The organism is Chryseobacterium sp. CH25, from assembly GCF_004119455.1.
Taxonomy (GTDB): Bacteria; Bacteroidota; Bacteroidia; order Flavobacteriales; family Weeksellaceae; genus Chryseobacterium.
Genome location: NZ_NRQT01000001.1, coordinates 519,045 through 1,243,903, shown reverse-complemented (window position 1 = coordinate 1,243,903; position 724,859 = coordinate 519,045). Strand labels below are relative to the sequence as shown.

Annotated in this window: 640 protein-coding genes, 6 tRNA genes, 22 pseudogenes and 2 riboswitches (1 of these 670 only partly in view); of the genes and pseudogenes, 372 read left to right on the top strand and 296 right to left on the bottom strand. The window is 35.5% G+C overall.

Annotated elements, in window-relative coordinates; all coding sequences use genetic code 11:
• Positions 1-46: 46 nt before the first annotated feature.
• Positions 47-120 (top strand) — tRNA-Asp (locus BOQ64_RS05450).
• A 395-nt stretch (positions 121-515) separates the two neighbouring features.
• Here BOQ64_RS05450 and BOQ64_RS05445 read toward each other — a convergent pair.
• Entirely contained in the window at positions 516-1,955 is a 1,440-nt protein-coding gene (locus BOQ64_RS05445) for a PLP-dependent aminotransferase family protein (RefSeq protein WP_129058090.1), read from the bottom strand.
• 86 nt (positions 1,956-2,041) lie between these two features.
• Between BOQ64_RS05445 and BOQ64_RS05440 the strand changes: the two genes are divergently transcribed.
• Both BOQ64_RS05440 and BOQ64_RS05435 read left to right on the top strand, forming a co-directional pair.
• Positions 2,042-2,758, top strand: coding sequence for an aspartate/glutamate racemase family protein (locus BOQ64_RS05440; RefSeq protein ID WP_129058091.1), 717 nt, complete (start codon positions 2,042-2,044; stop codon positions 2,756-2,758).
• A gap of 701 nt (positions 2,759-3,459) precedes the next feature.
• A complete protein-coding gene (locus tag BOQ64_RS05435) occupies positions 3,460-5,205 on the top strand; it encodes an amidohydrolase (RefSeq protein WP_129058092.1) in 1,746 nt (581 codons plus the stop codon).
• A 48-nt stretch (positions 5,206-5,253) separates the two neighbouring features.
• Here the strand turns inward: BOQ64_RS05435 and BOQ64_RS05430 are convergent, their stop codons facing one another.
• From BOQ64_RS05430 to BOQ64_RS05420, 3 genes are read right to left on the bottom strand one after another with little or no spacing between them, the layout of a single operon-like run.
• Positions 5,254-6,435: a phosphatidylinositol-specific phospholipase C domain-containing protein gene (locus BOQ64_RS05430; protein ID WP_129058093.1), complete on the bottom strand. Its 1,182-nt coding sequence runs from the start codon at positions 6,433-6,435 to the stop codon at positions 5,254-5,256.
• Positions 6,436-6,454: 19 nt separating this feature from the next.
• Positions 6,455-9,301 carry a TonB-dependent receptor gene (locus tag BOQ64_RS05425; protein WP_129058094.1) on the bottom strand — a complete coding sequence of 949 codons (2,847 nt, stop codon included), beginning with the start codon at positions 9,299-9,301 and terminating at the stop codon, positions 6,455-6,457.
• Between the two features lie 47 nt (positions 9,302-9,348).
• Positions 9,349-10,485 (bottom strand): helix-turn-helix transcriptional regulator, encoded by a 1,137-nt coding sequence (locus BOQ64_RS05420; protein WP_129058095.1) that lies wholly within the window; start codon positions 10,483-10,485, stop codon positions 9,349-9,351.
• A 1,104-nt stretch (positions 10,486-11,589) separates the two neighbouring features.
• On the opposite strand from BOQ64_RS05420, the gene BOQ64_RS05415 reads away from it, so the two are divergent.
• Complete coding sequence (locus BOQ64_RS05415) at positions 11,590-12,348, top strand: response regulator transcription factor (RefSeq protein WP_129058096.1); 759 nt, start codon at positions 11,590-11,592, stop codon at positions 12,346-12,348.
• A 26-nt stretch (positions 12,349-12,374) separates the two neighbouring features.
• Here BOQ64_RS05415 and BOQ64_RS05410 read toward each other — a convergent pair whose 3' ends face one another.
• Positions 12,375-13,484, bottom strand: a complete 1,110-nt coding sequence (locus tag BOQ64_RS05410) for a LytTR family transcriptional regulator DNA-binding domain-containing protein (protein ID WP_129059652.1) — start codon at positions 13,482-13,484, stop codon at positions 12,375-12,377.
• A 168-nt stretch (positions 13,485-13,652) separates the two neighbouring features.
• On the opposite strand from BOQ64_RS05410, the gene BOQ64_RS05405 reads away from it, so the two are divergent.
• From BOQ64_RS05405 to BOQ64_RS05395, 3 genes are all read left to right on the top strand, one after another.
• Positions 13,653-14,633 carry a cytochrome P460 family protein gene (locus tag BOQ64_RS05405; protein WP_129058099.1) on the top strand — a complete coding sequence of 327 codons (981 nt, stop codon included), beginning with the start codon at positions 13,653-13,655 and terminating at the stop codon, positions 14,631-14,633.
• Entirely contained in the window at positions 14,620-15,096 is a 477-nt protein-coding gene (locus BOQ64_RS05400; protein ID WP_129058100.1) for a hypothetical protein, read from the top strand. Before BOQ64_RS05405 ends, BOQ64_RS05400 begins: the two co-directional genes overlap by 14 nt.
• 122 nt (positions 15,097-15,218) lie before the next feature.
• Complete coding sequence (locus tag BOQ64_RS05395) at positions 15,219-16,247, top strand: L,D-transpeptidase (RefSeq protein ID WP_129058378.1); 1,029 nt, start codon at positions 15,219-15,221, stop codon at positions 16,245-16,247.
• Here the strand turns inward: BOQ64_RS05395 and BOQ64_RS05390 are convergent.
• The 4 genes from BOQ64_RS05390 to BOQ64_RS05380 all read right to left on the bottom strand — a co-directional run bounded on the left by BOQ64_RS05390 (position 16,240) and on the right by BOQ64_RS05380 (position 18,858).
• On the bottom strand, positions 16,240-16,767 hold the full coding sequence (locus BOQ64_RS05390) for a hypothetical protein (protein WP_129058101.1): 528 nt from the start codon (positions 16,765-16,767) through the stop codon (positions 16,240-16,242). The two genes, BOQ64_RS05395 and BOQ64_RS05390, sit on opposite strands and share 8 nt — an antisense overlap.
• Before the next feature lie 5 nt (positions 16,768-16,772).
• Positions 16,773-17,528 (bottom strand): PDZ domain-containing protein, encoded by a 756-nt coding sequence (locus tag BOQ64_RS23715; RefSeq protein ID WP_228448176.1) that lies wholly within the window; start codon positions 17,526-17,528, stop codon positions 16,773-16,775.
• A gap of 104 nt (positions 17,529-17,632) precedes the next feature.
• Complete coding sequence (locus tag BOQ64_RS23710) at positions 17,633-18,100, bottom strand: aspartyl protease family protein (RefSeq protein WP_228448174.1); 468 nt, start codon at positions 18,098-18,100, stop codon at positions 17,633-17,635.
• 119 nt (positions 18,101-18,219) lie between these two features.
• A complete protein-coding gene (locus BOQ64_RS05380; protein ID WP_129058102.1) occupies positions 18,220-18,858 on the bottom strand; it encodes an alpha/beta hydrolase in 639 nt (212 codons plus the stop codon).
• Between the two features lie 348 nt (positions 18,859-19,206).
• On the opposite strand from BOQ64_RS05380, the gene BOQ64_RS05375 reads away from it, so the two are divergent.
• The gene (locus BOQ64_RS05375; RefSeq protein ID WP_129058103.1) at positions 19,207-19,641 is read left to right on the top strand and encodes a hypothetical protein; all 435 of its coding nucleotides are present in this window, start codon (positions 19,207-19,209) and stop codon (positions 19,639-19,641) included.
• A gap of 48 nt (positions 19,642-19,689) precedes the next feature.
• On the opposite strand, the gene BOQ64_RS05370 is transcribed toward BOQ64_RS05375, so the two are convergent.
• The gene (locus BOQ64_RS05370; RefSeq protein WP_129058104.1) at positions 19,690-20,328 is read right to left on the bottom strand and encodes a response regulator transcription factor; all 639 of its coding nucleotides are present in this window, start codon (positions 20,326-20,328) and stop codon (positions 19,690-19,692) included.
• On the bottom strand, positions 20,318-22,291 hold the full coding sequence (locus BOQ64_RS05365; protein ID WP_129058105.1) for a sensor histidine kinase: 1,974 nt from the start codon (positions 22,289-22,291) through the stop codon (positions 20,318-20,320). Before BOQ64_RS05365 ends, BOQ64_RS05370 begins: the two co-directional genes overlap by 11 nt.
• A gap of 203 nt (positions 22,292-22,494) precedes the next feature.
• Between BOQ64_RS05365 and BOQ64_RS05360 the strand changes: the two genes are divergently transcribed.
• Positions 22,495-22,917: a hypothetical protein gene (locus tag BOQ64_RS05360; protein ID WP_129058106.1), complete on the top strand. Its 423-nt coding sequence runs from the start codon at positions 22,495-22,497 to the stop codon at positions 22,915-22,917.
• A gap of 72 nt (positions 22,918-22,989) precedes the next feature.
• Here BOQ64_RS05360 and tyrS read toward each other — a convergent pair whose 3' ends face one another.
• Entirely contained in the window at positions 22,990-24,285 is a 1,296-nt protein-coding gene (tyrS, locus tag BOQ64_RS05355; protein ID WP_129058107.1) for a tyrosine--tRNA ligase, read from the bottom strand.
• Between the two features lie 208 nt (positions 24,286-24,493).
• On the opposite strand from tyrS, the gene BOQ64_RS05350 reads away from it, so the two are divergent.
• Entirely contained in the window at positions 24,494-25,054 is a 561-nt protein-coding gene (locus tag BOQ64_RS05350; RefSeq protein ID WP_066698570.1) for an RNA polymerase sigma factor, read from the top strand.
• A gap of 232 nt (positions 25,055-25,286) precedes the next feature.
• Here the strand turns inward: BOQ64_RS05350 and BOQ64_RS05345 are convergent, their stop codons facing one another.
• Complete coding sequence (locus tag BOQ64_RS05345; protein ID WP_129058108.1) at positions 25,287-25,916, bottom strand: hypothetical protein; 630 nt, start codon at positions 25,914-25,916, stop codon at positions 25,287-25,289.
• A gap of 107 nt (positions 25,917-26,023) precedes the next feature.
• Here BOQ64_RS05345 and lipA point away from each other — a divergent pair, with 107 nt between their 5' ends.
• Positions 26,024-26,890, top strand: a complete 867-nt coding sequence (gene lipA / locus BOQ64_RS05340) for a lipoyl synthase (RefSeq protein WP_045494196.1) — start codon at positions 26,024-26,026, stop codon at positions 26,888-26,890.
• A 331-nt stretch (positions 26,891-27,221) separates the two neighbouring features.
• Here lipA and BOQ64_RS05335 read toward each other — a convergent pair whose 3' ends face one another.
• Positions 27,222-28,121, bottom strand: coding sequence for an AraC family transcriptional regulator (locus tag BOQ64_RS05335; protein WP_129058110.1), 900 nt, complete (start codon positions 28,119-28,121; stop codon positions 27,222-27,224).
• A 176-nt stretch (positions 28,122-28,297) separates the two neighbouring features.
• Between BOQ64_RS05335 and BOQ64_RS05330 the strand changes: the two genes are divergently transcribed.
• On the top strand, positions 28,298-29,500 hold the full coding sequence (locus BOQ64_RS05330; RefSeq protein ID WP_185147060.1) for an MFS transporter: 1,203 nt from the start codon (positions 28,298-28,300) through the stop codon (positions 29,498-29,500).
• 143 nt (positions 29,501-29,643) lie between these two features.
• Here the strand turns inward: BOQ64_RS05330 and BOQ64_RS05325 are convergent, their stop codons facing one another.
• Together BOQ64_RS05325 and BOQ64_RS05320 are read right to left on the bottom strand one after the other, a co-directional pair.
• Positions 29,644-29,988 carry a mannan-binding lectin gene (locus BOQ64_RS05325; protein ID WP_129058111.1) on the bottom strand — a complete coding sequence of 115 codons (345 nt, stop codon included), beginning with the start codon at positions 29,986-29,988 and terminating at the stop codon, positions 29,644-29,646.
• A gap of 177 nt (positions 29,989-30,165) precedes the next feature.
• Positions 30,166-30,546 carry an STAS/SEC14 domain-containing protein gene (locus BOQ64_RS05320; RefSeq protein ID WP_129058112.1) on the bottom strand — a complete coding sequence of 127 codons (381 nt, stop codon included), beginning with the start codon at positions 30,544-30,546 and terminating at the stop codon, positions 30,166-30,168.
• A 115-nt stretch (positions 30,547-30,661) separates the two neighbouring features.
• Here BOQ64_RS05320 and BOQ64_RS05315 point away from each other — a divergent pair, with 115 nt between their 5' ends.
• Entirely contained in the window at positions 30,662-31,867 is a 1,206-nt protein-coding gene (locus BOQ64_RS05315) for an NAD(P)/FAD-dependent oxidoreductase (RefSeq protein ID WP_129058113.1), read from the top strand.
• A gap of 177 nt (positions 31,868-32,044) precedes the next feature.
• Here the strand turns inward: BOQ64_RS05315 and BOQ64_RS05310 are convergent, their stop codons facing one another.
• From BOQ64_RS05310 to BOQ64_RS23705, 5 genes are all read right to left on the bottom strand, one after another.
• A complete protein-coding gene (locus BOQ64_RS05310; protein WP_129058114.1) occupies positions 32,045-33,232 on the bottom strand; it encodes a VWA domain-containing protein in 1,188 nt (395 codons plus the stop codon).
• 18 nt (positions 33,233-33,250) lie between these two features.
• Positions 33,251-34,849 carry a DUF4139 domain-containing protein gene (locus BOQ64_RS05305; RefSeq protein WP_129058115.1) on the bottom strand — a complete coding sequence of 533 codons (1,599 nt, stop codon included), beginning with the start codon at positions 34,847-34,849 and terminating at the stop codon, positions 33,251-33,253.
• Positions 34,850-35,180: 331 nt separating this feature from the next.
• On the bottom strand, positions 35,181-35,855 hold the full coding sequence (locus BOQ64_RS05300) for an SIMPL domain-containing protein (RefSeq protein ID WP_129058116.1): 675 nt from the start codon (positions 35,853-35,855) through the stop codon (positions 35,181-35,183).
• A 177-nt stretch (positions 35,856-36,032) separates the two neighbouring features.
• On the bottom strand, positions 36,033-37,517 hold the full coding sequence (locus BOQ64_RS05295; RefSeq protein ID WP_228448172.1) for an amidohydrolase family protein: 1,485 nt from the start codon (positions 37,515-37,517) through the stop codon (positions 36,033-36,035).
• On the bottom strand, positions 37,487-37,786 hold the full coding sequence (locus BOQ64_RS23705; RefSeq protein ID WP_228448170.1) for a hypothetical protein: 300 nt from the start codon (positions 37,784-37,786) through the stop codon (positions 37,487-37,489). The genes BOQ64_RS05295 and BOQ64_RS23705 overlap by 31 nt, the downstream gene beginning before the upstream one ends.
• Before the next feature lie 197 nt (positions 37,787-37,983).
• On the opposite strand from BOQ64_RS23705, the gene BOQ64_RS05290 reads away from it, so the two are divergent.
• The 6 genes from BOQ64_RS05290 to BOQ64_RS05265 all read left to right on the top strand — a co-directional run bounded on the left by BOQ64_RS05290 (position 37,984) and on the right by BOQ64_RS05265 (position 43,191).
• Positions 37,984-39,765, top strand: coding sequence for a histidine kinase (locus tag BOQ64_RS05290; RefSeq protein WP_228448169.1), 1,782 nt, complete (start codon positions 37,984-37,986; stop codon positions 39,763-39,765).
• A 10-nt stretch (positions 39,766-39,775) separates the two neighbouring features.
• Complete coding sequence (locus tag BOQ64_RS05285; protein WP_129058117.1) at positions 39,776-40,501, top strand: hypothetical protein; 726 nt, start codon at positions 39,776-39,778, stop codon at positions 40,499-40,501.
• Positions 40,502-40,627: 126 nt separating this feature from the next.
• Positions 40,628-41,335: a DUF4386 domain-containing protein gene (locus BOQ64_RS05280; RefSeq protein WP_129058118.1), complete on the top strand. Its 708-nt coding sequence runs from the start codon at positions 40,628-40,630 to the stop codon at positions 41,333-41,335.
• A 6-nt stretch (positions 41,336-41,341) separates the two neighbouring features.
• Positions 41,342-41,758 carry a DUF6326 family protein gene (locus tag BOQ64_RS05275; protein ID WP_129058119.1) on the top strand — a complete coding sequence of 139 codons (417 nt, stop codon included), beginning with the start codon at positions 41,342-41,344 and terminating at the stop codon, positions 41,756-41,758.
• An 84-nt stretch (positions 41,759-41,842) separates the two neighbouring features.
• Positions 41,843-42,577, top strand: a complete 735-nt coding sequence (locus BOQ64_RS05270; protein WP_129058120.1) for a LytR/AlgR family response regulator transcription factor — start codon at positions 41,843-41,845, stop codon at positions 42,575-42,577.
• Positions 42,578-42,651: 74 nt separating this feature from the next.
• On the top strand, positions 42,652-43,191 hold the full coding sequence (locus tag BOQ64_RS05265) for a lipocalin family protein (protein ID WP_129058121.1): 540 nt from the start codon (positions 42,652-42,654) through the stop codon (positions 43,189-43,191).
• Between the two features lie 55 nt (positions 43,192-43,246).
• Here BOQ64_RS05265 and BOQ64_RS05260 read toward each other — a convergent pair whose 3' ends face one another.
• Positions 43,247-43,720 carry a hypothetical protein gene (locus BOQ64_RS05260; RefSeq protein WP_129058122.1) on the bottom strand — a complete coding sequence of 158 codons (474 nt, stop codon included), beginning with the start codon at positions 43,718-43,720 and terminating at the stop codon, positions 43,247-43,249.
• 104 nt (positions 43,721-43,824) lie between these two features.
• Here BOQ64_RS05260 and BOQ64_RS05255 point away from each other — a divergent pair, with 104 nt between their 5' ends.
• The 4 genes from BOQ64_RS05255 (at position 43,825) to BOQ64_RS05240 (ending at position 53,313) form a co-directional block, all read left to right on the top strand.
• Complete coding sequence (locus BOQ64_RS05255; RefSeq protein ID WP_129058123.1) at positions 43,825-45,075, top strand: CinA family nicotinamide mononucleotide deamidase-related protein; 1,251 nt, start codon at positions 43,825-43,827, stop codon at positions 45,073-45,075.
• Positions 45,076-45,163: 88 nt separating this feature from the next.
• Positions 45,164-48,562, top strand: coding sequence for a polysaccharide deacetylase family protein (locus BOQ64_RS05250; protein ID WP_129058124.1), 3,399 nt, complete (start codon positions 45,164-45,166; stop codon positions 48,560-48,562).
• A 265-nt stretch (positions 48,563-48,827) separates the two neighbouring features.
• Positions 48,828-50,885, top strand: a complete 2,058-nt coding sequence (locus BOQ64_RS05245) for a M13 family metallopeptidase (protein WP_129058125.1) — start codon at positions 48,828-48,830, stop codon at positions 50,883-50,885.
• 331 nt (positions 50,886-51,216) lie between these two features.
• Positions 51,217-53,313, top strand: a complete 2,097-nt coding sequence (locus BOQ64_RS05240; RefSeq protein ID WP_129058126.1) for a M13 family metallopeptidase — start codon at positions 51,217-51,219, stop codon at positions 53,311-53,313.
• A 59-nt stretch (positions 53,314-53,372) separates the two neighbouring features.
• On the opposite strand, the gene BOQ64_RS05235 is transcribed toward BOQ64_RS05240, so the two are convergent.
• Entirely contained in the window at positions 53,373-54,419 is a 1,047-nt protein-coding gene (locus tag BOQ64_RS05235) for a hypothetical protein (RefSeq protein WP_129058127.1), read from the bottom strand.
• Positions 54,420-54,770: 351 nt separating this feature from the next.
• Here BOQ64_RS05235 and BOQ64_RS05230 point away from each other — a divergent pair, with 351 nt between their 5' ends.
• From BOQ64_RS05230 to BOQ64_RS05185, 11 genes are all read left to right on the top strand, one after another.
• Positions 54,771-55,217: a type VI secretion system contractile sheath small subunit gene (locus BOQ64_RS05230; protein ID WP_164975757.1), complete on the top strand. Its 447-nt coding sequence runs from the start codon at positions 54,771-54,773 to the stop codon at positions 55,215-55,217.
• A 20-nt stretch (positions 55,218-55,237) separates the two neighbouring features.
• Positions 55,238-56,602 (top strand): DUF5458 family protein, encoded by a 1,365-nt coding sequence (locus BOQ64_RS05225; protein ID WP_045494263.1) that lies wholly within the window; start codon positions 55,238-55,240, stop codon positions 56,600-56,602.
• 78 nt (positions 56,603-56,680) lie between these two features.
• Positions 56,681-57,136: a hypothetical protein gene (locus BOQ64_RS05220; RefSeq protein ID WP_228448167.1), complete on the top strand. Its 456-nt coding sequence runs from the start codon at positions 56,681-56,683 to the stop codon at positions 57,134-57,136.
• 83 nt (positions 57,137-57,219) lie between these two features.
• The gene (gene mutY / locus BOQ64_RS05215) at positions 57,220-58,254 is read left to right on the top strand and encodes an A/G-specific adenine glycosylase (protein ID WP_129058129.1); all 1,035 of its coding nucleotides are present in this window, start codon (positions 57,220-57,222) and stop codon (positions 58,252-58,254) included.
• Between the two features lie 44 nt (positions 58,255-58,298).
• Positions 58,299-58,625: a hypothetical protein gene (locus BOQ64_RS23700; protein ID WP_228448165.1), complete on the top strand. Its 327-nt coding sequence runs from the start codon at positions 58,299-58,301 to the stop codon at positions 58,623-58,625.
• Positions 58,589-58,855, top strand: coding sequence for a hypothetical protein (locus tag BOQ64_RS23695; protein WP_228448163.1), 267 nt, complete (start codon positions 58,589-58,591; stop codon positions 58,853-58,855). The genes BOQ64_RS23700 and BOQ64_RS23695 overlap by 37 nt, the downstream gene beginning before the upstream one ends.
• 27 nt (positions 58,856-58,882) lie before the next feature.
• On the top strand, positions 58,883-59,806 hold the full coding sequence (locus tag BOQ64_RS05205; RefSeq protein WP_129058130.1) for a PfkB family carbohydrate kinase: 924 nt from the start codon (positions 58,883-58,885) through the stop codon (positions 59,804-59,806).
• 86 nt (positions 59,807-59,892) lie between these two features.
• Positions 59,893-61,260 (top strand): peptidylprolyl isomerase, encoded by a 1,368-nt coding sequence (locus tag BOQ64_RS05200; RefSeq protein WP_129059651.1) that lies wholly within the window; start codon positions 59,893-59,895, stop codon positions 61,258-61,260.
• 98 nt (positions 61,261-61,358) lie between these two features.
• Entirely contained in the window at positions 61,359-61,859 is a 501-nt protein-coding gene (locus BOQ64_RS05195) for a hypothetical protein (protein ID WP_129058131.1), read from the top strand.
• Positions 61,860-61,919: 60 nt separating this feature from the next.
• Complete coding sequence (locus BOQ64_RS05190; RefSeq protein WP_228448161.1) at positions 61,920-62,909, top strand: NAD(P)H-dependent flavin oxidoreductase; 990 nt, start codon at positions 61,920-61,922, stop codon at positions 62,907-62,909.
• A 35-nt stretch (positions 62,910-62,944) separates the two neighbouring features.
• Positions 62,945-63,712, top strand: a complete 768-nt coding sequence (locus BOQ64_RS05185; RefSeq protein ID WP_129058132.1) for an alpha/beta fold hydrolase — start codon at positions 62,945-62,947, stop codon at positions 63,710-63,712.
• A gap of 422 nt (positions 63,713-64,134) precedes the next feature.
• Here the strand turns inward: BOQ64_RS05185 and BOQ64_RS05180 are convergent, their stop codons facing one another.
• The 3 genes from BOQ64_RS05180 to BOQ64_RS05170 form a co-directional block, all read right to left on the bottom strand.
• Positions 64,135-64,752: a hypothetical protein gene (locus BOQ64_RS05180; protein ID WP_129058133.1), complete on the bottom strand. Its 618-nt coding sequence runs from the start codon at positions 64,750-64,752 to the stop codon at positions 64,135-64,137.
• Between the two features lie 27 nt (positions 64,753-64,779).
• Positions 64,780-65,079, bottom strand: a complete 300-nt coding sequence (locus BOQ64_RS05175) for a rhodanese-like domain-containing protein (protein ID WP_129058134.1) — start codon at positions 65,077-65,079, stop codon at positions 64,780-64,782.
• A 76-nt stretch (positions 65,080-65,155) separates the two neighbouring features.
• On the bottom strand, positions 65,156-66,361 hold the full coding sequence (locus tag BOQ64_RS05170) for a tRNA modification GTPase (RefSeq protein WP_129058135.1): 1,206 nt from the start codon (positions 66,359-66,361) through the stop codon (positions 65,156-65,158).
• Between the two features lie 101 nt (positions 66,362-66,462).
• Between BOQ64_RS05170 and queG the strand changes: the two genes are divergently transcribed.
• The 9 genes from queG (at position 66,463) to BOQ64_RS23030 (ending at position 76,058) form a co-directional block, all read left to right on the top strand.
• A complete protein-coding gene (queG, locus tag BOQ64_RS05165; protein ID WP_129058383.1) occupies positions 66,463-67,401 on the top strand; it encodes a tRNA epoxyqueuosine(34) reductase QueG in 939 nt (312 codons plus the stop codon).
• Positions 67,402-67,767: 366 nt separating this feature from the next.
• Complete coding sequence (locus BOQ64_RS05160) at positions 67,768-68,445, top strand: TIGR02117 family protein (protein WP_410494468.1); 678 nt, start codon at positions 67,768-67,770, stop codon at positions 68,443-68,445.
• 34 nt (positions 68,446-68,479) lie between these two features.
• Positions 68,480-68,833 (top strand): hypothetical protein, encoded by a 354-nt coding sequence (locus tag BOQ64_RS05155; protein ID WP_129058137.1) that lies wholly within the window; start codon positions 68,480-68,482, stop codon positions 68,831-68,833.
• A gap of 30 nt (positions 68,834-68,863) precedes the next feature.
• Entirely contained in the window at positions 68,864-69,316 is a 453-nt protein-coding gene (locus BOQ64_RS05150) for an SRPBCC family protein (RefSeq protein ID WP_129058138.1), read from the top strand.
• A gap of 338 nt (positions 69,317-69,654) precedes the next feature.
• Positions 69,655-69,987 (top strand): hypothetical protein, encoded by a 333-nt coding sequence (locus BOQ64_RS05145; protein ID WP_129058139.1) that lies wholly within the window; start codon positions 69,655-69,657, stop codon positions 69,985-69,987.
• Between the two features lie 59 nt (positions 69,988-70,046).
• On the top strand, positions 70,047-71,135 hold the full coding sequence (locus tag BOQ64_RS05140; protein ID WP_129058140.1) for an efflux RND transporter periplasmic adaptor subunit: 1,089 nt from the start codon (positions 70,047-70,049) through the stop codon (positions 71,133-71,135).
• 28 nt (positions 71,136-71,163) lie between these two features.
• Positions 71,164-74,286, top strand: a complete 3,123-nt coding sequence (locus BOQ64_RS05135) for an efflux RND transporter permease subunit (RefSeq protein ID WP_129058141.1) — start codon at positions 71,164-71,166, stop codon at positions 74,284-74,286.
• Complete coding sequence (locus tag BOQ64_RS05130; RefSeq protein ID WP_129058142.1) at positions 74,267-75,709, top strand: TolC family protein; 1,443 nt, start codon at positions 74,267-74,269, stop codon at positions 75,707-75,709. Before BOQ64_RS05135 ends, BOQ64_RS05130 begins: the two co-directional genes overlap by 20 nt.
• A 181-nt stretch (positions 75,710-75,890) precedes the next feature.
• A complete protein-coding gene (locus tag BOQ64_RS23030) occupies positions 75,891-76,058 on the top strand; it encodes a bacteriocin-like protein (RefSeq protein WP_164975756.1) in 168 nt (55 codons plus the stop codon).
• Between the two features lie 122 nt (positions 76,059-76,180).
• On the opposite strand, the gene BOQ64_RS05125 is transcribed toward BOQ64_RS23030, so the two are convergent.
• Positions 76,181-76,609, bottom strand: coding sequence for a cold shock domain-containing protein (locus BOQ64_RS05125; RefSeq protein ID WP_047096384.1), 429 nt, complete (start codon positions 76,607-76,609; stop codon positions 76,181-76,183).
• A gap of 691 nt (positions 76,610-77,300) precedes the next feature.
• On the opposite strand from BOQ64_RS05125, the gene BOQ64_RS05120 reads away from it, so the two are divergent.
• A complete protein-coding gene (locus BOQ64_RS05120; RefSeq protein ID WP_129058143.1) occupies positions 77,301-78,056 on the top strand; it encodes an SDR family oxidoreductase in 756 nt (251 codons plus the stop codon).
• A 73-nt stretch (positions 78,057-78,129) separates the two neighbouring features.
• Here the strand turns inward: BOQ64_RS05120 and lgt (BOQ64_RS05115) are convergent, their stop codons facing one another.
• On the bottom strand, positions 78,130-78,966 hold the full coding sequence (gene lgt / locus BOQ64_RS05115) for a prolipoprotein diacylglyceryl transferase (RefSeq protein WP_129058144.1): 837 nt from the start codon (positions 78,964-78,966) through the stop codon (positions 78,130-78,132).
• Between the two features lie 341 nt (positions 78,967-79,307).
• Between lgt (BOQ64_RS05115) and BOQ64_RS05110 the strand changes: the two genes are divergently transcribed.
• Positions 79,308-80,003 carry a VIT family protein gene (locus tag BOQ64_RS05110; RefSeq protein WP_129058145.1) on the top strand — a complete coding sequence of 232 codons (696 nt, stop codon included), beginning with the start codon at positions 79,308-79,310 and terminating at the stop codon, positions 80,001-80,003.
• Positions 80,004-80,212: 209 nt separating this feature from the next.
• On the top strand, positions 80,213-80,620 hold the full coding sequence (tssD, locus tag BOQ64_RS05105; protein WP_129058146.1) for a type VI secretion system tube protein TssD: 408 nt from the start codon (positions 80,213-80,215) through the stop codon (positions 80,618-80,620).
• Between the two features lie 461 nt (positions 80,621-81,081).
• On the opposite strand, the gene BOQ64_RS05100 is transcribed toward tssD, so the two are convergent.
• The 3 genes from BOQ64_RS05100 to BOQ64_RS05090 all read right to left on the bottom strand — a co-directional run bounded on the left by BOQ64_RS05100 (position 81,082) and on the right by BOQ64_RS05090 (position 82,528).
• Positions 81,082-81,339, bottom strand: a complete 258-nt coding sequence (locus BOQ64_RS05100) for a bacteriocin-like protein (protein ID WP_129058147.1) — start codon at positions 81,337-81,339, stop codon at positions 81,082-81,084.
• 248 nt (positions 81,340-81,587) lie between these two features.
• A tRNA-Leu gene (locus tag BOQ64_RS05095) sits at positions 81,588-81,667 on the bottom strand.
• A 93-nt stretch (positions 81,668-81,760) separates the two neighbouring features.
• On the bottom strand, positions 81,761-82,528 hold the full coding sequence (locus tag BOQ64_RS05090) for an MBL fold metallo-hydrolase (protein ID WP_129058148.1): 768 nt from the start codon (positions 82,526-82,528) through the stop codon (positions 81,761-81,763).
• A gap of 54 nt (positions 82,529-82,582) precedes the next feature.
• Here BOQ64_RS05090 and BOQ64_RS05085 point away from each other — a divergent pair, with 54 nt between their 5' ends.
• On the top strand, positions 82,583-84,010 hold the full coding sequence (locus BOQ64_RS05085; protein ID WP_129058149.1) for a TonB-dependent receptor: 1,428 nt from the start codon (positions 82,583-82,585) through the stop codon (positions 84,008-84,010).
• Between the two features lie 13 nt (positions 84,011-84,023).
• On the top strand, positions 84,024-84,473 hold the full coding sequence (locus tag BOQ64_RS05080; protein ID WP_129058150.1) for a GAF domain-containing protein: 450 nt from the start codon (positions 84,024-84,026) through the stop codon (positions 84,471-84,473).
• 59 nt (positions 84,474-84,532) lie between these two features.
• On the opposite strand, the gene BOQ64_RS05075 is transcribed toward BOQ64_RS05080, so the two are convergent.
• The 8 genes and pseudogenes from BOQ64_RS05075 to BOQ64_RS05060 all read right to left on the bottom strand — a co-directional run bounded on the left by BOQ64_RS05075 (position 84,533) and on the right by BOQ64_RS05060 (position 89,557).
• Positions 84,533-85,000, bottom strand: a complete 468-nt coding sequence (locus tag BOQ64_RS05075; protein WP_129058151.1) for a cupin domain-containing protein — start codon at positions 84,998-85,000, stop codon at positions 84,533-84,535.
• Between the two features lie 89 nt (positions 85,001-85,089).
• Entirely contained in the window at positions 85,090-85,827 is a 738-nt protein-coding gene (locus BOQ64_RS05070) for an ABC transporter substrate-binding protein (RefSeq protein ID WP_129058152.1), read from the bottom strand.
• A 26-nt stretch (positions 85,828-85,853) separates the two neighbouring features.
• Positions 85,854-87,175: pseudogene (gene mgtE, locus BOQ64_RS05065) on the bottom strand (magnesium transporter).
• Between the two features lie 343 nt (positions 87,176-87,518).
• The gene (locus BOQ64_RS24800) at positions 87,519-87,668 is read right to left on the bottom strand and encodes a bacteriocin-like protein (protein WP_410494834.1); all 150 of its coding nucleotides are present in this window, start codon (positions 87,666-87,668) and stop codon (positions 87,519-87,521) included.
• A gap of 161 nt (positions 87,669-87,829) precedes the next feature.
• On the bottom strand, positions 87,830-87,976 hold the full coding sequence (locus BOQ64_RS23020; RefSeq protein ID WP_164975754.1) for a bacteriocin-like protein: 147 nt from the start codon (positions 87,974-87,976) through the stop codon (positions 87,830-87,832).
• Between the two features lie 325 nt (positions 87,977-88,301).
• Entirely contained in the window at positions 88,302-88,448 is a 147-nt protein-coding gene (locus BOQ64_RS24795) for a bacteriocin-like protein (protein ID WP_410494470.1), read from the bottom strand.
• Between the two features lie 162 nt (positions 88,449-88,610).
• Entirely contained in the window at positions 88,611-88,766 is a 156-nt protein-coding gene (locus BOQ64_RS23015) for a bacteriocin-like protein (RefSeq protein WP_164975753.1), read from the bottom strand.
• 242 nt (positions 88,767-89,008) lie between these two features.
• Positions 89,009-89,557 carry a pyruvate decarboxylase gene (locus BOQ64_RS05060; protein WP_129058153.1) on the bottom strand — a complete coding sequence of 183 codons (549 nt, stop codon included), beginning with the start codon at positions 89,555-89,557 and terminating at the stop codon, positions 89,009-89,011.
• Positions 89,558-89,730: 173 nt separating this feature from the next.
• On the opposite strand from BOQ64_RS05060, the gene rpsO reads away from it, so the two are divergent.
• Positions 89,731-90,000 (top strand): 30S ribosomal protein S15, encoded by a 270-nt coding sequence (rpsO, locus tag BOQ64_RS05055; protein ID WP_045494446.1) that lies wholly within the window; start codon positions 89,731-89,733, stop codon positions 89,998-90,000.
• 410 nt (positions 90,001-90,410) lie between these two features.
• On the opposite strand, the gene BOQ64_RS05050 is transcribed toward rpsO, so the two are convergent.
• Entirely contained in the window at positions 90,411-91,823 is a 1,413-nt protein-coding gene (locus BOQ64_RS05050; protein ID WP_228448157.1) for a sugar MFS transporter, read from the bottom strand.
• A gap of 442 nt (positions 91,824-92,265) precedes the next feature.
• On the opposite strand from BOQ64_RS05050, the gene BOQ64_RS05045 reads away from it, so the two are divergent.
• A complete protein-coding gene (locus BOQ64_RS05045) occupies positions 92,266-94,533 on the top strand; it encodes a polyribonucleotide nucleotidyltransferase (protein WP_129058155.1) in 2,268 nt (755 codons plus the stop codon).
• A 390-nt stretch (positions 94,534-94,923) separates the two neighbouring features.
• Here the strand turns inward: BOQ64_RS05045 and BOQ64_RS05040 are convergent, their stop codons facing one another.
• Positions 94,924-97,338: a TonB-dependent receptor gene (locus BOQ64_RS05040; protein ID WP_129058156.1), complete on the bottom strand. Its 2,415-nt coding sequence runs from the start codon at positions 97,336-97,338 to the stop codon at positions 94,924-94,926.
• A 6-nt stretch (positions 97,339-97,344) separates the two neighbouring features.
• Positions 97,345-97,785, bottom strand: coding sequence for a MarR family winged helix-turn-helix transcriptional regulator (locus tag BOQ64_RS05035; RefSeq protein ID WP_129058157.1), 441 nt, complete (start codon positions 97,783-97,785; stop codon positions 97,345-97,347).
• A gap of 642 nt (positions 97,786-98,427) precedes the next feature.
• Between BOQ64_RS05035 and BOQ64_RS05030 the strand changes: the two genes are divergently transcribed.
• The 4 genes from BOQ64_RS05030 to BOQ64_RS05015 are packed head-to-tail and all read left to right on the top strand — an operon-like array spanning position 98,428 to position 103,499.
• Positions 98,428-99,150 carry a hypothetical protein gene (locus BOQ64_RS05030; protein WP_129059650.1) on the top strand — a complete coding sequence of 241 codons (723 nt, stop codon included), beginning with the start codon at positions 98,428-98,430 and terminating at the stop codon, positions 99,148-99,150.
• A gap of 39 nt (positions 99,151-99,189) precedes the next feature.
• A complete protein-coding gene (locus tag BOQ64_RS05025; protein WP_129058159.1) occupies positions 99,190-99,693 on the top strand; it encodes a DUF4280 domain-containing protein in 504 nt (167 codons plus the stop codon).
• Positions 99,694-99,705: 12 nt separating this feature from the next.
• The gene (locus tag BOQ64_RS05020) at positions 99,706-102,444 is read left to right on the top strand and encodes a hypothetical protein (protein WP_129058160.1); all 2,739 of its coding nucleotides are present in this window, start codon (positions 99,706-99,708) and stop codon (positions 102,442-102,444) included.
• The gene (locus BOQ64_RS05015) at positions 102,441-103,499 is read left to right on the top strand and encodes an SH3 domain-containing protein (RefSeq protein WP_129058161.1); all 1,059 of its coding nucleotides are present in this window, start codon (positions 102,441-102,443) and stop codon (positions 103,497-103,499) included. Before BOQ64_RS05020 ends, BOQ64_RS05015 begins: the two co-directional genes overlap by 4 nt.
• A gap of 114 nt (positions 103,500-103,613) precedes the next feature.
• Here BOQ64_RS05015 and BOQ64_RS05010 read toward each other — a convergent pair whose 3' ends face one another.
• From BOQ64_RS05010 to BOQ64_RS04995, 4 genes and pseudogenes are all read right to left on the bottom strand, one after another.
• Positions 103,614-106,784 (bottom strand): ABC transporter permease/M1 family aminopeptidase, encoded by a 3,171-nt coding sequence (locus tag BOQ64_RS05010; protein ID WP_129058162.1) that lies wholly within the window; start codon positions 106,782-106,784, stop codon positions 103,614-103,616.
• 2 nt (positions 106,785-106,786) lie between these two features.
• A pseudogene (locus BOQ64_RS05005) lies at positions 106,787-107,658 on the bottom strand (ABC transporter ATP-binding protein).
• Between the two features lie 198 nt (positions 107,659-107,856).
• Positions 107,857-108,069 (bottom strand): helix-turn-helix domain-containing protein, encoded by a 213-nt coding sequence (locus tag BOQ64_RS05000; RefSeq protein ID WP_129058163.1) that lies wholly within the window; start codon positions 108,067-108,069, stop codon positions 107,857-107,859.
• A 1-nt stretch (position 108,070) separates the two neighbouring features.
• Positions 108,071-108,586 (bottom strand): DUF2975 domain-containing protein, encoded by a 516-nt coding sequence (locus BOQ64_RS04995; RefSeq protein WP_129058164.1) that lies wholly within the window; start codon positions 108,584-108,586, stop codon positions 108,071-108,073.
• Between the two features lie 144 nt (positions 108,587-108,730).
• Between BOQ64_RS04995 and BOQ64_RS04990 the strand changes: the two genes are divergently transcribed.
• Positions 108,731-109,075 carry a TfoX/Sxy family protein gene (locus tag BOQ64_RS04990; protein ID WP_129058165.1) on the top strand — a complete coding sequence of 115 codons (345 nt, stop codon included), beginning with the start codon at positions 108,731-108,733 and terminating at the stop codon, positions 109,073-109,075.
• 83 nt (positions 109,076-109,158) lie between these two features.
• Here the strand turns inward: BOQ64_RS04990 and BOQ64_RS04985 are convergent, their stop codons facing one another.
• The 4 genes from BOQ64_RS04985 to BOQ64_RS04970 form a co-directional block, all read right to left on the bottom strand.
• Entirely contained in the window at positions 109,159-110,223 is a 1,065-nt protein-coding gene (locus BOQ64_RS04985) for a DNA polymerase beta superfamily protein (protein ID WP_129058166.1), read from the bottom strand.
• Positions 110,220-112,346: a UvrD-helicase domain-containing protein gene (locus BOQ64_RS04980; protein WP_129058167.1), complete on the bottom strand. Its 2,127-nt coding sequence runs from the start codon at positions 112,344-112,346 to the stop codon at positions 110,220-110,222. Before BOQ64_RS04980 ends, BOQ64_RS04985 begins: the two co-directional genes overlap by 4 nt.
• On the bottom strand, positions 112,328-114,544 hold the full coding sequence (locus BOQ64_RS04975) for an ATP-dependent nuclease (RefSeq protein ID WP_129059649.1): 2,217 nt from the start codon (positions 114,542-114,544) through the stop codon (positions 112,328-112,330). The genes BOQ64_RS04980 and BOQ64_RS04975 overlap by 19 nt, the downstream gene beginning before the upstream one ends.
• 109 nt (positions 114,545-114,653) lie before the next feature.
• Positions 114,654-115,406, bottom strand: a complete 753-nt coding sequence (locus BOQ64_RS04970) for a DNA polymerase beta superfamily protein (protein ID WP_129058168.1) — start codon at positions 115,404-115,406, stop codon at positions 114,654-114,656.
• 127 nt (positions 115,407-115,533) lie between these two features.
• On the opposite strand from BOQ64_RS04970, the gene cobT reads away from it, so the two are divergent.
• From cobT to cobC, 3 genes are read left to right on the top strand one after another with little or no spacing between them, the layout of a single operon-like run.
• Complete coding sequence (gene cobT, locus BOQ64_RS04965) at positions 115,534-116,733, top strand: nicotinate-nucleotide--dimethylbenzimidazole phosphoribosyltransferase (protein WP_228448155.1); 1,200 nt, start codon at positions 115,534-115,536, stop codon at positions 116,731-116,733.
• A complete protein-coding gene (locus tag BOQ64_RS04960) occupies positions 116,734-117,516 on the top strand; it encodes an adenosylcobinamide-GDP ribazoletransferase (RefSeq protein WP_129058169.1) in 783 nt (260 codons plus the stop codon).
• Positions 117,501-118,055: an alpha-ribazole phosphatase family protein gene (gene cobC, locus BOQ64_RS04955; RefSeq protein WP_129058170.1), complete on the top strand. Its 555-nt coding sequence runs from the start codon at positions 117,501-117,503 to the stop codon at positions 118,053-118,055. Before BOQ64_RS04960 ends, cobC begins: the two co-directional genes overlap by 16 nt.
• Before the next feature lie 322 nt (positions 118,056-118,377).
• Here cobC and BOQ64_RS04950 read toward each other — a convergent pair whose 3' ends face one another.
• The 3 genes from BOQ64_RS04950 to BOQ64_RS24790 form a co-directional block, all read right to left on the bottom strand.
• On the bottom strand, positions 118,378-120,132 hold the full coding sequence (locus BOQ64_RS04950; protein WP_129058171.1) for a hypothetical protein: 1,755 nt from the start codon (positions 120,130-120,132) through the stop codon (positions 118,378-118,380).
• A gap of 198 nt (positions 120,133-120,330) precedes the next feature.
• Positions 120,331-120,442 (bottom strand) — tRNA-OTHER (locus tag BOQ64_RS23010).
• Positions 120,443-120,565: 123 nt separating this feature from the next.
• The gene (locus tag BOQ64_RS24790) at positions 120,566-121,366 is read right to left on the bottom strand and encodes an RtcB family protein (protein ID WP_410494473.1); all 801 of its coding nucleotides are present in this window, start codon (positions 121,364-121,366) and stop codon (positions 120,566-120,568) included.
• A gap of 746 nt (positions 121,367-122,112) precedes the next feature.
• On the opposite strand from BOQ64_RS24790, the gene BOQ64_RS04940 reads away from it, so the two are divergent.
• From BOQ64_RS04940 to BOQ64_RS23005, 3 genes are all read left to right on the top strand, one after another.
• Entirely contained in the window at positions 122,113-122,448 is a 336-nt protein-coding gene (locus BOQ64_RS04940) for a HopJ type III effector protein (RefSeq protein ID WP_164975752.1), read from the top strand.
• Positions 122,449-122,470: 22 nt separating this feature from the next.
• On the top strand, positions 122,471-123,508 hold the full coding sequence (locus BOQ64_RS04935; RefSeq protein ID WP_129058173.1) for a helix-turn-helix transcriptional regulator: 1,038 nt from the start codon (positions 122,471-122,473) through the stop codon (positions 123,506-123,508).
• 109 nt (positions 123,509-123,617) lie between these two features.
• Positions 123,618-123,755, top strand: coding sequence for a hypothetical protein (locus tag BOQ64_RS23005; protein ID WP_002980888.1), 138 nt, complete (start codon positions 123,618-123,620; stop codon positions 123,753-123,755).
• A 299-nt stretch (positions 123,756-124,054) separates the two neighbouring features.
• Here the strand turns inward: BOQ64_RS23005 and BOQ64_RS04930 are convergent, their stop codons facing one another.
• Both BOQ64_RS04930 and BOQ64_RS04925 read right to left on the bottom strand, forming a co-directional pair.
• Positions 124,055-125,239: a DUF1501 domain-containing protein gene (locus tag BOQ64_RS04930; protein WP_129058174.1), complete on the bottom strand. Its 1,185-nt coding sequence runs from the start codon at positions 125,237-125,239 to the stop codon at positions 124,055-124,057.
• A 38-nt stretch (positions 125,240-125,277) separates the two neighbouring features.
• Positions 125,278-126,657, bottom strand: coding sequence for a DUF1800 family protein (locus BOQ64_RS04925; protein ID WP_129058175.1), 1,380 nt, complete (start codon positions 126,655-126,657; stop codon positions 125,278-125,280).
• A 661-nt stretch (positions 126,658-127,318) separates the two neighbouring features.
• On the opposite strand from BOQ64_RS04925, the gene BOQ64_RS04920 reads away from it, so the two are divergent.
• The 6 genes from BOQ64_RS04920 (at position 127,319) to BOQ64_RS04895 (ending at position 132,737) form a co-directional block, all read left to right on the top strand.
• The gene (locus BOQ64_RS04920) at positions 127,319-127,882 is read left to right on the top strand and encodes a hypothetical protein (protein WP_129058176.1); all 564 of its coding nucleotides are present in this window, start codon (positions 127,319-127,321) and stop codon (positions 127,880-127,882) included.
• Positions 127,883-127,998: 116 nt separating this feature from the next.
• Positions 127,999-129,048, top strand: coding sequence for a glucokinase (locus BOQ64_RS04915; protein WP_129058177.1), 1,050 nt, complete (start codon positions 127,999-128,001; stop codon positions 129,046-129,048).
• Positions 129,049-129,191: 143 nt separating this feature from the next.
• Entirely contained in the window at positions 129,192-129,758 is a 567-nt protein-coding gene (locus BOQ64_RS04910) for a YceI family protein (protein WP_129058178.1), read from the top strand.
• A gap of 78 nt (positions 129,759-129,836) precedes the next feature.
• A complete protein-coding gene (locus BOQ64_RS04905) occupies positions 129,837-130,463 on the top strand; it encodes a YceI family protein (protein WP_129058179.1) in 627 nt (208 codons plus the stop codon).
• Positions 130,464-130,644: 181 nt separating this feature from the next.
• Positions 130,645-131,313, top strand: a complete 669-nt coding sequence (locus BOQ64_RS04900; protein WP_129058180.1) for an alpha/beta hydrolase — start codon at positions 130,645-130,647, stop codon at positions 131,311-131,313.
• A gap of 80 nt (positions 131,314-131,393) precedes the next feature.
• Entirely contained in the window at positions 131,394-132,737 is a 1,344-nt protein-coding gene (locus BOQ64_RS04895; RefSeq protein ID WP_129058181.1) for an ammonium transporter, read from the top strand.
• 50 nt (positions 132,738-132,787) lie between these two features.
• Here the strand turns inward: BOQ64_RS04895 and BOQ64_RS04890 are convergent, their stop codons facing one another.
• Together BOQ64_RS04890 and BOQ64_RS04885 are read right to left on the bottom strand one after the other, a co-directional pair.
• On the bottom strand, positions 132,788-133,411 hold the full coding sequence (locus BOQ64_RS04890) for an FMN-dependent NADH-azoreductase (protein ID WP_129058182.1): 624 nt from the start codon (positions 133,409-133,411) through the stop codon (positions 132,788-132,790).
• A 60-nt stretch (positions 133,412-133,471) separates the two neighbouring features.
• On the bottom strand, positions 133,472-134,050 hold the full coding sequence (locus BOQ64_RS04885; protein WP_129058183.1) for a Crp/Fnr family transcriptional regulator: 579 nt from the start codon (positions 134,048-134,050) through the stop codon (positions 133,472-133,474).
• A 186-nt stretch (positions 134,051-134,236) separates the two neighbouring features.
• Here BOQ64_RS04885 and BOQ64_RS04880 point away from each other — a divergent pair, with 186 nt between their 5' ends.
• Positions 134,237-135,655, top strand: a complete 1,419-nt coding sequence (locus BOQ64_RS04880; protein ID WP_129058184.1) for an L-serine ammonia-lyase — start codon at positions 134,237-134,239, stop codon at positions 135,653-135,655.
• Between the two features lie 121 nt (positions 135,656-135,776).
• Here BOQ64_RS04880 and BOQ64_RS04875 read toward each other — a convergent pair whose 3' ends face one another.
• The 5 genes from BOQ64_RS04875 to BOQ64_RS04855 all read right to left on the bottom strand — a co-directional run bounded on the left by BOQ64_RS04875 (position 135,777) and on the right by BOQ64_RS04855 (position 140,056).
• Positions 135,777-137,429 carry a serine hydrolase domain-containing protein gene (locus BOQ64_RS04875; RefSeq protein ID WP_129058185.1) on the bottom strand — a complete coding sequence of 551 codons (1,653 nt, stop codon included), beginning with the start codon at positions 137,427-137,429 and terminating at the stop codon, positions 135,777-135,779.
• 6 nt (positions 137,430-137,435) lie between these two features.
• Complete coding sequence (locus BOQ64_RS04870) at positions 137,436-138,017, bottom strand: YIP1 family protein (RefSeq protein WP_129058186.1); 582 nt, start codon at positions 138,015-138,017, stop codon at positions 137,436-137,438.
• A 31-nt stretch (positions 138,018-138,048) separates the two neighbouring features.
• Positions 138,049-138,321 (bottom strand): DUF2089 family protein, encoded by a 273-nt coding sequence (locus BOQ64_RS04865; protein WP_129058187.1) that lies wholly within the window; start codon positions 138,319-138,321, stop codon positions 138,049-138,051.
• Positions 138,322-138,487: 166 nt separating this feature from the next.
• Complete coding sequence (locus tag BOQ64_RS04860; protein WP_129058188.1) at positions 138,488-139,330, bottom strand: prephenate dehydrogenase; 843 nt, start codon at positions 139,328-139,330, stop codon at positions 138,488-138,490.
• 231 nt (positions 139,331-139,561) lie between these two features.
• On the bottom strand, positions 139,562-140,056 hold the full coding sequence (locus BOQ64_RS04855; RefSeq protein WP_129058189.1) for a hypothetical protein: 495 nt from the start codon (positions 140,054-140,056) through the stop codon (positions 139,562-139,564).
• A gap of 295 nt (positions 140,057-140,351) precedes the next feature.
• On the opposite strand from BOQ64_RS04855, the gene BOQ64_RS04850 reads away from it, so the two are divergent.
• On the top strand, positions 140,352-141,002 hold the full coding sequence (locus tag BOQ64_RS04850) for a hypothetical protein (RefSeq protein WP_129058190.1): 651 nt from the start codon (positions 140,352-140,354) through the stop codon (positions 141,000-141,002).
• A 172-nt stretch (positions 141,003-141,174) separates the two neighbouring features.
• Here BOQ64_RS04850 and BOQ64_RS04845 read toward each other — a convergent pair whose 3' ends face one another.
• The 13 genes and pseudogenes from BOQ64_RS04845 to tsaE form a co-directional block, all read right to left on the bottom strand.
• Entirely contained in the window at positions 141,175-141,711 is a 537-nt protein-coding gene (locus BOQ64_RS04845) for a hypothetical protein (protein WP_129059648.1), read from the bottom strand.
• Between the two features lie 121 nt (positions 141,712-141,832).
• A complete protein-coding gene (locus BOQ64_RS04840; protein WP_164975751.1) occupies positions 141,833-142,897 on the bottom strand; it encodes a lanthionine synthetase LanC family protein in 1,065 nt (354 codons plus the stop codon).
• Between the two features lie 37 nt (positions 142,898-142,934).
• On the bottom strand, positions 142,935-143,876 hold the full coding sequence (locus BOQ64_RS24480; protein WP_129058192.1) for a thiopeptide-type bacteriocin biosynthesis protein: 942 nt from the start codon (positions 143,874-143,876) through the stop codon (positions 142,935-142,937).
• 105 nt (positions 143,877-143,981) lie between these two features.
• Positions 143,982-145,760 (bottom strand): annotated as a pseudogene (locus BOQ64_RS24475) (lantibiotic dehydratase); the annotation flags it as partial.
• A 252-nt stretch (positions 145,761-146,012) separates the two neighbouring features.
• A complete protein-coding gene (locus tag BOQ64_RS04830; RefSeq protein ID WP_129058195.1) occupies positions 146,013-146,234 on the bottom strand; it encodes a class I lanthipeptide in 222 nt (73 codons plus the stop codon).
• Positions 146,235-146,246: 12 nt separating this feature from the next.
• Positions 146,247-146,900, bottom strand: coding sequence for a hypothetical protein (locus tag BOQ64_RS04825; protein WP_129058196.1), 654 nt, complete (start codon positions 146,898-146,900; stop codon positions 146,247-146,249).
• Between the two features lie 161 nt (positions 146,901-147,061).
• Complete coding sequence (locus tag BOQ64_RS04820; protein ID WP_129058197.1) at positions 147,062-147,538, bottom strand: hypothetical protein; 477 nt, start codon at positions 147,536-147,538, stop codon at positions 147,062-147,064.
• 91 nt (positions 147,539-147,629) lie between these two features.
• The gene (locus tag BOQ64_RS04815) at positions 147,630-149,912 is read right to left on the bottom strand and encodes a cation:proton antiporter (RefSeq protein ID WP_129058198.1); all 2,283 of its coding nucleotides are present in this window, start codon (positions 149,910-149,912) and stop codon (positions 147,630-147,632) included.
• Positions 149,913-150,284: 372 nt separating this feature from the next.
• Positions 150,285-150,995 (bottom strand): LytR/AlgR family response regulator transcription factor, encoded by a 711-nt coding sequence (locus tag BOQ64_RS04810; protein WP_129058199.1) that lies wholly within the window; start codon positions 150,993-150,995, stop codon positions 150,285-150,287.
• Complete coding sequence (locus BOQ64_RS04805) at positions 150,970-151,743, bottom strand: sensor histidine kinase (protein ID WP_129058200.1); 774 nt, start codon at positions 151,741-151,743, stop codon at positions 150,970-150,972. Before BOQ64_RS04805 ends, BOQ64_RS04810 begins: the two co-directional genes overlap by 26 nt.
• A 19-nt stretch (positions 151,744-151,762) precedes the next feature.
• Positions 151,763-152,134, bottom strand: a complete 372-nt coding sequence (locus BOQ64_RS04800; RefSeq protein ID WP_129058201.1) for a hypothetical protein — start codon at positions 152,132-152,134, stop codon at positions 151,763-151,765.
• Entirely contained in the window at positions 152,135-153,325 is a 1,191-nt protein-coding gene (locus BOQ64_RS04795; RefSeq protein ID WP_129058202.1) for an alanine dehydrogenase, read from the bottom strand.
• Positions 153,326-153,392: 67 nt separating this feature from the next.
• Positions 153,393-153,800, bottom strand: a complete 408-nt coding sequence (gene tsaE, locus BOQ64_RS04790; RefSeq protein WP_129058203.1) for a tRNA (adenosine(37)-N6)-threonylcarbamoyltransferase complex ATPase subunit type 1 TsaE — start codon at positions 153,798-153,800, stop codon at positions 153,393-153,395.
• Between the two features lie 320 nt (positions 153,801-154,120).
• Here tsaE and dnaG point away from each other — a divergent pair.
• A pseudogene (gene dnaG, locus BOQ64_RS04785) lies at positions 154,121-156,104 on the top strand (DNA primase).
• Between the two features lie 111 nt (positions 156,105-156,215).
• Entirely contained in the window at positions 156,216-156,899 is a 684-nt protein-coding gene (clpP, locus tag BOQ64_RS04780) for an ATP-dependent Clp endopeptidase proteolytic subunit ClpP (RefSeq protein ID WP_129058204.1), read from the top strand.
• A 199-nt stretch (positions 156,900-157,098) separates the two neighbouring features.
• Here the strand turns inward: clpP and BOQ64_RS04775 are convergent, their stop codons facing one another.
• Entirely contained in the window at positions 157,099-158,022 is a 924-nt protein-coding gene (locus BOQ64_RS04775) for a T9SS type A sorting domain-containing protein (protein WP_129058205.1), read from the bottom strand.
• A 272-nt stretch (positions 158,023-158,294) separates the two neighbouring features.
• Positions 158,295-158,485: riboswitch (cobalamin riboswitch) on the bottom strand.
• 236 nt (positions 158,486-158,721) lie between these two features.
• Here BOQ64_RS04775 and BOQ64_RS04770 point away from each other — a divergent pair.
• On the top strand, positions 158,722-159,990 hold the full coding sequence (locus BOQ64_RS04770; protein ID WP_129058206.1) for an esterase-like activity of phytase family protein: 1,269 nt from the start codon (positions 158,722-158,724) through the stop codon (positions 159,988-159,990).
• 196 nt (positions 159,991-160,186) lie between these two features.
• Here BOQ64_RS04770 and tpiA read toward each other — a convergent pair whose 3' ends face one another.
• The 6 genes from tpiA to BOQ64_RS04740 all read right to left on the bottom strand — a co-directional run bounded on the left by tpiA (position 160,187) and on the right by BOQ64_RS04740 (position 165,897).
• Positions 160,187-160,945 (bottom strand): triose-phosphate isomerase, encoded by a 759-nt coding sequence (gene tpiA, locus BOQ64_RS04765; protein ID WP_076552808.1) that lies wholly within the window; start codon positions 160,943-160,945, stop codon positions 160,187-160,189.
• A gap of 79 nt (positions 160,946-161,024) precedes the next feature.
• A complete protein-coding gene (locus BOQ64_RS04760) occupies positions 161,025-163,151 on the bottom strand; it encodes a S9 family peptidase (RefSeq protein ID WP_129058207.1) in 2,127 nt (708 codons plus the stop codon).
• Between the two features lie 22 nt (positions 163,152-163,173).
• The gene (locus BOQ64_RS04755) at positions 163,174-163,521 is read right to left on the bottom strand and encodes a hypothetical protein (protein WP_089732841.1); all 348 of its coding nucleotides are present in this window, start codon (positions 163,519-163,521) and stop codon (positions 163,174-163,176) included.
• A 3-nt stretch (positions 163,522-163,524) separates the two neighbouring features.
• Entirely contained in the window at positions 163,525-164,205 is a 681-nt protein-coding gene (locus BOQ64_RS04750; RefSeq protein WP_129058208.1) for a DUF6058 family natural product biosynthesis protein, read from the bottom strand.
• A 14-nt stretch (positions 164,206-164,219) separates the two neighbouring features.
• A complete protein-coding gene (locus tag BOQ64_RS04745) occupies positions 164,220-165,329 on the bottom strand; it encodes a BT_3928 family protein (protein ID WP_129058209.1) in 1,110 nt (369 codons plus the stop codon).
• A 1-nt stretch (position 165,330) separates the two neighbouring features.
• Positions 165,331-165,897, bottom strand: a complete 567-nt coding sequence (locus tag BOQ64_RS04740; protein ID WP_129058210.1) for a DUF1599 domain-containing protein — start codon at positions 165,895-165,897, stop codon at positions 165,331-165,333.
• A gap of 240 nt (positions 165,898-166,137) precedes the next feature.
• Here BOQ64_RS04740 and folP point away from each other — a divergent pair, with 240 nt between their 5' ends.
• The 7 genes and pseudogenes from folP to ilvA all read left to right on the top strand — a co-directional run bounded on the left by folP (position 166,138) and on the right by ilvA (position 174,463).
• A complete protein-coding gene (folP, locus tag BOQ64_RS04735; RefSeq protein ID WP_129058211.1) occupies positions 166,138-166,980 on the top strand; it encodes a dihydropteroate synthase in 843 nt (280 codons plus the stop codon).
• Positions 166,981-167,345: 365 nt separating this feature from the next.
• On the top strand, positions 167,346-168,218 hold the full coding sequence (gene ilvE, locus BOQ64_RS04730) for a branched-chain-amino-acid transaminase (protein ID WP_129058212.1): 873 nt from the start codon (positions 167,346-167,348) through the stop codon (positions 168,216-168,218).
• A 178-nt stretch (positions 168,219-168,396) separates the two neighbouring features.
• Complete coding sequence (gene ilvD / locus BOQ64_RS04725) at positions 168,397-170,073, top strand: dihydroxy-acid dehydratase (protein ID WP_185147059.1); 1,677 nt, start codon at positions 168,397-168,399, stop codon at positions 170,071-170,073.
• An 11-nt stretch (positions 170,074-170,084) separates the two neighbouring features.
• Entirely contained in the window at positions 170,085-171,806 is a 1,722-nt protein-coding gene (ilvB, locus tag BOQ64_RS04720) for a biosynthetic-type acetolactate synthase large subunit (protein ID WP_129058214.1), read from the top strand.
• A 14-nt stretch (positions 171,807-171,820) separates the two neighbouring features.
• Positions 171,821-172,102, top strand: coding sequence for an ACT domain-containing protein (locus BOQ64_RS04715; RefSeq protein WP_129058215.1), 282 nt, complete (start codon positions 171,821-171,823; stop codon positions 172,100-172,102).
• A 40-nt stretch (positions 172,103-172,142) separates the two neighbouring features.
• Positions 172,143-173,189, top strand: a complete 1,047-nt coding sequence (gene ilvC / locus BOQ64_RS04710; RefSeq protein WP_129058216.1) for a ketol-acid reductoisomerase — start codon at positions 172,143-172,145, stop codon at positions 173,187-173,189.
• A gap of 12 nt (positions 173,190-173,201) precedes the next feature.
• Positions 173,202-174,463 (top strand): annotated as a pseudogene (gene ilvA / locus BOQ64_RS04705) (threonine ammonia-lyase IlvA).
• Positions 174,464-174,828: 365 nt separating this feature from the next.
• Here the strand turns inward: ilvA and BOQ64_RS04700 are convergent.
• From BOQ64_RS04700 to alaS, 6 genes are all read right to left on the bottom strand, one after another.
• The gene (locus BOQ64_RS04700) at positions 174,829-176,298 is read right to left on the bottom strand and encodes a M20/M25/M40 family metallo-hydrolase (RefSeq protein WP_129058217.1); all 1,470 of its coding nucleotides are present in this window, start codon (positions 176,296-176,298) and stop codon (positions 174,829-174,831) included.
• 6 nt (positions 176,299-176,304) lie between these two features.
• Positions 176,305-176,541 (bottom strand): hypothetical protein, encoded by a 237-nt coding sequence (locus BOQ64_RS04695; RefSeq protein WP_129058218.1) that lies wholly within the window; start codon positions 176,539-176,541, stop codon positions 176,305-176,307.
• A 41-nt stretch (positions 176,542-176,582) separates the two neighbouring features.
• Positions 176,583-178,979, bottom strand: a complete 2,397-nt coding sequence (locus BOQ64_RS04690; RefSeq protein WP_129058219.1) for a DUF5686 family protein — start codon at positions 178,977-178,979, stop codon at positions 176,583-176,585.
• Positions 178,980-179,193: 214 nt separating this feature from the next.
• A complete protein-coding gene (locus BOQ64_RS04685; protein WP_129058220.1) occupies positions 179,194-181,008 on the bottom strand; it encodes a cytochrome-c peroxidase in 1,815 nt (604 codons plus the stop codon).
• A gap of 64 nt (positions 181,009-181,072) precedes the next feature.
• Entirely contained in the window at positions 181,073-182,548 is a 1,476-nt protein-coding gene (locus BOQ64_RS04680; protein ID WP_129058221.1) for an alkaline phosphatase PhoX, read from the bottom strand.
• A 189-nt stretch (positions 182,549-182,737) separates the two neighbouring features.
• Positions 182,738-185,341, bottom strand: coding sequence for an alanine--tRNA ligase (gene alaS / locus BOQ64_RS04675; RefSeq protein WP_129058222.1), 2,604 nt, complete (start codon positions 185,339-185,341; stop codon positions 182,738-182,740).
• A gap of 550 nt (positions 185,342-185,891) precedes the next feature.
• Here alaS and BOQ64_RS04670 point away from each other — a divergent pair.
• The 4 genes from BOQ64_RS04670 to msrB all read left to right on the top strand — a co-directional run bounded on the left by BOQ64_RS04670 (position 185,892) and on the right by msrB (position 188,364).
• Entirely contained in the window at positions 185,892-186,443 is a 552-nt protein-coding gene (locus BOQ64_RS04670) for an RNA polymerase sigma factor (protein ID WP_129058223.1), read from the top strand.
• Between the two features lie 2 nt (positions 186,444-186,445).
• Entirely contained in the window at positions 186,446-186,715 is a 270-nt protein-coding gene (locus BOQ64_RS04665; RefSeq protein WP_129058224.1) for a hypothetical protein, read from the top strand.
• A gap of 81 nt (positions 186,716-186,796) precedes the next feature.
• Entirely contained in the window at positions 186,797-187,246 is a 450-nt protein-coding gene (locus tag BOQ64_RS04660; RefSeq protein WP_129058225.1) for a DUF417 family protein, read from the top strand.
• A 17-nt stretch (positions 187,247-187,263) separates the two neighbouring features.
• Positions 187,264-188,364 carry a peptide-methionine (R)-S-oxide reductase MsrB gene (msrB, locus tag BOQ64_RS04655; RefSeq protein ID WP_129058226.1) on the top strand — a complete coding sequence of 367 codons (1,101 nt, stop codon included), beginning with the start codon at positions 187,264-187,266 and terminating at the stop codon, positions 188,362-188,364.
• A gap of 33 nt (positions 188,365-188,397) precedes the next feature.
• On the opposite strand, the gene BOQ64_RS04650 is transcribed toward msrB, so the two are convergent.
• The 4 genes from BOQ64_RS04650 to BOQ64_RS04635 all read right to left on the bottom strand — a co-directional run bounded on the left by BOQ64_RS04650 (position 188,398) and on the right by BOQ64_RS04635 (position 191,555).
• Positions 188,398-189,057, bottom strand: coding sequence for a hypothetical protein (locus tag BOQ64_RS04650; RefSeq protein ID WP_129058227.1), 660 nt, complete (start codon positions 189,055-189,057; stop codon positions 188,398-188,400).
• Positions 189,058-189,059: 2 nt separating this feature from the next.
• Positions 189,060-189,704: a hypothetical protein gene (locus BOQ64_RS04645; RefSeq protein ID WP_129059646.1), complete on the bottom strand. Its 645-nt coding sequence runs from the start codon at positions 189,702-189,704 to the stop codon at positions 189,060-189,062.
• Between the two features lie 100 nt (positions 189,705-189,804).
• Positions 189,805-190,650 carry an ABC transporter permease gene (locus tag BOQ64_RS04640; RefSeq protein ID WP_129058229.1) on the bottom strand — a complete coding sequence of 282 codons (846 nt, stop codon included), beginning with the start codon at positions 190,648-190,650 and terminating at the stop codon, positions 189,805-189,807.
• 2 nt (positions 190,651-190,652) lie between these two features.
• Entirely contained in the window at positions 190,653-191,555 is a 903-nt protein-coding gene (locus BOQ64_RS04635) for an ABC transporter ATP-binding protein (RefSeq protein ID WP_129058230.1), read from the bottom strand.
• A 116-nt stretch (positions 191,556-191,671) separates the two neighbouring features.
• Here BOQ64_RS04635 and BOQ64_RS04630 point away from each other — a divergent pair, with 116 nt between their 5' ends.
• From BOQ64_RS04630 to BOQ64_RS04610, 5 genes are all read left to right on the top strand, one after another.
• Positions 191,672-193,021: an AAA family ATPase gene (locus BOQ64_RS04630; protein ID WP_129058231.1), complete on the top strand. Its 1,350-nt coding sequence runs from the start codon at positions 191,672-191,674 to the stop codon at positions 193,019-193,021.
• Between the two features lie 170 nt (positions 193,022-193,191).
• Entirely contained in the window at positions 193,192-194,298 is a 1,107-nt protein-coding gene (locus BOQ64_RS04625; protein WP_129058232.1) for an NAD(P)/FAD-dependent oxidoreductase, read from the top strand.
• 5 nt (positions 194,299-194,303) lie between these two features.
• Positions 194,304-194,630, top strand: coding sequence for a hypothetical protein (locus BOQ64_RS04620; protein ID WP_129058233.1), 327 nt, complete (start codon positions 194,304-194,306; stop codon positions 194,628-194,630).
• Positions 194,631-194,944: 314 nt separating this feature from the next.
• Positions 194,945-196,057 carry a peptide chain release factor 2 gene (prfB, locus tag BOQ64_RS04615; RefSeq protein WP_129058234.1) on the top strand — a complete coding sequence of 371 codons (1,113 nt, stop codon included), beginning with the start codon at positions 194,945-194,947 and terminating at the stop codon, positions 196,055-196,057.
• Between the two features lie 86 nt (positions 196,058-196,143).
• Positions 196,144-196,839, top strand: coding sequence for a DedA family protein (locus tag BOQ64_RS04610; protein WP_129058235.1), 696 nt, complete (start codon positions 196,144-196,146; stop codon positions 196,837-196,839).
• A 112-nt stretch (positions 196,840-196,951) separates the two neighbouring features.
• Here BOQ64_RS04610 and BOQ64_RS04605 read toward each other — a convergent pair whose 3' ends face one another.
• Genes BOQ64_RS04605 through BOQ64_RS04590 form a run of 4 tightly spaced genes read right to left on the bottom strand, consistent with a single transcriptional unit; the run spans position 196,952 to position 199,447 of the window.
• The gene (locus BOQ64_RS04605; RefSeq protein ID WP_129059645.1) at positions 196,952-197,821 is read right to left on the bottom strand and encodes an alpha/beta hydrolase; all 870 of its coding nucleotides are present in this window, start codon (positions 197,819-197,821) and stop codon (positions 196,952-196,954) included.
• A gap of 55 nt (positions 197,822-197,876) precedes the next feature.
• Entirely contained in the window at positions 197,877-198,305 is a 429-nt protein-coding gene (locus BOQ64_RS04600) for an SRPBCC domain-containing protein (protein WP_129058236.1), read from the bottom strand.
• A 60-nt stretch (positions 198,306-198,365) separates the two neighbouring features.
• Positions 198,366-198,959 carry a Crp/Fnr family transcriptional regulator gene (locus tag BOQ64_RS04595; RefSeq protein ID WP_129058237.1) on the bottom strand — a complete coding sequence of 198 codons (594 nt, stop codon included), beginning with the start codon at positions 198,957-198,959 and terminating at the stop codon, positions 198,366-198,368.
• Positions 198,960-198,970: 11 nt separating this feature from the next.
• A complete protein-coding gene (locus BOQ64_RS04590) occupies positions 198,971-199,447 on the bottom strand; it encodes a tetratricopeptide repeat protein (RefSeq protein ID WP_129058238.1) in 477 nt (158 codons plus the stop codon).
• Positions 199,448-199,593: 146 nt separating this feature from the next.
• Between BOQ64_RS04590 and BOQ64_RS04585 the strand changes: the two genes are divergently transcribed.
• On the top strand, positions 199,594-200,475 hold the full coding sequence (locus BOQ64_RS04585; RefSeq protein ID WP_129058239.1) for a DUF808 domain-containing protein: 882 nt from the start codon (positions 199,594-199,596) through the stop codon (positions 200,473-200,475).
• 53 nt (positions 200,476-200,528) lie between these two features.
• Here the strand turns inward: BOQ64_RS04585 and BOQ64_RS04580 are convergent, their stop codons facing one another.
• From BOQ64_RS04580 to proS, 7 genes and pseudogenes are all read right to left on the bottom strand, one after another.
• A complete protein-coding gene (locus BOQ64_RS04580; RefSeq protein WP_129058240.1) occupies positions 200,529-201,536 on the bottom strand; it encodes a hypothetical protein in 1,008 nt (335 codons plus the stop codon).
• A gap of 71 nt (positions 201,537-201,607) precedes the next feature.
• Positions 201,608-202,726 (bottom strand): molecular chaperone DnaJ, encoded by a 1,119-nt coding sequence (dnaJ, locus tag BOQ64_RS04575; protein WP_065393720.1) that lies wholly within the window; start codon positions 202,724-202,726, stop codon positions 201,608-201,610.
• Between the two features lie 99 nt (positions 202,727-202,825).
• The gene (locus tag BOQ64_RS04570) at positions 202,826-203,362 is read right to left on the bottom strand and encodes a nucleotide exchange factor GrpE (RefSeq protein WP_129058241.1); all 537 of its coding nucleotides are present in this window, start codon (positions 203,360-203,362) and stop codon (positions 202,826-202,828) included.
• Positions 203,363-203,594: 232 nt separating this feature from the next.
• Complete coding sequence (locus BOQ64_RS04565) at positions 203,595-204,929, bottom strand: Nramp family divalent metal transporter (protein WP_129058242.1); 1,335 nt, start codon at positions 204,927-204,929, stop codon at positions 203,595-203,597.
• A gap of 113 nt (positions 204,930-205,042) precedes the next feature.
• Positions 205,043-205,354 (bottom strand): OmpA family protein, encoded by a 312-nt coding sequence (locus tag BOQ64_RS24680; RefSeq protein WP_317127597.1) that lies wholly within the window; start codon positions 205,352-205,354, stop codon positions 205,043-205,045.
• Positions 205,333-206,370, bottom strand: coding sequence for a DUF937 domain-containing protein (locus BOQ64_RS04560; protein WP_317127598.1), 1,038 nt, complete (start codon positions 206,368-206,370; stop codon positions 205,333-205,335). Before BOQ64_RS04560 ends, BOQ64_RS24680 begins: the two co-directional genes overlap by 22 nt.
• Before the next feature lie 115 nt (positions 206,371-206,485).
• A pseudogene (proS, locus tag BOQ64_RS04555) lies at positions 206,486-207,959 on the bottom strand (proline--tRNA ligase).
• 142 nt (positions 207,960-208,101) lie between these two features.
• On the opposite strand from proS, the gene BOQ64_RS24675 reads away from it, so the two are divergent.
• Both BOQ64_RS24675 and BOQ64_RS04545 read left to right on the top strand, forming a co-directional pair.
• Positions 208,102-209,172: a prolyl-tRNA synthetase gene (locus BOQ64_RS24675; protein WP_164975750.1), complete on the top strand. Its 1,071-nt coding sequence runs from the start codon at positions 208,102-208,104 to the stop codon at positions 209,170-209,172.
• Between the two features lie 33 nt (positions 209,173-209,205).
• Positions 209,206-210,633 carry an OmpP1/FadL family transporter gene (locus BOQ64_RS04545; RefSeq protein ID WP_185147058.1) on the top strand — a complete coding sequence of 476 codons (1,428 nt, stop codon included), beginning with the start codon at positions 209,206-209,208 and terminating at the stop codon, positions 210,631-210,633.
• A 79-nt stretch (positions 210,634-210,712) separates the two neighbouring features.
• Here the strand turns inward: BOQ64_RS04545 and BOQ64_RS04540 are convergent, their stop codons facing one another.
• Genes BOQ64_RS04540 through BOQ64_RS24665 form a run of 3 tightly spaced genes read right to left on the bottom strand, consistent with a single transcriptional unit; the run spans position 210,713 to position 212,147 of the window.
• The gene (locus BOQ64_RS04540) at positions 210,713-211,420 is read right to left on the bottom strand and encodes a ZIP family metal transporter (RefSeq protein WP_129058388.1); all 708 of its coding nucleotides are present in this window, start codon (positions 211,418-211,420) and stop codon (positions 210,713-210,715) included.
• 2 nt (positions 211,421-211,422) lie between these two features.
• Positions 211,423-211,722, bottom strand: a complete 300-nt coding sequence (locus BOQ64_RS24670; protein ID WP_317127599.1) for a hypothetical protein — start codon at positions 211,720-211,722, stop codon at positions 211,423-211,425.
• Between the two features lie 29 nt (positions 211,723-211,751).
• The gene (locus tag BOQ64_RS24665) at positions 211,752-212,147 is read right to left on the bottom strand and encodes a class I SAM-dependent methyltransferase (RefSeq protein WP_317127601.1); all 396 of its coding nucleotides are present in this window, start codon (positions 212,145-212,147) and stop codon (positions 211,752-211,754) included.
• Positions 212,148-212,284: 137 nt separating this feature from the next.
• Here BOQ64_RS24665 and BOQ64_RS04530 point away from each other — a divergent pair, with 137 nt between their 5' ends.
• The gene (locus BOQ64_RS04530; RefSeq protein WP_129058243.1) at positions 212,285-213,451 is read left to right on the top strand and encodes a class I SAM-dependent RNA methyltransferase; all 1,167 of its coding nucleotides are present in this window, start codon (positions 212,285-212,287) and stop codon (positions 213,449-213,451) included.
• Between the two features lie 194 nt (positions 213,452-213,645).
• Positions 213,646-214,650, top strand: coding sequence for a glycosyltransferase (locus BOQ64_RS04525; RefSeq protein ID WP_129058244.1), 1,005 nt, complete (start codon positions 213,646-213,648; stop codon positions 214,648-214,650).
• 236 nt (positions 214,651-214,886) lie between these two features.
• On the opposite strand, the gene BOQ64_RS04520 is transcribed toward BOQ64_RS04525, so the two are convergent.
• Positions 214,887-216,113, bottom strand: a complete 1,227-nt coding sequence (locus tag BOQ64_RS04520; protein ID WP_129058245.1) for an aminotransferase class I/II-fold pyridoxal phosphate-dependent enzyme — start codon at positions 216,111-216,113, stop codon at positions 214,887-214,889.
• A gap of 157 nt (positions 216,114-216,270) precedes the next feature.
• On the opposite strand from BOQ64_RS04520, the gene BOQ64_RS04515 reads away from it, so the two are divergent.
• Positions 216,271-216,729 carry an Lrp/AsnC family transcriptional regulator gene (locus BOQ64_RS04515; RefSeq protein WP_129058246.1) on the top strand — a complete coding sequence of 153 codons (459 nt, stop codon included), beginning with the start codon at positions 216,271-216,273 and terminating at the stop codon, positions 216,727-216,729.
• A 59-nt stretch (positions 216,730-216,788) separates the two neighbouring features.
• Here the strand turns inward: BOQ64_RS04515 and BOQ64_RS04510 are convergent, their stop codons facing one another.
• The 4 genes from BOQ64_RS04510 to BOQ64_RS04495 form a co-directional block, all read right to left on the bottom strand.
• Positions 216,789-217,820, bottom strand: a complete 1,032-nt coding sequence (locus tag BOQ64_RS04510) for a bestrophin family protein (protein ID WP_129058247.1) — start codon at positions 217,818-217,820, stop codon at positions 216,789-216,791.
• Positions 217,821-218,027: 207 nt separating this feature from the next.
• On the bottom strand, positions 218,028-220,100 hold the full coding sequence (locus BOQ64_RS04505) for a thiamine pyrophosphate-dependent enzyme (protein ID WP_129058248.1): 2,073 nt from the start codon (positions 220,098-220,100) through the stop codon (positions 218,028-218,030).
• A 76-nt stretch (positions 220,101-220,176) separates the two neighbouring features.
• Positions 220,177-222,318, bottom strand: coding sequence for a S8 family peptidase (locus BOQ64_RS04500; protein ID WP_129058249.1), 2,142 nt, complete (start codon positions 222,316-222,318; stop codon positions 220,177-220,179).
• A gap of 316 nt (positions 222,319-222,634) precedes the next feature.
• Complete coding sequence (locus tag BOQ64_RS04495) at positions 222,635-224,788, bottom strand: S8 family peptidase (protein ID WP_129058250.1); 2,154 nt, start codon at positions 224,786-224,788, stop codon at positions 222,635-222,637.
• Between the two features lie 271 nt (positions 224,789-225,059).
• On the opposite strand from BOQ64_RS04495, the pseudogene dnaE reads away from it, so the two are divergent.
• The 3 genes and pseudogenes from dnaE to BOQ64_RS04480 all read left to right on the top strand — a co-directional run bounded on the left by dnaE (position 225,060) and on the right by BOQ64_RS04480 (position 235,531).
• Positions 225,060-229,729: pseudogene (dnaE, locus tag BOQ64_RS04490) on the top strand (DNA polymerase III subunit alpha).
• A 347-nt stretch (positions 229,730-230,076) separates the two neighbouring features.
• Positions 230,077-233,013, top strand: coding sequence for a T9SS type A sorting domain-containing protein (locus BOQ64_RS04485; protein WP_129058251.1), 2,937 nt, complete (start codon positions 230,077-230,079; stop codon positions 233,011-233,013).
• A 127-nt stretch (positions 233,014-233,140) separates the two neighbouring features.
• Entirely contained in the window at positions 233,141-235,531 is a 2,391-nt protein-coding gene (locus BOQ64_RS04480) for a T9SS type A sorting domain-containing protein (protein WP_129058252.1), read from the top strand.
• 270 nt (positions 235,532-235,801) lie between these two features.
• Here the strand turns inward: BOQ64_RS04480 and BOQ64_RS23000 are convergent, their stop codons facing one another.
• Positions 235,802-235,960, bottom strand: a complete 159-nt coding sequence (locus BOQ64_RS23000) for a hypothetical protein (RefSeq protein WP_164975749.1) — start codon at positions 235,958-235,960, stop codon at positions 235,802-235,804.
• 43 nt (positions 235,961-236,003) lie between these two features.
• Positions 236,004-236,831, bottom strand: coding sequence for an ion transporter (locus BOQ64_RS04475; protein ID WP_129058253.1), 828 nt, complete (start codon positions 236,829-236,831; stop codon positions 236,004-236,006).
• A 249-nt stretch (positions 236,832-237,080) separates the two neighbouring features.
• On the opposite strand from BOQ64_RS04475, the gene BOQ64_RS04470 reads away from it, so the two are divergent.
• The 4 genes and pseudogenes from BOQ64_RS04470 to BOQ64_RS04460 all read left to right on the top strand — a co-directional run bounded on the left by BOQ64_RS04470 (position 237,081) and on the right by BOQ64_RS04460 (position 239,927).
• Positions 237,081-237,719: a hypothetical protein gene (locus BOQ64_RS04470; protein WP_228448153.1), complete on the top strand. Its 639-nt coding sequence runs from the start codon at positions 237,081-237,083 to the stop codon at positions 237,717-237,719.
• Positions 237,716-237,928, top strand: coding sequence for a hypothetical protein (locus BOQ64_RS23685; protein ID WP_228448151.1), 213 nt, complete (start codon positions 237,716-237,718; stop codon positions 237,926-237,928). The genes BOQ64_RS04470 and BOQ64_RS23685 overlap by 4 nt, the downstream gene beginning before the upstream one ends.
• Positions 237,929-238,051: 123 nt before the next feature.
• A pseudogene (locus BOQ64_RS04465) lies at positions 238,052-239,148 on the top strand (Nif3-like dinuclear metal center hexameric protein).
• Positions 239,149-239,150: 2 nt separating this feature from the next.
• Complete coding sequence (locus BOQ64_RS04460; RefSeq protein ID WP_129058254.1) at positions 239,151-239,927, top strand: zinc ribbon domain-containing protein; 777 nt, start codon at positions 239,151-239,153, stop codon at positions 239,925-239,927.
• A 397-nt stretch (positions 239,928-240,324) separates the two neighbouring features.
• Here the strand turns inward: BOQ64_RS04460 and BOQ64_RS04455 are convergent, their stop codons facing one another.
• Positions 240,325-242,103, bottom strand: a complete 1,779-nt coding sequence (locus BOQ64_RS04455; protein ID WP_129058255.1) for an AMP-dependent synthetase/ligase — start codon at positions 242,101-242,103, stop codon at positions 240,325-240,327.
• A 367-nt stretch (positions 242,104-242,470) separates the two neighbouring features.
• On the opposite strand from BOQ64_RS04455, the pseudogene BOQ64_RS04450 reads away from it, so the two are divergent.
• A pseudogene (locus BOQ64_RS04450) lies at positions 242,471-243,608 on the top strand (acyl-CoA dehydrogenase family protein).
• A 22-nt stretch (positions 243,609-243,630) separates the two neighbouring features.
• The gene (locus BOQ64_RS04445) at positions 243,631-243,996 is read left to right on the top strand and encodes a hypothetical protein (RefSeq protein WP_129058256.1); all 366 of its coding nucleotides are present in this window, start codon (positions 243,631-243,633) and stop codon (positions 243,994-243,996) included.
• A gap of 485 nt (positions 243,997-244,481) precedes the next feature.
• On the opposite strand, the gene BOQ64_RS04440 is transcribed toward BOQ64_RS04445, so the two are convergent.
• From BOQ64_RS04440 to BOQ64_RS04425, 4 genes are all read right to left on the bottom strand, one after another.
• Positions 244,482-245,537 carry a DUF4349 domain-containing protein gene (locus BOQ64_RS04440; protein ID WP_228448149.1) on the bottom strand — a complete coding sequence of 352 codons (1,056 nt, stop codon included), beginning with the start codon at positions 245,535-245,537 and terminating at the stop codon, positions 244,482-244,484.
• Between the two features lie 317 nt (positions 245,538-245,854).
• The gene (locus tag BOQ64_RS04435; protein WP_065393753.1) at positions 245,855-247,450 is read right to left on the bottom strand and encodes a peptide chain release factor 3; all 1,596 of its coding nucleotides are present in this window, start codon (positions 247,448-247,450) and stop codon (positions 245,855-245,857) included.
• A 153-nt stretch (positions 247,451-247,603) separates the two neighbouring features.
• A complete protein-coding gene (locus BOQ64_RS04430; RefSeq protein ID WP_129058257.1) occupies positions 247,604-248,320 on the bottom strand; it encodes a hypothetical protein in 717 nt (238 codons plus the stop codon).
• The gene (locus tag BOQ64_RS04425; protein WP_129058258.1) at positions 248,321-249,049 is read right to left on the bottom strand and encodes a hypothetical protein; all 729 of its coding nucleotides are present in this window, start codon (positions 249,047-249,049) and stop codon (positions 248,321-248,323) included.
• Positions 249,050-249,143: 94 nt separating this feature from the next.
• On the opposite strand from BOQ64_RS04425, the gene BOQ64_RS04420 reads away from it, so the two are divergent.
• The 8 genes from BOQ64_RS04420 to BOQ64_RS04385 all read left to right on the top strand — a co-directional run bounded on the left by BOQ64_RS04420 (position 249,144) and on the right by BOQ64_RS04385 (position 261,949).
• Positions 249,144-249,974 (top strand): CPBP family intramembrane glutamic endopeptidase, encoded by an 831-nt coding sequence (locus BOQ64_RS04420; RefSeq protein ID WP_129058259.1) that lies wholly within the window; start codon positions 249,144-249,146, stop codon positions 249,972-249,974.
• A 30-nt stretch (positions 249,975-250,004) separates the two neighbouring features.
• A complete protein-coding gene (rdgB, locus tag BOQ64_RS04415; protein ID WP_410494471.1) occupies positions 250,005-250,589 on the top strand; it encodes an RdgB/HAM1 family non-canonical purine NTP pyrophosphatase in 585 nt (194 codons plus the stop codon).
• Between the two features lie 136 nt (positions 250,590-250,725).
• On the top strand, positions 250,726-251,640 hold the full coding sequence (locus BOQ64_RS04410) for a ribonuclease Z (protein ID WP_129058260.1): 915 nt from the start codon (positions 250,726-250,728) through the stop codon (positions 251,638-251,640).
• Between the two features lie 6 nt (positions 251,641-251,646).
• Positions 251,647-252,417 (top strand): TIGR02757 family protein, encoded by a 771-nt coding sequence (locus tag BOQ64_RS04405; RefSeq protein WP_410494472.1) that lies wholly within the window; start codon positions 251,647-251,649, stop codon positions 252,415-252,417.
• A 10-nt stretch (positions 252,418-252,427) separates the two neighbouring features.
• On the top strand, positions 252,428-252,982 hold the full coding sequence (locus BOQ64_RS04400) for a DUF1003 domain-containing protein (protein WP_129058261.1): 555 nt from the start codon (positions 252,428-252,430) through the stop codon (positions 252,980-252,982).
• Between the two features lie 206 nt (positions 252,983-253,188).
• The gene (locus BOQ64_RS04395; protein WP_129058262.1) at positions 253,189-255,558 is read left to right on the top strand and encodes a choice-of-anchor L domain-containing protein; all 2,370 of its coding nucleotides are present in this window, start codon (positions 253,189-253,191) and stop codon (positions 255,556-255,558) included.
• 172 nt (positions 255,559-255,730) lie between these two features.
• Positions 255,731-259,315 carry a choice-of-anchor L domain-containing protein gene (locus BOQ64_RS04390; RefSeq protein ID WP_129058263.1) on the top strand — a complete coding sequence of 1,195 codons (3,585 nt, stop codon included), beginning with the start codon at positions 255,731-255,733 and terminating at the stop codon, positions 259,313-259,315.
• Positions 259,316-259,591: 276 nt separating this feature from the next.
• Positions 259,592-261,949, top strand: coding sequence for a choice-of-anchor L domain-containing protein (locus BOQ64_RS04385; RefSeq protein WP_129059644.1), 2,358 nt, complete (start codon positions 259,592-259,594; stop codon positions 261,947-261,949).
• 79 nt (positions 261,950-262,028) lie between these two features.
• Here the strand turns inward: BOQ64_RS04385 and rsmA are convergent, their stop codons facing one another.
• Positions 262,029-262,799, bottom strand: a complete 771-nt coding sequence (gene rsmA, locus BOQ64_RS04380; RefSeq protein ID WP_129058264.1) for a 16S rRNA (adenine(1518)-N(6)/adenine(1519)-N(6))-dimethyltransferase RsmA — start codon at positions 262,797-262,799, stop codon at positions 262,029-262,031.
• 92 nt (positions 262,800-262,891) lie between these two features.
• On the opposite strand from rsmA, the gene BOQ64_RS04375 reads away from it, so the two are divergent.
• From BOQ64_RS04375 to BOQ64_RS04350, 6 genes are all read left to right on the top strand, one after another.
• Positions 262,892-263,791 carry a cell division protein FtsX gene (locus tag BOQ64_RS04375; protein WP_129058265.1) on the top strand — a complete coding sequence of 300 codons (900 nt, stop codon included), beginning with the start codon at positions 262,892-262,894 and terminating at the stop codon, positions 263,789-263,791.
• A 2-nt stretch (positions 263,792-263,793) separates the two neighbouring features.
• Positions 263,794-264,090: a DUF3098 domain-containing protein gene (locus BOQ64_RS04370; RefSeq protein WP_129058266.1), complete on the top strand. Its 297-nt coding sequence runs from the start codon at positions 263,794-263,796 to the stop codon at positions 264,088-264,090.
• A 97-nt stretch (positions 264,091-264,187) separates the two neighbouring features.
• Positions 264,188-265,006, top strand: coding sequence for an undecaprenyl-diphosphate phosphatase (locus tag BOQ64_RS04365; protein ID WP_129058267.1), 819 nt, complete (start codon positions 264,188-264,190; stop codon positions 265,004-265,006).
• Between the two features lie 20 nt (positions 265,007-265,026).
• On the top strand, positions 265,027-265,725 hold the full coding sequence (gene truB / locus BOQ64_RS04360) for a tRNA pseudouridine(55) synthase TruB (protein WP_129058268.1): 699 nt from the start codon (positions 265,027-265,029) through the stop codon (positions 265,723-265,725).
• 28 nt (positions 265,726-265,753) lie between these two features.
• Positions 265,754-266,476, top strand: coding sequence for a 23S rRNA pseudouridine(2604) synthase RluF (rluF, locus tag BOQ64_RS04355; RefSeq protein WP_129058269.1), 723 nt, complete (start codon positions 265,754-265,756; stop codon positions 266,474-266,476).
• A 360-nt stretch (positions 266,477-266,836) separates the two neighbouring features.
• Positions 266,837-268,060, top strand: coding sequence for a hypothetical protein (locus tag BOQ64_RS04350; RefSeq protein WP_129058270.1), 1,224 nt, complete (start codon positions 266,837-266,839; stop codon positions 268,058-268,060).
• A 90-nt stretch (positions 268,061-268,150) separates the two neighbouring features.
• On the opposite strand, the gene BOQ64_RS04345 is transcribed toward BOQ64_RS04350, so the two are convergent.
• Positions 268,151-269,434 (bottom strand): helix-hairpin-helix domain-containing protein, encoded by a 1,284-nt coding sequence (locus BOQ64_RS04345; RefSeq protein ID WP_129058271.1) that lies wholly within the window; start codon positions 269,432-269,434, stop codon positions 268,151-268,153.
• Positions 269,435-269,584: 150 nt separating this feature from the next.
• Complete coding sequence (locus BOQ64_RS04340) at positions 269,585-269,929, bottom strand: MerR family transcriptional regulator (RefSeq protein ID WP_129059643.1); 345 nt, start codon at positions 269,927-269,929, stop codon at positions 269,585-269,587.
• Between the two features lie 181 nt (positions 269,930-270,110).
• Here BOQ64_RS04340 and BOQ64_RS04335 point away from each other — a divergent pair, with 181 nt between their 5' ends.
• Both BOQ64_RS04335 and BOQ64_RS04330 read left to right on the top strand, forming a co-directional pair.
• Positions 270,111-272,786, top strand: coding sequence for a reprolysin-like metallopeptidase (locus BOQ64_RS04335; RefSeq protein WP_129058272.1), 2,676 nt, complete (start codon positions 270,111-270,113; stop codon positions 272,784-272,786).
• Between the two features lie 109 nt (positions 272,787-272,895).
• Complete coding sequence (locus BOQ64_RS04330; RefSeq protein WP_129058273.1) at positions 272,896-273,774, top strand: AraC family transcriptional regulator; 879 nt, start codon at positions 272,896-272,898, stop codon at positions 273,772-273,774.
• A gap of 128 nt (positions 273,775-273,902) precedes the next feature.
• Here BOQ64_RS04330 and ccoG read toward each other — a convergent pair.
• Positions 273,903-275,344, bottom strand: a pseudogene (gene ccoG / locus BOQ64_RS04325) (cytochrome c oxidase accessory protein CcoG).
• A 258-nt stretch (positions 275,345-275,602) separates the two neighbouring features.
• Between ccoG and BOQ64_RS04320 the strand changes: the two are divergent.
• Positions 275,603-276,496 carry an SMP-30/gluconolactonase/LRE family protein gene (locus BOQ64_RS04320; protein WP_129058274.1) on the top strand — a complete coding sequence of 298 codons (894 nt, stop codon included), beginning with the start codon at positions 275,603-275,605 and terminating at the stop codon, positions 276,494-276,496.
• Between the two features lie 75 nt (positions 276,497-276,571).
• Here the strand turns inward: BOQ64_RS04320 and BOQ64_RS04315 are convergent, their stop codons facing one another.
• Complete coding sequence (locus BOQ64_RS04315; protein ID WP_129058275.1) at positions 276,572-277,879, bottom strand: DEAD/DEAH box helicase; 1,308 nt, start codon at positions 277,877-277,879, stop codon at positions 276,572-276,574.
• 606 nt (positions 277,880-278,485) lie between these two features.
• Here BOQ64_RS04315 and rpsA point away from each other — a divergent pair.
• The 17 genes from rpsA (at position 278,486) to BOQ64_RS04230 (ending at position 297,935) form a co-directional block, all read left to right on the top strand.
• Positions 278,486-280,276 (top strand): 30S ribosomal protein S1, encoded by a 1,791-nt coding sequence (gene rpsA, locus BOQ64_RS04310; protein WP_065393775.1) that lies wholly within the window; start codon positions 278,486-278,488, stop codon positions 280,274-280,276.
• Positions 280,277-280,611: 335 nt separating this feature from the next.
• A complete protein-coding gene (locus tag BOQ64_RS04305) occupies positions 280,612-282,033 on the top strand; it encodes a T9SS type A sorting domain-containing protein (protein WP_164975748.1) in 1,422 nt (473 codons plus the stop codon).
• A 257-nt stretch (positions 282,034-282,290) separates the two neighbouring features.
• Positions 282,291-284,909 (top strand): T9SS-dependent M36 family metallopeptidase, encoded by a 2,619-nt coding sequence (locus BOQ64_RS04300; protein ID WP_228448147.1) that lies wholly within the window; start codon positions 282,291-282,293, stop codon positions 284,907-284,909.
• Between the two features lie 127 nt (positions 284,910-285,036).
• Positions 285,037-286,023: an EamA family transporter gene (locus BOQ64_RS04295; RefSeq protein WP_129058278.1), complete on the top strand. Its 987-nt coding sequence runs from the start codon at positions 285,037-285,039 to the stop codon at positions 286,021-286,023.
• Positions 286,024-286,110: 87 nt separating this feature from the next.
• A complete protein-coding gene (locus tag BOQ64_RS04290; RefSeq protein WP_129058279.1) occupies positions 286,111-287,103 on the top strand; it encodes an alpha/beta fold hydrolase in 993 nt (330 codons plus the stop codon).
• A gap of 149 nt (positions 287,104-287,252) precedes the next feature.
• Positions 287,253-288,242 (top strand): hypothetical protein, encoded by a 990-nt coding sequence (locus tag BOQ64_RS04285; RefSeq protein ID WP_129058391.1) that lies wholly within the window; start codon positions 287,253-287,255, stop codon positions 288,240-288,242.
• A 47-nt stretch (positions 288,243-288,289) separates the two neighbouring features.
• Positions 288,290-288,760, top strand: a complete 471-nt coding sequence (locus BOQ64_RS04280) for a DUF4280 domain-containing protein (protein WP_129059642.1) — start codon at positions 288,290-288,292, stop codon at positions 288,758-288,760.
• 8 nt (positions 288,761-288,768) lie between these two features.
• On the top strand, positions 288,769-291,453 hold the full coding sequence (locus tag BOQ64_RS04275) for a hypothetical protein (RefSeq protein ID WP_129058280.1): 2,685 nt from the start codon (positions 288,769-288,771) through the stop codon (positions 291,451-291,453).
• A 64-nt stretch (positions 291,454-291,517) separates the two neighbouring features.
• Positions 291,518-292,357 (top strand): hypothetical protein, encoded by an 840-nt coding sequence (locus BOQ64_RS04270; protein ID WP_129059641.1) that lies wholly within the window; start codon positions 291,518-291,520, stop codon positions 292,355-292,357.
• 9 nt (positions 292,358-292,366) lie between these two features.
• The gene (locus BOQ64_RS04265; RefSeq protein ID WP_129058282.1) at positions 292,367-293,074 is read left to right on the top strand and encodes a hypothetical protein; all 708 of its coding nucleotides are present in this window, start codon (positions 292,367-292,369) and stop codon (positions 293,072-293,074) included.
• Positions 293,071-294,045, top strand: coding sequence for a hypothetical protein (locus tag BOQ64_RS04260; RefSeq protein ID WP_129058283.1), 975 nt, complete (start codon positions 293,071-293,073; stop codon positions 294,043-294,045). The genes BOQ64_RS04265 and BOQ64_RS04260 overlap by 4 nt, the downstream gene beginning before the upstream one ends.
• Before the next feature lie 11 nt (positions 294,046-294,056).
• Positions 294,057-294,908, top strand: a complete 852-nt coding sequence (locus tag BOQ64_RS04255; protein WP_129058284.1) for a hypothetical protein — start codon at positions 294,057-294,059, stop codon at positions 294,906-294,908.
• 150 nt (positions 294,909-295,058) lie between these two features.
• Positions 295,059-295,541, top strand: a complete 483-nt coding sequence (locus BOQ64_RS04250) for a DUF3592 domain-containing protein (RefSeq protein WP_129058285.1) — start codon at positions 295,059-295,061, stop codon at positions 295,539-295,541.
• A 13-nt stretch (positions 295,542-295,554) separates the two neighbouring features.
• Complete coding sequence (locus BOQ64_RS04245) at positions 295,555-296,133, top strand: hypothetical protein (RefSeq protein WP_129058286.1); 579 nt, start codon at positions 295,555-295,557, stop codon at positions 296,131-296,133.
• A gap of 62 nt (positions 296,134-296,195) precedes the next feature.
• Positions 296,196-296,600, top strand: a complete 405-nt coding sequence (locus BOQ64_RS04240; protein ID WP_129058287.1) for a hypothetical protein — start codon at positions 296,196-296,198, stop codon at positions 296,598-296,600.
• A 158-nt stretch (positions 296,601-296,758) separates the two neighbouring features.
• Positions 296,759-297,430, top strand: a complete 672-nt coding sequence (locus BOQ64_RS04235; protein WP_129058288.1) for a hypothetical protein — start codon at positions 296,759-296,761, stop codon at positions 297,428-297,430.
• Positions 297,417-297,935, top strand: coding sequence for a DUF3592 domain-containing protein (locus BOQ64_RS04230; RefSeq protein WP_129058289.1), 519 nt, complete (start codon positions 297,417-297,419; stop codon positions 297,933-297,935). The genes BOQ64_RS04235 and BOQ64_RS04230 overlap by 14 nt, the downstream gene beginning before the upstream one ends.
• Here BOQ64_RS04230 and BOQ64_RS04225 read toward each other — a convergent pair.
• Positions 297,932-299,080 (bottom strand): multidrug effflux MFS transporter, encoded by a 1,149-nt coding sequence (locus BOQ64_RS04225; protein ID WP_129058290.1) that lies wholly within the window; start codon positions 299,078-299,080, stop codon positions 297,932-297,934. The genes BOQ64_RS04230 and BOQ64_RS04225 overlap by 4 nt on opposite strands.
• A gap of 75 nt (positions 299,081-299,155) precedes the next feature.
• Here BOQ64_RS04225 and BOQ64_RS04220 point away from each other — a divergent pair, with 75 nt between their 5' ends.
• Both BOQ64_RS04220 and BOQ64_RS04215 read left to right on the top strand, forming a co-directional pair.
• Positions 299,156-299,938: an AraC family transcriptional regulator gene (locus BOQ64_RS04220; RefSeq protein ID WP_129058291.1), complete on the top strand. Its 783-nt coding sequence runs from the start codon at positions 299,156-299,158 to the stop codon at positions 299,936-299,938.
• 196 nt (positions 299,939-300,134) lie between these two features.
• Complete coding sequence (locus BOQ64_RS04215; protein WP_129058292.1) at positions 300,135-300,581, top strand: SRPBCC family protein; 447 nt, start codon at positions 300,135-300,137, stop codon at positions 300,579-300,581.
• 430 nt (positions 300,582-301,011) lie between these two features.
• On the opposite strand, the gene rplS is transcribed toward BOQ64_RS04215, so the two are convergent.
• The gene (gene rplS, locus BOQ64_RS04210) at positions 301,012-301,368 is read right to left on the bottom strand and encodes a 50S ribosomal protein L19 (protein WP_002980648.1); all 357 of its coding nucleotides are present in this window, start codon (positions 301,366-301,368) and stop codon (positions 301,012-301,014) included.
• Between the two features lie 295 nt (positions 301,369-301,663).
• On the opposite strand from rplS, the gene BOQ64_RS04205 reads away from it, so the two are divergent.
• Positions 301,664-304,411, top strand: a complete 2,748-nt coding sequence (locus tag BOQ64_RS04205) for a fibronectin type III domain-containing protein (protein WP_129058293.1) — start codon at positions 301,664-301,666, stop codon at positions 304,409-304,411.
• Positions 304,412-304,935: 524 nt separating this feature from the next.
• Here the strand turns inward: BOQ64_RS04205 and BOQ64_RS04200 are convergent.
• The gene (locus tag BOQ64_RS04200) at positions 304,936-306,468 is read right to left on the bottom strand and encodes a membrane-binding protein (RefSeq protein ID WP_129058294.1); all 1,533 of its coding nucleotides are present in this window, start codon (positions 306,466-306,468) and stop codon (positions 304,936-304,938) included.
• Positions 306,469-306,856: 388 nt separating this feature from the next.
• On the opposite strand from BOQ64_RS04200, the gene BOQ64_RS04195 reads away from it, so the two are divergent.
• Entirely contained in the window at positions 306,857-307,558 is a 702-nt protein-coding gene (locus tag BOQ64_RS04195) for a CoA transferase subunit A (protein WP_129058295.1), read from the top strand.
• Positions 307,559-307,827: 269 nt separating this feature from the next.
• Here the strand turns inward: BOQ64_RS04195 and BOQ64_RS04190 are convergent, their stop codons facing one another.
• Positions 307,828-309,627 (bottom strand): ABC transporter ATP-binding protein, encoded by a 1,800-nt coding sequence (locus tag BOQ64_RS04190; RefSeq protein WP_129058296.1) that lies wholly within the window; start codon positions 309,625-309,627, stop codon positions 307,828-307,830.
• A 244-nt stretch (positions 309,628-309,871) separates the two neighbouring features.
• Between BOQ64_RS04190 and BOQ64_RS04185 the strand changes: the two are divergent.
• Positions 309,872-310,524, top strand: a pseudogene (locus BOQ64_RS04185) (CoA transferase subunit B).
• Between the two features lie 592 nt (positions 310,525-311,116).
• On the opposite strand, the gene BOQ64_RS04180 reads toward BOQ64_RS04185, so the two are convergent.
• On the bottom strand, positions 311,117-311,953 hold the full coding sequence (locus BOQ64_RS04180; protein WP_129058297.1) for a DUF4197 domain-containing protein: 837 nt from the start codon (positions 311,951-311,953) through the stop codon (positions 311,117-311,119).
• Between the two features lie 291 nt (positions 311,954-312,244).
• Here BOQ64_RS04180 and BOQ64_RS04175 point away from each other — a divergent pair, with 291 nt between their 5' ends.
• The 6 genes from BOQ64_RS04175 to BOQ64_RS04150 all read left to right on the top strand — a co-directional run bounded on the left by BOQ64_RS04175 (position 312,245) and on the right by BOQ64_RS04150 (position 318,971).
• A complete protein-coding gene (locus BOQ64_RS04175) occupies positions 312,245-314,503 on the top strand; it encodes a family 20 glycosylhydrolase (protein WP_129058298.1) in 2,259 nt (752 codons plus the stop codon).
• A gap of 19 nt (positions 314,504-314,522) precedes the next feature.
• The gene (locus BOQ64_RS04170; RefSeq protein WP_129058299.1) at positions 314,523-315,158 is read left to right on the top strand and encodes a Crp/Fnr family transcriptional regulator; all 636 of its coding nucleotides are present in this window, start codon (positions 314,523-314,525) and stop codon (positions 315,156-315,158) included.
• Between the two features lie 214 nt (positions 315,159-315,372).
• Entirely contained in the window at positions 315,373-316,167 is a 795-nt protein-coding gene (locus BOQ64_RS04165; RefSeq protein ID WP_129058300.1) for a sulfite exporter TauE/SafE family protein, read from the top strand.
• 302 nt (positions 316,168-316,469) lie between these two features.
• Complete coding sequence (locus BOQ64_RS04160; protein WP_129058301.1) at positions 316,470-317,882, top strand: MBL fold metallo-hydrolase; 1,413 nt, start codon at positions 316,470-316,472, stop codon at positions 317,880-317,882.
• 13 nt (positions 317,883-317,895) lie between these two features.
• Positions 317,896-318,459 (top strand): YeeE/YedE family protein, encoded by a 564-nt coding sequence (locus tag BOQ64_RS04155; RefSeq protein WP_129058302.1) that lies wholly within the window; start codon positions 317,896-317,898, stop codon positions 318,457-318,459.
• A gap of 23 nt (positions 318,460-318,482) precedes the next feature.
• Positions 318,483-318,971, top strand: coding sequence for a DUF6691 family protein (locus BOQ64_RS04150; protein WP_129058303.1), 489 nt, complete (start codon positions 318,483-318,485; stop codon positions 318,969-318,971).
• A 230-nt stretch (positions 318,972-319,201) separates the two neighbouring features.
• Here BOQ64_RS04150 and BOQ64_RS04145 read toward each other — a convergent pair whose 3' ends face one another.
• From BOQ64_RS04145 to BOQ64_RS04120, 6 genes are all read right to left on the bottom strand, one after another.
• The gene (locus BOQ64_RS04145) at positions 319,202-320,023 is read right to left on the bottom strand and encodes a GLPGLI family protein (RefSeq protein ID WP_164975746.1); all 822 of its coding nucleotides are present in this window, start codon (positions 320,021-320,023) and stop codon (positions 319,202-319,204) included.
• 61 nt (positions 320,024-320,084) lie between these two features.
• Positions 320,085-320,267, bottom strand: a complete 183-nt coding sequence (locus tag BOQ64_RS04140) for a bacteriocin-like protein (RefSeq protein ID WP_129058305.1) — start codon at positions 320,265-320,267, stop codon at positions 320,085-320,087.
• A 279-nt stretch (positions 320,268-320,546) separates the two neighbouring features.
• Positions 320,547-321,947 carry an efflux transporter outer membrane subunit gene (locus BOQ64_RS04135; protein ID WP_129058306.1) on the bottom strand — a complete coding sequence of 467 codons (1,401 nt, stop codon included), beginning with the start codon at positions 321,945-321,947 and terminating at the stop codon, positions 320,547-320,549.
• Between the two features lies 1 nt (position 321,948).
• Complete coding sequence (locus BOQ64_RS04130; protein WP_129058307.1) at positions 321,949-323,106, bottom strand: HlyD family secretion protein; 1,158 nt, start codon at positions 323,104-323,106, stop codon at positions 321,949-321,951.
• 5 nt (positions 323,107-323,111) lie between these two features.
• Entirely contained in the window at positions 323,112-323,477 is a 366-nt protein-coding gene (locus BOQ64_RS04125) for a DUF3302 domain-containing protein (protein ID WP_129058308.1), read from the bottom strand.
• A 219-nt stretch (positions 323,478-323,696) separates the two neighbouring features.
• On the bottom strand, positions 323,697-324,302 hold the full coding sequence (locus BOQ64_RS04120; RefSeq protein ID WP_228448145.1) for a Crp/Fnr family transcriptional regulator: 606 nt from the start codon (positions 324,300-324,302) through the stop codon (positions 323,697-323,699).
• A gap of 108 nt (positions 324,303-324,410) precedes the next feature.
• On the opposite strand from BOQ64_RS04120, the gene BOQ64_RS04115 reads away from it, so the two are divergent.
• From BOQ64_RS04115 to BOQ64_RS04070, 10 genes are all read left to right on the top strand, one after another.
• Entirely contained in the window at positions 324,411-325,406 is a 996-nt protein-coding gene (locus tag BOQ64_RS04115) for an isoaspartyl peptidase/L-asparaginase family protein (RefSeq protein ID WP_129058309.1), read from the top strand.
• 113 nt (positions 325,407-325,519) lie between these two features.
• Complete coding sequence (locus tag BOQ64_RS04110; protein ID WP_228448143.1) at positions 325,520-326,104, top strand: hypothetical protein; 585 nt, start codon at positions 325,520-325,522, stop codon at positions 326,102-326,104.
• Between the two features lie 14 nt (positions 326,105-326,118).
• Positions 326,119-326,781: a copper homeostasis protein CutC gene (locus BOQ64_RS04105; protein ID WP_129058310.1), complete on the top strand. Its 663-nt coding sequence runs from the start codon at positions 326,119-326,121 to the stop codon at positions 326,779-326,781.
• Positions 326,782-327,140: 359 nt separating this feature from the next.
• Complete coding sequence (locus tag BOQ64_RS04100) at positions 327,141-327,527, top strand: GxxExxY protein (RefSeq protein ID WP_129058311.1); 387 nt, start codon at positions 327,141-327,143, stop codon at positions 327,525-327,527.
• Entirely contained in the window at positions 327,520-329,994 is a 2,475-nt protein-coding gene (locus tag BOQ64_RS04095) for a beta-mannosidase (protein WP_129058312.1), read from the top strand. Before BOQ64_RS04100 ends, BOQ64_RS04095 begins: the two co-directional genes overlap by 8 nt.
• A 98-nt stretch (positions 329,995-330,092) precedes the next feature.
• A complete protein-coding gene (locus BOQ64_RS04090) occupies positions 330,093-330,338 on the top strand; it encodes a type II toxin-antitoxin system ParD family antitoxin (protein WP_129058313.1) in 246 nt (81 codons plus the stop codon).
• 208 nt (positions 330,339-330,546) lie between these two features.
• The gene (locus BOQ64_RS04085) at positions 330,547-331,455 is read left to right on the top strand and encodes an AEC family transporter (protein ID WP_129058314.1); all 909 of its coding nucleotides are present in this window, start codon (positions 330,547-330,549) and stop codon (positions 331,453-331,455) included.
• 210 nt (positions 331,456-331,665) lie between these two features.
• Positions 331,666-334,113 carry a primosomal protein N' gene (priA, locus tag BOQ64_RS04080; RefSeq protein ID WP_129058315.1) on the top strand — a complete coding sequence of 816 codons (2,448 nt, stop codon included), beginning with the start codon at positions 331,666-331,668 and terminating at the stop codon, positions 334,111-334,113.
• Positions 334,114-334,272: 159 nt separating this feature from the next.
• Positions 334,273-335,739: a D-alanyl-D-alanine carboxypeptidase/D-alanyl-D-alanine-endopeptidase gene (gene dacB / locus BOQ64_RS04075; protein WP_129058316.1), complete on the top strand. Its 1,467-nt coding sequence runs from the start codon at positions 334,273-334,275 to the stop codon at positions 335,737-335,739.
• Positions 335,740-335,826: 87 nt separating this feature from the next.
• On the top strand, positions 335,827-337,758 hold the full coding sequence (locus tag BOQ64_RS04070; RefSeq protein ID WP_129058317.1) for a M1 family aminopeptidase: 1,932 nt from the start codon (positions 335,827-335,829) through the stop codon (positions 337,756-337,758).
• A 25-nt stretch (positions 337,759-337,783) separates the two neighbouring features.
• Here the strand turns inward: BOQ64_RS04070 and BOQ64_RS04065 are convergent, their stop codons facing one another.
• Positions 337,784-338,662 (bottom strand): cupin-like domain-containing protein, encoded by an 879-nt coding sequence (locus BOQ64_RS04065; RefSeq protein ID WP_129058318.1) that lies wholly within the window; start codon positions 338,660-338,662, stop codon positions 337,784-337,786.
• A gap of 158 nt (positions 338,663-338,820) precedes the next feature.
• Here BOQ64_RS04065 and kbl point away from each other — a divergent pair.
• The 4 genes and pseudogenes from kbl to gldG all read left to right on the top strand — a co-directional run bounded on the left by kbl (position 338,821) and on the right by gldG (position 343,226).
• Positions 338,821-340,016 (top strand): annotated as a pseudogene (gene kbl, locus BOQ64_RS04060) (glycine C-acetyltransferase).
• Positions 340,017-340,207: 191 nt separating this feature from the next.
• The gene (locus tag BOQ64_RS04055) at positions 340,208-340,759 is read left to right on the top strand and encodes a CopD family protein (protein WP_129058319.1); all 552 of its coding nucleotides are present in this window, start codon (positions 340,208-340,210) and stop codon (positions 340,757-340,759) included.
• A 64-nt stretch (positions 340,760-340,823) separates the two neighbouring features.
• Positions 340,824-341,552, top strand: a complete 729-nt coding sequence (locus tag BOQ64_RS04050; protein ID WP_129058320.1) for an ABC transporter permease — start codon at positions 340,824-340,826, stop codon at positions 341,550-341,552.
• Positions 341,553-341,555: 3 nt separating this feature from the next.
• Positions 341,556-343,226, top strand: coding sequence for a gliding motility-associated ABC transporter substrate-binding protein GldG (gene gldG / locus BOQ64_RS04045; RefSeq protein WP_129058321.1), 1,671 nt, complete (start codon positions 341,556-341,558; stop codon positions 343,224-343,226).
• Positions 343,227-343,260: 34 nt separating this feature from the next.
• Here gldG and BOQ64_RS04040 read toward each other — a convergent pair whose 3' ends face one another.
• From BOQ64_RS04040 to BOQ64_RS04025, 4 genes are all read right to left on the bottom strand, one after another.
• Positions 343,261-344,421, bottom strand: coding sequence for a DGQHR domain-containing protein (locus tag BOQ64_RS04040; protein ID WP_129058322.1), 1,161 nt, complete (start codon positions 344,419-344,421; stop codon positions 343,261-343,263).
• 1 nt (position 344,422) lies between these two features.
• Complete coding sequence (locus tag BOQ64_RS04035) at positions 344,423-345,868, bottom strand: hypothetical protein (RefSeq protein ID WP_129059640.1); 1,446 nt, start codon at positions 345,866-345,868, stop codon at positions 344,423-344,425.
• Positions 345,869-345,924: 56 nt separating this feature from the next.
• Positions 345,925-346,293: a helix-turn-helix domain-containing protein gene (locus BOQ64_RS04030; RefSeq protein WP_129058325.1), complete on the bottom strand. Its 369-nt coding sequence runs from the start codon at positions 346,291-346,293 to the stop codon at positions 345,925-345,927.
• 154 nt (positions 346,294-346,447) lie between these two features.
• Positions 346,448-347,593: a serine hydrolase domain-containing protein gene (locus tag BOQ64_RS04025; protein WP_129058326.1), complete on the bottom strand. Its 1,146-nt coding sequence runs from the start codon at positions 347,591-347,593 to the stop codon at positions 346,448-346,450.
• Between the two features lie 232 nt (positions 347,594-347,825).
• Between BOQ64_RS04025 and BOQ64_RS04020 the strand changes: the two genes are divergently transcribed.
• Positions 347,826-349,223, top strand: coding sequence for a phosphatidylinositol-specific phospholipase C (locus BOQ64_RS04020; protein WP_129058327.1), 1,398 nt, complete (start codon positions 347,826-347,828; stop codon positions 349,221-349,223).
• A 222-nt stretch (positions 349,224-349,445) separates the two neighbouring features.
• Here BOQ64_RS04020 and BOQ64_RS04015 read toward each other — a convergent pair whose 3' ends face one another.
• From BOQ64_RS04015 to BOQ64_RS04005, 3 genes are all read right to left on the bottom strand, one after another.
• Complete coding sequence (locus BOQ64_RS04015) at positions 349,446-350,213, bottom strand: DUF2314 domain-containing protein (RefSeq protein WP_129058328.1); 768 nt, start codon at positions 350,211-350,213, stop codon at positions 349,446-349,448.
• A gap of 424 nt (positions 350,214-350,637) precedes the next feature.
• On the bottom strand, positions 350,638-350,928 hold the full coding sequence (locus tag BOQ64_RS04010) for a hypothetical protein (protein ID WP_129058329.1): 291 nt from the start codon (positions 350,926-350,928) through the stop codon (positions 350,638-350,640).
• 108 nt (positions 350,929-351,036) lie between these two features.
• Entirely contained in the window at positions 351,037-351,465 is a 429-nt protein-coding gene (locus BOQ64_RS04005) for a DUF4268 domain-containing protein (protein WP_129058330.1), read from the bottom strand.
• A gap of 140 nt (positions 351,466-351,605) precedes the next feature.
• Here BOQ64_RS04005 and BOQ64_RS04000 point away from each other — a divergent pair, with 140 nt between their 5' ends.
• From BOQ64_RS04000 to BOQ64_RS03990, 4 genes are all read left to right on the top strand, one after another.
• A complete protein-coding gene (locus tag BOQ64_RS04000) occupies positions 351,606-352,013 on the top strand; it encodes an RrF2 family transcriptional regulator (RefSeq protein ID WP_129058331.1) in 408 nt (135 codons plus the stop codon).
• An 88-nt stretch (positions 352,014-352,101) separates the two neighbouring features.
• Complete coding sequence (locus BOQ64_RS24470; protein ID WP_262708729.1) at positions 352,102-352,233, top strand: hypothetical protein; 132 nt, start codon at positions 352,102-352,104, stop codon at positions 352,231-352,233.
• Positions 352,227-353,114, top strand: a complete 888-nt coding sequence (locus tag BOQ64_RS03995; protein ID WP_129058332.1) for a sulfite exporter TauE/SafE family protein — start codon at positions 352,227-352,229, stop codon at positions 353,112-353,114. Before BOQ64_RS24470 ends, BOQ64_RS03995 begins: the two co-directional genes overlap by 7 nt.
• 88 nt (positions 353,115-353,202) lie before the next feature.
• Positions 353,203-353,493, top strand: coding sequence for a putative quinol monooxygenase (locus tag BOQ64_RS03990; RefSeq protein WP_089733115.1), 291 nt, complete (start codon positions 353,203-353,205; stop codon positions 353,491-353,493).
• A 76-nt stretch (positions 353,494-353,569) separates the two neighbouring features.
• On the opposite strand, the gene BOQ64_RS23680 is transcribed toward BOQ64_RS03990, so the two are convergent.
• The 3 genes from BOQ64_RS23680 to BOQ64_RS03980 all read right to left on the bottom strand — a co-directional run bounded on the left by BOQ64_RS23680 (position 353,570) and on the right by BOQ64_RS03980 (position 355,864).
• On the bottom strand, positions 353,570-353,818 hold the full coding sequence (locus tag BOQ64_RS23680) for a T9SS type A sorting domain-containing protein (protein ID WP_228448212.1): 249 nt from the start codon (positions 353,816-353,818) through the stop codon (positions 353,570-353,572).
• Between the two features lie 35 nt (positions 353,819-353,853).
• Positions 353,854-354,879 carry a secretion protein gene (locus BOQ64_RS03985; RefSeq protein WP_228448141.1) on the bottom strand — a complete coding sequence of 342 codons (1,026 nt, stop codon included), beginning with the start codon at positions 354,877-354,879 and terminating at the stop codon, positions 353,854-353,856.
• A 172-nt stretch (positions 354,880-355,051) separates the two neighbouring features.
• Positions 355,052-355,864: a T9SS-dependent choice-of-anchor J family protein gene (locus BOQ64_RS03980; protein WP_129058333.1), complete on the bottom strand. Its 813-nt coding sequence runs from the start codon at positions 355,862-355,864 to the stop codon at positions 355,052-355,054.
• Between the two features lie 95 nt (positions 355,865-355,959).
• Here BOQ64_RS03980 and BOQ64_RS03975 point away from each other — a divergent pair, with 95 nt between their 5' ends.
• The 9 genes from BOQ64_RS03975 to BOQ64_RS03935 all read left to right on the top strand — a co-directional run bounded on the left by BOQ64_RS03975 (position 355,960) and on the right by BOQ64_RS03935 (position 365,529).
• Positions 355,960-358,074: a TonB-dependent receptor plug domain-containing protein gene (locus tag BOQ64_RS03975; protein WP_129058334.1), complete on the top strand. Its 2,115-nt coding sequence runs from the start codon at positions 355,960-355,962 to the stop codon at positions 358,072-358,074.
• A gap of 10 nt (positions 358,075-358,084) precedes the next feature.
• Complete coding sequence (locus BOQ64_RS03970; RefSeq protein WP_129058335.1) at positions 358,085-359,218, top strand: HmuY family protein; 1,134 nt, start codon at positions 358,085-358,087, stop codon at positions 359,216-359,218.
• 21 nt (positions 359,219-359,239) lie between these two features.
• Complete coding sequence (locus BOQ64_RS03965; RefSeq protein WP_129059639.1) at positions 359,240-360,118, top strand: hemin ABC transporter substrate-binding protein; 879 nt, start codon at positions 359,240-359,242, stop codon at positions 360,116-360,118.
• Positions 360,102-361,142 carry a FecCD family ABC transporter permease gene (locus BOQ64_RS03960; protein WP_129058336.1) on the top strand — a complete coding sequence of 347 codons (1,041 nt, stop codon included), beginning with the start codon at positions 360,102-360,104 and terminating at the stop codon, positions 361,140-361,142. The genes BOQ64_RS03965 and BOQ64_RS03960 overlap by 17 nt, the downstream gene beginning before the upstream one ends.
• The gene (locus tag BOQ64_RS03955; RefSeq protein WP_129058337.1) at positions 361,142-361,993 is read left to right on the top strand and encodes a heme ABC transporter ATP-binding protein; all 852 of its coding nucleotides are present in this window, start codon (positions 361,142-361,144) and stop codon (positions 361,991-361,993) included. The genes BOQ64_RS03960 and BOQ64_RS03955 overlap by 1 nt, the downstream gene beginning before the upstream one ends.
• Entirely contained in the window at positions 361,917-362,444 is a 528-nt protein-coding gene (locus BOQ64_RS03950) for a class I SAM-dependent methyltransferase (RefSeq protein ID WP_228448139.1), read from the top strand. Before BOQ64_RS03955 ends, BOQ64_RS03950 begins: the two co-directional genes overlap by 77 nt.
• Positions 362,445-362,570: 126 nt before the next feature.
• Positions 362,571-363,599: a hemin-degrading factor gene (locus BOQ64_RS03945; RefSeq protein WP_129058338.1), complete on the top strand. Its 1,029-nt coding sequence runs from the start codon at positions 362,571-362,573 to the stop codon at positions 363,597-363,599.
• A gap of 137 nt (positions 363,600-363,736) precedes the next feature.
• Entirely contained in the window at positions 363,737-364,609 is an 873-nt protein-coding gene (locus BOQ64_RS03940; RefSeq protein WP_129058339.1) for a ChaN family lipoprotein, read from the top strand.
• A gap of 290 nt (positions 364,610-364,899) precedes the next feature.
• Positions 364,900-365,529 carry a peptide deformylase gene (locus BOQ64_RS03935; protein WP_129058340.1) on the top strand — a complete coding sequence of 210 codons (630 nt, stop codon included), beginning with the start codon at positions 364,900-364,902 and terminating at the stop codon, positions 365,527-365,529.
• A 333-nt stretch (positions 365,530-365,862) separates the two neighbouring features.
• Here BOQ64_RS03935 and BOQ64_RS03930 read toward each other — a convergent pair whose 3' ends face one another.
• From BOQ64_RS03930 to BOQ64_RS03920, 3 genes are read right to left on the bottom strand one after another with little or no spacing between them, the layout of a single operon-like run.
• Complete coding sequence (locus BOQ64_RS03930) at positions 365,863-366,288, bottom strand: organic hydroperoxide resistance protein (RefSeq protein WP_129058342.1); 426 nt, start codon at positions 366,286-366,288, stop codon at positions 365,863-365,865.
• Positions 366,289-366,723 carry a MarR family winged helix-turn-helix transcriptional regulator gene (locus tag BOQ64_RS03925; RefSeq protein WP_129058343.1) on the bottom strand — a complete coding sequence of 145 codons (435 nt, stop codon included), beginning with the start codon at positions 366,721-366,723 and terminating at the stop codon, positions 366,289-366,291.
• A gap of 30 nt (positions 366,724-366,753) precedes the next feature.
• Positions 366,754-367,386, bottom strand: coding sequence for an NAD(P)H-dependent oxidoreductase (locus tag BOQ64_RS03920; protein WP_129058344.1), 633 nt, complete (start codon positions 367,384-367,386; stop codon positions 366,754-366,756).
• A 246-nt stretch (positions 367,387-367,632) separates the two neighbouring features.
• On the opposite strand from BOQ64_RS03920, the gene BOQ64_RS03915 reads away from it, so the two are divergent.
• On the top strand, positions 367,633-368,388 hold the full coding sequence (locus BOQ64_RS03915) for an SDR family oxidoreductase (RefSeq protein ID WP_129058345.1): 756 nt from the start codon (positions 367,633-367,635) through the stop codon (positions 368,386-368,388).
• Positions 368,389-368,406: 18 nt separating this feature from the next.
• On the opposite strand, the gene BOQ64_RS03910 is transcribed toward BOQ64_RS03915, so the two are convergent.
• From BOQ64_RS03910 to BOQ64_RS03845, 15 genes are all read right to left on the bottom strand, one after another.
• Positions 368,407-368,718: a hypothetical protein gene (locus BOQ64_RS03910; RefSeq protein WP_129058346.1), complete on the bottom strand. Its 312-nt coding sequence runs from the start codon at positions 368,716-368,718 to the stop codon at positions 368,407-368,409.
• A gap of 69 nt (positions 368,719-368,787) precedes the next feature.
• Entirely contained in the window at positions 368,788-369,438 is a 651-nt protein-coding gene (locus BOQ64_RS03905; protein ID WP_262708735.1) for a protein-glutamine glutaminase, read from the bottom strand.
• The gene (locus BOQ64_RS03900; RefSeq protein ID WP_129058348.1) at positions 369,426-369,746 is read right to left on the bottom strand and encodes a hypothetical protein; all 321 of its coding nucleotides are present in this window, start codon (positions 369,744-369,746) and stop codon (positions 369,426-369,428) included. Before BOQ64_RS03900 ends, BOQ64_RS03905 begins: the two co-directional genes overlap by 13 nt.
• Positions 369,747-369,949: 203 nt before the next feature.
• Positions 369,950-370,678, bottom strand: a complete 729-nt coding sequence (lipB, locus tag BOQ64_RS03895; protein WP_129058349.1) for a lipoyl(octanoyl) transferase LipB — start codon at positions 370,676-370,678, stop codon at positions 369,950-369,952.
• 31 nt (positions 370,679-370,709) lie between these two features.
• Positions 370,710-371,444: a tryptophan synthase subunit alpha gene (trpA, locus tag BOQ64_RS03890; protein ID WP_129058350.1), complete on the bottom strand. Its 735-nt coding sequence runs from the start codon at positions 371,442-371,444 to the stop codon at positions 370,710-370,712.
• Between the two features lie 61 nt (positions 371,445-371,505).
• Entirely contained in the window at positions 371,506-372,684 is a 1,179-nt protein-coding gene (trpB, locus tag BOQ64_RS03885; RefSeq protein ID WP_129058351.1) for a tryptophan synthase subunit beta, read from the bottom strand.
• A gap of 4 nt (positions 372,685-372,688) precedes the next feature.
• Positions 372,689-373,234, bottom strand: a complete 546-nt coding sequence (locus BOQ64_RS03880; RefSeq protein ID WP_129058352.1) for a GNAT family N-acetyltransferase — start codon at positions 373,232-373,234, stop codon at positions 372,689-372,691.
• 22 nt (positions 373,235-373,256) lie between these two features.
• Positions 373,257-373,970, bottom strand: a complete 714-nt coding sequence (locus tag BOQ64_RS03875; protein WP_129058353.1) for a phosphoribosylanthranilate isomerase — start codon at positions 373,968-373,970, stop codon at positions 373,257-373,259.
• Between the two features lie 68 nt (positions 373,971-374,038).
• The gene (gene trpC / locus BOQ64_RS03870) at positions 374,039-374,812 is read right to left on the bottom strand and encodes an indole-3-glycerol phosphate synthase TrpC (protein WP_129058354.1); all 774 of its coding nucleotides are present in this window, start codon (positions 374,810-374,812) and stop codon (positions 374,039-374,041) included.
• Between the two features lie 29 nt (positions 374,813-374,841).
• Positions 374,842-375,828, bottom strand: a complete 987-nt coding sequence (gene trpD / locus BOQ64_RS03865) for an anthranilate phosphoribosyltransferase (protein ID WP_129058355.1) — start codon at positions 375,826-375,828, stop codon at positions 374,842-374,844.
• Positions 375,829-375,915: 87 nt separating this feature from the next.
• Positions 375,916-376,518: an anthranilate synthase component II gene (locus BOQ64_RS03860; protein WP_129058356.1), complete on the bottom strand. Its 603-nt coding sequence runs from the start codon at positions 376,516-376,518 to the stop codon at positions 375,916-375,918.
• Between the two features lie 45 nt (positions 376,519-376,563).
• Positions 376,564-377,988, bottom strand: coding sequence for an anthranilate synthase component I family protein (locus tag BOQ64_RS03855; protein ID WP_129058357.1), 1,425 nt, complete (start codon positions 377,986-377,988; stop codon positions 376,564-376,566).
• Between the two features lie 252 nt (positions 377,989-378,240).
• Positions 378,241-378,513 carry a hypothetical protein gene (locus tag BOQ64_RS23675; protein ID WP_228448137.1) on the bottom strand — a complete coding sequence of 91 codons (273 nt, stop codon included), beginning with the start codon at positions 378,511-378,513 and terminating at the stop codon, positions 378,241-378,243.
• Complete coding sequence (locus BOQ64_RS23670) at positions 378,504-378,884, bottom strand: hypothetical protein (protein ID WP_228448135.1); 381 nt, start codon at positions 378,882-378,884, stop codon at positions 378,504-378,506. Before BOQ64_RS23670 ends, BOQ64_RS23675 begins: the two co-directional genes overlap by 10 nt.
• A gap of 185 nt (positions 378,885-379,069) precedes the next feature.
• The gene (locus BOQ64_RS03845; RefSeq protein ID WP_129058358.1) at positions 379,070-379,525 is read right to left on the bottom strand and encodes a cupin domain-containing protein; all 456 of its coding nucleotides are present in this window, start codon (positions 379,523-379,525) and stop codon (positions 379,070-379,072) included.
• 198 nt (positions 379,526-379,723) lie between these two features.
• Here BOQ64_RS03845 and BOQ64_RS03840 point away from each other — a divergent pair, with 198 nt between their 5' ends.
• The 5 genes from BOQ64_RS03840 (at position 379,724) to BOQ64_RS03820 (ending at position 384,637) form a co-directional block, all read left to right on the top strand.
• A complete protein-coding gene (locus BOQ64_RS03840; RefSeq protein WP_129058359.1) occupies positions 379,724-379,936 on the top strand; it encodes a hypothetical protein in 213 nt (70 codons plus the stop codon).
• The gene (locus BOQ64_RS03835; RefSeq protein ID WP_228448133.1) at positions 379,936-380,280 is read left to right on the top strand and encodes a c-type cytochrome; all 345 of its coding nucleotides are present in this window, start codon (positions 379,936-379,938) and stop codon (positions 380,278-380,280) included. The genes BOQ64_RS03840 and BOQ64_RS03835 overlap by 1 nt, the downstream gene beginning before the upstream one ends.
• Positions 380,281-380,309: 29 nt before the next feature.
• The gene (gene rlmF / locus BOQ64_RS03830; protein ID WP_129058360.1) at positions 380,310-381,230 is read left to right on the top strand and encodes a 23S rRNA (adenine(1618)-N(6))-methyltransferase RlmF; all 921 of its coding nucleotides are present in this window, start codon (positions 380,310-380,312) and stop codon (positions 381,228-381,230) included.
• A gap of 190 nt (positions 381,231-381,420) precedes the next feature.
• Positions 381,421-383,118 carry a lysine--tRNA ligase gene (gene lysS / locus BOQ64_RS03825; RefSeq protein WP_129058361.1) on the top strand — a complete coding sequence of 566 codons (1,698 nt, stop codon included), beginning with the start codon at positions 381,421-381,423 and terminating at the stop codon, positions 383,116-383,118.
• Positions 383,119-383,218: 100 nt separating this feature from the next.
• On the top strand, positions 383,219-384,637 hold the full coding sequence (locus BOQ64_RS03820; RefSeq protein WP_129058362.1) for a T9SS type A sorting domain-containing protein: 1,419 nt from the start codon (positions 383,219-383,221) through the stop codon (positions 384,635-384,637).
• A gap of 41 nt (positions 384,638-384,678) precedes the next feature.
• On the opposite strand, the gene BOQ64_RS03815 is transcribed toward BOQ64_RS03820, so the two are convergent.
• Genes BOQ64_RS03815 through BOQ64_RS03805 form a run of 3 tightly spaced genes read right to left on the bottom strand, consistent with a single transcriptional unit; the run spans position 384,679 to position 387,545 of the window.
• On the bottom strand, positions 384,679-385,194 hold the full coding sequence (locus BOQ64_RS03815; protein ID WP_129058363.1) for a ClbS/DfsB family four-helix bundle protein: 516 nt from the start codon (positions 385,192-385,194) through the stop codon (positions 384,679-384,681).
• A gap of 6 nt (positions 385,195-385,200) precedes the next feature.
• Positions 385,201-386,205: a cytochrome d ubiquinol oxidase subunit II gene (locus tag BOQ64_RS03810; RefSeq protein ID WP_129058364.1), complete on the bottom strand. Its 1,005-nt coding sequence runs from the start codon at positions 386,203-386,205 to the stop codon at positions 385,201-385,203.
• Positions 386,202-387,545: a cytochrome ubiquinol oxidase subunit I gene (locus BOQ64_RS03805; RefSeq protein ID WP_129058365.1), complete on the bottom strand. Its 1,344-nt coding sequence runs from the start codon at positions 387,543-387,545 to the stop codon at positions 386,202-386,204. Before BOQ64_RS03805 ends, BOQ64_RS03810 begins: the two co-directional genes overlap by 4 nt.
• A 234-nt stretch (positions 387,546-387,779) precedes the next feature.
• On the opposite strand from BOQ64_RS03805, the gene gyrB reads away from it, so the two are divergent.
• The 7 genes from gyrB (at position 387,780) to BOQ64_RS03775 (ending at position 396,363) form a co-directional block, all read left to right on the top strand.
• Positions 387,780-389,714, top strand: coding sequence for a DNA topoisomerase (ATP-hydrolyzing) subunit B (gene gyrB, locus BOQ64_RS03800; RefSeq protein ID WP_129058366.1), 1,935 nt, complete (start codon positions 387,780-387,782; stop codon positions 389,712-389,714).
• Between the two features lie 81 nt (positions 389,715-389,795).
• Entirely contained in the window at positions 389,796-390,218 is a 423-nt protein-coding gene (locus tag BOQ64_RS03795; protein WP_129058367.1) for a DUF5684 domain-containing protein, read from the top strand.
• A 495-nt stretch (positions 390,219-390,713) separates the two neighbouring features.
• A complete protein-coding gene (locus BOQ64_RS03790) occupies positions 390,714-392,606 on the top strand; it encodes a DUF3857 domain-containing transglutaminase family protein (protein WP_129058368.1) in 1,893 nt (630 codons plus the stop codon).
• Between the two features lie 2 nt (positions 392,607-392,608).
• Entirely contained in the window at positions 392,609-392,866 is a 258-nt protein-coding gene (locus BOQ64_RS23665) for a hypothetical protein (protein WP_228448132.1), read from the top strand.
• 152 nt (positions 392,867-393,018) lie between these two features.
• Positions 393,019-394,539, top strand: coding sequence for a transglutaminase-like domain-containing protein (locus BOQ64_RS03785; protein WP_228448130.1), 1,521 nt, complete (start codon positions 393,019-393,021; stop codon positions 394,537-394,539).
• A 100-nt stretch (positions 394,540-394,639) separates the two neighbouring features.
• Positions 394,640-395,467 carry an RsiV family protein gene (locus tag BOQ64_RS03780; RefSeq protein ID WP_129058369.1) on the top strand — a complete coding sequence of 276 codons (828 nt, stop codon included), beginning with the start codon at positions 394,640-394,642 and terminating at the stop codon, positions 395,465-395,467.
• Positions 395,468-395,511: 44 nt separating this feature from the next.
• Positions 395,512-396,363: a diacylglycerol/lipid kinase family protein gene (locus BOQ64_RS03775; protein WP_129058370.1), complete on the top strand. Its 852-nt coding sequence runs from the start codon at positions 395,512-395,514 to the stop codon at positions 396,361-396,363.
• Positions 396,364-396,401: 38 nt separating this feature from the next.
• Here the strand turns inward: BOQ64_RS03775 and BOQ64_RS03770 are convergent, their stop codons facing one another.
• From BOQ64_RS03770 to ggt, 5 genes are all read right to left on the bottom strand, one after another.
• Positions 396,402-396,866: an anthrone oxygenase family protein gene (locus tag BOQ64_RS03770; RefSeq protein ID WP_129058371.1), complete on the bottom strand. Its 465-nt coding sequence runs from the start codon at positions 396,864-396,866 to the stop codon at positions 396,402-396,404.
• An 11-nt stretch (positions 396,867-396,877) separates the two neighbouring features.
• Positions 396,878-397,411: a cytochrome b gene (locus BOQ64_RS03765; protein WP_129058372.1), complete on the bottom strand. Its 534-nt coding sequence runs from the start codon at positions 397,409-397,411 to the stop codon at positions 396,878-396,880.
• A gap of 102 nt (positions 397,412-397,513) precedes the next feature.
• Positions 397,514-398,209, bottom strand: coding sequence for a helix-turn-helix transcriptional regulator (locus BOQ64_RS03760; protein WP_164975744.1), 696 nt, complete (start codon positions 398,207-398,209; stop codon positions 397,514-397,516).
• Positions 398,210-398,414: 205 nt separating this feature from the next.
• Positions 398,415-399,695, bottom strand: a complete 1,281-nt coding sequence (locus tag BOQ64_RS03755; RefSeq protein WP_129058374.1) for a dicarboxylate/amino acid:cation symporter — start codon at positions 399,693-399,695, stop codon at positions 398,415-398,417.
• A gap of 186 nt (positions 399,696-399,881) precedes the next feature.
• Positions 399,882-401,570 carry a gamma-glutamyltransferase gene (gene ggt, locus BOQ64_RS03750; RefSeq protein ID WP_129058375.1) on the bottom strand — a complete coding sequence of 563 codons (1,689 nt, stop codon included), beginning with the start codon at positions 401,568-401,570 and terminating at the stop codon, positions 399,882-399,884.
• Positions 401,571-401,751: 181 nt separating this feature from the next.
• Here ggt and BOQ64_RS03745 point away from each other — a divergent pair, with 181 nt between their 5' ends.
• Both BOQ64_RS03745 and BOQ64_RS03740 read left to right on the top strand, forming a co-directional pair.
• Positions 401,752-402,717, top strand: a complete 966-nt coding sequence (locus tag BOQ64_RS03745) for an NAD-dependent epimerase/dehydratase family protein (protein WP_129058376.1) — start codon at positions 401,752-401,754, stop codon at positions 402,715-402,717.
• 84 nt (positions 402,718-402,801) lie between these two features.
• Positions 402,802-403,485, top strand: a complete 684-nt coding sequence (locus BOQ64_RS03740; protein WP_228448128.1) for a polysaccharide deacetylase family protein — start codon at positions 402,802-402,804, stop codon at positions 403,483-403,485.
• Between the two features lie 196 nt (positions 403,486-403,681).
• Here the strand turns inward: BOQ64_RS03740 and BOQ64_RS03735 are convergent, their stop codons facing one another.
• Positions 403,682-404,887: a metallophosphoesterase gene (locus tag BOQ64_RS03735; protein WP_129059638.1), complete on the bottom strand. Its 1,206-nt coding sequence runs from the start codon at positions 404,885-404,887 to the stop codon at positions 403,682-403,684.
• 69 nt (positions 404,888-404,956) lie between these two features.
• Positions 404,957-406,024, bottom strand: a complete 1,068-nt coding sequence (locus tag BOQ64_RS03730) for a 3-oxoacyl-ACP synthase III family protein (protein WP_129055917.1) — start codon at positions 406,022-406,024, stop codon at positions 404,957-404,959.
• A 101-nt stretch (positions 406,025-406,125) separates the two neighbouring features.
• Here BOQ64_RS03730 and BOQ64_RS03725 point away from each other — a divergent pair, with 101 nt between their 5' ends.
• From BOQ64_RS03725 to BOQ64_RS03690, 8 genes are all read left to right on the top strand, one after another.
• On the top strand, positions 406,126-406,695 hold the full coding sequence (locus BOQ64_RS03725; RefSeq protein WP_045495171.1) for a hypothetical protein: 570 nt from the start codon (positions 406,126-406,128) through the stop codon (positions 406,693-406,695).
• Between the two features lie 3 nt (positions 406,696-406,698).
• The gene (ubiE, locus tag BOQ64_RS03720; protein ID WP_129055919.1) at positions 406,699-407,430 is read left to right on the top strand and encodes a bifunctional demethylmenaquinone methyltransferase/2-methoxy-6-polyprenyl-1,4-benzoquinol methylase UbiE; all 732 of its coding nucleotides are present in this window, start codon (positions 406,699-406,701) and stop codon (positions 407,428-407,430) included.
• Between the two features lie 3 nt (positions 407,431-407,433).
• Positions 407,434-408,219, top strand: a complete 786-nt coding sequence (locus BOQ64_RS03715; protein WP_129055921.1) for a porin family protein — start codon at positions 407,434-407,436, stop codon at positions 408,217-408,219.
• A gap of 139 nt (positions 408,220-408,358) precedes the next feature.
• Positions 408,359-408,661: a hypothetical protein gene (locus BOQ64_RS03710; RefSeq protein ID WP_066699077.1), complete on the top strand. Its 303-nt coding sequence runs from the start codon at positions 408,359-408,361 to the stop codon at positions 408,659-408,661.
• Positions 408,661-408,948, top strand: coding sequence for a cell division protein ZapA (locus BOQ64_RS03705; RefSeq protein ID WP_129055923.1), 288 nt, complete (start codon positions 408,661-408,663; stop codon positions 408,946-408,948). The genes BOQ64_RS03710 and BOQ64_RS03705 overlap by 1 nt, the downstream gene beginning before the upstream one ends.
• 232 nt (positions 408,949-409,180) lie before the next feature.
• Positions 409,181-410,746: a ribonuclease Y gene (gene rny, locus BOQ64_RS03700; protein ID WP_185147057.1), complete on the top strand. Its 1,566-nt coding sequence runs from the start codon at positions 409,181-409,183 to the stop codon at positions 410,744-410,746.
• 73 nt (positions 410,747-410,819) lie between these two features.
• Positions 410,820-412,061, top strand: a complete 1,242-nt coding sequence (locus tag BOQ64_RS03695) for an MFS transporter (protein WP_129055927.1) — start codon at positions 410,820-410,822, stop codon at positions 412,059-412,061.
• Positions 412,062-412,231: 170 nt separating this feature from the next.
• A complete protein-coding gene (locus BOQ64_RS03690; RefSeq protein WP_129055929.1) occupies positions 412,232-412,414 on the top strand; it encodes a hypothetical protein in 183 nt (60 codons plus the stop codon).
• 79 nt (positions 412,415-412,493) lie between these two features.
• On the opposite strand, the gene BOQ64_RS03685 is transcribed toward BOQ64_RS03690, so the two are convergent.
• From BOQ64_RS03685 to BOQ64_RS03665, 5 genes are all read right to left on the bottom strand, one after another.
• Entirely contained in the window at positions 412,494-413,429 is a 936-nt protein-coding gene (locus BOQ64_RS03685; RefSeq protein ID WP_129055931.1) for a YeiH family protein, read from the bottom strand.
• A gap of 322 nt (positions 413,430-413,751) precedes the next feature.
• Positions 413,752-414,627, bottom strand: a complete 876-nt coding sequence (locus BOQ64_RS03680) for a LysR family transcriptional regulator (RefSeq protein ID WP_129055933.1) — start codon at positions 414,625-414,627, stop codon at positions 413,752-413,754.
• A gap of 174 nt (positions 414,628-414,801) precedes the next feature.
• Positions 414,802-416,109, bottom strand: coding sequence for a voltage-gated chloride channel family protein (locus tag BOQ64_RS03675; RefSeq protein WP_185147056.1), 1,308 nt, complete (start codon positions 416,107-416,109; stop codon positions 414,802-414,804).
• Positions 416,110-416,139: 30 nt separating this feature from the next.
• Positions 416,140-416,207: riboswitch (Fluoride riboswitch) on the bottom strand.
• Positions 416,208-416,526: 319 nt separating this feature from the next.
• Positions 416,527-417,366 carry a GLPGLI family protein gene (locus BOQ64_RS03670; RefSeq protein ID WP_129055934.1) on the bottom strand — a complete coding sequence of 280 codons (840 nt, stop codon included), beginning with the start codon at positions 417,364-417,366 and terminating at the stop codon, positions 416,527-416,529.
• Positions 417,367-417,493: 127 nt separating this feature from the next.
• Complete coding sequence (locus BOQ64_RS03665; RefSeq protein WP_129055936.1) at positions 417,494-417,961, bottom strand: acyl-CoA thioesterase; 468 nt, start codon at positions 417,959-417,961, stop codon at positions 417,494-417,496.
• A gap of 120 nt (positions 417,962-418,081) precedes the next feature.
• Here BOQ64_RS03665 and BOQ64_RS03660 point away from each other — a divergent pair, with 120 nt between their 5' ends.
• From BOQ64_RS03660 to BOQ64_RS03650, 3 genes are all read left to right on the top strand, one after another.
• Positions 418,082-418,438 carry an arsenate reductase family protein gene (locus BOQ64_RS03660; RefSeq protein WP_129055938.1) on the top strand — a complete coding sequence of 119 codons (357 nt, stop codon included), beginning with the start codon at positions 418,082-418,084 and terminating at the stop codon, positions 418,436-418,438.
• Between the two features lies 1 nt (position 418,439).
• Positions 418,440-418,781 (top strand): hypothetical protein, encoded by a 342-nt coding sequence (locus BOQ64_RS03655; RefSeq protein WP_164975743.1) that lies wholly within the window; start codon positions 418,440-418,442, stop codon positions 418,779-418,781.
• A gap of 82 nt (positions 418,782-418,863) precedes the next feature.
• Positions 418,864-419,052 carry a hypothetical protein gene (locus BOQ64_RS03650; protein ID WP_129055942.1) on the top strand — a complete coding sequence of 63 codons (189 nt, stop codon included), beginning with the start codon at positions 418,864-418,866 and terminating at the stop codon, positions 419,050-419,052.
• 104 nt (positions 419,053-419,156) lie between these two features.
• Here the strand turns inward: BOQ64_RS03650 and gcvT are convergent, their stop codons facing one another.
• From gcvT to idi, 3 genes are all read right to left on the bottom strand, one after another.
• Entirely contained in the window at positions 419,157-420,233 is a 1,077-nt protein-coding gene (gene gcvT / locus BOQ64_RS03645) for a glycine cleavage system aminomethyltransferase GcvT (protein WP_129055944.1), read from the bottom strand.
• Positions 420,234-420,445: 212 nt separating this feature from the next.
• Positions 420,446-420,712 (bottom strand): hypothetical protein, encoded by a 267-nt coding sequence (locus BOQ64_RS23660; RefSeq protein ID WP_228448126.1) that lies wholly within the window; start codon positions 420,710-420,712, stop codon positions 420,446-420,448.
• Between the two features lie 2 nt (positions 420,713-420,714).
• A complete protein-coding gene (gene idi, locus BOQ64_RS03635; RefSeq protein WP_129055946.1) occupies positions 420,715-421,224 on the bottom strand; it encodes an isopentenyl-diphosphate Delta-isomerase in 510 nt (169 codons plus the stop codon).
• Between the two features lie 280 nt (positions 421,225-421,504).
• Here idi and BOQ64_RS03630 point away from each other — a divergent pair, with 280 nt between their 5' ends.
• Entirely contained in the window at positions 421,505-421,915 is a 411-nt protein-coding gene (locus BOQ64_RS03630) for a phosphoheptose isomerase (protein ID WP_066698346.1), read from the top strand.
• Positions 421,916-422,001: 86 nt separating this feature from the next.
• Complete coding sequence (locus BOQ64_RS03625; protein WP_129055947.1) at positions 422,002-422,961, top strand: D-2-hydroxyacid dehydrogenase; 960 nt, start codon at positions 422,002-422,004, stop codon at positions 422,959-422,961.
• A 71-nt stretch (positions 422,962-423,032) separates the two neighbouring features.
• Here BOQ64_RS03625 and mscL read toward each other — a convergent pair whose 3' ends face one another.
• Positions 423,033-423,413 (bottom strand): large conductance mechanosensitive channel protein MscL, encoded by a 381-nt coding sequence (gene mscL, locus BOQ64_RS03620; protein ID WP_045495200.1) that lies wholly within the window; start codon positions 423,411-423,413, stop codon positions 423,033-423,035.
• Positions 423,414-423,657: 244 nt separating this feature from the next.
• On the opposite strand from mscL, the gene BOQ64_RS03615 reads away from it, so the two are divergent.
• Positions 423,658-425,037 carry an NAD(P)H-hydrate dehydratase gene (locus BOQ64_RS03615; RefSeq protein WP_228448124.1) on the top strand — a complete coding sequence of 460 codons (1,380 nt, stop codon included), beginning with the start codon at positions 423,658-423,660 and terminating at the stop codon, positions 425,035-425,037.
• A 236-nt stretch (positions 425,038-425,273) separates the two neighbouring features.
• Here the strand turns inward: BOQ64_RS03615 and lgt (BOQ64_RS03610) are convergent, their stop codons facing one another.
• Both lgt (BOQ64_RS03610) and yidD read right to left on the bottom strand, forming a co-directional pair.
• Positions 425,274-426,122, bottom strand: a complete 849-nt coding sequence (gene lgt / locus BOQ64_RS03610) for a prolipoprotein diacylglyceryl transferase (protein WP_129057076.1) — start codon at positions 426,120-426,122, stop codon at positions 425,274-425,276.
• A gap of 450 nt (positions 426,123-426,572) precedes the next feature.
• Entirely contained in the window at positions 426,573-426,788 is a 216-nt protein-coding gene (gene yidD / locus BOQ64_RS03605; RefSeq protein ID WP_045502213.1) for a membrane protein insertion efficiency factor YidD, read from the bottom strand.
• 137 nt (positions 426,789-426,925) lie between these two features.
• Between yidD and BOQ64_RS03600 the strand changes: the two genes are divergently transcribed.
• On the top strand, positions 426,926-428,203 hold the full coding sequence (locus BOQ64_RS03600; RefSeq protein ID WP_129055949.1) for a replication-associated recombination protein A: 1,278 nt from the start codon (positions 426,926-426,928) through the stop codon (positions 428,201-428,203).
• A 51-nt stretch (positions 428,204-428,254) separates the two neighbouring features.
• Here the strand turns inward: BOQ64_RS03600 and BOQ64_RS03595 are convergent, their stop codons facing one another.
• From BOQ64_RS03595 to BOQ64_RS03570, 6 genes are all read right to left on the bottom strand, one after another.
• Positions 428,255-428,674 (bottom strand): hypothetical protein, encoded by a 420-nt coding sequence (locus BOQ64_RS03595; RefSeq protein ID WP_129055951.1) that lies wholly within the window; start codon positions 428,672-428,674, stop codon positions 428,255-428,257.
• Between the two features lie 112 nt (positions 428,675-428,786).
• On the bottom strand, positions 428,787-429,434 hold the full coding sequence (locus BOQ64_RS03590; protein ID WP_262708728.1) for a DUF2339 domain-containing protein: 648 nt from the start codon (positions 429,432-429,434) through the stop codon (positions 428,787-428,789).
• Between the two features lie 104 nt (positions 429,435-429,538).
• The gene (locus BOQ64_RS03585) at positions 429,539-431,017 is read right to left on the bottom strand and encodes a DUF2339 domain-containing protein (protein ID WP_129055955.1); all 1,479 of its coding nucleotides are present in this window, start codon (positions 431,015-431,017) and stop codon (positions 429,539-429,541) included.
• A gap of 112 nt (positions 431,018-431,129) precedes the next feature.
• Entirely contained in the window at positions 431,130-431,675 is a 546-nt protein-coding gene (locus BOQ64_RS03580) for a hypothetical protein (protein ID WP_228448122.1), read from the bottom strand.
• A 510-nt stretch (positions 431,676-432,185) separates the two neighbouring features.
• On the bottom strand, positions 432,186-433,034 hold the full coding sequence (pheA, locus tag BOQ64_RS03575) for a prephenate dehydratase (RefSeq protein ID WP_129055959.1): 849 nt from the start codon (positions 433,032-433,034) through the stop codon (positions 432,186-432,188).
• A 159-nt stretch (positions 433,035-433,193) separates the two neighbouring features.
• Positions 433,194-433,622: an acyl-CoA thioesterase gene (locus BOQ64_RS03570; RefSeq protein ID WP_129059637.1), complete on the bottom strand. Its 429-nt coding sequence runs from the start codon at positions 433,620-433,622 to the stop codon at positions 433,194-433,196.
• A 135-nt stretch (positions 433,623-433,757) separates the two neighbouring features.
• Between BOQ64_RS03570 and dnaA the strand changes: the two genes are divergently transcribed.
• The 6 genes from dnaA to BOQ64_RS03540 all read left to right on the top strand — a co-directional run bounded on the left by dnaA (position 433,758) and on the right by BOQ64_RS03540 (position 438,289).
• A complete protein-coding gene (gene dnaA, locus BOQ64_RS03565) occupies positions 433,758-435,212 on the top strand; it encodes a chromosomal replication initiator protein DnaA (protein WP_045495212.1) in 1,455 nt (484 codons plus the stop codon).
• A gap of 114 nt (positions 435,213-435,326) precedes the next feature.
• Entirely contained in the window at positions 435,327-435,779 is a 453-nt protein-coding gene (locus BOQ64_RS03560) for a low molecular weight protein-tyrosine-phosphatase (protein ID WP_129055961.1), read from the top strand.
• A gap of 2 nt (positions 435,780-435,781) precedes the next feature.
• Positions 435,782-436,282: a nuclear transport factor 2 family protein gene (locus BOQ64_RS03555; RefSeq protein ID WP_129055963.1), complete on the top strand. Its 501-nt coding sequence runs from the start codon at positions 435,782-435,784 to the stop codon at positions 436,280-436,282.
• Between the two features lie 4 nt (positions 436,283-436,286).
• Positions 436,287-436,985, top strand: coding sequence for an SAM-dependent methyltransferase (locus BOQ64_RS03550; protein WP_129055964.1), 699 nt, complete (start codon positions 436,287-436,289; stop codon positions 436,983-436,985).
• A 10-nt stretch (positions 436,986-436,995) separates the two neighbouring features.
• A complete protein-coding gene (locus BOQ64_RS03545; protein ID WP_129055966.1) occupies positions 436,996-437,277 on the top strand; it encodes a hypothetical protein in 282 nt (93 codons plus the stop codon).
• Between the two features lie 4 nt (positions 437,278-437,281).
• A complete protein-coding gene (locus BOQ64_RS03540) occupies positions 437,282-438,289 on the top strand; it encodes a hypothetical protein (RefSeq protein WP_129055968.1) in 1,008 nt (335 codons plus the stop codon).
• Between the two features lie 54 nt (positions 438,290-438,343).
• On the opposite strand, the gene BOQ64_RS03535 is transcribed toward BOQ64_RS03540, so the two are convergent.
• The gene (locus tag BOQ64_RS03535; protein ID WP_129055970.1) at positions 438,344-439,195 is read right to left on the bottom strand and encodes a DUF4349 domain-containing protein; all 852 of its coding nucleotides are present in this window, start codon (positions 439,193-439,195) and stop codon (positions 438,344-438,346) included.
• 84 nt (positions 439,196-439,279) lie between these two features.
• Positions 439,280-439,753, bottom strand: a complete 474-nt coding sequence (locus BOQ64_RS03530) for a DUF962 domain-containing protein (RefSeq protein WP_129055972.1) — start codon at positions 439,751-439,753, stop codon at positions 439,280-439,282.
• 73 nt (positions 439,754-439,826) lie between these two features.
• Here BOQ64_RS03530 and BOQ64_RS03525 point away from each other — a divergent pair, with 73 nt between their 5' ends.
• From BOQ64_RS03525 to BOQ64_RS03495, 7 genes and pseudogenes are all read left to right on the top strand, one after another.
• The gene (locus tag BOQ64_RS03525; protein ID WP_129055974.1) at positions 439,827-440,672 is read left to right on the top strand and encodes a helix-turn-helix domain-containing protein; all 846 of its coding nucleotides are present in this window, start codon (positions 439,827-439,829) and stop codon (positions 440,670-440,672) included.
• Between the two features lie 217 nt (positions 440,673-440,889).
• Positions 440,890-442,071, top strand: a complete 1,182-nt coding sequence (locus BOQ64_RS03520) for a TolC family protein (protein WP_262708727.1) — start codon at positions 440,890-440,892, stop codon at positions 442,069-442,071.
• A gap of 23 nt (positions 442,072-442,094) precedes the next feature.
• Positions 442,095-443,212, top strand: a pseudogene (locus BOQ64_RS03515) (HlyD family secretion protein).
• Between the two features lie 102 nt (positions 443,213-443,314).
• Complete coding sequence (locus BOQ64_RS03510) at positions 443,315-444,907, top strand: MFS transporter (RefSeq protein WP_129055980.1); 1,593 nt, start codon at positions 443,315-443,317, stop codon at positions 444,905-444,907.
• A gap of 312 nt (positions 444,908-445,219) precedes the next feature.
• Positions 445,220-447,439: a TonB-dependent receptor gene (locus BOQ64_RS03505; RefSeq protein ID WP_129055983.1), complete on the top strand. Its 2,220-nt coding sequence runs from the start codon at positions 445,220-445,222 to the stop codon at positions 447,437-447,439.
• A 109-nt stretch (positions 447,440-447,548) separates the two neighbouring features.
• Complete coding sequence (locus BOQ64_RS03500; RefSeq protein ID WP_129055985.1) at positions 447,549-448,358, top strand: siderophore-interacting protein; 810 nt, start codon at positions 447,549-447,551, stop codon at positions 448,356-448,358.
• Positions 448,359-448,522: 164 nt separating this feature from the next.
• The gene (locus tag BOQ64_RS03495) at positions 448,523-449,227 is read left to right on the top strand and encodes a class I SAM-dependent methyltransferase (protein WP_129055986.1); all 705 of its coding nucleotides are present in this window, start codon (positions 448,523-448,525) and stop codon (positions 449,225-449,227) included.
• Here the strand turns inward: BOQ64_RS03495 and BOQ64_RS03490 are convergent.
• Complete coding sequence (locus BOQ64_RS03490; protein WP_129055988.1) at positions 449,200-449,865, bottom strand: hypothetical protein; 666 nt, start codon at positions 449,863-449,865, stop codon at positions 449,200-449,202. The two genes, BOQ64_RS03495 and BOQ64_RS03490, sit on opposite strands and share 28 nt — an antisense overlap.
• Before the next feature lie 346 nt (positions 449,866-450,211).
• A complete protein-coding gene (gene metG / locus BOQ64_RS03485) occupies positions 450,212-452,248 on the bottom strand; it encodes a methionine--tRNA ligase (protein ID WP_129055990.1) in 2,037 nt (678 codons plus the stop codon).
• A gap of 331 nt (positions 452,249-452,579) precedes the next feature.
• Here metG and BOQ64_RS03480 point away from each other — a divergent pair, with 331 nt between their 5' ends.
• The 9 genes from BOQ64_RS03480 (at position 452,580) to BOQ64_RS03440 (ending at position 464,757) form a co-directional block, all read left to right on the top strand.
• Positions 452,580-455,312: a SusC/RagA family TonB-linked outer membrane protein gene (locus BOQ64_RS03480; protein WP_129055991.1), complete on the top strand. Its 2,733-nt coding sequence runs from the start codon at positions 452,580-452,582 to the stop codon at positions 455,310-455,312.
• Between the two features lie 11 nt (positions 455,313-455,323).
• Complete coding sequence (locus tag BOQ64_RS03475) at positions 455,324-456,937, top strand: RagB/SusD family nutrient uptake outer membrane protein (protein ID WP_129055993.1); 1,614 nt, start codon at positions 455,324-455,326, stop codon at positions 456,935-456,937.
• Between the two features lie 14 nt (positions 456,938-456,951).
• On the top strand, positions 456,952-458,028 hold the full coding sequence (locus tag BOQ64_RS03470; RefSeq protein WP_164975742.1) for a SusF/SusE family outer membrane protein: 1,077 nt from the start codon (positions 456,952-456,954) through the stop codon (positions 458,026-458,028).
• An 81-nt stretch (positions 458,029-458,109) separates the two neighbouring features.
• Positions 458,110-460,263: a glycoside hydrolase family 97 protein gene (locus tag BOQ64_RS03465; RefSeq protein WP_129055996.1), complete on the top strand. Its 2,154-nt coding sequence runs from the start codon at positions 458,110-458,112 to the stop codon at positions 460,261-460,263.
• An 87-nt stretch (positions 460,264-460,350) separates the two neighbouring features.
• Positions 460,351-460,566: a hypothetical protein gene (locus tag BOQ64_RS03460; RefSeq protein ID WP_129055998.1), complete on the top strand. Its 216-nt coding sequence runs from the start codon at positions 460,351-460,353 to the stop codon at positions 460,564-460,566.
• Positions 460,567-460,637: 71 nt separating this feature from the next.
• On the top strand, positions 460,638-461,882 hold the full coding sequence (locus tag BOQ64_RS03455; protein WP_129056000.1) for a radical SAM protein: 1,245 nt from the start codon (positions 460,638-460,640) through the stop codon (positions 461,880-461,882).
• Positions 461,879-462,712, top strand: coding sequence for a hypothetical protein (locus BOQ64_RS03450; protein WP_129056002.1), 834 nt, complete (start codon positions 461,879-461,881; stop codon positions 462,710-462,712). Before BOQ64_RS03455 ends, BOQ64_RS03450 begins: the two co-directional genes overlap by 4 nt.
• Before the next feature lie 5 nt (positions 462,713-462,717).
• Positions 462,718-463,590 carry a hypothetical protein gene (locus BOQ64_RS03445; RefSeq protein ID WP_129056003.1) on the top strand — a complete coding sequence of 291 codons (873 nt, stop codon included), beginning with the start codon at positions 462,718-462,720 and terminating at the stop codon, positions 463,588-463,590.
• Positions 463,591-463,608: 18 nt separating this feature from the next.
• A complete protein-coding gene (locus BOQ64_RS03440; RefSeq protein WP_228448120.1) occupies positions 463,609-464,757 on the top strand; it encodes a hypothetical protein in 1,149 nt (382 codons plus the stop codon).
• A gap of 61 nt (positions 464,758-464,818) precedes the next feature.
• Here the strand turns inward: BOQ64_RS03440 and BOQ64_RS03435 are convergent, their stop codons facing one another.
• Complete coding sequence (locus BOQ64_RS03435) at positions 464,819-465,793, bottom strand: sterol desaturase family protein (RefSeq protein WP_129056005.1); 975 nt, start codon at positions 465,791-465,793, stop codon at positions 464,819-464,821.
• A 607-nt stretch (positions 465,794-466,400) separates the two neighbouring features.
• Between BOQ64_RS03435 and BOQ64_RS03430 the strand changes: the two genes are divergently transcribed.
• From BOQ64_RS03430 to BOQ64_RS03390, 9 genes are all read left to right on the top strand, one after another.
• Positions 466,401-467,393 carry a hypothetical protein gene (locus tag BOQ64_RS03430; protein ID WP_129056007.1) on the top strand — a complete coding sequence of 331 codons (993 nt, stop codon included), beginning with the start codon at positions 466,401-466,403 and terminating at the stop codon, positions 467,391-467,393.
• Entirely contained in the window at positions 467,387-467,776 is a 390-nt protein-coding gene (locus tag BOQ64_RS03425) for a T9SS type A sorting domain-containing protein (protein WP_129056009.1), read from the top strand. Before BOQ64_RS03430 ends, BOQ64_RS03425 begins: the two co-directional genes overlap by 7 nt.
• 22 nt (positions 467,777-467,798) lie before the next feature.
• On the top strand, positions 467,799-469,097 hold the full coding sequence (locus tag BOQ64_RS03420; RefSeq protein WP_129056011.1) for a hypothetical protein: 1,299 nt from the start codon (positions 467,799-467,801) through the stop codon (positions 469,095-469,097).
• The gene (locus tag BOQ64_RS03415) at positions 469,091-469,669 is read left to right on the top strand and encodes a SpvB/TcaC N-terminal domain-containing protein (protein ID WP_164975740.1); all 579 of its coding nucleotides are present in this window, start codon (positions 469,091-469,093) and stop codon (positions 469,667-469,669) included. Before BOQ64_RS03420 ends, BOQ64_RS03415 begins: the two co-directional genes overlap by 7 nt.
• A 242-nt stretch (positions 469,670-469,911) precedes the next feature.
• Positions 469,912-478,152, top strand: coding sequence for an RHS repeat domain-containing protein (locus tag BOQ64_RS03410; protein WP_129059634.1), 8,241 nt, complete (start codon positions 469,912-469,914; stop codon positions 478,150-478,152).
• Between the two features lie 14 nt (positions 478,153-478,166).
• The gene (locus BOQ64_RS03405; protein WP_129056015.1) at positions 478,167-478,478 is read left to right on the top strand and encodes a hypothetical protein; all 312 of its coding nucleotides are present in this window, start codon (positions 478,167-478,169) and stop codon (positions 478,476-478,478) included.
• A gap of 174 nt (positions 478,479-478,652) precedes the next feature.
• Complete coding sequence (locus BOQ64_RS03400; protein ID WP_129056017.1) at positions 478,653-480,512, top strand: glycoside hydrolase family 13 protein; 1,860 nt, start codon at positions 478,653-478,655, stop codon at positions 480,510-480,512.
• A gap of 9 nt (positions 480,513-480,521) precedes the next feature.
• On the top strand, positions 480,522-481,043 hold the full coding sequence (locus tag BOQ64_RS03395) for a nuclear transport factor 2 family protein (protein WP_129059633.1): 522 nt from the start codon (positions 480,522-480,524) through the stop codon (positions 481,041-481,043).
• A gap of 18 nt (positions 481,044-481,061) precedes the next feature.
• Positions 481,062-482,444, top strand: coding sequence for an MFS transporter (locus BOQ64_RS03390; RefSeq protein WP_129056019.1), 1,383 nt, complete (start codon positions 481,062-481,064; stop codon positions 482,442-482,444).
• Positions 482,445-482,561: 117 nt separating this feature from the next.
• Here BOQ64_RS03390 and BOQ64_RS03385 read toward each other — a convergent pair whose 3' ends face one another.
• On the bottom strand, positions 482,562-483,026 hold the full coding sequence (locus tag BOQ64_RS03385) for a lipocalin family protein (RefSeq protein WP_129056021.1): 465 nt from the start codon (positions 483,024-483,026) through the stop codon (positions 482,562-482,564).
• A 303-nt stretch (positions 483,027-483,329) separates the two neighbouring features.
• On the opposite strand from BOQ64_RS03385, the gene BOQ64_RS03380 reads away from it, so the two are divergent.
• The 9 genes from BOQ64_RS03380 to guaA all read left to right on the top strand — a co-directional run bounded on the left by BOQ64_RS03380 (position 483,330) and on the right by guaA (position 492,608).
• A complete protein-coding gene (locus BOQ64_RS03380; protein ID WP_129056023.1) occupies positions 483,330-484,058 on the top strand; it encodes a pirin family protein in 729 nt (242 codons plus the stop codon).
• Positions 484,059-484,166: 108 nt separating this feature from the next.
• Positions 484,167-484,718: an NADPH-dependent FMN reductase gene (locus tag BOQ64_RS03375; protein WP_129056025.1), complete on the top strand. Its 552-nt coding sequence runs from the start codon at positions 484,167-484,169 to the stop codon at positions 484,716-484,718.
• Between the two features lie 279 nt (positions 484,719-484,997).
• Positions 484,998-485,990, top strand: a complete 993-nt coding sequence (gene purM / locus BOQ64_RS03370) for a phosphoribosylformylglycinamidine cyclo-ligase (protein WP_129056027.1) — start codon at positions 484,998-485,000, stop codon at positions 485,988-485,990.
• A gap of 83 nt (positions 485,991-486,073) precedes the next feature.
• A complete protein-coding gene (locus tag BOQ64_RS03365) occupies positions 486,074-486,496 on the top strand; it encodes a hypothetical protein (protein ID WP_129056029.1) in 423 nt (140 codons plus the stop codon).
• Positions 486,497-486,544: 48 nt separating this feature from the next.
• Positions 486,545-487,111, top strand: a complete 567-nt coding sequence (gene purN / locus BOQ64_RS03360) for a phosphoribosylglycinamide formyltransferase (protein WP_129056031.1) — start codon at positions 486,545-486,547, stop codon at positions 487,109-487,111.
• An 18-nt stretch (positions 487,112-487,129) separates the two neighbouring features.
• A complete protein-coding gene (locus BOQ64_RS03355) occupies positions 487,130-487,978 on the top strand; it encodes a hypothetical protein (RefSeq protein WP_129056033.1) in 849 nt (282 codons plus the stop codon).
• A gap of 96 nt (positions 487,979-488,074) precedes the next feature.
• The gene (purH, locus tag BOQ64_RS03350; protein ID WP_129056035.1) at positions 488,075-489,592 is read left to right on the top strand and encodes a bifunctional phosphoribosylaminoimidazolecarboxamide formyltransferase/IMP cyclohydrolase; all 1,518 of its coding nucleotides are present in this window, start codon (positions 488,075-488,077) and stop codon (positions 489,590-489,592) included.
• A gap of 89 nt (positions 489,593-489,681) precedes the next feature.
• Entirely contained in the window at positions 489,682-490,920 is a 1,239-nt protein-coding gene (gene purD / locus BOQ64_RS03345; RefSeq protein ID WP_129056037.1) for a phosphoribosylamine--glycine ligase, read from the top strand.
• Between the two features lie 158 nt (positions 490,921-491,078).
• Positions 491,079-492,608 (top strand): glutamine-hydrolyzing GMP synthase, encoded by a 1,530-nt coding sequence (gene guaA / locus BOQ64_RS03340; RefSeq protein ID WP_129056039.1) that lies wholly within the window; start codon positions 491,079-491,081, stop codon positions 492,606-492,608.
• Positions 492,609-492,660: 52 nt separating this feature from the next.
• On the opposite strand, the gene BOQ64_RS03335 is transcribed toward guaA, so the two are convergent.
• Entirely contained in the window at positions 492,661-493,047 is a 387-nt protein-coding gene (locus BOQ64_RS03335) for a hypothetical protein (protein WP_129056041.1), read from the bottom strand.
• 90 nt (positions 493,048-493,137) lie between these two features.
• Here BOQ64_RS03335 and BOQ64_RS03330 point away from each other — a divergent pair, with 90 nt between their 5' ends.
• On the top strand, positions 493,138-494,646 hold the full coding sequence (locus tag BOQ64_RS03330; RefSeq protein ID WP_129056043.1) for a carbon-nitrogen hydrolase family protein: 1,509 nt from the start codon (positions 493,138-493,140) through the stop codon (positions 494,644-494,646).
• 54 nt (positions 494,647-494,700) lie between these two features.
• Here BOQ64_RS03330 and BOQ64_RS22995 read toward each other — a convergent pair whose 3' ends face one another.
• Together BOQ64_RS22995 and BOQ64_RS22990 are read right to left on the bottom strand one after the other, a co-directional pair.
• Positions 494,701-494,871 (bottom strand): hypothetical protein, encoded by a 171-nt coding sequence (locus BOQ64_RS22995; RefSeq protein WP_164975739.1) that lies wholly within the window; start codon positions 494,869-494,871, stop codon positions 494,701-494,703.
• Positions 494,872-494,985: 114 nt separating this feature from the next.
• Positions 494,986-495,156: a hypothetical protein gene (locus BOQ64_RS22990; protein WP_164975738.1), complete on the bottom strand. Its 171-nt coding sequence runs from the start codon at positions 495,154-495,156 to the stop codon at positions 494,986-494,988.
• A gap of 450 nt (positions 495,157-495,606) precedes the next feature.
• Between BOQ64_RS22990 and BOQ64_RS03325 the strand changes: the two genes are divergently transcribed.
• The 3 genes from BOQ64_RS03325 (at position 495,607) to BOQ64_RS03315 (ending at position 499,364) form a co-directional block, all read left to right on the top strand.
• Positions 495,607-497,256: an ABC1 kinase family protein gene (locus BOQ64_RS03325; RefSeq protein ID WP_129056045.1), complete on the top strand. Its 1,650-nt coding sequence runs from the start codon at positions 495,607-495,609 to the stop codon at positions 497,254-497,256.
• A gap of 94 nt (positions 497,257-497,350) precedes the next feature.
• Positions 497,351-497,860 (top strand): hypothetical protein, encoded by a 510-nt coding sequence (locus BOQ64_RS03320; RefSeq protein ID WP_129056046.1) that lies wholly within the window; start codon positions 497,351-497,353, stop codon positions 497,858-497,860.
• Positions 497,861-498,011: 151 nt separating this feature from the next.
• Positions 498,012-499,364: a DEAD/DEAH box helicase gene (locus BOQ64_RS03315; RefSeq protein ID WP_129056048.1), complete on the top strand. Its 1,353-nt coding sequence runs from the start codon at positions 498,012-498,014 to the stop codon at positions 499,362-499,364.
• A 144-nt stretch (positions 499,365-499,508) separates the two neighbouring features.
• On the opposite strand, the gene BOQ64_RS03310 is transcribed toward BOQ64_RS03315, so the two are convergent.
• From BOQ64_RS03310 to BOQ64_RS03275, 8 genes and pseudogenes are all read right to left on the bottom strand, one after another.
• On the bottom strand, positions 499,509-499,835 hold the full coding sequence (locus BOQ64_RS03310) for a tetratricopeptide repeat protein (RefSeq protein ID WP_129056050.1): 327 nt from the start codon (positions 499,833-499,835) through the stop codon (positions 499,509-499,511).
• 48 nt (positions 499,836-499,883) lie between these two features.
• Positions 499,884-499,982, bottom strand: a pseudogene (locus tag BOQ64_RS24785) (tetratricopeptide repeat protein); the annotation flags it as partial.
• 500 nt (positions 499,983-500,482) lie between these two features.
• Positions 500,483-501,139: a GDSL-type esterase/lipase family protein gene (locus BOQ64_RS03300; protein ID WP_129056052.1), complete on the bottom strand. Its 657-nt coding sequence runs from the start codon at positions 501,137-501,139 to the stop codon at positions 500,483-500,485.
• A 65-nt stretch (positions 501,140-501,204) separates the two neighbouring features.
• Positions 501,205-501,684 carry a lipocalin family protein gene (locus BOQ64_RS03295; RefSeq protein WP_129056054.1) on the bottom strand — a complete coding sequence of 160 codons (480 nt, stop codon included), beginning with the start codon at positions 501,682-501,684 and terminating at the stop codon, positions 501,205-501,207.
• A gap of 341 nt (positions 501,685-502,025) precedes the next feature.
• On the bottom strand, positions 502,026-503,189 hold the full coding sequence (locus BOQ64_RS03290) for an iron-containing alcohol dehydrogenase (protein ID WP_129056055.1): 1,164 nt from the start codon (positions 503,187-503,189) through the stop codon (positions 502,026-502,028).
• Between the two features lie 117 nt (positions 503,190-503,306).
• The gene (locus BOQ64_RS03285; protein WP_129056057.1) at positions 503,307-503,672 is read right to left on the bottom strand and encodes a hypothetical protein; all 366 of its coding nucleotides are present in this window, start codon (positions 503,670-503,672) and stop codon (positions 503,307-503,309) included.
• 185 nt (positions 503,673-503,857) lie between these two features.
• Positions 503,858-504,328 (bottom strand): toll/interleukin-1 receptor domain-containing protein, encoded by a 471-nt coding sequence (locus BOQ64_RS03280; RefSeq protein ID WP_129056059.1) that lies wholly within the window; start codon positions 504,326-504,328, stop codon positions 503,858-503,860.
• An 81-nt stretch (positions 504,329-504,409) separates the two neighbouring features.
• Positions 504,410-504,820 (bottom strand): winged helix-turn-helix transcriptional regulator, encoded by a 411-nt coding sequence (locus BOQ64_RS03275; RefSeq protein ID WP_129056062.1) that lies wholly within the window; start codon positions 504,818-504,820, stop codon positions 504,410-504,412.
• Between the two features lie 100 nt (positions 504,821-504,920).
• Here BOQ64_RS03275 and lpdA point away from each other — a divergent pair, with 100 nt between their 5' ends.
• Entirely contained in the window at positions 504,921-506,321 is a 1,401-nt protein-coding gene (gene lpdA / locus BOQ64_RS03270) for a dihydrolipoyl dehydrogenase (RefSeq protein ID WP_129056064.1), read from the top strand.
• A gap of 160 nt (positions 506,322-506,481) precedes the next feature.
• On the opposite strand, the gene BOQ64_RS03265 is transcribed toward lpdA, so the two are convergent.
• The 3 genes from BOQ64_RS03265 to BOQ64_RS03255 all read right to left on the bottom strand — a co-directional run bounded on the left by BOQ64_RS03265 (position 506,482) and on the right by BOQ64_RS03255 (position 508,356).
• On the bottom strand, positions 506,482-507,087 hold the full coding sequence (locus tag BOQ64_RS03265) for a hypothetical protein (protein WP_129056066.1): 606 nt from the start codon (positions 507,085-507,087) through the stop codon (positions 506,482-506,484).
• Between the two features lie 64 nt (positions 507,088-507,151).
• Positions 507,152-507,733, bottom strand: a complete 582-nt coding sequence (gene def / locus BOQ64_RS03260) for a peptide deformylase (protein WP_129056068.1) — start codon at positions 507,731-507,733, stop codon at positions 507,152-507,154.
• Positions 507,734-507,789: 56 nt separating this feature from the next.
• Positions 507,790-508,356, bottom strand: coding sequence for a Crp/Fnr family transcriptional regulator (locus BOQ64_RS03255; RefSeq protein WP_129057078.1), 567 nt, complete (start codon positions 508,354-508,356; stop codon positions 507,790-507,792).
• A 196-nt stretch (positions 508,357-508,552) separates the two neighbouring features.
• Here BOQ64_RS03255 and BOQ64_RS03250 point away from each other — a divergent pair, with 196 nt between their 5' ends.
• The 3 genes from BOQ64_RS03250 (at position 508,553) to BOQ64_RS03240 (ending at position 512,230) form a co-directional block, all read left to right on the top strand.
• Positions 508,553-511,087 (top strand): phosphoenolpyruvate carboxylase, encoded by a 2,535-nt coding sequence (locus BOQ64_RS03250; RefSeq protein WP_129056070.1) that lies wholly within the window; start codon positions 508,553-508,555, stop codon positions 511,085-511,087.
• 135 nt (positions 511,088-511,222) lie between these two features.
• Entirely contained in the window at positions 511,223-511,696 is a 474-nt protein-coding gene (locus BOQ64_RS03245; RefSeq protein ID WP_129056071.1) for a hypothetical protein, read from the top strand.
• Between the two features lie 27 nt (positions 511,697-511,723).
• Positions 511,724-512,230 (top strand): hypothetical protein, encoded by a 507-nt coding sequence (locus BOQ64_RS03240; protein WP_129056073.1) that lies wholly within the window; start codon positions 511,724-511,726, stop codon positions 512,228-512,230.
• Positions 512,231-512,314: 84 nt separating this feature from the next.
• Here the strand turns inward: BOQ64_RS03240 and BOQ64_RS03235 are convergent, their stop codons facing one another.
• Complete coding sequence (locus BOQ64_RS03235) at positions 512,315-513,946, bottom strand: S8 family peptidase (protein WP_129056075.1); 1,632 nt, start codon at positions 513,944-513,946, stop codon at positions 512,315-512,317.
• 72 nt (positions 513,947-514,018) lie between these two features.
• Between BOQ64_RS03235 and BOQ64_RS03230 the strand changes: the two genes are divergently transcribed.
• The 4 genes from BOQ64_RS03230 (at position 514,019) to BOQ64_RS03215 (ending at position 517,852) form a co-directional block, all read left to right on the top strand.
• Complete coding sequence (locus BOQ64_RS03230) at positions 514,019-515,128, top strand: DegT/DnrJ/EryC1/StrS family aminotransferase (protein ID WP_129059632.1); 1,110 nt, start codon at positions 514,019-514,021, stop codon at positions 515,126-515,128.
• A 454-nt stretch (positions 515,129-515,582) separates the two neighbouring features.
• Positions 515,583-516,602, top strand: coding sequence for a UDP-glucose 4-epimerase GalE (gene galE, locus BOQ64_RS03225; RefSeq protein ID WP_129056079.1), 1,020 nt, complete (start codon positions 515,583-515,585; stop codon positions 516,600-516,602).
• A gap of 19 nt (positions 516,603-516,621) precedes the next feature.
• Positions 516,622-517,386 carry a methyltransferase domain-containing protein gene (locus tag BOQ64_RS03220; protein WP_129056081.1) on the top strand — a complete coding sequence of 255 codons (765 nt, stop codon included), beginning with the start codon at positions 516,622-516,624 and terminating at the stop codon, positions 517,384-517,386.
• A gap of 13 nt (positions 517,387-517,399) precedes the next feature.
• A complete protein-coding gene (locus BOQ64_RS03215) occupies positions 517,400-517,852 on the top strand; it encodes an adenylyltransferase/cytidyltransferase family protein (protein ID WP_129056083.1) in 453 nt (150 codons plus the stop codon).
• Positions 517,853-517,894: 42 nt separating this feature from the next.
• Here BOQ64_RS03215 and BOQ64_RS03210 read toward each other — a convergent pair whose 3' ends face one another.
• The 5 genes and pseudogenes from BOQ64_RS03210 to pnuC all read right to left on the bottom strand — a co-directional run bounded on the left by BOQ64_RS03210 (position 517,895) and on the right by pnuC (position 523,894).
• Positions 517,895-520,480 carry a TonB-dependent receptor domain-containing protein gene (locus BOQ64_RS03210; protein WP_129056085.1) on the bottom strand — a complete coding sequence of 862 codons (2,586 nt, stop codon included), beginning with the start codon at positions 520,478-520,480 and terminating at the stop codon, positions 517,895-517,897.
• 130 nt (positions 520,481-520,610) lie between these two features.
• Positions 520,611-521,635, bottom strand: a pseudogene (gene mltG, locus BOQ64_RS24660) (endolytic transglycosylase MltG).
• A 31-nt stretch (positions 521,636-521,666) separates the two neighbouring features.
• Entirely contained in the window at positions 521,667-522,434 is a 768-nt protein-coding gene (gene dapF / locus BOQ64_RS03200; RefSeq protein WP_129056087.1) for a diaminopimelate epimerase, read from the bottom strand.
• Between the two features lie 106 nt (positions 522,435-522,540).
• Positions 522,541-523,218 carry a hypothetical protein gene (locus tag BOQ64_RS03195; protein WP_129056089.1) on the bottom strand — a complete coding sequence of 226 codons (678 nt, stop codon included), beginning with the start codon at positions 523,216-523,218 and terminating at the stop codon, positions 522,541-522,543.
• A gap of 4 nt (positions 523,219-523,222) precedes the next feature.
• Positions 523,223-523,894, bottom strand: a complete 672-nt coding sequence (gene pnuC / locus BOQ64_RS03190) for a nicotinamide riboside transporter PnuC (RefSeq protein WP_129056091.1) — start codon at positions 523,892-523,894, stop codon at positions 523,223-523,225.
• 166 nt (positions 523,895-524,060) lie between these two features.
• Here pnuC and BOQ64_RS03185 point away from each other — a divergent pair, with 166 nt between their 5' ends.
• The 3 genes from BOQ64_RS03185 to hemN all read left to right on the top strand — a co-directional run bounded on the left by BOQ64_RS03185 (position 524,061) and on the right by hemN (position 528,249).
• Positions 524,061-525,575, top strand: coding sequence for an amino acid permease (locus BOQ64_RS03185; RefSeq protein ID WP_129056093.1), 1,515 nt, complete (start codon positions 524,061-524,063; stop codon positions 525,573-525,575).
• Positions 525,576-525,636: 61 nt separating this feature from the next.
• Positions 525,637-526,647, top strand: coding sequence for a WD40/YVTN/BNR-like repeat-containing protein (locus BOQ64_RS03180; protein WP_129056095.1), 1,011 nt, complete (start codon positions 525,637-525,639; stop codon positions 526,645-526,647).
• Between the two features lie 243 nt (positions 526,648-526,890).
• The gene (gene hemN, locus BOQ64_RS03175) at positions 526,891-528,249 is read left to right on the top strand and encodes an oxygen-independent coproporphyrinogen III oxidase (protein WP_129056097.1); all 1,359 of its coding nucleotides are present in this window, start codon (positions 526,891-526,893) and stop codon (positions 528,247-528,249) included.
• A 304-nt stretch (positions 528,250-528,553) separates the two neighbouring features.
• On the opposite strand, the gene BOQ64_RS03170 is transcribed toward hemN, so the two are convergent.
• A complete protein-coding gene (locus tag BOQ64_RS03170; RefSeq protein ID WP_129056099.1) occupies positions 528,554-529,930 on the bottom strand; it encodes a PQQ-dependent sugar dehydrogenase in 1,377 nt (458 codons plus the stop codon).
• 216 nt (positions 529,931-530,146) lie between these two features.
• On the opposite strand from BOQ64_RS03170, the gene secD reads away from it, so the two are divergent.
• From secD to BOQ64_RS03155, 3 genes are all read left to right on the top strand, one after another.
• Positions 530,147-533,041, top strand: a complete 2,895-nt coding sequence (secD, locus tag BOQ64_RS03165; protein ID WP_129056101.1) for a protein translocase subunit SecD — start codon at positions 530,147-530,149, stop codon at positions 533,039-533,041.
• A 298-nt stretch (positions 533,042-533,339) separates the two neighbouring features.
• Complete coding sequence (locus tag BOQ64_RS03160) at positions 533,340-534,560, top strand: TCR/Tet family MFS transporter (RefSeq protein WP_129056103.1); 1,221 nt, start codon at positions 533,340-533,342, stop codon at positions 534,558-534,560.
• A 47-nt stretch (positions 534,561-534,607) separates the two neighbouring features.
• Positions 534,608-535,342, top strand: a complete 735-nt coding sequence (locus BOQ64_RS03155) for an arylamine N-acetyltransferase family protein (protein WP_129056105.1) — start codon at positions 534,608-534,610, stop codon at positions 535,340-535,342.
• A 145-nt stretch (positions 535,343-535,487) separates the two neighbouring features.
• Here BOQ64_RS03155 and BOQ64_RS03150 read toward each other — a convergent pair whose 3' ends face one another.
• Positions 535,488-536,435, bottom strand: a complete 948-nt coding sequence (locus BOQ64_RS03150; RefSeq protein WP_129056107.1) for a hypothetical protein — start codon at positions 536,433-536,435, stop codon at positions 535,488-535,490.
• 328 nt (positions 536,436-536,763) lie between these two features.
• Between BOQ64_RS03150 and BOQ64_RS03145 the strand changes: the two genes are divergently transcribed.
• From BOQ64_RS03145 to BOQ64_RS03130, 5 genes are all read left to right on the top strand, one after another.
• Positions 536,764-537,102 carry a twin-arginine translocase TatA/TatE family subunit gene (locus BOQ64_RS03145; RefSeq protein WP_129056109.1) on the top strand — a complete coding sequence of 113 codons (339 nt, stop codon included), beginning with the start codon at positions 536,764-536,766 and terminating at the stop codon, positions 537,100-537,102.
• A 3-nt stretch (positions 537,103-537,105) separates the two neighbouring features.
• Positions 537,106-537,672, top strand: a complete 567-nt coding sequence (locus BOQ64_RS03140) for a phosphatase PAP2 family protein (RefSeq protein WP_129056111.1) — start codon at positions 537,106-537,108, stop codon at positions 537,670-537,672.
• The gene (locus BOQ64_RS03135; protein WP_228448114.1) at positions 537,669-538,199 is read left to right on the top strand and encodes a hypothetical protein; all 531 of its coding nucleotides are present in this window, start codon (positions 537,669-537,671) and stop codon (positions 538,197-538,199) included. The genes BOQ64_RS03140 and BOQ64_RS03135 overlap by 4 nt, the downstream gene beginning before the upstream one ends.
• A complete protein-coding gene (locus BOQ64_RS23640) occupies positions 538,196-538,480 on the top strand; it encodes a tetratricopeptide repeat protein (protein WP_228448112.1) in 285 nt (94 codons plus the stop codon). The genes BOQ64_RS03135 and BOQ64_RS23640 overlap by 4 nt, the downstream gene beginning before the upstream one ends.
• Positions 538,481-538,573: 93 nt before the next feature.
• On the top strand, positions 538,574-539,029 hold the full coding sequence (locus BOQ64_RS03130; protein WP_129056112.1) for a tRNA (cytidine(34)-2'-O)-methyltransferase: 456 nt from the start codon (positions 538,574-538,576) through the stop codon (positions 539,027-539,029).
• Between the two features lie 29 nt (positions 539,030-539,058).
• Here the strand turns inward: BOQ64_RS03130 and BOQ64_RS03125 are convergent, their stop codons facing one another.
• Positions 539,059-539,532, bottom strand: coding sequence for a 23S rRNA (pseudouridine(1915)-N(3))-methyltransferase RlmH (locus BOQ64_RS03125; RefSeq protein ID WP_129056114.1), 474 nt, complete (start codon positions 539,530-539,532; stop codon positions 539,059-539,061).
• Between the two features lie 349 nt (positions 539,533-539,881).
• On the opposite strand from BOQ64_RS03125, the gene BOQ64_RS03120 reads away from it, so the two are divergent.
• A complete protein-coding gene (locus BOQ64_RS03120; RefSeq protein WP_129056116.1) occupies positions 539,882-540,895 on the top strand; it encodes a YihY/virulence factor BrkB family protein in 1,014 nt (337 codons plus the stop codon).
• Here the strand turns inward: BOQ64_RS03120 and nhaA are convergent.
• The 12 genes from nhaA to BOQ64_RS03060 form a co-directional block, all read right to left on the bottom strand.
• Positions 540,892-542,070 carry a Na+/H+ antiporter NhaA gene (gene nhaA, locus BOQ64_RS03115; protein WP_129056118.1) on the bottom strand — a complete coding sequence of 393 codons (1,179 nt, stop codon included), beginning with the start codon at positions 542,068-542,070 and terminating at the stop codon, positions 540,892-540,894. The genes BOQ64_RS03120 and nhaA overlap by 4 nt on opposite strands.
• A 2-nt stretch (positions 542,071-542,072) precedes the next feature.
• On the bottom strand, positions 542,073-544,283 hold the full coding sequence (locus BOQ64_RS03110; RefSeq protein WP_129056120.1) for a RelA/SpoT family protein: 2,211 nt from the start codon (positions 544,281-544,283) through the stop codon (positions 542,073-542,075).
• 109 nt (positions 544,284-544,392) lie between these two features.
• Positions 544,393-544,758, bottom strand: coding sequence for a hypothetical protein (locus BOQ64_RS03105; RefSeq protein WP_129056122.1), 366 nt, complete (start codon positions 544,756-544,758; stop codon positions 544,393-544,395).
• Between the two features lie 544 nt (positions 544,759-545,302).
• Positions 545,303-547,231 (bottom strand): acetate--CoA ligase, encoded by a 1,929-nt coding sequence (gene acs / locus BOQ64_RS03100; RefSeq protein WP_228448206.1) that lies wholly within the window; start codon positions 547,229-547,231, stop codon positions 545,303-545,305.
• Between the two features lie 88 nt (positions 547,232-547,319).
• Positions 547,320-549,206 (bottom strand): AMP-binding protein, encoded by a 1,887-nt coding sequence (locus tag BOQ64_RS03095; protein WP_129056124.1) that lies wholly within the window; start codon positions 549,204-549,206, stop codon positions 547,320-547,322.
• Positions 549,207-549,278: 72 nt separating this feature from the next.
• On the bottom strand, positions 549,279-549,638 hold the full coding sequence (locus BOQ64_RS03090) for a response regulator transcription factor (RefSeq protein ID WP_129056125.1): 360 nt from the start codon (positions 549,636-549,638) through the stop codon (positions 549,279-549,281).
• Positions 549,639-549,647: 9 nt separating this feature from the next.
• Positions 549,648-552,350, bottom strand: a complete 2,703-nt coding sequence (locus BOQ64_RS03085; protein ID WP_129056127.1) for an ATP-binding protein — start codon at positions 552,348-552,350, stop codon at positions 549,648-549,650.
• Complete coding sequence (locus BOQ64_RS03080) at positions 552,343-552,537, bottom strand: hypothetical protein (RefSeq protein ID WP_129056128.1); 195 nt, start codon at positions 552,535-552,537, stop codon at positions 552,343-552,345. Before BOQ64_RS03080 ends, BOQ64_RS03085 begins: the two co-directional genes overlap by 8 nt.
• A 72-nt stretch (positions 552,538-552,609) precedes the next feature.
• Positions 552,610-552,837 carry a DUF6814 family protein gene (locus BOQ64_RS03075; protein ID WP_129056130.1) on the bottom strand — a complete coding sequence of 76 codons (228 nt, stop codon included), beginning with the start codon at positions 552,835-552,837 and terminating at the stop codon, positions 552,610-552,612.
• A gap of 43 nt (positions 552,838-552,880) precedes the next feature.
• Entirely contained in the window at positions 552,881-554,461 is a 1,581-nt protein-coding gene (locus BOQ64_RS03070) for an MFS transporter (protein ID WP_129056132.1), read from the bottom strand.
• Positions 554,462-554,570: 109 nt separating this feature from the next.
• Entirely contained in the window at positions 554,571-555,950 is a 1,380-nt protein-coding gene (locus tag BOQ64_RS03065; RefSeq protein WP_129056134.1) for a porin, read from the bottom strand.
• Positions 555,951-556,202: 252 nt separating this feature from the next.
• Entirely contained in the window at positions 556,203-556,619 is a 417-nt protein-coding gene (locus BOQ64_RS03060; RefSeq protein ID WP_129056136.1) for a helix-turn-helix domain-containing protein, read from the bottom strand.
• Between the two features lie 160 nt (positions 556,620-556,779).
• Between BOQ64_RS03060 and BOQ64_RS03055 the strand changes: the two genes are divergently transcribed.
• From BOQ64_RS03055 to argH, 8 genes are all read left to right on the top strand, one after another.
• Positions 556,780-557,418: a GNAT family N-acetyltransferase gene (locus BOQ64_RS03055; RefSeq protein WP_068942750.1), complete on the top strand. Its 639-nt coding sequence runs from the start codon at positions 556,780-556,782 to the stop codon at positions 557,416-557,418.
• The gene (gene argG, locus BOQ64_RS03050; RefSeq protein ID WP_129056139.1) at positions 557,390-558,586 is read left to right on the top strand and encodes an argininosuccinate synthase; all 1,197 of its coding nucleotides are present in this window, start codon (positions 557,390-557,392) and stop codon (positions 558,584-558,586) included. Before BOQ64_RS03055 ends, argG begins: the two co-directional genes overlap by 29 nt.
• A gap of 54 nt (positions 558,587-558,640) precedes the next feature.
• The gene (gene argC / locus BOQ64_RS03045; protein WP_129059631.1) at positions 558,641-559,606 is read left to right on the top strand and encodes an N-acetyl-gamma-glutamyl-phosphate reductase; all 966 of its coding nucleotides are present in this window, start codon (positions 558,641-558,643) and stop codon (positions 559,604-559,606) included.
• A gap of 264 nt (positions 559,607-559,870) precedes the next feature.
• A complete protein-coding gene (locus BOQ64_RS03040; protein WP_129056141.1) occupies positions 559,871-561,016 on the top strand; it encodes an aspartate aminotransferase family protein in 1,146 nt (381 codons plus the stop codon).
• A gap of 324 nt (positions 561,017-561,340) precedes the next feature.
• Complete coding sequence (locus BOQ64_RS03035) at positions 561,341-562,294, top strand: N-acetylornithine carbamoyltransferase (protein ID WP_129056143.1); 954 nt, start codon at positions 561,341-561,343, stop codon at positions 562,292-562,294.
• A 76-nt stretch (positions 562,295-562,370) separates the two neighbouring features.
• Complete coding sequence (gene argB / locus BOQ64_RS03030; protein WP_129056145.1) at positions 562,371-563,165, top strand: acetylglutamate kinase; 795 nt, start codon at positions 562,371-562,373, stop codon at positions 563,163-563,165.
• A complete protein-coding gene (locus BOQ64_RS03025) occupies positions 563,140-564,222 on the top strand; it encodes a M20 family metallo-hydrolase (RefSeq protein WP_129056147.1) in 1,083 nt (360 codons plus the stop codon). Before argB ends, BOQ64_RS03025 begins: the two co-directional genes overlap by 26 nt.
• Positions 564,223-564,533: 311 nt before the next feature.
• On the top strand, positions 564,534-565,838 hold the full coding sequence (gene argH, locus BOQ64_RS03020) for an argininosuccinate lyase (RefSeq protein WP_129056149.1): 1,305 nt from the start codon (positions 564,534-564,536) through the stop codon (positions 565,836-565,838).
• Positions 565,839-566,150: 312 nt separating this feature from the next.
• Here the strand turns inward: argH and BOQ64_RS03015 are convergent, their stop codons facing one another.
• A complete protein-coding gene (locus BOQ64_RS03015) occupies positions 566,151-566,612 on the bottom strand; it encodes an Lrp/AsnC family transcriptional regulator (RefSeq protein WP_050021307.1) in 462 nt (153 codons plus the stop codon).
• Positions 566,613-566,851: 239 nt separating this feature from the next.
• Here BOQ64_RS03015 and BOQ64_RS03010 point away from each other — a divergent pair, with 239 nt between their 5' ends.
• The 10 genes and pseudogenes from BOQ64_RS03010 (at position 566,852) to BOQ64_RS02965 (ending at position 580,127) form a co-directional block, all read left to right on the top strand.
• Complete coding sequence (locus BOQ64_RS03010; RefSeq protein ID WP_129056151.1) at positions 566,852-567,742, top strand: aspartate carbamoyltransferase catalytic subunit; 891 nt, start codon at positions 566,852-566,854, stop codon at positions 567,740-567,742.
• A 165-nt stretch (positions 567,743-567,907) separates the two neighbouring features.
• Positions 567,908-568,981, top strand: coding sequence for a carbamoyl phosphate synthase small subunit (locus tag BOQ64_RS03005; RefSeq protein WP_129056153.1), 1,074 nt, complete (start codon positions 567,908-567,910; stop codon positions 568,979-568,981).
• Positions 568,982-569,060: 79 nt separating this feature from the next.
• Positions 569,061-569,375 carry a four helix bundle protein gene (locus tag BOQ64_RS03000; protein ID WP_164975760.1) on the top strand — a complete coding sequence of 105 codons (315 nt, stop codon included), beginning with the start codon at positions 569,061-569,063 and terminating at the stop codon, positions 569,373-569,375.
• Positions 569,376-569,434: 59 nt separating this feature from the next.
• A pseudogene (carB, locus tag BOQ64_RS02995) lies at positions 569,435-572,616 on the top strand (carbamoyl-phosphate synthase large subunit).
• Between the two features lie 146 nt (positions 572,617-572,762).
• Positions 572,763-573,557: a hypothetical protein gene (locus BOQ64_RS02990; protein ID WP_129056159.1), complete on the top strand. Its 795-nt coding sequence runs from the start codon at positions 572,763-572,765 to the stop codon at positions 573,555-573,557.
• A 67-nt stretch (positions 573,558-573,624) separates the two neighbouring features.
• Positions 573,625-574,473, top strand: coding sequence for a hypothetical protein (locus tag BOQ64_RS02985; protein ID WP_129056160.1), 849 nt, complete (start codon positions 573,625-573,627; stop codon positions 574,471-574,473).
• A 115-nt stretch (positions 574,474-574,588) separates the two neighbouring features.
• Positions 574,589-575,083: a hypothetical protein gene (locus tag BOQ64_RS02980; RefSeq protein ID WP_129056162.1), complete on the top strand. Its 495-nt coding sequence runs from the start codon at positions 574,589-574,591 to the stop codon at positions 575,081-575,083.
• A gap of 208 nt (positions 575,084-575,291) precedes the next feature.
• On the top strand, positions 575,292-577,463 hold the full coding sequence (locus BOQ64_RS02975; RefSeq protein WP_129056164.1) for a TonB-dependent siderophore receptor: 2,172 nt from the start codon (positions 575,292-575,294) through the stop codon (positions 577,461-577,463).
• Positions 577,464-577,813: 350 nt separating this feature from the next.
• Positions 577,814-579,088: a PepSY-associated TM helix domain-containing protein gene (locus BOQ64_RS02970; RefSeq protein WP_129059630.1), complete on the top strand. Its 1,275-nt coding sequence runs from the start codon at positions 577,814-577,816 to the stop codon at positions 579,086-579,088.
• Positions 579,072-580,127 carry an alpha/beta hydrolase gene (locus BOQ64_RS02965; RefSeq protein ID WP_129056166.1) on the top strand — a complete coding sequence of 352 codons (1,056 nt, stop codon included), beginning with the start codon at positions 579,072-579,074 and terminating at the stop codon, positions 580,125-580,127. The genes BOQ64_RS02970 and BOQ64_RS02965 overlap by 17 nt, the downstream gene beginning before the upstream one ends.
• 80 nt (positions 580,128-580,207) lie before the next feature.
• Here the strand turns inward: BOQ64_RS02965 and BOQ64_RS02960 are convergent, their stop codons facing one another.
• Complete coding sequence (locus BOQ64_RS02960) at positions 580,208-580,618, bottom strand: hypothetical protein (protein WP_129056168.1); 411 nt, start codon at positions 580,616-580,618, stop codon at positions 580,208-580,210.
• Between the two features lie 174 nt (positions 580,619-580,792).
• The gene (locus tag BOQ64_RS02955) at positions 580,793-581,797 is read right to left on the bottom strand and encodes a hypothetical protein (protein ID WP_129056170.1); all 1,005 of its coding nucleotides are present in this window, start codon (positions 581,795-581,797) and stop codon (positions 580,793-580,795) included.
• 134 nt (positions 581,798-581,931) lie between these two features.
• Here BOQ64_RS02955 and BOQ64_RS02950 point away from each other — a divergent pair.
• From BOQ64_RS02950 to BOQ64_RS02915, 8 genes and pseudogenes are all read left to right on the top strand, one after another.
• Positions 581,932-582,449: pseudogene (locus tag BOQ64_RS02950) on the top strand (Crp/Fnr family transcriptional regulator).
• 53 nt (positions 582,450-582,502) lie between these two features.
• Complete coding sequence (locus BOQ64_RS02945) at positions 582,503-583,051, top strand: DinB family protein (RefSeq protein ID WP_129056174.1); 549 nt, start codon at positions 582,503-582,505, stop codon at positions 583,049-583,051.
• A gap of 62 nt (positions 583,052-583,113) precedes the next feature.
• Positions 583,114-583,605 carry a methylated-DNA--[protein]-cysteine S-methyltransferase gene (locus tag BOQ64_RS02940; protein WP_129056176.1) on the top strand — a complete coding sequence of 164 codons (492 nt, stop codon included), beginning with the start codon at positions 583,114-583,116 and terminating at the stop codon, positions 583,603-583,605.
• Positions 583,606-583,714: 109 nt separating this feature from the next.
• The gene (locus tag BOQ64_RS02935; RefSeq protein WP_129056177.1) at positions 583,715-584,479 is read left to right on the top strand and encodes an isocitrate lyase/phosphoenolpyruvate mutase family protein; all 765 of its coding nucleotides are present in this window, start codon (positions 583,715-583,717) and stop codon (positions 584,477-584,479) included.
• Positions 584,480-584,481: 2 nt separating this feature from the next.
• Complete coding sequence (locus BOQ64_RS24655; RefSeq protein ID WP_129056179.1) at positions 584,482-585,525, top strand: bifunctional transcriptional activator/DNA repair enzyme AdaA; 1,044 nt, start codon at positions 584,482-584,484, stop codon at positions 585,523-585,525.
• A gap of 29 nt (positions 585,526-585,554) precedes the next feature.
• Positions 585,555-586,157 (top strand): DUF2911 domain-containing protein, encoded by a 603-nt coding sequence (locus BOQ64_RS02925; protein ID WP_129056181.1) that lies wholly within the window; start codon positions 585,555-585,557, stop codon positions 586,155-586,157.
• A 2-nt stretch (positions 586,158-586,159) separates the two neighbouring features.
• Entirely contained in the window at positions 586,160-586,687 is a 528-nt protein-coding gene (locus BOQ64_RS02920; RefSeq protein ID WP_129056183.1) for a GNAT family N-acetyltransferase, read from the top strand.
• On the top strand, positions 586,684-587,043 hold the full coding sequence (locus BOQ64_RS02915; RefSeq protein WP_129056185.1) for a cupin domain-containing protein: 360 nt from the start codon (positions 586,684-586,686) through the stop codon (positions 587,041-587,043). Before BOQ64_RS02920 ends, BOQ64_RS02915 begins: the two co-directional genes overlap by 4 nt.
• A 162-nt stretch (positions 587,044-587,205) precedes the next feature.
• Here BOQ64_RS02915 and BOQ64_RS02910 read toward each other — a convergent pair whose 3' ends face one another.
• The 7 genes and pseudogenes from BOQ64_RS02910 to BOQ64_RS02880 form a co-directional block, all read right to left on the bottom strand.
• Positions 587,206-587,949 carry a dienelactone hydrolase family protein gene (locus tag BOQ64_RS02910; RefSeq protein ID WP_129056187.1) on the bottom strand — a complete coding sequence of 248 codons (744 nt, stop codon included), beginning with the start codon at positions 587,947-587,949 and terminating at the stop codon, positions 587,206-587,208.
• Between the two features lie 25 nt (positions 587,950-587,974).
• Positions 587,975-588,232: pseudogene (locus BOQ64_RS23630) on the bottom strand (thrombospondin type 3 repeat-containing protein); the annotation flags it as partial.
• Positions 588,233-588,976: 744 nt separating this feature from the next.
• Positions 588,977-589,228 (bottom strand): annotated as a pseudogene (locus BOQ64_RS02900) (thrombospondin type 3 repeat-containing protein); the annotation flags it as partial.
• A gap of 159 nt (positions 589,229-589,387) precedes the next feature.
• Complete coding sequence (locus BOQ64_RS02895) at positions 589,388-589,939, bottom strand: hypothetical protein (RefSeq protein WP_129059629.1); 552 nt, start codon at positions 589,937-589,939, stop codon at positions 589,388-589,390.
• A gap of 41 nt (positions 589,940-589,980) precedes the next feature.
• Positions 589,981-590,235 (bottom strand): annotated as a pseudogene (locus BOQ64_RS23625) (thrombospondin type 3 repeat-containing protein); the annotation flags it as partial.
• Positions 590,236-590,429: 194 nt separating this feature from the next.
• On the bottom strand, positions 590,430-591,041 hold the full coding sequence (locus BOQ64_RS02885) for an HAD family hydrolase (protein ID WP_129056192.1): 612 nt from the start codon (positions 591,039-591,041) through the stop codon (positions 590,430-590,432).
• Positions 591,042-591,074: 33 nt separating this feature from the next.
• The gene (locus BOQ64_RS02880) at positions 591,075-591,506 is read right to left on the bottom strand and encodes a type I restriction enzyme HsdR N-terminal domain-containing protein (protein ID WP_129056193.1); all 432 of its coding nucleotides are present in this window, start codon (positions 591,504-591,506) and stop codon (positions 591,075-591,077) included.
• A 7-nt stretch (positions 591,507-591,513) separates the two neighbouring features.
• On the opposite strand from BOQ64_RS02880, the gene holA reads away from it, so the two are divergent.
• From holA to BOQ64_RS02855, 5 genes are all read left to right on the top strand, one after another.
• Positions 591,514-592,551: a DNA polymerase III subunit delta gene (gene holA / locus BOQ64_RS02875; RefSeq protein WP_129056195.1), complete on the top strand. Its 1,038-nt coding sequence runs from the start codon at positions 591,514-591,516 to the stop codon at positions 592,549-592,551.
• Positions 592,552-592,820: 269 nt separating this feature from the next.
• On the top strand, positions 592,821-593,762 hold the full coding sequence (trxB, locus tag BOQ64_RS02870) for a thioredoxin-disulfide reductase (protein WP_129056197.1): 942 nt from the start codon (positions 592,821-592,823) through the stop codon (positions 593,760-593,762).
• Between the two features lie 441 nt (positions 593,763-594,203).
• Complete coding sequence (locus BOQ64_RS02865) at positions 594,204-594,581, top strand: VOC family protein (RefSeq protein WP_129056199.1); 378 nt, start codon at positions 594,204-594,206, stop codon at positions 594,579-594,581.
• 145 nt (positions 594,582-594,726) lie between these two features.
• Complete coding sequence (locus BOQ64_RS02860; protein ID WP_129056201.1) at positions 594,727-595,575, top strand: helix-turn-helix domain-containing protein; 849 nt, start codon at positions 594,727-594,729, stop codon at positions 595,573-595,575.
• A 36-nt stretch (positions 595,576-595,611) separates the two neighbouring features.
• A complete protein-coding gene (locus BOQ64_RS02855; RefSeq protein WP_129056203.1) occupies positions 595,612-597,288 on the top strand; it encodes a hypothetical protein in 1,677 nt (558 codons plus the stop codon).
• A gap of 78 nt (positions 597,289-597,366) precedes the next feature.
• On the opposite strand, the gene BOQ64_RS02850 is transcribed toward BOQ64_RS02855, so the two are convergent.
• From BOQ64_RS02850 to BOQ64_RS02830, 4 genes and pseudogenes are all read right to left on the bottom strand, one after another.
• On the bottom strand, positions 597,367-598,215 hold the full coding sequence (locus tag BOQ64_RS02850) for a hypothetical protein (protein WP_228448110.1): 849 nt from the start codon (positions 598,213-598,215) through the stop codon (positions 597,367-597,369).
• Positions 598,216-598,640: 425 nt separating this feature from the next.
• A complete protein-coding gene (locus BOQ64_RS02845; RefSeq protein WP_129056207.1) occupies positions 598,641-599,015 on the bottom strand; it encodes a helix-turn-helix domain-containing protein in 375 nt (124 codons plus the stop codon).
• Between the two features lie 1,185 nt (positions 599,016-600,200).
• Positions 600,201-603,181 (bottom strand): annotated as a pseudogene (gene cas13b / locus BOQ64_RS23620) (type VI-B CRISPR-associated RNA-guided ribonuclease Cas13b).
• Positions 603,151-603,687 (bottom strand): hypothetical protein, encoded by a 537-nt coding sequence (locus BOQ64_RS02830; protein ID WP_129056213.1) that lies wholly within the window; start codon positions 603,685-603,687, stop codon positions 603,151-603,153. The pseudogene cas13b and the gene BOQ64_RS02830 overlap by 31 nt, the downstream one beginning before the upstream one ends.
• A gap of 179 nt (positions 603,688-603,866) precedes the next feature.
• Here BOQ64_RS02830 and BOQ64_RS02825 point away from each other — a divergent pair, with 179 nt between their 5' ends.
• Entirely contained in the window at positions 603,867-604,238 is a 372-nt protein-coding gene (locus BOQ64_RS02825; protein WP_129056215.1) for a VOC family protein, read from the top strand.
• Between the two features lie 106 nt (positions 604,239-604,344).
• Here the strand turns inward: BOQ64_RS02825 and BOQ64_RS02820 are convergent, their stop codons facing one another.
• The 3 genes from BOQ64_RS02820 to BOQ64_RS02810 all read right to left on the bottom strand — a co-directional run bounded on the left by BOQ64_RS02820 (position 604,345) and on the right by BOQ64_RS02810 (position 606,962).
• Complete coding sequence (locus BOQ64_RS02820; protein WP_129056217.1) at positions 604,345-604,635, bottom strand: DUF1272 domain-containing protein; 291 nt, start codon at positions 604,633-604,635, stop codon at positions 604,345-604,347.
• A 173-nt stretch (positions 604,636-604,808) separates the two neighbouring features.
• Positions 604,809-606,323, bottom strand: coding sequence for a serine hydrolase domain-containing protein (locus tag BOQ64_RS02815; protein WP_129056219.1), 1,515 nt, complete (start codon positions 606,321-606,323; stop codon positions 604,809-604,811).
• Positions 606,324-606,425: 102 nt separating this feature from the next.
• Entirely contained in the window at positions 606,426-606,962 is a 537-nt protein-coding gene (locus BOQ64_RS02810) for a helix-turn-helix domain-containing protein (RefSeq protein ID WP_129056220.1), read from the bottom strand.
• Positions 606,963-607,340: 378 nt separating this feature from the next.
• Here BOQ64_RS02810 and BOQ64_RS22985 point away from each other — a divergent pair, with 378 nt between their 5' ends.
• The 4 genes from BOQ64_RS22985 to BOQ64_RS24455 all read left to right on the top strand — a co-directional run bounded on the left by BOQ64_RS22985 (position 607,341) and on the right by BOQ64_RS24455 (position 609,825).
• The gene (locus BOQ64_RS22985; protein WP_164975735.1) at positions 607,341-607,484 is read left to right on the top strand and encodes a bacteriocin-like protein; all 144 of its coding nucleotides are present in this window, start codon (positions 607,341-607,343) and stop codon (positions 607,482-607,484) included.
• Positions 607,485-607,804: 320 nt separating this feature from the next.
• On the top strand, positions 607,805-608,629 hold the full coding sequence (locus BOQ64_RS02805) for a GyrI-like domain-containing protein (protein WP_129056222.1): 825 nt from the start codon (positions 607,805-607,807) through the stop codon (positions 608,627-608,629).
• Positions 608,630-608,698: 69 nt separating this feature from the next.
• Positions 608,699-609,604, top strand: a complete 906-nt coding sequence (locus BOQ64_RS02800) for an agmatine/peptidylarginine deiminase (RefSeq protein WP_262708725.1) — start codon at positions 608,699-608,701, stop codon at positions 609,602-609,604.
• A complete protein-coding gene (locus tag BOQ64_RS24455; protein WP_317127658.1) occupies positions 609,604-609,825 on the top strand; it encodes an agmatine deiminase family protein in 222 nt (73 codons plus the stop codon). Before BOQ64_RS02800 ends, BOQ64_RS24455 begins: the two co-directional genes overlap by 1 nt.
• Before the next feature lie 132 nt (positions 609,826-609,957).
• Here BOQ64_RS24455 and BOQ64_RS02795 read toward each other — a convergent pair whose 3' ends face one another.
• The gene (locus tag BOQ64_RS02795) at positions 609,958-610,548 is read right to left on the bottom strand and encodes a GLPGLI family protein (protein WP_262708724.1); all 591 of its coding nucleotides are present in this window, start codon (positions 610,546-610,548) and stop codon (positions 609,958-609,960) included.
• Positions 610,549-610,909: 361 nt separating this feature from the next.
• Positions 610,910-611,164, bottom strand: a complete 255-nt coding sequence (locus BOQ64_RS02790; RefSeq protein WP_129056228.1) for a hypothetical protein — start codon at positions 611,162-611,164, stop codon at positions 610,910-610,912.
• 584 nt (positions 611,165-611,748) lie between these two features.
• Between BOQ64_RS02790 and BOQ64_RS24450 the strand changes: the two genes are divergently transcribed.
• Positions 611,749-612,393 carry a serine hydrolase domain-containing protein gene (locus BOQ64_RS24450; RefSeq protein ID WP_129056230.1) on the top strand — a complete coding sequence of 215 codons (645 nt, stop codon included), beginning with the start codon at positions 611,749-611,751 and terminating at the stop codon, positions 612,391-612,393.
• Positions 612,394-612,401: 8 nt separating this feature from the next.
• Positions 612,402-613,589 carry a serine hydrolase gene (locus BOQ64_RS24445; protein ID WP_164975734.1) on the top strand — a complete coding sequence of 396 codons (1,188 nt, stop codon included), beginning with the start codon at positions 612,402-612,404 and terminating at the stop codon, positions 613,587-613,589.
• A 277-nt stretch (positions 613,590-613,866) separates the two neighbouring features.
• Here the strand turns inward: BOQ64_RS24445 and BOQ64_RS02775 are convergent, their stop codons facing one another.
• Together BOQ64_RS02775 and BOQ64_RS02770 are read right to left on the bottom strand one after the other, a co-directional pair.
• Positions 613,867-614,424 carry a GrpB family protein gene (locus tag BOQ64_RS02775; protein WP_228448108.1) on the bottom strand — a complete coding sequence of 186 codons (558 nt, stop codon included), beginning with the start codon at positions 614,422-614,424 and terminating at the stop codon, positions 613,867-613,869.
• A gap of 193 nt (positions 614,425-614,617) precedes the next feature.
• Positions 614,618-614,702, bottom strand: a tRNA-Ser gene (locus BOQ64_RS02770).
• A gap of 305 nt (positions 614,703-615,007) precedes the next feature.
• On the opposite strand from BOQ64_RS02770, the gene BOQ64_RS02765 reads away from it, so the two are divergent.
• The 7 genes from BOQ64_RS02765 to BOQ64_RS02735 all read left to right on the top strand — a co-directional run bounded on the left by BOQ64_RS02765 (position 615,008) and on the right by BOQ64_RS02735 (position 621,121).
• Positions 615,008-615,592 carry a hypothetical protein gene (locus BOQ64_RS02765; protein WP_129056234.1) on the top strand — a complete coding sequence of 195 codons (585 nt, stop codon included), beginning with the start codon at positions 615,008-615,010 and terminating at the stop codon, positions 615,590-615,592.
• Between the two features lie 199 nt (positions 615,593-615,791).
• Entirely contained in the window at positions 615,792-616,535 is a 744-nt protein-coding gene (locus BOQ64_RS02760) for a hypothetical protein (protein WP_129056236.1), read from the top strand.
• A gap of 67 nt (positions 616,536-616,602) precedes the next feature.
• Positions 616,603-616,782, top strand: coding sequence for a hypothetical protein (locus BOQ64_RS02755; protein ID WP_129056238.1), 180 nt, complete (start codon positions 616,603-616,605; stop codon positions 616,780-616,782).
• 98 nt (positions 616,783-616,880) lie between these two features.
• Positions 616,881-617,624, top strand: coding sequence for a sensor histidine kinase (locus tag BOQ64_RS02750; protein WP_129056240.1), 744 nt, complete (start codon positions 616,881-616,883; stop codon positions 617,622-617,624).
• 3 nt (positions 617,625-617,627) lie between these two features.
• Positions 617,628-618,395, top strand: coding sequence for a LytR/AlgR family response regulator transcription factor (locus BOQ64_RS02745; protein WP_129056242.1), 768 nt, complete (start codon positions 617,628-617,630; stop codon positions 618,393-618,395).
• Between the two features lie 468 nt (positions 618,396-618,863).
• Positions 618,864-620,468 carry a sensor histidine kinase gene (locus tag BOQ64_RS02740; protein WP_228448106.1) on the top strand — a complete coding sequence of 535 codons (1,605 nt, stop codon included), beginning with the start codon at positions 618,864-618,866 and terminating at the stop codon, positions 620,466-620,468.
• Complete coding sequence (locus BOQ64_RS02735) at positions 620,468-621,121, top strand: response regulator transcription factor (RefSeq protein WP_164975733.1); 654 nt, start codon at positions 620,468-620,470, stop codon at positions 621,119-621,121. The genes BOQ64_RS02740 and BOQ64_RS02735 overlap by 1 nt, the downstream gene beginning before the upstream one ends.
• 459 nt (positions 621,122-621,580) lie before the next feature.
• Here BOQ64_RS02735 and BOQ64_RS02730 read toward each other — a convergent pair whose 3' ends face one another.
• The 5 genes from BOQ64_RS02730 to BOQ64_RS23605 form a co-directional block, all read right to left on the bottom strand.
• Positions 621,581-621,976, bottom strand: coding sequence for a VOC family protein (locus BOQ64_RS02730; RefSeq protein WP_129056246.1), 396 nt, complete (start codon positions 621,974-621,976; stop codon positions 621,581-621,583).
• A 185-nt stretch (positions 621,977-622,161) separates the two neighbouring features.
• Entirely contained in the window at positions 622,162-622,848 is a 687-nt protein-coding gene (locus tag BOQ64_RS02725) for a Crp/Fnr family transcriptional regulator (RefSeq protein ID WP_129056248.1), read from the bottom strand.
• Between the two features lie 455 nt (positions 622,849-623,303).
• Positions 623,304-624,104, bottom strand: coding sequence for a DUF4249 domain-containing protein (locus tag BOQ64_RS02720; RefSeq protein ID WP_129059626.1), 801 nt, complete (start codon positions 624,102-624,104; stop codon positions 623,304-623,306).
• A gap of 3 nt (positions 624,105-624,107) precedes the next feature.
• Positions 624,108-625,463: a TonB-dependent receptor plug domain-containing protein gene (locus BOQ64_RS23610; protein WP_262708723.1), complete on the bottom strand. Its 1,356-nt coding sequence runs from the start codon at positions 625,461-625,463 to the stop codon at positions 624,108-624,110.
• Between the two features lie 71 nt (positions 625,464-625,534).
• Positions 625,535-626,440 (bottom strand): TonB-dependent receptor, encoded by a 906-nt coding sequence (locus BOQ64_RS23605; protein WP_228448104.1) that lies wholly within the window; start codon positions 626,438-626,440, stop codon positions 625,535-625,537.
• Between the two features lie 425 nt (positions 626,441-626,865).
• On the opposite strand from BOQ64_RS23605, the gene BOQ64_RS02710 reads away from it, so the two are divergent.
• The 5 genes from BOQ64_RS02710 to BOQ64_RS02685 all read left to right on the top strand — a co-directional run bounded on the left by BOQ64_RS02710 (position 626,866) and on the right by BOQ64_RS02685 (position 630,236).
• The gene (locus BOQ64_RS02710; RefSeq protein WP_228448102.1) at positions 626,866-627,474 is read left to right on the top strand and encodes a TlpA family protein disulfide reductase; all 609 of its coding nucleotides are present in this window, start codon (positions 626,866-626,868) and stop codon (positions 627,472-627,474) included.
• Positions 627,475-627,510: 36 nt separating this feature from the next.
• Entirely contained in the window at positions 627,511-628,050 is a 540-nt protein-coding gene (locus BOQ64_RS02705) for a hypothetical protein (RefSeq protein WP_129056251.1), read from the top strand.
• Between the two features lie 2 nt (positions 628,051-628,052).
• Positions 628,053-628,541, top strand: a complete 489-nt coding sequence (locus BOQ64_RS02700; RefSeq protein WP_129056252.1) for an SMI1/KNR4 family protein — start codon at positions 628,053-628,055, stop codon at positions 628,539-628,541.
• A 104-nt stretch (positions 628,542-628,645) separates the two neighbouring features.
• Positions 628,646-629,236, top strand: a complete 591-nt coding sequence (locus BOQ64_RS02695; RefSeq protein ID WP_129056254.1) for a hypothetical protein — start codon at positions 628,646-628,648, stop codon at positions 629,234-629,236.
• Between the two features lie 4 nt (positions 629,237-629,240).
• Entirely contained in the window at positions 629,241-630,236 is a 996-nt protein-coding gene (locus BOQ64_RS02685) for an SMI1/KNR4 family protein (RefSeq protein ID WP_228448100.1), read from the top strand.
• Positions 630,237-630,306: 70 nt separating this feature from the next.
• Here BOQ64_RS02685 and BOQ64_RS02680 read toward each other — a convergent pair whose 3' ends face one another.
• Both BOQ64_RS02680 and BOQ64_RS02675 read right to left on the bottom strand, forming a co-directional pair.
• Positions 630,307-631,242 carry an alpha/beta hydrolase gene (locus BOQ64_RS02680; RefSeq protein ID WP_129056255.1) on the bottom strand — a complete coding sequence of 312 codons (936 nt, stop codon included), beginning with the start codon at positions 631,240-631,242 and terminating at the stop codon, positions 630,307-630,309.
• Between the two features lie 66 nt (positions 631,243-631,308).
• Positions 631,309-631,899 carry a Crp/Fnr family transcriptional regulator gene (locus BOQ64_RS02675; RefSeq protein WP_129056256.1) on the bottom strand — a complete coding sequence of 197 codons (591 nt, stop codon included), beginning with the start codon at positions 631,897-631,899 and terminating at the stop codon, positions 631,309-631,311.
• Positions 631,900-631,985: 86 nt separating this feature from the next.
• On the opposite strand from BOQ64_RS02675, the gene BOQ64_RS02670 reads away from it, so the two are divergent.
• The 4 genes from BOQ64_RS02670 (at position 631,986) to BOQ64_RS02655 (ending at position 637,788) form a co-directional block, all read left to right on the top strand.
• Positions 631,986-632,549 carry a Crp/Fnr family transcriptional regulator gene (locus tag BOQ64_RS02670; protein WP_129056257.1) on the top strand — a complete coding sequence of 188 codons (564 nt, stop codon included), beginning with the start codon at positions 631,986-631,988 and terminating at the stop codon, positions 632,547-632,549.
• Between the two features lie 104 nt (positions 632,550-632,653).
• Positions 632,654-633,043: a RidA family protein gene (locus tag BOQ64_RS02665; RefSeq protein ID WP_129056258.1), complete on the top strand. Its 390-nt coding sequence runs from the start codon at positions 632,654-632,656 to the stop codon at positions 633,041-633,043.
• A 267-nt stretch (positions 633,044-633,310) separates the two neighbouring features.
• Positions 633,311-634,099 (top strand): SDR family oxidoreductase, encoded by a 789-nt coding sequence (locus tag BOQ64_RS02660; protein ID WP_129056260.1) that lies wholly within the window; start codon positions 633,311-633,313, stop codon positions 634,097-634,099.
• A gap of 203 nt (positions 634,100-634,302) precedes the next feature.
• The gene (locus BOQ64_RS02655) at positions 634,303-637,788 is read left to right on the top strand and encodes a DUF2723 domain-containing protein (RefSeq protein WP_129056262.1); all 3,486 of its coding nucleotides are present in this window, start codon (positions 634,303-634,305) and stop codon (positions 637,786-637,788) included.
• A 284-nt stretch (positions 637,789-638,072) separates the two neighbouring features.
• Here the strand turns inward: BOQ64_RS02655 and BOQ64_RS02650 are convergent, their stop codons facing one another.
• Positions 638,073-638,870 (bottom strand): AraC family transcriptional regulator, encoded by a 798-nt coding sequence (locus tag BOQ64_RS02650; RefSeq protein ID WP_129057083.1) that lies wholly within the window; start codon positions 638,868-638,870, stop codon positions 638,073-638,075.
• 132 nt (positions 638,871-639,002) lie between these two features.
• On the opposite strand from BOQ64_RS02650, the gene BOQ64_RS02645 reads away from it, so the two are divergent.
• From BOQ64_RS02645 to BOQ64_RS02625, 5 genes are all read left to right on the top strand, one after another.
• Positions 639,003-640,325, top strand: coding sequence for a TolC family protein (locus BOQ64_RS02645; RefSeq protein ID WP_129056263.1), 1,323 nt, complete (start codon positions 639,003-639,005; stop codon positions 640,323-640,325).
• A 6-nt stretch (positions 640,326-640,331) separates the two neighbouring features.
• Positions 640,332-641,390, top strand: a complete 1,059-nt coding sequence (locus BOQ64_RS02640) for an HlyD family secretion protein (RefSeq protein ID WP_129059625.1) — start codon at positions 640,332-640,334, stop codon at positions 641,388-641,390.
• Positions 641,390-642,982 carry a beta-carotene 15,15'-monooxygenase gene (locus BOQ64_RS02635; RefSeq protein ID WP_129056267.1) on the top strand — a complete coding sequence of 531 codons (1,593 nt, stop codon included), beginning with the start codon at positions 641,390-641,392 and terminating at the stop codon, positions 642,980-642,982. The genes BOQ64_RS02640 and BOQ64_RS02635 overlap by 1 nt, the downstream gene beginning before the upstream one ends.
• 182 nt (positions 642,983-643,164) lie before the next feature.
• The gene (locus BOQ64_RS02630; protein WP_129056269.1) at positions 643,165-644,169 is read left to right on the top strand and encodes a GlxA family transcriptional regulator; all 1,005 of its coding nucleotides are present in this window, start codon (positions 643,165-643,167) and stop codon (positions 644,167-644,169) included.
• Positions 644,170-644,261: 92 nt separating this feature from the next.
• Entirely contained in the window at positions 644,262-644,897 is a 636-nt protein-coding gene (locus BOQ64_RS02625; RefSeq protein WP_228448097.1) for a DJ-1/PfpI family protein, read from the top strand.
• 180 nt (positions 644,898-645,077) lie between these two features.
• Here BOQ64_RS02625 and BOQ64_RS02620 read toward each other — a convergent pair whose 3' ends face one another.
• Positions 645,078-646,112, bottom strand: a complete 1,035-nt coding sequence (locus tag BOQ64_RS02620) for a S66 peptidase family protein (RefSeq protein ID WP_129056271.1) — start codon at positions 646,110-646,112, stop codon at positions 645,078-645,080.
• Positions 646,113-646,502: 390 nt separating this feature from the next.
• Between BOQ64_RS02620 and BOQ64_RS02615 the strand changes: the two genes are divergently transcribed.
• Positions 646,503-646,575: transfer RNA gene (locus tag BOQ64_RS02615), tRNA-Lys, on the top strand.
• A 315-nt stretch (positions 646,576-646,890) separates the two neighbouring features.
• Here the strand turns inward: BOQ64_RS02615 and BOQ64_RS22980 are convergent.
• Positions 646,891-647,052 carry a hypothetical protein gene (locus tag BOQ64_RS22980; protein ID WP_164975732.1) on the bottom strand — a complete coding sequence of 54 codons (162 nt, stop codon included), beginning with the start codon at positions 647,050-647,052 and terminating at the stop codon, positions 646,891-646,893.
• A 416-nt stretch (positions 647,053-647,468) separates the two neighbouring features.
• Here BOQ64_RS22980 and BOQ64_RS02610 point away from each other — a divergent pair, with 416 nt between their 5' ends.
• The 4 genes from BOQ64_RS02610 to BOQ64_RS02595 all read left to right on the top strand — a co-directional run bounded on the left by BOQ64_RS02610 (position 647,469) and on the right by BOQ64_RS02595 (position 651,804).
• On the top strand, positions 647,469-649,658 hold the full coding sequence (locus BOQ64_RS02610; RefSeq protein ID WP_129056273.1) for an ATP-binding protein: 2,190 nt from the start codon (positions 647,469-647,471) through the stop codon (positions 649,656-649,658).
• A 134-nt stretch (positions 649,659-649,792) separates the two neighbouring features.
• On the top strand, positions 649,793-650,524 hold the full coding sequence (locus BOQ64_RS02605; protein WP_164975731.1) for a helix-turn-helix domain-containing protein: 732 nt from the start codon (positions 649,793-649,795) through the stop codon (positions 650,522-650,524).
• A 244-nt stretch (positions 650,525-650,768) separates the two neighbouring features.
• Positions 650,769-651,470, top strand: a complete 702-nt coding sequence (locus tag BOQ64_RS02600) for a DAPG hydrolase family protein (protein ID WP_185147055.1) — start codon at positions 650,769-650,771, stop codon at positions 651,468-651,470.
• Between the two features lie 261 nt (positions 651,471-651,731).
• A tRNA-Lys gene (locus BOQ64_RS02595) sits at positions 651,732-651,804 on the top strand.
• A 41-nt stretch (positions 651,805-651,845) separates the two neighbouring features.
• Here BOQ64_RS02595 and BOQ64_RS02590 read toward each other — a convergent pair.
• Entirely contained in the window at positions 651,846-652,316 is a 471-nt protein-coding gene (locus BOQ64_RS02590) for a GNAT family N-acetyltransferase (protein ID WP_129056277.1), read from the bottom strand.
• 455 nt (positions 652,317-652,771) lie between these two features.
• Between BOQ64_RS02590 and BOQ64_RS02585 the strand changes: the two genes are divergently transcribed.
• The 4 genes from BOQ64_RS02585 (at position 652,772) to BOQ64_RS02575 (ending at position 655,730) form a co-directional block, all read left to right on the top strand.
• Complete coding sequence (locus BOQ64_RS02585) at positions 652,772-653,071, top strand: hypothetical protein (RefSeq protein ID WP_129056279.1); 300 nt, start codon at positions 652,772-652,774, stop codon at positions 653,069-653,071.
• A gap of 71 nt (positions 653,072-653,142) precedes the next feature.
• Entirely contained in the window at positions 653,143-653,958 is an 816-nt protein-coding gene (locus tag BOQ64_RS02580) for a tetratricopeptide repeat protein (protein ID WP_129056281.1), read from the top strand.
• Positions 653,958-654,134, top strand: a complete 177-nt coding sequence (locus BOQ64_RS22975) for a hypothetical protein (protein WP_164975730.1) — start codon at positions 653,958-653,960, stop codon at positions 654,132-654,134. The genes BOQ64_RS02580 and BOQ64_RS22975 overlap by 1 nt, the downstream gene beginning before the upstream one ends.
• A 201-nt stretch (positions 654,135-654,335) precedes the next feature.
• Positions 654,336-655,730, top strand: coding sequence for a tetratricopeptide repeat protein (locus tag BOQ64_RS02575; protein WP_164975729.1), 1,395 nt, complete (start codon positions 654,336-654,338; stop codon positions 655,728-655,730).
• A gap of 1,092 nt (positions 655,731-656,822) precedes the next feature.
• On the opposite strand, the gene BOQ64_RS02570 is transcribed toward BOQ64_RS02575, so the two are convergent.
• Both BOQ64_RS02570 and BOQ64_RS02565 read right to left on the bottom strand, forming a co-directional pair.
• A complete protein-coding gene (locus BOQ64_RS02570; RefSeq protein ID WP_129056285.1) occupies positions 656,823-657,989 on the bottom strand; it encodes an FAD-dependent oxidoreductase in 1,167 nt (388 codons plus the stop codon).
• Positions 657,990-658,014: 25 nt separating this feature from the next.
• On the bottom strand, positions 658,015-658,770 hold the full coding sequence (locus BOQ64_RS02565) for a helix-turn-helix domain-containing protein (RefSeq protein ID WP_129056287.1): 756 nt from the start codon (positions 658,768-658,770) through the stop codon (positions 658,015-658,017).
• A 244-nt stretch (positions 658,771-659,014) separates the two neighbouring features.
• On the opposite strand from BOQ64_RS02565, the pseudogene BOQ64_RS02560 reads away from it, so the two are divergent.
• Positions 659,015-659,960 (top strand): annotated as a pseudogene (locus tag BOQ64_RS02560) (NADP-dependent oxidoreductase).
• Between the two features lie 30 nt (positions 659,961-659,990).
• Here BOQ64_RS02560 and BOQ64_RS22970 read toward each other — a convergent pair.
• Positions 659,991-660,167: a hypothetical protein gene (locus tag BOQ64_RS22970; RefSeq protein WP_164975728.1), complete on the bottom strand. Its 177-nt coding sequence runs from the start codon at positions 660,165-660,167 to the stop codon at positions 659,991-659,993.
• A 189-nt stretch (positions 660,168-660,356) separates the two neighbouring features.
• On the opposite strand from BOQ64_RS22970, the gene BOQ64_RS02555 reads away from it, so the two are divergent.
• From BOQ64_RS02555 to BOQ64_RS02540, 4 genes are all read left to right on the top strand, one after another.
• Complete coding sequence (locus BOQ64_RS02555) at positions 660,357-661,151, top strand: class I SAM-dependent methyltransferase (protein WP_129056291.1); 795 nt, start codon at positions 660,357-660,359, stop codon at positions 661,149-661,151.
• A 204-nt stretch (positions 661,152-661,355) separates the two neighbouring features.
• On the top strand, positions 661,356-661,934 hold the full coding sequence (locus BOQ64_RS02550) for a Crp/Fnr family transcriptional regulator (protein ID WP_129056293.1): 579 nt from the start codon (positions 661,356-661,358) through the stop codon (positions 661,932-661,934).
• A gap of 226 nt (positions 661,935-662,160) precedes the next feature.
• A complete protein-coding gene (locus BOQ64_RS02545; RefSeq protein ID WP_129056295.1) occupies positions 662,161-663,132 on the top strand; it encodes a DUF4238 domain-containing protein in 972 nt (323 codons plus the stop codon).
• Between the two features lie 252 nt (positions 663,133-663,384).
• Complete coding sequence (locus BOQ64_RS02540; RefSeq protein WP_129056296.1) at positions 663,385-664,320, top strand: ketopantoate reductase family protein; 936 nt, start codon at positions 663,385-663,387, stop codon at positions 664,318-664,320.
• Between the two features lie 161 nt (positions 664,321-664,481).
• Here BOQ64_RS02540 and BOQ64_RS02535 read toward each other — a convergent pair whose 3' ends face one another.
• From BOQ64_RS02535 to BOQ64_RS02510, 6 genes are all read right to left on the bottom strand, one after another.
• Entirely contained in the window at positions 664,482-664,832 is a 351-nt protein-coding gene (locus tag BOQ64_RS02535; protein WP_129056298.1) for a 4Fe-4S dicluster domain-containing protein, read from the bottom strand.
• Positions 664,833-664,968: 136 nt separating this feature from the next.
• Entirely contained in the window at positions 664,969-665,292 is a 324-nt protein-coding gene (locus BOQ64_RS02530; RefSeq protein ID WP_129056300.1) for a 2Fe-2S iron-sulfur cluster-binding protein, read from the bottom strand.
• A 5-nt stretch (positions 665,293-665,297) separates the two neighbouring features.
• Positions 665,298-666,350 (bottom strand): NAD(P)/FAD-dependent oxidoreductase, encoded by a 1,053-nt coding sequence (locus tag BOQ64_RS02525; protein WP_129056302.1) that lies wholly within the window; start codon positions 666,348-666,350, stop codon positions 665,298-665,300.
• A gap of 1 nt (position 666,351) precedes the next feature.
• Entirely contained in the window at positions 666,352-666,921 is a 570-nt protein-coding gene (locus tag BOQ64_RS02520; RefSeq protein WP_129056304.1) for an NADPH-dependent FMN reductase, read from the bottom strand.
• A gap of 6 nt (positions 666,922-666,927) precedes the next feature.
• Positions 666,928-667,428 carry a DUF2480 family protein gene (locus BOQ64_RS02515; RefSeq protein WP_129056306.1) on the bottom strand — a complete coding sequence of 167 codons (501 nt, stop codon included), beginning with the start codon at positions 667,426-667,428 and terminating at the stop codon, positions 666,928-666,930.
• A 31-nt stretch (positions 667,429-667,459) separates the two neighbouring features.
• A complete protein-coding gene (locus BOQ64_RS02510) occupies positions 667,460-668,086 on the bottom strand; it encodes a superoxide dismutase (protein ID WP_129056308.1) in 627 nt (208 codons plus the stop codon).
• A 192-nt stretch (positions 668,087-668,278) separates the two neighbouring features.
• On the opposite strand from BOQ64_RS02510, the gene BOQ64_RS02505 reads away from it, so the two are divergent.
• Both BOQ64_RS02505 and hxpB read left to right on the top strand, forming a co-directional pair.
• Positions 668,279-668,899 (top strand): helix-turn-helix transcriptional regulator, encoded by a 621-nt coding sequence (locus tag BOQ64_RS02505; protein ID WP_129056310.1) that lies wholly within the window; start codon positions 668,279-668,281, stop codon positions 668,897-668,899.
• Positions 668,900-668,926: 27 nt separating this feature from the next.
• Entirely contained in the window at positions 668,927-669,568 is a 642-nt protein-coding gene (gene hxpB / locus BOQ64_RS02500; protein ID WP_129056312.1) for a hexitol phosphatase HxpB, read from the top strand.
• Between the two features lie 27 nt (positions 669,569-669,595).
• Here the strand turns inward: hxpB and BOQ64_RS02495 are convergent, their stop codons facing one another.
• Complete coding sequence (locus BOQ64_RS02495) at positions 669,596-670,222, bottom strand: RNA polymerase sigma factor (protein WP_129056314.1); 627 nt, start codon at positions 670,220-670,222, stop codon at positions 669,596-669,598.
• 242 nt (positions 670,223-670,464) lie between these two features.
• On the opposite strand from BOQ64_RS02495, the gene BOQ64_RS02490 reads away from it, so the two are divergent.
• The 10 genes from BOQ64_RS02490 to BOQ64_RS02450 all read left to right on the top strand — a co-directional run bounded on the left by BOQ64_RS02490 (position 670,465) and on the right by BOQ64_RS02450 (position 682,171).
• Positions 670,465-671,409, top strand: a complete 945-nt coding sequence (locus tag BOQ64_RS02490) for a FecR family protein (RefSeq protein WP_228448095.1) — start codon at positions 670,465-670,467, stop codon at positions 671,407-671,409.
• A gap of 56 nt (positions 671,410-671,465) precedes the next feature.
• Positions 671,466-674,753: a TonB-dependent receptor gene (locus BOQ64_RS02485; protein WP_129056318.1), complete on the top strand. Its 3,288-nt coding sequence runs from the start codon at positions 671,466-671,468 to the stop codon at positions 674,751-674,753.
• Between the two features lie 37 nt (positions 674,754-674,790).
• A complete protein-coding gene (locus BOQ64_RS23600; protein WP_228448093.1) occupies positions 674,791-675,090 on the top strand; it encodes a hypothetical protein in 300 nt (99 codons plus the stop codon).
• Entirely contained in the window at positions 675,084-676,091 is a 1,008-nt protein-coding gene (locus BOQ64_RS02480; protein ID WP_228448091.1) for a hypothetical protein, read from the top strand. The genes BOQ64_RS23600 and BOQ64_RS02480 overlap by 7 nt, the downstream gene beginning before the upstream one ends.
• 341 nt (positions 676,092-676,432) lie before the next feature.
• Positions 676,433-677,731 carry a hypothetical protein gene (locus BOQ64_RS02475; protein ID WP_129056320.1) on the top strand — a complete coding sequence of 433 codons (1,299 nt, stop codon included), beginning with the start codon at positions 676,433-676,435 and terminating at the stop codon, positions 677,729-677,731.
• 75 nt (positions 677,732-677,806) lie between these two features.
• Positions 677,807-678,733: a T9SS-dependent choice-of-anchor J family protein gene (locus tag BOQ64_RS02470; protein ID WP_129056322.1), complete on the top strand. Its 927-nt coding sequence runs from the start codon at positions 677,807-677,809 to the stop codon at positions 678,731-678,733.
• A gap of 164 nt (positions 678,734-678,897) precedes the next feature.
• Positions 678,898-679,638 (top strand): hypothetical protein, encoded by a 741-nt coding sequence (locus BOQ64_RS02465; protein WP_228448089.1) that lies wholly within the window; start codon positions 678,898-678,900, stop codon positions 679,636-679,638.
• Positions 679,639-679,644: 6 nt separating this feature from the next.
• Positions 679,645-681,006 carry a S41 family peptidase gene (locus tag BOQ64_RS02460; protein ID WP_129056324.1) on the top strand — a complete coding sequence of 454 codons (1,362 nt, stop codon included), beginning with the start codon at positions 679,645-679,647 and terminating at the stop codon, positions 681,004-681,006.
• Positions 681,007-681,030: 24 nt separating this feature from the next.
• Complete coding sequence (locus tag BOQ64_RS02455; protein WP_129056326.1) at positions 681,031-681,213, top strand: hypothetical protein; 183 nt, start codon at positions 681,031-681,033, stop codon at positions 681,211-681,213.
• Between the two features lie 235 nt (positions 681,214-681,448).
• On the top strand, positions 681,449-682,171 hold the full coding sequence (locus BOQ64_RS02450) for a sterol desaturase family protein (protein ID WP_129056328.1): 723 nt from the start codon (positions 681,449-681,451) through the stop codon (positions 682,169-682,171).
• Between the two features lie 539 nt (positions 682,172-682,710).
• On the opposite strand, the gene BOQ64_RS02445 is transcribed toward BOQ64_RS02450, so the two are convergent.
• The 6 genes from BOQ64_RS02445 to BOQ64_RS02420 form a co-directional block, all read right to left on the bottom strand.
• On the bottom strand, positions 682,711-683,748 hold the full coding sequence (locus BOQ64_RS02445) for a phytase (protein ID WP_129056330.1): 1,038 nt from the start codon (positions 683,746-683,748) through the stop codon (positions 682,711-682,713).
• A 4-nt stretch (positions 683,749-683,752) separates the two neighbouring features.
• A complete protein-coding gene (locus BOQ64_RS02440) occupies positions 683,753-686,563 on the bottom strand; it encodes a TonB-dependent receptor (protein ID WP_129056331.1) in 2,811 nt (936 codons plus the stop codon).
• Between the two features lie 119 nt (positions 686,564-686,682).
• On the bottom strand, positions 686,683-687,066 hold the full coding sequence (locus BOQ64_RS02435) for a nuclear transport factor 2 family protein (RefSeq protein ID WP_129056333.1): 384 nt from the start codon (positions 687,064-687,066) through the stop codon (positions 686,683-686,685).
• A 165-nt stretch (positions 687,067-687,231) separates the two neighbouring features.
• Entirely contained in the window at positions 687,232-687,588 is a 357-nt protein-coding gene (locus BOQ64_RS02430; RefSeq protein WP_129056335.1) for a nuclear transport factor 2 family protein, read from the bottom strand.
• A 2-nt stretch (positions 687,589-687,590) separates the two neighbouring features.
• Entirely contained in the window at positions 687,591-688,172 is a 582-nt protein-coding gene (locus BOQ64_RS02425) for an FMN-dependent NADH-azoreductase (protein WP_129056337.1), read from the bottom strand.
• A 45-nt stretch (positions 688,173-688,217) separates the two neighbouring features.
• Positions 688,218-689,051 carry a sigma-70 family RNA polymerase sigma factor gene (locus BOQ64_RS02420; protein ID WP_164975727.1) on the bottom strand — a complete coding sequence of 278 codons (834 nt, stop codon included), beginning with the start codon at positions 689,049-689,051 and terminating at the stop codon, positions 688,218-688,220.
• Positions 689,052-689,440: 389 nt separating this feature from the next.
• Here BOQ64_RS02420 and BOQ64_RS23595 point away from each other — a divergent pair, with 389 nt between their 5' ends.
• A complete protein-coding gene (locus BOQ64_RS23595) occupies positions 689,441-690,031 on the top strand; it encodes a hypothetical protein (RefSeq protein WP_228448087.1) in 591 nt (196 codons plus the stop codon).
• 85 nt (positions 690,032-690,116) lie between these two features.
• Here BOQ64_RS23595 and BOQ64_RS02410 read toward each other — a convergent pair whose 3' ends face one another.
• The 5 genes from BOQ64_RS02410 to BOQ64_RS02390 form a co-directional block, all read right to left on the bottom strand.
• Entirely contained in the window at positions 690,117-695,759 is a 5,643-nt protein-coding gene (locus BOQ64_RS02410) for a hypothetical protein (protein WP_129056341.1), read from the bottom strand.
• Between the two features lie 91 nt (positions 695,760-695,850).
• Positions 695,851-696,714 carry a tail fiber domain-containing protein gene (locus BOQ64_RS02405; RefSeq protein ID WP_129056343.1) on the bottom strand — a complete coding sequence of 288 codons (864 nt, stop codon included), beginning with the start codon at positions 696,712-696,714 and terminating at the stop codon, positions 695,851-695,853.
• A 43-nt stretch (positions 696,715-696,757) separates the two neighbouring features.
• The gene (locus BOQ64_RS02400; RefSeq protein WP_129056345.1) at positions 696,758-697,294 is read right to left on the bottom strand and encodes a TetR/AcrR family transcriptional regulator; all 537 of its coding nucleotides are present in this window, start codon (positions 697,292-697,294) and stop codon (positions 696,758-696,760) included.
• Between the two features lie 316 nt (positions 697,295-697,610).
• Positions 697,611-698,192: a hypothetical protein gene (locus BOQ64_RS02395; RefSeq protein WP_228448085.1), complete on the bottom strand. Its 582-nt coding sequence runs from the start codon at positions 698,190-698,192 to the stop codon at positions 697,611-697,613.
• 86 nt (positions 698,193-698,278) lie between these two features.
• Positions 698,279-699,160 carry a cupin-like domain-containing protein gene (locus BOQ64_RS02390; RefSeq protein WP_129056347.1) on the bottom strand — a complete coding sequence of 294 codons (882 nt, stop codon included), beginning with the start codon at positions 699,158-699,160 and terminating at the stop codon, positions 698,279-698,281.
• A gap of 291 nt (positions 699,161-699,451) precedes the next feature.
• Between BOQ64_RS02390 and BOQ64_RS02385 the strand changes: the two genes are divergently transcribed.
• The 3 genes from BOQ64_RS02385 to putP all read left to right on the top strand — a co-directional run bounded on the left by BOQ64_RS02385 (position 699,452) and on the right by putP (position 704,266).
• Positions 699,452-702,019 (top strand): M1 family aminopeptidase, encoded by a 2,568-nt coding sequence (locus BOQ64_RS02385; protein WP_129056349.1) that lies wholly within the window; start codon positions 699,452-699,454, stop codon positions 702,017-702,019.
• An 11-nt stretch (positions 702,020-702,030) separates the two neighbouring features.
• Positions 702,031-702,678, top strand: a complete 648-nt coding sequence (locus BOQ64_RS02380) for a hypothetical protein (protein WP_129059624.1) — start codon at positions 702,031-702,033, stop codon at positions 702,676-702,678.
• A gap of 88 nt (positions 702,679-702,766) precedes the next feature.
• Positions 702,767-704,266, top strand: coding sequence for a sodium/proline symporter PutP (gene putP, locus BOQ64_RS02375; protein ID WP_129056353.1), 1,500 nt, complete (start codon positions 702,767-702,769; stop codon positions 704,264-704,266).
• 190 nt (positions 704,267-704,456) lie between these two features.
• Here putP and BOQ64_RS02370 read toward each other — a convergent pair whose 3' ends face one another.
• A complete protein-coding gene (locus BOQ64_RS02370) occupies positions 704,457-705,236 on the bottom strand; it encodes an MBL fold metallo-hydrolase (RefSeq protein WP_129056355.1) in 780 nt (259 codons plus the stop codon).
• Positions 705,237-705,751: 515 nt separating this feature from the next.
• Here BOQ64_RS02370 and BOQ64_RS02365 point away from each other — a divergent pair.
• From BOQ64_RS02365 to BOQ64_RS22965, 3 genes are all read left to right on the top strand, one after another.
• Positions 705,752-706,663 (top strand): hypothetical protein, encoded by a 912-nt coding sequence (locus BOQ64_RS02365; RefSeq protein ID WP_129056357.1) that lies wholly within the window; start codon positions 705,752-705,754, stop codon positions 706,661-706,663.
• A complete protein-coding gene (locus BOQ64_RS02360) occupies positions 706,650-707,285 on the top strand; it encodes an ATP-binding cassette domain-containing protein (protein WP_129056359.1) in 636 nt (211 codons plus the stop codon). Before BOQ64_RS02365 ends, BOQ64_RS02360 begins: the two co-directional genes overlap by 14 nt.
• A 161-nt stretch (positions 707,286-707,446) precedes the next feature.
• Positions 707,447-707,623, top strand: coding sequence for a bacteriocin-like protein (locus BOQ64_RS22965; RefSeq protein ID WP_164975726.1), 177 nt, complete (start codon positions 707,447-707,449; stop codon positions 707,621-707,623).
• A gap of 54 nt (positions 707,624-707,677) precedes the next feature.
• On the opposite strand, the gene BOQ64_RS02355 is transcribed toward BOQ64_RS22965, so the two are convergent.
• Positions 707,678-708,841 carry an MFS transporter gene (locus BOQ64_RS02355; protein WP_129056361.1) on the bottom strand — a complete coding sequence of 388 codons (1,164 nt, stop codon included), beginning with the start codon at positions 708,839-708,841 and terminating at the stop codon, positions 707,678-707,680.
• Positions 708,842-708,944: 103 nt separating this feature from the next.
• On the opposite strand from BOQ64_RS02355, the gene BOQ64_RS02350 reads away from it, so the two are divergent.
• The 3 genes from BOQ64_RS02350 to BOQ64_RS02340 all read left to right on the top strand — a co-directional run bounded on the left by BOQ64_RS02350 (position 708,945) and on the right by BOQ64_RS02340 (position 710,759).
• Positions 708,945-709,301 (top strand): winged helix-turn-helix transcriptional regulator, encoded by a 357-nt coding sequence (locus BOQ64_RS02350; RefSeq protein WP_129056363.1) that lies wholly within the window; start codon positions 708,945-708,947, stop codon positions 709,299-709,301.
• A 248-nt stretch (positions 709,302-709,549) separates the two neighbouring features.
• Complete coding sequence (locus BOQ64_RS02345; RefSeq protein WP_129056365.1) at positions 709,550-710,116, top strand: AAA family ATPase; 567 nt, start codon at positions 709,550-709,552, stop codon at positions 710,114-710,116.
• Positions 710,117-710,198: 82 nt separating this feature from the next.
• Entirely contained in the window at positions 710,199-710,759 is a 561-nt protein-coding gene (locus BOQ64_RS02340; RefSeq protein ID WP_129056367.1) for a DUF6624 domain-containing protein, read from the top strand.
• Between the two features lie 166 nt (positions 710,760-710,925).
• On the opposite strand, the gene BOQ64_RS02335 is transcribed toward BOQ64_RS02340, so the two are convergent.
• From BOQ64_RS02335 to BOQ64_RS02310, 7 genes are all read right to left on the bottom strand, one after another.
• Complete coding sequence (locus tag BOQ64_RS02335) at positions 710,926-711,414, bottom strand: DUF2938 domain-containing protein (RefSeq protein WP_129056369.1); 489 nt, start codon at positions 711,412-711,414, stop codon at positions 710,926-710,928.
• Positions 711,415-711,426: 12 nt separating this feature from the next.
• On the bottom strand, positions 711,427-711,726 hold the full coding sequence (locus tag BOQ64_RS02330) for a thioredoxin family protein (protein WP_129056371.1): 300 nt from the start codon (positions 711,724-711,726) through the stop codon (positions 711,427-711,429).
• 182 nt (positions 711,727-711,908) lie between these two features.
• On the bottom strand, positions 711,909-712,139 hold the full coding sequence (locus BOQ64_RS23590) for a DUF418 domain-containing protein (protein ID WP_262708722.1): 231 nt from the start codon (positions 712,137-712,139) through the stop codon (positions 711,909-711,911).
• 20 nt (positions 712,140-712,159) lie between these two features.
• Positions 712,160-712,987 (bottom strand): heparan-alpha-glucosaminide N-acetyltransferase domain-containing protein, encoded by an 828-nt coding sequence (locus tag BOQ64_RS02325; RefSeq protein ID WP_228448083.1) that lies wholly within the window; start codon positions 712,985-712,987, stop codon positions 712,160-712,162.
• Between the two features lie 203 nt (positions 712,988-713,190).
• Positions 713,191-713,757 (bottom strand): Crp/Fnr family transcriptional regulator, encoded by a 567-nt coding sequence (locus BOQ64_RS02320; protein WP_129056375.1) that lies wholly within the window; start codon positions 713,755-713,757, stop codon positions 713,191-713,193.
• Between the two features lie 112 nt (positions 713,758-713,869).
• Positions 713,870-714,820 (bottom strand): helix-turn-helix domain-containing protein, encoded by a 951-nt coding sequence (locus BOQ64_RS02315; RefSeq protein ID WP_129056377.1) that lies wholly within the window; start codon positions 714,818-714,820, stop codon positions 713,870-713,872.
• A gap of 153 nt (positions 714,821-714,973) precedes the next feature.
• On the bottom strand, positions 714,974-715,309 hold the full coding sequence (locus BOQ64_RS02310; RefSeq protein ID WP_129056379.1) for a nuclear transport factor 2 family protein: 336 nt from the start codon (positions 715,307-715,309) through the stop codon (positions 714,974-714,976).
• 199 nt (positions 715,310-715,508) lie between these two features.
• On the opposite strand from BOQ64_RS02310, the gene BOQ64_RS02305 reads away from it, so the two are divergent.
• The gene (locus BOQ64_RS02305; protein WP_129056381.1) at positions 715,509-716,111 is read left to right on the top strand and encodes a GNAT family N-acetyltransferase; all 603 of its coding nucleotides are present in this window, start codon (positions 715,509-715,511) and stop codon (positions 716,109-716,111) included.
• A gap of 159 nt (positions 716,112-716,270) precedes the next feature.
• Here BOQ64_RS02305 and BOQ64_RS02300 read toward each other — a convergent pair whose 3' ends face one another.
• On the bottom strand, positions 716,271-717,410 hold the full coding sequence (locus tag BOQ64_RS02300) for a tetratricopeptide repeat protein (protein ID WP_228448081.1): 1,140 nt from the start codon (positions 717,408-717,410) through the stop codon (positions 716,271-716,273).
• Positions 717,411-717,595: 185 nt separating this feature from the next.
• On the opposite strand from BOQ64_RS02300, the gene BOQ64_RS02295 reads away from it, so the two are divergent.
• The 3 genes from BOQ64_RS02295 (at position 717,596) to BOQ64_RS02285 (ending at position 721,095) form a co-directional block, all read left to right on the top strand.
• Entirely contained in the window at positions 717,596-718,099 is a 504-nt protein-coding gene (locus tag BOQ64_RS02295) for a DinB family protein (protein ID WP_129056385.1), read from the top strand.
• 75 nt (positions 718,100-718,174) lie between these two features.
• Positions 718,175-719,938: a S41 family peptidase gene (locus tag BOQ64_RS02290; RefSeq protein WP_129056387.1), complete on the top strand. Its 1,764-nt coding sequence runs from the start codon at positions 718,175-718,177 to the stop codon at positions 719,936-719,938.
• Between the two features lie 662 nt (positions 719,939-720,600).
• Positions 720,601-721,095 (top strand): hypothetical protein, encoded by a 495-nt coding sequence (locus tag BOQ64_RS02285; protein ID WP_129056389.1) that lies wholly within the window; start codon positions 720,601-720,603, stop codon positions 721,093-721,095.
• A gap of 57 nt (positions 721,096-721,152) precedes the next feature.
• Here the strand turns inward: BOQ64_RS02285 and BOQ64_RS02280 are convergent, their stop codons facing one another.
• On the bottom strand, positions 721,153-721,611 hold the full coding sequence (locus BOQ64_RS02280; protein WP_129056391.1) for a hypothetical protein: 459 nt from the start codon (positions 721,609-721,611) through the stop codon (positions 721,153-721,155).
• Positions 721,612-721,992: 381 nt separating this feature from the next.
• Between BOQ64_RS02280 and BOQ64_RS02275 the strand changes: the two genes are divergently transcribed.
• Complete coding sequence (locus BOQ64_RS02275) at positions 721,993-722,799, top strand: hypothetical protein (protein WP_129056393.1); 807 nt, start codon at positions 721,993-721,995, stop codon at positions 722,797-722,799.
• Positions 722,800-722,900: 101 nt separating this feature from the next.
• Positions 722,901-723,257 carry a hypothetical protein gene (locus BOQ64_RS02270; RefSeq protein ID WP_129056395.1) on the top strand — a complete coding sequence of 119 codons (357 nt, stop codon included), beginning with the start codon at positions 722,901-722,903 and terminating at the stop codon, positions 723,255-723,257.
• 73 nt (positions 723,258-723,330) lie between these two features.
• Here BOQ64_RS02270 and BOQ64_RS02265 read toward each other — a convergent pair whose 3' ends face one another.
• Positions 723,331-724,239, bottom strand: coding sequence for an alpha/beta hydrolase family protein (locus BOQ64_RS02265; RefSeq protein ID WP_228448079.1), 909 nt, complete (start codon positions 724,237-724,239; stop codon positions 723,331-723,333).
• 393 nt (positions 724,240-724,632) lie between these two features.
• Between BOQ64_RS02265 and BOQ64_RS02260 the strand changes: the two genes are divergently transcribed.
• A protein-coding gene (locus BOQ64_RS02260; protein WP_129056397.1) for a helix-turn-helix domain-containing protein crosses the window boundary here: on the top strand, positions 724,633-724,859 show its 5' portion. Its footprint extends 598 nt past the window's final position; the window shows 227 of its 825 coding nt (coding positions 1-227); its start codon is at positions 724,633-724,635; its stop codon lies off the right edge, out of view.

Here is a 724,859-nt window from a genome sequence, read left to right as displayed (position 1 = left end):
GTCCCGTCCGGATCGCAGAAGTTTTCTCAATTTCTTTTAAAAAATTGATCCGGTAGTTCAGCTGGTTAGAATGCCGCCCTGTCACGGCGGAGGTCGCGGGTTCGAGTCCCGTCCGGATCGCAACTATTAAATCAAAATAGTACAAAAAGCTTTAAAACATTTGTTTTAAAGCTTTTTTATTTTTTACCAGTTCCAAAAGAAATAAAAAACGTACTGTATTAATAACGGCTATAAGCAAAGTCAGAAATACTATGGCATAGATCTCAAATCTATTCTCTTCTAAAGGGGGTAAATAAAGGATGTTTTACCTGTTCAAGTCTATCGTAAACCCAATAAATTGACACCAGAACGTTATGCTCTTTTTGAATATCAAGAACTACTAATTCAGGAACTCATTTAGACCTATTTTCCATTTGGATAATATAATAATCAAAATTCAATTTTCTCATTACAATATTCTTGCAATTCACCTATTCAACATTGCTGTCCTAATGACCCATCTAATATGATGATACTTAATATCCATTATGATTCAGCTCCATGCTCTTGATAATATCGCCGAGTCTTTTCAATGCATTTTCTACTTTTACATTCCAAACATTATTACAGCTGATTCGGATATAGTTTCTGTAATCTCCATGATTTGAAAACAGAGGTCCCGGAGCAAAATTCACAAATTGGTCAATGGCTTTTTTCTGAAGTTCAAAACTATCAATGTGAGAAGGCAGCTCGATCCACAGTACCAAACCACCTTCCGGACGGCTCATACGGATATCTGCCGGAAAATACTTTTCTATTGTCTGTATTGTCAAAAGCATCAGTCTGTGCAGTTCAGGCCGAAGTTTCCGCAGATGCCGGTCATAAGCTCCTGTCTTTAATAACTGAAGTAAAGAAGATTGTATAATACTTGCTGTTGCTACATTAGTAACGGCTTTCAGTTGGGTAACCTGTTCTGTAAAACGCCCTACAGCACACCAGCCGATTCTGTAACCGGGGGCAGCTGATTTTGAAAAAGAGGAGCACAACATAACCCAGCCGTGTCTGTCATAACTTTTTATATTGGTAGGACGCTGTGCCTGGAAATGTAGATCACCATAAATATCATCGTCTATTACCGGTATCTGTACTCTTTCTGCAAAAGCTGCTATTGCTGATTTCTTCTCATTATTTAAAGTAATCCCATTTGGATTATTAAAATTTGAAATTATGAGACAAACCGAAATATTTTGTTGGGTACAAATTTCTTCTAATTTCTGGACATCGATACCACTCACAGGACAGCTGGATAATTCAATAATTTTAAGATCAAGACTTTCTATTGTCTGTAGTATACCATGATAAATTGGTGATTGAACAACGACAGTATCACCCGTTTTTGTTACAGCACGCAAACATAAGCTGAGCGCCTCCAAAGCTCCATTGGTAACGATTATATCATCTGCTGCCAGATTCCCCTGCCATAGAAAAGACCTTCGGGCAATTTCTGCTCTCAGGTGAATATTTCCTGCAGCAGACTCATATTGTAAATGATGCCCAGTCAGATCCCTTGAAGCCTGTTGTAAACTTCTTCGTAAAGCGTTAAACGGCAGAAGATCCGGATTTAAAACAGCATTAAAAAATGAAACATAAGCTTTATTTTCTGAATCAGGAAAGGAAACTTCCTGTAAAACTTTTCCAATCGCTATTTTTTGAGCAAGAGTATTATTTTCTCCATGTTTTGGCAGACTTACGGAAGAAACAGAAGTACGGAGTACAACAAATCCTGATCTTTCTTTTCCAGCCACCAACCCCTTATCTTCCAAAAGAGCAAAGGCTTTCAGAATAGTTCCGACACTTATTTTCAGTTGCTGCCGGATACTTCTCAATGATGGAAGTTTAGATCCAATGGGATAAGTGCCGTTATTAATAGAAAATTCAAATTTCTCTGCAAGTGCTATATATTGGAAATCCTTCATCTGTTACATTAATATATTCATTTTTTGTATCTGTTACAGTATAGTAAAGATATCTACTTTTACTGAGAACAAAAAATAAGAAGAATATGAAAAAATTAGGATTGGTAGGAGGCATCAGTTGGGCATCTACTTTAGACTACTACCGCCTTCTGAATGAAGGAATCAATAAGGAATTAGGTGGGTTGAATTTTGCGGAATGTATTATTTATTCTGTCAACTTTAACCATTTTCAGCAATTTAATGCAGATTATGACTGGAATGCTACCTTCGAACTTCTTTATAATGCTGCCGAAAATGTAAAAAAATCTGGAGCGGAAGCTATTGTACTTTGTGCCAACACAGCCCATATTGTTGCTGATAGAATTGAAGAACAAATAGGATTACCACTTATTCATATTACAGCAGCTACAGCCAGTGCCGTTACGCGGAAAGGACTAAAAAAAGTCGGTTTATTAGGAACAAGCTATACAATGGAGCTGGATTTTTATAAGGATAAACTGATCGAAGGAGGTCTGGAGCCTCTGATTCCAGAAAAATCTGAAGATAGAGATTATATAGAAGATATTTTGAGAAATGAGTTAAGCAGAGGAATTATTAATCCTGAAACCAAGGAAAAATATCTGAAGATTATCCAGGATCTTGTAGATCGTGGAGCAGAAGGAATTATTCTAGGCTGTACAGAAATTCCGCTTCTTATCAAACAGAAAGATGTTTCTGTTCCGGTATTTGATACCATTCAGATTCACGTAGATGCAGCTGTAGCATTTGCCGTCTCAAAGCAAAACATTACAGTTAAGAATTAATTTATTGGTGGAAAATAAAAATACCCATATCTCTGCACCAGTTAGAAACAAATGTTCTCAATTTTATTTAAAAAGTGACCTATATAATATGAGAACAGCATAAAGTTTATAGATAGAGGATTTTATGAAAAGTACAAGTCCTGTCCGGATCGCAAAAAGTCTTCTAGAGATAGGAGACTTTTTTTGTTTATACCTTTCTGAAAAAAAGATACCAGCTTCTAAGTTTTATAACAATATCCTTTTTTGCTTTTAATAGGATCTTATATTCTGTTTTTAAAATTTTCATCCGTGAATTTTATTGTTGTTTATTTTTTAATCATATTTAATAAATTCTATAATTTAATATAATTAATTCTACAAAATATTTTCAATTCGTTTCTTAATTTGTTTTATTTTTACAAATATTGCTTAACCGTTACAAGTGAACATTCTGTGAAAAGGAATATACAGAGGTCTGTAAGTTTGGGTTTAAATAATATCCAATAAGCAGAAAGTCAGGGCTGAATTTGTAGAGCAGGTAATATTTTTCTCTTTAATAATCTTTAAATACTTCACGGAAATACTTCACATAGCTGGACCATGATCTAGGCTACTCTCCAAAACGATGTGGATTTGGAGGAAACCATTTGTTATATGAAAATTCAGCCCTGGTTGTTTGGGTTGTATAATAATAAAACTAATAACAAAAATCAAAAATTGACATGAAAAAGATTAAATTTTTTCTGTTGGGTATTGCTTTTGCGGGTTTGATCTCCTGTAAAAACTCAACAACGACTTACAAAGACATTACCGAAGCTACCGGTAATGGAGTTATTTATTATGGAGGAGATATTCTTACCATGGTAGGAGATACCCCTACTTATGCCGATGCAGTTTGGATTAAAGATGGAAAAATTGCTTACATAGGCAGTTTAGAAGAGGCTAAAAAGCAAGGGCAGGGAGCACAACTGGCTAATCTTGAAGGAAAAACATTATTGCCAAGCTTTATTGATGCTCACAGTCATTACATCAATTCTTTAACGGTATCAGATCAGGCTAATGTTTCTCCTAAACCTATTACAGATGGAAAAGGGGATAATGTAGATCAGATTATTGCAACCATAAAGCAGCTTAAGGATAAAGGGAACATTCCTAAAGATTCTCTTATTCAGGCTTATGGTTATGATGATACAAAAATGAATGGCAGGTTACTAAACAGAGATGATCTGGATAAAGCCTTTCCTGATAATCCTGTGATCGTAGGACATATTTCGATGCATGGAGCAGTATTAAACTCTAAGGCTCTTACAAGGTTTAATATCACAAAAGATACTCCAACTCCTAAGGGTGGTGTTATAGTGAGGGATGATAATGGAGCACCTTATGGTCTGATTATGGAAACTGCTTATTTACCCATTTTTGATAAGCTGCCGAAGCCTAGTCCGGATCAGCAGATTGCATGGTCAAAAAGAGGCCAGATGTTGTATGCAGAAGCAGGTATTACAACAGCCCATGATGGAGCTACCAAGTTTAATGATCTGGAAATTATGAAACATGCCAATAAGGCGAATGTAAATATGATTGATATTATTGCATTTCCCTTTATTGGAGATTTGAAATCTGTTCTGGCAAAATATCCTAAAAAAGACTGGTTAAAATATGATAATCACCTTAAAATAGGTGGCGTTAAAATTACAATAGATGGTTCACCTCAGGGTAAAACAGCTTTTTTTCATAAGCCTTATCTTACCGGAAGTCCTAGTGATCCAAATGATAATAAGTGGACAGGAGAGCTTACTTTTTCGCAAAATGAGATCACCGCAATGGTTGGGATGGTATATGATATGGAAGTTCCCCTGAATCTTCATGCTAATGGCGATTCTGCGATTGCTACCTTTCTGAAAGCTCATGAGATGGTTGCCAAACATGACCTTGGAAAAGAGAGGCATGTTACGATGATACATTCTCAGTTTGTGAGGAAAGATCAATTACTGAAATATCCGAAATATAAAATTCTGCCGTCATTCTATACTTTGCATACGTACTACTTTGCTGATGCCCATATTCAAAACAGAGGACCTGAACAGGCATCATATATGAGTCCGATGAAAGATGCAATAGGATTGGGACTTAAGCCAACCAATCATACGGACTTTGTGGTTCTTCCATTGAATCAGATGATGGTACTTTGGTCTTCAGTCAATAGAGTTTCATTCGGTAATAAAGCAATAGGTCAGGATCAGTGTATCACTCCTTATCAGGGGCTTCAGGCTATTACGATACATCCGGCTATCCAGTATATGGAACAGGCTACTAAAGGAACTTTGGAGAAAAATAAGCTTGCGGATCTGGTCATTCTGGACAAGAATCCATTGAAAGAAGATAAAATGAAAATTAAAGATATCAAAGTACTTCAAACTATTAAAGAAGGAAAAGTGATTTACTGCAATGAATGTAACAAGTCTTAATGATCAACTATAACCCCCCGGCTCTGAAAACAGAACCGGGGGTTTTAATTATTTACATGAAGTATTGATAGGATTATTAAGATAATCTTTCCCCTGTGGTGGCTGTACAAAATAAGGAGTACCATACGTATTTCCCGAGCGGAAAAAATCGGTGGAGACAACCTGAGCACCGCTGCTGAAGGCTGCTTTGGAACGGGTGAAATCATTCACCTTGGCTTCATAGGTTTCAATATCTGATCTCGTTCTTACCATATAGCCCTGCTTTACCAGATTCTGAATTTCTTTTTGCCTTACAATGGCATTGTCTCTTAAAATAAATCCTGCGAAAGAATCTTCAGGTTCACTGTTCAGAAACATAATTCTTTCTTTCAGAGATCCATTAATAAGATAAGGATTGTTTTTAGAAGAGAGAGTTCCTGCACTTCCCGGTAACAGCATGAAAATGAATTTTCCTTTACTGTCATTCAGTGTTGGCCAGTTGTTATGAGTCACGGCTTCTTTTAATGTGCTGTATTTTCCCTGCACTTCTTTTGGAGTGATGATTTTGTCTTTTCCCAGGTATTTTACGATTTCGGCATCCAGATCATCGTAAGCTTTTTTATCAAATGCTAAGACCTTTGTACTGTTTTCAAGAATAGGAAATCCGGAATCTTTCGCTTCGATCATCATAAAAACAGGAGTGTGCCCGGGATGTTGGTCCGACCATATTTTAAGGCTTGTAAGCGCATCTTTCAAAGTAGGATAGTGGGTTCTGAAATCAATATCTGCCATATGCAATACTTTAAATCCTGGCTGATCTAATCCTTTCGTGTTAAAAGGAGCTAAATCCGTTATTCCTTTTGTTTTTAAAGCTTCATAGGCCGCAGGATGGCTGAATCGGTTGCCTTCCGGATCATAATAAACATCTATTTCCAGACCTCGGAGATTGGCGTTAAGCTGTTCTGTGAAATCAGGATGGTTGTAGTTTAATCCCTCTTTCAAATCCATGCCATTAGGGTGGTATTCCTTGAATTTCGCTTTCTGCTCTTCAGACATCATGCCGTCGTACTTCTGCATCATTCCTTTAATGATGGGAGTAACCATATCCAAAACTTTGGGATCTACCGGCTGTGCGTATGAATTATGGGTGCCAACAATCTGAAGCTGATTAATCTTTGGGTTCTTACATTGATTCTGTGCCTGTAATAACGCTGCCATACAAAATGCAGCTCCGTATATATACTTTTTCATTGATGAATAATATTTTTGATTAAAAGTTGTAGGTGAAACCCATTTGTCCACGTATCCCTGAGTAGGAAATATTCTCTACACGGTCTTTAGTGCCCATATAGTAGCGGTTGGGTTCATTGAAAATATTGTTGAGTTCTAAAAATAGTCGGACATTCTTTGAAATGCTGTAGGAAGTAGAAAGATCCACTGTAAAGTTTTTATCAAAATATTGATAATGATCTGCCCCTGCAGCAGCTCTGATTTCACTCACATAATTCCCTTTGTAGTTTCCGGCAACCCGAAGCATCAGTTTACTGGTTTCATAAAACAGGATCGTATTGAAAATATGCTTAGCCTGATTAGGAATGGTGGTCGACATCGTTCCTGTTTGTTGTCCGTTCTCATAGATCGGCATATTCATTTTGGAAGAGATGTAGGTATAATTCCCTTCAAATCCTAAGTTTTTTAAGAATCCAGGAAGGTTTTCAAAACGCTTGGAAATCCCGAATTCAAAACCGAATAATTTTGCTCCTTCTAGATTCTTAGGAGCAGTGAAAGTATACGTTCTACCACCAATATCTGTCACCGACTGATCTTTATAAATAAGATTGGTGATGTCTTTGTAAAATACTCCGGCGGTAATCAGATCCAGCTTTCCAAAGTAGTTTTCAAACATAAGATCAAAATTGTTGGAAAACGTAGGATCCAGTTTGGTATTTCCCTGAGTAATGGTATTGGTGATATCATTGACAATGGTTCCCGGGTTCAGATCATTGAAATCAGGTCTTGCAAAAGAACGGGTATAGGCAAGTCTTAAAATACGGTCGTTACTGATATTCCATTTCAGATTGACCATAGGAAGCACAACATTATAGGTTTTATTGTCTTTAATATCTTCCGTTTTATTATCCTTGTCTGAAACCACTTTTTTACCCCAGAAGGTAATGTCGTTATATTCATTTCTGAAACCACCCAATACCTGAAGCTGGTCAGTCACTTTCCAGGTTCCCATCATATAAGCTGCCCATACATTTTCAGTTCCGCGGTAAGAGCTTGTGATATTGGAGCTGCTGTCTTTATTGCTTACCTGCATCAGTCCTAAGCTATTCTGTATACCTGGATTGTACATCTGATCGATCTGTCCGTTGGTAATCTGATTGATGATCACTGAATTATAAGGGTTTCCAAAAGGGTTCATAAAACCGCCTCTGTATGGGAAAGCTTCACGTTCAAGTTGACTCAGATAGGTTACGGGAGCTCCGGGTATACCAAGAGAAGATTTGGGTATCCATACCAGTAAAGAACTGTCGACATTTTTGTTTTTATTATTATATTTCGTTCCAAATTTAAGTTCAAAACGATCAGACATTTTATACTTTAGATCAATCTGCCCTCTAAGATCTGTTTCACTGTTATGATTTTGGCTGAGGATGATTTGGTTTAATTTCAGTTTATCTGCTGCAATAGCTTGCTGATTATAGGGTAAAGTATAATTTCCGGTATCACCAATGCCATCAGGAGCATCCATTGTCATATATTTTCTTCCGTCCGCGGAAAGATTTCCATAGGTCATGGGCTGTACAAAATTAACCATAGGATACCCTCTTTCATTTTGATCAAGATTTTTCGGAGAATCAAATTTAAACTCTGAACGGGCTTTGGATAATGACCAGTTTACTTCCAAACGCTGTCCTACCTGATGGTTTCCACCCAGCTGCATAGAATAAAGGTCTGTGAGATAATCTGCATGGCGGGCTTGAAGCGTTACATTTTTATTGTCAAAATTAAAATAGGTTTCCCTTACAGATTGCCCGTCTTTGTATTGGCTGTACAAGCCTTTAAAATATAATTTATTCCTGCTGTTGATCTCATAATCCAGACCCAGATTAAACCCAAGTGTTCTTCGGTTGGCTAGATAATCTCTAAGCTGTAGCTGATTAATAGAGTAGGAGGCTGTTTTATCTTTCAGTCCGTAATTGAAAATATTTCTCATCTGATCGATGGCCGTAGAACGTTCCCAGATTACTGCGGAAGAAATAAATTTCAGTTTATCAGTAATCTTATTTCCATAAACAATGGATGAATTATACGTTGGGGATTTAGACATATTAACATATCCGGAAGACATACTAATGGCTAAAGTTTCCTTATTCGGAGAAGTTTTGGTAATGAAATCTACATTTCCACCAATAGCATCGCCATCCAGATCAGGTGTTAAGGCTTTGGATAAACGGACATTCTGTATAAGTTCCGAAGGGAAAATATCCATCTGAACTCCACGGTTAGCATTGTCACCGCTTGCACTGGGCATTCTGTTGCCATTTAAAGTAGAAGCAGTCCATTGTACAGGAGTTCCTCTTACAGCAACAAAACGTCCTTCTCCCATATCACGTTCAATAGATACTCCCTGCATTCGTTGTACAGCATCTGCGGCGTTGCGGTCCGGTAGCTTTCCAATGGCATCCGCAGAGAGCACTTCTGTGATGGTATTGGAGTTTTTCTTCATGGTAATGGCTCTGGCCTGCGAAGCTTTGTAAACACTGGTAACCACCACTTCCTGAATACTGTTTTCCTTCGGTTTAGCTCCGAATTTAACCAGTCCAAGATCTACTTCCTTTTTGTCTGTTACGTTGAAAGGAATGTAAACAGTATCATATCCCTTATATTCTACAACAAGTTTGTAACTGCCATCATTAACATTATTCAGAACAAAGGAACCATCGGTATTGGAGGTAACCTTTTGTCCACTGTTTTCAAGATATATCAGGGCGTTGGGTAGGTTTCCCTGATTATCTACTACGGTTCCGTGAACCGAGGTCTGTGCAAAGGCCAAAGAGCCTAAAAGAAAAAATGCTGCTTTTGTTAAAAAAAGACTTTCTCGTGACATCTTAGTGAATTTTTTGCAAAGATGTCAGCTCGTTAAAAAGTTTTAGTTCATTTAAATTTTATACTACTGTTTCTATTGAGTTCGAAGTGAACTGTTTTGAAAATCAATAAATTACTAATGTTAAATAATTGTAACTTAGTGAACAAGCTGAGATGGAAGACAGTCAAATTCCTTTTGAAATATTTATAAAAAGTAGATTTGGATTTAAAACCACATTGAAAAGCAAGATCAATAACACTGGCGGAAGGATCCTCTGACAAGATTTGTTTAAAATGCTGAATGCGGTTTCTGTTGGTATATTCGTGGAAATTGGTGTTGAGGTACTTGTTGAAGGTAATGCTTAAATCGGATTTGCTTATTCTTAAATGGCTGGAAAGCTGATCCAGAGTAAACTCTTCATCCAGATAAATATGACTTTCCTTATAAAAAGAGACAATGGCACTTTGTACCGTATCAAAATCTATTTTTGAAAGATCTTTATACTGATATGTATCTTTAGGAACTGAAAAATGAGAAGTATTCTGCTGTTCCTGGAGCCTGTGCTGGTACGTTAAAATATAAACGTACAGAATCCATCCGAACTGGAAGAGGAATAGAAGACTGTAGATTTTCTGATAGATCAGGGTATTCCATCCCAATTGATAAACGGTCCAAAATACCAACACTCCAATTAATACATAACAAACCAGGTAACGGAAATTACCGGCCACAGGGTGGTTAATATTTTTACGGTATTTTGTCAGAAAATAAATACAGATAAGGAGACATGCCACCCAATAATGACTGTAATAAGTGAAATAAGCCTGATAAGACCTGATAGCAATGTCTGCCCAGGACAGATCAAAGATTTTTGCTGTAAGAGCAACAGCATGGTGAATAACCACTAATGTGAGTGGAAAGATCAGGTATTTAAGTTTGTCTCCCCATTTTGCATGAATTAAACAGGCTGTAATAGATAAGAAAATAAGACCTTTGAAAATGCGGAGACTTCCCGGAATTTCATACAGAACAGATTCATAACCAAATCTTTGAATAATGAAATATTCGTATCCCATATCCAATGCAACCACTCCAATGTACAATAACAGCATATTCAGAACAGATTCTCTGTTTTTGATGAGGGAAAGTAATAGAGTGAGGGTGATAAGTGCCTGTAGTACAACTACCATAATGATGTATAACATGATAACTGATATTTTGCCAAAATTATAGATAATATGAGTAGAGTATCTTTAACAAATTATTAAATATCAGTTAGAATAGATACGTTGGTAGATTTTGTAAAATTGAATTCTTATTACTACTTTAGCTATTAAAGCAGATTTTGATGTCAAAAAAGAAGTCCATATTATTATCAATACTGAAAACCTGGTTTTTCTCAACGGTTGTTTCCTCTTTTTTTCTCATTGTGTTTATGAGTCTGACCAAACCGGTGGTGGCTGAACGTCCAAGAAATTGTGATATGAGTGGTTTGGCTTATGGGCTTGTGATTATCTGGCTTTTGCTTTTGAGTATATCTTCATTCAGTAGCTTGCTTTCACTTCTAGGATCGTTTCAGAGTAAAATAAAAATAATGTTTTGCTGGTTCTTACTTCCGATTATTTTCATTATCTATTATTTCTTTATGATTACGGAAGGCCAAACGATCAATGGAGAGGACATTTTGTTTTTTCTGATAGCCAACTTTCCATGGCTTGCCTTTTGGGTATTTTATTATTCCAGATTTAACAGGCTTTACGGCAAACAGATTGATAAGTAATAATTACTGATTCAATCAGCAATTGAATTGCTTTTTTGGAGGTTGAAGAATAATTTGGTAAATATAGGATCAAAAAAAATTACTGCCTTGTAGGACAGTAATAGTAAAAATCAGTGATATGGTGGGTTGATCAGTTTGTAAGCAGAGATTTATGCTGTTTAAAAAGGCTGATCGGTGTTGTGTTGCTTTTAATTCGGTCAATTATTTAATATTTAGTCTGAATTAGGTGTCATTGTCTGAGTTATTTTACGATAAAAACTTGACGAATCAACTTTATTTGGACCGAATCCCGGCAACAGCTATATCATGGTTATTGATGACATTGTTGGTTTTATTTTTCTAATTGCTTGTGTGCTATCTCTTCCATACCCATTCTGGCGATGGGGTTTTTGAAAAAAGATACAATCATGCAAATCATTTGCAAATCTATATCACAGCATTTTGAGAATTGCTACACTTTTGTGTAGATTTGTGGGAAGAAAGCTAAAAACTATACTTTAGTGTAGTAGCGAAAAAGCTTTTCAAAACTATGGAACAGATTAAAAGGTTTTTTAACGAACAAAATGAAGTCAGTAAAGATGCTGACATTGATTTAAGTCAGGGTGGAGATTATCTTGAGGCTATAAAAGCACTTGCCAGAACTACCTATCAGAGTTTGTATGTGATCAATTATCAGACTAAAGGATTTGAATATGTATCAGATAACCCGCTTTTTTTGTGTGGAAAAACCTCGGCCGAAGTAAAAGATCTTGGATATGCATTCTATTTTCAGAATGTGAAGCCGGAGGATATTGAAATGTTGATTAAAATTAATGAAGCAGGATTTAAATTTTACGATAAAATTCCGATAGAAGATAGAAAGCTGTATTCCATTTCCTATGACTTCTATCTTATCAATAGTAAAAAGAATATGATCCTTGTGAATCATAAGCTTGCTCCTATGTTCCTTACAGAAAATGGGCAGGTATGGAAGGCTTTGTGTGCTGTTTCATTATCCAATAATACCTCTTCCGGAAATGTGGTGCTCAGTAAAGAAGGCTCCGATGAGATCTGGAGATATGATCTTACAGCAGATAAATGGGAGAAAGATGCAAGGATAAAATTATCTTCCCGAGAGCATGAAATCCTGAGCCTTTATGCAAGTGGTTTGACAATCAGCGAAATTGCTGAAAAACTTTTTATTACATCAGATACCGTAAAATTTCACCGCAAAAAACTTTTCGAAAAAATTGGAGTTAGCAATATTGCAGAGGCTTTATCGTATGCAAAAATCAATAAATTGCTTTAAATTTTGTAGAAATAAATAGAAAATGGTTATTGTTCCAGCCATTTCTTGAATTCTGAAACTCTGTTCTTGCTGATGAGTATCATTTCATCACTTTCAGGTTTTACCATTAGTTTTAATTGATTTTTGCCATACACAAGAATGTTATTAATGGCATTTACATTAATGATAAACTGTCGGTTCGCTCTGTAAAACATTTGTGGATCTAAGGTTTTGATCAGTTCATCCAGACTGGAGTTGACAGAATATTGGCTTCCCGACCGTGTTTTTATGTAAACAATGTTATTTTCAAGAAAGAAATAAGCAATTTCCGAGGTTTCTAAAGACACCAATTCGTCTTTATGATAGGTAATGATTCTTTTCTTTACATTATCCGTTGATTCCTCTCTTAAAAGATCATTGTTATTTTCTTTATGTTTTTCATGAATTAAATGAAGATGTGTATTGATAGCCGTTAAAGTATTCACTTCATTATTAAGGTCTTTAATCTCATCATTTTTCTGAGTTTCATATTTTTTATAGATCATTCGAATGAGAAAGAAACTTATTCCAAGAATTGATAAAGTGGCGATTAAAAATACAATGAGGAAAGTTAAATATAAATCAGAAATCTGCTGTTCTATGACATCAATATTTGCGTGTGAAGCTACCATCCAGTTACTGCCTTTTACAGGATAAAAACTTACAATTTCTGAAGCACGGTTTGAAGCTTCATTAAAATGATGTATTCCCGTACTGGCTTTTCCTGAATGTAGTATCTCCAGAAAATCAAATTGCTTGTTATTTAAAATAAATTCTGAGCTGTTGATCTCAACTTTTTTACCAACTAAAGCTGGATTGGGATGACAAAGCTCAATACCTTTCTGATTATACATACAAATAAACCCACTTTGTGTATCCGTATTTACAATGCTGCTTTGAAGATTCTGAATAACAGTTTCTTCTGAAAGACCTTGCTTAAGTTGTAATTCCAGCAATTTTCCAATTTCACGAGCTTCTCTTTTTCCTGCCTCAAAAGTACTGTTGAAAACATCTTTTTTAGAAGAAGAATATAAATATCGGAAAGAAAAAAAGCTGATAAGCAAGATCACTATGCTTATGGCGGAAAAAGTGATAGTATAAAGATTGATCTTTTTCATTAATGAGGAGCGAATTTCTAATTCGCTTCAAAATTACGGATTTATTCGCAAGAAAATATTCGCTTTTAAGGGTTAAATTTTCCCTTTCACGGATTGTTTAATGAGGTAAGGTGTTGGTTTTCTATAGTTTTGGGCTTATAATTTAATTGAACTTAAAATGATTCTCTCATGAAAAATAAGAATAAACTGATCTTAGTTTTGCTTGCCGGATTTGCAGGTTTACAGTTTTTTCGACCTGAAAAAATTGATTACGGAACAAAAACAGAAAACCTGACCAACGTTCCAAAAGAAGTTAATGCCATCCTGAGAAGCTCATGTTTTGATTGTCATTCCTCACAAGCCAATTTAAGATGGTATGATAAAATTACACCTGCTAATTTTTTGGTTACATCACACATTAAAGAGGCCAGAAAAGTATTAGACTTCTCTCAATGGGATTCCTGGCCAAAAGCACAGCAGAATTCAACGATTTACTATGCAATTAACAAAGTCTTGTCAGGAGAAATGCCGCTTCCAAGCTATGCCGCTGTTCATTCCTCTGCAAAATGGAATCAGGAGCAAATTCAGACGTTGAAAAACTATGCTTTATCACTCACCCCTCGTAAAGTTTCAGATGATTCACAAATAAAAGTGGCGGAGGAGCAATATAATTCTTGGGTAAAAGGAGAACTGAAAAAAACTCATGTAGAAGATGCTCCGAACGGACAGCATTATTTCCCGGATTACCGAAACTGGAAAGCGATTAGTACAACAGATCGGTTTGATAATGGAACAATGCGAATTATTTTTGGGAATGCTGTTGCTGTAAAAGCAATTCAGGACCATAAAGTAAACCCTTGGCCGGATGGAACTGTCATTGCAAAAACAGTTTGGAAACAGCAGGTACAAAAAGATGGGAGTATTTCTTCAGGTGAGTTTTTAGCAGTAGAATTTATGGTTAAAGATGCTCAAAAGTATTCTAAAACAAAAGGCTGGAACTGGGCAAGATGGAAAGGTGCTGATTTAAAACCTTATGGAGGTGATACTCCAAATTTTGAGCAGGAATGTATTGAGTGTCATAAGCCTGTAGCCAATCGTGATTATGTTTTTACCCCCCCGTTATACCTAATTTCTCAACTTCAAAAAATCAGACAACATGAAAAACTATAGTTTATTTTTAATTTTTGCTTTGATATTATTGGCTTCCTGTCAAAAGAATTCTGAAAATATTTTTAATCTGGAAGCATCTTTTGAACAAAGTGATGAACTGAAAGAAAATCCGCTTTTAATGAAACCTATCACGTCTTCTATTCAGCCCAAAATAAAAACAATGTCAACCCTGTATGGGAATGATATAGCATTTGATTATGCAAAAACACATTTTAGTTCTGATTATCCTAAAAATGCAGTTTTGTACGAGGTCACCTGGGCCCAAAAACCTGATGAATTATGGTTTGGAGCTAATATTCCGAAAAACATAATCTCTGTTGAGAAAATTAGCTTTCCAGATAATGGTTTTGTACTATACGAAATGTTTCAGGGAAAGACCTTAAAGAGAGTGAAAACAGATCATAAAAATGAGAATCTAAGGATAGAGGCAATACTTTCTCAAAAAATGGCAGTTTCTCCATAATTTTCAGATTCCCGTATTTTCACGGTATTTTTATTGATGATAGTTGTTATTTCATCTTTAGGTCTGATATTTGTACTGAGTAGAAAAACTGAAATACCAATTTATTTATAATGAACATATTTGTGAAAAAATCATTTCTATATGCTTGCTTATGTGCTATATTTCTCGTTTCCTGTAAGAAAGAAATAGATAAAATAAGTGATACTTTTAAAGATACTGTTTCTTCATCCGAAATTCCGGAAACAGAAAAAGACTCCATAAAGAAAGATTCTGTACCTGTGGTTAAAAAAGAATCAGCTCCGCCTATGATGCAGGAGAATGGTTTTTATAATGCATTTGTACTTCCAAAAGATAAAAAGATGAGGGATTCTGTGTATGCAGAGTTCAGCAAGAAATATAGTGTAGAAGAGCGTACCGCTATTTTAGCGTTAAACAGACTGGATTCTAAAAGCAAATGGAATGCTGATACCTTGGTAGTTCCTGCTAAAATAGATACTACTTTGATGGCGTATTCGCCATTTCCTATGCAGCTTGATGTATTAAGTGGTGTGAAGAAATTTGTGATTTTCTCATATCCTATTCAGGCTTATGCAGTATATTCTAGTGGAAGCCTTGTGAAATGGGGACCAACGAGTATGGGGAAAAAGACAGCACAAACAACAAGAGGGCTTACTTTTGCCAACTGGAAAAAGAAACTTTCTATTTCCACTGTAAGCAGTGAATGGAAACTGCCTTACAACTTTAATATCCATAATATTGGCGGGATCGGATGGCATGAGTATACACTTCCTGGCTACCCGGCATCACACTCGTGTTTAAGATTGCTGAGAAAAGATGCTCAATGGCTTTATTCTTATGCAGATACCTGGATCCTTAATCCCGGTGGTGCTACTACAAAAGCAAGAGGTACAGCAGTAATGGTATTTGGTGACTATAATTGGGGGGGGAGAAGACCATGGAAAAAGCTTCTGAATGATCCGAATGCTAATAACATCTCTGTAGAAGAACTAACGAAATTATTAGAACCGGATGTTCCTAAAATGTTGAAAGAACAGGCCAACAGAGAAAAAGTAGCCGATTCTATTAAAACAGCAAGAGCAATGGCTACTCCAATTCAGAATGAAAGACCTACAGATACTTTGTCTAAATAATCTTCTTCTCAAACTGTAAAGTAGATTCCTCAGCAAACTGTCTTAATTTAAGCATTTCATCTTTTCCTTTATGCTGCCCAAACCTTGCGGCAAGATAAGTAAGAAGAATAAAAAATAACATAACAAAAGAAGCGCTCAGTGCCCAAGGGTATTCAGCGCTTTTTATTTGTTTTTCCACGTAATACATGGTGAAGAAGGTCATCCAAAGAATTGAGAAGGAGAAATAAAGGAACATGAAGAATGTCCAGACTGCAGAACTGGGACCAAAAACACCTCTTATAACCGTTTCATCATCTTCTATCTCTACACGTAAAGCAAGGCGGGGTTTCCAGTAATTATCATATTCTGTTTCCACCCATATAGTTGCAACCTCTTTATTGATATTGCCCGAAAATTCTTTTTTATGTTCAGCGAGATATTTTTTTAAATTTTCTGCATACTCTTCTTTGGTGAGATGAGTAAACATCTTAAATCTAGGGCGGGTTCTTATTCTGTCTAAGGTGGTTTCTTCAGTTGTCATACTATTTATTCTTGATAAGGAATAGGGTCTTCTAAATTAAAACGGAAAGTAAGTTTATCTTCTTTTCTTTGAACAATTATGGTAATGCTTCGTCCTTCAGAAGATTTCATAAGTTCAAGGATGGTCTCAAGAGTCATTTCTGATGTTTTATTCCCATTGATGTTAATGATTCTGTCATCCTTTTTTAGACCTGCTTTATAAGCCGGCGAATCTTTTCTCACCCCAGCAATTGAAAATATGGGTTTCAGGCTAAATTTATACTGAAAAGAATCTTCTTTGTAAAATTCATTTACTTTACCAGCTACAGCGGTAGTTTTGGTATCAATTTTTACTCTGTCTTCCTGCCATTCAAGGCCATCCTGCTTAAAGTCGAGACCACTCATGTTAAAGTGAAAAGGATCATCAAAATTCCTGTTTTTCTTCAAATATAGCTTATTATTGGCATAATCAAAAATAGCGGAAAACCGTCTCATGATTTCACCGCCTATAGATCCTTTTCTGTCTTTTACCAGATTCACATGCTGAATAGAATATTCATCAGGCATTGCAGTAAGAGGTTTTTCAAATTTAAAATCACCAAGATAAAAGTTATGGATTCTGCTTCTTTTACCATAAATATCCCCGTTGAATCCATACCCTAGAAAGTCATCAATATTTGGTCGGTTATAAACAAAATCTTTGATAAGAGTAGGAAAAAGCCAAATAGCATCGCTGTTACCAAGATCAATCAGAAGTTTTGAGTTTTTCTTATCATTGGTCATTTCTACATCAGCAGTTAGATAAGGCTTCTCTTTTTCTATACTGATTGGTATTTCATTGAATTTTCTGACTTTTCTTTTTAAAAGATCTATATTCTCGTAAATCGTTATTTTTTTAGAAACATAGTCAATTGCAATAGGGTGATCCTTAAAAAATGATAACCGATAACACCGTTTACAGGGATACCTACATGGGGAGAAATGTTGAAATCCTCATCAATAATCACATAAAGAGACATTGAGGTATTGATGATTTCATTCCCAATCCTGCCAATATTACGGTCCGATTTTAATCCATCTATACTTAAGCTTCCTCCAAGTCCCGAGAACTTTATTTTTTCAACATTGCTGAGCTTAAGATCTTTATTTTCCAGGCTGAATAGAATGGTTTCTGCAACACCGGTATCTACCATAAAAGTAAGATCTGCACCATTAATGTTGATAGGGATGAAAATGAGATTATTGATGAGCTGAAAAGGAATCACAGCTTTTGGCGTATTGATGAGCCGGAAAGAGTTCTGGGAATGGGCAAAAATACCTGATAATAAACCCAGTAAAAGTAGTATTAGTTTCATTTACTGAATTTACTGAATTTATCTTTATTATAATAAAAAACATTCCAAATGCAGGAATGTTTATATAAACTACAATGAATTTATTTATTTTGTTGGATTTGTATTAATTCTGAAAGTGCTTATTTTGAGAAAAAATCCATTAAATCCATATAATTCTTCTGATTAACGCCATGTCCGCTCATATATTCTCTGAATGTGAAATAACAGTTAAGGTCATAAAGCAGTTCTGCAGCCTTTCTACCCCAGTCAATCGGGATAACGGCATCATCTGTACCATGAGAAACAAAGAATCTTAGTGTTTCCAGTTTCTTTTTGTCTTTTACAATGCCATCCAGAATTTTCTCTTCTGCGTAGGCACTCAAACAGGCAATATTTGTAAATAATTCAGGATATTTTAAGGCCAGTGCATAACATAATATTCCACCCTGGCTGAATCCGCATAAATGCACTTTGCTTTCTGTAAGACCGTAATTATTTACTATTTTTAGTATACTTTCCAAAACAGCATTTAAAGATTCTTTAGCCTGAGGAACATCAATAAAATTTTCCGGATCATTAAAATTAATGTCATACCATGAATATCCTTCAAACTGAGTATCTCTTGGAGCTCTGAAACTGACGATAATCCAATCTTGCGGAAGGGTTTCTCTAAAGTTGAAAAGGTCCTGCTCATTGCTGCCGTAGCCGTGAAGCATAAAAAGGATAGGAGTAGAAGAGGTAATATTTTCCGGCTCTCTTACTAAGTAATCTAAATTCATACAGCAAATATAATTAATAAATTACATTGTAAATCCTAACTTTTATGATTCATGTAAATGATTTAAAAATCATTTTTATAGAAGAAAAAGTAAGATGAAACATCTATAAAGAACATTCAGATGATATTTTTTACCGGTGTTTTTATCAGTATTAAAATCATTCAGGATATAAAGATGTTTTATGTTTAATAATTGAGAAATTACATTGTATTATTGGGTTTTTTAGCTGTAATTCTATTTTTATTGATTTGATATTTTTTGTAAAAAATGTTGTAAAATTTTTATTAAAGATATTTTTATATTAATAAAAAACTTATATTTGGAACATTAAAAAATCTATTTGGAGAAATGAAGCAATTTTACAATTTAAAAAGTTTACTTAGACTTTCTTCTTTATTCGTTTTGTTATTTTCAGTGATTACTGTTGTAAATTCGTGTAAAAAAGATGATGAAGATGAATTTCAGGACCATGTGGTTCAGTTTGTAGCGAAAGCTACTACGGGATCAGAACTCATCTCTGTAGTCACTCAGGTAGGAACTGCCCAAAATACTACATACAGCACTCCGGCTGCACCTTTAAAAGAAAGTTGGGTAAGCGGGGAAATGTGGGTGAATTCAAGCCAGGCACAAATCAATTTTGCTGCTAATGCTGTATTGCCACAGGCAAATTCAGAACTTACAATTACACTTTTGATAGATGGAGAAGTTGCCAGAACTGCTAAAATTACAGGAAAAGGTGATAACCAGGTTGTGAAAGTTGCTTATAGCTTCCTTGAACCATAAACAAACTTTGCTATATAAAATAAAAAAGCTGCTCCTGGAGCGGCTTTTTTATTTTTCAATCAGGTTATATTCTATAGCCTGGTTTACAAGTTCCGTAGAATTTTTAGCCTGAAATTTCTGCAGGAGATTTTTACGGTGGGTATCTACTGTAAGAGGGCTTAAAAAGAGCTCTTCTGCAATCATATTGCTGGTTTTCCCCTGTGCCACAAGATGCAGGATTTGTTTTTCTCTTTTAGTCAGCCTTGGAATGGGGATCTCATTTGGTGAAGGCCTACTGATAATCTGCTTGGTTTCATTGCAAAAAACAATATCTCCGGATAGTGCTCCTTTGATACAAATTACCAATTCTTCAATAGAGGTGTTTTTAAGAAGATAACCGCTGGCTCCGTTTTGGATAGACTGCATGATGATGCTTCTCTCAGAACGGTTGCTGAACATAATCACTGAAGTTTCGGGAGATATTTTCTTGATTTCTCTGCAGAGCTCCGTACCATTGGCATCAGGTAATGTGATATCCAAAAGAATAATATCAACCTTATTCCTGTCAATAAAACGAAGGATTTCCGAACCTGAAATAAATGTCTCAGGAATATTGAAAGAAGGCTGGCTTTTCAGCATCATTTTTAGCCCTTCAATAACGATAGGATGATCATCTACAATAACAATATTTATTTTTTCATTCTCCATCTATGTTGAGTTCTATGTTAATTGTTGTTCCTTGATTGTCGGAACTGATTTCCATGTTTCCTTTCAGGTAATCAACCCTGTTCTTTAAGTTGTGAAGTCCCATACTTTTAGTTTGTGGTTCCTTGTTGCTTTCGAATCCTTTTCCATTGTCTTCAATTGTGATGAAAAAATCTTTTCCAGATTGAGAGCATTGCAATAATATACTGGTGGCTTCAGCATGTTTGATGGCATTGGCTAATAACTCCTGTGCAATCCTGTAAATGTTAAGCTGAACATTTAATGGCAAATTCTTTTCAATATTGATCGCCTGGAAATCAATCTGAATATCTTTTCTGTTGTAAAATTCACAAAGATCATTCAGAGCAGTTTCCAATCCGAAATTAAGCAGTGATTCGGGCATAAGATTTCTTGCTACATGTCGAAGTTCTCCTACTGAGTTATCCAGTTGTCCTAAAATTTTGTAAAATTCCTGATCTTTTTCAGGATTTAAATGACTGGAAGACCATGTCGAGAAATTGATTTTTACTCCGGCAAGCATTCCTCCTAAGCCATCATGAAGATCTCTTGCAATACGTTCTCTTTCCCTTTCTTCTCCTTCAAGAATGGCTTTGGTTAATGAGAGTTCTTCCTTTTGTCTGATATCATTAATCTTCTGTTCAGAGATTTTTTTATTTTTTCTGAAAATAATATAGAGGAAGATCAGCAGGCTTACAACGAGTAGTAAAATAAGGCTTAATCCCCATAAATAAGAGTTTTTTTTATTGACTTCCAGTTCTTTTTGATTCTTTTCTGCATTTAATGTTGCAATTTTCCTTTCCTTTTCTGCGGCATTAAATTTAGATTCAATTTTATTGATTTCAAGCTTTACGTTTTCAGTGTTCAGACTGTCATTAAGTTTAGAATATTTCTGTTCCCAAACCAAAGCTTCCCCGGTGTTTCCCATTTCTTCGTTTAAAGAAGAGAGTTGCTTATAAATGGTTTTTCTGTTATTAAGATCAAGAGCGAGGGATTTTTCTGTTAAAACGTCTTCTAAGGTACCTTTGGCTTCATTATATTTTTTTAGTTTTCTTAAAATGTCGTATTTATTGAAATAAAACATCTGTGCTAATAGATTTTGATTAAACCTTTTAGCGTAAGAAAGACCTTTTTCAATAACAGGCAATGCTTCCGGGTTCTTTTGCCTGGTTATAAAATAAAGTGTTTTACCATAATAATAAAAAGCATTAACAGAAGAATCAGGATGAGGACCGATGAGGGTTTCTGCTTTATCTAAAAACTTTTTAGCTTCATCTCCTTTAGCCTGATAACAGAAATTATTAGCTAAGTTTAAATAGGTGAAAAAGAGTTCAGGAGAATGAGGATAGCTTTTTTCAAGAATTTTCAAAGCTTTAGCATTATAGTCTTCAGACTTTTTAAATTCTGCATTGTACGTAAGAATAACGGCAAGTTGTGTATACAGAAGGCCTAGATTTCTGCTTTTCTCATATTTTTTAGCCAACGGAATACTTTTTTCAAGAATCGTTTTCACCAAAAAAGGGTATCCTTCCTTGTCTTTCTGGGTTACTCCATAGCTATACCAGGCTGCTGCCTGAAGAAGATCGGATTCTTCATTTTTAAACTTTGATAATGCCTTAATAGCCTTTTGATAGGAGAAGGCGGCCTTCCCTTTGTTTCTGTCTAGGTTATATTGAGCTTCGTAAAAATCATATTTGCCTGAAAGAAAAGCGTCACTTTTGATGAATACTTTCCCATTTTCCAGATATTTTTTACTTAAAACGGAGTCAATATTCCTGTAATAGTTTGATAAAAGAAAATTGGTATTTGCTTTCGCTTTTGTAGTTGCATTACTTCTAAGGATGTTTTGTAAGCTGTCTAAATAAGGTCTTTCATCAAGTGGAATCAATTGCTGCGATTGCACACCAAAGGCTAGTAATATGTTGAATAGGATCAGTAATCTCTTCATCAGGTATCAGTTCTGTAGAATATATTTTTTATAAACGGTCAATTTAATTAAAAATTTTAGCATAAAAAATACCTGAATTTAGGTAGAAAAAATTACACAATTTTCAGGATTGATAAAGTTTAAGGACTCCAATAGCTTTGCAGATACGGAATCACTAATCATAGAATATCAAATAAAGTAACTAAAATTTAAACAAAAAGATTATGAAAAAAACGAGAATAAACCAACTGTTGAAGGGTACATTTGTAATGCTTCTGGCAACTGTATTAATGGGGTTTGTTACCTCTTGCAGTAAGGATGATGACGATAGCCCTAACGTAAATGGAGCAGGGAAGAGCCACAAAGTAGTTTTTAAAGCAATAGCTTCTGCAGGGACTGATATAGATGCAGCAGTGTATGGGATTGATAGCAATGCAACTACGGCCTCCAGTCTTAGCGGAACAACATGGTCAAGCCCTGAAGTTACTTCAGAAAAAGGTGCTTATAATGCGAATGTAGTGGTAAATGCAGTAGGTACTAATGCTTCTTCTACTTTAAAGGTTCAGATCTGGGTAGATGGTGAACTGAAAAAAGAAGGAACTTCCAGTGGTCAGTATTTATCAGCTTCTGCAAGCTACGTATTCTAAAAAAACTAATAATGTCAAAATAAATGGGCACCGAGAGAAATCTCGGCGCCCACTTTTTATATGGTATTGAAATTAGATAACCTTTACAATGAAATAGCTTTTCTTACCTTTTTGAAGCAATAAGAACTTGCCATCAATAAGATCCGTTTCATTAGCTGTAAAAGTATCATTTACTTTTTGCTTGTTAACAGAAATAGAATTTCCTTTGATTTCTCTCTGTGCTTCACTCTTAGATTTCAGGAATCCTGATTTTTCAGAAAGAAGATCTACAATGTTGATGCCTAATACATCCGCTTTTGCTACTTCTTTTTGTGGAACTCCGTCAAAAACTTCAAGGAAAGTTTCTTCATCAAGACTTACTAAATCTTCAGCTGTAGAACGCCCGAAAAGAATTTCAGAAGCTTTAAGCGCTTTTTCATATTCTTCTCTTCCGTGTACCCAAACCGTTACTTCCTCAGCTAATTTCTTCTGAAGTTTTCTTTCGTGAGCAGCCGTTTTATGTTCTTCAATTAAAGCCTCAATTTCCTCTTTTCCAAGGAATGTATAGAATTTAATAAATCTTTCAGCATCTTCATCGGTAGCATTCAGCCAGAATTGGTAGAATTTGTATGGAGACGTTTTCTTTTTGTCTAACCAGTAGTTTTCTCCGCTTTCAGATTTTCCGAATTTAGAACCATCTGCTTTTGTAATCAAAGGAACCGTTAATGCGAATGCTTCTCCCTGAGCTTTTCTACGGATTAATTCTGTACCTGTAGTGATATTTCCCCACTGGTCAGAGCCTCCCATTTGAAGTTTTACATTATTGTTTTGATATAGGTGAAGGAAATCGTATCCCTGGATCAACTGGTAGGTAAATTCTGTGAAACTCATACCGTCTGCACCAGATTCTCCAGAAAATCTTTTCTTTACAGAATCTTTAGCCATCATATAGTTCACCGTGATGTTCTTCCCAACATTTTTAGCAAAATCGAGGAAAGAAATATTCTTCATCCAATCGTAGTTGTTTACCAATTCTGCTTTATTAGGTTCATTTCCTGCAAAATCAAGGAATTTCGAAAGCTGGTTTTTCAAACAGTCTACATAGTGTAAAAGAGTTTCCTCATCCAAAAGGTTTCTCTCTGCTGATTTTCCTGATGGATCACCAATCATTCCTGTAGCTCCACCCACCAAAGCGATTGGCTTGTGACCGTGCTGCTGGAAGTGTGCTAAAATTTTTATCTGAATAAGACTTCCGATATGTAAAGAATCGGCCGTTGGATCAAAACCAATATATGCAGTAGTTACCTCTTTATTCAGTTGTTCATCGGTTCCAGGCATCATATCAGCAAACAGACCACGCCATTTAAGTTCTTCTATAAAGGAATTCATTGATTTTTTCTTTAAAATTTTAAGTTGCAAAGATAATAAATTCAGAAGTATAAAGTCAAAAGGGTAGGAAGAGAAATGGTAAAAAGGATTGAAACAGTATATAAAACAATACTTTTCCTGATTGACTATTCACTTGCGAAGCAAAATTCACTATTGACAGCCGTTTCAGCTTTGCATTTTCAACCCAAATACTCTATATTTGTTATTAATGAACGACGAACAGCTATTTCTGCTCATTCAAAAGGCCAAGGATAAAGACCAGAAGGCCCAGACTAAACTCATCAATGTTTTTTGGGTGGATGTTTTCTCTTTTGTGATGAAAAAAGTAAAAGATGAAAATGATGCTGATGAAATCACAGTGAATGTTTTTTCTAAAGTTTTATCGAAATTGGATATGTTCGATCCGCATTTTCAGTTTAAAACCTGGATTTTAACTATTGCTCAGAATACAGTGATTGATTTCTGGAGAAAAAAGAGCCGTGAAAACGAAGACGCTGTTGAAAATCTTGATGAGGTTAAAAATCAATATGCAAAATCCCCTGAGGAACTTTTAATTTCTGAGGAAGAGCAAAAGAAGATTATTAAGACTATTGAATCTCTGGATGCCAATTATCAGGACATTATCAAACTGAGGTTTTTTGAAGAAAAAAGCATCAAGGAAATAGCAGAAGAATTGGGAATTTCTGTTGCCAATACAAAAGTTCGTGTGATGCGTGCTAAAAAAGTTCTTGCTGAGTTGCTTAAGAATAACGAGTTTGAAGATAATTGATAATATTGTTGGAAAACGCAAAGACGCAAGAAGTTTAATATTATACTGTGTTTAAGGCGCAAGGATTTTATCTCCGATAAAATTGAATACTGCTTATTTTAATGCCATAAATTCTCGAATAAAAATGATGCGTGTGTAATTTCACGTATAAAATCTATGTACTATGTGGGTTAATTTTTTTCTTGAACCGCATAGGTACATAAAGTTAAATAGATAGTGTATTTGTGGGCAATTATATAAAAATTTCCTCTTTTGTTTTAGGAAGTATAATTTTTATACTCTTATCGTTTCTGTTCTGAAGATTGATTTTTATTCCCTTTTTAATATATGTTTCCTTCTGAGAAGGACCATATTCTTTAGTATTATCAACATCATTTTTAAAATTAATCTGTCCTGTAGAAAGGTTAAAATCTACATTTTTGATATAATCTCCCGGCCTTCCCGAACTTGAAGTATGTCCTATCAGTTCAAAATGCCCGTTCTGAAATCTGTATTTATCTGTATACCCCCATTTCCAGCTGCTGCCACCGAAATGTTCTATAATTAAGATTCCTTTTTCAATACGCGTTCCTGAATAGGGATCACCCATAATTCCTCCGGATTCACTATCAAGAATTGCATTTGTTGATTTTTCAAGGACGGTCCATTGCTCATTTACCTTTTTCAAAATCTGAATTTCGCGGAGGTCACCAAGTTCGCCGGGATCTTTTGTATTATAAATGATTACTTTTTCAGGAATTTGATCTCCATCCAGATCTCCATCCACGGTTTGCAGAATGGTAGAACCCTTTGGCTGAAATTCTTTCTGGGCCCAACAAAAGGTACTGGAAATAAGCAATAAGATGCAGAATATCGTCTTCATAAAATATTTTGAGTCCTGAAATTACAAAATTATATGTTTCATCAATCTCTGTCTTTGATTGTTTCGATAAAAAAATCACTAACTTTGAACCTCAATTTGAGAAATAAATGGAGAATTTAGTTCAAGATACTACCGTTCAGAAACCAAAATGGATTCGTGTAAAACTTCCTACCGGAAAGAACTACAGAGAATTAAGGACTTTGGTTGATAAATATAAATTAAACACCATTTGCCAAAGCGGAAGCTGCCCGAATATGGGTGAGTGCTGGGGGGAAGGTACGGCAACGTTCATGATTTTAGGAAATATCTGTACAAGAAGCTGTGGATTCTGTGGAGTAAAAACAGGAAAACCGCTTGATGTAAACTGGGATGAACCTGAAAAAGTAGCTCGTTCGATCAAATTAATGAAGATCAAACATGCCGTTCTTACTTCTGTAGACCGTGATGATATTAAAGATATGGGTTCTATCCTTTGGGCAGAAACTGTAAATGCTGTAAGAAGAATCTCTCCAGGAACTACAATGGAAACCCTAATTCCGGATTTCCAGGGAATCACTAAGCATATTGACAGATTGGTAGATGTTGCTCCTGAAGTAATCTCTCATAATATGGAAACGGTAAAACGTTTGACCAGAGAAGTGAGAATTCAGGCAAAATATGAAAGAAGCCTTGAGGTTTTAAGATATTTGAAAGAGGCCGGGCAAAGAAGAACCAAAACCGGAGTTATGCTTGGTTTAGGAGAAACTAAAGACGAAGTTTTCCAGACTATCGAAGACATCAGAAATGCCAATGTAGACGTTATCACTCTAGGACAATATTTACAACCAACAAAGAAACACCTTCCTGTGAAGAGATTCATCACTCCGGAAGAATTTGATGAGTTGGGAGATTTTGCAAGAAGCTTAGGTTTCAGACATGTTGAAAGTTCGCCTCTTGTAAGAAGTTCTTATCACGCAGAAAAACATATTCATTAAAATACAGACCGCTCAGCAATGGGCGGTTATTTTTTTGATAGGTAATAGGTAATAGGTAATAGGTAATAGGTAATAGGTAATAGGTAATAGGTAATAGGGCGGCACGTACAAAATATCTTAACCAAAATCAATAAGGAATGGCTTCCATCATTCCCCTCCGGAGGAGGGGTGTCAAAAATTCTTTGAATTTTTTGCCGGGGTGGTTTCAAACAATCTAATATCAAAAATATCCCCAATCATCTGTGAAAATCTGAGCCATCTGTGGGAAAAAAACATCTAAGTTCATAAAATATAAATCTGCGTTATCTGCAGAATCAGCGAGCCAATAAAACTACTTATTACAGGAAGATTCCCTATTAATCACTCCAATTCTGCCATTAATTTCAATAGGCTTAAAATGTTTTTTCTTGAATTCTGAAGGAGTTTCTCCCGTATGCTGTTTAAAGAGTTTATTAAAATAAGAAAGACTCTCAAAACCCACCTGGAAGCAAACCTCTGTTACAGAAGAATCCTTTAAAAGAAATATTTTAGCCTGATTGATCCTGTAATTATTAACAAAATCCGTGAAGGTCATATTGGTCTGCTTTTTAAAGTATCGGCAGAAAGCAGGGGTACTGAGACTTACAATCTGAGCAATTTCATTCACATTAGGTTTCTTATCGTGATTTTCATGAATATAGTCGTAAATCGTTCCCATTCTGATCTTATCATTCAGAAACCATTTGATTCTTGTATCTTCTTTATTAAGCTCGTGCACATCTGTAGAACTGGCCAGAATTTGTAAGATTTCTATCAATCCCATTAACGATTCAAAAGAGTTTTTTTCTTTAAGGAGCTGAAGCTTTTCAACAACAATATTTTTGGTTTCTCCAGAAAAAGATAACCCGAGATAAGAATGTTCTAAAAGATTTTTAATATTCTCAAATTCAGGAACAGGAAGAATAATATCCTGAAGGAAGTTTTCCCGCATTTGTAATACCAGTTGCTTACATTCCGTCTGTATTCCGTAATCAAAATTAAGATGGGGTACATTGGCTCCAATCAACAAAAGTTCAGTGTCGGTAAAACCCGAAATATTTTTCCCAACATGCCGGATTCCATTGGACGCTTCTACGTAAACTAGTTCTATTTCAGGATGGTAGTGCCAGAAAAAACAGTTTTTCAGACTGGGAGCAAATACCTTGAAAGATTTCCCCTTTTCAAATTCTATAGTCTCTTTCTGAATCTTCATTTTGTTCTGTTTTGATTGTTTGTGAAGTTAAAATTAAATAAAAAGGTTAATATGGAGCAAATTTTTATCATTCAAAGAGGTGTGAAATCCAATCTTTCTGTCGAATTTTGCACTTTCAAAAATAAAGATGGCTCACCATTTTTAATTTAACAGCTTAATTCAGAAAAGAAAATACAATGAAGATTGATAAAAGAATAATTCCGCTGGCGATTGGCGGATTGGGAATAGGAACTACGGAGTTTACCGTTATGGGGCTATTACCGGATATTGCAAAAACACTGGAAATCACGATTCCGCAAGCAGGACATTTAATTTCCGCTTATGCAATGGGAGTGGTAATTGGAGCACCCATTCTGATCGGATATTCAGTAAAATATCCCCCTAAAAAAGTATTGATCGCCTTTATGATCCTGTTTACTTTATTTAACGGACTTTCCGCAATTGCACCTAATTACGGAACAATGCTTATCATCAGATTTATGTCCGGACTTCCTCACGGAGCTTTCTTCGGAGTAGGAACCGTAGTGGCTGCTAAAATGGCTGGAAAAGGGAAGGAGGCATTTTATATATCAATGATGTTTACTGGGCTCACCGTAGCCAACCTGGTGATGGTTCCTTTGGTAACCTATATTGGGCATGTCTTCCACTGGCGGTTATATTTTGCTATTGTCGCTTTAATTGGTGTTTTTGCCCTCTTGTTTTTAAAATTATGGCTGCCGTCGATTGAGGCTAATCAAAATACCCATTTCATGGATGAGCTTAAATTCCTTAAAAAGAAGCAGTCGTGGTTGGTATTGGCAATCGTGGCTATTGGATTTGGAGGTCTTTTCACTTGGTTGAGTTATATCACCCCTTTAATGACAGGAATTTCCGGAGTTGAAAGCAGCCAGATGGCTTATATAATGGTTCTTGCTGGGGCAGGAATGGTAGTAGGTAATCTTGCAGGAGGTATTGTTTCAGATAAACTAGGGCCTGAGAAAACCTGTGCACTTCTGATCTTCTTAATGATGATATCTCTGGTAGGAGTATTTTTACTTTCCGAGCATCAGAATATTGCTTTCATATTGACATTTATGTGTGGAGCTTTATCTATGTCCATTGCTGCACCTATTAATATCATGATGATGAAAGCAGCACCGAAAAGTGAAATGATGGCAGCAGCTTTTATGCAGGCAGGATTTAATATTGCGAATGCGATGGGTGCTTTTCTGGGCGGAATTCCTCTAGAATATGGATTGCCTTTCAATTATCCATCGTTAGTAGGAGTAGGAATGACTTTTATTGGATTTGTAATCAGTGTAAGATATATGTATCTGTATGGTTCACAAGCAGCAAATGAAGAAGAAGCTGTTGCAGAATGTGTTTCATGTGATAAATAAAAGTATGCAGGTTTAAAACCAAACATCGAGTATAGAATATCTGTGTAATCTCCCAGAATTTCGAGAATAAAAAAATAAGCTGTCCCAAAGTCAAAATTGATGTTTGAGACAGCTTTTTTAAATTAATACATTGGTTTTTTCTACTAGAATTTAAATACACAGCTGCAAACGCTCATTTTGCCTTCTACAACTGTTGTCCATTGTCCGTTCCATGTACCACCATAGGATGCACAGATAGCAGGGCAGATTTCTTTAGCATCTTCGTTGCTCCAGATAGGTCCGGCTAAAACGTCTAAAGTATATTCTGTACCTCCTGTTGGCTGAGTGTTTAATTCAACTTCTATAACGCTCATTTGTCCTTCTACAATGGTAGTCCATTGTCCGGTAAATTTTCCTAAGTGTGCTGCTGCGATACGTGGTCCTAATTTTTGTGCTTCATCATTGCTCCAAAGTGGTCCTGCGATAATGTTGATTTTGAATGTTGACATGGTGTAAATTTTTAGTTGGTTAACATTACAAATGTACTCACGACTAAGGGAAATAATTACAGTATAATATACCAAATTTACGATTAGGTGTTTTTACGTATGTATCTGATAGTTATTGGTGTATAATAAGAAAGGCTGCCTTTTTGAGACAGCCTTTCATTATTTTATAAGGCAGATTTAAACTTCCACCTCATTTCCGTTTTTGCACCAGTAAAGGGCATTATATAAATTTTCTTTTGGGAAAGATTTAAACTCTCCCGGCATCAGAACACTGAAAATATCTGTAAAGTTCTGCACACCTTCTTTGTCTGTAACAATAGCTGTTCGGTTCCATTTTGCAAGGTTTTTTAGTCCCAGCAAGAAATCTTCAAGCCATGCTCCCATGGTAAACTTATCCAGATCGGTATCCAAATACAGTAAGTAATTCAGCTCACCAAATTGGTCTACTTTCTCTTTCACACGCGGAATTACCAGTTTTTCAAAATCTTCTTTCGTTACTTCTCCGGTTGCACTAAATGCTGCAACATTCTCCGGAGCTTCTGGAATAATTGTTATCATAGTGAATATTTTATGGTGGTTAGAATTTAATAAAGCAACAATAATTACACCATACAATCATCGAAAATTGTTAAAACAGGTATAAATATTGTTATTTTTAATATAAAATATCAATATGAATCTCAAATCTAATGAACCTTTCTGGCTTTTAAAAAATGGGCTGATTGCTACATATCCTTCTTTAAAATCGGATGAAAACTGTGATGTTTTAATTATAGGAGGCGGAATTACAGGAAGTCTTATTGCTCATCAGATGGTAAAGGATGGTTATAAAACTATCCTTATTGATAAACGTGAACTTTGTAATGGAAGTACTTCTGCAACCACTTCAATGCTGCAATATGAAATAGATGTTCCTCTTTATAAACTAATAGAAAAGATAGGAGAAAAAGGAGCGGTTGCAAGTTATAAGGCGTGTTCAGAGGCTATTGATACTATAGAAACTATTGTAAAGGAAATACATTCCAATGCAGGATTTAAACGTAAAAAATCCCTGTATTTTGCTTCAAAAAAGAAAGATATTGAATGGCTGAAGAAAGAATATGAAACCAGAAAAAATGCCGGATTTGAAGTAAAATGGCTGAATGCAGATCAGATTTTGGAAAAATTTGGATTTGAAAATACCTATGGTGGAATAGTATCAGAACAGGGAGCCAGTATCGATGCCTTTCAGTTTGCCCATGAACTGGTTATACATAATGTAAAGAAAGGATTGAAAGTCTTTGATAAAACTGAAATGGTAGACGTAGAATACCATAAAGGTTTTAATATTGCTAAAATTGACAGCGGTTTTAAGATCAGAGCAAAGAAAATAATCTATTGTATCGGCTATGAAAGCAAAACTTTACTGAAAGAGAATTTTGTTAACCTGAAAAGTACCTATGCCGTAGTTTCTGAAGTGGATAAAGACAAATTTAAAAGTATCACCAGCACTTTAGTATGGAATACTGATGATCCTTATCTCTATATGCGGACTACTGATGACGGCAGATTATTAATAGGCGGAGCAGATGAAGATTTTTATGGTGCTGAAAAAAGGGATGCTATTCTTAATAAAAAGGAAAAAGAAATACTGAAAAATTTAAAGAAGATAAAGCCTGATTATCATTTCTATCCTGATTTTGTTTGGGCCGGAACTTTTGGAGAAACAAAAGACGGACTTCCTTATATCGGAGAACATTCAAAATTTAAGAACTCTTACTTTGTATTGGGTTTTGGGGGAAACGGAATTACCTTTTCTGTAGTGGGTATGGAAATGGCTTCGCTGTTTATGAAAAATAAAAAGCACCTACTTTCCAGGTATTTTAAATTTGGACGATAGAACGTTTTTTATATATAACTCTGTCATTCTTCCTTCGTTAGGATGGTAATAATATTTTTGATAATCGTCTATATATAAATAAGTACACTTAGGCTGAAAATAAAGATTTTCAAAACTTAAGTGTACTTCATTTTACAAGATTAACTTTAAGTGTTAACCCTTCTTGTTTTAAGCTTTTTACAAGTTGTATCCATTCTTCTTGGCCAGTTCCTGTATAGAGCTTTCAATGGCTTTTCCAAGATCATCAGTATCATCAGTTCCTCTTTTTTTCATTTCAGCATCAATGTAGGTCTGACGTTTTTTAGAAAGTTCGTCAATTTCCCTTTGAATTTTTTCACGCTCAGCTGATTTTATAGACACAGCTTTTTTTATTTCTTCCTCGCTTTTCCCTTTCAGCTCATCAGGAAGTTCGCTTGCTTTTATATTAGCAATAAAGTTGTCATCTTTTTCCGCTTTATCTACCAGATCCCAATGCTCATTTTTGTAAGCATTCTTTTTAGATTTGGAAACCGTTCTTTCTACCAGATTGGAAACCGACTGTACTTCTGCGTTTTTATCTTGGGTAATCTGCTTCTGTTTATATTCTGAACCACGGTTTCCATAGTAAATATAAGTGTCGTTCAGTTTGGTATTACACTCGGAAATCCTGATGTCATAAGGAGTTTCAATATAGATCACCTTTTTATCACTGTCGATATTAAAATATTTTCCGCCACCCGTTGTTGCCCCATTTTGCCATAGACCTTGAATGCCTTCTTCGCGGCTTCCGCAATAGATCGTATTGGTATAAATATTTTTATTCTTTGCTTTTGAGATAACCTCTTTATAGTCAATTTTTCCCTGATTGAAGGGTTCATTGCCTGCAATATAGATCAGTTTCATACTTTTCTCATTGCCGTCCCAGTTCAGGTTGGCAGAAGCATCCCGGATAACAGCACCACAATATTCACTTCCGCCATTAGTTTTTAAGGCGAATAGCTTTTCAGAAACCAGATCAAGGTCCTGGGTAAGAGGAGTTACCTGGCGAATGTAGTTTTCATCACGGAGGCCATCGTTGCCATATTCATAGAGGGCAATTTCAACTTGTGGAGTCTGGCCGTTATATTTTAGTGTGGTTAGTGTATTCACGATATTCCATAGTCTGGATTTCGCCTGTTCAATCAATCCGTCCATACTGTTGGACGTATCAAGTAAAAGAGCCACCTGGATTTTATTGTCCTTTAATGTTGTATTAACAGGGGATACGGAAGCTCTTTGTACCGTTAAGTTAGAGTTTTCAGTTTCACTTTTCGAGCAGCGGATAGCTGGAGCTGTACCAGAGTTTAAAAAGGCTGCTGCAATGGCTAAGATTTTTAAAGTTGTCATATTATTATTTTTTATAGGTTATCTGCTGTAATATTGAATCTGCATCTCTTTCGGATACTTAATCTCATAAGAGAAGTTGATCTTTTCAGAACCACCGGAGCTTATGTTTTTGTTCCAAAGGATACTTCCGGTTTTTTCATCAAGGCTTCCGTCTCCGGTTTCTATAGCTTTCACTGCAATTTTGGAGTTTTCACTGATAGGAAGCTGGTCCAGCACTTCCAATGCAATACTTTCTTTAGTATTATTTCTGATGCTGATCTGATAAGCTTCAGTTTCCCATTTATTGGAGCTCATCGATTTCTGAGATGCTTTATCTTCCAGTTTGATTCTTTTTACTGTGATTCTTTCATCCACTCCAAGAGAAATCGGGAACTCATCCTTCACATAATTGCTGGTGATATTGGTTTTTCCGATATAGTTATCCTCAAAATAGATGTTTGCTTCACCATTAATCAGGTTAAGGTTCTGCCAGTTTTTTACAAAAGCCATCAGGAAAACCTGGTTATTAAGTTTTGGAACGGTGTGGTATTTGTAAGTGGCATCAATCTGTTTTTTATCCAGAATAACGTACTGTTCTTTTTCCTGGCTTACAATGGTTTGATTGTAATTCAGTTCATAGATAATATTCATTTGGTTATCAGAAACCGATGCAATGGGAACCTGACTTGGTTTTGCAGAGATATCCTGTCTCATTTGATAGGTATTCATCAATGCAGATTCTTTTTTAGATTTATAACCTTCAATTTCCAGTGTTGGATTATGGGCTGTATATTCGGCAACATATATTGGAGAAAGGATAGGCCTGTCCTGATTATAAGAAGGTCTGTAAGTAGATACAAACAATTTTATATTTTTCCAGTCCTGACCGGTCTTTTGATAGATCTTGCCTTTGTAAACCATTTCTAAAGGTTTCTTTACAGATTCAGCACGAAGGTCATAAGAAGGGATCCAACCAGCATCAGAAACAATATAGCTGACACCAAGGTTTAGGCTGGTATCATTATCAGCAAGAATTTCAAGCAGTAATTCTTTTCTGTTGGTGTTTTTATGGGTTTGTTCCTCATCAGATTGCTTGTTTAGCTTTGCAATGCTTTCATCCAACGTTGTTTTCTGCTCATTCAGTACAAAGACTTGATTGTCAATTTCCAGCATTCTTTTCCTGTAAAACTCAGTAAGCTTAATCAGTTGTTCCTGTGGAGTAGATTTATCATTGGTGGAGACTTTTAAATTATCATTGATGATATTCTGTTCTCCGGTAAGGTTTTTAATCTGAATGTTTAGCAGACTTACCTGTCTCTGAAGTTTTTTTCTTTCATTATCCAGCTTCATTTCACTGTCAGAAAGCTGATCTTCTTTCAAAAAATTACTTTGCGGAGTGATGGAGAGTAGCGTGGTATTTTTTTCAAGATTGATTTTATAGGTATTTTCATCCAGATTATTGGGAAGATTGATAATTCTTACCATATTACGTCCCTTTTGAAGAGTAACATTGGTATTTCCGAAAACTTTTGCTCCCTGAAGAAATACCGTTGCCTGCTTTACTTCAATTTCTTTTTTAATTTCCTGTGCTTTAAAGAAAATCACTGAAAATAAGGTGATTAAAAGATAGCGTTTCATCGTTTATTATTTTAAATTATGAAGTAAAATTACCTGTATTAAACCCTGATATTTGGGATACTTGGTGAAGAGTGGTTTTCACTTGGTGAGTGGATGAACACAAGTGCTTTATGCTTTTTGCCACGAATGCACGAATGTTTTTTATGAATAAGTTTATTGAAATATGTATTGAAAAAACTGAATAATGATAGCATATAGGATTAAGATAGCAACATTTTTATTCGTGCATTCATGGCATAAAAAAGCATTGCTGCTCCCTAATAATTCGTGCATTTGTGGCCAACAAAAAAGGCTGCCAAAAAATATGGCAGCCTCTTTTAAATCTGTTATTTTAAAGGATTTCGTATCTTGTTTTGATACTGTATTTCAGTTTGATGTTTTCGATGTTATCAAAAGAAAAATCTACAGGAGCATCTGCCATTTCAAGCTGCGCACTGTTCATTCTACCTTTGTAAGCTACTGGCATTACAGTGTCACTAGTATAATCTTCAATTTCTACGATTTCAAGAACAGTACCTACCTTTTTACCCATGCTTTCCAACAGATAATCTGCCTTTTCTTTAGCTGCTTTTAAAGCGTTGATCTTTACTGTTTTTCTGAAGTCTGCAATTTTGGTATTCTTTACCTCTGAAATATTCAGGCTGCTTACCCATTTCTGGTTCAGATCTTCAAAAATTTTGCTGAGGTTTGATTTTGCATTCGCTTTAAATACATAGTTCTTAGAAAACTTTCCGTTTTTGGCGTAAATGTTCTGATAAGAAGACTTAAACTTGATATCCTCATTCTTTACTCCTGCATTTTTCAGAATATCAAACATCTTTTTCTCATTGTCTGCCAGGTCGTTTTTGTTATCTGCTTTTATTCCGATGCTGAAGATCACTTCATCCGGTTCTACTTCCATTTCAGCAACACCTGTTACTTCAATTCCGTTTTTCCTTACTTCCTGAGCGTTTACAAAACTTCCCAGTGTTACAATTCCGATTAATAAAAAATGTTTCAATTTCATAATTTCTTGTTTTTACTTTTAAATTCTGATGTAAAATTAGTTCGATCTGAAGCTGAAAATCGGGAGACTTGGTGAAATGGAACTTTCACTTGGTGGATAGGTAAAAAAAAGACAGTTCATATAGAGACTGTCTTTTATAAAGTATATTTTATATTCGTAGACGGGGAAAGATAATAGTTAATAAAGGAAATATACCTTTGAAATTTTATGGTCTTTAATTTCATAAATCGCAGTAGCTTCTATCTTCTGACCAGGCTTCACTCCGGAAACACTTTCCTTGTCAATAACCGTATTACGATTAATGATTCTCTGTTTTATCTCACAATGCAGGTCCGGCACCTTTTTAAATAGTGCTTCATATGTTTTTCTCATACTTTCTTTACCTTTACTTAGCAAAGTATTGGGAAATGAATAGATTTCAACATCTTCCGCATAGGGTTCAAGAAAAGCATCTATATTTCGTGCATTATAGCCATTTACCTGCTGCTGTACAAGTATCTCAGGGGTAATCTTCAGTATTTTATGAGGATCGAACGTCTTGCCATTCTTGATAACAGTTTCAATTTTGGTTAAATTATTCAGATCTTCAATGGGATCGGCATTAAGAAGAACAAGATCCGCGGTTTTTCCAGCTTCAATACTGCCATATTGCGCCTCTTTATTAAGGATTTTTGCCGGGTTAATTGTGGCTGACTGCAGAATCTGCCAGTTGCTCAGCCCACTTTCTTTCATCGCATTGAGTTCATCCATAAAAGAAGAGGCATGCTGGGTTCCTATATTTCCTGCATCTGTACCGGCTGCAATCGTTACCCCTCCATCTGCAAGCCTTTTTAAATTGACCCCCCGGATAGAATCCACTTTGGAAACATAAGCTTTGATCTGTTGTGAATTAAATCTTACCTTATATTTTTTAATCCATGTTGAATCAGCAGTCTCTTCCAGATGCTTCAGATCGTAGATTGAACCAATACTTTTCGGATTGGAGTTTTCCAGTTCATAGGTGTTGTAATGCTTCTTTTGGCCATAGGTATCATAATAGTTGTCAATTACAGTCAGGGTAGGGCAAAGGACTATTTTTCTGGATTTTAAAAGTTTTATAAAATCATCAGAAACTATTTCATCTTCGATATTATGAACCAGATAATCGGCTCCGTTCAGAACTGCTGTTTCGGCTGTAAAGCGTTGTGTGGCATGAACAGCAACTTTTAAATTGTTCTTATGGGATTCCTCAATAATGGTTTTAATCACAGGCTCGAGCTTTTTAGTCTGCTCTTTTGCTTTTTGAGGATCTTTTTCCAATATAATGTACCATATTTTAATAAAGTCAGGCTTATATGGAAGCTGTTCCTGAACATACTTTTTTGCATCTTCAACAGTTAGTGCCAGTTTAAAAGGTTCGTCTTTATCAAGATTTTTAAAAGCTTCCGGTTCATATGTCGTGATAAGAGGGCCTGACATATATACAGAAGGAAGATTGTCTTTCTTTTTTAAGGAATCCCGGAGTGTAAGAAAATTATAGGTAGCCCCGGGATCAATTACAGAAGTAATTCCTGACCGGAGATAATATTGAAGGAAATTCTCCATATGATGATGTGCCCAGCTGATTTCCTGCTCATAGGGAACATGTTTTTTCAGATTAAGCGCATCGGGTCTTGTATACAATCCACCACTCTGAAAAAATGGATATGCGAATCAGTCATTCCGGGAATGAGATATTTTCCTTCACCATTGATAATATGCGAGTTTTGAGGGATTTTTACCTGTTTATTTGGTTTAATAGCCGTAATGACGCCATCAGTAATGATCACTGTTTGGTTAGGAATCATTTTTTTATGGATAACATCAGCTATGTTAACATTTTGAATATAAGTCTGTGCTTTGATACCACCAAAGCAACAAACCAAAGCCAATAGGAACTGAAATTTTTTCATGGTCTCTTTTAAGTGAAGTACAAATATACATAAAGCCTTATTCGATCGAATCAAAAATTGTAAACGGTTTTAAAATGCAGTTGGTTATCAGGTAAATATAGAGAAAGGCAAACTTGGTGAAATTATATTTTGACTTGGTGAAGAATAGAAGCTGATCGATAAAGTTTTACTTACTTTGCAGTAAAGATTTGAAATCCGTGAAATTAGTTTTTAAAATACTGTTTATTTCAATATTGATGATGGGAAATTACTTCTCAGCACAGGATACTATGCGGGTTACCCAGGCTCTCAAATCTGCTGAAAAACTGAAAAAAGCAGTAGATAAAAATGATAATAAAGGGGTTGCCGATGCTTATGTAGGAATGGCTAATGATTATTATAGTCAGGGAAATTATGCTAAAAGCGAGGAGTATCTGATTAAAGCTAAAAATCTGTATCAGAATCTTAAGGATAAGAAAAACCTGGAAATAGTTACCAGACGATTAGCTCAATCTCAGGAGAGACAAAATAAAATTACCCCAGCGATCAGTAATTACAATAGGGCAGCAGAGATGTCTTATAGTACAAAAAGCAGGGCCGTTAATTCAAATGATGCAGCAAGACTTTCTTCTCCTGCACCTGAAATGAAGGCCGAAGCTATTCAGAATAATATCAATTTAAGTAAAAAAGAAAATGAGCAGGCTGATGTTGCGGTGGGGTACAGCCAACTGGCAGATATCAATATTCAGCAGAAAGATGTTGCCAAAGCTGAAGAAAACCTTAATGCAGCCTATAAAATTTCTAAAAAAGAGGCTCCTCAGCAAGCGCTGGAAATCAATCAGAAGCTGGCCAATCTTTATGTTGAAAATAAAAATTTTGATAAAGCCATTGAAGCCAAGAAAAAGGTTTTAAAGGAAGACTTTGTAAAGGAAAACTCACAGGAGAAAGTCAATCAGATTCAGGAACTGGCTGATATTTATATTAAAAAGAATGACCCTGAAGAAGCGGTAGATCTTTTGAAAAATGCATACGGAATTGCTTTGGATAAAGGGCATACACTGGAAGCTCAGAAAAGTGTACAGAAACTGGATAGTTTATATGCTATTTCAGGAAATGTGGATGCTTCAGTACAGTTGTACAGAGATTTTCTTGGGAAGCTTCCGAATCTGGTTTCCAAAGACAGAAGTCTGGTAGATAATAAGATTCTGGAAGATACCGAACAGAGAATTTCTCAGCTGGAAAAAGAAAAAGAGCTGAAGGACGAACTTATCCGCAAGAAAAATGTCTTTAATTATGGCTTGATTGGAGCTTTAATCCTACTGACTGGCCTCATAATCTTCATTTTCAGAACGCTGAAGAAAGTTCAGATCAAAAATAAAAAAATAGCCCTTCAGTCGCTCAGACGGGAGATGAATCCACACTTTATTTTCAATAGTTTAAATAGTGTCAATCACTTCATTGCTACCAATAATGAGTTGGAAGCCAATCAGTATCTGACCAAATTCTCCAAACTAATGCGAGGGGTAATGGAAAATTCTACCAATGATTTTATTCCTTTCCAACAGGAGCTGGATTTGTTGCAAAATTATCTGGCACTGGAGAAAACACGTTTTGCTGATAAATTTGATTATGAAATTGATGTAGATGAAAGTCTGAATCTACAAAGTCTGCAGGTTCCGGGAATGCTTGTACAGCCTTTCTTAGAAAATGCCATCTGGCACGGATTGCGTTACAGAACAGAAAAAGGATTTTTAAAATTAAGCTTTGAAAAAAGTGAACAACATCTGAAAATCACCATTGAAGACAACGGAATAGGAATTGAAGAAAGTAAAAAACAGAAAACCCAGCACCAGAAAACCCGTGAGGGAAGAGGAATGAAAAATACACTGGAAAGAATTCAATTGCTGAATGATCTGTATAAAAAGAATATTACCTGTTCTGTAAAAGATAAAGACAATAATAGTGGCGTTTTGGTCACTATTCAAATTAATATGATGTAAAAACGAAACCATGAAAAAGGATATATTTCTGTTAACATTAATAATGAGCTTGTTTTCCGGGATTATGTCTGCTCAGGACATTGATAGTATCAGGCTGGCTCATATTCTTAAAAATCTGAAACTTGACAAAACCAAGATAAAAGAAGAACTCTGTATTGAAAAGAAAATGCCTAATGTGGAAGACTCTTATATTGCAGTCATTCCGGTTGTTCTGAGCCAGGAAGAAGAAGATTATGTTTTTACGGTTCAGAACTATATATTAATTACAGATAGCAACGGAACGATAAAAAATAAATATTTAGACCCCACAGAACTGAATTCTGATGCGGTTTACCTGAGAAGTTTTGCTATTGATACCGGATTGTACAATATCAGTTCAAACATCCGTGCATTTGGAGTAAAGGCAGATTTTGTAGGAAGCAGCAAGCCTAATCCTTACGCTTATGGTAGTATTTCAATGTATTATCCTGAAGGAAAAACGCTTAAAAAAGTACTGGATCAGTTTGAACTGGATTCCACAAGAGGCGAGTGGGACACCCGATGTAACGGAGAATTTGAAGACGATCATTCTTATATTATTATAGAGCCATCCAAAACCAACAACTTTACAGACCTTAAAATAAAAACCATCTCCGTAACCACAATCAATGAGGAAGTAAAAGGAGAATGTAATAGCAAAGAGACTTCAAAAACAACCTATAAAACATTAAAGTTTAAAAATGGGTATTATCATTAAGTTTTTTTAATGAATTTGTATATTAAAGTAGTAGTGTTTTTAATTATATTTTAAATTTTCGTTATTTAATTCGTGTTTTTGTAACGAAATTTATATAGAAACGTCTTATTAGATAAAACTAATCAGATGGAATCTAATACTAAAACAGCACGATGGGCAGGATTTATCTACCTTATCGTTGTCATAACAGGATTTTTCAGTTTAATGTATGTTCCCACCAAACTTATTGAATGGAAAAATCCGGAACAGACTTTCAATATGATCTCTGCTTCAAAATCTTTATTCAGTCTGAGCATTGCGAGCAGTATTCTTTGCTATATTGCTTTTACACTGCTTCCATTGGTTTTGTATAAACTGTTGAAAAATGTCAACGGAACCTATGCTAAAGTAATGGTGATTATGGCATTGATCAGCGTACCGATTTCTTTTATTAACCTTCAAAGTAAACTCTCTGTACTTACAATTATAGAAGGTGCTGATTACCTAAAGATTTATAAAGCAGAAGAGCTTCAGGCACAAGTCATGATGCTGTTGAAAAATTATAATAATGGAATTCTGATTGTTCAGATTTTCTGGGGACTCTGGCTTTATCCTTTTGGCTATCTGGTTTACAAATCTGGCTTTCTGCCCAAAATTTTGGGAATCTTTTTGATGTTAGGCTGCTTTGGATATATTCTCAATGTTTTTGGGAGAATAACTATTCCTGAATTTTCCAGTTATCCGATAGCAGGCTATATCACGTTACCTGCTTCAATAGGCGAAATAGGAATATGTCTGTGGCTGCTGATTGCAGGAGTGAAGAATAAATCCGTTAATCATAATCATCAAAACTAAAATATCATGAACAATTCTACTCAACTTGAAGATATTCGGGTAAATGTCAAAATCATACTTGCCGGGCTTTGGACTTCTGTTACATTATGTTATCTGTATGGAGATTATTTTGAACTTTACACTCCAGGAAAAGCACAAGGTCTTGTAGATGGACATAATCTGCTCAACTCTCCATTGAATTTATTAATGGCTGCAGTTGTTTTGGCTATACCAGCAGTCATGGTGTTTCTTTCATTGATCTTAAAACCTGTGATCAACAGGATTCTTAATATTATTGTTGGAATCTTCTTTACATTGGTCATGCTGTTTATTGGGATTTCATCCTTTTCAGAATGGTATCTGTTCTATGTTTTCCTTGCTGCTGTAGAATGTATCATAACCATATTGATCGTAGTGTATGCCTGGAAGTGGAAAAGGATATGATTGGTATCCGGAAGATTGCAGAGCTGGTGAAATATTCCTAATTTGCATCTGCAACCTATTCCTGCAACTTAATATGTAAACCTAATGAAGATTAAAGCCGTAATTGTAGATGATGAACTGATCGCAAGAGAAGTGTTGAGAAGCTATCTCACCAAATACTGCCCGCAGGTAGAAATTTTGGGTGAAGCAGAAAATATTAAAGAAGCTGTTCCTCTGATTGCTGAAAAGCAGCCTCAATTGGTGTTTTTAGATGTAGAAATGCCTTTCGGAAATGCCTTTGATGTACTGGAAGCTACCAAAGATTTCTCCTATGAAACCATCTTCATTACCGCATTTTCACAATACTCTTTACAGGCTTTAAATAAATCTGCAAGTTATTATATTCTAAAACCGATCGATATTCAGGAGTTGATTCTTGCAGTCAATAAAGTGTTTGAAAGTATTGAGAAAAAAGAAGAACTGAACAGGAATAAAATTTTACTGGAGAACTTAAAATTAAAACCTGAAAAACAACAGCTTATTCTTCCAACCTTACAGGGTTTTGATGTGGTAAAAACAGAAGACATTGTAAGGCTTCAGGCAGATGGAAACTTTACTCAGGTGTATCTTACGGATGGCTCGAAGAAAATGGTATGCAGATTTCTAAAGCATTTTGATGATCTTTTGGAAAATCCTTTTGTAAGGGTTCACCGTTCCCATATCATCAATACATCCTTTGTGAAATCTTATCATAAAAGCGGAACAGTAATGCTTGCCGATGATACTGAAATTGAGGTTTCAGGAAGCTTTAAAGATAATTTTCTGAAAGTGTTTTCCTAGAATTTATCGTTTTTTAACAGCCCAAAGGCACTATTTTTGACGTTTTTACCAGAACTACACAAAATATTTCTGTCATGAAAACTTTTCACAAAATAATACTTCCCGTTTCATTGGGAGCTTTGGCGTATATAGCTTTTCATTCGTATTCGGTAGGAATTCCGAGAGGAGCGGTAGCCGTAAAGAATTTTGATAGTAAAAAATATCTTGGAAGATGGTATGAAATAGCCCGTTTTGATTATAAATTCGAGAAAAATATGGATAATGTTACTGCCGAATATTCAGAGAATCCCAATGGCAGTATTCAGGTAAGGAATAAAGGTTACGATTATATTAAAAAAGTATGGAATGAATCCATCGGAGAAGCCAAATTCGTTAAAAATACCACAGAAGCAAGGCTGAAAGTATCCTTTTTCAAACCCATCTGGGCAGGGTATAATGTTATTGATATTGATGAAGACTATCAATATGCTCTGGTGGCAGGAAGCAGTTTAAAATACCTTTGGATTCTTTCCCGAACAACGGGTATTCCAGAAAGTATCCGTCAGCGTTTCCTTGAAAAAGCCAAGAAAATCGGGTATAATACAGATGAACTGATCTGGGTAAGACATAATTAATAAGGTAAAAAGACAAAATCACCATATTGTAAATTTGCCTTTTCCCTTTTATTTTTTATCCTTTAATATATTCCTTCCACTCTTCAAAACGGTAATCAATGACCTGTTTCATCAGATCATAGTTTTCGTAAGTATCTTCAATGTGGTAGAAGGTCTCATATTCATAATCATTTTCTTCAGCTTTGGCATCAAAAATATTTACGTAATCATCAGCAAAAGAGCTGTATCGGTTTCCGAAATCGGTGTCATCTGCGTAATAATCTTTTGCAAAACTGTTCCCAAGATCATTCAGATCATATTCGGAGAATTTTCCGTCACAGGAATCCATAATAAATTCTGCACCTGTAATTTCTCTTCGTTTTAATTTTTGAATTTCCTCTTCATTATCTTCTTTCAATTCATCGGAGATCATATCATTATGGATACACCAGTTCAGGAACATTCCTGTATGGGTTGCTCCGTTTTTCTGTGGAAGTCCCTCAGGAAAATCACCACCATAATGCCATGAAGCATCATCATATTTAGACATAAGTTTAACTAATTTCCGTCAAAAATAGAAAAAATCAATTTATATTGCCGCAGCCGCATATTTTTCCGTCATTTGCAGGAGAATTTTTTTCAAGAATCTGATATATGGAAAAAGCAGTCCTGATCACTATTGGTGACGAAATCCTTTCCGGGAATACAATAGATACCAACTCCAATTTTATTGCCTCTGAACTTAAAAATATCGGGATAAAGGTCGTACAGATCTTTACCATTTCAGACGAAATAGACACCATTAAAAATACATTAAATACAGCTTTTGAACTGGGTGATCTTGTTATTACCACTGGAGGACTAGGCCCAACAAGAGATGACAAAACCAAAAAGGCACTTGCTGAGTTTTTCAATGATGAAATTGCGTTGGATGAGGTCACTTTTAATCATCTCAAAGGATATATGGAAAGACGCGGAAGAGCAGATATCCTGGAAAGAAATAAAGAACAGGCTTTTGTCCCTACAAAATCTATTGTTTTTCAAAACCATTTCGGAACTGCGCCATGCATGATGATGGAACTGGATGGCAAACTGAGTTACAGTTTACCGGGAGTTCCTTATGAAGTAAAACCTTTAATCAAAGATCAGATTATTCCTTACTTACAGGAAAAATTTAACCTTAATTATATTCATTCAAGAATTGTTTCCGTAGTGGGGATTCCGGAGAGTATTCTTGCAGATACCATTGAAGATTGGGAACTTGCCCTTCCTCAAAATATGTCATTGTCTTATCTTCCCGTAGGAACCCGAGTAAAGTTGAGAATAACGGCATCAGGTGACAATGAAGAAGCCTTAAAACAACAGACAGAAGACGAGATTCAAAAGTTGCTTCCTCTCATAAAAGATAATGTCATTGCGATTTTTGAAGACAAAATTGAAAACATTCTGGCAGAAATTCTTACTGAAAGAAAACTGACTATTTCAACGGCGGAAAGCTGTACCGGAGGAGAATTAGCCAAGATGATAACTTCAGTGGGCGGAAGTTCAAAATATTTTCTGGGTGGGATGGTCGCCTATGCCACTGAGAAGAAAATCAAAATTTTAAATGTCTCTAAAGAAACAGTAGATCAGTTTACGGTAGTCAGTGAGCAGGTAGCTCAGGAAATGGCCAAAGGATGTCAGGAATTATTCGATACTGATATTTCCCTTTCAACTACTGGAGTTGCCGGTCCTGGAAAAGGAGAAGATGGCAAAGATGTGGGAACTGTTTTCTATACCATCCGAATTAAAGATCAGGAAGTGACCTCAAAATTATATCTGCCTCATCTGGAAAGAGTTGACTTTATGGATTTCGTTTCCCAAAAGGTCATTCAGGATCTTGTGGGACTTTTGATAAATCAATAAATATAACACCACTTTTTTAATTTTTTTTAATGAATTTTCAGGTGCTTTTTCACACTTTTTGAAATCCATTCATTAAAATATTAAAATCGTGGAAAATTCCAAACAGATTTTTCAGACCAACAGCAAAAAACGCTGGAAAAGTGTACAGTGGGGCAGCCGTTTATTTATTTTTATAGCGGTGCTCCTGTTTTTAGCTTTGGGACTGATGATGGCCGTGGACAAAAGTCCGAAAATACCTTTTAAAGAAGACTATAAAGCTGTTATTACAGCCAATAAGCCTTATCTTCAGGAAAATAAAATCTCTAAAGAATATAAAGGGTTCAGAAGTTTTATTTCTGAAAAAACAATGCATACCAATCTTGCCAAAATTGAAAAAGCAAGAGCAGAAAGACTTAAAAATCAAAACAGAAACTGGGCTCAGTTTCCAGGGGGAATCCGGTCTGCATTCTATGTAGCATGGGATCCGCAGTCTTTGATGTCTTTAAAACGAAATATCAGACATGTCAATCTGGTATTCCCGGAATGGTTTTTCCTTGATCCTAAATCAGGAGACCTGAAAACCAATATTGACCCGGAAGGGTATAAAATCATCAAAAGAACAGGTGTCGCAGCTATGCCGATTCTGAGTAACAACTCAAATCAGGAATTTCATGCAGAAGGGCTTGGAAAGGTATTGAATGACCCTAAAAAAAGAACTGCTCTTATTCAAAAGCTTACCCAACAGTGTCTGAAATATCATTTCAAAGGAATCAATATCGACTTTGAGGATATGAACCTGAATTCTGATGAAAACCTGATTGCCTTTATGAAAGAGCTTTCAGAAACATTCAAACAGAACCAGCTTCTGGTAACGATGGATATTATGACGGATAATGATGATTACAATATCCCAAGACTGGATCCATACGTAGACTACTTTGTTTTGATGGCTTACGATGAATATTCAGCAGGAAGTGATGCCGGACCTGTTTCTTCACAGAAATGGATCGAAGAACAGACCGGTAAAATAGTGAAACAAACCTCTCCTCATAAGATTATCTTGGGGTTGGGAGCTTACGGATATGACTGGAGTTCCAATAAGGATGACAATACTTCAGTAACTTATATGCAGGCTATCACCAAAGCCAGTGCTAGTAAAGCCGTTATTGATTTTAATGACAATACTTTCAATCTGAATTATTCCTATACAGACTCTAAAAATAATACCCACACTGTATTTTTTAATGATGCTGCTTCTATTTTCAATACCATGCGTTTTTCATCTGAATATCCTTTGGCAGGAACAGCATTATGGAGACTGGGAAGTGAAGACAGCAGAATCTGGAATTTTTACGATAAGGATCTTACATTTGCCGGGCTTTCTAAACTGAATTTGAAAACACTGGAAAATGTAAAAGGACAAACCATGGTGGATTATATCGGAGATGGGGAAGTACTGGATGTTCTGAACACTCCTCATGATGGGAAAATTGCTTTGGAAATAGATCCGAAAGAAAAAATAATCACCGATGAAAATTATATTACCTATCCAAGTTCCTATGAAGTAAAAAAATACGGAAGTGCTCCGCAGAAAGAACTGGTATTGACATTTGATGACGGTCCGGATGAAACTTACACCCCTCAGGTATTGGATATTTTGTCTAAATATCATGTTCCTGCCGCTTTCTTTCTGGTAGGGTTAAATGCTGAAAAGAATCTTCCTTTGGTTAAAAGAATTTATCGTGAAGGCCATGAAATAGGAAATCACACTTTTACCCATGAAAATGTAGCCAAAGTAAGCCCGGAAAGAGCCCTGCTTGAAATGAAACTGACAAGACTTCTGATTGAATGCGTAACAGGTCACAGTACTATTCTTTTCCGTGCTCCATATAATGCAGATTCTGAGCCTACCACTTCAGAAGAAATTATTCCTGTAGCATTGGCAAGACAACAGAATTATCTGGACATCGGTGAAAATATTGACCCTGAAGACTGGCAGCCGGGAATAAAAGCAGATGAAATTGTAAAACGAGTAATGGCCGGAATTAAACAGGAGAGAGGAAATATTATCCTGCTTCACGATGCCGGTGGTGATACAAGAGAAGAAACTGTAAAAGCCCTGAAGATTTTAATACCAACTCTTCAAAAACAAGGCTATCATTTTACAAATCTTACGAATATTCTGCATAAGAGCAGAAATGAACTGATGCCTGCGGTGCCTAAGACCAGATCTTATTATATCATGCAGCTTAATTTAGTACTGGCCACTGTAATTTATGGAGTAAGCCACTTTTTAGTAGCACTGTTTACCATTTTCATTGTGCTTGGGTTGATAAGATTGCTATTAATGGCTTATTGGGCCTTTAAAGAAAGAAAAAAAGAGAAAAAGCTGGGTGAATTTCCAATTCTGGAATCTTATCCAAAGGTTTCCATCATTGTGCCGGCGTATAATGAAGAAGTGAATATCGTTTCTTCATTGCACAATCTTTTGAAACAAACCTATCCGAATTTTAATATCATCATGGTAGATGACGGAAGTAAGGATTCAACTTATGAAAAAGCGAAAGAAGCGTTTCCCAATCATCCAAAACTGGAAATATTCTCCAAAACAAACGGTGGAAAAGCAACTGCCTTGAATTATGGAATTTCACTTACAGATGCTGAATATGTAGTGTGTATAGATGCAGATACCAAGTTGCAGCAGGACGCAGTGAAATATCTTATTGCAAGATTCCTGAACGCTGGTGCAGAAGAAAAGATAGCCGCAGTGGCTGGAAATGTAAAAGTAGGAAACACCGTAAACTGGCTCACCAAATGGCAGGCGATAGAATATACAACAAGTCAGAATTTTGACAGATTAGCATATGCTCATATCAATGCCATTACGGTAATTCCGGGCGCTATTGGAGCATTTAAAAGATCCGTAATTCTGGAAGCAGGAGGCTATTCATCAGATACCCTTGCTGAAGATTGTGATATTACAGTAAAAATTTTAAAAGCAGGGTATACTGTAGCGAATGAAAACAGAGCTGTTGCTGTAACAGAAGCTCCGGAAAGCGTAAAACAGTTCTTAAAACAACGTTTCCGCTGGACCTACGGAATTATGCAGATGTTCTGGAAACAGAGACAGACTTTCCTTAGCCCCAAATATAAAGGATTGGGACTTTGGGCCATGCCGAATATTTTATTATTCCAATATATCATTCCATTCTTCTCCCCATTGGCAGATGTAATTATGTTCTTTGGAATTTTATCAGGAAACGGAAGTAAAATATTTAGCTATTATCTGATCTTCCTTTTGGTGGATGCTTCTCTTGCATTGATTGCATTCATCATGCAGCGGGAAAAATTAGGAAATCTGCTCTATATTATTCCACAAAGATTCGGGTACAGATGGCTGATGTATATTGTATTGTTTAAAAGTTTAAGAAAAGCATTGAAAGGCGAAATGCAGTCCTGGGGATTCCTGAAACGCACAGGAAATGTAAAAGAGATAGCAACATCTTAAAAGGCTGGAAGCTGGAAGAGTGAGGCTGGAAGTTATTTTAGGTGATATCATAACTGAATGTTATCCTAAAATCAATTTAAAAAGTAAAAAGAATGATACTGGTTCTTCTTTACTGTTTTAATAAGTTCCAGTTTCCATCATCCAGCTTCAAATCTAGCTGAATTATAAATTCTTATTATACTCTGATGGCATTTGTTTAAATTTGTTTTACAAAAAAGTAACAAATAAGAAATAAATCATACATATTGTATAAATTGTTATCATAATGAAAAAACTAACGCTTTCTTTGTTTCTAATAGCAGGGATCTGCTCTCAAAATACAGTGAGTGCACAAGGTACGGCTGCTAAAGTAGCAGTTAACAACACAGATAAAGGTTTAGACCTTAGTTTAATGGATACTTCGGTACGCCCACAGGATGATTTTTATAATTATGTGAGCGGAACCTGGATGAAAACAGCTAAAATTCCGGCTGATAAACCAAGTTGGGGAAGCTTTAATAAATTGAGAGAGGATACGGATAACAATTCCATGACTATCCTGAATTCTCTTTTGAAAGATAAATTTACTGACGGAAGTGAAGGGAAAAAAATTCAGGATCTTTATGCTTCTTACATGAATATGCAGAAGAGAAATACTGATGGAATCAAACCAATTCAGGAAAATCTGAATAAAATTGACGCCATCAAAAATATGGCAGATCTTCAGACGTATTTAACTTCTGTAACAAAAGAAGGGGAAAACCTTTTCTACGGATGGGGAGTATATGCTGATTTAAAGGATTCTAACATGAATGCTGTTTACTTAGGAGATGCAACTCTTGGATTAGGAAGAGATTACTACCAGAAAGTAAACGAAAAAAATACAGAAGCTATTGCTGAATACCAGAAATATGTAGCTTCTATGTTGAAGGAATTAGGATATAAAAATGCTGATGATGCAGCAAAAAATATCGTTGGCTATGAAAAAAGTATTGCACAGACGCTTTTAACTAATGAGCAGAGCCGTGATAATACCCTTCAGTATAACCCTCAGACAATGGCTGAACTTTCTACTTTGGTAAAAGGAGTAGACATTCCTGCTTACCTTAAAAAAGTTGGGGTAAATACAGACAGAGTAATTATCGGAGAATTGAATTACTATAAAAATTTCGATAAGCTGGTAAATGCTCAGAATCTTCCAATCATTAAAGATTACTTGAAATTCCACCTGCTTAACGGAAGTGCTTCTTACTTAAGTGAAAAACTTGGAGATATGAAGTTTGCGTTCTTCGGAAAGTACCTAAACGGGCAACAAGAACAAAGAGCATTGAACAAGAGAGGGTTTGAATTAATCAACAGAAACCTAGGCGAAGCTTTCGGTAAACTATATGTTGATAAATACTTCCCGGCTGAAGCTAAAGCTCAGATGGTAGAATTAATTGACTACTTAAAGAAAAGTTTCGTAGTTCACATCAATAACCTATCATGGATGTCTGCTACTACTAAAGAAAAAGCACTTAAGAAGCTGAATAAATTCACAGTAAAAGTAGCATATCCGGACAAATGGAAAGATTATTCTAAATTAGACATCGTTTCTGAGGCGAAAGGAGGTACATTATACAGCAACTTACAACATGTTGGTGAGTGGCAGTACAACAGAGAATTAGCTAAAATCGGGAAACCGGTAGATAAAACAGAATGGGGTATGACACCACAAACTGTAAATGCTTACTATAATCCTGTATATAACGAAATCGTATTCCCTGCAGCCATCCTTCAACCGCCATTCTTCAATCCTAAAGCGGATGCAGCGGTGAACTTCGGTGGAATTGGTGCAGTTATCGGTCACGAAATGAGCCACGGATTTGATGATTCTGGAGCTCAATTTGATGCAGACGGTAACTTAGTAGACTGGTGGACACCAGAAGATAAAGCTAACTTTGAAAAAGCTACAAAATCGCTAGCTGCTCAGTATGATAAATATGAGCCAGTAAAAGGAACATTTGTAAACGGTACTTTCACAAACGGTGAAAACATCGCTGACTTAGGTGGGGTGAATATCGCTTATGATGCTCTTCAGATGTACTTAAAAGATAAAGGAAATCCAGGAAAAATCAGCGGATTCACTCAGGATCAAAGATTCTTCCTAAGCTGGGCAACCGTTTGGAGAACTTTATCAAGTGAAAAATATATGATCAACCAGGTGAAGACAGATCCGCACTCTCCGGGTTACTTCAGAAGTTTTGGTCCGCTAATCAACGTTGATGCATTCTATAAAGCATTCGATGTGAAGAAAGGAGACAAATTATACAAAGCTCCGGAGGACAGAATTAAAATCTGGTAATAAATATAAACCGTTCAGTAATGAGCGGTTTTTTTGTTTTTGAAAGATGGTATAGGTAATAGGGCGAGGTATAGGAACTACTTTAACCAAGATTAATAGAAAATGGCTTCTATTATTCCCCTTCTCTGGAAGGGTGGCGAAAATTCAAAGAATTTTTGACGGGGTGGTGTATATATTCACAATATTTCTACTTCCCATCTACTACTCCTAAAACTTTAAACCTTAAACCCCAAAAATTACCATTATCCCATCAATTCCCAATTATCCTTTATCACCTATCAATAAAGTTCGTATATTTGATAAGTTTGTGTATAATCAAAAATTATCTTCAATGAAAAAGCTAAATATTGGTATACTTGCCTTTTCGGGCATAGTATTTCTAAATTCGTGTGGTGCAGCAAAGACTGCCGGGACAGAGACAAAAACAGAGGCTGCAGCAAAAGTTGCTACGCCAGTAAAAGAAGAAGTAAAGGAGGAGGGGATCAATCTATCTTACATGGATACAGCTGTCCGTCCGCAGGATGACTTTTTTAGCTATGTGAACGGAAATTGGGTGAAAACTACACAGATTCCTTCAGATAAAGCCAATTGGGGATCTTTCAATGCTTTGAGAGAAAATGTAGATGATGCCTCATTGGACATTTTAAACAAAATTCTTAGTGAAACATATCCAGCCGGTTCTGAAGGACAGAAGATTCAAAGTCTTTACGCATCTTTTATGGATACAGCCAAAAGAAATACAGACGGACTGAGTCCTATTAAAGCAGATCTGGCAAAAATTGATGGCATTAAAAGTCTGAATGATCTTCAGAAATATCTTTTAGAAGCTACAAAACTGGGAGATAATTCTTTCTACGGATGGAGAGCAGGAGCAGACATGAAAAACTCTAAGATGAACGCTGTATATCTTGGAGGTCCGGATCTTGGCTTAGGAAGAGATTACTATCAGAAAGTAAACGAAGCTAATACCAAAACATTAGGACAATATCAGGCTTATGTTGGAAAATTGTTCGGAGTTTTAGGATATAAGAATTCAGCTCAGGCAGCACAGAATGTAGTAGATTTTGAAAAACAGCTGGCGAACTATCTATTGACTTTAGAGCAAAACAGAGATGCCAATTTAAGATACAACCCTAAAAACGTTTCTGAATTATCCGGTTTAGTGAAAAACGTGGACCTTGCAAAATATCTTAAGGATGCAGGAGTGAATACAGACAGGGTAATCATTGGTGAACTGAAATACTACCAGAATATGGATCAGTTTGTTACCCAGAAAAACTTACCTCTATTAAAAGACTATCTGAAATATCACCTGATTAACGGTAATGCCAGCAATCTTGATGAAAATCTTGAACAGATCAGATTTGATTTCTATGCAAAAGAGTTACAGGGGCAAAAGGAACAACGTCCTATGAATAAAAGAGGGTTAACCCTTGTGAATGGTGTTCTTGGTGAAGCATTTGGAAAATTATATGTAGACAAATACTTTACTCCGGAAGCAAAACAGCAGATGGAAACCTATATTGATTATCTTTTAAAATCATTCAAAACCCATATTGCGAATATCGATTGGATGTCTCCTGAAACAAAAGTAAAAGCTCAGGAAAAACTATCCAAGTTTACGGTAAAGATTGCATATCCTGACAAATGGAAAGATTATAGCCAATTAAAAGTAGAATCTCCAAAACAAGGAGGATCTTTATATGCTAACCTGCAAAATGTATCAGCTTGGCAGTATCAGAGAAATCTGGATAAAGTAGGTAAACCTGTTGATAAAACTGAATGGGGAATGTCTCCGCAAACAGTAAATGCTTACTATAGCGGATCAAACAATGAAATTGTATTCCCTGCAGCAATCCTTCAGCCACCTTTCTACAACCCTAAGGCAGATGCAGCGGTAAACTTTGGTGGAATTGGAGCAGTAATCGGTCACGAAATTTCTCACGGTTTTGATGACAGTGGTTCCCGTTTCGATGGTGATGGAAACCTTAACAACTGGTGGACTGAAGCGGACCGTAAGAATTTTGATGCAAAAGTTGGTCAACTCGCTGCTCAGTACAGTGCTTACGAACCGGTAAAAGGAAGCTTTGTGAACGGTAAATTTACAAGTGGAGAAAATATCGGAGACTTAGGTGGGGTAGCTGTAGCTTACGATGCCCTTCAGATGTACCTTAAAGATAAAGGAAACCCAGGAAAAATAAGTGGATTTACTCAGGATCAGAGATTCTTTATGAGCTGGGCTACCGTTTGGAGAACAAAAGCAACCAATGAATATATGGTTAACCAGGTAAAAACAGATCCGCACTCTCCGGGAATGTACAGAGCTTTCGGGCCACTGGTGAATCAGGATTCATTTATCAAAGCATTTGATATTAAGCCAGGAGATAAAATGTACAAAGCTCCTGCTGACAGAATAAAAATTTGGTAAGCATACCAAAAAATTGTTAGAAAAAGAAAGCATCCATCTCAATTTGAGGTGGATGCTTTTTAATAGGCTTTCTTGTAATTCCGGATCACAAACTTTATCCCGGTTTCTATAATATCGCCCATGGTTTTGCAGTATTTGAAGTTCACATCGTAGGTAAGTTTTCGTAATGCTGTTTTTAGTTCAGTAACATTGGCTTCCGGTGCAAGATCTTCTTTTTTCATAATAGAAATCAGTTCATCGAATCTATTTTGGCTGCTGGTTACCCTTTTTACAATTTGTGAACGTACCTCTTTACGATACTGTTCTATAGAATTGGGTTTCAGTTTTTCCAGTACCATGGTAACCATAGGATTGTTTTCTTTGAAATACTGGGGAAGATAAACCTTCAGATTCCCTTCATAGCTTTGCTGGTCAAAATCAATAGGACGGATTCTGTAAATAACCTGGTCAAAATCGTGAATAGGAATAATAACATAATTGTAAGAACGCATATCACCAAGCAGCCCGATAAGACAACGTTCATTGAATTTCACAAATTCCTTGGAAATCTGTGCCTTTTCAAGTTCTGTACAATTGGACATGTGTTTCTCAATAAATACATCCCCGGGAATTCCCAAAATATGTTCCTCTATTAATGTGTTTTTGTAAATCAGAAAATTAATCCGGTTGGGAGAAAGCAGATCTTCAAGTTCCAATCCATAGATACGGGAGGCATCGGCCTGTTTGATATAAAAATTAGTATAATTATCATTCAGAATATTTCTTACCCTGATTCTGAAAGGCTTAGAATTTCCAAAAGTACAAAAGTCTATTGTATCTACTGTCAGATAGGGCAACGTAGCCTCATCCCCGTCAGAATGAAGAAGCGTATAAATCTTATTTAAATTAGCCTCTATTTCTTTAAACTCAAATTCAGGATACAGCACCCCCAGCCATAAAGTATCTTTACCGTCTTTATCCAGAATACGCACGCTGTCACTGAATCTTAAAAGATCTTCATACAGAAACCTGATCTTGGTAGTTCTGTTATGTTTTTCCAAATACTGTTCTAATGCTTCTGAAACAGGATATATTGGTTTTCTAAAAGCAATCTTTACATCTTTCATCACACTGTTTACTTTATTTAAATATAAAGAATATTTTTCCTCACATCATAGAAATTCTTATTTAATACATATTTGTTGTTCTCTATAAATGCAAAACACTCCGGATTTTATTTTATGACTCTATGGTTTGTTTTTATTTATTTTTTCATAGCTTAGTGACCTTGTAATGATTTGATTTTATGTTGAATAAATGTGTGTAAATTTAATTAATGTAAGAAAAATCTTGACAAAATTTTGTATGTTACAGTTTTTTTTAAATTTAAACTTTGGATTCGTAATTTACCTGAGTTATCTGTAAATTACTAAAAGACAGATCCAAACCAAAATAGTAAATCTCAAAATAATAATAATATGGCAATGTTTAATTATGGTGTTGGCGGAAACGAAGTAAAAGTAGACGCTAATGAAGCTATTCAGGAAATACAGGAAAATAAATCACTGATAGTAAGCCAGCTTACAACAGAAGAATCTTATACCCCTGAAATTGTAACAGGATTAAAAACAGTGGAAGATGTTTTCAAACATTTCCAGCCTTCTATATCTGTACAACATGAAACAGAAGAAGGTGGATTGGTTGATGAAGAATTCCGTTTTCAGAATCTTGGAGACTTTACTCCTAAAAGCCTTACTCAGAAATCTGATTATCTTCAGCAGCTGAGCATGGAGCAGGAGCAGTACAACAAAATTGTACGTCAGTTGAAAACCAATAAAATTCTTCGTAATATGCTGGAGAACGACCAGACAAGAACGGCGTTCATCGAAGTATTAAAAGAAGTAGCACAAGAACTTGAAAAATAATTAAAGACTTACATTAAATCATGGATAGCAAATTACAGGCGCAAGAAAGTCAACAACAAGGACAGCAGCAGCAACACTCAGGGCAACCGAAGGGCAACCCGCTTGCTGAGCTCAATAAAATGGGAGGTTTTGGCTTTGTTGAATCCGTTGTAGACGGTATCGCCAATATGAACCCAACCAGAAAAGCAAGGAAAGAAATCTTCCTTAACGATAACAATAAATCAGACGAAAGAAAAGAACTTCTTCAGAAGATCAATCTTTGGGTAAGCCTTTTAGAAGGCAGCGAATCAGCAGATAAAATGGCTGACACTTGCAAAACCAAAGCACAACAGGCTGATCAGAACTTAAAGAAAAACCTTAAAAATACACTGGATGCAGTTCGTCTGTTGGAAACCAACTACAGAACTGTAGCTCAATTCTATAAAAATACAGAATTGGATAAAGTGGATAATGTAAGTATTGTTAATGCAAGTCTTGACCAGGTTTCAGACTTAGACAATCCTTTATTCATTGATGCCATCTCTGAAGAATTCAAAAATTACTACGACCGTTTAGACCTTAGAGATAACTATTCAATCCTTGCTATCCCTGGATATTTAGGATCTAATAAAGTTATTGAAAAATGGGCTAAAATCTGTAACGAGAACAAGGTAATGATGGTTACAGACTTTGCTAACCTTGATAAACCGGATGACGTAGTAGATTTATTCCATTCTGCAAATCTTACAGGTGGTGAACTTCACAGAAGTAACGTGATCATGACTTGTAACTGGTTAGTAGGACGTGGTAAAGCAGAAGAAGTAGGAGAAGAAGAGAACGTAGAACTTCCACCTTCCACTTCATTAGCAGGAAAAATCCATAAAACACTGATGTCTCAGGTAGCGGCAGGTAAAAAACATGGTAACATCAACGAAGTAGACGCTGTAAAATTCGAATTGAAGAAAAGTGAAATTTCTCAGTTGGAAAAAATGGGTCTTGTACCAATGGTTAACGAATATGGTAAAATTATGGCTTTCTCTGCGAAGACATTATTTACTGGAGACAACATTGGTCTTCAAACCTATTCAGTAGTTCGTGTATTCGACTACGTAACTAAAGTATTACTGGACTTCCTGAACAGAAGAGCCTTTGAAAACTGGAATGCTAAAAACGAAGACGATTTGAGAAGACAGATCGTAACGTTCCTGGACAATATCAAAGGGCCAGATAAATTGATCGAGAAATTCAAGATTGTTCGTTTCGAACAGGATAGAGTAAACAAAGACAGAGTGTGGTTAGACATCCGTATGACTCCTTATTTCCCTACAAAAAGTTTCGTTATTAAACTGGACGGACACAAAGGAGATGATGGTAACGAATGGGATGCAGAATACGCTCAGGAATAATAATACCTTATTTTTAATCATAAAAACCGATGCATTTTTTACATCGGTTTTTTTCTACCAATACCTATGAATATTAAAATGAAAATTAAGTTTGCGATCAGTTTACCTCTATTATTGATGGCTTTTTTAGTAAGCTGTGAAAAAAAATATGAAAGTCCCGGTCAGTACGAAGAAGACCTTTTCGCAGATGAACGTCAGGAAGGAAAGGCTTATATTATGGACGAAGAAGAATGTTTTGATGGCAGTGAGCTGGTTTTGGCAAGTTCAGAAGTAAAGCTGGCAGACAGTTCAAAAGGTCGTGGAAAAGCATTTTTTCTTTATAAGGTAAAATCAGGAAAAGTCTTAAAGACGGTAAGAGATTCAGTTTTAGATATGCCGATGATGTTTTTATCTCCCCATAAGTTAAAACTGCAAAAAGATTCCATGTATTTATATCTGAAAAAATTAGAAGGATATCGTTTTATAGCTAAAGACAGAAACCTGAAATACCAATGGCTAAGAGGAGCATCTGTTTATGCTGTGAAGAAAAAATAAAATAAACCTATCTTTGCGGTCTTGAAATAATGTTCAGGATGAAGTGGTAAAAGTCTCTTCAGTGATTTAAACAGATTGGTTTTTTGGAAAAGAATAATACAGCCCCGGAATTTCTTCACGTAGGAAACAGGCTTTTGGAATGGTATCGGAATAATGCAAGAGATCTGCCTTTCAGACAGACAAAAGAGCCTTATAAAATCTGGATCTGTGAAATTGTATTTCAGCAGACAAGAATCAATCAGGGGCTTAATCATTATAATAATTTCATTAAAAGATTTCCGGATGTAAAAACCTTGGCAGAAGCTGAGGAAAATGAAGTTTTGCTGTACTGGAAAGGTTTAGGCTATTATTCCAGAGCCATTAATATCCATAAAGCAGCCCAACAGATCATGAATGATTATCATGGTGTATTTCCGGATCAGTATGATGAAATTTTAAAACTGAAAGGTATTGGTAAGTATACAGCTGCAGCCGTTTCAAGTATCTGTTTTGGTGGGAGAACTCCGGCTGTAGACGGAAATTTTTACCGTGTTCTCAGTCGTTTCTTTGCTGATGATTTTGATATTTCAAATTCAAAGGCATTTACTTACTTTTCAGAGCTGGCAACACTGGTAATGCAGGATAATGTTGGGGACTTCAATCAGGCTATGATGGATATTGGCTCAGAAATCTGTAAGCCAAAAAATCCACTTTGTGATGAATGTCCTATCAATGAAGACTGTCTGGCTTTCTCCCTGCAAAAAATCTCAGATTATCCTGTTAAAACAAAAAAAGTAAAGGCGGAAGACCTTGCTTTAACCTATTATTTTGTCCACAGAAACGGAGAATTTCTGATCCGCCAGCGGGCAGAAGATTTTATCTGGAAAAAGTTATTTGAGTTTCCAAACGCTATTCCTTCTGAAATGGAACCCTTCATCACCGGTTCAAAAACAGTTAATCACAAGCTGACACACAAGAATTTAAGCATTGAAATTTTTAATGTTGAAGTAGCCTCAGATGACATTTGGAACCGTTTTATAGTTGAAAATCAATACAAGATTACGGATATTCAGGGTTCTCACGAAAAATCGTTTCCGAAGCCTCTGGAAAATTACATTCAAAACTCATTGAAAGACTGAAATTTGTCTTCTGAAATCTGAAATCTAATTTGTACTTTTGCAAAATGATTAAAAAAGTCATTTTTATTTTTGTATCACTGCTTTTAATTTCCTGTGGAAAAGACCCGGTTCCGAAACCGTACGGTGAACTGCGTCTGGAATACCCGGCACCTAAATATCAGAAGTTTGAAAACAACTGTGCCTATACTTTTGAGTATTCGGATTTTGCCAATATTACAGCAGCTAAAAAACCTTGCTGGTATTATCTGAATTATCCAAAGATGAAAGCAAAGATTTTTGTAACCTATTACCCGATACAGAATGACTTTGCACAGCATATCAAGGAAGCTGAAAAATGGTATATGAACATACCATTAAAGCCAGTTCTATAGATACGAAATCCTTTGAATACCCTGAAAAAAAGGTATATGGAAATTTCTATGAACTGAAAGGACAGAGTGCTTCCAATCTTCAGTTTTACATTACAGACAGTACGAAACACTTCGTGACTGCTTATTTATACTTTAATACGAGACCGAAACCGGACTCTCTGGCTCCTGCAGTAAACTATATCAAAAATGATATGAAACACCTGCTGGATTCTTTTGAATGGAAAAAATAATTACTTTTAATATACATTGAAAAATATATGAAACTTTTAGTTGTAGGAAGTGTTGCATTTGATGCAATTGAAACACCATTTGGTAAAACGGATAAAATTTTAGGCGGAGCGGCTACTTATATTGGGATCACTTCATCTATTTTAGGCGTTAAATCCGGTATTGTTTCTGTAGTAGGAGGAGACTTTCCACAGGAACACCTTGACATGTTTACAAACAGAGAAGTAAATATCGAAGGAATTGAAATCGTGAAAGAAGGAAAAACATTCTTCTGGTCAGGAAAATATCATAATGACTTGAATACGAGAGATACTTTGGCTACAGAAGTAAACGTATTGGAAAATTTTGATCCAAAAATCCCGGATTCAATGCAGGATGCCGAAATTTTATTACTTGGTAACCTACACCCTGGAGTTCAGTTATCCGTACTGGAAAAAATGAACAACCGTCCTAAACTTGTAATCCTTGATACCATGAACTTCTGGATGGATTGCGCTTTGGATATTCTGATGGATATGATTGCTAAAACAGACGTAATCACTATCAATGATGAGGAGGCAAGACAACTTTCTGGAGAATACTCTTTAGTGAAAGCTGCTAAAAAGATCCACACAATGGGACCTGAGTATGTAATCATCAAAAAAGGAGAACACGGAGCTCTACTTTTCCACGACAATAAAGTATTTGCAATCCCTGCACTTCCTTTAGAAGATGTTTTCGATCCAACAGGAGCAGGAGATACTTTCGCAGGAGGTTTTGCGGCTTATCTTGCTAAAAAAGGAAAAATTGATTTCGAAACAATGAAGTCTGCACTTATCGTAGGTTCTGCAATGGCTTCATTCACAGTAGAGAAATTCGGAACAGAAAGAATTCAGGAAGTACAGGAGTCTGATATGTTCAGCAGATTGAGACAATTTAAGGAATTGACGACATTTGATGTTGAACTGCAGTAAATAAGTCTTTTTAAGAAATATTTATAATAAAAAATTGAGTGAAATTCGTTAAGAATTCTAAATTTGCAACTTGTTAAAATAGTAAAATGACAAATAAACTAAAAATCACTTATCTTCTTGGGATTTTCATCATGATTTTTTCATCCAATATGATGAATGCCCAGTTAAAACCGGGAGATTTAGTGGATGGTATTGCTGCTGTGATCGGAAATGAGATTGTTTTGGAATCAGATGTTACGGAGCAGATGAATTATGGGAAACAGCAGGGAGCTAGTAACACAGACAAATGTGAGTTCCTTGAAAACCTTATCAACAACAAACTTCTTGTATACGAAGCAAAAAAAGATACGCTAATTGAAAACCGTTCTGCTGCAATTAAAGAGCAGGCGAATCAAAAATACCGTCAGTTGCTTTCTCAATTTCCGGATGAAAAAGCATTATTAGCTGCTTATAAATTCAGAAATTCTTACGAAATGAAAAACGCTATCGAGAAAATCGATACGGATACATATTACGGACAGGCAAAATACCAGAGAGTTACTGATAAAGCAGACGTTACCCCTAACGAGGTTACTGACTTTTATAATATGTATAAAATGCAGCTGCCGCAGGTAAAAGATGAGGTTACTTTAGCTCAGATCATGATGTACCCTACCTTAACTGAAGCGCATAAGCAGGATCTTATCAACAGACTGAAAAAAATTAAGCAGGATATTCTTGGTGGTGAGACTTTTGAAAGCCAGGCAAGAATTTACTCTGAAGATGAAGGATCTGCTTCCAATGGCGGATTATACAAAAACATCAATAAAGGGCAGATGGTGAAGCCGTTTGAAGCTGCAGCATTAAACCTTCAGGAAAACGATATCTCAGATCCTATTGAATCAGAATTCGGTTACCACATTATTCAGTTACTAAAGAGATCAGGAAAAGTATATGACGCGAGACACATTCTTTTGAAAGCTACTCCTACAGATGAAGAAATGAAAACTGCGAAAGCAAAACTGGACAGCATCAGAGGTTTAATTGTAGACGGAAAGATGACGTTTAAAGATGCAGCGTTCAAATTCTCAGATGACAAGAGAACCAAGTTCAATGCAGGTATCATTCCTGGTGGAGACGGTTCAGATAAAATTGAAAGAGAAAGTATTCCTGGTACAATCAGCTACGAATTGGCAGGTCTGAACAAAGGAGATATCACTACTGCTTTTGAAGATGAAGAAAATAGAAGAAAAGCTGTAAAAATCATTAAAATAGAAGATGTAATTCCTTCACACCAGATCACTCTGGAAACAGACTTCAGCAGAATCAAGCAGATGGCACTGAATAAAAAGAAAAACGAAATGGTTGAGAAATTTGTCAACTCTAAGTTGCCTACCACTTTCATCTCCATAGACGGACGTTACGATAACTGTAACTTCAAATCCAACTGGAAGAAAGAATCAATCAAAAAATAAAAGTAAAACCTTCAGAATTTCTGAAGGTTTTTTTTTTACTTTCAATGATGAATATAAATCCATACAGACTATTTTATACCTTTACAAAAATTGAAAAAATGGATTCTGCTTTTTATCTTAATGAATTTCGTTTGGCTGCAGGAGAGATTCCCAAAGAAAAATTGGATAAGGATCATTTGAACCTATCCATTGATACTGTTCTTGAATCGGTTGCTCTGAAGATGTATAAATCAGAATGGTATGGGGATGCAGAATTGCCGAAAGAAGCTTCTGGGAGAATTTTCTTTTCAATTTGGGTAAATGAAAAAACGATAGAAGAGGGAAGGATCTACTATAATATCCATGCTTTAAAACTTCGTGAGTTGAAACGCTACAAAATAGCCAGTAAAGATTTTGCAAAAAACTTCAGAAATGAATTTTTAAAGCATCAAAAAGAATGGCCTAATGTGAGTGTTAATTTTGGACCACTTACTTTAATGGAAGGGTGGATAGAGCTGAAAAATGATTTCATACAAGAAGATGTATATAATCTGGCTCAAAAATTTCTGAAGATAAACTCCATCATAGATAAGGTTTTGGAAAAGTATAAGAAACAGTAATTCTATCTTTTTTTATTTCATAGAAGCACCTGATAATGTTTGTTTTTAGTATTTTTACGCATGAGCAATTTTATAGATTTCAACTCGGCAAAAAAATTACATGATATGCAGGCGAGCCAAAATAGAATTTCAGAACTTTTTAAGATTAAATATCCGATAATTCAAGCAGGAATGATCTGGCATTCCGGATGGAGACTGGCATCAGCGGTTTCCAACTGTGGTGGATTAGGATTAATAGGTGCAGGAAGTATGTATCCTGATATCCTTAGAGAAAACATTCAGAAGTGCAAACAGGCTACCGATAAGCCTTTTGGTGTGAATGTTCCGATGCTGTATCCTAATATTGAAGAAATCATTCAGATTATTCTGGAAGAAGGAGTGAAAATCGTATTTACTTCAGCAGGAAACCCTAAAACATATACTGAAACCTTACAAAAAGAAGGGTTAAAAGTAGCTCATGTAGTTTCCTCTACCAAATTTGCAGTAAAATGTGAAGACGCAGGTGTAGATGCCGTAGTTGCTGAAGGATTTGAAGCTGGAGGTCACAATGGAAGAGATGAAACCACAACATTCTGCCTTATTCCAAATGTGAAAAAACATATTTCAAAACCATTAATTGCAGCCGGAGGAATTGCTTTAGGTTCTCAGATGAAAGCAGCTATGATTCTTGGAGCGGACGGAGTACAGATAGGCTCCCGTTTTGCAGCTACTACAGAAGCAAGCGCTCACGAGAACTGGAAAAAGAAAATTACTGAACTTCAGGAAGGAGACACTCATCTTACCCTGAAAGAATTAGCTCCTGTAAGAATGGTGAAAAATAAATTCTTTAACGAACTGGAAGATATCTATCAGGCTGGAAGAAATAAAGAAGCATTAGTGGCATCATTAGGAAGAGCCAGAGCAAAACGTGGAATGTTTGAAGGGGATATGGAAGACGGTGAGCTTGAAATAGGACAGGTTTCAGCATTGATTAATGATATTCTGCCTGTAGAAGTAGTCTTTAATCATTTACTGAAGGAATTTGAAGAAACAAAAATGCCTTCTTTTTAAAAACAGAACGAGACATAATATTATAATTTGAATTAATGGAGGAAAGAATCATTGATGTAAAGGGGAAAAAACTATATACAGAATACTATAACTCGTTTGAAGGTAAGCCAACTATTGTCTTTCTGCATGATTCACTTGGATCTGTAAAGCTTTGGAGAGATTTACCGGCTAAGCTCTCAGAAGCAACACAATACAATGTTCTTGTCTATGACCGTTTAGGATATGGAAAATCTTATCCAATGCCTACTTACATAAGACCTGTGAATTACATGGAATTGGAAGCTGATCTGTTGAATGATCTGTTGACTGAACTTCATGTTGATAACGCTATTTTATTCGGGCACAGTGACGGCGGAACAATTGCTTTAATCACTGCAGCAAAATATCCGAAAAGGGTAGAAGCTGTTATTTGTGAAGCAGGACATATTTTTGTGGAAGAAGTGACATTAAAAGGCGTTTATGATGCCTGGGAAGCTTATAAAACCACCAATCTGCCGGAACGTCTGAAAAAGTATCATGGAGATAAGGTGGAAACATTATTCAGAGCCTGGACAGAAACATGGACCCGTGATGATTACAGAACCTGGAATATAGAATATCTTTTGAAGGATATTATCTGCCCGCTTCTGTTCATTCAGGGAGAAGCCGATGAATACGGCACGCTGGATCAGGTGGAAAAAACCGTTACTCAGGTAAGTGGTAGAGCTGAAAAATATATTATCCCGGATGTCGGGCATACACCACATAAAGAAGTTCCGGAACTTGTTTTAGCAAAAGTATCTGAATTTATCAATAAATTATAGCATAAAATTAAAGCATCTTATCAGAATATAAGATGCTTTTTTATAAAACGATAAAGATTGTCGTCTACAATAACTGAGTCATGTTGTACAATATGTATGCATATTTATGATAGTGTATTCTTACTGTAAAATTTGATTAAAAATGAATTGAAATTATTTCTTTACATCTAAAAAATCGAATGAAATTATTTACAATATGTCTTCTAAGAATGTATACCATTAATAGCCTTCTTTATTAGTTTCCTTCCAGACAATTACAATAAAAAAACAATAAATATCACTTGAATGAGATATAATATTTTTTATTTTTGAAAATAAGGTTTTTAGTAGGTGTGAAAATTAATGATGTGAATCATTAAATGGTTTGTTTGATATGAATGTGTGAAGAGATGCAATATTGCATCTCTTTTGTTTTTTTTAAATTATAATAACTGAATTTCAGTTGCAATGTTTGACCTTGCCTGTAACTCATATTTTTCTTTAAAATAATTTGTCTTAAAAATACAGTCAAGCTCCAGAAAATGTTTAAGAACCTTTTTTCTGCCCGGTTTATAAAGAAGATCGGGATAAATGGAGTATTCCTTTCTGATCATTCTGGTATAAGCGAGGTAATTGTTAAGGTCTTTTCCAAGAATGGACAGATCAGCATCTAAAAGGTAATTGGTGTCTTTATCTTCTGATTTCTGATGAAACTTGGTAGCCAGAATCTGATCAGAAACAGTGTTTATATCATTTTGATGTAAACCCAGCTCAGTAAGTTTTTCCACTGCTTTCAAAGCACTTTTTTCCTCATTGGATTTAGAACTTGCATTATAAATAATATCATGATAGAAAACAGAAAATGAAACGGTGGTAAAACCAGAAATACTACCTTTCACATTCTCAAGCTCCCTGAACATATTTTCAAGATGCAGAAGGTTGTGATAATGTCTGCCTCTTTCAGAATATTTTGTTTCAACCTCTTTCCAAAGAGTATTGATTAAGTCTAAATCTTTGGTGAAAGACAAACAAAGCTGTTCAAATTGACCTTTTAGATTCATGATAATCAGGTATAAAAAAAGGAACTTTTAAAAAGTTCCTCTGTTTGCTTCAAGAACAGCCTTCAGCTCAGCCCAGCCTCCGCCGTTGTGACCGTCCTTTAACCCTTGAGCGTTAAGATATTCCAATGCTTTTCCGCTTCTGTTTCCACTTCTGCAGAATAAGATTACAGGTTTTTCAATAGATAGGATCTCCTCCTGTCTGTCTTCTACTTCACCCAGTGGAATATTTTTAGCACCATCTATATTTCCGTCCATTTCAAGTTCCATTGGCTCACGAACGTCAATTAATTCATAGTTTCCAGATTGTATTACTTCTATTAAAGACATAGTTGTTTGTTTTAAACATTAAATTTCAAACGAAATTACGTAATTTTTTTTTGAAAACATCCGATCAGGTTTGTTTTTAAAATAGAGTATATCCTAAAATAAAAGAAACTGTTTTATAATCTGAATTGAAATTACCGTAACCACTAATAATTTTTCTTGAAGTGCCTATTCTTACTTCTGCACTGAATCTGTCGTTATATTTATATCCTGCTCCAAATACAAAATTATTTCTGGATTCTATATCCATATCATTAAACTGAAGCTTCATCGAAGATTTCATCTTGAAATCCATCACATAAGCTGCATTTAAAAATAGTTTTGATTTGTCATTTAAAAAGAAGTAATGCCTTAGTCCTATTGGTAATTCAATCGATTTGTAATCAACGTTAGCATCATAATTATAATTAAAATTCCATCCTTCAGCAGCAACAGTTTTCGATTCTTTTTTATAGTATTGATAAGTTGGTTCAATGAAAAAAGCCCATTTGTTTTTATTAAAAGGGAGAACATATTCAAATTCTACTCCGATTCTGAAAGTCGTAGAATTTCCAAATTTTGTTTCAATATATTGAGTCGGATCTTCAGCAGTTAAGCTGGAAGAGTTAATTCCCGGTCTTATACTGAGATGGAACAGTGCTTTTTTGGTATCAGATTTTCCATAATTAATAACCTCTGCTCCTGAACAGTTATTATATTGAGTAAATACTTTCGCCAGATCTTTTTTGCTGTAAGTAATATGATTCAACTGTTTACTGTCGATACCACATTTCAGATTTTCTAAAATCTGTTTCTTATAATCTTCATTATATCCTATGGAAGAATCCGCTACATAATAGGGTTTGTAAATGAGAGGTTGTGGATCAGAGTTTTCTGAAGAATAGAAAAATTTCTGACCATTTCCATTTTCATAGAACAGAAGGTCTGCTTTCCCATCTATAATATATTTAAGAAATAAAGTATTTTCTTTAAGCTCAGGCTCTCTGTTATCAGACATTGAAGCCAGGTCCTTGGATGAAACATCAAGCATTACTTTCGCTCTAACGTATTTCGCTCCCTCATCAATACCAAATTCTTTTACATTATTGATATTCGCTTTCTGAATATCAGAAGAATTCTCTGACTTGTATTCAAAATCTACCGGATTGTTTTTCCAACCCATGTCTTTTATTAAAACTATTTTTTTTTCACCGGAATTGTCAATAAAGTAACCCTTTTCAAATTTAATTTGGGCAAAATACATACCTGATACAAGAAGACCAGCTAGTAGACTTATTTTTTTCATAGTTATTAGGGTGATCCTATCTTTATTTGGATCGTTTTTTAGATAATGATTTTAAAAACGGTAAATCTATAAAATAGTTTTAATTTTGCAAAGTGAAATTAATGAACGCTGGTGCTGAAAAATATTCCGAACTGATAAAATCCAAGGCTAAAAGTTTTGGCTTCCAAAGTTGTGGCATATCTAAAGCAGATTTCTTAGAAGAGGACGCTCCACACCTTGAAAAATGGTTGAAAAACAATTTTAATGGGGAAATGAAGTATATGGAAAATCATTTCGATAAACGACTTGATCCAAGATTGCTGGTGGAAGGCTCCAAATCTGTAATTTCACTGTCTTACAATTATTTTCCTGAAGAAAAGATTTCTATCCTTGAGAATTTTAAAATTTCAAAATATGCTTACGCTGAAGATTACCATGAAGTCATCAAGGAAATCCTTCGTGAAATGGTGGCTGAACTGCAGGAAGAAATAGGAGAATTCGGATTCAGGGTTTTTGTAGATTCTGCACCAGTGATGGAAAGAAGCTGGGCAAGAAAATCAGGAATTGGTTGGGTTGGGAAAAATGCGAATCTGATTACAAAACAGAACGGATCCTTTTATTTTCTGGCAGAAATTATCTGCGATCTGGAGCTTATAGCCGATCATGAAACAACAGATCATTGCGGAACCTGTAGAAAATGTATTGATGCCTGCCCCACAGATGCTATTGTTTCGGAAAAAATTATTGATGGAAGCAAATGCATTTCGTATGCCACAATAGAACTGAAAAATGAAATTCCGGATCATTTCAAAAATAAAATGGAAGACTGGATGTTCGGCTGTGATATCTGCCAGGATGTATGCCCCTGGAACCGATTTTCTGCACCCAATAAAGAGAGCCGGTTCAAGCCTAATGAAGCGCTGAAAAGCTTCAAGAAAGGAGAATGGAAAGAACTTACCCAGGAAATTTTCTCCGAGATCTTCAGGAAATCACCTGTGAAGAGAACCAAATTTGCAGGTCTGAAGAGAAATATTGAATTTTTAGAGCGGTCTTCAGACTGATTTTTGTCTAAATATTTGGTGATAATTCCTACTTTGGAAATTTTTCAATTTCCAAACAAAAGCTGATAATCGACCATTCCTTAGATTTTCAATGCTAAAGAGGTTTTGATTTAAACAGAAAAACTGTCTGAAAAGCCTTTTCCTAAAAGAAAAATTGATCTTCAGGAGATTAGAATCTCACCGAAAATCAACGTTTTTTTTGTATTCTTTTTGGAGCAGTTTTTACTCTTACTTTAAATCTTTTCTGGGATTTGGTATTTTTACGCATATTTGTGAATATTTCGTAATTAAATATAGCTATTTTTTCGATTAAAACAAATACTTTTACGGAAAATTGTGTATTAAATTTTATTCAAAAACATGACTGTGAAAACCATATTAATCTACACACTGAAAATTCTGGGAGTTATCCTTGGAATTGTAATTGTTTATGTTCTTCTGGGACTGCTGATCCCGTTTATTCCGGTTTCTGCCAAAGATGATGGTAAACGGAAAGATATTCCCATTTACATTTATACCAACGGTGTGCATACAGATATTGTAATGCCTGTAAGAAATGATCTGAAGGACTGGAGCCTTATGATTCCTTTTGCAGATACAAGATCTAAGAAAACAGATTATCAGTATATCGGAATAGGATGGGGAGATAAAGGTTTTTATCTGGATACCCCTACCTGGGCAGATCTGAAGTTCTCAACAGCCGTGAAAGCTGCCTTTTGGTTAAGCGATTCAGCAATGCACTGTACTTATTATTATAAGATGAAAGAAGGTGAAGACTGTAAAATGATTATGATCAGCAGAAGCCAGTATCAAAATTTAGTCAAATTTGTAGAAGACAAATTCGATAGAGATCAGAACGGGAAATTCATGCTGATTCCTACCGATGCAGTATATGGTGATAATGATGCTTTCTATGATGCGAGAGGAACATACAGCTTCCTTTATACCTGTAATACATGGTCGAATAATGCACTGAAGGCAGCCGGGCAGAAAGCTGCCCTTTGGACACCTTCCGATTTTGGGATTTTCCAGCATTATAAATAGCATAGATCTGTTTTAATCTGGAGATATAACCAATATGAAAAATGTAATTGGATTACTTATAATTGGATTGCTTTGTTTTAGCTGTCATTCTCATCATTTGGAATTTACAATAAAACGAACCATTGTCAAAGTTTATGAAAATGATACAGTGAAAATTTTAGTAGCAGATAATAATGATTTTATTGAAGCTTTTAAAGATTATAATAATCCTGAAAAATGCAGGAATATCTTATTGGGTAAAAAGACAAAATTTAGAGTAGTTCCCGTAAGTGATCTTTCAACGCATAAAAATAATTTTATCTATATTTTTAATGACTCCACTTATTTAAAATATAACCGATATTTTGGAATTTATAATTTTCAAAATTATTGTGCTAAAAGTAAATGAAGTAGTCTTCCGAACCTTTAAGTATTCAAAATGAAACATAAGCTTTTTCGCGAGCAACAATTACACTGTGATTTAGAAACTGCATGGAAATTCTTTTCCTCAGCCAATAACCTTTCAGAAATTACCCCAAAGGATATGGGTTTTATTGTATTGACGGAAATGAAAGATGATGAAATTTATGAAGGTATGCTCATCGATTACTACGTTTCTCCATTATTTGGAATTAAAATGAAATGGCAGACTGAAATTACCCATGTAGATTTTCAGAAAAGCTTCATCGATTTCCAAAGAAAAGGTCCTTACAAATTATGGAACCATCATCATGAATTCATCCCAAATGAGGAAGGTGTTCTCATGAGAGATACCATAGATTATGAACTTCCAATGGGATTCCTAGGAGAAATTGCCCATTCTTTATTCGTGAAAAAGAAACTGGAGCACATCTTTGATTATCGCTTCAGAGTGTTGAGCAGGTTGTTTTAAAAATTTTGAGGTATTTGTATTACTTGTAGTTTGTCATTGACTACGCCAAATCTTCGATTTCTGACGAAGGAAGAATCTCAAAATAATTTCCCACAGATTATGCGGATTACGCAGATTTTATAGAATTATTATCTGCCGGATTTGCTCAATCTGCGAGATGAAAAATAAATATGGGCTTTGCCATTCTGACGGAGAAAGAATTTTATTAGCTATCCAAAAAACGTGATTTTATCGGCATTGTTTAAGTTTTTTTAACAGTTAAAAGGCAATAACTCCAGCAAATTTTCCTATTTTTGCAGCACTATTGTTTTTACAAAAAACTAAGTATTCTGATTGACATGGCAGGTCTGAGGTCACTTTTCTATTTTTATATCATTATGGTTTTTACCCTTTTCAATTCGAATTGGGCAGAAACATCATTACAGAATATACCTCACGTTCCCCATTTAAGTAATATTCATTTGCTGGATGTTTACGAAGAAGCGGATATGAACACGCATGCGTTGCCTGCTGCTTCTAAAATTGTAAAACACTCACTTCGTAAAGACGATCCTGTAGTAGGGGATTTCTCAGCAGCCTTAAAAATTGCTCCGAAAATCATACTTCCGGATATTGCTATTTCCATTATTTGTGGAGTAAAATCCTTTCTCCATCTTCTCCAGTTGTACTAGTTTAAGTTATTGAATTTCAGATTATTTTAACGAAAATTTTATAACCTAAACATTTAGAAATGTATTTTAAAAATGTAATAATTTGCAGTCTTGCAATATTATTCGCAGTGTCATGCAATAAAGACAAGAAAAAAAACAATCAAAAAGAGAAAGAAGTTCCCGTACTGGAAATCAAGGAAAAAGATACCTTGGTAAGCAATCAGTTTGTAACAGATATTCAGGCTAAGAAAAATGTGGAAATGCGTTCCAGAATTGGTGGAATTATTCAACATATTTATGTGAATGAAGGACAGTTTGTTCACCAAGGGCAGCCATTATTTAAAATTAATGATGCTGAGTTACAGATGGAACTTTTAAAAGCCAATGCAGCTTTAAAACAGTCCCAGGCTGATGTCCGCATCGCTGAAGTGGAACTGAAGCAGATCCAGAGTCTTCATGCTAAAAAATTTGTGGCCAATAATGAGCTTGAAATGGTGAAGGCTAAACTTTCTTCCGCTCAGGCGAAACACGCTTTTGCAGATGCCGAAAGAAGAACAGTACTTCAGAAAATCAGTTTCACAAAGATTACAGCCCCTTTTGATGGAGTAATAGATGTTATTCCTCATAAAGACGGAAGTTTGGTAGAAAACGGAGCTTTATTAACAACATTATCCCAGCTTAATGAGGTGTACGCTTACTTCTCCATTCCGGAAAACCTTTATTTTGAACTTTTGGCTAATGACAAGATCGGAAATCATCAAAAGATTGAATTAACTCTTCCCAACGGAGTAAATTATCAATTTAACGGAGCTTTAAAGACTGCTGAAGGAGAAATCGACAGAACTACAGGATCTATCCGATATAAAGCCCTTTTCCCGAACCCTGACCGTCTGATTAAGCACGGTACTTCAGGAAAGCTGATCATTTCCGAAAATCAGGATAATGCCATTCTTATTCCGCAAAAATCTACATTCTCCATTCAGGATAAAACCTATGTTTTTGTCGTAGATAAGCAGAATAAGGTGAAAATGACAAACATCAAGATCGGAGCTACTCTGAGAGATTCCTATATGGTGGAAAGCGGTCTTAAAAAAGGAGATTTAATCATTTATGAAGGTACTCAGTCCCTAAAGGATGGTGATATTATTAAAATCAAAAAGAAGTATTAACCTTTCATAATCTTTAAATCAACTTATTATGGTAGAGATGTTTATAAGACGAAAGGTGCTTTCGTTAGTTATTTCCATATTATTTGTATTGCTGGGAATTATGGCATTATTAAAGATGCCGATTACCCAATTCCCGGATATTGTACCGCCTTCAGTAACGGTAACAGCTAAATATACAGGTGCCAATGCAGAAGTATCTGCCAATGCAGTTGCACTTCCGCTAGAGAGAGCTATCAATGGTGTACCTGGAATGACGTATATGTCAACGGTAACTTCCAATGACGGACTTACCCTGATTCAGGTTTTCTTTGAGGTAGGAACAGATCCGGATGTAGCAGCAGTAAACGTTCAGAACAGGGTTACAACAATCCTTGATGAACTTCCTGAAGAAGTAATCCGTGCTGGGGTAACTACTGAAAAAGAGGTGAACAGTATGCTGATGTACCTCAATATTACGAGTACAGATCCGAGTCAGGATGAGCAGTTCATTTATAACTTTACGGACATTAATGTTCTTCAGGAACTTAAACGTATTGATGGAGTAGGGCGTGCTGAAATTATGGGTCAGAAAGAATACTCAATGAGGGTGTGGCTTGATCCGCAGAAGATGGCAGCCTATAATATTTCAGCAGATGAAGTCATTACTTCTTTGCAAAAACAGAATATTTCGGCAGCACCGGGAAAAGTAGGGGAAACGTCAGGAAAAACTTCCAGTCAGCTTCAGTATGTTATCAAATATAAAGGGAAATTCTTTGAGCCTAAGCAATATGAAGAAGTACCCATCAGATCTGATGTAGACGGAACAATTCTGAAACTTAAAGATATTGCTAAGGTAGAATTTGGAGCGATGAACTACGGAATGGTTTCCAAAACAGACGGAAGACCTTCTGCATCTATTATGATGAAGCAGCGTCCTGGTTCCAATGCCTCTGAAGTAATTGAAAGCGTAAAAGCTAAAATGGAAGAGTTAAAAGGAACTTCATTCCCACCGGGTATGGAATTCAATATGGCGTACGATGTATCCAGATTCCTTGATGCTTCTATCAGTGCGGTATTAACAACCCTTATCGAAGCCTTTATTCTGGTAGGGATTGTGGTGTTTATTTTCCTTCAGGACTGGCGTTCCACGTTGATTCCTGTATTGGCGGTTCCGGTAGCATTGGTGGGAACATTCGCCTTTATGAATATGCTGGATTTCTCCGTAAACTTATTAACCCTATTTGCTTTGGTACTGGCTATCGGTATTGTGGTAGATAATGCGATTGTCGTCGTAGAAGCCGTCCATGTAAAAATGGAAGAAGGGATGAATGCAATGGATGCTACCATTAGTGCTACCAAGGAGATTGCTGGAGCAGTAGTGGCGATCACGATTGTAATGTCTGCAGTATTTATTCCGGTGGCGTTTCTGGATGGTCCGGTAGGAGTATTTTACCGTCAGTTTTCATTAACGCTGGCTATCAGTATTGTTATTTCTGGGGTGAATGCATTGACGCTTACTCCGGCATTGTGTGCTATTATTTTAAAACCTCATGATCACAATAAAAAGAAAACAATCATGGACAGAGCTTTCCAAAGCTTCAATACAGGTTTTGAAAGATTGACCAATGGCTATGTAGGAATTTTATCAAAATTTGCCACAAGAACCACAGTTACTTTTGGTTTATTATTCCTGTTTATCGGATTGACTTTTGTAACCAGTAAGTTCCTTCCAACCGGATTTATTCCTATGGAAGACCAGGGAATGGTATATGTAAGTGTAACCACTCCGCAGGGTGCAACCGTAGAAAGAACAGAAAAAGTATTGGATGAAGTAACGGTAATCGCCAAGAAAATAAAAGGAGTTGAAAACGTAACTACTTTGGCTGGATACAGTATTGTAACGGAAATTGCCGGTTCATCTTATGGAATGGCAATGATTAACCTTAAAGACTGGAAAGAAAGATCCATTTCGGTTAATGATCTGATTACCGAACTTTCAGAAAAGACAAAAGGAATTGCGGATGCCCAAATTGAGATCTTTGCACCACCAACTGTTCCTGGGTTTGGAAATACCAGTGGCTTTGAGTTACGTTTACTGGACAGAACCGGGGGAACTATCGAAAATACCGATAAGATTACCAAGGATTTTGTTAAAAAACTGAACGAAGCTCCTGAAATTCAGAACAACTTTACCAGTTTTGATGCCACTTTCCCGCAATATATGATTAATGTAGATTATGATATGGCTGCGAAAAAAGGAGTATCTGTAGACAATGCCATGTCCACATTGCAAACCATGCTGGGATCTTATTATGCTACCAATTTTATCCGTTTCAGCCAGATGTATAAAGTAATGGTTCAGGCAAGTCCGGAACATAGGGACACACCTGAAAGCATCCTGAATTTATACCTGAAAAATGATAAAGGGGAAATGGTTCCTTTTTCAACATTTATTACGATTGAAAAAGTATATGGACCTGAAGTACTGACGAGGTACAATATGTATATGTCTGCCATGATTAACGGAGAACCTGCAGACGGTTACAGCTCAGGTGATGCCATTGCTGCTGTGGAACGCGTAGCTAAAGAAGTACTTCCGAGAGGTTTCGATATTGAATGGTCCGGGATGACAAGGGAAGAAATCTTATCAGGAAATCAGACCGTATATATTTTCCTGATCTGTCTGTTGTTCGTATATCTTTTATTAGCGGCGCAATATGAAAGTTTCCTTCTTCCGATGCCTGTATTATTAAGCCTTCCGACAGGAATCTTCGGATCTTATATCGCATTGGTACTGGCAGGACTGGATAATAATATTTATGCGCAGGTTGCATTGGTCATGCTGATAGGATTGCTGGCTAAAAATGCCATTCTGATTGTAGAATTTGCAGTAGCCAGAAATAAACAGGGCTATGATATTATTCCTGCAGCCATTGAAGGGGCCAGACAGCGTCTGAGACCTATCCTGATGACTTCCTTTGCTTTTGTGGCTGGGCTTATTCCATTGTGTATTGCATCCGGAGCAGGAGCAATTGGTAACCGTTCCATTGGTACGGCGGCAGCAGGAGGAATGCTGATAGGAACCATCTTCGGATTGGTGGTTATTCCAGGGTTGTATATATTCTTTGCAAAACTTGAAAATAAGAAGAAAGATGATAAGATTAAATCATAAACATATATTGTATGGAATAGCAGCCTTAAGCTTAGTTTCATGCGCTGTTCCAAAAGTTGCTGAGATCAAAAAAGCGCAGACACTGCCGGAAATGCCGGCTAAAACTACCAGCTCGGGAGAATTCCAGCAGCTTGATCTGAAAGCTTATTTTACAGATGCTCATTTATTGGAACTTTTTAATAAAGTAGTACAGGCCAACCCGGATTTTCAGATTGCACAGCAAAGAGTGGAAATTGCCAACAGCTTTCTGCAGAGATCAAAAATGGATCTTTTACCATCCCTTGAAGTAGGAGCAGAGGTGAGTGGAAACCGCTACGGAAAATATACGATGGAAGGAGTAGGGAATTATGATACCAACCTTTCTCCCAATATTACCGAAGAACAGAAAATCAACCGCGACTTTACTCCCAATTATTGGCTGGGGGCAAGAAGCAGCTGGGAAATTGATGCATGGGGTAAGTTGAAAAATAAAAAACTTGCTGCCCAAAAGAAATATCTGGCTTCTACAGAAGGATTGAGACTGCTTCAGGTAGAACTTTTTACAGATATTGCCAACCTGTATTATCAGTTGGTGGCTTTAGATAACCGTCTGGCAATTTATCAGAAGAACTACAACCTTCAGCAGAGAGCTTTTGAAATTGTTCTGGCACAGCGTGAAGTAGGAAAAGCTACAGAGCTTGCAGTGCAACAGTTCAAAGCACAGAATAACAACTGGCTGGCAGAAATTGAACACATCAAAGTAGAGATTGTAACTGTTGAACAGGCCATTACAACATTAACGGGAAGCTATGGTGGAGATGTGAAACGTGGAAAAACGCTGATGCCCACTAATATTGATGTTTTAAACAAGACCATCAATGTAGAAGCGGTTATTCATGCAAGGCCGGATGTGGCAGCCAATTATTATGTATTGGAAGCTTCTCAGGCAGATGCAAAGGCCGCAAGAGCTGCTTTTTATCCTAAAATTGACCTTGGAGCGGGAATTGGAATGAATTCTTTTTCTGTGGAAACCCTTTTCAAACCAAGCTCATTGGCAGGGCAGCTCTTAGGAGGATTAATGGTTCCTGTCTTTAATAAAGGTCAGTTGAAATATGAATTTAAAGTAGCCAGCAAAGAGCAGGAGATTGCCTTTTTAAATTATCAGAAGAGTATTACTACGGCATTCAATGAGCTTCAGTCTATTTTGAAACAGACAAAAATCTATGAAAGGGTTTTAAAGTTAAAATCAGAAGAAGTAGGTTTTCTGGACCGTGGAGTGGAAGTTTCCAATGATCTGTATCTGACAGGGTACGCTAATTATTTTGAACTGATTAACTCACAGAAAAGTAAACTGACAGCGGAACTGGATCTGTTACAGTTCCAGCATCAGAATACCAGAAATAATGTTCTGTTGTTTAAAGCTTTAGGCGGAAACCTGAATTAGAATAATCAATTACTTTTTCGGTTTTGTAAACCGACCATTTTTATTTTTTACGACGAAGAAAGAGGCTGTCTCAACTGCGAGGCAGCTTCTTTTGATTAAATGACAATTATAAACCTTTGTTAAATAATTCTCTGTTAATGGAATATTCTTATATTTACACCTCAATAAAAACTATTTAACTATGAAAAATTTGAAAAAAGTCTCAAGAGAGCAATTGAAAGCTGTACAAGGTGGTGGAATTATGGATTATCCTAAATGTGGACCGAAAACACAGTTAAGATGTTACAGCATTGAATATTGTGATCCTGAGTTTACAGATGGCTGCCCATGTGTTTGTGTTAGAATCTAAGTCTGTAAAACAAGAGCTCAACTTTGAGTCCTTAATTAATAAAAAAAGAGACGGTCTTTAAGACGGTCTCTTTCTGTATAATGTAAAAGCATATCTGCAGTATAATGCAGAATCTGTTTATTTTATTTAACAATCTGAATCTCAACAGCAGAAAATCCTTTTGGAGATTTTTCCTTTTCAAAAGAAACTTTGTTTCCTTTTTTTACCGGTTCTACACAGTTATTATTGTGGAAGAAGATATTTTCTTTAGAGTTATCTTCAGTAATAAAACCATATCCTTTTTCACTAAGGAAAGTAACAATACCTGTTTTTCTTGGATCTTCTTCAATAATAGGAGCAGCTCCCAATTGAATATCATCAAGGTTTACCTCCTGTCTTTGTTCTGGTGGAGTAGAAGTTAATCTTCCGAATTCATCTACGTACATGAAGACATCCTCCATGTCCTTACCTTTGTTGTTGTTCGTTTTACGTTCTTCGCGTCTTAGCGCTTTTTCTTTTTGCTTTTGAATTTTTTTCTTGAAATTTTCCTTTTTAGAAAAAGAATCTGCCATAAATTATTTTTAGTATTTAGTTTCTATAAATTGTATTGTTCACTCTGGTCTGCCTTAGACCTTAAAGCCCGTCGATGTTTCCTGTTGTGGGGTTTCCTAATCATACAGAGCTTTAAAATTCCGACAAGTATTGTTCTGGGTAGAAAAATAAAAGTTAAAAATATGGCTGCTCAAAAAGCAAAGACTGAATATATATTCTAAGTCGTTACAGAAAACAAAGTAGTGACTTTGGTTAATAATATGCAAATATACAATAATAAAATGAATAAACCTGTTTTTAAATGATTGATTATCAGAAATGGTTTTTGCTAAAATCAACCCGGATGCTCTTATTTACAGGAGAATAAAGCTGTATTGAATAGTTTTTACAAAAAATCCTCAGTAAGCTGAGGATTTAAAAAAATATATTAAGAATGAAATGGTGTGTGTTAATACGGGTGGGTAAGTATCAAATGCTGTGCCTAAAACTCACTTTAAATGGAAAAGTTAAGCGTCTGTTTAATATTTGAAACTGGATTCAAGCTCTATCTGTCTGGTAAATAATAGGATATTGAAATAATTGTGTTTATGTAAATTTTGAATATTTTTTAGATTCAAAATCAATTACACCTGAAATTCCCGAAAAATTCACCATGTTGAGACCACTTTTATTGCTCACCTTTGTTTCATCAACAATTAAAAAATTAAAAAAATGTCAACACAAGATGTAAACGGAAAAGTTGTTTTAATAGCTGGGGGAGGTAAAAACCTGGGCGGATTACTGAGCAGAGATTTTGCAGCCAAAGGAGCAAAACTGGCTATACATTATAACAGTGAAAGTTCAAGAGCAGAGAGTGAAAAAACACTTTCAGAAGTACAGTCATTAGGTGCTGAAGCATTCCTGTTTCAGGGAGACCTTACCAAAGTAGATACTATCGCTAAGTTTTTTGATGAAACGATTTCCCGTTTTGGAGGAGTGGATATTGCAATCAATACAGTAGGAATGGTACTGAAAAAGCCATTTTCAGAAACTACGGAAGCAGAGTATGATACCATGTTCAATGTGAATTCAAAATCAGCTTACTTCTTTTTACAGGAAGCGGGTAAAAAGATAAATGACCACGGTAAGATCTGTACGATTGTCACTTCATTACTGGCTGCCTATACAGGATTGTATTCTACTTATGCAGGGGCAAAAGCACCGGTAGAGCATTTTACGAGAGCTGCATCTAAAGAGTTTGGAGCCAGAGGAATTTCTGTAACGGCTGTAGCACCTGGCCCGATGGATACTCCGTTCTTCTATGGCCAGGAAACAGATGATGCGGTGGCTTATCACAAATCAGCATCTGCATTGGGTGGACTTACCGATATCAAAGATATTGCTCCATTAGTAGAGTTCCTGGTAACTGACGGTTGGTGGATTACTGGGCAAACCATTTTTGCTAATGGTGGATATACAACAAGATAATTTAAACTGTATTTAAAAAAAGAAACTCACTGAAAGTTGTTTTCAGTGAGTTTTTATTTTTTTTAGTGAGGTCCTATGAGGTTTTCATCTTCCCCTTTTCCAATATACTTTTGATAATGAAGAAAAGTCCCAGTATAACAAAAGGAATACTCAGAAGCTGTCCCATGTTTAAGCTCATTCCATGCTCAAATTCTACCTGGTCTACTTTAATAAATTCAATCAGGATTCTCATGATAAAGATTAAAAGAATACTGATTCCGAAATAGAATCCTTTTCCAATTTTAAAGATGTCTTTTTTGTAAATAAGATAAACAAGAAGGAAAATAATCAAATAAGAAATGGCCTCATAAAGCTGAGCAGGATGTCTCGGAAGATTGTCTACCTGATGGAATATAAAAGCCCACGGAACATGAGTTGGCGTTCCGATGATTTCAGAATTCATAAGATTGGCAAGTCTGATGAAAACACCAGCCAATGGAAGGACAATAGCAATAGCATCCAAAACAGTCATTAATGGAATTTTAAACTTTCTGGCATAGATCAGAAGCATAATCATCAATCCGATTCCACCACCGTGGCTTGCAAGCCCAGCGAAACCGGTAAAATGATAAGAACCATCCGGTCCTTTCTGAATAGGTAAGAAGATTTCCAGCGGATGTTGGGAGTAATAATCGAAATCATAAAAGATGCAGTGTCCTAATCTGGCACCCACTAATATTCCGATAAGAGCATACGAAAATAAAGCTTCGTGTGCCTGTATACTTAGATTTTCTTTTTTATAGATGCTTTTTAAAATATTGAAGCATAAAACAAGACCTGAAAGAAATAGCAGGCCGTAGTATTTAACGGAAACACCTAAAATATTGACGATTTCAGGATTTACATCCCAGTTGATATATAATAAACTCATTGGTATTGTTATCGGATTTTACGGATGCAAAGATAGTAAAATAGGATTTTTAGGTGATAAAGCTAAAGTTTTGATGTCTTATGTTTTGATATCTAGTGTTTTAAATGAAATTTTCTTACTATCATAAACAGGTAAAATAGATACTGTTTTTTATCATAAAAACAGATGATAATTTAAAATGATTCTTGACTGAACATTTTATAACTTTAAATAGAGTTTGAGAGAAGCTTTATTGTATACCAAAATGAAATTAAGATGTTGGAGAAAATTCATCACATATCTTTTTATTTCACTATCCTTTCTCTCTGTTTAAAAATAACACCAACACAGAAATTTATAATATGCATCATCAACTGGAAAAACATTATGTAAACAGGGTAGGCTGGCTTCGGGCAGCTGTCTTAGGAGCCAATGACGGATTGTTATCCACCACAAGTATTGTTATAGGTGTTGCAGCAGCAGAACCGGAGCGACATATGATTATTCTGGCTGCTCTGGCCGGAATGATTGCCGGGGCTATGTCTATGGCTGCCGGAGAATATGTCTCAGTAAGTTCACAGGAAGATACGGAAAAAGCAGATCTGATTCGGGAACAGCGGGAACTTGAAGAAATGCCGGAAGTAGAGCTTCGGGAACTGGCTAAGGTTTACGAAAGAAGAGGCTGTACAAAGGAAACGGCAATGCAGGTTGCTATTGAGCTTACCGAGCACAATGCACTGGAAGCCCATGCCCGTGATGAACTTGGAATTAATGAAATTACTCAGGCAAAACCTTTGCAGGCAGCAATTGCTTCATTCGGATCATTTGCAGTTGGGGCACTCCTGCCATTTACAGTATCTCTTTTAGCACCTATCAAGCAAATGGTTTACTTTCAATACGGTTTTTCCATTATATTTCTGATGCTTTTAGGAGCTATTTCTGCCAGGGCAGGTGGTTCCAGTATTAAAATAGCTGTGCTTAGAATCTGTTTCTGGGGAACAGTAGCCATGGGAATTACTGCGTTGGTAGGACATCTTTTCGGAGTGAATGTATCCTGATCTGGAATATTTTTAATGTAATATCATAGAAGGTTTGGGGTAGTAAGTGTATGATTTTCAATTTGAAATAAACCTAACGATTGTTAGTCGTAAAAGTACTACACTTTTTGAAATTTCCAATTAAATTGCATTGTCCTATTGTAAATAGATCTATATTTGGTGATATAAAACAATAAATCACACAATATTAACGATTAAAATTTACGATCATGGCAGAAAGAAATTCAAGAGGAATTTTAAAATTCAACAACGGAGAAGGACAAAAATTATTGAAACTTAACTACAGCGTATCAAGATCTACAGATGTATCAGGACGTGTAGCATCAGATCCTTCTAATGCACTAATCAAAATTACAGTTGAAGCTACTGATAAATCAGACATTCTGGAAAGCTTACTGAACGGAAAGTACAAACCTACAGTGGGAGAAATTACCTTCAACAAATCTCACGAGGAAGGAACATTAACAACTTTAAAGTGGCAGAACGGTTATGTAATCCAGCACGAAGTAGATTTCGATGCAGTGGATGAAAACAGTATGTATATCACTTTTGTTGTAAGTGCAGAACAAATTGATCTAGGAAACTCTGCTTATCACGGAGCTTGGCCTACAGCATAGGAATTCAATCCCTTATAATCATTATATAAAAATGGTATATCCGCTTTGGATATACCATTTTTGTTCATAATCATCAAGGTTTGGAAAGATCACATCTTAGGAAATAATCCTTTAATTTCACATACCATTCATATTGATCATAATAAGAATTTCTTTCATGTTTTAGCCACTCGATGTTAATCCCCATAGAATCTGAAATTTCCTGTAAGGTAATGGATGAGCATTCGATCTGATTGCTTTCGGTTAAGTTTAATTCCCTTTCAACTATTAATGTTCACCAGTTTAATAAATTCACTTTGAAAGGGGGGTATTCAATTGATGAAAACGGCGCACAGATAAAATATCCAAAAGCATTTCTGATTTCCTACAAAAGATTGGGTAGTATTTAATTACGGAAACCCATAGCCTCAAACCCTAAAACAAAAGGAAATAAAAAATCCCTCATTTGAGGGAAATATTTATTAATCATCACAGTGAGTGGTAACACAATAGTTACCTGTAGGGTGATAACAGCATTGGTATTCTGCGGTTGGACAATGTGACCCTCCACATGCTGGTCCTGTAGGGTCTGTTCCAATTCCAGTATCTGGTTTAAAAGGACCTCCTCCATTAACTTGCTTTAATTTCGTTCTTGAAATTTTTTTTAAATTTTTCATGGTTTTAAAATGTTTGTTAGCGAGTCCAATATAGAAATAATCCAGTAATAAACAATTTAACATAACAAAATATTACGAAAACTCACAACCTAAAACCAAACAACAAAACTACATTAGAGATATGAAAATAAAACATCAGAACACTTTAATTCTAGTTACAATATCAGCTCTAAACTCTTCTGTTTTAGGGAAGGGAATAAAAGTAACCCATGATATTAAGATTAACCGGGGTAATTAATCTCATAGACTTTTTTTATGCTAGGCTAAAAAGCAAAAACCTCTGAAAATCAAATGATTTCAGAGGTTTTTTGTACCCAGGACCGGGATCGAACCGGTACTCCTAAGAACTGGTGTTTGAGACCAGCGCGTCTACCAATTCCGCCACCTGGGCTTGATGTTTACTCCAAACATGTTGTTTGTTTCAAATTGGTGTGCAAATATAGGAACTTTTTTCAATGTTCAAAAGCTTTTTAGAAAAAAAGTTTTAAAAATTAATCTCCAAACCATCGTAGGCAAGGTGCATTCCGGCTGGAAGTTGTTTATCTTCAATGTCATGCACACCTAAGTGATGACTGATATGCGTTAAAAATAATTTTTTAGGTTTTAGCTCTTCAAACAACTTGATCACATCAGGAAGGATAAAATGAGCCGGATGCGGATCAAATTTCCTGATGCAGTTTAAAATTAATACATCCAGATTCTTTAGTTTTTCCTTTTCTGTGTCAGAAATGAAGCCTGCATCAGTAATATAAGCCAGGTTTTTAAATTTATATCCAAAAACACTTATTTTAAAATGAATGACTTCAATAGGAGTAACTTCTGTATCCAAAACCCGGAACGGCTTATTTTCTATCTCATGAAGCTCAAATGCAGGTGCACCGGGATATCTCACATCTGCAAAAGCATAAGGAAAACGGTTTTTTATCTCATGAGCAACTCTTGAGTAGCAATAAAGGGGAACATCCTTTCCACTCTTAAAAATAAGTGGTCGCATGTCATCAAGGCCAATCACATGATCGTTGTGTTCATGAGTGATCAGTGCAAGATCTACGGTATGTTCGTGGTTGGTAAGCATTTGTTGCCTGAAATCCGGACCGCAATCAATAAGTATTTTTTTATTTTCATCCGTTGTTACCATTACGGAAGAGCGAAGACGTTTGTCTTTGGGATTTTCGGAAATACACACCTCGCAGGTGCAGCCAATAACGGGTACACCCTGAGAAGTACCGGTTCCTAAAAATTTCAACTTCATTTTGTTTTGAGGTTGGTTTAATTTTGGTAAATTTACAAAAAATTTAATGTCCTAATGTATCAGAAACTAACTCCTAAACAAAAAGCATTAACAATTAATCTAGATCCTACTATTTATGGTACTTTCGCAGAAATTGGAGCAGGGCAGGAGACTGTTCGTCACTTTTTTAGAGCAGGGGGAGCTTCCGGTACGATTGCTAAAGCGATGTCTGCTTATGACAAAGATTTTAGTGATGCCATCTACGGAAAAGAAGTAAAAAACAGGTATGTTACCCAGAACAGACTTCGCAAAATGCTCCGTTATGAAGTAGCATTGATCGAAGAGAGAATTTCAAGGGATAACAATCCTGACAGAAAGTTCTTTTCCTATGCCAATACAGTAACCACCATCAACTTCGACAAAACAGTAAAAGGCCACGGCTGGGTGGGAATCCGTTTTCAGACTAAAGAAAATGAAGATTACAACGAAATCGTAATCCACGTGAAATTCAAAGAAAATGATGCTACTCTGCAACAGGAAACTTTAGGGAATCTTGGAGTAAACCTTATTTTCGGAGCTTTTCATTACTCTGATAACCCAAGAACACTGGTTGAGTCTTTGTATGATGATATTGCAAAAGATAATCTGGAAATTGATATGATTGATTTCAGTGGTCCAGCTTTTTCTTATGTAGATAACAGGTTGATGTCTCTTCAGTTGGTGAAAAACGGAATGACCGATGCGGTAATTTTCAATTCTCAAGGGAGTAATATGCTTCCGGCAGATGTTCTCTATAAGAAAAATATCTTTGCGGTAAGAGGAAGTTTCAGACCAGTAACGAAAGTAAATATTGATATGCTTCAGAATGGAATGGATATGTTCCTGAAAGATGCCATCTGTACCCATGAAGAAACCGAAGTTTTGATTGAAATTACCATTTCCAATCTGAGAGCAGATGGAGATATTGATGAGAGGGACTTCCTGGACAGAGTAGATATCCTGGGTAAATTAGGATATACCGTTATTATTTCAAACTTCTCAGAATACTATAGACTGATTGATTATTTTGCTTCTTACACAAGTGGAAACATTGGAGTAGCAATGGGTGTAAACAATCTATTGATGGTATTTGATGAGAAATATTATAAAGACCTTTCAGGAGGAATCCTTGAAGCTTTCGGAAAGTTTTTCAGAAACGGAATGAGAGTGTATCTGTATCCTTATAAAGATCCTGAAACCCACCAGTTATTGAACTCTACCAATCTTAAAGTAGAAGAAAATCTTAAGGAATTGTATAAATATTTCATGCGTAATAATCGTATCGTAGATATTACAAATTACAATCCTGAGTTTTTGGAGATTTATTCAAGAGAGATTTTAAGAAAGATTGCATGTTGCATTAAAGGTTGGGAAACACAGGTTCCGGAAGGTGTAGCAGAAATGATTAAAGAGCGTGGAATGTTCGGTTATAAAGAAGAACTTCCTTTAAAACAATTCTCTTAAAAATATTAATATAATGTCAGAATTAAAGAAAAGACTTTCCTCTATTCTTGAAAGTCCAAAACATAATACAGAAGAGAAGCTTGAAAAGGTCTGTCACCTTTTGGACCAGGAGATTTCTTATTTCAACTGGACAGGTTTCTATTTTAAAAACGGAGATAAGGATGAATTAATCTTAGGCCCTTATGTAGGAGCTCCAACAGATCATACCATCATCCCTTACGGAAAAGGAATTTGTGGCCAGGTAGCTGTTTCCAATGAAACATTTGTAGTGCCTGATGTACACGAAGAAAGCAACTATTTAAGCTGTTCAATTGATACCAAAGCTGAAATTGTTGTTCCGATCTTTAAAGACGGTAAAAACATCGGTCAGATTGATATTGATTCTCATACAATTGATCCTTTTACAGCAGAAGACAGAGAATTACTGGAGTGGCTTTGTAACGAAGTTTCCAAAGTTTTGTAATCAGATAATTCAATAAGAATATAAAAAACCCCGGCTCTTAGGACCGGAGTTTTTATTTTTTATGGATTGTTGGTTGTAATAACAAACATAATTAAAGGTTCATCACCAGTATTTTCAATAGAATGGTATCCTATAGAACTGATGGCTGTAATATCTCCTTTCTGAAGTATTTTTGTGCGAATTGAACCTTCTGTTCCGGTTCTTTCACGATATTCACCAGTTCCATGAACTACAACATACAATTCCTCTTCATTTCTTGTATTGTGAGTGTGAAACCCGGATTCGTCACCTTTGTTCAATAAAACCATATAAGCCGCCAGGCGATTATTGGCAAGTTCATTTTGACCGAACATTTGTATCATATGAACCATTCCTTTTCCACCATACATGTTTTCACGTTTATCAATGCGTGTGAAACTTCTTTCATCCTTTCCAAATGGCATTAGGTAGAGGTGAATATATTTTGAAACTTCCTGTATAACGTGATCAAATTCTGCTCCTTCAGATAATATAACAGTACCGGACATCTATTTTAAATATTAATTAAGAACAATGTACCACAAATTATAGGATAAGACAAGAAGTAATTTTTATGAAAGATTTTTTCTATTAAAAATTATATCTGCATAGCATGTATTTCCGCCAATAACTCTTTAAAATACTTCTCACATTTGGCAATATGAGTTCCATACCAGGAAAAAGCTTCTCCATCTACAATCATAATTTTCTTTTCAGGGTAAAAAGCACGCAATTCTTCAATATGTTTCTCTTTGAAAGGAAATGGTTCAGAAGAAAGCATAATAACATCGGCTTTTTCCAGATCTTCAGTAGTAATCTGCGGATACCGGGTTTTATCTTTAAAAATATTTTCGAAACCTATTTCGGTCAGTATTTTATGAATGAATGTATCTGAACCAACGGTCATATATGGATTCTTCCAGATGAGGTAAGCCGCTTTTACAGGAGTTTCAAGTTTAGCCTGGTTTAATATTTCGTAGATTTTAAGATTGAAAAGTTGGGCTCTCTCTTCCTTTCCTAGCAATTTTCCAAGGTTTTTAAGAAGATAGTAATTATCTTCAATAGTCTCTACATTGGTGACTGTCACCTTGAAGTCATCCATTAAAGCTTCTACCTGTTCTTTGATGTTTTCCTCTTTATTAGCAAGGATTAGATTGGGTTGGAGTGCTTTAATTTTATCAATATTAATGTTTTTCGTTCCACCAATAATAGGTACATTTTTTACTTTATCTTCAGGATGAATACAGAATTTTGTTCTTCCGACAACTTCATTTTCGGTAAGACCCAAGTCGAATAAAGCCTCTGTAATAGAGGGTACAAGTGAAACGATTTTCATATTGGCATTTTAGATGATGCCTAAAATTACAAAAGTTTTCCGGTTAAGAAAAATCCGGCTACTGTAAAATAAATGATGAGCCCGGTAACATCTACCAATGTAGCTACAAATGGAGCAGAAGACGTTGCTGGATCTAGCTTTAATTTCTTTAAAACAAACGGAATCATGGAACCTGATAAAGTTCCCCAGAGTACAATGGCGATCAGTGAAACAGAGACACTTAGTCCTACATATACCCAATATTGGCCATAATCAAAGAGACCTACTTTTTGCCACAACATAATTCTGATAAATCCAATGAGACCCAAAATGGCACCCAGACATAATCCTGAGATGATTTCTTTCCTCATGACATACCACCAGTCTTTGAGATTGATCTCCTGAAGGGCCATCGCACGGATAATCAATGTTGCAGCCTGTGATCCGGAGTTTCCGCCACTGGAAATAATCAAAGGGACAAACAGGGCAAGAACCACTGCTTTTTCAATTTCCTTATCAAAATATCCCATTGCAGAGGCCGTCAGCATTTCCGAAACGAATAGAATGATCAGCCAGGTTGCCCTTTTTTAATCATTTCAGTCCAGGAAGTCTGAGTGTAGGGAAGGTCTAACGCTTCCAATCCCCCGAATTTCTGAATATCCTCGGTGTTTTGCTGTTCGATCTGGTCAAGAATGTCATCAATGGTTACAATTCCAACCAAAACTCCTGCTTCTGTAATAATAGGAAGAGCACCACGGTCATATTTTTCAAAATACGTTACAGCATCTTCTTTTGATGTTGTTGTAGTAATTGCTACAAAGTGATTATCTGTAATGTCAGAAACCAAAGTATCTTCCTCTTCCAGTAATAAGGTACCGATAGCAAGGTCGTCAATCAGACGGTTTCTTTCATCTACTACATACAGATAGTTCATAGTTTCCACTCTCTTTCCTACCTTTTTGATCTGCTGAAGGCATCGTTTTACACTCCATTCCTTACGGATCTGAATGTAATAAGGGGTCATCAGACGGGCAATAGAATCAGAATTGTAGCCCAATAGTTTTAAGGCAATTCTTCTTTCCTGTGGATTAAGATGATTGATAGAGTACTTGATCAGTTCATCAGGAAAGTCCTCAAAAAGGGCAGTTCTGTCATCAGGAGTCATGGCATTCAGAATTTCAGAAACCTCGTCGCTTCCGATACTTCTGATGGTATCTTCCTGAAAATCTGGATCAAGATGAGAAAAAACCTCTGCTTTGTACTCTTTCGGAACCTTCAGAAACGCGAGCAGTCGCTCATCAGCTGGAAGTTCGCTGAGAGTTTCGGCAATATCGGCGGGATTGAAGATAAGTTCGTCTCTAGAGTTCAAAACGTGAAATTTTAGGATATGCAAAAATAATTCAAATTTTTAAGACTGAGTAATAAACTGGGAAATTTAAGGATTTATTAAAGTCTACAACTTGGAAAACAGTACAAAAAAACACCCACCGAAGCGGATGTCAAAAATTAAATTTAAAATTCCAATATTCTTTAATTGGATTCACATTCTGAAGTAGGAATGTAGATACAAACAGCATTTGTACAACATTGGTATGGTCCGCAATCTGAATTGTCACCACACTTTTTTATTCCGTTTCCTTTAATGTTTTTTTGCTCAAGCCTGCTTAGCTTCTTAAGGTTAAAGTTTTTCATGATCAAGAAGAAATTTAGAATTATGGTTCTATCATACAGTCATGGTCAATGCATTCTCCATTACAGCAATATCCAACGGAGCAAGGCCTCGTTTCGCTGCATCTGAAAAGCTTCATGCCGCCATTAATTTCTTTGGCTGCCTGTCTGCTGAGTTTCTTTAAGTTTTTCATATAGTTTGGGTTTGAATGTTTTACTAAAATAATAAATATTTCTATATTATTCATTTATTGGTGAAAATATTTTGCAGTTAAGTGATATTTATTTGATATTTTAAATAAAAAAACACCTGCCATTGCAGGTGTAGGTGTCTTTAATAATCATGTATTATTTATTATTCCAGAGGACATGGATCCAGAACACAAATGTTATGACAGCATGATCCGCCTGGACATTGGTAATGTTCCGTACATTTTTTGAAAGGTCCGCTACCTTTAATTTCCTTTTGTGCCTGTCTGTTGATTTTCTTTAAATTTTTCATGTGATTTGTTTTTAAGTGTTAGTATTCAAGGCAAATAAACGGTGAACAGATTCCATTACAGCACCATCCCACTGGGCATGGATTGCTTTCGTTACATCTATCCATCTTTCCGCCATTAATTTGTTTTGCGGTTTCTCTGCTGATTTTTTTTAAATTTTTCATAGATTTTTTAATTTTAACGTAAGTCTAAAATAGTAAATAATATTTAATTATTCATCTATCAGTGAAAATATTTTACTGTAAATCAGTATGTTGTGTGTGTTTTATGAGTTTTTATTATAAAAAAAGCATCTGCAAAAACAGATGCTAAAAGTATTTTTATTTTCTAATCTAATATAGGACACATGTAGGGACTACAAACTCCATCACAACACCATCCTATTGTACATGGTCTCGTATTGCTGCATCTTCCGATAGCTCCGCCATTAATTTGCTTTGCTGCTTCTCTGTTGAGTTTTTTTAAATTTTTCATAGTTTTTTGGTTTTAATGTTGGTCTAAATTAATAATTTTTTTCCAATTATTCATTATTTGGTGAAAATAATTAACTGTATGTCAGTTATTTGTTACTATAATTTAAAAAAATAGAAAACCTGTTTATCATAAACAGGTTTTATGCATTGGATGCTAAAAGGATTATAATTCTGGACAAGGAGCATACATACATGCATTTCTGCAGCATGATCCACCAGGACATTCAAAGTGATATTCACATTTTTGAATTCCACCGTTTCTATCACCACCCAGAATTTCTTTCTGGCAGTTTCTGTTCAATTTTTTTAAATTTTTCATAATGATTTAGATTTAATGTGAATCTAAAGTAATGAAAGAAGAGTAGTGATGTAGAATAGTAACGATATATGACAGGAAAAAAACTATGAACAGATATTTTCTACCTGCCATGTTCTTGTTTTGATGATGGAAAATAAAGTCCTTATAATTATTGACAATTCACATGCGAAGCAAAATTGACTATTGACAGTTCTCCAATAGCAGTTATATCCAACTAAGCTTAAATCTTAGAATTTTAAGACTTACAATTCCGATTCTGTAGGTTTCAGCTTTCTCAGCTTTTTAATGATTCCTTTGATAGCACCTTCCGTACCTATTTTTACAGAATTTACAGTGGAACCCAGAAGACGCATATTTTTACGGTAGGTGTCATGATCTGTTTCTGTAACCAGGTTTCCATCAGCTCCAAAAAGCTTCATGCTGACAACTACCTGATTGGAGAAAACATATTTTCCAAAACCTACTTTGAAGTAACGTACTTTGGAAACAATAGCAAAATCAGCATCGTTATTAGAACAGTAATCTACGATGGTCTGCTTGTCTATGCTGTCAAAAGGAACCTGAACCTCCGCGCGGAGCATTTTATTTCTTCTTCCGCTAAAGTTGTCAGAAACGGCATCAAAGAAAGCATTGTTGGTGGGTTCTTTAATTTCATCAATATCAGGCTCTACCTCGGGATTGAAGTATAGAACTTTTTTTATTTTATCGTCGGCATTTCTTTGTGCTTGTACGGAAGTAAAGCCAATAAATAAAAAAGTAGTAACTGCTGTAAAGAATATAAATTTTCTCATCTGTAATTCGAATGCAAAATTACTGCCTTTTCGTTGAATTGTGTAAAATTTATTAAGAAATTTTTAACATTTTTTTCTATCAATTTTGATATATGAAATCAATAATGTTTGCAGATTCAAAAAATAGTCGTAATTTTGCACCCGTTACATAATAATCATTAAACAATATTGGAATGTACTTAACAACAGACAAAAAGCAGGAAATTTTCGCACAACACGGAAAATCTGCACAGGACACAGGAAGCGCAGAAGGACAAATCGCTCTTTTCACTTTCAGAATTAATCACTTATCTCAGCACTTAAAGGCTAACCGTCATGATTTCAACACAGAGAGATCTCTAGTGAAATTGGTAGGTAAGAGAAAAAGTTTACTAGATTACCTTAAGAAAAAAGATATCGCAAGATATAGAGCAATTATTGCTGCATTAGGACTAAGAAAATAATCTATAAAGATTTTCAAAATAAAGCAACTTCGAAAGAGGTTGCTTTTTTTGTACATGGTTACGAAGTCTCATGTTATAAATTTCAATCGCGAAAGTTAATAAGTCATTTCTGAAAGGTTGTATTTAGATTCTTACAGAATAACACAAATTGGAATGGTGTTTTTTACTTCATATAGTTTGTCATTCAGTAGGAATCCAGCTCCATTATGGTAAATATCTCCGATAAAATTGTACACTGCTTTATAATGCCACGAATGCACGAATAAGATAATACCCGGCAATTCATCTATGTCTCTATGTGGTTAGGAATAGACGTTATATCTCTTACTAATAGAAGCATTGACTATGTTGATAAAAAATAAGCTGCTTCAAAAGTGAAACAGCCTATTTTTTATTGATATGTGTATTATTTAATGTCCGGATTTAGCCTCAGTGGTTTCTACATGCCCAAGGTATTTGGTGCAGTAAGCTCCAAAAATTAGGATCACCAGATAGCAGAATACAGGAATAATAAATGAATGCTGTACTCCAAACTGATCGGCAAGATAACCCTGGAAAATAGGTACAATAGCACCTCCCAGAATAGCCATTACAACCAAAGATGAACCTTGACTGGTATATTTTCCTAATCCTGAAATGGCTAAAGTATAGATATTAGAGAACATAATGGAGTTGAAAATTCCGATTCCTAAAACACTGTACATCGCCATTTCTCCATGATTAACCATTGTTGAAATTAATAGAATAACATTGATGGCTGCAAAAATAGATAGTGTTCTTGCCGGAGCAGCTTTTCCTACAAAGAAGGCTGCAAAATTCAGTAATATAAATACCAGGAAGAAGCTGATCTGTTCAAAGCTAAGGTTGACAATACTGAAGATCACAAGAAAAACTAATGTTGCTGCACCCAACATAAATACAGCTTTTTTAGCCTGGCTAATGGAATGATTCAATGAAATAGCTCCTAAGAAACGCCCGATCATTGCTCCACCCCAATATAATGAAAGGTAATTTTTACTGATCGCTTCATTGAATTTCATGGTCTCTTCAAGGAAACTGATAATGAAACTTCCTACGGCTACTTCACCACCAACGTAGCAAAACATAGCAAAAACCCCAAATTTTAAGTGGTTGTATTTCAAAGCTCCCCAACCTTGTACGGTTTCTTCTGTTTCGGTTTGAAATGAAGGAAGCTTTACCCTTGAAATTAATAATCCTACCAGCAGAAGAATAGAAGCAAAGATCAAATAAGGAATTCTGGTTGCTACAGCACTGAAAGTCCCATCCGGTTCAGAAAATAGCTCAAAAATTAAATGACCACCCAATACTGGTGCAATCGTTGTTCCGAATGCGTTAAAAGCCTGAGTCATATTCAATCGGCTGGATGCAGAATCTTCAGAACCAAGTAATGAAACATAAGCATTAGCCGTAATCTGCAATACTGTAAACCCTAATCCCAGAATGAATAAAGCTCCCAGGAATAAAGGATAATAAGAAAAAGTGGCTGCAGGATAAAATAGGATACAGCCTAATGCGGCCAAACCAATTCCGAACAGAATACCTTTTTTGTAGCCCACTTTGTTAATAGGGTCACCCTTGGAAATGGAAATCAGAAAGTAAATCAGAGATCCGATAAAGTACGCTCCGAAGAAGCAGAACTGTACCAGCATGGATTCAAAAAAGGTGAGTTTAAAAAGCTGTTTCAGATAGGGAATCAGGATGTCATTCATGCAGGTGATGAATCCCCACATAAAAAAGAGCAGGGTGATGGTAATCAACGGAACCGTATAATTCCTGCTTTGCGTTTGTACTTCTTTATTCATAAACATGTATTTATCTGTATAAGGATAGGTCCTTAACTTTTTTTGCCTACAGCATTGTTATTTGGTGAAGTAGGGCAAATATAGGCATCAGCCTATGGTTTTGCAATTATTTTAATGATTTTTATAAAGGAATGTATACTTTTTATCAGATGTAAATATTATTTTCCTTTTTTGAGACAATAATACAAAAAGACGAGGATTATTCAATGCAATATGATAAAAAAGTTAGGTTTTTATTTCGGAGATAATGAAAGTTTTTGAATGAGTTCTGTTAATTTTTTGTGACTTTCATAAAACTGATAGCCAAAATTTTGTATTTTGACAGTCTATTTATGCAATTGAAAAATTTAATATATCATTATTATATAGTACCTTTGCAAACGAAATTTAAAGAGTTTAAATATTAATCATACTCAATACGGAGTATAAAGAAGTAAATTATATGAGTATACCTCAAGCGTTTATAGAAACGGTTACCCTTACAGACGGAAGGGAAATCACTATTGAAACGGGAAAGCTGGCTAAGCAGGCTGACGGTTCTGTAGTGGTGAAGTGTGGTGGAACAATGCTATTAGCAACTGTTGTAGCCAACAAAGAAGCAAATCCTGGTGTAGACTTTTTACCATTAACGGTAGATTACAGAGAAAAGTTTTATGCAGGTGGAAGAATTCCAGGGAATTTCTTCCGTAGAGAAGCGAAACCATCTGATGATGAAGTGCTTACAATGAGATTGGTGGACAGAGTATTGCGTCCTCTTTTCCCTGAAGATTTCCACGCTGAAGTTCAGGTGATGATCTCATTAATTTCTTACGATAAAGAAGTAATGCCTGAAGCTCTGGCAGGTTTGGCAGCTTCTGCAGCAATCGCTATTACAGATATTCCTTTTGATGGGCCAATGTCTGAAGCGAGAGTAGTAAGAATTGACGGACAATTATCCGTTAACCCAAGCTATGAAAATTTATTAAAATCAGATATCGATATTATGGTGGGAGCTACTAAAGACTCCATCGTAATGGTAGAAGGGGAGATGAAGGAGATCTCTGAGCAGGAAATGCTTGAGGCGATCAACTTTGCTCACGCTGAGATCAAAAAACAAATCGAAGCTCAGGAAAGATTAGCTGCTAAAGTAGGTAAAGCTTTCCCTAAAAGAGAATACAGCCACGAAGATCACGACGAGGAAATTCGTGAAAAAGTATGGAAAGAGTGCTATGACAAAGTATATGAAGTAGCAAAAACTCCATCTAATAAAGAAGAAAGAGGAGATAAATTCAAAGCAATCCGTGAAGAGTTCTTAGCTCAGTACGCTGAAAACGAAGAAGAATTAGCAAGAGTAACTCCTTTCGTTAAAGTATATTACCATGACGTAGAGAAAGAAGCAATGCGTCAGATGATCCTTGAAGACAATATCCGTCTTGATGGTCGTGATCCACAAACGATCCGTCCGATCTGGTCAGAAATCGATTACCTTCCGGGAGCTCACGGTTCAGCTGTCTTCACAAGAGGAGAAACTCAGTCTTTAACAGCTGTAACTTTAGGTTCTGTAAAGGATGCGAACATGATCGACAGCGTAATTACGCAACACGACGAAAGATTCTTCCTACACTATAACTTCCCTCCATTCTCAACTGGTGAAGCAAGACCTTTAAGAGGAACTTCAAGAAGAGAAGTAGGACACGGAAATTTAGCACAGAGAGCTTTAACTGCTGTTATTCCAGCAGAAAATCCATACACTATCAGAATCGTTTCTGATATCCTTGAATCTAACGGTTCATCTTCAATGGCAACAGTTTGTGCTGGTACATTAGCATTGATGGATGCTGGGGTTCAGATTACAAAACCAGTTTCTGGTATTGCAATGGGACTTATCACAGATAAGAAATCAGGTAAATTCACTGTACTTTCCGATATCTTAGGAGATGAAGATCACCTTGGAGATATGGACTTCAAAGTAACAGGTACTGCTGATGGTATCACTGCATGTCAGATGGATATCAAAATCCAGGGACTTTCTATGGATATCATGGAGAAAGCTTTGATGCAGGCTAAAGACGGAAGATTACATATCCTTAACAAGATCACTGAAACAATTTCTACACCAAGAGCAGACGTGAAGCCTCACGCTCCGAAAATGGTTGTTATGGAGATTGCTAAAGATTTCATTGGTGCTGTAATCGGACCTGGTGGAAAAATTATCCAACAATTACAAAAAGATACTGAAACTGTTATTGCTATTGAAGAGATCGGAGAAATCGGACGTATCGAAATTGCAGGAACAGACAGAGAAAAGATCAATGCTGCTATTGCTAAGATCAATGAAATTACTTTCGTACCTGTTGTAGGTGAAGTTTACAAAGGTAAAGTAGTGAAGGTAATGGATTTCGGAGCTTTCGTTGCGATTGCTAAAGGAACAGAAGGATTACTTCACATTTCAGAAATTGAATGGGCTCGTTTAGACAAAGTTCCTTATGCTGAAGGTGATGAAGTAGAAGTTAAATTTATGGGTTACGATGATCGTAAGAAAATGAAGCTTTCCCGTAAAGTTCTTTTACCAAGACCTCCAAGACCTGAAAGACCAGAAGGACAGGGTAGACCAGAAGGTCAAGGTAGACCTGACGGACAAAGAAGACCGGATGGGCAGAGAAGACCTGAAGGACAAAGACCACAAGCTGAAAAACCAGCTGAAGATCAAACTCCTTCTTCTGAAGCATAAGAATTACTCTTAGATATAAAGAAATCCCTCAATTTTGAGGGATTTTTTATTTTATATAGGTTTTTTGTTGTAAACGCAAAGGCACAAAGTTTTTAAATAGAATACTTTTTTAAGGCGCAATAGAATCAAAGATTCTCAGCAAGGATGCTGTGCTATTTTGCCACGAATGCACGAATAAATTATTTATATGCAGTATAGTATCAGTAAAAAAAATTGTGCATTCGTGGCGATTAAAAATATAGATTTTGTATACATCTATCACCATCTGCGAAATCAGTGAGAGATCAACAGTATTCAATTTTATCGTAGATAAAATCCTTGCGCCTTAAAAATAGAGTAAAGTTATATAATTCCTTGCGCCTTTGCGTATATCCAACAACCGTACATAATTTAGCTTCCCACTCTTTGCTTAAGATCCTCAGCACCACCGGTTTTTCTAGGCTGTCCGTTTTTAGAAGATCCAAAGTTGTAGGTGTAGGAAAGCGTCACCACACGCGTATCTCTTTTCACTGCAAAATTTTCGAGATAATCATTATAAACCGTTTGCCCTTTTATATTACTTGTAAAGAATACATCTGTGAAGGAGAATTTCAGGATGCTGTTGTTTTTAAATTTCTTCTGGGCACCGATATTTAAGTACCAATTGGGGCTTACGTTCAGATAAGCATATATTTCTTTAGCTTTATAATTTCCGGTTAATTCTGCGGTGAATCCGTTTCCTAATTTAAAAGAATTGATGCTGTTGATATTGAAAGTAAAGTTTCCTTGATTGTTGATCTGTGTTCCGGAGACATTTCCAGTGTAGGAGCCATAGTAGAAATTGGCGCTGTTATTCATATCCCACCACTTCGTTACTTTTACAGGAGCAATCAGGTATAATCCGTAGTATGATACAGAGTTCAGGTTTTCAAAAGTCTGTACTGTTACATTTTGACCATCTTCAGAAATAGGTTTCAGAATATCTGTAATATTATCTGAGGTTCTGCTGTAGCTTAATGTTGCAAAATATTTATTGCTGAGGCTGTAAGTAAGTTCATAATTCATGGTAGTCTGTGGATTCAGGTCCTGGTTTCCGGCTCTCATGGTAGTGGGATCAAGATAGAGTTTGAATGGATTCAGTTGGTTGTAACTCGGTCTTGTAATTCTTCTGCTGAGATTCACTTCCAGGCTGCTCTTTTCTGTCAGATCGTAAGATAATACAGCACTCGGAAACAACTGAGTATAGTTTCGTTTGTTCACCTGGTTGGTGGCAAGCTGTGTTCCTTTTACATTGGTGTTTTCCAGCCTTAAACCAGCTGTAGCTTTAAATTTATCCCATTTTTTTGAAACATTTCCATAAATAGCATTGATGTTTTCCTCATAAATGAAATGATTGGTTTTTCTAAGATCAGGATGTAAAACACCATTGTCAACATCAAAAAATTTCATGTCATTATCCGTTTTTACAAAGCTGGTTTTAATTCCGCTTTCAAGCTTCCATTCGTTTTTGAAATTTTTGGTAAGGTCTGATTTTAATGAATAAATATTCAGTTTTCCATCCATATCTCCTTTCATAATATCCAGTTTGTCGGCTCCGGTATCTAATTGATGAGTTCTCGTTTCAAAATTCTGTAAAGAAGAATTGGAGTAGTTGATATAATCAAAATCGGTAGAGATTTCCGAACCTAAAGAATCAATAGTGTATTTATGGTTGAGATTAAAAGAAACGTTGGTCCAGTTATCATTAGATGTATTTTGGGTATTAAAAGTACTCTTAGGTGCATAATTACTGCCCAAAGTTGTATTGAAATTGTTACCATCCAGGTTGAATTTGTTGGAAACCAATCCTAAGGAAAAGCCTAAAACGTTTTTATCATTCATATAATAATCCATTCCTGCTTTCGCAATGTGGTTATTGAATTTGAATTTCAGGTAGTTATCCTGTATAAAAGCTTCCTTGAAATTATTGTTTTCATAAAAATTTCTATCCAGAACCAATCCGTTGTAAGCCTCTCTGTACGCAAAGCTGTAGCTCCCGAAAATATTGATTTTTTTATTTCTGTGGTTAATACTGATGCTGTTATTATTTTTCACGTATTTACCCATTCCCAGAGAGGTAGAAATACTTCCGTTAGTCCCTTTTCTCTGTTCTTTTTTAAGCTTGATATTGATAATGGAAGATCCTGCTGCATCATATTTTGATGAAGGATTGGTAATGAATTCTATCTTATCAATTGTGGAGGATGGGATGCCTTTAAGATAATTAGCAAGATCACTTCCGGTCATAGGAGTGTTTTTGCCATCAATTTGAATCAGGAGATTTCCTTTTCCTCGAAGGCTGATGTTGTCATTATTATCAATATTGATTCCCGGAGCTTTTTCCAATACCTCAAAGGCAGAATTTCCGGTGCTGGCAATACTGTTTTCTACATTCATAATCATTTTGCCATCCTGTCTTTCAATCATAGGTTTGGCTTTGGTGATGGTTACGCCTTCAATAGATTTCACATTAAGGTCAATAGAAGGTAGAGTCGTATTATCAGCCAGTGAAATATTGTCTGAATGGTAGACTTCAGATCCGTTTCTGCTGATTTTTATATTATAGACTCCGCTTTTGAGGTCATTGAAGCTAAATTTTCCGTTGGTGTCTGCAATTTCTGTTTTAATCAGTTTATTGTCAGCATCCAGAAGGTTGATCTCCATCTGTTCTGCTTTGTCAGATTTAATGCTTCCTGACAGGGAAAAATTCTGCATGGTCTGGGCTGACAATATGTTGGTAAACAACAGCAGCAACCACATTAAAATGAGTGAAAATATTCTGGCCATAGTGTTTTACTTTTTAGGGTTGAGGCAGTTTTCTGAAATTTTGAGTAAAGCGGAATACATCATTTCAAGTTCATCTTTTGAAACTCCCTTCAGAGCAATTTCGCGGTTGTTTTCAACGATATTCTGAACTTCTCTGATAACCTTTTTTCCGGAATCAGTGACTTCCAGATTTGTCTTTCTGCGGTCATCAGGATGAACATGCCTTATGACATACTCAGATTTTACCATTAAATCAATAATTCTAGTCACAGAAGCATTGTCCTTAAAAACAAGATCACCAATTTCATTCTGGGTAATTCCCGGGTTTTCCAGAATCGCTTTGATAATGAGCCACTGATCTATGGTTATACTGTAACCATGAGCTTTCAATTGGCGTTGTGCATAGTTTCTATAGGCTCTGATGGCTTTATCTATGTTGTAGAATATAATTGAATTTAATTTTTCCATATTTTCAGATTAAAATGATTTATCAATTATTGATATATCAATTAATTTGTAGATGCAATTTTTCTTTTGTTACAATCTTCTGAAATTTTTTTATTAAAGAATTAAAAATTATTGAATTATCTATCTTCTTCTGTTGCTATATAGACGTTTTTTAATGTGTAGGTACAGTTTGGAAAATACTATTCATATTTCAATGTCAGCTTCGGTCAAATCAAGAAATAATAATTCAAATTATGGGGAAAATATCTATGTTTTTTTAACTGATTTTATTTAATATTGTATCATAAAAACACAGATCGAAATGATAATTTATTATGTCAAAAAGGGACAATCCTTTGTTGACCTTTGTAATGAGGTTCAGCTCGAAAATCCTGATTACTTGAGAGACTACCATAATCAAAAATGTTCTTTGTCTGAACGTTTGGAAGATGATCTTACTCCAGGAATGAAACTTTATATTCCATCATCAAAGGAAATCCTTGAGATCAACAAAATAATCAGAGACAATCATCAAAGCTTTTATGATTTCCGACGAAAGGGAGGTTTCCTTTCAATTTCAAACTCTGGGAAGGTAATTATCAAATTACTCAGACTGCCTATTCAGATGAGAAAATTCTTACAAAGTATGAAAGCAAAGTCAAGTTGCATTTTGAAGGAATTAAAAATGAGTACTACCATTTTCTCTTTTCAACGTTAGATTTCAGAAAGAATGATGACATTTCAGATACCAAATTGGATACCCTTGCAAAAATGTGCATAGAGGTAATCAACCCAATCCGATACATTATAGATATTGAAGGAAAAATTGTTGATATATTACTGACAAAGCAAACAGAAGATATTGTTTCTGAATTGGATTCCATAAAGCGCTTTTTTTCAGATCAATATTCCTCTGATTATATTCAAAAAATGAAAGATATTGCCCGAAATCCTAAACTTATTTTTCAAAAGTTTAAACACTCATTGTTGAGCACTTTTATGTTTGGGATCTTTTATAGAACCCAATTAAGAAGTTGGACAAATTCAGATGTTTATTATGATTTCTATCCCTGGATTTTTAATGCTCGACCCATACGGTTTGAATTTCAAAATACACTATTGCCTAAAGAGACTTTAGATGATGAAAGAGTCAGAATTCAGCAAAAAGGGATTTCTTCTGACCATCGAAGTCAAGAAGCTTTGCGTATGGCGAATACAGAATTTAATGACGAAGCTGAAATGACAGAGGGGTCCATAGATTGTGAACATTTTGCTGAATATATTTTTAACAGGGAAAATTGGTCGCTGTATAAGATTGAAGCAAGATTTGAATGCTTCGGACATGAAAATACTGAGAGAGAAGATTTCTTATTAGAGAGAATTTAAGATCACTATTATATTTAAAAACACCAAAACCACAATACGATGTCAGAAAACACTTCCCCTCACGATGGTAAATATTTCGTGATCCAAAAAGGAAAAGCCCAATGCAATCAAGGGAACCAGTTTCCACAGTTTAAAGTAACCTCACACCAGAAACATTATTGGAATCATAAAGAAGGACAGGCGGATTATTTAGCCGTTACAGAAGATGATCTACAATTCACACCACCTGGTCCCAGCTTTGGACAATGCAAGTTAAAACCAAGTTCAGGCGGTTATTTACCGTGTGCTTTTGCTCCTGCAGGAAAATGGCAAAAACCTTATGAGAAGACAAAAGTCATGAACAAAAGTTGTATTACAGAACTGTCTGAATTGATGTGTACAATAGGAGGAAAAATAACCATAAAAGAACATGGGCAAACTGCGGAGGTAACCCAACAAAATGTCAGGAATGCAGATCCAAAACAGCAGCAGAATATTAACCCATTGCTTGACTACAAAGAATTTCAGGATGAACAGGAAGAAGATCTAAACATCTGTAATTAAAAACACACAAATATGGGAAAATTAACAATCATCGGAAACGATAAACCTGTAATCGGAAAACAGGAAATGTATTCTGTTGTTGCAATAAATGGCTGGCTGAATCCTTTACAACCTATTAAAAACCCTTTGGAAGCCCCTAAACCCCATTGGGAAGTGATGGTCCAGACCAAAACAGGCTGGAGAAAAGGCGGAAGTGATAAAGAAGGTCAAGTAGTTCCTTATATTTTCGGACAGAAAAGCTTATTGCACAAAGGAATCAAAATTGTTGTACAGCAAGGTAACGATAAAGGAGAACTTATTGTCCATCCGCAACGGGCTAAAGAACCAAAAATAACCAGGGTAGAGCTTTTGGATGCCAATTATAAACCTATTCCAAAAGGTAAAAAGCTGAGCTACAAAGACACCATTATTGCAAGAGCCTATTGTGTAGAAATGTTCGGGATGAATATTGCTTTTACCCTTTGGGAAGATGATGCCCAGGGAGAAGGACAAAACCCCACAGTAAATGCTTTTAATAAAATAAATCCAGCCCCTGTTCTTAGCAGAGTGAATGAAAAAGGAATGGCAGAAGCTGTTTTCAGATTACCTTTTTACACAATGGCTGTACTGATTGCCAATGCACACACTGCATCAGGCGATAAAAGTGAGGGAGCCACTTACGAATATTATGTAACGGCTGATGCGGTTAGTAAACATATACAAAAAGCAAGTCCTAATGTTAATGTAGTTAACCCTACTCATAATCCAGAACCTCCAAGAAAAAGAGAGGTTCCTAAAGGGCATACTCCAACACCAGCAAAGCCTAAAACAACTCCTGTTCCAGAGAAACCCAAATCTAAACCTGATGGGAATTCAGCAAAGTTCCCAGTCACCACAGGCGGGAAAAAGAATGATGATCTACAAGGAAAGATCCTGAATGCTGAATTTGTTGATAAAGTTGGAAACAGACTTCATTCCTCGAAAGTAGGAACAACCGTATTCATGAAGATTACGGCAAAGGATATGAAAAACAAAAAGGTAAAGGTAAAAATATGGGAGGAAGATAATATCAAATGGACCAATGATCCGATTTTTGAGAAAGATTATGAATTGCTTTATGACACAAATTTCATCTGGATTGTTTTAACAAAAAAAATGTTTATCGAAGGCAATGATGGCGGTAGTGATAGCGCAAAACAGGATTATTTTATAGAAGTAATACACAATGATATTTCTGTAAAATCTGCAGTGATGCTTGTGAGTGCGGATGCTGAGCCTACAAAGGTAGAGAGTGGGGATAATCCAGTAGGGGTTGAAAAAGTGAAATTAAAATTCAGCAAGGTTGTTGGATTAGGAAGAGAAGCTGTTTTATACATAACAAGTGAAATTGCAACAGAAATAACTGTTGATAAAAATGGTAAAATAACCTCTTATCCTGATTATGGAGGATATAATGGAATGAATGAATATAAAGAAGGAAATAAAATATACACTAAAAAATTGGCTAATGGGAAAAGCGCATTTCCATTGTATAAAATGTATATTTATAGAGGAAATAAAACAGGTGAAGCCGTTAAAAAATTAAAACAAGATATAGAGAATAAAACTCATGAGAATGCTGAAGCTACTGTCTTAACTGTTGCAAGGCATGCACAAACTAATAATAAAGATTATGCAAGTTACGGACCTATCCCACCAAACACGACCAACACAATGTATAGAGTTCGATATATGCAAGCATGGAATCACGCAGGAAAAGAGAGTTTTAGGTATAGATTTGTTGATAATACGACATCAAACCTAAAACCTGTGGCTGATTTTAAAAAAGAGGTTTCAAGTGGAGCAATGACATTAGGAAGCAGGAGTTCTATATCCATTGACCCTTGGAAATCTAAAGATTTGATAGGTTGCTTAGGTATAAGAAACTCAAATGGAGAAAATCATTCAAGTTATGCAGGTGAAATTGGAGACTTAAGCGCTTCAAATTATAAGTTTGTTTACCATGCGTTAAACAATTATTTGGAATCAATAATTCCTGAACTAACTGGTGTTTATGGAAGACGAGGTTATTCTAGCAATGGAAAAATAGTTGTCAAAGCCTCGGAATATAAAGAGGAAATTAAAGTTTATGCACTTGTAGACCCTTTACCCGAAATAAATAACTGTAAATGTAATGAATTAAAAAATGATGGTAGGAAAGAATATTATGATTCTTTTGGTAATAAAGTAATTAATTATGTAGCTACACATACATCTGCAAATAAATTCAAAGGATTATATATGATTGCACAAAGAAGGCAAGAAAATGGTTTTAATTTGAAAACACCGCTGAATAATCCAATGAATATAAAAGGTTCTGGTGATGCTGGTAAAAAAAGCATGTCAACACATGAAACATATGATGGTAAGTATCAAGCAAGAGTTGAAAGTTTTGCTAACTTCACATCCGAAGAAGCAGGTTTTAACGGATATATTGAGCTTCTGAAAAAGAATTTCCCAGATGCATATACTGCATTGACAGACAATTCTAAGACTATAGAAAATTTTGTTGTTGGATTGGAAGATACTGGGAAAAAAGGTGCATATGCCACTGGAGAACCTAAGAATGGACTAACAGGACCTCAACAGTACAAAAAAGCAGTCAAAGATAATTTTGTGTCAACATTAAAGGATTATAAGAAAATATTAGAATGTAAGCTCTGTAAAACAAAAAATGAAAAAGAGAAAATAGAAATCCAAAAGGACATTGAACTTTTAAATCAATTAAAATGAAAAAAAGAATAGCATTCCTAATTTTGTTCCAATTATTATCTTGTAAAGGACAAGACAAAGATAATTGCAGTAAAGAAAATGCTTATAATAAAGTGACTCAAATACAAGAGGTTGCTGAAGCTATGCAATTGCATAAAAATAGTAATCAGAAAATAGTTTTTGAGATTGATGAAGGTGTCTATAATAAGAAAAAATATTATGTTATAAAAGAAGAGCAAGAAGGTGAATTTCATAACAGCGTTTGGAATATTTTTTATGTTGATAAGAAGGATTGTTCATTATATTACTATGACACAGTAAGTGGAAATTTATTAACATTAGAAAAATGGAGATTATTAGGAAAAAAAAATAATGACAAAAATAAAATTATGGAAGAAACAAAGTTTACTGATATTTTTAACGAAGGAACAGTAATAAAATTTACTACTAAGGATCTAGATAAAAAAGATGTAGAAATTCAAAATTTTAAACAAAAAATTGAACTATATGAGAATGAAAATCCTTTAATAGAAGATTTTGACAATAAGAATTTATCATATTTGATTAATAATGAAACTTTTTTTGATGTACAATATTATATTGATAATAGTTGGTTACAATATTTTATTACTAAATACAAAGTTGATGTTTCAAAACTAAATGATTTAATGAACCTTTCTATAAATCAAGAAGACTTTAAGGCGGTTAAGTTATTGACTGATAATGGTTATATTGTTTCAAAAAAAGAGTTGAATACTCTAATAACTACAGAGAATAATATAAAAGAGAAGGTACAAGAAAATAAATCAGATGGATATGAGAGTTATATAATTTCAAATTCTAAAATAAACCAAATTTCACAATATTTAAAAGAAAAATATTCTCTAAACAAAATTGTTGACCCAGATGGCTATGCCAATTTAAGAAAAGACAAAAATACTTCCTCAGAGGTTCTACAAAAGGTAAAATCAGGAGAACATATTGAGGTTTTGGATAATACTGGAGATTGGTTTTGGGTAAAAACTAAAGAAGGAAAAGAAGGATTTATCCATAAAAGCAGAATAAAATCAAAATAAAGAATAGTATTTTTTAACAGACTGTTTAATATAAAATCTCCAAAGTCAGGAGACTTTGGAGAACGTGAGTTTCATTTTTTAGATATAAAGTATTTTACACCCAATGATAAAAAATCAAGGATTTTTAAACAATCCATCAATCTGTTTTCGTACTGCATCATTCGGAGAAACTATATAAAACTCACGAAGCAGATCTAAAGAACCTGGCTTTTTAGGATGTTGATTATTGTTAAGAAAGGCTTTCAATGCAGTATTTACTTTGTTTTCACCTATTAAATCACTTAATTTCACCATAGCAACAGCTCCTTTGGAATAAGAAATATGTGGAACATCTCCTGTCGCTCTGTAAATAGGCAAATTCTCAAATAATCCTTTCTCATTATCGTAGATTTGTTGGTGGACCTTGAGTCTTTCCATCATTTTTGCTTTTCCGTGCATCTTTTTGTAGAGCATCATTTCGGTGTACATGGCAAGGGTTTCGGTGAGCATTACAGAACCTTCTCGGTCATCGGGATTAATCTGGCTGTTTCCCCACCAAAGATGGGAGAGTTCATGTCCTGCCAGTTCATTAATTACATCCTGTTTCTGATCTGCATGAATATTAGCATGAAAAATCATGTCTTCAGGCATAAAGATAGTAGAAGGGTAGGCTGTTGCTGCAAAACCTCTGGTGAAAGATGATATTTCAGCAAAATTGATGGTTTTGAATGGATATTTCCCAAAATTTTGCTGACAGTAATCCAAAGTAAGCTGTGCATTTTTCAGAAGATGATCTACATTTTCAACATGATTTTTATGGTAAAAAATATTGAGGACAATACCTTTATAACTGATACTTTTGAATTCATATTCAGCAGAAGAAACAGCAAAACGGAAAGGAATATTTTCTGCTTGAAATTGGCAATAATTACGGTCTGACTGAGTCCATTTTTTTATCAGATCACCTGTTCCTACAGCGGTTTGATCTTTTTCAGTGGAAACGGTCATATCAAGGTTGATAAAATCCTTTTTGAACACTTCCGGAGCTTCGGGCTTCTTTATTTCTCTCAATTTTCCCAATTGGTATTGGATGCGAAGCTTTTCATCCTGAATTTCAAAATCTTTTTGATACCCAATAGTTGGATAATATCTGCTGATTCTCATAAAAGATCCGTTCTCAATAATGGCATTAAAAGACTGATGTCCGTTTACGGCGAACCATTGATAGGATATTTTGAAATCAAGAATAGCCGTATCATTAGGTTTTAAAGCTTTTTTTAATGGAACCTCAGAAGTATTCTCAGTAATAATAATTGTTTCAGAACCAGATTTTAAAACGGCTGTTTTGAGTTTCAGATCAGCATTAAAATTGACAAGAATTTTATCAATAGGCTGGTTCGTCTGGTTTTTAAGGGTATAACGACCAATGATTTCATAGGCATTTTGCGATGGATACAGCTTAATTTCAGTTTTAATAGCCGTTATATCAGGCTGTGGAAGGTTTTCATACTTTCGGAAACCCTTTTCATATTGAACAGAACTTAAAATCTCTTTTTTTTCATCTTTCGGAACATATCCTTTCATGAAATAGTTTCCGGACACAATCCCTGATATGAGAAGAATAACAGTAAAAACAGATTGAATAACAGAAGCTTTTTTAAATTTAATAAAGCTATTCATCAACCATAATAAAGCAATTATTCCGGATCCAAATAAAAGTCTTTGTGCAAAAGCTTTTTCGTAGATTCCATAGCCATTGAAATCACTATAACTTCCTTTAAAATCTGAAAATATGCTTAAAACAGGATAGGAAAGAAGCTTATCGGAAACAGGGCCAGCCAGTACAAAAACAGCAAGAATGGAAATTCCCAGCGCGATAAATTTCTGCGGAATTCTGTCATTGATTAATAGAATAAACCCTGAAAACAAGATCAGTGGAAAGGTGTTGAAAACGAAAACAGCTAGGTAAGCATTCCAATCAATATGAAGATACTGATAAGCAACCTGAAAAATAATACCTTCCCCAATTAAAACTCCTGTAAAGAAGAAGAGCAGAACACTTATTGAAATAAAATGGCCAACTAGCTTATTTTTTGAGAGAAAAGTACTGTTTTCGATCAGTGAGAATCCGGATGATTTTGATCTCCAATACAGGTCGTTCATAAAATAAGCAGCTATCATTAGTCCCAGTAAGTGAAAGTTTTCCGATATGGTGATGGCCATAAGCCCTGAGCTGGCATATTTCTGTGGCAGACGGATTCCTTTTTCAATTTCAGCATACATTTCCATCCCTACAGCAAATACAAGGAGAATTGAGATGGCCGGAACGGTAATGCTTTTGAACAGATAAATCAGATCTATTCTGGCAAAAGATAGTGTGGACTGTATAGCAGAAACTTGTCCGAAATGGGGCTGTACTGTTGAATATTCAGATTTGAAAAACTTTGTCTGAAAATCGTTTTTAAAGGGAAGTTTTTTGGTCTTTTGTTTTGAAATGTTTGAAAAGGAGAATTGTTTTACAGTAAACCATAGAAGAGCAATAGATGCAATGAAGCAGAAGATTCTGTTGAAAAGTAAATAGCTTGTCAGAGGCACCAACTGTATGTTTTTTTGTTCAGCAGTAAGTAATCTCGCATTCATAAAATAAGAAGATAGTCCAAAAGGATCAAGGATGGCTGAAAGCTGCTGGGTTTCTAATGACTGTGGCATAGCTCCAGCCATGAATGGTGAATTGGAAAATAATAAAATAATCATGTAAAATATATACAGCAACAATCCGCCAATCACAACCAATAGCTTTTTTCTGAAAATAAAGGTTGTAGAAAAAAGGAAACTACACACCAACAATGTATTAACCAGTCCGAAAATGAACAAAGGATAGAGGTAGTATATTATATGAAATCCTTTCTGCATCTCACTTCCGGTACGAAGGCTTTGACCTATAATGAAGCCGAGCATTAGGAATGAAAAACTTAAAAAGGTCTGCAAAAAGTAGGTAAGAAACTTTCCTTTCAGGTAGGTTTGTTTTGAAAGGGGAAATGAAAACAGAACAATATCAAATTTGGAATCCTGGTCTTTAAACAATAGTTGTAAGGCATATATTGTCGCGAAGAAAATGATGGAAAGACTCAGCATTCCGGTCATAAACCCGATGGTATAAGGTGAGTTCAGATAGATTCCTTCTCCTACGGAAAGGTTGAACTGATTCCCACAAAAAACACCCAGGAATACAAGAATTAAAGCAATAAGATACATAAGCCAGTGCTTGGTATTGCGTCTGACTTCAAATGAAAATATAGCGTTCATGACTATGGTTTTTGCGTTAAGGTATAAAAGTAAAAGTGTTCCAGTAAAGGGTTTACAGGCTTGAAATCTTCAGGGGCTTCTTCAGAAAAATGGTAATTTGATGATTTCTTTCAATCAGTTGTCTGCTGATGACTTCATAATGAGCGTAATAATTCTCCAGTTCATTGTTATCAATAGAACGGGACCATATTTTGTGTTCCAATTCAGCCATTAACAGTCTTGGTTCTCCTTTTCTAAGGATTTTTCCATGATTCATAATGGCAATTTCTGAGCACAGGTTTCTCACATCTTCCACCAGATGAGTGGAAAGAATAACAATAATATCCTGGCTGATATCATTCAGTAAAATATTGAAACGGTTTCGCTCTTCAGGATCTAAACCAGCTGTAGGTTCATCTACAATAATGATTTTAGGATTTCCCAATAATGCCTGGGCTACTCCAAAACGCTGTTTCATTCCCCCGGAGAAAGTATGCACTTCTTTCTTTTGAAAATCCGATAGATTCACTTTTTCAAGCAGATCCAGAATCTGTTTTTTACGGTTGTTTTTGTCCGTAATTCCTTTCAGTATAGCAATATGTTCCAAAAGATCATACGCCGAAATTTTAGGATAAACCCCGAAATCCTGAGGTAGAAATCCTAAGTTTTGTTTGATAAATTCCGGACTTTTAACAATATCAACATCATTAAAAAAGATGCTTCCCGAACTGGGTTTCTGTAATCCTACAATGGTTTTCATCAGGGAAGATTTTCCGGCTCCATTAGGGCCTAAAAGTCCAAACATTCCGTTATTGATTTCCAGAGAAATGTTATCAATGGCTTGAAAACCATTTTTATACGTAAGATTGAGGTTGTTGATGGATAAGGTATTCATAATATTGAGTTTGGGTAATAGGAGTGTAGGTAATCCGGTTGGGGACTACTGTTGTTTAAAGAGACGGATAGATAATAGACGGATAGATGAGAGACTTAAAGTGTCGGTAATGAAGAGCATGTATAAGACTTTCAGCTTTCAAATACCAAAATATTGAAAGGATAATAACCTTAAACGATGAACTTTAAACCTTGAACTCTACAAATCTTCCTCTTTGTATTCCAGGATATCTCCCGGCTGGCATTCCAGGATTTTACAGATGGCTTCCAGAGTGTCAAAGCGTACACCCTTTGCTTTTCCGGTTTTGAGGATTGATAAATTGACGGGTGTGATTCCCAGTTTTTCTGCCAATTCTTTACTCTGCATTTTTCGTTTGGCTAGCATGACATCTAAGTTGACTATAATTGGCATGTTAAATAATTAGGTCTTGTTCGTTTTGCAAATGTAGCCCTTGCTTAAAGATATTCGCAAGAAACAGACAGAAAATTCCAAGCATAAAGTGAATAAACACCAGGCCCCAGATGATACTTTCTACTTCCACAAAGAAACTCGCGATAATAACCAGTGGAAGTGGGATGAAAATATTAAAAAGGTAAAATCTCTTAAGCTGTGTGATATGATCTTTTGTAAAAAGTTTAGGCTGGAAAAATACTCTGAAAACCTTTGCTGATAGCCAGAAAAAGATCCCATAAGGAATTAAAACCAGCATAAATGAAAAAATGATATAAGGATAATTATCTTCTATATTCAGAAATGGCTGTTGGGTAAATGGATAATTAATATGAAGGTATTTGTCATTACCATAAGGTGTCACTGAAAATCCTGTGGCAAGGCAAAGCAGAGCATACAATGCTGTTATCAAATATCCCGCAGACAAAATAGAGCAGATATAAAATAAAATCCTGGAAATAATTTTGGTCTGATTCATATCACGATCATTAATTAGTATTGCAAATGTATAATTAATTATCGTAAAACAATAATTTATTTAAATAAAATTTTATTTTTAAATATAATGAGTCAGTCAAAGGAATGGTCGTAATCCTTATCTTTACTATAAAATATAATCATCATGGCTTATAATACAGAACTGGCAGACAGGGTTCGTGAATGGCTGGCCAACGTAAAGGATATTACAATTGAAGAAAAGAAAATGTTCGGTGGACTGGCATTTCTGGTGAATGATAAAATGTGCATCAATATCAGTCACGACAATCTGATGTGCCACTACAATCCCGAAAGGGAAGAAGAAGTCGCAGAGAAAACAGGCTTTCTTCCCATGATTATGAGAGGAAAGCAATTAAAAGAATATTGCTATGTAGAACCCATCGGTTTTCAGAAGCCTGAAGATTTTGAATACTGGATGAAGATTTGTCTTGATTATAATAAAATTGCAAAAGCTTCGAAGAAGAAGTAAGTTTGAGGGTTTGAGTGTATGAGAGTGGGCGACCATTGTTGTAGCTTCCCACTAATCATTACTCATTATTTATTACTCATTACTCATGATTTCCTGTATAATTGTTCCCTTATCTGAATCAGAATCTTGGTTGTTTTCTCCACATCAGGTGATTCAGGAAGTAGAGAAACGGAATGATGATGCTCAATAGATTTAATAAGGTTGTCGGCTTTTTCCATCACAGCTTCATAAGACCAGTTTCCGACTTTAATATCCAGTAATTCTTCCCGGTTTTCTACACGAATCTGAATAGAATGGTTCCTGAAGATCTGCTCACACGATTGCAGCAAGCGGATGGTATGCATCATATTCTTGCTATCATAGTTCTGTCCATGCGTTTGGTTGACATTGTAACGGTCTTCATTACGTTCCTCAACCCATTTCCAGTATTCCCTGTAATCTTTACAGTAAGTAGAGTAGACATCGAGGTTACAGAACAGGTAAGCATCCGGTTTTTCATCTTTTGGAACAGAAGATACCGAAACCTGATTTGCTTCTTCATGCTGGATAACACCTTTATAATTCAAGGTTTGTGAAGCATCATAGAATAACGCGAACATTCCTTTAGTATGATCAATAGCCGTCAACCCACATTTTTCCTGAATTTTTCCATGCTCCGAAAGCCATTTTTTCAAAGGAACAGAACTCTGACCGTCCAAAATAAAGCAAAAATCAAGAACAGATTTTCTTTCTTTATCAATAGGGTTTAAAATCTTTTTATTAAGACCTTTAGCCTTTTTAATCTGAGAAACAGCATATCCGGCAAAGGTATCTTTGCATAGTTTGGAGAGAAAATCTCTTGGTTTCAGAAGGTCCATTAGCGGATGTTTGTACAGAATGCAATCCTCAGGACTGGCCAAAACCTCCAAAATATTAGGATTGTTCTTTTGCAACAGTTCTACAAACCTCCCGATTTCATAATAAGTAATATCATTCGTCTCATTGGAGATCTGTGGAATGTAGTTCAGTCCAAAGAAGTCTTCCTTCGGCAGGTAATACACTCCACGGATATCTGTATCCGAGGTTTCTGTTGCCAGCCCGAAAGCCCGGCTTCCGGAGATGGCTTCGAAGAGGATGAGGTTTTTATTTTTGAGGTCTTGGATGGTCATAACCTATCTAAATCTATAATTTCTTCAAACCAATTTTTTGCAGTCTCAATAACTTGGGATGAAGGATTTTGAAAAAACACTGCTAAGTTTTCTTTTGAACGCGTACAACAAACATAAAATAATTTTTGAGTTCTTTCTAAAACACTTGCCTTATCTGTTCTATTTGTAAATAAATAATTGAAATTATATTTTGTCCAGTTTCCATTATCTAAAATTACCAAGACATTGTCAAATTCAGTTCCCTTAGTTTTGTGTTGGGTAGAAAAGGGAGTTAAGCCTTCTAAATAATTATATAATTTTATAAATTCTTGATATGAAACTTTTTTTACTCTGTCGTAGATATATTCTGAGGAATTGATGAAATTATCAATTTTATCATCTTTTTTAACAATTTCTAATTCATTTGCTTTATCTATTACCTCACCTATTGTTGTATTTTGATTTGTTAATAAGTGTTCAATATTATTTTTAAGTTCTCGTTTCTCATTAATGTTTTTGATAGTAATTCCATTTCTCTTCATGACTCTAAAAAACTCAGGAAAATTTTTATCCGAATAAAATCTTAATACATTTTGAATTTTGAACAAATGTTTGATAAAATTATCTCTTTTGGATCCTTTTTGGGGATCTTGCTCATCTAGTTCTCTTTTGTCATCAATAAGATTCTCTTTATCAATATAAATTTTTCTTATTTCATTGAAAGATTTATTCTTAACTTTTTCATAGAGTAATCTATGAGCTTCACTTGAGAGAATTTTGTTTTTCTTTAAAACATTAGTTGTAAAATTCAATTCGTTAACAAATTCGTCTATTGTATTGTATTTGCTCAGATTTTTTTTGGGAATTTTTTTTTGTTTTAAAGTTTTTTCTTTTAATTCAATCAATAATTCATTTTCAAATTCTAAATCAGAAAATTTTTCTATTGGTAAAGTTTTTATTTTGTCAAATTCTCTTAATGTTAATGCATTTGATTTTATTTCATCTAATAAATATAACCTCGTTTCCAATCTTAACTCATCAACTACTTCATCAAATGTCTTCTCTTCATCAATATGTAAATTATCAATTTTAATTTTCTCAACTAAATCTTTTTTAAGATTAATGACTGGATCTTCATCATAAATCTCCATTAAAGTTGAAAATCCAGCCTGCGCAGAAATCAAATTATGAGTTAGATCTAATTCTTTTGTTGTTCTAGAATTAGTAAAGTCCCAACCTTGATTAATGTTTTCCAAATAGTTTTTTATTTTTTCAATATCTTTTTGTACAGAGTACATAAACAATACATTGCCATCTTTTACATTACCATTAGGTAAGATATTCGGAGCTTTTAAGTCAGAAGAAGGTTCTTGTATAACATTATCCGTGCGAAGTTTGTTTGCAAGCTCGTAAATCTTTTTTGGGTTTCTTCTGTTTTGATTTTTAACAACCTCTTTTACGCTATCTTCTTCTAAATAGGAATTTATTTTACCAATTCCATCATCATAGATAGATTGCATTGTATCTCCAAACAAACCTATGATACATTCTTTTTTAGATACTTGTAAGTGATTTAAAAATATTCTAATAACCTTTTCATTCGTATCTTGATATTCATCAATGAATATGAATTTGAACTTATCTTTTAAAATATCACATAATTTAGGATATTTTGAAAACATATGTTCAGAAATAATTAGCACTTCATCGTGAGAAATAATTCCTTCTTTAAATCTTACATATTCTTTATATTGAATTTCAATGTTTTCAGATAAAATTACCTCAGGATTATCTATGATAATATTGGTAACAATATCTTCCTTTGCTAATTGTATTAAAGTTGACTTTAATTCTGATTGAAAATTTTTAATGCAGTCCCAGAGAAAATCGTGAATTGTTGATACTTTTAGATTTTTATGATTCACACGATCTTCAATTTCTTTTACCGCTGCATTTGTATAAGTCATACATGCAATTTTAATAGTAGGGCTTTCTTTAATGATTTGTCTGATTACAGAAACCAAAGAATATGTTTTACCACTTCCTGCTCCACCACTTAGTAAGAAATTATGTCCATTATCAATATGTTCGAAAATTGATAATACTTCTGGTTGATCTTGTATGTCTAGTCTTTCCTTAACCATAATAATCCTTCTTTAATGTAGGCGGGGATTTGCCAGTTAGAATATGTCTCATTGTTACATCTTAATACATCGATTGCAAAAGATCCTTTACTATCTACGCATTTCTCTGCTAAAAAATAAGCATCTTTTGAATCATCATAAAAATATTTAAGATTTTTAAGACCATTGAATTTACTTCTGTTATCTTTTATGAAATTTTTGTTTTGTGCTAAATGAAAAAAACTGTCTTCAAAACTTCTTGCACAATATCCTTCTTCTTCTGTTTGAATAATAATTTGTAAATACCCATCAGCTTGTTCTTGCCATATTTGTTCTTTTGAAAATCTCTTTTCTTTGAAACTTTTTTGTAAAAGATTCTGAAAAGAAGTTGAGTCTGGTGGATAAAAGAAAAGCAAAGTAGGATTACTTGTTTTTTCTGCTTCAGAAACTCTACAACTAAAATCAGATTTCCTTTCTTTATCTTTTCTTGTCTTTTTGATACTTCCATCGCTATTCCGTACAAAATCTTTTTTTACAGAATCTAAATCTGTAATTATTAAAGATTTTAATCCGACGAAGCTTATTAATTTTTCAAAGATATTTGCATAATTACCAACCTCTATAACAGATATATTTTGTGATAATAGCGGAAGCTCATTTATATCTAATTCAACTTCTAAATCTAATTTTTTCATCATCGCAGGTAATAGGATTCTTTCAGTATCACCTTCAATAAAAATAGCTTTATCAGCAAAAAATAATTCAGCTCTATTAAGTGTTAAGTATTGTTTTAAAAAACGATAGTTTTTTTCTTCGCCTACATCGACATATTCTTTTTCTAAATCTTTTAGATTTTTTGCCTTTATATCATTTTGTGACTCTTTTTTTAAATACTTTATGGAATTAAACTCTTGACAATTGGCAACTATATGAGATGAATGTGTACTTATAATATACTGAATTTGTTGACTTTTTATAGTTTTACCATTTACGTCTTTTTGAAGAGTGATTCCGTCTTTTAAAAGTTCAGTAATGTTTTTAATAAAAACATATTGCATTTGTGGATGAGTATGAGCTTCAGGTTCTTCAATGAAAAGTAAATTAATGTCAGCTGGATTTTCATCTTTTCCTCTTTTGAATTCACTCACTAAAATTTCAATCTCAAAAATCATACTTATAAGATTCATATAACCTAAACCGTTATAATGTTCAGGGAATTCAGAATCATTACTGTGTTTATATATAACTGTTGTATTTCCTTTTAATAATTCTTTTCGTTGTAAAGTGGAGATTACTTTTATAATAGATTCATCTTTTCTTATTCCTCCGAATAAACTTACTTTTTTTGTAATATCACTAAATAAGGCTTCATACACATTCCCTAAAATTTCATCAGTATCTTCAATTACTGACTTAAATTCGTCAATTTTCTTTTCATCTTCATCGTTTTTCTCACTTCTTTCATATATGTCAGATGTTTGTGTAGATAATGTTTTTTCATTTTCTTTATTTGTAACACTTCTTTTTGCACTAATGTATTTGAAATTAATAATATTACTTAAGTTACTTTTGATTTTAGATTGTTCCAAATCATTAAAATTACTTTCATCAATTATTGAATGTTCATAATTATAATTAATACTTTTCCATCTGTATTTAAAGAATTTTTCTGCATTTAGTTTAAAAAAATAATCAAATGTTTTTGGAATATATTTTTTTCTTTCTTCTTCAGGTTTATCCTTTTCTTTCTCTTCATATTCTTTTACTTTTTGATTTTCAGCAAGTATAAAAGATTTATACTCTTTTCGAAACTCTTTATATTCATCATAATTTAAATAATACTCATAGCCTAGAATAATTTTATTGTGATTAGGATCTAAATCCATCATCAAATCTGAAATATTACAGGTGTTTTCTCCTTCATCATAAGAAATCACAAGTCTTAATTTAATACCATGAATTGCTTTGTTGAAATCTTCTTCGTCAAGTTCATTAGTACTAAAAATTAATTCTTCAATTTCTTTTTTATAATCAAGGTTGAAATCTTCAGCAACTATTTTTTTCTTATCAGAATTGTTGATGAATTTATCTAGGCAAGTTAAAAGTGAGGTTTTTCCAGTGTTGTTCTTTCCTAAAACTAAGGAAAGAGACTTTTCCAAATCTATTTTAAAATCTTTGAGCAGCCTAAAATTATTTATATATATAGACTCTATTTTCATAGCTTTTTAGTTTTTTCTAATATATTAATTTTCCTTTAATTGAGCAGTCTTTCTCAATCAACAAATATATTCCCAACCCATAAAAAAAGACTACGGGTTCCCGTAATCCTTAGCATTTTTGCAATATCTCCTTAAAAACTCTCTCCATATCCTTTTTATCTACATTTCCACCTCTCAACCCCTTCGATTTTTCCTCATTATAAGCTATGGTTTTCTCCAGAAAATCAAACAATTTCCAATCATTCGGGTGATAATAAGCTTCTCCCTTTGTTGCTTTTAAGTCTATAAGGTCTTCTATTTTTGTTCTGGTTTCATGGTCCACTAAAACAAGTAGCTCACTAAATAATACTGGCGGAACTGTTCCTTTTTCTATGATCCATTTTCCGGTTAAGGCAGTTCTCAAACAATAAAAATAGCTTTTTAGTTTTACTTCATCAGTTCTGCAGGCCTCCAGATATTTTTTGCTCATGCTTAAATAATGATAGGAAACAGCTACGGGTGAAAAGCAAGCATCAGCTAACGGTCTGAAAAGCTCTACAAACTTGGTGTTTTCCATATAGACGATAGGAGAGTAAAACCAGCTCAATAATGCAGCATTCGATTTCAGTAGAAGATGAAAGGTCTTTCGGAGATCCCATCCGGAACCGTCCAGATCATCTTCGGTCATAAATTCTATCGTTTCATCCTTATCCCAAGGCGAAAGATACCAGTCTTTTTCGTGACGGTATATAAAACGTATGTCATAATCGCTGTCCGGTGAGGCAAAACCCCAGGCTCTACTTCCGGATTCAACGGCAAGAAGTACCTCTACACCTCGTGCAGCTTCTACTTCTTTTATCTTTTCTATTATTTTTGGTGTCATTGTTTTCAATTTTATAATGCAAATTAAAGAGAGTAATGCGCAATGTTATTACGTAGATTTGCGGGGTTCGCGATTCGTGATTCGAGGTTGGGAGTTTCGGGGTAGGAGATGAAGAATATTTTAAGATATGAGAGCTTGTGATGCAAAGCTGTGTACTTTTATATTGGGTCGGATATTCCTTTTCAGTCCATCTTGTCTCTCATCTCTTCGTCTATTATCTCTTTTCTTTTTTCTCTCCACCCATTGCACAAACATTACCCACAATACTCCTTATTTCACTAATATTGCACTTTCTCTATTTAACATAACTATTTTTACAACCATGTTGACAACCGAACTACAGCATAAAATTGATTTCAAAACAAAACCTTTAGGAGCGTTAGGACACCTAGAGCATCTTGCCCACAAAATAGGAATGGTTCAAAATACCACTTTTCCACAGCTTTCAAGTCCTCATATGGTGGTCTTTGCTGCCGATCACGGGATTGCAACCGCTGGAGTAAGTGCCTATCCTCAGGAAGTAACTTATCAGATGGTGATGAATTTCTTAGGTGGTGGAGCAGCTATCAATGTATTTTGCAGACAGCACGGAATCAATATTAAAATTGTAGATGCCGGAGTCAATTTTGATTTTCCTGAAGGGTTGGATTTAATCAATCATAAAGTCAGAAAATCCAGTCGTAATATGTTGGAAGAGCCGGCGATGACTGCTGAAGAATATCAACAGGCTTTGCAGAATGGAAACTCAGTAGTGGCAGAAATTACTGAAACGGGTTGTAACATCATTGGTTTTGGCGAAATGGGAATCGGAAATACCTCTGCTTCTTCTCTGATGATGAGTAAATTATTCGATCTTCCTGTCGTAAGCTGTATCGGACGTGGTACAGGTCTGAATGATGACCAGTTGCTGAATAAGATCAATATTTTATCAGCTGCAATAGAGAAATATCCGGACATCAAAACTCCTGATGAAATTGCACAGACTTTTGGAGGGCTGGAAATTGCCCAGATGATCGGTGCAATGGAAGAATCTTTCCGTCAGAATATGCTGATTATGGTAGACGGATTTATTGCTACCGTTGCCATAGCCACTGCATGGAAAAAGAATCCTGATATTTTGAATAACTGTATATTCTGTCATGTAAGTGATGAGAATGCTCATCTTCAGCTTCTTGATTTATTAGGACAGAAAGCTTTACTGAATCTTAATTTAAGGCTGGGAGAAGGAACAGGCTGTGCATTGGCTTATCCGCTTATTCAAAGTGCCGTAAACTTCCTGAATGAAATGTCCAGTTTTGAAGATGCTCATGTTTCAAACAAAGAATAAATGAAAGCCATAAAGAATGAATTGATCTACTTTGCAACGGCACTGATGTTCTTCACCAGAATTCCAGTTCCGTTTACCATTCCGTATTCCAGTGAGATCATGAACAAATCCCAGAAATACTTTGCCTGGATCGGTCTTTTGGTAGGGTTGATTAATGCAGGGATTTTATACCTTTCTACTCAACTTTTTAACTTGGAAATAGGAATTGTCCTGATGATGATCAGCAGTGTGCTTCTTACCGGAGCATTCCATGAAGATGGTTTTACAGATATGTGCGACAGTTTCGGTGGCGGTTATGGAAAAGAGAAGATTCTTACCATTATGAAAGACAGCAGGGTAGGAGCTTATGGAACAATTGGAATCATTTTACTGTTTGCATTAAAATTCTTCAGTATTCAGGCTTTGGTAACGGTTGATCTGATGAAAACGCTGGGAATTATTATTCTGGCACACACATCAAGTCGCTTTATTTCCGGAACGATGATTTACACGCATCAATATGTGACGGATATTGATGTAAGCAAATCAAAACCTTTGGCGAATAAACCATTGGATGGAATGGCTTTACTGGTTGGGTTGATCAGTATCTTACTTTCTTTTGCTTTAATTCCTGACTGGCGATTGATTCTGGCTTTGGGATTAGCTTATTTAGGCAAGATCTGCATGGGTTGGTATTTTAAAAAACATATTGGAGGCTACACCGGAGATTGTCTGGGAGCTGTACAGCAGGTCACAGAAGTATTGTTTTATTTAGGAACCATGATTGTATGGAAATTCATCTGATTCGTCATACCGCAGTAGATAACCCGGACAATCTGTGCTATGGATTTGCTGAAATGCCCTTACGGAAAGAGTATCAGGAAGATTTTAATAGCTTACATCTGGATGAAAATTTTGATTTAGTGATTTCAAGTCCGGCACAACGTTGTTGTCTTTTGGCAGAACATTTTAAGTTAAATTATTCAACCGATGAAAGACTTCGGGAGATGAATTTTGGAAACTGGGAGCTAAAGAAATGGAGAGAAATCCCGGAAGAAGAAATTAATCCGTGGTACAAAGATTTTATCCATGTAAAAGCATCAGGCGGAGAAAACCTCCTTGAAATGCAATCTCGCGTCCTCAGTTTCTGGAATGAACTGGTTGTTAAAAAAGACATTGAAAAAGTTCTGATTATTGCTCATGCCGGAGTAATCCGTTTAATTTTACAATCCGTGCTGCAGTTTCCTTTAGAAAATATGTTCAGTATTCAGATTGATTATGGAAAGAAAGTAATTATCGAAGCTAAAGAGGACTATTTTTCCATCAAAAAAGTCAATGTATAATAAACATTTAATTTTTAAATAAATCTGCGTTATCTGCAAAATCTGCGAGAGTAAAAATCCGTAAAATCTATGGGAATAAAATGTTCCCACAGATCACACAAATTGCACAGATGTTTATGCTTAAAAAAATCTGAGAAATCCGTGGGAATAAAAATATTTCCACAGATCATACCAATCACACAGATGTTACGCTTTATCTATCCATACACTTTGTCATTTCGTAGGAATCTATCTCATTATTTTTTATATTTAAAAGGTCAAGATGATATTAACTGAGTATTAAAAAAGCCACATGACAAAATCACATGGCTTTTGAAAATATTTATTTAAATACTCTGGTAAAGCTATCTTTTTCCAGCGTTTCCAGAGAGAAATCAAAATCAGTTTCTGCTTTTTCTGTAGTAATCTCTGCTCCAAGCTCTTTGATAAGCTCATTGAAAGACATGGCTTCATACCATTGCTGATACAACGCACTCGTAGCCATCATAGATACTTCCGTATTTCCTGAAACATGAGAATGACCCGCTCCGAAATTCAGTAGTACGAAACATTGTTTTTCGTTTTTTGGCAGCAGCACTCCCAGAATCATTTGCTTCTGCACAGAATTACATCTGGCTTCTGCAAAGAGTTGGTTAGGATTCATCATATAGTCATAAGAGATATTATCTCCTTTACCGATGACGATTTTATATCCACAGTTGGCATCTCCGCTGAAAACGTTGTTCATCACAAGTGTTGGAGTACTCAAGCCTTTATTGGCATAAAGATATTCAACGGCACCATTAGGAGCAGAAGTCATATCTCCGGAATACATCAATTGTCCGTCAGCATAATTGTAAGCGGCATTCCAACCTATTTTTCCTGCGATATTCAATCCTGAAAGGTCAAGGTCACGAGCGCCCCATTTGTCTTCCCAATAGATACCAACGGCCAATCTATCGCCATAAAAACGAGTTCCGGTAGGAATATTTCCAACAAACATTTTTTCAGAAGTTGGAAGGGCAAACTCTATATTCTCAGGGAAATAGAATTTCTTTCCGGAAATATGTTCATACTTCAGTTTCAGAAAATCTAAAATAAACTCATAGTTGAATTGGTTCACATAAGTTTCTTTACCTTTTTTAACCCACGATTTACCGTTTCTGACTCTGTACACAAAAGTATCCTGACCATACATTCTTGAATAACACGCTGATAATGCTTTAAATAATGCAAACGGTGTCGCATTTTCCAGCCAATGCCAATCGCTGTTTTCCAGCAATGTATTGGTAGCATTATTCAGTGGATTGGATACTAATGGCTTATGATTGACTTTAGACAGCTTCGAGATTTTATTAATCGCTTTCGGAGCTCTGTTTTTATAAGCAAGGAATAGCGGTTTAAATCTGTTGAAAATTTCAGCCAGTTTTTCCATACCAAAGCTTTCAAACAGATACGTTGGGTTGAACTTACTTTGCTTAATTAAACCAATCAGTTCATCATTTTTGATTAATAGCGTCGTTTGGGTGGTCTTATAGATCACATAACGGAAAAATTCAACAGAATTTTCAGGATAAGCATCATATCGATCCGCTATTTTTATAATAGCTTCTTTATTTCTGATATTTTCTTTTCCTGTAAAATCATATTCCAGTTCCGTATGCAGAATATACAGCAAATCATCAATCGTTTCTTCTTTCAAAGCGATTCCGGACTGCAGAAGAGAAAGGCATTTTTCCTGCATTTCTTCTATGGTATAAGCTTTTATGACTTTAAAGATCAGCTTTGTATCAGGAACATTCAATACTTCTTGAGGAATATAGACCTCACTCTGAAAATTACTTCCATAGGTTGAAATATAATGTTGGATCTGTTCAAAAAACAAGTCAATTCTGGATGTGTTTTTTATTTTTTCCCAGGATTTATGGAACGTTTTATTCAAATCATTTCCATTCAGTTTTTCTTTTGAATAATAGGAGATGATCTCATTTTTAGCCCAAACTGCATGAGGTTCAATAATAAAACCGTCATTAGAAATAAATGGCTCTGCATTTGATTCCTTAGCCAGTACAGCATTGAATAATTCTAGTGTTTTCATTGTTTTTAATTTTAAAAAATAAGTGAGGAGTAGATTCATTAAAAGGGAAGTGCTATAGGAACTCCTTTTACCTATAATTTTATAAAGCGGGGAGTAATTTATCCAAAAAATATAGGAACTCCCTTTGCCTTATGATTTGTAAAAAGGCGGAAAGTAAATAGGAAAATATAGGAACTTTCTTTGCCTTATATTGTATTGAGGAGCAGACAGGACTCGAACCTGTGACCCACAAACCTGGTGATTCATAGGAACTTTATTTGCCTGAAGCGAAAAGTAATCTTTGTTGCTCTACCATCTGAGCTACTGCCCCTGCCGTATGAAAAAAGTTTTCATGAACCTTACAGGCTTTTACACCTGTAAGGTTGGGTTATTAGTTTTGGTTGTTTTGTAAACATTACCGATTGTCAAAACCTGTAAGGCTTACTATTAAAAATTATGCTTTTCTATATTTTTTCTTTTTCTTCCAAGGTGCATTTTTCTGAACATCTCCAGCCATAATACATCCGTAAGGCATCACTTCATCAAGAACTTCACAAAGACCGTATTCCTCAATCTGTGCTCTTACATTGGCTGCACTTTTATAAGCACTTGGTAGTTCAGAAATATCAATTTCATTGGAATAAAATCTGATATCCAGTCCTGCAGTTTCTTCATTGAAGATCTCTTCAGTGGTTTTATGAGCCATAGATTTTTTATGCTGACTTCTGCTGAAATTTCTTCCCGCTCCATGTGGAGCAAAACCAAGGTTTCTCTCATTCGTTTTTCCCTGAACAATCAGTACCGGTTCCGCCATATTTAATGGAATCAGTCTCGGGCCAGTAATATCAGGCATAAACTTATCATCTAGCGGAGTAGCTCCTTTAGCATGATAAAACAGGTCACCATCTTTGAAAACAAAATTATGTTCATTCCAATATCTGTTTTCTTTTTCAATCTCCAGTTTATTTAAAACCGCATCATGAATAGAAGTATGATTTTCTTTTGTCCATGTTCTGATAAGCTGAAGCGCTTCCCAATACGCTTTTCCTTCTTCTGTATCATATGGGATCCATGCATTTTCTCTTAATGTTTCAGGCGAGATATCCTGTCTGAAACGGTTGGCTACTTTCATTCCTTTATCATATAGTGCAGCACCCGGAGCTCTTGATCCGTGGTGAGTCACCAACATGGTATTTCCTGTATTTTTAGAAACTCCAACGAAAAGAAAATGATTTCCGTCTCCTTGTGTTCCCATATGAGAACGGGCAATGCTAATCAGTTTCTCATCATTTAAGAATTCATTTTCTCTGAAAGCATCCATCAGTTCCTGAGACATTGGCATCTGTTCTCCTCTTGGTCTTCCTCCATATCCAAAATGCGTCACAGAATGACCAGCATCCAGAATATCTTTAGGATTAACCTTTCCGAAATCGGTCAGCATTACAGAACAACAGATATCTGCGCTATGGAATCCTGGGTGAATGGCATTTTTTGCAACGACCACACCTCCAACCGGAATCAAACCTTCAGGACCTGTAGGGCAGGCATCGGGCATTAAAGCTCCGGCAGTTAGAGTAGGCGTTTTCATCAGCTTATTCATGGTTCTGATTACTTTTTCTACATTATCCGTTTCATTTTCATGTTCAGCTCTGATGTTAATGATAAACTCAGGAGCGGTTTCATAAAGTGGAATAAGTTCAGGTTGTTTGAACTGTTCCAGATATTCTTTGATCTGAATTTCATCCAGATGATTTTCATTAATATGAGTAATGGCATCTTTAAACCATTTAGCTGGTCTATATCCCAATTCGATTAAGTGATTTCCGTTAAATTCCATTGTTATGTCATTTTGATGATGCAAAGTAATAACGTTATTGCGCAGTAGTTTTGCGTAGATAAAAAATTTTTGATTATTTTTACAAAAAAATATAAAAAAGGTCAGTTCACCCATTTGAAAATTAGTGTTTTGACCTTATATAAAGAGAAATTAAACTTACAACTATGATTTTATTAGAACAATTAAAGCATTTTCCTGAAACGGTTCAATTCAATGATGTGATTGCTTATATAGATGCAAACTACGATTTCACTCCTACAGCATTCAAAAACGGGAATACAAGAAATGAAGAAGGGCAGAACAATGGATCATGTAAAATATTCGGTTTTGCATCCTACCACGGTCTTACTGAAGAAGAGACGCTTCAACTTTTTGGAGAGTTTTACAGAGAAGACGTTCTGAAAAACCCTAATGGGACAGATCACCAGAATATCAGAAACTTCATGGAATTTGGGTGGAACGGATTGATCTTTGAAGGAAATCCATTGAAAGAGAAATAGTTTTCAGACCAAAAAAAAAATCATGTCATCCAATAAAAACGCACTTATCCGTTATAAAACATTAGACAAGTGTCTTAAAAACAAATACCGGAAATATACGCTGGAAGACCTTATTGATGAGTGTTCTGAAGCTTTGTTTGAATTTGAAGGTAAAGAATCTTATGTGAGCAAAAGAACCATTCAGCTGGATCTTCAGAATATGCGGAGTGAAAAGTTCGGCTATGAGGCTCCCATTGAGGTATTTGAAAGAAAGTATTATCGGTACAGTGACCCGGAATACAGTATTCATAATATTTCTGTGAATGAAAGTGATCTGAAGGCAATGAATAATGCTGTGCAGATCTTAAAGCAGTTCAAAGACTTTTCGATGTTTAAAGAAATGAACGGAGTCATCCAGAAACTAGAGGATTCCATTCATTCTACCAGTCAGAAATCAATTATTCATCTGGATAAAAATGAGCAGCTGAAAGGATTGGAGCATATTGATATTCTGTACGAAAGTGTTCTCAATAAAAAAGTGTTGAAGATTTTATATAAAAGCTTTACTGCAAGAGAATCCAGTGTGTATACAGTGCATCCGCAGCTGCTGAAGGAATATAACAACCGTTGGTTCCTGATCTGTCTTTACAAGCAAAAAATGTATAATCTGGCATTGGACAGGATGGAAAATATTGAAGCAGATGAAAATACTTCCTATATTGATAAAAATCTGGAGGGTGATGAGTATTTTAAGGATATTGTAGGCGTTACCGTTGCAGAAGCATTGGTTCCCCGAAATGTTGTTTTCTTTGTAGACGCTGCCAATGCTCCATATGTAAAAACAAAACCATTGCATAAAAGCCAGGAAATTGTCAGCGAAACCAAAGAAGGAACTCTTTTTAAAATCTGTGTACAGATTAATTTTGAACTGGAAAGGTTATTACTGGGCTTTGGGGATTCTTTGGTGGTACATAAACCTCAGAAATTAAGACTGAGGATGGAAGAGAAATTCAAAGCTGGAAGTAAAAATTATCAGGAACTGATAATTCCTGAAAAAACTAGTTTTGAGTGGAATTTATGAACTATATATGGATTTAATCTACTATTTGTATGTAAATTATTAATAGGAAATTGATCTCTGATTTTTATATTGGCTTGGTAATTGCAGTCACTAGGTACAAAATCACACTATGAAATCAAGAATATTTAAAGCACTTATTGCCATTATAGCACCTATAGCGATTGAGTATATCGTTAAAAAAATATCTGAGAAACTTGATAAAAAAGAAGATCAGAAAGAGAAAGAACCAAAGCAGATTACTGCTTAAACGTAGAAGTAGTTAAAATTTAAAATTATTAAAAGAGACTGTCATTATGGATGGTCTCTTTTTTATGGTGATATAGTGAGTTACAGGGATGAGGAAACCACCCCGTCAAAAATTCTTTGAATTTTTGCCACCCCTCCGAAAGAGGGGAATTTTCACGTTTTCAACTGAAATATTCGTTATAGTATTCAAGAAAATCGTAGATTTTTCAAAAACTTAAGTGTACTTTTTAAAACAGTTAGTAGTAACTTAAAAATAACTTAAGTGTTAAAACTTTTGTGCCTAAATGAACCTTGAATCATTTATATAAAGTCATAAACCCCGTTTTTCCACCCCAAAACCTTAGAAGAATCCGCTTTCAGCCAGTTTTTCAAAATGGTAGCATAAACCTTTCTGAAGTCTTCAGTATAGATTAAATCCCCTTCATTTAAGTTCTGCAAATCGGGAAGACTGTTCAGTAAGCCTTTCTTTTTAAGATTTCCACTGATGAAAAACATCTGATTGGCAGTTCCATGATCCGTTCCGTTGCTGGCATTCTGAGCTACACGGCGCCCAAATTCAGAGAAGGTCATTAAAAGAATATTATTGAACAAACCGTTACTTTTCATATCCGCAACAAAAGACTTTACTGCTTCATTAATATCACTGAACAATTTTTTCTGACGGTCATTTTGGTTCACGTGCGTATCAAAACTACCGATTGAAAGGTAATAAACCTGAGTGTTTATATCTGATTTAATTAAAGAAGCTACTGTTTTGAAATCCTTTCCCAACTGAGAATTAGGATAGGTTTGCTCCGTTTTTTTTGCTTTACTTTTATCAAAAATATAGCCTGCATTATTAATAGTAGAACCTAAGGTCTGATAAAGATAGGAAACAGTTTCATCATCATGATGATGATCGTAAAGAGATTTGAAATACTTCTCCTGGCTGGTTTGGTATAGCCTTTTAGGATCTTTAAAGGCAAAGGCTTTATTGTTTTCTCCTTTTAGGGCAAGACTCAGCATATCGTCTACTTCCAAGGCTTGAGTAGGATGCTCACATCGGTAGCATTCTTCATCCAGAAAACGGCCCAGCCAGCCTGTATCCAGAAACTCATCACTTCTGCTTGCCGATTGCCAGATATCCATACTTCTGAAATGTGATTTGTCCGGATTGGGATAGCCTACATTATTCATAACAGAAAGCTCTCCATTATCAAAAAGTTCTTTAAAATAGGAGAGGGCAGGATTGATTCCTGCTTCATCTGTAAGAGATAAAGAATCCTCAACTGCCAGAGTTTTTCTCTCTCTGAAATAGATGTCATTTTTAGTTGGAATAATCGTGTTCAAACCATCATTACCACCTGTAAATTGAAGGACTACCAGAATATTCTGATTGGGATTCAAAGCCTCATCCAGCGTCATTGCCTTCAGGAAATTAGGCATTAAGAATGAGGCTGTGGCAAGTGAACTTATTTTGAGGAATTCTCTTCTTTTGATTAACATAGTGTTGAGTTTAGGTGTGATTACAGGCAGTTTAAGTTTTACATTAATTGATATTCCGGGGTAGACATCAGATTAATAATGGTCATTTTCGTGCTTTTATCAGAGAAATTATTCACTGTATTCATGTCCAGACTTTTTGGGTTTTGGATCAGATAATCTTGATAGTTTTTATGGGCAAAAATCTGATCTACCCGGTTCCAGTCTATAGAAATGTTAGGGTTTTTAAAGCTTTTATTCAATGCTGTTTCCTTAGATTTCATTCCCATATCAATATCATCATCCTGTCGCGGACTGTATTCCAATGGACGTAGGCCAGACCAGATCTGCGGTACCTGAAGCCTTAGCATCAGAGTAGAGCTATCAATCCAGGCTCTTCCATTTGGCCATCCTGCAACATTCGGTGGATAAAGAAGCATTTGTCCAAGCAGCTTTTGGTACACGATGAGGTTTTCAGGATTCTGAATCTGCATCGGAAGCATCCGCATCATCCCGGCCATCAGCTCTATAGGGGATTTTATTCTGTTTCCGATATTTTTCTGATCATAAAACCATGAGCTGGAAAAAATATCAGTCATAAGCTTTTTAATATCATAACCTGAATTGTAAAAACTAGTGCTTAAGGTGTTTACTATATTCTGATCTACAATTTCATTGACAAAAAACTTATAGATCTTAGCTGTAAGAAACTTGGCTGTCGCTTTTTGCTCCAGAATGATGTTTAAAGCATCATTTCCATCAAAATTACCGGTTTTTCCAAGGAAGGTCTTAGTTCCTTCATCATGCTGGTTCTTTCTTTCCTTAAAATTTCCTTCTTTATCATAGCTCCATCCTGTAAATGCTCTGGCCCCTTCTCTAACGTCCTTTTCTGTATAATTTCCTCTTCCCATGGTGAACAACTCCATCACCTCACGGGCGAAGTTTTCATTCGGATGATCTTTCTTGTTTTGCTGGTTATTCAGAAAATTGAGCATGGCTGGAGATTGGCTTACTTCAAACAATAGGTCTTTGAAGTTTCCCAATGCATTTTTTCTAATGGTATTTAATAGTTGTCGGTTAAATTTTGGATTAAGAACCCTAGAAGCAAAATGTCCATGCCAGAAAAAAGCCATTTTCTCTCTCATCTGTTCCTTGCTGTTCACTATTTTATCCAGAAAATTGAGATTCAGTTCTTCATTCTGAGCCCTATAAATCCGCTGCATTTCTTTTTTCTTTTCAGCAGGCGCTGTAGTGTTCATATAATCTGCTGCTGGATCTATATCTGGTGTATCATAAGTGATTCCTGTAAAGGGATCTTCTTTAAATAATTCATTAATCAGCGTTTTTGGGTTTTTATTTTTCAAATCATCAATTTGATTAATTCCAACCCCAAAACCAGCACGCCAGAGAAGATGTTTGTTTTTTAATAATGAATCAGCCATGGTGAGAACATTTATTTTTTTGATGTTACTGAAGGAAAAAGGTTAAAATAATAACGGGTTAAGGTTTGTTAATATTATCATGAGTAATGAGAAGGGGTAGGATTGTTGGAAACGCAAAGACGCAAGTTCTTTTACATGCATGATGTTGTAAGGCGCAAGGATTTTATCTCCGATAAAATTGAATACTGTTGATCTCTCGCTGATTTTGCAGATGGTGATAGGTGTATACAAAATCTATATTTTTAATCACCACGAATGCACAAATAATTTATTTATATGCAGTTTATAAGTAAAAAATTATTCGTGAATTCGTGGCAAGAAATAAAGCAGTATCCTTACTGAAAATCTTTGATTTTCTTGCGCCTTAAAAGCAGTATCATATTTGAATTTCTTTGCTCCCTTGTGTTTTTCAATAATAGAACCTGTTTTATATCAATCTGTTACGTTTTCTAGTCTTCAAATTTTTAACTTTTTATACTTATTTCACATTTTGAGCTCTCTTTTTTATAAAAACTGTTAAACAAACATTTAAATTTTAACAATAAGTAAATTATTGATAGTCATTGTTTTATGTTTTTGTTTTATGTTAAATAAGAAGAAAAATCCCTGCTTGGCACGATTTTTACATCCTCTTGTTTAGTAAAATTTAAAAATTAGAGTTATGAAAATGTTTAAACAAGCAATATTGCTGGCTGGAGTTTTAACAGCAGGTATAGCAAGCGCACAAAGTTCACAAATGAATAACATGATCAAAGTAGGCGCAAATGTTGGTTTAGCAGTTCCGGCAGATAATCTTTCTGCTGCAGTAGGAGTGGATGTAGCTTACCAGAACCTAATTACACCTGGATTTGGATTAGGTATCGCATCAGGATATACTCACTATTTTGGAAAAGAAAATAACGGTTATAAAAATAATGATGTAGGCGTAGTTCCTGTAGCTGCTTTAGTAAGAATTTATCCTAAACAAACAGGTTTCTATTTCGGAACAGACTTAGGATATGGTTTCTTAGTAGGTGACAAAACTGTTGCTTCTAACACGAATGTTGAAAGAGCAAGCGGAGGTTTCTACATCAAACCGGAGATCGGATACCACAACAGAGACTGGAACTTCTTCGTACAATACCAGAAGGTTTTTGTAGGAACTAAAGGAGATTTAGTCGGTCAGGACTATAATGTGGGGAATATCGGAGTAGGATTCGGTTATAATATTCCATTAGGAAAGTAGTTAGATTTAATATATAAACAATTATTAACCAAAACCTTTTCACGAAAGTGGAAAGGTTTTTTTGTTCTGTGCAGGATTTACGAAAACTATTATTATATTTGGTAAAATTTGAGGTTATGATTCTGAATCCAAAATTTCCACTTTATTTACCAGGAGTAGAGAACAGTAATAATGATAATGTTTCTATCATTGGAGCAAGTCTTCGTGAAGATATAACAATCTTAGGCTATTTTGTTTCCGGTAACGGAGGTCTTGAGATTAAACTGCAAAACACATATTCTACCAAACAATATGCTTCTTTTAATGACATCTTAAAAAAGTTTATTCAGGATAATCAGCTGGAGAATGTAAAACGTCTGGGAATGGCAGTGCCAGGTCCTGTAATTGACGGAAAAAGCAATCCTGCAAGATTAGGCTGGAACTTAGATGTAGAAGAATATAAAAGAGACTTCGGTTTTGAAAAGGTAGAAATGCTGAACGACCTTGAAGCTTCTGCTTACGGAATGGCTCTTCTTGAAGATGATGATCTTGAAGCCATCTATACCAGCGGTCACCTTGAAAAAGGAAATGTAGCCATCCTTGCCCCAGGAAATGGGCTTGGAGAAGCCGGATATTTCTTTGACGGGAAAAATTTAAGACCTTTTGCAACAGAAGGAGGACATTCTGAGTTTTCACCAAGAACCAATGTTGAGGTTGAGTTTTACCAATTCCTTAATAATATCTATGGTATTGTAAGCTGGGAAAATGTATTATCCAAGTCCGGACTATTCAATATCTACCGTTTCCTTAGAGATGTAAAAAGACATCCGGAACCAGAGTGGTTGGGAGAACGCCTGGCTAACGGTAACTTCGTTGAAGAACTTTACAAAGCAGCTGTAGAAGATAATGTACTGATTTGTAAAATTGCTCTGGATACTTTCCTTGAGTTCCTGGCAAGAGAAGCGAATAACTTAACATTGAAGTTAAAAGCTACAGGAGGTCTGCTGATTGCAGGAGATATCCCACAAATGGTAAGAGAATACATTGATAAGGCTAAGTTCTACGAAAAATTCAAGATCAGTGATAAAATGGAGGGAATGCTTAAAAACATCCCGATCTATCTGGTCAAGCAAAATCACACTGCATTAAAAGGTATGGCATTGTATACAGCCTACTATCAAGCATAAAAGAAAACTCCGAAGAAATTCGGAGTTTTTTTATGGGATGATATTATTCATAAAAATAATTGAGAATCTTGATATACATCAATGAAATCTATCAAATAAGATGGCTACCTTTGTACTAAACTTAATTAAAATAATTCTAAACAATGAAAAAAATATTTTTATTAGCAGTATTAGCTGGTGGTTTAGCTTTCGGACAGTCCAAAAAAGTAGTAGCATCTGATGTTCACTGGTGGGGATACAAAGTAGCAAAATCTGAAGCAAGCTCTCACGACGGAACTGTGAAAGTAAAATCAGGTGATATGGTAATGAAAGGAAACCAGCTTGTAGGAGGAAGCTTCGTATTGGATATGACTTCAATCAATGCAACTGACCTTACAGGAGAATATCAGCAAAAATTAAACGGACACCTTAAGAATGGAGATTTCTTTGAGGTTGAAAAATTCCCTACTGCAACTTTTAAAATTACAGGAGTAAAGAAAAACAATGATAAAGTTTATAACTCTTTAGTAACAGGAAACCTTACTTTGAAAGGAAAAACAAGCGCGGTTACTTTCCCTGCTAAAATTTCTTACAGCAAAGGTGTAGTAAGTTTAGTATCTAACAAATTCTCTTTCGACAGACAGAAATTTGATGTTGCTTACAAGTCTACAATGCAGGATGTTTTTGTGAAAGATGATATCGATATGCTAGTAAAGGTAACTGCTCAATAATTTAATCAAAAAAAGATTATTAAAAGTGTAGAAGTTCTACACTTTTTTTTATTTTTGTTGAATTGTAAATAAAAAAGAATGAAAAGATTACTATTGTTTGCTATGGTGTGCGCAAGCATATCATTTGTTTCTGCCCAAAGAAAATTTGATAAAGTTTCGAAAGTGACTTCATCAGAGATCAGGTGGTGGGGATATAAGGTTGTGAAAACTGAGGCTTCCTCCCATTCAGGAACGATAAAATTAAAAAGTGGAAAATTCAACTTTGACCACACTGTACTGGTAGATGGTGAATTTATAATAGATATGAGAAGTATGATGGCGGGTGATGTTTCTGATGAGGATCAGATTAAACTTACCAATGACCTGAAAAGTACCAACTTCTTTGAAGTGAAAAAATTTCCGGTTGCCAAATTCCACTTGACTAAGATTATTCCTTTAGCAAACAGTGAGTATAATTCTACTGTATACGGAGACCTTACCCTTAAAGGGGTGAGAAAAACCATTACTTTCCCAGCGAATGTATACGTAACTCAGTTTACTACAGTAATTGAATCTGCGAAGTTCTCTCTGAACAGAAGAGACTTTAAAGTATTCTATCAGTCTTCGCTTAAAGATTACTTCATCAAGAACGAGATGGATATTCAGTTTAAAGTATCTACTGAAAAACTGGATAATGATAACAGAGTTCCTGTAAAGAAGAAATAAAATTAAATGTAATGTTGATAATAAAGAGCAGCTCCCGAGAGTTGCTCTTTTTTTATGTGATAAGATTGAATCTGTAAGAAATACGGTACTGAAAAAAGGGCTTTAAAATAACTGAAACTTTCTTGTTAAATTTTTTTTAATCAAAACCTTAGTCTTTCTGCATTTTTTATAAATTAGTAAGATGAAAATTTATGTTGTAAGCGGTCTTGGAGCAGACTCCAAGGTACTTGAAAGATTACAGTTTCCCAAGAATTGTGAACTTATTTTTATAGATTGGCTCATCCCGGAAAAAAATGAACCATTTCATGCTTATGTAGAAAGAATGGCAGAGAAAGTAGATCCTTCAGAGCCATTTTGTTTACTAGGATATTCTTTTGGCGGAATCATGGTACAGGAAATCAATCGTTTGAAACCAGCGGAAAAAGTAGTGATTCTGGGAAGTATCAAATCTGATAAAGAAAAATCCAAATTTATAAAGACCGGGGAAGTCACTAAAATCCCTAGAATATTACCTGTAGGGCTCTTTAATGCAAGAGCTGCTAATGTATATGGGGTACTTAGAAAGCTGTTCGATCCGAAGAACCCGAGAATTCTTCAGTATTTCAGAGTGAGAGATCCTTATTATCTGAAATGGTCTGTAGAAAAGGTTGCAGAGTGGAAATTTGAAGAAAATCCTGAGGTTATTCAGATTCTGGGAGATAAGGATATTGTTTTCCCGATCAGGAATTCAAAACCGGATTATGTAATTAAAGGAGGAACCCATCTTTTTCCGGCCACTAAAGCCAAACAAGTTTCTAAAATTTTAAATGAAATATTTAGCGAAAAAGCAATAATGTTATTAAATGAATAGTTTTTTATGGGGTGTTTTGTTAAATAAATGATTTTGTATAAGATTTATATGTAATTTTAATAGGGTTAAATATAAATTTTATGAAAATAGGTTTAAAATGGATCATCTCATTCTCTATTATTGCACTGGTTGCAATTGGAGGTTTGTTCTGGACTCCAGTTACAGATGTTTCTGATCAGGGAGCGTTTTTAACTGAAGATAAAATTGTAGGAGCTGATGTAGCCTGGATTTTAGCTGCAGCAGGGCTTGTATTGCTTATGACACCTGGGCTATCCTTTTTTTATGGAGGAATGGTGGGCAGAAAAAATATAATTTCTACCATGTTGCAGAGCTTTATTGCTTTGGGAGTAATTTCTATTGTTTGGGTAGTCGTTGGTTTTTCATTATCCTTTGGTGAGTCTCTTGGGATTACCATTGCAGGCAAACATTATGGGATTATTGGAAATCCGTTAAGCTATCCCTTTTTTAACGGGGTAGGGAGTCTGCCGCATCATATGATGGCTCCCACTATTCCTTTTATTCTGTTTGCTTTATTCCAGATGAAATTTGCTGTTATTACTCCCGCAATCATTACCGGATCTTTTGCAGAACGGGTTCGTTTTATTTCTTATCTTTTATTCATTGTTCTGTTCAGTATCTGTATTTATACTCCGCTTTGTCATATGGTCTGGCATCCTGATGGTCTTTTAAACCAATATTTTGGAGTAAAAGATTTTGCAGGAGGAACGGTAGTGCACATGAGCGCAGGTTTTGCAGCACTTGCAGGAGCTTTGGTATTGGGGAAACGGAAAAATCCGCATCATGAGCCATCCAATATTCCGTATGTACTTCTTGGAACAGGAATGTTGTGGTTTGGATGGTTTGGTTTTAATGCCGGGTCTGCTCTCAGTGCTTCAGCTTCAGCAGCAACAGCTTTTGGAACTACCACTATTGCCTCAGCTTCGGCTATGATGACCTGGATATTTTTTGACAGGATCAACGGGAGGAGTGTATCTGCTTTGGGAGCCTGTATTGGTGCGGTAGTAGGTCTTGTGGCTATTACACCCGGATGCGGATTTGTAAGTATCCAGGAGAGTCTTTTTATAGGGTTTATTTCTGCCATTGTTTCTAATCTGATGGTTAATTGGAAAGCTTTAAACAGAATAGATGATACGCTGGATGTTTTTGCCTGTCATGGAGTAGGTGGTATTATGGGAATGATTCTCACAGCCATTTTTGCTCATGGTGAAAAAGCCAGTCTTCTTCATGGAGGAGTTGAAGTATTTCTGCATCATCTGGCAGCTCTGTTTCTTGTATCTGTATTTACATTTTTCGGTTCTTTATTACTGTACAAAGTTACCAATGCAGTCATTACATTAAGGGTTTCAGAAGAATCTGAAAATATGGGGCTTGATCTTTCCCAGCATCAGGAGAGTATTAATTAATAAATAAAAAATAGGGCCTTAACAGAAAGGTCCTATTTGAAAAATATGTTCTATTTGATGGAATGAATAGCATTGAAGATCTCATTTTTAGAGTTTTCAAAAATTTCACCACCAAACTCTTCATTATCCAATGAAAAGATGGTTGTATCTGTAATTCCCATGATTTTTAGAACATGCTTGAGGTAGGTTGTCTGAAAATTGACATGTCCGTTTTTTTCATTTTCTCCATATCCGGTATCACCGCGGGTTGAGAGTATAAATGCTTTTTTATTTTCAAGCAGCCCTACATAATCACCATCAGGAATCCCGGACCTGAATTTCCATGTTTCATTAATTCTCATTACCTGATCTATATAAGCCTTTAATCCACTCGGGATAGACCAGTTATACATTGGTGTTCCAATGACATACACATCATGTTCTTTGAGTTCTTTTACCAGTTCATCACTCAGTTCTAAAGCTTTCCGGTTTTCCTCTGTTCTGTCTGATGGTTTTTTAAATGCGCCGGCAATCCAACGTTCATCAATATTGGGAATACCTTCAATTCCGGTTTCTCTATAAGTGAATATATCGGATGGATATTTGTTTTTCCAGTTTTCAACAAAAAGTTGGGTTAATTTTCTGCTGTAAGATCTTCCGTTTCTTACACTGGCATTAATAATCAGTACTTTCATTTGCTATGATTTTATAACAGCAAAATTCCTGATTAATCACTGGGTAAAAATTGATCTAGTTCAAGAGGATTTATTTTTTTTCCTTATTCTGCTTATAAATTCTGCAGATACCCCTAAATAAGAGGCTATTAAGTATTGTGGTACTCTGGAGACAATCTCCGGGTAGGTTTCAAGAAAATCGTAATATCTCTGTTCAGCCTTGAGCATATGGTTAAAGACAACTCTTTTCTCAAGAGTTCCAAGATAACCTTCCAGAATAATCCTGAAGTACTTTTCCAAAGAGGGAATTTTTTCCAGCATTTTTTGAAAGGAGGGATGACTGATCTGTAGGAGTGCTGTTCTTTCAACAGCCTGTATATTGTAAATAGATGCTTTCTGTTTGGAAAAACTGAAGATATCGGTAGCCCACCAATGGTCAATTGCTAAAAAGAGAATTTCCTCATTTCCATTTTCAGCATTGATACAGAAAGCTTTTAAAACCCCAGAAATAATATAGCTGTCATGTCTGCAGGTTTCCCCGTTTCTTAGCAGGAATTCACCTTTTTCCAGCGTCTTCTCTGTCCAGAAACTTTTAAAAATGGAAATCTCTTCCGGGGTAAGCTTAACATGCTGTGTAATGCTTTTAATTAATGTTTCCATTCAAAATAATTTAAAGAGAACCTGATAGCGGATCTGAAACAAGTAACAGGCATTGGCTAATTTACAAAAATACAGTTTACTTATCTACTTTATTCATGAAGCTGGGCTGCTAATTGTGAGATTTTACTATGCTTATTATAAGATTTATCATGTATCTTTGCTTTTGAGGAAAATGAAGAATCATTTATGGAATCAATATCGGTTTTTGAGATTATTAAAGTAGGGATAGGTCCTTCCAGTTCGCATACGATGGGGCCGTGGAATGCAGCATCTGCATTTATCAGGATTATAAAAAGAGAAAGATCAGTAGAAGAAGTGAAAGAAGTCTTTCTTGAATTCTTTGGTTCACTTGCCAAAACAGGAATTGGGCACGGTACGGATATCGCAGGAATGCTTGGTCTGAATGGTGAAGATTATAAGACGATCGATACTACCAAAATTGATGAAAAAATAGATTATATCAAGAGTACTCAAACCATTAACCTTGGTGGTGAGAAGGTAATTCCGTTTATTTATGGGCATCATTTGATTCTGAATATGAAGAAATCTCTTGATTTTCATCCAAATGGAATGATTTTCAGAGCTGTTTTTGAAGACGGAACTGAACTTGTTCAGGACTTTTATTCTGTAGGAGGTGGTTTTATTGCCAGCCAGGAGAAAAACTCAATTCAGAAGCAGTGTGTACGTACATTGTATCCTTGTCATAAAGCTTCAGATATAGCAAAATATTGCGAGAAATTGGGGCTTAGTAAGATGTCAGATTTAATTTTTATTAATGAAGAAAGCTGGAGAACTCAGGATGAAACGAAGGCTGAAGCATTGTATATCTGGCAGCAGATTAAAGAATGTATTTACAAAGGAGTCAATAAAGAAGGGGTTCTTCCGGGAGGTTTAAATGTCTCGAGAAGAGCAGCCGGAATCAATAGAAAATTGCTGGGAGATAAAATTTATAAGAATAAAGATGAATGGTTTCAGCAGGTAGTAGATGCCGAAGAAAACTTCACCAATATCAATAAATGGATTGCCTGTTTTGCACTGGCAGTGAATGAGGAAAATGCCAGCTTCGGAAGAATTATCACAGCTCCTACCAATGGTGCAAGTGGTGTTATTCCGGCAGTTCTGATGTATTCTCAGGCCTTTACAGACTCTATCAGTGAGGATGATATTATTCGATTCTTATTGGTAGCAGGAGAAATTGGGACCTTATTCAAGAAAAATGCAACAATCTCTGCTGCAATGGGAGGTTGCCAGGCAGAAATCGGGGTTTCATCAGCAATGGCAGCAGCCGGGCTTACGGAAATCTTAGGTGGAAGTGTGGGACAGGTATTGATGGCTGCAGAAATTGCAATGGAACATCATCTGGGGTTAACTTGCGACCCTATCAGAGGATTGGTACAGATTCCATGTATTGAAAGAAATACAATGGGAGCTATGAAGGCCATTACGGCAGCCAATATTGCATTAGAAAGTGACCCTGCCAAAGCAAAAGTAACTTTGGATGAGGTTATTCAGACCATGTGGGAAACAGCACTTTCTATGAGTGACCGTTTTAAAGAAACTTCTGAAGGCGGATTGGCAATTGCCGTAAACGTTCCGGAGTGTTAATTGAGAATAGTTTTAAAAATATAAAAATCCTTAGAAATATCTAAGGATTTTTTGTTGGATTTTTGCCACTTCTCCAGAGGGTGGGAATGGTTATGTCTTCAGTTGTAATACTTGTGAGAAGTTATTTATTGGAGATATTTTTATTGAACAAATACGTTTTTCCGCCTTGTGTTAGATTAAACTGTTTGTTTTCAGGAATAAAAGTAAGCTTGATTCCTGCTTTTTCAAACGTAAACTGATCTCTTTCTGCAACAGCTAACGGAAATTCTGCCTGATTGGTTGCCTGGGCATATAATTCTTCATCTTTAATGAATATTTTTAAACTTAAATCAATGTCCTTTGAGGTGTAATCACCCACATATTTTTCCAGATCAGCCACAGGAATTTTAGCATTATTGAATACAGGGTACTGATAATCTCTGCCATATATCAGATTCATCAGTGCAATATAGAAACTGTTGTGCGGAAAGTTTTGTCCATTAAGAGTTATAGCATAAGACAGTTGATCTGTCGGTTCAAAAGCGAGTATAGAGTGGCTTCCCGCTGTATCACCACCATGTCCATAGGAAATAATATTATAGAACGGAATTTTCATAATTCCGGAACCAAATACCTTTTCTTTTTTATTGGAAATCATCCTATCAAGGGTTTCCTTCTTTATAAACTTACCATTGAATAGTGCATTGATGAATATGTTCAGGTCTTCTGGTGTAGAAGTAATATCTCCCAGCCCAATACAGTTGTGAAAATCAAAATCTTTTACTTCGGTCCAGCTCCCTTTTATAAATTCATAGGATTTGAAAATATTTTTCGGATTATCAAGCACAGAAAAAGTATGAGGCATTGAAGTTTTATTCAGAATGTTTTCTTTTAAAATCTTGTTGTAGGGCTTATTATGGATCTTTTCCAATATTCTGCTCAATAGGAAATAAGCAGAGTTGGAGTATTTCAGTTTTTCTCCCGGTTTAGACTGTATATCGTTTTTTTTGATCACATCAATAATCGCCTGATCGCCTACCGGACCTTCAAAGAGCCAATTTTTTTTATCTGCTTTTCCCACATAATCTCCCAATCCGCTGGTATGGTTCAGCATGGTTTGGATGGTAATGTTTTTAGCATTGGGAATTTCAGGATAGAATGTTGAAAGAGGTTCAGTAAGACTCAGTTTTCCCTCTTCTATGAGCTGGAAAAGCATTACAGCTGTCATAAGTTTACTGATGGAACCAATCTGATATCCGGTATTTTGATCATAATTGGTATTGGCAGGGAGAAGCTTCTGACCAAAATCTCTTTTATAGACTTCTGTTCCGTTTCTAAAAATGGCCAGACTTCCTATTTCCTGATTATTCTGAACCATATAATTGAGAAAGTCATCAATCTTTTGAGCATTGATTGCTTTTGTGCCGAGGTAAGAAACTTCAGGCGTTTCCGGCTTACTATCTCTGTAAAGATTAAGTGCTGTTGTTCTTCCATTCTGAATCAGGTTTCCTTCAAAGTGATCTGTTTTATAGGTTCCTTTGTAACCTGCATTAATACTTCCTATTTCCAGGCTGAGTTCATTATTACTGAAATCTGTTTTTTCTACAGGGATTTCTCTTGAACTTTGTTTAGGACTGATAAGGATGGAAGTATAAGCTTGGGATTTTTTTGAGATCTTAAAAATAACAGGTAATTTAATATTCTGGGTATCCAGTTCACCGTTCCAGGTTCCTTCAATTTGGGCGTGACAAAGCTGTGCCAGACATGCCAGCACGAATAATAATTTGATTTTCATGGTATTTTAAATGATTTTATTAATTATAACCTGGCAGACTAAAGTGCAGACCAGCGAAACGATACAGAAGAGTACAATATGCTGCCACTTTTTAATATTGGTAGCTGTTTTGAACCCATTGTAAAAAAGAGTAATGCTATAGACGAGTGTGATAATAGAAAAACAGGTCATAGAAATCATAATCAGGAAATCCAGAAAAGGAAAGGCTCCTGAAGCGGCAGATTCATACTTGATGAGATTTTTTCCAGCAATTCTAATGTATGGTATTTTTCCGATGCATTGAAAAAGAATCAGAACAAGTTGGGAGATTAAAACGGTATTCACAATATCAATGATCCTTGTTTTACTGTTTAGGATTTTACCTAAAATAAAAAGAACTGCAATGGCAGCCAGAAAGCTCAGCAGGGTAGTGATAGCTATTATTTTGAATGAAGCATTTTCTGCATCGCTGATTTTGTATATGCTGGTGAAGGTAGTACCTGTCCAATATCCTACTGCAATGGAAAGAATAACGGCTAAAATTCCGGTAAGGAGAAGCTGTTTTTCATCAAATCTTTCAAACGGATTAAAAATAGTTTTCCAGTTCATAATAGATTGAGTTTACAGATTATTAATGGCTTTATTGGTTATTTTTAAGTTGTTCAACTTTGGTAATCAGGTCATCCATTTTATTCCTCATGGTTGGGTAGGACAGACCTGCCTGTTTGGCCATTTCTTTAATGCTTCCACTGGACAGGAAGAAATTAAGGACAAAATCCTGCTCATCACGATTCAGCTTAAGAAGAACTGGAAGTTCATAATCTCCGCTTACCTCGGTTTTGCAGCTGGGGCATTTCATTTGGCTCACATTAAGAGTACTGTCACAGCTTGGGCAGACTATCGGTAACTTCATTGTATTTATTTTTTACGAAAGTAATATATTTTTTAATAAAGTTAAAATGTTTTTTAATTTTATTAAAGTTTTATTTTAAAAATGAACAAAAAAATAACCACAAAAAATCCTTCTGTGGTTAAGTTATATATCAGTTTTAGAATATTTTATGCTGAAATTCAGTGTTTTATCTTAATATTCCTCTGATCCTGTTTGCGTTTGTAATCAATTCTTCCAGGTATTCATAGTTTTCCTTTTCTAAAGCAGACTTGAATTTTCTGAGCTGAGTAATATGTTCATTCAATACATCCAGTACATTTTCTTTGTTCTGTTTAAAGATCGGAACCCACATTTCCGGATGAGATTTGGCAAGACGTACGGTACTGGAGAACCCGGAGCTGGCAAGCTGAAAGATAGTCTCTTCTTCACGCTCCTTTTCCAGAACGGTATTGGCAAGGGCATATGATGTGATGTGAGAGATGTGAGAAATATAAGCAGTATGAATATCGTGATCCTCTGCATTCATGTAGATGGTATGCATTTCAAGGGCATTCACGATGTTTTCAACCACATTTAATGCATCTTCTGCTGATTCTTCTTTGTTGCAGATTACCCCGGCTTTTCCTGAGAAACTTTCTGCAATGGCAGATTTAGGTCCATTGTTTTCGGTACCCCACATCGGGTGAAACGCTACAAATCTTGAGCGTTTAGGGTGGTTTTTAACGGCGCCTACAATTCCCGCTTTGGTAGAACCTGCATCCATAACGGTTTGATGATCTGACACAAGGTCCAGAACACTCGGCAATAGTTTTCTTGCCGCATCTACCGGAATGGCAAGGATGATAAGATCTGAATCTTTAACTCCCTGTTCCAGATCTGCTCCGGCATCAATGATTTTCAGATCCAGTGCTTCGTTAATATGCAGTTGACTGTTATCGATTCCGTAGATGAAGCTGGCGATGTTTTTCTCTCTTAATTTCAAGGCCATTGAACCTCCTATTAATCCTACTCCAATAATACTTATTTTCATCTTTCTAAATTTTTTTAAATAAAAAAACCTCGTCCTAGGACGAGGTTTTAAGTTATGTTCATAAGAATCCCTATCCCAGATCTGAGGTAAAAATTCTATAATAATATGTTCCGTTGTTAAAATTCACAAAGCGAAATTATAAAATATTTTTTAAATCTGATCACTTTTTATGATTTCTTTTTTGCAGAATTTGAAAGATTGTACTGCCAGTCGCTGTTCAGGAAGATTTGCTTAGTCAGCACTTTGAATGATGGTTCTTTTTACATCATTACCTTTCTGTTCCAGTTCAAGGGTTGTTACGCCACCTGCAAATAAGAATTCAATTTCAACCTTATTGGGAGATACTTTATAGCTGATGGTTTCCAATCCGTCCTGATGAATTTCTTTTTCACTGCTTTGTTTAGGTAATTCTGAAAGAAGGAGTTCTGCTTTTTCCACTTCTTTTTCTCTGATGGTCTTCTGATAGACATCTTCCATTGTACTTTTAGGGAAGATACATTCCAGCTGAGTTTCATATTCAACGGTTTTCTCTGTGCATTCTTTTAATGTAGGAATGATCTTACTTTCTTCAATGGTCTTGTCCTCAACAGCGTTTTGTGCTGCAGGAGCTTTTATAACAGAACTGTCTTTCTTCAAGGTTTCTGTTTCATTTACAGTATGTTTTGTATCGTTTTTACAAGCTGTTGTCAGTAACAGGGTAAGAGCGATGAAGCTTATCTTTTTCATAGGGTTCAAGATACTCCTTTTTGTGAATAGGTTTATTCACTGTTTATAGGGATTTTATTGTTTTATTCTGCTATCCCTTTTATTCTGCTGTAGAAACCTTTTACAATGCGAATGATGAAATAGCTTTAGCTCTTCATCGGTTATGTTCAGACGGAAATCTATGGAGTTAAGAGAATTTCCGTTAAGAACCTTATCGTCTAAAAACCAAATTGATTCAAAACCAAGAGAAGATTTATTAATTTTGTGGAAGTGAGAAGTGATGGTACAGCCATTTCTGAGCTCTAAACATAATAGTATGAAAAATAAATATTTACTGAGCCTTTTTATCTTATCATCAGCATTCCAGTTTGGGTATGCAGGAAACTTACGGTTTAAATTTTCGGAAGTTTCTGTAGCAAAGCAGGACACAATTAGAATTAAGGAAAGTCTTAATGAAGAAGATATTGAACCTAATGAATATCTGAAGGACCGCTTAAAACCTATTCAGGCGAACTTTAAGAGAATCAATTCTATTACAAAATGGACATCCATCAAAAAGAAAAATATTGAAGGAGAGTCTGCTGAAGGCGGAGAAGCTACTTATTACTATAAAAACAAACGTCTGGAAAAGATTATGGCCAGACATTATGGTGAAACGGGACAAGTTCTGATTGAATATTACCTGCTTAACGGAAAATTATCCTTCGTTTTTGAAAAAGATTATGAGTACAATCGGCCGCTTTTCTATGATGCAAAGGCCATGAAGGAAAACAATGATACAGAAGTCTTTGATTTTGAGAAATCAGAGATTACAGAAACTCGTAATTATTTTGAAGGTGGATCCCTGTTGCATATTGTCAACAGCCAGGATTGTGGAGCACCTTTCAGTGGAGATTATATGAGAGAAGAAGATAAAAGGATGAAAGATGATTTTAAAAGACTTCTCAAACTGGAAAAAGAAAAGTAGATGTTTTTTTCTTACGACATAGAGACATAGGTGATTAGCGATAAATGAATCATTTTAATCCTGAAAATCTTAGATTTTCAAAAACTTAAGTGCTCTTTTCATACATTAAGCATTAAACTTAAAAAACTTAAGTGTCTAAAAACTTTTGTGCCTTTTGTGGTTTAAAAAAGCTTTATTTGACCTCCTTAATAAGAGAAAGACGTTCCTCCACCTCTTTAATTTTAGTAATCCAATAGTTGATACCTTCCTGATTGGTTACCGTTTTCTTAAAGGCATTGCGGTTTACTGTCCATAGTTCGGATCTGTTTTTTTGATACTCAATTTCACGCTCCCTTTTTGTTTCCGGCTCAATGCGATATCTCCAATAGACTAATGAGTGCATGTATTCTGCACGTATTTTTTCAAAGTAAGCGATAATAGCTTTACGATCCTGCGGAATATATCCCGGCCCGGAACAGCCACAGGAATGAAAGGTAATTCCTACAGTATACAGATCCCGGATATGTGCCCATTGTTTATGATCATTTTTTGCCGGCGATTCAAAGTCCAAACCCATATTGGCCATCAGGTTCCCACATTCGGGGCACTTGGCTTCCACGGAGATCTGAGCATCTCTGTCTACATCTTTTAAGACGCGGCGTTTGAATGTTTTCTGGCAATTGAAACAGGCATAATGACATTTATAAACCATCATGGCATATCGGCACATCGTGTTTTTTATTTAATCGTTAGTATATTCTTTGTATTGGTGTCTATTTTGGTGTAAAATTATAAATTTTTATGAATTATTAATGAAATAATTGTTAGCTAAGGAAGATTTATTATTTTTTTTATCGAATTAAAAATAAAGCAGACCAGTTTTTATTGGGTAAAAGAGATAATCCTATGCCGGCTAGCCCCTCTAAAAGGCCTATATTATAGACATATTCATCCCCCGATTTATAGAGAAAACAGCACTGCTCATCTTTGGGAGAATAATAAGATTCTGTAATTTCTTGCCAGTAATCACCGGCTTCCTTAAATAGAATATTTCCGGTTTGATCATAAAATGAATGGTATATCGAAGAAATACCGGCACTTCCATGACATAACGAAGCATCGGTTACCTTACTGGAATCGTCATGTTTTCTAAGGGTTGTTTTTGAAAGTATCTCCAATGCTTTATCCTGCAGATTTTTATCCTTAATCAATTCGCCTATTTTATAAAGAATACAGGCTATGCCAAGGTCTCCGTAGCACCAGGCAAGTCGTGATGCGTACTTTGAATTTTCCTTACTGCCTTCAATGACGGAAGGAAACACAGATTCAGTATCCTCCTCTGATGCATAGGTTAAAAATTCAGATACCGTTTTTTTGATAAAAGAAATATCATTGTCGGAATCTGCTATGCAGGCCAAAAGAAAAAGGTTGGGCAGAAAGCCATGGGAAATACCAAAATTTGAAATGTTGTCTTCCTTATTTTTAGGACTCTGCCAGAATAAATCAGTCTTTTTGCGGATGATGGTTTCCTTAAGCGTATGCAAAAGATCTTGATCAAGATTTCGGATGTCCAGTCGGTGATTCAGAAAGGGCATCAGGAGACCGTTTCCACCATAAAAAAAGTCGAAATTGTCGTTTTCAAATTCTTCAATAGCCTGTTCCAGCATGATATTACCGATATCTTCAAAATCCAGAAAATCCAGAGCGCACCATTGAGAGTTTTCCAGATAGTAAGAACAGGAGAGTACTCCCGCCAGTCCTGAAGCATAGGAAAGATCAATTCTTTCATTTTCAATATCATCGAAAATAAGATCCCGATATCCTGCTATTTTTTGTTCAGCAGCCTGATCGTACAATTCAGGATAAGCACTAAAATAATGATGAAGAAATATCAACTCTGAACAGGCTCCGTTCATAAGCCCTATATGTTGGTGTTCGTAGTTTAATATGTTTTTATATATGTGATGAAGTATTGACATTGTTTTTTAAGCTGAAAAATTGTTTTTTTAGGATTTTTTCAATGAAGCAGTAGATTAAATACTCATGCAGTCTGTTGTCGCTTCTCACAACACGGATGATATGCATATGGATGATATTGGCAAGATTTCCGAATGTATTCTCATCTGTTATTGCCGGAAGATCTTTCTGAATCTCCTTACGGAATCTTGTATGAACAGGGGAGAGTATTCCATCTGTCTCATTGATGATCCGTTCGAACTCATCGGAAAAACCTTTATATTTTGCATTGATAAATGACGTTTTTAATGGCGACATATTAAATTCACGTGCAAGACTGTTTTTTACTCCGCTTACAAACTGTAGCTGATTTTCCGTATTGAGATTGAACAGACTGAAGTAAAAAAAGATATGCTGTATAGGATACATCCATAAAATATCAGTATTGGCCTCTTCAATATTTTTTTCGATAATAGAAGCAGCAATTAATGAGTCATAAAAGAATATTTTTTCAAAAACCGGAGTTTTATCACCATGATATCGTTCGATTTCTCTTTCATAAGTATCATATGAAATTCTGTGTACTTTTTCACCGAGATACTTTTTCAATAAAGCATTGAGATGAGATTTGATCTCCATATGGTTGTTTACAGGGGCAAAAATCCTGAATCTCAAATGGAAATCGGGATCATAGTATTTTATATAGAAAAAGTGATCTATGAGTTTATTGGATTGCAGGAAACCAAGAATACCTGCCATTTCACAGATCAGAAGATCAGAAAATACTTTCCCGGTGTAAATTTTTAAGTAAATACAGTTATCAACCTCAGGAAACAAAGATCTTGAAACTGTAAGATGCTCTGTCTGCTTACGTTTGATTTCATATTTCTGTTCAAATTTTTCGTTTTTAAAAAACAATAAAAATTCGTTATTGATCATTTTTCCTTCTGTATTAAAGGTAACAGGAGTAAATTGATCCGACAGAGATTCTGTTATTTTTAATTTTTGCTTCTTTTTGAGCTGTGTTAAAAAGGTTTTTCTTGATATTTCCTGATTTAAGAGGATATATAATTCATTGTCTCCTTCTGAAATGAAAAAATTACCCTGTATATTAAGCAGATCAAGGTTTTTATCAAAATGGGCAAGAGCCTCTGAAATACTTGTCTTTTTATTTTCAAAGAAATCATGATATTCAATCTGCCAGGTTGCTTTCTTGACAATGAAATTTCCTTTTTGCAATCTCGGGAAGAATTTAAAAAGGTTTAATAATGAATCCTCATTAATTAATAGGCTGCTGTTATACTGAGCCTGAAAATCGAGAAGAAATTCAAAAACAGGACTGTTTGTAGGGTGCATAATATTATATGCATTGGAAAATACCGGAAGTACATTTTTACCCAGCGATTTTGACCGCAGAACAACCTGATCGTTCACAACAGAAACATACAGGTCGTTGAGATCTATTTTCTTCTTACCGCTGATTTCATCAATATATCCGATATAGTATTCTGTATTGATTTTTCTTTCTATTACATTTCCGATTTTTTCAGACGGAAGATGCACAATTTCAGCAATGATGGTATCTTCATCATAATATTTTTTTTCCTGGTCATGAATTTCATCCAGTGTGTGGGCAATGTCTTTATGGTCAGAAAAGCGCCCCAGAATTTTTCTTGGTGAATTAAATGAAATATAATCAATAAAATAAACAGGATTGCCTGTTTCTTTATCTAGAAAAATAGATGCTTTATAAGATTTGAATGGGAAGAACTCACTGACTTTTTCCGGGAGAAAAGTTTCTTGATTTTGTCCCAGTTCATTAAGGTCAATGCTTGTTTTTTTATTTTTAAGACAGTTCAGAATAGGGTAGGAATATTGAACCTCTTTTTGATTGAGGGTCATATTTTCTTCCCGTATATTTTCTTTTGGCCATGCCAGGATCAGATTGCCTGCATCCACATTTTCGGAGTTAGCAAATTTTCCGTATCCTACCCCAAATTCAATATCCAAAGCATGTAGCAAACTTACTTCCTGCTGGTCATATTTTTTAGTAAAGCTCTTTTTAAAATTGACGATTCTGTAAGGAGTCTGATTTTCCAGAGTACTGAATCTTTCAAAAATAGAATCACTTTTTTGAATATCATCCAGGAACCTTTTAGGCATGGTATCTGAGGTCTCAAAAAAAAGATCAATATGTAAAGGAACTTTTTTCTGTTCAGGATTTGAAAGAATTTCAGCAACGTTTTTTTCTGTATTACATAAGTCTATGTACTTTTTTAGTTCATGAAATTCTGAATTCTCAATATTTTTATCGAGGAAATTGATGATATGTTGTGTTTCACTTCCGGAATAAGACTGAGACGGGTTGATTATCTGTTCGTCTTTGAGTTCATGGAAAAATTCCTCTGCCTCCTCCTGTGTAACGTCATTTTCAGTTTGAATAAAATGAATGATTTCTTCAGCAGTTCTCTCATGCTTACAAAATCTTGTGATAGAACCTATAGATTCATCTTTTTCTATTGTTATTAAACGGTAATCTCTTCCTATAATTCCTGTGTAACACTGAAGAAATTTGTACTCATCAAAAATTTCATACAATGTATTATTGGTGAGATAGGTTTCATGTTTTTCCAGTGAATTTACTGTTTTGTAAAGGTATTCCGAATCAAATCTCAATACCGGATAGGAATGCTTCCATGTTATTTTGGTTACAAAAGATTCTGATGAATTTTTAAGTGAACCTAAACCGGAAAACAATCCGAAAGGGGTGGGTCTTGTAGTATATCGTGAAAGATATTTATATAATGAAATTTCAAGTTTTTCTTTTTGCTCAGCATTTTTTTTGAAAACTCTTTTGTCACCTCATGATAAAAATTTAATGACGACAGCTTAATAGCATCCATTACTGTTTGATTACAGGAAATATTTTCAATGACATCTGATGTTGCATAAAAGCGGTTTAAATCATCAGGTGAAAGAACCGGAGTTCTCAATATTGTGTAATGAAATGGAGTGTATTGCTTTGAAGACATAATATTTTTAAGTTGGAGATGACAAAAGAGATCAATTGTTTAATTAGCAGTTACCACAATCTGCAGTACAGTTTGCTTTTGAACAGTTTAGCAGGTGAGTATGCATAAATTTAGACATACAACCGTCTGAACATCCTGCAGTAAACAATCCTACATTTCCATCCATATCGATGGCTTTACCTCCTTTTATTTCTAAAAGGTTGTTTTTGCTTAAGTTTTGTACATTCTTTTTTGAGATTGTCAATTTTTTGTTTGAATTTTTCATAGTAATTTAATTTTATTTAAAAAAATGTTGAGTTGCTTTGGTGAGCCCTTGCCAGGCATTGCCGAGGGCATGTATCATCTCATCCGGTTCGGCTACAAGATAGAACAGAACAACAGGAATGACAGGTATTAAACTTAATAGAACAGCTAATACCGGAGAAATCAGATACATTCCGAAAGGGTGTCTGAACTTGTTGTCCATATTACCTGTAATCGCTTTAAAAATGATAAGCATTCTGTCTCTGTAATATAAAAGGATGAGAAAATCAAGAATAATATAATAGCTAAGTCTTGATGCAAAACCATTTACCATAGATGGATCCATAAAAGTAATATCCATGATTAAAATATTAAAGGCAATGGGCAGGAAAAAAAGAGCTCCTATGATAACGGTTTTCTTATAAAGAAGAAGTGCGCCACATAATACCTGACAAATACCAATGATTATTTTAAACGGATTGTGGTCAAAAAGATACCACATCACCTTGAAAAGGCTGAGATCTTTGATGGGTTTATTTAATTCCTCAGGAGAAATACCAAACTGTCCGTCATCGAAAAATTTAGCGTATCCAAAAGACAGGAATTGCCATGCAAGCAAAACCCGACATATCAGGATGAAATAATCCCAATACTTACCCTCAAAAGTCTTTTTGGATATAGTAATCATTATGGTTATTAAGTTTTTTTAAATATATAATAAAATTTTAAAACTTATATAATAAATGCAATAAAAAGTGTGAAATTTTATATGTTGTATATATTTTTTTCTTCAGATTAATTCTTAATCTATTGTCTATTAGTGATTAATGTTGTTTTTTTAGTTCTCAATTATTTATTTTCTTCATAGCTGATTCCCATAAAACTGCTGGCACTTCGCGGATCGTAAACCGACCAGATGCTTCCCCAGGGGAAAATGAAAGTACAGGTTGGATAGGGCGTTTTCTTTTTCCGGGTTGGTAGCATTCCCAAAATTGAGGTCAGGAACTTATTATTTCGGTAAAATACCTGCATTTCTTTTTCTTCCGTCCATTCATTCCAGTCTTTGGCATCAGTGCTTTCCGATGTACTCATTTGAATACTGTGCAGATGATCTCCCAAAAAGCAGAGGCTGAAAGAAAGTTGAAAGCTTTCAACATCTATGCTTTTGAAATAATACCAAAAATACCCGGTTTTCACATCCCACATACTTTGATACTTTTCTTTATAAAAATCAGTCTGTTTCAGCTGATCCAGCAATAATCCTTTGTAAAGCTGAGTGTCAAATTCATCCAATTCAACAGTCCCGTTTTCATTATTAACCAACATATTAAAAAAATAAAGCTATAAATATACCCGTTCTTCTTTACAGACAACGAATAATATTTACAGCTTTCAGTAGAAATAGAAAATATCGGTGCTACGGATTTGATATAATTAATGTTGATGGAATATCGGAGAGCCAGAGACTCTTCGTATCAATAAGGTTTTTCCAGCTTTTGCTGCTGATGAGCATCAGATCCTGAGAGTTCAGGAACTCTTTTTCAATTTTTTTCTCGTTATATAATGTGATATGGTTAGGTGCTACCTGTTCGATACTTCGGATCAGTTCTTTCACCTCTATATTGTTGCGGATCTGTCCTGCTGCATCCAGAATAATGATCTGAGAATTGTTGTTATTAATAAGTCTTTTAGCATATTCAAGAAGGTAAAAATCACTCAGATTGAAAATAGGGACGAATACCTTATCTGCAGCTGTAAAATCTTTTTCTACCAGTACACCTACAGGAATATTGGTTTTATCCAAGATTTGAAGCGTAAAATCGTCAAAAGGAGAGTTGTTGAAGATATTTCCCTTGCCTTTTACTGTGTTCAAAAGCTTTTCAGGATTAATGATTTTAGTGGTAAAGCCTAATAGTCTTCCTAATAAACTTCCTTCATACATAGATTTTCCAAGCATAATCAGCAGGAGATCATAGTGACCTTTGTTGGTAATGCTGGTCAGGTCATTTTCTATATCGGTAGAAGCTTTAAAAAGGGTAGTGACCTCCAGATTTAACTCATGAGATTTTTCAATGACATTCTGAAACTGAGATTCTTCATATTCATCCATATCATAAGCATGCATTTCATTTACGGGAGCAATATTCATAGCAGTAATACTTTTATTACCATTCATTTTATGGGTGAAGTCGTGAGCCAGTTTTAGCAGTGTACTTCCGGATTCCGGCTTGTCAAAAGATAGTAATACCCTGTATTTTGAATCATTGGCCATATCAATAGATTCATTTTCATCTTTTTTAGATTTGAAAACAAAATTAACAAAGTCTAAAGCAGGGCCTGTCATGAAAGTAGTAAACAAAGCCATAATCACCAACATTGCAAAGATTTCCGGGCTTAATACCCCAAGATCATATCCAATGTTCAGAACGATAAGCTCCATTAATCCTCTGGTGTTCATCAGAGCACCGATGGTTAAGCTTTCTTTCCAGTTTATTCCTACAAACTTGGCGGTGAGGGCACTTCCTGCAAATTTTCCAATAACAGCTGTTAAAATAATGAATCCGGCTGTCATCCAAAGGTGGCTGTCATTCAGTAAACCGATTTGAGTACGGAGACCAGTGAAAACAAAGAATAACGGAAGAAGAAGCACCAATGCTACGTCTTCTACTTTATCGATAAATAAAGTACGGAATTTAGTGTTTTCAGGCATAATAGCCCCAGCCATAAATGCGCCGAATAAAGCATGAATTCCGATTACTTCAGTAATATATGCTGATAAAATCAAAGTAAGGAAGAAAATAGCGACCATCGGCTTACTGATGGTATTTTTACCAGCCTGAAGATCCCCGATTCTTTTCAGGAACGGTCTTACGATCTTAATCATCAGAAGAACATAAGCAATGGCCATAATAATAACATAAATGGAGCTTGTAAAAGAACCAGCCTTTACAATGGCAATTACAGCTGCCAAAATACACCATGCCGTAATATCATCTGCTGCTGCACAGGTAATAACAATGGTTCCGAGTTTCGTTTTTTGAAGGTTTCTTTCCTGAACAATCCTTGCCAATACCGGAAAAGCCGTAATACTCATGGAAATGGCAATAAATAAAGCAAAAGAGGTAAACTGTATGCCTGTAGGGGCAAATTCCTGATAGATAAAATAAGATAAGCCAATTCCAAGAGCAAAAGGAATAATAATACTGGCATGGCTGATAACTACTGCATCATGAGCTTTTTTTCTTAAAACACTCAGGTCCAGTTCCATTCCTACAATGTACATGAATAAAATTAGTCCTATCTGGCTCAGAAATTGTAAGTTTCCTAATGATTCTTTGGGAAAAAGGAATGCTGAAAATTCAGGAAAATACATTCCTACAAGAGACGGTCCCAAAACAATCCCTGCAATCATTTCTCCAATTACAGAAGGTTGCTTGAACTTCATACAAACCCATCCGAAAAGCCTTGCTGTAAGGATAATCGTTACAATCTGTGCTAATAATAAAGCTAAAGGATGGTGAAGATTCGTTTTAAATGATTCCTGAAAGTTATCCCAGGTAGATCCGGTACTTGTTTTAGTGACAATATTCTCCTTAATCTCCAATGTCTGTCCTTCCATAATGAAGAAGTACATCAGGCAGGAAAAAACTGCTATGGTAGTGATGTAGAAAATTAAATTTCTGTATTTCCCCCAATTCATGATTCCTAATATTTTGATGCAAAGTTGGTGAGAATAAATTGAGATTAAAATACCTTGTTTTTAAAATGTAATGAATAGGGTGAAAAATGTAATAAAAATCTTAGTGTTGAAATAAAGTTTTTAAATGTTCTTTTGTCTTGAAACAAAAGAACGAAAAATTCAAAACTTGGAAACTTCCGCTAAAAATGAAGACTGTTCTCTAAAAACTCTAAACTCGTGCGGTAGCTATCTATTTTTATTATCAACATTTGTCCCGCACTCAAACAATAGAGTTTTCTTAACGTTCACAGTCTTCATTTTTTTTACGCTCCAGTTTCCTAGGTCGCTTAAAAAGCCAGCAGATTAACTTTGTTTGTGAAGTAGATTTAGAAGCTATTTTGTAAACAGCTCCATTAATGAGCTTTTGTAGGCATCCCCAATCTGAAGTTTCAGGAAATGATCATCCTCAGCAGGAATGGTTGTAATAACTTCATTGGTTCCTAATACTTTGATGGAAGATAATGCAATGATCTCTTTTTTATTAACCTGAGCGAAATCCTTAGAGGGAAGCATTTCCAGAAGGTTTTTAAAGTTGAGGTTCTTTAAAACGATGCTAGTTCCGTCATTCAGAATAATATCCTTATCGCGACTGTCAATTTCTGAAGTTTTGATATAAGCAATTTGTTCCGTCAGAATAACCGTTTTACCAATATTGCTGTTCCATTCAATAAAAGTTTTCTTCTGAGTGGAATTAATCTGTTCTTTAGCCTTTTCAAAGGCCTGTACCAGACGCTCCTTTTTTATCGGCTTTCTTACATAATCAACCACATTGAGGTCAAAAGCTTCTGCTGCGTATTCTTTATAGGCGGTAGTGAAGATGATTTTTTTAGAACCGGAGATGATCTCAGCAACCTGAAGACCGGTCATTCCCGGCATTTCAATATCCAGAATGCAGAGATTGCAGTCAAGCGAATCAATTTCGTTCAGGAAAATTTTAGGATCATTAAATGCCTTTATCACTTCTACGTCATCAATCTGTTCACATAGAAGTTTCAAATAGCTGATGGCTAATAATTCATCATCCAGAATAACGCATTTTATCATAGAATTCTCCTAAATTGATTTTTAATTCAGCTGTGAAGATACCGTTTTTTGAACTCTTTTCCAGATGATAATGGGTATTGTAGATCATTTTTAACCTCTGATCCAGAGACTGGCTTCCAAAACCGCTTTTCTCCTTTTCCAGGCTGTTTTTTAAGGAAGCTTTATTGCTTACTTTCATGGTAAATACACGGTCTTCAAGCTCCATGAAAATAGAAATGAAGGAATCCTGTGCCAGGAAATCTGTGTGCTTGAAAGCATTTTCAATAAGATCAACGGAAATAAGCGGGGCAAAAACCTTTTCTTCATAGATCGAATCCGATTTATTAATCTTGAATTTGATCCTGAAGTCGAAGAGAGGATTCACCTTTATTTTATTGATCTCAATAAGGCTTAAGGCGAAGTTCAGTTCCTCTTTGGGACTTACATATTTATTATTGCTTTCATATAAAATATAATCCAGAACATTGGCCAGTTTATCCAGAGACATATAAGTCTGATAAGCATGGGATTGAACCGAATTAAGAATGTTTTTAAACAGATGCGGATTCAACTTGGTTCCGATGTGTTCCAAACGTACTTCATTAAGCCTTTGTTCAATGATCTTATTGGATTCTGAAAGTTTGGTGTTTCTCTGTTTCAGCTTCTGATTTTGACTGAACAGATAAATACCTACGGTAAGAAAAAGGAAAATGGCAAAAACTCCGATGAATATCAGATAATCATGAATCATGTAGTAATTGCCTTCCATAGAATTTCGATTATTGAAACTATTTAAGCTTTTTAAGAGTGTTTACCGTTAGAGTTTCTTCACACTTTTCAAAAGTAATCTCGTAAGACGGATTTTTTTCAGGATAGGTGATCAGGTACTCAGGGCATGGCTTCTTTTGAGCATGGCTTTTGTCAAAATCCACTTTTCCGTTGGTAATGATGCTGTCTTTTACAAACTTTTCATCAATCTTATAAATACTCATAGCAGCTTTAGCTTCGTCAGAATACTTGAATTCCTTAGAAAGAGATTCGGCAATCACACGGCTGTTTGGCAAATAACCGCTGCAGCTTGCCCCTTTTTTGTTTAATATAAAGAATACGATAATTAGCCCCGGAACGAAGCCTATTGCATAAAATTTAAGTTTTTTCATTTAGAAAATTAAAAGATTGATATCGTGGTACGTAAGTCCGAAACGGTCACAGATGATCTTTTTAGTATGTCTTCCTTTGTACATATATAAGCTCTGCTTCATTTCATTTTTGCGGATCAGCATGTTTTCAAAGCCGCCCTCTTCATCATAATTTAAAATATAGGAAAGGAAGAAGTTAGAGATAGCCTTTGTAGTGGTTCTCGGCATTCTTGAAGTAAGGTTCGGAAGTCCGCAGTGGATAACCCCATGTTTAATGATATAAGGATCATCCATAGTGGTTAATTCTGAAGTTTCAATAACCTTACCGTTGTCTATGGTAATATCAATGATGACACTGCCTTTTTTCATTTTCATGACCATATCTTCAGTCACAATAGGCGTCATATTTAATCTTGGAAGGGCTCCAATGACTACATCAGCACGTCTTAAACTTTTGCTGAGTTCTTTAGGATCGATGATGGAAGTTGGTACACGGCTGTCTACCATGGTGTGAAGTCTTCTTAGTTTTGACAATGAGTTGTCAAAAACTTTTACACTTGCTCCCAGGCCGATGGCTGCTTTTGTAGCAAATTCACCTACAATTCCGGCTCCAAGGATTACTACTTCAGCAGGTCTTACTCCTGTAATCCCACCAAGCATTAAACCATTAGAAAGCGCCAATAATTCTGAAGCATATAAAATAGAAACGGTTCCTGCAATTTCACCAATTAGTCTTACCAATGCAAGCTGCTTGTATTCATCCACGATAAATTCAAAGGCAATAGCATTTATTTTTTTCTCTGCAAGCTTAAGGAAATATTCCTTATCTCTCAGATTGATCTGAAGTGCTGAAACCATATACGTATTAGGCTTCATCAAATCAATTTCATCCAGAGTAGGAGGGTTGATTTTCAGGATCAGATCCTGCCCGAATGCTTCTTTAGGATCATTGGTGATTCTTGCTCCAGATTCTGAATATTGTAAATCTGTAAAAAATGAACCTTCTCCGGCTCCTGATTCTATGATAATTTCATGGCCGTGCTCTACCAACACCTGTACGGCGTCCGGAGTAATGCAGGTTCTCCTTTCGTTGAGACAGGTTTCTTTGGGAATTCCAATACTGAACTGTTTTCCCTTCTTTATAACCTCCAATTTTTCCTCTTTCGGCATCAATTCTTCTTCTGTGAAAGGAGTAAAAATATTTGTACTCATCCTTAAATTAAATTATGTCTTACAGATTGTTTTTTACACTCAATTAATAAGCAAAGATACATAATATTTACTCGAATGAAATTTCTCTGTTTTCACCTGTATTCACAATACTCATTGTGTGGTAGTTGAGCCCGTAGAGCTCCTCTTCATACACTTCCGGCCACTCAATGATGCATAGAAAAGAATTGTCAAGGTATTCTTCAATCCCAATATCATACACCTCTTCGATGTTTTTTAAGCGGTAAAGATCAAAATGGAATATTTTTCCTTTTGAAGTGCTGTATTCATTAACAATAGAGTAGGTAGGAGAACTAACTTCATCATTACTTCCCAGATTTTTAAGCAAGAATTGAGAGAAAGTAGTTTTTCCTGCACCCAGATTTCCCTTTAGTAAAAGGATATTATGTTTTAATTCAGGAAGAATGCTGTGAACAACTTCCTGCCAGTCTTCGATTGTATGTATAGTGAACTGCATAGGCTGATTTGTTTGCAAAAATAATGAATAAGTTTTAGAGTAGAGGTTTGAAAGTATTAGTGTTTTAGAGCGAGAGAATGAGATCATAAGAAAAGTATTTGGCTTTTTAAGGCGGGAAAAACTAAGGATGTAGCTGAAACTATTCTAAAGTGATATTCTTTATTCATCTTTGATGAATCTTAACTTATCTTATCAACTTCATTTTTATTAATAGTTTAATTCTGATAAGAATGTAATTGATTACTTTTACCCAAAAGAATTACAATATAACTCTCTTCTCAAATTTTCCAACTTGGATATAAAATACTTAATTTTGCAGTATGATTTCTAAGCAGACTATAGACAAAATTTTCTCAACGATACGTGTAGAAGAGATAGTAGGAGAGTACGTTCAGTTGAAAAGAGCAGGGTCTAACTTTAAAGGGCTCAGTCCTTTTCATGAAGAAAAGTCTCCAAGTTTTGTTGTTTCACCAAGTAAGCAGATCTGGAAAGATTTCTCTACCGGAAAAGGAGGAACAGCGATCTCTTTCCTGATGGAAATTGAGAACTTTACTTATCCTGAGGCACTTCGTCATGCTGCAAAGAAATATGGAATTGAAATTGAGGAGGATCTACGTGAGATTTCTGAAGAAGCAAAGCATGCTCAGACGGAAAAAGATCTGTTGTATAAAATTCATGAAGTTGCCAATACTTATTTCCAGGAAATTCTTTGGGATGATCAGGAAGGCAGGAGTATAGGTCTTTCTTATTTTAAGGAAAGAGAATTAAAGGATGATATCATCAAAAAATTCCAGCTTGGATATTCTCCTGAGCAAAAGAATGCATTTACAGCGTATGCTTTAGAAAAAGGCTATACAAAAGAAATACTTGAAAAATCCGGACTTTCTATTTTTCCGGAAATACACCAGCCGGAGTAGACCGATTCCGTGAAAGGGTAATTTTCCCGATTCATAGCTTTTCAGGAAGAGTTTTAGGTTTTGGAGCCAGAATTCTTAAGAGCAATGTAAAAACAGCAAAATATCTCAACTCACCGGAAACGGAGATCTATCATAAATCCAATGTTCTTTACGGATTAAACCAAAGTAAGCAGGCTATTTCAAGAAAGAATGGCTGTCTTTTGGTGGAAGGATATATGGATGTGATTTCCCTTCACATGTCCGGAATTGAAAACGTAGTAGCGAGTTCCGGAACTTCACTTACTACGGAGCAAATTAAACTAATTAAGAGACTTACAGAAAACGTAACGATTCTCTTCGATGGTGATAATGCAGGTATTAAAGCCAGTTTCCGAAGTATTGATATGCTACTGACAGAAGGGATGAACATCCGTGTTCTGCTTTTCCCGGATGGTGATGATCCGGATTCCTTTGCCAGAAAACATCCACAGGAATATGTAGAAAAGTACATCGAGAATGAAGCGATGGACTTCATCGACTTTAAAGCGGAGATTCTGTTAAGAGATGTAGGAAATGATCCGATTAAAAAAGCAGAAGCCATCCGTGATATTGTAAAGTCGGTGTCCTTTGTACAGAATGCGCTGAAAAGAGAAGTTTATCTGAAGGAAGTTTCCAATAAGTTCGGACTTTCGGAGCAGAGTTTGTTCAATGAGTTGGATGTTCAGAAGCAGATTACTCAGAACCAAACCCATCATGTTCAGCACCAACAGAAGGAAAAAGCAGCTCCAAAGCTGGAAATTGTTCCTCTGGATAAGGAAAAAGAAGATCCTTTTTTGTTTGATGTCCTGTTTATGGAAAATAAGCTGGTAGATCACATGCTGATGTTCGGAGATATTGTTCTGAAAAGGAGAAATGAAAACAATGAAGAGTATCAGATAACAGTTATTGAAGAAATTCTTCATCATTTGAAGAAGAGCAGTATACATTTTTAGTCAAAGAAAATGAGATCATTATCAATCAGGTGAAAGAGGGGATTCAGAAAGATGAGCTGAGAAGTGGAAACTTTTTTGTATCTTTTATGGATGAAGAAATTACTACAAAGGTGGTAGATGCGCTTATTCCTTTGGATGAATTGGAAAACTGGGCTTCAAGAAATATTTATCCGCCTAATTATGGGGATAAGGTTGCCGATCAGATTACAGGGGATGTTTTACTTCATAAATACAGATATATTGATTACCTGATTACAGAAACCGCTAAGGAACTGGATCAATACAGCAGTACGGATGAAGTAAAGTATTATGAGCTGATTAAAAAAATTACTCTTTTGAAACAGGCTTCTATCCGATTAAGTAATATCATTGAGTATTCTCCGATCAAGGGAATTTATATAGATAGAAAAAGATAGTTTAAAGACAAAAGATTTCCGGATTCTATGACAAAAAGTCCTATAAAATTTTAGGAATAAATATTGTAATTTAAACTTTGAAAATATTTTAAAATAATACATAATATAAATATGGACATTAAAAAAGAATTCAGAGATTTCTCTGTAAAACATTTAGGAAATAACGGTCTTGCTACCGATCAGTATATGGGAATGTATGGGCCAACGAACTTAACTCCGTACATCATGGAAGAAAGAAGATTAAACGTTGCTCAGATGGACGTTTTCTCCCGTCTGATGATGGACAGAATTATCTTCCTTGGAACTGGAATTGACGATCAGGTAGCGAATATCGTTACAGCTCAGCTTTTATTCTTAGAAAGTGCAGATCCGTCTAAAGATATCCAAATCTATATCAACTCTCCTGGTGGAAGTGTATATGCAGGTTTAGGTATTTATGACACTATGCAGATCATTAAGCCGGATGTAGCGACTATCTGTACAGGTATGGCTGCTTCAATGGGAGCTGTATTATTGGTTGCCGGAGAAAAAGGAAAACGTTCTGCGCTGAAGCATTCAAGAGTAATGATTCACCAGCCTTCAGGAGGTGCTCAGGGAGTTGCTTCTGATATGGAGATCAACTTAAGAGAGATGTTGAAATTAAAGCAGGAGCTTTATGATATTATCTCTCATCATTCAGGACAGCCTTACGAATGGGTAGAGAAATCTTCTGACAGAGATTACTGGATGACTTCTGAAGAAGCTAAGAGCTTTGGAATGGTAGATGAGGTTCTTCAGAGAGCAGAGAAAAAATAATTGATACTACATCATATTGAAAAACGCATCCAAATTGGATGCGTTTTTTGTTTTAGCTACAAATACACGAATCATTTATGAGTAGTATATCCGCACCCAATAAATATAATGAAGGAAATCACAATTGAAGACGTGATATTCCCCTCCTCTGGAGGGGTGTCAAATCAAAGATTTGACGGGGTGGTTAAACAATTCTCGCCTACTTCTTCACAATCTTATGCACCGTAGAACCATTCTTCGTCTTAATCTCCATCCAATACACATCAGTATTTAGAGATTTAACATTAATCTTTGTTGCCTGAGAAGTCATTACTTTCTGTCCTAAAGAAGAATAGATATTTACTTCTATGATATTTTCAGGAGATTCAATCTGAATAAAATCACTGGTTGGATTTGGATAAATACTGAATGAAGATTTCTTATGTACTGAAGAAACAGACAAAGTTGCATTACTTGCTTCAGTAGGAGTGAAAGGTCTTCTGTCTCCAAAGCTTAAGCCCAGCCATGTGTTGTTGCTCAATTGGATCTGGCTAAGATCAGTTTTTTTCTGCCAGCTTGAAAGATCCTTTCCGGAATATAATTTCCAGCTTTCTGCTCCGGAGCTGTTTCCGGTGAAAGTATTTAATGATAAATTAGAAATCTGATTATTGCTGGAAGTAAAATTGAAATAAGGAGCCTGAGTTTGAATAAGCTGTAGTGCCTGTTCCGCTGTTAGAGTACCATTATATTGAATTCCAAAAGCAAAAGAATTGGCATTGCCATTAGCACTATGAGTTCCAAAATCTACTACAACCAGACTTCTGTTGTTTCCGGTTCCAATCCAGTTGGTAATTTGGGACGAAGTATACCATTGAGAACTGTAGGCAGGCATTGGCGTTGAAGGTGGAATATTGAAATTGTTTTCATCGGCTCCATAAGTAATTCCAAACCATAAGCCATCTGTTAAAGTGGTATAGCCTACACCATTATTTTGATTGGACATATTTCCGGCATTTGATCCGGTCCAGGTAATCCAGTAATCATCTGTACTTGGAGTATGGTGATTGTAGGTGAAACTGTACAGAAATCCTGAAGGAATGTCAGCCTCTATTTTAGGTTCTGCAGCAACAATAGCATTAACCATGTCTTCTGCAGTTAAATTATTGCCATCAAAACGATAGCCCCATGCATAAGAGGTAGGGGTATTGTTGTCATTGAAATCGGCAATGAAATAAGCCTTTTTAGAACCGGTTCCTACCCAAAATTTGATGTCATTTTCATTAAATTGAGCAAAGAATAACTGCGTACAAAGCAGTAAGAAAAAAGATAGATTTTTTTCATGATATAATTAAATTAAAGTTTTATTCCCGAAACTTATTAATAAGAAAAAAGCACACTCTGTAGTCTTAATCCCAAAATTAAAAATGCATTCAAGGCAGGTCTCCTGGCTCGCATCCTATAGCCCACCTTCCCGGACGTTTATCCAGTGGTATATCACAGCTATAGGTAAAACAGCTTACAGTTGCGGGTACAGCTCAGGATTTGAATATAATTCTCACCTGATTCCCTATTATGAACAGTGTTCAACCTTAAAAACGGTGCAAATATATCATATAAATTTCTGATATCAGTTTTGTGAATTATATATCAGTTTCCGTTTTTTTATAATGAATTTTGTTGATTGATAATGAATTGAAGTTTTGTATTTTATTTTCCGGATTAAATAGATTGTTTTGTTGTTTATATTGAATTCATCTTGAGGTTTCTATTGTTAAAATATAATTATCATTGTATTTAAGATCAGTTTACAATCAATTTATACTTTCGCGCCATAAAAGTTAATATGAAAAAATTACTATTATCTGTTCTGGTGATGTCTGCAGTATGGTCATGCAGTAAAGACGATGACAACAGTATAAATAATCAGGATATTAATTATTCTAAACTTCCGCAGGAGTTTCCTTTTACAACGCTGGCAACAGTGAATGGAGTAGATGTCATTAATGGCGGATTCGGTTCCGGAGCGGTAGCGCACCCTACAAGAAAAGGAGAGTTTTATGTTATTACAGACCGTGGTCCGAATACCGATTATAAGAGCGGAAAGAAGTTTTTAGCCCCTAATTTTACTCCTACTATTATGCATTTTAAAATTAATGCTGAAGGAAAGATAGAAGTTATTAAATATATTAAACTTAAAAATCCATCTGGGCAACCGATTACAGGGCTTCCAAATCCTGTGGGAATGGGAAGTACAGGTGAAGTAGCTTATGATGCGGCAGGAAATGAACTGGGGACAGATAAATATGGTTTAGACAGTGAAAGTATTGTAGCAGCACCAGATGGTACATTCTGGGTGTCTGATGAATACGGACCACATATTGTTCATTACAGTGCCGATGGAGTAGAGCTGGAAAGAATAAGCCCGATAGGGGTAAATACAGGAACCAGAAAATTACCGGCTGTTTTGGCTAAAAGAAGAGCCAACAGAGGAATGGAAGGACTTTGTATAACTCCGGACGGAAGAACATTGGTAGGAACAATGCAGTCAATGATGTTTGTTCCGTCAAAAGCTTTGGCAACAAACACAACCTTAACGAGAATTGTAACTTTCGATATTAATACCGGGAAAACGAAACAATATCTTTATAAACAGGATGGTGGTGCTTCTGACTCAGTTTGTGACATAACAGCATTAGGGAATAATGAATTCCTTGTTATTGAAAGAGACGGAAATTTCGGAACACAAGGTGGAATTAAAAAAGTATACAGAATCAACCTAAGTGATGCAACGGATGTAACCGGAACCGACCTTACAGCCGTAGACGGAATGAAAGTAAACGGTAAAGCTTTGGAACAATGTAGCTGGGATGAGCTTACCACAGCAGGAATTAAACCTGTTTCTAAAAAATTAGCGGTAGACCTGGTGGCAAAATTGGGCTATGAGCATGATAAGTTTGAGGGAATTGTTTATCTAGGAAATAATAAACTGGCTGTTTTCAATGATGATGATTTTGGAGTAGTAGATGACGGAAGCGGAAACCCTAAAGCTAAAATCCTTCCTAAAACCGGGAAGGTTGACAAAGGAACTATGTATATAGTCGATATTCAATAATTAGATTTTTTTTAACGGAAAACGGCGGAATTTATTCCGCCGTTTTTTATTGTATGCAGATTGAATAATTCAATAGGAACGGGCTTTAGCCCGTTTAAAAAAATAGGAATAAATTCCACCGGCTTTAGCCAAAATCTATAATAAAAGCCACTGAAAGTTACTTCCAGTGGCCTTATTTCTATATTGTTCTTCTCAATTAATTGAAACCTTCAATAATCTTAGAGAAATCCTCTAATTTCAAAGCTGCACCTCCAATCAGACCTCCGTCAATATCCGGCTGAGAGAAGATTTCTTTCGCATTATCCGGCTTCACAGAACCTCCGTAAAGGATAGAAACCTCATCAGCTACTTCCTGACCATATTTAGCAGCAATAATGCTTCTGATGTGTGCATGAATTTCCTGAGCCTGTTCAGGTGTTGCCGTTTCTCCTGTTCCGATAGCCCAAACCGGTTCGTAAGCAATTACTACCTTTTTGATCTCTTCAGCAGAAAGGGTGAAAAGAGCTACTTCTGTTTGATTTTTAACCACTTCAAGGTGCTGTCCTGCCTTTCTTTGCTCTAGAGTTTCTCCGTTACAATAGATTGGTGTAAGACCTTTATCTAAAGCTAATTTTACTTTTCTGTTACAGTGAGAATCTGTTTCTCCGTGGTATTGTCTTCTTTCAGAGTGCCCGATTAATGAACCTGTTGCATCGATAGACTCTAACATATCAGCAGAGATTTCTCCTGTGTAGGCACCGCTTTCGTGCTCGCTCATATCCTGAGAGAATACCCCGATCTCATCCTTTTCAAAGATGTCTTTAGCCATCATTAAGTATAAAGATGGGGGAGCGATCCAAACCTCACAGTTGGTTGCATTGTTGTTTTTATAGCTTAGTAACTGAATCATTAATTGTTGTGCATCAATTACATTTTTGTTCATTTTCCAGTTGCCTGCAACTATTTTTCTTCTCATAAGATTTATATTGATTTATTTTACTTTTTAATTAATCTCACATTTTAAATCTGCGTTATCTGCAAAATCTGCGAGAGCCTTATTTATTAATTCCTTCCAATTTAAACATAAAAGCATATACCAAAGCGAGATCCTTCAGATAATCAAATCTTCCGGAAGCTCCACCATGACCATACGCCATGTCTGTTTTTAATAATAAAACGTTTTTATCCGTTTTCATATCTCTCAGTTTGGCTACCCATTTTGCTGGTTCAAAATACTGAACCTGAGAATCATGTAGCCCTGTTGTTACCAATAGATTTGGATAGTTTTTCTTTTCGATATTTTCATACGGAGAATAAGATTTCATATAAAGATAAGCCTCCTTATTGTTAGGGTTACCCCATTCATCATATTCATTAGTTGTCAAAGGAATACTTGTATCAAGCATGGTATTCACAACATCAACGAAAGGCACCTGTGAAATCACACCATTCCAAAGAGTAGGGCTCATATTAGCTATAGCTCCCATTAACAGACCTCCTGCGCTTCCTCCCTGTGCATATAAATGTTTAGGAGACGTATATTTTTCTTTCACCAGATATTCTCCGGAGTCAATGAAATCGGTAAATGTATTTTTCTTTTTCATCATTTTCCCGTCTTCATACCATTGTCTTCCCATTTCCTGACCGCCACGGATATGAGCAATAGCATAGGTAAAACCTCTGTCCAGAAGGCTCAGCCTCGTGCTGCTGAATGTAGCATCCATAGAGCTGCCGTAAGAACCGTAAGCATACAGCAATAACGGACTGTTTCCATCTTTTTTAAGTCCTTTTTTGTACACTATGGAAATAGGAATTTGAGTTCCGTCTTTGGCTGTAGCAAAAAGCCTTTCTGTGATATAGTTTTCTTTATTATAACCTCCTAAAACTTCCTGTTGCTTCAGAAGGGATCTTTTTCCTGTTTTTAAATCCTGTTCAAACTGGGAACTTGGTGTAATCATGGAAGTATATCCGAAACGGAAATTATCTGTATTATACTCAGGATTCCCTGATGGATAGACAGTGTAAGCGGCTTCATCAAATTTCAGGAAATCTTTTTTACCTGTTTTTCTGTCATAGATGACCAATTGAGAAAGTCCGTTTTGTCTTTCACTGAATATCAGATAATTCTTAAATTCAGTAATTCCTTCCATCAGAACATCTTTTCTGTGTGGAACAAAATCTTTCCAGTTCTCAACACCTGTTTTATGTAAAGGAGTTTCTACAACTTTAAAGTTAAGAGCATCCTTATTGGTGGTAATTAAAAATTTATCTTCCAGTGGAGTGACATCATACAGGACATCTTTTATTCTAGGCTGAAAAACTTTAAAAGTTCCGTTAGGGTCGTTAGCGTCAAGATATCTGGTTTCGGACGAAGTGGTAGCCTGAGAAGAGATCATAATGAATTTCTCATTCTTAGATTTTCCTACACCAATATAGTTGGTTTTATCCTTTTCCTCATATACAAGGGCATCCTTGGAAGAATCAGTTCCCAGAGTATGTCTGAAAATCTTTTCTGTTAAAAGCGTTTCAGGGTTTTTGGAAGTATAAAATATGGTTTTGTTATCATTCGCCCATGTGGCAGATCCTGTTGTGTTTTTAATACCAAGATCAATGGTTTTTCCTGTTGACAGATCTTTTAAGAATAACTTGTACTGTCTTCGGGATACATCATCTACACCATAAATCATTTTCGTATTATCCGGACTGATACTGAAGCCTGAAGCAGAATAATAAGAATGACCTTCAGCCTGCTTATCTACATCCAGAAGAATTTCTTCAGGAGCGGTAAGGTTGCCTTTTTTTCTACAGTATTTAAAATATTGTTTCCCTGCTTCTGTACGGGTGTAATAATAATATCCGTTCTTAAAAACCGGAACAGACTCATCTTTCTCTTTGATTCTGGCTTTCATTTCCTGGAAAAGCTTTTCTCTGAAAGGTTCTGTATCTTTCATCATGCCTTCCCAATAGGTGTTTTCAGCCTTTAAATAATCAACAACTTTGGTAGAATCTTTTCCTTTTTTGAAATAATCGATCATCCAGTAATAAGGATCATTAACCTTATCACCGTGGATTTCTCTGATGTGTTCCTGCTTTTCAGCAACAGGAGCTTTCAGATCCGGAAATTTCTGAGATTGAAATGTAGATGCACTCATTACTAATAGTCCTAGATAAATTTTTTTCATGGTTTTTTATTTTGAGGAGGAATTATAATCCCCATAGGTTTTTTAGCAGAACGTAGAACGTGTGTTCTTCTTCAGTTACTTTGTTATCTGCTTTAATCAGAGATTTGGCAAACTGAGCAAATTTTACACGCTCATCTTCTGTAGAGTCATCAAGGAAACATCTACCGTGAAATTCAAAATGATCTTTCCATTCTTCAGGCTGCAAAAGAGCTAATGTATCAAGTTCATTGTCAAGATTCATTCTGAATGGAAATTCATCAGCCAGATATTGCTGTACCAACATTCCTTCCTCAGGAGCAAATTCTCCGTCAACAGAAGAAAGAATCATTAATAAGTGGTAACCGGCGATTGATTTATTTGATTTTTGCATGTTTTAATATTTTTTTACTAGATAGTCTAAGTTATTTTCTTCTAAAATTGTATCGAGATATTTTCCCCTGCTGCTTGATTTTCTTTGATAAGGAGCAAATTTTTGAGCTACTTCGTTAAACTCTTCACTCAGTTTCATCACTTCTTCTGATTCATCATCGGTAAGTTTTTTACCAGATAACTGAGTGTTGAAATGAATCAGTTTTTTAACGGCAATTTCCTTTTTTACAATTTCTTCTTCAGTGGAATGTAAGGTACAAATCCCATATATACCGTTGCAATAGGCTGCCCACTCACTTTCAAATATTTCATTCAGTTTTTCCTGTTCCGGAAAAGAGGTGTTGAACATCCCATCATAAGCAAAGTTTTTATGAGGATGGTTCATCAGATGCCGGATGAAATTTTCTTTAAACTCTTCCTTGTATTGATGAGTATCTCTTAATTCTTTATTCTTTTCAATTAATGAAATACAGTTTTTACTGAAATACTTCTCTGTAATCTCATTTTCAAATTCATCATTAAGAGGAGACGTTATTCTAATAGTTCGGGAAATCGTATATGAGTGCTGTGGAACTAATTGATTTTGAATAAGTACAGCCAATTCATCCTTGCTGATATTTGTTATATTACATAACTCAGCTTCTGTAATATAATTTTCATTAATATAATTGAAATTTTGTTCCATTAGCGTTGAAATAATTAATTGATATAGTCTTTTGCAGGCTGCTTGTCTACAATTTTTCCGTTTTGAAGAATCAGTACAAAAGGATTACTTCTTGCAATAGTTTTAATGGCAGTACCATCCATCATTGTATTTTTAATGGTTTTAAAAGTTTTCTGATCTGTTGAAACCCCATAAATAACAGCTCCTTTCTGAGCATTTACTTTAGCTTCTACCTTCTGAAGAAGCTCAGCAGAGACCTCTTTCGGATGGTAAGAAAATACAAGAATAGCTTTTGGTGCTTTGATGATCTCATCTGTAAGTTCCATTCCTGTAGGATCTTCAATTTTGAATTTTACGATCTCAGATTTATATCCTTCTTTTATAAGTACAGATTCATTTTTTCCTTCTTCAATCTTCCATGGAGAACCTTCTGCCCAGTATTTTGTTTCTTTAATGTAATCATCCTGGTTTACTTTTAAAATTTCACCTGTTTTTTGATTTTTCAGGGAATAAAAAGTCTTATATTCAGAAGGGTTTTTATTGATTTTTTCTTTCTCACCTTTAATATCTGTTCCTACTTTGTAATCACGGAAATCGATGATTGGTTCATGCATAATTCCTTGAGCCATAATATAGATCATTCCCAAAGAAAAAACTGTAAAGAGAATGTATTTGAACTTACCTGTAGATTCTTTTCTGGTGCTGCCATACTCATCTGTTTTACGGAAATCTTTTTTGTACAGAACAAACAGAAGAATAAGCCCAATAAGAAGAGCTACATCTTTAAAGAAACTCTGCCAAGGCGTAAATTTAATAGCATCTCCAAAGCATCCACAATCTGTAACTACATTAAAATAAGCAGAATAGAAGGTTAGGAAGCCAAAAAACACACAAAGTGCAATTAAAGCTGATAAGGTAAATTTAAGCTTCATTTTCAGCAGCAGCATAAATCCTAAGAAAAGCTCCAGCACAACAACGATAATTGAAAACAGCAGAGCAAATTTTTCAAAAAACGGCATATTGAAGACAGCAGGTGAAAAATATTCCTCCATTTTAAAGGAGAAACCTACTAGATCCACAGCTTTTACAAAGCCGGAAAGGATGAAAATAACCGCAATAATAAAGCGTAATAAACCTTTGATCATATTAAATAGTTTTGGGTTCGGATTGGTTTTTTTGTTCTGAGAATTTAATCAGGCAGAAAACAGCATAATTCAGCATATCGAAATAGTTGGCATCAAGGCCTTCAGATACGATGGTTTTTCCCTGGTTGTCTTCAATCTGTTTAGTTCTTAATACTTTCTGATAAATCAAATCTGTAATCGAAGAGATTCTCATATCTCTCCATGCTTCACCATAATCGTGATTTTTTCTCTCCATTAAAGCCTGCGCTTCCTTGGAATATTTGTCATACAGATTTAAAATTTCTTCCTTATTTTCATTAAAATCATTGGAAAGTCCTTTTTCAAGCTGAATAAGTCCAATGATAGAGTAGTTCACAATTGCGATAAATTCATCTTCTTCACTTTCATCCACCATTTTCACATCAGTCATTTGCAATGTACGGATTCTGTTAACTTTAATATAAATCTGATCCGTAATGGAACTTGGTCTTAAAACCCTCCACGCAGGTCCGTAATCCTGTAACTTTTTACTGAAAAGATCACGACACTGACTGATAATTTTCTCGAACTGTACTGATGTTTTTGACATAAATTTTCTTAATCTTCCAAATATACGAATTCGGTTTTGTTTATGAACCATGAGTTTTATCGTTTGGAATTCGGGATTCGAGGTACATGGTGTGGAGTGTGGGAATCTGTCATCCTGTATTTAATATTCGTCTCTTGAGTACAATTTTATAGCCTTTTTTTACATTCAATTCACGATTAGTTGCTAATTTTGCAGTATATAAAATTACTCATTACCCATCATTCATTACTTATAAACCTCATGCTCTCAAACCTTCAAACCTATTCGATCAACTGTAATGGCAGACTGATACAACTGGATACTCCAAAGATCATGGGAATCCTCAATCTTACCCCGGATTCATTCTCTGATGGTGGAAAGTTTAATGATGAAAAACTGGCACTGGAACATGCTGAAAAGTTATTAAAAGATGGAGCGGAAATTCTTGATATCGGACCACAATCTACCCGTCCCAATTCTGAATTCCTGAGCAGTGAAGAGGAAATTAAAAGGATTGGAAATGTGATTTCTAACATCAAAAAAGAGTTTCCGGAAGCATTGATTTCTTTGGATACTTTCTATGCGGAAACCGTAAGATTTGGATTCAGTGAAGGGATAGATATGATTAATGATATTTCGGGAGGTCAGTATGACGAAAAAATGTTTGATACAGCGGCAGAAACTAAGCTTCCTTACATTTTGATGCATATCAATCCATCCTATGAAACCATGCATGATAAAATTAAGTTTGAAGATATAACATTAGAGGTCAACAGGTATTTTTCTGAAAAGACAAATGAGCTGTTGCAAAAAGGAGTTAAAGATATCATTTTGGACCCCGGTTTTGGCTTTGGAAAAACGGTGGAAGATCAGATGAAAATGATTAATGAGGTTGAATATCTTGGTTTTGGAAAATTTCCTTTACTAATCGGGATTTCAAGAAAGTCATTTATCTATAAACCTCTTGGAAAATCTCCACTTGATATCAATGAAGAAACACAGAAATTACACCTTAAAGTTTTGGAGCAGGGAGCTAAAATTTTAAGAGTTCATGATGTGGCTGAAGCAAAGGAAACACTCAATCAATTTTTACAAAAAAAATAAAAAGTGCTAAAAAAACTTGTGAGTTTTTAAAAAGTTTATACATTTGCAGTATGAATTTTACGAATCAGAAAAATATTATTGTCATTTCTATTGCAGCTGTTGTCATTTACAACAGTCAGGAAGCGGCATTTTAAAATAGATTTTTATTTAAATTATATATAAGCCGTTTCATTTTGAAGCGGCTTTTTTTGTTTTAATTTTTTAGAGTACAATTATGTATCAGTTATTCGCAGTCATTATTATCGTCATTATTATTCCCTTACGTGTGTGAGACGGAAGATGTATGATTGTACATATATTGAGCCCTCTCACACTGTGAGAGGGCTTTTTTATTCCCAATTTTTTAAATTTTAACCCATTATAACATGTATTACAACAACGACACGGTCATCTATTTTGATGGAAACTTCATGAAAGCCAAAGACGCAGGAACCAATCTTTATGGCCAATCTCTTCATTACGGATATTCAGTTTTTGAAGGAATTAAATCTTACAAAACTACCCATGGAACCAGAATTTTTAAAGCAAAAGAACATTATGAAAGATTAAAAAGATCCGCAGAATTGATGCACATTCCTTTCGATTATTCTGCAGATCAGCTTACAGAACTTACTTATGAACTGCTGGAACTGAATGGCTTTACAGATGCTTATATCCGTCCTTTGGTAACCTGTTCTCCCAATATGTCTCTCTCAAAAGGCAAAGAGTCCTACCTGTCTCTCCTGACTTGGGAATGGAGCAACGGTTATCTGGCAGATAAAATGAAAATCATGACTTCTCCTTTCCAACGTCCTAATCCGAAAGCATTCAAAGTGGAGGCAAAAGTAGGCGGACATTATGTAAACTCCATTTTAGCTTGTCAGGATGCCAAAGATAAAGGATATGATGAAGCTCTGGTACTGGATGAAAATGGAAATGTTGCAGAAAGCTCGGGAGCCAATGTTTTTTATGAAAAAGACGGAACATTATTCACCCCGGCAAAAGGAAGCATTCTTCCTGGAATTACCCGACAGACCGTCTTTGAAATATGCGATGAACTGAATATTCCCGTTAAAGAAACCTTTTTCAAACCTGAAGAAATGAGAGGAGCAGATGCTGCATTTTTCTGTGGTACAGCCGCTGAAATCGTTGCCCTGGATTCTTTGGATGATGTTCCTTTCACCAAACAATGGGAAGACACCGCAAGTGAAAAGGTACAACAGGCTTATTCAAAATTAGTGAGAGTTCTGTCATTGTAAATTTTTAAAATATAAAATATTGATTATTAGTTAATTGTAATTAATTTTTAAACGATTGGATATTGTAGTTTCAGAAAAAGCAGGAATTAAAAAAATATTACAAGCTGTAGTTTTGAACCAAAATTAAAGAAAAAAGAATCACTTAAACAGACTGGAAGATCAGCAAATGCAGGAAAATATGTTAAATAAATATTCAAAAACATTCACACAAAACAGTGAGCAGCCAGCGGCAAAAGCCATGTTATACGGAATTGGCTTTACAGAAGAAGATATGCACAAAGCACAGATCGGGATTGCAAGTATGGGATACGATGGAAATACCTGTAACATGCACCTCAACGATCTGGCCAGAGTCGTCAAAAAAGGAACATGGGATCATGGACTGGCAGGGTTGATCTTTAACACCATTGGAGTAAGCGACGGAATGAGCAACGGAACAGATGGGATGCGCTATTCACTGGTAAGCCGGGATGTGATTGCTGACAGTATTGAAGCGATTTGTGGAGCCCAGTATTATGACGGACTTATCGCTTTACCAGGCTGTGACAAGAATATGCCGGGAACAATCATCGCGATGGGAAGACTGAACAGACCTTCACTGATGGTTTACGGCGGAACTATTGCTCCAGGCTGTTACAAAGGTGAAACTTTGAATATTGTTTCTGCATTTGAGGCTTTAGGAAAAAAGATTGCAGGAGAAATCTCAGAAGAGGATTTTGATGGAGTGGTTAAAAATTCCTGTCCCGGTGCAGGTGCCTGTGGCGGAATGTATACAGCGAATACGATGGCATCTGCCATAGAAGCATTGGGAATGAGCCTTCCGTATTCGTCATCCAATCCGGCCTTAAGCAAAGAAAAACAAAATGAATGTCTGGAAGCAGGAAAATATCTGAAGATCCTTTTGGAAAAAGATATCAAACCTTCAGATATCATGACCCGTAAAGCTTTTGAAAATGCACTCCGTCTGATTGTTGTGTTAGGAGGCAGTACCAATGCGGTTCTTCATTTTATTGCAATGGCCAAAAGTGTAGGAGTATCTATTACTCAGGATGATTTTCAAACCATGAGCGATTGTACACCTATGTTAGCAGATCTTAAGCCTAGTGGAAAATATCTGATGCAGGACCTGTATGAGCATGGAGGAATACCTGCAGTAATGAAGTACCTGTTAGAAGAAGGACTGTTGCACGGTGACTGCTTAACCGTTACCGGAAAAACATTAGCTGAAAATCTGGAACATGTACAAGGATTAGATTTTAATACTCAGAAGATTATAAGACCATTATCAAACCCTGTTAAACCAACCGGACATTTGAGAATTTTATATGGAAACCTTGCCGAAAAGGGAAGTGTTGCTAAAATAACAGGTAAGGAAGGAGAACGGTTCGTAGGAAAAGCCCGTGTATTTGATGGCGAGAAGAACCTCATCAAAGGAATTGAAGACGGAACGGTACAACATGGAGATGTCATTGTAATTCGTAACGAAGGTCCGAAAGGCGCTCCCGGAATGCCGGAAATGCTGAAGCCAACAAGTGCTTTGATTGGTGCAGGACTGGGAAGCAGTGTTGCTCTAATTACAGATGGAAGATTCAGTGGTGGCACTCACGGCTTTGTTGTAGGACACATCACTCCTGAAGCTCATGAAGGTGGATTAATCGCTTTTGTAGAAGATAATGACCTGATTGAAATTGATGCTGTAAACAATACCATACAGCTCAAAGTTTCAGAAGAAGAAATTGAAAAAAGAAAGCAAGGCTGGCAAAAACCTGCTTTAAAAGTGAAAAAAGGATTGCTTTACAAATATGCATTAACCGTATCATCCGCCGCTGAAGGCTGTGTAACGGATGAAATTTAAAATCAGATACTATGAAGAATTTAAATCAATCAACAGCTACAGAACTGAGCGGAAGCCGGATTATTCTTGAAGCCTTTCTTCAGGAAGGGGTGAAAACAGTTTTTGGGTATCCTGGTGGTGCTATCATTCCCATTTACGATGCGCTTTATGATTACAAAGATCAACTGGAACATATTCTTGTTCGTCATGAACAGGCAGCGGTACATGCAGCACAGGGATTAGCCAGAGTTTCCGGGAAAGTAGGCGTAGTGATGGCAACAAGTGGCCCGGGTGCAACCAATCTGGTGACAGGTTTAGCGGATGCTTTATTAGACAATACTCCGTTGGTATGCATCACGGGACAGGTATTTGAACATCTTTTAGGAACAGATGCCTTCCAGGAAATAGATGTTATGAATGTCACAAGTCCTGTTACCAAATGGAATTATCAGGTGACAGATGCTAATGAGCTTCCTGAAGTGCTAGCTAAAGCATTTTATATCGCAAAATCTGGACGCCCAGGACCAGTGCTTATTGATGTGACGAAAAATGCCCAGTTGCAGAAAGTTGCATACAATGGATATTTTCCATGTCATTCTTTAAGAAGTTATAAACCAGATCCTACACCGTCACTGGAACATATTGAACAGGCAGCAGAACTTATTAATAAAGCAGAGCGTCCTTTTATCATTGCCGGACAGGGGATTATGCTTGGAAAAGCAGAGCAGGAGTTTTTAGAATTCGCAGAAAAATCAGGAGTTCCGGTAGCATGGACAGCTTTGGGAATGGGAGTTCTACCTACAGACCATCCACATGCAGTAGGAATGGTAGGGATGCATGGAAATTATGGACCCAATATTCTTACCAATCAATGTGATGTGCTGATTGCCGTGGGAATGCGCTTTGATGACCGTGTGACCGGAAGGCTGGATCAGTATGCTAAACAGGCTAAGATTATTCATTTTGACATTGATCCATCAGAAATCAATAAAAATGTAAAGGCAGATGTTCCGGTTCTTGGAAACTGTAAAGAGACTTTACCGATTCTTACCACATTGATTCAAAAAAGAAAACATTCGGAATGGCATCAAAGGTTTAAAGACTGTCTGGAAGTAGAAAGCATCAACCTCATTAACGAAGAACTGTATCCCAATGAAGAAGAAATGACCATGGGAGAAGTGATCAGATGTCTTAATGAAATGACTAAAGGAGAAGCGGTGATTGTAACAGATGTAGGACAGCATCAGATGATCACGTGCAGATATTCCAACTTCCAACATTCCCGAACTAATGTTACAAGTGGTGGATTGGGAACAATGGGATTCTGCCTTCCTGCAGCAATAGGAGCGGTTTACGGAGAACGCAATCTTCCTGTTATTGCAGTAATGGGAGATGGAGGAGCACAAATGAATATCCAGGAGTTGGGAACGATCATGCAGTATCACCCAGAAGTTAAAATTTTAATTCTGAACAACAGCTATCTGGGAATGGTAAGACAGTGGCAGGAACTTTTTCATGAAGAACGGTATTCTTCCGTAGACATTCAGAGCCCAGATTTTGTTCAGGTGGCAAACGGATATCATATTCCGGGAAGAAAAGTTGCTCAGAGAGAAGATTTGAAAGAAGGGTTAGAGGAAATGCTTAGTCATAAAGGTGCCTTTCTGCTGGAGGTGATGACAGGGAAAAAACACAATGTATTTCCGATGATTCCCCAGGGAAAAAGTGTTTCAGAAATTGTATTGAATCATAAATAATAAAATCAACAGAAATGAGAACAGAAAATAAAGAATACACCATAACAGCCTATACAGAGGATTGTTTGGGGCTTATGAGCAGAATCAATGCTATTTTTTCAAGACGGAGGATTTCTATCACCCATTTTAATATGGGACCGTCTGAAACTGAGAATGTAAAAAAGTTTGTGATTACCATCAGAGAAACAGAAGAATCTGTTCAGAAGATCACCAGACAAATGGAAAAACAAATAGATGTCTTGGAGGTTCATTATCATAAAAATCCATACCTCACAGCAATAGAATATGCTAGCTAAACATAAAATTAAAATAAACAACAAAATAAAATTATAGAAAATGGCAAAATTAAATTTCGGAGGAGTAGAAGAAAACGTAGTAACAAGAGAAGAGTTTCCGCTAAATAAAGCTCAGGAAGTATTAAAAGATGAAGTAGTAGCCGTAATTGGTTATGGAGTACAGGGACCAGGACAGGCCTTGAACCAGAAAGATAACGGAGTTAATGTGATCGTAGGACAGAGAAAGAATTCTAAATCCTGGGATAAGGCAGTAGCAGACGGTTTTATACCGGGTGAAACCTTATTCGAAATTGAAGAAGCTTTGGAAAAAGGAACCATCATCTGTTACCTTTTGAGTGATGCTGCACAGATTGAATACTGGCCAAAAGTTAAGCAACATCTTACTCCCGGAAAAGCTCTGTATTTCTCTCATGGTTTCGGAATTACCTTTAATGAGCGTACAGGAATTGTTCCTCCGGCTGATGTAGATGTGTTTTTGGTAGCTCCAAAAGGATCGGGTACTTCATTAAGAAGAATGTTCCTTCAGGATCGAGGATTAAATAGCAGCTTTGCCGTTTACCAGGATGCTACAGGAAAAGCAAGAGACAGAGTAACAGCCCTTGGAATTGCCATAGGAAGCGGATATTTATTTGAAACCGACTTTAAAAAAGAAGTATACAGTGACCTTGCCGGAGAAAGAGGAACCTTGATGGGAGCCGTACAGGGAATATTTGCTGCACAATATGATGTATTAAGAAAAAATGGGCATAGTCCGTCAGAGGCTTTTAATGAAACCGTTGAAGAACTTACCCAGTCACTGATGCCATTGGTAGCAGAAAATGGAATGGACTGGATGTATGCGAATTGCAGTACAACAGCACAAAGGGGAGCTTTAGACTGGTGGAAGCGTTTCAGAGATGCCACTTCTCCTTTATTTGAGGAATTGTATGATAATGTTGCTGCAGGAAATGAAGCACAAAGGTCTATCGACAGCAACAGTAAACCCGATTACAGAGAAAAGCTGGAGGTTGAATTAACTGAATTAAGAGAAAGCGAAATGTGGCAAGCAGGAAAAACGGTACGAAGCCTGAGACCTGAGAATAATTAATAAAAAAGAACAATGAGGACGGGAGAAACCTATTTATCCGTGTTGGATAATGTCTATAAAGCAGCAGAAAGACTTAAAAATGTGTGTGTCAGAACGCCATTGGCTGTTAACAATAATTTATCAGGAATTTATAATACTCAGGTACATTTTAAAAGAGAAGACTTGCAAAGGGTAAGATCTTATAAAATTCGTGGGGCTTATAACAAAATGTCAACCATGACAAGAGAGGATATTTCCAGAGGAATTGTTTGTGCCAGCGCTGGTAATCACGCTCAGGGAGTTGCTTTTGCATGCAATACCATGGAAGTTAAAGGAACTATTTTTATGCCTTTACCCACACCTGGACAAAAACTGGAACAGGTTAGGATGTTTGGTGGAGACTATATTGATATTGTTTTGCATGGAGACACTTTTGATGAAGCAAAAGATGCTGCGATGAGGTTCTGTAATGAAAATAACGGAACATTCATTCACCCGTTTGATGATCCTGCGATCATTGAAGGACAGGCAACAACAGCATTGGAGATTCTTGAACAGTCGGAAGAATCTATTGATTATCTTTTTGTACCCATCGGTGGTGGTGGATTAGCAGCAGGTGTTTGCTCCGTCTTTAAAGAATTATCTCCTCAAACCAAAATCATTGGTGTAGAACCTTCAGCGGCAGCAAGCATGAAAAAGGCTCTGGAAAATGGCAAACCCGTGCATCTTGAAAAGATCAGTCGCTTTGTAGATGGTGCTGCTGTACAGCAGGTAGGAAATCTTACGTTTGAGTTATGTAAAAATACTTTGTACGATGTAGTTACAGTAGAAGAAGGACTTGTCTGTGAAACCATTCTTTCCTTATATAATAAAGATGCTATTGTGGTAGAACCAGCAGGTGCTCTTTCTGTAGCTGCTTTAGAAAAGTATAAAGATCAGATAGAAGGGAAAAATGTAGTTTGTATTATCAGTGGAAGCAATAATGATATTACCCGAATGGAAGAGATCAAAGAAAAAGCTTTACTGTATGCCAATTTAAAACACTATTTTCTGGTCAGGTTTCCACAGCGGCCAGGAGCATTGAAAACCTTTGTAATGGATGTGTTGGGACCGAATGATGATATTACTTTTTTTGAATATACTCAGAAAAATTCAAAAGAAAAAGGAATTGCAGTAGTAGGAATTGCCCTGAAACAAAAAGAAGATTTCACTCCTTTGATGGACAAGATGAAAAAGCAGGATTTTTTGTCAACTACCTCAATAATGATCCTTCTTTGATGAATCTGCTGATTTAGTTTGAAAATACATCCACATTTTATTAGCCACTAATGCACGAATAAAATAATGGCTGTAATTAATCTATGTATTTATGTGGTTAAAAAAATAACCATATAAGTGCATAAAATTTTGTAGCTAAAAAAGCTTAAAACCATTTTATTAACTGGGAATTATTAGCCTTCTAGCTTCCTGTTTGTCATTCCGGAGGAATCTATACTATTATATATGACAATATCGAAGTTGAGATTCCTACGGAACGACAAAAACACTATGTTGATGTTTATATAAGAAGAGAATGATAGTACTCAACTAAAAATATTCGTGCATTCGTGGCATTACTAAAAGAAAACTCCGGCTCACATTCGTGAGCCGGAGTTTTCTTTTATCTTTCAAGCGTAAAATTCGAAATTACTTTCGGACGTTCAGCTTCATTGGCTACTTTCCATGATGTTCTGTACATCCATTCTGTCATTTTATACAGCTTTTTATAGTTGATATTTTCAGATTCATCCTGTGGAGTGTGATACTGGTCATGCAGTACGCTCGTAAAAAACACTGCCGGAATACCCACTTTAGCATAAGGAAGGTGATCGCTTCTGAAATAAAAATATTCAGCATGATTCGGAGAATCCCAATCTTTTAAATATTTGAATTTTGTACTTTCATTATTGGCATCTTCAGCCATCTTTACAAGCTCTTCAGAGTTTTTGTGCGGAGCATTTCCACCCAATAAAGCGGCTTCATTATTATCGTTTCTTCCGATCATATCACCGTTCAGTACCGCTACAATATTTTCTTTGGGAACTACAGGATGAGCAGCATGCCATCTTGAACCCAATAATCCTCTTTCTTCAGCACCATGGAAAACAAACAGAATACTTCTTTTTCCAGGCTGTTTTTTGTAAGCCCTTGCCATAGCCAGCATTGCAACGCAGGTACTTGCATTGTCATCAGCACCGTTGTAGATGGTATCGTTCTTTACAGGATGTCTGATTCCGTCATGATCCTGATGTCCGCTTAATAAGACATATTCTTTTTTAAGAACAGGGTCCGTACCTTCAATTTCCCCGATGATGTTTACGGAAGGGTATTTGTAGGTCTCAGTCATCAGGTTAAGAGCTACTTTAGGATTGTTTTTTACCCAGTTGGCATTCTCTCTTTTAATCCAGATAACAGGAATATTATTCGTGATCTTTTCTCTTAATCCTTCTACACCATAAGTACCTCTGGTCATTTGAGGAAGTACTTCTACCCAGCTTTTGTCTGAAATATCATCAGTGATAAAGATGATAGCTTTTGCACCCAGTTCGGTAGCTTTGTTATAGTATTTTGTTCTTACAAATCCGGGATATCTTCTTACAAAAAGAGTCATTTCCTTGTCAATATTCTTGTCAGAAGCATTTATAGCCAGTACTTTTCCTTTAAGATTCAGTTTGGCAAGATCCTCAGGCTCTGTATTTCCGGCATATACAATTTCTGCATCTACAGAAGCATTTACAGGTTCTGCTACAAGGAAATCTTTCCATAGTTTTAATTGAGTATCTCCAATTTTCAGACTGCTTTGTGGAGTAGTCTGATGTCTGTACATATCAAAAAACTGGAAAAAAGTACCATTATCGCCTGCAGGTTTCATTCCTGCCTCTTTAGCCTTATCTGCCAGCCACATGGATACTTTTAACTCATCTAAAGTTCCTGCTTCACGGCCCCAGAACTGATCTGCTGCCAATTCATACATATCTTTTCTGAGATCAGTTTCTTTAATGGCTGATACCAGTGGCTTTTTATAGCTCTGAGCATTTCCGATACTGAATAAAAAAAGACCCAGTAAGGAAAAAATATAATTCTTATTCATTGGCTTTTAATTTAAGCTGCCAAGTTTCTCAGCAAACTGTTTGGAAAACTCTTTTCTGTCTTCTTCCAATTTTTCAGCATTGGTTGGTAAAATATAGTTGAAAAGGATTTTATCTTCGTTATCTAAAAATATGATTTCTTTTTCATTTCCATCAATCATCTGTGAGAAAATAGCCCACATGGAAGTATCTTTTAATTTTAATAATTCAAAAAAGGCTTCGGCTTTTATTTCTATTCTTTGCATATTTTTATAGGTATAATGTATGTTTTGAGTAATAATGGGGATTAAAATTCCAGGAATTTTAATTTAAACTGGATGGCAAAATTTTCCTTGAAATGTGGAGTAGCATAATAACCCACTCTGTAGAATAATCCCAGGTTGAAATAGCTGGAAAGGAAGTTATTCCATTCCAATCCCACTTCCTGATACAGGTGATCTAGTTTTTTAAATTTGAACTGATGGTATTCAGGATGTTTCATATCACCAATCGTTCCGCGCAGTACAAAATCAAAGCTGGAAACATTGTGTCCGAAGCTTTTGAAGTACAAAGGCAGTTTGTGAGTGAAATAGTAGGCAACAAATTTATCGTTGTAATATTTTCCACCTTCCAGAGTAGCAAAACCAAGGAATGAAGTAAGGTTAAAATTAAAATCTTTACCCGGAGAGGCAAGTCCGTTCATTGTAAAATTCTTCCAAATCGGAGCTTCTCCTAAAACAACTCCACCATATAGCCTGAAACCTGTTGTTCCGATTGGTGTCTTAAAATTATGTACAAAAAGGGCATCAAAACGGGAATAATTGAAACTTCCGCCCGCCATTTTATAACTCTGTTCATAATTGAAATATAACTCCGGATATTTCTGATCGATCAGGGATTTTCCTTGTGGTGTCATAATATTGGTAGAATTCGGAGAATATTTCAATGTAAATAAGGTGTTGAAATTCTTGAATGATGATCCGCCATCCCTGAACTGATAATCAAACTGGGCTTCTTCAATATTTCTTCTTACAGCAAGGGCAAGAGTAAGACCATTCGTTACATCATTCAGATAAGATATTGAGGCTCCTTTGAAGTGGAAATACTTGTCATTATTCAGGTTATTCCCGAAATTCATCATTCTCATTTTGAAGTTCCATAGTCTTCTGTAAAATTCTCCTGAAGCCGTTACATCATCATAAAAATCAAATCTGAAGAATGAGTTTTTATCCAAAGTTGTTTTGATATCTATTCCCATCCCGTATTTCCATCTTCTGTCTTTTACTCCGTAAGCGAAATAATAATCAGGAGAGAAATAAGGATTGAAATTTTCATTGATCTTAGCCTTTAATCCCAGTCTGAATCCTTCATAGGAATTATAATTGGCAATTTCATCTACCGCAAAATCTACCGCACCTACTCTGATCTGCCCGTTAAGCAATCCGGAAATAATCTGTGCTTTGCTGTCAATTTTATACTTTTTGCCAAGACTGTCTATGGTTTTATAAGTATTCTGTTCTCTTTCGGTAAGCGGTTCTGTTCTGTACTGATTCAGTGAATGCCCGTCAATGCTTTTTACATCAAAAGTATATCCTTTGAAATCTTTAGCCTTTTCTTCAATAGGAGACTTGAAATCAAAATATTTGGAAGTAAGAAAGGCATAAGTTCCGAAGCTTTTTTTATCCTTTTTATCGGCGTGTTCCTTATCATCCATTGCCATTTTTCCCATTTTAAGTTTGGTGGTTTCATGGGCAAGGAACCATTTGTTATTATAAAAAATCCAGGTACTGGTAATAATTCCGTCGTTCTTGTTTTTACTGAAGTTCTCAATTTTTTTGATTCCGTAAGTATCTGTATCAATATAGATGGCTCCGGTGTATTTTCTCTTTTTATCAGGGTTTTTATAGTTGACTTCACGGAAGCGGATCACAAAGTTCTTTCTTCCGTTAAGTTCTATGGTGTCAGAAAGGAAATATCTGTAAAGTCCTCTGTTTTCAGGCTTTATCTGTTCCGGAACAATATCCCTGTTACTTTGCTGAAGGGCAATCATTTCATAAACCGGCTGTTTCAGCCCTGAAATTCTGTTATCAAGGATATTAATCTTTTCACCATATTTTTTAGAGTATAAAAACTCCTGGGCTCTTTCCCAAAGGAAGAGCTTACTTTTTGCAAATATTTTTCTTGCACTGATGTTATTCAACGAGTCTTTTTCCCTTTTTTTCTTGAAGAAATTTAAATCATTAAAATACTGATTGAACTGAGTAAGGCTGTCCTGATCAATATCAAGAGAAATTTTTTCGTAAGATTTATAAGCGTAAGAACCTAAGCTTTTAGGAGAGTTTTCATTGAAAAGTTTGTTCACCTTTTTTAAGATTTCCAGAGCTCTTGGGTCACTTTTGTCTTCAATAACTACTGTTTCTATATTGGTGGTTTTTGAAGGTTTTTTACTCAGAGAAATCTCCATGCTGCTTTCTACAGGTGTTGTTCCGTTTTGATATGTTTCTGCTTCTACCTCTATATTTTTACATCCTGTTTTAAACTCGAGAACTCCCTGGGTATTGGTATAGCCAAGAATAGTATTGCCACAGAAAATCTTGGCATTAGAAACAGGCTTTTGATTGGAACCGTCAACAACTTTAATCTTAAGTTGTGCATATCCCAAAAAGCACATTAGGAAAAATAATAACTGTAAACCCCTTTTCATGTAAAAAAACTATGTCAAAATTAATAATATTTATTGTGGTAGAAAAGTTTTTAACACAGTATAACATTGATTTAATCTAAGATAGATATGCAGTTTTCTAAAAGATCAGGTTTTAATTTTGATGACAGGTCAACTTTTTTAAATTCATGAAATTTTCATATAAAAAAACTCCTGAAATAATTTATTCAGGAGCTTTTTTATTTCTTCATATTGTTTACTGATCATCCAAAGCTTTCATAAATTCAATAATATCATCTATTTCATGCTCGGTGAGCTGAAGCGGGGCATCAGAAAGTGTTTGGTTTTCTACTTTAAATCCGAAAGATTTTCCACCTCCTTTATTATAAAAGTTCATTACCTCTTTCAGTGTTTTATATCCTCCGTTGTGCATATAAGGAGCCGTCTTATTACTATTTCTGAGAGTAGGCGTTTTAAAGGAATGCTGCAATGTGGCTACTGTCTCATGAAACTTTCCTCTCCCCAGGTCATTGTCAAATGTTTTATTTTCTCCATTGGTAGCAATTCCTAATACTTCCTGTTCTGTTTTTTTGAAAGTAGGGGGAACAGTACCATTGAACAACGGAATAAAATGGCATATGGCACATTGAGCTTTTCCTACAAAGAGGTTAAACCCTTGTTTTTGGCTTTTTGTCATTGCCGATTTATTTCCCCGCATATATTCATCAAAATCAGAATTGAACTTTGCCAGAGAACGGATATAGCTGGCCAATACATTCTGAAGCTGCCATACCTCAGTCTTCTGTGAATGATAAATCTTTTTAAATGCAGTCTGGTAATTTTTATCCTGATTAATTTTGGCAAGAATAACATTTAAATCACCATGCATTTCTTCTTTATTGGAGATTACATCTGAGCTTTGCCCTTCAAGATCATCTTTTCTCATATCCCAAAACTGACCATGCTGAAACCCTGCATAGTTGAGAGAAGGTGTATTTCTTGAAAGTTCAGAATTTTCAAGTGACATAGATCTGGCAAGCCCATCAGTAAACGCTTTTTCAGGAATGTGGCAGGTTGCACAGCTGCGGCTGTTGTTATTTGATAAGATTTTATCATTAAAAAGCTTATGACCAAGAGCAGCCTTTTCTTCAGAAAAAGCATATTCCTTTCCTGGGGTAAAGGCATTAGGGTTGAAAGCATTTTTAGAGAAAAATGTAGCGGCATTTTTGTTTAAAGCAGTTGTTACTTCTACATCCGGGATTTTTTCCTGATTTTTAAAATCAAGCATCAGCGCAGTGATTTTATTGAGATGATCCGGTATAAAGTTTATATAGTCAAATGTATTCTTGTCTGTATTTTTTTTCAGAATTTCAATCGCAGAATTAATCTCTGATGCAATACTTTTCAGAGCCTTATCTTTAGATCTGTCAGTTGATATTTGTTCCAAAGTTTCTTTGATACCTTCCAGGGCAGAAGGTATTTCCTTTAAAAAGGTGCCAGAAATAGGAGTGTCAAAACCTGAAATCCCCAGACTGGAAATTCTGAAAGCTTCCTGTCTCAAAGCATCAAATACCTGATCTCTACTTACGGTAATAACCTGGAAATTGGTTTTTATAGTATTGCTTTTATTGATGAGCTTGTTCAGCATTCTGTTTACCTCATCTTTATTCTCTTTCTGATAAGGATAAAACAGCTCTTCCAGAACCTGCAGTCCTTCGGGGTCTATTTCTGTATGTTCGTCCATTTCTATTTCAGGAAGAGCAGGCCCATTAATGAACCGGGCAGAGTGAGGAAGGAAGTATTCTATAGCCCATTCCATCTTTTTGTAGGTCTTTCTGATGTTTTCAAACCTTTCCTGAAGAATTTTTTCATCAGAGTCTTTAGAAACAAGGGTTTTCAGTTCATTGATCTGTTTTTCAAAATCAGTATTCGTGTTGATGATCCTGCTTTTTACAGAACCCAGATCTTCATATACAGGCTGCTGCTTTTCTCCTTTACAATATGAAAGAACAAGAAGTGTTGCTGCAGAATATAAAAGAAGAAGGATTGGATATTTTGAAAGTTTCTTCATAAGTATGAAAAAGTACCAACAGAGATTTTCTGTTGATACTTTGATTGATATGGAGTAATTAAAACTATTTTTCTACGTTTCTGATAATTACAATTTGCCCACCTTCTTTGTTGAAGTTGACTCCGGAACCGTCAGGGTTTATAAATTTATCCAACTGCCATGTGTGAGAGTGAATATTAATGGTAAATGTATTAGGAACTCCGATGATGTCAGAAATATCAACCATTGCTCCATATTCCCATGAACCGTATTTCTGAAGATCACCAGATTGGTTATAGGCTTTATTCCATGCATCATTACCTCTGTTATGTCTCATATTCAGCCATGGTTTATATTGCTTTGTTGCAATATTCAGTTGCCAGATATAAGAATCATGGTTGGCAGCTTTGTAATATGAATCTCCGTCTTCCTGGATGTAAACATAGTTTTCAGTTACGCATAAATTATCAGGATTAATCAGGTTATTGCCTGGATTAGAATCTCCTTCTGCCACTACTTCTAATTTTCCTGTAAGCATATTGCTGGAATTAAGGACAAGTTTGTAAACTCTTCCCCACATTGTTAATCCCGGTTTTGGATTTAGACCATCAGAAGATTCTCCGGTAGCTGTAAAATAGATCTCTCTTCCTTTTCCGGCTCCTTTTCTGTAATCTACATCTTCAACTCTTGAAAAACGGATGGCATTATTATCAATATTTTTCTGATTGATCTGAGCACCGGTAAGGTTTTTAGCGTTAGGAATCTCCACAAACTCTACGTCATAGCTGCTTCCTTTCGTCATATCCGTTTCGGTATAGTTGTTATTGGTTCTTTTCAGGGCATATAATTTACCATTGTTCAGGTCTCCCTGAGTGTCTGCTACATACATGATCAGCTGTCCTGCAGACTGATGAGAAGAAGAGTAGGACTGGTCTTCACCAATTAAGATATATGATTTACCATTAGAAACATCCTTAGGAAGTGGAACTGCGTTTTCCATAGAAGCTTTTCCTAAAGCCGGTTTTACTCTGGTTTTATCGGATGCCTGAGACGCTGGTGACAAAGGGTCTAAAGCATGAACCATACTTTCTTCACCCGATTCTCCTGCGGTAAGGAATGCACTGAAACCGTGAGTTTCAGGGGTAGCCAAGGTAGCAGAACATAATCTTGTCATCCCACCAATTCCATTTAAAATATATTCTCCTTTTACAGGTCTGAAAGTCTTATCCAGATATACTCTTGATACGGATTGCTTGATCTCATGATTGGTAATCATCAGATAACCGTCAGACTTAGGATCTTTCATGATTCCCATTCCATCCGGCTGTCCTCCGAAAACGAAATCAGGAGAACCAGGAAGAACATCAGAACTGGAGATAAGCGTCGTAATATTTAAATTTTCAAAACCAGTCATCCCGTAAACAAAAGCGGGCTCTTTGGAAAAGTTTTCAATTTTGACTTTATCATTAGGAGTGTTGCCATTCCCGTTATTGTCATCGTTACAACCTTGAAAAACAAGTGCAGCAAAGACTAAAGCCCCAATAGTTTTATTAATTTTCATAATTATTTTTTTAAGTTTCGATTATGACAAAACTAAAGGCTTAGTGTTAATTAGACTTTACGGGGAGAAAACAAATAGTTTAAGATTATGTAAAGATTTGTTAAGAAATAGTCAATAATTAGAATGCTTATAAATAAAAAACTCCTGAATTGTACAATCCAGGAGTTTTCAATATGTTGAAATATTTTTTTAAATATTCAAAGCTTTCTGATAAGCGTTTTCTAATCCGTCAAGGTTTTTACCACCTGCTGTAGCAAAACCGGGATTTCCACCACCACCACCTTGGATTTCTTTAGCAAGATCCTTTACAATAGCTCCTGCCTGATAATCTGCTGCCAGATCATCAGAAACACCAACAGTAATCATTGGTTTACCATCCGCATCAGAAAGAATGATCGTTACCGAAGTTGGGATCTCTCTCTTCAACTGGAATACAATATCTTTAACAGAACCAGCATCCAGAGAAGTCTTTTTTACTAATAACTGTTTGTTACCTTTCTGCTCATAAGCATTCTTCCAGTCACCGATTTCTCCTTTTGCTTTTTCCTTTTTAAAGGCATCTACCTCAGCTTTTAATGAAGCATTTTCCTCAATTAATTTCTCGATAGATCTTACCACATCTTTAGACTTCAGCAATTGAGAAAGCTCAATAATCTGTTGTTCAAGATTCTTGAAATATTCTTCAGATTTATCTCCTGAAATAGCTTCAATTCTTCTGATCCCTGCAGCTGCAGACCCTTCAGAAGTAATTTTGAAAAGACCGATTTCGCTGGTGTTTTTCACGTGAGTTCCACCACAAAGTTCCTTAGAGCTTCCGAATTGAATCATTCTCACATTGTCACCATATTTTTCACCAAATAAAGCCATTGCTCCTTTTTCCAAAGCTTCCTTAATCGGAATGCTTCTGAATTCCTGTAATGCAATGCTTTCTTTGATCTTGTGGTTTACTTTTTCTTCAATTAAAGCAATTTCTTCTTCAGTCATTTTATTAAAGTGAGAGAAGTCGAAACGCAGATAATCAGGGCCTACGTAAGAACCTTTCTGCTCTACGTGAGTTCCAAGAACATCTCTTAAAGCTTCGTGTAAAAGGTGAGTTACAGAGTGGTTAGCCTGAGAGTTCTTTCTGTCAGTAGCATTTACTTTAGCATAGAAAACAGCACTTGCATCTTTTGGAAGGCCGTTAATTAAAGAAATGATCAAACCATTTTCTTTTTTAGTTTCCAATACTTCGAAGCTTTCTGCAGCGTTTTCAAGAACACCCTTGTCTCCAACCTGTCCACCACCTTCAGGGTAGAATGGAGAGTTGCTTAATACCACCTGGTAAAATTCTCCGTCTTTATTTTCTACCTTTCTGTATCTTGTGATATAAGTTTCAGATTCAATCTGGTCATATCCTACGAAATTTTCGTCTTTTTCTTCTACAATAACCCAGTCGTATACTTTTTGAGCAGAATCCGCTTTTGAACGAAGCTTTTGCTTTTCCATTTCAGCTTTGAATCCTTCTTCATCAATCGTCAATCCTTTTTCCTCAGCGATAATTCTAGTTAAGTCATCAGGGAAACCATATGTATCATACAATTCAAAAACCTCTTCGCTTGGTAATACTTTCAAGTTATCAGTGATTGTCTGTTGAATTAATTTATCAACTCTGATCAGACCGTTTTCAATAGTTTTTAAGAATGAATCTTCTTCACTTTTGATAACTTCTGTTACCAAAGTTCCTTGCTTTTTCAGCTCAGGGAAGAATGCGCCCATTTGTTCCTGAAGAACAGCAACCAATTTGTAAAGGAAAGGTTCTTTCATATCTAAGAATCGATAAGAATAAGAAATTCCTCTTCTCAAAATTCTTCTGATAACATAACCAGCCCCTCCGTTTGAAGGTAATTGTCCGTCTGCAATTGCAAAAGAAACCGCTCTGATGTGATCGACAACTACACGGATTGCAATGTCTTTTTCATCCTCTAAAATTCCGGTATATTTTTTTCCTGAAAGTTCTTCAACCTTCGCAATCAGCGGAGTGAAAACATCAGTATCATAGTTGGAAGATTTTCCCTGAAGCGCCATACAAAGACGTTCAAAGCCCATTCCTGTATCTACATGCTGAGCAGGTAATTTTTCCAGAGAACCATCTGCTTTTCTGTTAAATTCCATGAAAACCAGGTTCCAAACTTCCACCACTTGAGGGTGATCGTTGTTCACCAATTCCAAACCGGAAACTTTAGCTTTTTCTTCCGGAGTTCTTAAATCGATATGGATTTCTGAACAAGGTCCACAAGGTCCACTTGCACCCATTTCCCAGAAGTTATCCTTCTTATTTCCGTTGATGATTCTATCCTCTGCAATGTGAGATTTCCAGAAATCATAAGCATCCTGGTCTCTGTTTAGGTTTTCAGATGCGTCTCCTTCGAAAATCGTTACATATAAATTTTCCTTTGGTATTCCGTATACTTCAGTCAGTAATTCCCAGGCAAAAGCAATAGCCTCCTTTTTGAAGTAATCCCCGAAAGACCAGTTCCCCAACATTTCAAACATGGTGTGGTGGTAAGTATCTCTACCTACATCATCCAAATCATTGTGCTTTCCTGAAACTCTTAAACACTTTTGTGTATCGGCAATTCTTGGGGCCGTAGGGGTTTTGTAGCCAAGGAAAAAATCCTTGAACTGCGTCATTCCTGAGTTGGAAAACATAAGGGTAGGGTCGTCTTTCAGCACAATAGGAGCTGAAGGAACGATTAAGTGCTCCTTACTTTTAAAATAGTCTAAAAATTTTTGACGTATCTCTTGTGATGTCATAGTATTGCTTTTGCTTTTTTAATATCAAATTTTGATAAGATGCAAATTTAAGATTTTTAAGCGATTTGTAATAATTTTATGCTATGTTTTGAATGGTGCAAAAACGTAAAGTATGTAATATTGTAAAAGTCTTTGCAAAGATCAGAGTAACAAAGGAATCTCATAATGAAAATACAGGATTTGAAAATTTTATTTACCTTTCTGGAAATATTTGAGATCAATTGAAAACAAAAGCACAAATATTAGCTCAATGGGTAATTGGAATTACAATTGCGTATCCTATTTTGTTTTTTCTAGTATGTTTTTTTAAAGAATCTATTCCTGATTCTGCAATATCTGTATTGATGAATTTCTGTATTTATCTTATGATTCCTGTTCTTATTATCAATTGGATTTTCTCCATTTGGAGTTTAAAGCTTGAAAAAAAGATATTGGATACTGGGCATTATTCTTTACAATAATTTATACCCTTTTTTTTATTGTTGCATTATATTTGCTGACAACCGTAAAGATGTGCTAATCCTTTTCTATTAAATTTGAATTAAAGTAAATGACTAAAGATGAAGAGCTGAAAAGCTGGATAGATCAATATTCGGGACCGCTTCTGAAGAAGGCTCTGTACATGCTTTCCAATAAAGAAGATGCTCAGGATGTAGTTCAGGATGTTTTTATTGCAGCCTTTTCCAATTATGATTCTTTTGAAGGAAAAAGTCAGCCATTAACCTGGCTGATGTCTATTCTTCAGAGAAAAGTGGCGGACTTTTATCGGAAAAAATATAAATCAGAACCCAATGTAAAACTGGATCACTTTTTTGATGAAACAGGCTCATGGAAGAATAGTGATGTTCTAAATGACTGGAATGTTTCAACGGAAGCTGAACTTCTGGATAATTCTGATTTTAATAAAACCCTGGAAGAATGTATTGAAGAATTGCCTGCCAGATGGAAAATTTTACTGAAAATGTATTATATCGAAGAAAAAAAAGCACCTGATGTGAGTCAGGAATTGAATGTTTCTACGACTAACCTTTGGAAGATCCTTCAAAGAAGCCGGATGCAATTGAGAGAATGTCTGGAGTTTAACTGGTTTTCAAAAGTATAGAGATGATAAGAAGAATCCTACATATATTGTTTTTACCATGCAGTGAAGCTACTTTATTAATGGAAAAACGCAACGCCCAATCTATTTCAGCTAAAGAAAATAGAAAACTCAGCATGCATCTGATGATCTGTAAGTTTTGCAGGATGTACAATGAAAAATTAGCCATGCTGGATAAGATCTTTAAAAAGACCATTACAGAAAAGGATGTTGAGATTAATGAATCTGAAATTCAGGATTTTAAAAATAAAATGATAGATAAATTAAATTTCTAAGAAAAATTTTGTCAGGATTTTGAAACTGTTCCGACTATACTTTTGAAAAACAATAAAAGTATTCATTCAAAATCTAAAAAAATGACAGGAACAGGACAAACATCAGGCAAAAATCAGTCAGCGTATACTCTGGGGTATTATATTTCTCTTTTCGGCGCGGCACTCATCTTACTTTGGATTGGAATCTTCAAATTCACTCCCACTGAAGCTTCAGCAATAAAACCTTTGGTAGAAAACCATTTCTTAACCTTTTTCGTATATAAAGTAATGAGTGTTCAGACAGTGTCAAACCTTATCGGAGTGATAGAAATTATCATTGCTTTACTGTTGATATTTAGTGCGAAATTTGCTGTATTGAAAAGATACGCCGGAATAGGAATGATAGTGACTTTTCTGGTGACATTAAGCTATCTGTTTACGACTCCGGGAATGTGGAAAGTGGTAGACGGTGTACCAGTAACAGACTTCTTTATTTTAAAGGATTTAATGCTTTTAGGATTTGGATTAATGATTTTACAAACCAAGAAATAATGAATAAAAAGCTAAATATGAAAAATATATTAATTGTACTCGGGATTATTCTGGGTATCGCAGTTTTTGCTACAGAGAGTGGGCTTTTTAAAAAGAATAAGCCCGTCGAAACAAACGTAAAAGAAGAAAAACAGGAAATTATGGATAATAGAAACGTAAGGGAAATTTATTTTGCGGGCGGATGTTTTTGGGGAACAGAGCATTTCTTTCAACAAATTCGTGGCGTTGTAGGAACAGAAGTGGGCTATGCCAACGGGAAAACTCAAAATCCTACCTATGAAGAAGTGGTAAGCCACACAACAGGTTTTGCAGAAACAGTGAAAGTAAAATATGATCCTGAACAGGTGGATTTGAAATTATTGATTGATCTTTATTTTAAAACGATAGATCCTACAAGTCTTAACCAACAGGGAAATGACAGGGGTGATCAATACAGAACAGGGATTTATTACACAGATAATGCTGATGAAACCGTTGTAAGAAATGAAGTTCAGAAGCTGGCAAAAGGATATAGCAAGCCTGTAGTGGTAGAAACTGTTCCTTTAAAAAAATTCTACAAGGCTGAAGACTATCACCAGGATTATCTGGATAAAAATCCGGGAGGATACTGTCACATTGAACCGGGACTTTTTGAAATGGCAAAAAAAGCCAACCCACTTCCTAAGGCAACTACTTACCAAAAGCAGGATAAAAAGGCTTTAAAGCAAAAGCTAACGGCAGAACAATACAATGTAACTCAGGAAAACGGAACGGAAAGACCTTTCCAAAATGAATACTGGAATGAAACCCGTGAAGGAATCTATGTAGACATTACAACAGGAGAACCTTTGTTTGTCTCAACAGATAAATTTGAATCAGGCTGTGGATGGCCAAGCTTTTCAAAACCCATTACCAAAGGTCTGATTGATGAGAAAATGGATCGCACCCACGGAATGACAAGGGTAGAAGTAAGAAGTAAAACTGGTGATGCCCATTTAGGACATGTTTTTACAGACGGACCACAGGATAAAGGAGGACTTCGTTACTGTATCAACAGTGCTTCCCTGAAGTTTATTCCAAAAGCGGAAATGGAAAGCAAAGGATACGGAAAATATCTTCCGTTGTTAGATAAAAAGTAAATTGAAAGAAAGAGGCTGCCATGTGGCAGCCTTTTATTTTAATGTGTATCTGAAGAGTTGATATCTTTCTTTAAAACTTAATATTGAAAAGTAAGAGAGGATAAGAAATCCCAATATCAGAAAATAAGCCTCCTTAGTCAGATGAGTCAGAAAGTATTGAATCTTATCAAAAATATTAGGTTCGGGTATAAGCTCATCTACAATTGAACCGTGGTCTATTACTTCTACACGATCACCACAAAGCAAACAAGGTTCTGCTAAAGGATCTAAATAAGTAAAAGGAACAAGAAAATTTCCTGTTTTCTCCATATCCAAAGCATATTCCTCATGTTTTGAAATAGCCATATCATTAAGAAGAGAAACAAGATCTCCATAGGTGTTTTCTTTTCCTAGAATAAATTCAATGCCGGTATTTCTTTCATTTCTTTTTTGCAATGCTTTTACTTCTGAAACATATAAAGCCGAATTTTCTTTTCCTTTACCAGCCGGAACCTCTATTTTTTTTAGATTAAAATTTCTTATAGATTCGAGATGATCATTATAATTGCTTTTGTCTTTCATTGATTTGGCAGGAATTCCAATATCAATCACTGAAGTGGTGATTTCTTCAATTTTTCGGTTTCCAAAATGCCAAAATAGAACAGGAATCACCAAAGCACTGATAAGACCTGGGAAGTAATATATCTTTTTCATGCTCATCCTTTTCTATTAAATTGAAAATTTTCTTTAATACTCAACATAGAAATATTTATAAATAAAAGAAAACCAAAAATCATATAAAAAGACTGCTTGGGAAGTTCTGCGAAAGATTTTAATTGATCAAAGCCTTTGTACTGAGTTTCTTCTTTATAATTATCCATATACAACCCAGTTCCACAAGAGGAGTAATGAACGTTTTCTATTGTATTAGGATCTTTGTATTCATGAACAGCAAAAAAATGGCCTGTTTTTTCTATATCAACGCCATACATATCCTGTTTGGAAAGGATCATAGCGTCAATAAGGGCAATGAAATCCTGATAACTATTATCATCATTGATTATAAATTCAATGCCTGATTCTTTCTCATTTCTTGCCTGCAATTCTTTAAGTTCAGAAATATAAATTTTTTGGTTTTGAATAGCTGTATTAGGTTTAACTACAATTTTCTTGTAATTCCAATTTCTATAAGGTTCGAAAGTATTTTGGAAAGTATTTTCGGGTCTGATTTTACTAGGTATTCCCAGATCCATCACTGTATATTGAGGGTGAACCCTTTGATTTCCGTAATACCAGAATAGGAGAGGAATTAATATAGCACTGATTAATCCAGGTACGTAGTGTATTTTTTCATGGTTCATTTTTGAGAATACCGAATGAAAATTTTAAGCCAAAAAAAAGTGATCCGAATACGAACCACTTAAAAAATAATTTAAATATTTTAATTCTAAATATTGCCATCTACCAATCCCTTTTTCTCAAAATCCAATACGATCCGAATATAAAAATAGCACACCATACCAGGCAAGCGATAAGGCTTTCCGTAGGGTAATGGAACTCGTATTTTAGCCCCATCATTTTGGCCATATCCAGTCTGATCATCGGGTTAGGAATAAGGTTGGACATACTTTCCAATGGTAAAAGATGCGAAATGAAAAAATCATTCTGAAGAACCTCATTTCTTTGTGGTCCCTGCATTCCTTTTACTTTTGAATAGACTTCAAGAGCCTTTAAAATTCCCTCACCAATCCAGAAAATAAAGAGAGCAAGAAATACAAAGACAGATTTTCTCAACAAAATGGAAAGGAACATGAGGAAACAGAAGAATGTAAATAGTTTTACCAGATAATTTCCAATAAAGAAAATCTCAGCAAAAACCTTTGTAGATTCCGTTGTGTTCGAGTATTGATATCCCAGAAACAAAGTAATTCCCAATACAATGGCTGTTGAAACAATAGTGAAAATACTTATCGTCAACAATTTTGAAGTGATGAATTCCTTTCTGCTTAATCCATCAATTGTATTCTGTTTAAACATTCGGTTGCTGAATTCCTGTGAAATGGAGAAGACAATGATTAATCCCAGGAAAATTTTCAGTAAAGCAACAATCCATGTGGTGAAATTCCAGATTTCCGGGAAATTATAAATCCCTTGTTCCTTTAAATTAATTGTTCCTCCAAAAATATCAAAGTCAACTAATCCAATGAAAAGCAACGCAATAAGAATGGCGAAATAGAGTATCGTAAAAACCTTAAACGGCTTATAGTTCAGGTTTTTATAGTATTCCAGTTTTAATAATTTTATCATGATTAATTGGTGTTTTTTACAAGTTCAAGAAATTGAGATTCAAGAGATAGCTTTTTCTTGGTCAAATGGGAAAGATAGATTCCTTTTTCTGCCAGTTTCTGATTCATTGCCGAAGCTGAAACAGAAGCGTCATCACGGATCTGGGCTTTAATAAGATCACCTTCCTGATTGATGGAAGAGAACCACTGAAGCTCGTTAAGAGCATTTAACAGCAATGTGTTATTATCTGCTTTCAGTTCGAAATATCCGTTGTTGGAAGTCATTTCGTCCACTCTTCCACAATAAATGGAATTTCCTTCTTTTAATACAATCACGTGACTGCAGATTTTCTCAATTTCATCCAGAAGATGGCTTGCAATGATTATGGTAATTCCCTGTTTGGCAATATTGCTGATGATTTCTCTGATCTGAATGATTCCTTCAGGATCTAATCCGTTGGTAGGTTCATCTAAAATCATCACTTCAGGATTGTTCAGCATTGCTGATGCAATGGCAAGACGCTGTTTCATTCCCAAAGAAAAAGTTTTGAAAGTATCTTTTCTTCTTTCATACAGATTAACGATCTTAAGTACTTCGTCAATCCTTGAATAAGGGGTTTGCTTAATTTCAGCGACAATTTTAAGATTGGTTTCTGCAGTTAAATATGGATAAAAGTTAGGCTGCTCGATTATCGCTCCGATTTTTTTCAAGGTATCCGGATCAGTTCCTTTTTTTCCAAACCAAAACCAGTCTCCGCTGGTAGGATTGATGGTTGAAAGCAGCATTCCGAAAGTAGTGGATTTCCCACTTCCGTTCGGACCTAAAAGGCCATAAACATTTCCTCTTTCGACATCAAAAGAAATATTGTTGACCACAACTCTTTTGAATTTCTTCGTCAAATTTTTTACTGATAAAATCTTTTCCATGTAATTTGTTTTACATAGTAGTAGTCTATATAAAATAGAGAATGTTACAGAATTATCATAAATCAATATTAATTTATGTACAAATACATTAAATTTGATAGAATTAATCAACAGTTATGAAGCTAATTGAACTCGCAGAAGAACTGAATATCTCTGCAGAAGCTATAAAACAGTTTATACAGGACTTTGATCTTGAATTGGTAGACTGTGTAAGTACAAACTTTGAAGTAAAAGAAGATTTTGAAAAATTTGCTCGTGAAAATGTAGATTTTTTAAGGCTGTACGAAAAGGATCTGGACAAAAATAAAACCCTGGAGCAGATTGCAGAAGTTATCAATCAGCCGAAGGAAAAAGTAGAAAAAGCAATTAAAGATAATAACCTTAATATTTTTGATAACGGTTTTTTCAAATCTTCCATTTCAAGTTATGGTATTGATAATAAACTGGGGGGAAATTATCAGTTTGTATACAACTATTTCGGGCATACAACCAGCTTACAGCAAAGAGATTTTATAGGGTATAGAGATTTGTTTTTCTATACATCTGCGGTTCTTGAACCCTTTTTAAATCCTCAGCAGATTAAAGATTGGGGAATCAATAAACCGGCAGGTATTATTCTCTATGGTCCACCTGGAAGCGGTAAGATTTTCTGGGCCAATAAAATTGCAGAAATTATAGGCTATCAGTTCAAGGAAGTGAAAAAACACTATTTGGGTACTTCATTAATTGACGGAAATCAGATCAATTTCAGTGACTTTATTTTAAACATGATGAAGGAAAATAAAATGCTCCTTTTCATGGATGATTTTGATGAAATTATGATGCAGAGGAGAGCAGATAATGATATTGCATCCTGTAACCTTGAAGCTCAGGAACTTATTCTCCATTATATCGGAAAATTTGAAAAAGAAGGAGTATTGATGGTTGGTTCCGCAAATTCTGTATCAGAAATTGATGAGGAAATTCTGGCTCCGGGAAGATTCGATGTGATGATTCCAATATTTCCGCCTAATGCTTCAGAGCGTTCAGAAATTATCTTATATGCTATGACGAGAGGGCTTCAGGAAGACTCTTTACTGTATAAAATCCTGAAAAATAATAAAGCAGATAAAGTTCCTTTCTGGCATGAAGTTTCTTCAAGAATGAAAGCTTTCAGTAATACGATGCTGATTGATTTTACCCAAAGCCTAAAGAAAAGAATCAAAAACCTTTATCAGAGAACCCGAAATGAAAAGCTTAAAATTGACCAGAAGCTTATTAATGGTGCATTAAGAGATGCTGCAGCAAAACTCACCGAGGAATATCTCGATCAGGTGGCCCGGTTTTTAGCAGATGTTATCATTAATAATTTTGATGAATTTCAGTTTAGAATTCAAGCTTTAAGAAATGAGCTGGAAACCTATAAAGTGGTAGAAGAACCTAGACGAGCAATCGGATTTCATCATAACGACGAGAAGGAAGAGTAGGCGGGATACGAAGTACGAGGTTCGGGATGCGAGTTATGTAATCTTAGGATATCAATAGCTGAAATTATAATGATATAATAAGCTGCCTTGTCTATCATCTATCCGTCTATTATCTCTTCGTTTTATGCCTTTATTTTCATCCATTACTCATCACTAATTACTCATTACTCATGATCAGCATTTGGGAACAGGAAACCTTTTACCGTAAACGAGATATTGTCATTATAGGAGCCGGATTTTCCGGGCTTTGGGCGGCTATTTCCATTAAAGAAAGATCTCCTGAAAAATCTATATTGATTATAGAAAGAAATGCAGTTCCATTAGGTGCTTCCACAAGAAATGCCGGTTTTGCATGCTTTGGAAGCCTCACAGAAGTGATTGCCGATGCTCAGAAAATGGGTTGGGAAAAAACATTGGATCTTGTCAGAATGAGATTTGAAGGACTTCAAAAAATCAGGAAGTATTTTAAAAGCGATGAAATAGACTTTGAGTTAAGCGGTGGTTATGAAATATTGAATAGTGATGAATCTCTGCAACATATAAATGAAGTAAATGCCAAACTTAAATCTGTAACCGGGCTTGAAGAAACTTATTCTTTACAACAGGACAAAATAAATGAATTTAGACTGGGGAAATCTCAGTTTCTGATTGAAAATCCATGTGAAGGAAGTTTACATTCCGGAAAACTGCTACAGAAGCTTCTAGAAAAATGTCATGAATTGAAGGTTGAGTTTCTGTTTGGAATTGAAGTCAAAAATATAGAGGAAACTTCCGATGAGGTGAATATTTGTTTTTCAGAAGGGGTTTCTGTAAAATCAGATCAATTAATCCATTGTACCAATGCCTTCAGTTCAAAATTTCTGGAAAATGAAAATATAATTCCAGCCCGTGGACAAATTCTTTTAACTGAACCTATAGATAATTTAAAATTAAAGGGAACCTTCCATTATGATGAAGGATTTTATTATTTCCGAAACTTAGAGAACCGTGTTTTATTGGGCGGTGGAAGAAATCAGGATTTTAAAACTGAAGAAACAACAGCTTTTGAAACCACAGAATTTCTTCAGAACCATCTTGAAAATTTTTTAAAAGAAGTTATTCTTCCTAATCAGGAATTTAAGATCGCTCTCCGCTGGTCGGGAATTATGGCGATGGGAAGTGAAAAAACACCAATCGTAAAAAGACTTTCAGAAAGACAGCTTTGTACTGTACGACTTTCCGGAATGGGAGTAGCATTGGCTCCTAAAGTTGGTGAGATGATTACCATTATGATTTAAATACAATGAAATATTTACCTTTTGAACGTATTATTTACAGAACAAATTTATCCCAACAGGAAATCATAAAAAGACTTTCTGATTTTGTTGAACCGAAAAAATTCAGCTTTGGAAGGAATTATATCAAAGATTATGAAGGCTCTGTGGATACTGATAGTTTTGATATCAGCAGAGTCATCAATTACAGAAACTCATTTTTGCCTCAGATATACGGAACCATTCAAAAAAATAATGACAGAACAGAAATTCAGGTGACTATGAGCTTGAATGGATTTGTATTTCTCTTTACAATAGCATGGTGCTTAATGGCGTCTTCTTTCTTATTATATTGATGAAAGGAATAAGGGACAAAGAAATAACAGTAGAATTTTTTATTCCTCTCGTGATGCTACTGTTTATGTATGGGCTAACTATGGTATGTTTCAAAATAGAAAGTAAAAAATCAAAAGAATATCTGAGAAGTAGCTTTGAAGCTGAAATAATAGATCTGAGATAAATATTCAATTTAAAATGCTAAAATAAGATTGAATATCAGCAGCCAATCTTCAATTACCAGTAAATTGGTAACAACCTTAAACCTCAAACCTTGAACTCTTGGCTTTCCACTCTGAAAGAAATCCCTTATTTTTGCACAAAAGAAGAAATCGTGATAAACAACGACCAGATAAAAGAAGCTCAATCCAGAATTGATGACTTACACAGATATTTACAGATTGAAAAAAAGAAGATCGAAATAGCGAATGATGATGAAAAAACAGCCGCTCCTGAGTTTTGGGATAATCCTAAGACGGCGGAAGCTTTCCTGAAGCAGCTTCGTTCAAAGAAAAAATGGGTAGAGAGCTATGATGAAATTCATACCCAGTTTGAAGATCTGCAGGTATTGGCTGATTTTGCTAAAGAAGATCCCGATTCAGAAAAAGAACTGGATGAAACATTCCCACAGTTAGTTGAAAAAATTGAAGACCTTGAATTCAAGAATATGCTTTCCAATGAAGGTGATGAATTGTCTGCAGTTCTTCAGATCACTGCCGGAGCCGGAGGAACAGAAAGTTGTGACTGGGCATCCATGCTGATGAGAATGTACACCATGTGGGCAGAAAAACAAGGGTATAAAATCCGTGAACTGAACTTCCAGGAAGGCGATGTTGCTGGAGTAAAGACGGTTACCCTTGAAATAGAAGGAGAATTTGCTTTCGGATATTTAAGAGGAGAGAATGGAGTGCACAGATTGGTAAGAATTTCACCTTTTGACAGTAATGCGAAACGTCATACCAGCTTCGTTTCTGTATACGTTTATCCTTTGGTAGACGATACCATTGAAATTAATATTAATCCAGCTGATATATCTTTTGAAACAATGAGGTCTTCCGGAGCCGGAGGTCAGAACGTAAACAAAGTAGAAACAGCTGTACGTCTTCGTCACGCACCTACTGGAATTATTATTGAAAACTCAGAATCCCGTTCCCAGCTTCAGAATAAAGAAAAAGCAATGCAGCTTTTACGTTCCAGATTATACGAAATGGAATTGGAAGAACGTATGAAGGCAAGAAATGAGATTGAAGCCAATAAGATGAAAATCGAATGGGGAAGCCAAATCAGAAACTACGTCATGCATCCTTATAAATTGGTAAAAGATGTACGCTCAGGCCATGAGACGTCAGATGTGGATGCTGTAATGAACGGAAATCTTACTCCTTTCCTTAAAGCTTTCCTGATGGCCGATGGTACCGCAGTTTCCGACGATGATATGGACCTATAAATATCATGTGAAATATTTAGTTAAAATCTTATAATTAATTTTTGTTTCAGATATTTTAGACTTATTTTTGTTGTTCATCAATATATATGGAAGATTTCAATAGCTGGAAGGATTTATTAAACCCGGAGTTTTACATTAAAATGGGCGGGTTTTGGCTGATTTTATTTATTGTGTTTGCTGAAACAGGTCTTTTTGTAGGATTTTTCCTACCCGGAGATTCGCTACTATTCGTTTCAGGAATTTATGCCGTTGAAATCATCAAAGAGACATTCGGTTCTACAGGAAGTGATTTCCTGGATACAACGCTTCTTGCTTCAGGAGTAGCTCTTGCTGCTATTGTAGGAAATGAAGTAGGGTATTATTTCGGAAGGAAAACAGGTCCTGCTTTGTACAAAAGACCGGATTCAATGTTATTCAAGAAGAAATATCTTTACCAGGCGCATGATTTCTTTGAAAAACATGGAGCGTTAGCTATTATTATGGCGAGATTCTTACCTGTGGTGAGAACTTTTACTCCAATTGTTGCAGGGATTGTAAAAATGGACAAAAAAGAATTCTTAAGAGATAATATTATCGGAGCTGTGTTGTGGTCGTTTATTCTGATTTTTGCAGGACATTATCTTGATAAACTTTTCATGGATCAGTTTAATATCAATCTGAAAGAAAAATTAGAATACATTATCATTGTAATTGTATTGGTGACTACACTTCCGGTGATTATTAAATTCATGTTCGGAAAGAAAGAAGACTTTTCTAAATACGAAAACAAAGATTTTGAATAATATTCAAATCCACTAAAAATATAAAGGCTGTTTCACATAGAGACAGCCTTTTTTATTATCCACAAATGCACGAATAGATGAATTTGAGGCTAGATAATTTTAATAAACAGAATTATTTGTTAATCCAATCCAGAATATTCGGATAGATAATGCTGTCTCTTTTTCTTTTACTGAAGAATCTTGGGGCATGACCTGTTTTCTCCATAAAGACAAATTTGTGCGGAACATTCATTTGAGCCAATGCAGAATCCATGGAAATTCCCTGATGCTGATTGACTAAAAAATCATGATTTCCCTGGAATAAAAGTGTAGGAACATGAGTGATATTAGCAATAGGACTGGCTTCTTTAAAGGCTTCCGAAAGGTTTTTACGGTCAAATTTAGCTCCTACCATCTTTTGAATAGTAGGAGAAGTGTATTTAGAATAAAAAGAATTCAGATATTCCGGGCTGTAAAAATCGGTAGGACCACTTAAAGAAATGATCTTTTTAATCTGATCCGGATGCTGGTAGCCATAGAGTAGAGCAAGATGTCCGCCAGCACTTTCACCAAGAATAATATAATTGTTAGGCTGAAGCTCTGCTTTTTCTGCTAAGGAATTAAACTTTTCAATGGCAAAACCAATATCTTCAAGCTGCTGTTTATAGGTGATTTTTTTCTTTTGAGAAACCAAACGGTAATTCATGTTGATACTTGGAATCCTATTTTGAAAAAGCATTTTTTGAATCTGGATCATATGTTCCTTTTTTCCTAACGTCCAGGCTCCACCATGTACAATAAGAACTACAGGAGTATTTTCTGCATAATCCTTGGGAAGAAAAACATCCATTTTCTGCCTTTTATGCGTTCCGTATTTTAAGTTGTAGATCTTCTGCTGGCCATCAGGGCCTACCCAAACTCTGAATTTCGTATTACAGGACTGCAGCAGGAAAATGATACATCCCATAACGAAAAAATGGTACCTGAGAATGAGCTTTTTCATACATCAAATGTAAGGAAAATAAAGGATTTATGAATGGCTCAGAATGGTTCTGTACTCAGTTGTTTTCAGCTAACTCCTTCAGTTTCTGGTTCATCATGTGGAAACCGGCAACCGTGTTATCGAAATTAAAAAAAGGAACCATTATCCCTGAAAAATTTTCTGACTGAATAAATCGGGTAGTCCCATTTTTATTATCAATTAATTCAAAACGATGTTCTCCGTCAAATATCCCTTTAAATAATAATTTACCTAACCATTTGAGCTCTTTGTTTTCTTTTTTAGATAAGACAACAGGCTTGAAAATCATGGCTTTTCCATCTTTCGGCTCTATTTTAACCTCTATCTGTTTTCCTTCTTCTACAGATCCTTGTATCTCAGTGATAAAAGGATTCCAGGTTGGGTAATTCTTAAAGTCTGATAAGATTTTCCATATTTTTTCAGGACTGGCATGAATGGTAATTTCTGTTTCAATTTTCTTTGACATGATCAATGATTTTATAGGGACAAAGTTCGGGCAGAGAAATTGAAATCCACTTGACAAAAATCAAAAATTTCCTGAAGCAATTTTATTTCTGATTCTACTGAAAGTTTCAGAAGTCATCCCAAGCATTGAAGCAATATACTGCAAAGGAACCTGATTAAATAATTGTGGGTTTTCATTAAAAAATGACAGGTATCTTTCTTCTGCAGTCATAGATAAATGGCTATAAACCCTTGTTTCAATGGTGGTGAAGCAATGAACGATGAAATTCTTTTCTAAAATATGCCATTGAGGTATTTTGTTGCTTAGTTTTTCATAATCCGTCTTATGGATGGTATATAATTCTGTATCTGTAAGCGCTTGGATTTCCCATCTGGCTGGAGTATCAGACATAAAACCGGAAAGGTCTGTTACAAAATATCCGGGAGTTGAAATCCATTGTGTAATTTCTTTCTTTTCTGTTTCGCAGAAAATTCTTAAAAGGCCAGATTTTATGAAACTTAATTTTGTGCTTTTCTTTCCTGACCGCAAGAAGAAATCATTCTTTTTAAGAAGTTCTGGTTTAAAAAATGAAACGATGGTTTTTAAATCATCAGGATCAATATTCGTAAAGTAAGATGAGAGGCTTTGTTCAAAATCTGCATGTATTTCGGTCATAAGTCTTAAAATTATAAGTTTTCGGCATATCTGTTCAGAGAATTATTGTATCTCGGTAAATGCTTTGAAATTGCTTTTAATGCCAAAGATAAAGCTTCTTTATGCTTTCCGGAAGAGGAAAGAGATAATGCCAGAAAAGAATCAACAGCATCATTCAGTTCATCCGAATAATTGGCCTTTTCTTCTCTTAAGATATAAATACTTTCTTCTATTTTTCCATTATTTCTTAATGTACTAGCCAGCTGAATTCTAGCTCTCCTTCTTCGCAATCCGGATAATCCATGCTCTAATGCAGCTCTGTATAAAGGTTCTGCTTCCTGCTCATGTCCTGTAGAATCAAAGGCACATGCCATTTCAAAATCAGCAATAGCTTGTGAATTTGTAAGCAAGGTTACATGATTTTTGACTTGCAGAATAAATTCTTCATTGCTTATTGTTCCCAGTTTCTGCCAGATGCTCTGTAATTGATTTTCCCAGTTTTCATCCATGATAAAAGATTTTAAACAAAGATATAAAATATTGAAAGTGAGATGCTGCTTTATAATTCTTAAAATTATTATCATGTTATGAATTAGAAAACAGAATAAATATTTATTTTTGCTGAACTTAACAAAGATTAAAAAAAGATTAAAATATGGCATCAGGCTTTTTTGCAATTTTAGATGATATTGCAGCATTGATGGATGATGTAGCGGTTACCAGTAAAATAGCTACACAGAAAACAGCAGGAATTTTGGGAGATGACTTGGCTGTAAATGCAGAAAAAGCCACAGGCTTTCTTTCTTCCAGAGAACTTCCGGTATTGTGGGCCATTACCAAAGGCTCATTTATCAATAAGTTGATTATTTTACCTATTGCGTTTCTACTCAATTGGCTTTACAAACCTGCCATTGAGGTAATTCTTATCCTTGGAGGTTTATACCTTGCTTTTGAAGGGGTAGAGAAAATTATTGAATTCCTGTTTCACCGCTCTAAAAAAGGACATGAAGTAGTAGAGGAGAGCAAAGAAGATGAAGATTCTGAGGTTTCTGAAAAGGCAAAAATCAATTCAGCGATCAGAACAGACTTTATTCTTTCCATTGAAATTGTAATCATCGCTTTAGGATCTGTTATCCAGGAGAATCACCCATTGATTACACAGATTCTTACGGTTACTTTCGTTTCATTTATTGCAACAGTAGGTGTTTACGGAATTGTAGCCCTTATTGTAAGAATGGATGATGCAGGCTTTAAACTGATCAAAAAGAGTCATGATAAAGGATTCTTTTCCAAACTTGGACATCTTCTGGTAAAAGCTTTACCTGTAATCATCAAAATTTTAGGTGTGGTAGGAACTATTGCTCTGATCCTGGTATCAGGTGGAATTTTCGCTCACAACATTCACTATCTTCATGAATTGCTACCAACGTGGCCGGATATTCTAAAGGAATTCACTTTCGGAATGGTAGGTGGGTTAGCAGCAGTACTTGTTTTTACAGTAGGAAAAGCTGTTTATTCTTTGGCTACAAAAAAGTAATTGAAGCAAAATATTATAGTAAAAAACCTGTGCTATTTCAGCACAGGTTTTTTTTATTGAAGCTTGGATTTAATCAACTCAATGGCGGTTGTCATTTCTGAGCCAAACATACCTTTTGCCCAGAATTTGGGATTTTTTATTCGTTCCAGAATCAGAAAAAGAGCAAGACCCTCTTCCTGTGACCACCATTTTTTATTTCGTCTTACCCCTACCAATGCAGTATGCTCATCAAGCTTTCCACCCTGTGGATGAATAAGCCACCGATACATGGAATATTGTCCCAATCCTTCCATGGTGAGGAAAATATCATCCATTTCCGTAAGTTGTTGGTATTGGTCTTTAAAATAGGTTTTTTGTCTTTCATTATACAGACTTATTCCTTTTGAGAGGTATTTCCTGTCGAGTTCCTTACCAGTAACACTATTGTAAAGATGATCTATCTCCGATTGATACAGATCAACATAAATATTGTTTTTGCTGAAAATATTCTGAATCATATCATCATTGACCTCCACCCCGGATTTATTTTCCTTTTCAAATTGTGTGATTTTTTTTCCAAAGTTTTTCATTTGCTGAGAATGGGAAAACTCGTGGAGGAAAATACCGGTGGTCAGGTTATCCAATCCGAGTTCTTTACTTTCAATACCCATTTTTTTCCAGAAGCTGGGTAAAGGCATAACAAAAAATGCCTGATGCTGACCTGTCGGAATTTCTGCAGCAAATGACATAATTTTTACAGGAACAGAGGTTTTATCGGGTAAGGTAATAAGGTTATGATGAAGGGCTTTCTTCCAGTTAAGTTTAAGATTTAAAAGATCAAAACCTTTTATTGAGATCCCTTCCGGAATAGTAACTAAAGAGGTGGAGTATACATATTGATCATCAAAAAATACAAATTGTACAGGTTGAATTTCGTCAATTTTATAAATATCTGTATACACTAATGACCATGCTGAAAACCATTGTGGGATTACACGCTTGAATTCACTGTCTTCACTTTGCTGTCCAAATGTTTTTATTGAAAAAATAAGAAACAGAATAAGATATAGCACATTTTTCATTTGCAATCTGTATTTAAAGAGCTAATATACAAATTGATACAATAAAAAAGAGGCCTAAGCCTCTTTTTATATTAATTGAATAAATCTTTTACTTTATCAAAAAAAGTTTTTTCCTTTCCGGATGGTTCTGCAACCATTTCTCCGCTGGACATCTGCTTTTCAAAGAAGTCTTTTTGCTCCTTGGTAAGCTTTTGTGGCGTCCATACATTGATATGAATAAACATATCTCCTTTACCATAACTGTCAATGCTTGGAAGACCTTTTCCTGCCAATCTTAAGATTTTTCCGGACTGAGTTCCAGGATCAACGGTAATTTTCACTTTTCCACCTACTGTAGGAATTTCTTTTTTAGTTCCTAAAGCAGCTTCAGCAAATGAAACATACAGTTCCTGGTGAAGGTTGTCACCTTCTCTCTTAATGGTCTGGTCTACCTCTTCTTCAATGATTACTAATAAATCACCCGGAGTTCCACCAAATGGAGCATCATTTCCTTTTCCTCTTACATTAAGCTGGATTCCGTCTCTTGCTCCTGCAGGAATGTTAATTGTGATTTCTTCCTCATCCTTTACAAGACCCTGGGCATTAGCTCCCGCAGGAATTTTATCAGCAACTTTTCCAATTCCCTGGCAAGTACCACAAGTAGTCTGAGTCTGCATTTGACCAAACATCGTGTTCATCACTTTAAGTTGAACACCGGAACCGTTACAGGTAGGACAGGTTTTTGAAGTGGCACCTTCTGCCATCTTCATTTTTTTAACTTTAATGGTCTTGTGAGTTCCGTTTACCATTTCCTCAAGGTTCAGCTTGATTCTGATTCTTAAATTAGAACCTTTCACCTGCTGGCGACCACCGCCACCACCGCCAAATCCTCCGAAACCACCACCGAAAATATCTCCAAACTGACTGAAAATATCTTCCATGTTCATGCCGCCTCCGAAGCCTCCGCCTCCGAAACCACCATTTCCACCCATTCCGGCGTGACCGAATTGGTCATATCTGGCACGTTTCTGATCGTCGCTTAATACTTCGTAAGCCTCAGCAGCTTCTTTAAATTTTTCTTCAGCCTCCTTATCACCAGGATTTTTATCCGGGTGGAATTTGATGGCCATTTTACGGTATGCTTTTTTTATTTCGTCGGCAGATGCAGATTTGCTGATCTCAAGAACCTCGTAATAATCTCTTTTTGACATGACAATTTAATAATTGATTGTTGATAAATGATAAAAGATATTGTAAAGCTAATAAGTGAAACATTCATCAATTATCACTCATCATTATCATTATGAATTTTAGTTTCCTGTTACTACTTTTGCAAAACGGATTACCTTATCACTCAAAGTATATCCTGTTTCAATAACATCTACGATTTTCCCTTTCAGATCCTCAGATGGAGCCGGAATTTGAGTAATAGCCTCATGGAAATCTACATTGAAGCTGTCACCAGCATTCACTTCCATAGCTTTTAGCCCTTTTTCAGTAAGTTTATTTTTGAATTTCTGATAGATAAGTTCAACTCCTTGAAGATCAGATGGGTTTCCGTTTTTAGCGATTTCTTTTAATGCTCTTTCAAAATCATCTAAAACGCCCAACATAGAAACCATCATATCTTGATTGGCATATTGGAAGAATTCCATTTTCTCCTTAGAAGTTCTTTTTTTATAGTTTTCGAATTCAGCATATAATCTGATGTAACGGTCTTTTTCTTCTGCCAAAAGTTCCTCAGCAGAAGGAGTAGCTGTCACATTGTCCTGAGACGCTGCCTCATTCTGAATGTTGTTATCTTCCTGATTATTGATGCTTTCTTCGTTAATATCCTGATTTTCCATAATTCAATATTTATTTACAGGAATGATTCGCAAAGACTCTGCCAAAGGAAAAAACAGGACATTAAGGCAGAAAAAAGAAGGATGATGAATAGTGAATGAACCTATTCACTACACTTATGAATTTAGAATAATGCATACTCAATCGTTGACTTTATAAAACAAAAATTGACTATTGGCCATTCATTTCAATAATGGACAATAGTCAATTTTAAAAAGGAAATGATATATAATATTATTCTCCCGTAAAAGTCTGATACAGTAAGTACAGGTTTAAAACAATGATGATAATGGAAATAATCCATACACAAATCTTTAGGAATGGTTTGTTGACAAATTCTCCCATTTTAGCTTTATCATTAGTAAACATAACCAACGGAACTACTGCAAAGCTTAGCTGCATAGATAAAATAACCTGGCTTAAAACCAATAGTTCTGTCGTTCCCTGCTCTCCGTAAAGAATAGCAACAATAAGGGCTGGAATTACAGCAATAAGCCTTGTAATAAGTCTTCGTAACCAAGGTTTTAATTTAATATTTAAAAAGCCTTCCATGACGATCTGTCCTGCAAGTGTTCCTGTTAATGTAGAGTTCTGGCCGGATGCTAATAAAGCAATAGCAAAAGCAATACTTGCCATAGAAGCTCCCAGAATAGGGGTGAGCATTTTGTAGGCATCATGAATATCAGCTACATGTTCGTTTCCTGTCGTATGGAATGTGGCAGCTGCGAGAATAAGGATTGCAGCATTGATAAAGAAGGCCAGCATTAAAGATACTGTACTGTCTAATGTTGCAAATTTTATCGCTTCTTTTTTTCCTTCTGTGTCACGGGTATAATCTCTTGTCTGTACAATACTGCTGTGAAGATACAGGTTGTGAGGCATTACGGTAGCTCCTAAAATACCAATAGCAATATAAAGCATAGCCGGATTCTGAATAATCTCTTTTTGTGGAACCAAACCTCCCAGAATTTCATTGAATGCTGGCTTGGAAATAACAATTTCATACACAAAACAAGCCAGAATGATGAATATAAGCCCACCTACAATACTTTCAATCCATCGGAACCCTTTGGCCTGAAGTAAAAGGATAATTAAAACATCCACTGTTGTGATAACAATACCCCAGGTCAGCGGAATATGAAACAACAGGTTTAAAGCGATTGCAGAACCGATAACCTCTGCGAGATCACAGGCGGCAATAGCGATTTCACAGAATACCCAGAGAATAAAATTGGTGGTAGGGCTGAAGTGATCTCTACAGGCCTGAGCCAAATCTCTTTCTGCCACTACACCCAGTTTAACCGATAAGTGCTGTAAAACCATCGCAAAAATATTGGAGATAAGGATAACCGAAAGTAGGGTGTACCCAAACTGAGCCCCTCCGGCAATATCCGTAGCCCAGTTTCCCGGATCCATATATCCCACGGCAATCATTAGCCCAGGCCCGGCAAATGCAAGGTATTTTCTCCAGAAGCTGGCTTTTTTAGGTACTTTAATAGAAGAATATACTTCTGATAAAGAGTGTGATGTTTTATCTTTTCGCCAGGCGCTTTTTAAATTGAAATTCATAAATGTTAGAAATGACTAACAAATTTAATTAAATAAATGTAAACACAAAAATTGAGGCATAAAAAAATCCCGGAAATGACTTCCCGGGATTCAATTTTTATTGATTCTAAAGATTATTTAGCAAATCTTACAGACATTTTTCTGTCAGCAGCTCTTTCTGCATCAGAAGCTTTAGCGTCTACTGTAGCAAATTTACTTCCGTAACCTTCAGCTCCAAGTACTTGAGCACCAACTCCTGCTTTTGCTAAAGCAGCTTTGATGAAATCAGCTCTTGCCTGAGAAAGTTTTACGTTAGAAGCTTCATTTCCTGTTTTATCAGTATAACCACCGATTTTAACTTTTGCATCAGGGAAAGCTTTAAGAATAGCTACCAGATTATCCAGCTGTCCTTGTGATCCAGCCTCTAATTCTGTAGAGCTACCCAATTTAAAGTTAACATGGTCGAAATCGTACCATTGTCCTTCAATGCTGAATCATCTGCTGCATTTTTGTAACCATCAGTTTTCAGGAATGTAATCATCTGATCTTCCATACCACCTTTGTATCCTTTCAACATTACTCCGTTAAGATCAATGTTTTCGTCAGTTTTAACTGCAGGAGCAGCTGTGGTAGTTGATGTGGATGTAGTTGCAGAAGCCGTATCTACAGATGTTCCTGTAGAGTCTGAGGTAGAAGTCATTGTAGTAGTGGTTTGCTTCTTCTCACACTGTTTCCAAAGGAAATATCCGGCTGCGATTAATAATAAAAGCGGAAGCAACCATTTCCAGATTGAACCTCCGCCTTGATTATTGTTGTTATTTTCAAATTGTTCTCTTATTTCTCTTGCTCCTTCGCTTACATTTTCTCTTGCTGTAGCAACACCTTCAGCGATGTTGTCCTTAGCAGTAGAAGTTACTGAAGAAACTGTTTCTTTTGCCTGGCCAAACCAATTCTCTGCTCCTAATCCAAAGGAAGCTAAAGAAAGACCTGCCGGCAGTAAAGAAGAAATAATGCCTTTCTGATCATTCAGTAAGCCGGAAATACCTGAAGCACCCAAATTATTGTCTGCTGCATATTTTCCTACTGTGCCTACTGTAGCCCCGGTAACCAGGTTTAACAAAGAACCTGCAGAATTGTTGCTGATTCCCGAAAAACTGGCAATGGAGTTTACTAATCCGCCTATCTTATCTCCAAAAAGAGAAGATAATAAAGTGGTGATGATAGGGTTATTAGATGATCCACCTAATAAATTTCCTAAAATTCCGCTTGAAGAGGCTTTCGTAATAGCATCCACAACGCCAGGGTTGTCTGCGTTATTGGCTAATCCACCTACTACAGCAGGTAATAAGCCACCAATTGCTTTAGAAATTCCTGATTCGCTTTCCCCAAACTGCGAAGCAGCCTGTGAAACCAAAGCGGGACCTAATTGTCCTTTAATTAAATCAATGACATTTAAAGACATAATAAATTTTTTTAGATTAATGTTGAGATAAATTTAAACAAAAATCTGTCTGAATGTCATTTTTTTTCAATAATTGTTGAAAAATTAACGAATTTTTTTAAAATCGTTAAAATTATTAATACGCTTTTGCGAATAGTACACGTCTCTTAGATGGTTTTCCAGAAATCAATGAAATACCTTCTTCAATATCATCATCTAGAGGAATACATCTGATGGTAGCCTTGGTTTCGTCCTTAATCTGCTCTTCTTCTTCTGCAGTACCATCCCAGTGTGCATAGATAAATCCGCCTTTTTCTTCAAGAACTTTCTTGAACTCTTCGTAAGTATCTACTTTGGTGATGTTATTTTTTCTGAATTCAAAGGCTTTGTTGTAGATATCCTGCTGAATGGTTTTCAATAGCTCTTCAATATAAGTATCTAGCCCTTCAATAGAACGAACTTCTTTGGTAAGGTTATCTCTTCTTGCAATTTCTACAGAATTGTTTTCAAGATCTCTTGGTCCCATGGCAATTCTTACCGGAACACCTTTTAATTCGTATTCAGCAAATTTCCATCCTGGCTTGTTTTGAGTATCGTTATCAAACTTCACAGAAATACCTTTAGCTCTTAATTTAGCCTGAATATCTAAAGCCACTTCACTGATTTGTGCCAATTGCTCTTCACCTTTAAAAATCGGAACAATTACTACCTGAATTGGAGCCAATGTTGGAGGCAATACCAATCCGAAATCATCAGAGTGAGTCATAATTAAAGCACCCATCAAACGGGTAGAGGTTCCCCATGATGTTGCCCATGCATGTTCAATTTTTCCTTCTTTGTTCGTGAATTTTACATCAAATGCTTTCGCAAAATTCTGACCTAAGAAGTGAGATGTTCCTGCCTGAAGAGCTTTACCGTCCTGCATTAATGCTTCAATACAGTAGGTTTCATCTGCTCCTGCAAATCTTTCAGAAGGTGTTTTTAATCCCTGAACTACAGGAATTGCCATAAAGTTTTCTGCAAAATCTGCATATACTTTATTCATTTTTCAGCCTCTTCTACTGCTTCTTCTTTTGTAGCGTGAGCAGTGTGGCCTTCCTGCCATAAGAATTCTGCCGTTCTAAGGAACAGACGGGTTCTCATTTCCCAACGTACAACGTTTGCCCATTGGTTGATAAGGATAGGAAGATCTCTGTAAGACTGGATCCAGTTTTTATAAGTATTCCAGATAATTGCTTCAGAAGTAGGACGAACAATAAGTTCTTCTTCCAACTTTGCGTCCGGATCTACAATCAGTTTAGAAGGATTATTAGGGTCTGTTTTTAATCTATAGTGAGTAACTACAGCACATTCTTTTGCAAAACCTTCTGCATTTTTTCCTCAGCCTCAAATAAGCTCTTGGGCACAAAAAGCGGGAAGTATGCGTTAACGTGACCTGTTTCTTTGAACTTTTTATCCATTTCATCACGCATTTTTTCCCAGATTGCATAGCCGTACGGTTTGATTACCATACATCCACGCACTCCTGAGTTTTCAGCTAAATCAGCTTTTACAACCAGCTCATTATACCATTTGCTGTAATCTTCGCTTCTTGAGGTTAATTTTGCCATTATCTTTTAAAATTTTTTTAACTTTTGCACATTATTGTTATCTAAAAATAAAAATCTATTTTTGATAGATTTTTTAATCAGTATTGGTACATTTTTGGTACAGATTGCAAATATAATTTAAATTAAAAATTTTTACGTTATCATGAAAAGAAATATACATAAAAATTTGCTTGGTCTGCTAAAATCCAAAGGGGTGTTGGCAATATCAGGTGGATTGTTGCTTATGTCTTGTGGTGCTCAGATGGGAGGGTATAGCGAGACGGATGGGGTATATTATGACCCCAATAAGGATACGCTGCCGGAAGGAGTTATCATTAATGGTGGCGAAAACAGAGTAGGAGAGTATTACGACTACTATCAAGATTCTAATGTGATTCAGAATGCACAGACGAATTCCAAAGAACAGCAAAATAAATATAACGATTGGAGTGATGTGAATGCCAATTGGGGAAATGCTACCAACTCTGACTGGGGAATGTATGCAGGTTCTCAAACCAATTACTATGACAATTCCTGGGGATCTCCCTGGGGTTGGTATGGAGGATATAATCCATATTGGGGCTGGAACCGTGGCTGGGGCTGGGGTGCTGGCTTTTCATGGGGTTGGGGCGGATCATTCGGCTGGGGCTGGGGAAGCCCATACTGGGGTTATGGATATTCTCCTTACTGGGGCGGATACTATGATCCATTCTGGGGTGGTTATTATGGAAACCCATACTGGGGCTACGGAGGTGGCTACTGGGGCGGTTATAACAGACCTTACAGAAGAAGCGGAACAGATAGTGGATTCCGTAATTCAGGCATAAATAATGCTGTATACAGAACAAATACGGCCAGAAATAACAACGGATTCAGAAATAGTTCCGGTGGTGGTTTCAGAGATCAGACTTCCGGTGGGTTTAGAAACGGAAATTCCGGTGGATTTAGAAATGATAATTCTGGTGGTTTCAGAAATGGAAACTCCGGTGGATTTAGGAATGGAAATTCGGGTGGATTCAGATCTGGTGATTCTGGAGGATTCCGTAATTCTGCACCTCAATCACAACCAAGATATAATGGCGGTTTCAGATCCGGTGATTCCGGAGGGTTTAGAAACAATGGCGGATTTAATTCCGGTGGTGGTTTTAGATCTGGCGGATCATCTGGCGGTGGCGGCTTTAGAGGTGGTTCATCCGGCGGTGGCGGAGGTTCTAGATCCGGTGGTTTCAGATAATATTCAAATTCATAAAAAACTATTTTAAAAATAATGTTAAAAAGATCTTTAGTATTAATGAGTATTTCTGCTGCTTTTTTTGCGCAGGCTCAGGATATATCAGTGATTAAAAACTCTGCTGAGATTTATTCAAATTCTCCTAATATCGGTTCTTCCAAGTTTAATGCAATGGCAGGAGCTAATGGAGCATTAGGTGGGGATGCAAGTTCATTATTAACAAACCCTGCAGGTTTAGGTGTTGCTATTTCTGGAGATGCTTCAGGGACACTGTCTATCAACAGTAATAAAAATACCAGCTCATTGGCGGGGTCTTCAGTAAAGTATACCGTTAATAAAACAGATATTGGAAATGCAGGTGGAGTAATTGCTATTCCATTAATGTCAAAAACAGGTTGGAAATTCATCAATATTGGGGTAAATTATTCCAATCAGTCTATTGAGAATTATGTGGAATCTCCGGGAAATCAAAATATAACTATTCCTAAAAAACTTACAAAGGCTGGGGTTGATTATAATGCGAATATGTCTTATTTAGGCCATAATTACGATAGATTAGGGAATCAGTCTAAAATGAATATTGGTGTTGGGGCAAATTATGATAACCGTTTTTACATAGGGGCGGGATTAAATTTTCACTATGCCAGTATTGATCAAAGTGAACATGCTGCATTCGGGTTGGATTTAGATAATTCTGTAGATACTTATAAAAAGCAGTATACTCCTTATTCTGAGCGTTCCAATGGTTTCTCAGCAAGTGTTGGGGTTATCGGAAAGGTTAGTAATCAAGTGAGATTAGGGTTGTCTTTAGAAACACCGACTTGGTGGACTATTGACAGAGCATTTACTGAGTATTATGCTAATAAAGATGATAATAATAATATTTATTATCAGAACTATGGTGAGGACAGGTCATTTAGATCACCTATGAAAGCTACAGTAAGTGCGGCTTTTGTACCTAATAAAAACTTTGCATTAAATGTAGACTATACCTTAGGACTTACTAAACCAAAATATACGGTAAGAGGTGGAGCTGAAGCAGATTTGAATTCCTTCTTCAATGATCTTTACAAAAATGTATCAGAAGTAAAGGTAGGAGCGGAATATAGAATTCAGAGTTTCAGACTGAGAGGAGGTTATTCTTATGCTTCAAGTCCTTTTGATGCCTTTTCAATTAATGCATATAATAATGCAGGATCTATTAGCAATACCAACTATAGTGATATGATCTTAGGTTCAAGAAACACAATAGGAGCAGGTATTGGATATGATTTCGGGCAGTTTTATATAGATGCAGCTTATCAGAATATTACTTCTAATTATAAAAATCCGTTTTTATATGGTGATGCTGATGCGGGAACAGGGTATTACGGAGACTTCGATGTTGCGTCTCCAGCTTCGGTAGTTTCAGAAGTTAAAAACAGCAGAAATAATTTCTTTGTTACAGTAGGTTGGAAATTCTAGACATCCGGTAATAAATGATCATAAAATAAAAGCTCTGAATTTTAAAATTCAGAGCTTTTTTATGTTTAAAAATAAGTTTTTAATGATGATGGAAAAGATGCATTATAAGAGCCATTGAAACTCCTAATACTACAAGTCCTATCTTTATCCAGTCAATATTGTGATTCTTATTGCTTTCAAAAATAATCACCGATGAAATGTGAAGGAAAATTCCGCCTACAATAGCCAGAAAGTAAGGCTGAAGGTCCGGATTGAAATAATTTCCCAATAACATTCCCATAGGAGAAGCGAGTGCAAAAAGAGCGACAATTAATAGAGACGGATAAGATGATGAGCTTTTTGATTCTCCTTTTCTGTTGAATAAAAACGCACCAAGAATAAATGAAATAGGAAGATTATGAAATACAATTCCTAAAAGATAAGGAGATAATTCATGTTCTTCATTGGCTAAAGGAATTCCTTCAATAAATGCATGAATAAAAAGTCCTACCATTAAAGCCATTGGTAGAATATTATGCTCTCCATGATGATGGAAATGTCCGTGCTCAAAACCTTTGGTAAGTGCTTCCAGGATCATTTGCAGAAGAACTCCTGCAATAACAAATATTCCCAGACTGCTGCCTGCCGAAGAAGTATAAACTTGAGGAAAAACTTCATTCAGGCAGATTGTAATCAGGAAACCTGCACTTAATACCAACAGATTTTTAGCCAGTTTTTCTTTTTTACCAAAGTGTTTTCCCAGGAAAACTCCTGCTATTACACTTAAAATCAGTAAAAGTACTGTTATCATTATTTTTTCTTAAATAAATTGATGCAACGTGGGGAAGTTTCTTTATTAAAATCATTCAGCTGGTAATCTCCCCATATTTTTATCCTTTCAAAACCACATTCTGAAGCATATGCATGAATAGCATCCAATGTATGAAGTTTTACTTTTTCAAAGAAGTGAAAAGACTGACCTTCCGTTTCAAAATGAATATCCTTAATAACATGTCTGCCTTCGATTTTTTTCAGGATCTTAAAATCAATATCTCCACGGGTAATTACTGTTTCAGGAACCAGGGTGTTTCTTACATATTCTTCGTTCAAATAATCTAAAACGAAATATCCACCAGGTTTCAGGGCGTTGTATACAGATTGAAATACCTTTTGTCGTCATTTTCATTGTCAAAATAACCAAAACTGGTAAACAGATTGAAAACAGCATCCATAGGATCTGCATCAATAGGGTTTCGCATATCGTGAACCTGGAAAATCAGGGTTTGATTTTCATACTGTTTATCAGATTCAATACTTTGTCTTGAAAGGTCCAGACCTAAAACATCATATCCCAATTTGTTCAGGAAAACAGAGTGTCTTCCTTTTCCACAGGCAAGATCAATGATCCTGGATTGAGGCGGAAGCTGTAGGTCCGCAGTAAGTTTTGTAATGAAGTTTTCAGCTTCAGTATAGTCTCTGTTGCTATAAAGCAAATGATAATAAGGGGTATCAAACCAAGATTCAAACCATTCCATAATGCAAAAATAACTAAATTTGTGGTCTTAAAAGCAAAGTATTTTACAACATAGAAAGATTGAAAAATTCAATTGATCAATGAATTGGGTAGTTAATCTTTTAACTATTAATGCTTTAAAACTTTTATTTCAAAATTATGGACATAGAAAATCTACCAATACAGATCAAAACATTCTTTGGACTAGAGCAAATTCTGGCAGAAGAAATCAAGAAATTAGGGGGAAGAAAGGTTGAAGTGAAAAATAGAGCTGTTAACTGCGAAGGAGATCTTGGGTTTCTTTATAAGATCAATTATTCTGCGAGAACGGCACTAAAGATCTTAGTTCCGATTCATCAGTTTAAAGCTTTTAACCAGCATCAGTTTTATGACAGACTGTTTAAATTTGAATGGGATGAATTTATGGATGTAGATCAGTCTTTCTCCATTGATGCTACGGTGAATTCTGAAACCTTCAAGCATTCTCAGTTTGTTACTTTAAAAATGAAGGATGCTATTGTAGATTATTTTCAGGAAAAATATAAAAGACGTCCGAATGTAGAAACCAGAAATCCGGATATGAAGTTCCACCTTCATATTGATAGAGAGTTGGTGATGATTTCTTTGGATTCTTCAGGTGATGCTTTGTTTAAAAGAGGATACAGGAGAGAACAGGGAGAAGCGCCGATTAATGAGGTTTTGGCAAGCGGAATGCTGCAATTGGCAGGTTGGGACGGAAAAGGGAACTTCCTTGATCCAATGTGCGGTTCTGGAACACTATTGATTGAAGCGGCGATGATTGCTTTGGATCTTCCGGCTCAGATCTTCAGAAAAAGATTCGGATTCCAGAACTGGAAGAACTATGATGCTGAATTGTTTTCAAAAATTAAAGAATTCAGAATTAACAGGGTAAGAGAATTCAATGGTAAGATTGTAGGGTATGATATTGATGCAAGAATGCTGAATGCAGCGAGAATGAATGTGGAAGCTGCTGAAATGGAGGATGTAATTGAGATCAGAAAACAGAACTTCTTCGATTCTAAAAAGGATCTTTTCCCATTATTGATGGTATTTAATCCACCATATGATGAGAGAATTTCTATTAACGATGATGATTTCTACAAAAAAATAGGAGATACCTTTAAAACAAATTACCCAAATACATTGGCTTGGTTAATTTCATCTGATCTGGAAGCGGTGAAGAAAATTGGTTTACGACCTTCAAGAAAAATCAAACTTTTCAATGGAAAGCTGGAAACAAGATTCCTGCAGTATGAAATGTATGAAGGAACTAAGAAGGTGCATAAATTAGAAGATAAATCCTAAGTATAATATGTCTTGGAGTGCTTTTGATTTCATAGACATTATTCTTGATTTTTTGGATCTAAGAGAAAAAAGAAATAGAAAATAGGCTGCATTATTTAATACAGCCTATTCTAATTTATATTAATTTCCACGAACAAGCTGTTAAACTGTTTGTAGTTTTATCCACGAATAAGTAATTTTGAAAAATTTTCAATTTGAAACCTAGTATTTCCATTATTGTTGCCATTTACAACCGAAAGGATGAACTTTTCGAGTTGCTGACTTCTTTAACCCAACAGACTGATAAAGAATTTGAAATTATTATCGTTGATGATGGTTCAATCATTGATCTAAAGCCTACGATCAAAAATTTTGAAGAGATTTTAGATATTAAATATTTCAGAAAAGATAATTCTGGCCCGGGGTTGACAAGGAATTATGGAGCACAAAGAGCAGCCAATGAATGGCTGGTATTTGTAGACAGTGATGTGATTGTTGAAAAGGATTATATTGAACATATTAAAAAAGATATCCTGACCATTCCTTGTGATGCGTTTGGTGGTGCTGATAAAGCTCATAAAGGCTTTAATCTGATGCAGAAAGCAATTTCCTATTCTATGACCTCTGTATTTACCACAGGAGGAATCAGGGGGAGTAAGAAGGCTGTGTCAAAATTTCAGCCCAGAAGCTTTAATATGGGCGTGAAAAAAGCTGTTTTTGAAAAAGTAGGCGGCTTTTCCGAAATGAGAATAGGAGAGGATCCGGATTTATCCATGACTCTTTGGGAAAACGGATTTACAACGGCTTTTTTTGATGATATTGCTGTGTACCATAAGCGTAGAGTAGATTTTGGCAAATTCTCAAAGCAGGTGTATCAGTTTGGCTGTGCGAGACCAATTCTTAACCAGAGGCATCCTAATTATGTGAAAATATCCTTTGCATTTCCTACTTTATTTATGCTGGGTTACATCATGGGGTTTATTGAATATTTTATGTTTGGAAAAGGGTTTATTCTTTCTTTCTATGGATTGTATACTTTCCTGGTGCTCTTCCATGCTTTATTACTGACTAAAAATATCAGTATCGCAGGTATGGCGGTAATCTCTACCTATATTCAGATGTTTTCTTACGGATATGGATTCCTGAAATCCTGGATTCTGCTGAATGTTTTGAGAATGAAGCCTGAGGATGCATTTCCGCATCATTATTACAAGAAGTAATGTAATTTTGGCTGTAATCTATGTTTATATGCGGTTTAATAATTTTTTCTCCCGCTGATAACACAGATTTCGCAGATGATTTTCCAGTTATTGGAATGGACAAAAGATATATTTAATAGAAACGGGCTCTAAGCCTGTTACAATAAAAATAAAAACTCCATTGGCTTTAGCCAAAATTTAATAAAAAATAAAGAAGGCTGTTTCAATTGAAACAGCCTTCTTTTGTACAATAAAATTTAGGATATAGAAGCGTTTTCATGGTTAAGAACTCCTACTTTCAGCATGCATTCTTTCATTTTGTGATAAGTTCTTTTGATATCGTGATCCAATCCGATAGAGAATCTGATTAATCCGTCAGAAATACCGATTGATGCACGTTCTTCTTCCGGAATTTCGGATGAAGTTGATTTCCCTGAACATGAGAACAGGGTTTTGTAGAAACCTAAGCTCACAGCCAGATAACCAAGATTTTCCGTCTGCATCATTTCCATCAGCTCATTGGCTTTTTCTGTAGTTCCGGCATCCAGTGTTAATAATCCACCAAATCCGTACTCCTTATCAATCATGCTCTTCATCAGTTCATGATTCTTATGAGATGGTAATCCAGGATAGGATACTTTTAAGCCATCCTTTTCAAATCTTTCAGCAAGATACATTGCATTGTGGCTATGTTGTTTTATTCTGATATGAAGGGTTCTCAGGTTTTTCAGGATACTTGAAGCTCTTAAACTGTCCATTGTAGGTCCCAGTAGCATACATGCTCCGGAATTTACATTTTTAGTATCATCAATAAAAGCCTGGCTGCTGCAATATACACCACCAACAGTATCACTACTTCCGTTGATAAATTTAGTTAAGCTATGGATCACAACATCTGCTCCAAATAATTGAGGAGAAATAGAAAGCGGAGAAAATGTATTGTCTACAATCAGTTTTAAATTGTGTTTTTTACAGATTTCAGAAAGTTTTCTAAGGTCTGCCACTTCAAGCAGCGGATTGCTCACACTTTCGCAGTAAATTACTTTAGTATTAGGAGTGATTGCATTTTCTATGGAATCAAAATTATTGATATCCACAAAAGTAGTCCCTACATTGAATTGTGGTAAAAAGTTTTTAAGGAAAGCGTAAGTTCCCCCGTAAATGGTTCTGCTGGAAATGATATGGTCTCCACTTTTGCATACTTGCATTAAAACTGAAGTAATAGCTCCCATACCGGATGCTGTAACATTGGCAGATTCTGTATTTTCCATTTTTGCCAGAGCCTGTGCCAAATAAAGATTCATAGGAGATGAATGTCTGGAATACAGGTAGCATCCTTCTGCGTTTCCTTCAAAGGTATCAAACATAGTCTTTGCGGATAGGAAAGTATAGGTAGAACTGTCAGAAATAGAAGGGTTTACACCGCCGAATTCGCCAAAGTACTGAAGATCCTGGATCTCGTTGGCTGCGTTAAAGTTTTCCATAAGCATTGTTTTTATTTTACCAGCCTAATTTGCGCTATTTTCCTAATTATTACAATATAAAATTGAATTTATAGAATATAAAACTGTAAAACATTGATTATTTAGAAAAAATAATTGCTATATTCGAAAATATTAAACTTCTGCCAAAAAAATATCTATGGAACTTGACGATACTGATAAAAAACTGCTGCTGTTTTTGCAGGAAGACTGCAAGCAAACCACCAAAGAGTTGTCCGGTAAGCTTGGATTATCGGTTACTGCTGTTTATGAGCGGATAAAAAAGTTGGAAAATGCAGGTGTTATTTCCAAATATGTAGCGTTGTTGGATAGAAAAAAGGTAAAACGTGAGTTTATCGTTTTATGTCATGTAAAACTAACCCAGCATAAGAAAGAATTCGTTCTGCAGTTTGAAAAAGAAGTGTTGAATCTCCAGGAAGTTACAGAATGTTTCCATGTAAGTGGAGATTATGATTATATCCTTAAAATTGGAGTAAGAGATATAGAAGATTACAGGAATTTTATGCTGACGAAACTTACGACGCTTCAACACATCGCAAGTACGCACAGCTCATTTATGATTTCTGAAGTAAAAAATACTACAGCAATTGCTTTATAAAATTTTAAAATAGTAATGACAGAATGTAGCCCTCATCACTCATTACTTATTATTCCTCATTAAACGAGGACTCCGTTTTTAGAAGCAATCGGATCCGGTAATTCTGTTTCTCCGGTCATTTGCAGAAGATCAATTTCGATGGTTCTGCAGATGGAGAGCATTGGAACATCAAACATTAATCCTGCAAAAGGGTTTTCAGAATAGTCACCTACCAATTCCATAATAATATAAATCCATCCGATAATAATACAGAAAGGAATGGATGTCCAGATTCCCCAGTCACCCAATTTTGCAAATTCATTCACAAGCCCAAGAGGGAGTAGGGTAATGAAGAGAATATTAAATACAAATGCTGTACTGGCAAACTGTCTTGGAGAAGGGAATTTTTTAATTCTTTCTGCCTGTCCCTGAAAACCGTAAAACTCATTCAGACAGGTTTGTAATTGTGTCTGATTGAAATCTGTGATGGCATTCATGTTTTTTAGCTCGTTGATATCTTTAGCCTGTTGTGAAATCAGGTAGGTTGCGAAATTTTTATAGGTGTTTTTCAGTTCATATTCTTCTTCAGAAAGATATTTATGTAAGAAAATAGGAGCTCTTCCGTAATCCGGAAAGCCTGCCTTAATTAATCTGTTTCTTCTGAGGTTGATATTCCCGAATTTATTATTATCACTGCTGATATGTTCCCATTCCGTAGGAACTAAAAGCTGCTCACGGAAAGTGTATAACCAGGCGATATGACGGTTGATGATCTTTTTCTTACGGTCTTCCAGATCAAAAACACCTATTTCTTCATTTTTAGTATCAAAAGCCTGTACCATGGATGCAAATGAACGGCTGGAGTTTACAATTCCGCCCCAAATCTTTCGGGCTTCCCAAAGTCGGTCGTAAGCCTGGTTGTTCTTAAAACCTACCAGGAAGGCTTCTGCAGTACCGATAAGAGCTACCGGAACCCACGGAATGGTCATCCAGTGCCAGTTAAAGAAATAAAAAAGGACAGCAATCAGGGTACACCAGATAGAGATTAAGATAAGATGTAAACCGGATAAATTGAGGACCTGTTTATAATTGACGTATTTGGTTGTGATCATAAAGATGAATGTGTTTTGCGTGTACAGACAAAATAAGTACCAAACTTTTCAATAGTTTAGCAGGGAACGCCTGTTATTAAATTAATTTTCAGTTTTTGTTTAGGTATAATGTTCTCGGATTGAGTTTGATAAATCCTAAATAAAAGTAGTGAAAAAAATGCATAAAAAAACCTCTAAGTAATTTTAGAGGTTTCATTTTATATTGATTTAATATTGCAATAGTTCTTCGATCTTCCTGGACAGCTTTTCTGAGTTTGGAAGCATCTCTTTTTCCAATACCAGATTAATAGGAACTGCAGGTACATCCAATGCCCCCATGGTTTCTACCGGAGCATCAAGATATTTAAAGCAGTTCTTAGAAATTCTGTGTGCAAATGCTTCAGCAAATGAATTGTTAAGCTGTTCTTCTGTAAGAACAATGCATTTTCCATGAGCTTTTACTCTTTCAAATACAAGCTCTTCATCTAGTGGAATTAAAGTTCTTAAATCTATCACTTCAACTTTTCCGTTAAAGTTCTTAGTGGCTTCTTTAGCCCAGTAAACTCCCATTCCATAAGTTACAACTAATACAGTTCTTCCTTTTTCCGTTTCATTCTTGTCAGCTTCAATAATGATTTTTCCTTTTCCGAATGGTAAAATGTAATCCTCAGCAGGTTCAATGGTTTTTGCATCTTCAGTTCCCGGAACTTTGCTCCAGTATAATCCTTTATGCTCTAACATAACTACTGGGTTCGGATCGTAGTAAGCTGCTTTTAGTAAACCTTTGAAATCCGCTGCATTACTCGGATATGCTATTTTGATTCCTTTAATATTAGCCAGAATACTTTCAACGCTTCCACTATGGTAAGGTCCACCGCCGCCATAAGCTCCGATAGGAACACGAATAATATTGCTCACAGGGAATTTTCCACTACTTAAATAGCTTGATTTTGAGATTTCTGTAATTAATTGATTAATTCCCGGATAGATATAATCGGCAAACTGAACTTCAACAATAGGCTTCAGACCAACAGCACTCATTCCGGTTGTAGAGCCAATTATGTATGCTTCCTGAATTGCTGTATTGAAAACCCTCTTGCTTCCGAATTTCTTTCCAAGGGTTACAGTTTCACGGAAAACACCACCAATTCTTTCTCCTACATCCTGACCATAAAGAAGGGCTTCAGGATGCTTCCACATTAATTCCTGAATAGCGTGGATAGCTGCGTCTACCATTACAATCTTTTCTCCGTTAGCCGGTTCACGTGTTCCTGTTTCCTCTGTAATAGGAGTAGGAGCAAACACGTGCTGCATTACCGTTTCAGGCTTTGGATCTTCTGCATTTTTAGCTTTTTCAAAAGCTTCTTCAGCCTCAAGACGTGCTTTTTTTGTAATTTGTTTTAAAAGATCTTCATCTACTCCTGATTCCAGAAGATATTTTCTAAGGATCTCTCCGGGATCTTTTGCTCTATGTTTTGTTAAATCTTCTTCGTCTCTATAGAACTCTCTTCTTACCCCTGAGGTATGGTGCCCAATCAATACTGTTTTTGCACAGACAACTAAGGGTTTTCTCTCCGTTCTTACAAAATCTACAGCTTTTTTCATTGCTTCGAAACTTTCCACGAAATCAGTTCCGTCAACTCTCATTCTGCTTAATCCTGTAAATCCTGCTACGAAATCGTAAGCATCACAGGTTCTGGCTTCCTCTTTAGTTACGGAAATTCCCCATTCATTATCCTGAACAAGGAAGATAATAGGAAGTTGATGTAATGCTGCAAACTGTAAAGCTTCACTTACTTCACCTTCTGTTACAGAGTTGTCTCCAAGGCTGCAGATAACTACAGGATTATTTTCAAATTGTTGCAGATCAAAATCCTGAATATATTTTATCCCTTGGGCAACACCAGTGGTAGGAATGGTCTGCATTCCTGTTGCAGAACTTTGATGAATAATCTTAGGTTTGTTTTCATCTCTGCTTGAAGGGTGGGAGTAATAGGATCTACCTCCTGAAAAAGGATCATCAGCTTTAGCCAGTAATTGAAGCATTAATTGGTAAGGTTCAAACCCGATACCTAAAAGAATGCTTTCGTCTCTGTAGTACGGAGAAACCCAGTCTTCTTTTTTTAATTGATAGGCTGTGGCTAATTGGATGGCTTCGTGGCCTCTTGAAGTACTGTGAACGTATTTGCAGATGTTTCTGTTTTCCTCATAAATGTCAGCCATTGCTTTAGCAAGCATCATATGATTGTACGCTTTAAGTAAAATATCCTGAGAAACTTTTTCGTGAAGTGTATTTTCCATAGGAAGCAAATATATATAAAAAAAACAAAATACTAACAACTGTTAGTATTTTGCAAGAAAAAAATGAATTTGTTGATTATTCCTTAATGATTTTTTTAGAAATAACATCTTTATCAGTTTTTACTTCAATGATATAAATTCCTTTTGTATAGACCGATAAATCAACTACTTCCTTATCGTTGCTGATTGTGCCATTACGTAATTTTTTACCAGACAGATCGTAAATTGTGAAGGTAGATTTTTTAGGAGCTTTCAGGATGTTTATTACGTCTTTTGTAACGGAAGGAGCAACAGTTAGACTGCTTAAAACTCCCGCTTTAGACTCTTTGGTTCCTAATATTTCAGTATATCCGGTTACGATAATAGAGTAATTTTGAGGAGAATTGGCACCTGCATTGTTTTTCAGGGTTCCTTTATTGTTAATGACAATCTTGTAATTTCTTCCTGCAACGGGAGCGTCTACAATTACCTGTTCTACATTGTCTACTGTATTATCGCCCTTTAATGCTGTCATAGGGTTGTTATAATCAAGTCTCCATGGAAGATAAGTAGTATTGTCTGTAGCATCAATAATTCTTAAATCCAAATCATTAACTAATTTTGAGGTTCTGTTGTTGTGAACATCTGTCCACTGACTTGTAAAGTTTGTAAATTCCGGATCTACCCAGGATATAGTAACTTTTAAAGGTTCGCTTCCAGATGCCTTAACTGTTTTAATATTGGCTACTCCGGTGGTTAAAGTTTCATTGTTGAAAATAATTGTATTATTGGATTTACCGACAAGAAGTTCTGCTCCTTTTTTAGCATTAATAAATCCCCAACCAAAATGTGGATCAGGACCAGGATTACCTGCTTCCAAAGCAGAGTGAATCATTAAGGTTTTTGCAGAGGCGGCATTAAGTTCAGTATTGTTAAAAAGCTGCTTATTAATTTGAGTCCAAAGACCAATAATACCTGTTACTACAGGTGCAGAAAAAGAGGTTCCGTCACCTACTGTTAAACCTTGAGTGCCTGTAGTGCTATTTGCGGTATTTGCACTGGCCACAGAAGTTCCTACGGCTGTAATATCTGGTTTTATACCACCATCGTCTCTTGGTCCTGCACTGCTGTAAGATGAATGGATGACATCAGCTGAGGTAGTGTATCTTCCACCATTGGTGGTAATTCTATCAGTTGCTCCTACAACAATAATATTTTTAGCTAAAGACCCAATGCCAATACAGTCATATCCCTGAGAACAATTGTTTGGTGGTAATGTATCTGTTGCTGCAAATTCTACCAGGTTTCCATTATTATCTTCATAATATTTTTTATAGGTACTGGTGCCTACGCTTGGTCCTTCTCCATAGGAATTTCCTGCAGATTTAACGATAATGAATGAGGGGTTATTGTAAACAATCTGATCATAATCCCTGTCATTGTTAAAATAGGTACCTTGTGCATCAAAATAGGTGTTTGGGCTGGCAAAAGCACTGTTCCATACCCATGCTGATGCACCACTAACGGTTCCTTCACTCCATCCGTAGTTACTGCCATACGAGTGATTGGAGATTTTGGGTTGTGCTCTGATGATCTTTTGAAAAACGGTACTTGGAGTTGTGTCACCAGGTAGAGTTGTCTGTAAGAAAGCATAAGCATCTATCGTTGAGTTAGGCGCAATACCTTTAAAATTTACATTTCGGGTAGTTCCATTAGTAAACGTAACTGTATAAGGGTAATTTCTGGCACCTATAAAGCCTGCAACAGACGTTGCGTGGTCTCCATATATAAGAGTAGTGGCTTCTTTATTACTTATTCTACCTGCAGCATTATTGAAAAATACGTGGCCATCAAATACTCTTGCAGGCGTACCAGGAAGAGAACTTCCATCAAAAATAGTGAATTTAATACCTTCTCCATTAAATGAACCTGTTAGCCCACTGATGGTTCCGCCCTGCAGATAGTCAGAGTTGGAATTCATAATCTGATCCATATCATAAGCCTCGTAAAAATAAGGCTTATTTTCAATAAAACCGGCTAAGCTGTTTCTTTGCTTTTCAATTTCTTTCAAAGCCTCCGGATTTCTGTTTTGCCCATAGCGCTTGGCTATGTAGGTGTCAAATTTTTTACTGTTTTCGATTCTCTGGCTTTCAAATTTTCCTGCCAGTATTTCATTGCTGTTTTGTGCACTTGCTAAAGAAATAACTAAAGTGCTGATCGAAATAAAGATTTTCTTCATAATATTTGAAAAATGTTTAAAGGTTGTTGTGTTTTTTCAAATGTATGAATATTGTATTTTGTTTCCTTTTTTAATGTTTATAATTTTGTTTTTTGCAATGATTATTGAATTTTAATTTGTTTTTGGTTGATAATATTAAATTGTTTTTAAATTAAATAGTTTTATTTTCGTTTAAGTTGGGATTGGATATGAGTGAAAATTATAGATTAAGTTATGTTTTGAATAAAATTCATATTCAAAAGGGAGTGTTTTGGTAAAAATAAAAAAGGATACCAACATTTGTCAGTATCCTTGATTAGTTTATTTTGTGTTAAGATTACTCTTTGATCACTTTTTTAGAAACTACATCTTTGTCTGTTTTTACTTCAACGATGTAAATTCCTTTTGGATGAGAAGATAAATTAACAGCTTCCTTATCACTGTTGATATTTCCGCTCTGTAATTTTTTACCGGACATATCATAAATAGTGAATGTTGATTTCTTAGGAGCATTTAAGATATTTGTAACATCTTTTGTAATAGAAGGAGCTACTGCAAGGCTGTTTAAAGCTTTAGTACCTTCTTTAGTACCTAATGAACCTGTAGTATGACCTGTTACAATGATTGAGTAGTTTTGAGGAGCTGTCACGCTTGGAGTGGCGTTGTTTACCAATGTTCCTTTGTGAAGTACTTCAATCTTATATTCTCTTCCTGCTACAGGAGTATCAATAATTACTTGCTCTACATTGTCAACAGTGTTATCGCCTTTAGTTGCAGCAGCTGTTGGATTAATAGCATTAAGCTTCCATGGCATATATACTGTATTAGTAGAGGTATCAGTAATTCTTAAATCTAGATCATTTACAAGTCTGGAATTTCGGTTATTGTACGCAGATTCCCAACTGATACTTTGAGGAAGTTTAAATTCTGGGTCAATCCAGGAAATTGTTACTTTAAGAGGTTCGCTTCCTGATGCTTTTACGATTTGGCTATTTACACTTCCGTTATTTAGACTTTCTTCATTGAAAATAACAGTATTATTAGATTTTCCAACTAAAAGTTCAGCACCTTTTTTAGCGTTGATGTATCCCCAGCCAAACCATGCATCAGGACCTACAGTTCCTGCTTCAGACGCTGAATGTACTGTCAATGTTTTAGCTGAGGCAGCGCTCATATCTGCATTGTTAAACATTGATTTATATATTTGCATCCAAAGTCCGATAATCCCTGTTACCTGTGGTGCAGACATTGAAGTTCCGCTGTTGATTTGCCAAGCGGTGCTTCCTGTAGTGTTTTCTGCAGTTGATGCCATCCATATATCTGATCCCGAAGCTGAAATATCAGGTTTAATACCTCCGTCATCTCTTGGTCCGGCACTACTATAATCAGCTTTTACAACATCTGTTGAAGTGGTATATCTGTAGTTGTTAGTAGTGATAACTTCTGTAGCAGCTACAACAATAATATTTTTAGCTAGAGAACCAGGTCCTATACAGTCTCCACCGTTACCGCAGTTTGTTGCAGGAAGGGTATCTGTTGCTGTAAACAAAGTAAGGTTGTTATTTTGGTCTGTGTAATATTTAGGAGCCGCTGATGCGCCAGGTAGCGCTGGTCCCATACCAAAATAGTTACCTGCAGATTTTACAATAACATTTGTAGGATTAGTGTATACAATGTTATCATAATTTTGATCATTAGTAAAATAAGTACCTTGTAGATCAAAAGTTTCGTAAGGGTCAGTAGCGGTAGCGGGATAGTAAGCTCCATTCCAAACCAGAGCGGTTTGACCGGAAACAGTAGCGATATTCCATCCTGAATTACTTCCGTAAGAGTGGTTAGAAATTTTTGGCTGAGCTACGACGATTTTTTGAAATACAGTACTGGCAGTAGTATTACCAGGTAGGGTTGTTGTAGCAAATCTATAAGAATTCATTGTTGAATTTAATGCTATTCCCATTGCATTTCCTGTGCGTGTTGTCCCATCAGCTGCTGTTGCTGTTAGGGGAGATGATTTTGCCCCCAGAATACTGGCAACACCAGTAGAATGTGCACTGTATGCATTTGTAGCTGCCTCTTTGTTAGTAATTCTGCCAGCTGTGTTATCAAATGCAGGGTGTGCGGCATAAATTCTTCCTCCGTCAAATACGGTAAAAAGTATTCCTTCTCCCTTGAAAGATCCTGCCAATCCAGCAACATTGCCTGCTGTAGTTAAAGCATCTACATTGGTGTTCCAAATTTGATTTTGATCATCTGCCTGGTAGAAATAAGGTTTGTTAAGGAAAAATCCTGCTAGATTAGCTTTTTCTTCTTCAATTTTTTTCTGAATGTCAGCTGACTTTGCAGTGCTTCCATACTTTTTTGCAACATAAGAGTCAAACTTAGCGCTGTTCTCTTTGTTTTGTCTTTCAAACTCTCTTTTTAAACCTTCATTGTTTTGCGCACTTAGCATTGAAATAGCTAAAGTACTGACCAAAAGTAAATGTTTCTTCATAATGATTAGTAAAATATTAAAAATTGTAATGGTTCAAATATAGGATAAAATATTTATAAAAGACTATTTAGAATGAATAAATATTAATGTTTTGTGTATTTTAATCAATGTTTTATATGTTTTATTGTTTAAATGTATAGGATTTGTGAATGTTGTTTGGTTTTTATATTTTGAAATCTTTGTGGTGCGGGTATTGGGACTTTAAAGACTGTAAATTGGAAAAAATGAAGTAACTTTACATTCTCTTTTTTATAAAAAGTTAGAAAATTATATGTATTTAATTTTTGACACAGAAACAACAGGTTTACCAAAAAATTTCAATGCTCCGCTTTCAGATTCAGAAAACTGGCCAAGAATGGTTCAGATTGCATGGCAGGTGCATGATGATGATGGTAATTTAATTGAAAATCAGGATTATATAATAAAGCCTGAAGGGTATGATATTCCCTTTAACGCTGCCAGGATTCACGGGATTACAACAAAAATTGCTAATGAAGAAGGACGGGATCTGCAGGAAGTTCTGGAAGAGTTTTCAAAGGTTCTTGAAAAGATAAGAGTAGTTTCCGGTCACAATGTTGAATTTGATTACAATATTGTAGGAGCAGAGTTTTACAGAAAAAATATAAAAGATAATCTTCAGGAAAAGCCCAGAGCTGATACAATGATTCTGGGAACTGATTACTGCCAGTTAGGTGGTGGTCGTGGTGGTAGATACAAGTCTCCTAAACTTGAAGAACTTTATGAAAAACTTTATGGGAATAAATTTGATGAAGCCCATAATGCTGCTGCCGACGTAAATGCTACGGCCAGAGCTTTCTTTGAAATGGTTAGGATAGGAGTGGTTCCTGCTGAAACATTAAAGATTTCAGAGGATCAGTTAGCTTATTTCAAGAGCCTTTATCCGGATCCTATAAAGCCTTTCAATATTGTTATCAGAAGGCAGGTTGCAGATTTTCATAATAAGAAAAAACAGCAGGATTTCGGTAGTATTGATGAAATTGATTTAGGTAAATATTTCAATTTTGATAATCATAGTGTTTTTTCAACACTTACAGCTACAACAAGCATTAATGATCTGATTAAAAAGGCTTCTGATGAAAATTTTCCAGCTGTCGGAATGGTGGATTTAGGAAATATGATGGGAGCTTTTAAGTTCGTTTCTGCAGTAGAAGGAGCTAATGGTGACAGAGCTAAAAAACATAAAGAATATCTAGCTAAAAAGCAGGAAGCAGAAGAAAACGGAACTGAATTTAATGAAACAGAACCAGTTTCCGAACCGTTAATTCCTGTTGTAGGCTGTGAATTTTATATTTCAGACCGTTATGAGCAAAAACAGTTTACCAAAGATGATCCGGACAGAAGGACTCAGGTAGTGCTTTTGGCAAAAGATTTTAATGGATATAAAAATTTAGCAAAGCTTTCAAGTATAGGTTTCTTAAAGGGATTCTATTTTGGAGTGCCAAGGATTAGCCGTGAATTGATTGCTGAATATAAAGAAGGTATTATTGCTTTAACTTCCGGAATTCTTGGAGATATTCCTGACGCGATACTTAATACCGGTGAACAGAAAGGGGAGGAACTTTTCAAATGGTGGAGTGAAACTTTTGGAGAGGATTTTTATGTTCAGCTTCAGAACCATAATCTGCCTGAAGAAGAACATTTAAATGAGGTTTTATTATATCTGGCTGATAAATACAATGTTAAAATTTTAGCTCAGAACGAAACTTTCTATACCAATAAGGATGATGCCAATATTCAGGATATTGTAAGCTGTATTAAAGACGGAGAAAAACTTACAACACCTGTAGGAAAAGGTTTTGGAAAAAGAAGAGGGCTTTCTACCAGAGAATATTACATGAAAAACTCTGATGAAATAAAAGAAGCTTTTCTTGCGTATCCTGATGCTTTCGAAGCGTATGAAGAGTTTTTGCAAAATTTAAGCCTTACACCTTAAAAAGAGACGTTCTCCTTCCAAAGTTTGATATTCCTGAAGAATTCATTCATGCAGAAGATGACATAGATGGGGGAAAAAGAGGAGAGATGGCTTATCTTACCCATCTTACTTATGAAGGAGCGAGAAGAAGATATGATCCATATGATGGTATTACAGATGAAATTAAAGAACGCCTTGACTTTGAATTGGAAGTAATCGCCAACACCGGATATCCGGGATACTTCCTTATTGTTCAGGATTTCTGTAATGAAGCCCGAAATATGGGGGTTTGGGTAGGACCGGGAAGGGGGTCTGCAGCAGGATCTGCCGTTGCTTACTGTATCGGGATTACCAATGTTGACCCTATTAAATATGATCTCCTTTTTGAGAGATTCCTGAACCCGGAAAGGGTATCCATGCCGGATATTGATATCGACTTTGATGATGAAGGACGAGATAAAATTATCAAATGGGTAGTTGAAAAATATGGTAAAACTCAGGTAGCGCAGATTATTACCTATTCTGTATTGGGTGGGAAATCAGCGATTAAAGATGCCGGAAGAGTATTGGATGTTCCTATTCCTGATACCAATAATATTGCTAAACTTATCCCTTCTACACCGGGGATGAATATTGCGAAAGCATTAGCGAAATATGATAAATTAAAACCGGAAGAACAGATGCTTGTTGATGAAATGAGATATGTTCTGGAAAGTCCTGATGATGCACGTCACGGAGTACTGGCAAGTGCTAAAAAGATGGAAGGTTGTATCAGAAATACAGGTATTCACGCCTGTGGTGTAATTATTACTCCGGAAGATGTAAGTAATCTGGTTCCGGTCACCATTGCAGCAAAAGATGCAGATATCCTGGTATCTCAGTTTGATAACTCGGTGGCAGAAAGTGCAGGACTTCTGAAAATGGACTTCTTGGGTCTTAGAACGCTTACGATCATTAAAGATGCCTTAAAACTGGTAAAGGCAAGATATGGGTTGGATATTGATCCGGATCTTATTCCACTGGATGATACTAAGACCTATCAGTTATTTAAAGAAGGACGAACAGTCGGGATCTTCCAGTATGAAAGTCCCGGGATGCAAAAATACATGAGAGAGCTTAAACCAACTGTTTTTGCCGATCTTATTGCCATGAACGCATTGTACCGTCCGGGTCCTATTAAATATATTCCAAACTTTATTAACAGAAAGCATGGTATTGAAGAGATTGTTTATGACCTACCGGAAACAGAAGAATATTTAAAGGAAACTTACGGAATTACTGTTTATCAGGAGCAGGTAATGCTTCTGTCTCAGAAACTGGCCAACTTTACAAAAGGTGAGGCAGATACGCTGAGAAAGGCTATGGGTAAGAAGCAGATTGATGTTCTTAACAAAATGTACCCTAAATTCATTGAAGGTGGTAGAAAAAACAACCTTAATGAAGAAAGACTGGAGAAAATCTGGAATGACTGGAAAGCATTTGCTGAATATGCCTTCAATAAATCTCACTCAACCTGTTATGCATTTATTGCTTATCAAACAGCATTTTTAAAGGCCAATTATCCGGCAGAGTACATGGCAAGTGTAATGAGTAATAACATTAACAATACAGATTCAATTACCATGTTTATGGAGGATTGTAAGAGCATGGGAGTTGATGTTTTGGGGCCAGATGTAAATGAATCTCAATATAAATTCTCCGTAAACGAAAAAGGACAGATCCGTTTTGGTTTGGGAGCGATCAAGGGAATCGGAGAGGGGCCAAGTGAGGCTATTACTAGAGAAAGAGAAAACGGAAGGTTTAAGAATATCTATGATTTTTTTGAAAGAATACTACCTTCTCAAATGAATAAAAGGGTTGCTGAAAGTTTAGTGGTTGCCGGAGCTTTTGATGAACTGGATGCTTTCCACAGAGGTCAGTATTTTGATATTGATATGGCCGGAAAAACCAATCTGGAGCGATTGATCAGATATGGACAAAGCTTTCAGGAGAGCAAAAACGAAATGGAGCATTCTCTGTTTGCTGACTTTGCGGATGAGGTTCAGATTGAACAACCGAAACTGGCACCGTGTCCTGAATGGCCAAATATGCATAAGCTGAACAAGGAAAAAGAAACCATTGGCTTCTATCTTTCGGCTCATCCACTGGATGAATTTAAATATCAGTTCCAGTTTATGCAGGGAAGACTTTCTAAAAAGTCTGTGCTGGAAAAAGAAGAGGAAGAAAAAACGACCACTGATGAAGCACCTGTTCTGGAGCAGGATTCAGCAGATGAAACGGCGGATCTTACTGAGATTGTTGCAGATGAATTATCTGTTGGTGATGAAGAGGTAATTGAAGAGGCAACCAAAAAGGCAGAACCCAAAGGTAATTTCTTATTCTTAAATCTTGATGAGGTGGATGCTTATAAAGAACAGGCTTTTGCCAATAAGCAGGATGAGCTGTTTGAAGAAAAAAAGAAAGACTGGAAAACCCTTCAGAAAGAAAGAGAAAATGGAGGCGGAGGAAAAGAGTACACTGTAGCGGGTCTCATCACTGAATATAGAGTTCAGGATGGTTTTAGAAGTGGCGAAAAAGTAGCTTTTGTAACGCTGGAAGATTATTCGGGTTCTTATTCCTTCAGACTTGGTGATAGGGATTATATGAGGTTGAAGGAAAAGCTTGAAGTACAAAGGTTTGTTATTTTCAAAATCAAATTTGCTCAGGTAAAAGACGGAAGAGTCTTTGTGAATGTAAATGATGTCATTGAGCTTCAGGAGGCATTTGAAAGATTTGCCAAGAGCATTTCCTTAGTGATGGATGTGATGGATGTAAGACCTGAGGATCTGGATTTCTTTAGAACGGTACTGGATAGAAATAAAGGAAATCAGAAGTTGAAATTCTTTATCAAAAATATTGATGATGATTCCCATATTGAAGTGCAGTCTATGAAACATTCTGTAGATCTGAACGGAGATCTTATCAAAGAAATACAATTGCTTAATAAATATGAGTTCTATCTGAACTAAAAAATATAATTTATGAATTTGAAAAGTGGCTAAAAGCCACTTTTTTTTTGTTTAAATAAGCTAAATGATTGATAATATCTGCTTTATATGAGAAATATTTTTTTATGTTAAATTGTTGTTGTATATACAGGTAGGGTTTTGTTATTTTTTGATTTAATCAACTGATATCTAGTGTTTTAATTAAATTGTTTTAAATTGATAAATAACTGTTAAAATTAAATAATTGTTTGATTTTTAGTAAATGATATAAGGTTTTTATAATTCACTAATTAATGTTTTTTAATATTTTATGATATTTATTTAAATATTATTTACTTTTACCGTCCTAACTATTATTATTACTATTTATGAAAAGAATTCTACTGATGTGTATGATGGCTCTCGGTGTAGGAGCTTCAGCACAGATTATTGTCAATGAAGGATTTGAGAGTGGGACCTCTCTGCCTGCAGGATGGACTTCATCTGCATTGCCTTCCACTGCCGGGCAATCGGCAAGTATCGGAATGTGGACAGGAGGAACAGCCTGTGCGGGGTCTAACATGATTTACAGAAACCTTTATAATAATGTGACTTCTCAAAGTCTGGTTTATTCTTCCACAGCTTCAAATGGTTTGGCAATGGATTATTCATTCCAGTATGCAGCCAAAGGTTTTTCAACAACCGGAAGTATTAAAGGAAATTTTACGGCAGAGTATTCTACGGATGGAGGAGCTAACTGGGTAACATTGGTTGCTCCTGTGAGTCTTGATAGTCCAAATTCTACTCCTGTCCCTTGTACAACTCTTTCAGGAACTATCCCGGCAGGAGCCATTCCAATTGGGGCAGATTTTAAATTCAGGATTGTTTCCAATTATACTACTCCTGCTGATTTTTATTTAGGTTTTGATGAAATTAAACTGTTGCAGCCTGCAGCAACACTTCCTGGATGTACTACTTTAACAGCACCTACAGCAGGAGCTACAGCTGTTTCCAGAACTCCTGCGATTAAATGGAATGCTGCATCTTTAGCTTCGTCATATCTATTGAGTATAGGAACTACCCCTGGTGGAACAGATATAATGAACAACGTGAATGTAGGAGGTGCTCTTAGTTATACCATTCCAACTGCAAATGCACTGAGTTATTCAAAAACATACTATGCTAAAGTAACTCCAGTTAACAATATTGGAAATAATACGACATGTGGCGAAAGTTCTTTCACTACCGCAAATATTGCATGTCCTTCCGTATCATCGCCAGCCTCAGCAGGTACTGGGGTTGCTGTACTTCCTGCTATTAGCTGGACTTCAATATCAGGAGCTACAGGATATAGAATTACTATGGGGACTACAGCAGGAGGAACAGATATCATGAATAATGTGGATGTAGGAAATGTGACCACTTATACACTTACTACGCCGCTGTCATTCAATACAAAATATTATTATACAGTTAATGCTTATAGCCCAACTTCTGCGAGTTCAGGCTGTACAGAGAGAAACTTTACAACTGCAGTTCTTTGTCCTTCGGTAACAGCTCCGGCTTCAGCAGCAACAGGAGTGTCAGTACTTCCTACTATCACATGGACGGCAATAACCGGTGCTACGGGATACAGAATTACTATGGGAACTACTGCGGGAGGAAATGATATTATGGATAATGTAGATGTAGGTAATGTGGCAACATATGCTCTTACTACACCATTATTATTCAATACAAAATATTATTATAAGGTGATTGCTTACTCTGGAAGTGTAGTAGGTGCCACTTGTACAGAAAGAAACTTTACAACTGCCATTCTTTGTCCTTCGGTAACAGCACCAAGTTCAGCGGCGACAGGAGTTTCGATCCTTCCTACTATTACATGGACAGCAATAACCGGAGTTACCGGATATAGAATCTCTATGGGAACTACAGCAGGAGGAACAGATATTATGAATAATGTAGATGTAGGAAATGTTGCTACTTACACATTAACTGCACCATTGTCTTTCAATACAAAATATTATTATAAGGTGATTGCTTACTCCGGAAGTACTACAGGGGCTACCTGCTCTGAAAGAAACTTTACAACCAGTACTTTATGTCCTGCGGTTACGGCACCTTCTTCATCAGCTACTGGAGTGTCTGTGCTGCCTACTGTTACCTGGGATGGAATAATAGGAGCTACAGGGTATAAAATTTCTATGGGAACTACTTCGGGAGGAACGGATATCTTGAATAGTGTAGATGTAGGAAATGTTACATCTTATGCACTAACTACACCGCTTGCCTTCAGTACGAAATATTACTATACAGTGACTGGTTATGCTGGAGGGGTAACAGGAAGTTCTTGTACAATCAGATCATTTACAACCCAGGGAGCATGTCCGTCTGTAACCTATCCAACAGATGCATCACTTCTTCAACCGGTAATGCCTACAATTAAATGGGGAGCTATTGCGACGGCAACTTCCTATACCTTAACCATTGGAACTACAACTGGCGGTTCTGATATTATGAATAATGTAGATGTAGGAAATGTTACATCATATACACTTACTACACCTTTGACACAGGGAACCAAATATTATTATAAAGTAAATACAACTACTTCAACAGGCTGTACCGAAAGAACATTTACGGTAAATGCTAATCCTACACCAGTTAATGATGATTGTAGCGGAGCTTTGGTAGCGTCATCTTTACCATATTCTTATTCTCAGGCAGATGGTGCTGGCAGTACTAATGGAACAGGGTACATTACAGCATGTTCTTCTGGAAGTAATGATGGAATGTGGTTTAAATTTACCGGAAATGGTAATGAGATTACTGTAGCGGCTAAGAGTACTACAAGTTGGGATCATAAAGTGTCTGTATACAGTGGGAGCTGTGGTGCTTTTACTTGTGTAGGAACTGCGGATTCAGAACTTTCAACTACGGGTAATATTGAAACTTATACATTTAATTCAGTTGCTGGAACTGTATATTATGTGAATGTGGCGTATTATTCATCATCATCAGATAATGCAGAAGGAAATTTTGATTTAAATATCACAAGTAATACATTGTCAACGTCTGAAGTGATTACTGAGAAAATAAAAGAAATCAAAGTGTATCCTAATCCATTTACAGATATTCTGAATGTTTCTGATATTGCCAACGTTCAATCTGTTTCCGTGGTTGATCTTGCTGGAAGAGTGGTGAAAACTATTGAGAAACCATCTTCTGAACTTCAGTTAACAGATCTGAAGCAGGGAATGTATCTGATCGTATTACATATGAAAGACGGATCAAAACAAGTGGTTAAGTCAATTAAGAAATAAAACCAATTAATATAATAATTTGAAGCAGTAACTTAATGGTTGCTGCTTTTTTTAATATTTTTTTAATGTTGTATTAAAATTATTGTTAATTTGGCAAATATATTAACACCTTTAAAAAATTGTATATATGAAGAAAATCTTACTCTTGTGCTTACTGATGGTAAGTATGTTTTTAAGTGCTCAGATTACCTTAGGTGGAGGGAGCACTATGGTTGGGAAAGTTCCAATTGATAATTATTGGGAGTATTCCTATTCTCAGCAGATATTTAAAAAGCAGGAAATAAACACAAATGCAGCCGGAAATATTACAGGGCTTAAATTCTATGTAGACCCTACTGTAAATATAACCAATGCATCAGATTGGGTTGTTTATCTGGGGCACACTTCAAAAACTGAATTTGCAACTGAGGATGATTGGGTTCCTCTTTCAGCTCTTACAGAAGTGTATACCGGTACAATCAGTGCCGTGAATGATGTGGTAGAGGTTACATTTGCAGTTCCTTTTCCTTATAATAATACGCAGAATTTAGTAGTTGCAGTTGATGAAAATAATCCAAGTTATAACTATTCAGAAGATAGAGCGTTCTATGTACATACTCTAAATAATGCTCCTAAAACTGCAATTAGTACAATAAGCTATTCTGTAGATTGTGATCCTGCTGATCCTGCTCAGGGAGAATTATTAGGGTATAGATCTGTGATCACTTTTATGGGGCTTACTCCAAATACAATCCCAGCCTGTACTGGTTTGATGTCACCAACAAATAATGGTGTTTTAGTTCCTGTATCTCCTACAATTAGCTGGTATCCATCAACTGGAGCCACAAGCTATAAAATTTCTATAGGGACCACTCCGGGAGGTTCAAATATTGTAAATCAACAATCAGTAAGTACAACAACCTTTACACCATCAACACCTCTTTCTCTTAATACAACTTATTATGTAAGAGTAATAGCTGTGGGAGCTGGTGGTGAATCTTCAGGCTGTTTAGAGACAAAATTTACCACTACACCTCCGGCTCCGTCTAATGATGAGTGTGCTGGGGCTATTGCTTTGACTATAAATCCAAATCTGACATGTACTGCTGTTACTGCAGGAAGTACTTTGGCAGCAACAAATTCAGGAGTAGATATAGATCCTTGTTATGGAGATGCTGATGATGATGTGTGGTATAAATTTACTGCTACAGAATCCAGTCATGTTATTTCTCTTAAAGATATAACTTCTGTAGGATCTGAATTTGATGACAGTACTTATTTTCAGGTATTCAGCGGTGACTGTGCGGGCTTATCAAGTCTTTTATGTTCATCGTATAATGGGTCAGGTGTTGCCACTGGGCTTACTGTAGGTGATACTTATTATGTAAGAGTTTACAGTTATAATGAAGGTGGTGAATTTGCTCAAAGTTTCAAAATTTGTGTGGGCACATTGCCACCACCTCCAACAAATGATGATTGTGCTACGGCGGTTACTTTAACAGTGAACCCTACTATGGCATGTGGGACAGTAACGGCAGGGCATACTCTTGGAGCAACTGATTCTGGAGTATCGATATCTCCTTGTATTGGTAATCCTGATGATGATGTATGGTTTAAATTTACAGCGACTTCAGCTAAACATGCAATTACATTGAGTGATGTGGTTTCCATTGGGGAGTTTAGCACTACAGATACTTATTTCCAGGTGTTCAGTGGAGACTGTGCTACTGGGCTTACAAGTATTGCATGTGTTGATCCGTTGTCAAAAATTGTTGATGGGCTTACTGCAGGCAGCGTTTACTATGTAAGAGTATTTGCTTATAGCGGAGCAGGCAGGGCTTTAGCCTTTAATATATGTGTAACAACACCACCGCTTCCACCGGTAAATGATGCTTGTTCAGGAGCTTTGACAGCATCAGTATTTCCTTATACCTATACCCAGTCTGATGCATTAGGAGCTACTAATAATAACGGAGTTATAGATATCTGTACAGATAATATGAATGATGGAACATGGTTTACTTTTACAGGAGATGGTACTGTTTATAATATTAAAGTAGCAATGCCTTCAGGAAGTAGCTTTGATCCTCAGATAGGAGTTTACAGTGGTACATGTGCCAGCCTGTCTTGTGAAAATACTGTTGATAATAGTGGTGGAGGTAGCACAGAAACTACTTCGGTGGCAACAGTTGCAGGAACTGTATACTATGTGAATGTAGGACATTATGATAATACAGACGATGAAATTGAGGATGTATTTACCCTTACAATTAGCAAAGAAACTTTGGGTACTTCAGAAGTGTCTAAAGCTAAAAATGAAATTAAGGTATATCCAAATCCATTTGCTGATGTATTGAATATTGAAAAAGCAGATCAGGTGAAATCAGTTTCAGTGATGGATGTTTCAGGAAGATTGGTGAAAACCGTTGAAAGTCCTTCATCTGTGATTCATTTAGGCGATCTGAAACATGGTTTATATGTTGTAGTTCTAAATATGAAAGACGGAACAAAACAAACAGTAAAAGCAATTAAGAAATAATTAATTTATCTATGTATAAGAAAAGACGGATCACCAGATCCGTCTTTTTTATTTTCTTAATAAGATATCTCAGTATTAAATTGTTTTTTAGATAAGAAGCTATGTTTGGACGTAGAGAATATCTTTAAATTTTATTTTGGCATCAGGGTAGATGGGTAAAATAATTTCTATGATCTTATAAATATCTACACAAAAAAAGATGAACGATATTTTCGTTCATCTTTTTATTTTTAATAATTCTATAACTCATTACTCATTACTCATTACTCATTATTTATCCGGTACTGGCTGTATATCCCCTGTATTCATCAGGTCGAAAACCGTGGGAAAGAACATGGCGAGAATAAAGTAAATAATAATCATCAGGACAATTAATGCAAAAAGAATAATTACTAAACTATTCGGTTTGTTTTTCTTTGTTGGTTCCATGATTTTGTGGTATTTGGTGAATAGATTAAACTAATACCAAGTATCAAGCTAATTTCTTGCCACATTGTTTACAATACCTTGCATCATCATCAATATCTTCATTGCCACAACGGTCACATACTTTTTCCAGATTCTGTCTCTTGTTTCGCATTTCTGCCGTTACAATTCCCGTAGGAACAGCAATAATGGAATAACCGGCAAGCATCAGGACAACAGCAAAAAATTTTCCAAGTGGAGTAATAGGAGAGACATCTCCATATCCTACAGTGGTTACAGTTACTACAGCCCAATAAATAGCCTGTGGAATAGTTTCAAACCCCTGACGGCCACCTTCTACCATAAACATAAGAGAACCTACAATTACTGAAAATATAATCAGAAACAGAAGGAATATATAAATCTTTCTTGAACTGTTTTTCAAAGCCCTTACAATAAGATAGCCATCATTCATGAAATCCAGTAAGTTGAAGATTCTGAAAACCCTTAGCATTCTCAACATTCTGAAAATCAGAAAATATTTAGTGATCGGAAAGAAAAGGCTAAGAAAAAAAGGAACTAGAGCCAGAAAATCTATAATTCCGAAAAAACTGAAGATATAATGCTTTTTATTTTTTACTACAGCAATCCGCATAGAATATTCTGCAGTAAAAAAAATAGAAATTACCCATTCAAGAATCAGGAATGTATAATGAAACCTTTTATCAAGCTGAGGTACACTTTCCATCATAATAATGGCTGTACTTGCAAGAATTAAAGAAAGTAAGATGATGTCGAACAGTTTTCCGAGCCTGGTATCGGAGCGGTAAATGATTCGGTAAAGGTATCTTTTCCATAAAGTGTCCTCAGGAACAAGGTTGTGTTCTCTTTCCATTTTAATGGGATTATTTCACGGCGAAGTTAATAATTTCTGTCAACTAGCAGGTAAAGATATGATTGTTAAAAGAATCTTGCAAATGTTAACATAATTTACATCTTTAAAAAGTGAATTATTTTGATTTAAATTGTTGTTTTTCAATATGTTATAATTAGTAAAATACGAATAAAATATGACATATAAAAATTTATTTTTTAACATATTTTTGGTTTTAGTTTGTAATTTTATCCTACAAAACCTTAAATCATGATGAAAATATTAACTTCGTTAATACCAATGTTCATATATGGTTTTGTATGTGGACAGGTTGGTATTAATACTAGTACTCCTAATGGAGCTACAGTATTGGATATTGTTTCTACTCAGAAAGGTATTCTTATCCCGAGACTTACAGATACAGACAGGGATACATATCTGGCTGATAATATTGCTTCAACGGTGCCGCCTGCAGGCGTTGTGAATGCTAGTCTTACCGCAGGTACTTTAATTTTTAATACGACAACGAATAATTTCCAGTATTGGGATGGTACCCTCTGGAGACAGCTTTTTGTTCCCACATCCTCTCAGGCTGGTAATGACGGTGTCGTTAAGGTGAATTCTGGAAACGCAAATGTAAAACCCACTCTCAGTTTAAGTGCATCTGGAAATACGTATGGCCCAAGAATGCAGGTACTTTATGCTGTTCCTTTAATTTTTGCAGCCAGTCCTACAACAAGTTGGCCGGAGACTACAGTTCCTTTTCCTGGGGTAACTTCCAATATTTATGTGGATGCCACGGGTAAATGGAGAGAAAATGAAATTTCTGGACAGGTTCATGTGTGGAGACTCATTGCCACTGTTGCTCCGGGATCAAACTCCTCAGGTTCTGTTAAAGCAACTTTTTGAATCCGGATTCAGGGTTTGAAGTTAATTCAATTCAACTTTTGCCTGCCGGTTCCAGTGGTGTGGGAAAAATCCTTACATTCTATTTTTACACTATAGCTGATCCTGCTAGTCTTGCTGTTGGTAAAGGCTATCAGCTGTTTATGGAAGCAGATACTGGTTGTTCAGTAACTGTAGAATCTTTCACAAGAGTATCCCTTTTTAAAGATTAAATGACATTAAACTATTCTTTTGTTAAAGTCGGTCTTCATCAGCCGGCTTTTTTGTTGGTACAGAATTTTTTTCTGAATCCTTCTAAAATTAATATCTTCGCTGTAACTGTAAAATATAGACGAATGAAGCTAAGAACTGTAATTTCAAAGATAGAAGAGGAAATAAGCATCAGACAGGCAGAAGATTTTGATAATGTAGGTTTATTATGCGGAGTTCCGGATCGTGATGTGTCTGGAATTCTGGTTTGCCACGATGCACTGGAAAATGTAGTAGAGGAAGCTATTGAGAAAAACTGTAACCTGATTGTATGCTTTCATCCTATCATTTTTCCGGGCTCAAATCTTTAACCGGGAAAAATTATGTAGAAAGAGCGGTTTTAAAAGCCATCGAAAATAAAATTGCCATTTATGCCATTCATACGGCTTTTGATAATGATTTCTTTGGAGTAAATCATGGGATTTGCAGCCAGCTGGGATTAAAGAATATGAAAATTCTTCAGCCTAAAGAAAATAACCTGAAACAGCTCACTGTTTTTGTTCCCAAAGATTATTCGGAAAAAGTAAAAGAGGCTATGTTCTCTGCAGGAGCAGGAAGCATTGGCTTTTATGACGAATGTAGTTTTACCGTTAATGGGAATGGAACATTCAGGCCTGTTGAAGGTTCAAATCCGTTTTCCGGACAGCAGAACATCAGGGAAAATGCCGATGAAGATATGATTTCAGTTATTTTTGAAGGCTTTAAGCAGGGACAGATCGTAGGAGCTATGAAAGCTGCACATCCTTATGAAGAAGTGGCCCATCAGATATACAGTCTTGATAATAAAAACCACCACGTTGGTTTAGGAATGTATGGTGAACTGGAAGAAGAGATGGATGAAAAGGATTTCTTAAGATTTGTAAAAGAAAAATTTGGCCTTGAAATTATTAAGCATTCTGCTTTTAATAACAAAAAAATTAAAAGAGTAGGGGTGTTGGGAGGTTCCGGAGCCAGTGGAATACGTGCTGCAGTTTCCAAAAAATGTGATGCTTACCTTACCGGAGATCTTAAATATCACGACTATTTTTTAGCTGAGTCTAAAATGCTGATCTGTGATATAGGGCATTATGAATCAGAACAATTTGTAAGTCAACAATTATTTGAAATTTTATCACAAAAATTTAGTACATTTGCAATTTCAAAATCTATTGAAAAAACAAACCCAGTAAATTATTTCATTTAAATATGGCAAAAACCAACGATATTTCAGTTGAAGAAAAATTAAGAGCTTTATACGATTTACAGATCATAGATTCAAGATTGGATGAAATCCGAAATACTAGAGGAGAATTGCCAATTGAAGTTGAAGATCTTGAAATCGAGATTGAAGGTCTTGAAAAGAGAGCTGAAAAATTTCATGCAGATATCAAAGATCAGGACGATCAGATCAAAACAAAGCATGAAGTGATTAACCATGCAAAAACTTTAATTGAGAAATACAAATCTCAGCAGGATAATGTAAGAAACAATAAAGAGTTTGAAGCATTAGGAAAAGAAATGGAATTCCAGGATCTGGAAATTCAGCTTGCTGAAAAAAGAATTAAAGAATTCGGAGCTAAAATTGCTCACAAAAACGAAACTTTAAGCGAGCTGAACGCAAAGATCAACGATTTAAAAAGCCACTTGAAATTCAAGAAAGAAGAACTAGAAGGTCTTATTTCTGAAACTCAAAAAGAAGAAGAATATTTATTAGAGCAATCTAAAGAATATGCAGGTAAAATCGATGAGAGATTACTGGCTTCTTACAACAGAATCAGAACAAACTCTATCAACGGTCTTGCAGTAGTAGGATTAGAGAGAGGAGCTCCAAAAGGATCTTTCTTTACAATTCCACCACAAAAGCAAATGGAGATCGCTCAGAGAAAGAAAATCATCATTGATGAGCACTCTGGGAAAATTCTTGTTGACGATGAGTTGGTAATGGAAGAAAACGAAAGAATGAAATCTGTAATTAAATTCTAATTATTGATTTTCAACAATATAAAAGCTGTTTCATTTTGAGACAGCTTTTTTGTTTTGTTGAAACACGAGTTACACAAATGCTTTCACAAATAACACAGATGCTTTTTATAAATACTGTTAATTGTCTTATAGCAGTTTTTTGTCATTCCGACGACGGAGCAATCTCTACATAGTAGCATAAAAATGCGGGGCTGGATTCCTACGGAATGACAAAGATTGTGTTAAAAAAATCTGCGTCATCAGCAAAATCCGCGAGAGAATAAAAATTCAATAGAAACGGGCTTTAACCCGTTTTACGATAGAATATAAATCCACTGGCTTTAGCCAAAACCTAGATGAAACGGTAAATAAACCCCATAAAAAAACCGCCTCAAAATGAAGCGGTTTATATTATTATTTAATCCTGATGATCGTACATCTTATTATAGAGGGCCATAAACTTCTCTTTTACGGCCTTTCTCTTCAGTTTCAGTGTAGGAGTCAGAAGTCCGGTTTCAATGCTCCAAACCTCAGGAGTTAGCTCAATTTTCTTAATTTTTTCCCAGTTTCCAAGGTGTTCATTAATTCCATCAATTTCTTTTTCAATTCTCTGCTTCAGTTCAGTACTGTTTGCAATTTCAGCAGGAGTGGAACCTATATTCAGGTTGTTTCTCATTGCCCAGTTTTTAGCAAATTCAAAATCAGGCTGTACCAGAGCGCATGGCATTTTCTCACCATCACCTACAACCATAATCTGCTCAATGAATTTAGAAGCTTTAGCCAGATTTTCAATCGTTTGAGGAGCTATATATTTTCCACCGGATGTCTTGAACATTTCTTTCTTACGGTCGGTAATCTGTAGGAAACCATCGCTGTCAATGTGTCCAATATCTCCTGTTTTAAAGAATCCATCTTCTGTAAAGGCTTCTTTGGTCATTTCCTCATTCTGGAAGTAACCTTTAAACACAGAAGGTCCTTTTACTGTAATTTCACCGTCTTCCTGAATTTTTACCTGTAAGTTATCCAACGGAATACCAACGGTTCCTACTTTCATCTTTTCAAAACTGTTTACAGAAATTACAGGTGATGTTTCTGTTAATCCGTAACCTTCCAGAATAGGAATTCCTGCATTCTGGAACATTAAATTAAGCCTTGTAGACAGGGCTGCAGATCCTGAAACTAATGTAACAATTTCTCCACCCAAACCTTCTCTCCATTTCGAGAATACCAGCTTATCTGCAATAAGTTGCTGAATGCCTGATGGCTTGGAAACAGTCTTCTTTTTCGTAATTAAATTTAAAGCCCAGAAGAAGATTTTTGATTTTAAACCGCCAGCAGATGAACCGGTATTGTAGATTTTATCATATACCTTTTCTACCAGTCTTGGCACTACAGTCATATAATGTGGCTTCACTTCCTTCACGTTTTCACCCATTTTTTCTATGCTTTCAGCAAAGTAAAGAGAAAAACCGTTGTATTGATAAAGGTAGAAAAGCATTCTTTCAAAAATATGACAGATAGGAAGAAAGCTTAATGCTCTTGTTTCCTTGTAGTCAAGGCTTTTTTTCTTAGGAATCCTTGGAATGGCACCCAATACGTTAGAAACTATATTATTATGAGTAAGCATTACTCCTTTAGGTCTTCCTGTAGTTCCCGATGTATAAATAATAGTCGCTAAATCCTCCGTATTAATAGCGTTGGAAAGGTCTTCCACTTCAATTTGAGTAGATTCGTCTTCACCAAGGTCCAGAATTTCGCTCCAGTTGGCAGCACCACTTATTTTGTCAAAAGTAAAAATTCCCTGTAAAGTTGGAATGTTGTGCTTTACTTTCATCACTTTATTAAGCAGTTCTTTGTCGGAAACAAAACAATATTGTATTTCAGCATTGTTGAAGATAAATTCATAATCTTCCGGAGAAATACTTGGATAAACCGGTACAGAAACAACACCGATCTGAGAAAGTCCAAAATCCATTATTGCCCATTCTGTACGGGAGTTAGTGGTTATCAAAGCGATCTTATCACCCGGTTTTATACCTAGCTTCAGTAATCCTCTGGATATCTTATTTCCCTCATTAATAAACTCCTGTGTGGAAGTTTTTTTCCATTCACCATGATACTTCGTTACAAACATATCCGTTTTAGGATATTTTGCTAAAGCGTAGTGCGGAATATCGAATAATCTCTTGATCGTCATGATTTTTTAAATAATTTATAAAGAAATCTAAATATAAGCATTTTTTTTAATTGTGTACATCTGAATCTGATAATTGGAAATAAGTTGAATGTGTACCATAACAAATTCTGTGCAAAAGTGCTCTGGGAAGGATAAAGAAGAGGATATGACAAGTTTGGAATAGCAAAAAAAATATTATCATTATTGGGAATAATAAATAGATATGATTCCTATTTGATAACTCATACCATAATAAATCCCATTTCCTTAACCTCGGGTCTTGAATCATCTCCATCTCCCTTTCCATCAGTATTTTCCTTACTTTTAATTTATTTTTTCAGATTTGCCTAAAAAGTGTAAATTTACGGCTATCTAATTATTTTTTTTTATGGACTTTAATTTATCGGAAGAACAGCTGATGATTCAGCAGGCAGCAAGAGACTTTGCACAGAACGAACTATTACCTGGAGTTATTGAAAGAGACCGCGACCAGAAATTCCCTGTAGAGCAGGTGAAGAAGATGGGAGAAATGGGACTTTTAGGAATGATGGTGGATCCTAAATACGGTGGTGCAGGTATGGACAGTATTTCTTACGTGCTGGCAATGGAAGAGATTGCAAAAGTAGATGCTTCTGCAGCTGTTGTAATGTCTGTAAACAATTCATTGGTGTGTGCAGGTCTTGAAAAATTTGCTTCTGAAGAGCAAAAAGTAAAATATCTTACTCCATTGGCAAGCGGACAGGTAATCGGAGCATTTGCTTTATCTGAGCCAGAAGCTGGTTCTGATGCAACATCTCAGAAAACAACTGCTGAAGACAAAGGAGATTACTACCTTTTAATGGTATTAAAACTGGATCACTAACGGTGGAACAGCTACTTACTATATCGTAATTGCGCAGACAGATCCTGAGAAAAAGCATAAAGGAATCAATGCTTTCATCGTAGAAAGAGGTTGGGAAGGTTTTGAAGTAGGAGTAAAAGAAGATAAGTTGGGAATCAGAGGAAGTGATACACACTCTTTGATCTTCAACAACGTTAAAGTTCCGAAAGAAAACAGAATTGGTGCAGACGGATTTGGTTTCAATTTTGCAATGGCTGTATTGAACGGAGGAAGAATCGGTATTGCTTCTCAAGCGTTAGGTATTGCTTCAGGAGCTTATGAATTAGCTCTTAAATATGCTAAAACAAGAAAAGCTTTCAAAACTGAGATCATCAACCACCAGGCTATCGCATTCAAATTAGCAGATATGGCTACTCAGATTACAGCAGCAAGAATGTTGTGTTTCAAAGCAGCTTGTGAAAAAGATGCTGGAAAAGACATCTCTGAAAGTGGTGCTATGGCAAAACTATACTCTTCTCAGGTAGCTATGGATACTACTATTGAAGCAGTGCAGATCCACGGTGGATACGGATATGTAAAAGAATACCACGTAGAAAGATTAATGAGAGATGCAAAAATCACTCAGATCTACGAAGGAACTTCTGAAATCCAGAAAATCGTGATCTCAAGAAGTATCGCAAAATAAGAATTAATAAAACACACACTCTATGAAAAAACCTTTGTGGATCACCCTCGGCGTTATACTGCTATTGTTAGGAGTATTTGTATGGTATAAGTTCTTCTTCGTATTTGGGGAAGGCGTAAAATCCGGATACCTGAATTATGCCATGAAAAAAGGCTATATCTTCAAAACTTATGAAGGTAAACTGATTCAGGAAGGATTTGGAAAAGGAAAAACAGGAGGTATTACAAGCTATGAGTTTGAATTCTCCGTAGATGATCCTGAAGTTTTCAAACAACTGGAAACCAACAGCGGTAAAACCTTTGATCTCCATTACAAAGAATACAATGGCGCTCTTCCGTGGAGAGGAAACACAAAGTTTGTCGTAGACAAAGTAGTGAACATGAAATAAATGAAAGGCTTCCTTTTGGAGGCCTTTTTCTTTTTAGGAGCTTTTTCCCGCTATCCACTCATACTCCTCGCGCCAGGCTGTACCAATTCATGCTGCGGGGTAACCGTTACTATCGGGGCTATTTTTATGAGTAATGAGTAATGAGTAATGATGAATGATATTGCTGTTAAGCATCAATATTTGCTTTACTATATTAATCGAAGAGTTTTTGCATCATAACTGCTGTATCTCTCCCGAATTTTGTCATCCTGTAAGGATCTAATCTCATAAATTTTAAAAGAGAATAAAGATAAATGTGGTGATTATTAATCATGCATTATCTATTCACATATCAATATCAATAGGGGTGGGCTTTAGCCCTCCCTCTCAAATAAATTAAACATTTCACTGGCTTTAGCCAAAACTTAACTATTAAAACTCAAATAGATCAATCCTGTCATTGCGAGCATAGCGAAGCAATCTCATCTCACAATCATCATCAATTTTTATTTTCTACACATAAAAATACATCTGTGAAAATCTGTGCAATCCGTGGTTAAAATAAACAAATGCCTATTCAATAAAAAATCCATCACAAGGATGGACTTTGAAATTCTAGTGAGAATCTTGATTAGGAATATTATTATTTTTTTCTTTTTATAAAAATAGTATCCAACACCACCAATCAGAAATACAGGCCATAGCGGAAGAAGAAAAAGAAAGATTGAAGTAATTACATCCCAGCCGGATTCTATAGCAGCCAATGATTTTCCGCCAAAAGTCTTAGGCTCCTTTTCCAATTCCGTTTTATCTGTAATATTGATATCAATGCTACAGATGGTGTTATCTGTGTAATTATGACCTGTAACTTGAATGTCCCGGGTTTCAATCTCTCCAATATTACTGTTTAAAGCTTCCATTAATCCATCAAAATGCTGGATAGGAACTTTGATATTCAAACTGTAAACCTTTTGATTTTCATCACGTGGATTAGCTGATTCAATATAAGACTGGTTTTCACTTTTAACATATCCGTTGTTTTTGATAGCTTCCTCTCTGATGATTTCCTTTACCGTTTCGGCATTATCAGCTCTCACAACAAGATATCCTGTTTTTACCATCTTATCTTTTGGCATATTCAGTTCATAACTGTCGTTCTTTGGCTTTTCTTTGTAAATGATTTTGGTTTCCTTAATTACTTTAGGAGCTGGAACGTTTGCAGCAACTTTCTCAGATTTTTTAGCAGTAGAATCCTTTTTCTCAATCTTTGATTCCAGTTTTGTAGAAGCAATTTTATCAGATAATGAATCTACCATTTTGGATGTGCTTTCAATTTTTTCCTGAATATCATTTTTAGCACCTTCAATATCCTTTATTCTTATGCTGGCTGAATCAAGAGCCGCATTAGCGGTCTTGCTTGCATGGTCAATAGCGTCTGAAGCAACAGAAGCTGTGCTATCTATACTGTTAGCAGTTTCTTCTAATTTAGATTGGGAAACTCCTCCTTTTTGGCAGGCAATAAAAGAACCTGAAATAGCAATGAGTAATATGAACTTTTTCATAATATTATTTTTTGATGAAGTAAAATTAGTCATGAAGTTTCTGAAGCACTTGTAAATGAAATGTATTCTAATCGTAAAATTATAACTGTAATATTTTCAATGTTTTGTGTCTGTTTTACAAAAGATTTACAAAAAGTTTTTTATGCTGAATGTTAGATTTTGGACATTCCAGCAGTGGCAAGTATTACAATTGAAGACGTGATAATTCCCCTCCTTCGGAGGGGTGGCAAAAATTCTTTGAATTTTTGACGGGGTGGTAATAAAAAAATCCGCAGAAAAACTTCTGCGGATCTATCTTTTAGCAATTTTGCTTTTAATTAATTCTCTCTGAATTCACTAATAAAGTGAAGTTTCACATTCGGGAATTTCTCCTGTGTCATGTGAATAGTGAAAGATGAATCCGCTAAGAATACCAATTGATTGTATTTATCTCTGGCAAGGAATCGCTGCTTTAATCTTGCAAACTCCTTAAATTCTTCAGATTTTTCGTCAGCCTCTACCCAACATGCCTTATGCATAGAAAGTGGCTCATAAGTACATTTTGCACCATATTCATGCTCCAGACGGTATTGGATAACCTCGTACTGAAGGGCTCCTACAGTTCCAATGATCTTTCTTCCGTTCATTTCCAGAGTAAATAACTGAGCAACTCCTTCATCCATCAACTGATCAATACCTTTTGCCAGTTGTTTAGCTTTAAGTGGATCGCTGTTGTTGATATAACGGAAATGTTCTGGAGAGAAGCTTGGAATACCTTTGAAACTTAGTTTTTCACCACCTGTTAAAGTATCACCAATTCTGAAACTTCCTGTATCATGAAGACCAACAATATCACCTGGGAAACTTTCCTCTACCACCTCTTTTTTATCAGCAAAGAAAGCATTTGGCGATGAGAATTTCATCTTTTTACCTTCTCTTACCAAGAGATAGTTTTCATTTCTTCTGAAAGTTCCGGAAACAATTTTTACGAAAGCAAGTCTGTCTCGGTGCTTAGGATCCATGTTAGCGTGAATCTTAAATACGAATCCTGTGAAGGTGCTTTCTTCTGGTTTTACTAAACGGGTGTCACTTTCTTTAGGTTGTGGCATCGGAGCAATATCGATGAAAGCATCCAATAATTCACGAACTCCGAAATTGTTCAATGCAGAACCGAAGAATACTGGCTGTAAATCACCTTTCATATAATCTTCACGATTAAACTCAGGGTAAACAGACTGGATCAGGTCAAGCTCTTCCCTTAAAGTGGTTGCTGCTTTTTCACCAATAACATCATCTATTGAAGTATCATTAATATCATCAAACTTAATAGAATCACCAACCTTCTGTTTTTTCTCTTCTAAGAATAACTGAATATTATTTTCCCAGATATTATAAATTCCCTGGAAGTCACTTCCCATACCAATTGGTAACGAAAGTGGGCAAACCGTTAATCCTAATTTCTGTTCCACTTCATCCAAAAGATCGAAGGCATCTTTACCCTCACGGTCAAGTTTGTTAATGAACACCAACATCGGAATGTTTCTCATTCTACATACCTGAACCAGTTTTTCAGTTTGTTCCTCAACCCCTTTTGCAACGTCAATTACAACAATTACTGAATCTACAGCCGTTAAAGTTCTGTAGGTATCCTCAGCAAAGTCCTTGTGACCAGGAGTATCGAGAATGTTGATTTTATGGTCTCTATATTCAAAAGCCAATACAGAAGTTGCTACAGAGATCCCTCTCTGTCTTTCAATTTCCATAAAGTCGGAAGTAGCTCCTTTTTTTATTTTGTTGGATTTTACCGCACCCGCTTCCTGGATTGCACCCCCGAAAAGAAGTAGCTTTTCAGTAAGGGTAGTTTTTCCGGCATCCGGGTGGGAAATGATCCCGAAGGTCTTTCTTTTTTGTATTTCTTTGATTAAGTCTGACATATCGTATTTTGAAGTTGCAAAAATCGTGATTTTTTACGAGGTTTTCAAATTTAAATGAAGGGAATCTTAATTGTACGGGTAGAGGCTGATAATAGCAGGTTTTCAGATGAAAAAGGAAGGAACAGGGAAGTCAAATTATGAATCCTGCACTTTTTACTTATAACACCATTGTAGAAATAATATCAAAACACATATTGCGCCAAAGGTAACAATTACAAAACCACTTATGATAAGCACGGTTCCGACAATATTAGGTTTGACATTTTTAGTTTCAGGAGTCAGGTAGTATCTTTCAAGTGTTAAAGGATAAATCTTTAGATCCGGTCGAAAAGTCTGTATTCCCAAAAGAAAATGCCTATGAAGATCGTATCTGTTTTTAATAAAGAAGTAACCAAAATACAAATCAATAATTTCTTCTTCTATTGTTTCATTTTTATTTTTTTTATGTGTAATAATCGTTGTTTTGGTCAGTTTTGCATTATCTCTGTGATGTACATCTGAAAAAGAATTCTGCCGGGATGGCTGAAGATCAGAATACAAAACTTCCTTTACAATTTCCTTTTTGTAATTATAAATGATAATCCCTTTTTCATTAACAATAACCCTGTGAAAGAAACTGTTTCTTGGAAAAATTAAAGTGTATATCAGAAAGAAACAACAGGCACTAAGAGCAATAGAAACTAATACATTGAAAAATAAATCTGAGGTTTTATGAAGGAAATAATTTTTTATACCATAATCGAAAAGATCATATAGTATATAAAATACAAGATAAGCAACCATTAGTACGACCAGCCAGATAAGCCCCATCAGAAAGTAAGTGAGAGCTTTGTTAGGCTTAGATTCTAAAATCTGAAACTTTTCTGTCATTTAATTTCCTGTTTTATATAAAAATAATAAGCGAGTAATTCCTAAAATTCCCCCTACAACAATAAATACTGCCAGCAGTAAAAACCAACCTCCCTTTGATATTCCCTTACTTTTCTTAATTTCCCATGTATCCGGATCAATAGAAAAAATTCTGAGAGCCATAGGGTCTATTTTTAAATCGGGACGGAAAACTGAGATTCCATGGATGAAATGGGCATATAATGCGGCTTTGTTCTTCACAACACGAAGAGGGTGATTCATATCAATACGTCTTATTTCATCCTCCTTTTTATTTTGCTGTACGGTGACTTCCAATAAAGGAGTCATCCCTGAACCTATCGGAGTAACTGTATAAACGTCAAAGTTTTGTTTTGAAGAACAAAGATCTGTATATAAAATCCGTTCTGAAACTTCATTTTTTGTATTGTAAAATAAAAGTCCGGAGCTATTGACTATAATTTTATTGGAGATCTTTTCTCTTTTTATAAAATAGTATCGGGTAACCGGAATCAAAATCGCCAGTGAAATAGTCCAGCTTACCATGGCAGCTGAAAACATGGGCTCCCATCCTCTTTTATATATACCATAAACAGGGCCGAGAACAAAAAGACAGAAGAAGGTGAAAAGGAGTCCTGAAAATATGACTTGTTGAATAGATGTAAGCCACCAGTTGATTTTAGACTCAAGGCTGGGGAAAGAGTTTTCTGTATTTGTTTTTGTGATATTCATGGCAATGAGGCTAAATTAAGTATTTTCTTTTTTAGTTGCCTGTGGCATTCAAAAAAATTATCTTTGTTTCAATAAACTTTTACAGAGAAAAAGAATGGAAAATAGCAGGTATCCGAAGTTTACTTTTACATGGCTGGGCGCTGTTACTTTAGTGGTTGGGCTGTTTGTGGGAACGATGGCTGTATCTTTATTCAGTACCTTTTGGAAAGTAGTTTTCAAAGAAAATCTTGAACTCAAAGACTGGTTTCTCATGGTGGCTAATTCTGTAGGATTTGTTTCAGCAATTGCTTTCTTCGATTTTTTCATTGTGAGAAGAACTACCCAAAAGAGACTCAGTTTCAATCTTTCATCTGTTAACTTTTCTACCTATCTTCTTATTTTTCCGATGATGGCCGGAATGATGTTTATTGCGGAGTTTACAACAACACTGATTCCTACTTCAGGACCGTTTTTCGGAGATTTCTATGAATATTTCACCCAGCTTATGAGTTCATTAACTGAAAATCCGGTGGTGATGATCATTATGACAGTGATTATGGCTCCTGTTTTTGAAGAAATTATCTTCAGGGGAATTATTCAGAAAGGGCTTATTAATAAAGGAGTGGAACCATGGAAAGCTATTATATATGCATCCATTATTTTTGGTGTGGTTCATGGTAATCCGTGGCAATTTATCAGTGCTGTAATGCTGGGATGTGTGTTAGGATTGGTATATCATAAAACAAAATCTTTATTGATGCCGATATTATTACACGCTTTTAATAACCTGACCCTATCATTATTGGTGTTGTACGGGAAAGATGAAAGTTTTGCAAAAGTGTTTAATGTTTCAGAATGGCTGATCTTAGCCGTAGGAATTGTACTGTTCTCTTTGTTCTACTATCTTTTTATGAAGAAATATAAAGTACATTACGCTGAAATGTAATTCACAGCAGTTAAAAAAGTAAAATTGAAAATGAATATAGAAATGGAATTATTGGTAGCTACACACAATGAGCATAAAAAAGAAGAGATTCAGCAGATTTTAGGGAATGACTGTATCGTTAAAAGCCTTACAGATTACAACATTCACGAAGAAATTGTAGAAGATGGAGACTCTTTTCATGCCAATGCCCTTATTAAAGCTAAATACTGTTTTGAAAAGACAGGTGTTCCAAGCGTGGGAGATGATAGCGGACTGGTTGTAGAATCTTTAGACGGAAGACCCGGAATATTTTCTGCCCGTTATGCAGGAGATCACGACTTTGCTAAAAATATTGAAAAGGTACTGGAAGAAATGCAGGGAATAGAAAACAGGAAAGCTTATTTCGTTACTGTTTTATGTTACTATGATGAAAACGGAGCCCAATATTTTGAAGGAAGAGTTCACGGAAATCTACTGACGGAAAATAAGGGATTAAAAGGATTCGGATATGATCCTATCTTTGTTCCTGAAGGTTACGACAGAACCTTTGCAGAAATGGAACCGGCAGATAAAAATAAGATCAGTCACCGTAAGCAGGCACTGGATCTGTTTATGGACTTTTTAAAAGTAAAGTAATCAGTATAATAAGATATATAAAGTCACTTTTTCTGAATGGGAAAGTGGCTTTTTTTATGCATTTCCTGTTGAAATATAAAGGTAAAATATATGTTTTAAAAATTCTGTCGTACATTTGTTACAAGAAACTATTGATTTGAGTACTTATTTAACAATATTAGGTTTTAATTCAGCAATTCCGACGATTAATTCCTCACCCACAGCTCAGCTATTGGAAATGGAAGAAAGACACTTCCTGATTGATTGTGGAGAAGGAACACAGGTGCAGCTGAGAAAAGCAAAAGCCAGATTTTCAAAAATCAACCATATTTTTATTTCTCACCTTCATGGAGATCACTGTTTTGGTCTTCCGGGTCTTATTGCCTCATTCCGTCTTTTAGGAAGAGAAAATCCATTGCACGTTTATGGTCCGAAAGGAATCAAAAAGATGATGGAAACTATTTTCCAGATTACAGAAACCCATCGTGGTTTTGAGGTGGTTTATCATGAACTGGATAAAGACTATTCAGAAAAAATTTATGAAGATAATAGAGTAGAGGTGTATACAATTCCTTTAGATCACAGAATTTACTGTAATGGATATCTTTTTAAAGAGAAACCGAAAGACAGGCATCTGAATATGAAGGAAATTGCCAAATACAGCGAAATTGAATCATGCGATTATCATAATATAAAAGCAGGAAAAGATTTTGTGTTAAGTGATGGGTATGTTCTTAAAAATGAAGTTCTCACCGTTGATCCGGCTCCGTCCGTATCCTATGCATTCTGCAGTGATACCCGCTACCTTGAAAGTGTTATTCCAATTATTAAGAATGCAACGGTTCTGTATCATGAATCCACTTTCCTGCATGATCTGAAGGAAATGGCAGACTATACCGGACATACTACGGCACTGGAAGCGGCAACTATTGCACAGAAAGCTCAGGTTGGAAAACTGATCCTGGGACATTTTTCTAACAGATATGCAGATTTAACCGTATTTACTGATGAAGCCAGAAACATTTTCCCTAATTCATTCCTGCCAAAAGCCTTGGAAAGTGTAAAAATTTAAAAGAATATGTTGAAGTTTGAAGAGCTTAGAAGCTTTCTGGATGAAAAGGCAGACCAATACAATGCTCCTGATTTTATAGAAAATGATCCGATACAGATTCCGCATCGTTTTTCATTGAAACAGGATATTGAAATTGCAGGTTTTTTGGCGGCAACCATCTCCTGGGGTAACAGGAAATCGATCATCAATTCAGCCAATAAAATACTGGATATTATGGGGAATTCTCCTTATGATTTTGTCATGAATTACTCTGAAAAAGAGTTGAAAGATATTCAGGATAAAAGCATTCACAGAACCTTTAATGGAGAAGATTTTTCTTATTTTGTCAAACAATTTAATAGGATTTACACAGGGCATGGGAGCCTTGAAGATTTATTTAAAGTAAAAGAATCTGAAACCAATTTTCAGCATGCCATAGAAAGATTCAGAAGTAACTTTCTGGAGACCGAAAAACACAGGAGCCATAAACATATCAGTTCACCTTATAAAAACTCTTCAGCCAAAAGAATCATTATGTTTCTGAGGTGGATGGTGCGTAAGGACAAGCGTGGAGTAGATTTTGGAATCTGGAAAGATATCGATCAGAAATACCTGTCTATTCCGTTAGATGTACATACCGGAAATATCTCAAGAAAACTGGGATTACTGGAAAGAACTCAGAATGACTGGAAAACAGTGGAAGAATTGGATGTTGCCATCAGAAAATTTGATGATAAAGATCCTGCAAAATATGATTTTGCCCTGTTTGGATTAGGAGTAACCAAAGAACTGTTGTAAAAATTAAAGGATGAAAAAATATAACGAAAAGACAGAAGTTCTGGAAAAAATAGCAGACAGTATAACCTCATGGATTGGATCTATTCAGTCTCTGATTGTACATACACTGTTATTTATCACTTCTTTTGTGTTGCCGATGCTTCATATTGTTGATTTTGATAAAATGCTTCTGATCCTTACCACGGTACTTTCCCTGGAAGCTATTTATCTGGCAATTTTTATTCAGATGTCTGTAAATAAAAGTCACGAAAAAATTGAAGATATTCAGGAGGATATTGAAGATATTCAGGAAGATATCGAGGAAATCAGTGAGGATATTGAAGAGATCAGTGAAGATATCGAAGAGATTAATGAAGACATAGAAGATATCCAGGAAGATATTGAAGAGATCAGTGAGGATATTGAAGAAATTAATGAAGAAGAAGATGAAGAGGATCACAATGAAAAGGCCAAAAATGTTATCCTGAAAAGTAATGTAAGCTCAAATAAAAATGAAATAAAAGCTTTGAAAGACATTATTGCCCAACTAAGGAATGAGATTGATGAGCTGAAAAAAGAGGAATAAATAGGCTTTGAAAAAAAATCTATAAAATATAAGAACAGATTAATTTTATTGATCTGTTTTTTTATGATTGAATATCTTTTTATTTACAATTAGTTTAAAGATAAAATTCATTTATTGTGAATTTTTAAGTAAAAACAGATAATAAGTGACTGAAATACCGATGAGATATTGTTATTTTTGCTACATTTGAACAAAATCAAATCAAAATGTTGCATTATAGATTTAAACACTACTTTTTTCTTTTAACATTTTTACTGACTTCGGCCTCTGTCTTTTCACAGGAAAATCCTAGAAGAAAAGTTAAGAAAGTAACTTCAACAGGGCAAAGTTTAAAGGCTGGAAAATTTATTGATGTGAATGTTCCTCCTTATGCAGCTTCAGGTTATTTTCCTGAACAAATAGTAAAAGATATTCTTATTAATGGTGGAAGCACCTGTACAACTGCAAATATTACCAATGTTAAGGTAACTCCTAACCATACTATATTCGATGATACGAGGTTCTGGGGGTATTTCAACAGAGGAACCACGAATTTCCCTTTTAAAGACGGAATTGTATTGACAACAGGTCACGCTTCGCAGGCAGGAAATGTAATTGTTGATCAGGCAAGTGAAGATGTTGAGCCTATTGGTTCAGATAGTGATCCGGATCTTGTGGCTGCTACTAACGCTACTGTAGAATTAAAAGATGCAGTGTCACTTGAATTTGATTTCGTTCCCAATTCTACTCTGGTAAGATTTAATTATATATTTGCTTCTGAAGAGTATTCCGGAGGGTACCCATGTACGGGGTTCTCAGATGCATTTGCTCTTTTGCTGAAAAAAGTGGGGGATCCTACTTACACTAATTTAGCTGTATTGCCTGGAAATGCGGGACCAGTGAGTGCAACGAATATAGTTCCTGCTGGACCATTGTATCCTTGTGGCCCTATCAATGAAGCTTATTTTGCAGGAGTTAATACACCGCGTGTAGGGATTAATTATTATGGAAGAACTATTCCTCTGACTGCTATTGCAACTGTAATTCCTGGACAAACCTACCATTTCAAAATGGTTATTGCAGATGCTAAAGACCGAAGTCTGGATTCTGCTGTTTTCCTGGAAGGAGGGTCATTTGATATCGGAGTTAAGATTATAGATGAAACCGGAACAAATCTGCCGCCTACCATCAACATGTGTGATAATAGTCCTAAAACATTAAAGGCTCAGGTAGAACTGGCTCCTGGTACTACTTTCCAATGGTATAAAGATGGGGTTTTGATTCCAGGTGCAACCAACGTTGCTTACATTGCCACTGAGCCAGGAGTGTATACCATAAAAGTAATGATCCCTGGAAGTCAGTGTCCGGGAGAAGCAAAAATTACCGTTATTGGAGGGACGAGTCCTACAGTGCAGGATGCTGTGCTTAAGCTTTGTACAACAACTGCAGTTACTACTTTTAATTTAGAGGCTGCAATACCGATGATAACTACAACACCGGGAGCGGTAACCCGTTTTTACGCTAATCTGCCAGATGCACAGGCTCAAAATAATAACAACATCAAAAATCTGACAACTTATGACGGTACCAATGGTCAGGTATTGCATGTTCTTGTAACTAATGGAGGATTTTGTAGTAAAATAGCCACATTAACGCTTAATAAAGAGGCAACTCCTACAGCAGGCCTTAATGTTGCAAAAGTGAAGATCTGTTTAGGAGAATCTGTACTGATGACCGCAACGGGTGGGGTAACATATGAGTGGAAAGATACAGCTTCCGTTACAGATGGAACAAGAACGGTAAGCCCAACCAAAACAACAACATATTCAGTATATGCTATCGGAGCTCAGGGATGTAGATCTCCAAAACCGGCAGAAGTTACTGTAGAGGTAGTGCCGGCTATTGTTTCTACACTGAAAGGAGGTCATATTTGTGAAGGAGACAGAATTACTTTAGATGCTGGTTCAGGTCCGGGATATACTTATAAATGGAATACGGGTGATACCTCACAGACTATTTCGGTAAATAAACCGGGAGAATATAGTGTGATAATAGATAATGGAGTTTGTTCTAAAGAATTTAAGACACAGGTTATAAAAGCTGTTGTTCCTGAAATCATCAATGTTAATTATAATGACAGAGGAACTATGATTCTTACGGCAAGTAATCCTAGTAACGGAATATTGGAATATTCTGTAGATAATGGAATTACTTGGCAGATTTCCAATATGTTTACAGATGTGCCTAAAAATGAGATTATTTCCATTCGTGTAAGAGTGAAGAATACAAGCTGCGTAGGCTTTATTGAATACTTTACTTTTGTGATGAAAAATGTAATTACTCCAAATGGTGATAATATCAATGATTTTATTGATTTCAGAGGAATAATGGAGTATAAGAATTTCAGTGGTAAGGTCTTTGACCGTTATGGTAAAGAAGTGTTCAGAGCTGAAAGAATCAGACCATATTGGGATGGTTACTTCCAGGGTAAACGACTGCCATCTTCATCATATTGGTACCAGGTTACCTTTGATGATCCTGCAAGCAAATTGCCAACTGTAAAAACGGGTTGGATTCTTCTTAAGAATATAGAGTAGAATAAATTAAAATGATAATTGAAAGACTGACTGTTTTGTCAGTCTTTTTTATGATATCAAAATAAATAAAGTTGATATTCTACGATTAATAAGTTTGAATTAGTAATAATGTAAATAATGTTAAATTGAATTTTAATCAAAAAAATAGTATTTTTGTTTAAAATAATATAAAATGTTAAATAGGAGGAAAGGAAGTTTATTTTTAGTGTTATTTTTTGTTCTTATAGGGAGCTTTGTTTACGCCCAGAACAGAGTGGTGAAAAAGAGTGTTCCTTCAAAAAATAATGCTGCTGCGGCAAAAGCAGGAGCTTTTATAGATATAAATACTTCCAATTATCCTGAGTCTTCTTATAGTGTTACTCAGCTGATAAAAGATGTCCTTATTTCCGGGGGAGGATGTACAAGTAATAATGTGAGTAATGTAGTGGTATATCCAAATTTACCACCTACGCATCAGAATAGAAGTTGGGGGTACTTTAATAAGGCCACTACAAATTTTCCATTCAATAAAGGAATTATTCTTTCAACCGGATTTGCCAGAAACGCAGGAAATTTTCCTGTTGCTGATCTCAATGATGATTTGGGGACAACTGGTGATGCAGATCTTGCAACTGCGTTAGGGATTCCTAACGATAAACTGAACAATGCTACTTATATAGAATTTGACTTTGTTGCATCTTCTACTGAAATTACTTTTAAATATTTATTTGCTTCTAAAGAGTATCAGGATAATTTTCCATGTAATATTACAGACGGTTTTGCTTTATTACTGAAAAAAGTAGGGGATCCTACTTATACCAATCTGGCAGTACTTCCAGGTGGAGCAGGACCGGTAAGTGTTACGAATATTCGTCCTGGATATCCCAATTGCGGGCCTAAAAATGAAGCTTATTATGGAGGAACAAATATTTCTCAGATAGAAACCAATTTTAATGGACGTACAATTCCATTAACAGCAAAAGCGACCGTAACTCCTGGGCAGACTTATCATTTTAAAATGGTGCTGGCTGATTTTCAGGATGCTAATTATGATTCAGCAGTGTTTTTGGATGCAGGATCATTTGATATAGGAGTAAGTATTCTTGGACCGGGAGGAGTGAAACTTCCGAGCTCTGTGAACATGTGTGATAATACACCACAGACTTTTACAGCTTCTGTTCAGGTTCCTAATGTAACCTATGAATGGTTTTTGAATAATAACCTTATCCCCGGAGCAACCAGTGCCAGCTATACAGCAACACAACCTGGTGTATATACCGTTAAAGTTTATATACAGGGGAATTCATGTCCGGGAGAAGCAAGTATTACTGTTGTGGGAGGAACTTCTCCTACTGTACAGAATGCTACTTTAACGGCCTGTTATGTTGCAGGAAATCCCACATTTGATCTGTCTGCAGCACAGCCGGCAATAAGCACAACACCAGGAGCAGTCTTTACTTATTATACAACATTGGCTGATGCGAATGCAGGAAATGCCAATACAATTCCTAATCCGAATGCTTATCAAAGTGCAGGTGGAACAGTGTATGTAAGAGTCAGAAATGGTTTTTGTGCTAAAGTAGCCGAACTGACTCTGGTGAAAGCTCCACAAATGACAGCATCTATTGTACCACCTACGGTATTGACTTGCGCTAATTCTCAGATAACACTGGATGCTTCTGCTTCCGTTTATCCTACAGGTGCAACTTTTAACTGGACTACTACCGGAGGAAATATTGTTTCTGGAGGAAATACTCTGAATCCGGTAATTAATGCACCGGGAACTTATACATTGACTATATCACGGGCTTATCAACCTGGGAATATTACCTGTACAGCAGTTGCAACAGTAACAGTGACAGGAAACAGTGCACCACCAAATCCGTCTCTTACGGCTCCCAAATTAAAAATCTGTAAAGGTGAATCAATAACACTTACGGCTTCAGGAGGTGCAACTTATAACTGGGGTGGTGGTCTTCCAGGAAATGGAAATACACAAACCGTATCCCCTACAGTTACTACAACCTATACAGTAACTGCTATTGGAGCAAATGGTTGTGCTTCTCAAAATCCGGCAACCCTTACTATTGAGGTTTCAGAACCGTTTACAGCACAAAATGCAATTCTGCATAAATGTTATCAGCCGGGATTAACTTATAACCTCAAAGAAGCGGAAGGACAAATTACTACGGCTACAGGAGTAACGTTTACCTATTATGTAATTCAGGCAGATGCTAATGCTGGTAATGCCAATTTTATTGCAGCTCCTACAACATATTCGCCTACTTCAGCCAATCAGACAATTTATGTAAGGGTGAGTAATGGTGGATGTAGTTATGTAGTTTCCTTACAGTTATTAAGAACTGCAGAAACGACCTTAACTATAGCAGCACCACAAACTATTACATGTACAACTCCTCAGATTACACTTAATGCATCAGCATCTGTGATACCGGCCGGGTCTACCATTACCTGGACTACAGTTGGAGGAAATATTGTGTCAGGTGCAAATACGCTTACACCTGTAGTTAGTGCAGGAGGAACTTACACATTAACTGTTACCAATGTATTCCAGCCAGGAAACCTGAACTGTTCATATACTTTACCAGTAACAGTAGTTCAGGATAAAGTGGCACCGGTAGCAACGCTTGTGTCATCTCATTCCCGTATATGCGAAGGAGAATCGGTGGTTTTAACAGCTTCGGGCGGAACTACTTATGCGTGGGGTAATGGACTTACGGGTACAGGAAATACACAAACTGTATCACCAACAGTTACTACAGTATATACGGTAACTGCTATAGGAGCTAATGGATGTCCTTCTGCTGCACCGGCAACTGTTACGGTTCAGGTAGGGCCACCAATAGCAGGAGTTTCTGCAGATAAAGTGAAAATATGTGCTGGTGAATCTGTTACTCTTACCGCTACAGGAGGAGTTACTTATAATTGGATAGGTCTTGCAGGGAATGGAGATACGCAGGTAGTATCACCAACGGTTACTACAGAGTATTCTGTATTTGCGTTAGGAGGAAATGGGTGTAGCTCTCTTGTTGCGGCTAAAATCAAAATTGAAGTAGTTCCTGCTATCGTTTCTACATTAGAAAATGTATATGTATGTGCAGGAGATGAAGGAACTCTTGATGCCGGAGCGGGGCCTAACTATACATATTTGTGGAGTAATGGGGCTACTACGCAGAAGATTACAACAAAAGTTGCTGGAACGTATTCTGTAACAATCAGTAATGGGGTGTGTTCAAAAGTCTTTACAGCACAGCTTATCAACCCTGATCTTCCTACAATTACTAACGTTGTACATGATAAGGGTACGCTTACGCTTACAGCAAGCAATCCAACAGGGGGTGCTTTGGAATACTCTATAAATAATGGGGTGACCTGGCAGGAATCAAATGTGTTTAATGGGGTTATGGATAATGTCATGTACCATTTAATGGTTAGAGTGAAAAATGCGAAGTGTGGAACGTCAATAGATTATTTCACATTCGTACTTAGCAATGTCATTACTCCTAATATGGATGGTAAAAATGATACAATAGACTTTAGCGGAGTAAGTGGATATAAAGATTTTGCAGCCTCTATTTTTGATAGATATGGAGCAGAGGTCTTTAAAGCAACAAAAGATGAGGTTGTATGGAGAGGATCTCTAAAAGGAATTAATCTGCCTACAGGTACATATTGGTATAGAGTTCAATGGGAGAATCCTGCCAATAGAAAATTGGAACAGCGTTCTGGTTGGATCCTGTTAAAAAACAGAAATTAGAATTTTTTTTAAATATATAATAAACAGAAAAAGTCTTCATTAATGGAGATTTTTTCTGTTTATTATATTGTGATTTGGTGATGTTTTTGAATTTTTTTTCGAATAGTAGTGAATTTTGCAAAATATATTTAGAATTTTAATTATCATTTGTTAAAAACATTATGATTGTCTTTAGGTGTGTGTTGTTGGTTTAAATGTTGTATTTTTTTTATAAAAAATGTAAATATGTGTATTGTATATTTAAAAAAAAATTAAATTTGTTGAAACAAAAATATTATGATAAGATACCTACCTCTTTGTTTATTTTTTCTATTTATCTCAAATTTTTCGTTTTCTCAAAATCAACAACCTAGGCAATTCGTAAAAAAACAGGCAACGGCCCAATCTAAAAAGGCAGGAGCTTTTATTGATGTGAATGCTCCAGGATATCTGGAAACTGGTTTTACAATTGATAAACTGGTAAGAGATGTATTAATTTCATCTGGAACAAATACCTGTATTACACCTAATGTAACCAATGTGAAAATCACTCCTAATCATGCTGTGGGGGATGCAAACAGAGCCTGGGGATATTTCAATAAGGCAACAACTAATTTTCCTTTTAAAGATGGAATTGTACTTTCTACAGGATATGCAAGAAAGGCGGGGAATAGTTTTGAATCCAGTAACAGTGATATCAATGGTGGTGGAACAGATAGTGATCTTGCACAGGTTATTGGGGTACCACCAGATGATTTGAATGATGCGGTACTTCTGGAATTTGACTTTGTTCCTACAACTTCTCAAATTAAATTTAATTATCTGATTGCATCTGAGGAATATACGGGGACCTATCCCTGTAAATATGCGGATGCATTTATTATATTACTGAAACCTACCGCAGGAGGACCTTATACAAATATGGCAATATTGCCTGGGGGAGCCGGACCGGTAAGTATTACCAATATTCACCCTGCAATCGGAACAACCTGTGGGGCTGTTAATCAACAGTATTTTGGCGGATATAATACCGCTAATGTTGAGACCAATTTTAACGGAAGAACAGTTCCGCTTACCGCTGTAGCGGATGTAGTGGCAGGACAGCAATATCATTTTAAGATGGTTATTGCGGATTATCTTGATAATGGGTATGATTCTGCCGTATTCTTAGAGGGTGGATCCTTTAATATTGGAGTAGATCTTTTAGGACCTGGTGGAGCCAAATTACCTAGCGATATTAATGTCTGCGATAACGTACCTCAGGTGCTTACAGCTTCTGTAAGTGATCCAAACTTATTATATCAATGGTATTATAATGGAACTCTAATTCCTAATGCTGCAAGCAACAGTGTTACCGCTACACAACCTGGAACCTACACTATTGAAGTAAGTGTTCCCGGAAATCCATGTCCGGGTAAAGCTTCCATAGAAATTCATGGCGGGACAACACCGCAGGCAAATGATGCCACATTATTGCTTTGTACTACGCCGGATATTACCACTTTTGATTTAGAGAGTATTAAACCAACCATTAGTACAACACCGGGAGCTGTATTCAAGTTTTATGAGAAAAAAGCAGATGCTGTTGCTGAAAATAATAGCTATATCACGAATATTCTGAACTATAATGGAAATGACGGTCAGATATTATATGTAGTTGTCTCCAATGGTGGTTTCTGTAGCAGGCTGGTTGAATTGAAGCTATTCAAAGAAGAAACCCCTGTTGCTAAAGTGAAAGCTTCTTCTATACAGATATGCCCAGGAGAAACAGTTTCATTAACCGCTGAAGGAGGAGATACTTATCTTTGGAGTAACTTCCCGGGAACAGGAAACATACAGAATGTTACATTACATCAGACCACAGTATTTACTGTATATGCAATAGGGGCAAAAGGGTGTAAATCTCTTAATCCTGCAACCATAAGAATTGAGGTTGTACCAGAAATTAAGAGTCCGCTGGCAGATGTTGAGATATGTGATGGAGATCGTGTAACTCTGGATGCAGGCGCAGGTAAAAATTATAAATATAAATGGAGTACGGGAGCTACTACACAAAAGATTGATGTAGAGAAATGGGGAATTTATACTGTTGAAATCGACAACGGATACTGTAAAAAGATTTTTTCTGCTCAGGTACTGGGTGCAGCTATTCCTTATGTAACCGGGATAGATTATCAGACATCTAAAAAAACTTTGACGGTTACTGCGGTAAATCCACCAATGAATAATACCCCAAGCAGCCTTGAATATTCTATTGATAACGGAATTACATGGCAGGAGTCTAACCTGTTTATGGGACTTTTAGATAATACCAATTATACCGTAATGGTGAGAAGAGTAGGGACTCATTGTATAGGAACTCTCGATTTCTTTACATTACAGATCAATAACTTTATTACCCCTAACAATGACGGAGTTAATGACGTATTGGATCTGAAGGCTTTGGGACAGTTCAAAAACTTCACAGGTTCTGTTTATGACAGATTTGGGGTAGAGATGTTCAGGTTCTCAAAAGAAACTCCAAGCTGGGACGGGACATTACTCGGTAAGAGGCTACCTACAGCAACCTATTGGTATAAGTTTACTTATGAATATCCGAAATCTAAAACTCAGATGAACTGGTCCGGTTGGATCATGTTGAAAAACAGAGAATAATAAATAAAGCCTTTCATCTGAAAGGCTTTATTATTGATATAAAAAAGCTCCTTATCAAAGGAGCTTTTTCTTATATAGCTTATAGATTTTCTTTCCAAAGATTTGCGAAGTGGATGAAATCAGATACACTAAGTTCTTCTGCTCTTTTATCTAAAAATTCATGACCTTTTAAAGCTTCAGGAATATTTAAAGTTTTCAAAGCATTGGATAGCTTTTTCCTTCTTTGATTGAAGCCTGTCTTTACAATCTGCTTAAAAAGAACCTCATTACCGGCCAAGCCTTCTTTAGGGTTTCTGGTAAGACGGATTACTCCCGATTTTACTTTTGGCGGTGGATTGAAGACATTCTCATGTACCGTAAACATATAAGATACATCATAATAAGCCTGAATAAGAACAGAAAGAATTCCATAATCTTTAGTTCTTGGAACTGCAGCAGTTCTTTCAGCTACCTCTTTCTGGAACATTCCTACCATTTCAGGGATCAGCTCGTAATGATCAACAATCTGGAATAATATCTGAGATGAAATATTATACGGGAAATTTCCGATAATAGCGATCTGTTCATCTTTGATAAAATTGAAATCCTGCTTCAGGAAATCTCCTACAAAAGTATTTTCCGTAACCTTAGAATAGTTGTTTTTAAGATATTCTATAGATTCCGTATCAATTTCGGCAAGGTAAATATTCTGATCTTTTTCAAGAAGATATTTGGTAAGAACGCCCATTCCGGGACCTACTTCCATAATGTTATTATAGTTCTCAAAACTAAGACCTTCTACAATTTTTCTTGCGATGTTTTCATCCGTCAAAAAGTGTTGACCAAGATGCTTTTTTGCTTTTACACTCAATGTTTTTTATGATTTTATTAACAGTGATTTTCTCTTTTTCGTTCCCAAATTTCGGAAGATTTTTTCTATTTTAGCCAAAAATTTTAATATTAATGGCTAAATCTGTAGATGAGTTTAATAAGAAAAGGCTTCGGTCCAGCAATATTACAGTAGTGATAAGTATTGCCTTAGTGTTATTTTTGTTAGGGTTAATGGGGCTTATTTTAATTAATGCCCAGAAGTATTCTGACTATATCAAAGAGCAGTTGGTGGTGAACGCCTACTTTGATGAAAATTATGACGCTAAAGATTCTGTAAAAATTGCAAAACTGGAAGAAGAAACTTTTAAAAAGGTACAGACGTTAGCTCCTGTAAAAAAAGCAACCTATATTTCAAGAAGCATGGCCGCTACGGAAGCTAAAAAGAGTATGGGAATTGATAGTGATGCATTGTTTGAAGAAAACATCTTCCCGTCATCTATCGAAGTAGCTTTAAAACCTGAATATGTAGATCCTGCAAAAATTGATGAAGCAATTAAAGTAATCAAGTCGGTTCCGGGCATCATTGATGTGAAGAATGACAGTACTTTGATGGTGGATGTTTACAATAACCTGAGCAGAATCTTAAAATGGATTTTCGGATTTTCATTATTGTTCCTTGTATTGGCAGTAGTGTTAATCAATAACTCCATCCGTCTGAAAATTTTCTCCAAGAGATTCATCATTAAAACGATGCAGCTGGTAGGGGCAAAAAGAAGATTTATTCTTAAGCCTTTTATCATTGAAGCAATTATTTTAGGTGCTATCGGTTCTGTAATTGGACTTCTTGCATTAGGTGGGGTTTGGTATTATTTCACAAGCCAGATTGGATCAGCTTTTGTACAGGACAACAATCAGTATTTCTGGTTAGTAATTTTAGTGTTGGGAGTAGGGATTTTTATTTCTGTTCTAAGTACTATTTTTGCAACATGGAGATTCTTAAAATCAAACGTTGACGATTTATATTACTCTTAAAAATGAGCAAAAAAACAAATAAATTTTCTGCTTCAGACTTCGGAAGTGAGGCAGAAGTACCACAGGAAAACACGTTCTATTTTGGACAGCAGAATTTTAAATGGATGCTGATCGGATTAGCATTTATCGTGGTTGGATTTCTTTTGATGATGGGGCCTGATGCCAATACTGTAGACGGTAAATTTGATCCCAATTCATGGAATGACGATATCTTTTCCATCAGAAGGATTAGAATCGCTCCATTATTTGTTGTGATAGGTTTTGTAATAGAAGTCTACGCTATTTTAAAAAGAAAGTAGATAAAAATTTATATTTTGAGATTAAGAGATTAAGACATTTAGAGTTTCGTACTTTAAATATCTCAATCTCTTAATCTTTTAATTTTTGTATAAGAATATGGATTTAATTAAAGCAATTATTATTGCCATTGTAGAGGGATTAACGGAGTATCTTCCTATTTCATCTACAGCACACATGGGATTCACTGCCAATTTATTGGGAATGCCAGATGATGAATTTTTAAAAATGTTTCAGGTTTCCATTCAGTTTGGTGCCATCTTATCGGTTGTAGTAGCTTATTGGAAGAAGTTTTTTGACCTGAAAAATATTCAGTTTTATTTTAAACTGGCTTTTGCAGTAGTTCCTGCATTAGTGTTAGGGTATTTATTCGATGATAAAATTGAGGCTGTTCTTGGTAATCAAATTGCTATTTCTTCAGTGTTGGTGTTAGGTGGAGTGGTTTTATTATTTGCTGATAAATGGTTTAAGAATCCTAAAATTGACGATGAAAAAGGAATTACGATAAGAAATGCAGTAACCATCGGATTCTGGCAATGCCTTGCTATGATGCCGGGAACAAGCCGTAGTGCAGCTTCCATTATTGGAGGAATGGCACAGGGGTTAACCAGAAAAGCTGCTGCAGAATTTTCTTTCTTCCTTGCAGTGCCTACGATGTTGGCAGTAACAGTATACTCTGTTTTTGTAAAAACATGGGGTAAGGAAACTCCAAATCCTCAGAAAGGATACGAAATGATTATGGCATCACAGGATCACATCATGATTTTTGTAATCGGAAACGTGGTGGCATTTATTGTGGCACTTATCGCTATTAAAGCTTTCATTGGAGTCCTTAATAAATATGGTTTCAAACCTTGGGGATGGTACCGTATTTTTGTAGGAGTTGCTTTATTAATCTATTTTTATTTCTTTAAATAAAAAATATTTATTATCCATTCATGACGGCGGAAGAACTGAAATCAGGATACATATTTTTATTGGACAAGCCTTTGGACTGGACTTCCTTCCAGGCGGTCAATAAAATGAAATATAAATTGAAAAGGGAGTTTGACCTTCCTAAAAAATTTAAAATTGGACACGCAGGAACCCTTGATCCAAGAGCTACAGGGTTACTGATTGTCTGCTGCGGAAAATTTACCAAAAAAATTCCTGAAATTCAGGATGCTCCAAAGGAATACTGGACGGAGATTAAAATAGGAGTTCAGACAGAATCTTATGATACTGAAAAGCCTGAAATTCTTCATCAGGATATCTCACATATCACAGAGGAGCAGGTAAAAGAAGCTTTGGAAAAATTCGTTGGGGAGATTGAACAGAAACCCCCGGTGTATTCTGCTATAAAGATTGATGGGGAAAGAGCCTATAATCTGGCCAGAGCAGGAGAGGAAGTAGAGATGAAATCCAGAAAAACAACGATTCATTATCTCAATGATATCAAAATAGATTTTCCTTTGATAAGTTTTACTGTTGGATGCTCAAAAGGAACCTATATCAGAAGTTTAGCTCATGATATTGGGCAGGAGTTAGGAGTAGGAGCTTATTTAACCCAATTGAGAAGAACGAAAATCGGTGATTACAAAATTGAAGATGCTACAGATCAGTTTTTAAACAACGATTTCAGATTTCAAGGAGAATGAAAAACAATACCAATTACGGTAGAAACTAATGGAAAAGACACGTATTAATAAATATTTATCAGAAGTAGGGTACTGTTCAAGGAGAGCAGCAGATAAGCTGTTGGAAGAAGGCAGAATCAAAATTAACGGTAAAGTTCCTGAGTTGGGAACTAAAGTTTCTGATGAAGACCTGGTGGAAGTTGATGGAAAGCCTATCAGAGAGCCACAGGAAAAACCTGTTTATATTGCCTTCAATAAACCTATAGGCATTGTATGTACTACAGATACAAAACGTGAAAAGAATAATATTGTAGACTATATCAACCACCCAAAAAGAATTTTCCCGATCGGAAGGCTGGATAAGCCGAGTGAAGGACTTATTCTTTTAACCAGTGATGGCGATATCGTTAATAAAATCCTTCGTGCAAGAAACAACCACGAAAAAGAATATATTGTAAGAGTAGATAAACCCATTAATCCGAGATTTCTTGAAAAGATGAGAAACGGAGTTCCTATTTTGGATACCGTAACTAAGAAATGTGAGGTGGAAAAGATTGATGATATGAATTTCAGGATTATTCTTACCCAAGGCTTAAACAGACAAATTCGTAGAATGTGTGAATACTTGGGCTATGAAGTAAAAAAGCTGAAAAGAATTCGTATCATGAACATCAAACTCGATCTTCCTATTGGAAAATGGAGAGATCTAACCGAAGATGAGCTGAACTCTTTAAATGCTTTACTTACAGATTCAAGTAAAACAATCGACTAAGATTATAATTATAAGCTATAAATGATAAGCAGGAAGTATTTTCCTGCTTTTATTTTTTTGATAGGTATACACAAAATTTCATGATGCCCATTATTTACTTATTATGTTCTGTTATTCTGACGAAGGAAGAATCTCATGTATATGTCTTTTTTCAATTGCCTCAACCCTAAGATTCATTGTAACGAATAATAATATTAGAAAATTTGAGAATTATAAGTTGATTCTTGGATAGAGAATAATGTTAGAAATGAGTCTGAAAGTATCGCTGTTTCGGAATATTCACTAGCTGGTGTAAAATTTTCTGTTTATTACTGAAATTGTGTTATATTTATAATATACAAAACTAAATAACTGAAAATCATGAAATTAAAATTTGACAAAGTTCCCTTGTTTATCTTGATGCTGATGATTTTTTCTACGTGTCAGCACGATAATCACTCAGAAATTCCACACGACACAGCCTTTTTTATTGACTATAGAAGCCTGACAGGTCAATCGGATGGAATAGCCGTTATAGAGCTCGATCCTGAAGCTCCTGATTTTGGAAATATCAGTAATAAACTTGAGCTGGGCATTGGTGTTCTGCCTCACCATCTTTATTATAACCAGAGCAAAAACAAATTGTATACAACAGCTTTGGGAGGAAGTTATCTCTATGAAATTAAAGCTGAAAAAGACAAGATAGGACAGCCCAAATTAGTAAGTGCAACTCCTATTGATACAGGCGAAAATACAGTAGGCGAAAATTTGTTTTTTACCAATGACGGAAGATTCTTTATGACTTTTATGGGCGGAGCAGGAGGTTTAAAAGATGGAAGTGTAGGTGTTTTTAATACGAGCAATAATAAACTTATCAAAACCATCAAAGCTCCCATTCAGGATAATCCCAATAAATTTATTATGTATCCTCATGGCATTTCTGTGAATGAAGAAAAAGGGCTTATGATGGTGACATCTACCATCCATCCTGATCTTACCAGTGGTTTTGGAAATACCTGTATCTTAATAGATTTGAATACCTATGAATTAAAAGAGACTTATCAGGTTGCAGATTCACCGGCAGATTTATCCAGCCCTGTTGAAGTTTTATTGCTTCGTGGGAAGTTTCCTCAGTTTGCGCTTGCTACAACAATGCTGGGAGGAGATATCTGGATTGCTCCATACAATGCTGCAACCAAAAAATACGATGCTTTCACCAAAATATTTGACGGAAGTACACAAGGGCTTGGCTGGACTCTCGAAATGTATATTGATGATAACAACAGGCTTTACGTAAGCTTTGCAGATCCGGGAAAAGTATTGGTTTTTGACATCAGCAACCTTCCTAATCTAAAACTTTTAAAAACCCTTACTGCGGATAAAGGAGCCCATCATATGGTTTTCTTCAAAACAAAAAAAGGAAAAGATGTGGTAGCAGTACAAAATAATCTGCTGGATCTCCCCAATTTAAATTCCGGAACCATTAGTGTTATTGAAATTGCAACGGGGAAAACCCTTGGTACAGTTGATTTACGCTCCAGATATGGAATACTTCCAGAATCCATTGAAGGAACCAACGGCCCCAGCAATTATATGCATCATTAAAGTATAAATTAATTTTCAGATTAAAACTCCCAACAATAACAGAATTTGTTGGGGAGTTTTGTATTTATGGAGATATTTTTTGATATTGGCTTATCTTAAATATAATTTCATCCTTTGTTCATATTCAGGTTTTAATTTCAGAAACTTTAGAATTTTCTTGTCGTCAGGATAAGTCGTACGGTAGAAAATAATTTTATCTGCAGAATATTTGAAATAGGGGTGGTCTTTAAGCCAATCTTCAGGCGCATCTGCTAAGGTATATTTAGGAACGGTGGAAGCATCTAATGGAGCAATAGATATTAATTTTTGGACCAATTCCTTATCAATATTATAAGTATCCAGAATCTGCTGTTTGTTGACAAACCCTCTCAGCTTTTTTCTGAAACCAATCATAGAACCGGCACTTTTTTCATCCAATCCGAACTCTATAAGCTGTTTAAAAGTAATAGCATTGAGATCTGTTTTTGAAAAATCTGTCTTTTCCTGTTGCATCCCCTCTTTCTTTATAGTTTCAGGATTGAATTTCACAAAAGCTTTCATCTCCTGAAATTTCTCCGCAGAAATTACAAAGCATTTTTGCAGATCATCCATATTTTTAAAGCTACCATGAAGGTTTTTATCACGATAATTAACGATAATCTGAGCCTGTTTATCTGAAAAACCAAGCGTCTTCCATCCCTCATTATCCAGGCGGTTCGGATCAAAACTGTGATATTGTACTTTTTTCTTTTCCGGATAATAGGCACCAGCAGCTTTAAAATTCTCAGGAGTTTTTGCAGGCAAAAGTAAATAGGGCTCCAGTTTGCTGTAATTTTCCGGAGAAATGATGAAACATTCTTTGAATTTTTCTTTGCTGATGAAGCTGCCACCCAGATAATTTTTATACTTTATAATCGCTTCTGCCTGTCTTTCACTAAAGCCCATTTTAATCCAGTCAGGAGAAGTTTTCATATCAGGATTGAACTTTCCGGAGATAGTAATTTCTTTCTTTTCAAAGCTGTTGAAATGTTTGGAATTACTGTTTTCAGAAGCCTCAGGAAGAAGAATGAAAGGTTTCAGTTCTTCAAATTTTTCTTCAGAAATAGCATAACATTTTTTTAACTGCTCTTTTGATGTAAAGCTTCCCCCTACAATATCTTTATATTTAAGAATTGTTGTTATCTGTTTTTCAGAAAAACCAAGCTTTTGCCATTGTTCCTGATTTAAAATATTAGGATCAAAATCTGTTAGGTTGGCAGTAATTGAGGAGCCGGCAATAAATTTTACCTCAGGAAAGGGTTCTTTATCCTTGCTGGTATATTTCTGAAAAGCTAATAGAATAGTCAGTAAAATGACCATAAAAGCCAGTTTTTGGTAATAGTTTTTTCTCATCATGTGTATATTGTATAAACATATTGAGAAAAACAACACATGGCAATAGCGAATGCTGAAATGGTTGATATTAGAATACAGAAATTTGTAATCTATTAAAAATTAATGCTTTGTATTCTTTGGGATAGAATGATTTAAAGAAAATTGAAGAATTTATTCCGGGTCCCTATCACCCAATGATTCTTTCAGTTTTAAAAGTTCAGCTTTTACAAACTCAAGACGGTCAATGATAGTGATGGTTTCTGAAATTTTGCTGTTGGTAGTCAGAGCAACACGTGCTCCATCCAAAGTATATCCTTTTTCTTTTACCAAATGATAGATCATCTGTAGATTCTTGATATCCTCAGGAGTGAAGTAGCGGTTTCCTTTTTTATTCTTTTTAGGTTTGATGATAGGAAATTCCTGTTCCCAATAGCGTATTAATGAAGTGTTTACATCGAATGCCTTAGCGACTTCTCCTATGGAATAATACAGTTTATCAGGTAAGTTTATTTTCATTTTACAGCTCCTAAACTTCAAAGATAAAAATTTTTTAAAGTTTCATCCAAATATATCTTGCAAAGTCCTGCCATAAGCTGAATTTTTTAATTAGCAATTAAAATGTCAAGATGTTGTGAAAAAAATAATAAACGAGAAATATTTTTTATAACTTAGTGAAACACAAAAAACTACAGAGATTATGAAATGCTATTTACTTATTGTTGCACTGATGATTCCGTTCCTGGGAGCTTCACAGTGGAAAAGAACCGAAATTCGGAGTCAAAAAGTTAAAAAAAATCAGGAAAAACTCGAATTTTCTGGACTTTATTCACTTGATGTTAGTCAGTTAAAACAACTTTTGAAAAATTCACCAGCTCGCTTTTCAGGTCAAAAAGGAGCAATTATTTCTCTTCCTACTACAAAAGGGGGACTGGAAAAATTCCAGGTTTGGGAATATTCCAATATGGCACCCGAACTGCAGGCAAAATATCCGGATATAAAATCTTATGTGGGAACGGCTTTGGAAGACCCAAGTGTATATCTGAGATTCAGTTTATCACCAGTAGGATTTTCTTCCATGATAACCCGCTCCGGATTATCAGAATTTATTGAACCTTATACTGAAGATAGAACCGTATATGCCGTTTTTGATTCTAATGCAAGAAGAGGGCAGGAGAAGGAACCTTTTGAATGTTCTACAATAGATGATGTGACAAAAGATGCTGCTGAAAAAAAAAACAATGCTGTAAATAAAAAACTGGCAGGGTTTAATGTTTTCAGACTGGCATTATCCTGCACCGGAGAGTATGCTCAATATCATTTAACTGCTGCAGGAACTCCTGCTACAGCTACAGATGTACAGAAAAAGGCAGTTATTGTGGCAGCTATGAATGCAAGTCTTACCCGGCTCAATAGCGTTTTTGAGAAAGATCTCTCTTTTCATTTTAATCTGATCGCTAATAATGATGCGATTATCTTTTTAGATCCTGCATCAGACCCATATACAAGTGGAGGGCCTAATGAGGCTCACACTCAAATATCAGCAAGGGTTCCCGCTGAGGATTATGATATGGGACATCTGATTGATAAGAAAGGCGGTAACGGATCTGCCGGGGTTGGGGTTATCTGTAATAATAACTCAAAAGGGGCAGGTTGGACTGCTCATAATTTTCCGGAAGGAGATAAATTTGACATAGACTACGTAGCTCACGAAATGGGGCATCAGCTGGGAGCTGGGCATTCTTATACTTACAGATCTTCGCAGGCAGATCAAAAGGTAGAGCCGGGTAGCGGAAGCACCATTATGGCATACACCGGAATTACTACTGCTTCTGATGTTCAATTCAATTCTAACGATTATTATCATACCAATAGTATTACCCAAATCAAGACAAAATTAAATAGTCTTAGCTGTGGGGTCAACACTCCTTTTATAGAGGCGGCTCCTGCTATTAATGCCGGTTTGGACTATACTATTCCTAAATCAACAGCATTCCTTTTAAAAGCATCAACTACTGATGTTAATAATGCTGCCTATACCTATATTTGGGAACAGACGGATCAGGCGGCAAGTGCTCAGATTGGTGCAGGTGATATTTCTTCTGCTTATCCTACAAAACCTACAGGTCCTACGTTTAGATCTTTTTCACCGGTAAGTTCGATGGAAAGATATTTTCCCGATTTCAATAAAGTATTGGCAGGCGTTTTATCAACCCGTTGGGAGAGCGTATCAAGTGTAGCCAGAAATCTTAATTTTGCTGCTACTGTCAGAAATAACAACCCGCTACAGCCACAAGTTTCAAAAGATGGAATGATGATAACAGTAGATGCTGTATCAGGGCCTTTTCAGGTGACAGCTCCGGTATTTGGACAGTCATTAAGCTCTGGTGGAACTGTAAATATTACATGGGACGTAGCCGGTACAAATGCTGCCCCGGTGAACACAGCTAACGTAAATATTAAATTATCAAAAGACGGTGGTAAAACCTTCAGTATTATTGCAGCTAATACCCCTAATGATGGTACTGAACAAATAACGATACCGATAGGATCTACTTCAGCCAATGCCTATATCCTGATTGAAGCGGTTGATAATATTTATTATGCAGTGAGTCCAAGCTTTGTGATTGATTATAATGTTACGGGTGAAAACTGTAATACCTATACTTATAATGGAGCACCTGTGGCTATTACAGACGGCCCAGGCGGCTCTGGTATATCTGCTCCAAGAATAACAATTCCTTTAATGGTTAATAATAGTGGCACGATTACCAAAATAAAAGTAACTCCATCTGTTACCCACCCAAGTATAAACCAGCTGGCTATTGGTATTGAGAGTCCGGTAGGATCATCAGCTCTTTTCTGGAACAGACAGTGTTCAGGAGCATCGGGGATTACTGCTTCATTTAGTGATGCAGGGGCAGCCGTAAGCTGTACTTCTCCACTTCAGGGAGAAACAAAATCAAATGAATCTCTGGGTATATTTAAAGGACATTCTGCACAGGGAGAATGGAAACTTTTTGCAACGGATAATAATGCAGGCAATGCAGGAACCATTACCGGGTGGTCACTTGAAGTATGTACACAGGAGATGCAGACTCTTGCAGCCAGAGAAGTATCTTCATCTCCATTAGCAGATGATATTAAAGTATACCCTAATCCAAGTGATGGTAATTTCTTTATCAAATCTCAGAATATCAAAGGAGAGATGAAAGTTACTTTATTTGATTCAAGCGGAAGATTAATTTATTCATCAGCTTATCAGAGTGAAGGAAATAATACTAAGGAGCTTAATGTTAATGTACCGAAAGGAGTATATGTAATCAGCATCAGCTCTTCAAAAGGAATCTACAACAGTAAATTGATTATAAAATAATAATTATTAAATAGAAAGAAAAGGATCGGCAATAGTCGGTCCTTTTTTATGTTGTAATTTGTGGCTTGGCTTTATTTATAGTACTTTTATCATCCATTTATTTATTAGAATGAATTCTATTTCTGTTCTTCATATTGATCTTTTTCAGGGTAAGAATCCTTCGGATTTTTATTTTAATACAATGAAAAGCCATTTGATTGTGGGGCATCAGCATATAGAAAAGCCTCACAGGCATGATTTTTATGCAACTGTTCTTTTTACTCGTGGAAGTGGTGTGCATGAGATTGATTTTCAGCGGCATGATGTTTCGGAAGGAAGTCTGTTTTTTCTCTCGCCGGGACAGATTCACAGTTGGGAGCTTTCAGAAGATATTGATGGATATATTTTCTTCTGTTCTCAGGAATTTTATGAAATGCACTATGTCAATCAGAAATTGAGAAATTTTCCTTTTTTCGGTTCTGTTTCTTTTCCCAGAAAACTGCAATTAGATGCAGAAGAATTAAAGAAAAATATTCATTTATTTCAGGAGCTTGGAAGAGAACATCTATCTAATAATCTGATGAAAAACGGACTTATCTTATCATTAATGTCCCAGGTTTTTATCAATTCTACCCGTTTGTTTTCAAAGGATTTTGATACTCTGACATCTTCTGCAGGACTTTCCTATTTTAAGCATTATCAGGATTTTGAAAGCCTTGTTGAACAGTATTTTACGGAACATAAATCAATTGCATTTTATGCTTCTTTATTAGGGATTTCATCCAAACATCTGAACAGAACCGTACAGGCCGTAGTGCAGAAAACAGCTACAGAAGTCATCACAGAAAGGGTAGTGCTGGAAGCCAAAAGAATGCTGATGTACCTGAACGAAAATCTCGTAGAAATTGCTTTCAGATTAGGGTATGAAGAGTATTCTTACTTTGTAAGAGTATTCCGGAAAAATTCCGGAATGACTCCTACTCAGTTTATGAGGAAATATAAGGCCTAATTTGGGTTAAAGTTCAAGACTTAAAGCTTTTATAATGGCAGGTCTTTAATTCTTTTTATTATAGTATTGGTTATCAGTTTGATTTTATAAACTTTAACCTCCGGATTCCGTATTTCTCTCTATATATATTACAATGCTAGTTTAAATGGTCCTTCAAACGTAGTTTCAAAAGAATCTACCATTTTCCCTTCTTCATCAAAAATACCAATCACCATATTTTGTTTTGAGAATTTGATCTTATCTTCAGGGAAAGATATGTTGATGTTTCCTTTTAAAATCTGATCTCCTTTCAGAATAATTTTTTCAGATCCGAAATAAGTGATCTCAGCATCTTCAGGACTTACCACTTTAATGGTCAGTGTCTTTTTTCATTCGATTTATTCAGAAGAGTATAAATGAAAGTGTTGGTAATTTTACCCTCTTTAATGAAGAATGTAGAACCTGCTGGTTTAATAAATTTTGCTTCCATAGAACCACGATCATACATTAAAAAGCCAAGGAAACCAACCAACAGAGCCAGAATGACAGTTGTAGCCTTCATTCTCGAAGTAAATTTAAATTTCTCCTGATTTTCAATTTCAGATTCAGTAGCATAACGGACGAGTCCTCTTGGTAAACCTACTTTATCCATAACCTCATCACAGGCATCAATACATGCTGTACAGTTAACACATTCCAACTGTTGTCCGTTTCTGATATCAATTCCTGTAGGACAGACTACAACGCATTGATTACAATCTATACAATCTCCCTTACCAGCCGTTTTTCTGTCTTCATTATTTCTCCATTTTGAACGGCCTTCCCCTCTTTTAAAATCGTAATATACGTTGATTGTCTGTTTATCAATTAAAACTCCCTGAAGCCTTCCGTATGGGCAGACCAGTGTACATACCTGCTCGCGAAGCCATGCAAAAACAAAATAGAAAGTCATCGTGAAAAAGATCATCGTGATAAACTTTAAAGGATGTTCTGCAGGTCCTTCAATCATAATCTGAAATACCTGTTCGTAGCCTACAATATACATGAACATGAAGGTAGAGATAACCATAGAAATGAAGATAAATACAGACCATTTTGTGAGTCTTTTTCTTATCTTTTCTGAATCCCATTCCTGTCTGTCGAGCTTCATCTGTTTGTTTCGGTCTCCCTCAATCCAGAACTCTATTTTACGGAATACCATTTCCATAAATAAAGTTTGTGGGCAGAGCCAGCCGCAGAATATTCTTCCAAAAACTACTGTAAACAGCATAACGAAGATAACAGAAGTAACTGCTCCCAAAGCAAGAATGAAAAAGTCCTGAAGGTAAAACGGCTGCCCAATGATAAAGAACTTTCTGTCAATAACATTAAATAAAAAGAACGGATTGTTATTGATTTTTACAAAAGGCAATCCAAAGAAAAAAGCCAATAAAGCATAGCTGGTGTAGTTCCTGTAATTGGTATATTTTCCTTTTGGTTTTCTGGGGAAGATCCATTTTCTTTTTCCGGTTTCATCCATTGTTCCTACCGAATTTCTAAAATCTTCATTTTCAATTTCCAGGGATTTGATGTTGTTGGACTCTGCGCTCATTATCGTATGCTATAAAAGTATTTTGGTAATATTTTTCATCCGGATCAATACCTGTTTCCCAAGTTGAAGTTCTATAGATAAACGGTATCGATTCCTCTACTGCAAAGCTCTGAATTATATCTTTCGACTCCTAATATGATCTACTTCAAAAATAGTACAATTAGGACATTTTGTATTTTGAATTATATTGAATCAAAATGAGAAAATGTCTTTGAAACCGATACAGCATGTTGTAAATTGCAGATCTAAAAATGAAGAATGAAAAATATCAGTAAAGCAGGTTTAATTGGTTTGGTTTTCGCATTGGTAAACTGTCAATCAGTAAATAGTAGTAAAATGTTTTATGAAGGAGTAAAACCCAAAATGGTTTCTGATAAGTTTAGCTTTACAGAAGGTCCGTCAGCAGATAAAGAGGGAAATGTATATTTTACCGATCAGCCTAATGATAAGATCTATTACTGGGACTGGAAAAGCAATAAGATCATAGAATTCTTAGACAAAACAGGAAGAGCAAACGGAACTCATTTTGATAAAGACGGTTTCCTGATTACCTGTTCAGATGATCATGGAGAGATGTGGAAGATCTCAAAAGATAAAAAAGTAGAAGTTTTATTCAAAGATTTTGAAGGGAAAAGACTGAATGGTCCTAACGATGTATGGAACGATGTTTTTGGTGGAATGTATTTCACAGATCCTTTATATGAAAGAGATTATTGGATCAATTTTAAACAGGAAATACCCAATAAAAGCCTTTATTACAGAAATAAGAATGGAAAGATCAGTAAGTTGGATACTTTTACACAACCCAACGGAATTGTAGGTAGTGAGAAGCTTAAAAAACTATACCTTTCAGACATTGATGCTGGAAAAACCTATGTATATGATATTCTGGGAGAAGGAAAACTGTCTGAGAAAAGATTATTCTGTGAAATGGGTTCAGACGGAATGACCCTGGACAAACATGGGAACCTTTATTTAACCGGAGATGGAGTACATGTTTTTAACCGTGAAGGAAAAAAGATTTATCATATTTCCATTCCTGAAAAATGGACATCCAATGTGACTTTCGGAGGAGAAAATAACGATATTTTATTCATTACAGCCTCAAAATCGGTATATACTTTTCCGATGAGGGTAAGTGGAATACAATAAATTTTTGCCACGAATGCACAAATAATTTATTCGTGCATTCGTGGCAATTTTAAATTATATCTGATGAGAAGTATTTTAATAAGCAACTTCCATTTTCACTTTTTTCCCTTTCAGTTTTTCATTCTGAAGCTTTCTTAAAACAGTATTTACTTTATTTCTGGAAACCGCAACATAAGAAGTGGTGTCTTTTACTTCAATAACCCCTACATCTTCTTTTTGCAATTCTCCTTTTTTAAGTAAATATCCTACAATATCCACTTTATTTACCTTGTCTTTTTTTCCAGCACTGATGTAAATGGTCTGGAAAGGTGTTTTTTGCGGAACCTTGGTAAATCCTGCAACACTTTCTTCAGGAGTATCACTCTTGATGAATGGGAAATTATCATCCTCATTCATAATAAGGTAAACAAAACCTTTGGCATTCATTCTTGCAGTACGTCCGTTTCTGTGGATGAAAGCATCTTCTTTTGGAGGCAATTGATAATGTACAATAGATTCCACCTCAGGAATATCCAGTCCGCGGGCAGCTAAATCCGTTGTGATAAGGATTCTTGCCGAATCATTTCTGAATTTCAGTAAAGCACGTTCTCTTTCATCCTGCTCCATTCCCCCGTGGAAAGTTTCTCTGTCGATTCCCATCTGGTGAAGAAGCTCAGAGATACGGTCTACCGCATCACGGTGGTTACAGAAGATCAGCGTTCTTTTGTTCCCGATTTTACAAACCAGATTGAATAATGTATCCAGTTTTTCTTCCGGAATCGTCATTACTTTTCTCAGTTGAAGATCAGGTTTTACGTCATTTTCTTTAAGGAAACTGATGATTTTTTCATCTTTTAACCCTGTAAATGCCGGAATTTCATCCATCGCAGTTGCAGACGTTAAAACTCTTTGAGAAAGCCCTTTTAAAGAATTACAGATAAACTCCATATCATCATGGAAACCTAACTCTAAAGCTTTATCAAATTCATCAAGAACTAAAGTTTTAACTGTTTTCGGATCAAAATTATTATTTCTTACGTGATAAGTAACTCTTCCCGGAGTCCCAATTAAAACAGCCGGAGCTTCAATTAAATTATTGACTTCAATCTTTTTATCATGTCCACCATAGCAAACAGAAACTTTAAAATCTGTTCCCATCGATTTGAAAACCTGCTCAATCTGTAATGCCAGTTCTCTGGCAGGAACTAATATTAATGCCTGAACACCCTGAACATCCTTTTTCAGATTTCTGAGAACCGGAAATAAAAAAGCAAGCGTTTTCCCAGATCCAGTAGGAGAGAGCAGTACAATGTCCGTATTGTTTTCAGAAGCTTTATAAGTAGATTTCTGCATCTGATTCATATCCTGAATCTGCAGCTTTTGATAAATTGATTGTAGTTCCATGGTGCAAAGGTAGTGAATTTTGGGGTTTGAGAGTTGAAGGGTTTGAGGGTTTGGGAGTTTTAGAGTGGGAGAGTTCGAGAGTTCGAGAACGAATACAAATTATTGCTCTTCTTTGAATGTTGAGGCTGTCATTCTGAAAGGAGCGAAGCGTAGCGAATAATCTCAACTTTTTATAAATTGTTTTCTTATTATAACAAGAGACGCTTCGATTTCGCTCAGAATGACGCCTCTAATACCGTCCTGTTGATGAGTATACTGTCAGGCTGAGCATAGACTAAAAGTCTACGAACGCAGTTCACGAAACCTTTTTACTATAGATTCAACAGATTTTCAAAGAAAAATAGTTCATTTACGAACTGGTGATTTTTCATATTATACTAACTGATGACTCTTAATTATTCAATGAGTATTGATAATCAATTGTTTATATAGTAAATAGGTTAAGGGAAAACTATTGCTTATCTTAAATAAAAAACGTATCTTTGCACCCACTTTTTGTGCTAAAGGTCTAAGAAAGTAAAATATTATATATTAATAACTTCCGTATTTTTCAATCACATTTGTTAAGACCGTTGAAAGAGAAGGAATACAAATTTATTTAGAATTATGTCAAAAGAGACAAATTCAGCAGAATTATTATTAAACCAAAACGTAGCACCTGAACAATTTGACTGGGATTCTTTCGAATCTGGTCTTGATGCTGATGCTAGAAAAGAGAAAAGTGATTTAGAAGAGATCTACAACGGATCATTAAACAACTTAGACGATAACGACGTTCTAATTGGTAAAGTTGTAAGATTAACTGATAAAGAAGCTATCGTAGACATCAACTTCAAATCTGAAGGTGTTATTTCTCTTAACGAATTCCGTTACAACCAAGGCCTAAGTGTAGGTGATGAGGTAGAAGTAATGGTTGACAAGAGAGAAGACAAAACTGGTCAGTTACAGTTATCTCACAGAAAAGCTAGAACGCTTAAAGCTTGGGATAAAGTAAACGAACTTCACGAAACTGGAGAAATCGTTAACGGTTTTGTTAAGTCTAGAACTAAAGGTGGTATGATCGTTGACGTTCACGGAATCGAAGCATTCTTACCAGGTTCTCAAATTGACGTTAAGCCAATTAAAGATTACGATCAGTTCGTAGGAAAAACTATGGAGTTCAAAGTTGTGAAAATCAACCCTGAGTTCAAAAACGTAGTTGTATCTCACAAAGCATTGATCGAAGCAGATATCGAAGGTCAGAAAAAAGAAATCATCGCTCAACTTGAAAAAGGTCAGGTTCTTGAAGGAACTGTTAAGAACATCACTTCTTACGGTGTATTCATTGACTTAGGTGGTGTAGATGGATTAATTCACATTACAGACCTTTCTTGGTCTAGAGTGAACCACCCATCTGAAATCCTTGAGGACGGACAAACTGTAAAAGTTGTAATCCTTGATTTCGATGACGAGAAAACAAGAATCCAATTAGGTATGAAGCAATTAGAAGCTCATCCTTGGGATGCTCTTTCTGCTGACTTAAAAGTTGGTGACAAAGTAAAAGGAAAAGTAGTAGTTCTTGCTGACTATGGTGCATTCGTAGAAATCGCTCCAGGTGTTGAAGGATTAATCCACGTTTCTGAAATGTCTTGGTCTACTCACTTAAGATCTGCTGGAGATTTCGTAAAAGTAGGTGATGAAGTTGAAGCTGAAGTATTAACTTTAGACAGAGAAGAAAGAAAAATTTCTCTTGGTATCAAGCAATTATCTAAAGATCCATGGGAAAACATCGAAGCTAAGTATCCAGTAGGATCTCAGCATGTAGGAACTGTAAGAAACTTCACTAACTTTGGTGTATTCGTAGAGTTAGAAGAAGGTATCGACGGTCTAATCTACATCTCTGATCTTTCTTGGACTAAGAAAATCAAGCACCCATCTGAGTTCTGTGCAGTAGGTGATAAATTAGATGTTGTAGTTCTTGAGCTAGATATCCAAGCTAGAAGATTATCTCTAGGTCACAAGCAATTGACTGAGAACCCATGGGATAAATTCGAAACTAAATATGCTGAAGGAACTATCCACGCTGGTAAAGCTGTAGAAGTTCACGATAAAGGAGCTTCTGTACAATTCGAAGATGCTGAGGTTGAAGCGTTCTGCCCTTCAAGATTATTAGAGAAAGAAGATGGATCTAAAATCAAGAAAGGTGAAGATGCTCAATTCAAAGTGATTGAATTCAACAAAGAATTCAAGAGAGTTGTAGTTTCTCACACAGGGATCTTCAGAGACGAAGAAAAGAAAAACGTTAAAGAATCTTCTTCTAGAAACGTATCTTCTTCTTCAAACAACGAAGAAAGATCTACTCTTGGAGACATCGATGCATTAGCAGAGTTGAAAAGAAAAATGGAAGAAGGTAAATAATCTTTGAACCATTTATAAATAAGGAGCCGCTCATTTGAGCGGCTTTTTTTTGTATCTATAATTTTCAGGAGCTTCATCCCGCTATCCACTCATACTCCTCGCGCCTTTACCCTCCAGCGCTCAAACCTTCCGGGTCTCCAACTTCTGCTGCGGGGTAACCGTTACTATCGGGGCTATAATGAATATCTCGTCCTTATTAAAATTATTGTTTATATAAAGATGTTTTCTAGTGTTTTATGTTTATATTTTTCTGTTTTTTAATTAAATATGTTAAAATATTTCACTTAACAAAGAAAAAGTATTATTTTCATCACACTAAATTTAAAATATTTAACATGAAAAAAACATTCTTATTTTTCTTCATGACCTTTCTGATGTCATGGGGCGGCCTTAAAGCACAATCTGATTACATTATCATGCTGGATAATGGGAGTTCTGTTACTAATGCTGAATATGCCAATATGAAACGAGGTGCGATTAAGCTGATAGAAGAACTGTTAGCCTGCAATACCAGAAACAGAGTTGCTGTTGTGCAATATGGAACCGGAAAATATGGTGATACCAGCGGAACCGGAAAATCTTTACTTTATATTGAATCCGATTTTACCAACGACCACTTTACCGCTCAAAACTTTGAAAGACGTCTGGATTTCGGACATCTTTTTAATGAATCTCTGGTTCTGATTGCAGAAGCTTTAGGTGGGGCCGGGAATAATGATATCATAAGCCCTCAAATGACCTTGAGTAATACACAGCCTTTAAAATTTGTAGTATTCACAGATGCGGAAAGGAATTCAGGAGGTGCTGATGGATCTTATTTGGTGAGTTATAATAATACAGCTTACAGTGATCCATTGGCGTTTGAGATGGCTGTAAAGTTTAAAATGATGGGTGCGCAATTTACAATGATTCATGCCAATACAAATAGTGCGGCAGTAGGAGCGGCAGCATCTATTGCGAGTGCAGGAGGTTTGTATATGGGGGCAACAGGATTGGAGCCCAATGTGCAAGATCCTGATTATGGTGCGCTGCCAAGATTATATTATAACAGACCTAACGGGTTTAGTGTAGGACAGCCGGAAATGGATTACTGGCCAAACCTTGCATCGAATATATGCAATACCAATGGAATGGGAACGGTGAACTTCAGATATGAACCGGGTGAATGTATAGGAGCGACGTCAGGTATCGGTGGTTATTATAACCTTCCGGCTGGTGCTACTCTGGTAAACCTTAGGGTAGAGCTGATAGGGTTGCAGAACGGAACTGTATTTCCTGTAAATTTTACCCCTAACTTCGGTCCCGGGAATTTTTATAATTATTATTTCCAACCTTCAGACTTTGATAATGCTGTGAATGGTGGGGCAACTGGTGAGCAAAAATTCAGAGTGTCTATGGTTTATCTTTATAATGGTAACTATGAAATTGCTTATGCATGGAACAATTATCCTTTCTTTGATTATGATATTCTAATGAAGTGTCCGGTTTTAAGAGCTGCAAAATCTCAAACCGAAGAAAAGATTTTAAAATTAACACCTAATCCTACCACTGGTCAGTTTAAGGTTATTTTGAAAGAGGGAACGAGAGCAAGGATATTGGAAGTAAGAGACTTAATCGGAAATGTGGTTTATAATAAAGTGCTTCGTGGAGACAAAGAAATAGAAGTAGATCTGAGTTCCCGAAAAGAAGGAGTGTATATAGTGAATGTAATATCTGATAAAAACGAAATGTATTCAGAGAAAATAATTAAAAAATAATTAAAATTAAGAAACTGCTCACAAGAAAGAGCAGTTTTTTTTGAGTCAAAAACGAATGTGTAAACTATAGTCTGATATGGTCCTAAATATAATATACATGGGCTAAAACCGGATATGGACTTATTGTATTGATAAAATGGATAGTATGATATTCGTAATTTTTTTAATAATTCATATCAGATTATTTTTATGTTTTGTTAAATGTTATTGATTTTTATTTGTTAAATATTTGTAGATTCGCAACTTTAATAATGGATATGAAAAATAAAACTCTACCTATTCTGTTTGCGGTGTTTTCTTTATTTCCGGTAATTGCATTCGGACAAGATAACGAAAAGCTTATTAAAGATTATATTTCTCAAAATAAAATAAGAGAATATAAGAAGTCTGATCTCAATAATTTTATTGTAGATAATGTGGATCCTTCAAAATCATTAAATGGTAATGTTGTGAAATTTTTACAGACCTACAAAGGGGTACCTGTATATAATTCTGTTGGGACTGCACTTATTAAGGATAATAAAGTAGTTTATTACACGGATAATTTTGTGAAAGATTATGCTGTATCTACATCCGGAAATGTTACTGTAAGTAAAACCACTGCGCTTCATACTATTGCTGAAGATCTGAAGAAAACAGAGATCAATGATTTTCTTATCGGTGATTTTTCTGGGGAAAATAGCGACAGTAAAAAAATTGCAAAACAAAGACTTGTATACGTAGAGCATAAAGGAGATTTGAAGCTTGCTTATGAATATCTTCTAAGAGAACCAAAATCACCAAGCTACTGGAATTATCTGATTGATACCAATACAGGTGAGATCCTGGATAAAACAGATCTGAATCTATCCTGTAGTTTCCATCCGGGAGCTTACTCTCATAGCCATACTGAAATGGATTTTCCTCAGAATGATCTGATGGGGCCATCAAAAGCACATACACAGCTTACACCTTTCCTGGTACCGGATAATGCCAGCTATAATGTTTTCCCTTTACCAGTAGAAGCTCCAACATTCGGTTCAAGACAGGTTATCTCCAATCCGTGGTATTTACCAGCTTCACCGGAAGGATGGCATTCTGATGGTGATACCCATTATACCATTACGAGAGGAAATAATGTATATGCATATGAAGATACAGCAAATGCTGATGTTGCCGGTCTTTCTCCTGATGGTGGAGCTACCAGAAATTTTAATTTTCCATTCAGTATAAATGGTACTCCTGCTGCCAATCAGAACGCTTCAATTACCAATCTGTTTTATTTAAATAATAAAATTCATGACGTATTTTATAAATTCGGATTTACAGAAACAGCCAAAAATTTCCAACAGAATAATTTTGGAAATGGTGGACTAGGTAATGATTATGTGGAAGCAGAAGGGCAAGATGGTGGCGGACTTAATAACGCTAACTTCGGTACCCCTTCAGATGGAAATAAACCATACATGCAGATGTATCTATGGTCTGCAGTAAATCAGCTGTTTTTTTACAATACTCCAGGAGCTGCAGTGGCTCGTACCCCTATTACAGGTACTGCTGAGTTTGGTCCTGCATTAACAGGTACCGGAATAACCGGAGATGTACAGCTGGCATCAAGCGTAACGGCCTGTACAGCATTGCCGGCAGGATCACTTACTGGTAAAATAGGTCTAATTGAAAGAGGTGGTGGAACAAACTGTGGCTTTGCTGTAAAAGCAAAAAATGCTCAGGATGCAGGAGCTATAGCTGTAGTGATTTATAATAATGCAGCAGCTACAAATTTCCCATCGGGAATGGGGGGGTCAGATCCTTCTATTACGATTCCTACAGTTTCAATTGAAAATGCAGAAGGGGAATATATCAAAACTCAGCTTGCAGGTAATACAACGGTAAATATTACCCTTAAAAATGACCCTGCTACAAGTGTTACTCCGGACGGAAGTTTTGATAACGGAATTGTAACCCATGAATATGGACATGGAATATCAAACAGATTAACAGGTACAGGATATGGATGTTTATCTACATCAGTAAGTAGAGAGCAAATGGGTGAAGGATGGTCCGATTTCTTTGCTTTAATGCTTACCAACAGACCTGGAGATAATGCTTCTGTAGCAAGAGGTATGGGAACTTATGCAGGTGGAGAAAAAATAACAGGTGGCGGAATCAGACCTGCTAAATATTCTCCGGATTTTGCTGTGAATCCTTATACTTACGGAACTACGAATCAGATGCAGTATACAAATACAAGCGGAGCTTTGGTTACTGACTCTCACTCTATTGGTTTTGTATGGGCAACCATGCTATGGGATCTTCATTGGAAATATGTTGAAAAATATGGGTATTCTTCAGATGTAATGTCAACCACTCCTAATGGAAGCTCAAAAGTATTACAGTTAGTAACTGATGCTTTAAAGCTTCAGGGATGTAACCCTAGCTTTATTGACGGAAGAAATGCAATATTGGCTGCTGATGTAGCATCTACGAACGGACAGGATAAATGTATGATCTGGAAAGTTTTTGCAAAAAGAGGACTTGGGGTAGGAGCTTCAGCAGGAGTTAAGAATGTGATTACCGATCAGGTAGAAAACTTTGATATACCGGCAGAATGTGCTTCATTGGGTACAGATGAAGTTACTTCGTACAGAGATCAGAAAGTTTCTGTTTACCCGAACCCTGCAAAAGATGAGTTTTATATTGATTTCCCAAGCAAAACCCTTGGAAAAGTAAGTGTAGAACTATATGATATGTCTGGTAAACTGGTTTCTTCGGAAGATAAAATTTCTCCGGAAAATAAAAAAGCAATTTCTACAAGTCGCCTTATAAACGGTACTTATATCGTGAAGGTGAAAGGACTTGGTTTTGAAGCCAATTCTAAAGTGATTGTTAAAAAATAACTGACTATATAATCAATTTGGTAGATCGCCGCAAGCAAAGCTTGCGGCGATCTTATTTATCTATCATGTCAACACCTCAGAATATTTTAATTTATATGTTGTACCTTTGCAGGCTGTTAAAAAAATTATGAAGAAGAAAAATATACTAAAAGGTGTTTTATTTGTAGGGATTGGTGCTAGTATATACGGAATGTTGGCCACTTTCGTAAAAATGGCTTATCATGATGGTTTTACAACGTCTGAAGTAACTACATCCCAATTTGTATTAGGTTTAGCAGGACTTTTGATCCTGAATTTGATTCAAACTCTAACCTCGAAAAAGAAATTATCAATGCCAAGCTCCAAAGAGGTCAGAATGCTGATGCTTGCAGGAACGTCATTGGGAGGAACCAGTTTGTTTTATTATATAGCGGTTCAGTATATCAATGTGTCCATTGCTATCGTATTGCTGATGCAGTCGGTATGGTTCAGTGTTGTAGTGGAAAGTATTATTACCAAAAAGCTACCCAATGCAAGAAAAATTGTCGCTGTAATTATCGTATTACTGGGGACAGTTTTAGCAACCAACCTTATTAATATGGAGATCGAACTGGATTGGCATGGTGTATTCTGGGGATTAATGGCTGCCGCTTCGTATACATTAACGATGTTTACGTCCAACACGCTGGCTACTCATCTTCCTGTTTTCAGAAAGAGTATTATTATGCTGACAGGTGGTTCCGTTGTTGTTTTTGCATTCCTTTTCTTTGCACAGATAGGGCCTATGTATTTTGACGGATTAAAAGCTTTCTATTTGAACTTTACAGAAAATACAGAACATATTCACTCTTTCAATTATTCAATATTCTGGACGTATGGAGCTGTGCTGGCATTGTTCGGAACTATTATTCCACCAATTCTTTTCAATATCGGTTTCCCGAATGCAGGATTAGGACTGGGAAGTATTGTTTCTTCACTGGAACTTCCGGTTTCCGTAACTATGGCCTTTGTTCTATTGGGTGAACAGGTGTTTTTAATACAGTGGGTAGGAATTGCTCTGATTCTTTTTGCTATTGTTTTAATGAATCTTCCATCCAAAAAAGAAAAAGAAATTTCTGTAGCAGAATTATCATAAAAAAATAATATTTAACGAAAAATAACAGTTGAAAACCGTTCCTTTTGGAGCGGTTTTTTTAATTTTAAAAGCTTAAAGTAAAGTACCATGAGATATTTCAGAAATGTAGCCACAGCAATACTATTAACCGGATCGGGAGCTCTTTTTTCACAAGTAAAACCTTTAGATGCAATGTTGTCTGATTATCAATATCCCTATGAAGTGCATTTTAAAGATTTAAAATCTCAGGATAACGATCTGAAGATGGCTTATATGGATGTAAAGCCTCAAAAAGCAAATGGGAAAACCGTTCTGCTTCTTCATGGAAAAAACTTTAATGGAGCTTATTGGGAAAGAACAGCCAAAGATCTTTCGGAAAAGGGATTCCGTGTGATTATTCCGGATCAGATCGGGTTTGGGAAATCCTCAAAACCTCACAGTTATCAGTTTTCTTTTTCACAACTGGCCGAAAATACAAAGGCTGTTCTGGATGAATTGGGAATTGATAAAACCATTGTTCTAGGCCATTCAATGGGTGGAATGGTAGCTACAAGATTTACTTTGCTTTATCCTGAAAAAGTTCAGAAGCTGATTCTTGAAAACCCCATCGGACTTGAAGATTATAAGACATTCGCAGCCTATCAGAACATAGATCAGGCTTACCAATCAGAGCTTAAAAATACAGCAGAAACGTATAAAAATTATCAGCTGAAATTCTATTATGATAACAAATGGAAAGAAGAATATCAGCCATGGCTTGATCTGATCGCCGGCTGGACTCTTCATAAAGATTATCCACAAGTGGCATGGGATGCTGCGCTGACATCCGATATGATCTATAACCAACCTGTTTGTTATGAATTTAAAAATATAAAAGTTCCTACTTTATTAATCATTGGAACCAGAGACAGAACCGCAATAGGAAAAGACAGAGCTCCTAAGGAACTTCAGGCTAAAATGGGGCAGTATCAAGAGCTAGGGAAGAAAACCCAACGTGAAATTAACGGATCTCAACTCGTGGAGCTTGAAAATGTAGGACATCTTCCACATATTGAAGTCTATCCTCAATTTTTTGAGGCTTTGTATAACTTTATTAAATAGTCTATACTGGTTTTTATTGAGATGATTGTTATATAATCTGGCTGTAAAAGGGAGTTACAACAATTGTATAACTTTCTATTTATCCAAAACTGGTGATAAACAGAAATTTGTTAACTTTGAGGACACACTAAAGACGAAATGAGTTAATGATGTCGGAGATAAGATTATCAAAAAAACAAATTCTACATAGGCTAAATACGATCAAAATAAAACCTTCCGGACTTCAGGGAAGAAAGTTTGGTGTATCTGTAAAATACTATTCCGGTAATGAGGAGAAACCATCCAAAAGAATAGATTATACTGTAGATGCCCAACTGAATATTGAATATGGCAAGGGATCGTTAAGCATTAATAAAGAAGATATTTTTTACAACCAGCATGAACCGGATAAGGTCAGTGAAATTATCTCTTTGGCATTATCTGCAACCATTTATCCTGTGGAAGTAGATCTTAATGAAAAAGGTTCCGGAACGGGCGAGATCATCAATCATGATAAAATGTTGGAAAGATGGAAGATTCAAAAATCAAAAATAGCTGATAAATACAGCAGTAAAGAGCTGGATGTTTTTTTTGAGAACTTTGAAAATAAGCTTCAAAATAAAGCTGTTATTGAACAAAGTCTGCACAATGACTGGTTCTGGAATCTGTTTTTTCATCCTAAATTCATTCATTACGGAGATACCCGAAAAGTTGAAAGAGATCTTTATCTTTCTGTAATTCCTTATCGTGGACCGTTGAAATTTTCAGGAGTACAGACCATTGATAAATTTCCTACGGATTATCACTCTTTTGTCATAGAATTTGAAAGCGAAGAATTATTGGCTCCAAGGTATTTTTATCCTGAAGGTCACCATGATGATGGTACTCTTTATATGACACTTAAAGTGATCTTTGATCATGATCTGTATCATCATTTTCCGATGCACACAAGAGCTTATTTTGAAGTATTCTCAAGGGATTGGTCGGGAGAAAAAGTATTCGTGAAAAAGATCCATTATACCCAATATCAGTTGGGGTCAGAGGAATATAAAGACAAAGTATTAGATGAAAGCAGTCCTTTTATTACAGGTGGTCTTGTAAAAGTGCCGCCTAATAAATGGGGATTTGATAATTTCGAAAGAATAGAAAACGACTGGTAAAATGTATCGGTTCAGGAAAAAGACTTATTTTTACACAAAACACCAAAATGTCACTAAAAGAAAAAGTAGTACAGGGAGCAATCTGTCAATGTAAATTTGGCTCTGCTCCGGATAAGTTAAAAGTACTTACACAAACCAAATATTATGTGAATGACAATGCTGGTAGCAGTAAACTTGCCGCTACCCATAAAGATATTGGAGCGACCTTTGAGAAGAATACTTTCGGTTCATGCGCCAAAAAAAATAATACCCCATGTTCAGCTGTAGTAACCCAATGGAGCGGCTACTACGAAAAAGAACTCTACGATCCCCCCGGAGGCTATATCCTGCTGCAAGACAGCAAAGCAACCTGTCCCATCGGAGGTACAGACTGTATTTCTATCATGAAATCCGGACAAATGGGAGAACCTACCAAAAAGAATCTTCAGAACGCGGATAGTGAACTGCAGTCACATGTTAATCCTGTGATGGATATGAAGAATTATAATGAAAAAGAGGCTTATAAAACTAATTTTTAAAGAAAACCATGGGAACAGCAGGGATTAAAAAAGCATTAATTAAAGATGCCAAGCAGAATGTAAAACCATATAATAATAGTTTTCTTGTAGAATTGGGGCATGGGCATAGTTCTTTTACCGCTTATGTTGATAAATCTTGTTTGGGACCGGGAACTGAAAACCCGGAGACTACAATTAAAGATGTAAAGTGGTTTTTGGTAAGAGAACATGTCTGGTTTAATTATAAACAGACATATTCTGAGCTCAGTCCCAGTAATTTTTTTACAAAATTAACTACTGAGGAAGATGGAACTAAAATTTTTGAAGGAAATAATCTGATTGTAAATGTTAGCAGTATTAAAGGAAATGGGAATGGAAATATTGGAGTTGTATATTTATTAATTCCATATAGTGTTTTTCCAGAATCAGACGGCGTAGAAATCCTAAGAGTTGTAGTATTGGATAAGCCACAGATATTATATTGTCATTTTAAGTTTCCAAAAGAAGGAGGGTATATCCCACTGGAAAATAATGAGAAGAGAGCTGCTTATGGGCAAACTGTAGAAGTTGAAATGTATGCTCATTTGTTACCTGATTGTAGAAATTATGCTGAAAAATTTGTTTTTGATGTAGAACTTATAAATAGAGGGAATGCAGTCGCTAAATTAGAAAAACAAGAACTCAAATTTGATGGTACAAAAGGATTATTTTATTACAATCCAAGAAAGAAGTTAGAGTTTTTTATTGACCCTGAATGGCAGAAAAATCATGTAGATAAAAAAAGTGATGAAAAGTTTTATCTTAGATTAAAGGGGTATATTGGTTATTCAGAATCTGTTTATATTGCTTCAGATCACGTGGCTGCTACTGGTGAATATGATTCGGAGAAAGCTACTACAGATTGGACTCGACTAGAGAATGGTAAATGGGTGTATGATAATTCAAGAGAATTATTAGTGCCCTATGATACAATGAGTGAGCTTTTAAGCCGGTTTGAAGTTGCAAAAAATGACCAGATACAATATATTGGTGATATCCGTTATACTCAAAAGGGAATTGATCCGTGTGGTTATAGTACAATTACCATAAAAGATGAAAGTGATAAAAACAGAGATCCTTTAGTCATTTTTGATGAAGATGAAACTAAGAGTCCTATAGATAGAACTGCTCAAATTTTTGGATTGATTACTGGTGAGGAAAGAAAGAATGTATCAATCACATTGGGTAAATTAACTAATAAAAATGTTTTATGTAATGGACTGCTTTTAGAAGCTGGGCAAAAGCATAATGATGCTAAACACATTTTCCAGATAGATAGAGTAATGCCTGCTTTAAGAAATAAAGATGGTGTTTATGTAGTAGTACAGGATCCTGAACAGGCTGGAGATGTAGACGTAGTTCCTGATAAAAAGAGGGGCTTATCAAAGGATGTAAGTGAGGTACAGCAATGGCAAGAAGGTATTGACTTTAAATTTGAGGGAGAAGATAAGATGATTTTGATGCTGAGATATATGTATAATAAAACAGCTTTCGAGAAGATTCAAAATCCAGATAATAAAGTCGTAAATAATTTAATGAATGATATATGGCTTTTTAATTATTTTTTATTAACACAAGATAAGGCTCAAATTTACTTTTTACCAATATCAACGTGTAGATATCCAAATCAATTAGCTAAAATAAATGTATATCCCGATATTGAATGGTTGCTTAGTTTAAAGCTTAGTTCAACCACACCTAACGTATATTCTCATACAAATATGCCTTCTGGTGTAACTCATGAAATTCATCAGGAAAGAGCTTTAGAAGCTGGAAATAATAGGAGGTGGTTAAATAAAGAAGTTTCTTTTGAACTTGTACTTAAGGCAACAACAGGATCAGTTGAAAAATCAATTGGGGTTAGTTATGAAGAAAAAATCACAACATTACTTAAAGCATTAATAAAAGTAAAAGAAACGTTAGATAGTATTTGTGGTGTTACCAGTGCTAGAAGTGGAATGGCCGCTGGAATTGCTGACAGGTTGCCTGGATTTTTAGGAAAAAGTCCTATTACATTTCAGTTGGATTATCCTGTTATTACCATTGAAGGAGGGTGGAAATTTGGATATAATGCCACTACTAAAAATGTCGAGCCACAAGGTAAACTTGCTGTTGCTTTTACTCCATTGATAAAAGGAACAGGTAAATTAGATTTAATAGCTTGTGCAGAATTTATTCCCCCAGCTAAACCAATTATTGTAGCAATTCGAACTGCTACTAAAGCTGTAGGTGTTGATATCTGGTTTAATTTGTATGCTTTTGGGCAAATAGATATAAGTTATACCTTTTTATTTGGAGCAGTAGATGGTACGGAACCACTTAATATTGCCACAACCGTAGGTGTAGGGGCTGAACTTGGAGTAAAAGCTTCTGCGGAAGTACCTAAATTAAGTTTTGGTGGCGATACAACCGATGATATGGATATTGGCTTTGAAGCATCTGCTCGTGGAGAAACATCAATAATAATTTCTGGAAAACAAGGTTCTACAACAGAAGGAATTTATGTTGAACCGTCTTTAGGATTTGGTGGGATGGTAGTTTTTGTTACTGCTAAAGCCAGTGTTTGGAAAATGGGTGTAGGCTTTGAAGAAAAACCGTATGAACTTATAAAACCAGAGCCGGATCTGTTAAAAGATAGATTTTATATAATAAAAGCGAATAATGATAAAAAGTAGTTTAATAAGCTTATTTGTAATGATGTTAGTATCATCATGTCAAGGACAAGAAAAAGAAAAAAAAATGGAAAAAGTAAAAGAAAACATCATCAGTTCCATCCATTCATATAGTACCACACCTGTCTATTCGCTACAAATGAATAAACAAGGCTGTAAACTTGTTGTCGAAATGGAGGATAATGTTGATTATCGATTGACAGAGAATAGAGGAGAAAGTATTATGTTACCTTTAAACGTGATGATTACTAAAAGTGGTAAGCAAACTTTAAAAATTAAAATTTACCCAAAGGACGGAGATCAATATATTACGAAGTATGCTCATGTTAAAGTTAATATTTTTAATGCACCTGATAAAAGTAGCTCTTTAAAAGATTACAAAAAAATAGCTGAATTCACTTTGCCAGAAGGATTAGAAAGTCAAAAACTTCCTTTTTATGAACATACAATTGATTTTGATGCTACAGTTCCTTTTGATTATAGTAAAGAGTTAGATAAGGCAGTTGCCCTTAATAAAATTCCTAATATTGAAGAGCTGGTTGTAAAAAAGTACAATGAAGTAAGAGCCATTTGTGAAAAATCAGATGTAGCTGCATATACAAGCCTTAGTGCCCACTCTGCTGCCTTAGTATATAATGCAACATATACTGATATTCAGGAAGTGAAAAATAAAAATGAGAACCAATATGGGATTGTAGATTCTAAACTAAAAAATAGAACTTTTATTCCTATTGAAAATTATTATATGCAATTCTATGCAAATAATAAAATTGTAGCATTATGGCAAAGAAATCACAATCCTTTATTGTATTTGAAAGGTGAGAATTCAACAGGAAAAGTAGTTGAAGGCGGTGATCCTTTATTTTTATATATGCCTGAAGGAAGTAATGAATTAAAAGCTTGGTAAAGGATTTTGATGGTTAGAATACATGGGCTTTTAGGATTTATAGTAAGAAATTTCTTGCTGTTTTTTCAAATATATGCTATCGTATATGTTTTTATTAACTCATATATTAATCAATGGTTTTCCCTGAATAGAGAATCTTTTTTTGAATTTGAAAAAGCTGTTGTTATCAATTTTTTTCAGGCAGAAATTCTATTCCTATATCTCTTTTATAAGAAGATTAGGAATAATAATAAGTCTGCTAAATTGAAAACCATTTATTTGAACTATCTGCATGATATGGAGAAACAAGGAATTAATAAAAAGAAGGCTTTGATATCGATGTTGATTGCGCTTATTATTTTAGCATCAATTTTTACTCTGTTGATATTGAAATCCCCATTTGGTAGCTTTATTGAATTAGTGATAGGACTTAATGAAATAATGATAAAAAATGTTGAAATATTGGTCCCATGTCTCTTATTTGCTGTTTTTCTATATTTTCAATTAAGATACGAGAGGCAAGATACTTCTTTCAGTGCCTATAGTCGATTTGGTATTATCATGTATAGCTTTGGAATTTCAATACCATTGTTTATCGCTTTATTCATTATACGAATTTATTTTTCTGGAAAAACTGAGGATTCTTTTGTGCCAGCAGGATTACTGGCGATTAATTTATCTTTTTTGATTACAATTATTAAGCAAAAATCATTTAATGCAATCAAAAGTAAGTCATGAAAAATAAGGCAATTTATAAAATTTTACTATTAACAAGTCTTGTTGGATTCACTATACAATCATGCGCGCAAGATAAAAAAAAACTAAAATCAGATATAAGTCAAATAGAAAAAGATATTATACAAAAAGAGTTTGGACATAGTTATCGTTTAAAATACGAACATAATAATTGTTCGTATGAGATTCTAATCAATGATGTGCCATTAATTACTTTTTATGGATTAGGAGAGCGTTCTACTACAGCTTATATTAACCAATATATGTTGAAACCAGGGAAACAGGAAATTACTATACGGATGTATCCTAAAAAAACAGACGATACAAAATTTAACGAAACTCTTGATTCTACTTCTTTTGTCAAGTTAAAATTGGATAAAATTAAAATGGGAAGTCAGGAATGGGAATTTTCGAAGGAAGGAAAAGCAAGAGATTGGGAAGAGGTATTGGCTTATCAAACCCCTAAACTTGAAAAAGATGTTCCCTTTGCAGAATTTAAAATTCCTTTTGAGGCATCAAAACAAGAATTAACTTGGGAAATAAAAGGCTGGAGCGAAAGCCAAGCTTTAGTCAATAATGAAGCTCTGAAAAAAGAAGTGTTTGATTTCTATAAGAACTTTCAACAAGTCATAGAAAATCAAGATAAAAATGCTTACATGAATTTACTTGCTCATTCTATTTTTGAAGAAGCATCAGCTGATTCATGGGAAAGTAGGGCATTTATAAAAGATGCAATGGAAGAATTGGCAAATAAACCTATTGCTAAACAAAAGTTTTTATTTCCTATCAATGAAAACACTGCTGAACTAAAATTCTATGGAAATGGAAGAGTGGTGACTTTGGTAAGTAAAGATCCTCGTTCATTTGGATATTCACCATTAGTAGCAAAAGGAGAAAAGAGTAATTTTCCTATCGCTTATACTTTCTACCTGCATAAGCCAAAAGGAAGCAACAAACTAGAAATTATTAGGTAAATAAAATAATTTTGAAACAGCTTTTAAATATCGGAATCAAAATAATAGGAATTATATGTTTAATTGCTACAATCATCATTGCTATTATTGCATATACTTATAAGATAGAAGTTTTACCTACTTATTTGGCTATTATTTTTTGTGGAATTTTATTTGAAAGTTATAGAATTTCGAAAGAAAGCAAATCAATCTTGTATGTTTTATTATGTGCTTATTTTATTAGCTTAATTGTTTTCTTTCCTAATGAAGGAAAAGGTGTTTATCATTTTGAAGAAAAAATTAAACGATTACCATATGTTTTATGTTTTTCCTATTTAATAATTTTAATTGCTTCCCATAAAAAAAGAATAATCCCCAGACTAACCGAAGGAGTAACCTTACTGCTTTCGGTTTCTTTTATATATTGGTTATTAAGTAAGCAATTGCTGAATTTTGAAACTTGGTATTCATCAATAATAACAATAGTTACTTTATTATTTTCATTAATTTCCATCATTAATGGATTGTTTTTGGTGAAACTTTCTAAATTAAATCGTTTAATACTAAGTATTTGGAGTACAATAATAGTATTTGTAATAGGTGTAGATAATTTTATAGATTTGATGAATTATGGTAGTTTTAATCATCATGGTTTTTCTGATACATTTAAAATGGCTATTCAATATTTTCTTTTTGGGATGAGTAGTATTTACTTAGTTCAAAACTTTTTTTTATTATTGCTTCTAGTGCCATCGAAAGAAGATAAAGACGATATTTTGTTTTACGAAAACATCAGAGATCATTACGGACGTTATTCTGAAAGTCAGGTAAAGAGACTTTTTTCCATTTTTGCATTATATATTGCTTTGTATTCTTTTATTTAAATTATAAAATAAAAATTTTACCTGTAAATACCATTATTTGGATAGTTACATTTACATTTCCAGTTATATTAAATATAATGATAAAGATTAACGATAAAATAAGAAAAAGTAAGTCCATTGACTTCTGATGAAATTAAGATGTATTAAGCCATGAAAAATAACAGTTTCTGGGTAAGCTTCTTCTCCCTTGTATTCATGCTTTTATTTCTTGGTTTCGGTGGAAAGGGACTTTATTACAGCTTAGAGAAATTTTATAAGCATACCAGTTTGGTATTGAATGGTGTAAAAACAGAAGGACATATTACAAGTTATACAGAAAGCAGAAAGGAAGAGAAGAATAAATATACAAGATTTTATTCTCCTATCATTAGCTATTATGATACTGTCAACAGGTCTTACACACTGTATGCTGATTACAGTAGTAACAGTAAAGAATGGTCAAATGAAGTAACAATTTACTATGATAAAGACGCTCCTTCAAAAGCTATTCGGGGTGGGTTTTGGTATTTATGGTTTTCTCCATTTATCGTATTATGTCTGTCTTTGATTCCGTTTGGGTTGGGAGTATATCTGCTAAAATATAATATCAGGCTGATGATGGGAGGACAAAATAATAAGTCTGGTTCTTGTTAAGAAAAGTTGATGCATGTTGAAATTATCAGAAAATAAAAACATGAGAACCGTTGGTTCTTTTGTTCCGGTTTTTAAATATGTCGGAATTATTTTTACATGGGTTAGCTTGATGAACGATACAGATCTGCAAAGCTTTCTTACCGTTTTTGAAAAAAAGATTGGGTTTGAAATATTTCTTTTATCAATAAGTTTTTTCCTGATAGGGCTTGGCCAAAATACCAAAACGAAAAAAGATCCTGCAAATTATAGAGTATACATCCTATTGTTTTCCTTATTCACAATAGGTTCTGTAATAGCTGCTTGGAATAATATCCAATTACTAATCTCTGTCCTTATTATTATGTTGACTCATCTGTTCAGTTTTATAAGCCAGTCAGGAGAGTATGGATCTTCTGCAAATGATATATTTATAAGTGGGAGAGGTTCCATTTTTTGCTTTGTTTGGGCTGTTATTTACGGAATTCCTGTCGGATTGCTCTTAAAACATTTCAATGTATGGGAAAATACTGTAATTTTAGGAACTGCTGTGATTGGATATTATTCAGTATTGTTGTTGTTTGAAATTAGATTTTGGCTAAAATCAAGAGGATAAACCTAATAACTACTATTTTACTTATGTTTCATAAATTCTATTCAGAAGATCATTTTTTAATTTTGGAAAATCCTTTTCTTAAAGAGAAAATAGACTTTAATTCCATTGATGATATCATCATTTCCAGTCAGTTTCCATCCAGAAAATACTCTTTGTATATGTTCTTTTCACAGCCGGTACAATATGAAGAGAAAAAAGGCTGGTGGAATAAGATCATCTGTGCTATCATTAATAACAACAATAATCCTTATCAGATTAAGAGATCGTATTATGATAATGAGATTGAGCCTTTGCTGGCACTTATAAAGAAAGGGTTGCCGGAAGCAGATCTTCCTAATTTGAAAAATAGTCTGTTTTGGAGAACAGATGATGGAAAAAATATCTTTTCCAATATGAAAGTGATGTATAGCAGAGAGAGAATTCTGTTAGCTGATATTCTTAGGAAGCATGGGATGATGAGAGAATAGTGGAATTTATTGTATTTTAACCCTAAATAAATCAGGTAAAAGCAGTCCTGCGACGAGTAAACAGTTCTGTATAATAGTATTTCTGATGATAATTGGAAATGTTGGGTGTTCAGGCAAGTCTAATTCTCAGGACATAAAAACTGAAATTATATAATCAAATGAAAATCAAATATACATTTATCATTCTTTTTCTCAATCTAATGATGGCTTCCTGCCAGTCAAAATCTGAACAAACAGAGTTGAGTATTTTGCAGGAGCCTAAAAGTATTTTTAACAATAAAGAATATCCACTCAGATATCATAATTATACAGATGACGTTCATAGTAGGATCGTGTTGCAAGGTACTCAGATTCAGGAAAAATGGCAGCTTTTCAAAGACTTTAAATTCGATTATATGGATGTCTATTGTAATAAGGAAAGGATTATTGGTTTTAAAGGATATGTAGCAGAAACTGACGCTAAAAATAATAGAGATAAGGCATATCAGGATCTTGTAAGACGTATTTCAGCAGATAAGAATTATGATCAGATTGAATTGAAAAATGATGATCCGAATGTTGTAACCCATGAATGGGAGTCTAAAGAATTGATTCTTGGTTTAAAGTATGAAAGAATAAATAAAAGTATTGCTTTGATAGCCATACGTAAAAATGAGTTATCCTATTTTTCTGATAAAATATTCTATAGTGAATTTTTAAATCTGACTAGATGGAGAAACTCAGACTCACAGGTTCATTTTAAAGAGTTAAAAGTGCAACCTTCAGCAAATGATAAGAGCTTTTACAAAGAAAAATTTAAAGATCTGAAAAAAGAGTATGAAAAGAAATGATGCGGTAAATCAATACAGAATAGACAAAAAAAGAGATAATCGTGTAATCGTTATTCTCGCTACTATATTTACACTTTTATTCCTGGCAATGGGGGCTGGAGGAGTCTATTACAATGGTAGTAAATTGTACAGACATATCAAATTAGTATCTGATGGAGTAAAAACGGAAGCAAGGATTACGGGGTATAAAGAAAGCTGGTCGAAGGATGGTGACGAGATTAATTATACCAAAATGTATTCTCCGGTTATCACTTATTATGATTCTTCCAATCATTCGTATATTCTTTATGCTGATTATAGCAGTAACAGCAAAGAATGGTCCAATGATATAACTGTGTATTTTGATAAAAAAGATCCTTCCAAAGCCATTCTTGGTGGGTTTTGGAATCTTTGGTTCAGTCCATTTATATTTCTGTGTCTTCACATGATCCCATTAATAATTGGATTGCTTGTTCTAATATATTACATTGGAACATTAAAAAAGAAAAAACCGTTTATAACTTAAACGGTTTTTTCTTTTGATTTGAATGCCAGTAAAGTAATGACCCCAATCCCTGAAAAAATAACACATGAAATTCCCAGATTCTGAATAAAACCTATACTTACCAAACCACTTCCTATCAATACATAATAAATAAGTCCCAGCAGGGCTCCCGCACTTCCGGTTTCATTTTTATAATGGATTAATGCAGTGCTCAGAATATTCGGAATAGCCATACTGAAAGCCATCACGATAAAGAAGTAAGGAATCAGAAAATAAATTCCACATCCGCTTAATATCCACACAAAAGCAGAAGCAACAAATGATCCTACTACACTTGCAATAACTAAAATATTAGGAGCTATATTTCTTAAAAGTAGAAATCTATTCAGTTTGGCCCCCACAAAAGTTCCTGCAGCCAAAATAATACTGCTGTATCCAAAAACATAGGATGAATACTGTTGTTCTTTAAAAATAAAAGGTGCCAGAGAATAATAGGAAAACAGCAAAACATTAAAACTCATAACCAATAAACAACATTTGATAATGTCGCGGTCTCTGAGCATTCGTTTCAATAAACCAAACAGAAACTGTAAATTGATTTCTTTTCCGGAATGATGGGTTTCAGAAACATTTCTTCTGGAAAGAATATAAAATACGACTGCTATCAGATACAAAGTGATAAAAACCCCTTGATGACCCGCTGAAGAAGCAAGAACCGAACCTGTGCTCATTCCGATAATCGGACTGATGGATAAACCAATCCCGATCCACGAAAATACCTTACTGATATGGTCCTTGTCATAAGTATCACGCAGAATCGTCTGGGTAACAATAGAGCCTACAGAAATACCAAAAGCAGAAACAATCCTGGCAGCAAGTAAAATCATAAAACTAGGAGCGAAAATAGCAGCAAAAGTTCCAATTCCATAGGTAATCAGCCCATATTCTAATGACTTTTTTCTTCCAATCCTATCGCATTGTACACCCCAAAATGCCACTCCCAAAGCAAAAGCGATAAAATACAGGCTTATCGTTAAGGTGGTAGATTCTTCATTCACTCCAAATTTTTCCTGAACCATTGGTAAAACAGGACTGTAAATGGTTTCCACAAACTGAGGAAGCATTACCAATACCGTCAATAGCCAAAGCGGATTTGTCTTTTTCATTTTTTTCTGCAAAGTTTTGAAAATTTCAATGTATATTTATAATGATATAAAAACAAAAAATATCAAAAATAAGACATGGCTGTATTAAAGCAGAGCGAAGAATTTAATGCTGATGCTCTTAAGGAAAAAGTAATTGGAATAGCTTCTGATATGGTTATGCACGACTCCGGTTTTCATAGCCATAAAACTAAAGCTCAACTTCTTTATGCTCCTTCAGGCTGTATGACGGTAACCACTTCCGATCGCCAGTTTGTATTGCCACCATTCAGAATGTTGTGGATACCGGCCAATGAAAACCACCGGGTGAATTTCCGTAACGTTGTGGCTTACAGATCTATTTATTTTGACAGTGAATATGCAGAAAAGTATATGAAATCCAGTCTTAAGGTTCTTCACGTAAACCTTCTGCTAAAAGAAATTATTGAAAGAATATGCTTCTGGGAATGGACTGTCTTGAATCCTGATCAGAAAAATATATTAAATGTATTCTGGGATGAAATAGTGAAGGCTCCTGAAGAAAAGTTAGAACTTAAAATGCCCATTGACAGACGTTTTAAAAGAATAGTAGAAGAGTGGACAACAAGAAATTCCCTGCCACCTATGCTGAAAAACCTGGCAGAACAAACCAGTGCCGTTGAAAAAACAATCACCCGTATTTTTAAAAAAGAAACCGGACTTTCTTATCAGGAATGGAGGCAGCAATGGCGTCTTCAGCGATCTATAGAACTTTTAGTAGATGGAAACTCAATAGGAGAGGTGTCTCATATTTTAGACTTCTCCTCAGACAGTGCTTTTATTGAATTTTTTAAAAGACATACAGGATCCACACCATTTCAATACCTCATAAAAAACGAATAAACCTACTTACCATCTATCCCAAACAAATACTCCAGTTGAAGGACTGAACATTCCCCTCCTCCGGAGGGGTGGCAAAAATTCAATAATTTTTGACGGGGTGGTTAAACTATTACCTTTCAATCCATTTCTTGTCTTATGCAAAGCCCATTGCCAATTAATTTCTATAAAATTGTATAGGCAAACTAAAATAGATACCATGAACAATTACACCAATACAATAGAAGTAAAAACCACTGTAAATAAAGCTTATCAATCTTTAACTCATCAGATTCCGTTTTGGTGGACTGATATGTTTGAAGGAGCTTCCGCACAGATAGGAGATGTATTCACTATAAGATTCGGAGCAGATATTTACAAAACAATGAAGGTGAAAGAAGCGATCCCTGATACAAAAGTAATCTGGTATGTAGAAGACTCATTAATTGCTCTTCCTGAATTAAAGAATCAGACTGAATGGATCGGGACAACCATCGTTTGGGAAATAGAGCCAGATGGAGAAAACATTCAAATAAAAGTTACCCACCTCGGCTTAAGCCCGAATATTGAGTGTTATGATATCTGTTCTAATGGTTGGGTACAGTTCCTCGGCAGCCTGAAACTCTTCCTGGAAACCGGAACAGGTACTCCATACAAAGCAAAATAGCATACTATGAATTAATAGGGATATATCCGTAAATAGTATTACTTATTGCTCATTATTTATTACTCATATTATTTCCCACAGATAGCGCAGATTTTCACAGATCTTAATGGTAGATGTAAACGGAATTTTGACTGACCTAGGAATTAGGAGCGTTAAGAAAATGTCAATGTAATCCGTTAAAAAATTTCCACTGTCTGAGCATGGGTTCTCTTTTGAATCGAAGAAGTACCAGATGATCCATGCGAGTTTGGAAATTTTAGGAGTACATTGACATTTTTAGTGGATAATTCCAGTCTTGAACTTTTGTATACTTTTGTTTGACTACGTCGAATCTTCGATTTCAAGACAAAAGTATAAATAAGCATTACTTATAAAAAAAGGAAGCTGTTTACGAGTAAACAGCTTCCTTTTGCATTTATTGTTGTCTGAATTATTTCTTCTTGTAAGCAGCGTCTTTAATTCTCGCTTTTTTACCTCTAAGATCTCTGAAGTAGTAGATTCTAGCTCTTCTAACTCTACCTCTTCTGTCAACCTCGATTTTTTGAAGTGCAGGCATGTTGATAGGGAATACTCTTTCTACACCTACATCACCAGACATTTTTCTGATTGTGAAAGTTTTTGTAGAACCAGTACCTCTTAATTGGATAACTGTCCCTTTGAAGAACTGAGTTCTAGTCTTTTGTCCTTCTTTAATTTCGTAATACACAGTAATTGTATCACCTGCTTTGAATTCAGGGAATTCTTTTTTCGCAATGTACTTGTCTTGTACGTACTTTAATAAATCCATTATTAATAAAATAAAATGTTAAAGCTAAGCAACTTACACGTTTATCGTCAGAGGTTGAATAACAGGTTGCAAATGTACAAAATAGTTTTTGAATACACCAAATATTTAATGTGTTAAAAACTATAATTTTTCCATTCAGATTTCATCAAAAAATTAACAGATTCTTTAAGATTCCATCAGACAGAGTTTATATGGGACATCTACTTTTGCCCGAAATAAAAATCAGAGGACTGATTTTTTTAAATTATTGATTCACAAATTAAAACTCTATATGTCATTTTAAAATTAAGCGATTATGAAACACTATTTCTTCTTTTTTTGTTTCGTGGCTCAAATGGCATTCGGGCAGGTTTTGTTCCCATATCTGCAAAACCCTACTCCGAATTCCATGATTGTCAATTGGAAGACTGCTTCCGATAACGAAACAACCGTAATTTACGGAGATTCCCCAAACAATCTGAATGTAACGGTAACCGGTACTACCAACATCTTTTCAGATACAGGTTACAACAATAACTACTATTATCACACAGCAAAAATTGCCAACCTGCAACCAAATACCAAGTATTATTATAAGATTAAAACCGGAACTAATGAATCTGCGGTATACAATTTCAGAACACTTCCTTTGCCAGGGCAACCTGTAACAGCTAATGGAAAAATCCGTTTCCTGATTATGGGAGATAACCAGATCAAAGCAGAGCCGAGGTATGACAGTCTTACTCTGAATGCTTTTAAAAAATTGAAAGAAAAATTCGGAGCCAATTCAGATCCATCTGATAATATTGCCCTTACTTTCATGGTAGGAGATCAGGTGGATGTAGGAACACTGGATCATTACGAGAATGTTCACTTCAAAAAGAATATCAAACTATCCCCTTATCTGCCTATTCAGACTACTGTAGGAAACCATGAAACATATGGAAGCTTAGGGATGAATTCTTATTATGCCCATTTCTATATCGATGAAATCAAGTATAAAGGGATTACTTCCGGAAACGAGAATTATTATGCGCAGCAGGCAGGAAATGTTCTGTTTATCAGTTTAAGTTCTGAGCATACGGGATCTGCACAGCAAATATGGCTTCAGCAGATTTTAAATGAAGCCAATAATGATCCTACGGTAGATTGGATCATCTCATTAAGCCACAGACCTTATCAGGCAGAGCAGTATGTAGGGGATATTTCAACATGGGTAAGAAACAATGCAGTTCCGCTTTTGGTAACATCTGATAAATATCTGATGCACGTTGGAGCCCACCACCATTTATACCACAGAGGACAGTTGAAAAATACCCCAAATTATCAGATTATTTCAGGAGGAACAGCTTGGGATCAGTATTGGGGAATGTCTAATGAACAGGATTTTGATGATGTTCAGAAAACATTAACGGATTGGACCTATCAAATCGTAGAGGTGGATATTCCAACCGGAAAAGTAGATATAGAATGTTACTCTATTGGTGGAAAATATACCAAGAAAAGTAATGAACTGGTAGACTCTTTCCACAGATATAAGAATCAGCCAAAGCCGGCAAAACCATCCATTACCAATACATTTTCAGGTCCAATTACACTTCCTTTAACATTGAATGGTAGCGCTTTCTCATCATCTAACGGAGAACTTTTAAATACCACTCAGTTCTTAATCAGTAAAGCCGCAGATTTCTCTGTGATTGAAAAAGAATTTTACCGCGATTTTGAAAACTGGTTCGGAAAAGATGGAAACGGAAACCCGGATAAAACAAAGAATTTAAATGAAGGAGTAGACATTACAAAAGCATCACTAGCAGCAAATTCAATCCCGAACGGTACTTATTACGTGAAAATCCGTTACAGAGACAGAAATCTGGAGTGGAGTGACTGGAGTGATGTAAAACAGTTTGAAATCACTGGAAGTGTTGTTTCAAATCCTACATTTACTTTAGATAAAACGGAATATGCCCAAAATGAACCTATTGTTGCTACGTTTACCGGTGGCCCTGGAAATCAGCAGGATTGGGTAGGACTCTATAAAAAAGGACAGACACCAGGAGGAGGTGTGACTGCACAAACTTATGTTTATACTAACGGACAAACAGCAGGAACAGCTACTTTCAATAATGGTTTACCTAATAAAGGTCAATATTTTGCGGGATTCTTTGCGAACAATGGATATACAGACATCACATCAAGAAAAAGCTTTTATGTAGGTCCTAAAGTACAGTTGCAGGCTACAGCAGATACGTATCCGGTAGGTGGAACAGTAACCATCAATTTTACAAATGCTCCAAGTTTACAGAAAGACTGGATCGGGATTTATAAAATGGGACAGACTCCGGGAACTACAACTTCTATAAAATGGAGCTACGTAACTACAGCATCCGGAACACTTAATTTTACAGGACTTCCAAAAGGATACTACTATGCTCAGTACTTACTGGAAGACGGTTATAACGGAATCGGAGAAAAAGTATTCTTTAAAGTAGGAGACATTGTTACTGAGCTATGGATCAACAAACCAGTATTTTCATTAGGCGAAAATATTACCGCTTCATGGACGGATTCTCCGGGAATCATTAAAGACTGGCTGGGAATTTATCCTCAGAATATCCAGACTCCGGATGATAATTTTGTTTCTTATACTTATTTTGATGGAGTGACACAGGGTAATAAAACGATTACAGGAAATGTAAACGGAGTACCAACCACACCAGGAAACTATTATATGGTGATGTTTACCAACGACTCTTATACTGAAGTTTCAAACAGAGTACAGTTCCAGGTAAGCTCAGGATCTTTAGGAGTAGAAGAGGCAAAAAGTACAGAAAAGAATGTAATCCTGTATCCAAACCCTACAAAGCCGGGTGAACCAACGTTCATTAAGAGTGATTATCCAATTGAGAAAATAGAATTGGTATCGGCAGCAGGAGAATTACTGTATGAATCAAAGAATATTCATAACCAACGTTTCTCATTAGTGAATGAAAACCTTCCGAAAGGAGTATACTTTGTAAAAGTTCACGCAAGAAAACTATTTACTTTAAAATTGATTATTCAATAACTAAGATCATAATATAACAAAAGTAACAGGCTGCCAGAAATGACAGCCTGTTTGTTTATATCAATTTAGATATTGTTTCCCACAGATTACACAGATTACACAGATTTTTCACAAACTTCTGCGAAATCTGCGAGAGATAAAATCATGATAAATAAAACGCTGGCTTCATCAAATCAATGCTAATTGATTCCTCTTAGCTTCCTTAAAATATTTCATTATTAATCTTAAAACTTTGCGTTTTAAAAACATGAGAATTTCAAACCATTAAGAAGAGTGAAGATTTTAAGAAAAATTAAGCTTCATCCAAGAAGAGTTTAAGATGTTGCTAAACAAATAACTTTAGCTGCTCTCCTTAAATCTTCTTATCCTCTTAAAAATCTTAATGGTTTAAACTTTCCACAAACATCTGCGAAATCCTTGTGATCTGCGGGAAATAAAAATAAAAAGCCAGATTTTAAGCCCCAAAAAAGCAGCTCCAAAAATGAAACCGCTTTTATATGATCAAATATCAAATGAACTTGTCTTTATTCAAAATTAGTGTTCAATTGATCTTCCTGAATGATAATCTGGCTCTCGCTAGAGAAGTTATCACCAGTATCAGCCATAATTTTAGAATCCTGAACAAGCTTTCCTTCTGAATTATAAACCTTCAATAAGATCCATTTCCCATTACGTTCAAGCTCTTTTGCTCCGTAGTAATCCTTTATTCTTATTTTTCCGCTTTGAAGAATTCCCCCTTTTACAGAAGATTTATTCGCTGGTTTCCCCTTAATATATTGTACAATCTGAGCAGTAAAACTGTAGTCGTATTCATCATCATTTAGAGGTTGGTTATAAGTGTACAAAATAGCACCCTTATTATCATATACCGTTGCATCGTAAGCAGTTTGCTTAGCATTTAATTTCTTTTCAAACTTAAGCTTATTCTCTTCAGTATAGTTTTTTGTATTCACCAAAACACCTTCCTTATACTGTATTTCGGTAAGTCCTTCGTAAGAGGTACCGTTGTAAGGAGTATCATCTTTATAAGTTAATGTGGATCTTAACTTTCCATCAGGAGTATAATATTTAATTTCCTGAGTAGATCCGTCTTTTAATGTTTTTTCCGTTAAAAGTTTTCCTTCTTCACTAAACTCCTTATTAAGAATCTGATCACCACCTTTATAAACATCTATTGTTGAGATGTGGCTGTAATCATAGCTGAACTGATAATCTTCGCCATCCATAGGTTTGTACGTATCATTTTCTTTTTCATATTGATACGTTAGGTTAGCGATCTTTTTCCCAGATTCATCGTAAGTGGTTTTGGAGCCGTCTTTTTTGCCTCTTTTCTGTTCCTGCAGAATATTCCCATTTTTTGAATAGATGATTCCTTCTTTGATGGAACCATCACTTTTATACTTTTCAATTTTGGAAACCCTCATTGGATTATAGTAATAGTCTACCTGAGTACTTTCGCTGTTAGATTCAGAGCTGCCACTACCAATATACTTACCTTTTTCACCGTAGTATTTATTTTCGTAGGTGCCGTTTTTACCTATAATGCTTTCGGTTCTGATTCCTTTGATATCCTCATCGTAAATAACCGTTTGGATTGGAGTAGAATTCTCATATACGGTAAGTGAGTTATAATAATATTCATTTTCAGGATCTTTATAACTGAATGATTTTCCTGAAAAAGTACCATCAGCTTTATAAACCAGGTCTTCAATTAATTTCCCTTTAGCATCATAATTCTGAGAAACGCCAACCTGTTTCCCTTTAGAGTAGTTTACAACACTCATTACTTTTCCTTCAGGGGTGTACCATGTTACTTTACCATCAAAAACCTCATTGCTTGGAGTGGTATCAGAAGCCAGCCCTTCCATTTGAAGGGTTCCGTTTTTATAAAAGTCTTTAATTAAGGTAAGCTTACCTTTTGGAGATGTTTCACGGTAATATTCCATGTTTTCCTGGGTGGTTTTTTCCCAGTTTTCATCAAAATAAGTTTTTTCCTGCGCATATACGTTGATGCTGAGTACTAATGCAAGTAACGCGGACGTAAATAGTTTTTTCATGTTTTATATTAAGTTCTGATTTTAAGTTTGTGATAATTAGCTTTTGAATACCAATATGAATGAAAATAAAAGGTAAAAGCATTGAAGAGACAGCAGTAAGCCGTCAGAAATAATTTTTACATTTAAGATTGTGTTTATATCAATTATATCCGAAGATTAAAAAATATGTGGTGTTTATGAATTTGAAGCCCCAAATATAAATCAATTTTACGAGATTTATAGAAAAAATGAACCAGTTTGTTCACTTTTGGCTGTAAAAATCTGAATATGATCTTTTTAATATGAAAAACAGGTATTCAGGATGGGATAGGAATCAGGATCTTTTTTCATTCATCGCAGATACAATAAATTTTTATTAAATTTAGCCAACAGAAAAATCTAATATTTCATGATAGATAAAAGAGTAAAAAATGCAAAGGAAGCCATCGAAGGAATTAAAGATGGAATGACGCTGATGCTGGGCGGATTTGGACTTTGTGGAATTCCTGAAAATTCAATCAATGCCCTGGTGGAAAGTGATGTGAAAGATCTTACCTGCATCTCAAACAATGCCGGAGTAGATGACTTTGGACTGGGATTACTGCTTCATAAAAGACAAATCAAGAAAATGATCTCTTCCTATGTGGGAGAAAATGCTGAGTTTGAAAGACAAATGCTTTCAGGAGAACTTGAAGTAGAGCTTACTCCACAGGGAACTTTAGCTGAAAAGTGCAGAGCAGCTCAGGCTGGAATTCCGGCTTTCTACACTCCGGCAGGGTATGGAACTGAAGTGGCAGAAGGGAAAGAAGTAAAAGAATTCAAAGGAAAACCTCACATTTTAGAACATGCTTTTGATGCTGATTTTTCTATCGTAAAAGCATGGAAAGGAGATCATGCCGGCAACCTTATTTTCAAAGGATCTGCAAGAAACTTCAATCATCCAATGGCTGGTGCAGGAAAAATTACCATTGCTGAAGTAGAAGAACTGGTAGAACCGGGAGAACTAGATCCTAATGAGATTCATATTCCGGGAATTATGATTCAGAGAATTTTCCAGGGAGAAAAATTTGAAAAAAGAATCGAGCAAAGAACCGTTAGAACGAAAGAATAAATTTCTGAAGAATACAATTTATATAAAAAAGCGCTGAATATATTTTCAGCGCTTTTTTATTGAGTAAGCTTAACTTTTTCTAGTGTCTTTTTGTTGTGCTGTCATTCTGAATGAAGCAGCGCGGAATGAAGAATCTCAAGATAAAATTTTCCCGCAGATTTCACAGACTTTTAATTGCCACGAATGCACGAATAAAAAGAATTCGTGCATTCGTGGCAAAATATAATACAGCTTAATCAGCGACTTTGTCGCCATCTTTATTTCTACGATTATTGTGGAACAGTTGTTTTCCTTTCCCCAATCTGCTGTCTCCACATGGCATAATAAAGCCCTTTTTCAGCAATCAGATGATCGTGAGAACCTGTTTCTACAATCTGTCCGCGCTCCAGTACATAGATTTTGTCTGCATGCATGATGGTGCTTAATCGGTGAGCAATCAGAACGGTAATCTGCTCTCTTTCCTCAGAGATGTCCTTTATGGTAGAGGTAATTTCCTCCTCAGTAATGCTATCTAAAGCAGAAGTAGCTTCATCAAAAATCAACAGATGAGGTTTTCTTAAAAGTGCTCTTGCAATAGCGATTCTTTGTTTTTCACCCCCACTTAATTTCAATCCGCCTTCTCCGATAACCGTTTCAATCCCTTTTTCAGCCCTTTCCAGTAAGGCAGTGCAACTTGATTTCTGCAAAGCAATGGCAAGTTCCTGTTCAGTAGCTTTAGGATTCACAAAAAGAAGGTTTTCTTTAATAGTTCCTGCAAAAAGCTGGGTATCCTGTGTCACAAAGCCAATCTGATTTCTCAGTTCATCAAAATCAAATTCCTTTCCATTAATTTCATTGTAAAAAATATTCCCTTCCTGAGGTCTGTAGAGTCCAACCAATAATTTTACCAGTGTACTTTTCCCGGATCCACTTGGCCCCACAAATGCAATGGTTTCTCCATTTTTAACATCAAAAGAAATATTATTCAGTGCTTTATACTGAGCCGACTGATGTTTGAAAGAAACATGCTTGAATTCCAGTTCTTCAATCGCCCCAATCTGTTTCGGGTGAAGCGGTTTTTCTTCCACGTCTTTTTTCATTAAACGGTCAAAATTCTGAAGAGAGGCCTCAGCTTCACGATAGGAGATAATAATATTTCCGATCTCCTGCATAGGCCCGAAAATAAAGAAGCCATAAAACATCAGGGAAAGGTATTGTCCCGGAGTAACAATATTTTTAAAGATCAGATATAAAAGTGTCAGGGTAATCATCTGCTGAAGAAAATTTACCATTGTTCCCTGGATAAAGCTTAAGGAACGGATGCTTTTAACCTTTCTCAATTCAAGACCCAGAATTTTATACGTGTTGTTATTCAGACGGATTACTTCCTGATTCGTTAAACCTAAACTCTTTACAATTTCTATATTTCTAAGACTTTCCGTAGTACTTCCTGCTAAAGCTGTGGTTTCAGAAACAATATTTTTCTGAATGACTTTGATCCTTTTACTCAATAAATTCGTGATAAAAGCAATCAGGAAAATTCCACAGATATACACTGGCATAATCGACCAATGCAGGCGGATCGCATATACAGAAACGAAAATAATACTTACCAGAATCCCAAAGAAAATATTAATGAAATTAGTAATAAACTTCACTGAATCCTCTCTTACTTTCGTTAAAATAGATAAGGTTTCGCCACTTCTCTGGTCCTCAAACTCCTGATAAGGCAATGCCATTGAATGTTTTAAACCATCCGTAAAGATTTTAGCTCCAAACTTCTGAGTAATAACACTCACCACATAATCCTGAAATGCTTTGGCAATTCTACTCACCATCGCGGTTCCGATCAGTAAACCTAAGAAATAGAAGGCTCCGTGATATACAGAGGTTCCATAAAGATATTGATCTATATTTCTTGGTAAAAGTTTTTCTTTGTCAAAGAAATTGGGATGAGTAACCAATTGGTCCAGAATATTCCCTGTAATCGCAGGAGCAAATAAAGAGAAAACCTGATTAATGGTAGCCAATAGCAAAGAAATAACAATCAGCCATTGATAAGGTTTAAGGTATTTTAAAAGTATCTTCATTCTAGTAAATAATGGTACAAAATTAATGATATTATTTTTACTAACGATGTTAATTATAAATGACAATACTCTGTTGTTGAGGAAGATTAAAAATCAGGTTCCGGAAAAAGGAAGTTATACAGTTTATAAGTAATATAGTCGTTTTCGGACCAATGTTAACCTCCAGCCTCCAGCTTCCAACTTCCTGCTCCAACCCCTTTTGTATTCGGCTGAAAATATTTAAATTGCAGTCTAAGTTTTAATTATGCTTACAAAAGAACAAATTGCCAAAAGAATTTCAAAAGAACTGAGAGATCGTTATTATGTAAACCTGGGAATCGGAATTCGACTTTGGTTGCCAACTATGTTCCGGAAGGTATTTCCGTAGAATTCCAGAGTGAAAACGGAGTTCTTGGAATGGGACCTTTCCCTTTTGAAGGAGAAGAAGATGCAGATATCATCAACGCCGGAAAACAGACCATTACTATTTTAGAAGGAGGTTCATTCTTTGATTCCGCTTTTAGTTTCGGGATGATCCGCGGGCAGAAAGTAGACCTTACCATACTTGGAGCAATGGAAGTTTCCGAGAACGGAGATATTGCTAACTGGAAAATTCCGGGAAAAATGGTGAAAGGAATGGGTGGTGCAATGGATTTAGTAGCTTCTGCAGAAAATATTATCGTTGCTATGATGCACGTAAACAAAGCTGGAGAAAGTAAAATCCTTAAAAAATGTACGCTTCCATTAACGGGTGTAAACTGTGTGAAAAAAGTTGTTACTGAATTAGCTGTACTGGAAGTCACTCCAAAAGGTTTCAAACTGCTGGAAAGAGCACCGGGAGTTTCAGTAGAAGACATCATCAAAGCTACAGAAGCAGATCTTATCATTGAAGGTGAAATTCCTGAAATGCAATTCTAAATATAATATAAACCTTGCTCACCGCAAGGTTTTTTTATTTCAATCCCCGTAATGTTCTAAGAATAAAAAAGAATCTGAATCAGGAGTATTGCTGTCATTCTGAATGAAGCTTTGCGTAATGAAGAATCTCTTAAAACCATATTTTTCTCTCGCAGATTCTGGAGATTACGCAGATTTTTAATCGCCACAAATGCACGAATTCTTTTTTTTATTCGTGGCAAAATATCATATCGTTTAATCAACGGAATTGTTACCATCATCATTCACTTGAAATCTATTTTGGTAGAAATACTTTTACTTCTTTTAAATAGAAGCTGATTGATTGGAATGACATAGGAGTCCGGAGCGTTAAAAAAATAATTTCTGTGAACGTTAAGAAAATTTTTCTGTCTGAGTGCGGGACAAATTCTGATAATATCATTAGATAGCTACCGCACGAGTTTAAAATTTTTAGAGAACAGAATTTATTTTTAGCAAAGGAATCCAAGTCTTGAATTTGTTTCTTTTGTTTCAAGACAAAAGAAATTAAGGTATAAATAAAAAAGGCTGCTTCATGTGTGAAACAACCTTTCTATTCTATTTAAATTTTAATTTATCTATTAGCATCCTGCGCTCCGAAAACCTTTTGCAATATGCTTGTGGTTCTCATTGCCGGCGAATTTCTGATTCCACTTTCCTTATCCGCTACCATTTTGAATACTCCGTTAATCGTTTCTGTAGTCACATATTCATTAAGATCAGTGGTTACAGATTGTCCCGTAAATGTGTTGTATTTTGAAATAAGGTTCTTCCAAACTGCATCAGCACCTACTTTTCCTAGAGAAGCTTTTACTTTTGGCTGGAAAGCTGTAAATAACTGAGCCTGAGTTTTGCTTTGAAGATAACCTGTTGCAGCGTTATTGCTACCCAACAAAATATTTTTAGCATCTGTGATCGTCATAGAAGTGATGGCGTTGGTGAAAATGGGTGCAGCTTCCGTTACAGCATCTTCTGCAGCTCTGTTCAATAATTTTACACCTTCATCAGCAAGGCTGCCTAATCCTACAGAACGTAGCGTCATATCAACCTTTCTTAATTTTTCAGGCATTAAGATTTTTACCGCTTCATTTTTCAAAAAACCGTCTGTTAACGCCAGTTTCTTCACTCCATCCGTTACTCCAAGACTTAACGCTTCTTTTAATCCCGAAGAAATCTGAGTTGAGGTAAGACTTCCCACATTAAGAGGAGAGGCTTTGGTTGAAGTAGAGATAGGAGTTGTTGTGGTTGTGTTCGTATTTGTTGTAACTGTAGTGGAACCTTTGGTAGCCTTTGGATTGTTAAGATCAATTCCTGTTTGGTCTTTAACTGTTGATTTTAGAATATCAAGAAGTTGTGCCTGTGTAGAAATAGAAAGGAATAATCCGGCTGCTATAAAAATGCTTTTTCTCATTGTATTTTTTTTACAAATTTAGATGTTTAATCTTTTAGTGACGTATGCTTATCAAAAAATAAACCATTATTTTTTTTTCGATTTGGAAAAAGAGTGTGTTGTTGATTTAAATGTTTGATTTTTAATCTGTTTTGAAAATTAAAAAAACTTGTTCACTAATTGAGTTATTAACGATATTTCAGAAAAGTAATTGTTCTTTTTAGTGTAAATTTTTATGGGTAAAATAGAGAATCTGAACCATTTCAAAGTTTTGAAAAATAAGTATATTAGCTAAAACTTTAACCCCACCCAATGGTACGAACCTTTTTAGTATTTTTTGCATTGCTTTCAACTCTAATGTTTGCTCAAAATAAATTGAATGTTATTCCTTACCCTCAGAAAATTGAATTTTTACAGGGAGAATTTGCAATCCCGGCTACTTTTGTATTAAGCGGTGATCTGCCGAAAGAGGAGACTGAATATTTCAAAAAACGAATAGGTTCTCAGTTAGAATTTCAATATGCTCAGAAAGGTGGTGGCATCCACTTGACGAATTCTGTAATTCCTTCCAGAATAGATGCGGAACAGAAAAAAGAATATTATTCATTAGAAATTTCTCCAAAGCAGATTCATATTAAGTCTTATACCAAGCAAGGATATTTTCTGGCGCTGCAAACTTTAATTCAGATTATTGATCAGTATAAGGATACTAAGAAAATTCCGGTGATGAAAATCGAAGATCAGCCCAAGTTTGCGTGGAGAGGAATGCATCTTGATGTCTGCCGTCACTTTTTCACAGTAGATGAGGTGAAGCAATACATAGATTATCTGGCAATGTACAAGCTGAATACTTTTCATTGGCATTTAGCCGATGACCAGGGGTGGAGAATTGAAATCAAAAAATATCCGAAGCTTACGCAGATTGGTTCAAAACGTAAAGAATCAATGATTGGAGCTTATGTGGACAATACCTTCGATGGAAAACCTTACGGCCCTTATTTTTATACTCAGGAACAGATTAAAGATGTTGTGAAATATGCTAAGGAAAGGCATATAACAGTGGTTCCGGAGATTGAAATGCCTGGTCATGCCCTTGCAGCATTATCTGCTTATCCCGAATTGGCCTGTACCAAAGGACCTTTTGAATCGGCTACGAAATGGGGCGTTTTTGATGATGTCTTCTGTCCAAAAGATGAAACATTTACATTTCTGGAGAATGTTTTAGATGAGTTGATGAAATTGTTTCCGTCTCAGTACATTCATATCGGAGGTGATGAATGCCCTAAAACAAGATGGAAAGAATGTGCCCACTGCCAGGATCTGATTAAAAAGAATAATCTGAAGGATGAACATGGGCTGCAAAGCTATTTCATTCATAGAATTGAAAAATACATCAACAGTAAAGGGCGAAAAATTATTGGATGGGATGAAATTCTGGAAGGAGGATTAGCTCCAAATGCCGCTGTAATGAGCTGGACAGGGGTAAACGGCGGAATTGAAGCTGCAAAAGCAAAACATTTTGCTGTGATGACACCAGGCTCTTACTGCTATTTTGACCATTATCAAGGAGATCCGCAGTCTGAACCTAATGCGTTTGGAGGGTTTACGCCATTGGATAAAGTATATTCCTATAACCCGATTCCTGTAGAATTAAATGCTGAACAGGCTCAATATATTCTGGGTGTTCAGGCTAATTTATGGACTGAATATATTCTGGATTTCAAACAGGTACAGTATATGATTTTCCCAAGATTAATGGCACTTTCCGAAGTAGGCTGGGGAACTTCAGATCCTAAAAATTATAAAGATTTTGAAAACAGAGTCATTAGCCATTTCAAAATACTTGATAAGATGAATGTTAACTATGCGAAAAGTATTTATAACATCTCAGGAAAAGTAATTCCTTCAAACAATGGAATTTCTTATGAACTTTCTACATCACAAAATCCAAACGGAATCAGATATACTTTGGATGGAACTGTTCCAACCGTAAACTCGAAAACGTATCAGAATCCTGTTTCCATCCCCAATTCTTTAACGGTTAAATCTGCTTATTTTGAAGGAGAACAGTTAAAAAGTGCCATTTCATCACAAGATTTTATCATATCAAAATCAACAGGAAAGAAGATTACTCTAGAGCAGCAGCCGAATGAAAACTACTCATTTGGAGGAGCTTTTACACTGGTAGACGGAATTATTGGAAATGTAAAGAAGTTGGGTAAAACATGGTTAGGTTTTCAGGGAAAAGATGTAGTAGCAACGATCGATTTGGGACAGAAAACCGATTTCTCGGAAATCTATTTTAATACCTTGGAAAATAAAGGTAGCTGGATTCACCTTGCAAAATCCGCTAAAATCTATGTTTCTGATGACAACAAAAATTTTAGAGCCATCAAAGAAATAGGAAAGGAGGATATTCAAAATGCCAAAGGAAAAATACAGCTTAAACTAGGTAATCAAAATGCGAGATATCTGAAAATTAGTATTGAAAACGCAGGAATCATCCCAGCCGGAAATCCTGGTGCAGATTCAAAAGCGTGGCTGTTTGTTGATGAAATTGGCGTAAATTAGCCCTATTGAAATTGAAAACATGCAGGATACCATACTTTCCAACGAATTTTCTTCTTCACCCGAGCTGGTTGAAAAACTCTATCAGTACGGAATCACCAAAAACTATCATGAAGGAGATATTATTTTAGATGAAAATGCATCCATCCGTTCCATTCCCATCGTGATGAAAGGAATGATGAAGGTGATCCGGACAGAAGAAGACGGTCGTGAGATCCTGTTGTATTATATCAAAGCAGGAGAGAGCTGTATTATGTCTTTTCTGGGCGGAATGCACCATGAAAAGAGTATCGTAAAAGCCGAAATAGAAGAAGATGCCGAAATTCTTTTCCTGCCTGTAGATAAAGTTTCACTGTTCATTAAAGAACATCCTGAGTGGCTGGATTATATTTTCAGACTTTATCACAAACGCTTTGAAGAATTACTCGATATTATCAATGCCATTGCTTTCAAAAAAGTAGATGAAAGACTCCTGAATCTTCTCCATAAAAAATCAGAACTTACCAACTCAGATACTATCAATACGACTCATGAACAGCTTGCCAACGAATTGGGAACAGCTAGAGTAGTGGTATCAAGACTTCTCAAACAGCTTGAAGAAGATGGAAGATTAAAACTGGGCAGAAATAAAATCACTCTTTTAAAATCAACAGATTAATTACATCACCTTTATTTTTCTCACTTCCAGTTAATAATAAACGCTCACATTCCCTTCCTCCAGAGGGGTGGCGAAAATTCAAAGAATTTTTGAAGGGGTGGTTAGAAAAACATATAAACATGAATAGTATTTTCGCTTAAAGTTCTGTTATGTAACAAAAGTAGCTGTAGTTCTCCCCAAACAAATCCAATTTTGCATCATAATAGTTGAATAAATGGAAATTATAGGATATGCAGCATCCGTTTTAATCGGTATTTCTTTAGGCTTAATCGGTGGTGGTGGAAGTATTCTGACCGTTCCTGTATTGGTTTATCTTTTTGGAATTGATGCTTTGTTAGCTACAGAATATTCTCTTTTTATTGTTGGAGTGAGCAGTGCTGTAGGTTCTGTGAGCTATTTTAAAAAAGGACTGGTTGATTTTAAAGTAGCTCTGATATTTGGATTACCTTCTGTTATTTCAATCTTTCTAACCAGAATATATCTGCTGCCTCTCATTCCTGAGGAACTTTTAAATGTAAAAAGCTTTACAGTAACCAAAAATATTTTTCTATTGCTGATTTTTGCAATGTTAATGATCCTTGCTTCCTATAAGATGATTAAGAATCAAGCATCTGAAAATACTAATAGAAATGACTTTAATAAAAAGAAAGGTCTGTTGGTTGTCGGGCAGGGAACAATAGTAGGTATTTTAACCGGACTGGTAGGTGCAGGTGGAGGTTTTATGATTATTCCGGCATTGGTAAATCTTTTAAAAGTTCCGGTGAAAATGGCGATAGGAACTTCACTGGTTATTATCTCTTTAAACTCTCTGATTGGTTTCTCTTCATCCATCGGCAGTACAAAAATAGAATGGAATGTACTGATCTCCATTGCAGCAATTGCGATTATTGGAATTATCATCGGTTCCCAGATTTCAAAAAAGATTGATGGTGAAAAACTGAAACCGGCATTCGGATGGTTTATCCTTGTGATGGGTGTTTATATTATAGCGAAGGAACTATTTCTATAATTGAACTATAAATAAAAGTCACAAAAGCTTCATAACACTTAAGTAAAATATAAGTTATGATTCATACTGTTGAAAAGAGCACTTGAGCTTTATGAAAATCTATGATTTTTATCTTTAGTGTACTTCTTATGCAGTAATTTCTAAACTTTCTTAAGTGAACTAAAGGGTTTTAAAAAATAAGCTTTTGTGCCTTAAAAGATTAGATATAGGTTTCAAAATCCTGCTATGTAACAAAAGTAACTGTAGGAAAAAACTGAAATCATGAAATTTGTATAAGAAAACAAAATCAAAAATAAATAAAGATGAAAATAGAACAGATTTATACAGGATGTTTGGCTCAGGGAGCTTATTATATTACTTCAGCCGGAGAAGCGGCTATTATTGATCCTTTGCGGGAAACTCAACCTTATGTGGAAAGACTGGAAAAAGATGGAGTACAGCTAAAGTATATTTTTGAGACTCACTTTCACGCAGATTTTGTGAGTGGACATCTTGATTTAAGCAAAAAAACAGATGCTCCAATCGTTTACGGCCCCACTGCAAAGCCTGAATTTGAGGCGATCATTGCAAAAGACAGTCAGGTATTTGAAATTGGAGATATCAAAATAAAAGTCCTTCATACCCCAGGACATACTTTGGAAAGTAGCTGTTATCTATTGATTGATGAAGAGGGAAATGAACAGGCTCTTTTCAGTGGAGATACTTTATTTCTGGGAGATGTAGGCCGCCCGGATCTTGCACAAAAAGCTGCAGATATGACCCATGAAGATCTGGCGGGGCTGCTGTATGATAGTCTGTATCATAAAATATTACCTTTAAATGATAATATTACAGTATATCCCGCTCATGGAGCTGGCTCTGCATGTGGTAAAAATATGCAGAAAGAAACGGTTGATACATTAGGGAACCAAAAGGAAACAAACTATGCGCTTAATCAGAACAGTAAGGAAAACTTTATTAAGGCTGTAACAGATGGGCTTTTACCACCACCGGCATATTTCGGAATGAATGTGATGATGAATAAAAAAGGATATCATAGCTTTGATGAAGTATTATCACAAGGATTACATGCTCTTAAACCTGAACAGTTTGAAGAAATAGCAGAAGCTTCCGGAGCGTTGATTTTAGATGTGAGAAACAATGGTGAATTCGCTGAGGAATTTATTCCGCAATCAGTCAATATAGGACTGGATGGTGATTTTGCACCCTGGGTAGGAGCTTTGGTTGCAGATGTAAATCAGCCCATTCTGCTGGTGACAAAACCGGGAGAGGAAGAAGAAGCAGTAACCAGATTAAGCAGAGTAGGATTCGATCGTATTCTTGGATTTCTGGAAGGCGGTATTGAAGGATGGAAGAACAGTGGAAAAGAAACAGATTTTGTAAATCGTATTTCTGCCGGACAGTTTGCAGAAGAGATAGAAGGCAAAGAAGTGAAGATTATTGATGTAAGAAAAGAAAGTGAATATGCTGCGGAACATGTGAACGAAGCTTACAGTAAACCTTTGGCCTATATTAACGAATGGATAGATGAAATACAGCCGGAAGAACATTTCTATCTTCATTGTGCCGGAGGATACAGAAGCATGATGGCGGCCAGTATTCTTCAGGCAAGAGGGTACAGAAACTTTACGGAAGTTGAAGGTGGTTTTAAAGCCATTGCTGCTACAGAAGTTTCAAAAAGTGATTTTGTATGTCAGTCTAAAGTTTTAAAATAATAATAAAATAAATATGTTGGAGATTATAAAAGAACCATGGCCATGGTATATAGCAGGGCCATTAATCGGATTAACGGTGCCTGCTTTATTGATTATGGGAAACAAATCCTTTGGAATCAGTTCCTCGCTGAGACACATCTGTGCAGCTTGTGTACCAGCTAATGTCAACTTTTTTAAATATGACTGGAAAAAAGAAGCATGGAACTTATTTTTTGTATTGGGAATTTTCTTCGGAGGAATGATTGCAGCTAATTTTTTGCTAAACCCATCTGAAATTAACATTAATTCTGATCTGAAAACTGAGTTGGCAGGCTACGGAATTACAGATTATACTAATCTTGTTCCCGTTCAGCTGATGAATTTTGAAAGCCTTTTAACCTTGAGAGGGTTTGTAATGATGGTAGTAGGCGGATTTCTGGTAGGTTTTGGAACCCGGTATGCAGGCGGCTGCACCAGTGGGCATGCCATTATGGGGCTTTCTAACTTGCAATGGCCTTCTTTGGTTGCCACTATTTGCTTTATGATAGGCGGGTTTATAATGGCTAATCTTATTCTGCCAATGGTCCTTTCCCTATAAGTTTAATTTTTAAGAATCAATCAATGATAAAAGAACAGGAACAAAATATTCGTCATCAAGATGCAGCCTGTACTAACGAAAGTACATTAAAGCATCCATGGTATTACAATATAAAATATCTGGCAGCAGGAATTATTTTTGGAATCATCTTCGTAAAAGCTGAGGTTATCAGCTGGTTCAGAATTCAGGAAATGTTCCGCCTGCAGTCGTTTCATATGTATGGAATCATCGGGAGTGCTGTTTTGGTAGGAATTATTTCAGTGTGGCTGATTAAGAAATTCAATATCAAAACAATCCATGGTGAACCCATTACATTAACCCCTAAAAAGTTCAATAAAGGTCAAATTTATGGCGGATTGATCTTTGGTTTTGGCTGGGCTATTACCGGAGCATGTCCGGGGCCACTTTTTGCCCAGGTCGGAACCGGAGCACTAGCGGTATCTGTTACCCTTCTAAGTGCTATTGCCGGAACCTGGGTGTATGGATATTTTAGAGATAAACTACCTCATTAAGATTGAGTTAATAAAAATAATCTTCTAAAGCATATTTTATTATTACATAAAAATAAAAAACAATACCAAGATTGATGCTGTTGTTTAATTTCTTTGTACAATTAAATATATAGTTATCATAATTTGTTAAGGATTTCATCTTATTGAATTTAATATTTGTATATGTATTCAACAGGTGAAAAGATTAGCTTTCTGATCAACAAACTAAAAAAGATTAGCATTTGCTAATCTTATTCAAGTTCTATGGGGTTATATGGTTTTGATTTCATTTTAATATTTATTTGATTACCGTTGGAATCATATATTGGTTCGCTGTAAATACTAGGATTTTCATGAACATTTTTTTGAAGCTGACGAAATTTTTCTCTAGAGGTTTGTAATATATTTTTCCCTGTTTTTAAATAGATATTACCAGGTTTATGATCTAAAGCAATTACTTTAAAATAATAATTACTTTTTGAATCTTCTATTTCCATTATTAAACCTGGAAGATCTTGAAAAAGATAAGGACCATTATTAATAGGGATATCTTTAGCATACCAAGCTACATATTTTCGGCCTTTATATTCTGTTGTCGCTTTATGACAAGTATATCCTAAGATTTCTTTACTTTCATTTTCTAATTTCCAATCAAATTTATACTTATTATCCTCATATTGATATGTTTCTTTTGCATAATCCTGAATAATGTTTTTAGCTTGTTTAAAATCTTTAAGAACGTAAATATTCCACTTTTCTATAAAATTGTTATACAAATTAAATTCTTTAGCACTAATTTGTGTTTTATGACTATATATATCTGATAAAGAATCACTTCTTACACTATTATAATCTGAAAACATAGAATAGTTATCACCTAATCTTAAAAGACAAATAGCTTCTTCTATTTTTTTAGAATTTCTAGGATCTTTTTTAAATTTTACTTCATAGTATATATTATAAGTACTATTGTCAATTATTTTTTCACTGTAGGGAAATGGCTTTACAGAATTTCCAACTAAAGAAATTTTTTGAGCATAATTTGACGTAAATATTAATATTAAAAAAGGCAATAAACTTTCATATATATAATTAAAAATTAAAGGACTATATCTAATATAGTCCTATTTAAATTTATCCGCACTTAATTTCATTTAATTCCATCATTGCCTGATGCATCTGTCTAGGGCTTGAATAATTATCACCACACATATAATAATCTCTACCGCAACCAGAATCAACACTATACCATTGACTACAAGAACCTCCATTTACTTTCTTAAGATCATTCTTAGATAATTTTTTTAGATTTTTCATTTTATGTTTTTTTAAATTGAACAGTAAATATAAAAATTAATTCAAATACAAGAGAAAAAATATTATTATGTTAACTGTTTGTATTATTGAGGAAAACCGTAAAATAAATTAAAGTATTTTGTATGATATTGATTTAACTTCTATGTACAAAAATAACATTGGACAGAGTTTTTTTGAATTTGAAATTTGTGTAATTTCTTTGTACAATTAAGTATATAGTTATCAAAAATAAAATAAAGACTGCTGATTCTATTTCAGCAGTCTTTATTCCGTATAAAATTATGAAAAAATGAAGTTTTGGGCACCCAGAGCCATATAAAGATTGATGCGTTCCATTTTGTCCTGAAGTTCCAGATTGATAAGGTTCATCTCATTCTTAAGAAGATCCCTTTGCTTTCGGATCAATATGAAACTGTTATTGGTTCCTACCTTAATTTGTTTTTCAGTGAGACTGATATTATTTTTCAGCTCATTGATGGCTTTACGGTTAAAGGTACTCTGCTTTTCAATAGAGTTTAAATTTGCTAATGATGATTCTACTTCATTCAATGCATTCAGAACTGCTTTTGAATATTCTTCAACCACCTGTTTTTGCTGAGAATTTTTTATTTCCACATTCTTTTTAAGCTTTCCACTATTGAAAATAGGAGAAACCAAACCACCACCCACTCTCAGTAAAGGATTAGTAAATAATGAATTAATAGATTCTACATTACTGCCCGCTGTTCCCAGTGAAGAACTGATCGTAAGAGAAGGAAGCCTTGCTGCATTAGCCTGCTGAACCTCATAAAAAGCCTTTTCAATTTGAAAGTGATAAGCCTGTATATCCGATCTGCTTTCTAAAAGCTCTAAGGGAAAAGAAGAAGGAATGTTATTTTGTACAGGATTAAAAAAATTCTGTGTAGTTAATTTTCCCTCAGGATATTTTCCGGTAAGAAGCTCAAGCGATCTTCTGGATTGCATATTGGCATTTCTGATTTTTTCAAGATAACCCTGCAGAGAAATGATCTCTGCTGAAATATTGGATAAATCAAGAGCATTGGCCGTTCCTACTTTTTTCTGAACTGTATATAGTTTTTCCAGTTCTTGCGTTTTCTTAATATAGCCTTCAATCATATTCTCCTGGATATTTCCGGAAATATTAAGATAATATGCCTTTGCAATCATCGCAGCGATAGACTGATGTAGCAAGGTATTCTGATGCTTAGCAGAAAAATAATCGCTGGTACTGGCCATTTGAGCAGATTTATTTTTACCCCATAAATCAATTTCCCAACTGGCTTTTAATGCCAGACGGCTAATCTGGCTTTCGCTCACCAGATTATTGGAGGTGTTAGCAATGGCACTTACACTCGGATAAAGATTAGTCCCTGCAATTTCCATCGCCAGTTCAATCTGATTGAGTTTTTCTTTAGCAATAATAATGTCAGCATTATATTGCATTCCTTCATTGATAAGTGCTTCCAGTTGAGGAGTCTTAAGATCCGAAATCCAGTCATAAGAAAGAGATCTGGAATTGGCATTTCGGTCAAAAATCCAGTCATCAGGAATGGTAATATGAGAGGCTACTTCACTTTTTTCCTTTAACTCAGCTATATTTTCTTTGGTTGGTTCCTTGTAGCCTATGCATGAGCTCAGACTTACAGCCAGGATTCCTGCCATAATGAATCTTTTGTACATATTAGTGAAGTTTAGGAATAATGAAGTTAATCTTACTGTTGATTCGTACCATTACTTTACGGATAAGATGTAGAGGTTTAATATGATCCGAATAAATAACTGCTGTTCCTCTCGCACCAACCGTCAGTTGCTTTTGGTTATCTTCCAGAACAAACTTGGCAATCATTTTTCCATCCGTTTCTGGTAACTGTCTTGCGGTATCAGGAAGTCCTGCTGTAGATCCGTTTCCACCAAGCATTCCACCTGCATTGTTCATAATTCCCTGGCTGGTAGCATCAATAACATATTCAAGTTTAGCCTTAACAACCTTTCCCGGTTCTGTTTTAAGAGCTAATTCCACTTCATCACCATTTTTTACAGCCTCAAGCTCGTTTTGAGCAAAAAATCCGATCACAGACTGCTGCTTCTGAATCAAAACAAAAGCAGATTTAAACGGAGCCATAATCGCTCCTTCATTAAGCTGAACATTCGGAATAATACCATCTGTAGGAGCTAAAACCACGGTTTGAGATAAATTCCATTTAGCCTGATCCAGTTTAGCCTGAATTTCTGATACCGATGAGTTTTCTCCATTATAAGAAGCATTCGATTTAGTTTCAAGAGACTGTTGCTGAGCTTGTGCCGCACTGATTCGGGATTGTAAATCCTGAACATTCGTCATCGCCTGTTCCAGATCAAATTTGTTGGCAGCACCCGCTTCTACTAATTCTTTATATTGATTCACTCTTTTGTTAGCCAGATCAAGCTGTGACTGTAATCCTGCAATGTTTTTTCTGGACGAAGCGATATCTGTATTGTAAGAGCTTACGGTAGCTTTCATATTACTGAGTTTTGCTTCCAGAGACTTAATCTCCTGTACATAAGGTTCTCTGTCTAAAACAAATAAGGTATCTCCTTTTTTAACTTCCTGATTGGTTTTTACATACACCTTTTTTACTTTTCCTAAAACCTGTGTGGTAATATCCACACTTCTGTTTCCTACTTTCACATCAGACGTAATAGGACAAAAGTAATTAAGACTTAATATTAAAGCGATAGACCCGAAAATTGGAAGAGAATATACCACAACCTGAGTGGTAAATGTCCAGGGTATTAATTTTAATTTTTTAATGAGAAGCCAGCAGATTCCGGCATATATGGCAATAAGTACTTCTAGCATGTTGGTTAATTTTCAATTGTGTTAAGGTTTTCTTCTTCCTGTTCTTTAGGAATATCAGGATCATTTTTAGATTGATTTTGATTGCCATAATCATAATTGGCCCAGATTAAGGCAACCGGCCATAAAAGGCCTCCAAACACAAGAGAGAGGAGGCACATACTCTTTATGGCGTTGAGCTGAGGATGATTCTTCTTTTCAGCTACTTTCTCCGGATAAATGTGAACTTTCCAGAAAAGGTAGATCCCGGCCAAAGGTAAAACAAGTAAAATGACCCAGGATGCAACATCAGCTATATTGTCTTCTATTCCTGTAGATGCCTGAACAAAATTGCATGAAAGTAACAGGCAGAGAAGGATGGATATTCTTTGCATAATATATTGGTATAAGGTAATATTTAAAAGTAAAACAAGGTAGTAGTCCAACTACAGGCAGTAGTCAGTTAACTTACATCTTAAATGAAGATTAAAGATGATGTAATGTAATACGTTTTTGTGAATAATAATTTCTCATTTTTGCTTTTAATAAATTGTGTAACAGTATTTTGATGAAGCAAAAATAGATCGAATAAAGTGAGAAAAAGTATTCCTAAGTTATTTTTTTCTTTCGTTTCTTTTTTTATGAACCCTTGCGGTCATCCTTGAAAGAGAATTGGGAGTAATGCCCAGAAAATTGGCAATATACTTTCTGTTAGCGTTTTGAGAGGTAAATGGACGATTTTCCAGAAACTCTTCATATCTCGAATGCGGAGAAGTAGAACAAAATTGTTCAGTGCGTATCTTTAGCGTGTTAATAATCTGTTTTAAAGATTTTATATAAGCATTATAAATTCCCCTGTGCTGGAATGCCACTTCTTCAAACTCAGCTTTGTTAAATAAAAAGATCTGAGATTCGATAACAGCTTCAATCGTATATTTTCTTTCGCTTTCTCCTGAAAATGATTCAGGGCTTTCCATAATGGCAGCTTCTTTTTCTGATGGTAAAAAAAGATTGGTTTCAATACCATTCTCATCATCAAAGAAAAATCTAAGCAATCCGTTGGAAAGAATAAATAGATCATTAAAAGACTGTCCCGGCTGTGCCAGCGTTTCTTTTTTTCTTAGAAGTCTGGGGGTGCTGATACGGATCAAAACATTAATTTCTTCATCAGATAAATCCTGGAAGAAAACAATATCTCTGAAAGTCTTAAATAGGTCCATTACAGCAGTAAAGATAATTAAAAATCAGATATAGATATTCATTCAATGATAATAAGGATTTCAAAGAAGTTTTTTTTAGATTTGTTGATACTATAATTTTGATATACAATGAACAATAACCGAAGAAGTTTTATCAAAAAGCTGGGAATCGCAACCGCGGCACTCGCTGTAAATCCATTAGATCTGATGGCGAAAGAATTGCCTGAAAACAATACTGTTACCAATAAACCTATCGTACTTTCAACCTGGAATTTCGGTCTCAAGGCCAATGAAGAAGCCTGGACTATCCTTGGAAAAGGAGGAAAAGCTCTGGATGCTGTTGAAAAAGGAGTGAGGCTGGTAGAATTGGATCCCAAAGAAAGAAGCGTAGGTTATGGTGGCCGTCCGGACAGAGATGGAAGGGTAACATTGGATGCCTGCATTATGGATGATAACTACAATATCGGTTCAGTGGCCTGTCTTGAAAATATTAAAAATCCTATCTCCGTAGCCAGAGCTGTGATGGAAAAAACGCCTCACGTTATGTTGGTAGGAGATGGTGCATTTCAGTTTGCCCTTTCTCAAGGTTTCAAAAAAGAAAATCTTCTTACCGAAGAATCTGAAAAAGAATGGAAGGAATGGTTGAAAACAAGCAAATATAAGCCCATTGCTAACATTGAAAACCACGACACCATAGGAATGATCGCTCTTGATGCGAATGGGAATCTCTCCGGAGCCTGTACTACCAGCGGAATGGCTTTCAAAATGCATGGAAGAGTAGGAGATTCTCCCATTATAGGAGCAGGTTTATTTGTAGATAATGAAGTAGGAGCGGCAACAGCAACCGGACACGGTGAAGAGGTGATAAGAACGGTAGGAACTCATCTTGTGGTAGAATTAATGAGGCAAGGAAGAACCCCACAACAGGCTTGTAAAGAAGCGGTAGACAGAATTGTAAAGATTAATCAGAGAAGAAATAAAAACCTTAAAGATATTCAGGTAGGTTTTATCGCCATCAATAAAAAAGGAGAATACGGAGCTTACTGTATTCAGGACGGATTCAACTTTGCGGTTTACGACCAGAAAGGAAACCGCCTTGAAAAACCTGAATTTGCAGTAAAATAATGCACAAGTTTTTTAGCCACGAATGCACTAATAAATTCATTTGTGCATTCGTGGCTAAAAACTGAAAATCTAATATTTTCTTGTGCCTTTGCGTAAACCAACAAATAAGATAAATGATTCACAGACAGAATATGAAAAGAATGATGATCGCTTCCTTGTTTTTAATAATAGGATGTAAAGAAGAAAGGAAAGAAGCAGCAGTTACCCAAACAGAACCCGAAGTGAAAGAAAATGTGGTTCAGGAAACGAAGCCTCAGGAAAATGAATCGGAAGAAGCGAAAAAATGGTTAGAAAAAAATATTGAAGATTATTTCAAATCAGATCTTGGTAACCTGGATAAGAATATGCAGAAAATGACCACCAAAGATTATTACGACTATAAAACCGATGCAATGAATGTTGACATGGATGTGGATGGAAGTCTTACAGAGAAAGAATTCAATGATAAATGGAAAGGGAAATTTGATACTAAAAAAGCCGGTGTAGGAGTTGGATTCTTAATCGCAGGTCAGGATTGGGATAAAGTACAGGTAACCAAATGCGAACTGATTTCTGAAAATGGAAACAATTATTTGTTTGATGCTGTTCTTAATGATAAAGCATTAAAAGCCGTATATCCGATAAAAGTAAAAGTAATGAAAGAAAATGGAACATTCTTAATTGCTGATGTATTGCAGGATGTTCCCGAATTTAATTAAAAGATAGAAAGACAATGTCAAAAATAGAAATAGCATGCTTTAATCCCGAATCAGCAATAATTGCTTTTGAAAATGGAGCTGACAGAATAGAATTATGTGCCGGATTAAGTGAAGGAGGAACCACTCCTGATTTTGAAACTACAAAAAGATTAAGAGAAAAAATAAATATCCCCATCTTTGTTATGATCCGCCCGAGAGGTGGCAATTTTACCTATTCAGATGCTGAATTTGAGCAGATGAAATCAGATTTGAGCACATTGAAATCATTGAGTGTTGATGGTTTCGTATTCGGTATTCTGGATGAAAATGATGAGGTGAATGTTGAGCAAAATAAAGCTTTGGTCGAACTGGCTTCACCGCTTCCATGTACATTCCACCGTGCCTTCGACAGAGCAAAAGGATTGGAAGAATCTTTAGAAAAAGTAATTGAATGTGGTTTTACAACCATCCTTACTTCAGGCCAGAAACCTAATGTATCTGAAGGGAAAGAAAACCTGAAAACATTAGTTGCACTTTCTAATAGAAGAATTGAAATTCTTGTAGGCGGTGGCCTTCGTTCCTCAAATATTGAAGGAATCAGAGAAGCTACAAAGGCAGGCTATTTCCATTCCTCAGCAATTACCGATGGTTGCTCTTTTGCGAACCCTGATGAGGTAGTAGCTTTGAAGAATAAATAATTACTAAATAACCAACTTGTCATTCTGAGCGTAGTGAAGAATCTCAAAACATGGTAGAGATTCCTCGTTCCTCGGAATGACAAAACGGCTATTAGTTTTTAATGATATAATGTAAATGATTTTCATTTGTTGATGGTAAACTTTTACATATTAATCTTTAATTTAAACGCAAAGTTTTTATTCAACAAACTGTTATATTTTAAGGAAGCAAAGTTGAGCGGCAAAGCCGTGAATAAGCAGGAGGATAACGTTCGCTTCATCATAATCGATTGCAAATCGATACCCTCTTAGCTCCCTTAAAAATCATACGTACTGTAAATAAAAACTTTGCGTTTAAAAAAACAAACACACACACACAAATGACAGAAAATGAATTATCTTACAAAATAATAGGAGCCGCTATAGAAGTTCATAAAAACTTAGGGGTCGGATTATTAGAAAGTGCATATGAAACAGCCTTAGCTTACGAATTAAGAACAATGAATCTTAATGTAAAGCAACAAGTCGTTTTACCATTACAATACAAAGAGATTACTATAGAAAATGCATATAAAATTGATCTCATTGTAGAAGATAAAGTGATTGTAGAAGTGAAATCTGTATTAGAACTGCATTCTATTTTCAGTGCTCAGGTATTGACTTATTTAAAACAGACTCATATGAAGCTCGGACTTCTTATTAATTTTAATAGTGAACTCATTAAATACGGAATTCACAGAATTGTAAACAAAATTATTGATGCATAAAACTTTACTTTTTGGCTTTCTTCTGATTCAGAATATTCTTTTTGCTCAGTATTCGGAAAGAAATCTTTCTTCTGAGAATTGGACGTTCAAAAACTCAAAAGATAAAAACTGGCTTCCTGCCAAGATACCGGGAACGGTTCATCTGGATCTGATGAATAATAAAGTCATTCCTGATCCCTTCAAAGATGAAAACGAAAAGAAAGTTCAATGGGTAGAAAATGAAGATTGGGACTATCAGACCAACTTTGAGATTTCATTCAAAGAATTCAATTATGATAATATTGATCTTGTTTTTAACGGACTGGATACATTTTCAGAGATTTATCTGAATGGAAAGTTATTGAGAAAAACAGATAATATGTTCAGAACATGGGAAATTCCTGTGAAAGAGTATTTGAAACAAGGAACCAATCTGTTGCAGGTGAAATTTAAATCTGCGGTCAATGAAGGAAAAGAACTGGCAAAAAAAGTTCCGTTTACGATGCCTGAATCACCGAGAAGCTTTGTAAGAAAAGCGCAGTATCAGTTTGGTTGGGATTGGGGACCAAGATTGGTGACAGCAGGAATTTGGAAAGATGTAAAGCTGGAATTCTGGGGAAATGCAAAGGTTAAAAATGTTCAGGTGCAGCAAAAGTCTCTTTCTGATACAGAGGCTGAAGTTTCGTTTAATATGAGCATTTTTGCTGAAGAAGAAGGCGAATATTTTACTTGGTTCAACTTAAACAGAGGAATGCATAAATTCCATCTCAATAAAGGGCTGAATACGATTATTCTCCCTTATAAAATTAAGGATCCAAAGAGATGGCAGCCTAACGGAAGAGGGAATCCCCACCGATATGGAACGAAAATTACTCTGTATAAAAAAGGTGGGAGAATTATCCGTGATATCAATGTTACTTATGGATTGAGAGATATAGAACTTATCCAGGAGAAAGATGAAAAAGGAAAATCTTTCTATTTTAAAGTCAATGGTAGTCCTTTATACATTAAAGGAACAAACTGGATACCAGCAGACAGTTTCTCTCCAAGAATCACCAAAGAAAAATATCAGAAACTGATTAAAGCTGCCAAAGACGCTAATATGAACATGATCCGGATTTGGGGGGGCGGAATTTATGAAGATGAAGAATTCTATAAAGCCTGTGATGAAAACGGAATTTTGGTTTGGCAGGATTTTATGTTTGCAGGAAGTTTTTATCCGGCAGATAACGAATTTCTGGATAATGTAAAAGAAGAAGTAAAAGATCAGATCAACAGACTACAGAATCATCCATCCATAGCATTATGGTGTGGAAATAATGAAATTGATGAAGCCATTGTCAATTGGGGATATCAGAAGCAGTTTAAATATTCAAAAGAAGATTCTTTACAGGTATGGAAAGATTATAAAAAGGTGTTTCATGAAGTGATTCCCAATACGATGAAACAGAATCTTACACCAGATAAAAACTTGTATTGGCCGAGCTCTCCGTCAATAGGTTGGGGACACAAAGAAAGCTTAACAGAAGGAGATTCTCATTATTGGGGAGTTTGGTGGGGCGAGCAGCCTTTTGAAGTTTATAATGAAAAAACAGGCCGTTTCATGTCTGAGTACGGATTTCAGGGAATGCCAACGTTAGCCACAACAAAATCAATGTTCTCAGGAGTTTCCGATCTTGACTTACAGAATCCAACCATTAAAGCCCATGAAAAACATGCAAGAGGCTGGGAAATCATCAATAAATATATGGAACGGGACTATAAAATTCCAACAGGCTTTGTGAAATACAACTATGTTTCCCAATTATTACAGGCTAGAGGAATGCAGATTGCGATAGAGGCTCATCGTAGAGCGAAACCTTATAATATGGGAACATTGTATTGGCAGCTTAATGATTGCTGGCCGGTAGTTTCATGGTCGTCCATTGATTATTTAGGAAACTGGAAAGCATTTCACTATCAGGCTAAAAGAAGCTTTGAACCGATACTGATTTCCGTTGCAGAAAGCAATAAAAGTTATGAAATATATCTGACCAGCGATTTATTGAAAGAGATAAAAACTGATGTGAAATTTGAACTTATTGATTTTGATGGAAAGTCGTTATGGAAATCCAATGTTATCAAGAATTTAAAAGCTGACGTAAGTGAGAATATTTTCAATATCAACAAAACTGATTGGGCAAAGTTTGATTTGTCTAAAGCTGTTTTAAAAATAAGTTCAGACAGTGAAGATGCAAAATTTGAAAAGCTTTTCTTTCCGGCAAGACCTAAAGATTTAAAACTTTCAAAACCTAATATTACCGTTAAAAAAATATCACCAACGGAAATTGAAGTTTCCACAGACACTCTCGCAAAAGATATCTACCTTATCGGAGATGCCCATTTCAGTGAGAACTTTTTTGATCTGTTACCTGGAACTTCAAAAAGGATTATTCTTTCCAGATCTTTGGATAAAGTTGAGGTGATGAGCTTGTTTGATACTTTTTGAAAAAAAGTATTTTGAATTACCATAAATTGGTAAATTCAATACTCCAAAGTTACCGATTTTTGATAAATTTGATGTATTGGATTTAAAATCAGGATACTATGGGACGTAATACATCTGTTTCTTTAGGTGATTATTTTGAAGATTTTATAGTTCATAAAATCTCAGAAGGTAGATATAAGAACGTGAGTGAAGTTATTCGTGCTGGATTAAGACTGCTGGAAGATGAGGAAAATAAAAGTCAGCTTCTTAAAAATGCTATTAAGGAAGGATTTTATAGTGGAATTTCAACAGACTTTAATCCTGAAAAGCATATTGAATCTCTAAGGTCTAAAATCAAAAAATAAATGAGTGCTAATTTTTATCCATAAGACCATTGAAGATTTATTGAAATTTATGCATCAGAGGCTGAAATCTGCTTAATACCGCATAATCCGAGAGAGAAACATAAGATCTAATAGGTTTTTAAAGCCTATTAGATCTAAAAAAGAACATTTTTCCATTCCCACCTCAAAAATCAACCGTAACTTTGCATTACATTATTTCTTTACAGTTATGGTAAATTTTGTTCTGATTGCAGTATGTATTATTGCAGGAATGGTATTCAAAGCAACAAAATCTATCCACCCGGATGCCCACAAGGGGATCAATACCTGGATTCTTTATCTTGCTCTCCCGGCAGTTTCATTCAAATATCTGCCTAAAGTACACTGGACAACGGAAATGCTTTTTCCGATTGCAGCCACTTTTTTAATCTCTGTATTCTGCTTCTTTTATGTCATGTTTTACAGTAAAAGTCGGGGATATTCAAGGCGTTCGAGAAGTACATTAGAATTGGCCAGTGGATACAGTAATACCTCTTTCATCGGATTTCCTTTAATCAGTGCTTTCTATGGAGAAGGGCTTCTGAGTATAGCCATTATCTGTGACCAGACTATGTTTTTTGCCCTTTCAACATTAGGGATTATTGCGGCTGTGAAAGGTGGAAGCAAGTCTGGAAAAGTGAGTGCAGCCTTTATTTTTAAAAGATTAATTACATTTCCACCATTAATAGGCTGTATTTCAGCTTTGGTATTGTCTCAGTTTATAGATCTAACCTTTGCAGAACCGCTTTTTGATAAGTTAGCGGCTACGGTAAGCCCTTTAGCTTTATTTTCTGTCGGGTTACAGTTGAAATTTAACGGTTGGAAAAAACTGATTCCTCAGATGTCAGCATCCATGTTGTATAAACTGATTCTGGCTCCGGCGATTGTATTAGGAATGGCCCTATTATTAGGAATAAAAGGAGATGTAGCAAAAATTACCGTATTTGAAGCAGCTATGCCTACCTTGGTGACCTCCAGTATTATTGCGGAACAGTTCAGACTCAATACAAAACTGACCAACCTGATTATCGGAGTAAGCATTATTGTAGGATTTTTTACCTCTGCAATGTGGTATGAGATTACCCGGTTTTTCTTTTAAGATACTTGAAATTAAAAGATTATACTTCCTGTATTTACAAATACTACAGTCGATAGACTGAACATTCCCCTCCTCTGGAGGGGTGCCAAATCGAAGATTTGACGGGGTGGTCATCAAACCAATCTCTACTACATGATTATACCACTGAAACATTCTCAAAAGTTGCAGTTCTCTCAAGAAAAATCTAATTTTACACTTTAAATATTTCCCTTGCCATACGCTCAAATTGTTTTACCGCTGAATTTAAAAGGATCCTTTACTTATAAGGTTCCGGAAGAACTGATGTCTCAAATTCAGCTCGGAATGCGGGTTTTGGTACCCTTTGGTGGAAAGAAAATCTATACGGGAATTGTTTTTGAACTTCATGATAATGCACCAGATAACTTCGTTGCAAAGGATGTCATCAGTATTTTGGATGAAAGACCGATACTTCCTGAAGAACAGATCCGTTTCTGGAACTGGCTTTCCGATTATTATCTGTGCAATCTCGGAGAAATCTACAGACTGGCTTTCCCTTCTTCATTAAAACTGGAAAGTGAAACCTATTTAAAATTAAAACCGGGTATTGTTGTTGACTTTGAAAACCTGGATGTCAACGAAATGTACCTTATTCAGGCACTGGAAGTAAGACAGCTTGTTAATCTTACAGACATTGAAGCCTTTATTCCGAAAAAGGAAATTATTAAAACGATCAATTCTCTGATCGATCTGCAATATATTGAGATTGATGAGAAAATTGCTGAAAAATATAAAGCTAAAGAGGTGGCTTATGTAAGAATTAATGGAGGTGTTTTAAACAACCAGAATCTTACAGAAATTCTTTTAAAATTAAATAAAGCCCCTAAGCAAAAAGATCTGTTCCTTCTTATTCTAGAAAAACAGACAGAAAAACCTGATCTTCATATTAAAAAAGCAGAGCTGTTTGAAGATGGCTATTTTGGAAGTTCCCATTTCAAGGCATTGGCAGACAAAGGTCTTGTTGAGGAATATTATATGCAGAAAGACAGGATTGAAAGTTATGAAGGGGAAATTGAAGACATAGAAGAACTTTCCGAAGAACAGAAAACTGCAAAATCTGAAATAGATGAAGCTTTTGAAGAAGGAAAAAATGTCCTGCTTCATGGGGTTACATCATCCGGAAAAACTCATATTTATTTAGAAAAGATTGAAGAATGCATCAGAGAAGGGAAAAACGTTCTGTTTTTACTTCCTGAAATTTCACTCACCAAACAGATTACGCAAAGACTGGAGAAAAAATATGGCAGGCAATTAGGATTTTATCATCAGAAACTTACCGACTTTGAAAGAGTAGAAGTATGGAGAAGAATTAAGCAGAATGACATTCGTATCCTTGTTGGAACCAGAAATGCTTTATTTTTACCTTATCAGAATCTGGGACTGATTGTGGTGGATGAAGAACATGATTCCGCTTACAAACCAAGAGAAGTTTCGCCCTATTTTAATGCTAAAGATGCCGCTCTTGTGTTGGGTGGTTTATACAGTGCCGGAGTGATCCTGGGTTCTGCAACACCTTCTGTTGAAAGTTATTACAGAGCCAGAAAAGATAAAATGAAATACATCTTCCTGAATGAAAGATTTGGGAATGTAAATCTCCCTGAGTATGAGTTGATTAATTTTAAAGAAGCTCAGGAATCTAAAAATGTATCCGGGAATTTTTCATCCAGACTTATTGATGCGATCAAGCATACTATTGACGAAAAGAATCAGGCCATTGTGCTTCATAACAGACGTGGTTATGCCAATGTTATTGAGTGTGAAACCTGCGGTTACGTTAATTATTGCTCTAATTGTGATGTGGTAATGACCTATCACAAGGCTGCCAATGAAATGAAATGCCACTATTGCGGACAAAGAGCTTCAAAACCAAGAACCTGCCCGAAATGTAATTCAGAAAACCTGAATGAAAGAGGAGTAGGCGTAGAACAGATTCACGAAGAAGTTTCCAAACTGTTCCCAGAGAATGAGGTAGACAGAATGGATATAGATTCCATGCGTAAAAAATTCGCCTACGAGAAACTCTATGAAAAGATAGAAGATGGGGAAACCGATATTGTAGTCGGAACCCAGATGATTTCCAAAGGTCTTGATTTCGACCATATCGAACTGGTTGCTATTCCTAAAGCTGATTCCTTATTATATGTACAGGATTTTCGAGCAGAAGAACGTGCTTACCAATTGATTACGCAGGTTTCCGGAAGAGCGGGAAGAGTTTCCGGAAAAGGAAAGATCCTGATCCAGACTTATAATCCTGATCATTCAGTATTCCAGTTGATTAAAATGAATAATCCTGCGAAGATCTATAAATATATCCTCACAGAACGTCAGAAATTCCATTATCCGCCGTTTACCAAACTGATTATGATTGAACTGAAGCACGCAAGAGATGAGAAAGTAGACCGTGCCTCTCAGTTTTTGGGTTCTATCCTGAGAAAATACCTTCCTGAGGAATGTATTTTAGGCCCCGAAAGAGCTCAGATTGCCAGATTGAATAATTTATATCAGTTCCAGATTTTACTGAAATTACCCCGCGGGAAAAACTATGAGAAGTTCAAAAGCCTGGTTTTGATAAGTTTGAAGGAATTTGATGAAATTACTGCTTATCAAAGCATTAAAAAGGGCGTTTTTGTTGATTTTTAACAATTTTTAACAAACTTTACACTCTTTTATAAGACGTTGGTAACCCGTTTTATAACAATAATTTCTACTTTTGGTCGTTGATTAAGTGTTTGGCTCTTTTATTGAATGATTTAACTTATCATTTTCTAGAGGCTCAAACCATAGAACAAAAAAGGATAGATGGTAAATTTCAGAAAATATATTTCAAGTGCAGCGGTGTTGGCTTCCGGTCTTTTCCTGGCTCAATCTACCGTTTCTACTGCTCTTTACTCTCAGAATTACGACAATCAGAAAAACAGCTTAAATCTTCCGTCGCCCGCAAGCTCGATGGAGAGAAGTGTTTTGTCGGCTAAAGAACTTGTAGACATTAATGTAAACACAATGATGGCGGATCCTGTGCTGAAAAATGCAAACTGGGGATTCGTGGTGTATGATCCGAAAACAAAAAAGGTGATCTCTTCATACAATGAAAGCTCTCCGCTGGTTCCGGCTTCCACAACAAAATTGCTGACTACAGAAACAGCATTAAACCTGTTAGGGGAGAACTACCGTTGGATGACTCAATTAGAGTATGCAGGAACAGTAGATGAAAACGGAACCTTAAACGGTAACCTTTATGTAGTAGGAAGTGGAGACCCATCCCTGGGAACAAACAAAGCAGGAGCAGGATCTTACAGAGACATTATCTCAGATTTCATAGGTGGACTTTCACGTGAGGGAATCAGAAAGGTAAATGGTGATATTATCATTCAGACAGCGCTTTTCAAAGGCAATATTGCAATGCTTCCGGAAAATGTTGTATGGTTGGAAAATAATAATTACTATCTGCCGGCAGGAACAACCCGTGCTATTAATCCGGCCAATGAAAAATTGATCGTAAAGAAATCCGGTTTTTCTACAGAAAAGAAGTTTTTCTACGTTTCACCATATGCTCATCAGATGGTATATGCTGAAAAGTATGATGGAGATGGGGTTTTAACAACAAAATTGCCTGATGCACCAGCTTATCTGGCTAATTCTTTCAGAACAACTCTTGTAAAAAGCGGAATTCCTGTTACCGGAAAAGTAGTTACAAAAATGACTGATGCTGCTCCGGAGAACAGAAAGATGATCTCTGCGTACAAATCTCCAACGTTAAGCGATATTGTATATTATACCAATCAGCATAGTGATAACTCTCTGGCTGAAGCTTTACTGAGAACTGTTGGATTCCAGAAATTGGGAGATCAGACTTCAGAATCAGGAAGAGTAGTGGTAACAGATCACTTAAAGAATGCTGGATTTGATATGCTGGGTCTTACTTATATGGATGGAAGCGGACTTTCAAGAAGCAATAATGTAACTCCAATTTCCCAGGTGAAGTTCTTAACTTCTTTAATGGATGAAAAATATTACAGATCTTATTTAACATCTCTACCTATCGGTGGACAATCCGGAACATTGAAAAGAATGTTTCTTGGAACCGGAAACGGACAGGTTTTTGCAAAAACAGGAACTTTAAATAAAGTGAAAACCCTGGCCGGTTATATGAAAACAAATTCCGGTAAAACCTTGGTTTTCTCTCTGATGGTAAATAACTATTCAGGATCAGTAGACATGGTGAAGAAAAGAATGGAAAAGATTCTTGAGCCCGCTCTGGATCTTTAGAAGCCGTTTATTTTATATATTATAAAAACCTTTTAATCAATGATTAAGAGGTTTTTTTTATATTTGAATACTACAATATTTCTACCTATGAGAAAATTTTATCTTCTGATGCTGAGCTTTTTGATTGTTCAGCAGTTGTATGGGCAAAAAGAAAATCATAATATTGAGATGAAAGGGCTGGCTGAAAAGGAAATGAAATCTTTTACCAAAAAAATGGGTGCCGGAAATACAAACCCGAATACTCTGAACTATGATCTGCAGTATCAGAGAATGGATCTGAGTATTGACCCTGCTGTCTACTCTGTTTCCGGATCTGTGACTTCACATTTCAAACCCAATCAGACGATGGGAAGTATTTATTTTGACTTTACCAATCTTCTGACGGTTTCCCAGGTGCAGTATCATGGAAGCAGCATTCCTTTTCAACAGCTTTCTACCAAGGAGATCAAAATAGATTTTCCGGCTTCCTTACCAGCCAATGTTTTGGATTCATTAACGGTTCATTATTCCGGTGCTCCGGAAAATAATACTGTTATGGTTGGAAATCAGGGATCCAATTCAATACCTGTTTTCTCTACTTTGAGTGAGCCTTATGGTGCACAGGACTGGTTTCCTACCAAGCAAAGTCTGAATGATAAGATTGAAAGATTTGATTTCAAAATTACCACTCCATCTCAATACAGCGTAGCAGCCAATGGAAAACTGATGTCGGAAATTATTTCAACAACTACAGGGGAAAAACTGACTTTTTGGAGAACAATGTATCCTACTGCTGCCTATCTTATTGCTTTATCTATCACAAATTTTGCTAAGGTGAACAGTACCATCGGAAATCCACCATTTCCGTTTGTGAATTATATTTATCCATCAACAGCAGGAAATTCAGGAGCAATGTCCAATATTGAATGGACAAAACAGATAATGGATGTTTTTGAAACCTATTTTGGTCCTTATCCTTTCCGTAATGAGAAATATGGGCATATGGAATATATTAATGGAGGTGGAATGGAGCATCAGACAATGTCTTCTATGATTGGCTGGCCTAAATATCTTATTGCACACGAACTTGCCCACCAGTGGTTTGGAGATAAAGTAACCTGTGCAAAATGGAATGATATATGGCTGAACGAGGGTTTTGCAAACTTTGGAGAGCATGTAGCGAATGAAAAGCTGATTATGACCAATGATGAATTTATGAATTACCTGAAAGGTCAGATTAATTATATTACCAACGCTACAGGTGGAAGTATATATGTTCCGGATGCACAGCTTAATAATATAAACCGAATTTTTGACAGCAGGCTAACCTATGCAAAAGGGGGATATGCGGTAAGAATGATAAAATGGATATTAGGGGACAACGCTTTTTATCAGGCGCTGAAAGATTATCACGGAAGACCGGCTCTGGCCTATAATTATGTGAAAACAGCAGATCTCAATGCTTCTTTACTGCAGTCTACCGGAAAAGATTTTACAGAATTTTTCAATGATTGGATCTATGGTGAAGGATATCCTACCTATGCAATAAAGTGGAAGCAGACAGGGAGTCAGCTTGCATTTAATGTTAACCAGACACAAAGCAGCCCTACAGTAAGCTTTTTTGAAATGCCTCTGCCTGTAAAAGTAACTGGAACAGGCGGGCAGACTGCTTATGTAGTGCTTAATAATACTTTTAATAATCAGTATTTTACTGAAAATATATCGTTTCCTGTATCAAGTGTTCAGTTTAATTATGAATATCAAATCCTGGAAAAGAATTCTACTGTTATTCAGGATAATACATTAAGTGTGTCTTCTGTAGAAAAAAATGATTTTGGTTTATATCCTAATCCTGCTAAAAATGAACTTTATTTTAAAGGTATTGATAAAGAAACAGAATATTCCATTCACGGGGTTGATGGCAAGCTGATAAAGAAATCAGTATTCAAACCAGGAAAACCGATACAGATTGGAGATTTGGTTCCCGGAGCTTATATTATTACAGTCAATGAAAAACATATCAAATTCATTAAATATTAAATAAAGAATAAAAAATAAAAAGCTTTCAGATCTGAAAGCTTTTTTGTTTTTTGAAAGCTACTGTACCTCTTCTTTTAGCAGCTTTTACCTTATATCTGAACCATTTTTCTTTAAAGACATTCCGCATGATATTGTCAAAATTTCTTGTAATGACCAGATTTTTAAAACCACGCCATTTTTCAAGAAGACTTGAAGGCAGAGCCCTTACAGAAACAGAATATCCTGCGGTTTCATACTGAATATAATGCCACCATCCGGATGGTATGTAGAGCGTATCACCAGGATGAAGAACGGCTTCATAGCCATTTAAATAAAGCAAAGCGGGATATTGCCTGTAGTCAGGAGTTTTTATATTAGGCAAGCTGTGAAAGTTATAGGGTAATTTATACATGAGGTCAGACTGTTCCCAGGGAAACAGCCAGATCCGTTTAATTCCTTCAAATTGAGTGATGAAAACATGGGACATATCAATATCAATATGATTTCGGGTGGCAGAGCCTTCACCACCAAAAAACATAAAAGGCAGCCATTTTAATATTTTACCGTTGGTAACATCATTATAAATTATGTCGTCTTTAAGTTCAGGTTTTATGCTCAGTAGGTTAAATAAGAACAAGCGATGTTCAGTAGGAGTGGAGTTTATCAGATCAAGATAATCAGAGAATGTAGTCTGTGCAATAGGCTGGCTGGCCACTCTGTCCATAGAATCCATTTCACTGCCATATATATCTGCCTTTTGATCTCCGGCTATTCTTTTGAAATATTCATAGTTCCACTTTTGGAAAGCAGGGCTTTCAGGATCTACAAAGTCTTCAATAATCACAGGTATTCTAGGTTTCATGTGGTTGGTTATAAAGTTTCTTGAAACTATTTTCTTTGTTTTCTTTACCGGAATCAAGTGCATATTCAGAAATTTTAAACAAATATAAATATTATCCTACTAAATTAGTGGACTAATAGTGTTAAAATAGAAACTTAAGATCAAATTTTAGAATTAGGTGTATAAAAGGTTTTATTTTACTGCCTTTTTAGTAAATTAGCACATCTAAAAAATTACTAAAAATGATTTCTGAAAAATACCTTCAACATTTACAGAACGAACTTCAAAATATTGAGAATGATGGACTTTACAAAAGAGAAAGAATCATCACTTCTCAGCAGAGTGCAGAAATTGAAGCAAACGGAAAAAAGCTTTTGAACTTCTGTGCGAATAATTATCTGGGATTATCTAACAATCCGGAGGTAATGAAAGCTTCTCAGGATATGATCCAGTCTCACGGTTACGGAATGTCATCTGTACGTTTCATCTGTGGAACTCAGGATATTCACAAAGAATTAGAGAAAAAGATTGCTGACTTCTTAGGATTGGAGGATACGATTCTTTATGCAGCAGCTTTTGATGCTAATGGAGGTGTTTTTGAACCTTTATTTACTGAAGAGGATGCTATTATTTCAGATGAATTGAACCACGCTTCAATTATTGATGGAGTACGTCTTTGTAAAGCTGCAAGATACCGTTATAAAAACAATAATATGGCTGATCTGGAAGCTCAGTTAATTGCTGCTTCAGAAAAAATCACCGTTTCAAAATCATCGTAACGGATGGAGTTTTCTCTATGGATGGTATTGTAGCTGACCTGAAAGGTGTTTGCGATCTTGCTGATAAATATGATGCATTGGTAATGGTTGACGATTCTCATGCAACCGGATTTATCGGAAAAACAGGAAGAGGAACTCACGAAGCTAATGAAGTAATGGGTAGAGTAGATATTATTACGTCTACATTAGGAAAAGCTTTAGGTGGTGCTTTAGGTGGATTTACTTCCGGTAAAAAAGAGATCATCGATATGTTGAGACAACGTTCTCGTCCTTACTTATTCTCCAACTCATTAGCCCCTGGAATTGTAGGAGCTGCGTTGAAAGTATTGGATATGATTTCTGATGATACTACTCTTCGTGATAAAGTAATGGAAAATGCAGACTATTTCAGAACAGAAATGAAAGCGAAAGGCTTTGATATTCCTGATGGTGATGCAGCAATTGTTCCGGTAATGCTTTATGATGCGCCGCTTTCTCAGAAAATGGCAGAAAAGTTAATGGATGAAGGCATCTATGTAATCGGATTCTTTTACCCGGTAGTACCGAAAGGAAAAGCGAGAATCAGAGTTCAACTATCTGCAGCTCATACAAAAGAGCATTTGGATAAAGCTATTGCTGCTTTTGAAAAAGTAGGAAAAGAATTGGGAGTGATTTCTTAATTTCTGAGTTAAATACAATCAATGAAATATAAGCTTCGGCTCGGGCGGCAAAGCTGCCCCGAGCCGAAGCTTTTTTATACAAGATGTACTATTGAATAACTTTTGATAGGAATATTAGCTTTTCCCAATCAAAAGAAAATTATTTTTAAAAATTATATAATAAGCTTATCTTTGCTGTTAATTTTTTCTGAATGCTTTATACAATCATCAAAGCACTGCACATTATATTTATGGTAAGTTATTTTGCGGGAATTTTTTATCTCGTGAGGATCTTCGTTTACTATAAGGATACCGATGAATTTTCTGAAGAAAAAAAGAGAATTCTGAGAGAGCAGTATACATTTATGGCCAGAAGGCTGTGGAATATTATTACCGTTCCTGCCGGAGTTATCATGGCAGTATGCGGATTGGTTATGATCTTTTTAAATCCGGGACTGATGAAAATGGGCTGGTTCCATTTAAAACTGACCTTCCTGATCGGGCTTGCCATCTACCACTACTGGTGTTGGAAAAAAGTGCTGGAATTAAAGGCATTGAATGGAAATACCCTGGAAACAGCCAACATCAAACTGAGACAGGCCAATGAAGTTGCTACATTCATTTTATTTCTGGTGGTATTCACTGTAATCTTGAAATCGATGGCAATTGAATATTGGTGGCAATTAATTGCAGGATTTTTCGTTCTTGTATTTCTGATTATGATGACTGTAAAACTCGTTAATAAGAATAAAAAAAACAAATAATTGGTTAAATAGAAGAGTAGGTGTGTTTTACATCTCTTTACTTTTTACATTTTACTAAAAAACTATGATTGCAATTTTAAAGAAAGAACTTTGGAGTTACTTTGGAAACTGGAGTGCATGGGTAATTATTGCTGCCTTCAGTTTAATAGGGACTCTTTTTCTGTTCTTTTTCGACAACGATTCCAATATTTTTGAAATCGGGGCAGCCTCGCTGCAGAGCTATTTTGTGTTGGTCCCATGGCTTTTAATGTTCATTATTCCGGCACTTTCCATGAAAACTTTTGCGGAAGAGCAACAAACAGGAACACTGAACTGGTTATTCTCACAACCACTAAAGGTTTCAGAAATGATAGGCGGAAAATTCCTGTCGGTATGGATTGTTGGGATTTTATGCCTGATTCCATCACTAATCTATCTTTATACAGTATATGTCCTGGGAGTTCCAGAGGGTAATATTGACCTTGGGATGACATTCGGGAGTTATATTGGGCTGATTATTTTAATCGCTGCATTCTCAGGGATTGGAATTTTAGCCTCTTCATTATCACAGAACCAGATTATGGCTTATCTGTTGGGCGTTTTCATGTGCTTTATCATGTATTTTGGAATCGAACAGTTGGCAAGCTATAAACTTCTTGGAGGAGCAGATTTTATCCTTCAGAATATTGGTTTTTACCAGCATTTCTTAGGATTTACAAGAGGTCTTATAGATCTGAAAGATGTGGCTTATTTTATTCTGGTCATCAGTGCATCATTAGTATTGTCTAATCATTTTATTAACAAAAAGAAGTAGATTATGAAGAAGATCAATGCTAAATCTCCGCTGGGAATTTTCTTAATTACAATTATCCCCTTGGTTATTATTCTTACCTATTCAGGTATAAGACTCGACTTAACAAAAGAAAAAAGATATACTCTTTCTGAAAGTACCATTAAAGTATTGGAATCCGTTAAAAAACCTTTAACGGTAGAAGTTTACCTTGAAGGTGATTTTCCGGCAAGCTTTAAACAGCTTCAGGGAGAAACGAAATTCATGCTGGAGGAATTCAGAAAGATTAATCCAAAGATTGATTTCAAATTCATCGATCCTATTAAAACAAAGATGTCTCAGGATACTTTGATGGCAATGGGAATGCAACCTTCAGTTCTTCCGGATGTAAAAGATGGAAAAATTTCACAAATCACACTTTTTCCGTATGCGGTTATAAAATATGACAAAAACGGAGTTTCTATTCCGTTGGTGGTACAGCAGGCTGGGATTGATGCAGACCAACAGTTAACCCGTTCTATTGAAGGTCTTGAGTATAACCTGGTTTCAAACATTAAGAATATTGCGGCCAATAAAAGGAAGAAAGTAGGTGTGCTTATTAATCAGGATGAATTAAGTCCGGATGAATTTCAGGGATTCATGCAGCTTGCTTTGGAAAATTATGATGCAGGGCCCATTATTCCTAAAAATCAGGTAGAGCTTACCCTTGAAGATATGCCTTTACTGAAGCAGATGAGTGCTTTAGTCATTGCAAAGCCAAGAAAAGCCTTCACAGATAACGAGAAAGTAATCCTTGACCAATATATCATGAATGGCGGGAAAACGCTTTGGATGATTGATGCTGTAAATGCCGAAATGGATACGCTGACAAGATCTAAAAAAGTAATGCCTTTCCCGGTGGATATCAATATGACTGATTTCTTCTTCAATTACGGATTAAGAATCAATAATGCACTGGTAAAAGATGTAAAGAAATTTGCTTTATTAAGACTGGTAACAGGAGAGGTAAGTGGTAATCCACAGTATACAAGTTTACCATGGCCTTACTATCCTCTTGGAATTGCTGAAAATAATAACCCGATCACTAAAAATATCAACCCTGTAAAATTCGAGTTCCCAACTTCAATTGATACATTGGGCGGAAGAAAGAATATTAAAACAAAAGTACTTTTTGAATCCAGTGAAAGAACATTGCTGAAACAGGTTCCAAATTATGTTGATCTGAAAGAAATTGCCACTGTAGACAGCCTTGGACAAATGGAAAAACCAAGTACTCCAAAGATCTTTGCCGTAGCATTGGAAGGAAAATTTAATTCTGCATACGCTTCAAGGATTGAAAGAAAATCTTATCCAAGCTTTAAAGCAGCAAGCCCTGAAAATAAAATGATCGTGATTGCAGACGGTGATATAGGACGAAATAAAGTCATCAAAGGAAAACCACTTCCTCTGGGAGTAGATATGCTGACGAACGAACAGTTCGGAAACGAGCAGTTCCTGAGAAACGCTTTAGATTATCTGTTAGATGACAGTAATCTGATGGAATTAAGAAACAGAAATATCGAAGAAAGACTTCTGGACAGACGAAGAATAGAAGAAGAAAGAACCAACTGGCAATGGCTGAATTTATTACTTCCATTGGTGATTATTGGTCTTATCGGAGGATTGTTCTTCTGGTTGAGAAAGAAGAAATTTGGATAACATAAAAGAAAGAGAAGCATTTTGCTTCTCTTTTTTATTCTTTTCTGATAAATTCTTCTTCGTTTTTTAATATTCGAGTAACTTTTCTAAATCCAGATTCAGAACTTATTCCACTAAGTGTTTTGCCAATTTTCCAATCGTAATCATTTAATTTACAATTGATTATTGTTTTTTCAAAATCATGTAATACTTTAGTGTCGAAGTGATTTTTGTAATTCTTTTGTAAAATTTCAGTTAATAAATAATTGATAGATTTACAACCTAGTGTTTTTTGAATGTAAAAATTAGGATCGTAAATAATAGTTTTGTATTGATTATCAATGTCCAATATTTTATGTGGGCTTAAAAATGCTTTAGGCCATCTATTTTTAACTATTAGCCATGCTTTGGAAATAAGATCTGAAATTTCAAGAGAAGCTTGTTTTGAAAAATGAATTAATTTACTTGAATCAAATCTATCTACTTCTGTTTTTTTCAATTCTAGATAACTATTAATGATTCCATAAATTGATTCGCTAAATGCTGTTACTCCAATAATTCCAATTTTGTTTTCAGAATGTATATCAATTTTTATTGCATTTTGCCAAATATTATCTTTATCATCAATTTTTTCATTCAAATTATAGGCAATATTTATTGCAATGTGAGGGTTTAATTCTTTAGTTCCAATTTTCTCTTCTAAAATACGGAAATCATATTTTGCCAATTCAATAAGATCTGTTTTTAATCTTTTAGCTTTAGAATTTATATTACTAAAAATATCTAATTCTATTGATCTTTTGTTTTTGGGAGTAACTATTATGGAGACCTGTAACTTTAAATTTAGTAATTCTATATCTGAAAGAGATGCTTTTTCAATTCCTAAGAGTCTATGCTGACCATCAACAACTCTAAAAAGAAATTCCTTTTCATCATCTAATGTTAAGAATATTAATCCATTATCATTATGAGTTATTATTCTTTCAAGTTTTTCTTCATCAATTGCCAAAATTATTGAATTAGGGAATACAAAGTTATAGGATTCAACATATTTTTTTATATTTTGGTAATGTTTTTCATCCTGTTTACGTTGATAGCCTTCTTCGTCAATACCATATATTAATGTTTTACTTTTTCTGTAAATAAGATTAAAAGGTATAACTGTAGATATAAGTCGGTAGTTTGATTGATGGTATTCAATTCCTGGAATTTTCATTTTAACCTAAAATATTAATTATTGAATTTAAATTATTTAATACATCACTGTTATCTATTGAATCTATTTTTGATAATTCAATTTTAGCCTTTTCAATATTTCCTAATACAGTATCTTTATTGATACTTGAAGTAAAAGATTCCATATCTCCTTTAAAACAATATATTGTATATAATTTTAAAATTTCAGAAATGGAATTTGTGTCTAATTCTAAGACTTCAATTGCCTCATATATTAATTTTATATCATTAAAATGGTTTGTAACATTTATCGTATTTAGTATAAATTCTTGACACCCATACTCAATACAAGTATTAAAAAATAATTTTGTAAGTTTTTCGGCTAATTCTTCATCTTGAATAACATTATTGCTTATGATCAGGTTGTTGTAAGATTTTTGTATTAATTCAAATAATGTATCTAGATATGTTTCTAAATTATCGTTAGTGATAATCGTTTCAAAACTAGAAAGAATTATTGATTCAAATACTTGTAGATCAAAATCCTTATTTCTTGATTGTATATACTTTGAATATTTTTGACATGGAAATGATAAATGATCAAACTTAATATCATTTGTTTTAAAAATATCATGATCAATATTATGAATATTGTATGTTAATGAAGCTATTTTTTTGAAATTAAAATTAATTCCATCTAATGCATTTCCAACTTTATCTGCAAATGTTTCTTCAAACTTATTTATGAATAAAATAACATCAGAATTGATTGTGAAATTATCATTGGCCTCTCTTATGTCTTGTAAGAAATCATCTATTTCAATTAATAATTTACCTACATGATTCATGGATTGTTGAGCTAAACTGCGTACAGGAGTAAGTTTATAATTTTTATAAAAAATTGCATGCTCCATATCTCCCCAAGCAGACTCTAATTTACTTTTTATTTGTAGCTCGAAATTCCAAGTTTCATATTTACATTTAAGTTTAAATATTTTTAGTCCATTTTTCATAGTTATGGGCTGAGATTGTAAATCTTCCTCATCCATGGTTATGCCCTTGTTTCTAGCATCTTGAATAAAGTTTGTAGATCCTATTAATTTGTACATATTGACAGAATCTACATTTAAATCAGTTAGAATTTTAATGCCAATTAAATCGTCAAGCTCTTTGACTTTATTTTTTAGATTAGGTTCATCAATTTGGTTTAAATCATTTAAACTTTCATAAAAATGGTTATAATCATTATTTCTAATAAGTTTTTCAGAAAAACTATCTTTTTCTTTAACTCTATAAACAAATGTATAGAATCTAAGTGTTCTAACACTATTTGTTCTTACCAAGGAATAATCTGAAGCATATTTATTGATTATTTCTTTTAGAAGGTTAACAATGATTTCTTGATTTGAGATTAGCTCTGTTCTTAATTCACTAAATTTTTTTGAAACAACTTGTATGCCCTTAATTTTTTCTTCAATAGATCTCATTAATGTTAATTTGTTATCTATGATTATTAGCTGGTACCTAAAATTTTAAAAAAAGTTTATTTAGACTTCAATTTTCTATTCTCTTCCTTCAAATTTTCAATCTGCTCTTCTAATAGCTTAATATAACTTTGTAAATTCTCTACAATAGAATTTGGAATACTGTGGAAGTTGTTAAAGTAACTACCAGCATTATCATTAAAAGTAGTATTGTCATGGTTGTTATGCACTATTTCTGTTTTCTTTTCCTCTTTGATCTCTTCTACAGGAACATCAAGTGCTTTTGCCAGTTTTTCCCATTCATCATCATATATTCTTACTTCATCATTTTCCTTTCTGGAATAATTTGAAGCATCTGTCGAGATGATTTTAGACATATATTCTTGGGTGTAACCTCTTTGCTTTCTTAGATTTCTTAGCTTTTCCATAATGACCTTTTTATTTGTGCCTTTATACAAATATAAAAAAATGATAGAGAACTTTAAATCTATTTACTGAATGTACTTTGATGCTTCTCCAACACATTCCAAATTCCATAAAAAGCATCATTTCCTTTCTTATCCGAAAAATTAGTATTAAAAATCATAATTCTTCCCAAGTTATTTTTAGGATCAAAAACATCATGGACATTACTCCCGGATCTCCGCCCGTATGACCAACGTAGCCTGTGTAACCAAATCCCATGAATATTCCTACATTATAAGATTCACTGTAAGGGTTCTGAGTATTTCTCTCTGTAAAGTTAACGGCGGAAAGCTGTGGAGTAAAGTATTCTTTGTAGCTTTTCTGATTCAGAATTGTCCCTTTTCCGTTATATCCTTTAATTAATTCGGTTAAATATTTACTTAAATCATGAATGCTGGTGATAAAACCACCATCAGGATAAGTAGCTGAAAGATAATAAGGCAGAACAGTCTTAGGGTTTTCATAAAGTCTGGAAAATTTTGAAAACTGTATCTCTTCAAACTTCCATCCTGAATCTTTCATTTGTAAAGGTTTCAGAATATATTCTTTGGTAAATGCACTGAATTCCTGGCCCGTTACCCGTTCCACAATAAAAGCGGCCAAAGCTGTTCCTACGTTGGAATATTCATAGATTTCTCCCGGTTTATGGGCAGAAAAACTGTTTGCGTTCCATTTTCCCTGTTCAGATAATACATTTTCTAAAAAAACAGACATAGTAATGGTAGAGTCTGAAGGATTGAAAACCTGTTCATCATCAAAATTAAGCTTTAAACCAGTCAGGTTTTGGCTAGGTTTCAGAAAGTAGTTTTTAGATAAATAAAATTCATTGTCAAGAATCGAAGAAGTATGAGTGGCCAATTGGCGTACTGTAATAGGGATCTGTGGAAATTTTGGATTGGAAATTTTAAATGGCAGATACTTCTGTATCGGATCATCTAAATTAAGTTTTCCCAATTCCTGAGCTTTTAAAAGAGCAATTCCAACCAAGGTTTTAGAAACAGAAGCAATATTCTGGATGGTATTTTCGGTATAAGGTTTCTTTTCTTTTACATCTGAAAAGCCAAACCCTTTCTGATAAAGCGTTGATTCATCATTAACAATAGAAACCGAAAAGCCATTGAAGTTTTCCTGTTGATATATTTTATTGATTTCCAGATCTAAAGAATCATTGATCTTATGAGAAGCAGAAGATGAATTGTTTTTCATAGTCTGGCATGAAATCAACGAAATAGAAGTCATAAAAAAGATTAATTTTTTTCTCATAAGTTTTTAATAATAAGACATTTGATCGGTATGTTTTGTTACAGAGGATAGTAGAGAATATTTAGAAAAGGTAAGCAATTTTTCAATCTTATGATCAGAATTAAGTAAAAACACCCGGCATTAAAAACACGTATTTATACGCTATGACAGCGCTTTTATTCTCTCTAATTTTGTCTTGCAGGGTAGAAAAATCTATCAGTTTTAGCAGGAAATAACACTAAATCACCATATCATGCCAACAAAACAGCACAACAGATTTCTTCTTCAGATGATGGAAGGAGTAAGCAATTTAAGAATAGTTATTACAGATCACAGTATCTCTTCAGGACAACCTTGGGAAAATACTCCGGATATTATTCAAAAGTCCGGCAATACTTGGGAAATTGATGTTCAGGCGGGAAGACACGGTACAGATACCGTTGCTCAATGGTTTAAAAGTAAAATATCTGGCGGTGATGCCATAGGCTGCAGCTCCAATGATGCTTTGCCGGGTAAACTGAACTTTGCATTTACTTGCGTTTTATCTTTTGATTATCAGAACAGACATTGCGAACTGCGCGATATCCAGATTGGCCAGGGGCACAACTCAAAATCAGAAAACAACTGGTGGATTGGTAGCAGGAATATTAAAAAAATATCAGGAACTTATATTTTAAAAACAGATGGTAACACCCATTTTAACTGTAATGTTTCGGTATCCGGTGTGAACCAGTTTTATCTTAAATTAAATGGTTCGGAGTGGATGAGCAAGTTGGATCAGAATGTATCATTGAAAGCTTTAAGTATTCCGGGAACACATGATTCAGGAACGTATAAAATTTCTTCAGCATCATTTGGAGCAAGATGTCAGAATTATGATATCAGACAGCAGTTGGAAAATGGAGTTCGCTTTTTGGATATCAGACTTGTAAATTCATCCAGTTCTTCTGATCCTTTAGATCTTTATCACGGTATTATTTCCTGTGACGTAACCTTCGGAAATGTACTGGATGCCTGCCAGGCGTTCTTAAGAGATCATCCGTCAGAAACTGTTTTAATGTCTGTAAATAATGAAAAAAGCGGGCAGGATATCTCTGATAATTTCATTAAATACCTTAAAAAATACAATTCTCTGTACTTTCAGGGAAATGCCATCCCAAATTTAAATGAAACCAAAGGAAAAATCCTTTTTTTATACAGGTTTGAGCTGAATGTTGGAAACTCAGGAATTGATAAGAACAAAGTAGGAGTGAGGTTCGGAACATGGCAGGATAACACAACTTTTGAAACCACAAATGCCAACGGACAGAAGTTCTATATTGAAGACAACTATGAAAGTTATGATACCCATAAAAAGGTAAAATATGTACAGGAAAATCTGGAACGGGCCATGCAGAAAAATGCTGGTAATGATGCTATTTTGTATGTAAGCTTTAACAGTATTGCGTTTGGAGTAGGTCATCATACTCCTTATCAGTATGCCTGGGGTGGCTTAGGCGTAGATCCGGCGATGAATCCCTGGCTAAAACAGTATACTCAGTATTCAGGGAAAAAACGGTTGGGAATAATCCCTTTAGATTTTTATAATAACGGTGGTGGAAACCCAATTGAAAATGGACTGGTTGACAATATTATCCAATCTAATCATTAATTTTAAATACAAAAGATCAAGAAGTTTTATAAAGCACTTTAGTTCACAGAAGAGGATTAAATAAAAGTTGAGTAAAGCATTATGATTCATAACTTGTATTTTACTTAAGTGTTGTAAAATTTGTAGTTATATAAAGAAAAGTACAAATAAAAAGAGAAACTTTACAGCTTCTCTTTTTATTTTTTATTCTTCTGAGTTTTTTACTTCTCTGGTTATTAATAGTTATTCCAATACCGGAATAAGATGTCCCCAGTTTAGTTGCTTAGCATAATCAAGTGCTGTTTTTCCGGTTTTGGATTGAATATTTTTATCTGCTCCAGCTTCCAATGCAGCCTTTACTGTGGTTAAATTCCCGGCAATGGTTTCTCTGTGAAGAAGACTCTGTCCATTATCATCAATTAACTTGATTTCATCCGGATATTCCTGTAAGAATTTAGCAAAATCATCTTTCATATTTCTACTCATTGGGTGTTCAACAAGGTTTTCAGGTTCTTCCTTCTGCTTATTAACAACCAGAATGTCATCGAAATCTCCGAAATCGAGCTGCCAGGCATTATCATGATCTTTTCTTTCCGAAGCAGACATATCTGAACGCATTTTTTGAATGGTAAATCCGCCATAAGCCTTTGGAAGAGGTTCAGCAGATGAAGAGAATAGCTTTGAAAGACCTTTAGGCTTCTGTACACTAGGGGTGATGGCAAAAAGCCAGTCGCTGATTTCAGTAAGAGGAATATCAATAAAATCTCCCACCTGAACGTTTCTTAAAGTATTAGGTTCGTTAATCAGATATCCGGTTACACGGTCACCGTCAAAACCAATATCATTGATCCACATGTGCTCAACATTGGGTTCTCCTGTTTCAGTTTCTTCCGAAAACATTGCTTTCACACAGGAAACATTCAATCCAGGGATAATTCTTCTGTATTCCCAAGACTGTTCACGCCAGAAATATTTAAAAGTTTCCTGTGCTTTTTTGTATGCCTCAATCATTTGCGGGTCGCTTCCGTCTGCCCAAAAATAGGATTGTCTTCCATATAAAAATAAATTGTGTTTGATGTATTTAAAGATTAGTTTTGATAAGCCTCTTTAGGAAGCAGTGCTGCTGTTTTGTAATAGCTTATATCTGCCGGACAGTGTTCCTGTAGTTCCTGAAAGGTTTCATAATCATAATGAGCCCAATTCTGTTCATTATCAGGATCTGAAGTTTTATCAATGGCAAGTTCAAGTTTGCCGTCTTCCTCATAACTGCACTCTATGGCGGCATATTTTTCTCCGTTTTTATCCAGAGTATACCAGCATTTTACAGTTCTTTCAAGCTGTGGTTCCTGAGTTTCATTGTCAATAACCTGTGAACATATGAAATTTTCAGGATCATCCGTTTTAAAGACGGTTTTGGATATTAATGGCAGCTCATCTACAGAGAGTGAGTATAGTTTATTAGTAGTAATGATAAATCCGTCGGCAGTTTCTTTTTTTTCGATGTCAAAAAATCAGATTTTTCTTTCAGGTATTCCAATACTTCATCTTCATTGTCTCCTTCCTGTAAGAAATAATTGATGTTATATATACTTTCATCGTTGATGAACTCAATTTCTTTCAGTATATCAGAATCACTTTCATAATAATATAGATGATATTCATCTAGCTTCGTGGCTTTGCTTTTGGAAATAACTTCTCCAAAAATGTTTTTGTACACTTTTCTCATTGTAAATCATGTTTAGTTTCATCTATTAGTTTAAGTGGTATAGAGCAAAGATAGTTTTCTTTTTTATCTTAACCTAAAGTGTAAAACGGTATTTATTTCATAAATATTTTAGATGTCCTTTATAAAATCCTCATATTCATAATAAAACCTTTCAAATCCATCCATTTTTTCAACGAAGAATTCAAAAATTTCCTGCCAGGTGTTCCTGTTGAATATTGAAACACCGTGCTTTTCTACCCAAATCCTGCTGATGACCTTTCCGTTTTCCAGTGTAAAATATTCTTCTTTTTGAAAATCTCCGATAAAATCTTTTAAAATATCTTCCAAAGACCATATTTTATCATAATAAGCATTACGGAAAATTTCATCTTTCATTTCGATATCAAGAGAAACCTCTACTTTTTTATTATCTGCTGAGAATTTAAATGCCAGATCCTTAACCTTAGTGTCATACAGGATCCATTTTCTTGGAAAGGATTTCCCAAAAGCTGTCCAAAATTCTTTTTTGAGTTGTTGTGCTTCTTGTTTACTGAACATAGGGCAAACATAACAATTTAATAGGAGAAAGGCAAAAAATGAAGAGCCATAAAAAGTTAAAAGAACAAGCATTGATAAGCTCTTTTGTAATTTTCTCTTTTCAGTTAAACATATTAAACAATTTTCTTATTTTTGCTGTAATGCTATCAAAAAAATCTCAATATGCGTTTAAGGCACTTTCATATCTTGTAGTAAAAAGAAATGAAGGGCCGGTTCTTATTTCCGAAATTGCGGAACACAAAAAGATACCTTTAAAGTTTTTAGAAAATATCCTGCTTGAATTGAAAAAAGCAGAGATTCTGGACAGTAAAAAAGGAAAAGGAGGAGGATACTTTCTGAGAGAAAATCCTGAAGACGTGAAGCTAGCCAAAATTATCCGACTGGTTAATGGCCCTATTGCCATGCTTCCATGCGTAAGTCTGAACTTTTATGAAAAATGTGAAGACTGCAACGAAGATCACTGCGGTTTGCATGATGTATTGATAGAGGTTCGTGACGCTTCACTGAATATTCTGGAAAAGAAAACTTTAATGGATCTGGTCGACTGACCCGATCCTTTTTTTTGAAATAATAGTCTACTTATTTTGTAGGATAATATTTTTATTGGATATTTGCAAGACTTCAAAAGAATAAATTATGATTCCAAAAGAAGATGCAGATATGACAGCCCTACAGTGGGAAGAAGAGATCCTGAATATTATTATTGCTCTGGCCAATAGCACGGGGAGTATCAAGGAAACTGAACCTACAACTTCAGAACTATGGTAATCACAAGAAAGATTCAGATAAGACTCAATGTATTGTTTGTAACGATTGCCTTGCTGTCAGTAGTTGCTTTTTCCTTATATGAATTGGGTTACTTTGATGAGCTGCAACAAATCCTGGCGAAAGATCATTATATTTTTTACTGGATGCTTTTGGTGGGAGTTTTTGCAGAAATAGTAGCCGGATCAATGGGAATGGGCTATGGAGTAATCTGTACCACTACATTAATGTTTTTGAATATTCCACCTCATATTGTAAGTGCCAGTATTCATTCTGCAGAAAGTTTTACAACGGCCGCGGGAAGTGTAAGCCATATTAAACTTAAGAATGTAAGCAAAAGTCTGGTGAAGAAACTGGCAATTCCTGCAGTTATTGGGGCAGTTATTGGAGCTGTCAGCCTTACTTATTTTGGTGAATATTATGCAAAAATTACCAAAACACTTATTGCTTTTTACACTTTATATCTTGGATTCCAGATTCTCTCTAATGCTTTTAAAGATAAACAGAGTAAAGCTCTTAAGAGGAAAACCAATCTTACCAGACTTGGGGTGATAGGAGGATTTATAGACTCTTTTGCTGGTGGAGGATGGGGACCTTTGGTTACTGGAACACTTATTAAAAATGCTTTCACTCCAAGATTCGCTGTAGGGAGTTCTACTGTTGCCAAGTTTATTCTTACCATCACGGCTGCTGTTACTTTTTTCTTTACGCTGGGAATTCAGCACTGGAATATTATTCTGGGGCTTTTAATTGGCGGAATTATCACAGCTCCTTTCTCTGCCATGCTTACAGCAAAGCTTCCGGTGAAGAAAATGTTTATCGTAATTGGAACTTTGGTAATTGTGATGAGTTCTATAACTATTTATAAATCAGTATTCAGTTAAAAATATCTTTGAAAATGTAAAAATAAAGAGGTCAAAAATAAATTTGACTTTGAAAATATTTTACTTTTACATCAATAAATATTAGAATATGAACTTACATATCATTGCACTTTTTAAGTTTAATGAAAACTATCTGATGGAAGCGGTAGAGCTTTTTCAAAACCTTGTAAAAGAAACAAGAAAAGAAGAAGGCTGTCTGCAGTATGACCTTGTTGAAGATAAAGATAATAAAGGAACATTCTTCCTGATCGAGCTTTGGGAAAGTGTTGACCATCACAACAGACACAACGGACAGGATCATTTATTAGACTTCCGTAAAGATGCTTCCAAAATTATGGAAAGTGGAGTGGAAGTGTACAAAGGATTTAAAATATACTAAACAGATAAAAGGCGGCTTCAGGATTCTGAAGGCCGCCTTTTTATTAGAAAAAATAGAAAGTATTGTGAGTAAAATATTATTTCACGATAAGTTTTTTCGTCTCTGAAGTCCCACCAAAGGTAATTTTTACCATATAATTTCCTGAAGTAAGATGAGAAAGGTTCAGATCCTGTCTGTAAAACCCGGTTTGATTGGTTAATTCAGCAGCGTATACCTTTTTTCCGGTAAGGTCATATACTTCTACACTCCCTTTATTGCTTGCTTTTTCTTTAACATCAAATAAAACAGTTACTTTTTTATCAGCCGTTGTAGGGTTCGGGTAAATTCCGAAAGAAGCTTTTTTGCTTACTTCAGTAATACCTAACGTTGCCGTGATTTTTTGTATTTGAAATACATGTTACCAGTTTGTGTACCCCCATTGGAAGTGAAATACATTCTGTAGTAATCTGATCCTTTTTTAATATAATAAACTACATCTGTATAAATCCCTGAAGTAGGTTTCCATGAGTGACCGACTGTTGTAATATTTTTGGAAAAAGAAGTAGGTAAGGCACCTGTTGCTACCTCCTGAGTTTCCGGCTTTACTTTGGCTACAGAAATATTTGGACTCTGAATAACCCCTGACATTCTGTATTTCATAGTTTGTGGGTTTCCTTGCTCATCTACATAAGGGTAATCTGTAAAATATCTGGTGAACATTAAGTCCCATGCACTTTTTGAAGGCTCCATATTAGGAACTTTTGCTCCGGAATCAAATGAAAAATAGTTGAAGAAAGCATCATCTGTTCCGTTCGCTAATGTTTTTGTTTCTGTTGGTCCCCATGCTGTACCATTCCACTTAGAATACTTAAACGTATATCCTGAAAATGCATCTTCAATAGCAAATTTAATATAAGCTCCCGATGGATATTTAAGAACAAAAATCGCTTCTCCCTGAACATGGTGGTTAACAGTATTATAAACACCCCAACCTGTAGAAGGAATATTGGGATTAGGAGCCGTAATAGGTCCCTGCTCAAAAGCTCCCTGGCTCCAGTCTGTAATTTGATCCGGGTTATAAAGAGGAGCTCCCCAAGAACTTTCATTATTGATATTAATATTATCCCATTCAGTTAGGCTGATAGCAGCTGTGTATACTTCAATATTTTTAGCATCATTAATTCTTGTTCCTGTTGTGAAAGGAGAGACTCTATAGAATGCGACATCCCACGTAGCTGCAGGTTGAGAAACAATATTTCCATCAGAAAAATTAAAGAATGAACGATTTTGGTATCCATTTCCCATTGTCATATTTGCCTGGGTGTATCCTAATGCATCTGTCTGTGCTAAAACAGTCTGTTGAACAGTTAGAGCAAGTACCGAAGCCAATAATAGTTTTGTTCTCATAATTTATTTTTAAAATTCTTATTTAGAATGATTCAACAAAAGTATGTAATTATTTTTAATCATTCTAAATAAAAACATGATTTTTATCGTGTTTCCTACTTAATTGGGAAGAAGAAAGCCGATAGAAAATTTCCTATCGGCTTTATAAAGGTAAATAATAGTCTAATAAACCTTATTTTTTTATGAATTTTGATTGGATCATTTTTCCATCAATACTTTCAACCGTGATGTAATAAACACCAGACTGAAGTGTACTGATATTAAATGCCTGTCTGTTAGGCTTTCCTTCTGCCACTTTCTGCCCTCCTGAAGAATAAATCTGTATATTTTTAAGATCTTTTTTACTTCTAAATTCCAGAGAAGTGTTATCTGAATTAAGTGCAAACTTAAATTCATCTTTTGACAGCGCTCTATCTCTTACGCCTAATGAAGCAGGGGTATCATATACTACATCATCAATCTGAATAGCAGTATGAACGGAAGTAGGAGTGAATTTAAATACAATGTAAGAGGATGCAGATGCAGGAATATTCATATTGATATTCTGAATAGTTCCAACTACTGTAACATTAACGGGATTTCCTACAGGTACAAATGTCGCCATATCTGCAGGGTTAGATGCTAACCCTACCTGAATTGTTCCTGTACCAGGTGATGAAGCTACCAATGTTGCTGTAAATGCCAGGTTTTTATCTCCCGCTGGAGACTGTATTTGTGGGGTAATTAGGTAAGATGAACCTGTAGGGTTTGTACCAGAATAAGATTGAACAGATTTGTTGGCAGCACCTGCCACAATCATTCTTGGAGAAACCGGAGGTGGACCGGGAATACTAATCATAGGAGCTACAATTGCAGACCAGCCAAACTGTGGAAATGTTGTATTTCCAATCGTAAAATTGTCAAAATTTTCGTGGATTGCGGATACCTGTGCTTTAGCAGTAAATGCTGTTAGCATCAAAGTTCCTAGAAGTAATTTTAATTTCATAGCTCAATATTTATTTAGAATTATTATACAAAAGTATATATTTATTTTTAATCATTCTAAATAAAAGCTTTATATTTGTCGAAATTTTTACCCTTATGAAGAAGAAAGTGCTTTCCATTCTTTCATTATCCATTGTTTGCTGGATGAATGCACAAGAAAAGGATTCTCTTAATCAAAAGAAAATTGAAGAAGTTGTCATCACTGGACAATTTACACAACGATCCATCAACAAATCCATATATAAAGTTGAAGTAATAGATGCTGAGCAGATTAAAAGCATGGCAGCAACTAATGTTGCTGATGTTTTAAATCAAAGTCTTAACATTCAAATCACTCCAGATACCCGCTCAGGAAATTCTACAGCCAATATGATGGGACTGGATGGAAGCTATGTGAAAGTCCTTATTGACAATATTCCGGTGGTAGGAGATACAGGTTTAGGAAGTAATATAGATCTTACCAAGCTGTCATTGAATAATATCGAAAGAATCGAGATTGTAAAAGGAAGCATGGGAGTAGAATATGGAAATGGAGCACTTGCCGGAGTGATCAATATCATTACCAAGAAAGGTAATTCAAAAAAGATCAGTGTAAGAGCTTCTGCCCAGGAAGAAACCGTAAGAAATGCATATGATCTTAAGAAAAAAGGAAACGGAAGACATATCCAGAATGTAAACGTAGACTATAATATTGATAATAATTGGTTTGCGAATATCAACTTTAACCATAACCAGTTTATGGGCTATGAAGGAAATAAGATGGGGTATAAATATTTTGAAACTGATTTTAAAAGAGGTTATGAATGGAATCCTAAAGACCAATATGACGCCTCTGCTTTGATCCGATATTCAAAAAATAAAACTTCTTTCTATTATAAGCTTTCCTATTTGAATGAAAAATTCAATTTCTATAATCCTGAAGTGAATGTAGAATCATTGAATGACGGAAATGGAGGAGCTTTGTATAGAGGTTTTGATAGAAAATATAATACAAATAGATGGATTCACCAGTTTAATATTCAGACAAATTTGGGGCATATCCAGTATATGGGGGATTTTTCTTACCAAAGACAGGATAGAAAGTTTCAGGACTATAATTATGATATTCCAAACAGATCCATTCTTAATAAAGAAGAAGAATTATCTTACTACAAAACAAATGTAATTTACTCAAGGGGTATGTTTAGTAACTTCTTGGATAATAAAACCTTTGATTTTCAATTAGGATATGAATTAGATTATACAGATGGCTATGCTTCATTAATTGCTGGAAAGTTTTTTACAAAAGCTATAAATAGAACTCTTTTTACTTATTCAAACTTTGTTTCTGGAGAATGGAATATTTCGGATAAATTTTCTATAAGACCGGGAGCGAGGCTTTCAATAAGCGAAAAATTCAATAATCAGTTTAATTACTCCCTTTCAGCAAGATATAAAATTTCCGAAAATTCAAACTTAAGACTTGTAGCAGGTACGGCAAATCGTTTTCCTACTTATGAGGAACTTTATACCTATTTCGTAAACCTTAATCATAATATTCAGGGGAATCCTGACTTGAACCCTGAAAAAGGTTTCTCTACAGGAGCATTCTGGGATCAAAGCTTTACCACAGGAAATGATTGGAAGATTGCATATAGTGTAAGTGGTTTATATCTCGATGTACGAGACAAAATTGAAATGCTTCTTATAAAAGATCCTTCTACATATCAGTTTAGAAATATGGATAAATATAGAAATATGTTATTTTCGGCAAACGTTGATTTCAGAAAAGATCAATTGGCTCTTTCTTTACGAAGTGCTTTGGGAGGAACTTCAGTATCTATGAACTCTATGTATCATACCTCACCTACAGACTATCAGTTTCAAGTACAGGCAGGGGCTACAGTTAACTATAAACTGAAGAATCCGGGAACTTCATTTGCTCTATATTATAAATATACAGGTCCGGGAAGGCTTTATGTTTTTGAAAATGAGCAAACAGGATTTAAGCTTGGAAAAACAGATGGCTTTCATATGATGGACTTTATCGTAAGCCAACCTTTCTGGAAAGATCATCTGGAACTTTCAGCAGGGGTGAAAAATATCTTTGATGTTACCAGTATCAATTCCACGGCTATGAAGGCAGAGGCTCATGCTACCACTGCTCCTACAGGTATTGTTAATTTATATTATGGCAGAAGCTATTTTGCCAGATTAACGTTTCAATTTTAAATAATAAACTATGAAGTATTTAAAAATATTTTCGATTCTTTCTGTAATGTTAGCTGCACAGTCTTGTATTTCTGCTGATGAGGACAAGGTTCCAGCACCGCCTATTACCGGTTCTTCAGTAAATGTACCTGTGGGAGGAGCTACTGAACCTAATCAGGTCTGGATTGACCTGAGTGATATGGTAAAAGAGGAAAAAGAGCCTAGAAAAACCATTAATAAACGAACAGATTGGGATCTTGGATTTTATACCGGTGAAGATTTTAGAGTGATTATCAATGGATCTCTTGCGATGACTGCCATTAAAATACCTAATGCTAAAGATATCAGTAAGGTAAAAGAATCGGATGTTAAAAACCTAAAAGATATTGCTCAGGTAGGAACATTTGATTCTGAAAATATGAAGTATGTTGACAATCCGAATGGTGATTTCTTAACTCAAACCTCAGGAATTGATCCTATCAAAGAAAATGATGCGGATAATCCTGTTTACCTAATCAATTTAGGAAGAGAAATTCCTTCTGCTGCAAATATCGGGGCCGGTTCAGTGGCTTTATCCGGAGATCCTCGAGGATGGAAAAAGGTTCAGATTCTAAGAGCAACCAATGGATATAAAATTCGTTATGCAGATCTTAATGCTGGAAGTGAGGGAATTAAAGAATACATCATAACAAAAGATCCTGAGTATAATTTTGCTTTTTTCAATCTTAAAACGGGTACTCCCGCAAAAATTCAACCTAAGAAAAAAAATTGGGATATGGCCTTTACAACATTTACCAATGAAGTATTTATGGGACCTGGAAATAGTGCCGGAAGTTACTTTTATGCAGACTTTATAACGATCAATACTCTTGATGGAGTGCGTGCATATCAGGTAAATGTTACAGGGAATCTTGAGCAGGCATATGCTGCATTTAAATTAAAGGATGTAGACCCAAGCAAATTGGTTCTCAACGATCATAGAGCCATTGGAGATAAATGGAGAACGACTACAGGGACTTCAGATAACCCTGTTCCATTCGTATATTCAGATCGTTTCTTTATCCTGAAAGATCCTAATGGCTTTTATTTTAAGCTGAAATTCCGTTCTATGAAGAGTAAGACAGGAGAACGTGGTTTCACCAGCTTTGACTTTGATCCATTGTAATAAATCAAATAATAGTATATCATGAAGAAATTTATCCTTGCAGCTTCTGTTCTTGTAGCAGTGTATTCATGCAAAAAAGAAGAAGGTGCAAAAAAAGAAAATACAACGGAAGCCACTTCCGAAGCTCCCAAAAGCAATAATAAAATTGTAACCCTAAGCGGCGGAATTACAGAAATTGTAAGTGCTTTAGGTCATGAAAAAGAAATTGTAGGAACAGATGTAACCAGTACTTATCCGGCAAGTTTAAAAGCTACTGCTGAAAATCTTGGACATGTAAGATCAATCACGATTGAACCTATTATGGCTGTAAATCCGACTTTGATTTTAGCTTCTGATAAGGACATCAATCCTGAATTATTAGGTAAAATCAAATCATCCGGAATCAAAGTTGATGTTTTCAAACAGGAATATACTGTTGAAGGAACTAAAAAACTGATTGAAGATGTAGCGAAAGCAATCGGAAATACAGATTATCAGAAATTAAATGATAAAATAGATGCTGATCTGAAGAAGATCCAGCCATTAACTAAAAAACCAAAAGTATTATTTATTTACGCAAGAGGAAATATGCTGATGGTAGCAGGTAAAAACACACCTATGGCTGCTTTAATTAATCTTGCAGGAGCAGAAAACGCTGTCAATGAATTTGAAGATTTCAAGCCATTAACTCCGGAAGCGGTTGTAAAAGCTAATCCAGATGTACTGTTCTTCTTTGAAACAGGACTACAGGGAGCAGGTGGAAATGAAGGAGCATTAAAAATGCCGGGAGTTTCACAGACAAATGCAGGAAAAAACAAGAAGATCATCGCGATGGATGGAGGATTAGTATCAGGTTTTGGACCGAGACTAGGAGAAGCAGTAGTTGGATTAAACAAACTTTTAATTGAGAACACAAAGTAAATTATACTTTTACATGACAATAAGTACCATACTGCTTGTAAGCATAGCAGTATGGTCTATTAATACAGGGGTTTACGATTTTGGTGGTAAATCTGCATTTGAAGTTTTAGGAAAAGTAATACAGGGAGATTCCGGATTATCATTAAGTGATAAATATGTAGTTTGGGACGTAAGGGCAGCCAGAATTATCATGGCTATTTTAATTGGAAGCATGTTGTCTGTTTCAGGGACAAGTCTGCAGGGGCTTTTTAAAAATCCTTTGGCAACAGGAGATTTAATTGGTCTTACATCAGGGGCAACACTATTGGCTGCTATTGCAATTGTTTTAGGAGGACATTTTAAACAATACCTTCCTGAAGCCGTACAATTTTCGCTGGTAGGAATAGCAGCATTCATAGGATCTTTTTTATCAATGATGCTGGTGTACAGAATCTCTACAAGTGGAGGGAAAACAAATGTAGTCATGATGCTCTTAACCGGAGTGGCTATTACGGCAATTGGTTTTTCCATTACAGGTTTTTTAATCTATGTATCAAAAGATGAACAGTTGAGAGACCTTACATTTTGGAACTTGGGAAGCTTAGCTGCAGCAACATGGACGAAGAATATCATTCTTGGCATTGTAATGATTGGAGCTTATATTATTTTACTGCCTAAAGGAAAAGCTTTAAATGCAATGATGTTGGGAGAAAAAGATGCTCAGCATTTAGGAATCAATGTAGAAAGGCTGAAGAAGCAGATTATTATCATTGTAGCATTAATGGTGGGAAGCTGCGTTGCCTTTTCAGGGACCATTGGTTTTGTAGGTCTTATTGTACCTTATATTTTAAGACTGTTATTCAAATCCAATTATGCTTTTATTCTGCCTTTATCAGCAGTATGTGGAAGTATTTTGCTTCTAACGGCAGATACATTCAGCAGAAGTATTGTAGAGCCTTCAGAATTACCGATTGGTATTCTGACCGCTTTAATGGGAGGACCTATTTTTATTGCTATTTTGGTTAAATTTAAAAAATCACTGTAATGATCAAGGCACATCAAATTAATTACAAGCATAAAGAATTTCGTATTCTGGATGGAGTGGATGTTTCATTGGAATATGGAGAATTTTTAGCCATTGTAGGTCCCAATGGAGCAGGGAAGTCAAGCCTTTTAAGTGTTTTGGCCCATGAAGTGAAATCCGAGAAGCGAAAAGTCTTATTTAAAGATAAACCCATCGAAGACTGGAACGTAAAAGACCTTTCTATCCATAAAGCAAAGTTTTCACAGCATAACAGCAATGATATTCCTCTTGAGGTAAAAGATGTGGTGATGATGGGAAGGTATCCTTATTTTGATGCACAACCCAGAAAAGAAGACCTTGAAGCCATGAACAATAAGATGTACGAAACAGACATTTTTCATCTTAAAGAAAGAGAATACAACTCTCTTTCAGGGGGAGAAAAACAACGTGTGCATCTTTCAAGAGTAATGGCACAGTTAGAAAATGAAGTGGCTCATAAACTGGTTTTCCTGGATGAACCTCTGAATAATCTTGATATTAAGCACCAATACAAAGCACTGGAAATCATCAAAAACTTTACTAAGAAAGCAAACAGTGCCATTGTTGTACTCCATGATCTGAATCTTGCCGCGCAATTTGCAGATAAAATTTTATTAATGAAATCCGGACAGGTTTCCGCTTATGGAACTCCACAGGAAGTTTTTACAGCAGAGAATATCAGTAAAGCTTATAACTTTCCATGTACTATTTGCGACCACCCTATAACCAATAACCCAATGATCATTTTGGATAACCATGGAAAAAGAAGAATTAAAAATCCTCGCACAGAATCTAGCCAACCCTCAGGGAGAAAAAGGCGTAGAGATTGGTGAAATGATGAATGCCACTAATATCGGTATGACATTAGAAAGTATCAGAACCCTTTTGATAGAAGATGATGAAAATATTCTTGAAATAGGACACGGAAATGCAGATCACCTGAAGAGTATTTTAAACCTGGCTAAAGGATTGAAATATACGGGGATTGATATTTCTGAAACCATGCATCTGGAATCCAAAAGACTGAATCAGAAATTCCAGGATCAGGCAGATTTTATACTCTATGAAGGAAAAAAACTTCCATTTGCTGATAAGACTTTTGATAAAATATTTACGGTGAATACCGTTTATTTCTGGGAAGATCCCGTTGGTTTTTTAAATGAAATTTACAGGGTTTTAAAAGACGAAGGATCTTTTGTTTTAACCTTCGGGCAAAGAGATTTTATGGAGAAACTGCCATTTACAGCCTATAATTTTAAACTTTATAATAATGACGAATGGTAGAATTGATTTCTAAAAGTGAGTTTAAAAGAATGAAAACCTCAGAAAGAGAAGAAGAAATAAAAAGTAAAACAGGAAAGGAAACAATACAAAGAATCTATACAATTTTAACAATAAAAAAATAAAATAATGAGCATATTAGTGAATGATTTAAAGGAAAAATGGGAAGCTCTGAAAGCTGAAAATCCACACGTAAGAATAAGAAATGCTGCCGCTCAGTTTGGAGTAAGCGAAGCTGAATTATTAGCAACAAGCATAGGGGAAGGCGTTACTGTTTTGAACCCTGATTTTCCCGGAATTCTTACAGAAGCAGAAAAATTAGGAAAAGTAATGGCGCTTACCCGCAATGATGAGTGTGTTCATGAAAGAAAAGGGACTTATCAGAACGGGGATTTCAGCAGCCCGCATGCTCAGCTTTTCGTAGGTGAGGATATTGATCTTAGAATTTTCCTTAATCACTGGAAATTTGCATTTGCAGTAGTAGAGGGAGATAAGAAAAGTCTTCAGTTCTTCGGAAAAGACGGATTGGCATTGCATAAAATTTATTTGACTAAAAACAGTGAGGAAGCTGCTTTTGATGCTATCGTTGAACAATTCAAAGCGGAAGAACAAAACCAAACGTTCACTTTTGAAGCAGTAGCTCCAAAACAGGCAGAAAAGCCAGATGCTGAAATTGATGTTGAAGGCTTCAAAAAAGCTTGGACAGAACTAAAAGATACTCATGATTTCTTCATGATGACCAGAAAATTCGGAGTAAGCAGAACGCAGGCTCTAAGACTGGCTCCGGAAGGATTTACTCAGAAAATTGATAACTCAAAAGTAGTGAACATCCTTGAAGAAGCTTCTGAAAAAGGAACTCCTATCATGGTTTTTGTTGGAAACAGAGGAATTATCCAGATTCACACCGGAAACGTGAAGAAAACCCTTTGGCACCAGCAATGGTTCAATGTAATGGATCCTGATTTCAACTTACACCTTGATGTTACTAAAATTGCAGAAGCATGGATCGTGAAAAAACCAACTGAAGACGGAGAAGTTACGGCTATCGAAGTATTCAACAAAGAAGGAGACTTCATCGTTCAGTTTTTCGGTAAAAGAAAACCGGGAATTCCTGAACTTCAGGAATGGAAAGATCTTGTAGCAACTCTTGAACAATAATAATTAGATGATTTTAAGAGAGGCCGTTTTGTATGTAAAATTCAAGGCGGTCTTTTTATTTTATATTTTGGTAAGCATTGTAAAAAACACCAAAATATAATGTAATTTGTGGTTAAATTAAATAGAAAAGATAAACAATGAAGAATATTTTCATAGCGGTTTTGCTGGCAGGTTTTTGTTCATTCAGTGCACAGAACTTTAAAGCCTATCAGTTTTATGACCAAAAAGGAAAAGAAGTAAAAACGGATAAATTGGTTAAAGAATTAGCTGATTATGATGTGGTTTTCTTTGGAGAAAATCATAACAGCTCCATCAATCACTGGCTTCAGCTGAAAATTACGGAAGCTTTGTATGAAAAGAAAAACGGGCAGCTTATTCTGGGAGCTGAAATGTTTGAAAGAGACAACCAGGCTCAGCTGAACCAATATTTAAGTGGGAAGTTTGATGCGAAGACATTAAAAGACTCAGCCCGTTTATGGAATAATTATGCAACAGACTACAAACCCTTGGTAGATTTTGCTAAAAATAAAAAACTAAATTTCATAGCAACCAATATTCCGAGAAGATATGCCTCACAAACAGCCAAAGAAGGATTAGAATCTTTGAATAAATTAAGCGATAAAGAGAAAACATACATTGCTCAGTTACCAATCAAAGTAACTTTGGATACTCCTGGTTACACTGAAATGAAAGCGATGATGGGAGATCATGCAGAAGGAACCAAAGTAATGAACTTTATCTCGGCTCAGGCAACAAAAGACGCTACCATGGCGGAATCTATCCTGAAAAATATTCAGTCAGGAAAAACTTTTGTTCATTATAACGGTAATTATCACAGTAAAGAGTTTGGTGGAACTTATTGGTACATTAAGCAGAAAAATCCAAACCTAAAAATGGCTGTGATTTCTGTTTTTGAATCTGAAGATCCAGAATTGAAAGTTCCTTCAAAAGACTATATCCCAACGGAATTCAATCTTGTTATTCCAAGTGATATGACGAAGACTTTTTAAGTTTATTTCTCGCAGATCACACAGATTTTTGGCTTTTGAATATGATGATTCTATTTACAGAAATCATCAATATACAGATATAGAACTCAATAGGAACGGGCTAAAGCCCGTTCTTTATTTATATAACAATTCCAATGGCTTTAGCCAAAACTTAATATTGAAATGCCTATAGATATTTAACGACTAATAGTAACCTCCAGCCTCCCTCTTCTAGCTTCCCACCCTAAAAGTCTTCCATAATTACCCATTTTCACCCAACAATCTCTACCTTTGCTTTACATCCAATGTATATGAAAAAAATATCCATCCTATTTATACTTTTTGTTGGGCTGCTTAATGCTCAGAAACTAACGTCTGATGAACTCTCTATTATCAATCAGGGAGATGTAAACACAGCATTACCAATCTATCAGACTACCGATGTTCACCAACATAAAACCTTACTGAATCTTTCTTCAGAAATCAATCCAACTGATCCTGGAACAGCTGTTCTTGTGAAAAGAATGAAAGAATCTCTTCTTTTAACCGATGGTGGAGTAGGTATTGCAGCTCCGCAGGTAGGAATCAACAGAAAAGTAATTTGGGTACAACGTTTTGACAAAGCAGGAACTCCTTTGGAATATTTTATCAATCCGGTGATTGTATGGAGATCTGATTTGCAGAATCTGGGGCCTGAAGGAGATCTTTCAATTCCTGATTTCAGGGATCAGTTTTATAGAAGTAAAGTCATTCAGCTGGAATATGTTGATTTGAAAGGACAAAAATATTCAGAAATAGTAGAAGGTTTCACAGCTGTCATTTTCCAGCACGAAATAGATCACCTTTTCGGAATTCTGATTTCCGATAAAAAGGAAAAAGAGAAAAATGATTCTTACAAAAAGGTAGATGCCTACCAGAAAAGTGATCTGAATAAAAGATAACTATCGAGCAATGAGCAATGAGTAATGAGTAATGAGTAATGAGTAATGAGTAATGAGTAATGAGTAATGGTGCTAGCTATGTAACTTGCTTCATCCAATCGATGTATCGATGCACTCTTTGCTCCCTTAAAATAAAGCATTACAAAAAAATAAAACTTTGCGTTTAAGAAAATACAAATAGCACTAATTTCTGACACAAATATCACAAATTTTGCAGTGAGAATATCCACAATCATCTGTGTTCATCTGCGAAAATCTGTGGTTAAAGATAAAAAATGAGCTGTTTTTGAGATAAAAACAGCTCATTTCAAATATAATTATAAAAAAATTGGATTAATCATTGTTGGTTACAGAAAGCTTAACCTCAATATTGTTTCTCGTTGCATTTGAATAAGGACAAATCTGATGGGCTTTCTCCGTTAAAGATTGTGCTTCTTCAATAGAAACCCCCGGAATATTAACATCTAATTCCACAGCCAGTCCAAAACCTCCGTTTTCAATCTGCCCTATGCTTACCTGAGCGGTAACTGTAGTTTCACCGGTTTTTACTTTACCCAAATTGATTACTCTATTCAAAGCACTGTCAAAGCAAGCAGAATATCCGGCTGCAAAAAGCATTTCAGGGTTTGTGAAGTCATCGTTAGCTCCACCTAATGCTTTTGGCATTTTTACTTCAAGATCCAACACTCCGTTTTCACTTTTTACATGACCATTTCTTCCACCTGTAGCAGTGACTTTTGTTGTATATAACGTTTTCATTTATTTTTCTATTTTGTTTAGTATTCTTAAAACTGTTTCTTTAAGCTCCAGTAGTTCTTCAGGTTGTATACCTATCTTTTCCTGGATTTTACCCGGAATTTCACAGGCCCTTTTCTGAAGCTGTTTTCCGGCTTCGGCTAAAAATACTTCAACAACTCTTTCGTCTTCTTTTTTGCGTTTTCTTATGATAAATCCTTTTGTCTCCAGTCTTTTAAGAAGAGGAGTCAGAGTTCCACTATCCAGAAACAGCTTTTCTCCAATATGGCTTACGGTAAGTCCGTCACAATTCCATAGGACCATCATGACAAGGTACTGAGGGTAAGTGATATCTAGCTCATCAAGAAATGGCCGGTATAATCCGGTGATTTCTTTAGCGATAACATATAATGGGAAACAGATCTGGTTTTCCAGTTTGGGTGTATTTGAATGTTCCATAAGTTGACGTACGAAAGATTCGTGAAGGTATTACTTTTTAATGATAAATTCATCCATTGGGACACGGACTTTTTTCATAGAAGACAGCCAGTCATTGGCTTCATCGCGGTATCCAAGGTATAAAAGACTTACACTTTTTAAGCCTAATTCTTTTAATCCCAGTACTTCATCCACTACTTCATTACTGAATCCTTCTGCCGGAGTACTGTCGATTTTAAGTTCAGCAGCCTGTGCAAGAGCAATTCCTAAAGCAATATAAGTCTGGCGGGCAGTGTGTGCAAAGTGTTGTTCAGGTGTTTGTGCACCATACATTTCTTTAATTTTATCTGTATAGCTTCCAAAGCGGCCTCTTGGAAGATCTCTTACATCGGTATGATGATCGTATACTTTGTCAATTTTTTCATTGGAATAACTATCCCAGGCTGCAAAAACCAGTACATGAGAAGAATCTCTCATCACTTCAGGATTCAGAGCTCCGGCAACCATTTTATCTTTCAATTCCTGATTTTCCACTACAATAATACGGAAAGGCTGTAACCCGGATGAGGTAGGAGCCAGTCTTGCTGCTTCAAGAATGGTATTTAAATCTTCAGCTGATACTTTTTTAGTCGGGTCATAAGCTTTTACGGCATGTCTCCAGTTTAAGTTTTCTATTAATGACATTTTCTTTTATTTTAAATTAAACTATTTGCTAATTGTATATTTTCAAATTTTAGTTTGTGATGAATTAACTATGCAAATATATAGACAATTAAATTGTGTGCAACTTAATTTTAAAAGATTTTATTGATGACTATTATTTATTTTATAAAAAAGGATAGGAATAGATGATCTGTTTTCAGCATGATTCGGATTTTTTTCCATCACAGGGATTCCAATCTTTGCAATAGAATTTTAAAACTAAAAACAATGCAGAGATTTAAAAACAAAACAGCAATTATTACTGGTGGAACTAATGGAATGGGTTTGGCCACTGCTCAGAAGTTTATAGAAGAGGGTGGACGTGTTATCATCACCGGACGAAGTGAAGAAACGATTAACAATGCTTTGAAGAAGTTAGGGGAGAATGCTTTTGGAATTATTTCCAATGCAGGAAATATGAAAGACTTACTGAATCTGCAGCAAGAGGTAAGAAAATATACTGAACAAATAGATGTTGTTTTCGCCAATGCAGGTTATGGGAAATTTGCTCCTGTTGACAGTGTAAATGAAAATCATTTTGATGAACTGTTTAATGTTTTGGTGAAAGGACCATTTTTTACAGTTCAGCAGTTGCTGCCATTGATGAAAACAGGAAGTTCAGTGATTTTTAATACTTCCGTAGCTACAGAAATTGCTATGAACAGCTTTTCAGTGTATTCTGCAGCGAAATCAGCGGTACAGTCTTTCATTAAAACATTTGCCGTAGAACTTACAGAACGTGGAATCCGGGTGAATGGAGTAAGTCCGGGGCATATAAAAACCAATATTTTTAATAATACAGGTTTGGTGCCAGAGCAGATTGAAGCAGCGGTTCAGGATATAATCCCGACAATACCTTTTAAAAGGCAGGGAGATCCTGAGGAAATTGCCAGTGTAGTTTTATTCCTTGCTTCAGAAGAGGCATCCTATATTCATGGAGCAGAAATCAGGGTGGATGCTGGAATTTCTGTAATAAGGTCTTAGACTGAAAGCAGGTAAAGGTTATTTCACCTCGTTGATCTGTTTGATTATGTTGGTCTTACTTTCAATACCTATATTGTAGGTTTTACCTTTTTTAAAACTCAGATTTGCCTTTTCCATCAATGTTTTATAATCTGAAGATTTTTTTGACAGATAAAATACCTGAGCACTTATTCCTATGGCTACACGTACAACTTCTTCCGGCTTATCCGGATCTTCAAAGATATTATTGATAGTAGCATTATTATACCAGGTTAGTTTCTGAGATTCAGAATTGGAAGAACAGGATGTGATCATAGCAAATAGTAATAGTAAATAAGTCCAGGCTTTCATAATAATAAGATGTTGAGTAAAAAGCTCCTGCAATATATAAATAAATGCAGGAGCTCTATAAAAAGTTAGTTAGAATCCACAATGTGCAGTACTAGGTACCGAAGCAAAACAGCCTGAAAGAGCTGAGAATGCTGTTAATGTACAATTAGTATTAACCAGATTGTTATCATATAATAAAGATCCTGCTGGATTTCTGTAGTAAACATTCCCTGCTGTATTAGCATAAGAAGAAACAGAAGTAGAACCACAAGTAGAGTTGGTACATGCAGCTCTCCATGCCGTATCAGTGATAGGTCCTGTTGAGTTCAGAGAAGGATCTATAATTCTTTTTTCTACAACTCCGGAAGCATTTTTAAAGCTTACAAGAATGGCAACGTGGTATACCCAGGATACACAGCAAGTACCGGTAGAAGCTCTTAAATTACCATATACGAATTGTTTTTCACACTCATATCCGGCATTGTTTAAGATTTGTCTCATTTTGTGAGCTCTTGCATAACATCCGTCTACAGGAAATCTGAAAGTAATACATGGAGAAGAAGCTGTAGAAGTTCCGCAAGATTGATTTTTGATCTGTGTAAATAAACTGTTTAGGGTTGCCAAATCAGGAATCACACTGGCCAATTTTTTACTTGTTCCCGCATCTGTCTTCACTTCTTTTGTTAAAGCAGACTTAAAGAAACGGATATCTTCCAGAGTTGGACTTTCTACTTTTGCAATTTCATTGGAATTAGCTTTAAGGAAAACACGAACAGGAGATTCATTTTTACAGCCTCGCTAATCATAGAAATAAAAGCTTCGTTTTCTTTAGTGTCTTTAATTTCATAAGGTTGTGCTGAAAGAATAAAGGCAACCTTATATTTTTCGCCTTCTTTATCAATTCCTACGGGAACAGTTCTTCCGAACTCTTTCATTGCAACATCTTTAGCCTGTGGATTTGTAGTTTCCTGATTCGCATTGGAATCTGAACAGGAGTTGATGGTCAGTACTGATACAAATACCATCATGGATAGCAAAAATTTTTTCATAGTTTTCATATTTTGGTGGTTAATGATTTTTCTAAATAGCCTTTTGTTTATTCACTATTTAGTGATAATAAAATTATGAAAAATTTAAATATATGCAAGTTTTTTTTGAAGAAAATAATTTGTATTTCATTTTATGAGTGTTATTCATAAAAAAATCCCTATGTATTGGTTACATAGGGATGATATAGTGTATGTTATTAAAACTACTTGTAAATCAGTTCAGCCTGGAATACATCTGCAAAATGTCTTCTGATCTTTGCTTTTACATCTTCCATTTCTTCAGGAGTCAATTCTCTTTCAAGTTCTCTTTTTAAAGAAGTAACCTGCTTATCTTTAATTCCGCAAGGAATAATGTATTCAAAGTAGCGCATATCTGTATTCACATTCAATGCAAAACCGTGTAAAGTTACCCATCGGGAAGCTTTTACACCCATTGCACAGATTTTTCTGGCATAAGGTTTTCCTACATCCAGCCAGACACCTGTTTCTCCTGGAGAACGTTCCCCTTTCAGTCCAAATTCCCCAATGGTTCTGATGATCACCTCTTCAAGGTTTCTCATATATAAATGAATGTCTGTGAAGAAATTTTCAAGATCCAGAACAGGGTAACCTACAATCTGACCATAGCCATGATAAGTAATATCTCCACCACGGTTCACTTTTACAAAAGTGGCTTCAATTTCCTTCAGTTTATCAATTCCGGCCAGCATATTTTCTTCATGTCCACTTTTTCCTAAAGTGTATACATGAGGATGCTCAACCAAAAGAAGGTGGTTTGGAGTGGTAATATGCTGTTCTGCTGGCAGATCGCGGTTCTTGATTTTAGTATCAATAATATCCTTCATCAGTTTTTCCTGATAATCCCATGCGGGCTGATATTCTTTAATTCCTAAATCTTCAAATTCTACTGCTTTATTTTGATTTGTATTCATTTCAATTTTTGATATACAAATTTAGTGAATTTTAAGCTTTTATGGAATGGATAAAATCTATAGCATTTTTCTTCCAATCTCTATCCTGAAGCAAAACATTCACAAAGGCTGTTCCGATGATTCCGCCATCTGCTTTTTCCGTTACATTTTCAAAATCTTCTTTAGATTTGATTCCAAAACCGATCATCACAGGATTTTTAAGGGGAAGATCTGCTAAACGAGTCAGGTAATTTTCATTCTTTACAACTGTATTATCATTTCCGGTAGTGGAAGACGAGCTTACTGCATATAGAAACCCAGAACTTAATGAATCCAGATACTGTATTCTTTCATCTGAAGTTTCCGGAGTCACCAGAAAAGTAAAATTCAGGTTGTATTTTTTAAGAATCTGCTGATAGTTTTTCTCAAACTCAATAGGAGGAAGGTCGGGAAGAATAAGTCCTGAAACTCCACTTTCCGAACATTCTTTACAGAATCTTTCAAAACCAAAACTCAATACAGGATTGATGTATCCCATTAAAATGATCGGAACTTTTATGTTGTCTTTTATCGTTTTCAACTGAGAAAAAAGCTTTTCAATGGTCATTCCGTTTTGAAGAGCCAGTTCATGAGCCTTTTGAATGACAGGCCCGTCTGCTACAGGATCAGAATAAGGCATTCCGATCTCAATCATATCAGCTCCTGAATCCTGAATCAGTTGGATAATATCTGCAGTATTTTCTAGTTCCGGGATTCCTGCGGTGAAGTATATATTTAGTTTCTTCATTTCTTTATAGTATAATATATAATGTACAATACCGTACAAATAGAATAATCAATGATATCGTTTATAAATTTTTAAGATAGGTTTCCATATCCTTGTCTCCACGGCCGCTCAGGCAGATAACAACAATGTCATCTTCATTAAAAGTCTTTTTGTCTAAAACTGCAAGAGCATGAGAACTTTCCAAAGCAGGGATAATTCCTTCTAATTTTGTCAGTTCAAAAGCACATTTTAAGGCTTCATCATCATTAATGCTGAAAAATTCAGCTCTTTTTTCCTGAAATAAATTGGCATGAAAAGGTCCGATTCCAGGGTAATCAAGTCCGGCAGAAATGGAATGTGGTTCAATAACCTGTCCATCTTCAGTCTGCATGACAAGGCTTTTGCTTCCATGAAGTATCCCAAGAGTTCCTAAGAATGTAGTAGCAGCAGATTTTCCTGAGTCAACACCAAGTCCTCCAGCTTCAGCAGCAATAATTTTCACTTCTTTTTCGTCTACAAAATGGTAGAATGTTCCGGCAGCATTACTTCCACCTCCTACACAAGCAATTACATAATCAGGATTTTCTCTCCCGATTTTTTCATGAAGTTGTTCCTTAATTTCTTTTGAAATAATACTTTGAAATCTTGCGACAAGATCCGGGAAAGGGTGAGGCCCAACAACACTTCCAATCACATAATGAGTAGTGACAGGATTATTGATCCAGTCTCTTAGAGCTTCATTTACTGCATCTTTCAGGGTTTTAGATCCTGAAGTGGCTGCCACAACTTCTGCACCCAACATTTTCATTCTCGCTACATTAGGAGCCTGTCTCTGGATATCAATTTCACCCATATAAACAATACATTCAAGACCAAGTAAAGCACATGCAGTTGCAGTGGCTACACCATGCTGTCCGGCTCCGGTTTCTGCAATAATTCTTGTTTTCCCAAGACGTTTTGCTAGAAGAACCTGCCCTAAAGCGTTATTGATTTTATGGGCTCCGGTATGGTTAAGATCTTCGCGTTTTAAATAGATCTGGGTATTGTACTTTTTACTTAAGTTTTTAGCAAAGTATAGCGGAGTAGCTCTACCTACATAGTTTTTAAGCAGATCCTGATATTCATTCTGAAAGTCTTCCGACTCAATGATTTCAAGATAGTTCTTTTGCAGTTCTTCTACATTCGGATAAAGCATTTCCGGGATGAAAGCTCCTCCAAATTCTCCATAATATCCGTGTTCATCAGGGTTTTTATAATTCATTTCTTTATTCTTTAGTAATTAAATAAGCATTGTTTTTAGAGCTCAATGCAATAAGCTGTTCTTTTATTGGTTGAGAGACATTGAAAATTAAAATATCATCATCTTCAGAATTGATCCATTCAGAACCTGCGTGTTCCTTAATCGCTTTTGCCTTGTCATACAGGATTTCAATAGAGCACTTTTCATAAAACGATCGAAGGCCAGCATGGCAGAAACCAATGGTTTCCAAATTTCTTTGAGCAACATTTTCTTTAAATTCCTTAACCAGCATAGCTCCATAGCCTTTTTTCTTATGAGCAGCCACCAATCCTACAGCTTCTGCGAAAGCATATTGTATTCCGGAAATCTCCAACACAAAATCAAAATTGAGACGGAAAACTGCCAAAATCTCTGAATGAGAATCCAACAGGAAATGAAACTCCGAATCTTTAAAAAAGGTACGGAAATAGGCCGGTTTCATTGTATTCCATACAGAAATATCCCAAAGCTGGAGAATGTGTTCAATTTCTTTTTCTGTTAATTCGTTGGTTTGTTTAATCTGGTATTTCATGCGTTTTTAATAATAATCAAATTTAATAAGGAGTTCTGTTCGGACTTATAGAAATGATGGTTTTAAATTTTTTAATCCTGTTTACATCTTTATCACCTGGCGCTGTTTCAAATTTTGAATTAATATCTAAGGCAAACGGTGTCTGTTTCAATTCTTCCATATTCTTGATATTCTCTTCTGAAATACCGCCACTCAGAAAATAGGGTAATGGAATTTCAAATTCATTTAATAGATTCCAGTCAAACTGTTGCCCTGTTCCTCCGAATGCCTTGCTGTCTGTATCAAACAGGTAGTAGTTGATAGGTTGCAGGTTGCGGGTCGTCGGATTATCATTGAAGGTCTTTACTATTTTTTCTTTGTTTTCAGCGGTATCATTTCCGATTCTTATTACCTTGATTATTTTGATGTCCGGGCTTAGTCGTTTCTTTAATTCAAGGATAAAATGATCATCTTCATCACCATGTAACTGGATCAGATTTAGCTTTGCTTTTTCAGCTATTTCAACAATGGTTTCAACCTTTTCATTAACGAAAACCCCAACTTTTCCCTGATGATTAATCTGTGCAATATCTTCCAGATTCAACTGATTCAGAACATATCGTGGTGATTTTTCATAAAAAATAAAGCCTAAGAAATTGGTGTTGATATCAATCAATTCCTGTATTTGGTCTAGCTTTGTAAGACCACAGACTTTAAGGGCAGGAGGGAAGTTATTGGTTGGTTGTTGTTCGTTCATGACAGTTAATTGATAGTTGTAGACTTTTTATTATCCGAAGAGAAATCCATTTTCAAATTGGCACATTTTCAAACTAGTAAAGAAAACTCTTCAAATGCTTTGGCCGGATCTGTATTCTTCATAAAATATTCTCCCATGAGGAATCCATCAAATCCTTTTTCTTTTAAATATTTAAAATCTTCAAGGCTGTAAATTCCACTTTCTGCTACGGATAAGGTGTCTTGAGGAAGTAGGTCTTTTAACTGAACGGAATGTTGTAAATCCACTTTAAAATCCTTCAGATTTCTGTTATTAATTCCAACTAAGTCAATATTAGAATTGAAGTGTTTCAGTTCTTCTTCGGTATGGATTTCCAATAAAACTTCCAGATCCAGTTCATGAGCCAGTTCTGTAAATTCCTGAACCTGATTGGGTGAAAGGCATGCTGCAATCAATAAAATAACATCAGCTCCCATGCTTTTTGCTTCATAAAACTGATACTCATCAATCATAAAGTCTTTGCGCAGAATAGGAATATTGATGTGTTTTCTTACATTCAATATATCCTCAAAGCTTCCGCCAAAAAAATCTTTATCTGTAAGAATGGAAATCCCGCTGGCTCCAAAGTTTTCATAAGCAGAGGTGACATCCAAAGGCTGAACACCATTATTGATGATTCCTTTAGAGGGAGATTGTCTTTTAAACTCAGCAATAATTCCGCTTTTATTTCTGATGGATTCTTTCAATGAAGAACTCTTTCTTCCAAAAAACTCAGAATTTTTTAGCTGATCGATGGAAATAGCTCCTTTGGAAAGGGTAACTTCTTCTTTTTTTCTTTCAATAATTTTATCTAGTATAGTCATGGGTAAAGGTTGGAAATTACTTTAAATTCTTAATTAATTAAAAGTTCAAATGTTTTTAATGCTTTTCCACTTTCCAGGCTTTCCTGAGCCAATAGTAAGCAATCATCATACGTTCCGAATTTGTGGGTGTGGTAAAGGGCTACGGATGCATTGGCTAATACTACAGAGTTTTGTTGTTCGGTTCCTTTTCCTTCCAGAATATTCATGAAGATTTTTGCCGTTTCCTGAGTAGTATTTCCAGCTTTAATATCTTCTAAAGTCACAGGATTGAAGCCCAAATCTTCTGCAGAATGGATTTCCTCCCCTTTTTTAGTAATGATTTTGCTGTCGTGGGTAAGGCTGATCTCATCATAACCATCTAATCCGTGAACCAGAATAAATTCCTGTTCTTCTTTTTGTAAAAGGTATTGGTAGATTCTTGCAATTTCCAGGTTATACACTCCAATCATGGAATATTGAGGTTTTGCAGGATTCACCAAAGGTCCCAGAAGATTAAAGAAGGTTCTTAATCCCAGAGATTTTCTCAATAATCCAACAGATTGAAGAGCAGGGTGGAAGTAAGGAGCATGTAGAAAGCAGATATTGGCTCTTTCAAGGTCTTCATTCAGCTGCTCTGAACTGTTCTTGAACTGATACCCCAATTCTTCCAGCACATTGGATGAGCCTGTAATGGTTGAAGCCCCATAATTTCCATGTTTTGTTACCTTCTGCCCGGCTCCGGCCACCACAAAGCTGGCCAATGTTGATATATTGATTGTGTTTTTTCCGTCACCTCCTGTTCCTACGATATCAATGGCATCGCTGGCATCAATATGGATAGGAACAGCCATTTGTAAAAGGGCTTCTCTAAAACCTTCAAGTTCTTTCAATGTGATATTTCGCATCAGGAAAACACTGATGAAAGCGGTTACTTCTGCTGCATTGAACTTATTCTGTGCAATTTCAATCATCATGGCCTTTGCCTCAGACTTTGACAAAGTATTGTGATTGAACATATATTGCAAAATTTCTTTCATTTGAGGAGTTTTTATGGTTGATGGATTTTGTGTTGTTTTCATATTAGGCTTACTTCATTAAACTTTCAAGAGAATTGTAATCAGATTTTATTGATTTAAAAAATTTCGGATAATGACTTCTCCATCCGGAGTTAAAATACTTTCCGGGTGAAACTGTACCCCGTGTACATCGTACGTTTTGTGCTGAAGCGCCATAATCATCCCATCTTTATCAACGGCTGTAACTTCCAGTTCATCTGGGAAGTTCTCAGGATTCACAGCCCAGCTGTGGTATCTTCCTACTTCAAGGCCTGATTTCAAATCTTTAAAAAGCTTGGTGTTTTCCTTTACTAAATCAGTTGTAGTAGCCACTCCATGGAAGATTTCAGATAAATTGATAAGGTTTCCTCCAAAAGCTTCTGCAATGGCCTGCTGTCCTAAACATACTCCTAAAATGCTTTTAGTAGGAGCATATTCTTTAATAAGTTCCAATAAGATTCCAGCTTCTTCAGGAATTCCAGGACCTGGAGAAAGGATAATTTTATCATATTTTCCGACTTCTTCTAAAGTGATCTGATCGTTTCTTACCACATCTACTTTCTGATTCAGGATTCTTTCGATGATCTGGACAAGGTTGTAAGTGAAGCTATCATAGTTATCAAAAACAAGAACTTTAGGCTGTGATTGTTGAGAATTTATATTGTTGTTCATTTCTTTTTGGTTGTAAGGTTAATGGGTGGAGAGTTGATGAAGTTTTTAATTTTCTACTATTTTTTCTGCTTTCTCAACTGCTTTTTTCAGTGCATTTAATTTGTTATTCACTTCCTGAAGCTCATTTTCTGGAACAGATTTGGCAACAAGACCGGCTCCCGCCTGATAAAACAATGTATTGTTTTTGCTTAAAAAGGTTCTGATCATAATGGCCTGGTTGCAGGTTCCGTTCAAACCAACGATCCCAATACATCCGCCATAATATCCACGGGAATCTTTTTCATATTGATTGATAAGTTGAAGGGCTTTATGTTTAGGAGCTCCACTTAAAGTCCCCTGTGGGAAAGTGGCAGAAATCATGTCAAGAGGATTGATTTGCTCCGGAAGTTCAGCTGTTACCTCACTTACCATGTGAATAACGTGAGAGAAAAGCTGAATTTCTTTTAGTTTGGTAACTGTTACGTTTTTACCTAATTTTCCAAGATCATTACGGGCAAGGTCTACCAGCATGGTGTGCTCTGCATTTTCTTTGGGATCATTTTTTAATACTTCAATGGCTTGAAGATCGGTTTCCAGGTTTCCAGTTCTTTTAGACGTTCCGGCAATAGGGTGGATAATAGCTTTGTTATCTTTGATGATGAGCTGGCTTTCAGGGCTTGATCCGAATAATTTGTAATTTCCATAATCAAAATAAAACAGGTAAGGAGAAGGATTGATATTTCTTAACGCACGGTATACATTAAACTCATCACCTTTGAATTTCTGTTCAAATCTTCTGCTCAATACCAATTGGAATACATCTCCTCTCATGCAGTGTCTCTGAGCAGTTTTTACCAGTTCAATATAATCTTCATCAGTAAGATTTGACGTTTCCTGGCCATCCTTTTCAAACGGATACACCGGAGTGTTTTGGTTTTTGATGAGGTTTTCTAAAAGATGAAGTTCAGATTTTACCCCTTCCATTTGGTTTTCAATAATATGCATTTCATCATTGAAGTGATTGATGGCAATTACATATTGATATAATCTGTATCTCAGGATTGGGATTTCAACTTCCGGGCTTTGCGCTTTTAAATTGATGTTTTCAAAGAACTGCACTGCTTCAAAGCTTGTATATCCAAAAAGGCTTTGTGCAGTCTGTTCAATAGGATCATTGGTTTTCTCACAGTCAAACACGTTACGGAAATCCTCAAATATATCCGTGATATTGCGTTCCATAATGAATTGCTTTGCCGGAGCAGAATCAGGGAATTTAATCTCAAACTCATTTAGGTTTTTTACTTCAATTCCTGCAACAGCATTGATGGCTATAAAGGAGAAATTGTTGTCAATGCTTTTTGAATCAGAGCTTTCCAGTAGAATAGTGTCTCTGAACTTGTCTCTGATTTTAAGATAAATATTCATTGGAGTATGAAGATCTCCAAGAGTTTTTTTCGAAACGGTTTTTATTTTGATTTTCTGTGTAAACATCTGCTGTTTTATTTTTTTTAGATTTTAGGAATAAAAAAAAGCTTTAACGGAATCCGTCAAAGCCTTGTATATTGTTTTGTTTATATCTGATGCTCGGTTAGCAACATGACAATACCTCCAGACCCGACGAAGAGTTTGAAAGCCACCACCAAATATTGTTGCTCATTGTAAACATGGGACAAATGTAGAAATTTTTTTAATACAAAAAACAAAAAATTCAAAAAAAATCAAAAACTTAATATTCAATCAGTTTTATTTCAAGTGTTTAAGTTCTTCTCTGAGCTCTTCGAGTTTTGTTTTATAACTTTCCTCATCATAACTTGCTGTATAATTTTCCAGAGCCTCAATATATTCTGAAACGAATTCTTTATTGGTTCTGTCTGCCTCATATTTGATTCTCGCAGAGTTTACCGGAGCTAATTTTGAATATTTAAGTGCGGCTTTTCCTTCCTCAGATTCATTATAAAGAATAACAATGTTTTTTTCATACCCCGGGATATATTTTACTGGGAAACTTATTTCCATTCTTGGAATTCTGATGGTGTTTTCAATAGGATAATGGTAGCTGACGTTGTTGAAAAAAAGGTTGAAACATACTTCCCATCCTGTTTTTTAACTACTGCTTCATAATCGTGAATGTACATATCATTCAGTGTGGAATTGGTTTCTTCATCAGAAGTAATAATCGCAGTACTTTCTACACCATATTTATTGAGAAACCAAGCATTCAGAAACTGTCCGCAAAATCCGTTTAAAATGGAAAGCGGGATCGCAAGAATGAAAAACCAGATTCTTTTAGTGAGATAAGTTAATCCACCCAAAATCAAGAAAAGAAGGATCACAGTATAAAAACCATGATGGCTGGTGAAAAACAGTATTTTCGAGATTAAAACCATATCCTAAATTTATAATGATTTCTTTGATATAAAATTAGGTTAAACTTATCAAAAAATAGTAAATCAATAAAGTTTATTTTGCTTACTATGAATAGGTTATAAAATAAATAGGTTTCAAGATTTTAAACATCAGAGTTCAGCAAAATTTTGATGTGAAGGTTTTGCCGAACTCTGTATTGTATTCTTTAATGTACCGGTTCAGAAAGAGGAATATCAGTAGCCCCGCTGTAGAAGACAATCAGGGTTGCTCCTTTATTTCCGGTCTTGCCTCTGTGGGCAATATTAACCATTTCGGGGAGAACCTCGCCTTTTCTTACCCATTGTGTTTTACCATCTTCCTTTCTTTCTATCTGGATTTCTCCTTTTTCTACATAAGCTGCATTGATAATAGGATGTTTATGCCAATCCAATGCTTTATTGGGTGGAACAGAGATTTTAAGAACAGAGATTTCCGGCTGTCCGGTAGGGTAGCTGGCATAAAGTGTTCCGTCCCATGATTTTGTGGTTTTTAGTAATGTTACGGATTCAATTTTGTCTGAATATTCTGATTGGGGCTGTTCATCATCAGAATCATCACAAGATAGAGGGAAGGAAAGTAGAGCTGAGATAGCAACTGTTTTGAATAAATTTTTTTGAATCATAGAATCAAGATTAATAATTTGTATTTTGATGTGGTTTGTTATACAAAAATAATAACCTAATTTAAATTATCACTGTTAATTGAATTGTTTTTTTTAATAAAAATGAAACATTCAAATTGTAAAAATCTTCTTCAAAGAAACATTTGTCATAAGCAGAAACGTTTATTTTTTATATTTTTGCTTTCAAATTAGAAAAAAATGAAAAAAGTATTCGCAATCGCATTTATCGGAGGTTTATTATTAGCTAGCTGCTCTAAAAAGGCAGATCACTCATTACAGGACAGCAACACAATGCTTGAAGAGCCGGAAGCAACTACAGTGGTTGATTCTACTGCTAAGCCTGCTGCTCCAGCTGCTGCAACTACACCTGCTCCAGAAGCTGCTAAAACAGACTCTACTGCGAAGAAATAATGAAAAACTTATTTTTGGCGGGAACTTTAGGTCTTCTGATCTTTTCCTGTTCTAAAAAAGAAAATACAACAGAGGTAGCGTCTTCAGATGCTGCACCAGTGTCTACTCCAGCTCAGTCCAATCTTTCCGGTGATCAGATCATGGAAACATTGGATTGTTCGGGATGTCACTCTGTTAATGAGAGAATGATAGGACCTTCTTATCAGGAAATTGCGGCTAAATATTCTGACAAGGATATTGAATTGCTGGCTTCCAAAATTATAGAAGGCGGCAGTGGAGTTTGGGGCGGAGTCCCTATGGCTGCTCATCCACAGGTGTCTAAAGAAGATGCTAAAAAATGGTAGAGTATATTCTAAGCCAGAAAAAATAAAAGATGTCCACAGAAAAATCCAGTCTGCACACAAGAAATCTGCATCGTAATCCTTATGATTTTGATCTGTTGATTTCCTGTGTGCCAGAACTGAAACATTATGTCTTTGTGAATGTTCACGGGACAACTACTATTAATTTCAGTCTTCCTGAGGCTGTGAAATTACTCAATAAGGCTTTACTCTTTCACTTTTATAAGGTTAAAAATTGGGATATTCCAGATTCCAATTTGTGTCCACCTATTCCGGGGAGGGCAGATTATGTACATTATATTGCTGACTTGTTGGCGGAACAAAAAGGTGAGATTCCAACAGGAAATTCAATAAAGGGATTAGATGTTGGGGTAGGAGCTAACCTTGTTTATCCTCTGATTGCTCATCAATCTTATGGTTGGACGATGCTTGGGACGGATATTAATGAAGATTCCCTGGAGAATGCCCAGCGTATTCTGGATCAGAATCCGGATTTATCATCAGCAATTCAATTACAGCATCAACCGAATTCCAATCATATATTTAAAGGAATTATAGCTCCTGGAGATCGATTTACATTTTCTATGTGTAATCCTCCTTTTCACGATTCAAAAGAATCAATGATAAAAGGAAATCTTAGAAAAACAAAGAATTTAAATAAAGGAAAGGCCCAGAAAACATTACTTAATTTTGGCGGACAACAGTCGGAGTTATGGTGTGAAGGCGGTGAATTGGCATTTATTAGCAATATGATTACTGAAAGTGTTCAATATTCATCCCAGGTTCTTTGGTTTACCTGTCTGGTTTCTAAAAAAGACAATCTCTATAAGCTGACTACACTTTTAAAGAAAGTAAAAGCTATAGATTTCAAAACAATTGATATGGCTCAGGGACAGAAAGTAAGCCGGATATTGGCCTGGACGTTTGTTCCTAAAAAAGACAGGAAAATATAAAAGTTCAAAACTTACCACTAATATAGTGATAGCTCGAATCCCGAACTTCATACCTCGCACCCCGAATCCCGTACCCCTTATCTCAACCCCTCGTTCCCTACATCTTAGTCACTTTTTAAAATTTCTGAAAAAATCAATTGACGGTCAACTCAAAAATGCCTAAATTTGTACGCTTTTAGAAAAATAAGAAATGCAATTATCAGAACAAGAAATCATTAGAAGAGAAAAGCTGAATAAGCTTACTGAAATGGGGATTAATGCGTTCCCTGCGGATGAGTATACCATTACAGATACTACAGAATCTATAAAACAGGACTTTTCTGAAAGTAAACAGGTGAAGATCGCTGGTAGATTAATGTCCCGCAGAATTCAAGGAAAGGCTTCTTTTGCAGAATTGCAGGATTCTAAAGGAAAAATCCAGGTTTACTTCAACAGAGACGAGATCTGTCCGGGAGAAGATAAAGAATTATATAATGAAGTGTACAAGCACCTTTTAGATATTGGTGATATCATCGGTATTGAAGGGGAATTGTTTACCACTCAGGTAGGAGAGAAGACGGTTTTAGTAAAGAACTTTACGCTTCTTACTAAAGCTTTACGTCCGCTTCCTCAGGCTAAAACAGATGAAAACGGTGTTGTACACGACGGATTTACAGATCCTGAATTAAGATACAGACAACGTTATGTAGATTTAACGGTAAACCCACAGGTAAAAGAAATTTTCGTGAAGAGAACAAAACTGTTCAACGCCATGAGAACTTTCTTTAATGATGCAGGATATTTTGAAGTGGAAACTCCAATCCTACAGTCTATTCCTGGTGGAGCAGCGGCTAAACCTTTCATCACGCACCACAATGCTTTAGATATTCCTTTATATTTAAGAATTGCTAACGAATTGTATCTGAAAAGATTGATCGTAGGTGGTTTTGACGGTGTATATGAGTTCTCTAAAAACTTCAGAAATGAAGGAATGGACAGAACTCACAACCCTGAGTTTACTGCAATGGAAATCTATGTAGCTTATAAAGACTACAACTGGATGATGGATTTCACAGAAAAACTATTGGAATTCTGTGCGATTCAGGTAAACGGAACTACAACTGCTACTTTCGGAGAGCATGTAGTAGATTTCAAAGCACCGTATCCAAGAGTTTCCATGACGGAAGCTATCCTGAAATTTACAGGTTTCGATATCACTGGAAAAACTGAGAAGGAATTATTCGATTTCGCTAAGTCAATCGGAATTGAGGTAAATGAAACAATGGGTAAAGGAAAATTAATTGATGAGATCTTCGGTGAGAAGTGTGAAGGAAACTTCATCCAACCGACTTTCATTACAGATTATCCTGTTGAAATGTCTCCATTAACTAAGAAACACAGAAGCAAAGAAGGTTTAACTGAGCGTTTTGAATTAATGGTTTGTGGTAAAGAAATCGCAAACGCTTATTCAGAGCTTAATGATCCAATTGACCAAAGAGAGCGTTTTGAAGCTCAGATGGCATTATCTGAAAGAGGAGATGATGAAGCAATGTTCATTGATCAGGACTTCTTAAGAGCCCTTGAATATGGTATGCCACCAACATCAGGATTAGGAATCGGTATGGACAGATTAATTATGTTCTTAACGAACAATGCTTCTATTCAGGAAGTATTATTCTTCCCTCAGATGAGACCGGAGAAAGCGGTTCCTCAAATTGAATTAGGTGAAGATGAAAAAGTAATCCTTGAAATCCTTAACTCTCAGGAAGAGGCGATGTCTTTAGCAGAAGTAAAGGAAAGAAGCCAGTTATCCGGTAAAAAATGGGATAAAGCTTCAAAGACTTTAACGAAGAATAATATTGTGAAAGTGGAAAAGATAGATGAAAATCTTCTGATGAAACTTGCATAAGATATACAACATCATAAGTTGAGAAGAGTGAGCATTATGTTCACTCTTTTTTTATTTACAGATAATAGAAAAAGAGTATATTAGCCACAATAAAAACATAATGTATCATGAAAAAAAAATTACCACAGGTATTGTGCTTTATGCGTGCAGTTTACTCAATGCACAAATTTTTCTAAGCAAAGATCTTTCTTACGGCAATAATGGAGAATACATCTATAGTGATAATGGCGGTTATTCAGCACATAAATTTATTGGAGACAAATTAGTAGTTGCCTACAATTACCTTAACATTTCAGGAAATAATAAATATATAAAGTATATTAGATTGAATGCGAATGGTACTCCTGATCTGAGTTTTGGGGCAAATGGTTCATTTGTAGATTCCGGAAGTTTAGGCTCTCCATCAAGTTTATTAGATGCAAATGCTGACTATTTAATTAATTATAGTGATGATAAATATTCAACTGCAGGGCAATATGATACTGCATTTCAAATGAATTGGGCAACGAATGATATTTCTGGCAAAAAATATATATCGATATTGCCGGATGGTAAGATGCTGTTTCGGAAGGATGATAATTTTACAAGAATTTTAGCGAATGGAACTTTGGATACAGGGTATGGAACTAATGGAAGATTATCTACAATAAATTATTCTACAGCTTTTACTTATGGGGTAATCCATAATAATTTTGCATATGAATTTGGTTCTGGAGACTCCAATCTCAATAATTATGGAATAAGAAAACTAAACATTATTACTGGTAGCTTAGACTCCGGTTATGGTAATAATGGGTTGGGGGAAACTTCTCTTATCCCTGCAACGGTAAGAAATTCTATGTATAATGAAACGGATGGTTCTATGCTGAATATGTTAAATGGAAATTCTTCAAACAATAATCAATACTCAATTTCAAAAACAGCATCCAATGGACTTCTTGATACAGTTTTTGGAACCAACGGTGTTTTTATGTTGAATAATGAAATAAATTCTATAGGTTACACTCCTTATTCCAATTTTTATGCAGATAATGGTAACAGATTATTCTTCTTATTAAAATCTGATGCCGGAGATATTACGATTGCTTCTTATTCCTCATCAGGTGCCCTGAAAAATATTAACAATCAACCTGTTTTTAATACCGGAGATAATACTTATATTAATTACAGTTATGGAGAATATCCTAACTTTCAGGTGGTAGGAAATTATTTATACTTTTTCAGTCCTAAAAAAATTACACGTTATATTATCAACGAACAGATACAGACACTTTCTACTACACCAGAAAAATTGAAGAAAACCATAAATGCCACTTTTGAAAATCCATTCAAAAACGAACTTAAATTACAGACTGAGGAGAAGATTAAAGATGTAGAGATCTATGATGAAAGTGGGAAGCTTATTGTAAAAGGAAATACAGCAGAAATGAATACCTCTTCATTGGTAAAAGGAGTTTATTTTATTAAGATAACCACCGTATCCAATCAAATTATATCTAAGAAAGCAATTAAAAATTAAGGATAGCTCTTAATTGATAAGAATAGAAAACCAGTACAGAATCATTCTGTACCGGTTTCTTTTTTCCATTTCCTAAGTTGCGATCTGAAGTTTTTAAAAGGAGCAACCGTATTGATATGTATCCATTTCCAAACAGGCCACTTTGCAGGCGTTGTCGCCCATTTTCTCTGTTCAGGAACAAATAGGGTCTTATGCTCAAGGCTTTCAATCCATAATATAATTTCGTCAACCTGTTTTTGCAGTATTCCTCTTTGTTGATCTAGGCTGTAAGAACCATATTGCTGATAAAAAGACTCATATAACCCCTTTAAATTATTCCATTTGTATTCCGGAGTAGGAGTTTTTACCTCAAGTCCTTTCTTTTCATCAGCTTCCCATTGTAGGAGAAGACGTGTCCAGCCAATCTGATAAGATATATTTTGAGAAGGTGTTTTATCAACACCGGATTTTAACAGATCTTTTTCGTCTTCTTTAATATCTTTGAATTCCTGATCATAAAGGAAATACCTTGTCTTGATCTCTTCAATAAGCTCTGTTTTATCCTGATAACTTTGCATGTATTATTATTTTCTCAGTTTACTGAAAGAAGCCATCAGGTAAAATAAAAACGGAAGAATAAATAACGATCCCAGCATTAAAGCCCAGCCCAGGGCAGCAATTGTCTTGGGAGGTGCCATATGCTCCAGTAATGAAAGATGCTGTCCATTCCCCAATAAGATAATATCCGGATTATGCTGATAAGTAGCCGCCACAAGAATCATCACCATTTGAAAGCCCGCAAGAGCTCTCACAGGAAGTAATTTTTGGTTATTCAAAGCTCTTAAAATAAGCAATAAAGCAACTGTAGCAAAAGCAATGGCCATAATTCCTAATGGTTTTGAGAATACCCACATTAAAAGAGGGACATCCGAAAGGTAAGCAGTAGCAAATACAAGAATTCCTGTAATTACTACAAAAATCATCGTTTGTTTTGATTTTCTGATCATTAATAATAATTCTTCCTTACCACGGGTTTCTCTCAATGAAAAAATAGAGGCAAGATAAGCACACAATGCTACGGTGAATAAACCTACAGAGACTCCAAACCAGTTTAGCCAGCTGAAAATATACAGATCAAGGAAGGTGGTTGCATCAGGGTTTATAGAATGCGATACTGTTGCCGCTGCTATTAATCCAAGGAAAAAAGGAGTTAAAAGACTGGCGTAATAAAATATCTGTGTGTATAAAACCTGCCAGTTATCCTTCACCGCATCATAATGTCTGAATGTAAAAGCTGTTCCTCTTGCAATAATCCCTACTAGCATCAAAACTAGAGGAATATGAAGATAGGTAGACATTGTAGTATAAATCTCAGGGAAGCCCACAAAAAGGATTACAATAGCAATAATCAGCCACATGTGGTTAGCTTCCCAAACAGGAGCAATAGATTCATACATAATCTCCTGTGTTTTATGGCGGGCTTTTTTATTTGTAAAAAGCTCTACAATACCTGCTCCAAAATCAGCACCACCCAGAATAATATAAAGACAGATGGAAAGCCAGAGAAAACCTATAACAATGTAGATCATGATTTTTTGTTTTTATCGTTAAACTGTGGGTCTGTTGGGTCATAAAGCTTAGGAACCATCTGTACCTGTCTTCTTAAAAGGAATACCAGAATTAATGATAATGATATAAATATGGCAGTGAAGAAGTAGAAAGAGTACTGTATTCCCGGCATTGGGGTTACTGCATCTATTGTTCTCATTACACCATAAATGATCCATGGCTGTCTTCCTACTTCAGTAACAGTCCATCCTGCTTCCAGGGCAATATATCCGAATGGGGTAGCGATCAGGAACGTTTTTAATAACCAGTTTTTATTCAGCCATTCCTTTTTAAAGAAGAATGCATACAAGTATACAGCTCCAATGCAGATCATTACCACTCCAAAGAAGATCATAATCTGAAAAGCATAGTGAGTAACGGCTATTGGAGGCCATTCATCCTTTGGAAAGTCCTTAAGACCTTTTACTTCAGCATTGAAATCATTACTTACCAGAAAGCTTAATACCTTTGGGATTTTAATAGCATATTTTATTTCCTCTTTTTCTTCATCAGGAATTCCACCGATTACAAAGGCAGCTCCTTTTTCTGTTTCAAAATGAGCTTCCATAGCAGCAAGTTTGATGGGTTGTCTCTCTGCAACAGATTTCGCAGCCACATCACCACTTAAAGGAGCTCCAAATGCTCCAATTAAAGCAAAACCTACTGCAATTCTGAATGCTTTGGTATGAAATTCCACATTCTTTTTTCGCATAATTAAAAAAGCATGAACTCCGGCTACAGCAAATCCTGTTGCACAAAAAGCGGCAACCGTCATGTGAAGTGCCTGCGGAAACCATGCATCATTAAACATGGCTTTAATAGGATCTATATTAAGATATTGTCCATTAATATAATCAAAACCGGTAGGAGAGTTCATCCAGGCGTTGGCAGCTACTACCAGAATTCCTGATGCCAAACCACTTACCCCTACAAGAAAACCGCAGAACCAGTGAAACCACTTATTGAATTTATCCCATCCATATAAAAAGAAGCCAATAGCAATAGCTTCAATAAAGAATGCTGTTCCTTCCAATGAGAATGGCATTCCGAAGATAGGGCCTGCATGTTTCATAAACCCGGGCCATAAAAGTCCCAACTCAAAAGAGAGCATTGTTCCCGAAACAGCTCCGGTAGCAAACAGGATGGCAACCCCTTTGCTCCAGGCTTTTGTTAATCCTTTATATACTTCATTATTGGTCTTTAGGTACTTCCAATGGGCAAAAGCCATTAGAAAAGGCATCACCATTCCCACACAGGAGAATATGATATGGAAGCCCAGAGAAAGCGCCATTTGGGCGCGGGCAGCTATAAAATCATCCATAATATCAACTTTTCAGTAAATAAATTTACGCATAAATTATTGATGTTGAGTATGATTTAAAACAGTTGATATTTCAGCAATACATTTTAATTTTGAATCTTTTACAGGTTGGCTATTCCTTATGCTTTCTCTAAGAAAACTCTACATTTTTTTGACACTTTTTAACTTTCATAACTCGAAAAAAATCACGATATTTGTAAGTCTTTGCATATAGCAGGATTTTTAATATTTAATATGAGTCAAAAACAATATACAGCTAGTAGTATTCAGGCATTGGAAGGAATGGAGCACGTACGTATGCGTCCTTCAATGTACATTGGTGATGTGGGAGTTAGAGGTCTCCATCATTTGGTTTATGAAGTAGTAGATAACTCTATCGACGAAGCTTTGGCAGGATTCTGCGACACGATCTTCGTTGCGATTAAAGAAGGAAACGGAATCGAGGTTAGCGATAACGGTAGAGGTATTCCGGTTGACTTCCACGAAAAAGAACAAAAATCTGCTCTTGAAGTTGTAATGACGAAAATTGGAGCCGGAGGAAAGTTTGATAAAGATTCTTACAAGGTTTCAGGAGGTCTTCACGGAGTTGGGGTATCGTGTGTAAATGCACTTTCCAACGAAATGATCACTACTGTTTACAGAGACGGGAACGTTTACCAGCAGATATATTCAAAAGGAAAAGCTCAGACGGGAGTAGAAGAGATCGGAAATAGTGATAAAAGAGGTACAAAACAGTTCTTCCAACCGGATGACACTATTTTTACTGAATTAGTTTACAACTACGATACATTAGCAAGCCGTTTAAGAGAGCTTTCTTACCTTAATAAAGGAATTACTATTACTCTTACAGACGAAAGAGAGAAATTGGAAGACGGTTCTTTCAGATCAGAAATTTTTCATTCTGAAGGAGGATTAAAAGAATTTGTTGCCTATATTGATGGAAATCGTGAGTCTATTATGGAACACGTGATTTTCATGGAAGGTGAAAGAGATAATATTCCTGTAGAAGTAGCAATGCGTTACAACACTTCTTTCAACGAGAATCTTCACTCATATGTAAATAACATCAATACTCACGAAGGAGGAACTCACCTTGCAGGTTTCAGAAGAGCTTTAACAAGAACTCTAAAGAAATATGCAGACGAATTGGGACTTCCGGCAAAAGAAAAAGTAGAAATTACAGGAGATGACTTCCGTGAAGGATTAACAGCCGTAGTTTCTGTAAAAGTAATGGAACCTCAGTTTGAAGGACAGACGAAAACAAAACTAGGAAACTCTGAAGTTTCCGGTGCTGTAGATAAAATTGTAGGGGAGATGCTTACTAATTTCTTGGAAGAGAACCCTAATGAAGCTAAAACTATTGTTCAGAAAGTAGTTTTAGCGGCAAAAGCAAGACAGGCTGCTAAAAAAGCACGTGAGATGGTTCAGAGAAAATCTCCAATGGGAGGTTCTGGGCTTCCTGGGAAATTATCTGACTGTTCATCAAAAGATCCGGCAGAATCTGAAATCTTCCTTGTAGAGGGAGATTCCGCAGGTGGAACAGCTAAACAGGGACGTGACAGACACTTCCAGGCTATTCTTCCATTAAGAGGTAAAATCCTGAACGTAGAGAAATCTATGCTTCACAAAGTATATGATAACGAAGAGATCAGAAATATTTATACCGCTCTTGGAGTTTCTGTAGGAACAGAAGAAGACAGCAAGGCATTAAATATGGCTAAGCTGAGATATCACAAGATCGTTATCATGACCGATGCTGATATCGATGGATCTCACATCTCTACTCTTATTCTTACTTTCTTCTTCAGATATATGAAGGAACTTATTGAGAACGGATATATCTATATCGCTCAACCCCCTTTATATCTATTAAAGAGAGGAAATAAAAAAATATATGCTTATAACGAGAAAGAGCGTGAAGAGTTTACTTTGGAAATGTCTCCGGATGGAAAAGGTGTTGAAGTACAACGTTACAAAGGTCTTGGAGAAATGAACCCAGAGCAGCTTTGGGAAACAACTCTTAACCCTGAACACAGAATCTTAAAGCAGGTTACTATTGATAATGCTGTAGAGGCAGACAGTGTTTTCTCAATGCTGATGGGAGATGAAGTTCCGCCAAGAAGAGAATTTATCGAGAAAAATGCGAAATATGCAAAAATTGATGCATAAACGTTTTTAAAATATCACAAAAAAGCTTCTAATTATTTAGAAGCTTTTTTATATTTGGGGTAAATCAAAAAAAATAATAATATGTTAACTCTTTTACAAACAGACCCCTACAATGGGGCAGATGCGGTGTCTGGTGCAGCTGCTGCAGGATTAGGGATTGGATCAATGTTTATAAGCTTACTTGTATATCTGTTTTACGGATATTGTATGTTTAAAATTTTTAAAAAGGCAGGCAGAGAAGATGCATGGGCAGCTTTCGTTCCTATTTATAATGCTATTGTTATGCTGGATATTGTGAAAAAACCAATATGGTGGATTATCTTATTCCTGATTCCGTTTGTCAATCTTTATGCTTCATGGGTAGTCAATGACAGATTGGCGAAAGGTTTTGGAAAAGAAACTCCTCTTTACACCATTTTACTGTTCTTCTTTGGATTCATTTTTATTCCTGTACTGGGACTTGGAAGTGATACCTATGACAGTAAAAGAATCCCGAATGATTAAAGAACAAAATAAAAACTAAAGACTCCGAAATGGAGTCTTTTTTTAATCCAATAATAATGATCTATAGGATTTATTGTACTCTTTTGTAAAATTAATTCTACATGATTTGAATTATAGAAGCCACAATTTATCCTATTTTTGAATTTGCAGACAATATGAAGCTCACCGTTTCATACTAGATTATTTTAATTTTAAATGATTGAAAAGGAATATACATTCAAACCGTCATTTTTGCTTGTATAGAAAACACCCTTTGATTATTTACAGCCTTATATTAAGGTTGATTTAGGATAGTACTTTTGTAAGTATTAGTCGGGGCTCCACATTGTGGAGTCTCTTTATTTCATTTAGATGAGATTTTTAATGTTTATAATAAATTGGTTTTCAGTTTATTAAAATGTATTTATTGTCAAATGTGATTTATTTGCTGTTAATTTATTGAGTTTTATTTAACAATTATTAAGATTTTATTATTTTTGTCGAAGTTTAATAACCATGATGAAAATATTATTTCTTGGGGTACTGTCTACAGCCTCAATGTACTTTGCTCAAAGCTATCCAGCTTCTTCTATTCCAGAAAATTTAAAGAAAAATGCTAATGTTGTTATCAGAAAAGATTTTACAGCAGTTCAGATTAATAAAATTGATGAAATAAGATATCAATACAATACTGTAACTACTGTTTTAAATAAAGATGGTGATGAAAAAGCTGTTGCTTACATTCCTTATGATAAGACAAGAAGTATTTCTGATGTGAAGGTTACTGTTTATGACGAATCGGGAAAGAAAATAAAGAGTTATTCCAAGTCCGATTTCAGTGATTTTGCTAATAATACGCAGGGAGTGTTTTATTCTGATAACAGAGTAATGGTATTTTCCTATACTCCCGTTCAATATCCTTATACAATTGATTTTTCATATCAGTCTCAGGATAAGAACACCATTTTTATTCCGGATTTTATCCCATTTTATTCTACCAACACGTCTTTGGAAGATGCACAGATGAAGATTATCAATACCTCAGGAATTGATCTTCGGTCTAAAATTTATCCATCAAAGTATAACTATGCTTCAGCAGTTGAGAACAGTAATGGAAATGAAAAAAGTTATTCTTACAAAAATGTTCCGGCTATTGATGATATTTCAATGATTCCGGAGCCTGTTAAAATATTGCCTAAAGTAAGTTTTGCCCTTACCAAGTTTAATCTGGCAGGAAAACAGGGAACTTTAAATAGTTGGACAGACTTTGGAACCTGGTATTATAACAATCTTATCGATCCGGTGGCTGTATCCACTCCAACAATTAAAGCTGAGGTTGCAGCCTTACAGCTTCAAGGCTCTGTAGAGGAAAAAGTAAAGAAGATCTATCAGTATATGCAGGCTAAAACCAGATATATATATGTAGGACTGGGAATTGGCGGCTGGCTTCCTATGATGCCGGATGAGGTGCATAAAAAAGGATATGGAGACTGTAAAGGGCTTACCAATTATATGAAGGTCTTATTGAATGAAGCTGGAATTCCTTCCTATTATTGTGTAATCAATTCAGGACTTTCTCAGGTTTCTTTTGATCCAGACTTTCCTAAAATGGGCGGAAATCACGCTATTTTGGTGGTTCCTACAGAAAATGGAAATATCTGGCTTGAAAATACTTCACAACAGACGGCATTTAATCATTTAGGATACAGTACTACAGACAGAAATGTACTTTCTGTAAAGAAAAACGGAATAGAGTTGATTAATACTCCGGTATATTCAGCAGATCAGAATAAAGAAAAGCAAAAACTGAACATAAAGATTGGTGAGGATAACAGTATTACGGGAGAAGGGAATTTTTTATATACAGGAAATCAATATGATAACAATCTTGGATTTGTAAACCTTAACCCAAAAGAAAAGAATGATGCACTGAAAAAAAGGTTTGATGTTTTAAATTTTGAAAAAGTTGAAATGAAAAACTTTACCAACAATAAAGACAAGGCTGTCATTACCTACGATATAGATTTTAAAACTAATAATTACTGTAAAAACGCGGGAAACAGTCTTATCTTCAGAGCTGTTCCTATTTTTTCGGATAGTGTATATAAGACGGATGAAAACCGTGAACTTCCATTTGAAATCAGACAGTCATTTGAAGATGAATATGAAATCAGTTATATGATTCCTAAAGGGTATAAAACCGATGAAACTCCTGATGATATAAGTATTAATTCAGAATTTGGACATTATAAACTTAGCTTTGTGAAAAGTGGAGAAGAGATAAAAGTAAGCAGAAAAATTCAGGTTAATAAAGGAACTTATCCTAAGGAGAAATATAATGACTATGTAAGTTTCAGAAAGAAAATACTCAATATGGATAACTCAAAAATTTTAATCACAAAAATATAAATATGAAAAAAATAGTATTAATACTGATCTGTTCAGCGAATGTTATGGTTGTAAAAGCTCAGAAACATGAGTTTTTGAACCCTCCTAAATTTGCTGATGCGGATCTTTCCAAGACAAAGTCATTATTAGATGAAAATGCTCCCGCGGAAATTCTATATAAATCTGTACATTTTATGGTTGATCATACCATAGGAGAGCTGCATAAAAATATTTTTACAGGATTAAAATCTATGATAAAGATAAAGCTGAAGATTGGTTAAATCTGGAAGTACCTCTTTATCAATCCGGGAGTAATAAAGAAAGCTTAGGGAAGTTCAAAGCCTTTACCTATAATCTTGAAAATGGAACTACAGTTCCTGTAAAAGTTGAGAAAAGTTCACAGTATAAAAGTAAGGAAAGTAAATATGTAAATGTGACGAAATTTGCTTTTCCCAATGTGAAAAACGGTTCTGTACTGGAATATCAGTATGAGATTGTATCCCCATTTTTATACAATATTCCAGAGTTTTTAATTGAATCAGATACACCTTCTCTTTATACAGAATATGTTTTAGATACTCCAATCCATATTTCTTATAATATTAACTATACCGGAGCTTTGGGACCAAAACACAGAATAGTGGAAGAGAAGACTCTTTATGGTACTCAATACAAAACATATAGATTTGGATTTGAGAATGTAAAAGGTTTCAAAGCCGAAAAATTTGTAAGAAATGATAGAAACTACAGAACAAAAGTAAGTGCAGAGCTTCATTCTACAAATTATAAAGAAGTGAAACTTTATTCATCCTCATGGGATCAGATTAGTAAGACTCTTTATGAAAGTGATGATTTTGGTGGGGAATTAAAGAAAACAAGACTGGCTAAAGACAATATGCCTGCAGAGGTGACACAGATGAAAACTGAGCTTGAAAAAGCTAATGCTATATTTTCTTATGTTCAAAAAACATTTACCTGGAACAAAGACAAAGGAATTTATATAGATGATGGGATAAAGAAAATGCTGGATAGCAAAGCGGGGAATGCTGCTGAAATTAACCTTTATTTGGTTATGCTTCTTCGGGAGGCTGGTATTAAGGCAGATCCGGCGGTGATTTCCACTGTAGAAAATGGAATGATTAATCTGGTCTCTCCTAATGTCTCTAATATGAATTTTGTATTGGCATCAGTAAATATTAATGGACATTATCATATGTATGATGCTACTTCCAAGCAGTCTTCCATGGACGAATTGCCTTTAAGAGACTGGAATCAGTATGCTGTTTTATTAAATAAGACTAAAGCAGTGCAGATTGAGATGGTCAATATGAAGCAAAGCAGTACATTCCTGACGGTTGATGCTAAGCTTAGTGATGACGGAAGTATTTCCGGATCTTATTCTGATAAAGATACAGGAACTTTTGCGATGTATGTAAAAGATAATTATGATGAGAACCCAGAAAAATATAAGAAGCAATATAAAGAGAACTTCTCTATAGATTTCACTGGAATTGATTCCAAAGTATTGGATAATGGAGAATTTGAAAGTACAATGAAATTCTCATCATCAGATTTAATAGACAAAGTAGGAAAGAAACTGATCATCAATCCAATGTTATTTTTAAGCAAAACATCTAATGAGTTTGATCAGGCTGATGCCAGAAAATATCCTATTGATTTTGGTGGGCCTACTACAAAAGTTAAAAAAGTAACATTGGAAATTCCAGAAGGATATGTTGTTGAAGAAATGCCCAAAAACAAAAAAATTGTTACTCAGGATAAAGAGATCACATACAGCTATATTTTTGAACAAAAAGGAAATAAGCTGGAAGTAACTACTACGACAAAAGTTTCCAGTGCAGATTATCCTAAAGAGTATTATCCTGCATTCAAACAAATTTGGGAAGTAGCCTCCAAGCAGGAAAATCAGGTTATCAGCTTAGTAAAGAAATAATTGCGGGTTGTTTGTAACCTTAATTTTAATTTTTTTGAATAAATTTTTAAAACCATTCATCTTTTGAATGGTTTTTGTATTGAATACTAAAAATTAAAATATGAAAAATACGGTTGCCGTTCTTGCACTTTCTTCATTCTTTGTTTTTACTGCCTGTAAGAAAACCGAAGCAGCAGCAACATCAACGGAGAAAACTGAAAATAAAAAATCTGAGGAATTTATGGTAGATTCCGTTACAATAAAAGATTCTACAAAAATTACTGATTCGCTAAAGCTTACTTATACTTCCAAGCTATTGGTATTTCCAACGATAAAGGATAAGACGCTTTTAGACAGTATTTATTTTCAGAATGATAAAATAAAAGACTTTTCTAAGGCTGGTCTGCAAACTTATCTGGAAAGTGAAAAAAATAACTATTTCAACTCTGTTAAAAAAGACAGCAAGGATTGGGCTTCAGATATTACCTACGCTCAGGATTGGTACTCAAGTTCCCATATGAATCTTGTATCCAATACCAATGGATATATTCATATTCAGTATACAGGAAGTGGTTATGAAGGAGGTGCACATGATAATTATGGTTTTTCAGAAAGAATTTTTGACCTTAAGAATAATAAGAAGTTGGAATTAAAAGATATTACTTCCACTCCAAAAAATAAACTTGAAGCCATGCTGATGAAAAACATCAATAACATCAACAGTGGAACTATGGATGGAGACGGAAGTGTGAAAAACTCAGAAATGTTACTGGTAGAAAAGATTCCAGCCTCAGATAACTTCTATTTTGATGATAAAAACCTGTATTTTCATTACAGTCCATATGAAATTGCAGCATTTGCCGCAGGAGATATCACGATTCCTATTTCATGGGAAGAGTTGAAAGGAACCTTAAATGCAGAATTTAAAGAAAGAATGAAAATTAAATAACTTAATGCTTCCGGGTTCAGGAAGCATTTTCTATTTTTGCGGTAATGGAAAAAGTAGCTTTTATCATCAATCCTTTTTCGGCCAAAAAGAATTATCAGCCGTTTTTGAATGAACTTAAAAATAAGGTGGGTAATCCTTTGTATTATGTCTCTGAATCTATTCCGGGCACAGACGAATTCATCAGAAAACATTTTGATGAAGTGGATATTTTTGTTGCAATTGGTGGTGATGGAACTATTTCTACTGTAGCCAAGAATTTGATTTCTACCGATAAGATCCTGGCGATTTTCCCTGCTGGTTCAGGAAATGGGTTTTCCAATGAAACCCGATTCAGTAAAAATCTGGACGAGCTATTAGAAAAAATAAAAGCTAAACAATCCAGAAAAATAGATACTTTTACGGTTAATGACAGGCTTTCAATTAATGTTTCAGGAACAGGATTTGACGGGAAAGTGGTAAAAGAGTTTGAAAAAACAAGTCGCGGTTTCAAAAATTATATCAAAGTTTCTTTGAAGACCTTCTTTAACTATAAGCCGATCAAGGTTACCTTTTTTGATGAAAAATATAAGCAGTACAACGGCAGGTATCTGATGCTGAATGTTGCCAATACCCGTCAGTTTGGAAATAATGCTTATATCGCTCCTAAGGCAAGTAAAAGCGATGGGTTGGTAGATATGGTTCTGGTGAAAAAATTCCCTCTTACCTATTCTGCATTGTTTGCATTCAGAATGTTTACAAAAAAATTAAAGGATGATGAGTATGTAACTTATCTTCCGGTTTCAGAAATTTCATTTAAAGTAAATACCAAAAACTGGCATCTTGATGGTGAATTTAATAAGATAGAATCGCCGGTTCATGTGAAAGTACAACCGGCGAGTTTAAATATTTTGGTCTAGTTTGAAAACTATGTAATGAGTTTTTAACTTTAGGGATTTTATTTTTGAGCTTTTTTAATAGCGATCCCACAAAATAAAATGGACAATATTGCTAATAATGTTCTTAAGATGTGTAATAATTCCCATCTTTTTAATTCCTGAGCAACATGTTCTATTGGTATCGTTTTAGAAGCCATTGCTGTATTAGCCGGCATAAAATATAAGAAGAACATAATCAAAATCACTACATTACAAAGCAGGTTATAGAACCATAAATTTTTGGTATTAAGCTTTTGTTTGTAGGCAATAATATATGTTGATATTGAAATTAATAATGGTATAGCTTCCAAAGGTAACATAGTTAGGCCAACCGACTTAGAATTGGATGAAAACCAAACTAAAAATTCTTCAGCAGTTATTTTTTGCCAGAAAGGAACCAATACAAATAAGATAACGCTACATCCTCCAACAAAAAGAGAGTGTGTAATTAAAGAAAGTATTGGTAAGTATGAGTCTTTTTTCATGTGATTTAATTTTAAGGTAAAATTCTTTTTAATGTATTTTCTTTATTTTTCAAATAATGATTAATAACACCTCCAATGTGTACTGTCAGTAAAATGATCAGTAATATTGCTAATACTCTGTGAGTAATAAGTGGGGGAATAGTAAGTTTCTGAGGGATGAGTGAAGCATCAGAGTTTTGTATAGCTATTGTAAAATTACCCATTATAAGAGTTGCTAATCCTGAAAAGCATAATAGAATAAGTAAATAATAAAAAGAAGTCTCTACACTTACAACCAATTTATTATGGAGAGAGTTCCCGGTTTCTAGCTTCGGGGGCCTTTGATGTCTAAAGAAAAATAGAGTTCGAATTAAAGTAAGCACAAAAATCAAAACTCCGGAAAATATATGGACCTTTAATAAATTGAGTTGTATTTCTTTGTTCATTTCCTGCATGAGAAAACCTGTAGGAATCAGTAAAATGATTAGAAATAAGCTTAGCCAGTGTATGATAATGGTTCCTTTGCTGTACTTTTTTGAAAGATTGTTCTTAATAATTTTTTCCATTTTATACTTTTCGTCTTTTTTCTGAAAGCTTCTTTATCTTATCTGTTGCAGATTTTGAAAGCTGTGTTTTGTTTTATGGCGAAAGTATAAATAGTTTAAACCTTAAAATTGTAAAAAACGGAAATTAGGAATTTCTTTACGGATGTTTTTGGGAGATTGCCCTGTTATATCTTTAAATTCATGATTGAAATGCGCCTGATCAAAATAATTATTATCATGAGCAATTTGTGTTAACGAATTTTCGGAGTTCCTCATTTGATAGGCAATTTGCTTCATCTTAACCACGCGAAAATATTCTTTTGGTGAACATCCGATATATTCATAAAAATGATTTCGCAAAGTACGGTCGGAAACTTCTAATTGTTTTGAAAGTTCTGCTATTTCAATATGTCCACAATTCAATTCTATCAAATCGATAGCTTGGGTGATAAGGGGTAAATCACGGGTAAGAATATTCTCTAGAAATACATTCTCCATTGCATTGAACATCTCTTCTGTATTGGATAATAGATGTACTTTTTGCATAAATTCTTTGGCAATAGTGCCAAATAGCTCTTCTGTATTGATTAACCATGGGAGTTTGTTGATTGGTTTTTTAGTAAAATACGCAAGCCCGAAAGGTCTTATATGAGCCCCTAAAATTTTTATCCTGTCAGTAACAGGTTTTACATTTATTTTTTGAGTGGAGATTCTTGAGATAGCAGTATTGATTACTTGGTGTTTATTTAATGTATCATTGACAACCATAAATGGGTGTTCAAAAAAATAACCGATTGTTATCCGTGGAAATGGAATCATAAACTCGGGTTCCTCGGTAAGTTGAGATATTGGAATATCAATAAAGAAATAATATTCAATAATTTTGGATAGAAATAGATTTTCAGGTCTTCTGAATGTGAAATGATCATTTTGGATGTCCATATTCTATTTACGATTGCTTGTTAATAGTATTTGTTCTCTTAAATCTTTTAGTAAGACCTTTGAATGATTGTTTCTGTAAAAATCAAACCTCCAGTTTTTTTTCAATTTCTTCAGGGTGATTAAGACAATATTGTAACTGCTCTTTATCCAGTTGCTTTTCCCAGTTTGCCACTACAACAGTAGCTACAGAGTTTCCGATAACATTGGTTAAAGCACGGCATTCACTCATAAATTTATCAATTCCTAAGATAAGTGTCATTCCTGCAATGGGAATTTCCGGAACCACAGCCAATGTTGCTGCCAATGTTACAAAACCTGCACCGGTAACACCAGCTGCACCTTTTGAACTTAACATGGCTACTAAAAGAAGCATCAGCTGTTTTTCAATAAGAAGATGGATGTTCAGTGCCTGTGCTATAAACAGAGAAGCAAGCGTCATATAAATATTAGTTCCGTCAAGATTAAAAGAATAGCCTGTAGGAACCACCAGACCTACAATCGTTCGGGAGCAGCCTGCTTTTTCCATTTTTTCCATAATTCCCGGAAGGGCAGATTCCGATGAACTTGTTCCCAAAACCAAAAGCAGTTCTTCTTTAAGATAAAATAACAGTTTAAAAATGTTGAATCCGTTATACCATGCCACTGCTCCCAGAACCAAAACCACGAATAGGAAAGAGGTAATATAGAAGGTAGCCACCAAAAATATAAGATTCAAAACAGAATGTAATCCATATTTTCCTATGGTAAACGCCATGGCTCCAAAAGCACCAATGGGAGCAAGTTTCATCAGGATATGCACAATTTTGAATATCGGAGCAGACAGATCCTGAAGAAAATCAGTGACTTTCTGGCTTTTTTCTTTGGTTAAAACCAGTGCAACCCCCATTAAGATGGCAACAAGAAGTACCTGAAGAATATTGTCACCTACCAAAGGGCTAAAAAGTGTTTCTGGGATAATATTCATAATGAATCCTGTAAGGGTAGATTCATGAGCTTTCTCCTGATATTCGGATACATTTCCTGAAAGAGTGGCCGGATCAATATTCAAACCATGACCAGGCTGTAAAAGATTTCCTACTACCAGACCAATAATAAGGGCCAGGGTAGAGAAAGTAAAAAAATAGATCATCGCTTTTATAGCAATTCTTCCTACTTTTTTGAGATCAGTCATATGGGCAATTCCCAGGGTAAGAGTAATGAAAATAACCGGAGCAATAATCATTTTTACCAATTTAATAAAACCATCTCCAAGAGGTTTCATCTTTTCTCCCAGTTCAGGATAGAAATTTCCAAGTAAAACACCTGCACTAATTGCGATGATAACCTGAAAATAAAGCTGATTGTAGATTTTTTTTGCTTTCAATGAACAGTCGTTTTGTTTTTTTTATGGGCGAAAATTAAGAATTTTCATCTGAAAAACTGACAAAAGTCATGAAAATTAACCTGTGTGCTAAGATCTGATTGGTGTAAAAAGACTTCGGCTTCATTCTTGGAAAACAAAACTGTCCATAGAATGAAGCCGAAGCTATATTGTTGATGAAGTAAATGATTATTCCACTGCTACAGAATCATCTCCACGCCCGTCTGCTACGGCATGAATGTTTCCGTTTTCGTCAAGGACAATCACTTCTGTTTTACCAATTTGTTTTACCTTTTCAAAATTGTAATTTTTCTTTTTAAGTTCATTAATAGTGCTTTCAGGGAAGTTGTTTTCCACTTTTATGGTTTCCGGAAGCCACTGATGGTGAAATTTCGGAGCATTTACAGCAATATTAGCGTTTTGCTTAAAGTCAACTACATTTACAATAGACTGGTATACCGAAGTTGGAATTGTAGTTCCTCCCGGAGTTCCCACTACCATATAAGGTTTTCCATTTTTCAGTAAAATAGTAGGTGTCATGGATGAAAGCATTCTTTTGTTAGGCTGAATAGAGTTGGCTTCTCCACCTACAGCCCCAAACATATTTGGAACTCCTGGTTTGATAGAGAAGTCATCCATTTCATTATTTAAAAAGAAACCTGCTCCGGTAACCAATACTTTACTTCCGTAGTATCCATTCAGGGTAGTGGTTACAGAGGCTGCATTTCCATCCTTATCAAGTACAGAAATGTGAGTCGTCTGAGTTGATTCTTTAGGCTGTTCTATGATTTTTCCAACTTCTGAACTTGGAGTAGCCTTATCAAAACTGAAGCTTTTCCATCTTCCTTTTAAATAGTCGTCAGAAATCAGATAAGAAGTTTTATCCTGAATGAAATCCGGGTCACCCATATATTCTGCTCTGTCTGCAAAAGCTCTTCTTTCAGCTTCTGTCATAATTTGAACAGCCTGTGATGAGTTTTGCTGGTATTTTTCAAGATTTTCAAAGCTGGCCATTCTCAGCATCTGTGCAAGAAGTAGTCCACCGCTGGAAGGTAAAGGCATTGAAACTACATTGTTTCCTTTGTATTCAAATTCCAGGGCTTTCCTTTCTGCAACTTTATAATTTTTAAGATCTTCTGAAGTAATGATTCCGTTTCCTCTTTTCATCTCAGCGATCAGAAGGTTTGCTGTTTTACCTTCATAAAAGCCTTTTGCACCCAGTTTTTGGATCAGTTTTAATGTTTCTGCCAGATCTTTCTGTACTAAAAGATCTCCTGCTTTCCATGGAGTATCCTTTACAAAAACGATAGCTGATTGATTATGTTTCTTAAAATGCTCCTTATTGTTATTAAGCATATCAGCTTCCTGCTCAGTAATGGCAAATCCCTGTTCTGCCAGATCAATAGCAGGCTGGATGATCTTTTCCATCGGAAGTTTACAGTATTTCAACGTTGCAAAGAATCCGGCTACACTTCCCGGAATACCTACTGCCAGACGCCCGTTTTGAGATAAATCCGTGTTGGCTTTTCCGTTTTTATCGAGATACATATCTCTGGAGGCTTTTTTAGGGGCTGTTTCTCTGTAATCCAGTGTGAATTTTTCACCATTATTTTTTACACCTACAAGAAATCCACCACCACCAATGTTTCCTGCTTGCGGATACACCACTGCCAAGGCATATTGGGTAGCTGTAATGGCATCATAAGCATTTCCGCCCATTCTAAGGACTTTTGCTCCTGCCTCACTTGCCAGTGGATGTGCAGAGACCACTACACCTTTATTCTTAACCTTTACCTCTTTTACGATGTTGATATCTGTGAACTGGGCCCAGCTAAGCTGGCTGGCTAATATAACCGAAGCAATTAAGATCTTCTTCATAATGATTGTTTTTCTTATAACAAAAATATAGAAATTTTTTGTGAATAGTTATGGACTGTCATTCAAGGAAATGATATGAATAATTTTATATAACAATTAGGAGTAATATTTTAAATACACCTTTATTATTATGGGTGACATGTTTTTTTTACTTTTGTACAATTCTAAAAAAATCTAAAAAATGGAATCCTATACGGAAAGAATACTGATTACAGGTGCTTTGGGACAAATCGGCACCGAGCTTACCAATAGACTTGTTGAAATTCACGGAGCGGAAAATGTTGTTGCTTCCGGTTTAGACAGATGGCAGGAAGGAATTACTTCTGCAGGTCACTATGAGAGAATGGATGTTACCAATACTCAATTAGTAAGACAGGTCATTAAAGATTATGACATCACTACAGTGTATCACCTGGCGTCGCTTTTATCCGGAACTTCGGAAAAGCAGCCTATTTTTGCGTGGAAACTGAATCTTGAACCTCTTCTTCATTTTTGTGAAATGGCAAAAGAAGGGCTTCTTAAAAAGATCTTCTGGCCAAGTTCTATCGCGGTGTTCGGAAAAGGAATTCCAAAGCATGATGTGGGACAGGATGTAGTATTGAACCCAACAACTGTTTATGGGATCTCTAAGATGGCAGGGGAGAAGTGGTGTGAATACTATTTCGATAAATATGGGGTGGATGTAAGAAGTATCAGATATCCTGGATTAATCTCATGGAAGACTCCGGCAGGTGGTGGAACAACCGATTATGCTGTTGAGATTTTCTACAAAGCAATTGAAGATGGTAAGTATACAAGCTTCATTTCTGAGGACACCGGAATGCCAATGTTATATATGGATGATGCCATCAATGCAACTCTGAAATTAATGGATGCTCCGAAGGAAAGTGTAACCGTTCGTTCATCTTATAACTTAGGAGGAATGTCATTTACTCCAAAAGAATTGGCAGAAGAAATCAAGAAAGAAATTCCGGATTTCAGCATAGATTATAACCCGGATTTCAGACAGGCAATTGCTGATTCCTGGCCAGCTTCTATTGATGATTCTGTAGCTAAAAAAGATTGGGGACTGACTTATGATTTCGGAATTTCTGAAATGACGAAAGACATGATCAAGAATCTTAAAGTAAAATTAGCTAAGGATTAATAATGTAAAGTAATACTTTAATTAAGTATTGCTTTAACGTTTGATTTTTAATTTATTATAACTTTTATCTAAAATCTAATTTAAATGGTATTATTAACTTTCAACATTACAAGTATTGAAGCTGAAGCCAAAAATGTCTCTCAGATTACCAATGATGAAAGGTTGAAAATTACCGAAGAGAATACAAAAGCGATTCTCAGAATTTTAGATATTCATGATATTAAAGCAAGTTTTTTTGTAGAGGTTTCTCTCACTGAAAAACTGCAGAATCTTATAAAAGCAATTTCATCCAAAGGGCATGAAATTGCTTTTTATAATCAAGGTTCAAATCTTGAAGAAATTGAAAATGCAAAGAAGAATATTCAGGATCTTCTGGAAAAACAAATTAGGGGAATTCGTCAGAAAGACGTAAAGATTTCGCAGGAAAGTCTGAAGCTTCTGGAGTTTAATTATGTGTCCAATATAGACAATGCCAATATCCTTTTTCCGTTCAAACGTCTGAAAAGAGATACTGAAATTACAGAAGAAGATGGGCTGAGTATTGTGCCGGAAAGTATCTCTCCTTACAGTCAATTGCCTTATAATGATTTTGTATTTCAGATTCTGCCTATGAAGTATTATCAGAATATGGTGTTGGAAACATTGCAGAATGAAGAATTTGTTCTGATCTATCTTAATGCATGGCAGTTTACCGATTTCAAGAAATATCGTTTTGATATTCCATTTTACCGAAGCTTATTTTCGGGTAAAAAATGGAGGACAAATTAGATGCCCTCCTTACTTTTCTTAACGGGAAAGATATGGCTACCTCCCGTATGAAAGATTATATTTTTTAGGTAATAGATGTTAGATATTAGGTTGCAGGAATTAGGAAAGAACTATTTCTCAAAAGGAAAGATATTTTATTTCTTAATTGCTAATTAAATATTAAACTTAAAAAACTCGCATCCCGAACCCCGTACCTCTAACTCAGTTCAAAAAGAGTAATCTCTGGAAGAACCCCAACTCTTCCCGGATATCCCAATACTCCAAATCCTCTGTTGACATACAGTAATTTTCCTTCACTCTCATAAAGATCAGCCCATTTAGGGTAACGATACTGAACAGGTGACCATTTTACATTTTTAAGATCCAGTCCAAATTGCATTCCGTGGGTGTGTCCTGAAAGGGTTAAATGGATGTTTGCAGGGTGTTTTTTTACCACATAATCAAAATGGGTAGGATCATGGCTCATCAGGATCTTTGTAGCTGATTCCGGAACTCCTTTTAAAGCATCGTCAATTTTACCAAATTGAGGAAACGGTTTTAATCCCCAGTTTTCAACTCCAAGAATGTATATTTTCTCCCCATTTTTCTCAATTACTCTATGCTCGTTTCTTAACATATCAAATCCTGCTTGTTTTTCATAGCTGATCAGAGTGTCAAGGTTTTCTTTCTTGGCATTAGAGGAAGTCCATGTCACATAATCTCCATAATCATGGTTTCCTAATACTGCAAACTTGCCATCTTTAGCCTTAATTTGTGAAAATAAAGGAATAAATGGTTTGAATTCATCAGCTACATTATTTACCATGTCTCCTGTAAATAAAACGAGATCAGGTTTTTGTTCGTTAATCAGATCAACGGCGTGTTGTAATTTACTTGGATCAGAGAAGCTTCCACTGTGAACATCAGAGATCTGAATGATTTTGTATCCTTTAAAGCTTTTTGGGAGATTAGGGAATTTTACTTTTACTCTTCTTACCTTGTGACGGTATTTCCCAAACGTAATTCCGTCTATGAAAAGAGCTGAAAGGACTCCACTCATTCCAAGTCCCACCAGGCTCAGAAACTTTCTTCTTTCAGGAAAGAAGTTTTCTGTAGGTTTTGCAAAACCTACTAAATAACCTCCGGTTCTGATAATATCATCAATTAATAAAAACAGAACCACGAAGATTTTTGGAAGAATAAAAATCAAAAACAATGAAATCATGATCTGAGCTCTTGCTGTACTTCTGTCTGATCTTTGGAAGTGAGAAACTTCATAGGCAAAAATTCCATACACAGCTAATGATATCACCCAGTAACCGATCCTGATCCAGGAATTATCGGTAAGCGTTCTGATAGCCTGATAAATATACACTTCCAAAAACAGGAAGATTCCAGCGATAATTAAAAGATTCTTTTGCATGTTCTGATAAAAAAAGCACAAAGAATAACTTCCCTGTGCTTTTATATTTTTTTTGTTTATTAAATATTTTTAAGGAAATCTGTAAACGATAGCATTGATGTTCATTCCGGCACCTACCGAAGTCATTACAATGTTACCATTCTCTTTAAACGATTGACCTTCCATTTTTCCTTTAATTATTAAATCATACATCGTAGGAATAGTTGCAACAGACGTATTTCCAAGGTTTTGGATCGTCATTGGAGAGATGGCGTGATCGTATTCTTTCACATCGTAAAGTCTGTGAAGTCTTTCAATCATGGCATAATCCATTTTAGCATTAGCCTGGTGAATAAGGATTTTGTCGATATCTTCAATAGAAAGACCAGCATCAGTAATGGTGTCTTTAATGGCTACAGGTACGTTTTTAAGAGCGTATTCGTAGATTTTTCTACCTAACATTCTTACATATAAACGTTTTTGATCTACCTCTTGGTTGATAGAAGGTTGGTTTTCAAGGTAGTTTAATTCAGGTCCGTTATCACAGATGGTGTTATGAGCAATAATCCCTACATTTTCTTCATCTGTTACCTTTACTACTACAGCTCCGGCACCATCAGCAAAGATCATTCTGTTTCTGTCATGCGGATCAGTTACACGGCTTAACGTTTCAGCTCCAATAACAAGAATGGTTTTAGCAACTTTAGCTTTAATCAGGTTGTCTGCTAAAATCATACCTTCCACCCATCCCGGGCAACCGAAAATCATGTCATAGGTTACACATTTTCTGTTTTTAATTCCCAGCTTATTCTTAACTCTCGCTGCCATTGTTGGCATGAAATCGGCATATCCGTTCTCAGTAACTTCCCCAAAATTACTTGCGTAGATGATATAATCCAGTTCTTCGCCGTCTACTTTTGCATCCTCAAGGGCAATTTTTGCGGCTTCATAACCGATCTGTGAATTGGAAAGATCATCCTCAATAAATCTCCTGTTTTCGATTTCTGTAATTTCTACAAACTTCGCAATGGTCTCTTCCACAGGCTTTTCAATCTTTACTCCGTCTTCAGTATAAAACTCGGAATTCATGAAGTAATCTCTACCAATAACTCTGTTCGGAATATAACATCCAGAGCCAATAATGATCGTATTCGGCATTCGTTTATATGATTTTTTTAAAGATGCAAAGTTAATAATTAATATTAATAACAGAGAATTAAAAATATTATTAAATTTGCAAAAATTGTACTTTACAATCTATGAAAAACAACCCATCCTTAAAAGGCTTACTTATTGCAGGTGTGGCGTTTATCGTTGCCTTTGGGATCTACTTCCTTTTTTTAGCCAAGAAGAATTATTATGTTGTAGATAATCCTACCCCAAACACGTATTACTTTAAAATCAATAACGGTTCTGAAGGAATTATATCAGCGGGGCAGTATGTGCATGTGGATTTGAATAAGGGAAAAAACTCTATTCAGGTTTTCGATCAGAATAAAAAAATGCTTTACGATTCGGCATTTGAAGTAAACAAACTTCGTGGTCTGCTTAATATTGCGCATCAGGATTACTACGTGAATGACCAGTACTACGGGTATAACCTTAAAAAAGATTCGTTATTGACGGCTCTTGACAAAACCGTTATTGACGGAAAGGATTACTACGGAGGAGCAAAGCGTTTCAATAAGCTTTACACAGAAGATTTTTATTACAATGTAGATGAAGATTATGACAAGGTGATCAAGAATGTCCAGAAAGTGGAATCAAGATCAAAAGTCTTCAGAAAGCAGGATTTCCTAAATTATTATAAAGAATATTACAAGTTTTAAGTTTTGACAAAAGATATCACTAAAGTTACTCCCTACAATTCTGAGGCTACTAAGAAGAGCCAGGTAGAGGATATGTTCGACAATATTGCGCCGAAGTATGACCTTCTGAACCATGTTTTATCCATGAAAATTGATGTTTTATGGAGAAATAAATTGGTGAAATGGATGAAAAATGATGACCCGCAGGAAGTGCTGGATGTGGCTACAGGAACGGGAGATCTGGCAATTACGATCGAAAAAGGAACCGGTTCAAAAGTAGTTGGTTTAGATTTATCACAACAAATGCTCAATGTTGGCGTTATTAAAATAAAAAAACTTAAATTAGACGGCAAAATTTCAATGCAAAAAGGAGATGCAGAAAATTTACCTTTCGAGGACAATAGATTTGATGCTGTTTCCGTTGCATTTGGAGTAAGGAATTTTGAGAACCTTACCAAAGGTTTGGCAGAGTTAAGAAGAGTAGTTAAAGATAACAAGAGTGTTTATATACTGGAGTTTTCAAAGGTTGAGGGTTTCATGGGGCCATTTTATATGTTTTATTTCAAAAATATATTACCTGCAATAGGTAGGCTGGTTTCCAAAGATAATAGAGCGTATACATACCTTCCGGATTCTGTAAATGCTTTTCCTTTCGGGGAGAAGATGAAGCAAATTCTTTTAGATACGGGATTTAAGAAAGTTGAATATAAAAAATTAAGTTTGGGTATAGCCACAATTTATAAAGCAACAAAGTAACCTATGAATAAATTTCTATTAAAAGCACTGGTTTTAACCTCAGTAAATGTTGCCGTTTTTGCAAACGCGCAATTTAGAACCCGAAACAGAATGGATAAGTTGGAAGATTTCGACGAGCAGAAATTCAGTTGGGGTTTTTATTTGAACGGGAATAAACTGGACTACCGAATCGTATTACATCCAACCTATGGGATGAAAGATAATCAGAATCTTGTTACCAGCACTAAAGAAAGTTACAGCTTCGGTGCCGGGCTTATTGCAAAATGGAGACTGAATGATTATCTGGATGTAAGAGTAGAGCCGGGGTTGCAGTTTGCACAAAGACAGTTGACTTTTAATACTCAATCCAATGATATATATGCTGGTGGATCAGTAACAAATCCTCCTTTTACACCGATCCCTTTACAGGAAAAAGATAAAGTAAGGGATATTAAATCTACATTGGTTGACATTCCGGTACTTTTGGAACTTCACGGAAGAAGATGGTATAACTCAAGACCATATGTTGCAGCTGGGGTAAATTATGTAGTGAACCTACAATCTAACTCCAGTTCTACGGATGACAATATGCAACAGATCTTCAGAACTACTACCCACAACTTTGCGTGGTCTGCAGAAATGGGAATCCAGTTTTATTTCAACAAATTTAAACTGACACCTGCCATAAGAGGAACATTCTTCATGAATAATGAAAAAGTGGCTGATAACGCTACTACACCTCCTTACTGGGCTTCTGCAGTATCTACATTACAGACCAGAGCTGTAATGTTTGTACTGAAATTTGAATAAGAAATTATCATATTAAAAATACTCAGGAGATGCTTTTGCATCTCCTTTTTTGTTGGGAGATCAAAATATAGGACTATTTATTTTTGTTAGTGTTAATATTTTTTTATTTTTGCTTCTAGTTAGAATATACAAACCTGAAATGCTTCAAGATTTAGAAAACAATTTTTCAGAATTAGAGAGAAAAATTTTGGCTCTGCAAAAGAATTACAGAAATCTTACTGAAAAGTTATCAGAATTGACTAGTGAGCATGAAGAGCTGAAGGTGAAATATGATGAGGAGAGAAGAAGAAATCAGGTATTAGCAGAAGAACAAAAAAATATAAAACTTTATTCAGCAATATCAGGAAATCCTGAACACAATAGGTTAATGAAAAACCACATCAACAGATTGGTAAAAGAGATTGATTTCTGTATTGCTCAGCTTCAAAACAGTGGATTATAATGGAGGTAAGGAGAATAACCGTCAACATTGCAGGAAGAGTGTATCCGCTGAACGTACCGGCAGCAGAGGAAGAAACTTTGCGTAAGGTAGGGAAGCAGATAGAGAATATGATTAAAGATTTTGAACAGAACTTCGATGTAAGAGATAAACAGGATGCTTTAGCTATGTGTGCCCTTAAACTGGGAACCAATGCAGAAGTAGTTTCTCTTAACTACGAGAAAAATATTAATTCTACCAACGAAAGATTACAACAGATCAATCAGTCGCTGGATGAAATCGGGAAATAGATTTTTTTTCCTGAACAAGCTGCCTACAATAATTCTAACACATTAAAGGTAAACTCAACGCTAAACAATTACCGAACAAATGTCCTCTGAATGGCGTGCCGGTCTTCCGGATTACAGACAGTGGAAATCAGTTCAAATCGTGTTGATTAGGAGTTTACTCTCAATCTCTGGATTATTGTAGGCTTTTTTTATTTTAAAAGGATATGAATACAATTAAAACTCAATATACATTATGATAGAAGTTATAGTCGGTGTTGTATGTTTAGTAATCGGAGCTGCCGTGGGAATGATGTTCTCAAAAAGCTCTCTGAATACTAAGGCAAAATTTATTATAGATGATGCCAAGAAAAACGCCGAAAACCTTATAGAAAAAGCTAACGTACAGGCTGAATCCATAAAGAAAGAAAAGAATCTTCAGGCTAAAGAAAAATTCCTTGAATTGAAATCACAGCATGATGCTGATATCCAGTCCCGCGAAAAGAAAATGCAGGAAGTTGAAAAAAGGACTAAAGACAAGGAACATAAGCTTAATGATGAGCTTAGTAAGACTGGAAAACTTGAAAAAGATTTAGACAGACAGATTGCCGATTACGCTAAGAAGAACGAGATTTTAGACAGAAAACAACAGGAATTAGACGTTGCAACTGCTAAAAAAGTAGAAATACTTGAGAAAATCTCTAATTACACTGCTGATGAAGCTAAAGCAGAATTGGTAGAAACCATGAAGGCTGAAGCTAAAACAAGAGCACAGGCACACGTTCAGGGCATCATGGAGGAAGCTCAGATGAATGCTAAGAATGAAGCGAGAAAGATTGTTATCCAAACAATCCAGAGAATCGGAACAGAGCAGGCTATCGAAAACTCAGTATCAGTATTCAACATTGAATCTGATGAAGTAAAAGGTAGAATCATTGGTAGAGAAGGTAGAAACATCCGTGCTTTAGAAGCGGTAACAGGAGTTGAAATTATCGTTGATGATACTCCGGAAGCAATTCTTCTTTCATGCTTTGATCCGGTAAGAAGAGAGATCGCAAGACTATCACTTCACAGATTGGTTACCGATGGTAGAATTCACCCGGCAAGAATCGAGGAAGTTGTAGAAAAAACAAGAAAACAGATTGAAGAGGAGATCATTGAAGTAGGAAAGAGAACGATTATTGATTTAGGAATCCACGGATTACACCCTGAGCTGATCAAAATCGTTGGTAGAATGAAATACCGTTCTTCATATGGTCAAAACCTATTACAGCACTCAAGAGAAGTAGCTAACATCGCTGCAACAATGGCTGCTGAATTAGGACTAAACGTTAAATTAGCTAAGAGAGCAGGTCTTTTACACGATATTGGTAAAGTTCCTGAGCAGGAATCAGAATTACCACACGCACTATTAGGAATGCAGTGGGCTGAGAAATACGGTGAAAATCCAGAAGTAGTAAATGCTATTGGAGCTCACCACGACGAAATTGAAATGAAGTCTCTATTGTCTCCAATCATTCAGGTAGCCGATGCTATTTCAGGAGCAAGACCAGGAGCAAGAAGACAGGTATTGGAATCTTATATCCAGAGACTGAAGGATCTTGAATCTGCAGCATTAAGCTTCGATGGAGTATCAAGCGCTTATGCAATCCAGGCAGGTAGAGAATTAAGAGTAATGGTAGAAAGTGGAAAAGTGAATGATGAAGTAGCTTCCCAACTGTCTTACGATATCTCTGAAAAGATCCAGAATGAGCTTACTTACCCTGGACAGGTGAAAGTAACCGTAATCAGAGAAACAAGAGCGGTAAATATTGCAAGATAATAATCGCAGCAAGATATTTTATAAAAACCTTTCAAGAAATTGAAAGGTTTTTTATTTTTATCAAAACTTAACAATGCAAGAACTATCACTGTCTTCAAAACTGAAGTACATTTTCTCTATTCCTGTTATTATTTCGGCCCTGGGCTATTTCGTAGACATCTATGACCTTCTTCTGTTTGGGATTGTAAGAATCCCCAGTTTGAAAGCATTAGGACTTAATCCGGATGCTGATGGAACCTTTATTCTGAACTGTCAGATGATAGGGCTTCTTATTGGAGGCGTATTCTGGGGAATCTTCGGAGATAAAAAAGGAAGGCTTTCCGTACTCTTTGGTTCTATCCTGGTATATTCTCTGGCGAATATTGCCTGTGGATTTTTACCCTATTTTCCAAAAGAGCATTTAGTGTATCAATATGCTGCTTTAAGGTTTATTGCCGGTGTTGGTCTTGCCGGAGAGCTTGGAGCAGGAATTACACTGGTTTCTGAGAGTCTGCCGAAGAATCTGAGAGCAATTGGTACCTCAGTAGTTGCTGGTTTTGGATTAATGGGTGCTGTTGTAGCCCAATTAACAGTAGAATTATCCGGAGGATGGAATATCTCCTACATCATTGGCGGAGTAATGGGAATCCTGTTATTACTTCTGAGAATTAGCGTTTCAGAATCCGGAATTTATAAGAATATTGAACATAAAAATGTCTCCAAAGGAAATTTCCTATCCTTTTTCACGAATAAAGACAGATTGATACGATATCTGAAATGTATTGCAGTAGGATTACCTACCTGGTATTGTATAGGGATTCTGGCTGTTTTAGCCAATCAGTTTGCCCCTGAGTTTGGAATTAAGGATATCAGTCCCGGAAAAGCAATTATGTGGGCTTATGTAGGAATTTCTGTGGGAGATCTGTTGAGTGGTTTTATTTCTCATGCCTTGAAATCAAGGAAAATGGCAATATTTTATATGTTACTCTTCACATTGGTTGGAGTAGGAATTATGCTATTCGGAAATACAAATACAGAAACTAAATATTATCTATTCTGTGTATGGCTGGGCTTCGGTACCGGATACTGGGCGATGTTTGTGACCCTGGCCGCAGAACAGTTCGGAACGAATATCAGAAATACAGCAACCACAACAGTTCCAAATATGGTAAGAGGATTGGTACCTGTAATGATTCTGGCTTTTGATTCTCTTAAAGGAAGTTTTTCAGTAGTGGAAAGTGCTGCTATTGTAGGTGTAGTAGTTTTTGGGTTGGCGTTTTATTCTTCATTAACGATCTCAGAAACTCATAATAAAGACCTTGAATTTACAGAATAAATTTCAAGTTGTTTAAAAAAATAAGATGAATTTATCTAGTATTAAAAAGATATAATTGTATTTAAATCAATAAATTATTAAAATTTGAATACAATTTTGTTGCAGGTGATTAATATTTGTTTAACTTTGGATAGTAACTAAAACTATACGTTTAATCAAAATCCAATAACATGAATATTACAAAAAATGCTAAAAAGCTAAAAAAACAAGATCTTAGAAGTATTACAGGAGGAGTAAGCGGTAAACCGGATTTATCTCTTTGCGGATGCAGCTGTTCAGGTGCTGTTACAGGACCAGATTATTGTTCTATATACATGGGCTGTCTGCAGGTTTATACTTGTGGAGAGGTATAAGAAATTATTTAAGCATGAAATAAACATTTCCACATTTAATAGGCAGCACCCTTCTGATTTCAGGAGGGTGCTGCTGCTTTTAATGGATAATATAAAGTAAGCTTCCGATGCTGATGGTTACCCAAAGCAATACCGCGGTAAGTAAGGGCTTAAAACCTATTGTTTTTAAGGTTTGGATGGAAAGAGTAGAACCAATAAAAAATAAAGTCAGGTTCAGCCCGGATTTAGCAAAAGAGGTGATGGCAGCGCTGAATTGATCCATCACAGGAAAATACGTATTCAACAGAATAGCCAAAATGAAATAACCGATAAACCATGGAATTTTAATTTTAGAATCTTTGCTTTTAAAAATGAACATGGTAATAATGGAAACCGGGATAATCCATAAAGCACGGGCCAGTTTAACCGTCGTTGCTATTTTTAATGCTTCATCACCATATTTACTGGCTGCACCTACAACTGAGCTTGTATCATGAATTCCCACTGCACACCATAGCCCAAACTGTTCCTGGGAAAGATTCAAGAGATGCCCGATAGCCGGATAAACAAATAAGGCAATAGAATTTAATGTAAAAACAATAGCCAATGCTAAAGATATCTGTTTTGTACTGGGTTTGATGATGGGAGAAACCGCTGCAATGGCACTTCCGCCACAAATGGCAGTTCCGGCAGATAAAAGATAAGATAATGGTCTTTCAAGCTTAAAGATCTTTCCTAAAAAATAACCAAGAACCATGACACTGATGATACTTACCACAGTTAGCATTAATCCGGTTTTTCCGGCATGAAGAGCTTCATCCAGTTTTAATCCGAAACCTAATCCTACAATAGAAATCTGTAACAGCAGATGAATATATTGATGTAAATGTTTTTCAAATGGATTTCCCATAAAAACAGCCAGACCAAAACCTAAGGCCAAAGCAATGGGAGAAGAAATAAGTGGAGTAAGGCATAAAACTGCCAATCCAATAAAAATTACTTTTCGTGTTCTTTCACTAAGAATGAAATCTTTCATATTGCGAACTTTTAAAATCTGGTTCAAAATTCGGCAATATGTTATTATAAAGTAAATCGTATTTTGTTATGTTGGATAACTAGAAGTTATAAAGATAAAAGATATTGTCGTTAAACAAATATAACCATAGCCACTATCCATATGGATATCAACATCAATAGGGGTGGGCTTTAGCCCGGCCAAACAAATAATCATCAAATTTCAATGGCTTTAGCCAAAACCTAAAAATAGGAATTCAGGTATATCTTTATTCAATAAGCCTTAAAAACTATAGCAAAACAAACGGGTTTTCTTTCATTTACAGGTTCAGCATTGCAAAAGACTATTCTGCAAATCTTAAAAACAGCTCTATCAGTTCAGATTGCTCTCCTTTGGGAAGAATAAAATGAAAATCTCTTTCAATACTGAAGTTTTTAATATCAATAACAGTGAGTACATTATTCTTCAGCTCATTTAAAATCGTACTGATGGAAAGAAAGGCCATACAATCCGAGTGAAGAAGATAATTTTTGATACTTTCACTACTTCCGAGTTGGATGACGGTATTCAGCTCATGAATATTAATATCTTTTTCCTTTAATCGGTTTTGGATAAATTCAAGAGTTCCCGAGCCCTGTTCACGGAAAATAAGATTAAGCTGATACAGATCCTTAACATTGAGGGTTTTATGAGCTAAAGGGTGATCTGATTTGGCTGCAAGAACAATTTCATCAGGTTTAAAAGTCTTGTAATCAAAATATGAGGACTGCGATTCGCCTTCAATAATACCCAGATCAATTTTTTCTTCCTTTAAAAGGGCCGAAATGGCTTCAGTGTTTCCAGTCAGAAGTTCTATTTTTATGTCTTTGTAATAGGCATTGAACTTTGCCAGGATTTCAGGCAGAATATACTGAGCAACCGTGGTGCTGGCTCCAATAATAAGTTTCCCTTTGTGCTGCTGATTAATCTGGCTGATCTCAAACTCCAGATCACGATAGATATTTCTGATCTTTTCAGCATATTCATACAGAATTTTTCCACTTTGTGTAAGCTGTATGGAAGTTCCTTTTCTGTCAAATAATTTAGTGCTTAGTTGCACCTCAATTTCTTTGATGTGTTTGGTAACTGCCGGCTGCGAAATGTGAAGCTCCTCAGAAGCCTTAGTAAAACTCAATCTTGAAGCTACGGTATGGAAAACTTTTAACCTGTAATCGAACATAGCGCAAAAATACGGATTATAGTTGTATTTCGTGCAGAAGTGTCTGATGTAAACAGAGAGAGTTATGATGCGGGTTTCGGGTTTCGGGTTGCTTAAAAGGGGTAGTACACAATGTTTGATTATTCTTCTTCATTAGAAAAGTGACAAAAATTCAGGGAATTTTAAAAGGTGTGGCTAAAGAAAGTCTGAAATAGATCTATCCTGCTGACTGGCATATCTTCTGTTTTTAGCCTCTCCGATCTTTTGCTTGCTGTAAATACTGTTATGCCCCGAAAGAAGATAGGAAACAACACAGGCAATAGCTACATAAACGCCGCATTCAGCACCAAATAATTCAATTCCCATCAGCATGCAGGCCAATGGAGTATTGGTTGCCCCTGCAAATACAGCAATAAATCCCATCCCTGCCAATAGTCCAAAAGGTAATGGGATAAATAAAGATAATGCACTGCCCAGCGTTGCTCCGATAAAAAATAATGGAGTTACTTCGCCACCTTTAAATCCAGCAGACAGAGTAATGATGGTAAAAATCATTTTCAGAGCAAAATCATAAAGTGGAAGCTGCTTTTCAAAAGATTCTACAATAACAGGAACTCCAAGACCAATATATCGTGTAGTTCCCATTAGTAAAACAGCTAATGCAATAATAGTTCCCCCAACAACAGGGCGAAGTGGTGGATATGTAATTTTTGATTTAAAGACAGAACCCGCCCAATGAATGATTTTACTGAAAGCTGCAGCGCAGATTCCAAAAGCTATCCCGGCCAAAATACTGTACAGGATTGGTAAAAATTCCAGTTTGGGAATAAAATCAATATGATAGTGAGTATGCTTTACATTCCATAGGTTTGTAGCCCAATCCGCAAGTATGGCAGATGCAAAAGCAGGAAATAGAGCATTATACCGTATTCTTCCAATCAGGAAAACTTCAAGTCCAAATACTGCTCCGGCCAGAGGGGTGCCGAAAACAGACCCAAATCCTGCTGCAATAGCAGAAATAATCAATATTTTTCTCTCGTTTTTATCAAGTTTAAAAGGTTTGGTAAGCTGATCTGAAATAGCAGCGGCCATCTGAAGCGCTGTTCCTTCACGACCGGCAGAACCACCAAAAAAATGCGTGGCAATAGTTCCTAAATAAACAAAAGGTGCCATTTTGAACGGAATAATCCCTTTAGGCTCATGGATATTGTCAATGAGAAGGTTATTTCCAGCTTCAACATCCTTTCCCCAGTAATAATATAACAGTCCGATTAAAAAACCGGCAACTGGCAGTAAGGCAATCAGCCACAGATGGTCTTCCCTGAAATTTGTGGCCCATTCCAACGATTGTAAAAATCCTGCTGAAGCACTTCCTACTAAAGCTCCAATGATAATACTAATGATCAGCCATTTAAAAATATAAGGTATTGCCGGAAATTTTCTGAAGAAAAACTGAGTATAAAAAACTGTTTTTTGAGCAAGTGTCCGTTGATTTTTTGACATAATAAACCTGATTAGTTATTGTTAATAATCTCTCAATCAGGCGTCATCAGCTTTTGTAAAGCGGTTGGGTAAGGAAGAACACCATTTCCTTTTGATACTACAAATATAAGAATTAAGATTAAAAAGATAAAAGATAAAAGATAAAAGATAAAAGATAAAAGATAAAAGATAAAAGATAAAAGATAAAAGATAAAAGATAAAAGATAAAAGATCTTGTCGTTAAACAACCAGAATTATTGGTATGAATATCCACAAGGATATAAACATCAATAAGAGCAGGCTATAATCCTGAGCGTAGCCGAAGGAAGCCCGGCCGGCCGCCAAATAAATAAAATACAAATTCCAATGGCTTTAGCCAAAACTTAAAAAAACTATGTATTTAAATATAAAACCAGAGGAATTAAGAATATTAGGAGTTTAATATATCGGATAATGCATTGCCTTATCTATTTCAATCGGGTTGTTATATTTTCTGATAACTTCCTGCATGCTCTTGGTTTGGGTATTCAGTTCGTCTACATTATGAATTTCCTTTCCGTTGATATTAATTCTAAGATCATTATTGGATTTGCTGAAGTTATTCCTTTCAAAGGCAAAAGGATCATTGTAAAACTCCATAACGAGTTTATGTTTTTGCTTCTCATTGATAGGAATGGCTTTATTGCCGAAATTGGATTCCAGAAAATCTGAAGTAGAGTAGACCTCTGAAAGTTCTCTGCTTTTAACTAATGTATAAAGGAAATTTTTCTTGGCATCAGATAATTCAAAGATTAAACCGGGCAATCCACGTAATTTAAATGGACCTTCATTAAATGGAATCTCTTTGCAGAACCATGCAGTCCAATTTCTTCCTCCAAATTTTGTTGTGGCTTTTTGCAGGGTGTAGTTTTCTACCTTTTTAGTTTCATCAGCAATCGTCCAGTTAATTTTATCTGTTGTTTTAAATGAATAATACCCATTTTTGATATTGATAAAGTTTTCATTATCAAAAGAATTGATCTTTCTTTTCACCACCTGGCCTGTCATATCCGTATAACTGGAGTTCATTCCGAATTTTTTATTCAGAGAATCTGTGGTGGCGAGATCCTTTCCATAGAATTTTACCTCTTTAGGGGTGATATCCAGAATCATATTAAGCTTTTCATAGCCTGTTTCTGTGGAATCCATTTTATACTGAAGCTCATAAATGAACTGATGGGTCTGCGCCTGAAGAAATACCATCAACAAAAAGGCTGTGATTGTAAGAATATTTTTCATATTATACTTGAAATGGGTTGATACTAAATTAGTTAATCCTGATTTAGTGTGCAATATAATATTAAGAAGTATATATGACTTTGTTTTTTTCGTTTTAAAACTCACAGATTCTCCAACTCTAAAACATCTATAAAAAGGGCTTCATTTCATCCTCTATCTGTGTTCTAAGTTCCATCAGACGTTTTGCATACTGTTCCTTTTGTTTTTCCTCTTCGGTCTCAGGAATCCATTTGGGAACGGGAAGTTTTTTCCCATTTTCGTCTACGGCAACAAAAACAATGATGCAGTGGGTTTTTTTATCAAAAGTAGGCTGTTTCAGGTTTCGGGAGAAGACATTAATGGATATGTGCATACTTGAAGTACCTGTGTAAATGACCTGTGCCTCTACTTTTACTACTTCCCCAATTTTAATCGGGTCATAAAAGCGGATTCCACCAACATATACCGTAACTGAATAATTCCCACTCCAGGTGGTGGCACACGCATAGCCTGCCTGATCAATCCATTTCATAACACTTCCTCCATGTACATTTCCTCCGTAATTAACATCTGACGGTTCTGAAATAAACTGAAAAGTAATAGGTTTGTTCTGCATCTTTATAAAATTTGAATAAAGTTATTTAATAATTTCGAAAGTTTTAGATTAAATCCTACTTTTGAAAGACGAAATAATAATGAAGCAGAATTTTAACCAATAAAAGAATTAAGAATAATAATGAAGAAAGTATTTTATCTGAATACCTGCGATACCTGCAGAAAAATTTTAGCACAGTTTGACCTTACAGACTGGGAGCTTCGTGAGATTAAAAAACAACCTATTACCAAAGAAGAATTAGCGGAAATGCATAAATTGACAAAGTCGTATGAAGCTTTGTTCAGCAGAAAGTCTACCCAAATTAAGTTAAGAGGGCTGGATGTAAAGTCTTTGGGAGAAAAAGATTTTAAAGAATTACTGCTGGATCACTATACCTTCCTGAAACGTCCTGTTTTTATAACAGACAAAGAGATTTTTGTAGGAAATGATAAAAATAATGTAGAGGCTTTAAGAACATTCTTCGGAGTGAATGAATGAAATGTCTGATATCCATATTACTTATTGTTACCTTAAGTTTAAAGGGCAGACGGTTTATAGAACACCCTCAGGTACAAAGTTTCATGGATCATCATGCAGAATGGTAAAAAATGTTTCTTCTGCTCTTCCTTTACAGAAAGCATTGGAAATGGGGCTTCAACCCTGTAAAATCTGTAATCCGGCTTCAGCATCATCTGTTTACGGATTAGTTTCAGTTCCCAAGAAAGTAAATGGAACTGATAAAGGAAATCAATGCTTGGGGACAACAAAAGCAGGAACGAGATGTAAACATTATACCCGTATCGGGAATGATTATTGTTTTCAGCATCTTCCAAAGAATTAAGCTTTATCTGTAATTTGTGATTTATTTTTAATGAGTTAATTGTTAAATACTTAACTTTATAATTACTAAAAAATAAAAAATCATGACAAAAAGCTTTTTAAAAACAAAGAATCTTAACAGATCAGCGTTAAAAGAAATTAAAGGAAGCGGAAAAGTTATTGTTCCTAATTGTTATACCCTTTGTGGTGAAGCAGGCGGGGTGGTTTCAAACCATCCGGGAATAGGAGATATGTGTACTCCGGACCGATCACTTTGCTGTTACTGCAGATAAGAATCCAGAGATTGTAAATTTTACAGTCTCTTTTTTTTGAAGATATATTAAAAGACAAGAGACTATCCGAAGATAGTCTCTTGTTCAGTATTATTTTGTAACATTTATACGAAAGGAGCTTTCACTACTTTTGCAGGAATGTTTTTGTTTCTTACCTGAATAAAGATCTCAGAACCTAACTTGAAGTGAGGCTTGTCTACATAAGCAAGACCTAAACCGATCTTTTTCATTGGAGACTGTGTTCCGGAAGTTACTTTTCCGATTACGTTTCCTTCAGCATCCACAACAGGGTAGTCATGTCTTGGAACTCCCTTATCTGTCAATTCAAAAGCTACTAATTTTCTGGTAACTCCTTCCTCTTTCTGTTTAGCGAAAACATCTTTAGATACAAAGTCCTTGTCAAATTTAGTAATCCATCCTAAGCCAGCTTCAATTGGAGATGTAGTATCATCAATATCATTTCCGTAAAGGCAGAATCCTTTTTCAAGTCTTAATGTATCTCTGGCAGCTAATCCGCAGGCAATAATTCCTTCAGCTTCACCTGCTTTCATTACTTCATCCCAAAGTTTTTCTGCACTTTCGTTTTTGAAGTAGATTTCAAAACCTCCGCTTCCAGTATATCCTGTATTGGAAATAATGATGTCATTTACTCCGGCAACACTTCCTACTGTAAAGTTGTAGTAAGGGATTTCAGAAAGATTTACATCCGTAAGTTTCTGAAGGATTTCAGTAGCCTTAGGACCCTGAACTGCTAATAATGACATGTCATCAGAAGCGTTAGTCATTTTTGCACCGAAAGTATTATATTTTGAGATATGGTTCCAGTCTTTGTCAATATTGGAAGCGTTTACTACTACGAAGTATTTGTCATCCTCCATTTTGTAAACAATAAGGTCATCCACGATTCCTCCATTTTCGTTCGGAAGACATGAGTACTGAGCTTTTCCGTTTTCAAGAGCATCTACATTGTTAGTCGTTACAAACTGTAAAAGATCTTTTGATCCCGGACCTTCAATGAAAAACTGTCCCATGTGGGAAACATCAAACAATCCTGCTTTCTCTCTTACTGCAAAATGCTCTTCTGTTACTCCTGAATATTGTACAGGCATTTCAAAACCTGCGAAAGGTACGATCTTAGCTCCTAATGAAACATGTTTGTCGTACAAAGCTGTTTTCTTCATATTTAATTTTTATTTCTTTATTTTAAAACTGTTAAAAGTCTCATTAAATAGGGTCATATAGTTTCCGTTCCAGAATTTCTGGCCACAGTTAATAGTTACCAGATACAGATCCTTATCTTTTTGAAAGGCTCTTGTAATCCAGAAAAGTTTTTCTTTTTCGTCAAAATATTCGTAGAAATATTCTGTATATCCTTTTTTACCTCTGCTTTCCTTTACTTTTTTTCAGCATCTTCAGATTTGTAAAGAGCCAGAATGAACTTCTTTGTTTCGGCTTGGGGAAGATTCAGATCGTGATATTCGGAAATAGTAATAGCCCCGATTTCATTGGTAGGGAAAATATTGATGATATCACTGTCATTGGTTGACCTCCAACCATCAGGAACATTAATAGAATAGTTGGAACTATCATAAGTTGTTGTCTTTTGAGCAAAAAACAGGCTTCCTGATAGCATGGCAGTAAAGAGAAGGAATTTTTTCATCGTTAAAAATGGTGTTTATATTCTTCAAGGATAATTTTAAACCACTCTGTGAAATGTTCTGGGTTTTCAGAAATCTCTTTATCCAGTTCTTCAGGAGAAATAAATCTTACTTCCTCTACTTCCTCGTTATTCAGATGAAAGTCAGATTCATAGTTTCCTACAAAAACATGGTCCAATTCATGTTCCCAAAGGTTACCACCTACATCTGCTTTGTAAATAAAGTTGAATTTTTCTGAAAGTTCCGCCTCAATCCCCAACTCTTCTTTTAATCTTCGTTGAGCTCCGGCCAGATAAGTTTCCCCGATTCTAGGGTGTGAACATACAGCATTGGTCCATTGATTGGGAGAATGGTATTTTCCTGAAGCTCTTTTCTGAAGAAGCATTTCGCCCTTACTGTTGAACAGAAATACAGAAAAAGCACGGTGTAACAGGCCATTAATGTGAGCTTGTTGTTTTTCCATCAAGCCCAAAACCACATCATCAGGATTTACTAAAACTACTAATTCTTCCATTTCTACAAATGTAAGAGTAATAAATGTATTTTGGAAATTTTTAGGAAAACATTATATCTTTTGAATAGAAGGAAAACATTTATTAAAACTTCAAATATTCTCTAATTCTCTTTCTAAATTAAAATTAAAAGAAAAATTTTAATCATAAATTGTGAATTGGTGAATAAAATATTGATATTATTTATTGAATAAAGGTTTTTGTAGTAAATTTTTAACATAAATAAAGATTAATATGTCTTATAGATTTAAAAGCCGTAACTTTGTTACTCAAATTTTGGTGATGGAATTAGAATACATAGAGCACATCAGTCCTATTCTTAAGGACGGAGTTAAAAATTACTTAATTGATATAGACGGAACCATTACAGATGATGTTCCTAATGAAGAACCCGAAAGAATGGTTACGTGTGAACCATATCCTGATGCTTTGGAAACCATTAATAAATGGTATGATGAAGGGCACCAGATTTGTTTCTTTACCTCAAGAACTGAAAATCTGAAGCAAATCACCATCGACTGGTTAGATAAGCATGGTTTCAAATACCACAGTGTACTTTGCGGGAAACCAAGGGGTGGAAATTATCACTGGATTGATAATCATTTGGTAAGAGCTACAAGATACAAGGGAAGATTTACGGACCTGGTAGAAAAGCAAGTAACCATTGAAGTGTTCAAAGAAGACGAAGAATAAATTTAATATAACGAAAGATTTAAAAATTGAATGGAGTATATCCTTTAATTTTTAAATCTTTCAACTTTTAAAACATAGTTGTATTTATGAAAGTTTTAGCTAATGACGGCCTGGACCAATCTGGAATTGATGCATTAACAGAAAAAGGATTCGAGGTAATTACTGCAAAAGTTCCGCAGGAATTTTTAGTAGAGTATATTAATGAGCACCAGGTGCGTACTTTATTGGTAAGAAGTGCTACTCAGGTAAGAAAAGATATTATTGATGGTTGTCCGTCGCTCGAAATCATCGGAAGAGGTGGAGTAGGAATGGATAATATTGATGTGGATTATGCAAGAGAAAAAGGAATTCATGTAATCAACACGCCGGCAGCTTCTTCGGAATCCGTTGCTGAGCTTGTTTTTGCCCATTTATTTTCCGGAGCGAGATTTCTTCAGGACTCCAACAGAAAGATGCCTTTGGTAGGGAATACTGAATTTGCAGGACTTAAAAAAGCATATGCAGCTGGTATAGAATTGAGAGGAAAGACCATCGGAATTGTTGGAATGGGAAGAATTGGCCAGGAAGTGGCAAGAATTGCTCTTGGACTTGGAATGAGAGTAGTTGCAGCTGATAATAATGTGGGAAGAGCAAGCATTAAAGTGAAGTTCTACAACAATCAGTTCATCAATGTAGACATCGAAACAGAACCTCTACAGGAAGTTTTAAAACATTCAGACTTTATTACCCTTCACGTTCCGGCTCAGAAAGACGGATATATGATTGGTAAAAATGAGTTTGAAATGATGAAGAACGGAGTGGCAATTGTAAACTGTTCCAGAGGTGGAGTAATTGATGAAGCTGCTTTAATTGAAGCATTGGATTCCGGTAAAGTGAGATTTGCTGGTCTTGATGTTTTCATTAATGAGCCAACACCTTCTAAAGAAGTTCTTAGCCATTCTAAGATCTCTTTAACGCCGCATACAGGTGCTTCTACACTTGAAGCTCAGGATAGAATCGGGCTTTCTCTGGCGGATCAGATTTCAAGTATTTTACAGATCCAGTAATTGGATACATAAGATAAAAGTAAAAGCACCTTCAAGAAGGTGCTTTTATATTTTTAAACCGTTAGAACAGGTTATATATTGTTTTTGCTTTTCAATAGATCTCTGATCTCAGCCAATAGCTTCTGATCATCTGTAGGTCCTGCAGGAGCCGGAGCTTCTTTTTTGTTAACTTTATTAGCTCCTTTAATGATCCAGAAAAGAACCATAGCAATACACAGGAAGCTGATGATTGCAGAAAGGAAGTTTCCATAAGCAACTCCATTCCAGGTAAGTTTAGCAATATTTTCTGCACCTGCTGCTTTAAGTGCAGGATTTAAGATCAAAGGGGTAATAACATCTTCCACTAAAGACGAAACAATTTTACCAAATGCACCACCGATGATTACACCGACAGCCAAATCGAGAACATTTCCTTTAAAGGCAAACTCTTTAAATTCCTTAACAAATCCCATAATTTATATTTTTTTAATTAGTATACACACAAAAATATAATTAAAAAATGTAAAAAACACTACTTTTTATCGTTTTTTGCCTTAAAAATCAGATTTTTATTCTAAATCCGTACTGTCTTTTTTAATAGAAATCGTAACTTTAATCTTATATTTTACCTCATTAATGAGGTCTCTGTATTTTTGTTGCCGGGGCCTTATCATAATGAAATATCTTTTATAATTTATCTAAAAGTTAGATTTACCCATGAAAATTTTTACTGCCAGACAAATCAGAAGTTGGGATGAATTTACCATCATCCAGGAGCCTATAGCTTCTATTCAGTTGATGGAAAGAGCCTCAATAGCTGCATCCAATTGGATCTCTGAACATTCTAAAGTTCATAGAAAGGCTGCTGTGTTTTGTGGAAACGGAAATAATGGCGGCGATGGTTTTGCCGTGGCAAGAATGCTGTACCTGAAAGGATTTGATGTAGAGGTATTTGTTGATGATTCTGAAGGCAAATTCTCAGAAGATGCAGCAGTAAATCTGAAGAGGTTAAGAGGGATTTCCGGAATTTCTGTCCAGACTTTCAGCCAGATTAGGCAAGACAGCTTTGATGATAAAACGGTTGTTATTGATGCGCTTTTCGGAACCGGATTATCAAGGCCTCTGGCTGATGAATATAAAGAGCTGGTAAATTGGATTAATACAAAAGATAACCTGAAAATAGCAATAGATGTTCCTTCCGGACTTTCTGCAGACGGAGTTTTTGAAGGTGATTTTATAGCTTTAAAAGCAGATTATACGCTAAGTTTTCAATCCTGGAAAAGAAGCTTTCTACACCCGGAAACAGGAAAATATGCTGGAAAAGTAATTATTCTGGATATTGGACTCAGTAAAAATTATCATGAAACAACTGAAACAGATTATTTTGTGACTGATGACTCTTTTGCAGAATCTCTTTTTAAACCCAGAAATGATTTCGCTCACAAAGGAAACTATGGAAAAGCAGTTATTGCAGGTGGAAGTTATGGAAAGATAGGTGCTGCAGTACTGGCTACAAAATCAGTCTTGAAAACGGGTGCTGGCCTTACTTTTACATTGGCTCCTCAATGTGGATATGAAATCTTGCAGACTTCCTGCCCTGAAGCTATGTTTATAGAAGGTGGAGAGTTATTTATTAAAGATTTTGATATTGATGCTGGAACAACCATAGGAATTGGTCCTGGTCTGGGCACTCATGAAGATACTCAAAAAGGTCTTTTGGCTTTTCTGAAAGATTATCAGATGCCATTGGTATTAGACGCTGATGCTTTGAATATTATTTCTGAAGATCAGAAAAATCTTCAATTAATTCCTGAAAATTCAATTATTACTCCTCATCCCAAAGAATTTGAAAGACTGTTTGGGAAAACTGAAAATTCATTTAAAAGATTGGAGTTAGCAAGAGAAAAAGCTAAAGAACTCAGTATTTATATTGTATTAAAAGATCATCATACGCAGGTGGTTACTCCTGAAGGAAATGTTTATTATAACCTGACCGGAAACGCTGGTCTGGCCAAAGGGGGAAGTGGAGATATTCTGACCGGAGTTCTTACTTCACTGCTGGCACAGGGATATTCCGGAAAGATACCTGTATCCTAGGAGTCTGGTTACATGGGAAAGCTGCTGATTTTGCAGCTGAGAAATATTCAAAAGAGTCTATGCTTCCTACAGATGTAATTAATGAGTTAGGAAATGTGTTTAAAGAATTAAATAGAAAAACAGAAAGAAATTTATAGATAAGTGTATAATAAAAACTTAAGCGAAAAAAAGGCAAATCTGTAATGAACAAATTTGCCTTTTTATATTGTAAAACCAGAATGATTTATACAGTTTGATTATTCAGGTTTCGCATTTTCTGCTTCTGTAATTTTAAATTTCTTAGAAACGATCATAATGATTACCCCGGCAATCATAAATGGAATGGAAAGCACCTGACCTGTATTTAAACCGCCAATTTGGATAAACTCATCACCTTGAGGTTCTTTCAGAAATTCAACAAAGAATCTGATAGCCCAAAGTATAATAAAGAATAACCCGAATAGCCATCCTTGCTGGTATTTCTTATTCGTTTTTCTATAAAGAACCCACAATAAAATGAAGAGAGCAACATATCCTACGGCTTCAAATAGTTGACTCGGATAACGTGGAACAGTAAGGCCGTATTCACTGCTTTGTTGCGGGAAAAGTAAAGCGAACGGAGAATTAGGATCAGCTGGTTTTCCTACAATTTCAGAGTTGAAAAAGTTCCCCATTCTTACAAATGCACCCCCCAAAGCTACCACAATTCCTAATCTGTCATATACCCAGAAAGGATTCTTCTTGATAATTCTATAGGAATAATAAAGAGTAGTCAGAATCAAAGCAATTGTTGCTCCGTGGCTAGCCAATCCTGAGAAACCAGTAAATTTAAAACCGTTTTTAGTACTGATCGGTAAAAATACACTCCAGAAGTCTTCTTTAAACAGTTCCGGCTGATAGAAGATAACGTGTCCTAATCTTGCCCCAAGAATAGTTCCTATCAAGGTCCATGTAAAAAGAGGTTCAAGGTATTTCAGATTTACATTATCAATTTTAAAGATTCTGGTCATTAAAACATATCCTAAACCAAATGCAAAGACAAACATCAGGCTGTAAAAATGTAAAGTAAATATCCCGATATTAATTCCTTTTGAAGGATCCCATATTTTAAAAGAGGTTTTAAGTTCTACTTTATCAGCATCAGAGATGGATTTGGCAGATTTTACAGCATATTTGAATGTTGTAATATTATCTTTAGTAGGAGCTGTATCGATTAATTTGAAGTTTTTATCAAAAAACTGATATTGTGAATCCTTGAATCTTGCCAGTGTTGAAACGCCGTAATTATAGTAAGCAGGCTCAAAATTAGATTCGTTAAGGATGACAAGAACATTGTCTTTAATTCCTCTGTCCGGAAAAGCACTCAGATCTCCTAATTCTGTTGTAGAGTAGATCTTTACAGGAACATTGTTTCCATTAATATCCAACGTTCCATCGGATAAACCTCCAGGGTATTCCTGTGCGAAAAGGCACTGAGTAACCAATGCAAATATGACAAGGTAAATTCTGAAAAAAATATTACTCATTTTTCTATTGATTTAATAGTTTGTTATTTTTTATTGATGCTTATGTTTAGGTGGAACAGGGTCATAGCCGCTTCCTCCCCAAGGATGACATCTTAAAATCCTTTTAAATCCCAACCAGAACCCTTTAAATATACCATGAACCTGTAAAGACTCTATCATATAATGAGAGCAGGTAGGTTCGTAACGGCAATTTTTAGGAAGTAGGGGCGAGATAAACCACTGGTAAAATTTTATCAAAATTACCATAGGAAATGTAATGATTTTATTGAATGTAAGTTTCAAAACAATGCAAAAATAGGGTAAAAAAATGAAAATTAGTTTAATTTTGTTATAAGTTTCAGACCATAGAAATCTGAAATGTTGATCTAAAAAATAAAAGTACTTTGAATCAAAATATTCCATTAGCCGAGAAATTAAGACCTAAAACTCTGGATGAAGTTTTAGGCCAGGAACATCTTACCGGCGAAAAAGGGACGATCCGAAAAATGATCGAAAACAATACCCTGAATTCCCTGATCTTTTGGGGGCCGCCGGGAACAGGAAAAACAACATTGGCGGAAATTGTTTCGGAAAGATCTGGGAGGAAGTTTTATAAGCTTTCTGCAGTTTCTTCCGGAGTGAAAGACGTTCGTGATGTGATTGAAGATGCTAAAAAGCAGAATTTATTTTCAGGAAAATCTCCCATTTTATTTATTGATGAGATTCATCGTTTCAATAAATCTCAGCAGGATTCATTGTTGCATGCTGTAGAAAAAGGCTGGATTGTTTTAATAGGCGCTACCACAGAAAATCCAAGCTTTGAAGTTGTTTCAGCTTTATTGTCCAGAAGTCAGGTTTATATTCTGAAAGCCTTAAGTTATGAAAAGCTTGAGGAGCTTATTGATATTGCTTCCGATAGATATAATAAAGATGAAGGAACAGATTTTAAAATTCTTGAAAAAGAAGCCCTTATTCAGTATTCAGGAGGTGATGCCAGAAAGCTGATTAATTCTGTAGAGCTGGTTTTGAATCAGTATAAAAATACAGATACCAAAGAGATTATCAATTCAGATGTACTGGAAGTTCTTCAGGAAACAATGGCCCTTTATGATAAGAATGGTGAGCAGCATTATGATATTATTTCTGCCTTCATTAAATCAATGCGGGGAAGTGATCCTAACGGAGCAGTGTACTGGCTGGCGAGAATGCTTGTTGGTGGAGAGGATATTAAATTTATTGCAAGAAGAATGCTTATTCTGGCGGCAGAAGATATTGGACTGGCTAATCCTAATGCGCTGGTGATTGCCAATAACTGTTTCCAGGCGATCAATGTGATCGGAAACCCTGAAGCGAGAATTATTCTAAGTGAAACGGCTGTATATCTTGCTGTTTCTCCTAAGAGTAATTCTGCATATATGGCAATTAATGAAGCAATGGCATTAGTAAAACAAACCGGGAATTTACCTGTGCCTCTTCATTTAAGAAACGCTCCTACTAAATTGATGAAAGATCTTGATTATGGGAAAGAATATAAATATGCTCATTCTTATGAAGGAAACTTTGTAGACCAGGACTTTCTTCCTCAGGAGATCAAAGATGTGAAACTGTATGATCCCGGAAGCAACTCCACAGAAAAGAAGATCTATGAAGAGCTGAAGAAGAAGTGGGGAAATAAATATTAAGTAAAAAAGGATAGCATTCTTCATGCTATCCTTTTTTTGTATTGTTAAAAATTACTTTGTTGTGTAAATAAAGAAAGCTGGCTTCCCGTTGTGATCTTTTTTCTCTGCCTTTGCTATAATTGCTGTGAATATTTTAGTAGATGAATCCGTAAATTCTTGATCGTCAATAAAAACAGAATTGTCAGCAGGGATGTCATTTTGCTTGTTCAGCTGCGCTAATGTCATTCGGTCAAGTACATTATTGCCTTTGAATTTATATACAGTAACTCCGTTTGTAAAAACAGAACTGTATTTTTTCAAATTGGCAGGAAGGCTTGCTGCGCTATTATAGGCTTTCAGGACCTGCATCTGAGGAACGTTCGACTTGAACAGGTCTTCAGTTCCAATCATATTATCAGCTACTGCAAGCTTTTTCTGTGCAAATAAAGTTGCAGATGACAATATTAAAAAAGAATAGAGTAATTTTTTCATAATCAGAATATGTAATGTTAAAAACGTGATAAATATAGTTATTTTTTATAAAATTTGAATTAAATATTGAAATGTTTTAAATTTCATTTAGAGATAAAAACTTTTGGACTAATTATAATTCCTGATTTTCTTCGTTTTCCTTTTTGGTGTCAACCATGTTTTTGATAATATTCTTAAGACGCTGAAAAGTGAATGAACTTAATAGCAGGATAACCCCAAGGGCAATAAACGCACTTATTCTGGAAATGTTATCCATTTGCCAAACGTCATAGCCATAAAGTTTTAAAACCATTAAGCCGATCAGGGCAAACCCAACTCTGCTGTATTCCTGAATACTTTTTCGCAGTCCTATATAAATAAATAGGCTGGCAAGAATGGTCCAGATGATTGGTAAATAAAGAATGTTGAAATGATTTTTTGCAGCATAAGACTCGGTTACATTATGAGATGCTGCCAATACATATAAGTGATAAAGTTCAGCACTTACCGAAGCAATGAATGTTATAGAAATAGCCCAGTATGAAATTCTTGCTTTATGGAATTCTGTATCGGGGATGATTTTTAAAACTGCATATACAAAAGGTATCCACTGAAGTAAATGTATTATATAAAAACTGCTATGAAGCTTTTTTGATAAAATATCCGTAACTGCTGCTGAGGTAACAGTAGAAATATTAATCATAATAAGGAAAAAGAACAGGTAGATCAATCCGGTTTGAAGGTCGTTGGCAATGTTCAGCTTTTTTCTGAAGAATAACATTATGAAAATATAAAAGATACTGTACAGTAATCCTGTGCTGGTTATTGCAGCCCAAGGCATTGTGTTGATATGATAAATAATTTCAAAAAGTATAGCGGCATAAATTACCCCATAACTTGCAGTTGTAATAAGATCTTCAAAAAAGGAGTTGATTTTGCTTCTCCTTCCTTAGGAATGTTTTTTAATAAATATAAATTGACCCCGGTTGATACAATAGTTACCAGACTTGTTAAAAATACAGGATTGAATATGATGCTGAGGTTTTTAGCACTGAAGTATTCGCACCATGTAATAATCTGTGCAAAAATAACAAGAGGAAAAAGGATATTGAAGAATGTTCTGAAAATTTTATGACCTGTTTTTTTCCATATAAAAAGAAGTAGGGTGGCCTCTATAGCCCAAACACTGGTAATAAGATGCGCTTTAAATTGCAGAGCAACGGCTATTGTAATCAGGCTTACTGTTATTCCTGCAAAAACAGAAAAAGAAATTCCGAAGTTTCTTTTCCCATATTCTCTGAAAAGAAGGATTGTATTGACTGCTGCAAAAATAAGAGGGAAGATAATAACCGGTTCATATTGTATTTCATGGAAGATATAGGTAAGGCCTATAATACTTGCGCCGTTAATAAGAGCAAGCATTAGGATATCCGGAACAGAAAGTTCATTTCTCCTGAAATAGTTATGAAGAGCAAAAATGTAGAAAATAATATAACTGATCAGATAAAATGTAATGCTTAACAATTCAGGAAGATCTACTGTCCAGTACAACAGATAAATGCCAGTAAAGATAAATGCTGTCCATCCTACACTTTTCCAGTGTTGAAGGAAGGCAACGGCCAGCATACCGATATTTAATAAAGTAAGGTAAGTGAAAAGAAATGGATAATTGCTTTCTCCTGTACTGATCATCAGAGGAGCTGTAAAGCCGCCTATTAATGAAAAGATAATTAAAACTTCACTTTTGTAATAATAGGAGAGCGCAATGGCAGCAGCGGTGATTATTGAAGTAATAACAAACGCTGTATTCTGGCTGAAAAGATGATATTCTCTGAAAGCAATGGTGGTGGTAAAGTATAATATGGCAATTCCGCCACCCGTGATAATGGATGCAAATGTTTTGTAATTTTTTCTCAGGAAATGTCCTGTAAGAATAATGATTGATCCTGTAAATAAACCAATTCCTACCCTTGCAGTTTCTCCAATCCAGTTTTTATCGATGGCATATTTAACAAAATAGCCTATTCCGAGAACTAAAGTGAAAATACCAATAACGGTAAGAATATTTTGTTTTAAAAATTCAAATACAGGACTAAGCCAGTCTTTTTGAATTATTGAGGGGTATTCAGAATTCTTACTGGTGGTTATGGTTTCTCTACGATGCTCATAAATAGGGGAAGGCGATGGAAGGGCAGTTTCTTCATCATGAGTAGCTTCCTGGGTTATCTCAGGTTGTGGTGTTTTTTGATTGATTTTAGAACTAAGATCTGATACCTCTTTTTCAAGTTTCCGGATCTTGGTGTTCAGGTTATTGAAAATGATGGCAATAACTACAATCAGGATAACTGCAAGATACTCATTCATTATATAGTTTTTATCAAATATAATGAAAATTGAATGGTAGTAAAAATTAACCCATCGCAATAGAGGCGATGGGCTAACGATATAGATAACTAACAATATGTCTGTACTGATATTAGTTGGATACTTTGTAAATAGTAAATGAAGCAACACTTGATCCTAATATTCCTGCGTCAAGCAGAGAAGAACCTACAAGACCAAAAGAAATCTTATCTCCTGCCTGTAGAGAATATATTGAATTAATACTTGCATCTGAAATCGTTAATTTTAATAAAGTAACATCAATACCACTGAATGCACGGCTGTCAATTGTAGTGGCAACCCCACTTCTTGTTCTTACGATTCCCACACCCGGTGAGTTTGCCAATAATGAGGCTTGTACTCCCGTTCCGTAGCGGAATGAAAATCCGATGTAATAAACTCCGGTAGATGGAACAATGAAAGTATTATCAGAATCTGAGAACATAGCTGCAGATCCTATTGTTCTTTCTGCTGCTACAAAGTTAACTGCTCTGAAGCCGGAAGGAAAAAGTCCAAGACTTAAAAGGTTTATTCCTGTAGACTTTCTGGCTGCAAACATTCCTGAGTTAACTCCAGAAGCATCTATTAATAACTGCGGGTCAACCATAAAGACCTGTTCACTTCCTTCATTTAGGGCCAAAATCTGATATCCAGGTAAAGCTGTTGCCGCTGGGGTGTCTCTTACCTTTAAAGTACCATTACGTCAAGAGTTGCTGAGGGAGTAGCCGTGTTAATTCCTACTTGGGAAAATAGCGGTAGAGTAGCAAAGGCTACAATTAGGCTGTAGATTTTAGTTTTCATGATCAAATTTTTATTTAGTTGCTAACAAATATACAATAAAAATTATACTCTGTATTGTGAAATTTATATTTTTTATAATATTATGATGGGAAATATTTAAACATATGTTTGTATTTTGTTGTATATAATTACATATTTTAATTACGAGTTATTTTTGTGTTATTTTTATAATTCAGTGTTAATGAGGGTTTTGGATAAATTAAATTTCCCTGTTAAGTGGGTTATTTTTTAGAGTTATAATGAATTTTACTACACATTTATTGGTGAAATATTATATTTTTATATTACGTATATAACAAAAAAACACTGCCGATTAGAGCAGTGTTTTCAATTTTTTATGTATTTTTTTCTAGCTTTCTAGAAGAAATTCTTTATAATTTCCAAGGAAATCAACGTCTGCGTTAATAGATTCAAGTTCTTTTAGCGCATTTCCATGTAATATGTCTTCCCAGGCTCCTTCTACATTAATAAAGAAAAAATAATTACCCAATCCGGTTTTCAGGGTTCTGGATTCAATCTTGCTGAGGTTCATTTTCCTCCATGCAAAAACAGATAAAACCTGGTGAAGTCCTCCGGGGTGATCTTCTGGAAGGGTAATAAGCATTCCGGATTTCTCTCCCAGTGTTTCCAGCTGGCTGTTGTCATATTTGTTTTGCTGTTTAGAGATGATGATAAACCGGGTATGATTCTGTTCAAAATCCTGAATGTTGCGGTTGATGATGTTCAGACCATATAAGTTGGCTGCAAACTGATTCGCCACTGCAGCAATTTTAGAATCTTTATTTTCTGAAACAAACTTAGCAGCAGCAGCTGTAGAGGAAAAATCCTGCTTGGGAATTCCTTTGTAATGAGTATCTAAAAAATGGAAACTCTGAGCCAGTGCCTGAGGATGTGAATAAATCCTTTCAATCTCTTCAATAGAATTTTCAGGATGAATCATCAGGTGGTGAGCAATAGGCATTACAGCTTCTGCCTCAATTTTAATAGACGGTGTCTTATACAGATAATCCAGCGTCATAGATACGGTGCCTTCTATGGAGTTTTCCAAAGGAACAACAGCTTTAAGTGCGTCTCCGTTTTCTACAGCTCCAAAACAATCCAAAATACTGGCTTGTGGTAAAAGCTCATCATCAGGAAAAAGCTGTGCAGCGGCAAGCTGGGTAAAGCTGGCGTGAGGCCCCAAAAATGCAATCTTCATAAATAAATATATAAGGTATTGTTGTTATTACAAGACAAAGGTGCGAATTATAGTTCAAAGCGCAAGACAAGAGGAGATAAAGTTTGAGTTAGATGGTTCAGGTTCCGAGTTCCGAGGTTCGGGCTCTACTTTACCACTCTTTTTTCTTTAATTCTTATCTTATAATGTATCCTCTGTTGCTTTCTTCCAGTTAGATTCAATCATCTTCATCAGGAAATCAGGGCATTTAATGACTTTGTTGGTTTTGGCATCTAAAAAGAAAAGAGTAGTGGAAGCCTCAGTAATTTTGATATGCTCTTCATTGTAAATTTCATACTCAAACTCAATTCTTACTCCTGGAATTTTTTTTACATAGGTATGAATTTCTAACTTTTGGTCATATAAAGCTGGGCGGATATACTTAATTTTGTAGTCCGAAACAGGAAGCCAAATTCCTTGGTTTTCAATTTCATCGTATGAAATTCCTATGCTTCTGAAGAGCTCAACCCGGCCCACTTCAAAGTACTGAGCGTAGTTACCATAGTATACATATTTCATGGGATCTGTTTCTGCGTAACGTACTCGTATTGAATGTGTTGTGTGTATCATTTTAGGTCTTTAATTATACATACAAATATATTTTTAAATAATCAATACCTGCAATATTTTTTTTAAAAAGAAAAAATTGGACCTTTGTCTCCCTTCTAAAAACAGTACAAACAAAAGAATAATCAGGGCATAAAAATGGATGACAATTTAATGATGATATGGCAGAAGTGCCTTCAGTTTATGCGCGATAACTTGAACGCAGCTGAAGATAATTCTGACCTGAAAAAACTTGAGAAATCTTTCGATATGTTATTTGATAAGGTTCAGCCACTTTCATTAGTGTCTAACAACCTTACACTTATCGTACCGAGCGATTTTTACAAGGAATATATAGAGGATAACTACTTGTCCTTACTTTCTGCTGCCCTGAAGAAAAATGTAGGAAAAGGAGTTAAATTATGGTATTCTGTAATGGAAAACAGACCAAAAGGTGAAGAAAAGCCGGTTACCATGAATATGAAGGGACAAAGTGTTCCTACTCCAAAAACACAGGAAACAATGCCACAAGGATTCTCAGCTAATATTGTAAACCCTTTTGTGGTCCCTGGAATCAGAAAAGTAAATATCGATTCTAATCTGAAACCAGACTATTCTTTTGACAGTTATGTAGAAGGAGAAAGTAATAAATTTGCAGCTACCGTAGCAAGATCAATTGCAAAAAGGCCGGGAGCTACAGCCTTCAACCCATTATTCTTATATGGAGGGTATGGAGTAGGGAAAACCCACTTAGGCCAGGCTGTTGGTCTTGAAGTAAAGAATCAGTTTCCGGACAAAGTAGTTCTTTACTTATCTTCAGAAAAATTCATCCAGCAGTTTATTTCTGCTGCGAAAGCACATAAGCAGACAGAGTTTGCGAACTTCTATCAAATGGTAGATGTATTGATTATTGATGATATCCAGTTCTTATCAGGAAAATCAGCAACACAAGACAGTTTCTTCCACATTTTCGATCATTTGCATCAAAATGGAAAGCAAATTATCCTAACTTCAGATAAAGCACCTGCAGACATCATGGATATTCAGGACAGGATTGTTTCCCGTTTCAAATGGGGACTTTCTGCAGAAATCAAATCTCCGGATTTATCTACAAGAAGACAGATCATTGAAGACAAATTAAGCAGAGACGGAATTGTACTTCCAGGAGACATGCTTGACTTCCTTGCTGTGGAAACAAAAACAAACGTAAGAGAGCTAATCGGGGTTATTAACTCGGTAATTGCATATTCTACAGTTTATAAGAGAGATCTAAGTCTTGAGTTATTAAAAGAAACCATCAACAGAATTGCAGCCAACCAAAAGAAGGTGATCAATATTCCTTATATTCAGGAAGTGGTATGCGACTATTTTGGAATCAAAAAAGAGCAGCTTCTGTCTAAAACAAGAAAAAGAGAAATCGCTTTACCAAGACAATTGGCGATGTATTTCTCAAAAGAGTTCACCAACTCTACGTTCACTAAGATTGGTGAAGAAATGGGCGGAAAAGACCATTCTACAGTAATGTATGCTTGTGATACCATCAAAGATGTATCCAAAATTGATAAAGAAATCAAGAAATACGTTAAGGATCTTACCGAAAGAATCAAGCAGTAAGATCATCTTAAGCTAAAATATTTAAAAATGAAGAATAGTTGTATTCTTCATTTTTTATTTAGATTTGTTGAGTAATAAATATTGATCACAGTTTAATTTATTAAATTTCAGACTATGAAAATCCTGATGGTTTGTCTCGGAAATATATGCAGAAGCCCTTTGGCAGAAGGAATTATGAAAACAAAAGTTCCTGAAAGCTTTATGGTAGATTCTGCCGGAACCATTTCTATGCATGAAGGGGAACATCCGGATAAAAGAGCGATTAAAACCGCCGCCAATCATAGTGTTGATATTTCCAGGCAGAGATCAAGACCTATCACCAGAAAAGATTACGAAACTTTTGATAAGATTTACTGTATGGATAGGGATGTACTTAAAGACGTTATTTCCAAAGCTAAAAATGAGGAAGAACGTCAGAAAATATCATTATTTTTAGAAGTATTGGACGATCATAAAAATGCTGAGGTTCCCGATCCTTATTGGGGAGATATGAATGATTTTGAAAAGGTTTACCAATTATTGGATAAAGGATGTGATGCCATCAGAAACCAAATCCTAATATCATAATCATGAAAAAACTGTTATTATTACTTGTACTAAGTTTTAATTTCTCTTTCGCTCAAACCAAAGATGAAAAAGAAATACTTAAAGTAATGAGCGACTTTATGGAATGTATTAAAACAAGAAATGAAGCTCAATATCTGTCCTTATTCCAGGAACCTGTACTCTGGACCGGAATCTATAAAGACAGAACACAGGCGAAACGTCTGGAAAAGAATCCCAAGGCAGAATATTATTTTGCTGATGATTATAAAGCTTTCATCAAAAGCTTTAAAGACAACAAGTCTGAAGAAAAATTTGACAATATAAAAATCGTTGAAGATGGAGCAGTAGCTTCTGCCAATTTCGATTACAGCTTTTGGTATGACGGTAAAATGGAAAACTGGGGGAAAGAAATCTGGACACTGATGAAAATCAACGGTACCTGGAAAATAACCTCTGTTACCTTTTCTATGGACCTTGCCAAATACTTCCCACAACCTTCACTAAACGAAAGAACTAAAAAATAAAACAATGCTTTTTTTACTCCCTGCTTACTTATCAGAAAACACTTCTATTACTCATTTTGCACCCGTTATAAAAGACTATATCATGCAAACGGATTACTTCTTCGTGGAAAATGAGAAAACAGCCAGAAAGGTTGTTAAATTCTTTGCTCCTGAAAAGAAACAGGCAGATCTGAAGCTGTTTTTACTGGATAAGTATACGGAAAACGCGGATATTAAAGAAGCTCAGCAGATGATGCTGAAAGGGCAGGACTTCGGATTACTTTCTGAAGCAGGATTACCATGTATTGCAGATCCGGGAAATCTGATGGTAAAATGGTGCCATGAGAAAAATATCCAGGTAGTTCCTATTTCAGGTCCTTCTTCTATTATTCTGGCTTTAATTTCAAGCGGATTCAACGGACAGGAGTTCACTTTCAACGGATATCTTCCAATTGATAAAGGAGAGAAAAAGAAGCAGATTCAACAGCTGGAAAGTTTAGTTCAAAGAACTGGCTATTCTCAGATTTTTATGGAAACTCCTTACAGAAATAACCAACTTATTGAAGATTTGACTAAATTTCTGTCTCCTAATACCAAGCTTTGTATTGCTGCTAATATCAATGATCCAGAGCATGAGTTTATTAAGACAAAAACAATCAAAGACTGGCAGAAACAAAAGCCTGAGCTTCATAAAGTTCCCGCAGTGTTTGTATTAGGAAAATAAAAAACTAATAATGAAAAATAACCCGTTTCTTACTGTTATTCTATTGTTTTGCATTCAGGTATTGCTGATCAACTACTTGGATTATATAGATTTTGAGATGGGGGAAGGTTTATCCTTAGCTTTTATGTGCTTTTTGATTCCAACTGTTTCTGTAGTTCTTAATTCGTTTCTCAGAGAATCCAGATATAAGAAATCATTCAGGTATTTTACTTTCTTTATTGTAATTGTTTCCCTTCTGGCATTTGTAGCACTGTCTTATTTAGGAGCCTTGGGAAGAGCTTATCAACATTAAGAGTATGAAGAAAACAGTTGTGGATTATATGAATCTTGGTCTGGCAGGCGTTTTTATCGTACTGGTTCTTCTTTATGGAATTGCTTTAATACAAAAAAAGGAATTTAATAAAGTAAAATGGTCAGCAAAGATCATCAGTGTGTCCCCGGATTCTACAGATGAAAAGTCAGGAATGCTTAAAATCCTTGATGTGGTTTTTATCAATACTTTTAATAATTCTGAAAACAGATTAGATTATAACTCTCCCAAATTAATTGTTTCAAAAGGAACAGATTCTGCTTATTTTTGGTCTCAGGATGATCTGTTACCAGACTCTTTGTCTGTTAAATATTTTTCTGTTGAAGAGAAAAAGTTTTATCAGTTGAATACAAAGCTTCCTTTGGAAAAAATGCAGAACGCTTTGGATAATAAGAGTCTTGGAATAGATTTGAAAATGGAAATTCAGCCAAAAGGCAAGATATTATTGAAGATTGAACAGCCGGAAAATAAGAATTTCGGATCAAAATTAATAGAAGGTTTTCTGGCAAAAGAAATTCCGGGAACATTGAAAATGTTGGTGTACAGAGAATATGCAGGCGAAAAATATAATGACTTTCCTTCTCTGAAAGGGATTTCAGATTATTCAGATGTTCTTATTCAAAAATATACATGGATGGTGAAAGTTGAAACCGAAAATTCAGAAGATGTTTCAGAAATTTCAGTGTATGCTTTTGATGGTAAATCAATGAGAACTGAAAATGAAACTTATGAAGATGCAAAACTGAGAAATCTTCCAAACAGGTTTTCTATTGATTGGGGAAATACGCAACGATATGGAAGCAATTATTCTTTTGACAGTCAGGAAATCCTGGATGCTTTTAAAGCATTAAACCAGATAAAGAGTAGTGAACCTGCACTCATCACCTTTAAGGTATTTAAAAACGCTTATCCAAAGGCTGAAATATCTAAAGGAGGAAAAACGATTCCATTAAAAGATGCTTATCCGGATCTTCCAACAAAATATGCCCACTAAAATAAAAACCGAACCTCAATAGAGATTCGGTTTTCTTAATATATTAGGAAAAAACTACTGTTTTCTCTTTTTCCATTTTTTCCAGAGAAAAATAACTAAAGGAATCAATAAGAAGAAAGGCCAGAAGGAAATAATCCCTAATAAAAAAGCTACAAAACTGTTCCATCCTTCTGTCAGGGAGTCTACAAAACGACTTCCGAATCCAATTTTTGAAGTTGTAGAACTTCTTACTTTTTCTTTATATAAGCTTAAATTTAAAGTGCTGTAATTCACCCGGTCATCAATAAAACGAAGTCTTCCTTCAGCGACATCAATTTCATCTTCCAGACCTCGGATTTTTTCCTGTATTTCCAACATATCCTTTGTGGTAGTGGCACTTTTAAGCATATCCCGGTATTTTTCAAGATAAATTTTTTTGTTAGCCAGTTTTATGGATACATCAGTATATTCCTCTGTAACATCATCTGATGAAATATTTTTAGACAATACAGAGCCTACACCATCAGAAAATGAATTGACAAGCGTATCAAAATTTTTATGAGGAACACGGATGGTTAAATCAAGGTTTTCATCTATATCTGTATTTTGAAATTCTTCTTTTTGAATATAAGCATTACTCTTTTTTAAAATTCCATTGACGAGGGTCTGCGCTTTTTTTATTTCGCCAACCTGAATTCTCATATTCCCGTTTTTAATGATTTTTCGGGAGAGAGTATCAGTCTTATTGCTATTAGGTTCGTTGGAGGATGCATCATCTGTTTTAGCATTAATAAGCGAAGCTTTATTTAGAGGAGCTTGTTCTTCTATTATTTCTGTAAGATCAGCATTAGCAGACAGATTATCACCGCCAGACTTGCTACAATTAATAAATGCTAAAAAAAGTAATGGTAAAAGTAAAGTTCTCATGAAAAGTTAATTTTTCATGAATACTATCAAAAATCATGCTTATAAAAAAAATCTGAATTTGTTTAATAGAATAAGCGAAAGATGTTAATATCTGATCCCGGTCTTTTTCAGAATAAAGCCTAGCAGCCATATCGGCCCGATAAGAAGAAACTGAATATCTTTCAGGAAAGAAGGCTTTTTCCCTTCAATCTTATGTCCGATAAACTGGAAGATCCATGTAATGGCAAAAACACTGAGATAAAGGATCCAGGATTGCTTACCAAGACTGATATTAGTAAGATAGATACAATGTTCTGCCAAAAGCATAATCAAAATCATGGTGATTCCGATTAGTAAAGAAAGTCTTACATAATATAAACTTATCAGTGCAACAGCAACCAAACTTACAATGCTGATGCATCCAAAATAGGAAATACAGAAATGAGACGATGGAATGAGGGAAATAAACCCAAGGATAGAACAAAAAATTAAAGGCACACAAAACCAGTGAATGAACTTGTTAGTCGCATTTCTATGGCTCTTGCTATATTCTGCAAATAATAAATCAACCTTTCTCATACTGACAGGAATTGGATTAATGCTAAAATAATAAAATTTTGCAATCAGTGATAAGATTGCTTACATTTGTGTTATGTCTGCCTTAGAAAAGTTCGGAGTTGAAATTTTTACACAAAAAAATATTTTCGAGAGAATTGCTGTTGATAAGCCATTCCGTCCCGAAAATCCGTCTTTTATTTTCATTAAATCTGGAACTATAAAACTTCGCCAGCACTTCAGTGACCTGGAGGTTTCTGCTAATATGTTTATGGTAACAGACCCGCAAACTATTTATGAAGTGATATCAGTAACAGACGATTTTCAGTCTAGAATGGTTTCCTATAAAAGAGAATTTATTTCCGCCCTTTCTTTGAAATTCAACAGGCTGATTACGTACCGCTATTTCAGACAGCAGATGAATAGAGGAGTTCCTTTTTTGGAAAGTGAAATGGAAGTAGTCTGGAAAAGTGTCAATTTTCTGAAATACATTTTGGATTCTGAAACCGATATGCTTTATAAAAAAGAAATGGTGGAACATCTTTTCTCTGTTTTCTGCTATCAGATGGCCGGAATTATTTCTAAAGAAGATAATAATTCTATGAACCAGATGTCCAGACAGGAGGAAATTGTCTTTGTTTTTCTGACAGATCTTTCTGAGCATCACCTCACAGAAAGGACGGTGGAGTTCTATGCCGAAAAACAATCCATTACAACCAGACATCTTTCATCAGTAGTCAAAGAGGTGACGGGAAAAACAGCAAGCCATATTATTGCTTTAATCGTAATGAATGAAGCAAAAGTACTTCTGAATTCTTCCAATAAACCTGTATCAGAGGTCTCATCTATCCTTGGTTTTAGTGATCAGTATGCGTTTTCACACTTTTTTAAAAAGCATATGGAAGTGAGTCCCAGACAGTACAGACATCAGTTTGAAAACTAAAATCCTACATTTGAACATCTTTTTCCAAAAATCAAACATTTGATTGATTTTGTTGTTGTCCTAACTTTGCATCTGTAAAACAAGGTAAAATGACACAAAAAATAAAAACAGCACTATCTGTATTGATAGCAGCTTTTCCTGCGCTGTTTTTTCACAACAGGTAAAACAGCTGACCGCAGGTGAGATTGCTGAACTGGCAGTTCAGAATCATCAGCAGTTGAAGGTTTCCGCTCAGAATATTGATATAGCCAAACAGAATATCAATGTTGCCAAGCTTCAGAAACTTCCAACCATCACGGCTTCTACAAGCCAATTCTATTTGGGGGATGCAGTAGCCATCGATAAAGATTTTTCAAATTCTACAAAGGTCCCTATGCCTCATTACGGAAGTTCGTATGCGGTTCAGGCTACTCAATTGATCTTCAAAGGAGGATTGGTGAATAAATCCATTGAAATGGCAGGGCTTCGTGAACAGCTTTCTGAACTGGATCTGGAGAAAAACAAACAGGATGTGAAATTCTTAGTAATCTCCAACTATCTGGATGTCTATAAGATCATCAACCAACAAGAAGTATTTCAGAATAATAAAAAGTTAGCTCAGGAACGTTTGAAAAATATCCAGAAGTTCTATCAGCAGGGAATGGTAACCAGAAACGAAGTGATTCGTGGTGAACTTGCCCTTAAAAACCTGGATCAGGGAATTCTGACCCTTTCAAATAATAAAAAAATCCTTAACTATAATTTAAATATTGCCTTAGGTTTATCTTCTGACACTGAAATTGTTCCTACTGAAAGTCTGGATAACAAAGAATCAGGAATTGGGATGGATTATTATATGAGCCTTGCTCATGACAGCAATCCGGTGTTGAAATCAGCACAGAAAAACATTGCAGTAGCGGATAAGAATATTGAAATTATTAAAACCGATAATTTACCTACGCTGGCAGGATTCGGCGGATATACTTTACAAAGACCGATTACTACGAGAAACCCTGTCTTGGATATGTATTCAGGAGGTTGGCAGACAGGAGTTTCTCTTAGTTACAATATCGATACCCTGTACAAAACAAAAGAAAAAGTAAAACTGGGAGAAATGCAGAAGAATCAGGCGAGTGATGCGATGACTTTGGTGCAGCAGAATGTAGATATGGGAGTGAATGCGGCGTATACCAAATACCAGGAGTCTATTCAGCAGGCCGATATTTTAAATGATTCCAAAAGGCTGGCAGAAGAAAACTACAAAATTACCGAAGCCAAATATCTGAATCAATTGGCTGTGCAGGCGGAAATGATTGATGCACAGAACCAGAAACTGCAGTCAGAACTGGATTATGCAAACGCAGAAATCAATGTTTTGTATCAATATTATAACCTTTTGAAAGCTACAGGAACACTTTAATTTTTTAAACTGAAATCAACACAATGGAAAACAAGGAACAAACTACTCAAAATACAACACCTACTCCTGCAAAACCAGCGGTAGACAGCAAAAAAAGCAGAACAAAAAAAATAAAATCAGAGCGATCATTTCTAATATCATCGTTTTTCTGGTGATCGGCTTCGGGTTATTCTGGCTGATTCGTGAATATTTCCACATCGGGAACAAAACATATACAGAAGCGGCTCAGGTAGAAGAATTTATCAACCCGATCAATACAAGGGTTTCTGCTTATATTAAAGAAATTAAATTTATTGAGCACCAAAGAGTAAAAAAAGGAGATACGCTGGTGATTTTGGATGAACGTGAAATCCTTACTCAGCTAGGACAGGCTGAAGCAGCTTACCAAAATGCAATGGCTCAAAAAACAGCAACCAGTTCTTCTGTCAACACAGTTTCCAATAATGTAAATGTTATGGAATCTAATATTGCAGGAGCAAAAGCAAGACTTTGGAACGCTGAACAGAACCTGAACCGATATAAAAATCTTTTATCTGCAGAAGCAGTAACGAGACAGCAGTACGATCAGGTAAAAACTGAATATGATGCTCAAAAAGCAGCTTATGAAACCTTAGTAAACCAAAAGCAATCAGCTAACCTTTCCACTACAGAAGTGAAAAGCAGATTAGGAATTAATGATGCAGAGATCAAAAGAACAAAATCTGCTTTGGATATGGCCAGAATCAATCTTTCTTATACCGTAATTACAGCACCTTATGATGGAGTGATGGGAAGAAGAACGATTTCTGAAGGTCAATTAATTCAACCAGGTCAGCAAGTGGCAACCATCGTATTGAATGGGCAGAAATGGGTAACTGCCAATTTCCTTGAAAGCCAGATGCCTAATATTAAAGTAGGGGAGAAAATGATGATGACAGCAGACGCATTGGGTGGAAAACAATTTGAAGGAGTGGTAACTGCTGTTTCTGCGGCTACCGGATCAAGATATTCAAATGTACCAACAGATAATTCAACAGGTAACTTCATAAAAGTACAACAGAGAATTCCTGTAAGAATCGAGTTTACAGCTGCTAATAAGAAAGAAGATCTTGAGAAGCTGAGTGCTGGTATGAATATGAACGTGAATATTAATAAAGACTAAAAGATATCAGAGGTCAGATTTCAGACTTGATATGATGAATAAAGATTGAAGGCTGAATTGGTAAAGTCTGTTATCTGATATCTGTAATCTAATATCTACAATATGTACAACAAAGGATTATATAGCGATTGGGTGCCCAAACCCGTACAGCTTCTGCTGATTGTATTACTGCTTGCCGTGGTAATGCCGATTGGTGGAGTGTATACCGGGAACATCAGCTCTCTGGTGAGTGGTACAGGAGCTATGACAGAATATTTCTTGTGGGCGAATTATGCGACCACTATTGGAATGGGAGCGTGTATGCCGGTTGTCATCAGGATCAAAATGCGGTTCAAGGTAAGAGACAAATTGGTATTGTTATTGGTTCTTTTAGGATTATTAAGCTATATCAATTCTACTACTTTACAGCCGATGATCTTCGTTTTTTCCGCTTTACTGATCGGATTTATGAAGATGATGGTAACTATAGAACTCTTCCTGCCATTAATGGTAATGATTGGGAACAGAGGGATTTTTTATGGAGCATTTTACACATTTGTTCTGGTGATGAATCAGGTGGCTGTGTATTATTCAGCGGAATTTGCTCTTCTGTATAATTGGCAGCAGTATTATATTTTTACAGCAGTTTTATGCTTTATTTTAGCTTTTATACACTGGATTTTCATGCATAACAAATACTTTGCCCTGAAAGTTCCATTGCATTATATTGACTGGTTGAGTATTCTGCTTTTTATTTCAACCTTTATGTTTTCGGCCTATGTGTATGCATTCGGAAGACAGCAGGACTGGTTGAATTCAAAGAATATCATTAATGCAAGTATTGCAGCATTTGTGAGCTTTGCATTGCTTTCTATTCGTCAGTTAACACTAAAGAGACCTTATCTTTCATTTAAAATTTTCACAAAAAGTAATGTACAGAATGGTTTATTTATGCTGTTCTGGCTAGGGATGTTCTTAGGAACAGCTTCTCTTCAGAATACTTTTGCTGTAGGAGTTTTAGGATATGATCAATTGACTAATGCGAAACTGAGCATGATGATGATTCCGGGAATCATTCTGGCTGGAATCATTGCTATATTTTGGTTTAAAAAAGAAAAACCATTGAAAATGTATATTTTTTCAGGGTTTGCAGGAATGATAGGCTATGCAATAATCATGTATTTCTCCATGGTAATGGAATTCAATTATGATAACTGGTACCTGCCTATGTTCTTAAAAGGCTATGGAATGTGTTCTCTGTTTATTTCTGTATGGTTCTATACATTAGATAAACTTGAAATGGATGAAATGCTGGCAGCTATCGGATTAATACTGGTTTGGAGAACTTTTTTAGCAGTAGGTATATTTTCTACCTTATATTCATGGCTACAATATCGTTTCCAGGTTACCGCAATAGGAGATCTTGCTGTTTATATGGACGGAATGACGGTAACTCCACAGAATGTAATGGCTAATATGAAAACCATTCAGCTTAATGCTATTCTTATCGCTACCAAAAAGATATTCGGATTTATTATTCTTATTGGTTTTGGAGTTTTGGTTTATGTACTTACCCATCACTTCGGAGCTAAACGATTCCAGTACTTCAGATTTATCAGAGTGCTTGGCGGTAAATCTGTTATTGCCAGAAGAAGACTTCGTGAACGTAAAAAATTATTAGAAGAAATAAAAGACGCAGCAGGACCTGCGATATAAAGATACCTTGTTTTTCACAGTAAGATCCTGGTCCTTAGTTGGGCTGGGATCTTATGATTTTTAGGTGGGAAGCAGGAAGCTGGAAGAGGGAAGTTATGATAGACGCTTAACAGCATTGCTCAACACAAGAGAATTTCCCCAAAGAATTTATGATAACTTCTAGATGTACCCATGACATAGATAACTTCCAGCATCCTTCTTCCAGCTTCCAGCCTTATAACCTCAAAAAGTGAAAAATTTCACCCTTTCTTATTTTTATTGTTTCTAAATAAAAATTACCTTTGCGAAATTATAAAACTTTGATTTGAAGGAATGAAAAAGCATTATGCATTCATAGGTCTGTTAGCATCGGGATTGATGTTTTCCCAAACTGTTAAAGATTCTGTACCCTCTAAAGGGATAGAAGATGTTGTTATCGTAGCATCAAGAAAACCTACCAAAATTTCTGAAATCCCAGGTACCGTTTGGGTAGTTCAGAAAGAAAAAATTCAGGAACAGGCGAAAAGCGGAGTTCCAATTAAAGAAATGCTATCCATTTTAATTCCGAGTATGGATATCGGACCGCAGGGAAGAACCAATTACGGCCAGAATATGAGAGGTCGTTCTGCTCTTGTGATGATAGATGGAGTTTCATTAAACAGCATCCGTACCATCAGCCGTCAGTTGGACGCCATTGATCCATTTAATATTGAAAGAATTGAGGTGCTTTCCGGAGCAAGTTCTATCTACGGTGGAAATGCAACGGGTGGAATCATTAATATCATTACAAAAACACCTTCCAAAAAGGGAATCAGTGGAGAAACTGAATTAGGAGTGCGTACAGGATTTATGGGGAAAGATGACCATGATTTCCGTGCAGCTCAGGCTATTTCAGCCAAAGGAGAGAAGTTCTTCGGAAGATTGGGTGTTGCTTATCAGCAAAATGGCGGTGCATATGGAGCAGATCAGAAACAGCTGTTTACAGATATTACCCAAACCGATCTTCAGTATAACCAATCTATTGACATTTTGGCAACTGGAGGATATCAGTTTAACAATAAGCATAAAATAACAGCTTCTCTTCAATATTATAATTCTAAATTCAATGGGGACAGAAGTTTGTATTTAGGGGAAAACCTAAGTGCTTTTACAAATCAAAATGCAAATCTGCTGGAAATGAGAGATGGCTTTTCTTCCGATAAAAATATAGGAACAGAACGTTATATGGCAACAGTGGCCTATACGGGAAATAATATTCTTGGCGGACAGGATCTGTATATTCAGTTAGCAACAAGGGGAGAAAAACTTGGATTTTATCCTTTCCCTGGAAAAATAGAATTGGCAGATAAAGAAAAAAGATACTATATGTCTTCGTCTCAGCAGGATACTTATTATTCCGGAATAAAGGCATTATTATCAAAATCATGGAAGGGGTTGAATATAACTTATGGAGCTGATATAGATTTTGAAAAATTTGAAGGGACACAATCTGTTTATGATATAGCTAAAACAATGTCCAGTGGAGGACTTGTCAATGAAACGATGTATAGTCTTGGCAGATATCCTACAAACCGTTCACAAAGCTATGCAGGATATGTTCAGGCAAAATATAATATCATTCATAAGTTACAGCTTAATGCAGGAGTCCGTTACCAGCATATTAATGTAAAAATGGATGATTTTGTGGGTTCTGAACAGCAAACACAGATTGCTATGGGATATGGAACATCTGCTTCAGAAATTCCAGGAGGAGAAAGCTCCTATAACGTAACCTTAGCGAATGCCGGATTACTCTATAAAATCAATGAACAGAATCAGGTTTGGGGAACATTCTCCCAGGGGGCAAGTTTAGCTGATCCTGCTAAATTTTATGGAGTAGGGAAATATGAGCTGGATAAGAACAAGAAGAATTGGAATGTAATCTCCAGTGTCAACGTGAAAGAGCAGCCTTTACAGGCTATTAAAACCAACCAGTTTGAAGTTGGATATCGTATTAATAAAGGCGGATTAAGAGCTCAGGTTGCCGGATTCTTAAGCAATTCTGACAAGACCGTGGCTATAGATAAAAAAACATATCAAATTCTTGTTAATGATCTGAAGTTAAGAAATATGGGAATCGAGGCTGAGATTTCTTATTCTATGAACAATGGAGTTTATTTTGGAGCCAGCGGATTATTGATTAAATCTGAAGTAGACAACAAAGGTGAATGGCAGAAACAGGAAATTTATAATGCTTCACCATCAAAATTGGTAACCTATATTGGGTATAATATCAAGAATTGGTCATTCAGATTCCAGTCGTTACAGAATTTCAAGCAGGAGGATGAACTTAAGAATGTAATTGAAGGTTACAATACATCAGACCTTATGATAGGATACCGATTCCAGTTTGGAAAATTGAACCTTGGGATTCAGAATTTGTTCAATACAGATTATCAAACCATTTGGAGCAAACGTTCTCAGGTTTTATATTCAAGCTACGGAATGCCTGCATTGTTTAATTATAAAGGAAGAGGCAGAACATTTAACCTGTCTTATACTTTTGAATTTTAAAAAATAAGATTAGGGTAATTATGCCTTAGTCTGAATCAAATACTTTCTACAAATCCGGTTTCTGATATTGATCGGAAGCCGGATTTTAACTTAAAAAATTAATTCAGTTATGGCTCAAGTTTCAACAGGGCAATTCATTGCCGAAGTCACAAGAAAAGAATACATCACCGATCATTTTATCAGAGTGTATTTGTATTCTCCAGAAGTTCAATTGTTTAAAAATACAACGATAGGAGATAATAATAAAATTGCTATTCCTCCGGTTGGCTTAAACGAAGTTCACTTTCCAACCATAGAAAATGATGAGTGGGTATATCCGCCAAAAGAAGTAGCTCCATCTATCAGAACGTATACTCATAGAGGAATTGACTTGGAGAAGAATGAAGTGTTTATTGATTTTGCAGATCATGGAGATGGAGGACCAGCCTCAAAATGGGCAAGGGAAGCAGAAGCAGGAGCAAAACTTGGAGTAATGATGCGCCTGGATGGAAAAGAGTTATACCCTGAAGCAGACTGGTATTTACTGGCAGGTGATGCTACGGCAATTCCTGTTTTAAGTGCTATTTTGGAAACCCTTCCAGAAACAGCAAAAGGAATCTGTATTATTGAAGTTCATGGAAAAGATGATGAACAGGTATTGGAAACCAAAGCAGATATTGAATTTAAATGGCTGCATAATTCCGAACCTCAAATCAGCAGTGAAATTGCTGAAGTGGTGAAGAATATTGATATTCCTGAAACTTCAAAATTTGGGTACGTAGCCTGCGAATTTTCCAGTGTTAAAGAAATTCGTACTTATCTCCGAAAAGAAAGAAACTGGACTTCAAAAGAGCTCTATGCATTTTCTTACTGGAAAGCAGGAAAAGCAGAAAACGAATCACAGGCAGACAGACACGAAGAAAAGGAATCAATAGCATAAGAGATTGAAGTTTGGAAGACGTGAGAAATGAGATAATAGACTTGAGATAGAGAGTTTAGAGTGTAAATTTGAGATTATGGTATAAAGTCCAACTTTAAACTTTAAACCATGAACTTTGAACCTTCTGCTTTGAACTTTATCCTCTGAAGCTGTATCTTTGCACCATGAAAGATTTAATGGGCCAAGCTATCTGGGATTATTATCACGATGAAAATCCTGAAGACCTGCAGACGGAAACGTCAATTTCTGAATTGGATGAACTTCCTGTAGACTATTTGTTCAGGGATTTTGAAGAGATGAATGCTATTGAGCAAAAAGCATTGCAGTTATCCAAAGGGAAAGTTTTGGATATTGGTGCAGGAGCAGGTTCACATGCATTATATCTTCAGAATGAGGCTGATCTTGATGTTACAGCTTTGGATATTTCTCCAAAATCTATTGAAGTTTGCCAGTTAAGAGGAATTAAGAAGGCTGTTTGCAAAAATATCCTTGATTTTTCAGGAGAAACGTTCGATACTGTTTTATTATTAATGAATGGTACCGGAATTTTTGAAGGATTATCCAAGATTGATACTTATCTTCAAAAGCTAGGTAATTTGTTGAACGAAGGCGGACAGATTCTAATTGACAGTACAGATATTTTGTATATGTTTGACCGTGATAAAGATGGTGGAGTATACATTCCTGCCGGCGGATATTACGGAGAACTGGAATATGTTGTTCATTATAAGGGGCAATCTGAAAAACCAATCACATGGCTTTATTTAGATTTCAATACCTTGAAAAATGCTGCTGAAAATAATGGATTTAAAGTAGAGAAAGTATTGCAGGATGAAGACTCTTATTTAGCAAAACTTACTAAGAGATAACTTGAAAATAGACCCTGATAATTAATGGTGATTAAAAAAGCCATTATAGTACAAATAATAATGGGGACAATATAAGAAGCTGCTCGGTAGGGCAGCTTTTTTGGTGTAAAAAGAACCCAGAACACCAACAATATCAAAGCACCTACAATGGCTATGAAAAGTTCCGGACTTTTTCTGTAGGAATAAATGGATTGGGTAGAGCCTTTATACATAAAAGAAACTATACCATTTTGAATGAAAAGGAAAACAAATCCAAAAATAAATGTCAGAACAGCAGGGCCATACTTCTTGAGTTTAATCAGGTTTAGTCCTAATAAAATTGCCCCTGGAATAGTTCCCAAAATGATGCTGATTATGAATATCATTTCCCTTGGGAAAAGCTTTATAGCATTTGAATCTTCTGTGATATGATCTCTCCAGAGCTCTTTCTCCTCTGCAGACTTTGCTTCTTCTTCTGTTTTTTTACTTTGAATTAACTTATGAACTGCGATTTTTTCCTGCTCAGTAAAAGATCTTCCTCTTTCGTTCAGAATTTCAAAAGCCATTTGAACGGATTCGGGAACAAAGCGATTGCCTTCTTTTAAATACTTTTCTAATTCTGAGTCGGAGAGTTTCCTTAAAACACTTTTATTAACCATAATAACGGCTGCAAATATAAATAATATTAGAATAAATAGGCAGCATTCAATTGTATCGGAGGTAAAATCCTTGCGCCTTAAAGCATATAGCTTGTGAATTAACTTGCGTCTTTGCGTAATCCAACAATTTACAAAAAAGAATCAATAAAGGATAAGTGTATTTAACGATATTTAATAGAAATGGGCTTTAGTCCGTTTTATCTTTCATGTCCCTTCATTGGTTTTAGCCAAAACTTATTTTAGAATCATCTGCGAGAGAATATAATATATTAAAAAACTGGTCTGCAATTAAAAAGAAAGGCTGCTTCATCCGAAACAGCCCTTAATCTTTATATTTAGATATTAATTATCCAATCTCAATACCGTTCTCAACATTACTGTCATCCGGTGTTACGAAAGATAATTTACCATCCGGTTTAGTCGTTAATAACAACATTCCCTGAGATTCAATTCCTCTGATCTTTCTAGGAGCAAGGTTCAATAAAATCATTACCTGCTTTCCAATTACTTCTTCAGGAGTAAAGCTTTCTGCAATACCTGAAACTACAGTTCTTACGTCTACTCCTGTATCTACAGTAAGTTTCAATAATTTATCTGCCTTTTCTACTTTCTCAGCCTCTAAAATAGTAGCGGTTCTAAGATCTATTTTTGTAAAATCATCAAAAGTGATTTCTTCTTTCATTGGATTAGCGTTAGGGTTGGTTTTCTTATTGTTTTGTTTGGTGTCTTCAAGCTTTTGGATTTGAGCTTCAATCACATTGTCTTCAATTTTTGAGAATAGAAGAGATGCTTCATTGATTTTATGACCTGTTTCAATTAAAACAGATTGTGTTTCAACGTCACTCCAGCTTTTCTTTTCAACATTGAACATGTTCAATAGCTTTTCAGAGCTGAAAGGCATAAATGGTTCACAAAGCTGAGCTAATGCAACAGCAATCTGAGCTCCTACAAATAGAGATTGAGCTGCCTTTTCTGGATTATCTTTGATGGTTTTCCAAGGCTCTTCAGTCTGAAGATACTGGTTTCCAAATCTTGCAAGGTTCATTAATGCAGATAAAGCATTTCTGAATTCATAATTATCAAGGAACCCTGAAATTTCAGCTGCTGCTTTATTGATCTCTTTTAACTCTGGGCTGTTAATATCTCCCTGAGGAATAACTCCATCATAATATTTATGAATAAGAACTGCAACTCTGTTGATGAAGTTTCCGAAGATACCTACCAATTCAGAATTATTCTTCGTTTGGAAATCCTTCCATGTAAAGTTATTATCCTTAGTTTCAGGAGCCGATGAAAGAAGAGCATATCTTAAAACATCCTGTTGTCCTGGGAAATCTTCAACATATTCATGTGCCCAAACCGCCCAGTTTCTTGAAGTTGAGATTTTATCGTTCTCAAGGTTCAGGAATTCAAATGCAGGTACATTTTTAGGCATGATATAATCTCCATGTGCCTTCATCATTGCCGGGAATATGATACAGTGGAATACAATATTATCCTTTCCGATAAAGTGTACCAGGTCACTGCCTTCACTTTGCCAGTAATCTTTCCAGTCTTTTCCGTTTTTCTCAGCCCATTCTTTCGTGAAAGAAATATATCCGATAGGAGCATCAAACCAAACGTAAAGTACTTTCCCTTCTGCATTTGGAAGAGGGACAGGAACTCCCCAGTTCAGATCTCTGGTCATTGCACGTGGCTTTAACCCATCGTTTAACCATGATTTAACCTGACCGTATACGTTAGGTTTCCAGTCATCTTTATGACCTTCAATGATCCACTCGTTTAAAAAGTCTTCATATTCGTTAAGTGGCAGGTACCAGTTCTTTGTTTCTTTAAGAATAGGAACATTTCCACTAAGCATTGATTTTGGATTAATCAGCTCGGATGGAGATAGGGTAGAACCACATTTCTCACACTGGTCACCGTAAGCATTTTCATTGCCGCAGTTCGGACAGGTTCCTACAATATAACGGTCTGCAAGGAATTCTCCAGCCTGCTCATCAAAATACTGTTCAGAAACTTCTTCCGTAAATTTTCCTTTTTCATAAAGAACTTTGAAGAAATCCTGGCTGGTTTCATAATGCTTGGGAGAAGTTGTTCTGGAATATTCATCAAATGAAATTCCCAGATCAGCAAAAGATTTTTTAATAATCCCGTGATATTTGTCAACAATATCCTGAGGAGTAACTCCTTCTTTTTTAGCTCTTATGGTAATAGGAATACCGTGCTCATCTGAACCACAGATAAACGCTACATCTTTTCCTAATCTTCTCTGAAATCTTGCGTAAACATCCGCAGGAATATAAACACCTGCCAAATGTCCTATATGAACCGGACCGTTTGCATAAGGCAAAGCTGCCGTAATCATCTTTCTGTTTGACATTTATAGTAAAGTTTTGACTACAAAGATAAGGATTATCTCTGTAATACCGCTCTTTGTGGAGTTATTATGATAAATCTTGTCGTTTTCCGGACTTGAATATGAAATTAAGTTAAACGAATGTTTAACTTTTTGTTAACGCGAAACAAATATTATGCATTGCATACTATCGTGTAAAATATTGAGGCGTATAATTTTAACTAAAAACGGTTTCGTAATATACATAATTTTATCATAATTTATATTAAAATTATAATAATTCTAATTTTTTTTTAAATTGCAGCACTGGCAACAGGCCAGAACAAGACTGAAACGAAACTATAAAAATAAGATTGTGAAGAATTTTACAACGGTATTAAAAATAGCGCCTGCTTTCTTACTGGCAAGTACAGTAATGCACGCGCAGATTAAAGACACTGCCGCCAAAGAGAAAAAAATCGAGGAGGTAGTCTTGATTGGATATGGTAAACAGAAGAAAACTGATTTAACCGGATCTATTACGGCTCTGTCTGCTGCTGATTTTAATAAAGGAGCAGTAACTACTGCTGAAGGATTAATTAATGGTAGATCTTCGGGGTTAGTGATTACCCAGTCTGGGACACCAGGAAATGAGGCTACAATAAGGATCAGAGGTGGATCTTCATTGAATGCTAATAATGATCCTTTACTGGTTGTAGATGGTTTACCATTAGATGGTGTGTCTTTGTCTACCATTAATCCTAATGATATTGAATCATTTTCAATACTGAAGGATGCGGCTTCTACTGCGATTTACGGTTCCAGAGGTTCTAATGGGGTGATATTAATTACCACTAAAAAAGGGGGTAAGAAGCTTAGAGTTGCTTTAAACGCATTTACAACAGTAAATACTCTTGCTAAAAAAATTGATGTATATTCCGGTGATGAATTTAGAAATATCATCAACCAGTATGTACCGGGGAAAGCTAATTTATTAGGTACGGCCAATACAGACTGGCAGAAGGAAATCTTCAAGACATCTGTGACTACCGATATCAATGCTTCGGTTTCCGGAAGTTTATTTGGGAGAGTTCCGACTCGTTTTTCCATTGATAATATGGATAATTCAGGGCTGTTGATTACTTCCCAGTTCAGAAGAACAACTGCGAATATTGCATTAAGTCCAAGTTTCTTTGATGATCATCTGAAATTTAACATTACAGGTACTTATTCTTATACTTTTCAGAATAAAGCCAATGAAGATGCTATAAAAAATGCACTTTCCTATGATCCTACAAAACCTGTCTTTGATTCTGCTTCCCCATTTGGAGGATATACTGAGTGGACAAGATATGACATGATAGGAGGGATTAAGGTTCCTAAAGCATATGGAAACTCAAACCCTGTGAGTATGCTCAGAAATAAACATGATGTTCAGAATTTCAGAAGGTTTTTCGGAAATATTAGCATGGATTATAAGTTTCACTTCCTTCCTGACCTGAGATTGATCGTGAATGCAGGTTTAGACAGTAAAGAACTGGATGGGCATGTGGTCACTAATAAATATTCCAGAACGGGTTATTTTTCTGTAAATAACGTGTTTGATTTTTATGGAGAGGATTCTTATTCAGATGAAAGTATTCTTAATAAAAATGCTAATGTACAGTTGAATTATGCCAAAACTTTTGGAAAGTTCAATCTTGAAGCTATGGGAGGGTATGAATATCAGAATTACCACAAAGTGAGTTCTGCATCAGGAAATACATTGTTATATGCATTAGATCCAACCAATAATTTTTATAATCCGGATTCTAAACCGGATGTGAATTTACAGGCGTTCTTTGGGAGATTAAACTTGGGATATGCCAATAAATATTTACTTACTATTAATTATAGAAGAGATGGTTCTTCCCGCTTTAGTAAAAATAACAGATGGGGTAACTTTGGTGGAGTTGCTGCAGCATGGAAAATATCGGAAGAAGACTTCTTAAAAGGAAACAGTAGTATCTCTGACTTAAAATTAAGAGCAAGTGTCGGAAAAACCGGTCAGCAAGATATTGGGGTATATAGATATGATTATTTTAAAACTTATAATACTTCAACTACTTTATATTATCAATTTGGAAACCAGTTTTACGAAATTGCAAAAGCAAATGGATATAACCAGAATCTTAAATGGGAGGAAAGTTTAAAGTATAACCTAGGAGTAGATTTTGGATTTTTAAATAATAGGATAAAAGGGACATTGGATTTTTATCTGGCAGATACAAAAGACCTGTTATCAATTGTTCCTGAAGGACCTTTAGAAAATTTAAGAATTATAGGTCCTAAAAATATTGGGAAACTTCAATCAAGAGGGGTAGACCTTGGATTGGATGTAAAAGCTGTGAAAAATGAAAATTTCACCCTGAATTTTAATTATAATCTATCTTATAATAAAATCAATATCAAACAACTTGAAGTGAATGGTATTGATAAAGGTGGTGTTGGTCTTGGTGGGTTTGTTCAGACTTTTAGAGAAGGATATTCTCCATATGCATTCTGGGTGTATCAACAAGTTTATGATGCTAATGGAAAACCTGTTGAAGGAGCTTATGTAGATAGAAATGGTGACGGACAAATTACCAGTGCAGATAAATATAATTATAAAAAACCTCAGGCAGATGTTACAATGGGCTTGATGACTAATGCAACGTTTGGCAAAAACTGGGATTTTTCTATGGGATGGAGAATGAGCTTGGGGAATTATGTGTATGATCAAATTTCTGCTGACAGAGCTCACTTAGGAAATATTAACAATACAGTGGATAATACAATCAGTAACAGTCCTTTGGATTTTAATACAACTCGTTTTATTGAACCTCAAAAGATGTCTGATTACTACGTGAAGAACGGAAGCTTTTTGAAGCTGGATAATGTAACATTAGGATATACCTTCAATAAATTCATAGGAAATAATGCTAGTTTGAGGGTATACGTTGCAGCTCAGAATGTTTTTACAATAACGAAATATAAAAACATTGACCCTGAGGTGTTTAATGATGGTGTAGATAATTCAATCTATCCAAGAGCACGAATGTTTACCCTAGGTATTAATGCTAACTTCTAATCTTCTTTACAATGAAATTTAACAGAATAAAAATATTTAAACTAAGAAATTGGGCCATTGCAGGCGCTTTTCTTTTTGCAACATCATCCTGTCTGAATGATTTGGATGTAAAAGTTCAAGATGATGAATTATTTACATCAGAACAATTCTATGCAAACCCAGCTTCATACAAGCAGTTTTTAGCTAAAATCTACGCAGGTTTAGCAGTAACAGGGCAGAAAGCAGGAAATGGTGATTCAGATTTAGGAAATGAAGCAGATGGTGGTCCTAATGAAGGTTTTTCTCAGTATTTAAGAGGATATTGGCAATTACAGGAGCTAACTACGGATGAAGCTATTATTGCTTGGGGGGAAAGTGATAACCCAACAATCAAAGATCTTAATTTCAATATGTGGAACGCTGATAATGTATTTAATGAAGCATTTTTTGCAAGAATATTTTTTCAGATTGGTCTTGTAAATGAATATTTAAGAGAAACAACGGATGAAAAACTGAACTCTAGGGGAGTATCATCTGACTTAAAAGCTCAGATTAAAACTTTTAGAGCTGAAGCGAGATTCTTAAGAGCTTTATCTTTTTATCATGCTATTGATATTTATGGAAAGATGCCTTTTGCTACTGAAAATGATCCTTTAGGAACAAAACCGGTGATGCAGTCAAGAGAGTTTATGTTCAATTATGTAATTGATGAGTTAACTGCCATTGAAGGAGACCTGCCTGCTCCAAGGATGAATGAATATGGAAGAGCAGATAAAGCTGCAATATGGATGCTAAAAGCTAAATTATATCTGAATGCAAAAGTTTATACAGGAGCAGATAAAAGTACAGAAGCACTGGCAGAAGTTGAAAAGGTAATTGGTTCCAATTATAAAATAGCCCAAATCCCTTATGCTAATTTGTTTAAAGCAGATAATAACAGCAATGGAGCACAGGAAGAGATTATCTTCCCTATTAATTTTGATGGGATCAAAACAAAAACTTACGGAGGTACTACCTTTCTAATTCATGCAAACTGTACAAATGAAGTAGGAGCAACGTTAGGAATTGATTTTGGCTGGCAGGGATACAGAGTTAGACAGGAGTTTATGCAATCGGTTGGAAATACAGACCCTAGAGTAATGAAAGTTGCAGGAAATACAGATCCGGCTTCTATTTCAGATTATTTAAAATTTGATCAGGGAACCAAGCTTATTAAATTCTCTAATAAAACTTCAACAGATGGTAACGGAAGTGATTCCAACTTTGTAGATACAGATTTTCCATTGTTCAGAATGGCGGATGCTTACCTGATGTATGCAGAACTTGCTATAGTAAATGGGAAAGGAAACATTGCCACAGCTTTGAATTATGTAAATATTCTTAGAACCAGAGCTGGAGCCCCTTCGGTATTACAGTCAGCTTTAACACCTGATTTTATTTTGAATGAAAGAGGGCGTGAATTGTATTGGGAAGGATACAGACGTCAGGATTTAATCCGTTTTGGGAAATATACTTCAGGTTATACCTGGCAGTGGAAAGGCGGAAATATGAGTGGGACAGATCTTTCAAGTAATAAATTACTTTTCCCAATCCCTAATAAATATCTTAATTTGAATTCTAACCTATCTCAAAACCCTGGTTATTAATTAAAATGAAAAACATGAAGAAATTTTTTAAAATATTAATAATAGCAGTTGCCGGGATTTCTTTGGTGGTTTCCTGTGAAAAAGATGAAGACCAGGCGGTACTGAATGAAACAGCTCAAAGCAAGATCTCAGCTGATAAAACAACAATTGTTTTAGATAAAACGAAATTAGATACAGAAGCTGTAAGTTTTACGTGGTCAAAATCTACGTTTGACCTTACAGTCGTATCAAAGCCACAAATAGAACTTGGAATTAAAGGAACTAGTTTTAAAGGAAGTAAACTGGTAGATGTAGTGAGCTCACCTTCTTCTTTAACAAATAAGGAACTGAATACACTGGCAATGAGTCTGGGGGCAGTTGCCAATAAAGTGAATGAGATAGAAGTGAGGCTTAAAACAAGTGTAGGTAAGGCCGTTTTTTATTCTAACGTTCTTACTTTGGCTGTAACCCCTTACATTCTGGGACCTAATTATAATTATACAGATCTTTATCTGATAGGAGATGCTACAGCTGCAACATGGGATAATACAGCTACAAACACAAAGTTTCTATCATTACAAAAAGGAGCTACAGCAGGTGTTTATTCTTATACAGGATATTTTGCAAAAGGAGGTTTTAAAATGATTAAAACTCCTGGATCCTGGGATCCTCAATATGGAATGGGGGGAGCAACTGGTATTTTGAGTTCAAGTGGATCATCGGGAGATATTAAAGTGGATGTTGCAGGGTATTACAAACTGACAATTAATACAAATGCATTAACATATACATTTGATGCAATTGCCGATCCAACTACAACTTATACTTCCATATCAATGATAGGAACAGCTTCAGGAGACTGGAGTACAGATGTTGATCTACAGAAATCAGCTTTTGATGCTCATATTTGGGTAAAGAAAAATGTAATGCTGAATTCTGGAGAATTCAAATTCAGAGCTAATCATGATTGGTCAACAAGCTGGGGCATTGCGCAGGAATTTTACGGAGTAACAACTGTAGGAGGTGCCAATATCCCATTAAGTACAGCATTTAATTATGATGTTTACTTCAATGATATCACAGGAGAATTCTCTGTAATCCCAGTATTTTAAGTCAATAAAAATCAAATTAAAATAAAGCAAAGTGCTGCTTTACTGCAGCACTTTATTTTTTTAAGTTAATAAATAGTCATTATGAAGAAAATTACAGTTGGAGCACTCTTGCTCTCAATGATGTTTACAGGTGTGAAAGCACAATCTTTAAAATCGCCGGACGGTAAATTTGAGATGAACTTCCAGTTAAAAGATGGAGTTCCTTTCTATAATCTGAAATACAACGGTGCGGTAGTGGTTGAAGATTCAAAATTGGGATTGAGATTATTTAAAGACACAGCCATAAAATTTGCTTCTGAAATTGCCAAACCAGAAGATGCAAAATTCGACCTTAATAACGGTTTTGCAAAGGTAGATGAAAAAAGAGACTCCAAAAACGAGACATGGCAGCCGGTTTTGGGAGAGAAGAAAAATTATATCAACCACTACAATGAATTAGCAGTTACGTTAAATCAGGCTTCTACAGACAGAAGTATTGTAGTGAAATTCAGATTGTTCAATGATGGTCTTGGATTTAGGTATGAATTTCCACAACAGAAAAATCTTAATTATTTCGTAATCAGAGAAGAAGATTCTGAAATTGATTTCCCAACCGATATGAAGGCTTGGTGGATGGTTGCAGATTACGATTCTCAAGAATATCAGTATCAGGAAACAAAAGTTTCTGAAATTCCGGCAAAATGGGATAAAGCGTTTGATGCTAATGCTTCTCAGACCTTGGTGAAAAATGCAGTTCAGTCTCCGTTAATGCTTAAAAGAGAAGGTAAATCCCCTTTATATATTAATGTTGCAGAAGCTGCAGTATTAGATTATCCAGTGTCACACCTTGAGGTAGATGCTCAGAATTTTAAGTTCAAAACACACTTAACAGCAGACAGACAGGGAGCGAAAGGATATATCCAAACTCCATCAGTAACGCCTTGGAGAACAATTATTGTAGCTCCAAAAGCTGAAGAGGTAATGGACTCTAAAATGATCTTTAACCTGAACGAACCTACAAAGTACACCGATACTTCTTACATTCACCCTACAAAATATATGGGTGTTTGGTGGGAGATGATCATCGGGAAATCTCAGTGGGCTTATTCTACAGCTGAAAATGTTCATTTGGGTAAAACAGATTTTACAAAACTGACTCCAAATGGAAAACATGCAGCAAACAATACAAAAGTTAAAGAATATATCGATTTTGCTGCTGAAAACGGATTCCAGGGATTATTAATTGAAGGCTGGAATGTTGGCTGGGAAGACTGGTTCGGACATTCTAAAGAGTTTGTTTTTGATTTCATTACTCCTTACCCGGATTTTGATATCAAAATGCTGAACGATTATGCGCATTCAAAAGGAATTAAGCTAATCATGCACCACGAGACTTCAGGTTCTGCTACGAACTATGAAAGATGGGCTGATAAAGCATTCCAAACAATGAATAAATATGGGTATGATGCGGTGAAAACAGGATATGTAGGAGATATTATCCCAAGAGGAGAACATCATTATTCTCAATGGACCATCAATCATTACTATAGAATTGCTGAAAAAGCAAACGACTATAAAATCATGGTAAACTCTCACGAGTCTGTGCGTCCTACAGGAGAAAGCCGTACTTATCCGAACTATATTTCAGCAGAAGCAGCACGTGGAACAGAATATGAAGCTTTCGGTGGAAATAAGCCGGATCATCAGACTGTACTTCCTTTTACAAGATGGATGGGTGGTTCTATGGACTACACACCGGGAATTTTCCAGACGAAGTTAGACTACTATTTCCCTGGAGATACACGTTTCGTGAAAACTACGTTGGCTAAACAGCTTGCTTTATACGTCACAATGTATATGCCGCTTCAGATGGCTGCTGACCTTCCTGAGAACTATAAGAAGCATATGGATGCATTCCAGTTCATCAAAGATGTAGCTGCTGATTGGGATGATACGAAAATCTTATCTGCAGAACCGGGAGATTATGTAATCACTGCCAGAAAAGCAAAAGGTACAGAGAATTGGTTTGTTGGAGGAATTACAGATGAAAACAAACGTGAATACACAGTAGATTTCTCATTCCTTGATAAAGGACAGACATATGAAGCAACGATCTATGAAGATGGAAAAGATGCTGACTATATTGATAATCCTCAGAGTTATCATATTTATAACAAAACAATCACAAGTAAGTCAAAAATTAATTTTAAAATGGCTAGAAGTGGCGGTTTTGCAATAACAATTAAGAAAAAGTAATTATTTTGTAAAAAAAATCTTTTTTCATTTGATAAAATATCTATATTTGGGGAAATATAATAATGTATTAACCAAAACTATTTTAACATGAAAAAGAAATTAAAAATTACCAGTAATCTAGAGCAAAAGAACATCCTTAAAAAAGCGATGCAGACTTCTGAAAATGTAGATTTATATAAATCTATTTTTGGTGGAATTTCTGTTATAATATCACCTGAAAACTGTAGCGTAACAGCCAGATCAGGAGCTTCTGCTGCTTATAATAAAGCTGATCAGTTCTTATTGGCTACTCCTAAGTTATAATTACTAAATTAAAAATATATAGTTCTTCGCTGGAATAAATAGCGGAGAACTATATTTTTATCTGATAGGATATGATTACATCTTTTGTATTAAAGGTTGCAAGTAGATGCAATCTCAACTGTTCGTATTGTTACATGTATAATTTGGGTGATAAAACGTATTTGAAGCAGCCTAAATTCATGTCAATTGATACTATAAAAGCTTTCGCTGTCAAACTTAATGAATATTGCCTGGAAAATAATTTGAATAATATACAGATTGTTTTTCATGGAGGAGAACCCTTATTAATATCCAAAGAGTTTTATCGTGAATCTATCAAAATTTTCACAGAAATACTTCCCGATCATTATTTTGATTTTGTGATCCAGACCAATGGGGTTGGGTTGGATGAAGCATGGTATAAGCTCTTTAATGAATTGGGTATCAGGGTTGGGGTAAGTATTGATGGTCCTAAAGAATATCATGACAAATACCGTGTTTTTCATAACGGAAAAGGTTCTTATGATGAGGTAAAAGAAGCTATTATCTTGGGACAGGATTATGGACTTAACGGGATATTATCCGTTATTAATATTAACATTCCTCCTCAGAAACTATATGATGAAGCGAAAAACCTTAATGTAAAAGGTCTTAATATCCTTCTTCCGGATGGACATTTTGATCAGCTTCCCGATGGGATGGAGAGGGAATTGGTTAATACAAAAAATTATACTCCCTATGCAGATTGGCTCATAGAACTCTTTAAAATCTGGAAGAATGACAAAGACAGGATGACTGTAAGATTTTTTAAAACACTTATTGACCTGATTGTAGGCGAGGATGAAGGTGATCAGGTTTTAGGTAAAAATATCAATGGTGTTGCCGTATTGGAAACCAATGGGAATTTAGAAGTGGCAGACTTTATAAGAGCCTGTTATGAAGGAATAACCAGAAACAATATTAATATTCATACCCATGCTATTGGAGATGTGTTTAAAGACAGACTTTTTGATGTCTATATGAATGCCCACTCAATGGTATCGCAGAAATGCCTTAACTGTTCTCTCTATGATTTTTGTGGTGGTGGATTTTTAGGAAATCGCTATTCTAACGACAGAGGGTTTGATAATCCTACTATTTATTGTCATGATATGATTAAGCTTATTACCTACATTCAAAATGATATTATTGACGATATTCCACAAGAAGCACAAGAGGAAATGGGAGTGTCCAAAGTTTCTTATGATGATGTAGTACATGAGCTGGAGTTTGAAACTGAAGAAATTATGATTGAGTCTGAAGTTAAAGAAAAATTAATGCATTATCGTTTAGCATGAATCTGAAGAAAGGAATGTACCTGGCCGGAGATTCTGATTTCAATTGGAAAAACCAGCTTAAAATCAATAAAGGAGTAGTTGCCGAGAAAGTGGTGAATACAGGAATTGAGTATTTTGATAATGCATATTTACCCAATGATAAATGGCGTGATCTTACTGAAGCTGAATACAAACTACTTTCTTATTCCGGGAAAGGAAATAAAATGTTCAATACGTTAGGATTGGGCGAAATTCCGGCTGAATTAAAGACGCTTTTTAAAGCAATAAAATTAGAAGAGTGCAAAACTCTTTTTGATGTTCAACCTAAATTCCAGGAAGATGAGAAGCTTACATTAAAGCTTAATGAAGTCTTAAATCAATTTCTTAATCAGAAATCAGAAACTCAGAAATACAACTTTCACAGAATTACGAGATGTCTTCCGGATATGCATACCACCACTTTTCATCTCCATAATAGAGAGCATATAAAATATACAGGTTTGCATATTGATCAGAGTACAAAGTTTACTCCGAATACTGCCTATAAATCAGACAACAGGATTTCTATCAATATTAGTCAGGAATCCAGGTATCTGTATTTTGTCAATTTAACGCTGAAACAAATCTATACCGATGTTAAGAAACATTATCAGGATGTTTCTGTAACGTCAGATAATATTGTAGAACTATTTTTCTCACTTTATCCGGATTATCCGGTGATAAGAATGGAAGTAAAGCCGTATCAGTATTATATTGCTCCAACAGATAATTTTATTCATGATGGAAGTACGCTGGGAAATAAAAAGTTTGATATTACAATGGTATTTGTAGGAGAATTTAATAATTACTAATGACTATGAAACTAAAATCAGGAATCAAAATATATGGCGAGAATTTAGAAGATGTTTTAGAAATCAATTCCGGTGTAGCTCATCATTCAAAACACGAGCCCGTAGAAATTGTATTCAGAGACATTAAGTTCAAAGCACAATATGAACCCAATGCCCATTTGGCAAAAAGGGACTGGAGAAAACTGTCTGAGCAGGAACTGGAAACTATAACAGGAGATCACGTTAATAAAAAAGATTATAATTCTGTTTTTATAGGAGAAATTCCTGAAGAATTAAAAGAAATGTTTCATAAACTGAATCTTCATTCTGCGACTTCAGATAGTGATGCATTTCAGAAATTTATTGAAAATAAAGAACTGGTTCAGGAGCTGAATACTCATCTTAATGACGTTTTAGATGAAATTTCTATGGCGCCTTATAGGTTTATGAGTATTGCAACCAACTATCCCAATAGTGAAGTAGTTTCTTTAAATAAAAGAAAACTACCAGAAAATTATACTTTTAATGATATCCATTTTATAGGAGTTCATAAAGATAGTTCTAAAGATATGACGCTGCATACCTGTTATCAGTACGGGAATAGATTTACCATCAATTTAGGAGAGCAGCCCCGCTATTTTTTGTTTATCAACCTTACAATGAAACAGGCATGTAATATGCTTAAAGAAAAAGAGGAACTTAAGGATGTAGAAATAACTAATGAGAATATTACAGACTATTTTCTAAAACATTACCCAACCTATCCTGTGATTAAAATGAGGCAGAATCCTTATCAGTTTTATATTGCTCCTACAGATAACTGCTTTCATGATGGTACCACAATAGGAAATACAGCCATAGATGTTGTAATGACTTATTTGGGTAAATTTTGTATTTAATTTAAATAATATTGAAGTATGAAGCCTTTCTTATCATTATGCATTGTCTCATTTCTAACGTCCTTTTCATTTGCTCAGAATAATAAATTACCTGTTCTGAAAGCAAATGGATCTAAGGCTGTTATTTACGAAAAAGATAATGGCTTAAAAACAGACTGGAATATAGACCCTACAATTAAACCGGATGTATATACCGTGTCTAAAATAGCAACTTCCAAAAAACGGGTTATTGTAAAAACAGATATAGATTCTCTCATTGTAGATATCAAAAAAGGAGAAAAAAAAGATTTTATCATTCTTTTGAAGGGGAAAGACTCTGCATTGACGAGAATAGAATCTCTGCCACCGAAAGATTTCAGTAAAATGTCCTTTAAAGATACTCTGCAGCTTCATATGAATGAGCAGAATACCATATTTGTAAAAACAGTACTCAACAAAGTAGACTCCCTTTTACTTAATTTTGATACAGGTACAAGTGATCTTGTCCTTACACAGGAAACATTAAAGAATAAAATCAAAAGCTCATTAAAAGCAGGTCCTAATATCCTGCAGATGGGGAAAAAAGAATATCAGGGGTTTAAAATTTATCCGGCACAGCTTACCGGGCATGGCACAGACGGTAGATTTGGATGGGATTTATTTGATGGAATGATTGTAGAATTAAACCATGATAAAGGAATAATGGTTGTACATTCTCAGCTGCCAGCCAATGTGAAATCTCAATATTCTCAGGTTCCGATAAAGTATTTTAATAATGTCTTTCAGGTTCCGGTAGATATTGTACAGGGCGAAGTTAAAAACAAAGATTGGTATCTGTTTGATACAGGATATCAGAGAACTGCCATGCTGGATGGTCCTTTATTAAACGAGCAGGGTTTTCCCACCGATAAAATGAAGGTCATTAAAAAAGTAATCATGAGAGGAGCTCAGGGAAATGAAATTCCTGTGATGACTTCAAACCTTCAGACCCTGTCACTGGGAAAAACAAAACTAAAAGATATTCCTGTACAGCTCTTATCCCAAAGCAGACCTGTAACAGGAACCAGAATGAATATCTTAGGCAATGAAATTCTGAAAAGGTTCAATTTGTTTTTAGACTTTCAAAAAAATATCGTTTATCTGAAACCAAACAAATTGGTTGATGCTACTTATATTGAAAGTAAATAAGTAGTTTTAATGTATAATGATAAAAAGTCCCCAAATTGCTGATTTGGGGACTTTTTATTTTCTAATTGGTGGTGTATTCAGGCTCAGTAGTTTCTGTCTGCTCAGTCTGAGTAATTGTTGTTTTGGTTTTTACCTTTTCTTTGTATTCCTTCTGAAACTGCTTTACGGTTTTACCGGTGCCATCATGTCTCCATCCCGGAGAGTAGAAGAGGTATTTCAGACGATCAGTGAAAGAAAGTCCCGGTTGTCTCAGGTCCTTTCCGATCCTTCTCCATTCGTAAAACAGAACAGTAGCCGGATCTTTAGACTTCATTTTAGGGTAGATACCGTATTTAACAGGAACTTCAGGGTCCTCTTTTTCAAATGTTCCGAAGATTTTATCCCAGATAATCAGTCCCATTCCCATATTACGGTCAAGATATTTGATGTTACAGGCATGATGTACACGGTGATGAGAAGGAGTCACTAAAATGTATTCCAGAAAGCCCATGCTTTTGATAGATTGGGTATGTACAAAGGTTCCATAGATCTGAATAGCAGAATAAGCCACCATCACATGCAGTGGATGGAATCCGATGAATGCTAAAGGAGAGAAGAATAGATATCTGTACAGAGGCTGAAATACAGGGCTTCTGAATCCTGTGGTGATATTGAAATAATCAGAATTATGATGAGTAATGTGTACCGCCCAAAACACACGGGAATGGTGGTCTACATAATGATGAACATAATAAGCAAAATCCTGGGCCAGAAATACGGCAATCCAATACCATACCCCAACTTCCCAGTCAAAAATACGATGATAGTAAAAGAACATCATAACGAGCATAGAAAAACCCTTCATAATGATATCAAGGCTATAATTTAAAAGTGCTAAAAGCACATTGGTAGCCACATCTTTCGTTTCATAAAGCTTTTCTTTATTAAAGTGGCTGTATGCCATCTCTATGAAAATGATACCCGCGAACATAGGAATGGCCCAAGGATAAACAATATCCGGTCCATCACTTTCAAACATCTTACTAAAATCAAACATTTTTTCTGTAAATCTAAACATAAAACCGTTAAAAATTGCTTATTTTGGATTAAATATTCTCTTTATGTGATAATTTAATGAAAATTTAATAAAAAAAATAGAACGCGAATAGTGAAATATTGTTATTTTCTTTTAATAGCTCCTATGATATTTGCAAAAATCTATAAAGAAAGAATAATAAAGTTTAGAATGGTAGTTATTTGGAAATAATTGTTACTGGTTACAAAAATATAAGACTATATTATGTGAAATAGTAAATTTTGAATGTAATTAAAACTTGTTTCTCAATACGTAAATTGACTTTTTGAGGTGTTTTTATTCAAAATAAATTGTTATTATGTTAAGTCAAAATTCTCTCTTAAAGGAGAATTTTTTTATTTTCTAGCCTAACTGCTTTTTAAGCTCTCAATAATTGTTTTTTTTCTTACAAAAAAGCCTTGTTTGAAGTTGTTTTTTATTTTTTATCACAATAGTATAATTAGATCTATTTGCTTGTTTTATTGGTTTGTAAGGGTTGTTTTTTATTAAAATATTGATTTTTTTTAAATTTTTAATGCTTGTTTTATAATTTTTGTTAATTTGGTAGTACTAATAATCCTCATAGAGAATGAAAACTCAGTACCATTTAAATATGTGTAGTTGCCTTGCCTTGTGCTTAGGTGTCTTCTATGGTAATGCACAACTTATAGATCAGAAAAATAAGATCTGGGAAAAAGCAAAATCCGAATCGTTGCGAGAAACCTCAAAATGCGATTACGGTTCATTGCTCAATTTCAATTGTAATATAAGGCAACACTTTCCAAAGCCTATTACCTATAGTAAAAATGATGCCCAATCTCTAATTGTTGTACATCATTCAGATGAAGACGAAAATATCTGGTATAATAAAGATATTATTGCAGAGCTTAGCAATACCTCTTTCAAAAGTAGTGGAAGCGATAAGCTTATTGAACTAAAAAAGAAACCTAGTATTTTTTCTTATCTGGGATCTAAACAAATTTCCAGTAACCCTGAAGATCATCTAAATATAGGCCTTGAAGATAAAAATCTTTATGAGGTTATTTTTGTTCCCAGGAAGCTTTCAAAAAGTAATTTAGAAAGAGTTCATACCTATTTGTCTATTAAATATGGTATTTCGCTGGAAGGAGTAAAGTATTTCAACAGTAAAGGGGATGTCATCTGGGATCCTGAAAAACATAAAGACTTTAAAAACAGACCTACTGGTATTGGTAGAGATGATGCTAACGAACTAAATCAGAAGCAATCCAGCAACCAGGAGGATAAGACAATCAGTATTGGAAGAGAAAAGATTTCAAGGACTAATTTTGAAAATAATGCTCCGTTAGACAACTATACATTTGCGATATGGTCTGATGATAACAAAGATCTCAGTTTTGAAGAGAAAGAAAACTTAAGAGTACTAAAGAGAAATTGGGAAATCAATTTTATCGGTAATACTATTCCTAAAAAAGGATATGTCCTGCAGATCGCTAAAAAGCTGATGAATCCTGAAAATTCACGTTTAAACTACTGGATGCTTATTAAAAATGAGGATGGTAGTGTAAAAAAAATAGAAGGAAAGGCTAACGATGAATGGTAGAATATTCGGGAGTAGAATTTCCTGAAGATAAAAATTCTGCTGTTTTTACTTTTGCTACCAATAGTACCGGAGAAAAGCAACCCGACAAAAACAATATTCATGATCCAGCCTATACAAAAGGACCGGGTGATGCTACTTCAGATTTCCAATACATGCTGTATCCGAATCCTGTGAAAATGAATAATAATTTTACAGTAAAATTCCCACCTACAGAAGAATTGGAAATTACAATTTATGACGGAGGAGGAAGAACTCTTTCTACTGAAAAAATAGATTCGAAAACTACAATCTATCAAAACAGCCTCAAGGTACAAGGGGCATACCTGGTCGTACTTTCTCAAAACAAAAAACTCATTAAGGCTTTCAAAGTGGTCGTTGATTAATTAATACTATTTCCCTTAATATATGAAAACTAAATTACCCATTAGGTTGAGAAGAAAGCATCTTCTCATCTTAGTATTCTTTGCTTCAGTATTTACTTTTGCAAGTTTTACGAAAGAGGACAGACAGAAAGTGAGGGCTCTCAAACTTCAGCTTATGAAGAAATATATCTATCATCAAAATGATAGCACTACAGTATCCTCCTTATCTGATAATATAAATCATTCCACTCCTTTGCTGAACAAAATATCAGCAGCCCCTTCTCCCGCAGAAGGCTTGAGTGTTCAGAACAAAGGATTTCATGAAATAGTATCCGCACATATTGAAAAACCGGCGAATGTATTTGAATCGATAGAAAAACAAGGTATTATCGGTGAATTCTCTGATGATGAATCAGATGATGCAACAGATAATTTCTTCACCATAAACCTTCCGGAAGTTAAAAACCAAAATGTTGCAGCGTATCTGGAGTATGACCTGTTTGGGCTTGATTCTTACCAATCAGTCTCCAGATCCATCAACAAAAATGTGGCGTTCGGTGGGGATATTATTGTTCCGGGGAATAAATGGAGTGCACAAAAAGAAGAGATTAGTTTGAATTCATTACATCAGGGAAAAAATACGATTCTCTTTACTTCTTCATTGAATGGAATAAAATATCGGGTAAAGAATGTAAGAATAGTACTTGAAAAAAAACTGAACTCACAAAACGGGATTTCTACACTTCTTTCCGAAGGCCATTTATATGTAAAAGGTTCGGATAGCCATTGGAAATCCCAGGCTGTAAACATCAATGGCCAGATGGTGGAATCTTCCAGAGGAGAATTTGAAACACTTGTTAAACTTTCAGATGAGGATAAGAAAAGAGGATTTGTATCTGTTTCTTCTTCTGCTGGAACAAAACAATATCCACTTTCTCAAAGTGTTCCTTCATTTAAAATTGTGAATGAAGCAAGGTTTGTACCTTTCATTGTCAATGTATCAAAAGATTCAGAATACAATGAAAAGTATGAGGATGCTACGGTGAGTATTGAAAAGAATTCAGTAGCAGAATCCGGGCAGGTTGAAATACTGAAATTAAGAAAAAAGGATTACCCTTCTGTTGTCGGAGAGATTAAAAATCTATCTGTAAATGCTGTTGCGTATCGTATAAATACCAAATCAGGAAATTTTACCAAAAAAGTGAAACTGTCCTTTCCTTATGATGAGAAAAAGCTTGGAGTTAGATCCGCTAAAGAAATTAAAGCATTCCATTTTGATTATAATTCAAAAAAATGGATTGCAGATCCCACCTCTATAGTGAATACAGAAACCAAATGGTAACCGTAGAAACTAAAGGAGATGGTGATTATATCAATGGGATTATTTCTGTACCGGAATCTCCGCAGTTAGGGGCTTCTAATCCTACAGGAATGAGTGGATTGAAAGCAGGTGACGCTGCAGCTGCAAGAAATTTTATTTCTCCTCCAAGTGCTAATCAAAAAGGATCTGCAAATGTGTTTTATCCTATTGTTATTCCGTCAGGAAGAAAAGGAATACAGCCTAGTATTTCTGTTTCTTATGATAGTAATAAAACTAATGGTTGGATGGGAGAAGGATGGGATATAAGTGGTATTGGGGCTATTGCTATTGACACCCGTTGGGGAGTTCCAAGTTTCGACGGAGCCACAGAAACTGAGTTATATTCATTAAACGGTGAAACGCTGGTGTATGATGGTAATTATCTGCCACACAGACATAATGATATCAGTGAGACCAGTAATATATTTACGACCAGAAAACAAAAAAGAGATACACTTTTAGTGGATAATAAAAAAACATTTTTTCTTAGAAGAAATCATGATTTTCAAAAATTGAAAGATACGGATCTACTCCTAAAGACTATAGATGGGTAGTTACGAATACACATGGAGGAAGAACCTTTTACGGAGGTAATGAATCCGGAGTTGTTGAAAATACCGTCATAAAAGATGATAATGGTAATATTGTTCATTGGGGAGTTTGGAAAGAACAAGATGTTCTCAAAAATTATATTGAATATGAATATGAAAATGTAAAGATACAAGGACTTACCGCTGAAAATGAAAATCTAAACGGAGGACGCTATTTTCATATCAGTAAGATTACCTATACAAAAATGGATGGTCAGAATCTGAAATATTATACGGTTGAATTTGAAAAAGAAAACAGGATCAGCAGGCAGGATATCAGTGTTACTGCTAAAAAAGGAGTAAAGGAAGTGGAACCTTATAAGCTCTCTAAAATATATGTAAAATATGATGGGGAACTGATAAGAACATATACATTCTCTTATAAGGAAGGACAATTTTTTAAAACATTATTGAGAAGTGTAGTACACAAGGATACATCTAACGATGTTGCATATAATAGCTTGCTAACTGAACAATTTGACTTTGAATATTTTGATGATATCAAAAGTACACCCAATAGCAGTCCTGTCAATTTTGGAGGTTCTGTAGATATTAATGCTGGAGGTGGGGGAGATGCATTTCCCATTTTACCTAATTTTTTGAAACCTTCTAAGATTTCAGCTAACAATACATTTGAATGGGGGGTTAACGGAAGAGTACCAGGGGTTGGTTTAGACTTTCTTCTGCCTGGCCCTACCAGAGCGTATGGCCATGTAATGGCATCTTTTAACTTAGGTCACTCAGAAGCTGAAGCTAAGAAAGCCCAGGAATTGATGGATTTTGATGGCGATGGTATTCCGGATTTGATCTATAGGAAACCAAGTACCGGATTATTTCTGCGATCCGGAAATCTTGCCAGTGGAAACATTAGTTTTGGGCAGGAAAGACAAATCAATTATCTGAACAGTAATTTCTCCCTTACCAAAACCAAAACTCAGAATATAGGGTATGATGCAGGAGTCAATGTATTTGGAATTGGATTCAATTTCTCACAGATGTGGGCCACCAGTAAAAGTGAAACCTCATCTTTTATCCTTGATGCCAATTCTGACGGAGTGATGGATGTAGCTCAGGATGGGCAGGTGCTCTTTGGGAGAATCAACCCAACTGACGGAAAGGTTGAGATGACACAATATAGTGATAATACAGAAAATATGGTGATTGTTGCAGATACCATGATGCAGCATAACTCTCCATTGGAAGGGACATGGCAGGATATCTCCAAAAATGATGTGGTTAAAGTCTGGGTAGCTTCAAGAGATGGGTACATTAGGTTTGAAGATAATGTGCAGGTTGAAAATGTGCCTAATGCGAAAGCACTGTATTCGGTGGAAATTAAAAATCCGGCTAATCCTGATAAAAATGGAAGAATTTATTTAAAAGAATTTACAGCAGGAATGCCGTCAGAATATATATCAATTACAGGCTATAATGCTTACTATTCTCAAATACAAGCCCTGCCACCTGCGAGTACTGATCATTTAGGAATTAATGATGCTTCAAAATTATCTGTGAAATCGGGGGACAAAGTATTTATAAGGCTGCATAAAAATGACAATTACAGCTTTAAAGTGATGTCTAACCCTACAATAAGCTATGTGGGAATTCCCAAACTTATTTCTATGGGGCTTTCTCAGGACGGGTTCAGGGCTAATAATGGTGCATACAGTTATAATTTCCTTTTAAATAATCATACAAAACCTATTTCTATAGATACTCCGGGGAATGTCAGCATTACAGTTCCAAAAATCACGTTTCCAAATTCTCAGGATGATATTACCTTTAAAATTATTAAGACAACGGCAAGTTCTACTACTGGAGAGGTCATATATTCTAAGACCTATTCTAAAAGTGATATCCCATTTGATACGGTTCCTCTATACCCGGGAGTAACAAATGTGACAAGTTTATCTTTTGGTACAAATGATGTTCCGGCTACGATCAATTTTGTTGTGGAATCAGATTCTCACACAACTTTTAGAGATGTTAACTGGAACAGGATCAATGTAGATTATTATCCGACTACGGGAAATCCACAAAACTATACTGCAGTAGCAGGATATCCTTCTGATGTTATTACAGAATTTAATCCTGTAATAGACTTACAGTATTTTAATCTCCCAAGTGGTGTTAATACGTATAAAATTGGGATCAATAAAAATATTCCGTCTAATCCAGGCCTTCCTACCGGTAGTTTTTACTATATCGTTAAAAGAAATGGAAGTGTAGTCACTAAAAGAAGAATAATGGCTCCTATGAATAGCTCTGGAAGTATTGTTGAGCTAGATATGGTTAATAATCAGGTTATTTCCGGAAATTCTCCTGCTGAATTCTATACAGGAGATCTTTTTAATGGACCAATAAATGCTGGAGTTCCTTTAAATATTCAGATATACTGTAAAACTAAAGCAGATTATGATTTTTATAAAGCTTATAGTGCTTTGGTTCAGAATAGTCCATTTAATATTTACTATGGAGCTAATACATTCATAGCTTCTGTGAACCATACCTCTATAAATTCTTCAGCATTAGAAAATATAGGCCAGTTTTATCATAATTGGAGCCAGTTCCTTTATAATGAATATGCTGATGTTGTGCCTACAGGAAATACTGATGGTTTTATGCTTAATCCGGCAACTCCTTCAGACAATTATGGACGTTTGATCAATCTTGCATCTATGCAGGAAGTGAACATACCGGTAAACCTTAACTTTCCAATGTGTAATAATCTTGCTACACAGGAGGAAACAGCACAGTGTATTGCACAACAGATCAGCAACACAGGATTTTATCAAAATCCTGCTAATTTTGGACCTAAACCGGTAACGGTATTAAACCCAACTGTATATAAGCAGGTAACAGGTCCAAGAGAGAATCAGGTAACAACCTATACTGAAAAATGGATCGGAGTAGGTCCTGAACAATATGCAATGGCAGATTCATTTAAGGATAATGAAACAGCCAGTGGGTTCTTTAATCCACAGACTGCAAATCCTGACTTACCGGATAATTTGCTTCTTCAGGGTAATGTAGATACCAAAATGTTCTCTATTAATAAAAAATATTACAGTAAATCGAGAACGAATACATTAAGCGGAAGCTTATTTAATTTTGGAATTCAAAATGCAAGCTCCGTTTTGGTAGGAGATGGAAATATAGCACTACAGGACTTTATGGATATGAATGGTGATGGTTATCCGGATGTGGTGTACAAAGATGCTATGCAGATTACTAACTCTACCGGAGGACATGGAGGATTGCGTAATTCTTTTGTAAATGCTTATATATCAAACACAGACAGCTATTCTAAATCATTGTCTCCACAATATTCAGCGGCTAAATTTATTCAGACGGGGGCTTCATCAAGAAACGGTGAAGTAAGAAGTAATACCAATCAGTACTCATATAGCCCTAATGTGGCAATGAACAGTGGAATTGAAACCTCTGCTTCATGGTCTGGTCAGGCATCTGTAAACTATGACTCTAAAGATTCGGGAGAATCTTACTGGATGGATATTAATGGTGACGGATTAGCAGATAGAGTGACTGGTGGAGGTTCAAATAATATGAAATATTATCTTAATTTAGGATATGGTCTTGATAATGGTTATAGTTATAAAAATGCCGAGACCTATGCATCTGGCCCGGTTGGTGCTGTTGGATTAGGAGGAGGTTTTGATTTTGGCGGGATGAGTGGCCTTGTAGTAAGCGTAAGCTTAAGTGCATCTGCTGCATTAGGTTCATCTAAAACCACTTTTGAAGATATTAACGCTGATGGGCTGGCGGATATTTTAATTGTCGGAAGTTCTAATACGTATGTGAAATACAATCTTGGAAACAGATTTTCCGATGCTGTTGAATTGTTTAGAAATAATGGTGGATTAGACTATAATAATGAATCTAAAACCTATAGAGGTGGAGTTTCTGTGGGAGCCGGCTATTACTACACGTTCCCTATTGTATGGTGGCCATTCCCGCCAATTCCACTAATCTATCTGAAAATAGGAGGACAGGTGTCCGGAAATATGGGACTTTCTATTGCTGAAGTAGATAAATCCTTTAAAGATATGAATGGTGATGGTTTTCCTGATCTGGTTGTTTCTAAAGACGATGGATTTGTAGTAAATTATTCAACAATTGGAAGAACCAATAAGCTGAAAACAGTTACCAATTTTAAAGATAAAGCACCTTTAAGTGTTTTTGGTCTTGATTATGGCTTTACAAAACCAAATTATAACGACCCTCATGGAAGATTGGTGATGAAAGAAGTTAGAATTGTGAATCCTGATATCTTTTCTCCAACTTATTTATCTCCCACGAATAACAAGGATATCGTAAAAACATTTAAATATGAAGATGGAAGATATGATAGACGTGAGCGTGAGTTTTTCGGATTTGGAAAAGTGACCGCCTATGATATGTGGTATAGCAATAATATATACAGATCAAAAGTGGATATCTACCATAATAAAAGTTATTTTTTAAATGGAAGATTAAAAAAAGTTGAAACATATACCGGAGTAAATGATCTTAATTCTTCAACTGAATATGAGTATAACGTTTATAAATTTAAAAATAACAACACAAAAATTGATTTAGATAATCCTGTGGGAGAAACCTATGATACCGGGGGGAAAGAAGGTAGAAAAATGGCTGTAGCATTATTGGGAATTACCAGATCGAAAAATATTGAAAATGGAGCCAATATAACAGTTTCAGAAGGGCTCTCATACAATGATAAAGGATTGGTGATACAATTAATGCATTTTAGCAATGCTGCCACTTATAATGCAGTGATTGATTATCATAATTATCCAACACCAAATAATATCATAAATGCACCTAAGTCTATAAGAGTTTACGAAGCATTGTCTACTTCAAATCCGATCCGTGAAAGATCTACAAAAATAGATCCTGTTACAGGTCTGGTACTTGAAGTTTCCACAAAACTTAATGCTTCTGAAATTGCAAACACTGATTTAATTTACGATTCATTTGGAAACATAAATACAGTTACCTATCCGGAGAATGAAAATGGAGATAGATATGTATTAAATTATGAGTATGATACAGATACTTATAAATATGTAGTGAATACAAAGGATATTTTTGGATATACTTCATCGGCAGAATATGACCCAAAATTTGATGTAACAAAACAAACAACAGATATCTCCGGAAATATTATTGAATATCAATATGATGCTAAAGGACGTATAAGTCAAATATTAGCACCTAAAGAAAGAGACGCAGGGGCACCTTATACCGTTAAATACTCTTATAATACATATGGAACACCCAATCCTAATTTAGGATATGTTAGTAATTATTATTGGTGTTTGACACAGAATTATAACCCTCAAGATCCTTCTAACCCAGTAGAAATCATGACATTTTCAGATGGATGGGGGAAAGTAGTGCAGACTAAAAAAGATATAGTATTGAACGGAGAAGAAAAAATGTCTGTATCTGGCAGAACTATTTATGATGTGATTGATAGAGCTATTTCTCAGCATCATCCGATATTTGAAGATAAATATCCTCCTAATGACCCGAATCATACAAATGTGCTGCTTAATATGAGTGCTCCTTCTCCCTATTACTCGTCTGTACAGCGTGATACTAAAGACAGGGTTGCCGTGACAGTGGATGAGCTATTTCATACAGCGAATACAATGTACTCTATTGAAAATAATATGGTAAAGAGTACGCAGGTTGCCTTCCAGAACAGTAATACCCAACTTAAAACAGAAACATTTATAAATTCAGAAGGAAAGACTGCTCAGGTTAATAATTATGAGAATGGACAGGTATTGACGACGAAATTCAGATATAATACAATTGGAGAGTTGATGTCAGCTGAAGATCCAATGGGTATTAAAACACTATATTCCTATGATTTTGCAGGAAGAAAAATCAAGGTAGAACATGCAGACCGTGGTATAACCAAATATGAATATGACCCTGCAGGACATATGATAAAAACATTTACTTCCAATTTGGAAAATACAAGTCCTGGGCAGAAGTATATACATTATATATATGATATCAACAGGCTTTCTGATATACAGTTTCCAGACTTACCCGGAACTAATCCATCCAATGTTCACTATGAATATGGTGCTCCCGGTTCAGGAAATAATTCCGGAAAAGTTATTTTCCAATCTGATAATTCCGGAACAACGAAGTTTGAATATGGAAATATGGGCGAAGTGATAATGGAATATAAAACAGTTTCAGGATATGGTATTCCCAATATGGAGTTCAGAACTTTATTTGAATATGACAGTTGGAATAGAATTCAGAACCTTACCTATGCTGATGGAGAGCTGGTACAATATGAATATGATCTTGGTGGTAATCTTAAAAGAATATACAACAAGGAGGGGTATGAATATGTTAAAAAAATTAGTTATGATCAATATGAGCAGAAAACCTCTATTGAGTTAGGAAACGGGACAAAATCAGAATTTACATATACTGCAGCTGACAGAAAACTGAATACCCATCGTCTTAAAGATTATTATGGGACTGATCTTCTGAGAAATGATTATAAATATGATTATGTGGGGAATATTACAGAACTGAAAAATAGTGCCGGAATATATAATGAAATGGGAGGAAACTATATCTTCAACTATAAATATGATCAGTTGAATAGACTTGCTTCTTCTGATGGAAGTTTTACCGGAGATCCACAGACTCATTTTGGAACCACAGCTTCGGATTTCGAAATGACAATGGGGTACAATAAGGCTGGTGGAATTGAACAGAAGTATCAGAAACATAATCAGGATGGTAATGTAAATGACTTGAATTCATATGATAACAGATATTATTACGTTTCAGGTACCCATAAAGTAGAGCATATTGAGAACGCAAGTACCGGACAGTATGAAAAATTTGAATATGATTATAATGGAAATATGACTGGATATGATAAATATGGAGAGATAGATCGATTATTATGGGATGAACAGGATCGATTGAAGGCTGTTAACAAAGATAGCCAGGGAATCTTCCAGTATTATGTATATGATGGCGATGGTGAAAGAATTATTAAATGTAACCTTGAACAAGGAGCTCAATTATACCAAAACGGACAGGTCATTGATCCGGGAACAATACAGGTCAATAGTTTCAAGATATATCCCAATGCCTATCATGTGGAAAATTCAGAGAAGATGTTGACAAAACATTATTATGCAGGAGCAGAAAGAGTAGCGAGCAGAATTATGGATTTTGATTTCCCAACAATGAGGCAAGCCAATGCTTTTGATACTGGAAATAAATCTAAAGATCAGGATAATGGTGCTGACTTGAAGTTATACCTAAAAAAGGCAGGAATAGATTTTAGCCAAGTGAAAATTGAATTGGCTAAAGGTCCACAGGTACAGACCGGTGTATATTACCTGCATGGTGACCATTTAGGAACAGCAACTTTTGTGACCAACCAGAATATGAAGGCAACCCAGTTTTTCTTAAATTTACCATTTGGGGAAACCATGGCAGAGCAGATGACCGGAGTTTATAATAATCCATATAAATTTAATGCCAAGGAGTTGGATGAAGAAACAGGTTTGTATTATTATGGGGCAAGATATTATAATCCAAGGTTAAGTATTTGGTATGGAGTAGATCCGCTTGCGAAAAAAATGCCGAGTTGGTCACCATATGCATATACCTTTAACAATCCAATAAAATTTGTAGACCCAACAGGAATGATTGCAGCAGACCCTCCTACAAAAGCACAATATGCAGGACAAACCTATAAAGATAGTACAGGTAATTTTGTCGGGAATGCTGATGGTACTTGGAATGCAACAAGAAATGATGGATCTAAAGAGATACTCATTCCTGAAGTAACACTTACTGGAACAAAGAAAACAGGATTCTTAATGCGTAATTTCTTTGGTATTAGCACCCAGAAGCAGCTAAACAATTATCATGCTTCTGAGTCCACATTAAGAGCTGCTGAGTATAATTATTGGAAATCCCAAGCTATTAGTATTACTATTGGTGGAGAGTTACATGGAGTATTATTTAATGCTAATCTTAGTGCTACTTTAGCTTTTAATTTAGGAGATGGAAAGCCACAGCTCTTCGCTTCTGGTGGTGGTAAACTAGGATTTGATTATGCTGTACCTGGAGTAAGCGGAGGAGCTCAGTTAGGAGCTCATAGCGCTTATGGAACTTTTAATGGGGAAAAATACACCGATGTTTTTGGTGGAATGGAAGGAGAGTCTACCGGGTGGGCAGGATCAGTCTTTCTTGGAGGAGAAATGAACAAGAGTTCTAATGATGGTGTCGTTAATAATAAATATGGTGTCCAAAATTCATACTTTAATTTAGGCACAGGATATAATGTTGGTAAGACAACTTCAAATACCATTAATCTTGGTAAGTGGGCTAGAAAGAATATATATGTTAAACCTCAATTTGATTAAAATAATTAGTAATTATGAGATGGTATATAATGTTATTTTTTATATTGTTTATCTCCTGTTCAAAGGGAGAAGATCAGAAGTATGCTCAGATTTTAGCCAATGAAGAATGCAATTTGGTTGTAGACATACCACCAACGAGTTCGGTTTGGTTCGAAGTAAAGGGATATGATCCTATAACAAAGAAAAATAAAATTTGTAAAACGCATAACAGATGGTGGAATATGTTTGCAGATGAAATAGATACTGGAGATACTATCGTTAAGAAAAAAGGAGAATTAGTATTTAGTATTCATAAAAAAGATACTATTATTAATCATAAGTGGTAGACTTTAAAGTTCTAAAAATTTGCATAAAGTAATTTTGTATAATAAGGCTGTTTCATTTTCGAAGCAGCCTTTTATTTTTTTATACAGGCTGAACTTGAGCTTAATGATATAAAAAATATATTTTAATCTTTCAATATCTCTATTTAAATTTTTAATACTAAATTGTCCATTACTATGAAGACAATTTATGCAGCTTTAGCCATTTCCGTAGCCTCTGCCGCTTTTTCTCAAAAAACATTGGAAAAAGTGGAGCCGGCTTTCTGGTGGAAGGGGATGAAAAACCCCGAACTACAGCTTTTAGTGTATGGGAAAGATATCGCGAATCATGAAATCACCCTTTCAGATGGTATACAGATTAAGGGTGTTCAGAAAGTTGAAAATCCAAACTATGTTTTTATTACTGTCAATACCGGTGAAATAAATGTTCCTAAGTTTTCCATCAATATCAAAAAAGGGAAGAAGAATCTAGCCTCTTATATGTACGAACTGAAACCAAGAAATTCAGGATCAGCAGATCGGGAATCTTACACTTCAAAGGATGTTATGTATCTCATTATGCCTGATCGTTTTGCGAATGGAAACGAAAAAAATGACTCTGTTCCGGAATTAATAGAAAAAGCAGATCGCAATTTACCCAACGGAAGGCATGGCGGAGATTTGCAGGGAATTATCAATAACCTTAATTATATCCAAAACCTTGGTGCAACAGCTGTTTGGTTAACCCCCGTAAATGAAGACAATGAAAAAGTATATTCCTATCACGGATATGCTCAGACTGATCTTTATAAAATTGATGCTCGCTACGGAACCAATGAAGACTACAAAAAACTTTCTCAGGAGCTGAATAAAAGAAATATGAAACTGGTAATGGATTATGTCACCAATCACTGGGGTATTTCTCACTGGATGATTAAGGATCTTCCCACAAAAGACTGGGTTCACTTGTTTAAAGATGGAGAGAGTGGTTTCAAGAGGTCCAATTACAAAATATCCACACAGTTTGATCCTAACGCTTCAGATATTGATAAAAAATATGCATTGGATGGATGGTTCGACAAAACAATGCCTGATATTAACCAGAAAAATCCACTAGTTTTAAAATATTTAACCCAAAATGCCATCTGGTGGATTGAGTATGCTGAATTAGGAGGTTTCCGTGTAGATACCTATCCTTACAATGATAAAGAAGCCATGGCAAAGTGGGCCAAAGCAATTACTGATGAATACCCCAAATTTAATATCGTAGGAGAAACCTGGTTGGGGACAACAGGGCAGATTTCAGCCTGGCAGAAAGATTCCAAAACAGGAGAAGCAGCCGGATACAATTCAAATCTGCCGTCTGTAATGGATTTTACGCTTTTTGGAGACATGCCAAAAGCTTTTAAAGAAAAAGAAGGCTGGAATACAGGAATGATTAAACTTTATGAATCTTTCAGCAGCGATTTTCTTTATCCGGACATCAATAATGTAATGGTTTTCTTTGAAAATCACGATACAGAAAGGTGGAATGAGATCTTCAATGCAGATGCGAACGTTTACAAAATGGGATTAGCCCTTATCTCAACAGTTCGTGGAATTCCACAGATATATTACGGTTCAGAAATAGGAATGCGTGGAGATAAGGAAAAAGGAGGCGATGCCGATATTCGCAGAGATTTTCCGGGAGGATGGAAATCCGATAAACAGAACGCTTTCAGTCCGGCAGCGCAAACTTCAGAACAAAAAGAATTCTATCAGTTCACTCAGAAATTATTAAACTGGAGAAAAGGGAAAGAAGTCATTCATACCGGAAAAACGAAAAACTTTGTTCCAAAAGATGGAGTATTTACTTATTTCAGATATAATGATAAAGAAAGTGTAATGGTGATCATCAACAATAATAAAAAAGATCAGACGTTAGATTTACAATATTTTGAAGAATCACTAAAAGGATTTTCCAATGGTAAAGAGGTGATTTCAGGAAAAGAATTCCCATTACAGAACATTTTAACCGTTCCTGCGAGGACCCCATTAATTATTGAACTTAAAAAATAAATAATACCTATGAAAAAATTAATAGCTGTTCATACATTGATCTTGCTTTTATTCGGATTTACAGTAGCCTCAGCGCAATCAAACAAAACATTTGAAAAAGAAAAATCAGAGATCAGTACTATGCTTGACGCTTTCAACGTAGCAGCCGCAAAAGCTGATTATACAGGTTATTTCAACTTTTTTGCCGATGAATCCACTTTTATCGGAACAGATGCCACTGAAATCTGGAATAAAAAAGAATTTATGGTTTGGGCAAAACCTCATTTTGATAAAAAAAGAACCTGGAATTTTACAGCACTAAAAAGAAATATCTATTTCAGCAAAGACGGAAAGTTAGCCTGGTTTGATGAATTATTAGATACCCAAATGAAAATCTGCCGCGGTTCAGGAGTTGTGGAAAAGATTAACGGACAGTGGAAAGTAAAACAATACGTCCTTTCTATGACAGTTCCTAATGATGTGGTAGATAAAGTAGTGGCTGAAAAAACAGCTCTTGAAGACGTTTTGATTAAAGAATTAAAAACAAAATAAGCATAAAGAAAGATAGCTATGGCTGGAAAATTGAAACCAGAACTTTCACTTGCTCAGATCATCAATATGAGTATGGGATTCCTGGGAATCCAAATGGCATTCGGATTACAGAATGGAAATGCAAGCCGTATTCTTGCCAATTTAGGAGCAGATGTTCACGAATTATCGTGGTTTTGGTTGGTAGCTCCCATTACCGGACTTATCGTTCAGCCTATTATTGGGCACATGGGTGATAATACCTGGAGCCCGCTAGGAAGAAGAAAACCTTATTTCCTGATTGGAGCCATCCTGTGCGCTATAGGATTGGTATTACTGCCTAATGCTGCTTCTGTAACCCAGATGTTTGCCGCGAATGCCCTTCTGTTAGCAGTAATTTTCCTGGCAATGATGGATGCTTCCGTGAATGTTGCGATGGAACCTTTCCGTGCATTGGTAGGAGATATGCTCCCAAAACATCAGGGAACCATCGGATTTTCAGTACAGACGATTCTGATAGGATTTGGAGCCGTACTGGGTTCTTATCTGCCGGATTGGTTAACGAAACTAGGCGTTTCTAACGTAGCACCAAAAGGTTTTGTTGCTGACAATGTAATTTATTCTTTTTATGTAGGAGCAGTGTTGCTGATTATCTCTATTCTATACACCATCATTACTACTAAAGAATACTCACCGGAAGAATTTGCTGCATTTGAAGATGGAAAAGAAATAGAACATGAAAAGTCTAAATTCTCAGATATCTTTAAAGATTTTGCGAGCATTCCTACGCAGATGAAAAAATTGGGAATTGTTCAGTTTTTCTCATGGTTTGCACTATTTACAATGTGGGTATTTACGACCAGTGCGCTGGCAACTCATCATTTGGGCCTTTCTCCGGAAGATACCCATTCAAAAGCATTCAATGATGCCGGAGATTTAACCGGGAAACTCTTTGGAATGTATAATCTCTGGGCTATTCCTTTCGCATTTTTGTTAACACCTATTGCTAAATGGATCGGTAAAAAGCAGACACATGCTTTAGCGTTGTTATGTGGTGGTTTAGGATTAATTTCCATGTATTTCATCAAAGATGTAGATAATCTGTGGATCTCAATGATAGGATTGGGATTTGCCTGGGCAAGTATTCTGGCAATGCCATACGCCATGTTGATTGAAGTTATTCCGCAGAGAAAAATGGGGGTTTATATGGGAATATTTAATTTCTTTATCGTGATTCCGCAGATTATTAATGGTTTATTTGGAGGGCCTATCGTAAGCGGTATTTTTGGCAAACAGGCTATGGATTATGTGGTAGTAGGAGGTGTTTGTATGTTGATCGGAGCGTTGGTGACCATGATTTTTGTGAAATCCGAAGACGAAACCCCTAAGGAAATTGAAGAAGAGATTAAACAGGTGCATTTCTAATTGGAATTTTCAGCAATGCAAACGTTGTATTTTTATCTATTAATGATCTGTAAAATCTGGATATTGTTTATACATAAAACCAAATATAAAAGCCACCTGATCAGGTGGCTTTATCAATTATAATCTTTTGAATACCGCTGTTATTTCATCCTTTATTCCATCTCCATTTACATCGCTTAATTCCTGTACGACTTCTAGTTCGGTAACAGTTAGTTTTTTTATAGTAGATACTTCGGTGGTTCCATCAGAGTTTTTTACCTGAATTTTTTTAGCAGAAGCATCATAGGTATAATCAGAAGTAATATCGGAATCAATTTTGCACTCTGATTCAGCATTTCCATAGTAGGTAATTGCATGCAGTTTTCCATTAGCGGAAATATCGATGAGGCTTTTTTTATCACATACAGTGGCATCTGAAGTTTTGTCGGCTATGATGCTGCCGTCTTTTCCTGAGTAGGCAGCATATTTAGCAGGTTGCCATTTCCCAACAATACTTGCTTCTACTGTTTCGTTGTTGTCATCATCACTGCTATTGCATGCAAATAGACTTATTGCTGCAATACTTAAAAATAAAGTTTTCATAATTATTCTTTTTTATTATTTGTGTTATACATCGCAAATATAATAAACTTTTAAAACCCTCTATAGTGAAATACATAGATTTAATTCTATAAAATGATTAGCTTTTCATATTTAAAAAAACAGTGTTCAATTTTATCGAAGATAAAATCCTTGCGTCTTAAAAACATTTTCACCATCTAAAATATTTTGCGCCTTTGCGTAATCCAACAAATAATTTCTTCTCCTCCATTTTCCTTTCTTATCCTATATCAACTTTTTTTCATCATCACATCCCGTACATTTGTACCATAAATAATCACAGAAATGAAAACAGTATATCATAAAGCAGATTCAAGAGGCCATGCCAATCATGGTTGGCTAAATTCTTACCATACTTTCAGTTTTGCCAACTATCAGAATAGAGAAAGAACAAACTTTGGAGTATTAAGAGTTTTGAATGACGATACCGTTTCTCAGGGAATGGGATTCGGGACACACCCGCACAGGGATATGGAAATTATTTCTATTCCTTTGGAAGGAGATTTGGAGCACAAAGATTCAATGGGAACTACTGCGGTAATCAGAAAAGGAGAAATTCAGGTAATGAGTGCCGGAACAGGTGTACAACACAGTGAATATAATAAAAATAAAGACGAAGAAGTAAAATTCTTACAGATCTGGGTTTTTCCTAGAGAATTGAATGTAGAACCACGATACGATCAGAAAAGCATCAAAGAAGGAGAAAAAATCAACGGATTCCAACAAATTTTATCTCCAAATAAAAATGATGATGGAGTCTGGATTCATCAGGATGCATGGTTTAATATTGCCAACTTCAAAAAAGACAACGGTAAAAACTACATGCTGAATAAAAAAGGCAACGGAGTGTACGCTTTTGTTTTAAAAGGTAGTGCTAAAGTAGGGGACCGCGTTCTGAATGAAAGAGACGGATTAGGAATCTGGGATACCCAAAGCTTTAATATTGAAGCAGTGGAAGACACTGAAATATTATTGATGGAAGTCCCAATGGAATTGCCTTCTTATCTTAAATAAAAAACTAAATTTGTATCCTCAAAATAAAAAATAATATGGAATTACCATCAGTAAAATCCTTGCGGATGGTAGTTCCTTAATCTATAACATAAAAATTTAATACGAAATATGAAAATCTTAGCAATAGCAGGAAGTAATTCAGAAGTTTCAATGAACAAGCAGTTGGTAGCATATGCATCAACATTATTTGATAAAGCAGAAGTAGAAGTGATCGATTTGAATCCTTTCGAAATGCCAATCTACAAGCATGAAAGAGAATTAGCAGGTGGAGTTCCTCAGGAAGCTCATGATTTTGCGGCTAAAATTGATGGAGCAGACTTACTATTGGTTTCTTTAGGAGAGCACAACGGAACATACTCTACAGCATTTAAAAATGTGTTCGATTGGGTATCAAGAATCAAAGACAGAACAGTATGGAATGAAGTACCAATGCTATTGATGTCAACATCACCTGGAGGTAGAGGTGGAGCCGGAGTTTTGGAAGCCGCATCTAAACGTTTCCCTTTCCACGGTGGAAATGTGGTAGAAACATTCTCCCTTCCTTTCTTTAATGATAACTTTGATAAAGCTGAACAAAAAATTTCTAACGCTGAGAAAGACAGTGAATTAAAGGAAAAAATCAAGAAGATTGCAGCCATTGAAACCATCCTTGAAAAATAGAATTTGAATATTCGTTAAAAATTACTATTTTTGCAAAAAGAAAAGAGATGAAAATTCAGACCTCCTATAAACAATGTTTTTCTCATAAAGGGAAAATTATGGACTCTGAAATTCTGAGATAAAATAACGGCCGATAATCTGAAAAGATTGTCGGCTTTTTTGTTTTCTAAATCGAATATAAAAAGTAAATTGAAATATATTAAGATAGTAAGATTGCAGACATTGGATCATAAATAATCTGAGAACTGAAATCTGAAAATCTAAAAAATCTAAGCAGACATGAGTAACACTTACAAATCAGCAGGAGTAGACAAAGAAGAAGGATACAAAACGGTTGACAAGATCAAAAAAGCAGTTGGTGAAACCCACAATTCCAATGTATTAAACCATTTGGGAAGTTTTGGTGCTTTCTACGAAATTGGTGGATACAAAAATCCGGTTCTTGTTTCAGGAACAGATGGAGTAGGAACTAAGCTGAAAGTAGCTTTGGATACCAAAAAATATGACTCAATAGGAGTAGACTGTTTCGCAATGTGTGCTAACGATATTCTTTGCCACGGTGCTAAACCTTTATTCTTCTTAGATTATTTAGCTTGTGGAAAGCTTGATTCTGAAATTGCAGCTGAAATCGTTTTAGGAATGGTAGAAGCTTGTAAAGATAACAACTGTGCATTAATTGGTGGAGAAACTGCTGAAATGCCTGGAATGTACCAGCCTGGAGATTATGATGTTGCAGGATTCTGTGTAGGAATCGTAGAAAAAGATCAGATCATTGACGGTTCTAAAATTAAACCAGGGAACAAAATTATCGCATTACCAAGCTCAGGATTCCACTCCAATGGATTCTCTTTAGTAAGAAAAGTATTCCCGAACTTTGAAGAAGAGTTTGAAGGAAAACCTTTATATGAAACTCTTTTAGTTCCTACAAGATTATATTTCAAAGACATTCATAAAGTATTGGAAGAAGTAAAAGTTGAAGGAATTGCTCACATTACAGGTGGTGGTCTTTACGAAAACGTTCCAAGAATTATCCCTGAAGGACTTTGTGCTTCTATCGACGGTTCTAAAATCAGAATTCCAAGCATAATGCTTGAATTGGAAAAAAGAGGTGGAGTTGCAAGAGAAGAAATGCACGGAACATTCAATATGGGTGTAGGGATGGTAATCGTTGTAGATGCTGAACATGCTGAAAAAGTATTACACCTTTTAGATGATGCTTACGAAATCGGTGAAATCACTGAAGGAGCAGAGAAAATCAATTTATCATTATAAATAATATAACAATCTGGCAATGTACCAGTGTACCAATTAAAATCATTGTTACATTGCTAGACTGATACATTATTACATTATAAATGAAGAAATTCATCCGCTACTTTATCATTACAATAATACTCCTCGGAGTTGGATATTGGGGATTTTATAGCTGGAAACATAAAACATCTTTAGGAGAATTCATTACCATCGAGGCTACATTCATGCAATATGCCTGCGGAGATGAAAATGACGATTCAAAAGTTAAAAAAGTAAGTGATCCAAGATATAACCTTTTAATAGGAAAAGATATCAATCCTGAAACGTCGGTATCAGAAGGATTTCAGACTTTAGATTTGAAGGATTACTTTTATGATAACCGTACTGATCAGTATCATATGACCTATAGGTTGAAGGGACGCTTGGAAATCAATTCAAAATCAGGATGTGACGATTTTACTCCAAGGTTTTATGTTGAGGAAATAGAAAGACTGGATGGAACACATCGGGTAATAATAAAATAAAGAAAGCCTTGTTAAGGTTTTAAGTCTTGAAAAGACTACCAAATAAATATGAAGAACATTGTAGTGCTTGTATCCGGTTCAGGAACCAATTTGCAGAGAATCATTGATACCATTGAAGCTGGAGAAATCCAGAATGCAAAAGTGTCTTTAGTGGTGGCAGACAGAGAATGTTTCGGATTGGAAAGAGCGAAGAATCATAATATAGAAAACATACTGATTCCAAGAGGAAAGAATTTCAGCAGCGAATTGGCTAAAGTAATTCCACAAGATACAGACCTTATTGTATTGGCAGGATTCCTATCCATTTTAAAACCTGAATTCTGTGAAAACTGGAACGGTAAAATAATCAATATTCACCCAGCATTGCTTCCGAAATTCGGTGGAAAAGGAATGTGGGGAATGAATGTCCACAATGCTGTTATTGAAGCTAAAGAAAAAGAAAGTGGGGCAACAGTACATTTTGTAACTCCGGGTATTGATGAAGGAGAAGCTATTCTTCAGAAGTCTTTTGAAGTAACAGCAGACGATACCCCTGAAACATTGGCTCAGAAAGTTCATCAGATTGAATATGAGATATTTCCATTAGCCATTAATAAAGTATTGGGGAACAAATAAACTAGGGATAACCGGAATATGAGAAAAAAATTATTATTTGCTGTACTGCTTTCACTGTCATTATCATCTTGTTCTTCAGGTGATGAGGATGTTCAGGAAGTAACTACAACTGTTAATAATAATGATGGGGATTTAATGCCAACCCAATTGTTAAAAATAATTGTAGGCCTTGAGAAAGACGATCCATTTGGCTTTGACTATTATGAAGTGTTTACTTATGATAATCAGAGGAAATTGGTAAAGGTGGACAAAAAACGTGGCACTCAGTTATTTCAAGTGTATTTAAATTTGAATTATAGCGGAAATACAGTAATTGTAGAAAACAGAAGTTATGATCCAAATATTAAAATACTCAAAAATACCACTGTCTACACTTTAAATAATAATGGAAAAGTGATAGAAAAATACGTTCCTTCTCCATCTTTTAATGGACAAGTCACTTATGGATCCAGAAAATATTATTATGAATATGATGGTCAAAATAAATTACAAAAAATAATTTTAAAATATCCGGATATCGTTCCCGGGACACCATCTTATTCCTATTTGAAAGAGCTGGAAAGAGTTGATCTATTCTTTTATGAAGGAAATAACCTGAAGAGAATAGTAAGCCAGTCTGCCGAGGATTATAACAGTAATTTCAACATAAAACAGGAAACTATATTTTCCGATTATGATATGGCGAAAAATCCATTTAAGAAACTGGGATTAATAGAGTCATATTTTTATAGAAGCCTTTCGGAGAATAATTATAGGAATTTGAAAGTCTATAATTATGATGAAGAAGGTACTAAAACCTTAGTTTCAGAACAGGGATGGAGTTTCCGTTATGATCAGAATAATCAGTTATTGCTAAGTGATAATTGAGTAAAATAAAAAAATCTAAGTAAAATAAAAAGTAATCCGGAGGTGAAAGAACCGGATACAGTTTGAAATAACTGTGAAAAGTAAAAATTGAAAGTAATGAGTAAAAAGAGAGTTTTAATCAGTGTTTCTGACAAAAGTGGATTAATCGAATTCGCACAGTTTTTGGAAGCTCAGAATTATGAGTTGATCTCCACAGGAGGAACGTTCAAACATTTGAAAGACGCTGGTTTAAATCCAATTCAGATTGATGAGGTAACCGATTTCCCTGAAATGTTGGACGGAAGAGTGAAAACTTTACATCCAAAAGTTCACGGTGGTTTGTTAGCAGTTCGTACCAACGAAGAGCACATGAAAACCGTTCAGGAGCACGGAATTGGTCTGATAGACATGGTGATCGTAAACCTTTATCCTTTCTTTGAAAACGTGAATAAAGACATTTCTTTACACGAGAAAGTAGAGTTTATCGATATCGGTGGACCATCTATGCTTCGTTCTGCAGCGAAAAACTTTGATTCTGTTACCGTAATTACTGATGTAGAAGATTATACAACAGTAAAACTGGAAATGGAACAAAACGGAGATACTTATATCGAGACTCGTAAGAAGCTTGCAGGAAAAGTATTCAACCTTACATCAGCTTATGATGCTGCTATTTCAAGAATGCTTTTAGATGAGGAATATCCAACGTATTTAAACGCATCTTACAAAAAAGTTTCTGATCTTAGATATGGTGAAAACCCTCACCAGTCGGCTGCTTATTACGTTTCTACTTTTGAGAACGGAGCAATGAAAGATTTCGAACAGCTTGGTGGTAAAGAACTTTCTTTCAACAACCTTCGTGATATGGACCTTTGCTGGAAAGTAGTTACTGAATTCAAAGAAGAAATGGCTTGTTGTGCTGTAAAACACTCTACGCCTTGTGGAGTTGCAATTGGTACATCAGCATTGGAAACATACCAAAAAACTTTTGAATGTGATCCGGTTTCTATCTTTGGCGGAATTGTTGCTATGAACTATAAGATCGATGCAGCAACGGCTGAAGAGCTGAACAAAACATTCCTTGAGATTGTAATGGCTCCGGATTTCGACGAAGAAGCTCTTGAAGTTTTAAGAAAAAAGAAAAACCTTAGAATCATCAAAATAGTAAACCCTGTTTCTGATAAGAAGACTTGGGTAAAAGTAGACGGTGGTATCTTGGTTCAGGATAACGATTTACATTTCTCTGATGATATTAAAGTAGTGACTGAAACTCAGCCTACAGAAGAACAGAAAAAAGCATTGCTTTTCTCTCAGAGAGTAGTAAAATATGTGAAATCTAATGCGATTGTGGTTTCCAACGGGATCCAGGCTTTCGGAATCGGTGGTGGACAGGTAAACAGAATCTGGGCTACACAACAGGCGATTGAAAGAGCAAAAGAAAAATTCACAGGCGATTTAGTATTGGCATCAGATGCATTTTTCCCTTTCCGTGACGTAGTAGATTTCTGCGCTCAGGAAGGTATCAAAGCGATCATTCAGCCAGGTGGAAGTGTAAAAGATCAGGACAGTATTGAAGCTGCTAATGAGCACAAAATCCCAATGATGTTTACTGGGGTTAGACACTTTTTCCACTAATTAAAATAGAATTAAAAAATAATTCGGGATGGTAATTTTAGCATCCAAAATTATATATTTGTAGAATAAGACTAGATAATAAATAAAGTATGAGAATATTAATCATAGGTGAAGGCGGTAGAGAATCTGCTTTAGCAGCAAAGCTTCAGAATGACCCGAGAATTTCTAAAATGTTTTTTGCTAACGGGAATGCTACTACCGATGCAATAGGGAAAAATGTTCATTTATCAGAAATCAAAGAACTTAGAGATTTCGCTATTAAAGAAAAGATCGATTTAACCATCGTAGGACCTGAAGCTCCATTGGTAGCTGGGATCAAGGATGAGTTTAAAAAGCACGATCTTAAGGTTTTTGGACCTACTCAGAAAGTAGCAAGCCTGGAAGGAAGTAAAGCTTTCTCTAAGAAATTTATGCAGACCTATGATATCAAAACAGCGAAAGCGGTAGTATTTGATTCATACAACGAAGCAAAAGAATACATCCAGACTCAGCAATATCCTCTAGTAATCAAAGCGAGTGGTTTAGCAGGTGGAAAAGGGGTTGTAATCTGTGATAACCTTGAAGAAGCTGAAGCTACCATCCACGATTTCATGATCAGAAGAATCTATGGAGACGCTGGTATCCGTTTAGTAATCGAAGAATATTTACAAGGATTTGAAGCATCTATCATCGCTTTCTCAAACGGTGAAAAATTGTTCCCTTGTATTGCTGCAAAAGATTATAAGAAAGCTGGAAATGGTGATTCAGGACCAAATACAGGAGGTATGGGATCTGTGGCACCAAGCCCGGAATTCACTCAGGAACACTACGCTGATTTTGAGCAAAATATTTTAGAGCCTACTATTAAAGGTCTTAAAGCAGAAGGTTTCAGTTTCAAAGGAATCATTTTCTTCGGATTAATGGTAACTAAGAACGGAGCTTACCTTCTTGAGTACAACATGAGATTCGGAGATCCTGAAACTCAGGTATTGATGGCTCTTATGGAAAACAACCTATTAGATGTGATCCAGGACTGTATGGACGGAAAAGACATTCAGCTTAAGTTTAAAGATGAAAAAGCAATTTGTCTTGTAATGTGTTCAGGAGGTTACCCAAGAAACATCGAAACAGGTTTCGAAATTACAGGAGAAGATAAAGTAAAACACAGTAAACTATTATACGCAGGTGCTATTACAAAAGGAGACAAAGTAGTTTCCAATGGTGGTAGAGTTCTGAACATTGTAGCTACAGGAGCTACTTTCGAAGATGCCCGCAAAAAAGTTTACGAAGATGCAGGTCACGTACATTTCGATTACGGCTTCTACAGAGAAGACATCGGAAAGTTTTAATAAATCACGAAAAAAGATTTGGAGTCATTCCAAGTCTTTTTTTGTAAAACAGTTAATATTAGAAATAAGAGTTCAGATGCAAGATTCTAGACTTCAGACAAAAATCTGATTTCTGATGTCTGAAATCTGATATCTTTCAAACAAATCAATTATCAAACATGAACAACGGTATTATTATTTTAGATTTCGGATCCCAGTACAACCAGCTTATCGGAAGAAGAATCCGTGAGATGGGTGTGTACTCTGAAATCTTACCTTTCAATACACCATTACAAGATATTATCGCAAAACAGCCAAAGGGAATCATCCTTTCCGGAGGACCTAGCTCTGTAAATGCAGAAAATGCTCACCTGGTAGAAAAGGCATTATACGAACAGGGAGTTCCTGTTTTGGGTATTTGCTATGGAATGCAGATGACAGCTCACCTTTTAGGAGGAAAAGTAAACAAAGGAGAAAAAGGTGAATACGGAAAGGCTAATCTTGAGATCGTTAAAGAGAGCTCTTTATTAAAGGGAGTAACTCAGAACTCTGTAGTTTGGATGAGCCACTTTGATGAGGTTGGAGAGTTGCCAACAGGTTTTGAATTAAACGCAAAATCAGGAGTAATTGCTTCTATTTCCAATGAAGATAAGAAAATCTTCTGTGTTCAGTTCCACCCGGAAGTTTCTCATACAGAAGAAGGAGGAAAAATGTTGGAAAACTTCGTATTCGGAATCTGTAATGCAGAGAAAAACTGGAAACTGACCAACTATATTGAGAAAACAGTAGAAGAAATCCGTGAGAAAGTAGGAGACAACAAAGTAATCCTTGGTCTTTCCGGAGGTGTTGACTCTTCTGTAGCAGCAGTTTTAATCCATAAAGCAATCGGAGATCAGTTAACTTGTATCTTCGTAGATACTGGATTATTGAGAAAGGATGAAGGTAAAAAAGTAATGGATCAGTATGGAGAGCACTTCCATATGAACATTAAAATGGTAGATGCTAAAGAAAGATTCCTTTCAAAATTAGCAGGAGTAGATGATCCGGAAGCGAAAAGAAAGATCATCGGGAACGAGTTTATCCATGTATTTGATGAAGAATCTCACAAAATTGAAGGCGCTAAATTCTTGGCTCAGGGTACAATCTATCCAGACGTTATCGAAAGCCAGTCTGTAAACGGACCATCTGCAGTAATCAAGTCTCACCACAATGTTGGAGGACTTCCTGAAGATATGGAATTCGAATTATTAGAGCCATTAAGAGAGCTTTTCAAAGACGAAGTAAGAAGAGTAGGAGAAGAATTGGGAATTCCTCACCACTTGGTATACAGACACCCTTTCCCAGGACCTGGATTAGGAATCAGAGTATTGGGAGCTGTAGATGCTGAAAAAGTAAGAATCCTTCAGGAAGCTGACGATATCTTCATCGAAGAATTATACAAAAATGATCTTTACGAAAAAGTATCTCAGGCATTCGTAGTATTACTTCCTGTAAAATCTGTAGGAGTAATGGGTGACGAAAGAACTTACGAATACACCGCAGTAGTTCGTTCAGCTAATACCATCGATTTCATGACAGCAACATGGAGCAGACTTCCTTACGAGTTTTTAGATACTGTTTCAAGCAGAATTATCAACGAAGTAAGAGGAATCAACAGAGTAGCTTACGATATTTCAAGCAAACCACCTGCAACAATTGAGTGGGAATAATTTCAACTTGAATTTAAAATATAAATCCTGCCCGTTTGGGTGGGATTTTTTATTACGTTATATTATAAAAATAAAATTCTTCAGCTGAAAAAGCATTCAGGTTTTCCATAAAATCAAAATAAGCATTATAGATATCAGGATCTACAGATAGATATGGATTAGATAAAGTATCGACAATAATGTATTCTATATCATGAAATGTTTGAAGAATATTTTTTACATGTAAAGCATATTGACTTTCTATAAAAACCAAAGGATAATTTAAACAGATATATCCGATGATTTTATCTCCTAAAAGAAGAGTTGTTAATTTTTCTGTATCTGTTTCTATATCAGAATTGTAGTAAAGTTTTAGGGTCTCCATTACAGAACTGAAATCAGAGTGTTTCCAGTAATTATTTGAATGAACAGCTATTTGTAAAATTTCGGTGATATCCATTGTTAAATTTTGTATAAATAGTTTAAGAAGTCCTTTTCTATAAGGATTGAAGTAAAATATTTTCACTAAATTTAAGTAAAATTACACCAAATGCAAATAGATACAAGACCCTTGACCGTTCAGGATTATGATGAGTTGGCAGAAACAATGAAAAGAGCTTATCCGCAAATGTCAGAATCCATATGGTCTAAAAAAAGCATAGAAAAACTGACGAGAATATTTCCTAACGGGCAAATCTGCATCACAGTAGATGGAAAACTGGCTGCTGTAGCGCTTTCTATTATTGTCAATTATGAAGAATTCGGGGATGATCATACCTATAGTGATATTACAGGGAATTACACCTTCAATACCCATACTTCCACAGGTAATGTCCTTTATGGGATAGAAGTCTTTGTAGATCCGGAGTTCCGTGAATTACGCCTGGGAAGAAGACTTTATGATGCAAGAAAAGAACTTTGTGAATTATTAAACCTGAAATCAATCGTTCTTGGCGGCAGAATTCCGAATTATCATAAATACAGTCACGAACTTTCCGCCAGAAATTATATCCGAAAAGTAAGAGATAAGGAAATCTATGATCCTGTATTGTCTTTCCAGCTTTCCAACAACTTTCTTCCGATAAAAATCCTGAAAAAATACCTTCCTGAAGACGAAGCTTCCAGGGAAAATGCGGTTCTTCTGCAATGGAATAATATTTACTACAGCAAAAGGCCTAATACCATGCAGGACAGTATTATACGTCTTGGTTTGGTGCAATGGCAGATGAGGCATTTTAAAGACATTGAAGCCTTCTATGAACAGGTAGAGTTCTTTGTGAATGTAATGGGAGATTATAAGTCAGACTTTGTATTGTTTCCAGAACTTTTCAATACACCATTGCTGGCTCCTTTCAACAGTCTTTCAGAAAGAGACAGTATGATAGAGCTGGCCAAACTTACCGAAGATATTAAAAAGAAAATTTCTGAGCTTGCCATCAGTTATAATGTCAATATCATTTCCGGAAGTATGCCTGTCTTTGATCATGATACTAATGATTTGTATAATGTAAGCTATCTTCTTCACCGTGATGGCCGTATGGATGAATACAGAAAAATTCATATCACTCCGAATGAAAAACGATATTATGGTATGAAAGGAGGAAATGAAATCAAAGTTTTTGATACAGACTGTGGTAAAATAGGCCTTGTAATCTGTTATGACGTAGAGTTTCCTGAATTACCAAGAATTCTGGCAGATCAAGGGATGAAAATCCTATTTGTTCCTTATCTCACCGATACTCAGAATGCTTATATGAGAGTTCGCCACTGTGCAGCTGCCAGAGCCATAGAAAATGAATGTTATGTAGCCATTGCAGGCTGTGTAGGAAACCTTCCGAAAGTAAACAATATGGATATTCAGTTTGGACAGGCAGCGGTATTTACCCCTTCAGATTTTGCGTTTCCATCCAATGCGGTGAAAGGAGAAGCGACTCCTAATACGGAAATGACTTTGATTGTAGATGTAGATCTGAACTTACTGAAAGACCTCCATCACAACGGCTCCGTTCAGGTCATGAAAGACCGTCGTAAAGACCTTTATGAAACCTACCTTAAATAACAAAACAGAATGCGAAAGCATTCTGTTTTATTTTACCTAAAATTTAAATGTATCTTATAAATACTGCGGACAAACTACCGCAGGACAAATCATTCCCGGGCATTTTGGAAGTCCGTCTGTAGGGCAACACTGACGTGAGCATTGACCACCACCAATGATGATTCCGCTTCCTGAAACGTTCTTTAATTGTTCTCTTGAAAGTTTGCTGTTACGTAAATTTTTCATTTTAATATTATTTTTAGTTAGTTGTCTAAAGTAAAAGAAGAGTATTCTTATTAAAAAATAAAACAGAATGAACAAGCACTCTGTTCTATTTTACCTAAAATTTAATGGAGTATTTTATGAATACTGTGGACAAACTACGTCAGGACACATAAGCCAAGGGCAAGTTTGCCTTCCGTCAGTAGGGCAGCATTCAGATGTACAGTTTTGGATTGGAGAAATACCTCCACTTCCTGCAATACCTTTTAACTGTACTCTTGAAAGTTTTTTGTTACGTAAATTTTTCATGTTGTAATACTTTTATTGATTTGTTTTAATATTTTGTACTTCATAAATATATAAATTATTACTATACATAGCATTGTTTTTTCATTATGACTATAAATAATCGTTTAAAATACTGATTATGTGATTGAATTTTTAATCTCTGTATAGTGATTTTATAGGTGTTTTTTTATAAAATCAGCTAAATTCAAGCTGATAATTTTTACTAAGATGAGCATGAACTTAGCAATTGGAGGCTGAAATTAATAAAAACCATGAAGAATCATTCTCTTTTTTGTTTCGTTTTTAAAGAGTTGAATAAGAATACAGATAGTAATCGTATGGCTAAAAATGACTTCTAACCCCAAGCTTCCAACTTTCAGCCACTTAACCCTGAATTTTTTACGCTTAACCTAAGAGAATATAGCATTAGGAACAGTTTTTGGAGTAAATTGCACTTACTATTGATATACTATGTTTGACAAGCAACAAAGAAAACTGAAAAGATCCGCAAGACTGATTTCCGTATTAAGTAAATATGGTTTTAAAGATATTCTCGCAAGGATGAATGGTGGAAATAAGCAGGAAGATACTTCAGGAAATTCAGATGAGATTATTTCCAAAGGTACTGTTTATGAAAGGATCAGATTGGCCTTGGAAGAACTGGGACCTACTTTTGTTAAGCTTGGACAGACATTCAGTAACAGAGAAGATCTGTTGCCACCGGAACTTATTCAGGAACTGCAGAAGCTTCAGGATAAGGTAGAAACAGTAGATATGGATGTGGAAGAGGCTTTGGAAAGCGAGTTTAATATTTCTGTGAAAGATCACTTTCTGGAAATTCAGAAAAAACCATTGGCTACAGCTTCTATTGCACAGGTGTATAAAGCCGTTTTACTGGATGGAAGTCCGGTTATTTTAAAGCTTAGAAAACCAGATGTACAATCGGTAATTGAAGATGATTTATTGCTTATCAAGGATATTGAAAAATTAATCTCAGCCTATTCAGAAATAGGAGAAAAACTTAATCTTAAGCAAGCTATTTCTACGTTTGAAAGGTCTTTATTAGAAGAAGTTTCTTTGATTAATGAAAAGAACAACATTCAACAGTTCCGACTCAATTTTAAAAATAATAAAGAAACCTATGTTCCTAAAGTTTATGATGAATACTCCAACAATAATATTCTTTGTATGGAATTCATTGATGGGATTAAGGTAACTGATAAATCCATTCTGCTAGCCAATGATATTGATCCTGTAAAAGTTTCTGAAACGGGGCTAAGGCTCTTTGTTTCTCAGATTCTGGATTATGGTTTCTTTCATGCTGATCCGCATGCAGGGAATATTTTAGTAAAGAAAGATGGAAAAATTGTCTTTATCGATTTTGGAGCCGTTGGAAAAATCCAACCGAACGATAAGGAAATTCTTGAAAATCTGATCGTAAGTTTTGTTTCCAAAAATTCACACAAAATAGTCCGTTATCTTAAAAAAATGGCTGTGAGTTATGAAATTCCGGATGAAAGAAGATTTGAAAATGATGTGGAAGACATTCTGAATTTTGTTCACAGTTCCTCATTAAAGGAAATCAATGTTCAGGTTATTATCAATAAAATGAAAGATATCTTAAAGGATAATAGGCTGTATATGCCGGATTATTTCTATCTTTTGTTTAAAGGAATCAGTCTGATAGAAGGAGTTGGGAGAAATATTAATCCGGATTTGGATATTGTGAAAAGTCTTCATCCTTATACCCGAAAAATATTCACTAAAAAGATCAGTCCGAAAAACCTTTTAAAAACGGGAATGGACAGAATGATGAATTTTACGGATAATGTAGATGAAATTCCTAAAGAACTTCGCTCTGTGCTCCAGAAGCTGGATGAAAATAAATTCACAGTCTCCAGTGAAATCAAAAATATTGAGAAAACTAACCAACTGATAAAGTCCAGCGTGATCAATCTGATTTTAGCCATGATTTTGGGAGCGAATATTATTGCAACAGCAATTGTTTTTGTTTCAGAATCAGGGCCAAGAATAGGAGAACTGTCTTTAGTAGCAGTGTTGGGATTTGTATTCTCAATTGTTTTAGTATTTATACTTTTGTTGAGAGTAACGAGAAAATAATCGAGTTGCGGGGTTCGGGTTTCGAGTATAAAAAGACGTATAATCTAAAGTTCGTATCCCGAACCTCGGATCTCGTACACTTAAAAATAAAATAATGAAAAAACTAATAATCCCCATTATGATTTTCTGCAGCGCATTTGTTATGGCGCAGGAAGGGAGTGAAGGGAAAATTCAGGGAGATTTTGATGGTAACGGAACAAAAGAATATGCTTATATAAAAGTTGCAGACTGCAATGATGACTGTAATGGAAGCTGTGATACAACAGTTTATTTTAGTGATAAGAAGATAAAACCGTTCATGACATCACTTGCTAATGGTGGAAGCTTATATAATCTGGGTGACCTTAACAATGACGGGAAAGATGATATTGGTTTTTATCCCTATTGGTGTACCAGCTGCTGGCATTCTTTTTACACTTATACATTAAGTAAATCAGGATGGAAGCCTTTGGTAGATCCTATTTCAACACACTGCAGCCAGTGGGAGGAAGACAAATTTCCAATTAAAAAAGATCTTCAAAAGAAAGGAAATGTTATTATTACTACCAGTGAGTGGAAAGATGATGATATTAAAATAAGCAGTAAAAGTATAAAGATTAATTAATTGTTTAAGGTTCGATGTTTAAAGTTTAATGTGGTTGTTATAGAGTTTTAAACGTATGTTTCAGACCTTGATTTTCTTTATTTGATGTCTCTGTTTTGCCATTGTAAAAACCCGATTTCAGATTCTACATATTAATACTTATCTTTGCAAAATGGAAAAACTCACTTTTGCAGATTTTGACCTGCCGGTTAAAATTCTTGATGTTTTAGCAGATTTAGAATTATTTGAACCTACTCCTATTCAGGAGAAAAGTTTAAAGCCTATCCTTTCCGGGAGAGATGTAATGGGAATTGCACAAACCGGAACCGGGAAAACATTGGCCTATCTTTTACCAGTTCTGAAAACCTGGAAATACAGTAAAACAGGAAATCCAACGGTTTTAATATTGGTTCCAACAAGAGAATTGGTGGTACAGGTGACAGAAATTCTAGAGAAACTGACTGAAAATATTACTGCAAGAGTAATTGGAATTTATGGTGGGAAAAATATCAACACTCAGAAACTTTTATTTAATGACGGTTGTGATATTTTAGTAGGAACACCGGGTAGAGTAATGGACCTTTCCATAGACAATGCAATCTCTTTAAAAGAAGTTCAGAAGCTTATCATTGATGAATTTGATGAGATGCTTAACCTTGGTTTCAGACCACAGTTAACCCATATTTTTGAAATGATGAAAGAGAAGAGACAGAATATTCTTTTCTCTGCAACCATGACTGAGGCGGTAGATGGTATGTTAGATGAATACTTTGCCAGCCCTGTAGAAATTTCATTGGCAAAATCAGGAACTCCGCTTGAAAAAATTGAGCAGACTGCCTATAAAGTTGAAAACTTCAATACCAAGATCAACCTTCTTGAGCATTTATTGAAGAGTGATACAGATATGTCTAAGGTGTTGATTTTTAATAATAATAAAAAACACGCAGACCTTCTTTTTACTAAGATTGATGAGCTTTTCCCTGAACAGTTTGATGTGATTCACTCCAATAAGTCTCAGAACTACAGGCTTAAGGCAATGAAAAGTTTTGAAAATGAAGAAATCAGAGGTTTGATTACAACAGATGTAATGGCAAGAGGTCTGGATATCTCTAATATTACTCACGTTATCAACTTTGAAACACCTGATATTCCGGAGCAGTATATCCACAGAATCGGTAGAACCGGTAGAGCAGATAAAGAAGGGAAGGCAGTGACTTTTGTTACTAAAAAAGAAGAGCCTTTAATCCTGGATATCGAGCTTTTAATGGATAAAGAATTACACTTTAATGACTTCCCTGAAGGCGTTAAAATTAATCCGAATAAAATTGCTTCAGAAAAAGATGAAGTAGTGATGAAAAATCCTGCACAGGTAAAACTAAATGATGGAGGAGGAGCTTTCCATGAGAAAAAAGCGAAGAATACCAAAGAAAATTGGGGTGGTCCTTCAAAAAGAAAAGCACCCAAGAAGTTTGGAGCTAACAGAGCACAACAGAAAGCAATCTCTAAATCTAAGAGAAAGAAATAATAAAAAAAGCGATTCCGGATTTCGGAATCGCTTTTTTAGGTTTATTCAGATTTAGTTTTGGAGATATTCCCGGTGGATTAAACAGTCCCCAATATTCACAATGGAATGGTTAGGGTTGAATGTTGCCACCCACTCAATGAATATTTATTCAAAGTCAATTTTATTGTTTTTCAAAATTTCTTTAAATCTATCCATCTTATTTTCCTCTTTCATACTTTTGTAGATATAGCCTATCATCTTTTCTGCATCAGAACGGTAAGGTGATTTTTGCTCGGTATAAATTCTGTAGGCTTTGCAGATATAATCAAGTCCCTTTTCGCTGTCTTTCAGGTGGATAAAATAGGTTTGTCCTATTCCATAATATACCTCAGGGTCTCCGGGGTAAACCTTATCAAGATCATTATAAGCATCAATAGCTTTTTGATATTCTTTTTTATAAACATAAGTCATGGCTGTATTCTGTAAAGGCATTCTGCCTTTTGGATCAATCGCCAAAGACTGTTTATAAGCATTAAGTGCTTTATCGTATTCACCTGTTCTTCTATAGCAGATACCAAGATTATCCCAGGCATATATGAACTTTGGATCAGCTTGTAGGGCCTGCTCATAATTTTGAATAGCTTCTTTCCAATTTTCTTTTTTGAAGCTTCAATGGCTTTATGATAGAAATCAATGGCAACTTCATTTTTTGAAAATTGATCATCATTGGTTTCTATAGAACCGGTAGCCTTTTTTACGCTTTCACAGTTTTGCATCAGATAGCGTTCAAGTTTATTGTAGCTGTCCTTATACTGTTGTGAGTTTTTATCAGAATCAAAAGTCAGGTTAATCTGCTTTTTCCCATTCACTTTAGGTGCTTTTTCCGAAAGTTTTTCTGATCCTAATAAAAGAGAGGATAGCTGAAGAGCTCCGGTGTACTTATTAATACATTCATGAACGTCTTCTATAATGTCTGCCTTCTTTCGGTTAGACAAACTAATAGAATCAGCACACTTACAAGCATTCTCAGAAAGTTCCTGGATAATCTTTTTTTCATCAGGTTTCTCTTGAGAAAATGAAAGAGAAAACGGTAAAATGAAAATAAAAATGGTTATTGTTTTTTTTATCATGGGGTTAGTTTATTTCATATAAGGAGTGATTACCTTAGTCCAGATCTGGTATCCTTCAGGTTTAAAGTGAAGCATGTCATCCACAAAAATATCTTTTCTTACATTTCCGTTAGAATCTTCCATGGCCTTGGTTACATCTATATACTCTGCATTAGGCTGTCTTTTCATAAAAGCTTCAATTCTGGTATTAGCTTCTTTAATCTGAGGCCAAAGTTTCTCTCTGCTCGGAGAGTACTTCATGGAGATATAATCTACTTCAATATTAGGGAATTTTGCTCGTACTTTTTTGTAAAAACTTTTGTATCTCTTTACTACCTTTTCTGCCTTCAACTGATGATTATCGGCAAAGTCATTTTCTCCGCAATAGATAATAATCTGTTTAGGTTGGTATGGAGATAAAAGATCATCCGCAAAATAATTAAGATCTGTAAGTCTTGAGCCGCCAAAGCCTCTGTTGATGATGGTTTTAGTTGGAAAATAATCTGCTACGTCCGTCCATTTGGTAAAAGATGAGCTGCCAATTAATAAAATAGCATTTTGGGGTGGCGGGTTTTGTTGATCTTGTTTTTTGAATTCCTGAATGTCAAGCCAGAACATGGGCTTTTTTTCCTGTGAAAAGGCAATTGTAAAACACAGCAATAGAAATGCTGATAGGATCTTCTTCATTATAATCAGTTTTAAAATTTGAGATAAAAGTAATAAAAAACTCCCGATTGGCGGGAGTTTAAGTTTTATCTTTTATAAGTAATGTAGGTGACATCTATGACTTTGTCTCCGTCTTTATCATAATTCCCGACTAGCTGTGCCAGTCTAAATTCAGTTTGAGTAAGCATATCAACCCTGAAGCTCATATTGCCAGGCTCATCATCTTCTCCTTTAAGTTGGATATTCAGTACCTTAGAATCTGCATCATAAGTATACTTTCCTTCATTTTTAGCGGCAAAGTGGCAGTTGGTTCCATCTGGATCTCCATCATAAGCTGTATAGCTTACATAATAATCCGTTCTGAAGAAAAGTGTATTTTTATCACTGCATCCTTCCGGAGTTGTTGTTGTAAGCACAGTTTTATTATCTTTTCCTGAAATAATTTCTGTCTTTACTTCTTTCCAATCCCCTTTCATAATATCCATTTCATAGGCTGCAAGGTTATCGTCATTACAGGAAGTAAGCGCCAGAGCTGAAAAGGCAAATAAAAGTAGCTGTTTTTTCATTTTCACAAATTTAAGAATATGCTAAAATATAAATAAATTTGAAATATTTATGATGAAATGATTTTTTTTTAAACGAATGTTTACAAATAAGTCAATTATTGAAGGCAGTTTGAAATTTTATGGGGATATAAATCTAAATAAGAATATTTGTCTGTAAGATAAAAGATAAAAGATAAAAGATAAAAGATATTGTCGTTAAACAACTATCACGTTTATGCTTATCCCTCCGGATATCAATATCAATAGGGGCGGGCTAAAGCCCGCCCTAAAATATATAAATGAATTCATTGGCTTTAGCCAAAACTTAAACCAAGAACTCTAAACTCTAAACGTTGAACCCTTTAGTAGCTCATTTCTACAATCTTGGAAGCATCCTGAGGAGTCAGTTTTTTATACTCGCCAAGACCAAGCCAGTTTCTGTCTGTAAAAGCTTTTTCCACTCTTTCAGCAGTTCCTTTATAATCTTCAGTATACTCTGAAAGCCTGGTTTTAATATGCAGGCTGTGGAAGAATTCTTCAAGTTTTTTGATGCCCAGTTCTGCTTTTTCTTCAACACTTCCTTCCTTAATTCCCCATACTCTTTCTGCATACTGAGCCAGTTTCCCTTTTTTATCTTCAAAGTTATAACGGTAGTGGGAAGGTGCAATAATAGCCAACGTTCTGGCATGATCTATACCGAAATAAGCCGTTAATTCATGGCCCATAGCATGTACAGCCCAGTCTGTAATAACCCCTTTCTGAATTAATCCGTTTAAGGCCATTGTACAACACCACATAAAGTTTCCTGCAGCATCATAGTTGAAATCATCGGCCAATACCTTTGGAGCGGTCTCCTGAAGGCTGATCAGAATACTTTCGGCAATTCTTTCCTGAAGATCAGCAGAAGACGGAGCTGTCATATATTGTTCCAACACATGGGTGTAGGCATCTGTAATTCCGTTAACGATCTGATTTTTTGGAATAGATCTGATTACTTCAGGATCTAAAACAGAGAATTGAGGGAATAATCCAGGACCGCCCGAAGACAGTTTCTCATTGGTTTCTCTTCTGGAAATAACATATCCTGAGTTCATTTCTGAACCGGTTGCCGGAAGCGTCAGAATACTTCCGAATGGCATTCCTTCCCCTTCAAAAGTTCTTACCTGCTTTCTCAGAATATCCCATGGCTCTCCATTGTAGTTGGCTGCAGCAGAGATAAACTTAGTTCCGTCAATCACAGACCCACCACCCACAGCAAGAAGATAATTGATGTTATTTTCTTTGATAAAGCTGATCGCATTAATTAAAACTTCATATTCTGGATTAGCGGGAACTCCACCAAATTCATATAATTCATGATCTTTTAAAGCTTCCTTCACCTGGTCATAAACACCATTGTTTTTGATACTTCCACCACCATAGATCATTAGGATCCTGGCATCCGTAGGAATTTCTTTGGAAATTTTAGCGATTTCGCCTTTTCCGAAAAGTATTTTGGTCGGATTTTTAAACTCGAAATTAAGCATTGTTCTAAATTTATTGTACCCAAATTTACGGAATGAAAAGAGAAAATTAAGTTAATGAAAGTTTAAAATTGCTATCACTGAATTTCATGAAAGCTATTAAAAACCTTAGTGAAATCTTTAATGGTAACTATGAAGATCTAAATTAAGTTCTTTTAAAATGCTTGGATTGAGTCCATTTTCATAATATTCTTTCCAAACCTTCAAACTTTCCTTTTTAATTTTTTCACGGGTTATTTTTTTGTTTTCATTAACTAGGTAAGGAGCCCAAAAGCAAAAATCATGAGTTTTAAAATCTGCTATTGAATCATTTGGAACTTCCCATAAAATATATGGAAGGTCAAGTTCATGATACCAATCTATTAAGAATATCATCTCATAAATTTCCTTTACTGTAGATTTTTTTAATATCCATTTCTTAGTTAATTTAACCATTAACTCCATGTCTTTGCCTGGTTCAAATTCTGGGTTATAAGTGACATTCATAGGTAGATTATACTTATGTAATAATTCTCTTTTTTTCTTTTCTATGAGAATATCATCATCAAAATCATCATCAAAATCATCAGAGCAATACCAGTCAAAAAAAGCTTGTTCAAAATGGACAAGGTTTTTTATTCTTGATTCGGTGTCGATTATGTACTTCTTTCGATCAAATTCATTGCAATTTGTTAAGAATTGGACTTTTTTTTTATATTTTCATAGTCAACTAGATCTATTTCAGATAACTTTAGAATCTTTTCAATTACTTTGTCTATTTCATTATCTGTGACTTGAATTGATAATTTGTCTGCTAATATTGGTGATAATGAGTAAATTTCATTATAGGAAATATTTAACCAGACTGGTAGAATAGTTTTTTCTTTAGTAAAAATTTCTTTTGATATTAAACCATTTAGTTCTTTTTTAGTCCATTCTTTTTTTAGAAAGTTTTCACTAACAATTACTAAACCATAATTTGATTTTTTAATTCCGTCAGATATTTCCTCAAAAAGAGAATCACCTATCTTTAACGTTAGTTCGTCATACCAAACATTAAAACCTAATTTAATAAGCTCTTCAGCTAAAGGTCTGACAAATATTTCTTTATCTTCGGAGGCGTGACTAATAAAAAAATCATATTCTTTTTTAATTTGTTGCATAATGGTGTGTTCTTACTAACCTCGAATTTATAATATTTTCTTTACAAAAAATAATAGGAGAGATAGAATTTATTCTCTTCGTTAAATGATATCCACTAAAAGATATGTCTTTGCTCTTCTAATAAAGTCCTCTTTATCCTTTTTAATATCTTCCAGTAGCTTTTTCCTATCATCAGGAATGGTCAGATACTTATCGCCCCAAAGATTTATTTCAACAATAATCGGGATCAGATCAATGCCTTTTTCTGTAAGATGATATAAAATCTTTAATTTATTTTCCGGATGTCCCTTTTTATCAATAATTCCGTTTTCCAATAGATTTTGAAGTCTTGTCGCCAGAATATTGGAAGCAATTTTTTCATCTGCTTTCTGAAACTCTCCATAGGTGCACTCTTTATTAAGCATCAGATCCCGGATGATGAGCAGCGACCATTTATCACCCCATATTTCCAGTGAACAGCTGATAGGACAGTCTGACCTTTTTTTACTCATTACTTTAATTTTTAAAATATCACTTGCAAATTGAAAGTGTTTGTTTTAATTTTGCTTTTATTTTGCAAGTAAATTTAATCATAAATAATTAATAAATCAAATGGAAAACTATGACATTGCCGTGATTGGCTCAGGACCCGGGGGATATGTTGCCGCGATAAGAAGCGCACAGCTAGGCTATAAAACAGTAATTATCGAAAAATATGAAACATTGGGCGGAACCTGTACCAATGTAGGTTGTATTCCAACAAAAGCTTTATTGGACAGCACACATCACTATGCAGAAGCCCATCATAAATTTAAGGAACACGGAATTCTGCTTGACAATATTGAGCTTGATTTTTCTCAAATGTATAAAAGGAAATCTGAAGTTGTATCTAAAAACACCAGCGGACTTGAGTTCCTGATGAGTAAAAATAATATTACCCGCTTGCAAGGTGTAGCCACTTTTATCAATAATGAGACTATTAAAGTTGTTTCTGAAACTGAAACTAAAGAAATTACAGCCAAACACTATATCATTGCAACAGGTTCAAAACCATCAACCATTCCGGGAGTGGAAATTGATAAAATGAGAATCATTACTTCTACAGAGGCATTATCTCTGAAAGAAAAGCCGAAAACAATGGTAATTATTGGTGGCGGAGTGATTGGAGTAGAAATGGCTTCTATCTTTAACCGTATAGGAACTCAGGTAACAATTCTGGAATATGCAGATCACCTGATTACAGCCATGGATCATGAATTAGGAAAAAACCTTCAGAAAATCCTTAAAAAGGAAGGAGTAGATATCCGTTTAGGGCAGGCTGTTTATAAGACTGAAGGTTCAGAAGTAGCTGCTAAAGTATTTTTTAAAGATAAAAACGGGGCAGAAAATAAATTGGAAGCAGATTATATTCTGGTAGCAGTAGGAAGAAGTCCTTATGTAAAAGGATTGGGGTTGGAAAACACAGATGTACAGCTGGATAACCGAGGATTTATTAAGGTTAATGAAAATAATAGGACATCTGTTTCCAATATCTATGCTATTGGAGATGTAATAGGGGGAGCAATGCTTGCTCATAAAGCGGAAGAGGAAGGTGTTTTGGTTGCAGAAACAATCAATGGACAGAAACATCATATTCATTATGACCGTATTCCTTCTGTGGTATATACCTGGCCGGAAGTGGCATCCGTTGGATATACTGAAGAATATCTCAAAAAGAATAATATAGCCTATAATGTGGGTAAATTTCCGTTTTCAGCCAGTGCAAGAGCCAGAGCTTCTATGGATACGGATGGATTTGCCAAAGTTTTGGTAGATCCAAAATATGGAGAAGTCCTTGGAGTACATATTATTGGTGCAAGAGCCGCAGATTTGATCGCACAGGGAGTAATTGCACAGGAATATGAAGTAACAGCAGAAGATATGTTCCGGATCTCGTACGCACACCCAACTTACTCGGAAACATTGAAAGAAGCTTATCTGATAGCCTCAGGGCAGGGAGCCGTTAATATTTGATATTAGGCTATAGAAAACCTTTAATGTCCACTAATGCGCAAATAATTGCTATTTATGCCTAATAACCTATGTATCTATGTAGTTTTAAAAATAATTTTATTACATAGGTACATAGAATTTTGGAAACTTAAAAAGCTTAATGTATGTTTATCCGGACAAATTATAAAGTGGTACAATCCTCACTTTTTGAGAAAATACCATTGCTTTTGGCTTCCAGTTTTCCGGTCTTTCTATTGATTTTAATTAAGAAAGACTCTTTGGTTAAGGGACATCCTTTAGCCTGTAAAACATACATAGCAATGGATTGGTCTTCAATTTTATAAGAACCTGTAAAACGATTCTGGGTATCAATGGAGTAGCCGTAGGTCTTAGCCAGTAAAATAGCTTCAGGGAGATTATCAACCGTTCCGATAAAATCCCTTAATTGCTGTTCATTGGAAAAATAGACAGGTCTTTCTTTTTTGCACGCCAGAATATAGGAAAAGCAATGATCCCCAATACATTTTTGGAAAAATCCCTTTTCCGGAACTGGCTCATTAATCGTCATGAAATCTGGGGCTTGACTTTCGTAGATGATAGCTTTATCAGGATCAGGGTCGTTGGTAAGCACTCTCCAGTAAGCATATTCTTTATTGGGAATGATGAATGGATAAAGATATTCAGTAGTGTCCAGAATATCCGGGATCTTTTTATAATCATCAGGAACCTTGATCTGTGCAGAAAGCAGACTGGAAGCGATCAGGGTAAGTGTGATGATGATTTTCATAAAGAATATTGTTTTCAGAGCAAATTTACAAAAATTACTGATGCCTCTTAATGTTTCCGGAAGATTACAGAAACGTCATAGGATATCCCGTCTTAATATTTCCATGAACAATTTTCTTCAATTTTGATTCGATCATTTTCCTTGTTAGTGGTTTCAAATGATAAATGTATAAAACACCTTGGGTATGGTCGTACTCATGCTGGATAATTCTGGCTGTTAATCCGGTAAACGTTTTAGTTTGTCTGTTGAAATTTTGATCGAGATACTCAATGGTAATTCCCCAAGGTCTTTCAACTTTTTGAGACAGTCCCGGAATGCTTAGGCAGCCTTCATAATCTACCCAGCTTTCTTCTGAAGTACTGATGATTTTAGCATTAATAAAAGTTTCTCTGATTCCTTTATCATTTCTTTCAAAATAGAGAAGTTGATCTTCAATATCAAGATTTTCAAAAGTAATTTGACTGTCAACAATGAAAAGCTGTAAAGGTTTATTGATCTGAGAAGAGGAGAGGCCACAGCCATTAGAATTTTCCATGGTTTCCCACATATTGACAATAAGGTCGTGTATTTCCTGACTGTTTTTGTTAACCTCTATGCATTTCTGCTTTAAAATGCGGTTTCCATAAGCTACAATAGGTAAGTTCATTGAAATATTTTTCTGCAAAGTTCAGCAGAAGAGGATAGATATACAATGAACCTATGTTAATTAATCTGTCTGCGGATTCTGCTTAAAGCCTGTGGCGTAATTCCTATATAAGAAGCTATATATTTCAGAGGGACACGCTGCAATAGTTCTGGCTGTTCAGTAAATAATTTTAAATAACGTTCTTTAGCAGTAAGCTTCAATAAAGAAAGTTCCCTTTTACTTTTGGCCAGAAACAGTTTTTCAGAAGCAAAACGTCCCAAATGGTTTCCCACATTCGTCTGGCTGTAAATTTTCTGTAGGTCGTTGTAAGAAATCTGCCACACCACCGTTTCTGTTAATGCCTGCATTTCATATTCAGAAGGTGTTTGGGTTAGAAAAGAATCATAGGCACAGGTAAATTCCTTTTCAAAACTGAAGCTGAAAGTATAACCATGTTCGTCATCAGGAATATAAAACCTTACCAGCCCAGATTCTATAAAAGACAGATAGTTTTCTGTATCGCCTTGCTGGGTAATGATTTCGTTTTTAGCATAGACTTTTCGACGGAAATATCCGGCGATAAATTCCCATTCAGACTCCTGCAATTTGACGATTTGTTCGTAATATTCTCTGATGTAACCCATATTCAAAAATAAAGCGAAGTTCAAAGGTACGAAATGTTTCATTGAAGATATAGATAGGATGATTTATAGAATATCTAAACTTTCAAAACGACCCTTTTGAAACAGCTTCATTTTTTTATTTTTAACATACAATAAAGTTTTATTTTTTTGTCATTTATCAATTTAATTAATTCCAAAATCACTTACATTTGTTATTATGAGACACGACCAACGCGCAGAAAAATTCAGGCAGATCGTGGAGAATAAATTCCAGATCTACAATTCATTATTTATGAGCCTGCCCTATGATAAAATGACTAATATCGGGATGTTGCTTCCTTTTCTTTATGAGGAAAGCAGAACCGGCTACGAAGCAGGTAAAACCCCCGAAGAAATTGTTGAAGAATTCTTTAAAAACCATACGGATCTTCAGACCGAAGAGCAGAAACTTGAACTGCTTTTTAAGATCATTCAGTATATAGAAAGACAGGTGGTTTTATTTGACAGTATTGAAGATGCTGCATTTCCGAACCTGCATTCCGAAAGTGATAGCGGAACTGTTACCAATCTTTTTGAGCGTTCTTTTCAGGATCATAAAATTGAAAAAGTACGTGAAAAATTAAAGGATTTCAGTGTGAAAGTTGTATTTACTGCACACCCTACTCAATTTTATCCAAGCTCGGTACAGAGAATTATCCAGGATCTCAGAGGAGCTATTACCAGTGATTCTGTGACGCAGATTGATACTCTTTTACAGCAACTGGGAAAAACACCATTTGTAAATAAAGAAAAACCAACTCCTATTGATGAGGCGTTGAGTATTATTTCCTATCTGAGATATGTGTATTACGATACGATTGGTGAGCTCTTTACTAAGATCAAAAAGACTTTTGGAAACGGACATTTTCATCTGCATGAAGATATTATTCAGCTTGGTTTCTGGCCAGGTGGAGATCGTGACGGAAATCCTTTTGTAACGGCAGATGTAACGAAAAGAGTAGCAGAAGAACTTCGTTCAGCTATTTTAAAATCTTATTACAGCCATTTGAAATTCATCCGAAGAAGATTAAGCTTCAGAGGAGTTTCAGAAGTGTTGACAGCGTTGAGTGAGGAATTGTATGCCGCTATTTTTGATGGCAAAGCAATTACTGCGGAAGCTATTTTAAAGAAAGCCGATGAGGCAGAAAAAATATTAATTCATGAACACAATTCTCTGTTTTTAGACCTTCTGGAAAACTTCAGAGATCGTGTGAAGATTTTTGGGACTCATTTTGCGACATTGGATGTTCGTCAGGACAGCAGAATTCACCAGAAAGTAATTGATGAGGTTTTTACAAAAGTCTATGGCAGCGAAGAAGCAGATTACGAACAGAAATTCAATAAACTGATTCAGATTTCAGAACCGGTAAATGCTAATGATTTTGAGGATATTGTAAGAGATACATTATTAACAGTATCTCAGGTATCTGAAATTCAGAATTTGAATGGTCTGAGAGGAATGAACCGTTATATTATCTCCAATTCTGATGCTGTAAAAGATGTAATGAATGTATATGCATTCTTTAAGGTTTGCGGCTATAAAGATGAAGAGATCAATATGGATATCGTTCCACTTTTTGAAACTATGGAAGGGCTTGATAATGCCGAGCATGTGATGAATGAGCTGTATCAGAATCCTGTCTATAAAAAACACCTTGAAAGAAGAGGAAACCAGCAGACCATTATGTTAGGTTTCTCTGACGGAACCAAGGATGGTGGTTATTTAAAAGCCAACTGGGAGATTTATAAGGCGAAAGAAGTTCTTACAAAGCTTTCAGAACAGAATAATATCAAAGTTGTGTTTTTTGACGGAAGAGGTGGCCCACCTGCAAGAGGAGGAGGAAAAACCCATGATTTCTACGCTTCTCAGGGAAAAACAATTGCCAATAATAAAATTGAACTTACCATTCAGGGACAGACGATTACCAGTATTTTTGGAAACAAAGAGCAGGCAAAATATAATTTTGAACAGCTTTTAACGGCCGGAGTTGAAAATGATGTATTCAAAAATGCCAAAAAAGATCTTACAGAAAAAGAAAGAGTTCTGATTATTGAGCTGGCGAATATCAGTTATAAGAAATACTCGGATCTGAAGGCACATCCTATGTTTGTACCTTATCTGCAAGAGATGAGTACGCTAGAATACTACGGAAAAACAAATATCGGAAGCCGCCCGTCCAAAAGAGGAAACGGAAGTGAACTGAAGTTTGAAGACCTGAGAGCCATTCCATTTGTAGGATCATGGTCGCAGCTGAAGCAGAACGTTCCCGGATTTTTCGGTTTTGGTTACGCCATGCAGCAGATGAAGGAGCAAGGAAGGTTTGAAGAAGTAAGAGAACTGTATAAAGGATCAGACTTCTTTAAAACATTGGTGTTGAACTCAATGATGAGTATGAATAAGTCATATTTTCCATTGACGTATTATATCAAAAGCAATCCTAAATTCGGGGCCTTCTGGAATGTTCTTTTCAGCGAATATGAACTTTCAAGAGATATCATGCTCGAACTTACCGGTTTCAAAATGCTTCAGGAAGAAGATCCGCTATCCAGAAAATCTGTGAAAATCCGTGAGAAAATTGTTCTTCCGTTACTAAGCATTCAGCAGTATGCACTGATGAAAATTCAAAAAGGTGAGGGGAATAAAGAAGCTTATGAAAAACTGGTTACCAGATCATTGTTTGGAAACATTAATGCAAGTAGAAATTCAGCCTGATTCAATATAAAAATGCCTTTCTCAAGAGAGGCATTTTTACTTAAGGTGTCTAAATATAGAGGCTGTTTTCTTCATATATGTAAAGACTTATTAAAATAAATGACTGTGTTTTAAAAAAATGGTATTATTACATTTATGAAACAGATACTGACTGAAGAAATTTTTTCTGCTCCCCAATGGATGAGAATAATATGCTGTGTTTTTGGTTTAGCATTACTGTTGATGGGAGTAAGCTTACTTATGATGAAGGATTTGCCACAGGAAATTTTTGTTGTAATTCCTTTCATTTTTGTAATTGTTGTTTCTATGTTGATGTATATTCGGTTAAAACTTATTATTTCTGATTCCGGTATTCATTTCGTTGGCGGTCTGAAGCATCATGGTTTTACCTGGGAAGATATTACCAGAATAGACATGTGCAGATTGGGAAAATTCAAAACACCAACGGCTACCATATACTATTTGGACAGGAAGCTGGACATTCAAAAAGGGGTCTATCTTCAGCAGGAATTTAACCGTATATTATCGCTATTAGAAATGAAAGTTTCTCAGGAATTATTCACAGAGAATTATCAGAATATTCGCAGGCAGATTGATCCGAATATCTGAGTCAGTTATTCATAAAAAAATAGTACCATGACTCATGATTTTAAAATACAATTGCAGGAAAATATCCCGTTCAGTACTGAAGAAATAAAGCGTATTGAAGCTGAACTAAAGGGATTTAGAAAAATGATTTCCGTTATTTTAGCTTTTGCAACAGTATTGGTTATGGGATTTATTGCTTTTCTAATGAGGGACAGTCAGACCCAATTTAAATACTATGATTATCTCTTATTCGTGGCAGGTGGTTTTGCATTGTTTGGTTTTTGTTATCTTATTGCTCAATTGGTGGTATGGTATGATGCTGCTAACTGGAAAAAAGATAAGGTGATTGGGAAAAATAAATTAGTAAGCATCGTTGTTGGCCGAGATGAGACAGAGTACGGAAAATATTTAACTTTTGCAGGAATAACAGGGGCTGATAAAATAAGATTAAGAGTGAAGCCTGAATATTATTCCCATTATCCAATAGGAACAAAGTTATCTGTTACCTATTTGAAATTCAGTAAAGAGGTATTGTATATTCAGGCTGACGGGTAAAGTTTGTTATCTGTCACAAATAAAAGTGTCAGAGATCTAAAGCATTTGTTATTCTTGTGCATCAGATTAAAGGAACCGTGATGTCTATTCCTTTAAAAATTTCTCATAATAGACCTTGTCTTTGGTCTGAATTTTAAGGTAATATACTCCTTTTACAAAATCATCAACTTTTACAGATTTCTGATGAACTTCCTTTCTTATCAGCCTTCCCAGATTATCATAAATTTCCAGTGAATTGATCTCGTTTTCTGAAGCAATATTCAGAATATTTTTAACAGGGTTCGGGAACAAAGCGAATTTTTCTTTTTTTACAACTTCAGACGTGTTTAATACACTGTTATACAGGCTTCCGAAATTAAGAATTCCATATCCCATCTGATCCGTATGGTTAGGATATAATGAAGCTGTTTGTCTTAGTTTTGTTTTAAGCTGATCTCTGTTCATGCTGGGAAAAGCCTGGAGAAGGCATGCAACACCCCCGGATGCAATAGGAGTGGCAAGGGAAGTTCCGTTAGTTGAATAGGTGTTATTTCCTAAAACCGTTGCTGTAGCAGTTCCTCTTGTACTTCCATCCGGTTTAACAACTCCAAGTGAATTTGGTCCGTAAGATGAAAAAGCTGAAGAGTTTCCTGAAGAATCTACAGCACCAATGGTAAATACTTTGGCATTGTCTGCAGGAGTCAGAAGGTAGTGCCATGAAACGTTCCCAGAGTTTCCTGCAGCTACAAGGACAAAAATTCCTTTTTCAGAAGCAATTCCTGCTCCTCTTGCAATAAAAGAGGTACTTCCGTTCAGATCAGCATTGGTATAATTGTATTGTGGATTATCAAAAACATTATATCCAAGCGATGTAGTAATGATTTCTACCCCTTTTCTGTCTGCTTCTTCAGCTGCTTCAATCCAATAGAGTTCTTCTTCAGGAATTTCTATCGTTGCATTCTCACTGCGGTACAGATAAAAATCAGCATCCGGAGCTGATCCTACAAATACATTTTCCAGGTAACCGCCCATAACACCTAATACTGTAGTACCGTGTGCATTCAGGGAAGAATTGTAGATGTCGGCGGATTTGGCGACAAAGTCATAACCTCCTTTTATTTTATTGTTGTTTCGCAATCTCAGAAAGGCATCTCCTGTATTTACGGTAGGAAATCCGGTATCAATAACCGCAATAGAAACTCCGGTTCCGGTATAGCCGGCCAGGTGAAGGGGTCTTATATTACTCTGGTCTATCTGCTCTGTACCAGTACCATATTCAAAAGTGGTAAGAATCTTTTGAGTATTGGTTGGTGTTTTCCATTTATTGATAGGTGTTGGCTGTACGGTGGGAGCTCCGTTTCTGGCAAAACTCTCTACAGACAAAACAAAAGGTTGTGTTTGTAAAAGAGTAATTTGAGCCGGAGTTGCATTTACAGCAGCTCCATTAAGCCATTTAGAATAGTCCGTAACAGTAAATCCCAGATTCTGAAGGTTTTGAATGTAAGATTGCTCTATAGGAGCGTCCTGATCATTAAGCGGTATGCCTAATGTTGTACGTCTGTTAAGTGATTTTTGGCTAAGCTCAGAAAGAGGATTGGCAAAAAATGCCGCTTTATTAGGCTTATCCTTAAAAAATACAAAAACAAGCTGAGTTTGTGCTGAAGAGTAGGAGTAACCTGCTAGGAAACAAAACAGTAAAATTTTTTCATATAAATTTTTGTATAAAGATAAAAACAAAATCAATAAAATTTTTGATAGGATTTTAAAATCCTTATTTTACAGAAATAATTTATTTATGAAAAAATTCAGATGGTTGACTTGCAAAGTCAGTATTACAAAATAAAGAATGATGTAGACAATGCAGTTTTAAATGTAATGGATTCCGCGGCTTTTATCAACGGTCCTGAAGTAAAGTCTTTCCAGAATGAATTGGAGTCTTATTTAGATGTAAAACATGTTATTCCGTGTGCTAATGGAACTGATGCATTACAGATTGCTCTTATGGCGTTGGATTTGAAGGAGGGAGACGAAATCATTACGGCTGATTTTACTTTTGCTGCAACAGTAGAAGTGATTCATCTGCTTAAATTAAAGTCTGTTTTGGTAGATGTTGATTATGATACGTTTACAATTTCTACAGAAGCTTTAAGAAAAGCTATTACGCCAAAAACAAAGGCTATTATTCCTGTACATATATTCGGGCAGTGTGCAAACATGGAAGAAATTCTGAAAATTGCTGAAGAGCACAATTTATATGTAATTGAAGATAATGCACAGGCAATTGGTGCAGAATACACATTCTCTGACGGAAGCTCAAAATACGCCGGAACAATGGCAACAGTAGGAACTACTTCTTTCTTCCCTTCCAAAAACCTTGGATGTTATGGAGACGGAGGAGCTATTTTTACCAATAATGATGATCTTGCTCACCGTTTAAGAGGAATTGTAAACCATGGAATGTATGAAAGATATTACCATGATGAGGTGGGAGTAAATTCTCGTTTAGACAGTATTCAGGCTGCGGTGTTAAGAAAAAAATTACCACACCTAGATTCATACAATGAAGCAAGAAGAAAAGCCGCTGATTATTATGATGAGGCATTTGCCGGGCACGAAAATATTTTAACTCCACAGAGATCTGAGAGCTCTACTCACGTATTCCACCAGTATACACTGAGAATTTTGAACGGTAAGAGAAATGAACTGCAGAAGTTCCTTACAGAAAAGGAAATTCCGGCAATGATTTACTATCCGGTTGCATTAAGAAAGCAAAAAGCGTATTTCCAGGAGAGCAATGCAGCTGATTTTGTGAATACAGATAAGCTTTTGGATCAGGTAATCTCTTTACCGATGCACACAGAATTAGATGAAGAACAGTTGAAGTATATTACGGATGCTGTACTTGAGTTTATGGGGTAAAAAAGAATGAAGGAGTTTTTTCTTAAAGGTAAAAAATATAAATTATTTTTAAGATTTCATCTTTTTATAGTGGGATTGTATTCACTTTATTTAATGAATACTGTGATGTCCTATAATTCCTTAGATGACGCTAAATATTATAAAGAGAGTATTTCTGAAAATATACTGAAATACTCTCTTTACATAATTGTAAATTTAATTGCTGGGATAATCATTTTTTGCAAATTAAAATATACAAAGATTATTCTCAATTTTTTTGCAGCAGTAGTCCTTATTTTAGTTTGTTTTGCTAATTATACCTTAATTAAAAGTTACATTAACAATTCATATTACAACTTTGTAATTATTTTTAATACATTAGTTATCTGTTTTATTCTTTTCTATATTTTTTATTTAAACCATAGAGAAATAGAAAAAAATGAAATAGAAAATATAGGAAAACACGAAGATTAAAATGGCAATACTTGTTACCGGAGGACTTGGATATATTGGTTCCCACACCGTTGTAGAACTGCTTAATAATGGCTTTGAAGTTGTTATTGTGGATGATTTGTCCAATTCAGAGAGGTTTATTTTAAAGAATATAGAGGAGATTACAGGTAAGAAACCTGTGTTTTATCCTTTTGATCTAAAGCGAAAAGAACTTCTTAATCAGGTTTTTGATGCTCATACCATTGATGGCTGTATTAATTTTGCCGCTTTTAAAGCTGTAGGAGAGAGCCAGGTAAAACCTGTAGACTATTACGAAAATAATTTATTCTCTCTTATCAATATTCTACAGGAGTTTAAAGAAAGAGAAATCTCAAACTTTATTTTCAGTTCATCATGCACTGTATACGGGCAGGCAGAGGTAATGCCTATTGATGAAAATACACCTTTAAAAATGCCTGAAAGCGTTTATGGAAAGACGAAACAAATGGGTGAGGAGATCCTTATTGACTTTGCTAAGGCATACAAAAGAAAAATTTCACTCTTAAGATATTTTAATCCGATTGGGGCACATCCATCTGCAAAACTAGGAGAATTACCTATAGGAATTCCTAATAATTTGGTCCCTTACGTAATGCAGACTGCTGCAGGAATTCGTGAGAAATTAAGTGTTTGGGGTGATGATTATCAGACAGAAGATGGAACTGCTGTTCGTGATTATATCTATATTGTAGATCTGGCTAAAGCTCATGTTGCGGCCCTAAAGAAACTGATAGAAGATCCATCCAGCGAAACCGTTATTGATACTTATAATCTTGGAACAGGGAAAGGATCATCTGTTCTGGAAGTCATAAAGGCTTTTGAAAGTGCAAATGGAGTAGAGGTTCCTTATCAGATTTGTGACAGAAGAGAAGGGGATATCACAATTGCCTATGCTAATCCTTCTAAAGCCGAAAAAGAACTGAACTGGAAGTCCGAGACCTCTTTAGAAGAGTCTTTAAGAACAGTTTGGGAATGGCAGAAATATCTCAACACAAGAAACTAAACTCATAAATTCAATCATTATGGCTTGGAATCCTGAAGTATACGACCAATTTAAACAAGAGCGTTCAGCTCCTTTCTTTGACTTGTTAAATCTTGTAGAATCAAGAACGGGAATATCTGTTATAGATTTAGGATGTGGAACAGGAGAACTTACTTCAAAACTTTTGGATTACTTGGAAGATTCAAAAGTTTTAGGAATAGATTCTTCTGAAGAAATGCTTGAAAAAGCAGTTCAATTCGAAACAAGTAGATTGACTTTTGAAAAAAGAAGTGTTGAAGAGCAGCTTCATTTGGGAGATACTTATGATTTAATTATTTCCAATGCAGCGATCCAATGGTGTAGCCACCATAAAGAGCTTTTTCCAAGAATTATCAGTAAGATTAAGGAAGGTGGGCAATTGGCCGTTCAGATCCCTTCTAATCATGAATATGTGGTGCATCAGTTACTCAGAAAGGTTGCAGGCACAGAACCTTTTAAAAGTGCCTATAATAGCTGGGAAAGAGAGTATACAGTTTTAACAATTGAAGACTACGCCCGGATATTATTTGAGAATAAAGGAAGAGAAATTACTGTATTTGAGAAAGTATTTCCTCATGTTCTTGAAGATGCAGATGCTGTGTTTACCTGGGCTTCAGGAACAGCAATGCTTCCTTATATAGAAAAGCTTCCTGATGAAATGAAAGAAGAATTTAAAAACAATTATAAACAACAATTACAAAACACCTTCCCTGAATCACCAGTATTTTATCCGTTTAAAAGAACATTTATTTCAGCGAAGTTTTAATTCTAATATTAATATGAAGACACAAAGAATAGGTATTACATTTTCCTCATTTGATTTATTACACGCAGGGCATATCAAAATGCTTGAAGAAGCAAAAACAGTGTGCGATTATCTGATTGTTGGGCTGCAAATTGACCCGTCTCATGACCGTCCGAACAAAAACAGACCAAGCCAGACAATTGTAGAACGTTATATTCAGCTAAAAGCAGTAAATGCTGTGGATGAAATTGTACCTTACTACACAGAAGAAGATTTACTGGATATCTTAAAATCTTTCGTAATTGATGTAAGAATCATTGGTGATGATTATATGGACAGAGATTTTACAGGGAAACAGTATTGTGAAGAAAAAGGAATTGAGATCTTTTACAATAAAAGAGACCACAGATTTTCTACCAGCGACCTAAGGAAAAGAATTTATGAAGCTGAGAAAGAAAAAGAAGAGAGAGCTGAAAGTGTAAAATAAGAAATAAAAAAACCGAAAAGTAATTTTCGGTTTTTTTTTGTATTACATTGGGCCACCGCCCTGTTCGTCATCTCCCTTAGTATTGGAGTTAATATCCTTTTTAATTTTTGGTTTGGCATCAACCTTTTCACCCTGTTTAAATTTGTAGGTGAAAGACAGTGCGAATTGTCTCGGCTGCCACTGCATCTCCATTTCTCTGGTAAATTGAGCGTTATCAGAGAAATTTTTCATCTTTCTTGTATTAAATATATCTCTGATATTGAATCCAATAATTCCATTTCCTTTCCAGATCGTCTGGCTTATTCCTAAATCTATACCATACATTGCTTTACGGTTGTTCATAGCTGTTTTCTCTGCAGCTCTGTAGAAACTTTGAATTTGTAAACTTAGAGTCTTTGTAGGCTTGAAGGTATTGTTAAAACGTAGTCTGTAAGAAAAACCGGTACCTGAGAAATCATTTAAAGTTTTTGGATCATCAGGGAATAGATTATAGCTTCCTGTATTTTTATACCCGTAAAGATCGGCAGAAAGCATTATTTTCCACCAATTGAATGGATCATAAGTTCCGTTCAGATCCAAACCGTAATTAGTTTCTGTACCTACGTTGAAAGGAATGGTGTTCACCGCACCTGTCTGATCTATATACTGATATCTGTTTTGCTCGTCTTCAGACTTTCTGAAATATAAAGTAGGATTAAACGTAATTTTTTTATTCGAAAGGTTATATCCCAGCTCGAAAGAGTTTTCGTAGGTTGGGTTTAGGTTGGGGTTTCCTCTGAAATAGTTTCTGTCATCATCAAAAGACATAAAAGGAATCAAAGAAAAAGCTCTCGGGCGGTTGATTCTTCTTGAATAATTTAACAAGATCTGGTTGTTCTTAGCCAGATCATAGCTTAAAAATACCGATGGGAAAAACTTAGTATAGTTTTTATTAACTTCCGGAGTATTTGCTGGATTTCCATTTACATCATAATTCTGGAAGTTGACATCAATTTGTGAAGTTTCACTTCTTAATCCTAATTGATAAGCAAATTTTTCTCCGATTTTACTTTTAAACTGTGCATAAACACCTAAAATCTTTTCAGAATATACTGTGTTACTTGTGAAATCGTACCTTGTATATGCAGGCTGCTCGTTATCACTTTGGTCTACAAAATAATCGTAGGTGTTTCTGTTATAATCATAACGTGCTCCAGCTTCTAATTTAGACTTTTCTCCTATGGGAAGTTCATAATCTATTTTTCCGATGAATGTATCCGTTTTAGAATCTGTGATTACATTATTAACAACGCCGTTTGGCTGTAAAATATTTTCAACGAATGTTCTTTGAACAATTTTGTTGGTTCCATCTGTTTTATTCGTCTGGTAACTTGCAGATGCTGATAATAATTGTCCGTTATCTCCAATTTTCTGATCAATTCCAAAGTCAAACTGAGTCGCTAGGTTTTTATTGTTTCCATAGCTGTTTCTATTTCTTAAAACATTAATTACACCAGAAGTGGGGCTGGTATAGAGTCTTTCGTTATAAGCATTAAGTCCTGTTTGGTCAGTATCAAAACTTCTGATCATTCCGGAGAAGTTGATAGAAGTCTTATCGCTGAAATCATGTGTAAAACCAGCTGTCACATTGTAAGTGTCACTTTCTCTCGTCGTTTTACCATTTTGTTGAGAATACTGTGTAAAAGGGAATGCATCAGAAGACAGACTGCTGATGTCATCTTTTCTCGTAGTGGTATTCTTCATGGTGCTTTCGTTTTTCTGATAGCCACCACCGCCATTCAGGAACCATGTCCAGTTACCTTTTCTCCAGTTAAGATTGGCATTAAGATTGGTTCTTGGAAGGTAACCTAACGTCCCAGTTACGGTACCGTTGAAGCCCATCTTTTTATCTTTTTTAAGAATAATATTCAGAATACCTGCTGTTCCACTTGCTTCAAATTTGGAAGAAGGGTTGGTGATTACCTCAATTCTTTCTATCTGATCAGCCGGGATACTTTGCAGAGCATTGGCTCCATCATCTATTCCAAGAAGGGAAGATGGTTTTCCATTGATCAAAAACTTTACATTAGAATTTCCTCTCATAGAAACTGTCCCGTCCGTATCTACAGAAACTGAAGGTACATTGGTTAAAACATCCTGAAGGTTTCCTCCTTTACTTACAATATCCTGTGAAGGATCATATGTTTTTTTGTCAAGCTCTACTTTATAAGCTTTGGTTGCTGCAGCTGTGATAACAACCCCTTGTATTTCATTGGTTTTCCCGTCTAATGTAGACGTAGCAGAGGCTTCAATAGATAGCGCACCAATATTACCGGCTCCGGTAATATTTTTATTGATGATGCTTTTTTTGTAGTCAATAGCTTCTACAGCAATGTCATAGCTTCCGGGAGTAAGTTGCAGTTTATATTGTCCCTTTTCATCTGTCAGCACAGCATCGCTTAATGCTTTGTTGGCCTTGTTGCTGAAAGTTACTGAGGCATAAGGTACCGGTTGGTTCTTCTTATTGACAATGGTTCCTGAAACATCAGCCTTCTCCTGGGCAAAAGCCATAGCTGCTGCCGAGAGTACTAAAGTAAGTCCTAGTGCTTTTCTGGTGAAAATATTGACAATTTCTGTCTTATTCTTCATAGGTTATTTTTTTGTATAAAATCGTGAAAGGATAACCCTTAACATTTTGAATTTCAATATTTGTTTGATTTTCAAAATATTATGATTTAATTATTGTTTTTTATTTATAAAATACGGGTGTCTGCTAAGCTTATTTTATATTTTTTGAATTGAGCCAGTCCTGATAAGCTTTTGCATTTACAGCGTGTTCTTCTGCACTTGCTGTAAACTTATGATATCCAAATCTTGCAGGATCTGCACACATAAATATATAATTGTTGTTTTCTGCATTTAAAACAGCGTCTACAGAGTTTTTATCCACTACGCAGATGGGGCCTGGTGGGATTCCTGCATTAGCGTAAGTGTTGTATGGAGATGGAGTAGACAAATGTTTATAAAATACTCTTTTAATTGGTTCTTTAAAGTTTGTCTGCTTATTGATTGCATAAATTACAGTTGGATCAGACTGAAGTTTCATCCCTTTTCTGTAACGGTTTAAATATAAACCTGCAATGGTTTTCATTTCGTCTTTCTTTCCGCCTGATTCTTTATATACAATAGACGCAAGGGCATAAATTTGTTCTCTTGAAAGTCCTGACTGCTGTTCTTTATTTTTTCTTTCACTGGTCCAGAATTCATTATACTGGTCTTCAAATTTTGCAAAAAATTCTCTTGGGCTTACTGTCCAGAAAAAATTATAAGTGTCAATAAAGAAATACTTTTTCAGATCTTCAATATCTTTATATCCTTTTTCCTGTGCCACCACATTAAGATCATTTACAAAATGAAGAGAATCCAGCTCAGTTTTTTGGTAACCTTTCCAATCATCTGATACATATCTCCAAAATCTCCGATTCTGAAAGAGTTTGCAGTCTGGTTACCTGCTTTAATCATATTAACAAGATCTGTATTTCCTTTCCCACTTTGGATATGATAACGTCCCGCTTTAAAATTAGCAGCAAGACCTTTATCTTTAGCCACCGTTTCAAATGATTCTCGGTCTTTAATGTATGGGGCAATAGAATCCATAATCTGATTAAAGTTTGCCTTATGAGGGATCAGAATATAACCGTCCTTTTCTACATTGTTTCCAAAATATTTATTATAAAATCTCAATCCAAAAAATCCTGCTACTACAAAAACGAGCAGAATGATAATGAGAATAGCTTTTTTCATTCCTATTATTATTGATTAAAAGTTTCTGATTTTAAAGAAGCTCTACTTTACCTTTAAAAACTTGCTTTGCGGGACCTTCCAGCCAGATGTTGCGGAAAGAATCACCGTCTTTTTCAGCATATACCTTCAGATTTCCACCCAAAGTTTTAACTTTTATGGAAGTTAGATTGTCTTTTTGTAAAAAAGTTAAAGCAGAAGCTGTAACTCCTGTTCCGCAGCTGTAAGTTTCGTTCTCAACGCCTCGTTCATAGGTTCTTACGAAAATCTCGTTGTCTGAAATTTTTTCCACAAAGTTGACATTGATCCCTTTTTCTTTATAATTTTCCGAATTTCTGATGCCGTTTCCTTCTGCAAAAACATTATAATTTACCAAATCTTCCACGTATTTTACATAATGTGGAGAGCCGGTATCCATCACACTGTCTTCTCCGTCATTTGAAATTATATTTACATCAGACATTTTCAGTTTTACAATTCCGTTATGGATTTCAGCAATATGTTCACCATCAATTGCGATGAATTTGCAGTTGTCTTCAAAGATATCAAGGAAAAAAGAGAAGGCTACTGAACAGCGGGCCCCGTTTCCACAGAAGCTCTTTGAACCATCAGAATTATAATAATCAACTTCAAAATCATAGCCGTCTGCAGTATTTATTTTAATAAGTCCATCTGCACCAATTCCAAAACGGCGGTCACAAAGCTTCTGTATATTTTCGATTGAAAGATCATCCCATTCCCCAGAACGATTGTCTATCATTACAAAATCGTTTCCTGTACCCTGATATTTATAAAATTCCATATTGTTTTTTGTCTAAAATGAAGAAACAAAATTAGTATATTTAAAATGAAAAACGAACAGTGTTAACTGTTCGTTTCCTTATTTATAATCGTTATTTATAATTGTTCTATCTAAAGCCGCCACTGCTCTGTTGTCTGTTTGAACCTGAGCTTTGGCTGCTGCTGGAACTGTTTCTGAATCCGCCACTTGATGATTCAGATCTTCCTGTATTTGTGCTTCCAGAATTTCTGAAGCCACCACTGCTTTGAGTATTCTGACTTCCCTGATAACCACTGTTTGAATTTCTGAATCCACCGCTGCTTTGGTTGTTCTGACTGTTCTGATTTCCTCGGTTGTTTTGATAACCACCGTTTGAGTTTCTGAAACCACCACTGCTTTGATTATTCTGGCTTCCCTGATAACCACTGTTCGGATTTCTGAATCCACCGCTGCTGCCATTATTGGAGCTTCCGTTATATCCGCTGTTACCAACACCGTTATTCGGTCTTTGTGAAGTAACTACAGTTTTTCTTTCTACATATACTTTTCTTCTGGAGTTATTATAATTGTCATAATAGTAAGGCATACCATTATCATAGTAGTAATTGATATTGTTTCTATAATAATACCCGTCATTACCATAATACCCACCACTACCGTAATATCCGGAAGGAGCGTAGTAATAACCGTTGTTATAGTATGGGTCACCATAACCATTGCTGCCATAACCGTCTGTATAGGCAAGACAAGATGTTAAAGTGCTTATAGCAAAGATACTAACTGCTATTTTGAATAAATTTTTCATAACTTTATTGTACTTTTTTTTCTTTAAAACTTTTTTTCCAACTGAGGTATCCTAAGATAGCCATTATAGTAAATACCAAATATTGAACCGAAGTGATACCAAGACCCTTAAAAATCATCATGGGCATACAAATAAAATCTCCAATAATCCAGAAAATCCAGTTCTCAATACGCTGTTTAGCCATAAACCACATTCCTACTAAAAATATTGAAGTTGTAAAAATATCCATCCAGTTTGCCCAATCCAAATGATATAATCCAAGGTTGGTTCCCACCATTGAAAACTGATTGTCAATATAAGGTTTATAATAATAGATGAAAGTAACCAGTATGAGACTCAGGATAAAAAGAATAACGGCATAAACCCACTCTTTTTTAGTGGCCCACGTGACATCTACGTGTACATGATCTTCAGAATTTTTGGCCCATAGAATCCAGCCATAGACACTCATTATTGTATAATATACATTAATCAGACAATCTCCCAGTAACCCGAAATTGAAAAGAATATACACATAGATCAGGGTTGAAATAATGCCGGTAGGGTATACCCATATATTTTTCTTAATGGAAAAATATACGCTCAAAGTTCCGAAAATTGCACCCGATGCTTCCAGTATAATCTGTAAGGAATCGTAGCTTTCATAAGGCTTTACAAAAAGATCATATAAATTCATGCGATCAAAAATAAGCAAAAAATAGGACTTTTTAAAATGAATTTTATAATGTGATGTTTGTGCTTTTAAAGACTTTAATGTAAAATAAATGATGAAAGTTTAACGATAAACGTAGGAGTTCCTAAATTTTTTATATTTTCGTAAATCCTTAAATAAATAGAAAAACATGTCAAAAATTTGGGTTAAAAAGCCACTAAGTGCCTATGAGGCAGATATGAAGAAAAGTGAGCTGAAAAAAGTCCTTGGAAAATGGAGTTTAACAGCAATAGGAGTAGGTGCTATCATTGGAGGTGGAATCTTTGTTCTTACGGGAACAGGAGCCTATTATCACGCAGGTCCAGCACTTGCAATATCCTTTATTATAGCAGGAATTGCCTGCGTTTTTGCAGCATTGTGTTATGCGGAGTTTGCCTCAATTATTCCTGTTGAAGGATCTGCATATGCTTATGCTTACGGAACAGTAGGGGAAATTTTTGCATGGGCAATGGGTTGGTGTCTCATTCTGGAGTATGCCATGGCCAGTATGGCCGTTTCCGTGAGTTGGTCCGGATATTTTACTAAATTTTTAAAGATCTTTGGAGTTCATCTGCCGGCTTATCTTACGTCAGATCCTGCAAGTTATACAGGAAGCGGTTTCTCTATGAACCTTCCTGCGTTTATTCTTGTTCTTCTGATTACAGCCTTATTGGTAAAAGGAACCAAAGAAGCTGCAGGGGCTAATAACCTGATTGTTTTGATGAAAACGTCTGCTGTTATCTTTGTTGTAATTGCAGGAGCTTATATTATTTTTTCAAACCCTGAGCTTTACAATGCAACAGAAGGTGTGAAAAACTGGAAACCTTTTATCCCTGATCAGGTTTCAATTAAGAATGCTGATGGAGAGTTGTTTTCCGCATACGGTATTCAAGGAATTATTTCCGGTGCCGCTGCTATCTTCTTTGCTTATATTGGATTTGATGCCGTTTCTACACAGGCTGGAGAAGCAATCAATCCTAAAAAAGACGTACCATTTGCAATTATTGCTTCATTATTAATCTGTACTGCTTTATATATCTGTGTATCTCTTGTATTAACGGGGATGATGCATTATACAGACTTTAATCCGAATGGAAAATATCCTGATGCCATTAAAGCACCTGTAGCGTATGCATTTGAAATTGCAGGAAAACACTGGGCAAGTAACGTTGTAACTATCGCAGCTACAGTAGGATTGATTTCTGTCGTAATGGTAATGATGATGGGGCAATCCAGAATTTTTATCGGAATGGCAAAAGATGGGTTAATTCCTAGATTCTTTGGAGAGCTTCACCCGAAAACAAAAACACCATATAAAGGAATTATTTTATTGGGTGTTATCGTAGCGTTTATTGCCGCATTTACACCTATTTCCACTTTGGCGGATATGACAAGTTTCGGAACCCTATTTGCATTTACATTGGTTTGTATTGCTGTTTGGGTGATGAGAAAGAAAGAACCTAGTTTGATAAGACCTTTCAAAGTTCCTGCTTATAAAATAGTGGTGATTTTAGGAGTAGTTATCAATTTATTTTTGATTTCACGTCTAAGTGCTCACGCACTAGAACTTTCTGCAGTTTGGTTGTGCTTAGGAGGGCTGGTATATTTCCTTTATGGAAAATCAAACAGTAAGCTAAACAATCCTGAAAAATATCAGAACGATTAATAAGATAATATAGAAACCGCTTCGGCGGTTTTTTTGTTGAAAATAACCTATCTTAAAATATATGAAAAAGATTCTTTCCATTGCATTTCTGTCTGTAGGAATGCTTGCGTTTTCTCAACAGGTAGAAAATATTGAAACAATTCTTAATGATAAAATAAGCATCAGAGCCCTTGAGCTCTATGATAATAAAGTCTGGTACAGCGGTTCGGAATCCAAATTTGGGTTTGTGGATTTGAAGGATACTAAAAATCAAAAACAGATTAAACTTTCTGATGATAAACTTGAGTTCAGAACCCTGGGACAGGATAAGAATTCATTTTATGCAATCAATATTGTAAGCCCGGCCCGTTTCTTCAAGATTGATAAAAAAGATCTGAAATCACAGATTGTTTATACAGACTCTGCAAAAACCGCATTTTATGATGCTCTGCATTTTGTGAATGATAAGCTGGCATATACCTTTAGTGATTCAGACAGTGATTTGTTATTAAAATTGGCAGTTTATAAAGACGGTAAATGGGGAATGTTTAAAAATAATGTAAAGCTGAATGAAGGTGAAGCAGCTTTTGCAGCCAGTAATACCAATATTTCTTCTACGAAAAAAAATGTTTGGATTGCAACAGGTGGAAAAGCTTCAAGAATTATAAGGCTGAATCTAAAGAATGAAAAACTGGAAGTTTTCAATACACCTTTCATTCAGGGGGAATCTTCACAGGGAATGTATTCGATAGATTTTTATGATGACCAATTTGGAGTGGCTGTAGGTGGGGATTACACTAAACAGAATGCTAATGTGAATAATATTGCAACTACCCATGATGGTGGAGAAACCTGGCAGATTCAGGCTTCAGGGCAGAATGCAGGATATATGACCTGTGTGAAAATTAAACCGGGTACAAAAGGGAAGGAAATGATTGCTGTGGGAGATCAGCATATCAGTTACTCTTCAGACTTTGGAAAGACATGGAAGAAGATTTCTGATGAAAAAGGATTGTATGTTGGGCAGTGGATTGACGGGAATAGAGCAGTTTTTGCAGGAAAGGACAGGATTTTGGTAATGACAATACAATAAGATGACTGTTTTGAACCTGAATAAAGAATTTTTAATTGATACCTGAATTCAGATCAAAAAAATAAATAAAACCGATAGAATTTATCATTATCACCATAACAGGTTTAAACAGTGTATTTAGACTCATTCTAAACTATAACCTAATATAATTCATAGGTTAAAATTCATAACTAATGGTTAATTTTGTAGGATGGAATTTTAATGATGTTAAACTTCCTCACCTTATAAAATTTTATTTTCAAAATGAATTCTTTAATAGATAAGTATAATATTCCCGGACCTCGTTACACGTCTTATCCTACCGTTCCATATTGGGATGATTCTACATTTTCACCGGAAAGTTGGAAGGAGAGCGTAATCAGGTCGTTTCATGAAAGCAATGCAGAGGAGGGAATTTCTATTTATATCCATTTGCCTTTCTGCGAGGCTTTGTGTACATTCTGTGCATGTCATAAACGTATTACGAAACAACACAGTGTTGAAGTTCCTTATCTGGAAAGTGTTTTAAAGGAATGGAAACTTTATCTTGAGCTTTTTAATGAAAAGCCAAAATTAAAAGAATTACATCTTGGTGGTGGTACTCCTACATTTTTCTCTCCGGAAAATCTGAAAACGTTGTTAGGTGGAATTTTTTCAACCGTAGACATTGCAGAACATCCTGAGTTTTCGTTTGAAGGGCATCCGAACAACACTACGAAGGAACACCTTCAGACTTTATATGATCTTGGATTCAGGAGAGTAAGCTTCGGAGTTCAGGATTATGATCCTAAAGTACAGAAAGCGATTAACAGAATTCAGCCTTTTGAAAACGTAAAAAACGTAACAGAATGGGCTAAAGAAATTGGATACAGAGGAATCAGCCATGATTTGGTTTTCGGACTTCCACATCAGACTTGGGAAGCCATGGAAAATACCATCAGAAAAACAATGGAGCTGAAACCGGACAGATTAGCATTCTATTCTTATGCACACGTTCCATGGGTAAAAGGAGTAGGACAGAGAGGTTTTGATGAAAATGACCTTCCAAGTGGAGAAGAAAAGCGTCGTTTATATGAAGATGGTAAAAAACTGCTTCAGGATTTAGGATATATTGAGGTAGGGATGGATCATTTCTCTTTAGAACATGATGATTTATACCAATCTCTGATCCATAAAAAGCTTCACAGAAACTTTATGGGATATACTTCAAGCAATACCCAGCTGATGGTAGGACTTGGAATGTCTGCTATTTCAGATTCATGGTATGCTTTTGCTCAGAATGTGAAAACGGTGGAAGAATATCAGACAATGGTAGAAGAAGGTAAAATCCCTGTTGTGAAAGGTCACGTTTTGAATGAAGAAGACTTAATTGTAAGAAGACATATTTTAAATTTAATGTGTCAGCTTGAAACCACTTTCACTATAGATAATTCATTCCCTGAGCTTGATAATGCATTAGACATGCTGAAGGAAATGGAAAATGATGGATTGGTAGAAATTTCAGGTAAGGAAATCAAGATTACAGAAGCGGGGAGAGCTTTCACCCGAAATGTAGCCATGGTTTTTGATCTCAGAATGATGAGAAATAAGCCGGAAACGAGAATCTTCTCGATGACGATATAAAACAAAAGCGATTCAACACTGAATCGCTTTTTTATTTTAGCCACGAATGCACGAATATTTTTTATTTAATGTATTGTCATTCCGCAGGAATCTCAACATAGCCTATTGAAATAGAAGGATCTGGATTCCTACGGAATGACAAACTGCATGTGTAATTTTAATTATATAAAAAGTCTGATTCAGTTCCATGATACAAAAATATTTGTGCATTCGTGGCGATAAAACAGTTGAGTGAAATTCCTTTGTGGATTTTTTTTGCTACTTATTTACAAATATCATTGCGTTTCGTTTACAGTTAGGAATATTATTTAATAACAATTTTCTGACTGTAAGACTTATACTCTCCGGATTTCAGATTGATAAAATAAACCCCGGCAGGAATTTCCGAAATATTAATCCCTTTTTCATTAGTGATGTGATCTGTTGCTAAAACTTTTCGTCCGTCTGCACTGATGATCTCTGCTCTTACGTTTTTGTCTTTAATTCCACTGATGAAAATTTCTTTTGAAGCGGGATTGGGATAAATTTTGATAGCTTCTGAAAGATCATTCTCACGAGTACCTAATGTTCCGGTTGTAATTTTAAAAATTTTTCCACTTTCTACTCCTGCTACATAAAGCTCTTTTTGAGAATCCTGTCCAAAAGAAGAAAAACCGTTTCCGCTATAGGGAGATGTCCATATGATTGAATTATCTGTGTTCAGGATCCCTATCTGATTAGAACAATAATCGGCAAAGAAATATTTTCCCTGAAGTGATGAATATTGGGTACCTCTGTAAACATAACCACCCGTAATAGAGCATTTTCCACCGGAATGATCATACACGGCGACAGGAAATGTCATAGTAGACTGTGCAGCGCATCCTGCAGTGTTGTAAGCGTTATTTCCTTCGTAACAGCGCCATCCGTAATTGATTCCTGCCTGTGATATAGGCATTTTGTTGATCTCTTCTATGGCTCCCTGGCCTACATCTGCAATCATGGCATTTCCGGTGGTGAGGTCAAATGAAAACTTCCAGGCGTTTCGAAGTCCGTAGGACCAAACTTCATCGGCACCATCAATACCAGCACCTACAAAAGGATTGTCGGATGGAATATTGTATGGAGTTGGGTCTGTGGCATTCACATCTATTCTCAGCATTTTTCCTAGCAATACATTTTTATTCTGAGCATTGTTATTGGGATCTCCGCCACTTCCGCCGTCACCGGTTACCGCCCAAAGTTTTCCGTCAGGAGCAAAATGAATACTTCCGCCGTTATGGTTAGCAAAAGGTTTGGGAATGTTCAAAAGGATTTTTTCAGAATTGGGATCGGCTACATCCGGATTGGTGGGATTAACACTATATCTTGCCAGAATAATATTTCCTGCTGTGTTGTTATAATACACAAAAAAATACCCATTGGTTGAGTATTGTGGATGAAAGGCAAGTCCTAAAAGTCCTCTTTCCCCATTAAAAGTAATTTTTGAGGAAATATTCAGAAAATTTGTTGGGTTAATTGTCCCATTAGGCTGAATTATTTTTATCATTCCGTTCTGTTGAACCACAAATAACCGGCTGTCGTTGGCGTTTGTAATCTCGACCGGACTGGTTAATCCGGTGGCAAATTCCACCAAATTAATGCTTTGAGCATTAACAATTAAGGAAGAAAAGATACTTAGGCTAAAAAGTAGATTTTTCATAATATTGTGATAGTTAAGGTGTTGATCTATGAATGAAAATTTTATACCAATTAAATTTTGAAAACTTCGCTATGATACTATGAAATAATTGTTAAATCTTAAATGGAAATCAGAATACTGATATATCTGAAAATAAACCATTTCTGTTGTTAAAAATTCATAAAATACAAGAAAATCATTATATTTGCCGACTTAATTTAACGTAGTTATAACAAAATGCAAGGAAAAGGACTTATTACAATTGTTGCTATTGTCCTGGGGTTGATTTGCTTAAACGAGCTATTACCAACCTGGTACGCCAGCAAAATTGAATCGCAGATCGAAGCTGCGAAAGGAAACGAGAAAGAGATCAAACGAATCAAGGAAGATACTCTTAATCTTGGGTATACGAAGCTTTATTATTCTAAAGCTAAGGACAAGGAAATGAAACTAGGTCTTGACTTAAAAGGAGGGATCAACGTTCTATTGGAAATCAACCAGAGAGATTTGGTAAATGATTTAACCAATTATTCTACAAATCCTGTTCTTATTGAGGCTTTAAACAAGACTGATGAAGCTCAGAAAAACTCAACAAAATCTTACATCGACAATTTCTTTGAACAGTTCGATGCGGTTAACAAAGCAAAAGGTACAAACCTAAAGCTTGCTGATCCGGAACTTTTCGGAAACACAACTTTATCTGAGATCAAGTATAATACTACTGATGAGCAGGTAAAAAGTATTGTTAAGAGAAGAATTGATCTTTCTGTAGGAACAGCTTTCGAGGTAATCAGAACGAGAATTGATAAGCTTGGAGCAATCCAGCCAAACGTTCAGAGAGTACCTGGTACAGCTAGAATTTCTGTAGAGATGCCTGGTATGAAGGACATCGATAAGGTAAAGAAAATGCTTCAGACTTCTGCAAAACTTCAGTTCTGGGAAGTACAGCAAATTCCTGAAATGGCCCCTTATTTCCAGACATTAACAACTATGGTTGCTGCAAAAGGAGATTCTATGGGAGTTGCAAAGAATGTGAACTTCATGAACCTTTTACAGCTTGACAAATTAAGAACTAATGGTGTTGCCAACGTAAAATTGTCTGATACTGCTGCTGTAAACAAAATCTTGAACAGCAAAGTAGGTATGGCTTTACGTCCTGCAAACATTAAATATACACAGTTCATGTGGGGTTACAAACCTGAATCTACAAGTCCTGATGATTTGGTATTGTATGCGATCAGAAGTAACATCAACCAAAAAGCTCCGGTAGACGGTGCCGTAGAAACTGCAAACATTAGCTATGACGAACTTGGAAGAGTAGTGGTAGACATGCAGATGGATTCTAAAGGTGCTAAAGAATGGAAAACTTTAACTGAGAAAAACGTTGGAAAACCAGTAGCTGTAACACTTGATAACAGAGTATACACTGCTCCAAACGTTGTAGGTGCTATCCCTAACGGGAGAACTCAAATCTCTGGTAACTTCTCTCAGGAAGAAGCTAAAGAATTGGTAGACGTTTTAGGTGCTGGTAAATTACCTGCAGGTGCTAAAGTAGTTCAGGCTACTCAGGTAGGTCCTTCATTAGGACAGGAATCTATCAACGCAGGTATGATTTCATTTGCAATCGCATTCTTAATTATCATTGTTTATATCATTTTCTATTACGGTGGTGCAGGGGTGTACGCTGTAATTGCAATGGTAATTAACCTTTTCTATATTTTCGGAATTATGGATTCCGGAGACTTCACTCTTACGCTTCCTGGTATCGCTGGTATCGTATTAACGATGGCTATGGCGGTAGATACGAACGTAATTATCTATGAAAGAACGAAAGAAGAATTATTTGCCGGTAAGAGCATCTTAGAAGCTTATAAGGACGGTTTCAAACACGCCTTAAGTGCGATTATTGATGGTCACTCTACTACGTTATTAACAGCAGTTGTGTTGTTCTTCTTCGGAACAGGACCTATTAAAGGTTTCGCATTAACGTTGATGATCGGTATTATCATGACATTGTTCACTTCTGTATTATTATCAAGAGTGATGATTTTCCACAGACTGAATAAAGGAAAACATCTTTCTGTATGGACTCCACCTACGAAGAACTTATTTAGAAATACTTGGATTGACTTCATTGGAAAGAGAAAATATGCATACATTGTATCCGCTGTATTAACAGTGATCTGTTTAGTATCAATGTTTACTCACGGTTTCAAATATGGTATTGATTTTACCGGAGGTAGAAACTATGTAGTAAGATTCGATAAAGAAGTTAACGCTAACGATGTTGAAGAAAAATTAGTAAAACTATTCAAAACTGAAGATGGTAAGAACTCTTCTGTAGAAGCTAAAACTTTCGGAAACTCTAAGCAGTTGAAAATCTCAACAGATTACCTTATTGAAGATGAATCTTTAAAAGCTGACCAGACTATTGAGCAGAAGTTATACGAAGGATTAAAAGGAGACCTTCCTTCTACGATCACTTTAAATGACTTCAAATCTGCAGACAAAGACCACGCGGGTATTATTTCATCTGAAAAAGTAGGACCTACTGTAGCTGATGATATCCAGACTCACGGTATCCTTGCAGTAGTTGCTGCATTGGCTGGTATCTTTATCTATATCTTATTCAGATTTAGAAAATGGCAGTTCTCTTTAGGTGCTGTAGCAGCATTATTCCACGATGCGGTTATTATTTTAGGAACGTATTCATTACTTCATAAATACATGCCGTTCAACATGGAGATCAATCAGGATTTCATTGCGGCGATCCTTACTGTATTAGGATACTCAATCAACGATACGGTAATTATCTTCGACAGAATTAGAGAATATCTGAGAGAGAAGAAATCTTTAACGTTAGCTGGATTGTTTGATGACTCTATTTCAAGTACATTGGGTAGAACATTCAACACTTCATTCACTACAATCTTAGTGATCCTTGCGATCTTCATCTTTGGTGGTGATAACCTAAGAGGATTCATGTTTGCTATGTTAATCGGTATTGGATTCGGTACTTATTCATCTATCTTTATTGCATCGGCAATTGCTTATGACTTCCTTAAGAAAGGAAAAGAAGATGAAGTACATGGGAAGACTACTTCCGATAAAGAAGTACTTGCTTCAAAATAATACAAACTACAATAAATTAGTAAAAGCCTTTCGAAAGAAAGGCTTTTTTTATTTCCCGTTAGCTCTTTATTTTGCTTAATAATCCTCACTTGTGATTTTTTGAATAATTTTCTGTATCTGAAATCAGATCTTTTTATTTTATGGTTGCCAAATTTTTAATTGTTCGTTCTTTAACTTGTTGGAAATAATATAAAAGCAAATCGTTTTTTAATATAATTCTGTCATTCAATATTATACTTCTTTAATATCATAAAATTTAGAACCATTATTTTTAAGATTTGATTAATTTTGCACCATCATGGAAAATTCAAAGAAAAAAGCAGCTATAGGCTTTATATTTATTACTTTACTGATTGATATTACGGGATGGGGAATCATTATTCCTGTGGTTCCTAAATTAATTGAAGAGTTAATTCATGCAGATATCAGTGAGGCCGCAAAATATGGTGGCTGGTTGGGATTTGCCTATGCATTTACGCAGTTTATTTTTTCTCCATTGGTAGGAAACCTAAGTGACAAATACGGGCGCAGACCTGTTATTCTGATCTCGCTTTTCGGTTTTGCGGTGGATTATATTTTCCTGGCACTGGCTCCAAGTATTTGGTGGCTGTTTCTGGGAAGAATTATTGCGGGAATTACCGGAGCAAGTGTAACTACTGCAAGTGCTTATATTGCAGATATTTCTACGGACGAAGACAGAGCAAAAAACTTTGGACTGATAGGAGCGGCCTTTGGTCTTGGTTTCATTATAGGACCTGTGCTGGGAGGTGTTTTAGGACATTATGGTGCAAGAGTTCCTTTTTATGCAGCTGCAGGCTTATGCCTTCTTAATTTCCTTTATGGTTATTTTATTCTTCCTGAAAGTTTAGATAAAGATAAAAGAAGAGAGTTTGATTGGAAACGAGCTAACCCAGTAGGTTCTTTCAAATTCTTAGGAAAACATCCGGAAATTTCCGGACTTATTACCGCATTGATTTTGATTTATATTGCGGGGCATGCTGTACAGAGTAACTGGAGCTTCTTTACCATGTATAAATTCAACTGGACAGAAAGAATGGTGGGAATTTCATTGGGCGTTGTAGGTTTGCTTGTAGGTTTGGTACAGGGACTTTTAATCAGATGGACTACCCCAAGGCTGGGAGAGCAGAAGAGTATTTACTACGGTCTTACCATGTATGCAATAGGACTGTTATTGTTTGCTTTTGCATCAGAAGGCTGGATGATGTTTGCTTTCTTAGTTCCCTACTGTTTAGGAGGAATTTGTGGTCCGGCTTTACAGTCTGTGATTACGAAAAGTGTTCCTTCCAATGAGCAAGGTGAGCTTCAAGGAGCGTTAACCAGTTTAATGAGTGCAACTTCAATTATTGGTCCGCCCATGATGACTAACCTTTTCTACTTCTTTACGCATGATGAAGCGCCTTTCAAATTTTCAGGTGCTCCATTTTTCCTTGCATTTGTTTTAATGGCTATTAGTGTAGTCATAACTTATTCTGCTTTTAAGAAGAAAGGGAAGATATAATAAAACTAGAGAGATACTGTAATGTAGCTATTGCTTAAATTCTAATTATGGAAGATTTAAAATTAGAAAAATACTTCAAAAGAATTCACTATTCCGGTGATTTTGGAGCAAATATGGAGACTTTGAAAAGAATCCATCAGCTGCATCCTCAATATATCCCTTTTGAAAATATAGATTCTTATACAGGGATTGTTCCTTCATTGGATTCAGAACATATTTTCCGAAAATTGGTTATCGAGTCCAGAGGCGGTTATTGTTATGAGCAGAATCTACTCTTGAGTGAAGTGCTGAGATATTTAGGATTTAAAGTCCAGCTGCAGTTGGGTAGAGTAGTGTGGCTGAGAGATGAAAACAGTAGTGCTGCCAAAACCCATTTATTACTGATTGTTGAATTAAATGATCAAAAATATCTTGTAGACTGTGGTTTCGGAACAGCAACACTCACCAGTCCTTTACTTCTTGATGAAGAAGAACCACAGCAGACTCCTAATGAAGAGTTTAAAATCTCACAGAAAAATGGAGCCTATATACTCTGGACCTGGAGAGAAAAGTGGTTACCGGTTTATCGTTTTGAGCTTGAACATGTAGAATCTCTTGATCTTGATATCTGCAATTGGTATCTGGCTACTCATCCTGAGTCTAATTTCAGAAAAAATCTGGTCTTTTCAAAGGTAGATGAAAATGCAAGATATACTTTTAATAATCAGATATTAAATATCAGGAAAAAGAAGGGGAGAAAGAATCAGTTTCTATTGAAAGTGATACTCAGCTGTTCCAAATAATGACAGATGTATTTGGTCTGAAAGAAAATGCCATAGAACTTCTGAAACAGAAAATATAAAAATATCATTGATTAGAATCGAATAAATAAAGGGAAGCTGTTAACAGACTTCCCTTTATCATTTAAAAATTTTATATTCTATGAAACTAAGGATATAATGATTTTACTCCATTGCTTACCATATTACTGCCTAATCCAGAGAATGATACCGAGAATTTACTGGCATTAAAGCTTAAAGATCCTGTTGGAGTACAGAGTCCTAACGCATATTGGCATTGTCCGTAAGCACCCGTTTTTTTCGTAACCTTGCTTTCACTTTTTGCTTTTCCTAAGCTGATGTTGGCCCAGTCATTAACATCTGCATTGGATACAGATGAACCGGTATAGTAAATCGTAATCTGATAACCCATTTCACCTCTTTTAGATCCCCAAAGCCAGCTGGCTGTCCACCATTCCTTATACCATTTGGATGCTACTTTTGCAGTGGCTCCCGCATTTGAATTTTCTACCGTTCCTCTTGTGTCCATCACAATCAGACCACCAAGCACATTATCCCAGATAATTCCGGAATCATTATAGAAACAAAGACTTGTAAATTTCCCGTTTTTATTGCTCCAGATCACTTCCATTACGTTGGTTCCTGTTTTTATTTCTTCAGTCATCATTTCTTTTAATCCGGTTTGAGCAGTGTTCAGATCATCACCTACATAAAGATCATTAATTCTTCCTAATTTTACTGTAGAAAGATCCATAAGGTTTCCTATCGCAATAAATTGGTCTTTATCAGTAATAAGGCTTTTGGAAATCTCAATCCCTTTTTGGGTTGAAATTTGTCCAATTACTTTTACACCGGCAATCTGCAAATCGCTTTTCAGATATTTTTCAAGACTTTTTTGAGATTCATCTAACTGGGCCTGTACAGTACCGGGAATGGTTTGTGAAATAGAGGTGGTTTCTTTTTGCAGGTCAGCAGTGGTAAGTTTGGTCTGAACAGTTTCCTGTTTTGTGATTTCACTGTTCTCATCACTACAGCTGTTGAGTGTCAGTGCCGATAATACGGCCATAAATTTAAAGGCAGTAACTAGTTTTTTCATAATATTTTTAATTTAGGTTGTGTGTAGTAAATATAATTAAATGTTGTGTAATTCTCAATATTTTGAATTAATTATTTGTTAATTTGATAATGAAAACTGTTTAGAAAAGGAGTTTGGAAAAAGAAGTAATTGTCAGAGACAATAGAAGAAAAAGCTTAGGTAATAGAAGAAAAAAAGGCGATTAGGATTTAAAGATATACAACTATAAACATTAAACCCTAAACAATAAACCTTGAACTTTAAACCTGTCTTTTACTCAAAATCTTAAAATTTGTTTAAATTTTTAGTTTACAGCAAATAAATGTATAATCTTTCGTAATTTTACAGCATGGAATTAAGCATTGGAGAAATGGCATTGATTGCAATAGCAATCGTTGTATTATTCGGTCCGGATAAACTGCCTCAGATTGCGCGTGACTTAGGTGCAGGTGTTAGAAAAATGCGTGGTGCAGTGGAAGATATCAAAACTGAGATCATGAAGGAAACAGATAACCCTGTTTCTGAGATTAAACGCGAAATTGAGAAAGTAAAAGATGCTGCCAAAGATTTTAATCCGATGAAGGATATTGAAAAAGATATTCTTACAGAACCTGCTTCTACTACTCAGGAACCTCCAAAACCAAAGCCTGCCGATGATGAAACTTACGAAGGGCCTGTAAGCAGATAATGTATGGAGGAAATTATTCAGGAAGATAAGCAGGTATTTCTATACCTTAATAATTTGGGCGATCCGGCCTTTGATCAGTTCTGGATGTTGATTTCCAGCACATGGATCTGGGTTCCGCTTTATATTATATTCCTCTATTTTTTATACAAAAATTACAAACTAAAATCTTTAGTTTTTATTCTTATATTTTTAGCACTGGGAGCTACGGTTTCAGACCAGCTGGCAAGTGTATTCAAATACGGAGTGGCAAGGTTAAGACCATGTCATGATCCAAGTCTGGAACATTATATGAGAATCGTGAAATGTGGTGGACAGTATGGATTTTATTCTGCACATGCGTCCAATACATTCTTTTTAGCCGCCTTTTTAAGTATTTTGCTTAAAAATAAACTTAAATGGTTTCCTTATGCTATATTTGTATGGGCTATAGTGGTTTCCTACAGCCGAATATATTTAGGAGTGCATTTTCCAATTGATATTTTGGTGGGGGCGTTTGTTGGATCTTTATTGGGAGTGATATTTGGTGCACTTGCCAAAAAAGTAATCAACAAACAAAATATAACTTCATGAAAAAATCTTTATTAGTTTTAGCTGCAGTCAGTCTCTCTCTGAATTTCTTTGCCCAGGATAAAAAAATAGCTGAAGAATGTTTTAAAAAAGCAGATTATAAATGTGCTGAAGAACAATATTCCAAACTGGCAGATAAAGAGCAGATCCGAAAAATTCAATCAGAATATTATAATTATCTGGGAACAGCGCAAAGAAGATTAGGAAAACCCAATCTTGCTTTGAAATCATATGATATGGCTTTAAAAACCAATCCGATGTCTGTTTCCGTATATGAAAACCTTTCTTCATTATACAGCCAGAAAGGAGATAAGAAAAAAGCTCTGGAATATATTGAAAGCGGACTTAAAGTAGATGATAAAAGTGCTGATCTGTATCTTACACGTTCCAAAATCTATGAAATTCAGGATAAGAAAGAGTTGGCTAAGGCAGATCTTAACCATATTCTCACTTTTGCTCCGGATAATATTTATGCCAAAACCGGGTTAGCTAATCTGAAAAAAATCATGGGGAACTGGAAGAAGCATTGAAAGATTATAATAAACTTATTGCTGAAAAGCCGGAGTCACTACTGTATAGCGGAAGAGCAGATGTTTATCTGAAAATGAAAAGAAATAAGGAAGCCCTTGCAGATGTTAACAAGGCGATGTCCATTGATCCGAAATTTTCCCAGGCATATGTAACGAAAGCACTGATCCTGTTTAATACAGCAAAGCCAAAAGAAGCCTGTGAAAACCTTGACAGAGCTGTTAGTTTAGGGTATGAGAAAGCTGTATTAGCGGATTATTACGCTAAATGCGTTAAAAAATAGTACTTATTTTAAATTGAAATCATCAATATAAAACAGCTGAATATAGTTTAGTACTTATCTTTAGCTGTTTTTTTATTCATATAAAAAATATACATGTTAAATGTCGTTCTTGTAGAACCTGAGATCCCTAACAATACGGGAAATATCGGTCGCTTATGTGTGGGAACAGAATGTAAACTGCACTTGGTTCACCCCTTCGGATTTGTAATTAATGATAAAAACCTGAAGCGATCCGGATTGGATTACTGGGTACATCTTGATGTTACTGAATATGAAAATGTAGAGGAATGGATAAAAAGCATCCCGGACCCATCACGTGTTTTCTTGATGAGTTCACATGCTGAAAAGTCATATCTGGAAAATGATTTTCAGGATGGTGACTGGCTGGTATTCGGAAAAGAAAGTGTTGGACTGAGCCAAGACGTTTTAGACCAATTTGAAAACCATTTAACCATTCCGATGTCAAAACTGATTAGAAGCTTTAATATTGCCAATTCTGTAGCGTTTGTGGTAGGAGAGGCTAAAAGACAGATCGGTTTAAAAGGATAATCTGTTTTTACAGTTTAAGAAAGTGACTTTTAATCATTATGATAAGGCTTTCCCTGAAGGATCTGATCTGCACGGTAAAGCTGTTCCACAATAAAAAGGCGGATCATCTGATGAGTAAAAGTCATTTTTGATAATGACATCTTTTCATTGGCTCTGCTATACATATCTTCTGAAAAGCCGTAAGCTCCTCCAATCAGGATATGGACTTTTTTTACAGAAGAGTTCATCCAGGTATCTATTTTCTGAGAAAATTCACGGCTGGTAAACTGTTTCCCTTTTTCGTAAAGAATAACAACCAGATCATTTTTATCAATATGATTAAGGAAAAGTTTGGCTTCTTCTTTTTTAAGGAGATCCGATGACAGGTTCTTGGCATTTTTAACATCAGGAATCTCGGTAATTTCAAAATTCCAGTGCTTGGGAAGACGGTTCAGGTAATAATTAATAAGAGATGTAATTTCCTTATCGTCCGTTTTGCCGATACAAAGTAAACTGATTCGCATTGTAAGAAGTTTCAGGCGGCAAAGATAGTGATTTTTACCGGTTGTAGCTTGGGGATAAATATTTCAAATTACTGTATATTATTTACAACAATTTAAAGAATCACTGTGTAAATACATTTTTTAATTATTTTAATAGTTTACAGTTAATCTGAAAAGGATCATAGTTATAAAAGGGAAATGGTTCTGAATTTTATAGTGAATGCAGATAAGTCGCTATTCTATATAATTTACATTGGGAGACAGGAGAGGGAAAATGTTTATATTTGTAGTAGAGATCAAGAAAATATCTTTAAAAACTCATGTTTTTTAATATTTGATCTTTTGGCTAATCACAAAATTGCAGCAATAGATGAGTGTAAAGGTTCCCAGATTTATCCTGAAGGTTCAGGAGTTTTTTGATGACATCCATATTCCTGTTTTGGGAATATCGCTTTGGCAGATGTTTCAGATTTATATCTCCGGGATTTTTAAAGGAAAAATAGGGCGAAAAGCCGCCGCAATTTCCTGGAGCTTTACCATCAGTTTATTCCCTTTTATTCTTTTTCTGCTTTCTGTACTGCCTTATATGCCGCATTATGACAAGCTTCAATTCTATATTTTTGATGTGCTGATGCATAATGTTTTCCCATCCAATATGGAAGGAGATGTGAGAGGTTATATTGAAACCAATATTATCCCCAATATGAAAGGAATCAGTAACCTTACCATCATATTGGCACTTATTTTTGCAACCAACGGTACTTTCTCCCTGATTAACGGATTCAATGAAAATACAGAAGAAAAGCTAAGTGATGTGAAGGAATTTATCCTCTCATTTTTTATTACAATAGGCTTTATTACTATTGTATTTTTAGCCCTTTTTGGAGTCTATTATGTAGAAGTTGTTATGAAGCTTTTTACTCCGGCTTATGATGTAAGCTGGCTGGTAGATAACCTTTCACGTATTATTGGATTTGTTTCGTTTCCACTGTTTTATTTTATTCTTTTAACCCTGTTTTACTGGTTGGGCACTGTGAAAATTACAAGATTCAGACAGGCTGTTCCGGGAGCAATCCTTACAACCATATTATTTGTGGTTACTACTTATATTTTTGCGATCTATGTGAAAGATATTGCCCGTTATAACGTTCTTTACGGATCCATCGGCAGCATGATCCTGTTGATGGTCTGGGTGAATGTAAATGTATATCTTTTACTCTTCGGAAATGAATTGAATATGGCGATCAGAAAGCTAAGAATAGAAAAGTTACTGTCTGATGAAATTCAGAAAGAAACGGTTCATTATCACGCTCAGGTTACAGAGCCAAATTTTGAAAGTGATGAAGAACACAGAAGAAGGTTGGGAGACCAGAAGAAGAATTAATCTTCTTCCGGTTCCATATTTCCTTTAGAACTTAGACTTAAGATTGTAAATCCTAGAATTGCTGCAATAAAAGAAGCAATCAGAATAGCAAATTTAGCTTCATCCTGAATTACAATTTCTCCTTTAAATGATAATAAGGCAATAAAAATGGACATGGTAAATCCAATTCCGGCCAGAAGACCTACGCCAATCATCTGAGTCCAGTTACTGTTTTGTGGTAAAGAACTAAGCTTTAATTTGATGGCGATCAAAGAGAATAAGTTAATTCCGATGAGTTTTCCAAGAATCAGTCCGCAGATAATTCCTAATCCTAATGTGCTTGTAACGCCTGCCACCATTTCATTTGAAAACGTAATATTGGTATTCGTTAAGGCAAAAACAGGCATGATTAAAAAGCTTACGGGAATATGCAGCTGATGTTCCAGTTTTTCCAGAGGTGAAATTTCAACATTAGATGCATTGGTAGGAATAGAAAAAGCCAGTAAAACTCCTGCTATTGTTGCGTGAATTCCGGAGTGATGCAGGAAATACCATAAAAATAATCCCGGAATAATATAAAATATTGTTTTGGTAACTTTTAAAAAATTCAGAATAAACAAAAGTGCTGTTACTCCAAAAGAGAGTAGAAGGTAGCTCCAGTGAATCTGATCAGTATAAAAAATAGCGATCACAAGAATAGCTCCCAGATCATCTACAATAGCTAGTGCTGCCAGGAATATTTTGATTGAATTAGGAATTTTCTTTCCTAGCATTGAAATAATAGCTAAAGAGAAAGCAATATCAGTAGCCATCGGAATTCCCCAGCCATTGCTGTATTCCGTTCCGGCATTGAAAATACTGTAAATAACTGCCGGTACAAGCATTCCGCCTACTGCAGCAAAAATAGGTAATGAAGCATTCTTAAAAGAAGAAAGTTCGCCTTCTACAAGCTCCCTTTTAATTTCCAATCCTACCAAAAGGAAGAATACGGCCATAAGACCATCATTAATCCAGATGCTGACAGGATAATTCAGGTCAAAAAGGTGAGTCCCTACTTCCTGATCTAAAAAGTTCTGAAAACTTCCTGCAATAGAAGAGTTCGCGATAAGTAATGAAATAAGCACGCAGAAAATAAGGATGATTCCTGAGGCCTGACTGTTGTTGAAAAATTTTTTAAAATAAAGTGATAAATTCATGTTTATGATTGTAGTCGTCTCACTCTGGAGACTCCATTAATATTCTTGAGCTTCTTGAAGGTTTCCTCCAATTGCCCCTTATTCTTGACTTCAAGATTGATGTTTCCGGTAAAAACTCCATTGTTGGATTCAATAGACATACTTTTCATGTCCATTCCCATACTTCCACTGATGACCGTTGTGATATCGTTAATCATACCCATTCTGTCAAGACCTTCAATTTCGATTTTTACTCGGTTTTTGAAGCTTTCTTCATTTACCCACTTAGCAGGAATAACACGGTAGTCATATTGTGCTCTAAGGTTAATGGCATTCGGACAGTTATCGCTGTGTACCTTGATTCCATCAGAAATGGTAATAAATCCGAAGATTTTGTCTCCCGGAATTACCGTACAGCATTTTGCATAGGTATAATTCAGCCTTTCTTCATCCTTTCCAAAGACAATCATATCAAGGTTTTGCTCTTTCGGCTCCTCGTAATGAGTGTTTTTGGACGGGGATTTTCTGAATCTGGAAAGTAAGTTGTTGAATACGTTTTTACTTTCAATATATTTTCTTAAGCTGCTTGCATCCAGCTCATTGGTCTGGAATTTAAGGAACAGCTCCTGTGATGATTTTAAATTAAAGAACTTCTGTAATTTATTAATTTCTTCATCATTGAAATTGATTTTCGCATGACGCAGTTTTCTCTGTAAAGTTTCCTTTCCTTCTTCCACCAGCTGATTTTTCTGGGAATTCAGGTAACTTTTAATCTTGGATTTAGCCTTGGAAGTCACTACAAATTCCAGCCAGTCAGACTTAGGCTTCTGATTTTGGGAAGACAGAATATCTACCTGATCTCCATTTTGAAGAACGTAGGAAATAGGAACCAGCTTTCCATTGATTTTTGCTCCCAAACACTTCATTCCCAGATCGGAGTGAACTGAAAAGGCAAAATCCAGTGCGGTGGCGTTGGTTGGCAGGATCTTAATTTCCCCTTTTGGCGTAAATACAAATACCTCTTTTGAATAAAGGTTCAGTTTGATATTATCCAAAAGTTCAGAAGTGGAAAGGTTCTGCTGCTGTTCAAGGACTTCACGGATCTCCGTAACCCATTTTTCAAAATTACGGTCATCAGAACTTTGTTTATAACCTTCTTTGTATTTATAATGTGCTGCAACCCCTTTTTCAGCAATTTCGTCCATTCGTTCTGAACGGATCTGTACTTCAATCCATTTTTTATCAGGCCCAAGAACGGTTAAATGTAAACTTTCATAACCTGTAGAACGGGGTTGGGTGATCCAGTCACGCATTCTTGACGGGTTACTGTGATAAACGTCCGTAACAATGGAGTAGATCTTCCAAGCCAGGAATTTCTCGTTTTTAGCATCCGATTTATAGATAATTCTGATGGCATAGTTATCGAAAACCTCTTCAAAAGAAACTCCCTGCTTCAGCATTTTTCTGTAAATAGAAGAAATTGCTTTTGCACGGCCTTTGATGGTGAAATTTAAGCCTTCTTCTTTCAGTCGCTCAGAAACTTCAGTTTTGAATTCTTCAATATATCTTTCACGGCTTTCTTTGGCCAATTCCAATTTCTCCGTAATTTCATTGTATACCTCAGGATTATTGTACTTTAAAGAAAGGTCTTCCAGCTCAGATTTGATATTATACAAACCAAGACGGTGAGCCATTGGTGCATAGATATAAACTGTTTCTGAAGCAATTTTTTTCTGCTTGTCCGGAGCCATGCTTTCCAGTGTCCTCATATTGTGAAGACGGTCTGCAATTTTAATCAGAATAACTCTGAAATCCTCAGATAGTGTAAGCAGTAATTTTCTGTAGTTTTCTGACTGTACAGAGATATTCTGATGATTCATGATGGATATTTTGGTTAATCCATTCACAATACTGGCGATTTTCTCACCAAAAATCTTTTTCAGATCCTCATAAGTGTAGTCAGAGTCCTCAATCACATCATGCAGCAGTGCACAGGCAATAGAAGTAGCACCCAAACCGATTTCTGTTGCTACAATCTTAGCTACAGCGATTGGGTGGTAGATGTAAGGCTCGCCGGATTTTCTTCTTTGGTCCTTATGAGCATCCAATGCAATATCGAATGCTTTCCGGATAAGTTTGTTGTTTTCCTCATCCAGCGTCCTGTATGTGTTAGAAATCAGATCCTTATATCTAGCAAGGATCTCTTTGTTCTCTTGTTCTAAATCGTAACTCATTTGTGCAGATGCCTATATTTAGACGAAAATACGAAAAATTTTACTTTTTTCAAACATAAAAAATCCGTAGTACGCACTACGGATTTCCGGTTATTAAGTTTTATATTGATTAGAATTTCACCTCTGAATTCATACCGTCACTTGCGGTTTTAATTTTAATATCGGGACTATTATGGATTTCAGCCCTGTTTCTGGCATCGATATATCTTTTAATGGTTTCATAATTAGCCTGATCGATGCTCATATTTTCGAATAAATAAGTTTTAATAACTGCATTTTGTGCAAAAATGCTCCGGGCACTATCCGCCTGGCTACTGTCCTTTACCGCCACACTTGCCAGGTATTGGGCGTTACTCGCTTCACTGTTAAGATATACAATGTAATCGGAACTAGGAATCCCTGAATTTTCCAGATCACTCTCAAGCTTTTTGTAATCGCTATGGTGCTCAAATAGCCCAGCTAATATATTTGACATAATTAATGGGTTTTAAAGTTGTATTAAAGATAATAAAAATTTCTTATTTTTTTAATGTAAAGGCAAAAAAAATCATCTATTAATATTTTATCTATAATGTAATGTTAAAATGTTTGAAAATATCTATTGAACGGATGTTTGATTTTGTGAAATTGTCAATTTTTTTTTAAAACCTATGGGGTAGTAGTAAATTCATCAGTCCTGCTCATATGAGTGGATCTGACACTTTCCTGTAAATTAACTCTAATTTTCTGATTTCGATTAATTGATGCCTCATGCAGATGTAGCAGATCAAGCAGATTTAATAATTACCGGATAATATTTTGCCTTCTGTTGTTCTGAACGGAGCAAAGCATAGTGAAGAATCTCCCAAATTCATCAATTCTTCTGAAAAACAGCTGTAATTTCCCTTTATTGTTATAGCATAAACATCTGCTAAATTTGCAAAATCTGCGAAAGTTTAAAAGAAATAATATCCATACAGAAAGAAAAAAGAGACCATCTCAAAGTCGAAATAGCCTCTTTTTTATTATTTGAAATTTAATTAAATTCTTTCGTTTTTAATCTCATCTACAATTTCAGGATTCAGTAAGGTGCTTATATCTCCAAAGTTACTGAAATCTCCCTCAGCAATTTTTCTAAGAATTCTACGCATAATCTTACCGGAACGTGTTTTTGGAAGCCCCGAAACGAACTGTATCTTATCCAGCTTGGCAATAGGTCCGATCTGATCAGCAATCAGCTGATTGATTTCTTTCTTAAGATTTTCCTTATCACGGCCTTCTCCGGTTTCTTTAAGCATCACATAACCATATAAAGCATTTCCTTTAATGTCATGAGGATAACCTACAATAGCAGATTCAGCAACAGCAGGATGTTGGTTGATGCTGTCTTCGATAGGAGCGGTTCCAAGATTATGTCCTGAAACAATAATAACATCATCTACACGCCCTGTAATTCTGTAATAACCTACTTCGTCTCTCAGAGCGCCGTCACCCGTGAAATATTTTCCAGGGAAAGCGGTAAAATAAGTTTCTTTATATCTTTGATGATCGCCCCAAATTGTTCTTGCGATTCCTGGCCATGGAAAACGGATACATAGGTTTCCGGTTACCTGATTACCTGTAATTTCGTTACGTTTGTCATCCATCAAAACAGGTTGAATTCCAGGTAGAGGAAGGGTAGCGTAAGTAGGTTTGGTAGGCGTTACAAAAGGAAGTGGTGAAATCATAATTCCGCCTGTTTCGGTTTGCCACCAGGTATCTACAATCGGACATTTTTTCTTACCAACGTGATCGTTGAACCAATGCCATGCTTCATCGTTAATAGGTTCTCCTACAGATCCAATCACTTTTAAAGAACTTAGGTCGTGTTTGTCTACCCATTCTGCACTTTCTTTGGCTAAAGAACGGATAGCGGTAGGAGCGGTATAGAATTGAGTAATTTTATGTTTCTCAATGACTTCCCAGAAGCGGTCTGGTTCAGGGTAGGTTGGAACTCCTTCAAAAATGACAGTAGTGGCTCCGTTCAATAATGGTCCGTAAAGAATATAGGAGTGGCCGGTAATCCAGCCAATATCAGCTGTGCACCAATAAATATCGTTTTCCTTATAATTGAATACATTTTTGAAGGTATAAGCTGTGTACACCATATATCCGGCGCAGGTATGAAGCATTCCCTTTGGTTTTCCTGTAGAACCGGAAGTGTAAAGAATGAAAAGAGGGTCTTCAGAATCCATAATAACGGTTACGAAATCAGCAGAAGCTTTTTCATACAGATCAGCCAACCAGTAATCCCTGTCTTCTTTCATTTTGATTTCGTTGTGAGTTCTTTTAACTACCAGAACTTTTTCAACAGTTGGAGTCTTTTCCAAGGCTTCATCAACAATACTTTTCAGGTCCAGAACTTTATTTCCTCTGTAACTTCCATCGGATGTAATCACCATTTTGGCTTCACAGTCATTCACTCTGGAAGATACAGCAGAAGCAGAGAATCCGGCAAAAATAACAGAATGAACAGCTCCCAGTTTAGCACACGCTAGCATGGTAATCGCAAGTTCAGGAATCATTGGAAGATAAATGCAGACTCTGTCTCCCTTTTCAATACCCATATCTCTTAAAACATTGGCTGTTTTATTGACACGGGTGTATAGTTCATTGTATGAAATATGCTGTGCTTCCTCTTTCGGGTCGTTCGGTTCCCAGATGATGGCTGTTTTGTCTCCTCTTATGGCAAGATGTCTGTCCAGACAGTTTTTGGTAATATTAAGTTTGGCATTTTTGAACCATTCAATTTTAGCTTCATTCATATCGTACTTAACAACCTTGCTCCATCTCTGATACCAAACAAAGTTCTGATCGGCTACCTTATCCCAGAATTTCTTTGGGTTTTTGATAGACTTTTTATAATCTTCAAAATATTGTGGTAAATCTTCTATTAAGTAATTTCTCATATCCTTTTCGTTTTTTGAAATTTGAATTGTATTGATAGTTTGTTTTTGACTTTAAGTTTTGCAATAATTTAAATCAAAATGATATTTAAATATATGTTTAATTTTTCGGTTAGGCCCTATATTCACTGATCTTTTCCTGAATTTCCTCAATGATTTTTTCATCATCAATCGTAGATGGAATCTGAAAATCTTTTCCGTCCAGCAATGTTCTGATCAGCTTTCTTAAGATCTTTCCGGATCGTGTTTTAGGTAAGCGTTTGACAACCATAACGTTTTTTAGAAAAGCTACAGCACCAATCTTTTCACGAACCATTTGAATGATGTTCTTTTCCAGTTCTTCTTCGGTAATGGTTGTTCCGTTTTTTAAAACAACTGTTGCAAAGGGAACCTGACCTTTTAAGTCATCATCAATTCCTACTACAGCGCATTCTGCAACATCAGGATGTGAAGAAACAATCTCTTCCATTTCGGATGTGGAAAGCCGATGGCCGGCTACATTGATGACGTCATCCACTCTTCCGGTAATGAAAATATAACCATCTTCATCCTGTATAGCTCCGTCTCCTGAAAAATAGTATCCTTTGTATTGTGATAAATAGCTGCTTTCAAATCGGTCATAATCTTTCCATATTCCCAGCATAGCTCCTGGTGGCAACGGAAGTTTTATAACTAAGTAACCTTCGTGATGCGGATCCTGTTCCAATCCGTTTTCATCAAAGATTTTAATATCATATCCTGGGATAGGTTTCCCTGCAGAGGCTCTTTTGATTTTATAATTTTCATCAAAAGTTAACAGTCCAAGCATTGGCCATCCTGACTCTGTCTGCCACCAATGGTCGATGGCCGGAACACCAATATGTTCAGCAAACCAGTCTAAAGTGGCTACATCACATCGTTCCCCGGCAAGGAATTGTTTCTTGAAATGTGACAGATCGTATTTTTTAACCAACTCACCGTTAGGGTCTTCCTTTTTAATGGCTCTGATGGCTGTAGGAGCTGTAAACATAGCTGAAACTTTATATTCAGAAATAATTCTCCAGAAAGTTCCTGCATCAGGTGTCATGATAGGCTTTCCTTCAAAAACAATTGTTGTATTTCTATTGAGTAGAGGTCCATAAACAGAATAACTGTGTCCAACAGCCCATCCAAAATCGGAAGCAGCCCAATAAGTTTCTCCTGGTTCAATACCATAGATATATTTCATGGAGAACTTTAAGGCTGTTGCATAACCTCCTGTATCACGAACAATTCCTTTAGGCTTTCCTGTGGTTCCGGATGTATAAAGCAGGTAGAGCGGGTGAGTGGATTCTACTGCAATGCAGTCTGCAGGTGTTGATTTTTCAACCAATTCTTCATAATCAATAAGCCCATCAAACATTTCATCCTGGTTATCTACTAGTTTCCTGTTGTAAACGATAATGTTGTCTACTTTATCCTGAGCCAGTTCAATCGCTTTTTCTACCAATGGAAGATAAGGGATTCTTTTGGCGATTTCTATTCCTGCTGTTGCTGTGATTAAAACTTTAGGTTTGCAGTCGTCAATTCTTACCACTAGCTCATGAGGAGCAAAGCCACCGAAAACTACATTGTGAATCACTCCAATTCTCGCACAGGCAAGCATAGCAAAAAGAGTCTGAGGAATCATAGGCATGTAAATAACTGCTGTATCTCCTTTTTTTAAGCCTAAAGAAGCTAGTCCGCCGGCAAATTTTGATATTTCTTCTTTGGCCTGATTGAAAGTATAGATTTTCTTCTGACCAGTTACCGGGGAATCATAAACAATAGCATTCTGATCTCCGAAATCGTCTTCAATATGCTTGTCAATGCATAAGTAGCACATGTTCAGTTTTCCGTCGGCAAACCATTGTGGATAATCGTTGGCGTCTTTTGAAAGAATCTGTTGAGGAAATTCAAACCATTGTATTGCATCGGCCTGTTCTTTCCAGAACTTTTCTTTGTCTTCTATGCTTTGTTTAAATAAAATATCTGTATTCATATCAATTCAATAGTTGTGTGTTTGGTATTCTTTTATCCTTGTCCAGGTTTTAAACCTTGTCCAGGATTTTCTCTAAAACAGCTCTTCAATCTGCTGCATCAGCTTCTTAATAGAATAGGGCTTTGTTACATACGCATCAGCTCCCATTTCAAGGCCTTTTTCAATATCTCTCGGATTGTTTTTCGCACTCAGGAAGATCACTTTTGTATTTTTCAGATTTTCATCCTGCTTGATGATGTCCAGTGTACTGTAACCATCAAGATTCGGCATCATGATATCGAGTAGGATAACGTCGGGAACCATTGTTTTTAAAAAATCCAGAACTTCTGTTCCGTCACGGGCGATATAGACATCGTAACCGTTCTTTTTAAAACTGTACTCCAGTGACATTAATATTTTGTGTTCGTCATCCGCAATGATTATCTTTTTCATAAAGGCTTTTTAAAGGTGTTCAACTTCATTTTTAATCTCGTTTATTATCTGATCAGGAAGGCTGATGGTAAAGGTTACTCCAAGACCACTGTTTTCAGCTTTTATACTTCCATTATGGGCTTGTATTATTTTCTTGGAAATAGCAAGGCCAAGTCCGCTTCCTGTAGGTTTTAAAATATTTTGATTTTTTGATTGATAAAACTTGTCAAAAATCATTTCCAGATCCTCTTCAGGAATATGTTTTCCGGTATTGAAAATGGTAATGATTAACTGATCTTCCTTTTCAAACAATTTAGTCTGTATCGTTCCCTGTTGATCAGTGAATTTTAGGGCATTTCCCCATATATTCTGAAGAAGCTGGATCATTCTGGCTTCATCATATTCAAATATAACCCGATTCAGGAGATTGACTTCACTTAAGTGAATGTTTTTCTGCTGGATCAGATGGAGAATAGGACTTAGTGCTTTTTTATAGGTTTCAAGGATGTTGTTTTGCTGAATATGTAATGAGATCTCTCCATGCTGAAGCTTATCAAGGTAAAGGATATCGTTGATGATCTCGCTTAACCGGTCGGATTCCGTGATGATATTATTTAAAAACTCCTGTTTAATTTCAAAAGGAATATTATCGTCATCAGCTAAAATTTCCCCTGCTGAGCGAATGGCGGTGATGGGAGTTCTTAATTCATGAGCAACAGAATCCAGAAAATCATCTTTTTGACGGTCTTTAACGATCAGGTTTTCATTGGCATGTCTGAGGTCATCAGAAAGTTTCTGTAATTCTTCAGACTGTTCTGTAAGTTTTTTGTTTAGGCTGATGTTTTCTTTAGATTCTTCAAGGATGTTCAAAACTTCTTTCAGAGATATTTTATCTTCTTTAGTTACACCTTCAATCAGGATTTTAGCAGAAGCAGTTCCTATTCTTCCTGCCAGGAGGTTTTCTGAAAACTTAATGAATCTTGAATCGGCTGTTTCAGTTTTGGAATCGATATTATATTTTAAATTAAAAATCCTCAATGCCTGTTCCGTTTTATTTTTACCTAAAAACCTTTCCAGAATATTTTGAATGTCCGAAATATAAGCGGTTCCTCTCCAGATAAAAGCATTTTCATGATTCTGAATATATTTATCAATGTCTACATACAGTTCAGCAAAGTTTCTTTCACGGTAATTTCCTTTGGTGCTCACTGAAATAACAGTGAATAAACCTGTATTTATCAGAATCGACCAGAAAAAGATCTGTGGAATCCTTGCTAAATAAGGAATAGTGAAGAAATTGAAAGAGTTATACATATCTCTTAAAACCCCTTTGAATTCCTGGTTATACGAGAAATAATATTGTGGAATGATTAATCCGAAATAGCAGATCGCTAATCCGGCAATAAGCCCAATCACAGCGCCTTTGTAGCTTCCTCTTCTCCAGAATATAGCTCCGAAAAATGCCGGTGCCAATTGTGCAATCACCACAAACGAGATTAATCCTACAGAATCCAGAGATGTTTTTAAAATAAAGTATTTGTAAAAAACAAAAGCCATAATGATCAAAGCGAAAATGCTAAATTTTCTAATGGTTGTAATGCTTCTTGTGTTCTGTACTTCGTTTTCGGATTTTAATTTTCCAAGCAAGCCGTAAGGAATAATAAGGTTATTTGAAAGCATGATGGATAAAGTGATGGCTGAAATAATAATCATGGAAATACATGAACTTAATCCGCCAAGGAAAACTAAGACGGTAATTAAAGTATTGTCAAAATGCTGCGGGATTAAAATAGAGTAGAACTCCGGATTTACTTTTTCGCCATCAAAAATCAATCTTCCACCCCAAGCAATCGGGAAAATGAAGATGGTAAAGATCAGTAAATAAAGTGGGAAAAACCAGATTGCGGTTCTGATATGCTTTTCCTGTCTGTTTTCAACAATTGCCGTGTGAAACTGTCGGGGTAATATGCAGATGGCTGTTGCAGAGATCATACACAAGACCATCCAGTTCATGGCTCCTTCAATGCCGTTGAACGTGTTTTTTGCTTTAAAATCTTTAAAATGACTCGCTTTTTGGTAGATGTCATCAAACCCATCAAAAACATAATAGATCACAAAAAGCCCAAGAATAATGATGAAAAATAGTTTTAAAAAGCTTTCCAGTGCAATTGCGGAAATAATTCCCAGTCGTTTTTCTGAAGCATCTACATATCTTGTTCCATAATAAGAAGAAAACAGAGCAATTAAAATAACAACAAATGTGGCATTATCAGTCAGGATATCCTTTGACATAGGAGTTTCCGTTACCAAATGAAAAGTTTCAGAGATTGCTTTAATCTGTAATCCGATATAAGGTACAATTGCCAGAAGACAAACAACGGTGATGATAGCACCCATACTTCTACTGTTTCCATATCGTAATGAGATAAAGTCTGCAAGGCTGCTTATTTTATTAACTCTTGCGATTCTTACAATTCTGGTATTGATATAAATCCACGCGGGAATAATCATAGCCGGGCCAATGTAAATTGGTAAATAATTTAATCCGCTTGTAGCAGCTACACCAATGCTTCCGTAGTAAGTCCATGCAGTACAATACACAGCCAGCGACAATGCATAAATATAAGGGTTGTTGATCCAGAATTTGCTTCTTTTCTTCTCTGCCAGGTGGGCAACTAAGAACAGAAGAGCCAGATAAAACAGAACCACAAAAAATAAAGCGAAACTACTCATTGTGCTTTTTTACAATTACAAAGGAAATCATGATGGAGACCATCCAGACAACAAACAGGTAGATCAGAATCATAGGATATCCGAAAATTTCCCGCTCACTATTGAAGAGGAGTGAAATAGGAATACTGAAAGCAATCATCAGTCCGATGCTCAGGATAACCAGCTTTTGTTCGTGTCTTTTTTTCATAAATTGATGATGGATAAAAGATAATTGATGAACAGTATCATTCATCAATTATCATTCATCTCTTATTATTAACTATATTTTTTCGTCAGAATATTCTCCTGTTAAAGCATAATACCCGAAAACAGCCATTCCACCTGAAATAATCGGCATCAGTACAAAAAGAATGATGATGCCAAAAACCAGATCCTCCTGCTTTCCTGAGGTGATCTTTGGAATTCCCATTACTGTAGTTCCAAAATATCCTACGACCACTGCAATTGCGATCCAGAGTATGCCTAATATTTTTTTTAGTCCGTTCATTTTAGTAGTTTTAAAATTAATAAAAATTTGAGTGATTCAGTGATTAATCGTGAAGATTATTGTTCTTATTTTTAAGATAAATTAATCCGATAACCAAGCAGACTGCGGCTACTCCGATCGGATACCATAATCCTTCAAGATACCAGGTGGCGTGTCCGGCTTCTTTTCCGGTAGTTACCAGGTAAGTAGCTACAGCAGGAAGAAGTCCACCAAATACACCATTTCCGATATGATAAGGTAAAGACATTGAGGTGTAACGGATTCTTACCGGGAACATTTCAACAAGGAATGCTGCAATAGGGCCATAGACCATCGTTACGAAAATAACTTGAATGAATACTAAGAATACTAAATACCATTTTGTGTTGTCACTCACTTTTACAGATTGTGAAACCTTCGGTTCTTCAGCTTTTCCATCTTTCATCACTGGGCCGCTTGGAGACCAATGAACGATACTGTCTTTTTTAATCAGAGTTCCGTCTGTGAAAAGAGTTTCCTTATGGAACGTAATAAGACTGTCTGTAGCGACATCTTTATGGATTTTAGTAGTTCTGTTTTCTGTAATTCCATTAACAGCTACTATTTTATTTTCAAGACTGACACTTTTGAACATGCTGTCGTAAATAGGTCTGTAGGCTAAAATAGCAACCAGCATTCCGGTCATCATCACGGCTTTTCGTCCTATTTTATCTGATAACCATCCGAAGAATACAAAGAAAGGTGTTCCTAAAAATAAAGCAGTGGCCATTAAATAATCTACCTGGGTGGAGTCGATATTCATTACCTTCTGCATGAAGCTCATGGCATAGAATTGTCCTGTATACCAGATCACTCCTTGTCCCATTGCAGCTCCAAATAGGGCAAGCAGAACGAATTTAAAATTGAATTTATTACCAAAGCTTTCTTTTAAAGGGTTTTTAGAGGTTTTTCCTTCACTTTTCGCCTTTGCAAAAAGCGGAGATTCTTTCATGTTTTTTCTGATGATGTAGGAAACGCCCACCATTAAAATAGAAATCCAGAAAGGAACTCTCCAGCCCCAGCCATCAAATTCTTCAGGAGAAAGACTGGTTTTTGTAATCAAAATAACAATTAGGGAGATGAAAAGTCCTGCTGTGGCTGTAGTTTGGATCCATGATGTCCAGTAGCCTCTGCGATGAGGTTGTGCATATTCTGCTACATAAGTGGCAGCGCCTCCGTATTCGCCACCAAGAGCAAGACCTTGTAATAATCTCAGGATTAAAACCAAAACCGGTGCAAGGAATCCGATGGTTTCATAGCTTGGGATACATCCGATAAGGAAAGTAGAGAAGCCCATGATCAATAAAGTAACAAGAAAAGTATATTTTCTTCCGATAATATCACCCAATCTTCCGAAGAATAGGGCTCCAAAAGGTCTTACCACAAATCCAGCTGCAAAAGTGGCCAGAGTAGATAAAAATGCTGCTGTCGGATTATCTGCCGGGAAAAATTTAGTCGCTAAAACGATGGCTAAACTTCCGAAAATATAGAAGTCATACCATTCTATCAGTGTTCCAAGTGACGAAGCAGTGATAACACCCCAGATGGTACGGTTTTTCTGCTTGTCAGTCATGTTTTCATAACTTTCGTGATGATTGTCGCTCATATTGATTAGTTTTTGATGTTAATGGAAAATGGAATAGGAGAGAAGCTTTGTTCTTAATAGGACTTAACTTAACTCCTCTTATAATTTTTATTGCCTTAGTGTATTGAGATTATAAATAGATCTGGAATTGTACAATGAATTCTCCTTTTGAAGAAGGACTTTCACTAGGGCTGGTATAAACCGGTCTTGTGGAGTATTGAGTTGTGATTTTGGCATGATGTCCATCAATAAACCAGTTAGCTCCAATGTCAAACTGTGAAGATGATTTATCAAAAGCCTCAAAGTTTTTGTGAGTATAAGCTGCAAAAGGTTGTATTCTGATCTTTGGCTTTTCTGCCTGACTTGGTAATAGTAAACCCGCCTGTGCGTAGATAATATTACCTGTTCCGATGGTTGGTTGTAGATTTCCTGGGCCTGCAATAGCTTTATTGCCTGTAAAGTTAGGGTCAGATGCTGCAATATTCATGGTTCCCAGATTTCTTACATAGTTTGGGCCGAAATTGTAGTTATAGTATCCGGCATAAGCAGAAACCGCCATTTTATTTTTGGCTTCTCCCAGTGGAATATCTGCAAAGGCATCTACTGCGAAAAGAGTAATATCGTGTTTTTCGACATTTGAATTAACAGAAGTTCGGGTTCCGTCTGCCTGATGATAAAATCCTGCTCCTACATTGAAAACTTTCTTAGTTCCCAAGTAAGATCCTACTTTAAAGGGTAGTGTATTGGATTCTTCGTCAAGAAATTGATATTCAACATATCCTGCTTTCGAGAAACTCGGATTTCCATTATTGTCTACTGCTACAGCTCTTGAAGGATCAGTTACATTAGCTGGAGCAAGATCTGTAGCAAAAGGTTTGTTTAAGCTGAAACGGTATTCTAATTTTCCATATTTACCCTTAGCGAACATTCCAATTTGTCTTCCGAACTGATCCGAATTATCAATTAACGGCCAGGAGAATACCGGAGAATCTACGGTAAGAAAATTAAGAGTAGATGCCATAGTCATACGGGAAAGTCCCATATAATAATGAAGCCCCGCCCCTAAAGATAAACTGAATTTTCCCGCTTCTCCAGGTAAAATAACTGCGTATTCATTCCAGGCATCATGAAAAAACATCTGGGTTTTCTTTCCATTTCCGTAACCGCCTGTTCCTGAGGTTCCTGATGCACCTCCATTGATGAAGGTTTGGTTATTGATTCCAAAATGAAGAAGAATCATATATCTTTTGGAGATCTGTGCGTATGTTAAAGCGCGTAATCGTCTGTTTCCCAGGCTCCAAGTATTGTCTGTTGGTTCATTTCCAACCATGCTTCCGGGATTCATAGCACTGTTTCTTAGCCAAAGCTGATCCCATAAAATAAATCTGATGAATTTGTCTCCCTCAGGATTGAGGTTGAGTTTTAATCCACTGCCGTAATCAGGAGAACCTTGCGAATACATAGAACTGCTAATTAAGGCTACTCCAATGAATGTAAGTAATTTCTTCATAAATTATCAATTTTTGGCGTTGTTTTTTATGAATGCCAAATTGGAATTAATAATTTATTTACGAAAATTTAATATATATTAGTGGTAATAGTATAGGTATAATTTGTTGCGAGATACGAGTTTCGTGTTTTATCGTCCGAGGTTTTGAATTTATTTCATTATTAATTTATTGATAATTAGTGATTTGTTGTTCTTGTTTTACATCTCGTATCCCGCATTCCATAACTCGTATCTCGAACCCCGTATCCCGATCTACTTCTTAAACCTTTCCCACTTAATCAACATATACTTATCAGCAAACTGAGTGATGATAATCCCAGAATTTTTGATATTTTCTTCCTTTGCTATATATTCAATTAATTCATTTTGTTTCAATATTTTATATACAGGATGGAATTCAGAATGTGGTGGTCTTGTGATATTGTATTTTTTGATCCATGAACTTACAGTAACATGAGAAACGCCAATAATTCTTTCAATTTCACGATAGCTTAAGCCTTCGAGATATAGCTGTAATGCCTTGGTGACATAGTAATCGTCAATCTGTTTTCCCAGTTTTTTAACGGTAAAATAATAGTTGCAGGTTTTACAGTGAAACCTTTGTTTATCATTGATAATGCCGCTTTTAACAACTTTATTACCCTTGCATTTAGGACATGTATTTTCCATAACTATATTATTTTAGCAAATATATAATAAATTAGCAAATATATAATTTTGAATAAAGATAATTTTACCTGCTTAAATTTTTAAAACAAAAAAAATATCTTTTTAATTTGGTTTTTAAAGAAAATATATTTTAAATTTGCCAAAAAAATTAGATAAATAAATGGAAATAGAAATTTCCTCATGCGAACATCTAATGTATGTGAGTGAAATACAGCAGGAAATGTATGATTCTGCACAGCGTAGAGGAACGGGGATCGCAAAACGTTCCATCGAATATTTGAGTAAAAAGATTTCAGAAGGCAATGCTGTGGTTGCTACTGAAAACGGTGAGTGGGTAGGCTTCTGTTATATAGAAACCTGGTCACATGGGAAATTTGTTGCCAATTCGGGATTGATTGTATCTCCCAAATTCAGGCATGGTGGAGTGGCTACTCAAATTAAGCATAAAGTTTTCCAGTTATCTAGAGAAAAATATCCGGAAGCGAAAGTATTCGGTTTAACAACAGGTCTTGCGGTAATGAAAATCAACAGTGATTTAGGATATAAGCCTGTTATTTATTCTGAATTAACACAGGATGAAGAGTTCTGGAGTGGTTGTAAGAACTGTGTGAACTACGAGATTCTAATGAAAAAGGAACGTAAAAACTGCTTATGTACAGCGATGTTGTTTGTTCCGGAAAATATAAAAAATAATGAGGCTGTAAATAATCAGCCTGATCATAATAAAGTAAACAGTGTTGTGAATGCACAACCAGAAATTAAATATAGCAATGAACAAGAAAGTCATCTTAGCGTTTAGTGGAGGTTTAGATACTTCCTACTGTGCAAAATATCTTAGTGAAACACTGGGGTATGATGTATATGCAGTTACTGTAAATACCGGAGGTTTTTCCAAAGAAGAAGAAAAAGAGTTGGAGAAAAAAGCTTTAAACCTTGGGGTAAAAGAATACAGGTGCGTAGATGCTCAGGAAGATTATTATAATTCTTGTGTGAAGTATTTGATTTTCGGAAATGTGTTGAAAAATAACACCTATCCTCTTTCTGTAAGTGCAGAACGTACCATTCAGGCACAGGAAATTGCAAAATATGCTATTGAAGTAGGAGCAGATGCTATTGCTCACGGAAGTACAGGAGCTGGAAACGACCAGGTTCGTTTTGATCTGATTTTCCAGGTAATGTGTCCAAGTATTGAGATTATTACACCAATCCGTGATATGGCTCTATCCCGTGAAGAAGAAATTGAGTTTTTGAAAAATCATGGGTATGAAATGGAATTCCATAAAGCGCAATATTCAGTAAATAAAGGGCTTTGGGGAACGTCTGTAGGAGGGAAAGAGACTTTAACATCAAGAAATTATCTGCCGGAAGAAGCTTTTCCATCTCAGGTTCAGGAAACTCAACCATCGGAATTGGAAATTGAGTTTAAAAATGGAGAAGTAGTAGCAGTAAACGGAGAAAGCTTTAATCATTCTGTATATGCTATTCAGAAAATAGAAGAATTGGCTTCTGCTTATGGAATTGGCCGCGACATCCACGTTGGTGATACTATTGTAGGAATTAAGGGAAGAGTAGGATTTGAGGCTGCTGCAGCTTCAGTGATTATCAAAGCTCACCATTTATTGGAGAAACATACGCTTTCAAAATACCAGCAAATGATGAAATCCCAATTATCAGATTGGTATGGAAACTGGCTTCACGAAGCACTTTTCTTAGATCCTGTAATGAGAAACATTGAGTCTTTCCTAACAGATTCACAGAAAACAGTGAGTGGAAAAGTTTTTGTAACCCTTCATCCGTACAGATTTATTTTAAACGGAATAGAATCCAATCACGACTTAATGTCTGATAAATTCGGAAGCTACGGAGAAGCGAACAGAGCATGGACGGGAGATGATGTAAAAGGATACACAAAAATTGTGAGCAACTCTCTAAACATATACCATCAGATCAACCAAAATATCAACTAAAGTTCCGAAGGAACGATTTACCCCAAGATAAGACGCAGTCCTATCGATTAAAGTATGAAAAAGACAGTAGGAATAGTCGGAGCCAACGGTTATACAGGAAGCGAGTTGATACGCTTGTTGGCTTTCCATCCCCATGTGACATTGAGTTTTTTATATAGTCGTTCGAATTCGGGAACAAGAATTTCTGATCTGTACCCGGATTTAACGACAGTTTGTGAGCAGGTACTGACGGATCAACCTGAAGAAGTGGATATTCTATTTCTGTGCCTTCCACATAAAGAAAGCCAGAATTGGTTAACCCAAAATCAGGTTAAAGAAGAAACGTTGGTTATTGATTTAGGAAATGACTTCCGATTGGATGGAAATTTTGAAAACAGAAATTTTATCTATGGATTGCCGGAAATCAATAAAAAACAACTGTCGGGTTCAAAAAGTATTGCGAATCCAGGGTGTTTTGCTACAGCAATTCAATTGGCATTATTACCATTGGCTGGAAAAGAAGTTTTAGATGAGGTTTTTACAACAGGAATTACAGGTTCTACAGGTGCTGGTCAGTCTTTACAGGCAACCACACACTTCACCTGGAGGAATGATAATGTATCAGCTTACAAAACATTAACTCATCAGCATGTAGATGAAATTTTACAGCAAATAGTTTTGTTTAATCATAAAAATGTCAGCCTGAATTTTGTTCCATGGAGAGGTGATTTTGCAAGAGGGATTTTTACAAGTTCTACGGTGAAAACAGATTTGGGACTTTCTGACATCTATCAATTGTATCAGGATTTTTATGCAGAGGCGCCTTTTGTAACGGTAAGTGAAAAAGCAATTGATTTAAAGCAGGTTGTCAATACCAATCGCTGTGTGATCCAGATTGAAAAGAGTGGAAATGTTGCCGTTATTCACTCAGCGATTGACAATTTGTTGAAAGGAGCTTCAGGCCAGGCAGTACAAAATATGAACATTGCGATGGGTTGGGAAGAAAATACAGGTTTGAATTTAAAACCGATAGCCTTTTAAATAGTTAATAAGTCAATCATAAGTTTTAAAAACTAGAATTAAATCTGACTTAGGAAAATGGAGCGTTAAGAAAATTATTTCTATGAACGTTAAGAAAATTCTACTGTTTGAAGCGCGAGGAAAATAGTAAGTCGAAAGGCAGATTTCAAATTCGCGCAAGTTTTAGAATTTTTAGAGAATAGAACTAATTTTTAGCGGAAGTTTCCAGGTCTTGAACTTTTGTTTCTTTTGTTTCAAGACAAAAGAAAAATAAAAAAACAAAAAATGAATTTATTCAACGTATATCCATTATTCAACATAAATCCAATTAAAGCTCAGGGATCTTTTCTTTGGGATGATAAAGGAGAACAGTATCTTGATTTTTACGGCGGACATGCTGTAATTTCCATTGGGCACAACCATCCACATTATCAGAACAAACTGAAGGAACAGTTAGAGAAGATTTCTTTCTATTCTAACTCTGTTCAGAATGAATTGCAGGTAGAACTGGCTGATAAGCTGGGAAAACTTTCAGGATATGAAGACTATAACCTTTTCCTTTGTAATTCAGGAGCTGAAGCTAATGAAAATGCTTTAAAACTGGCTTCTTTTCACAATGGAAAAAGCAAAGTGCTTTATTTCTCCGGATCATTCCACGGAAGAACATCCGCAGCAGTTTCTGTAACAGACAATCCAAAAATTGTTGCTCCGGTTAACTTTTCAGAACGATTCATCAAATCTGAATGGAATGACATTAAGCAGCTTGAAGAAACTTTTGCTGTACATGGAAATGAAATTTCATCAGTAATTATTGAAGGAATTCAAGGAGTAGGAGGAATTATGATTCCAACACCAGAGTTTTTATCTAAAATTAAAGAACTGTGTGAAAAACATGATGCTGTTCTGATTCTGGATGAAGTGCAGTCAGGATATGGACGAAGCGGATATTTCTTTGCTCATCAGGAATTTGGAGTTGAAGCAGATATTATTACTACAGCCAAAGGAATGGGAAATGGATTTCCGGTTGGCGGAGTTTTAATCCATCCTAAATTTCAGGCAAGTAACGGTTTGCTAGGAACAACATTTGGAGGAAATCACTTAGCTTGTGTAGCTTCAATTGCTGTTCTGGATGTAATGAAAGATGAAAATCTTATCGAAAATGCTCAGCAAATGGGTGAGTATATTGAAAATGAAATTAAAGGTTTACCACATATTAAATCTATCCGAAGGAAAGGATTGATGATTGGAATAGAACTCGATAGAGACTGTTCAGAAGTAAGGAAAAGCTTACTATTCGATCATCATATTTTCACCGGAAATTCTAACGATAAAACAGTGTTAAGGATTCTTCCGGCACTCAATATCAAAAAAGAAGAAACGGATCTTTTTATCAATGCTCTTAAAACAGTATTGGAAAACATTGAAGATTAAAAAGACTAGAAGGCATGATAAAATTCTAACGTAATATTTGTCATTCCGTAAGAATCTAAACAGGGTAACCAGCCTTCAAATCTTTAAACCACAAAAATCACAAAAGGGTTTAAACACTTAAGTGATTGTAAGAAACTACTAAACGCTTAAGAAGTACACTTAAGTTTTCGAAAATCTTTGATTTTTCTCTTATGTGAACTTTAATATGCAGTTTCATTTGAAATCAGCTTAAGTGTTCTAAAGTGTTAAATAAAAAGCTTTTGTGTCTTTTGTGGTGAGATCAACATTTAAATAGGTAAAGGAAATCTTTAAAATCAATTCAAAATGAAAAAATTCACCGCTGTAAGTGATGTAGAAAACTTACAGGAAATCATAAAAAAAGCTTTAGAAATAAAAGCAAACCCACTTTCTGAAACAGAAAAAGGAAAGGGAAAGACAATAGGTCTTGTATTTTTAAATTCAAGCTTAAGAACCCGTTTAAGCAGCCAGATTGCAGCACAAAACCTAGGCTTAAATATATTAACCTTAAATGCAGCTCAGGAAGCATGGAATCTTGAATTTGCAGATGGAGCTGTAATGAACGGAGATACTGTAGAACATATCAAAGATGCTATTGAGGTTTTAAACCAATATTGTGACATCATTGCGGTACGTTGTTTTGCAGGAATGAAAAGTAAGGAAGATGATGTAAATGAAAGTATTCTAAGTCAGTTTGAGCAACATGCGAAAGTACCTGTTATCTCCCTGGAATCAGCAACCCGTCACCCGTTACAAAGTTTGGCAGATTGTATTACCATTACAGAAAACTGGAAAAAAGAACATAAGCCAAAAGTAGTTTTAACTTGGGCTCCGCATATTAAGCCAATTGCTCATGCAGTAGGAAATTCCTTTGCAGAATGGATGCAGGAAATGGATGTTGAGTTGGTAATCACCAATCCGGAAGGATATGATTTAGATCCTGCTTTTACAAAAGATACGAAAGTAATTCACGATCAGAATGAAGCACTAAAAGATGCAGACTTTATCTACGTGAAAAACTGGTCTTCATTCGATGATTATGCTGCAATGCCGGAAGTAAAAGAAGATTGGATGCTTACCAATGAGAAATTGGCGAATACCAATCAGGCAAAAGTAATGCATTGCCTTCCGGTTCGTCGTAATGTAGAATTAAGCGATGAAGTAATGGATGGAGAAAATTCAATCATCTACCAACAGGCAAAGAACCGTATTTTCTCAGCACAGGCAGTATTCAGCGAAATTTTAGACAATATAAAATAGCATCCAACGAGTCCCGAAGGGACGATTTAACCCAAGATAGGAATTCATTCCTGTCAATTCTAAATGTAAAATAAAAATGAAACAGAAAATATACATCATAAAAATAGGCGGAGCGCTCATTGATGATGAACGATTACTGGATCAGTTTTTAGATCAGTTTTCCGAAATTAAAGAAAAGAAGATCCTTGTGCATGGCGGAGGGAAGTTAGCGAATACGCTGGCTGATAAACTTGGCATAGAGCAGAAGATGGTGAATGGAAGGCGGATTACAGATAAAGATACATTGGATATTGTGACGATGGTGTATGCGGGGGGAATCAATAAAAATATTGTTGAAAAGCTACAGCAGAAAAAATGTAATGCAATAGGGTTTTCGGGAGCAGATGGAAATCTGATTAAAGCTAAGAAAAGAGAGCATCCTGAAATAGATTTCGGATTTGTGGGCGATATCAATAAGAAGAGTGTGAATAGAAAGCTTATCTCAAAATTGATGAAACTGGATCTTGTTCCTGTATTTTCTGCGATTACCCATGATAGAAAAGGAAATCTGTTTAACACCAATGCAGATACAATTGCTTCTGTGATTGCTCAGGCTTTGTCTGAGAAGTATGAAGTTGAGCTGTTGTATTGTTTTGATAAGCAGGGAGTGTTGGGAAACGTGGATGACCCGGAATCTCTTATCAAAAGCATTTCTGAAAACGATTTTACAACGCTGAAAGAAGAAGGAAAGCTTCACAAAGGGATTTTACCCAAACTAGAAAATGCTCTTGGAGCTGTAAAGAATAATGTAAATAAAGTGTTTCTGATTAAAGAAACAGAACTGAAAAATCATATAGAGAATCATCATGCAGGAACTGAAATCTGTTTATAATAAAGAAGAATTATTGAATAATGCTGTTGAGCTGCTTAAAAAGCTGATTGAAATTCCTTCGTTCAGTAAAGATGAATTCAATACATCGGTGGAAATTGAAAACTTCTTTAAGAAGCACCAGATCCCGACCAAGCGTTTTAAAAACAATATCTGGGCGGTAAATAAAAACTTTGATGTATTTAAACCATCCGTTTTACTGAATACGCATCATGATACGGTAAAGCCTAATAAAGCTTACACGTTGGATCCGTTTGTGCCGATTGAAAAAGATGGTAAACTGTTTGGATTGGGAAGCAATGATGCCGGAGCTTCTCTGGTTTCTATGGCGCAAGTTTTTTTACATTTTTTTGATAAAGAAGATTTAGAATATAATTTAGTGATTGCGTTGACAGCAGAGGAGGAGATTTCAGGTTTTGACGGAATTGAGGCTCTGTTTCCACAGTTACCCAATATAGAGCTGGCCATTGTAGGAGAACCCACGCAGATGAATCTGGCTATAGCTGAAAAAGGACTGTTGGTGATTGATGGAGAGATGAAGGGAACTCCTTCTCATGCTGCTCATCCGAATGACGATAATTCCATTATAAAATGTATGGAGGATTTACAGGGAATCTTAAACTTTAAGTTTCCAAAGGTTTCAGATTACCTGGGAGAAGTAAAAGTAACCCTTTCAGGAATTCATGCTGGTGTACAGCATAATGTAGTTCCTGAATCCTGTCATTTCACACTGGATGTAAGGGTAACGGATGAATATTCCAATAAAGAAGCCTTTGAAATTATCCAGTCCCAGATGAAATCAACGCTTACTGCAAGGTCTTTCAGATTGAATTCATCTAAAATAGAAATGGATCATCCGTTTGTAAAAGCAGGGTTGGAAATAGGAAGGACAACCTATGGTTCGCCAACGTCTTCGGATCAGGCAATTATTCCATGTACCTCTGTAAAATTAGGTCCTGGAGACAGTAGGCGCTCGCATACGGCAGATGAATTCATCTATATCAGTGAAATAGAAGAAGGAATTGAGATCTATATCCAGATTTTGGAAAAGGTGTTATAAAGAAGGAAGAGGGGAGCTGGAAGAAAGGAAGTTATTGCGGTTTGTTATTAACTCCCAGCCTCCAGCTTCAGCCTTCCAGCTCAATATATATTTTGACTACGCTCAGCAGGCATTAAAGTTTCGTTTTTAATAAAGATTTATGCAAAAAATACCATTAGAAAGAGACTTTAAATAATAAGGAAATGTTTTTTTATAGTTAATAGTAATAAGGATCGCCTTGCTGGGCCTGTCAAAATCAATCAAATATTTTAAATCGGACTGTATATTATCGGGAATGATGATATTCAGTCTTAGAAAATCAAAACTTACTTATGAAAAAAATATGGCAAAAGGACGACCTGGCCACCAATATATTAGTCAATAACTTTACCGTAGGAAAAGATCTTGACTTTGATGAACGTTTAGCGAAATATGATGTTAAAGGTTCGATGGCACATTGTAAAATGCTGGAAGAAACTGGAATTATTTCTCAGAAAGAATCGGAACAGATGTTGGCAGTATTAAACGATATTTTACAAGAAATTGAAAGCGGAAATTTTGAAATTGATAAAGAAGCTGAGGATATCCATTCTCAGGTAGAAGCGATCCTGATTACAAAATTAGGAGACACTGGAAAGAAAATTCATACAGCACGATCAAGAAATGATCAGGTTTTACTGGATATCAAACTGTATTTACTGGATGAGATCCGTGAGATTACAGCACTTACCGATGAGTTCTTCCAGATTTTGATCCAATTGGCAGATCAGCATAAAAATGTACTGCTTCCAGGGTATACCCATTTGCAGATTGCTATGCCTTCCTCTTTTGGATTATGGTTCGGAGCATATGCAGAAGCCCTTTTAGATGATGTAGAAATGTTGTTTTCAACCAAAAATATCATTAATAAAAACCCACTGGGCTCAGCAGCAGGTTATGGTTCTTCTTTCCCGATCAATCGTGAGAGTACCACTTATAATCTAGGCTTCCAATCGATGAACTATAATTCGGTGTATGCTCAAATGACTCGTGGGAAATCTGAAAAATTACTGGCAATGGCAATGGCGACTCTGGCGGGAACACTTGGGAAATTTGCTTATGATGTGTGCTTGTATTTGAATCAGAACTTTGATTTCATCAGTTTTCCGAAAGAATTTACAACAGGAAGCAGCATTATGCCTCATAAAAAGAACCCGGACATTTTTGAACTGGTTCGTGCACGATGCAACAGAATTCAGGCTTTACCCAATGAATTGATCCTGTTGACTAATAATCTTCCTTCAGGATATCACAGAGATGTTCAATTAACAAAGGAAATTCTTTTCCCTGCAATTGATTCATTAAAAGAATGTCTGGAAATCTTAAGTTATACATTACCAAATATTCAGGTAAAGGATGGAATTCTTGAGGATGAAAAATATAAATACCTTTTCAGCGTAGAGAAGATCAATGAAGAAGTGAAAAGCGGAAGCTCTTTCCGTGATGCTTATGTAAAAGTAGGGCAGGAGATTGAAAATAATGAGTTTGAATTTGAGCCAGGAGCTTTGGATCATACTCACCAGGGAAGTATAGGAAATCTCTGCCTGGATAAAATAGAATACCAGTTCAATAAACTGAAGAATAAATTATTGGGTTAAAATCTAAACCATTAAGATAATAAAGGCTTGAGTAAGCATAAAATCTAAAAATTATTTTAGAATTGCCTTATGTTTTATCGTTGTGAAATCCTTAAATCTTAATTGCTTAAGCTGTCTTAATGGTTGGATTTTATTTGATCTTTGAATTTGATGATTGTGATAAAAACCACAAAGGTTTTTGAGAGAACTTTAAGATAAGATGAGTTAAGAAAAGTTTGAAAATACAGCAATGAACTCTTATCATTCGCTTGCCGAATACTCTTAACTTTTCTTCACTACTTAAAGCGTCTTAATGGTTTAAAAATAAAAAAACTATTCAAGATCAATCTTGAACTTGGTAGATTTCTTTACCTCATGAAGAACGATGGAACTGTGGTATTGCCCAATGTTGGGAAGATTTGAAATAACACTTACTGCAAACTCATTATAAGAGTTAATATCTTTTGCGATAATTTTCAGCATATAATCGTATTCTCCGGAGAGACTGGTGATTTCCTGAACTTCATCATACTTGGAAATGTTTTTCTCAAAAGTCTCCAATACTTTCTTGGATTGCTCTTTAAGTCTTACATTACAATATACGATAATATTCAATCCCAGTTTTTCGCGATTTAAAAGACCTACGTACTTTTCAATGACTCCCTGTTTCTCCAATTGTTTGATTCTTTCATACGTTGGAGTAAAGGTAAGACCAATCTTTTCTGAAATTTCTTTCACTGATAAAGTTGAGTCTTCCTGTATAATGCTGAGAATCATTTTGTCTTTTAAATCCATAGAATAATGTTGTGTTGTAACAAAAATATTAATTTTAAATGAGAATAAGAAGGACTGAAGTTTTTAATTTATTTTAAACTTAATTTTTGCAAGTTCATAAAATTGTTGTATCTTTGCACCTAATGAATAAAAAAGCATTTATATCATTAGATTTACCGGGCGAAAGCGCCCTTTACGATATTTATTGTTATTAGCGAAGATAGTTGTCTTCGCTTTTTTTATGCTCAAAAATTAAGATTATGTTTACGATTACAGAACTAAGTACCGAGAAAATCAACAGTATACTGACAGAAGCGCTGGCTTTCAGAAATGGAAAAACTGCTAAAATTGAAGGCGAAGTTTTTTGCTCCAATCTTTTCTTTGAAGACAGCACAAGAACAAAAACCAGCTTTGATATTGCAGAAAGAAAATTAGGATTGCAGGTTGTTCCTTTTGATGCTTCACACAGTTCTGTAAATAAAGGAGAGAGTCTTTATGATACAGTGAAGACCATTGAAAGCCTTGGAGTAAACCTTGTGGTGATCCGAGATAAGAAAGACAGATACTTTGAGGAGCTTAAGAATATTAAAATTCCTGTAATCAATGGTGGAGACGGAACAGGAAACCACCCTTCACAATGTATGCTGGATCTGATGACGATCTATCAGGAATTCGGAAAGTTTGAAGGATTAAAAGTAGGAATTGTAGGAGATGTAAAACACAGCCGTGTGGCGAACTCAAACGCTGAAGCTTTAAGAAGACTAGGCGCTAAAGTATACTTCTCAGGACCAGAACAATGGTTTGATGAAGGAGCATTAATCAACGGAACCTATCTTTCAGTAGATGAACTGATCTCTGAAGTAGACGTTCTGATGTTATTAAGAATTCAACACGAAAGACACGATGATGCTATGAGTTTTACAGCATCCGACTATCATAAAAGATATGGCTTGACTAAAGAAAGAGAAAAAGCCATGAAAAAAGAAGCAATCATCATGCACCCTGCACCAATCAACAGAGGGGTGGAAATAGATTCAGAGCTGGTAGAATGTGAACGCTCAAGAGTCTTCAGGCAAATGGAAAACGGAGTTTTTGCCAGAATGGCCATCCTAAAAGATGCATTGCAAGAAAAAGGATTTACCTTTAAATAAAGAGCCAAGGTAAAAAAAATACTGAGAGCTCCGTAGGAGCGACCTGTTAATAGCAATTGTAGGGACATCGCCTATTAATAACAATAGAGAGAAACCCTTAGGGAAAAATAAAAAAAGCCTCGTAGAGGCAACCTGTTAATAAAAAAGAAAATCTAAATAGAAAAAATGAAGAAAAAATTAATACTGGAGTCCGGTGAAGTGTTTCATGGAGAAGGTTTCGGAGCAGAATTGGAAACTGCAGGTGAAGTAGTTTTCAATACCGGAATGACAGGGTATCAGGAATTGATCTCTGACCCATCGTATTGTGGTCAGATAGTTTGTATGACCTATCCGCTTATCGGGAATTATGGTATTAACCGTGATGATTATGAAAGTATTGAGCCGGCAATTAAAGGACTTATCGTAAAAGAACTTTGCGATCTTCCTTCTAACTTCCGTACTCAGATTACTTTAGATGAATTATTTAAGAAGAAAAACCTTTCAGGAATTTCAGGAATTGATACAAGAAGACTGACAAGGATTCTTCGTAACTCTGGAGTAGTGAAAGGAAAAATTGTGAATGCTGATGCAGACGAAGCAGCAACAGCAGCAGAACTAAAAACAACCACTTTCCCAATCAATCAGGTAGAAGAGGTTTCTACTAAAACACCTTATGCAAACCCTAACAGAGGTTTCAAAGTAGTATTGGTAGATTTTGGTGCTAAATTAGGAATCATCAGAGAATTATCTCAAAGAAACTGTGACATTATCGTGGTTTCTCAGGATACAACAGCAGAAGATATCCTATTGATGAACCCGGATGGAATTATGCTTTCAAACGGTCCTGGTGACCCTGAAGATGTACCACACGCATTAGATATGATCCGTGGATTATTAGGAAAAGTTCCAATCTTCGGAATCTGTTTAGGACACCAGTTGATTGGTCTTGCTTGTGGAGCAAAAACATTCAAACTGAAATTCGGACACAGAGGAGGAAACCACCCTGTATTAGACTTGGAGAAAAATACGGTTGCAATCACTTCTCAAAACCATGGATATGCAGTAGATCAGGAAAGTTTAAAAGGAACAGACCTTATCGAAACACACATCGCATTGAATGACAGAACCAACGAAGGATTAAAACACAAAATCCACCCTTGTTTCTCAGTTCAGTATCACCCTGAAGCGAGCCCAGGTCCAGAAGATGCAAACTACTTATTTGATGAGTTTATCCAATTAATGGAAGACTTCAAAAAGTAAAAAAGACTTCAGATATTAGACATCAGATAACAGACTTTATCATGCACAATTTTGAAAAACTAGTTTTTGGCAGAAATCGATTGAACTTGCAAAACAGGTTTATATCATTTGCGCAGAATTACCGAAAGATGAAAAGTTTGGTTTGATTTCTCAGATTAAAAGATCTGTAATTTCTATTCCTTCAAATATAGCAGAAGGAGCAGGCAGAAATAATGATAGAGAGTTTTATCACTTTCTTGGAATTGCAAATGCTTCCTCTTTTGAGTTGCAGACACAGTTAATCTTAACTAGAGAATTAAATTTACTTGATGCAGAAAAAGTTGATAGTTTAATATCAAATCTGAATGAAATTCAAAGAATGATTTATACATTCAAATCTAATTTAAAAAAGTAAAACATCCTGTTGGAAGTCTGAAATCTGACATCTAACATCTTGTATCTAAAAAAAGAAAAATGGCAAAACGTACAGATATAAAAACAATTTTAGTAATCGGTTCAGGACCTATCATCATCGGGCAGGCAGCTGAATTTGATTACGCAGGAACGCAGGCTTGTCTGTCTTTAAAAGAAGAAGGCTACAAAGTAATTTTGATTAACTCAAACCCTGCAACGATCATGACGGATGTGGAAATCGCTGATAAAGTATATATCGAGCCGATTTCATTACAGTTTGTAAGCCACATCATCAGAAAAGAGCGTCCGGATGCTTTACTGCCAACTCTTGGAGGACAAACTGGTCTTAACATGGCGGTAGAACTTGAAAAATCAGGAATTCTTGAAGAATGCAAAGTGGAAGTATTGGGAACTAAGCTTTCTGCCATCAACAGAGCAGAAGACAGAGACCTTTTCCGTGAATTGATGAGAGAATTAAATGAGCCGGTTCCTGAATCTGATATCGTAAACACAGTAGAAGGAGCATTAGCATTTGCTGATGAGATCGGATATCCTGTAATTGTTCGTCCTGCCTTTACCATGGGAGGAACAGGTGGAGGTATCGCTTCCACTGAAGCAGAATTAAAAGAAATTGCTGAACTGGGATTAAAACACAGCCCGGTTACACAATGTCTTATTGAGAAATCCATCGCAGGTTTCAAAGAAATTGAGTACGAAGTAATGCGTGATGCAAACAACAACGCGATTGTAGTTTGTAACATGGAAAATATTGACCCGGTAGGAGTTCATACAGGAGACTCTATCGTAGTGGCACCTTCTCAGACCCTTTCAGACAGAGAGTATCAGTTACTGAGAAATGCATCTCTAAAAATCATCAGAGCATTAGGAATTGAAGGAGGGTGTAACGTACAGTTAGCTTTAGATCCACATTCATTCGATTACTATATCATCGAAGTAAACCCTAGAGTATCCCGTTCATCAGCTTTAGCAAGTAAGGCAACAGGGTATCCGATTGCAAAGATCGCTGCAAAAATTGCAGTAGGATTAACACTGGATGAAATCATGAACCCGGTAACAGGAAAAACATACGCATGTTTTGAACCTGCTCTGGACTATGTGGTGACTAAATTCCCAAGATTCCCATTTGATAAGTTTGAAACTGCAGACAGAAGACTTTCTACTCAGATGAAAGCAACTGGAGAAGTAATGGCAATCGGAAGAAATCTTGAGGAATCTTTACAGAAAGCAATCCGTTCACTAGAAACAGGAATCAAACACTTAGGATTAAAAACTAAGCAAGCTCAGGCTCTTACTGCTGAAGAAATCGAAAGAAGAATCAGAGTATGTGATGATGAGAGATTATTCATCATCGGAGACGCTTTAAGAAGAGGATACGACTGGGAGCAAATTGTAGAATGGAGTAAAATTGATAAATTCTTCATCTGGAAGCTTAAAAAACTGGTTGACTTTGAAAAAGTAATCGCTGCCAACAAGTTTGATAAAGAAACATTAATTGAAGCTAAGAGATTAGGTTTTGCAGATATCAATATCGCAGTTCTTTGGGATGTAAAAGAACGTGAAGTATTTAACTTCAGAAAAGAAAACGGAGTAATGCCGGTTTACAAATGGTAGATACTTGTGCTGCTGAGTTTGAAAGTGAAACACCATATTTCTACGGAACTTACGAAGAAGAAAACGAAAGTGTAGTTTCTGATAAAGAAAAGATCATCGTTTTAGGTTCAGGACCTATCAGAATCGGACAGGGAGTTGAATTCGACTACGCAACCGTTCACTCAGTTTGGGCGATCAAAGAAATGGGTTACGAGGCGATCATCATCAACAACAATCCTGAAACAGTTTCTACAGACTTCTCTATCTCAGATAAATTATACTTCGAGCCGCTAACGGAAGAAGATGTAATGAACATCATCGAGCTTGAAAAACCTAAAGGAGTAGTAGTACAGTTCGGAGGACAGACGGCTATCAACCTTGCAGATAAATTAGCTTCTCACGGAGTACAGATCTTAGGAACTTCATTAGAAGATCTTGACAGAGCTGAAAACAGAGATAAATTCGAGAAAGCTTTACAGGAAATGGGAATTCCTCAGCCAAAAGGAAGAACTTCCACTTCAAAAGAAGAAGCGATCAAAATTGCTAACGAAATCGGTTACCCAGTATTGGTTCGTCCAAGTTACGTTCTTGGAGGTAGAGCAATGGAAATTGTATACGCAGAAGCAGAATTGGCTCACTACATGGAACACGCAGTAGACGCAAGCCCTGAACACCCTGTTTTGGTAGACAAGTACATGGTAGGAAAAGAAATTGAAGTAGATGCCATCTGCGACGGTGAAACAGTAGTGATTCCAGGAATTATGGAGCACATCGAAAGAGCAGGGGTTCACTCCGGAGACTCTATCGCAGTATATCCGCCACAGAATCTTTCTCAAAGTGAAGTCGATACTTTAGTAGATTATACTAAGAGATTAGCAAAAGGATTGAATGTTATCGGATTAATGAACATCCAATACGTACTTTTTGAAGGAAACGTATATGTAATCGAAGTAAATCCACGTTCATCAAGAACAGTTCCTTTCTTATCCAAAATCACAGAGGTGCCAATGGCTAACCTTGCAACAAAAGCGATCTTAGGACAGAAATTAGCAGATCTTGGGTACAAAAACGGACTGGTTCCGAATAAAGAAGGAGTATTCGTAAAAGTACCGGTATTCTCTTTCTCAAAACTAACAAAGGTTGACATCTCTTTAGGCCCTGAAATGAAGTCTACAGGAGAGGTTATGGGGAAAGATACTACTTTAGAGAAAGCCCTTTACAAAGGATTGGTAGCAGCAGGAAGAAAAGTTCCTATGCACGGTTCTATCTTATTCACAGTAGCAGATAAGCACAAAGAAGAAGCCGCTGATTTGGCAGCAAGATTCCATGAAGTAGGTTTCAGAATCTGGGCTACGGAAGGTACAGCGAAATTCTTTGAAGAAAAAGGAATTCCTTGCAAAATAGGATACAAAATCGGAGAAGAAAACGTAAACCTTATCGATCTTATCCAGAAAGGAAAAGTTCAATATGTGGTAAACACCACTACAAAAGGAAAACAAGCAGAAAGAGACGGATTCCAGATCAGAAGAATGAGTGTGGAAAACGGAGTTCCTTGTTTAACTTCAATGGATACTGTAGAAGCCATTCTAAAAGTAATCGAAAGCATGAGCTTCAAAATGGAGACGATGTAATTTCGAACCATAAATATTCAAAATCCCGCAGGTTTTCTTGCGGGATTTTTTATTGAATGATTACATTAATAGGAGAAAATAATTTGATAAAATTAATCTAAATTGCTACCCAGGCCGTATATTAGCATAAAAAGATATCCAGCACCATGAAATACCAATATTTAGCTTATACTCTGTTACTAGCAATTACTTCTTGTAATAAACCCGATCAAAAAGTTGAAGTTTCCAACTCTGCAACCCCAGAAAGATCAGTTACTTTTGCATCAGTAAAAAAACAGGATGTAAAAGAAATTTCCTGGAAAGGATTTTTGAATGGCAAAACGCCTGTATTTATTCATTATCAGATTGATGGAAATATCATTGTTGGTGAAATTACCTACCTGAATACTAAAGGCAAGGTGCCTATCACACTTTTAGGAACCATTGAAGAGGATAATAGCTACAGAATTTTAGAATTTGAAAAATCAGGAAATATAACGGGTGTCATTACCGGAAAACCAACGGATGGTGCTTTCAAAGGAAGTTGGTTCTCACCAAAGACCAGAAAGGAGCTTACACTTAATCTTGTAAAAAAAGATACTGCTCTCGTTTCAAAGAAAATAGAAACTAATGTAAATGATTTATTCGGACGTTATCATTACCAGTATAGTGAAGCAGGATATCAGGGAGATCTGGAAATTAAGAAATTGCCAAATTCAAAAGCTGTCTTTGGGATTACATCAGTTACTGGAGAGCCGGCAAGAAATCTTGCACAAATAGATGACGATACCATTGATCTTAAAACAACCAATTTCACCTATAAATTGACTGATACGGAAGAATGTGAATTTAAAGTGAAGTTCTACAAAGGATTTGCTGTAGTTCAGTATACCCAAGGTGTATGCAGTGGGCAATTCGGAATGAATGCCACGATTGAAGGAATATATATGAAGACCAAATGATCAATAAAATTTTGACAATTTATTGCCTGAATGATGAACAAAATGGTAACATTATGATTGATAAAAGATGGACAAAAAAGCAATAAAAATTTTACTCAATACCATAAAAATTTCCCAGGATGAAAGCTTAAGAGACTGGTTTTACTGGGAGGCTTATATGCAGTATATTACCCAAGAAGATTTTGAATATGCAAAGTCACATTCTGTAATGTATGATCAGGAAAATATCGGTCATGACGAAATTTGCAGAAGAATTAAGATCGCTGTAGACAAGATTGAAAAACAGGATGTCGTAAACGCTTTTTTGTACAGTCTAAGTACAAGACAACTGGAATACCGATCCTTTCTATCTAGCTATTGTATTGCAAAGTCATTACCAGAGCATAGTTTTACAGCCAGTCCGGAACCCAATGAGGGAATTTGTGCAGTCTGCGGAATTCATACCTATGAGTTTGAAGAGCCCATTGAATTTAATACCATCAATTATTTTAAATATAAAGACGGACCTTGCTTTGATAATTTAATTCAAATCTTATTTGATGTAGAACAGTTTCCGAAACTTCCGGCTGTTACCCCTAATGAAAATGATTACAGGATTCTCAACGAATTAAAGAAAATAATTGAAGCAGCAGAGCCTAATGATAGAATTTCTCAACTCAAAAAGAAAATTTCCAAAACAATCAAATCAAATGATGGAGAACGAGTAGGTTTATTGGAAATTTTGGGGGTAATAGGAATTTTGCATGATGATGAACACCTTGGCTATGCCAATCAATATGTTACTTATCTGGAAAGAAAGCATAGACCTATCCGGAATGATGATGTAGGTTATCCTGCACGATGGTGGCAGGGAAAATTTGGAATAGACCATGAAAAATGGAAGTACGGGTTTGGAAAGAATGAACAGAAAGAATAAACTGGTTAATTTTTTTTGCTGATTTATGTAAGAGGTTGTAAATTAGGGGATCATAAATAAATTATTCAGGAATTATGATAAAACTGATTTAATTTCACCAAACTATACAACAACCATGGCAGAATATTACGCAAAATCCAGTAATTCTTTATCTTTTGAAGTCTTTAATAATGATCAGCTGACCGGGAAAATTACCTATAAAAGTTGGTTTAATTTTAATGCTGTGATTGAGCTGGCGGACCATCAAAGCTTTCAGATTGAACCTAAAGGATTTTGGGGAACAACCATTGAACTGAAAGATAACGATACGGTTCTTTTAAAATTCAGAATGAACTGGAATGGTGAAATCATAGTACAGACTTATTTTGATGGAGTAAAAGAAAGCTTCGTCTGTAAGCACAGAGGCGTTTTCAAAGATTCATTTGTACTTACCGATAAAGAAGGAATTGAACTTCTGGTAATGAAGCCCCAGTTTAAATGGAATCTTCTGAATTATGAATATCAGGTCACTACTTCTGATGATTTTGAAAAGTATTCCCATAAAGACATCTTATTACTCACCTCATTACATTGTGCAAATTATTATATGTCTATGATGGTTGTTGTATAGAAGCCGAAATTAATTAAGAAAAAATCTAAAAAAATCAAGTCAATATATTGCTTGAATTTTATATAATATTGAGATAAAGGGTTTGTGAATTTTCACAAACCCTTTATTTATGGGCTTTTTTGGAAGTAAATTTCATGACTTCTATCATGTTTTTATTTAGAATCAATAAAAATAAAGTAATTTTGCGACACTAAGCTTAATTATAAAAATGAAAAAAACTATTATTTCTGCATCATTATTGGCAGTCACCATGTTAAGTGCACAGGAAAGTGATACTTTAAAAGTAGCTGAGATCCAATCAGTATCCCTCCAGGGAACTCACAATTACAGAACCAAAAAATCCGAATCAGTAGCGAGACTTCCGTTAGAAAACCTTGAAAATCCAACAGTTTACAATCTTGTTCCTAAAGAAATCATCAGCGAAATGAATGCTACAGACTTCAATACGGCAATGGCATCAGCCCCGGGAGTGGTAGTAAGCAACAGTGTGAACGATAGTGGTAATGATATTTTCCTTAGAGGTTTTAGCTCCAATGCCAGCTTCAGAAACGGACTGATTCAAAACCCAAGAGTACAGTCGGAGATTGCTAATATTGAAAGAGTAGAAGTAATCAAAGGGCCATCAGGTACATTATTTGGGGGAACCCTGGCCAATTATGGAGGGGTGGTGAATGTGGTAACCAAAAAACCACAGGAAAACTTTGGGGGAATCATCAATTATACCACCGGAAGCTGGGGAATGAACAGAATTACAGCCGATGTGAATACTCCTTTAAATAAAGAAAAAACAGCATTGGCAAGATTCAATGTAGCCGCATATTCTCAGGATTCTTTTCAGGATGCAGGATACAACAAAGGGGTATTCTTCTCAGGAAGTATTTTATATAAAGTAAGTGATAAAACCACAGTAACTTTAGACACAGAATTCCATGCACCGGAAAAAACATTGAACGCTTATGTAAGACAATCAGAGAAATTAACTTACCATTCTATGAAAGATCTTGCAGCCATTCATGGCAGATCATTTACAAGCAATGATGTTGGATCAAAGAGAACCAATTTTGTAACGATGGCTGAAGTTACCCATAAATTTAATGATCAATGGACTTCCAGAACTTCCTACCAGAGAGGAGAAGCCAACGAGAAAGAATCTATCTTTTTGGTATTAAATTACATGGATAATAATAGAGTAAGCCGAAGCATCCGCCCTTTTGATAATTACAAAATTACAACTGACAATATTCAACAAAACTTTATTGGCGACTTTAAAATTGGAGGTTTAAGAAACCGTCTGGTAGTAGGGTTAGATTATTTTCATCAGACCAGTAAAAACCAATATCCTGTATTTACAGTAGGTAAAAATACAAACTCAGCTTTTGCTCCTTATCCTTTAAATGGAGTAATTGGAGAAAATTATGGTACAGAAAAAGGAAATGATATTGTTCAATTGAATGATACTTCCGATTGGACTCCTATTTCCCGAGATGTAGTAAAAAAACTTCCAAGAACTGCAACAAAATATGAAATATCCCAATACAGTACTTATAGTGCATATGTTTCCAACGTATTAAATGTTACAGACAATCTACTTGTAATGGCAAGCTTAAGAATGGACCATTATAAAAATGATGACATTAAAAGAAATGGAGTAGCAGGAAATGATGGTTACAGCCAGACTCAATTCTCTCCAAAATTTGGTTTGGTATATGAAATTATGAAAGATGAAGTCTCGTTCTTTGCCAACTATGTTAATGGGTTTAAAAATATAGCTCCTTCTGCCAACCAGGACGGTGTTCTTACTAAGTGGGATCCTGAACAGGGAAATCAGTTTGAAGCCGGGTTTAAGCTAGATCTCTTTGGTAAAAAACTTTTATCAACGATTTCTTATTATAACATGAGGGTAAAAAACAGAGTGATTGCTGATCCGGGAGGAATGGGAAGCAGACAAGACGGTAATATTAAAAATCAAGGATTTGAAGTAGATCTTGTAATCAATCCAGTGAAAGGATGGAATATTGTTGGAGGATACGGGTTTAATGATAACCGTTATGATGATAGAACTAAAGATGCAGGAAAGAGAGTAGCCTGGGCACCTAAGCACGTTGCCAATTTATGGACAAGTTATAAGATTATGGACGGAACTTATGAAGGGCTGGGCTTCGGAGCAGGATTTAACTTTGTGGATAAAACCTATATTAACATTACCAACCATTTCCTTGCACCATCTTATACAACAGTAGGAGCTACCGTTTTCTACGACAAGAAAAAATACAGAATCGGTCTGAAAATGAATAATGCACTGAACGAAACCTATTGGAACTTCTACGGACAGCCACAAAAACCAAGAGAATTCCTGGCCAACTTCGCTTTTAAATTCTAATACCCTTTAAAAACAAAAACAGGTTGCCTCAAACTTAAATTAAAGTTTATAGGAAAAATGAAGACATAGAGTATAATTTAACACGCTGTTTTTGCCACGAATGCACGAATTATTTCATTAGTGCATTCGTGGCTCTATAAAATTTTAATCAATCGAATATTTTCTCCCGCAGATTTCACAGATTAGGCAGATGATTAGGGTATTTTCTGATTGATTAAAAATTAAAAGTTATTATCCTTTGCTGAAAATCTCAGATTTTCTTGCGCCTTAGAAACAGAATGTTATTTTATTCCTTTGCGCCTTTGCGTTTTCCAACAACTTAAATCAAAAAGCAACCCTCTGATTTAGATATGGAAAATAAAAAAACTAACCCCAAGAAAAAACAGGGAAAATCCCTTACCAAAAGAATCACAGGATGGCTCCATCTCTGGCTCGGGCTTGTTTCCGGGATTATTGTACTTACCGTTACGCTTTCCGGAACGGTCTTCGTTTTTTGTGATGAGATCGTTGATCTTTGTGCCGGAAGTGCAAAATATGTTCAGGCTCCGACCCAAGCTAAAAAAATGACCCCTGAAGAATTACTGGTTAAATTTCATGAACAGGTTCCGGACAGAAAAGCTTTCTATTTTGACACCTACAGGGAAGCAGACAGAACTTTTCGCGTAGCTTCTGCTACCAAACCTCCTAAAGATAAAAATGCAGAAAAAGCAGAAAAACCCAAAGGGAAAGGACGTGGTCCGAGAGGTGTTTTTGCCTATCATTACCTTGATCCTTACACCGGAAAAGTAATGGGATCTACAAAAAGCTATGAGTTTTTCTATGTAGTTGCTCACATTCATGCTCAGTTATTGGCCGGAAAATTCGGGAAAACAGTGGTGGGAATAGCTTCTATTATATTTTTTATTCAGCTGATTGGCGGCTTAATTCTTTGGTGGCCAAAAAAATGGAACAAAACAACAAGAACTACAGCATTTAAGATCAAATCAGGAACAAAATGGCGTAGAAAAAATTACGATTTCCATAATGTTTTCGGTTTTTATTCACTGTTGCCAGCTGTATTTATTACCATTACAGGATTAATCATGGCTTATAAGGTTTTGACTGATCTTACCCAGGTTACTTTCGGTGGGGCTCCGGATGCCCATAAGATTGCAGAAAAGTATGAACCCAAATATGATCCTGAAAAACAGGCATTGTCTTTTACAGATTTTATAGACCGTGGTTTTAAAGAGATTCCACAGGCGCAACAAGTCAGAATGAGCATTCCACGTAAAGATTCTGCAACAGTTTACAATGTGGTAGCTGCTAAATTTATAGGTCTGAAAAGTATTATTGATGGGAAAAGTAAAGAAGTCAATAAATATACAGGAGACGATATTAATTATCCTGAAGAAGTTCTCATGCATGAAGTAATTGAACACATGAATTTTGACTTGCATGTTGGGTACTGGGGCGGAATGTTCGGAAAGATCTTCACTTTCGTTATCGGAATTATCTGTACCAGTCTTCCTATTACCGGATTTCTGATTTGGTGGGGAAGAAGAAACAAGTCTGGTAAAAAGGGAAAAGAAGTTAAAAATATTCATCAACATAGAAAAGAATCACATCATGAACAATTGGTTTAAAATTGTATCCCTATTTGTATTTTCATTTTTTACATTTGGGAAAGGCCAGGAGAAAATTACCATAGGAGAGAAGCAGACTGTATTCTCAAAGGTTTTAAATGAAAACAGAGAAATCTGGGTTCATCTGCCTAAAACGTATAACGATACAGGCATCAATCCGGCAAAATATCCGGTTATTTATCTTTTAGATGGCGAAATCAACTTTGAATATTATACAGGGTTAACGGATTTTATTGCCAGAACTCCCTATGCTGATATTCCGGAATGTATTGTGGTTGGGATTAAAAATACAGAACGTACAAGAGATCTTACCCCAACAAAATCCCAAAAGAAAAGCCCAGTAAATCCTGCTGTAACTCTTTTTGCTGACAGTGGCGGAAGCGAAAATTTTGTGAAATTTATGCAGGAAGAACTGAAACCATTCATCAGCAAAACTTACAGAACACAGGAATATTCCGTTTTGGTAGGGCATTCATTCGGAGGTTTATTTGCCATCAATGTTTTGCTTACTCATCCTGAGTATTTCAATGCTTATGTCGCTAATGATCCAAGTTTATGGTGGGATAATGAGGTAACTATTTCAAGGGTACAAACCTATTTGGAAAAGAACAAAAAGTTCCCCGTTGGTAAATCTTTATATGTTTCCCAAGCAGATAATGAAGAACAGCAGAAAAACTGGAATTCAGATATGACACAGGCTATTGAAAAGTTTAAAGGAATTGTAGAGAAAAATGGATCTTTGAATTATAAACATACCTTTTTTCCAGGTGAAACCCATGGAACAGTTTCTTATCCCGGAAATTATGAAGCGCTGAAATTCATATTCAAAGGTTTCAGAACAGATATTAAACAGCTAGCTAAAAATCCTGGTTTACTGGAAACAGAATATAAAAAGTTCTCCACTAAGATGGGGGCAGAATTTATTCCTTCAGAATCTTATCTCAATGTAGTTCTTAAATTTATGAAAAGCAATGACTTCAAAGAATCTGAAACGTATTTTATGAACATGAAAAACAAACTTTATCCTAAGGTTAAATAATTGAAATAGGCTATAAATAGGATGTAATTCGGGGTAGATTGATACTGATTCAGTCTGCCCCGTTTTTTTAATGTATGAAACTAACTTTCGGACTTCATAAAATAAAGGCAGACGAAATTAAAAAATGCTAAAGAAACCCAGAAAGGAGAGGTGAGAACAGTTGCAAAAATAAACATAGGAATCACTCCTTTTAATCCGGCAGTTATTATGGTATCAGTTGGTAAACGGTTACCTATTGAAGTGAAAATACAAGCAATTAGTAAAGAGGAGAGGCTTAATCCTGCTGAAATGCCAGTCAGTTTCCATTGATCATATTGCTTAGGGGCCAGGTTCAGTTTATAAAATACCATTCCATAAATAATAAATACAAACAAGGAAATAAGGACATTATAGAGGAAAGGTAAATTGGGAAATATAATAATCAGTACAATATTTCCAATCAGTAAGTTGATGAAAACGCAGAGCGTAAACAGCAGTATATTTTGTTTCATAATTGTGTTTTATTTATGTCAAAATTACACTATTTTTTGATTTTGAAAACGGTCTGTACAAAAAAAGCAAACCTGTATATTCACAGATTTGCTTTTGAGTTTATTTGCTTGAAAAATCTTTTGAAGGTGATGCTGATTTTGCAGTTTCTACAGAGGGATTTTCAGTTCAGGAATCTAATGTCTGTTATCACAATTAATACTGAGTTCAGTTTTTTCTTTATCTAAAAATGTAATAGACCTACACCCGAAAGAAGGAGTGATGAAATTAAAAACCACCGGCGCTTTTCCTTTGAAAAGTCTTCCTGTCCACTGAGCATAATAATTAGTTTCTTCATTAGGCATTTTTTCAAGCGGATTAAATTCTGCACCATCTTCAATAGTAAATGTTTTCTCAAATACTTTTTCATTGTGGTCATCAATAACAACCATTTTACGTTCCTGAGGTCCATACTCTTCAAGGAGATCCTGTATATAATAGGTCAGGTTTTCATATTTGTATTGATAAGTACCACCATATTTAAGGGTTGAACCCGGAAAATATTTTTTCTGAATATCAGGACCTGCTTTTTCCCATTTAATCATCTTCATCTGATTTTCTACAAACGGATTTTTGCTTCCGAAATAGGCAATCACATTCATATATTTATCAAAAATATCGTTTCCTTTTTGAGTATCAATCTGGAATCCCACCATATAGGATTCCGGATCCACGTCATCACCTTCAACGATATAAGGAGATAGATAAGCTACTGCTTTTAATTTACTGACAGGTATTTTTTGCAGTTTATTAGTTTCATAATTATAGAGGTATAATGAGTCATTTTCAGTAATGTGAATCCCATCCAGCATTTTCTTTCTGTAAGGAGCATCCAGCTCAACATAAGTCATCTTTTCAAAAGAAACTTCCTTCTGTTTTTTTAGAAAATCTGCTGGAATAGCATTTTTATCATTGTAAATGTCAGATACAGAAATAAAAGTATCCATAAGATCTTTTCGCTGCATGGTGGAAACATTGAAAATATTAAAATTCTTAAAATCTATTTCCTCTTCCTTTGTAGCCGTCTTTACAGAATCTTTTACAATAGCTGTTTGATCCTGAACAGGTTTTTTGTCGTCTTTTTTACAACTGACAATCATCAGTTGTGAACATAAAAGCACTAAGGCTGTATTAATCTTCATTATTAAGAATATTTGAATTTAATTGATCATAATGCTCAAAGCAATATTTGTGCATTTTTTGAGTATTATTCATGAATGGTGTTTAAACCTTTAAAATTACCCATTATCTTTGGAACACCAAATAATAAAGTGGAATGGTTGAAAAATTACTTCAAAGCGGAATTCATTGGGAACAGCAGGAATTTAAAAGGAATGAATTTCTGAAAACCTCAGGAAGTACAGATACTCAGATTTATTTTATCGAAAAGGGAAGTGTCCGGATCTTTATGATGGACGAAAATGAAGAAAGAATTATCCGCTTCGGATATACCGGAAATATTATTGTTTCTCTGGACTCTTTTCTTTCCGGGAACCCTTCGGAACTTTATATTCAGGCTATCAAAAAACAATAGTAAAAGTAGCATCAAAAAAGGATTTCTATGAGTTTATTCAGTCCAGTGAAGAGCACATGAAATTTTGGATGAATATTTTAGAAGATCTTGTACTGCAGCAGCTGGAAAGAGAAAAAGATTTGCTGATTAATGCTCCGGGTGAGCGTTTTGAAAGAGTGTTAAAGCGAAGTCCGAAATTATTTCAGGAAGTTCCCAATAAATATATTGCCAATTATCTCAGAATGTCTCCGGAAACCTTGTCAAGGCTTAAAAAATCTTGAGTTCAATCAATATTTAAGAACAAATCAATCCGGAAATTTGTAAAAAAACAATAATGAAAATTTCAACCATAGCATTATTAGACGAATTAAAAAGCAGAACCGGGCAACATCTTCAATATGCTGAAAATCTTTTATTAAAGACGGAAGAAGAACTGAATTTCAGAATGTCTACTGATAGCTGGAGTGCACTGGAATGCCTTGAGCATCTTAACCGTTATGGAGATTTTTATATCCCTGAAATCTCACGCAGGATTTCTTCCTCTACAACAATTCCAGCATCTCATTTTAAACCCGGACTTCTAGGGAACTATTTTGCTAAAAGCATGCTTCCCAAAGAAAAACTGAATAAGATGAAAACCCTGAAAGCTATGAACCCAATTCATAGTCAGTTGAATAAAGAAGTTGTGACTGAATTTATAAAACAGCAGCGTCAATTACTGGATTTATTGGAAAAAGCAAAGCATATTAATCTGGAAAAAACAAAAACCGCTATCAGTCTTTCAAAATTAATAACCCTGAAATTGGGAGATACCTTCCGTTTTGTCATCTACCATAATGCAAGACATATAGCCCAGATGGAACGCGTTTTAAAGAATGTATAAAAGTGAGTGCATGAATTCCGGAAAAGTAGTAATTTTAAACTAATGGAAATCATACACCAAAAATGATACAGACTCCACTGGGAGAAATGATAGCCTGTGCAACAGACCAAGGCATCTGTCTGCTGGAATTTACAGATCGAAAGAATATTGAGAAACAGCTCAAAGCTTTATCAAAACAACTGAAAGCTGAAATTGCAGAGAAAGAACACACCCATTTTCAGCAATTGGAAAAAGAGTTGACAGAGTATTTCGAGGGCAACAGATCTAAGTTTGATGTCCCTTTATTCACTACCGGTACAGAGTTTCAGGAAAAAGTTTGGCAGTTGCTTCGTGAAATTCCAATGGGAGAAATCAGGACCTATAAACAGCAGTCAGAGCTTTTGGGAAATCCAAAGGCTATTCGTGCCGTAGGAACGGCCAATGGAATTAATAAGATTGCAATTTTGATTCCCTGTCATCGCGTGATTGGTTCCAACGGGGAGCTGGTAGGCTATGCAGGTGGAATCTGGAGAAAACAAAAACTGTTGGAGCTGGAAAAAGCGATCTTATTTTAAAATTTCTATTATCAGTCATCATTTATTAATTATCATTCATAAAAAATGCTTGTTCATTTTTCGGTTGCAGCTACCTGGTCAATATTCCTACTTTTGAATAAAAAAAGTAATGATCAGTTTCAAAAAATTACATCAGGAAGAAGAACCTTTGTTATTAGGAAATGTATGGAATGTACAGAGTGCAAAAGTATATGAAAAATTAGGATATAAAGCCCTGGCTACTTCAAGTTCAGCAATAGCAATGAGCTTAGGATATGAAGATGGAGAGCAGATGAGCTTTGAAGAGTATTTTTACATCATCAAAAGAATAAAGGCATCCGTTTCAATCCCTTTATCAGTAGATTTGGAAGGCGGATATGGCAATACTCCTGAAATAGTTGTTTCCAATATTATAAAACTGTTGGAGATAGGTGTTGCAGGAATAAATATAGAAGATACCTATGTTATTGAGGGAGAAAGACAACTGCTAGACAGAGAGTTTTTTTTTGAAAAATTAAGTGATATTCTGACGATGCTGAAAGAAAAAAGAAGTGAGATCTTTATCAATATAAGAACGGATCCTTTTTTATTAGGAATGGAAAATGCACTGGAAGAAACACTAGAAAGAATAAAGCTGTTTGAAAAGCTGGACGTTGATGGAATATTCGTTCCCGGAATGATTGATGTTGAAGATATTAAAACAGTGGTAAAGGCAACATCTCTTCCTGTTAATGTGATGTGTTTGCCGGATCTTCCGGATTTTGAAACTTTACAGTCATCAGGAGTAAAAAGAATTACTTCAGGAGCCTTTTTAAACAGGCATATTTACAGCGAACTCGAAAGAATAAGCGATACGATTACCAATAACAAAAGCTTTACAGCACTTTTCATCTGATTATGGAACTCACGGAAAAAATTATGTATGATGCTTCCTTCCGCAAAGACTCTTCATTTGAAGGAATCTTCTGGATGGGAGTTCAAACAACCGGAATCTTCTGCCGGCCAACCTGTACAGCCCGTAAACCCAAATTTGAAAACGTAGAATTTTTTTCCAATACAAAAGATGCTATGTTGAAAGGCTACCGTCCCTGCAAAGTCTGTAAACCTCTGGAAACACAGAATGTAACCCCTTTGTTTATTAAAGAATTACTGCAGGAAATTTCAGATGATCCCACTTTAAAACTTAAAGATTATGATCTGGTAAAAAGAGGGCTGGAACCGGCAACAGTAAGAAGATGGTTTCTGAAACATCATGGAGTTACATTCCACGCTTTTCAGAGAATGTCTAAACTGAATACAGCATTTAAAAAGCTTCAAATGGGAGAATCCGTTACAGAAGTTGCCTTTGATTCAGGATATGAAAGTTTGAGCGGCTTTAATGAAAGCTTTAAAAATATTTTCGGAGTATCACCAGGCAAAAATAAGACAGAGAAGATTATTGATCTTAAAAGAATTGAAACGATGCTGGGAACTATGGTTGCCTGTGCTGATGAACATGGAATCTGTCTTCTGGAATTTTCTGACAGAAAAGCCCTTCCTACAGAGTTGAAGCATATTTCAAAATCCTTTAATGCTAATATTGTACAGGGAGAAAATCCTCATTTTATAACATTGGAAAAACAGCTTTCAGAATATTTTGAAGGGAAAAGAACTGAGTTTACGGTTCCCTTGTCTCCGGTAGGAACTACCTTTCAGAAAGAAGTTTGGGAGATTTTGCAACAAATCCCTTATGGAGGAACCAGAAGTTATCAGGAGCAGGCAGATATTCTGGGAAATCCTAAATCTGTTCGGGCTGTAGCCAATGCAAACGGTCTGAATAAAATATCCATTTTGATTCCCTGTCATAGAGTTATCGGAAGTAATGGGCAGTTAACAGGTTATGGTGGCGGGATCTGGAGAAAACAAAAATTATTGGAGCTGGAGAAAGCTATTTTATTTTGATTTTCGTAAATTTAAACAAAAATTTACACGTGAAAAAGTTATTAGCAGCAGTTTGTATTTCAGTTTCAGCGTTCACCTTTGCACAGGATTATTCTGTGCCGGCAGCAAGTCCGCGCCAGAAAGTTGAACAGCAATTTTCTATGTCTAAAATCTCTGTCGACTACGGAAGACCGGGTGTAAAAGGACGTAAGATTTTTGGAGAACTGGTTCCTTACGGTCAGGTTTGGAGGGCAGGAGCGAACTCATCTACGAAAATTACATTTGGACAAACCGTTAATTTTGGTGGGAAAAATGTTCCGGCAGGAACTTATGGATTATTTATTGTTCCTACTGAAAAAGAATGGAAAGTAATCCTAAACAAAGACTTCCAACAATGGGGTGCTTACACTTACGATCCTAAACAGGATGTAGTAGATGTTACTGTACCAGTAAATAAACTTGCAGATAAGCAGGAATGGTTTGAAATTACGCTGAACCCAACTGATGAAAACTCAGGGAACCTTGTGATAAAATGGGATATGAATCAAGCTGAAATTCCATTGAAACCAGCGAAATTAGATACAGTAATCAAGATTTCTGACAAGTTGAAAGAAATCCAGAGAATAGAATCAGACTCTAACAAAAAAGGCTAAGCATGAATTTTTCTGTTCAACCTGTTTTAGAGAGTGAAGAATTTCAATTAATCCCCTTACAGCAAGGGGATTTTGAATCTTTATACGAAGTGGCGTCTGATCCTAAAGTATGGGAGCAACACCCTAACAAAGACCGTTATCAAAGAGAAGTTTTTGAAAATTTCTTTAGAGGAGCAATAGAAAGCAATGGGGCTTTTAAAATTGTTGAAAAGGCAACCGGAGATGTCCTCGGAAGCAGCCGTTACTATAACTTTGATGAAGATGATAACCATATTTTCATCGGTTATACTTTTTATGGAACAAAGTCCTGGGGAAAAGGAATTAATCCGAAGGTAAAAAAACTGATGCTGGATTATATTTTCCAACATGTAGATAAAGTTCATTTCCATATCGGAAAAGAGAATTTCCGTTCACAGAAAGCATTGGAAAAACTTGGCGGTATTAAAATTGCGGAAGAAGAAGTAGCCTATTTTGCAGAGCCTACAAGAACCAACTTCGTATACGAAATCAAAAAAGAAGACTGGGCATGAAAAAGTATAAAATACAGCAGTCTCCTTTTGTAGTTCCAACCACAGATGGAAAACTGATTGAAGAACATTGGGGAAATTCTACAGGAAATTCTAATGTTTCTATAGCGCATATGGTAGCTCCGCCAGATTGGAGTGAACCTCACCAGACTCCTGAATTTGACGAATTTACTTATATCATTTCAGGGAAGAAACAGTTTGAAATTGATGGAGAAATTGTAGTGTTAGAAAAAGGAAGCAGCATCCTTATTGAAAAAGGAGCAAGAATCCGTTACAGTAATCCATTTTCAGAACCTTGTGAATACCTTGCTATCTGTCTGCCTGCATTTTCTATGGAACTGGTGAACAGGGAAGAGTAAGGAGTTAATTAAAAACTGATATTTACACTTTACAGAAATAAAAAAGCTGTCTCAATGCTGAGATAGCTTTTTTGTTTTTAAGACTTCAATAAGTAGGAATTGATGCTGAAACCGCTTTCCTGATAAAATACACTGTTACGTTAATATATTGTTATTTTGAATTTATTTCAGGACTTCCTTAAGAAACATCAATGTGTGATTCCAGGCTCTTTTAGCCATAGTTTCATTGTAGTCCGGTGATTTAGGATCTGTGAAAGTATGTTTGGAGTGAGCATAAGTAATAATCTGCCAGTCTGCATTGCCATCATTCATCTCTTTGATGAGGTTGTTGTAATCTTCAGGCGTTACACTCTTATCGTCCGCTGGGTTTTCAACCAGAATTTTAGCATTTAATTTTTCATTTTTTCTGCTTTGATCTCTTCCCAGACTTCCATGAATGGAGACAACTCCTGCAACGATTAAGTTTCCTCTCGCAGATTCCAGTGCGCCAGTTCCACCAAAACAATATCCGATAACAGCTGTTTTTTCAGAAATTGCTCCGTTTTTTTTCAACTGCTCTAATGCCAGGGAAATTCTTTTTTGATATTCCGAATAATTCTTTTTATAATATCCTGAGCTTTTCGCTGCTTCCTCATTGTTAGCAGGAATTTTTCCTTCCCCGTAAATATCTGCAATGAAAGCAATATAGCCTTGCTTTTCGAGTTCAAGAGCTGCTGTTTTGGCTTCTTCATCAATGCCTTTCCAGGCAGGAAGAATGAGCACTCCCGGAAGTTTTTTTCCTGCATTGGAAGTTACTAATCCGTTTAGCTTTTGTGAACCGTCTTGATAAGAAACCGTTTTAAGGCTTTGGCCAAAAAGGATTCCTGAGGCCATAATACATGTGGTTAATAAGATTGAACGTGTCATATTTTATAAGGTGTTATAGATTACATCTTGGACAGCCATTCAGATTGGGTATTCCGGGAACAGTAGGACAGTTATCATCTTTGTCTAAAATGCCATCACCATCTGTATCCGGCCATAGGCATCCGTTGTTTTCGGGAGGACCGGCTATTTGTGGGCATGCATCATCTTTATCCAATACACCGTCTTTATCCGTATCTGGCCATGGACAGCCATGGTTTTCAATAGGTCCTATTTCATTAGGACATTTATCAAGATAAAATAAAAGGCTGTCATTATCTTCATCCGAAAGACATATCTTTTTATTGAACTCTTTACGACACTTTTTGAATACCTGCTTATCTTCAGCATTCTGAGCTTGAAAATAAGTTGCAGCAAATACCAGAAGAAAGACAACTGTTCTCATACCAATGTAAATAATGATCTAAATTAATGAAAAATAATTTGTTCTCATGTTTTACTCTTTGGCTAAATTCCAACTGTTATTTTTATATTCATATGTTGTAAAGTCTTGGTTGCTGCTTACTTTAATTTTATAAGGAGTAATGAAGTCTACTACGATCCTAATAGTGTTGTCAAAAGTTGTAGGCTGCGTTCCTGCTATTTTTATCTTTAGGGATTTTTTATCATAGTATTTCATCATATAATGGAATGCTTTGTTTCCTACAATTTGATGATAAGTTTCAAGATATTCAGGACTTATTGGTGTTGAAAGATAAATGTCCTTACCGTACTTTTTCCGGGCATATTCAAGAACATTTTGATTCCAGAATTTGGCGATCAGAAAGTTGTATCCTGGAGAAAGCCCATCATCAGGAGTATTATCATCAATATAAGATCTATGGTCTATATATTGAATGTGGAAAAAAGCTTTTCTACCTGCAAACTCTTTTTTAGGTGTTTTTTGTACAATATTATCCAACACCTTTTTATTAATCAGGTTATAGATTTTCTCAATATTTTGAATATCCGTATTGAATCTTTCCATATGAATTTCAGGGTCAAAACCAAATGAACAGGAAATTACACGACATCCGTTGGAATGGGCGGGGCCTGGGACAGTGGGGCAGTTATCATCTTTATCTAAAATTCCATCACCATCTGTATCTTCCCATGGGCAACCTTTATTTTCAATCGGACCGGCAACAGTAGGGCAGAGATCTTCTTTATCTATTACACCATCTTTATCAGTATCAGGCCATGGACAGCCATCATTTTCAACCGGACCTCCTTCTTTAGGGCATTTATCAAGATAAAAAGGAATGTTATCCTGGTCTTCATCTGCAAGACATATCTTTTTATTGAATTCCTTTCGGCACTTTTTTAATAATTCTTTATCTTCAGTATTCTGAGCATAGATATAAGTTCCCATAAATACCAGCAAAAAAACGATTTTCTTCATACGAGTTATAAATTATTCTGTATAAAATAAGCTGTCTGATTATTTTTTATTGGATTCCCATTGGCCATTTTTATACTCATAGATAATGGTAATTCCTTTTTTAGGATCTTCAACTTTAATTTGGTAGGGGGTTATAAAAGTGATAACATTAGGTATTGAATGACTAGCACTAATTACGCTTTTATGGTTACCTGGTATTTTTATTTTCATTGTCTCCTGATCATAATATTTTGTGATATAATCAAATGTTTCGTTACTCATACCAATGTCATGGTACAATTTTAAATCTTCAGGCGGGATTTTGGTTGAAAGATAGATATCCTTATTATATTTTTTACGGGCGTATTCAAGAACATTTTTATTCCAGAATTTTGAGATTAAAAAATTATATTCCGGATCACTTCCGTTATAACAGGGATTTTGATCAAAATAGGCGACATTATTGATATACTTGATATAAATAAGAGTTTCTTTTTTGGCCAAAGCTTTGGAATATCCCTTTTTAATAATAGCATCTATAGCTACTTTGTTGATTTTATCATAAATAGATTCAATATCAGCATGATCTGTTTTGAATTTCTTGAATCTCATTTCAGCCTGCTCCAAAGACTCTTTACAATTGTTTTTTTAGGAGGACATCCGTTATTGTCCTGAACACCTCTTACTGTAGGGCAGGCATCGTCTTTATCCAAAATACCATCCCCATCAGTGTCCAGCCAAGGGCATCCCTGATTTTCCTGAGGGCCAGCTATGTAAGGACACTTGTCATCTTTATCTGGGACTTGATCTTTGTCAGTATCAGGCCACAGGCATCCGTTATTTTCAATAGGACCTCCTTCTTTAGGGCATTTATCCAGATAAAATAAAATACCATCCTGATCTTCATCAGAAAGACAAATCTTTTTGTTGAATTCTTTACGACACTTTTTGAAAACTTCTTTGTCTTCAATATTCTGTGCGTAAAAATAAGGAGCAATACAGATCAGTAAGGGTAAAATTTTTCTCATATTCATAAAAAATCCTCAACCAAATTAATGAAAATAACTTAACTGAGGATTTTTAATGTTTATGATGTGGAAAATCAGAGTTCAACACCCAGATGAGCCAGTTCCTGTTTAAGATCCGTATCCGGTTGAACATGGATGGTATTGAATCCCAGCGATTCTGCCATTTCAATATTCTTCTGGTTGTCATCTATGAAAACCGATTCTTCTGCATGGATGTTATATCTTTCCAATAAAACATGCCAGATTTTAGGATCAGGTTTAATGAGCTTTTCTGTTCCGGAAACCACAATTTTCCCGTCAAAAATCTGGAAGAAATCATAATTTTCCAAAGCATAAGGGAAAGTTTCTGCAGACCAGTTCGTTAATCCAAATAACTGATAATCCGTGTTTTTTAGTTTTCTTAAAATGTCAACATTCTGAGGAATATCACTTTTCAGCATCACGGTCCAGTTGTCATAGAATGCCCTGATCTCTTTTTCCCATTCCGGAAATTTTTTCACTTGGATTTCTGTTCCTTCAGAAAGGCTTCTTCCTCTGTCCTGTTCAATATTCCACTCATCCTGAGCTATATTTTTTAGGAAATATTCCATTTTTTCATCATCCTTGAAATAATCTTTAAAATAATACCTCGGATCCCAATCCATTAAAACCCCTCCGAAATCGAATATTATATTTTTAATTTTCATATTGATATTTGTTGTTTAATCTTTGTTCAAACTTTAGTCTGGTTTATAAAACACATACTGTTCATTTTCATAATAGGCATTAATATGCTGAAGCCCATTTGTTAATACAATTTCCCTAGCTCCGATTATGGAGTTATATCTGGCCGTCTGCTCAAATGTTTTTTCCGTAAGTTTAATTTGTGGAGCCTTACATTCAATCAGAATTACGGGTTCTGTTTTTTCGGTCACTAAAAGGTCAATTCTTTTGGTAAGACCATTGAGAATAATCTTTTTTTCAGTAATTAGAGCCGATGTAGAATAGGATTTCACAGTGAGATAATAGTGAATCCAGTGTTGTCTTACCCATTCCTCAGGAGTGAGCAGAAGATAAGTTTTGCGAACCAAATCATAAATAAAAAACTTATCTTTGTCTTTCTTGAATTTAAAATCAAAAGTTTCCTGAAAATTCAGTTTTGGAAGTTCCATTAATAAGATGAAAGAATTAGATTTAATCCTCAAAAATATTAAAAATAAAGAAGTTTTACCTATTTATTTTTTCCACGGAGAAGAAGCCTACTTTATTGATGTTGCCGTAAAAGCCCTTGAGCACAACTTTTTGGAAGAGGATGAAAAAGCCTTCAACCAAACTGTTACGTACGGAAAAGATACTTCTTACCAGGAAGTACTTTCTCTGGCAAGACAGTTTCCAATGATGGGGGATAAACAGGTAATTATTGTAAAAGAGGCTCAGGATCTTAAATTTAATGAAGAGGAAAACAGAATTTTAGACGCTTACGTTGAAAATCCTGTTCCTTCTACAGTACTGGTTTTTGCTCACAAACATAAAAAACTGGACAGTAGAAAAAAAGCAGCTAAAGCTCTGGCCAATGCCAATGCCCTTTTCCTGAGTGAATCTGTAAAAGAAAGTAACCTTCCAAAATGGATTTCCGATGAATGTGTAAAGCTGAAAATTAAAACAGCTCCCAATATTTCCCATCTTTTAGCGGAATATCTTGGAAATGATCTTTCAAGAATTGCCAATGAACTGAATAAACTGAAGATCATCCTTAAAGAAGGAGAAGTACTGGACGGAACCATTGTTGAAAACCATATCGGAATCAGCAAAGAATACAATATTTTTGAACTTCAGAAGGCATTGGGAACAAAAAATGCTAATGCAGCATTTAAAATTGCTCATTTTATGGGTAAAAATCCGAAGAATAATCCTTTTGTAATGATGCTGGCAAGCCTTTACAACTATTTCTCTAACGTGATTATTTATCAGACAATGGCAGGACAGCCGCCACAAACCATTGCTTCTCAAATGGGAGTGAATCCTTATTTTGTAAAAGACTATGCTGAAAGTGCAAGATTATATCCTTTAAAGCATGCCACAAGAGTCATTTCTATTCTGAGAGAATTTGATATGAAAGGAAAAGGATTAGGTGCTGTGAATATGGGAGATGCAGAGCTTATTAAGGAATTGGTGTATAAAATTATAAATGTGGATAAGATTAAAATGAAGGTTTGATTTTATGGTTTGAGAGTAGGATAGTTTTAGGGTTTTAAAGTAGAAGAATAAAATAAATGGAGAATTTAAGACAAATAATCACCTTTAAACTTCACACCCTGAATCTAACATCTCGCTCCCCTGTATCCCGAAACCCGCATCTCGTATCCTCATTGACAATCCGCATATCTCTTATTGACAACTATCATTAAAATAACTTTAAAAAGACGACAAAAATTACGAAATTAGCAGTCTTAATTTAATTACATCTTTTTTCGAACAAATAAATTATGGAGCAAAACATTTTAGATTGTGTGATCGTTGGATCTGGGCCTTCTGGTTTCACAGCTGCTATTTATGCAGCAAGAGCAGACTTAAAACCTGAATTGTATACAGGTTTGGAGCCGGGCGGACAATTAACTACAACTACTGAGGTTGATAACTTTCCAGGGTATCCAGCAGGGATTACAGGTCCTGAAATGATGATGGATCTGCAAAAGCAGGCAGAAAGATTTGAAACCAAAGTACATTACGAAATGATCACTAAAGCTGAATTCTCAAAAGAAGTTGGTGGTGTTCACAAATTGTATGCTGGAAACAAAGAGATTTTAGCAAAGTCAGTAATTATATCTACAGGAGCTACCGCAAAATATTTAGGTCTTGAAGATGAGAAAAAATATGCAGGTGGAGGGGTTTCTGCTTGTGCTACATGTGACGGGTTTTTCTACAGAGGAAAAGATGTTGTAGTAGTAGGAGCAGGAGATACAGCTGCCGAAGAAGCTACTTACCTTGCTAAATTATGCAGAAAAGTAACTTTATTAGTTAGAAAAGACGTTTTCAGAGCTTCAAAAGCGATGGTACACAGAGTAGAAAACACTCCGAATATTGAAGTGAAATTCCACCATGAGCTTATTGGAATTGAAGGAGAAAACAGCTTAGTAGAAAGAGCGGTAATTATCAATAACCAGACTCAGGAAAAATCTACGGTAGATGTTGAAGGAATCTTCATTGCTATTGGTCACAAACCTAATACAGATATCTTTGTAGGTCAGGTAGATCTTGATGAAAACGGATATATTGTAACAGAAAAAGGTTCTTCAAGAACAAATCTTCCGGGAGTTTTTGCTGCAGGAGATGTTCAGGACCATATCTACAGACAGGCTATTACAGCTGCAGGAAGCGGATGTATGGCTGCAATGGATGCAGAAAAATACTTAGCTGAATTACACTAATTATTTAGCTTTCAATGATACAGAGCGTACCCAATGGGTGCGCTTTTTTTATGATTAACAATGAAGTGTTTTTAGATTTTTAGCTATGGATGCACGAATGTTTTTGTATCATGAACTGAATCAGACCTTTTATATAATTAAAATTCCACATGCAGTTTGTCATTCCGTAGGAATCTAGATCCTTCTATTTCAATAGAGATGTTGAGATTCCTACGGAATGACAATACACTTAAATAAAAAGCATTTGTGCATTTGTTGAGATTATAAAAGCATATTGTATCCATATACAATTTTATCGGAGATAAAACCTTTGCGCCTTTGCGTTTTCCAATAATATAACTTTATGAATACTTTAATTCAATTAGGATATTATAATAAAAACATTAATATATTTGTCAAGTTTCAAAATGATTTAAAATACAACTTACTAAAACAAAAGGCATGAAAAAAGTAACCGCCATTGGAGGTATTTTCTTTAAATGTAAAGATCCGGAACAGGTAAATGATTGGTATAAAACCCATCTTGGTGTAGAAACCAGTCCTTATGGAGCCAAATTTGACTGGAGAGAGGCAGATTCTGATAAAAAAGGATATACATTATGGAGTCCATTTAAAGAGTCTACTCAATATTTTGAGCCTTCAGAAAAGGATTTTATGATTAATTACCATGTGGATAATATTGAAGCATTGGTAGAAGAATTAAAAAAGGAAGGTATTACGGTTCTGGATGAGATTGCAACCTATGAATATGGCAAGTTTGTTCATATCATGGATCCTGAAGGCAATAAAATTGAATTATTTGAGCCGGCAGGAGAGTAGGTATCCCGCTGAATGATAAAAGATAAAAACTGTTTCTGTGTGAAGCAGTTTTTTGTTTTTCCGGATTTCAAACTGTTGTGAAGTAATAAAGCATTCCGTATATTTGATGGTAAGCTATATTCTATGAAAACACAGGTGTAAAAAGATGCAGGAAATTTTTAAAACATTCAAGCCTCAAAACTCCATTGTCAGCAAGTATGTTGACTATTATTATCTGGACATTAAAAATGATAATATCATTAATGAGTTTCAATGTTTTCCGCACTTTAACAACTCCATTTCACTTTATAAATCTCATATCCGCTTAGAAACTAAAGAGGTGATTTATGATGAAACCGCTCCACCATGTCAAATTTTTACACCTATCCGGGAAAAAGTTCTCCATGTGAAACAAACCGGGAAAGTTTATAGAATTGTAGTGGTGTTTCACCCTTTGGGAATTCAGCAGTTTTATGAAAACTTAGATTTTACGGATTATATTACAGATTATGAGTTTTTTACTCAGCAGGAATTAAGCGAAGTTTTTTCAACAACAGACACTGAAGTTCATACTGATATACTGGACAAATGTCTTGAGAAAAGGTTCAGGAAATTTGAAAATATAATTCTTGAGAAGTCTATTGATTATATTTTCAACCATTACGAAAACTTTTCAGTGGCAGATATTTCTAGGGAAATTGGTGTCAGCCGACAGCACATAAACCGGCTTTTCCAGGCTCATTTGGGAGTGTCTGTTAAAAAGTTCAACGAAATTGTTCTTTTCAGGCAAACCATCAACAAGAAACTTTTTGAAAATCCTGACCGTAACTTTACAGAGCTCGCCCACGAGTTTAATTTTAATGACCAGTCTCATTTCAATAAAACTTACAAGAACTTCACAGAGAATTCTCCAAAATCTTTTTTCTCTAAAGGAACTATATTAGGAGAGGAAGACACGCTTTTCTGGCATTTGCTTTCTTCAACCATAATGTTCCATTTTTACAATTTTTTCTAATTTCCTGTTGCTATTTTTGTCTCATAAATGGTACTAATGAGATATGGGTTAATGATGTTTTTGATCCTTTTTGGTTTTTTTGCAGAAGCACAGGAAAATTATTCTACAATCACTGAAAAGGCATCGGAAATAATGGAAGTTGCTAAAGATGATGCTGGTTATGGAAAAGCACTTGAACTATATGAAAAGGCATTCAGGGCTTTTCCTCAGAATATTGATAGTGATGGATTGTATAATGCATCTATTCTGGCTTCAAAACTGAAAAATAATGATAAAGCATTTCAATATCTTATGTCACTTTCCTCAGCAAAAGGAAGCGGCTACAGTTTTCCCGGCTGGAATTATATTCTTGAAGAGGATGCTGAAAAGGAGTACAGAAATTTGCTGTCAGATCCAAGATGGAATGTATTGAAGAAAGAAGCAGTACAATATAAAGCGCAGTTTTATAATGAATTAAAAGAGAAGGAAAAGGAGTTTTATCAGGTTCATAAAAATAGGCTGAAGGAAATTAAGGATCCTGAGATGTTATACAGAGAGATCAGAAATTTGAATCCTTATCAGCCGAAAAAGGATAGAGATTATTCTATTGTATTCAAAATAAATGATTCTGTTAACACTTCATTTTTTATTCATTTTCCTGCTAGTTATAATCCGCAAAAGAAATATACGCTGATGTTTTTTCTTCATGGGGCGGTAAGGAATAATGAACTGGCAGACTATCAGCTGGCTGATTGGAATTTAGGTGGCTGGAACAGGTATTATACAAAATATGCTGACCGGAATGATGTGATTATGGTTTTTCCGAGGGCCAGCAAAAAGTATAACTGGATGTTGTCTGATGACGGTTTTTTTATGATTCCGGAAATGCTTAAACAGGTTAAAAAGACGATTAATATTGATGATAACAAGGTTTTTATAGCAGGACATTCTAACGGGGCAACAGGTTCTTTTTCTTATCTGATGAAGCAACCTACACAGTTTGCAGGCTTTTATGGATTGAATACCTATCCTAAAGTTTTTACCGGAGGAACATTTGTAGAGAATATTAAAAACCGTTCGTTTATCAACTTTTCAACGGATAAGGATTATTATTATCCGCCAAACGCAAATGATGATTTTTCAAAAATGATGAAGGGAATACAGGCTGATTATCAGGAATACCGTTATAATGGATTTCCACACTGGTTTCCCCAGTTTGATGAATCTGAACCAGCCTACCAGATTATTTTTAAAGATCTGAATGCGCGAAAAAGAAATCCATTCCCAAAGGAAATATCATGGGAATTCGATGATGAAAGATATGGAAATATAGACTGGATTTCCAATATAAAGTTAGATACAATAAACCGGAAAATTGCCGGAAAGAAAGAGCTGAATTTTAAAATCAATAAGTGGCTGGCTTACGATGATCATGATAGCTTAAAGGAGCAGAACGTAGATAAATATGCATTTGATTTTCCGAGGAAATCCGGTAAAATAAAAGCGGAATATAATAATAATGTTTTCCGGGTTGAAACCTCTGATATTAAATCCTTTTCAATTAATATTTCGCCTGAAGTGGTGAATCTGAATGAGAAGGTAAAAGTATATGTTAACGGAAAACTCTATTTCAACAGAAAAATAAACTATAACCATGAATACTTACTTGAGAATTTTTTAAATACTCAGGACCGGGAGCAAGTCTGGATTAATTATATTGATGTGAAAATATAAATTCCTTCCGATTTCCGGCAAAGTAAAAACCTGTCTTGCTTAGAGACAGGTTTTGTTTTTATGTATATTGAAAAATCACTAATCCAGAATATAGATTTTCTTTTCCTTAAGATTAAAGCCCAGTTTCTTACCCAGCCAGTTAATGCTTGTTTTGCCTTCGTAGATTAATCCTTCAACAAAAAATACATTAGGTTTCTCAACTTTTGAAAAAGAATTGGAAACAGAGTTTACACTTCCTTTATAGAACTTATTGGTAATGGCAGGATTGAACTCGCTTTTCTTTTCCATAAGCTGAAGACCTTCCTTTTTAATTCCTAAAGTACCCATAAGGCGGTCACTTAGCCAGAAAGAATCATTTCCAGCTCCTGAATCCAGAAGAACATTAATCCTGATATCGTTTACGTTAATATAAGTGGTGATGTCCAGAGACTGGTCTGCATTCGTAGACAATTGGATATTGACAACCTTCTTTCCTGTTAATTTTTCTTTTGGAAATACAATTTCTTTGGTGGTATAGTCTATAATGAATTCTGTGTCATAAAGCATGGGTAGGGAGATAAGTCCATCTATTCCCTTGATTTCCATATTGTGAGTGGCATACCAGGTGTCTTTAAATGTTTTACCGTTAAAAACAATCTCTTTTGATTTGGACATGGGTACAGTCATCTGTTCACCTGTAGCTCGGAAAGCGGTAAGGAAGTTGTAAGATTCCTTCTGGCTAAGACCTTTGGAGAAGTTGCCCAGGAAAAGATTGACACCGCCGCCGGTATCAAAAATAAAATTCCCTTTTTTGCCTTCTACTTCAGCCTGTACAATAATATGGCCGGATGGCAGTATATTGATGGGTGATTTTTGTGCAAATGCAGTAACAGAATAAAGAAATGCAGACGCAACAAGCACTGATTTTTTGAATGATTGATTGAACATTGATAATGTAGTTATTGTTTTTAATACCATCCATCATTAATTGATGAATGCTGCAAATATAAGGTATTCTTAAAACAGAGTAGAAAACTTCTTATGCTTTAATTCTAAATCGTTATAGGTATTTTTAAACCATCTCTGGTTGTTCACGAAGAGGTTAATGGCACTTACTGAACGGTCTCTACATACTTACTAAAGCCTCTTAAGGCAGTTTCTATACTGTCTTCGGCCATTTCAGAAGTGGATAATGCCCCTTGTGGAAGTGGTTTTACCCCCTTGGGTAAGGGGGTATCGGGGGTTATGAACTGCCTTCAGACACTTATGGAAGTGGTGAGAGGGAGTTATGGAAAAGGGTAGTGGCTTTCTGAGTTACAGTAAACGAAGAACGGCTGCCATTTGGCAGCCGTTTCCGTATGTTTTTGTAAAGATTATTTCTTTTTAAATTTAGCATTTTCAGCCTTTAGAATCTCAATTTGTTCCTTCAAAAGATTAATATATTCCTGCTGATTTTCTAATAGATAATTTGGAATATTGCAATATTGATTATAGTTTATACTTGCATTATCATTAAAGCTTGCGCTATCGTTCAGGGTAGTGTTCTGATTATTCTGAGCATTTCTTTCCTCCTTAATATCATCAACCGAAACGTCTAATGCTTTCGCTATTTTTTCCCACTCCTCATCATATATTTTAACTTCTCCGTTTTCTTTTCTGCTGTAATTGGAGACATCGGTTGCAAGAATATCAGCAATCTGTTGCTGTGTATAACCTCTCTGCTTTCTTATGCTTTTTAGCTTTTCCATAATGGGTAGGTGTGTTTTTACAAATATAGAAAAAATAGCGGTAATAGGAGAAAACTATTTCTTGAGTCTTACCGCTATTTTTTTAGTTGTTAGTACTCTTCAAATTGTGATACGTCCCAACTCAAAATTTTACAACCTCTACCATATTAAATTGTAATATCCATCAAACAGTGATACGTCCCAACTGGCAATAATCAATCCAGTAACTCTATTGAGTTGTGAGTACCCTTCAAATTGTGATACGTCTCAACGATGAGAGGCTAGAAATCCAGGCTGCGTATGTTGTGAGTACCCTTCAAATTGTGATACGTCTCAACAACTTATCCTCGGATCTGTTTTATTTCGCGGTTGTTAGTATCCTTCAAACTGTGATACGTCCCAACCAAATCAATCATGGGCGCTTTGAAAAACGAGTTGTGAGTATCCTTCAATTTGTGATACATACCAACCTCACCGGGCTAAGGTCTGCAAGGCCAAAAGTTCTTAGTACCCTTCAAACTGTGATACATCCCAACCCACTTTGGCAACAAGCTTTTGATTGGTTTATTGTGACTACCCTTCAAATTATGATAGGTCCCAACATTCGGTAAATGATTTCATAGATATTTATAGTTGTTAATACCCTTCAAATTGTGGTACGTTCCAACTGCTAATCGGAACTGAAGAAAGAGATCAACGTTGTTAGTACCCTTCAAACTGTGGTGCGTTTCAACCTGGTATTAATACAGTAAATGGTTTTTTCGGTTTTTAGTACCCCTCAAATTGTGATACGTACCAACCACTAGAAGAACTAACATATGATATACGGGGGTGTAAATATCCATCAAACTGTGATACGTCCCAATCAATGAATGCTAATTGGTTAATCAGAAAGCGTTGTGAGTATCCTTCAAACTGTGATATGTCCCAACTTTACGAAAAATGAACGCATCAAAATTACTGTTGTTAGTACCCTTCAAACTGTGATACGTCCCAACGTGTCGTAACGTGGACCTTTAAAAACTGGCGTTGTTAGTATCCTTCAAGCTGTGATACGTCCCAAAGCAATACAAACTGTACACAATCATGAAGAAGTTGTTAGTGCCCTTAAAGCTGAGATACACCTATTCTGACTGTTTATTGTGATTCTAAAGTGAATTTTTATCAAACTTATACATTAATTTCAAAGAGCATTAAAATAATAAACTAGCTATTTTCTTTTAGTTTTTGAACAGCTAATTTTATCAAGTTCAGATATAGTTCTGCTGCAGTATTATTTTGTATTTCCGGATAGTTTTTCCTGATGAAATTGTAAAGCTGTACTTTCGGCAATTGGTTATGAGCAAACTGGTTTCTAATCATTATGACCAGAAAAAGAAGCTGTACCATTTCAGATTTTGTTTCAAGTATTTCAGAAGGAAGCGTTTTAAAGTCATTTTCCTTAAGGCTTTCAAGCCAAAAATCTTCGCCTTCCTTATAGAAATTAGTGTTTTTTCTTAAAATACCGTTCACTAAATACATTTTGAAGTTAGGGTGCCGGGCATTCTTTTGGTCTTCCATCTCAAATTCTCTAGGGTGGTTTATCCCGTCCCAAGACCAGTTGGATAGGGTCTGCAACTCCAGATTCTGAATTTCTTTAAAAAGCTTTTCTCTTCGGATTACTTCATAGGAATTTTCACCTATAGAAAGTTCTCTTTCCAATTGTTCTTTATTCCAGATCTTATTTTGGTCATAAGATAATAGCGTTAAAACCTTATGGTCAAGCAAAAAGCGATTAAATTTTCCTAAGTCTTTAAGTTTAATAGCGAGTTCGTAGATTTGTTGGCTTTCAAATGCTATTGTTTTGCTCCAAATAAAGTTGTCTTTTATAATGTTTGAGCTTTTGTCACCTTCTTCTCTCTGGCTTTGTGCAAGAGCAATTCTTTCTTTTTCTGCTCTTTCTTCCTGTGTCATATAAAACTCATCAAGTGAAAGTGTTGTTGTATAGTTAAACACATTTTCAAATAGTTTTTCTGCAATCCTTTTCAGAAACAGATCTTGTATTTTTATTTTTTTTATTTTCAGATCCTGTTTTAGTTTTATAAGGTCTAGCTGGCTTTCTCTGCTATAATGTATACTATTCTTTGCAAAACTGTTGCCTTTTTGCAGTTCATTATCCAAAAGCTCATTATAATCTCTTTCCCAGCCATAGAAATGTTGGAAGGTATGTTCCGTTTTATACCCGTAGCTATACCATTCAGCAAAAAGCTCAGGGTTCTCAGTTACTTTTACCCCTTTTATAAATGTAGGGTTGCTATCAAACAAACCTCTAGAGAAAACTAGTGGTTTAGATAAAACTTTATTTTTTCTGTTTCTAAATCTTTTAATATATAATGCCTTTTCGGAAACAGATCTGCGGGCATTTGCTGTTTTATAAATTTGCGAAGAAACTTAGTGTTATGAGTATGTTGTTTTATATTTTCAGCCAGTTCAGAAAAATATTTAACTCGTTTCATTAGATAATTTTCATAAAACTTCTCAAAGCGGTTGTTTTCTGAAAAACTATTCATAACCCAATTGTTCCAATAGGAACTTCCATCTGAGGTATCCCATCCTTCTTTCAGAAGAAGAAATGCTTCTTGTGGTCTTTTTTCAAAATAGGCAAGAGATTGTTGTAACTGACTATGCTGGTAGCCTTTCCAGTTTTTTCTTTGCTCTGCAGGCATAAAACGCTTAATATCATCAGCCAGCCATGCGGCTATACGGCCAAGGTCACTATTAGAAAAAATAGACGTCTGAGGTAAATTTCTTCTCTGTTCCTTTTTAGCTTTCAGTCGTTTTTCTTCAATAGAACTTAGCTTAGTTTCAGTGTCTTCAATCTCTCTTTCTATTAAAAGAGAAAGTTTTTCTGCATTTAAGGTTTCCTGCCCTTTTGCAGTAGTGTTGTTTCTTAGTCTTTTGCTTATTTGTGAGGCCGGAGCAGGAGTTTCAGGGTCATAATTTTTTATTTTTTCAAATCTTTCTGTTAGTTTATTTTTTATAATCAGCTCTATATCTTTCGGTGTGGCGCCTTTCTCAAGTATTTGATAGAGTAGTGCAGGGATTTCGTTAAGAGATAATAAGGCAAGAGGCTCATCTATTCTGAGTTTATCTTTACCTTTTGCCTCTTTGGAAATCATACTTACAATATTATACTTACTTAATTTTCCTTTTCTTTTTTGCAATTCTTCCGGCTGTTCTTTTCGCCTTTTATCTTTGAAAAGTTCAATCCCTTTTTTTGTAGTTTCGTCAGCCAAAATATGTATTGGAACATTGTTGTCTATAAATATATAAGATGGATTTGGAAAAATTTCCCATCCATTACTATCGTTTGGTAGTTCTAATTGTTCTTTTATATAATCTGCTTTAAGATTACTTATCATTGAAAGTCTGCCAAAAACTTTTACTCTGTCTTTTACAACTCTTTCTGTCTGGAAGCCTGTTCCGTTTATATTTTTTACCCTTCTGTCATGAACATAATTTCCAACATGAACCTGAAATTTCAGTGAAGTAGAACTCAAATATTCATCTAAAAATCTTATAGCAAAGTAATTAAACTTATTTTCATACCGTTTTCTGATGACAGGATGAATAACCTTAGAATCTTCAAGACTGAGATCTGCATTTCCTTCTTTCATGTATTCATTAATGTCCTCTACAAATTTTTCTTTTGTTTTTGAATCAAAAGCAGAATAGACTTCATCCGGAACCTTACTTAGCTCATCAATGATTTGTATAAGTAAAGTTTCTTCATGAAACTCTGTAGAAAGCTTTTGTTTTATGCCTTTAAAACATAGATAAGAGAAAACCCAATGGGTCGCCATAAATTTCAAACCACTTATTTGTTCTTCTCCTTGTTTTATAATTTTTGCTTTAAAGCCTTTTACTCTGCTTTTTAAATCTTCAGTTTCTTTTCTTTCCAGAAACATACTTAGTAAAAACAAAATGCTACTTTGCGAGAGAGGTATGCCATTTTCTGTAGGATCTGGTTCAGAATAGGAAGTTTGATAAACGCGTGAAGGTTTAACGTTTTCTCCGTCTCTATAAATTAGATGATTGAAAGCGGCGTTGAAAACCCCATTTCTGATAGCTGTTTCATCTGTAAGTGATACTCTTTTCCCTTGTGCCTTAAGTTCTTTTAATCTTTCAATCTGTTGTTGGTATCTGATGTCGTATTCTTCCGAAAGATTTTTATTAAGAAGTTGCTGCGTCTTATCATCCTTTTTTTGAGCTTCTTGATTTCACTAGTGGTTTTTACAAAAATATCATCAAGTAGTTCAAACAATTCGGAAGGAAATTCTACTGGCTGATGATAATAATGAGTGTAGAAGTTTCTTAGTTCAGAAATGGCCTTTAGAAGTAAAACAAATTTTCTTTTGAAACCTGCTTTATCATTATCAGAGGTTAAAAAGCCTATTACAGGAAAATGTATTTTTAGAAACTTGATTTTTTTCTGGAAATCTGAATCTGCATCGTTCTGTTTAAAACATATATCTAGAAACTGAGCTATGTTTATGTCTTTATCTTTTCTTTCCGGGAAGAATTTTATTATAAACGCTTTAATAACGTTATCTATATTGTTTTGTGCAAGGTTGAAGAATCCACCGAAAAAGTATTTGTCCTGAAGTTTTGTATGATCGTAGTAAATGCCCAAGCCAGTCTGAGTTTTTTCCATTGGTGTTTTTAGTTTATTATTAAAATTTCCCCAATATAAGAATTAATGGGAAGACAAGAAAACGGGAAACCGGAATAAGTAATTGCTGTTTGTGTTTTTATGATCTTGTCATAAGACAAGCCTTCCAGATACTCAATGTGATACCTTTACAAAACCAAACACAACAAAAAGTAATCAATATGAATATCCAATTTAATGCTGGAATTAACATTGCCATTAAAATTCCAAAAAGTAAATATGAAAAGACCATAGCTTTTTACAGAGATATCTTAAAGTTGCCAGTGGAAGAAAAGAAAATTGATAATCCTACGGTCTCCAGGACTCACGAAGTGAAGTTCGGTCTCAATATTATCTGGCTAGACTGTGTGGATAATTACACGCATTCTGAAACCTGGTTACAGCTTACTGTTCCGGATGTAGAAGCAGCCACAGAATATCTGAAATTAAACGGAGTGGAAACCTGTGACGAAATTGAAGAGCTTCCGGAAAACATGCATTGGATTACAGATCCTGCGGGTACTGTGTTTAATGTGCAGCAAACAACATCTTAAAATGGTCTGGCAAATACAAGAAAAATCTACTGAAATGAGTAGGTTTTGTTTTATATATATTAATGTAAGTAATTGGTTTGTATGCATTTACGTTGCGTCGGTTTATTTATCGCTCCCCCAAAGGAATATCTATTAATCTCTCCTGTTTAATTTTGAATTCAGCTTCATTAATTGGTTTATACACAATTTCTGAACTTACAGGATATTTTGCGAGAAGACTTTTGGGTCTGATGGGACGTTTTTCTAATCCGCCACCACAGTTGGGGCATACATTCTTAAAAATCTGATCAACGCAATCCTTGCAGAAAGTACATTCAAATGTACAGATCATAGCTTCCGGAGAGTCATAGGGTAAGGGTTTCTGGCAGTTTTCGCAACTGGTTCTGAGCTCTAGCATTTATTGAGTAAATATGATTATTTGAGATACTAAGTTAATCTAAATATTTAATGGAGTAGGAATAATAAAGATCAAATTTAAAAGATGATTCAATATAAGAACTATAGAGTCCCTTTTTTAATATAAGCCTTACAATTATATTAGTGATGTTTGATTTTCCTTCATCCTTTTAATCAATCTGGATTTTCACCTTTGCTTAAGTTTCGTTTAACAATTTCCTTACCCGCTTCGCCTAAGTATTCCTCAATTATTTTTTTCCAAATAATAAGGCCATTTTCAGAATTTATAAAAATAATAAGGCCTCTTTTTGATTTTGGAAGAAGCAATACAATACATTTTGTTCCATCATCTCCACCTGTATGCTGCAATGCAAATTCATGCTCAGGGAGCTCAGGAAGAATCTGCATTCCCAGTCCCCAATTTATGTCTGGTTTTACCTCGGTTTGTGATTGAACAAATTCATTGTATAAGTGTTGTGAAAGTCCTGCATGTTGTAAAATATGAAGTAAAAATTTACTGTAATCTTCAACTGTTGTGAGTAAATTTGCAGCAGCATTGGATGTGTAGTATTTTTCATATTTCATGGGTTGTCCTATTGTATCACTTTCTACAGCATATCTGCTTTCATCAGTTGCTTTTGTCCAATAATAGGAGGTATCGTTCATTTTTAGCGGAGTAAAAAGTATTTCTTTTGCAATTTCTTCCAGGGATTTTTTAAATTTCCTTTCAATAGCTTTTCTTAAATATTCAAATCCTTCTCCGGAATATTGAAATCTTGTTCCAGGCTCAAATTCAAATATGAGTTTTTTGTCTGCTCTTAAGTATCTCCAATTTGGAAAACCTGATTTTTGAGACAAAATATTTCTGGTTGTTAATTGATTTAAAAATGGACTCTCTTTAATGGCTGGATCAACATAATATTTTGCTAAAGGTTCATCTAAATTCCATTTTCCTGCCTCAATAAGCTTCAATGCTATTATTGCAGTAATCGGCTTTGTAAGTGAAGCTACTTTATAAATACTGTTGTATTTCACAGGAATATTATTTTTTTGAACTCCAAAAGATCGTATTTGTTGCAATTGCCCGTCATGGATATATCCAATTGACAATGAAGGAATTTTTAACTCTTTTAAAAGCGATTCAATTTCTGAATCGGTATTGAATAAAGGGAAAGGATAGCCATCTTCAAACCTGGCGTCATATCTTACCGGTTTGCTGTGATCATAGCTTAGTTCTTTTTTCAACTTCCATTCTTCCTTTTCCAAAAGCCATGTTGCCGTAAATTTTGCCCTTTCAGTGAAATATTGTTCTCTGTTATTAGTTATATAAAAATCATGAATACCTGACTGAATGGCACCATATAATTTTCCTTCATTATATAAAGGAAATACTGTGAGGCTCCCTTTTACTAACTTTCGGATGGGTTTGCCTTTCGGATTTTCACAAATACTTTCTTTAAAATTCTTAAGAAATATTGTTTTGTCTTGAATTCCGTTTTGATCATGATAAAACTCAAAATCGGAAGTGACTAAATTCTTGATAGCATCCAGATCACATGTATTGAATCCTTTTTCAAATAAAATACTGTCTTTTTTCTGAAGGGTAATAAATAATTCTGATTTCTGGTTTAGCTGTGCTCCTGTGCTTATTGAAGATAGGATTATGATAATTAATCTTAATTGTTTCATTGTTAAAATATTTAATGTTTATCAATGAGACAAATTTCAACAGGATTATCTATTTATAAGAAAATGTAGCCTGACAAGTACGCGTCAATTACATGTCAGTTATTACAAGAAGCTGAAATTCAATCGTATATTCATTTTTTGTTTTCTGTCGATTGAAATTGTATTGACGATGATAATATAGATATTTGTAATGCAAGCAGCTGCTGCAACAATTAATATGAATGGAAAATCAATAGAAAATATTCTATTCAAAAACGGACTTGAGAAGAATAAAATTACCGATACTAAAGTCCATAAAATTTGAAGAGAAACAATCTGCTTAGCCATTAAATCATTTTCCTTTTTAAAGTACATTATGAGCAATGGAGCTAAGATGTTCATGGGCGGAAAAATGATGAAAGGTAACGAAGATAGATTGATTAGCTTAATCAACGGGTAATTTACAGCTTCATTAATGCGAGTTTTTAATAATTCGTTTTCTTTTATATTAAGTGCTTTTGCCAGTGTTTTTAAAGTGTAACCTTTGGGTTCGGTACCAGCTTCAATACGTTGGATCGTTCTTACGGAGATACCTGACTTTGCAGCCAACTCTTCTTGGGTTAGATTCAGGTTTTCTCTATATTTAAGAAGTTTTGACATACTTACGAGTGTTTTTATTTAAGTGTTGCAACAAATCTACTCACTTCACCAAGAGTTTCAATAGCAGGCTATTCGATTTGTTTTCATATCCTGGATTTTATATGTTTTTTAATGGTTGCTAATTGAAAAGTATCAGTAAAGAGTGAACAAAAAGTAAACTGAGGGTTAAGTTTTAAAATAATATAAACCAACACTTTCCATAAAACTAAGAAAATAATATGGAATGGAAATCAACGTTGATAAAAGTTATTGAGTGTTTTTTTTATTTGCAATGTGAATGATTGAAACATAAGATCGATTTTATGATAATTTTATAAAATAATTTAATTTACATTAGTGAAAATTGATTAATTTAGAGCTTTATTAAATCAAATTATTATGAAAAACTTACAAAAAATCGACAGACAAGAAATGAAATCAATTAAAGGAGGTATCAACTGCCCTGGTGGTCAAATATGTTTGATTGGCGGAAAATGGCAATGTATGCCATATGATGGATGCGGTGGCGGAAATCAACCCTAAATTGTAATCTAATCTGACTTGACTATGAAAAATTGTAAAAAAAATTCAAGAGATCAGCTGAAAAGCATCAATGGAGGTGCGTTAAGCTGCTCAGAAGCATGTTGCCCACCTCCGGGAATAAAAAGATGTCCTTGGGTTTATTGTGTAGCACCATGTGATATATTAAGCTAATAGCTTGTATATCATAGCAAATAGAAGCCTTAAATTGATTGATTTAAGGCTTTTTTTAATATAAAAGAGAAACCTTTATACGAGCCTAACTCTGTTTTATTTCTTTTATTTGCAATTTATTTCAAACTATTTACTCCCAAGATATATTTATGGAAGACAATCTGAACTGTATTTATAAAGTCATCAATTTTATTGAGAAAAATTATGATCAGCAGATTTCTGTAAAAGATTTGGAAGAAGTATCCAATTATTCTTACAGAAATATTCAGCGTATCTTTAAGTATAGCTGCGGGGAGACAATAGGAGCTTTCCAGCAAAGGCTGAAAGTGGAAAATGCTTATAAGCGAATTCTTTATACTCAGGAAAGCCTTACCTCTATAGGAGTTGAAGTTGGTTTTTCTACTATAGCATCTTTTTCAAAAGCTTTCAAACAACATTTTGGGATATCTCCTAAGGAAGCAAGATCAGGTAAACAGCAGCTGCTTTGTGAGCCGGATCTGATTCCGATAGCCTCTGATATCTTGCTGGAGCCAGAAATTGTATATCTTAAACCAATACAGGTATATTATCAGAGCATTCAAACCTATTACAACAATGAGGAAATAGAGTTGCTCTGGGACAATTTCATGCACAATGAATTTCTCGGGTCGGATGCAGAGTATTTTGGTATTATAGCAGATGAGCCTTTAATTATGACTGAAATAAACTGCCGCTATGATGCCTGCTCAACCACACAGGCTCAAAATAAAAAACTCCCTTCAAAACCCATATTGGGTGGTAGATATGCGCGTTTTACCCATTCCGGTACCTATGAAACAATAGATGATACGTATACGAAAATTTATTCCCGATGGATTTTTAATTCCGGGCTTGAGTTCTCGCATACTCCTATCATAGAGAAATATGAAAGGTATGCAGATGAGATGAATGATGAGACGGATCAATTGACTTATATTTTACTGCCTTTGAGATAGATTGTCAATTTTGGACAACTTTTAGACTGTTTATCGATCTAATTTTGCTTCATCAAAAATAGATCACCTATGCAAAAAAAGAAAATCATGTTCTTACTGTTACCTGTTATTATGTTTTCCTGTTCTCAGGATGAGGTATCAGTTCCACCCACTTCAGGTACGCCTGATCCTGCTTCTGTTGTTTATAAAATGCCTGAGGAATCTGCTCCACATGAAGGAACCTGGCTTCAGTGGCCCCACAAGTATCAATATGGAAGCACTTACCAAAACAGATTGGATCCTACCTGGGTAGCAATGACTAAAGAGCTTGTGCAAAGTGAAAAAGTGCATATCATTGCTTATGATGCTACAGAAAAGGATCGAATTATGGGATTATTAACCCATGCAGGAGTATCACTTAATAATATCGACTTTAAGCTGTATCCAACTGATGATTTTTGGGTAAGAGATAATGGGCCTATCTACGTAAAAGATAAAAATGGAAAGTTGTTTATTCAGGATTGGGGATTCAACGGTTGGGGGAATAAAGCCCAATATAGTAACTGTAATACAATTCCTTCTAAAATTGCTGCTGATACTGGGGTTCCAAAAATAAATCTTAATTCAGTTATGATTAATGAAGGCGGAAGTGTTGAAATTGATGGAAATGGAGTATTGATGGCTTGTAAAAGTTCTATTCTTAACGATAACAGAAACCCTGGAATGACGCAGCAGCAGGCAGAGGCTATCTTCACGAAAAATTTAGGAATCACAAAATTTATCTGGCTGGATGGAAAGGCTAATCTTGATATCACAGATATGCATATTGACGGGTTTGCCAGATTTGCGAATCCTACTACGATTATCACCATGAATACTAATGATTTGGATTACTGGCAGGTTCCAAGTAGTGACGTGGGTAAACTCTACAATGCCACGCAAAAAAATGGTTCCCCTTACCAGTTTGTAAAGGTTCCTTTAACAAAAATGATGTAATAACTACCTATGGAAAAAATATAGGTAAGGCATCTTATATTAATTATTATATCGCTAATAATAGGGTACTGGTACCTAATTATAATGATCCTAATGATGTTATTGCTAATCAGATTATTCAGCAATTGTATCCTGGTAAAAAAGTAGTTGGAATTGATTGTCGTAACCTTTTTGCCAATGGCGGAATGGTGCATTGTGTAACACAGCAGCAACCAAAATAGACCACCTTGCAAGAAAATAAAAAGCCCGCTGAATATCAGTGGGTTTTTGTTTGTTTCTATTGGGTTAGAAGAACTTCGGGAAAATACACCAGTAAATAGTTACTTGAAAAATATCAAGAAAATACACTTTCATTACTCTAATTCAATAGGATTATAACCTTTTTTATCTGTTTCACTTATTTTTTGTCTGTTTTGCCCCTCTGAAAATACAGTACCCATTTTTTCTAACTCATATTTAATATTATCTCTGTAATTTGTTGTTGCTTGAGTTAATTCTTTTTTTGTGACTAACTTAGCACTTTGATAATGTCTTTTATTTACTGTTATTATTTTTCCTTTCAACTTAGCACTTGATACCGATTTTACAAGTTCAAAATCATAATCTTCTGTCTTATCTGTTATTTTAACAATTAATCCTGGAAGACCACTAAATTTGTATGGTCCATAAGGAAAAGGAATTTCGGTTGAATACCAGGCTGTCCAATCTCTTCCTTTATAATGAACCTCTGCTTTTTTACAATGAATAGAATTAATTACTTTGGTTTCATCAATTAACTTCCAATCATGAATTACAGAGGTATTATAAGATAGAAGAGCAGTTCCAACTGATTCGTAAAATTCCGAATTATCATTTGTTTGGATAATTAAAAACTTAAATTTTGATGAAGGCAACCCTCTCATATCAATATTAAAATTACTCCTATTTTTATTATACTGTTCCATGAAAAGAGAGTCAAATTTTAACCTGTTTTCACTAATAAAAAAGCACGTTTATTACTTATTTGCATTGTAAAAAGTTCCTTATAAACGTTATCTCGATTTAGAATATTAGGTTTATATTGAAGTAAGTAGGTAAATTCTCCCCTTAATGAATCACTAGTAGTTGTTTGAGATAACAAAAAAGAGAAAAAAAAGAAAAATAGAATTATTAGAGTTCGTTTATTTGTGAAATTCATTAACTTTTTTTTAATAAGAATAGTTAATCGTTCAAACAAAATTTATTATTTGAACGATTTATTTTGATTAATAATCACAACTTCTATTCTCGTGAATTGGAAGAAATGATTAACTTCTGGCTCAGTAATTATAGTTGACAATAATTATCTTGAATTTTTTCTCCCCACTCCAACCATTGACCAACAGTCCAGTCCTGGCAAGTATAAGCAGATGTACAGGTTGCCTGAAACGTTCCACATTGCATTTGAAGTTTTTTTTTGGCTTTTTTTGTGCTTTTAGCAACCGTAGCTTCTTTTGTTTTAGAATTTACTTTCTCCACGTTTCCTTTTGCACTTACAAAACCTACTACACCTAGCATAGCAATAAATAATAGTTTTTTCATGATTGTGATAAATTTTAAAATTACACATCAAATATATAAATATAAGTCAATGGAAAAAGAAATATTTTATTATTTTAAATAATTGAAAATAAATCACTTATGTCAACTTGTGCATTGTTTTTTATTTTGTTTTTGAATTGAAATATTTATACATAAATCTCGTTTTGGAATTGACTTTAAGAAGAGTCAGTTTAGATAAATCTTTGTTTTCCCGAAAAAAGATAAAATATTTTAGTTTGGAGGTTTTCGAGAGATGCAGCAGTTAGTTTTATCCCTAAAATTTACTAAATGAGGTGCTGAGATAAGAAATGTAGGGATAATTTGGGTAGGAAAAATTTAGTAAAAAACAAAACCTTTTGAATATCAGTGGGTTTTTGTTTGTTTCTGTTGGGATAGAGGAACCTAGGAAAGAAGATTATTTGATAGTTTTAGAATTGAAGCTGGGTAATGAAAATGAAAAGAGTATGCTTTTAAAAATAGGAAAGGAATTTTAAAAAAACATATAGATATCTAATAAGGATGTGTTTAAGTGTAATAGTATCTTTTTCTCAGTTGTCCTAATATTAACTTAAACAATATAACTTATGAAGCCAAAATTAATCGTGTTTTTATTACTGTGTTTTATTATAGAAGGGCATGGGCAGAACAAAAAAAAATCTAAAGATTATGCCGATTCTAAATGGGATGACCTGAAAATACAGGCGGAAGCATTAATGAGGCAAAAGAAACTTAATGGGTTAAGCGTTGCTGTTTTTGAAGATTATAAAGTAATCTGGACTCATCAATGGGGAATAAAAGAAGCAGGCTTAGGTGACAAGATTGATGTAAACACGGCATTCTCTACAGCTTCAATATCCAAGCCAATTACGGCTATTGTATGTGCAATTCTGGAAGAGAAAGGGTTGATTAATTTAGATGATCCAATTTCAAAATATATTAGAAGATGGGAGTTGCCTAAAAGTGATTTTACGAAAGATACCGAAGTTACCTGGAAGCATCTTTTGTCTCATACTTCCGGAACTTCCCAAGGTGGATTTGAAGACTATTATGAAGGGGATTCTATCCCTACTATTGTACAGAGTCTAAATGGCATTCTGCTACCGAGAAGCAAAGAACCTATTAAGTTTCTCTTTAAGCCTGGTACTAATTGGGAGTATAGTGGTGGTGGTTATGTGGTTGTGCAGCTTGCCCTTGAAGACTATTTACAAAACCTTTCTCAGCAATTGTAAAAGAACACTTGCTTGATCCTTTGCAGCTTCAGCACTCAACAATGATCCAGCCTAATGAAAAAGGGTTTCTGATTAATAATATTGCCAAAGTACACAATAATAATGGTGAAAAGATAAGAACAGGAATTCCTATAACCCCACAGGTTGCCCCTTCAGGTTTATGGTCAACACCTTCTGATCTTGCTGTTATAACCATCGAAATACAAAATGCATTAAGAGGAAAGGGAAATAAAGTCATTTCCTCTAACGTGGCCAGAAAAGTTACGGATATTGTGACACTCATGGGCCCCAGAGGTTGGGGGTATGGCTGGCAGCGTGGAGTAGGCTGGGGGAACCAGGAATGGTTTTTTCATGATGGATCAAATACAGGGGTTGGTGGAGATGTGTTGGGGAATATGAAGAATGGTAGTGGTATTGTTATTTTAGCAAACGGGGATAAGCCCAATAGATTTCCTTTGATGAGTTATGTCAAAAACAGGGTTTTCAGTTTGCTTAACTGGAATCTTCCAAAAAAGAAGAGTGAAATGAAAGTGCCTGAAAATTTGGCTAAAGCAATTAGTGGTGTCTATACTGAATTTCTTTTGGGATATACCCGGATTGGAATGAATACAATTTTTCAGGAGAATAATGTACTCTATATCAATTCACCGGTTCTAAAGCAGGATATCGGAATTGAAAAAAATAAGATGTTTTACCTTGGTGACAATACGTTTATGGTTGATAACTACCCGAATCTTATTCAATTTGATGTCAATAAAAACAATGAATTAACGGGAATGACGATCTTTAAGGAGCAGGAAAACTTAAAAAAGTTAATGATTCCTATTGAAAAACTTAGAACTGCAGAGACGAAATTGTATGAAGCTTTTCACAATAATGATTATACAAAAGCCTTAGCTATATATCGGCAGTTGAAGAAGGAATATCCTGCCTTTAATTTTGAAAACGCACTGAATAATTTAGGGTATCAGTTTGAAGCAAAAAGCCAAAGTGAAATTGCTCTCCAAATATTCAATCTCAATGTACAGGAATTTCCAATGTCGTCTAATGTATATGATAGCCGAGGGGAAGCTTATTTCAATAAAAAAGACTATCAGTTATCAAAAAAAGATTATCAAAAAGTATTGGAATTGGATTCCGGCAACCGAAATGCAACCGAAATGCTTGTCAAAATCAATAATCTCATCAAACAGTAAATGATAATTGATACAATTAGTTTATAAATCAAATATTCATCAATAAAAAAGGGTTAAAATGATAAGCTTAACCCTTTTTTGCGGGGTGCGAGGGATTTAAACCCTTGGATTTGTTATGGTTAATGGTTTTCAAGACTGCGATAATCTATAACTCTTGAACTGTGAAAGATTTTCATCTTGACGAAGGCTGCGTTTTTACTACAAGTCTTTGATTAGAGAACAAACTTCAGGTTTAATGAAGGATTTTAAATTGAAGCAATTTTTTGACAGACTGATATTATGGGTTGGTTTGATTTCTTTTCCATTTTTCCGCTCTTTCCATTATTTTAGTGATATATCCTTCTTTTTTTTCTGTATATCCACTTCTGTTATTTCTGTTGTCTTTTTGTAATTTGATTTTCAGTTTTTCATAATTTTTAGCTTCATCTGTATTGTGATTCAAGTAATCTCTGAAATTAATTTGATTATTCCATATATCACTGTTGTATTTAACAATATGGATGTGATGTGTTCTTGTTTCTTCTTTTGTATTTCCTTTTACAAAAAGCACATCATCGTCTTTAAAAGGTCGATGAAAATAATTATGTTGTGCTAATTTTTCTACAAAAGCATCTACTTCATTTAATTCATTTATTCCTACAACAATATCTATTATTGGTTTTGCCTTTATATTTTTTATAGCTGTACTTCCAATGTGTTGAATGTCTATGGCAATAGGGCCAAATATATTTTTCAATTCAATTATTGCTTCATGAGCATATTTTTCCCACAAAATATTATGGTCAAATAATTCTACTATATTTCTTCTTAATCCCAGGTGAGTTGAATTGGCCATATTTGCTTATCCTTTATTATTTAGGTGTATAGAAAATTGTGTTCATATTTCAAGCTATGTTAAGTTAAGCCTGATGTTCGGAAGCAGTCTTTATTATGAAAATCGAATGCTTTCATCTAATTATTTGAAAAATGAAAGAAAAAGGTTTATTTATATATGAAAAAAAGAGAGCCTTTAAAAAAGGCTCTCTTAGCGGAGAGTGAGGGATTCGAACCCCCGGACCTGTTACAGTCAACAGTTTTCAAGACTGCCGCAATCGACCACTCTGCCAACTCTCCCTAAACTCCGATTGTATCGTTGTTTTCAGTGGTGCAAATATAGAACGATTTTTAATTTCTACAAAACTTTTTTCATAGAAATTTTAACAAAGAACAATAATTGGCTAAAAATCAGATTAATTATTTTTATTAGTTCTCGTGAAGTGGCAGGCTTTTATCCCTATTTATTACTGTTCATGGTACTTTTAGATGAAACGGTTTCGTGTTTTTAAGGAGAAAAGACTGTAAAAAACAGAATTTGTTCTTACAATTTTTATTTGGTGCATTTTTTGCAATGCCTGTCAGACAAAAAAAATTAATTATTTATGAAATTATCTTATCTGGGAGCAGGTATTTTAAGTACTGTTTTAACGGTTACTTTGGGGGCTAATGTTGTTTTTGCTAATCAGCCTCTTGTAAGAACTATAGAACATGTAAAGAATGATTCTGATTCCACGAAAGTTGAGAATCTGGCTAAAGAACTGAAAAAGTTGAAGCCCATCAGTGTCAATGATTTTAAAAGCAAATTTAAAAAAGAGATTAACGGTTTTAAACTTACAGAAGTTACGGCTTTTGAAGATAAAGAAACAGGGTCATATGCTACAGCAAATTATGCAAAAGGATCTCAGAATGTATATTTAATGGTAACAGATGGGGCTGGAGCAGGAGCTGAGCAGGTAACAGGAAGTCTTTTAAGTTATCTTGAGCTTAAAGCAATAGAAGAGCCTGGTGATAAAACCAATATTAAAAATTATAAAGGCTGGCTCGTTTATTTTGATCACAGTATGTATGAAAGTGATAAAATGACAAGTATTCAGTATCTGGAAGGAAACCGATATGGAGTAGTAGCTTCCGGAAATAATATATCCCTTGAAGAACTGAAAAAACTTTTAGACAACGTTAGTCTGTAAATGTATTTTACCGGAATATATAGCTCTGATTTATGAAAATAAGTCGGAGCTTTTTATTTGACTTAGTCAATACACCGTTTATTTCCTAAATTCCTTTATTCATCCTTTTATTTCCTTGGTTCATTGTTTTTCCATTGAACAGCAATTGTGTTTGTAATAGTTTTGGCTCATCAAAACAGAACAATTAACAAAAAATATCATGAACCGGGAACTAATTTTTTTAAGAACATTTGCTTTTACAGCAGTCATTGGAATTGTCTTTTTAACTGCTTCAGCTTTCAAAACAGATGGGAATCAGAAATTCACAGAAATTGATGTGGAAAGAATCAATTTCGTAGAAAAAGATGGGACGGTAAAAATGATTATCACAAACGTTGACCGATTTCCATCCGGAGAAGAAAAAGTAAACGGTACAGCTCCCAATAAAACCCGAAAAAAACGTTCAGGAATGCTTTTCTTCAATGAAGATGGTATTGAATGTGGTGGTTTTATCTATGATGGACAGAAAAATAAAAACGGGCACAGTTCAGGATTGTCTCTCACATATGATCAGTATGATGGAGATCAGGTTATGCAGCTGTTAACACAGGATCATATGAAAGGAGAAAAGAGAACAGTATCCAGTGGGCTTTATTTTAATGATCGCCCAGTGAAGGAATCACAAGTGAGAACAGGCGAAATTATGGAAGAACTGGATAAGTTGCAAAATACCCCTGAAGCTTTAAAGAAAAAATATAAAGAATATGAACAGCAGGGACTTATTGGGGGAACTCCTAGAATGATGCTGGGGAAAACCAAAGATGAAAATAACGGATTGTTTTTATTCGACAGTAAAGGACAGCCACGGGCCAGGTTCTGTGTAGATAAGAACAATGAAGCCAAGTTGGATTTTCTGGATGATAAAGGAAATGTTACCGCTTCATTTCCGGAAAAGAAAAAATAATGAACAAGAAGAAGCCCTGTAAAAAATATAGGGCTATTTTTGTGAAAAAGTTAACTGATAACTGTATATGAAAAACATTGTAAAACAAATCCGTCAAAACAGATACTTTCTGCTGTTTGTTCTTTTGTTTGCCTATGTACAGTCTATTCATGTTCGTGTTACAGTTAGAGGAACACTGGATGAATATATTTTTACTCCTGAAGCTGCTGTGGCCACTTTTATCTGTGTCTGTATCCTTTTTTTGTAATAGATTTCTTTATTAGAAACTGGCAGAAATCATCTGCTTTCAGGATAAAGGAAATTCTTAAAATATTCAGTTCTTCCTTGCTTGTTTATCTTTTGGTGATGAAAATAATAGGTTTTCTGATTTCCCTTACCTTTGGTACTATTGAGAAGAACTTCAACAGAGAAACCTTAATTTTTACTACTTTTTCTGATCTGATAGACGGCTTTATCTATGGGAGTTTCTTTTTGGCTTACCGTTATTATAAAAAGAATGTGGTATATCAGAAACAATTGTTATTGTATGAAAAGGCACTGTCAGACAATAAAATCAATCAACTGAAGACACAGCTTAACCCTCATTTTCTGTTCAATAATCTTAATGTATTGGATCAGCTGATAGAAGAAGATAAATACAGGGCTTCTGATTTTCTGAATGAATTTGCAGAAATCTATCGGTATGTGCTTGATGTTTCTGATAAAAAGCTGGTTTCAGTAAAAGAAGAGTTAGCTTTTGCTGAAAAGTATTTTAATCTGATACGCTCCAAATATGGAGAGGCTTATATATTACAGATAGATGCTGGCTATATAAAGGGAAGTATAGTTCCGCTCTCTCTGCAATTGCTGTTGGAAAATGCAGTTCAGCATAATCTTGGAAGTCAATCTAATCCTGTTCTTATCAGTATTCATTTTGGAGAAAATGTCACAGTAACCAACAATATAAATCCCAAACGGAGCATTAAAAAGACCTCGGGAAGAGCACTGAATAACCTTAAAGAACAATATTCAGTACTCACTGATCAAAAACTGGAGATTTTAAAAACAGAAACAGACTTCACTGCCATAATCCCCGTAATTCAGAAATAAGATATGATAAAAGTTGTTATTATTGAGGACGAAATCCCTGCCAGAAACAAACTGAAACGCTTTATCCGTGACTTAGATCAGCCTGTGGAAGTGCTTGCGGAAGTTGATACAGTAGAAACTGCGGTTAATGTTTTGAAGAATATAAAAGCAGATCTTATTTTTTCAGATATAGAACTGTTGGATGGAAATGCTTTTGAAATCTATGATCGGATTCGTATTACCTGTCCAATTATTTTTACCACAGCATACGATCAGTTCTGGATGAATGCCTTTGAAAGCAACGGGATTGAATATCTTTTAAAACCTTTTACACAGGATCGTTTTAAAAAAGCATGGGATAAATTTTTATTGCTGAAAAAATCGGATTCCGGTGAACATGAAGTTTTGGAAAAGCTTCAATATTTACTGAGCAGTCATCGGGCAGAAGAAAAATACAAAAAACGTTTTACAGTAAGTTCTCATCAGGGGATTTATTTTCTGAATACAGAAGAAATTACCTTTTTTGAAGCGGATGAAGGTATTGTTTTTGCGATTGATATAGCCGGGAAGAAGCATTTGCTTCATGAATCTACATTAAAGGATATAGAAGCAGCTCTCAATCCTTCGGAATTTTTCAGAATCAACCGTAGTGAACTTGTACAGAAACAGCATGTTGAAAGAATAGAACGGTATAATAAGAATACACTGGCTATTCAGATAAGAGGGTATAAAGGTCATCTGATGACAAGCCAGGGGAGTACTGCCGCATTCCGTAAGTGGATCGAAGACTGATATAAGTCGTCTGTAAATCATTAATTATAAATAATACTGCCCTATATTTATGCATCCCAATCCCTATAAAAACAGATCTTGAAATATTTTGATAGGGGACATTTTTTTACATCTATTCTAAAAAAGAGATTTACATTGATGAAAAGCTTAGGTTTTATAGGCTTTTTGATGTAAATTAGATTCGTGTTTCACTGTTTTTATCAGAAACTTTATATTATTAAGTAGACGAAAATTAATTTAACTTTGCTGATTGAATAATATATGTAATTATTTAATTTTTATTAATAATATTATATTGTTTAAGACTAATAAAAAAAGACTTAAGAAAACAGGGGATTAATTTATCTGGCAGTAGATATGAAGTATAAATTCTTAAATTTTAAATTGAGGAAGGTTGTTCATTACTCATTGATTATATGTATCTTGTTGATACAGGTAATTATAGGTGTATTTTTTTACAATGAGTTTGTGAATGAAAAAAAGCTGCAGTTTATTAAAACGCAGCTGGAGGAGAGTAGAGCTCTGGGTGGGCTTACAGACAACTCAAAAAAAGATTTCATTGATGCGCAGGAGCATCTTCAAAGGTATATGGTGAGCCAGGATAATAAAGACCTGCAGCTTTATTTTGAATCATTAAGAAAGCTTAAAAAGAATTTTGATAAGATTGGTGAATATGAAAATACAAGCCCCGGGCTTAAAAATAGCCTTGCACAGCATAAAATAGATACTCTTAAGGTAACTAAGCTGAAAACACTTATAGATTCTGTATACGAGACTTCTTTGAAGCCGCCTGTAAAGATTGAAGATAAGCAGTACGAGCCGGAAAAATATAAGAATGACTTTGAGAACTTCAATATACAGACCCGTACCTATTCTGATACAATCAAGAAGAAAGGCTTCATGGGGCGTTTAAAAGATGCCATCACCGGTAAGGTAAATGTTCAGAAAGAAAATACTGTAATTACTTTAACGAATAATAAAACCATAGACATTTCTAATGTAAAAACTGAGATGGATAAGGCTTTAAAGTCGATGGATAAGCATTATGCTGCTGAAGTAAAAAAAGCACAGCAGTATGCAATCAAAAATCAGCGTGAGAATATGCAGTTTTACAGCAACTTCAGTAAACTGTTGGTGTACAGTAACGGGCTGATTGATGTCTATGAAAATGCAATCAAGGATTTTAAGACTGAGCTTGAAAAAGAATATACCAAGCAAAGCTCAGATAATAATAAAATCAGAAGATATCTGGTATTGGGGCTGATGGTCTTAATGTTCATCGTATCTATCCTGATTATGTATTTTACGAGAGTGGCTTTCATCTACGAAAGAAAACTTGATGCTGCCAATAAAGAGATTAAGAACAACCTGAATTTCAAAAACAGAATCCTGGGGATGCTGAGCCATGATTTAAGATCTCCCCTGAAGATTATTAATATCTTCATTGATAAGATTTACAGATCAACTGGTGATGAAACAATTAAAGATTATCTGAAATCTATTAAGTTTACCAACAGTACATTGCTTCTGCAGTCTAACCAAATTTTGGAGTATACAAAAAATCAGGATGCAGAGAAGAAACTGATAAAATCTGTTTTTAATCTTAAAGAAGAGATTGGTTCTATTGTAAAAGTAATTTCCCCTTATTTGGAGACCCGAAACAATAAATTTGCTGTAACAGACAGGATTCCGGAAGGAGTTGAAGTTTTTTCAGATAATATCAGGATAAATCAGATCTTCATGAATATTCTGGGGAATGCCAACAAATACACAGAAAACGGAAAGATTGATCTTGTGATGACAACAGAGCCGTTGGGGAATGATAAAATTACCCTGATTACAACAGTTGGAGATACCGGAGTCGGAATTTCGGAATCTGATTTGAAAAAGATTTTTGACCCTTATTACCAGGGAACTGTTTCAGATGAGGTAGATAATCTTGGAGTAGGATTGGGGCTTAACCTTGTAAAGGAAATTGTAGAATTGTTTGACGGGGAAATTTCGGTTTCCAGTAAATTGCACAAAGGAACACAGGTAACATTCAGGATCAATTTAAATATCAATAATAAATAATGGAAATGCCAATTGAAAACAGGGAAATTATATTCCTCTTAGCAGATGACCACAGTATTGTAAGACAGGGAATGGAAATTGTTATTAGTGATATTGTTCCCAAGGCTACAGTGTATCATACTTCATCTTTACAGCAGGCTGTAGAGCTGGTAGAGACAAAAGGTATTGAAATGGCTATTATTGATGCTCATTTCCCTGAAGGAAACAGCCTACATATTTTACCACAGATGAAAAGTGCAAATCCCGATCTCAAGATCCTTGTTTTTACAGGACTTGAAGAAGATCTGTATGCACTGAAATTTATAAAGGCTGGAGCTAACGGATATCTGAGTAAACTGAGTGAAGAAGAAGAGGTAAGAGAAGCCATTTTACAGTTTATTGAAAAAGGAGAATACTTTTCTGATCTCACAAGAAATTTATTGGTACAGTTTATTTATAATCCAAATGTGATAAGCCCACTGAGCAGTTTAACCAAAAGAGAACTGCAGATTGCAGAGCTGTATGCAGAGGGATATGGAAATCTGGAAATTGCGAATAATTTAAATGTAAAGCAAAATACAGTGAGTACAATCAAAAAAAATATCTTTGAAAAGCTTAAAATTGAAAACCTTGTAGAGTTGATTGATCTTATCAAAACACATCATAAAATATAGGTTTCCTAAGGTCTATTCCACACTTTGTTATTATTTCAGTTGTTTTATAGATAAATATCTATGCCTTATCTGATATGTATCGATGAGGTTTGTAGATGATATTATCCTGCAATGTCGTTACTTTGTAGTATAAAATTTACCAAATGAATTGCTAATGCTTTTTTAGTTATTTCACTTCATTTGAACAAGTAAATTGAAATAACTATAAAATAACAAGTTATAGTTACATAAAACACAAGTGATGAAGATTGATTAACAAGTGATGAGATTAATACAAATGTGTATGAATGACCTTAAACGTGGATTTCTTGAAAAAACCAAATGATAAGAAAAAAACACAAATTAATATAAAGAGATTCAAGGTCTGGTTATGAGTACAAAAGAAAAGGGAGGCAATAAAAGCCTCCTTTTTTTATTGACAATTGTATGTAGCACTAAAACTATACATTATTACCTTTATTAAAATTTTTGAATAGCTTCAAAACTTACGGGTGTGAAGAAGTTAATCAGGTTTCCATCCGGATCACAGAACAGAAGAGAACGATTTCCCCAGGGCATTGTTGTAGGTTCCTGCACAATATGATCTGTCAGGTTTTTAATCCTTTCATATTCATCATCTACATCAGTAACTAGAAATTCTATGATGATATTGCCTTGATTTTTAGATTCTGTAAGATGCTCACCTCCGAACATTTTCATAGTACGTGTACTTCCTATAGCTATGGTGATAGAGTTCGTTCTTAGTTCTGCAAAATCTTCCGTGAACCATTGAGCTGTGGATTCCATTACTTTTTCGTAAAACTGAACAGACTGTCTGATGTCTTTTGTAATGATTCTTAATGATGCTAATTTCATATAATCCTGTATTTAAATAATTTGATACAAAATTAAGAGCAGACTATGACAATAGGCTGTCAGTAGGATTTTGAAGTGAGGTAATTTTTATTTTCCCATAGAATACAAAGGTTAACACAGATGTTTTTGAATAATAAAATTGGAGGCTTTGAAAGCTGATTCGTATTTTTTATACTGCGTCTTATTTAGTAGAAGTTAGCAATATGAATAAGTTGTTTAAAATCAAGGATTCGTATTTTCCGTCCCTCAGATTTAATTAATTTTTCCTGCTTAAAATCATTGAGGATACGGGCCAGTGTTTCTCGGGCTGTTCCTACCATATTGGCAAGATCTACGCGGGATAGAGAAATTAATACTTCCGCTTCAGGAGTATCATTAGATTTATATTTGTCATGAAGGATCAATAAACTAAGTGCAGCCCGTTCTCTTACAGTACGGTGTGATAGAACAGCAATAAGATTGGCCATTACACTGAATTCATGGCTCAGAGATTTCAACAAAAGTCCGGAAAAAACAGAAGACTGGTTAAGGATTTCCAGAAAGTTGTCTTTTGAAATAAAAGAGATAACAGAATTTTCAAGAGTAGAAGTGGTGTCTCCATAAGATTCCTGGCTCAAAATAGCTGAATATCCGAAAAACTCTCCGGTACTGTAAATATAGATGATCTGCTCCCGGCCATCATTATCCACTTTATATTTTTTTATTTTCCCCTCATTAAGGTAATAAATGCCATTAGGCTTTGTGCCGTCAGTGAATATAGCCTCATTTTTTCGGTAGTTTTTAGTTTTCATGGCTTTTAGAAGCAAATCCTTATCATATTCAGGAAGTTCATCAAAAAGATATTGATTATTGAAAATAAATTTTGAGATCATAATTTTTCTAAAGAAGCTATTGAATATACATTCAGTTTGTAACTTAAATCACATTTTAAACCGATATAAATCACCAGATTTTCTGCCTGAACGAATTAATTTTACAAAAGTAATAAAATAGATTTTGAATTAGGATTTATAATAATTCTGATCATTATAGAACCATCATCAGCTCCAAGAAATAAAGAATAATAAATCTGAAATCCACAGATTTTTTTTAAAAATCATAGTAGGATAAGAAGATGAAATTTTAACCATCATAAAAATATAAAAGAGCACTGGATAAGAATTTAAGTTGACATGTTTTTCACAGCGGTTGCTGACATTTTAAATTATTTTTTTTACTTATTTATTTTATCCAGTTGTTTTTAAGGAATATTTTTTAGGTTTTAGAATCAAAAAATAAACGGTTATCCCAAAATTGGAATAACCGTTTTATGCTAATAGAAGAAAGCCTATTGAATTTGAAAAACAAGCGATCTTACAGTATGTGCAGAGAAATATCCCAACGCTCCATTGCTGATATTGCTGGGCGGGTTAGCAGGAGTAACGGTACCGTAACCGTCAGAAATCTGAAGAAGCGCACTGTAATAAGTGAAAATATTGGTGTCAATAGATTGCATCTCAACGCGGATTTCATCTCCGGGTACAACTTCATGGTCTCTCCCTTTATTATCATCATTAGGAAGACCTAAGCTCCACTGATTGGGTAAGCCATTATTTAGATTATCAGAAAGTACACTAATGTATTTTTTTGATAAATTATTGATGGTAACACTAAACAGATAACGATTACCCAGTTCTGCCGGGTCGGTAAAGACCGGAAGAAGAGTATAGGTTGTTTTATCTCCCATTTTAAAAGAATCCTGTACAAGGCCTTCCAGTTCCACCGCTTGAGGCATAGTACTTTGGGCAGTATATTGTTTTCCATCTGCCAAAACCTTAAGAGTGTAAGTTCTTCCTGCTACCCCTTGGAAGGAACTTGTTTTGTATTCCCCACTTCCTGTATACGTTAGAGTTTCTGTTTGTCCAGTGTTGTCGCTTAAAATAACCTGGGCACCTGTAACAGCAGGGTATTGGTTAGGTTGGGAAAAGCCAACAGATTTGGTAATTTTTACAGTGTATGATCCCTCAGTATCAGTAACATTTCCTTCAATGACAATGTTTCCGCTTTGATCAGTCAAATCTAAGTCGATCTCTTTTTCACAGGATGTTAATACAAATGCAGATAATATGATAAAGAATGTTTTTTTCATGATTTAAAATTTGAAATTGTAAGTGATGTTAGGTACCCATCGGAATAGGGAAGTCTGCATAGCACGGGTAGTTCCCGGATTGTTTGGGTTGTCTTCAAAATTAATGGTGTAGGCATTTTCACGGCCGTACAGATTATAGATTCCAAAAGTCCATGATCCTCGGAAACGTTTATTAGATTCCGGTTCATAAGTGGCACTAAGATCCATTCTGTGATAAGCAGGCATTCTGTCTGCATTTCTGCTGTTGTATTGGAATATGGTCTGTCCGTTCAGTTCATATTTTCCAACAGGGAAGGTAACTGCATTTCCTGTGCTGTAAAGGAACAGTCCTGAAAGAGTCCATTTTGAATTAAGCTGATAAGTGGCTACCACAGAAAGGTCATGGGTTTTGTCCATTCTTGCATTGTACCATTGGTTATCATTAATTCCGTCAATTTTTCTTTCTGTTTTGGATAGTGTATAGGAAATCCAGCCTGTAAGCTTTCCGCTTTTCTTTTTGGCGATAAGTTCCAGTCCGTAAGCCCTTCCTTTTCCAAACAGTAATTCACTTTCTACATCTGCTGCAGTACTGAAACCAATCTGCGCTCCATTTTTGAAATCAATCTGATTCTGCATAGATTTGTAATAGATTTCAGCATTCAGTTCATAATTATTGTTATTGAAATTTCTGCTGTATCCTACACTGATCTGATCTGCTATTTCAGGTTTTACAGAATAGCTGCTTCCAATCCATTGGTCTGTAGGGTTTCCACTGCTGCTGTTACTTAAAAGGTGAAGGTTCTGGGTATTTCTTGAATATCCCCCTTTTACACTGCTCACTTCATTGATACGGTAGTTTGCCGTAATACGAGGCTCAATGTTGGTATATGTTTTCCCGAATTTTCCTTTTTCTAAGTACTGACTTCCTGTGAGTACCCCATTTTCATAGGTATTGAAAGTATCTCCACCCAAAACACTGAACAGGGAAAGTCTTGCTCCGTAATTAATAGTCAGCTTTTCTGTTGCTTTGAAATCATCATTGATATACAATGCATTTTCCCATGAATATCTTGAATTTCTTGGAAAAGAATTAACAATGGTTCCGGAGGCACTGCTTGGCGTAAGAGTATGATAAATAGACTGCAGACCAAAACGTACAGAATGCTTATTTCCTGCAAACCAGGTAAAATCCTGCTTAAGGTTCCAGTCCTGTATCTTTGAATTTAAGTTGAACTCACTGTCATTATTTTTCAGGCTGATTTTGTAATCATAATTGCTGTAGATAAGGGAAGTATTGGAAAATAATTTACTGTTGATAATACTGTTCCAGCGTAATGTAGCCGTAGCATTTCCCCAATCTGTATTGAATGTATCTCCCAATCCTAATACATCTCTTCCGAAATATCCCGAAATATAAATACGGTTATTTTCATTGATCTGATAATTAGCTTTCAGGTTAAGATCATAAAATATAATTTGTTGTCTTTATAATCTTTAGAGGACTTAAGAAACAAATCTGCATAGGTTCTTCTTCCCGATACAATAAATGAGGATTTTTCTTTCTGAAGAGGGCCTTCTACACTCAGTCTGCTGCTGATCAGTCCAATTCCTCCGTTAACATTATAGTTTTTGTTATTTCCGTCTTTCATTTTAACATCCATTACTGAAGAAAGACGTCCACCATATTGTGCCGGGCTATTTCCTTTGATGATGCTGGCATCCTTCAAGGCATCACTGTTAAACGTACTGAAAAAACCAAGTAAATGCGAAGCATTATAAACTGGAGCCTCATCCAGTAAGATTAGGTTTTGGTCTGTAGCACCCCCTCTCACACTGAATCCGCTGCTTCCTTCACCATTGCTTTTAATACCGGGTAAAAGCTGTATGGTTTTCATAACATCCTTTTCTCCGAATAATACCGGAAGCTTCTCAATATTTTTGATGCTTAATGTTTCGGTTCCCATCTGGGCGCTGGTGAGGTTCTTATCCTTTTTAACTCCAGTTACAACCACTTCATCTATCGTGTTGGACTTCTGTTCCTCCTGGTTAAGGAAAAGGTCCAGTTTCATATTCTGTTCAACATTAATTTGCTGCTCAAAATCTTTGTAACCAGGATAAGAAATAACGATGGTATGGTTTCCTTCTGGCAGTGATAGAGAGTAAAATCCATATTCGTTGGCTACAACGTTAATCGAAGGATCATCGCTTACTTTTACCGTTACACCTATCAGCAGTTCGCCGTTTTTTTTATCCTTTACTGTTCCGCTTACGGAGCGGGATTGCTGTTGGGCCATCATCAGAGTGCTGAAACAGAGCGCAGCAGTGGCTGCGGTAATTTTTAAAAAAGATGTTTGCATTAGTTTTTTTTAAAGTAGTAGACCTTCTTCTATATGTATCTGGAGTTTATAGTTTCCTGTTGATTAGTTGAATGAATGGGGAATTAGTTACATATAAATTCCCGGAATTATGAAAAAAATAAAATATTTCTTATTGTTAATCAGTGTTTTCTGAAATTTTAATATGAAAGATTATGGAAAAAGACTGTGGAAAATGTATTCATTTTAAAGTTGTTGTGGTTTTAGTGAATCAAAAATAGATTATGGGGGTAAAAAGCACAAATGTGTGAATTGGTTATTTTTATTTATTAATATTAATTTTTTTAAGCATACAACGGGAAAATTTATATAATATTTTGATCTTGATAGGTTAAAATTATAAATCATGTGAAAATATTTTTCCTTTTTTAGGGTGCTTCAATCCAAATTTTAAACTTATCTTGCCTGTGAAGAATGATCAGAAGAGTATGGGAAATTTTAAAAAGTGGATGATGAGCAATCTTTCCACGATCTTATTGACGGTTTTGTTTATTATTATATTGGTAAATCCGGATGCCAAAGCGTGGCTGATGAGACAGGTTGCTTCTACAGGAATTCTTAATTCCAGTATTTCTGAAGCGGGGGAGAAACCAAATGCTAAAGCAGCTTATACCGGGTTAATGCTGAAAAATGAAGACGGAACCCTTATAGATTCCTCTCATCTGAAAAATAAAGTGGTTTTCATTAACTTCTGGGCATCATGGTGCCCGCCATGCCGAGCTGAGTTTCCATCAGTTGAAAAGTTGTACAACAAATATAAAACCAACCCTGATATAGTATTTCTTACGGTAAATCTTGATGATAATCCTTCCCTGGGAAAAACCTATCTAAAAGAAAAAGGATTTACAGTTCCTTTTATAACCCCGGCAGGGAATATTCCTGGAGAACTTTATAACGGCTCATTACCAACAACCGTTGTACTGGATAAAAAAGGAGAAATTCGTCTTCATCATACCGGAGTGGCAGATTACAGTAAAGATTCTTTTTACCGGCAAATTGATTCATTACTGCAATAAAAAGAGCATACATAAATACTTTTAGTAATCGAAAATATGAATTTGTATACCTTATTTTCCTTTCATCCGAAAGAGGATTATTATTTCTCCGTGATAGATAAACAGGGAACTATTTTTGATAAATTCAAGCTTCCTGAATGCCGGGAAATTCCAATCAGAAATAATATCATTCCTATAAAAGAAGAATTTACTGAAGAGTATTCTCTGAATATTGATGAGTTTTTAAAGGATTACGACATCTATACCTGCTATACAGGGGGTACAGGAGATTTGTTTTCTGAGAAAGCAGTTGTAGCTTTAAAGACACAGCTTCAGGATGAAGTTGAATTTATTCCGTGTATGTTGAAAGGCCAGAAAGTGCCTGTTTATGCAGCATTATTCCTGAAAATGGCTCCTATTGTAAAGGACTTTGAAGGAATGGGATTTACATTTGAAGATATTCCGTTGTCAGAGGTGAAATATGCCGTTCAGGATGAAAACAAAGGAATTAAATTCGTTACTCAGGCTTTTGTAGAGCTTGTGAAAAAATATGATCTGAAAATTGAATGCAAACTACAAACCCATGATACCATTTAATAATGATTTCATTTAAAATACTCTCCATAGAAGAAATAGAGGCTGAGATTCTCAAAGAAAAAGGAAATGGACAAAATTTTCCCAAAACTATTGATTTTCCATTTCCTGAAAATTATAAAAGTCTGGTTACCTTAATAAAAACAACAGAGATAGCATCAGAAGCTATTCTATTTAATGCTGTGGAAGCTGTAAATGAAAATAAAGAATTTGTATTGTCAGATTATTGGTGTTTTGCGGGAAACGGGCAGGGAGACCGTTGGTTTCTGGATAAAAACGGAGTTGTTTTCTTTTATGATCATGATTATGACGAAAGATTAGAACCAATGAATATCAGCTTTGAACAATGGCTGCAAATGGCATTTATTATCCAGCAGCTGGATTTGTATTTTGATGAGTACGATTACGTTTCAGAACCTGTCAGAAAAAGTTTTTATGAAGCCCTGAATCTTATTCGTCCCGGGTTAAGTGAAATTTATCCTTTTACTGTTTAACTTTAGCTGAAACATGACCTTTATGATTGCAGAACTTTATAGAATCAGCTACTTTTGAAGTCAGAATAAAATTATTTATCACTAATATCATTTTTATATTTCCCATGAATGTAGACCAACTGAAGGAGAAAGCGCAGCCTATGATTCGCAAAGCACAGATATTTGTTCTGGCCCGTGAGTCTGATGAAAAAACAGCTTATGCCAATGAAGATGAATCTGTTCGTTTTCTGGTGAAACATTTAGATCAATGGATGGCTCTTACCGAAGATCAGGATGAATTCAGCTTTTTACCTATTGATATAAAATCTATTAATTTAAATAAATATACAGCGTTAGCCGGAAAGCCCATAGAGATTTATCCGCCGTTTGAAACCTTAATGCATTACGGAGATGAAGAAATCCAGCAATGGATTACTGAGAATGATGGGGATAAGGATGATTTGTGCAGCCTGTTTGCCTTTGCTTCAGATGAATATACAGATATTTGGATGGACTCTCATCCTATCTATTCATATGAAGGAATCTTTGCTTACCAGGGTGGTTGGGCAATGACCTGGCCGGAAGATGATGCTCCTATGCAATGGAATGAGGACCTGGAGTTTCTTTTTCAGGTCGGGTTACAGAATGAGCCTTTTATAGAAGTGTTCTATGATAAAAAGAATGCTTCCTATATCTGTATAGAACGTAATACATAAAGACGTGGAAGAAGTACAACATGTTTACTGCGACAAGCATGGGCAACAGGACCTGAAGTTACTATGCAGCCACCTTCTTGCCGTCAGTAATGAGCCGATAGGTTTTTACGAATGTAAGCCGGAAGATATGGCCTGGTGTAACGAATGTGAAGAAGCCTTAAGCAAAACAAGAACAGACGAAGAACAGGATCAATGGTCTCTGGACTGCGATTACAAAATTGTATGTACCGTATGCTGGGATACTATAAAAAAATCAAACCAAATTATTAAAAAACCAATGAATTTAACAGAATTAGAACAGAAATACAACATTCAATACCCTGAAATCTACAAGCAGTTAGCTGAAAATAATATGCTGGATTGGGGAGTATCCGGATCAAACTGGTATTATGATACTTTTCCGAAGTTAAAAGCAAATCCACCTTTACTTTTATTTGGATTTGATATTGAAATCTGGAATGACCAGGAGCTTGTTGAAACTGCTATTGAGGAAATGTCTGATGAGGAAGATTACAGAAACATTCATCCGGACTATCAATTTATTCCGTTTGCACAGAATGGAGCCGGAGACCTGTATGCCTTTCAGTTTGATCTGCAAAAAGACGGAACTGTACCTGTAACGCTAATTCCCCATGATGATGAGGAAGCAGAGGTATTGGCCGGAAATTTCCAGGATTTTATTTTCCGTCAACTCCTGGAATCAGTAACAGAGATACATGAAGATTCTATGTTCTACGAAGAGGAAGAAGAAGATCTGAAACAGAACCTTTTTAACCAGCTGAAAACGCATGAGCCGTATCTCACGGCAAAGCAGGTAGAAATCCTGAATAGCATTTACACAAGGGATATCTTTGAATACACTTACAAAATTCCCAATGGCGGATCATTTGAAACCGAAGGACTGGTAACATTTGATGAGGTAGAAGAAATTTTAAATAAAGAGATTGCTTCTGAACATTTGAACAGAAGCTTTAATTATACAGAATCTCCGAAATCATAAGTACGTTATTAGATAATTGTTAAAAAGCCTGCAGTTGTGATCTGCAGGCTTTTTTATTGATTTTATCATATTAATTCAGGGACTGAATAAATTCATCAGCATATTGAATCAGCTGCACCAAAGCAGTTTCTTCCATTGGATAATGACCTCCATTTTTTAATAATTTTACAGTAAGAGGAGCTTTAATTCCTTTCATGGAACGTTCACTCAAATGAAGAGGTGTCCATTGGTCATTATCGGGTTGTGTCAATAGAATAGGGCATTTGTTGAATTGTGTTACAGGAATAGGCAGGTGATAATGCATGTATTCATATAAAAACTGCAGCTGAACGTTAGCACCGGCAGAAACATCATCCTTCAGGAATATTTTTAAAGCCTTTTCATTATTGGTGAGAAAATTCATTTTGGAAACAGCTTTCATAGGCAGCTGAAATCTTTTGAGACCTATTTTATTCAGGAAATTCATCATAGGAAACATAAACCCGTTAGACCATCCAAACTTTGCGGTTTCTTTTCCAACCGTTTTATCATCATTTTTCAGGAAACACATTCCGACAATTCCATGGACTTCATCCATAAAACAGGCAGCGTTATAACAGACCATTCCACCAGCACTTAAACCATAAAGAATAGGCTTTTTATAATCGCGTTTCGTTTCAGAGTTTACAAAATCAGCGAAACAGTGTATCCAGTCATCATAGGTGATATCTTTTTGATTAACCTCTGTCATTCCATAACCAAGATTATCTATCGCAACCACTTCATATCCAAGTTCTGCCATTTTATGGCCAAAGATCATATTCATCTGGCGGCCATTGGTTCCTACACCATGATGCAGAAAAATTCTGTATTGTGCATTGGGGTTAGGGTAGCGGTCAAGGTGGATATTATTTCCTTTCCATTGCCAAACTTCTTCTAAGGGAAGATTCTTATCTGTGATCTGAAAATCTAAAGGAAGCAATTCGTTCAATTGTTTCCAGGCTTTATTGTTTTGATACGTTTTCATTTTTTTACTGATTTAAATTAACACTACAAAGTTCAGGATCAGTAAAATGAATTCGTTTAAAGTAATTTAAAAAGTGATCTTTGCTTTAAGATTGCTGAGCCAAACGTTCGTGATCCCCATAAAGCTGGCAATATTCTGCCCTGAAAAACGAAGAAACAGGAAATTGTAATGCTCATACAGCCATTTCAGATACTCTTCACTGGTTAATCCCAGCTGGAAATTCCTGAAAAGATCAATAGCCAGAAAAAGTTCTTCAGTTTTGTGAGTGTAAAACCCGAGGAGTTCTATATCGTTTTGAATGAGATTAAAAAAGAAATCATAGTCTGCGGCAATCACTACCGATTTTTCATTCGCTCTTATTTCATAATTGGTTTTCTGATGAAAATAAACCGAATCATAGGATTTAAAGAACTCACAAAAAGATTCAGTATGGAACATGACGGTTTTTTCTTCCCCTCTTGAAGTAATGATATTCCGGATAAAGCTTCCCTGTATGATACAGTATATCTTACGGTTGTTAGACTGAAAGGCGATCAGAGGTTCTCCTTTTTCAAGATTGATAACCTCACAATGGTTTTTCAAAGTATGTAAAATAGACCCGTCATTGATAGGAGGAAGTTTGTTAATCAGTATGTCAAAATATTGATGGGTGTCCATTCCTGTGTATTTACCACTAATATACAAATATAGTCTGTGATTTTCTTCATGAAAAAACAGTACTTTTATACCTTAAGAACCTAAATATGCCGGATCGGTTAAGAGCTCATATCGAAAAAATACTTCCTCTGAATGATGAAGAGTTTGACTATATATCTTCCTGTTTTACCTATAAAAAATATAAAAAACATCAGTTTTTAATCCAAGAAGGAGAACCTGTTCCCTATAATTACTTTGTGTTGAAAGGACTTCTGAAATTAGTATATACAGACGAAGCCGGAAAAGAACATATTGTAGGTTTTGCCATGGAAGACTGGTGGGAAACTGATTTCTCTGCCTATTATCAAAACCAAATAGCAACCATGTCATTGGAATGTGTGGAAGATACAGAAGTATTATGTCTCACACTTGAAGACTATAGAAAAATCTGCAGTATTCATCCTAAAATGGAACATTTCTTCTTGGAAAAAGCCTATATGGGTTTTATTTCCGCGCAACAACGCATCATTTCTACCATGACAACAGGAATAAAAGAACGGTATGAACAGCTATTGGAAAAATATCCATCTTTGGTACAACGGGTTCCCAAATCATTACTTGCTGCTTACTTGGGAGTTTCCAGGGAAACCCTGAGCCGATTACCATTATAAATTGTGATTTCCGTCACTTCATAATCGTGATGGGAATCACAGAATTTTGCTGTATCTATTCTGCAATTTTGCAAAGTAATACATAACAAAATTCAACAGGTACAATGGAAAAAAGAACCGTAAACCCATGGAAATGGCAGGAAGAACGCAGCTACTCACAGGCTGTGGAGGTAAGAAATGTGCAAGCCACTTTATACTGTTCAGGACAGGCCGCAATTGATCCGGATGGTACTTCAAGCAATAAGGATATGAAAAGCCAGCTGGAACAGGCAATTGCAAATCTTGAAGAACTAATTACAACAGCAGGGTATGAATGTAAAGGAATTGTAAGATTGAATATTTATACCACTTCAACACAAGAGTTATGGCCTCACTTTCCAATTCTTCAGGAATGGATTGCGTTGCACAATATTGAGCAGGCCGTCACGATGCTTGAGGTGAATGGCTTATTTGAAACACTGAAAGTAGAGTTGGAAGCTACAGTAGTTAAATAATCTTTAAAGCTTAAGAGGTTGTTTCAAAAGCCTCAAAAGCCCTCTGTCATTCTGAACGCAGCATTGCGAGATGAAGGATCTCAATACAAAAAAGGCTCTCGCAGATCTCACAGATTACGCAGATTTTTAATCACAATTACCCGTCTAATCAGCTCAATTTTCGAGATAATAATAAACATGGTCTCTGTCATTTTAAATCTCTACTTAAAATGACAGTTTCTTTTTTTACTATCTTTATATAAACTAATCTGTAATTATATTGAGAGTATGAATATTCAACTTTTTTCAAAAAATACATTAGTAGGCGGTGCTACGCAGGGAATAGGAGCTGGAATTGCCATTGAACTGGCAAAATGTGGAGCCAATGTTACGGTAATGGCCCGTAACGAGGCAAAACTTAAGGATTTTACAGCTGTATTGCCAATCGTGAACCAGAATCAAAAACATGAATATCTGGTTGCTGATTTTTCTGATTTTGATAGCTATAAAAAGATCATTACAGAGTATTTTAACACTCATTCTGTAGATATTTTAGTGAATAACACCAATGGCCCTGAGCCGGGACTTGCTGTTGATAAAAATGTAGCAGATTATCAGAAAGCTTTTGATCTTCTTTTTAAAACAGTCTGTGAAACAACCTTATTGGCTTTACCGCATATGATTGAACAAAAAAAAGGGCGCATCATCAATGTCTCTTCACTCTCTGTAAAAGAACCTATCGGTAGTCTGGCCCTTTCCAATTCTATCCGTTCTGCAGTAATGGCTTGGGCAAAAACATTATCCAATGAAGTCGCTCAGCATAATATTACTGTGAATAATATTTTAACAGGATATTTTGATACAGCGCGTATCCAGAGCCTGATCAGCCATGATGCTCAAAAAGCAGGTACATCTGAAGAAGAGATCAAACAGATGAGAGAAAATAAAATCCCGATGAAAAGGTTCGGAAAACCTGAAGAATATGGGCATCTGGTAGCTTTTCTGGCCTCAGAATATGCGTCTTATCTTACCGGGGCTAATATTCCTTTGGATGGTGGGCTGAATAATACGTATTAAGTTACAGGAAATGAAGCGGCAGGCTGGAAGAAATACAAATTGTAATTTCCTAAAGAGAACCTCCATTAGTATTAAGTCTAATTGTAGCTTCCAACCTTCCTCATCCAGCTTCCAGCCTCATCCATAATTTTATTTAAAAAAATCACAGGTTGATGTAATATTCCCTCCACATCAGTTGTCATATCAATATTGGAAAATATTATATGAAACACTGGTCTTTTAAAAAGTGGAACACCGTATTGGGTTGGTTCCTTTTCTCTATTGCATTAATTACCTATTTCTCCACCATGGAGCATTTCCTTAGTTTTTGGGATTGTGGAGAGTATATTTCTTCAGCGGCAAAGCTTGAAGTAACTCATGCTCCGGGAGCAGCATTATTTCAGATTGTGGGGGCAGTTGCCAGTATATTTGCCTTTGGGAACAGTAGCAATTATTCTATAGTGATTAATGCTATGTCGGCACTTTTCAGTGCATTTACTATTTTGTTTCTGTTCTGGACCATTACTCACTTTTTAAGAAGGCTTTTACATAAAAACTTAGATGATCTTACAGGACTTCAGGGAATTTCAGTTTTATTTGCAGGTGCCATTGGAGCTTTATGCTTTACATTTTCAGATACATTTTGGTTTTCAGCGGTAGAAGGAGAGGTGTATTCGATGGCTTCACTGTTTATTGCAATTTTGGTGTGGCTTATTACTAAATGGGAAAACGAAGATACAGCAGCAGATAACGAAAGATGGATTATCCTTATTTTCTTTATTCTTGGACTTTCAGTGGGAATACACATGATGTGTATGCTGGCTATTCCGGCCATATGTTTGGTGTATTATGCGAGAAAGTATTCATTTACATGGAAGAGTTTTATCATCGCTAATCTTATCACATTGGGCGTTCTTGCATTGGTATTTAAAATTATTTTTCCATTGATAATGACGATGTTTGGACAGTTGGAAATATTCTTTGTCAACGGTTTAGGGCTTCCTTTCCATTCAGGAACTATTGTAGCTTTTGTGTTGATGGCTGCTGTCTGTTATTTCATGATTAAGTATGCAAGGAAAGCCAAAAGGAATATTTATCAGACTGCCGTTTTATCTGTTGTGTATATGATCATAGGCTTTTCGTGTTGGCTGGTAATCCCGATTAGGGCGAATGCCAATCCTCCAATGAATCTTAATAATCCTGATACAGCTATTGGAATGAAGGATTATTACAATAGGGTGCAATATGGAGACTGGCCCACTACTTATGGACAAAACTATACTGCAGCTCTAGATAAAAAAGGAATAGAAAAGAATGAGGATGGAAGTTATAAAAGAGAAATTACAGGGGATAATTATGAAAAGGATGAAAAGACCAGGACCTACAGAAAAACAGGAGAAAGATTTAATTATGTCTACAATAAATCTCACATAAGCTTTATGCCCAGAATGTTCAGTGAAGATAAAGAGGTGATGGCCAATTATATTTCGATGTACGGAGCTCCTGACTTTACATTCAACTATGATAACGAAGATGTGGCAGACAGCCCACAGGCTAAGCAGATCTTTGATGAATTAAGAGCAAAATATGAAGATGACTCCATCACGGTTGAAGATTATATGAAAGTAAAACCATATGATCTTATTAATGTTCAAAGACCTTCATTTGCCCAGAATATGGACTATTTCTTTACCTTTCAGAATGGTTATTATTTTGTAAGATATCTGATGTGGAACTTTGCAGGAAGGCAGAATGATCTTCAAGGCCATCTGGAAAACACCCATGGGAACTGGATTTCCGGATTTTCCTTTATTGATAATGCTTTATGGGGAAATCAGGACAACATCCCTGCTAAGTTTAAGAATGAAAGCACGGTGAAGTTCTTTTTCCTACCGCTAATATTGGGATTAATTGGTTTCTTCTTTCAGCTAAACAGAGACTTTGGACGATTTTATGCACTTCTTTCCCTATTTGTTCTAACAAGTATCGGAATTGTTTTTTATACAGGAGTAAAACCTTTTGAAGTAAGAGAGAGAGACTATGCAATGGTAGGTTCATTCTATTCTTTTGCTATTTGGATTGGACTGGGTGCAGGATCCATTTTATGGTTTTTTCAATCTAAAGTAAAATCTAAAGCTGCTCCTATTATATTGGGAATAGTTTTGCTGGGAATTCCTTTTATGATGGGTTTTCAGAATTATGTTCCGCATGACCGCAGCAGGAAATCTGCTGCCTATGATTCTGCTTATTCTTTCCTTGCATCTCTGCCTAAAAAAGGTGTAGTTTTCACTTATGCCGATAATGATACTTATCCGGTTTGGGGATTACAGGAAACAGAGAGGTTCCGGGATGATGTTAAAACAGTAAATTTTACTCTGCTGGCAACTCCGTGGAACATTGATCAGGTAAAAAGAAGAACTTATAATGCCATGGGAATTCCGGGTGAGCTGACTCATGAGGATTACAGGGATGGTGTAAATGATCAGGTGTACCTGATGAAAAAGGAAGACTGGGAAGGCTTATTTGCAATGTTAAAGGATCAGGGGGCTCCGGATACAGAGTTTCAGGAATTCAGAAAATACCTGACTCAGGATTCAATGACGTTAAAAGAGGCCTTGAAATTCCTGAAATATAAATCTCCGGCAAAAGATGAGTTGCTGAAAATGTATTTTGGAGAAAAAGAATACGAGAAATACAATATTATTCCGGTGCATAAATTCGTATTTCCGGTCAATAAAGAAAATGCTGTGAAATCGGGGATTATTAATCAGGCAGATCTTCCAAATACTATAGATCAGATAGCGATTAATTATGAAGCCAATACTCTTTATAAAAGTCATCTCATCATGCTGGATTTACTGGCCAATTTTGACTGGAAACGTCCGATCAGTTTCTCGTCTGGTGGAATGTATGACAGTGAAAATATCTTTTACCTTGATGACTATCTTCAGTTTGACGGTTTCAGCTACAAACTGGTTCCTATCCGTACCACTCAAAGTCCGGATGGAGATAAGGGCAGAGTAGATGCCCATTCACTTTATAATGTAGTGAAAAACTACAAATGGGGTAATTTTAAAGATCTTAGTAATCACTACGATGAAACTGGTATATCTGATATTATGAACTACAGGATGTCTGTGAGCAGAGCGGTTTCTGCATTGGTGGCGAGTGGTGATAAAACAAAAGCTTTAGAATTGCTAAATCTTGTTTCAAGAGAAATCCCTGCCGAAAAATATAATGATCCCCGTTCATTAAGTTCAATTGTTACGGCTTATATTGTTGCAGGCCAGGAACAGAAAGGCCTTCAATTGGCTGAGAATCTTAAAAGAGAAATTTTTTATGAATATGACTATTATCAGAGTCTTTCTCCTAAATTCAGAGCAGCAGCCAGAAGACAGATGAGATCTAAGCCTATGGAATATTCTCTTGTGGTTTCTGCGGTAACAGATGCTTACAGAAAAACAGGTCAGAATGATAAAGCACGGAGCTATCTGTTGAAATCTGTAGAACCAATTGATAAGAAGTTTAATGCATTTGTGAAAAATCTCCAGCAGATGGACAAAGAAACAGCAATGAAAGAATCTGAAAATGTTCAGAGAATCACTCCTTTTTATCAGTATTTATTTAATGTAATGGAACCTTTTGATTCTACCTATTCAAAAAAGAAAGAAGAGCAGATTACTGCAGCTATTATTAAAGCAACTCAATAGCAAAAAATATAACCATTAAGATGAGGTAAGACATTCGGAATAAAGGATTTTGTTTTTATAGTTTCGTTTTAAAATCTTAGATTTTACCTTGTATATTCTGAATCTTATCTCATTAATGGTTTTTAGCTATAGCCTTTAAATTCAATATTTAAAGGCTTTTTTATTTTAATGACTTAAAAATTGATGAAATATTTAATTAATATCTCAATATTCCACTCCGTTGGAGGGGTGGCGAAAATTCAAAGAATTTTTGACGGGGTGGTTTTTACCCTCATCCCAAAACATCAAAAAGCCTTACTACTTTTCCTAAGATCCGAAGGTCTGGATTGCGTAAACTCATGAAAAGTATCACTAAAAGCACTGATTGAACTGTAACCTACATCATCAGCAATCTCATTAATAGGTTTATCTGTATTTAAAAGGAGTTCAATCGCTTTGATGATCCTCAATGTTTTCAGATACTGAAGAAAAGAGATATCCATATCCGCTTTAAACAGGCGGGACATAGAACGTTCACTCAACCCAAATCTGGCACTTACATTGGAAAGCGTAAGTTTTTCTCCCATATTCCATTCAAGATAGGAAACTATTTTCATCATCTGCTTGTTGTGCGTAGCAGGAAGAATAATAGGTAAAGGCTGTTTATGGGTTTTAGGAAGAATCTTTTTTAAAGCTACCAGAAACTCAAAGTTTTCATCTTTTTCAGTAACATGTTTTTCATCCCATATTTCTGTATATTTAATCATCTGGATCAAAAGTTCCGATGCCGGATAAATTCCCAGCCTGCCGTAAAAAGGATCTGAAACATCATCATAAGCATAAAAATAAAGAGACCGAAGAACTGTTGCTGTATGACCAATTTCTAAAATATGTTCCATACCCTGCGGAATCCAGAAGAAGTGTCTGGCAGGTACCACATACGTCCTGTTATCGATGGTAATATAAGCAATACCGCCTTCTACATAGCTCAGCTGTCCCTTTGTATGCTTATGAAACGGAATCAGTTTCTCTGATTTTTCATGCATTACAAATACACTTTTCTCGTGTTTGTCGATGTCCGGAAGCGCTGCAATTAATCCCATAGAAAAATCAAAATAAGAATGAAAATGCAAATATAATCATTTGGCCGGAATCATGTAAAACTTGACTATTTTAGGTAAATAAAATTTACAGATTGCCAATAAATTTGCAGTGCAATAATTCGAAAAATTCAAATGAAAATCTATGTCACCGGACTGCTAATGTTAGGAGCTTCCTACTTTATATCGGCTCAGACAGGCAGTCCACGAAATGATACCATCCGAATCTCCCTAAAAGACGCATGGCAAAGAGCTGAAGAAAACAGCCGTCATATTAAAATAAATACCCTTAGTGTAGACATTGCGGAAGCAGAAGTAAAAGATACCAAAAGAGAAAGACTTCCGGAAATACAAGTGAAAGGATCAGTAGAAAAAGCATCCAACATTCCCATCTATGAAAACGGAATTTTTTCCAAACCCAGCCAACACGAAGTCATCCATACCCTTTACAGAGTGGGAGCCGATTTTTATCTGAATATTTACAACGGAAATAAGCTCAACCTTAAAATTAAAGAAAATCAGACCTTACAAAAGGTGAAAGAAATCCAGAAAGAACAGGCTGTTTCCGATATTCATTACAAAACAGCAACCCTTTACCTCGAACTTCAGAAAACACTTATCTTCAGGGATCTTATTAAACAGGATATTAAAGATCAGGAAGTACAGCTTAAAGAAATAAAATCTCTGTATAAAAACGGAGTGGTTCTGAAAAGTGATGTTTTAAGAATAGAACTTGAGCTTTCCAAGCGTAAAATGACTCTGATTACCATTGAGAATGATATTCTTATCGCCATGCAGAAACTGAATATTATTCTTGGAGTTCCTGACGAACAGATCGTTATTCCTGAAATACCGTCTAACCAATGGGACGCTAATACAACCTATGCAGAATATCTCAAACTGGCATTGGAGCATTCATTTGATTACCATGTTTCTGAACAGAATACAGAATTAAGTAAGCTTAAACTGAAACAGGTAAAAGCCAATGTAAGCCCTAAAATAGGAATGTACGGAGAATTTTATTATGCCAACCCGCAGATCTTTCTCTATCCTTACAATCCGTATTGGTATTCATTGGGAATTGTCGGTTTAAAAGCTTCATTTTCCATCTCATCTCTTTATCATAATACCAATAAAGTAAAGGCAGCTAAGCTTGAATTTGAAAAAGAAGAAGAAGCTCACAAAGATACTGAAGACAAGGTAAGACAACAGGTAAAAGAAGCTTATTTAAGATATCAGGAAGCTTTGGAACAGATTAAAGTTGCTGAAACTAACGTTGCTCAGGCTAAAGAGAATGCCCGTATTATTAAAAATACTTATTTCAATCAAACTTCCCTTATTACAGAACTTTTGGATGCCGATATCCAGCTGCTTCAGACAAAATTTGAACTGGAAGCAGCAAAAATCATGGCACAGAACAATTATTATTTATTACAGAATATCACAGGCGTTTTATAAAATACAATGAAAAAAAAATATACCCCAACCGACAGACTGATCACAAAGATCACAGGATGGATTTCAGTTTTAATCGTTGCAGCACTTGCTGTCTGGGGCGGTTTTACCCTTAAAAGTTACTATAAATACGAGCAAACCAATGATGCTCAGGTTCAGGAATACGTAAACCCCGTAATTTCAAGAGCCGGCGGATTCATTGTAGCCGTAAAATTCGAGGAAAATCAGGAAGTTAAAAAAGGAGATACATTACTTTTAATTGATAACCGTGAATATGTTCTTCAGCAAAAACAAACCCAGGCAGCGCTTCAGAAAGCCTGTGCCCAGCTGAAAGTTTTGGAAAGTAATACAGGAACCACCCAAAAAGAAGCAGCAGCGGCACAAGCTCAGATAGATGCAAATAAAGCAAAAGTTTGGAAGCAACAGCAGGATTATAACCGATATAAGAAACTCTATGATGAAGAATCTGCTACAAAACAAAGACTTGAAGATGTAAAAGCAACATTGGATGTCAATGAAAGTGATTACAAATCATCTCAGGATAATTATGCTGCTTCCGTATCTAAAATTAATGATATTCAGGCTGAAAAAACAGTAGTACAGGCCGAAATTACAAGATTGGAAGCTTTACTGGATCGTGACAAATTAGACGTAAGCTATACGGCAGTAGTAGCTTCATATGATGGAAGAATGGGGCGAAGAACTGTAGAAGTAGGGCAGATGATTGATGCCGGAGAAACCCTTGCCTTCATTGTCAATAATGAAACAGATAAATGGGTAGTTGCTAATTATAAAGAAACCCAAATCAAGGATATGAAAATTGGAGACCAGGTAAAAATTGTTGCAGATTCTTATCCGGACAGAGAGTTTCAGGGAACCATTATTTCATTATCCCCAGCAACAGGTTCAAGTTTTTCATTATTACCCCCTGATAACTCTACCGGGAACTATGTAAAAATTGTACAGCGTATTCCTGTGAGAATTAAAGTGGAAGGGAAAAGAAAAGAAATTGATATTCTCAAAATGGGGATGAACGTGAACGTTTACGCCAATAAAAAACATTCCTGATGGCAAAGAGACAAATGCCCATTTTTAAAAGATGGGCGCCGGAATGGCTGGTGAAAATTATTCTTTTCTCTATGACCTTACCGGGAATTATCATATTCTTCCTGCCGCTTACCAATATCAATGCTGCGGCAGGGTATTATGGAAGTGAACCTGCTGATATTCAGTTTTCAGTAGCGCTGTTTTACGCCGGATATGTAGGGTTTTACTGTCTGGAAAGACGGTTCTTTAGTTTTCTGGCCGCAAAAGAGTATTTTCTGATATTTACCACGTTGCAGATTGCAGCCTGTCTCATCTGCTACTTTACCCGCGAAGTGTATGTTCTATTTCCGGTACGTTTTATTCAGGGAATGCTGTTTGCAGGGAATGTAAACCTTTCACTAACCCTTATTTTTACCCGTTTGAGCAGTGAGAGAGGAAGAGAAATCAGTTTTTCTGTATTCTTTGGAATCCTGATCTGTGCATTACCATTTAATAATCTGATTACGGCAGATCTTATTGATTCTTACAACTTTAATATTGTTTACAAAACAGCCATATTTTCTTATCTGCCGGGGCTTATTTTCCTGACCCTGGCGATGACGAATTACAGACCCAATGTGAGATTTCATTTGTATAAACTGGACTGGCAGAGCTTTGCTGTTTTCAGTACTATTTTGGTACTGATAGGGTATATTACCATTTTCGGCCAGGAATATTATTGGCTGGAAGATAATAGGATTTTAGGAAGTGTGATTACGATTGTCACATTGGTATTACTGTCAATCTTCCGTCAAAATTCAATTAAAAGACCTTATATAGAGCTTCGGGTTTTTAAATACAGGAATTTTAAAGTAGGGCTTTTTATTCTTTTTGTCATGTATATCTGTCGTTTTGCATCAGGAATTACCAACAGTTATTTTGCAACAGAGCTGCATCTTGATCCATTTTATATCTCTTATATTAATATTTTTAACCTTTCAGGGTTGGTTATTGGAGTTATTATTGCCTGTTGTATGGTTTTGCAGAAGAAAAAGATACAGTATGTCTGGGCACCCGGATTTCTGATGCTACTCCTGTTTCATGCCTTAATGTATTATTCCTTTGATGTGCAGGCGGATGAGTTTAATTACTATATTCCTTTATTTCTGCAAGGATTGGGAGTAGGGTTAATTATGGTTCCGACAATTATTTTCATCATATCTTCTGTTCCTGCTTCTATTGGGCCGTCTGCTGCTGCAACGGCACTGGCAATACGGTATTTTGGCTTTTGTGCCAGTATCGCACTGATTAATTTTTTTGAACTTTTTGAGAAAAGCCGTCATTATAATGCATTCCAGGATCATATAACTGTAATTGATCCTTTTGTAAAAGACTTTCTTCATAAGCAGACGGCTAAACTTACAGCCAAAGGAATGCTTGAAGATCATGCGGTGAAGGCTTCCAATAAATTATTGGTAGGAAGAATTAATGTTCAGGATCATGTACGTTTTGCTATGGATTATTACGAAATGATGGTATGGCTTCTGGCTGGGGCATTGTTATTGATACTTCTTTTCCCATACCTGAATCGTACTGCTCTTTATTTGAAGTCCCGCAGGTTATCTCCTGCATAAATAGTAAATTAAAAAGTATAGCTTATTAGCTAATTTTATAGTGAGAGTGCTGAGGCTGCCTTTTTAGGGCAGTCTCTTTTTGTTTTGTGGATGAAAATAATAATTGTTGGCCGAAACTGTCTCTTTTTTGTCATTGCAGCCAGGTGACATTCTCTGTACATTTGCATCATAAAGATTGAGACATGGAAAATGCCACAAAACAAACAGGAATAAAAAATATAGCACTTTTGGTTTTACCACAAGTTCAGTTGTTAGATATTGCCGGTCCCTGTGATGTGTTTACAGCAGCCAATCTTTTTTTGCCGGATGATGATAAATTTGGATTGAAATATAAGATTCATCTGATATCCGGTACTCCAGATAAAATAATTTATTCAAGTTCAGGAATTCCTTTACCCTGCAACCATACCATTTATGATATAGACTTTCCGATAGATACTTTACTGGTTGCCGGTACGGATCTTGGAACACTGGATGATATTAATCCTGATTTATATTCTTATCTGCAGAGTATTTTAGGTAAAATAAGACGTCTAGGGTCAGTCTGTGTAGGAGCTTTTGTTCTTGCCAAAGCAGGATTGCTAGAAGGAAAGCAGGTAACTACCCATTGGAAATATGCTGATATTTTGCAAAGGACATATCCTGATCTGAATGTAAATGTTAATCCGTTTTTTATTAAGGATCAGGGAATATATACTTCGGGTGGTGTTTCCTCCGGAATAGATCTGGCATTGGCATTATTGGAAGAGGATTTGGGAAAACCAATCGCTTCGGAAGTTGCAAAACATCTTGTTTTGCATCTGAAAAGGCAGGGAGTACAGTCTCAGTTTGGAAATGCCATTTCCGATTATGAAATGTTATCTCCGCTCACAAAGCAAATCAGAGATCTACTCAAAGATAAGCTCAGCCAGTCTGTCAGTATAGAATTTATGGCTGAATCCGTACATATGAGCGTTCGTAATTTTTCCAGGGTATTTTTGAAAGAATCAGGAATGACACCCGGGAAGTTCCTTGAAAAAATGAGGCTGGATCAGGCCAAAAATATGTTGGAATACACTGATATGAGTATGGATATGATTGCTGAAAAATGTGGTTTCAGTAATGCCGTGTCCCTCAGACGTTTATTTCTAAAATACCTTTCCATTTCTCCGTCCCAATACCGGAAAACCTGTAACGGAACAGTATAATTTCTTTCATTTTTTGAATAATAAAAGCTGATAGGCAATGATCAGCAAGGAAAAGCATGTCTTTATATCAAATAATTAATTTAAAAAATATCATGATGAATGAACAACAAAAGAACAGGAAAATGAATGTCGCATTTTTGATTTACGATCAGGTAGAAGCTCTTGACCTGAATGGTCCACTGGATGTTTTTATTAAAGCAGACCTGATCTCTGCAGGCAGTTATCACTGCTACACTGTTGGAAAAACTAAGGAAGCTGTATTGATGGAAGCCAATACCATGTCAATTACTCCAACATATGATGTAACAACAGCTCCGCAACCGGATATGATTGTCATTCCGGGAGCCAATCCGGATAGGGTGATGGAATGTCTTCAGGATGATGATTTTCAGAGTACAGTAATGCAATGGATAAAAGATCATTACCATAACGGAACTACTGTTTTCACAGTGTGTACAGGAAGCATGCATTTATCTAAAACAGGAATATTGGACCATCATGAAATTACAACCCATTCTATGTTACTGGATACTTTAGAACAGTATAATCCGAAAAGTATCGTGAAAAGAGAAGTGAGGTTTGTAGATCAGGGACAATTGATTACTACAGCAGGAATTACGGCTGGAATAGATGCTGCTTTGTATCTGGTAGAAAAACATCATGGAAAAGAATTAGCAGATACTATTGTAACACTTTTTGAATACCAGCAGCGGGAGTTTAAACACTAATTGCACCAATTTTTTCACAAATAACACAAATTATAGCTGTTTTTATTATTGAAAATGGTCTGCAAATCAGAATAGTCCATTAAGAAAGATCTGCGTAATCTGTGAAATCTGCGAGAAACTAAAAAGAATAAATTTCGGCGGGCCTTTGGCCCTCCGAAATTTATTATAGAATATTAGATTTTATAAAACTCCGCTTTCCAATATAGAAAATGTCTGGTCAATACAATTGATTTCAGCCAATTTTCCATACGGAATGGTAAAAGTAGGGCAGGTGTGGCCGAAATCCATCTGGGTAATAACAGGTAAATCATATAAACCTTCTTCATCCAGTACCTTTAATAGTTCAGTTTCATATTCTTCAGCATAAAGATTGTCATAAGGTCTTCCGAAAATAATTCCTTTGGCGTTTTTCAGAATGCCCGTTGCAGCATAATTTCTAAGCCAGTATCTTACATAATCAGGATGAGGTTTACCTTCTGATGTTTCAAAAAATAGAATAGATTCTTTCCATATTTCAGAATCCGGCCAGTAATCCGTTCCTTTAAGCATTTCCAAAACTTCCATACAGCCACCAATTAACGGTCCCTGAACAATAGAATTACCTCTTATAAAACGCCATTCTGCAGGTGGAGACAGTTTTCTTTTGATATCTTGAAGGGAAGGATCAAACCAGTCAAGGAATTCAGTCGTCCAACCTTCAGGATTAGGATGGATCTGTCCAATAACTGAAGAGGAGAATAATGTACGTTTAATATCATTGATCTGATAATCATGCATAGAGCCGTTCTCTGCAAAACCAACTAATAAAGAAGTTCCGTAGAATGAGCTTAAACCCGCTTTAAGACAGACAAAATGAGTAATTGTACTGTCAGAAAACCCTAAAAATATTTTAGGATTATTTTTAATCACAGAAAGATCAATATATCTAAGCATCCGAATGCTGTCATCTCCACCAATATTTGAAATAACAGCTTTGATGGAAGGGTCTGAAAAAGCTTCCATAAGATCATTTGCTCTGGCTTCTGGGTTATTGTAGATCCATTGTGCAGATTGAAGGGCATGCCTGGTTTCAGTAACTTCCAGATTAAAAATCTGGCTCAGTCTTTCTTTACCTTTTGAATATCTGTATGGAAGATCACCTGCAGCACCCCATGACATGGAAATGCTTGCTACTTTATCACCATCAGCTAATCTTTGAGGAGTAATTAATTTCATACTTATTGAACTGTAATAAAACAGAGGATTTTGTTTAAGAATAATTTAACTGGTTGGAAAATAAACCAATAATGATTATTTATGACCACTTTGTTCAAAAATAGAACATCTTTATAAGAAATCCAATGATAAACAGTAAAAAATGAGCAATGGAATTTTGATTGAAGTTTCCATAAGCTTGGGCTTGTAAAGAGTTTTTTTGAGAGATTATCATCAGGTTCCAATTTTTTGGAAAAAAAATAATTATCATAATTAATTTATAAACAGATATTTGCTGATTTGAATCAAAAAAATATGATAAAAAAGCTTTGCAAAGCTTGGATTTAAAGGAGATTTTCCTATCTTTGCAGTCCCTTAAACAAAGGGATTTACTTGAAAAAGTAAGTGGCCGACTCGGTAGCTCAGCTGGTAGAGCAATACACTTTTAATGTATGGGTCCTGGGTTCGAATCCCAGCCGGGTCACTCAAAGAGACAACTTTTAATAGGTTGTCTTTTTTTTATGTTGATAAATATATATGCTTACTATCCTCAAGATATAAAAATAAAAAGTCTGTAAAATAAATGATTTACAGACTTTTTTATAGCTTTCGCTATAACTTTCAAAAATACTATAAAAGGTTGTGATAGAGGAGTTGTTAATTCTGATTAAACTGACCAATTTTAATAGATGATTATGATCAGATTTTCAAAATTCTACACTTTGATCTCAAATTTCTTTTATAAATAGTTTTTTTTGATTCCACTCATTCAATTGCAATTAAAGTTTAGGAATATTCTTTATTCTTCATTTTTGGGTTTGAAGCTTCTCCCAACTCCCTGTCGGAGAAATTTTATTTTTCCTTGTACTTTCTTTGCTTGTTCAAGAACCTCCAATGCTTTTGTTCTCTCGTTCACTTTGCCAGCATGTGTTATATTGTCCTGACGTTCATTTTTTTTCATATATCAATATAATGAATTTATTTGAAAAAAACAAATTATTGATTGTAAGGCTAATAAGAAGCCAGGAGGCTACTGGTGCTGTAGGAGCTCAAGGGCTAGTTGGAGCCAGAGGTCGTTCAGGGTATTCAAGGTATACAGAGAGTTGCAGGTCCTCGGGGAATTATTGGTATTATGGGAGTAATAGGAGCCGCCGGACCTCAAGATTTACAAGCTACAGTGATTAAATAAGAATGTATTTTTTATAAAGATTACATCCTATTGTAAGTCTATGATAAAAAAATCCAGTGATATTCTGTTTTTATTGGATTTTTTACGTTGATTGGTGTTAGAGAACTGGCTTAGTATGCTTAAATTTATGATATTAAAAAATATATAATTAACATATAATAAATTGCATTGCAAAAAATAGATATCAGATGGAATGTCATGAAGAAAAAATACATCTTTGCGGAAAGATTCAGGATTTTGGTTATTTGTTTGTTTTTGAGAATAATAGCTGTACTGCTGTCAGTGAAAATTCAGATGAAATCATAGATGATGATATTGATGGATTGCTTGGATTGGCACCAGATCAGGTTTTGAAATCAATATTACCCAGTAATAGCATAAATTTAAATGAGGTTAATGAGTATATTTTTCATGAAGGTAAAAGATTTGTAAAATATATTAAAATAAAGGAACAGAAGTATTCACTCAGTATTTATCAATATGAAGGGAAACTGTTTGTTGAAATTGAAGTCTGTAATGATTATCAAATAAAAGGAACAGATCTCAATAATTACGCCCATGCATTCAAAGAAAGCGAAGACCCCTGGGAAGTACTCACAACCCTTGTTAGAAAGGTTATAGGCTTCGATCGGTCAATGGTATATAAATTTCTTGAGGATAACAGCGGGCAAGTAATTGCAGAATCAAAAAATAAAGAATTGACTTCTTTTTTATCATATCGTTATCCTGAATATGATATTCCCATACAGGCAAGAGAACTGTATACAAAATTTTTAGCCCGCAGTATAGCAGATATTGATGGGGATGTGCATGATGTTTTGGGAATCTCTCCGGATAAATTGGATTTAAGTTATTGTAGTGTAAGAGCTTTATCTCCTATACATCTGGAATATCTTCGTAATGCAGATATTTCTGCAAGTGCCAGTTTTTCAATAATTATTGAAGGAAAGCTATGGGGGCTTGTAACATGCCAAAATACAAAACCTAAACATGTTGATCTTGAACAGAGAAATATATGTTCATTTTTAACGCAGTATGCAATCAATCATTATCTTCTAAACTGTCAGAAAGAATTAAACGGTAATCATGAGATTATAGGTGAGCTGGAAAGAGATATAAAGTCTGAAATATTGGTTAACTACGATCTTCATAGTGTTACCGAGAAATATGCAGCCAGAGTAAAAACGGTTGTTAATGCAGACGGATTGGCTATGAAACATAATGATAGTCTTGCCTTTATAGGAGAGACCCCTGAAAAAGAAGGCATTGAAATCATTGATAAATTTCTTTTAGAAAAAGAAAATGAATCTTTATTTTTTACAAGTAAATTTGATTATAACCATCCAGAATCTACTACCAGTCAAATATGTTTCCCCGGAGTTATCAGAATCAATTTGCTTCCCGGAAGTAACTGGTTTCTTTACCTGTTTCGAAAGGAAAATATTGTAGACGAAATATGGGCAGGCAAACCTGAGAGAAAGAATTTAAAAAATTCAGATCAGCAAAATTGCTATCCTAGTCCCAGATCCTCATTTGAAAGATGGAAACAGCTTAGCGAAGGGAAAGCGATCAATTGGAAAATTAGTGAATTAGCTTTTCTTGAAAGGATTGTTAGTGTTATACAACAGGCAATTGCACAGAGAGGTGGAGAAATATTTAATTTAAATAAAGAACTTATACGTTCAAATAATGCGTTGGATACATTTGGATATACATTAACCCATGATCTTAAAAATCCATTAGCAATGATCAAATTATCTGCTGATATGATTATTAAGCGGGAAGAGGATAAGAAGAGTATAAAATCTAAGTTAGCCAATAATATTATTGACTCGTCCAAACTGATGACGGAAATGATGGATAGGATTAATGAATTATCCCAATCTAACTACATTAATTTTAAATTTGAAAGAATCAATCCGCGTAAAAAGATCATTGAAATTGTAGAAAACTGTAAAAGGCAATATGAAAATGAGAAGCTTACATTCATTCTTGGTGATACATTAGAGATTCCAGCCGAAAGAACATTGCTTTATCAGATGTTTCTGAATATTATTGGAAATGCTATTAAATATAGTTCCCAAAAGAAAGCACCATTAGTAGAAGTAAATAGCTACCGGAAGGGACTTTCGGTAATTTACGAAATTAAAGATAATGGTATTGGCATTGATCTAAGTAATGGAACTGATATTTTTAGAATCTTTAGCAGAATGCCTCATACAGAAGAATTTGAAGGAGTAGGTATTGGACTTTCTATAGTTAAAAGAATTACTGATAGGCTTGGAGCAAAGGTATCTGTTGAGAGTAAATTAGATATAGGAACTAATTTCAAGATTGAATTCATGAATGTTCCCTTACAATCAGATATTCATGCTTAATCTTGCAGATCATAATGTATAAACAGCCAAATTCTGCAGGCTTTATTAAACCTTTTATAAATATGAAGTTCATTCATCAGATCGATCCATCGAAGTTTACCTTTTGTAAATTCCAATATTGTCAAAATGATTATATGGAAACTTCTCAAAGGGTACATTTTTTTGAAATTATGTGGTTCAAAAATGATCATGATATAATAAATAAAGGTCATCAGATGTATCTGATTCCTCTCTATCGTTCCGAAAAAATACATTTTGAAGGAAAACAGGGATGTGTGCTGGCTTTCAAAAGAGAATACCTGGAAGAAGATGATAAGGAGTTTGCACTGGATGTTTTCAGACTCTTTAATCTTCATGGGCAATATACCAGTCTTCATTTGGATGATGATAGTATAGAAACACTTCAGTACCTCAATATCCTGATCGAGAAAGAATATCAAAATCCAATGGGAAGTTATCTGGTGATAAAATCATTGCTGAAAGTTTTTCTTCTGAACCTAATCCGTGCCAGCCAACATGGTTTTTTAAATCAGGATATTCATCAGAAAAGAGTCTATCAGTTCATCATGTTAATGGATGAACATTATAAAAAAGAGCGCAGGGCAGAATTTTATGCTTCCAAAATGGGAATCAGTGAAAAGCGGATCAATCAGATTCTGAAAGAAAAAATGAATAAAACGCTCACTCAGCTGCTTCATGAGAGAGTAGTTGTAGAAGCAGACAGGATGTTGATTTCCGGAGAACTTACGATCAAAGAAATTGCTTTTGATCTTAATTTTGAAGATCCTGCTTATTTTTCAAGGTTTTATAAAAAGCAGACAGGATCCAGCCCAGAAGAATTCAAGAAACTCAATGCATGTTTATAAATGCAGCTGACTTTTTCTTTTATATTACATTTTATGAGCATCCAAAGATGGATGTTTCAGTATAATATATTTCCAAATAGTGCAGGTCGATTAGAGAATAATACAATAGCCTGATAGCTCAGCTGATTTAAATTTGTAGAACAATCAACAGTTCATAAAGTGAGTGGGGAAGTGGTTGGAATGAATGTTAATCTGCTTCATATCTGTTGGTTGAAAATCAAATAATATAATTAAAGTATCAGGTATGAGACCAACAAAGGAAACCGAAGAAGTAATGTTCAGAGAAATTAATACACTATTATCTCCTAAACCCATCGCTCTTGAAGCAGGAATTAACAGACTGGAAAACGGAATGCTCCATATTGCCATGAGAAATGTTTTGCCTCAGTGTAAAGGAAAAATGCTTGACTGGTGGTTCAAGTATTTTGAAACAACATCAGATCTTAAATTATGGCACCCTCATGACCATGTTCAACATGGGGGCTGGGACAGCAAATGGGTTAAACATGAGAACTATATTGGAGCAACAATACATGCTACAGAATCTTTAGGAAATATTCCACCCGTTCCTGCTACTATAAAGTTCCATGATCCTGCTGAGATCTTTGATGCAGAAATTCTGACGCAGGCTTATGCTTCCGGAGCTGTAAGTGCAGTGGTATATGCGAGAATAGGTTTTGGTGAAGATACTCCTATTAATGATAATGGTGATCCTGTTGACGGCTACATGTTCCACGTAGTTAGGGATACAGTACAGGGCTGTACATTGAGAAGCCATTTTTATCTTGGGGCATTAATGGCAGATAGTGAAAATCAATTGTCAAATGAAGTCGGATTTGGATTAATGGAACACTGCTATAGTGAATTTACCTATCTCGCTCAGATTCTTCCCTCTCTTTATTATGCTGAAAATAAAAATGGAGACAAAGCTCCGTTTCTCTGGTAATTTTGACCAAGGTGTACAGCCGAATAAAAAAAATCAAAAAAATGATTAAAATGCGGTATGAAAGTTTTGATATCGCATTTTAATTACAAATAATTATTTATCAGTATTTTGTTACGTAAATCAGTTAATACTTTTGATTATCTTCTGAGATAAGAACAGTTTTTTCTATAAAAAAGATTCAAAAAAACTTGGATTTAAAAGAGTTTTTTCTATCTTTGCAGTCCCTTAAACAAAGGGATTTACTTAAAAAAGTAAGTGGCCGACTCGGTAGCTCAGCTGGTAGAGCAATACACTTTTAATGTATGGGTCCTGGGTTCGAATCCCAGCCGGGTCACAAGTAAAAAAGAACTACACATCTGTAGTTCTTTTTTGTTTTTATATTGTATATTTCATAACAGTAACTTGTGATATTGCATTCTCTACTTCATTAAAACCATTCTTTTTGTACAGGTGATAAGCAGATTCATTCTTTTGGGCCACCTCTAAATACACTTCAGTTATATTGAACCTTTCTCTGACATCATGAATAACTGCCTCCAACAATCCGGAACCAATATTTTTCCCCTGAAAGCTTTTATTTACATACATCTGGTAAATATTCCCGGAATGGTCTTCATTCTTAACAAAAACACAAAGCCCAATCAGCTGTTGATCTGCAAAAGCGCCAAAGGCCAGTTTTTCAGCAGTTTGATTTTCAACATCAATCTCTATTTTGAGCTTCTCCGTGTTCAAGGCTTCCTGATAATTGGCTTCAAAAGAATCTGGAAACTGTTCAAGGCTTTCCAGACGAATGGCTCGGTACATGGCACTTTCATGGGACAAAAGTCGTCTATATTCAATCTTCATGATTATTCTAATGATAAAAATTTAAAGTTAGTTTTTTAAATATACGAATTGTTTACGTTGTTTTATTTTAAGTAAATGAATATTATTCGTTTATTTTAAAGTATAGTACAGTAAATGTAACAATTTTATTTTCAGATAGTCTTATTAAAAAAGAGAATAAACCAAAAGAGCCTTTAAAAAGCATTGACAGTTTGATTTTGTATCATTAGTATGATAAATACAAATATTTTATTTTTTTCATATAGAAGAGATACTGTATAAGTATTGATGATATAAATTATGTATATTTATATCATGGATTGATTAAAATCATCAATTTGGTGCTTTAGTTCTGGTTAATTCATCAAGGTATGTGTAGGTAGGTATATGGAATGAAAATGCAATTGAAAAGAAGAGGAAATTAAAAATAAAACATTATTAAAACTAACAGAACATATACAATAATTATACGAAAGATGATGATCTGTGTACTAAGCATAGGTCTATTGCTGTATATGTTTTCCTGTCGTACAGATCCAAAGAATAAAGATAGAGATGAGTTTGATGCTGCTCTCATAAAAAAGAGTTCAGACTTGCAGCTTTCCGGAGAATATGAAGCACTTATTGAGCTTAATATAGAATATCTGAAAAAGGCAGCCAAAATGGGATATAAAGAAGGGATAGGCCTTTGTTATCTAAATATGGCAGAAGTAAACGTATCAGCCGGAAACTATGAAAAAGCACTCTTTTTTTCAATAAAGCAGAAAAAGATCTGAAAAATTCTGAAAATAACTTTCATAAAGCTGTATTTTATGATGACTACGGTCAATATTATACCCACCTTAAATTGTATGATAAGGCTATAGAATGTAATCAAAAAGCATTTTCATTCCTGAAAGAAGCCAAAGATTCAGAGCTTAAAACAAAGCTTCTTCCAAGACTTTACATCAATAAAGGAATTCATTATGCCTGGAAAGGATGGTATGGTACCTCTTTAAAATCTTTTCTGAAAGGAAATGAACTGGAAAATTCAGCATACAGTAATTGTATGGTGGCTCAATATTATCTGTTCAAACATCAGCCTGGTTCTGCAGGGGGGTATATTGCAAGAGCAGATGAAAAAATGCTCAGTCAGAAGACAAGTGACGTAGAATCTCTTTGGGTCTATTATACCATGGGATATTATTACAATGAAATTAATGATAATGACCAGGCAGAAAAAGCCCTGAAGAAGGCGTTGGAGATTAATATCAAAACACGACGTACTTATTCTTCCCATATTAATGGAGTTTATAAATCGTTGGCAGAACTTTACAAGAAAAAGAATGATGGTGGCAAAGCATATTATTATCTGAAAAAATACATGGAAGAGGAAGGTCATCTGGATGCTGCCCGGCTAAATACCATGAATAAAACAACGGAGAATTTTATTTCCGAAATGAAACCGGAATCAGACTGGCATAGAAGTGATCTACCTCTGGCCATTGCTTTATCTATTACAGCATTAACGATTTCCGGGATATATGTTCAGAAGGTTATAAAGTCTCAAAGGTTAAAGAAAAAAGTTTTAAAAGAAGAGACCGAGGAGCTGAAGAGCCATGTTCAGCATAAGATGCTGCAGGAAGTTATTGAACTGGCTCAAAAAATGATTCTTCATTTCTGATGAAATTTAAAGAATTGTACCCGGACTTTATCAGTACTCTTCTGAAGATTAACCCTGATCTTGAAAATTCTGAACTTGCTTTCTGTGCTATGTTGAAACTGAATTTTTCATCCAAAGAAATTGCAGATTACACTTTTGTACAACATAGATCTGTTCAGCAAAAAAATATAGGATAAGAAAAAGACTTAGCATCCCCGGGGATGAGGATATTTATGCCTTTTTTGATAAAATAGCTCAGTAAGATACTATGAATAGAAGCAGATAGAGATATTAAAGAAAATGTAATATCATTTTATCTTAAAAATCATTTTTAAATATTAATTTATACAAGAATTAAGTCAAAGGGAAAAAGTATTATGGTCCGTATTTTATTTTTTATGTTACTTATTATCCTGATTTCCTGCAGTCCGGAATCCAAGAAATATGAAAAGAGTTTTGATTTTCCTTTAATGAAACAAAACGAGGAACTCCGAATGGCTGGAGAGTATGATTCCTTGGTGATCCTTAACAAAAAATATTATAGAATTGCTGAGAATAAGAGATATGAAGAAGGAAAGGCACTTTGCTATGTTAATTTGGCAGAACTTAATATTTCATTGGAAAACTATCAGAAATCTCAGTTCTTTTTAAACGCAGCAGAAAATATTTTAAAAGACTCCAAAAATAATATTCACCTAGCTCGGTTTTATAATATTTACAGTCGTTTGAGCAGTGAAATGAGACGGCGTGATAAAGCTATAGAATATAATAGCAAAGCACTAGAATTCATCCAGGCTGCCGGAGAGTCTGAACTTAAACGAAATATACTTTTTAATATTTACCTTAGACAGGCAACCTATTTAGTAGGTAAAAAACAGCCGGATAAAGCCTTGATTTTCTTTAACAAGGCCAGAACAGTAGATGATAGCGGAATGGCAGATTGTGCCATAAGTGATTATATATATATGCATAAAAATAAAGACTCTACTTATAAATATATAACACTTGCCTACAACAAAGCACTAAAGAACGGAAAAGAAGATGGAGTAGCATTATATACCAATACCATTATGGGAGAATATTATATTGCAGATAAACAATATGATAAAGCAGAAGAAGTATTGAAGAAAGCTCTGAGAATAAATCTTAAAATAAAAGGAATCTACGCTTACTATCTCAAATTTATATATAACGACTTACGGGTAGTTTATGAGAATAAAGGTGAGAAAGAAAAAGCCTATTTCTATCTCAAGGCTTATACTGAAGCTTATAATAAAACCAATACTTCCTTATTATCTACCATTAATCAGGATATGGAATCCTTTATTACAGAAACAAAAACAGATACAGAAAAACATAAGAGTAAGATCCAATGGGTTATTTTTCTGTCATTTGCTGGGTTCTCATTATTGGCAATATATGCATGGAGAATTATTAATACACTCAGAAAAAGAAAGGCGGATTTGAAGTCTGAGGCTGAGGATCTGAAAAATAAAATTAATGATAACAGACAGGAAGAAATCATTGAAATGGCGAGGACAAATGATCCCAGGTTTCTATCCTCTTTTAAGGAAGTATACCCTGGATATATAGACCAGCTTTTAGCCATTAATCCCAGTCTTGAAAATTCAGAATTGATATTCTGTGCTATGCTGAAACTGCATTTTAGTTCAAAAGAGATTGCCAACTATACTGAAGTTCAGCACAGAACTATCCAGCAGAAAAAATACAGAATCCGGAAAAAGCTTAATATTCCAACAGAGACAGATATCTATCATTTTTTGATGCTTTAAATTAAAGCAAAAAAACTGCCTGATTCATGATGTCAGACAGTGTTTCGAAATGTTTTTTTCGCCACCTGAATTTTCTTAGTGGTCTTGAGTTCAAATATGAAAATTTTTAATTAAATAAGAAAAAATAGGTCTACTACACGAATACTACAGTTAAAATGTTTGAATTCAATTTGCTGTAAATTAGTATATTATGTTTTTATTTCATTTTGGATGCTGATTCGTATACACTCAGTAAATCTATATTACATATATTCTTGTATAGATAATATACTTAGCGATAAGTAAGAAGCCTCTCTGTATAATTCCTTTACTTTTCTTTATATATTCTAATTTCAGTTACTATTGATTATTTTCTTTGGTTAATATTTAATCAGCTGTTAATCATTGCGTTAATTAGGTGTTGTATGAGTGTAGTAGGTGATTTTTTTATTTTTTTCAATTTAAAATATAGATTTGTTAATATTTTTTTTGATGGGATTGAAATATTGAAGAATTTGATTTCTTTGTTAATAAAGAATGTAGATGATTACGATCAAAGATGATAAAAACATTTACGATACAATGTTAATTAAGGAATAAAAATACAGAAGGAGGGGTTCCCGATATTAGGAATCCGCCGGAGATCAAAAGTATTTATTTAGTTGGGGAACGGCAGTTGTCTCAATACTGCAGACAGCTGTTTGGGCCTCAAACTATTAGGAGCATTCACTGAATACATTTTTTAATCATATTTATCTTAAACACAAATGACAGTAGAAAGATCTGATAATTCAGGATGGTTGTATCCTGAAATGTTGGCTGATAAAGCAATGTTTCTTTAGTATTGAAGTATTTCGGTTTTCACGATACTGTCTATTGGCTGGAATCTCTGTTTTGTTTAGCCTGGTGTATATTATAGTAATAAGATAAAGCCTTAAAATAATAGCATTATAAGAATAAAAAAACACAAAATACATGAATCCAAAAAACGCAAATGAATCTCCAAAATCAGAATCTTAAAAGGAGAGAAGAAATATTTATTTTTTAGAGGGAAAAAAGGCTGTCTCAAAATGAGGCAGCCATTTTTCATGAACAAGAATTAAAATAAATGTATTATGAAACAGAAGTATGACCGCTAAAGAAAGAAAGCATTGTTTCTAAAGCAGTTTCAGAGTGCATACGTTCCCCGTTCTCAAGAGATTCTTTAGTGGCAGCTGCAGCCCGTTTCCGCATATTGATTTCATACTGAGAAATAGCTTCCTGCAAAGTATTGTAACGGCTGTCTGTTAAATGTTCACTAAGTTCCAGTGCATCAAGCATCGCCATATTGGCTCCTTCTCCGGCAAAAGGCGGCATAACATGAGCAGCATCACCCATTAATGTTAAATTAGACTTTGTTTCCCAAGTCTGATTCAGTGGCATAGCATAAATAAGACGGGGAATGAAAGGGATGGAAGCATTTTCAAAAAGTTCTTGCCATATTTCACTCCATTCCGAATATTCTTTCTTAAACCATTGAAGAACAGCTGTAGTATCAGAGAAATCCAGTCCGGAATTTGTCGGCCAGTGTTCATCAGCTTTAAAGCTTGCATAAAAACCAAGATCCCCATTGCCTTTCTGACCCATCAGGATATTTTTGGAGTTTCCAAAGGCCATTATTTTCCCACCGTTAATCAGTGCACTGACAGTAGGAGCATGCTCTTTAGAGGTAACTCCTTCAAGCATAATAACCCCCGAATAGATCGGTTTGTTATCTGTTAAGTAAGGACGGATTTTGGAGTTGGCTCCATCTGCAGCAATCACAAGGTCTGCATAAGCCGATGTTCCGTTTTTAAAATGGAGCACCCAACCCTCATTTTGAGGTTCCATAGAGATAAAATGGCTATCCCATACTACGGTGTCCGGATGTAGGGATTCCAGCAGCATATTTCTCAAAGGTCCTCTGTCTATTTCGGGACGGAAATGCTCAGCTCCGAAATCTTCTTCAGGTTTAGTATCATGATCGCTGAACAGTATTTCTGCCTTTTCATTCATGATGAGCGTTTTATCAGCTCCGGGGCGGTATACCTTTTTAAATTCATCTAATAACTCAGCTTTCCGTATGGCTGCCAGCCCGGAATCTTCGTGCATATCAAGAGGTGAGCCCTGTACACGTGCTTCTTTATTAAAATCTCTTTCGTATACTTTTACATTGGCATTTTTAAGCTGTAAAAGTCTGGCCAGTGTTAATCCGGCAGGACCGCCACCTATGATGGCTATTGATATATTGTCTGTAAGCATTGTATTTAAATTTTACAGGACAAAATTACAGCCCTTTCAACACTGACAATAGTATAAATCGGTCGTTTTTATTTTTTGATAATTCTTTAGGAGCAACCCCTGAAAATTTTTTCACTTCTTTAATAAAATGATTCTGGTCCGTATAATTAAGTTCCGGAAACAGTTTACCCTGTGCAATATGTTCCAAAGAAGCTCTGAAGCGCAAAATAGTAGAGTAAGCTTTCAGAGATAAACCCAATTGTTTTGTGAAATAACGGTTGATCTGTCTGCTGTTCCAACCCACTTTTTCTGAAAGCTCTTTCACACTCATTTCTCCTTTTGAAGCATAGATCAACTCAAAAAGCTGATGCTTTCTCTCGTCTGTTTTCTGAGGAATTAAATCCTTTATTTTTTGGCTTGCTTTGGTACAGCAATGTTCAAAATCCTGTAAATCCTCACTTTCAAATCCCCAGAAATCATGGGGAAGTGCCTTTGCTGTATTCAACACATCAGCTATGGTTGTATTTAAAATGTATTCAACAGCAATAGGTTTAAAGCTTACAACAAAAGCCTGAGTATTCGGAGGAATCTGTCTTTGTTCCGGATAGGTTTCCAATCCGATAAGAGCCACATGAAAAGGTTCAGAAGGAGATTGTATAAAAAACAGATCAACTCTGCCATCCGGAATAATAACCACCTCTTTTGCTTGATCAGAACGGTTATGAAAGGTACTCAGATTTTCTACATAATCTGCAATACTCTGTTCCGGTTCAATGAAGTGAAAGTGGAAATCATGATCCATAGTAAAAAGGTGTGGTGTTTTTTAATAAATTAAATTACAAAGATATACCTAATTTCAGACAAATTATTCTTGAGAATTAAGTTGAGTAATAGTCATAAGTTTTTATATAGAACCATTTTTATTATGAGTTCAAAATTTTATATAACGATAACATTTATCTTTAATATATACCTGAATATGTGCGAAATGTACCTGTTTTTGAACTTTAAATCAGTCTATTTTTGCAGATGTAATATAAAAAATCATGAAAGCAATCGTTTTAAAACAGTTTGGCGGAACAGAATTCCTCATTGAAGAAAAAATTGAAAAACCGATCATTAAAAATAATGAAGTTCTTGTTAAGGTAAAAGCCATCAGTATTAATCCTGTGGATGTTAAAGTACGTAGCCGGAAAGCCCCGTTAGCAGAAATCCTGGCACAATATGATCCTTTAATTTTAGGTTGGGATATTTCAGGAGTGGCTGTTGAAACCGGAAGTGAGGTGGCTTCATTAAAGATCGGAGATGAGGTCTTTGGGATGGTTAATCTTGCAGGGCATGGAAAGGCCTATGCAGAATATGTAGCAGTTCCGGCAGAACATTTAGCCGTTAAACCTGAAAATATTACTCATATTGAAGCGGCAGCCAGTACTTTGGCCGCATTAACTGCCTGGCAGGCTTTTGACAGTTATGGTAAGCTTAGATCAACAGATAAAATACTTATTCATGCTGCAGCAGGAGGTGTTGGACATTTTGCAGTACAGATGGCAAAACATATTGGAGCTTATGTTATTGCTACGTCTTCAGAAGCTAACCGGGATTTTGTAATGGGATTGGGAGCGGATCAGCATATTGATTATAAAGTGGATCATTTTGAAGATATACTTCATGATATTGATTTTGTTCTGGAAGCTGTTGGCGGTGAAAATTTTCAGAAATCTGTTCAGGTTTAAACCTTATGGGACTATTGTAGCCTTGCCTTCAGGGCATACATCGGAGGATGAAAGATTAGCTCATGAAAAGAACCTGCATGCCTGTTATTTTATGTCTGTCTATTCCAGTGGTAGAGATATGCAGAAAATTGCTTCCTTATTAGAAAAAGGAATTATAAAGCCCCACATTTCTCATGTGTTTGCTTTTAATGAAATAGCAAAAGCCCATGATCAGATCGAAACAGGGCGTACTATTGGAAAAGTGGTGGTTGAGCTGTAAATGCCAAAAGTACTCTATAGAAAACTGTTCTTAATTAAGGAGAAGATATAAGAATCTCCCAAAACTTTTCCCTGCAGTAAATATAGCTAATGCAGTAATGGCAATCAAAACAATTCCAAAACTTGGATTTTTTTTAGATTTTTCAATCAAAAATGGGAGGAGCTCATCTGTTTTTATCTTTTTAAGATCATTCCATAATTTTTTCATAGCAGTCTGTTTCTCAGTTAGTAGTAAATGTTCTGACTTTGTTACAATAACATAATAAGTTACAATACTCCGTTGGTTTTCACGAAAATAGATAGCATTTCTCATACTGACTGGTAACAAAGGTCATATATTTGAATGATGTAACGCATTATAAATGTTTTATGATGCCAATGAAAAAGAATAATTGATATGCAAGAAGAAAGAATTGACTTTTTACACCACAATGAGTCAGCCTGGAACAAACAGGCATTAGAACAGAATGAGTGGTCTCAGGCGGTAAGTCCGGAATTAATTAATGAAGCAAAAGAAGGGAAATGGGAAGTACACCTTACGCCAAAACCATTGAACAAAGCATGGCTGGGTGAGGTAAAAGGGAAAAAAATTCTGTGCCTGGCATCAGCTGGGGGACAGCAGGCTCCGGTACTGGCTGCAGCAGGGGCAGAAGTTGTTGTTTTTGATATTTCGGAAGAACAGTTGAAACAGGATGAAAGGGTAGCAGACCGTGATGGATTATCTCTGAAAACAGTTCAGGGAGATATGAGAGATCTCCGTGTATTTGAAGATGAATCTTTTGATATCGTTTTTCATCCTATATCCAATCACTATGTAGAAGATGTAAACCCTGTATGGAGAGAAGCTTACAGAGTATTGAAAAAAGGAGGTTCTTTATTGGCCAGTTTTTTCAATCCGGTTGTTTTTGTGGCAGAACGTAGCCCGCAGGATATGGCAGAAGGGATTATGAGACCTAAATACACCTTGCCTTATGCAGATATCAGAGACCTGAATCAGGAACAGATTACCCGAAAAATAGAAAATCAGGAAGCATTGGTATTTGGGCATACGCTTGCAGACCTGATTGGCGGACAATTGAAAGCAGGATTTTTTATTGAAGATTTTACAGAAGAGATGCAGCCGTATCCAAGGTTCTTAATTGATAAATTTCTGCCGACTTTTATGGCTACAAAAGCTGTTAAATTGAGGTAATAAATGTTATAAAAGATTTAAACTTCTATTACTACTGATTTTACAATTGAAGATGTAATCATTCCCCTCCTCTGGAGGGGTGTCAAAAATTCGAAGAATTTTTGACGGGGTGGTTCCTCATTTGATCTTCAAGTTATATTTCCCCAAAATTAACAGAAATATCCCTATTTTAGCCAGCCTAAATAGACTGTGTTGTAATTTCCAATGGATAAATCATCAATCAATAATTATTTTCATTCGCTGTTCAGTATTAAAGATGAAGTAGTTGAAAAAATTACGGAAACCTTCAAATCATTTGATTTAAAGGCTAATGATATCCTGTTGGATCAAAATACGATCAGTACAAAGACTTATTTCCTTGAAAAGGGGTATGTCCGTTCTTATTTGTTGAATGAAGACAATGAGGAAATTACCACTAATATTTTTGCTGCTCCTTGCTTTGTGAATGATTTTTTATCCTTTTTCAGACAGCAGCCCACCAAAGAAATCTATCAGGCTGTTACAGATTGTACATTTTGGGAAACCGGATTAGAAAACGTACAGTATAATTTTCACAATATTCCAGAATTTCGGGAGTTCAGCAGGCTTCTTTTTGTCCTGAATTATCACAATATCCACGACAGACTTATAGAAATGGCCAGTCAGAAAGCTTCAACCCGTTATTCCAATCTGATGAAAAAAGATCCTGATATTTTTCAGTATGTTCCATTAAAGGTTATTGCTTCCTATCTTGGTATCAAAGACAGTTCACTGAGCAGAATCCGAAGAGATATTAATAAATAGTGTTTGGAAGCGGGAAGATGGAGGCTGGAAGTTACTGTCAGTCTAATGATTTCTGGAAGTTTTTTAATTATTTGATATAGATAATGATATATTCGTTTATATCAAATAACTAAAAAATACAAATAGTATCATTTTGAATCTGTTCTATTTTTGTTAATTAGAAGTATAATTCAGAATTCATTTGAATTAATAGAAGTATAAACTTTAATTTTATTTAAAAAATCAGATGGAAAAAGAAACTCACATATATCAGCACTATATTCCTGAATGCTATTTGAAAAATTTCACTATAGATGATAAAGGACTTTTTGTTTATAGGAAAGACAATAATAGTAAAGTGTTTCCTCAGTCAATATCTAATATTGCTGGTGAAAAGAGGTTTTATGATATTGATGATAAATTTTTACTCGAAGAATTTAAAGGTAAAAACAAATTCATAGAAACAGAAATATTTGCAAATTGTTTCGAACCTGTTCTAAGTAATTTACTTCAAAAAATAGGTGAATTATGTCATAATTGGGATAAGAGAAATATTTACAATAATGTATTAGATGATATTGAATTAGATAATTTTGCTGAATTAATTGCAATACAATACATACGTCATCCTAATTTTATTGAAAAATATTGGCAATTTCATAAGGAAATGTATTTAAAAAGAACTGACATTATAAGATCTTTTCTTTTAATGGCTAATTCTAAATTCAAAAATGAAAATAAATTAAACTTAGAATTTGATGAAGATTATTCATCTGCATTGCATTCAAATTTTATATTGGATAATGAATGGCGATATGATATACAAAATCAATTAGTTAAAAAGATATGGATTTTCTACTACACAAATAATAATGTAGTAACCTCTGATAATCCCATCCTATTGAAACCTCACCTTAATAAACAAGCCTCTTTCTTTGAAGGTTTTGGAAAGAAAGGTGTTGAGATAATATTTCCTATTAATAAAAACCTGATTTTAACTATTTTGGACGAAGAATATTTTTCAGAGCAAAAAGATTTACATAATACTATTCAATTTTTGAATGAAAAAAAATTGAGAGAATATAATCTACACCAATATTGCTTCTCGAATTATGAGGTTTATTCAGCATCTAATAATTTTGAGATTATTAAGAAATTTGTTGAGTTAAATAATGGTATAGATTATTTTCCAATTAAGCCTAAAATTAATGTTTATTAAGAGGTAAATAGAATCAATTTAATGCTCATTCGTTATCATAAGTTAGCTTTTCTTGTGGCTGTATATACTTTAACTTCGACTAGACAATCTTATTAAAAATTAATAAAAATGAAGTGTTCGTTGTTTTTCAACCTAAGATAACTCCCAGCTTCCAGCCTCCCTCTTCTAATCTTAGCCTCCAAACTATTATTTCTTTTCATTTGTCAAGTGATAGATTGAAATTTGTCCGCCATCTTTGCTAAAAATAATTTCATGAACAAAAAACATATTGTCATTGTTGGATTGGGCGGAGTAGGTGGTTATTTTGGTTTTAAGATCAATCAGGTGAATGAGGCTTCCGGAAAATATACCGTTTCCTTTGTCGCGAGAGGAGAAACTTATGATAAAGTAAAGGAAAACGGATTGGTTTTACTTTCACCGGAACATCCTAATGACCGTACACATCCTAACGCAATAGAACAGAATATCAGTGATATTAAAAATCCTGATCTTGTATTCATCTGTGTAAAAGAATATGATCTGGAGAATGTTTGCAGGCAGCTGAAAGAGGTAATTACTAAAGATACAATTTTGCTTCCTATGATGAACGGAGCAAATATTTATGACAGAATCCGAAAAATAATCCCGGATCATGTTATTTTACCAACCTGTATTTATGTGGCTTCCCATATTAAAGAAAGGGGAACGGTAGAACATAAAGGAAAAGCAGGAAAGATGATTGTAGGAAGAGATCCTGAACATTTTTCCAGTGATATTGCCTGGGTAACAGATCTTCTTCAGGAAAGCAAAATTGATTTTGATTTTAAGGACAATTCTATAACCGATATCTGGACTAAGTTTATCTTTATTGCAAGTTTTGGACTGGTAACAGCCAAGCATAATTCATCCATTGGAACTGTATGTACTGATGAAAAGCAGAAACAAGAAGCAACGGAAATTATGAAGGAAATAAAAAAGATTGCAGATAAAAAAGATATTCAACTTGTTGAAGATATTATTGAGAAAACCTTTGAAAAAGCATCTACATTTCCTTTTGAAACGCCAACATCTTTACAGTTGGATATTCATTCCGGTAAAAAAGAGAATGAACTGGAATTGTTTGCGGGAGCTGTTTTAAAATATGGGAAGGATGTTCATATTGATACTCCTTTCACGCAAAAGATCTATAATGAAATTCTGGGGAAATAGGTTTTGGCTAAAGCCGGTTGAATCATAATATCATAAAAAGGCGGGTTAAAACCCGCCTCTATTGATTGAATAAAAATTTAGCAACACTATTAAAAATGATGTGCTTATGTAATTCATTTTGAAAAACAGAATAACTATAGCATTTTATAGTTTTGAATGAATTAAGCTCCGTGCATAAACTTCTGCCGATCAAGCAAAACTTCTTCCGTTTCGCGATGATCCGGATCATCAATACAGCAGTCTACAGGACATACAGCCTTACATTGAGGTTCTTCATGAAACCCTTTACATTCCGTACATTTTCCTGATACAATATAATACACCTCATCAGAAACAGCCTGATTATAGGTTCCGGCATCTGCTTCACTACCATCCGGGAAGGTGATATGCCCGGAAAGTGTTGTTTTATCCTGCCAACGCCAGTCGATGGCTCCCTCGTAAATGGCTGAATTAGGGCATTCAGGCTCACAGGCACCACAATTGATGCAGTCATCTGTTATTTTAATAGCCATAGTCTTTATTTTTAAAATGTTCTGAAAAAGGGATTTCTTCAACATGGTACTGTTTTAGAAATCCCTACTAAACTTAATTAAAACAGTTCTAACAATTTATTACATCATAAACTGTGCAAACTTTATCTTGAATCTGTTAATCTGCTGCAATTTCTATGGAAAGTCCATCCATTTGGGCTGTCAGATAGATTTGGCATGCTAACCTGCTGGTTTCCTTGGAAGTAAAGAGTTCCGAAAGAAGGGCCTCTTCCACATCATTCTTCTCAGACAATGAGGCCGCTCCAGTCAGAATATAGCAATGGCAGGTGGCACACATGGCCATTCCACCACACATGGCTTCCATAGGTAATTCGTAAGCTTTACAGATATCTTTTAAGGTAAGTCCCATCTCCAGTGGGCAGATCAGGGTATGCTGAATACCGCTCTGATCTGTCACTGTGATTGTAATTTCATCTTTCATGGTTATTAGTCAATCGTTGCTACTACTTGCTTTTCTGCCTGTTTTTTGGTTCCGTCGAAACCTTCAATACCGCTTACTGTAGTATATTTCAGAACAAACTTTTTATTGGGATTCAGTCGCTGATAAATGCTCTGGCAGGCAATGGCCGCTTCATGGAATCCACATAAGATCAGTTTCATTTTAAAAGGGTAGGTGTTGATATCTCCTACAGCATACACACCATCAATATTGGTTTGAAAATCTGTACTGTTGTCCACTTTAATGGCATTTTTTTCCAGTTCCAGTCCCCAATCTGTTAATGGTCCTAATTTAGGAACCAATCCAAATAAAGGAATGAAATAATCGGTTTCAATAGTTTGAATAGCACCTTCTTTTTCCACTACAATTTCTTGTAATGAACCTTCTCCTTTAATTCCGATAACTTCTGCAGGAGTGATCAGATTAATTTTACCTTCATGTTTTAATTTTTTCACTTTTTCCACCGAATCCAAAGCACCTCTGAATTCATTTCGTCTGTGAATTAAAGTTAATGATGAAGCTATTTCTGCTAAATGTACCGTCCAGTCCAGTGCAGAATCACCACCTCCGGCAATAACAACACGTTTTCCTGCATAATCTTCAGGTCGTTTGATAAAGTAGTTCACGCCGCGATCTTCATACAGCGAAATATTTTCAATAGGTGGTTTTTTAGGTTCAAAACTTCCGAGGCCACCAGCAATGACCACTGCTTTGGCTCTATGTCTTGTTCCTTTATCTGTAATGACTTCAAATAGGTTTTCTTCCAGTTTCAGAAGATGTACAGCTGTTTCATTAAGGGTAAATCCAGGTTTAAACTGTTTGATCTGTTCATGCAGATTATCAACCAGTTCACCAGCCAGCACACTTGGGAATCCGGGAATGTCAAATATAGGTTTCTTAGGATATAATTCTGATAACTGGCCTCCCATCTGTGGCAATGCATCAATGATATGACAACGCATTTTGAGAAGGCCGGCTTCAAAAACCGTAAATAACCCTGCAGGGCCGGCACCAATGATCAGTATATCTGTTTCTATCATGTTATGATTGATTTATTATCGTTTTTTCTATTTTCTTTGTGGTGGCAATACTGATAAGCTTATCAAGCTTGCCGGTATAGAATGTTGAAATCTGTTTTGGATTCTCGCTGTCAAATAAAGAGGTTCTGAGAATCGGAACACTGAAAGGCAGTGGCCATGCTCGTAATGATTTGGCAATAGCATCCATTGCATTAATTCCCTGCATAGCCTGTAAACCATCTGCCCAGCATACCAGTCCTATGGTTTTGTCTGTAAGATAAGGCTCATAATAACTTGCTGTTACTTCCAGCCAATCCAGACAGTTTTTCATCACTCCCGGAATGCTTCCGTGGTAGAGTGGAGCCAGCCAGAAATGAAAATCTGCATCCTGAAACATCTGAGTCATTCTTTCCACAGCAAGAGGAGTTTTGGTTAGAGTCACATCAAACAAAGGAATTCCTGATTCTGCGAGGGTAAAAATATCAGTACGGATTCCAAGCGCTTCCAGTTGTTCTGATATATGGGCAGAAATCAATCCGGAAGTGGATTCTGTTCTTCTTTCCAGAGATCCGTTGAATATGATTGCTTTCATTTTGTTTTATTTTTTGAAAATTACTTTTGGCAGTCCTATTTCACCATACATCAGGCTTTTTACCAATGGTTTTAAAAGCTCAGTTGCTAAGACATAAAGAGCCGGATCATGGGAAGTACTTGCCCTGACAACTACTTTCTGATCTTTAAAATGTTTTAAATCTGCATAGATCAGGCGGCGTTTCCAAAGATCGAGTAACACTGTTTCGGCATTGTTTAAATCTACATACACAGCATAAGGTGATAATTTTTCCATGAGAAGCATATAAGCCCAGGGCGGAATAATAGCATCAGTAGAACAAATAATTCCGACTGCTTTGTTTTGATACACAGAATAATCTACTGCTGAAATTGACTCTTTAAATTCCTTTTCCTTGACAATCATTCCCATAAAAAGATGATCTTTAATATCCAATTCTACAATTTCTGTAGTGGGCTTATAATCTAAAAAGTCAAAAGCTATAATGCCTGAAGCAGCTGCTTTATTGACGAAAACCTGAGTATCCATTGCTTAAATTTTTATACTGAAATATTGTGTATTATCTTATTTTGGAAAGAGCTTCTTCATATTTTTTCTCTACAGAAGTCCAGTCTAATACAGACCAGAAAGAATCCAGATAATCTGCTCTTTTATTCTGATAAGCCAGATAATAGGCATGTTCCCAAACATCTATTCCAAGAATAGGAAAACCTCTGTTCACGGGAAGAATATCCATCATTGGATTGTCCTGGTTAGGCGTAGAGCTTACTGCAAGAGAACCATTGAATTTTACGTACAACCAAACCCATCCGGATCCGAATTGCCCAAGGCCAGCCTTCTTTATTTCAGCTTTAAGTTCTTCAAGGCTTCCAAATGTGGAGATAATAGCTTCATTCAATTTTCCTGCGGGAGTTAATTTAGGTTGTGGAGAAAGAATTTCCCAGAATAAAGAATGATTGAAGTGCCCACCGCCATTATTTCTCACTGCCGGGCTGTATTCGCTGATTCTCTGTAATAAAGAATCAAGATCCGGGTTGGTTTCATTGGTTTGTTCCAGTGCGGCATTCAGATTATCTACATAAGCCTGATGGTGACGCTGGTGGTGAATAGTCATTGTATTGTTATCTATAAATGGTTCCAGAGCATCATACGCATAGGACAACTGAGGTAGTGTAAATGGTTTCATTGCATTTATTTTTATTAATGTTGGGACAAAGGTAGAAATATATTTTAATAAAACAACTTTTTAGTTGTTTTATTAATTGAGAAGGGATTTATTGTAATGAACTGTAATTCATATGTTTGCTATTTGTTTTTAAAGATTATAGAAAATGACTATCTTTGTTGTTGAAAAATAAAACAACTAAAATATTGTCAAATGAAGAAGCCGGCAGCAGATCGTATTCTTATGTTTTTAAAGATGAGAGGGGAAGCTACTTCACTTCTGATTGCTAAAGAATTATCCATCACGAAAGAGGGAGCGAGAAAGCATTTGCTGAATTTGGCAGAAGCCGGATTGATTGAACCGACAATGAAAAGTGAAGGAGTAGGAAGGCCCTCTACTTATTATACCCTTACAGATAAAGGGCTGGCTCAGTTTCCAGATACTCATGCAGAAGTAACAGTTCAGTTGTTGCAATCTGTAAAAAATCTTTTAGGGGAAAATGCCTTGGATTTATTAATTACAGACCGGGAAAAGAATACTTATGACCGTTACGAAAAGGCTCTTTCCAAAACCAAAACCTTAGAACAGCGTCTGGAAGCTCTTGCAGAAGTCAGAAGCAAAGAGGGCTATATGGCAGAATGGAAAAAAGAAGGAAAAGAATATTTCCTGATCGAAAATCATTGCCCAATCTGTGCAGCTGCTACAGAATGTCAGGGATTTTGCCGGGCAGAGTTATCCAATTTTCAGTCATTGATTGGAGATGATTATACGGTTGAAAGGGTAGACCATATTATTTCCGGAGGACAGCGATGTGTCTATAAAATCAGTCATTAATTTCATTATTTAAATTTATTCTTGGATATGGCTTTAAAAGCGGTAATTTTTGATATGGACGGGGTTCTTGTAGATTCTGAAGGCTTCTGGGCACAAGCAGAAATGGAAGTTTTTTCATCCTATGGAGTTCAGATCACAGATGACCTGGCTGCACAGACGAAATATATGACTACAAAACAGGTTACAGAGTTCTGGTATGGACGATTTCCCTGGGAAAACCTTGATGTCCCTACTTTGGAACAGGAAGTGGTCTCCAGAGTTATTGAACTCATCCAGTCTGAAGATTGTGCCATGTCCGGAATTCAGGAGTTTATAAAGGATCTTAAAAATAAAGAATATAAAATAGGACTGGCTACCAATGCCCCTTTGCGTGTTGCAGATGCTGTTCTTGCGAAGCTTCAGGTTGGAGATTATTTTGATACCGTTCATTCTTCTGAATTTGAGGAACAGGGAAAACCTCATCCTGCTGTATATTTAACTTCTGCACAACAGTTGGGAATTTCACCTGAATATTGTATTGCTATTGAAGACAGCCATTCCGGGTTAAAAGCAGCTAAAGCAGCCGGAATGAAAACCATTGTTTACACTAATAATGATGAAAATACAGATTTTGAGCATGCTGATTTTAAAATATTGAATTTTGACTCAGTTCAGCTGCCCATCTTCTAAAGGTGTAGGCTATTTATTTCCTTACAATTAATATTTTGTGAGAATTTCCATGAGCATTAAAATGGAGATTAATTTTTTTGAAGACTGATATTCGGGATTAAGCTGTTCACGGATTCCGCCCAATGCTTTACTCAGTTTATTACTCACAGTCTTATTGCTTATCCCAAGAGCTTCTGCTGTTTCATTAACAGACATATTTTTTCTGATCCTCATATCATATACCTGCTGTTCTGTAGTGGGAAATTGTGAAACAACTTCATCAATCAGAGATAGTAATGCTGAAATCTCATTTTCCTCAAGAATTTCAAAATACTCAGCGTCTGATGCGTCTATTTCTGCAGGAATATCAAATTCATCAATGCTTAATGTTGGAGGAGCTTTCTTAAAACTATTGTAATAGTCCAGGATTCGGTAGTGGAGGTGGCGTAACAGATACCCTTTTGCACTTCCGGATTCATCGGTTTGTATCATTTCCGTATTTTCCAGAATCTTTATCCATAAGTTCTGAAGCAGTTCTTCAGAAACTTCCTTATCCTTTGTCCGCACAAAAACGAAGCGGTACAGGCTATCCCAGTACCGGTCATACATCAGCATAAATGCAGGTCTGTCACCTGATTTTATTTTCTTTAATAAAGTAGAATCTGTTAGGCTCATATTACTGCAACAAAATTACCTAAAGGAAAATGAACTTTTTGTGAACTTTAATTATGGTAAGGTTAAATATTTCTGATGAATATCCCTTAATTGTGAATTTAATGTTTAATAAATGTAAAATAGATTGAAAAATCTTTGAATGGCGATCTTAATATGAACTGAATGTTAAAAATGGGCTGGGGAAGTTTCTCATTTTCATAGTCTTATTGATAGAAGTATCTGTGAATACTATGAAACATTTTATGAAACGTTTACATTATAAGAATATCGAGGCCTTTGTTTTCAGACTTTGGACACGTGAAGTTTCAGAGGAAAATATCTCTGAAAAAGAAATGGAAATTTTAAAGCAATGGAAGACCCATGCAGAAAAAGATCTGAATGAAGCTCATCAGCAGGAATCTAAAGAAAGAGTATTGGCTGGTCTGGAACATTATTTCATTCCTTATGAGAAAATAGGATATAGAAATAGCCTTCAGAAGAATGCCTACAAAATAGCGGCGGTCATTATTCTGTTTTTAACATTGGGTGGATTTTTTACTTACCATACATTCATTAAACCGGATGTTTATGTGGCTGTGTCCGGAAACAGAACTGTTCATCTTGAAGACGGATCTGTGGTAACCTTATTGCCGGGAGCGGAGCTTACTGTAGAGAAATCATTTCCTGCCTCTACCAGAGTGGTAGATTTAAAAGGAGATGCTATTTTTTCTGTAGCCAAATCGAAAATTCATCCTTTTATTGTTCATGCAGAGGGTTTCAGTACGAAAGTATTGGGAACTGTATTTAAAGTTTCCCAGTCCGGGAAGAAAAAAGCGGTAGATCTTTACGAAGGAAAAGTAGCGGTATCTTCTGCCGGAGTACCAGTGTCTTATCTGAAACCTAATCAGAAATGGACAAATCTTGGCGTTGCCCGTACAACTGCTATTATTTCTTTTGCTCCTGATGGAGTCTCGGGAAAACAACATCCTAAGTTATTGTCTTTAAGTTTTAACGATGTTCCTTTAAAAGAAGTGATTACAGTGCTGGAAGGCAATTACAGTACAAAGATTCATTATCCGAAAGAAGCCGAAGATAAAAAGATTACAGCAGATTTCACAGGAGGAACTGTTGGTGAAAATATTGAAGCATTAGCCTTCATTCTTGGATTTGAAGTTCAGAAAAAAGATAATGTCTTCATCCTGAAATAATAACTGTCAAAAAAACAAATAATCAGATAATCTTAATTAAAAGAGAACACTTACGTATGAAAAGTTTGAAATGTGGTTTTACCATAGCAGCCTTATTTTTTACTGTTGCTGCAGAAGCACAGGAATTGGTTCAGAAAGTTTCATTTTCTGTTCCTGCAAGCAGACCCTTAATTGAAGTTTTGGAAGAATTTGCAGGAAAAACAGGTATGAGACTGGCCTATTCAAAATTTGATATTAAAGAGCTGAAGGTAAAAGGGATAAAATGTGAAAATTCTACGATTAGTAGCTGCCTGAAAGATATTACCAATGGACTTCCTGTAGTATTTCGGTTACATGGTGATCTTATTTCTATAAAATACGAAAGCTCTAATGCTTCTGTACAGGGAAACGGGCGGATCTCAGGAAAAATAGTGGATGAAGTTGGAAATCCTGTTGCCGGGGCAGAGGTTCAAATTGCAGGGAAAACAGTTGTAACAGACAATAATGGTGACTTTTCTCTGGATCTTCCTTCGGGACTTTATAATATGACTGTAAAAGCACCCAAATATAATACGCTTCGGGTAGAAAAATTATCGGTCATTAATAAAGAAACCAATGCTGTTTCATTTACACTGAACAGAGTTTCTGATAAAATTACAGACATTAAAGAAGTGGTGGTTACGGCAACCCGTAAGGCAGATACTCAGGCAGGATTATTGGCCCAGCAGAAAAAAGCGGCCCAAATGAGTGACGGAATTTCAGCCGAACAGATTTCCAAAACTCCTGATAATGACGTAGGAGGAACTTTAAAAAGGGTAACAGGAATTACAACGATAGATAACAAATATGTAGTGGTAAGGTCTATGGGAGAACGATGGAATACTGCCGCGATGGATGGAATAAACCTGCCGAGTACTGAGGCCTATAACCAGAATTTCTCTTTCGATATTATTCCTACAGCAATGGTGGAAAGTGTTGTCGTAAGTAAATCTGCAACACCGGATATGAATGCCAGCTTTGCAGGAGGTTTTGTAGAGGTGAGAACTAAAGATATTCCCAATGAAAATTTTACAACCGTAAGTATGGGAACTTCTTATAACGATCAGACTGCTTTTAAAGAGTTTCTGACCCGCAAGCGTGGAAAATATGATTATTTCGGGTACGATGACGGAACAAGAGATTTTCCACAGGGTCTTAAAGCTATGAACTGGAATAATCCTATGTTTTTTGAACAGTCCAGTCAGTTTAAGAATGATAATTTCACAACGTATAAGACGAGAGGGGACATGGGATCTAATCTGCAGCTGGCACTGGGAAGAACATATGCTCTTAAAAATAATAACAAATGGGGTTTTGCCGGAGCATTTATTATCAGAAATGAACAGAACAAACTGGATATAGACCATACAGGAAGAGGAAACTGGCTTGATACAACAGATTTCGTTTTTGATGCCAACGGAAAAATGCCTTTTTATAATTTTAAGAATAAAGGAGCTTCCTATAATTATAATTCTACCGTAGCAGGAATGCTGAATTTTGGACTACAGTTGGGAAAGAGCAGAATTTCATTACGTAATTCATATACCCATATCTATGATAATACACTGACAAGAATTACAGGCTGGGATGAGTATACAAGTGGAAGTGGAAACCGTTCAGATGCAGAAGCTTCATACAATTATTTTTATCATGGAATTATCCCAAATAATGACCCGTCAAAAATTCAATCTTTAGAAAAACCTTTTACGGAGAATACCGTTTATCCTGTTTACCAGATGTTTTTGCAGAATAAACTGGAAGGAAATCATAAGCTTGGAAATATAGAAGTAAACTGGTTTGCAGCCAGAACAGGAGTTTCATCAGACACTAAGGATTATACCCAGCATAAAACCTTATATAGTTTTATAGGGCGCGAAATAATGAACTATCACGAAGTCAATAATTCTGCCAGTGATTTTGCGAGAGGGTATATTACCAGTAAAGAAACAGACTACAATTACGGAGCTTCTTTCAAATGGGGCTTTGACAGAGGAAATTTTAAAAATGATATTAAGGCAGGATATGCAGGAGCTTCAAAAACCAATACAAATCAACAGCAAAAATTTTTATTGAGAGTGGATGGAAACAGGAACGTCCCGAATCCGAAAATTTTGGAAATGTACGGATCACTTGCCGATTGGTTTGACGGTTCTCATTATGCACCAGGAGGTATTGGATGGGAGACCAGACCATTGTATGTGGATGATGGTAAGTATGAAGGTGAAGTGGAACAGCATGCTGCGTATATTATGTTTGATAACCGTTGGAAAAATAAATTCAGATTAGTGTGGGGATTACGTGCCGAATATTTTCAGTATAATCTGATTTCGCAGCAGATGGAATCTAAAAATGATGCCAATAATTTCCCTGCCACTGGGGTTGAGGATAAACCATGGCAATGGATGCCTTCTGCCAATTTTACGTATAGCCCTACCAATAAAATAAATCTGAGATTGGCTTACAGCAAAACTGCCATTCGTCCTCAGTTTAATGAGAGAACAGGATTACCTTATTTTGACCCAATAGCCAACGGACAGATTTACAATACACACATGGTATCATCTACTGTGAATAATTATGATTTTAAATTTGAATGGTTTCCGGGATTGGGTGAAATATTCTCTGCAGGATTGTATTACAAGGATATTGACAGACCTATTGAGCGTGAAGGGCATATTTCCAGTGAAGGTAACCTGTATCTGTACAATGGAAACTCAAAAAATGCAAAACTGAAGGGAGTAGAAGTGGAGGTAAGAAAAAACCTGGGATTTATTGCCAGAGGATCGTTATTTGAAAAGCTCTTTATCAATGGGAATTTTACTTACAATACAACAAAAGTAGTTGCTTTTAAAAACCGGTACAAAACCGGGGATGATGATCCGAGCTATGAAGTAAACAGACCTCTTTACGGACAGACTCCTTATGCTTATAATGTAGGATTGATGTATGATGGAGAAAGATTGGGATTCAGCTTTTTATATAATGCGAAAGGAGATCAGTACATAACGGTAGGATATTCTTATAACGGAGAGGAAATTCAGCGTCCTTATGCTGTTGCAGATGCTCAGATCTCTTATAAATTCTTTAAAAACAGGAATCTGGAAGTGAAACTGAATGTGAGGAATATCTTCAATAGGGTAAAGGAATACTACAACAACTTCAACTCTTATTTAGGATTTACAAACAATACAGGGGATAAGACAGCCCGTGAACTGCAGGAACTTGTACCCGGTGCTACCGATAAATATGATAAAGACATTGATAAGGTTTTATTCCGTGCTTATAGTGGAAGAATATTCGGGTTAAGTGTCAGCTATACATTTTAATTACTTATTGAAATCATAAAAACTAAGAAACTAAGAAATGAAAAAATTACAATTGATCGGTATCGCATTATTTTCACTTACGGCTTGCCAGAAAGATGATTTAGCTGATTCTTCAGCACCTTTCGAAATGAAGCCTACTTCTGCAGAATATATTACAGTTTCTGAACTTCCTGTAACTGCTGTAAGTGGAGATATTACGTCCAATACAACCTGGAGTGGTGTTATTGAGATGAATGGGGTGATCAGGGTTAAAAATGGGGCAACATTAACAATCCTTCCGGGAACTTACATTAAAGCAAAACCTAATGCCAATTGGGATGCTACCGGTGTTTGGTAATTACAAAAACAGGAAAGATCAATGCGGCAGGTACTGAATCTCAGCCTATTATTTTTACAAGTTATAAGCTTCTGGATGGAAATGAAGATACAATAGCTTCTCCGGGAGATTTTGGAGGAGTAATCCTTTTGGGAGATGCTCCTACGAATGTACCTTTTACAACCTCTATTGAAGGCATCGCTCCAAGTGTAGAGCATTATTTCGGAGGAACTAATCCTTCTCATAATGCGGGAATCATGAAATATGTACGTATTGAATTTGCAGGATATGATTTTACTGGAGCAAATTCAGGGAATGAAGTTAATGGTCTCACGTTAGGCGGAGTTGGAAGCGGAACTACTTTGGATCATATTCAGGTGTCTTACAGCTTGGATGATTCTTTTGAGTTCTTTGGCGGTACGGTGAATCCTACCAATCTGGTTTCTTTTGCTCCTGAAGATGATAATTTTGATTTTGATAATGGATATACGGGAACTATTACTTGTGCTCTTTCCTTAGCTGATTATAATTCATATCATGCTACAAGCGGTGTAAATTTTGATTCTAATGGGATTGAGTTAGACAATATTTCAACAGGTACAGCAACCCATTTAATTACACATCCTAAGATCAACAACATTACTATCGTCGGTGCAAGAAATGGAGCAACAGGACAGGGGCTTGTTTATGAAAACGGTATCCATATCAGGAGACACGGTAAACTGACTTTAAATAATGCACTGGTTACAGGTTATCCTACAGGAATCCGGGTGGAGGGATCAGGTTCTGAACTTTCTTCAGCTTCTAACCTGAGCTCAATCCTTGTACATGGTTTTGGAACATCAGTTACAGGGGTTGGTACGGCAGGCATTCCAACAGCTAATCTTATGACGGGAAGTACAGCCGCATTATGGGGAATGAACCAGCCATTCTATAACGAAGGAAGCTGGAATGTATCTCCAAGAAACTGTGGTGGATTTCAGGGAAGCTGGACAAAATATAATTTCGCCATTGTAGAATAAGTAATTGATATAAAACCGGGAGGTTTCGGATGTACTGAGCTTCCGGCTTTTGAAGATAAAAAGAGCTCTCTATATAGAAGTGTACAGGTTACGGAATCCTGAAAAAAGCTTCGGAACAATACTGATGATGCGCACAGCAGTACCGGATCAATCTAAAACCGGACACTATTGCCTTGTCCCGGAAAATAGTGGATAAACAGGGAACTCAGACAGTTCAGCTCCTCCTGGTCTGTAGGATGAAAACAATAACCAAATCGCAGAAATATAGAGGCGGATATTTCTGAATATTAAAAACTTCCGGTCATAAACATCAATAACCGGATCTATCAAAAATTATAACAATGAAAAGATTAACTCTAATTGCAGCTGCTGCATTATCTCTTACAGCTTGCCAAAACGATCATTTAGCAGATTCTTCAACTCCATTTGAAATGAAGTCTACTTCAGCTGAGTATCTTACAGCTTCTGCACTTCCTGTTACTACAGTAAGTGGGCCTATCACTTCCAATACAACTTGGAGTGGTGTCATAGAAATTGATGGTACTGTAGCCGTTAAAAACGGAGCAACACTTACGATTCAGCCTGGTACTTTTATCAAAGCAAAACCTAATGCTATAGGAGAAGGTTCAGGAATCCTTGTTATTACCAAAACAGGTAAAATTAACGCTACAGGAACTGAAGCTCAGCCTATTGTTTTTACAAGTTATAAACTTTTGGACGGAAATGAGGATACAACAGCAACTCCTGGAGATTTCGGTGGGGTAATCCTTTTAGGTGATGCACCTACCAATGTACCTTTTACAACAACTATTGAAGGATTAACAGGTGAGGATTATTTTTTCGGTGGAACAAACCCTTCTCACAATGCAGGAACATTGAAATATGTACGTATCGAGTTTGCCGGGTATGATTTTGTTGGAGCTAACTCCGGTAACGAAGTGAACGCTTTATCTTTAGGAGGTGTTGGAAACGGTACTACTTTAGATCACATCCAGGTATCTTATGGACAGGATGATTCTTTCGAGTTCTTCGGAGGAACAGTAAATGCTTCCAACCTGATTTCTTTTGCTGCAGAAGATGATAATTTTGACTTTGACAACGGATATACAGGAACTATTACATGTGCTCTTTCTTTAGCAGATTATAACTCATCTCACACAGTAAGTGGTGGAAGCCCGGATTCTAACGGTATTGAGCTTGATAACAATGCTACAGGTACACCTACTGCATTAATCACAAACCCTGTTATCAACAACCTTACTATTATTGGAGCTAAATACGGTTCAGCAGGACAGGGTGCTGCTTACGAAAACGGTATCCATATCAGAAGACATGGTAAGTTAACTCTAAACAACGCTGTAGTAACAGGATACCCTGTAGGAATTAAAGTAGAAAATGCAGGATCTGAGCTTTCTTCAGCTTCAAACTTTGCTTCTATTCAGGTGCACGGATTTACAACTTCTGTTACAGGAACTGGTACAGCAGGAATCCCAACAGCTAACCTTCTTACAGGAAGTACAGCTGCATTATGGGGTATGAACCAGCCATTCTTTAACGAAGGAAGCTGGAATGTATCTCCAAGAAACTGTGGAAATTTCCAGGGAACTTGGACAAAATACAATTTTGCCATTGTAAACTAAAACCTATAAAAGCAGGGGACGGCTTATATCCATTCCCTGCTTCTTTTTCTTTTAAAAATCTTAATAATCAGTATCATGAAAAAAATAATTTTATCATCTGTTCTATTTTTATCTCAGCTGGCTACAGCACAATCTCTGGTATGGGGAAATAGTTTTGATACTTCTGCTGATCTTCAGGGATGGACATTCCATGATCTGAACGGCAACAATAACGGGTGGATTCAAGGACCTAATATTTATCACAATGGAACTTCTTTAACCTATGGAAGTAACGGAGTTCTAAGACATTCTACAAACCTGGTTCCCACAGGAAGTGCAAATGGGTTTACAGGTGAAGATGACTGGATTATTTCTCCTCAGATTGACCTTACAAATGCATCAGGGACCATCACGCTTACCTCTTCTATTGGAAGACAGAGAACTTCTCATACTATCGTGAGCCGGGATCTTTATATTTATGTAAGTACTCCTCAAAAAGCGGTTCCTGTTTTAGCAGATTTCCAGGCCATGACGGTAGACGGATCAGGAAATTATCTGCAAAGTGCCTATAAAATACAGGTGGGTTCATCATTAAATCCTTTCCCTGCAGACCTTACTCAGTTTGTAGAAAGTCTTGTAGATCTTTCGGCTTTTGCAGGAAAGAAGATTTATATTGGAATGTGGGCCAACAGAAATGCTGCCGGAAATAATATCATGAATATCAATATTGATGAAATGGCTATTTATGCCACATCAAATACCTTGAGCACAAAGGATGTAAAAAAGAAAGAAATTCTGACGAAAATTGCAGAAAATCCTGTAAAAGAATACTTACAGCTACAACTTAATCCGGCATTAAAAGAAAATAAAACAACAGTTGATCTTTATAATGCAGCAGGGCAGAAAGTCCTTACCACTCAGTATTCAAGATTAATCAATGTAGCAGGGTTATCAGAAGGGGTATACATAGTGGAAGTGACTGATGGAAAAACTACAGAACGTTTGAATTTCATTAAAAAATAAACATTCTGCTTTAAACTGAACATGAGACAAAACATGAAATTTTAATATACAATAATGGATAACAGAAGGTTATCCAGAACATATCCAACTAGTTTTTTTATAATGTTGTATTGCCCTGCACAATGGGTAGGGCAATATTTTTTAAGTTCAAAATAATATAAAAGATGAATAAGATCTTTGCACTGCTATTATGTATCATATTGTTTTCCTGTACAGATAATACAGTATTGGAGAAATATGATGTAGCACAAAAACCAGGAGAAGTAACCGTGAAAGGATTCTCTAAACCGGATGTACTTCAGCTGAGGTTTAACGGAGAACCTGTATCTATTGACGGAAAAACTTCGTATACCGATAAAATAGAAACCAAGCTTCAGTTTGTGCTGGATCAGGGAGAGACCAACAGGCTGGCAATATATAATAACGAAACAGGAAAGGAAGTTGCAAAGTACAATATTACCTATGATAATGTAGAAGAGTATAAAAAATTATACTTCTTTAATCTTCCGGGAATTTTCCTGCAGGCTGAGGCTGTAAAACCACAGGTTAATTTTGGAAAAATAGGTTTTGAATTTATTTTCCCGAATCTGGGTGAATTTTCAGGATCATCCCTTAAAAATGTAAAAGGTGTTTTAAAAAGAGAAAACGGAGCGGTATTGGCAGAATTTGATAATATCGGAAAAGATAGCTTTACCCCGGTGAAGATTTACAGTTCCTTTGGTACTGCAGCTCCTGTATACCTGGAACTCTACAAACCTGGAACTACCGAACCTTATGCAGGATCTGCAATCATTAAAGTGAAAATAAAACAGGATATGGGTGCCAATATGATCGTGCTGCAGGAAAAATCAGAAAATGGAGTATGGGTAGTAAAAGGAGATATTGATGTGGCAGAATATTTATAATCAGAAATGAGAAAACTTTTAAAACTTCAATTCATCACCATTATTATCCTTCTTATTTCCTGTGCAAATAATAATGATGATAATGCTCCTGTTTTTCCTGAGGGAAGTACAGAATCTGTTAATCTTTGGGTACAGGACAGCCTGAAACGGTATTATTACTGGGCGGATCAGATGCCTGCCAAACCGGATTATCATCTTCCTGTAAAAGAATTTTTTAAGAGTCTGCTGGCTCCTCAGGACCGTTTTTCCTTTATTGTAAATACCGGGGACCCATCCAGCTATCCACGTTCAATCCGGAATATGTATGGTTTTGATTATACGGTTATTCAGCGGGCAAACGGACAAGTGGTAACCGTTATTAAATTAGTTCTTAAAGACTCTCCGGCATTCAATGCAGGGCTTGAACGCGGCATGATTATTACCAAGATTAATGGGAAAACAGTGACAGCAAGTAACGCTGAGTCTATCACATCAACCATGAAAGACCTCACAGTGCTGGATCTTACTGTTGGAAGTTGGAATAATTACGTTGTTACCGATGAAAAGGAGATTAAGGTATATTATGGATTATCTTTTGAACAGCCGCTATTGTCCAAAATATTTGAAAAAAACGGTAAAAAGGCAGGTTATCTGTATATCTATGATTTTCCGGACGGGATGACACAGAAGCTCAGCCAGAAATTTGCAGAGTTTAAAGCTGCCGGAGTACAGGAATTGATTCTGGATCTTAGATACAATTATGGTGGGTCTGTATCTGCAGCAGCGGCTCTTTGCTCCCTGATCCCTTCGGGAATATCATCTGCCTCTCCGTTTATTATTTTTAAAGGAAATAAAAATGGTGGTGAAGTAAAAAGAACATTCTCTCAACAGATTGCCTATGATCCGAAAGCTCTTGATTTTAACACCTTGCGCACAAATGCTTTAGGGCTGAATAAAGTATATGTTTTAACTTCAAACAGTACAGCTTCTGCGGCGGAAATAGTGATTAATAATCTGAAACCTTATATGCAGGTTATTCAGGTAGGAGATGTTACTCTGGGAAAAGATATGGCAGGATTTACGGTAGAAGATAAACGTAAGCCTCAAAAAATCCGATGGCAGATGCATCCGGTAATTTATAAAGTATTTAATGCCAATGGTTCAGGAGAATACAGTAATGGGATTTTGCCACAAGTTACAGTGAATGAGTATGCTGTGCTTCCTTTATTACCTTTAGGCCATCCTGATGAAACTTTGATTTCTTCTGTTTTAAATGGGAACTATTTTAAATCTGAAAATCAAAAAGGAGCTGTTGAAGGAGTAAAAATTTTATACCAGAGCGATGTTCCACCTATATCTGTGGGAAAGGATTTACAATATAAGTATTGACATTAAAAAAGAAAAACTAAAACCATGCAGGGAATAGAACCAAAACTCCATACCAGTCTAACCAGTCGTATAGAATATTACCGCTTTCTGATAGAAGCAGCAGATGATTCCGAAATCCGTTCATCAGATGTCACTACACAGATTGCTGAATTGAGTAATTTGTATGAAGAATACCTTACAAACAAAAAAATCTTGAAGAAAGCATAAGAAAATATAGGGCATATCACAATGATCTGAGAAGAAAGTTAACGGTGAGGCTCCGGGAAATTAAGAGAAAAACGAGACAGAAGTAATGTGCTTTTTAGTACTTAATCAGGTTTTTTAGACCGCATAACAGCCTTTTTAAAGAAAAGAATGATCTGATTCTTTACATTGGCTTTCTTTCCTTATTTTATTCCAAAATTCATACATTTATGGCATCAAGTTGAAAGATGATGGCTTTATGAATGCTAATGAGACTGTACTTTCCGATTATTTGAATGTTTTTTGGCAGTTTTCCTGGCCACAGTGGTCGGTTTTCAGCCTGATCAGTAATATCTTTTTGTATTTATTTTCAATCGGACTGTATCTCTTTATTGATAAAACATGCCGTAAAAGTCCATTGCAGGAAAAAGATCATCCTGTTTCTGCATCAGATTTCTACCTCAGCCTTTTTACTGTAGTCTGTAACAGTTTTGTAATGCTGATAGGTGCTTTTTTATGGAAGAACGGTTGGATTGAGTTAGGGAATACCCAATCAGTAATAAAAATCGGTCTGGAAGTGATCGTATTGCTTCTTTTAATGGACCTTTTCATGTATTTCTTTCACTATGCTGCCCATTTACCTTTTGTATATAAAATGATCCATGGGAAGCACCATGAGCATGTAAGCACCAATTACCTGAGCCTTTTTGTTCTTCATCCCTTTGAAACCATAGGTTTTGGATTGATGATGCTGGTCTTATTGCTGTGTTATGATTTTTCAGTCATTTCCATTTCTATTTACCTGTTCATCAATCTCATTTGGGGAACTATAGGACATCTGAACAGAGAGTTTTTTCCTGCCTGGTCAGATAAATTTTTTGTAGGAACTACAAGATTCCATAACCAGCACCATCTGGATGAAACGAAGAATTTTGGATTTTATACTTCTATCTGGGACAGGCTGTTTGGAACCTACAAATAGGAGAGTAGGTTATTTTAGCGGATAAATTCTCTCGCAGGTTTTGCTGATTACGCAGACTCTCAAAAGACTTTTTAATAACCACGAATCCACGAATATTTTTTGCTGAGAATCTTTGATTCTCTTGCACCTTAAAAATATGCGTTATTAATAATTCTTTGCGCTTTAGCGTCTTCCAACCTAAAAAAACTTACTGGAGTAACCACAAATATCACCAATAGAAACACAAATTTCCACTAATACTGAAGAACAGAATAATGTTATTTGTGAAAGCATTAATGTTATTCGTGTTGAAAAAATAAGCTAAAAAAATAAACCATTAAGATTTTTGAAGAGGATAAGAAAATTAAGATGAGATCTTTTGATGTTAGGTAAATTTTAACCTTCAAGTGAAACTTATCTTAACTCCTTGTAAACCCTTATTAATCCTAATGGTTTAATGTTGTTACTTAAACACAAATTTAACTGTAAATATTCATTAATTCTGATACAGAATCATTGTGCTATTGGTGAGAAAATTAGTGTTATTTGTGTTTTAAAAATCACTGTTTTGCTTTAATGGCAGCTTGAATTCTTTCCTCAATAATTCTCCAGTCATACATATGAAAAACCCTTCCGTTACTCATGGCTACAAAAACTCCTTTCGGAAATTGAGGGCCTAAATTAACGTTAATAACTTCAGATCCGTCACTTTCAAGAGTAGAAACCGGGATGGCCGCAATTCTTCCTTTTGCCGGATTTTCTCTAAGATAGACATTGAAAGAGTCATTCTGCTGATCGGAAACCAAAATATACCCTTTTCCTTTGGAAGTAGGATAGATAGAAATTCCTTCCACATCCGATGTAAAATCACCTTGTCCGAAAACAAGAAGTTCTTCATTTCCTTTCTCAGGATCTGCATAATATTGGTGAACTCCAAACTGCTCATCAGAATAGTAGATATATCCCAGTTCATCGTCTACTGCAATACTTTCGATTTCTTTTAAACCACTGTATTTTCCAAACTTGCGGACAACATCTCCAGTGATACTTCCATTCTTTTCGGAAAGTTTATATTGCCATAAATAACCGTCTTTCGGCCCTGATTTTCTTCCTGCAATCACAAAAATATCTCCTGTTTTCGGGTTTTTATACATCGAAACTCCCATCGGTCCACGTTCTGTTTCTCCTTCAAATACCGATATTTCTCCAACTTCTTTCAGTTCAGGAAGAGCATAAAATTTTACTTTATTGGTTTCACGTTCTGTAACTGCTGCGATATCTATCTTTTTTCCATTGAGAACAAAACCATATTCAATATCCACATTATTGGGGCGTTTAAGTCCTAAAACTTTATGGGTGATCTTACCATTCAGATCAAAAGCATACAAACCGCCATCTGTATCTTTATCTGTTCCAATGATGATACTTTTTGAGGCATCTTTGGGATTGATCCATATCGCAGGATCATCGGTATCATGAACTACGGTTTCCGTAATAACGGTTGGTTTTAATTTTTCTACGGCTTTATTCTGCCCTTTGCAGCTTATTACAAAAGGGAAAACAGCAAGTGCTGCGATATAAAATATTATCTTCTTCATGTTCTTAAAAATCAAATTTCACTCCCATGGTAAATCTGGGTCTGTAGTATTCTGCCTGTGCAGTTCTGCTTGGAATACCCTGGTAATATCTTAACGGCTGATTGGTAAGATTATTGGCTTCAGCAAAAACTCTTAGCTTGCTTGTAATTTTGTAAGAAGCATTGGCATCTAGGAAAAACTGTTTATCATAATAACGGTCATCAAAAGACTTTCCACCCAGTTCGTCAATGTAATGAGAGGCGTAGTTCATAGAAACTCTTGCAGAAAAACGTTTGTTTTCCCATGAAAGCGATCCGTTGAACATATGAGGTGCTGCTCCCGGAAATCCTACATCTGTTCTTTCGGTACCTTCATCGTTGGTAATTCCTTTAGCTTTGGAATGAGTATAGGTGTAGTTAACATAAACTCCCATACCTTTCCAGAATGCTCCGGGAATGAAATCTAACTGTCTTTGTAAAGCCACTTCAAAACCATAGATACTTACATTATCTCCATTGCGTTGTTGGGTGAATTTCCAGTTGCTTTCACCTGCCGGAATAGGGTTGGATTGCCCTGCAAAGTCGTTGGCGAAATCATTCGCTGTATAATTTCTTCTGGAGAAAGTATAAATAAAGTCTTTCAGATTTTTATAGAAGATCCCTCCGGAAAGAATTCCCACAGACTTAAAGTACTTTTCTGCCATGAAATCAAAATTATAAGAGTAGGTTGCCTTCAGGCTAGGGTTTCCTGCAGATACAATCTCATCTTCTGAAATAACGTTAAGATAAGGCACCAATGAGTAATAGTTCGGACGGGCAAGGGCAGTGGTAAAGGCTGCACGAAGCACAAGATCCTGAACCGGAACATATTTGAAAGACAAATTCGGAAGGACGTTCGTATACGTATTGGTATTATTGATTTTTCCAACCAGGTCTTTTTCATTCATTACGTAATTTCCGGTATAATCAATTTTGGTGGTTTCCACACGAGCTCCCACAATCATGGAGAGTTTATCATTGAAATCCTGGTCCCAACGGATATATCCTGCATAAATCTGCTCTTTGGCACTGTAATTATTGGAAAGAAATTTTGAAGGCTTCGATTTTCCATTGAATAAGGCAGGATTAAACAGATCTAATCCACCTAAATAAGCCGGATCAACAAATGCTCCCGGAACATAATTCCCAGGTTGAAAATTTTGCCCGTCAAGATATAGAGTAGGCACAGACAGAAGGCTTCCCATGCTGCTCGTAGGTGTGAATGCATAAAAGTCATTCTCCCTTTCTTTTTCTTTCAAACGGATTCTGGCACCGGTGCGAAGTCTTCCTTTCTGACCGTCAATTACAGAAAAAGGAAAACGTACATTCACTTTAGTACCAAATTCTTTTTCCTGAGTGAAGCTGTTGGCATCAGAAAGATCACTTAGTTTATAGTTTCCCAGATTATCTGCCGCAAGAAGATTGAACATTGGTTTTCTGGGATCACTCAGGTCCGGCGAAAAGCTCATCTTACTGTTCTCAAATTCAATATAACGTTGATGAGGCTTGTCTTCACTGGCTATTGCGTAATTCATAGACCAGTCAAGATCTACCTTGGAACCAAGTAAATGTTCTCCTCTTAAGGCATAATTCTGAACTTTCTGTTTCTCAAGACGGGTATTGTCATTAGCGGCGTCTCCGCCTTTATTCTGTCTTGTGATACTTCCTTTCCAGTCAATAATTTCAGATTCATCAGCATTGTAAACCGGTTTTATTTTATAGCCAAGAGCAAATCTGTTTTCCTTATCATTTCTGAAGTTGTACATGGCAGAAGCATAGATTTTGTTCTTAGAATTGAATTCATAATCCATATTCAGATCAAAACTATGTCTGATACGGTGTTCGTTATAGTGACGAACGCCCATTTTGCTTACATAAACCGTCTGAGCCTTGTCGTTAGCCTGGCTCCATACAGGTTCGATATTGTCTGATCCAAAATTATTGTTGTTATAAGAGAAACTGAATACTGCACCTAGTTTTTTGTTTAAAAAACGGTCTCCATAAACCAATCCTGCAGTATAATTTCCTTTTTCACGAATAGGATTGTATCCACCTGCTAAGGTTGCAGAAATTCTTCGTCCGTTAGGAGAAGCCCTTGTAATCAAGTTCACAGAGCCACCAATAGCATCGGCGTCCATATCCGGAGTAAGGGTTTTATTAACCTCAATAGTAGAGATCATATCGGAAGGAATCAAATCCATCTGAACATTACGGTTATCTCCTTCCGCAGAAGGAATTCTGTCTCCATTTAAGGTGACAGAGTTCAGATTAGGAGCAAGACCTCTAATGATAAGGTTTCTGGCTTCTCCCTGATCGTTCTGTATGGTAATCCCGGGAACACGCTTTAAGGCATCTCCAATATTGGCATCCGGAAAACGTCCGATCTGATCAGCTGAGATCACATTGGTGATGTTGGAGTTGTTCTTTTGTTTGTTCAAAGCTCTGGCCTGATTCTTTAATGTAGCTCCTGAAACCACAATTTCACCAATACTTGTTTCCTTTTTATTGAAAATAATGTTCTGCTGGGTATTTTTTTCAGAGGCTATCATCACTTCATACTGATGAGTACCATAGCCCAGATAATCTACCTTCATGGTATAATTTCCCGGTGGAACATTCAGAAATACAAAATTTCCGTGTTCATCGGAAGTGGTGTAGATATTACCCGGATTTAAGGAGATTTTAGCTCCCGGCAGGGCAATTTTCGAGTCGTCGTTAATGTTTCCGGAAAGAGTTCCGGTTTGTGCATAGAAAAATAGAGAAGCACAAAATAAAACAGATGTAAAAATTTTCTTCACTTTCGTTTAATTAGATAAAAATCACAACAAAATTAAACGACTGTTTGGATAAAGGGTTGAAGTTAAAATTAACGTTGTTTTAAGATTTGTTAATACTGGAGCCGGAATGCAGAGATTTATCACATTTCAGAACCTAAATTTTTTTCAGTTTGGTTACCTTCCAATAGTAAGGTCAGTTCATCACATCCTATAATCTTACCCTCCTGAATGGTGAATTCTGCCAGTACTTTATGTTTCACAACGGTACCATCTTTCAATACTGATTTTGCTATATGATGGGTGAAAATGATATTTCCATTTTCAGCGTAGTTAAGGATCGTAATCTTTTGCTCGGCAACTTTTTCTTTCAACTTCTGGATGTGCAGAATGAACTCTTCATAATTGAGTTGAGTGTGGTCTACAAGCTGGATATAGTCTTTTGAGAAGTATTTTTCAATGAATGATAAATCAAATACCGGGTTTTCTAAAATATTGCTGAAAACCTCTTGGATAATATGTTTCATAATGTTTTGTTTTGACACAAAATTATAACTGAAATTGATGTACAAACGATAACATTTGTAAACAGTTTACTGAAAAAATAATCATAAAAGATTCTTATAATTAACCACGAATTCACGAATAAGTTTTATCCACGTAATTTTATTCGTGCATTCGTAGCATCAAAATTATTTGGTTTCTATAGAAGGAATATTGGTAATCACTTGCCATTTGCCGTTTTCGTGAACACAGGTGATAAGGGAAGAGAACCGCAACGCTGAGCTTTCAAGAGAAACTTGGGCATACGCGATATTATTTTTCTGTTCTACAGAATGATAGGTGATCTGGCGGGGCTTTCCACCAAATGTTTTATCCCGTACTAAACCGATATATTCCTGTTTTGGGATGATGAAAATTCCCGGTTTATCAAAAAATCCATCCTGAATATTCTGATAATCTTTGTGAAGTATTTCTTCTAAAAGAACTGTATCACTATTGTCGCCACCTTTGATGAATTGTTCAATGGCTTGTTTAATCTGTTCCATAATTAATTGAGTTGTTTTAAAATTTCGGATTGTTGTAAAGCTATTTTCTCTGGATTGCTGAGCTCATCTACCGCGGTGCCATTCAATGGGAAGTAACTGATATCGGTAATTCCTATGTGATTTAATAGCAGAGTAAGGTGATTTTCCAACGGATTTTGTGTTCCGGGAGTAATACCACCCATTGATGAAATGATATAAGCCTTTTTATTTTCAAGTAGTCCTTTAAGAGAAGTATTTCCTGTAAATGTTTTCTTGGTTCTGATAACGCTGTCAAAATAAGCTTTTAATGAAGATGGAATTCCATAATTGTACATGGGACAGGTAATCAGAATTTCGTCAGATTGGTATAGCTCATCAATCAGTCTATCAGATAAATGGATGCTTTCTGTGTCAGGATTTTCACTGAAAAATGCATTCACGGTCTGTTGGGTAATGTGGGGAATAAGTTGCTTGGTAACGTCTCTTTCCATGATAATTCCCTTCGGATTCTTCGTTTTCCATTGTTGAATAAAATAATTACCTAATGTTCGCGAATAGGATTGCTCTGTTCTTAAGCTGCTGTCGATTCTTAGAAGTGTGTTCATTCTTTTTTTCTTTAAAGACACACTGCACTTCTGAAACGTGACAGATTATTGCAGCCTTTTTAATTTTTCAGGGTCTACAATAGAATAAATTTCACGAATCATGCCTTCAGCATCAATATCCAGGATGTGACAGTTATAAATGCGGTTGTCCTGCCAGAAACAGATGGCAGGCTGATGATTAAATATATGAAAAGTATGAGGCTTTTTGCCCAAAAACTGCTGTTGTACATAGACCAGAAGCTGTGCTGTAGCAGATTTTCCAACTTCTACCGCTTTGATGACACGAACGCGTTTTCCACCATCTGCAGACAGTCTGATCTCATCAATAAGCAGTTTTTCAATATTGGGAATGTCTCCTTCGCTTAGAGCCATTTGATATTGCTGGAGAATATCAGTGTGACCAGAAGTATTTATGCTGTCAGGTCTGTATTTTATATCCTGTAATTGTTTTCCTGCACGGCTCAGTAGTTTTCGGGAATTTTCCACTGAGATATCAAGGGTTTCTGCTATCTCCTGATGGGAATAGTCAAAGGCTTCCTTTAAAATGTATACCGCACGCTCTCTGGCGTTCAGTTTTTCTAAAAGGACAAGCAGGGTATAACGGGCTGTTTGCTCCTTAATCAATTTGTTTTCTGCATTTTCAAAAGAAAGAGGTTCGGGAAGCCATTCCCCATAGACCATTTTTTTGCTGTGTCTGTTTTTAAAATTAATCGCATGATTAATGGTGCTTTTGATCAGGAAATTGGTCTCATTCCGGATCTCAGATTTATCTAAAGAAATATATTTTTCAATTACATCCTGTACCAAATCCTGAGAATCTTCATAAGAACCGGTAATATTATAGGCATAGGTAAGCAGCCTGTTGTAATTTTCCTGCATGATATTTCTTTTTAAGACAAACTTAGTGAAGAAAACGTGACGAATTATTAAAAGTAAAAAGTAAAAAGTAAAAAGTTTAAAGTTTAAAGTTTTTGTAGTTAAACAACTATTATCAATCATCTAATTATCCATTCGGATATCAATATCAATAGGGCGGGCTTTAGCCCGGCCGGCCGGTCAAATAAATTAAAAATTCCATTGGCTTTAGCCAAAACCTATCTTATTGAAATTCGAAGATCTTTCTTATTCTATAAATAAAAATCCGCGTAATCTGCAAAATCTGCGAGAGCAAAATAATAAGAAGGGCTTTAGCTAGAACCTAAAATCATCCTTCCCATACAGAATTGTAAATTATTTTTCCCAATTTGCATAGATATAATTATCCAAATATGAACTCATTCCCGGAAATTTTGATAGATGAAAATGCGAAGGAAAGACATCCTGATTATAAAAAAGCATTATTTGATCTTAATTCTAAGAATATTACAGCTGAAAACTCTAATCATCTGGTCCGCATTTATACAACAACCAAGGAGATTTCATACCGGAATAAAATTCTGAAATTACTGTATGATCACAAATATCCTGAACTTCATTCATTCTTTGAAATGGCCTGTAAAAAAGAAAGGTATCTAGACATGAAAGTATATGCTTTGCGTGGATGGGCCCAGTTTGCAGAAGAAAAAGAGATCGGAAAACTGGTTGATAAAATGAAAACTTCACTGGCAAAAAGAGAAGTAACCACTCCCTATAATTATCAGGAATATGAATTGCTGAGAGGGAAAAATGCCCTTCCTTTTCTAGTAGAAAAATACAATTATCCTTCATTCAGAGAACTGTTAGCACAGGTAAACGAGCAGTACGAAAGAATGCCTGATGCCTTTAAAGGTCATATCACAACAGACGAATCTGGAGAAATAGTTATTCTGAGAGCTCCTGGTGAGAGCTCAAAAATGATAAGAGATTTTTTGATGGGCTAAAACCTAATCAATAAAAAAACCGCATTGAAATCATTTCAATGCGGCTCATGGTTATTAGTTGGTTTGAATGAATTTTTAATAAAGGTTAATCATTATCCACTCTGATCCATTTTCCGTTTTCTACCCCTTCATAGAAATGATCGTTATGATAGATGATCGCTCCCTGAATATGAGTTTTATTGGCTGGAAGAGTAAGGGTTTCCGGTAAGGCATTACTGTTTCGGATCATAAATACTTCATTCGCTTCTTTTACAACGATTCCTGTTCCTGAAACTAACCTTGTAACTCCTGCATCTGCCGGTGGATTGGATACCGCTACCGGGTTTAATTCTGAGAGACGTCTTGCTCCCGTATCGGAAGTACAGCCTCGGAGAATATTATCCATCAACATCATCACGCCCGGAGTAGGACAATCCGGATTGATGTTTACAACAATTTCTTTATTGTTGATCGCTACAGGGCAAGCTTCTCCGGTCGCAAAACGGATGCTTTTAAGACGATATACCACTGTTCCTGCCTGGCCTTTAGAATGAAGGATAACTGCCTCTCCGTTCGGTGCAGACGTAATGGTCTGGTCCGGACCATTATTAACCGTATAAGTGAAAATATAGGTTTGAGCAAGTGATCCTTTAAACTTTACCTGTATATCTCCGGAAGCCTGTTTTGAGGCACTCATGGATGAAGGTGTAGTATTGTCTGCCGGTAAAGCAATAGAAGAGATGGTGAAGTCTTCTGTAATATTACATCCATCCTGGCTGTAAGTTACATTTACTCTGTAATTTCCAGGTTGGGTAAACGTTACCAAACGTCCTGTGCCTATTACTCCTGAATTAGGAGAATTTAGCTTAGTCCACGTATAAGCAGCATTAGGATCTGTACCGAATAAGGTAGAAGCATCATAGGTTTTAGGGAATTCTGAAGCACAAATGGCTTTGTTTCCACCAAATCCTGCAGCCTGAACATCTGTAGGAATGATGGAAAGGTTCGCTGTATTTCCCAAATCCTGGCTGTTTCCATAAGCACTTACAGCACGGGAGAAATTCATATCTCTGATAGAAGCATAAAACATGGTGTATGCTGCTGTAGGATCGAGATTAATTGTATTCTGTCCTGCTGTAGATCTTAATACAGAAATTCTGTTACATGGAGTTCCGGTCATAAAAAGATTTTCAGTAACAGTTTGATGGTTATCAACCTGATAAGACCCTGGATTAAAGTACAGTGTTTTGTACTTACCTGAGGAACTCAATGTACTTACACTATTGGCAGTTGTGCTTCCAAGGAAAGTCATTTTGTTGAAATTCCAGACTCTTGTTCCGGTATTTACAATTCCATCCTTCCAAACCGTTAAGTCCCCAAAATTGAAAGCTGTAGGAGTATTGGTTGTAAAATATCCCATATCGGCTTTCGCATCAGCAGCATTTAACGTGAGTGGATTATTACCTGTAGAGATAAAGAAATAAGGACTGTAAAAATTATAGTACGGAATAGATGCCATATAATAATTGGCAGTACCGGCACTGTTCGTTCTTGTCCCTGTAAGAACAGACTGTCCAAGATCTACAACCGGATTGTTATTAATAGATTGATTCCAGCTGAAATTAACCAGTGTCATAGGATGGTTGTTGGTTTTGAACCCTGCTGCATTAAGGAAATTAATATCCCCCTGATATGGGCTTTTCAGTTCAAAATAATCCTGAGCATTTACATTCAGGTAAATGTAGGCTCCTTTTGTATCAATATACCTTGTTTTTCCAGTGGCAGTTCCTTGAGCCATAATGATATTTCGGGTCAGGCCAAAAGTAGACATCGGAACTATAATTTTTACATCATTCTGTAAATTAAGATTTCCATAAACGCTTAGGTAATAGGGATTTCCACCATCTGTAGTGAAATCAAGAACAGGCTGGTTGGTTGCATTATTGAAGGTAATATTATTAGCTTTTGAAAGATAATTTCCCCTGATCTGTATTTTATTCAAAGTAGGTGTAAACCCTGAATTCTGATCAAAGAAAACATTATCAACGGCAGTCGGAATATCACAGGCTCCTACAGGAGTTCCACCTGAAGTTAATGACCAATGCTGAGGATCTCTCCATTGTCCCTGTCCTCCGATCCAGTAAAGATTTCTTGAAGTGGAAGGAATAACATCCAGGAAGTTAATTCCACTATTTCCGCCAAGGTCCGTACTTGATGTAGCAGTATAGGCTTGTCCGCCGGAAGAAGAGATATATTTTATCTGCACTTTATCCAATACATAATTGGATGGATTAGCGCTGTAATTAGGAAGTATTAAAGTTCTCAATGGCGAGCCAGATGAAGCTAAAGTAATACGGTCTAAACAGTCTCCAAGGATCTTCAATGATTGGTTAACCTGTAGGTTACCTTCTAAAGAAACATTATTATTCTTTTCTATGGTCAGATTATTGACGGACATAGGGGTTTTAAGAATAATGGAAGGGTTTACTTTATCAATTCTTGGGGCTATTGCTGAATGGATGATGAAATTATTGATGACGCCACCAGGAAAATTAAAAGAAATAATATAATCCGTATTAGTTGTTGTATTGGTGTATTCTATTTTTTCAAAATAATGATTTAGATTACTGAAGGCAATGTCAAAATCAGAACCACCGGTAGATCTGAATAATTTGATCACACTGTTAGCCGTATTTACAACAGGTTGCTTGGTATTGATTGCAAAGCCGTTATTAACTGTAAGATCAGCATTATCCATTATCAGTTTTGAACCGTTTAGGTTAAGGCTGTTGATATTCATTACAGTACCGCTTATATCCAGGCTGTTACCGGAAATATCAGTTTGGGTGATATTTGAGCTGCTGCTAAGGTCATTCTGTGACGTTCCTCTGTTCATTTTCCACTGGGCATCCCCTGAAAAATTTAAAGAAGTTGCAGCACCATTTGGGGTTACATTTTTTAAAGTTCCTGCAGGCTTACCAATGTTGACCAACGTAAATCCACTGAAGTATCCGGCATCATAGTATCCGGGATGCAGTACCATATTCCCGTTAACATTCATTTTGTAGTAATTGTTATTTCCTGCAAAATAAGATCTTGATCCGGGAGTTAATCCACTGAATGTAATATCATTTACTGAGACATCATTGGTCATCTGTATGGAGGTAATTCCAGTAGTAGAGAAACCGGAGTACTGATCAAAGAAAACATTGTCATTGATGGTCGGAAGTCCGCAGTTCGCTGTTGTTCTGGTACTTGAAGGATCCAGAGACCAATGGCTGAGATCGTTCCAGTTTCCGTATCCGCCTTTCCAGTAAAAGTTTTTAGAAGTGGTGGCTTTGAAATTGATCCCGGAATTATTCCCATTATCAATAGAATTGCTGGCATTGATAGGTTTAGCACCTGCAACAGGAGTAACGTAACCAGCATTAATTCCTGAGATATTCATCCTGTTCAGCTCCACAAATCCATTACCATTAATATTGTTCCCAAGAATAAGATTATTCCCTCCCTGACCTGTTAAATTAAGAATAAGATCACAGTCTGTACGATTGAATAACCAGCTGTCAGTTATCATCAATTTTGCCGTAGTATCAAAAAACGCAATATTGGAAGCTGCATTGATGGCTACATTTTTTGTCTTATTCATTCCAAAAAGTCTGATATCACCACTGTTTACCTGAAAGGTATCAGTATTCAGATACTGTATACTTCCGATACTGGTTCCTTCTTTATAGGTTTTACCAAAAAAATGATTGGTATTTCCTGAGTTGTAATATCGCCCATTGTAGTTTTGGAAGTATACAGAAGTATTAGGCGCGGTAATGGTCTGTTTGGTTAAAATATTCAGGATACCCTGACTTAGTAAGGCATTATCTATACTAACACTGTTCCCACCCAGCCAGAATTCACCAGCTTTTATTTTTCTGTTATCTGCATAAAGATTACTTGTAAGAGCATTGTTATCAAAATTGAAAACACCGCCCACTTCTACATCATAAGGAGTTCCTGAATTAGAAGGCATGAGATAGAAATTATCAGTCCCATAGATCGTCAGTTGATAAACTTTCTGCCCTTCAAAACTCATATAACGGTTTGCTGCCGGATCTGTTGCATTATATTTAAGAAAATTAACTGATACAGGAAGGGACATATCTTTCTGAAGATAAAGGTTACCATACAGAGTTGTGTTAATATTCAAAACAGGGTTGGCAGGAGCATTACTCCAGGTCATATTCCTTATCATAGCTACTGTTCCACCACTATTGATGGTATTGTTTCCTGAGGTAAATCCTGAGTTTTCATTAAAGATCACATCATCATACATAATAGGAGTACAGTTGGCAGAAGGTCCTCCAGATGTGAACGACCAGTGGGTGGGATCATTCCAGTTCCCTCCGCCACCTATCCAATAATAGGTTTTTGCAGCGATCCCCGGGTAAGTGATATTCCCTGTATTATTTCCGCCATCTATACCTGCGGTTACAGCGGCTCCTCCTGTAAGTTTTACAGCAGCAAAATTATAACCATTAAAAGAGGCTGTTCCGTTTCCATTGATAGTACCCGGAAGAATCAGGTTTATAGGCAAAGTAGGTTCTACAGCCCCAAATTTTGGGATGCTTCCGTTGCATGGAATATTGGTGATAAGAGTTTGATTAATCTGAAAAGTGGCATTGGTTACATTCTGCCGAAAATTATACTGTCCGCCATTCAGGATAAGATTATTAATATCAAATTGTGTGGCTCTCAATATATTATTTCCCTTCCCAAGGGTCATATTCTTTACTTCAAATCGAGTTCCGGCCAGGTCTGCGCTTCCATCTCCCAAAACCATATCATTGCCTTTAAATAAATTGGCATTAATGACACAGGCATATAAATTAATTTTGTTAATATTAAATTGAGTTCCGGTAAAACTACCTCCTGCAGTACCTACTCCTGTGACCTCATCTACTGTAAGAAGATTTCCGCCTGTTATTTGAGAAAAGCCTGAAGCAGTCAGGAGTATCTTTTTGATAGTCTGACTAGTCTGTATCGTCAGAATAGGAAATGAAATAGTAGCCTGAGTAAGATTAGCAGTTGAATTTAAGGTCATCGTACTCGTGGTAGTCACTGTTGAAGATCTGAAATTTGAGGCTGCTGTAGAACTATGGCTGAATACCATAGCATTGATGTTTTTATAATCAGTATCTAAAAAAGCACTGTCATTGACATTGACATTGAAAAAGCCATTGCTTGCAAAATTTTTAACAAGCTTAAAGGTTCCGTTTCCATTAAGATTAAGATTAGATTGGTAACTGCCACTCAAATAGGATGGATCAATCATATTGTCAGGAATGTCAATCAGATTGGGGGTCGGGTTGGAGCTGTCTGAAAAGAGATTCACCGTAAGACTATACAGAGCGGTGGCATTAGATTTCCATTTCAGGTTTCCATAGATATTAAAAACACTTGCTGATGGAAAACTCAGTTTGGTGGTAAATGAATCATCTATAATGAAATCTTTACAGGTAGCTGAAGAAGGAATCGTTAATGTACCTCCAGTAGCAGGAAAACCACTTCCTGAGGTAATATAAACATTATCATACCTGGAAGGAATAATAGTAGCGGTCTGTCCTGATGCTGAACCTATACGCCAATGGTTCAGATCACTCCAGCTACCAGCACCACCTACCCAGTAATAATTGTTCTGAGCAAAAATACTCTGGCTGATCAGAAAGAGCAGGATGAGATATAATTTAATTTTCATGTTTTTTTTGAATTACAAGATTAATAATGAGCTGAAACAAAATGCACAGCTTCAATGAGGTTGAATAGGTCAAAACCATTATTATCGCTGGTTATTTTGACTTTTTCAGGTTTTGTATTTCTCTTTGTAATTCTTCGATTTTTTTGCCCTGTTCCTGAACGGTTTGTAATAAAAGGGGGATTAATTCATTATAATTAACAGATTTATAGCCGTCATTATCGGTGCTTACGATGTTGGGAAGTACTTTTTCCACTTCCTGAGCAACAAGACCATACTGAAGCTGGGCATTTCCCCCTTTCTTTTTTCCTGTTTCATTCCAGAAGTAGGAGACTGGTCTTAGCTTGTTGATGATTTCGTTAGAAGATTTCAGGTTTGTGATATTTTGTTTCAGTCTTTCATCAGAATTATAATCAATGGCACTTGCTTTTACGGTTCCGGCAACATCCAGTTTTGCAGAAGCAGAAGGTGTAGTTCCAATCCCTACACTGCCAGTTCCGGAAAAGACAAGATTTTTCCCATTAAGATCTACATTTCTTGAAGCTAAAGGTGTTGTGATAGAGCCATCTGCAGTATAAATATTGGAATTTATCCCCATGCTTTCCCAATCAGTTCCATTCCAGAAATAATATCCCGGTTGGGTAATTCTGGAGACTTTTGCAGTAGGAGAAGCTGGTCTGGCGGTAGCATAAATCATCAGTGATTCCGTTCCGGGTTGGATGCTTGCCGTCATGGTTTGAATCTGGTCTCCGGTAAGTCTGGGAATCATAAGCCCTTCGGTCTGTGAACTTCCATCTGTTTTAGCAGTGATATCCAGAGTAGCCTTAGGATCGGGAGTGTTTATTCCGATTTTACCTCCGGTCTGGGAATAGAGTAATGAGCTGATGGAGGTGCTTCCAATAAGGCATAGCCTGAACATTGCAGAATGAGTCTTCTGCAGAAAAGTAGAGTTTTGCATAGTTTCTTTAATTGTTTTTTACTTGAGTAGATTAAATTCTTCCTTAGTGTGAGGAATGGAATATGTTTTTAATAATAGTTTTGGAGGTTTCTATGAATTCGTTCGACCTGTAGAGTTGGCTCGTAAGGATAGAGCTTTCAAAAAGGAGATAAACATGGGCTGCTAATGCCTCATTCTTCATTTCGTCATTGAAGAATATTCTCAGCTTATTCTTGTGATAGCGGAGAGCAGAATGAATTTCCTCTTTCTCAGCAGGTATTTCAGATAAGATATTCCAGAAGCTGCAACCTCTGAAATCTTCTTTTTCATTCATATAGATAAGGAAGTCAAAACATTTCAGAATCTTTTCTTCAGGGGATGTAATTCCGGAGATAAAATTTTCCAGTTCAGATACCCAATAGTTGTATCTTTTGTTGAGAAATTCAATACACAGCTCATCTTTTGACTTAAAATGCTGATAGAAGCTTGCCTTTGAAACATTAGCTTCTTCTATAATCTGATTGATTCCGGTACTGTTAAAACCTTGCTTGTGAAACAGAAGCAGGGTAGTACTTAATATTCTTTCACGAGGTCTGGACATTGGTTAATGTTTTTCGCAAATTTAAACAAAATATGAACAGACTGGTATGTTTGTTAAAAAATCTTAAATATTATTACGAAAGATGAAAGAAATAAGCGAATTAGATAGATGATTTAATACGTAAAGTGCAGATTGTAAGAGAAATAATATTTATATGCATGGCATTGTTTTTCTTTTTACACAAACCCTTTTGCATAATAAAGCTGTATAAGGAAAAATAGTAAAGTAAAGAACCACACCACATAAGGATGATAACGAAAATTCTCTTTAAGAATATGATGCAGGGCTTTAAATAGTTTGAAAAGACCAATTATTCCTATGGCAAAAAAACAATGAAAATAATAAAAAAGAGATAGTCTCTGGAACTGTAGGCCCCGGAACTTGCAATTTTATCAAGATGATCAATATAGGATTGTACATCCACGGTCTGCCCAAGGAACATCGCTGAAAAAATCAGAATAAAAAATGGAGTAGAAGTATAAACAGTAGTGTAGATAAAAGAAAAAAGTAAAGTACGGAAAGCTGCCGTATTCACTTTCTCTTTTTTATACCATAGCAGTATGACACTGAATACTACTGCTGTAAAATTATTTGTCAGGAAAATAAATAAGGCTTTTTCAATCATACTCAGCCCTTTGATCTTCGACAGGAAATTGTGTTGTCCGCCATAATCCATTAAGAGTACAGATACAATCACTGAAGTATATACGGAAAGTTTGATGGGTGACAGATAATCGTGAAATCGTTCAGTCTCTTCTTTCTCCATTTCATGAACGGACAGATCATAGCAACGGCGGGGATCCTGAAACAATTTAAAAATAGTTATTGGGACCAACAGTATTTCAATAATAATCTGAAGACACAGTTTCTCGAAACTGTCAATCAATTTTTCGAACATACACCAGGTGTTTAGGGAACAGGTTTACTATGCAATTTAATCATTTTTAAATTGCATATCCCTAAAACCAGTAATTTAAAGTGTATTTATTTCGGAAGCCCTTTCTTCAAAGCTATGTTGGCTCTTTCAACAGACTTTCTTTCCTTCCAGTCCATGTATCTTTTTTTATACCTGCCTTTCATGAAATTGTCAAAATTACGCTGAACAGTAAGATTCCACAGAGAATGAGCTTTTACAGCCCAGCTTTTATCCCATGCACGCAGAGAAAGAGAGAAAGAACCATCCAGATATTTCATCCAGTGCCACCAGCCGGTAGGCATGAACAGGGTATCACCATGCTCCAGAAAACATTCTATCCCTTCAATACCATCCAGAGCCGGGAATTTTTCAAAATCAGGGTTGGAAATATCGTAGTCTTCCAGTGCATAAGTAGCATAAGGAAGTTTATACAAACGGGTTTTCCACTTGTATTCAAAGAGAAGAACATGTTTTCTTCCGTTGAAATGAGTATGGAAGATATGAGGCATATCAATATCATAATGAAGGAACGTTACAGAACCTTTACCACCGAAGAACATACTCGGATATTTATCCAGAAATCCCCCCATCAGATTCTTAGGCGGAATATAATCATCCAACAATTTAGGGGCAAATTTGATAGGGTCAAAAAAGAAGATTCTTAAATCTGTAGGCTCTCTTTGGATCAGGTCAACGTATTCACCAAATGGCATTTTGGTAGTAGGAGTGTTGATGGGTGCTGCAGGATCTGCTTTAGCACTGTCATATAAAGGAACAACAACATCACCAACTACTTCTTTCATATACTCCATGGTCCATTTTTGATATGCAGGCCATTTTTTAGCCATGTTTTTAATGACCACAGGTTTACGAGGCTTTAAATATTTTTCACGGAAATCTTCCTGTGAAATGTCATCTACAATATCAATCGGTTTAAGAAGTATGCCCATTTGTTTCAATTATTCGGCTAAAGTATTAATAATTTATGATAATAAGTGTAAATAATTTTGTTTATCTGGAATTAATATAAATAGATGGGAAAATAATCTGTCAGTTCCCTTTATAAAGTCATTGTTAATGATGCTGTTTACGTATTTTTTGTTTAAAAATAAATTTGATTGTTTGAAAATATTATTTGTAGAATAAATTTATGTATTTGGGATAAAAGTGAGTTTTAAATTTTTGTCATCATATTCAGAATTAATGGCCTTCTCTTAGCTTCCAATTCTTATATTTGATGTATGAAAAAAGTACGTCTGTTAGCATTATTTTTAGTTATTTTCAATACCGGTTACCATGCACAAATGAAATCTCTGCCTAAGATTGAATCAGGAGTTTCGTACGAGTTGGCTCAGTATAGAAAAAGTACATTAAATGAGATTAAATACGAACTCAGTCTGAAAATTCCTGAAAGCAAATCAGAAAGGATATCCGGAACTGAAGTTCTTCGTTTTCAGTATAAAAAACAAAACGAATCTCCACTGCTGATAGACTTTAAAGAAGATCCATCTTCACTTTTATCTGTATCAGTAAACGGACAGACGATAAAACCGGTTCTGGAAAATGAACATGTGGTTATTGATGCCAAATACCTGAAATCAGGATCCAATCAGATTAATTTTAACTTTCTGGCGGGAAACAGTGCATTGAACAGACGTGACGGATATCTCTATGCTTTATTCGTTCCGGATCGTGCACGAACCATGTTTCCATGCTTTGATCAGCCTAATCTGAAGGCTAATTATTCCCTGACTCTTACCATTCCTGAAAAATGGAGTGCCATAGCTAATGGAAAATTAAATGAAACTACTGTATTGAAAGGGCAGAAGACGTTGAAATTTAATCAGTCAGATCTTCTGCCTACCTATCTTGTCTCCTTTGCTGCCGGAGATTTTAAAAACCATACAGAAAAGATCAGTCAGCAAGACTCCAGAATCTTATATCGAGAAACTGATTCTGCTAAAATTAGTAACAGCATGGATTCTATTTTCAGCCTGTATCGCAATTCTCTTGCCTATTATGAAAAATGGACTGGTATTAAACATCCTTTCCAAAAACATGGGATGGCAGCGATTCCGGATTTTCAATTTGGAGGTATGGAGCACCCGGGAGCCATATTATTTCAAAATTCAACGCTGTTTCTGGATAAGAATGCAACACAGAACCAACTTAACAACCGTTCCAATTTGATTGCCCATGAAGTGGCTCACCTTTGGTTTGGAGATATGGTAACGATGGACTGGTTCAATGATGTCTGGATGAAAGAAGTTTTTGCCAACTTTATGGCAGATAAAAGTACCGGAGCATCTTCAGATAAAAGCGTGTATGATCTGAAGTTTCTAACCACTCATTTTCCGGCTGCATATTCTGTAGACCGTACATTGGGTGCAAATCCTATCCGCCAGGTTCTGGATAATCTGCAGAATGCAGGAATGATGTATGGGCCTATTATTTATAACAAAGCTCCGATTATGATGAGACAGTTAGAATTGCTGATCGGAGAAGAGGAGTTCCAGAAAGGAGTAAGTGAATATCTTACAAAATATGCCTTTAATAATGCAAGCTGGCCGGATCTTATTGCCATTCTGGATAAACATACTCCAAAAGATCTGCAAAGCTGGAACAAAGTATGGGTAAACGATCCCGGAAGACCTGTTATTGATTATGACGTAAAATATAAAGGTTATACAATAGAGCGTTTTATTATTACTCAAAAACCGGAATATGGGAAAGAACCGAAATTATGGCCGCAGGAATTTGAAATCAGTTTATTTTACGCCGACAAAATTGAAAAGGTTAAGGTAAAACTTGATGGCCAACAACAGGACATTTCCGAATTAAAAGGAAAAGCAAAACCTCTGTTTATCCTGCAAAACTCATCAGGAATTGGCTATGGAGTATTCAAAACAGATAAAACTGTCATACAGAACTTTTCTTTGGTAAAAGATCCTATCAACCGTGCCAGTGCCTATATTTCATTATACGAAAATATGCTGAACAGCTCAGGAGCCGATACTCATGAATTACTGAACTTTTTTGCAGAACAATTACCAAAAGAAACTACCGAACTGAATCTCCGTTTGATTACGGGCTATATTTCCTCTATTTACTGGAACTTCTTACCTGAAAATACGAGACTGAAGGAATCCGGAAATCTGGAAAATGTTTTTTGGAAAGCATTACAGGTACAGACGGCTAAAAACAATAAGAAAATCGTATTTGATGGCTATCAGAGTATTTTCCAGTCTAAACAGGCGTATGATAATCTGTACAGCATCTGGAAATCTCAGACCCCACCGCAAGACGTATCGCTTAATGATGAAGATTTCACCAACCTTGCCCTTGCGCTGTCATTAAGAAATACAAATAATAATGATTTGCTACAGGAACAGCTGACAAGAATTAAAAATCCAGACCGTGTGAATCGTTTTAAAATCATTATGCAGGCTGCCTCATCCGATCAGAAAATGCGTGATGATTTCTTCAATGGTCTTATGCAAAAGCAGAACAGGACCAATGAATCTGCTGTGGGTTCAGCATTAGGCTATCTGCATCATCCGTTAAGACAACAGACTTCTATTCATTACCTTCCAAAGAGTCTTGAAGTTTTACAGGAAATACAGAAAACAGGTGATATATTTTTCCCGGATAATTGGCTTCGTTCTACATTCAGCAGCTATCAGAATCCAAAAGCGCTTGAAGAGGTGAATCAGTTCCTTCTGAAAAACCCTGATTATAACGCTATTCTGAAAAATAAAATTTTACAGGCTACTGATAATCTGCGAAGAGCTCAGAAATTGGTGAAGTAATAGCAAACAATATGAAGTATTATGCAGATGTAAATAATGAGTATTTAGCAGAGTATTTAGATTCTGAAATATTAGATCATTTTACAAGCTCATGGTTCTTTTATGACAAAAGTGAAGAATTCAGGCTTGCAGAAGTATTGGATATGGATGGAAATGTGCTTTCTTTTTTATGGGAATATTCGGATGGTACTTTATTAGAAAAAATAGATCAATGGAAGAGAGCATTGAAAAGAAATCATATTGAGTTTTCTTCAGATGTGAAAATCCGTCACCAAGACTATTTATGCTCGGAAAAGAAAGTGTATCTGGATATCGTTGAAACTGATTTTAAAGGTGCTGATGAAGCATTTAAAGACTTTTCTGCGTTTAATATTGCTAGAAATTTAACCCAGTTTATTGTTGATGAAAATATGCAGATAGATGATTTGAATTTAAATTTTCTTGATGTTGATGATCCTTTAATCCGATTTACAAACTGTATAAAAATGGTAGATTCCAAATGGTTACGAGCTGTTGCTTTAAATGGATACCATCACAGAGGAGATCTGATAAAAGTATTCATTCACAAAAAAGGAGACCGTTTCTTACCTGAAGGGAACCAACTTGAGTATGAGGTTTTTGAAAATATATATGTAGCGAATTCTCTCTGCTGGAAGTAGTTTTTTGTATTTGATGTATAGTACTGCTTTGAGCAGAGTTCTCCCATTTTTCAAAAAATGGTTATCTTCGGCTTCGTAAAAAAATGATATGCAAGTATATGAAGGGATTTCTGTGGGGTTGTATCTGTTATTAATGATAGGTATAGGCATATATTCTTATAGAAAATCAACAAACAACTCGGAAGAGTTTTTAATTGGAGGAAGAAAAATGGGAGCGGCTGTTACGGCACTTTCTGCAGGAGCTGCGGATATGAGTGGCTGGCTGTTGATGGGAGTTCCGGGTGCAATGTATTTATCCGGTATTTCCAGTTCTTGGATTGCGATAGGGTTAACACTTGGAGCATTTCTCAACTACATTATTGTGGCACCAAGGCTTAGGATTTACACCGAAGTCGCACAAAACGCCATTACGCTACCCGTATTTTTTGAAAACAGGTTTAAAAATAAAAACCATCTTTTGAAAATTACATCTTCCATTTTTATTCTGGTATTTTTTACCCTTTACACATCAGCAGGAATGGTATCCGGTGGAAAACTTTTTGAATCTGCTTTCGGAATGGATTATACCGTAGGATTGCTGTTAACCAGCTTAGTAGTGGTTTTATACACGTTTTTAGGTGGATTTTTGGCCGTAAGTCTTACGGATTTTGTGCAGGGAACCATCATGGTACTGGCTTTGGTAATTGTACCTATTGTTGCCATTACTCAGATTGGAGGAGTAGGAGAAACCCTATCGCTGATTGAAGCTAAAGATCCAAAATATCTGGATTTATTCAGAGGAACAACTACAGTGAGTATTGTATCTTTACTGGCTTGGGGATTAGGATATTGTGGCCAGCCGCATATTTTGGTTCGTTTTATGGCTATTGATAAGCCAAAAGACCTGGTGAAGGCAAGAAGAATTGGGATTACATGGATGATTTTTACCGTTGCCGGAGCATTAGCTATTGGCCTGGTAGGAATTGCTTACCTGCAGAAATTCGATATTGAAACCATGATGAAATTTGATGGATCAAAAACAGAAGCAGAAACTATTTTTATCTACTTCTCCCGTATTTTATTCCATCCGTTTATTGCAGGATTCTTATTGACAGCCATTCTTGCAGCCGTAATGAGTACTATTTCTTCTCAGTTATTGGTAACTTCAAGTTCATTAACGGAAGATATTTATAAAGCTTTCCTAAATAAAAAAGCAACTCCAAAGCAACTTCTGGTAGCCAGCAGACTTTCCGTTTTATTGGTCGCAGTAATTGCCGGGCTTTTATCGCTGGATCCTAAAGACAGTATTCTTAATCTGGTAGGAAATGCGTGGGCAGGTTTCGGTTCAGCATTCGGACCACTGATTCTGTTATCTCTTTTATGGAAGAAAACAACTTGGCAGGGAGGTTTAGCAGGAATGTTGGTAGGAGGAATTACAGTATTGGCATGGGTATATCTTCAGCATCCATTGAAAGACTGGTATGAAATAATTCCGGGATTCATCCTTTCTTTACTGACGAATATTATTGTATCATTAGCTACTTATAAGCCTGATACGGTAATTGAAAATGAATTTAATGAGGTTAAAAAGATTATGCAGGAGCCATAGTGGTATCTGAAATAAAGTATAAAAAACAAACCCTTGCCGAAAAGCGAGGGTTTTGTGTTTTTTATAAGTAGGAAGCTGGGTGCTGGAAGAGGGATGTAATTAGAGCCTTAAAAGCAAGTGTGTATTTCTGATTTTCAGAAGTTACAGGCAGGATAAAAACTTTCAGCATACCACTTCCAGCTTCCTTACTCTATGACACCATTGGGCTCTCTACACTGTATTTTGCGAATTCTCCACGGTCATGGTATCCGAAAACTTCTATTTCTGGATGCTCTTTCATCAGTGTTTTTATTTTTTCCATAGATTCAAGGCGTCTGGTATTGTCATCGGCTCTGGCTTCAGCTAACTGACCTACAGGATTTTGCTCATCTTCCAGTTCTGCTCTCAGATAATACGCATCCCCGATATGGAAGAACCATTTTCCTTCCCATTCTACAGCTATCCCACAATGTCCGAGCGTATGTCCGAATAGGGGAATAAGATAGATTTCAGTCTTCAGGGAAGATTTTACTTTTCTTGCCTCAAATCCAAACCATTGTTCATCAGATATTCCGTATTCTTTAATGGTAGGATTGTGATCTAAATGACTTTCAATATAACGAGGATTGTCACTGTAGAAATTAATAAGTTCTTCCGCTGAAACATGTACGGTAGCGTTAGGGAAATCGGCAAGCCCGCCGGTATGGTCGGCATCCAGATGACTTACAATACAGTCTTTTACATGGGCTGGGTTTAATCCCAATTTCTGAATTTGCTGAAAAGCTGTAATTTCCATATCAAACTGAAAACCTGCAAGCTCTATCAATTCATTGCCAATTCTTTCATTAGGGCTTTCCACATCCTTTACACCCACTCCGGTATCAATCAGTAGAAGATGGTCATCCTCTTCAATCAACAGGCAGTGCCCAATAACATCATCATGCATAGGAGTGACTATTTTTACACAGTTGAGATGGTGCATTCTCTTCATATTTTTCAATAGTATTTTAAGGTTATAATTCTATTGAAAAAATACAAATTATAAGTAGAATTTCCTTTTAGTTTCTGATGAATACTATGCTTTTTAGCTTAATTCATGATTTCCTGTAAAAGTTTTCCAAGGTTTAAATGGAATTTAATTATTTTTAAATAATCATCAATGGAAATGAAGTAAATATCACTCAGCATAGGAACTGTTCTGATGTTAGTAATTGCTTTATTTTACAATTTTGGTGGGCTGAATGTCTATCTTCTCCATAAGATGAACCGTTCTGAGCTGCCTGAAAAATATAAAAGCTATCAGAATATCTGCAGTACTGAATCTATTTGATTCGATCATGAAATACAACTGATGAGAGATGGTTTCCTGAAGTTTAAAGGCGAACTGAAAAAGTAATTTGTATTTTTCAGATAAAAGTCTCAACTTTCAGCTTTTTACAACCGATGAAAATACACTGTATTTGATAAGCTCACTCAATAACCTTTTATAGATACCACCAGAATTCTTTGAAAAAACTAATCAGCCATTTTAAATTCAGATTCAGCCAGAGCTTCAGGATACTCAACCTGAATCCAAAAGTTAGTATTCCTGTATTATTTGTTTTGGGAGCTCTGGTAGCTGTAAAACTGCCGGAACACTATTATTATCCAGTTTTATTTTTTATACTTACAGGTCTTTTCCATGGAGAAAGGAAAGATATTCCCTTTTTGAAGAAAGTTTTTGTACAGAGCTGGCGATGGGTTATTCTGCTGGAAACAACAATCATGTACACGGTCTTATTATTGGGGAATATCAATTATAAAATTGAAAAAACAGGGCTAATTTTCTATTTGCTGATTATTGTATTAGCCTTTATTCCGCCAAGAACAAAACCCTGGTTGAACCTGGGATGGGATTTTATCCCCAATAGTCTGTTTGAGTGGAAAGGCTTTTTGAGGAAAAATAGTTGGAAAGTAATTCTTGGATTTATCATTGTTATGTTTTCCTCTTACCATCTTATAACCCTGATTCTGGTGGGAACTTTTGTGCTGGATGTTATTTCCCCTGTTTATCAGCCGCATGAGAGTAAAGAAACGCTTGAAATGTACTTTAAAAAGTATACACTGAAGGAAAAGATAAGAAAAAACACCTTGTTTTTCAATATACTTCTTTTACCAGTCTGCTGCTCCTTTTTGATCTTACATCCATATGAGAGTTTATATATCCTGTATTACCTGGCTTTTATGAACATGTATCTACTGTTGATTCTAATCAGAAAATATAAAAATTATAACCATAAAAATAAAGAAAGCGATTACAATATGGGAGTCTATTTTGAATACTTCCTGTGCAGTATGACCATTATTCCCGCTCTTTTTTTGCTTACATCAGGGATGAAAGAGGCTAACCAAAATATTAAAACCTATGTTGGAAATTAAAAATGTAAGTGTAGAATTTAAGAATCAGAAAGTTTTAAATGATCTGAGTTTATCCATAGAAGAAGGCTGTATTTTGGGAATTCTGGGGAAGAACGGAGCTGGAAAGACTACTCTGTTTGAATCTTTATATCAAAGCCTGTCATTCTCCGGCAATATTATCTGGAAAGGTGAACGTTTACAGCGCAGACAAATCTCTTACCTTGAAACAGAAAACTATTTCTATCCTTATATGACAGGAGAAGAATATCTGTCTTATTTTTCATCTAAAAAAGAAGATGAAATAAGAGAAATCATTGAGAAGTTCAACCTTCCACTGAAAAAATATGTACAGTATTATTCCAGTGGAATGAAGAAAAAACTGGCTCTTGTTGGGATGCTAATGTTGAATAAGCCGATTAATATTCTGGATGAACCTTTCAATGGAGTTGATTTTGAAGGAGTACATCTCCTGTATGATATTATCAGGCAGCTAAAATCCGATAATAAAATAGTCATTATTAGCTCTCATATTATTGAGACCCTTTTTCATACCTGTGATAAAATTGCTTTGCTGCAAAACGGAAGCATTCAAACAATATACAATAAAGAAGATTTCAGTCAGCTGAATGCACTCAGGTTTTAAAATAAAGTTTTATTATTATTTAGAATGTTTGGTTTTGATATGTTTGTTTAATGTGAAATAAATTCATTAAATTTTTAATAATGTGAATTGTTTTCAATAACCAGTGATTAATTTGTGTTTTTTTTATTACATTAGCTTCACAAACTAATAACTTATCTATTATGAAAAATTTAAAGAAAATTGGAAGAGAAAATTTAAAATCAATAACAGGTGGACGTTTGATTATACCACCAGATTGTACAATTTGTGGCTGCCCTGTTGGAACAAAAATTTGTCACTATGATAATGAAAATATGACAGGTGGCGGATGTGGTAGTATAAGATGCGGAGTCCTTTAAATAAAATAATAAAAAGTCCTTTCAGTTTTTGAAAGGATTTTTTTGATTATAAATTTAAAACCTGTATTTCCCAAATTTCTTTTTTAACAATACTATAATTATTGTTGAAATAATACAGATTATACTGGAGTTTGTTACATTCTCAATTCCATAATGAGCAATCCAGAAGCCTCCCAATAAAGTTCCGGCAGTGACAGCAAAATTTCCACAGGACGTAAAAATACTGTTGATGAATTCTGAAGAACCGGAAACAGAAGAAGTCACATTGATATTGCTGATAAGGAAACCTCCGGAGTGAATCAACCCCCAAAATGTGATAATCCAGACCATAGGAATAAAATAACTTCCATAAGAATAGATCAATAAGTGAATAACAGCCAGTAAAGTCAGAAATAGGCAAGTAGTCAGAAAAGGAAATGCACTCATGTATTTTCCTGCCAATTTATTTCCTAAAATTCCAACGGTACCAAACATAAAGAGCATGATGCTGATCTGTTTTCCGCTCATATGCGTTACATTTTTAAGGAAATCAGCCATATATCCGTAGGTAGAATACATTGCTGCAATGGTAAAAAATGCGGTGAATAAACCGAACCATAGATTTTTATTCTTAAATATTTTAAGATCAAACATCATTGAAGTTTCTGTTTCTGTTTCTGTTTCTGTTTCAATGGCAGGCAGTAGAAACTGAACTCCGATTAAGGCAATACTATTGATGAAAGCGGTTAATAAAAATGATGACTGCCAGGAGAACAGATCAGACATTAAAGTCGCTAAGGGAACTCCTAATACTGTTGCCAGGGTAAGTCCGGAAAAAATGATACTCACTGCCTTTGATTTGTCAGTGGGATCAGAAGTCTTTTCAGCAACAGATAAAACAATGGACCAGTAAACAGGATGGAAAAAAGCAGGAAGCATTCTAACGATCAGCAATGCATAGAAATTTCCGATATAAGCAGAAAGAATATTAGCTGCTGCAAAAATTAACAGAGAAGAAATAAGCAGATTCTTTCTTTTGAATGAGGATAATGCAATGAGCATAAAAGGACCAAAAACAGCTACAATTAATGCAAAAGCACTCAGAAGCCAGCCTGCCTTTTCAATGGAAATATGGAATGCGGATGCAATTTCCGGCAATACTCCAATTACTCCAAATTCAGTTGTAGTAATTCCAAATACACCCAGTGCAAGTACATAAAGATTTCTTTTCGATTTCATAATTTTTTGTGCAAATTTGCAGAATAGACTATCAGAAAACTATATACTTACCTTTTAGTTCTATACTTACCTTTTGGAAAGTGTGATTAAAAAAAACAATACTATGCCTCAGTTTTTTCACGATAAAAGATTGTATTATACTCCCATCGAATTTGCTTTAAGCCATATTGGCGGAACCTGGAAAATGCCTATATTGTGGCGATTGCAGGAGAAACCGCTTCGTTTCAGCGAACTGAAAAAAGATATTCCCCATATCACAGATAAGATGTTAACCAGTCAGCTAAGAGAGCTGGAAAGCAAGGAAATGATTCATCGTGAAGTGTTCCCCGTTGTTCCGCCAAAAGTAGAATATAGCCTTACTGAAAAAGGAAAAAAAGCAATTCCTGTGATTGAAACCATTATGAAATACGGCTATGACCTGATTCAGGATGCGGGAATTACCTTTCCACCTAAGGAATAACTGATTTTTCAGTATTCATTTTCATAAAATTAAATTACCTTTACAATGATTCCGATAGACTCAATATTCCATTGAGTTAATAGTGGAATTGTTACTTTGTTTCTCAATATTCTCATTTTTAGGATCTTCTTTGATTCCAAACTTTATATCGCAAGTATTTTTTTAATACTGTAAGCAAGATATCTTCTCTGATCCTGTTTTTTCCATTCAATCTCACGAAATAATATAAACTCCAATAAAAATTGAAGATGAAAAAAAATAATACCTTTCAAAAACTTTATATCCTTACCGGTGGTCCTGGGGCAGGAAAAACCACACTCTTAGAAGAGCTACATGATGTAGGTTTTACTACTGTACCTGAGGAAGGAAGAAGAATTATCAAAGAACAGCTGGATTCCAATGGAAATGGTTTACCCTGGATGAATAAAGAACTTTTTGCTGGATTAATGTTTGATGCCTCTGTAGAAACCTACCAGAAGATGATCCAAATTTCCGGAGCTGATCCTGTTTTCTTTGATCGCGGAATATTGGATACGATTGGTTATCTCAAACTGGAAAAAATTCCCGTTCCTAAAGAAATGGAAATAACAGCCCGTGAAATGATGTACAACAAAAATGTATTTATTCTTCCGCCCTGGAAAGAAATTTATGAAAATGATCCGGAAAGGAAACAAACGTTGGAAGTAGCTGAACGTACTTTTGAATGTATGTATGAAACTTACCGGGAATATGGATATCATCTTATTGAAGTTCCCAAAGTAACTGTAGAACAAAGAATTAAATTTATTCTTACTACGGTTGAAACACCTTTATAAACTATAATTTTTTATCAATTTTTTATTCCTGATTTCTCTTTTTTGTAATTTTGAAAGACAGTTAAATCCATTCTAAAATACAATGAGTTACCCATTTGAAAAAGAACTTATACATCTTGCAGATTATGATCTTGCAGTGAGAGAAAGACTGTCTTCTGAAGGGAAACTGTCGGAAGGGTATCATCCTGAAATGGAATGTGTTCATAAAGCCAATGCCGAAAGGCTTAAGGAAATTATAAGAGAGATTGGATTTCCAACCATTTCAAAGGTAGGGCAGAAAGCAAGTGATGCTGCTTGGCTTATTATTCAGCATTCCATTGGTGAACCTCAGTTTATGAAAGAATGTTATGTATTGATGGAGGAAAGTGATCATGATATCAATCCTAAAAATAAAGCCTATTTGTATGACCGGATTCAGGTGTTTCAGGGAAAACCTCAGAAATATGGAACTCAGCTTATTGCCAGCGGAATTCCTTTTCCAGTGGAAGACAGAAAGAATCTGAACAGCGAACGGGAAAAAGTTAACCTGCCACCATTATCAGAAGAAGAAATGAATCAAATCCCCGATCCGGAAGAAATCCCAATCATTGAAAGCAAAGATGAAGGCTATTTAGTTTGGAGAAAGAAAGTAGGATGGGTGTAAAGTTTGAGGTTCAAAGGTTAAAGTTCAATGTTGAGAGTTAAGTATTTTTGATTACTCATTACTCATTCTTATTTCATATCTACAAAAAAAAAAACGGACCGAAGTCCGTTTCCTTATTATGATTTATACTATAGATTTCAAATCTACAGTTCATCATTGTGTTCTTTTATTTAAACAGGATGGAAATAAATAATCCAGCCAGATACAGTCCAATGCCATAAATTAGATGGGCCTGAAGGCTTCGAAGTCTGGCAGTAGTAGGATTAGGCAGTTTAGAGGCCGCAATACCAAAACCAAAAGCAGGCTGCATCATGAACCATGGTGCCAGGGTTGTTGCAAGACCAATAAAAATAGCCGGGAAAGCGGTAGGGTATACCAGCCATTCTTCTCCCCAGATTAAAAGTAAAACAAAGGCAAATGCAATTCCAATAGAGTAGTGAGCGAGCCATCCGAGAGCTTTTTCTCCCTGAACAGGAGTGGCTTGTATAATATTCGGATGACTGAAAACTCCATCTTTGAAATGTCCTATCCATCTTCCCAAAATGCGATAGTCAAGAGAAGGAATATTCCATAATTTCTTGATGATAAGAGCATACACATCCATAAAGATGGTTGCTCCTACACCAAGTAACACAGCATCAATTAACACATTCATTTTTCTTCAGGTTTATCTTAAACTGATTAATTTCTCTTCTAAGGCGGCCTCAGAAAGGACTCCTGAACTGCGCCACACCTCTACATTATTTTTTAAAACCACAAATGTAGGAACAGATCTGATTCCGTATTTAATGGCAAGCTCCTGCTGCTCATCTACATCTACCTGATGTACATTCAGCCAGTCTTCCAATTTTTCTTTTAAAGTATTTACTACAGGCATCATCATTTTGCATGGATAGCACCATTCAGCATAAAACTGAAAAAGCATCAATGAATCAATTTCCTGTACGTTCTGATTTCTCTCTGTCATTGTTGTAAAATTTATTGATACAAAATTAGAGAAGCCTTATACGGTTTTACTGACACAAATCAGAGTGAAAATGGTACAAATCAAAGATTTTTAAGGGAGGGAAGCTGGGAGCGGGAGGCTGGAAGTTATGGTCATCTTTTATAACAGTTGTGTTTCCTGATTTTAAATAATATTTTATGTTTTTAACCGGTTATTTTTCGCATAAGCATTTCTAAAGGCCCCTGTTTGAATTTTTTAGCCCAGATTTTGCTGAAATAAATACTGAGAATAAAGAATCCTATGGAATACAGGAGAATATACAGCGGATCCAGGATATCTTTCCCGGCCATCACTTCTGAATAATCTTTCCCTTGAAAAATAGCCAATACAATAAGACCGATGCTTAAATGAGAGACATAGTGGGTGAGCGTCATCTGCCCGGTTCTTGCCAGGTCTATAGCCCATTTTTTTCAGAAATATATTGGCTGATGAACATAAAACCCGTAATAAGCATCATTCCAAAGCCTATTGTATTTAAGAGAAAAGGAAGTACTGGCGGAATATAATCTGCGTGAATGAATTCACGAATCTCTGTACTGAGTTTCATAAAGGAAGTTCCATAGCGGATTCCTTCAACAAAAAGATATAAAATAAGGCCTGTAATGAATACTTTTTGCTGAGTGTGTTTTAAAGTCCAGTCAAGTCTCCCCAGATAAAGACCAATTGCGAAGTAGGCAAACCAGGGAAATATAGGATTCCAGCCATTGTAAAATGTATTTCTGATAAATCCAGAAACTGTCCAGAAATTCGGATATTCAAGAGTTGCCAGATTCCATCCGGTTTCAAAAGGAATCACCAGAAGTAAGATGTGAAAGATCACGATAAAAAGCAAAGCAGCAATCAGATAATACTTTTTGTCCATAAATACCAGTAAAGCGCCAATACTCATATAGCCACCATAAAGATGCAGAATATCTGCAGGCCACCAATAACAAAACAACATTCCGAATATCAGAAGGAAAGCTGCTCTTTTAAGAATAGTATAACGGAGCCTTTTTCTATCTTCCACGGTATATTCTTGAAGTCTGTTGGTCATCAGGGCTACTCCCATCCCAGCAAGGATTACAAACACAGTGCTGGAATGTCCGCTGAAAAGCACCAGAAACTTTCCAAGAAGTGAGGAATCATCATGATTTCCGAATACCATATTAAAATTGACAATAAACATCCCGAAAATGGCATAAGCCCGGGCCAGATCAAATCCGATGATTCTTTTTTTCATACTGCATAATAATTTGCAGCAAAAATCAAGATTAAGGTTGGTGATTCCTTTGATAAAAGTCAAAAAATGAGGAAGGCTGGAAGAGTGGAGATGGAAGTTATTGAGAACCGTTAATTTATATTAGTTTTTGTTAATTCTAAAGATATAAAAAGGTATCAAACCTAGTAGTACTTCCTGTCTCCAACTCCCAGCTTCCCTCTTTTTTACTTTTTAGCCCGAATTCTACTCAGTGTTTCCAGAGAAACCCCAAGATAAGAAGCAATATGAGTAAGTTTCAGATGGTGAAAATATTCGGGAGATTTTTTCAGAAGCTGTTCATAACGTTCTGTAGCATTCAGAGCATGGAAATCAAAAAGGCGGTCTTCCAGCCAGATAATGTATAGTTCTGTGAGGAGAATATCATATTCAGTTAATAAAGGGAATCCTTTTTTTGCAGTTTCAAATGCTTTATAATCTACTGTTTCTACTGTAACATCAGTAAGACATTCAATGACTTCTTTGCTTGGCTTTTGATGAATATAGCTTTTAAAGGAAATAGCAATATCATTTTTAAAGAAAAACTCACTGGTTACTTCTTTTTTGTCCGTGTAAATAAATTTTCGGGCTACACCATCTACAATCAGGCTGCTTTTTCTGCATATCTCACCTTGTTGTAACAGAATATCTCCCTTCTTAAGTTGCTCAGTAACCGTTATTTCTTCGAGTATCTTAAGGGTTTCTTTATCAAACCGTGAAATCAGGGACTGAATTTTCTCAATGTGTTCTGTCATGATAGACTTTTATCTTTTAAACCTTTATTCAAAAATACTGAATGCAGGTTTCAGTTTTATCAACTCTGGTGAAATATTCTCTATATAAGGTAAGCAACTTCTACCTGTTGGATTAATGTTTATGGTTTTTGCGGTATTGAAGCGGGGTAGTACCTGTCTGTTTTTTAAAGAACCTTCCAAAATATGAATCATCAGTGAAGTTAAGATCTGTGGCAATCATAGAAACGGTGTCACTGGTTTGAATAAGCCGGGATTTAGCTTCCTGTATCAGCTGCTTCTGGATAAAATGACTGGCAGGAAAACCCGTAACTTCTTTTATCACATCATTCAGATGATTGGGATGCAAATGGAGAAGTTCAGCGTAATCTGAAACCTGTTTTTTCTCCATAAAATGTTGATTAACCAATAATTGGAATTGTGCTGTCAACTGATCTTTTCTGGATAAAGAAAAAGCATCAGCAGAGGTTTGTTTATTGTAAATCCGTTCAGCTTCAAGAAGAATAACATTCAGGAACATACGGGTGAGAAGATCATCATTGAATGTGGTTTTCTGGCATTTCTCACTGTTCAGTTTCCAGAAAAGGTGTTCCATCATCAGGATTTCTCTTTCCGAAAGCTTAATGAATGGTTTCTGATTCACCTGAAAAAAAGGAAACTGATTAAGTTTGATCTGATGTTTAATACAGAGCAAAAAATAGTCAGCATCAAACATGCAGAAAATACCTTTTACATCATCACTCCATCGCTCTACGGCATGAAGCTGGTTTTCTCCAATGAAATATAGGGTTCCGGGCAGAAAATGATAAAGCTGATGTCCTATATTTTCCTCTATTTCACCTTCTGTAAGCAGGATAATACTGTAAAATTTTCGTCTTGTCTGCTTTCCCTCTATAGGTTTTTGTCCCTTTTTAAGATCTTCCAGCTTGGCGATTTCCAGAAAGCCACTTCCATGAGCATAGGTAATATTACTGCATTCTTCGCAGAAAGAGGCAGGGGCATCATTCAGATAAAAATCCTTGAAATCCTGTTTATTTTTTAGTTCCCTGATCTCAGATTGCTTCATATTTAATTGTTCTTTTTTCCAGAAGGCTATAAAGATAAGTACAGATCCTGGTTTTTGAGTTGAAAAACGTCTATAGATTATATAGAAATTTTGCATAAGGCAGTCACTCCTTAGGAATGGCTGCCGAGGTATAGCATATTTGAAAGATAATTATTAATCGTTCAGTAATGGCCTTGGATCAAATACTACTTTTAAAGAATGAATTTTTCCATCAGTAATCTGATACCATCCGGAAGCCTCTATGGTTTTGTCTCCCATATCAATCATATACCAAAAGGAAACATCTTCTCCTGCGGTAAAAGACTTTATGATTTGGTATTTAAATTTCATCTGCCTCATGTCGTTCATGTACACTGAAGCATTTTCTCTTCTTCCCAGTACACCTATGAATTTAAACTCAGGATCAAGACAGTTTTCTGCCTTATCAAAATCTTCCTCATTTAAATACTGGATAAACTGTTCCGCGATATTTTGGGCTGTATTGCTCATTATATTATTTCTTTTACAGGCAAAATTAGCGGGTCAGGAATGATTTTCTTTGTGACGATCGTCACAAAAGAATTATAGGATGGTTTAAAATTATATTTAAATTTCAAAAAATGTATGAGACTGAAGTTGAAAAAATTGTATTTATGTATCTTAATAACTGTAAACCATAATATTTTCATAACCCCTGTGAATACATAAAATGATAGATTTTGAAAACGATTATATTGTAGAAAATGAAAAACTTCTGCTAAGACCATTACTTTCTACAGATTTTGATGAGTTGCTGGAGTTTGCAATGAATGAACCGGATATCTGGAAATACAATGCTTTTGGAGCTGATGGGGCAGAAAACCTGAAAAAATATATTGATAATGCTCTGCTGCAAAGAGAGAAAGGAACAGAGTATCCTTTTATTGTCATTGAAAAATCAGAAAATAAGATCATTGGAAGTACCCGGTTTTATGCAATCAGTACCATTAATAAGACATTAGAATTAGGCTACACCTGGTATGGCAAAAAATATCAGGGAACTTTTGTCAACAAAAACTGTAAGTTTCTTCTCCTTGAATGGGCTTTTGAAAAAATGGGTTGTGAAAGAGTAGGATTTAAAGCCAATGCCCAAAATGAAAGAAGTATTAATGCGATGAAAAGTATAGGATGTGTAATGGAAGGAACTTTAAGAAACTTTGCATTTGATTCAAATCTCAATCGGATAGATGTTGTTGTTCTGAGTATTGTAAAAGAAGAATGGAAGAACGGTGTGAAGCAGAACTTACAGCAGAAAATAAATCATTATCATTAGAGATTTTGATGCACTGAAAAAGTTATATTGGAAGTAATAAGATTCACAGCCATGAATAAATGCAAAAGCTCAGAATACACCTTTGCCATTCTGAGAACAGCGAAAAATGTCTTTAATATATTTTAAATTTCATTCTTCAGTTTTGTAAAGGACTAAAAACTATTTTACTGCCAGCAAAGTAATTCTGTTCTGTGCATAGGCAATCTGTTCTTTTTCCTTTTCCTGATCCGGGTTATTCTTTAGATACAGATGATAGTAGGTTACTGCATTTTTAGGCTGTTTAAGGTTAAGGTCGTACAAAAGTCCCAAACGGTAATAAATAATATTGCTGGCTCCAAAGGTAAGCCCTCTTTTGTAGGCAGCTACTGCATCTGAGTATTGGTTCTTAGCTTCATAAATTCCCGCCAATGCAGCATAATAAAGTGTGGTATGATCTGAAATAGCTTCGTCAATTGTTTTCTGGGCATAAATAGCTGCTCTGTCATAATCTTTCAGTTCACGGTAGCTCAATGTCATAAAATACAATGTTCCTTCATTCTGCATTCCCAGATCTTCCAATATTTTATAAAGGTCAATGCATCGCTGGTAATTCTTTACATAGAAATAGGCTTGTCCCATTTCATTCATTACATTGGCATCTGTATGAACTTTTAGTAATTTCTCACCTGTCTCAATAACTTCCTGATATTTTCCCAATCGGTTAGAGATGGGTAATTGAGTCTGTTGCAATGTGAAATTTTCCGGATCAGCAGCAATAGCTGTTTTCAGGATATCATAAGCAGGCTGGAACTGTTTAAGACTATTATAAACCATTGCCAGATCATAGGCGGTATCGGGATCAGCAGCATTCAGACTATTTGCTTTTTTAAGATATTCAAGTTTTGCTTCAGGAGTATCTGCATAAGCAGCCATTTGTTTGTAAGCATTGAAATTTTGACTGTCTAGCTGAATGATCTGTTGAAGATAGGTTTTTGCATTCGTAATATTTCCTCTCCTGGAATTAATGTTGGCAAGACTGAATAGAACCGGAACTGTATTGGGTTGGATGGTGTTGATTTTCAGATAATTTTTTTCTGCATCCGGAAGTTTCCCGGCCATCATCTGACAATAAGCGATTTGAGTGAGTGCTTTTACATCCTGTGTATCGGCAGGGTAGAGGCTTTGGAGGTATTGGGCAGCATCTGCATAACGCTGAGTTTCATAATATCCGAGCAGCTTTTCAGTATCAATCTTTGAGGTCTGTGCGATTACTGTTTGAAAGCTTAATCCAATAAACAGAATTAGAAACCCTATTTTCATCATTATTATTTTTATAACTAAAATATCTGTTATTTGGTAAGCTTGCAAGTTTTGTAATCACTTATTAGGGATTTTTTTTAATATTTTAACAGATAGGTGGTATAAAATAAAGCAAGTGTTTCTAATTTTCTTATATTCACAATACAGCCCTTCAATAATTAATAAAGATTATAAACTTTTTCAAAATGGAAATTACATCTGTAGCATCATTCATTGATTACTATGAAAAAATCAGAGCGAGAACCAACCGGATCATTGAAATCATCCCACCAGAACATATTGATTTTTCTTATAAACCCGGGAAATTTACTATAGGAGATCAGATAAGGCATATCGCTACCATAGAACGCTATATGTATGGAGAAACCATTTCAGGACGGGAAAGTGCTTATCCGGGATGTGGAAAAGAACTGGCAGATGGATATGACGATACAGTAGCTTTTTTTAATGAAATGCATAACCAGACCATAGAAATTATCAAAGGACTTTCGGATGAGGACCTTAACCGTAAATGTCTTACCCCTGCAAATAATCCAATCTCTATATGGAAATGGCTCAGAGCGATGGTAGAACATGAAATCCATCATAGAGCAGAACTTTATATCTATCTCAATCTTCTTGATGTTAAAACACCACAGATCTTTGGTTTTTCAGCAGAAGAAGTTCAGGATTTGAGTGTGAAGCTATAGATTTCAATAGTATCACTGATTTATAATGATTAAAATGATAAAGGTTAATTTGTATATTGCTGTTCAAAAAAAATAATGACCAAAACCTTTATTATCCCTTTATTACTGCTCGTAAATGCTCTGTATGGACAAACAGATATTGAATTAAAGCCTGGAGATACACTGAAGTATTTATCAACAGCTAAACAGCCGGTATGGATAACTGTTCAGTCAAACGATGCCAATGTTGCTGTAGCCCAGTTTCTGGAAGGTGAAAAAATAAAGGAACAGGATGATTCCAGAGGAATAAAAAGCATAGAACGCTTACTGTTTACTCCTGAAAAAGGGAAAAAGATTGAATTTAGAGTTTGGGCCAAATCTTATGTTGAAAAAAGTAAACCATCAAAAATTTCTATTACAGAATCTAAAACAGTTCCCATTCTGAAAAGCCAGTTTACTTCAGCTCAGTTTGTAGAAGATCTGCGAATTTTCCGTTCCATCAGAGAAAAGGCAAACTCAGGATTATATGTTTACAGAAGCAGACAACAGATAGACAGTTTATATCAGAAGGCAGAGGAAGAAGCTGCCAGCTGTAAGACTATTTTTGAATTTTACAAGGTGATAGCCAAAGTTACAGGTTTTGAAGGAAGTTGCCATAATTATACAGATCTTCCCAATCATGCATCTTATTATCTCACCCAAAAACCAGAATATCTTCCATTTACTCTGAAAAATATTGACGGCCGTTTGCTACAGGATTCAAAGGATAATAAAATTCCGCTTGCTGCCGAAATTATTTCCGTTAATGGGATTCCTGCAAAAGAAATAATCAGCCGTTTTTCCCAATACTATTTTTCTGATGGCTATTCTATGCCTTACAGAGAGACAACAGGCTTTGAAAGGGGGATGCTGGATAAATTTTATATAGAATTTGGAACTCATAAACAATACATCATCAGTTATCAGTGGAATGGTCAGGTTCATGAAGTAACCCTACCCGGAATATCTCTGGATGCTTTTAAAAAGCTTCAGGAATCAAGATACTCCCTTACTCTCGACAAACAATTGATGGCTGAAAAGTACAGTTTTACCAAAGAAGGAGAACATATATACCGTTTATCAGTAAGAGGTTTTGATTTTGCAACTGGGAAGGAAGATCCGGCTTATAAGAAATTCAGTACTTTTCTCGAGAAGATGATGGATACTCTGGAACAGGAAAAAATAGAAAATCTAATCATAGATCTTAGAGGGAATACCGGTGGAACCGGAGCGCTTTATGAAAAAGTATTTTCTTATTTAGCCCAAAAACCTTTCCGGGACAGTCATTATGCCTATACCTGGTTTAATGAAGTTCCTATGGAAGAAAGGCTGGTGATTACTCCTCTTTTTCTATCCAATGGAGTAAATGATAAACGAGGTATTAATGCTTATCTGAAACAGCTTTACCCTACATCTGTTCAGAGGAAATATTATTGGGCAGATGACAAAAACCCATCAATATTGCCTAATGAAAGAACCTTTAAAGGGCAACTTTATCTTCTTACGGATCAGCGTGTGGCTTCTGCGGCGTCTCACCTTGCATCCTTAATAAAATCCTACACCAATGCTATTGTAATCGGAAAAGAAACAGTTGGTGGATATTACGAACATAACGGCCATCTTCCTTTAGTGTATGAACTTCCCAATACAGGGATTCAGACAGGTTTTTCTATTGTTCATGTTATTCAGGATGCACAAAACCTTCCGGATCAGAAAAAAGGGCAGGGGATTATTCCACATTATGAAATAAAGATTACCAACCAGGAATTTTTGGAACAGTCTGATGTTTATCTGAAGAAAGCACTGGAACTTCAAAAATAAAATTATCAGTAAAATGAAATGGCTGCAGAAGATGAGTTTGCAGTCATTTTTATTTAAATAGCTTTAAAAGTATTGATTATTTCCCGTACTGGTGTAAAAAATAATTTTTGCGTAAATTGATTTTATTGTATGTATATGTTTGTAAAATAAGTTATTATGCATTTAATTGTGTCGGGAATCATGATGATTTTTTGTCTGAAAGTCGTAGAACTACTACAAATTCTCAGATTAAGGGCTTAAAATTTTTTGAATATAAATAACCGTTTTATATTTGTTATACCAACACACCATAACGAAGTATTATTAACGATTAAAATTTACAGACTATGACAGTAACAAAAGAGGAACCTTAGCATCCTATGCAGGAACAGAACAAAAGCTATTCTGGCAGTATCTGATCCATAGCAGTTAATACATTTATCCATCAGTCAATTCATTTTAACCTATTTTCTGAAGCTTTTGCTTCAGGGGTATTTATTGATGTCCAAAAAGAACAGAAAGAAAATAAATACAAATTTGTAAATGAGTTGTTTTAAGGGATAATTAGATCTTTCTTCTGGACAGAACATGTTAACCGTTTTTCAGTATATGAGTTCTGAAAAGAAAGATAACTAAAGCCAGATTTGGCAGACCATATTTTAAACCAATCTAATAAAAATAATATGAAGAAAATATTTTCAGAACTTAAAGGCTTTGTTATATACAGTCCGGAGCTTTTAGCAAAATATCTGCAGGATCATAATCTGCCGGGAAACAATATCCTGAAATATTTTGTAGAAAATGAACATGGAGATGAAATAACAAGATCGGGTATTGCAATTCCCGTCATTGGGGTAGAAGAAGATTATTATTCATTCTGCATTTCTGCCAATGAAGACCGGGTATTGGGAAGTGAAGAAGTTGCTGCCCAGTCTGATGGCTGGATATTTCAGACTTCTAATAATGAACTGAGAGTGGTAGGCATTGGTTATTTAAAAGATATTTCAACCATTAACGATGAAAACAGCATTCGGCTGAATCTGGAAAACGGCTGGTTTTCGCTTAAAATACGTGCAGGGAATAAAAATGGAGAAAGGCTTTTTGAGCTTAATACAAGAAAACAGGAAGGGAAACCTAACTTTAACGGAGATCTTTCGTCAACGTATTATTTTAACTGATGAAGGGTACTGAAAGTTTATCTCTATTATTTTTTGAAAAAAGCAGGTATAAAGAAATTAAAAACCAAATAGTCCGCTGAAAATAACGAAACAATAGATCGCCATAGCTAAAGAAAGGTTAATAGCGGTTTGTTCATATTTTTTCTTTGAGTATAATAAAAGGGATTCAATGATGGCATAAATTACGGTACCATATCCCAATACCATCATCACAAAATAGTAGATGTATCCTGCTCCCATTCCCAGATTTTGATCTTTAAGGAGCCAAAGAGGAATAAGGGCGATGAGCAGCAAAAGAATAAGAATACCAAGTCTTAAGAGTAAATGTTTTTTGATGCGGCTTTCTGAAACAACAGGACGATAGATCAGTGTATATACTCCATAGGCATATCCTATTAATATAATCAGACCAATGACGGAACGGACCTGATAAGGTATAGGCAGCATATTGCTTTTAAAAATAAAACCTCCAATTAAAAAGGCAAGAAGGAAATATTTGATTTTTTTGAAATCCATATGTTGAATTTTTTTTGTTATACCTTAAATAGCCAATACAGATAACCTGGATTTTCATACGTTTTAATTCTCAGTCATTATTTGCATTATAACCTGTAATGCTTTGAAGAAACCTTCAGTATCGTTATTCATAAACTTATTAATGACATAAGGTTGTTTCTCAAATTTATTTAATATTTTTCGTATATACAACTGTCTGAATATTGAAGATATAGATGAAATCCTTACATATGAGAATTTAAAAAACTCATCATTGTTGCAGGTCTTCTGAAAAGAACGAAATTAAAGATTGAGGAAAATTTCGGATAAGGGATGTGAAAGTCTGGAGCGGATGTATGATACCAATCAATGAAGAATTATAATTTTTAAGCATAATCTAAAATGATGTACCATTTAAAGTTTAAAAAAATAAATAAACTGCTTCTTTTAGCAGGAATCATTATTTCGGAAGGTCTATATGCTCAGCAAAGCATTCGTTTTGATCGGGCCAGCCAGGTTTTTGATTTTGTAGAATTGAGTTTTGAAATGAATGATAAACCTAATGATAAGTTTCATTTAATAAAATTTGATACTATTACAGCTACAGATAAAAAAGGAAATCTTTTACAGGATAACCATGATGCCTATAATATCTATAGAAGAGCTAATATTCTGGTGCGTTACGAAATGCCAAAAGAGCCGTTAAAAAGTGTAAATGCAGAAGGAATTGTCAAATATTTTAAGCCTTCCGGTGAAAGCAATTCCTACTTTATTTTGGGAAAAGTAAAGGATTTAAAGAAAGACATGAATCTTATTGATAAGAATGTCCTTGCTAAAAGTCCAGGACTTTATTTTGGTATTGTATCTGCAGAATCATCCAGTAAGACCTTTAAAGACTTTATTAATCACAGGGCTAGCCAGAATAAAAAGGTAGACTTTAATGACTATGATCTTATCCTTGCGAAAACGGATAATAAGGAGCATGAGATTATACCTGTAATCCCCACTATGAGTGATGAGCTGGATTTCGGTTATAATAATCTTACACTGCAAGATCCTAAAACCAGGATGATCTATACATTTTATAAAATTAAGCAATCAATGACTGCAGAAGAAAGGGGAAATATTCCTCTGGAACTGCTGATTGAAAACGAAGAATCTGTACAGAAAATCCCTTTTGATTTTAAAAATTTTCAGGTGAAACAGTAAGCCTTGTCATTAATTCATAAGAGTGTGGCAGCCTGTTGAAAAAATAAAAAACTATTATTTTTTTAGAATGTAGTTTTATCTTTCTTTGTATGCCCTTATATATGATAAAAATTTATATTTTAGGGGTTAACCATGAATACCTTTTTATGAGCAGTGTATATTTCATTTTTGTTCTGATTCTTATATTTTCTTTTCAATGGATCAATGGTCAGGGAATACCTGTTGAGATCATCTATGATATCCCTGGCGAGAGCAGTAATGTAAATGGCAGCTGTATTGGAAATGAAAATTACTGTTGCAACTCTGCTGCAATCAAAACCGGTAATTATTCGGATGACGGGCATGAACAGTTTGCTAATAACTCAAGATCATCTGTTACAGACATCTTTTGGGGACCGATACTGATTATATTAAGCTTATTGGTTTTAAGGGCCTTTTCAAAAAGGGTAGAAGAATAGTTATATTATCTTTTTTTAAGAAAGAGATCTCCATAAGACCTGGTAGCACTTTAATATGACAGGAATCAATATTTTACTTTTTTCTGTTTTTTATCCATTTGATAGCATATTCCATAGGTTCAGGAGAGCGGGAAAATGCAGTATTATGCCCTAAATCCGGATATAATTTATATTCATAACGTTTTTTATCAGATTGTAATACATTCAAATGTTCAATGGATAGGTTAACAGGAACCTGTATATCTTTACCTCCAAAAATCCAGAGTCCCGGAATTGATAATTGGGAAAGAGCATCACGGGGATCAGTATCCGTAAATTCGTATCTATCCGGATCTGTCATAATGTGTTTCCGTGCATCTTCTTCCGTGTGGGTATCCCAAAACTTTGAATTTCCATTCGTATAAAACTGAAACCGGAGTTGTTGTTTAACCGGAATAAGGGCTCCACTGAATATCGTCATAAATTTGATGGCTTTATTTTTTTGTGCTGCTAAAGGAATAATCCATCCTGCCTGGCTGCCACCAATTAAACCAATTTGTATTGTATTATTTTGTAAATTTTGAGAGAGTGCATTTACCGCAGCACTTGCATCTAAAGATAATAGATTAAGATTAAAAGAGTCCACATTATTGGTTCCCACTTCCGGTCCTGCATATACACCTCCGGATTCACCCACGCCACGTTTATCATAAGTTAAAACAGCAATACCATTTTTAGCCAAAAGTGTTGCAAACTCTGTCATCCTTTTTTCCTGTCCGGATCCGTGAACAATAACAACAGCTGCAGACGCATGGTCAGGTTTAAAAATAGTTCCTGAAAGTGATACTCCTTCACTGTTAAACTTTACATCCTTAGTGGTAAAATCAGATGAGATTGCCCACGCAGAGGTATTGACTAAAAGAAATAATAACAGAAGGAAATTCATGGAAAAAAATCTCATATATCTGAAATGTTTAGGAGCCGCAAAATGGTTATGTTTCATTTAATTATTAGTTTTATTCTTTTCCACCAGCTTATGAGAGTGTGCTTTGAAAGTCAGTGTTTTAGAGAGGCTAATATACAGAATTAGATCAGACTTTAGGATGGAAGCTGGAAATTTTATAGTGCTGACAAGGCAAACTCCTCTGAATTTTAAAAGAAATTAGCTTTGTATTTTATGTTTTAAGTGTTTGTGTAGTGATAAAAAAAACAAGTTTTGGAATAATTATGATATTTTTGCCTGTTGAAAAAATAATATTATTGTAAAGATTTATTCTTACGAAGTTTTGAAAGAAGAGAAAGGTATAGTTGTTTTATATAGCGATTGATATACCATATCTTTTGTATCAATAACCTGCTTTGGAAGAATAGACACTAAGGAAATGAAACACTAGTTATGACAGAACACAATCAGCCACCAGGCAAATTACCTGATGATGAAGTGGCGTACAAGCAGATCAATGGCATTGAAAATTATAATAAAACAAAAAAATGTACCTACTTCTTAGTTATTCTGTTTAGTGAAGGAAGTGGAATTCATTATATTGATGATATGGAGTTTCCGATTGGTAAAAACCAGCTCCATTTTCTATTTCCGGGACAGCATCATCATTGGGTGACTGG

Excerpts from the sequence above, each read along its gene's own strand:
- BOQ64_RS05445 (WP_129058090.1), bottom strand. The coding sequence starts at position 1,955 with ATGAAGGATTTCCAATATATAGCACTTGCAGAGAAATTTGAATTTTCT.
- BOQ64_RS05440 (WP_129058091.1), top strand. The coding sequence starts at position 2,042 with ATGAAAAAATTAGGATTGGTAGGAGGCATCAGTTGGGCATCTACTTTA.
- BOQ64_RS05435 (WP_129058092.1), top strand. The coding sequence starts at position 3,460 with ATGAAAAAGATTAAATTTTTTCTGTTGGGTATTGCTTTTGCGGGTTTG.
- BOQ64_RS05430 (WP_129058093.1), bottom strand. The coding sequence starts at position 6,435 with ATGAAAAAGTATATATACGGAGCTGCATTTTGTATGGCAGCGTTATTA.
- BOQ64_RS05425 (WP_129058094.1), bottom strand. The coding sequence starts at position 9,301 with ATGTCACGAGAAAGTCTTTTTTTAACAAAAGCAGCATTTTTTCTTTTA.
- BOQ64_RS05420 (WP_129058095.1), bottom strand. The coding sequence starts at position 10,485 with ATGTTATACATCATTATGGTAGTTGTACTACAGGCACTTATCACCCTC.
- BOQ64_RS05415 (WP_129058096.1), top strand. The coding sequence starts at position 11,590 with ATGGAACAGATTAAAAGGTTTTTTAACGAACAAAATGAAGTCAGTAAA.
- BOQ64_RS05410 (WP_129059652.1), bottom strand. The coding sequence starts at position 13,484 with ATGAAAAAGATCAATCTTTATACTATCACTTTTTCCGCCATAAGCATA.
- BOQ64_RS05405 (WP_129058099.1), top strand. The coding sequence starts at position 13,653 with ATGAAAAATAAGAATAAACTGATCTTAGTTTTGCTTGCCGGATTTGCA.
- BOQ64_RS05400 (WP_129058100.1), top strand. The coding sequence starts at position 14,620 with ATGAAAAACTATAGTTTATTTTTAATTTTTGCTTTGATATTATTGGCT.
- BOQ64_RS05390 (WP_129058101.1), bottom strand. The coding sequence starts at position 16,767 with ATGACAACTGAAGAAACCACCTTAGACAGAATAAGAACCCGCCCTAGA.
- BOQ64_RS23715 (WP_228448176.1), bottom strand. The coding sequence starts at position 17,528 with ATGACCAATGATAAGAAAAACTCAAAACTTCTGATTGATCTTGGTAAC.
- BOQ64_RS23710 (WP_228448174.1), bottom strand. The coding sequence starts at position 18,100 with ATGAAACTAATACTACTTTTACTGGGTTTATTATCAGGTATTTTTGCC.
- BOQ64_RS05380 (WP_129058102.1), bottom strand. The coding sequence starts at position 18,858 with ATGAATTTAGATTACTTAGTAAGAGAGCCGGAAAATATTACCTCTTCT.
- BOQ64_RS05375 (WP_129058103.1), top strand. The coding sequence starts at position 19,207 with ATGAAGCAATTTTACAATTTAAAAAGTTTACTTAGACTTTCTTCTTTA.
- BOQ64_RS05370 (WP_129058104.1), bottom strand. The coding sequence starts at position 20,328 with ATGGAGAATGAAAAAATAAATATTGTTATTGTAGATGATCATCCTATC.
- BOQ64_RS05365 (WP_129058105.1), bottom strand. The coding sequence starts at position 22,291 with ATGAAGAGATTACTGATCCTATTCAACATATTACTAGCCTTTGGTGTG.
- BOQ64_RS05360 (WP_129058106.1), top strand. The coding sequence starts at position 22,495 with ATGAAAAAAACGAGAATAAACCAACTGTTGAAGGGTACATTTGTAATG.
- tyrS (WP_129058107.1), bottom strand. The coding sequence starts at position 24,285 with ATGAATTCCTTTATAGAAGAACTTAAATGGCGTGGTCTGTTTGCTGAT.
- BOQ64_RS05350 (WP_066698570.1), top strand. The coding sequence starts at position 24,494 with ATGAACGACGAACAGCTATTTCTGCTCATTCAAAAGGCCAAGGATAAA.
- BOQ64_RS05345 (WP_129058108.1), bottom strand. The coding sequence starts at position 25,916 with ATGAAGACGATATTCTGCATCTTATTGCTTATTTCCAGTACCTTTTGT.
- lipA (WP_045494196.1), top strand. The coding sequence starts at position 26,024 with ATGGAGAATTTAGTTCAAGATACTACCGTTCAGAAACCAAAATGGATT.
- BOQ64_RS05335 (WP_129058110.1), bottom strand. The coding sequence starts at position 28,121 with ATGAAGATTCAGAAAGAGACTATAGAATTTGAAAAGGGGAAATCTTTC.
- BOQ64_RS05330 (WP_185147060.1), top strand. The coding sequence starts at position 28,298 with ATGAAGATTGATAAAAGAATAATTCCGCTGGCGATTGGCGGATTGGGA.
- BOQ64_RS05325 (WP_129058111.1), bottom strand. The coding sequence starts at position 29,988 with ATGTCAACATTCAAAATCAACATTATCGCAGGACCACTTTGGAGCAAT.
- BOQ64_RS05320 (WP_129058112.1), bottom strand. The coding sequence starts at position 30,546 with ATGATAACAATTATTCCAGAAGCTCCGGAGAATGTTGCAGCATTTAGT.
- BOQ64_RS05315 (WP_129058113.1), top strand. The coding sequence starts at position 30,662 with ATGAATCTCAAATCTAATGAACCTTTCTGGCTTTTAAAAAATGGGCTG.
- BOQ64_RS05310 (WP_129058114.1), bottom strand. The coding sequence starts at position 33,232 with ATGACAACTTTAAAAATCTTAGCCATTGCAGCAGCCTTTTTAAACTCT.
- BOQ64_RS05305 (WP_129058115.1), bottom strand. The coding sequence starts at position 34,849 with ATGAAACGCTATCTTTTAATCACCTTATTTTCAGTGATTTTCTTTAAA.
- BOQ64_RS05300 (WP_129058116.1), bottom strand. The coding sequence starts at position 35,855 with ATGAAATTGAAACATTTTTTATTAATCGGAATTGTAACACTGGGAAGT.
- BOQ64_RS23705 (WP_228448170.1), bottom strand. The coding sequence starts at position 37,786 with ATGAAAAAATTTCAGTTCCTATTGGCTTTGGTTTGTTGCTTTGGTGGT.
- BOQ64_RS05285 (WP_129058117.1), top strand. The coding sequence starts at position 39,776 with ATGAAAAAGGATATATTTCTGTTAACATTAATAATGAGCTTGTTTTCC.
- BOQ64_RS05280 (WP_129058118.1), top strand. The coding sequence starts at position 40,628 with ATGGAATCTAATACTAAAACAGCACGATGGGCAGGATTTATCTACCTT.
- BOQ64_RS05275 (WP_129058119.1), top strand. The coding sequence starts at position 41,342 with ATGAACAATTCTACTCAACTTGAAGATATTCGGGTAAATGTCAAAATC.
- BOQ64_RS05270 (WP_129058120.1), top strand. The coding sequence starts at position 41,843 with ATGAAGATTAAAGCCGTAATTGTAGATGATGAACTGATCGCAAGAGAA.
- BOQ64_RS05265 (WP_129058121.1), top strand. The coding sequence starts at position 42,652 with ATGAAAACTTTTCACAAAATAATACTTCCCGTTTCATTGGGAGCTTTG.
- BOQ64_RS05260 (WP_129058122.1), bottom strand. The coding sequence starts at position 43,720 with ATGTCTAAATATGATGATGCTTCATGGCATTATGGTGGTGATTTTCCT.
- BOQ64_RS05255 (WP_129058123.1), top strand. The coding sequence starts at position 43,825 with ATGGAAAAAGCAGTCCTGATCACTATTGGTGACGAAATCCTTTCCGGG.
- BOQ64_RS05245 (WP_129058125.1), top strand. The coding sequence starts at position 48,828 with ATGAAAAAACTAACGCTTTCTTTGTTTCTAATAGCAGGGATCTGCTCT.
- BOQ64_RS05240 (WP_129058126.1), top strand. The coding sequence starts at position 51,217 with ATGAAAAAGCTAAATATTGGTATACTTGCCTTTTCGGGCATAGTATTT.
- BOQ64_RS05235 (WP_129058127.1), bottom strand. The coding sequence starts at position 54,419 with ATGAAAGATGTAAAGATTGCTTTTAGAAAACCAATATATCCTGTTTCA.
- BOQ64_RS05230 (WP_164975757.1), top strand. The coding sequence starts at position 54,771 with ATGGCAATGTTTAATTATGGTGTTGGCGGAAACGAAGTAAAAGTAGAC.
- BOQ64_RS05225 (WP_045494263.1), top strand. The coding sequence starts at position 55,238 with ATGGATAGCAAATTACAGGCGCAAGAAAGTCAACAACAAGGACAGCAG.
- BOQ64_RS05220 (WP_228448167.1), top strand. The coding sequence starts at position 56,681 with ATGAAAATTAAGTTTGCGATCAGTTTACCTCTATTATTGATGGCTTTT.
- BOQ64_RS23700 (WP_228448165.1), top strand. The coding sequence starts at position 58,299 with ATGATTAAAAAAGTCATTTTTATTTTTGTATCACTGCTTTTAATTTCC.
- BOQ64_RS23695 (WP_228448163.1), top strand. The coding sequence starts at position 58,589 with ATGGTATATGAACATACCATTAAAGCCAGTTCTATAGATACGAAATCC.
- BOQ64_RS05205 (WP_129058130.1), top strand. The coding sequence starts at position 58,883 with ATGAAACTTTTAGTTGTAGGAAGTGTTGCATTTGATGCAATTGAAACA.
- BOQ64_RS05200 (WP_129059651.1), top strand. The coding sequence starts at position 59,893 with ATGACAAATAAACTAAAAATCACTTATCTTCTTGGGATTTTCATCATG.
- BOQ64_RS05195 (WP_129058131.1), top strand. The coding sequence starts at position 61,359 with ATGGATTCTGCTTTTTATCTTAATGAATTTCGTTTGGCTGCAGGAGAG.
- BOQ64_RS05190 (WP_228448161.1), top strand. The coding sequence starts at position 61,920 with ATGAGCAATTTTATAGATTTCAACTCGGCAAAAAAATTACATGATATG.
- BOQ64_RS05185 (WP_129058132.1), top strand. The coding sequence starts at position 62,945 with ATGGAGGAAAGAATCATTGATGTAAAGGGGAAAAAACTATATACAGAA.
- BOQ64_RS05180 (WP_129058133.1), bottom strand. The coding sequence starts at position 64,752 with ATGAATCTAAAAGGTCAATTTGAACAGCTTTGTTTGTCTTTCACCAAA.
- BOQ64_RS05175 (WP_129058134.1), bottom strand. The coding sequence starts at position 65,079 with ATGTCTTTAATAGAAGTAATACAATCTGGAAACTATGAATTAATTGAC.
- BOQ64_RS05170 (WP_129058135.1), bottom strand. The coding sequence starts at position 66,361 with ATGAAAAAAATAAGTCTACTAGCTGGTCTTCTTGTATCAGGTATGTAT.
- queG (WP_129058383.1), top strand. The coding sequence starts at position 66,463 with ATGAACGCTGGTGCTGAAAAATATTCCGAACTGATAAAATCCAAGGCT.
- BOQ64_RS05155 (WP_129058137.1), top strand. The coding sequence starts at position 68,480 with ATGAAAAATGTAATTGGATTACTTATAATTGGATTGCTTTGTTTTAGC.
- BOQ64_RS05150 (WP_129058138.1), top strand. The coding sequence starts at position 68,864 with ATGAAACATAAGCTTTTTCGCGAGCAACAATTACACTGTGATTTAGAA.
- BOQ64_RS05145 (WP_129058139.1), top strand. The coding sequence starts at position 69,655 with ATGGCAGGTCTGAGGTCACTTTTCTATTTTTATATCATTATGGTTTTT.
- BOQ64_RS05140 (WP_129058140.1), top strand. The coding sequence starts at position 70,047 with ATGTATTTTAAAAATGTAATAATTTGCAGTCTTGCAATATTATTCGCA.
- BOQ64_RS05135 (WP_129058141.1), top strand. The coding sequence starts at position 71,164 with ATGGTAGAGATGTTTATAAGACGAAAGGTGCTTTCGTTAGTTATTTCC.
- BOQ64_RS05130 (WP_129058142.1), top strand. The coding sequence starts at position 74,267 with ATGATAAGATTAAATCATAAACATATATTGTATGGAATAGCAGCCTTA.
- BOQ64_RS23030 (WP_164975756.1), top strand. The coding sequence starts at position 75,891 with ATGAAAAATTTGAAAAAAGTCTCAAGAGAGCAATTGAAAGCTGTACAA.
- BOQ64_RS05125 (WP_047096384.1), bottom strand. The coding sequence starts at position 76,609 with ATGGCAGATTCTTTTTCTAAAAAGGAAAATTTCAAGAAAAAAATTCAA.
- BOQ64_RS05120 (WP_129058143.1), top strand. The coding sequence starts at position 77,301 with ATGTCAACACAAGATGTAAACGGAAAAGTTGTTTTAATAGCTGGGGGA.
- lgt (WP_129058144.1), bottom strand. The coding sequence starts at position 78,966 with ATGAGTTTATTATATATCAACTGGGATGTAAATCCTGAAATCGTCAAT.
- BOQ64_RS05110 (WP_129058145.1), top strand. The coding sequence starts at position 79,308 with ATGCATCATCAACTGGAAAAACATTATGTAAACAGGGTAGGCTGGCTT.
- tssD (WP_129058146.1), top strand. The coding sequence starts at position 80,213 with ATGGCAGAAAGAAATTCAAGAGGAATTTTAAAATTCAACAACGGAGAA.
- BOQ64_RS05100 (WP_129058147.1), bottom strand. The coding sequence starts at position 81,339 with ATGTTAAATTGTTTATTACTGGATTATTTCTATATTGGACTCGCTAAC.
- BOQ64_RS05090 (WP_129058148.1), bottom strand. The coding sequence starts at position 82,528 with ATGAAGTTGAAATTTTTAGGAACCGGTACTTCTCAGGGTGTACCCGTT.
- BOQ64_RS05085 (WP_129058149.1), top strand. The coding sequence starts at position 82,583 with ATGTATCAGAAACTAACTCCTAAACAAAAAGCATTAACAATTAATCTA.
- BOQ64_RS05080 (WP_129058150.1), top strand. The coding sequence starts at position 84,024 with ATGTCAGAATTAAAGAAAAGACTTTCCTCTATTCTTGAAAGTCCAAAA.
- BOQ64_RS05075 (WP_129058151.1), bottom strand. The coding sequence starts at position 85,000 with ATGTCCGGTACTGTTATATTATCTGAAGGAGCAGAATTTGATCACGTT.
- BOQ64_RS05070 (WP_129058152.1), bottom strand. The coding sequence starts at position 85,827 with ATGAAAATCGTTTCACTTGTACCCTCTATTACAGAGGCTTTATTCGAC.
- BOQ64_RS24800 (WP_410494834.1), bottom strand. The coding sequence starts at position 87,668 with ATGAAAAACTTAAAGAAACTCAGCAGACAGGCAGCCAAAGAAATTAAT.
- BOQ64_RS23020 (WP_164975754.1), bottom strand. The coding sequence starts at position 87,976 with ATGAAAAATTTAAAGAAAATCAACAGACAGGCACAAAAGGAAATTAAA.
- BOQ64_RS24795 (WP_410494470.1), bottom strand. The coding sequence starts at position 88,448 with ATGAAAAATTTAAAAAAACTCAACAGAGAAGCAGCAAAGCAAATTAAT.
- BOQ64_RS23015 (WP_164975753.1), bottom strand. The coding sequence starts at position 88,766 with ATGAAAAATTTAAAAAAATTGAACAGAAACTGCCAGAAAGAAATTCTG.
- BOQ64_RS05060 (WP_129058153.1), bottom strand. The coding sequence starts at position 89,557 with ATGAGAAAATTTATATTCTTTACAGCAGTTACTACTTTTTTATTTATT.
- rpsO (WP_045494446.1), top strand. The coding sequence starts at position 89,731 with ATGTACTTAACAACAGACAAAAAGCAGGAAATTTTCGCACAACACGGA.
- BOQ64_RS05050 (WP_228448157.1), bottom strand. The coding sequence starts at position 91,823 with ATGAATAAAGAAGTACAAACGCAAAGCAGGAATTATACGGTTCCGTTG.
- BOQ64_RS05045 (WP_129058155.1), top strand. The coding sequence starts at position 92,266 with ATGAGTATACCTCAAGCGTTTATAGAAACGGTTACCCTTACAGACGGA.
- BOQ64_RS05040 (WP_129058156.1), bottom strand. The coding sequence starts at position 97,338 with ATGGCCAGAATATTTTCACTCATTTTAATGTGGTTGCTGCTGTTGTTT.
- BOQ64_RS05035 (WP_129058157.1), bottom strand. The coding sequence starts at position 97,785 with ATGGAAAAATTAAATTCAATTATATTCTACAACATAGATAAAGCCATC.
- BOQ64_RS05025 (WP_129058159.1), top strand. The coding sequence starts at position 99,190 with ATGTCAGAAAACACTTCCCCTCACGATGGTAAATATTTCGTGATCCAA.
- BOQ64_RS05020 (WP_129058160.1), top strand. The coding sequence starts at position 99,706 with ATGGGAAAATTAACAATCATCGGAAACGATAAACCTGTAATCGGAAAA.
- BOQ64_RS05015 (WP_129058161.1), top strand. The coding sequence starts at position 102,441 with ATGAAAAAAAGAATAGCATTCCTAATTTTGTTCCAATTATTATCTTGT.
- BOQ64_RS05010 (WP_129058162.1), bottom strand. The coding sequence starts at position 106,784 with ATGAACGCTATATTTTCATTTGAAGTCAGACGCAATACCAAGCACTGG.
- BOQ64_RS05000 (WP_129058163.1), bottom strand. The coding sequence starts at position 108,069 with ATGCCAATTATAGTCAACTTAGATGTCATGCTAGCCAAACGAAAAATG.
- BOQ64_RS04995 (WP_129058164.1), bottom strand. The coding sequence starts at position 108,586 with ATGAATCAGACCAAAATTATTTCCAGGATTTTATTTTATATCTGCTCT.
- BOQ64_RS04990 (WP_129058165.1), top strand. The coding sequence starts at position 108,731 with ATGGCTTATAATACAGAACTGGCAGACAGGGTTCGTGAATGGCTGGCC.
- BOQ64_RS04985 (WP_129058166.1), bottom strand. The coding sequence starts at position 110,223 with ATGACCATCCAAGACCTCAAAAATAAAAACCTCATCCTCTTCGAAGCC.
- BOQ64_RS04980 (WP_129058167.1), bottom strand. The coding sequence starts at position 112,346 with ATGGTTAAGGAAAGACTAGACATACAAGATCAACCAGAAGTATTATCA.
- BOQ64_RS04975 (WP_129059649.1), bottom strand. The coding sequence starts at position 114,544 with ATGAAAATAGAGTCTATATATATAAATAATTTTAGGCTGCTCAAAGAT.
- BOQ64_RS04970 (WP_129058168.1), bottom strand. The coding sequence starts at position 115,406 with ATGACACCAAAAATAATAGAAAAGATAAAAGAAGTAGAAGCTGCACGA.
- cobT (WP_228448155.1), top strand. The coding sequence starts at position 115,534 with ATGAGAGCTTGTGATGCAAAGCTGTGTACTTTTATATTGGGTCGGATA.
- BOQ64_RS04960 (WP_129058169.1), top strand. The coding sequence starts at position 116,734 with ATGAAAGCCATAAAGAATGAATTGATCTACTTTGCAACGGCACTGATG.
- cobC (WP_129058170.1), top strand. The coding sequence starts at position 117,501 with ATGGAAATTCATCTGATTCGTCATACCGCAGTAGATAACCCGGACAAT.
- BOQ64_RS04950 (WP_129058171.1), bottom strand. The coding sequence starts at position 120,132 with ATGAAAACACTAGAATTATTCAATGCTGTACTGGCTAAGGAATCAAAT.
- BOQ64_RS24790 (WP_410494473.1), bottom strand. The coding sequence starts at position 121,366 with ATGGGAACACAAGGAGACGGAAATCATTTTCTTTTCGTTGGAGTTTCT.
- BOQ64_RS04940 (WP_164975752.1), top strand. The coding sequence starts at position 122,113 with ATGATTTTATTAGAACAATTAAAGCATTTTCCTGAAACGGTTCAATTC.
- BOQ64_RS04935 (WP_129058173.1), top strand. The coding sequence starts at position 122,471 with ATGTCATCCAATAAAAACGCACTTATCCGTTATAAAACATTAGACAAG.
- BOQ64_RS23005 (WP_002980888.1), top strand. The coding sequence starts at position 123,618 with ATGAAATCAAGAATATTTAAAGCACTTATTGCCATTATAGCACCTATA.
- BOQ64_RS04930 (WP_129058174.1), bottom strand. The coding sequence starts at position 125,239 with ATGTTAATCAAAAGAAGAGAATTCCTCAAAATAAGTTCACTTGCCACA.
- BOQ64_RS04925 (WP_129058175.1), bottom strand. The coding sequence starts at position 126,657 with ATGGCTGATTCATTATTAAAAAACAAACATCTTCTCTGGCGTGCTGGT.
- BOQ64_RS04920 (WP_129058176.1), top strand. The coding sequence starts at position 127,319 with ATGAAAATGTTTAAACAAGCAATATTGCTGGCTGGAGTTTTAACAGCA.
- BOQ64_RS04915 (WP_129058177.1), top strand. The coding sequence starts at position 127,999 with ATGATTCTGAATCCAAAATTTCCACTTTATTTACCAGGAGTAGAGAAC.
- BOQ64_RS04910 (WP_129058178.1), top strand. The coding sequence starts at position 129,192 with ATGAAAAAAATATTTTTATTAGCAGTATTAGCTGGTGGTTTAGCTTTC.
- BOQ64_RS04905 (WP_129058179.1), top strand. The coding sequence starts at position 129,837 with ATGAAAAGATTACTATTGTTTGCTATGGTGTGCGCAAGCATATCATTT.
- BOQ64_RS04900 (WP_129058180.1), top strand. The coding sequence starts at position 130,645 with ATGAAAATTTATGTTGTAAGCGGTCTTGGAGCAGACTCCAAGGTACTT.
- BOQ64_RS04895 (WP_129058181.1), top strand. The coding sequence starts at position 131,394 with ATGAAAATAGGTTTAAAATGGATCATCTCATTCTCTATTATTGCACTG.
- BOQ64_RS04890 (WP_129058182.1), bottom strand. The coding sequence starts at position 133,411 with ATGAAAGTACTGATTATTAATGCCAGTGTAAGAAACGGAAGATCTTAC.
- BOQ64_RS04885 (WP_129058183.1), bottom strand. The coding sequence starts at position 134,050 with ATGGAAACATTAATTAAAAGCATTACACAGCATGTTAAGCTTACCCCG.
- BOQ64_RS04880 (WP_129058184.1), top strand. The coding sequence starts at position 134,237 with ATGGAATCAATATCGGTTTTTGAGATTATTAAAGTAGGGATAGGTCCT.
- BOQ64_RS04875 (WP_129058185.1), bottom strand. The coding sequence starts at position 137,429 with ATGAAAATCAAATTATTATTCGTGCTGGCATGTCTGGCACAGCTTTGT.
- BOQ64_RS04870 (WP_129058186.1), bottom strand. The coding sequence starts at position 138,017 with ATGAACTGGAAAACTATTTTTAATCCGTTTGAAAGATTTGATGAAAAA.
- BOQ64_RS04865 (WP_129058187.1), bottom strand. The coding sequence starts at position 138,321 with ATGAAGTTACCGATAGTCTGCCCAAGCTGTGACAGTACTCTTAATGTG.
- BOQ64_RS04860 (WP_129058188.1), bottom strand. The coding sequence starts at position 139,330 with ATGAAAATAAGTATTATTGGAGTAGGATTAATAGGAGGTTCAATGGCC.
- BOQ64_RS04855 (WP_129058189.1), bottom strand. The coding sequence starts at position 140,056 with ATGAAAAAGATAAGCTTCATCGCTCTTACCCTGTTACTGACAACAGCT.
- BOQ64_RS04850 (WP_129058190.1), top strand. The coding sequence starts at position 140,352 with ATGAAAAATAAATATTTACTGAGCCTTTTTATCTTATCATCAGCATTC.
- BOQ64_RS04845 (WP_129059648.1), bottom strand. The coding sequence starts at position 141,711 with ATGTGCCGATATGCCATGATGGTTTATAAATGTCATTATGCCTGTTTC.
- BOQ64_RS04840 (WP_164975751.1), bottom strand. The coding sequence starts at position 142,897 with ATGAACGGAGCCTGTTCAGAGTTGATATTTCTTCATCATTATTTTAGT.
- BOQ64_RS24480 (WP_129058192.1), bottom strand. The coding sequence starts at position 143,876 with ATGATCAATAACGAATTTTTATTGTTTTTTAAAAACGAAAAATTTGAA.
- BOQ64_RS04830 (WP_129058195.1), bottom strand. The coding sequence starts at position 146,234 with ATGAAAAATTCAAACAAAAAATTGACAATCTCAAAAAAGAATGTACAA.
- BOQ64_RS04825 (WP_129058196.1), bottom strand. The coding sequence starts at position 146,900 with ATGATTACTATATCCAAAAAGACTTTTGAGGGTAAGTATTGGGATTAT.
- BOQ64_RS04820 (WP_129058197.1), bottom strand. The coding sequence starts at position 147,538 with ATGTTGGTTAATAATGAAAACGGGACTGTTGAATTGGATGAATTTGAC.
- BOQ64_RS04815 (WP_129058198.1), bottom strand. The coding sequence starts at position 149,912 with ATGAATTGGGGGAAATACAGAAATTTAATTTTCTACATCACTACCATA.
- BOQ64_RS04810 (WP_129058199.1), bottom strand. The coding sequence starts at position 150,995 with ATGATAAAATGCGTTATTCTGGATGATGAATTATTAGCCATCAGCTAT.
- BOQ64_RS04805 (WP_129058200.1), bottom strand. The coding sequence starts at position 151,743 with ATGGAAGGCAATTACTACATGATTCATGATTATCTGATATTCATCGGA.
- BOQ64_RS04800 (WP_129058201.1), bottom strand. The coding sequence starts at position 152,134 with ATGAAAAAACTTAAATTTTATGCAATAGGCTTCGTTCCGGGGCTAATT.
- BOQ64_RS04795 (WP_129058202.1), bottom strand. The coding sequence starts at position 153,325 with ATGAGTACAAATATTTTTACTCCTTTCACAGAAGAAGAATTGATGCCG.
- tsaE (WP_129058203.1), bottom strand. The coding sequence starts at position 153,800 with ATGCAGTTCACTATACATACAATCGAAGACTGGCAGGAAGTTGTTCAC.
- clpP (WP_129058204.1), top strand. The coding sequence starts at position 156,216 with ATGGACATTAAAAAAGAATTCAGAGATTTCTCTGTAAAACATTTAGGA.
- BOQ64_RS04775 (WP_129058205.1), bottom strand. The coding sequence starts at position 158,022 with ATGGTTAATGCTATTGTTGCTGCAGAACCTAAAATAGAGGCTGACATT.
- BOQ64_RS04770 (WP_129058206.1), top strand. The coding sequence starts at position 158,722 with ATGAAAAAATTACTATTATCTGTTCTGGTGATGTCTGCAGTATGGTCA.
- tpiA (WP_076552808.1), bottom strand. The coding sequence starts at position 160,945 with ATGAGAAGAAAAATAGTTGCAGGCAACTGGAAAATGAACAAAAATGTA.
- BOQ64_RS04760 (WP_129058207.1), bottom strand. The coding sequence starts at position 163,151 with ATGAAAAAAATTTATCTAGGACTATTAGTAATGAGTGCATCTACATTT.
- BOQ64_RS04755 (WP_089732841.1), bottom strand. The coding sequence starts at position 163,521 with ATGCAAAAATCAAATAAATCAATCGCCGGTTACCACTTATTAATGATT.
- BOQ64_RS04750 (WP_129058208.1), bottom strand. The coding sequence starts at position 164,205 with ATGGAACAAAATTTCAATTATATTAATGAAAATTATATTACAGAAGCT.
- BOQ64_RS04745 (WP_129058209.1), bottom strand. The coding sequence starts at position 165,329 with ATGATCAAAGGTTTATTACGCTTTATTATTGCGGTTATTTTCATCCTT.
- BOQ64_RS04740 (WP_129058210.1), bottom strand. The coding sequence starts at position 165,897 with ATGTCAAAAACATCAGTACAGTTCGAGAAAATTATCAGTCAGTGTCGT.
- folP (WP_129058211.1), top strand. The coding sequence starts at position 166,138 with ATGCTCTCAAACCTTCAAACCTATTCGATCAACTGTAATGGCAGACTG.
- ilvE (WP_129058212.1), top strand. The coding sequence starts at position 167,346 with ATGTATTACAACAACGACACGGTCATCTATTTTGATGGAAACTTCATG.
- ilvD (WP_185147059.1), top strand. The coding sequence starts at position 168,397 with ATGTTAAATAAATATTCAAAAACATTCACACAAAACAGTGAGCAGCCA.
- ilvB (WP_129058214.1), top strand. The coding sequence starts at position 170,085 with ATGAAGAATTTAAATCAATCAACAGCTACAGAACTGAGCGGAAGCCGG.
- BOQ64_RS04715 (WP_129058215.1), top strand. The coding sequence starts at position 171,821 with ATGAGAACAGAAAATAAAGAATACACCATAACAGCCTATACAGAGGAT.
- ilvC (WP_129058216.1), top strand. The coding sequence starts at position 172,143 with ATGGCAAAATTAAATTTCGGAGGAGTAGAAGAAAACGTAGTAACAAGA.
- BOQ64_RS04700 (WP_129058217.1), bottom strand. The coding sequence starts at position 176,298 with ATGAATAAGAATTATATTTTTTCCTTACTGGGTCTTTTTTTATTCAGT.
- BOQ64_RS04695 (WP_129058218.1), bottom strand. The coding sequence starts at position 176,541 with ATGCAAAGAATAGAAATAAAAGCCGAAGCCTTTTTTGAATTATTAAAA.
- BOQ64_RS04690 (WP_129058219.1), bottom strand. The coding sequence starts at position 178,979 with ATGAAAAGGGGTTTACAGTTATTATTTTTCCTAATGTGCTTTTTGGGA.
- BOQ64_RS04685 (WP_129058220.1), bottom strand. The coding sequence starts at position 181,008 with ATGAAGAAACTTTCAAAATATCCAATCCTTCTTCTTTTATATTCTGCA.
- BOQ64_RS04680 (WP_129058221.1), bottom strand. The coding sequence starts at position 182,548 with ATGAAAATTAATAAAACTATTGGGGCTTTAGTCTTTGCTGCACTTGTT.
- alaS (WP_129058222.1), bottom strand. The coding sequence starts at position 185,341 with ATGACATCACAAGAGATACGTCAAAAATTTTTAGACTATTTTAAAAGT.
- BOQ64_RS04670 (WP_129058223.1), top strand. The coding sequence starts at position 185,892 with ATGACTAAAGATGAAGAGCTGAAAAGCTGGATAGATCAATATTCGGGA.
- BOQ64_RS04665 (WP_129058224.1), top strand. The coding sequence starts at position 186,446 with ATGATAAGAAGAATCCTACATATATTGTTTTTACCATGCAGTGAAGCT.
- BOQ64_RS04660 (WP_129058225.1), top strand. The coding sequence starts at position 186,797 with ATGACAGGAACAGGACAAACATCAGGCAAAAATCAGTCAGCGTATACT.
- msrB (WP_129058226.1), top strand. The coding sequence starts at position 187,264 with ATGAAAAATATATTAATTGTACTCGGGATTATTCTGGGTATCGCAGTT.
- BOQ64_RS04650 (WP_129058227.1), bottom strand. The coding sequence starts at position 189,057 with ATGAAAAAGATATATTACTTCCCAGGTCTTATCAGTGCTTTGGTGATT.
- BOQ64_RS04645 (WP_129059646.1), bottom strand. The coding sequence starts at position 189,704 with ATGAACCATGAAAAAATACACTACGTACCTGGATTAATCAGTGCTATA.
- BOQ64_RS04640 (WP_129058229.1), bottom strand. The coding sequence starts at position 190,650 with ATGATAAAATTATTAAAACTGGAATACTATAAAAACCTGAACTATAAG.
- BOQ64_RS04635 (WP_129058230.1), bottom strand. The coding sequence starts at position 191,555 with ATGGAAAAGATTTTATCAGTAAAAAATTTGACGAAGAAATTCAAAAGA.
- BOQ64_RS04630 (WP_129058231.1), top strand. The coding sequence starts at position 191,672 with ATGAAGCTAATTGAACTCGCAGAAGAACTGAATATCTCTGCAGAAGCT.
- BOQ64_RS04625 (WP_129058232.1), top strand. The coding sequence starts at position 193,192 with ATGATCAGCATTTGGGAACAGGAAACCTTTTACCGTAAACGAGATATT.
- BOQ64_RS04620 (WP_129058233.1), top strand. The coding sequence starts at position 194,304 with ATGAAATATTTACCTTTTGAACGTATTATTTACAGAACAAATTTATCC.
- BOQ64_RS04610 (WP_129058235.1), top strand. The coding sequence starts at position 196,144 with ATGGAAGATTTCAATAGCTGGAAGGATTTATTAAACCCGGAGTTTTAC.
- BOQ64_RS04605 (WP_129059645.1), bottom strand. The coding sequence starts at position 197,821 with ATGAAAAAGCTCATTCTCAGGTACCATTTTTTCGTTATGGGATGTATC.
- BOQ64_RS04600 (WP_129058236.1), bottom strand. The coding sequence starts at position 198,305 with ATGTCAAAGAAAATTGAAACAGAAATTACCATTCATGCCAGTCCTGAA.
- BOQ64_RS04595 (WP_129058237.1), bottom strand. The coding sequence starts at position 198,959 with ATGACCGAAATACATGCAGATTTTGAACAAAGCCTCTCATCTTACTTT.
- BOQ64_RS04590 (WP_129058238.1), bottom strand. The coding sequence starts at position 199,447 with ATGGATGAAAACTGGGAAAATCAATTACAGAGCATCTGGCAGAAACTG.
- BOQ64_RS04585 (WP_129058239.1), top strand. The coding sequence starts at position 199,594 with ATGGCATCAGGCTTTTTTGCAATTTTAGATGATATTGCAGCATTGATG.
- BOQ64_RS04580 (WP_129058240.1), bottom strand. The coding sequence starts at position 201,536 with ATGAAAAATGTGCTATATCTTATTCTGTTTCTTATTTTTTCAATAAAA.
- dnaJ (WP_065393720.1), bottom strand. The coding sequence starts at position 202,726 with ATGTCAAAAAGAGATTATTACGAGGTTCTTGAGATCAGCAAATCTGCA.
- BOQ64_RS04570 (WP_129058241.1), bottom strand. The coding sequence starts at position 203,362 with ATGGAAAATCAGGATATTAACGAAGAAAGCATCAATAATCAGGAAGAT.
- BOQ64_RS04565 (WP_129058242.1), bottom strand. The coding sequence starts at position 204,929 with ATGAATTTCAATTTAAAAAGCGCCTGGCGAAAAGATAAAACATCACAC.
- BOQ64_RS04560 (WP_317127598.1), bottom strand. The coding sequence starts at position 206,370 with ATGTCTTTAAATGTCATTGATTTAATTAAAGGACAATTAGGTCCCGCT.
- BOQ64_RS24675 (WP_164975750.1), top strand. The coding sequence starts at position 208,102 with ATGAAAAGAAATATACATAAAAATTTGCTTGGTCTGCTAAAATCCAAA.
- BOQ64_RS04545 (WP_185147058.1), top strand. The coding sequence starts at position 209,206 with ATGTTAAAAAGATCTTTAGTATTAATGAGTATTTCTGCTGCTTTTTTT.
- BOQ64_RS24665 (WP_317127601.1), bottom strand. The coding sequence starts at position 212,147 with ATGGAATGGTTTGAATCTTGGTTTGATACCCCTTATTATCATTTGCTT.
- BOQ64_RS04530 (WP_129058243.1), top strand. The coding sequence starts at position 212,285 with ATGGACATAGAAAATCTACCAATACAGATCAAAACATTCTTTGGACTA.
- BOQ64_RS04520 (WP_129058245.1), bottom strand. The coding sequence starts at position 216,113 with ATGGAAAACTTTAACGCAGCCAACGAGATCCAGGATCTTCAGTACTTT.
- BOQ64_RS04515 (WP_129058246.1), top strand. The coding sequence starts at position 216,271 with ATGGAACTTGACGATACTGATAAAAAACTGCTGCTGTTTTTGCAGGAA.
- BOQ64_RS04510 (WP_129058247.1), bottom strand. The coding sequence starts at position 217,820 with ATGATCACAACCAAATACGTCAATTATAAACAGGTCCTCAATTTATCC.
- BOQ64_RS04505 (WP_129058248.1), bottom strand. The coding sequence starts at position 220,100 with ATGGAAAATACACTTCACGAAAAAGTTTCTCAGGATATTTTACTTAAA.
- BOQ64_RS04500 (WP_129058249.1), bottom strand. The coding sequence starts at position 222,318 with ATGAAGAAAATCTTTATTTCGATCAGCACTTTAGTTATTTCTTTAGCA.
- BOQ64_RS04495 (WP_129058250.1), bottom strand. The coding sequence starts at position 224,788 with ATGAAGAAACATTTACTTTTGGTCAGTACTTTAGCTATTTCAATGCTA.
- BOQ64_RS04485 (WP_129058251.1), top strand. The coding sequence starts at position 230,077 with ATGAAAAGAATTCTACTGATGTGTATGATGGCTCTCGGTGTAGGAGCT.
- BOQ64_RS04480 (WP_129058252.1), top strand. The coding sequence starts at position 233,141 with ATGAAGAAAATCTTACTCTTGTGCTTACTGATGGTAAGTATGTTTTTA.
- BOQ64_RS23000 (WP_164975749.1), bottom strand. The coding sequence starts at position 235,960 with ATGGAACCAACAAAGAAAAACAAACCGAATAGTTTAGTAATTATTCTT.
- BOQ64_RS04475 (WP_129058253.1), bottom strand. The coding sequence starts at position 236,831 with ATGGAAAGAGAACACAACCTTGTTCCTGAGGACACTTTATGGAAAAGA.
- BOQ64_RS04470 (WP_228448153.1), top strand. The coding sequence starts at position 237,081 with ATGATGAAAATATTAACTTCGTTAATACCAATGTTCATATATGGTTTT.
- BOQ64_RS04460 (WP_129058254.1), top strand. The coding sequence starts at position 239,151 with ATGGCAAAAACCAACGATATTTCAGTTGAAGAAAAATTAAGAGCTTTA.
- BOQ64_RS04455 (WP_129058255.1), bottom strand. The coding sequence starts at position 242,103 with ATGACGATCAAGAGATTATTCGATATTCCGCACTACGCTTTAGCAAAA.
- BOQ64_RS04445 (WP_129058256.1), top strand. The coding sequence starts at position 243,631 with ATGAAAAAACCTTTGTGGATCACCCTCGGCGTTATACTGCTATTGTTA.
- BOQ64_RS04440 (WP_228448149.1), bottom strand. The coding sequence starts at position 245,537 with ATGAAAAAGTTCATATTACTCATTGCTATTTCAGGTTCTTTTATTGCC.
- BOQ64_RS04435 (WP_065393753.1), bottom strand. The coding sequence starts at position 247,450 with ATGTCAGACTTAATCAAAGAAATACAAAAAAGAAAGACCTTCGGGATC.
- BOQ64_RS04430 (WP_129058257.1), bottom strand. The coding sequence starts at position 248,320 with ATGACAGAAAAGTTTCAGATTTTAGAATCTAAGCCTAACAAAGCTCTC.
- BOQ64_RS04425 (WP_129058258.1), bottom strand. The coding sequence starts at position 249,049 with ATGAATATCACAAAAACAAATACAGAAAACTCTTTCCCCAGCCTTGAG.
- BOQ64_RS04420 (WP_129058259.1), top strand. The coding sequence starts at position 249,144 with ATGGAAAATAGCAGGTATCCGAAGTTTACTTTTACATGGCTGGGCGCT.
- rdgB (WP_410494471.1), top strand. The coding sequence starts at position 250,005 with ATGAATATAGAAATGGAATTATTGGTAGCTACACACAATGAGCATAAA.
- BOQ64_RS04405 (WP_410494472.1), top strand. The coding sequence starts at position 251,647 with ATGTTGAAGTTTGAAGAGCTTAGAAGCTTTCTGGATGAAAAGGCAGAC.
- BOQ64_RS04400 (WP_129058261.1), top strand. The coding sequence starts at position 252,428 with ATGAAAAAATATAACGAAAAGACAGAAGTTCTGGAAAAAATAGCAGAC.
- BOQ64_RS04395 (WP_129058262.1), top strand. The coding sequence starts at position 253,189 with ATGTTGCATTATAGATTTAAACACTACTTTTTTCTTTTAACATTTTTA.
- BOQ64_RS04390 (WP_129058263.1), top strand. The coding sequence starts at position 255,731 with ATGTTAAATAGGAGGAAAGGAAGTTTATTTTTAGTGTTATTTTTTGTT.
- BOQ64_RS04385 (WP_129059644.1), top strand. The coding sequence starts at position 259,592 with ATGATAAGATACCTACCTCTTTGTTTATTTTTTCTATTTATCTCAAAT.
- BOQ64_RS04375 (WP_129058265.1), top strand. The coding sequence starts at position 262,892 with ATGGCTAAATCTGTAGATGAGTTTAATAAGAAAAGGCTTCGGTCCAGC.
- BOQ64_RS04370 (WP_129058266.1), top strand. The coding sequence starts at position 263,794 with ATGAGCAAAAAAACAAATAAATTTTCTGCTTCAGACTTCGGAAGTGAG.
- BOQ64_RS04365 (WP_129058267.1), top strand. The coding sequence starts at position 264,188 with ATGGATTTAATTAAAGCAATTATTATTGCCATTGTAGAGGGATTAACG.
- truB (WP_129058268.1), top strand. The coding sequence starts at position 265,027 with ATGACGGCGGAAGAACTGAAATCAGGATACATATTTTTATTGGACAAG.
- rluF (WP_129058269.1), top strand. The coding sequence starts at position 265,754 with ATGGAAAAGACACGTATTAATAAATATTTATCAGAAGTAGGGTACTGT.
- BOQ64_RS04350 (WP_129058270.1), top strand. The coding sequence starts at position 266,837 with ATGAAATTAAAATTTGACAAAGTTCCCTTGTTTATCTTGATGCTGATG.
- BOQ64_RS04345 (WP_129058271.1), bottom strand. The coding sequence starts at position 269,434 with ATGATGAGAAAAAACTATTACCAAAAACTGGCTTTTATGGTCATTTTA.
- BOQ64_RS04340 (WP_129059643.1), bottom strand. The coding sequence starts at position 269,929 with ATGAAAATAAACTTACCTGATAAACTGTATTATTCCATAGGAGAAGTC.
- BOQ64_RS04335 (WP_129058272.1), top strand. The coding sequence starts at position 270,111 with ATGAAATGCTATTTACTTATTGTTGCACTGATGATTCCGTTCCTGGGA.
- BOQ64_RS04330 (WP_129058273.1), top strand. The coding sequence starts at position 272,896 with ATGAATTCTATTTCTGTTCTTCATATTGATCTTTTTCAGGGTAAGAAT.
- BOQ64_RS04320 (WP_129058274.1), top strand. The coding sequence starts at position 275,603 with ATGAAAAATATCAGTAAAGCAGGTTTAATTGGTTTGGTTTTCGCATTG.
- BOQ64_RS04315 (WP_129058275.1), bottom strand. The coding sequence starts at position 277,879 with ATGGAACTACAATCAATTTATCAAAAGCTGCAGATTCAGGATATGAAT.
- rpsA (WP_065393775.1), top strand. The coding sequence starts at position 278,486 with ATGTCAAAAGAGACAAATTCAGCAGAATTATTATTAAACCAAAACGTA.
- BOQ64_RS04305 (WP_164975748.1), top strand. The coding sequence starts at position 280,612 with ATGAAAAAAACATTCTTATTTTTCTTCATGACCTTTCTGATGTCATGG.
- BOQ64_RS04300 (WP_228448147.1), top strand. The coding sequence starts at position 282,291 with ATGAAAAATAAAACTCTACCTATTCTGTTTGCGGTGTTTTCTTTATTT.
- BOQ64_RS04295 (WP_129058278.1), top strand. The coding sequence starts at position 285,037 with ATGAAGAAGAAAAATATACTAAAAGGTGTTTTATTTGTAGGGATTGGT.
- BOQ64_RS04290 (WP_129058279.1), top strand. The coding sequence starts at position 286,111 with ATGAGATATTTCAGAAATGTAGCCACAGCAATACTATTAACCGGATCG.
- BOQ64_RS04285 (WP_129058391.1), top strand. The coding sequence starts at position 287,253 with ATGTCGGAGATAAGATTATCAAAAAAACAAATTCTACATAGGCTAAAT.
- BOQ64_RS04280 (WP_129059642.1), top strand. The coding sequence starts at position 288,290 with ATGTCACTAAAAGAAAAAGTAGTACAGGGAGCAATCTGTCAATGTAAA.
- BOQ64_RS04275 (WP_129058280.1), top strand. The coding sequence starts at position 288,769 with ATGGGAACAGCAGGGATTAAAAAAGCATTAATTAAAGATGCCAAGCAG.
- BOQ64_RS04270 (WP_129059641.1), top strand. The coding sequence starts at position 291,518 with ATGGAAAAAGTAAAAGAAAACATCATCAGTTCCATCCATTCATATAGT.
- BOQ64_RS04265 (WP_129058282.1), top strand. The coding sequence starts at position 292,367 with ATGGTTAGAATACATGGGCTTTTAGGATTTATAGTAAGAAATTTCTTG.
- BOQ64_RS04260 (WP_129058283.1), top strand. The coding sequence starts at position 293,071 with ATGAAAAATAAGGCAATTTATAAAATTTTACTATTAACAAGTCTTGTT.
- BOQ64_RS04250 (WP_129058285.1), top strand. The coding sequence starts at position 295,059 with ATGAAAAATAACAGTTTCTGGGTAAGCTTCTTCTCCCTTGTATTCATG.
- BOQ64_RS04245 (WP_129058286.1), top strand. The coding sequence starts at position 295,555 with ATGTTGAAATTATCAGAAAATAAAAACATGAGAACCGTTGGTTCTTTT.
- BOQ64_RS04235 (WP_129058288.1), top strand. The coding sequence starts at position 296,759 with ATGAAAATCAAATATACATTTATCATTCTTTTTCTCAATCTAATGATG.
- BOQ64_RS04230 (WP_129058289.1), top strand. The coding sequence starts at position 297,417 with ATGAAAAGAAATGATGCGGTAAATCAATACAGAATAGACAAAAAAAGA.
- BOQ64_RS04225 (WP_129058290.1), bottom strand. The coding sequence starts at position 299,080 with ATGAAAAAGACAAATCCGCTTTGGCTATTGACGGTATTGGTAATGCTT.
- BOQ64_RS04220 (WP_129058291.1), top strand. The coding sequence starts at position 299,156 with ATGGCTGTATTAAAGCAGAGCGAAGAATTTAATGCTGATGCTCTTAAG.
- BOQ64_RS04215 (WP_129058292.1), top strand. The coding sequence starts at position 300,135 with ATGAACAATTACACCAATACAATAGAAGTAAAAACCACTGTAAATAAA.
- rplS (WP_002980648.1), bottom strand. The coding sequence starts at position 301,368 with ATGGATTTATTAAAGTACGTACAAGACAAGTACATTGCGAAAAAAGAA.
- BOQ64_RS04205 (WP_129058293.1), top strand. The coding sequence starts at position 301,664 with ATGAAACACTATTTCTTCTTTTTTTGTTTCGTGGCTCAAATGGCATTC.
- BOQ64_RS04200 (WP_129058294.1), bottom strand. The coding sequence starts at position 306,468 with ATGAAAAAACTATTTACGTCCGCGTTACTTGCATTAGTACTCAGCATC.
- BOQ64_RS04195 (WP_129058295.1), top strand. The coding sequence starts at position 306,857 with ATGATAGATAAAAGAGTAAAAAATGCAAAGGAAGCCATCGAAGGAATT.
- BOQ64_RS04190 (WP_129058296.1), bottom strand. The coding sequence starts at position 309,627 with ATGAAGATACTTTTAAAATACCTTAAACCTTATCAATGGCTGATTGTT.
- BOQ64_RS04180 (WP_129058297.1), bottom strand. The coding sequence starts at position 311,953 with ATGAGAAAAAGCATTTTTATAGCAGCCGGATTATTCCTTTCTATTTCT.
- BOQ64_RS04175 (WP_129058298.1), top strand. The coding sequence starts at position 312,245 with ATGGTACGAACCTTTTTAGTATTTTTTGCATTGCTTTCAACTCTAATG.
- BOQ64_RS04170 (WP_129058299.1), top strand. The coding sequence starts at position 314,523 with ATGCAGGATACCATACTTTCCAACGAATTTTCTTCTTCACCCGAGCTG.
- BOQ64_RS04165 (WP_129058300.1), top strand. The coding sequence starts at position 315,373 with ATGGAAATTATAGGATATGCAGCATCCGTTTTAATCGGTATTTCTTTA.
- BOQ64_RS04160 (WP_129058301.1), top strand. The coding sequence starts at position 316,470 with ATGAAAATAGAACAGATTTATACAGGATGTTTGGCTCAGGGAGCTTAT.
- BOQ64_RS04155 (WP_129058302.1), top strand. The coding sequence starts at position 317,896 with ATGTTGGAGATTATAAAAGAACCATGGCCATGGTATATAGCAGGGCCA.
- BOQ64_RS04150 (WP_129058303.1), top strand. The coding sequence starts at position 318,483 with ATGATAAAAGAACAGGAACAAAATATTCGTCATCAAGATGCAGCCTGT.
- BOQ64_RS04140 (WP_129058305.1), bottom strand. The coding sequence starts at position 320,267 with ATGAAAAATCTAAAAAAATTATCTAAGAATGATCTTAAGAAAGTAAAT.
- BOQ64_RS04135 (WP_129058306.1), bottom strand. The coding sequence starts at position 321,947 with ATGTACAAAAGATTCATTATGGCAGGAATCCTGGCTGTAAGTCTGAGC.
- BOQ64_RS04130 (WP_129058307.1), bottom strand. The coding sequence starts at position 323,106 with ATGCTAGAAGTACTTATTGCCATATATGCCGGAATCTGCTGGCTTCTC.
- BOQ64_RS04125 (WP_129058308.1), bottom strand. The coding sequence starts at position 323,477 with ATGCAAAGAATATCCATCCTTCTCTGCCTGTTACTTTCATGCAATTTT.
- BOQ64_RS04120 (WP_228448145.1), bottom strand. The coding sequence starts at position 324,302 with ATGGACCTATTTAAGACTTTCAGAGATATTGTTTTCTTCCAGGATTTA.
- BOQ64_RS04115 (WP_129058309.1), top strand. The coding sequence starts at position 324,411 with ATGAACAATAACCGAAGAAGTTTTATCAAAAAGCTGGGAATCGCAACC.
- BOQ64_RS04110 (WP_228448143.1), top strand. The coding sequence starts at position 325,520 with ATGATTCACAGACAGAATATGAAAAGAATGATGATCGCTTCCTTGTTT.
- BOQ64_RS04105 (WP_129058310.1), top strand. The coding sequence starts at position 326,119 with ATGTCAAAAATAGAAATAGCATGCTTTAATCCCGAATCAGCAATAATT.
- BOQ64_RS04100 (WP_129058311.1), top strand. The coding sequence starts at position 327,141 with ATGACAGAAAATGAATTATCTTACAAAATAATAGGAGCCGCTATAGAA.
- BOQ64_RS04095 (WP_129058312.1), top strand. The coding sequence starts at position 327,520 with ATGCATAAAACTTTACTTTTTGGCTTTCTTCTGATTCAGAATATTCTT.
- BOQ64_RS04090 (WP_129058313.1), top strand. The coding sequence starts at position 330,093 with ATGGGACGTAATACATCTGTTTCTTTAGGTGATTATTTTGAAGATTTT.
- BOQ64_RS04085 (WP_129058314.1), top strand. The coding sequence starts at position 330,547 with ATGGTAAATTTTGTTCTGATTGCAGTATGTATTATTGCAGGAATGGTA.
- dacB (WP_129058316.1), top strand. The coding sequence starts at position 334,273 with ATGGTAAATTTCAGAAAATATATTTCAAGTGCAGCGGTGTTGGCTTCC.
- BOQ64_RS04070 (WP_129058317.1), top strand. The coding sequence starts at position 335,827 with ATGAGAAAATTTTATCTTCTGATGCTGAGCTTTTTGATTGTTCAGCAG.
- BOQ64_RS04065 (WP_129058318.1), bottom strand. The coding sequence starts at position 338,662 with ATGCACTTGATTCCGGTAAAGAAAACAAAGAAAATAGTTTCAAGAAAC.
- BOQ64_RS04055 (WP_129058319.1), top strand. The coding sequence starts at position 340,208 with ATGCTTTATACAATCATCAAAGCACTGCACATTATATTTATGGTAAGT.
- BOQ64_RS04050 (WP_129058320.1), top strand. The coding sequence starts at position 340,824 with ATGATTGCAATTTTAAAGAAAGAACTTTGGAGTTACTTTGGAAACTGG.
- gldG (WP_129058321.1), top strand. The coding sequence starts at position 341,556 with ATGAAGAAGATCAATGCTAAATCTCCGCTGGGAATTTTCTTAATTACA.
- BOQ64_RS04040 (WP_129058322.1), bottom strand. The coding sequence starts at position 344,421 with ATGAAAATTCCAGGAATTGAATACCATCAATCAAACTACCGACTTATA.
- BOQ64_RS04035 (WP_129059640.1), bottom strand. The coding sequence starts at position 345,868 with ATGAGATCTATTGAAGAAAAAATTAAGGGCATACAAGTTGTTTCAAAA.
- BOQ64_RS04030 (WP_129058325.1), bottom strand. The coding sequence starts at position 346,293 with ATGGAAAAGCTAAGAAATCTAAGAAAGCAAAGAGGTTACACCCAAGAA.
- BOQ64_RS04025 (WP_129058326.1), bottom strand. The coding sequence starts at position 347,593 with ATGAGAAAAAAATTAATCTTTTTTATGACTTCTATTTCGTTGATTTCA.
- BOQ64_RS04020 (WP_129058327.1), top strand. The coding sequence starts at position 347,826 with ATGCCAACAAAACAGCACAACAGATTTCTTCTTCAGATGATGGAAGGA.
- BOQ64_RS04015 (WP_129058328.1), bottom strand. The coding sequence starts at position 350,213 with ATGATTGAGGCATACAAAAAAGCACAGGAAACTTTTAAATATTTCTGG.
- BOQ64_RS04010 (WP_129058329.1), bottom strand. The coding sequence starts at position 350,928 with ATGAGAAAAGTGTACAAAAACATTTTTGGAGAAGTTATTTCCAAAAGC.
- BOQ64_RS04005 (WP_129058330.1), bottom strand. The coding sequence starts at position 351,465 with ATGTTCAGTAAACAAGAAGCACAACAACTCAAAAAAGAATTTTGGACA.
- BOQ64_RS04000 (WP_129058331.1), top strand. The coding sequence starts at position 351,606 with ATGCTATCAAAAAAATCTCAATATGCGTTTAAGGCACTTTCATATCTT.
- BOQ64_RS24470 (WP_262708729.1), top strand. The coding sequence starts at position 352,102 with ATGATTCCAAAAGAAGATGCAGATATGACAGCCCTACAGTGGGAAGAA.
- BOQ64_RS03995 (WP_129058332.1), top strand. The coding sequence starts at position 352,227 with ATGGTAATCACAAGAAAGATTCAGATAAGACTCAATGTATTGTTTGTA.
- BOQ64_RS03990 (WP_089733115.1), top strand. The coding sequence starts at position 353,203 with ATGAACTTACATATCATTGCACTTTTTAAGTTTAATGAAAACTATCTG.
- BOQ64_RS03985 (WP_228448141.1), bottom strand. The coding sequence starts at position 354,879 with ATGAGAACAAAACTATTATTGGCTTCGGTACTTGCTCTAACTGTTCAA.
- BOQ64_RS03980 (WP_129058333.1), bottom strand. The coding sequence starts at position 355,864 with ATGAAATTAAAATTACTTCTAGGAACTTTGATGCTAACAGCATTTACT.
- BOQ64_RS03975 (WP_129058334.1), top strand. The coding sequence starts at position 355,960 with ATGAAGAAGAAAGTGCTTTCCATTCTTTCATTATCCATTGTTTGCTGG.
- BOQ64_RS03970 (WP_129058335.1), top strand. The coding sequence starts at position 358,085 with ATGAAGTATTTAAAAATATTTTCGATTCTTTCTGTAATGTTAGCTGCA.
- BOQ64_RS03965 (WP_129059639.1), top strand. The coding sequence starts at position 359,240 with ATGAAGAAATTTATCCTTGCAGCTTCTGTTCTTGTAGCAGTGTATTCA.
- BOQ64_RS03955 (WP_129058337.1), top strand. The coding sequence starts at position 361,142 with ATGATCAAGGCACATCAAATTAATTACAAGCATAAAGAATTTCGTATT.
- BOQ64_RS03950 (WP_228448139.1), top strand. The coding sequence starts at position 361,917 with ATGGAAAAAGAAGAATTAAAAATCCTCGCACAGAATCTAGCCAACCCT.
- BOQ64_RS03945 (WP_129058338.1), top strand. The coding sequence starts at position 362,571 with ATGAGCATATTAGTGAATGATTTAAAGGAAAAATGGGAAGCTCTGAAA.
- BOQ64_RS03940 (WP_129058339.1), top strand. The coding sequence starts at position 363,737 with ATGAAGAATATTTTCATAGCGGTTTTGCTGGCAGGTTTTTGTTCATTC.
- BOQ64_RS03935 (WP_129058340.1), top strand. The coding sequence starts at position 364,900 with ATGAAAAAAATATCCATCCTATTTATACTTTTTGTTGGGCTGCTTAAT.
- BOQ64_RS03930 (WP_129058342.1), bottom strand. The coding sequence starts at position 366,288 with ATGAAAACGTTATATACAACAAAAGTCACTGCTACAGGTGGAAGAAAT.
- BOQ64_RS03925 (WP_129058343.1), bottom strand. The coding sequence starts at position 366,723 with ATGGAACATTCAAATACACCCAAACTGGAAAACCAGATCTGTTTCCCA.
- BOQ64_RS03920 (WP_129058344.1), bottom strand. The coding sequence starts at position 367,386 with ATGTCATTAATAGAAAACTTAAACTGGAGACATGCCGTAAAAGCTTAT.
- BOQ64_RS03915 (WP_129058345.1), top strand. The coding sequence starts at position 367,633 with ATGCAGAGATTTAAAAACAAAACAGCAATTATTACTGGTGGAACTAAT.
- BOQ64_RS03910 (WP_129058346.1), bottom strand. The coding sequence starts at position 368,718 with ATGAAAGCCTGGACTTATTTACTATTACTATTTGCTATGATCACATCC.
- BOQ64_RS03900 (WP_129058348.1), bottom strand. The coding sequence starts at position 369,746 with ATGAAAAAATTTTTGCTATCCATGATGGTATTTGTATCAGTACTGACC.
- lipB (WP_129058349.1), bottom strand. The coding sequence starts at position 370,678 with ATGAATACAAATCAAAATAAAGCAGTAGAATTTGAAGATTTAGGAATT.
- trpA (WP_129058350.1), bottom strand. The coding sequence starts at position 371,444 with ATGAAGAAACTAAATATATACTTCACCGCAGGAATCCCGGAACTAGAA.
- trpB (WP_129058351.1), bottom strand. The coding sequence starts at position 372,684 with ATGAATTATAAAAACCCTGATGAACACGGATATTATGGAGAATTTGGA.
- BOQ64_RS03880 (WP_129058352.1), bottom strand. The coding sequence starts at position 373,234 with ATGAAATACCAGATTAAACAAACCAACGAATTAACAGAAAAAGAAATT.
- BOQ64_RS03875 (WP_129058353.1), bottom strand. The coding sequence starts at position 373,970 with ATGAACGAACAACAACCAACCAATAACTTCCCTCCTGCCCTTAAAGTC.
- trpC (WP_129058354.1), bottom strand. The coding sequence starts at position 374,812 with ATGACTATACTAGATAAAATTATTGAAAGAAAAAAAGAAGAAGTTACC.
- trpD (WP_129058355.1), bottom strand. The coding sequence starts at position 375,828 with ATGAAAGAAATTTTGCAATATATGTTCAATCACAATACTTTGTCAAAG.
- BOQ64_RS03860 (WP_129058356.1), bottom strand. The coding sequence starts at position 376,518 with ATGAACAACAATATAAATTCTCAACAATCACAGCCTAAAGTTCTTGTT.
- BOQ64_RS03855 (WP_129058357.1), bottom strand. The coding sequence starts at position 377,988 with ATGTTTACACAGAAAATCAAAATAAAAACCGTTTCGAAAAAAACTCTT.
- BOQ64_RS23675 (WP_228448137.1), bottom strand. The coding sequence starts at position 378,513 with ATGGAAATAAGTTTCCCAGTAAAATATATCCCGGGGTATGAAAAAAAC.
- BOQ64_RS23670 (WP_228448135.1), bottom strand. The coding sequence starts at position 378,884 with ATGGTTTTAATCTCGAAAATACTGTTTTTCACCAGCCATCATGGTTTT.
- BOQ64_RS03845 (WP_129058358.1), bottom strand. The coding sequence starts at position 379,525 with ATGATTCAAAAAAATTTATTCAAAACAGTTGCTATCTCAGCTCTACTT.
- BOQ64_RS03840 (WP_129058359.1), top strand. The coding sequence starts at position 379,724 with ATGAAAAAAGTATTCGCAATCGCATTTATCGGAGGTTTATTATTAGCT.
- BOQ64_RS03835 (WP_228448133.1), top strand. The coding sequence starts at position 379,936 with ATGAAAAACTTATTTTTGGCGGGAACTTTAGGTCTTCTGATCTTTTCC.
- rlmF (WP_129058360.1), top strand. The coding sequence starts at position 380,310 with ATGTCCACAGAAAAATCCAGTCTGCACACAAGAAATCTGCATCGTAAT.
- lysS (WP_129058361.1), top strand. The coding sequence starts at position 381,421 with ATGCAATTATCAGAACAAGAAATCATTAGAAGAGAAAAGCTGAATAAG.
- BOQ64_RS03820 (WP_129058362.1), top strand. The coding sequence starts at position 383,219 with ATGTATCATGAAAAAAAAATTACCACAGGTATTGTGCTTTATGCGTGC.
- BOQ64_RS03815 (WP_129058363.1), bottom strand. The coding sequence starts at position 385,194 with ATGCAAAGTTATCAGGATAAAACAGAGCTTATTGAAGAGATCAAGACA.
- BOQ64_RS03810 (WP_129058364.1), bottom strand. The coding sequence starts at position 386,205 with ATGATCTACATTGTTATAGGTTTTCTCTGGCTTTCCATCTGTCTTTAT.
- BOQ64_RS03805 (WP_129058365.1), bottom strand. The coding sequence starts at position 387,545 with ATGGATGATTTTATAGCTGCCCGCGCCCAAATGGCGCTTTCTCTGGGC.
- gyrB (WP_129058366.1), top strand. The coding sequence starts at position 387,780 with ATGAGTCAAAAACAATATACAGCTAGTAGTATTCAGGCATTGGAAGGA.
- BOQ64_RS03795 (WP_129058367.1), top strand. The coding sequence starts at position 389,796 with ATGTTAACTCTTTTACAAACAGACCCCTACAATGGGGCAGATGCGGTG.
- BOQ64_RS03790 (WP_129058368.1), top strand. The coding sequence starts at position 390,714 with ATGATGAAAATATTATTTCTTGGGGTACTGTCTACAGCCTCAATGTAC.
- BOQ64_RS23665 (WP_228448132.1), top strand. The coding sequence starts at position 392,609 with ATGAAAAAAATAGTATTAATACTGATCTGTTCAGCGAATGTTATGGTT.
- BOQ64_RS03780 (WP_129058369.1), top strand. The coding sequence starts at position 394,640 with ATGAAAAATACGGTTGCCGTTCTTGCACTTTCTTCATTCTTTGTTTTT.
- BOQ64_RS03775 (WP_129058370.1), top strand. The coding sequence starts at position 395,512 with ATGGAAAAAGTAGCTTTTATCATCAATCCTTTTTCGGCCAAAAAGAAT.
- BOQ64_RS03770 (WP_129058371.1), bottom strand. The coding sequence starts at position 396,866 with ATGAAAAAAGACTCATACTTACCAATACTTTCTTTAATTACACACTCT.
- BOQ64_RS03765 (WP_129058372.1), bottom strand. The coding sequence starts at position 397,411 with ATGGAAAAAATTATTAAGAACAATCTTTCAAAAAAGTACAGCAAAGGA.
- BOQ64_RS03760 (WP_164975744.1), bottom strand. The coding sequence starts at position 398,209 with ATGATTCCATTTCCACGGATAACAATCGGTTATTTTTTTGAACACCCA.
- ggt (WP_129058375.1), bottom strand. The coding sequence starts at position 401,570 with ATGAAGAAGATCTTAATTGCTTCGGTTATATTAGCCAGCCAGCTTAGC.
- BOQ64_RS03745 (WP_129058376.1), top strand. The coding sequence starts at position 401,752 with ATGGAATCCTATACGGAAAGAATACTGATTACAGGTGCTTTGGGACAA.
- BOQ64_RS03740 (WP_228448128.1), top strand. The coding sequence starts at position 402,802 with ATGGTATTATTAACTTTCAACATTACAAGTATTGAAGCTGAAGCCAAA.
- BOQ64_RS03735 (WP_129059638.1), bottom strand. The coding sequence starts at position 404,887 with ATGCAAAAGAATCTTTTAATTATCGCTGGAATCTTCCTGTTTTTGGAA.
- BOQ64_RS03730 (WP_129055917.1), bottom strand. The coding sequence starts at position 406,024 with ATGCCGAATACGATCATTATTGGCTCTGGATGTTATATTCCGAACAGA.
- BOQ64_RS03725 (WP_045495171.1), top strand. The coding sequence starts at position 406,126 with ATGAAAAACAACCCATCCTTAAAAGGCTTACTTATTGCAGGTGTGGCG.
- BOQ64_RS03715 (WP_129055921.1), top strand. The coding sequence starts at position 407,434 with ATGAATAAATTTCTATTAAAAGCACTGGTTTTAACCTCAGTAAATGTT.
- BOQ64_RS03710 (WP_066699077.1), top strand. The coding sequence starts at position 408,359 with ATGCTTCAAGATTTAGAAAACAATTTTTCAGAATTAGAGAGAAAAATT.
- BOQ64_RS03705 (WP_129055923.1), top strand. The coding sequence starts at position 408,661 with ATGGAGGTAAGGAGAATAACCGTCAACATTGCAGGAAGAGTGTATCCG.
- rny (WP_185147057.1), top strand. The coding sequence starts at position 409,181 with ATGATAGAAGTTATAGTCGGTGTTGTATGTTTAGTAATCGGAGCTGCC.
- BOQ64_RS03695 (WP_129055927.1), top strand. The coding sequence starts at position 410,820 with ATGCAAGAACTATCACTGTCTTCAAAACTGAAGTACATTTTCTCTATT.
- BOQ64_RS03690 (WP_129055929.1), top strand. The coding sequence starts at position 412,232 with ATGAATATTACAAAAAATGCTAAAAAGCTAAAAAAACAAGATCTTAGA.
- BOQ64_RS03685 (WP_129055931.1), bottom strand. The coding sequence starts at position 413,429 with ATGAAAGATTTCATTCTTAGTGAAAGAACACGAAAAGTAATTTTTATT.
- BOQ64_RS03680 (WP_129055933.1), bottom strand. The coding sequence starts at position 414,627 with ATGTTCGATTACAGGTTAAAAGTTTTCCATACCGTAGCTTCAAGATTG.
- BOQ64_RS03675 (WP_185147056.1), bottom strand. The coding sequence starts at position 416,109 with ATGTCAAAAAATCAACGGACACTTGCTCAAAAAACAGTTTTTTATACT.
- BOQ64_RS03670 (WP_129055934.1), bottom strand. The coding sequence starts at position 417,366 with ATGAAAAATATTCTTACAATCACAGCCTTTTTGTTGATGGTATTTCTT.
- BOQ64_RS03665 (WP_129055936.1), bottom strand. The coding sequence starts at position 417,961 with ATGCAGAACAAACCTATTACTTTTCAGTTTATTTCAGAACCGTCAGAT.
- BOQ64_RS03660 (WP_129055938.1), top strand. The coding sequence starts at position 418,082 with ATGAAGAAAGTATTTTATCTGAATACCTGCGATACCTGCAGAAAAATT.
- BOQ64_RS03655 (WP_164975743.1), top strand. The coding sequence starts at position 418,440 with ATGTCTGATATCCATATTACTTATTGTTACCTTAAGTTTAAAGGGCAG.
- BOQ64_RS03650 (WP_129055942.1), top strand. The coding sequence starts at position 418,864 with ATGACAAAAAGCTTTTTAAAAACAAAGAATCTTAACAGATCAGCGTTA.
- gcvT (WP_129055944.1), bottom strand. The coding sequence starts at position 420,233 with ATGAAGAAAACAGCTTTGTACGACAAACATGTTTCATTAGGAGCTAAG.
- BOQ64_RS23660 (WP_228448126.1), bottom strand. The coding sequence starts at position 420,712 with ATGAAAAAATTCCTTCTCTTTACTGCCATGCTATCAGGAAGCCTGTTT.
- idi (WP_129055946.1), bottom strand. The coding sequence starts at position 421,224 with ATGGAAGAATTAGTAGTTTTAGTAAATCCTGATGATGTGGTTTTGGGC.
- BOQ64_RS03630 (WP_066698346.1), top strand. The coding sequence starts at position 421,505 with ATGGAATTAGAATACATAGAGCACATCAGTCCTATTCTTAAGGACGGA.
- BOQ64_RS03625 (WP_129055947.1), top strand. The coding sequence starts at position 422,002 with ATGAAAGTTTTAGCTAATGACGGCCTGGACCAATCTGGAATTGATGCA.
- mscL (WP_045495200.1), bottom strand. The coding sequence starts at position 423,413 with ATGGGATTTGTTAAGGAATTTAAAGAGTTTGCCTTTAAAGGAAATGTT.
- BOQ64_RS03615 (WP_228448124.1), top strand. The coding sequence starts at position 423,658 with ATGAAAATTTTTACTGCCAGACAAATCAGAAGTTGGGATGAATTTACC.
- yidD (WP_045502213.1), bottom strand. The coding sequence starts at position 426,788 with ATGGTAATTTTGATAAAATTTTACCAGTGGTTTATCTCGCCCCTACTT.
- BOQ64_RS03595 (WP_129055951.1), bottom strand. The coding sequence starts at position 428,674 with ATGAAAAAATTACTCTATTCTTTTTTAATATTGTCATCTGCAACTTTA.
- BOQ64_RS03590 (WP_262708728.1), bottom strand. The coding sequence starts at position 429,434 with ATGTTATTCTTCAGAAAAAAGCTGAACATTGCCAACGACCTTCAAACC.
- BOQ64_RS03585 (WP_129055955.1), bottom strand. The coding sequence starts at position 431,017 with ATGAATGAGTATCTTGCAGTTATCCTGATTGTAGTTATTGCCATCATT.
- pheA (WP_129055959.1), bottom strand. The coding sequence starts at position 433,034 with ATGAAGATTGCATTTTTGGGGCCTCACGCCAGCTTTACCCAGCTTGCC.
- BOQ64_RS03570 (WP_129059637.1), bottom strand. The coding sequence starts at position 433,622 with ATGATACACACAACACATTCAATACGAGTACGTTACGCAGAAACAGAT.
- dnaA (WP_045495212.1), top strand. The coding sequence starts at position 433,758 with ATGGATGACAATTTAATGATGATATGGCAGAAGTGCCTTCAGTTTATG.
- BOQ64_RS03560 (WP_129055961.1), top strand. The coding sequence starts at position 435,327 with ATGAAAATCCTGATGGTTTGTCTCGGAAATATATGCAGAAGCCCTTTG.
- BOQ64_RS03555 (WP_129055963.1), top strand. The coding sequence starts at position 435,782 with ATGAAAAAACTGTTATTATTACTTGTACTAAGTTTTAATTTCTCTTTC.
- BOQ64_RS03550 (WP_129055964.1), top strand. The coding sequence starts at position 436,287 with ATGCTTTTTTTACTCCCTGCTTACTTATCAGAAAACACTTCTATTACT.
- BOQ64_RS03545 (WP_129055966.1), top strand. The coding sequence starts at position 436,996 with ATGAAAAATAACCCGTTTCTTACTGTTATTCTATTGTTTTGCATTCAG.
- BOQ64_RS03540 (WP_129055968.1), top strand. The coding sequence starts at position 437,282 with ATGAAGAAAACAGTTGTGGATTATATGAATCTTGGTCTGGCAGGCGTT.
- BOQ64_RS03535 (WP_129055970.1), bottom strand. The coding sequence starts at position 439,195 with ATGAGAACTTTACTTTTACCATTACTTTTTTTAGCATTTATTAATTGT.
- BOQ64_RS03530 (WP_129055972.1), bottom strand. The coding sequence starts at position 439,753 with ATGAGAAAGGTTGATTTATTATTTGCAGAATATAGCAAGAGCCATAGA.
- BOQ64_RS03525 (WP_129055974.1), top strand. The coding sequence starts at position 439,827 with ATGTCTGCCTTAGAAAAGTTCGGAGTTGAAATTTTTACACAAAAAAAT.
- BOQ64_RS03510 (WP_129055980.1), top strand. The coding sequence starts at position 443,315 with ATGTACAACAAAGGATTATATAGCGATTGGGTGCCCAAACCCGTACAG.
- BOQ64_RS03505 (WP_129055983.1), top strand. The coding sequence starts at position 445,220 with ATGAAAAAGCATTATGCATTCATAGGTCTGTTAGCATCGGGATTGATG.
- BOQ64_RS03500 (WP_129055985.1), top strand. The coding sequence starts at position 447,549 with ATGGCTCAAGTTTCAACAGGGCAATTCATTGCCGAAGTCACAAGAAAA.
- BOQ64_RS03495 (WP_129055986.1), top strand. The coding sequence starts at position 448,523 with ATGAAAGATTTAATGGGCCAAGCTATCTGGGATTATTATCACGATGAA.
- BOQ64_RS03490 (WP_129055988.1), bottom strand. The coding sequence starts at position 449,865 with ATGGTTAATAAAAGTGTTTTAAGGAAACTCTCCGACTCAGAATTAGAA.
- metG (WP_129055990.1), bottom strand. The coding sequence starts at position 452,248 with ATGTCAAACAGAAAGATGATTACGGCAGCTTTGCCTTATGCAAACGGT.
- BOQ64_RS03475 (WP_129055993.1), top strand. The coding sequence starts at position 455,324 with ATGAAATTTAACAGAATAAAAATATTTAAACTAAGAAATTGGGCCATT.
- BOQ64_RS03470 (WP_164975742.1), top strand. The coding sequence starts at position 456,952 with ATGAAGAAATTTTTTAAAATATTAATAATAGCAGTTGCCGGGATTTCT.
- BOQ64_RS03465 (WP_129055996.1), top strand. The coding sequence starts at position 458,110 with ATGAAGAAAATTACAGTTGGAGCACTCTTGCTCTCAATGATGTTTACA.
- BOQ64_RS03460 (WP_129055998.1), top strand. The coding sequence starts at position 460,351 with ATGAAAAAGAAATTAAAAATTACCAGTAATCTAGAGCAAAAGAACATC.
- BOQ64_RS03455 (WP_129056000.1), top strand. The coding sequence starts at position 460,638 with ATGATTACATCTTTTGTATTAAAGGTTGCAAGTAGATGCAATCTCAAC.
- BOQ64_RS03450 (WP_129056002.1), top strand. The coding sequence starts at position 461,879 with ATGAATCTGAAGAAAGGAATGTACCTGGCCGGAGATTCTGATTTCAAT.
- BOQ64_RS03445 (WP_129056003.1), top strand. The coding sequence starts at position 462,718 with ATGAAACTAAAATCAGGAATCAAAATATATGGCGAGAATTTAGAAGAT.
- BOQ64_RS03440 (WP_228448120.1), top strand. The coding sequence starts at position 463,609 with ATGAAGCCTTTCTTATCATTATGCATTGTCTCATTTCTAACGTCCTTT.
- BOQ64_RS03435 (WP_129056005.1), bottom strand. The coding sequence starts at position 465,793 with ATGTTTGATTTTAGTAAGATGTTTGAAAGTGATGGACCGGATATTGTT.
- BOQ64_RS03430 (WP_129056007.1), top strand. The coding sequence starts at position 466,401 with ATGAAAACTCAGTACCATTTAAATATGTGTAGTTGCCTTGCCTTGTGC.
- BOQ64_RS03425 (WP_129056009.1), top strand. The coding sequence starts at position 467,387 with ATGGTAGAATATTCGGGAGTAGAATTTCCTGAAGATAAAAATTCTGCT.
- BOQ64_RS03420 (WP_129056011.1), top strand. The coding sequence starts at position 467,799 with ATGAAAACTAAATTACCCATTAGGTTGAGAAGAAAGCATCTTCTCATC.
- BOQ64_RS03415 (WP_164975740.1), top strand. The coding sequence starts at position 469,091 with ATGGTAACCGTAGAAACTAAAGGAGATGGTGATTATATCAATGGGATT.
- BOQ64_RS03410 (WP_129059634.1), top strand. The coding sequence starts at position 469,912 with ATGGATGGTCAGAATCTGAAATATTATACGGTTGAATTTGAAAAAGAA.
- BOQ64_RS03405 (WP_129056015.1), top strand. The coding sequence starts at position 478,167 with ATGAGATGGTATATAATGTTATTTTTTATATTGTTTATCTCCTGTTCA.
- BOQ64_RS03400 (WP_129056017.1), top strand. The coding sequence starts at position 478,653 with ATGAAGACAATTTATGCAGCTTTAGCCATTTCCGTAGCCTCTGCCGCT.
- BOQ64_RS03395 (WP_129059633.1), top strand. The coding sequence starts at position 480,522 with ATGAAAAAATTAATAGCTGTTCATACATTGATCTTGCTTTTATTCGGA.
- BOQ64_RS03390 (WP_129056019.1), top strand. The coding sequence starts at position 481,062 with ATGGCTGGAAAATTGAAACCAGAACTTTCACTTGCTCAGATCATCAAT.
- BOQ64_RS03385 (WP_129056021.1), bottom strand. The coding sequence starts at position 483,026 with ATGAAAACTTTATTTTTAAGTATTGCAGCAATAAGTCTATTTGCATGC.
- BOQ64_RS03380 (WP_129056023.1), top strand. The coding sequence starts at position 483,330 with ATGAAAACAGTATATCATAAAGCAGATTCAAGAGGCCATGCCAATCAT.
- BOQ64_RS03375 (WP_129056025.1), top strand. The coding sequence starts at position 484,167 with ATGAAAATCTTAGCAATAGCAGGAAGTAATTCAGAAGTTTCAATGAAC.
- purM (WP_129056027.1), top strand. The coding sequence starts at position 484,998 with ATGAGTAACACTTACAAATCAGCAGGAGTAGACAAAGAAGAAGGATAC.
- BOQ64_RS03365 (WP_129056029.1), top strand. The coding sequence starts at position 486,074 with ATGAAGAAATTCATCCGCTACTTTATCATTACAATAATACTCCTCGGA.
- purN (WP_129056031.1), top strand. The coding sequence starts at position 486,545 with ATGAAGAACATTGTAGTGCTTGTATCCGGTTCAGGAACCAATTTGCAG.
- BOQ64_RS03355 (WP_129056033.1), top strand. The coding sequence starts at position 487,130 with ATGAGAAAAAAATTATTATTTGCTGTACTGCTTTCACTGTCATTATCA.
- purH (WP_129056035.1), top strand. The coding sequence starts at position 488,075 with ATGAGTAAAAAGAGAGTTTTAATCAGTGTTTCTGACAAAAGTGGATTA.
- purD (WP_129056037.1), top strand. The coding sequence starts at position 489,682 with ATGAGAATATTAATCATAGGTGAAGGCGGTAGAGAATCTGCTTTAGCA.
- guaA (WP_129056039.1), top strand. The coding sequence starts at position 491,079 with ATGAACAACGGTATTATTATTTTAGATTTCGGATCCCAGTACAACCAG.
- BOQ64_RS03335 (WP_129056041.1), bottom strand. The coding sequence starts at position 493,047 with ATGGATATCACCGAAATTTTACAAATAGCTGTTCATTCAAATAATTAC.
- BOQ64_RS03330 (WP_129056043.1), top strand. The coding sequence starts at position 493,138 with ATGCAAATAGATACAAGACCCTTGACCGTTCAGGATTATGATGAGTTG.
- BOQ64_RS22995 (WP_164975739.1), bottom strand. The coding sequence starts at position 494,871 with ATGAAAAATTTACGTAACAGCAAACTTTCAAGAGAACAATTAAAGAAC.
- BOQ64_RS22990 (WP_164975738.1), bottom strand. The coding sequence starts at position 495,156 with ATGAAAAATTTACGTAACAAAAAACTTTCAAGAGTACAGTTAAAAGGT.
- BOQ64_RS03325 (WP_129056045.1), top strand. The coding sequence starts at position 495,607 with ATGTTTGACAAGCAACAAAGAAAACTGAAAAGATCCGCAAGACTGATT.
- BOQ64_RS03320 (WP_129056046.1), top strand. The coding sequence starts at position 497,351 with ATGAAAAAACTAATAATCCCCATTATGATTTTCTGCAGCGCATTTGTT.
- BOQ64_RS03315 (WP_129056048.1), top strand. The coding sequence starts at position 498,012 with ATGGAAAAACTCACTTTTGCAGATTTTGACCTGCCGGTTAAAATTCTT.
- BOQ64_RS03310 (WP_129056050.1), bottom strand. The coding sequence starts at position 499,835 with ATGCCTTTACAGAATACAGCCATGACTTATGTTTATAAAAAAGAATAT.
- BOQ64_RS03300 (WP_129056052.1), bottom strand. The coding sequence starts at position 501,139 with ATGAAGAAGATCCTATCAGCATTTCTATTGCTGTGTTTTACAATTGCC.
- BOQ64_RS03295 (WP_129056054.1), bottom strand. The coding sequence starts at position 501,684 with ATGAAAAAACAGCTACTTTTATTTGCCTTTTCAGCTCTGGCGCTTACT.
- BOQ64_RS03290 (WP_129056055.1), bottom strand. The coding sequence starts at position 503,189 with ATGCTTAATTTCGAGTTTAAAAATCCGACCAAAATACTTTTCGGAAAA.
- BOQ64_RS03285 (WP_129056057.1), bottom strand. The coding sequence starts at position 503,672 with ATGAATGTCACTTATAACCCAGAATTTGAACCAGGCAAAGACATGGAG.
- BOQ64_RS03280 (WP_129056059.1), bottom strand. The coding sequence starts at position 504,328 with ATGCAACAAATTAAAAAAGAATATGATTTTTTTATTAGTCACGCCTCC.
- BOQ64_RS03275 (WP_129056062.1), bottom strand. The coding sequence starts at position 504,820 with ATGAGTAAAAAAAGGTCAGACTGTCCTATCAGCTGTTCACTGGAAATA.
- lpdA (WP_129056064.1), top strand. The coding sequence starts at position 504,921 with ATGGAAAACTATGACATTGCCGTGATTGGCTCAGGACCCGGGGGATAT.
- BOQ64_RS03265 (WP_129056066.1), bottom strand. The coding sequence starts at position 507,087 with ATGAAAATCATCATCACACTTACCCTGATCGCTTCCAGTCTGCTTTCT.
- def (WP_129056068.1), bottom strand. The coding sequence starts at position 507,733 with ATGAACTTACCTATTGTAGCTTATGGAAACCGCATTTTAAAGCAGAAA.
- BOQ64_RS03255 (WP_129057078.1), bottom strand. The coding sequence starts at position 508,356 with ATGGGTTACATCAGAGAATATTACGAACAAATCGTCAAATTGCAGGAG.
- BOQ64_RS03250 (WP_129056070.1), top strand. The coding sequence starts at position 508,553 with ATGAGACACGACCAACGCGCAGAAAAATTCAGGCAGATCGTGGAGAAT.
- BOQ64_RS03245 (WP_129056071.1), top strand. The coding sequence starts at position 511,223 with ATGAAACAGATACTGACTGAAGAAATTTTTTCTGCTCCCCAATGGATG.
- BOQ64_RS03240 (WP_129056073.1), top strand. The coding sequence starts at position 511,724 with ATGACTCATGATTTTAAAATACAATTGCAGGAAAATATCCCGTTCAGT.
- BOQ64_RS03230 (WP_129059632.1), top strand. The coding sequence starts at position 514,019 with ATGGTTGACTTGCAAAGTCAGTATTACAAAATAAAGAATGATGTAGAC.
- galE (WP_129056079.1), top strand. The coding sequence starts at position 515,583 with ATGGCAATACTTGTTACCGGAGGACTTGGATATATTGGTTCCCACACC.
- BOQ64_RS03220 (WP_129056081.1), top strand. The coding sequence starts at position 516,622 with ATGGCTTGGAATCCTGAAGTATACGACCAATTTAAACAAGAGCGTTCA.
- BOQ64_RS03215 (WP_129056083.1), top strand. The coding sequence starts at position 517,400 with ATGAAGACACAAAGAATAGGTATTACATTTTCCTCATTTGATTTATTA.
- BOQ64_RS03210 (WP_129056085.1), bottom strand. The coding sequence starts at position 520,480 with ATGAAGAATAAGACAGAAATTGTCAATATTTTCACCAGAAAAGCACTA.
- dapF (WP_129056087.1), bottom strand. The coding sequence starts at position 522,434 with ATGGAATTTTATAAATATCAGGGTACAGGAAACGATTTTGTAATGATA.
- BOQ64_RS03195 (WP_129056089.1), bottom strand. The coding sequence starts at position 523,218 with ATGAAAAATTTATTCAAAATAGCAGTTAGTATCTTTGCTATAAGCACT.
- pnuC (WP_129056091.1), bottom strand. The coding sequence starts at position 523,894 with ATGAATTTATATGATCTTTTTGTAAAGCCTTATGAAAGCTACGATTCC.
- BOQ64_RS03185 (WP_129056093.1), top strand. The coding sequence starts at position 524,061 with ATGTCAAAAATTTGGGTTAAAAAGCCACTAAGTGCCTATGAGGCAGAT.
- BOQ64_RS03180 (WP_129056095.1), top strand. The coding sequence starts at position 525,637 with ATGAAAAAGATTCTTTCCATTGCATTTCTGTCTGTAGGAATGCTTGCG.
- hemN (WP_129056097.1), top strand. The coding sequence starts at position 526,891 with ATGAATTCTTTAATAGATAAGTATAATATTCCCGGACCTCGTTACACG.
- BOQ64_RS03170 (WP_129056099.1), bottom strand. The coding sequence starts at position 529,930 with ATGAAAAATCTACTTTTTAGCCTAAGTATCTTTTCTTCCTTAATTGTT.
- secD (WP_129056101.1), top strand. The coding sequence starts at position 530,147 with ATGCAAGGAAAAGGACTTATTACAATTGTTGCTATTGTCCTGGGGTTG.
- BOQ64_RS03160 (WP_129056103.1), top strand. The coding sequence starts at position 533,340 with ATGGAAAATTCAAAGAAAAAAGCAGCTATAGGCTTTATATTTATTACT.
- BOQ64_RS03155 (WP_129056105.1), top strand. The coding sequence starts at position 534,608 with ATGGAAGATTTAAAATTAGAAAAATACTTCAAAAGAATTCACTATTCC.
- BOQ64_RS03150 (WP_129056107.1), bottom strand. The coding sequence starts at position 536,435 with ATGAAAAAACTAGTTACTGCCTTTAAATTTATGGCCGTATTATCGGCA.
- BOQ64_RS03145 (WP_129056109.1), top strand. The coding sequence starts at position 536,764 with ATGGAATTAAGCATTGGAGAAATGGCATTGATTGCAATAGCAATCGTT.
- BOQ64_RS03140 (WP_129056111.1), top strand. The coding sequence starts at position 537,106 with ATGGAGGAAATTATTCAGGAAGATAAGCAGGTATTTCTATACCTTAAT.
- BOQ64_RS03135 (WP_228448114.1), top strand. The coding sequence starts at position 537,669 with ATGAAAAAATCTTTATTAGTTTTAGCTGCAGTCAGTCTCTCTCTGAAT.
- BOQ64_RS03130 (WP_129056112.1), top strand. The coding sequence starts at position 538,574 with ATGTTAAATGTCGTTCTTGTAGAACCTGAGATCCCTAACAATACGGGA.
- BOQ64_RS03125 (WP_129056114.1), bottom strand. The coding sequence starts at position 539,532 with ATGCGAATCAGTTTACTTTGTATCGGCAAAACGGACGATAAGGAAATT.
- BOQ64_RS03120 (WP_129056116.1), top strand. The coding sequence starts at position 539,882 with ATGAGTGTAAAGGTTCCCAGATTTATCCTGAAGGTTCAGGAGTTTTTT.
- nhaA (WP_129056118.1), bottom strand. The coding sequence starts at position 542,070 with ATGAATTTATCACTTTATTTTAAAAAATTTTTCAACAACAGTCAGGCC.
- BOQ64_RS03110 (WP_129056120.1), bottom strand. The coding sequence starts at position 544,283 with ATGAGTTACGATTTAGAACAAGAGAACAAAGAGATCCTTGCTAGATAT.
- BOQ64_RS03105 (WP_129056122.1), bottom strand. The coding sequence starts at position 544,758 with ATGTCAAATATATTAGCTGGGCTATTTGAGCACCATAGCGATTACAAA.
- BOQ64_RS03095 (WP_129056124.1), bottom strand. The coding sequence starts at position 549,206 with ATGAATACAGATATTTTATTTAAACAAAGCATAGAAGACAAAGAAAAG.
- BOQ64_RS03090 (WP_129056125.1), bottom strand. The coding sequence starts at position 549,638 with ATGAAAAAGATAATCATTGCGGATGACGAACACAAAATATTAATGTCA.
- BOQ64_RS03085 (WP_129056127.1), bottom strand. The coding sequence starts at position 552,350 with ATGAGTAGTTTCGCTTTATTTTTTGTGGTTCTGTTTTATCTGGCTCTT.
- BOQ64_RS03080 (WP_129056128.1), bottom strand. The coding sequence starts at position 552,537 with ATGAAAAAAAGACACGAACAAAAGCTGGTTATCCTGAGCATCGGACTG.
- BOQ64_RS03075 (WP_129056130.1), bottom strand. The coding sequence starts at position 552,837 with ATGAACGGACTAAAAAAAATATTAGGCATACTCTGGATCGCAATTGCA.
- BOQ64_RS03070 (WP_129056132.1), bottom strand. The coding sequence starts at position 554,461 with ATGAGCGACAATCATCACGAAAGTTATGAAAACATGACTGACAAGCAG.
- BOQ64_RS03065 (WP_129056134.1), bottom strand. The coding sequence starts at position 555,950 with ATGAAGAAATTACTTACATTCATTGGAGTAGCCTTAATTAGCAGTTCT.
- BOQ64_RS03060 (WP_129056136.1), bottom strand. The coding sequence starts at position 556,619 with ATGGAAAATACATGTCCTAAATGCAAGGGTAATAAAGTTGTTAAAAGC.
- BOQ64_RS03055 (WP_068942750.1), top strand. The coding sequence starts at position 556,780 with ATGGAAATAGAAATTTCCTCATGCGAACATCTAATGTATGTGAGTGAA.
- argG (WP_129056139.1), top strand. The coding sequence starts at position 557,390 with ATGAACAAGAAAGTCATCTTAGCGTTTAGTGGAGGTTTAGATACTTCC.
- argC (WP_129059631.1), top strand. The coding sequence starts at position 558,641 with ATGAAAAAGACAGTAGGAATAGTCGGAGCCAACGGTTATACAGGAAGC.
- BOQ64_RS03040 (WP_129056141.1), top strand. The coding sequence starts at position 559,871 with ATGAATTTATTCAACGTATATCCATTATTCAACATAAATCCAATTAAA.
- BOQ64_RS03035 (WP_129056143.1), top strand. The coding sequence starts at position 561,341 with ATGAAAAAATTCACCGCTGTAAGTGATGTAGAAAACTTACAGGAAATC.
- argB (WP_129056145.1), top strand. The coding sequence starts at position 562,371 with ATGAAACAGAAAATATACATCATAAAAATAGGCGGAGCGCTCATTGAT.
- BOQ64_RS03025 (WP_129056147.1), top strand. The coding sequence starts at position 563,140 with ATGCAGGAACTGAAATCTGTTTATAATAAAGAAGAATTATTGAATAAT.
- argH (WP_129056149.1), top strand. The coding sequence starts at position 564,534 with ATGAAAAAAATATGGCAAAAGGACGACCTGGCCACCAATATATTAGTC.
- BOQ64_RS03015 (WP_050021307.1), bottom strand. The coding sequence starts at position 566,612 with ATGGATTTAAAAGACAAAATGATTCTCAGCATTATACAGGAAGACTCA.
- BOQ64_RS03010 (WP_129056151.1), top strand. The coding sequence starts at position 566,852 with ATGTTTACGATTACAGAACTAAGTACCGAGAAAATCAACAGTATACTG.
- BOQ64_RS03005 (WP_129056153.1), top strand. The coding sequence starts at position 567,908 with ATGAAGAAAAAATTAATACTGGAGTCCGGTGAAGTGTTTCATGGAGAA.
- BOQ64_RS02990 (WP_129056159.1), top strand. The coding sequence starts at position 572,763 with ATGAAATACCAATATTTAGCTTATACTCTGTTACTAGCAATTACTTCT.
- BOQ64_RS02985 (WP_129056160.1), top strand. The coding sequence starts at position 573,625 with ATGGACAAAAAAGCAATAAAAATTTTACTCAATACCATAAAAATTTCC.
- BOQ64_RS02980 (WP_129056162.1), top strand. The coding sequence starts at position 574,589 with ATGGCAGAATATTACGCAAAATCCAGTAATTCTTTATCTTTTGAAGTC.
- BOQ64_RS02975 (WP_129056164.1), top strand. The coding sequence starts at position 575,292 with ATGAAAAAAACTATTATTTCTGCATCATTATTGGCAGTCACCATGTTA.
- BOQ64_RS02970 (WP_129059630.1), top strand. The coding sequence starts at position 577,814 with ATGGAAAATAAAAAAACTAACCCCAAGAAAAAACAGGGAAAATCCCTT.
- BOQ64_RS02965 (WP_129056166.1), top strand. The coding sequence starts at position 579,072 with ATGAACAATTGGTTTAAAATTGTATCCCTATTTGTATTTTCATTTTTT.
- BOQ64_RS02960 (WP_129056168.1), bottom strand. The coding sequence starts at position 580,618 with ATGAAACAAAATATACTGCTGTTTACGCTCTGCGTTTTCATCAACTTA.
- BOQ64_RS02955 (WP_129056170.1), bottom strand. The coding sequence starts at position 581,797 with ATGAAGATTAATACAGCCTTAGTGCTTTTATGTTCACAACTGATGATT.
- BOQ64_RS02945 (WP_129056174.1), top strand. The coding sequence starts at position 582,503 with ATGAAAATTTCAACCATAGCATTATTAGACGAATTAAAAAGCAGAACC.
- BOQ64_RS02940 (WP_129056176.1), top strand. The coding sequence starts at position 583,114 with ATGATACAGACTCCACTGGGAGAAATGATAGCCTGTGCAACAGACCAA.
- BOQ64_RS02935 (WP_129056177.1), top strand. The coding sequence starts at position 583,715 with ATGATCAGTTTCAAAAAATTACATCAGGAAGAAGAACCTTTGTTATTA.
- BOQ64_RS24655 (WP_129056179.1), top strand. The coding sequence starts at position 584,482 with ATGGAACTCACGGAAAAAATTATGTATGATGCTTCCTTCCGCAAAGAC.
- BOQ64_RS02920 (WP_129056183.1), top strand. The coding sequence starts at position 586,160 with ATGAATTTTTCTGTTCAACCTGTTTTAGAGAGTGAAGAATTTCAATTA.
- BOQ64_RS02915 (WP_129056185.1), top strand. The coding sequence starts at position 586,684 with ATGAAAAAGTATAAAATACAGCAGTCTCCTTTTGTAGTTCCAACCACA.
- BOQ64_RS02910 (WP_129056187.1), bottom strand. The coding sequence starts at position 587,949 with ATGACACGTTCAATCTTATTAACCACATGTATTATGGCCTCAGGAATC.
- BOQ64_RS02895 (WP_129059629.1), bottom strand. The coding sequence starts at position 589,939 with ATGAGATTCAAGAAATTCAAAACAGATCATGCTGATATTGAATCTATT.
- BOQ64_RS02885 (WP_129056192.1), bottom strand. The coding sequence starts at position 591,041 with ATGAAAATTAAAAATATAATATTCGATTTCGGAGGGGTTTTAATGGAT.
- BOQ64_RS02880 (WP_129056193.1), bottom strand. The coding sequence starts at position 591,506 with ATGGAACTTCCAAAACTGAATTTTCAGGAAACTTTTGATTTTAAATTC.
- holA (WP_129056195.1), top strand. The coding sequence starts at position 591,514 with ATGAAAGAATTAGATTTAATCCTCAAAAATATTAAAAATAAAGAAGTT.
- trxB (WP_129056197.1), top strand. The coding sequence starts at position 592,821 with ATGGAGCAAAACATTTTAGATTGTGTGATCGTTGGATCTGGGCCTTCT.
- BOQ64_RS02865 (WP_129056199.1), top strand. The coding sequence starts at position 594,204 with ATGAAAAAAGTAACCGCCATTGGAGGTATTTTCTTTAAATGTAAAGAT.
- BOQ64_RS02860 (WP_129056201.1), top strand. The coding sequence starts at position 594,727 with ATGCAGGAAATTTTTAAAACATTCAAGCCTCAAAACTCCATTGTCAGC.
- BOQ64_RS02855 (WP_129056203.1), top strand. The coding sequence starts at position 595,612 with ATGAGATATGGGTTAATGATGTTTTTGATCCTTTTTGGTTTTTTTGCA.
- BOQ64_RS02850 (WP_228448110.1), bottom strand. The coding sequence starts at position 598,215 with ATGTTCAATCAATCATTCAAAAAATCAGTGCTTGTTGCGTCTGCATTT.
- BOQ64_RS02845 (WP_129056207.1), bottom strand. The coding sequence starts at position 599,015 with ATGGAAAAGCTAAAAAGCATAAGAAAGCAGAGAGGTTATACACAGCAA.
- BOQ64_RS02830 (WP_129056213.1), bottom strand. The coding sequence starts at position 603,687 with ATGGAAAAAACTCAGACTGGCTTGGGCATTTACTACGATCATACAAAA.
- BOQ64_RS02825 (WP_129056215.1), top strand. The coding sequence starts at position 603,867 with ATGAATATCCAATTTAATGCTGGAATTAACATTGCCATTAAAATTCCA.
- BOQ64_RS02820 (WP_129056217.1), bottom strand. The coding sequence starts at position 604,635 with ATGCTAGAGCTCAGAACCAGTTGCGAAAACTGCCAGAAACCCTTACCC.
- BOQ64_RS02815 (WP_129056219.1), bottom strand. The coding sequence starts at position 606,323 with ATGAAACAATTAAGATTAATTATCATAATCCTATCTTCAATAAGCACA.
- BOQ64_RS02810 (WP_129056220.1), bottom strand. The coding sequence starts at position 606,962 with ATGTCAAAACTTCTTAAATATAGAGAAAACCTGAATCTAACCCAAGAA.
- BOQ64_RS22985 (WP_164975735.1), top strand. The coding sequence starts at position 607,341 with ATGAAAAACTTACAAAAAATCGACAGACAAGAAATGAAATCAATTAAA.
- BOQ64_RS02805 (WP_129056222.1), top strand. The coding sequence starts at position 607,805 with ATGGAAGACAATCTGAACTGTATTTATAAAGTCATCAATTTTATTGAG.
- BOQ64_RS02800 (WP_262708725.1), top strand. The coding sequence starts at position 608,699 with ATGCAAAAAAAGAAAATCATGTTCTTACTGTTACCTGTTATTATGTTT.
- BOQ64_RS02795 (WP_262708724.1), bottom strand. The coding sequence starts at position 610,548 with ATGGAACAGTATAATAAAAATAGGAGTAATTTTAATATTGATATGAGA.
- BOQ64_RS02790 (WP_129056228.1), bottom strand. The coding sequence starts at position 611,164 with ATGAAAAAACTATTATTTATTGCTATGCTAGGTGTAGTAGGTTTTGTA.
- BOQ64_RS24450 (WP_129056230.1), top strand. The coding sequence starts at position 611,749 with ATGAAGCCAAAATTAATCGTGTTTTTATTACTGTGTTTTATTATAGAA.
- BOQ64_RS02775 (WP_228448108.1), bottom strand. The coding sequence starts at position 614,424 with ATGGCCAATTCAACTCACCTGGGATTAAGAAGAAATATAGTAGAATTA.
- BOQ64_RS02765 (WP_129056234.1), top strand. The coding sequence starts at position 615,008 with ATGAAATTATCTTATCTGGGAGCAGGTATTTTAAGTACTGTTTTAACG.
- BOQ64_RS02760 (WP_129056236.1), top strand. The coding sequence starts at position 615,792 with ATGAACCGGGAACTAATTTTTTTAAGAACATTTGCTTTTACAGCAGTC.
- BOQ64_RS02755 (WP_129056238.1), top strand. The coding sequence starts at position 616,603 with ATGAAAAACATTGTAAAACAAATCCGTCAAAACAGATACTTTCTGCTG.
- BOQ64_RS02750 (WP_129056240.1), top strand. The coding sequence starts at position 616,881 with ATGAAAATAATAGGTTTTCTGATTTCCCTTACCTTTGGTACTATTGAG.
- BOQ64_RS02745 (WP_129056242.1), top strand. The coding sequence starts at position 617,628 with ATGATAAAAGTTGTTATTATTGAGGACGAAATCCCTGCCAGAAACAAA.
- BOQ64_RS02735 (WP_164975733.1), top strand. The coding sequence starts at position 620,468 with ATGGAAATGCCAATTGAAAACAGGGAAATTATATTCCTCTTAGCAGAT.
- BOQ64_RS02730 (WP_129056246.1), bottom strand. The coding sequence starts at position 621,976 with ATGAAATTAGCATCATTAAGAATCATTACAAAAGACATCAGACAGTCT.
- BOQ64_RS02725 (WP_129056248.1), bottom strand. The coding sequence starts at position 622,848 with ATGATCTCAAAATTTATTTTCAATAATCAATATCTTTTTGATGAACTT.
- BOQ64_RS02720 (WP_129059626.1), bottom strand. The coding sequence starts at position 624,104 with ATGAAAAAAACATTCTTTATCATATTATCTGCATTTGTATTAACATCC.
- BOQ64_RS23605 (WP_228448104.1), bottom strand. The coding sequence starts at position 626,440 with ATGCAAACATCTTTTTTAAAAATTACCGCAGCCACTGCTGCGCTCTGT.
- BOQ64_RS02705 (WP_129056251.1), top strand. The coding sequence starts at position 627,511 with ATGAATTTGTATACCTTATTTTCCTTTCATCCGAAAGAGGATTATTAT.
- BOQ64_RS02700 (WP_129056252.1), top strand. The coding sequence starts at position 628,053 with ATGATTTCATTTAAAATACTCTCCATAGAAGAAATAGAGGCTGAGATT.
- BOQ64_RS02695 (WP_129056254.1), top strand. The coding sequence starts at position 628,646 with ATGAATGTAGACCAACTGAAGGAGAAAGCGCAGCCTATGATTCGCAAA.
- BOQ64_RS02680 (WP_129056255.1), bottom strand. The coding sequence starts at position 631,242 with ATGAAAACGTATCAAAACAATAAAGCCTGGAAACAATTGAACGAATTG.
- BOQ64_RS02675 (WP_129056256.1), bottom strand. The coding sequence starts at position 631,899 with ATGGACACCCATCAATATTTTGACATACTGATTAACAAACTTCCTCCT.
- BOQ64_RS02670 (WP_129056257.1), top strand. The coding sequence starts at position 631,986 with ATGCCGGATCGGTTAAGAGCTCATATCGAAAAAATACTTCCTCTGAAT.
- BOQ64_RS02665 (WP_129056258.1), top strand. The coding sequence starts at position 632,654 with ATGGAAAAAAGAACCGTAAACCCATGGAAATGGCAGGAAGAACGCAGC.
- BOQ64_RS02660 (WP_129056260.1), top strand. The coding sequence starts at position 633,311 with ATGAATATTCAACTTTTTTCAAAAAATACATTAGTAGGCGGTGCTACG.
- BOQ64_RS02655 (WP_129056262.1), top strand. The coding sequence starts at position 634,303 with ATGAAACACTGGTCTTTTAAAAAGTGGAACACCGTATTGGGTTGGTTC.
- BOQ64_RS02650 (WP_129057083.1), bottom strand. The coding sequence starts at position 638,870 with ATGGGATTAATTGCAGCGCTTCCGGACATCGACAAACACGAGAAAAGT.
- BOQ64_RS02645 (WP_129056263.1), top strand. The coding sequence starts at position 639,003 with ATGAAAATCTATGTCACCGGACTGCTAATGTTAGGAGCTTCCTACTTT.
- BOQ64_RS02640 (WP_129059625.1), top strand. The coding sequence starts at position 640,332 with ATGAAAAAAAAATATACCCCAACCGACAGACTGATCACAAAGATCACA.
- BOQ64_RS02635 (WP_129056267.1), top strand. The coding sequence starts at position 641,390 with ATGGCAAAGAGACAAATGCCCATTTTTAAAAGATGGGCGCCGGAATGG.
- BOQ64_RS02630 (WP_129056269.1), top strand. The coding sequence starts at position 643,165 with ATGGAAAATGCCACAAAACAAACAGGAATAAAAAATATAGCACTTTTG.
- BOQ64_RS02625 (WP_228448097.1), top strand. The coding sequence starts at position 644,262 with ATGATGAATGAACAACAAAAGAACAGGAAAATGAATGTCGCATTTTTG.
- BOQ64_RS02620 (WP_129056271.1), bottom strand. The coding sequence starts at position 646,112 with ATGAAATTAATTACTCCTCAAAGATTAGCTGATGGTGATAAAGTAGCA.
- BOQ64_RS22980 (WP_164975732.1), bottom strand. The coding sequence starts at position 647,052 with ATGAAAAAAAATGAACGTCAGGACAATATAACACATGCTGGCAAAGTG.
- BOQ64_RS02610 (WP_129056273.1), top strand. The coding sequence starts at position 647,469 with ATGGAATGTCATGAAGAAAAAATACATCTTTGCGGAAAGATTCAGGAT.
- BOQ64_RS02605 (WP_164975731.1), top strand. The coding sequence starts at position 649,793 with ATGGAAACTTCTCAAAGGGTACATTTTTTTGAAATTATGTGGTTCAAA.
- BOQ64_RS02600 (WP_185147055.1), top strand. The coding sequence starts at position 650,769 with ATGAGACCAACAAAGGAAACCGAAGAAGTAATGTTCAGAGAAATTAAT.
- BOQ64_RS02590 (WP_129056277.1), bottom strand. The coding sequence starts at position 652,316 with ATGAAGATTGAATATAGACGACTTTTGTCCCATGAAAGTGCCATGTAC.
- BOQ64_RS02585 (WP_129056279.1), top strand. The coding sequence starts at position 652,772 with ATGATGATCTGTGTACTAAGCATAGGTCTATTGCTGTATATGTTTTCC.
- BOQ64_RS22975 (WP_164975730.1), top strand. The coding sequence starts at position 653,958 with ATGAAATTTAAAGAATTGTACCCGGACTTTATCAGTACTCTTCTGAAG.
- BOQ64_RS02575 (WP_164975729.1), top strand. The coding sequence starts at position 654,336 with ATGTTACTTATTATCCTGATTTCCTGCAGTCCGGAATCCAAGAAATAT.
- BOQ64_RS02570 (WP_129056285.1), bottom strand. The coding sequence starts at position 657,989 with ATGCTTACAGACAATATATCAATAGCCATCATAGGTGGCGGTCCTGCC.
- BOQ64_RS02565 (WP_129056287.1), bottom strand. The coding sequence starts at position 658,770 with ATGGATCATGATTTCCACTTTCACTTCATTGAACCGGAACAGAGTATT.
- BOQ64_RS22970 (WP_164975728.1), bottom strand. The coding sequence starts at position 660,167 with ATGAAAAAATTATGGAATGATCTTAAAAAGATAAAAACAGATGAGCTC.
- BOQ64_RS02555 (WP_129056291.1), top strand. The coding sequence starts at position 660,357 with ATGCAAGAAGAAAGAATTGACTTTTTACACCACAATGAGTCAGCCTGG.
- BOQ64_RS02550 (WP_129056293.1), top strand. The coding sequence starts at position 661,356 with ATGGATAAATCATCAATCAATAATTATTTTCATTCGCTGTTCAGTATT.
- BOQ64_RS02545 (WP_129056295.1), top strand. The coding sequence starts at position 662,161 with ATGGAAAAAGAAACTCACATATATCAGCACTATATTCCTGAATGCTAT.
- BOQ64_RS02540 (WP_129056296.1), top strand. The coding sequence starts at position 663,385 with ATGAACAAAAAACATATTGTCATTGTTGGATTGGGCGGAGTAGGTGGT.
- BOQ64_RS02535 (WP_129056298.1), bottom strand. The coding sequence starts at position 664,832 with ATGGCTATTAAAATAACAGATGACTGCATCAATTGTGGTGCCTGTGAG.
- BOQ64_RS02530 (WP_129056300.1), bottom strand. The coding sequence starts at position 665,292 with ATGAAAGATGAAATTACAATCACAGTGACAGATCAGAGCGGTATTCAG.
- BOQ64_RS02525 (WP_129056302.1), bottom strand. The coding sequence starts at position 666,350 with ATGATAGAAACAGATATACTGATCATTGGTGCCGGCCCTGCAGGGTTA.
- BOQ64_RS02520 (WP_129056304.1), bottom strand. The coding sequence starts at position 666,921 with ATGAAAGCAATCATATTCAACGGATCTCTGGAAAGAAGAACAGAATCC.
- BOQ64_RS02515 (WP_129056306.1), bottom strand. The coding sequence starts at position 667,428 with ATGGATACTCAGGTTTTCGTCAATAAAGCAGCTGCTTCAGGCATTATA.
- BOQ64_RS02510 (WP_129056308.1), bottom strand. The coding sequence starts at position 668,086 with ATGAAACCATTTACACTACCTCAGTTGTCCTATGCGTATGATGCTCTG.
- BOQ64_RS02505 (WP_129056310.1), top strand. The coding sequence starts at position 668,279 with ATGAAGAAGCCGGCAGCAGATCGTATTCTTATGTTTTTAAAGATGAGA.
- hxpB (WP_129056312.1), top strand. The coding sequence starts at position 668,927 with ATGGCTTTAAAAGCGGTAATTTTTGATATGGACGGGGTTCTTGTAGAT.
- BOQ64_RS02495 (WP_129056314.1), bottom strand. The coding sequence starts at position 670,222 with ATGAGCCTAACAGATTCTACTTTATTAAAGAAAATAAAATCAGGTGAC.
- BOQ64_RS02490 (WP_228448095.1), top strand. The coding sequence starts at position 670,465 with ATGAAACGTTTACATTATAAGAATATCGAGGCCTTTGTTTTCAGACTT.
- BOQ64_RS02485 (WP_129056318.1), top strand. The coding sequence starts at position 671,466 with ATGAAAAGTTTGAAATGTGGTTTTACCATAGCAGCCTTATTTTTTACT.
- BOQ64_RS23600 (WP_228448093.1), top strand. The coding sequence starts at position 674,791 with ATGAAAAAATTACAATTGATCGGTATCGCATTATTTTCACTTACGGCT.
- BOQ64_RS02475 (WP_129056320.1), top strand. The coding sequence starts at position 676,433 with ATGAAAAGATTAACTCTAATTGCAGCTGCTGCATTATCTCTTACAGCT.
- BOQ64_RS02470 (WP_129056322.1), top strand. The coding sequence starts at position 677,807 with ATGAAAAAAATAATTTTATCATCTGTTCTATTTTTATCTCAGCTGGCT.
- BOQ64_RS02465 (WP_228448089.1), top strand. The coding sequence starts at position 678,898 with ATGAATAAGATCTTTGCACTGCTATTATGTATCATATTGTTTTCCTGT.
- BOQ64_RS02460 (WP_129056324.1), top strand. The coding sequence starts at position 679,645 with ATGAGAAAACTTTTAAAACTTCAATTCATCACCATTATTATCCTTCTT.
- BOQ64_RS02455 (WP_129056326.1), top strand. The coding sequence starts at position 681,031 with ATGCAGGGAATAGAACCAAAACTCCATACCAGTCTAACCAGTCGTATA.
- BOQ64_RS02450 (WP_129056328.1), top strand. The coding sequence starts at position 681,449 with ATGAATGCTAATGAGACTGTACTTTCCGATTATTTGAATGTTTTTTGG.
- BOQ64_RS02445 (WP_129056330.1), bottom strand. The coding sequence starts at position 683,748 with ATGAAGAAGATAATATTTTATATCGCAGCACTTGCTGTTTTCCCTTTT.
- BOQ64_RS02435 (WP_129056333.1), bottom strand. The coding sequence starts at position 687,066 with ATGAAACATATTATCCAAGAGGTTTTCAGCAATATTTTAGAAAACCCG.
- BOQ64_RS02430 (WP_129056335.1), bottom strand. The coding sequence starts at position 687,588 with ATGGAACAGATTAAACAAGCCATTGAACAATTCATCAAAGGTGGCGAC.
- BOQ64_RS02425 (WP_129056337.1), bottom strand. The coding sequence starts at position 688,172 with ATGAACACACTTCTAAGAATCGACAGCAGCTTAAGAACAGAGCAATCC.
- BOQ64_RS02420 (WP_164975727.1), bottom strand. The coding sequence starts at position 689,051 with ATGCAGGAAAATTACAACAGGCTGCTTACCTATGCCTATAATATTACC.
- BOQ64_RS23595 (WP_228448087.1), top strand. The coding sequence starts at position 689,441 with ATGAACTCATTCCCGGAAATTTTGATAGATGAAAATGCGAAGGAAAGA.
- BOQ64_RS02410 (WP_129056341.1), bottom strand. The coding sequence starts at position 695,759 with ATGAAAATTAAATTATATCTCATCCTGCTCTTTCTGATCAGCCAGAGT.
- BOQ64_RS02405 (WP_129056343.1), bottom strand. The coding sequence starts at position 696,714 with ATGCAAAACTCTACTTTTCTGCAGAAGACTCATTCTGCAATGTTCAGG.
- BOQ64_RS02400 (WP_129056345.1), bottom strand. The coding sequence starts at position 697,294 with ATGTCCAGACCTCGTGAAAGAATATTAAGTACTACCCTGCTTCTGTTT.
- BOQ64_RS02395 (WP_228448085.1), bottom strand. The coding sequence starts at position 698,192 with ATGTTCGAAAAATTGATTGACAGTTTCGAGAAACTGTGTCTTCAGATT.
- BOQ64_RS02390 (WP_129056347.1), bottom strand. The coding sequence starts at position 699,160 with ATGGGCATACTTCTTAAACCGATTGATATTGTAGATGACATTTCACAG.
- BOQ64_RS02385 (WP_129056349.1), top strand. The coding sequence starts at position 699,452 with ATGAAAAAAGTACGTCTGTTAGCATTATTTTTAGTTATTTTCAATACC.
- BOQ64_RS02380 (WP_129059624.1), top strand. The coding sequence starts at position 702,031 with ATGAAGTATTATGCAGATGTAAATAATGAGTATTTAGCAGAGTATTTA.
- putP (WP_129056353.1), top strand. The coding sequence starts at position 702,767 with ATGCAAGTATATGAAGGGATTTCTGTGGGGTTGTATCTGTTATTAATG.
- BOQ64_RS02370 (WP_129056355.1), bottom strand. The coding sequence starts at position 705,236 with ATGAAGAGAATGCACCATCTCAACTGTGTAAAAATAGTCACTCCTATG.
- BOQ64_RS02360 (WP_129056359.1), top strand. The coding sequence starts at position 706,650 with ATGTTGGAAATTAAAAATGTAAGTGTAGAATTTAAGAATCAGAAAGTT.
- BOQ64_RS22965 (WP_164975726.1), top strand. The coding sequence starts at position 707,447 with ATGAAAAATTTAAAGAAAATTGGAAGAGAAAATTTAAAATCAATAACA.
- BOQ64_RS02355 (WP_129056361.1), bottom strand. The coding sequence starts at position 708,841 with ATGAAATCGAAAAGAAATCTTTATGTACTTGCACTGGGTGTATTTGGA.
- BOQ64_RS02350 (WP_129056363.1), top strand. The coding sequence starts at position 708,945 with ATGCCTCAGTTTTTTCACGATAAAAGATTGTATTATACTCCCATCGAA.
- BOQ64_RS02345 (WP_129056365.1), top strand. The coding sequence starts at position 709,550 with ATGAAAAAAAATAATACCTTTCAAAAACTTTATATCCTTACCGGTGGT.
- BOQ64_RS02340 (WP_129056367.1), top strand. The coding sequence starts at position 710,199 with ATGAGTTACCCATTTGAAAAAGAACTTATACATCTTGCAGATTATGAT.
- BOQ64_RS02335 (WP_129056369.1), bottom strand. The coding sequence starts at position 711,414 with ATGAATGTGTTAATTGATGCTGTGTTACTTGGTGTAGGAGCAACCATC.
- BOQ64_RS02330 (WP_129056371.1), bottom strand. The coding sequence starts at position 711,726 with ATGACAGAGAGAAATCAGAACGTACAGGAAATTGATTCATTGATGCTT.
- BOQ64_RS23590 (WP_262708722.1), bottom strand. The coding sequence starts at position 712,139 with ATGACGCTCACCCACTATGTCTCTCATTTAAGCATCGGTCTTATTGTA.
- BOQ64_RS02325 (WP_228448083.1), bottom strand. The coding sequence starts at position 712,987 with ATGAAAAAAAGAATCATCGGATTTGATCTGGCCCGGGCTTATGCCATT.
- BOQ64_RS02320 (WP_129056375.1), bottom strand. The coding sequence starts at position 713,757 with ATGACAGAACACATTGAGAAAATTCAGTCCCTGATTTCACGGTTTGAT.
- BOQ64_RS02315 (WP_129056377.1), bottom strand. The coding sequence starts at position 714,820 with ATGAAGCAATCTGAGATCAGGGAACTAAAAAATAAACAGGATTTCAAG.
- BOQ64_RS02310 (WP_129056379.1), bottom strand. The coding sequence starts at position 715,309 with ATGAGCAATACAGCCCAAAATATCGCGGAACAGTTTATCCAGTATTTA.
- BOQ64_RS02305 (WP_129056381.1), top strand. The coding sequence starts at position 715,509 with ATGATAGATTTTGAAAACGATTATATTGTAGAAAATGAAAAACTTCTG.
- BOQ64_RS02300 (WP_228448081.1), bottom strand. The coding sequence starts at position 717,410 with ATGAAAATAGGGTTTCTAATTCTGTTTATTGGATTAAGCTTTCAAACA.
- BOQ64_RS02295 (WP_129056385.1), top strand. The coding sequence starts at position 717,596 with ATGGAAATTACATCTGTAGCATCATTCATTGATTACTATGAAAAAATC.
- BOQ64_RS02290 (WP_129056387.1), top strand. The coding sequence starts at position 718,175 with ATGACCAAAACCTTTATTATCCCTTTATTACTGCTCGTAAATGCTCTG.
- BOQ64_RS02285 (WP_129056389.1), top strand. The coding sequence starts at position 720,601 with ATGAAGAAAATATTTTCAGAACTTAAAGGCTTTGTTATATACAGTCCG.
- BOQ64_RS02280 (WP_129056391.1), bottom strand. The coding sequence starts at position 721,611 with ATGGATTTCAAAAAAATCAAATATTTCCTTCTTGCCTTTTTAATTGGA.
- BOQ64_RS02275 (WP_129056393.1), top strand. The coding sequence starts at position 721,993 with ATGATGTACCATTTAAAGTTTAAAAAAATAAATAAACTGCTTCTTTTA.
- BOQ64_RS02270 (WP_129056395.1), top strand. The coding sequence starts at position 722,901 with ATGATAAAAATTTATATTTTAGGGGTTAACCATGAATACCTTTTTATG.
- BOQ64_RS02265 (WP_228448079.1), bottom strand. The coding sequence starts at position 724,239 with ATGAAACATAACCATTTTGCGGCTCCTAAACATTTCAGATATATGAGA.